Source organism: Verminephrobacter eiseniae EF01-2 (assembly GCF_000015565.1).
Classification (GTDB): domain Bacteria; phylum Pseudomonadota; class Gammaproteobacteria; order Burkholderiales; family Burkholderiaceae_C; genus Acidovorax; species Acidovorax eiseniae.
This window is the reverse complement of the sequence record NC_008786.1, coordinates 114,140-1,021,743: the sequence shown is the minus strand read 5'-3', so window position 1 is coordinate 1,021,743 and position 907,604 is coordinate 114,140. Positions and strand designations below refer to the sequence as shown.

Genomic DNA, 907,604 nt, shown 5'->3' with positions numbered 1-907,604 from the left:
CAGGGCGCAGGGGGCGGTGCCGTGGTGCTGAACTGCGCCACGCGCGCGAGCATGCTGCGCTGGCTGTCGGTGCAGGCCAGTTGCTGCGGCCAAGCCCGCTGCCAGTGGTTCCACAGCAGTTGGGCGCCGACATGGTCCAGCCACTGCAACGCCCGCAAATCCCAGCCCAGGGTTGGCACGGCCGGGTGCTTGCGCAACTGCCCGGACAGGGCCTGCCACTGGGCTGCGTTCCCCAATTCGGCCGCACCCCAGCGCCCATACAACTGCGCGCAAGGCCCCTGGGGCGTATCGGCGCGGACAATGCAAGGTACGTGGTCGGTCATGGGCCGGGGGCGCAGGGGACACCAGACAAGGAGGACATGGCCTGCATGGTAGCGGAGCCTGCGACCCGGGCGCCGATGCCCGGCAGGGCGAGGCCACGGGGCAGGCTGCTGCGCGCCGCTGCTCAAGCGCACTGAAATGCAAAGCTCGGCAGTCCGGGGACTTCGGTTCGCAGCGCAAAGACCCCGCCCGCCAGTCGATCGCCGGCGGCGGTGCCGATGCGGGCGCTGGTGACGTAGAGGGTGCGGTAGTCGGGCCCGCCGAAAGCACAGGTGGTAGGGTTGTGTGTCGGGGCTTCGATGATTCGATCGAGCGCTCCATCCGGCGCAATCCGAACCACGCAGCCGCCGCCGAACCGGCAGTTCCAGACAAACCCTTGCGCATCGATCGCCGAGCCATCGGGCAATCCGCGCCCGAATCCGGTAAACAAGATGCGCCGCTGGCCCAGAACGCCGCCGCCGTCCTGGTCGGCCCAATCGGCCCGATAGTCGGCGCAGTAGAGCGTATTGGCCAGCGTGTCGCCAAAGATCAGGCAGCGCTGATCCGGGGTCCAGCAAAGCGTGTTGGCGATGCCAAACCCGGTCTGATGCACGGTCGCCGAGTGCGCATCGCGGCCGACGCTCATCAGCACCCCCTCGCTTCCCCCGGCATCGCGCACAGTGCCATCGGGGTTGACATTGTTGCGCATCGAGCCTACCCAAAAGCGGCCCTCCGGCCCGCTGCGCCCTTCGTTGAATCGAACCTGCGGCCAGCCGCGCAGCCGCGCCCCATGGTCGACGCGCTCGTCCGTGGCTGGCGTCCACAACAGCAAGCGCGACCCCAGTGCCACGAGCAGACAACCGGCGCGATCCGTGCGCGACAGCGCCACCACGGGCTCTTCGAAGAACCAGGACTTGATGCAGCCATCCCGGGCGCTCAGCCGGTGCAACAGAAAGCGGGTCACGTCCGTCCAGTACAGGGCCTGTTCAGCCTCGACCCACAAAGCGCCTTCCCCGCATCCGCTGCCCACGGGGGCGACACATTCCCAGCGGTGTTCCTCGTTCATATGGGTACTTTCCCTTGGTTTATACGACAGCTATTGCAAACCAATCCTACAGGTTCAATAATTCTCATCATGCAAGATAGCGGCGTCAAGTGTGATGACAGCGTTTCGAACCGGACATCCGGCGTCACGGACGCGGTGATCAAGCTCATCCACCAGGACCGCTTGCTCCCCGACGACAGCCTGCCCAGTGAAGGCGAGTTCGCCCGGAGATTGGGGGTCGGTCGGGGGGTGGTGCGCGAGGCGTTCAAGGCGCTCGAGGCGCTCGGCATTCTGAATCTGGCGCCAGGCAAGCGGGCCCGTGTGGGCCGGCTCAAGAGCCATATGCTGGCTTTGCTGATGGACCACGCGGTGGTCACGATGCAGGTCAATGTGCAGCAGACGCTGGACTTGCGGCGCACGCTGGAAATGCGCACCGCCTGGCTGGCAGCATTGCGCCGCAGCGCAGCCGAGCTCACGCTCATCCGGCAAGCGGCGGTGGCCATGCGTCAGCACGGCACGGGCCATGAATCGCCGACCGAAGACGACATTGCGTTCCATGTGGCCATCGCGCGCGCCGCACAGAACCCCCTTTACGCGTTGCTGATCGAGGGCTTTCGGCTCGTGATTTGGCAGACTGCGCCGATCAGTTGGGCAGCGCGCCAAAGCGATGAGGAGCGCAGCGCGGTGCATGACATGCACGACGCCATCGTCGACGCGATCGCCCGGCAAGACGCCGGCGCCGCTGAAGCGGCCATGGCGGCACATTTTGACAACAGCGTGCAGGCATTGATTGCCGCCGGTGTAACCTGAAGGAACTGGCGTGAAAATCACCGCCATCGAAACCCTGCGCCCGCAAGAGTTTCCGAACCTGTTGTGGGTATTGGTGCACACGGATGAGGGCCTTACCGGACTGGGCGAGACGTTTTACGGAGCTTGCTCGGCCGAAGCCTATATCCATGAATGGGCCGCAGCCCGGCTCATCGGTGAGGATCCGTTGCAGATCGACAGGCACGCAAAACGCCTGTCAGGCTATCTCGGTTTTCGCAGCGCGGGCGCGGAGATGCGTGGCAACTCGGCGCTGGATATCGCGCTTTGGGATATTTTCGGAAAATTCACCGGACAGCCGATCTACCAATTGCTCGGTGGCAAATGCCGGGACAGCATCCGGACTTACAACACCTGCGCCGGCCCGCATTATGTGCGCAGCACCAAACAGCAGTCGGTGGCCAACTGGGGGCTGGCGGACAGCCGCCATGCCCGCCATGACGATCTGAATGGTTTTTTGCAGCGCGCCGACGAACTGGCGCTGGATCTGCTCGACTCCGGCATCAGCGCGATGAAAATCTGGCCCTTCGACCCCTATGCCGAGGCGAGCGACGGTCATTACATCTCCAAGACTGATCTGAAACGCGCGCTGGAACCCTTCGAGAAAATCCGCAAGGCGGTGGGCGACAAAATGGACGTGATGGTCGAATTCCATTCGCTCTGGAACCTGCTGCCGGCCATACAGATTGCGCAAGCACTGCGTGAATACGACACCTTCTGGCATGAGGACCCGATACGGATGGACAGTCTGGCATCGCTCAAGCGCTACGCCGAACGCAGTCCGGCGCCGGTCTGCGCATCGGAAACACTGGCGACCCGCTGGGGTTTTCGGGATTTGCTGGAAACCGGTGCCGCCGGCATCGTGATGCTGGATATTTCCTGGTGCGGCGGCTTGTCCGAGGCGCGCAAGATTGCCAGCATGGCCGAAGCCTGGCATTTGCCGGTCGCGCCGCATGACTGCACCGGGCCCGTGGTACTGACGGCCTCCACCCATTTGTCGCTGAATGCGCCGAATGCCTTGGTGCAGGAATCGGTGCGGGCTTTTTATGAAGGCTGGTATCGCGATCTGGTCACGGCCCTGCCGGTGGTGCACAACGGGCATATCACCGTGCCGCCGGGACCCGGACTGGGGCTGGAACTCAGCCCCGATATTCGGCAGCGGTTGACGATTGCCGGTCAAAGCAGCAGTTGACAGGCAACGGACGTCCGGCGGACGCCGGGGTCGATTTTTCAAGGAAACCCAGGAAGGAGACGACATGCATGGCTTGACAATGACGGCGCGCGCGCTGGCGCTCGCCAGCGGATTATTCATCGCGGCTGCACCCGGCCGGGCACAGAATGAACAGCCTTTGAAGCTCGCCTATGTCATTCACTCCAGTGCCAGCAACAGCTTCTGGCAGGCGGTGAAAAAAGGCATGGATGAAGCCTGCGCCCAAGTGCAGGCGCAATGCCGGATGATTTTCACCCAAACGGAGGGTGCCGTGCCCGAGCAGGTGAGCAATCTGCAAGCGGCAATGGCCGGCAAACCGGATGCGATCATCACCACCATCGTTGACGACAAAGCCATTGAACCGGTGATCAAGGACGCGCGCAGCAAGGGAATCACGGTTTTGGCCGCGAATGCGGACCATAGCCAGGGTGCCAAGGGCAGCGTGCGGCAGTCTTTCATCGGCCAGGGGTTCGACGCTGCCGGCTATACGCTGGGGCAAAAACTGGCAGAGAAATTTCCGAAAACCGGGCCGATCAACGTGCTGGTCGGTGTCTCGGCCCCGGGCCAGAATTGGTCTGAGCAACGTGGTGCCGGCATCATCCGCTTCCTGGCGGATTACAAGGCGGCCAATTCCGGGCGCACCGTGGCCTGGAAACGCATTGACTCCGGCACGGATTTGGCGGTGACGGCCGAGCGCGTTGGCGCGTATCTGAACGCCAATCCCGACACCACCGCTTATTTCGACACCGGACTCTGGCATGCCGGCGTGGCCAAGGTGCTCAAAGACCGTGGCGTGCCGCCGGGCAAGATATTGCTCGCCGGTTTCGACATCGTGCCGGATGTGCTCAGCAGCATGAAGGCCGGCTACATTCAGGTGCAAGTCGATCAGCAGCCGTATTTGCAGGGTTACCTGCCGGTGCTGCAGGCCCATTTGATGAAGAAATTCAAACTGTCCGCGTGGGATGTGGAGACGGGCAAGGGCTTATTGCTGCCCGAGCAGGTGGATGGCGTGATCGCGTTGTCCCGCAAGGGTTATCGCTGAAACCCCTTGGCCATGAAACGCATACTCAAGGTCTATCTGGCCAAGCCGGAATTGGCGGCGGGCTTGATGCTGGTGCTGCTGGCGCTGCTGCTGCAAGCAACGAGCGGCGGGGTCTTCCTGACGCCGGGCAACCTGGGCGGGGTGATGGGGGTGGTGCCGGAAATCGGCTTGGTCGCGGTGGGTGCCGCAGTCTTGATGATTGCCGGTGAATTCGATCTCTCGGTCGGTTCGGTGTTCGCCTTTGGCTCCATGCTCGCCTGCGTTCTGGCCACGCACGGCTGGCCCATGGCCGCATCCATGCCCTTGGCGCTGCTGTGCTGCGCCGCGCTCGGGTTCATGAACGGCTGGCTGACGCTGCGCTTTCGCATCCCTTCGTTCATCACGACGCTGGGCATGTTGTTCATCGTGCGCAGCCTGACGGTGGTCATCTCCGGCGGGTTTCCGCCGCCATTTCCCGACGATGCCCCGACCTGGCTGTTCACCGACACGGTCGGGCCGCTGCGGTTGTCGATGTTCTGGTTCCTCGGTCTGTGCACGCTGCTCGCGCTGGTCTTGGGGGTGTCGAACTACGGCAACTGGATACGCGCCACGGGCGGCATGCCGGAGGCCGCGCAAGCCATCGGCATCCGCACGGACCGGGTCAAGCTCAGTTGCTTTGTGCTGTGCTCGGTGCTGGCCGGCTTTGCCGGCATGTTGCAGGTCATGCGGCTGGGCTCCCCGCTGCCTTCCCTCGGCGACGGGCTGGAGTTGCAGGCCGTTGCCGCCGCGGTGATCGGGGGGACTGCCCTCGGCGGCGGGGTCGGGACCGTGCTGGGCGCAGTGATCGGTGTGGTTCTGATCCGCGCGATCGACAACGGCATGGTGGTCTCGGATGTCGATGCCAACTGGTTCAAGTTCGCCATTGGTGCGCTGACCATTTGCGCGGTGATTGCCAACAGCCATCTGCGCGACATGGCCAAGAAGATGAAGGTTCAGGTATGAGCACCGTTTCACTGCCGGCCCGCAGCGGCCCGGCGCCGCGCATCGCATCCCGGGCGCCAGGGGAGGCTGCGGTCGAGCCGGGGTCTGGCAAGGATGTGCTGATCCGCTGCACCGGATTGCACAAGTGGTACTCGGGCGTGCACGCGCTGCGCGATGTCAGCCTCGACATCGGGCAGCGGCAGGTCGTCGGCCTGCTCGGCGACAACGGTGCCGGCAAGTCGACCCTGATCAAGATCCTTTCTGGCGCGCACCGCCCGGATGCCGGCACGATCGAGTTTCTGGGCCAGACGGTGGACATCCGTTCGCCGAAAGACGCGATGCGCCTGGGCATAGAAACCATCCATCAGTACAACTCGATGGTTCCGTGCATGAGCATCGCGCGGAACATCTTTCTCGGCCGCGAGCCGATGAAGTGGCGCATCGGCAACTGCGGCTGGCTGGACCGCCAGCGGATGCAGACAGAGGCGGTGGCGGCCATTGCCGCTGTCGATTTGCATCTGCGCTCGCCGGATGCGCTGGTCGGCGAACTATCGGGTGGCCAGCGCCAGGGCGTGGCGATTGCGCGCGCCATGCATTTCAAGACCAAGGCGCTGATCCTCGACGAGCCTACCAATCACCTGTCGGTCCGGGAGACGAACAAGGTCATCGACTTCGTCAAGAGCCTGCCCGGGCAAAACATGACCGGCATCTTCATCAGCCACAATCTGCACCATGTTTTTCAGACCTGCGACCGCATCGTGGTGATGTCGCGCGGCCAACTGGTCGCTGACCGCCCGGTGCACGCCATCACCATCGATGAGGTCCAGGACCTGCTCTGACCCCAAGGAACCCGCAATGAACACCTCTTGGCCACTGGCGTCACGGCGCGTTTTGCTCACCGGCGGGCTGGGCAGCCTGGGGCAGGCACAGGCGCGCAGACTGCGGGCTGACGGCGCTGATGTGCATATTTTCGACCTGCCATCGCCCCGTGGCGCGGCGTTGGCTGTGGCCTTGAACCAAGAGGCCGGCCCGGGCATGGGGCGCGTGGGCTTCGTTGCCGTCGACCTGCGCGACATGGCCGGCGCGCAATCGACGGTGCGCGCGCTCGAGCGCGAACAGGGCAGCTTCGACATCCTGATCAACAACGCTGCGCTGATCACCCACAAGCCGTTCGAGGAGTTTTCGCTCGCCGAATATGAAGAGGTGATGCAAGTCAACAGCAGCGCGGGCTTCGCGCTGACACAGGCCGTGGCGCCGGCAATGAAGGCCAAAGGCTGGGGGCGGATCATCAACTTTTGCAGCCTGACGCTCAACGGACGTTGGGAAAAATACGTCCCCTACGTGGCCTCCAAGGGAGCCATGCTGGGGCAGACCAAAACCTTCGCCCGCGCCCTGGGGCCCTATGGCATCACCGTGAATGCGGTCAGTCCCGGGGCCATCGTTTCCGAGGCCGAGCAGCGCGTGTTCGGCGACAAACTCAAGGAATACAGCGATTGGGTGCTGGAAAACCAGTCGCTCAAACGCCGAGGCCAGCCGCAGGACGTGGCGGATCTGGTGGCGTTCCTGGCCAGCGACCAAGCCAGTTTCATGACCGGCCAGATATTGGCGCTCGACGGAGGGTGGTGAGCATGGCAGACCAACTGGTGCTGGAAAACAGCCAAATTTGCGCAGTGGTGCTGCCGCAATACGGCGCGGGCCTGGCGCGCTTCGATCTGCGCTGGCGCGGCAACCGGCTGCCGGTGTTTCGCCCCCTGGCCGGCGAGCCGAAGGACGAATGCGATCTGGCGCTGTTCCTGCTGGCACCGTTCAGCAACCGCATCGGCCAGGGTGGCTTCGCCTGGCATGGCCGACGCTACCCGCTGCCAGCCAATTGGGCCGATGAGCCTTGCCCATTGCATGGCGACGCATGGCAGCAAGCCTGGACGGTCACGGAACGAAGCAGCTCGCAGGCCAGGCTGGAACTGAAGTCGCGCCACACCATGCCCTTTGCCTATGACGCGCAGATCGATTGGCGCCTCGAAGGGGCCGCACTGTGCGCCACGCTGACACTGACGCATCGCGGGCCGGACACCATGCTCTACGGCGGAGGTTTCCACCCCTGGTTCCTGCGCGAGCCCGACGTGCAACTGCAAGCGCTGGCCGACGGCTGGTGGGCCGAAGACGCCCGGCATCTGCCGACGCACTGGCAGGCCGTGGCGGGCGATGAATCCCGGGACTTCCGGAGCGCACGCCCGCTTCCGGCCGAATTCGTCAACGCGCTGTACACCGGCTGGAATGGCCAGGCAAAAATGCTCTGGCCACGGCGTGGCCTGGCCCTGGAGGTGGGCGCCGACGCGCCGTTGAACCGCTACGTCTTCTACTCCCCCGGCGCCGAGGCCGACTTCTTCTGCTTCGAGCCGGTGTCCCACGACATCGACGCGCACAACCGCGCATCACCACAGCAAGCCGGGCTGGTGGCGCTCGATGAAGGCGCTGACCTGCGGTTGTCGGCCCGGTTCACGGCCAGACCCTCATGACCTGCCCGATGACCGGGGCCGCATCGGCGCGTCGCCCCGATAGCGCCCAGCCAGTGCCGGGCGCGATGACACCACGCGCCATCAGCCCTATCAATCCCGTCAGCCCCGTCAGCCATGAAAGATGCGGCAACCGGCAGGCGCCCCATCGACACGGGCCTGAAGCGCCCGATGCAGACTCGACACGGGGTCGGCGCCATCCGCACAATGGCACCCGTTTCACCCCTGCAGCGGGTTCCCCATGAGCGACACCACATTCGACACCATCATCATCGGCGGCGGCACCGCAGGCGCGCTGCTGAGCAACCGCCTGAGCGCCGACAGCCGCTACCGCGTGCTGCTGATCGAAGCCGGCAGCAAGGACGACTACCACTGGATCCACATCCCCGTCGGCTACCTGTACTGCATCGGCAACCCGCGCACCGACTGGCTCTACAGCACCGAGCCCGAAGCGGGCCTGAACGGCCGCAGCCTGCGCTACCCGCGCGGCAAGACACTGGGCGGCTGCAGCAGCATCAACGGCATGATCTACATGCGCGGCCAGGCCCGCGACTACGAGCAGTGGGCGGCACTGACGGGCGACACGCGCTGGCGCTGGGAGCAGGTCCTGCCGTACTTTCGCCGCCATGAAGACCACTGGCGCCTGGACGCACCGGCCGGCGTGGCGGAAGAATTCAAGCGCCTGCACGGCAACAAGAGCACCGGCAGCACCGGTGAATGGCGTGTGGAACGGCAGCGCCTGCGCTGGGACCTGCTCGACGCATTTGCCCAGGCGGCGCAGCAGGCCGGCATACCGGCCACGGACGACTTCAACAGCGGCAACAACGAGGGCGTGAGCTACTTCGAGGTGAACCAGAAAAGCGGCTGGCGCTGGAACAGCGCCAAAGCCTTTTTGCGCCCCCGTTGCTACGGCCGCCCGCACTTCGAGATGTGGACCAGCGCCCTGGCCACCCGGCTCATCATCGACCGGCAGCCCGACGGCAGCAAGCGCTGCACCGGCGTGCAGGTCTGGGACGGTCGCGAGATGGTCACGGCGCGCGCCAGCGGCGAGGTCATCCTGAGCGCCGGCGCAGTCAATTCACCGCAACTGCTGCAACTCTCGGGCATCGGCCCGGCAGCGCTGCTGCGCCGGCATGGCATCGATGTGCTGCACGAACTACCCGGCGTCGGCGCGAACCTGCAAGACCACCTGCAGATCCGCGCAGTGTTCAAGGTGCAAGGCGTGCAGACACTCAACACCATGGCCAGCACGCTCTGGGGCAAAGCCAGGATCGGGTTGGAATACGCCATCAGGCGCAGCGGCCCGATGAGCATGGCCCCTTCGCAACTCGGCGCCTTCACCCGCAGCAACCCGCAGCAGCCCCATCCCGACCTGCAATACCATGTGCAGCCGCTGTCGCTGGATGCGTTTGGCGAGCCGCTGCACCGCTTTGCGGCCTTCACGGCCAGCGTGTGCAACCTCAACCCCGGCAGCCGTGGCACGGTGCAGATCAAAAGCGCCGACTTCCAGACCGCCCCCGCGATTGCGCCGCACTACCTGAGCACCCCCGAAGACCGCCAGGTGGCCGCCGACAGCCTGCGCCTGACGCGCCGCATCGTGGCCCAGCCCGCGCTGGCCAAGTACCAGCCGCAGGAGTGGAAACCCGGAGTGCAGTTCCGGACGGACGAAGACCTGGCCCGTCTGGCCGGTGACATCGCCACCACCATCTTCCACCCCACGGGAACCACGAAGATGGGCCGCGACGACGACCCGATGGCCGTGCTGGACCCGCAACTGCGCGTGCGCGGCATCGCCGGACTGCGCGTGGTCGACGCCGGCGCCATGCCCACCATCACCAGCGGCAACACCAATGCGCCCACGCTGATGCTGGCCGAAAAGGCGGCCGAGTGGATCATTCAGGAACGCGGCTGATCAACGCGATTGCGGTCGGGCTGCGCCCACAGATTTTTCACCCCATTCCCCATTCCCCGTTGCTGGACAACTTTGTCCAATGCTTCTGCGATACGCGCGCATTCACCCAAAGCCCCACCGTTCTCGGTGGGGCTTTGGGTGAATGGTGGCGGACGGACGCCGGTTCGATTCCGTCTTTGTCAATCAAATGGCAGCGCAGCGGGCTGGCGAGGGCTGTCGGGTACAGCATACCGAGCCGCTCGACTTCCCTGGTATCCCCCGCGTGACTTTGGGGATCAGGACACCGTGGCGCTCGGTGCCAATCGTTCCAGCGCAATGCCCAGTGCGCGGTCGTCGAAAAGCCTGTTCTTGCGCGCCGCCGCGTCGGGGCCGCCACCGCGCCAGTGGCGCAGGCCCTCGCGCACGGCAGGCACCGTCGGGGCGACGCCTTCCTTCGTCAACAGCCAGTCCACCGTGGCCAGCAGTTCCATCCCGAAGGGAGATTCGAAGCCGTCGATCAAGGCCGCCGTGTCCTCCAGCGCCGGGACGTACTCCTTGGCCTCGCTCTTGAGGTAGGTCTGCACGAAGGTCTTGCGCTCATCGTCGAACCAGATCACGTCCAGCGGGCCGGCATCACTGATGCGCTTGTCGCAATGCAGATAACTGCCGTCCAGCCCTTCCAGCAGGTGGCGCAGGCGGTCGGCGTAGGGACCGTATTTGTATGGCACAAAGTGCAAATCCAGCGGCTGCAACCCGGCGCGTTTGATGGCATGGTCCAGAAACCACGCCAGTTTCTGGATTTCCAGCAGGCTGCATTCCATGCCCGGCACCCAGTAGCGGCGCACCAGTTCGGCGATCAGGGCACGCGCCGGAGTCAACTGCTCGACGCCGGTGCGCTTGGCCACGTTCTGGTATTCCCGGGTCGGCTCGAACACGAGGATTTCGGTGTCCAGACCAACCAGCGCAACCTCGATCTGCGGGCGCACCTCGCTCCAGTCCAGTCCGCCATTGCCCGCTCCCAAGGGCGGAATGGCAATGGATTCGACCTTGTTCTCGATCAGGAAGCGGCGCAGGTCTTGCAGCCCTTCGGTGATCCACTCGATGCGCGAATCCCCGCGCCAGTGCTGCTTGGTCGGGAAATTGACGATCCAGCGCGGGCCGTCCAGTTCGCTGACCTCGGTGACGAACATCTTGCCGATGCGCACTTCCTTGACCTTGCAGGCAGCGGCGTAGCGGTGGAAGTTTTCGGCAAAACGCTCCTTGAACATCAACGCGATGCCCTTGCCCATCACACCCACGGTGTTGACGGTATTGACCAGCGCCTCGGCGCGAGCTTCCAGCAGATTGCCTTGAGTGAACGTAATCATCGGAAATACCAACCGGTGCGTGCATGGACCGACAGGCCCAGGTTGCGCTCCTGAACTTTCTGCCCAATGGCCCGCTTCAAGTCATCTTGCTTGGCGCGCTTGCCGGTCAGTTCCGGATGGCCGATGTTCACCCAGCCCGGGGCCCGCACGCCGCTACCTGTCGCATCCGGGACGATCATAAGGACGCTTTCTGAACAGATGTAGATGTGCAGCGTGCCAGTCTTTCATGGACTGCATGAGTGGTTGGCTCTTCAACGCCGACAATGGATTCGCGGGTGACGGCCAGCAAATCATCCAGTGCCAGCGCGGGAGGCTGCGGCGCAATTGAACCGCGATGTTCCTATTCGATCTTCAGGTTCGCCTCCTCGATGACCTTGGACCATTTGGCCAGTTCCGTGGCAACGAACTGCGCAAATTCAACGGGTGTCATCGACCCTGGCTCGGCGCCCTGCTTTTCGAGCTGCTCGCGCAACGACAGGCTCTGCAACGCGGCCAGCACCTGCGCCGCGATCTTGTCCCGCAACGGTGCTGCCATCTTGCCCGGGCCATACAGACCAAACCAGGCCGTGGCCTCGAAGTTCGGCAGGCCCGACTCGGCGATGGTCGGCACCAGGGGCAGTGCGGGCGAGCGCCGGGGCGAGGTGACCGCGAGCGCGCGCAGCTTGCCGCTTCTGATGTGCTGCAAAACACCTGGCACCGAATCGAACATGACGGGGATTTGCCCACCGAGCAGGTCGTTCAGCGCGGGCGCGGCGCCCTTGTACGGGATATGCACCATGTAGATGCCGGCCATCGACTTGAACAGTTCGCCCGAGAGATGGTTGGCGCCCCCGCTGCCGGACGAGCCGTAACTGACTTTCCCCGGATTCGCTCTGGCATAGGCGATGAATTCCCGCACCGTCCTGGCCGGAAACGACGGATGCACCACCAGCACATTCGGTACCGACGCCACCTGCGCAATGGGTGTGAAGTCCTTTTTCGTGTCGTACGGAAGGTGTTGGTAGAGACCGGGATTGATCACATGGTGCGTCGCGGTGAGCATCAGGGTCTGCCCGTCGGGCGGCATGCGGGCCAGTTGCTCCGAGAAGATGGTTCCGCTGGCCCCGGCCCGGTTTTCCACCAGCACCGGTTTTCCCCAGCGTGGCTGCAACTCGAATGCCAATTGCCGCGCCAGGATGTCGGTCGTTCCCCCGGGGGGAAAGGGCACGACGATCTTGACGGCCGGCGCGCCGGAGTCTTGCGCGTTCGCCGTGGCGCCGCAGGCCGCCGCCAGGCACAGGGCGAGCGCGATGCCCGTGCCCATCGTGCCCATCCGTTCGGGCATGTTCATCGCTGTTCCCGCGTGCCCAGGCCATCCTCGGGCCGTGGGAATTCGACCATCGCCTGGCCAACGGCGACGACCTCGCCGCGCTGGTTTCGTACCCGCACATCGAGCGTCAGCCAGCGCCCGGTGGCGCTGTCTTTGCTGCCCGTGACGACCGCTGCAGGGCTGATGGTGTCGCCAGGCTTGACGGGCAGCTTCCAACGGGTTTCAAGCCGCCGCTGTATGCCGCCATGCGCATACAGCCAGTCCGTGAGCATTTTCGTGATCACGCCGAAGTTGTTCATGCCGTGCATGATGATGGAGCCGAAGTGGGTCTTGCCGAAATCACGCTGCATGTATTCATCGTCCAGGTGAAGGGGGTTGAAGTCGAGCGAGGCCTCGCAGAACTGACGAATCGATGCGCGCGTGGGCGAAAAGGGTGTTCCGCTCACTTGGTGGCCGATATCAAAGCGGGTGTTGGTCTGGCGCATGGCCTCGATCCTCAAAATGGGCGGATGGTCCAGCCACGGCCGGCGCAGATCACTTGGCCATGCTGGTTGAAGAAGACGTTGTCGTGCACCACGAAGAGCCGGTCTTTCTTGATGAACTTGTCCAAAGCCCGCGCTTGCAGGGTGATGGTGTCGTCGGGCCGGGCCGGAATGTGGTAGCTCCATGACTGGCCCGCATTCACGGTGCCCGGGCTGCGCATCCAGTCGTGCGCTGGCGTGCAGGCAAACATCAGCAGGATGTGGATGCTCGGCGGTGCGATCAAGCCTTGGTAGCGGCTGTTGTCGGCATAGGCCTGGTCGAAATAAAGCGGGTGCAGGTCGCCCACCACGCGGCAGTATTTCTGAATCGCGTCGAGCGTGAGGGTGTAGGGGATGGTCTCGCGTGGCTCGCCGGGAACGATCTGCTCCCAGGTCTTGCGCCGCGCATCGTCCTTCCAGAAATCGGTTGCAAAGCAGGTGCCGCTCATCTGACGCTCCGGGTTTGAATGGATGGACATTGCGGGCATCACCGATAATGTCCGCCTGGCGGTTATCAATGGCCGATAAGTGGTCATTGTGGTTCTGACGCCGTTGGGCTGTCAAGCTGCCGGCCGTCGCATGGGCGGTCATCCGGTTCAGGAGAAAAGCCGTGGCAACACCTGAGAGTGAATCGTTTGTGCGCACCTTCGCCCGGGGTCTCCTGGTTATCGAGGTCTTGGGTCAAACCCACGGTGGGCAGTCGTTGGCCGAGGTCGCCGAGAAGGCCCGATTGCCACGAACCGCCGTGCGCCGATTTCTCCTCACACTCATCGACATGGGCTTTGTGCGCACCGATGGCAAGCGCTATCGGTTGACGCCACGGGTACTCAGGATCGGCCTGTCGTACCTGTCATCCCTGCCCTATTGGCGCGATGCGCAGTTGGCGCTGGAGGAGTTGCGGGCGCGGATCGATCAGTCCTGCGCGCTATCGGTTCTGGATGGCGAGGACCTGGTTTACGTGCTGCGCCAGCATGCCAAGCGCATCCTGCCGATGAGCCCCTCTTTGGGCAGCCGGCTGCCCGCCCATGCCGTGTCCATGGGCCGGGTGCTGCTCGCGGGCCTGTCAGACGCAGAACTTGACGCCTACCTGGCCGGCGCGACCTTCAAGCGCTTGACCCGCGCCACCATCGTTGCTGCCGCGCCGCTGCGACGGGAGGTCTTGCGCGCGCGCGAGCAAGGATATGCCTGGGTCGCCGGGGAACTCGACGAGTCGATCTGCGGTCTTGCGGTCCCCGTTCGGGACCGCGACGGACAGACCGTTGCGGCGATGAATGTCAGTCTGGCCACCGGAGAGTTCACCGAGGCCGAGGCCGTGGCCCAATTTCTCGGCGAGCTTCGGGTTGCCGCATCGCGCTTGCGCGCAAGCAGCCGATGATTCTTGGCAGCACAGCCGTGCGCATGGCGCATGCCGGCCAGCCGAGCCCCGGCTGGCCCGGGCGTGCCCACGATGCGCTTTCGGCGTCGGCGCGCGCAGGCGATGCGCAGCATCATCGGATCATGCGTGCAGACCCAGCCCGCGCAGTTCGGTCTCGACCAACTGTCGCACCCTGTGCTGCCGCTCGAAGCCGAAGCGCGCGGTCAGCGTGGCGACGCTGATGGCGCCCATGCCGTGCTTGCCCATGCGGAACGCAATACCCAGCCCGGCGACGCCGGTTTCTCCGAATGAATCGAAGACCAGCGCGCAGCCCTGCTCGCGCACTGCCGTGCCCAACGCCTGCAGTCGATCCAGGCTGATCCGGTGTTCGGCGTAAGCCGTCGAGTTGCGGGCAAAGGTGCCTGCCACCTCGGCTTCGTCCATCAGGCCCAGCACCGCCGTGCCGCCGGTGCCTGTGCCGAGCAGGCGTCTCTGGCCGATGCTGGTGGTCAGGATCTTGATCGGGGAGTGGCCCTCTTCCCGGTGCGCGCAGTAAACGAAATCGCCCTGCCGCATCATCAGGAAGACGGTGTCGCCGGCGATGCGCCCGATGCGCTTCATGACGGGCACGAAGCGGCGCAGCAACGGCGTGGGTTGCGGCAGCAGCGAGCCGAGCAGCACCGCCTCCGGGCCAAGGCGGTACAGGTGCTCGCTGTCCCGGTCGACGAACTGTTCTTCGACCAGGCAACTCATCAGCCGGTAGGTGGTGGCCCGGTCGAGTCCCTCATCGCGCACCAGTTGGGCGAGCCGGACCCCTCGGTCATTGCTTTTCGCAACCCGGCGCAACAGTTGCAGCGCCCGGCGCACGCTCTGCGTCCCGCGCACATGGGATTCGCCTGAACTGGTGTCACAGGAAGGATTGACGGTTCCGGTGCCCACGGTAGCGGCCCATCTGATTCCATTCCTGAATCACCCGTGCACTTTGTCGGCGTCGCTTGCCATACATCCGTACTGTCTGCGCTCCGCCTGCGTGTTCACGAACGATTTGGAAATGGAATGAAAGCGGCCATCGCAGCGACCCGTTCATCCCGGCACCGCAGCGAAAACCCTGCGGGCTTGGGCCAGCGCTGCCCAGCGCCCGGTGAAATTCGGTTTGCGCTTGCTCGGGAAAGCCTCGATCGCCTGGTGATGGTCTTGCCCAACGCCACGGCCCCGCCCGCGTCTTCCACGCCAAGCGCTGCGGGCAGCGCCGGCAGCGGGAACAGGCCGCTGCGGCGGCAAGTGTCGAGATAGTTGATGCCGATCGCATGCGGGCGGATTTGCACTTCGCCGGACGCAGGAGGCGCTACCTCGATCGCCGCGCAGCGCAATGGCCCGATGCCACCGTCAGCGTGAATGGGTACCGCATGTGCGTGGATGCGCGCCGCATGTCTCTGGCCCGCGCTCACTGGAGCACCTTCGCTTTCGGCTACGGTATGAGCGCCTTCGGGCGGCCGTGCGGCGCGCACTGGGATACCTTCGCCTGCGGCTGCGGTATGAGCGCCTTCGGGCGGCCGTGCGGCGCGCACTGGGGTACCTTCGCCTGCGGCTGCGGTATGAGCGCCTTCGGGCGGCCGTGCGGCGCTCATGCCAAGCCCGTACCCGTCACGCAGCACTGTAGCCGCCATCGACCGGCAGGGTCACGCCGGTGATGTAGCGCGCATCGCCGGAGGCCAGGAAAGCGGCGGCTTTGGCGATGTCCACCGGCTCGCCCCAGCAGCCGGCCGGAATGCGCCCGGCGATCTGGCCGCTGCGCGCCGGGTCGTCGAACGCCGTCTGCGACATGCGCGTGCGTATCCATCCGGGCGCGACCGCGTTGACACGAATGCCGTCGGCCGCAAAGGCCACTGCCAGCGCGCGCGTCAACGCCACGATGGCCCCCTTGCTGGCCGAGTACCCGGGGTTGCGCGCCGAGCCGAAATAGCTCCACATCGACGCGACGTTCACAATGCTGCCGCCTGCCCGGGCCAGCGCCGGGCGCAGCAGCAGGCAGGCCAGATGCGTGCCGTTGAGGTTCACCTCCACCACCTTGCGAAAGCCGCCGATGCAAAACTCCGCGCCGCCGTGCGCGATGATCCCCGCCGCGTTGACCAGCACATCCACGCGCTCGAACCCGGCGCTGGCCTGCGCCAGCGCCGCCTCATCGGTGATGTCCAGGCGCTGGAACCCGATGCCCGAGCCTTCCAGTTCCGGCTCGGTATCGAGCCCGAGCGCGATCACGCGCAGGCCGCGGGCGCGCAGCTCGAGCCCGGTGGCCAGGCCCAGGCCCGTGCCGCCGCCGGTGATGACGGCCACCGGTGCCGATGCGGCGCGAGAATTCATGTCGGGATGGCCTTCTCATGCGGCAGCCAGCGCTTCGAGCCGGTGCATCGCGGTTTCCAGGTCAGCGACCGACAGCGGCCGCTGGAAATGCCCGATATGCGGCGAGCGCATCGTCGCCCGGGCGATCTGGCCGATGCTCCGGGCGCTGACCTCGCGCGCGCCCAGGCCGGCCAGGTTCACGGCCAGCCCCACGCTGCGGTGAAATGCGATCTGCCCGGCCATGAACGCCGCGCTGCGCTCCTCCAGGACGAATTGCACCAGCAGCCCGTAGCCGACATGCAGGCCATGCAGCGTGGTCTCGGTGCCCGCCGCTTGCGGCAGGCCGCGCGTGAGCGAATGCGCAATCGACAGCCCGCTGTTCTCGAAAGCCAGACCGCTGAGCAGCACCAGCGCCTCGGTCAGGCGCTCGAAAGCCGGCGTCGGCCGGGCGCCTTGCAGCGCGTCGAGCCCCTCGGCCGCATCCTCGCGGATCACCCGCTCGCAGGCGGTGGACAGTTGCTGCGCGGCGATGGTGCCGGCGCTGCCAAACAGGTTCAGCCCGCCGCAGCCGCGCACCTGCGCGCCTTCGTACAGCTTGCACAGCGCATCGCCGATGCCCGAGACCAGCAGGGCCCGGGGCGCCCGCACCAGCACATCCGTGTCGACCAGCACCGCATCGGGATTGCGCGGCAGGAACTGCACCGACTCCATGCAATGCGCATCGTCGTAGTAGACGAAAGCCTTGCTGCATGGCCCGTCGTTGGACGCCGCAGTGGGCAGCACCAGCAGCCGCGCGCCGAGTTCGCGCGCCAGCGCCTTGCCGGTGTCCACCCCCTTGCCGCCGCCGGCAGCCAGCACGATATCGGGCGCAGGGCCAGCGCGCGCCGCAGCCAGCAGCGTTTGCACGGCCGCGCGCGTGACCTGGCCGCGCACCGGCAGCCAGCGCAGTTCCAGGCCATGCCGGCGGCAGGCCGCCGAGGCCGTCTCGAACACCAGCTCGCCGACGATCTGGTCGGCCACCAGCAGCGGCTGCCGGCCCAGGCTGGCCGCCACCTGGCCGACCAGGCCCAGCGCGCCCGGCCCCTGGTAGTAGCGATGCACCGCGCCGAAGACGCGGATGGCCGCCATGCCGGCCGCCATGTCCATGGCCGCGCTCATTGCAGCCAGGCCCCGACGCGCGCGCAGATGCGCTCGGTCGTCAGGCCGTAGCGCTCTTGCAGGTACGCCAGCGAGCCGCATTCGATGAACTGGTCGGGCAGCGCGATCTTGAGCAGCCTGCGCGCCAGTCCTGCCTCCTGCAACGCCTCGATCACCAGCGTGGCCAGGCCGCCGCTGGCCACATGGTTTTCCAGTACCACCAGCCGCCTGGCCGATTGCGCGAACGCCAGCAGGCCCTGGCTGTCGAACGGCTTGAGGCTCGCGCTGTGGAACACCGAGGCCGACGCGCCGCGCTGGCGCAGGTGCCCGGCCGCGTCGATGGCGCGTCCGGTCATCAGTCCGGTGCTGACCAGGCCCACATCGGTGTCCGCTGCGCTGCTGCCGATCACATGGCCTGTGCCGGGCCGCCAGCGGTGCGTGGCCGGGTCGAACACCTGCGCCACATCGGCGCGCAGCAGCCGGCAGTACAGCGTGCCGGGCAGGTCTGCCGCCATCTCGGCGATCTGCGCCATTTCGGTGGCGTCGCAGGGGTCGATCACGCTCATGTTCGGGATCGAGCGCATCAGCGCCAGGTCTTCGGTGGCCTGGTGCGTGCCGCCGTAGCCGGTCGTCAGGCCCGGGTTGCCGGCAAACATCTTCACGTTCTCGTGGCTGTGCGCGCAGGCGATGGCCAGGAAGTCGTAGGCGCGCCGCGTGGCGAAGGTGCCGTAGGTCGTGCAGTACGCGACTTTGCCGACCTTCGACAGGCCCGCTGCGGCGCCGACCAGCGCCTGCTCGGCCATGCCGACGTTGAAAAAGCGCTCGCCGTAGCGCGCGCGAAAGTCGGCAACGTCGGTGTATTTGCCCAGGTCGGCGGTGAGCAGCACCAGTTCGGGGTGGTTTGCGGCGGCCTTCATCAGGCCCAGCGAGAACGGCGCGCGCACCGTCGGCCGGCCGACGACGGCCTCGGATTCGCCCATGGCCAGGGTTCGGGCCGGGGGGTGCGACAGGGTTTGGGCGTTATGCATTCTCGGCCTCCAGTTCGCGCGCCAGGTCATCCCATTCGTCGGGCTCGACGCGCACGAAATGCGCGCTCTCGCGCTGCTGGACGCGCCGGATGCCGCAGCCCGGCCGCGTGCGCAGCACCACCGCCTTGGGCTTGCCATTGCGCGCATGCGTCCACGCGAAGGCGCCGAGCAACTGCCGCAGGTCGTTGCCGTCGATCTCTGCCGTATCCCAGCCGAACGCGGCGAAGCGCCCGGCCACGGGTTCGACCGGCACCACCAGGGGGCCGTCGGCCTGTATGCCGTTGCAGTCGATCCAGCAGACCAGGTTGTCGAGACCGAAGGCCGCACCGATGCTGGCGCCTTCCCAGGTCGAGCCCTCTTGCAGTTCGCCGTCGGAGATTTCGACATGGATGGCCGAGCGGTGGCCATCGAGCCGGTAGCCCAGCGCTGCGCCGGCGGCGATGCCCAGGCCATGGCCGAGCGAGCCGCCGGTCATCTCGACGCCGGGCACGCGGCCTTGCATGGTGCTCATCTCCAGCGGGCTGCCATCGGCGCCGTAGCTCGGCAGGCTGGCCTGGCTGATGAGGCCCCGCTCGGCGAAGGCGGCCCACAGCGCGATCGAGTTGTGGCCGGTCGACAGGTAAAAGCGTTTGCGGTCCTGGCGCTGCCAGTCGAGGTCGGCGGCCTGGAACTCGTCGAAGTACAGCACCGCCAGAAAGTCGGCAATGCCCAGGCCCTGGCCCAGATAGCCCTGCCCCTTGCCGCGCGCCTGCGCGAGCATGTGGCGTCGCAGGTTCAGCGCCGTGGCGCGCAACGTGGCCAGGCGCTCGGGGTCGATTTCGGGGTCGCTCGGGGCGGCGGTGGTGGCGATCGGGGTGGCGATGGGGGTGGTAGTGCCATGCATTGCGGGTGTGCTCCTTACAGGCCAAGGTAGGTCGATCGCAGGCACGGGTTGGCCAGCAATTGCGGCCCGCTTGCCTGCAGCGAAATGACGCCGCGTTCGAGCACATAGCCGTAGTCGGCCATCTGCAGCACCTGCAAGACGTTCTGCTCGATCACCAGCACCGTCACGCCCAGGTCGCGAATGCGCCGTATGGCCTCGAACAAACGCTCGACCATGATCGGAGCCAGCCCCAGCGAGGGTTCGTCCAGCGCCAGCACACGCGGCTTGGCCATCAGCGCACGACCGACCGCGAGCATCTGCTGCTGGCCGCCCGATAGCGTCGAAGCGACCAGCCTTTGCCGCTCCTGCAGGATCGGAAACAGCGCGAACACCTCGGCCATGGTCTGTTCGCGCCCGGCGCGCGCGCGCCGGTTGTGTGCGCCGACCAGCAGGTTCTCGCGGATCGACATCCCCGGGAACAGTTGCTTGCCTTCGGGCGATTGCACGAAGCCGCTCTCGACCACGCGATGCGGCGGCTGGCCCTGCAATGGCACGCCATCGAGCAAGATGGTTCCGCCAGCGGGCCGCAGCAGTCCCGAGACGCTGCGCAGCAGCGTTGTCTTGCCGGCGCCGTTGGCCCCGATCAGCGCCACCAGTTGGCCAGGCTCGACTTTCATCGAAAGCCCGCGCAGCACGGACCTGTCGCCATAGCCGACCGTCAGGTCGCGCACCTCAAGCGCCGGCACCGGCATAGCCGTCTCCGAAATAGGCTTTGAGCACGTTGGGCTGGCGCACCACATCGGCGGGCAGGCCGTCGGCAATCAGCGCGCCCAGGTGCATGACGATCACGCGGTCGGAAAGACCCATGATCACCTTCATCACATGCTCGATGATCAGCACGGTCACGCCGAGTTCGCGCACGCGCCGAATCAGGCCGACCATCGTCATGGCTTCTTGCGGCGTGGCGCCGGCCACGACCTCGTCCATCAGCAGCAGGCTGGGCGCCGTCGACAGCGCGCGCCCGAGCTCGACCTTGCGGCGCTCGAAGGCCGTCAGGTCGTCGGCGTCGGTGTCGGCCAGTGCGCCCATTCCGAGAAAGTCCAGCAATTCGTCGGCCCTGGCGCGGGCGCGCTGCCGGTCGCCGGTCTTGACCAGCGCGCCGACCACCAGGTTCTCGCGCGTCGACATGCCGCCAAAGGGCCGGGACAGTTGAAAAGTGCGCGCCAAACCGCTGCGGCACAGTTCCCATGGCCGCTTGCCCGTGATGTCGCGCCCTTGCAGTTCGATGCGGCCGGCATCGGGGCGGATGAAACCCGCGATCATGTTGAACGCGGTCGTCTTGCCTGCCCCGTTCGGCCCGAGCAGCCCGAGGATCTCGCCGCGCCTCAAGTCGAAGCTCAACTGCTTGACGGCGTGCACGCCACCGAAGCGCTTGACCAGTTGGTCAACCTCGAGGATGACGGCGCTCACTTGGCACTCCGTTGGTCACGGGGCATGGGGCGGGCCGCGCTCCCGACCACCGCCTGCGGGGAATGCGGCGCCGGCGCGCGGCGCGCGAGCAGGCGCCGGCCCCATTGCTGCAGCGGATGCAAAAGCCCCTTGGGCAGGTAGAGCACGGCCATGATCAGCACCAGCCCGTACAGCACCAGGTGCAGCCCGGCGAACTGCCCGCCCAGGTAGCTGCGGGTGATCTCGGCCAGCGGCGCGAGAAACAGCGCGCCGACCAGCGGACCGAACACCGTGCCCTGTCCGCCGATGATGCTCATCAGCGCCATATCGATCGACAGCTCGGTGCCCATGTTGCGCTCCGGATTGATGAAGCGGATGAACTGCGCATAAAAGCTGCCGCCCAGCGCCGTCATGAAGGCGCTCAGGGCCAGCGCCGTCAGGGTGTAGCGTGTCGGGTCGATGCCCAGCGACTCGGCCGCATCGCGATCCCCGCGAATCGCCTTCAGGCATACGCCCAGGCGGCTGCGCTCCATCAGCCAGGTGATCGTCATCACCAGCACCAGCATGCCGACGATGATGTAGTAGTAAGGCTGCTTGCTCTCGAACTGGAACATGGCCCAACTCGTGCCCAGTAGCGGCACCGAAAGCCCCTCGGCCCCCTTCAGGTGGATGCCGAACACGATGTCGGTGTTCTCCAGCCAGATGCGGATGATCTCGGCGAAGGCGATGCTCGTCAGCGCGAAATAGGGCCCGCGCAGGCGCATCGTGCACGAGCCTATCGCCAGCGCCAATGACGCTGCGGCCAGGCCACCGAGCAACATGCCGATCCAGGGCGACAGGCCGATGCCGGTCAGCAGCAGCACCGAGCAGTAGCCGCCCACACCGCTGAACACCGAGTGGCCGAAAGAGACCTGGCCGACATAGCCGCACATCAGGTTCCAGGCGCTGGCCAGGTACGCGAAATACAGCACCATGATCAGCGAATGGATCAGGAACTCGTCGCGCAGCACCAGCGGCAGCGCGAGGCAGGCCAGCAGCAAGGCCGCCACGGCAAACAAGGGCGAGCCGGGAGTCCTGCGCAGGCGGTTCACTTGGCGGCCCCCATCAGGCCCTGCGGCCGCATGAGCAGGATCAGGATGAACAGGCCGAGCGAGAAGATCGATGCGGTCGGCGTGGCGACGAACTGCGCTGCGAGCGACTCGAACAGGCCGATCACGATGCCGCCCACCAGCGAGCCGGCGATGCTGCCGATGCCGCCGAGCACGACCACGATGAAGGACTTGATGCCGAAGGTCAGGCCCACCTGCGGCGTGATCGGAATGAACGGCGCGATCAGGCAGCCCATCACGCCGACCAGCGCGCAGCCCAGGCCGAAGGTGACGTTGTAGACCAGGGGCACGTCGATGCCCGACATGGCCGCCGCGTCGCGGTTCTGCGCCGTGGCACGGATGGCGCGGCCCATGTCGGTGTGTGCCAGCCATAGCCAGACGCCAGTTGCCAGAACCAAGGCCGCCGCTGCGGCGATCACGCGAAAGCTGTTCACCGGGAACGGCCCGAGCATGAAACTGCCCACCCGCAGCGCCGACGGTGTCGAACGCACGTTCGGGCCAAAGGCCATCAGCGCCAGGTTATCGATCAGGATGCAGACGCCTGCGGTCAGCAGCAGTGCGCTGATCGGCTCGACCACCAGCGCCCGCTCGCGCCGGATCAACGGGCCGATCACGATGCACTGCACGCAGTAGCCGAGCGCGAACATCAGCGGCGCCGCGATCGGCACGCTCAGGTACGGATCGATGCCGCCGAGCTTTTGCAGCCAGAAGGCGGTGTACAGCGCCAGCATCAGAAACGAGCCATGGGCGAAGTTGACGATGCGCAGCACGCCGAAGATCAGGCTCAGGCCGAGCGCAATGCCGCCCAGCATCGCGCCCACGAGGATGCCGTTGAGCCAGGCATAAGTCAGTATGTAGGGATCCACAGGGCAGCCTTTGTCTTGACGCAGGAGGACATGCCCCGGCCCGCAGGCACGGGGCGGGCGCGCAGCCCGGATGTCAGCGCCGGGCCCAGGCCGGCACCGGCCAGACGGGCCGGGTGTCGGCGGCGCGGTTCTCGCTCGGCCAGATCGCGCGGCGCTTGCCGCCCAGGTTCTCCGAGACCACGCCATGGGCGAAGGTGTTTTGCCCGGCGCTGTCGAACTTGATGCGCTGGTACCCGGTAAAGAGCGCCGGGCCGGAGCTCAGGTCGGTGGCGGCGATGGCGTCGCGCAGCTTGTCGCGCTCGGCGCTGCCGGCGCGCTCGAGTGCGTCCCCGATCACGTAGGTGGCCGCCAGACCGAGTGCCACGGAGGCGCTCATGCCGTAGCCCAGCAGGGCGCGGGCGCGCCGGTCGGCGTCGAGCAGCAACGGATCCTGGTTGGTATCGAGGATGTCGACCTGCCAGTCTTCCTGCACGAAGTAGTACGCGGTCATCGACGCATCGATCGCGGCGTAGAACGACGGATCTTCCGCGCCGCCGCCGGCCGAATGCACGCCAAAAGTCAGGTCCAGCCGCTGCTCGGCCAGTTGGCGCGTGAACAGCAAGTGGTCGGGGGTGTAGAGCGCCAGGATCAGCGCGTCGGGCTTGGCCGAGCGGATCTTGAGCAACTGCGAAGTGAAGTCGACCTGGTTCGGCGGGGCCGGCTCGTCGAGGATGATCCCGATCTTGCGTTCGGCCGCGAGCTTGCGGATGTTGGCCGCATGCGAGCGGCCCCAATCGCCGCTTTCGTAGAACAGCGCCAGGCGCTGGACGGACTTGCCGGTTTCCTTGGCCAGCAGGGCCATCGCATCGAGTTGCTCGCGGGCATCGTAGGTCGCCTTGTTGTTGATCCGAAAGACATACCGGAAGCCGCGCTCGGTGATCTCGTCCTTGACCGCACCCACCACCACCCACGGCGTCTTGTTGCGCTCGGCCAGTTCGGTGGCGGGGAAGGTCACGGCGCTATTGAAGGCGCCGCACAGCACGGCGACGTTCTCGCGCTGTATCAGTCGTTCGGTCTCGGAGACGCCGACATCGGCCTTCGACTGCGAATCGCCAAACAGCGCCTGCAATTTGGCGCCGCCCATTGCCTTGATGCCTCCGGCTGCGTTGATCTGCTCGACGGCGGCCATCACACCGACCCGGGTCTGATTGCCGAGGGCGGCAGAACCGCCGCTGAGCGGCAACACGCAGCCGATCTTGACGATGGCCTGGGCGCCGGCGTTGCCGCTCACCACGAGCAGCATGCTGCCCGCTGCGACGATGGTGCGCAGCGTGGCGCGCCGCTTTGAATCAGGTGTCATGGAGGTCTCCGCCGTTGTCGGTATGAGGCGGCAGTATGGAAGTCACCCGCGCACGGCGCAGCGCAAAACCGGCCAACGGCTCACTATGTGAACCTGGCATTTACCCTTAGCGGCGACCCTTGCCAGTCCAGGCTGGCGGGAGGCGGTGGATGCGGTGGATGCGGCTCGGGGCCGGCGCGCCAGTCATGCCGGCCGCGACAGCAGGTGCACATATTCGTGCCGGGCCGTGTCTATCGTCGAGATCCGGTACTCGACCGGCTTGTCGCCAAAGGTCAGCGCGGTGCGGCGCACCACCAGCACCGGCGCCCCCGAGGCCACGCCGAGCAGGCGGCTCAGGCTGCGGTCGGCGATGGCGGCGCGCGCATGCTCGCGCGCCCGGGTCACGGTGATGCCGAACTCGGTCTGGTAGAGGTGGTAGATGGTGCTCTTGCGCTCGCGCAAGCGCTTTTCGGTCAGGCCCTTGAAGAGCGTCGCCGGCAGCGTCAGTTGGTCGTGGATCACCGCCTTGCCTTGCAGCAGCAGGCGGTTGTCGATCCGGATGGCCGGCTCTCCCGGCTTCAGGCCCAGCGCCAGTGCCGGCTCCTCCTCGATGCGCACGCGCTCGAAGGCCAGCAGTTCGACCCTCGGCGCCTGGCGCAGGCCGTCGCTGCGCTCGACGTGAAAGAACTGGAACATGAAGCGATCCGCGTTGTGCACGGCAACGAAGGTGCCGCGCCCCTGCCGCCGCACGAGGATATGCTCGGCCACCAGGTCGTCGGTGGCATGGCGCAGCGTGCCGATGGACACGCCGAGCGCGGCCGCCAGCGCGGCCTCGCTCGGCAGCGCAGCGCCGGCCTGGCATTGCCCCGACTCGATCGCGCGCAGCAGCGCGCTCTTGACCTGCCGGTACAGCGGCGTGGCGCGCGCGCCGGCGACGATCGGGGCAAAGATGGCGGCAGCGGCTCGTTGCATGGCGCCCACATTGTGGCGCTTGGCGCCGCCATCATCCACGGTCGTGGCGCCAGGCATGCCCGTCATCCAAGTCATATGAATGACTGGTTTGACACTGGCAAATATGCCGATCGACACTGCCCCATCGCAACTTTTGCCCCGCAGGAGATAGACCCATGGTTCACTTCGTTTTGCACGACGCCCGGGACACGGTGGCCGTCGTGGTGGTCGAGGGCGTCAAGGCCGGCATGGCGCTCAACGGCTGGATCATGGATGAGGACCGCGAGATCCTGATCCATGCCCGGCAAGACATCCCTATCGGTCACAAGGTGGCGCTCAAGGACATGAACCCCGGCGACACGGTATACAAGTACGGCATCGACATGGGCCGGGTGGTCGCGCCGATCGCGGCCGGCGAGCATGCCCATGTGCAGAACATCAAGACCAAGCGCTGGTAATTCCATTCCTCATTCCTGAAACATCCGTGCACTTTGTCGGCGTCGCTTGCCGTACACCGTACTGTCTGCGCTCCGCCTGCGCGTTCACGAACGATTCAGCAATGCAATGGGCCCTGGCAGGCGCTTCCGTTGCACGAACCACAAAGAAATCCCCACCATGTCCGTCATTTCCAAAGAGACCACGTTCCTCGGCTACCGCCGCGAGAACGGCCGCGTCGGCGTGCGCAACCATGTCGTGATCCTGCCGCTCGATGACCTGTCCAACGCCGCCGCCGAGGCCGTTGCGCACAACATCAAGGGCGCGCTCGCCATTCCCCACCCCTATGGCCGCCTGCAGTTCGGCGCCGACCTGGATCTGCACTTTCGCACATTGATCGGCGCCGGCTGCAACCCCAACGTGGCGGCGGTGGTCGTCATCGGCATCGAAGACAGTTGGACGCGCAAGGTGGTCGATGGCATCGCCAGCACCGGCAAGCCGGCGCTCGGCTTCGGCATCGAGGGCCATGGCGACCACGAGACCATCCTGCGCGCCAGCCGCGCTGCGCGCGAGTTCGTGCAGTGGGCCAGCGACAAGCAGCGCCAGCCTTGCGCCATCGATGAGCTATGGGTCTCCACCAAGTGCGGCGAGAGCGACACGACCTCGGGCTGCGGCGCCAACCCGACGGTCGGCAACGCCTTCGACAAGCTCTACGAGACCGGCAACACGCTGCTGTTCGGCGAGACCTCCGAGATCACCGGCGGCGAGCACATCGTGGCCGAGCGCTGCCGCACGCCGCAGGTCAGGGAGCGCTTCATGTTCATGTTCAACCGCTACCAGGACATGATCAACCGCCACAAGACCAGCGACCTGTCGGACTCGCAGCCGACCAAGGGCAACATCGCCGGCGGCCTGACCACCATCGAGGAAAAGGCGCTGGGCAATATCCAGAAGATCGGCAAGAAATGCCTGGTCGACGGCGTGCTCGACAAGGCCGAGATGCCCACCGGCCCCGGCCTGTGGTTCATGGATTCTTCCAGCGCTGCGGCCGAGATGGTCACGCTGTGCGCCGCTTCGGGCTACGCGCTGCATTTTTTCCCCACCGGCCAGGGCAACGTGATCGGCAATCCCATCGTGCCGGTGATCAAGATCTGCGCCAACCCGCGCACGGTGCGCCTGATGAGCGAGCATGTCGACGTGGACACCTGCGGCCTGTTGCAGCGCCAGATGACGCTGGACCAGGCCGGCGACCAATTGCTCGAATGCATGCTGCGCACCGCCTGCGGCCGGCTGACCGCCGCCGAGGCGCTGGGCCATCGCGAGTTCGTGCTGACGCGCCTTTATGAGTCGGCCTGAGCGGGGTGTGCGAGCCAGCCTGCGCGGATGCGCGAACCTGAGCGGGTACGCGCATCGATTCGAGCGGGCGCGCAAAGCCACTTGATCGGGCCAGCACCACCATGGCACGCATCGTCATCGCAGAGTTCATGGACCCGGCCGCGCTGGAGCCACTCCGAGCGAGGCACGAACTGCTGTACGAGCCGCAGTTGGTCGACGACGGCGCGCGCCTGCAACGCGAGGCCGCCGGCGCCGATGCGCTGATCGTGCGCAACCGCACGCAGGTGCGCGGCGCGCTCTTGGCCGCGCTGCAACGCTGCCAGGCGGTGGGCCGGCTCGGCGCCGGGCTCGACAACATCGATGTGGCGGGCTGCCAGGCGCGCGGCATCCGCGTGCTGGTGGCCAGCGGCGCCAACGCGCCGAGCGTGGCCGAGTACGTGATCGCGGCGGCGCTGCTGCTGTTGCGCGGCGCTTATGGCGCGACGGCGGCGCTGGCCTCGGGCCATTGGCCGCGCGCGGCGCTGTCGAACGGGCGCGAGTTCGCGGGCAAAACGCTGGGGCTGGTCGGCTTTGGCGCGATCGGCCAACTGACTGCGCGCAGCGCGGCAGCGCTGGGGGTGCGCACCATGGCCTGCGACGCGCTGCTCGGCGCCGACCACCCGGCTTTCGCCCAGACGGGCACGCAGCCGGTCGGGCTCGACGAACTGGTGGCGCAGGCGGATGTGGTCAGCCTGCATGTTCCGCTGCTGGCTACGACACGCGGTCTTTTCGATGCCGACCGCATCGGAAAGATGAAGCCCGGGGCGGTGCTGATCAACAGTTCACGCGGCGGCATCGTCGACCAGGCGGCGGTGGCCGCCGCGTTGCGCGCAGGGCGCCTGGGCGGCGCGGCGCTCGATGTGTTCGACACCGAGCCGCTGGCGGCGGCGGCGCAGTTCCAGGACTGCCCCAACCTGCTGCTGACGCCGCATATCGCGGGGGTGACCACCGAGTCGAACCAGCGCGTGAGCCGCCTGATCGCGCAGCAACTGCTGGAGGTCTTGCACTGATGGCCAGGCTGAGCCTGCAACAGGCGCGCGACAGCGTGGCCCGGGCGCTGCGCAGCGCGGGCGCGAACCAGACGATGGCCGACGCGACAGCGCGCGCGCTGGTGCTGGCCGAGGCCCAGGGCCTGGGCTCGCATGGCCTGAGCCGCGTCGCGCAGTACGCCGCGCAGTTGCGCAACGGGCGGGTCAACGGCGCGGCGCTGCCGACGCTGCGCCGCGCCAAAGGCGGCGCAGCGCTGATCGATGCCCATGAGGGCCTGGCGTTCGCGGCCTGCGACAGGGCGGTCGCCGAGGCGGTGGCCCGCGCGCACGCCGTGGGCATCGCCATCGCCGGCGTGACCGACAGCCACCACTGCGGCGTGCTCGCAGACCACCTGCGGCCGGTGGCACAGGCCGGCCTGGTCGGCCTGGCCTGCGCCAATTCGCCGGCTGCGATGCCGGCCGCCGGCGGGCGCCATCCGATCTTTGGCACCAACCCGGTGGCGGCCATCTTTGCGCGCCGCGACACCGATCCGCTGCTGATCGACCTGAGCCTGTCGGAAGTGGCGCGCGGCAAGCTGATGGTGGCGGCCCAGCAAGGCCGGACCATCCCGCTGGGTTGGGCGTTGGACCGCGACGGCCAGCCGACCACCGACCCGAAGGCCGGTCTCGAAGGCTCGATGCTCCCGATAGGCGCGGCCACCAGCCCCAAGGGGGCGATGCTGGCGCTGATCGTGGAACTACTGGTGACCGCGCTGATCGGCGCACAGTTCGGCTTCGAGGCTTGCAGCTTCTTCGAGGAGGAGGGCAACCGGCCGCGCATCGGGCAGGTGTTCATCGTCATCGACCCCGGCGCATTGGCCGGCACGGCCAGCTACCTCGAGCGCACCGAAGTGCTGGTGGCCGAGATGCTGCGCGACCCCGGGCTGCGCCTGCCCGGCGCGCGGCGCGAAGCGCTGCGCAGGCAGGCCGAGCGCGATGGCATCGAGGTGTCGGATGCGCTGCTCGCCCAGTGGCCGATGACCGATGGCCAATGAAAACCGTGGCAGATAACCCCCCCAGGAGCCCAGACGATGATGAACCGACGCGACGCAATACGCGGGGCCGCAGCACTGACCGCAGCGGCGGCCTGCGGGCCTGCCCGGTCCCGGGCACAGGGCGGCGACTACCCCCGGCCCGACGCGACCATTCGCTACGTGGTGCCCTTTCCGGCGGGCGGCTTGACGGACCAGATGGCGCGCCAGATCGGCCAGCAACTGGGCGAGCGCTGGAAGGTCAACGTCGTGGTCGACAACCGGCCCGGCGGCAACGCACAGATCGGCGCCGAAATGGTTGCCAAGGCCGCGCCCGACGGCCACACGCTGCTGGCGGTCACGCTGGCGCATGCGGCCAATGTGACGCTGTTCCCGAAAGCGCCATTCAGCTTGCAAAAAGACCTGCGGCCGGTGGCGTTGATCGCCGGCAGCCCGATACTGATCGTGGTGCCGCAAGCCAGCCCCATCGAGGACTTCAGGGCCTTGATCACGCAGTCCAGGGCGCACCGCCTGAACGCCGGCTCCAGCGGCAACGGCACGCCGCCGCACCTGGCGCTGGCGTTGTTCAACGCACTGAACCAGTCGGCCATACAGCATGTGCCTTACAAGGGCGGCGCGCCCGCCGTGACGGATCTGATCGGCGGCCAGTTGGACCTGATCTTCTCGAACTTCCCGGAATCGATCGCGCATGTGAAAACGGGCCGGCTGCGCGCGCTGGCCATCGCCAGCCGGACGCGCCATCCGGCGCTGGACAAGGTGCCGACGACCGCCGAAGCCGGCCTGCCCGCGCTGCTGGTGGAAAACTGGACCGGCATGATGGCACCGGCCGGCATGTCGGACGCGGCGGTGCGCAAACTGGGCGCCGAGGTGGTCGAGATCGTCCACCAGCCCGAGATGCAAGAGCGCATGCGCCAGCAGGGCTTCAACGCCGATGCGCGCACGCCGGAGCGCTTCGCCGTCTTTCTGAACGAAGAGATTGCGCGCTGGGCGCAGGTCATCGAGGGCGCGAACATTCAGCCGAGCTGATGTCTTGCCGGCTCCGATTCCGAGCCGCCGTTGCCGGTGAGTCCTGATTCCATGTCCACATCGTTCGCGAAGGCGAAGCGCAGACAGCGCGGAATGGTCGGCAAACGAAGCCGTGCACGGACGATCGGGAATGGCATCAGCGCCAACATCGAGAGGGGCAAGCCATACATGGAATCACTTGACGATCAGCACCTTGGAACGATCGAAGGCGATGCTCACCGCAACGATCAGAATCAGCCCGAACACGATCTGCTGCGCGAACACGCTGATGCCGACGAAGGTCATGCCGACCCGCGCAACCGATACCAGCAAGGCGCCGACCAGCGTTCGGGCAATGCCTCCCGAACCGCCCGTCAGTGCCGTCCCGCCGACGATCACCGCCGCGATGACGGGCAGCAGGAACTGGTCTGCCAGCGTGGGCGAGCCGCTGCCGAGGCGTCCGGCCATCACCACGCCGGCCAGCCCGGCGAAGAACGATGAGGTCGCAAACACCAGGCATTTGGTCACCGGCACGCGCAGGCCCGACGCAATCGCAGCCGGCTCGCCGGCGCCGATGGCGTCGGTGTGCCGTCCGAAGACCGTCGAACGATGCAGGAACAGACAGAATGCGAACACTGCGATGCCGAGCAAAATCTCGTGCGGCACGCCCAATGAGGTGCCGGTGGTCCAGCCAAGCGACGCGCTGCGCATCTCCTGGCCAATCCCGATGGAGCGCGTGCCCGAGAGCGTCAGCGCGGCAGCCGATGCGATTCCGCCCATTGCAAGCGTGGCGATGAAAGAAGGAATGCGCAGCGCGGTCTGGATGATGCCGCTCAACAGGCCCACGCCAAACGACGCCGCCAGCGCAACGACTGCGGCCAGCGCGCCATGACGCGGCAGCAGCAGCGCGACGATCACGCTGGAGAGCGATGCCACTGCCTGCAATGACAGATCGATGCTGCCGATCAGCACGACGAAGGTGGTGCCAGCGGCCATGATGAACAAGGTGGAACTGTCCGCCAGCAAGCCAAGTTGCGTCGACGGCGCAAAGAAACCCGGTTGCGCGATTTCGATCAGCAGATACAGCGCCACCAGGGCGATGAAGGGGGCATGCCCGCCGAGCTTTGCTTTGAGTGAGGTGTGCAGATCAGACATGTCGACTTCAGACCATGTGTTCTATGACTTCGACCTGCGAGGGCTTGTGCCCGACTGCGCAGGGCAGGATCGTTTGCACCCGGCCATCGCGCATCACCATCACCCGGTGGCTGAGGCCGAGGATTTCTTCGAGCGTGTCGCCGGTCAGCACCACGGCAACGCCCTCTGCGGTCAACTCGCGGATGAGTTGATAGACCTCCTCTTTGGCGCCGACATCGAGCCCGCGTGTCGGATGGTCGAGCACCAGAATCCGGCTGCCCGCGAAGCGCCATTTCGCCAGCACCACTTTCTGCTGATTGCCGCCCGACAGGTTGCGGCAGGAGGCGTCGGGGCCTGGCGTCTTGATATGCAGGCGATGAATCCATTCGTTGGCCATCGAGCGTTCGCTGGCCTTGTGTATCACGCCGCCGCGACTGACTGCGCGCAAACGCGGCAGCGTCAGGTTTTGCGCCACGCTCATCTGCGTCACCAATCCTTCCACCTTGCGCTCGCACGGCACATACCCGATGCCCAGCGCGACGGCATGATTTGCCTGCGGCCGAAGACGGGTCGTCCCCACGTTGATCTCGCCGGCGTCGAGTCGTTCGAGTCCGGCGATCACCCGGCACAGCTCTTCGCGGCCCGACCCGACCACCCCCGCCACACCGAACACCTCGCCGCCATGCACCTCGAACGACACCTCCTTGAACGCATGGCCAAGCGATGCATCGCGCACCGACAGGGCGACCTCGCTGCGGCAGGGCTTTTGCAGGCTCTCGCGGTAGTACTCGCTGTGCTGCGAGCGGCCCACCATCAATTCGTGGAGTTGCGCCGCCGAAGCGTCGGCGGCGGGCATGTCGGCGACGACCTTGCCGTCCTTCATCACATACACCCGGTCGCTGAGCGACAACAGTTCGTCGAGCCGGTGCGACACGAATACGAAAGACGCGCGCGACTTGAGTTCGGCCACGAGTCGAAACAGAATTTTTATCTCCGCGGCCTCGAGCATGGAAGTCGGTTCGTCCAGCAAAATGATCGGCGTGCCGTGGCTGGCCAGCGAAAGCGCCCGCGCCAGTTCCACCATCTGGCGCTGGCCGAACGACAGGTCCTCGCACAGGGTCAGCGGGTCGATGTCCAGATGCACCGTGGCGAGTTCCTTGCGGGCGGCGCGCTCGAGCTTGCTCCAGTTCAAGCGCCCCAGGGCAACGAAGTCCTTTTCACGGCCAAGGAACAGATTTTCGGCAACGGTCAGGTTGGGCAGGATCGATTGCTCCTGATACACCATCGCAATGCCCTTCGAGGTGGCGTCGCGCGGATTGCGAATCACCAACGGCTTGCCGTTGAGCGTCATCGCGCCGGCGTCCTGGCGGTATGCGCCGGTCAACAGCTTCATCAGCGTCGATTTGCCCGCGCCATTCTCGCCAATCAGACCGACGATTTCGTTCGGCCTGATTTCGATGCTGACGTCATCCAGGGCCAGCACGCCCGGAAAGCGTTTGGTGATGTTCTTCAGGAGCAGCATGTCGGTCACTCACTTGACGATGCGTCGATGCGAACGATCGAGCACCAAGGTCGCCGCGACGATGATCAGCACACCCTGGATGCCGCGTTGCACATAAGGGGGCACGCCGAGCAGAACCATGCCATTGGCGAGCACCACCACGATGAGGGTGCCGACCAGGGCATTCAGCGGGCTGCCGTTGCCTCCGGCGAGCGAGGCGCCGCCGACCACGATGGCGGTAATGGCGACAAACAGTTGCCCGTTGGCGATGACCGCGTGCCCCTGGCCATATTGCGCGACCGCGAGAATGCCCGCCACGCCATAAAAGGCGCCCGCCAGCGCGAACACGGCGATACGCACACGCCCGACCCGCACGCCGCAGAGACGGGCGAGGTCTTCTCCGCCGCCGATGGCCAGCGTGTGGCGACCAAGCAGGGTATGGCGGTGCACCCACCATGCGATGCCCAGCGCCAGCAGCGCAATCCACACGGACAATGGCATGCCAAGGTAGCGGGTGATGGCGATCGAGCGCAGGGCGGTGTCGCTGACCCGGATCGTATTGCCCGACAGCCAGGCCGTTCCAATCCCCGAGGCGATGAAGCCGACTGCCAACGTGGTGATGAACGATGGAATGCGCAGGAACACGTGCAGCATGCCGTTGACCAGGCCCAGCACGACACCGGCGGCGACGGCCAGCGCCAGCACCCACAGCCCGGAGTGGTGCTCGTTGTACGAGTTCTCGACGAGCATCGACACGGTAATCGCCGCGACTGCCACCACGCCTTCTGCCGACAGATCGATGCTGCCGAGTTGAATGACGAAGATTCCGCCCAGTGCAATGGTGAGTGGAATCGCGGCAGCAATGGCGATGCGCGCCAGGTTCATCGGGTCGAAGAAGTTGTGATCGACGGCGCCGATGCACACGCCGAGCGCCAGCAGAACCAACAGCGGCGCAAAGCGCCGCTGTCGTGCGCGCATCCGCAGTGCGCCTGTGTGGGCGACTTGCGCCGCGTCTGGCTCGTTCATCGATACACCAGAGGGCCGGCCACACGGGCATCGTTCCAGTCGGCCGCCGGTGTCGCCCTGCGGGCAAGGACGGCTTGCAGATTGGCTTTCGAGACCAGTGTCGCCTTGCAGAATGACTCGCGCCGCTCCTTTGGCAAACGGGCGACATCCATTTTTTTCTGCTGTGCAGAAAGCCCCATCGACAGGCCGACGCCACCCAGCCAATAAGGGTCCCAGTCAACCGTTGCCACGAGTTCGCCGGCCTTGAGCGCGGCGAGTCCGGGTTGCGTGCCGTCCATGCCGGACACCAGAAGCTGGCCGGCCAGTCCTTCTGCGCGCAAGGCTTCGATGGCGCCCAGCGCCATGTCGTCGTTGGCGGCCCACACGCCCTTGACCTTCGTGTTGAAACGGGTCAGCCATGCCTGCATGATGGGGAAGGCCTTTTGCGAGTCCCAGTCCGCGACCTGGAAGTCCAGCAGCTGGATATCCGGGAATTTTTTCAGCGCCGCCATCAGGCCAGCCTTGCGCTCGATGGCTGGCACGTTGCTGAAAATGCCGCCGAGCGCCACGACACCGCCCTGGCCCCCCATGGCCTTGAACAATTCAGTCGCGGTGGCCGCGCCATAAGCGAGCCCGTCGAACGACAGGTGCGCGACGTAGTGCGGGTTGAAGTCCCACGGGTGAAAATCGTTCGGCTTGTTCCAGATCGTCGTCACATGCGCGCCAGCCTTGGCGCAGGTCTCGACGATCACCCGCGCATCAGCCGAATCGTTCGGATCGACATTGAGGACGAGGTTGCCGCCCGTCTTTTGCAGCAAGGCGCGAATGTCCGCGATGCCCTTTTCCGAACTGCCTTCCGTGGTGAGCGGCACGTAGGGCAGCCCGACGCTTTTCGCAAAGCTCTGCGCGCCCTTGTTGAATGCGGCGTGGTAGGGATTGGTGAGTGAGCGGAACGAACAGGCGAGCGTGGTCGGCCCCGTCCCGAACGACAGGCCCGGCATGCCGCTGCCAGCCACGGCAAATGCGGTGCCTGCGCCCCGTTGGATGAAGTTGCGGCGTGAAACGCCTGCGTGCCGGTCTTGCTGGAGCCTTTGCTTGAACATGATGTCTCCTTCGAGTAAGAAACCCTTGTCATCAGGGATTTGAAATAAACAGCTACTTATCACCTGCCGAAATCGCCGGTTGCCCGATGTTCCCGGACCTTTCCCGCGCCTTGCGCGATGTGTTCTCAGGCTGCCATGGCCTTGCGGGGTCGCATGGAGCCTAATGTGCCTGCCTGCTCGCGCGCTGGCTGCGCCACCAGACCGCGTATCAGATCAGCCGCCTTTTCCGCGATCATGAGCGTGGCGGCGTTCGTGTTCGAGCTGACGATGCGCGGCATCACTGACGAATCCGCCACCCGCAGACCCTCGATGCCATGCACGCGCAGTTGTGGATCGACCACCGACAGCTCGTCGATGCCCATCTTGCAGGTGCCGACGGGGTGGTACCCGGTGCGGCCATACGCTTGCGCATAGGCTTCGTACTCGGCCTGCGAGGCCACCTTGTCGCCCGGGAAGTGCTCGCGCGTGAGGTACTTGCGCAAGGCGCTCTGGCGCATGATTTCCCGACTCTGGCGTATGCCCTCGACGGCAATCTTCAGGTCGTGCGGGTCGCGAATGTAAGCGGGATCGATCCGCGGCGCATCAGCGGGGTCGGCGCTGTGCAGCGTGACGCTGCCCCGGCTGCGCGGCCGCAGGAAATAGGAATTGAGCGTGCAGCCCGAGCCGGATGGCACCGGCGGCACGCCGGACTCGACACCCGCGCCCGGCAAAAAATGAAATTGCAGGTCAGGCGTGGGCACGCTGCCGTCTGAATACCAAAAGGCCCCGGCTTCGGCGATGTTCGAGGTCACCGGCCCCTTGTTGAACAGTTTGTATTCCAGTCCGGCGAGCAGCATCATGTGTTTTTTCGCGTACTTGTCCAGGCTGTACGGGCCATTGAGTTCGTAGACGATATCGATATCGAAGTGGTCTTGCAGATTCTGTCCGACGCCGTCGAGCACATGCACGGGCTGGACGCCGACGCGCTCCAGGTCTTGCGCGCGGCCAATGCCGGAGAGCATCAGCAACTTCGGCGAACCAATCGCGCCCGCCGTCACGATCACCTCGCGGCGGGCGCGCACCATCGTCACGCTGGCGCGCTCGCCACGCGGGGCAAACTCGACGCCGGCAGCGCGGCCATTCTCGATCACCACGCGCAACGCCAGGCAGTCGGTGCGAACCGTGAGATTGGGACGCGAGCGCGCCTGGCGCAGATAGCCAGCCGCCGCACTGCAACGCCTGCCATTGCGCTGCGTGACCTGATACACCCCCACACCTTCTTGCTGCGCGCCATTGAAATCGCTGTTGTGCGGCATGCCCGCTTCCTGGCCGGCGCGCACGAAGGCTTTGGTCAGTTCGTTGACGCTGATGAGGTCGGACACGCCCAGCGGACCACCCACGCCATGGTATGGGTCGCACAGGCGCTCGTTGTCTTCCATGCGCCGCAGGTACGGCAACACGCCATCATGAAAACCCCAGCCGGTGCAGCCATCGCGCTCCCAGCCATCGTAGTCGGCAGGCTGGCCGCGGGTGTAGACCATCGCATTGATCGAACTACCGCCGCCGAGCACCCGGCCCTGTGCGAAGGGAATCCGCCGCTTTTGCGTTGCCGCAGCCGCCACGGTGCGATAACCCCATGTCAAGGGGCCATCGGTCATCTTGAAAAATCCCACCGGCATATGGATGTAGGGATCGGTGTCGGCAGGGCCGGCCTCCAGCAGCAGCACCCGCATGCCGGCCTCTTCACTCAGACGAGCCGCCAGTGCGCAACCCGCCGCGCCGCCGCCCACGATCACATAGTCATACATTGCTGTCTCCGATGCTGTGTCGACCGCATGCTGCGCATGGTGCCCACACCGAGACCGTGCGCAGGCTGCCGCGCCCATGACCGGCCTTGCATCATCCGGCCCGTGCCTGTGAAAGTAGCGCCTCGTCCATCAACGGGCGAAACGCCATTCGCGCCAGCACCTCCCTTTCGATGTCAATCCCTTGCGCCACCTCGATCAGCCGTACCCCGGTGGCATCCAGACGAAACACCGCACGCTCGGTCACGTAGAGCACTTCCTGGCCCACGAGGCGCGCCTGCTCGCCGCTGAAGCTAATGTGCTGCACCCGCTCGACGAGTTTGGGCACGCTGCCTGGCGCCACAATGTTCACGCTCGCTCCCACCTGCTCGATCTGCAAGCCTTTTGCTTCAAAGCTGCCGCAAAACACGATCTTCCTCGCGCCCTGGGTGATGTCGATGAAGCCACCGGGGCCGACGACCGTCGCGCCGAACTTCGATACATTGATGTTGCCCGCGCCATCCATCTCGCCCATGCCGAGGAAGGTGACATCTACACCGCCGCCACTATAAAAATCGAACTGATCGACGCTGGACAGAATCGCGTCGGCATTGCGCGCAGTGCCGAACATCGGGCCGTCGAGCATGGCGCCGTTGTGGATACCCTGCTCCACCGACCCCCAGAAGCTGCCAAGCCGCCCCTGTTTCGCAAGAATGGCGGGAATGCCGCCAGGAATGCCGAAGCCGAAATTGGCCGACTGCCCGGCCTGCAACTCCTTTGCCGCCCGCGCCGCGATGATGTGGCGAATGCCGCCGGGCGTTGCGTAGCAACCATCGCCCACCGCACTGAGCGCTTCGCCGCTGAGCGACGCATCGTAGTCCGACACCACACATTGCACCTGCGTGGGCGTTGCGACAAGCGTGTCGACCAGAATGCCGGGAATGCGCACCAGGCGTGCCGGCACGTAACCACCCGGTGCACGCTCCTTCACCTGTACGATCACACGGCCACCGCTGTTGTGCGCCGCGAGCGCAGCCGCATAAACATCCAGATCGGCAGGTTCACGGCGTAGCGTGACATTGCCGCTCTCATCCGCCGATGAGCCGCGCACAATGGCGAAATCCACCTTGAACGGCTTGTAGCGCAGATATTCGCGCCCCTCCAGTTCGATCAGTTCCACCAGTTCCTCGGCTGCGCGCCGGTTGATCTTGCCGCCATCGATGCGCGGGTCGACGAAGGTGCGCAACCCGACATGCGTGATGAGGCCCGGTCGCCCTGCGCCGATTTCCCGCAGCAGCGTGGAAATCACGCCCGCCGGGAAGCTGTAAGCCTCGAACGCCTCGTCTTGCGCCATCCGTTGCATCGCAGGCGCCCAACTCCAGTGCCCGCCGATCACGCGCCTGACCATGCCGGCATGGGCAAAGCGCCCAAGCCCGCTGCCCTTGCCGTCGCCGATGCCAAGCGCGTGCACCACGGTCAGATCGCGTGGATGCCCGGTCTTGAGAAAGCGCTGCTCGAGCTGCGCAAGCACGGCATCCGGCTCCAGCAGACCACCGCCCGAACCAGCCAGCGCCATCGTTGCGCCATCGAAGATTTCCTCGACCGCAGCGGCAGCCCCCATCCATTTGCTCAACACATCCTCCATTCAGAGATCAGACACCCATTGACAGCAGTTCTTCCCTGGTCTCAAATAACCATCTCAATGGTTACTTGATGGCAATGCTATTACGACGATTCAGGTGAGTCAAGGAATGTTGCACAACATCCGGGTTTACCTGTATAGGCCCTGTATAGGCCCGGAGCCGCGCCAGCGATCGATGGAGACAGCATGAAACTCTCGGAAACGCACGAGCAGATACGCGCAACCACGCGGCGTTTTGCGCAGGAGGTGATTCGCCCGGTGGCCGAGGCGCTCGATCGTGAAGAGCGTTTTCCGGCAGATATCTATCAGCAGATGGGGGAACTCGGCTTGTTCGGCATTACGGTGCCTGAGGCATATGGCGGTGCCGGACTGGATGTCACCGCCTATGCGCTGGTGATGGAGGAGTTGTCGCGCGGCTATGCGTCGGTTGCCGATCAGTGCGGCCTGCTCGAGCTGGTCAGCACGCTGTTGAGCGCGCATGGCACCGACGCGCAACGCGCCAAGTACATGGCGCCCTTGCTGCGCGCAGGGCTCAGGCCGGCATATTGCATTACCGAATCCGACGCAGGCAGCGACATGTCCGGCATCCGCACCACGGCGACGCGAACCGCAGACGGCTGGGATCTCAACGGTGCCAAGCTGTGGATTCACAACGCGCCAGTCGCAGACCTGGCCTTCGTGCTGGCGCGCACCGACCCGGCGGCGGGCAAGCGCGGCATGAGCATCTTCATCGTCGATTGCCATCTGGCCGGTGTCTCGAAGGGCGCGAAAGAACACAAGATGGGCCAGCGCGCATCGCAGGTCGGTGAACTGCACTTCGAGCGCGTGCAGCTCCCGCGCGAGGCCCTGCTCGGACCGGAAGGGCGCGGCTTTCACATCATGATGAGCGCGCTCGACAAGGGCCGCGTAGGCATTGCCGCGCTCGCGGTCGGCATCGCACAGGCAGGGCTGGAGGCAGCGCTCGACTACGCCCTGTCCCGCAAGCAGTTCAGCAGCCGCATCGCCGAATTTCAGGGGATTCAGTGGATGCTCGCTGACATGGCGCAGGATATCCAGGCCGCACGCTTGCTGGTGCACGACGCCGCCAAACGGCTCGAAGCCGGCGACCGGGCGAGCATCGCCTGCTCGATGGCCAAGTGCTTCGCCAGCGACACGGCGGTCAGGCACAGTGCCAACGCCGTGCAGATTTTCGGCGGCAGTGGCTACATTCGCGGCTATGAAGTCGAACGACTCTATCGTGACGCGAAGATCACGCAAATCTACGAGGGCACGAACCAGATTCAGCGCACCATCATTGCCCGCGACCTGATCACCCACGGAGCCTTGCCATGAACGCGCGCGCCATGGCGCTTGTCACGGGCGGTCGACGCGGCATCGGACGAGCGATTGCCATCGGGCTTGGCCGCGCCGGATTCGACGTGGCGCTCACCGATCTTCATGGCCGGCATAGGCGTCTTGCTGCCCGGTGCTGACGGCGCAAGTTGGTGGTGGTGCAGGGCCGATGACGCAGCAAGGTCTGCTCCATATCCTCGCGGCCGTCGAACCTGTGGGGGCGGTCGGGAATGAACCTGCGGACAGGGAAAGAGGGGATTTTGTTCCATATGATGCCCCCTGGTCGGGCGGGCTGCTACGCTGCGAAGCCATGTTTTTACCGGTCTGTCGCATCGGCCTGTCTCGCGCCCGAACCCGCGCACGGCGGTCCATGCTTTTTGAAAGGAATGTGCAATGGCTGGCCAACTTCCTCTGGCGGGCATACAGGTGATCGAGGTGTGCAATGTGGCTGCCGGGCCGTACTGCGGCATGTTGCTGGCCGATATGGGCGCGGATGTCATCAAGGTCGAAAATCCCGAGGGCGGCGATACGCTGCGTTCGTGGCCGCCGCTCAGCGATGGCTACAGCGAGAACTTTGCCGCGCTCAATCGCAACAAGCGTTCGGTGACGCTGAACCTGAAAGAGCCGGCGGACCTGGCCATGCTGCGCGCTTTGGCGCAAGGTGCCCAGGTGCTGATAGAGAACAACCGCCCCGGGGTGATGGAGCGCCTGGGCGCGGGCTATGCGGCGCTGGCGCAGGTCAATCCCCGGCTGGTCTATTGCTCCATCTCGGCCTACGGGCAGTCCGGGCCGCGGGCCAGCGAGGGCGGGTTCGATCTGACCGTGCAGGCGATGAGCGGGATCATGAGCGTCACCGGCGAGGCCGGCGGCGCTCCGGTCAAGTGCGGCGTTCCTTTGGCCGATTTCGCCGCCGGCCTGTACGCGGCGTTCTCCATCGCCTCTGCGCTGCGCGCCACGGACCAGACCGGGCGCGGCGTGCACCTGGACGTGCCGATGCTCGGCGCCACGCTGGGCATCGCAGCGCTGCAGACTTCGGAGTATTTCGGCAGCGGCCGCGACCCGCGCGCGCTCGGCTCTGCCCATCCGCGCAATGCGCCGTACCGGGTGTTTCGTAGCCAGGATGGTTACTTCGCGATGGCAGCCGGCAATGACGCGCTGTGGCGCGCGGTGTGCGGGGTGGTCCAGCGCCCGCAACTGCTGGCGGACCCGCGCTTTGTCTCGCCGACGGGCCGGGCGACCCATCAGGAGGCGCTGCTGGCGATCCTGGAGGCCGACTTCGTGCAGGCCGGCACGCAAGAATGGCTGGCGCGTTTTCGCGCTGTGGGTGTTCCCTGCGCGCCGATCAACCGTTATTCCGATGTGCTCAAGGATCCGCAGGTCGAGCACATGGCCTGGGTGCAGCCACTGGAACTGCCCAATGGCGTCAGGACGCAGACCTTCGGCGCGCCGGTGCGCATCGCCGGGGCAACGCTGCCCGTGCGCCGGCGCCCGCCGGCGCTGGGCGAGCACAACGATGAGATCCTGGGGCCGTTGCGCGCAGCGGCCACTGCGGGGGTGCCGTGATGGGCGCAGCACGGCCGCCCGAAGGCGCTCATACCGCAGCCGAAGGCGCAGGTGCTCCCGTGAGCGCGGCGGCGAGCCATGCGGATGCCGACGGCACGGTGCTGCAAGTGCAGCGGGCCGAAGGCGTCTGGACGCTGACGCTGAACCGTCCGGACAAGCTCAACGCGCTGGATGCGCAACTCGTCGATGCCTTGTTGCAGGCGGTGGCCAGCGCGAACGCGCAGGGGGCGCGCCTGCTGATCTTGCGCGGTGCTGGCAAGAGCTTCAGCGCCGGCTTCGATCTGTCGGGGCTGCAAGCGCAAAGTGAAGGGGATTTGCTGCTGCGCTTCGTGCGTATCGAGATGCTGCTGCAGGCCATCGCCCAGTCGCCGGCGCAAACGCTGGCGCTGGCCCATGGCAAGGTGTTTGGCGCCGGCGTGGACCTGCTCGCCGTGTGCCGCCACCGCATTGCGAGCCCGGATACGCTGTTGCGCATGCCCGGGCTCCAATTCGGCTTGGTGCTCGGGTCTCGGCGCTTCGGTGCCATCGTCGGTGCCGAGCGCGCGCGTGCCGTGCTCGAAAGCGGCCAGGGTTTCAGCGCCGGGCAGGCGCACGCGATGGGGTTCGTCACCCGGGTGGCAGACATGGCGGCATGGCCCGCGATCATCGAAGAGGTCGACGCTGCGGCTGCGGCGCTGGAGGACATTACCCGCGCCGAGCTCTACCGGGTGCTCGGCCCGGTCAACGCCAACGAGGATCTGGCCACGCTCACCCGGTCGGCCGCCCGCCCGGGGCTCAAACAGCGCCTGCAAGCCTATCTGGGCCGGGCGCGTTGATGGCTTGCCGATCACGGCTGCGCAGACCCGGCGCGCAGGCGCAGCAGGCTCAGGCAAGCGGCTGCGTCTGCTGCGCATCTTGCTCCTGTAGCGTGCGCCACATGACCTTGCCGCTGCCGCTCTTGGGCAGCGCGCTGACCAATTGCACGATGCGCGGCGCTTTGTAGACCGCCATGTTTTCGCGGCACCAGTCGATGATTTGCTGGCCGGTGGTGTCCTGGTGCGTGGGGCGCAGCACCACGATGGCCTTGACGGTCTCGCCGCGATAGCTGTCCTTGGCGGCGATGACGCAGGCTTCCTGTATCGCGGGGTGGCGGAACATCAGCGCCTCGACCTCGGCGGGCCAGACCTTGAAGCCGCTGGCGTTGATCATGCGCTTGAGCCGGTCGGTCATGAAGAAGTAACCGTCTTCGTCCATGCGGCCGAGGTCGCCGGAGCGGAAAAAGCGCTTGCCCTCGAATTCGATGAATGCTGCGGCCGTGGCCTCTGGCCGTTTCCAGTAGCCGGCGAACACCTGGGGGCCATGGATGATGATCTCGCCGGACTCGCCCACCGGCATTTCCTGCAGCGTGTCGGGGTCGATCACCCGGGCATCGACGCCAATGTAGGGGATGCCCAGGCATTGCTGCCGGGGGTGGTCGGGCGGGTTGGTGTGCGAGGGGGCGGCGGTCTCGGTCAGGCCATAGCCTTCGGTGTAGCACAGGCCGCAATGCTCTTGCAGGCGCTGGGCCACGGCCTGGGGCATGGCCGCGCCGCCGCCGCCGATGTAGACCAGGCTGGCCAGGTCCTGGTGGCGGAAGTCCGGGTTGCCCAGCAGGTCGATGACCATGGTCGGGATGTTGGGCCAGTGGCTGATCCGGTAGCGCACGAGCAGCCGGGCGGCCAGGCTGCGATCCCAGCGGGGCATGATCACCAGGGTGGAGGCGCTGTAGACCGCCGTGTGCATCATGCTGACGATGCCGGTGATGTGGAACATCGGCAGCACCGCCAGCGTGACGTTGTCCGCCGCGCCATTGCTCCACAGGTTGCTGGCCACGGTGTTGTGCATGATGCCTTTGTGCAGGTGCATGCAGCCCTTGGGCAGGCCGGTGGTGCCGCTGGTGTAGGGCAGCAACGCCAGGTCATCGGGGCCTGCCTGCAGCGCCGGCGGGGGCTGCGGGCAGGCCAGCGCATCGGCCCAGGCGTGGGTCTGGCCGCCATCGAGCGCAGGCAATGGCAACTGGCTGTGCAGCCACGGCTTCCAGGCTTCGGGGGGCGCGTCGGGGCCGGTCGCATCGGCGTCGAAGGCGTCGGTGAAGCGGGTCACCAGCAGATGCGCCAGCCGCTCGCCGGGTGGCAATGCGTTGCTGGCCTTGACCAGTTCGGGCGCCAGGTCTGCGGTGGTGATGGCCAGTCGGGTATCGGGGTCGGTGATGTAGTGTTTGAGCTCTTCGGCCCGGTTCATCGGGTTGACCGGCACCACCACCGCATTGGCGCGCAGGATGGCGAAATGCGCCAGCACCAGTTGCGGGCAGTTTTGCATGCACAGCGCCACCCGGTCGCCCCGCTGCACCCCCTGCGCGGCCAGCCAGGCGGCCAGGCGCTCTGCGCCTTCGGCCAGTTCGCGGTAGCGCAGCCTGCGGCCGAAGAACACCAGCGCCGCTTTGTCGGGATAGCGGTGGGCGCTGATGGCCAGGTTGTCCCACAGCGAAGTGGCCGGCAAGGTGATCGAATGGGGCAGTCGGCGCGGCCAGAACTTGAAGTGGGGGCGCATGGATGGTTCCTCTTGAATCCGGTGGCGGTAGCTTAAGGCCCGGTGTTGCGGCTGGTATTGGGGCTGGCACCGATGCTGCGGGCAGCGAGGCACTCCGGTGTCGCCTGCGCTGCCCGGCCCCGGTGCCGATCGAAGGGGCAGCGCCGGTTGCGCTGCGGCCCGGGTGTCGGGCCGGTGCCCGTTGCATGCGTTCCGGCAAACGGCTGTGCCCGCCCCGAGGCGCCGGGTTCAGCTTTTGATCTGTGCCCACAGCTTGTCCAGCCGCTTGACGCTGACCGGCTGGGGTGTGCGCAGCTCTTGCGCAAAAAAGCTCACGCGCAGTTCTTCCAGCAGCCAGCGCAGTTCCTGCATGCGCGCATCGATGGCGCCTTTGCGCTCGGCCACCAGGCGCCAGTAGCGCTGCTCTTGCGGACGCAGCTCGGCCAGTCGGGCGGCGTCGCGCGCCGGGTCGGTGCGGATCTTGTCCAGCCGCAGCGTGATGGCCTTCAGGTAGCGCGCGTAATGCAGCAACTGCGTCCAGGGCGTGGCGGCGATGAAGTTTTTCGGCATCAGGCGCTGCAACTGCTGCTGCGCGTCTTGCGTGGCCTCCGGGGCGTTGCGGGTGTCCCGGATCTTGCGCGCGGCGGCGGCGTATTCGGCCAGGATGGTGGCGGCCAGGCGTGCCACTTCGTTGGCGATCAGCGCCAGGCGCTCCCGGCCCTCGTCGACCCGGCGCCTGAAGGCGTCTTCGTCGGCGGGCAGCGGGTCGGGCATGAAGGCGCGCTCCAGGGCCAGGTCGATGATTTGCTTGCGCAGTTCCTCTGGCGTGCCCGCGCCGGTTCCGTCCGGCAAGCGCCCGACGTGCATATAGGCCACGGCCATGGCGTGCAGGCCGGGGATGTTTTTTTCCAGGGATTTGACGGCGTCCTTGATCTGTAGCGCAAACAGGCGGCGCAGACCGGCCCGGTGTTGGGCGGCCGCCACCTGCGGCTCGTCGAATGCCTCGATGGTGACGGCGTCGCCGCCGTCGATCAGCGCCGCAAAGCCGATCAGCGTCTGCCCGTTCTGGCTGATTTCCAGCAACTCGGGCAGCGCGCCAAAGGTCCAACCGGTGTAGCGCTGGCCGGCGGGGGGGATCGGTGTCGTTTTTGCCACTGATTTGGCAGCCATGGATACATGCGATACATGCTTTTCGCGCACCACAGCCGGTTTTGACTCCACTGGCGGGCCCGCTGCCTGGCCGAGCTTGAGCCCCGCCAGCACCTGGAACGCGCCCCGCGCCATCCCGCCCCACTCGGCTTTGAGGGCCGCCAGGTTGCGGCCATGGCCGAGTTGGCGGCCATGTTCGTCGACCAGGCGGAAGTTCATGAACAGATGCGGGCTGAGCATGTCCAGCTTGAAGTCGGCCCGCTGCACGTCCAGCGAGGTGTGCGCGCGCACCTGCCCGAGCAGCGCTTCGATCAGGCCGCCGGCGCCAAAGTGTTCGGGCGCGCCCAGCAGTCCGGCCAGGCGCGTGGCCGTCTCGGGCAGCGGCACCAGGCGGCTGCGCGGGCGTTGCGGCAGGCTTTTGAGCAGGGCTTGCAGCTTGTCCCGGAGCATGCCGGGCACCAGCCATTCGCAGCGCTGCTCGCTGACCTGGTTGAGCGCGAACAGTGGCACGGTCACGGTGATGCCGTCGCTGGCAGCGCCAGGCTCGTGCAGGTAGCTGGCGGCGCAGTCCACCCCGCCCAGGCGCACGATCCGGGGAAAGGCGTTGCCGGTGATGCCTGCGGCCTCATGGCGCATCAGTTCTTCGCGCGTCAGCCGCAGCAGATCGGGCTGCTGCCGGCTCTGTTGCCGGTACCAGGTCTCCAGGCTGTGGCCGCTGCACACCTCGGCGGGCAGTTGCCGCTCGTAGAAGGCGTAGATCAGTTCGTCGTCGACCAGCACATCCTGGCGGCGCGACTTGTGCTCGAGTTCCTGCACCTTGGCGATCAGTTGCTGGTTGGCGGCCAGGAACGGCAACCGGGTCTCCCAGTTGCCGGCCACCAGGGCCTCGCGGATGAAGATCTCGCGCGCGGCCTGCGGGTCGAGGGTGCCGAAGTTCACGCGGCGCCCGCTGTAGACCACGATGCCGTAGAGCGTGGCCCGCTCCAGCGCCACCACATCGGCGGACTTTTTCTCCCAATGCGGGTCGAGCAACTGCTTTTTCAGCAGATGGCGCCCCACCTGTTCGAGCCACTGCGGCTCGATGGCGGCCATGCCCCGGCCAAACAGGCGCGTGGTCTCCACCAGTTCGGCCGCGACCACCCAGCGGCCCGGTTTTTTCGACAGATGCGCGCCCGGGTGCTTGTAAAACCGGATGCCGCGCGCGCCCAGGTACCAGTCTTGCTCGTCGCTCTTGGCGCCGATGTTGCCCAGCAACCCGGCCAGCATCGACAGGTGCAACTGCTCATAGCTGGCGGGTTGGGTATTGATCGGCCACTGGTGCTCGGTCACCACCGTGAGCAGTTGGCCATGGATGTCGCGCCACTCCCGCAGGCGGCGCGGGCTGATGAAGTTGTGCCGCAGCAACTGCTCGTACTGCCGGTTGCTGAGCTTGTGCGTGGGCAGCGCCGCCGGTGCGGGGGCGGATGCGGGCAGCGCCGTTGGCGCGGCCGCCGGCGTGGTCAGCCGCTGCGCCACCGGCAGGATGGCCTGCGCCGGCGCTTTGCCGAGCGCCCGGGCTTTTTGCGCGCGCGCCGATGGCAGGCCGGGCGCGCCGCCACGGGCCTCGCCGAGCCATTTCCACAGCTTCAGATAGCCGCTGAACTCGCTCTTGTCGTCGTCGAATTTGGCCTGCGCCTGGTCGGCCTGCTGCTGGGCCTCGATGGGCCGGTCGCGCACATCCTGCACGCTCAGCGCGCTGGCAATCACCAGCACCTCGGCCAGCGCCTGGCGCTCGCGCGCCTCGACGAGCATGCGGCCCACGCGCGGGTCGAGCGGCAGGCGCGCCAGTTCCACCCCCATGGGCGTGAGCTGGTTCGCATCGTCGACCGCGCCCAACTCGGACAGCAACTGGTAGCCGTCGGCCAACGCCCGGCCCGAGGGCGCATCGAGGAACGGAAACTGCGCCACATCGCCCAGGTGCAGCGCCTTCATGCGCAAGATCACGCCGGCCAGCGAACTGCGCAGGATCTCGGGGTCGGTAAAGCGCGGGCGGCTGTTGAAGTCGGCCTCGTCGTACAGGCGGATGCAGATGCCGTCGGCCACCCGCCCGCAGCGCCCGGCGCGCTGGTTGGCCGCCGCCTGGCTGATCGGCTCGACCAGCAACTGCTCCACCTTGCTGCGAAAGCTGTAGCGCTTGACGCGCGCCGTTCCGGTGTCGATCACATGGCGTATTCCAGGCACGGTGAGCGAGGTCTCGGCCACATTGGTGGCCAGCACGATGCGCCGGCCGGTGTGGCCGTCGAAGATGCGCTCTTGTTCGGCCTGCGCCAGGCGGGCATACAGGGGCAGCACCTCGGTATTGCGCAGCACCGGCTGCTGCGCCAGGTGCTTGCACAAATGGTCGGCGGCTTCGCGGATCTCGCGCTCGCCGGGCAGGAACACCAGGATGTCGCCTCCCGGGGCGCCCTGCCAAAGCTCGTCGACCGCATCGGCGATGGCTTCATGCAGGCCGTACTCGCGCGTTTCCTCGAACGGGCGCCAGCGCAGTTCCACCGGGAAACTGCGGCCCGACACCTCGATGACGGGTGCGCAGGTCATTGCGTCGCCCGACGCGAAATGCCTGGCAAAGCGGTCGGCATCGATGGTGGCCGAGGTGATGACGAGCTTCAGATCCGGCCGGCGCGGCAGGATCTGGCGCAGGTAGCCGAGCAAAAAATCGATGTTCAGGCTGCGCTCATGCGCCTCGTCGATGATGATGGTGTCGTAGGCGCGCAGCAGCGGGTCGGTCTGCGTCTCGGCCAGCAAGATGCCGTCGGTCATCAGTTTGACCGAGGCCGTGCGCGCGAGGCGGTCCTGGAACCGCACCTTGAAACCCACCACCTCGCCCAGCGGGGTCTGAAGCTCCTCGGCAATGCGCTTGGCCACGCTGCTGGCCGCCAGGCGTCGCGGCTGGGTGTGGCCTATGAGTTGGCCGCGCACCTGGCCATCGGCGCCGGGCTTGGCGTTGCACCTGCCACGGCCCAGCGCCAGCGCGATCTTGGGCAATTGCGTGGTCTTGCCGGAGCCGGTCGCACCGCAAACGATCACGACCTGGTGCCGTGCCAGCGCCGCCATGATCTCCTCGCGCTGGCCCGATACGGGCAGCGCTGGCGGAAACTCGATATGCAACGGGGTGCGGGAAAGCGGGGGCGAACGCAGGTCAGGAGAAGGCATAGGCCCGTATTATCGGTAGCTGCGTGCCGATTACCGGACTGCGCCGGGTCGCCTCCGTGCCATTATCCGTGTCATTGCAGCGACATCGTGCAAGCCTGTGCCTGCCTTTCTTGGCCTAGTGTCGCGTCACCGATCAGATGTCGTAGGCTGCGCGCAGCCATCGGAGCGCAGCGCAAGGCGCATCGCGCAGCCCATACCGAGCGTATTGGCAAGCGATGCAACGCCGCGATGCGCTTCGATGGCCAGCGCAGACCGACAGATGATCGGTGACGCGACACTAGGCTGCCGGGCGGCCGCGCTGGCCGGGCAGCAGTATCCGATGCGCGACAAACCCGGCCTTGCACCGCGAAATCCGGCATTCGCTCGAATATGCGCCAAGACGCAGCGTTTGCCGCCCGAGGCGGCATGGCCCGAAGCGATGGCGCGGAGTTTTCCCGTCAACGCCAGACGGGCGTTCTCGTGGAAAAGAGCAGACAAGCCGGAATCGCCACACCCATGGTCAGCACGCCGATGGCCGCGAATACCCAGCTTTGCGCCACCGGTACCTGGCCCATCAGGAGCAGGCCAAAGAGCATCGGAGCACCCGCGCTGACACCGCGAAATGCAACGGTGACGCGGCCGCCCCAGAGGGCAGATTCCTGCTTTGTCGTCAGACGCTCGAAGATGGCCTGTCGAATCCGGATTCTGGATATGTTGAATCCGAACCCTATGGCAAAGGCGAACACGCTTGTCAGCACCATCCCGACAGGCTGGGTGACCAGCGCATCGCCAATCACCACGGCGCCGCAGGCAGCATGGCCGATATATCCGCGCAGGGAAAAACGGACAAATGTGGCAAGGAGCGCGCCAACCCCTGCCGCAGCACTCACCAGACCATAGTCGGCAGCGGACGTTCCGGAGCGGCTTTCGAAAATCAGCGGAACAAAGAAATTGAAACCGCTGAGTTGAACGGCCAACAGTGCCATGCCTGCGAGCAACAGCCACAGCGTGCGCTCTGACATATGCCGCTGCGCCGGCATGGCTGCATGGCCCGCGCCGGTTTGCGCAGGAGATTCCCTGCCCATCCGTACCCATGGCGCAGCAAACAAGAGCAGGAGGCTGCTGGCAAAACTGACGGCGATTCCAAAAAACACCCAGCCCGTTCCCGACTTCGCAATCAGGATGCCGGCCAGCGCGTTCCCGACGAAGACGCCACTTTGCAAAGCAGTTTGCGAAAGCCGTGCCGACGTTCCGGCATCGAGCATTCCCGTGACGGTCAATTGCCCCATCAAGGTCTCGATGCACTGTTGACTGATGAAACTGATGAAGGTCAGACATGCCGCGACGGCAATCAAAGTGATCAGACCCGATGCATCCAATGTCATGCCCGCAAGGCTCGCCGCAACGCAGCCGATCATTCTGGGCATGATGATCATGCCCAGAGGATGCTGTTCGATCGCCCGGCGCATGGGTTTGAACAGGATTTGCGCCAGAAATGGCACCATATTCATGATGAACAGGACGACGCCGATGAAGATCGGCGATTGGCCCATGCTCGCACTGGTCCACAGAAGCGTCACGGTAATCATGCCCTCGCCGACCATGGTCAGGGAAAGCAGGGTCACGAAAATCGCCAGCGAAGTCTTGTGCATCCGGACCATCATGCAATCTCCCATATGGCGCCAGAGCGTTCCAGTTCCCGAATCCTTTCGATGTCGGCTTCGATGACCCCCGGATCATCATCGGACAGTTCGACAAGGGCGGGGCAGGTAACGAGGTCGACGGTTTTCGGTATGGCATCGCCCGGGGCCGTGAAGCATTTCAAACGCACGAACGAGGTAAGGGATCGGATATTCCCGATTCCAGGCGCAGCCACCAATGTGCCGGCCCGATCGGAAATCAGAAATGCGATCGACGAAGTCTTCTTCCGGATGATCTGGCCTGTTGCGCCAGCAGATGCGCCGGGTATGTACGAGTCGATGATGGCATCGATGAACGAAGGAACAAAGCTGGCGTCGATCACCGATGCGCCAATGCCGCCATGGGCCCGCGCGGCGATTTCCACGAGCAGTGGCCCGTTCGCCGTCAGCATGACCTCGATGTGGACCGGGCCCACGCGCACGCCGACGGCCCTGGTCACGGCTTCGCAGTAACTGAGCATCCTGCGGTCGACGGCCGGATCGCTCGGCGCGAGAAAGTCTATCTTGTCATATACCATCGCCCCATTCAGGTTGATTTTGCGATATTTGCCGACGGCAAAAATGGTGAGCACCTGGTTTGAAACGACGCCATCGACCGTGTATTCGTCACCCGCCATGAATGCCTGGATCAGGACACTGCGGGTGTTTTGCCCATATCTGTCGGGTTTGTCGAGAATCGCCGATGCATGCTGCGAAAGCGCGTCCCGTGTCTGGCAGACCCGAACCAGATCGCCCCCGGAACTGGCCTCGGGCTTGACGACCACCGGGTAGCCGGTGGCTTCGGCCCAGGCCATGCAATCTGACACAGAGCGGCAACATGCCTGGCGACACACCGCAATGCCGGCCTCTGCCACCGCTTGCGCCATGGCGGTTTTGTTCCGGCGCCGCGCGGTCGTTTCCGGATCGTTGCCCGCCAATCCGAGCCGCGCTGCAAGTTCCTCGGCAAGGCACACACCGCTTTCCGCGCCGGGCATGATGGCGTCATAAGAATCGAGCGCGACCAGGGCGTCAAAGTTTGAATCCAGGCAGTCGCGCGACCAGCTAAAATCGATGTCGGCAGGCGCCGCATGCGACAATGAAATCGCAATGCACATGAACCCGCGTTCCAGCGCCCGCTTGGCGATGAAATAGCCGGCCGATGACGGGTCAACGATGGCGAGCGCCAGACGGTTCCCGGGATTCATGCTTGCCGCCACTGCATCCGGTTCCATGTGCATATTCATGGGATGACTCTTTTCCGTATTTTCCGTGCGCAGGCCACGGCTCAAAAATGACAGACTATCTGAAATCGGGCCTGCTGCTGCAGGCAAATCCTGCCAATATGGCCACCAAAACGGACGGTGCGAAAAGAATCCTCTTCGCCGGTTATGACGGCCTGACCTTGCTCGACCTGGCCGGGCCGATGCAGGCGTTTGAGGCGGCGAATGCCATTCGCCGCAATGCGGGCAAACCCCCGGCCTATGAGATCAGGTTGGCCGCCAGCCGATCGGGCCGGCTGCAAACCGATGTCGGTGTTCCTGTCGAGGCGACCTCGTGGCAGGACGATGCCGCAGACAATCCCCATTTGATTGTCGTACCGGGCGGCCCGGGAGTATGGAACCTGGAGACCATCACCATGGTCGATGCCTATTTGCGCTCGCAGCGGAAAGCCACCGAGATTGCATCCGTCTGTATTGGCGCCTTTTTGCTTGGCCACGCCGGTTTGCTCACCGGCAAGCGTGTGGTGACCCATTGGCGATACTGTCAGAGACTACAGGCCGAATTTCCGGATGTGCGCGTCGATGCCAACCCCATCTTCATCCATGATGAAAACATCTGGACCTCGGCGGGGGTGACTGCGGGAATCGATCTGGCCCTGGCCATCATCGAGAGGGACCACGGTCATTGCCTGGCTGCGGATGTCGCACGCGGTCTCGTGGTGTTTCTCAAACGCTCGGGCGGCCAATCGCAATACAGCAAATTGCTCGAAACACAATCGGCAGCCGCCGACGGAAAACTGTCCGATTTGCACGCCTGGATCTCGGACAATCTGCACCGGCCGTTATCAGTGGAAACACTGGCCGAAAAGACCGGAATGTCATTGCGGAGCTTCGCCAGGTTTTACGTTGATGAAACGGGCGTCACGCCAAGACGGGCCATCGAGAATTTGCGTGTCGATGCCGCACAGCGAATGCTTGCCGATTACCCGAAGCTGAGTTTGAAGCGCATCGCAGACAAATGCGGTTTCACAGACGACGAGCGTATGCGGCGCACCTTCATCAGGCGTTTTGGCGTACCGCCCTCCGAACTGCGCCAGCATTTCACATCGAGCGCTGCAAGCCGATGACGGTCCTGCTGCCGTGAAGGCCCCATGAGGCTCCGGGCTGCGCACTATCTGATATCCAGCCGACGAAAAGCGATGAGATAGACCGCCCCTTGCGGCCCGGCAACGGATCGGTGTCGATCATTCGCGCACAGGTGCAGCATATCGCCTGGCCCGCATACATGAACGCCACTTTCGAGCGCGAAAGTCATCTTCCCCTTCAGGATGATCAGTGTTTCCTCGTTGGCATGCTGATGCCAGTCATGAACCTTGCCCGGGCCATCGTGCTGAACTTCGATACATCCCTGTTCGGGAAGGATCTGAATGACATCTTCCAGCAGTGAGAAATCGGTATGGATGTTTCTGATTACTTCCGTCATGTCCATGCCTTTCATTGCCGGATGGCTGCGCCATGGCGCTCGCCCAGTGCCTGGAAAGGACATGAACTGCCGCCTTGGTTGCGATCATCCAAAAAATACTGCTCGGATTCGAGAACGCCCGGGTGGCCATATTTTCCGAGCTTGGGCGATACGGGCAGGAAATCATAGTGCGCGATCCGCTTTCTCACCGCGCCAAAGGCGGTTTGTGTCGATTTCTCCGTTCCCAATATCTTGTCGAAGACCCACCGTGGCTGGAAGGTCAGCATGAAAGAGCTTGCGCGCCGACTTTGCCGAAATATATGTGCAGGCGTGTTGCAGACGACGAATACCGGTTCACCTGCAAAGCAGAATTCCCATTCCGGATGGGTGATCTCTGTCGGCATATGCTCGGGCCAGGGGGTGTGATCCCTGTCAGCCAATCCCTTCAGGATCTTCCAAAATTCTTCCTGATACGCATCGATGGATTTTATTTCTTCAGGCCGCGTAAAGATGACGAGCGAGGTGTTCGGCCCGAAGCTCCTGGCGTCGCGGACGAATTCTTGCAGCGCCGCCGATGTCAAATCCAGATCGAGATTCTCCTGAAAAACGTAGCGCAACTGATCCAGTTTGAACCCGCGCACGCCGAAGATGCAAGGAAACGGCCGGTTGCTGCTTTCCAGGCTCGTCGAGAATTCCGAGAACAGTATCTGCTCCCAACTGGTTTTGGCATAGCGCTCGGCGATATCACGGCGACGCGATAAGACAGATGTTGTCATTGATGTATCCATGATGTGTGGATGTCGGATCATAAGCAGTCGTTTATTATTTTTCTGCCATTTTGAACGCTTTTCAGGACTCGATGCTGCAAACATCGAAAAGAAGGGCCGGGCGTCGGGCACGGATCGATCACCGGCATCCGCCCGGCAAATGCCAGCGCGCCAGCACGGGATGCGCCCTTATGATGCCGGCCTGCCCCTAGTGTCGCGTCACCGACCATCTGTCGGTCTGCGCTGGCCATCGAAGCGCATCGCGGCGTTGCATCGCTTGCCAATACGCTCGGTATTGGCTGCGCGATGCGCCTTGCGCTGCGCTTCGATGGCTGAGCGCAGCCTGCGACATCTGACCGATGACGCGACACTAGCCTTGCCGGCTGGCACCGCCGGCCCACCGCATCCGCCCCATGTCCAGCAACTTCAACTTCAACTTCGTTCCCTGGTTCCGCTCGGTGGCGCCTTATATCCACAAGTTTCGCCACCAGACTTTTGTCATCGGGTTGACCGGAGAGGGCATTGCGGCGGGCAAACTGCACGGCATTGCGCAGGATCTGGCGCTGATCCAGGCCATGGGCGTGCGCATCGTGCTGGTGCACGGCTTTCGCCCCCAGGTGAACGAGCAACTGGCCGCCAAGGGGCATGTCGCCCGGTATGCGCATGGCATCCGCATCACGGATTCGGTGGCGCTCGACTGCGCCCAGGAGGCGGCGGGCCAGTTGCGCTACGAGATCGAGGCCGCTTTCAGCCAGGGTCTGCCCAACACCCCGATGGCCGGTGCCACGGTGCGCGTGATCTCGGGCAACTTCCTGACCGCGCGGCCCGTGGGCATCGTCGATGGCGTGGACTTTCAGCATTCGGGCCTGGTGCGCAAGGTGGATGTGGCCGGCATTCAGCGCACGCTGGACATGGGCGCCTTGGTGCTGCTGTCGCCGTTCGGCTTTTCGCCCACCGGCGAGGCGTTCAACCTGAGCATGGAGGAGGTGGCCACCAGCGTGGCGATCGAGTTGCGCGCCGACAAGCTGATCTTTCTGACCGAGGTGCCCGGCATCCGCATGCAGCCCGACCAGCCCGGGGGCGAGGACAATCCCATCGATACCGAGCTGTCGCTGGCCGCCGCCCAGGCCCTGCTGGCCCGTTTGCCCGGCGCCTTGCAGCCTGCCGACGCCGGCTTTTATCTGCAGCATTGCGTGACGGCCTGCAAGGCCGGCGTGGAGCGCAGCCATATCCTGCCGTTTGCGGTCGATGGCTCGCTGCTGCTGGAGGTCTATGTGCACGATGGCATCGGCACCATGGTGATCGACGAGAAGCTCGAAGCGCTGCGCGAAGCCAGCATCGACGATGTGGGCGGCATCTTGCAGTTGATCGAGCCTTTCGAGAGGGATGGCACCCTGGTCAAGCGCGACCGCACCGAGATCGAGCGCGACATTGCCACCTACACCGTCATCGAGCACGATGGCGTGATCTTCGGCTGCGCCGCGCTCTACCCCTATCCCGAGGCCAGGACGGCCGAGATGGCCGCCCTGACCGTATCGCCGCAGAGCCAGGGCACGGGCGATGGCCAAAAGCTGCTCAAGCGCGTCGAGCAACGCGCCCGCAGCCTGGGGCTGGACAGCATTTTCGTGCTCACCACCCGCACCAGGCACTGGTTCCTCAAGCGCGGCTTTCAGTCCGTGGACCCGGACTGGCTGCCCGATGCGCGCAAGCGCAAGTACAACTGGGACCGGCGCAGCCAGGTGCTGGTCAAAAAGCTCTGAGGGCCGCGCGCCCAGGCCCCTGCGCTCGGGCCCCTCTGCGCTCAGACCGGCGCCGGAGCGCGTTGCCGGGCGCCGCGCACGCCGCGCGCCAGCAGCGCCAGCAGCAGCAGGCCCAAGAGCGCGAAGCAGAGGAACGACCAGTTGGCGATCGAGCCGCCGAGCAGGCTCCAGTCGACCGCCGCGCAGTCGCCCGAGCCGCGCAAGATCATCGGAATCGCGCGGCTGAGCGGGAAGCTCTCGATCATCCCGTAAAAGTCACGGCCACAACTGACGCTCTGCGGGGGATACCACTGCAACCAGCTTTGGCGTGCCGCCACAGTGGCGCCAAAGCCCGCCGTCAGGGCCGCCAGGGCCGACAGCGTCAGCCACCAGCCCTTGGCGCTGCGGGCGCTGGCCAGGCCGGTGAGCAGGGCCAGCCCGATGAGCGCGTAGCGCTGCACGATGCACATCGGGCAGGGCACCAGGCCCACCACATGCTGCAGGTACAGGCCGCAGGCCAGCAGCGCCACGCAGGCCAGGCTGATCAGCGCCAGCACCCGGCGCGGGGTTCGATCGATCCAGTTCCATACCATCATGCTCGTCCTTGAAGTGGCTTGGCCCGCAGCGGTCTGCCGGCGGGGCTGGTTTCATTCCTGAATCATCCGTGCACTTCGTCGGCGCCGCTTGTCGTGCAGCCGTGCTGTCTGCGCTTTGCCTTCGCGTTCACGAACGATTGGGAAATGCAATGACGGCAGAGGGCCAAGGCAACTCAGGCACCGTCCAGGAAAATCCGGGCACGGCGCGGTGTCACCACCAGGGTTTCGCCCTCGCTGAACCCCATGTCCTTGAACTGCTGCGCCGGAATCTGCGCTTCGATCAACGGGCCGGGGGGCGCATCGTCCGCCGGTTGGTGCTCGTGCGACGCGATAAGTTCCAGCCGCGCGATCGGCCCCACGACGATGGCGCGGCTGAGCTGGGCGACGATGCCGCGCGGGCGGCCTGCGGCGTCCAGCCCCGCCCCCGGCGCATAGCGCTGCACGTCCAGGTCATGCGGGCGCACATAGGCAAAGGCCTTGGCGTTTTGCGCCTGGCTGTGCTCGGGCGCATCGATCTGCATGCCGGCCAGGTGCACCAGCCCCTCGTGCGCGCGGCCATGGAACAGGTTCACGTCGCCCAGGAAGCCATAGACGAAGGGGCTGGCCGGATGCTCCCAGACCTGCTCGGGCGATCCGCTTTGCTCGATGCGGCCCCGGTGGATGACCACCACGCGGTCGGCGACTTCGAGCGCCTCTTCCTGGTCGTGCGTGACGAAGATGCTGGTCACCTGCAGTTCGTCGTGCAGGCGGCGCAGCCAGCGGCGCAACTCCTTGCGCACCTTGGCGTCGAGCGCGCCAAAGGGTTCGTCGAGCAGCAGCACCTTGGGCTCGACCGCCAGCGCGCGGGCCAGCGCGATGCGCTGGCGCTGGCCGCCCGACAGTTGCGCGGGGTAGCGCTCGGCCAGCCAGTCGAGCTGCACCAGTTGCAGCAGTTCGGTCACCTTCTGCCGGATCTGCGCCTGGCTCGGGCGCAGGCCGCGGGGCTTGACGCGCAGGCCGAAGGCCACGTTCTCGAACACCGTCATGTGGCGGAACAGGGCGTAGTGCTGGAACACGAAGCCCACGTTGCGCTCGCGCACATGCACGCCGGTGGTGTCGGCGCCGCTGAAATGGATGCTGCCGGTGTCGGCCGTCTCCAGCCCGGCAATGATGCGCAGCAGCGTGGTCTTGCCGCAGCCCGAGGGGCCGAGCAAGGCGAGCAGTTCGCCCGAGGCAATGTCCAGGCTCACATCGCGCAGCGCATGGAAGTTGCCAAACTGCTTGCTGACGTTGCGGATTTCTATGCTCACGGGCTTTCCTTTCAACGCTCGGGCGGGCGCTCCGGCGGGCACTGGGCCGCAGCCATGTGCAGCTGCTCATGGCGGTGCTCGGCAATGGTCTTGATGACCAGCGTGACCAGCGCCAGCAAGGCCAGCAGCGATGCGGCGGCAAATGCGGCCACGGACTGGTATTCGTTGTACAGAATCTCCACATGCAGCGGCAGGGTGTTGGTCTGCCCCCGGATATGGCCCGACACCACCGATACCGCGCCGAACTCGCCCATGGCCCGGGCATTGCACAAGATCACGCCGTACAGCAGGCCCCAGCGGATGTTGGGCAGGCTCACGCGCCAGAAGGTCTGCCAGCCGGTGGCGCCCAGCACGATGGCGGCCTGCTCCTCATCGTTGCCCTGGGCCTGCATCAGCGGGATCAGCTCGCGCGCGATGAACGGGAAGGTGACGAACAAGGTGGCCAGCACGATGCCGGGCACGGCAAAAATGATCGTGATGCCATGCGCCTGCAACCAGGGGCCGAACCAGCCCTGCGCGCCGAACATCAGCACATAGATCAGGCCAGCCACCACCGGTGACACCGAGAACGGCAGATCGACCAGCGTGGTCAAAAAGGCCTTGCCCCGGAACTCGTACTTGGCAATGCACCAGGCGGCGGCCAGGCCGAACACCAGGTTCAGCGGCACCGCAATCAGCGCCGTGAGCAGCGTCAGCCGGATGGCCGACCAGGCATCCGGCTCGCGCAGGCCGTCGAGGTAGGCGCCCAAACCCTTGCGCAGCGCCTCGGTAAACACCGCCGCCAGCGGCAGCACCAGGAACAGCAGCATGAACGCCAGCGCCAGCGCGATCAGCGCGCAGCGCAGCCAGCGCCCTTGGCTGCTGCCGGCCCGGCGGAGCCGAGCGCGGGCCATGGCGGGCGCGGCAGTCACTGGAGCGCCTTCGCCTTCGGGCGGCCGTGCGGCAGTCGCTGGAGCACCTTCGCCTTCGGCTACGGTATGAGTGCCTTCGGGCGGCCGTGCAGCACTCATGCCGGTGCCCCCGCATGGCGGCGTTGCCAGGCTTGCAGCGCATTGATGAGCAGCAGCAAGGCGAACGAGATGACAAGCATCACCAGCGCCACGGCGGTGGCGCCGGCATAGTCGTACTGCTCGAGTTTGCCGATGATGATCAGCGGCGTGATTTCAGACACCATGGGCATGTTGCCGGCGATGAAGATCACCGAGCCGTATTCCCCCACGGCGCGCGCGAACGCCAGCGCAAAGCCGGTCAGCAGGGCCGGGGTGATGGTCGGCAGGATGACCCGGGTGAAGGTCTGCCAGCGCGTGGCCCCCAGGCAGGTGGCGGCTTCTTCGAGTTCTTTCTCGGCGTCTTCGAGCACCGGCTGCACCGTGCGCACGACGAACGGCAGGCCGATGAAGATCAGCGCAATCACGATGCCTGCGGGCCTGAACGCCAGCACGATGCCCATCGGCTCCAGAATCTGTCCGACCCAGCCATTGCCTGCCAGCAAGGCCGTGAGCGAGATGCCGGCCACGGCCGTGGGCAGCGCGAACGGCAGGTCCACCAGCGCGTCGACGATCTTCTTGCCCGGGAAGCGGTAGCGCACCAGCACCCAGGCGATCAGCAGGCCAAACACCAGATTGACCAGCGCGGCAAGGAACGAGGCGCCGAAAGTGAGCCGGTACGAGGCCAGCACGCGCGGCGCGCTGATGGCGCGCCAGAACTGCTCGCCGCTCAGCGCGAAGGACTTGAAGATCAGCGCCGACAGCGGGATCAGCACGATGATGCCCAGGTAGAACAGCGTGTAGCCCAGCGTCAGGCCAAAGCCGGGCAGCACCCGCCTGGACGCGCGCCGGCCGGCCGGCGCCGCAGCCACGAGGCGCTCGGTGCTCATGGTTTGCCGGGCAGGTAGAGCTTGTCGAACTGGCCGCCGTCGTTGAAATGCACCTTCTGCGCCTCGGTCAGCGAGCCAAAGTACTGGGCCACCGTGAACAGCCGGATCGGCTTGAAAGTACGGGCGTATTTCTTGAGCACGGCTTCGGAACGGGGGCGGATGGCGTGCCTGGCGGCGATCTCCTGCGCCTCATCCGAGTACAGATAGTCCAGATAGGCCTTGGCCAGCTCGGCCGTGCCCTTCCTGGCCACGGTGCGCTCGACCACGGCCACCGGGTTTTCGGCCACCACGCTCACCGAGGGGTAGACCACATCCACCTTGCCGGCGCCAAATTCCCGATCGATGGCCAGCACTTCGGACTCGAAGGTGATCAGCACATCGCCCTGGTTGCGCTGCAAGAAGGTGGCCGTGGCATCGCGCCCGCCCTTGGCCAGCACGGGCACGTTGCGGTACAGCTTGCCGACGAACTCGGCCGCCTGCGCCGCACTGCCGCCCTTGTCGAGCACCGCGCCCCAGGCCGCCAGATAGGCATAGCGGCCATTGCCGCCGGTCTTGGGGTTGACCACGATCACCTGCACGCCCGGTTTGATCAGGTCGTCCCAATCCTCGATGCCCTTGGGGTTGCCGTGGCGCACCAGAAACAGCATGGTCGAGGTGGTCGGCGCTGCGTCATGCGGAAAGCGGCGCGCCCAGTCCTTGGCCACCACGCCGTTGTCGGCCAGGAATTGCACATCGGTGGAGGTGTTCATCGTCACCACATCGGCGGCCAGGCCATCGTTGACGGCCCGCGCCTGGGCGCTGGAGCCGGCATGCGACTGGTCGATCCTGATGTCCTGGCCCTTGGCCTTTTTGTAGTGGGCGATGAACGCCGCGTTGTAGTCCTTGTAAAACTCGCGCGCCACGTCGTAAGAGACATTGAGCAATGTGCTGTCCGCCAGTGCCATGCCGCTGGCGGACAGGGCCAGCGCGGCCAGAAGGGTCTTGGGTCGCAAAGAGGTCATGGGTGCAGTGCCTGATTCCCGACGACGGCGGGCAACCCCGCATTGTGCTGAGCACCGCGTCCAATCCGAAAGACTGTCTTTTTGTTAATTAATATGGCCACCGATGGGAAGCCCGGCAAGCGCCCATGTCTCATGCACCGAAAGCTATCAATCAAGGAGCGGAGCAAGGCCATGTCTGCTTGCTGCCCGTCCTGACTGACGCCACTGACTAACGCCATACGGCCACGAGAATCAAGGCGATGAGCACGACGCACCCCCAGACCGTCCATCCGGAAAACAAGCCCCGCCCCTGCGCCAAGTCTTCGTGCTTCGGTACGTCCAGACGCTCCCGGTAGGAAATCCCGGTCCCCGGTATCCCCACATTTCCGGTGGCCTTGCCATCCTTGAGGTTCACGGACGCGCCAGGCCCGCCCACGGTCCATGATGTCCCCGACTTGCTGAGGTTCAGCGTCAGTCCTTTGAAAATCCGGATACGTTTTTGAAAGCGCAATCCCATGCAACCTCCCAGGCCAATCGACGCGCCACGCATGCGCCAAACACATTCCAAACACATTCCTGCGCATTGGTAATGTAACTGTCCAGCCGCAGGCCCCCACGGCCCGTCCAGCCTGCCAGATGAGATGAAACGACTGCGGGCTGGCGCTCAGGTCTCCAGCACGATCCATGCGCCAGCAGCCATCCGTCAGGGGGCGGCAAAAGACCAGCCACACCGGCGCAGGCAATGCCTGGCCGGTGGCTGCGATGGGGCTTATTTGTCGGGCTGGGGGGTGATGCGCAGATACGGGCGCACGGCCTTGAAGCCCTTCGGAAAGCGCCGGGCGATCTCGGCCGGGTCTTGCAGGCTGGGCACGATGATCACATCGTCGCCGTCTTTCCAGTTCACGGGCGTGGCCACCTTGTGCCGGTCGGTCAGTTGCAGCGAATCGATCACGCGCAGGATTTCGTCGAAGTTGCGCCCGGTGCTGGCCGGGTAGGTGAACGTGGTGCGGATGATCTTTTGCGGGTCGATGATGAACACGCTGCGCACCGTGGCGGTGGTCGATGCGTTGGGGTGGATCATGTCGTACAGATCGGCGACCTTCCTGTCGGCATCGGCCAGGATGGGAAAGTCCACGGTGGTGTTCTGCGTATCGTTGATGTCCTGGACCCAGCGCTGGTGCGCGTCCACGGGGTCCACACTGACGGCGATCGGCCGGGTCTTGCGCCGGGCAAACTCGGTGGCCAGGGCCGCCGTCTTGCCCAGTTCGGTGGTGCATACCGGCGTGAAGTCGGCCGGATGCGAGAACAGTACCACCCACGAATCACCGGCCCACTGATGAAAGCGGATGGTGCCGGCCGTGGATTCCTGGGTGAAGTCGGGGGCGGTATCGCCCAGACGCAGGGTGCTCATGCCAATGTCTCCTTGCTGGTTGCGGGGTGCGCAATTTTGCGCCGGCGCCGTGGCCGCGCCAACGACTGTCTTGTTCTGACCTCATCGCCAAAAAGTCTGATCCGGCGCCGGGGGGATTCAGTGCCGCAGCGCCACATTGTTGAGCTTGTCCAGCCGCTCGGGCCAGGCGCCGTCTACCGTTGCGCCTTGCAGCAGGATGCGTGTCCAGGCCACCCAGGCGTCCCACTGCACGCGCTTGTCCCAGGAATTGCCCCAGGCGCTGAACAACTGCAAGGCGCTGGCCGCTGCCAGCTTCGCCTCGTCCTTGCGCCCGGCCGCGAGGTACAACTGTGCCAGCACCATCTGCGGCTCGCCCACCCAGGGGTTGTGGCGCACGGCGCTTTCGAGCATGTTCGTGGCCACATCCGGGTCCAGCAGCGGGTGCTCCTGCGCAATCACCGACCAGTACAGCGCAGTGGCAGCGGCCTCATCGGACGCGGACAGGCGCTGGCTGCAATGCGCAAACACCGGCGGCAGCGGCAACAACTGCTTGAGCCCCGGGTGCTGCAGCGCCTGCGCCAGGGCGCTGATCTGTTGCAGCATGCGCCCCGTGGGCCGCATCGGGCCAGGCCACAGCGAAGCCGCCCAATGCACCGCTTGCTGGCGCTGCGGCTCCAGCCGGGGAAAGCCCGAGTAGACATCGTCTTGCCAACTGAACCACTGCTCGATGGCGTCGGCCATGGTGACGATGATGAACACCGCCACCTCATATGGCGTGAGCAGGTGGCGGCCATCGCCTTGCTCCAGCACCAGGCTGCCATCGGCTTGCAGCGCCTGGGCCAGCACCCGCTGCACGAACTGCGTGCGCGAACGGGTGCAAAACAGGTACACCAGATGCTCGGCCGACTCGCCCACCAACTCCCGCATCTGCGCCCGCTCCCTGGCCGGGTCGAATTTGACCAGGTCCACGAAGGCATTGCCGTACACGCTGTGCAGCAGCCCCAGCAGCCGCACGTCGCGCGGCTGCTGCCACAGGCTCAGCGAGCGGGCCACTCCCACCAGGTGGTGGCGGAACGTGCCTGCCTTGTGCCAGTCCTGCCCCACATTGCGCGCCAGCACGGTGGGCAGCACCGGCGCCAGGTCAGGGTCGCGCGCCAACCACTCTGGGTCGAGCAGCCATTGCGCGCGGGCAAACAGGTCGGTCTCCAGGGGATGAAAAGGCAGGCTCATGGGTGGTCTCCAGCGGTGGAATGGGCGGGGCAATGGCGCCCATTGGCAAGAAACGTAGTATCGCGGCTTGCGTTGCTGCGCCGGCCCGAATGGCCGGACTTGAATGTCTTTATCAGGAAACAACGGCAACGAGTTTCAACCCCCCGCCGGGTGCGTCGACATGCTCCCGGGGCGCGCCGACGGACATATTCGTCACGGCGTCGTCACGGCGCTCCCACTTGGGGACGGCGGCCTGCTGCACGCGCATGGCCCGGGCGCGCGCAGCGGCGCCAGACCGGCGCCTCGGGCGAGGCCCTAGTGTCGCGTCACCGATCATCTGTCGGTCTGCGCTGGCCATCGAAGCGCATCGCGGCGTTGCATCGCTTGCCAATACGCTCGGTATTGGCTGCGCGATGCGCCTTGCGCTGCGCTCCGATGGCTGCGCGCAGCCTACGACATCTGATCGGTGACGCGACACTAGCTTTCGTCAGCCGATGTCGATGTCGCCGGACTGTATGCGCTCGATGCCCTTGGCCTGCATCTGTTTCCAGGCCGCTTGCAGCGAGCCATCGATGTCGATGGCGCGGCAGGCGTCTTCCACGACAGAGGTATCGAAACCCAGGCGCCGGGCATCGAGCGCTGTCCAGGCCACACAAAAGTCGGTCGCCAGGCCGGCGACGAACACGCTCTCGATGCCGCGCTGTCGGAGGTATCCGGTCAAGCCGGTGGCGGTTTTGTGGTCGGCCTCCTCGAACGCGGAGTAGCTGTCCACCTGCGGATGAAAGCCCTTGCGCAGGATCATCTGGGCCTGGGGCAGATGCAGGTCTTTGTGCAGCGCGGCGTCCTGGCTGCCTTGCACGCAGTGGTCGGGCCACAGCCGTTGCTCGCCGTAGCCGAGCCGGATGGTGTCAAACGGCTTCTTGCCCGCATGGCTGCTGGCAAAGGATATGTGGCCCGGGGTGTGCCAGTCCTGCGTCAGCACCACGTTGTCGAAGGCCGTGGCAATGCGGTTGATCACCGGCACCACCTCGTCGCCCCGGGCCACGGGCAGCGCTCCTCCGGGGACAAAGCAGTTTTGCACATCGACCACGATCAGCACCGCATTCGCGCCGGGCTTGATCCTGGCCGCTGCCGCTGCCGGGGGGAAGCCGGCGCCGGCGAGCGTGCCGGCGGCAGACTGAAGAAAACGACGACGCGGGGCCAATGGCATGATGAACACTCCGGTTGCGAACGCACAGGCAAATCCGGCCATGCCCGGTGGGGCCGGGCCGGGGGACTACTCTCAGACACCCAGGCAGGACAGGCGCACCTCTTCGTTGGCGGCCAGTTCGGCCATGCTGGCCTGGTAACGGATCTGGCCTTTTTCGAGCACATAGGCGCGGTCGGACACCAGTTCGGCAAAGTGCATGTTCTGCTCGGACAGCAAGATGCTCACGCCCTGCGCCTTGAGCTCCAGGATCATCCGGGCCATCTGCTCGACGATCACCGGGGCCACGCCTTCGGACGGCTCGTCGAGCAGCAGCAAGAGCGGGTTGCCCATCAGCGTGCGCGCCACGGTCAGCATCTGTTGCTCGCCGCCGCTGATGCGGCCGCCGGGCCGGTGCGGCATTGCGCCCAGGTTCGGAAACAGCGCGAACAGGCGCTCGGGCGTCCACGCCGGGGCGGCCGTGCCATCGGGCCAGCGGCGCTCGGGCTGCCGGCCGACTTCCAGGTTTTCCAGCACCGTCAGATCGGTGAACACGCGCCGGTCTTCGGGCACATAGCCCAGGCCCAGACGTGCTGCGGCCTGCGGCGCGCTGCGGGAGAGGTCCTGGCCCATGAAGCGGATTTGCCCGCTGCGCCTGGCCAACAGGCCCATCAGCGCCTTGAGCGTGGTCGATTTGCCGGCGCCGTTGCGTCCCATCAACGCCACGACCTCGCCCCGGCGCACATACAGGTCGAGGTCGTACAGGATCTGCGCTGCGCCGTACCAGGCGTGCAAGCCCGTGGCCTGCAGCAGGACTTCGCCCGGGGCGCCGGCGCTTGCCGCGGCCCCGGCGCCGGGTATGCCGGATGTGCCGGGCTCGCTGGCCGCCTGGCGCTCGAAAGTCTTGCCGGTGCCGAAGTACACCCGCTGCACCTCGGGATGCTCACGCAGCGCCAGCGGTTTGCCTTCGGCGATCAGGCGCCCGCGCGCCAGCACGATCATCCGGTCGGCGTGGGCGAACACCACATCCATGCTGTGCTCGGTGAACAGCACGGCCATGCTGCGCCCGCGCACCAACTGCCGGGTCAGCGCCATCAGCGCGTTGCGCTCTTTCGGGGCCATGCCCGCCGTGGGCTCGTCCATCAGCAGCAGCCGGGGGTCGTGGGCCAGGGCCATGGCCAGTTCCACGCGCTTGATGTCGCCGTAGGCGAGCGCATGGCAGGGCCGGTCGGCCTGGGGTTGCAGGCCGACTTGGTCGAGCAGCGCCAGGGCCGCATCGCGCCGGTGGTCTGCGGCCTTGCGCCAGAACGAAAACAGGCGCTGCTCGTGCGCCAGCAGGGCCATTTGCACGTTCTCCAGCACCGTCAGCGAGGCAAAGGTCTCGGCTATCTGGAAGGTCCGGCCCACGCCCAGGCGGAAGATCTGGCGCGGCCTGCGGCCCCGCAGCGGCTGGCCGTCGAGCATGATGGAGCCGGTATCGGCAGACAACTGGCCGTTGATCATGTTGAAGGTGGTCGATTTGCCGGCCCCATTGGGCCCGATCAGCGCCAGCAACTCGCCGGCGGCCAGCGTGAAGCCGATGCCATCGACCGCCTTGACCGCGCCGAAGGACTTGCCCAGTCCCGTCACCGTCAGCAAGCTCGCTGGAGCACCTTCGGCTGCGGTACGAGCGCCTTCGGGCGGCCGGGCGGCGCTCATGTGTCTCATGCGCCACCCCCGGCGCGCCAGCGATCCCAACCCTGCCGGATGCCGCCGACGATGCCCTGCGGAAACAGCAGCACCAAAGCCAGCATGATGGCGCCCAGCAGCGCGCGCCAGTAGTCGGTGTTGCGCGCCACGGTGTCGTGCAGCCAGGTGAAGGTGACGGCGCCCACCACCGGGCCGGCCAGCGTTTGCAGGCCGCCGAGCAGCACCATCACCAGGCCATCGACCGAGCGCACCACATGCAGCGTCTCGGGCGAGATGCTGCCCTTGGAGAACGCGAACAGCGCGCCGCTGAGGCCGGCCCACAGCCCGGCGATGACAAAGGCCGTCCATTGCAGGCGCCGGACATCGATGCCTATGGCCTCGGCGCGCAACGCCGAGTCCCGCCCGGCCCGCAGCGCGTAGCCAAACGGCGCGAACAGCATCCGGCGCAGCAGCAGCAGGCCCGCCACCACCAGGGCCAGCGTCAGGTAGTAGTAGCTGCGCTGGCCCGCCAGCCACGGGGCCGGCCAGACGCCGGTCAGGCCGTTGCTGCCGCCGGTGACGCCATCCCACTGGTAGCAGATGGCCCAGGTGATTTGCGCAAACGCCAGCGTCAGCATGGCCAGGTACACGCCCGACAGCCGCACGCAAAACCAGCCATAGAGCAGCGCCCCCGCCGCCGCAGCCACGGGCGCCAGCGCCAGCGCGGCCTCCATCGCCAGGCCCGCGCGCAGCAGCAAGGCCGCCGCATAGGCGCCCAGGCCGAAGTAGGCCGCATGGCCGAAGGAATGCATGCCCGCCGGGCCCATGATGAAGTGCAGGCTGGCGGCAAACAGCGCGGCGATCAGCAGATCGATCATCAGCACCGTCAGGTAGGGCGAGCCGGCCGCAAACAGCGGCACGAGCACCAGGCCGGCCAGCAGCGCGGCGCCGGCGCCGCGCTGCCAGCGCCCGGACGCGCGCAGCGGCGCCTCGGGCGCGGCGTTGGCGCGGCCCAGGCCCTGCGGCCGGCCCATCAGCCCCCAGGGGCGCAGCACCAGCACCACGGCCATCACCAGAAACTCCACCACCAGCGTGAGCCGGGAGAACGAGACGCTGTAGCCCCAGAGTTCGACCACGCCCAGCCAGATGCACAGGGCCTTGAGCTCGGCGATCAGCAGCGCGGCCAGATAGGCGCCGGGAATCGAGCCCATGCCGCCCACGACCACCACCACGAAGGCCGCGCCGATGGTGTTCAGGTCCAGATCCAGCGTGGCCGGCTCGCGCGGCAGTTGCAGCGCGCCGCCCAGGCCGGCCAGCAACGCGCCCAGCGCAAACACGGCGGTGAACAGCCGGGCCTGGCGCACGCCCAGGGCGCCGAGCATCTCGCGGTCGTGCGTGGCCGCGCGCACCAGCGTGCCCCAGCGCGTGCGCTCGAGTAGCAGCCACAGCAGGCCCAGCACCACCGGCCCGACGACGATCAGGAACAGATCGTAAGACGGGAACTGCCGCCCCAGGATATCGACCGCGCCCGACAGGCCCGGCGCGCGCGGGCCGAGCAGTTCCTCGGGCCCCCAGAACCACAGCACCGCGTCCTTGATGATCAGCACCAGCGCAAACGTGGCCAGCAGTTGGAACAGTTCCGGCGCGCGGTAGATGCGGCGCAGCAGCAGGACTTCCACCAGCGCCCCGAGCGCCCCCGTCGCCAGCGCCGCCAGCAGCAGCGCGGGCCAAAAACCCAGGCGCTGGCCCAGCAGGGCGGCCAGCGAATAGGCCATGAAGATGCCCAGCATGAAGAACGAGCCATGGGCAAAGTTCACGATGCGCGTGACCCCGAAGATCAGCGACAGCCCGGCGCTCACCAGGAACAGCGAGGAGGCCCCCGCCAGTCCGTTGAGCAGTTGAACGATGAAACCGGAAAAATCCATTGCCCGTCCTTGGCGCGCATGGCCCTGCGTTCGTCGCTGCGGGGCGGCTTGTATCTTTAAACCGGCCCAGCGCGGTAGAGTCTGAACGCCGTTGAGGCGGCCAGACGGGCCCGTGCAGTTTGGTAGCGGCTGGGGTGATGGAGCCCGTGACTGAGTACAGAACGCACGGCCGCCGCGCTGGTCTTCGTGAAGCCCGAACGGTTACGCGCGCCAAGCTTGAGCGCGCATGCACAAGCAAGGGATCTGAAGATCATGTCTGTTACCTCAATGACGGTGGGCATCGACGTAGCCAAGGCGCACATCGATGTCTGTGTGCTGGAGCCCAAGAGCGGGGCCCAGCGGTTTACCAACGATGCTGAAGGCCACTCGGCCCTTGCAGCGCTTTTGCAGCCCCTGGATGTGGGCCTGGTGGTAATGGAGGCCACCGGTGGCTACGAGGTGGCGCTGGCGTGTGCCCTGCAGGCCGCAGGCCTGCCCGTGGCGGTGCTCAATCCGCGCCAGGCGCGCGACTTCGCCAAGTCCATGGGCCGGCTGGCCAAGACCGACGCGGTCGATGCACGCATGCTCGCGGAGCTGGCCGCGGTGCTGCTGCGCCGCGAAGACCTGAGCCGCTTCCTGCGCCCCCTGACCGACGAGTGCCAGCAGTGGCTGGCTGCGCTGGTCACACGCAGGCGCCAGCTGCTGACCATGCTTCATTCCGAACGCCAGCGCCTGCAGATCACCCCCGCGAAGCTGCACCCAAGCATCGAGGCCATCGTGGCTGCCATCAAGGCACAGCTCAATGAGCTGGAGACGCAGATGGTGGGCCATGTGCGGGAGCACTTCGGCGATCTGGACCGGCTGCTGCAGTCGGCCGCAGGCGTTGGTCCGGTGGCCAGCGCCACGATGATTGCCGAGTTGCCCGAACTGGGCCGGCTCAACCGGCGCGAGATCGCAGCCCTGGTAGGCGTGGCGCCCATGGCCAACGATTCCGGCAGCAGCAAGGGCCGACGACGGGTGCAAGGAGGACGCTTCGAGGTCCGGCGTGTGCTGTACATGGCAACGCTGACTGCCACTCGCTACAACCCGGCCATCAAGGCCTTCTACGAACGCCTCAAGGCTGCCGGCAAGCTGCCCAAGGTCGCTCTGGTGGCGTGCATGCGCAAACTCCTGACCACGCTCAACGCCATGGTCAGAACCGGCAAACCTTGGGATAAATCGCTGCACGGCACTTGACTCGGAAGACGGTTACTCAGTCTTTCGGGCGCATTTTCCGCACCTCGTCGGCCGACGGCTGCACCTTGGCGCCGTCGACATAACGGTAATCGACCATCACGCCCTTGCCTCCCTCGTTTCTGGTGCGGCCCACATAACCGCCCATCGTCGACTGGTTGTCTTCAGGGCGGTAGGTGATGCGCCCGAACGGTGTCGGCACTTGCAGGCCCTTGAATGCGGCGACGAGTTTTTCGGCGTCCACCGATCCGGCCTTCTTCAGGCCCTCGGCGAGCGACCGGATGGCGCTGTAGCCAACGATCGAGCCCAGGCGCGGGTAGTCGCTGAAGCGCGCCTGGTAGGCCGTGCGAAAGGCCTGGTGCTCGGGCGTCTGTATGCCGTACCAGGGGTAGCCGGTGACGATCCAGCCGTTGGGCGCCTCGTCCTTGAGCGGGTCCAGATACTCCGGCTCGCCGGTCAGCAGGCTGACCACTTCGCGGCCCCGGAACAGGCCGCGGGTATTGCCTTCGCGCACGAACTTGGACAGGTCGGCGCCAAACAGCACGTTGAAAAGGGCCTCGGGCCGGGCATCGGCCAGCGCCTGCACCACGCTGCCCGCATCCACCTTGCCCAGCGGCGGCGCCTGCTCGGCGACGAACTCCACATCCGGCTGCGCAGCCTTGAGCAACTGCTTGAAGGTGGCCGCAGCCGACTGGCCGTATTCGTAGTTCGGGTACACCAGCGCCCAGCGCTTCTTTTTCAGCGCCAGCGCATCGGGCACCATCATCGACACCTGCATGTAGGTCGAGGGGCGCAGGCGGTAGGTGTAGCGGTTGCCGCTTTGCCAGACGATCTTGTCGGTCAGCGGCTCGCCGGCGAGGAAGAAGAACTTGTTTTGCTTGGCAAAGTCGGCCAGTGCCAGACCGATGTGCGACAGAAAGGAGCCTGTCAGCACATCGATCTTTTCGCGCGCCACCAGCTCCTGCGCAGCGCGCACGGCATCGCCCGGGTTGGCGTTGTCGTCGCGGACGATGAGTTGCACCCTCTTGCCCAGCAGGCCGCCGGCGGCATTGATCTCCTCGATCGCCAGTTCCATGCCTTTCTTGTACGGCTCCAGGAAGGCCGGTTGCGCCTTGTAGCTGTTGATCTCGCCGATTTTGATCACCCCCCGGGTTTGGGCCTGGGCAGGGGGCGGCACCGTGGCCAGCGTCATGGCCAGCGCAGTGGCCAGCAGGGCGGCGGCCATGGCGGGCCTGGGGTTTGCTCGCAGCGGCATCGGAAAACTCCTCAAAAAGGGCAGGCAGGGGTGATCTGCGGTGGTCAGGGCGATCGGTGCCGGTGCGGGTCGTTGCCCGGAGGCGGCATTCAGCGCAGCCCATCGAGCCCCTGGATGCCGGCTGCATCCAGGCCGCCGATGCGTGGCAGGGGCCGGCCGCTGTCGGTCACGGCAATCGCGACCACGATCTCGTTGGCGCGCGGCGCGTCGGCCACGCGCGCTTCGATGGCGTCGAAATGGCTGCGCACATAAGCGGCATCCTTGTGGCCCAGCGGCACGTCGATGGCCGTTCCCAAGCCGCCGATCTTCTTGCTCGATGGCACGATGGCCGCCCCCTTGCCGAGCACGCTGCGCAGCGCCGCGCCCAGTTTGGGGTGCAGCACGGCGGCAGCATGTTCGAGCTCGCCCGCCTCGCCGACGATGGCGGCCTTGCCATAGCTGTGCGCCTGCTCCGGCGCGATGCCCAGGGCCTGCACGCAGCGCTGGCCCAGCAGCGCACCGAGCTCCTCGCCGATGGCCGCCAGCGCATCGAGGTTTTCCACATAGCGACCGGCGCAGGGGTTGTCGATCACGGCCAGCGCCAGCGCCTTGCGCACCGGCGGCTGAATGTCGCGCCCCATCTCGACGCGGACCTCGTCGGTCTGGACAATGATTTTCCGAATCCTGGCTGGCATGGTGGCTCCCGGTGTCGTGGACTGCGCCCTAGTGTCGCGTCATCGGTCATCTGTCGGTCTGCGCTGGCCATCGAAGCGCAGCGCGGCGTTGCATCGCTTGCCAATACGCTCGGCATGGGCCGCGCGCTGCGCCTTGCGCTGCGCTCCGATGGCTGCGCGCAGCCTGCGACATCTGATCGGTGACGCGACACTAGCGCAGACCGTTCCATTGGCTGATGTCGGCGGCTGCCAGGCCGCCGACGCGAGCATGGATGCGCGGGCCGGTGGACATGGCCAGGATGACGATGAGTTCATCGGCCGCCGGCGCGCCGGGCACGCGCAACTCGATGGTGTCGAAGTGGCTGCGCACATAGCTGGCGTTGATATGGGTCAGCGGCACATCCAGCGCGCAACCCGGCGCGCCGACCTTCTTCGTGGCCGGCACGATGGCCAAGGCATTGGCGCCCTGCCCGCGGCCCCGGGCGCCTTGGGGGTCCTTGGTGCCCTTGGCGCCCTTGGCGCTTCGGGCATCGGCGCTGCGCTCTGCCTGCCAACCCAGCAACTCGCGCATCGCATAGCCCCCGGGGACATGCCACAGCGCGCCATGTTCGAGCTCGCCCGCCGCGCCGACGATGGCGCCCTTGCCATAGCCCTCGATGCGCCCGGCCGGCACCGCCAGCGTCTGGAGCAGGCGCCGGGCCAGGTCCAGGCCCACATCCTGCAGCGCATCCATCAGCGCCAGAATGTCTTGCTCGTACCGGCCCGCATAAGGATTGCTCAGCACCGCAGCGATGGCGCCGCGCAGCAGCGGCCGGTCGGCGACCGGGCCGAATTCGTGGCGGATGTCCTCCAACTGGGTGAAAACACGCCGGATGCGGATCATGGGAGCGACCTGTGCAAGTGCAATGGCTGGTGCAAAGACCGGGCCGGCGCCGCCGCCGTGGCCACCCACTGGCGCTGGCAGACCAGCAAGGCCCACCACAGCAGGCCGTCGGACTGCAATCGCTGCGCTTTTTCCAGCCCTTGCCGCAGCGCATGGCGCACTTGCCCGGCGGGCAGCGCCGGCACGGCCACCGTGACAGGCAGCGCGCCCAGGTCACTGTCGGCGCGCACCTGCCAGGCCGGCATGCGGCCAATGCGCTCATCGGGCACATCGACGGCGTTGGCCACGATGGTCGCCGCAGCGTCGGCCTCGGCCGCCGTGCGCGCCAACACCGTGACGCTGTCGGCAATGCCCAGCGACTGGCTGCGCCCGCGCCAGCCGCTGGTGGCCACACCCCGCACCGGCATCGCGCTGCGGATGCGCAACTGGCCGTCCGGCAACAAGCCGTTGCGCAGTTGCGCCGCATCCAGCGCCGCGATGTCGGAGCAAATGCCCACGCTGGCCGACGCGCCGGGCGCCAGGTGCAGCGCGATGTCGCCGCCGTTGTTGACCCAGGCGCGCGCGATGCCGTCCCGGGCGTAGCCGGCCAAAATCTCCTGCGCCACCGCGCCCGCCACCGCCGCCATCGGGGTGATGAAGCCCGCGCGGTACGGCCTGCAGGCCGCCCACATGCGGCGCGCCACCACGCCGCGCAGCGCACAGCCGGCGCCCACCGGCGCGCGCAGCGCAGGCAACTCGTCCACCAACTCCTGCAACAGACCGGCAAAGCGCAGCCAGGCGCGCTCATGGGCCAGGGCCACGGCGCGGCTGTCGCCCCGGGCTTCGATGATCAGGTCCATCGGCCCATGCTGAAAATGCCAGCGGCCACCGGGCAGAAGACAGCGCCAGGCCGGCATGATCAATCCCGCCCGGCAGGGGTGCCCGGCAATGGGCGCTGGCCTGGCGGCCAAGAGGGCCAGGACGGCCAGGGGTTGCCCGCAGGCAGGCCCTGCCACTGGCGCGCCCGGGGCGCCCCGTCGCCATGCCACGCGCCCTGCGCAAGTACCTCGCGCAGGTCACGGATCTGCGCCACATGGCCGCCCAGCGCCGCATAGTCTGCGCGGCGCATGCTGAACTCCATCGGGGCGACCAGGGCCGGCGTGGGCACGGTGCCAAAGCTGTTGTCGGGCATGCGCAGCACATCGGCCATCACCGTGATGCCGCCCCCCGGCCACAGATAGGCCGGCGCGCCGCCGCAACTGACATGGACCAGCGCATTCTTGATGGCGCGCGTGAGCAGCACCGGGTTCTCGGTGACACCGGCGCGCAGACTGCCGCCGGCACCGCCCAGGAACAGCACCGAGCTCAGCGCGGCTTCGCAGTTTTGGCCGATGCGCTGCACGATGTGCCCGACGGCCGCAGGCATCGGCGCTGGCACCGGCTTGAGTTGGCGGTCGAGCAGGTACCAGCCGGCATGTTCGCCGGTGGTCGACGTGATCAGCAGGCGCAAGCCGGGCCAGGCCCGCCGCGCGTCCCAGCCGGCGATGATGGCCAGCGGGTCGGTCAAGTCGGTGCCGCCCCAGCCGGTGCCGGGCTGCGCCACCTGGAAGTAGCGCCCCGGGGTGGATTTGCGCCCGCGCATGCGTATGCCCGAGGGCTTCATGCCCAGGCAGCGGCCGGCCTGGTGCTCGGTCAGCACGCCGGTGATGTGGTCATCGACCACCACCACTTCATCGGCATGGCCGCAGCACTGGCGCGCAAAGATACCGATCACGGCAGAGCCGCAGCCCACCCGCATGCGTTGCTCGGCCACGCCGTTGACGATGGGTGCGCGGCCGGCCTGCAGCAGCAGTTGCGCGCCAGCGTCTATGCCCAGTTCCACCGCCTGTTTGTTGCCCAGCCGCTGCATCAGCTCGGCGGTGATGCGGCCCTCCTTGCGGCTGCCGCCGGTCAGGTGCTGCACGCCGCCGAGCGACAGCATCTGCGAGCCGTACTCCGCCGTGGTCACATGGCCTACCGCCTCGCCCTGGCAGCGCACGGGGGCCTGCTCGGGGCCGAGAAAACGGTCCGTGTCGATCTTCACTTTGAAACTGCAATAGCTGAAGATGCCCTCGGTGACCACCGTCACCATGTCCACGCCCTGCACCCGGGAGCCGACGATGAAAGGGGCCGGCTTGTAATCAGGGTAGGTGGTGGAAGCGCCGACACCGGTGACGAACACCTCGTCGGCGTGCAGCAGATCGCCGGACCATGGCGCCGCTGTGTCGGCGCTGGCGTCGGCGCCACCGGCTGCACCGGCGTCAGCGCCACGGGGCGCAAAAGGCACCAGCGTGGCCGCACCCGCATCCAGGGTTTTGCGCAGCAGCACCAGGGGGTCGAGCCGCACCAGCGCACCGTCCCGGTTGGCATAGCGGTCGCAGGCCCCGGCGCGGCCTGGCGCGATTTGGCACAGCACCGGACAGGCATGGCACTGGAGCTTGGCGGCGCCGCCAGGCCGGGCCGGCTCCGGCGGCAGTTCCTGCGGCGGCAGCGCCATGCCGGCAAGCCCATCGGTCCTGGTATGTTCGGTCATCGTGGCGGCCCAATTTCCATTGCCTCATTGCAGCATCCATTGCCTGTGCGCCAGGGCTTGCAGGTCCGGCGCATGCCGTGTAGCATTTGCTCAACTTTGATGTTGCAGTCACTACATTCAGCGCGAATGTAGCGCAAGCGCTTCGAGCCTGCAACGGCGGTTTTGGCTTCCCGCAGGCCCGGATGCGAAACAATGGGGCCGCACTGGGCCACACTGGGCGGCGCAGGGGCCGGCTCCGGGCCTGTCCCCCTGCCGGTTTTTCAACTTTGCCGATTTTCCACAACACCATGAGCGCCTTTCTCGAAGAACGTGTCCTGAGCGTCCACCACTGGACCGACCGCCTGTTCTCCTTTACCACCACGCGCGACAGCGCCTTGCGCTTTGCCAACGGGCATTTCACGATGATCGGCCTGCGCGTGAACGGCAAGCCCTTGCTGCGCGCCTACAGCATCGTCAGCCCCAACTACGAGGAGCAACTGGAGTTCCTGAGCATCAAGGTGCCCGACGGTCCGCTGACCTCGCGCCTGCAACACATACGGGTGGGCGATCAGATCGTGGTCGGCAAAAAGCCCACCGGCACGCTGCTGATCGACTACCTGCTGCCCGCCAAGCGCCTGTACCTGCTGGCCACCGGCACCGGCGTGGCGCCGTTCCTGAGCCTGATCCGCGACCCGGACACCTACGAGAAGTTCGAGCAGGTGATCCTGGTGCACGGCGTGCGGGCCGTCAAAGAGCTGGCCTACCACGACTACCTCGCGCAGGAACTGCCCCGGCACGAGTTGCTGGGCGAACTGGTGCGCCGGCAGTTCAGGTACTACCCCACGGTGACGCGCGAGCCTTTCAGGCACCAGGGCCGACCGACCACCGTGATCGACAACGGCCAACTGGCGCGCGACCTGGACCTGCCAGCGCTGAACCCGATGCAAGACCGGGTGATGATCTGCGGCAGCCCCGAGATGCTGCGTGATTTGAAGCAGATGATGCGCGAGCGCGGCTTCAACGAAGGCAACACCAGCAAGCCCGGCGACTTCGTGATCGAACGCGCGTTTGCCGAGCAGTGAACCGCCCGCCCGGCCCTGCCAGACAGTCGCCCGGATCTCATCCATGCCTGCTGCCGCCAAACCCCGGACTGCCGCGCGCCGCACAGGCGCCCGCGAACAGGCGGCGCAGGCCACGCGCGACAGCATTCTGAAAGCGGCGACCAAGGTGTTTGCGCGCTATGGCTACGAAGGCGGCAGCGTGGAGAAGATCTCCAAAGCCGCCAAGTCCTTCGACCGGATGATTTACTACTACTTCGGCAGCAAGGAAGGTCTGTTCATCGAAGTGCTCGAAGCCATCTACCGGCGCATGAACGAGGCCGAATCCAGGCTGGCCCTCGATATCGACGCTCCGGTGGAGGCTTTGCAGGCGGTGATCCGCTTCGTGGTCGGCTACTACCGCAAGAACCCCGAATTCGTCACGCTGCTGAACACCGAAAACCTGCACAAGGGCCGGCATATCGCCAAATCGATGCGCGCCCGGGAGTACTCGTCGCCCGCCATCGCGGTGATCGGCCAGGTGCTGGCCAGCGGCCAGGCGCAAGGGCTTTTCCGCCAGGATGTCGCGGCGCGCGACATCTACCTGCTGATCGCCGCCACCGGCTACTTCTACATGTCCAACCGGCACACGCTGTCGGCCTTCCTCGGCGAAGACCTGGAAAGCGCCCAGGCGCTGGCGCATTGGGAGCGCTTCGTGATCGACAGCGTGCTGCGCACCGTGGCCCCGGGCCCTTGCCTGCCCCGCGCCCAACCCGCTGACTCCATCCACCCACCCCGCGCGGAGGCCCCATGACACCGGCGAGCGCCAGCGACAAGTCCGGCAAGGTCGTCATCCGGAACATCGGTCTGATGCTGTCCGGCGACCTGAACCGGCCGATCCTGGACGCGGACACCATCGTGGTGCATGACGGCCTGATCAGCGCCGTCGGCCGCGCCAAGGACTGCGACACCGGGCAGGCCCGGACGCTGATCGACGCCTGCCAGACCTGCGTCGCGCCGGGCCTGATCGACAGCCATGTGCACCCGGTGCCGGGCGACTGGACCCCGCGCCAGAACCAGCTCGGCTGGATCGATTCGAGCATGCATGGCGGCGTGACCACGATGGTTTCCGCCGGCGAGGTGCATCTGCCCGGCCGGCCCAGGGACATCGTGGGTCTGAAGGCCCTGGCGATCACCGCGCAGCGCGCGTTCGACAACTTCCGCCCCGGGGGCGTGAAGGTGCTGGCCGGCGCGCCGGTGATCGAAAAGGGCCTGACCGAGCAAGACTTCAAGGACTTGGCGCAGGCCGGCGTCAGGCTGCTCGGCGAAGTCGGCCTGGGCTCGGTCAAGGCCGGCGGCGAAGCCCGGCAAATGGTGGCCTGGGCGCGCCAGCACGGCATACAGAGCACCATCCACACCGGCGGCCCCTCGATCCCCGGCTCGGGACTCATCGACAAGGACGTGGTGCTCGAAGCCGACGCCGACGTGATCGGCCACATCAACGGCGGCCACACCGCGCTGCCCTGGCGGCAGGTATGCGAGCTGTGCGAGAAGTCCGCGCGCGCCATCGAACTGGTGCACAACGGCAACGAGAAAATCGCCATCGAAGCCGCCCGCGCAGCCATCGCGCTGCGCTGCCCGCACCGCGTCATCCTGGGCACCGACGGGCCCGCAGGCTCGGGCGCACAGCCGCTGGGCATGCTGCGCATGATCGCGCTGATAGCGAGCTTTGCCGAGATACCGGCAGAGTTGGTGTTTTGCTTTGCCACCGGCAACACCGCGCGCATCCGCCGACTCGACTGCGGCCTCATCGAAGTCGGCCGGGCCGCCGACTTCGTGTTCATGGACCGCGCACAGCACAGCGCCGGCAGCACGCTGCTGCAAAGCCTGCAACTGGGCGACATTCCCGGCATCGGCATGGTCATGATCGACGGCCTGGTGCGCTGTGGCCGCAGCCGCAACACCCCGCCGGCGACCACCATCCCGCAACTGCTGCCACAGCGCCAACAGCGCCATTGACGCCTTGTGGCGCGATGGCGCGGTGGCGCGTCAGGCCGGCCGGGGCCTGGCGCCGGTCACGACGAGAACCACGCCCGCCATCACCAGGGCGATTCCGGCCAGGCCGACGCCGCCGGGGATTTCGCCCAAGGCGGGAATGCCGATCAGCACGGCAAAGGCCGGCGTCAGCGCACCGAAGATCGCCGCGCGCGGCGCGCCGAGCCGCCGCACCGCTTCGGCGTAGAAGAACATCGCGACGATGGCCGCGCAGACGCCTTGCGCAAACACTTGAAACAACAGATCGGACACCGGCGCAGTGAAAATGCGCGGCTGCAGAAACAGCCAATAGATCGGGGCAAAGACCAGGGCCGAGCCGACATTCACCAGCGCCGTCGCATGCCACGGGCTGATGCCGGAGCGCCGCTGCACCACCGTATAACTGGCAAAGCACAGCCCTGCGCACAAAAACAGCAGATCGCCGCGCCATTCACCGGCGCCGCGATCGGCGATCAGCGCATGGCCGCCCAGGCAGGCCGCGCCGACGATCACCGTCGCCAGCCCGCCAAGCTGCACGCGGCTGAAACGCTCGCGGAAAAAGAGCGCGGACAACAGCGCGACGAAAATCGGCATCATGCCAATCATCAGCGTGGCGACATGCGATGCCGGAGCAAAGCGCATGCCGGTAGCCGCCAGCATCATGAACGGCACGCCGGCACCGATCAGCATGATGCAGACATTCAGGCGGCCGATCCGCTTGAAACCGAAACCATGGCGCAACAAGACCGGCCACAGAAAAATGGCGGCAACCCCGAACCGGAGAAAGGTCACATCGGCCGGCGCAAGCTCGGTCTTCATCGCAAAGCGCGTGGCCACGGACCAGCCCGACCAGATCAGCGCGACCGCCAGGCCGCATGACACACCGATGCCCCGGGTGCGCGCAGCCGAAGCGGCCGCTGCCGCTTGCTGGGCCTCATCCGGAGCGCTGACTGGGGCACCTTCGCCTTCGGCTGCGGTATGAGCGCCTCCGGGCGGCCGTGCGGCGCTGACTGGGGCACCTTCGCCTTCGGCTGCGGTGTGAGCGCCTTCGGGCGGCCGGGCGGCGAAGGATGGAGCACCTTCGCCTTTGGCTGCGGTGTGAGCGCCTTCGGGCGGCCGGGCGGCGAAGGATGGAGCACCTTCGCCTTCGGCTACGGTGTGAGCGCCTTCGGGCGGCCGGGCGGCGCTCACGCAACCCCCCTGCTGCGCCAGACAGGCGCCTCGATCGGCGCCAGCGCTGCGCCGTGCGGCGGCGCCAGCACCAGGCGGTCGAATGCTTGTCCGTATCTGGCCATGGGGCTCCTTCAGCGCCGGGTTTCGGGGTCTTGCGTGGGGGTGACGAGCATTCAGACGCAGCGCATGCCCGAACGGGGATGGCATGATTGTCGCCGCCATATGGCCGTCCGCCACGGGCCAAGGTGATTCCGGTCCGGTGGACCCGCGCCCGGCGATCCCGGGCCTGCTGCGCCACATGCTTTGTTTTCCGGCTCTGCCAAGGTAGCTCGAATGTTCAAAAAAATCCTGATCGCCAATCGCGGGGAAATCGCTTGCCGGGTGGCAGTGACGGCCAGGCGCATGGGGATTCAAACCGTCGCCTTGCACTCCGACGCCGACGCTCGCGCCAAACATGTGGCGCTGTGCGACGAGGCCGTGCATATCGGAGGCAATGCCCCCAGGGACAGCTATTTGCGCCAAGACCGCATCATCGAAGCCGCCACAGCCACGGGCGCGCAGGCCATCCACCCCGGCTACGGTTTTTTGAGTGAAAACGCAGCGTTCGCCCGGGCTTGCGCCGAGGCGGGCCTGGTCTTCATCGGCCCGCCCCCGTCGGCCATCGAGGACATGGGTCTCAAGGCCGGCGCCAAGCAGCTGATGGAAAAAGCCGGCGTGCCCTTGGTGCCGGGCTACCACGGCGCCAACCAGGACCCGGCGCTGCTCCAGGCCGAGGCCGAGCGCATCGGCTACCCCGTGCTCATCAAAGCCAGCGCCGGCGGCGGCGGCAAGGGCATGCGCGCGGTGGAGCGGGCCGAAGACTTTGCCGCAGCCCTGGCGGCGTGCAAGCGCGAAGCCAGCCACAGCTTTGGCGACGACGCCATGCTGATCGAAAAGTATGTGCAGCGCCCGCGCCATATCGAGATGCAGGTGTTTGGCGACAGCCACGGCAATTACCTGCACCTGTTCGAGCGCGACTGCTCGGTGCAGCGCCGGCACCAGAAACTGCTGGAAGAAGCCCCCGCGCCCGGCATGACGCCCGCGCTGCGCGCCCGGATGGGGCGCTGCGCCGTGGCCGCAGCCCGCGCGGTGAACTATGTGGGAGCCGGCACGGTGGAGTTCATCGTCGAGCAGCGCGCCGACGGCACGATGGACTTCTTCTTCATGGAAATGAACACCCGCCTGCAGGTCGAGCACCCGGTGACCGAAGCCATCACCGGCCAGGACCTGGTGGAGTGGCAACTGCGCGTGGCCTGCGGCGAACCGTTGCCGATGACGCAGCAGCAGTTGCAGATCACCGGCCATGCGATCGAGGCGCGCATCTGCGCCGAGAACCCGGACAAGAGCTTTCTGCCGGCCACGGGCAGGCTCGATGTCTGCGAATGGCCCGAGTGCGTTGCGTTCGGCTGCGGGAGCGAGGGCGCTGCCAGCGCGGCAATGGGGGGCGCCGCCAGCGTGGCGCTGGGCGCCGCAAACGTCGCAGCAGTGCGCGTCGATTGCGGCGTGCGCCAGGGCGACAGCATCAGTGCGTTCTACGACCCGATGGTGGCCAAGCTCATCGTCCATGGCGACACCCGCGAGCAGGCGCTGGCGCGGTTCGACCAGGCGCTGGCCCAGACCCACATCGTGGGCCTGGCCACCAATGTGCAGTTCCTGCGCCGCGTGGCGCGCAGTGCTTCGTTTGCCGGCGCCAGGCTCGACACGGCACTGATTGCGCGCGAGCAGGCGGCGTTGTTCCATCAGGAGCCTGTGGGCCTGCCGCTGGCCGCCGCCGCCGCCGTGGCCCAGACCCTGCTGCGCGAGCGTGCGCTCGAAGGCCCGAACCCGTTCAGCCGCCGCGATGGTTTCCACAGCCATGGCCTGGTGCGGCGCCGCTTCGGGTTCAGGTTTGGCGACACGCAGGCCACGGCCTGGCTGACCTATGAGCGCGGCGGCAGCCTGCATCTGAGCGTGGGGGAGGGCGCGGCGCAAGTGACCGGGCCGCTGGCTTTCGATCCGCAAATGAGCGGGCCGCCGGCCTTCGGCCCGCAAGTAGTCGGACCGAAGGCCGAAAGCCCGCAAGTGGCAGGACCGCTGGCCGAAGGCCAGCGGGTGCAGATCGATCTGCGGTTTGCCGGCCTGCGCACCCGCGCCAGCGTATACACCCAGGGCGATCTGGTCCATATCTTCACCCCGCAGGGCGCCACGCAGATACGGGCCATCGACCTGCTGGCCCATGCGGGCGCGGCCGTGGCCGAAGGCGGGCGCCTGACGGCCCCGATGCCGGGCAAACTGGTGTCATTCGCCGTGAAGGCCGGCGACAAGGTGGCCAAGGGCCAGCCGCTGGCGGTGCTGGAGGCGATGAAGATGGAGCACCTGATTGCCGCCCCCCAGGACGGGGTGGTGCAGAAACTGCTCTACGCGCCTGGCGCCCAGGTCGCCGAAGGGGCCGAACTGCTCAGACTGCTGGCCTCGCGCAGCCGCGAAGAACCAGCGAGGTCGCGCTGAAGCTGCCATTCCCGGATGCTCGACCTCAGCCCGAATCGTTCGGGAATGCGGCGCCATGATTTCGTCATCGGCGATCGCCGAGGGTGGTGCCGAGGCGGCCCGCGTTGCCGGTGCCATTGCCCATTGCCTGTTGCCTGTTGCCTGTTGCCTGTTGCCTGTTGCCTGTTGCCTGTTGCCTGTTGCGGCGCATCGGACAACGGTGCGCGCTGCAAAAACATGCCGAGGTTTCGACTCCCATCCGGGGCACGCAAAGACCGCTTTTCGAATCGGGATGCCGAGTTCAGCCGTCATTTGCCACTGGCGGCACGCCAATGCGGCGCGTCCGGCCTCTTCCAAGGAGGCAGGCAGGCGCGGCCCCAGGCCCCGTGCAGCGGGAGCAGCGGGGCTTCATTGCAAGGGAACCGGCGCGTCTTCGCGCAGCAGGCCGCGGCGTTGTAGTGCGCGCCAGAATTCGGGCGCAATCGGGTGGTTGAACCAGGCCAGGTTTTGTTGCAGTTGCTGCACGCTGTGCGTGCCCGCGATGAAGGAGGCCACGGCTGGATGCGCCATCACGAATTGCAGCGCCGCCGCCGGCAAGGGCACCGCATGGTCGGCGCAGACCTGCTCGATGGCCGCCACGCGCTGCATGATGTGCGCCGGCGCGGGGGCGTAGTTGTACTTGGCGCCCGGTTGGGCGCCGGTGGCCAGAATGCCCGAATTGAATCCACCGCCCACCAGCACGGCCACATTGCGCTGCTCACACAGCGGCAGGAATTGGTCGAGCGCATGTTGCTCCAGCAGGGTGTAGCGGCCCGCCAGCAAGAAGCAGTCGAAGTCGCGCTGCTGTAGTGCGTGCAGGCAAACTTCCCACTCGTTGACGCCCACGCCGATGGCTTTGACCACGCCTTCGGAGCGCAGTTTTTCCAGCGCCTTCCAGCAGCCATCCATGGCCGCGCGAAAGACTTCGGGCTGCTCGGCGCCGCGGGTGTAGACATCGATGTCGTGGATGAAGCAGATGTCGATGCGCTCATTGCCCAGGCGCTGCAAGGAGTCTTCCAGGGCGCGCATGGTGCCGTCGTAGCTGTAGTCAAAAGCCATGGTGAACGGCGCCGCGTCGACCCAGGGCGCAAAATCGATGTCGGCGCGCCGGCCCGGTGTGAGTCGGCGCCCAACCTTGGACGAGAGCACATAGTCGTCGCGCGGCTGCCAGCGCAGGCCGTGGCCCGTGCGCAATTCCGCCAGACCGTGGCCGTACATCGGCGCCGTGTCGAAATAGCGCACACCGGCATCCCAGGCGGTGCGGAACATGGCGTCGGACTCCGCATCGGTGATGGCCCGGAACAGGTTCCCGATGGGGGCGGTGCCCAAGGCGAAGGCGCTGACCTTCAGGTCTGTGCGGCCGAGCTTGCGCTGTTGTGATGCTTGCATTGATTTACCTCTTTGATCTTCGGCGATGTCCATCCCGGCTTGCAGCCGCTCGATGCGCGCAGTTTGCGGCAGCGCTGCTGCGCGATTGTCCAGGCCACGCAGGGTTCCGTCCACTGCCAGGTTGCGCCATGCCGCCAGCGCCGCAGCCGTGCGCAACGGCCCTGGGGATGCTTTCAGGCATGTCCATGGAATTTGGACACCGCAAAACCTCTGTCATCAACCTCTGTCATTCGCCCCCAGGCCCGGTATCCAGTGCCCGGCGTCGAACAGATCGTCGATAGCGCGCCCGGTCAGCCGATGCACGCGCCGCGCCGCGCCGGGCCGGGTTGGCCGCACAGCCCACGCCGGCCAACGCCCGTCTTTCTTGCCACAGGCACGCGCGTTTGCCGGCTCGCTCACCCATGCAGCGCCCGGGTCGGCCCCCCGCTGTGCAGCCATCGTCTCTGCCTTGGCCCGTCGCAGCGTCGGCACGGCGCCGTGGCGTTGGTGGATTCCGACATGGATCTGCATGATTCTCAAAAGCGGGAGATCAGCAGGCCGCCGTCGACCCGGATTTCCTGCCCCACCGTGTAAGGCAGCAAGCCCGCAGCCATGGTGCGGATGACGCGCGCCACATCCTCGGGCAGGCCCCAGCGCGGCGTGGCCGTCATGCCCTGCTTGATCAGGCCGTCGTATTTCTCCTTCGACGGCGCGGTCATTCCGGTCAGTATCAAGCCCGGCTGCACCTCGTAGACGGCGATGCCCGAGGCCGCCAGCCGCAACGCATACAGCCGCGCCGCCATGTGCGAGGCGATTTTGGACATGCAGTATTCGCCGCGCTCGGGCGTTGCCGCCACCGCGTTCGACGAGGTGACGAACACGATGCTGCGGTGCAGCCCGGCAGGCGTTTCAGGCGCTGCCACCATGCGGCGCGCCACGGCCTGCGTCAGAAAGAACGTGCCCCGCGTGTTCACGTCAAAGCACCGGTCATAGCTGTCTGCCGCCACATCGAGCAGGTCGCCACGGCGCAGCACCGACACGCCCGCGTTATTGACCAGGCAGTGCACAGCGCCGCAGGCGCGGGCCACGGCGTCGAGCAGCGGCGCGTGCGCGGCCAGGTCGCCGATGTCGCAATCGAAGCTCTGGCAGCGCCGGCCGAGTTTTTCGACCTCGGCCACCAGCGCCGCCAAGCGCTCGGTGTCGCGCCAGGCGACGGCTGCAATGTCGAAACCCTCGGCCGCCAGTGCCAGCGCCGTGGCCTGCCCGATACCGCGCGATGCGCCGGTCACGATGGCTGTGCGTTCCATGGCTCATCCGTCGATCGATGTGCGCGCAATGATCCGGCGCTGGAGCGCGCAAGCCGGCATGCCGAGGCCGGCCCCGCCATCGGACTGCGGCACGGTGATGCCGAGCAGGCCCCATTCCCCCATGGCCCGGTAGATGTCTGCGGCAAAGGCCCCGTCACGGTCCAGGCGCTCCAGGCGCCCCAGGCGCTCGGCCCGGGGCCGTATCTGCTCGCTGGCAAAGCGGCGCGCCCTGTCCGCCGCCTGCTGGTGCCCGGTCGATAAATGCACTTTGTCTCCTCGGTTCTGGGGGTAACCCTTGTCGTTCAAGTATCCATACGGTTATTACAATCATAGGGCGAGGCGCTTGGGTGTCAAGCCACGACAAAGGAGAGCCGGATGCAGCAGGCAGCATGGGCCGCAGCGGCGCGCATGGCGCAGGACGCCGGGCCGACGGCATCGACCGCGCGCGTACCGTGCCCGAGCGCCTGCCGTTCGCGGTTGGCCGGTTGGCATTTTTCCCGCCCTTCCCCGCGCCCTTCCTCTCGCCTTTCTCCCCGCCTTTCCTCCCGCGCCTGGCGCCCCAATCCATCGACTGAGCCAAAGGATCACCATGCCACCGACTGCCCCCCGTCCTTGCGATCCGTCCTGCTGCCGCAGGCGCCGCAGCCTGTGCGCCATCGCCCTGTGCGGCCTGGCGCTGTGCCACGGCGCGCAGGCCGAGCCGTACCCGGCGCGCAGCGTCGAGATCATCGTGCCATGGGCGGTGGGCGGCGGCAGCGATGCCGTGGCCCGGGCTTTTGCCGACGCGGCAACGCGGCTGACCGGGCAGTCCTTCGTGGTCATCAATCGGCCTGGCGCCTCCGGGGCCATCGGCCACCAGGAGGGCGCCGCCGCGCGCCCCGACGGCTATAAGTTGACGATGGTCACGCCCGAAGTGTCGCTGGCCTACCTGCAAGGCATCGGCAAGACGCAGTGGAGCGACTTCCAATACGTGGCGCGCATCAACATCGACCCGATCGCGCTGGTGGTCAAGGCAGACGCGCCATGGAGCACGCTGGAGCAGTTCACGGACTACGCGCGCAGCCATCCCGGCATGGCGTCGATCTCCAACTCGGGCGTAGGCGCCACCTACCATCTGGCGGCCATCGCGCTGGAGAAGAAGACCGGGCTGTCGTTCAACAACGTGCCGTACATCGGCGCTGCGCCGGCGGTCATGGGGCTGCTGAGCGGCCAGGTGGACGCGGCCCTGGCCACCACCGGCGAAGTCGGGGTGCATGTCAAGGGCGGCAAGCTGCGCATGTTGGGCGTGATGTCCGAGCGGCGGCTCAAGGACTTTGACCAGGTGCCCACCTTCCACGAGCGGCAGATCGATGTGCAACTGGACACCTGGCGCGCGCTCGCCGCACCCAAGGCCACGCCGGCGCCGGTGCTGGCAACGCTGCGCCAACTCGTGGACAAGGTGACGCAAGACAGCGCTTATCGCCATTTCTTCGCCCGGCAATTCCTGGGCCTGGTCAACGAAGACGGCGTGGGTTTGCGCGCGCGGCTCGACAGGGAAAGCGCGTTCTACACCGAGGCCGTGAACAAGCTGCAATTGGCCAAATAGCCTTGCGCCGATGCGCCGATGGCGCGCAGAGGGTGCACAGATTCAAGGCTGGCGCGCCATATGTATCTGGTGCAGCGTGATCTTGCGCACCTCGGTCTGGCTGGCGCTGATATGGGCGCGCAGCAGCATCGCGGCCTGGGCGCCGCGCCTGGCTTGCAGTGCGCCGAGTATCTTGGCGTGCTCGTCGTAGGTGGCGTCGATGCGCTCGTGCCTGGTGAAGTCCAGCCGGCGGATGATGCGGATGCGTTCGGTCACGTCGCGGTGCACCCGCGCCATTTCGGCATTGCCCGCCGCTTGCACCAGCGTGCAGTGAAAGGCCTCGTCCCACTGGCTCACCTGCGCCGCATCGCTGCTGCGTTGCGCCGGGGGCAGCAGCCATGGCGCCATCAAACTGTCCAGCAGCGCCCGGCTCCCGGGGTGGGCCCGTTCCGGGTCGCCTGCACAGAGCCGGTGCGCGGCCGTGGTCTCCAGCACCGTGCGCAGGTCATAGAGCTGCTCGAATTTGTCGAAATCGAAGGGCAGCACGCGCCAGCCGCTGCGGTACATGACCTCGACATGGCCTTCTTGCTGCAGCCGGGTCAGTGCCTGGCGCACCGGGGTGCGCGAGACCCCCAGCCGTTCGCTGACGGCGTGCTCGGTGAAACGGTCCCCCGGCACCAGCCGGAACTCGGCCACGTCGCGTTTGAGCTGCTCGTACACCTGATCGGCGCGCGAGTTGCGCTCGGGTGCTGCCGGCATGGTGGGCGGCCGGGGCGCATCGGGGGCAGACATGCGGCGGCCTTTCATGCAGCAACGCGGCGCGAGCGGCCATGTGCAGCGCCGGCCCCCTGCGCATCCGGCGCAGTGTCGACTATCTGCGCGTCCAGCGCAGTGTCGACTACCTGCGCGTCCGGCGCAGTGTCGACCCCCTGCGCGTCCGGCGCAGCGCCGCCACCCATGTGCGCGCCCAGCACCTGGCGGTCAGCCGCAGCGGCCCGGGTCTCGAACACGATGCGGCCTTCACTCATGACCACGATGCGGTCGGCCAGTTCCAGCAGTTCGTCCAGGTCTTCGCTGATCAGCAGCACGCCCGCGTTGCGCTCACGCGCCTGGCGCAGCCGGCTGTGGATTTGCGCGACGGCGGCAAAGTCCAGCCCGAACACCGGGTTGGCGGCGATCAGCACGTTGATGTCGCCGGCCAGTTCACGCGCCAGCACGGCGCGCTGCACATTGCCGCCCGACAGGCTGCCGATGGCCGCTGTCTCGCCCCGGGTCGCGATGCCGTATTCGGCAATCCAGGCGCGGGCACGCTCGCGCCAGGCGGCAAAGCGCAGCCAGCCGCCGACGGCCAGCGGCGCTTGGTCAAAGTCGCGCAAGGCCATGTTCTCGGCCACGCTGAACGCGGCCACACAGGCGTTGCGCAGCGGTTCTTCGGGCAGGCTGCGCACCTTCAGTTGCCGGTTCTGCCGGCGCGTGGCCTGGTAGGGCTGGCCCATGACGCTGACGCTGCCCGAGAGCCGGGGGCGCTGGCCCACCAGGGCTTGCAGCAGTTCGCGCTGGCCGTTGCCGGAGACTCCGGCGATGCCCAATATCTCGCCGTGCGCCAGCGTCAGGCTCAGGCCACGCAGCGCCAGCGTGCCGCGCTCGCCCAGCGCGCACAGGTCTTGCACCGCCAGCGCGGGGGTGGCCGGTGTGGTGCTTGGATGCCGGGCGGGCCGTGGATATGCGCGCGCCGCTGCGGGCCGTGCCGCAGCGGCCATGCCATCGGCGACCATCGCCTGCGCCAGCAGCGTGGGGCTGGTGTCGGCGACGCGGCCGTGGTGCACGGCGCGGCCTTTGCGCAGCACGGTGACGCTGTCGGCGTAGGCCATGACTTCGCGGAATTTGTGCGTGATGATGATCACGGTGCATGCGCCACGGTGCGCAAAGTCGCGGATATGGGCCAGCACCTGGTCGGCTTCCTGCGGCGTCAGCACCGAGGTGGGTTCGTCCAGGATCAGCAGGCGGGGCTGGAGGTAGAGTTGCTTGAGCAATTCCAGTTTCTGCTTTTCACCGGCCGCCAGATCGGCCGGGCAGGCATCGAGGTTCAGGCTGAACGGCGTGCTTTGCAGAAAGGCCCGCAGTTCGGCGTGCCGGGTTTTCCAGTCGAGCACCCAGGGCAGTCGGTCAGCGGCCAGCAGCAGGTTCTCGGCCACGCTCATGCCGGGGGCCAGCGTGAAGTGCTGGTAGACCATGCCGATGCCCAGGGCGCGGGCGTTCACCGGGTGGGCAATGTCCTGCTCGCGCCCGTCGATCAGGATGCTGCCGGCATCGGCACGGGCAAAGCCGGCCACGCATTTGACCAAGGTGCTCTTGCCTGCGCCGTTTTCACCGAGCAGGGCGTGCACGCTGCCAGGCTCGACCTTCAGGCTCACCTGGTCGATCGCGGTGAAGCTGCCAAAGCGCTTGGTCAGTGCGCAGATTTCCAGCAGCAGCGCGCCACGGGCGGGCTTGGGGCGTGGAATCAGCGGGGACTGGCGCATGGTCCCGGCCCTTGGCGATCGATCACGGGCTGTCCCTGGCGATCGATCATGAACCGTCCTTGCCGGACAGGGCCTGCAACACGGCCGATGATGTGGCATGGGCGCCGAATACGCCGCCCTGCATCGTGATCATTTTCAGCGCGGCCAAGTGGTTGCCGTCATCGGTGGCTGCGGTGCAGTCCGACAGTAGCAGGCACTCGAAGCCGCGGTCGTTGGCTTCGCGCATCGTGGTGTGCACGCAGACATCGGTGGTGATGCCTGCCAGCAGCAGATGGGCAATGCCGCGGGTGCGCAGCAGCAGTTCCAGGTCGGTGGCGTAGAAAGCGCCTTTGCCCGGCTTGTCGATCACCACTTCGCCGGGCAGCGGCGCCAACTCGGCAATGATGTTCCAGCCCGGCTCGCCGCGCACCAGGATGCGCCCGCACGGGCCTTCGTCGCCAATGCCCAGGCCCTGGGTGCCGATTTGCCGGGAGCGCCAGCGTTTGTTGGCCGGCAGATCCGACAGGTCGGGCCGATGGCCTTCGCGGGTGTGCATGACCGCATAGCCTGCGGCCCGCAGCGCCGCCATCAGGGTTTTGAGCGGCGCTATCGGCGCGCGGGTCTGCGCGATGTCGTAGCCCATCTTGTCGACATAGCCGCCCGCGCCGCAGAAGTCGGTCTGCATGTCGATCACGATCAGGGCCGTGTTGTCCGGCCGCAGGTCGCCGTTCCAGGGCCAGGCATAGGGGTTGGCGGTGATGTGCATGGCGTTTCAGTGCTCCGATGATGAGAGTTCCCCCGGGCTGCCCCGGGCCACGCTGCCGGGTTTGCAGCTCAGCACCAGAATCACCAGGGTCAGCAGATAGGGCATGGCGCCAAACAGGTGGTAGCCCCAGCCAAAGCCGGCGGACTGCAGCGCTGGCCCGATGGCGCCGGCGGCGCCAAACAGTGCGGCGGCGGCAATGCAGCGCAGCGGGCTCCAGCGCGCAAAGATGACCAGGGCCACGGCAATCAGCCCCTGCCCGCTGGAGATGCCCTCGTTCCAACTGCCGGGATAGAACAGCGTCAGGGATGCGCCGCCCAGGCCCGCCACCATGCCGCCGATGGTGGTTGCCAGAATGCGCATGCCGGTGACCGGATAGCCCAGCGCACGCGCCGCGTCGGCCGAGTCTCCGACCATGCGCAGCAGCAGGCCGTAGCGGGTGTGCCGCAAGCCCCACGCCATCAGCAGCGCCAGCGCCAGGCCCAGCGGCAGCAGCAGGTTGATCCGCAATGCCGATTGCAGCGCCGGCGAACTGCTCCATTGGCCCAATTGCAAGGCCGGAATTTGCGGCGCCTGCGGCTGTATGAAGGGCTTGCCCCAATAAAACGCCAGGCCGGTGCCCAGCAGCATCAGCGCAATGCCGGTGGCCACATCGTTGACCCGGGGCAGCGAACACAGCAGGCCGTGCAGCGCCGCCAGCAGCCCGCCGGCCAGCGCGCCGCAGAGCACGCCGAGCCAGGCCGAGTGGCCCAGGCAGGCCCCGGCAAAGGCGGCCATCGCCGACAGCACCAGCACGCCTTCGAGCCCCAGGTTGATGCGGCCCGACTTTTCCGTCAGGCATTCGCCCAGGCTGACGAACAGGAACGGGGTGCCCACCCGCAAGGCGCCGCCGAGCATGCCGGCCAACAGCGCCAGCCACTGCTCTGCGCTCATCGCGCGTCCCCTTGCGCAGCGCGCAGGGGGCCGATGCGCACCAGTTTGGCCAGCAGCCCTGTGCATTGCAGATCACGCAGCGCCTGGCTGGCCAGGATGAAAACGAAGGCCAGACCCTGCAGCACCAGCACCGAGGCGTCGGGCAGGCCCAGGCGGCGCTGCAGCAGGCTGCCCGCAGCGCCGAAGCCGCCAAACACGATCGCCACGGCAATGATGGCCAGCGGGTGGTGGCGGGCGATGAACGACACCAGGATGCCGGTGTAGCCATAAAAGGCAATCAGCGCTGCGTTGGCATTGGTGTGCACGGCAGCCACTTCGACGGCGCCGGCCAGCCCTGCGGCAGCGCCGCCCAGCGCACAGGCGACGATGATCAGCCGCGATGCGGGCAGGCCCATCAACCGGGCGGTGCGCGGGTTGCCGCCGACCACGCGCAGCGCAAAGCCCGAGGCCGTCGCGTGCAGCCACAGCGCCAGCCCCAGACAGGCCAGCACGCCCAGCACCAGGCCCCAATGCAGGTCGGTGCCGGCGATGCCGCCCATTTGCAGGGCCGTTGGCAGGGTTCGGGTCGAGGGCTTGTTCAGACTCGCCGGGTCGCGCAGCGGGCCTTCGACCAGATGCTTGAACAGCCCGATGGCAATGTAGGCCAGCAGCAGGCTGCTGATGGTCTCGTTGATGCCACGGTATTGCCGCAACCAGCCGGCCAATGCCAGCCATAGCCCACCGGCGAGCGCACCGGCTGCGCAGGCTGCCGCAGTGCCGACGGCATTGCCCGGCAGCGGCAGGTAGCAGGCCGCTGCGGCACAGGCCAGACCGCCGAGCACCAGCGCTCCTTCGGCGCCGATGATCACCAGACCGGCGCGCGCCGGAAGCGCCACGCACAGCGCCGTCAGCATCAGCGGCGCGGCGCGCTGCAACGTGTTCTGCCAGGAAAACGCATCGCCAAAAGCCCCCTTGAACAGCAGCACCCACAGTTGCAGCGGGTCCACGCCGGCCAGGCTGACCAGGGCGCCAAATACCGCCAGCGCCGCAGCGATGGCCAGCATCGGCAGTGCCATGTCGTAGGCGGTGGCGCGCATGGTCGGTGGCCGCAGGCCGCAGCGTCAGATCGAGCCGAGCACACCTTCGACCAGGTAATTCATGCGCTCGAGTTCCATGTCGGTCTGCTGGAGGGCCTTGCCTGCGGCGATCACCACCCGGCCCCGGTTGTCCTCGATCGGGCCTTTGAAGATGGCGAAGCTGCCCGCCAGCATCCGGGCCTTGGTGGCCTCGGCGTTCTTTCTGGCCGCCTCGCCGACCATGGCGCCATAGGCCGACATGCGCACATACCCCTCCTTGAGGCCGCCGCGCAGGAAGTTCGGATGCGGCTTGCCGCTTTGGGCCGCATCGACCATGGTCTTGTAAGCGGTGAGCCAGTTCCACTCGGCACCGCTCAGGTACGCCTGGGGGGCGAGCCTGGCCTGGCTGGCGTGGTAGCCGCAGACCATCTTGCCGCGCTTGGCCGCAGTCTCCACCACCACTTTGGGGCTGTCGACATGCATCGTGAACACATCCACGCCCTGGTCGGCCAGGCTGTTGGTGGCCTCGGCCTCCTTGATCGGCATGGACCATTCGCCGGTGAAGATCACGCTGCAACGGATCTCGGGCTTGACGGAGCGGGCGCCGAGCGTGAAGGCGTTGATGTTGCGCAGCACTTGCGGGATCGGCTTGGCGGCGATGAAGCCGATCTTTGCGCTGCGGCTCATGTGGCCGGCGATCACGCCGCTCAGGTACTGGCATTCGTCGATGTAGCCAAAGAAGCTGCCCACGTTGGCCGGGTGAATGCCCTGCGTCCACAGGCCGCCGCAATGGGCAAAGCGCACTTTCTGGTGTTTGGGCGCCAAGGCCAGGATATGCGGGTCGAAGTAGCCGAACGAGCTGGGGATCAGCAGCGCAGCGCCGTCTTGCAAGATCATGCCGGTCATGGTCTTTTGCACCGCCGTGGTTTCCGGCACGTTTTCTTCTTCCACCACCGCGATGCCGGGCATCTTCTTGAGTTCGGCCGCCGCCTGGGCATGGGCCTGGCTGTAGCCGTAGTCGTCCCGTGAGCCGACATAGATGACGCCGACGGTCAGCGGCTTTTCGGCCCGTGCCCGCAGCGTTCCCGCAGCCCCCAGGGCCGCCAGGGATTGGAGCGTGTCACGACGGTTCAATGGGCGCAGGTTCATGGCTTCGGTTCTCCTGTGGGTGCAAAGGGCGCGTCAGAATGGTGCGGACGACATGCATCCCATCTTGTATTCAAGACGGAATGCAATGACCGTGCCCGTGCGCCAGGCCGGCATCTGTCAAGAAAGGCGCGCCGCCGCCGCCGGACGCCGCGCACCCGGTGTGCGGCTGGCGCGCGCAGCGTTCGCGGCTTTGCCACATGCGGGCGTCTTTGCCAGTCGATGGCCGTATCAGGATGCCGGCGCCGGTCAGCGCCGCACTTCGCGCTGGAAGATCTCCAGGCTCAGCTTCCTGGTCTGTATGAAGTCCGGCGCGCTGAGCGTCTCCAGCGTGCGCGGGCGCGGCGCGGCGTAGCGCAAAATCTCGGCCACCCGGGTCGGGCGCTTGGTCAGCAGCAGTACCTCGTCGGCCAGGTACACGGCCTCTTCCAGATCGTGCGAGACCAGCAGCATGGTGGTGCCGGTCTGCATGAACACCTGCTGCAACTTCTCGCGGATGAACAGCGTCATCTCGAAGTCCAGCGCCGAAAACGGCTCGTCGAGGAACAGCACCTCGGGATGGGGCGCCAGCGCGCGCATGATGGACGCGGTCTGCTGTTGCCCGCCCGATAGTTCGTAGGGAAAGCGGTTCAGGTCGAACTTCACGTCGAACGAAGCCACCAACTCGGCCATGCGGCGGTCGACCTGGGCCTTGGAGCGGCCTTCGAGCTTGAGCGGGTAGGCAATGTTGTCGATGGTGCGCAGCCACGGAAACAGCGCCTCGCGGTAGTTCTGGAACACGTAGCCGATTTTGGTGTCCTCGAGCGACTTGCCGTCGAACAGGATTTCTCCGCTGTCGATCGGCACCAGCCCGGCGATCATGTTGATCAGCGTCGACTTGCCGCAGCCGTTCGGGCCGAACACCGAGGTGATCTTTTGCTTGGGGATGTTCAGGTCGAAGTTCTCGTACAGCGGCCAGCCGGCAAAGTACTTGGTCAGCCCGCGCACCGTGATCTGCGTGCCCTGCGGGCCGGGCGTGAACACCGGCGCGGGTATGTCGGCGTACATCGGGCCATGGAGGACCTGCGTCATCGTCCGCTCCAATGAACGATGCGGCGCTCGAGCACCAGGAACAGCACGTTCAGCGCATAGCCCAGCATGCCCGCAGCCAGGATGGCGGCGTACATGGTCTTGACGTTGAGCACCTGCTGCGCGTCGATGATGCGATGGCCCAGACCGTTGTCCGAGCCAATGAACATCTCGGCAACGACCACGATCACCAGCGCCATCGACACCGCCGAGCGCAGCCCGACGAAGCTCGGTTGCAGGCTTTCCCGGATCAGCACGTCCTTGAAGATCTGCCAGCGCGAAGCCCCCATCACCTTGGCCGCCATGATGCGCTGCCGGCGCGCATTGATCACGCCATAAGCGCTGTTGAAGATCACGATCAGCAAGGAGCCAAAGGCGGCGATGGCCACCTTGTTGATGTCCGACACGCCAAAGATCAGCAAAAACAGCGGGATCAGCGCGGAACTGGGCGTGGAGCGGAAAAAGTCGATCAGAAACTCGACGCTGCGGTAAGCCTTCTCGTTGCTGCCCAGCAGCACGCCCAGCGGCACGCCGACCACGGCCGCCACGCCAAAAGCCTGTAGCGTGCGCCACACCGTGAACAAAAAGTCGGTCAGCAGCGCCCCGCCCAGCAGGCCGGTGACCAGCGTGGTCACGGTGGCCGCAGGGGGCGGCAGCAAGATGGCGCGGATCATGCCGGTGCGCACCACGATGTCCCACGCGACGAACAGCGCCACCGGCCCGATGCAGGGCAGCAAGCGGCCCCAGGGCAGGCGTCTGGGCGGCGCAGCGGCAAGGCGTGCACGGCTGTCCATGGCGTCAGTCCTTGAACAGCAGGGCGGACACGTCGAGCCGCTTGTCGAACACCCCCTTGTCGGTAAAGAGGTCGAAGAACTTCTGAAAGGCGGCAATGTCGGCCGGCCGGAACTCGTCGTAGAGCATGTACGAGGCCAGCGGCACGGCGGCCGTCAGCGGGCCTTCGATGGCGGTGTAGCCCGTCAGGTGCTGGCGCGCCTCGTCCGGCCGGGTGCGCACCAGCGCGATGCCACGGGCGTAGGCGGCGATGTACTTTCTGGCTTCTGCCGGGTGCTTGCCGATGAACTCGGTGGTCAGCGTGGCCGCGCCGCCATGCCAGGGCGCCTGCGCGTCGCCCAGGATGTACTTGGCAATCACACCGGCTTCCAGAATGCGGGCGCTGCCGTTGAGCCGGCCCACGGTGCCGGTAGGCTCGAGCGTGTAGACCGCATCGACCTGGCCGGCTGCCAGCGCCGCCAGATGCTGGCCTATCGGCAACTCGATCACGCGGGTGCCGCCGGCGCCGGCGCGCTCCAGCACGGCGCCGGCCAGTGTCTTGTTCTGTATGCCGGGGCCGCAGGCAATGCGCTTGCCCTTGAGCTCGGCGATGGTCTTGACCGGGCTGTCCTTGGGCACCAGAAACTCATCGAGCACATGCCGGGCGTTGCTCGGGTTGGTGGCAATGATCTTGAACAGCCCGGGCGAAGCCAGCGCGCCCACCCCCAGGTTGCCCGAGCCGGTGCCGTTGGCACTGCCGTCGCAGCGGCCGGCCAGCATGGCCTCCATCACCTGCTGGGCGCTGGCGAACTTGAGCGGCGCCACATCCAGCCCGGCTTCGTTGAAGTAACCCTTTTCCACTGCGGCGTAAAAGGGCAGGCCCGCAGCCACGGGCCAGTAGCCGATGCGAATCCTGGCCGCGCTGCGGGCGCGCACGATGGCGGGCACGGCCAGCACCCCCAGCGTGGCGACGCCCTGGCGCAGCAGTTGGCGGCGGCGGGCGGCGGCTGTGGACGGGGCGTCGTCGAAGGGCATGGGTTTTTCCTGTGGGGGTGGCGAAGTCTTGTGGTTCAGGCGGGCTTGCACGCCGCCAGATAAGCGCGCCAGCCGCCGTGTCCGGTGATGTCCTGCGCGGCGTGCAGCGCGTAGCCTTCACAGATGAAGCCGGTGGCCCAACTGCCATCGGCCAGTTCCACCTGGCCCAGACCCAGCGGCGGCGGGATCAGCGCCAAAAAGCTGCCCATCTGCGCCTGCGGCATGTCCCACAGCTCCAGCGCGATGGCGGCACCGCCGGTGGCCACACGGCGCAGACCCGGCTTGGGCGGCACGCTGCCGGGCAGCGCATACAGGCGGTAGCTGGGGGCGGTGCTGGTGGCCTGCAGCAGGCGGGCGCCGCGCTCGATCAACTGGGCATCGAGCGGCATGCCCGACAAATGGGCGCCGACCACGGCCAGCCGCATGTGCGGGGTGTCATCGGCCCGGCCTGCCGGTGCCACGGGTGCCGGTGCCGGCATGTCTGCCAGCGCCTGCATCCCTGCCAGCGCCTGCGGCGCCGGCAGAGGCAGGGACAGCGCCCCCTGCAACATGCCGCTGGCATGGTGGTAGCGCTGGCCCAGTTCGGCCAGCGGCCAGTCGCTGCCGCAGGGGCCGATGAGGGTGATGCCAAAGGGCAGGCCGTCGGGGCGGATGCTGCTGGGCACCGCAATCGCGGCGTAGTCGAGCAGGTTGACGAAGTTCGTGTACTGGCCCAGGTGGCTGTTCAGCGCCACCGGGTCGGCCTGCATCGCGGCAATGGTGTAGTGGGTGGGGGCGGTGGGCACCAGCAGCACATCCATGCCGGCCCACAGCGCGCGTGCCTGCTGTGCGCAGGCCTGCAACTGCGTCTGCGCGGCGCACAGATCGGCTGCGCCGAAGCCGCGACCCCGGGCGATGATGCTGCGCACCGGCTCCATCACCCGGTCTTCATGGGCATCGAAGAACGGGCGCAGGGCGGCGTAGCGCTCGGCCACCAGGGCGCTCTCATACAGCAGCGCGGCGGCCTGCGCCAGCGGGCGGTAATCGAGCGCCACGGCCACGCCGCCGATGGCGCTCAGGCGCTGCACCGCCTGGGCAAAAGCGGCCTGCGCCGCCTGGTCGCCAAAGAACTCCAGCGGGTCGGGCAGGCCAAAGCGAAAGCGGTGGCCGAAGGGCTGGCTGGCCAGTTGCAGCGTGCGCGAATACGGGTCTTGCGCGTCCGGCCCCTGCGCCACCTGCAGCACGCGGGCGGCCATGGCCACCGTGCGCGCGAAGATGGACACGCAGTCGACACTCTGCGCCGCCGGCACGACGCCGCGCGCGCTCAGCAACCCCCGGCTGGGCTTGATGCCGACGATGTTGTTCAGCCCGGCCGGCACGCGGCCCGAGCCGGCGGTGTCGGTGCCCAGGGCGAAGTCGACCTGGCCGGTGGCCACCACATAGGCCGAGCCGGAACTGGAGCCGCCCGACACATAGTCGGCATGAAACGCATTCGGCACCGCCCCGTAGGGCGAGCGCGTGCCGTTGAGGCCGCAGGCAAACTGGTCGAGGTTGGTTTTGCCCACCAGGCTTGCACCAGCGTCGAGCAGCTTGCGCACCACTGTGGCGTGCTCCCGGGGCCGGTAGGCAAACTCCGGGCAGGCGGCGGTGGTGGGCCAGCCCAGTGCGTCGATGTTGTCCTTGATGGCAAAGCGCAGCCCGGCCAGCGGGCCGGTGCTGCGGCCTGCCAGGGGCTGCGCGAAGCGTTCTATCCAGGCCTGCGGGGCGCCTGATCCGTCTTGCACCATGGTAGGGGGTCCGTCCCGTATGTTGGAGTACCATCTTGTATCCCAGCCACCACTGCAAGAGCTGCGCCAGCCAATCGCTCCCGATTGCAGTGCGCCGCCAGTGCCGCCAGTGCCCCGAGTGCCGCCTGCCCCGTACCCCGCCCCGTACCCCGTGCGCCGTGGCTGTGCGTGCAAAATGCGCTTTCTGCCGCAAATCATCAAGAAAGAGGTCTGCATGTCCTGGCAACCCGAAGTCGACGAGCTGCAATGGCGCAAGCAGCTCGCGCAGCAAATGGGCGGCGCCGAGAAAGTGCAGCGGCACAAAGACGCCGGCAAGCTGACGGTGCGCGAACGGATCGAGGCCATCGCCGATCCGGGCTCGTTCCAGGAAATCGGCGCGCTCGCCGGCAGCGGCCAGTACGACGCGGACGGCAAGATCGCCGGCCTGCGGCCCTCGAATCTGGTGATCGGCCACGCGCAGATCGACGCCCGCCCGGTGGTGCTGATGGGCGACGACTTCACCGTGCGCGGCGGGGCCAATGACGGCGCGGTGGGCGACAAACTGGTCCATGCCGAGCGCATGGCCGGCGATCTGCGCCTGCCCGTCGTCCGGCTGGTCGATGGCACCGGCGGTGGCGGCTCGGTGCGCAACATAGAGACCAAGGGCCACACCCTGCTGCCCGAAATGCGGGTCTGGCAGCATGTGGTCGAGAACATGTCGCTGGTGCCGGTGGTTTCGCTGGCGCTCGGCTCGGTGGCCGGCATGGGTGCGGCGCGCGTGGCTGCCAGCCATTACTCGGTGATGGTCAAGGGCCTGTCCCAGTTGTTCAACGCCGGCCCGCCGATCGTCGCGCATATCGGCCAGCAGGTCAGCAAGAATGAATTGGGCGGCAGCCAGATCCACACGCGCAACGGGGTGGTCGACGATGAGGTCGACACCGAGGCCGAGGCCTTTGCGCGTGCCCGGCGCTTTCTTTCGTACCTGCCGACCTCGGTCTTCGAGTTGCCGCCGCGCGGCGCTGCGCCGGCGGCAAGCGCCGACCAGCAATGGCTGCTGGCGGCCATTCCGCGCGATGCGCGTTCGGTCTACAAAATCCGCCCCATCGTGCAGACGCTGGTGGACCCGGACTCGTTCATGGAGCTCGGCGGCAAATGGGGGCGCGCGCTGGCGACCGGGCTGGCCCGCATCGACGGTTGGCCGGTGGCCGTGTTGGCCAGCGATCCGTACCACTACGGCGGCGGCTGGGACCGCGCCACCTCAGACAAGCTGATCCGCTTCGTCGACCTGGCGCAGGTATTTCATTTGCCGGTGGTCAACCTGGTCGATGTCGCGGGCTTTCAGATCGGGGTCGATGCCGAGAAATCCGGCGTGATGCGCTCTGGCGTGCGCGCGCTGGCCGCGATTTATCAGACGACGGTGCCATGGTGCTCGATCATCGTGCGCCGCGCCTACGGCGTGGCCGCCGCCGGCCACCAGCATATGGGGCGGCACAATTGGCGCTACGCATGGCCCTCGGCCAACTGGGGCTCGCTGCCGATAGAAGGCGGCCTGGATGTCGCCTACAAGGCCGAGATCGAAGCGGCCCAAGACCCCGGGCGCAAGCGCGCCGAGATCGAGCAGCGGCTGCGCCGCCTGACGTCGCCATTCCGCAGCGCCGAAGCCTTCGTCATCGAAGACATCATCGACCCGCGCGAGACGCGCGCGCGCCTGCTCGACTTTGTCCATCTGGCCGCGCGCTTGCGCCAGCCCGGCCAGCAAGCGTTTGGCATCCGGCCCTGAGGAGTGCCTGTCGGGCGGCCGTTTTGCCGGACAGCAGCAGGCAGCAACCATGTGGCAGTGCAGACGCCATTTTGCGCAGCTCGGCGCCGCCGCCATCGTGGCGTGCCTGGGCAGCGCGCCCGCGCTGGCGGCCGAGGCGGCGCCATGGCCAAGCCGGCCCATCACCCTGGTCGTGCCCTTTCCGCCGGGCGGCATGACGGATGTGGTCGCGCGCCGCATGGCCAAGGACTTGCAACACGCGCTCGGGCAGTCGGTGGTGGTGGACAACCGGGCCGGTGCGAGCGGGCAGATCGGCACCGAACATGTGCACCGGGCCGCGCCCGATGGCTACACCTTGCTGGTCTCGGCCACCCATCATGTGATCAACCCGGCCTTGCGTGGCAAGCTGCCGTATGACACCCGCAGCGGTTTCACACCGCTGGCGCTGCTGGCCAGCACGCCGAATGTGCTGGTGGTGCACAAGGACGTTCCGGCCGCGAACCTTTCCGAGTTCATTGCCTACGCCAGAAAGCAGCCCGGCGGCAGCATGTTCGGCTCCTCCAGCATTGGCGGGGCCACCCATTTGTCGGGCGAACTGCTCCGGCTCGAAGCCGGCATTCCGATGACCCATGTGCCGTACAAGGGCGCCGCGCCGGCGCTTGCCGACCTGCTCGCCGGCCAGATACCGGCGCTGTTTCATGACGTGATGACGATGGCGCCGTATGTCCGCGACGGCCGCGTCAAGGCGCTAGTGTCGCGTCACGGATCAGATGTCGTAGGCTGCGCGCAGCCATCGGAGCGCAGCGCAAGGCGCATCGCGCGGCCAATACCGAGCGTATTGGCAAGCGATGCAACGCCGCGATGCGCTTCGATGGCCAGCGCAGACCGACAGATGATCGGTGACGCGACACTAGGCGTGACCTCTGCGACCCGCAGCGGCGCGCTGCCCGAGGTTCCGACCATTGCCGAGCAGGGCCTGCCCGGCTACCAGGCCATCACCTGGATCGGCTTCTACGGCCCGGCCCATCTGCCGAGCGCCATCGCCGAACGCCTGAACGCGCTGGCGCGCGCCAGCGTCAACAGCGCCGCAGCGCGCCCGTGGTTCAAGGACAATGGCGCCGACCCCGGTGACATGGACCAAAAGCAATACGCCGCCTTCGTGGCGAGCGAACTGGGCAAATGGAAAAACACCGTGGCCCGGGCAGGAGTGAGCGTTGACTGAAGCGACATCCATGCTGCAACTGCTGACGCCGCGCCGTGTCGCCGTGCTCGGCGCTTCCGAAAACCCCGTCAAGGCCGGCGGCCGGCCGATTGCCTACATGCGCCGCTACGGCTTTCAGGACGACATCTACCCGGTCAACCCCCGGCGCACCGAGGTGCAGGGCCTGCCTTGCTACGCCAGTTTGGCTGATCTGCCGCAGGCGCCCGATCTGGTGGTCATCAGTCTGGCCGGCAGCCAGGTCGATGCTGCGCTGGCGCAATGCATAGCGGCCGGTGCGCGCTGCGCGGTGATCTACTCGTCGGGCTTTGCGGAACTGGGCGCAGCCGGGCTTGCCGCGCAGCAGGCGCTGGTGCGGCGGGCCAGCGCAGCCGGTCTCAGACTGATAGGCCCGAATACGCAGGGCGTTGCGAACTTTCAGACCGGCGCCGTGCTGAACTTTTCCACGATGATCAACGAGTGCGCCCCGCAGGACGGCGCCATCGCCATCGTCAGCCAGAGCGGCGCCGGCGCGGGCATCCTGTATGGCGGACTGCGCCGCCAGGGCCTGGGCGTGCGCTACATGGTGGCCACGGGCAATGAGGCCGGCGTGAATGTGGCGCGCGCCGTGCGGGGCCTGCTCGAAGACCCGTCGCTGCGCCTGATCCTGATGTATGCCGAAGCCTTGCGCGATACCGGGCTGCTGGCCGAAGCCGCAACGCTGTCGGCCCGGCGCGATGTGCCGATCCTGGCCGTAAAGGCCGCGCGCACACCGGCCGGGCAGGCCACGGCCAGCTCGCACACCGGCGCGCTGGCCAGCGAAGATGCGTTGGCCGAAGCCTTTCTGCGCCAACACAACATCGTCCGTGTGCGCGATTTCGACGAACTGGTGGAATATGCGCAGTTGTTCGAGCGGCGCGAACGCCCCCGGGGCCGCAAGCTCGTGGCGCTCAGCAACTCCGGCGCGACCTGCGTGCTGGCCGCCGACGCGATCGAACAAAACGACATGCTGTCGGCCGAATTCACACCAAGCCATGCGCAGGCGCTGCGGGCAGTGCTGCCAGCGTATGTCGCGGTGCGCAACCCGATCGACATGACGACGGCGCTGCTCGGGCAGCCGGGCATCTACGGCGACGCCTTGCGCACCGTGGCCGACAGCGGCGCCGCGCATGGCGTTTTCGTGGGCTTTCCGGTCGGCGGCGAAGGCTATGACATGTCGTACTTCGCCCGGCAAACCATGGACTTCGTTGCCGCCACCGGCCTGCCGGTGGCCGTCGGCGCCGTGCAAGATGGGGTGGCGCGCGCGTTCCGCACTTGCGGCCTGCCAGTGTTCGGCAGCGAATTTCGCGCCATTCGCGGCCTGGCCTTGCTGGCGGGCTACGAAGAAGGGCGCGCGGCGCTCCGGGCGGGCGCCGAATCTGCCGGCTGCGCCGGGGCCGCAGCAGGTCTGCCGGTGACAGGAGCGGCAGGCGGCGCAGCCTGGGACGAGCCGGCCAGCCTAGTGTCGCGTCACGGATCAGATGTCGTAGGCTGCGCGCAGCCATCGGAGCGCAGCGCAAGGCGCATCGCGCAGCCAATACCGAGCGTATTGGCAAGCGATGCAACGCCGCGATGCGCTTCGATGGCCAGCGCAGACCGACAGATGATCGGTGACGCGACACTAGCGCTGCTCGCGCAGGCCGGCCTGCCGGTGGTGCGGCATCGGGTCTGCCGCAGGCAAGAAGACATTGCCGCAGCGCTGGAGTCCTTGCAGCGGCCGGTGGTGCTCAAGGGCGTGTCCGCCGCCATCACGCACAAATCAGAGCACGGCCTGGTGCGGCTCGGCGTATCCGCGCCTGAGCAAGCGCACGCGGCCTGGCGCGACTACCAGACCGTGCTCGATGGCCTGGGCGCCGACTTCGGCGGCCTGCTCGTGGCCGAGCAAGCGCGCGGCGATTTCGAACTGGCCGTGGGCGCGCATTGGGACGCGACCTTCGGGCCGGTCGTGATGGTCGGGCATGGCGGGGTGCTGGTGGAGGCTTACCAGGACATGCAGTTTCTGCTGGCGCCGTTCACCCGGGCGCAGGCGCTGGCGGCGATTGCGCGGCTGAGGGTCGCGCGCGGCTTTGCGGCCACGCGAGGACTGCCTGCCGTCGACCTGCACGCCCTGGCCGCCATGCTGGTCACGCTGGGCCAATGGTTCGTGCAGCAGCAGGGCGCATTCTCGTCGATAGACGCCAACCCGGTGCTGGTGTCGCGCACGGCGGCGCCGGTGCTGGTGGATGCGGTGGTGATCCCCTGCGCCGGGGCGCGCGCCGAGCGCATCCGTTCACACTGAAAACGAAGGGAATGATCCATGAGCACAATCCAAACGACCGTCTCTGGCGTCATCGCCAAAGTGCATGTACAGCCGGGCGCGCATGTCGCGGTCGGCGATGTGATCGTGACCGTTGAATCGATGAAGATGGAGATACCGGTGGAGGCCGAAGAGGCCGGCGTGATCGACCAAATGCTGGTCGTCGAAGGCCAGCAGGTCAGCGAAGACCAGGCCGTTGCGACCTTCGTCTGAGAGGCTCATTTCCGGTGGTTGCCGGAAATGAGACCGGAAAACAGCGCAAACGGCTCATGCCGCGCTGGCCGCTGCCGCCTTGGTGCGCGCAGGCAGCTTTTCCTTGATGCGGGCCGACTTGCCGCTGCGCTCGCGCAGGTAGTACAGCTTGGCACGGCGCACATCGCCACGGCGCTTGACCTCGATGCTGGCGATCAGCGGGCTGTAGGTCTGGAACGTGCGCTCCACGCCTTCGCCGCTGGAGATCTTGCGCACGATAAAACCGCTGTTCAGGCCGCGATTGCGCTTGGCGATCACCACGCCCTCGTAAGCCTGCACGCGCTTGCGGCTGCCTTCGACCACATTCACATTCACGATGACGGTGTCGCCGGCGCTGAAGTCGGGAATGGTCTTGTTCAAGCGGGCGATTTCTTCCGCTTCCAGGGTCTGGATCAGGTTCATTTGCCATCCAACGATCTTGTCCGCGCCAAAGTGGCAACGTCGGGATTGACGTATCAGGGTCTCACCCCGGTTTTGCAAGCAAAGCCGCAGGGCGAAACGGCCGGCCAGAGGATCGAAAAGCCCGCGAGTATAAGTCTTTTCCAAACGGCCGCAGGTTGGCGCGCCGGGCAAAGGGCAAAGGGCAAGGGCCTGCGCCGTGCTGCGAGCGCGAATGGACCCTGGCGCCAGGCCCGGGATGCGGTAACTTCGCAGTTTCTGAGTGAAAGAACACCATGCACCCCGGAATATCGGCATACACCCGCACCCACACCCACAAGCGCACCCACGAGCGCTTTCTTGCGCGCCTCGCGTCGCAGGGGCCGCCCTGTGCGGGCGTGCCCGTATCCTCCGCGCCCGTTGACGGCGCGGTCGCGGACCGGCCCCGGGTGCGCCTTCGCCCCGCAGGAAGCCCGCCGCGCACCGCAGGTGCTGTGCGGCCAGATGACCCAGGCTTCGGCCTGAATGGGGAGACAGCGTATGTCGTTTGACTCTTTGCTCGATTCCGACACCCAGCTCAACCAGAAGAGCTACTACGAAGCCAGTGTCCAGCGCGACCCGGCGTCGGCGCCGTTGCAAGGCGAGGTGCGCGCCGACGTGCTGGTGGTCGGGGCGGGCTTTGCCGGCCTGTCCAGCGCCATCGAGTTGGCGCAGCGCGGCTACAGGGTGGCGCTGCTGGAGGCAGATCGGGTGTGCAGCGGCGCCTCCGGGCGCAATGGCGGCCAGGCCATCGTCGGCTATGCCAGCGGCCTGGCGCCGTTTGAGCAGCAGTTGGGCCCGGATGGTGCGCGGCGCGCCTGGGACATGTCGCTGGAAGCGCTGGATCTGATCGACGAGCGCATCGCGCAATTCGGCATCGATTGCGACCGGGTCGATGGCTACCTCTATGTGGCCACCTCTGCCCGCAAGGCGCGGGCGCTGCAAGCCCGGATGCAGGCCATGCAGCGCGATTACGGGCTGGCCACCGAGTTCGCCAGCGGCGCCGATGTGCAGCGGCATATCCAGAGTCCGCTGTATTGCGCCTCGGCCTATGAAAACCGCTCCGGCCATTTGCACCCGCTGAAGTACGGCCTGGGTCTGGCGCGCGCGGCGCGCAGTCTGGGCGTGCAGATTTTCGAGCATTCGCCGGTGCTGGAACTGCGCAAAGGCGCGCCGCTGACGGCGCGCACGGCCAAGGGCGCCGTGGTGGCGCAGTTTGGCGTGCTGGCCGGGAACTGCACGCTGAGCGCATACGGCCCCCAGGTGGCCCCCGAGATTGCGCCGCGCATCATGCCGGTGGGCACCTACATCATCGGCACCGCGCCGCTTGCGCCGGCGTTGCCGGCGCAACTGATTGCCCGCAACGCCGCTGTGTGCGACAACAATTTCGTTCTGGACTATTTCCGTTTCAGCGCCGACCACCGCATGCTGTTTGGCGGGCGGGTGAGCTACTCCACGCGCACGCCAGCGCAGTTGCGGCAGATCATGGCCCGGCGCATGGAGCGGGTGTTTCCGGCATTGCAGGGCGTGCCCATCGACTTCGTGTGGGGCGGCTTTGTCGACATCAGCGCGAACCGCGCCCCGGACTTTGGCCGTCTGGGCGACAACCTGTATTACCTGCAAGGTTTCAGCGGCCACGGTGTGGCGCTGGCCGGCCTGGCCGGGCGCGTCGTGGCGCAGGCACTGGCCGGGCAGGCCGAGCGCTTCGATGTGTTCGCCAGATTGCAACACCGCAAATTTCCCGGCGGGCCGTGGTTGCGCACCCCCACGCTGGTGCTCGGCATGGCCTACCACGCATTGCGTGACGCGCTGTGAGCGTCTGCCCGCGCCATGCCCGGCGTGCCTTGGCCGGCGCCCTGGTTCGCGCCCGTTGGATTGGATGCGTTGCAACCCGCGCCATCTTCGCGCCGGGGCAGGCATGGCGCACATCGATGCGTCCGGACGGTGGCGCGGTTGCGCGCAAAACTTGGGCAAACCATCCGATGCCGCATCGATGGCGCCGTGCTGGCGCTTGCCCGGCCCCCGGCGCTCTTGCCCGCCATCGATTTCAGCAGCCCAAAGGCCCAAAGGCCAAAATCCCCGTCGCCGGGCCATGGGAGTTTCCAGCCGGGAAATGGCGGGGATAAGGCTTACCATTGGCGCGTTCAGCAAAGCAGATAAGACTGTCCGAGCAGTCAGGAGCGCCTTATGAGTGAAAAAAACAAACCCATGAACTTCAACGATCTGGAGCAGTGGCTCAACGAGCGCCATGTGACCGAAGTGGAATGTCTGGTGCCGGACTTGACCGGCGTGGCGCGCGGCAAAATTCTGCCCCGCGCCAAATTCACCGAGGACCGCGGCATGCGCTTGCCCCAGGCCATCGTGGCCATGGGGGTGACCGGCGAATTCCCCCAAAGCGGCCCCTACTACGACGTGATCGACCCTACCGACAAGGACATGCAATTGCGGCCCGACCCTTCGTCCGTGCGCATCGTGCCGTGGGCCACCGACCCGACCGCACAGGTCATCCACGACTGCTTCGACAACGAAGGCAACATGGTGCCTTTTGCGCCACGCTCGGTGCTGCGCCGGGTGCTGGGGCTTTTCGCTGCACAGGGCCTGCAACCCATCGTCGCGCCCGAACTGGAGTTTTATCTGACCGCCCGCAATACCGACCCGAACATGCTGCCGCGCCCGCCCATTGGGCGCAGCGGCCGCGCGGAAACGTCGCGCCAAGCCTACAGCATCGATGCGGTGAACGAATTCGATCCGCTGTTTGAAGAAATCTACGACTTCAGCGACAAGATGGAGCTCAACGTAGACACCCTGATCCACGAAGTGGGTGCCGGACAAATGGAGATCAACTTCTTTCACAACGTGCCCTTGGGCCTGGCCGATGAAGTGTTCTTCTTCAAACGCACGGTGCGCGAGTCGGCGCTGCGCCATGACATGTATGCCACCTTCATGGCCAAGCCCATCTCCGGCGAACCCGGCAGCGCGATGCATGTGCACCAGAGTCTGCTGGACGTGGCCAGCGGCAAAAATGTGTTCAGCAACGAAGACGGCACGCCGTCGGCGATGTTCATGCACTACATCGGCGGCTTGCAGCGCTACATTCCGGCCGCCATGGTGCTGGTGGCGCCCTACGTCAACAGCTATCGCCGCCTGTCGCGCAACACGGCAGCGCCGATCAACATCGAATGGGGCTACGACAACCGCACCGTGGGCATCCGTTCGCCGATCTCGACGCCAGCGGCCCGGCGCGTGGAAAACCGTGTCATTGGCGCCGATGCCAACCCCTATGTGGCAATGGCCATGACGCTGGCTTGCGGCTATCTGGGGATCATGAACAAGATCGAGCCCAAGGCGGAGATGAAGGGCGACGCCTATCTCTGCGCATATGCATTGCCGCGCAGTCTGGCCGAGGCGCTGGACTGGCTGCGCAAGGAAACCGACCTGCACGAAGTGCTGGGCAAGGAGTTCGTCACGGTCTACTCCGAGATCAAGGAGTTGGAGTTTGACGAGTTCATGAAAGTGATTTCTCCCTGGGAACGTGAGCACCTGTTGCTCCACGTCTGAACCGCACCCCTGAACCACACCTGCTCGTTTGAAACGGGATTCAAAAATGCACACGGCTGTCGATACCCAGCTGATCCAGGCCCTGGACAGCGCCCACTTCCTGCACCCCTTTACCGATCTCAAAGACCTGCAGGCGCGCGGCGCGCGGGTCATCACCCGTGCCCAGGACATTTACGTGTGGGACTCCGAAGACCGGCGCATGCTCGACGCAATGAGCGGCCTGTGGTGCGTCAATGTGGGCTATGGCCGCAAGGAACTGGCGGATGCCGCCAGCCAGCAGATGATGACGCTGCCCTACTACAACAGCTTTTTTCAGACCACCAACGTGCCGGCCGCGAAACTGGCCGCGAAACTGGCCGCACTCGCGCCGGATGTGGGCGAGCGCAGTTTCAAGCATGTCTTTTATTCGAGCAGCGGCAGCGAAAGCAACGACTCCAATGTGCGCATGGTGCGCCGCTACTGGGACCTGCTGGGCCAGCCCCAGCGCAAAACCATCATCAGCCGCATGAATGCGTACCACGGCAGCACGATGGCGGGCGCATCGCTGGGGGGCATGCGCGACATGCACGCGCAGGGCGATTTGCCCATTCCCGGCATCACCCATATCGGGCAACCCTATTTCTTTGAAAACGGCGCCCCGGGCGAAAGCGCAGAAGACTTCGGCGTGCGTGCCGCCGGCTGGCTGGAGACGAAAATTCTCGAAGTCGGCGCAGAAAAGGTAGCCGCCTTCATTGCCGAACCATTGCAAGGCGCCGGCGGCGTGATCATCCCGCCGGCCAGCTACTGGCCCGAGATTCAGCGCATCGTGGACAAGTATGGAATCTTGCTCATCAGCGATGAAGTGATTTGCGCGTTTGGCCGTCTCGGCCACTGGTTTGGCTACGAAAAATTCGGCTACAAACCCGACCTGATCACCTTCGCCAAAGCCATTACCGGCGGCTACATCCCGCTGGGCGGCGTGATGGTGGGCAATCGCGTCGCCAAGGTGTTGATCGAGCAGGGTGGAGAGTTCACCCACGGCTACACCTACAGCGGCCACCCGGTGGCATGCGCCGTGGCTTTGGCCAACCTCGACATCATGGAGCGCGAGAACCTGCCAGGCCGCGTGCGCGATGACGTTGGCCCGTATCTGGCGCGCGCATTTGCGCAACTCGAAACCCATCCACTGGTGGGCGTGGCCGAGACCTGCGGATTCGTCGGTGGGCTGGTGCTGGTCAGAAACCCACAGACCCGGGAGAAATTCAAGGCCGATCTGAACGTCGGCATGGTGTGCCGCGGGCATTGTTTCGCCAACGGATTGATCATGCGCGCGGTAGGCGACCGCATGATCATTGCACCGCCGCTGACGATGACCCATGCCCAAATCGACGAGATGCTGGCTTTGATCGTGAAATGCCTCGATTCGACCTATGCCGATGTCCGAAAAAATGGCTGGCTGGCATAAGGATTGCACGCTTTGGCCAGGTGCCAGACCGGTATGCTGCGCCCTGGTTTTACTTTCTCGAATGAAGATGGGGGTCCGATTGAAGCCGTGTTCTGCCGCCACATTCTTGAACCGACTGCTCGGCGGGCTGGCGATGGCAGGTTTGCTCACCGTCGTTGTCAGCACGGCACGGGCCGATGACGGGAAAGTGCTGAACATCTACAACGGGTCGGACGACGTTGGCGACGACACCATCGCCCATTGACCGGGACGACGTGAACCCAAGTCCCCATGGGCCCCAGGGGACATTTCCCCGCAAGGACGACTTTTCCAGGCGAGACGAATGAGAGATGAACGCAATGGCCAATCCCTCCAGCCCAGGCCCATTGTCGCCAGCGGATCAGCAGTTTGTCCGCATCGACAAACTGAGCAAGCGCTTCGACGAAGTCGCCGCAGTCGACGAAGTGTCCGTGGACATTGCCAAAGGGGAGATTTTTGCGCTCCTGGGCTCCTCCGGCTGCGGCAAGTCGACATTGCTGCGCATGCTGGCGGGGTTTGAAACACCGACCACGGGAAAGATCACCCTCGAAGGCGTGGACATCGTCGGCCTGCCGCCGTATGAGCGGCCGATCAACATGATGTTCCAGTCCTACGCGCTGTTTCCCCATCTGAGTGTGTGGGAGAACGTGGCCTTCGGCCTGAAGCGCGAAGGCATGCCCGCCGGCCAGATTGGCGCTCGGGTGCAGGCCATGCTCAACATCGTGCAGCTCGGCCCCTATGCCAAGCGCAAGCCGCACCAGTTGTCCGGCGGACAGCAGCAGCGCGTGGCGCTTGCGCGGTGCCTGGCCAAGGGCCCCAGGCTGCTGTTGCTCGACGAGCCGCTGGGCGCCCTGGACCGCAAATTGCGCGAACAGACCCAGTTCGAGCTGCACACCATCATCAAGGAGGTGGGGGTGACTTGCGTGCTGGTGACGCACGACCAAGAGGAGGCCATGACCATGGCGGACCGCATCGCCGTGATGGGCGCCGGCAAGTTCATGCAGGTGGGCAAGCCGCACGAGATTTACGAAACCCCCAGTTGCAAATTCGTTGCCGACTTCATTGGCAACGTCAATCTCTTTGACGGCAAACTGGTCGAAGATGAACCCGATTTCTGCGTGGTGGCCTCGGAATATGGCAAGTTCTATATCGGCCACGGCATCACCGGCACGCGCGGCATGCCTGTGGCAGTGGCAGTGCGGCCCGAGAAAATCAATCTTTCGCGCACCGCACCGCCCGACACCTCGCGCAATGTATTCAAGGGCGTGATTTCAGATAGCGGCTACTTCGGCAGTTTTTCCCTGTACCGGATGCTGCTGCCAGGCGGCAGGAAGTTACAGGTTCAGATCACCCACCAACACCGGCACATCGAGATGCTCAACGACGGGGAGGAAGCCTATGCCAGCTTTGCGCCGGATTCCCTGGTGGTGCTGACCTCCTGATGCACGCAGGGTTTTTGCCATGGGCGTGAATCAAACCCCTGCCGACAGCGCCATCGACAAACCCCGGACGAGGCGCTGGGGGCGTTACAGCGTGATTGGCATTCCCTACCTCTTTTTGGCGCTGCTGTTCACCATTCCATTTCTGGTGGTGCTGCGTTTGAGCCTGACGGAAATGGACGGGGCGCGGATCATGGCCCTGAGCAGCTATGCCGACGGGTTCATCCACATCAGGATCAAACTGGCCAACTATATTTTTCTGGTAACCGACGATCTGTATGTGGACACCTACATTTCCTCGGTGAAATTCGCGCTGATCAACACACTCATCTGCCTGGCGCTGGGCTATCCCTTCGCCTATTTCATGGCGCGCTCGCCGGCAAGCGTGCGCCCGGCGCTGCTGATGCTGGTGTCCCTGCCCTTCTGGACTTCCTACCTGTTGCGGGTGTATGCGTGGAAAGGGCTGCTGGACGACAACGGGGTGTTCAACAATGTCCTGATGGGGCTGCACCTGATCGATGAGCCCATCAAAATGATGTACACCAGTTTCTCCATGGTGCTGGGCATGGTCTATACCTATCTGCCGTTCATGATTCTTCCGCTGTATGCCAATCTGGTGAAGATGGATCTGCGCTTGCTGGAAGCGGCCAAGGATTTGGGCGCCACGCCATTCAAGACATTCTGGCTGGTCACCGTGCCTTTGTCCAAGAACGGAATCATTGCCGGCGCCATGCTGGTATTCATTCCCAGTGTGGGGGAGTATGTGATTCCCGAACTGCTGGGCGGCCCCGGCACGCTGATGATAGGGCGCGTGCTCTGGGACGAATTTTTCAGCAACAACGACTGGTCCATGGCCTCTGCGGTGGCCGTCAGCATGGTGCTGCTGATCTTGCTCCCGCTGGTGATTTTCAATAAGCACCAAACCAAAGCCGGCAGGGGAGCCTGACATGGGTAGCCGCATCGGGAAAATATGGCTTTCGCTGGGTTACCTGTTTTTGTACCTGCCCATCTTCACCCTGATCGTTTTCTCCTTCAATGACTCGAAGATGGTGGCGCTATGGGGCGGTTTCACGCTCAAGTGGTACGACCTGGTCGCCAGCGACACCGAAGTCATCGACGGGCTCAAACTCTCGCTGAAAATTGCGCTGCTGTCTGCCACGAGCTCGGTGCTTCTGGGCATGCTGGCGGCGTTTGCCATGGTCAAGTACAAGAAATTCCGGGGTCGCACCGCCTTCATCGCGCACATCAACGCGCCGCTGGTGGTGCCGGAGGTGATCACCGGCGTATCGCTGCTGCTGTTCTTCGTGATGTGCGAACGCATGTTCGGCCTGCCAGAGCGCGGCCTCTTTACCATCTGGGCGGGCCACACCTCGGTGGGCATGGCCTATGCCGCCGTGGTGATCCAGTCGCGCCTGACGGAAATGGACAAATCGCTGGAAGAAGCCGCCATGGATTTGGGCTGCCGCCCCTTTCAGGTGTTCACCCTGGTGACTTTACCGATGATTGCGCAGTCGCTGCTGTCTTCCTGGCTGCTGACTTTCACGATTTCCCTGGATGACGTGGTATTGACCGCATTTTTGTCCGGTCCGGGTTCGACGACTTTGCCCATCGTCATATTGTCCAGAGCCCGTTTGGGCTTGAACCCGACCATCAATGTGGTGGCAACCCTCACCGTGGCCGTCGTTTCCGTGGCCGTGCTTGCCGGCAGCCTGTGGATGCTGCGCCAAGAGCGCAAACGCGCCGCAGAACAGGCAGCAGCCTACCGCGAAGGCATGGCAACGAAAGCCCTTCCGGCCAAAAGGTCCACGGTAGCGTCAGACTTCGGAGTGCCGTGAACGCCTGACAGCCTCGCATGGCAAACACGCCGGGCACCAGGCATTGCCCGGCATGTTTTTCCCGTCGTGCGGTCTGACGAATTCATTCCGTTGCCGGGAAAACCGGCTCTCCCAGATTGAGCATCAGACGATTGGCCCAGGCGAAAATGGCAACGGAGTGAATCAGATCGAGAATCTCCTGCTCGCTCAGACCGGCATCTTTCAGCGCCTGGATATTCGTGGCGCCGATGTCGTTCGGCGCCTTGGTCAGTGCGATGGCAAACTGCGCGATGGCTTTCTCGCGCGCGTCGGCGCCGGCCGTGTACGGATCATCGAAGACCTGTTGCACGGTGTCGTTGCGCTTGGTCAACTGCTCGAAACGCTGGGCATGGACCGACGCACAATAAACGCAGCCATTGACGCGCGAGACGAGCATCGAGCCGAGTTCGCGCTCGGCGCGCGACATACCGCCCGGAGCGTACATGATGGCGTTGAAGGCGGCAGAGCGCTGGCGCAGTATTTCCGGCTGATGGCCGAGGAACAGGTAATAGTCCGAGGTCTTGGCCTTGGGGTGGCTTTCCTCCAGAACCTTGATCTGATCTTCGCTGGCCTGGTCGAGATCGATGACATCGAGCCAGGCGTGCCATTGCAGTACTTCGTTGGTGAAACCATGTGATTTGATGATGGAGCTCATGCTGTTCCCGCTTGGTTGCTTGCCGATTTCATCGCCTTCAGACCGGCAACGACACGGAGCTGATAAGAGACGAAGGCGATCAGTTGCGCCAAAGCCACCACGGCCGGTGTGCTGATGCCTGCGGCAGGCAGCGTGTGCAGGACCGCTTCGTTGCCTTCGATCGGACGCTCGGTCAACGCGCGCGCAAACGCCAGCATGGCGCGCAAACGACCTTCCGGCAATCGTTCCGGCGCACCATCGGCAGCGACGGCGATTTGCGCAGCATCGGCAGGCAGGGCATACAGACGCGCGCGGTAATGCGCGGCGACATCTTGGGCGCCGGCCAGGCGGCAGGCGTACAGCGCAACCAGCAAACGCTCGTCGAGACCAATGCCTTCCAATGCCGGGTCGAACAAGCTGTCGTAACTGCCTTGCGAGGCGACGGCAACTTTTTCGCGCTGGTGGCGCAATGCATGGAGATGGCTGCCGGCCGGCAGGCCAGCCAGTTTGTCGATGACATCGTCATCGATGTCGTATTCCATTGGCGTCGTCATGAAACTTCCTTTCGCATGAAAATTGCCCGTCCCTGAATTGCCGCAATCGCATTCTTTAAAAATTGCTGCGCGTGCTGCCAGGCGTGGTGGTCGGCCTGTGCGTTGGCAGCGGGCGTGCCGCCGCCGGTATGGATGCGTTGGGAGACCGGATGGGCGTAGCTGATCTGCGTGGTCGGCACATACGGAAACAAAATCGCGTGACCGGCATCCCGATAGTCGTGCCACTCCACGGCATATGGATGGGCAACCTCTTTCAGTTTGTCATTGACCATCTTTGCGTATACGCTCGACGGCCAGGAACCGTCGTCGGTCGCGGAAAAGAGCAATACCGGCGCCTGGATTTTCTCCACCGGAATGCGCGCCTTGGCGACGGCTTCCTTGTCCTGCAAAGCAGTCAGCATTGCCAATGCATTACGCTGTGGCGGTGCGCCTTCGTCAAATGGCGCCCAACTGGCATGACGATTGTTTTCCCACTGGTGCGTCAGCGGCTTGCCGTTGAGCAGCCAGGTCGGCCCCTCCCGTCCGATCGCGGGATCGCAGGCGCTCTGCCCGCTGTGCACCAATGCACTCGGCACATAAGCCAACACGGCCGATACCTTTTCCGGAAAAATCGCCCCCAGCAGCAAGACCAGTTCACCGCCGCGCGATTGACCGCTGAGGGCGACGAAATCGTTCAGCGGCGCGACGGTTGTCCGCAGCCAGTCCAAGCCTTTTTCAAAATACTCCAACGGTGTATTGGAGATGTAATCGGACAGTCCCGGCGCCTTGAAATACGCCAAGGCAAAAGCGGCATAACCATGCGAGGCATACAAAGCCGCACGCGGCTCGTTGATACCCCCGCCCGAGCCGTTGAGAATCATCACGGCCGGGTACGAATCCTGATCTGCCCCTGTTTCTGTGGATGCCGGCGGCAAAAACAATGTTCCGACCAGCCCCTGCTCGCGTATTTCCCTGCGTGTCACGCCGTCGGCGCACAGGCGCTGCACCAGGACAGCGTCGGCTACGGCATTGCCATTCATGGCATGGGCATGCAAAGTCGTCACCAGCGGCTGCTGCACGTCGTGGTGGAATAGTTCCCGCCGGCCCTCCTGCTCCGGCTTTTGTGACCACAACAAGCCCATGGCCGAAATACCCGAATAGCTGCCATCGACCGCTGGCGCCAGCGACAGATCGACATGACCCGTCGCATTGGCGATGAAGCGCGCACTGCTTTGCCACGCCACGCCAGCGCGCAGTGTGCGGCTAGATAATTGCACCGGTTCACCCGGCGCCGCGCCGGTGACAATGATGCGACGCGGCCTGTCGATCAGGCCATCGGCGGGGGTGACGGTAATGTTCAGCGCAGACATGCCGTTGATTTCCCGATCGCCAATTACTGCTTGTCCTGCGTGACCATCATCGCCGTGGTGCGATCACTGCTGGCCGGCGTCACTTTCAAGCCCTTCCTGGCTGCCCAGATGTTTTGGTAGTGATACAGCGGGATCACGCCGACATCGTCGGAAACGATATTGGCAGCATTGCGCAAAATCGCCTCACGCCTGGCGACGTCGAACTCGGCGGTCGAATCGGCCAATGCCTTGTCGATGGCCGGGTTGCTGTAGTAATTCCAGTTGGAAGCGCCCAGGCCCTTCTTGGCGTCGACCGTTGCCAGCACATTCACCAACGCATAGCTGGCTTCGCCGGTGCCGTTGCCCCATGCCAGCACGCTGACGGCAAATTCATTCTTTTTGGCGCGCGCCGAATACGAAGCCCATGGCAGGACTTCCACCTGCGTTTTTACGCCGATACGTGTCCAGAATTGCGCCACGGCTTGCATGATTTCCGGTGCCTGCGGATAGCGGTCGTTCGGCACATGAATCGTCAGTTTGAAGCCTTGCGGGTAACCGGCTTGCGCCAGCAATGTCTTGGCCTGGTTCACGTCGTTGGGAATGTTCTTGATCTCCGGGTTATAGCCGAAGGTGTCGGCCGGCATCCATTGATTGGCTTCGGTCGCAGCACCTTGCAAAATGCGATCGATCAGCGCCTTGCGGTTGATCGCCAGCGACAAGGCCCGGCGCACGCGCACGTCGAGCAGCGGGTTATTGTCGAGTTGCTTGCCGTTATTGTCGGTGATGTACGGGCTTGGACCTTCGTGGAAAGTCGGCTGCAGCAGCATGACGCGCAGGCCGTTGTACTGGAACACCTTGACGTTCGGCGATTGCTTGAGTCTGGCCAGATCGGACGCAGACACCTTGTCGATCACATCGACATCGCCGGACAGCAAGGCGGCAGTGCGCGCAGCGGCGTTGTTGATGTAGCGGTAGTTGACCTTTTCCCAGATCTGCTTCGGGCCCCAGTAGTCGTGGCTGCGTTCCATGACGATGCGGTCGCCCGGCGTGTAGGAAATGTATTTGTAAGGGCCGCTACCGACCATCGCGGCGCCACTGTTGTAGTTTTCAGTCTGCGATTTTTCACCGACATGCTTGCTGATGATATGCACCGACGCCAGATTCAGCGGCAGGTCGGGATTGGCGATGTTGGTTTTGATGATCAGTGTCAGCGGATCCTTGGCAGTCACCGATTCCACCGTGCGTAGATAACCGGCGAATGTCGCCACGCTGCCCGGCACGTTGCGTGCGCGTTGATACGAGAAGATCACGTCCTCGGCAGCAAATGGTTTGCCGTCCTGCCACTTGACGCCAGGACGCAGTTTGAACTCCCAGGTCTTGGCATCGATGTTTTCCCAACTGACCGCCAAACCCGGTTGCAGCCTGTTGTAGTTGTTTTCAACCAGCAAATCCCAGAAATGCAGGTTCACGGAACGGTCGCCGGCATGGTTGTTCAATTGCGGATCCAGCGACGACAGCGGATCGGCAAAAGCGATGTTCAGCGTTTGTGCGCCAGCGCAGGCGGCGCCCAGTAGCGCAGCCGCCATCAAACTGGAAAGAAGCGTTTTCTTCATGTTCATCATCCTCGGTCGTGGTGGGCAAAAAATAAGGTATGGCGATGCTGCTTGCGGCAAGACACCACAGGTCGTTCCCATTCGATCGTTCCCATCTAATCGTTCAGATGACAGGCGCTCAGGTGCCCTGGCGCAATTTCCTTCAGCGCCGGCGTCTGCTGGCGGCAACGCGGCATTGCATGCGGACAGCGCGGATTGAAGTGGCAACCCGGCGGCGGATTCAATGGACTCGGAATCTCGCCCTCGATGGCCGTAAACGATTTGTTGCGCACATGCAGTCGCGGCACGTCCGCCAGCAATGCCCGGGTGTACGGATGATTGGGCTGCGCAAACAAGCCCGCGACGGCAGCGCTCTCGACGATGCGGCCGAGATACATGATGAGCACGCGATCCGACACATGCTCTACCACGCCAAGGTCATGGCTGATGAAGAGATACGTCAGGCCCAATTGTTCGCGCAAATCGCTGAACAGGTTCAGGATTTGCGCCTGAATCGACACATCCAGCGCCGCCACGGCCTCGTCGGCCACCAGCATCTGCGGCTGCACGGCCAGCGCGCGGGCGATGCCGATCCGCTGGCGTTGGCCACCACTGAACTGATGCGGATAGCGATCGCGCAGTTGCGGGTCGAGCCCGGCACGCAGCAGTTGCGCGCTGACGTAGTCGTCGAGTCCGGCCTTGTCGGTCATGCCGTGGATCAGCGCAGCTTCGCCGACGATTTCGTCGACGCGCAGACGCGGATTCAGACTGGCATACGGATTTTGAAAAATCATCTGCACCTTGCGCCGCGCCGCGTGCACTTGCCGCGCACTGAGCGTGCTGCGGTCGGTGCCATCGAGCAAAACTTGCCCGGAAGATGGCGCCAGCAAGCCGCTGACAATCCGGCCCAAGGTCGATTTGCCGCAGCCGGATTCGCCCACCAAGCCGATCACTTCACCGGGCATGACGTGCAAATCGACGGCATCGAGCGCCTGCGTCACGGCCGCCGGACGCATCCAGCCGCGCGCAATCAGTTGCCGCTCCAGCGGCCGCGGCCTGCGTTCGCCAAATCGCTTGCCGACGTTGCGCACTTCCACCAGCGGCATCACCCTGTCTTTATCCATGGCCTCATCCACCATGATGCAACTCCATCGCATGGCCTGCACCGGGCGGGGCTGCCGGATGGAAACAGCGCACGAAATGCGCGTTCAGCGGCTCTGTGGTCTCCGGGCGCGCCAGGCATTGTTCGCTGACGCGCTCGCAGCGCGCAGCAAATGCGCAGGTTGGCGGCAGATGCAGCAGATTCGGTGTCAAACCGGGAATCTGGCACAAGCGCTGACCACGGCGGTTATTGCTCGGCAAGCTGCCGATCAGGCCTTGCGTGTAGGGATGCAGCGGCTGGTCGAGCACAGCCGATACTTTGCCCTGTTCGACGATACGGCCGCAATACATCACGGCGATGTCATCGGCCAAGCCCGCCACCACCGACAGATCGTGCGTAATCCAGATCAGCGCGGTACCGTGCTGGCGCGCCAGCTTTTGCACCTCTGACAGGATCTGCGCCTGTATCGTCACGTCCAGCGCCGTAGTCGGTTCATCGGCGATGATCAGATCCGGCTTGTGCAGCAAGGCGATGGCAATCGCCACGCGCTGGCGCATGCCGCCCGACAGTTGGTGCGGATAAGCACGCAGGCGCTCTTGCGGACTGGCGATACCCATCATGCCCAGCGTGTCGCAGGCCCGCTGGCGCGCCTGGTCGCGGCTGACCTTGTCATGCGCGAGCACGGCGTCGATCATCTGCGCTTGAACACGCAGGACCGGGTTCAGGGTCATCATCGGATCCTGGAAAATCATCGCGATGCGATGGCCCTGCAGACTGCGCAGCGCCTTTTTGTCCAGCGTCACCAGATCTTGTCCCCGGAACAGAATTTGCCCGCCGACAATGCGGCCCGGCGCATCCAGCAAACCGAGAATCGAGAAGCCGGTCACGGTCTTGCCCGACCCTGATTCGCCCACCAGACCGAGAATGCGGCCGCGCTCCAGCGTCAGCGACAGGTCATCGACCGCCGGCAACACGCCTGCGGGCGTGAAAAAGTGGGTGCGCAAATGGCGCACTTCAAGTGTGGGCACGGGCGCCGGCGCACTCATCTTTGCCACCTCGGGTTCATGACATCGCGCAGCCGATCACCGACCAGATTGATGGCGACGATGACCACCAGCAACGCAATGCCGGGGTAAAAACTGATCCAGTATTCACCGGACAGCATGTACTGATAGCCATTGGCAATCAGCAGACCCAGCGACGGCTCGGTAATCGGCACGCCGAGCCCGAGAAAACTCAGCGTTGCCTCCAGCGTGATCGCTCGCGCAATCTGCAAGGTGCCGATGACGATCAGCGGCGGCAGACAGTTTGGCAGAATATGACGCACCATGATGCGCCAGCCGGATACGCCCAGACCACGCGCGGCTTCGACATATTCCTTGTGCCGCTCCACCAGCGCCTGGCCGCGCGCAGTGCGCGCGTAATAGGCCCACTCCAGCACGACCAGCGCCGCCATGACGTTGAAAATACCCTTGCCCAGATAGGCCAGAATCAGCATCGATACCAAAATGGCCGGAAACGACAGCACCAGATCGGCCAGGCGCATCAGCAGCGCATCGGCCTTGCCGCCGAGATACGCTGCCAGCAAACCGGCCAGGGTGCCGATCACACCCGCCAGCAAGGCTGAACCGACACCGATTCCGACGCTGATGCGCAAGCCATACAAAATGCCGGAGTACAGATCACGCCCCTGCCCGTCCGTGCCGAGCCAGTATCTGTAAGTGCCAAGACCATTGGCGCTGCCGGGCGGCAGGCGCGCGTCGAGCACATCCAACTGCATCAGGTCGTAAGGATTTTGCGGCGTCAGCCACGGCGCGGTCAATGCGGCGACCATCAGCAGTGCCGCGACAGCGAGACCGAATATGGCGGTTTTCGATGCCAGGAAGTCGCGCGCCACGCGCCGCCAGGGCGATTCGCGGCGCGGCGTCTGGAATGCCGACAGCGCCGCCACCTTGGCGCGCACTTCCTGCTGCGTCATCGGTGTCGAACCTGGCGTGGAAGGCAGCGCTGCGTTCGGAGTTGCATTCGCCGGTGAGATCCCGCTCATGCTTTGACCTCCACCCGCACGCGCGGGTCCAGCAGTTTATACAGAACATCGACCATCAGATTCAAGGCCACGAACAAGCAAACGATCACCATCATGTACGCCACGATCACCGGGCGATCGAGCGCATTGATGCTGTCGAGAATCAATTTCCCGGAACCGGGCCAGGCGAAAATGCTTTCGGTCACGACAGCAAAGGCAATCGTCGAACCCAGTTCCAAGCCGACGATGGTCACCAGCGGAATCAATGTATTGCGCAATACATACATCAGCACCACACGCAGCGGCGCCAGGCCTTTGGCGCGGGCAAACTTGACGAAGTCCATCGGCAGCACCTCGCGTACATTGGCGCGCGTCAGGCGAATCACCAGCGAGATCTTGAACAGCGACAGATTCAGCGCCGGCAAGATGAGGTGGCGCAAACCATCCGCCGTCAGCCACGACCACTGCACGCCGAACAGCCCCGCCGTTTGCCCTCGTCCTCCCGAAGGCAACCAGCCCAGTGAGACGCTGAAGGTCATGATCAGCATCAGACCGATCCAGAATGTCGGCAGCGAAAAACCGAGGATGCTGCCGGTCATGACGATGCGCGAGAAAATGCTCTCCGGAAACAAGCCCGCGAACAAGCCCAGCGGAATACCGATCAGCACTGCCAGGATCAGCGCGGCAAAAGCCAGTTCCAGCGTCGCCGGCAAGCGTTGGAAGATCAGTTTGATGGCTGGCTCGTTATAAACGAAGCTGTTGCCGAGATTACCGTGCAGCGCGCCGTCGAGGAAGGCCAGATATTGCCGCCAGATCGGCTGATCCAGGCCAAGCTCCCCGATGATGCGCAAACGATCGATTTGATCGACATCCTGGCCAATGAGAATGTCGACCGGGTTGCCAATCATGTGCAGGCCGAAAAAGACGATCACCGTCATCGCCAGCAGCACTGCCAGCGCCTGCAAAACGCTGCGCAAAATGGCACCGCTCATCGGCTGGCCCCCTGGCGTTCCCGTTCCGTCGGTTCCGATGGTGTCCATTCGTCACCCGCCAGTTCCGGTTCAGCGTAAGCCTGGATATTCTTGTAATGCATCCCGACATCTTCGCAATACAGCAAGGAGGCAATACCCTGCGCCAGCCGCCGGGCACCGTCGCTGAGCGCCGGAATGTCACCCGACACCGTGCCATGGGCCAAGGCTGCCGGATAGCAAAAGCAATGCACGCGCTCCAGTCCGGGCAAGCCGCCGGGGTGCTTTTGCTGAAACTCGAACGCTGCGCCCAAGTCGGGCGAATCCGATAGTTCCATATCTTCGTCGCCAATGGGCGGCATGTAGCGCGCACGCCAATTGCGGATGTGCGGCGCGATGGCGGCAAATTCCGGACGCGCGCTCCAGTCGATACGAAAACCGGTGGAAAAGATCAGAAAATCGAACTCGAACAGGCCGCGCGGCGTGGTCACGCGCAGACTGTCGTCGACGACATCCACTTTGTCGATGGCGGCGCCGAAAAGGAAACGCGCATTGGCAAATTTCGCTACGCGCTGAACGCTGCCACTTGGCGGCGGTGTCTGCTGCACGTTGATGTAATGCCGAATGCGCCATTTCCATTCGTCCGGCAGATCGACATGGCCGTTGGTCAGCCCCGGGTTGCCTGCGCCCTTGCCCTTGTTGATGCGTGGAAATTGTGCGCGGCGGATCAGCAGATCGACACGTTCAGCGCCCGCCTCCAGCGCTGTCGCCGCACTGTCCATGGCCGATGCGCCGGCGCCGATCACGCCGACACGCTTGCCGGCCAGTTTGCCGTAGTCCATGTCATCGCAGGAATGCGCCCACCATGCCTGCGGCAGATTCTGCGCCAGCGGCGGCAAATAGGCGCCGCCAAGACCGTCGCGGCCGGTCGCCAGTACGACACGGCGCGCCAGCACCACCGACCGGCCTGCCGGCGCACCGATATGCAGTTCCACGACGCCATCGGCGCGCGGCAAAATGGCATCGATGCGATGATCGTTGCGAATATCCAGCGCCAGCACTTTGCGATACCAGCGCAGGTAATCCATCCATTGCAGACGCGGAATCTTGTCGAGTGCTTCCCAGGCTTGCAGCCCGAATTGCGCCTCGAACCAGGCGCGGAAAGTCAGCGCAGCGAAACCCAGCGCCGGACCCGTCAGCTTCTTCGGTGAACGCAGGGTTTCCATGCGCGCAGTGGTAGCCCATGGACCTTCAAAGCCGGCCGGGGACTGGTCGTAAATGACCGCATCGATGCCGAGGTGCAACAAGGATGCTGCGGCGGCCATGCCGGCCTGCCCGCCACCGATGACGGCAACGTCGAGCACGGCCCGACCATTCACGATCTTGGGCGGCACCCAGGGTTTGGCCGGCAATTCCAGCCAGGCCAGATCCTGCTGAAAGCGCGCCTCCAAGGCGGCCAGGGCCGTCGTCGGCGCGGAATTCGGGGTGTCACTCGATGTGCGATTGCATGCGGTATGGGATGATGCATCAAGCACGGCGAATGCCCTTTCCGGTCGGCTGAATATGAAATGTCTTTTGCATTTTCTGCTTCAATCAATGATGCTTTTACTGCTGCGGCAAATCGTCATGGGCGCGCGCATCGCGTTTGACGAAACCATGAAGGGTATCCCGTGCCGCCATTTCGATGTCTGCAATCAGCGCCTGCACCAGGCTGCCGACCGGTTTTCCGAAAGGCATCGCGGCATATCAGATCTCTTTTGAACATTGGCCGTCGCCAGCGCCGTATCAAACAGACTCCATAAACTCTAGTGGCGCACCATCGTGCGCCATTTTCATGCACGATCCGCGCCCAGGCCAAGTCGCCTCATGCCCGCATTGGCGTCCGTCTGCGCATCTCCCGCATAATGATCGGCGCCAACGACACGAAACGCTTGCCGCCACCCGGTGACAGTGCGTTTGCGCATCGACACCATGAGACTTTCAGACGACCCCGCAGTCCCTGCAGCAGCAACTGTGCCACAAGACACTCACATGCCGGCTCCCGAAGGATTGACGGCCGGGGCTGAAAGTCGGGCCGCTCTGACTGGCCGGGTCTTTGACCTTGCCATCTCACCGGCGGGCAAGGTTTATCTGGAGAGTGCGCCAGGCGCTGTCGACGCTCCGGTCGCCGGTGTCGCCGCGCGCATCGTCAACGCCTTCGGGCGCAGCGGTGCGCATGGCTTGCTGCAATTGGGCGCGGCGGAACTGGGCAGCGTTCTTGCCCCGTCGCTCGCCTTCGGGCGCGAGTTCGCACATTTGTTCATGACGCGGTTCACGGGCGTTGCCGCGTTGGCCGAGCAATGGGCCAGCGTCTGGCTGCCGGCGCCGAGCGCCGAGTTCGAGGAATGGGCCGCTGCGGTGCCGCCGATGACCGGGGCGGAGTACCTCGACGGCGCGGTGCTCGAGGCCTGGTGGTCGGATCTGCACGCGGCAGTGCGCGAGGACATCGCGGCCAGCGCCGGTGACGTCGATGCCTGGCTGCAAAGCAGGCATCCGAGCTGGAGCCTGGTCGGCCGGGTCTGCTTTCACCTGGCAGAGAACAAGCGCGATGAGCAGGCCCCGTTTGCCTTTCTCGCCACCTGCGCGAGCCATGTGTCCCGGGACGCCCGCGTGCAGCATGTGCCTTTGGGGCGGGCGCTGGCCAGCTATGGCGCGGCCAATGACCACGCCGGCCTGCTGCGGCTGCTCTTGCCGGTGCACAGGGCGGCCGAGCAAAGCCCGTGGCTCAAGGCCATGGTCGATGCGGGCAAGGTCTTTCATCCGCAGGCCTGGACGCCCCGCGATGCGCACCAGTTTCTGCGCAACGTGCCGATGTTCGAGGCCAGCGGACTCGTGGTGCGCATCCCCGATTGGTGGCAGCCCCGGCACCCGACCCGGCCGCAAGTCCAGGTGAGCCTGGGGCACAAGGCGGCGGGCCTGGGCCTGGATACGCTGCTCGACTTCAGGGTCGAACTGACGCTCGGCGGCGAGCCACTGTCCGAAGAAGAACGCGCGCAATTGGATGCGGCCGGCGATGGTCTGATCCGGCTCAAGGGGCGCTGGGTCGAGGTCGACCGCGAGAAGCTCGACGCCGTGCTGGCCCATTGGAAGAAGGTGCAGCGCTCGGCCAAGGACGGTGTTTCCTGGGCCGACGGAATGCGCATGCTCTCGGGCGTGACGCTCGACGACAAGGCGGCTGAGGCGCTGGCGCAAACCACGGCCGAGTGGTCTGGCGTGGTGGCGGGCGATTGGTTGAGCCACACGCTGGCGCAACTGCGCGACCCGGGTCAGGCCGTCGAGGCCGCCGATCGATCCGATCCACAGCCGGAACTCCAGGCCCAACTGCGGCCTTATCAGCGCAAGGGGGTGCATTGGCTGTGGTGGCTCCACCGGCTGGGGCTGGGCGGCTGCCTGGCCGACGACATGGGGCTGGGCAAGACGCTGCAGGTGCTCGGTCTGTTTTGCCTGGCCAAGCGCGAGCATGACCCGCAACCGCATCTGCTGGTCGTGCCGGCTTCGCTGCTGGCCAACTGGCAGGCCGAGGCCAAGCGCTTCGCTCCCCATCTGCAATGGCTGATCGCCCATCCTTCGGTGATCCCGTCGAAGGAATTGGCCGCATTGCCCGCACACCGGCTGGCGGGCGTCGACATTGTCGTGACCAGCTACGGCACCGTGACACGCTTGCCCTGGATGAGCGACATTCAATGGTCGCTGATCGTGCTCGACGAAGCGCAGGCGATCAAGAACCCCGGCGCGCAGCAGACCCGCAAGATCAAGACACTCAAGAGCCGCGTGCGCATCGCGCTGACCGGCACGCCGGTGGAGAACCGGCTCGGCGACCTGTGGTCGATCTTCGACTTCGTTTGCCCGGGGCTGCTCGGCTCGGCAAGCACCTTCTCCCGCTTCGTCGGCGGCCTGGCGAAAAACGGGCATGTCGACTACGCGCCGCTGCGCAAACTGGTGCAACCCTACATCCTGCGGCGCCTCAAAAGCGACAAGCGGGTGATTGCCGATCTGCCCGACAAGACCGAGGTCAAAGCCTACTGCTCGCTGAGCAGGCTACAGGCGAGCCTGTACCAGAAGTCGGTCGAGGCGCTGGCCAGGCAATTGCAGACGCTGGAGGGAATCGAGCGGCGTGGCGTGGTTCTGGCCTTTCTGATGCGCTTCAAGCAGATTTGCAACCATCCTTCGCAATGGCTGGGCGACGGCGCGTATGGGCCGTCAGACAGCGGCAAGTTCGCCCGCTTGCGGGAACTGGCCGAGGCGGTCGCCGGGCGCCAGGAGAAAGTGCTGGTGTTCACCCAGTTCCAGGAAATGACGGCACCACTTGTGCAATTTTTGCAAAGCGTGTTCGCCCGCCCGGGGCTGGTGCTGCACGGCGGCACTGCGGTCAAGGAGCGCGCAGCGCTGGTGGATGCCTTCCAGCGCGAGCAGGGGCCGCCGTTCTTCGTGCTGTCGCTCAAGGCGGGCGGTACCGGCCTGAACCTGACCGCCGCATCGCATGTAGTCCATTTCGATCGATGGTGGAACCCGGCGGTGGAAAATCAGGCCACCGACCGCGCCTATCGCATCGGGCAGAAAAAAAATGTGCTGGTGCACAAATTCGTTTGCCGTGGCACCGTGGAAGAGAGAATCGACGCCTTGGTCGAGGCCAAACTGGGTTTGTCGAACCAGATCATCGAAGGCGGCGGGGAAACGCTGTTGACCGAGCTGAGCAACGACGAGTTATTGCGCCTGGTGGCGCTGGATATTGGCAGCGCGGTCGGCGAGGCCAAGGCGGGGTGAGCCAGCTTGGGTCGGCGGTGGCGAGGCTCACCGGGGTACCTTCGGCTGCGGTATGAGCGCCTTTGGGGGGCAGTGCGGCACCCATGCCATGCCGCATGGGCCGGCACCGATACGGCGTCCCGCCTTTGCCGGAACTGTCGCCGGCACCGGGGGAATCAGGTTTATTTTTCAGATCTATTTTTTGGGCCGCACCGCACTGACCTCGATCTCGACAAGCCAGCCAGGATTGGCAAGTCCGGCAATCTCAAAGGCCGAGCGCGTTGGCAGATTGGGCTGCTCGGGCGTGCCGAAAAATTGTTTGTATCCCTTCATCAGCCCGGCCAAATCCACTTTTCCCAGCGCCGGGTCTTTCACCAGAAAAACCTGCATCTTGATGACATCGGACATGCCCAGATTCAATGATTTCAGGGTTCCCTCGATCCTTTTGAGCACACTGACGACCTGCGCTTGCGTATCGCCAAAGGCGGCAACGCTGTTGGGGTCGGCCTTGGGGTCGATGACAGCCGGGACGGCACCGCTCAGGTTGACCACGGTCGATCCCGGGGGAATCTCGATCGCCAGGGAGATCGGAAAATCCGACCCCGGAATCTTATGGCGGATCACCTCATCTGCACGGGCACTGCTGGCAAATACCAGCCCTGCAAGGGCGAGAACGGCAAACGATTTCTGCATCATATACACACTCCTGGCGGTTGTTTATCGGGATGAAAAGTCTTTGACGAAACCTGCCGTGACATCCGGGCCATGGTTATTGCCAAAGCTGCTGCGCACATGGTTGGCGACATTGGCAATCTGCTCATCGCTCATGTAGTCACGAAAACCTGGCATGCCGCTCTTGCCATTCATGATGACAAAGATGAGGAACTCGGACACCGCCAGATTTCTGTTGTTGGCCAAGGCGGGATAAAGGCCGACGCCACGCGCCCCCTTGCCATCTGCCATGTGGCAACCCTGGCAACTGGTCTGATAGAGCTGCTGCCCCGTTTGCGCCACGAACTTTGCCCCGGAAGAAAGAGGTGGGGGTTCTTGGGCCGTCAGGTCTGCGGCCATCACACCCGCAGTCATCAGCCCAATGGCCAGGGAAAACACCGTGATGGCACGTGGCATGGATGGGTATGGCATATGAAATTCTCCTCAGGCCGTTTTTGCGGTGGCGACAATCGTTTGGTGCAGGCGTTCGGTGGCATCCAGCGCCGACAGCACAGCGCCTTCCATCCAGGCCGGAATGAAGGAGGCATGTTCACCGGCAAGAACGATGCGGTTGTCGATTTGGCACAGGTTGTTGTAATGCTTTTCACGCATCGGATCGGTCCAGTGGCCATAGCAGCCGTTGACCCAGGGAACCCGGTGCCAAGCCACGGCGACGCCGTTATCGAACTCCCTGGCATATTGTTCGTGCAGCAGGTTGCCATATTCCACTGCCTTGCGAATCCGTTGTGCCGGGGACATGGCGGTAAACTCGTAAGCGTTGACGCCCTCCCACAGATAAGCCCCCAGCAAAACTCCTTTTCCGGGTTTGCCATAGTCCGAATTCGGATAGGCTATCCGCTGGATCGGCGTGTCGGTATAACTGATGCCGCCATAGATCTGCTCATCCTGCTCCCAAAACCGGCGCTTGAACTGCAGGCCGATCTTGACCGAAGACCCGTATGGCACGGCGTTGATCGCAGCGTGCATGGCAGGGCCGACCGTCAGCGGAATCTGGCTCAGGATCGACAGCGGTATGGTGCAGACACACCAGTCGGCGGTCTCGGTCTGCTCCTGTCCGGTGCCGTCGCTGTTCTTGAAGGTGACCCGGACTTTCTTGTCGTCCTGGTGAATTTTGACGATTTTCGTGTTGTAGCGGATGAGTGTTTTCACCTCGCGTTCGAATGCCTTGGAGATCATGTCCATGCCACCTGCCGGCTGGAAAATGCTGCTTTGGAATTCGATATCCTGACCGGCGGAAATTCTTTTCCACAGCCCCGAAGCGATCAATTCCTTGTAATCCATCGGTGTCGAGAATTTCTGCGCCGGCATCAGTCCGCCACCCGGCGCCACCTCAAACCCGCGGAACAAACTCGACTGCAGCGATGGGCCATAGGTCCTGTCCTTCGTCAGCCCACCCCAGCGCGTCAGCGCATCGAGCAGTTTTTCCCTGTCCTCCGGCACGAATTGCTCATCGAGCGCCCCGGCATTGATCGCCTTGCCGAGCAGTTCTGCCGTATGGCCTTGAAAATCGGCCTGGACATGACGGTATATTTGCGGCTTGCCGCCAAATGCCTTGGTCGAATGTACCAGGGCATTGTAGTTCACCTGTATGAACGGCTCGAGTCTGACACCGAACTTCTTGCAGTAATCAAGGACTGCATGGTGGTGATAGGGAATGCGCCAAGGCCCGGGATTGATATAGAGCCCGGGATCGAATGCGCATTTTTGCGTGGCACCGCCCAGTTCCGTATAAACGTCACCGCCGCGGATCGTCCAGCAGCGGCCGCCGGCTCTCGGGTTGTATTCGAGAATCCTGACCGCATAACCCGCTTTGCGCAATTCATACGCCGCCGTCATGCCCGCCAGGCCGCCTCCCAGAACCAGAACGCGGGTTCCTTTGGGAGCACCTGTCAGCTGGGGTGAGCCCTTGTAATCGGATTCCGCCGCAAACCCCAGGGCCGTCATGGCCTGGTACATCGTCGCTGCGCCGGCAGTCTTTCCGATGGAAAGAAGAAGCTGGCGTTTGGAAAATTTCGGCGGCATTTGCATCATGTTGGTGCCTCGCGATACCTGGAGAACTGGCGTGTAACAGGTGTCGCAAAGTCCATGCCATCGATCGGACTGCGTGATCGGCCCACGGGCAAACGACGACGCTGGCCAAACTGCGCATCCGTCTGCCTTCGTGCGCATTTCCCGAGGGGTTGGAGGCCCGAACGGCGGCTTTCGGTGCGGGATGCCATGCCCGCCCCAAGCCCCTGGTCGTTACCGGGGACGCGCAGCCGCGCTGGCAACGGCCAGTGCCGTCATGTTCAGCACCCGGCGCACGGTGGCGGCCGGGGTCAGGATGCAGGCCGTGGCCGCGACGCCCATCAGGATCGGGCCTACGGTCACGCCGCCGCTGGTGGTGGTTTTGAGCACGTTGTACAGGATGTTGGCCGCATCGATGTTCGGGCAGATCAGCAGGTTGGCCGAATCGGTCAGCGTCGAGTCCGCCAGATAGGCGCTGCGGATTTTGGGCTCGAGCGCAGCGTCGCCGTGCAGTTCGCCGTCGCATTCGATGTCGGGATGGGCGGCCACGAACAGGTCGCGCGCCAGGCGCATCTTTTTGGCCGATGCGCGCCGGGAAGAGCCATAGCTGGAGTGCGACAGGAACGCCACCTTCGGGGGCAGACCAAAGCGCTGCACCTCCTGCACCGACATCCAGGCAATGTCCGCCAACTGCTGCGCCGTGGGGTCTTCGTTGACGTAGGTGTCGGCAATGAAGAGCGTGCCACGCTGGGTCATCAGGGCGTTGAGCGCGGCATAGTCGTTCACGCCCTCCTGGCGGCCCAGGATGCTGTGGATGCGCTCCAGATGCGTTTCATAGGTGCCCACCAGGCCGCAGATCATCGCATCGGCGTCGCCCAGCGCCACCATCAGCGCGGCGATGATGGTGTTGGAGCGGCGCACTGCCGCCTTGGCCATTTCGGGCGTGGCGCCGTCGCGTTTCATGCGCTGGTGGTAATGCTCCCAATATTGGCGAAAGCGTGGGTCGTCCTCCGGATTGCAGACCTGCACATCCTTGCCCAACTGCATGCGCAGGCCGGCTTTGTCGATGCGGGCGGCGATCACCGCAGGCCGGCCGATCAGCACCGGCAGCGCAATCCGGTCGTCGAGCGCCATCTGCGCCGCGCGCAACGCGCGCTCGTCCTCGCCGTCGGCGTAGGCGACCCGCTTTTGCGCATCGGGCAGGGCCTTGGCCGCGTTGATCACCGGCCGCATCAACATGCCGGTCTGGTAGACGAAGCGTGTGAGGGTCTCCTTGTAAGCCTCCATGTCGGTGATGGGCCGCGTGGCCACGCCCGAATCGGCTGCCGCCTGGGCCACGGCGGGCGCGATCTTCAGGATCAGGCGCGAGTCGAACGGCGTCGGTATCAGGTAGTCGGGGCCAAAGGCAAGCTCCTTGCCCGCGTAGGCGCTGGCCACCTCTTCACTGATGTCGGCCTTGGCCAGGTCGGCGATCTGGCGCACGCAGGCCAGCTTCATGGCCTCGGTGATCCGGGTCGCGCCGCAATCGAGCGCGCCACGGAAGATATAGGGAAAGCACAGCACGTTGTTGACCTGGTTCGGGTAGTCCGACCGGCCCGTGGCGATGATGCAGTCCGGGCGGATGGCCCGGGCCAGTTCGGGGCGGATCTCGGGCTCCGGATTGGCCAGCGCCAGGATGATGGGCCGGGGCGCCATGGTCTTGACCATCTCGGCCGTGAGCACACCCGGGGCCGAGCAGCCCAGGAACACATCGGCGCCGTTGACCGCGTCGGCCAGCGTGCGCGCATCGGTTCGTTGCGCGTAGCGGGCCTTGGATTCATCGTAGCCGCCGGGACGGTCTTCGTAGATCACGCCCTTGGAATCGCACATGAAGACGTTTTGCGCCTTCACCCCCAGGCCCACCATCACCCCCACGCAGGCAATGGCCGCAGCGCCGGCGCCCGATACGGCAACCTTGACCGAACCGATCTCCTTGCCCACCAGTTCCAGGCCGTTGAGCAAAGCGGCGCTGGAAATGATGGCCGTTCCATGCTGGTCGTCGTGGAACACCGGGATGTTCATGCGCCGGGACAGTTCGCGCTCGATGTAGAAGCACTCGGGCGCCTTGATGTCCTCCAGGTTGATGCCACCCAGCGTAGGCTCCAGCGCCGCAATGATCTCGATCAGCTTGTCCGGGTCGCGCTCGGCCAGTTCGATGTCGAACACATCCACGCCGGCAAACTTCTGGAACAGGCAGCCCTTGCCCTCCATCACCGGCTTGCTGGCCAGCGGGCCGATGTCGCCCAGACCCAGCACCGCCGTGCCATTGGTGATCACGGCCACCAGATTGCCGCGCGAGGTGTAATCGAACGCCCGGGCCGGGTCTGCGGCAATGTCCAGGCAGGGGTAGGCCACGCCGGGCGAGTAGGCCAGCGACAGATCGCGCTGGTTCGACAGGGGCTTGGTGGGAGTGACCGAAATCTTGCCTCGGCGGGGGTTGCGATGGTATTCACGCGCAGCGTCACGCAGTGCCTGCTCGGCGGGGGAAATGCTCTGTGTCATACGGTAAATCCTGGAAGTCCTCGGCAGAGTGAAAAACAAGGGTACCCGATGGCGCAGGGGGCGGGTATAGCTGTTTATGCGTAGCCGGCGCGACGGGCGCTCGCTGATTCGATGCTTGCCCGGCGCCGTTCAAAGGGCGCATGCCACCCTTGGACACCGATGCCGGGCGCAGCCATGCCCGGCGGCCCGTGGCGGCGAAAAACCACCGGACGCCCACCGGACGCCGCGCAGCCCGCAGGGATCGGCGCCGGTTTGCCAGCGCAGACCCCTCGGCACATGCGCAGGGGCTGCCTGCGCGGCAGTCGGTTCGTCTGGCAGATATTCGATCGCCACCCGCAGCGCCACGCTATGATCGGCCCGGAAACAGCGACAACGCAATCGACGAAAGGCGATTCAATGGGATTCCGATACGGCGGTTGGGCGCCTTACATTCCCGTGGCGCAACGCCAGTACCAGGCCCGGCAGAAAATCGCAGCGTTGAAACGGCAGCAAGGGTATGTCTGCCAGCCTGTCGCGATCGAAGGGCGCACCATCGCCAAGAGCTTCTGGGGCAAGGCCTGGTGCGACAACCTGGAGGCGTACAGCGATTTCTCGAACCGGCTGCCGCGCGGCCAAACCTATGTGCGCAACGGCTCGGTCATCGATCTGCGCGTCGAGACGGGCAAGATCCGGGCGCTGGTGTCCGGCTCGGACATCTATACGGTCGAGATCGGCGTGCAGCCACTGGCGGCGACCATGTGGGACGCGATCATCAAGAAATGCTCGGGCAAGATCGACTCACTGGTCGAACTGCTGCAGGGCCGCTTGTCCCGGGCCGTGATGGAAACGGTGACACACCAGGGCCAGGGGCTGTTCCCGTTGCCCCGGCAAATCAGCCTGCGTTGCAGTTGCCCGGACGGGGCCTCGATGTGCAAGCATGTCGCGGCCGTGTTGTACGGCGTCGGCGCGCGGCTGGACAAAGAGCCCGAACTGCTGTTTCGACTGCGGCATGTCGATCCGCAGGAGTTGACCCGGAAGATCGGCGCCCTGCCCCCGGACGAGGCCCCAGGCACATTGGACGACAGCGATCTGTCGGCCTTGTTTGGCATCGATATCGGCGCTGCAACGCCGCCACCGCCTGTCGCTGCAGCGACGCGCAAGCGCCCGCAGACAGATCAAACCGCTCGGCGTATCCAGAGTTCACCGGTAGCGTCGCGCAAGCGTCCGCAGGCGTCGAAACCGGCCGCTGCGCCACCTGGGGCGGTGAGGGCTGCGCCGCCCGCAGCGGCGTCGGCAAAAACCGGCAGCGCGGCAGCGCCGCGCCGGGCGCGCGGCGGGACCAGGGCCAAGACCGTGACCGCCAGCGACCTGATCGCGCGCGGCGTTGCGCGGCACATGCTGCAAAGCTGGATCGCTGGCGGTGTTCTGCTGCGCACCGGGCAGCGCGGGGTGTACGGGACGACGGCGCAGACCGAAGCGCGGATCGCCGCTTATCTGGCGCGGGTGGCCGGGCGCTGAGCAGCGCCCGATCCGGCGGCTGCGCGCTTGCCGCAGCGGGCCGGGCGCCGGCCTGCAACAGGCACAGGGTGACGGCTTGCACTGCGCGTTGACGACCAGCGTGCCCACCCGGTGGTCGCAGCGCTCGGGCAAGCCAGGCGATGCCGATGGCTCTGCCCCGCCAACTTGTTCATCGATGCCCGTGTGGGGGCATTGCGCACAGGTTGGATGTCCCACAGAGATACATCATCCGTCAGCATGGAAAATCTCTTGCGTTGCCTGTGTGCCCATGTCGCTGCCGGCCGAGTGGGCGGCGCCGGATGTCCATGGCCGCGCGGTCGATTCGCGCACCACCAAGTGCACATCGACTTCATGGTGCAGCGTGGTTTGCCGGCCGGATAGCGCGTTGACCAGGTATTCGCCGGCGCGGCTCCAGACCTCATCCGTCGGCACATGCATCGTCGTCAGGCTGGGCCGCAGATGACGACTCCATTCAAGGTCGTCAAAGCCCATCACGGAAAGCTCGTCGGGCACCTTCAGTCCGCGCCGTTCGGCCTCGAGCAGCACGCCATACGCGATCACGTCGTTGCCGCAGACCACCGCCGTGGGCCAATCTTCCCGGGGGGACGAGAGCAGCCACCGTGCGCCCTGGCGCGCATCGTCGAGGTGATAGGGCACTTCGATGTACCACGAGGCCCGAAGTGCCAACCCGCTCTCGGCCAGGGCGCGCCGCACACCCGCGACGCGCGCTGCGGCCCGGTCGTTGTTGCGCGTCAAGGCGGCGACCATGCCGATGCGCCGGTGGCCGAGTTCGATCAAGTAGCGGCAGGCGCGCCAGGCCGCGGCCCCGTTGTCGCCGCCGACCGAGGCGTATGGCTTGTCCGGGTGGTACACGCCGACATTGATGAACGGGATCTGCTGCGCGGCGAGCAGCCGACGCAACGCATCGGTGTGCGTGTCGCCGCGCAGGATCAGCCCGTCGACGCCGCGGCTGGCCATGTTCTGCGCTTGGCGTGCCTCGGTCTCGGGGTCGTAGCCGCTGGTGGCCAGCAGCAGCAGGTAGCCTTGCAGTGACAGGTAGCTCTGCAGCGCTTCGATGCCGCGCGCAAACATGGCGTTGTCCACCGTAGGAATGATCGCGCCGATGGTGCGCGTGCGCCGCGACGATAGCGCGCGGGCCGCCGCATCGGGGATGTAGCCCAACTCGGCGATCGCCGCGTCGATGCGCATGCGCAGTTCGGAACTGACCGACTCCGGGCTGTTCAGCGTGCGCGAGATCGAGGCCGTGGAAACGCCCACATGTTTGGCAACGTCCCGGATTCCAACTGATTTTGGCTTCATGATGAAACAGTTTACAGCAAACGGTACATCGCCATTCAGTACCGAAATCCAGGGAAATCACCTATACCAATAATCGACTTCATCGACTGGGCCAGATTGACACTGCACGCCATCGACGGGATAATTTTGTAAACGGTTACATGACCGCAGGAGACAGAAATGAGCCAAGCCTTGCGCTGCCCGAGCCTGCACGCCCTCGCCGCTGTGGTTGCAATCTTGTGCGCCGGCGCCACCGGCGCCCAGGATTTCAACTGGAAAAAGCACCAGGGCAAGACATTGACCTTTCTGGCCAACAACAACCCCGTGGCCAACGCGCTGCTCAAGTACCAGGGCGAGTTCGAGCAGCAAACGGGCATGACGCTCAAGGTCGACGCCTATCAGGAGCAGCAGATGCGCCAGCGCCTGGTCACGGTGATGAATGCGCGCAGCGACGAGGTGGATGTGTTCATGTCGCTGCCCTCGCGCGAGGGCTTGCAGTTCGCCAAGGCCGGCTGGTACGCCGACCTCGCGGAACTGCTCAAGAGCGCGAGCGCCAGGGACTACGACGCCACCGGCTTGAGCGCCGGCATGATCCGGGACGCCACCTACGGCAAGCAACTCACCGGCATTCCGATGAATGTCGAAGGCCCGGTGCTCTACTACCGCAAGGACTTGTTGCGCAAATGCGGCCTGGCATTGCCCGAGAGCCTGACCGGGTTGGAGGCCGTGGCGGCCAAGCTCAAGCGTTGCGAGCCTGGCATCGCGCCCTTCGTCTCGCGCGGCTTGAAGCCTGCCCTGCCATTTACCCACAGCGTGTTCCTGCGCAACATGGGCGGCCAGTACATGAAGGACGGCCGATCGCAACTGTGCAGCCAGGCCGGCCAAGCCTCGCTGGCGCTGTACGCCAGACTGCTCAAGGACTACGGCCCGCCGGGTGTCGTGAACTACAACTTCTATCAGATCTCCTCGCTCTACAAGGAGGGCAAGGCGGCGATGGCCTTCGAGTCCTCGAACGAGTTGCGCAACATGATGGACGGCGGCGCCCGCCTGAAGGACACGGCGGTCGCCGTGCTGCCGGCGGGCCCTGGCGGCTCGCGCCCGACCGTGATCGGCTGGATCATGTCGGTGTCGGCGCACAGCAAGCACAAGGAGGCCGCCTGGTACTTCGTGCAATGGGCCACCAGCCCCGCGATCCAGGCCAGGCTGGCGCTCGACGGGATAGCGCCGCCGCGCGCGGCCGTGGCCCAGGCGCCCGGCTATAAAGCCTGGATGGACGAGCAGCCGGTGCGCTCCGAATGGGTCGCGGCCGTCAACGAACTGGCGCGCACCGGCACTTCCGAAGTGGGCTACCCGATCGCCGCCAATCCGGCCTCGCGCGAGCTCATCGGCCAGGCGGTCACCGAATTGCTGCTCGGCCAGAAACTGCCGGCACAGGCCTGCGCCGATGCGGACAGGCAGCTCGATGCGTTGATCGCCAAAGAGTGATGGCGCTGTTCGAGTTTTCCCCCGCGCACCGCGTGCTGGCGGTGGATGGCGGTTTTCTCGCCGGGTGAACGGGCGATGGGCCGATCGATCCACATGACCATCCCCATGGGCCGATCCATCGGAACCCGCGGCCAGTTGGCCTGTCTGTCGCTGCCGGCGGTGGTCTTCACGAGCGCGATGATCGCCTTCCCCTTCGCCTACACGGTGTGGTTCAGCCTGCACGAATACAGCTTCGGCGCCAAGCCCAGGTTCAACTTCGGCATGAACTATGTCGAGCTGGCCGGCGATGGCGAATTCTGGAACGGGCTGCGCATCACGCTGCTGCTGTATCTGCTGTCGCTGGCGCTGCAACTGGTGCTCGGCACCTGGGTGGCGCTGCTGCTGCACAACGCCAGGAAGCTCTCCGGCATCGTGCGCACGCTGATGATCTCGCCCTTCGTGCTGCCGCCGGTGGTGGTGGGCATGATGTGGCTGGTGCTGCTGGACCCGTCGATCGGCGCCGTCAACTATCTGCTGCAAGCCGCCGGCCTGCCGCGCTCGGACTGGCTGGCCTCGCCGGTGTGGGTGATTCCCACCGTGGCGCTGATCGATACCTGGCAGTGGACGCCCTTTGTCGCGCTGATCGTGCTCGGCGGCCTGCAATCGCTGCCGCCCAGCGTGTATGAGGCCGCGCAGATCGACGGCGCTTCGCGCTCCAAGACCTTCTGGCGCATCACGCTGCCGCTGCTCATGCCGACGCTGGTGACCGCCGCCATTTTGCGCAGCGTGGACCTGCTGCGCTTTTTCGACATCATCTACATCACCACGCAGGGCGGGCCGGGCAACGCATCGAACACGCTCAACATCTACGGCTTCCGCAAGGGTTTCGAGTTTTTCGAGTTCGGCTATGCGAGCGCGCTGATGATCACGCTGTCGGCCATCGTGCTGGGCGCGGTGCTGCTGCTCGTCCAGGCGCGCAAGCGCGTGGCGTGGTGAAACGGGCGCTGCCATGGCGATGAACCCGAAGCCGATGCAACGCCTGGTCCTGCTGCCGATGGCGCTGCTGATATTGCTGCCCATCGCGTGGATGCTGCTCTCGTCGTTCAAGCCCTCGGCGCAGGTGACGGCCTACCCGCCCCGGCTGTGGTTCGGGCCCACGCTGGAGAACTACCGCACGCTCTTTGCCGGCACGCCCTTCCTGCGCTACACATGGAACAGCACGGTGATCACCGCAGGCTCGACCGCCATCGGCTTGCTGCTGGGCACGGCGGCGGCCTTCGCGGTGTCATGGACGCGCATCACCTGGCCGGCCACGGTGACGCTGCTGGCGCGCATGGCGCCGGGCACGCTGTTCCTGCTGCCGTGGTACGTGATGTTCCGCGAGGCCGGCATGATCGGCAGCTACTGGGCGCTGATCCTCACCCATGCGGCGATCACCATGCCCATCGTCATCTGGGTGCTGCTGCCCTTTTTTGACGGCATTCCGCGCAGCATGCTCGAAAGCGCGCAGGTCGATGGTTGCAGCGTGCCGCGCATCCTGTGGCGCATCGCGCTGCCGCTGGTGCTGCCGGGCGTGGTGGTGGCGTCGATCCTGGCGTTCGTGTTCTCGTGGAACTACTTCCTGTTCGCGCTGGTGCTATCGAACAGCGAGACCAGGACGCTGATCGCGGCCTCGTTCAACTTCATCGGCGAGGGCGCGGCCAACTGGGGCGCGCTGATGGCGGCGGCGACGCTGATCGCGCTGCCGCCCCTGGTGCTCGCTTTCATCGTGCAGCGCAGGCTGGTGTCGGGTCTGGCCACGGGCGCCGTCAAAGGTTGAGGAGACGAATCCATGCAAGTTGCCGTTTTCCATGGCGACCGCCACATCACCATCGGCGAGGCGCCCCTGCCGGTTGCCGGTCACGGCGAGGTGCTGCTGAAGGTGCGCCGCACCGCGCTGTGCGGCTCCGACACCAAGCTGTGGCTCAAGGGCACGGACATCACCCCCGGCCACGAGATACTCGGCCTGGTGCAGCAGCCCGGCCATGCGCTCGACGGCCAGCGCTGCCTGGTCTATATCCCGGTGCACTGTGGCGCCTGCGATGCGTGCCGCGCCGGCGACACGCAGATGTGCCTGAACGAGTCGGTGCTGGTCGGCTGGAACCGCCCCGGCGGCTACGCCGAGTACCTGACCGTGCCCGAACCATGCCTGCTGCCGGTGCCCGACGACATCGAGGACGATCTGGCCCCGCTGCTGCTCGACACCATAGGCACGGCCGCGCATGGCATCCGCTTCGTCCAACCGCTGGTGCCGCCCGAGACCAGCCGCCCGGTGCTGGTGCTGGGCGCGGGGCCGGTGGGCATGGGCGCGCTGATGGCATTGCACAGCAGCGGCTACACGGATCTGTATGTGTCGGACCCCAGGGAACGGCGGCTGCAACTGGCCGAGTCGTTCGGCGCCAAGCGCCATCCGGTGGGCGACACCAGCCGGCGCTTCAAGCTCATCGTCGAATGCAGCGGCGCGCATGCTGCGCGCAGCCTGGGCATGGAGATCGTGCTGCCGCGCGGCGTGCTGATCCTCATCGGCGAGAACGACCAGCCCTGGCCGGTGCAGGAGAGCCGGGCCATCCGGCGCAAGGACTTCTACATGGTGCGCAGCTTCTACTTCCCCAAGGGCGACTTCGCGCTCAACCTGGCACTGCTGCGCAGCGCGAAGGCGCGCTACCGCGAACTGGTCGACGCACGGTTCGGCATCGACCAACTGCCCGGGATGTTCGGCCGCTTCGTGGCCGGTGAACTGCTCAAGCCGATGCTGGCGTTTGCCTGAACGGACGCGCAAGACATGGCCGCCATCGAACTGCACCGGCTGGTCAAGCGCTTCGGCGACCTGACCGTGATTCCCGCACTCGACCTGGCGATCCGCGACGAGGAGTTCGTGGTCTTCGTCGGCCCGTCGGGCTGCGGCAAATCGACGCTGCTGCGCATCATCGCCGGCCTGGAGTCCATCGACAGCGGCGACCTGTTCATCGGCGGGCAGCGGGTCAACGACATGCCGCCGGCCCGGCGCGACATCGCCATGGTGTTCCAGGACTACGCGCTCTACCCGCACATGACGGTGCGCCAGAACATGGCCTTCGGCCTGGAGATGCGCAACACGCCCAAGGACGAGATCACCCGCCGCGTGGAGCGCGCGGCGGCCATGCTGCACATGGCGCCGTACCTGGAGCGCAAGCCCAAGGCGCTGTCCGGCGGCCAGCGCCAGCGCGTGGCCATGGGGCGCGCGATGGTGCGCAACCCGCAGGTATTCCTGTTCGACGAGCCGCTGTCCAACCTCGACGCCAAACTGCGCGGCGAGGTGCGCACCGAGATCAAGGCGCTGGCGCAGCAGCTCAAGACCACCATGGTCTTCGTCACGCACGACCAGGTCGAGGCCATGACCATGGCCGACCGCATCGTGGTGCTCAAGGCCGGCGTGGTGCAGCAGTTCGGCACCCCCGAGGAGGTCTACCAGTGGCCAGCGAACCAGTTCGTGGCCGGCTTCATCGGCGCGCCGAGCATGAATTTTTTCGACGTGCAGATCGAAGGCCGCCAGTTGCGTATGGCCGAGGGCCTGCTGCTCGCGCTGCCGCCGCGCTGCGGCACTGTGGCCGGGCCTGCCGGGCCTGCCGTGCTCGGCGTGCGGCCCGAGCATCTGCGCGTGCTGCCCGGCGACGCGCCGGGTTTGCGCGTGCAGATCAGCGTGGTCGAGCCGCTGGGCTCGGACACGCTGGTGTACTTCGAGCGCGCCGGCCAGCGCCACATGGTGCGCGTGGCGCCCGAGCTGCGCCTGCGCCCGGGCGAGCGCATCACGCTGGACCTGGCCATCGACAAATGCCACCTGTTCGACAAAAGCAGTGGCGCCGCGCTGCGCGACTGAGATGCACATGCCCGGCCCCACTGCGCGCCTGATCTGCCTGGGCCTGTCCGCGCTCGACATCACCTGGGAAGTCGACACGCTGCCGCAGGGCAGCGGCAAGAGCCGCGCCAGCGACCTGCGCGAAGGCGGTGGCGGCATGGCGGCGAATGCGGCTGCGGCGGCCGCCAAACTCGGCGCGGCGGTGCAGTTTTGGGGCCGCGCCGGCGCAGACGACGCAGGCCGCGCGATGAAGGCGCAACTGGCCGCGCTCGGCGTCGATGTGACGCAGCTGCGCCTGTTCGAGGGCGCGCGCTCATCGCTCTCGGGCATCGTGGTCGACCGGCGCGGCGAACGCATGATCGTCAACTTCCGTGGCACCGGCCTGCCGGCAGACCCGGGCTGGCTGCCGTTGACCGCGCTGCCCGGTGCCGATGCCGTGCTGGCCGATCCGCGCTGGCCCGAAGGCGCTCTGGCGCTGTTTGGCGCGGCGCGCAAGCAGGGCCTGCCGACGGTGCTCGACGGCGATGTGGGCGATGCAGCCGATGCGGCCTGGTTCGACAAACTGCTGCCGCACACCGACCACGCGATCTTCTCCGCGCCGGGGCTGGCGCACTATGCAACCGGCGCGTGCACGCTCGACGCGCAGTTGCACTTCGCGCTCGCGCGCGGCTGCCGCCTGGCGGCCGTCACGCTCGGCGAGCATGGCCTGCGCTGGGCCGACGCCAGCGGGCTGCACAGCCTGCCCGCATTCGCGGTGCAAGCCGTGGACACCACCGGCGCGGGCGATGCGTTCCACGGCGCGTTCGCCTTCGCGCTGGGCGCCGGCTGGCCTGTGCGCCGCGCGTTGCGCTTTTCCGCCGCCGTGGCGGCCCTCAAGTGCCAGCGCCCCGGCGGACGCGCCGGTCTGCCGGACCTGGCCAGCGCGCTGGCCCTCGTCGATTCCATCAAGGAGTAATTGCCTCATGACAACGCCCCCCCTGCACCTCGGCAAGAAGCGGGGCATGCGCCGCATGGCCACGCCCGAAGGCCACTTCACCATGGTTGCACTCGACCAGCGCCCACCGTTGGCGCAGTTGATCGGCGCCAAGCGCGGCATCGCGCCCGCCCAGGTGAGCTTTGCCGACATGGTGGCCGTCAAGGGCATACTGGCCGACGCGCTCGGCGCGCACGCCAGCGCCCTGCTGTTCGACCCGAACTACGCGCTGCCGGCCGCGCTGCCCAGGCTGCCCGCGCACACCGGCCTGGTGTTGACGCTGGAAGACCACCGCTTTCGCGAAACGCCGGGCGGCAGGCTGTCGCACTCGATCGATGACTGGAGCGTGGAAAAGATCAAGCGCGCCGGTGGCGACGGCGTGAAACTGCTGGCCTGGTACCGCCCCGATGCCGCGCCGAAGGTGCGCGCGTACCAGCAGGACTATGTGCGCCAGATCGGCCGGCAATGCCGCCAGTGCGACATTCCTTTGGTGCTTGAACTGCTGGTCTATCCATTCCCCGGCAGCCACCGCCACAGCCACAGCCCCGGCGCCGCCGGGGCGCCGGAAAAGATGTCCGACGAGACGCCCGAACTGGTGCTGGCCAGCGTGCGCGAGTTCGCCCGGCCCGAGTACGGCGTCGACCTGTTCAAGCTCGAAAGCCCGCTGCCCGGCGCCACGCTGCCGGCGCGCGACGGCGGCGCGGCCCATCAGGCGGCGCAGGGCTGGTTCGGGCAAATGGGCGCGATCTGCGCGGGCGCCGGCATTCCATGGGTCATGCTCTCGGCCGGCGTCACGCCGGCGCAGTTCTTGCGCGTGATGGAGTACGCCTACGCCGCCGGCGCGCATGGCTTTCTCGCCGGGCGCGCGCTGTGGTGGCAGGCGTTGCAGCACTTCCCCGACCTGGAGCGCTGCGCCGAGCAACTGCGCCGCGAAGGCAGCGCCACCTTCGCCGCACTCGCGGCGCTGACGCTGCGCGCCGGCAACGCCTGGCATCCGGACTACAGCGCCTTCGACGCGCTGCAGGCCGAAGGCGAGCTGTGCGCCAGCTATGCATGAATGCGGCGGCGGCGCACCGGGCTGCGCGCCACACTCAGGTCAGATCGCGCACCACGTTCAGCGCCTCTTCCACCCGCTCCACCGGGTGGATGCTCAGCCCCTCGATGGGCTTTTTCGGCGCATTCGCCCGGGGCAGCACCGCCGCGCAAAAGCCCAGTTTGGCGGCTTCCCTGAGGCGCTCCTGCCCGCGCGGCGCGGGGCGCACCTCGCCGGCCAGCCCGACCTCGCCAAAGGCCAGAAAGCCGCGCGGCAGCGCCCGGCCCCTCAGGCTGGAGTGGATGGCCAGCAGCACGGCCAGGTCGGCCGCCGGCTCGCTGATGCGCACACCGCCGACGGCATTGACGAACACGTCCTGGTCGCCGCAGGCCACGCCCGCGTGGCGGTGCAGCACGGCCAGCAGCATGGCCAGGCGGTCCTTGTCCAGGCCCACGCTCAGCCGCCGGGGGCTGGGCCCGCCACTGTCGACCAGCGCCTGTATCTCGACCAGCAGCGGCCGGGAGCCCTCCAGCGTCACCATCACGCAACTGCCCGGCACGGGCTCGCTGTGCTGGCTCAGGAAAATCGCGCTGGGGTTGCTCACGCCCCGCAGTCCCTTTTCGGTCATCGCGAACACGCCGATCTCGTTGACCGCGCCAAAGCGGTTCTTGATCGCCCGCACCAGCCTGAACTGGCTGTGGGTGTCGCCCTCGAAATACAGCACGGTGTCCACCATGTGTTCGAGCACGCGCGGGCCGGCCAGCGCGCCCTCCTTGGTGACATGGCCCACCAGCACGATCGCCACGCCGCTCGCCTTGGCCGCCCGCGTCAGATGGGCCGCGCATTCGCGCACCTGGGCCACCGAACCCGGCGCCGAGGTGAGTTGCTCGGAGTACATCGTCTGTATCGAGTCGATCACCGCCACGGCCGGCTGCATGGCATCGATGGCGGCGAGAATCTTTTCCAACTGGATTTCCGCCAGCACATTGACCTGGCTGTGTTCGAGCCCCAGGCGGCGCGAGCGCAGCGCCACCTGGGCGCCGCTTTCCTCGCCGGTGACATACAGCGTGGGCAAGCCGGCGCGTTGCAGCGCATCGAGCGCTTGCAGCAGCAAGGTGGACTTGCCTATGCCCGGGTCGCCGCCGATCAGCACCACCCCGCCTTCGACGATGCCACCGCCCAGCACGCGGTCGAGCTCGCCGATGCCGCTCGGGCTGCGCTGCACATCGCTGGCTTCGATGGCCGACAGCGGCATCACGCCCTGCGCCTGCGCCAGGCCGGCATAGCGGGAGGCGCTGTAGCGGTGCGTGCCCGGCCCGGTCTCGGCCAGCGCCTCGATCAAGGTGTTCCAGGCGCCGCAGGCCGGGCATTTGCCCAGCCAGCGGGGGCTGGCGCCGCCGCACTCGGTGCAGGTAAAAATGGTTTTTTCTTTGGCCATGGGGAAAGAAGGTGCGGGCTGCGAACTATAGCGGCCGCAGCACGCGCATGACCCGCAGCCGCGTACCATGGCAGGCCCCGCACCCTCGATCCGGAAAGCAACGACATGCACACACCCACCAACCTTTTCAAGCAAGCCATCGCGCAACGCCAGGCACAAATCGGCCTGTGGCTCGGACTGGCCGACGCTTACAGCGCCGAGCTTCTTGCGAGCACAGGCTACGACTGGCTGCTGGTCGACGGCGAGCATGCGCCCAACGACCTGCGCTCGATACTGCACCAGTTGCAGGCCATCGCCAGCGCCACCAGTGCCCTGCCCGCCGGCGCGCCGGCGCCCCATCCGATCGCCCGCGTGCCGATCGGCGACCAGACGTTGATCAAGCAGTACCTGGACATCGGCGTGCAGACGCTGCTGGTGCCGATGGTGGACACGGCCGAGCAGGCGCAGGCCCTGGTGCGCGCCACGCGCTACGCCCCGGCGGGCATGCGCGGCATGGGCAGCGCCATGGCGCGCGCCTCGCGCTGGCAGTCCTATCCGGACTATGTGCACCAGGCCGACCAGCAGATATGCCTGCTGGTGCAGGCCGAAACCGTGCAAGCCTTGGGCAACCTCGACGCCATCGCCGCCACGCCGGGAGTCGATGGCGTGTTCATCGGCCCGGCGGACCTGTCGGCCTCGATGGGCCATCCGGGCCACCCCGAGCACCCGAGCGTGCAGGCCGCGATCCAAGACGGCATCGGGCGCATCCTGCGCGCCGGCAAGGCCCCGGGCATTCTGGTCACCAGCGAGCCCCAGGCGCACCAGTGGCTGGCGGCCGGCGCCCTGTTCGTCGCGGTCGGGGTGGACGCGCAACTGCTGGTCAACGCAGCCAGAAAACTGCTGGCCGGTTTTCGCGCCGTGCCCGCCGGCGGGCAAGCCCCCCGCGCTGCCGGTTACTGAGCGAGTGGCCCGTTGCGTCTGGCTGCGCGGCTGAGCCGCATTCCATTTCTGCCTCGTTCGTGAACGCGCAGGCGGAGCGCAGACCGTACCAATGCACGGCCAGCGGCGCCGGCACAGTGCACGGATGTTTCAGGAATGGAATCAGCCACGCGGCATGTAGATCTGCGCATAACCCTCTTTCAGGGCCGATGTGATCTGGTCCATGCGGCGATCGATGTGGCGCTCGAGCAAACGCGCGCAGCCCGGGCCGTCGCGTGCCTTGAGGGCCAGCAGCGTCTGGCGATGCTCGTTTTGTGTCACCCGCCGGTCGCCGCGCTCCATGTCTGTCCAGCGCACGATATGGATGCGCGCATTCACGTTGCGCAGCACGCGGACCATCTCGAAGTTGCCGGACATCGCCATCAGGCGCTCGTGAAATTGCTCATCGAGCGCGACCAACTGGTCCGTGCTGCGCCCGGCTGCGTCCGGCCCGGTGGCATCGAGAAACGCCAGCAGTGCATCGATGTCCCCCTCCTTGGCGCGCACCAGCGCCAGCCCGATGGCCGCGACCTCGACGGCCTTGCGCAGTTCATACAGCGAGAAGATCTCGTGCACATCCAGGTCGCGGCAATAAAAGCCCTTGCCGGGGACCAGGCGCATCAGCCCTTCGGTGTTGAGGCGATTGAGCGCCTCGCGCAGCGGCGTCCGGCTGACGCCCAACTGGCGCGCGAGTTCGCCCTCGTTGAGCCGTTCGCCGGGTTTGATGGCATAGCCTATGGCCATGCTCCTGACCTGGTCGTAGACCCGATCGGCGATGCTGCCGCCCGATGGCTCCGGGTCCTGCTCTACGGGATTGGCCATGGGCTTTGTCCACTGAATGCGCGCGGCCTCAGGCCGGCGTGAAACCAGTTCACCATCGAGTAAATGTCGTAGACCGGCAGGCCCAGTTGCCTGCGCAGTGCCGCCGCATACGGCGGCATGTTGGTGCATTCGAGAACGATGGCCCCGACCTCGGGAGCGCCCGATACCAGCGCGCGCCCGGCGTCGATGATGTCCTGCTCGGCCAGGGCGATGTCCAGATCGTCTTTCTCGGCCTCGATCAGCACGCGGAAGAACTCGCGCCCGCCCTCCGTGCCGGCGATCGGCGTATCCAGCGGCACACCGGCTGCGCTCAGGTGCGCCGGCGTGAGGGTGCGAGCGCTGACCGTGAGCACGCCCACGCGCTGGCCGGGTGGCAGCAGCGACTGCACCCAGGGCACTTGCAGCAGCGCAGAAGTGGCCACCGGCACGCCCACGGCCGCCGCAAGCTGCTGCTGAAACAACGACAAAAACCCGCAGTTGGTGGTGATCGCCTCGGCCCCCAGGCGCACCAGGTCCTGCGCCGCCGCGATGAAGTCCGGCAGCAGGCCGTGCGCGCCGTCGAGCACCACTTTTTCCGGGCTGGCGCCGGGCACCACCCGGTACAGCACCGGAAACGGCCAAGTCCGGCCATTGCCCATATCCCCCGGAATGCGCGCAAATCGGGCCTCCAGCATCAAGATGCCCAGGGGCGCTCCGTAGACGGCCTTGCCGCCGCGCGCGATGGTCGAGCCTGCCGGTGGGTTCATGGCGGGCCGCATCATGGCGCAAAGGGCCTGGCAAACCGGCGCGGGTCGAAAGGGGCCAGGTCTATCTCGGGCGTTCGGTCGGACAGCAGTTGCGCCACCAGGCGTCCGGTGCGGGCCGCGCTGGCCAGGCCGATATGCCCATGCCCGAAAGCGTGCACCACGTCACGCGAGGCACTGGCGTAGCCTATGCACGGCCGGCCGTCGGGCATGCTGGGCCGGTGGCCCATCCAGTAGTGCAGGCTGGCTGCGGGCAAAGGCGCAGGCAGGCCGGGGAAAATGCGCAGCAGGTGGTCGCGCAAAATCTCGGCCCGGCGCCAGTTCGGCGCGGCCTTCAGACCGGCGATTTCGACCTGCCCCGCAATGCGCAAGCCGCGCTCCATCGGCGTCGCTCCCGCCTTGCAGTCGGACACCATGACCGGTAGCTGCGGTAGCTGGGGGCGCTCGGGCAGCATCTGCGGCGCGTCGACGATGACGTGATAGCCGCGCTCGGTCTCCAGAGGAAGCAGATCGCCGGCCAGGGCGGCGAGCGCGCGCGAGTGCGCGCCCGCTGCAATCACCGCAGCGTCGCACCCGATGTCGGCGCCAGCGGCTCTGACGGCCCGCAGGCGCCCGGACTCGAACCGGAACCCCGTGGCCTGCGCGCAGATCGAGGCCGCGCCCTGCGCGCAGGCATGCGCCACCAGCGCGCCCACATAGGCGCCCGGATCGCGGCAATGGCCGGCTTCGCCCACCCATACACCGAACTGGTAGCGCGGATGCAGCGCGGGCTCGAGCGCGTGCAGCGCGTCGGCCTGCAGTTCCTGCCATCGAACCCCGGTTTTGTGGCGCACGCGCCAGGCCAGGCCGTCGGCCTCGAAGTCCGACCGCGATGGGTAGGCGTGCAGCAGACCACGGCGTTCGATCAACGCGGCAACCCCGGCTGCGCTGGCCAGATCGTGGTGCAATGCCGGCGCATCCACCAGCAACGCGCGCAGCGCATGCGCCGTCTTTTCGACCCGGGCCTCGGTCCAGCCCGAGGCCAGATAGCGCATCAGCCAGGGCGCCACCTGCGGCAGATAGCGCATCCGTATCGCCAAAGGCCCCAGCGGGTCGAGCACGAAGCCCGGCACTTTTTTCCATAGGCCCGGCTCGGCCGGCGCAATGACCGAGTGCGACGACAGCCAGCCGGCATTGCCGTAGCTCGCAGCCTGCTCGCCACCGGCCGGGCCGGCCTCTACCAGCGTGACCCGAAGACCCGCGCGCAGCGCTTCGATGGCACTGACGGCACCGACGATGCCGGCCCCGATGATGACCACATGGCGCGTCATGGCGTGCGGCCGCAAGTGCATGGAGCAGCGCGGGCGCTGCCCCGGGGGGGTGGCAGGTGGGCAAAAGCGCGGGCCATCGGGCGCTCCGGAAAGTGGTCGTGTATCGTACCACTTGCTGAATACAAGTCTGTGCAATACACTGAATTCAGATCGATATTCAGCGCGTGATGCGCAGGGGCGCAGGGGCGCAGGGCGCTGACGCACAGAGCGGCACGGGTCGGCGCAGACCGGCGCCAGTCGGTCCCGCAGCGTCCAACCACCAGGGGGTCCGCATGAAACGCAGACACGCTTTTGCCTCTACTGCATTGATCGGCGCAGCCACGCTATCGGGTGCTTTGACCGCCCCCGGGGCGCAGGCGGCCCGGGCGGCGCCTGCGGCGCCGGCGAAAGTGGCGCTGCCGCGCACCGACTCGACGCTCGATCGCGTGCAAAAAAGAGGCGTGCTCAGAGCCGCAGTCATCCTGGGTCAGGCGCCGTACTTCACCAAGGACCTGATGACGGGCCAGTGGGGCGGGGCCTGTATCGAGATGGCCAACGACATTGCGGCCAAGCTCGGCGTCAGGGTGGAACTGCTGGAGTCGACCTGGGGCCATCAGATCCTCGACCTGCAATCGGACAAGGTGGATCTCGCCTTCGCGGTGAACCCGACCCCGGAGCGCGCGCTGGTCATCGATTTTGCAACGCCGATCCTGGTGCACTCTTTCACCGTGGTCACGCGCAAGGGCTTTCGCAAGCCGCAGACCTGGGAAGACCTGAACCGGCCCGAAGTGCGCATCGCCGTCGACCTGGGCTCGACCCATGAGTCGATTGCGCGCCGCTATGCGCCCAAAGCCGGTATCAGCGCCTTCAAGAACCGCGACGAAGCGGTGCTTGCCGTCGCCACCGGCCGGGCGGACGTGAATGTCGTGCTGGCGGTGCTGGCGCTGCCGATGCTCAAGAAGAACCCGACCCTCGGCGAGATGGTGATTCCGCGCCCGATCCTCTCGCTGCCGACGAACATCGGGACCCGGATCGAGACCGACAAACGCTGGCGCGACTTCCTGAGTGTCTGGGCCGACTACAACCGAGCGATCGGGCAGACCCGCGAATGGATGACCAAAGGCTTGGTAGAACTGGGCATCGCTGCGGGCGACATCCCGGCCGAGATCCACTTTTGAGCGCGCCATGGACTACGCCTGGAGTTTCGGCGCCCTGGCCCCCTACCGCGCGCTGATCGCCCGGGGGCTGGGCGTGACGATGCTGTTCACGCTGTCCACGGTCCTCGCGGGCGTCGCACTGGGGCTGGTTGCCGGCGTCATCCGGACCCACCGGTCGCGCTGGCTCCGGCTGCCTGCCATCGCCTACATAGAGGCTTTTCGTTGCACGCCGTTGCTCGTGCAACTGGTATGGATCTACTACGCGCTGCCGGTCCTCTCGGGCGTGGCGCTGTCGCCGATCATGGCCTGCTTTCTCACGCTGACGCTGTACGCCGGGGCGTTCTACGCCGAGGTGTTCCGCGGCGGCATCGAGGCGGTGGGCAAAGGCCAGTGGGAGGCCGGCGGGGCCTTGGGCATGCGCCATGCCCAGACCTTGCGCAGCATCATCCTCCCCCAGGCCGTGCGCATCATGATTCCATCGTTCATCAACCAGACGGTGATGCAGTTGAAGAACACCTCCCTGGTCTCGACCATCGCCGTGGCAGACCTGCTCTACCAGGGCGCCGTGATCACGGCGGCCATCTATCGGCCCCTGGAGGTCTACACCGTGGTCGCCGTGATCTACTTCGCCGTGCTGTTTCCGTTGACCGTCGCCGCGCAGCGTGTCGAGACCAGACTCGGAACCCGCCGATGAACGCCCCGGCGCCGATCCCCGCCGATCCCCCCGCGTGGCACCGGCATACCGACTGACCCACCCCACCGAGAAAACCTTCCCATGACAAAGATGAACGGCGCCGAGGCCATGGTGCGCATGCTGCAACTCAATGGCGTCAAGCATATCTTCGGCCTCTGCGGCGACACCAGCCTGCCCTTCTACGACGCTTTGGCCCGGCTGGACCACGGCATGGAGCACATCCTCACGCGCGATGAGCGCAGCGCCGCCTACATGGCCGATGCCTACGCCCGCGTGACCGGCAAAGTCGGCGTCTGCGAAGGCCCCAGCGGCGGCGGGGCCACCTACCTGCTGCCTGGCCTGGTCGAGGCCAATGAATCCTCGATCGCCGTGCTGGGCATCACCAGCGATGTCCCGGTCGGATCGCGCGGCAAATACCCGCTCACCGAACTCGACCAGCAAGCGCTGTATCGACCGCTGACGAAGTGGAACGCCCGTGTCGATCGCGTCGATCAGCTCCCGGGCATCGTGCGCAGCGCGTTTCGCGCGATGACCACAGGGCGTCCGGGAGCGGCGCATATCTGCCTGCCCCATGACGTTCAAAAGCATGAGGCAGACGCGCAGGACATCTGGGCACAGCCCGGCCATGACCGCTTTCCGGCCATGCGCTATGCAGCCGATCCGGCCGAGATCGACACTGCCGCAGCCCGGCTGACCGCAGCGCAATCGCCCGTCATCATGTGCGGCGGCGGCCTGGTCATCTCCGGCGCCTGCGGCGAGCTCGACACCTTGGCCAGGCTGTTGAACGCGCCCGTGGTGACGACGATCAGCGGACAAGGCAGCCTGGCAGACACGCACCCGCTCAACGCCGGCGTCGTTGGCGCCAATGGCGGCAGCCATGCCACGCGCGCCATTCTCGGCAACGCCGACCTGGTGCTGCTCATCGGCTGCAGGGCCGGATCGACCTCGACCGAGCACTGGACTTACCCGTCACGACGAATCCCGGTGCTGCATCTCGATGTCGATCCGATGGCGATTGCCGCCAACTACCGCACCGATGTCGCGCTCGTCGGGGACGCCCGGCTGACCTTGAGGGCGCTCAATGCGCTGGTCCATGACCGCCTGGCGCAGCGGCCGCGCAGCGGAGCGGACGGCGCGGCCATTGCCGCAGCCGCGCGCGCGGCCAAGCACAAACACTTCCAGCCGCTGGCAGCCTCGCTGGACCGGCCCATCAAGCCCGAGCGCGTGGTGGATGCGCTGAACCGCCTGCTGCCCGGCAACGCGATCGTCGTCGCCGATCCCGGCACGCCTTGCCCGTACTTTTCGGCCTACTTCAACGCGGCGACACCCGGACGGCAATTCATCACCAACCGGGCGCAAGGGGCGCTCGGATTCGCAATGTCGGCGGGCATCGGCGCCGCCATCGGCCGACCCGATTGCGTCGTGGTGTCGGTCATGGGCGACGGCAGCTTCGGCTTTACCTGTGGCGAGATGGAGACCATGGTGCGGCGCAAGATTCCGGTCAAGATGGTGGTTTTCTCGAACTGCGTGTTCGGCTGGATCAAGGCCAGCCAGAAGGCCGGGTACGGTGAGCGCTATTTCTCGGTGGACTTCGATCGCACCGACCATGCGCGCGTCGCCGAAGCCTTTGGCCTCAAAGCCTGGCGCGTGCAAGACCCGGCGCAGCTCGATGGCGCCATCGAGGCCGCATTGCGGCACGACGGGCCGGCGCTGATCGATGTCATCTCACAGGAGTTGCAGGATGCGGCAACGCCCGTGAGCCAATGGATGGGTTGAGCGCAGCGCAGCAAGCAGTGTGTTTTTGCGATTTTTGAAAAAAATCAGCCGCGACTGTGAAAATTTGCCAAACTCGCCGCATTCAACCCCTTGCATCAGGCCGTTACCTGATGTACAGTCCTGTTCGTTGCGAAGCCTTTCGGTAAGCCTCACGGCACCGACTGATCTCTTGGAACGCTTCTCCTCCCTCCCTCTCTTCTTTCGTTTCAGGAGGCTTCGCAACTTTTTTATTCAGGCCGCTGCTGCGGCGCCAGTACGGTAACACTGGCAGTACGGCGGCAGCACCGCACCACTGAGCGCCCCCGCGATTGCGGCGGGCGCTTTTCTTTTTTCAGTCCCGGGGTTCAGCCCTTGGCCAGCGCCGCCTGGCGAATGCCCTGCAAGGTGCCCGTGGGCGTGATGGCCTCGGGGTCGATCAGGCAGTGCAGCAGGCTGGGCAGGCCGCTGGCGCGGGCGCGGGCCAGCGCGGGGGCGAAGTCTTCGGTGCGCTCGACGCGCTCGCCATGGCCGCCGAAGGCCTGGGCGTAGGCCTTGAAATCGGGGTTTTTCAATTGCGTGGCGCTGATGCGGCCCGGGTATTCGCGCTCCTGGTGCATGCGGATGGTGCCGTACATCGCGTTGTCCAGCAGCAGCACGATGATCGGCAGGCCGTATTGCACGGCCGTGGCGAACTCCTGGCCGTGCATCAAAAAGTCGCCGTCGCCGGCAAACACCAGCACCTCGCGCTCAGGCCACAGGCGCTTGGCGCCGACGCCGGCGGGCAGGCCATAGCCCATCGAGCCGCTGGTGGGCGCCAACTGGCTGGCGTAGCTGGTGAACGGCCAGAAACGGTGCACCCAGGTGGCAAAGTTGCCCGCGCCGTTGCACAGCAGGGTGTCGGCAGGCAGCGTGGCGCGCAGGTGCTGCATCACCTGGCCCATTTGCAGCATGCCCGGAATCCGGATCGCTGCCGGGTCGCTCCAGGCCAGGTACTCGGCATGGGCCGCCCGGGCATGGGCGTGCCATGGCACGCCGGCCTGGGGGCGCAGGCGCTGCAGCGCCGCGGCAAAGGCTTGCGGCGTGGCGTGTATCGCCTGCGCGGGGTGGTAGAGCTTGCCCAACTCGCCGGCGTCGGCATGCACATGGACCAGCGGCTGCGCGGGGTTGGGGATGGCCAGCAGTTCATAGCCCTGCGCCGGCACTTCGGACAGGCGCCCGCCCACCAGCAGCAGCAAGTCGGCCGAGCGGATGCGCGCCAGCAGCCTGGGGTTCGCACCCAGGCCCACATCGCCGCCATAGCAGGCGTGATTGGCGGGAAACAGCATTTGCCGCCGGAACGAGCAGTACACGGGCAGCGACCAGTCCTGAGCAAACGCGGCGAATTCGCGCACCGCCTGTGCCGACCAGCGGCTGCCGCCGACGAGCGCCACCGGCTGCCGGGCCGCTTGCAGGCGCTGGGCCAGTTCGGCCATTTGCGCTGCGCCCGGATGGGTTTCGGTCACCTGGCAGGGCAAGGCATCGGCCACCGTGGCGGCTTCGGTCAGCATGTCTTCGGGCAGCGCCACCACCACCGGCCCGGGGCGGCCCGAGGTGGCAACGCGGAACGCGCGCGCGACCAACTCGGGCACGCGGGCCGGGTCGTCGATCTGCACCACCCACTTGGCCATGGTGCCGAACACGGCGCGGTAGTCCAGTTCCTGAAACGCCTCGCGCCCCAGCGCGCCGCGCGCCACCTGGCCGACGAACAGGATCAATGGCGTCGAATCCTGCTGCGCAATGTGCACCCCGGCCGAGGCATTGGTCGCCCCCGGCCCGCGCGTCACGAAGCAGATGCCGGGTTGGCCCGTGAGCTTGCCCTGGGCCTCGGCCATCATCGTGGCGCCGCCCTCCTGACGGCACACGGTGACGGCAATGCAGGCATCGTGCAACGCGTCGAGCACGGCCAGGTAGCTTTCACCGGGCACGCAAAAAAGCTGCTTGACGCCGTGGGTGACGAGCTGATCGACCAGGATCTGGCCGCCCGTGCGGCGGGGGTTGGCAAGGGGTGCGTCGATGGTCACTTGAGAAAGGTCTCCAGGGGCTTGTCGTTCGGGCTGGCGATCGAGGCCCTGAGCGTGCTGCCCATCGGCAGGTTCAGGCTCAGGTTCTTTGGCGGGATCGGCGCGACGAACCACTTGGCGTAGATTTTTTCCAACTCGCCGCTTTGCATCAGGCGTATCAGCACGCCATCGACGGCGGCCTTGAAAGCCGGGTCGTCCTTGCGCATCAGCAAGGCAATCGGCTCGCTGCCCAGGGCCTGGCCGACGATGCGGAAGTGGCCCGGGTTTTTGGCGCTCGCGATCATGCCGGCCAGCAGGTTGTCATCGAGCACAAAGGCATCGACCCGGCCGGATTCGAGCAGCAAAAAGCTCTCCGCATGGTCCTTGCCCAGCAAGACGGTGATCGGGGCGCCCAGCGTGCGTTCGAGCTTGCGCAGCATCTGCACCGCCGTGGTTCCCGTCGATGCCGCCACGGTGCGTCCGCCCAGTTGGTCGACCGAAGCGATGCCCGAGTCGGCGCGCACCGCCATGCGCACTTCGCTCACGTAAGTGGTCACGGCAAAGGCCACCTGCTGCTGGCGCGCCTGGTTGTTGGTGGTCGGGCCGCAGCCGATGTCCAGCGTGCCGTTTCGCACCAGTGGCAGCGTGTTCTGTGCCGTCACGGCCATGTATTCGAGCTTGGCCGCAGGCGCGATCTGCCGGAGCACCCGCTCGCACAGTTCCACATGGTAGCCTCGTGTCGCGTCACCGATCATCTGTCGGTCCGCGCTGGCCATCGAAGCGCATCGCGGCGTTGCATCGCTTGCCAATACAGCTCGGTATGGGCAAGCGATGCGCCTTGCGCTGCGCTCCGATGGCTGCGCGCAGCCTACGACATCTGATCGGTGACGCGACACCAGGTACTTTTCATTCGCGCCCAGCGCATAGGCCATCGGGGGCGATGACTCGCGCACCCCCAGAACGGCCTTGCCGCTGGCCTCGATCTTCTCCAGCGTGGTCTGCGCTGCGCCGGATGGCTGGGCCCACGCGCCAGCGGTGCACACCAGGGCGGCAACGGTGGCGATGATCACGGTGCGGCGCGGGGAAAAGGCCATCGGTCGTCTCCGGGAGTGCTTGTTTCCAGCGGCGCGCAGGTCAGCCATCGATATCGAAAGTCACGCCCTGCGCCAGCGGCAAGGCCGTGGAGTAGTTGATGGTGTTGGTGGCGCGGCGCATGTAGGCCCTCCAGCTGTCGGCGCCGGCCTCGCGGCCACCGCCGGTTTCTTTCTCGCCACCGAAGGCGCCACCGATCTCGGCGCCGCTGGGGCCGATGTTGACGTTGGCGATGCCGCAATCGGAGCCTGCCGCCGACAGGAACTGCTCGGCCTCGCGCATGTCGAGGGTGAAGATCGATGACGACAGGCCCGCGCCCACGGCGTTGTTCAGCGCGATGGCTTCGTCGAGCGACCGGTAGCGCAGCACATACAGGATGGGCGCGAAGGTCTCATGCAGCGCCGGGCCTTCATGCCGGGCCAGTTCGACCAGCGCCGGGCGCACATAGTAGGCCGCGTCGCCCGCAATGCCCTCGACCCGGTTGCCGCCGTGCACGGTGGCGCCCAGTGCGCGGCTTTGCGCCAGCGCCTGTTGCATGCCATCGAACGCCATGCGGTCGATCAGCGGGCCCACCAGCGTGCCGGGGCTGCGCGGGTCGCCCACCTGCACGCGGCCGTACACCCCGATGAGCCGGGGCACCAGGGTCTGGTAGACACTGTCGTGCACGAACAGGCGGCGCAGCGTGGTGCAACGCTGGCCTGCGGTGCCCATCGCGGCAAAGGCGATGCCGCGCAGGGCCAGGTCCAGATCGGCCGTGGGGGCGACGATGGCGGCGTTGTTGCCGCCCAATTCCAGAATGCCGCGCGCAAAGCGGGCCGCCAGGCGCGGCCCCACGGCGCGGCCCATGGCGGTGGAGCCGGTGGCCGAGAGCAGGGCTACGCGGGCATCGTCGACCAGCGCCTGGCCGGTGGCGCGCTGGCCGACGATCAGTTCCAGCAGCCCTGCCGGCGCAGCACCGAAGCGCTCCAGCGCGCGCCGGGCGATGGCCAGGGTCGCCAGCGCCGTGAGCGGGGTTTTTTCCGACGGTTTCCAGACCACGGCGTTGCCGCACACCAGCGCCAGCGCGGCGTTCCACGACCACACGGCGACCGGGAAGTTGAAGGCCGTGATCACCCCGCACACCCCCAATGGATGCCAAGTCTCCATCATGCGGTGGCCGGGGCGCTCGGTGGCGATGGTCAGGCCGTACAGTTGGCGCGACAGGCCCACGGCAAAGTCGCAGATGTCGATCATCTCCTGCACCTCGCCTTGCCCTTCGGACGGTATCTTGCCCGCCTCCAGCGTCACCAGCCCGCCGAGCTCGTCCCGGGCGGCGCGCAGTTCTTGCGCCAGCAGGCGCACCAGTTCGCCACGGCGCGGCGCAGGCAGGTTGCGCCACTCCAGAAACGCCGCTTGGGCGCGGCCGATGGCGGCGGCGACCTGGGCCGGCGTCGACTGCGGCACGGCGCCCAGCGTTTCGCCGGTGATCGGCGAGCGCACCGGCAGGTCGCCCCCGGTGTAAGCGGCCCGGGGCACGCCCAGGCGTTGCAGCAGCGCATCGGCATCATGCGCGAGGGGGGTGGCAGGGGTGGCGGACATGGCAGCTTTCGCAGTCGAAGGCACAGGCGCTCATATCTTACGCACCTCTTACGCACCTCGCCCGGTGCCAACCCGTCACGACCCCTCGGGCCATTCGATCGGCAGCCATTGCATCTGGCGCAGTTCGCTGCATGTCCCCGCGCGTATGCGCAGCGCGAGCGCAGCACGGCGTGCATGCCCTCGCGCCCGGCGACGGCTTGCCTGTGTCGTCGGGCCCGATGCCCGAGGCCCTGTCCCTGACCGTGCGGGACTGGCGCTCGGCAGCAGCGGCATCGCCGCAGTGCCGCCGTCTCGGGACGCGGCCCCTGCCGCTGCAAGACCATGGCCTGCGCATATCGCAGCGCCGCCTATCGGACAAAGGCCCGGCCCAATCCCAGCGCCCGTTCGACGATCATGATCACGGCCAGCGTCAGCAAGATCAACAACACCGAGGCGGCGGCAACGAGCGGGTCGGCCTGGTTGTAGACGTAGTGGTAGAGCGCGACCGGCAGCGTCGTGATGCGCGGGCCGGTGAGAAAAAGGCTGATCACCACTTCATCGAACGACACCAGAAAGCACAGGGCCGCCGCGGCCACGATGCCCGGCAGCATCAGTGGCACGGTGACCCTGAAGAACACCACCATCGGCTTGGCCCCGAGGGTGCGCGCGGCCTCCTCGCAGGCGCGGTCCTGGGTGCTCAGCGACACCGCCAGCACCCGCAGCGCGTAAGGCAGGGTCAGCACCAGATGGGCCAATACCAGGCCCTGCATCGTGGCCAGCAAACCCAAGGCCGCAAAGACGATCAGGATGGCCAGGCCCAGCACGATGCTCGGCAGCAGCAGCGGCGCCGTCAACAGGTTCAGCAGCAGTTGCTTGCCGCGAAAGTCGAGCCGGGCCAGCGCCCAGGCCGCCGGGGCGGCAACCACGATAGACACCGTGGTGACGATCGTGGCCAACACCAGACTGGTCGAGAATGCCTTGAGCATTTGCGCGTTCCCGAACAATGCCGTGTACCAGCGCGTCGACCAGAAGCTCGGCGGAAAGCGCAGCACCTGATCGCCCGAAAACGACAGCGGCAAGACCAGGGTCACCGGCGCCAGCAGGTAGGCGAACAGGACCAGCACCAGCAAGCGCATGGGCCAGGATGTCTTGTGGATTTCCAACATGCCTTGCCCCCTTCAGTCGAGCTGTTTGAGCACCACGGAATAGACCCACAGCGCGGCGCCGAAAACGATCAGCACCAGCAGCGACAGCGTGGACGCCAGCGGCCAGTTCAGTGTCACGATGGCCTGGTCGTAGATTTCCGTGGCCAGCAGGAACACCCGCCCGCCCCCCATCAGATTGGGCGTGATGAAAGACGAGACCGCGAGCACGAAACACAGCAGACAACCGAGCGCCATGCCCGGCAATGTCAGCGGCAGGATCACGCTGCGAAACGTCCGCGCCGGGCTGGCGCCCAGCGTGCGCGCCGCTTCTTCGATGCGCGGGTCGAGCCGCCCGAACCCGGCCATCAGCGACAAGATCATGTAGGGCATCAGGATCTCGGTCAGGCCGATGAAGACGCCCTTGATATTGAACATCAGGCTCGGCGCCGGCAGCCCCAGGGCCGAGATCACGGCCCGCACCGGCCCGTCATCGGTCAGCAGCGCGATCCAGCCATAGGTGCGCACCACGGCGGAAGTGAGCAACGGCGAGATCACCAGAACGCTCAGGAAGGTGCGCCAGGCGCCCGAGGCGCGGTGCAGATACAGCGCAATCGGATACGAGAGCAGCAGGGTTGCCAGCGTGATCGCAAGGCTGATCCATGCCGAATCGAACACCAGCTCCAGGTAGAACGGGTCGCTCAGGACTCCGGCCCAGTTCTTCCAGGTAAACACGCTGGCGATCTCGCCCCCGAGACGGGCTTCGTTGAACGAGTAACGCGCCAGACTGAGCATCGGCAGGATGAAGCCGATGACGTTGATCAACGCGATCGGCAGCAGCAAGAGGGCGGCCAGGTGGCCCTGGCGCCAACCGTGCGGCGCCCAAGGCCCCGTGGCCAGGCCCGTGGCGGCGGCGCTCGCTGGAGCACCTTCGCCTTCGGCTGCGGTATGAGCGCCTGCGGGCCGTGCGGCACTCATGCGTCGCCCGCTGGATAAACCAGCGTGTCTTGAACCGACCAGTGCAAAACCACATGGCTGCCGACGGGCAGCGCGGCGCGATGGCGCTGCGTGGCCTCCTCGACGACGAACTCTGCGCTGCCGGCCCGAACGCCATACTGCACCAGGTCGCCGACGAAGCTGATGCTCGATATGGCGCCCGCGATGCGGTTGCGCTCTTGCGCGCCGGCCTGGGCCGGCGGCAACGCAATGCCGATGCGATGGGGCCTGATGAGCACATCGACCGCGCCGGGAGCGAGCCGGCCATGGGCCTTCATGGCTTGCCCGGCCGCAGTCAGCGTGCCGCCGGCATCGACGCTGCCTTTGAGCTTGTTGGTGCGACCGACGAAATGGGCCACGAAGGCGGTTGCCGGGCGCTCGTAGACCTCGGTCGGGGTGCCCAACTGCTCGATGCGGCCGCTGCGCATCACCACGACGCGATCGCACATGGACAAAGCCTCGGCCTGATCGTGCGTCACGAAGACCGCCGTGATCCCGCTTTGCTGTTGCAACGCGCGGATCTGCACGCGCATCTCGTCGCGCAGCTTGGCATCGAGGTTGGACAGCGGCTCGTCGAGCAGCAAGATGGCCGGCTCGATCACCAAGGCCCTGGCCAGCGCCACGCGCTGCTGTTGGCCGCCGGACAGTTCCCTGGGCTTGCGCTGCGCCAGATGCGCCAGTTGCACCATCTCCAGCGCCCGCTGCGCGCGCGCCTGCACCTCGCGCGCCGGCAGCTTGCGCATCTTCAGGCCGAACTGCACATTGCGCGCCACATCCATGTGCGGAAACAGCGCGTAGCTTTGAAACACCATCCCCATGTCGCGCTCGTGAATGGGCAACTGCGTGATGTCGCGCCCACCGACCGTGATGCGCCCGCACGAGGAGCGATGCAGCCCGGCAATGGTTCTGAGCGTGGTCGTCTTGCCGCAGCCCGAAGGGCCGAGAAGGGCCACCATCTCCCCTTTGCGGACCGACAGATCGAGGCCGGCGATGACGTTGACCGCGCCGAAGTTCACGCCGACGCCTTGCAGTTGCAGGTGCGCGTTGGTGACGCTCGAATCTGGCATCGCGCTCTCCTTCGGGCCTGGGCCGTCAGTTTCCCGCCGGTTCACCGCTCGACCGGCCTATCGGCTCAGCGGGATCACGCGGCGGCGCCACTGCTCGGTAATGGCTGCGCGCATCCTGGCCACCTCCAGCCAGTCGATGGCCATCATCCGGTCCATGGCGCCGGCGGCAGTCCTTTGCAGCGCCGCCTTGGAGATCAGCGGCACCGCCCGGGTGTTGGTCGGCGCGTAGAACATCTGCTCGGCGAAAGCCGCCTGTGCTGGCGCGCTGAGCGCGTAATCGATGAATTTCCGGGCACTCTTGCCGGCCGGCCCCCGGTGGACCAGGCCCAGCACATTGATCTGGAAAACGCTGCCTTCCTGCGGCAACACGACACCGAGCTTGCCGGCGGACAGATCGGCGTAGACCTGCGCCCTGGCGTTCCAGCCAATGCCGATCGCGGCGGTGCCGCTGGCGATGGGCTGGTAGACATCCGGTCGGGGGTCCCAGGTCTGCACATTCGGCGCCAGCTTGGCCAAGCGCGCGATGCCGGCATCGACCGTTTGGACATGGCTGGTGCCGCCAGCCATCTTGTCGGCGATGATCGTCAGGGCAATGCCCTGGATGTCGGGAACGGCAGGGATCGAGACCTGCCTGGCGTACCGCGCGTCCCACAGCGCGTTCCAGGAAGTGGGCGCCGGCCTGACCTTGTCGGTGTTGTGCAGCAGCACCAGGTTGTCGAAGGTCACGCCCACGGCATTCACGCCCTCGACCCTGGCCTGCGGGTAGAGATCGCCGAGATGCCGGGTCACCGTCTCGTCGATGGGGACCAGCAGGCCCTCGGCCGTGGCCGCCTTGGCCACCGATACATCCATGATGACGATGTCGATCTGGGGCGCGCCGGCCTGCGCGCGCAGGGTGCCGAGCATCTGCGCCGAGTTCGGGCTGGCGTGGAACTCGACCTGGATGTCCGGGTTGGCTTTCCTGAATGGCTCGACGACGGCCTTGGTGTAGTTTTCCTGAAAGATGCCGGGGTAGCCCGTCAGAACCACGGTGTCGGCCAGCGCCGCAGTCGCGCACAGTGACAGCAGCGCGGCCAGTGCCGCGCCAACGATGCGTTTGAATCCGTTCATCAGGTTCTCCTTGCATGGGTCGATGGAATCGGGATGGCGGCGGCGCTGCGCATCGGCGCTATCGGCGCTTTCAGTGGTGCGTCCAGGCCTCCACCATCGTGCTGGCGCCGGAGATGTCGGGCAGCTTCTCGCCATTGCGCAACCGCTCCAAAAGCACCAGTTCGCCCTGCTGCATGGCAATGGCTTTGTCGGCCGCCCATTCGGCGCGCGCCGGCTCCAGCACCAGGACGCCGCTCTCGTCGGCAATCACCGCATCGCCGGGATGGACGGTCTGCCCGCCCACCGACACGGCGACATTGATGGCGCCTTCGAGGCCGAGGATCTTTGTGGTGATCGGCGACGGGCCGCGGCACCAGATGGGCAGGTCGGCGCGCCGGATTTCAATGAAATCGGTCGCCGGCCCGTCGATCACCGCGCCGACGATGCCGCCGAGCTTCATCGCGTGGGTGACCACGCCGCCCCAGCAGGCATGCTTGTCGTCGCCGCAGCGGTCGACGACGACGAAGTCTCCCGGGCGCACCAGCCGGGTCAGGTAATGCAGGACGGTGGAATCGGCATGCGGCAAGCGGACGGTCACTGCCGTGCCCGCGACGCGCTTGTGCGGCAGCACCGCGCGCAGCTCGCGGTCGATGAAGCCCGAATGCAGGAAATGACCGATGGTGGCCGTCTCGACCCGCTCCATCTTCGCGATCAGCGCCGCAGCGATCTGCCCGGGCATGGCATTGACGACAAACATCGGTATCGCCTTCTCGTCAAAGGACATGGTGCTGCGCCACAGGCACGTCGCGGCGCACCGCCGCGACCCGGTCGAGATCCACCCTGGCGCTCGCCGTGCCGACGCCGTCCGGGCATTGCGCGACCAGATGGCCCCAGGGGTCGATCACCATCGAGTGGCCCCAGCACCATTTCCTGCCGTCGGCATGCGCGCCGGTCTGGCCGACGGCGACGAAGCAGGTCTGGGTTTCTATGGCGCGTGCCCGCACCAGCACCTCCCAATGGTCCTTGCCGGTCATCAGCGTGAAGGCCGCAGGCAGCACGATCACGTCGGCGCCCTGGTCGCGCAGCGCCCGGAACAGTTCGGGAAAGCGCAGGTCATAGCAGATCGCGCAGCCGACGCTGGCCCGGCCCACCCGGTAGGTCACGACCTGCCGGCCACGGCTGATGATCTCGGATTCGCGATAAGCAAGGCCGCCGGGCGCATCGATGTCGAACAAATGCATCTTGCGGTACTTCGCGATTTCCCGGCCTTGCGGGTCGAAGACCAGCGACGTGTTGAAAAAGCCGTCCCCGGACTTCTCCACCATCGAGCCGGCGTGCAGGGTCACGCCGAGCTCCCTGGCCAGCGCGGACAGGCGCTGGTACACCGGGCCATCGGGGAAGGTTTCAGCGCTGCCCTGCATCGCCTCGCGGCCTTCGCCGAGAAACGCGAAATACTCGGGCAGAACCACCAGGTCCGGCTTGTCCTGCGCCACCACGCAGCGCACCAGGCGCTCGGCGTCGGCGACGTTTTTGGCCTTGTCGGAGCCGCTGTTCATTTGAACCACACCGATCTTCATCGCATTTCTCCAAGTCACTGCCGGCATATGGTCCGGCCTCGGCCAGCGGATGACAAACGACAAAAAATGGTCGTTGGTGACAGAAAAAACTTGTGCCCTCCGGAGGGCCGCATACACTGGCTGCGGATTCACCGGTCGCAGCGGTGCCCCGGCCAGAGCGCCATCTGGCCAAGGTGCGCGGCCTCGATGTCTGCTCAGAGCGCCCGCAGTGGTGAGCAGTTTGCACGGCGGTGTCGCACACACACCGCCCAAGGCGGGGCGCCATGGAAAACTATCTTCTCGACTGGGCCAATCTGCTGCTGCGCTGGGTCCATGTCATCACCGCGACGGCCTGGATCGGCGCGTCGTTCTACTTCGTCTTTCTCGACAGCAGCCTCACGCCGCCCGTCGATGAGGCGCTGAAAAAACAGGGCGTCAGCGGCGAACTCTGGGCCGTGCACGGTGGCGGCTTCTACCACCCGGTCAAGTTCGCAGTCGCGCCCGCGCAACTGCCCGAGCGCCTGCACTGGTTCTTTTGGGAGAGCTACGGCACCTGGATCAGCGGCTTTGCGCTGTTTGCGCTGTCGTACCTGTACAGCGCCCGCACTTACCTGATCGACCAGTCGCGCGTCGACTGGGAGCCGGCCACGGCCATCGGGGTGGCGCTGGCGTTTCTGGTGCTGTTTTGGTTGTTCTACGACGCCATCTGCCGCTTCTTCGGGCCGAAGAAGAACGCCGACGCCATCGTCGGCGCGCTGGTGTGCCTGCTGGTGGGGCTGGCCTCCTGGCTGGCCTGCCGCTGGTTTGCGGGGCGGGCGGCTTTTGTGCTGGTGGGCGCGATGATGGCCACGGCCATGAGTGCCAATGTGTTCTTTTGGATCATCCCCGGCCAACGCCGCGTGCTGGCGCAGATCAGGGCCGGCCAGCCGGTAGACCCGGTGCACGGCCAGCGCGGCAAGCAGCGCAGCGTGCACAACACCTACTTCACGCTGCCGGTGCTGTTGGCGATGCTGAGCAACCACTACAGCTTTACCTGGAGCCATCCGCACAACGCCTGGGTGCTGATCCTGATGATGTTCGCCGGCGCGGCCATACGCCAGTTCTTTGTGCTGCGCCATGGCCACCGGCTGGGCCGCAACGGCAACCCGCTGCCCTATGCGTTGCTGGGGGTGGCGGTGATCGCGGGCGTGATCGTCTGGATCAGGCCCGCGCCGCAGGCGGTTCCTGCCCTGGTTTCAGCCGCTGTGGGCGAGGCCGGCGCCGGCGGGCCCAATGACTATGCGTCGGTGCAACAGGTGTTGGCGCAGCGCTGCTACCTCTGCCATGGCGCGCAGTTGCAGATGAAGAACCTGCGCCTGGATTGGGCCGCCAGCGTCAGGCAACATGCACAGGCCATCTACCAGCAGACGGTGGCGCAAAAGCTGATGCCGATGAACAACGCCACCGGCATGACCGAGGCCGAGCGGGCGCTGATCGGCCGCTGGTTCGAGGCCGGTGCGCCCATGCCCTGAGTGAGCGGCTGCCGATCCCGTGAAAAAGACCCGGTTTGCGGTGTCGATGGCGGCAACGGGGGTTCATGCAAAAGACAAAATGCCAGCGACCCCATGCGCCTTGCCGTCCTTGCGTTTGCTTTGGAGCCTCTGCCCATTTCCTGTCGATCTCCTGCCGACCTCCTGCCGATTGGGTGCTTTCTCTTTCTGTTGCGCTGCCCAAGCCGGGACACGAGGGCATTGCCCGACAATGTGCAAAACCTGCGTCAATCTGCCGACATCGACATGGGGCCGTCGTTCAAACCTGCTGCGGCGCAAGAACGGCGCCGATAATGGCCCGGCTGCGTCTCCCATCCCACCCGGTTTCATCGATCCATGGCGTTCAAGAGTAGTAAGCACGTTGCTTTGGCCGCCATCGGCATGGCTGCCGCGCTGGGCGCCGCCTGGTGGTTCCAGAAACCGGCGCCGCCCCGGCCCCCGGGCAGCGCGGCGGCCCCGGCAGAGGCGGGGCGCAGCGCGCCGGTGACGGTGACGGTGCAAGCGCAGGCGGCCCGGCAGATGACGCTGCGCGACGAAGCCCAGGCCGTGGGCAGCCTGCGCTCGCGCCAGAGCGTGATGCTGCGCCCCGAGGTGAGCGGCCGCGTCACGCAGCTCAATTTCCACGATGGCCAGCGGGTGCGGCACGGGCAGTTGCTGGTGCAGTTCGACGACCAACTGCCGCGCGCGCAGATCCGGCAAAGCCAGGCCGAGCTGTCGATCGCCCAGGCCAACCACCACCGCAACCAGGAACTGGTCGCCCAGGGCTTCATCAGCCAGCGCTCGCTGGAGGAAAGCGCCGCCAACCTGGAGGTGGCGCAGGCCCGGCTGGCGCTGGCGCAGGCCACGGCCCGGCAGTTGCAGATCGTGGCTCCGTTCGATGGCATCGCCGGGATTCGGAGCGTGAGCGTTGGCGACTACCTCAAGGATGGGGCCGACATCGTCAACCTCGAAGACCTGGACGCGGTGTATGTCGACTTTCGCCTGCCCGAGCGCTTGCAGGGCAAGGTCCGCACCGGGCAGCGCGCGCAGGTGGCGTTCGATGCGCTGCCCGGGGTGCGCTACGCGGCCGTGGTGCAGGCCATCAGCCCGCAGATCGATGCCGACGGGCGCGCCGTTGCGGTGCGCGGCTGCATGGACAACCGCCGCCTGCAACTGCGCCCCGGCATGTTCGCCCGGGTGACGGTCGGGTTCTCCGAACGCGGCGACGCGCTGGTGATTCCCGAAGAGGCCATCGTGCCCGAAGCCGCCAGCCCCTATGTGCTGAAGATCGTGGCCGGCCCGCAGGCCGGCAGCCGCGTGGCCCGCCGCACCCCGGTCCGGCTGGGCCTGCGCGCCCCGGGCTGGGTGCAGGTGCTCGACGGCTTGCAGGTCGGCGATCTGGTGGTCACGGCGGGCCAGCAGCGCATCGGCAAAGACGACACGCCGGTGCAGGTGGCGCCGCAGCAGGACGCTGGCGCGGCGGCGCCGGCATCGCCCGCCGCCGGGAACGCCGCCGATACGGCCGATGCCGCCATGGCGGCCCCGCTGCCAGGCCCCGACCCCTGCCAGTCGCCGCTGCCTGATCCGCGCCATGCAGTTGGCTGAAATCTCGATCCGCCGGCCGGTCTTTGCCACCGTGCTGTCGCTGCTGGTGCTGCTGGTCGGCGCGGTGAGCTTCACGCGCCTGACGGTGCGCGAGTACCCGAAGATCGACGAGCCGGTGGTGACGGTGCGCGTGCGCTATGCCGGCGCGTCGGCCGAGGTGATCGAGTCGCAGGTCACCAAGCCGCTCGAAGATTCGATTGCCGGCATCGATGCGGTGGATGTGATCAGCTCGATCAGCCGTGCCGAGCAAAGCCAGATCAGCGTGCGTTTTCGCCTCGAAAAGGACGCCGACGATGCCGCCGCCGACGTGCGCGACCGCACTGCGCGCGTGCGCCGGCGCCTGCCCGATGCGATCGACGAGCCGGTGATCGCCAAGGTCGAGGCCGATGCCTCGCCCGTGCTGTGGCTGGCCTTCAGCAGCGACCAGCGCAGCCCGCTGGAGATCAACGACCTGGTCAACCGCATCGTCAAGCCGCGCCTGCAGACCGTCACCGGCGTGGCCGACGTGCCGCTCTACGGCGAGCGCAGGTACGCCATGCGCGTCTGGCTCGACCCCGGACGCCTGGCCGCTTACCGGCTCGACACCCGGGATGTGGAGGACGCGATCCGCCGCAGCAACCTGGGACTGCCCGCTGGCCGCATCGAATCGCAGCAGCGCGAGTTCAGCGTCACCTCGCAAACCGATCTGAGCACGCCGGCGCAATTCGGCGCCATCGTGATCCGCACCGTCAACGGCTTTCCGGTGCGCATCCGGGATGTGGCGCGGGTCGAGGAGGGGCCGGCCGACGAGCGCAGCCGCGTGCGGCTCAACGGCCGCGATGCCATCTCGGTGGGCGTGATCCGCCAGGCCACCGCGAACCCGCTGGAGGTGTCCCAGGGGGTGCGCGCGATGATGCCCCGGTTGCGCGCCGACCTGCCGGCCGACCTGGTGATGGATGTGGCCAGCGACAACTCGCTGTTCATCGACCGCTCGATCCAGAGCGTCTACCGCACCATTGCCGAGGCCGTGGTGCTGGTGGCGCTGGTGATCTTTGTGTTTTTGCGCACATTGCGCGCCGCCATCATTCCGATCATCACCATCCCGGTCAGCCTGGTGGGCAGCTTCGCGCTGATGTCGCTGGCGGGCTTTTCCATCAACACGCTCACGCTGCTGGCCCTGGTGCTGGCCATCGGGCTGGTGGTCGATGACGCCATCGTGATGCTGGAGAACATCTACCGGCACATCGAGCAGGGGCGCGATCCATTTTCCGCCGCCATCGCCGGCGCCCGCGAAATCGGCTTTGCCATCGTGGCCATGACCCTGACGCTGGTGGCGGTGTATGCCCCGCTGGCTTTCACGCCGGGCCGCACCGGCCGGCTGTTCGCCGAGTTCGCGCTGGCGCTGGCCGGGGCCGTGGTGGTGTCGGGCTTCGTGGCGCTGAGCCTGTCGCCGATGATGTGTTCGCTGCTGCTCAGGCACAACCTGCGGCCGGGCCGCTTCGACCGGGCCATGGAGCGCTGGCTCACGGCATTGTCGCAAGCCTATGGCCGCCTGCTGCGCTGGGTCGTCACGGCGCGCTGGAGCGGGCACGGCGCCGTGCTCGGGACGATTTTCCAGGCCCGCATGCTGGTGCTGGGCGTCATGGTATCGAGCGGCGCGGCCCTGGTGCTGGTGCTGCCGGCGATGCGCCAGGAGCTCTCGCCGCTGGAAGATCGCGGCACCATCGTGGCCAGCATCATTGCGCCCGATGGCGCCACGCTCGACTACACCGACCGCTACGCGCTGGCGCTGGAAAAGCTCGGCAGCAGCTACCCCGAATTCGACCGCGTCTTTGCCAACATCGGCAACCCCACGGTGGCCCAGGGCAGCGTGGTCTACCGCACGGTGGATTGGGAAAACCGCCACCGCACCACGCTCGATATGGCCCGGCAGTTGCAGCCCGAGGTGGCGAACCTGCCCGGTGTGAATGCCTTTTTGATCACCCCCCCTTCGCTCGGGCAGGGGGTTCGGTCGCGGCCGCTGACCTATGTGATACAGACCTCGGACAGCTACGAGAGCCTGGGCGCCGTGGTCGCTGACTTCATGGCCGCGATCGCAAAAAACCCCGGCATCATCGCGCCCAACGCAGACCTGCGCATGAACACGCCCGAGCTGCGCATCGAAGTCAACCGCGAGCGCGCCGCCGACCTGGGGGTGAGCGTGGAGGCGGTGGCCCAGGCCGTGGAGACCATGCTCGGCGGGCGCAACGTGACCCGCTACATGCGCGCTGCCGAGCAGTACGACGTGATCGTGCAGATCGAGGGCGGGCAGCGCAGCAGCCCCGGGAACATAGACGGCATCCACATGCGGGGCCGCAACGACGCGATGATTCCGCTGTCCAACCTGGTGCGGGTGAGCGAGGGCGTCAGCCCGCGCGAGCTGAACCACTTCGGCCAGCGCCGCTCGGCCACGATCACGGCCAACCTGGCGCGCGACTACTCGCTCGGCCAGGCCCTGCGCTTCATGGACCAGACAGCGGCCGAGGTGCTCAAGCCCGGCTATACCACCGACCTGAACGACAGCGCGCGCGAGTTCAAAAACTCGCGCGGGGCGCTGGCCATGGTGTTCCTGCTGGCGCTGGTGTTCATCTTTCTGGTGCTGGCCGCGCAGTTCGAGAGCTTCATCGACCCGCTGGTGATCATGGTGTCGGTGCCGCTGTCGATGGTCGGCGCGCTGCTGGCCCTGCAATGGAGCGGCGGCTCGCTGAACGTGTATTCGCAGATCGGCCTGATCACGCTGGTGGGCCTGATCACCAAGCACGGCATCCTGATCGTCGAATTCACCAACCAGTTGCGCGCGCAGGGCATGGCGCCGATAGACGCCCTGGTCAGGGCCTCGGCCCAGCGCCTGCGCCCGATCCTGATGACCACCGGCGCCATGGTGCTGGGCGCGATCCCGCTGGCCCTGGCCAAGGGCGCGGGCGCCGAAACGCGCACGCAGATCGGCTGGGTGATCGTCGGCGGCATGTCACTGGGAACCCTGCTCACCCTTTTCGTGGTGCCGACCGTGTACACCTTGTTGGCGCGCAAGGCGGTGCCCGGTGCGAACAATGCCGTGGTGGTGGCGGTGGAGCAGCAGCAACAACACTGACACGCTGCCGGCTGGCTGCCATGCCGCCCCGATCCCTGCTCACGGGGTCTGCGCCGAGATCGCCTGCACGCCGGCGCGTATTTCCGCGCCGGTCTGCGGCCGCACCAGCCGTGCCTGCTCCTGGCCATCGCGCAGAAACACCAGTGTCGGCCAGAGCCTGACGCCGAAGCTGCGGCCCAGGCGCTGGCCGGGGCCGTCCTCGACCTTGAGGTGGGCCAGGTCGGCGCGGCCTTGCAGGGCCTGCCCGATCAGCGGCTGCGCGCGCTGGCAATGGGGGCACCAGGGGGCGCCGAACTCCAGGACGGCGGCGCCGGCAAGGCGCCCGACTTCTTCGCGGCTGGGGGCCAGGGCCAGGTACTGTGCGGCGTAGGGCATGGGCGATGTGTGCGGATCAGATCAGATCGCGCCGTCGAACGGCAGCACGTCCACCGGCTCGCCCGCAGCCACCGGGCCCCGGTGGTGGTGCAGCACGATCAGCCCGTTGGCCTGGACCATGGAACTGAGCAGGCCCGAGCCTTGGTCGCCGGTGCTGCGCACCTGCGGCCAGCCGTCGGGGGCGGTGCTGACGCAGCCCCGCTGGTATTCGGTGCGGCCGGGCTTTTTGCGCAGGGCTTCGGTGCTGATGGCGCGCAGCAGCGGCGCTGCGGCTTGCGTGCTGCCCATCATGCGCAGCAGGGCCGGGCGCACGAACACGAGAAAGCTCACCATCGCCGCCACCGGGTTGCCGGGCAGGCCAAACAGCAGCGTCCCGCCGCGTTCGCGGCGGCCATCGGCGCATGATGGGCGCGCGCTGCTGGCGCCGCCGGCACCGCCGGCGCCATCGGCGCGGAGTTGCGGGGCAGCAATGCGCCCCACGGCCATCGGGCGACCGGGCCGCATCGCAATGCGCCAGAAAGCCATGTCGCCGATCTCGTGCAGCATCGCGCGCAGGTGGTCGGCCTCGCCCACGCTGACGCCGCCGCTGGTGATGATGGCGTCGGCCTGCGGCGCGGCGCAAAGCAACGCGGCCCGTAGCGCGGCGGGATCGTCGCGCACCACGCCCATATCGATCACCTGCACGCCCAGCCGCGTGAGCAGGCCGAACAGGGTGTAGCGGTTGCTGTCGTACACCGCGCCGGCGCGCGCGGGCTGGCCCAGGCTCAGGATTTCGTCGCCGGTCGAAAAATACGCCACGCGCAGGCGCCGCCGCACACTGACGCTGGCCAGGCCCAGGCTGGCCAGCAGGCCCAGCGCGGCCGGGGTGAGCAGCGCGCCCTGCGCCAGCGCCACGCGGCCGGCTTGCAGGTCTTCGCCTGCGCGGCGGCGGTTGTCGCCGGGTTGCAGCAGGCCGGGGGCGATGGTGATATGCCCCTCTTCAAGGGCGCTGGCAAGCTCCTGCGGCACCACGGTGTCCAGCCCGGCGGGCAGGAGGGCGCCGGTCATGATCTTCAGGCATTCGCCCGGCGCCAGCGCAGCCGCCCAGACCCTGCCGGCCAGCGCGGTGCCGGCCACGCGCAGCCTCAGCGGCTGGCCCGCCCGCAGTGGGGCGCCGGCAAACGCATAGCCGTCCATGGCCGAGTTGTCATGCGGCGGCACGCTGATGGGCGCGATCACGTCGCGCGCCAGCACCCGGCCCAGGGCGGCACACAGGCCCAACTCTTCGGTGGCGCTTTCGGCGCCGTCGACCGGCTCGACCAACTGCTGCAAAAAGGCGTCGGCCTCGGCCACGCTCAGGGCCTGCGGGTCGTAGCCGGGCAGCTCGGCGGCAATCCTGGCAATGGTTTTCATGGGCAGTGGGCAGGGGTTCGCAGGGGCTGTCGGTGGGCGCTGATGCACGGCTCAGACCCGTTCAGGCCCGGGGACTGCGGCGCCGTCTTCAGATGGCGCAGGCATGGCGGGGGCGGTGCTGCCGTCCAGCGCGCGCAACTGCGCCCAGGTGTTGATGTTGACGAAGGCCAGGGGGTCGTCGCCCGGTTGGTCGAACGGCACGCTGGCGCAGTGCTGCTGCGCCGCCCAGGCGCCGATCCTGCGGCCGCCGGCGGCGGTGAAAGCGCGCAGGCTCTGTTGCAGCGGCACGCGCAGCAGGCAGAACACGGGCTGGGGGCGCAGGCGCGCCTGGCCTGCGCCATCGACCTCGGGCGCTGCCGCCATCGCGATGTCGGCGCCTTGCCGGTCGGCCGCCGCAGCCAGGCGCGTGGCCAGGTCTGGCGGGAACAGCGGGGTGTCGCAGGGCACGGTCAGCAGCCAGCGCGTCCGGCAATGCTCCAGCCCGGCCAGAAAACCCGCCAGCGGACCCGCATGGCCGGCCAGCCCGTCGGGCCAGACCGGCACGCCAAAGGCTGCATAGGCCGCCAGATGGCGGTTGGCATTGATCATGCAGGCCCCGGTCTGCCTTTGCAGCCGCAGCAACTGGTGCAGCGCCAGCGGCAGGCCGCGAAAGCGCTGCAGGCCCTTGTCGACGCCGCCCATGCGCAGGCCCCTGCCGCCGCAAAGGACGAGGCCGGTGATGTCATCGGTGGCTGTCATGGGTGGTCGTGCGGCGTTGCCGTGGGGGGCGCTGGCGGGACGGCGCTCAGCCGCCGATATAACTCATCTCCACCCGCCGCGCGCCCTGCACACTCTGCGCGCCCTGCGCGCCACTGGCTGGCAGGCTGCCGCGCAACTCGGAATAACGGTCCGCGCGCGCTTGCCAGATGGCGGCGATGGCCGAGGCGATGGCCGCGTCGCCGCTCCCGCCGCGCAGCAGCGGGCGCAGGTCGTAGCCCTGGGTGGCGAACAGGCACAGGTACAGCCGGCCTTCGGTGGACAGGCGGGCGCGGTTGCAGTCGTGGCAGAAGGCCCGGGTCACGCTGCTGATCAGGCCCACTTCGCCCAGGGCCGGGTCATGCTGGCCGGCGGCGTTGGCGTAGCCCCAGCGTTCGGCGGTTTCGCCGGCGGCGCTCGGCGCCAGCGGCACCAGCGGCAGTTCGGCGCGCAGGCGCCCGATCAATTCGGCCGAGGGCAGCACCTGCTCCATGCGCCAGCCATTGGTGCTGCCCACATCCATGTATTCGATGAAGCGCAGCGTGGCGCCGGTGCCGCGGAAGTGGCGCGCCATCGGCACGATCTCATGCTCATTAATGCCGCGCTGGACCACCATGTTCACCTTGATGCGCGACAGGCCCGCAGCGCGCGCGGCCTCGATGCCGGCCAGCACCTGGGCCACCGGGAAGTCCACATCGTTCATGCGCCGGAAGACGGCCTCATCGAGGCTGTCCAGACTCACGGTCACGCGGTTCAGGCCCGCATCCCGGAGCGCCCGGGCCTGGCGCGCCAGCAGCGAGCCATTGGTGGTCAGGGTCAGGTCCGGCGCCTGGCCATCGGCGGTGCGCAGCGCGGCCAATTGGGCCACCAGCGCCGGCAGGTTCTTGCGCAGCAGAGGCTCGCCCCCGGTGAGCCGGATCTTGCGCACCCCATGGGCCAGAAACAGCCGCGCCAGCCGCGCGATCTCTTCGAAGCGCAGCAGCGCGCCATGGGGCAGATAGGGGTAGTTCTTGTCGAACACCTCCTTGGGCATGCAGTAGTTGCAGCGAAAGTTGCAGCGGTCGGTGACACTGATGCGCAGGTCGCGCAACGGCCGGCCCCGGGTGTCGGCCAGCAAGCCCGTGGGGGGCTGCGCCACGAAGGCGGCGCGGCGCAGATCCGCCAGAGGAATCACATGTTCGACCATCGTGCGATTTTGCCGCATGGCTGCCGACCGAAGGGGGCGCCCGACCCTACGGCGGCAGGGTCATCAGGGGTGCCATCAGGGGAGGAGCCGGTATCCGACCCCGACCCCGGTCGCCAAGCGGATGGAGGGCAAATATCACGTTCGGCGTGGGGGTTGCCCATCGAGAACCTGCCGAACCCTTGCACCCACCGTACCCCATGTTTCAACATAGGGTATATCGCGGGCATCCAGAGGGATTTTGAAACCGGTATTCAGTAACTGAAAACGACGAATCGTCGGAAACAAAATTTTTCCCGAAAGGGTGCTCGTTGACCGCATGCTCCTGATGGCGCCGCATGATCAGCATGATGATCTCGGCTGCGGTGCATTCCTCCAAGGTTTTCCCTGGCACGGAAATGGGCAGCAATTCCCGCATCGTCATTGCCGCGCTTCGCGGAAGGCCGAGCAGGTGAGAAACCGCCATCGTGGTCAGGGTCTTGCCTACCGAGTAGGTACCGGAAATTGCTATTCTCATTGCTTTTCTTCACTTCCTCGAAATTTTGTGAGCGACGCTGTACGGCATTGAACCTGACGGCGGGTCGAGAAGCTGACCGATTGGCGTGCTTCTCGACACTTTCACGGCCCAGGAATGCCCGAACTTTTTTGCTCCGTCCGGAGATGCAGGAAAATAAATCAAGCCCGCGCCGATTTCCTTCTTGGACCCGATGCAGCGACCAGTATCGTCAACAGAGCCAAAACCGCCGAGAAGGCGCTACCCCACAGATAAGGGTTCCAGCCATAATGTGCAGAGCTGCCGAAAATACTGGATGTCAGGCCCAGTATGACGCCGCCGCCAATCTGGAACGCGGAGAAAAACAGGCCCGTGGCAAGTCCCGCCTTGTCTTCTTCGATGTCACCGAGCGCCGCAATCTGAACGGATGGAAAGACCATGGCATATCCCAAGCCGAGCGGAATTTGCACCAGGAAGGCCAACACAACCGGCGACAGATGCCCGTTGGCGAGCGTCCAGAAGGTGTAAGCCACGACCTGGAGCGCCATGCCCAGCGCTATCAAGCCGGTGGCGCCGCGTTTCTGGGCCATGGCCGAGAAGCGCGGGGACAGGAACATCACAAACATGCCGATCAGCACGAAGGCGAAGCCGGTGGAGAAAGCAGACCAGCCAACGGACTGTTGGTAGTACAGCGTGGCCACGAACTGAAATCCGATGTACGCGCCCTGAAATATCGCAACCGTCATCAGCGCATTGCTCAGCTTGGCACGCCGGAAAATGCCCAGCGGAACCATCGGTGCCTCATGCTTTTTCTCGACGACGAAAAAGGCGATCAGCAAAACCAGAGATGCCACGATCGGCCCCCACGCCATGCTGTCCGACCAACCGTGGTCCGCCGCATTGGTGACACCGAATACAAACGAAACCAGGCCGGCCGTAATCGTGGAGGCGCCAATCCAGTCGAATCGTTCGTTTTTCCCGGTGCGCAGTGTATCGACCGGAAAGAAAAATGGCGCCATCAGCAGGACGAGCAGCGTAACGGGCGCGCCCATCGCCATCGTCAGCCGCCAGTTCAGCGTCGTGATCGCGCCGCCGAGCAGCATGCCCAGCACAAAGCCGGTCGCGCTGGTGGACGCAAATATGCCCAATGCCTTCGCCCGATCGACGCTATCGCTATAACTCGAAAGCAAAAGAGCCACCGCTGCCGGCGTCGTGAATGCTGCGGCAATCCCTTTGATCAGCCTGGTGGCAATCAGGGTGGGCCCATCCGTGACGAAGCCGCCCGCAATGCTGGCCAGAGTGAAGACGAGCAATGCCGAAATGAAAACACGGCGATGACCAAAGATGTCGGCCACGCGCCCGCCCAGGAGCAAGAAACCGCCAAAACCCAGGACGTAAGCACTCACGGCCCATTGCGACAGGGTTGGAGAAATATTCAACCCCTTCTGAATGGCAGGCAAGGTCACCCCTATCGTCGAGACATCCATTCCATCGATGAAATTGGCGGCGCACAGTAATAGAAGTGGAATTCCGACGATTGGTTTTCCGGGGACAGTATTTACTCGAGTTTCAGTCATTACATGCTTTCATTGGATTTGCTGGACATGGAACCGCGTCGCTATCGGCGCAGTGCCATCGCTCTGACACAGGCTCCGGCAGACTGAATTTCTTCAGGGCCATGGGGCCTGGTCGAGGGCGATTCTATGCTGTAACTTCGTTGCTTGCAGTCATGACAAATTCTCGCAATGTTGCAACAACATGTAAGAAACTGATGGTATCACTGACTTCCCGGTGCCATGGATCCCCAGACCCCGACACGCCGGCGTGGGCCTTGATGCCCTTGACTTGCAGGCAGGGCGTCGGCTGCCCGACCGGCACCAGGTCGACCATCCGATCCACACCCCCTCCATGGCGTCCATGGCGCCCATGGCATTTCTCCGTGCAACACGGACCGATGTCAGGCAGCGGCGTATCGAGATGGTGGCAAGAATGCCGGGCCGGGCATCGAGAGCATGTCGAGACAGCCCGCGCCGCCGGGCGTATTGGCCAGCAGGCCCGGCCGCGCCGCCGCTTCTTCGATCAGGGTCTGAGAATGATCTTGGCCGACGCGCTCCGCCCTTCGGCCATATCCCGAAACGCCTGCTGCCCCTGCGCCAGGGGGCGCTGCTCGACCCAGGCCAGATCGCCCAGCGCGCCCTCATGCAGCGCCGCCACGGTGGCGCGCAGATCGGCCGTGGTGTAGGTGTAAGTGCCTGACAGGGTGATTTGCGCGAGTGTCAGTTTGCGCATGTCGATCTCGCTGGCCCCGTCCTGCAAGCCGGCGTGCATGACCAGGCCGCCGGGCGCGATGGCGGCGATGGCCTGCTGGCGCGTCCGTCGGGCGCCGACGGCATCGAAGATGTAGTCGTAGCGGTTTTCACCGGGGGCCTGTGCGCGCGGGTCCAGGGTTGCGCAGCCGACATGGGTTTGCACTGCGCTGCGCCGCAGCGGGTTGGGCTCGCTGAGTGTCAGCCGGACGACGCCCCATCGTTTGAGCAACAACCCGGCCAACATGCCGATGGCGCCGCCACCGATCACCAGCACGCGGCATTCGTGCAGCGGCCGGGTCAGCATCTGCATCGACCGGTGCAGGGCATGCCATGCGGTGGCGGCCGGTTCGCTCAGGGCCGCCGCGATATCGGACATCTGCTGCGGTATGGCAATCAGCGCGGCGGCCGGAATGCTCATGTACTGCGCATAGGCGCCGGGCCGGGTCATGCCGATCATGGTGCGCCCGGCGCACAGGTTGTTGCGGCCCTGCACGCAGTAGTCGCAGACGCCGCAGGCCATCAGCGGGTTGCCGGTAAAGCGCGTGCCCGGCGCGAAGCCGCCCGCCGCCGACTCGACCACGGTGCCGACAAACTCGTGGCCCAGCTCCAGACCCGGCTTGCGCCGCGGGTCATGCCCATGCCAGGCATGCAGGTCGGAGCCGCAGATGCCGACGGCATCGATTTTCAGCAGCACCTCGCCGGCGACCAGTTCCGGCCGGGGGCGCTGTTGCAATTGCAACTCCTGCGGTTGCGTGTAGACCAGGGCTTGCATCGAATGGGTCCTCCTGCGTGTCTTGCGCATTTGCGCGTTTGCCGGGTTGGCGTGCTGCCACCGCGCCGTGCCCGGCGCGGCGCGCATGAAACGGGCGCGGCCCAGGCCGGGCCACCGGCGCACGGGGCCACAGGTGCACGGGGGGCATCAACGCGCGGTGAAGCCGCCATCGACCATCAGCGTCTGCCCGGTAACGTAAGCGCTGGCTTCACTGGCCAGAAACACGGTTGCGCCATACAGGTCGGTCAGCTTTCCGTTGCGCCCGATGCAGGTTTGCGCGGCGTTTTGCCGTGCCGATTCGGCATTGGCGAACATGGCCGCCGTCAACGCCGTCGGAAAGAACCCTGGCCCGATGGCGTTGCAGGTGATGCCGTGCATCGACCACTCCCGGGCAATGGCCCGCGTCAACTGCACCACGCCGCCTTTGCCCGCCCCGTAGGGTGCGCTGTCGGCCAACGCGCGGTAGCTCTGCAGCGAGGCAATGTTGATGACGCGGCCCCAGCCGCGTTGTTTCATGCCGGGCGCCAGCGCCTGCGTCAGGAAGAACGGCGCAGCCAGGTGCAACGCCAGCTCGGTGGCCCAACTCTCGGGCGTCACCGCCAAAAACGGTCGCCGCAGGTTGCTGCCTGCGGCATTCACCAGGATGTCCACGCCGCCCAGCATGGCCAAAGCCGTCGCAGCGGCCTGGCGCGTGGCGCCGGCATCGGCCAGGTCGGCCGCCAGGGTGGTGGCGGCGATGCCCTCGGCGCGCAGACGCGCGGCGGCCCGGTCCAGATCGGGCTGGCGCCGCGCCATCAGCAGCAGTTGGGCGCCTGCCAGACCCAGCGCCTGTGCCATGGCTTGGCCGATGCCGCCACTGCCCCCGGTCACCAGTGCGCGCCGGCCCGACAGATCGAACAGTTGCGCCATCTTCATGTCGACACCGGCGCGCCGAGTTCGAAGGCCGTGCCGGGAAAGTACTTGGCCAGCCGGTCATCGGCCGTGCGGGCATGGGCTTCCATGCCTTCCAGGCGCGCGATGCGGGCCGTTACGGCGCCGATGTCGCGCGCTCCTGCGCGCGTCATGCGCTGCCAGGTCAAGGTTTTCATGAACTTGTGCACCGACAGGCCGCCCGAGTAGCGCGCCGCGCCCTTGGTGGGCAGCACATGGTTCGGGCCGCTGGCTTTGTCGCCAAAGGCCACCGTGGCCTCTTCGCCCAGGAACAGCGAGCCGTAGCAAGTCAGGTGCTCCAGCCACCAGTCGAGGTGGGCGGCATGGATTTCCAGATGCTCGCTGGCGTAGCGGTCCGATAGCGCCGCCACTTCCTCGCGGGTGTCGCAAACGATGACTTCGCCGTAGTCGCGCCAGGCGCTGGCGGCAGCCTCGCGCGCCGTCGGCGGCAGTTGGGCGATGAGCGCCGGCACCCGTTGCAGCACCTGATCGGCCAATGGCCTGGAGGTGCTGAACAGCCATGCCGGCGACTCCTGGCCATGCTCGGCCTGACCGACCAGGTCGCTGGCCACGATGGCCGGATCGGCGCTGTCGTCGGCAATCACCGCGATCTCCGAGGGGCCGGCAAACACGTCGATGCCCACCGTGCCGAACAAGGCCCGCTTGGCCCCGGCAACGAACTTGTTGCCGGGGCCGACGATGACATCCGCCGGCTTGCCGGTGAACAGACCGTAGGCCATGGACGCAATCGCCTGCACCCCGCCGAGGGTCATGACCACATCGGCACCGGCCCGGTCGAAGGCGTACAGCAGGCAGGGATGCATGGGCGCGCCGCGAAACGGCCCCGAGCAGGCGATGATCGTCTCGACGCCGGCCGCCTTGGCCGTCGCCACGCCCATGTAGGCCGAGGCAATGTGCGCATAACGCCCGGTGGGGGCGTAGCAGCCGGCCACATTGACCGGTATCACCCGCTGCCCTGCGGTCACGCCCGGATGCAGCGCCACCGAGAACTCATGCAGCGACTGGCGCTGCGCCAGCGCAAACTCGCGCACCTGCGCAATCGCAAAATCGATGTCGCGCCGCACCTGCGCCGGCACCTCGGCGCTGCGTCGCCCGATCTCGGCGCGCGTGACGACGATATCGCCGTCCCATTGGTCGAGCCGCCGGGCATAGGCGCGCACTGCCGCCTCGCCGTGGGCGCCAATCTCGGCCAGCATGGCGCTGACCACCTGCTGCGCGCTGGCGGTTTCCGTCTCTGGTGTCTTGTCGGCTTTTTTCAGGTAGCGCACGGTCATTTCAATCCCTTTGGCGGTCGATGGCAGGCTGAATGGAGTCGGGCGCCCGCGCGTTGCCGGCGGGCTGGCAAAACCGGGGGTCGCAGCCGTTCACCGGGTTCGGTTGGCAAATTCGCGCAGCCTGGGATCGGCGTCGACACGCTTCATATAGGCGTCGGTGATGTACGCGCTGCTCGGCGGCACCGTATGGATGGCGCCCGTGCCGCGCATGAATTCGGCAATTTGCCCAAACCAGGCATCCATGTCGGAAACGTTGGCGTTGCCGCGCTGGCGCTCCATGCGGGCCAACTGCTGCGCCAGATCGAAGGTCGGGCGGCTGGCGAACTCCTGGTGCAGCCAAGCATCGGGGATGTCGACACCGCCTTGCCGGTAAAACCTGCGCATCAGCGCCAGCGCGTCGCTGCGGTTGGCGTGCATCCACGACCAGGCGCGCAGATAGACCGCAAGGAATTTCGCCACCTCCTCGGGGTGGCGCTCGGCGTATTCGCTGCGGGCCACCAGGGCGCCCGGAACCATGGCGCCGCTGTCTTTGCCCGAACATAGTTCGGCCGCGCCGGCCTTTTCCTGCACCGCATAGGTGTTGGGCGCCCAGAGACCGGCCAGATTCGCTGCGCCCGAGGCCAGCGCCGAGATGATCTCGGCCTGCCCCATGTTCTTGATGCTCACGTCCTGCTTGGACAAGCCATATTTCTTCAAGCAGGACTGCACCGCGTAATCCCCGGTGGAATTGCTGGTCAGCAAGATGGTCCGGCCCTTCATCGCGGCCGGGTTGGCGCTCATCTGCGCTGCCGCCGCCTTGCTGACCATCAATGCGTTGGCCGCCGACTCGTCATTGGTCAGGCCAATGGTCTTGATGCCGAAGCGCATATGGCCCAGCACCGCCGGCACGGAGCCGGTGCCGCCCACATCCCATGACTTGGCCGCCGCTGCGGCCATTTGCGGCACACCGGCCGGAAAGATGCTGAACACCGGTTGCAGACCCAGCTCGGCCCACCAGTTTTTCTCTGTGGCCACGAAAAACGGCAAGGCCCAGTACAGCGCTGGCTGGTAACTGACCCTGATTTCGGTGAGCGGCGCCTGCGCGCCCGGGGTCGCGCTGCCGGCGCCGCAGACGCCGCAGATGCCGCCGCCGACGACGGCACCGAGCAAGGCGCGGCGCAGCCGGGTCCTGACCGGGGTCCTGGCCGGGGTTTTCATCGGGGTTTCCATCGGATTTTCCTCCAGCCATGACAATGAAAAAACCATCGCTCGCCGCCGGCACTCAGTGCGCGCCCCGGTCATGCGGCTCACGCAACTGTTTCCATATCCGGGCGCGAAGCTGCACGAAAGAGGGCTGCTCCATCACGTCCTCGATGCGCGTCAGCGCGTCCCAGCCCTCGGCCTCGCGAACGGGCTTGATGGCGATGATGTCCCGCACCGTGCCGGGGCGGCGTGTCATCACCACGACGCGGTCGGCCAGGTACACAGCCTCTTCCACCGCATGGGTGATGAAAAGCACGGTGCGGGGATGGCGGCGCGTCAGGCGCACCAACTCCTCTTGCATCACGACGCGGGTCTGCGCGTCGAGCGCGCCGAAGGGTTCATCCATCAGCAACACCTTCGGGTCGAGCACGTAGACCCGGGCAATCGCCACCCGCTGCTGCATGCCGCCCGAGAGTTGGTGGGGAAAGGCCTTTTCGTAGCCCTCCAGGCCCATCAGTGCAATGTGCTGCCGGATGCGCTTCGTTCTTTCGGCCGCCGCGATGCCCAGGCCATGCAGGCCGAACCCGATGTTGTCCCAGACGGTCTTCCAGGGAAAGAGCGCAAACTGCTGAAACACCACCGCCCGCTCCGGGCCGGGGCGGGTCACCACCTCGCTGTCGACCATCACACAGCCGCCCGTGGGCTGATCGAGACCGGCGGCCATGCGCATGCAAGTGGTTTTGCCACAGCCCGACGGCCCGACGATGGCGACGAACTCGCGCGCACCGACCTGCAGGTTGACCCCCCGCAGCGCAACCACATCCCGGTTGCCCTGGCGAAATGTCCGCTCCACATCATTGAATTGGATAGTGGCCATGGGGCTCCTTGGCTGAACGTCGTCAAAGGCCGCGCTTTACCGCCCGCGACGGGTCTGAATCGATTGCTGCAGGCCGCGCAGCAGCACATCGATGACCAGGCCGACCAGGCCGATGGCCAGCATCGCGCTCATCACCGTGGCGGTCGCAAGACCGGCCTGCCCCTTGACCATCAAATAGCCCACGCCGCTGGAGGCCACGATCAACTCGGCGCCGACGAGCGACTGCCAGGCCAGGCCGGCCGAGATGCGCAGGCCCGCCACGATGGCCGGCACCGCCGCTGGCAGCATGACCTGCGTGATGCCGCGCCATGGCCCTGCGCCCAACATGCGGGCGGCCTCGATGTACTTGCGGTCGACGAACCTGGCGCCACGATAGGTATTGATCAAAACCGGCGGCAGCGCGCCCATGAAAATGATCAGCACCGGCCCGCCGATGCCGGTGCCAAACCAGAGCGCGGCAAATGGCACCCAGGCAATCGGCGCAACGAACCGCACGGCCTCGAACACCGGGCCGATGATCTCGTCCACCCAGCGAAACCAGGCCATCAGCAGACCCAGCGCAATGCCGGTCAGCAGCGCCAAAACGAAGCCCATGGCAAAACGCTGCAAGCTCGACAGCAGGTGGACTGGCAGCGTATGGCCGGCAAAAGGCTCGCGGGTCAGTTCGACCAAGCGCCCGATGATGTCCCAGGGCGCAGGAAAAAAAGCGCGTGGCACCCATCCCGTCAGGGCCATTGCAGACCACAGGCAGACGAAGCCGCTGGCGCCCGCCACGCTCAAGGCCCCCAGGCGCCCCGCAGGCAAACCGGGTTGCAGCATCACGGCTGCCTCCAGGGCATGGCCCGCGTCTCGAACCAGGCCAAGGCCCGCGTCATCAGCCAGCCGCACAAGGCCACGCTGATCATCCCGACCAGAATCATGGGCGGATGGATATCTTGCGCCCCCTGGTTCAGGATTTGCCCCAGGCCCGCAACGGCGCCGACCAACTCGGCCGCCACCAGCGTGGTCCATGACGCTTGCAGCGACAAGCGCAAGCCGGTGAAGATGCTCGGCAGCGCCCCGGGAATCAGCACTTCGCGCCAGTAGCGCCAACCCGTGATGCGCAGCATGGCGCTGGCTTCGAGCAGCGGGCGGTCGATTTGGCGCACGCCGCTGAAGCTGTTGATCACCGAAGGCACGAAGGCGGCCACGAAGATCACCATGACCTTCGCCGCATCGCCCAGACCCAGCCACACGATGGCCAGCGGAATCCAGGCCAGCGGCGGTATCGGGCGCAGCAACAGGAACACGGGGTTGACCAATGCCTCCACCGTGCGGCTGGCACCCATCGCCAGCCCCAGCAGCACGCCCGGCGTAGCGGCGACGACAAAGCCCAGGCCCACCAGCCGCACGCTGCGCAGCGCATGCTCATGCCAGAGCGCGTTGCCGTAGCCATCGAAAAGGATTTGCTGGCCGGCCGCCAGGGTTTGGGCCGGCCCCGGAAAGCGCATGCCGGACACCAGACCAAAAGCATCGGTCAGACCCCACCACAGCAGCAGCAGCGCGCCCAGCGTCACCAGCACGCGCAGCAGCCCCCGGCCCAGCGCAAGACAAGCCGCGCCGATGCGGGAACTGCGCTCCAGGCCACGGGCGGCAAGCGGATGAAAGGTTTTCGCAAGGGTCACCCAAGGCTCCGGCGTTGGTTTGGGATGGGTTTGTAAGCGCTTTCATTGTTGGCTTTCCAACCCACCCCTGTCAATCGGCGATGGACAGCAATCGCTCATTGATAACCCGGTGTGGAAAACCCCGACACCGGGGCTGAAAGCGCGTACATTCGATGCCCATGACCTCACCCGGGAACAAGCACCCCACCATCGATGACGTGGCCCGCAAGGCGGCTGTTTCGACGGCCACGGTGTCGCGCGTGCTGAATCGGCCGCAGGCGGTCAGCGCGTCCTTGCGCAGCAAAGTGGCTGCGGCGGTGACGCGGCTGGGCTATGTGCCGCATGCCGGCGCGCGGGCATTGATGCTGCGGCGCTCCGGCACCGTCGGCGCGGTGTTTCCGACCGTGGACAACGCCATCTTTGCCACGGCCATCGATGCGCTCGGGCGGCGCCTGGCGCAGTCGGACATTCAGTTATTGATCGCCACCAGTGGCTACGATGTGTTGGGCGAAATGCGGCAGGCCATCAACCTGGTCACCCGGGGCGCCGATGCACTGGTGCTGTGCGGTCTTTGCCAGCATCCCGACTTGCTGCACTTCATCGCTCGGCGCAGCCTGCCCTGCGTGCATGTGATGGTGCATGAGCCGAGCGGCAAGCATGTCAATGTCGGCTTCGACAATGCCGCCGCCATGGCCCAGGCCACCCGCTACCTGATCGACTTGGGGCATCGCCGCATCGCCATGCTGGCCGGCATCACGCAGCACAACGACCGCGCCATGCAGCGCGTCGAAGGTGTGCGCCGGGCATTGCAGGCGGCGGGGCTGGATTTTCCGGAGCAACGGCTGGTGCAGCGGCCCTACGCCCTGGCCGATGCGCGCGCAGGTCTGCGCCAACTGATGGCGCAAGACCCGGCCCCCACGGCAGTGGTGTGCGGCAACGACGTGCTGGCGTTTGGCGCGCTGCTGGAGGCCAACAGCCTTGGCCTGAAAGTGCCCGCCGAGCTGTCGATCGTCGGTTTCGACGACCTCGAAATGGCGCGCCATTTGCAACCGGCCCTGACCACCGTGCGCATCCCCACGCAGACCATGTGGAGCAGCGCCGCCGACCGCATCGTGGCCGCCATGGGCGGGCAGGCGTTTCCCCGCAGCACGGAAATCGACGTGGCACTCGTGGTGCGCCAATCCACCGCGCCGGTGCGATCGGAAAAGCGCGGGCCATGAGCGCTGCCCGGCCGCCCGAAGGCGCTCATACCGCAGCCGAAGGCGAAGGTGCCCCAGTGATCGCCGCCCGGCCGCCCGAAGGCGCTCATACCGCAGCCGGAGGCGAAGGTACTCCGGTGAACGCGCCGCCGGCCCCGGCGTTGCGCGCCAGCATCCCGCGCACGCGCGCCGACTTCCACGCCGCGCAGGGCGTGCTGCTGGTGGTGCGCCACGCGCCGCCTGCGCCTGCGCCGGTCGCCGGCCAGCCCGCGCAGGTGGCGGGCAACCCGGCCGAGGGCGTGGAGATACTGCTAGTGTCGCGTCACCGATCATCTGTCGGTCTGCGCTGGCCATCGAAGCGCATCGCGGCGTTGCATCGCTTGCCAATACAGCTCGGTATGGGCTGCGCGATGCGCCTTGCGCTGCGCTCCGATGGCTGCGCGCAGCCTACGACATCTGATCCGTGACGCGACACTAGCGCGCAGCCACCGGGCCCGTGCCGGGGCGCTGGCGACGGGCGCCTTGGCGCTGGGCGCGGCCCTGTTGGGCTGGCGCCCGGCCATTGCCCCGGTGGCGCAGATGGCAGGGGCCTCGGTCTACAGCGCCGCCACCATCGAACGCGGCCGGCTGCTGGCCGCTGCCGGCAACTGCGCGGGCTGCCACACCGCTGCCGGCGGCAGGCCGAATGCGGGCGGACGCGGCCTGGCCACGCCCTTTGGCACCGTCTACAGCACCAACCTCACGCCGGATGCCGAAACCGGCATCGGCCAATGGTCCTTCAGCGCCTTTCAGCGCGCGCTGCGCGAGGGCATCGCGCGCGACGGCCGGCACCTGTACCCGGCGTTCCCGTATACCGCGTTCGCGAAGATCGGCGACGCCGACCTGACCGCGCTCTACGCCTGGCTGATGGCCCAGCCGCCGCAGCGCTCGGAGGTTCCGGCGACGCAGTTGGCCTTCCCGTTCAACCTGCGCCCGCTGCTGGCCGGCTGGAACGCACTGTTCCACGACCCCCGCCCCTGGCAGCCCGACCCCGGCCGCTCGCCCGAATGGAACCGGGGCGCCTACCTGGCACAGGGCCTGGGCCATTGCGGCGCCTGCCACACGCCGCGCAACGCGCGCGGAGCGGAGCAGGGCGGCGCGGCCTGGCTCTCGGGCGCCATGGTCGACGGCTGGGAGGCGCCCGCGCTCACGGGCCTGTCCAAGGCGCCCGTGCCATGGGACGCCGCAGCGCTCTACAGCTACCTGCGCCACGGCCACAGCCCGGAGCACGGCAGTGCCGCCGGCCCGATGGCGCTAGTGTCGTGTCACTGATCAGATGTCGTAGGCTGCGCGCAGCCATCGGAGCGCAGCGCAAGGCGCATAGCGCGGCCCATACCGAGCGTATTGGCAAGCGATGCAACGCCGCGATGCGCTTCGATGGCCAGCGCAGACCGACAGATGATCGGTGACACGACACCAGTGGTGCGCGCACTGGCGCCATTGCCTGACGCCGACATCCATGCGCTGGCCCGGTACCTGGCCTCGTTCAGCGCCAGTGCGCCAGCGGCCCAGACCCAAGCCCGGGCGCGCGCTGTCGTGGACAACGCCGCCGCACAGGCCCCGCTGCCCGGTCCGGCCCAGCGGCTGTTCGACGGTGCCTGCTCCGCCTGCCACCATGACGGCGACGGCCCCACATTGCTCGGCCTGAATGTGCCGCTGGCGCTCAACAGCAAGCTGCACAGCGACCGGCCCGACAACCTGTTGCAGGTCATCGTGCATGGCATCCGCGAGCCTGCGGCGCATGACATCGGCTTCATGCCCGCCTTCGGCGCGGCGCTCAGCGATGCGCAGATCATCGAACTGGCAAGCCATATGCGCGCGCGCCATGCCCCCGGGCGGGCCGCATGGCGCGACCTGCCGCAGGCGCTGGCGCGTGTGCGGGCCGGCCCTGCGCATCCGTGAGCATCCTGTACATCATCCTGTGTCAGCCCCCCGTTCTTTGGCGTAGACATTGGCGGCCCGGCCCGGCCCGGCACCGGCACCGGCACCGGCACCGGCACCGGCACCGGCACCGGCATGGCGCGACCTCATGCTTTTCGAATGGTCGAGAAAACCCCCGGGATCGATGGGCACCGGGGTCTCGTGGGTTGTCGATGTCGTCCATTCATACGGTGATCTGTAATGGAATACCCGATGCGGCCTGGCCCGCTGCTTGCAGTAGATTGAATCGGAAGCGCTAGTGTCGCGTCACGGATCAGATGTCGTAGGCTGCGCGCAGCCATCGGAGCGCAGCGCAAGGCGCATCGCGCAGCCAATACCGAGCGTATTGGCAAGCGATGCAACGCCGCGATGCGCTTCGATGGCCAGCGCAGACCGACAGATGATCCGTGACGCGACACTAGGCCCGCCCGTTCGATGCACCACCCTGATGCACGCGATCGCGCCATGCGGATCGAACCGGCCGGCACGGCCATCGGTCTGATCGGCACCTTCGCGCGGTGCGCAGACAGCCATCTCCAAAGACCCGTGCATGTCCTTCCTGCAACTGACCGACTTGAGCAAGTTCTACGGCAATGCCTGCGCCGTGTCGGCGATGAACCTGGCGGTGGAAAAAGGCGAGTTCGTCTCCCTGCTCGGGCCATCGGGCTGCGGCAAGACCACCACGCTGCAAATGGTGGCCGGCTTCGTGACCGTCAGCAGCGGGCGCATCGCACTCGATGGCCGCGACATCACCCATGCCAAGGCCAACACGCGTGGCCTGGGCATCGTGTTTCAGAGCTACGCGCTGTTTGCCCACATGACGGTGGCCGACAATGTGGGCTTCGGCCTGGAGATGCGCAAGCTGCCCAAGGCCGAGCGGCGCGAACGCACGGCCTTGGCGCTGGCGTTGGTGCATCTGGAGCAGCAGGCCGGTCGTTACCCGCGCGAGCTATCGGGCGGCCAGCGCCAGCGTGTGGCGCTGGCGCGCGCGCTGGTGATCGAGCCTGCGGTTTTGCTGCTGGACGAGCCCCTGTCCAACCTCGATGCCAAGCTGCGCGAGGAGATGCAGTTCGAGTTGCGCCAGATCCAGCGCAAGGTGGGCACGACCACGGTGATGGTCACGCATGACCAGAGCGAGGCCATGTCGATCAGCGACCGTGTGGTGGTGATGCAGGCCGGCCGCGCCACGCAGATCGACCACCCGCAGCGCGTGTACGAGCACCCGCGCACGCGCTTCATCGCCACCTTCGTGGGCAAGGCCAACCTGCTGCCCGGCACGGTCGGCGCCAGCGCTGCGCGCACGCAGGTGACGGTGGGCCCGCTCACCGTGGAGGTGGCCGTGCAAGGCCCGCGCTTCGACCCGGGCGCGGCGGTGCTGCTGAGCGTGCGGCCCGAGAAGCTGCAAATCGTGCCTGTCGCGCAAGGCCGGCTCGATGGCGCGGTGTGCGAACGTTTCTTCCTGGGCAGCCAGTGGCTCTACCGCGTGGGCAGCGCGGTGGGCGAGTTGATGGTGCTGGCGCCCAACGATGGCCGCAACGCCTTGCACGAGGGCGATCGCACCGGCCTGGACTGGCCCGACCACTGTATGCGCCTGCTGCCCGCCGATGATGCGGATCTGGCCGATGGGGCGACCGAGGCGGCGCCATGAACCTGCTGCACCCGAGGGCCGTTCCCTGGTGGCTGTCCGGCCCGGCCCTGGTGCTGTTTGCCGCGCTGCTGCTGGTGCCGCTGGCGCTGACGGCGGTGCTGTCGTTGAACATGTTCGACCCGGCCACCGGGGTGAAGGCCGGCACGTTCACGCTGGAGCATTACGCCCAGGTGTTTACCGACGGGTACTACCACGCCATCTTCTGGCGCACCTTCTGGATGGCCGCTCTGGTCACGCTGATCTGCGTGCTCATCGGCGCGCCCGAGGCCTGGATTCTGAGCCGCATGGGCAAGCCCTGGCGCACCATCTTGCTGCTGGTGGTGCTGGCTCCGCTGCTGGTGTCGGTGGTGGTGCGGGCTTTTGGCTGGAGCCTGCTGCTGGGGCCCGAGGGGCTGGTCAACGGCGCGCTGCAGCGCATCGGTATCGGCCCCGTGAAGATGCTCTACACCGAGATCGCGGTCGTGGTGGCCTTGGTGCATGTGATGCTGCCGTTCATGGTGATTCCGGTGTGGACCTCGCTGCAAAAGCTCGACCCCGGGGTGGAGAACGCTGCGCTGTCGCTACAGGCCACGCCGCTGACCACGCTGCGCCGCATCGTGCTGCCGCAGGTGCTGCCCGGCATTTTGTCGGGCAGTCTGATCGTGTTTGGTCTGGCGGCCAGCTCGTTTGCCATTCCCGGTCTGCTCGGCGGGCGGCGCCTGAAGATGGTGGCCACCGTGGTGTACGACGAATACCTGCACGCGCTGAACTGGCCGCTGGGCGCCGCGATTGCGCTGACCTTGCTGCTGGCCAATCTGGTCGTGATGCTCAGCTACCACCGGCTGCTGGAAGGCCATTACAAAAAGGCACTGGGCTGAGCGCATGCCAAAAAACGGCCCCATCGCCCTGGCGTTCAACGCCCTGGTCATCGCCTTCATGCTGGCGCCGCTGCTGGGGGTGTGCCTGGTGGCGTTCACGCCGCACGACACGCTCACCCTGCCGACCACCGGGTTCTCGTTGCGCTGGTTCCGGGCGGTGTTCGAGCACCCGGACTTCGTGCAGTCGTTCTGGAACAGCCTGTGGCTGGCCCTGGCCTCGGCCACATTGGCCACGGTGCTGGCCGTGCCTGCGGGCATTGCGATGACCCGCTACATGTTCCCGGGGCGCGGCTGGCTCAACGGTCTGTTCCTGTCGCCGCTGATCATCCCGCACCTGGTGCTGGGCGTAGCCCTGCTGCGCCTGTTTGCGCTCATCGATGGCACGGGCCACTTTGGCTGGCTGGTGCTGGCACATGCGCTCATCATCACGCCCTACACGCTGCGTCTGGTGGCGGCGGCATTGGTGGGCTTCGACCGCAGTGCCGAACATGCGGCGCTGTCGCTGGGCGCAAGCCAGGCCACGGTGTTCAGGCGCATCACGCTGCCGATGATCGCGCCGGGCGTGACCGGCGGCTGGATGCTGGCGTTCATCAACAGCTTCGATGAGGTGACGCTGTCGATCTTCGTCACCTCGCCCAGCACGGTGACGCTGCCGGTGCGCATGTACATGTACGCCACCGAGTCGATCGACCCGCTGATGGCCGCCGTGTCGGCCCTGATGGTGGCGCTGACGGCCTGTGCGATGGTGCTGCTCGACCGGGTGTACGGGCTCGACCGGGTGCTGGTCGGGCGGCAATGAATGCGCACCGTGACCATGCCCCCATCCCGCCCCTTGCTGCAGCGCGTGGCAGAGCACGAGCGCCCGCCCGTGCCCTTCACGCTGGACGGCCAGCCCGCTCTGGCCTTGGCCGGCGACACGGTGCTGACCGCCATCCTGACGCACTGCGCCCAATTGCGGCGCAATGAATTCAGTGGCCAGCCGCGCGCCGGCTTTTGCCTGATCGGCGCCTGCCAGGACTGCTGGGTGCAGACCGACGGCGGTCGGCGGTTGCGCGCCTGCACGAGCTTTATCGCGCCGGGCATGGCCCTGCGCACCGGTGCCACGGACGCAGTCGCCACATGACCTCGACAACGCCGCTGCAAGCCGTCATCGTGGGCGCCGGCCCCGCCGGCATCCGTGCGGCGCAGACGCTGGCAGCGCATGGCCTGCGGCCGGTGCTGATCGACGAGGCCGCGCGCGGCGGCGGGCAGGTGTACCGGCGCCCGCCGGCCCATTTCCAGCGCCCGCCCCGGGCGCTGTATGGCAGCCAGGCTGCGCGCGCCACGGCCCTGCACCGCACGCTCGACGGACTGCAAGCGCAGATCGACTACCAAAGCGACAGCCTGGTGTGGAACGCCGAAGGCGGCCAACTCGATCTGCTGCATGGCCCCACGCAAACCACGCGCACACTGCGTTACGGCCCGTTGATCGTGGCCAGCGGCGCCACCGACCGGGTGCTGCCCGTTCCCGGCTGGACGCTGCCCGGCGTGTACACGCTGGGCGCAGCGCAGGTGGCGCTGAAATTCCAGGGCTGCGCCATAGGCCGCAACGTGGTGCTGATGGGCACCGGGCCGCTGCTGTACCTGGTGGCCTGCCAATACGCGCGATGCGCCGGCACCCGGGTGGCTGCGGTGCTCGACACCGCCCGCCGGGCCGACCAACTTGCCGCCGTGCCCGCGCTGCTCGCAGAACCCGCCATCCTGGCCAGGGGCTTGCACTGTGTGGCTTGGCTGCGCGCGCATGGCGTGCCCATCCACAGGGGCATCCGCCCGGTGCGGGTGCAAGGCGATGCCCGGGTCAGTGCCGTGGTCTGGAGCGATGGCGCGCAGCAGCACCGCCTGGCCTGCGATGCCATCGGCCTGGGCCATGGGCTGCGCTCGGAAACCCAACTGGCCGACCTGCTGGACTGCCGCTTTGTCTGGTCACCGGCCGAGCACGCCCATTTGCCCGCGCACGATGCGGCCGGCCGCAGCAGCGTGCCCGGTGTCTACCTGGCCGGCGATGGCGCAGGCATCATGGGTGCGGACGCGGCGGAGTGCGCGGGCGAACGCGCAGCGCTGGCGCTGCTGGCCGACCATGGCCGGGCGGTGGACGGCGCGCGCGCCCGGCAGTTGGAGCGGCGCCTGGGCCAACTGCGCCGCGTCGGGCAGGCGCTCGCGCGTGCCTTTCCCCTGCCTGCCGACTGGGCTGCCCAGGCCCCCGACGCACTGCTGCTGTGCCGCTGCGAGAACATCACGGCGGGCCAATTGCGCGCCTGCGCACGCGAGACCGGGGCCGATGAAATGAACCGCCTCAAGGCCCTGACCCGCATCGGCATGGGCCGCTGCCAGGGACGCATCTGCGCTCTGGCGGGCGCCGAGATTCTGGCCCAGGCCACAGGCCGGCCGGTCGAGCAGGTGGGCCGCCTGCGCGGGCAGGCGCCGATCAAGCCGATTCCGCTCCATCTGCAGACGCAACAGGTCGCCGACGGCACTGATGCCGCAGCGCCGCCACGCGATGAGTAGCAGCAGCCGCATCATCGCCACCGATGTGGCCATCGTGGGCGGCGGCATCGTCGGCGCGTCGGCCGCGCTGGCGCTGCGCCGCAAGGGCGTGGACGTGTTGCTGCTGGAGCACGACCTGTGCGGCGCGCGCGCCAGCGGTGTGAACTATGGCGGCGTGCGGCGCCAGGGGCGCCCGCTGAGCCAACTGCCACTGGCGCAGCGCGCCCACCAGATCTGGGCCGATCTGCCGGCACTGATCGGCACCGATGGCGAATACCTGCGCAGCGGCCATTTCAAGATCGCGCGCAGCCAGGCCGATCTGCAAGCGCTGGAGAGCTACCAGGCCCTGAGCCGCGACTTCGACCTGGGGCTCGAACTGCTCTCGGGCGCCAGCCTGCGCCAGCGCTGCCCCTGGCTGGGCAGCCATGCGCTGGGCGGCTCGCTCTGCCCGCAGGACGGACAGGCCAACCCGCGCCTGGTGTCGCCCGCGCTGGCGCGGGCCGCGCAGCGGGCCGGGGCGCGAATCCACGAACGCACGCCGCTCGACGAAGTGCTGCACGACGGCCGGCAGTTCCTGCTGCGCTCAGGCCGGCATTTGCAGGTGCGCGCTCCGGTGCTGCTCAACTGCGCCGGCGCCTGGGCCGGCGCACTGGCCGCCCAATTTGGCGAAGCCGTGCCGTTGCGCTCGGGCCACCCGGCGATGGCAGTGACCGAGCCCCTGCCCATGTTCCTGCCGTGGAGCCTGGGCGTGGAGGGCGGCAGCATCTACTGCCGCCAGGCGGCACGCGGCAACCTGGTGCTCGGCGGCGGCTCGGGCCTGGCGCTCGACGCCGAGCGCGCGCGCTCGCAGCGCAGCGCCATCGCCGCGCTGGCCGTGCAGGCGATCGAACTGCTGCCGGCCCTGCGCAACGCGCATTTCATCCGCACCTGGAGCGGCACCGAGGGCTATCTGCCCGACCACCAGCCGGTGCTGTGCCAAAGCCGCCGCCGGCCCGGCCTGATCCATGGCTTTGGCTTTTCGGGCGCGGGCTTTCAGTTGGGCCCGGCCGTGGGCGAAGTGCTGGCCGAACTGGCCTGTGACGGCCGCAGCAGCACGCCCATCGAGGCATTTGCGATAGAACGGTTCGCTGCCCACATCCCCACCTGAAAGGAAACCACCATGCGCCTTAGCGTCCGCCCCACAGGTCCCGTCACAGGCCCCGTCACAGGCCCCGTTACAAGCCCCGTCACAGGCCCCGTCACAGGCCCCGTGCGCGGCAAACTCCTGGCAGCCGCCGTGGCAAGCATGCTCGCCGGCAGCGCCGTCGGGCAAACCAAAACCCTCTACATCGGCATGAACGGCGGCTTGATGGAGCGGACTTACACGCAGCACGCATTCCCGGCCTTTGAAAAGCAGTATGGGGTCCGGGTCGTGGTGGTGCCCGGCACCTCCTCCGACATCTTGGCCAAGGCCCGGGCCCACAAAGAGCGGCCGCAGATGCACCTGATGTTCCTGGACGACGGCATCATGGTGCGCGCCATCGGCATGGGCCTGTGCGAAAGGCAGCGCCCCAACCCGCACCTGAACGATATCCACCCGGCGGCCCGCTTCAGGGACGACCTGGCCAGCGGTGTGTCCCTGACCATGACGGGCCTGGCCTACAACACCAAGATGTTTGCTGACAAGGGCTGGGCCGCGCCCGCTTCGTGGATGGACCTTGCCGACCCCAAATACAAGGGCCGGGTGGTGTTCCAATCGCTGCCCTCGTCTACCTTCGGGCTGCATGGCTTCATGATGTTCAACCGCATACAGGGCGGCAACGACAAGAACGTGGAGCCCGGCTTCAAAGCCTGGGGCCACACCATAGGCCCGAATGTGTTGGAGTACATCGCCAACTCGGCCAAGATCTCCGAGATGGTGCAGACCGGCGAGGCCGCGCTGTTCCCGCTGACCCCCACCGCCGTCGTGGCGCTCAAGCTCAAGGGCATTCCGGTGGAGTACGCACAGCCCAAGGAGGGCGCGGTGATGCTGCTCACCGCACAATGCGTGATCGCCAAAAACAGCGAGCCCGAACTGGCGCAGAAGTTGGCCGAGTTTCTGCTCGGCCCGCAGGCCCAGGCCAATGCGCTACAGTTTGGCGCGCAGATTCCGACCAACCCCAAGGTCGCAGCCAGCGGCGAAAGCGCGGCGCTGGTGGCCCGGTTCAACCAATGGATGGGCAATGCCGTCACGGTGGACTGGGACAGCATCAACGCCAGCCGCCCGGCCTGGAATGTGCGCTGGAACAAGACCATCGAGCGTTGAGGGGCGCTCGGCAAGGCCCACCACTGGAGGCATGGGGAAAGCCATTCCGACAGCGCTCCCCATGGGTGATCGCCTGGTGAGCACCAGGGAGGCGCTGAAACCGATGGCCAGGGAGTCACCATGGGCACCGCCGACACCGGTGCCCCCGCCCGCATCGACACCCATACCAGGGAACATGCCGCCGAGGCACTCGAAGCAATGGGGCTGTCCACTTCGGATGCCGCCCGTTTGCCGATGCGGCGTCAGCTACCTTCCGGGCGTCTGGTGGGTCAGGGCCGCATTCAGGGTCGCATCGAGGACCTGATCCACCGGGGCGGCGACAAGGTGGCCGCAGCGGGCCGCAGTCTGGAGACGACGGGCCGATGGATCGGCGCCCGGCCGTTCTTTTTTGCTTTCCCCTTTTACTTTCCCTGCCTTGCCGCGACCGGCGTATCGACCGGCGGTTTCCAGTCCTTGCCGGGAATCGAGGCGATCAATCGGCGCGTGTAGTCATGCTGCGGGGCGGCGAAGAGTTGCGCCGGCGGGCCGGTCTCGACCACGCTGCCACGGTGCATCACGATCAGTTGCTGGCAGATTTGGGCCGCCACCCGCAGGTCGTGCGTGATGAAGATCAGCGCCAGATTGAACTGCCGTTGCAGGCGGGCCAGCAGCTCCAGCACCTGGGCCTGCACCGAGACATCGAGCGCGGAGACCGACTCGTCGGCGACGACCAGTTGGGGCTGCATGGCCAGCGCGCGGGCAATGCCGATGCGCTGGCGTTGGCCGCCCGAGAACTGCTGCGGATAGCGCGCAAAGGCCGAGGCTTCCAGACCGACGAGTTCCAGCAGTTCGCGGGCGCGCCGCTGCGCCTCGGCCATCGGCACGCCGTTGGCCACCGGCCCGTCGCAGATGATGCGTCCGACGGTGTGCCGCGGGTTCAGCGATGCGAAGGGGTCCTGGAAAATCATCTGCACATGCCTGCGCAGCGGTCGGAACTGGCGTTCGCCGAGTGTGGCCAGGTCGCAGCCGTTGAAATGGAGCTCGCCGCCATCGATGTCGGTCAAGCGCAGCAGGCATTTGGCGATGGTGGACTTGCCCGAGCCTGATTCGCCGACGATGCCCAGCGTTTCTCCGCGCCGCACGCTGAAGCTCACATCATCGACCGCGACGACGACGCGCTTTGGCCGCCACCAGCCGCCGCCGGTGACATAGGTCTTGCGCAGATGGCGCACCTCCAGCACGGTCTCGGCGGCGCTGGCCGATGGCGGCAGCGCGCGGCCATGCGGGACGGCAGCGATGAGTTTGCGGGTGTAGGGGTGCCGGGGCGCATCGAGCAGTTGCCTGGCGGGGCCTAGCTCGACCAGCCGGCCCTGCTCCATCACGGCCACCCGGTGGGCGATCTCGGCCACCACGCCAAAGTCGTGGGTGACGAACATCACGCCCATGCCTTTGTCCCGCTGTATGCGGCGGATCAGCGCCAGAATCTGCGCCTGCGTGGTCACGTCCAGCGCGGTGGTGGGCTCGTCGGCAATCAGCAGGCTCGGCTCCAGCGCCAACGCCATTGCAATCACGACGCGCTGGCGCTGGCCGCCCGACAGCCGGAAGGGGTAGCTGTGGCGCAGCGCCGCCGGGTCGGGCAGGCCGACGAATTCGAGCAGTTCCAACACCCGGCGCTCCCAAGCCCGGGCATTGTCGTTGCGTCCGCTGCGGTGCACGCGCAGCACCTCGGCGATTTGCTCGCCGACGGTCATCAACGGGTTCAGGGCCGACAGCGGCTCCTGGAAAACCATGGCCATGTCCTTGCCGCGCAGCGGCAGCAATGCGGCTTCGTCCAGTTGCAACAGGTCGCGCCCCTGGAACAGGATGCGACCGCCTTGCGCCGCGATGCCGGGCGGAAGCAGGCCCATGATGGCGTTGGCGCTCATCGACTTGCCCGAACCCGATTCGCCGACGATGCACAGGATTTCCCCGCGTTGCAGTTGCAGCGTGATGTCCTCGACCGCATAGGGGCGGTCGGCGCCCGGGGGCAGGGGGATGCTCAACTGCTCGATCGACAGCAGCGGCGGCGGGGTGGGGGTGGGGGCGTCGTGTGGCATCGGGTTGTCCTATGCGCCGCGCTGGCGCAGTGGCGGGTTCGGTGTGGCGTTCAGACCTGCGCCGGCCAGAAGGCATTTCAGGATCACGGCATCGAGCACGCGCACGGCCACCAGGGCCTGGGCGGGTCGGGAAACGAAGAAGGCGAGCAAGCTCATCGGCGACTCCATGCACATGGCACCAGGCGCGGTCGGCGCCACTGCGCCGGCCGGGCCGGTGCGGCTACGCCGCCCGGCCATTGGGAACCGGCGCGGCATGGCCGCACCGGGGCGCTCATTTTTTGTCGATATAAACCTTGTCGAAAGACTCGTTCAGGCCAATGGCGGTGGTCACCAGGTTCTTCACGTTGGCGCGGGAGAGCGTGGGGAACTCCAACTCCAGCAGGTAGACGTTGGCGACCTCCTGCGTCAGCAGCTTTTGCAGCTCGCTGTAGGCCCGCTGGCGCTCGGCCGCGTCGAGCGTGGAGCCGCCGCGTTGCCAGAGCGCATCGGCCTTCGGGTTGCTGTAACCCTGCACGTTGGCATAGGGCGAACCCTTGACGATGTTGCTGCTGCGGTACAGGCGCTCCACGCCCAGCGCCGGGTCGCCGAACTGGAAGGTGTAATTGGCGCTGATGTCGAAGTCCCAGTTGCCCGCGCGGCCCGCCCAGCCGCCGGCATCGGTGGACTCGATGCTGACCTTCAGCCCCAGGCCCTCCAGCATCTGCCGGACATATTCATCGAGCCGCTCCCAGTTGGCCCCGTAGGGCAGGGCCAGTATCTTCACCGGGTAGCGGCCCACCTCCACGCCCGACTCCTCGATCAGTGCGCGCGCCTTCTTCAGGTTGAACTCGAACACCGGCGTGTCGCGCTCGTAGAACCGGGTGGCGGACGCGAACGGCCCGGTGGCCGGTTTGCCCTGGCCGAAAAAGATGTTGTCGGCGATGAGTTGGCGGTTCAGCGCATGCATCACCGCCTGGCGCACCTTCAGGTTGTCAAACGGCGGCTTGCGCTGGTTGAGCATGATGTAGGCCAGCGGCGAGAACAGTTCCCAGCCCCGGGTCGTGTAGTCCACGCCGGGGATGGCGCGCAGCCGCTTGACATCCACGTTGTCCACGTCGCCGCCGCGCAGCACCTGCACATCGCCGCGCTCGAAGGCCACGGCGCGCGAGGCCGAATCGGGGATCACGTTGAAGACCAACTCGTCGAGGTAGGGCAGGCCCTTCTTCCAATAGTCGGGGTTGCGCACCAGCTTGATGTAGGCGCCCTTTTTCCACTCCTTGAACATGAACGGGCCGGTGCCCACCGGCTGCTGGTTGGCCGGGTTCTTGTGGTAGTCCCGGCCTTCGTAGAGGTGCCGGGGCATCATCGGCATGGTGCCGGTCTCGAACATCATGATGAACGGCGGAAACGGCTCCTTGAGCTTGATCTCCAACTGGTGGTCGCCCACGGCGCGCACCGAGGCCATGTATTTGTTGAGCACGGCGCGGGTGCGCACATGCACCTCGGGCAGCATCGTGCCGATGGAAAACGCCGCATCGGCGGCAGTGAACGGCTTGCCGTCATGCCACTTGACGCCGCTTGCCAACTGGAACGTATAGGTCAGGCCATCCGGTGAGATCGTCCAGCTTTGGGCCAACTCGGGCTGCGGCATGAGATCCGGGCCATACCTGAGCAACCCTTGGTAGATTTTGCCGGCCACATACTGTGCCGGCGCCGGCGCGTTGAATGCGCTGACCAGAAGCGGCGGCTCGGGCTGGACGATGAGCGACAAGGTGCCGCCCCGCACTGGAGTCGGGGTCTGTGCCTGTGCCGGCTCGGGCAGCGCCGTCCCGGTGGCCATGAAAGCCGCCAGGGCGCAGCAGAAACCCCTGCGCAGCGCGCGTCGTGCTACGGATTGCATGATGAAAACCTCCTTGGATGTTCGGTGGGGCCGTCACGGCCGTTGCGCTCGCCCGGGCGGAAAAAAGACGGCTGTGCAACGCCACGATGGCGGCGACCGAGCGGCACGGCCAGAGGTCGCGCCAGACCGAACGGTCCGAAGACTTGGCAAGCGGCCAACCCGGCGTGGCCGGCACGGTGTCCGGATCGCCGGGCGCCCTGCTGGCCAGCAAGCGGTTCAGGATCATGGCTGTGGGCACGAGCATGGGCCTTGGCGCGTCGGGAAACAAAAAAGGACAGGAAGCTCATCGGCGACTCCATGCACATGGCCCCAGGTGCGGTCGGCGCCACTGCGCCGGCCGGCCATTGGGAACCGGCGCGGCATGGCCGCACCGGGGCGCTCATTTTTTGTCGATATAAACCTTGTCGAAAGACTCGTTCAGGCCGATGGCGGTGGTCACCAGGTTCTTCACGTTGGCGCGGGAGAGCGTGGGGAATTCCAACTCCAGCAGGTAGACGTTGGCGACCTCCTGCGTCAGCAGCTTTTGCAGCTCGCTGTAGGCCCGCTGGCGTTCGGCTGCGTCGAGCGTGGCGCCGCCTTGCTGCCAGAGCGCATCGGCCTTGGGGCTGTCGTAGCCCTGCACGTTGGCAAAAGGCGAGCCTTTGACAATGTTGTTGCTGCGGTACAGGCGCTCCACGCCCAGCGCCGGATCGCCGTACTGGTAGGTGAAGTTGGTGGTGATGTCGAAGTCCCAGTTGCCCGCGCGGGCCGCCCAGCCGCCGGCATCGGTGGACTCGATGCTGACCTTCAGTCCCAGGCCCTCCAGCATCTGCCGGACATATTCATCGAGCCGCTCCCAGTTGGCCCCATAGGGCAGGGCCAGTATCTTCACCGGGTAGCGGCCCACCTCTACGCCCGACTCTTTGATCAGTGCACGCGCCTTCTTCAGGTTGAACTCGAACACCGGCGTGTCGCGGTCGTAGAACCGGGTGGCGGATGCGAACGGCCCGGTGGCCGGTTTGCCCTGGCCGAAAAAGATGTTGTCGGCGATGAGTTGGCGGTTCAGCGCATGCATTACCGCCTGGCGCACCTTCAGGTTGTCAAACGGCGGCTTGCGCTGGTTGAGCATGATGTAGGCCAGCGGCGAGAACAGTTCCCAGCCCCGGGTCGTGTAGTCCACGCCAGGGATGGCGCGCAGCCGCTTGACATCCACGTTGTCCACATCGCCACCGCGCAGCACCTGCACATCGCCGCGCTCGAAGGCCACGGCGCGCGAGGCCGAATCGGGGATCACGTTGAAGACCAGTTCGTCGAGGTAGGGCAGGCCCTTCTTCCAATAGTCGGGGTTGCGCACCAGTTTGATGTAAGCGCCCTTCTTCCACTCCTTGAACATGAACGGGCCGGTGCCCACCGGCTGCTGGTTGGCCGGGTTCTTGCGGTAGTCCCGGCCTTCGTAGAGGTGCCGGGGCATCATCGGCATGGTGCCGGTCTCGAACATCATGATGAACGGCGGAAACGGCTCCTTGAGCTTGATCTCCAACTGGTGATCGCCTACGGCGCGCACCGAGGCCATGTACTTGTTGAGCACGGCGCGGGTGCGCACATGCACCTCGGGCAGCATCGTGCCGATGGAAAACGCCGCATCGGCGGCAGTGAACGGCTTGCCGTCATGCCACTTGACGCCGCTTTCCAGCTCGAACGTATAGGTCAGGCCATCCGGTGCAATACGCCAACTCTTGGCCAGTTCGGGCAAGGGGTTCAGGTCCGGGCCATACCTGAGCAGCCCTTGGTAGATTTTGCCGGCCACATACAGCGTAGGCCCCTGCGAATTGATGGCGCTGACCAGAAGCGGCGGCTCGGGCTGGGCGATGAGCGACAAGGTGCCGCCCCGCACTGGAGTCGGGGTCTGGGCCTGCGCCGGCGCGGGCAGCGCCGCTGCGGTGGCGATGAAAGCCGCCAGGGCGAACCCGTACCCGCTGCGCAGCGCGCGTCGTGTTGCGGATGGCATGATGAAACCTCCTTCGGTGCTCGGTGGGGGATGGGAACCGGGGCGAACTCCGTCACGCGCAGGCTCGGCGCCGCACCATCGGGGCGGCAATGGCCGGGCGCAGCATGTCACCCCAAGGCGCTGCCACGGCTGGCGCGCGCCGCAGACCCGCAGCGGGATCGACGGCAGCGGTGCCGGGGTGGGAGCGCTGTGCGGCATCGGGCGGCCCTATTCGCCGCGCTGGCGCAGTTGCGGGTTCAGCGCGTCGTTCAGCCCTTCGCCGATCAGGTTGATCGCGAGCACGGTCAGCAAGATCGCCAGGCCAGGCCAGACGCTCATCCACCAAGCCTGTCTGAGCATGGTGCGCGCGGCGCCGATCATGTAGCCCCAACTCATCATGTTGCGCTCGCCCAGCCCGAGAAAGGACAGCGCCGACTCGGTCAGGATGGCCGTGGCCACCATGAACGAGGCGGTGACGATGATCGGCGACAGCGCGTTGGGCAGAATCTGGCTGGCAATGATGCGCAGCGGCTTTTGCCCTGTCACCACGGCGGCCTGCACGAACTCGCGCTGTTTCAGGCTCATGAACTCGGCGCGCACCAGCCGCGCCACCGGCGGCCACGACACGACGGCAATGGCGCCGACGATGGTGACCAGCGAGGGGCTGAAGATGGCCACGATCACCACCGCCATCGCCAGTTGGGGAATGGTCTGGAAGAACTCGGTCAAACGCATCAGCGCATCGTCGATGCGCCCCCCGCCATAGCCGGCCACCGCGCCGATCAGGATGCCGAACACCAGCGCGACCAGGGTCGATACCAGGCCCACCAACAGCGACACACGGGCGCCGTAGAGCATGCCGGCCGTGATGTCGCGCCCCAGCATGTCGGTGCCCAGGGGCAGCGCGGCGTCGGTAAAGGGGGCGATCAGCGGCGCGGCCACCATGGTCCAGGGCGAGTCCTCGTAGAGCAGTGACGCAGTGGCGGCCAGGAACAGCACGACCAGCAAGATCAACACCCCGAACAGCGCGCCGTAGTTGCGCGCAAAGCGGCGCAGGAAGGCTTTCATGCGGGTGCTCCCTGGCTGGCGGCGATGCGCGGATCCACCAGGCGGTAGACGATGTCGGTCAGCAGATTGAAGACCACCACCAGCGCCGAGGTCATGACGAAGATGCCCAGCAGCAGTTGATAGTCGCGCTGCAGCAGCGCATCGAACATCAGCCGGCCAATGCCGGGCCAGGCGAACACGGTCTCGGTGAGCACGGCCCCGCCGGCCATCTGGCCCAACTGTATGCCGGCGAAGGTGATCACCGGCAGCAAGGCGTTGCGCAGCACATGCACCCGGATCACCCGCCGGGCGGGCACGCCCTTGGCGCGCGCGGTCTTGATGAAATCCATGCCCATCACCTCCAGCATCGACGCCCGGGTCAGGCGCACGTAGATGGCCATGAAAAAGCTGCCGAGCGACAGCGTGGGCAGCACCATGTGCCGGCCTATGTCCAGCACGCGATCGATGCCCGCCAGGTTGGCGCCGATCGATTCCATGCCGAAGGCCGGCAACCAGCCGAGCACCACCGAGAACAGGATGATGGCCATCAGCGACAGCCAGAACAGCGGCGTGGCATACAGCAGCATGGCGCCGGACACCAGCACGCTGTCGAGCCAGCGGCGGCGATTCTCGTAGCGGGTGCGGGCGGCCAGCACACCCAGCGCCACGCCCGCCACGATGGAAAACACGAAGGCGCTGCCCATCAGCAAAAAGGTGGCCGGCAAGCGGTCGAGGATCAGATCCAGCACCGGCAGCCGGTTGCGGTACGAATATCCGAGGTCCATCTTTGCAACGCCCCAAAGGTAGTGGCCCAGTTGCACGGGCAAAGGCCGGTCCAGGCCGAACTGCTCGCGCAGTTGCTGCACGAAGACTTCATCGCCCGCCCCGGCCTCGCCCGCCAGCACGGTGGCCGGATCGCCGGGCGCCATGCGTATCAGGAAGAAGTTCAGGATCACGACACCGAGCACCACCACCAGGGCCTTGGCGAGTCGGGAAACAAAAAAGGACAGGAAACTCATCGGCACTCCATGCATGTGGCAAAGGGCACGGCCGGGGTCGGTGCGGCCACGCCGGTCTGCGACGGGCACCAGAGCGACTGCGCCACCCCGGGGGGAATTGGGAACCGGCGCGGCATGGCCGCGCCGGGGTGCTCATTTTTTGTCGATATAAACCTTGTCGAAAGACTCGTTCAGGCCGATGGCGGTGGTCACCAGGTTCTTCACGTTGGCGCGGGAGAGCGTGGGGAACTCCAACTCCATCAGGTAGACGTTGGCGACCTCCTGCGTCAGCAGCTTTTGCAGCTCGCTGTAGACCCGCTGGCGCTCGGCCGGATCGAGCGTGGCGCCGCCGCGCTGCCAGAGCGCATCGGCCTTCGGGTTGCTGTAGCCCTGCACGTTGACGAAGGGCGAGCCTTTGACGATGTGGTTGCTGCGGTACAGGCGCTCCACGCCCAGTGCCGGGTCGCCGTACTGGTAGGTATAGGAGGAGGAGATGTCGAAGTCCCAGTTGCCCACACGGGCCGCCCAGCCGCCGGCATCAGAGGACTCGATGCTGGCCTTCAACCCCAGGCCCTCCAGCATCTGCCGGAGATATTCATTGAGCCGATCCCAGTTGGCACCGTAGGAACTGGCGAGAATCTTCACCGGGTAGCGGCCCACCTCCACGCCCGACTCCTTGATCAGTGCACGCGCCTTCTTCAGGTTGAACTCGAACACCGGCGTGTCGCGGTCGTAGAACCGGGTGGCGGACGCGAACGGCCCGGTGGCCGGTTTGCCCTGGCCGAAAAAGATGTTGTCGACGATGAGTTGGCGGTTCAGCGCATGCATCACCGCCTGGCGCACCTTCAGGTTGTCAAACGGCGGCTTGCGCTGGTTGAGCATGATGTAGGCCAGCGGCGAAAACAGTTCCCAGCCCCGGGTCGTGTAGTCCACGCCAGGGATGGTGCGCAGCCGCTTGACATCCACGTTGTCCACGTCGCCGCCGCGCAGCACCTGCACATCGCCGCGCTCGAAGGCCACGGCACGCGAGGCCGAATCGGGGATGACGTGAAAGACCAACTCGTCGAGATAGGGCAGGCCCTTCTTCCAATAGCCGGGGTTGCGCACCAGTTTGATGTAGGCGCCCTTTTTCCATTCCTTGAACATGAACGGGCCGGTGCCCACCGGCTGCTGGTTGGCCGGGTTCTTGTGGTAGTCCCGGCCTTCGTAGAGGTGCCGGGGCATCATCGGCATGGTGCCGGTCTCGAACATCATGATGAACGGCGGAAACGGCTCCTTGAGCTTGATCTCCAACTGGTGATCGCCCACGGCGCGCACCGAGGCCATGTATTTGTTGAGCACGGCGCGGGTGCGCACATGCACCTCGGGCAGCATCGTGCCGATGGAAAACGCCGCATCGGCGGCAGTGAACGGCTTGCCGTCATGCCACTTGACGCCGCTTGCCAACTGGAACGTATAGGTCAGGCCATCCGGTGAGATCGTCCAGCTTTGGGCCAACTCGGGCTGCGGCTTGAAATCCGCGCCGTAGGTCAGCAAACCTTGGTACATCTTGCCGGCCACATATTGGGTTGGCGCCAGCGAGTTGATGGCACTGACCAGCACGGGCGGCTCGGGCTGGGCGATGAGCGACAAGGTGCCGCCCCGTGTCTGGGCCTGCGCCGGCGCGGGCAGCGCCATTGCGGCGGCGATGAAAGCCGCCAGGGCGAACCCGTAGCCATGGCGCAGGGTGCGCAGGGCGCGTCGTGCTGCGGATTGCATGATGAAAACCTCCTCGGATGCGGCTGCCGGCGGGCGCTGGGGACGATGGGACGACGGGGAAACTCAGCCACGCACAGGCTCGGTGCCACACCATTGCTGCAAAAAGAGCGCGAAGGTCGTGGCCACACGCGACATGCTGGCCAGGGACACTGCTTCGTCGATGCCATGGATGTCGCGCGCCTCGGGCCCGTAGCAGGTCACCGGGCTGTCGAGCATCAGGCGGAAATGGCGCGCGTCGGTGGTGGCCGTGGTGGCCACCCGTGCCACAGGGCTGCCATGCACCTGCTGGTGCGCAGCGGCCAGCACCTGCAGCGCGGGTTGGTCGAGATCGAAGCTGCAGCCCGGCGCGTGAAAGCCCTGGTAGCGTATCTCCACCTGCACGCCGCCGCCCAACGGCGCCAGTGCGGCGTGCACGCGCGCCGCAACGGCGGCCTTGGCGTCATCGACCGCCATGTCCGGATAAAAACCGATGCGCACATCGAGCCGGCATTGGCAGGGCACGGACGAGGTCCACTCGCCGCCCTCGATGCGGCCGAAGTTGAAGTTCAGCGGGTGCGGGTGTTCGCGGTAGGACGGATGCCGGTTTTCGGGCCGATTCCACTCGGCCTCCAGTTCGCGCAGCCCGGCGATGATCGCGATGCCCGCAGCGATGGGGTCGGCGCCCTGGCTCATCATGGCGGCATGCGCGGGTCTGCCGGTCAGCGTCAGTTGCATCCAGAACACGCCGACCTGCGCGTCGATCATCTGCTCGCCCATGGGTTCGGGAATCAGCACCGCGTCGAACGCGCCGAGCCGGCTGCGGGCCAGCATTCCCGTCATCGCCCCGGTCGCTGCTCCGGTCGTTGCTGCGCGCAGCGCCACGATCGAGGCCAGGGTTCCGTTGCCGGTGCATTCCTCCTCCAGAACCCAGTTGAACCCGACCTGGCCGGCCGGCTGGACACCGAGTGCGCGCAGGGCCTTGAAGGCCGCCAGCGCGCAGACGATGCCGCCCTTCATGTCGCCGGCTCCGCGTCCGTACAGCCAGCCATCCTCGACCACGGGCATGTAGGGTGGCCGGCGCCACATCTCCTCGGGGCCGGGCGGGACCACATCCAGGTGGCCATTGAACAGGACGGAGCGCCCGCCATGCCCGCCAGCGTGGATCGCCAGCAGGTTGTAGCGACCGCCGTCGGCGCAGCAGGCCGGGGAATAAAGGGGCAGGTGCTCCAGCGCCCGGGCCTGCAGCACGATGCGCTCGCTGGCCAGGCCAAGCCCGAGCATCAACTCCTCGGCAACCATGGCTGCCGGCGTTTCGGCCCCGGACGGACTGGCCGCGCGCACCAACTGATCGAGGCTGTCGACCATGTAGGGCTCCAGCGCCTGCACCGCTTGCGCGATATCGGCACTGGCCAGTGGCTTGCGGGAGGGCAGGGAGTTGGTCGTCATATCGGCTCCACGACAGATGAAACGGGCGCGGCCCACGCCGGGGACGCCGCGCCATCGGCTGTGCCAGGCCGCTGGCGCCGCCCCCTCGAGGGGAAGGCGTCGCAGGCCGGCGGCGGGTGTTTGGCTTGCGGCACGCTGTCCGCGAAATCTTCCCGCAACCGGGCCATGACGGCGATCAGGTGCGCAGACATCGCGTGGCGCGCCCTGATCGGGTCCCGCTCCAGGATGGCATCGGCGATGCGGTCATGCTCTATCGCGGCCAGGCCCCAGACCTTGCGGTCGACGAAATGCTTGCCGAGCCGCTCGTAGACCGGACTCGCCTCGGCCAAATTCCACAGATGCAGCACCACGGCCTCCAGGGCGGCGTTGCCGCAGGCGGCCGCGATGGCGGCATGGAAGGCGCGGTCCAGATGCTTGCCAGCGCCCGCATCCGACAAGGCCCGCTGCGCCTGCCGGACCTTCGCCCGCTGCCCCTGCGTGCCCTTGCAGGCCGCATAGGCCGCGCATTCGGGCTCGATCAACAGCCTGGCCTGCAACAGTTCGAATGGCCCGATGCCGCTGGCGCTGTCGGCGATGCCGGGTGCGTTGCCCGAGGCCGCAAGCGCCGGCGTTCCCGGCCCGCGTGCCGTCGTCACATAGACCCCGCTGCCCACCCGCACCTCGACATAGCCGCTCAACTCCAACGCGATCAGGGCCTCGCGCACCGACGAACGGCTGACCTGCAACAGCTCGGCCAGTTCCCGTTCGGCGGGCAGGCGGCTGCCCACGGGGAATCCGCCGGCGCGGATCTTTTGTGCGATGCGTTCGGCGATCAGGCGATACAGGCGTTGGGCGGAAACGGCTTCCAGATGGAACATGTGTCAGCTTTTGATTGGATCAATGGTCAGGCCAATCGAGCGTAATGGGTTCTGCGGAAATCGGTGCACGGGGTTTTCCATTGATCGGGCGCTTTCCGCGATGGATGCTTTCAGCGCAGTGGACGGTTGCGGGAGCATGTATCAAAAAATGTGCCACCGTCATTTCTGGTGTCCGTGCACATGCCACCGAATGCGCCACCGAATATGCCACCGGAGGGGCCACCGAACGAGCCACCGCAGGAGATCCGGCGCCGCGCCGGTGAATACTGCCTGGATGGCAAGGACGGCCGGCCCCTCGGAGCCGCGCTGCGTCAACGCCCGGGGGCCCCTTCCCGCACGGCCATTACACTGGGGGGCGCCATACACCACTACCATCCCGCCCCAGCCTCCGGCCGCGCTGCGCGGGCCTGAGATCGGGCCGCACCGTTTGCCCCAGGTCCTGCCATGTCATTCTCACTTGCATTCCATCCCCGGCTGCTGGACACGCTGCGCAGCTACGACCGAAGCCGCTGGCTGGCCGATGTGGGCGCGGGCGTTACCGTCGGCATCGTGGCGCTGCCACTGGCCATGGCGTTTGCGATTGCCAGCGGCCTGCCGCCCGGGGCCGGGCTGTGGACGGCCATCATTGCCGGCTTTCTGATCTCGGCCCTGGGCGGCACCAATGCCCAGATCGGCGGGCCGGCGGGGGCCTTCATCGTCATCGTCTACGACATTGTCGAGCGCTACGGCGTGGCCAATCTGCTGATCGCCACGGCCTGCGCGGGCGTGCTGCTGCTGCTGCTCGGGTTTTTCCGGCTGGGCACGCTGGTGCGCTTCGTGCCGGTGAGCATCGTCATCGGCTTTACCAACGGCATTGCCGTGCTGATCGCGTTGTCGCAGGTCAAGGACTGGCTGGGCCTGTCCATCACCCACATGCCGGGCAATTTCTTCTCGCAACTGCGCACGCTGACGCAGCACATCGACAGTTTCAACCCCTACGCATTCGGTCTGGGCACGGCCTGCGTGCTGGGGCTGTTCGTCTGGCCCCGGCTGACGATGAAAGGCTCGCCGGTGATGCAGGTGCTCGAACACCATACCGTGCGCCACTTTGCGCGTCTGCCCGCGCCCGTGGTGGCGCTGGTCACGCTCAGCCTGCTGGCCAAGGTGTTGGAGTTTCCGGTAGAGACGATCGGCTCGCGCTTTGGCGGCATTCCGCAGGCGCTGCCGGCCTTCGCCCTGCCCGATTTCTCGTGGGCGACGGTGCGCCTGCTGGTCACGCCCACCGTCACCATCGCGCTGCTGGGCGCCATCGAGTCGCTGCTGTGCGCCCGCGTGGCCGACCAACTGAGCACCGACGCGCAGTACAAAAAGCATGACCCGAACCAGGAATTGATAGCCCAGGGCCTGGCCAACCTGGTGGTGCCATTTTTTGGCGGCATGCCCGCCACCGGCACCATTGCCCGCACGGTGACCAATATCCGCGCCGGCGCCACCTCGCCGATCGCCGGCATAGTGCATGCGCTGACCCTGGCGCTGATCGTGCTGGTGGCAGCGCCGCTGGCCTTGCACATTCCGCTGGCGGTGCTGGCCGGCATCTTGCTGTTTGTCGCCTGGAACATGGGCGAATGGCATGAGTTCATGCGCCTGCGCCGCTTCAGCAACCACTACCGGCTGCTGATGCTGGGCACGTTCTTGCTCACCGTGGTGTTCGACCTGACCGTGGCCGTGGAGGTGGGCCTGTTCATGGCCTGTGCGCTGTTCGTGCGGCGCATGAGCGCATTGTTTCGCGTGGAGCGCCAGCCCGAGCCGGGCACCGATACCGATACCGACACCGGCACCGGCACCGGCATCGATACCGACGCGCCGGCGACGCCCCCCCCGCAACGCCCCTGCGCCACCTGGCGCCTGCATGGCGCGCTGTTCTTTGGCGCGGCCGCCAAGATCGACCCCATCGTGCAGGCCGTGGAAACCGGGCCGCCGGGAATCGACCTGGTGCTCGACGCCAGCGAGTTGGTGGCATTGGACACGACCGGGCTCGACGCCCTGGCGCAGATCCTCAAGGCCGTGACCGCGCGCGGGGGGCGGCTATCGGTGATCCATCTGCACGAGCAACCGCGCTCGCTGATAGCGCGCTCAGGCTTTGGCGCACAACTGGCAGCGCAGGGGCTGCCGCCGGACGGGCCTGAAATCATCGATCCCTGCGCAGACGCAAGGGACAGGGAGTGATTTCCGGCGCAACGCACTGCTGCGCGCAGGAATCACATCCGGTGCTTCAAAAACGCACTCCGTGATGGCCGCGCCAACGCCCTGATCCGAGCGCGCCACGCGGCAAAGAACGCACACTCTGCGGCGATTGTTTCTTCCATCTGCCCTGCGCAAACGACGCGAACGCGCTGCATCGGGTCGGTCTTTCACCGGGCATGTCGCGTTTTCACAGGCCGCCCAGGCCGCCCAGGCCGCCCAGGCCGTAGCGATGTGCTGGCCGCATTTCATCGGGCGTCGAGCGCGCAGGCACGGCCGCTTCCATGGCCTTTCATGACTTTCGCCGCCGTGGGCCTGGGCCTTGCCGCGCCCTGTTGCAACGCTCCATCCGATGGCCCGCACCGTGGATCGACCCGATCCGGTCGTCGTTGGTGCCGGCTTCGATCGGTGGATCGGTGGCTCAGTGGCTCAGTGGTTCAGTGGTTCAGTGGGAATGGCGCGGCACGGCGGCACCCCGGCAGCCGACCAGGAAGTCGAAGTCGCAGCCCTCGTCGGCTTGCAGCACATGGTCGACATACAGGCGCTGGTAGCCGCCATGGCCGCCCCTGTCGGATGCGTTCGGTGCGGCCAGGCGCGCGGCCAGTTCGGCGGCGCTGATGTCCAGGTGCAGCCGGCCCCGAGCGCAGTCGAGCTCGATGAAGTCGCCATCGCGCACGGCGGCCAGCGGCCCTCCGGCGGCGGCTTCGGGCGCCACATGCAGCACCACGGTGCCGTAGGCCGTGCCGCTCATGCGGGCGTCGGAGATGCGCACCATGTCTTTGACGCCCTGGCGCAGCAGCTTCGGGGGCAGGCCCATGTTGCCCACTTCGGCCATGCCGGGGTAGCCTTTGGGGCCGCAGTTTTTCATGACCATCACGCAACTGGCGTCGATGTCCAGGCTGTCATCGACGATGCGTTCCTTGTAGTGCTCCAGGTTCTCGAAGACCACGGCGCGGCCCCGGTGCCGGAGCAGTTCGGGCGATGCCGCCGAGGGCTTGAGCACCGCGCCGCGCGGCGCCAGGTTGCCGCGCAGGATGCAGATGCCGCCGTCGGCGACCAGCGGCTGGCTGAGCGGGCGGATCACCTCGTCGTCGTACTGGGGGGCCTGGCGCACGTTGTCCCACAGGGTTTTGCCGTTCACGGTGAGTGCCTCGGGGTGCGGCAGCAGGTGGTTTTCGCCCAGGCGGCGCAGCACGGCGGGCAGGCCGCCGGCGTAGTAGAACGCTTCCATCAGGAAGCGGCCCGAGGGTTGCAGGTCGACCAGGGTGGGGGTGCCGCGGCCGATGCGCGTCCAGTCTTCCAGGTCCAGCGGTACGCCGATGCGGCCGGCGATGGCCTTGAGGTGGATGACCGCGTTGGTCGAGCCGCCGATGGCTGCGTTCGTGCGGATGGCGTTCTCGAACGCTGCGCGGGTCAGGATTTTCGACAGCGTCAGCTGCTCGTGCGCCATCCCGACGATGCGCTGGCCCGACATGTGCGCGAGCACGTAGCGGCGCGCGTCGACGGCGGGGATGGCGGCGTTGTGCGGCAGCGAGGTGCCCAGCGCCTCGGCCATGCAGGCCATGGTGGAGGCCGTGCCCATGGTGTTGCAACTGCCGGCCGAGCGCGACATGCCCCCTTCTGCGGCCAGGAATTGGTGCAGATCGATGGCGCCGGCCTTGAGCGATTCGTGCAACTGCCACACCGCCGTGCCCGAGCCGATGTCCTTGTTTTCCAGCTTGCCGTTGAGCATCGGGCCGCCGGTGACGACGATGGCCGGAATGTCACAACTGGCCGCGCCCATCAGCAGGGCCGGCGTGGTCTTGTCGCAGCCGGCCAGCAGCACCACGGCGTCGATGGGGTTGCCGCGAATGGCTTCTTCCACGTCCATGCTGGCCAGGTTGCGCGTGAGCATGGCGGTGGGGCGCAAATTGGATTCGCCGTTGGAGAAAACCGGAAACTCCACCGGAAAGCCCCCGGCCTCGTAGATGCCGCGTTTGACATGCTCGGCGAGCTTGCGCAGGTGCGCGTTGCAGGGGGTCAGTTCCGACCAGGTGTTGCAGATGCCGATGATCGGGCGGCCATCGAACGCATGGTCCGGGATGCCCTGGTTCTTCATCCAACTGCGGTGCATGAAGCCGTTCTTGTCGGCGTTGCCAAACCATTCGGTGGAGCGGAGCTTGCGTTGCGGGGGCGTCATGGTGGGCAGGAGGGAAAGGTCGGGGGGAAAGGGATGGTGGCAAAAGGGTATGGCAGGGGCGGGTGGGCCGGCCGGTCGGGTCCGGGCCCTGCGCGCCGGTGCCGCGCGGCCCGGCCGCTGGTACGGTCGATGGTCCGTGGGGGCGGCTCAGACCTTGTTCTTGTTGTAGACATCCACCAGCACGGCGGCGAGCAGCACCACGCCCTTGATGACTTGCTGGTAGTCGATGCCTATGCCCAGGATGGACATGCCGTTGTTCATCACCCCCATCACGAAGGCGCCGATCACGGCGCCCATCACCTTGCCCACGCCGCCCGATGCGGAAGCGCCGCCGATGAAGCAGGCGGCGATCACGTCGAGCTCGAACCCCAGGCCGGCCTTGGGCGTTGCGGTGTTCAGGCGGGCGACGAACACCAGTCCCGCCAGTGCGGCGAGCACGCCCATGTTGACGAAGGCATAAAAGGTCAGGCGCTCGGTCTTGATGCCCGAGAGCTTGGCCGCCTTCTCGTTGCCGCCCAGCGCGTAGATGCGCCGGCCTATGGTGGTGCGGCTGGTGATGAACTCGTACAGCATGATCAGCAGCGCCATCACGATCAGCACGTTGGGCAGGCCCTTGTACGACGCGAGCAGGTAACTCAGGTAGCTGAGCAGTGCCGCGAACAGCGCCGTCTTGGCCAGGAAAAAGAGCGTCGGCTCGGCGCGCACGCCGTGCTTGATGCGATTGGCATGGCCGCGCACGGCGACCACGGTCAGGGCCGCCGCCAGCGCCAGGCCCAGGGCCATGGAAGTCAGGCGCAGGCCCGGCGCGCCGGAGATATCGGGGATGAACCCCGAGCTGAGCCGCTGAAAGGCATCCGGGAAAGGCCCCACCGACTGCCCGGCCAGCAATGTCATTGCCAGGCCCTTGAAGACCAGCATCCCGGCCAGCGTCACGATGAAGGACGGGATGCGCGAGAAAGCCACGAACCACCCTTGCATTGCGCCAATCAGGCCGCCGCACAGCAGGCAGGCCAGCATGGCGGGCACGAAGTGCCATTGGTGCTGCACCATCAGCACCCCCGCCAGCGCGCCGATGAAACCACAGACCGAGCCTACCGACAGGTCGATATGCCCGGCCACGATCACCAGCAGCATGCCCAGCGCCATGATGACGATGTAGCTGTTTTGCAAAATCAGGTTGGTCAGGTTCAGCGGCTGCATCAGCGTGCCGCCGGTCATGTACTGGAAGAAGGCCATGATGGCCACCAGCGTGATCAACATGCCGTATTCACGGAAGTTGTGCTTGATGTGCTCCAGCGCCAGTGTGCGTGGCGCAGCAGCCGGGCTGGGGGTGGCGTGGGGCGTGGTGGAGTTCATGTCAGTCAGAGGCTTTTCACGATGGCGCGCATGATCGATTCCTGGGAGGCCTCGGCAGTCGGCATCTCGGCCACGAAGCGACCTTCATTCATCACGTAGATGCGGTCCGTGATGCCCAGCAACTCGGGCATCTCCGAGGAAATGACGAGCACGCATTTGCCCTCGTCGGCGAGTTGGGCGATCAGGGTGTAGATCTCGAACTTCGCGCCCACGTCGATGCCACGGGTCGGCTCGTCCAGGATCAGCACCTCGGGGCCGGTGAAGAGCCACTTGGACAGCACCACCTTTTGCTGGTTGCCGCCCGAGAGGTTCAGGGTCTTTTGGTTCATGCCGGAGCAGCGGATGCGCAGTTTGGCGCAATAGTCCTGTGCCACCCGGTGCTCGCGCCCATGGTCGATCACATGCGCGGTGGACACGCCTTGCAGGTGGGCCAGCGAGACGTTGAACTGAATGTCTTCGTTCAGCACCAGGCCGTTGCCCTTGCGGTCTTCGGTGACATAGGCCAGCCCATGGCGCACGGCCTTTTCCACCGTGCTCACGTCGACCGTCTTGCCATGCAGGCGCACCTCGCCGTGGATGCGATGCCCCCAGGAGCGCCCGAAGATGCTCATCGCCAGTTCCGTGCGGCCGGCGCCCATCAGACCGGCGATGCCGACGATTTCGCCGCGCCGCACATGCAGGTCGATGCCCTGTATGAACGCGCGGTCGCTGCGCTGCGGGTGCTGGGCGTGCCAGTTGCGCACCTCGAACACGGTCGCGCCGATCTTGGGCACGCGCTGCGGATAGCGGTCGGCCATCTCGCGCCCGACCATGGCCTGTATCACACGGTCTTCGCTGACCGGCCCGGCACAGCAGTCCATGGTTTCCACCGTGCTGCCGTCGCGCAAGATGGTGATCTGGTCGGCCACCCGGGATATTTCGTTGAGCTTGTGGGAGATCAGGATGCAGGTGATGCCCTGGCCCTTGAGTTCGAGCAGCAGGTTCAGCAGAGCCTGGCTGTCGTTTTCGTTCAGGCTGGCGGTAGGCTCGTCCAGGATCAGCAGCCTGACCTTGCGCGACAAAGCCTTGGCGATCTCGACCAATTGCTGCTGGCCCACGCCCAGGTGGGCGACCAGGGTCTCGGGCGATGCCTGCAGCCCCACTTTGCGCAGCAGGGCCTGTGTCCGGCTGTGCGCGGCCATCGCGTCGATCACGCCGCAGCGGGCGGTCTCGTTGCCCAGAAACACGTTCTCGGCAATCGACAGCAGCGGCACCAGCGCCAATTCCTGGTGGATGATGGCCACGCCCAGGCGCTCGCTGTCGGGGATGCCCTGAAACCGGCGCTCCTGCCCGTCAAAGATGATGGCGCCGCTGTAGCTGCCGTGCGGATAGACCCCGGACAGGATTTTCATCAAGGTCGATTTGCCAGCGCCGTTCTCGCCCACGATGGCGTGGATCTCGCCCGCGCGCACGCGCAGATTCACCTTGTTCAGCGCAACCACCCCGGAGAAGGTTTTGCGGATGTCCCGCATTTCGAGCAGCATGATCGGCCTCCGGCCTCTGGCCACTGGTGGCAGTTACCGGAGTTGGGATTCCTTGTAATAGCCGCTGTCGACCAGCACGGTTTTCCAGTTCGATGCGTCCACGGCCACCGGTTTGAGCAGGTAGGAGGGGACGACCTTGGCGCCGTTATTGTAGGTCTTGGTGTCGTTGATCTCGGGCTGCTTGCCGGAGAGCACGGCATCGACCATGTTCGCCGCGACCCGGGCCAGATCGCGCGTGTCTTTGAACACGGTGGAGTACTGCTCGCCCTTGATGATGGCCTTGACCGAAGGAATGTCGGCATCCTGGCCGCTGACCACCGGGCACGCCTGCCCGGCCGTGCAGTAGCCCAGGCCCTTGAGCGAAGACAGAATGCCGATCGACAGCAGATCGGCGGGCGACAGCACGGCGTGCAGCTTGTCCTTGCCATAGTAGGCCGACAGCAGGTTGTCCATGCGCGCCTGCGCGGCAGAGCCATCCCAGCGCAATATGCCGACCTTGTTCATGCCCATTTGCTTGCTGCGCACCACCAGTTTGCCGCTGTCGATGTAGGGTTGCAGCACGCTCATCGCACCGTCGTAGAAGAAGAAAGCGTTGTTGTCGTCGGGCGAACCGCCGAACAGTTCGATGTTGAACGGCCCCTTGCCCTGCTTGAGCCCGAGCTTGTCGACGATGGAATGGGCCTGCAGCACGCCGACCTGGAAGTTGTCGAAAGTGGCGTAGTAGTCGACATTCTTCGAGCCTTTGATCAGGCGGTCGTAGGCGATGACCTTGATGCCCTTGTCGGCCGCGCTTTGCAGCACCTGCGCCAGCGTGGTGCCGTCGATCGAGGCGATCACCAGCACCTTCGCGCCCTTGGTGATCATGTTCTCGATTTGCGCCAGTTGGGCCGGAATGTCGTCCTCGGCGTATTGCAGATCGGTCTTGTAGCCGCGCTCCTTGAGCGCCTTGACCATGTTGTCGCCATCGGCGATCCAGCGCGGCCCGGACTTGGTGGGCATGGCGATGCCGATGCTGCCCTTGTCCTGCGCGCAGACCGGCGGCGCAGCGCCGAAAGCCGCCAGGGCGAGGATGGCCGCAGCGGCTTTGCCAATGGCATGTTTCATGGTTTTGTCTCCTGATGGTTGATGTGCCAGGGAATGCGCAACTGCCCGCAAGGGGCAGCTACTGCGTGGCTTGAACACGGGCCGGATTTTCTACCGGATCTGGGACTCCTTGTAATAGCCACTGCCGACCAGCACGGTTTGCCAGTTCGATGCGTCCACGGCCACCGGCTTGAGCAGGTAGGAGGGGACGATCTTGACGCCGTTATTGTAAGTCTTGGTGTCATTGATCTCGGGTTGCTTGCCGGAGAGCACGGCATCGACCATGTTCGCCGCGACCCGGGCCAGCTCGCGCGTGTCCTTGAACACGGTGGAGTACTGCTCGCCTTTGATGATCGACTTGACCGAGGGGATTTCCGCATCCTGGCCGCTGACCACCGGGCAAGCCTGCCCGGCCGTGCAGTAGCCCAGGCCCTTGAGTGAGGACAGGATGCCGGTGGCCAGCGCGTCGTTGGGCGACAGCACGGCGTGCAGCTTGTCATTGCCGTAGTAGGCCGACAGCAGGTTGTCCATGCGCGCCTGCGCGGCAGAGCCATCCCAGCGCAATATGCCAACCTTGTTCATGCCCAGTTGCTTGCTGCGCACCACCAGTTTGCCGCTGTCGAGATAGGGTTGCAGCACGCTCATCGCACCGTCGTAGAAGAAGAAAGCGTTGTTGTCGTCGGGCGAACCGCCGAACAGTTCGATGTTGAACGGCCCCTTGCCCTGCTTGAGCCCGAGCTTGTCGACGATGGAATGGGCCTGCAGCACGCCGACCTGGAAGTTGTCGAAAGTGGCGTAGTAGTCGACGTTTTTCGAGCCTTTGATCAGGCGGTCGTAGGCGATGACCTTGATGCCCTTGTCGGCCGCGCTTTGCAGCACCTGCGCCAGCGTGGTGCCGTCGATCGAGGCGATCACCAGCACCTTCGCGCCCTTGGTGATCATGTTCTCGATTTGCGCCAGTTGGGTCGGAATGTCGTCCTCGGCGTATTGCAGATCGGTCTTGTAGCCGCGCTCGTGCAGCACCTTGACCATGTTGTCGCCGTCGGCGATCCAGCGCGCCATCGACTTGGTGGGCATGGCGATGCCGATGCTGCCCTTGTCCTGCGCGCAGACCGGCGGCGCAGCGCCGAGGGCGGCCAGAGCCAGGCCGAGCATGGCGGCCTTGAGCGCTGCACGCCGGGGTTGGCCGCGCCCGCGCGCCCGGGGTGCGCAGGCAAGGGTGGTGGCGAGGGGGTTGCTGTCTGGTTGCATGATCGATGTCTCCTGGAGGTCATGGATGGGCGCTTGTGGGACCAGCCCGGGACCCGTCCCTGTGGCGCTGCCCGGTGCGCACCATGGTTATCGGCAGTTTCTGGCGAAACTTTTGCGGCCGCCCGACCGACCCGTAGTCCGGCAGTCCGGGTCCGACGGGCGCGAGGCCCCGTACTTTTTGGCGGCCCGGATTGGCCTGTGCTTGCGGGGCGTCTGCCGCAGGGCCATCGCCTCGGCATGTGCCACCGGATGCCGCGCTGCTGTCGCCACCGTTGCCGCTTCGGCAGCCGCAAAGCCCCGGCGCGCTTGGCCAGCCGCCGCTCTGGCCACGGCCTGTCAGGCCCAGCCCGCGTCGACCTTGAATTCCTGGGCCGTGCACATGGCGGCATCGTCGGAGGCCAGGAACAGCACCATGCGGGCGATGTCATGCGCTTGCAGCCGATCGGGCAGGCATTGGTTGCGCCGGATCTCCTGCTCGCCCTCGGCGTCGAGCCACAGTTTGATTTGCCGCTCGGTCATCACCCAGCCGGGCGATACCGTGTTGATGCGGATGCGGTCCTGGCCCAGGGTTTTGGCCAGCCCGCGTGTCAGCCCGTTCACCGACGCTTTGGCGATGGTGTAGCAGGCAAAGCCGGGGGTCTTGCTTTGCCAGCTCACGGAGCCCAGATTGATCACCGAACCGGCGCCGAGCCGGCGCATGCCGGGCACGACCGCCTGAATGGCAAAGAAGGCGGGGCGCTCGTTGACCGCCATGCGCTCGTCATAGTAGGCGGGCGTGACGGACTCCAGGCTGTGGCGATCGTCGTTGGCCACGTTGTTGACCAGCACCGAGAAGTCGCCCAACTGCGCCGCCGCGTCGCCGATGCTGGCCTGCAGCGCCGCCACGTCGCGCACATCGCAAACGCGCCACCAGGGACGGGGGTGGCCGGCATCGGCCAATTGCTGCGCCAGGCTTTCGCTCGCCGGGCGCGCCACATCCACGAAAGCCACCCGGGCCCCCTGCCGGGCAAACGCCGAAACGATGGCGGCCCCGATGCCACTGCCGCCCCCGGTGACGAAGACGGCGCGGTTGGCCAGGCTCGGAAAATGCGCGAACCCACTGGCCTGGTCGGCGGGGGCAGGGGGCAAGGGGGTGGCGAGATGGGACATGGCAGGGTGATCGGGAGGGTGGCCGGGAGGAAACACGAACAAAGGCAGGCCGCACTGTGCGTCGACAAGGCCGCCGGCGTCAAGGGCCGGTGTCCGGGGGCTGGCGTTCCGGCAACCGGCTCTTGCCGCAGCCCGGGGTGGTTCAGTAGGTTTCCAGATGCAGGCGTCCTTCACGCTGGAGCGCCGCCCCCGCCTGGTTCCAGTCCATGCCCGCTTCCTGCGCAATGTCGCGCAAGGCCAGCACCACGCCTTCTTCCATGTCCCTGAGACCGCAGACATAAAAGTGACTGCCCTCATCGCGCAGCAGGGCGGCCAGGTCGGCGGCGCGTTCGCGCATCAGGTCCTGCACATGGCGCTTGGCCTGCCCGGCAGCGCGGGAGAAGGCCAGGTTGATGTCGATGAAGTCCTTCGGCAGGCTTTGCAAAGGGCCAAAATACGGCAGTTCCTGCTGGGTGCGGGCGCCAAAGAAAAGCATCAGCCGGCCGCCTTCGAAGCGGCCGCTGTTGCGCAGTCGCCGGCGCCACTCGGTCATCGCGCGCATCGGGGCGCTGCCGGTGCCGGTGCAAATCATCACCAGGTGCGAGCGCGGGTGGTTGGGCATCAGGAATGAGTGGCCAAACGGGCCGATCACCTGCACCCGCTCGCCCAGCTTCAGGTCGCACAGGTAGTTGGACGCGACGCCGCGCACCGGCTGGCCGGCGTGGTCGCTGGTCACGCGCTTGACGGTCAGGGCCAGGTTGTTGTAGCCGGGCCGCTCGCCGTTGCGCGGGCTGGCCACCGAGTACTGGCGGGCGTGATGCGCCTTGCCCGAGGCCGAGCTTCCCGGGGGGATGATGCCGATGGACTGTCCCTCCAGCACCGGAAACGGCATGCGGCCGAAGTCGAGCACCACATGGTGTGTCTGGCTGTCGAAACCCGCTTGCGTGCAGTTGAAGTTGCCCACCACCGTGGCCGTGGCCGGGCTGGCAGGGGTATGGAGCTGGGTGTAGGGATGCGCCGCCGACCAAGGCGGGGTCGTCGCGCCGTAGGGTGTGGCGCGAAAAACCCGGGTTCCGGGTCCGAGCGCCAGCGCCGACCGGGCCGATGCGCTGCACGCCTGCGCGCCGCCCGGCTGCGGCGCCTGGCTGGCCCATTGCTGCGGCGGGACCTCGGGCGGCAGTTGCTCCCAGGTCAACTGCTCCTCGATCGGATAAGCGCGTGCCAGCGGTAGCTGGCGCCAGTTGTCTATGGCCCCGGTGGGGCAGGGCGGTATGCAGGCCAGGCAGGCGTTGCACAGCTCGGCCCGGACGACATAGTTGTGCTCGTCATGGGTGATGGCGTTGACCGGACATGTCGCTTCGCAGGTGTTGCAACGGATGCAGATTTCGGGGTCGATCAAGTGCTGCCTGATGACCTGCGCGATGGCGGCCGGGTCCATGGCCGGCTCAGCCGAAACGCACGTACTCGAAGTCCACCGGCTGCCGGTTGATGCCGATCGCCGGCGGCGCAATCCAGCCCGCGAATCGGCCGGGCTCGACCACGCGGCCCATCAGCGATGCCACGAAGGCCAGGTCTTGCGCCGTGGGCAGCCATTGCGGCTGGCACGCCTGCCACTCCTGCTCGCTCAGCACCCGGCCGTCGGGGGACATCCGGATGCCTGCCAGTGCCCCGATCCGGCGGTTGAAGGCTTTGTGCGGCACGCTCAGGCGCGTCGCGCAACCGGCCTTTTCCAGCAGCTTGTTCCAGCGGGCGACACCGGCCACCGAGTCCTTGATGAAGTCGTCGCGCAGCACTTCGTTGAGCGCGTTGAGCATCGGCACGTCTTTCTCGATGAGTTGGCCTGCGCGCACTTCCAGCACCTTGTAGGTCTGCCCTTGGAGGACATGGTCGTCCGTGCGCTTGCCTTCTTCATGGCGGCCCTTCAGGCCCGTGCTGTAGAACGTGGCGGCATTGCTCGACTGGTCGGCGCCAAAGAGGTCGATGGTGACGCTGTAGTGAAAGTTCAGATAGCGCTGTACGGTGCCCAGGTCGATGGCGCCGGCAGCGCGGACTTTGTGCGGGTCGTCCGTTTTGAGCTGGCCCATCACCTGCGCGGTGCGCGCGAGCACGCGCGCGACGCCACTCTCGCCGACGAACATGTGGTGCGCTTCTTCGGTGAGCATGAACCGGGTGCTGCGGGCCAGCGGATCGAAGGCGCTTTCGGCCAGGGCCGACAACTGGAACTTGCCGTCGCGGTCCGTGAAGTAGGTGAACATGAAGAACGCCAGCCAGTCGGGGGTCTTCTCGTTGAAGGCGCCCAGGATGCGCGGATGGTTGGCGTCGCCCGCGCTGCGCTGGAGCAGGGCCTGGGCCTCTTCGCGCCCGTCGCGCCCGAAATGCTTGTGCAGCAGATACACCATGGCCCACAGGTGGCGGCCTTCTTCGACATTGATCTGGAACAGATTGCGCAGGTCGTACAGGCTCGGGGCGGTCAGGCCCAGGTGGCGCTGCTGTTCGACCGAGGCCGGCTCGGTATCGCCCTGGGTGACGATGATGCGGCGCAGGTTGGCGCGGTGCTCGCCCGGCAGGTCCTGCCAGACCTTCTCGCCCTTGTGGTCGCCAAAGTGGATCTCGCGCTCGGCGGCGCCCGGGTTCAGGAAGATGCCCCAGCGATAGTCGCGCATCTTCACATGGCCGAACCGGGCCCAGCCGTCGGGCTCCACGCTCACGGCGGTGCGCAGGTAGACCTCATGCTGGCTGGAACTGGCCGGCCCCATGTCGTCCCACCAGTCGATGAAGTGGGGCTGCCAGCCTTCGAGCGCGCGCTGCAATGTGCGGTCTTCGCCCAGGTTCACGTTGTTCGGAATTTTCTCGCTGTAATCGATCGTGCTCATGATGCAGTGCTCCTTTGCAGTGCCGGGGTTTGTCAGACGCGCCAGAGGCGCTAGAGGCGCTAGAGGCGCTAGACGCGCTAGACGCGATCGGGATCGAAAACGGCTTTCTGGCCGGTGCCGTAAACCTTGAGCGCACCTTTTTCCCCCACCGCATTGGGGCGGTTGAAAATCCAGTTCTGCCAGGCCGTGAGCCGGCCGAAGATGCGGGTGTTCATGTTTTCCTGGCCGGCAAAGCGCAGGTTGGCTTCCAGCCCGGTCAGCGCGTCGGCGGACATGGCGGCGCGCTCTTCGATGGCGATACGCAACTCGTCGTCCCAGTCGATGTCGTCCGGCGCTGCGCTGACCAGCCCCAGGGCCTGGGCCGCGTCGGCATCCAGCGGCTGGCCCAGCGCCGCGCGGGCCGCTTGCAGGGGCGCGGCCTCGGCATGGAAGCGGCGCTGCAGGCGGCTTTGGTCGTTGACCATCGGCAGCAGGCCAAAGTTGAATTCGTCGAGCGTGAGCCGGGGCGCGCGCTGCGCGTCGCCCGGCAGCGCCAGCATGTAGATGCGGTCGGCGGCAAAGGCCAGTTCCGCCAGCGAGCCAGCGCAGGCGCAGCCGGGCTCGATCAGCGCGAACAGGCTGCGCGCAGACACATCCAGGCGGGCCAGGGTGCGGCGCAGCAGGCCGATGGTCTCGCGCACCAGCCAGTGCTCCTGGTGCGCCAGCAGGGTGGCGTCGCTGGCCAGCACGGCGGCGGCATCGCCTTGGGTCTTGAGCAGCCAGGTGCCGATGTCCAACTCGTTGGTGCGCAGGTGCAAGATGGCATCGTCGAGTTCGCGCGCCATGGCCAGCGGCCACCATGCCGCGCCTGCGGCCTCGATGGACGCGATGTCTGCGGGCTGCGCGCCGGTCGGCGCCTGTATGGACAGCGTGGCGCAGCCGCGCCTGCGGTCGATGGCGACGCTGACATGCGCGTAGCGCAGGCTGTCGGCGCTTTCTTCGCGCTCCAGCGGTGTCAGGGCGATGCCCCGGACGCCCCGGGCATCGGACGGGCGCATGCTGCCGGCGCCCAACCGGGCCGCGCACGCGTCGACCGCTGCGGCAAATTGCGCCGGCTTGGCAATCTGGTCGACCAAACGCCAGTCGAGCGCGCGCTGACCGCGAACGCCCTCGACGCTGGTGCAAAAAATGTCCGCCAGGTCATGGCGCACATGGCGTTTGTCGGTCAACCGGGTCAGACCGCCGGTGCCCGGCAGCACGCCCAGCAGGGGCACTTCGGGCAGCGAGACGGCGCAGGACCGGTCGTCGACCAGCACGATCGCGTCGCAGGCCAGTGCCAGTTCATAACCCCCGCCGGCGCAGGTGCCATTCACGGCGGCCACGAATTTGATGCCGGAGTACCGGGACGAGTCCTCCATGCCGTTGCGCGTTTCGTTCGTGAACTTGCAGAAATTGACCTTCCAGGCGTGGCTGGAGCGGCCCAGCATGAAGATGTTCGCGCCCGAGCAGAAGATGCGCTCCCTGGCGCTGGTGATGATGACCGAGCGCACCTGCGGGTGCTCGAAGCGGATGCGGTTGAGCGCGTCATGCAGTTCGATGTCCACGCCCAGGTCGTAGCTGTTGAGCTTGAGCTGGTATCCCGGGCGTATGCCGCCATCCTCGGCGATGGCCAGCGACAGACGGGCCACCGGCGCATCGACGGCCAGCTTCCAGTGGCGATATTGCCCGGGGTCCGTGCGGTAGTCGATGCGCGCAGCGACGGGCGGTGGGTGGTCGGTCATGGGGTCTCCACAAAGCCATCGAACGGGGGTGGATGGCATGAATAATAATGCGCAAATCTTTTTGCGTGCGTGCATCATGCTGCATGTCAAGCAGCAGGTCAATAGCAGCAGGTCAATCCCTGCTGCTGCCCATGCCCATGGCCTTGCGCACGCCCGATACCAGCGCTTGCAGGCTTTGATCGGGCGTTTGCCCCGAGGTGTCGATCGTGATGTCGGCCTTGGAGTAGAAGGCTGCGCGGCCGTCGAGGATGCGCCGCAAATCGTCCATTGCCTCTTGGCTGTCGGCCATGGGCCGCATATCCCCCTGCGCCACCACGCGCCCCATATGCTCCTCGGGGGCGGCGCGCAACCAGACGGTGGTGCAATGCGCCAGCAGTTGCTGGAAGGTGGCCGGGTCCGAGACGATGCCCCCGGGCGTCGCGATGACGACCTCGCTGTGGATTTGCAGCGTTTCTTCCAGCGCCCGGCGTTCATGGCGGCGGTAGGCCATGGTGCCATACAGATTGTGTATTTCCCTGACGCTGCACCCGGCGAGGGATTCGATCGCGTGGCTCAGTTCGACGAAGGGCATATCGAGCGCGCGCGCCAGCAGCGGCCCGAGCGTGGATTTGCCGGCGCCGCGCAGACCCACCAAGGCAATGCGGCTGTGCCTGGCGGGGTCGTCCGCGCCATTGAGCAGCGCATGCAGCGCCAGGCGCGCGCGGCGCAACTGCGGCTCGCTGCGGTGCTCCAGCAGTTCGCGGATCAGCAGCCACTCGGGCGAGCGCGTCGTGAAGTCGCCCTGCAACTCGGCGAGCGAGCAGTGCAGCGCGCCCGCCACCTGCTGCAACACCAGGATCGACGCATTGCCGGTGCCGTATTCCAGATTCGCCAGGTGGCGCTCGGAGATGCCAGCCGCCAAGGCAACGGCCTTGCGCGTCAGGCCACGCTGCGCGCGCAGCTTGCGCACGCGCTCGCCCAGGGCCACCAGCAGGGGGTTCTTGGCCTCATCGGTCGGCGCCGCAGCCTGGGGCGATGCGCTCGTCGACAAACCTGCCCCCGCCTCTTGCCGTTCATTCATACCCATCCTCATGTGCCTCATGCGTGCACTATACTGCTTGACACCACATCAAGCCCCACTTATCGTTCCATGACCTTGCCTGCCGGCAAGCGACACCCAAGCGACGCCATTGCCCGTCGGCAAAGCCACCACAACCAACCCAAGAACGATGATGGAGCCATCCCATGACCCAGTTGCCGCAGCGCTTCAATTTTGCCGCCCATTTGTTCGCCTCGAACCGCGCACGCGCCGAACGCACGGCCTACATCGACGACCAGGGGCGGCTGAGCTATGGCGCGCTCGAAGACGCCGCCCGGCGTCTGGCGACCTGGCTGCTCGATGCGGGGCTGCGCCGCGAGGAACGGGTGCTGCTGCTGATGCTCGACACCCGCGATTGGCCCGTGGCCTTCCTGGGCTGCCTGTATGCCGGGGTGCAGCCGGTGGCGGTCAACACCGTGCTCAAGGCCGATGACTATGCCCATATGCTGGGCCACTGCCGGGCGCAGGCCGTGCTGGTGTCGGGGGCCTTGTTGCCGGTGCTGGGCCAGGCCATGGAGCGCCAGCCGAACGAAGTCCGCCGGCTGATCGTGTCGCAGCCCACGGGGGCGCTGCCAGCACAGGCGCTGGACATGCAGGCCGCCGTGGCCGGCAGTCCTGCGCTGGCGGCGCCAGCGGACACCGGCGCGGACGAGCCAGGCTTTTGGCTGTATTCCTCGGGCTCCACCGGCAAACCCAAGGGCACGGTGCACAGCCATGGCAACCTGTGGTGGACGGCGCAGCTCTACGGCAAGGCGGTGCTGGGCTTGACGGACGAGGATGTCTGCTTTTCTGCCGCCAAGCTCTACTTTGGCTATGGCCTGGGCAACAGCCTGACGTTCCCGTTGTCGGTAGGGGCCAGCGTGGTGCTGATGGCCGAGCGCCCGACCCCCGAGGCCTGCTTTGAACGCTGGACCCGGCACCAGCCCACGGTATTTTTCGGCGCCCCCACCGGCTATGCCGGCATGCTCGCATCGCCCCGGCTGCCGCAGCGCCAGGCGGTGGCGCTGCGCATCTGCTCCTCGGCGGGAGAGGCCCTGCCGGCCGAGATCGCGCGGCGCTTCAAGGCCCACTTCGGCTGCGACATCATCGATGGCATAGGCTCCACGGAAATGCTGCACATCTACTTGTCCAACCGCCCCGGGGATGTGCGCTATGGCACCACGGGCAAGCCGGTGGCCGGCTACGACATTGCGCTGCGCGGCGAAGACGGGCGCGAGGTGCCCGATGGCGCGATTGGCGACTTGTACGTCCAGGGCCCCAGTGCCGCGCTGATGTACTGGAACGAGCGCGACAAGAGCCGCGAGACTTTTCAGGGGGTCTGGACCAAGAGTGGCGACAAGTACCTGCGCGACGCCGAAGGCTATTACACCTACGCCGGGCGCAGCGACGACATGCTCAAAGTCAGCGGCATCTATGTCTCGCCTTTCGAGGTCGAGGCCACCCTGATGCAACATGCTGCGGTTCTGGAGGCGGCGGTGATCGGCAAGCAGGATGCGGACGGTCTGACCAAACCCATGGCCTTCGTCGTGCTCAAGGACGGCCAGTCGGCCACGCAAGACGAGCTCAAGGCCTTTGTCAAGGAGCGCCTGGCGCCGTACAAATACCCCCGCTTCGTCGAGTTCGTGGCCGAGTTGCCCAAGACCGCCACCGGAAAGATCCAGCGCTTTCGGCTGCGCGAAAAGCAGTTGCCGCAGTCGCCTGTCTGAGCGCTGCGACAAGACCTGCGCTTCACCCCGCCCCCCGTGGTGCCTGCCCCATCGAGGGGGCGCGCCAGCGGCCCGGCGAGAGAGCCGGCCCTGCGGCGCGCCTGCGTTGCATGGACCGTGGACGACTGCTGCCGGAATGTGGGCAACGCCATCGAATGCTCCTGCGGCCCAGGGCCGGAGCATCAAAGTTTGTTTACATTCAACGACTTACGATAAGCCGTTGTAAAAGCGACTCAGGAATCGTGCCTACTCTTGGGTTTCAGGAGCAAAAGATGGCGGAGAAAGACACGATAGAAGAGCTCATCGAGCAGTTGCGCCAGTTGAAGGACCCGCAGGTTGCAGGCCGCACCGACCACAACCTGCTCGACATACTGGTTTTGGCACTGTGCGCGGTCATGTCTGGTGCACAAGGGTGGGATGACATAGAGGACTGGGGACGCGCGCGCGAAGGCTGGCTGCGTCGCTATCTGAAACTGCGCAACGGCATTCCCGGGCACGACACCATCCGTCGGGTATCACTTCGGTGGCCTGTATCGACTCCAGCCGCGTGATCGGCAGCAAGACCGAGACAGATCGGCGCTATGTGATCAGTTCATTGCCCGCCGACAGTGAGCGAATTTTGCACGCTGTGCGCATGCACTGGGGCATTGAAAATGGCTTGCACTGGTGCCTGGATGTGACCTTTGGAGAGGACGTCTGCCCCATCCGGCTATGCAATGCCGCACTCGACTTCTCATTGCTGCGCCGTGCCGCCATGAACCTGTTTCGTGCTGACCACTCTCGCGCCATGCGCCTGTCAAAAAAACGCAAGGCCGCTGCCTGGAACCCGGACTACCTCGCCAATATCCTTCATCTGCGGGAAATTTGATGCTCCGGCCCTGTTCAGCCGATCAACCAGGCGCTGCGGCGATGGGATCTTCCCGACAATGCGCAGTTGCTCGACGTGCGCTCGCTGGAGAGCCTGCCGGTCCACTGGCGTGATGACGAACCTTGGACGCAAGATGCGGGGATTCGCTGGCGCACATCTGGTGCTTCTCTGGGACTATGGGTGCCGTCGGCGGTGGAACCGGAGGAGTCAAATCTCATTCTGAATCCCGACCACGCAGCGTTTGCTTCGATCGTCGTGACGATCGAAAGGAACCCGTTTCAGTTCGACGCCCGGTTGTTCGCCTGAGTGGCATGCACTGCTGAATATGCTCCCATGCTGACTGTCGGAACGTGCCAACAGACACGAACTTCCAAGCAACTCTGCGGTATTCGTGCAGCCGTGCCTGCACTGACCCTCTATCTACCGGCGCGTCGCAGCTTCATGCGTGCGCCACTTGGCGGCACCTGTCAGTCGATGATCGCGCGCTTGACGTCTTCCTGAAGGCTGCGCAGGTGCGCGCGCATCGCGTCGCGCGCCAGCACGGGGTCGCGTGCGCGCAGCGCACGAATGATCTCGCCGTGCTCATCGTGGTTTTCGCGCTGGCGATGCAGCCGGCTGTGCAGGCGGAACAGACGTGCGTTCACACGCAGTTCCTCGACCAGCCGCGGCAGCACGACATTGCCGCTGGCCGTCGAGATGATGAGGTGGAACCGGTCGTCGAAATGCCAGTGCTCGGTCTCGTCGTGCTCGCCTGCGTCGAAGGACTTCAGGTCGGCCTCCAGCGCATCGATCTGCGCATCGCTGATCTTGTCGACGGCCAGCACGATGGCTTCTCCTTCGATGATCTCGCGGGCACGCATGCAGTCGAAGTACTCCTTGGTGCCCAGCGCGCGCACGGCATAGGAGCGCGCATCGCGGCGTACCAGCAGCCCTTCGCCGGCGAGCCGCACCAGCGCCTCGCGCATCGGTGTGCGCGAGATCCGCAGATCTTCCGCCAGGCGGCCTTCCTGCAAGGGACTGCCCGCCGATATCTTGCGATCCAGAATCAGCGTGCGCAGGCTCGCGTAGGCCTGCTCAGCCAGACTGGCAGAGCGCACCTCCAGCGGTGCGATGGTGATGGTGGCGGGTTGGGCCGGGCTGGGAAGACTTGGCATACGACGAAAAAAGGTTTCCACAGAGGTGCAAAAAAGCTCAGCAGGCAGGCCGCTGTGGAGTGAATGGTCTCACAGCCACTTGTCCAGGGGACTGCCGGCGTTCGGCGTGCGCGGGCGCAGGCACGGCTGGAACTGCCCCGAGCCCGGCTCGGCAGAAAAGACACCGTCGCGCCACACCACCCGCCCGCGCGACACCGTGATTCCTGGCCAGGCGCGCAGACGCATGCCTTCATAGGGCGTGTAGTCGGCCGCGTGATGGAGCATGTCGTTCGCAATGACCTTCTCGTGCCCCGGCTCGAACACGTCCCAGACAACGAAGTCGGCATCGCCGCCGACGGCAATGGTTCCCTTCTTCGGATACAGGCCGTACATGCGCGCCGGGTTGGTCGCAGTCAGTTCCACGAAGCGGTGCACGTCGATGCGCCCGGCCAGCACGCCCTCGCTCATCAGCAGCGGCATGCGCGTCTCGACGCCGGGAATGCCGTTCGGAATGCGGTCGAAGGAGGCGTCGTCGCCGGCCACGCGCTTGCCATCGGCCCCGTGGATGTCGAAGGGCGCATGGTCCGAGGAGAAGACCGTGAACAGGCCACTGGCCAGAGCGTTCCAGATGAACTGCTGGTTGGCCTTGTCGCGCGGCGGCGGGCTGCAGATGCAGCGCGCACCGTGCATGGGGTCGTCGGGATCGATGCCCAGGTCTTCCGCACTCAGGAACAGGTACTGCGGGCAGGTCTCGGCAAAGATCGGCAGCCCGCGCCCGCGCGCCCAATGGATCTGCTCGACGGCCTCGCGGCCCGACACATGCACGATGAGGATCGGCGTGTCGATAAGTTCTGCCAGCGCAATGGCGCGGTGCGTGGCTTCGCGCTCCACGGCCATGGGGCGCGAGCTGCCGTGGTGGCGCGGGGCCGTGAGGCCCGCGTCCAGCAGTTGTTCTGTGAGCCAGGCGATGCAGTCGCTGTTCTCGGCGTGGATCATCGTCATCGCGCCCTGCCGGCGCGCCACCGCGAGCACCTCGATGATCTGGCGGTCGTCCAGCTTCAGGTCCTCGTAGGTCATGTAGATCTTGAACGAGGTGTAGCCCTTCTCGATCAACGCCGGCAGTTCGCGCTGCGTCACGTCCTTGGTGGCGTCGGCGACGATCAGGTGGAAGGCGTAGTCGATCACCGCCTTGTCGTCGGCGCGGCGGTGGTAGTCGTCGACCGCGTCCTGGATGCTGCCGCCCTTTTGCTGCGCGGCAAAGGGCAGCACGGTGGTCGTGCCGCCGCAGGCCGCCGATCGCGTCCCGGTGAAGAAGTCGTCCGAAAACCGCGAGCCATCGCTGGTGGGCTGGTCGAAGTGGCAATGGCCGTCGACGCCGCCAGGCGTGACGAGCCGGCCGGCCGCATCGATCTCGCGTGCGGCGCTGCCGTCCAGCTGCTGAGCGATCGCGCTGATGCGCCCATCGCGAACGCCGATGTCGGCCACGTAGCGATCGCCCACGGTGGCGATGTCGGCGTTGCGAAGGATCAGGTCGTAGTGCTGCATGGCGGGCTTTCGGCTAGTGTCGCGTCACCGATCAGATGTCGTAGGCTGCGCGCAGCCATCGGAGCGCAGCGCAAGGCGCATCGCGCGGCCCATACTGAGCGTATTGGCAAGCGATGCAACGCCGCGATGCGCTTCGATGGCCAGCGCAGACCGACAGATGATCGGTGACGCGACACTAGCGTTGCTCGAGCACGACGTCCGTCGTGGCCGTTGCCGCGGGCTCGCTCGCGTTGCCGTAGGCGCGGCCGTAGTGGCGCTCGATGCGCCGCTGGATGAAGTCCCACACCGTGGTCATGAGCAGGTAGTAGATGGCGGCCACGATGAACAGCTCCAGCACCATGAATTTCTCCTGGATCAACACCTGGGTGCGGCGCAGCAGCTCCTCCATCGAGATCACCGAGGTGATCGACGTGGTCTTGAGCAGGCCGTTGATGCTGTTGCCCAGCGTCGGGATGATCAGCCGCATGGCCTGCGGCATCACGATGTAGCGCATGCTCTGAGCGCTGCTGAAGCCCACGGCGCGCGCGGCGTTCGTCTGGCCAACCGACACCGACTGGATGCCGCCGCGCACCACTTCGGCAAGGTAGGCCGCCTCGTTGAGGATCAGCCCCAGCAGCGCCGACTCCACCACCGACAGCTTCACGCCCAGTTGCGGCAGCCCGGTGTAGATGATGATCAGCTGCACCAGCAGTGGCGTGCCGCGGAACACCCAGATGTAGAAGTGCGCCGGCGCGGCAAGCCAGCGGTGGCGCGACAGCCGGGCCAGGGCCAGCGCGCAACCCACCACCAATCCGCCCGCGATGGCCGCCAGCGTCAGCCACAAGGTGGTGAGCGCGCCGCTCAGGATGTACGGGTTGAACAGATAGTCGAAGAAGCCCGACCAGTTCCAGCCTTGTCCCATGGAAGTTCCTTCGTTGACGAAGTCGGTGACGAGAAAGCGCCGCGCGCTCAGCTCGCCGGTCCCTTGACGAGCACGGTGCCGTCGGTCGCCTTCACGCCGTACTGGTCGAGCAGCTTGTTGAGGGAACCGTCGGCCTTCATGTCGTTGAGCACCTTGGCCACCGCGATCGACAGTTCCTTGTTCTTGGCGGCCAACGCCACCGGCGTGGGGAACAGGCCGTGCAGCACACGGTCGAAGTCGCCGCGCTTTTGGTATTCGGCACCGGTGGAGTCGATCGACAGCGCCACCTCGACCTGGCCGGCGCGCAGCGACTGGAAGGCCATCGCGAAGTTCTCGAAGGTGCGGATGGTCATGCCCTTGAGGCCCTTGTCGGTCAGTTGCTTGTCGAGTTCGCGCGCCTTGCGCTCTTCGAAGCCGCCGATCTCCACGCCGATGCTCTTGCCCGACAGGTCCTCGGGCTTGTTGATCTTCAGCGGGTTGCCCCTGGCAGTGCTGATGCTGATGGCCTGGTCTTCGTAAGGCAGCATCTGCATGAGCTTGGCGCGCTCGTCGGTGTAGAAGATGCCGGTGTTGATGATGTCCCAGCGACCGGCCTGCAGGCCCGGGATCATGGCCGAGAACTCGATGCGCACGTACTCGGGCGTGAGGCACAGGCGCTTGGCGATGGCCTCGCCCAGTTCGACCCGCATGCCCTTGAGCGCACCGGTCTGGTCGACGAACTGCATCGGCGGCAGGGTCGGGTTGACCGACATGATCAGCGTGCCCTTCTTCACCAGCGCGGCGTCGGGCACCGGCGACTTGCAGGCCTGGGCGTTTGCGGCCCCCATCCCGAGAATGAAAAGAGCAGCGACCGAAGCGACAGCGGGAAGCAGTTTCATGGTGATTTCCTGGTGAAGGTGGAACGAGGCGAAGGGAAGCGAGAAAACGGCGCTCAGCGCGCGATGGAGTCGAGCAGGCCGAGCCGGTCGAGGGCGCGCCGCAGGTCTACGGCATCGGCTTCGGGCAGGGGCAGGCGCGGCGCGCGCGGCTTGCCCACGGGCAGACCCATCATCGAGAGGCCGTCCTTCGAGGCCGCGACATAGCGGTGGCCGCCGACCCAGCGCACGATCGGCAGCATCTGCTTGTAGAGCGCCAGCGCAGCAGGCATGTCCCGCTCGTCGGCCACCAGTTCGAACAGGCGGGCCGACATCTTCGGAATCAGGTTGGAGCAGACAGCCACCCAGCCTTGCGCGCCAAGCCAGAACGATTCGTAGCCGAGGATGCCCGCGAACACCGTCATGCGGTCGCCGCACAGCTCGATGATGTCGCGCACCCGCGTGACCTCGAGCGTCGACTCCTTGATGTACTTGCAGTTGTCGATGCGCGACAGGCGCGCCACCAACTCGGGCTTCAGGTCCACATTGGCCGTGGCCGGGTTGTTGTAGACCATGATCGGCACGTTGATCGCCTCGCCCACCTTTCGGTAGTGCTCGAACAGCTCGTCGTCGGTGGGCGAGCTGTAGAACGGCGGAATGATCATCACGCCGTCGGCGCCCATGGTCTCGGCCTCGCGGCTCAGCCGCACGCACTCGTCGGTCCACTCCGCACCGGTGCCGATCAGAACGGGCACGCGTTTTGCGCTGGTCTGCACGCAGGTCGCAATCACCAGTTGCCGCTCTTCGGGCGTCAACGACAGAAACTCGCCGGTGCTTCCCAGCGGAATCAGCCCGTGGATGCCCTCTTCAATCTGCCAGTTGACCAGCTTCTTGAGCGCAGGCACGTCCACGTGCTTGCCGTCGGCGGTCATCGGGGTGATCAGCACCGTATAGGTGCCTCGGAACGCTGTCATGGGTCGGTTCTCGGTAAAAAATCGGATGACGAAATGCTTGTGTGCGATTAGTATACGTATACGTTGCGTATATTAAAGCAGTTTTTTTGCTTCGCACCTTGTCCATGAGCGCCAGACTGACTCACTGCTCCATTGCCACCGGCGGCCGGCCGATCCGCTTCTGGTACGACGGCCAGGCCGTTGATGGCCTCGAGGGCGAGACCGTGGCAGCCGCACTGGCGGCCAGCCACATCCGCCAGATGCGGCACACGCGCGAGGGCGAACGCCGCGGTCTTTACTGCGGCATGGGCGCCTGCTTCGACTGCCTGGTGACGGTCGACGGGGTGGCCAGCCAGCGCGCCTGCCTGACCAAGGTGGCAGACGGCCAGCAGATCCGGTCGACCATACCGGCGGGCACGTCCGCCGACCCTTTGCAGCCGCTGACCCCGCCCGCTGACGCGGAGCCGACCGAGCAAGACATCGATGTACTGGTGGTCGGCGCCGGACCGGCCGGCCTGTCGGCGGCACTGGCCGCGCGGCAAGCCGGGGCCAGCGTGCTGGTGCTCGACGAGCGGCTGCAGTCCGGCGGGCAGTTCTACAAGCCGCTGGCCCCTTCACACCACGCGCCCCGCCCTGCAGATCGCCAGTTCGCCCAGGGCTTGGCACTTGAACGCGACGTGCGCGCGGCCGGCGTGACCATCGCGCAGGGCGCACAGGTCTGGGCCGCGTTCTCGGCACATGAAGTCAGCGCGCTGATTGCCGGGCGGGCCACCCACATCCGGTGCCGGCAACTGGTGATCGCACCAGGTGCCTACGAGCGGCCCGTTCCCATTCCCGGCTGGACGTTGCCCGGAGTGATGACGACCGGCGCCGCACAAACACTGGCGCGGGCCTACCGGGTGGCACCGGGCCGGCGCGTGGTGATCGCGGGCAACGGCCCGCTCAACCTGCAACTTGCCGCGGAACTGCTGGCCGGCGGTGCGCACGTGGTCGCGGTGCTCGAATCGGCGGCCCGCCCCTCGGCGCGCGATTGGCGCCAACTGCTGACCACTGCCCGCACTGCGCCCGACCTGGTGCGCCAGGGCTGGGGCTACCTGCGGCAACTGCGCGCGCACAAGGTCCCGGTACTGTGGCGACACGCGGTAGTGGCAGCCGAAGGGGACAGCGAACTGCGGACAGTGCAAGCCGTGCAGGTGGACGATGGAGGCCAGCCCACTGCATCGCCAGTGCTACGCTTCGAGGCCGACACGCTGTGCCTGGGCTACGGCTTCATCCCCTCGACCGAACTCGCACGCATGCTGGGCTGCGAACATCGCGTGGTCGACCGGCACCTCGGCTATCTCGCGACCGTGACCGCCGAAGACGGCGCCACCAGCCTGGCGGATGTCTTCGTGGTCGGCGACGGTGCAGACATGGGTGGCGCGCGCGTCGCGTTGGCACGCGGCACGCTGGCCGGTCGGGCCGCGGCGCGCAAGCTCGGTTTTCCAACGCCACCCACGGCGCCTCGCGACCGGACGGCGGCCCAACTCCGGCGGGCCGAGTGCTTCCAGCGGGCGCTCTGGTCGCTGTACGAGACCCCCCCCGTGGCACTGAATGCCGTCAGCGATGACACGCTGCTGTGCCGCTGCGAGGAGATCAGCTTCGGCTCGGTGCGCGAGCAGATCCGTGCGGGCCGCGATACGCTGGCAGCGCTCAAGCGCAACACACGGCTGGGCATGGGCCGCTGCCAAGGCCGCTACTGCGCGGTCACGGCCGCCAAGCTGGTGAGCGAGATGACGGGGCGACCGCTGGAGGTCGAGCAGTACTTCGCGCCGCGTCCGCCGGCCAAGCCCGTGCCGGCCGGCGCGCTGGGCTTCGAGAAGCCCGAATGGGGCGGCCACAAGCCGGCCATCACGCCGAATCTCGCGCGCCCGGTCGAACACGCGCCCTTCGACACCCTGCGCACCGACGTGCTGGTCATCGGCGCCGGCGTGCTCGGCTCCTGTCTCGGCCACTATCTGTCGAAGGCGGGCCAGGACGTGACGGTGGTCGACCGCGACGACATCAACCTCCAGGCCTCGGGCGCCAATGCGGGCAGCCTGCACGTGCAGTTGCTGTCCTTTGATTTCGGCGCCAAGGCGCAGGAAGGCGGCGGCCCGGCCGCGGCCACGCTGCCGCTGGGCCCCATGTCCGTGCGGCTGTGGCAGGAGATCGAGGCCGCGTCCGGCGAAGACCTGGAGATCAAGATCACCGGGGGACTGATGGTGGCCGACACCGACGCCGGCATGCGGTTCATCGAGGCCAAGGCCGCACTGGAACGCAGCCACGGCATCGACGCGCAAGTCATCGACGCCGCCACGCTGCGCCGTCTGTCCCCGGCCCTGTCGCCAAAGCTCCTGGGCGCCGAGCTCTGCCCCATGGAGGGCAAGATCAACCCGCTGCGCGCGACCTATGCCGTGGCCTCCCTCGCGCAGCAGCAGGGCGCACGCTTCCTGCGCGGCTGCGATGTACGCCAGATCGAGCGCCGACCGGGCGGCGGCGGCTTCGTGGTCCATACCTCGCGCGGCGTCATCCATGCCAGCCGCGTGGTGAACGCCAGCGGCGCATGGTCCAGCAAGGTTGGCGACATGCTCGGCGTGCAGATTCCCGTCAAGGGTGCACCGCTGCAGATGATCGTGACCGAGCCCGCGCCGCCGCTGGTCAACCATCTGGTGGCGCATGCCGACCGGCACCTGAGCCTCAAGCAGGCGGCCACCGGCGGCCTGATCATCGGCGGTGGCTGGACTGCGGCTTTTCATGAAGGCATGCGGTTGAACCGCGCCGAACGCGACAGCATCGAGGGCGGGCTGTGGGTCGCGCGCCAGGTGCTGCCGGCCGTGAGCGGCCTGCACATGGTTCGCTGCTGGGCCGGCATGAACGTCAACATCGACGGCGCCCCTATCCTGGGTGATGTGCCCGGTGTGCCGGGCTTCTACAACGCCGTCACTTCCAACGGCTACACCCTGGCGCCCATTGCCGCGCGCCTGGTCACCGACCTGATCGTGCACGGGCGCACGGACATCGACATCACGCCTTTTCGAATCGACCGATTTCTTTGATGGAGCCCCATGACTGATCCCTCCCACACCCAGGCCCATGCACGCGACGTGCTGCGCCAATTCATCGACACCCACTTCGACAGCCAGGTCCAGACCCTGGCTCAGCTGGTGCAATGCCCATCCGACAATCCGCCCGGCGATTGCGCGCCGCATGCCGAGGTGGCGGCGCGCCTGCTCGAGGGCATGGACCTGGTGGTCGAGCGCCACGCTGTGCCAGCGGAATTCGCGCAGCAGCACGGCATGCGCAGCGTGACCAATCTCATTGTGCGCGAGCGTTTCGGCGATGGCCCGGTGATCGCCCTCAATGCGCACGGCGATGTCGTGCCGCCGGGCGCCGGCTGGACGGGCTCGCCCTACAGCGGCGAGGTGCGCGACGGCTGGCTGTACGGGCGCGGCGCGGCGGTCTCGAAGTCGGATTTCACCACCTATGCCTTCGCGCTGCGCGCGCTCAAACAACTGCACGCAAGCGGCACGCCGCTGGCCGGAACCGTCGAACTGCACTTGACCTACGACGAAGAAACCGGGGGCATGACCGGCCCTGGCTGGATTCTTTCGCAGGGGCTGAGCCGTCCCGACTACGTGATCTCCGCGGCCTTCTCGCACCATGTCGTCGTGGCGCACAACGGTTGCTTGCACCTGGAAGTGATCCTGCGCGGCAAATCGGCGCATGCCGCGCGGCCCGAGACAGGCGCCGACGCCATCGAAGCCGCGGCCGCCCTGCTGCCCGCTCTCTACCGCTACCGTGACCAACTCGTGGACAGGCCCTCGAAGACACCCGGCATCGCGCTTCCGACGATGGTGGTCGGCCTGATCGAGGGCGGCATCAACACCAACGTGGTGGCCGACACGCTGAGCTTGCGCATCGACCGCCGCATCGTGCCGGAGGAGTCGCCCGAAGCGGTCGAGGCCGAACTGCGGCAGGTCATCGAGGACGCCTGCGCCGCGCTGGCCGGCATCTCGGTCGAGATCCGTCAGATCCTGCTGGCCCGCCCGTTCGTACCCGCACCCGGTGCGGCGGAATTTTCCGCACTGATGTGCCGCGAGGCGACGCAGGTCATGGGCAAGCCCGTGACCACGATCGGCGTGCCGCTGTACACCGACGCGCGCCTGTACAGCGAAGCCGGTATTCCGACCGTGATGTACGGCGCCGGCCCCGAATCGCTGCTCGAAGCCAACGGCCACCGCGCCGACGAGCGCGTCCCCCTCGACGAACTGCGCAAGGCGACCCTCGTGGTCGCCCACACGCTTTTGCATCTCATGGCCCTGCCAAAGGAAACCCGATGATCGAAATCAATCGAGTGAGCAAGTGGTACGGCGCTTTTCAGGTGCTGACCGATTGCACGACGAGCATCCGCAAAGGCGAAGTCCTCGTGGTCTGCGGGCCTTCGGGTTCGGGCAAGTCCACGTTGATCAAGTGCGTGAACGCGCTGGAGCCCTTCCAGAAAGGCGACATCACGGTCGACGGAACCTCGGCGGGCGATCCGAAGATCGATCTCAACCGGCTGCGCTCGCGCGTGGGCATGGTGTTCCAGCATTTCGAGCTGTTTCCCCACCTGTCGATCGAGCAGAACCTGTCGATCGCGCAAATCAAAGTGCTCAAGCGTTCGTCGAGCGAGGCGCGCGCGCGCTCCATGGTGCTGCTCGAGCGCGTGGGCATGAAAGCCCATTCACACAAGTTCCCGTCGCAGCTGTCGGGCGGCCAGCAACAGCGCGTGGCCATTGCTCGCGCGCTGGCCATGGACCCGATCGCCATGCTGTTCGATGAGCCCACCTCCGCGCTCGACCCCGAGATGGTCAACGAGGTGCTCGACGTGATGGTTCAGCTGGCTTGCGAAGGGATGACCATGATGTGCGTGACGCACGAGATGGGCTTTGCGCGCAAGGTGGCCAACCGCGTGATCTTCATGGATCGCGGCAGCATCGTCGAAGACTGCCCGAAGGAAGAGTTCTTCGGCAACCCGGCAGCGCGCTCCGACCGCGCGCAGCAGTTCCTCTCGAAAATTCTCCAGCACTGATCCGTCGAAACGAGCCTCCCCAAAAAAGCCGGCATCGGAATGCGCGCTCACTACACGTGGATTTCGAGCAGCGCGTCCCGGTGGTGCTTAGGACTCCAACCTTTCGCATGACGGCCCGTCCAGCCATCCAGCCACGCGCGTGTGCAAGCGTTCGCGGCACTCAGGGATCGATCAAGGCAATTGGCGCGCGATGAGCGAGCGAGGATCTTGCCGACAATCACTCACACCTGATGTCGAATATATTGCACATCAAGAAGTTTGAGGGCAAGATCGACGCATGTCCACTCTTGACGAAATTGGCAAGGCCGTTCGCGTTCGCAGAACGGAGATGGGCCTCACCCAAGATCTTCTTGCTCGTCTCAGTGGACTTTCACGCTCGACCGTCAATACCGTGGAGAACCGGTCCATCGCCAATCTCAGCATAGCGAAGGCTGTGGCTCTGTTGGAATCCATAGGCCTGTCGATGAACGTCAACGTGAATGCGGCGCGGTCCTCTTCCCGAAAAAATGCACCCCCGAGTCGATCGGCGATGGAGCGTGCCGCGGCCACGGCCAGCATCAGCTATGGACAGGCGATGACTGCCAAGCAATTGGAGGTGGCGCTTCTCACAGGTGAGGCACCTCCGCGGATCAGACCGCATCTGCAAGTGATGCTGGACGAGGCGCCAGTCTCGCTGCTCGCAAAGGTCGTGGATGAGATCCATGCCGAAAAATCCATATCGAGGGCACAGGTCTGGAGCCAGATGCGAAAGCTGGCGCATGAACTGCAGTGCTACAGGCTTCTCTGGCAATGACGAAGGTCGATTTCAGGCGGGAGGGGTCGTGGCGCAGTCTTTGGCCCAAGGCTCTGGGTCTGATGCTGCATCTGGAAGAAGCCACCATCGAACCTCAATGGACCTTCGGCGGCGGGACAGTGCTGATGCTGCGTTTCGATCACAGGTTCAGTAAAGATATTGACCTTTTCGTTCCCGATCCCCAGTACTTGGGACATGTGAATCCACGTCTCGGTGGACCAGCCGAGGAACTCACAAGCGAGTACGAAGAGAGCGCTGAGTTCATCAAGCTTCAACTGCCTGAAGGGGAGATTGACGTAGTCGTCGGAGCCCCGCTGACGGCGCCGAACTTTGAGATCGTCGAGTACGAGCGGCGTCCGATTCGTGTGGAAACATCCGCCGAAATCATTGCCAAGAAGATGTGGCATCGTGGCGATCAGGCCAAGGCACGGGACCTGTTTGACCTCTGCGCAGTAGCCACGTTCGAGCCGGATGCAATCGAGGTCGCGCGCCCCTTCATGCGACGACACGCAGCAGCCTTTCTTCGGAGATTGGATGCCCGAGCGGAAATGGCAGAACTCGAGTTCGACGAAATTGAAGCCAGCTCCTTCCGGATGTCCTTCCGGGAATGCCTGGTACTTGCCCACACAATTCTTGATCCTCTGTAAGCGCAGATAGCCGAAGCCCGCACCGAGCAAATATGCTCGATTCGTCTACGACAGAGAAGCCCAGCTTCGCGTCCGTATACATGCATGCAAACCGTTTTACGTCACCGAAAAGAGCTTGCAATCGGCGCCGGGTCCATACATGCACGGAAACCGAGATCACCCCAAGATAGGCCGGTTCGGGGACAATCGGGGTTCGCCACGAGGAAAACCCCCCATGTACATGCCCCCGCAGTTCAACGCCAAGGACCCGGCCATCGCGCTGGAGTTGATGCGCTCGCATCCGTTCGCGAGCCTGATCTCGAACGACACCGACGGCCTGCCATTCGTCACGCACCTGCCGCTGGTGGCGGAGGCGGGCGAGAGCGACCAACTGGCGTTGTGGGGGCATTGCGCCAAGCCCAACCCGCATTGGCGCTACCTGCAGGCACGGCCGCAGGCGGTCGTCACGTTCCTCGGGCCGCATTCGTACCTGTCGCCCCAGGTCTATCCCGACCTCGCGCGTGTGCCGACGTGGAACTACCTCGCGGTGCATTGCACGGTCGAGGCCCGCCTGATCGAGGAGCCCACGGAGAAAGACGTGTTGCTCAAGAAGCTCATCGGCGAGCATGAGCCCGCTTACGCGCAGCAGTGGCGCGACCTGGGCGAGGAGTTCCAGCGCAAGATGCTGAACGGCATCGTCGGCTTCGAGCTGAAGGTGACTGCGCTGCAGTGCAAGGTCAAGATCAACCAGCATCGCAGGGAATCGCATGCGGGCATGCGTGCCATGTACGGCGCCGGCACGCCGGACGAGCAGGCGCTGGCGGCGTGGATGGACCGGCTCGGCATGAATGCCGAGGCGCAGGGAAGCTGAAATGCGCGTGTTCGGATTGCTCGGCCTGGTGCTGGCGCTCGTGATCGTCGGACTGATCGCCAAGAAGCACCAGAGCTGCAGCAGTCGGATCAGACACGTGCTCGAGCAGCTTCGGGCGCGATCGCTTTCGGTTATGGTCCCAGCCATGATCCAGGCCGCCCCGCTATTTGTCAGCGCCGCGACCATGCCCATTTCGCACACCATGCGCAATGCCGCACAAAGTTCGCGGTCGTATTTCGCCGCGGAACGAGGCGCCGTTGTCGCGGCCGTGTCGCTCGCAGCCTGATGCCACGCTGACTGCGTCGCCTGCTGTATTGCCATGTTTCTATGGCCGTCGCTCAAGGACGCCGAGCTGCGCCCCGTTTACAGCGGCTGCGCCGGAACAGCCGTGTTGTTCGATGCTATGTGATCCTGTACGTGCAGATCGGCGAGCTCGGGCACGTCAAGATCGCGAACGTGAAGATCAGCTGCGGCGACGCAAAGCTGGACCAGCAAGCCGTGCGCGAGACCAAGGCCCAGGTGCATCCCGTGCCGCGCGTGGGCCGCAAGGCCGTGGCCCGATGGCACATGATCCGCTGGGAGGTGCCACTGGATCGCAGGCCTAGTGTCGCGTCACCGATCATCTGTCGGTCTGCGCTGGCCATCGAACCGTATCGCGGCGTTGCATCGCTTGCCAATACGCTTGGTATTGGCAAGCGATGCGCCTTGCGCTGCGCTCCGATGGCTGCGCGCAGCCTACGACATCTGACCGGTGACGCGACACTAGACTAACGCGATCTCACTGGGCCTGGCCGCGCCTTTGCGAACAGGATGGCGATTCTGGTAGCGCTGCAGCCAGAGGCGAGCGGCAATCGCGTGCGCCATGGAAAACGGACCCGCTCGGGGTCCGTTTGGAGGTGCAAGAAAAGCCGCCGGCGCGAATGCCGAGACTGGTGTCGCAAGTCAGCGGGTGCGGATTTCTCCGTACATTTCCATCTCGATCTGATCGAGCCGCTTGTTCGACTTGTAGCCTGCCCATAGCTCGGCAGCGATCACGCTGACCGGTACGCCCAGGGCAATGATGCCCAAGGCCCAGACCACGAATGGATTGCTCATGTTCATGAAATTCTCCTTGAACGTTGAAACGATTCTAGTCCACCGTGCCCAGCGTTGCCAGATTGCTCCGCGCTCGACCGATGATCCCCAGCGCAGACAGCCGCATGATGGCCCAGACGCCGACAGCCACCACGAACGCGATGATGTCGACGCCCATACGGGCGTCCGACGCTATCTGCAGCACATTCATGCAACGGATTCTCTTTTACAGAAAAGCGGGCATGGCACGCCCAAGACCGGAGCATCAAATTTCCCGCAGATGAAGGATATTGGCGAGGTAGTCCGGGCTCCAGGCAGCGGCCTTGCGCTTTTTTGGCAGGCGCATGGCGCGAGAGTGGTCAGCACGAAACAGGTTCATGGCGACGCGGCGCGGCAATGAGAAGTCGAGTGCGGCATTGCGTAGCCGGATGGGGCAGGCGTCCTCTCCAAAGGTCACATCCAGGCACCAGTGCAAGCCATTTTCAATGCCCCAGTGCATGCGCACAGCGTGCAAAATGCGCTCACTGTCGGCGGGCAATGAACTGATCACATAGCGCCGATCAGTCTCGGTCTTGCTGCCGATCACGCGGCTGGAGTCGATACAGGCCACCGAAGTGATACCCGACGGATGGTGTCGTGCCCGGGAATGCCGTTGCGCAGTTTCAGATAGCGACGCAGCCAGCCTTCGCGCGCGTGTCCCCAGTCCTCTATGTCATCCCACCCTTGTGCCCCTGACATGACCGCGCACAGTGCCAAAACCAGTATGTCGAGCAGGTTGTGGTCGGTGCGGCCTGCAACCCGCGGGTCCTTCAACTGGCGCAACTGCTCGATGATCTCTTCTATCGTGTCTTTCTCCGCCATCTCTTGCTCCTGAAACCCAAGAGTAGGCACGATTCCTGAGCCGCTTTTACAACGGCTTATCGTAAGTCGTTGAATGTAAACAAACTTTGATGCTCCGGCCCTGTCCTGCCGCCCCGCGCCGGTAGCGCCCGGCCTGCGTTTGCCGTAGATTGGCGCGATCCCGGCGCCACCGGTCCCACCGGGTTTGGTGTACCGTTGCCCTCGACCACCCGCCGCAGGAGCCACCCGGATGATGCACACACGCCGCCAATTCATGCACCGGGCGGGCTGCGCCGCAGCGCTCGGCGCCCTGTCCGCGCTGACCGTCCGGGCCCAGGCCATCGGGCCGGTCAAGATTCTCTACGGCTTTTCTGCCGGCAGTGCCGGCGACACCGTGGCGCGCAGGGTGGGCGACAAACTCGCCGGTTCGGCCTACACCAGCCATGCCGCCGTGGTGGAGAACAAGCCCGGCGCGAGCGGACGGATCGCGCTGGAACTGCTCAAGACCGCGCCCGGTGATGGCAGCGTGCTGGCGCTGGCGCCGTTCTCGTGCACCGCCATCTATCCCCACATCTACCGCCAGCTCAGCTACGACCCGGCCAACGATTTCCAGCCGGTGTCGATCGCTGCGATCATGCACCACGCCCTGGCGGTGGGGCCGCTGGTGCCGGCGTCGGTCAAGACGATCAAAGACTTCCTGGCCTGGGCCAAGGCCAACCCGGAGCAGGCCAACTATGGCTCGCCCGCCGCCGGCTCGACCCCGCACTTCATTGGCGCCCTGTTCGGTCTGGGCAGCGGGGTCGCGCTCCGGCATGTGCCTTATCGCGGCTCCATACCTGGCGTGACCGACCTGGTGGGCGGGCAGATTGCGGCCATGGTGACCCCCAGCGGGGACTTCACCGCCTACTACAAGGCCGGCAAGCTGCGGCTGCTGGCCACATCGGGCCATGCGCGCTCACCGTTTACACCGGATGTGCCCACTTTCGCCGAGCAGGGCCATGCGGAACTGAGCATCGAGGAGTGGCTCGGCTTTTACGCCCCGGGCAAGACCGCCGCCAGCGTCGTGGCCGTCGCCAGTGCGGCGATCAACGCCGCCGTCAAGGAACAGGCGGTCATCGACAGCCTGGCCCTGGTCGGGCTGATTGCCAAGGGATCGACCCCGGCCGAGATGCGCTCTTTCCAGCAAGCGGAGTTCGAGCGCTGGGGCCCGCTGGTCAAGAAAGTCGGCTTCACCGCCGATTCCTGAGCCGGCGGCGGTTGCCGCAGGCGGCCCTGGCGCTACGGCTGCGCTCGATACTAGTGTCGCGTCACGGATCAGATGTCGTAGGCTGCGCGCAGCCATCGGAGCGCAGCGCAAGGCGCATCGCGCCGCCCATACCGAGCGTATTGGCAAGCGATGCAACGCCGCGATGCGCTTCGATGGCCAGCGCAGACCGACAGATGATCGGTGACGCGACACTAGGCCGGTGCCGCAGGCGCGCCGGTTCAGTGCGCGCGGATTTTTGCCGTCTGCACCAGTTTGCCGATGTCCAGATACTCTTGGCGCAGCGTCTGCATCGTGCTTTCGCCGTCGACGAACCTGACCACGACGCTCATCTTGGCAAATTGCGCCTTCACTTGCGGCTCGTCCAGCGCGCGTCGCAGCGTCGCGGCAAGCCGGTCCTGGATCGGCGCAGGCGTTGCGGCGGGCACGAACAAGCCGACCCATGCGACCAATTCTGCGCCCGGGTACCCCGCTTCCCGCACCGTCGGTACATGGGGCAGATCGGGCGAGCGGGTGGCCGAAGTGATGGCCAAAGCGCGCAGTTGCCCCTGCTTGACGCGCTGCACTGAGCCAAAGGTGGTGTCAAAGCCCATGCTGACCTGGCCGGCCAGCACGGCTTGCACGCATTGCGGGCCGCTCTTGTAGGGGATCTCCGCGATGTCGATAGCGGCGGCAACCCGGATCGCTTCGCCCGACAGATGCGCCGTGCTGCCCTTGCCGAACGAGGCGTAGCTGATTTTCTCGCCCCTCCTTGCGGCGTCGACGACATCGGCCAGCGTCTGGTACGGCGCGTCGGGTTTGACCACGATGAGATTGGGCAGGGTCGCCATGGTGCCGATGGCGGCGAAGCTGCGCAGCGGGTCGTAAGGCAGCTTGTCCATGATGTGCGGACTGATGGTGAAAGCCGAGTTGGTGCCCATGAACAGCGTATGGCCGTCTGGTTCGGAGCGCGCCACCGCGTCGGCGCCGATCATGGTGCCCGCGCCGGGGCGGTTGTCGATCAGCACCGGCTGGCCCAGTTCGGCCTGGAACTTGGGGCTGAGCAGGCGGGCCATGGAGTCGATGGTGCCGCCGGCCGCGTAGGGCACGACGATCTTGATCGGCCGGCCCGGATAGTCGGCGGCCAGCGCTGCGCCGATGGTCATGGCCATGATGGCCATCGGCGGCAGCGCCGCCCGTATTTTTCGGGTAAGGGTCATTTTCTTGTCTCCTCAGCGCGCGCGGCCTGTGCCGAACAGTTCCCGGATCAGCGCCAGCTTGGGCCGGACCGAGGCGGCGCTGTTGGCATCGAGCTGCATGGCCTTGCTGTAGGCCTGGCTGGCCAGCCAGGCGTAGATATCGCCCAGGTTCTCCTGCGCCGTGGCGTAGCCCGGGTTGGCGCGCAGCGCCATTTCCAGCGTCGCGCGGGCCTGGTCCCACTGGTTCTGGCGGGCGTAGAGCACGGCCAGATTGTTATAGGGCTCGGGCAGTTCGGGGAACTCTTGCGTGAGCTCGGTGAAGCTGGCGATGGCGCGCTCCGGTTCGCCGGCGTCGGTTTGGGCCAGCGCGCGCAAAAAGCGCAGTTGCGGGTCGCGCGGATGCTCCGTCAGGCGCTGCTCGGCCAGGGTCAGCGCTTGGGCGGCCTGGCCGGATTGGAGTAGCGCAGAGATGTCGGCATGGTCGTCCGCCTGGGCCCGGCCCGCGCCCGGCAGGGCGGTCAGCGCCAGCCATTGCAGCAGGCATGCAAATAGACGTAAGGCTTGCTTCATGAGGGCCAGGAGATGCCGGGCGGCGGCGGATGCGGCAACGGGTTGTCAACAGGGAAAAGTCGCACCAGCAGTGTGATCGAGGGCTTCACCCAACGGGTGCGACAAGACAGCAGGGGGACAGGGGGAGGAAAGGCCGATGGCAAGTGTAGAGAAAAATCGGGAACGACATGCCATCGCCATGTCCGCCGGCCCGGCATCGGTCAGCGCAAACCGATGGCATCGGGCCAGTGTCGCGTCACGAGGCCGCGCAGGTCGAACGCGGCCGGCAGCGCACCCGGCGCCAATCCCGACACCGGGCCGGGCGCGGGTAGCATCGCGCAATGCTCCGACCGTTGCTTTGCGCTCCTGTTCCTTGCTGGCCTGTCTGCCGGGCGCTGTGCCTGGCCGGCGCCCTGCTGCTGGCCGGCTGTGCCGGCAGTGCGCCGCCGGCCCCATGGCCCGGGCGCCTGCTGGGCTTGCTCCCGGCCGATGCGCTGCTGCTCGGCGAGCAGCACGATGCCGCCGAACATCAGCGCTTGCAACGCCAGGCCGTGCAATGGCTTGCAGCGCGCGGGCAATTGGCTGCCGTGGTCATCGAAATGGCCGAGCACGGGCATGGCACCCGGGGCCTGCCACGCCAGGCTTCGCAGGCCCAGGCCCGGGCCGCGCTGCAGTGGAACGACGCTGCCTGGCCCTGGAGCAGCCATGGCCCGGTGGTGATGGCCGCCGTGGCTGCGGGCGTTCCGGTGCTCGGCGGCAATCTGCCGCGCAGTCGCCTGCGCGCCGCGATGGACGATGCCGCCTGGGACCGGCATCTGCCGGCCCCGGCGCTGCAGCGGCAGTACGACGCGCTGCGCCAAGGCCATTGCGGGCTGCTGCCCGAGGCGCAGTTGGTGCCGATGGCGCGCATGCAGATCGCCCGCGACGCGAGCCTGGCCCGCACCGTGCAGCAGGCGCTGCACCCCGGCCAGAGTGTGCTGCTGCTGGCCGGCAACGGCCATGTGCTGCGCCGCCTGGGCGTGCCCACCCACTGGCCTGCCAGTCTGGTGTCGAAAGTGGTGATGATGCAGACGCTGCAGACGCAATCGGCACGCACTGAGATCGACGATGAGGCCGACATGGTGATCACCACGCCCGCCCTGCCGCCGCGCGATGCCTGCGCCGTATTGCGGCGCTCCCGGTCCGGCATGGCGGCGCCCCCGGCCCTGAGCAGCGCCAGCCCGGCTGCGACAATCGCGCTCCGCCCATGACCCATGCCTATGTCCTGACCCTGTCCTGCCCCGACCGTCTGGGGCTGGTGCACGCCGTCTCGGGCTTTTTGCTCGAACATGGCGGCAACATCGAAGAAGCCGCGCAGTACAACGACCACGCCACGGGCCTGTTCTTCATGCGCGTGCGGTTTGCCTGCGCGCTGCATGACCAGGCCGGCTTCAAAGACCGGCTGGGCCGCTTCGCCGCGCTCCATCAGATGCGCTGGAGCCTGCATCTGGCGGCCGAGCCGGTCAAGACTGTGCTGCTGGTCAGCAAGGAGGGCCATTGCCTGAACGACCTGCTGTTTCGCTGGCAATCGGGCCTGCTGCCGGTGGATATCCGCGCCATCATCAGCAACCACCGCGACTTTTGTCCGCTGGCGGCCAGCTACGCCGTGCCGTTTCACCACCTGCCCGTCAGCGCCGCCACCAAGGCGCAGGCCGAGGCCAGGCTGCTGGAGATCATCGAGGCCGAGGGCGCCGAACTGGTGGTGCTGGCGCGCTACATGCAAGTGCTGTCGGACGCGCTGTGCCGGCAACTGGCCGGCCGCGTGATCAACATCCACCACAGCTTCCTGCCCAGTTTCAAGGGCGCAAAGCCGTACCACCAGGCCCATGAGCGTGGCGTCAAGCTCATCGGCGCCACGGCCCACTATGTGACGGCCGATCTCGACGAAGGCCCGATCATCGAGCAGGATGTCGCGCGCGCCGAGCACACCGATACCGTCGAGACCCTGATCGCGCGCGGCCGCGACACCGAAAGCCAGGTGCTGGCCCGCGCGGTCAAATGGCACAGCGAGCACCGCGTGCTGCTCGATGGACACAAAACGGTGGTTTTCCGATGAGTGGTCGCCCCGTCGGGGACATCGATACGAAGAGGGCCTCGAAATCACCGACAATCGCAGCGATGGACTGGCTCGACGACGTGAAATGGGATGCGCAGGGCTTGGTGCCGGTGATCGCGCAAGAGCAGGGCACGGGCGACGTGCTGATGCTGGCCTGGATGAACCGCGAGGCGCTGCGGCAGACCGCAGCACTCGGGCGCGCCGTGTACTTCAGCCGCTCGCGCGGCAAGCTGTGGTTCAAGGGCGAGGACTCGGGCCATGCGCAGACGGTGCACGAGATCCGCCTCGATTGCGACCGTGATGTGCTGCTGCTGCGGGTCACGCAGCAGGGCCACCAGCCCGGCATTGCCTGCCATACCGGGCGCCATAGCTGCTTTTTCAGCCGGCTCGGCGACGGCGCCTGGCAGGCGGTCGATGCGGTCTTGAAAGACCCCCGGGCCATCTACGGCTGAACCCCATGCCTGATGACGATTTGCAACACCGCTCGCAGGACATTCTGGCGCGCCTGGCCGCCGTCATCGAAAGCCGCAAGATCGCCCATGGCGGCGACCCCACCAAGAGCTACGTTGCGCGCCTGCTGCACCAAGGCCCGGACGCCTTTCTGAAGAAGATCGGCGAAGAGGCCACCGAAGTGGTCATGGCCGCCAAGGATGCCGACCATGGGGCCGACAAGGCAAAAATCATCTGCGAAGTGGCCGATCTGTGGTTTCATTGCATGGTCGCTCTGGCCCACTACGGATTGACGCCCGACCAAGTGCTGGCCGAGTTGCAGCGCCGCGCAGGCAGCAGCGGCATCGAGGAAAAGGCGCTGCGCAAGCTGCTCGGACGTGGCAGCGCCGACCAGGCCAGGGAGTCGCCATGATGGACAGGGCGGTGCTGCCCGGGCGCGGGTTTGCCGTACCGGCATGACCGGCAGCCCCGGCCCGCGCAAGCGGCACACCGCCATGCGCCACGGTGCCCATGATGACGCAGACTGAAACATCCCCGCGACGGCTGAACCTGGCGCTGCAAGGCGGCGGCTCGCATGGCGCGTTCACCTGGGGCGTGCTGGATGCGCTGCTCGAAGACGGGCAGTGGCAGTTCGATGGCGTCAGCGGCACCAGCGCGGGCGCGATGAACGCCGTGGCCCTGGCCCATGGCTTCGCCCGGGCGGCGCAGGCGCACAAAGACCCCGGCGAGGTCCACCGGGCCGGTTGCGCGCTGGCCCGGGAATCGCTCACGCGGCTATGGGAGGGGGTCGGCACCCTGGGCAACCTGATGGGCGGGCTGCCTTTGGCGACGGCCAACCCGGTCTTGGGCATGATGCGCCAGTGGCTCTCGCCCTACCAGACCAACCCGCTGGACATCAACCCGCTGCGCGGTTTGCTCGAGCGCGAGATCGACTTCGCGCTGCTGCGCGCAGCGCATGGCGCCCGACCGGTCGCGGCGCATCGCGTTCCACACGGCTCGGCGCATGGCGCCGAGGGGACGACGGCAGACGGGCCCAAGGTGTTCGTCTGCGCCACCAACGTGCGCACCGGGCGCAGCCAGATCTTCAGCGGCCCGCGCCTGAGCGTCGATGCGGTGATGGCCTCGGCCTGCCTGCCGCTGCTGTTCCAGGCCGTCGAGATCGACGGCGAGCATTACTGGGACGGGGGCTACTCGGGCAACCCTGCGCTGCACCCGCTGATCTACCAGACCGGCACCTCGGACATCCTGCTGGTGCAGATCAACCCCATCGAGCACCCGACGCTGCCGCATTCGGGCGCCGAGATCATCGAGCGCATCAACGAGGTCACCTTCAACGCCAGCTTGCTGGCCGAACTGCGCGCCATCGAGTTCGTGCGCCGCCTGCTGGCCGAGGGCAAGCTCGATCCGCGCCGCTACAAGAGCGTGCGCATGCACCGCATCGACGGCGGCGCGGTGCTGCAGCCGTTTGCGGCCGACAGCAAGATGCGCGCGGACCTGGCCTTCGTGCGCCAACTCTTTGCCTTGGGCCGTGAGGCCGGCCAGCAGTGGCTGCAGGCGCACCGCCAGGATGTCGGGCTGCGCCCCTCGATCAAGATCGCGGACAATGCGTAGCTCTCGTTCCTGCCGTATCCCTTTGCTTGACCATGCACGATCCGAACTGCCTTTTTTGCAAAATCATCGCCGGCCGGCTGCCGTCGAAGAAAGTCCATGAAGACGAAGAAATCTTCGCCTTCCACGACATCCACCCCTGGGCGCCGGTGCATTTCTTGCTGGTTCCCAAACTGCATATCCCGTCGATGGCCCAGGTCGATGCCGGGCACGCGGGCCTGCTCGGGCGCATGATGGCGCTGGCACCCCGGCTGGCGCTGGAGCAGGGGTGCAACCCGTACCCCGAGGGGGGCTTTCGCATCGTGGTCAACACCGGCGGCGAGGGGGGGCAGGAAATCCACCACCTGCATCTGCATGTGATGGGCGGCCCCCGCCCTTGGCTCAAGGGCTGAACGCAAGGGCTGAACCCGGCCCATGGGCCGCCGTCTAAAATGGGCGCCATTCATCAGGAGAGATCTCATGGGCACTTTTTCCATCTGGCACTGGCTGATCGTGCTGCTGGTCGTCGTCGTGGTGTTCGGCACCAAGAAACTCAGGAACATCGGCACCGATCTGGGCAGCGCCGTCAAGGGCTTCAAGGACGGCATGAAGGACGCGGCGACCGATACCGCGCCCGCAGGCCAGGTGGCCAACCAGTCCACCGCCGACCAGACCATCGATGTCCAAACCAAACCAAAAGGCTGAGCCGGTGGCGCCGATTGGCCCCGCACCGGCGCTTGACCCATGATTGACATCGGCCTGTCCAAGATGGCGCTGATCGGCGCCGTGGCCCTGATCGTGATCGGCCCGGAAAAGCTGCCCCGCGTGGCGCGCACGGTCGGCACGCTGCTGGGCAAGGCGCAGCGCTATGTGGCCGATGTCAAGGCCGAGGTCAACCGCTCGATGGAGCTCGACGAACTCAAGAAGATGAAGGACACGGTGGAGAGCGCCGCGCGCGAGGTGCACGACTCGATACAGACCAGCGCCAGCGCATTCGAGAAGGACTGGGCCGAGGCCATCGACAGCGCCGCCCCCCTGCCGGGTTCGACGGCGACGGTGCCTGCGCCCGAGTACAAACACCCGGGCAAGCGCTGGCGCCTCAAGCGCAGCGCGCTGCCCCAGTGGTACAAGGCCAGGAGCGGCGTGCGCAGCAAAGCCCTGTCCGGCGCGGCCCGTGTGGCGCGCTACCGGCCCGGAAAATCCCGCTGACACCGCTTCGGGCGCGCTGCCCGGGCCTACCGACCATACAGACGGCCCGAACGCCCACGAGCATCCAACATGTCCGAAACCCCCTCCCCGGAAGACGAACTCGCCGGCACCGAACAGCCCTTCGTGCAGCACCTGGTGGAACTGCGCGACCGGCTGCTCAAAGCCATCGCCGCCGTTGGCATCGCGCTGGTCATCCTGTTTTTCTTTCCGGGGCCCGGCGCGCTGTACGACTTTCTGGCCGCGCCGCTGGTGGCGCACCTGCCCAAGGGGGCCACGCTGATCGCCACTTCGGTGATCTCGCCGTTCGTGGTGCCGCTGAAAATCCTGCTGATGACGGCCTTTTTGCTGGCCCTGCCCTATGTGCTGTGGCAGGTCTGGGCCTTTGTCGCACCCGGCCTGTATGCGCACGAGAAAAGGCTGGTGCTGCCGCTGGTGCTCTCCAGCACGCTGCTGTTTTTCATCGGCGTGGCGTTTTGCTACTACTGGGTGTTCGGCCAACTGTTTGCTTTCATCCAGAGCTTTGCGCCCAAGACCATTACGGCAGCGCCCGACATCGAGGCCTACCTGAACTTCGTGCTGTCGATGTTCCTGGCCTTTGGGCTGGCGTTCGAGGTGCCGATTGCCCTCGTGGTCTTGGTGCGCATGGGCGTGGTCAGTGTGCAAAAGCTGCGCGAATTTCGCGGCTATTTCGTCGTGCTGTCGTTTATCGTGGCGGCCATCGTGACCCCGCCCGACGTGGTCTCGCAGTTGTCGCTGGCCCTGTCCATGTGCGCCCTGTACGAGGTCGGCCTGTGGGCCGCGCAACTGTTCATCAAGCACACCCGGGCGCCCGACGCCCCCGAGGAGACTGCCTCGTGATGGATAATCGCCGGCTTGCCGCAAGGCACCTCCAACGGCCCATCCCATGATTTTGGTTACCGGCGGCGCGGGCTTCATCGGCGCCAACTTCGTGCTCGACTGGCTTGCGTCTTCAGACGAGCCGGTGCTCAACCTCGACAAGCTGAGCTACGCCGGCAACCTGCACAACCTGGAGGGCCTGCGCCAAGACCCGCGCCATCGGTTCGTGCAAGGGGACATCGGCGACAGCGCATTGCTGGCCGGCTTGCTGGCCGAGCACCAGCCGCGCGCCATCGTCCATTTCGCGGCCGAGTCGCATGTCGATCGCTCCATCCACGGCCCGGAAGATTTCATCCAGACCAACATCGTCGGCACTTTCCGGCTGCTCGAAGCGGTGCGCCGATACGGCGCCGCGCTGCCCGACCGCGCCCGGCAGGGCTTGCGCTTCCTGCAAGTGAGCACCGACGAGGTCTACGGCTCTTTGGCGCCCCGGGAGCCGGCTTTCGCCGAAACCCGCGCATTCCAGCCCAACAGCCCCTACAGCGCCAGCAAGGCGGCCAGCGACCACTTGGTGCGCGCCTGGCACCACACCTATGGCCTGCCGGTGCTGACCACCCATTGCAGCAACAACTACGGGCCGTTGCAGTTCCCGGAGAAACTGATCCCGCTGATGATCGTCAACGCCCTGGGGGGCCAGCCATTGCCGGTGTACGGCGACGGCCTGCAGCGGCGTGACTGGCTGTATGTGAAAGACCATTGCAGCGCCATCCGCCGCGTGCTGGAGGCCGGCCAGGTGGGCCACAGCTACCACATCGGAGGCGGCAACGAGCAAGCCAACATCGACATCGTGCACAGCATCTGCACCCTGCTCGACGCGCTGCGGCCCCGTCCCGACGGCCAGAGCTACCTGAGCCAGATCGCGCATGTGCAAGATCGCCCCGGCCATGACCGGCGCTACGCCATCGACGCGCGCAAGATCGGGCGCGAACTGGGCTGGCAACCGGCCGAGACCTGGGCCAGCGGCATCCGCAAGACCGTGCAGTGGTATCTGGAGCACCCGCAATGGGTGGCCCAGGTACAGACCGGCGCCTACCGGGACTGGGTGCAGACCTGCTACCCGCAGGTTCCAGCGGCCGATGCGGCCGATGCGGCCGGGGAGATCCGAGCGGCGGGCAGCGGCGCATGAACATCCTGCTTTTTGGCCGCAACGGGCAGTTGGGCTGGCAGTTGCAGCGCAGCCTGGCGGTTTTGGGGCCGGTCACGGCGCTGGGCCATGACAGCACCGGGCATTGCGCAGACTTTGCCAACCCCTGCGGCGTGGTCGACACCGTGCGCGCGCTGCGCCCGGACGTGATCGTGAACGCGGCGGCCCATACGGCCGTCGACCAGGCCGAAAGCGAGCCTGACCTGGCGCGCACCCTGAACGCGCTGACGCCCGGCGCATTGGCGCAAGAGGCGGCCAGATCGGCGGCGCTGTTCGTGCACTACAGCACCGACTACGTGTTCGACGGCAGCGGGCAGCGGCCCTGGCTGGAGACCGACCCCCCTGCGCCGCTCAGCGTCTATGGCCGCACCAAGCTCGAAGGCGAGCAAGCGGTGCAGCAATCGGGCGCGCAGCACCTGATCTTTCGCACCAGTTGGGTCTACGCGGCGCGCGGCGCCAACTTTGCCAAGACCATGCTGCGGCTGGCGCAGCAGCAAGAGCGCCTGACGGTGATCGATGACCAGTGGGGCGCGCCCACGGGCGCCGAACTGCTGGCCGATGTCACGGCCCACGCCATCCGGCAACTGCAGCAGCGCCCGCAGGATGCGGGCCTGTACCACCTGGCCGCAGCCGGCGCCACCACCTGGAACGGCTATGCCCGGTATGTGCTGGCCCGGGCGCGCCAATCGCCGTTGGCCGGCAAGATCATGGCCACGGAGGTGCTGCCGATCTCCGGCAGCGCCTTCCCGACCCCGGCCATACGCCCCCGCAACTCACGCCTCGACACGCACAAGCTGCAAACGCGCTTCGGCCTGACCCTGCCCCATTGGCAGACCGGCGTGGCGCGCATGTTGAGCGAAATCCTCTGCCCATCCTGATGACGACACGCAAAGGCATCATCCTGGCCGGCGGCTCCGGCACCCGCCTGCACCCGGCCACGCTGGCCATCAGCAAGCAACTGCTGCCGGTGTACGACAAGCCGATGATCTACTACCCGCTGAGCACCCTGATGCTGGCCGGCATGCGCGAGATCCTGATCATCAGCACCCCGCAGGACACGCCGCGCTTCGAGCAACTGCTCGGCACCGGCCAGCAATGGGGCATTGCGCTGCACTACGCGGTGCAGCCGCACCCGGACGGCCTGGCGCAGGCGTTCCTGATTGGCGAAACCTTCCTCGGCGACGCCCCCAGCGCGCTGGTGCTGGGCGACAACATCTTCTACGGCCACGACTTTCACGAACGCCTGGGCCGTGCCATGGCGCGCACCGAAGGGGCGAGCGTGTTTGCCTACCATGTGCAAGACCCTGAGCGCTACGGCGTGGTCGGGTTCGATGCCCAAGGCAAGGCGGTTTCGCTGCAGGAAAAGCCGTCCGCGCCGCCCTCGAGCTACGCGGTGACGGGGCTGTACTTTTATGACAACCAGGTGGTCGAACTGGCCCGGGGGCTGAAGCCCTCGCAGCGCGGCGAATACGAGATCACCGACCTGAACCGCCGGTACCTGGAACAAGCGCAACTGCATGTCGAAATCATGGGCCGTGGCTACGCCTGGCTGGACACCGGCACCCACGAAAGCCTGCTACAGGCCGGGCAGTTCATCGCCACACTGGAACATCGCCAGGGCCTGAAAATCGCCTGCCCCGAGGAGATCGCCTGGCGCCAACGGTGGATCGACGGCGCACAGTTGGAACGCCTGGCGCAGCCGCTGTGCAAAAGCGGGTACGGGCAATACCTGTTGCGCGTGCTCGCCGACAAGATTTACTGAACCCCCCCTCCCATGCCTCCCATGCAAGTGACTGCGTTGGCCATACCCGAAGTCGTTCTGATCGAGCCCCAGGTTCATGGCGACGCGCGCGGCTTTTTCTACGAGAGCTTCAACCAGCGCGCCTTCGAGCAGGCCACCGGTTGCGCCGGGCGCTTCGTGCAGGACAACCACAGCCGCAGCGCCCAAGGCGTATTGCGGGGCTTGCACTACCAGATCCGGCAACCGCAGGGCAAACTGGTGCGCGTGGTGCGCGGGGCGGTGCTGGATGTGGTGGTGGATCTGCGCAAAAGCTCGCCCAGCTTTGGCCAATGGGTGGCCGAGGAGCTCAGTGCAGACAACCACCGCCAGCTCTGGGTGCCGCCGGGCTTCGCCCATGGCTTCCTCGTGCTCAGCGACAGCGCCGAATGCCTGTACAAGACCACCGACTACTACGCGCCCGCCCATGAGCGCTGCATCGCCTGGGACGACCCGGCGCTGGCGATAGACTGGCGCCTGCGCGGCAACCGGCCCCTGCTGTCGCCCAGAGATGCGCAGGCGCCGCCACTGGCCCATGCCGAGGTGTTCACATGAAACCCATCCCCTTGTTCTGCGCTGCCTCAGCCAATGCAGGGCTGGACTTGCGCGGCGCGATCGACGCCGTGCTCGACAGCCACCATTTCATCCTGGGCAGCAAGGTGCGCGCGTTCGAGCAGGCCTACGCCAGCTACCAACGGACAGACCACTGCGTCAGCGTGGCCAACGGCTCGGACGCGCTGGAACTGGCCTTGCGCGCGCTCGGAATCGGCGCGCCAGCGCGCGTCGTCACAGTGGCGAATGCGGGCTTTTATGCCAGCACGGCCGTGCATGCCGTAGGGGCCAGGCCGCTGTATGTCGATGTCACCGAAGACACGCTCACCCTGTGCCCCGACGCATTGGCCCAGGCGCTGGCGCTGGCGCCGAAACCGGCGGCCGTGATCGCGACCCACTTGTACGGCCAGATGGCCAATATGCCGGCCATTGCCGCGCTGTGCGCCAACGCCGGGGTGGCGCTGATCGAGGACTGCGCCCAGGCCCATGGCGCCGAACTGCAAGGCAAAAAAGCCGGCGCCTGGGGCGATCTTGCCTGCCTGAGCTTTTACCCGACCAAGAACCTGGGGGCCTTGGGCGACGGCGGGGCGGTGCTGACCGCGAACGCGGCGCTGGCCGACAGGCTGCGCCAACTGCGCCAATATGGCTGGTCCGACAAATACCATGTCGACATCCCCGGGGGGCGCAACAGCCGGCTCGACGAATTGCAGGCGGCGGTGCTGCTGGCCAAACTGCCGCAGCTCGACGCGCACAATGCCTGGCGCCGTCGGGTCGCCGCCCGCTACAGTGCCGCCTTGGCGGGGCTGCCGCTGCGCTGTCCGGCGCCGCCGGGGCCGGATTTCGTGGCCCACCTGTACGTGCTGCGCACCGCGCAGCGCGACGCACTGGCGCAGCATCTGCAAGCGCAAGCGGTCGGCTTCGGGCTGCATTACCCGGTGGCGGACCACCTTCAGCGCGCCTACCCGGGCGCGGCCTGCTGCGGCCCGCTGACGGTGACGCAGCAAGCCTGCGCCCAGGTCCTGTCCCTGCCCTGCTACCCCGGTCTGTCCGACGCGGATGTGGACCGGGTCAGCGCCGCAGTCCGCTCTTTCTTTGCCCGGGCCTGAAGATGCTCTCGCTGCTGATCCCGGTGTACCGCAACGAGACCGGCCTGCCAGACCTGCTGGCAGCCGTGCAGTCGCTGCACGCCCGGCTGGAGGGGGCGATGGAAACCGTGTTCGTGGTCGATGGCAGCCCGGACCGCTGCTACGAGATCCTGCGCGAGCGATTGCCGCACTGCGCGCTGCGCGCGCGCCTGGTGCTGCTGTCGCGCAACTTCGGCTCTTTTGCCGCCATCCGTGTCGCGCTGCAACGGGCCAGCGGAGCGTATTTTGCCGTGCTGGCGGCCGACCTGCAGGAGCCGCCCGAGTTGGTGCTGCGCATGCACGCAGCCCTGCTGCGCGCCGATTGCGATGTGGTCATCGGCGTGCGGCAGACGCGCCACGAGCCGCTGACCACGCGCTTGCCGGCGCAGATTTTCTGGTGGCTTTACCGGCGTTACGTGCTGTCCGAAATCCCCCCGGGCGGGGTGGATGTGTTTGCCTGCAACCGGGCCTTCAGGGACAGCTTGCTGCAACTGCAAGAGCGCCATAGCTCGTTGATCGCGCAGATGTTCTGGCTGGGTTTTCGCCGCCAACAACTGTCCTATGTGCGCCAGCCGCGCCAGCATGGCGTGTCGGCATGGACGCTGCGCAAAAAGCTCGGCTACATGGCCGACAGCATTTTCTCCTTCACCGACCTGCCCATCCGCTGGCTGCTGCGCGCCGGCCTGGGCGGCACGCTGGCGGCCACGGTGGTGGGCGCCGCCGTGCTGGCCGCCAAGCTGCTCGGCGCCATCACTGTGCCCGGCTATGCCATGATCATGCTGACGATCGTTTTCTTTGGCGCGCTGAACCTGCTCAGCCTGGGCGTCGTCGGCTCCTACGCCTGGCGCGCCTACGAAAACACCAAGGCGCGGCCCCTGGCCGTGGTGCTGCGCGACGAGCAGTTCGGCCCGCCCGGCGTCAGCAACCCCGGCGAGCGGCCCCATGCCTGATTACTTCGTCCATCCGCAGGCCCTGTGCGAGTCCACCGCAGTCGGTGCCGGAACGCGCATCTGGGCCTTCGCCCATGTCTTGCCAGGGGCCAGGATCGGCGCCGACTGCAACGTCTGCGACCATGTCTTCATCGAAAACGACGTCTGGCTGGCCGATCGCGTCACCATCAAATGCGGTGTGCAGCTATGGGATGGCATCCGGCTGGAATCGGATGTGTTCGTCGGCCCCAACGCCACCTTCAGCAATGACCGTTTCCCCCGCAGCCGGCAGCGCCCCGAAGCCTTTGCCCGGACCGTCGTGCGCCAGGGGGCATCGATAGGCGCCAATGCCACCTTGCTGCCAGGCATCACGGTCGGCGCGCAGGCGATGGTTGGCGCAGGCGCGGTCGTCACCCGCTCCGTGCCGCCCAAGGCCATCGTGGTGGGCAACCCGGCAAAGATCGTCGGCTATGTGCAAACCCCGGGCGCAAAGACCGGGACGCCAGGCCCGCGCCCGACCGGCGTCGACGGCGTGACCCTGCACCACTTGCACCAGGTGCAGGACATGCGGGGCAGCCTGTCGGTGGCCGAATTCGGCAGCGATGTGCCCTTTGCCGTGCGCCGGTATTTTTTGGTGTTCGATGTGCCGAGCATGCAGGTGCGCGGAGAACATGCCCACCACCAGTGCCGCCAGTTTCTGGTCGCCGTCAAGGGCAGCGTCCATGTGCTGGCCGACGACGCCCGGCACAGCGAGGAATTCATTTTGGACCGCCCCGCACTGGGACTGCTGTTGCCGCCCATGACCTGGAGCGTTCAGTACCGCTATTCGCCGGATGCCGTCTTGCTGGTTCTGGCGTCCGAGCACTACGACCCCGAGGACTATATCCGGGACTACGATCGATTCGTGGTGCTGGCCAGGGCGCTCCACCGGCCGCCGGCCGCCGGCATCGATTCCCCCTGATCCATGCGCCACAGCCTGCACCGATTTCTGGCCTCCGGCACGTTGAATACGCTGGCCTCCTATGCGCTGTATCGGCTGCTGCTCGACTTCATGGTCATGACCTATGCCTGGGCCTACAGCATTTCCTGGCTTGTCGGCATCGGGGTCGCGTATGGCCTGCAGCGGTACTATGTCTTTCGGCAAACCGGCGGGAGATTCGGCCTGCTGTGGGTCGGCGCCATTTATCTGGCGCAATATCTGCTGGGCCTGGCCTTGGTGGTCTTATGGGTTCGGGGCTGGGGATTGCCGCAGATATGGGCTCCGGCTTTTGCGATCATGGTCTCTTTTCCATTGACCTATCTGGCGAGCCGGCGGGTTTTTCGCGCTCGATGATGTAGGGCTTGCGCCACTGCATGAATGGCAGCTCGATGCAATGATGGCTCAGCCTGGCCAGCGGCAGCATCAACAAAAAGCACAGCAAGGCCCAGGGCAATGCGACAAGGAAATGGGATATATCCATGATGCGCTCGTGAATGAACCTTGCCGCATGAAAAACAAAAAACATATGCAGCAGATAGATCGAATAGGAGTATTCGCCAACTCTGGCCAGAAACAGGGAAACCCCGCTGCAGGCCCGGGAGTTGCGGTTGCGCTGCGGGGCGCATGGCTCCCGGCGATCGTACCAGGCAATGAAAAGGGCAAAGAAAACCCCCTCCACGCTGCCCATGACGATCCACAGGGGATTGCCCGAAGGGTAGCCGGGCGAACGCATGAATCCGCCCCGGGCATCGAACATCCAATAGAAAATGCAAAAAGCCAGCGCCGCCACCCCGACCCCCACGTCCCCCGTTGTCGGGCGCAAAATCCTGCGCGGCAAATGACAGGCCAACATGCCCAGCACGAATTGATCGATCCGCCCGATGATGGTGAAGTACGCCAGATTTTGCACCTCACCATATTCCCTGTGCCAGAGGTATCGGGTCAAAATGGCGCAGGCCAGCACCAAGGCCATGTTCCAGAGCGACTTGCGCGCCAGCAGCAGCAACAGCGGCAGCAGAAGATAAAAATGCCATTCGACGGTGATCGACCAGCCCCCATGGGGAAGGCTCGGAAACACCAAGCCCCGGCCCAGCGCCAGCAGCTGATTTTTCACCTCTGCGCCGGGCGCCGCCGAGAACAACGCAAAAATCAACTCGAGCGCGACCACGAACAGCAGCAATGGCAGCAGCCGCAGCGCACGGTTGAACAGAAAGCGGGGGTAGCTGATATTTTTACCATCGAGCAGCTTGGCAAAAAGATAGCCGCTCAGGGTCATGAACAGGGAAACGCCCACATGGCCCTCGTCGAGCAATGCCAGCGGGAACAGCGCCAAGAAGGCGGCGGCCTGGCCAAAAGGCACAGGGTAGCCGTTGGTGAAATGCAGAAAATGCCAGCAAAAAACCATCAGCGCCGCGAGTGCACGGAGATGATCCAGCGCCGGGTAATGCTCGCCCGCCGTCGATCTCATGGCGCTGCGTCGGCTGGGCGGGCATCGATCTCCCGGGCCAGCCCCTGGGCCAGCGCCCGGTAGAGCGCGTCGGAGCCGAACCGGTCATTGGCCGGATCCAGAGAAAATTCATTGTGCTTGCGCTCGACCAGCCGCCCTTGCCAGCGCGGCTCCAGAAAGAAAGAAAGAAAATCTGCACCTTGCCGGGCATGGCCGTCCAGCACCGCTTGCAACTGCGGCCATGGCAGTGCCTTCAACGGGTGAAACTCGGTGATGCCATAACTTGGATGCCGGGTCCGCCGGTACCATTGGTCGAAATACTTTCCGTATGCGGCAGCGCCATACAGGCTGACGCCCAGCCGCAGGCTGGAGAATCTGGCCAGTGACGGGTCGACGGCGTATTTGCTCGCATCCCAACCGGGGTTGGTAAATGGAATGATTTGGTGCGTGTAATGCCTCGTCCGTGCCAGGCATGATTGGCTGACGACATCATCGAAAAACCGCAAATAATTGACCACTTGCAGCCCGCGAAAAGCGTGCCACAGCGGCACCATCGGGTTGTAGTAGTAAGAGGAATGCTCCGGGGGCAGGTCGATATGCGCCGCAATGTCCCCCTGCGCCAGCGTGCCGGCGGGCAGGGCCTGTTGCGCTTGCAACCGGGGTGTGGTCTGGCGCCGGTCCATGATGGCAATATGGCGCGTGCCCAGTGCCGTCAATCGGCCAGGCGCTGCCTCCAGAAAAATATCGAGCCGGTGCAGGCCCGCAGGCAGGCTTTTGAAATCCATGTCGAAGCGCCATCCGGTATTGGCATCGCGCAATTGCGGCAGCGCCTGCAGCACGTCTTGCCGGCCTTGGTTCACGGGCGTTTTGCCAATGAATGCGCCATTGCGGTAAATATGCACCCAGGCCGGCTCCCCGCTGCTTCTGCCCGGGGCGTAAGCCCAGCCTGCGATGGGCAGGCTGCCATGGGCAAATGCGTCCAGATGCTCCGTATAGCGCTGCAACGGCTCTGAGCGGATATCCTTGGCCGGGGGAAATATGGCGTCGAATGACGGGTAATCGGCGCCCAATACGCGATTGAGGTCGGCGATGTGCGCAAACTGCTGGCGCAGGTACTGGCGAAACCCTTGCACCGACGCCGCGCTGTAATCGGTGATGCGATACGGCCCGGTAAAACCCATGCCGGCCTGAAAATCAGGAAACAGGTGGTGCAACTCGCCGAGCAAGGTGACCCCTTTGACCTTGGCGACGGCCTCGGGCGCCAACTGGCACAGCGCGCCCAGCATGGCCCGGGTCGCCTCGACGCGCCGGCGCGTGATTTCGGTGTCGGTGCGGGCAAAGGTCCACGGGTATATCGGCGCGCCGTAGTAGCTGTCCCGCGCCAGCGGCCCCTGCCGGGTATGGGCCAGGTTCGCCGGATCGCCGGCCAGCGCCTCCTCCAGGGGGGAATGCACAGAAAAATGCGTGGCAAACAGGTACAGGATGACCGGGCGGTCGGTGTCGCGGATGGTGCGCGCCAGCCGCTGCACACGCTCCATGTCAACGGCCCAGCCCTCTGGCGTCTGACGAAACAGTTGCAGCAACGGCACCGGCAGCGTGTAGCCCAGCGGGTAGCGCTGCGCCCCGCCCCGCCGGGGCTGCAAGGCGGTCAGCGTCGATTCCACCAGCGCTGCGGCAGAGCCCCGGGCAGGATCGGTGCAGGCTTGCTCCAACGGGGTGCTGCGCGCCGTCGCCGGCAGCAGCACGCAGGTGTCGATCACGCCGATCATCGGGGCCAGCAGCATGGGCCTGGCCGCCGGGGGCGCGGCCGGCGCGGCGCGTTGCAACAAGGCCAGTCCCCAGCCGCCCAGGCCCAATGCCAGGCAGGCGCTGCCAACGATGATCAGAGGTGCCAAGATGGGTGCCACGGTGAAAGTACGATGTGTATCGAGCAGCCGCGACTGTAAGGCACACGGAGGCACACCGGCCGGCACACCGGCGCACAGGCGCCCGGGGGAGGGGAAACGCCAGCGCCGGGCCAGCGCCGGGCTACACTCTGACCCCCCCTTGCCGTGACCGTTGCGGTTGCGCCGCGCTGCCACCACCCCATGACGACAGACCTGCTTTCAGCCCCCGCCGACCTGCAACCGCAGGATGCCCCCCTGCCCCGCCCGCGCATCGGCGAGTTGCTGGTGCAATCGGGCAAGCTCAGCGCCCGCGACCTGGAGCGCGCGCTGTCCGCGCAGCAGGAAATGGGGGGCCTGCTCGGGCGCGTGTTCGTGCGCCTGGGGCTGGTGTCGGACGCGGATGTGGCGCAAGCGCTGTCGGCGCAACTGGGCATCCCCTTGGTGTCCGAGCATGACTTTCCCGATCTGCTGCCCGAAGTCGAGGGCCTGCGCCCCGAGTTCCTGGCGGCCAACAATGTCTGCCCGCTGCGCCTCGAAGGCGACCAATTGCATGTCGCGATGGCGGTGCCGCAGGATGCCTTCGTCGTCAAGGCCCTGCATCTGGCGACCGGCCATGCCATCGTGCCGTATCTGGCGCTGGAAAGCGCGATCGACAAAGCGCTGGCCGAGCCGGCCAACGCCGTGCCGCAGCCCCAGGACGACGGCTTCGGCGATGGCCTCGATGGCAGCGATTTCGTCGAGCATCTGAAAGATCTGGCCAGCGAGGCGCCGGTCATCCGCCTGGTCAACACCATCATTGGCCGGGTCATCGATCTGCGCGCTTCCGACATCCACCTGGAGCCTTTCGACGATGGCCTGCATGTGCGCTACCGCATCGACGGGGTGATCCATCCCGGCGAACTGGTGCCGCCGCGCCTGAGCGCTGCCGTCAATTCGCGCGTCAAGCTGTTGGCGCATCTGGACATTGCCGAGCGCCGCTTGCCGCAAGACGGGCGCATCAAGACCCGCCTCAAGGGGCGCGAACTGGATCTGCGCGTCTCCACCGTGCCCACCGTGCACGGCGAAAGCGTGGTCATGCGCGTGCTCGACCGCGCCAGTGTCCGCCTCGAACTCGAGAGCATGGGCTTCGAGCCGGACACGCTGGCGCGCCTGGCCACGCTGCTGGCCCGCCCGCACGGCATTTTGCTGGTCACCGGCCCCACCGGCTCGGGCAAGACCACCACGCTGTACGCCGCGTTGACCAAGATCGATGCCGGCGAGCAAAAAATCATCACGGTCGAAGACCCGGTGGAGTACCAGCTCGCGGGCATCAACCAGATTCAGGTGCACACGCAGATCGATCTGACCTTTGCCAATGCGCTGCGCTCCATCCTGCGGCAAGACCCGGACATCATCATGATCGGCGAAATGCGCGATGGCGAGACCGCGCAGATCGCCGTGCAATCGGCGCTCACCGGCCACCTCGTGCTCTCGACCTTGCACACCAACACCGCCGCCGGCGCGGTGGTCCGGATGCAGGACATGGGGGTCGAGCCCTACCTGATCACCTCCGCCGTCAATGGCGTGCTGTCCCAACGGCTGGTGCGCACGCTGTGCGAGCATTGCAAGCAGGCCCATGACCCCGGGCCCGAGATACGCCAGCGCACAGGTCTGGCGCGCTTTTGCGCGGCGGGCCAACCGGTGTACCGGGCCGTGGGCTGCGAGCATTGCCGCCAGTCGGGCTACCGTGGCCGCACCGGCATCCATGAACTGCTGCTGCTCGACGATTCCCTGCGCCGCGCGATCATCGAAGGGCGCGATGCGAACATCCTGCACGCGATGGCCGTGCAGGGCGGCATGCTGAGCCTGTACGAGGATGGCCTGCGCAAGGTGGCCGCCGGCCGCACCACGCTGGACGAATTGGCCCGGGTGACGCAGGACGACCCGTCCGATGCCTGATTTCATCTGGCATGCCGCCACGGCCGGCGGCCAAGTGGAGCAGGGGCGCCTGAGCGCCGCCAATGCCGCGCTGGCGCTCAAGCAACTGCGCGCCCAGGGGCTGACGCCGCTGCACCTGGCCGACGCCAGCGCAGCGGCGGCTGGCGCGGCGGACCCGGGGCCGATGCCCGGGGGCTTTGCGCAGCCCAGGCAGCGCCAGAGCAAAGGCCCGGTCCGTGCCGCCGATATCCTGGCGCTGACCTCCGAGTTGGCCATCATGCTGCGCGCCGGCCTGGCGCTCGACAACGCCTTGCGCGTGCTGATCGACATGAGCCACAAGCCCAGCGTCACCGCCCTGGTGCAAGCCCTGCTCGATGCCGTCAAGGGGGGCACGCCGCTCAGCCGCGCGCTGGCCGCGCATGGCCCGCTGTTTGGCGATTTTTATATCAACATGGTGCGCTCCGGCGAGGCCAGCGGGCAAATGTCCGCCGTGCTCGATCGGCTGGTCGAGCACATGGAGCGTCAGCGCGCACTGCGCGACAGCGTCATCTCGGCCACGATCTACCCGGCCATCCTGCTGGCCGTGGCCCTGCTCTCGCTGGTCGCGATGCTGGGCTTCGTGGTGCCGCAGTTCGAGAAGCTGTTCACCGACATGGGCGACGCGCTGCCCCTGCCCACGCGCCTGGTGATGGGGCTGGGCCAGGCGTTCACCGATTACGGCTGGGCCATGGGCCTGGCCGGCGCCGGCGCCGGCCTGCTGCTGCGCCACTGGCTGCGCTCGCCCGCCGGGCGCCACTGGTGGCAAAAGCGGGTGCTGCGCCTGCCGCTGGTCGGGCCGCTGGCGCTCAAATACCAACTCACCTTGTTCGCGCGCTCGCTGGGGACGCTGCTCGGCCATGGCGTGCCGATGCTCACTGCGCTGCACATCGCCACCGACACCGTGGGCAACGCCGTGCTGCAACAGGCATTGGCGCGCGTCGGGCCTATCGTCAAGGAAGGCGGCAAGGTGGTGCAGGCCGTCTCGGCCACCGGCATCTTCGCGCCGCTGGCCATCAACCTGATTCGCGTGGGCGAGGAAACCGGCCGCATCGGCCCGATGATGCTGGAACTGGCCAATGTCTTGAACCGCGAGGTGGAAACCGGCATCCGGCGCCTGCTCACGCTGCTCGAACCGGTGCTCATCTTGCTGCTCGGCCTGCTGGTCGCCGCCATCATCGTGTCCATCCTGCTGGGCATCCTGTCCATCAATGACCTGGCCGTATAATCGGCGTTTACCCGAGGCCCCAGGCACCCAATGCTGAGCATTCCTGCCCGCCCCACAGCCCGCCGCGCCGCATGTGGCCCTGCATGCGGCGATCCCCGCCCCGGCCGGCCCGTGCGCGGCTTCACACTGATCGAGTTGCTGGTCGTGCTGGCCATCCTGACGCTGCTCGCCGGCCTGGTCGGCCCGCGCGTGCTCAACCAACTCGGCGGCGCCAAAGCCAAAACGGCGCTGGTGCAGATCGCCGATTTGGACAAGTCGCTCGAACTGTTCAAACTCGATGTCGGCCGCTACCCGACCACGCAAGAGGGCCTGGAAGCGCTCATCCAACGCCCGGGCAACGTGCAGGGCTGGACCGGCCCCTACCTGAAGGGCAAGGAACTGCCCACAGACCCATGGGGCCACCCTTACCGCTACGCCAATCCCGGCCCGGACGGGGGCATTGAAATCCTGTCGCTCGGCGCCGACGGAGCGCCTGGCGGTGACGGCGAAAACGCGGACATCCGCAACACCCACTGAGTGCAAGCCAAGAGCACCATGCGGCGTGAGCGCGGCTTTACGCTGATCGAATTGCTGGTGGTGTTCGCCATCATGGCCTTGGTCATCGGGCTGGTGCCGGTGGCGTTCGAGCGCTTGAGCGAATCGGCCAAATATCGCGACACGGTGCGCACCATGCTCAGCGAGCTGCGCCAGGCCCGCTCGATCGCGTTGAGCCAGGGGCGTGAAGTGCGGTTTGCCGTGGATTTGTCCGGCCATGCCTTCGGGCTGCAGGGCGCAGCGCCGCACCGGCTGGCGCCGGCTTTGCGAATCCGCGCGACGGTGGCCGAGCGTGAACTGCAACGAGGGGTTGCGGCCATCCGGTTCCTGCCCGATGGCGGGGCCACCGGCGGCAGCATAGAGATCATCCGCCCCGCCGGCAATGGCGTGCGCTTGCGCGTCGATTGGTTGTCCGGGCATGTGAGCCAAGAGCCGCTGCTCCAATGACAAACGCGGCGCGCCGTCAGCGCGGTTTTTCCTTGCTGGAGTTGCTGGTGGCATGCGCCATCATGGCCATCGCGCTGGGCATGTTGTACCGGGCCACCGGCGGCAGCGCGCGCGCGGTCGTCGAGGTCGACCTGCGCCAGCGCGCCACCGTCCTGGCCGAATCGCTGCTGGCGCTGAGCGACGACGTGCCACCGGGCGGCTGGCAGCAGCAGGGGCGCTCCGGCGAACTGGCCTGGAGCATCCGCAGTGCGCCCTACGCCACGGGCGTCAACAGCGGCAACGCGCCGCTGCTGCATGAAGTCTCGATCGCCATTTCCTGGGCCGATGGCGGCAGCCAGCGCCAGTTCGAGCTACAAACCCTGCGGCCCGAGCGGCGCGCACTGGCCGGCGAGGCGAACCAATGACTGCGCCGACTGCGCCGACTACGCCGGCTATGCCAGGAATCCGTCGCCGCGGCTTCACGCTGGTCGAGGTGCTGGTGGTCATGGCCTTGTTATCGCTGGTCATGCTGGCGCTGGGCGCATCGCTGCGCACCGTGGCCCAGACGCAAGAGCGCGTCGATGCGCGGCTGGCGCAGACCGACCAGTGGCGCGTGGCCGTGGCCTTCATCCGCAGCAGCCTGGGCCGCATTTCCGGGCGCAAGATCGAAGCTGCGGCCACCGCCGCGCCGGGCAGTGGGAAATACCTGTTTGCCGGCGCGCCCGATGCCGTGGCCTGGGTCGGGGTCATGCCTGCGCGCTTCGGTGCCGGCGGGCGCAACTTTTTTCGCCTTGCGGCCGAACCGGTGGACGGTGCCGGGCTGGGGCTGGTGCTTCGTTTCAAGCCCTGGGAGGAGGCGTCGGCCTTCCCCGATTGGTCCACCGCCGACAGCCGCGTGCTGCTGGCCGACGTGGCATCCTTGTCCATCCGCTATCAGGGGCAGGCGGGCAGCCCGGCGGACGGCTGGCTGCCCCGCTGGTCCGACCCGGACCGTTTGCCGCACAGGGCCTGGCTGACGCTGCGCAGCGCGGCCTCCGAGTGGCCGCCGCTGATCATTGCGCTGCACCAACTGCCGCTGAGCGATGCGCGCAGCATCGTCTTCACGGTGGGCGGATCGAGTCCATGAGCGCAGCGCAGCCACCCGAAGGCGCGCACACCGCCGCCGCAGGCGAAAGTACTCCGGTGGGCGCAGCGCAGATCGCAGCGCGCAGCGCGGCGCGTGGCATGGTGCTGATCGCGGTCCTCTGGATCGTGGCCGCATTGGCGATTCTCGTCACCGGCATGTCCCGGGCCGTGCGTGGCGAGGCGCGCACGGCAACTGCTGCGCGGCAACTGGTGAACGCCGCAGCGCAGGGCGACGCCGCCATCCACCTGGCCCTGCAAACCTTGGCCGCAGGCCCTGCGCTGCCCGTGCGCCTGAGCGTGCTGCCGACGCGCTATCACGAACAAGCCATTGACGTGCAGATACTGCCCCTGAACGGCTTGATCGACCTCAATCGCGCCACACCAGCGCTGCTGGCCCGCCTATTCATGGTGGCTGCCGGCCTGGAGGCGGGCCAGGCGCAGGCACTGGCCAAAGCCGCCGCCGATTGGCGCGCGCTGCATGTCGGCGGCGGCAGCCCCCGTGGCTTCGAGGCCGCCGAAGACCTGCTGCGCGTGCCCGGAATCGACTACGACCTGTATGCTACGATCGCCCCGCTCATCACGGCGGACGTGGACGCGGCAGGCAGTGGGCGTGTCAACCCGATGGCAGCCCCCGAAGCGGTGCTCACGGTGCTGGCCAACGGCGATGCAGTGCAGGCGGTGCGCATCGCAGCGCAGCGCAATGCCGGGGCCAGCGCCATCGACACCACGGGCTTGACGGGAGAATTCATCGACAGCGCCGCGACACGGCGCCTGCGGCTGCAGGCCCGGGTCGCGCTGCCACAGGGGGGCCGGGTTTTCGTTGCGCGCAGCGTTGAATTCCTGGCCAATTTTCAGAACTCTCAGGATTCCCGGGAGGGCTTGCCCTGGCGCAGCTTTCGTGTGGAGCACCGGCTGGAGCCGAACACCGACGCCAACCCAATGTGACCATGGCATTCATTCATTCAGACGATCGATTTTTTGGCCTGGACCTGGCGCCGTTGCGCCGCGATCTGGGGCAAGCCTGGGCCGGTCTGCGCAGCGGGCCCCTGCTGTCATGGATCAGCCCGATGCAGCCCGTCCGGCTGCTACAGGCCGACGGCAGCGAAAGCCTGTGGCAAGCCCGGGAAGGCGCACCGCAAAGGGCGCCGCAAAAATCCTCGCCCCGGGCCGGCACGCCGCGCGCGCGGTTTCTGGCCGTCGAACTGCCCGACGAGCTATTGCTGCGCCGCAGCCTGCAACTGCCGTCGATGCCCGCCGCGTCGGTGCAAGAGGCCGTGGCACTCGATCTGCGCAGCAGCAGTCCATTCGCCGAGGACGACCTGGTCTGGGGATACACCGTCCATGCCACCCCGCCCAGGGGGCTGCAAGTCGATGGCGTGCTCGCCTCGGGCAAGCAAATCGCCCAATACCTGCTTGGCATGCAAGAGCGCCTGCGTGCTGCCGCCGGCGCCAGCCCTGCCAGCCCCGAAGTCTGGGCCACCGTCCCGGGGCGCACGCCCGTGGTGCTGCGCGGCTTTGCTGAAACCCTGCGCTACCGCGCCGTGGCGCGCCAGCAGGTGACCGCATGGGCATTGCTGGCGTCCATGGCAGCGCTGCTGCTGGCCATTGCCATCACGCCCACCTTGCAAATGCGCCTGCGGGCCATCGAAGCCGTCAATGCCTTTACGGCGCTCAGTCAGCGCACCGCCGCGCTGCTGCGCGAGCGCGAAGCGCTGGTGCAGGTACAGACCCAACTGACGGCCTTGCAAGCCATCCTGGCCGAGCACGTCGATCCGCTGCGCGTGATGGAACTGCTGACCCAGGCCCTGCCCGACGACACGACGGTGTTCACGCTGCAAATACAAGGCAGCAAGGTATCGCTCACCGGGCAAACCGGCAATGCCGCCGCGCTGATGCAATTGCTCAGCGCACACCCCGTGCTGCGCGACGTGCGCGCCCCGACGGCGGCAATGCGCCCACCGGGTGCCAGCAAAGACATCTTCAGCATCGAACTGACCCTGGATACCAAGGCCCTGGGGCCATCGGCCCCTTCCGCCCCGGCCGCCCCCGGCCCGGCCACCCCATCCGCCCCGGCGGCAGCGCAGGCCACGCCATGAAGCCCGGCACGCGCCTGCTCACCCCGCAATCCCTGTTGCTGCTGCTCGTGGCCGCCGTGGCCCTGCCGCTGGCAGCCGGCGGCGCCTATGTCTTGCAAAAGCACCAATGGGCCCAAGAGCGGCTCGACCAATTGGCGCCCCGCTACGCCCGTCTGTTGGGGCTTCAGGGCAGCGCCGACCAATTGCGCGCCGCCAACGCCCAGGCGCACGCACTGTTGGCGCAGTATGTCTACGCCGCCAACCTCGACGCCTCCCAGGTCGGCAACAACGCCCAGCAGCGCATCCGCGACATCTTCAGCGCGGCGGGCTTGCAGATCGTCAGCAGCCAAGTCCTGCCGCCCAAGGAGCAAGGCAATGTCGACCAGATTCCGCTGGCGGTGCGCACCGAAGGAGAACTGATGGCCCTGCAAAGCGCCTTGGCGGTGATGTCGAGCCAGAACCCCGCGATCATCATCGACGGCCTGAACGTGCAGACCCTGGGGGCGGTCAACGCCGACAAGCCGCAGAAGCTCTCGATCCAGTTCGACCTTTTCGTGCTGCGGGTCAGGCCATGATCAAGACGCATATCCTGCGCCTGCTGCTGGCCGTCAATCTGCTGCTGGCCTGCGCGCTGGCGGCCCTGTGGTTCACCCCGGCCCGCGCGCTGCGCCACCTGCATTGGCAGCCCCCGGCGGCACGCGCGCCGCAGTTTTCCGACCCCGGCAGCGGCTTGCCGGCCCGCAACCCGGTCTTGGTCAGCAGCTTCCTGGTCACGCTCGAGCGCCCGCTGTTTTCCCCCAACCGGCGCCCGGTGCCGATTGCGCCAGTGGCGGCGCCCGCCGATCCGCTCGCCAACATCCAGCTCCAGGGCCTGTACTCCGCCCAAGGGGCGGGCGCTGGCGGCATCTTTGCGCGCGTCGATGGCAAAGATCGGCGCATCGCCGTGGGCAGCACGCTGGGGGACTGGACCGTCAAAGGCATCGCCGGCACGGAAGTGACATTGGCCCGTGGCGCAGACATACAGGTGCTGCGGCTGCTGCCGTCCAGGCTGGGTGCCGTGGCGCCTGCGCCGCCAGCATCGCCAGCGGGCGCCATCATGGGCGGGCCTGTGCCGCCGGGGGCCATCCCGGTCGGCGCCAAACCACCAGACCTGCCCTCGCAACTGCCCTCGCAAGTGCAAGACCCGGTGCTCAGGCAAGAGCAAGAACGCCAAGAGGCCGAACGGGCGCGCCTTGTGCTGCGCAACGCAAGACGGGCCGCGCAAGGATTTCCCCCAGTCCAAGAGTAGTAAATTCATGAGCCATCACCCCATGTTCACACAGCGTTTGGCCATTGCCGCCTGTGCCTTGCTGACAGGCTCCGTGGTATGGGCGGCAGGCGAAGACCCGCCGCCCGCCGAGCCGCCTTCTGCGCCCGGCCCCGATGCCGTGTTCGAGCCGCGCATCATCCGTGGCAATGACCAGGTGATCGGCGCCGCCAAGCCGGTGCCGCCGCCCGAAGGGGCGCCCAGTTCCTTCCGGTTTGAAGAGGCGCCCATCGCCGAAGTGGTGCGCACCATGCTCGGCGACATCCTCAAGGTCGATTACGTGCTGCACCCGCCCATCAGCGGCAGCATCACGCTGGCGACGCAGCAGCCAGTGGCGCCAGACCAGGCCATCTTCCTGCTGGAAACGGCGCTCCAGGCCAACGGCCTGGCCATGCTGCGCGACCCGCGCGGCGCCTACCACGTAGGCCGGCCGGAAACGCTCAAGGGCATCGGCGCCGCCGTGCGGCAAGCGGGCGTCGGCAGCGGCCCGCTGCCGCCCGGTTCGGGCGCCGTGGTCGTGCCTTTGCAGTACATCGGCGCGGCCGAGATGGCCACCATCCTGCGCCCGATGGTGCCGCCCGAAGCCTTGATCCGCGTCGACACGGTGCGCAACCTGCTGGTGCTTGCAGGCAGCCGCGCCCAGGCCGAAGGCTGGCTCGACATCATCAGCACCTTCGATGTCAACCTCCTCAAGGGCATGTCGGTCGGGGTTTTCCCGCTCAAGTACGTCTCGGTCAAAGAAGTCGAGGCAGCGCTGCAATGGTTGAGCACCGGCGGCGCACCCCGTCAGAACAACCAAGCCGCCGACAGACCCGTGAGCGCCATTGCCATGCCCGGGGCGGCCCCCGGCGGGACGGCGGCCGGGCCGGCAGACAACATGCCGCTGCCGTTGGCCGGCGCCGTGCGCGTGCTGCCCATCGAGCGCATCAACAGCATTTTGGTCGTCACGCCACGGGCCGCCTATCTCGACGAGGCGCGCCGCTGGATCGAGCGCCTGGACCAGCCCTCGGACAACAGCGCCGAGCCGCAACTGTTCATCTACCAAGTGCAAAACGTGAACGCGCGCCACCTGGCCTCCGTGCTCAGTGGCATCTTCGGCACGAAGCCAGCCCCCGGCACGGCGGCCAACAGCGGCGTGGCGCCCGGCTTGCCGGCGGCCACCACCAGCAGCAACAGCAACAGCAGCAACAGCAGCCCCGTCATCGAAGGCTTGTGGCTGGGCACTGGCGCCATCGGCAGCAGCCAGAGCAGGTTTGGCGGCTTTCGTTCGGGCAGGTTCGGCTCTGGCCAGGCAACGACGGGCGCGTCCGGCGCACGGGACACGCCATCGGCACCGGCCGTAGCCGCCCTGGGGAACATACGGGTCATGGCCGATGAACTGAACAACTCCGTGCTGGTATGGAGCACGCGCGCCGAATACGCCAAGATCGAATCGACCCTGCGGCGGCTGGACCTGCCGCCCACGCAGGTGCTGATCGAGGCCAGCATCATCGAAGTGACCCTGAACGACGACCTGCGCTACGGACTGCAATGGGCGTTCAACGACAGCCGCTCCGGCATCGACAGGGGCCAGGGCGCGCTCAGCAGCCGCGATGGCACAAGCACCGGCGGCATCCTCGGCGGCGCGCTCGCCGGCTTTTCCTACGCGCTGAAAAGCCCGGCCGGCGCGGTGCGGGCCATGCTCAACGTCCTGTCGGCCAAAACCACGGTCAAAGTAGTGGCCAGCCCCTCGCTGATGGTGCTCGACAACCACACCGCATCCATTGCCGTAGGCGATCAAACCCCGATACAGGCCGGCACGACCAGCAACCTCGAAGGAACGGTCACCAGCACCAACATCGAATACAAAGACACCGGCGTCAACCTGGTGGTCACGCCCTCGGTGAACGCCGGCAACATCGTCACCATGCAGATCGACCAATCCGTCACCGACGTGGGCGCCAAGGACGAAGTGACCAACCAGCGCGCCTTCCTGCAACGCCAACTGTCCAGCAAGGTATCGGTGCGCTCGGGTGAATCCATCGTGATGGGCGGGCTGATCCAGGAAAGCAGCAGCAGCACCAAATCGGGCATCCCCGTCTTGCACGCCCTGCCGCTGTTCGGCAACCTCTTTGGCACCACGGTCAATGACGGCAGGCGCACGGAACTATTGGTGATCATCACGCCTCGAGTGGTGCGCTCCGACATCGACATTCGCCAGGTCAGCGAAGAACTGCGCGACCGGATGAAAGGCTTTGTCGGCCTGCAACAGCCCCCAGCCCTGCAGCCCGCCGTGCAGGACTGAAAACCCAATGAACCACGGAGTCGAACCGATGACGCTTTTCCCCGGCGCGGCACGCGCCACACACATCCACGCGGCACGCGCCACACACACCCACGCGGCACGCGGCACGCACATTGACGCTGAACGCGGCGCGCATATCCACGCGGCGCGCCCCGCGCATACCCGCACAGCCCGCGCCGCGCGCCCAGGCCGCCCAGGCATATGGCGCGCTGCGGCGGTCGCAGCCATGGTAGCCTTGACAGGCTGCGCCGCCCCCACCCCTGCCAGCCCCGAGCAAGCCGTAGAGCAGCGCGCCAACGCGCGCTGGAAGGCGCTGCTGGCCGGCGACATCAAGCAAGCCTACGGCTTCATCACGCCCTCTTACCGCGCAGTCACGTCGCTGGAGCGCTACAGCGCCGACCTCGGCGGCGTCGCCACCTGGATCGGCGCGCAGGTGGTGCGTGTCGAATGTGCTACAGAAAAATGCACGGCCGTGGTAAAAATTGAAGCAAAGCCTATCTTCACCACGCCATACAGGGGTACGATAACGACGGCTGTGGATGAAACGTGGCTTTTGGAAGACGGGCAGTGGTGGCTGTACCAGAAACTATGAGCGCTCGAGACATCTTTGGACCAATCTTGCCTGCCATCTGCCGGGTGGCAGAGGAGGGTCACTATCGAAACGGATGCAAACGGACGGAAGGCATGTTGCTTTTAATCTACACATCGGGTTGACACAGGAAATTTCGCTTGCGTCTACCGAACCTTGCTGTGCTACCATCCTTGGGCGTAAACAATCTTGGTAGTTGCGCTTACCAACTTTTTCCAACTGGAGTTTTCATGAAAAAAAATGTTCTCTCTCTGAGCATCGCTACCATGATTGGTAGTCTGGCCCTCTCCGGGGCTGCGTCTGCGGGCGTCGCATATGGCACCGCTGCTGCGGCTTCCACGGCGGTTACCCTGCCTGCGACGTCGGCGACCGATTTGAAGGTCAACCCCAATGGCATTGGTCACATCCTGCTGGTGCCTTACTACAGCGTGCAAGAGGGCAATGGCACGTTGCTGAGCATCGTCAACACCGACACCAAGAACGGCAAGGCCGTGAAGGTGCGCTTCCGTGGCGCTTCCAACTCCGACGACGTTTTCGATTTCACGCTGCTGATGTCGCCTGGCGACGTGTGGACGGCCAACGTCAGCAAGGACGCCGCATCGGGTAAGGCCCAGCTCTTCACCCCGGACAATAGCTGCACATTGCCGAGCAGCGCTGCGCTCAACAGCACCAAGTTCATGACCGCCCGTGTGTACGGCGCGGACGAAGCTGCCAGGGCCCTTGAAACCTTGGAAGGCTATGTTGAAATCTTCAACATGGCCGACATTCCTCCGAAGGTGCCTGCCACTGCCGGAGAGATAGCACAAAACGGCACAGCAGCCATCGACAACCCTCTGTTCACTGCGATCAAGCATGCTCCCTCAGGTGACAATGCAGGCAAGCCTGCTTGCGGCTCGGGATTGGACAAGCTGAGATCTGATCCGACCCTGAGCAACATTAGCGCATCTACTGGCACGGCTGCGGAAACTGACCGTACCAACTTGCTGAAGCATGGCCTCTGGGCGCCTACAACGGGTTTGACTGGTTCGTGGACCATCCTGAACATCTACGGTGCATCGGTGGGTTGGTCTGGCAACATGACTGCCATCGAGGCCCGCAATGGTACTGATGCTCCTGCTCCGGGCCGTGTGGTTTTTTCAGCCCAGAAGTCAGATCGCGTGCCTGCTGCCGACGTCAATCTGTTGACTGCGGATCCGTTGTTGCGCAACAAGGGCGGTGCTACTCCAGGTACGGGCATCATTCCTGCAGTGCAGTTTGACCTCCCTGACATGTCCACGCCATACTTGCTGTACGGCACCAACGCCTCCATTGAGGCGGAGAATGCTACTGCTATCGACTTGGCAGCTAGGGGCTCCGCACCCATTCGGCAGGCCGAGGCACTGACCGAGTCGCTGGCGGTCCAGCATGTGATCAATGAATACATCACCAATCCCAAAATTTCTGCCGCTACGGAATGGGTGTTCTCCATGCCTACCCGTCGTTACGCTGTGGGTGTCGACTACACGAGCACCGCAACCATGGAAAATCCGATATTCAACGGAGTTAGCCAAGGTGTGGCTGCTAATGCCGTCCGCGGTCCTTCGGATTTCTTCACGTCTACCAACACGAAAATGGGCGCTGACGGTGCTCCGAAGTACCAGGCCTGCGTCGAACCCGGTGGTGATTTGTTCGTATACAACCAGGAAGAAGCCAAGAAGGATTCCGGCGGCTTCGTGATCTCGCCTGGCGTTGCGGGCAAGAGCGTGAACTTCTGCGGTGAAGTCAGCGTGCTGGGCTTCAGCACTACTCAAGCGTTGAAAGCCAAGATCGCTACCAAGGACATCGACACCGGCGGGTTTACCAGCGGTTGGATGGACATCAACACTAGGGGATTGGAAGTGGCAAACAGCAACCCGAAAACCTATCGTGGCTTGCCTATCATTGGTAGCGCGTTCGTGAAGATGACCGGCCCCATAGCTGCCGGCAAGTCCACCAACTTCAGCATCACCGCACCGCACCGTTTCTCCAAGTAACGACCGGGGTGTGATGGCCGCTGGTGGCCATCAAAGAAAAAGCGGGGGCTTGCCCCCGCTTTTTTTCTGTGCACCCGGCATGGGCAGCGCCGTTTTGCGCTGCGCTGATGCGGCGACCAGACGGGTCGCCTGCCGTGTTACAGTGTCCTTCATTTTTCATACAAACATGCTCCTCACCCCGCGCCTGCCACTTGGCCGCGCCGTTGGCGCAGGCCCTTTGGCTCCCTTGACCTTCTTGACCTTCTTGGCCTGCCCGGCCTTTTTCTTCGCGGCCCTCGTGGCTTCCTTTATCCCGCTGATGGCTTCGGCGCAGTCCGTTCTTGCGCAAGGGCCGGCAGGGCAAGTGACTGACGCCGATGTGGCGGCGGATGCGGTGACCCGCATCCCCGACGCCGCCCGGGCAACCGTGCTGTCGCGCCCCGGCCAGGTAGGCCAGTTGGCTGCCAATGTCTATCTGCAGCGCGCGATGGCGCTGCAGGCCGAACGCCAGGGGCTGGCGCAAGGGCCAGAGGCGGCAGCGGCCCTGGCATTGGCACGCGAAAAAGCGCTGGCCGATCTGTATCTGGCAGATTTCGACAAGAGCCACCAACCCGATGATGCGGCGCTGCTGGCGTATGCGCAATCGACCTACCGGGCCATGGACGACAAGCAACTGACAGCGCCCGAGCGCATCCGCGTAAGGCATCTTCTGGTCAAGGAAAAGTCCCCGGAAAAGCGCGCCCTGATCGAGCAGTGGCTCGCCGAGGCCAAGGCCGGGAAAGACTTTGCGCAGTTGGCCAAGGACCATTCCGAAGACAACGCCAGCGCGGCCCAGGGCGGCGACCTGGGTTTTCTCACGGACGGCAGCACGGTGCCCCCTTTCGAGCAGGCGCTGAAGGCGCTCAAGGAGCCTGGCGATTTGAGCGAGGTGGTTGAAACGTCGTTCGGTTATCACATCATCCGTCTGGAGGAACGCCGTCCTGCGGGTTTGCGCGGGTTCGACGAGATGCGCGATCCATTGCGGCTGCAGGCGCGCAACGCGCTGCTGCGCGAGGCGCGCGCCAAGGATGCGCAACGCCTGCAAGAGGAAATGCAGATCGATGAGACGGCGGTCAGCAGCTTTTCGTCCCGGTTCAAACCCGAGGATGCGGCCCGTTGAAGTGAGCACCTCCGCGCCGCTTGCGGCGCCTTTTCATTGGAGCCTGCCGTTTGCGGCGCCCGGTTGGAACCTGCCGCCTGCGGCGCCTCAGTGGAGTCCGTCGGCTGCGGCGCCTGTGGGGCCTGTGGGGCCTGCCGCCAGCGGCGCCGCAATGGAGTGTGGTGTCGCCTGCGGCGATTCGGTGGCCTGCCGTCAGCGGCCCGGCAAAGCCGGTTGCATGGCGTTTCTGGCGCGGGCCGCGGGTGTGACGCGCAGCGTCATGGAAATCCCTGATGTGCGCAGCGCTCGCCGCTGATGTGCTGGCTGTCTGGCGCGCGCGCGCGCTGCTGTGGGTGTTGGTGCGCCGGGAGGTGGCGGCCAGACATGCCGGCACGGCGGCGGGCCTGGTCTGGCCGTACTTGCAACCGCTGCTGACGGTCGCGGCCTATTACCTGGTGTTCGACGTGGTGTTTGCGATGCGCCTGGGTGCGGGTGCGCCAGCACATGCGGTGGGCACTTTCCTGATCGTCGGCGCGTTGCCCTGGATGGCTTTTTGTGATGCCGTCTCCCGGGGCATGGGCAGCCTGATCGACGCCGGGAGCCTGTTGCAAAAAAACGCCTTGCCGCCGGTGCTGTTCGCCACCCGGGCGGTGCTGGCCAGCGCCGTGATCTATGGCCCGCTGCTGTTGGCGCTGGCGCTGGCCTACACGCCGCTGCATGGCTGGCGGCCTGCCGTCGTCGCCGGCCTGCTGCCGTTGCTGGCGTTGCAGTTGCTCTTGGGCTGGTTGCTGGGCTATTTGCTGGCCATCTTTGCTGCGGCGCTGCGCGATACGGTTCAGGCGGTCGGGTTCATGCTGTCGGTCGGTATTTTTCTCAGCCCGATTTTGTTTCCGCTGACCCTGTTTCCTGCCGCTTGGCGCTGGGTGCTGTGGTTGAACCCGATGACGGCCCTGGTGCTGGGCTACCAGCAGTTGCTGCTGCAAGGCAACCTGCCGCCCCGGGAGGTCTGGGCCGTGGCGGCGGTCTGGGTGCTGCTGCTGGCGTGGCTGCTCGATTGGGTGCTCAGGCGCAGCCGCGATCAACTGGTGGATTGGTTATGACCGGTTCTTGCGATGGCGGTGGCAATGGTGTTGGCAATGGTGTTGGCGATGTGGTGCTGCGGGTGCAGGGCCTGTCCAAGGAGTATCGCCTCTATGCCTCGCCCCGTGAGCGCTTCAAGGCGCTGTTTGGCAGCCGGGCCAGGCATCACAGCCACTGGGCTTTGCGCGATGTTTCGTTTGAATTGCGCCGTGGGCAGTGTTTGGGCGTGGTGGGTGACAATGGGGCGGGCAAGAGCTCGCTGCTGAAGTTGCTGGCGGGCACCTTGCAGCCCAGCGCCGGCCGCATCGAGCGCCAGGGGCGGGTGACTGCCATTTTGGAGTTGGGCGCCGGGTTTCATCCCGACTTCAGCGGGCGTGACAATCTGTATTTTGGCGGCAGTCTGATCGGCATCAGCCATGCCGCGATGGCGCGCCTGGAGTCTGCCATCGTGGCGTTTTCGGAACTGGGGGAGGCGCTCGATCGTCCGGTGAAAACCTATTCCTCGGGCATGACGGTGCGGCTGGCATTCGCGTTGGTGACGGCCATTCAGCCCGATGTGCTGATCATCGATGAGGCGCTGGCGGTGGGCGATCAGCATTTCCAGAAAAAATGCGTGGCGCGCATCACGCAGTTTCGTGAACGCGGCTGCGCCATCCTGTTTTGCTCGCACAGCCCGTACCACGTCCGCAGCCTGTGCGACCGCGCCCTGTGGCTGGCCGCAGGCAGCGTGCGCGCTTTGGGCGCGACCGAGCCGGTGCTGGGGGCCTACGAGATGCATTCACGCCTGCGCTCGGCGCCCGCCGCGCCCGTGGGCACATCGGCGCCGCAGGGCTTGTCACCAGCGCCCGATGATGGCGGCGCCAGAATACTGTCGCTGACGCTGGCCGATCTTGGCCCGGGCGAGCCGGCCTTGCTCGAACACGCCGATCTGGTCGCCACCATCGTGGTGCGCGGGCGTGGCGACGAACAGCCGAACATAGGGTTCATGATCGAGCAGTCCAGAGGCTCCGGCATCACTTCGCTGGCCACCCATGAGGAGGGTGCCGCACCCGTGCGGCAAGCCGATGGTAGCTGGCGCTCGGTGCTGACCTTTCCGGCCTTGCCGCTGCACAGCGGGGAGTATGTGGTCAGCGCGTTCTTGTTCGATGCCAGCGGCCTGGTGGTTTATGACCAGTGGTTGCAGCATCTGCACTTTCGCTTTGTCTCGCCGACGCTGATGCCGGGTCTCGTGCGGCTGCCGCACCGGTGGTCTTGAGCGGGGCGTTGCCGGCTGTTTTCCCGCTGCCCCATCTGCCCCATCTGCCCGATCAGGATGCCAGCCGGGATGCCCAGACCTTGGTGGAGCCGGCGCTTGCACAGCCTGCCGCAAAAGTGGTGCGAGCTGTTTGCTGCCAAGGGCACACATCCCTGGAAAATGTTTGATATACAGAACATTCCATGGACAAAACAGCGGAAACGTTCGATGATACGAACATTCCGAGGCAGGACTTGGATGCGATATGGACAGGATACGACGTGCACAGGATAGCCAGACCTTCGGGCACATGCTCAGGGACGAGCGCCGTGCGCTTGGCAAGAGCCAGGAGGATGTGGCGGCGGCGGTTGGCACACGCCGGCAGACCATCGCTGACATGGAAAACGGCAAGAACGTCGGTTCGCACATTGTCTTTGCGGCGTTGGCGGCCATGGGCAAGGTGGTGGCCATCAGCGATGCGCGCCCCGATCTGGAGACGATGCGCGCCATGCTGGAAGCGAGCGATGGCTGATTCGCTGCGCGACAAGATCAAGGCATTGGAGATCAGCACGCCGCAAGGGGCGAGCGGTCGGCTGCTGCGGGAGTCGCAATTCGTTTTCAACTACACGACGCAGGATCGCCATTGCGAGCTTGCCATGGGCATGCCGCTGCGCGCAGCAAGCTATACCAGCAACCGGCCGCACCCGATCTTTGCCATGAATCTGCCAGAGGGGAATCTGCGGCAGCGCATCAAGGAGCGGTATGGCAAGCAGTTTGCCAAGTTGGATGACATGGCCATGTTGTCGATCGTCGGGCATGACCAGATTGGCCGGTTGACGGTATCGGACCCTGCCGCGCCTGCGGACAGGCGCACTGCGCATGTGGGTTTGAGCGAGTTACTGCGCGCGCGGGCTTCGGACGCCTTGTTCGATTATCTGCTGGACACTTATCTGGCTTCGGGGATTTCAGGCGTGCAGCCCAAGGTGCTGATTCCTGATGCCGAAGCGGGGGGCGGTGGTGCAGCAGGTGTTACGCGCACCACGCTTTCCGATCTGATCGTCAAGGCCTCTGGCCTGGCGCATCCGAATCTGACGCAGAACGAGTTTCTGTGCATGGATGCGGCCAGGCGCGCAGGTATCGAGGTGCCGGAGTTCCATCTGAGCGATGACGGCAGTTTGTTCGTGCTGCGCCGCTTTGACCGTGCCGCTACGCGCCTGGGCTTCGAGGATATGTCGGTGCTGTCGGGGCAGACTTACGATGAATATGGACACTACAAATATGGCGGTTCTTACGAGCTTATCCCGTCGATCATCGAAGCCTACTGCGGCCCGAATGCCGCTGAGAGCAAGCAGCGGTTCTTCGAGTATTTCACGGCCAGTTGCATGATGCGCAACGGCGATGCGCACATGAAGAACTTCGGGCTGTTGTATGCGCGGCCCAACGACCCGGCCAGCGTGCGGCTTTCGCCCATGTATGACGTGGTGACGACCAGCGTTTATGACGTGGTAAATGAGAGGACAAGACGGGTGACGCAGGACCGCGAGCTTGCCCTGAAACTGAACAAGTCCAGAGCCTACCCCGATCGCAAGGCGCTGATCGCCTTTGGTCATCGCTGCAATGTGCTCAAGCCTGAGCGTGTGTTCGAGCGCGTGGACGCGGGCATGAGCGCCTCGCTGGAAGCAAACCGCGACCGGGTGCCGGAGCAACTCTGGCAGCGTATGAAGAAGGAGTGGGATATGAGCCGGCTGGGTCTGGGGCTGCATTCAATTTCCAAATCGTTGGCGAAAAATAATGAAAATCGCAAACAGTACAAATGCAAGACAGGTGATGCCGGCAAAGTGCACGGATGATTCATGAGTGGAATCATAAGCGAAATCCTGACGCTGACATCATCCGTGCTGTCGGCTACCGGAAGGATTATCAGCAACGTATCACATTCACTTGCATGCTATTGCATGGACACATCGCAATCTGATCGTCTGCGAGTTTTTGGCGGCTATTCCATGAATTGCTGCCAGTAACCACGGTATGAATTGCTGACGTGCTGCAGCAAGCCGGCGCGGCGGGTCACCGTATCGCGTGCTTTCGGGCCACCATCATTACGGCGTTGATCAAGACCGACAAAGCGAATGTGGACGATGCGCTTGGCTTTCCTGCTCGAAGAAACTGCACAACGATCAGTCAGTGGCTGCAGGGGATGGCATGCATCAGAAAAATGCTTTGAGAATGAGCGACGCAACGCCAGCAAGCAAGACGCCGAGCATCCATTTGGTCAGCAACGCATCTGCTTTTATTGGCGCCAACTCCTTTTGCATGTCGTGCCGCAAGTTGGCTTCCATTACTTTCATGTCATGCCGCAAGTTGGCTTCTATTTCCTTCATGTCATGCTGCAAACTGGCTTCCATTTTCTTCATGTCATGCCGCAAACTGGCTTCCATTTCCTTCATGTCGTGCCGCAAACTGGTTTCCATTTCCTTCATGTCATGCCGCAAGTTGGCTTCCATTTCTTTCGTATCATGCCGCAAACCGACTTCCATTTCTTTCAAATCGCGTTTGGTTGCTACGTCTACGGATTCGTGCGCTTCACGCACGGCAAACGAGATAGCTTCGGCCTGCGGTACCGATACGCCAGCAGCCTCAAGGGTTTTCACGAATTTCAGGGTATCGAATGCAACGGCGCCCATGGTCAATTCTCCTGTTCTCGCAATTTTACAACGTTTGACACGAAGCAGCCGGTCAGGGCCGCAATCCGCAATATCTTGCGCGACCAACCCGGAAGACGATGGTGAACCACCTCTACTTCGGGCGTTCATCCCCGACGCCTGCGCGCTGTGCTTGCCCTCTCGGGGAAAGGCTAAAGCCATCCTCCTGCCGCGCGTTGCTTGGGTGTTGCCCTGGCAATGCCAGACGAGTGTCGCACAGACGTGCTCGCGCAACTTGCCATCGGCCAATCGGGTTGAGCACCATCCGGCACGCCAAGGCCAGCCGCAGCAAAGACGCCGGGCAAGAGCTATCGAACCATTGCGGAGATTGTCTATAGAGTGTATGAACACCGAGTGCCCATTCCGCCGGTGGACTGCCGTGTGACACAATTCCCGGGCTTTTACTGCTGAGTGGTTCAAAGATTCGAGGCGACTTCAATCGGGGTAGCGCATCCTCTGGCAAGTTCACGGCAGGTCACAGAGAGAAGGTTGTACCTTGGCAACGCAATCACGCAAATCCCGGCGACAGGAACAGATCCTGGAAACCCTGTTGTTGAACCCGACGCAGCGTGTGCACCAGTTGGCGCAGACGCTGCGGGTCTCGGCCGAGACTGTGCGGCGCGATCTCGCTGAATTGGCTGAAGGCGGAAAGCTCAGCCGCACCTATGGCGGCGCGTTGCGGACGCAGCAATTCGAACCGGCGTTGTCTGAGCGCCTGCTGCTGAAGGTGCGGGAACGCCAGGCCATTGCCCGCCAAGCGGCGCAGCGGTTGGGCAATATGGACGTTCTGATGATTGGTGGTGGCGCCACGACACTTCATTTCGCCCGGGCCATCCGACGACTCAATCACCCCATGACGGTGATTACACCGGCCTACAGCGTTGCGCAGGAGCTTTCGCGCAACCCTTGCTTTGAAGTGATGTGCCTGCCGGGTATCTTTGAAGGAAAGGAAGGTCTGGTCTGTGGCCCCGAGGCGATCAAGGCGATTGAGCGCTTTCATGTGCCGGTCGCTGTTCTGGGCGCCTCTGGCGTGAGCCGTGAGGGTGTCAGTGAAGCCTTGCTGAGTGCCGGGCAGGTCTACCAAGCCATCATGGCCAATTCGGACCAAGTGTTTGTGTTGGCCGACGGCTCGAAGTTCAACAAGCGTGCCCTGACGCTATTGGGCACCTGGCAATCCAATATCACACTGGTAACCGACGTTCAACCGTCCGGGGAACTGCAAACGGCGATTTCCCAGGGCAGAGTGCTGGTCGAAGTGGCAACGCTCGAATGATGCGGAGACCGGGCATTACTGGATTTTCATGAAATGGACTTGCAATCCAGCAAGGTATTGGCCAGGTATTTTTCACACAATTCAATGGTCTGGACGACCCAGATATTACCAAGCCCATCTGCTTGCGGCGCTCCCTGATGGGTGCCTGTCCACGCCAAAAGTTGCACCCGCCGCTGTGTAATCAGGGCAGGAATCACCGCATGATCGGCGGCACTGAGCGGCAAAACCGTGGAATAACCATTGACCCAACTCCCGACCCATTCATTCAAACAAGGGGAATGCTCAATAAAGCTTACTGCGGCAGCCAGGTCATGCATGAACCAACTGAACCCGCAGTCATCAAAATCAATGATGCGGGTAATTTCTTCTTCGACAAGCAGATTGGTAAGGCGCAGGTCTGCATGAATCAGACCAAAAAGATCAGCAGCATTCCCGTATTCATTCAACTCCATGCGGACTTTATCCAATGCCTTGCCGATGATGGCCGCCCCAGGCTTGTCGAGATACGGCGCCTTCTGCCAATTCCCCCAGGCGGCATGGGCGCCAACCATGGTATCGTGCGATCACAAACGGCGCTCAAACCAATGCGGGCGCTGCCACTGCCGCGCGTGAATGTGCAATCCGGCTGTTATTTCACCCAATCTGCGAAACCCTTGAATGAGACTTTCCTGCTGACTTTGATCTGGCTGATAGCCATTTATCCAATGGAACAGTACCACTTCCCGTCTCTCTGCATGGCCATCACCGATGGTTTGAACTTTCGCGCCATCACGGCCGGCAATTGCTTTGGGCACTTCCATGCCTTCATCGGCCAGTGCATCCAGCCATGCCAACTCGCTTTCAATGGCCGTTCTGCTGTGGTAGTGCGCACGATGCACGCGCATTACGAAGCGCTGCCCTGAAAATGCGTTCACCAGATAGGTCGAATTTTCAGAGTGTGTCAGCAGGCTGAGTTCACCCTGAAACTCTGGCCCATAGGCCTTGAGCGCCAATTCTGCAAGGGGAAAGACTTCATCGAGCTTTGCCGCTGCTTCCTGATTGATGTATGCAGTCATGATTTCATGAAAATAAGCATCAAATCAATTGAAAACCCGTGCCATGGCGCCCGGACGATACTATTTTATTTCAGGCATCTGCGTCGAACATTGCCGCAAGAAGATTGAATCACTGGCGGATCACTTCAGGACAATTCTGCCAATGATGTCATATTTATCTTTGTCAAAATATTTGAAGTACAAGGCGATGCACGCCCCGGTCAGGAAACTGGCGGCAACCAGCCATGGGATCAACCGAAACAACAACGATGTGGCGGAATCACCCGCTGCAAATTCCTTGTTTATCCATAACAAATGAGTGACATAAATCATTCCGACACCTCCAATCAGAGGTGCCACAAAAGTTTTGAACCAGTGCGCATGTCTTCTGGACTCATTTCCACCAAAATGAAAATATGCAATGACAGAAAATGCGCACAATGTCTGCACGATCATGATGGCCATGGTTCCCAAAATTGCCAACACCGCATACAAGTCAGCATAAGGATCCTTGCCCATCAGCCAAAAAACGAGGACCAATGTGCTGGCAAACAATGTCTGGACAAACGAAGCAATGTATGGCGACCCATGTATCTCGTGGGAACGGCCAACCGTGCTGCCAAAGACTGCGAATAGTTTTTCTCTGCCCAAGGCAAAGCTGTACCGGGCAGCGCAGTTGTGGAATGCCATGCCACAGGCAAAGGAGCCGGAAATCAACAGGATTTTGAATACGATCACTGCCCAGTCGCCCAGAAGAACCCGCGTCGGGGTAAAAAATATTTCAGACCCGGTCGCCGGGTTTTGTGCCAGCCTTACCGACTCGGCGGCACCTGTTCCGGCGATGGCCATCCACGAAACAAATGTGTAGAGCGCACCAATGCCGATGACCGAAATCATGGTGGCCTGGGGAATTATTTTCTTCGGGTTTCGCGATTCTTCACCATACATGGCGGAAGATTCAAATCCGACCCAGGACCAGAAGGCAAAAAACAGACCAATCCCCGCCGTAGCCTTGGGAATTCCTTCGGCTGCCTTGAATGCATTGACGGGGTTGATGGACTCCCAGGACATGCCTTGTGCGCCGCCGCCATGAAACAGTACGGCGACAGCCATCAGGAGCAGCATCGCAATTTCCAGAACCAGGGCAATGCCCAGGACTCTGGAAGTCAACTCTATGTCGAAATGACACAATATCCCGTTGACCAGCAGCATGAGTGCAGCAAGAAATATCCAATCCACCCGCAACCCCAACAATGAACCGAGTAAATCAGCGCAAAAGAACGCAAAAATGCCAACCAGCGCAGCCTCAAAAATCATGTAGGTCCAAGTCACGGCAACTCCGGATGCCAAACCCACTACGCGCCCCAGGCCATGGGAAATGAAACCGTAAAAAGCCCCGGTCGACGTGATGTGCTTGGCCATTTCCACATAGCCCACGGAGAACAGCGTCAATAAAACAGTTGCCACCATGTAACCTGCCGGCGCATTGGCGCCATTGCCAAATCCGACAGCTATCGGAACGTTTCCGACCATTGCAGTAATGGGCGCGGCAGTCGCCATCGTCATGAATAAGACTCCCCATAGACCGACAGCGTCTTTGCGAAGACGGCTTACCTGGAGTGCTTGACTTGGATCACGCTCTGATTTCATGTTGCCACCTGTATCGAGTGTTGCACCGGATTGAGTTATCGAGCAGTCGAAGTTACAATGATTCGGGCAATGTCTGTCCGCCATCCACGATGAGCGTTTGCCCCGTAATGAACCCGGCCTCCCGGGAGGCAAAAAAGAGCGCTGCATTTCCAATGTCTTCTACTGCACCCAGGCGTTTCAGCGGAATGGATGCCGCCATGCTGGATATATAATCACGGCCCATTTCCGCCAAACCTTCCGTCAGGATGTTTCCTGGCAATACGGCGTTGATCGTGATATTGTCCTGCGCCAGTTCGATGGCCGCAGTACGCATGAATCCCAATTGCGCAGCCTTGCTTGCAGCGTAATGTGCCCATCCCGGATATCCGGTGACCGGTCCGGTGATGGATGAGGTCAAAATGATTCGACCATATTCTGCCTGGCGAAGATAGGGCAATGCAGACTGCACGCATAAAAAGCAGCCTTTGGCATTGGTGTCGAGTACCAAATCCCAATCGGCTGCGCTGATATTGCCAAGGGCTGCGCTCGGAAATACACCGGCATTACAGCACAGGATATCTATTCCCCCTTGGGCTTTCGCTACTTCTTCCATCAGGGTCGAAACTGCCGCCGCGTTCGCTACATCGCCAACGAAACCACGCACGAGCATCCCCTGTGCACCGAGTCGTTGCGCTACGCTTTTCACCTTGTCAGGAGTGCGCCCGGTGATGGCCACCTTGGCTTGCTGGCGACCAAACACCTTGGCCATGCCCAACCCGATGCCACTGGTTGCCCCAGTAATCAAGACACTTTTATTTTTAATGGAAGTCAGCATCTACATCTCCATTTTTGCAGCCATGGCAAACTTGTCGAAAGCACCAACCCATCGATGACTTCACAGGTTCCAGTCCTGAACCCTGCTTGGAGCATCTTCCAACTGCGAGAATCCCGGCAGACGGGAAAAAGTGACCCAGGCGATATCAGTGTTCATTGGCGACCGGGAATGGATTCCAGCTTGGCGGTGATCGTTTCCCGTGCCAGTCGCATTTCGGCCAAGCTGCCGGACATGAATACCCGTCCCGTCGCCCCCATCATCTGCACATCGTTGATGACGGCGCGGGGAACCGCGCGCTCTGCCTCATTGGCCGCAACACAGGCAAACAAGGCGGGCGCCATTTCGTAGATCAGCAAGGCTACGCCGGGCACCAGAATCGAGGCTTCACGCGATCGATTCAGGATGATGGCGTGCTGATCCGAGAGGTTTTCAATGATGTCGTGATAGAGGATTTGCGGCTTGAGCTGATCCTCGGGCTTGGCGCCCATGCCGTCGAGGATGGCTTGCCCTGCCGCGTTGAGCTTTTCCAGGCTGTCGGCGTGAAGTTCCAATAACCCGAACTGGCGCTCGGTGTACAGAATGCCGGGCTCCATCGCCGGTGCCGACTTCAAGGCCAGGTCGGTCACCCGATGAATGGCCAGTGCCGGCGAGACTTCAATGATGAGCGAGCTTTGCCCGGCAAACGCAGGGTAGCCCCGGGCCCGTGTGGGCGAAGACAGGCAAGCCGCAAACTGGGGCTGCAGGGCCTCGATGAGCAGATAGACCCGAAGTTCGGTCATGCTCTCGTCCTGCACGGGATGGTCGATGCCCGTGGCCGCCAGATCACTTGGCGTTCAGCGCTTCGAAGTGTTTGGCCAGGTCGGGGTGCGGACGCGCAATCACATGGACGGCTGTGACTTCGCCGATCTGCCCTGCAGCTTCAGCGCCGGCTTCCGTCGCCGCCTTCACGGCGCCCACATCGCCACGCACCACCACGGACACCAGTCCGCCGCCGACTTCATTGCGTGCAATGATTTCGACATTGGCTGCCTTGACCATCGCGTCGGCGGCAGACAGTGCTGGCACATAGCCTTTGGTTTCAATCATTCCAATCGCCAGATTTGCCATTTCTTTCTCCTTCAAAGGTCATTCGAGCAACGAACGTGCCCGAAAAATGCAGCCAAAATCCACGGAGATTCATGCAAGGCTCTCCCGTGATTTGGTTTTTCCAATGCTGCTCGTGCCGACCTCATCGATAGACCCAATGATCAGGGCGTCAATGGGCACAGGGCGGTTCGGAAAATAGGCCGCCGCCACCGATCCCTGTGTGACCAAGACCGATTCGCCCTCGGCGCAACCCAACGGGTCGAAGGCAATCAGTTTGGCCCCGGATTCGGTCTCGACCTCCAGCAACGCGCCCACGGGCAAGGAGTCCAGATGCCTGGTAGACCAGAGCTTGCCGTTCACGCGTGCACGTATCATTTCTGAGTCCTTTCGATGCGTATGCCACGGCGCCGAAGTTCGTCGCTGGCCAACGGCGTCAGCCGGGTGTTCCTGGCCAGCCGGATGCGGCTTTGGTCTCTTGGAATGGCGGCGACATCGCGTTCGGTGACCAAGGCTTTTTCAAAGCGCGGCGCCTCTGCGGGGGCCGACGCCACCAGGGTGAACGAAGCGGCGGGCGCGGGCCGCTGACCCGGTGGCTGCGCCACGGTGGGCGCGAGCGTGAAGCGGTGCTGGCCGGACTGGACGCAGCGCACAAATTCCGGGTCGTTCGCGCGCCCCAACAGATCGCGTGCGAATGCCATCAAAGCCTCATCGCTGTGCACATCCACCATTTCACAGGCGGGTGTGGCGGCCGGCGCTGCACGCAGTGCGGCCAATTCTTCCACCAGAATTTCGCGGATGAGCGCGCGCAACTCTGACATCAGACGGCTCCAACTGCGCGCAGGGCCGTCTCAGCCGCGTCGCGCGCATTTCTGACGTCGGCTTGCGTGCCCGCCAGGTACAGGCGGCCACTGGCGCCGATCATGCGCAGGTCCACCACTTTGATGCAGGCGGCCTTTTCGGCCTCGTTGCAGGCCAGGATGGCAAACGCTGCGGGCTGGCATTCCAGCAGGTACACACTTTCGCCGCCCAGCACCATGGAGCCCATCTTGTTGCGGTTCATCAGATAGGCATGCTGATCATCGATGCGGGTGACGATCCTGGAGGCTTGGATGGCTGGCGCAGCCAGTTCTTCCTGGCGTTTGTCGAGGCTGCGCAGCACGGCGTCTGCGGCAGCATGGACTTCGGCGGCGGAGTAGGCGTGAAACTGCAAGGTGCCGAACTGGCGTTCCACCACGAGCACGCCCGCGCGCACATCGGCGCTCTTGAGCACCACGTCGGTCAGCGCTTCAATGTCGAGACCGGGGGCCATTTCAACGATTTGGGCGGCCATCTTGGCGCGCGGCAAGGTGCCACGCATCCAGGTCGACATGTAGGCCAGGGTCTGCGGCTGTAGCTGATCGATGAAGATGCAAGCGCGTAGATCGGTCATCTGTGGCCTCTACCCAGTTCGCGCAGCTCTTGCGCAATCAACTGGCGCAGGAAGTCGCGATCGATGCCCTGGCCTGCGGCTTCAGGCGTGGGCAACGTCCCGGCAGCCAGCGGTGGTTGAACTCGCGCCGGCGCCGCTTGGGTTGCTGCGGTGCTGCGGGTCTTGCCCGTTGCGGGCGCCGTGACGCGCAAATGGCGGTAATCGCCGAAGACTTCCGACATGTCCTTGTTGTAGGCCAGCCGGGTCCAGTGCACCAGATGCTGGGGGCCAACGTTCTCACCCACACAGGAGCGGCCGAAATAGCCCGTGCCGATCATGAAGGTTGGTGGCAGGTGGGTGGCAAACCCGGACGCGCCTTGCGCGCAAGGCGCGTTGACCACCACGCGGTACACGTTGAGCCGGGCTGCGAAGTCCAGGGCCTTTTGCGGGTCGTTGCCATGAAACGCGGCCGAGTGGCCGGCGCCCGACAGACGCAAGATCATTTGCGCCGACCGGGTCGCACGCTCGAAGCTGTCGACTGCATACAGCGCCAGCACCGGGCACAGTTTTTCCTTGGTGAGTGGCTCGTCGACGCCGATGTGCTGCACGTTGGCGACCAACACCTGGGTGGCAGGCAGCACTTTCAGACCCGCCTCGCGGGCAATCCACACGGCGCTTTTGCCAATTGCGGCGGGGTTCAGGTCGCCGTCCGGGAAGAGGTAAGCGCGCAAGCGTTCGACCTCGCGCTCCTGACACAGGTGTGCGCCGGCAGCACGCAGTTCGCGCTCGAAACGCTGGGCGTCCTTTTGCTGGACCAGCAAGACGCTCTCGCTGGTGCACAGCACCGAATTGTCGAAGCTCTTGCTGCTGACAATCATGCGTGCCGCTTTGCGCATGTCGGCACTGGTATCGATGTAGGCGGGCGCATTGCCGGGGCCGACGCCGATGGCCGGGTTTCCCGACGAATACGCCGCCCTCACCATGGGGCCGCCGCCGGTAGCCATCACCACGGCCACCTGGGGCGAGCGCATCAAGGTGTCGACCAGCGGGATGCTCGGCCTTTCTATGCACTGGATGAGCCCCGGGGGGGCGCCTGCCGCATGCGCCGCAGCGTCGAGTTTTCTGGCCGCGTCATTGCAGCATCGACTGGCTGCGGGGTGCGGGCTGATCACGATGGCGTTGCGACTGAGCAGCGCCAGCATGACCTTGTAGTACACGGTCGCAACGGGGTTGGTGGCGGGTGTCAGCGCCAACACGATGCCCGCAGGTTTGGGAATCTCGACCATCTTGCGGGCTTCGTCCACGCGGGGGTGTACCAAGTCGAGGTCGCGATAGAAGTCCAGCAACGGGTAAGCGACCGACTCGTTCTTTTTTTGTTTGTGCTCGACCACCCCGTAGCCAGTTTCCCGCACCGCCCATTCGGCGTAAAACGCCGCGTTGTCATGAGCCGCCTTGGCAACGGCCTCGGCAACCCGAAGCACCTGCTCACGGTCGAATTGGGCAAAGTCCCTGGCCGCCCATTCGGCGCGATCGAGCTGGAGCAGCCCGCAAGCGAGGTCCTGATCGGGCACCACCAGTCTGGCTTGTTCTTGCTGCATGAACTCGTGCATCTTTCTCATGCCTGAGCCTCTCGCCGCGCGTTGCGCAGCAGCTCGCGCGCACGCGGCATCGCAGCGTCGAAGCGATCGACGATTTCCTGGCACAACGGCGCCGTCAACAAGACCCCCGGCTTGAACTGCAACACCCGCTTGTCCAGCGACGAGAAGATGGCCCAGATGCCGTGCTCATACAGCGCCCGTGACACCGCCACCGCGCCCTCGGGATGATCGAATTCCAGCCCCAGAATGACGCCGCGCTGGCGCACCCCGACAAAGATATCGCTGTGCACCGCCATCGATTGCGCAAAGGCTTGCGCGAAGAACTCGGCGACGTAATGCACGTTGGAGACGAGCGCAGGCCGCTCCAGCATGTTCAGGACTTGATAGGCGACCACGCACCCCAGTTCCGACCCGCCGGCGGTGCTGATATGGGCCGCGCCATCCTGCTTCTGCCAAGCCGCGCACTGCTCGGTGGCCACGCAGGCGCTGATGGGGTAGACGCCCCCGCCCAGGCCCTTGGCCGTGACAAACATGTCAGGCTGCAATCCGTAGGACTGCCACCCCCACATGATTCCGGTGCGCATCAAACCGGTCTGGACCTCATCGGCGATGTACATCGCGCCGTACTTGCGGCACAGGTTTTGGCAGGCTTGCAGATAGCCATCCTTGGGCATCGGAAAGCCGTAGGTGGCGGGGATGGTCTCGATGATGAAAGCCGCCACATCGCGCTTGCGCAGCACCGCTTCCAGCGCGTCGAGGTCGTTGAAAGGAACCTGGCTGAACTCATCGGGCCGATCGGAAAGGAATATCTTGGAAAAGCGCTCATCGCCGGTGGCCACGGACAACCCCGAATGCCCGTGGTAGCCCTTGACGATGGACACGATCTTGCGCCGTTGTGTGGCAAATCGGGCAGACTTGATCGCGATTTCCACGGCTTCGGCGCCACCGGCGCCGAGCAAGGCGTAGTCCATCCCGGGAGCCGTGCCCACCAGTTTTTCAGCAAAAGCAGCCCGCGCGACAGAGGGAAACCAATGGTTTCCCATGTCGAAGTAGTCGAGCGCAGACTTCAGCGTGGCCACCAGTTCCGGGTTGCGGTGCCCGAAGTTGTAGGTGCCCCCGTTCAGATGCAGGTCGATCAGGCGCTTGCCTGACATGTCGTACAGAAAGTAGCCTTCACGCCGGTCGATGACCAGGTCAGTGCCAGCATCACGCCAGAGCTTGACCTTGCCCGGATTCCAGAACGCCGCAGCCTTGGCGTACAAATCCTCTTTGCTCTCAAAGCGGAAAAACCCGTAATCGAACACCCTGTTCTCCTGGTTGGGCGAACACTACCGGGTAAATGACCGTCATGCAACATGTTTTGTTGAACTTGATGAATTTTTCCCGGACCGCTCGGCTCAAGCGTTCGGCTTCGGGCATGCATCACGGGGCGCTGGGGGGCATGTCAGCCATCGCACTGCGCCGTCGTCGAGGACACTCTGGGCGGGCCCGGCCTCGAACTCGCTGCCGTTGTCTGCGAGCCCCAAATGTGGCGAGTCGGGCTTCGCACCGGAGATGTTCGGCGTGCCCATGCAACGGGGATTTCGCGCGCACCCACAGGTTCGCTGCGGCGGCGACCGCATCGACTTCGTCGTTCAAGGAAACGAAGGCCGTCGCCTGACCATTGGGTGCGCCGGTGACCGCTGTCACGGCCCCGCTGTCACGGCCCCGCTTTTGCGGCCCTGATCGATGGCACGACGACATGCTGCGCCAGCGGGTGCGTGAGCGGGCTGGCGGGACGTTCTGGCGCTGCTTTGCGGCGGACTTCGGCCAGGTGGCAACGATCAGCCGGCCACGGCCGATGGCATCGGCCCTGCCGGGTAATAGCGGGCAATGACGGGCAAGAACATCTGCACCCGGCGCATTCCATCCCCGACCGGAGCGCTTCAATCCATTGCGCTCCAACCCATTGATTCGTGTGGTTTTGCGCAATGGGCGCGCACGCCGAAACACTTGATTGGTGCCCCGAGCCGGGGTTGAACCGGCACGCCCCTTTTCAGGAAGCGGCGGATTTTAAGTCCGCAGTGTCTACCAATTCCACCATCGGGGCGCTGGCTGCACAGGCCTGGAGCAGCGCAAGGGCCTGAGCCGGGCAATGCCTTGTCCGCAATCGGGTTCATCCCCTGCATCACCGGAGAAAAAGCGTGCCTGGGCTCCCCGTTGCAAATCCGGAGCGGGGAAAGTGACAAACCAAAGAGTCAGGCACCCGATCCCCGACTGCCAGTCAGGACAAGGGTTTTTCTTTCCTTGCCTTGGCGAACAGCCGCCCGATTATGTCCCCTTTTGGGCAGCCCGCCAAAAGAGCGCAAGTGGCTCTTCGACGATCCTGCGCGGCGATTTCCTTGGGTTCTTCCGTTGACGTTGGCCAATCCGATGTTGCGTTGCACCAGAGGATTCATTGACGATGGCATTCAAGAACGAGAAGCACGGCAAATGGCACAAAGTCTGGCGGGGCAGTATCGCCAGAACGCATTTCATCAATGTCCACGAGTACGGCAATCACCGAAGCGCAAGTTCGATACCACCGCACACCATGCGGTGCTGGCGCCGTTGTGCGCCGACTTGCGCGGGGTCTGCGCCAACGTCGCGCAGATCGAGCAGCCTTTCGGGATATCCCACCCTGAGCCGTCAGGCCGTCACAAAGACCGCCACGAGGCAAGCCGCCGGCAGCGCCGTTTCCAGGGGACAGTGCCGAAAGCGCTTCGGTGGTTTTCACTTCATCAGCGCCAGGCCGGCGTGTTCGCGCAGCGGGTGGAAATGGATGGCGGCAAAGCGCTCTTGCGCCAGCCGCACGTCATACGGGCTGGTGCACAGGTAGGCCAGCGTGTCGGCCGCATCATGCGCCATGCGCTGCGGGTAGGCGTCGGTGAAGGCGCGCAGTTCGGCCGGGCTGTCGGCCGTGATCCAGCGCGCGCCGGTGTATTGGCAGGTCTCCAGGCGCATGTCGGCGTCGTATTCGGCCTTCAGCCGGTGCTGCACCACCTCGAACTGCAACTGGCCCACGGCGCCGAGCAGCATGTTGCCGCCGGCATCGGGCCTGAAGACCTGTATCGCGCCCTCTTCGCCCAACTGGGCCAGGCCCTGTTGCAACTGCTTGGTGCGCAGCGGGTTTTTCAGCACCACGGTCATGAACATCTCGGGCGCGAAGAACGGCAGGCCGGTGAATTGCAAGTTCGCGCCATCGGTGATGGTGTCGCCCAATTGCACGCCGCCATGCGTGGTAAAGCCGATGATGTCGCCGGCGTATGCCTCTTGGACGGCTTCGCGGCGCTGGCTCATGAAGGTGACCACCGAGGTCGGGCGCAGTTCTTTGGCCGTGCGTTGGACCTTCAGCTTCATGCCCGGCAGGTATTTGCCCGAGGCCACGCGCACAAAGGCGATGCGGTCGCGGTGGTTGGCGTCCATATTGGCCTGCACCTTGAACACCACCCCCGAGAAGCCTTCCTCTTCCGGTTGGATGGTCCGCACCACCGCATGCTCGCCGGCCCCCAGCGTGCTGATGCGCGCACCGGGCGGCGGTGCCATGTCCACCAGCGCGTCGAGCACTTCCAGCACCCCGAAGTTGTTCACCCCCGAGCCGAAGAACACGGGTGTGAGCTTGCCGGCCAGAAAGGCCGCCGGGTCCCATGCGGGCGATGCGCCGGCGGCCAGTTCCATGCTGTCGAGCGCAGCGTCGAAGGCGGCGCCAAAGCGCTGGCGCAACCGGTCGGCAGCGCTCAGCGCAATCGCCTCGAAGTCCTGCGGGCGGCGCTGGCTGCCAGGCTCGAACACGGTCATGGTTTGGCTGCGCAGGTCGATGATGCCGCCAAAGCCCTTGCCCTGGCCTACCGGCCAGGTCATCGGGCAGCAGGGCATGCCCAGTTCGCGCTCGACCTCGTCCAGGATGTCCAGCGGGTCGCGCACCTCGCGGTCCATCTTGTTGACGAAGCTGATGATGGGGGTGTTGCGCTGGCGACAGACTTCGATCAGGCGCCGGGTCTGCGCTTCCACGCCGTTGGCCGCGTCGATCACCATCAGGGCCGAGTCCACGGCGGTCAGCACGCGGTAGGTGTCTTCCGAAAAGTCCTTGTGGCCGGGGGTGTCGAGCAGGTTGATCACATGCTCGCGGTACAGCATCTGCATCACCGACGAGGCCACCGAGATGCCGCGCTGCTTTTCGATTTCCATCCAGTCGGATGTGGCGTGGCGGCTGGCCTTGCGCCCCTTGACGGCCCCCGCGATCTGTATTGCGCCGGAAAACAGCAACAGCTTTTCGGTCAGCGTGGTCTTGCCCGCATCGGGGTGGGAGATGATGGCAAAGGTGCGGCGGCGCCGGGTTTCTGGGGCGTAGGACACGGGAAGTGGTTCCGGAAAGGGAAGTGCGGCAGGCACGGGCCGCCACTGGCGGCATGGCTGTGCGCCTGGTGCGGCGATTTTACCGGCGCCCGATGGGCGCCGTGCCCGCAGCGGCGGGCGCTTCGGCTTTTATAATCCGCCGCTCCGAGGAGCGTTGCAGCGCCTCCCACCGGCAGGGCCGGCGGGGCGTGAGGCTCGGGCATCATCTGGCAACGACGCTCATCCACAGCGCGCGGGATGGGCTTGCTGCCTGCGTCCGCGCCCTGTGGTTTTCGAACCTGTTTGAGGAGCCTTCCATGAACGCACGCATCGACGCCCCGGTCGCTACCGACTGCATCATCGCCGACATCGGCCTGGCCGAATGGGGCCGCAAGGAAATCCGCATTGCCGAAACCGAGATGCCCGGCCTGATGGCCATCCGCGAGGAGTTCGCTGCCCGGCAGCCTTTGCGGGGCGCCCGCATCGCGGGCAGTCTGCACATGACGATACAGACCGCCGTGCTGATCGAGACGCTGCAGGCCCTGGGCGCCCAGGTGCGCTGGGCCTCGTGCAATATCTTCTCGACGCAGGACCATGCCGCCGCCGCCATTGCCGCCAGCGGCACGCCGGTGTTCGCCGTCAAGGGCGAGACCCTGGCCGAATACTGGGACTACAGCCACCGCATTTTCGACTTTGGCCCCGGCACAGGCCCCGACCTGATTCTGGACGATGGCGGCGACGCCACGCTGCTGATGCACCTGGGCCGGCGCGCGCAAGAAAATGCCGCGCTGATCGCCAACCCCGGCAGCGAAGAAGAAAGCTGCCTGTTCGCCGCCATCCGTGCCCGACTGGCCACAGACCCGCACTGGTACAGCCGCAAGGGCGCTGCGATCATCGGCGTGACCGAGGAGACCACCACCGGCGTGCACCGCCTCAAGGAGATGGCGGCCCAGGGCGCGCTGCTGTTTCGCGCAATCAACGTGAACGATTCGGTGACCAAGAGCAAGTTCGACAACCTGTATGGCTGCCGCGAGTCGCTGGTCGACGGCATCAAGCGCGCCACCGATGTGATGATCGCCGGCAAGGTGGCCGTGGTGGCCGGTTACGGCGATGTCGGCAAGGGCTCGGCCCAGGCCCTGCGGGCCTTGTCGGCGCAGGTCTGGGTCACCGAGATCGATCCCATCAACGCGCTGCAGGCCGCGATGGAGGGATACAAGGTCGTCACCATGGAATACGCCGCCGACAAGGCCGACATCTTCGTGACCTGCACCGGCAACAAGGACGTGATCCGCCACGAGCATATGCTGGCGATGAAGGACCAGGCCATCGTCTGCAACATCGGCCACTTCGACAACGAGATCCAGGTCGCCACGCTGGCGCCGTACCGCTGGGAAGAAATCAAGCCCCAGGTGGACCATGTGATCTTCCCGGACGGCAAGCGCATCATCTTGCTGGCCAAGGGCCGGCTGGTGAACCTGGGCTGCGGCACGGGCCACCCCAGCTTCGTGATGTCGGCCAGCTTTGCCAACCAGACCATCGCCCAGATCGAGCTGTTCACGCACTGCGACGACTATGACAGCGGCAAGGTCTATGTGCTGCCCAAGCATCTGGACGAGAAGGTGGCGCGCCTGCACCTGCGCAAGGTCGGCGCGCAACTGACCGAACTGACGCCCGAGCAGGCGGCCTATATCGGCGTTCCCCGGCAAGGGCCTTACAAGGCCGGCAGCTACCGTTACTGACCATCGAGCCAGCAGCAACAGGTGCAGATGGATCATGCGCCCGGGGCCTGTTCGGGAGGGGAGAGGATGACGCATGCGTGCAGATGTTTTTTTGCTCGAATCCGGCCATGCGGCGACGCGCTCGCAGGCGCAGCGGCTGATTGCTTCGGGCGTGCACTGGCGCCCGTCGCCGCTGTCGCCATGGCAGCCGGTGGCCAAGAATGGCGCGGACATCCCGCCCGGTGCGCAGTTGCACCTGCTCGGCGCGGCCGAGGCCAGGTACCTCTCGCGCGCGGGCCTCAAGCTCGAAGCGGCGCTCGGCGCGCTCGGCCTGTGCGTGGCGGCGCGGCGCTGTCTGGATGTCGGCCAGAGCACCGGTGGGTTTACCGACTGCCTGTTGCAACGCGGCGCCGCCCAGGTGGTCGGCGTCGATGTGGGCCATGGCCAATTGCACCCGCAGTTGCGCGCCGACGCGCGCGTGGTCTGCGTCGAGGGCCTGAATGCGCGCACGCTCACGGCGCAGTCGCTGCCCGGGCCTGCCGGCTTCGATCTGATCACTGCCGACCTGTCGTTCATCTCGCTCACGCTGGTGCTGCCGGCGCTGGTGCCGTTGCTGGCGGCCGATGGCGATTTGCTGCTGCTGGTCAAGCCGCAGTTCGAGTTGCAGCCCGGGCAGTTGGGCAAAGGCGGCATCGTGCGCAATGCCGCGCTGTATGCCGTGGTGGAACGGCGCATCCGTGACTGCTGCGCCCATCTGGCCCTGGCGGTGCTGGCCTGGTGCGCCAGCCCGATCCGGGGCGGCGATGGCAACCGTGAATTTTTTGTCCATGCAAGGAGGGCCACCAGATGATTGCTGCCAGCGCGCAGGGCACCGGTTTCCCGGTGAGTTTCGAGTTTTTTCCGCCCAAGACGCCCGAAGGCGCCGGCAAACTGCGCGCAGCGCGCCAGCAGTTGTACGCGCTGCATCCGGATTTTTGTTCCGTGACCTACGGCGCCGGCGGCTCCACGCAGCAGGGCAGCTTCGACACCGTGCGCGACATCCTGGCCGAAGGCATGGCGGCGGCCGCGCATTTTTCCTGCATGGGCGCGACCGGCCCGTCCGTGCGCGAGCAACTGGCCACGCTCAAGGCCATGGGTGTCAAGCGGCTGGTGGCCTTGCGCGGCGACCTGCCCAGCGGGTATGGCGCAGGCGGCCAGTTCCAGTACGCCAGTGAGTTGGTGGCCTTCATCCGCGCAGAAACCGGGCGTGACTTTCATATCGAGGTGGCGGCCTACCCCGAAACGCACCCCCAGGCCAGGTCGCCCGAGGCCGATCTGAATGCCTATCTGCGCAAGGTACAGGCTGGCGCAGACTCGGCCATCACCCAATACTTCTACAACAGCGACGCGTATTTCCGCTTTGTCGAAGAGACCCGGCGGCTCGGGGCCGACCTGCCCGTGGTGCCCGGCATCATGCCGATTTCCAGTTCGACGCAGTTGCTGCGCTTTTCCGACGCCTGCGGCGCCGAGATCCCGCGCTGGATTCGCCTGCGCCTGCAAGCCTTCGGCGACGACAGCGCCAGCATCAAAGCCTTTGGCCTGGATGTGGTGACCGACCTGTGCGACCGGCTGCGCAGTGCGGGCGTGCCGGCGCTGCATTTCTACACGCTGAACCAAAGCACCGCGACGCTGGAGATCTGCCGTCGGCTGGGGATTTGATGGCCGGGTGGCGCCGGCGCGCCGGCTTGTGGCTGCCGTGCGACCTCAGCCGTGCAGCGGCCGAGGCCCTGGGCATGGCCGGCCTGGGGAAGATGGGCGCAAACGCACTGCTGCCCCCCGGGGCGCACCGGGTGCCGCCTCTGGAATCCGGGCTAGTGTCGCGTCACGGATCAGATGTCGTAGGCTGCGCGCAGCCATCGGAGCGCAGCGCAAGACGCATCGCGCAGCCAATACCGAGCGTATTGGCAAGCGATGCAACGCCGCGATGCGCTTCGATGGCCAGCGCAGACCGACAGATGATCGGTGACGCGACACTAGGCTGACTGACCCGCCCGGGCCAACCTGTCACCGCCGGGCGCAACCGGTGTATCACCGCGAAGATTCGCGGGTCAGGGATGCTGCGCTCAACGTCACGGGGGCAACCTTGCTGCACGCCAGGGCGGGCGACCAGGCGCGCATGGCGCAGTCGTCCCCGTTCGGCGCCATGGTATCGGCGCGGAGAGCATGACGACCTTCGACGCGCCAGCGTCGCACAGGTGGTCGGTGGTGCTCCGCCGTAAAGAACGGTGCGCTTTCCGTCGATGGGGCTGTGGGGATGGGCTGGCTGCTCGGGGCGACCAGCCGACCTTCGCTTGCGCCCGCATCAGCCTGCATCAGCCCGCTTCAGCCCCATGGACTTCCATCTTCAAATCCCATCTTCCAGCCTTGGTGCCTGTCGCGGGCCTGGCCCATGGGGGCGTGTCGCTTCGCTTTCCGACAAACCGGGCAAGCTGTCGATTCCCGGCATAGCAGGCTCGGTCGGTTGACCGCTGTCGGCAAGCTGTCGACAATTCATGCAGATCAAGGCCAAAAATCCCCATTTTCTGCTTGCCTCAGGCCATGAACAGGTTTTTTTGTCGACAATGAAGCATCCGACCCACTTGGAGATGATCCGTCCATGGCTCCCCTCAGCAATAACGACCGCCCTGCTCCGGACGCGGTACTGGTTGACATCGCCAACTATGTGCTCGATTACCGGGTCGATAGCGCGCTGGCCTATGAGACGGCGCGCCACTGCCTGATCGACACGCTCGGCTGCGGGCTGGCGGCGCTGGAATATCCGGCCTGCACCCGACTGCTCGGCCCGATCGTGCCCGGCACCATCGTCCCCCACGGCGCGCGCGTGCCGGGAACGCCCTATCAGCTCGATCCGGTGCAGGCGGCTTTTGACATTGGCACGATGATCCGTTGGCTCGATTTCAACGATTGCTGGCTGGCGGCCGAATGGGGGCATCCATCGGACAATCTCGGCGCCATCCTGGCGGTGGCCGACTGGCGCTCGCGCACGGCCGTCGCAGCGGGCCGCGCGCCGATGACGATGCGCCAGGTCCTGACGGCGATGATCAAGGCCCATGAGATCCAAGGCTGTCTGGCGCTGGAAAATGCGTTCAACCGGGTCGGCATCGACCATGTGATTTTGGTCAAACTGGCCTCGACGGCCGTGGTCGGCGCGCTGCTGGGCTTGGCGCGCGACGAGATCATCAACGCGCTGTCGCTGGTCTTCGTCGATGGCCAGGCGCTGCGGACCTACCGGCATGCGCCCAACACCGGCTCGCGCAAAAGCTGGGCGGCCGGGGATGCCTGCAGCCGCGCAGTCAGGCTGGCGCTGATCGCACAAAGCGGCGAGATGGGCTACCCATCGGCGCTGACGGCCAGGCACTGGGGCTTTTATGACGCATCGTTTCGCGGCCAGCCGTTCCGATTTCAGCGCCCCTATGGCAGCTATGTGATGGAGCATGTGCTGTTCAAGATTTCCTGGCCGGCGGAATTTCACGCCCAAACCGCTGTCGAGGCCGCGCTGGCGCTGCACCAGCGTCTGCGCGCCATGGGCCGCAGCAGCGACGATATCGCCTCGGTCCGGGTTCGCACCCATGAGGCTTGCATCCGCATCATCGACAAGCACGGGCCGCTGCATAACCCGGCCGACCGCGACCATGCGCTGCAATACATGGTGGCGGTGCCGCTGATCTTCGGGCGCCTGACGGCCGACGACTATGAGGACGCAGTGGCCGCCGACCCGCGCATCGATGCGCTGCGGGCCAAGATCGAATGCGTCGAGGAGCCAGCCTTCACGCGCGACTACCATGACCCGGACCAACGCGCCATCACCAACGCGCTGACGATCACACTGACCGACGGCAGCCGCTTGCCCGAATCGCTGGTGGCCTATCCGATCGGCCACCAGCGCCGGCGCGCCGAGGGCCTGCCGCTGCTCGAAGCCAAGTTCCGCGCCCATCTGGCGCTGCGCCTGGCAGCCGAGCGCCAGCAGCAAATCCTGCAAGTCTCGCTCGACCAGGAACGGCTGGAGGCAATGGCGGTGCATGACTATGTCGATCTCTATGCCAGCCCGGTGTGAGGACAGCCCGAGCATGCCCTACCTGCTGGCCTCTGACTGCCCGGCGCAACCGGCCGGCGAACGCCTGCGGGCGCTGCTCGAACGCGGCGGCATCCTGCGGCTGCCCGGTGCGCATAACGGCATGGCGGCGCTACAGGCCAGGGCCGCCGGTTTCGATGCGCTGTACCTGTCCGGCGCGGCGATGTCGGCCTCGATGGGCTTGCCCGATCTTGGCATCCTCACCGTCGAGGAAGTCGCCTTCTTCATCCGGCAACTGGCCAGGGCCAGCGGCCTGCCGGTGCTGGTCGATGGCGACACCGGGTATGGCGAGGCGCTCAACGTGATGCACATGGTCCGCGCCTTCGAGGATGCAGGCGCCGCTGCGGTTCATATCGAGGACCAACTGCTGCCAAAAAAATGCGGCCATCTGAACGACAAGAAACTCGCCAACGCCGATGACATGGCGGCCAAGATCGTGGCAGCCGTCAAGGCGCGCCGGCATCTGTATATCGTCGCCCGCACCGACGCTGCGGCCAGCGAAGGGCTGGCCGGCGCGGTAGCGCGCGCGCAACGCTATCTGGAGGCTGGCGCCGACGCGATCTTCCCGGAAGCGCTGAGCTCGGCGGCGATGTTCCGGGAGTTCGCGCAGCGGCTGCCGGGGGTGCCGCTGCTGGCGAACATGACTGAATTTGGCCGCACGCCGTTTCTCACTGCGGACGAATTCGAGGCGCTGGGCTACCGCATGGTGATCTGGCCAGTCTCGTCGCTGCGTGTTGCCAACAAGGCGCAAGCGCTGCTGTACGCGGCGCTGGCGCGCGACGGCAGCACGCACGGCATGCTCGCGCAGATGCAGACCCGGGCAGAGCTGTACGCGACGATCGGCTTGCCGGACTATGAGGCGCTCGACGCCTCCATCGTTGCCAGCATCACGCCGGGTCTGGCGGTGTGATGAGCGCAACACCCCCGTCATGGCGCGGCGGCCGATGGGTTGGACGGCCGGCTGCGGCCGCTGCCAGCGCCTGTTCCAGCGCGCTGCGCGCCGCGCGGATATGCCGGCGCATCAGCACCTCGGCCAGTTCGCCATCGCGCTGGCTGATCGCCTCGGCGATGCGCACATGCTCCTGCCAGGCGTCCCGCCCCCGACCGGCGACCGTGGCATGCAGGCGCCGGCACAGGCGCAGGCGCGGGTAGAACTGATCGCACAGTAGTTCGGCCAGGATGGCATTGCCGCTGCCGCTGGCGATGCGCCAGTGGAAATCGGCCTCGGCCTGGTCCTGCAAATAAGCGCCGTGCGGGTCGCGTTCGATCTCGTCGCGATGGCTGGCCACCAGCGCCACCAGCGCGGCCCGCTCGGCAGCGCCCATGGCCCCGGCGGCAAGACGGGCGGCCATGCCTTCGGTGGCCTCACGCACATCGAGCAAGGCCAGAAATTGCGCCGCGCTCGGCTCGGTCACCCGCACCCCCTGGTGGACGACGTAGGTCACCAGGGCGCGCTCCTGCAAGCGGCGGATCGCCTCCCGCACCGGCGCCCGGCTGGCGCCAAAGCGGCGCGCAATGACCGGCTCGCTCAATTTCTCGCCGGGCGCGATCCGGCCCGAAACGATGTCTTGCAGCAGCGCGTCGTAGAGCCTGGCGGTGACGCTGGTCGCCACCGGCGAGCCGGTTTCATCGGTCTGCATCGGGGGCTTTCGAAAACAGGGCGAATTCCGGATTCCACTTCCGTGAACCAGCGCGCAGTGTAGCGGGGCGGTCTTTGCCCGCTTGCCCGATCTTCGACCGTTGGCGTGAAACACCCCCTGGTCGCCTGTGGCTCCTGCCTTCCCAAGGGGTGAGGCAAGGGGCGGGGCCAGCCCGGCCAAGCCGGTTCCTCCGCGCCCCTGGCTTGGGGACTGCTCCCGTTTCATGGGGCGGTGACGCGCAGCGGCATGCAGGCCAGGGGCCGCAGAGACTCGCAGCGCAGCCGGCAATGTCAGCCGGGAATGTCAACCGGGAAAGGGGGGGCCTGCGGGTCCTTTCCCCGCACCCAACGCCACGGGGCCGACACGAAGCGCGCGCGCCGGCCCTTGCGGTCGCGCCATCGTGCTTGATGCCGCCGGCCCGGCATCAGCCGCCATCGGGCAGCAGCACCATGCGCCCATCGCCGCTCAGGAAGGCCGCATGCACGCGCTCGCCCGGGGTTTGGCGCTGCACTGCTGCGCGGTATCGCTGCAACTGTGCCAGCAGCGCCGGTTGGCGCTCGGGCGCGGCGGCGCTTTTGTAGTCGAGCACCCACCAGCCCGCGCGCTCAGCGGGGTGGCGGCAGTGCACCAGGCGATCGAGCCGCAGGCTTTGCCCTTGGTCGCGCAGCAGCGCTTCGTTGCTGGCATGGTCTACCACCGTGGCATCCCAGGCCCAGGCGCCTGCGCCTGTCAGGATGCGCTGCGCGGTCTGCGCCGCCAGCCAGGCCGCGTCCATGCTGATGTCGAAATCCTGCGCCAGCCGCGCCAGCCGCGCGGCGGGCCAGCCCTGCGCGCGCAGTTCGGCCAGCGGCGCGCCGGCGACGCCGGCCTGCTCCAGCAGTTGGTGCATGGCCTCGCCCAGGCGTGTTGCCGGGGTGCCGGGGTCGGTGCCATGGTTCTCGGGCGCATGGCCTTGGGGGGCCGGGCGCAGGGGGGTGGACAGGTGGTCGGGCAAATGCGCGGGCAGGGGGGTGGACAGGTAGGCCGATGGCGGGGGTAGCTCGGCCAGGGTGAAATGTTCGTGCGTGTCCCCGGCGGCCGGAGGGGTCGGAGAGGACGGAGAAGATGGAGAGGTCGAAGCTGCCGATGCGGTGGTGGGTTCGCCCGGCGCCGGCATTTGTACCGGGGCTGCCAGCGGCTCCAGGCGCTGCCACCAACTGCCCGGTGCGTCATGGGCGGGCTGCACCGACGATAGTGCCAGGCTGTGCCGGGCGCGCGTCATCGCCACGTAGAGCAGGTTCAGTTCTTCGCGCTGGCGCGCCTGCTGTTCGGCGGCCAGCGCGGCCTCGGCACTGGGTGGCGGATGGGTTTCGCTGGCCAGAAAGATAAAGCTCGCGGGCACGACCCGTTCGCCGGGCCAGTCGAGCAGCACGCCCATGGTTTCGGCTTTGGGCGGGCGGGTGTCGGTGTCGAGCAGCAGCACGCAATGCGCCTCCAGCCCTTTGGCGCCATGCACGGTGAGCAGCCGGATGGCTTGCGCATCGACCCGGCCCGGCGCGCGCAGGCCGCCCTTTTTCAGCGCCCGGACAAAGGCGTAGGGCGTCAGGTAGCGGCCGCCGTCATATTGCAGCGCGGCCGATAGCAGGGCGCGCAACTGGGCCTGCACTGCCTGGCGCTGCGCTGCGGGCGCGGCAGCGGCAAAGCGGGCCAGCACGTCGGCATGTTGGTAGATGGCGTGCAGCGCATCGTGCGGCGGCCAGGCGTCCACCCAGGCTTTGTATTGGGCCAACACAGGGCCTGGCGCAAGCAAATCACCGGTCAGAAGCTCTCTTTTTTGGAGCAGTTCGTACCAACTGCTGGCGGCATGCCCGGGTTCGCGGCGCAGCCGGGCCAATGCTGCCAGGGCCTCGTCGCCGAGGCCGAACAGCGGCGACTTGAGCGCCCGGGCCAGTGACAGGTCATGGCCGGTGGAGACCAGGGCGTCGAGCAGGGCCACCAGGTCTTGCACCTCGGGGGCGTCGAACAGGTCGGCCTTTTCCGGCTGCACGCAGGGCAGGTGCAGCGCGCGCAGCGCGTCTTGCATCGCGCTGAGCCGGTCGCGCTTGCGCGCCAGCACCAGCACCTGCCCGGGCGGCGTGCCGGCGGCGATCTGCGCGGCCACCCAGGCGGCGGCCTGCGCGCATTCGCGCATGCGCCGGGTTTCTTCGGGCTCGTGGCGCGGTTCGGTCAGGCTGTCGCGCCAGGCCAGCGGGTCGGCATCGGCGCCATCTCGTGCCGGTGCCGGCAGTATCGCCGGCAGGCGCAGCACCGCGCCCGGGTCTTGCGATTCGGTGCTGTGCGCGCGAAAGCCGCTGATCTCCTGCTGCGCCTGGGCCTGGCCCATGACCTGGTTGACTGCGGCTGTCACGCCCGTGGCGTTGCGGCGGGTGTGGTCGCAACTGAGCAGGTCGCCGCCCAGGCCGTTGCGCACGAAGGTCTGCGCGGCCATGAAGACCTGCGGCTCGGCGCGCCGGAAGCGGTAGATGCTTTGCTTGGGGTCGCCGACGATGAACACGCTGGGCGCCGCGCCGCCGCCGCCCGCGCCCGCGTAGCCGGACAGCCAGGCATGCAGCGCCTGCCATTGCAGCGGGTTGGTGTCCTGGAATTCGTCGACCAGTAGGTGGCGGATGCGCGCATCCAGGCGCTGCTGCACCCAGCCGCTGAGCACCGGGTCGGCCAGCATGCGCTGCGCGCTGCGCTCGACATCGTTCATGTCCACCCAGCCATGCTGGTTTTTGACGGCGGCGAATTGCGCCGACAGGCAGCGCGTCAGCCTGGCCATGCTCTGCTGGTGCTGCCAGGCGGCGTGCTGGCGGCGGGCGTCGAGCAGGCGCCGCAGCTCGGGCGCGGCCTCTTGGGCGGCGGCGAATTTCTCCAGATTTTTTGCCAGCCGGTCTGCCGTGGCCACGAACAGCGCCTGGCGCAGCCTGTCGAGGCACAGGTTGGCGTCGGTGCTGGCGAATGCCTCGATGATCGCCTGGGCCGCCTTTTGCGGGGTCTTGTTGCTCTCGGCCCCCAGGGCTTTTGCGCGGGCCAGCCAGCGCTGCCGGCAGGCGTCGGCTTGCAGCGCGCAGGCAGGGTCGGGCACATCGGCCAGTTCGGGATATGGCACGGCAAAGGGCGGCACCGAGGCCTGGACCACGCCGGCCGCGTCGGCCAGGTCGAACTCCACGCGCCGGTTCAGCGCCGCAGCCAGCGCCTTGTGGGTTTGCGAGCGGCCATGCCGGGCCACCACGGCTGTGTAGTCCGCGCGCAGGCCGGCGTCGCCGGCAACGGTGTGCAGGAACGGGCTCCAGACTGCGCGCACGGCCTCGGCGTCGTCTTCCAGCAATTGGAATTGCGTGGGCAGGCCCTGGGCTTGCAGGAGCGCCAGCGGCGCCATGCCCAGCAGCGCGGCAAACCAACTGTGGAAGGTGCGGATCTGCACCGGGCGGCCGCTGTCGAGCAGTTGGCGGTACAGGTTTTGCAGCGCTGCGCGCTGCTCCAGCGCGCGCTCCGGGCGCATGCCGCGCGCCACCAGTTCGGCGCTCAGGCGCTCGGGCGGGGCCTGGGCGAATTCTTCCAGCCATTCCTGCAGGCGCTGGCGCATTTCACCGGCGGCTTTTTTGGTGAAGGTGATGGCCAAAATCTCGTGCGGCGCGCAGCCGTCGAGCAGCGCGCGCAGCATGCGCGAGACCAGCATCCAGGTCTTGCCCGCGCCGGCGCAGGCTTGCACCGCCACGCTGCGCGCCGGGTCGCAGGCGATGGCGTAGAAGGTCTCGCGCGTGACGCTTTGGCCGTTGTGTTCGTAAGCCGCGCTCGGGGCGGGCATGGTCGCAGGCGCGGTCATGGCCAGAAGTCCTTGCGGCACAGGCCGCGTGCAGCGCAGTACTCGCAGACCTGGCCCTCGCCCAGCGCGGGCAGCGCAGCGCCGGCGGCAATGCGCCCAAGGTCATGCCGGATGCCGGCCAGCAGCCGATCGCGCAGCGGCAGCAGCGCCTGTGGCTCATGCAGTTGCGTCTGGCCGCGCTCGCCGACGTTGACGTAAGCGGCGCGCACGCTGTCTTGGCCGAGCAGCGCGGCGTAGAAGGCCAGTTGGGTGTCTTCGGTGCCGGCGCTGATGCGCTGGCGCGTGACGCTGTCGTTTTCGGTCTTGTAGTCGATGACCAGTGTCGCGCCGCCGGTCATCTGTCGGTCTGCGCTGGCCATCGGAGCGCAGCGCGGCGTTGCATCGTTTGCCAATACGTCCGGTATTGGCTGCGCGCAGCCTACGATATCTGACCGATGGTGCGACACTAGTGTCGCGTCACCGATCATCTGTCGGTCTGCGCTGGCCATCGGAGCGCATCGCGGCGTTGCATCGCTTGCCAATACGCTCGGTATTGGCTGCGCGATGCGCCTTGCGCTGCGCTCCGATGGCTGCGTGCAGCCTACGACATCTGATCCGTGACGCGACACCAGGGTGCCGGGGCCGTCCGTGGATGAGAGCGTATCGATGCGGTCGATGGTGCCCACCAACTGCACCATGTCCAACGTGCCCGATGGATCGAATGGGTCCGGGTCCAATGGCTGGCTGGTGTGCCACTCGGCCTGCCGGAAACGGGCCCCGGCCTGTTCGTGCTGCGCCAGCCAGCGCAGATAGCCGTCGCGCAACGGGGGCCAGCCGGCGGTGAACGGCAGAAAGTCGCCCTCGTCCCGGCCCTGCTGGCGGGTGACGGCCTGCGCGGCGCTGTCCATGCGCGCGCTGCGGGTGGCGTCGTCGGGCGCGGGATCGTCCCGCAGGGCTTCATGAAAATGCTGCAACACCGCATGCAGCCAGTTGCCAAAGTCGCGCTTGTCGATGTCGGCGGCCAACTCGTCGGCCTCTTGCAGGCCCAACTGGCGCAGCGCAAAAAAGCGGTAGGGGCAGTGCCGCAGGTCGGCGTAAGCGGTGGCCGACAGCCGTTGCAGCGGCAATGCCTGCCCCTGGGGCGAAGGCCGGGCGGTCGGCGCTGCGGCCACGCGGCGCTGGCAGCGGGGGTCGGCGCCCTGATGGGCCAGGCCGTCGAGCTGCAACGCGAGCACCAGCGCGCTGGCCAGCAGCGGCTCGCCGCCTTCGTCGCCGGTGCGCCAGAGCAGGTCCACCGCCGGCGTTTGCAGCGCGTTGTGCCAGGCGGCGCGCTGGGCCGATTCCAGCGTTTGGCGGCTGGGCAGACCCCAGGCTTGGCGCTGCGCCGGGGTCCACTGGCCGGCCGGGTCGGGCGCAGGCGGCAGGCGTTTTTCATCGCAGCCGGGCAGCACCAGCGCGGCAAAGGGCCGCGCCAGCAATTGGGGCAGGGGCAGAACCACGACCGGGGCGGCGTCCATCCCGGGGGGTTTGTAGCGCGCGGCTTCCAGCACCTCGCTGGCCCAGCGGCTGAACTCGGCCAGGGCCATGCGCCGGCCCGCGCCGTGCCAGCCATCGAGCTCGGCCTGCCGGTCCGTCTGTAGCCGCAGCGCGGCCAGCACGGCGCTGCCCGCCGAGTCCTGTTCGAGCCGGGGCCACTGGCCTGCGGCCAGCAGCAACGCGCGCAATGCCTGCAGCCACTGCGCCAGCGGCCGGGGCGCATGCAGGCCGGCGCGCCAGCCCTGCACCAAGGCCACGCCGGCGGTCAATGCGGGGCCTGCGGGGCTGGCGCTCCAGTCGCGCGCGGCAGCGTCTGGCCAGTGGGCCACGCCGGCTTTGCGCAATGCCCGCTCCAGCGCATCCAGCACGGCGGGGTCGATGGCCGGGGCCTGTTTCAGCCAGTCGAGCACAGCGTCGGCCGATGCGTTCCAGGCGCAGGCCTCGAGCGCGGCCATCAACTGCGCGGCGGCCCGGGTGGTGGACAGCGTCCAGCCGTTCTCATCGCGCACGGCGACGGCGCTGCTGCTCAGGTGCGCGGCGATGCGGCGTGTCAGGGCGCGGTCGTTGGCCGCCAGCGCCACCGGGGCGCGGCCGGCCGCCAGGTGGCGCAGCACACAGGCGGCAGCGCGCTGGGCTTCGTCCTCGGCATCCCGGGTCGGGTGCAGCGCGATGTGGCCGGGCATCTGACCGGCCATGCTGCCGGCAGGGGCAGGGGCATCGGGCCAGGCCAGCGTCAGCGCCGCTGCGCCCCAATCGGCCTGCAGGGCCTGCGCCAGCGGCTCGACCTGAAAGCCCTGCAGCAGCACCAGCGCGTCGACCGACTGGCGCAGACCGGGCTCGAACAGCACATCGGTGGCATGGCGCGAGGCCAGCACCCATTCCAGCGCGATGCGCGCCACCACGGCCTCAAAGCGCAGCGCAGAGCCTTCGTCGACCGGTGCCAGTGCGCTGCGCGCCTGCTCGCCCCAGGCCGCGCGCAGCGCCGGGGCCATGGCTGCGACCACGGCCGCCAACGCGCTGGCCGCCTCTTGCAGCGGCGCCGCCAGCATGTCGCGCTGGGCTGCCAGACCGGCGCGATCGAGCAGCGCGCGCGCAGTGAGGGTGTCGCGCGCGACATCGCCGGCCAGTTCGTCGCCCTGCGGCTCAAAAACGCACAGCCGGCGCGCCCAACTGCGCGTGGTCTCGAAGCGGGGGGCAAAGCCGTCGGCCTGGTACCGCTCCCAGTACTGCTGCGCCCAAGGCATGAGTTGGGCATAGGGCAGCAGCACCACGGTGCGCGCAGGGTGCGCGCCCTGCTGGCGCATATGCCCTTGCACCTGCGCCAGAACCTGCTGCCACCGGGCGGCGCATGGGTCGGTGTGCGGGGCGCTGTGCGCCATCGCGCCGATGGCCGCGCCAGGCCCGGCCACACCGCAAGAGAGACTGGTTTCTGTCACAATGCCCGGACTGTAAACGGACACCGGCTACCACCGGCCGAGCAACAAGGACTTCGCCATGACCAGCGCACTCATCAAACATGTCTCCGACGCCAGCTTCGAGGCCGATGTGCTGCAAGCCGACACCCCGGTGCTGGTGGATTACTGGGCCCCATGGTGCGGCCCCTGCAAAATGATCGCCCCGCTGCTGGACGATGCCGCAGACCGCTACCAAGGCCGGCTGCAAATCGTCAAGATGGATGTGGACGACAACCGCCAGACCCCGGCCAAGTTCGGTATCCGCGGCGTTCCCACGCTGATGCTGTTCAAGGACGGCCAGCCGGCAGCCACCCAGGTGGGCGCCCTCGGCCGGGCCCAACTCACCGAATTCCTCGACCAGCAACTGGCCGCATGATGCGCCCGCTGCGCTCCTGCGCCGCAGCGCTGGCCTGCGCGCTGGCCCTGGCCGCCACGGCCCGGGCCCAGGCCCCTGCGGCGGCGGCGGCGGGCTATCCCGACCGGCCGATCCGCCTGATCGTGCCCTTTCCGCCCGGCGGCGGCACCGACATCCTCGCGCGGCTGCTGGCCACCGGGCTTGCCGGGCAGGCCCATTGGACCGTGGTGGCCGACAACAAGGCCGGCGCGGGCGGCACCATAGGCATTGGCGAGGCCGTGAAAGCGGCACCCACCGGCTACGATCTGGTGCTCGGTCAAAAGGACAATCTGGTGATCGGCCCCTGGCTCTACAAAAACCTGTCCTGGAACCCCACCCAGGATCTGGTCGCCGTGGCCCATGTGGCCTACACGCCGGTGCTCATTGCCACCAGCGCCAACTCCAGGTTCAAAACCCTGGCCGATGTGCTGGCCGCCGCCCGGGCAGCGCCCGGCACCATTACCTACGGCTCGCCCGGCAATGGCACCTCGATCCATCTGGCGGGCGACCTGTTCGAGAAGGCTGCGGGCATCGAGCTCAGCCACATTCCCTACAAAGGCTCCAACCCCGCGCTGATGGACACGCTGGCCGGCAATGTGCACCTGCTGCTGTCGTCCGTGCCCTCGGCCATGGGCCAGATCAAGGCCGGCAAGCTGCGCCCGCTGGCCGTGACCTCGGCGCGGCGCAGCACCTCGCTGCCCGAAGTGCCCACCGTGGCCGAATCAGGCTTCAAGGACTTTGACGTGAGCACCTGGTACGGCCTGTTCGCCCCCGCCGGCACGCCCGCCCAGGTGATCGGCATCCTCAACACCGAAGTCAACAAGTTGCTGGCCACGGCCGACATCAGGGCCGCCATCCAGGCCCAGGGCGCAGAGCCGGAGGCCATGTCGGCGGCGCAGCTTGGCGCCCTGCTCAGAACCGACTACGCCCGATGGAAGGGCATCGTGCAAGCCTCGGGCGCAAAAATCGACTGATCGATCTGATCAGTCACGCACCACCAGCACCGGAACATGCACCGCGCCCAGCACGCGCTGCGTGACGCTGCCCAGCACCAGCCTTTGCAGCCCACGGCGACCATGCGAGCCCATCACGATCAGATCGGCGCCGGCGCTCTGCTGTGCCCGCAAAATGCCATCGTGCACCGGCTGGCCTTCGCCGACCACGGTGCTCACCGGCACGCCGGCTTCGGTCATGGCGTTTCTGGCGGCATCCAGCGCGGCGTTGGCTTGAGCGGCGGCAGCATGGGCGTATTGCGCCTGGCCGTAGACGAAATCGGCGCCCACGCCGGTAAAGGGATAGGGGTCGATCACGGACACCGCCGTCACGGCGCTGCCAAAGGTCTTGGCCAAGGCCGCAGCCTTGGACACCGCCAGCATCGAGGTCTTGGAGCCATCCACAGGGACCAGAATATGCTTGAACATGGTGCTTACTCCTTCGGGGGTTCGATGGTGGAGCGGGCTTGGCCCGGCGCGGCCCCGGCCGGGCGCCCGTGTGAACGCCACAACCATACCCCGCATCTTGCCGTGCAGCAAACCCCGGGCGCGGCAGTCAGTCGGCAGGGGCCCGACGGATTGCGCTCCCGGGCTGGCTGGCAGGCGCCGCGCCCACCACATCCGCCCCCTGGAAATTGCCGCGCCGGCAAGTGACCACCAGCGTATCGCGGTGCCCGCCCTCGGCCAAGGGCTGTATCGGCGTGGATTCGTGGATCATGCGGGCATCGTCGAGCAGCAGCAGCGACCACGGCTCCATCAGCGTGAAGCGCTGACCGCTGGTGCCTGCGGCCTCGAACACGCGCGTCTCGCCGCCCTTGATGCCCGCGCGCCCGACCAGAAACACCGCCACCAGATCGACGCCATCGCGGTGGGCGCCCTCGGGGGTGGGGCGGCCAATGCCGTCGGTGGTGTCGATGCGAAACTGGTGCGCCTCGACAAACCAGCGCTCGGCTGTGCCAGCGTCCGCAAACACGGCGTCGCACAGCCCGGCCAATGCGGCCAGCAGTTGCTGCCACACGGGCCTGGCCACGGCGCTTTGCTCCATCGGCGCGAACCAGCGCTCCATGCCGCCATGCAATGCGTTGTATTCCACCGGCTGCCAATGCGCGCGGTGCGGCACCTGTTGCACCTGCCCGCGCTGCACCACGAAGCAGGCATGGCGGCGACGGCGGTAGCGGCCTGCGTCGCGCATGAAATCGTCGGGGGCCAGCCTGGCCCAGTCGCCGTTTTGTGCCATCAGATCGGCCAAATCACAACCCAGCCAACGGGCCGTATCGACCGCCGCGAGCACGGCATAGCCGCGCTGGCGCAGTTGGCCGACGACTTCGGACGGGCTGGTGAACGGTGCAGAAAAAGTGATCGAGGACATGGTGCTGCGAGCTTAACCGCTGGTTTGCGCGTTGCAAGGCCCCCGTCTTGTCCAACGAGGTATGCGCCTGGGCGGCAGGCTGGGGGCGATCATTTTTCGCATGGTGATCGACAGGGACGAATTCCGTCCCCAGACAATCCCGCAGTTCCGGGCCTTCCTGGCCAGCACGCTGGAGGTGCACTTTTGCGTTCCCGACAGCGACGACGCACGCTACGCTCACATCGGCTGGCCGAGGCAGACCGCGCCCATGGCGCACTCCCGGGGCCTGCCACGGTGCATCTGCTTGGCCGGGCATGGGCTCGCGGCGATGCCCGCTTCGAGCGCCTGGCCGATCTCCATGCCCCGGGCCTGCGCATCGGCGAGTTGCTGAACGCCACCCCAGGGCAGATCGAAGTCGATGCGCACGACGATCACTGGCTGCATCTGGTCGGCAAGGGGTCCAATGCTGGCAAAGTGGCACTGCCGCCGCTATCGCGCAGGGAAAGTCGGACCGTTTGCTGCATGTTGTGTCTCCTTTGTTGGCATGGGATGTCGGGATCGGTGTCGATCACTGATCAGGTGGTCACGGGTGCGTTGACAGGAATCGCCTGCTCGTGCTGCAGACGCAGGTCGCGCTTGAGAATCTTCCCGCTCGGGTTGCGCGGAAGTCCGTCGGCGAAGATCACGCGCTTGGGCGTCTTGAAGCCTGCCAGCGAGGCCCGGCAGTGCGCGATGAGCGCGGCCTCGTCGAGCGTATGGCCCGACTTGACCACCACGATGGCCGTGACTGCCTCGATCCATACGGGATCGCTCAGTCCGACCACCGCCACCTCGGAAACGGCCGGGTGGCGGTAGATGGCTTCTTCGACTTCGCGGCTCGCGACGTTCTCGCCACCCGTTTTGATCATGTCCTTCTTGCGGTCGACGACGGTCAAGAACCCCTCCTCGTCCATCACACCCAGGTCGCCGCTGTGGAACCACCCCCCGGCGAATGCCTCGGCCGTGCGTGCTTCGTCGCGCAAGTAGCCGCTCAGCAACTGGGGTGAGCGGTGCACGATCTCGCCCATCGCGCCGGCCGGCAGCGGGTTGCCGGCATCGTCGACGATGCGGGTTTCGACGTTGAGCACCGGGCGGCCCGCCGAACCCGCCTTGCGGATCTGGTCGCCGGGGCCGAGCACTGTGGCTGTCGGTGCAATCTCCGTCTGGCCGTAGAAGTTCCAGAAGCGCACCTTGGTCAAGCGGCTCTGCAGCTCCTGCAAGACTGCAACCGGCATGATCGACGCCCCGTAGTAGCACTTGGCGAGGCTGCCGAGGTCTGCCTGCGCGAAGAGCGGTGAACGCATCAGCGAGATCCAGACCGTCGGTGGTGCAAAAAGCGACGTGACCCCGTGATGGGCCAGCTTCGGAATCACCGACTCCGGCGCTGGCGATGCGGTGATGACGTTGGTGGCGCCGCTGTAGACGCAGGGCCCGAAGAAGGTGTCGAGCTGCGCACAGTGGAACAGCGGCATCGCGTGCAACATGGTGTCGGCGCTCGTGTAGTCGCCCGCGACGATGCAACTGACGTACTGCGCGATCACCGCGTCGTGAGTGAGCATCGCGCCCTTCGGCAGGGATTCCGTGCCGCTGGTGTAGAGAATCTGCGCGAGCATGCTGCCATCGATCCCGGGTTCGCCGTGCATGCCCTGTGGAGCAGCCGCGACGAGTTCGTCGAAGTTCAGCATTCCATCGACGGGCGAGGAGGGCTGCTCGCCCGGCAGCCAGATGAATGGCCCGATCCGCGTATCCAGCGCCGCCGCCGCGCGAGCCTGCGCCGCGAGTTCGCTGTCAGTGCAGAGGATCTGTGCTTGCGAGTGACGCAGGATGTAGGCGACTTCCTGGGGCTTGAGCATGAAGTTCACGGGTACCAGCACGGCGCCGGCGCGTGCGATGGCAAAGCGCATCGCCACGAACGCATGCGAGTTCCGCGCCAGGATCGCGATCTTGGCGCCGACGCCGACGCCCATGTCGCGCAGGGCCTGACAAAGGCGGTCGCAGACGGCATCGAATTCGCGATACGTCCAACGCGTGTCGCCGCAGATGACGGCGGGCTTTTCCGGCTGCCGTGCAGCAGTGCGCCGGAGCAAGTCGGCGATGGTTTGGCGCCGGGCATGGGATACGTTCATCTCGATGTCTCCGATCGGTCGAAAGCGTCGGCTTTCTCCGTTTGTATTGGTTATCGTTGCAATATCAATGCGACCAAATCTAATCACGGGATGTTCGGGTGTCAACAGAGCAATCGCCAGTTTTCTGGCTGGCCGATCATGGTCCGTCGGCAACGGTGCACGGCCCACCCACGCCATTCCTCCCTGGACGATGGGGTAGCGAATGGCGAGCAGTTCAGTGGTGCGCGTTCTCATGTCTTCAGTGAACCTGTCGCGACACCGCTGCGGGATGATTGCGTCGTTGTCACATCGTTGGTTAAAGTTGCGATTGCATATCGCATATTGCATATGCATTCGATGCAGCATCCGGTTTTTTGACTGTCGATGCGGGCTGCCGAAAATATCGCCACCGCTTCCTGACGGTGCGCTCTATTTGTTGTGAAGGAGACGGAGTGAAGTCCACCAAGTTCGTGACAGCGTGCTACATCCTGTCGTTCGTGACCTACCACGGCCCGGACATGATCCCGACCCAAACCATCGCCAAGTGGGTCAACGTCAATGCATCGCGCGTGCGGCAGATCGTGGCGCGGCTCGTTCGCGCGGGCCTCCTGGCATCGACCCGCGGCGGAGAGGGCGGCGTGGTGATTGGCCGGGCCCCGTCAGACATCACGCTGCTGGACGTTTTCGACGCCGTGGCCGAACAGGATACGGCGCTCTTTTGCGTCGACAACCCGTTCTCCGACTGGAAGGATCGCTGCCGCGTGCACTCCGTACTCACCACCATGCGCGGCGAACTGGAGCGCGATTTCCGTAGCAAGCTGGCGAACACACCCATGACCTCGCTCTACGCACCGCCGCCCGAGGTGCATGCAGGCTCTCCGGCCAAGAAGACCGTCAAGGCCGCGACGAAGAAGGCGGCAGCTTCGACGCCGAAGAAGCGCGTCCCGGGTTCGGCTCGGGCAGGGGCGGCAAAGTGACGCCGGCATAGCGTCGAAGGTGGGCGATGAAGGTGGCGGCAGTCTCGGAAAGTGGCTCTCCGATCCGCGTCAGAACGCCAAACCCTTTCAAGTCTTTCCCGATGGCCACAGGAAGCACGCGCAGCAACTTGGCCCGTACGTGATCTCTGACAACGGATTCCGGCAACACGCCCACTGCGTCGCTGGCCTGGAGTAGCTGCAGCGTCGCGAATATTGAAGCGCACTCGACGAGATTGGCCGGGGTGCTTTGGCCGACCGCTGTAAATTCTTCCTCCATCAGTTGCCGCGCCGGGCTGGTCAAGGGCTGAAGGATCCAGGGCCATACCGTGAGCCCCGCGAGCGTCAGTGCGCGCTGCCGGGCGCATGGATGCGCACGGCGGACCACGACCTGCATCGTTTCGTTGGCCAACGGCGCGAAAGCAAACATGTTGTGCTGCATGAGCGACGAGAACCGACCGACAGCAAATTCAATCGCATGGCGCTCGAGCAGCGTCCCCACCTGATCGCTCGTTTCACCCAGTATGCGGACGTTCAGGAGGGGCCTCTCGCGCTTGATCTCCGCAACGGCGCGAGCGACCAGATCCGGAGCCGCGCCCATGATGGCGCCGATCACGAGCTGGCCGTGCCCACCCCGTCGCTTGATTTCCAGCCCTTCCAGAAAGCGTGCGAGGCCGGCCTGGGACTGGCGCGCGAACGCAACGACTTCTTCGCCCAGCGGCGTGGGCCGCAGCCCGCGCGAGTGGCGTTCGAAAAGCTGGAAATTGAATGCGAGTTCGATGTCCGCAAGCATCTTGGTGGCAGATGGCTGCGTGACGCTCACGGCTGACGCTGCCTGCGCAAGCACGGGCATGTCCGACAGTGCAGCGAGCAGCGCCCAGTGCTTCAACCGAAGCCGGTTCATCAGCCGCGAGGCGGCATGGGGGTCGTCCAGTCGATATTCCATTTTGGAAATGCCAACGCGAAATTATCGATTGGATGCCAATGACTGGCCAGCCTAGAGTCCAGTGCATCAACCGCATGGAGACAACATGAAATTGCTGCGATATGGGCCTGTCGGCCAAGAACGGCCGGGCCTGCCCGATGGCGACGGAACACGGCGAGGCATTTCGTCCTTTGCCTCCGACATCACGGGCAAGGCCCTTTCACCGGCGCACCTTTCCGCGCTGGCGGCGCTCGATCCGCAAAGCCTCCCGCTCGTCGGCAGCCGCCCCAGGCTTGGCGCGCCGATCGGCCACATCGGCAAATTCATCGCGCGCGGCCTGAACGACGCCGACCACGCCGCCGAATCGAATGCGCATCTGCCCGAAGCCGTCTATCTCAAGCCGGGCGATGTGATGACGCTGGGCATCGACAAACTCGGCCGGCAGGCGCAGACGGTCGTTGCATGGGAGCAAGCAGCATGAATGCCCGCCACTACGCCCATCGCTTTGCCGGTCGCCGTGCGGTGATTACCGGAGGGGCTGCCGGCATCGGCCTGGCGTTTGCCAAACGCTTTGTCACTGAAGGCGGGGCTGTGAGCCTCTGGGACATCAGCCAGGAAGCGCTCGACCGGGCCACGAGCGCGCTCGGCGCCAGCGCGTCGGGCGTCAGGGTCGACGTGGCCGACTGGCCCCAGGTCGAGGCTGCGGCCGAGACATCTGCAGGACATCTGGGCGGCGGCATCGACGTGCTGGTCGCCAGCGCCGGAATCACGGGCCCGAATGTGCCGCTGGCAGCGTATCCGGTCGAGCAGTGGCGACAGGTGATCGACGTGAACCTGAACGGGTTGTTCCATTGCAACCGCGCGATCGTTCCGTACATGCTGTCCGGCAACTACGGCCGTATCGTCAACGTTGCCTCGGTCGCTGGCAAGGAAGGCAATCCGAACGCCTCGGCGTACAGCGCTTCCAAAGCCGCCGTCATCGGTTTGACCAAGTCGCTCGGCAAGGAACTGGCGCAGTCCAACATCACGGTGAACGCGATCACGCCCGCTGCGGTGCGCACGGCGATTTTTGACCAGATGTCGCAGCAGCACATCGACTTCATGCTTTCGAAGATCCCGATGGGCCGCTTCGGCACGGTCGAAGAGATGGCGGCCGTGATCGCCTGGCTGGCGAGCGAGGAATGCTCCTTCACGACGGCCGGCGTGTTCGACGCGTCGGGCGGCCGCGCGACGTACTGAGCCAAGGCCATGCGGGAAGGTGTGCCTTCCGGCTGGAACAGACGAGACGCCCGCCAAAGAGCGGAGCGTGGGGCACCGCCTGCGCGGCGTCCGGAGCAAAACACACATCGGAGACATCGATCATGAATTCCCTGGCAACGCGCACGCCTCTCGACGGCGTCATCGACAAGGCCATCTGGCGCCTTGTGCCATTTCTGCTGCTGATGTACGTGCTGGCCTTCCTGGACCGCGCCAATATCGGCTTCGCCAAGAAGGCATTTCAGCTCGACACCGGTCTGTCCGACGCGGTTTTCGCCTTCGGAGCCGGGATATTTTTCATCGGCTATGCCCTGTTCGAGGTGCCCAGCAACCTCATCATGTACCGTGTGGGTGCCCGTGCCTGGATGTGCCGGATCATGGTCACGTGGGGATTGGTCTCCGCAGCCTTGATGTTCGCGCACACCGAGACCATGTTTTATGTGCTGCGGTTTCTGCTCGGCGTCGCCGAAGCAGGGTTCTTTCCCGGCGTCATCTATTTCCTCACACAGTGGTTTCCGGCGCGGTCCCGGACCCGTGTGATCGGCATGTTCTATTTCGGCGCACCGCTGGCCTTCATCTTCGGCGGCCCGCTCTCGGGTCTGCTGCTCGAACTCGACGGCGTCTGGGGATTGAAGGGGTGGGAGTGGCTCTTCCTCGTGGAAGGGCTCATGGCGGCGCTGGTGGGCGTCTGGGCGTTCTGGTACCTGGACAACGAGCCGAAGGACGCGCAATGGCTGACGCTCGAAGAGCGCCAGACGCTGGAGCGCGCCATCGATGCCGAAGAGGAACAAAAGACCTCGCATGGACCGGCAACCGTCCTGAAAGCGCTGACCAACGGGCGCGTGCTGTTCCTGTCGCTGATCTACTTCCTGATCCAGGTCAGCGTCTACGGCGTCGTCTTCTACCTGCCGACGCAAGTGGCAGCGTTGATGGGCCAGAGCGTGGGCCTTCTGGTCGGTTCCGTGACGGCCATCCCGTGGGTCTGTGCCCTGATCGCCGCCTACTGCATTCCGCGGCTGGCGGAAAGTACGGGTCGACATGCGCTGATCGCGCTGGGGACGCTGGCCGTCTCCGCCGCAGGGATTGCGGTGTCGGTCAATGCGCCATCCTCGCTCATCGCGCTCGTTGCGCTGTGTTTCGCTGCAGCAGGCTTCATCGCTGTGCAGCCGCTGTTCTGGAGTTTTCCGACCGCCTGTCTGGGCGGCGCGGCGGCGGCAGGCGGCATCGCGCTGATCAATTCGCTCGGCGCTTTGGGCGGGTTCGTCGCACCGAACGTCAAGACCTGGGCCGAGCAGGCCTTCGCTTCCACCAGCGCCGGTCTGAACTTGCTGGCGGTGACCACCGTCTTCGGTGCGCTGCTGTTCCTGGCGCTGCGCCCGACCAGGGTGCCCGGCCCGGCTGTCCGTTAGTCGTTGCGCGCCACCCCTGTAGCGCGCAACGGAAGCAGTTCATGCATCACGGCAAACGCAGATCCATCATCCCGGCACTCGCGGCCGCACTTTGCGCCACAGCAGTTCCGGTGTTCGCGGAGTACGCCGGGCGCCCCATCGAAATCGTCTCGCCAGTGCCTGCCGGCGGCAACACCGACGCGGTGGCACGCGCCTTCGCGGAGTCGGCACGCAAGGATGTGCCGCCACAGACCATGCCGACGCAATCTTCTTCGAGCTGCGGTCCAGGCTCGGCATGAAGAACAGAACCTTTGCTTTGCCGTTTGGCGAACCCCTCATCCTCCCCCTCATCCTCCGGAGCTTCACCATGGGCATGCCTTTCATCAAGCACGTTCGCGCTTTCACCGTCCGCGGCGGCGGTGCCGATTACCACGACCAGGGCGGCGGCCACTGGATCGATGATCACATCGCCACGCCGATGAGCAAATATCCCGAGTACCGCCAAAGCCGCCAAAGCTTCGGCATCAACGTGCTCGGCACACTGGTGGTCGAGATCGAGGCCTCGGACGGAACGGTGGGCTTTTCGGTCACCACCGGCGGCGACCTGGGCTGCTTTATCGTGGAGAAGCATCTGGCACGCTTTCTCGAAGGCGCCAGGGTCACAGACATCGAGAAGATGTGGGACCAGATGTACAGCGCGACGCTCTACTACGGTCGCAAGGGCATCGTGATCAACACCATCTCAGGCGTCGACCTGGCGCTGTGGGACCTGCTCGCCAAGATACGCAAGGAGCCGGTGCACGCGCTGCTCGGCGGTCCGGTGCGGGACGAACTCATTTTCTACGCCACCGGCGCGCGGCCGGATCTTGCCCGGCAGATGGGCTTCATCGGCGGCAAGATGCCGCTGCACCACGCACCTGCCGAGCGGGAAGAGGGTCTCGCAAAGAACCTCGACATGATCGGCGACATGCGCAGCAAGGTCGGCAAAGACTTCTGGCTCATGCTCGACTGCTGGATGAGCCTGGACGTCGAATATGCCACTCGCCTGGCAACTGCGGCGCGCAACGAGCACGGCCTCAAATGGATCGAAGAAGCGCTCTCGCCCGACGACTACTGGGGGTATGCAGAACTGCGCCGGAACGTACCCCGCGGCATGCTGGTGACCACGGGTGAACACGAGGCCACCCGCTGGGGATTTCGTCTGCTGCTGGAGATGGGATGCTGCGACATCATCCAGCCCGACGTCGGTTGGTGCGGCGGCATCACTGAGCTCATCAAGATCTCGAACCTGGCGGACGCGCATGGCAAGCTCGTGGTGCCGCACGGCTCCTCGGTCTACAGCTACCACTTCGTCATCACGCGGCAGAACAGTCCCTTCGCGGAGTTCCTGATGATGGCGCCCAAAGCCGACGAGGTCGTGCCGATGTTCAATCCGCAACTGCTCGATGAACCCGTCCCGGTCAACGGTCGCATCAAGGCATCGGCGCTAGACGCTCCCGGCTTCGGTGTACGCTTGAACCCCGACATTGCCTTGCATCGACCCTATCCGCGCCAAGCCGCATGAGCGAAAGTTCCCGATTGCGCGAGCTGCGCGAGCGATCATTCGGGATTCGACACTTGGCGGATATCAATCGCTGTGCTGCGTGTCGGCAAGGCCGCCGAGACCAGCGCTCTGGACGCCGCCAACGCCATGGATGCCGCTCGCTCTGAACTCTTCGAGCTGTCCAACCAACGACCCCAAGCCGCCGCCTGAGCCACCTCTTGCGGCCCCCGCGTTCAGGCTCTACCTGAATTGGAAAAGACGGGCCCGACGCATGTATGCTCGGGGGCCATGAGTACCTTGCGGAAACCCGAAAAGGCCCCGGCGCTGCGGCACCCCGGAATGCATCTGCCTGCTGCATGTGCGGCGCCACCGCCTGAGGCCGGCCGTCTGGCGTCGGCTGCTGCCCGGTTCATGGCCCGCCCGCGCATTGCGCTGCCTGTGCAGACCCTTCAGACCCTTTGATGGCTTGGTGCCCCTGAGATGCCCGATCGCGCGCAGGAATGGCTGGCCTTGGGCCGCAGGCATCTGGCCGCAGGCGACGCAGCGCAGGCCGCGCTGGCCTTGCAGCAGGCTTTGGCCCAGGCGCCGACGAGGCTTGCGGCGCACAACCTGATAGAGCGCCATGGGCTGGCCGGGGCTTTTACCGAATGGATGGGGTGCAACTGCGAGATTGCGCCCGCCGACGATATTTATCGCTTCTTCGAGAACCACCCCGCCAGCGTGAATCCGCTGCGCGACTACCTGGCCGATGGCTGGCGCACGCTGTCGGAATTGATGCTGTTGCTCGAACAGGTGGATCGACCTTTGCTGAAGGTCGGCCACTGTCTTGAGTTTGCCAGCGGCCATGGGCGCTTCACGCGGCATCTGGTCAAGGCGCTGGGCGCGCAGCGGGTGACGGTCTCGGATGTGGTGGCCGATGCGGTGGCGTTTTCCGGGGCCACTTTCGGGGTGCAGACCCATTTGTCGTCGTCCGTGCCCGAGGCGCTGTGCCTTGCGCAGCGCTACGACCTGGTGTTCGTGCTGTCGCTGTTCAGCCATCTGCCCGCCGCCACCTGGCCGCGCTGGCTGCGCTGTCTGTACGGGCTGTTGGCCCCGGGGGGGGTGCTGGTTTTTTCCACGCATGGCGCCGAGGCTGCGCGGCGTCAGCGCGTCAGTCTGGATGCACAGGGGTTTTTCTTTGCCGCCGCCAGCGAGTCGCAGGCTATCGCGGCCCAGGAATACGGCACCGCGTTCACCTCGCAGTCCTATGTGCTCGCGCGCATCGGGGAGCAACTCGGGCCGGGGCGGCTGATTCACTTTGCGCCGCAGCATTTCTGGCAGCACCAGGATGCCTATGTGCTGATGCGGCCCTGAAAGGAGACCTTGGGTGCACCTGAGTTCATTGGAGCATGTGGAGCAGTTGGTGGGCCGCTATTTGCAGGGGCTGGATGCGCTCACGGTCATCGATGTCGGCAGCTACGATGTCAATGGCAGCTACCGGCCATTTTTCAGCCGTCCCGGCTGGCGTTATACCGGTGTGGATTTGACCGCAGGGCCGAATGTGGACCGGGTGATGACCTCGCCCTACCGCCTGCCTTTTGCCAGCCACAGCGTGGATGTGATCGTCTCGGGCCAGGCCTTCGAGCATGTGCAGTTCTTCTGGCTGACTTGGCTGGAGATGGTGCGGGTGCTCAAACCGGGCGGGCATATCTTGTTGCTCGCGCCCTCGCGCGGGCCGGAGCATCGCTATCCGCAAGATTGCTGGCGCTTCTACCCTGACGCCTATCGCGCGCTGGCGGCCTATGGCGATCTGGAGTTGCTGGAGGTGTCTACCGACTGGAACGCACATGCCGACCCCGATAGCGCGCCCTGGGGCGACACGGTCGGGGTGTTCCGCCAGCGGCCGATGTCGGCGCTCACCCGCTTGCGCCGCAGGGCCATGCAGCGTCTGCGACACTGGCTGCTGCCGGGCTATCGCGCATGAGCGGCCGGCCCAAGGCAGTTGGGTTCTTCGCGTAAAGTCGTTGTTCGTAATGCGTGTCTCGATCGATATGCACCACCCATGTCCCCCGCCCACCGCAAACCGCCATGAATGACAAAGAACCAATTTACCGTGGCCATCGTCCACGCCGCCAGATGGCACTCTGGCTGGGATTTTTCGTCGCTCTGGCCGCTTTGACGCTGTATTTGCGCTTTCATGAACTGGCGACGCAAGGTTTGTGGTCCGACGAGCTGTTTTCGGTCTCCTCCATCACGCAGGTGGGCGCGGGCCGGCCTTGGTATGCGTATGAGAAAAAGTCTTTTCCGTATCTGCGGATGGAGGATTCTTTCCTGACCTGGAAGGCCGGCGAGAATTCGCCGCCGTTGTTCGAGGTCCTGCTGTGGCTTTGGTGTCAGGTGTTCGGCTGGTCGGATTTCGCCGTGCGCTCGATGAGCGCGCTGCTGGGCAGCCTGGCGCCGCTGGTTCTGTTCATCGGCCTGCGGCGCCCTCTGGGGGCCTGGTCGGCTGCCGGCGCGGCCCTGATCTTCGCGCTGTCGCCGTCCGCCGTCACCTATGCGCAGGAGGTGCGCGGCTACGCCCTGCTGATGCTGCTGGCCAGCATCGCCGTGGTGCGGCTGGTGCGCTACGTGCTGGCGGACGACGGTCAGCGCAGCCATTGGGGGAGCAGTTTCAAAGTGGATGTCGCGATCTATCTGCTGCTCAGTTACACGCATTACACGGGGCTGGTGCTGGCCTGCGGCTTGACGGGCCTGCGCTGGGTGCTGGCCAAGCGGCGGGGGTGGCCGCTGCGCGAGTTCGGCTGGTTCGCCGCGCTGCCTGCGCTGTTGGCGCCCTGGCTGTATCTGAATTGGTTCGCCATGGCGTCCGCCGGCGCGGGCTATTACGGCTGGAGCGACTATGCCTGGGCCGATGTCTGGTCTTTGCTGCTGCCCAAGGCGACAGAGTTTTTTCTGCCGCAACCGTCCATACAGGTGGTACAGGCATTCATCGGGCTGCCCAAGGCGGTGGGGGTTTTTCTGGCGCGGCCCTATGCGCTGCCTGCCACTTTGACTCTGGCCTTGCTCGGCGCCGCCCTGGGGGCATGCAAGCGCGCGGCCGCAGACGCCGCGCCGCGCCGCGTGCACGACCCGCGCTGGCTGCTGTGCCTGGGCTTGGCGCTCCTGGTGGTCATGCATTTTGGCTACGGCATCTACACGGCATTCCATGCCCGGGTTTGGCATGCGCGCTATTTTTCGGCCATGCTGCCGGTGGGCATGGCGGTGTTTGCGTTGCTGTTTTCACTGGCCGGGCAGCATCGCCTGGCGCGCCTGTTTCCGCTGTGCGCGGTGCTGCTGGCCTGCGCCGTCAGCGTGCCGACGCTGCGGGCGTACTACCAGAACCCCTGGAAGGAGGACTACCGCGAGGCATCGCGGTATATCGTGCAAAACACGCAGGGCCGGCCTACGGTGGTGGCCACCTGGGCCGCCAATGCCGCTTATTACAACTACTACCTGCGCCGCTTCATGGCCGATGCGGGGCGCAGTTACGAGTTGACGACGGTGGGGCAGTCGGGGGACCTGACGGCGGGCGTGGCGGCACTGTGCCAGCGCCGCTGGGCCCCCGGTGAACAGGTGGTGCTGTTCCAGCACAGCGCGCACCGCCTGTACTTCGACATGGTGAACCGCCATTGCGCGGGGGCGCTGCAGATGGTGTCGGAGCGCCAGTTTCGCGGGCTGTTCGTCAACTTTTACCAGGCCACGGGGGCGGCGGCCTCGCCGCAGTAGGCGTTCAAGCCCGCAGCCAGTTCTTGACCCTGGTTTGCCAGTGCTGCGGAACCCGTTGCGCCAGACCACGCAGCAGCGGGTGCGAGCGCAGGCGCACCAAGCCCGTGAGCAGCAGCGAGCGCCGGGCAGCGGCCGTCGGCGGCTGGTGTGAGCGCAGGAAATCATGCGCCAGCGGGCTGGGCGCGCCGATGTCGGGCAGTCCTTGCAGGTAATGCTGGCGGTAATGCCAGTCGTCGCTGGCGGGGGCGCTGTGTGCCGGGGGCTGCGGCGCCTGTGCGTTGGCAAAGTGGCGCTCGCGCAGTTCGAGAAAGCGTTCGAGCCACTCGGCGGCGGTCATGTCCCAGGGCATGACCCAGCTCCAGGGCCGGCCGGCCAGCCGTTCGGCGAAGGCGCCCAGGTCGGGGGCGACCACGGGCAGGCCGGCCTGCAGCGCGGCGCTCAGCGTGTAGCTGTAGGTTTCGGGCCAGAGCGCGGGGAACCACACCAAGTCGGGTTGCAGCCAATGCAGCAGGCCGGGCAGGTCGGGGTCTTCGTAGGCGCCGTGCACGGTCAGGCGCGCGCGCGGCTGGGTTTGCAGGTGGCGGTAGCCGTAGCCGAGCAGGTGGAATTCGACGGGCGCCTGGCGCCTGGCCGCTTGCAGCGCCACGGCTTCGAGCAGGTCTGCGCCCTTGATTGCGCTGAGGGCGCCGAGGACGACGATCTTCAGGCGCGCATCGGCCGGGCGCGGTGGTGGCGCGATGACGGGCAGCGCGGCGGCGCCATCGGCGCTGATGTCGGCATGCGGCACCACCCGCAGGCGGGCGCCCGGGGCGAAGGCGGCCATGCGCCGGGCGGCGTCGTGGCTCGGGACCAGCAGGTTGCGCGCGGCGACCAGAAAGTGCCGGTTGCGCTGGCGCCAGTCGGCAACGCTGCCGCTGCCGCTGGGGGCCGGCTCTTGCGTTCGGCAACAGGCGCATTGGCCGGGGGCGGGGCCGTCTGCGTAGCGATGGTCGCTGCCGGTCAGCGAGATATGCGTGCAGTAGCTGTAGAAGTCATGCGCCGTGAAGTCGTAGGCCAGGCCCAGCGCATGGGGCAGGCCGGCAATCAGCGGGTCGTGGCCCAGCAGATGGTGGTAGTGGACATGCCGCACGCCGAGTTGGCGCAGGGTCTGCAGCAGGTCCTGGTACTGGTCGGCGAGCCGGAAGACGAGCTCGAAGCCTTCGCCGGCGCAGGCCAGTTGCAGGCTCACGCTGCGCCCGGGCGCAGGCGTCAGGGTCAGGAACAGGGCCTGCCCGCTCAGGTGCTGTGCCAGATCGCGCACATGGCGCAGCGTGCCGCCGGCGCGATCATGCAGCACGGCCAATACCACGGGCAGGCCGGAGCGGACGATGCGGGCGGTGTCGAGCGCCAGGCGGTAGGGCCGGGCCGGGTCGGCCTGCACGAAGGCCATCACGGCGCTTTCATAGCCCGGGTGCAGGCGGCGCAGCGTTTGCAGCGCGGCCCGCTCGCGCTGGCTTTTACTGTCGCCGAAACTGACGCCGCCGGTGTGCAGCACAAAGGTGTCGAGCAGTTGCAGATTGCGCCAGCCGGCCTTTGCAGCGCGCTGGCAGAAGTCGTTTTCCTCGCCATAGCCCTTGCCGAAGTTTTCGCTGTCGAACAGGCCCAGTTGCTTCAGGCAGTCGCGCCGGATGTACATGCAAAAGCCGACGCCGGTGGGCACATCGACCACGGCGCCCGGGTTGGTTTGGGCGCACAGCGCGTCGAGCCTGGCGCTGTCGTAGCCGGCGGGCAGCTCGTTGGCCTGGCAAAAGCGCGGGTAGCTGCAAATGGTGGCGTTGTTCGACAGCGGCGTGACCGAGGCGATTTTGCGGTCGCCATAGGCCGCGCGGCGCAGGCGGTCGAGCCAGTCGCCCGTGACCTCGGTGTCGCTGTTGAGCAGCAGCACATCGTGGCTGTCCGACAGGGCCATGCCGCGGTTGACGGTGCCGACGAAGCCGAGGTTTTCGGGGTTTTCCAGCAAGGTGATGCGGCTGTCCTGCGCGGCCCGCTGGCGCAGCCAGGCGCTCAGCGCTGGCTCGGGGCTGGCGTCGTCGATGACGATCAGGCGGTATGCGCTGTGGCAGGTGGCGGACAGCACCGAAGCCAGGCACCGTTGGGTGTCGGCCAGCCCCTGGTACACGGGGACGATGATGTCGACCGGATGGTCGGGCGCTGCGATGGGCACGGCTTGGGGGGCTGCGCGCTGGCGCGGCGTGCGGCCCAGCAGCCGGTCGATGCGCATCTTGGCGTGCACCAGGGGGCGGGTCGCGCGAAACACGGTGGAGGTCTCTATGGTTTTCAGGTGCTGCACGAGTTGTGCGCAGTCTTGCCGCAGGCGGGTGGCTTCCAATTGCCAGGTGGCGCACTGCTGGGCGAGCGCCTGGTTGTTTTCTTCCAGGCCGGCGCTGCGGCTTTGCGCCTGGCGCAGTCGCCGCTGCGCGTCGCTGGTGCTGCTCTCCAGCGCTGCGATGCGGTCTTGCAGGGGGCAGACCGTGGCCGAAAGGGCCAGGTAGTCCGCCGACATGGGCCAGCCCAGTTCGATGTCCAGGATCGCCCCCTGCGGCGTGCAGGCGGCCAGCGTTGCGGGCGCAATCGGCAGTTCGAACCAAGGCTCCTCGCCGGTGAGCAGCAGCAGCGTGGCGCCGCTGGCTGCGGGCATGGGGGCTTGCCAGACGATCTGGTGGTGCACGGTGGCCGCCAACAGGCTGCGCGGGCTGCCGTGCGCGTGCCACTCCCACACCACATCGCCCTGCGTGCTGCGCAAAGTGATGCGGTACAAATGCAGGAATCCGGCGCGATCCGCAGGGTCCAGCCGCAACTGCGTGAGGGCCTCGTCCTGCGCGGGGAGCACAAAGCGCAGGGTCTGGCGTTCTGCGCCAATGGCGCCGGTGGTGGTGAGCTTGCGGGCCTCGGTGTATTGGCCGTCGCGGCCCAGGTACAACTGGGCGGTGAACCGGGCCTGACCGGGCGGAACCATGGACTGCGCCTGACCGGGCGGGGCTGCGAGCTGCGTCTGACCAGGCGAGACTACGAGCTGCGTCTGACCAGGCGGGGCTACGAACTGCGCCTGACCAGGCGGGGCTGCGAGCTGCGCCTGACCAGGCGCAGTGGCACCGACAGCAGCATCCAAAAAATGGAGCGCCTGCGCAGGGGCCGCCACGGGGCGTGCCACGGCGATGAACTGGTAGCAAAGCGCGTCCGGCATGCCCAGCAGATACCGGGCCACTGCCGGCGGCAGGCTGTCGAAGGCGACCTGGAATTCGGATTCGGGCAACTGGCGCACGATGCGGTCCAGGCTGTCGAGCGCCCAGCGCTGCTCGTTCAGCCAGCGCAGCAGCGAGCGGTGCGTAAAAAAGCGCAGGTGCGTGCGGTCGAGCAGCCCCTCTTGACGGTAGCGGAATTCGCCTTGCAGCAGTTCGGCCACCAGGCCGCAGTAGCCCGCGTTGGGCACGGAAATCAGCAGTCGGCCGGCGGGCTTGAGCAGTTCGCGGCAGGCGGCGAGCACCCGCTCGGGGCGGCTCAGGTGCTCCAGCACATCGGCGCAGACGATGGTGTCGTAGCGCTGCCCGGCAAAGCGCTCTTGCAGGTCGCAGGACTCCAGATCGTCGACCACCACCCGGCGGTAATGCGGGCGGGCATGGGCCGCTTCGGCCTCGCTGAGGGTCAGGCCGTCGCTGGTGCAGGCGCGGCGGCCGGCCAGGAATCGACCCAGCGCGCCGCTGCCACAGCCCAGGTCGAGGACGGTGGCGTTTTCGGGAACGAGCCGGGCCAGCACCGAGAGCGATGTGCGTTCGCCCTCCGTGATGCTGCGCAGATAGACATGCAAGTCTTCCGTGGAATGCGTCATTGCGCGATTATGGGGGGCAGGCGGCACTGCGGCGCTGACGGGCCGGCGCGCCTTCAAGCGCGATGGCCTGCCTGTCATGGGCTAGTGTCGCGTCACCGATCATCTGTCGGTCTGCGCTGGCCATCGAAGCGCATCGCGGCGTTGCATCGCTTGCCAATACGCTCGGTATGGGCTGCGCGATGCGCCTTGCGCTGCGCTCCGATGGCTGCGCGCAGCCTACGACATCTGATCCGTGACGCGACACTACGCGCGGCGGCGCGACGTCAGCACGCAGGTTCCCCGTCGCGCTGGCACGCGAGCGCCATCTCATACAGCACATTGCGCGCTGCGCCCGTGATTTGGGCCGCCAGCCGCACAGCGGTCTTGAGCGGCAAATCCTGCAACAGCAGGCGCAACACCCGCAGGCTTTCGCCGTCGTCGCGTGCCACCGGCATGGGGTGCAGCAGCAGCACGAATTCGCCGCGCTCGCGCTCGCGCGATCCGGCCAGCCATGCCGCCAGGGCCTGCGCGGGCAGGGTGGCCACCTCTTCAAACTGCTTGGTCAGTTCGCGCGCCAGGGTCACAGGGCGCGCGCCCAGCACGGCCAGCGCCCGTGCCAGCCCGCCAATGCGGTGCGGGGCCTCCAGCAGCAGCACGCAGCGGGGCTCGCGCGCCAGTTGCTGCGCGATGACGCCGGCGCGCTCGGCGTTCTTCACCGGCAAAAAACCGACAAACACAAAACCGCCCTGCCCGCTGCCCTGGGCCACGGCGCCGGCCACGCTCAGCGCGGCGGTGATGCTGCTGGCGCCGGGCAGCGGCACGGCGCGCAGGCCCGCCGCCTGCACGGCGGCCACCAGACGCGCACCGGGGTCGCTCACGCCGGGCGTGCCCGCATCGCTCACATACGCTACGCGCTGGCCCTGTTGCAGTCGCAGCACCAGTTGCTGCGCGGCCTCGGCCTCGTTGTGCTGGTGCAGGGCCAGCAGTTGGGCCGCGCTCTTGTCGATGCCGTAGGCGCGCAGCATGGCCTGCGTGTGGCGCTTGTCCTCGCAGGCCACGGTGTCGGCCAGTTGCAGCAGATGCAGCGCGCGCAGCGTGATGTCGGCCAAGTTGCCGATGGGCGTGGCCACCATGTACAAGGCGCCCTGCGGATAATGCTGCGCAGCCGCCGCATCGTGTGCGGCACCCCGGGCGGAAGCGAAAGAAGCGCTCAATGAAATTCCTCGAATTCCTTGGAAAGAGACCACCGGCAGCAGCGCCCGGACCGGCCCCTGCGCCCGCCAGCGCAGCCACCGCCAGCGAGCGCGGCCATGCCGCCGAGGACCTGGCCCTGGCCCATCTGCAGGCCGCCGGTCTGCAACTGGTGGCGCGCAATTATCGGACGCCCGGGCGCGGCGGCGGCGAGATCGACCTGGTGCTGCGCGAGCGGGACCGCACCCTGGTGTTCGTGGAAGTGCGCAACCGCAGCCACGGCGCCTTTGGCGGGGCCGGCGGCAGCATCGGCGCGACCAAACAGCGGCGCATCATTTTTGCGGCGCAGCATTACCTGCGGCGCTTGCCGGCGCCGCCGCCTTGCCGTTTCGACGTGGTGCTGGTGCAAGAGCAAGAGCCCGTGCAATGGATCAAGGCCGCTTTCGAAGCGCAGTGAGCGCGCAGGCGAGGGCGGCAAGCCATCAGCACCCGCAGCGCGCAACGCTATCATCGGACCCCCATGCTAGAGCAACGCATCCAACAGCATTTCATCGACAGCGCCGACCTGATATACCAAGCCGCGCAGGGCCTGAGCCAATGCATTGCGGCGGCCATACAGGCGCTGCTGGCCTGTGTGACCGGCGGCGGCAAGGTGCTGGCCTGCGGCAACGGCCCATCAGCCGCCGAAGCCTGGCAATTTGCCACCTTCTGCGTCACGGGGTTCGAGCGCGTGCGACCCGAACTGGCCGCGCTGGCGCTCACTTGCGACGGCAACGACATGGCCCGGCAATATGCCCGCCAGGTGCGGGCCCTGGGCCAGGCCGGCGATGTCCTGCTGGTCTTGTCGGTGACCGGCAATGACGCGAACTTGCTGGCGGCTGCCGAGGCCGCCCATGAGCGCGACATGAGCGTGCTGCTGCTGACCGGCCGCACCGGCGGCAAGCTCGCCGCGCTGTTGCGCGAAACCGATGTCTTGATCAGCGTGCCCCACGACCGCGCAATGCGCGTGCGTGAAGTCCACTCCCTGGTGCTGCACTGCCTGAGCGACGGCGTGGACGCCCAGTTACTTGGTGAACAGGAGATTGCGCCATGCCCCCCCCCATGAACCACCGCACTGCATGCACCGTGCTGGCCGCCGCTGCGCTGGCCGCCGGCCTGTCGGCCTGTGCCCCGTTGATCGTCGGCAGCACCGTGGTCGGCGGCGTGCTGGCGCTGGACCGCCGCACCACCGGCACGCAGATCGAAGACGAAGGCATCGAACTGCGCGCCGTCAACCGCATCGTTGCGGCCTTGGGCGAGCGCGCCCATGTCAACGTCACCAGCTACAACCGCCAGGTCTTGCTGACCGGCGAAGTGCCCGGCGCGGCGCAGCGCCAGAGCGTCGAGCAGATCGTGGCGGCGGTGGAGAACGTGCGCTCGGTGGTGAACGACCTGGCCGTGATGCCCAACTCCACGCTGGGCCAGCGCTCCATCGACACCTTCATCACCGGCAAGGTGCGCGCCAGCCTGGTCGATGCCCGGGACCTCTCGGCCAACGCCTTCAAGGTGGTGACCGAGCGCAAAATCGTTTACCTGATGGGCCGCGTCTCGCAGCGCGAAGCCGAACGGGCCACCGACATCGTCCGTGGCGTGAGCGATGTCCGCAAGGTGGTGCGGGTGTTCGAGATCATCTCGGAAGAAGAACTGCGCCGCATCGCGCCCCAGCCGTTGCCCGCAACCACAGACAGCCAGGCAGTGTCCGGCGGTTGATCCGCCCCGGGCACAGGCCCATCGCATCCGAACGGTTTGGCAAGGAGCGCTGCATGGCAGACCCCGTGCGCCGAAAGCCTCTGGCGCCGGGCGCCGTGTGGGCGGCCAAGGGTTTGTCCCATATGCGTTTGGTTTGTCATCGTCGATTTTTGAGGAGCCTGTCGACCAGAATATTCCCGCATCGATTCCGACAGTTTTGCACCACTGCGGACGATGTTGCGACGGGCACGAACAAATTTGATCCTGCATTGGTGACACAAGGAAATGGTATAAAATGGAAATCCATACCGACATATATCTTGGGGACAGTAAAGACCAACTTGCAAGGCTTGCAGTCGACTCTGTTGATTTGATCGTTACCTCCCCTCCATACGCAGACCAGCGCAAGGACACATACGGTGGCATTCACCACGACAAATATGTCGAGTGGTTTCTTCCGATTTCCGGACAGCTTTTGAGAGTTCTCAAGCCGACAGGAACTTTCATTCTCAACATCAAAGAGAAGGTTGTCGATGGCGAACGGAGCACTTACGTCATGGAACTGATCATTGCAATGCGCAAACAAGGTTGGCTTTGGACGGAGGAATTCATCTGGCACAAGAAAAACAGTTATCCCGGGAAGTGGCCCAATCGTTTTCGTGATAGTTGGGAGCGGTTGTTGCAGTTCAACAAGAACAGACACTTCAATATGTATCAGGAGGAAGTCATGGTACCAATGGGTGACTGGGCAAAGGCACGGCTGAAAAAACTTTCCGACACCGACAAAATTCGTGACACATCAAAAGTCGGCAGTGGTTTCGGGAAAAACATCTCCAACTGGATCGACCGGGGCAAAGCGTATCCAACCAATGTCCTACACCTTGCAACGGAGTGCAACAACAAAAATCATTCGGCGGCTTTCCCCGAAGAATTACCAGAATGGTTCATAAAACTCTTCACAAAACGACTGGATACGGTTCTTGACCCTTTCATGGGCAGCGGAACCACCTTGATGGTTGCAAACAAAATGCAACGGCATTCAATCGGCATCGACATCGTTCCGGAATATTGCGACATGGTGAAACAACAATTGAGGCCCATTGAACTTTATCTTCTCTGATCCAGGGCAAAGCATGCAAAAATTGAATCTCAAGGACATATCGCAGTTCGTTGAACAGAACATCGGCATTTTTCATCAAAAGAGAATCCAGAGCCTGGACACTTTGAGACTTTCACAAATCCTGAAAAGGAAAAATCCATATCTCTTCAAAGCAAAACATGTTCTCACGGCAGAGCAGATAATCAGAGGAATCGTTGACGCGCATATTTCATCGAATGAGGAAACAGTCTTTGGCGACTGGCTTGAAGGACTGGCAATATTCATCAATGGAAAAGTCTACGACGGGAAAAAGTCAGGCATACAGGGAGTTGATCTGGAGTTTGACGATGACGGAGTTCGGCATATCGTTGCAATAAAATCCGGCCCGAATTGGGGCAACAGTTCACAAGTCGCAAAGATGATTTCTGATTTCAAGACGGCGAAAAAAACCCTGCGCACAAGCAATTCAAAACTTCAGATCATGGCCGTCAACGGCTGTTGCTACGGACGAGACAGGAAGCCTGACAAGGGAGAATACTTCAAATATTGCGGGCAAAGATTTTGGGAGTTCATTTCCGGAAATGACACTCTTTACACGGAAATCATTGAACCACTCGGATACAAAGCGAAAGAGAAGAACGATAACTTCATGAAATCGTATCTTCAAATGATCAACAGATTCACAAAGGAATTTGTGAACGAGTATTGTGACGACGATGGAGACATCAACTGGAAGCAGTTGGTCGAGTTCAACTCTTGTGCAAGATGATCTGCCCTTGTCCCTTGCTGCGCATTGGACTTCCGGAATCCTCCCGTTTTTGATGATGCCATCGTCAAAAGCGCGGCAACCCGGGGTGCCCGATCTGCCCGCCGCGCACCAGCATTTTTCCGTATTCGGCGCAGCGGTTCAGCGTGGGGATCACCTTGCCGGGGTTGAGCAGTCCTGCCGGGTCGAATGCGTGCTTGAGGCCGAGCATCTGCGCGCGCTCTTGCCCGCTGAACTGCACGCACATGCTGTTGAGCTTTTCCACGCCCACGCCATGCTCGCCGGTTACCGTGCCGCCCATGGCGACGCTGGTCTCCAGGATGTCGGCACCGAATAGTTCGCAGCGGCGCAATTGGTCGGCATCGTTGGCATCGAACAGGATCAGCGGGTGCAGATTGCCGTCGCCCGCGTGGAACACGTTGACGCAGCGCAGCCGGTATTTCTGCTCCATTTGTTGTATCGCCAACAGGATGTCGGCCAGGCGCCGGCGCGGGATGGTCGAGTCCATGCACATGTAGTCGGGGCTGATGCGGCCGCTGGCGGGAAAGGCGTTTTTGCGCCCGCTCCAAAAGCGCAGGCGCTCGGCTTCGTCGCGGCTGACCGACAAGGCGGTGGCGCCCGCAGCCCGCAGCACCTGGCTCATGCGGTCGATTTCTTCCTGCACCTCTTCGGGCGTGCCGTCGCTCTCGCACAGCAAGATGGCCTGGGCATTCAGGTCGTAGCCGGCGTGCACGAAGTCCTCGACTGCCGCCGTCATCGGCTTGTCCATCATCTCCAGGCCCGCAGGGATGATGCCGGCGGCGATCACGGCGGCCACGGCCTCGCCCGCTTTGCGCAGCTCGTCGAAGCTGGCCATGATGCAGCGCGCCAATGGGGGCTTGGGGATGAGTTTCACGGTGACCTCGGTGATCACGGCCAGCATGCCTTCGCTGCCGATCACGGCGGCCAGCAGGTCGTAGCCCGGGGTGTCCAGGGCTGCGCTGCCGAACTCCACCGGCTCGCCTTGCGCCGTGAAGCCGCGCAGTTTGAGCACGTTGTGCAGCGTCAGGCCGTATTTCAGGCAATGCACGCCGCCCGAGTTCTCGGCCACGTTGCCGCCAATGGTGCAGGCGATCTGGCTGCTGGGGTCGGGCGCATAGTACAGGCCGTAGGGCGCCGCTGCCTCGCTGATGGCCAGGTTGCGCACGCCGCATTGCACCAGCGCCGTTTGGCTGTCGGGGTTCAGATCGAGGATGCGATTGAACTTGGCCAGGGACAAGGTCACCCCCATGGCGTGGGGCATTGCGCCCCCCGACAGGCCCGTGCCCGCGCCACGCGCCACCACGGGCAGTTGCAGTTGGTGGCACAGCGCGAGCACGGCCTGCACTTGCTCGCTGGTCTCGGGCAGGCATACCAGCAGCGGGCGCTGGCGGTATGCCGTGAGGCCGTCACATTCGTAGGGTGCGGTGTCTTCGCTGTGCCAGAGCAGAGCATGGGCGGGCAGCACGCGGCCCAGGGCCTGCACCACCTCGGCCTGGCGCGCGGCGCGCTCGGCGGGTGTCGGAATGGGCGTCGGAATAGGCGTCGGGATGGGTGTCGGGATGGGTGTCGGGGCGTCGTTCATGTGCGCCACTGTAGGCGATGGCGTTGCGCTTGCGGTCGATGGGCTGGTCGCCGGCAGCGCGCACCGGGTCTTGGCAAGCCCGGCAGCGGGGGGGCTTGCGTCGCCACGGCGCGCGCCTGGTCAAAGAAAAAAAGGGCCTCGTTGACGGTCGAATTTTGCATCACGGGATTCGTTTGCAAAAACGGGCCGCATCGGGCGCGCCAAGCAAGGACAATCCGGGAGCGTCTGCATTGGGCCCCGCTGTGCCGCAGCGGCGGCGTTGACAAATACCCTGTTTCGAGAGACAAGCCATGACGACCCAGCCACCGACCATCATCTACACCCTGACCGACGAGGCGCCGCGCCTGGCCACGGCATCGTTCCTGCCCATCATCCGCAGTTTCACTGCGCCGGCCGGCATCCGCGTGATCGAGAGCGATATCTCGCTGGCGGCCCGGGTGCTGGCGGAGTTTCCCGAGTTCCTGACCGAGGCGCAACGGCGCCCCAATGCCCTGGCCGAACTGGGCCAGAAGACCCTGCAAGCGGATGCCAACATCATCAAGCTGCCCAACATCAGCGCCTCGGTGGGCCAGTTGATCGCCTGCATCAAGGAACTGCAAGACAAGGGCCATGCGTTGCCCGACTACCCCAATGACCCTCAGACCGGCGAAGAAAAGGCGCTGCGCGCGCGCTATGCCAAGTGCATTGGCAGCGCCGTGAACCCCGTGCTGCGCGAGGGCAACTCCGACCGCCGCGCGCCCAAGGCGGTCAAGGAATACGCGCGCAAGAACCCGCATGCCATGGCCGAGTGGAGCCAGGCTTCGCGTTCGCATGTGTCGCACATGCACCATGGCGACTTCTACCACGGCGAGAAATCGCTCACGCTGGACAAGGCGCGTGATGTGAAGCTGGAACTGATCACCCACGGCGGCCAGACCATCGTGCTCAAGCCCAAGGTGGCGCTGCTCGATCGCGAGATCATCGACAGCATGTTCATGAGCAAGAAGGCTTTGCTCGATTTCTATGAAAAGGAAATCGAAGACGCGCGCAAGACGGGCGTGATGTTCTCGCTGCATGTCAAGGCCACGATGATGAAGGTCTCGCACCCGATCGTGTTCGGCCACTGCGTGAAGATTTTCTACAAGGACGCATTCGCCAAGCATGGCAAGCTGTTTGAAGCGCTGGGCGTGAACGTGAACAACGGCATGGCCAGCCTGTACGAGAAGATCGCCACATTGCCCCAGTCCAAGCGCGAAGAAGTGCTCAAGGACCTGCACGCCTGCCATGAGCATCGTCCGGAGCTGGCAATGGTCGATTCGGCCAAGGGCATCACCAACTTCCACTCGCCCAACGACATCATCGTCGACGCGTCGATGCCGGCGATGATCCGCAACGGCGGCAAGATGCGCGGCGCCGACGGGCGCCTGAAGGACGTGAAGGCGGTGATGCCCGAGTCGACCTTCGCCCGCATCTACCAGGAGATCATCAACTTCTGCAAGTGGCACGGCGCCTTCGATCCCGCCACCATGGGCACGGTGCCGAATGTGGGGCTGATGGCGCAGCAGGCGGAGGAATACGGCTCGCACGACAAGACTTTCGAGCTCCCGCAAGACGGCGTGGCCAACATCACCGACCTGGCCACCGGCGAAGTGCTGCTGAGCCAGAACGTGCAAGCCGGTGACATCTGGCGCATGTGCCAGGTCAAGGACGCCGCCATTCGCGACTGGGTCAAACTGGCCGTGACCCGCGCGCGCAACTCGGGCATGCCGGTGGTGTTCTGGCTCGATGCCTACCGGCCCCACGAGGCGCAGCTGATCACCAAGGTCAAGATGTACCTGCACGAGCATGACACCGCCGGCCTGGACATACAGATCATGAGCCAGGTGCGGGCCATGCGCTACACGCTCGAGCGCGTGATCCGCGGCCTGGACACCATCAGCGCCACCGGCAACATCCTGCGCGACTATCTGACCGACCTGTTCCCGATCATGGAACTGGGCACCAGCGCCAAGATGCTGTCCATCGTGCCGCTGATGGCCGGCGGCGGCATGTACGAAACCGGTGCCGGCGGCTCGGCCCCCAAGCATGTGCAGCAGTTGGCCGAGGAAAACCACCTGCGCTGGGACTCGCTGGGCGAGTTCCTGGCGCTGGCCGTGTCGCTGGAAGACCTGGGGCGAAAGACCGGCAACGCCAAAGCCAAGGTGCTGGCCAAAACGCTGGATGCCGCCACCGGCAAACTGCTGGACAACAACCGCAACCCGTCGGCCAAAACCGGCCAGCTCGACAACCGTGGCAGCCAGTTCTACCTGGCCCTGTACTGGGCGCAGGAACTGGCCGCGCAGGCTGACGATGCCGAACTGGCCCGGTGGTTTGCACCGCTGGCCAGGCAACTGGCCGACGACGAGCAGACCATCGTGGCCGAACTGGCGGCCGTGCAGGGCCGGCCGGCGGACATCGGCGGCTACTACCTGCCCGACCCGGCCAAGCTCGACGCCGTGATGCGCCCCAGCCCGGCCTTCAATGCGGCACTGCGGGCCGTGGCCGTCTGATCGTCTGATCGTCTGATCGTCTGATCGTCTGATCGTCTGATCGGGGCTTTCAGTCGTTGCCCTGCGCCGTGCCTTCGCGGCGCGGATCGGCGCCACCGGCATAGGTGCCGGCGCCGGGGTTGCGCGCCAGCAACCCGGCCTTGCCATCGGCGCGCAGGCCGTTGAACACGACGCCATGCAGGCCGCTGGTGAAGGAATCGGTCTGCACCACGGTGTGGCCGCGCGCCTTCAGGCCATCGCGGATGGCGGCGGTATCGATCAGCGAGCCCTTTTCGATCGAGGTGGTGGCGTTGGTCTGCGCGCCGAAGTTCGGCAGGTTGATCGCCTGCTGCACGTTCAGGCCCCAGTCCGTCATGCCCAGGATGCTCTTGGCGGTGTACTGGATGATGGCGCTACCGCCGGGCGAACCGATCGCGCCTTCGAACTCGCCCGTGGCCGCGTTGAAAATGATGGTCGGCGCCATCGAACTGCGCGGGCGCTTGCCGGCCTGCACGCTGTTGGCAATGGGATCGCCCGCCGCGTCCGTGGCGCTGAACGAAAAGTCGGTGAGCTGGTTGTTCAGCAAAAAGCCGCGCACCATCTGCAGGCTGCCAAAGCCGTTTTCTATGGTGGTCGTCATCGACACCGCATTGCCGGCGCGGTCGATGATCGACATATGCGTGGTCGATGGCAGGGCCGGCGAGTTGTCCCGCCCCATGGTGTGGTAGACACCGGGCGGTGTGCCGGCCTCCGGTGTGCCGATGGTTTTTTGCATGCTGATCAGCTTGGCGCGCTTCTTGAGGTAATCGGCGTCGATCAGGCCGGCCTGCGGCACGCGCACGAAGTCCGGATCGGCCACATACAGGGCGCGGTCGGCATAGGCCAGGCGGTAAGCCTCGGACACCAGATGCACCGCGTCGAGCGTGTTCGGTTGCAACGACGCCAAGTCAAAGCTCTGCAGTATGCCCAGGGTCTGCAACACGGCGATGCCGCCCGAACTGGGCGGCGGCATGCCGCAGACACGGTACTGCACGCGATACACGGCGCACACCGGCTCGCGCAGCTTGTGGGTGTAGCCGGCCAGGTCGTCGAGCGCGAGCCGACCGGGGTTGGTCGGGTGGCCGCTGACCTTGGCCACGATGTCCCGGGCGATCTCGCCCCGATAGAACGCATTGGCCCCGTCGGTGGCGATGGCGCGCAGCGTGGCCGCGAGTTCGGGGTTTCTCAGCATCGTCCCCGCCGCCTTGGCCGTGCCGTCGGCATTCAGGAAATAGCTCGCGCCTGGCTCGCCCTGGGCCTCGATGCGCGCGGCCACGCCGGCGATCGACGCGCTCATGCGCTGCGAGATGGCAAAGCCGTTTTCGCTGAGCGCGATGGCGGGGTCGAACAAATCCTTCCAGGGCAGCTTGCCATGCGCCCGGTGCGCGGCTTCGAGCATGCGCAGCACGCCCGGGGTGCCCACCGACAGGCCCCCGTCGACGGCCGCCAGAAAGCCCAGCGGCTTGCCGTCGGCACCGATGAACAGATCGGGGGTGGCGTTTCGGGGCGCGGTTTCGCGGCCGTCATAGGCCAGCAACTTGTCGGCCCCCTTGTCGAAGTACAGCATGAAAGCGCCGCCACCGATGCCCGACGATTGCGGCTCCACCAGGTTCAGCACCATTTGCAGCGCAATCGCGGCATCGACGGCGCTGCCGCCCTTGGCCAGGATGTCAACCCCGGCCTTGACGGCCAGCGGATTGGCGGCCGCCACCATGTCCTTGCCGGCATAGGCTATCGTCTTGGGCGTGTAACCCGTCGGCGGCTCCGGCGGCATGTACTGGCCAGGCTCGGGCGCAGCCACCGGGGCGGCCGGGCCATCATTGCCACCGCAGGCGGCCAGCACGACCAGCGCCGCAATGCCCAGGCCCGTGGTGCGGGACAGGCGGTGAAAAACAGTTGCCGTCATGGGTGAAAAGTCCTTGGAAAAAACCGGGAAGAAGCCGGCGAGAAGCCGGAAAAAGCAGGCCGGAAACAACGCATTGCACCGGATGCCAGGGTCTGGAAGCTGCTGGTGTCGCAGTTTTCCTGGTGGCCGTCAAGTCCAGGATACACGCAGCGCCGGCTCCTTGTTAACCAGATAGTGAACCATTCGGGCATGACCAAAGACACCGACACCCCCGCCAAGGAGCGCCTGCGGGACGCAGACCGCTCGCAGGGCGCGATCTTCAGCGCAGCGCGCGACGAATTTGCCGAGCACGGCCTGGGCGGCGCCCGCATGGAGCGCATCGCCGAGCGTGCGGGCCTGAACAAGCGGCTGATCTACTACTACTTCGAGGACAAGGAAAGGCTGTTCCAGGCGGTGCTGGAGCAGGCCTATATGCAGATCCGCGAGCAAGAGCGCCAGCTCGATCTGCTGGCGTTGGAGCCGGCCACGGCCATTCGCCGGCTGGTGGAGTTCACCTGGACCTACTACCTGGACAACCCTCAGTTCCTCACGCTGCTGAACAGCGCCAACTTGCACAAAGCGCGCCATTTGCCGCAATCGCAGCGCGCCCGGGAGCTCAATTCCCCGCTGATCGCAACCCTCGGCGAGGTGCTCGAACGGGGCCGCCGCGCAGGCAGCTTCCGCGGCGGCGTCGATCCGCTGCAACTGTACATATCGATTGCCGGGTTGGCGTACTTCTACCTGTCGAACAACCACACGCTGTCGGCCATCTTCGGGCGCGACCTGATGGCCCCCAAGGCGCGCAACGAGCGGCTGTCGCATATGTGCGATGTGATCATGGGCTACGTGCTCAGGAGCTAATGTCGCGTCACCGATCATCTGTCTGCCTGCGACATCCGATCGGTGACGCGACACGAAGGGCGGCGCGCCAAGCCCCCCAACCCTGCCCCTGGTGCGCGGCCCAGGCCACGCGCCACGCCATAGGCGGCCTTGCGCTGCGCTTGCGGGTAAACCCCTGACGACTCGGCACGCGAATGCGTTGACGCGCAGGCGGGGATTCAGAAAAATGCCGATCTATTCACCAAGAGGTGAATTGATCTGCAGCCGACAGCCTGCCACACCGGAGATCGGAGACCAATCCATGCCCATGCCCAGCGTTCCCATCGCCCGCCATGCACCGGCGCTCGCCTTGGCGGCGGCCGTCGTCTCCACCTTGTTCCTGAGCGCCCTGGCGCAGCAGAGCTACCCGAACAAGCCGATCCGGGTGATCGTTCCGTTTGCCGCAGGCAGCACCACCGACATCATTGCGCGGGCCATTGCCGACAAAATGGGCCAGAGCATGGGGCAGAGCCTGGTGGTGGACAACCGCAGTGGCGCCAGCGGCACCATCGGGCAGCAGGCCGTGGCCACGGCGCCCGCTGATGGCTATACGCTGATGGTCCATTCATCGTCGCACACGGTCAGTCCCAGCACCTTCGCCAAACTGCCGTTCGACACCCAGGCCGACTTTGCCGGCGTGACACCGATCTCGTCGCTGCCCAACGCGCTGGTGATAGCGCCCGCCAAGAACATCCGGACGTTGCAGGCGCTGCTGGCCGCCGCCCGGGCCCGGCCTGGCAGCATCAATTTTGCCTCGGCCGGCCAGGGCAGCGCCACGCATCTGAACGCCGAAAAGTTCAGGCTCGCCGCCAGGATCGAGGCCACCAACATCCCGTTCAAAGGCTCGGCCGAAGCCGTGACCGAAGTGCTGTCGGGGCGGGTGGACTATTACTTCTCGCCCATCGCCCCGGTCATCGGCCAGATCAGGGATGGGCAACTGCTGGCGCTGGCCGTGGGTTCGCCCAAGCGGGCCGCCGCCTTGCCCGAGGTGCCCACCACCGCCGAGGCCGGCGTGCCCGGCTCGGAGTTCAACTTCTGGATCGGCATGATGGCGCCCGCCAAGACACCGCGCGCGATCGTCGAGCGCCTGCACGACGAGGTGGTCAAGGCCCTGGCCACGCCCGAGGTGAAGGAGCGTTTCCTCAAGCTCGGCGCCGACGCCTGGACGCTCAGGCCCGAGCAGTTCGACGCCTACATCAAGCAAGAGATCGCGAGCAACGCCCAGCTCGTGCAGGCCGCAGGTCTGCAGGTCCCGCAGTAATCGACAAAGCCCGGCGAGAAAGATCGGCGTCGCCTCCATGCTCCGCAAGCTCCTGCTCTGCCCGGCCCTGCGCCCGTTCCTGCTGATCCTGTTGCTGCTGGCGCTGTGGGACCTCGTGATCCGGCTCTTCGAGATCCCGGCCTACCTGATCCCGCCGCCGTGGGAAGTGGTCAAGCAGTTCGTCGCCGAATGGCCGCGCCTGCTCAGCGAGAGCTGGAAGACCACGCTCGCCACGCTCGGCGGCTTTGGCCTCACGATCGTCATCGGCATTCCGATCGCGATGCTCATCGCCTACTCGCGGCTGGTCGAGTCGTATGTGTACCCGCTGCTGGTGTTCTCGCAGAGCATCCCGAAGGTGGCGATCGCGCCGCTCTTCGTGGTGTGGTTCGGCTTCGGCATCCTGCCCAAGGTGATCAGCGCCTTCCTGCTGGGCTTCTTCCCGGTGGTGGTGTCCACGGTGATGGGCTTCAAGTCGGTCGAGCCCGACATGCTCGACCTGGCCCGTTCGATGGGCGCGAGCCGCCTGCAGACCTTCTTCAAGATCAGCCTGCCGCAGGCCCTGCCCGCGATCTTCAGCGGGTTGAAGGTATCGGTCACGCTGGCCGTCGTTGGCGCGGTGGTCGGCGAATTCGTCGGCGCCAACTCCGGAATCGGCTATGTGCTGCAGGTGGCCAACGGCAACTTCGACCTGCCGTTGATGTTCGCTGCGCTGGTCGTGCTGTCGAGCATCGGCGTGATCCTTTTCGTCGCGGTCGACCTGATCGAGCGCTCGATGATTCCGTGGCACGCATCGCAGCGCTGAATTCCTTCGTCATACCCAGAAAACTCCCGGAGACAACCGCCATGAAGAAACTGCTTGCCTCGATGCTCGCCGTCGCCGCCACGGCCCTTGCGACCTTCGCCATCGCCCCCGCCCAGGCCCAGGCTGAAAAGCCCAAGGACAAGGTCACGCTGATGCTCAACTGGTACCTCTACAGCGAGCACGCGACCTTCTTCCTCGGCAAGGAAAAGGGCTTCTATGCCGAAGAGGGCATCGACCTCGGCATCCAGGAAGGCCGCGGCTCTGCCGTCACCGCGCAGGCGGTGGCCGCCAAGTCGGCGACCTTCGGCTACATCGACGTCACCACGATGATCAAGGCCGCCGCCAAGGGCGCGCCGCTCAAGTCGACCGGCGTGCTGTTCCAGGTGAGCCCGATGTCGGTCATGGGCTTGAGCGAGAAGAACATCGCGACGCCCAAAGACATCATCGGCAAGACCGTGGCCGTGACGCCCGGCGATTCGATGTCGCAGATGTGGCCGCTCTTCCTCAAGGTGAACGACATCAGGCCCGACCAGGTGAAGGTCGTCTCGGGCGACGGCCAGACCAAGCTCAATGCGGTGGCCAACGGCCAGGCCGACCTCTTGCTCGGCTACGTGATGGACCAGGCCATCAAGCTGCAGGACGCCACCGGCAAGCCCGTGACGCCGATTCGCTTTGCCGACTCGGGCGTGAACCAGATCAGCTCCGGGATCATCACCCACAAGAACCTGCTGACCGAGAACCCCGACCTGGTCAAGCGCTTCATGCGCGCCTCCACCAAGGCCGCCGAAGCCGCCGAGAAGAGCCCCGAGGCTGCCGTGGACGCGATGCTCAAGGCCCACCCGAAGGCCGGCGTGCGCGACACGTTGATCGTGGGCATGAAGCAGAGCGTGGCGCTCTATCACACGCAGGAAACAGCCAACCAACGGCCGTTCCGCGTGGCGATGAAGAACGTGAACGACTCGCTCGACCTGCTGGTGCAGTACGGCGGCATGGATGCGTCCACGCGCGGCAAGCCGGAAGACTACGTGACGCTCGACTTCCTGCCGAACTGATTTCTTTCGCTCTCGCGCTCGCTCTTGCGCTCGCTTCTCGCCACCTCTCACGCAGCCCATGTCCCAAGTCCGCCTGATCGAAGCGCGCGGCGTCGCTAAAACCTACCAGAGCAAGGACGGCCCGGTCGAATCGCTCAAGCCGCTGGACTTCGCCATCCAGGAAGGCGAGTTCGTCTCCGTCGTCGGCCCCTCGGGCTGCGGCAAGAGCACGCTGCTCAAGATGGTCGCGGGCCTGCTGCCGATCAGCAGCGGCGAGCTCACGCTGGCCGGCAAGCCGATCGAGGGGCCGCAGAAGGACGTGGGCATCGTGTTCCAGAGCGCGGTGCTGCTGCCCTGGCGCAGCGTGGAAGACAACATCCTGCTGCAGGCCGAGATGCGCCACCTGCCCAAGGCCGCGTCGCAGGCCCGGGCGCGCGAACTGATGGAGATGGCCGGCCTCCAGGGCTTCGAGGGCAAATACCCCTGGCAGCTCTCGGGCGGCATGCAGCAACGCGCCTCGATCTGCCGCGCGCTGCTGCACGACCCCTCGGTGCTGCTGATGGACGAGCCCTTCGGCGCGCTCGATGCGATGACGCGCGAGAAGATGAACCTGGAGCTGCAGCGCATCTGGATGGCCTCGAAGAAGACCGTGATGCTGATCACCCACAGCATCCCCGAGGCGGTCTTTCTGTCGGACCGCGTGATCGTGATGAGCGAGCGCCCGGGCTCGATCGCCGCCGTGTACGGCATCGACCTGCCGCGCCCGCGCCCATTGGACATGATGGCCGCGCCCGAATTCGGCGCGCACACGAAGCTGGTGCGCGCGCATTTCTTCTCGCAGGGCATCCTGGACCACTGAACGCCTGCCATGGACGCGCCCCGCTTTCACATCGAAGAGATCCGCTTTTCCGAGCGCGACGTGGCGCTGCGGCTGCCGTTCCGCTTCGGCGCCGCCACCGTCACCGCCTGCCCGCAGGTGTACGTGCGCGCGCGCATCCGCTTCGAAAACGGCGGCACGGCCGAGGGCTGCGCGGCCGAGATGATGGTGCCCAAATGGTTCGACAAGAACCCGGCCCTCAGCAACGAACAGAACTTCGAGCAGTTGCGCTGCGCACTGCGCGCCGCGCGCGCTGCGTATGTCGCCGAAGACGGCGCGCAGACCGCGTGGACGCACTTCGCCTCGAACTACGCCGCGCTGCAAGCCCGTGCGAAGGCCAAGGGCTTGCAGGCGCTGGTGGCCAGCTACGGCCCCGCGCTGATCGACCGTGCCGTGATGGACGCGCTGTGCCTGCGCAGCGGCACGAGCTTCGCGACAGCGATGCGCGCCAACCTCTGCGGCATCGACATCGCAGGCAGCGGACTGGCCGACGATCTCGCAGGCTTCGACATGCCCGCCTTCCTGGCCAGCCAGTCGCCGCGCGCGAGCATCGCCGCGCGCCACACCGTCGGCCTGGCCGATGCCATCGACGACAGCGACGCGCTGCCCGACGCACCGGCAGACGGCCTGCCCACCACGCTCGCCGAGGCGGTGAAACGCTACGGTCTCACGCATTTCAAGCCCAAGCTCTGCGGCAACACCGCGCAAGACATCTCGCGTCTCGAACGCATCGCCCGCGTGATCGATGGCCATGCGCAGCTCGTGACGCTCGACGGCAACGAGCAGTACGCCGACGCCGATGACTTCGCCGTCTTTCTCGACCGCATGTTGTCCACGCCCGTGCTGTGGAAGCTCGCGCAGAAGACCGTTTTCGTCGAACAACCGATCCGCCGCGACGCCGCGCTGCAGCGCAGCGTGTCGGCGCCGGGCAAGCGCATCCCGCTGCTGATCGACGAATCCGACGCCACGCTCGACGCCTTCGTGCAGGCCCGCGCGCTCGGCTACACCGGCGTGTCGAGCAAGAGCTGCAAGGGCTTCTACAAGTCGGTCGTCAACGCGGCGCGCTGCGCGCACTGGAATGCGGCAGAAGACAAGCCGCGCTATTTCCTGTCCGGCGAAGACCTCACCATGCAGGCCGGCATCGGCGTGCAGCAAGACCTCGCGCTCGTCGGCTGGCTCGGCCTGTCGCATGTCGAGCGCAATGGACACCACTACGTCAACGGCCTCGCGGCCGTGCCCGAGGCCGAGCAGCAAGCGCTGCTGAAGCTGCACCCCGGCCTCTACGAACCCGGCGACGGCGCCGTGCGCCTCGCCATCCGCGGCGGACAGCTCCCCCTGGCGCCGCTCGCCGCCGCGCCCGGCTTTGCCACGGGCATTCCCGGCGCCGGCATCTCGTGGGACGCCATGCGTTCCGTCTACTGAAGCACCCTTTTCGCACCCCTTTCGCACCCCTTTCGCACCCCAAGGAAGAAAACGATGGCCACCCAACGACTCGGACTCATCATGCACGGCGTCACCGGCCGCATGGGCATGAACCAGCACCTGATCCGCTCGATCTGCGCGATCCGCGCGCAAGGCGGCGTCACGCTGTCGAATGGCGACAAGGTGATGCCCGACCCGATCCTCATCGGCCGCAACGCCGAGAAGCTGGAAGCGCTCGCCAAGGCCCACCACATCGCGCGCTGGGGCACCGACCTGGACCAGGCGCTGGAGAACGAGCACGACGCCATCTTCTTCGACGCCGGCACCACGCAGATGCGCCCCACGCTGCTGGCCAAGGCCATCCGCGCCGGCAAACATGTCTACTGCGAGAAGCCGATCGCCACCAACCTGAATCAGGCCGTCGAGATCGCCCGCCTCGCCGAAGACTCCGGCCTGAAGCACGGGGCGGTGCAGGACAAGCTGTTCCTGCCCGGCCTGCGCAAGCTCGACATGCTGCGCCGCGCGGGCTTCTTCGGCCGCGTGCTGAGCCTGCGCCTGGAGTTTGGCTACTGGGTGTTCGAGGGCGACCTGCAGCCGATACAGCGCCCGAGCTGGAACTACCGCAGCGAAGACGGCGGCGGGATGATCCTGGACATGATGTGCCACTGGCGCTATGTGCTCGACAACCTGTTTGGCGCAGTGCAATCGGTGTCGTGCATCAGTGCCACGCATATTCCCCGGCGCTGGGACGAAGCCGGCCGACCCTACCCGGCAACGGCGGACGACGCCGCCTACGCCACCTGCCAACTCGCCGGCCACCATGGCGAGCCGGTGATCGCCCAGATCAACATGAGTTGGGCCACGCGGGTGCGCCGCGATGACCTGGCAACCTTCCATGTGGACGGCACCGACGGCTCGGCGGTGGCCGGCCTGTCATCGTGCCTGGCCCAGCCGCGCGTGGCCACGCCGCGCCCGGTGTGGAACCCGGATCAGAAGCAGACGATGAACTTCTTCGCGCAATGGCAGGAAATACCGGACACGCAACCATACGACAACGGCTTCAAGGTCCAGTGGGAGCACTTCATCCGCCATGTGGCCGAAGACGCGCCCTACCCGTGGACCCTGCCCGAAGGCGCCAAGGGCGTGCAGTTGGTCGAGGCGGCACTGCAAAGCTGCCAGCAGCGGCGCTGGGTGGACCTGGCGCCGTTGCCGCTCTGAACCGCACCGCCCGCAACACCATGCGCGACTTCTCCCAAGACCATCGCTGGCTGTCGATCAACACCGCCACCGTGCGCAAGCAGCAAGGTGCCGAGGTGCCGCTGGCGCGCATCATCGAGCAATGCGCCGAGCGCGGCATCCGCGCCATCAGCCCCTGGCGCGACCAGGTGGCCGCCGCCGGCCTGGAGCGCACGGCCCGGCAACTGCGCAGCCATGGCATGGCGCTGTCGGGCTACTGCCGGGGCGGCTTTTACCCGGCGGCCGATGCGGCCGGACTGCGCGCCGCGCTCGACGACAACCGCCGGGCCATCGACGAGGCCAAGGCACTGAACGCCGCCTGTCTGGTGCTGGTGGTCGGCTCCCTGCCCGGCGCGCTGGACGAGGCGCGGCACGGCAAGCCCCATTACACCGACCTGGCCCGCGCGCGCAGCGAGGTGTTTGACGGCATTGCGGCGTCGCTCGAATATGCCCGCCAGGTCGGCATGCCGCTGGCCATGGAGCCGCTGCACCCGATGCAGGCGGCCGACCGTGCCTGCATCAATACCCTGGAGCAGGCGCTGGACATCTGCGACGCGCTCGACCCCGGCCAGACCGGCGCATTGGGCGTGGCGCTGGATGTGTACCACGTATGGTGGGACCCGAAGCTGGCGGCGCAGATCGCACGCGCCGGTCAGGCCCGCCTGCTGGCCTACCATGTGTGCGACTGGCGCCTGCCCACCCGCGATCTGCTGAGCGACCGCGCGATGATGGGCGACGGCGTGATCGAGTTGCGCAAGATCCGCCAATGGGTCGAGGCAGCGGGCTTTGCGGGCTACGCCGAAGTCGAGATCTTTTCTGCGCTCGACTGGTGGCAGCGCAGCGGCGCGCAGACGCTGGCGGCCTGCATGCAGCGGTATGGCTCGGTGGTGTAGCGCAGCGCGGCTGTGCAGGCGTGGAAAACAGCGCTGCTGCGCCGTTCAGTACCGGCCCATGTAATCGCTCTTGCCCAGTTCCACACCGTTGTGCCGCGCAATGGCGTAGGTCGCGTTCACATGGAAGAAAAATTGCGGCAGGCCGTAGTGCAGCAGGTAATGCTCACCCACGAACTGCTTTTCGCGCGGCGTGCCCGGCTGTAGCGTGATCTGCCGCGTGGCAGCGGCGGCAAACGACGCCGCCGGCAGGCCCTCGACAAAGGCCAGCACCTGGCCGATGCGCTCGTGCAGTTCGGCAAAGCCGGGGCGTTGCGCATCGGGCAGCGTTGGCACCTCCACCCCCGCCAGCCTGGCCGCCACGCCCTTGGCGAAGTCGCAGGCAATCAGCACCTGCCGGGCCAGCGGAAACATGTCGGGGAACAGCCGCGCCTGCAGCAGCGCCTCCGGCTCGATCTTGCGTGCCGTGGCATGGGCCTCGGTCTTGGTCAGGATGTCTTTGACGGAGCCCAGCATTTGGCGAAAGACGGGGATGCTGGCGTTGTACAGGGAATGGGTCATGGGGGTATATGTCCTGAGAGCGGTCGGGGAGGTCGGGGATGCGGCGCAGGCATGGGAAGGAGGGCAAGGCTCACAGCGCCGGCGCGGACCATTGAACCACAAGTCGGCCCCCGCCATGGGCCGGCGCGCCGCCGCCGCCGATGGCGAGCGCTCGGGCGGCTGTCGCCACCGGCGGGCACGCGCTGCGCGCCTGCATGAAAAAAGAGTTGCGGCAAGCCGTGGCGCAGCAGAGCAGTAGCGCAGCAGCGCAGCAGCGCAGCAGCGCAGCAGGCAACCGTGCCGGACAGTGCGCTGCCGGGTTGCGCAAGCCGCTGCTCAGCAGAGCAGCAGGCAGTGCTCAGCCACGAACCGCTGCCCGCGCGGCATGCCCGGCTGTAGTCACACCGGCGCCGACCAGCGCCGCCGACACCACACCCAACACCAGCACCAGGGCCGCGCCATGGAAGATGCCTGCGCTCAGGCCGCGATCGAGCAGGGCGCCAAACACCGGTGCGGCCACGCAAAAGCCCAAGTCCAGCCCCGAATACACGGCGCCATACACGCGGCCCGTGGCGCCCGGCGGCGCTGCGCGCCTGATCAGCATGTCCCTCGATGGACCTGCCAGGCCCGTGCCCAGCCCGGCCATCGAGACCAGCACGACCGCCGCCAGGCCCGGCAGCCAGCCCAGGCCCGCCAGCGCCAGCAACGCGGCCGAGCCCAGCAGGCAGGCCGCGATGCACGACTCCAGCCGCTGCACGCGGCCGACCAGAAAGCCCCCGGCCAGCGTCCCTGCGGCGCCACACAGCATGTAGCCCGTCACCACCATGGCCGTCACAGTGAACGGCAGACCATACATGGCATGCAGCGCAGGGCTGACAAAGCTCTGGACGGCGCTCATGGCGCAGGTGCTCCAGAAAAAGAACGAGAAGCACAGCCACACCGATGGCAGTTTGAGGAACGCCATCGGATGCTCGGCCCGGGCGCTGCCGGCAGCGTCCGGGGCCGGCTGTGACCAGGCGCCCAGGCGATCGTCGAGCGCAGCGCGGTTGCAGACCATGATGGCCAGCACGATCAGCGCCCACAAGGCGCCGCACAGGCAGGCGCTGCGCCATGAACCCGTGGCCAGCGCAATCCCGGCCATGAACACGGGCGCGATGGCCGACCCCAGGTAGCCGCTGATGCCATGCACCGAAAAGCCATGACCCAGGCGCGGGGCTGATACGCGCTTGTTCAGGATGGTCAGGTCCACCGGATGGAACGAGGCGTTGCCCAGCCCGGCCAGCGCTGCCGCCAGCCACAAACTGGCATAGCCTTGCGCAGCGGCTGCCACCAATGCCGACGCCGCCAGGCACGACAACGCGCCAAACAGCATGGGCCGGGCGCCCACGCGGTCGACCACGAAGCCGGCCAATGCCTGGCCGATCCCCGAGACCACGAAGAACACCGACACCAGCAGACCCAGTTCGGAGTAGCTCAGGCCAAACTCGCGGATCAGCCACGGGAACAGCGGCGGCAGCAGCATGTGAAAGAAATGCGAGCTGCCATGGGCCAGGCCGATGAGGCCGATGGTTCGGACATCCTGGCGCAGCGCAGCAGGGCTGGCGATGTCGGTCGGTGCAGAGCGCATGGCGCTGATCTTATCGCTTCACCGGCCGGCCCGGCGACGCTTGCCAGGACACCCGCTCCAGGCCCATCCCGTTGCGCACCCGTGCCCGACTGTGGCGCGCCAGCATAAGTAATTTCCCTTATCAGGGAGGAACCCGCAGGAACGCCAGGCAGGTGTGGATAAACTGCGCGACCGAGCATTTTCGTCACTACCACCGGAGATAGCATGCCATTTCGCTTGAACAGATTCGCGCTGTATGCGGCAGTTGCCGCAGCCTCGGTTGGCCTATCGGTTGCTGCCCATGCGGCCGAGCCGATCAAGATTGGCGTGGCCGGTCCTTTCACCGGCGGATCTTCCTCGATGGGGGTGAGCATGCGCGATGGCGTGCGGCTGGCGATCGATGAAATCAACAAGGCCGGGGGCGTGCTGGGCCGCCCGCTGCAAGCCATCGAGCGTGACGACGAAGCCAAGAACGAACGCGGTGTGCAGATCGCCCAGGAACTGATCAACAAGGAAAAAGTCAGCGCCGCCGTCGGCTATATCAACACCGGCGTGGCACTGGCGGCGCAGCGCTTTTTCCAGGATGCCAGGATTCCGGTGATGAACAATGTGGCCACCGGTTCGGTCATCACGCACCAGTTCGATGACCAGCCGGAAAACTACATCTTCCGCAATTCGGCGCATGACAGCATACAGGCGCCGATGATCGTCGAGGAGGCCATCACCCGCCGCGGCTTCAAGAAGGTGGCGATTTTGGCGGACTCGACCAACTACGGGCAATTGGGCCGCGCCGATCTGGAAAAGGCGCTGGCGCTCAAGGGCATCAAACCGGTGGCGATCGAGAAGTTCAACATCAAGGATGTGGACATGACGGCGCAACTGCTCAAGGCCAAGGAAGCCGGCGCCGAGGCCGTGCTGACCTACGGCATCGGGCCTGAACTGGCGCAGATTGCCAACGGCATGACCAAACTGGGCTGGAAGGTGCCGATGGTGGGCAGTTGGACCCTGTCGATGGCCAACTACATCGACAACGCCGGCCCCGGTGGCGAAGGCGCGCGCATGCCGCAGACCTTCATCCAGGAGCCGACCACGCCCAAGCGCCAGTCCTTCATCATCAATTACCTGAAGACTTTCAACCCGAAGAATGCGCGCATCGACTCGCCGGTATCGGCTGCGCAGGGCTATGACTCGATCTACCTGCTGGCGGCCGCCATCCGGCAGGCCGGCTCCACCGATGGCCCCAAGATCCGGGCGGCGCTGGAAGATCTGAAGACCCCGGTCGATGGGGTGGTGACCACCTACACCCGGCCGTTCACGGCCAAGGACCATGAGGCCATTACCGCCAACATTCCGGTGATCGGCGAAGTCAAGGGCCAGCGCGTGGTCTACGCCTATGCGCAGGATTTGCAGAAAGCCTCCGAAGTGCGCGTCAAGAGCGCCGTGGCCGAGCTGCCCAAGAAGTAAGCCCGGCGCCATGCCCGGCGTGCAGGCAGCGCCTTGGCCGGCAAAAAGGCCGATGCGCTGCCGGCAAAGGCGCGACCCGGGGTGGCCGCTCATCGTTGACCGTCGATTTTTGGCAAGGCCCATCCATGGAAGCACTTCAAGTGCCACTGCAGTTGCTCTACAGCGGCATCGCGCTGGGCATGATCTACGCGGTCATCGCCTTCGGCTACCAACTGACGTTCCAGACCTCGGACACCCTGAACTTTGGCCAGGGGGATGCGCTGATGCTCGGCGCCATGGTCGGCTTGACGCTGGTGGGCCTGGGGCTGAACTACTGGCTGATGCTGCCCATCGTCATCTTGTTCGGCATGTTGCAAGGCGGCCTGGTCGAATGGCTCGGCGTGCGCCCGGCGCTCAAGATCAAGAGCGAGTTTGGCTGGATCATGTCGACCATCGCGCTGGGCATCATCTTCAAGAATGTGGCGGAAAACCTCTGGGGCCGGGATGACCTGAAATTTCCCTCGCCATTGCCGGAGTCGCCGCTCAGCCTGCTGGGCGCGAAGGTGCTGCCGATGGAAATTCTGGTGGTGTTTGGCGCCATCGCGATGATGCTGGCGGTGGAGCTTTTCAACCGCAAGACGATTTATGGCAAGGCGGTGGTGGCCACTTTCAACGACCGCGATGCGGCCGGGCTGATGGGCATCAACACCGGGCTGGTGATTACCTTCTCCTACGCGCTGTCTTCGGCCAGCGCTGCGCTGGCCGGTGTCCTGATTGCGCCGCTGACGCTGACCGGCGCCACGATGGGCGCGGTGCTTGGCCTGAAAGCCTTTGCCGTGGCCATCATCGGCGGCCTGACCAGCGGCCTGGGCATCATCGTCGGCGGCATCATGCTGGGGGCGGCTGAAATGTTCACCGGCTATTACGTTTCCTCCGGCTACAAGGACGTTCCCGGTCTGCTGCTGTTGCTGTTGGTGCTGGCGCTCAAGCCTTCCGGGCTGTTCGGCAAAACCGCGATCAAGAAGGTCTGATGATGCAGCGCAACCCGCTTCGGATCGCCGTGCCGGGCCTGGCCCTGCTGGCTGCCATGCCGCTGTTCATCGGCAACCCGTACTACATCCACATGATCGGCACGATCATGATTTACGCCATCTTGCTGTTCGGGCTGGACATCGTGGTCGGCTATACCGGGCAGGTGTCGCTCGGGCATGCCGGGCTGTTCGGCGTCGGTGCGTACACGGCGGGGGTGCTGTTTCTCAAGCTCGGCGCGCCGCTGTGGCTGATCATGGTGGCCTGCATCGGTGTCACGGCAGTGTTTGGCGCGTTGCTGGCGCTGCCGGCCTTGCGCGTCTCGGGGCCGTACCTGGCGATGGTGACGCTGGCTTTCGGCACCATCATCCAGATTCTGATCAACGAGATGGGCTTTTTGACCGAAGGCCCGCTGGGCATCAAGATACCCAAGCCTTCGATCGCCGGCATGAAGCTCGACGACAACGGTTTTTACTGGCTGGTGCTGGCGCTGATGGCGCTGGCGCTGCTGGTGGTCGACCGCATTTTGCGCTCGCACTATGGCCGCGCCTTCGAGGCCCTGCGCGGCAGCCCGGTGGCGTCGGACTGCATGGGCGTCTCGGTCTACCGCTACAAGGTCTACGCCTTTGTGATCAGTGCCGGGTTTGCCGGCCTGGCAGGCGGGCTGTATGCGTATTCCGAGCAGTACATCTCGCCCAATACCTACAACTTCGAGCTCACGGTGCTGTTCTTGCTGGCCGTCATCATGGGAGGGCGCAAGACGCGCTCGGGCGCCTTGCTGGGCGCGGCCATCATCGTGATCTTGCCCAAACTGCTCGACGACCTGGAACTGTTTCGCATCGTCGCCAGCGTGCTGGCGCTGCTGATGGCGCTGGGCGCGGCGCTGGGCCTGGCGCGCAAGGTCGTCACGCCCCGCGCGGTCATCGTTCCGGTGGCGGGCACGGTGGCGCTGGCCGGGTTTTCGTTCTGGCTACAGTCGATCACCGATTGGCGCCTGACCATCTTCGGCCTGATGATTTTGTTCGTCGTCTATTACCTGCAAGACGGCATCGTCGGTTTTGTGCGCAGCCAGTGGCTGCGCAGCGCCCGGCGCTCGCAGACCGGCGGGCGGCAGACCCCGCGCGAGGACGCCGTCCTGTCGGGGCCCGGCCCATCCAGCGGCAACGGCAATGACGACGATGGCGGCGACCTGCTGGTGGCCAAGGACGTGCTGATGCAGTTTGGCGGCCTCAAGGCCCTGAACCAGGTGGACCTGACCGTCAAGCGCGGCAGCATTCACGGCCTGATCGGCCCCAATGGTTCCGGCAAGAGCACGATGATGAATGTGCTGACCGGCATCTATGCGCCCAGCGGCGGCAGCATCGAGTTTGCCGGACGCAGTGTGCTGGGCCGCAGTTCGGCGGCCATTGCGCGCTCGGGCATCGCGCGCACCTTCCAGAACGTGCAACTGTTTGGCGAGATGACGGCACTGCAAAACGTGCAGGTGGGTTTGCACCACAGCTTTGCCAGCAACATCCTGGACGTGGCGCTGCACACCCCGCGCTATCTGCGCGAAGAGCAGGCGGCCATCGAGCGCGGCCTGGGGCTGATCGGGTTTGTCGGCCTCGGCGACCTGGCCCACGAGGAGGCGCGCAACCTGCCGTATGGCAAGCAGCGGCTGCTGGAAATTGCCCGCGCGCTGGCGCTGGCGCCGCAACTGCTGCTGCTCGACGAGCCGGCGGCGGGACTGACGGCGCCGGACATCGAGGAACTGGTGGCCATCATCCGCAAGATTCGCGACCACGGCATCACCGTAATCCTGATCGAGCACCACATGGACGTGGTGATGGGCATTTGCGACCAGGTCCTGGTGCTGGACTTTGGCCAGAAGATTGCCGAAGGCCGGCCCGCCGACATACAGGCCCACCCGAAGGTCATCGAAGCCTACCTCGGCGGCACGGCGGCATGAAAGACACCAGGACTTGACCATGCTGCACATCAGGAACCTCGAAGCCGGCTACGGCAAAGTGCAGGTACTGCACGGCATCTCGCTGGACGTGCCCCGGGGCCAGGTGGTGACGCTGATAGGCTCCAACGGCGCCGGCAAGACCACCACCATGCGCGCCATCTCCGGCATGATCAAACCCGGCGCCGGCGAAATCACATTGCAGGGCCGGCGCATAGACGGGCTGGACTCCTACGCCATCGCCCGGCGCGGGCTGGCCCACTCGCCCGAGGGGCGGCGCGTATTTGCCACCATGTCGGTGACGGACAACCTGACCCTGGGCGCGTTTGCCCGCCTCACCGGCAGCCGTCCCAAGGGCGATGTGCAGGACGATCTGGAGCGCGCGATGGAGCTGTTCCCGCGCCTGAAAGAGCGGCGCAACCAACTGGCCGGCACGCTGTCCGGCGGCGAACAGCAAATGCTGGCGATGGCCCGCGCGGTGATGCTCAACCCCGACATCGTGCTGCTCGATGAGCCGTCGATGGGGCTGGCCCCGATCCTGGTCGAAGAGGTGTTTCGCATCATTGCCGACCTGAAGTCACGCGGCGTGACCATGCTGCTGGTCGAGCAGTTTGCCGCCGCCGCGCTCCAGGTGGCCGACTATGGTTACGTGCTGGAAAACGGCAGCATCCCGGTGCACGGCAGCGCGGCCAAGCTGCGCGACGACCCGGCCGTCAGGGCCGCCTACCTGGGGGGCGGGCATTGAGGCATCAGTCTGCCGGGCCTGCCGGGCCTGCCTGACCCTGATCTGTCTGATCCGTCAGGCCGGACAGCGGCGCGCACAGCCCGGCCTGCGGCGCGCGCGCCCATTGCTCGATCCAGGCCCATAGCTGCTGCACCCCATCGGCGCCCGTGGCACGGTGTTGCAGGCCATGGTCCGCGCCGTCGAGCCGGCGCGTGCACCAAGCGGCTGAGCGCTGGCGCGCGCGCCGGGCAAAGCGCTGATAAGCGGCGGCCGGCACCAGTGCATCATCGGCGCCCCAGACCTGCAGCAGGGGCCAGGGGCCAGCGGTCAAAGGCTGCGCCACCGGCCAATGCCACAGATCGCGCCAGTAGCCCAGGCTGCGCCCTTGGAGCAGCGCGCTGTCCGGCAAGGCCCCGGCCTGCGCCGGGTCCAGCAACGCCGGCAAAGCCAGCCATTGGGCCTCCAGACCCAGGCGGCGGGCCTGCAAGCGCCCGGCTTCCTGCGGATCGAGACCGCTGGCCGACAGCAGCACCAGCCCTGCCAGATGCGGCACCTCGGGTGCCAGCGCGGGCAACAACTCGGCGCCTTCGGAGATACCGACCAGCAACTGCGGCAACGCGGGCTGCCCCTGGCGCTGCAACGCATCGGCGCGCAGGGCGCTGCGGGCATGGGCCTGCCACACCGAAAGGCGGTCCTGCCGCACCAAGTCGGGCGCGCAATCGGCGGCTGCGGTGCGGGCCTGCGGGGCCACCCCGGGCTTGTGCAGCACCAGCACCTGCGCGTGCAGCAGACCGGCAAAGTAGCGCTCGGCAAAGGCCCCCAGGCCGGCGCAACCCGACCCCGGCAGCACGATGACGCGGTAGCGCAATGGCGCCGCCCGCTCGCTGCGCAGCAAAGCCTGCAAAACCACCCCGTCAGCGCCGGGCAGCGGGTGCAGCCGAAAGGCGCTGGCAGGCTCGGGCAAAGCCGCAGGAGCTGCAGCACAGCCCGGTAGCGCTCCCGTCAATGCGCCCACCAGGGCCAGCAACAGCCGCCGCATCGGCGCCTGACGGCGGGGGGGGGGTTACTTGAGGATCAGCACCTGCTCGGGCGGCCGGGGCTGCGCTACGGGGATGGGTTGACTGCCCTGCATCGGCACACCCTGCTGGTACACCGGCGGGCGCACACCGCGTGCCAGATGGGCGTCGGTGTAGCCCAGTTGCGTGACCAACTGCAGGTACATGTGCTGCGCCAGCGAGAGCGAGGTTTCATGCATCACCTTGGCCCGGTTGGGCGGGGCGATGTCGCCGCGGTTGGACAGGATCTTGGTGTCATTGCCCTCCCCCTGGGCCGAGAACGCGGCCTTGATCTCGTAGGTCTTGGTGTCGATCAGCGAGAAGTCGGCCAGCAGTTGCAGGCCGTACTGGCGCGTGGCGCTGGTGGTGCCTTGCAGCGGCGAGAGCGCATCGGTGAAATCGATGCTGGAGACCACGCCGAACAGCACATAGTCGGCGTCGTGGAACTCGCCTTTTTTGATGCGCGCGATCACGTCGGTGACCTGGGGCTGCGCCTGGGGCGTGGCCATCTTGCCGCCCTGCATCTGATTCAGCACCTGCTCGGCCTTGGACGGCTGGGGCTGGCCGGCGTCAAAGCCCTTGCCCTGCACGAGGCGGAAATAGGTGCCCTGGAGAATCGTGCCCTTGATGGCGTTGGTGTAGCCGCCAAGCTCACGCTGCTCGATATAGCTGTAGCGGCCGGCCACATAGCTGCCGCTGGCCTGCTCGGACGCCTGCATCGAATGCTGGCTCGAGCCGCCAAACATGCCGTGGCTGCCGCTGCCCTGCGCGCTCATCTGGCTGCTGCGCTGGTAGTTGCCGACCATGAAGTACTCGGACACGCGCTGTGCGTAGGCCAGGTCGGTGACGGCGATCTTCGGGGCGGTGTTTTGCTGCGCCCGGGCCGTGCTGCCCCAGGCCAGGGCGGTGACGGCCAGCACGGCCAGGGCGGTGCCCAGGGTGGTTCTGCGTTGCATGGTGTTGACTCCGGGGGCGCCGCTCAGCGCTTGCTGGTTTTGCGGATTTCTTTCTCGTCCTGCCATTCGATCGTGCCTTCCTGCACATCGAACAGCTTGAGCGTGAACTTGTAGTACACGTCCTTGGTCGCGCTGCTTTGCTTGACGATGCTGGTCAACTCGCCCTCCATGCTGTATTTGGCCGCCGTCATCTGGCCCATTTTGGCGGTGCTGCCCTGCCGGTACAGGCCGCTCTGGTTCTGGCGCTGCAACTCGTCGACGCCCTGCTGCATCTCGTTGATCGAGCGCGCGAAGCGCACCTTGCCCGACTTGACCAGCGCGGTCTGTATCGAGTTCATCACGTTGGTGGTGTCTATGTATTCGCTGGTCTTGTTCTTCACGGTGGAGATCGTCACCGTGGGGCGGCCCTGGAAGATGCCGGTTTCGAGCAGCCCGCCGGTCATCTTCTCGGCAATCATCTGCAGGTCGGTGGAGCCGAACTCGTTGGTGACCAACTCGACCGCCTTGGCGTCGCCGTAGTTGACCTCGCGATCGAATCTCACCGTAGGCGAGGACAGTCCCTGGCAGGCCGACAGGGCCAGGGTGCCGGCCGCAAGGGCCAGGATCAGCGCGCTGCGCCGGAGGGTGTGTCGTTGTTGCATGGTGCTCGATTCCAAAAGGGGCGCAGGCGCTAACGCGGTTGCACATTCATTTCAAGACGCAGATCGATCGCCGCGCTGGTCGGCGCCACGCTCTTGACGGTTTGCCGGCCCAGGCCCAGTACGCTGATCTGCTTCCATGATTCGCCATCGCCGACCGGGCTGCCGATGCTGTCCAGCCAACTGAAACGGTAGAACATGGTGCGGTCGCTGCGGCCCGTGTTGGACAGGTCGGCCTGCACGGTCAGGATGTCGTTCTTGCGCAGGATGCGCATCTCGCGCACGGCGATGCCGTTGGCCTCGCCGCGCAGCGCAATCTTGGCGGCCACGGCCGGCGGTGTGGCCGGGTCGTGCAACTGGGCGCCGGCGGTGCCGGTCAGCATCATCAGGGCCGCGCACAGGGCCGGCAGGGCAAAACGGGTTCTCATGCCAGAGGTTCCTTCGTTCGGAATGGGATCGATGGGTCGATGGGTTGGGAAAGGGACGGTACGGTACGGTTGCCTCAGGGCTTGGCAACCTGCGCGGGCTTGGCGCCAGGCTTGGGTGCCGGACGGGGGCGCTTGTTGGCGCGCGGCGCGGCTGCGGGCGTCACGGGTGCCACCGCAGGCACCACCACAGGCGCCACCGCAGGCGCTGCTGCAGCGGGGGGCGCAGGCGCTGCCACGGCAGGGGCCGCGCCGGGTAGCTGGCCCAGTGTCGCCACATCACCGATCAGCACGCTGTTTTCATACATGCGCAGCGGCACCAGCGCGTACTGGCCATCGATCCTGATGCGCGCGGGCAGTTCGCGGCCGTCGATGGCGATGCTGTGCTCGCCGGGCGGCAGGTAGCCACGGGCCACATACACGCGGCCGGGCAACATGCGCCACATGCGGTCGTCGGCCTGCTCGGTGGCGACAGAAGCGGCCGCGCCAATCAGGCCACCGATCAGGCCGCCCTGCTTTTGCAACTCGTTTTGCAACACGCCCTTGGTCAGGGCGCGGGTGAAGCTGCGCAGCACCATGCCGGGCATTTCGTCCTTGAGCGCGCGGCGCGCCATCACGTTCACGTCCACCACTTTTTCCAGCTTGAAATGGGCGCCGGCGGCCGACAGGCGGGTCAGCAGCGGGTCTTGCGATGGCGCGATCACCGGGTAGGAGATGCTGGCCGTGACCATGCCGCGGCTGGTGGGCACCGGCAGCGTGAAAGCCTGGGGCTTGCGGGCCGGGGCGTCGCCGGCTTCGACCACGAAGAGCACATCGGTCATGCGCTGGCGGCGCTGCCAGGTGATGCTGGTGCGGTGGTCCAGACCCTGCAGGCCCTCTTCGAGCACCTGCGTCTCGGGCTTGAGCTCGATGGCCTTGCGGTAGCCGGGCGCCGCCATGCCGGGCTCGTTGAGTATCTCGTACAAAAAGCCGGCCAGGTAATGGCTCAGCGCGTTCTGGTAGCTGTTCTTCAGGGCCAGCACCTCCGGGTCGTCGAGAGTCTCCACCGGGTAGCCGTTGATTTCCTTGCTGCCCGATCTGGCGCCATTGGACTTGGCCTGCTCTTCCGCCGCCAGGGTTTCCTTGGCGCGGAATTCGGCAATGATGGCTTCGCGTTCGTGGGTGCGCTTGATGTCCACCCGGGCGTTGTCGAAGTCACCCACGGCCATGCGGTTGAGCGCCAGGCGCGTGGTCAGCCAGACCTTTTCATAGTCCTGGCCTTCATAGCCCTTCAGGCGCTCGCTGATCAGCGCGGCGCCGAGCATGCCCATCAGTTTGTCGGGGTTGGTCTTGGCGGTGTCTTCCCATTCCTTGACCTTGCTGTCGGCCTGCAGAAAGGCTTGGGTGCTGTCGGGGTAGCGGCGCTCCATGCGCAACAACTCGCCGCGCTCCATGTTGTACAGTAGCGCGGCTTTTTCTTCGCCGGTCTTGGCCGTGCTTTCGAGCTGTGCCAGCGCCGCTGGAATGCCACCTGCGCGCCCCGCGTTTTGCATGTCGGCGGTCTGCTTGTCGTAGCTTTGCGTGGCGCAACCCGCGACGGCGGCGCTGAACGCCAACGCCCACACGAGGCGCGGGCAAAAACGGGGCTGATGATCGGTCATGGGCGGGAAAATGTGAGATTTATGGTGTTTGTGTGCGCCATTGTAATCATCGCCGCAGCGGTCGAAACGGATGGCCCTGTTCCATGCGGCGGTACCCCGGGATGGAAAGGCAGGCACGGCATCCCTCCGATACACTGGGCACTACCGGCCGGACGCGACTAGTGTCGCGTCACTGATCATCTGTCGGTCTGCGCTGGCCATCGAAGCGCAGCGCGGCGTTGCATCGCTTGCCAATACGCTCGGTATTGGCTGCGCGATGCGCCTTGCGCTGCGCTCCGATGGCTGCGCGCAGCCTACGACATCTGATCCGTGACACGACACTAGCCCGACTGCGGCCCCGGCCCTGTTGCAGCATTGCGTCAGGCCCCTGCCTGGAACACGGTGCCGGCCCGCACCCGAAAGAGCATCCCATGACCAATATCGACGAACTCAAAAGCACGGGCCTGAAGGCCACGCTGCCGCGCCTGAAGATTCTGGATATCTTCCAAAAGGGCAGCCAGCGCCACATGACTGCCGAAGACGTTTTTCGCGTGCTGCTGCAAGAGCGCACGGACATTGGCCTGGCCACGGTGTACCGGGTGCTGACACAGTTCGCGCAGGCCGGCATCCTGAGCCGCAGCAACTTCGAGAGTGGCAAGTCGGTGTATGAACTCAACGAGGGGCTGCACCACGACCACTTCATCTGCACCTCCTGCGGCAAGGTGGAGGAGTTCTACGACCCCGAGATAGAAAAGCGCCAGCAGTCGGTGGCCAAGACCAAGGGCTGGGTGGTGCAAGACCACACGATGGCCTTGTACGGCCAATGCGCCAGTTGCGCGCAAAGATGACGCCCATGCACGACGCTCAGCGCCCGTTGTCGTGCTCCATCGCGCGGCGGTGGCGCTCGACGAATTCCTGGTAGGTATCGATTCCGCGCAGTTGCAAGATGGTGTTGCGCACGGCCGCTTCCACCAGCACCGCGATGTTGCGCCCGGCCACCACCTGTATCACCACCTTGAGCACCGGCACGCCCAGCACATCCTGCGTCAGGGGTTCGTAGGGCAGGCGCTCGTAGTCGCGCTCGAGCGTTTCCTTGCGCACCAGGTGCACGATGAGTTTGAGGCGCATCTTGCGCCGCACGGCGGTCTCGCCAAAGATGGCGCGGATGTCGAGCAGGCCGATGCCGCGCACCTCCAGCAGGTTTTGCAGCAGTTCGGGGCATTTGCCCTCGATGGTGGTCTGGTTGATGCGAAACAGGTCCACCGAATCGTCGGCCACCAGGCCGTTGCCGCGCGAGATCAATTCCAGCCCCAACTCGCTCTTGCCCAGGCCCGATTCGCCGGTGATCATCACGCCCAGCCCCAGGATGTCCATGAACACGCCGTGCATGGTGGTGCGGTCGGCAAAATGCTTGGACAGGTAGGCGCGCAGCACGTCGATGACGAAGGCCGCCGACTCCTGCGTGGAGAACATCGGAATCTGGGCCCGCTCGCACATCGACACCAGGGCGTCCGGCGCGGTCTGGTTGTCGGCCAGCACCAGCACCGGCGGCTCCAGCGTCACGATGCGGGCGATGCGGCGCTTGCAATCGTCGGGCGAAGCGCTGCCCAGGTAAGCGATTTCGCGCTCACCCAGTATCTGCACGCGGTAGGGATGGATGTAGTTCAGGTAACCGACCAGATCGGCCCCGGAGCTCGCCAGGCGCACCACCACTTCATCGAAACGGCGCTCGCTCGCCCCCAGGCCCGCGACCCACTCCCATTTCAGCGGGCCACGGAATTCCTCGAACAGGGCATCGGCGCTGACGACATTAGGCTTCACGGCAGTCCAGGCCCCTTCGGTTGCTCATCGCGCTGCGCGTCCGCCGCAGCAGATGAAACGGACACGGCCCGCACGGACGCCGCAGGTGACATGGGGGGGCGTGTCACTTCAATCTGTTTGCGTCGACTGCCAGCCGGCGATCATGCCATGCAGCTCGGCGGCATCGGTGCAGGCCTTGAGCTTTTCGCGCAACGCGGAGTCGCTGAGCAACTCGGCAATCTCCGAGAGGATCGCCAAGTGCTCTTCCATGGCCGTCCCGGGCACCAGCAGAAAGAACAGCAAACTGACCGGCAACTCGTCCGGGGCATAGCCGCTGATCGGGTGGAGCATCTGGAACACGGCCGCCATCGGCATCTTCAGGCCCTTGACACGTCCGTGGGGAATGGCCACGCCATGGCCCAGGCCGGTGGAGCCCAGGCGTTCGCGCGCCAGCAGGCTGTCGGTGATCAACGCCCGCGAGAGGCCGTGCTGGCTCTCGAACAGCAGGCCCACTTCTTCAAAAACGCGCTTCTTGCTGGTGGCGTCCACGCTCACGAGCACTTGGGCAGAGGGCAGGATGGCGGCAAGTCGGTTCATGGTCAGGAGTAACAAATTATGCACAGGTATTGTCGCGCCGGCCGGGCAAGCCAGGCAATAAAAAAACCGCCCGGGTGGGCGGTTGCCTGCCGCAGGCGGGAGGCGCATCCTCTACACGTGCAATTCGCGCTTGGCGGCTTCGTGGTGGTGGTCCTGCAAGCGATCCTTGTGGCGCACTACCTGGCGGTCGAGCTTGTCGACCAGTTCGTCGACCGCCGCGTACAGGTCGGCGTGGGAACTTTCGGCAAACAGGTCACAGCCTTTGACATGGATGTTGCATTCCGCTCGCTGGCGTTTTTCTTTCTCCTTTTGTTTTTCTATCGTCAGCAGCACCTTGACATCGACAACCTGGTCAAAATGCCGGGTGATCCGGTCCAGCTTGGTGGTGACGTAGCTGCGCAAGGCGGGGGTTACTTCGAGGTGGTGACCGCTGATCGTCAAGTTCATGAATGAAGTCTCCGTAACGCAAGGTGGAAAAAAAGCCGCCCCGGAGCAGAGGAGCGGCTCGGCGAACTGGTGTCGCGTCACCGGTCAGATGTCGTAGGCTGCGCGCAGCCATCGGAGCGCAGCGCAAGGCGCATCGCGCAGCCCATACCGAGCGTATTGGCAAGCGATGCAACGCCGCGATGCGCTTCGATGGCCAGCGCAGACCGACAGATGATCGGTGACGCGACACTAGTGTGTATCCGTTGACATGGACTGACTATGCCCCCGCCCTTGCCGAAATGCAATCCCGGGCCGCCATGCCCGCCGGGCCATGCCCGGCAAACGGCCAGGCGCGCTACCGGGCGCCGGCAGGGCAGATGGCGCCAGCCTGGCATCCGTTGCCAGTTACTCATCGTTGCGTGCGCGCCGGTATCATTGCGCGCTCGGGGGCGCTGGTCGCCAGTCGCCAGCGCCCGGTTCGCCTTCTTGCCCGCGCCCTGTGCCCTCATGTCTGCCGGTCTCAATCTTGCCCAGCTTCGGGCGATTCATTACACCGACGGGGCCTGCCTGGTGCTGGCCGGCGCGGGTTCGGGCAAGACCCGGGTGATCACGCACAAGATCGCCCACATGATCGAGCGCGGCCTGGAACCCGGGCGCATTGCCGCCATCACCTTCACCAACAAGGCTGCGGCCGAGATGCGCGAGCGTGCCCGGGGCCTGATTGGCCGCCGCGCCAAGGAGGTGCTGGTGTGCACCTTCCACGCGCTGGGCGTGCGCATGTTGCGCGCGGATGGCGCGCGGCTGGGCCTCAAGCCGCAGTTCAGCATCCTCGACGCCGATGACGTGACCGGCATCCTGAAGGACGCAGCCGGCGGCACCACCGACCTGGCCACCGCCCGGCAGTGGCAATGGACCATCAGCCAATGGAAGAACATGGGCCTGAACGCCGGGCAGGCGCTGGCCCGGGCCGCAGACGACGGCGAGCGCAGCATCGCCACGCTGATGGCACGCTACGAAGAGCGCCTGACGGCCTACCAGAGCGTGGATTTCGACGACCTGATCGGCCTGCCGCTGCGGCTGCTGCGCGACTTTGCCGAACTGCGCGCCAAATGGCAGGCAGCGCTGGGCCATGTGCTGGTGGACGAATACCAGGACACCAACGGCACGCAGTACGAGTTGCTGCGGCTGCTGGTGGGCGAGCGTGGGCATTTCACCGCCGTGGGCGACGATGACCAGTCGATCTACGGCTGGCGCGGCGCCACGCTGGACAACCTGAAAAAGCTGCCCATCGACTTCCCGCAGCTCAAGGTCATACAGCTCGAACAAAACTACCGCTCCACCAACGCCATCCTGCGCGCGGCCAACCATGTGATAGCGCCCAACCCCAAGCTGTTTGCCAAAACGCTGTTCAGCGAGTTGGGCGAAGGCGAGCCGGTGCGCGTCGTGGTTGCCGACAATCAAGAGCATGAGGCCGAACGCGCCGTGGCCCGCATCCAGAGCCTGCGCGCGGCCAGCAACCCGCCGCCGGACTGGAAGGGTTTTGCCATCCTGTACCGCGCCAACCACCTGGCCAAACCGTTTGAAAAAGCGCTGCGCAAGGCCAGCATCCCGTACAAGGTGTCGGGCGGCACCAGTTTTTTCGACCGGGCAGAAATCAAGGACCTGTGCGCCTGGTTCCGGCTGTGGCTCAACAACGATGACGACCCGGCGTTTTTGCGCAGCATCACCGCCCCCAGGCGCGGCATTGGCCACACCACGCTGGCAGCGCTGGGGGCCTTTGCCACGCAGCACCGGCAAAGCCTGTTCGGCGCGCTGTTCAACGGCATGTTGCCCGCCGCCGTGCCCCAGCGCGCGCTCGACGGCCTGCACGCATTCGGCCGCTACATCAACGAGTTGGAACACAACGCCCGCCACACGCATGGCGCCGGGCAGTCCCTGGCCTTTTTGCACCAATGGCTCAAGGACATCGGCTACGAGCAGCACCTGTACGACAGCGAGGACAGCGAACAACGGGCCGCGGCCCGCTGGAGCAACGTGCTGGAGTTTTGCGACTGGATGGCCCAGCGCGCAGGCGGCCAGATCGACGAGCAGACCGGCGCGACCGGGCCGGACCAGCCCGGCAAGAGCCTGCTGGCGGTGTCGCAGACCATTGCGCTGCTGTCTACCATCTCCGGGCACGAGAAGGAGCAGGACATGGTGACGCTGTCGACGCTGCATGCCGCCAAGGGGCTGGAGTGGCCGCATGTGATCCTGGCCGGTGTGACCGAGGGCATGCTGCCGTTCAAGATCGACGACGACGAAGGCCGCCGGCAGCCGTTGGGCGACGACATGCTGGCGCGCCTGCAGGAAGAGCGCCGCCTGATGTACGTGGGCATCACCCGCGCCCAGCGCACGCTGGCCGTGAGCTGGTCGCGCCAGCGCAAAAAGGGGCGCGACATGGTGGCCGCGCAGCCGAGCCGCTTCATCGCCGACATGGAACTGGACAAAAACTCCACCCGGGAGGACCCGCGTGCAAAGCTCAAGGCATTGCGCGCCGAGTTCGCTGCAAAAACCCAAGCCGCCCAGGCCACCCAGGCCGCGCACGCTGCGCCAACGGCTTGACGCCTGCCCGTCACAGATTTGTTTTTGATAGCACGAAGTGACCATGCCACAACCGCCAGCAGCCCACACGACCCCCCATGCCGGTGGCCTGGCGCTGACACCCGTGGCGCGGCCCCTGGTGCCGTCCCTGGCCAGCGCCGCGCTGCTGCTGGCCGCGCTGGCCCCGGCAGGCGCCGCGCTGGCGCAGACCATGCCCGCAGCCACAGGGGCCGACAGCAGCGCCTGGCGCCGCTGCAGCGCGCTGTCCGGCAACGACCCGGCACGCCTGGCCTGCTTTGACGCATGGGCCGCGCAGCAGGACTGGCAGGCGCCCGGCGCCTCCGCCGACAGTGCAGATGGCAGTTCAGATAATTCAGACCATTCGGCGCGTTCGGCCCGCCCGGCATCCGCCCTGCCCGTGGACAGCCCGCCGCCGCACCCCGGCAGCAGCGACAGCGCGCACGCCGGCTGCCGCGACCCGCAGTACAGCGACCTGGCGCGGTTCTGGGAACTGGAGTCGGGCAGCGACTGCGGCATCTTCAACTTCCGTGGCTACCGGCCGATCACCGTGTCGATCGTGGTAGCGAGCGGCGTGAACCGCCAGCCCCTGTCGAGCGCCGAGGGCAACTCGGCCACCACATCCATCCCCTACCGCCACACCGAAAACCGGATCCAGCTCTCGGTGCGCACCAAGCTGGCCCAAGACCTGCTCACCCAGAACTGGCCCACGCTCAGGGACTCGCTGTGGTTCGGCTACACCCAGCAGTCGTACTGGCAACTGTTCACGCCCGACATCTCGCGCCCCTTTCGCACCACCGACCACGAACCCGAACTGATCTACGTCTACCCGAGCACGGCGCAGCTACCGCTTGGCTGGCGCTGGCGCTACAGCGGCATTGGACTGGTGCACCAGTCCAATGGCCAGAGCAAGCCCCTGTCGCGCAGTTGGAACCGGGTCTACCTGATGACCGGCATCGAGTTGGACCGGCGCTGGAGCGTCAACGCCCGCATCTGGGAGCGCATCCCGGAAAGCGCGGACAGCGATGACAACCCCGGCATCAGCGACTACATCGGCCGCGCCGAGCTGTCGGCATTCTGGAACCTGAACCAGTACAACACGCTTGGCGCCACGGTGCGCCATACGCTGTCCCGCAGCAACCGCGGATCGGTGCGCCTGGAATGGTTGCAGGCCCTGGGCGCGGTCCGGTGGGGCAGCAAAAGCAGCCTGCGCTTGCACACCGCCCTGTTTCGTGGCCATGGCGACAGCGTGATCGACTACAACTACAAGCGCACCGTGTTCAGCCTGGGATTGAGCCTGGTTGATTTCTGACCTCGGCGTCTGCGCCGGCATCACCATCGCCGCCGGTGCTTTCCGGCATCTGCGCATGCTTGACGATGGTCACCGGCACCGGGCTGGCATGGGCCACCTGCTGCGATACCGAGCCCAGCAACGCGCTGCGGATCGCGCCTTGCCCCCGGGCGCCGATGATGACCAGAGCACAGTCCGAGCGCTCGATCATGTCCACCAGCGTATGCGCCACATCGCCGACGCCGACATCGGTCTCGTAGGGGACGCCAGCCACATCCAGCAGCGCACACGCCGACGCCATCAGATGCTCGCCCGCTTCAATGCTGGCCGCAGCGATCAGCGCCGGGTCGCGCGCGGTGACCATCTCGTACAGCGTCGCGGGCTCTTGCACATGGGCCAGCACCACGCTCGCCCTCAGGCCCTGGCGCAGCAGCGCCAGCGCATGGCGCACGCCGTCCAGCGAGAGTTCCGAGCCATCCACGGCAATCAGGATTTTGAGCATGGCATTGCCTTTCACTGGGTTGAGAACCAACCCGGCCAGTGTAGCCAGGCGGCGCGCCAGCGCCAGCCGGTCTGGAACAATGCGCCCCATGCTGCAGTTCGACCTTCTGACCACCGACCCCGCCAGCCACGCACGCCGCGGCCGACTCACGCTGCGGCACGGCCAAGTGCAAACCCCCATCTTCATGCCCGTGGGCACCCATGGCAGCGTCAAGGGCGTGCTGCCGCGCAGCCTGCACGAGATGGGCGCACAAATCATCCTGGGCAACACCTTTCACCTGTGGCTGCGCCCCGGGCTGGCCGTGTTGCAGGGCTTTGGCGGCCTGCATGGCTTTGAAAAGTGGAACAAGCCCATCCTCACCGACTCCGGCGGCTTCCAGGTGTGGAGCCTGGGCGCGCTGCGCACGATCACCGAGGAAGGCGTGCACTTTGCCAGCCCCGTGAACGGCGACAAGCTGTTCCTGTCGCCCGAAGTGAGCATGCAGATCCAGACCACGCTCGACAGCGACATCGTGATGCAGCTCGACGAATGCACCCCCTACGAGACCCGGGGCCAGCGGACCACCGAGCGCGCGGCCTGCCAGTCGATGCAGATGAGCCTGCGCTGGGCCAAGCGCAGCCAGGACGAGTTCCAGCGCCTGAACAACCCCAATGCCCTGTTCGGCATCGTGCAGGGCGGCATGTACGAAAACCTGCGCGCCGAATCGCTGGCCGCCCTGGCGGCCATGGACTTGCCCGGCTACGCCATCGGCGGCGTGAGCGTGGGCGAGCCCAAGGACGAGATGCTGCGCATCATGGCGCACACACCGCACCGCCTGCCCGCACACAAGCCGCGCTACCTGATGGGCGTGGGCACGCCCGAAGACCTGGTCGAAGGCGTGGCGCAGGGCGTGGACATGTTCGACTGCGTAATGCCCACGCGCAACGCGCGCAACGGCACGCTGTTCACGCGCTTTGGCGACCTGAAAATCCGCAACGCGCGCCACAAGACCGACCCCCAGCCCCTGGACGGCAGTTGCACCTGCTACACCTGCGCGGGCCCGTCCGGCGTGGCCTGGGACCAAGGCGGGCGCGACGGCTTCAGCCGCGCCTACCTGCACCACCTGGAGCGCTGCGGCGAAATGCTCGGCCCCATGCTCAGCACCGTGCACAACCTGCACTACTACCTGAACCTGATGCGCGAAATACGCCAAGCGCTCGACGCCGGAGAATTCACGCAGCTACGCGCACGCCTGAAGGCAGACCGGGCGCGTGGCGTGTGAGCGGCCCCCCCGGGATCGTCCCGGTCGTTGCTGGTGGAGCGCCTGGGCTGATTGAGACGGCGGGTCATTGCCGGGCTTGCAACCCGTTTCCCCGTTGCCGCTGGCGGCACTGTGCTTGCAATGAGCGGGCTGCGCGATGCCTATCTCTGCTTTGCTACACTCACCGGCAGCGCAAAAGGAAGCATCGGATGCGACAGAGCCGCCAGAGCCAGCTCAAAGACCGAAGGGCTGTAGCGCCAGACACGGTAAGCCCGGCCGACTTGCGGGCATTGAGCAAGAAAGTGACCTATGTCGGCCACGGGAACCACAAGCGTTTTCCGGCGAACTATGGCCTGACCAGCACGAGCCCACGACCTACCAAGTCACTCTGCGACATGACGAGAACCATCCTGCTTGAAGAGGCTTTGGCCTTGCTCAAGTGTGGCGTTCTGAAGGGAATCATCAGCCAGCCTCGCGCTGACGGTTTTCCGAAGTACATTTGGTCAGTTTCCGCAGCGGGGGAAGTGTTTGAAGCCAAATCCCACCCGAATGACAACGGGCGCTACCATGGATACCCGCTCGAAAATGAGGATGCGATGCGCGCGCACATCCTCTCCATCTGGAAATAGCGATGCAAGACAGTTGGGAAATCGACGTTGACTGGCAATCCCTCGAAGACGGGGAGCCCGAGGAAGCAGCTTGCTTTGCCGAGATCGGCATGCGCGCCTATGGCGTGCCGCTGACACAGGGCCACGACAAGCTCCTGAACAGTCTCAAGCAGGCCCCGCTTCTTTCCGGCTACCACTTGGCTTTGTGGTTCGCCTCGAACTGGTGGCGCTTGCGCTGGGAGCCTCGGCGCAAATCGACCGCCTGGGCTTTGGCGCACAGCATGGCGAGCATCGGCGAGGGCTACATATGGCCCGACATCGACTTCGCATCCGATGGCCGGTTTGTCCTGCTGAACGCCAGGCCGACGATGGACCGGCCTGGCACGCCTTTTCGCTACATCACTCCTGAAACGACCTCCGTGATAGCCGCCGCAAAGTTCGAAGCGGTGGTCGACGAGTTTGTCGCCACCGTTGTCCAGCGCCTCCGGGACTGCTGTCCGGGTGCAACAGCGCTCGATGCCACCTGGGCCGCCGTGGGCGAGGAACGGGCTTCGAACACCGTGAGCGCCAAAAGAAAGCTGGAAGCTTTGCTGGGACTCGATCCTGACGACATGGATGACGGCCGGTACGCCGAACTTCAGGCCGATGGCGAGCGCATCGGTGTGACGGCGCTCCAGGAATTGGCCGCCGCATCGGAGCACGGGGCCATCCCGACGGCTGGCGAACTACAGGAGATGGGCCGTGCGAGTGGCCACCCTTGCGGTGGATTCGTGCGGTTTGGGCAGGCCGCGCCCGTCAGGGCCAACGAACCACCGATGGCCGCATCAGGGCAGGCATGGCAAGCAGGCGGCGCAACGGCCAGGTGGCTGCGTGACCAACAGCGCCTCGGCGCCGATCCGATCACGAACCGCATGCTGTCCGAGCTGTGCGGTCTGCAGCCGCGTGTTTTGCAGAAAGCCCGAACGGCGACAGGCCCGGGGCTGGCTTTTCTTGCGCGCGGCATGGCGGGAAAAAACTGCGTCGTCCTGCGCGCGAAGCGGGAAGAAGGACGCCGCTTCGAGCTGGCGCGCCTGTTGGGAGACGAGTTGATGCGTGAAAAGGACGAACCCCTCAAGGACGAACCCTTCAGTCTCGCAACCCGCTCATATACCTATCGCCAAAAGGCACAACGCGCATTTGCTGCGGAGTTGCTGAGCCCGTTCCAAGCCGTCGATGGCATGCTCGATGGCGACTACTCCGAGGAAGCCCAGCAAGACGTGGCGGCCCATTTCAACGTCTCTGCCGTGGCCATCCGGACCCAACTGGCCAACCACGAGCGGATCGACCGGTTTGAACCTGAGTGGGGCGCAGCCGGCGCGGGCCTGCGGGCGGCGCCCGGTGTCAGGCCCTGATCGTCATTCGGCCGATGCCAGGGCCCCGCGCCCCAGTGCCTGATCGACGCCCCGGTTGGCCAACGCATCTGCGCGTTCGTTGCCCGGGTCGCCCGAGTGCCCCTTCACCCAGCGCCATTCGATGCGATGGCCGCCGGTGCTCACCAGCGCATCCAGGCGCTGCCACAGATCCACGTTTTTCACCGGCTGCCTGGCGGCGGTGCGCCAGCCCTTGGCCTTCCAGCCGTGGATCCATTCCGTGATGCCCTTGCGCACATATTCGCTGTCCAGATACAGCGTGACGGCGCAGGGGCGCTGAAGGGCCGACAGCGCCTCGATCACCGCCATCAACTCCATGCGGTTGTTGGTGGTGCCCAGTGCGCCGCCAAACAACGCTTTTTCGGTCGGCCCCGAGCGCAGCAGCACGCCCCAGCCGCCCGGGCCCGGGTTGCCCTTGCAGGCGCCATCCGTGTATATCTCTACTTGGTTCACGCTGTGTTCCCGTGTCTGTGGTTGTGGTTCATGGCCGTCATGGTGCGCATCCCCCCGGGTCGCTTGCGGCGCCAGCCCCGCAAGGGCGCGACGCCAGCGGCTCCTGTCCATCGAGGTGGCGGCGTGGGCCGCGCCCGTTCTTGCTGGAGTTGGTTGAATTCGCAAGGGGCACCGTGGTGGCAGCGCGCTGGCGGCTGCTGCGCCAGGCGGGGTTGAGCAGGCGCATGCCGTGCACCCGTTTGACCGCCACCAGAAAATAGGCGGCGCCCAAGATCGGCCACCATTTTTCGCCCAGGGCGTCCATCCAGCCAAAGCGCTCCAGCCACTGGGCGTTGCGCACGGCGGGACGATAACAGCCAAAACGGGTGGATTCGACCTCGAAACCCAACAGCCGCAGCCAGTCGCGCAGGCGCCAGTATCCGATGAGTTCGCCCACTTCCGGCAGGTACGGCGTGCCATGACCCAGGTGCCGGTACCAACGGGCGCGCCGCTGGCGCAGGCCCCACAAACTGGTCGGGTTCAGGCCGCTGATGACCACGCGCCCTTCCGGCATCAGCACCCGCTCCACCTCGCGCAATGCGGCATGGGGGTCGATGCTCAACTCCAGGGTGTGGGGCAAGACGATCAGGTCCAGGCTGGCCGCCGCAAAGGGCAAGGCCACAGGCTCGGCGAGCAGGGCCGCCTGCTGGCGCTGGCGCTGCGGCGCTGCGGCGCCCTCGGCCGGCGTCTGCGCTGCGGCGCTGGCGCCTCCTGCCACCTCCTGCCCAAGTGCCAGCCACCGGTACGGCATGCGGTTTGCGCGCAGGCCATCGAGCAGCGGCACGCCAAGCTGCAGGCTGTGATAACCAAAAATGTCGACCACCGCCTCGTCGAAGCATGCTTGCTCCCACGCCAGCAGATATCGGCCTGGCGGGGAATCGAACCAGTGGTGCAAACCTATAATCGGAGCGCTCATGAATTTGCTAGCGTTGCCCGCCTTTGCCGACAATTACCTGTGGATGCTGCACGACGGCCACCGGGCCATCGTCGTCGACCCGGGTCAGGCCGCGCCCGTGGCGGATGCCCTGCGCCGCCTGGGCCTGCAGTTGCAGGCCATTCTAGTCACGCACCACCATGCCGATCATGTCGGCGGGGTCGAAGCCTTGCGCAATGCGACCGGGGCCAGCGTCCATGGGCCGGCGCGCGAGTCCGTCCCCGAGCCCCTGGTGCGCCTGGCGCAAGGCGATACGGTGGATGTCCTGGGCCTGCGCTTGGAGGTCATCGATGTGCCCGGCCATACCGCCGGCCATATTGCCTACTACTGCCCGCAGATGGACGGTGCGCCGCTGCTCTTTTGCGGCGACACCCTGTTCTCGGGCGGCTGCGGACGGCTGTTTGAGGGAACGCCTGCGCAAATGCTGGCGTCGCTGGATCGGCTGGCGGCCCTGCCCGGCAACACCTTGGTGTGCTGCGCGCACGAATACACCTTGTCCAACCTGAAATTCGCCACTGCCGTGGAGCCCGACAACGCCGCCTTGCGCGACTACAGCCGCCATTGCGCGGCCTTGCGGGCGCAAAACCGGCCCACCTTGCCGTCCCGCATGGAACTGGAGCGGGAGATCAATCCCTTTTTGCGGGTGCGCCAAGCTGCGGTGATCCGCGCGGCCCAGGGCCATGACGCGCAGGTGCAGGCTGACGATGCGGTGACGGTATTGGCCGCGCTGCGCCAGTGGAAAAACGGGTTCCGATGACATTTTTACCCCTCGTCCGCTGGGCCGGCCTGGCCGGCCTGCTCTGGCTCACAGGCTGCACCATCCCGCAGACAGCGCCGCCGCAGACGGCGGCCAGCGCCGGCAAGGCATCGGGCCAAGACATCGCGCCCCGGCAGAGCCCGGACCCCGCCAGCCCCGCCACCGCCGCCAACCCGCCAAATACTGCACACACTGCCCATACGCCCGACATTCCCGATGAGCCCCTGCAACCCATCACCGCCGTCCAGGCCAGCAGTGGCGAGGTGGCGTCGCTGTCCGCCCCGGCGGACCTGTGGGATCGCATCCGCCGCGGCTTTGCGATGCCCGATCTGCAACACGCCCTGGTGCAAGAGCGCGAGCAGTGGTATGCCGCGCGCCCGGACTACATGCAGCGCATGACCGAGCGCTCGAGCAAGTACCTGTTCCATATCGTCGAAGAGATCGAACGCCGCGGCATGCCCACCGAGCTGGCGCTGCTGCCTTACATCGAGAGTGCGTTCAACCCCCAGGCCATCTCCAGCGCCAAAGCCGCAGGCATGTGGCAATTCATGCCGGCCACCGGCAACTATTTCGACCTCAAGCAAAACGCTTTCCGCGATGACCGCCGTGACGTGCTGGCTTCGACCCGGGCCGCACTGGACTACCTGCAAAAGCTCTACACCATGTTTGGCGACTGGCACCTGGCGCTGGCCGCCTACAACTGGGGCGAAGGCCGCGTGGCCCGCGCCATCGCCCGCAACCAGAAGCAGGGCCTGGGCACCGGCTACACCGACCTGAGCATGCCGGCCGAAACCCGCCTGTACGTGCCCAAGCTGCAGGCCGTCAAGAACATCGTGGCCCATCCCGAAGCCTTCGACACCGAGTTGCCGCTGATCGAGAACCACCCCTACTTCCAGACGGTGGACATCCCGCACGACATCGACGTGGCCCTGGTAGCCACGTTGGCCGGGGTGCGCGAAGCAGACTTTCGCGCGCTCAACCCCTCATTGCACCGCCCGGTGATCCTGGCCGCAGGCACGCCGCAGATTCTTTTGCCTTGGGACAACGCCAAGCTGTTCCAGCACAACCTGCAAGCCCACCGCGCGGGCCAGTACGCCAGTTGGACGGTGTGGACCGTGCCCGCCACGATGAGCGTGGCCGAGGCCGCGCAGCGCACCGGCATGAGCGAGAGCGAATTGCGCAGCCTGAACCAGATTCCGCCGCGCATGCGGATCAAGGCCGGCTCGGCGCTGATGGTGCCGCGCTCGGGCGCCAGCCAGGACGTGTCCTCGCACCTGGCAGACAACGGCCAACTCGGGCTGACGCCCGAACCCGTGACCCGCCGCACCACCGTGCGTGCCGGCAAGGGCGACACGGTGGCCAGCATTGCCCGGCGCTACAAGCTGGCCGCCGCCAGCGTGGCCAGATGGAACGGTGTGCGCGCCCATGCGGCGTTCAAGACGGGGCAGTCGGTGGTGGTGTATTTGCCGGTGCGTCAGGCGCGCGGCAAGCGCCAGGCAACATCGGCGCGGCGCCCGCGGGTCAGCACCGCTAACGCCCGCTGATGCCCGGTGAGGCGCCGTCATTCCATTTCCAAATCGTCCGTGAACGCGCAAGCGAAGCCGACAAAGTGCACGGATGCTTCGGCAATGGGATCAGACATCGTACTTTTGCCTGGCCCGGTGCACAAACTCGTTGGTGTAGGCGCACTCCGGGTCCAGCTTCGCGCCGGCCCATTGCGGCTGCACATGCGTGAGCACCCGCAGCGCGGTGGCCGGGCCATCGTCAGGCATCAGCCCGTGGGTGGAATAGGTCTCCCGCACGCGGCTGAAAGCGGCCAGATACAGACCCTGGTCGCCCAGCAGGTAGGCCGCAGGCACGGCCTTGACCAAGTCTGCCGGCGCCGCCGTATGCAGCCACTTGAGCGCGTGCACGATGCCATTGACCAGCGCCTGGGCTTGCGCAGGCTGCTGCTCGATGAATGCCTGGGGGGCGCACAGGCTGCCGGCCGGCATGCTGGCGCCGAACATGTCCTGCGCAGCCTTGAGCGAGCGCAGTTCGCCGATGATGCGGGTGTCCTGCCTTTGTTCGAGCAGCGTCATGATCGGATCGGCATGGCACAGGGCCTGCACCTGGCCCGAACGCAGCGCAGCCAGCGCCTGGGCACCCGAACCCACACCGACAAATGCCACATGGCGCAGGGCGACACCGGAGCGCAGCAACAGCAGACTGGCGGCCAAGTGGGTGGAAGAGCCTATGGACGACACGCCAATGTGCCGCCCCGCCAGATCGCCCGGATCCCTGTACCCGGGCAGCGCGCGCAGCGAAACCCCCAAAGCCAGTTGCGGCGCCCGCCCCTGGAGCACCAGCGCACGGCAGGCCTGGCCGCTGGCCTGCGCCCGAAAGATATGCTCGAAGGCGCCGGAATAGACATCCGCAGCACCGCGCAGCACCGCCTGCCGGGCCTGCGCGCCGGCTGAAAAATCGCGCACCACCACCTCCAGGCCCTCGGCGCGAAAATAACCCAGGCAGTCCGCCAGCGCCAGCGGCAAGTGATAGAGCACGCCCTGCCCGCCCACGGCAACGGTGACACGCCCCAACCCGGCGGCGCCCGGCCGCGTGCGCATCACCGCAGGCGCAAATACCACTGCCGCCGACAGGGCGCAGGCAGTGCCAAAGGCACGGCGACCGGGAGCAGGCAGGGTCATGGCAACGGGCGACATGGCAATGCCAATGCCGCAGCGCAACCATCGTATCGCAGGCAAGTCCAGACCGCATCCGGCTTTACCTGGCCGCAACGGGATGCCACGGAGGGCGCCGCAAAGTGCCACACGACGCCTAGTGTCGCGTCACCGGTCAGATGTCGTAGGCTGCGCGCAGCCATCGGAGCGCAGCGCAAGGCGCATCGCTTGCCCATACCGAGCTGTATTGGCAAGCGATGCAACGCCGCGATGCGCTTCGATGGCCAGCGCGGACCGACAGATGATCGGTGACGCGACACTAGCCTCCAGGCGCAAGACTCAGCGATAGCCGATCAGGAAGATGGCACTGTTGGCCAGGAACCCGCCAGCCCACACCGCGCTACGGGCCGTGGGCATGTCGGCGACATACAGCCCCACGTAAGCGATGCGCAGCATGACGTACACAAGCGCCAGGATGTCCAGCAGCGTCTGCCCCGCACCCAGCATGTGCGCAATGATCACGGCGCCGATGAAGAACGGCAAGGCTTCGAAACTGTTGGCCTGCGCGGCATGGGCGCGGGCATGCCAGCCGGTCTGCCGCGCCAGCCAGGCGCGCGGATCATGGTTGTCGAAGCCCCCGCTGCCGCTCTTGGCAAGCCAGGCGCAACCCAGGGGCAGCAGTGCCGCCGCCAGAACGCACCACAGGTGCCACGGTGAACTGTGCGAGGTGGATGGTGGTGCTCATTTTCAAGGCGCTGTAGCGTGGCTGCGCCGTCAGTGTAGCCTGGCGTTGGCGCGCAGGCAGCACAGCCGCCAGGGCAGGGTTTTGCGCAGGGCGGCGGCCAGGTGCTTTTCCTCGGTTCCGCGCCTGGCAATCCGCTTGGGGAGTCAGCCAAGCTGCCCGCGCAGCGCCGCTATCGCCTGCCGGTAGTCGGGTTGACCAAAGATCGCGCTGCCGGCGACGAAGGTGTCGGCACCGGCGTCGGCCACGCGGCGGATGTTGTCGGGCTTGATGCCGCCGTCCACTTGCAGGCGGATGTCCTTGCCGGATGCGGCGATGCGTTTGCGTGCCGCTTCGATCTTGCGCAGCGCCGAGTCGATGAAGCCCTGCCCGCCAAAACCGGGGTTCACGCCCATGATCAGGATCAGGTCGATGTCGTCTATCACCCAGTCCAGAACATCCAGCGGTTCGGCCGGGTTGAACACCAGGCCGGTCTCGATGCCCTTGGCGCGGATGGCCTGTATGCTGCGGTGCACATGGGGCGATGCGTCGGGGTGGAAACTGATGCCGTCGGCGCCGGCATCGGCAAAGGCGGCGGCCAGCGCGTCCACCGGCGCCACCATCAGGTGCACGTCGATCGGCACGGCCGCGCCAGAGGCGGTTTGGGCATGCGGCTTGAGGGCCTGGCACACCATCGGGCCTACCGTGAGGTTGGGCACGTAGTGGTTGTCCATCACGTCGAAATGGATCCAGTCGGCGCCTGCGGCAATCACGGCGCGCAGTTCCTCGCCCAGGCGGGCAAAGTCGGCGGCCAGGATCGAGGGGGTGATGCGGAATTTGCGGCTCATGCGCCGATTGTCGCAAAGCGCATGGCGCATGGGGTTTTGGCTGCGCGGCGCACGCGGCGCCACGGTTACCATTGCGTCCATGCCAAAGTACCAGTTCGATGTGCAAGTGCAGCCCCAATACCTGCCCGAGGAGTCTGCGCCGGACACCGGGGTGTTCTGCTTTGCCTACACGATTACCGTCACCAACACCGGGCAGGTTCCGGCGCAACTGATTTCCCGGCACTGGATCATCAATGACTCGGGCGGCCTTGCCGAAGAGGTCAAGGGCCTGGGCGTGGTCGGGCGCCAGCCCCTGCTCAAGCCCGGCGAGTCGTTTCAGTACACCAGTGGCTGCCGGCTGCACACCGCCAGCGGCACCATGCACGGCAGTTTCCATTGCGTGGCCGAGGATGGCGCGCTCTTCGTCACCCCGGTGCCGCTGTTCGTGCTGGAAGCGATCGACCATGGCCTGCCGGATGCGCCGTCGGGCGGGCGGGTGCTGCATTGACGCGCGCAGCGCTCGCCCCCCGGGCCGATTGGGGCGCAGCGCCTGGTGTGGCGGGCGCGTCGGCCCGGCGAGGGGCGTGCCGGCGTCTGCCGCTGCCGGGCTGCCGTGGGCGCGCTGCCCTTTGCGCCCGGCGCGAACCCCGGCGCGCCGATGGCCGGCTGAACCTGTCTGACGCAGAGGTCCGATGAGATGAATGAAATCCTGCTGACTTTCTGGGCGCAGTGGCTGCGCCCCTCGGCCGGGCTGCCGACGGTGCACTGGTCGCTGCTGCTGGCCATGGCCGCGCTGGTGGGCTATCTGATACAGCGCCACACCGGGCTGCCCAAGGTGGTCGGCTACTCGCTGGTGGGCACGCTGGCGGGGCTGGCGGGCTTTGGCGGCGCGGTCTGGCCGCTGCAGGGCATCGGCCTGTTTTTGCTGGAGCTCGGTGCCGCCATCGTGCTGTTCGAATGCGGCGCCCGCATACCGCTGCGCTGGTTTCGCCACAACCCGATGGTGCTGGTGCAAAGCATTGCCGAATCGGCGCTGAGCTACTTTGCCGTGTACTGGGTGCTGGTGTGGCTGAATCTGCCCACGCAGGTGGCCGGCCCGCTGGCGCTGGTGGCGCTGGTGGCATCGCCGGCCGTGCTGACGCGCGTGGTGGCCGACACCCTGGCCGCCGGCCCGGTGACCGAACGCGCCATCGTGCTCACCACCTTGTCGACGCTGTACGCGCTGACGCTGGGCAGCGCCAGCGTCCAACTGGCCAACCGCCCGAGCCTGACGCTGCTGGAGGCGGTGTACCCGGTGGTGGCGGTGCTGGGCGTGTCCATCGTGGTGGCGGCGCTGCTGACCCTGGTGCTGCGCGTGGCCCTGCGCCTGATGAGCCCGACCAGCGAAAACACCGCCATGCTGTTCCTGGCGCTGGTGGCTGCCGGCACGGCCGTGGCCGCGCACATGGGCGGCTCGGCGCCGCTGGCGGCGTTGCTCGGCGGCATGCTGCTCAAGCAGATCAACCCCCGCCCCTGGGCCTGGCCGCGCCAACTGGGCAATGCCTCGTCGCTGCTCACGATGCTGATGTTCGTGCTGGTCTCGACCGTGGCCGCGCAGGCCGATTGGAATGCGCCGGTCGCCGGTGTCGTGCTGGCCCTGATCGCCGTGCGTCTGCTGGCCAAGGCCAGCGGCGTGGCGCTGGGCAATGTGGGCAGCGGCGCGAGCTGGCAGCAGGCCCTGTGGGTGGGCTGCGCGATGACGCCGATGTCGTCGATCGCCCTGCTGATTGCCTCGCAGTTCGTGCTGGCAGCGCCCGCCGCCGCCGGCCAGGTGATCGCGAGTGTGGCGCTGCCGGCGATCTTGCTGATGGAGATGTCCGGCGCCATCATTGCCACCGTGGCCATCTACCGCGCGGGCGAAAGCTCCATCCCCTGGGCGCCACTGGCCCGTGGTCACAACGGAGACAGCCATGGGTCTTGAAGCCTTCAGCCGATCCGCGCCGCTGACACTGGGTGTCGAGCTCGAACTGCAACTGGTCAACACCAACGACTACGACCTGGCCCCCTATGCCGATGACATGCTGCGCCTGATGAAAAAGACCCCGTTGCCCGGCAGCGTGGTGCCCGAGATGACCAACAGCATGATAGAAATCTCCACCGGCATCTGCCACTCGTGCAGCGAGGTGCTGGGCCAGCTCACGCCGATCCGCGATGCCCTGGTCAAGAGCGCCGACAAGCTCAACATCGCCGTGCTCGGCGGCGGCACGCACCCCTTTCAGCAATGGCATGAGCGGCGCATCTACGACAAGCCGCGCTTTCGCGAACTGTCCGAACTATATGGTTACCTGTCCAAGCAGTTCACCATCTTCGGCCAGCATGTGCATATCGGCTGCCCCGACGCCAACGCCGCGCTGCTGATGCTGCACCGCATGTCGCGCTACATCCCGCATTTCATCGCATTGTCGGCCTCCAGCCCGTATGTGCAGGGCCAGGACACGGCGTTCGACTCCGCGCGGCTGAACTCGGTGTTTGCCTTCCCGCTCTCGGGCCGCGCGCCGCTGGCGCTGACCTGGGAGGACTTCGGCGCCTACTTCGACAAAATGACGCGCACCGGCGTGGTCAGGAGCATGAAGGACTTCTACTGGGACATCCGCCCCAAGCCCGAGTTCGGCACCATCGAGATCCGCGTGTTCGACACCCCGCTGACCATAGAGCGCGCCGCCGCGCTGGCCGGATATGTGCAATCGCTGGGCGCCTGGTTCCTGGCCGACCAGCCCTTCATGCCCGCAGAGGACGATTACCTGGTCTACACCTACAACCGTTTCCAGGCCTGCCGCTTTGGCCTGGAAGCGGTGTATGTCGACCCGGCCGCAGGCGGCCACATGCCGCTGCGCCAGCATATCCTGGCCACCATGGACGAAATGGCCAGCCACGCCGCCGCGCAAGGCGCATCCAGCGCGCTGCACCTGCTGCGCACCGAGGTCGAGGCGGGCCAGAACGACGCGCGCTGGCTGCGCGAGCGCCAGCGCGAAGAGCAGTTGCTCGCCGAGGTCTGCCGCCAGGCCGCGCAACGCTTTCGCGGACTGGCGCTTTGAGCCGGGAGCGCCCGGGCATGGGTGAAGGCATGGGTGAATTCGAGCTGATCGCCCGCTACTTCACCCGCCCCGTGCGCCGGGCTGCCCTGGGCGTGGGCGACGACTGCGCGCTGCTGCTGCCTGCGGCCGGCATGCAACTGGCCGTCTCCAGCGACATGCTGGTGGCAGGGCGCCATTTTTTTGCCGATGTCGCGCCGCACCGACTGGGCCACAAGGCGCTGGCGGTGAACCTGTCGGACCTGGCCGCCTGCGGCGCGCGCCCGCTGGCATTCACGCTGGCGCTGGCGCTGCCGCGCATCGATGAACCCTGGCTGGAAGGCTTTGCGCGCGGTCTGCTGGCACTGGCCGATGCCCATGGCTGCGAACTGGTGGGCGGCGACACCACGCAAGGCCCGCTCAACATCTGCATCACCGTGTTCGGCGAAGTGCCGGCAGGCCAGGCCCTGCTGCGCAGCAACGCCCGGCCCGGCGACGACATCTATGTCAGCGGCAACCTGGGCGACGCCCGGCTGGCGTTGCTGGCGCTACAGGGCCAACTGGCCCTGCCCGCCGAGCGGCTCGAGCGCGCGCGCCAGCGGCTCGAGCAACCCGCCCCGCGCCTGGCCCTGGGCCAGGCCCTGCGCGGCATTGCCAGCAGCGCCGTGGATATCAGCGACGGCCTGCTGGGCGACCTCGGGCACATCCTGCAAGCCTCGGGCGTGGGGGCGCGCATCGACACCCGCTCTACCATGGGCTTGATCGCTGAAAGCGCATATGAAACCTGCGCAACCTGCGCCGGCAGCCCGCTCGACCCCGAATTGATCCAGCAATGCACGCTCGCCGGGGGCGACGACTACGAACTGGCCTTCACCGCCGCGCCCGCGCTGCGCGCCGCAGTGGCCGCAGCGGCGCAGGCCAGCGCCACACCCGTGACCCGCATCGGCCTGGTGCAAGCCCGGCCGGGCCTGCGGCTGGTGGATGCGCAAGGGCAGCCGGTGCGCCAGCGCTATGCGTCGTTCGATCACTTCGCCAGCCCCGCCTCGGCCCCATCATGACCAACCCCATGACCAGCCCCGCACCCCGGCCTGCACTGCGCCCTGCCTGGCGCTTTTTGCTCGCCCACCCGGCCCATTGCATCGCCCTGGGATTTGGCGCCGGCCTGGCACCCAAGGGGCCGGGCACGATAGGCACGCTGTGGGCCTGGCTGGCCTACCTGGTGCTGCAACAGTGGCTCAGCCAACGGCAGATCGGCCTGCTGATTGCGGCCAGCACCGTGGTCGGCTGGTGGGCCTGCACCACCACCGCGCGCCACCTGCGCGTGGCCGACCCCGGCTGCATCGTATGGGACGAAGTGGTAGCGTTCTGGCTCGTGCTGTGGCTGGCCATGCCCATGGGATGGTCGGGGCAACTGCTGGCCTTTTTGCTGTTTCGCGTTCTCGATGCGACCAAGCCAGGCCCCGTCGGCTGGGCCGAGCGCCAGTTCAAGGGCCTTGGCTGGCGCGGCGGCTGGGGCATCTTGTGGGACGACTTCGTGGCCGCCTTCTGCACCTTGCTGGCGCTGGCCCTGTGGAGGTTTTGATGGACCGCATTCAACTATCAAAAAAAGAGCGATCAGCGCAAGAAACGCTTGCGCCAGCGGATTGTTTGGCCGCCATCTCACGGTGCCTGATCGAGCGCGGCCGGATGCTGGCCACTGCCGAGAGCTGCACCGGCGGCATGATCGCCGCCGCCTGCACCGACCTGGCGGGCTCCAGCCAGTGGTTCGAGCGCGGCTTCGTCAGCTACTCCAACGCCGCCAAGACCGACATGCTGGGCGTGCCCGCCCGCCTGATCGAGCAGCATGGCGCCGTCAGCCAGGCCGTGGCCTGCGCCATGGCCGAGGGCAGCCTGCGCCACTCGCGCGCGCAGGTCAGCCTGGCCGTGACCGGCGTGGCCGGCCCCACCGGCGGCAGCGCCGCCACGCCGCTCGGCAGCGTATGGTTTGGCTGGTGCGTGGACGGCCAGACACACAGCGAGCGACAGCACTTTGCCGGCGACCGCGCCGCCGTGCGGGCCGCCACCATGCGCCATGCGCTGCAGCGGCTGCTCGATCGGCTGACGGCCTGAAAACCTCGTGTCGCGTCACCGATCATCTGTCGGTCTGCGCTGGCCATCGAAGCGCATCGCGGCGTTGCATCGCTTGCCAATACAGCTCGGTATGGGCTGCGCGATGCGCCTTGCGCTGCGCTCCGATGGCGGCGCGCAGCCTACGACATCTGATCGGTGACGCGACACTAGGCCCACCGCGACATTTGCTGCGCTTCATGCCGCAGCGGCATGGGTCGCTACGGACTGGCTTGGATGCGTCGTGCCCGGTCGCTCTGCGTGGCCCAAGCCCTGCAAGCCAGCGGCAGTGGGTCGCCGCCCAGGCGGCCTCGCAGCGCCGATCGGCACGGCCAGATATCTGCCGGCGCAATCGCTGTGCGGCAGCAGATCGAGCCTGGCGCAGGTGTCCCGCACCAACGGCAACGGCCCGGCCCGGCCTCAAGCACCATGGTCATTTTGGGCCTTCGGCGCTGCTGCAGCACGCGGCGCGCGCATCGAGCCTTCGATGATGTCAAAGCGCAGCAGGCGGCATTCGATGGGGCCGTTCCATAGCGGGACGCGGCGCGATTCCTTGAGGCGCATCTTGCCGGGCAGTTTCGGGTCCGGGGTCAGCAGCCAGGCGGTCCAGCCGGCGTAGTTCTGCTTCCAGTGCGCGGCGAGTTGGCCAAAGAAGTTGCCTTCGGTGTCGGTATGGGCGGCTTGCCGGCCCACGCTGGCGCCCCGGGCGCGCTCGGCGGCGCGTTCGTGGGCGTTGCGCCCGGCGCTGCCGGCGGCGGCCATGCGTTCGCCGTAGGGCGGGTTCAGCAGCATCAGGCCGGGCGCTGCGCAGGGGGGCTGGCGCTGGAGCGCATCGCCACCGCGCAGGCGCAGGGCGGCGGCGACGCCTGCGCGCTCGGCGTTGTGCAGCGCAAAGTCGATCATGCGAAAGGCCACATCGCTGCCGAAAATGGGCACGCTGCCGGGCTGTATCGCGCTGTGGGCTTGGTCTTTGAGCGCTGTCCAGACAGGGGCCTGAAAGGGCAGCAATTGCTCGAAAGCAAAGCGCCGCAGCAGGCCGGCCGGGATGCGGCAGGCGATTTGCGCGGCCTCGATGGCGATGGTGCCGCTGCCGCAGCAGGGGTCGTACAGCGGCGTCGGTTGCTGGCCCAGCGGGTCCCAGCCGCTGGCGGCCAGCATGGCTGCGGCCAGGGTTTCCTTGAGCGGCGCGTCGCCCGTGTCCGCGCGCCAGCCGCGCTTGAACAGTGGCTCGCCCGAGGTGTCGATGTAGAGCGTGGCCTGGTCGGCGGCCAGGTGCAGGTGGATGCGCACATCGGGCCGCCGGGTGTCCACGTCGGGCCGCATTCCGCTTTTGGCGCGAAAGCGGTCGGCCACGGCGTCCTTGATCTTCAGGCCGGCGTAGTTCAGGCTGGGCAGCGGGCTGTGCTGGGCCGTCACTTCGACCTTGAAGCTCTGGCGCGCGGTGAACCACTGTTCCCAGGCCACGTCGCTGGCGGCGGCGTACAGGTCGTTTTCCGAGCGGCACGGGCGCTGGGCCAGTTGCACCAGCACGCGCTGGGCCATGCGGCTGTGCAGGTTCAGCCGCAGCGCGTCGCGCCAGGAGGCTTGCAGCAGCACGCCGCCACGGCCGATGAGCAGGTCTTGCCCGGTCAGGCCGGTGATGCGGTGCACCTCATCGGCCAGGTAGTTCTCGACGCCTGCGGCGCAGGGCAGGAAAAGCGGCAGTGGGTTCATCAAAGCGTCCGGCGCAGATTGGCCGGCGCGATCTTGAGCGCCTCGCGGTACTTGGCCACGGTGCGGCGCGCGCACTCTATGCCCTGCTCTTTGAGCAGGTCGGCGAGTTGGCTGTCGGACAAGGGCTTGGCCTGGCTTTCCGCAGCGACGAATTGCCGGATCAGCGCGCGCACGGCGGTGCTCGATGCGTTGCCGCCGGTTTCGGTGCCCAGGCCCGAGCCGAAAAAGTATTTCAGTTCGTAGGTGCCTATCGGGGTGGCCATGTATTTGGCGGTGGTCACGCGGCTGATGGTCGATTCGTGCAGGCCCAGTTCGTCGGCGATGTCGCGCAGCACCAGCGGCCGCATGGCCAGTTCGCCGTGGGTGAAGAAGTTTTTCTGCCGCTCGACGATGGCGCGCGAGACGCGCAAGATGGTGTCGAAGCGCTGCTGTATGTTCTTGATGAACCAGCGCGCTTCCTGCAGGCGTTGCTGCATGCCCTGGTGGCCTGCGCCGCCCCTGTGGCCGCGCAGCGCGCCGGCGTAGATATCGTGCACGCGCAGGCGGGGCAGCACGTCGGGGTTGATCTGCACGATGAAATGCTGTCGGCCGTCGCGCCCATTGGCGCGCCCGGTTTTGCGCACGATCACGTCGGGCACGATGACGTTGCGCTGCACATTGGCAAAGCGGCGCCCCGGGTGCGGCTCCAGGCGGGCGATCAGGGCCATCGCGGCGCGGGTGCCCTCCTGGCTGTCGCCGCAGACCTGGGTCAGGCGGCGCAGGTCGCGCCGGGCGAGCATTTGGAGCGGCTGCTGGCAGATGCGCAGGGCGGTTTGCACGGTCTGCGGGTCGGCGGCTGGCGCCCGCTCCCGTGCCAGGGCGTTGAGCTGTAGCGTCAGGCATTCGGCCAGATTGCGCGCGCCCACGCCCACCGGTTCCAGGCTTTGCAGCAGGCGTTGGGCGACGGTGAAGCGGTGCACCAGTTCTTCGATTTGCTCCGGGTTCTGCGGGCCGGCCAGGGCGCTGGCCAGTTCTTCGAGCGAGTCTTCCAGGTAGCCGTCGTCGTTGAGCGATTCGATCAGGAAGTACAGCGCGGCGCGGTCGATTTCGGACAGGCGCAGCGCCAGCGCCTGGCGGTGCAAGAAAGCGGCCAGCGATTCTTCGCTCTGGGCCAGTTCGGTGGCTTCGATCCCGTCGCCTTCGGCGTCGTTGTGCTGGCTCGCCGGCGCGTCGCCGCCCCATTCGGCATCGCTGGGCGCCATCTCCACGCTGCCGTCGCCGCCCCAGTCGGGCTCGTCCGCAGCGCTGCCCGGGGTGTCGGCGTCAGGGAGCGCTTCGGCGCTGCTGCCGGTTGCGGCGGAAAAGAGCACTTCGTCGGCGCTGTAGTCATCGGCTTGCGCTGGCGTGTCGGCGCTGTCCAGGCCGAACTCCTCGCGCGGGGCCTCGTCGGACATGCGTTCGAGAAACGGGTTTTCATCGAGCATCTGCTCGATTTCCTGCGTCAGTTCGAGCGTGGACAGTTGCAGCAGCCGGATCGACTGCTGCAACTGAGGGGTCAGTGTGAGGTGCTGCGAGACGCGCAGTGACAGACCGGGCTTCATCACATCCTGAAATGCTCGCCGAGGTAGACGCGGCGCACCTCGGCGTTGTCAACGATCTGTGACGGTGTGCCTTGCGCGAGCACGCGGCCATCGCTGATGATGAAAGCGTGATCGCAAATGCCCAGTGTCTCACGCACGTTGTGGTCAGTGATCAAGACACCGATGCCGCGTGCCTTGAGGAAACCGATGATACGCTGGATCTCGATCACGGCGATGGGATCGATGCCGGCAAAAGGCTCGTCGAGCAGGATGAAGCGCGGCTGCGTGGCCAGCGCCCGGGCGATCTCGACACGCCGGCGCTCGCCGCCGGACAAGGCCAGCGCCGCAGAGGCGCGCAGCGGGGCCACGCGCAGTTCTTGCAGCAGTTCGGTCAGCCGCTCTTCGATGGTCTCGCGGGCGAGCGGTTGGCCATCGGCTGCGCGTTGCAGTTCCAGCACCGCGCGCACGTTTTCTTCGACCGAGAGTTTGCGAAAGATCGATGCCTCCTGCGGCAGGTAGGACAGGCCCAGGCGCGAGCGCCGGTGAATGGGCATGCGGGCCACGGACTGGCCGTCGATGCGGATGTCGCCGGCGTCGCTGCGCACCAGCCCCACGAGCATGTAAAACGAGGTGGTCTTGCCGGCCCCGTTGGGGCCGAGCAGCCCGACGACCTCGCCCTTTTGCACCACCAGCGACACATCCTTGACCACCTTGCGGTTGCCATAGGATTTGGCCAGGTGCCACGCCTCCAGGCGGCTTTCGACCTCGGTGGCGGGGCCGTCGACGAGCACGGGTCGAGCGCTCACCGGGGGCTGCCCAGGCTGTTGTCGGGGCGCAGCACCGGGGCCGACGCAGGCGCAGCCGGTGCTGCTGCTGCTGCCGGCGGCGGGTTCTTGGGCGCAAGCACTGCGCGCACGCGGCCAGCCGGCGCTGGCGCAGCCTCGGCGGCGTTGCCGGCCGGGGCCGATGGTTGGCCGTCCACCGTGAAGACCTCGGTCAGGTGGCTGTAGACGATCACGGCGCCGGTGATCTGGTCGCTCAGCAGCGCAGCGCGGTAACGGCGCAGTTCGGCACGGGTGCTCAGGCGCACGGTGTCGGCCTTGCCGTCGTATTCGATGCGCTCGCTCTCGCCCTCGATGAACTCCTCGGGCGCCCCGACCGGCCGGTCGCGCTTTTGCCGAAAGAAGGCGCGCTTGCCGGCTTCGGCCGTGACCAGGCCATGCTGGTGGCCATCGGCATCCTGGCGCATCTCCAGCCGCGCACCACGCAGCACGATCGAGCCTTGGGTCAGCACCACATGGCCGGAAAACACGCTGGTCCGCGTAGGCTCATCGTGGCGCAAAGCGTCAGCCTCGATATTCATCGGCTGGGTGCGGTCGGCTTTTTCTGCATGCACGCGCCCCGAGGAGCCGGCCAGGGCGGCAAGCAGGAAAAGGGAAAGGAGGCCAGGGGTCATGGGCACGATAGTTGCTTGGGGCTGGTATTGTACCTGCTACCCGATGGCACCGATGGGTGCCTGGGCGAAAAAATGCTTGTCCAGGCTTGGCGCACGCGTGCACCACAAAGACCCGCCACAAAAGCCCACGGTGGCGGGCTTTTTCTCAGGGCTTGTCGGGGGCTGGGGAACTGGGGGTTCGGCTCATCGCGACCAAGTAATCGACCACCTGCAGCACGGTCTGCAGGCCGCCGCCCGTCATCTGGCCGTCGGTGTAGAACTTGCCGGCAACGCCCATTGCGGGAACGCCTTCGACGCCGTAAATGTCTTGCAACTGCGTTGCGCGGCGCGCCTGGTTGGAGACGTTGAAGGAGTTGTAGAACTCCTTGAACTTGGCGGCGTTCAGGCCCTGCTTGCCCGCCCAGGCCAGGATATCCTGGTCCTTGTCCAGCTTTTGCTTTTCCTCATGGATGGCGCGAAACACCTTGGTATGCATCTCGCCGAGCTTGCCCATGCCTTCGAGCGCATAGAACAGCTTTTGCTGGGGCACGAAGCTGCTGTTGAACGCTACCGGCATGCGGCGCAGGTGCATGTCTTTGGGGGCGGTCTTGGCCCAGGCGCTCAGCGTGGCCTCGAAAGCGTGGCAGTGCGGGCAGCTATACCAGAAGAACTCGATCACCTCGACCTTGCCGGCAGGCGCATCGGGCGTCACGGGCGTGCCCAGCCGCCGAAAGTCCCGGCCCTCCCTGAACTGGCGGGCCTGGGCCAGCGCGGGCTTGGACAGGGTGCCCGTGGCGAGCACAGCGGCGGCAGACAAAGAAAACTCACGGCGTTTCATCAAAGACTTTCGGTCGGGTTTTGGATGAGGGGGTGGGAGCCATGCCCCTGGTGAAAAGTTCAATCTCGGGCGCTGCCTGGCGCTGTCTGGCGCTGCACGCGCACCAGCGTCGATTCGACCTCGGCGCTGTCGAGTTTTTCCTTGAGCTGCTCGGCGTCGTCGCGCTTGCTGAACGGGCCTATGCGCACCCGGAATACCGCCCGGCCATTTTGCTCGCGCTCGCTCACGCGCGCCTCCCAGCCGAGCATGGCCAACTGGGCGCGCTGGGTGTCGGCGTCGGCCTGGGTGCGGAAGGCGCCGGCCTGCACGAAGTAGTCGAAGGGGTCGGCACCGGGCCGGCTGTCGGCAGGGGCCTTGGCTTTGGCCTCGGGTTGGCTGGCGGTGGGCCGGGGCGCAGCAGCGGTCACGGCAGCAGGGGAGGGCATCTGAACTGCCGCGCTGGCCGCTTCGGCGGCCGATGCAGTGGGCGCCGCCCCGGAGGCCGCCGGGGCGGGAGGGCGCACCGGGTTTTTGCCGTACAGCGGCGAATTCGGGTCCCAGTCCCGGTTCTTGCGGGATTCGGCGGCGTCGCTGTCGGCGCCGCGGCCGTTGCCCTTGTTCAAAAACGGCACTGGCACCCCGGTCACTTTGACGGTCACGGCCAGACCGATGCCCAGGCCCACGATGACCCCGACGATGAAGCCGACGATGGTTCCGCCCGTCTGTGTCTGTTGCGTTGCGCGTTGCGTGCTGTTCACGGCTTACATCCTGGCCGGAGCCGATACGCCCAGCACGGCCAGGCCATTGTGCAGTACCTGCGCGGTCGCGCTGACCAGGGCCAGGCGCGCGTGCTTGACGCGCTCGTCTGCCACCAGGATGCGCTGCGCGTCGTAGTAGCCATGGTAGCTGGCCGCCAGGTCGCGCAGGTAAAAACTGACATCGTGCGGGGCCTGGCTTGCCGTGGCGGCCGTGAGCATCGCCGGGTACTTGCCCAGTTGCAGCATCAGGGCCTGGGCCTGCGGGTCGTCGAGCAGCGACAGGTCGGCAGCCCTGAGCACGGCCATGTCGCCTCCGCCTTGGTCGGCCCAACTGCGCAGCACCGAGCAGATGCGCGCATGCGCGTACTGCACGTAGTACACCGGGTTGTCGTTGTTCTGTGCCACGGCCAGATCCACGTCGAAGCTGTACTCGGTGTCGGGCTTGCGGCTGAGCAGGAAAAAGCGCACCGCGTCCCGGCTGGTCCACTCGATCAGCTCGCGCAGCGTCACATAGCTGCCCGCGCGCTTGCTGATTTTGACCTCTTGCCCGCCCTTGACCACGCGCACCATGGTGTGCAGCACATAGTCGGGGTAGCCCGGGGGGATGCCCACATCGGCCGCCTGCAGGCCGGCGCGCACGCGGGCGATGGTGCCGTGGTGGTCCGTGCCCTGGACGTTGACGACCTTGGCGTAGCCGCGCTCCCACTTGGCAATGTGGTAGGCCACGTCGGGGACGAAGTAGGTGTAGCTGCCGTCTTGCTTGCGCATCACGCGGTCTTTGTCGTCGCCGTAGTCGGTGCTCCTGAGCCACAGCGCGCCATCGCGCTCGTAGGTTTTGCCGTTGGCAATCAGCCGGTTCACGGCGGCCTCGACGCGGCCGCTGGTGTACAGGCTCGACTCCAGGTAGTACTCGTCAAATTGCAGGTTGAAGGCCCGCAGGTCCTTGTCTTGTTCGTTGCGCAGATAGGCCACGGCAAATTGGCGGATCGACTCCAGGTCGTCGACATCGCCGCTGGCCGTGAACGAGCGGTCGTCGGCCTGGACGGTCTTTTGGGCCAGGAAGTCGTTGGCGATGTCCTGGATGTAGTCGCCGTTGTAGAACCCCCTGCTGGCCGGGTCGTCGGGGTCGGTGGGCCAGCAGGCGTCGCCGGGTTTGAAGCCCTTGGCCCGCAGCCGGGTGCTGTGCGCCAGCGTCTGTATCTGCGCCCCGGCGTCGTTGTAATAGAACTCGCGGTGCACCTGCCAGCCCTGGGTGGCAAACAGCTTGCAGATGGCATCGCCCAGCGCCGCCTGGCGGCCATGGCCGACATGCAGCGGGCCGGTGGGGTTGGCCGAGACGAACTCGACCAGCACCCGCTGGCCGTTGGGCGGCTGGCAACCAAAGTGCGCGCCGGCGGCCAGCACCTCGGACACCACCGCCTGCCTGGCGGCGGGCTTGAGGCGGATGTTGATGAAACCGGGGCCGGCAATGTCGATGTCCGACACCCAGCGCTGGAACGCCGGTGTGGCCAGCAGCGCGCTGCGCAGCTTTTCGGCCATCTGGCGGGGGTTCATGTGCAGCGTCTTGGCCAGTTGCAGCGCTGCGGTACAGGCGAAGTCGCCATGGGCCGCCACCTTCGGCGATTCCAGCGCAGCCTTGGCGCCAGCGCCTGCGCACAGGGCTTGCAACTCGGCTGCCAGTGCAGCGAGCAATTCATCTTTGGCGGTGAGCATGGGCTGATTTTACGAGGGCGTGCGCAGCGGCCGCTGCCGGCCCTGCGCGTGCCTGCACGCCGTGCGGCCCTAGTGTCGCGTCACCGATCAGATGTCGTAGGCTGCGCGCAGCCATCGGAGCGCAGCGCAAGGCGCATCGCGCAGCCAACACCGCGCGTATTGGCAAGCGATGCAACGCCGCGATGCGCTTCGATGGCCAGCGCAGACCGACAGATGATCGGTGACGAGACACTAGTGTCGCGTCACGGATCAGATGTCGTAGGCTGCGCGCAGCCATCGGAGCGCAGCGCAAGGCGCATCGCGCAGCCAATACCGAGCGTATTGGCAAGCGATGCAACGCCGCGATGCGCTTCGATGGCCAGCGCAGACCGACAGATGATCGGTGACGCGACACTAGCCCTTAGCTGGCCCCGTGGTAGATGCGCGCCAGCGTCGGCTTGGCTGCGGCGCCCGGGCCTGCGCCATAGGTGGGCGCTGCCGTGCCGGGGGGCAGCAGGCCCGCGAGTTGCCGCTCGGCCAGCGCTGCCAGGCGCGCCAGACCCTCGCGCTGCAACCGCAGCCGGTGGCTGATGGCAACGATCCGTGGCTGCCAAGGCGCGGCAGAGTGCCCGCGCCGGGACGCCGCCATGTGCCCCAATAGCTGCGCGCACCGGGCCGCTGCGTCGCGCAGCGCCTGGCCGTGCTTTTCGACGGCGGACGGATCGGCCGCGAGCAGGGCGGCCGAGACCTGATCGAGCAACTGCTCGACCGCTTGCAGCGATTCTTGCGGCGACATGCTGGCGCAACCGGTGTTCAAGCGCGTGAGCGCGACAGGATTTCCTGGGCGTTGGCCAGCATCTTGTGGGCCACGGCCTGGGCATCGACGTGAAATTGGCCTTGGCCGATCGCGGCGCGCATGGCATGGACCTTGTCGGCGTCGAAATCATCGGAGGCGTCGGCAATGTCGGCGCTCCGGGCCAGCGCGCGCGCAGCGATGGAAACCGTGACCGGCAGCGCAGCGCGGGGCGCCGCCTGGGCGGCCGGCGCGTCCTTGGCGACCCATTGCGCAGCGTTTCTGGCCGGCTTGGCATGCTCGGCGGGCGCCAATGCGCCCGGGAGTTCCGGCGTCTGACCTGTTGGTATCTTCATCACACTCTCCACCACCCCGCTGGACGCGGGGCATCAGTGACCCATCCGTTGCCGCTGATCCATGCAGCGGACACCGGCTCCAGGCCAGGAGCGCCGCCGCGAAGGGCAGGCGCCGCTGGCGCCGCCCCCTTGGCTCGACACCGGGCCAGGCGCGGCAGGCGGCATGGGGGGAGGTTTGCATCGATGGCCATGTTTTCGACCCATTTGCCCGGGACTTGAGGGTTGCCTCACAGCCCGGCGTCTATCGTTCCCGCCGCATTCACCATGCCGCTGACGATACGCCCATTGTCCATGCGCACGCGCACCATCTGCCCCGTCGCCCCGGCAGACAGCGCCTGCCCGGCGGCAACGACCGCATAGCCCGGCCCCAGCACCTGCACCTTGACCTGGGCCCCGGCCGGGAACAGCCAAGGCGCCCGGACCATGGTCTGGCGCAGCACCTGGCCCGCCCGCAGTGGGCGCGCGGCGACCTGCCCCTGCCACAGCGCGGGGTTGGCCAGCACGGGGGCTGGCTCTGCCGCCCAGTCGACCTCGGCCTCGGTGGCGTCTTCGGCCGTCAGCAGCGCGCCGGGTGCGACATTGCGGGTCAGCACCCAGGCCGGGCCGAAGGCCGCGATGGCAATGGGCAGGAACACATTCCACGCGCTCACCCCGGCCACACAGCGCAGGCCCAGACGGGTGCGCCCCCACAGTTGCGTGCCGACCGGCAGATAGGGTTCGACGCGCGCGCAAGGGGCCAGCCGCAGGCGCGCATCGAGCGCGCCCACGCTCACTTGCAGACGCAACGGGCGTGGCGCCGACCCGGCAGGCGCAAGACTCGGTAATGACCCGGCGGGCGGGTTGTGCAGCAACGCCTCATCGAGCCAGCGCTGCGTCAGCGGGACCAGCTCCTGCGCCGGATCGGCCACGGCCTGGGCCAGCGCGGCACGGCCTGCGGCCAGGGCCAGCAGCGCCAGGCAAAGGGCGGACAGCGCAGCGCCTGCCGATCGGGGCGCCATCGGCGGCTGACTGGCTGAACGACCGAATGACGGTCGAAAACGGGCGCGGGAATGGGCGCGGGAATGGGCTGGCATGGGGTCTCCGGGATATCTGACGACGGCCTGCCGTCCGGGGGCCACGGGCTGCAGGGCCGGGGGCCGGAATGGGGGCCATTGCACCGCTGTCACCATAGGCCGATGGCCCGCGCCCAAGGCCCGCAACTGCGCGGCCATTGGCGCGTTCTTCGCGCTTTAGAAATGAGGCGCCGTTTCCATAATCTGCCCCAGGCCCCACGGGTACGCGACAGGCCCCGGGGGTTGGCAACATTGCCACCGACGGTGCGAGGCAGACATGCTTGACAAGATGACCGGACAGTTGGGTTTTCACGGCGCTGCGCTGGTGTTGCGCGCGCAGCGGCAACGCACCATTGCCAGCAATATTGCCAATGCCGACACCCCGGGCTATGCGGCGCGTGATTTCAAGTTCGGGGATGCGCTGCGGGAGGTCGCCGGCATGGGTTCGGGCCTGGCCCTGCGGGGGGCCGGCAGCACCGACCCGCGCCATATTCCGTTGCCCGCCCTGCCCGGCAGCGCCAGCGCCGACCGGCAGGGCGCGTCGGGCTACGCCGTGCAGACCGCGCCGAGCCTGGACAACAGCACGGTCGATATGGACCGCGAGCGCGCCAGCTTCGTGGACAACGCGGTGCGCTACGAGACCACGCTGCGCTTTCTCAACGGCCGCGTCAAGACCATGCTCGGCGCGATACAGGGTCAGTGAGCGGCACGCAACGCGCAAAAGGGGACCAGGCCATGTCCATGCTTTCCATCTTCAACCTGTCCGGCAGCGCCATCAGCGCGCAGGCGCAGCGGCTGAATGTGGTGGCCAGCAATCTGGCCAATGTCGATGCCGTCGCCGGGCCGGATGGCCAGCCGTACAAGGCGCGCCAGGTGGTGTTCCAGACCGCGCCGATGGGCGCGCCCAGCGCAGCCGGGGTGCGCGTGATCGCGATCAGCGAAAGCCAGGTGCCGGGCCGGCGCGTGCATGACCCCGGCCACCCCTTGGCCGACGCGCAGGGCTATGTGACGCATTCCAACGTGAACGCCGTGCAGGAGATGGTCGACATGATTTCCGCCGCGCGCTCGTACCAGAACAACGTCGAGGTCATGAACACGGCCAAGTCGCTGCTGCTCAAGACGTTGCAGTTGGGCCAGTAACCGCGCCCGCCATCCCCGCCATCCCCGAAAGACCCGCCATGATTGCCAATGCCACCCAGGCCCCGCAGGCCCTGCCGGGCACGGCGGCCCCCCAGGTCGCCACAGCCGCCGTTGCCGCCACTGCCGCGCCCGGCATGACGGGCGCCAAGGCCCAGGCCGTGACCGACCCGTCGGCGGCCCAGGACCGGTTTCTGAAATTGTTGGTTGCGCAATTGAACAACCAAGACCCGATGAATCCGCTGGACAATGCCCAGATGACCTCGCAGATCGCGCAGATCAACACGGTCACCGGCATACAGCAGCTCAACCAGACCATGCAGCGCATGGCCGCGCAGTTCGACGCCTTGCAGGTCATGCAGGGCGCGGCCCTGGTGGGGCGCAGCGTGATGACCGAGGGCTCGGCCCTGTCGATGGCCGGCAAGACCGGGCAGGGCGGTTTCGACCTGGCCCAGGCCGCCACCGGCGTGAAGGTCGAGATCATGACGGCCGGCGGCCAGGTGCTCGACAGCATGGACTTGGGCGCACAGGACGCCGGGCGGCATGAATTCAGTTGGGACGCCAGCCACTACGCCGGCGCCACCGACGGGTTGCAGTTTCGCGTCACGGCGGCCAATGGGGCGGGCGCGCTGGATGCGACCGCGCTCAGTCTGTCCAAGATCAGCGCGGTCGGCGCCGAAAACGGGCAACTGGTGCTGACCCTGGCGAACGGCAAAAACATCGGCTATAGCCAGATCGAGGCGCTGCTTTGACGCCGGTGCGCAGGGGCAAGGGCAGGATCAGGATCAGGGGAGGTGCAGCATGGGTTTTCAGCAAGGCCTGTCGGGCCTGAACGCCGCCAGCAAGAGCCTGGATGTCATCGGGCACAACGTTGCCAACGCCAATACCGTCGGGTTCAAGTCCGGGCGAGCGGAGTTTGCCGAAATGGTGGCCTCGGCCATCGGCTCGGCAGATGGCCTGAATGCCGGCATCGGCGTGGATGTGGCCGCTGTCTCGCAGCAGTTCGGCCAGGGCAGTCTGACGATCACCGGCAACAACCTGGACGTGGCCATCAATGGCGCGGGCTTTTTCACGCTCACGCTGCCCGATGGCACGCCGGCCTATACCCGCTCGGGCAACTTCAAGCTGGACAAGGACGGCAACATGATCACCAACGACGCAGCGCGCGTGATGGGCTACCCGGTGGACCCGGCCACCGGGCTGCGCACCGGCGCCGAGCCGGTCGGCATGGTGTTCCCCACGAGCGCGCCGATTCCCGCCAAGCAGACCGGCACCATCACGGCGGCCTTCAACCTCGACGCCCGCGCCCCCGATGCGGCCGGCAACCCCGCGGCCCAGCCCCCGGTGCCGGCCACGCCGCGCACCACCTATGGCACCTCGATCAACGTGTATGACAGCCAGGGCGTGGCCAAGCCGGTGAACCTGTACTTTCAAAAAACCGCCACCGCCAACACCTGGGCGGTGTACGACCGGCTCGACGACCCCGGCGCAACGCCACCCGTGCAGGCCATGCCCATAGGGCAAATCACGTTCGACAACGACGGCAAGATCACCGGCCCTGCGGCGCCGGCGCCGGCCACCGGGTTCGCGCTGCCGCTGACCATCGATCCGACCCCGCCGAACCCGAACGGCCTGCCCGCCTACACCGTGCAGCTCAAGCTCGATGGCGTGACCCAGTTCGGCACCCGGTTCGCCGTGTCCAGCCTGAGCCAGGACGGCTATACGGTGGGCGAGCTGGCCGGCATCGACATCGAGAGCAACGGGATGCTGATGACCCGTTACTCCAACGGCGTGACCCGCTCCGAGGGCCAACTGGCGCTGTCGCGCATCCGCAATGCGCAGGGCCTGGCGGCGGTGGGCAGCAACAACTGGGTGGCCACCCACGCATCCGGCCCGGCCGTGGTGGGCACGGCCAGCGACGGCAACTTCGGCGCCCTGCGCTCGGGCGCGCTGGAGGACTCCAACGTCGACCTGACGGCCGAACTGGTCAACATGATGACCGCCCAGCGCACCTACCAGGCCAATGCGCAGACCGTCAAAACGCAGGACCAGGTGATGTCCACGCTGGTCAACCTGCGCTGAATGGAGCGCTGCGATGGACCACATCATCTACACCACGATGACCGGCGCCGGCGCTGCCGCCTACCGGCAGGCCGTGCTGGCCAACAACCTGGCCAACATCTCCACCGGCGGCTTTCGCGCGCAACTGTCCACCTTCCGCTCCGTGCCGCTGCAAGGCGACGGCGCCAAGACCCGCGTTTTTGCGCTGGAGGCCACCTCGGGCTACGACGACAGCGCAGGGCCCGTGCAGCACACCGGCCGCAACCTCGATGCGCTAGCGGCAGGCCGGGCCTGGTTTGCCGTGCAAGGCCCGGACGGCACCGAGGCCTACACCCGCGCCGGCAGCTTCGAACTCTCGCCCACCGGCCAACTGCTGACCCCGGGCGGCCTGCCCGTGCTGTCCGATGCGGGCACGCCGATCGACATGCCCCCCGGGGCCGACATCACGCTGGGCGCCGACGGCAGCATCAGCGCCAAGGTGGCGGGCCAGCCGGCGCAGACCGTGGGCCGGCTCAAGCTGGCAACGCCCGGCGCCGAAGACCCGCTGCAGCGCGGCGGCGACGGGCTGTTTCGCACCGCCTCGGGCGAGCCGCTGCCCAGCGATGCCGACGCCCGCATGTTGGCCGGCGCGCTGGAAGGCTCGAACGTGAACCCGGTCGAGTGCATGGTCGGCATGATCGCCGCAGCGCGCCAGTTCGAGCAGCAAATGCAGTTGCTGCAAACCGCCCAGACCAATGACAAGAGCGCCAGCCGCTTGCTCGGCGTCAACGACTGATGGCACTGCGCCGCCACGAGGAGGAACCCCATGATCGACGCCCTGTGGATCGCCAAGACCGGCATGTCCGCCCAGCAGACCCAGCTCGATGTCATCGCGCACAACCTGGCCAATGTCTCGACCACCGGCTACAAGCGCAGCAACGCGATGTTCGAGGACCTGATCTACCAGAACCTGCGCCAGGTGGGCGCCAACAGCACCGAGCAAAACCAGTTGCCCACCGGCCTGCAACTGGGCCTGGGCGTGCGCACGGTGGCGACCAGCCGCTGCTTCGTGCAGGGCAGCCTGCAGGAATCCAGGAACAACCTGGACGTGGCCATCAACGGCAACGGCTTTTTCCAGGTGATGCTGCCCGACGGCAGCCTGGGCTACACGCGCGATGGCTCGTTCCAGGTCGATGCCCAAGGCCGGCTGGTCACCGCGAACGGTTTGCCCGTGGCCAACGGCATCACCATTGCCGCCAACGCCATCAGCGTCAGCATCAGCGCCGAGGGCGCCGTGTCCGCCATCATGCCCGGCAGCGTCCAGCCCCAGCCGTTGGGCAACCTGGCGATGGCCAGCTTCATCAACCCGGCCGGCCTGGAGCCGATAGGGCAGAACCTGTTCAAGGAATCGGCCGCCTCGGGCCAGCCCCAGCAAGGCATACCCGGCAGCAACGGCCTGGGCGTGATCAAACAGGGCTTTCTGGAAGCCTCGAACATCAACATCGTCGAAGAACTGGTGACGATGATCCAGACGCAGCGGGCCTACGAAATGAACTCCAAGGCCATACAGACCTCGGACCAGATGCTGGCCAAGCTCAGCCAGTTGTGATCTGCGCCGTGATGCCCGCCGTGGCGCCGATCGTGATGCCCATCATGGTGCCTGCGGCCATGCGCCGCCGCCCGAGCGGCCTGCGCTGCGCGCAGCGCGCCGGCGCCATGGGCCTGCTGCTGTGCGCGGGCTGCACCAGCCTGGCGCCCGTGCCACCGCCCGTGGACATCCTGTCGACCACGGCGCCAGCACTGGCTGCCGCAGCGCAGGGGCCACGGCCGGTCACGGGCGGGCTGTTCCACAACGCCAGTTACCGGCCCGCTTTCGAGGACCGGCGCGCGCGCATGGTGGGCGACAGCGTGACGATACAGATCGTGGAGAACGTGACGGCGAGCCAGAAATCCTCCTCGACGGTGGATCGCCAATCGCAAGTGTCTGCCGGCGTGCAGGCCCTGCCGTTCATCGGCAAGACCCTCACCGGCAAACTGTCCCTGGGCACCAGCGCCGACAACACCTTCTCCGGCAAGGGCGGCACCGAAAGCGCCAATACCTTCTCCGGGGCCATCACCACCACGGTGGTCGAGGTGCTGCCCAACGGCCACCTGGTCGTCACCGGCGAAAAGCAGATCGGCGTGAACCAGAATGTGGATGTGCTGCGCTTTTCCGGCACCGTAGACCCGAGCGCGTTGCAGCCGGGGAGCATCATCGCCTCCACCCTGGTCGCCAATGTGCGCGTCGAATCACGCGGCCGCGGCGCGCAAACCGAGGCCCAGGCCATGGGCTGGCTCGGCCGGTTCTTCAACACCGTCGCGCCGTTCTGACGCTGACGGACTGGCGCCGTGTTGCCGCCACCCGCATCGGCGGCCGCTCGGGCCACGGCCCCATGCGTTGCGCCCTGGAAGAAGCCGGTTCCCCGCTGGCGCCCGTGGCGTCCGTGGCGTGCGGGCGCCGGGCGGCCTGTGCGCATCTGGCCGCCGTGGTCTGCGGCAAGAAATGGGAATGCGCTCTGGCGTCCGATCGGACAGAGCGTCGCGAATGCCCCTGGAAATATGGCGACAAACAAAAAGCAAACAAAAAAGCAAACAGCGCGTTTGCGGCAAACCGCAGGGGATGCTTTTCAGGCACGGCGCAAGGGCGTCATGGGCTAATGGCGCAGTCAAGCCGGTCAATCCGTTTCTTTTCGGGTTTTGCCTGGCGGCCAGCGCCGCCGCACAATGATTGCCATGAAAGCCCTGCCGAAAGCCCTGCCCATTGCCCCCCGCAGCGCACACCGGCTGTGGCCGCTGCTGGCCCTGCTGGCCGCCGGCGCCGTCGGGCCGGCCCAGGCCCTGCGCATCAAGGAAGTGGCGGCGGTGCAGGGCGTGCGCAGCAACCAGTTGACCGGCTACGGGCTGGTGGTGGGGCTGGACGGCACGGGCGATCAGACCACCCAGATGCCCTACACCACGCAGGCCCTGTCGAACTACCTGCAACAGATGGGCCTGAGCCTGCCGCCCGGCGCGGCGTCGCAACTGCAACCCAAGAACGTGGCGGCGGTGATCGTCACCGCGCAACTGCCGGCCTTTGCCCAGCCGGGCCAGACGATGGATGTGAATGTCTCGTCGGTCGGCAACGCCCGCTCGCTCAAGGGCGGCACCCTGGTCGCGACCCCGTTGCGCGGCGCCGATGGCGAGATTTACGCGCTGGCGCAAGGCAATGTGGTGGTCGGCGGCGCCGGCGCAGCGGCCGGCGGCAGCAAGGTGCAGATCAACCACCTGAGCGCAGGCCGCATTCCGCTCGGCGCCCAGGTGGAGCAGGCCGTGCCGACGCCGCTCAATGAGGGCCAGAGCATCCGCCTGCAACTGAACAGCATGGACTTCCAGACCGCCCGCCGCGTTGCGCAGGCGATCAACGCCAAGCTGGGCCAGGGCCTGGCCACGGCGCTCGATGGCCGTACGGTGCAGGTGCAGGCCCCGATCGACCCCGACGCCCGCGTCGGCTTCATCGCCGACCTGGAAGAACTGCCGCTGGAATCTTCCGCGCCAGCGGCCAAGGTGGTCATCAATGCCCGCACCGGGTCGGTGGTGCTGAACCAGTCCGTCACCCTCGGGCCTTGTGCCATCGCCCATGGCAACCTGTCGATCACCATCAGCCAGACGCCGGTCATCAGCCAGCCCAACCCCTTGTCGTCAGGGCAAACGGTGCTCGCGCAAAAGAGCGACATCAGCATCCGCCAGGAGGCGGGCAACGTCATACAGGTGCCGGCCTCGCCCCGGCTGGCGGATGTGGTCAAGGCCCTGAACGCGCTGGGCGCCACCCCCGGCGACCTGCTGTCCATCCTGCAAGCGATACAGGCCGCCGGCGCGCTCAACGCCGAGTTGGAGGTGATCTGACATGCCCCGCCCCCTGACCGCCGCCGTGTCCCGCCATGCGGCAGCCCGTGGGGCGCCCGGGCGCGCCGTGCACCGGGAGCGGGCATGGCCCTGACCCTGCCCCCGAACACGCTGGCGCTGGACATCCGCGCGCTCGATGCCCTCAAGCAAGGCGCGGGCAGCAGCGCGCAGGCCGCGCAAACCACGCGCGAGGCGGCCCGGCAGTTCGAATCGCTGTTCATGCACGAGCTGGTCAAGAGCATGCGCGCAGCCACGCTGAAGTCCGGCTTGATGGACAGCGGGCAGGCCGACCTGGGGCAGGACCTGCTCGACCAGCAACTGGCGCTGGGCCTGTCGGGCATGCCGGGCGGGCTGTCCGAGGCCATCCGCCGCCAGCTCGCACGGCAGATGGCCGGCGCGGCGGGGGATGCAGGAGGTGATGCGAACGGTAATGCGAACGGTGGTGCGAACGGTGGCGCGAAGGGCCATGCCGACGGCGCCCCGGCATCAGGCACCCTCGGCCTGCAACCGCCGGCAGCGGCCAGCGCAAGCGCTGGCGCGCCTTCCCAAGAGCGCGCCCGATTCGTGCAGCGCCTGGGCCACAGCGCCGAGCGCGTGGCCCGCGACAGCGGCATTCCCGCCGGTTTCATGCTCGGCCAGGCCGGCCATGAAACCGGCTGGGGGCAAAGCGAAATCAAGCACGTAGACGGCAGCAACACCTTCAACCTGTTTGGCCTGAAGGCGGGCCAGGGCTGGGCCGGCAAGGTGGCCGAGGTGCGCACCACCGAATACGTGGACGGCAGGCCGCGCAAGGTGCTGGCCAAATTCCGCGCCTACGACTCCTACGAAGAATCGTTGCGCGACTACGCCCGGCTGATCAACGGCAGCCCGCGCTACGCGAAGGCGCGCGCGCAGACCGGCTCGGTCGTGGCCTACGCGACCGAGTTGCAAAAAGCCGGCTACGCCACCGACCCCGGCTACGCCCGCAAGCTCAGCGGCGCCATCCACAGCGCATTGCGGGCGCAGCGCACCCAGACCTGAACCACCCGGGGCGCCACCATGGGACTGCTCAACGTCAGCACCCGCGCGCTGTTGGCCGATCAGGTGGTGCTGCAAACGACCGGCCACAACATTGCCAACGTCAATACCCCCGGCTACTCGCGCCAGAGCGTCGCGCTGCAGACCGTGCCAGGCCAGTTCACCGGCAACGGCTACATCGGCCAAGGGGTGGACGTGGCGGGCATCGTGCGCAGCCAGAGCGAGTTGCTCACGCGCCAGTCGGCGGCGGCGGGCGCCGCGCAGTCGGCCGACGCCGTGCGCGCCGAACGCTTGGGCCAGTTGCAGGATGTTTTCAGCGGCGGCAGCGCCGGCCTGGGCGCGGCCATCAACGACATGCTCAACGCCTTCGCGGATGTGCTCGGCGCCCCGACCGACATCACCGCGCGCACGGTGGTGCTCACGCGCATCGACGAAACCGCAGCGCGCATGCGGACGGCGGCAGGGCGCATGGACGAGATCCAAGCGGCCGCCAGCGCGCAGTTGCAAAGCAGCGTCGGCGTCGTCAACGACCTGGCCATGCAGATGGCCGCCGTGAACGAGCAGATCACGCGCGCCAAGGGCAATGGCCAGACCCCGAACGACCTGCTCGACCGGCGCGACCAGATCATCCGCGACATCAACCAGCAATTGCAGACCACGCAGATCCCCGCCGACGATGGCAGCGTGGGCCTGTTCGTCGCAGGCAGCCAGCCGCTGGTGCTCGGCAACACGGCGACCAGCCTGTCGATCGCCGAGGCCAGCGCCTTTCCCGGCAGCGGCCAGGCCCGGTTGTTCTTCAACCGCCCCGGCGCCAAACCGGTGGAGATGGACGACAGCCTGCTCGGGGGCGGGGCCATCCCGGGCCTGCTGCGCTTTGACAACCACGACCTGAGCGAAGGGCGCAACCTGCTCGGCCGCATGGCCATGGGCCTGGGCCTGGCGCTGAACCAGCAGCAAAACCAGGGCCTGACGCTGGACGGCCAGCCCGGCAAAAACCTGTTCGGGCTGCCGGCCAGCATGCCGGGCCATACCAGCGGCGCCGGGGTCGGCACGGTGACCTTCAGCGACCCGACCCGGTTTGCCGCATCGGACTACGAGATCCGCTTTGCCACCGGCAGCGCCGGGCAGGTGGTGCGGCTGTCGGACGGCCAGGCCACGCCGTTCACCGACCCCGCCCAGTTGGCCGCGCAGGCCATCGACGGCCTGCGCTTTGACCTGACCCGGCCGGGAGCGCCCGGCCAGAGCATGCTGTTCAAGCCGTTCGGCACGGCGGCGTCGAACCTCCAGGCGCTGGTGCACGCGCCCCGCGACCTGGCGGCGGCCAACCCGGTCATGGCGGCCATGGGCAGCGCCAATGGCGGCACCTTGCAACTGGCCGGCCTGAAGGCCACGGGCCTGCCCCATCCGCCCGGGCTGGTGTTGCCGGCGAATGCGAACCCGGCGGCGACACCCCCCATCGCGGGCGGCGTCCAACTGCAATTCGATGCCGGCCCCCCGATGCGCTACGACGTTCTGGACCGCCGCACCACCCCCCCGACCACCGTGGCCACGGCCCAGCCCTATGTCTCGGGCGCGCCGATCGCCATCGATGGCTGGGAGATCAGACTGCAAGGCGCGCCGAACACGGGCGACACGGTGCTGATCGGCAATGCGCTCGACCCGCAATACGGCGACCGCTTCAGCCGCGATACGGGCAACGCCAGCGCGCTGATGGACCTGCGCGACCTGAAGATGTTCGACGAATCCACACTCAGCGACGGCTACGCGCAGGCCATTGCCCAGGTCGGCACGCGCACCCAGAGCGCCAAGTTCGCCGCCGATCTGTCGCGCACCATCGCCGCCAACCTGGAGCGCGACCGCACTGCCATCTCGGGGGTGAACCTCGACGAAGAGGCCGCCAGGCTGATCCAATACCAGCAGGCTTTCCAGGCCTCGTCAAAAGTGATGCAGGTCGCGCAAAACATCTTTGACGCGCTGCTGCAGGGCCTTGCGCGCTGAACGTCCGGCAAACCTGGGAGATCGACATGAGCAATGACATTACCCGCCTTGGCACGGCCAATATGTACGACAGCGCGCTGCGCAACCTGGGAACGCGCCAGAGCCAACTGGCCAACCTGCAGGAGAGCCTGACCTCGGGCAAGCGCGTGGTGCGGGCCAGCGACGACCCGGTGTCCGCCGCGCAGGCCGAACGCGCGCTCAACCGCCTGGCGCGCATTCAGAGCGACCAGCGCGCACTGGCCGCCCAGCGCAACGCCATCGCGCTGGGCGAATCCGCGCTGGGCGATGCCGTCGACCTGGTGCAGAACTTTCGCGCATTGGTGGTCAGCGCCGGCGACGCCAGCCTCCAGCCCGCAGACCGCGCAACCATCGCCAACCAACTGCAAAGTCTGCGCGAGCAACTGCTGCAAGTGGCCAACCGCAAGGACACCAACGGCGTTGCGCTGCTCAGCGCGCTGGGCAGCGCGCAGACGCCCTTTGCCGGGCCGTTGGGCGGCGCCCCCGACTACCGCTTTGCCGGCCAGCCCGGCCAGAGCGCCAGCGCCGGGGCGCGCATTGCCGCAACGCTGGACGGCGACGCGGCCTTCATGTTCGACCCCCGGCGCGACGGGGTCTACACCGCAACCGTCAGCCCCATCCCGACAGGCCGGCAACTGACCACCAGCGCCGTCACACCCACCGCCCCGCGCCTGGTCACCGGCGACGACTACCGCATCACCTTCAGCGCCGCAGGCCCGGGCGCCACGCCCGGCACCAGCAGCGCCAGCTACACCATCACGAACAGCAGCACCGGCGCCGTGTCCGCCCCCGTGCGGCTGCCCGACTTTCGCGCCGACGAACCGCTGACCGTGACCGTCACCGGCATCCCCGGTCTGAGCCTGGACATCCAGGGCCTGCCGGCCGACGGCGACAGCATCACACTGCGCCCCGGCACCAGCCTGTTTGGCACGCTCGACAGCGCCATCGACGGCATCCGCCGAGCGCCCAACCAGAACGCAGCCATACAAAGCGTAGGGCAGGCGCTGGCCAATATCGACCTCGGGCTGGAGCGGGTGCACGACATGCGCGGCTATGCCGGCGAACTGCTCAACCGCGCCGACCGCATCTCGGGCGACCAGACCCAGCGCTCGATACAGCTCGAAAGCGACCGCTCCCGGGCCGAGGACCTGGACATGATCCAGGGCATCTCGGACTTCCAGAACCAGCAAGTGGGCTACCAGGCGGCGCTCAAGTCCTACGCCCAGGTGCAAAGATTGTCGCTGTTCCAATACATCGGCTGAGCACTTGGCCGCACCGGCGACAGCGCCGCATCCTGCTAGTGTCGCGTCACCGGTCAGATGTCGTAGGCTGCGCGCAGCCATCGGAGCGCAGCGCAAGGCGCATCGCGCAGCCCATACCGAGCGTATTGGCAAGCGATGCAACGCCGCGATGCGCTTCGATGGCCAGCGCGGACCGACAGATGATCGGTGACGCGACACTAGAGGGCATATGAGCGCCTGCGTACTTGGCTCCCTGGCGCTGGGCTACCACCCGCTGTGGAACCGCGCCCGCCAACTCGCCGGCATGGTGCTGTATGCCACGGCCATGGCCACGGATGAGCCGGCCCCACCGGCCGCCGGCGCCCATCTTCTGCGCACCTTGCAAGACCTGTGGTCGGCCCGCTCGCCGCCGTTATTGATTTGCGCGCAGACGCGCCCGCTGCTCGATGACCTGCTCGAACAGGCTGCGCCCGGCGCGCCCTCGATCGCGGTGCGCGGCGACTGGTTGTCCGACCCGGCCTTGTGCGCGCGCGTGCACGCGGCGCGGCAGCGCGGGCTGCGGCTGGTCTGGCGCGGCGGCCTGGGCCAGTTCCCGCAGGCCGGGCTGGCCGACTGCTTCGAATGCAGCCTGCTGACGCTGCGCCCCAAAGACGCGGTGGCGGCATGGCAGACGGCGCGCGCAGCCGACCCGGCGCGCCCGGCGCTGGCCGGGCATATCTGCGAGCACATCACCCACCGCGCGCTGATGGCCCATTGCCTGGACCACGACCGGGCGCAGGCGCTGGCCGGCTGGCCGGCCCAGGACATACTGCGCCGCCTGCAGCACCGCCGCGCGCAGCAGCCCGCGCAGGCGGTGATCCTGAAACTGTTGCAGGCCATAGACGCCGAGCAGTCGCTGGAGACCTTCGAGGACATCCTGGGCGAAGACCCGTTGCTCGCTTACCGCTTCCTGGCCAGCGCCAACTCGGCCGCGCTGGACCTGCGCACCGGCATCTCCTCGCTGCGCCGGGGGCTGGTGATGATGGGCTGCCTGGCGCTCCGGCGCTGGCTCGCCGAGCTACGGCCCGACGCCAGCACCGACCCCGACATGCAGCCCGTGCGGCGCGCCATGGTGCTGCGCGCCCGGCTCGCCGCCGGACTGCTCGACACCGGGGTCGGCAACGAACTGCGCAGCGACATCTACCTGTGCGGCCTGCTCGCGCAACTGGACCAACTACTGGGCGAACCGCAGGACAGCATCTTGCGCCGCCTGCCGTTGTCCGAGCGCATCCACCAGGCCACGGTGCTGCGCACCGGCCCCTACAGCGCAGGTCTGCAAATGGCCTGCGCGCTCGAGGGCGACGACGCCAGCGCCATCGGCCCGCTGTGCGCCACCTTCGCCATGGAACTGGAACAGGTCAACCGCACGCTGCTGCGCGTGCTGTCCGGCCAGGAAGTCCCGGCGCCTGCGCCCGGGCATTGACCGCGCTGGCGCCCCGGGCCGGGCAGCGCCACCGGGGCGGCCCCGCGCATGGCACGACGCATGGCATGGCCCTGGTCGCACACGCAGAATGAGCGGGAACCCCGCGTGTCATGCGGGAAGCACAAATGAAAACGCCCAACCGAGAACGGTTGGGCGCTGAATAGTGGTGGTGGATTCTCCCGCAACCTTGAACCCGTTATCTCCAACAATGCCGAAACATCCCCATAGGAGTGGGTTTCGGCGTAAAGAGCAGGGACATATGCGTGACCCGCTGATGCTCCCATTGTGCTAATCGTGCCGAGGACTTGGCTTTCCGACCGACTTCAGACCTGAATGCGTGGCCATCAACTTGGCATCACTGCCTGTCTGACAGCGCCTGCGCTCTCGCGTCAATTCGCCCTTAACTGCTCGCAGGCACCGCATCCGCAGCCCATTGTGGAATCTGTGTCAGGAGGAAGCGCGGGCGACCATTGCCAACCTGCGTTCGCATAGCCTCAACGCGAACACGCTGGTGCAGGTGATCGTTGAGCATTTCCACGTCGCCCACTTTGGGCGAAATTTTGCCGTGCACGATTTCGTCGCTGCCTGACAGCTTGAACTCGAAGCTGCGTGCCACCGGCAGCACGCCGACGAATTCGCCCTCTAGCATTTCCTGACTTTCGCGCAGGTTGTCGGCGGCCAGACGATCCAGACTGCGTCGCACCTGTCCGGGGTCAGCGAAGCGCATGGCCTTGTCGCCGTATTGCAGGGTGCAGATGGCTTCGTTGTCGGCCAGCACGCGCAGGAAACCACGCACCTTGTCCAACGCGCGAGGGTCGGTTTCCGAGGCGATGTCGGCCAGTTCGTCGTCCTGCCCCAACGTGGCTTGCAACAGGCTCTGGGTGCGATCCAGTGCGACGGCGACGGCGCTTTCGTCATCCAGCAGTTCCTGCGCGCGGTATTCCTCCAGTTCGAAACCAAACGAGCCGACAGCGGTGTTGGTGATCAGCAACTGGTTCTGGTCGCGGTTGGGAATCGGGCCCATCGCCGCCAAAGGCGCGGACAGGGATGCAGCCACGGTCGCCACCGCGTCGGTGAAACTGCTCACGGCCTTCATGCCGAAGTCGGCAAAGATGCCGTGGCTGCCGATCACCGGCAGGCCGTTGAAGGTCAGGCGGGCACGGGCAGGACTGCGCCCGTCCGCAGGCAAAGCCGCCAGTTCGGCTTCGATATTACGCAGCCGCGCTTCGTCGCTCATCCGGGTCAGGAGCGCCGTGGCGGGGGTTTTTGCCAGCATCCGCTTAACGGTTTCGCGCTCGGCCAGCAGGAAATTGCGTTGGTCTGTGTTCATGGCTGCGCCCCCAAAGCGTCTTGCTGATTCAAATAGTCGGTGGCCTGCTGGTCGTGTGCCGGGTTCAAGTTGATTTCAAGATACCCTTTCCAAGCCTGATTGCGGCGGTGCGACCACATGCTGTACCAGTAGGCACTGCGTTCGACCAGTTCATTGGCAGGCAAGTTCAGCTCAACGAAGTAGCTGTCCACGCGGAAAGCCTGCTTGACCGCCTGATTGTCCAGCGCAGCAATTTGCTGTTGTGTTAGCGCAAAACCGGCAGGTGAATTCAGGAACGTGACCACATCCATGTCCTGCGGTGGACGGTTTTCCAGCGTTTCCACTTGCTCCAGAAAGCTGCCGTCGAGCCATTGGAAGCCATCGGTCAGGCCCATGCCGTGCAAGGCTGCGCGATAGCCCAGCCAGCCGCGCAGGATTTGCCGACGCTCCGGCGAGGTGGCGAAGCGCACCATCACATCCGTCAGCACCACGCGGTACGGCGAACGCTCGACACTGGTCGGGTTCAGCACGTCGATGGGCGGCAGCAAACCCTGCGGATTCCAAGCGGGGATGGCGACGGTGGTCATGCGATGGTTTCCACGGGTTCGGGTTCTTCGATTTTCACCGGCATCTTGCCGGTGAGCAGATCTTGCATCAGGCCGAATTTCTGAGATTTCAACCTGCTCAACACAGTCCCTTCCGAGGGTAACTGTCGTGGTGCATCCGCTCTAGTGTCGCGTCACCGATCATCTGTCGGTCTGCGCTGGCCATCGAAGCGCATCGCGGCGTTGCATCGCTTGCCAATACGCTCGGTATGGGCTGCGCGATGCGCCTTGCGCTGCGCTCCGATGGCTGCGCGCAGCCTACGACATCTGATCCGTGACGCGACACTAGCACGCAAGCGCGTGATCAGCAGGTTGAAGTCCAGCTTTTCGGCACGGGCCTTGTTGAGCCACCGGGCGCGAACCGACGCGGCGATGTTGCGTTGGTTCATGCAAGGCTTTCCAGATAGGGGCGCATCACGTTGGCGACGCGGTCGATCTTGGCGTAGTGCCAGATCTGGTCGCTGGTCATGCGCTTGGCACTCCATGCCTCACGCAGCGCCTCCAGCGCCACGTCGAGGCCGATCTTGTTGCGGTACTTGAAGCAATCGGTCACCGTCTTGGCGACGCCAGTGACGCAGACGGGGACGCCGTCCACGACGTGCTCCTCGACGCCTTCGGTCAGCGCCGCGCCGGAGAAGCGCACGAGGCGCAGCGGCGGGTAGTCCAGCTTCGGCGTGGCCGCCTTGTTGTCGATGGCCAGCCAGACCGCGAACGGGGCCTGCGTCGTCAGGTCATGAAAACGCAGCGCCGACAGCAGGCACACCACACCTTTGGGCACGCGCCGAGCGACCTCGGCCAGCGCGCCGTGTGCCGACACGGGCCGTGCCGTGAGGCCATACAGCCCGCGCCCGATGCGCTCCAGTTGCCCGCGCCGCACCGCCCGCGTCAGGGCCACCCGTGGGATGCCCAGCGGGGCCAGCGCGTTGGGGCGCACCAGTCCCTGCGTGCGCACCAGTTCCAGCAGCTTGTCGGCGGTCGTATCCATGATCCAGTATATTGTTCCATAATATCGGCAAATGTCAATAACAACCGATGAATAGCAACCCGCGCCACTGGGCGCGCACCCCGAACCGTGGCGACCTCATGGATCGGGTGTGCAGCGAGGAGAGTTGCGCCATTCGCGGCGCAGTTCCCTCGTGCCGGTGAACCATTCGAATAGCGATGTCAGCTACGCCAATCCTCAAACGCGCTGTAGTTCGGTCGCCCCTTTGCCCGGTTCATCTTGCCAAGGATCGTGGCATCGATTCGCTGACGCAAAAAGGCGACGTCGTCGTCGAAGCGTTCTTCCCCAAGCAATTTCCACGAGGTACCGAACTTTCGTTTGAGCGCTTGGTGGATGGCCATGTATTTGTAGTTGCATGGCATCGCATCGCATCGCGGCCGGGACGGACTGAATGAACGGGCTGAGCGGGCCGCCATGCCATCGCTATGATCCGGCCATGGCCTGGCTGATCTCGCTGACTTCGCTGGTGGCGCGCTTGCCCGGTCGCGCCGGGCCTGCGCGGGTGGGGCACATGGCGCGGCGCTGGGCGCTGGCATGGTGGCGCATCTTCTACCTGGGGGCCGTGGTGCTGGTGCTGGCACTGTCGCCATCGAGCTACGGCCCGGGCCGGCGCCAGGCGCTGGCGCGCCGGTTGTATCTGGACACGGCACCGGTGCTGCCGGGCTTTACCGTGCTGGCGGCCTTGATCAGCCTGGTGCTCACGCGCATCGTGGTGGTCACGGCGCTCAGCTATGGCCTGTCGCGCTATGCGCTGGAGATGGTGATCCGCGTGCTGGTGCTGGAACTGATCCCGCTGACCGCCGCGTTGTTCGTGGCCATGCGCTGCACCATTGGCCATGGCGCGCAGTTGGCGCAATTGCGCCAGTCGGGCCAGCTCGACGCGCTGGCCCGGCAGGGGCTGGACCCGGTGCGCACCGAGTTGCTGCCCCGCGCCATTGCCGGGGTGTTCGCCTGCGTGACGCTGGCAGCGCTCAGCAGCGTGGTGGCGCTGGTGCTGGTCTATCTCGGCGTGTATGGCTTGAACGGGGCGGGGCTGCCCGGCTACACGCGCATGTTCGGCCAGGTGTTCTCGCCCGGCGTGACGCTGGTGCTGGCGCTCAAGACCTTGTTCTTCAGCCTGGCCGTGGCGCTGATCCCGATGGGCGCCGGCCTGTATGACAGCGCCCGGCCCGATTCGGAACTGGGCGGCCTGGTGCGCATGTTTGCCGTGCTGCTGCTGATCGAGTTGGCATCGCTGATGGGCAACTATTACTGACCACGGCCCGATGAACGAGCACGCAACGCCACCACCGGCCCCACCGGCGAGCGAATCCCTGCGCCCCGTGGCCTGCCTGGAGCTCAAGGCGGCGGCGCTGCTGCTGTTCACGCTGCTGCTCATCGTCGGCTCCGGGCTGTACCTGTTGTACGCCCGGGGGGTGTTCGAGCCTACGCAGACCGTGATCCTCACCGCCGATGACTCCGAAGGCGTGGTGGTCGGCATGGACATGACGTTCTCGGGCTTCCCGATCGGCCGCGTGCGCCGCATCGAACTGGCCAGCGCGGGCCACGCCCGCATCCTGGTGGACGTGCCGCGCAAAGACGCGCACTGGCTGCGCACGTCGAGCGTGTTCACCCTGGTGCGTGGCCTCGTGGGCGGCGCCAACATCCGGGCCTACTCCGGCATCCTCAGCGACCCCCCGTTGCCCGACGGCGCCGAGCGGCCGGTGCTCGGCGGCGATGTCGGGGCCGAGGTTCCCCGGCTGCTGTCTGCGGCGCGCGATCTGCTGAACAACCTCAGCGCCCTGAGCGCGCCCGACGCCGCCCTGGGCAGCAGCCTGGCGCAGATCAAGACGCTGACCGAGCGGCTGAACGGCCCCGATGGCGCGCTCGGTGTGCTGCTGGGCAATGCGGCCGATGCCCGCCAACTGCTCGCGCTGCTCGAGCGCAGCAATGCCGTGCTGGCCCGGCTCGATGCGCTGCTCGCCAGAATCGACGGCATGGCCGCGCGGGCCGACCGGCAATTGCTCGGCAGCGATGACGACAAGGACAGCAAAGACGCGCTGCTGCCCGCGCTGCGCGCCAGCGCGGCCCAACTCGACGGCCTGCTGGCCGACACCCGGGCCAGCCTCGGACGGGTCGACGCCGTGCTGCAAGAGGCGCAGGCGATAGGCGCCAACGCCCGCGAAGCCACGACCGACCTGGGCGCATTGCGCGCCCAGGTGCAGAGCAACCTGAGCAAACTCGAGGGGCTGATCAACCAGATCGGGCGCCAATGGCCTTTTGCGCGGGATACGGAACTGAGCTTGCCATGAAGCGACATGGGCTGCGATCGGCACTCGCCAGCGCTGCGTTGGCGCTGGCCGCCTGCGCCAGCCAGCCGCCCGTGCCCGACTGGCAAATCAACGCCCATGGGGCTGCGCAAAAGGCCATCGAGGCCTATCTGTCTGGCGACGCGCGCGTGGAACAGCTCGAATGGGAGCGCTCGCGCGCCGAAATCGCCCGCACCGGCCGCCCCGAACTGCTGGCGCGGCTGGAGTTGCTGCGCTGCGCGGCCCAGCTCGCCAGTCTGGTGCTCCAGGCGTGCGACCGCTTCGAGGCGCTGCGCCCGGATGCCGCTGCGCCCGAGCAAGCCTATGCCGACTATCTGGCCGGCCGGCTGCCCCCGGCGCACGCCGCGTTGCTGCCCCCGGCGCAGCGCAAGCTGGCCGCGACCGGCGACGCCCGCGCCTTGGCCGACATCGCCGACCCCTTGTCGCGGCTGGTGGCCGCCGGCGTGCTGTTGCGCACCGGGCGCGCCAGCCCGGCGCTGATCACGCTGGCCAGCGACACCGCGTCGGCCCAAGGTTGGCGCCGGCCGCTGCTGGCCTGGCTGCTGCTGCAATTGCAGCGCGCCGAAGCGGCCGGAGACGCCGAAGCGGCCGCCGCGCTGCACCGGCGCATCACCATCGTCGGGCAGGGCGCTGCGCTGCGGTAGAGGGCTGGCCGCGACGCAGCCCCCCGGATCGTCTGGCGCAGGCAGGGACCCCAGGCGGGCAACGGGGGGCAACAGGCGCCAAAGGGGCCGAAGGTGCCAAAAGTGCCGAAGATGCCAATGGGCACCAGTAGCTGCCAATGGACGCCAGCAGGTGGTCGATGGGCGATGGGCGCCCATCGGCAAACCCGACACCCGTGGCCGGTGCATGATTGACCGGCACCACCCCGGGTCACCTGCGGCCAGGCGGCGCGCCAGCCTGCTCCGTGCTATGTTCCGGGCCGACTAAAAGCGATGGCGATGGGACTGTAAAAACATGAGCACCTTGCAAGACAGACTGGCCGCTTACCCGGCGGATGCCCTGAGGGGAATGCGCTGCGGCATAGAAAAAGAGGGCCTGCGGGCGCTGCCCTCCGGGGGGCTGGCCCTGACGCCGCACCCGCTGGCCCTGGGGTCGGCACTGACCCACCCGCTGATCACCACCGACTACAGCGAGTCGCAGTTGGAACTGATCACCGGCGCGCACCGGGGCGTGCAGCAATGCCTGGACGAGTTGACCGAGGTGCACCAGTTCGTGCACCACACGCTCAAAGACAGCGGCGAGTTGCTGTGGGCCTCCAGCATGCCCTGCGGCCTGCCCACCGATGAAACCATTCCGCTGGCGCGCTATGGCAGTTCCAACATTGGCCGCGCCAAGAGCGTGTACCGCATGGGACTGGGCCATCGCTACGGCCGGCGCATGCAGACCATCTCGGGCATCCACTACAACTGGTCGCTGCCCGGGGTGGACAGCGGGCAGTACTTCGCGCTGATCCGCAACTTCCGCCGCCACGCCTTCGTGCTGCTGTACCTGTTTGGCGCATCGCCGGCGCTGTGCCCCTGTTTCGTGCAGGGGCGCGAGCATCGCCTGCAGCAGATGGCCGGCGGCAATGCGCTGTACCTGCCGCACGCCACCTCGCTGCGCATGGGCCGGCTGGGCTACCAGAGCGAGGCGCAGGCCCGGCTGGCGGTGAGCTACAACGGCCTGCAGGGCTATGCCGACTCGCTGCACGAAGCGCTGACCCAACCCTATCCGGCCTATGAGAGCGTGGGCCTGCGCAACCCGGGCGGCGACTACAACCAGTTGGGCACCAGCCTGCTGCAGATCGAAAACGAGTTCTACGGCAGCATCCGCCCCAAACGCAGCGTGCGCACCGGCGAGCGCCCGCTGCATGCGCTGCGTGAGCGCGGGGTGGAGTATGTCGAAGTGCGGCTGATGGACCTGGACCCGTTCGTGCCCGTCGGCATCACGGCCGCCACCATGCGCCTGCTCGACGTGTTCCTGCTGCACTGCCTGCTGTCCGACAGCCCGCCCGACACGCCCGAGGAAATCGCCGAACTCCAGCACAACCAGCAGCTGGCCGCCGAGCGCGGCCGCGAGCCCGGCCTGCGCCTGCAACGCAACGGCCACAGCCTGCCGCTGACCGACTGGGGCGCCGAACTGCTGGCCGCCTGCGCGCCGCTGGCCGCAGCGCTCGATGCCAGCCACGGCAGCGACGACTACGGCGCGGCGCTGCACGCCGCCCGCGCGCTGATGACGGCGCCTGCCAGCACCCCGTCGGCCCGCGTGCTCGATGCCATCGAACGGCGGCACGGGTGCAACTTCGAGGACTTTGCCCGCCGGCAGTCGATCGCCGCGCGCGACCTGCTGCTGGCCCTGCCGTGGAGCGCCGGGCAGCAGGCGCGCTATCTGGCGCTGGCCGACGAGTCGGTGGCCGCGCAAAAAGCCATCGAGGCCGCCGACACGTTGCCGTTCGAGGCATGGCGCGAGCAGTACATGGCGGTGGCCGGGCTGGGTTGATGGCAACCGCCTCGGGTCGCCTGCGGCTGCCATCCCCGTCCACCCCAGCGGACGACGCCACAACGGCCGGGCGTGGGCCGGGCGCGTTTCGTGCGCCCTGGAAAACCGATCGGGCTGCGTCTCAAGTCAGGAAACGCCCGGTACCGCTGAACACCCCCAGGTCTACGAAGCGCGAGCCGACATAGGGCGGCTGGCTGGCGTAGTCGATGACGAAGCCGCCCATGTCCCAGTTGCGGATGCTGGCCAGCGCATCGCGCAGCTTGGCGCGGGTCAGTGCGGCACCGGCGCGCTCCAGGCCCTCGGCCAGCACGCGCAGGTTGATGTAGGTCTCCAGGCTGCGCTGCGTGAACACCCGGTGGTTGCTGGCGCGCATGGCGCTTTGGTAATCGCGCACCAGCGGGATTTTGGCCAGGTGCGCGTCGGGCACGACCATGGTCACCGCAATGCCGCTGCCGGCTTTGCCGAGCTGCTTGATCTCGTCGCCGCTGAGCGCCACGCTCGTGCCCGCCATCAGCAGGCCCGGATGGTTTTTCTTCAGGCCGCGTACCAACGCGACCGATGCCGAGCCTACGGTGGCCAGCAGCACGGCTGCCGGACGGGCTTGGGCCACCTTGTCCAGCACTTCGCCGAGGTTCTTGCCGTCGACGGTCAACGCCGCCTGGACCTGCGGCTTGATGCGTTGTTCGGCCATCGCATGCGTGGCGTCTTCCAGCAATTCACGGCCAAAGCCGTTGTCCAGAAACACCACGCCCACGCCGGTCAGCCCCATGCCCGCCAGGCGCTGCACCAGACGGCGTATTTCGTCGGTGTAACTGGCGCGCACATGGAACACGTTGCGCAAGCTTTTGCGCAGCGACGAGGCGCCGGTGAGCGGCGCCACATAAGGGATGCCGGCCTCTTCGACCAGCGGCAAGAGGGCCTGGTTGTTCGGCGTGCCAGCGCACGAGAGCAGCACGAAGGCATTGCCCTGGGCGATCATCTGCTTGACGTTGTCGACCGTGCGCTGCGGCACATAAGCGTCGTCCGTGATGTTCAGTTGCAGCATTCGGCCAAAGATGCCGCCGCGCCGGTTGATATGTGCCACGGCCGCCTCCATGCCCAGCCTGGAGTCGTGGGTAAGGCCCGCCAAGGGGCCGCTGACGGGAGCGGAGCAGCCAATGCCGAGCGTCTTGCTGGTCACGCCGCTTTCCTGCGCCGACGCATTGCGCATCAGCCCGGGGGCGGCCAAGGCGGCGGAACTGAACGCGAAGGTGACCAACGGACGGCGCTGCATACTGCCTCCTGAAAAAGGCACGCGCGGTGCCGAAAGTGCGTCTCAAGCCAGGAAGCGCCCGGTACCGCCGAACACCCCCAGGTCTACGAAGCGCGAGCCTACGTAGGGCGGCTGGCTGGCGTAGTCGATGACGAAGCCGCCCATGTCCCAGTTGCGGATGCTGGCCAGCGCACTGCGCAGCTTGGCGCGGGTCAGGTCGGCACCGGCGCGCTCCAGGCCCTCGGCCAGCACGCGCAGGTTGATGTAGGCCTCCAGGCTGCGCTGCGTGAACATCTGCTCGTTCCTGGCGCGCATGGCGCTCTGGTAATCGCGCACCAAGGCAATCTTGGCGAGGTTCGAGTCGGGCACGACCATGGTCACCGCCAAGCCGCTGCTGGCACTGCCGAGCTCCTTGAGATCATCGCCGCTGAGCGTCACGCTCGTGCCTGTCATCAGGATGCCCGGATGGTTTTTCTTCAGGCCGCGTATCAGTTCTACCGATTCCAGGCCCGAGGTGGCCAGCAGCACGGCAGGCGGGCGGACTTCAGACACCTTGGCCAGCACTTCGCCGAGGTTCTTGCCGTCGATGGCCAGTGCCACCTGGAGCAGCGGCTTGATTTGTTGCTCGGCCATCGCGCGCGTGGCGTCTTCCAGCAATTCACGGCCAAAGCCGTTGTCCAGAAACACCACGCCCACGCCGGTCAGCCCCATGCCCGCCAGGCGCTGCACCAGGCGGCGTATTTCGTCGGTGTAACTGGCGCGCACATGGAACACATTGCGCGAGCTTTTGCGCAGCGACGAGGCGCCGGTGATCGGCCCCACGTAAGGGATGCCGGCCTCTTCGAGCAGCGGCAAGATGGCCTGGTTGTTCGGTGTGCCAAAGCACGAAAGCAGCACGAAGACATTGCCCTGGCTGATCATCTGCTTGACATTGTCTGCCGTGCGCTGCGGCACATAGGCGTCGTCCACCAGGCTCAGTTGCAGCGTGCGGCCAAAGATGCCGCCGCGGCCGTTGACATGCGCCACAGCCGCCTCCATGCCCAGCCTGATGTCATGGCCAAAGCCGGCAAAGTGGCCGCTCAGGGCGGTGGAGCAGCCGATGCCGAGGGTCTTGCCGGAGATGCCGCTTTCCTGCGCCCATGCATTGCGCATGAACCCGGGAGCGGCCAGAACGGCGGCGGCGCTGGATGCGAGGGTGACAAACGGACGACGCTGCATACTCCCTCCTGGGCAAGGCACTAGTGGCAAACTCTCTCTCCTCCGGTACGCGCGAGCATTTTCAGTATATCGGCCGCGCAAGCCGTAATCCCGGGGAAACCCTTGATTTAATGTGACCTGTTGTGTCGTACCGATCCCTGACAGAGAACCCCATGCCGATCTGGAAAAAACCCTTCGACCTGAGCCTGCTCAATGCCTCCAACCATGGCACTGCCGCCCGGCACCTGGGCATAGAGATCATCGAAATGGGCGATGACTTCGTGCGCGGCCGCGTGCCGGTCGACCACCGCACCAAGCAGCCATTCGGGCTGCTGCACGGCGGCGTGAGCGTGGTGCTGGCCGAATCGCTGGGCTCCGTCGGCGCCTACTACGCCAGCCCCGAGGGCCACAGCGCCGTGGGCCTGGACATCAACGCCAACCACCTGCGCTCTGCCCGCAGCGGCTGGGTCACGGGCCAGGCGCGGCCGGTGCACCTCGGGCGCAGCACCCAGGTCTGGCATATCGACCTGGTCAACGAAGCCGACGAACTGATCTGCGTCTCGCGCCTGACCATGGCCATCCTGGCGCCGCGTTAGCCGTTCGCCGTTCGCCGTTAGCGGGTGTGACCCATGAACATTGCCACGATGACCATCCAGCACCCGGCCGCCACCGGGCCGATTCAGAAAAACTCCACGCGCGAGGTTTACCCATGAGTGCCGTATCCGCCCGCATCGAGCGCCTGCCGTTCGGCAAATACCACCGCCACCTGCTGCTTCTGGGCGGCCTTGGTTACGCCTTCGACGCCATGGATGCTGCCGTGATCGCCTTTGTGCTGCCGGTTCTGAAAAGCAGTTGGCAGTTGGATGGCCCCCAGCTAGGCATCGTGGCCAGCGCCAACTTCATCGGGTTTTTCTTTGGCGCGCTGTCCGCCGGTGCCCTGGGCGACCTGATCGGGCGGCGCCGCATCATGATGTGGGCGCTGGTGGTGTACTGCGTTGCCTCATTCTTTAGCGCAATGAGCAACGAGTGGGGCATCTTCATCGCCCTGCGCATCATCGCCGGCATAGGCACCGGCGCCGAGAGCGCGATCATTGCCCCCTACCTGTCCGAATTCGTACCCAGGCGTTATCGCGGCATTTTCACCGGCGCCTTGGCGGGGTTTTTCTCCTTCGGCTTCATTGCCGCCGCCCTGTTGGGGCGCTACATCATCACGCCGGATTTCGAGCAAGGCTGGCGCGTCGTCATCCTCATTACCTCCACCCCGGTGCTGATGCTGCTGTGGTGGCGCCGCCGCTTGCTCGAATCACCCCGCTGGCTGGAAAGCCAGGGGCGCACCGACGAAGCGCTGGAGGTCGTCGCCAAAATGGAGCAGCAGGTCATGCGCGAGTTTCCCGTGCTGCCGCAAGTCGATGCCGAAGAACTCGACACCCCGCCGCCCGTGGTCAAGCAGGAAAGCCTCTTTGCCAAATACGCCTTCCTGCTGTCGAAAAAGCTGCGGCCCATCACCATCATGACCTGGTGCATGTGGCTCTCGATCACCTTTTGCTACTACTCCTTCTTTTCCTGGATACCCACGCTGCTGATTCAAAATGGCATGACCCTGACCAAGAGTTTCACCTACGCGCTGGTGATGTATATCGCCCAGACCCCGGGTTATTTCTCCGCCGCCTGGTTCAATGAAAAAATCGGCAGGCAAGCCACCGTCGTCAGTTACATGGTCCTCGGCAGCCTGGCCGCCATTGGCATGGCCTACGCCCGGTCCGACGCGCAGGTCATGACCATGGGCATCTTGCTGTCTTTCTTCATGAATGGCGCCTATGCCGGCATCTATGCCTATACGCCCGAAGTCTTTCCCACCCATGTGCGCACCATCGGCACCGGGCTGGCCTCGGCCATCGGGCGCATCGGCGGCATCACGGCGCCGATCATGGTCGGCTTCACCTACGAAACTTATGGATTCATCGGCGTGTTTGGCGCCACCACCGTCATTTTGTTCCTCGGTGCCGGAGCGGTGTTGATCATGGGCATTCCCACCAAGGGAAAATCGCTGGAACAAATCGCAGCCTCGAAACTTTCATGAGCCATTTCCTCGACCCCCTGTTGCTGCTGGCTGACGCGCAAGCGCAGCAGCAACAGCCGCAAGCCTGCTTTCAAGCCATCGACCAGGCGCTCGCCGCAGCGATCGGGCACCGGCTGTTCACCATCCTGGCCTACCACCCGCAGGCCAGGGAATCGCAGCGCATCTACACCAGCCAGCCCGCGGCCTACCCCGTGGGCGGGCGCAAGCCCGTTACCGGCTCGCCCTGGATGCAGCAAGTCATCCACCAGGGGCAGCCCTATATTGGCTATCAGCGCCAGGACATCATCGATTCCTTTTACGACCATGAATTGATCTTCTCGCTCGGCTGCGCCAGCGTATTGAATATCCCGGTACGCTGGCGTGGGCAGACCTGGGCAACGGTCAACCTTTTGCACCAGGAGAACTGGTATCAGCCCAGCCATATCCCACTGTCCCGCAGCGTCGCGCAAATGCTGTTGCCCGCGCTGCTATTCCCAAGGATGACGGAGGAAGGCTGAAGGAGAAAGGCCGTCCCGCGCAGGCATGAACTTCAGCCTTTATCCTTCCAACTCCATCCTTGCATCAAGTCAGGAGATTCCCCCCATGAGCAATATCACCATCATCAAGAATGCGCACATCCTCAATCCACCCTATCAGGATGTGCACGGGCCTTGCGACATCGTGATCGAAGGCGAATACATCAAGGAGATTGCCGAGCGCCCCGTCGCCATGGATGGCGCCCGGCTGATCGATGTGCAGGGGCGCACCGTGATGCCGGGCCTGATCGATTTGCATGTGCACACCAATGCGGTCGAAGTCAATCTCGGCAAGCAATCGAGCATGCCCAACGCGCTGGTGACCTTGCGCAGCGCGGGCTTGATGAGCGCCATGCTGCGGCGCGGCTTTACCACCGTGCGGGACGCTGGCGGTGCCGGTGACCCGATGAAGCAAGCGGTGCAAATGGGGCTGATTCAAGGGCCGCGGCTGTTCGTCAGTGGCCGCGCGTTGAGCCAGACCGGAGGGCATGGCGACATGCGTGGCCGCTCTGATTTTCTGGCGGCATCAGAGTGCGCCTGCTGCGTGCGCGCCGGCGCCCTGGCGCGGGTTGCCGATGGCGTGGATGCCGTGCGCCGGGCGGTGCGCGAAGAATTTCAAATGGGCGCCGATCAAATCAAGATCATGGCCTCCGGGGGCGTCGCCTCGCCGACCGACCCCATTGGCGCGATCGGCTACAGCGAAGAAGAAATCCGCGCCATCGTCGATGAAGCGCAGCGCCAAGGCAGCTATGTGCTGGCGCATGCCTACACCGCCCAAGCCATTACCAGAGCCGTGAACTTCGGCGTCAGAACCATCGAGCACGGCAACCTGGTCGATAGCGCCGCCGCCGCCGCCATGGCGAAACAGGGCGCTTACGCCGTGCCCACACTGGTGACTTACGATGCCCTGGCCACCGAAGGGGAGCAATACGGGCTAGGCCCGGAAAGCCTGGAAAAGCTGCTGCGGGTGCGCGATGCCGGCTTGGGGTCGCTGGAGATTTTCAAGGCAGCGGGCGTCAAAATGGGTTTTGGTTCCGACCTGCTAGGCCCCTCGCAGCGCCTGCAAAGCGAGGAATTCCGCTTGCGTCGCCAAGTGCAGTCGGCAGCAGAAGTGCTCACGAGCGCCACCTCCATCGGCGCCGAAGTGCTCGATATGCGCGACCGCCTCGGCCTCCTGGCAGCGAACGCCTGGGCGGATCTGCTGGTCGTGGATGGCAACCCCTTGCGCGACATCGGCTGCCTGCTTGGGCAGGGGGAGAAGATACCGCTGGTGATGAAGGCGGGGGTGGTGGAGTTCAATACGCTGGGAGGCTGAGCAGGCGGACGGCTGAAATTCCTGCCACCACGGGGCAGTTTTCCGCCTTCCGCGTTCATCCTTACTCGTTCAGCCTTCGAAGTCGTTGTCGGCCATGCGCTGCTTGACCTCGGCGCGCGTCGGGGGCGCGCAGCCGGCCCGCTGCACGCACAGGCTGGCGCTGACCAGCGCATGTTGCAGCACGGCGCGCAGGTCTGGCTCGTCCATCGGCGCCAGCGGGCTGGGCACGGCGCGCTCCAGCAAGGCAGCGATCAGCCCGGCCAAAAAGCAATCCCCGGCACCGACGGTGTCCACCACATCCACCGGCCTGCGCTCGCGCGCCTGGCAGGCGCCGCCGCCGCGTTGCAGCAGCATCGCGCCCCGGGCACCCAGCGTCAGCGCCAGCCATTGTGCAGGGGTGGATTGCAGCAGTTGCTGCGCGCGCCCGATCACACTGACGCCGGGCACCTCCAGCGCCTCCAGGTCGTCGTCGCTGACCTTGATCAGGTGCGCGTGCTGCAATGCCTGGTGCACGTTGGCGCGGTAGCTGTCGGCGTCGCCCGCAGCGGACAAGCGCAGATTGGCATCTACCACCACCATGCGACCGGCAGCGCGCTGGGCCGCCAGCCAGGGCTGGTACTTGGCCGCGTCTGGCGCCACCAGGGCCAGACAGCCCGTGGCCACGATCTGCAAGCGCGGTTGCGCTGCGCAGGCGGCGTTCAATGCCTGGGCCGTGATGGCGCGATCGGCCACGCCGTCGCGGTAGAAGCCATAGCTGGCCTTGCCAGCGCCATCCAATGCGGCCAGCGCCAGCGAGGTGGGCAGCGCCACCGGCTCGGGGACGGCCAGCGCCACGGCGGCAGCGCGCAGGCCCTGGGCCAACTGGCGGCCAAGCCGGTCGGCAGACAGCGGGTTCAGGTACAGCGTGCCCACGCCCTGCAGGCCCAGCGCGCGCGTCAGGTTGTAGACTGCACCGCCGGCGCAGGGCCGCAGGCGCCCGTCAGGCTCTTCGATCAGGTCGAACAAGGCCTCGCCCGCCGTGGCGACCTGGACATCGGGCTGGGCAGTGCGGCTAGGGAAAACCATCGTTGAATCGAATTGATTTATCAAGTTGCCGGCGACTATAGTGCCATCCCATCCCCCCGACAAGGGTGTGCCCGCCAGCGGCCAGGCCCGCTCTGGCAGGAATGCCCCCGAAGCAAAATCAGCAACCATCTTGAATGACAAAGTCAAACCGCTTCAGCAAGCTCGTTGCGCCAAGGCGACTTGGTGCGAGCGATGGCGTTCAAGATGACCAACAACTTGTGCATGCAGGCGACCAGAGCGACCTTTTTGGGCTTGCCGGCGGCCAGCAGCCTTGCATAGAAGGCTTTGAGCACGGGATTGAAGCGCGTGCCTACCAAGGCGGCCACGAACAGCACGCGGCGCACGTCGGCGCGACCACCGAAGATGTGGCGCTGCCCACGCAGCGTGCCCGAGTCCCGATTGATGGGGGCCAAGCCCACCAGCGAGGTGATCTGCTTGCGATTGAGCTGGCCCAACTCGGGCAGTTGCGCCAGCAGCGTGCTGGCCGTGGTGGGACCCACGCCCTTGACCGAGGTCAGCAAGGCCGCCAGATCGGCGTGGTGTGCCAGGACATGCTCCTTGAGCTGCCCGTCCAGGTCGTTGAGTTGCTCGGCAATGGTAGCCATGATCCGCAGGATGCTGGGCTTGGCCTTGGGATGTGCCAGGGCCAGTCGCTGGCGTTCGGCCACCAGCATGGCCACGAGTTGGCGGCGGCGCACCACCAGGGCGGTCAACTCGCGCTGCTGCTCGTCGGCCAGCATGCGCGGCTCGTGACCCTGGGCGTCCAGCAAGGCTGCAAAGCCGCGCAGCGCCTGCGCATCGATGCGATCGGTCTTGGCCAGTTTGCCCATGCAGCGGGCAAAGTCGCGTGCTTGGCGCGGATTGATCACCGACACACGCAAGCCTGCCGCGGACAAGGCAAGCGCCAGGTCCTGCTCGTAGCCGCCAGTGGCCTCCAGCAGCACCAGGCGCGGCGACAGCGGCGCCAGCAGTTGGCACAACTGGGCATGCCCGGCCTCATCGTTGCCAAGACTGAAGGTCTGTGCTTGACCAGTGGTGGCCACCTCGAAGGTGCGCTTGGCCACGTCGATACCTACATAAACGGGTTCACTCATACAAGTCCTGTGGCTCCCAGCCTTATGAATACGAAATGTGTTCGGTCAACCATTCGGGATGCGGCAGAACAAACAGACCACCACCGTGCGCCCTGGGCTGAAATTCGAGCTCGGGCTCGCAGGAGACACAGGCTGCACGGTGGTGAGTCAACCAGTTCAGCAATCAAGGCTGGCAACCACGCCTTGACCACTGAAGTTTGAATGATCTGAAAGATATAAGGAGACCATCATGCTGCAACGCCCCGCCACTGTCGTTCTTTCTGCCCTCGCCCTGTCGGGCGCCCTGGTCTGCGCCCTGGCCCGGGCCGCCGACGCGCCTGTGATCGGCCTGATCACCAAGACCGAAACCAACCCCTTTTTCGTGAAGATGAAAGAAGGCGCCGTCGCCGAGGCGAAAAAACTCGGGGCCAAACTGCTCGCCACCGCCGCCAAGGCCGATGGCGACAACGCCGGCCAGGTGACGGCGCTGGAGAACCTGGTGGCTGCCGGGGCCAAGACCATCCTGATCGCCCCGAACAACGCCCAGGCCATCGTGCCGGCGATCAAGAAGGCCCGGGCCAGCGGCGTGATGGTGATTGCGCTGGACAGCCCCACCGATCCGATGGATGCCGCCGACGCCTTGTTTGCCACCGACAACTACAAGGCCGGTGAACTGATCGGCTTGTACGCGAAGGCGGCGATGGCGGGCAAGAAGCCGGTCATCGCCATGCTCGATCTGTATCCGGGCCACCCGGTGGGCGCGCAGCGGCACAACGGTTTCCTCAAGGGTTTTGGTCTGCCGACCCTCGAGGCCGACAGCAATGAACTGGCCCGTCCGCCCGAGGTGGTCTGCATGGCTGACAGCTTTGGCGACCGCACCAAGGGCCAGACCGCGATGGAAAACTGCCTGCAAAAGAACCCCGACATCAACCTCCTGTACACCATCAACGAACCCGCAGCGGCCGGCGCCCATAAGGCATTGAAAGCCGCAGGCAAGGAAAAGAACATGCTCATCGTGTCGGTGGACGGCGGTTGCGCCGGCATCGCCGATGTCGGCCGGGGGGTGATTGCCGCCACCAGCCAGCAGTACCCGCTGCGCATGGCGGCCATGGGCGTGGCGGCAGGCGTCGAGTACGCCAAGACCGGCAAGAAGGCCAGCGGCTATACCGACACCGGCGTGACGCTGATTGCAGCCGAGCCGCAAGCCGGCGTGGACAGCCAGGACGTGAAGACCGGCGCCAGCCTGTGCTGGGGCAAGAAGTAAACGACGACGGCCCCCGCCGTCAGACGCCGATCAAAGCCGCGCCATTCGCATCCAGGACAAGCGCTTGTCGGCCCATGATTTGGCAGCTTTTCTGCGTGCCTTGAACTCGGACACGACATCCTCTTGCGAAATCCGCAAGGCGGACATCATGGCGTGCAGTTTGGCCGCCGCCTCTGCCAGTGCGTCAAGTTCCGTCTGGTTGCGGCCAGGGCGCGCCGGGATGTAAAAGCCGATGGTTTCCCCATGGCGAGTGATCGCCAGTGGCGATGCCAACTCCAGGTGCGCAGGCAAATGTGCCCGGAATTCTTTCACGCCAACCCTGGTTTCCAGGGTGCGCCCTTTGTGCGCTCTGGTGTACACACAATGGCGCAAAAGTCCTCAACGGTGGCGCGGCAGCGCCAAGACAGGTGCGGGCAAGCCCAGACCGCTACGACCGCTGCCACCAGCCTGGCGCACGGTTTTGCCCGTTTTCTGAAGCGACCCCGGCTAGGGAAAACCATAACTAAACCGACTTGATTTATTAAATCGCCGGCGCCTATAGTGCGGTCGCATCCACCCGGCAAGGGTGCTTGCCTGCCAGCGACAGGCTCCGCCCTGGCAGGGATGCCTCCGGCAAAACCAGATGAAAAGGAGACCAACATGCTGCAACGCCGCCCCGCTGTCGTTCTTTCTGCCCTCGCCCTGTCGGGCGCCATGGTCTGCGCCCTGGCCCGGGCTGCCGACGCGCCTGTGATCGGCCTGATCACCAAGACCGAAACCAACCCCTTTTTCGTGACCATGAAAGAAGGCGCCGTCGCCGAGGCGAAAAAACTCGGCGCCAAACTGGTCGCCACCGCCGGCAAGGCCGATGGCGACAATGCCGGCCAGGTGACGGCGCTGGAGAACCTGGTGGCTGCCGGGGCCAAGACCATCCTGATCGCCCCGAACAACGCCCAGGCCATCGTGCCGGCGATCAAGAAGGCCCGGGCCAGCGGCGTGATGGTGATTGCGCTGGACAGCCCCACCGATCCGGTGGATGTCGTCGATGCCTTGTTTGCCACTGACAACTACAAGGCTGGCGAGTTGATCGGCCAGTACGCCAAGGCGGCAATGGCGGGCAAGAAGCCGGTGATCGCGATGCTCGATCTGCTCCCTGGCCACCCGGTGGGTGCGCAGCGGCACAACGGCTTCCTCAAGGGTTTCGGTCTGCCGACCCTCGAGGCCCACAGCAATGAACTGGCCCGCCCGCCCGAAGTGGTCTGCATGGCCGACAGCTTTGGCGACCGCACCAAGGGCCAGACCGCGATGGAAAACTGCCTGCAAAAGAACCCCGACATCAACCTTTTGTACAGCATCAACGAACCCGCAGCGGCCGGCGCCCATAAGGCATTGAAAGCCGCAGGCAAGGAAAAGAACATACTCATCGTGGCGGTGGACGGCGGTTGCGCCGGCATCGCCGATGTCGACCGGGGGGTGATTGCCGCCACCAGCCAGCAATACCCGCTGCGCATGGCGGCCATGGGTGTGGCGGCGGGCGTCGAGTACGCCAAGACCGGCAAGAAGGCCAGCGGCTATACCGACACCGGCGTGACGCTGATTGCAGCCAAGCCGCAAGCCGGCGTGGACAGCCAGGACGTGAAGACCGGCGCCAGCCTGTGCTGGGGCAAGAAGTAAAAGAGGCGAATCAGCGACTGCCGGCGTCGCCAGGCGCCGGTCAGCGTTGCGCCAGCGACGCCCGCCCGGCAAGGGGGTGACCAACGACGGCTTGGCCACGCCCGTTGCGCAGCGTCTGCCGGCGCGCCATGCACCCGTTTCACCCGCGCCCGGAGCCACCCCCACATGCCATCGATCACTTTCCGACGGCCGCCGCAGGTCACACTGGCCACGCTCGGTCCCTTCATCGCGCTGATTCTGGCCTGCGCCTTTTTTGCCTCGCAGAGCGAGCGCTTTTTGTCGGCGCAGAATTTCTCGCTGATCCTGCAACAGGTCATGGTGGTGGCGGTGATCGCGATCGGCCAGACGCTGGTGATCCTGACCGCCGGCATCGACCTGTCCTGCGGCATGGTGATGGCGCTCGGCAGCATCGTGATGACCAAGATGGCGGCCAGCCACGACCTGTCCGCCCCGCTGGCGATAGCCTGCGGCATCGCGGTGACGGTGCTGTTCGGTCTGGTCAACGGCCTGTTGGTCACCAAGATCGCGCTGCCGCCATTCATCGTGACGCTGGGCACGATGAACATCGCGTTTGCGATCACGCAGTTGTACTCGGACGCGCAGACCATCACCGACATCCCCGAGGGCATGACCCTGCTGGGCGGCACCTTCGTGCTGGGCCAGACCGCCATCGTCTGGGGCGCGGTGCTGATGCTGGCGCTGTACCTCATCGTCTGGTTTGCGCTGCGCGAGACCGCCCCGGGGCGCCATGTCTACGCCGTGGGCAACAACCCCGAGGCCACGCGCCTGACCGGCATTGCCACCGACCGGGTGCTGCTCGGTGTGTACATGCTGGCCGGCCTGTTCTACGGCATCGCCGCGCTGCTGTCGGTGGCCCGCACCGGTGCCGGCGACCCGAACGCGGGCCAGACCGAGAACCTCGACGCGATCAGCGCCGTGGTGCTGGGCGGCACCAGTCTGTTTGGCGGGCGCGGCATGATTCTGGGCACGCTGGTGGGGGCGCTGATCGTGGGCGTGTTCCGCAACGGGCTGACGCTGATGGGCGTGTCTTCGGTCTACCAGATCCTGGTCACCGGCATCCTCGTCATTTTGGCCGTGGCCACCGACCAACTCTCACGCCAAGGGGTGCGCTGATGGATGCCTTCGCCCCTGCCCACACGGTGCACGCGGCAGCCGGCGCTGCGCCGGTGCTGCAAGCCAAGGGCCTGGTCAAGCGCTATGGCCAGGTCATTGCGCTCGATGGCGCCGACTTCGAACTGCGTGCCGGCGAGATTCTGGCCGTGATCGGCGACAACGGCGCGGGCAAGTCGAGCCTGATCAAGGTGCTCTCGGGCGCCATCATGCCCGACGCGGGCGAGATCCTGCTCGACGGCCAGCGCATACAGTTCAAAAGCCCCATCGATGCGCGCAAGGCCGGCATCGAGACGGTGTACCAGGACCTGGCCGTGGCCCCGGCGATGACGATTGCCGAAAACCTGTTCCTGGGCCGCGAACTGCTCCGCCCGGGCATCCGGGGCAGCCTGCTGCGCATGCTCGACAAAAAGAAGATGCGTGCCGCCAGCGCGGCGCGCCTGGCCGAGCTCAAGGTCGGCATCCACTCGATGACGCAGGCCGTCGAGACCCTCTCGGGCGGCCAGCGTCAATGCGTGGCCGTGGCGCGCGCCGCAGCGTTTGCGCGCCATGTGGTGATCATGGACGAGCCCACGGCGGCGCTGGGCGTCAAGGAAGGCCGCATGGTGCTGGAACTGATCTGCCGCGTGCGCGACCAGGGCCTGCCGGTGATCCTGATCAGCCACAATATGCCTTATGTGTTCGAGGTGGCCGACCGCATCCACATCGCCCGGCTGGGCCGGCGTGCCGCTGTCGTCCAGCCGAAAAAAATCAGCATGAGCGACACGGTGGCCGTGATGACCGGCGCCATGCCGGCCAGCGAACTGCCGCCTGAATGCCTGGCCTGAACGCCTGTCAGCGGCCTGCGCTCTTTTTGTCTGACCACGCACCGGGAAACCCATGCTCAAAGGAATCGACCCCCTGCTCAGCCCCGACCTGCTCCGGCTGCTGGCCGAGATGGGGCATGACGATGCGCTGGTGCTGGCCGACGCCAACTTCATTGCAATGCGGCCGGGCGCCGGCACACCGGTGCTGCGCCTGCCCGGCGTGGGCCTGGTGCGCGCGCTACAGGCCGTCACCAGCCTGCTGCCGCTGGCCGAAGACATACCGCACCCGGTGGCCTACATGCAGGTCGGCGGCACCGAGCCGCCGTACCGCTCGGCGCTGCAGCGTGAAGCCGTCGCGCTGCTGGCCGGCCTGGGTCTCGATAGCGGGCAGGCCGAGGGCGTGGAACGCTTTGCGTTCTACGAGCGCGCGCGCAAGGCTTACGCCATCGTCGTCACCGGCGAGTTGCAGCCCTGGGGAAATTTCATTTTGCGCAAAGGCGTGATCTGCGCCAGCCTGCGCCCCTGAGCGCTGTGCCGCTGTGCCGCTGGTTTCTTCCTGACACGCCCGCCGCGCCCCGATGGCCATGCCGCTCGCCGACGCAAGCGCCGCCGAACCCGCCTTGCTGCGCCAGCGCGGCTCCAACCATGTCGGGCTGCGCCAGTTCAACGAGCGCGTGGTGTTGCAGGCGCTGCGCACCCACGGCAGCCTGGCCAAGGCCGAGATCGCGCGCGTGACCGGCCTGACCGCGCAAGCCATCGGCCTGATCGCGGCGCGGCTCGACGACGAGCAATTGCTGCGCCGCGAAGCGCCGGTGCGCGGCCGCGTCGGGCAGCCCTCGGTGCCGATCGGCCTGAACCCCGATGGCGCCTTTGCCGTCGGCATCAAGATCGGCCGGCGCAGCGCCGACTGGCTGCTGGTGGACTTCAGCGGCCAGGTGCGCGCGCGCATCCGGCTCGACTACGCCTTCCCCGACATAGACCAACTGCTGCCCGCCATTGGCCGCCACTTGAACCAACTGCTCGACGGCCTGGGGCCGCTGCGCGCGCGCGTGGTCGGCGTGGGCCTGGCCGCGCCGCTGAAACTCGGCGGCTGGCACCGCATGCTGGGGCTGAGCGCGGCGCAGTCGCAGGCCTGGAACAGCATCGATCTGACCGGGCAGGTGCAGCAAATGACCGGTCTGCCCGTGCGCTTTGCCAAAGACACCGCCGCCGCCTGCGTGGCCGAGTTGCTGCAAGGCCGAGGGCGCGACATCCCGAGCTTTCTGTACCTGTTCATGGACACCTTCGTCGGCGGCGCGCTGGTGCTCGACTCGCACCTGCACCGGGGCCTGCACGGCAACGCCGGCGCCGTGGCCTCGCTGCCGCTGGCCGTGGCGCAGCCAGACAGCGCCGCAGCGCCCGAGCAGCTGATCAGACAGGCCTCGCTGTGGGAGCTCGAGCAGCGCCTGCGCGAGCAGGGCCTGGACCCGATGGCCGCCTACGACGAGCGCGTGCTGCAAGCGCCCTGGGCCGCGCACAGCCGGGCCTGGATCGCCAGCGCCGCCAGCGCGCTGGCGCATTGCATCGTCTCGGCAACGGCCTTTCTCGACCTTGATGCCGTGGTCATCGACGCCGCCACCACCGCCGACCTGCTGCAAGCCCTGGCCGAGCGCGTGCGCGCGCTGCTGCACGCCTACAACTGGGAGGGCCTGCACCCGCCCCCGCCGTTGGCGCTGGGCTCCATCGGCTCGGACGCCCGCGCGCTGGGCGGAGCGCTGCTGCCGCTGCATGCCTGCTTTGCGCCCGATACCGATATCTTTTTGAAGACCTGAACCGGCAGCGCCGGAACCGGAACGCTCCCCGGATGACCGTCGAACCGACAGCGCGGCGCTCGGCCATGCGGCCACGGCGTTGACAAAAGCGCGCTGCGCCCGCGACCTGCGCGGCATGTCATCTCGGGCCATTGTCGGGCCGTCCCGGGCCGTTGCCGGGCCGTCACCGGGGGCCGCGCGCAGCCGCACCCGCCGGGCCGGCGGGCGTGCCCGCCAAGGTTTTTTGCCTTCGCGATGCGCCCGACCAAGCCCGCGCCTGGCCGGGCATGCCGGTTCCGATCGCGCCCCATGCGCCCTGATGCGCCCACCATGCCTCGTTAAACTACCCCTCTTTCCTGGAGAAAAACATGGCAGCAAATTGGATGCGCCGCATGGTCGCCGCAGGGGTCTCGGCCGCATTGCTCACGGCTTGCGGTTCCAGCACCACCGAATCGGCCATTGCGCCGCAGCGCTTGATCGCGTTTGGCGACGCCATGAGCGATGTCGGGCAAAACGGCACGCGCTACACCGTCAATGACGGCAGCATCAACAACTGGACCTTGCAGATCGCGGCCAAATACGACAAGCCGCTGACCCCGGTCAGCGCCGGCGGCACGAGCTACGCAACCGGCAACGCCCGCATCGTGGCCAAGCCGGATGCGGCAGGCAACGCCAGCACCCGCACGCTGTCCGAGCAGATCGACAGCTTCCTGGCCAAGGACCGCTTTGCCAAGGACGACCTGGTGCTGATGAACGGCGGCCTGAGCGACCTGATCGCCGGCATGGCCGCCGTCAACCTCGGCACCCAGACCGAGGCCGCGCAGTTGGCCGCAGCGTTCCAGGCCGGCCAGGACATGGCCGCCCAGGTGCGCCGGCTGGTTGCCGCCGGCGCCCGCCATGTGCTGCTGACCGGCAGCTACGACCTGGGCAAGACCCCCTGGGCCAAGGTCATGGGGCGCGAAGCGGTGCTGGGCCGGGCCAGCAGCCGCTTCAACGAGGGCCTGCTGCTGGGCATCGTCGATCTGGGCGCGAACGCGCTGTATGTGGACTCGGCCTATTACGTGAACCTGTACACCGGCTCGCCGTCCAGCTACGGCTTCAACAATGCCACGGACGCCGTGTGCACCTCGGTGGACGCCAGCAACGGCATCGGCATCGGCCCGGGCCAGATCAACGCGGCCTTGTGCAACAGCGCCACGCTGCGGCCGGACGCCAAGCAAGACACCTATGTGTTTGCCGACTTCGTGCACCTGACCCCCTCGGCACAGCGCCAGTTCGGCACCTTCGCCTACGACCGCCTGCGCGCCCGCTGGTAAATCCATCCGGCAAAGGAACGCCCGCCATGCCCCCTGCCCTGCCCACCTATGACGATGTCGTTGCCGCAGCGGGCCGCATTGCCGGCCATGCGCACCGCACTCCGGTGCTCACCGCGCGCCGCATCGACGAAGTCTTTGGCGCCCGGCTGTTCTTCAAATGCGAGAACCTGCAACGCATGGGCGCGTTCAAGTTCCGGGGCGCGTTCAACGCGCTGTCCCGGTTCGACGCGGCGCAGCGCCAGGCCGGCGTGATCGCGTTCTCGTCCGGCAACCATGCGCAGGCCATTGCGCTGGCAGCGCGCCTGCTGGGTCTGCCGGCCACCATCGTGATGCCGCAGGACGCCCCCGCCAGCAAGATCGCCGCCACGCAGGGCTACGGCGCCAGCGTGCGCTTGTACGACCGTTACACGCAAGACCGCGAGCAGATCAGCCGCGCGCTGGCCGAGCGCGACGGGCTGACGCTGATTCCGCCCTACGACCACGCCGATGTGCTGGCCGGCCAGGGCACGGCCGCCAAGGAACTGTTTGAAGAAGTAGGCCCGCTCGATGCCTTTTTCGTTTGCCTGGGCGGCGGCGGTCTGCTGTCAGGCTCGGCCCTGGCCACGCGCGCGCTGTCGCCCCGGTGCAAGCTCTACGGCGTCGAGCCGGCTGCCGGCAACGACGGCCAGCAGTCGTTTCGCAGCGGCGCCATCGTGCACATCGACACCCCCCGGACGATCGCCGATGGCGCGCAGACGCAGCACCTGGGGCAGATCACCTTCCCCATCATCCGGCGCGATGTCGACGACATCCTGACCGTGACCGACGAGCAGTTGATCGACGCCATGCGCTTTTTTGCCGAGCGCATGAAGCTCATCGTCGAGCCCACCGGCTGCCTGGGCTTTGCGGCGGCGCACGCGCTGCGCAGCCAGCTTGCGGGCCAGCGCGTGGGCGTGCTGATCAGCGGCGGCAATATCGACATGGCGCGCTTTTGCGCGCTGCTGGCGCCGTGATTCCATTCCTGAAGCATCCGGGCACTTTGCCGGCGCCGCTTGCCGCGCATTCGTGCTGTCTGCGCTGCGCCTTCGCTGGCATGAACGATTTGGCAATGGAGTGAGGCGCTCGGGCCGGCGGCCTCATTCAGCGCTGCGGCGCAGCGTGTCCGTCACCGGGCGCAGCAGCACTTCGCGCAGGCCCCACCAGCCCGCAGCCAGCGCCAGCACGGCCCCTGCGCCGGCGCCGGCCAGCGGCACCCAGGGTGCGGCGGTCCAACTGAAATCGAACACGAAGCGCGCCAGCGCCCAGCCCAGCGCCAGCGCCACGGCACTGGCCAGAAAGCCGGCCAGCAGGCCGACACCGGCCAGTTCGGCCCGCTGCACCTGGCGCAGCAAGCGGGCGCTGGCGCCCACGGCGCGCATGATGGCGTATTCCCGCGCCCGCTCTTCGCGGGTGGCGGTGACGGCGGCAAACAGCACCACCAGCCCGGCGGCCAGCGTAAAGGCAAACAGGAACTCCACCGCATGGATCACCTGGTCCAGCACGCGCTGCACCTGGGCAATGGTGGCGCCCATATCGACGCTGGTGATGTTGGGAAATTGGCGCACCAGCGCGTTGTCGAAGCCCGGGGCCGCAGGCGCGCGATAGGCCGCCAGATAGGTCAGCGGCAGGCTCTCCTCGAGCTGCGCCACCGGGTACATCACGAAGAAATTGGCGCGCATCGAACCCCAATCGACCTTGCGCAGGCTGGTGATGCGGGCCTCGTCCTGCACGCCGCCGATGTCGAAGCGCAGGCGGTCGCCCAGCCGCAGGCCCAGGGTCTTGGCAATGCCCTCCTCGACGCTGATCGCGCCCGCCTCGCCGGGCCGCCACTGCCCGGCCACGATCTGGTTGTGCGCGGGCTGCTCCAGCGTGTTGGAGAGGTTCAATTCGCGCTCGACCAGGCGCTTGGCGCGCTCGTCGGCGTAGCGCTCGGGGCCTACGGCCTGGCCGTTCACGGCCACCAGCCGGCCGCGGATCATCGGGTACCAGTCGTAGCGGAGCACGCCGCTGTCCGCGAGCGCCTGCCGGAAGGCCGCCGACTGCCCGGGCTGTACGTTGATGACAAAGCGATCGGGCGCATCCGGCGGGGTTGCCTGGCGCCAACTGCTGATCAGATCGGTGCGCAGCAGCACCAGCAGCACCAGGGCCAGCAGCCCCAGCGCCAGACTGCTGACCTGCACCACGGCATAGGCCGGGCGCGCCGCGATCTGCCGCGTCGCCAGCACCAGCCAGCGCGGCGCGCTGACCTCGTTCACGCTGTGGCGCAGCAGTTTGACCGCCAGCCATGACAGCCCGGCAAACAGCGCTGCGGCGCCGGCAAAACCGCCCACGGCGATCAGGCCCAGCAGCAGGTCGCGGCTGACGGCCAGCAGCAGGGCGGCAAAGCCGGCCAGGCCCAGCGCCAGCACCGCCAGCGACGCCGGTTTGATTCCCCCCAGATCGCGCCGGATCACGCGCAGCGGCGGCACCCGGGCCAGTTGCAGCAGCGGCGGCATACCGAACGCGAACAGCAGCGTCAGCCCCAGCCCCAGGCCGGACGCAGCCGGCCACAGGCCAGGCGGCGGCAGGCTCGTGCCGAGCAGGCCGGCGAGCAGCAGCACGAAGGCGTGGTGCACCAGATAGCCCAGCGCCACCCCCAGCACGCTGGCCAGCAGGCCCAGCAGCGCGAACTCGGTGCTGTAAGCGCCGGCAATGGCGCGCTGGCTCTGGCCCAGCACCCGCAGCATGGCCGCAGCGTCCAGTTGCCCGGCGGCAAAGCCGCGCGCGGCCAGCGCCACGGCCACGGCCGCCAGCAGCGCCGCCAGCAGCGCCACCAGGCCCATGAATTGCTGCGCCCGATCGAGCGTCTGGCGCATCTCGGGACGGCCGCTGTCCAGCGACTCCATGCGCACCCCATGCACCCCGGGCTTTTTCGCCTCGGCCAGCGCCCAGGCGTTGAAAGCCGCGACCGCAGGCGCCGGGCCGATCAGCGCAAAGCGATAGTTCAGGCGGCTGGCCGGCTGCACCAGGCCGGTGGCGGGCAGATCCTGCCGGTTGATCATCACGCGCGGGGCAAAGCCGATGAAGCCCGAGCCCCGGTCGGGCTCGATGACGATGATGCGCGCAATGCGCAGTTGCGCGTCGCCGAGCAGCAGCGTGTCGCCGATGGCCAGGTTCAGCGCGGTCAGCAGCGACGCATCGACCCACACCTGGCCGGGCGCAGGAATCGCGCGCGTGCTCTGCCCTGCGGCCCCCGGGGCATCGGCCACCGTGAGGTTGCCGCGCAGCGGGTAGCCCGGGGGCACGCTTTTGAGCGCCACCAGTTTGCTGGCGCCACCCTGCGCGTCGCTGGCCCGGCCCATGGTCGGAAAACTCAGCGTGGTGACCGACTGCAAGCCCAGCGCCCGGGCGCGCTCGACGAAGGCCGCTGGCGTGGGCAGGTCGCTGACCACCACGGCATCGCCGCCGAGCAGTTGCAGCGCATCGCGCTGCAAGCCGCCCTGCAACCGGTCGGCAAAAAAGCCCACCGCCGTGAGCGCCGCCACCGCCAGGCTGACCGCAACGATGAGCAAGCGCAGCGCGCCCGCGCGCAGGTCCCGGACCAGGCTGCGCCAGCCCAGGCGTAGAAAAGACAGGTTCATCGGCCGAACCTTAACGCAAAGCCCGTCTTTGGCGCCGGCTTTCAGTGCGCAGCGCCCTGCGCGGCAAGCGCCTGCCGGGTGCCCGAGGCGTCGAGGCCAAAGCGTGCGCCCAAGGCTTCTTCCAATCCGAGCGCACTCAGGATGGCGCGCAGGCGCTGTGCGGCGCCGTGCTTTTTCTGGCCGGTATGGCGCGCGATGATCAGCTCATTTTTCAGGCTGTCCTCCCACCCGACCAGTTCTGTCACCGTCACCTGGTAGCCACTGGCTTGCAGGTACAGGCAACGCAGCACATTGGTGACATGGCCGCCGAACTCGCGGGCATGCAAGGGGTGGCGCCATAACTCGGCCAGCGCTGTGCGCGCCAGTTGCAGGGCTTTGTCGCGGCGCAGGCAGGCCGCCATTTCCGCCTGGCAGCAAGGCACCAGCACCATGGCGCGGGCGTTCTTGTGCAGACCGAAGGCAATCGCATCGTCGGTGGCGGTATCGCAGGCATGCAAAGCCGTGACCACATCGATGTGCGCCGGCAAGCCGTCGGCAACGGTGGCGTCGGCCACCGACAGATCGAGGAATGACATGCGCCCGAAACCCAGCTTTTGCGCCAGCAGGCGCGACTTTTGCACCAGTTCTGCGCGGGTCTCGACGCCATAGATATGGCCCTGCCCCAGGGCCTTGAAGCACAGGTCGTAGAGGATGAACCCCAGGTACGACTTGCCGGCGCCGTGGTCGGCCAGCGTGAGTCCGGCGCCTTCGGCCGCCAGTTCTGCGAGCAGCGGCTCGATGAATTGGATCAGGTGGTGCACCTGCTTGAGCTTGCGCCGCGAGTCCTGGTTCAGGCGCCCCTCGGGGGTCAGGATATGCAGTTCCTTGAGCAACTCCACCGATTGCCCGGGCCGCAGCGGCAACGGCCCGGCAAGCATGTCCGGGACGGCCGGGACGGCCCGGGCGCGCCCGGCCTTCGGCCTCATCGCGCGCTGCCCTGGCGGGACTGCACGGCGGGCACGGCGCACGGCAGTTGCGTCGTCGGCAGCGGGGCCATGGTCCGGGTCATGCCCTATTGTGACGCTGGTTCATGGCGCCGGCCTGAGTCTGGCGACGATGTACTTGAAGTTCGACCACCACCACCAAGGCCCTTCATAGTAGTTGCTGGCAGAAGGAAAGTTGCTCCAGTACGTGGTGTTGACCGGCACGAACTTGGACGTGCCGAACATCGGGATGACGGGCATGCCGGCCACCAGTTCCTTCAACAGCGCCGTGCCCAGTTCCACATTCTTCGGGTCTGTCGGCTGCAAAATCGCCATCTGGTCGATGGTGTGGCTCAGGCTCGGGTTCGTGTAGCGTTCGCGGTTGAACGCGGCCGGTTGACCGTTGGGGCTGACGTACTTTTCGTGCCACCATTCCAGTCGAACCCACAGATCGGGGCCGATCGCGCAGGTCTGGTTCCAGTAGGCGCCGGCCTGGAAGTTGCCGGAGGCGTACTCGGTGGTGAAAACGCCGCCTTGCTGCTGCTGCACATTGACATCGATGCCGAATTTCTTCCATTCATTGGCCACGGCGAAGGCCAGGCGCTGGGACTGGATCTCGAAGTCGGCCGGCGCGTTGATCGTCATCTTCCAGGGCTTGCCATCGGGCAGCAGCCATCCGGCGTCGGCCTTGCGAAAGCCCACGCTTTGCAGCAGTGCGGCGGCCTTCGCAGGGTCGAACTTCCACCAGCCGACGCCAAACAGCTTGCGTAGTTCGGCGTCGCCCGTCGGCAGGCCCGGTATCTTTTCGGCGGCCAGGCGCTTGCCCATCCGGATGGCGAATTCGGAATCGAAAGGCTTGTAGCCGTCCGGCAGCGCAAAGCCCTTGAGCCATGGCAGCATCGGCTCGTGGTAGGTTTTCATCAGGATCGAGATCGGCGGCGCATGCAGCGGCGAGGCGCGCATCATCCCGGAGAATGTCGCGATGCTGACGTTGTCGATCCGGGTCGCCAGCGCCAGCGCCCAGCGCACCTGCCATTGGTCGTAGGGGGCGCTCGAGGTGTTGAACGAGATGCCCCGCTCGCAGGGGTCGTCCAGGGCGGCCCAGGGGAAGGCGTCGTACCAGGACTTCACCTTGGCATTCCTTTGCCGCAGGATGTCCAAGCCTTCGGGCGTGATGTCGGTCAGCACATCGATGTCGTTCCGGGCCATTGCCATGATCCGCTTTTCTTCCGTGCCGTAGGAGCGAAACAGGACGTACTTTGGCTTGGGCTCGCCGACGATTTGTCCGGCGTCGGTCTTTTGCCAGTCGGCCCGCTTCTCCCACAGGAACCAAAAACCGTTGTCGTCCACCTCCTTGAGCTTGTACGGGCCGATGGTCACCGGCGGGAAGTTGGCGAACGTCGCCGGATCGACCTTTTCCCAGACATGCTTGGGCAGCACGCGAAAGCCGTTGCCGAAGATCACGGAACCGAACATGTAGGCGATTTTCGGCATCGCACTGAGCGTCTCCAGTTCCACCGTTTCTGCGTCGATCGCCTGGATGCTCTTGATGTTCTTTTCCAGGAAGCGGTTGTAGGGCAGCTTGGGGTTGCCGATGATCATCTGCGCGGTATAGGCCACGTCGGCGGCGCTGAATGGCACGCCGTCGCTCCACGCCAGCCCCTTGCGCACCTTGAAGCGCCAGCGGGTGTTCTTGCCATCGATGGCCTCGGGCATGGTGGCGGCCAGCGCCGGGTACTGGACGCCCTTGACGGTATCTATCTCCCACAGGTTGCTGTAGCCGAGCTGGTGCAATCCCTGAACCAGGCTGTTGCCTTCGAGATAGGGGTTCATGCGCTTGGGGTTGCCAACCCGGCCCGTGAGGATGTCGACCACCAGGGTTTCCTTGCGCGGCGTTCCGACATCGGTCATGTTTTCGGCCAGCGCCGGGGTGTTGGCTGCGCATGCAATGCACAGCGCGATGCTCGCGTGAATGAGTCGCTTCATGGCGGATGTCTCCTGGGGCTTGGGGTGTGGCGGTCAGTCGATCCAGCGGCGATCGAGCGTCGGGATGGCCGCCATCAGCGCCTTGGTGTAGGCGCTGTCGGGGGCCGCGAGGATGGCTTCGGGACGGCCGAATTCGACGACTTGCCCGTGGCGCATGATCGCCATCCGGTCGGAAAGGTAGCAGGCGGTGCTCAGGTCGTGCGTGATGTAGACGAAAGCCACGCCGCGCTCCCGGCTCAGTTGCCGGAACAGATTCACGATCGTCATGCGCAGCGACGCATCGACCATGCTGACCGGCTCGTCGGCGACGATCAGCCGGGGCTTGGCGATCAGCGCCCGGGCAATCGAGATGCGCTGGAGTTCGCCGCCCGAGAACGAACGGATGCCCTTGCCAAGCAGTTGCTCCCGGCGCAGGCCGACGGCGGACAGCGCCGCCGAAATCGCCGGCTCCGGGTTGCGTGCCGTTGCTGCATCGCCCAGATTGATGGCCGTGCGGATCAGGTATTGGTCGACCGGCAGATGCAGGCTGAAGGTCTCGAACGGGTTCTGGAAAATCGGTTGCACCAGTTGGCGCAGGCGCTGGTCGTCGACCGTCCCGTCCGGCCTGCCGACGACAGGCTCGCCGGCGATGCGCACGGTTCCGGCATCGGCCTTGACCAGGCGCAGGATGATTCTGGCCAGCGTCGTCTTGCCGCTGCCCGATTCGCCGACCACGGCCAGGATTTGTCCGCCGCCGCCGTCGAGCACCATCGACACGCCGTCCAACGCGCGCCGCCCGGCGTTCTGGCCGAACAGGCCGCCACGGCCATAGGTCTTTTGCAGCCCATCGATCGCAAGGATTGGCGGCGCGCTGCCCATCAGCGGCACTCCCCGAGCCGATGGCAGGCGGCCAACCACCCGGGGCCGACCGGGCTGAGCGCTGGCTGCGCTTGTGCGCAGGACGCAAGCGCCTTGGCGCAGCGCGGCAGGAAGCGGCAGCCCCCGGGGAGATCGAGCAACGAGGGCGGCCGGCCATCGATGCCCTGGCGCGGCAGTTGGTCGCCAAGCCGTGGCAAGGCCCCGACCAGGCCCCGGGTATAAGGATGCTGCGGATTGCGCAGCACGTTCTGCGCGCTGCCGAGCTCCACCAGCCGGCCTGCATAGAGGATCGCGACCTGATCGGCGACCTGGTAGTGCAGCCCCAGATCGTGCGAGACGATGACGATGCTGTTTTGCCTGGCCCGCTGCAGCCGCACCAGGTTTTCCAGGATTTGTCTTTGCACCACGACATCCAGCGCCGTGGTCGGCTCATCGGCGAGGATCACCTCGGGGTCGACATAGGTCGCAAGACCGATCAGCACCCGCTGCCTCATGCCGCCGGACAACTGGTGCGGGTACAGCCCCAGCACCTCTTCGGGCAGATCCAGTTCGGCCAGCGTGCTGCGGATGCGGGCGGCGCGCGCCGTGCGGTCGATCACGCCATGGGCGCTGCCGGCATCGATCATCTGCGCGCCAATTTTCATCAGCATGTTCATCGCGCTCATCGAGCCTTGCGGCACGTAGGAGAACAGGCTCCACCAATGCCGGTGGAAGTCCTTGACGTCCAAGGTCCGGGTGCCCTCGCGGTCGCGCCAGGTGATGCTGCCGGAGAAGATCTCCAGGCCGTCGGAAAAGCTGCCGTACAGGAGTTTGAGCAAGGTCGATTTGCCGCAGCCCGATTCGCCGGCGATGCCAAGGATTTCGCCATCGCGCACTTGCAGGCTCACCCCGTCGACGGCGCGCAGCAAGCCGCCGGGTGTGCGGTAGCCGGCCACGACATTGTCGACGCTGATCACAGCGCGGCTCCCGGGTGTTTGCGCAGACGATCCGTCAGCGAATTGGAAAACAGGAACAGGCCGACAAAGATCAGGATCACCGCCAGGATCGGCGGCACGATCCAGTACCACCGCCCGGCAAACAGCGCCTGGTACTTCAAGGCCCAATAAATCATCGTGCCGAGCGTTGGTATCGCATCGTTGGACAGGCCCAGAAACGCCAGGCTCGACTCGACGGCGATGACGACCAAAATGGTGTTGATGAAGTTGGCGACGGCCCAGTTGCGCAGGTACGGAAACAACTGCCAACGCACGATGCGCAGCAGGCTTTCGCCCGAGAACCACGCCAGACTGACGAAGTCGCGCTCGCGCAGCGAAAGCGCGACAGAGCGCACTTGGCGCGCCGGGAACGGCCAATTGAAGAGCACCAACATGCCACCCAGAACGGCCATCGACGCCTGCCCCTTGGACAGCGCCGACAAAAGGATCAGCAGCGGCAGGCTCGGAATGACGATCAGCCCATCCATCAAGAAAGACAGTACCCGGTCGGACAGCCCGCCACGGTAGCCCGCAACCAGACCGGCAGCGACACCGATGATGGTCGCCAACGCGCCGACCGTCACGCCGAGCAGCAAGGAGTTGCGCACCGACCAGCTCAGCAGCCAGAAGATGTCCTGCCCGAGGGCCGTGGTGCCGAGGAAATGATCGAGCGATGGCCCCAGGTTTCTCGGGTAGGTCTGCCAGGTGCGCGGGTCCTGCGGGGCGAACATGGCGGCCACCGGTCCGAGCAGAACCGTCAGGCCGACGATGGCCGAGCCGAGCCAGAACTTGATGCGCATGGTGCTACCTTTGCCGAATCCGCGGGTCGATCAGCGGGCACGACAGGTCGACCAGCAGCGTCAAGGTGGCGACCGCGACGATCGACAGCGACACGGCACCGGTCAGCAAGCTGTAGTCGCCTTGCAGCACCGCCGTGTGGATCAGCGAACCCACACCGGGGTAGTTGAAAACGATCTCGGTCACGATGGCGCCGCTGAACATCAGGCCCAACTGCAGCGCCAGGAATGTGATCTGCGGCAGCAAGGTGTTGGGCAGGATGTAGCGCAAAATGATGCGCCGGTTGGACAGGCCCTTGAGCCGCGCATAAATGACGAATTCCTCATCCATCAGCGTCTCGGTCAAGGCCCGCATCGACAGCATCCACCAGCCAAAGGTGACGGCGACGATGGATGCCGCAGGCAACAGGGAGTGGTAGATGACGGAGCCGATGAAGCCCCAACTCCAGCCGACGCCACGGATCGTGGTCGTGAGCGGAAACACCGTCCAGACGAAGCTGAACAGGATGCTCAGCACCAGCGCCAGAACGAAGTAGGGAATGGGATAAAAGACAAGCGCCACGCCTTCCAGCACGCGCGACAGCTTTCGGGTCGGCAATGCGCCGGTGATCAGGCCGAGCGCGTTGCCGACGACCCAGGCAATGAGCACCGAAGACAGCAACAGGCCGAAAGTCCATGGCAGGGCCTGCGCGATCAGTTCCTTGACAGGTGTCGGGTACATCGCCAGCGAGGGCCCGAAGTCCTGTGTCAGCAAGACGCGCCGCAGGAACCCCGCATACTGGCTCGCCAGGCTTCCGTTCAGGCCGAAAGCGTCCGAAAGCACCTCCCGCAACGCGCTGACCTGCTCTTGCTGCATGTAAGCGCCCTGCGACAGGATGCGCCCCAGCATGGCCTCCACCGGGTTGACCGGGAGCAAGCGCGGAATGAAGAAGATCGCGGTGATCCCGAAAAGAATCACGGCCAGATAACTCGTGAGTCGGCTGATCAGGAATTTCATGCGTGCAGACCTGCGCGGCAGCCGGGCTCAGAGGACTTCCAGAAAATCCCTTTCCGGCAGCTCCTTCAATCGTGCGCCGGGCAATGTCTGGTACCAAAAGGCCACCGAGGCAATGTCATCTTGCAGCGGCAGGTAGCGCCGCTCGGCATCGGGCCGCCAGCCCAGGGCCTGTATCGTCACGCGCAGTTGGCTCTGGAACCGGACCGGATCCATGATGTGCCAGCGGTACATCCCGAAGCGCTGCTGCGACTGGTAAACGCCATCGGGACGAATCACCTGGCACAGCCCGGCGTAGGCCGTGCAGAACTCGCGATAGCCATTGGGCGTTTGCGCGTCGCACCAGCCGGGGTCGAAGTTGTACGCGCCGCAGAAATAGTCTTCGGTGCCGGTGCCGCAAATCGTCGGAAACGCGCGATCACCATCGAGGAACATCTTGATCTCGCCCTCACCCCACCAGCCGTTGTTGTGCGTGCCCCAGGCCATGTAGGTGCCCACATATTGCCCTTGGCCGCAAATCCCGTCGATGACCACATGGTCGCTCTTGTAGGGCAGCGGGTTGGAGCGACGAAAGCTCGCATGGAAATACGCCACATCATCGGGCACCGCCGTCAGCGTGTAGTCGATCTGGTAGTAGATGCGGGTGCTGACCTCGTCGAGATTGGTCAGCGTGATCCGCGCGCGCCGGCGAAACGGCATTTCCCAGTAGCAATTGAATGCTCGACCAGGGTTGACGCAGACGGCGGCGGAGTTCACGGGCGCGTAGGACTCCCAGCCGTTGGCAAAGAAGTCGCCGATCGGGCATTCGACGGACGCAAACTCCTGATCGTCCCAGTACATCCTGAGAATCAGCAAGCGCCAGCGCGCATTGCGCACCGTCGCCCAGATATGCTGGATCGCGCCCTGCCCGGCGATATCGGCCAAAGCCACCGTCGCCCCCGGGGCCACATCGATCGACGGAGACACTTTCCAGCCCTGGCCCAGGCTTCTGGCCGCCGCTGCGCCCGTTCCTTCGGTCGCCCTGGCGCCGCCGCCCGCCTCGCCGCTGAAGTTCTCCGGACTGATGGAGCGGGTCTTGGCGTCCGACAGGCGCGCAAGGGTGCCCAGATGCATGCCCAGGCCATTGAAGCCATTCATGGTGTCTCCTTCCTCTGTCAGGTCTGTGTTGTCATCGGATGTTGCAGCGATTATCGAAACGTTTCGTTCTGGCATGTGTAGGTAATTTCCATTAGCGCCTTGCCCGCATCCGACATGCGCCATAGGAGACATTGCCTTCGCGCGCACCCGGCAACCCGGGAGTCAGAGGGATTGGGCAGGGTGCTGCAACGTAGAATCGGGCGGAAATATGAAACGTTTAGGATCACAGCCAGACCCCGATCGGCGCGCACCGACGATGGTTGACGTTGCCAAGCTCGCCGAGGTCTCGCTGGCCACGGTGTCGGCGGTCATCAACGACTCCGCGCCGGTCAGCGCCGACCGCAAAAAGCGCGTGCTCGACGCGATACGGCGCGTCGGCTATCAGACCAATGCGATTGCACGCAGCCTGAAAACGGGCAGCACGAAAACCATAGGGCTGATGATCGCCGACATCACCAACCCGTTCTTCACCGCCGTGATCCACTCGATCCAGGAAGTCGCCTACCACCATGGCTACGGCGTCATGCTCTGCTGCAGCGATGAGGACCCGGAAAAGGAGCGGCTGCATCTGCGGCTGATGTCGGATCGGATGGTCGATGCGCTCATCATTGCCACTGCGGGAGAAACACCGCCATTGCGCGCCCTGATCGACAGCCGCCGCAAGCCCGTGGTGCTGATCGACCGCCTGCTCGACGGCGTGGCGACGGACGCCGTGGTGATAGACAACGTGGCGGCGGCGCGCGATGCCGTGCGCTACCTGGTTTCCCTCGGGCATCGCCGCATCGGGTTGATCACCGGCAAAAGCACCCTGTCGACCGCCAGGGAACGCTACCAGGGCTATTGCCAGGCGCTGGCCGAGGCCGGCATTGCCATAGAGAACGCACTGGTGGGGGCGGCCCGGTTCGGCTCTGCAGATGGCTACGGCGCTGCCATGGGCCTGCTGTCACTTGCCGAGCGACCGACGGCGATCTTCGCCAGCAACAACCTTTCGGGGATCGGGTTGATGCGTGGCATCAAGGACTCCGGCCTGCGCTGTCCGGCCGATATCTCGGTGGCCTGCTTTGATGACTTCGAGTGGGCCGATGTCTTCGAGCCGCGCCTGACGACGCTGGTTCAGCCAACCCGGGCCATCGGCGCCCAGGCGATGGCAATCGTTCTCGAACACCTGCAAGATGGCGGCGCGCAGCGATCGGCGGCGCGGGTGGTGCGGATGCGTGCGCAATTGCGCATCCGCGATTCATGCGTCATGTGGCCGCCGCCCCCGGGTCTTTCCACCTGAGACCAGGCTTTTTCATTCAGGACGGATGCTTGCGCTTTGATGACGCCCCTATCGGCCAGCCGCCGGGGGAAGTCGGCATCGTGGGTCGGCATCCTGGGCGCTGCTGGCCGCACTCAGCCGGGCGATCCGGTGCGGTTGTTGAAGTCGTTGCCGAACGAGGGGCCGACATGGCTCTTGAATTCGACGGCTGCTATCAGCCGCCCGTTGTCGATCACCAACAAATCCCACAGTTTGGTCGGGCGAAAGTAGCCCGGCAAGGTCAGCACCGCCCGCTGCTGATGTACCTGTGCATTCGGCAGACCGTTGGCCTTGACCAGATCGACCACAAGACGCGAAACGCCGTGCATGTTCTTGCCGCCAGTCACTGCGGCCCGCTCGCCCTGGTCGGCCTTGCCGGACTCCTTTTGCTTTGACCTGGCGTCGTCCCTTGTTTGCCAAAACGCCTTGATCGCGTCACTCGTTTTGTTTTCGTAGTCGCAGAGATTCAATGGCACAGGGCTGCCTCCATTGCGGTTTTCGTTCATTCGCCGGCGAGCATATCCGCTTCTTTCGGAGACAGCCCATAGAGCGCACATGCCGCCGCATTGCACTCGGCCAGATCGAGGGCCTTGGCCGCTTTGGCGAGCCTGGCCCGCATGGCTTCGGGAACCTCGCGCAAGAACTCTCCCGCGCCGAAGGACGGCTCGAGCAGCCGCAGCCGATGCAGTGGGCGACCCGGCCCGTATCCGGCCAGGTCCAACATGAACCCGACCACTTCCCGCCGGGTGTAGATCGCACCGCGCTCGTCGGAGGCCGAATCGCGGGCGAGCTTGTCCACTGCCTCCAGCACGGGACAGAAACCTTCGAGCGCAGGCTGTCCGATGCGCAGGCCCGTGCCATGTGTTGCGTTGTTCACGCCTTCATTATCGGGCGCGGAACCTGCGCCTGCCGCTGCGGTCGATCCACCCATCCCGGTGCCGGGCGGCATTTCATTCAGGGCGGATCATTCAGGACGGATGCCCGCGCTCTGGATCACGCGCGCCCATTGCCCGGTCTCGCGCTCGACATGGCGGCGCGTCTCGGACGGGGTCATGTGCAACGGGATGACGCCCATATCGACCAGCCGCCGGGTGAAGTCGGCGTCCTGGGCGATGCTGTGCAAGGCGGCACTCAGCCGGGTGATCACCGGCGCCGGTGTTCCGGCAGGGGCCATCAGCAGGTTCCAGGTCGAGGTCTCGTAGTTCGGAAATCCGGCCTCCTGCATCGTCGGCAGATCCGGCAGCACGGGCGAGCGCTGCGCAGTGGTCACGGCCAACGCGCGCAGCTTGCCGCTTTTGACGAAGGGGGCGGAAGTCGTGACCGGATCGATGATGAAGTCCACCTGGCCTGCGACCGTGTCGGTCAACGCCGGGCCTGCGCCCCGGTAAGGGATATGGAGCGCATCGAACTGCTCCTGAAACTTCAGCAACTCCACCGCCATGTGCAGCGAGCCGCCATTGCCCGAACTGGCGAAGCTGTACTTGCCCGGGTTGGCGCGCAGCAGCGCGATGAGCTCCTTCGGATTCGTGGCCGGCACCCGGGGGTGGACGGACAACACCATCGGCACCTGGGCGATCATTGAAATGAAGGCAAAGTCCTTGCGCGAGTCGTAGGGCAGCTTGGGGTAGAGCGCCGCATTGATGGCGTGCGAACTGGTGCCCAACAGCAGTGTGTAGCCGTCGGCGGGGGCCTTGGCCACGGCATCGGTGCCGAGCACCGATCCCGATCCGGTCTTGTTCTCGACGGTGATGCTGGTCTTGAGGAGGGCGCCGAGTTTCTGGCTGAACAGGCGCGCCAGCACGTCGGTGTTTCCGCCCACGGCAAACGGAACGATGATGCGCATCGGTCTGTCCGGGAAGCCGTCCTGCGCCGATGCGGCACAGGCCAGTGCTGCGCAGGCGCTGCACAGCAGGCCGCTGGCAAAGGTTCGACGAATCATGGGGGCTCCTGGTGGGTGGGCCACCATTGCACCGGTTGCGCGGGGCGCAAACAATGGCCCGCCTGCTGTATCAGCTATGCCCCCGAGGCATGGCGCGCCGCTGCGGCGACCTTCAGCGTGCCCGCATGGGGCGGGCTGCGCGCCAAAGGGCCGTATTTCATCGATGTCGAGACCAGCCTGAGCGCCGTGCTGCCGGTCGATTGACCTTGCCGCTGCGGCATCGGTTGCGCTCAGCGCCTGGCTGGCGCCGGCTCGTCGGGCAGTTGGCCGGTGGGGAGCATTTGCAGGTCGTTGTCGCGTGCGAAGTTGATGACGAAATCCCAGGCCATCGGCTCATGGTCGCGCAGGTCGCGGTGCACCACCACGCATTTGATGCCATGGCGTTGGGTCGGCAAGCACCAGGGCGAGTAGCTCAGATGGCTGCCGGGCTTGGCGCCACCGGGGCGAAAACGGCTCATCACCCCGGCCAACCGCTCGGCCCAGTCGCCGGGCCTGAAGATTTTCCCGTCACGGGTGATGCCCTGAATGAAGATTTCTTTGGACAAGGGGGAGAGCATCGGGGGCTGAGGGCTAGGTGGCGCGGCCAACGCACGCTGCATGACGCGGCATGTTGCGCCGCCGCGTGATTCTAACGCCGATCGACGCTGATATAAGGGTTTTCCATGATGGCGCGTCACCCTGCGCACCATCCTGCACGCCATTCACGCCCCATGGAACGGACGCAGCCCCCTTGTGTCGCGTCACGGATCGGATGTCGTAGGCTGCGCGCAGCCATCGGAGCGCAGCGCAAGGCGCATCGCGCAGCCCATACCGAGCTGTATTGGCAAGCGATGCAACGCCGCGATGCGCTTCGATGGCGAGCGCAGACCGACAGATGATCGGTGACGCGACACTAGCCAGGAACGCCGCACAGCGGGCCTCAGAGCTCCCGCACCTCGTAGCTGGTGGTGATCTCGGCAGTTTTGCCCAGCATGATGCTGGCCGAGCAGTATTTGTCGTGGCTCAGCGCAATGGCGCGCTCCACGGCGGCGGGCGCAAGCCCCTTGCCGGTGACCGTGAAATGCATGTGGATCCGGGTGAACACCTTGGGATCGGTCGCGGCGCGCTCCGTGGTCAACTTCACGCTGCAGCCGCGCACATCATGGCGGCCGCGCTGCAGGATCAGCACCACGTCATAAGCGGTGCAGCCCCCGGTGCCTGCCAGCACGGTCTCCATCGGGCGCGGCGCCAGATTCTGTCCGCCATGGGCCGGATGGGCGGCATCCGGTGCTCCGTCCATCGCCAAGACATGGCCGCTGCCGGTTTCGGCGACAAAGCCCATGCCGGACCGGGTTCCGGCCCCGCCTGTCCAGCTCACTGTGCATTCCATTGCTGTCCTTTGATGGTCTGTGGTTTTTTTGCCTGCTTTTGCACAAATCTGCCCGGCGAAATACGGCTTTGCTGCAACGCAGCAAGATTTGCGTTAGACTTCGCGGCATGCGCTGCTCGTTCAGACGATGAACCCAAGCAGATGGCAGCAGGCACAGGCCCCTGTCACGCACCGATTGTCTCCTCCATCTCCTCAAAGGATGGATTGAGCCCCGGACCGCAAGGTCCGGGGCTCTTTTTTTTCGTTTGAGGCCCCAAGCTACCCGCTTGTATCTTTAAACCGGCCCAGCGCGGTAGAGTCTGAACGCCGTTGAGGCGGCCAGACGGGCCCGTGCAGTTTGGTAGCGGCTGGGGTGATGGAGCCCGTGACTGAGTACAGAACGCACGGCCGCCGCGCTGGTCTTCGTGAAGCCCGAACGGTTACGCGCGCCAAGCTTGAGCGCGCATGCACAAGCAAGGGATCTGAAGATCATGTCTGTTACCTCAATGACGGTGGGCATCGACGTAGCCAAGGCGCACATCGATGTCTGTGTGCTGGAGCCCAAGAGCGGGGCCCAGCGGTTTACCAACGATGCTGAAGGCCACTCGGCCCTTGCAGCGCTTTTGCAGCCCCTGGATGTGGGCCTGGTGGTAATGGAGGCCACCGGTGGCTACGAGGTGGCGCTGGCGTGTGCCCTGCAGGCCGCAGGCCTGCCCGTGGCGGTGCTCAATCCGCGCCAGGCGCGCGACTTCGCCAAGTCCATGGGCCGGCTGGCCAAGACCGACGCGGTCGATGCACGCATGCTCGCGGAGCTGGCCGCGGTGCTGCTGCGCCGCGAAGACCTGAGCCGCTTCCTGCGCCCCCTGACCGACGAGTGCCAGCAGTGGCTGGCTGCGCTGGTCACACGCAGGCGCCAGCTGCTGACCATGCTTCATTCCGAACGCCAGCGCCTGCAGATCACCCCCGCGAAGCTGCACCCAAGCATCGAGGCCATCGTGGCTGCCATCAAGGCACAGCTCAATGAGCTGGAGACGCAGATGGTGGGCCATGTGCGGGAGCACTTCGGCGATCTGGACCGGCTGCTGCAGTCGGCCGCAGGCGTTGGTCCGGTGGCCAGCGCCACGATGATTGCCGAGTTGCCCGAACTGGGCCGGCTCAACCGGCGCGAGATCGCAGCCCTGGTAGGCGTGGCGCCCATGGCCAACGATTCCGGCAGCAGCAAGGGCCGACGACGGGTGCAAGGAGGACGCTTCGAGGTCCGGCGTGTGCTGTACATGGCAACGCTGACTGCCACTCGCTACAACCCGGCCATCAAGGCCTTCTACGAACGCCTCAAGGCTGCCGGCAAGCTGCCCAAGGTCGCTCTGGTGGCGTGCATGCGCAAACTCCTGACCACGCTCAACGCCATGGTCAGAACCGGCAAACCTTGGGATAAATCGCTGCACGGCACTTGACTCGGAAGACGGTTACTCAGTCGTTGGCGTAGATGTCGACGTCCTTGGTGTCCTTGATGAACAGGCCCCCGATCACGACGGTGGCGCCGGCGATGACGACGGGGAACCACAGGCCGTTGTACATGTTGCCGGTCTGGGCCACGATGGCAAATGCCGAGGTGGGCAGCAGGCCGCCGAACCAGCCGTTGCCGATGTGGTAGGGCAGCGACATCGAGGTGTAGCGGATGCGGGTGGGGAACATCTCCACCAGTATCGCGGCGATCGGGCCGTACACCATGGTCACCAGCAGCACCAGGTAGGTGATGATTGCGATGATCATTACCTTGTCGATGCGTTCCGGGTCGGCCTTGGCGGGATAACCGGCTGCCTTCAGCGCGTCTCCGACCGCTTGTTTGAACTCGGCGTCCTTTTTCTTGGCCTCGTCAGCCGGCAGGCCTTTGCTGGAGTACGAGGTGATCGCGGTCTCTCCGATCTTGATCGTGGCCGGGGTGCCGGCTGCGGCCGGGACGTTTTCGTAGCTCACCGAGGCCCGGGCCAGCACCTGCTTGGCGATGTCGCAGGAACTGGTGAATTTGACCTGCCCCGTGGGGTTGAACTGGAACGAGCATTCGCTGGCGTCGGCCATCACCAGCACCTGGTTCTTCGCCTGGGCCTCGGCCAGCGCCGGGTTGGCGGCCTTGGTCAGCGCGCCGAACACCGGGAAGTAGGTCAGCGCAGCCAGCAGGCAGCCCGTCAGGATGATGGGTTTGCGGCCGATGCGGTCCGACAGGGTGCCGAACACGACAAAGAACGGCGTGCCGATCATCAGCGCCACGGCCACCAGGATGTTGGCGGTCGCGCCGTCGACCTTGAGCGTCTCGGTCAGGAAGAGCAGCGCATAGAACTGGCCCGAGTACCAGACGGCGGCCTGGCCGGCGGTCAGGCCCAGCAGGGCCAGGATCACGATCTTCAGGTTCTTCCAGCGGGCGAAGGATTCGGTCAGCGGTGCCTTGGAGGTCTTGCCTTCGGCCTTCATCTTCTGGAAGGCCGGTGATTCGCTCATCGACAGACGAATCCACACCGAGATGCCGAGCAGCACGATGGACAGCAGGAACGGCAGGCGCCAGCCCCAACTGGCGAAAGCTTCTTCGCCCAAGGTGGTGCGCACGCCAAGAATCACCGCCAGCGACAAAAACAGTCCCAGCGTGGCCGTGGTCTGAATCCAGGACGTGTAGGCGCCGCGTTTGCCATGGGGAGAATGCTCGGCCACATAGGTGGCTGCGCCGCCGTACTCGCCGCCCAGCGCCAGGCCTTGCAGCAGACGCAGCGCAATCAGGATCACTGGCGCCGCGACGCCGACCGTTGCATAGGAGGGCAAGATACCGACGAGGAAGGTCGACAGGCCCATGATCAGGATGGTGATCAGGAAGGTGTACTTGCGGCCGATCATGTCGCCCAGGCGGCCAAAGAAGATGGCGCCGAACGGCCGCACGATGAAGCCGGCAGCAAACGCCAGCAGCGCGAAGATGAAGGCCGAGCCGGCATCCAGGCCGCTGAAGAACTGCTTGGCGATGATGCTTGCGAGCGCGCCGTACAGATAAAAGTCGTACCACTCGAAAACGGTGCCGAGCGATGAAGCGAAGATGACTTTCTTCTCTTCAGGCGTCATCGGCCGTGGTGCGGGATGAGCGGTTGCCATGGGGTTTATCTCCTGTTCAATGGTGGTTCAGGCCGCGCAGCAGCGGGCTGCCCGCATTTTTGGAGATGGCACTGACCGCGTTCTGACGCGAAACCAACAGGAGCTTGCACCAAACTGACTGCTCCCTGACAACCTAAGGTGAAACCCGTAAAGGTATTTCCGGCATGTGCGAGTGCCGTCTGCCGCGCCGAACACCCGATCAGCCCTTGTCCGGCGTCAAGCCCGAGGGGATCTGCCGGACAGCATCCCAGGCGCCCGCGTCGAACCAGGCATCGCCGTCCAGATACGCGCGCAGCATCGGCAGGCTGTCCAGCCCCCAGAACAGCTTGCCATCGACCTCGAACGTGGGCACGCCAAACACGCCCGCCGCCTGCGCGGCCTCGGTGTTGGCGCGCAGCAATGCCTTGGGCGCTGCGCCATGGTTGTCCTGTCCGGGGCGCAGTTGTCCGGCGAGTTCCGTGCCCAGCGCCGCCAGACGCCCGGCGTCGAGCGCATCTTGGCCTCCTTGCCAGACATGGCGCAGCACGGCGCCGGCGACAAAGCGGTTGATATGGCCGTCATCGCTACAGGCCAGGGCCAGGCGCAGCAAGGGCAGCGGGTTGAACGGGTGGCGCGCAGGCAGTTGCAGCGGCGTGCCCTGCGCATGGCCCAGCCAGCCCACATGGCGGTAGGTCCAGTCGCGCTTGGGTGCTATGCCCGCCGGGCCCGGGTTGTGATGCTGCTGCAGCAATGCGCCCAGCAGCACCGGCTGATAGGCAACGCTGTGGCTCAGGCCCGCCAGCACTTCGGGCAGGCGCTCGAACGCCAGCCAGGCATAGGGCGAGACGAAGTCCAGATAGAACCTGATTTGCTTCATGGCGGGGTCTCTAGTGTCGCGTCACCGATCATCTGTCGGTCTGCGCTGGCCATCGAAGCGCATCGCGGCGTTGCATCGCTTGCCAATACGCTCGGTATTGGCCGCACGATGCGCCTTGCGCTGCGCTCCGATGGCTGCGCGCAGCCTACGACATCTGATCCGTGACGCGACACTAGTGCCGGCAACGCGATGCCCGCGCGCCCGAGCAGTTGCTGCCAGATGCGGCGGCGCAGCGGGCCGTCGGCGCTCGACCAAAGGCGTATTTCGTCGAGCGTGCGAAAGCAGCCCTCGCAGTGGCCGCGCTCCGGGGACATGCGGCATACCGCGATGCACGGCGATGGCACGGCCGCGCCATGGGCGCCATCGAAATGGCCGTCAGCGCAGGTTTTGTTTGCGCGCTCGGCCAGCAAATCGATGGCGTTCACTGGAGTACCTGCGCCTTCGGCTACGGTGCGAGCGCCTTCGGGCGGCCGGACGGCGATCGATGGAATACCTGCGCCTTCGGCTGCGGTATGAGCGCCTTCGGGCGGCCGGGCGGCGATCGATGGGATACCTGCGCCTTCGGCTACGGTATGAGCGCCTTCGGGCGGCCGGGCGGCGCTCATGGCGCTGACTTGGCGGCCATGTCCGCCGGCTCCTGCACCACATCGACCACCGGCGCGCCGGTCAGGCGCTGCAGGTCGCCGGGGTGCAGCGCGAACACGCTGTGCGGATGGCCCGCTGCGGCCCAGACCACGTCAAAGCGCAGCAGGTCCTGGTCGATCAGCGTGACGGGCGGCGTGGCATGGGCCAGCGGCGCCACGCCGCCAATCGAAAAGCCGGTGCGCGCCTTGACGAAATCGGCATCGGCGCGGCCGATCTTGCCCACTTGGGCGGCGACCTTTTTCTCGTCGACCCGGCGGTCGCCCGAGGTCACCACCAGCACCGCCGCATCGTCGCTCTGGCGCCGAAAGATAATGCTCTTGGCCACCTGCCCGACCCGGATGCCCAGCGCATCGGCCGCCTGCTGCGCAGTGCGCGCGGCAGCGTCGAGCATCTGCGGCATATGGGCATGGCCCTGCGCCTGCAATGCGGCCGCCACCCGCTGCACGGCTTCGGGTAAATCCTTCAATGGGGTGGCGCACATGCCGGAAGCTCCGCTGATTGCTGTCATTTCCTGTCATTTCCCGTCGTTGACTGCGCCTTGGCGCATCAGCCGTCCGCGCGCCGGGCGAGCAACGCGCTGGCGGCCCGCGAATGGGGCTTGCGGCCCAGAAAGCGGCTGATGTAGGCGCCGGCATCGACGAGTTTGTCCAGGTCGATGCCGGTCTCTATGTCCATGCCGTGCAGCATATACACCATGTCTTCGGTAGCCACATTGCCTGTGGCGCCCCGGGCATAGGGGCAGCCGCCCAGGCCGGCGACCGCGCTGTCGTACTGCCACAGGCCCATCTCCAGCGTGGCCAGCGTGTTGGCCAGCGCCTGGCCGTAGGTGTCATGGAAATGGCACGAAACGGCGTCGATGCCGTAATGCTGCAGCGCCGCCTGCACCGCGCGCCGCACCTTGCGCGGTGTGCCCACGCCGATGGTGTCGGCCACGCCCACATGCTGCACGCCGATCTGCTTCATCAGCCCCGCCAGGTAGGCCACGCGCTCGGGTGCGACGTCGCCCTCATAGGGGCAGCCCACGGCGCAACTCATCGCCCCGCGCACGGCAATGCCGGCAGCGCGCGCGGCCTGGACTACCGGCGCAAAGCGCTCGATGCTCTGGGCAATGCTGCAGTTGATGTTCTTCTGGCTGAAGGCTTCGCTGGCCGAGCCGAAGACCACGATCTCGTCAGGCCGGTCGGGCAGTGCCGCAGCAAAGCCCTTGAGGTTGGGCGTCAGCACCGAATAGACCACGCCCTGCTGGCGCGCGATGCCGGCCATCACCTGGTGGTTGTCCGCCATCTGCGGCACCCATTGGGGCGACACATAGCTGGTGACCTCGATGTTCTTCAGGCCCGCGTCCTGCAGGCGCTGCACCAGGCCGATCTTGATCTCGGCCGGTACCGGCGCCGGCTCGTTTTGCAGGCCGTCACGCGGGCCGACATCGACGATCTTGACTTTGGCAGGAAGGCTCATGGTGTGACGCTCAGGCAAAAGCGGGGACAGCGGGGACGGACAGACTCCCCTATTGTGTCGGATAGACTGCGCGCGCCGACGCGCCAGCGCACATCCCGCGCGCCACGCGCCACGCCAGGAGCCGCCATGGATTCGAGTTCGCCCGTCAACACCAGCACCGTGGCCGCAGAGGGCGGCACCCGGATGACGGCGCCCAAGCCCGATGCCGCACGGCACGAGCGCCAGGCCCCGCTCGCCGGCGAGCGCCAGCCGACAGCCACGCCCGCCAGCACTTCGGCATGGAGCGGCAACCCGCTGATCGTCACCGTCGCCCCGAATGGCGCCTACAAACAGCCCCGGGACCACGCCGCCTTGCCGATCACCGCCGACGCACTGGCGGCCACGGCGCGCGCCTGTCTGGATGCCGGGGCGGCCATGCTGCACATGCATATCCGCGACGCCCAGGGCCGCCACAGCCTGGACCTGCAAGGCTACCGTGCGGCCATCCACCGCGTGCGCCAGGCGGTGGGGCAGGCGCTGGTGCTGCAAATCACCAGCGAGGCGGCCGGCATCTACCGCGCAGCGGCACAGATCGCGCTGGTCGAGGCGCTGCGCCCCGAAGCGGTGTCGGTGGGCCTGCGCGAGTTCGACCAACCCGAGATCGGCGAAGCCGGCTTGCAGCGCTTTTTCACCGGGCTGGCGCGCCAGCGCACGCTGACCCAGATCATCCTGTACGACCTGGCCGACCTGCGCCGCTGGCAAGATCTGCGCGCGCGGGCCGTGGTGCCGCAGGCCCCCTGGTCGCTGCTGTTCGTGCTGGGCCGCTACAGCGCCGGCCAGACCTCCAGTCCCCGGGATTTGCTGCCCTTCGTGACGGCCCATGAAGGGCCCGAGCCTTGGGCGGTCTGCGCTTTCGGCGCCACCGAAAACAGTTGCATCGCAGCCGCCGCAGCGCTGGGCGGTCATGCCCGCGTGGGCTTTGAAAACAACCTGCTGTGCAAGGACGGCAGCATCGCCCCCGACAACGCCGCCTTGGTGCGCCAGGCCGTGCAGGTCGCGCAAGCGCTGGGCCGGCCGCTGGCCACGGCCGATGACATCCGGCAATGGCGGTAAAGCAGCCCCGACCAAGACCGCCCCGACCAGGAGCGGCGCGCAGCGCCCGGGCCAGCGGGCAGGCGCTGCCGGCGTGACCATGGTGCGCCCGCCTCGGCCCTGCCTGGCCAGCGCCCGCCTGTCACCCGGCCAAGCCGCATCGCGTCAATAGCCGCGCGCCGGGTCCACCACCCCGGCCACGGCCCCGCCTTGCTCCAGCGTGGTGATCTTGTGCGCAATCTGGGCAATGCTCTCCTGGCGCAATGTGCGGGCCGAGATATGGGGCGTGACGGTGATCCGGGGATGGCGCCAGAACGCATGGTCGGCGGGCAGCGGCTCGCTGCGAAACACATCCAGCGTGGCGCCGGCGATATGGCCGCTATCGATCAGCGCCAGCAGATCCTCATCGACCAGATGCGCGCCGCGCGCCACATTGATCACATAGGCGCCCGGTTGCAGCCGCGAGAGGGTCGTGCGGTTCATGATGTCCACGGTATCGGGCGTGAGCGGCAGCAGGTTCACCAGCACGCGGCTGGCCGCCAGAAATGCATCGAACCCGTCGGCCCCGCTGAAGGTGCGAACCCCGTCCATGGCGGTCTTGCGCGAGCGGCTCCAGCCATTGACCGGGAACTCGAACTGCGCCAGCGCGCCGGCCACCCGCTGCCCCAACACCCCCAGCCCCATCACGCCCACCGGCAGATCCGCGCGCCGGCGCGGCGGGCGCAGGTCGTCCCAGCGCCCGGCCCGCATTTGGCCCGCATAGGCATCGAACTCGCGCAAATGGCCAATCACCGCATGGCACACATATTCGGCCATCTGCACCGCCATGCCCGCGTCATCGAGCCGCACCACCAGCGCTGCGGGCGGCAGGCGCAGGCGCAGCAGCGCATCCACGCCCGCGCCCAGGTTGAACAAGGTTCTGAGCCGCGGCTGCTCGTCGATGAACTGTTGCGGCGGCTTCCAGACCACGGCATGGTCGGCCTGCGGGGCACCGGGCTGCCACAGGCTGATGTCAGCCTGTGGCAGTGCGGCGGCCAGCCCTTGCAACCAGGGCCCGGCCTGGGTGCCGGTACAGCAAAAGGTGATTTTCATCTGGTTGACGAGCCTGGCCCCGGCACTGACTCCACAGTTAGGGCTGCTTGGTTCCCCACCTGACCCGGTTGGCCGCTTTACCATGCGGGCAGGCCCGTCGGCCGCGATTGTAGCCGCAGGCCAGTCCTGTTTTGCGCGCCCGGCCCGGGCTGCGCTGCCGCGCTGCCCGGGCCGTAGAATCGGGCGCATGTCCTACCTCGTGCTCGCCCGCAAGTACCGACCGCGCAATTTCGCCGAAATGGTGGGGCAAGAGCATGTGGTGCAGGCCCTGAGCAATGCGCTGACCCGGCAGCGCCTGCACCATGCCTATTTGTTCACCGGCACGCGCGGCGTGGGCAAGACCACGGTGGCGCGCATCCTGGCCAAGTCGCTCAACTGCCAGGGCCCGGATGGGCAGGGCGGCATCACCGCGACGCCCTGCGGCATCTGCCCGGCCTGCAGCGACATAGACAGCGGCCGTTTCGTCGATTACACCGAACTCGACGCCGCCTCCAACCGGGGCGTCGACGAGGTGCAAAGCCTGCTCGAGCAGGCGGTGTACAAGCCGGTGCAGGGGCGCTTCAAGGTCTTCATGATCGATGAGGTGCACATGCTCACGAACACGGCGTTCAACGCCATGCTCAAGACGCTGGAAGAGCCGCCCGAGTACCTCAAGTTCGTGCTGGCCACGACCGACCCGCAGAAGGTGCCGGTCACGGTGCTCAGCCGCTGCCTGCAATTCAACCTGCGCCCCATGGCGCCGCAGACCGTGCACGCGCACCTGGTGCAGGTGCTGGCGGCCGAACAGGTGGCCGCCGAGCCCCAGGCCCTGCAACTGCTGGCGCGCGCGGCGCGCGGCTCGATGCGCGATGCGCTGTCGCTGACCGATCAGGCCATCGCCTTTGGCAGCGGCCAGTTGCAAGAAGCCGCCGTGCGCCAGATGCTGGGCGCGGTCGACCGCTCGTATGTGTTCCGGCTGATCGATGCGCTGGCGCAAGGCGATGGCCGGGCGGTGGTCGAAACCGCGCAGGAGTTGCGGCTCAACGGCCTGTCGGCCGCATCCACGCTCGAAGAGATGGCGGCCGTGCTGCAACGGATGGCAGTGCTTCAGGCCGTGCCGCAGCAGGCCGACGCAGTGGATGCGCAAGATCCCGAGGCGGCAGAAACCGCCCGGCTGGCCGCCGCAATGCCGGCGGACGAAACCCATCTGCTGTACAGCCTGTGCCTGCACGGGCGCGGCGAACTGGGGCTTGCGCCCGACGAATACGCGGCGCTGACCATGGTGCTGCTGCGCCTGTTGGCCTTCAAGCCCGGCGGCGCGCCGAGCGAAAAAAAAAGCCTGCACCAGCCTGAAGCCGCCCCTTCGGGCGCGGTGCCGGTATCCGTGCCGGTCCCGGCACCAACACCGGCACCGGCACCGGCTGCTGCTGCTGCGGCTGCGAGCACCCCGGCAGACCCTGTGGCGCCAGCGCAGACCATTGCGCCGGCGCTGCTCGACCCGGCCGGTGCCGAGAAGTCCGGTGCCGCTGCGGTGCAATCAGCACCGTTGCAGAATGCGCCTGAATTCGTAGCCATTCCGGTGCGGGTGACACCCGAACCCGGAGCCCGCTTGCAGCCCACGCCGCATTGCGCGTCCATGCCAGCGCCTGTATCGGAGCGTTGTACCCCGACCGAAGAGGGCGACATCTGGCATGCCACCGTGCAGGAACTGCTGGCCGCAGAGGCCATCACGGCGCTGGCGCGCGAGTTGGCCTTGCAATCGCAACTGCTGGCGCGCGACGACGGGCACTGGCTGCTGCGCGTCGACAGCGAGTCGCTGAACCAACCCACGGCGCGCGAGCGGCTGCGCGCCGCGCTACAGGCCGCAGGCCATGCCAGCCAAATCCGTGTCGAGCTGGGCGTCGTCTGCGACAGCCCCGCCCGCCGCAATGCCGCCGCCACCGCCGAACGCCAGCGCCGCGCGCAGGCCATCGTGGCCAACGACCCCTATGTGCAGTCGCTGATGCGCGAGCACGGCGCGAAAATCGTGCCGGGCAGCGTCAAACCTGCATGAACCCTCCAGCAAAAAGGAAACCCCCATGTTCAACAAAGGACAGCTCGCCGGCCTCATGAAGCAAGCCCAGGCAATGCAGGACAACCTGAAAAAAGCCCAGGACGAACTGGCGCTGATCGAAGTCGAAGGTGAATCCGGCGCCGGCCTGGTGAAGGTGCTGATGACTTGCAAGCATGATGTCAAACGCATCCGCATCGACCCGAGCCTGCTGGCGGAGGACAAGGACATGCTGGAAGACCTGGTGGCGGCGGCTTTCAATGCCGCCGTGCGCAAGGCCGAGGAAACTTCGGAGCAGAAGATGGGCAAGCTCACCGCCGGTATGCCGGGCCTGCCCGGCGGCATGAAATTTCCGTTCTGAAGGCGCGCGCACGCCGCATGTCCTCCAGCAACGCCCTCGATGCGCTGATACAGGCGCTGCGCCGTTTGCCGGGGGTGGGCGTGAAGTCGGCGCAGCGCATGGCATTTCATCTGCTGCAGCATGACCGGGCCGGCGGGCAGGCGCTGGCGCAGGCGCTGCACGACGCGCTGGGGTCGGTGCAGCATTGCGCGCGCTGCCACACCTTCACCGAAGCCGAGACTTGCCGCACCTGCCTGGACCCGGGGCGCGACGCCACCAGGCTGTGCGTGGTCGAGACGCCTGCCGATCAGGCAGCGCTGGAGCGCACCGGGGCTTTCAAAGGGCTGTACTTCGTGCTGATGGGGCGGCTCAGCCCGCTCGACGGCGTCGGCCCCAAGGAGATCGGCCTGCAAAAACTCATCGCGCGCGCCACCGAGGGCGGGGTGCAGGAAGTGATCCTGGCCACCAACTTCCATGCCGAGGGCGAAGCCACGGCCCATGTGATCAGCCAGGCGCTCAAGCGCCAGGGGCTGCATGTGACCCGGCTGGCGCGCGGCGTGCCGGTGGGCAGTGAACTGGAGTATGTGGACCTGGGCACGATCGCCCATGCGCTGGTCGATCGCCGTTGACCGGCAGGCCAGTGTCGCGTCACCGATCAGATGTCGCAGGCTGCGCGCAGCCATCGGAGCGCAGCGCAAGGCGCATCGCGCAGCCCATACCGAGTCGGACCTGCGAAATTCATTTCGCTATCGCAGCGAACCGCGCGGCGGCGCGTGATGGCGTGATTTCGTTGGATGCGAAGAAGTGGGGGACGCCGATGAGCGTGCGCAGCAAGGCGATCAGGCGCAATAAAAGGCCCTTGAGCCCGAGGCGCATGATGGCGCGCAGCAGCCAGCGGATGTTGTAGCCCGCCGCACACAGCACTGCATGCAGCGCGTCACCGGTGGCACCCTGCAGCCAGCACCGATCCATCCCGTTGTCGTGCTTCAGGTGTCCGATGGTGGGCTCCACCGCCTGCCTTCGCTTGAGCCAGCGGCGCTGGGCATCGGTCAAGGACTTGAAGCGCCCCCGATGAATGATCTGGATGCCCGGATTGGCTGCGTCCACGCCCCGGAACCCCAGGTCCACCACTGCCTGCTTCGGGCTGGCGCCCGTGTCCTCCGTCAGGATCTTGACCTGCTCGAGTTGCTCGGCCAGCGTGTGGCCGTCATACGGGTTGCCCGTGAAGCTGCGCGCACCGACCACCAGCCCCTGCTTGTGCGTGACGGCCACGCTGACCTTCACGCCAAACTCGTAAGGCCGGCGCGCCTTCCCCTTGCCGATGCACTCAACTTCGGGCGCGTGCAATGCATAGAGTTTGTTCTTGTCCTTCGGGCGCTGGGTGCGAATGCGCTCGGCGCGGCCCATCAGTGCGCGCAAGCGATCGACGGCAGGCACCGATGTCGCAGGCAACTTGCAAAGCTTGCGCTGCACTTCGCGCAGCACGATACCCAGTACCGTGCGCTGGCGCTTGAGCACCTTCTTCAAGCGCTTGAACTGCTTGGCGTGGGCGTAGCCGCCAGCCCTGCGGCGCAGGTTCTTGCCTTCCTTGGCGAAGGTCTGCTTCAGCGCGATGCCCGCGCGCTTGGCGGCAGCCACCACCTTGGCGCGGGCGATCTCCAGCAGGCGGGAGTCCACGGGGTGGGCGATGGCCTTCTCCTGGACGGTGGTATCCACGATCACGCGCTCGAACTCGGCCGGCTTGATCGCCTTGGAGGCCACCGCAGTGTCGATGGTGGCCTTCAGGAGTTCCTCGACACCGGCCTCGCCCAGGATCGAGCGGAAGCGCCCGATCTGGGTGGCGTCGCAGGGCAGGCGTGGCTCGTAGAAGGTCATGCCGCTGAAGAACTGCCACTGCACGTTCTCGGCCCAGCGCTCGACCAGTTCCTCGTCGCTGAGCTTGTAGACGTGCTTCAGATACAGCAGGCTGGCCATGAGGCGCAGGGGAAGACGCGGGCGGCCCGCGGCGGCGACACCGGCGCCCGCGACCTGGAGCGAAGGGCCGAAGAGATCGTCGTGTTCCAGAACTCGACCGGCACGGACCCGACGCGCGAAATAAGGTGCCAGTGCCGCTTCGATCTGCGTCCAGGGAAGACGGCTCGCCAGCACCGCCAGCGGGTGGCGCAAGTCGATCATCTCGGCCAGACGGGAGCGGAAGAAATCAGCCGTGTCGGTGGGCTCGGGCATTGCGCAAATCTCTCAGGAATCAGCTGCCTGTTCAACGAATCCTGGGAGATTCGGTGGACCACAAAGAGCCAAAAATCCAGCATTCATGCGGGTCGCAGAGAATTTGCAGGGCCGACTACCGAGCGTATTGGCAAGCGATGCAACGCCGCGATGCGCTCCGATGGCCAGCGCAGACCGACAGATGATCGGTGACGCGACACCAGGAGCCGCAGGCGCGGCGAACGGGCCTCATTTCATCAAACTGCGCGCCACGGCCTCGCCGACCTCGATGCCATCGACCCCGGCGGACAAAATGCCGCCCGCATAGCCCGCGCCTTCGCCGGCGGGGTACAGGCCGGCGGTGCCGAGGCTTTGCAACTGCCCATTGCGGCTGATCACGAGCGGTGACGAGCTGCGCGTCTCGACCCCGGTCAGCACCGCATCGTGCATGTCGAAGCCCTTGATCTTGCGGCCGAACACGGGCAGGGCCTCGCGCAGCGCAGCGATGGCGTAGCCGGGCAGGGCCGCATGCAGGTCGCCCAAGGTCACGCCGGGCCGGTAGGAAGGCGCCACCGTGCCCCATTGCGTGGAGGGCTTGCCGGCCATGAAATCGCCCACCAGTTGGCCCGGCGCACTGTAGTCGCGCCCGCCCAGCACAAAGGCGTGGGACTCCAACTGGCGCTGCAGCACCATGCCGGCCAGCGGGTGGCAGTACCCGGGATGCAGGGCCTGGACGCCGTAGCTGCGGCCCAACTGGGCCTCGAACGCGGCGTCATCGCGCGGGTAATCGCTCGGGGTGATGCCCACCACCAGGCCCGCGTTCGCATTGCGCTCGTTGCGCGAGTACTGGCTCATGCCATTGGTCACCACGCAGCCCGGCTCGCTGGTGGCGGCCAGCACCGTGCCGCCAGGGCACATGCAAAAGCTGTACACCGCGCGACCGTTGGCCGCATGGTGCACCAGCTTGTAATCGGCAGCGCCGAGCAGCGGGTGGCCCGCGTGGCGGCCCCAGCGCGCACGGTCGATCAGGCCCTGCGGATGCTCGATCCGCAGACCGATGGCAAACGGCTTGGCCTGCATCGCCACGCCGCGTTCGTACAGACTGACAAAGGTGTCGCGCGCGCTATGGCCCGGCGCCAGCACCACATGGTCGGCGCGCAGCCCGGTGGTCTGGCCGGTGGCCAGGTCGAGGACGGACAGGCCGCGCAACTGTCGGCCAACGGCGCCCTGGCGCACGACGTTGATATCGGTCACGCACTGCCCGAAGCGGACCTCACCGCCCAGCGCAATGATCTGCGCGCGCAGATTCTCCACCACCCGCACCAGCTTGAAAGTGCCGATATGCGGATGCGCCAGGTACAGGATCTCCGGCGGCGCGCCGGCTTTGACCAACTCGTGCAACACCTTGCGGCCCAGGTGGCGCGGGTCCTTGATCTGGCTGTAGAGCTTGCCGTCCGAGAAAGCGCCTGCCCCGCCCTCGCCGAATTGCACATTGCTTTGGGCATGCAGCACGCGCTTGCGCCACAGATCCCAGGTGTCCCGGGCCCGCTCGCGCACCGGTTTGCCGCGTTCCAGCACGATGGGCTTGAAGCCCATTTGCGCCAACACCAGCGCCGCGAAGATGCCGCAGGGGCCAAACCCGACCACCACCGGGCGCAGCGGCAGATCGGCCGGCGCCTGGCCCACGGGGCGCCAGGTCATGTCCGGGCGGGGTTGTATCTGCGGATGGCCGGCCCACCGGGCCAGCAACGCGGTGGCACGCTCAGGTTCGGCCAGCGTGACATCGACGATGTACACCGCCAGCGGCAGCGCCTTGCGCGCATCGAAGCTGCGCTTGAAGACATCGACCCGGGCAATGTCGGCCGGAGCCAGATTCAGCAGTTCACAGACGGCGGCCCGAAGCGCTGCCTCGGGGGCCTCGGCCAGCGTGAAAGGCAGACGGATCTCCGACAGGCGGATCATGCCCGGCGTGGCATGCCCTCGGCGCACGAGCCGATCGTCATCGACCAGATCTGACAGTCCGACCGTGCCTGGCGCGACGCGCACATCATCCCTGGGCATGCACATGAGCGCTCGATGCTTCTTGAAATGTGGTGGCTTTGGTGGCGGTCGGTTGCTGCCAACAAGAGTGCTGATTGTAGCAATTGGCAATGGGGCGGGCATGGAGGGATGGCGGGTGATGCCCGCCGAACGGGTGGGAGAGCATCATGCAGGCGTTTCCCCAAACAGGGAGGAAGTCCCCGTGATCGTCGTCGCCCAGACGGATGTACTCTAGTGTCGCGTCACCGATCATCTGTCGGTCTGCGCTGGCCATCGAAGCGCATCGCGGCGTTGCATCGCTTGCCAATACGCTCGGTATTGGCTGCGCGATGCGCCTTGCGCTGCGCTCCGATGGCTGCGCGCAGCCTACGACATTTGATCGGTGACACGACACTAGCCGCCACTGATCCACGCGCCGGAGGTCGGCCAGCGTGATCGAGGTGTCGGCGACCGCCTCGCAGGCATCGGGCGCGACGTCGGTCGCGGCATCCGGCTTGCCGTAAGCCTGCTCGAAAAGCCCGCGCAACTGGTGGGCGACCTTCTCGGCGGACTCACGCGCCTGCTGAAACGACCAGAGCCGTGCTGCGTCATCATTGCCAGCAAACCCTGTTGGCCATCGCATCATTGGCAGATCCAAATCCATGGGAAAACACGGTTTTTTGCCCTGAATGATCGATGCGAAAATTCCCGCAACGGTCTCTGGCCATTGCAGAACCCGCCCTGGGCGTAGCCGTGACTGAATATTTGTCAAGCTCTCCATCCTCAACCACGACGGCAATATCATAGAGCGCGCTCCCCTCGGTGGGAGAAACGCTGAACCTGGCCGGAAACTGCGTCGGATCATCCGCCCTCACACCGGCCCTGTTTTTATCGTAGCGAAAATTCTCCGTATAAAACCGCTCCATCCATTGCTGCGCACTGACCAGGATGGTCTTGGCGTCCGCGCGCCGGGATTTGATCACCTGCTCCCTGAAGGAGGGATAGGCCAAGGCAGACAAAAGACCTACGATCGCCACGATGATCATCAGCTCGATCAGCGTGAAACCGCCCTGCACATGTTGGTGTTTCATGGTTGGTCCGTCCTCCCCAATCCAGAAACTTCCCGCCATTGCAAGCGTGGCGCGGGGTTGCTCATGCACAGCACGGCATCGGCGCTACTGCCGATGACCCTCTTGGCGCGTTGCCCGGGGCCGCAGATGGCGGCCTTGGTGCAAGTGCTTCCCGTGCAGGTGCAGCCCGCTTGCCCGGCTTGACAATTCTTGGTGAAAGCCTTTTGGGTTCTGTCATGGGCCAGGCGTACCTTTTGATCGCCAATTTCCCTGGCGGTGACAAACACTTGCGTGTCGTTCAGCGTGATGCTGCCCTGGAGATTGCGCTCGGTTTTGCCTGAAATGGGATCCACGGTATACAACGCGGCAAGGGGGCTTGAAAAACAAGATGCCGTCGATCCGGTGTCAGCCGCTTTCGGACGAACCGTCACAAACGACAAAACGCCTGATTCCAGAGTCGGGTTTGACAGAACCGCCTCCCCGGGATTTGGCAAATCCATATACCAGCCATTGTGGCGCGACCAATCCAAAGCGGGAGCATCGGCGGCGCCGATGACTTTGCCATCCTGGTTTCGCGTGTATGCGCGGAGCGCCAAAGTATCGGTACGGATGGGCCGCGTTCCCACGAAGGATGGCCGATCCCAAATGCCATAAATCCGCTGCGGCACCCCGAGCTTGGGGAAATCATGGGTTTCAAATGCATTACCGGTCGCAAAATTGACCATGAATCCGCCCTTGCCCATGTACATGATCTGTGGTGCAGTCGTAATCGCATCGCTGGCAGTATACAGAGGCTTATTGACCGTTCCTTCCTTGAGGGCCACCTGCCACTCGTTCGGCCTGTCACTTTGCAAATCAAATTTCCAGAGATTGCCTTTGAGATCGCCCGCATAAGCGACATCCGCCGTGCCATTGCCATCGATGTCCTCCCAGCGGGGCATTGACAGGCCATTACCAGGGCCGGCATCAGCCACAATCTTTGTGTAGCGCCCCGTCCAGCTACCTTCATCGTTGGGGCCATCCACGAAAAGAACATACAACACCGCCTTACCCGGAGCGGTGCTCGGCATGGATTTGTAGCCATTGCCCAAAAGCAGGGCATATTTGCCATTGTTCATCCTGACAACCGGCGTAGCCTGGTTGGATGCAGCATGAACCGACACCTCCCCGGTGATATGTCCCAGATCCTCATCATCGGTCGAGGTGAATTGCCACTTGAACACGCTGGCGGCATTGCTTTCGGTCAAATCGGCAACCACGGTGGCATCCAGGGCAAAAATACCTTTGCCACCACGCCCCAGGGTGCCGAATACATAGGTTTTCCAATCGTCCCCCACCATGACATCGGCAGAAAAGGGATGGCCGTCGACATAGGCCCAGACCGTGCCTCCTGGGGGATGCCTTTCGGGGCCGGTCACGAAATTGCTCCCTTCCAGTTTCGTGCGCGTGGCTGCGCCCCGCTGCAACGGAATCTCCGCCAGCCGATTGGCCAATGCGCCTGGCACATAGGCAAAAACCTCAGCACCTGTGTCGGGATTGAACGCGTGCAACATACCATCGTTGGCGGCCAGCCAAATCAGCTTGGCACGGTCTTTATGCGCGCTGAAAAAAGCACTATATCCAATACGCTCATCCGCCGATCTGAAGCCTGCCAAGACTGGGCCGGGGGGACCCTGGATCCAGGGAGTCGCATTCACCACGGGGCCAAGCAGGCTGTCTGCGCGCTGGCGCAGCCCGTTCGGGTCTTCCCGCGAATGGTCTCCGCGAATATAGTTCAGCGCCAGTTGTGCATTCGCTTCCGACAATTGATTGGTGCCCTGTTCCGTCATTTTCTTTCTGTAATCTTCAGGCAAGTCTGCCCACCTGAATCCGACGCCTGCCGCCCGGCCATTTCCGTCATTGGTAATGATGGCCCTGTCATTTCCGGAAGAGAGCCTGGTGCGCTCCTTGAGCATTGCACCCGCTTGCCAGACGGGCGTGGCCTGAAACTCACCTTCTGCATCGACTTCGTAAGCCTCCAACTCACCTGACACGGTAGTTTCGGAAAATCTTGCCACGAATTTTCGGCTACCGCCTGTCAATTGGGCTGATGCAATGGCTGGTGCAGAATTCAAACTTTTTGCCGCCGCATGGAGCGCAGTGCGCAACTGCGCTTCCAGCAACTCCGGGCGGCGGGCAAGAAAGTAACCGTCTGGAACGCCGTCCTGCCCAACGCTTCCGTCCGTTCTGACACTGTCCCAGCTATGGTTATTCTGGGTAGGAGGCATGAGCAGTGTGCTGTAGGTGCCATCGGTGTTTTCTACGCTGGATTTGAATGAACCGTATTTTCCGACGTACCAGAGTGGCTCCTTGATGAGGGCATTTGCTTCGCCTGCCACATGAAATGTTTCGTCATGAAAATAATCCATGTTCCTTGCCTCGCAATAATTGTCCGCAACGTAGCACACGGAATGCGCATAGTCCACGCTTGCGTCGGTGAGAAGTGTTTTGCGCCGATAAGACGCATCACCGCACAGATACTGGGATGTCGGTGGCATGTCACGCAGTTGCCCCCATGCTTCTGTATAATCGTCCCAATATATCTGCCCCTCAAATTCTTCCCCCTCTGCATTTCCGTATTGATGGGTGAGATACCGCCCGTCAGCATTGACCAAGTTATTGGCAGCATCTCTTTTCTGGACTCCGATGATGCTGAAACCATATGTCCCACCCAGACTGGAGCAGAGATTCGAAATATCTGTCCGAACCCTGATATCCCAACCGGAAGGTGAATTCACGTTTCTGATCAAGTCATAACGGAGAAAACCAACGACATCCATGTCATAATCGGCGGCCAAAAATTGATCGTTCCATGCCACGAGGAATGCGCCATGGGTCGGACTGGAACTGATCGATGCAAAGACCAGGGGGGCATTCGGCTTGCCGCCGCTGTGCACGCTTTCAGGCGTGATGGTGATGTATCTTCTGGGGTTGAGCAGGGAGGGAGGGTCAGAAGGGTTGGCGGTGGAGTCTGCAACAGGAGGCGCAGGAACAGGAACGTCGATGCGCGGCGCTCCGCCCGAAAGGGAAACTGCCATGGTTTTGACCTTCAATGCATTCTCCACCCTGTCAAGATCCGCAGGACGATGGCTGCCCAAGTCGCGAATCGGCTTGGTATTGCCATAGAGCGCAACCCCCGCAATCTGATAGCTCCCCTCCAGGGCGGGAGCCTCGGGGCAAATACCCCGCACATCTGAAAGCTGTTGGACTGTTTTGGCAGAGCACGACTTTTCATCATTGCCAGGTACGGAGCCTACCGAGCGGGCAGTGCCATGGATGCCTTCGGCTTGGCCTATTTTGTTGACAAAAAAATCGAGGCCGGCATTGGAATTCGGCAGGCTGCTAAATGGACTGGCCGCTTGCCCATCATAACTGAGGGTGCTGGAAGAAATCGCCAAAGCGTTCAACGGACGGCAAACGGCATTGCCGTATCTGGCTCTGCGTGCCGATGAATCGATGAACGGATCGCGCCATGTGGCAACCGGCATGCCGGCACTGCTGTCAGCAGCAGTGACTGCCGGGTTGCTGGGCACAGGTGTCGTGCCGTTATAGGCATAGTATTGCAACGTTTGCGCGAGCATTTCACCCAGAGGATTGAGCCATGCCGTATTGCTCTGATAGCCACGCGTTCTGCGGCCATAAAGAGACATCGTGTCGAATGTCTTGATGGCGCCAACGCCTGTCGCTCGACCATCTGGCAAGGTTGCGGGGCAACCGGATCCGGAGTTATGGCAAAAAACGCCGGTCGTGCGGTTGATCTCGTCTTCCAGGTCTCCCATGTTCTTTCGCAACGCCCCTGCTGCCCCTCTTATGTGGCCATCCTCATTGTAATTGTCATAACTGCCGGTGATCAATCCGAACTCCGCCCGGGCCGCATCTCCGGCAGTTTTGGGATGACCGAATTCCTGGAGCAAGCCATAGGGCTTGAAATTCGTCACAGAGTGCGGCGGAAACGCCTGGCAACGCTCTGCACCCAACCGCGCCGGGTCGCAGACCTTGACCCGAACATTCAGTTGGGGCCCGATACCGGAATAAGTGGCGCCACTCCTGGCCATGGACGGCAGGGATGCTTCATGGTGGACAGGTCGGTCTCCGATTTTTCCATCACCTGCATTTGCACTGGAGTAAGCGCGTGAGAGTTTGGGGCCAAAAGTGCCCGCACCTTCACGATCTTCCTCGATCCACCGACAGGCTTCCCAGTTGACGGTAGACCAAAACCGTACATTCCCCTTGACCAGACGCATGACGGGTTGCGACATTTCGTAATCATCAGCGTTGCCGGTCAGGCAAATACTCAACCCCGCATAATAACCGGCGTTGGCAGAGTCGTCGGTAGCGGGTCTGGTGAGCATCGCCTGATCGAATGGTGTGTAATCACGAACATCGGTACCATTGTAATACTTGACAAACGAGTGTGAATCTTCCACCAATTTGGCTCCCATCAAGACGGTCGATCCATTGATGTCCAAAACCCTGTAGCCGCCATACAGCATTTTACGGACGATATCCAATCGGGTCATCGTGGTCCAATTGAGGAAGTTGCCGCTCCAATGGGATTCCCGGGGTGAGCAACTGTATTTGGTGGCAGTTGCCGAGCCAACGGTGACGGAGGTCTGGATGGCCATGGCAGCCGGATTGAATTGACCGGCATCATTGTCGTAAGCGTAGCATTTTCTTGCATCAAAATAACCGTAATACTCGAAAGTCGGCTTGAAAGTGGTGTCGATCACACCATCATCATCGAGATCTTCAAAATCCGTGTAAACGGGCCCGAAAAGCAAATGGTCTTTGGACGCAGTCAGCATCACCATGGGCTTTTTGGCTATGGCGACAATGTTCGGTGGTATCGCGATGACCGGTTTCGATACCTCGACATCTGCGTGCACGGGCGCTGCCGACAGATTCATGCTGCTGAACATGATGGCCAGCAGCAGACTCGACTTGATGTTGTCTGATGTTTTCATGGTGCGTTGGTACATGTGATGAATGGTCATGGTCTTGTTCATCATGGAAAAAACACTGTCTGCAAAACGACCTGGGTTCTCCGCGAATACCCGAAACCCCGTGCCGTGATTCTGTACATCCGTGCCCACTGGTTGGCATTTTCGGCCGTGGAGGTGACGCTGGTCTCTTCGAGATTCATGCGGATATTCTTGCGCATGAACACTTCAATCAGGTATTCCGGCTGTTTCTCCACGCCACGGATGGGAGGAACACCGGTATATGTGCCCAAGGGAACGGCGCCCTTGAATGTGAGACAGTTATTGTCGTTCACGGGGTTTCGCCCTGGCTTACTGGTCTCATCATCATTCCACTGCCCACCTTTGTTCTTTGGCCACCAGGGTTCCACATTGGAACTGCTGGAACTGCTGGAACTGCTGGAGCTCGCAGTATCCCAATTGCTGCTGGCATAGCTGGTGTCATTCGTGTCACAAAGACCCTGCGCGCAATCCGCAGTGAACTCAATAGGGTTCAAGCCATATGTCATGCCGGCGGAGGCATTGCGTCGGCACGATGCGCCTTCCTGCAATACCCCCATCGAAGCGCTGTCTATGTCCCGTTCGGCATCCCGCAGTGCCGATTCTGCGGCTTGCCGGGCGACTTCATGGTCCATCTGATTGCGTGCCATGTTTTCGGCCAGCATCGATTGTCGGGCGGTCCAGACGCCGATGCCGGTAATGGCGATCAGAAACAGCATGACGACCACCAATGCAACGCCGCGCTCTTGCGCTTTTGCTGCACCGTGCGCGTTGGGGACGGGTTTCATCAAATATCGCATGGCCCGTATCCTAGTAATATTGTTTCATATTATTGCGCAAACCGAATTCTTCAACATGCCGGGTGATGGTGTCGCCGGCGGGATGGTCTTTCTCGGCACCGTTGCAATCGCGGTATGTGCTCGGTGCGCCTGGCAGGCGCGTATTGCCGCCAAGGGTGCGCGTCAGCAGACAAACGCGCACCACGGTCACATTTCGCCAAAGGAGCGGGGCATTGCCATCGATTTGTGTTGCCGTATGAAACTGCATGCTCGTTCCGTTGTGGATACCGTAAGCAAATTGCAGGTCTTCCAGTCCTGCGATGATGGATTGGTATGCTGTTTCATCCGTTGCTCCATGGGGGCTTTTGCCATTTCCGCTGCACACCAGGCTCTTGGTGCCGATCTCTTGAAACTGATCGGCGACTCTGACATCCCTGAGCGTAAAGCGATTCGACACAAATACGGGCAGTTGCGGGGGTATGGCTTCATTCGTCTGCGTTGGAGGACTGCCGTTCGAGTTTTTCTTGCGTACATCGTTGCTGGGATCGCCCCCTGCCCCGGCCTCACCGGGGGCCACATCGTGGCCAGTGCAGTCCCAGCGCTGGCCGGCATTGCTTCCCATGGTTTTGGTGTCGCTGGTGAAATAGTTGATGACCAAGGTATCCGCCGCGTCCGCATCCACCGTGGGGCAGGTGCTGGTTGTAACGTTGAATTCGCCACCATCGCAGCCAAAAATACCGGCTTGGAACGCTGCGGGTGGCCAGCCCTCGGCGGGGTTTTGCCAGTCGGTCGCTACCCGTGGATCGGATGGCAGCGGGGGATAGGTGTCGTACATGCCCTGTTGGGCGGGGTCCGAAAAAATCGGCGCCACCGTGGCAGGATAAAACCCTGCATTCCTGATTTCATGCCCCAGCATTTGCATCACGAATGCGCCGGTTTCACGGCTGCTGCCGGTTCTGTCGATGGCCCGTTGTGATTCGCGCGCTGACAGATATACATAAGCAGCAGCGATCATGACGACCAGGCTGATGGTCATTGCCACCAGCAATTCGACGAGGCTCAGGCCCTGTTGCGCTCGGATCGATTTGAACATGGTGCTTACGGGATAAAAGAAAATCGGGCGCAGCGAACCCCGGCAGGGGCAGCGGCCTCCGGCGGGCAGCAAGTTTGCTGGGCCATTCCTGTTTCACTACCGGAGCAGACAGGTGTGGCAACCAAAGCCTGCGGACCACCGTCAGTGGCCGGCTCCACTAGTTCATTGTCAAACCACATCATGGTGACAGTCAGCCCGTTCTTTCGATTGCCTGAAATCAGGGCGGCACCTTGCGGCAGGCTATTGCGGACCCGTTGCCGCCAGGCCTGCAAATCATGGGTGGCACGCTGTAAAGGCGTACAGGGTTCCGTTTCACAGTTCGGCGTTATGGGGTCCAGCGCGGCCAATTGTTGGGCTGCCCAGGCGTCGCCGATGACGTACTTTGATGCGATATCCGCCCCTGTCTCGGCAAAACGCTTTCCTGCGGAGTCCGGATTGATCCGGACCCGCTCCGACAAATCCGAGAGCAAGGTCGATGCTGACGAACGCGCCCAGGTGTTTATCTTGTACTTCAATGTCGCTGCCTGAAGCCCTGCAATACCCAGCAAGCCGATGGACAAGACAACGATGGCCACCATCACCTCCACCAGGGTGACGCCGCGCGCGCATTGCAGTGATGGCGGGGCGGTGGATTTTCGTTTTGAATGATTCATGAAAAATGCCATCAATGGTAATTCGTGCATGTTTTATTGGGGGGAATCATGCGGGTACGCCCCAGACCATTCATGCAAATATTGAAGGCGAATTTTTTTGTCAGTGGATCTTCGCTGCTTTTGTAAATCAGATTGAATTGTTCCAGATCGGCATTCGCAAGCCCTCCGTGCGCATTGAAAATCATTTTTGTTTTGCCGTTCTGCGCCAGCAAGCTGTAATCCGCGTTTGCTGCCGGACGGGCCAGCAACATATTGATGGGGTCTGCTGGGGCCGTGGCGTCGTTGTTGCAGATGGGGTTGAGGAAAAGAATCCAACCCTTGTGCCAATCGGTCGTTGGCGTGGTGCTTGCGCAGGCGGGTGCGTCAGCGTCTGCATTACTGCTCAGGCACAGGGTGACACAGGTATTGCGATTGACGGCCTCGCTACGGGCTTTCAGAACGCTGCTGATGAATTCGTTGCCGAGATTGGTCAGCTTGCTGCGAACAATGAAGTCCCGCACCGCGGGCGCCGCCAAACTGCCCAGGATGGCGGCCAGGGCCAGCGTCATCAGGAGTTCGGTCAGCGTGAAGCCTCGCGCCACGGTGCGCAGACGGCTTTTCGGGAGTTGCTCGCGCAGCCGTTGCATGCTTGGGTGGGCAGCGCCAGCCCGGGGTGATTGATGGATCATGGATGTATCTTATGTGTCTTATTGAAACTTTATGCGCAAAAAGTATCCGTTCATCCTGCCAATTCGACCGTTCACTGAAAAACATCCGCCAAGGGACGGGGCTGGCACAGGGCGGCAGGTTGGCTGGATGCACGAGCGGGTGCCGGTCAAGGCATGGGTGCGCTGCAACGATGCTCGTGTCACGCTGCGCAGCGTCTGCCAGGCCCATGGGCGCATGTCTGAAGCAGTTCGGCAATCAATGAAACATGAGTCTCGTATTGTAACTTAGTGCTGTAGGAAGTATCTACTTATCCTGTCGACTCGGTCGATTGCTGAAACGCATACGCCAAGGGACGGGAATGGCACAGGGCGACACGGTGGGCTGGATGCGCGCACGGGTGCTCTGCGACGATGGCCGCACCACGCTGCGCAGCGTCCGCCAGGCCGGTGGTGGGGGCGGGCCTGAAGAACACCGGGACAAGGCTGTGCGCAAGGGTTTTGCGCGAGGGCAAGAAGGTCTGTTCCACAGCCCCGCAATCAACGAAACATGGGTCCTGCCAGCGCCCATCGATGCCCGCAGAAGTGGCGATGCGTCAGACCGAATGGCACTTGGGCGACGAAGACCGGCTCGTCGTGGATGGGATGTGCCGCAAGGGGCGGCATCAGCGCGCCGTCAAAGGCGTCCCGGGCCAAGCTGCGGCGGACAAGCGCTTGCGCCGGGTGCCTTTCCATTGCACACCCAAGCCGGTGGGGTCGAAAACGGAAAACAAAGCACGCCAAGGGCTGGCGTGGGCTTCACGCAGACCACCGTTTTGCGCCACCTCAAGCAAGAACGGTTTTCAAGGAGGCCGAGGCCACATCGGCGCCATGCATGGGGCGGCGTTGCGTGATTGACAGGCTTTGGCCCGATCGTCGGGCCGCGTTTCGGGAGGCCAGGACGGTCAGTCGGGCACCACCGCCGTGGCCTCGATCTCCACCTTGGCGCGCTCATGCATCAGCGCTACCACCTGCACGCAGGCCATCGCCGGGAAGTTGCGGCCCAGCACCTCGCGGTAGGCCAGGCCCAGTTCCGTCAGGCGGGCGTTGTACTCCCTGCGGTCGAGCACATACCAGGTCAGTCGCACCAGGTGCTCGGGGCCGGCTCCGCCTGCTGCCAGCACGGCGCGCACGTTGAGCAGGGTCTGGCGGGTTTGGGCGATGAAGTCATCGCTCTCGAACTGCTGCTGCGCGTTCCAGCCGATCTGGCCGCCGGTGAAGATCATCGTGCCGCGTGCGGCCACGCCGTTGGCGTAGCCCTTGGGGGAAACCCAGCCGGGTGGTTGCAGGATATTCATGGTGTAGCAGCAGGCTTGGAGGGATCGGGATTGTGGGTCAACGGGTGCGGCGCGCAGCGCTGGAGTTTGCCGGTTTCGGTGCGGGGCAGCGTGCTGACGAATGGCACCACGCGCGGGGTGTGGCAGGGGGCGGCGCCGGTTCTCAGATGCTCTGGCAAGGCCCGGGCCATGGCGGCGGCGCCGGTGTGGCCCGGGCGCGGTACGCGCAGGGCTTTGATCAGGGGCCGGTCGCTGTGGCCGGCGCGCCCGGCGGCCTGCCCGGGAAGGGTTGGCACCGGGTTCGCCGCGTTCGCAAGGCGCCGCGCGGGCCACTGCGGCGGCAACCGGTCGTGCACGCAATGCTCGGGCTGGGCGCAGGGGGCGTTCATGCCGGGTCTATGGCTGCAAAACGGCCTTGCCGATGATCAATTGCTGCACTTCGGTGGCCCCCTCGTAGATGCGCAATGCACGGATGTCACGGTACAGCGCTTCGACCTTGCTGCCCCGCTCCACGCCGCGCCCGCCATGCAGTTGCAGCGCCATGTCGATCACGCGCTGGGCGTTTTCGGTGGCGGTCATTTTGGCCATCGCGGCGGCTACGCTGCGCTCCCGGAGTTCAGCGGCCACGCTGCGTTGGTGCTTTTCGCCTTCATCGCGCAGCCATGCAGCGCGGTAGGTCAGCAGCGCGGCGCTGTCCACCAGTGCGGCCATTTCGCCCAGCCGGGCCTGCGTGAGTTGGAAGTCGGCCAGCGTCTGGCCGAACATGCGGCGCTGGCGCGCGTGTTGCACCGCCTCGGCCAATGCGCGCCGGGCCATGCCCAGCGCGGCGGCGGCCACGGATGCGCGGAAGATGTCCAGCGTGCGCAGCGCCAGTTTGAAGCCGCCGTGCAGCGGGCCCAGTAGCGCGCTGGCTGGCAAGCGGCAGTCGGCAAAGCGCAGCGTGGCCAGCGGGTGCGGTGCCATCACATGCAGATGCTGCGTGGCATCCAGCCCCGGCGTATCGGCGTCGACGATGAAGGCGCTGATGCCGCGCGTGCCTGCGGTCGGGTCGGTCTTGGCAAACACGCAGTAGAAGTCGGCCAGGCCGCCATTGCTGATCCAGGTCTTGCTGCCCGCCAGCGAATAACTGTCGGGGCGGTCACCGGGGTTGGTTTCCTCTGCGCTGCGGGCCATGGTCTGCATGGCCGCCACATCCGATCCGGCCTCAGGCTCGCTCAGCGCAAAGGCGGCGATCAGCCTGCCGCTGGCCACCCCTGGCAGGTAACGCGCCTGCTGCGCGGGGTTGCCTGCCAGCGTGATCGCGCCACTGCCCAGGCCCTGCATGGCGCAGGCAAAGTCGGCCAGCGGCGAGTGGTAGGCCAGGGTTTCGCGCAGCAGCACCAGCGCGCGCGAGTCCAGCGCCGGCAGGGCGCCGCCATGCGCGGCCGGCACGCAGTAGCGCAGCCAACCGCCAGCGCCCAGGCGCCGAACCCAGTCGCGGCAGGCGGCGCGGTCGTCGGTTTCATCGACCTGCTGGGCGGCGGCCCAAGGCAGCAGGCCCAGGGCCAATGTGCGATGCGCGGCGTCAAAAAAAGGCAGGGCCAAGTGCGCTGTGGGGGGCGGACAGGGGGCGGGCGGGGTGGCGACATGCATCGCTCAATCTCCCTGGAACACGGGCTTTTGCCGGGCGGCAAAGGCGGTGTAGGCGCGGCGGAAGTCTTCGGTCTGCATGCAGATGGCCTGCGCTTGCGCCTCGGCTTCGATGGCTTGCTCCAGCCCCATGCTCCATTCTTGGCCCAGCATGGTCTTGGTCATGCCATGGGCGAAGCCGGGGCCCTCGGCCAGTTGGCGGGCCGTGGCCTGCACGCGGGCCAGCAGTTCGGCGCTGTCGTAGAGCTGGTTGAAAAAGCCCCAGGCCAGGCCCTCTTGCGCCGTCATCGCGCGGCCAGTGAACAGCAGTTCGCTGGCGCGGCCCTGGCCTATCATGCGCGGCAGCAGCGCGCAGGCGCCCATGTCGGCGCCGGCCAGGCCCACGCGGGTGAACAAAAAAGCGGTTTGGGTGGCTGCGCTGCCGTAGCGCAGGTCGCAGGCCAGCGCCAGCATTGCGCCGGCGCCGGCGCAGATGCCGTCGATCGCGCCCAGCACCGGCTGCGGGCAGGCGCGCAGGGCTTTGATCAGTTCGCCGGTCATGCGCGTGAACTCCAGCAACTCGGGCATGCTCATCCGGGTCAGCGGGCCGATGATTTCATGCACGTCGCCCCCTGAGCAAAAGTTGCCGCCGGCGCCGGTGAGCACGACGGCCTTCACGTCGGTGGCTTGGCGCAGCGCGCCAAAGAAGTCGCGCAGCTCCGCATAGCTTTGGAACGTGAGCGGGTTCTTGCGCTCGGGCCGGTCGAGTGTGATGGTGCCCACGCCGGCGTCGAAGTGCCAGGCAAAATGCCGGGCCGCGTAGCCGGCCTGGGGGTTGAACTGCGGGCGCATGGGGTTGCTGGCCGCTATGTAATGCTTCATTCGCTGCTCTCCGGACTGGGGTTTTGACAGTGTTCCTTGACCTTGCCGAGCAGCCGGTGCAAGGTGGCGATGTCGTGCTCGCCCAGCGCGGCGAAGGCTTGCACGATCCATTGCTCATGCTGGCGCGCCATGACCATGAACTGTCGGCGGCCCCGGGGCGTCAGGCGCACGAACCAGGCGCGGCGATCGCCCTGCACGTCCAGGCGCTCGACCAGCCCTTCGGCCACGAGTTGGTCGGTGATGCCGGTGATGTTGCCGTTGGTGACCATCATGCGGCGCGAGAGATCTTTCATCTTCATGCCATCGGGCACACGTTCGAGCTGCGCCATCAGGTCAAAGCGCGGCAGCGTGGTGTCGAACTGCGTGCGCAACTGGCTGCGCACCTGCTTTTCTATCAGTTGCGTGCAGGTGAGCATGCGCAGCCACAGGCGCAGCGCTTCGGGGTGCGCGCTGGGGGCTGCGTCGTGCAGGCGGGCTTCCAGATCCATGGCTCATCCCTGGTTTGCTTTGTTGTCGATAGCTACATGCGCTTTGTTTGCTTGCACCATCACCTGTTTTCTGCAAGATGAAAGCGCGCCAGGAGCCCCCGACCTGCCGTTGGTGCCAATGATGTCCGTGGCGAATTAGTTTAGATTTAAACGAAACCCTGTCAATCAGGGTTAATCGGGTCTTCCCGTGTCGACGCCAAGTGGAAGTGACAGAATGTTGACATGAAGCACTTGCTGCACACCTTGGAGGGGCGGCTGGCAACGTTGCCGGTGCCCATTGCGCTGCAGTTGCCTGCGGGCCAGCAACTGGGCGCGCCCGATCCGGCGGTCACGCTGCGCTTTCACGATCGCATGGCCCTGGTGGCGCTGGCCACCGGCGAACTGGGCAACGTGGGTGCAGCCATCGTCGAAGGACGGGTGGCGCTGGAGGGCGGCATGCGCGACCTGATGGCCGCCGCCGCCGGCCTGCTCACCCGCGACCCGGCCCGCGACTGGCCCCAGCGCTGGTGGCAACGCCTGCTGGCCTGGACCCGGGTGCGGGCGCTGGCGACGCGCACACTGGCGCACGCCATGGCGCGTGACGCGCGCCAGGTGCAGTTTCACTACGACCTGTCCGACGACTTCTACGCGCTGTGGCTGGACCCTCGCCGCGTCTACTCCTGCGCCTATTTCCGCACGCCGGACATGGCCCTGGCACAGGCGCAGGAGGCCAAGCTCGACCATATCTGCCGCAAGCTGCGCCTGCGCGCCGGCGAACGCTTTCTGGACATTGGCGCGGGCTGGGGCGGCCTGTTGCTGTGGGCGGCCGAGCATTACGGCGTCGATGCCACGGGCATCACGCTGTCGCACAACCAGCACGCGCATGTGCAGCGCCTGATTCAGGCGCAGGGCCTGCAGGGCCGGGTGCGCATGCTGCTGTGCGACTACCGGGCGTTGCCGGTCGGGCAGCCCTTCGACAAGATCGCCTCGGTCGGCATGTTCGAGCATGTGGGGCGCGCGCAAATGGGGCGTTACTTCGCCACACTGGCCCGCCTGCTGCGCCCGGGCGGCTTGTTGCTGAACCACGGCATCACCGCTGGCGCGGTCGACAACGCCGGTCTCGGCGCCGGCATGGGGGACTTCATCGAACAGTACATCTTTCCCGGAGGCGAACTGCTGCATGTCAGCGCCGTGCTGCACCACATGGCGCGCGCCGGCCTGGAAATGGTTGACACCGAAAACCTGCGGCCGCACTACGCGCGCACGCTATGGGCTTGGTCCGACCGGCTGGAAGCCCGATTGCCTGCGGCGCGCCAGGTGCTGGCCGCACAGTCCGGCGCAGGGCAGGGCGACAAGGTGCTGCGCGCCTACCGCCTGTATCTGGCGGGGAGCGCGCTGGGGTTCGAGCGCGGCTGGATGGCGCTGCACCAGATACTGCTCGCCCAACCCGACGGCAATGCCGGCACCGGCACCATGCCCGGCGCACAATCGGACTACCCGTTCATGCGCGACTACATCTACGCGGCCCAAGGAAACGCTTTGCCATGCTCTACCGATTCAAGTCCCGCGCTGGCGCCGACCTGATCATGCTGGAACCGCAGGGCCGGCAGATCGTGGCCATCATCGGCAAACCCCCCGGTGCCCGCGGCATCGTAACCGCCGCGCAGATCCCCGCCGCCATCGCCGCACTGCAAGCGGCCGTGGCAGCCGATGAAGCCCTGCCGCCGTCGGCGACCGCCACCGGGCCAGCCGCCGACGAGCGCCAGGATGCCGTGCGCCTGCGCCACCGGGCCGCGCCTTTCATCGAGCTGTTGAGGCGCAGCGCGGCGGCGGATGTGGATGTGGTTTGGGGCGTGTGAGGGGGCTTCGGCCCGGCGCGGCTGGTCGCGGTCGGACTGGCAGTGCGCATGAATGCGGGCGGCCAGCCTCATGCCAGGCCCTCGATCCTCTGCAGCCAATGGTCAAAATGCGGACAGGCTGCGCGCATCGGATGAAGCCCGATGGCGCAGGCGATTTGCGGCCCGTGAGAAGTTTTCTGATAGTGGGGCATGGCCGCCAGGATGCGCTTGGAGGGCGCCGTCTGCGGGCTGTCGTTGATATCTTCGGGCGCGGTCGTCTTGCGCACTGCCCGCAAGGGCGCCAGCATGCTGGCGTCATCCACCCACGGCGTGAAGTCCTCGATGCGGGTGAACAGCAGCGCCTCGAACTCATGGACCTGCAGGTGGGCAATGAAGTTGCGCTGCCCGATGTCGGCGGCAAGTTTTGCTTCCAGAAATTCCGCCTTGCATCGTCCATTCGCCGCGCCCGGAAAATCCCGGTTGCTCTTGCCGGGAAAGTCGTCGGGTAGCGCGTAGAGGTCGAACAACGTGCTGACATAAGCCCTGGCATCCTGCTTGCAGAGCCTTTCGATCTGGGATTTGACCTTGGCGTAGCGGACGACGCCACCCCGATGGCCGGTGCTGGTGCTGACGATGATGGGCGTCAGATAAAGGCCCATCTCTGCGCAGTGGGGCTGCAATAGATCGTTGACAAAGGTTTCTTCCGTCTGCCCTTCGACCAGCAGATAGACGCGGATCATCGCCCCGGTCTCCCGCCCAGCAGGTTCTTTTTCCACAGATCGCCCAGGCTGTACTCGGTCAGCCACTCGGACAGCGCTTCGGCATCCGGGCGCTTGAAGATCGAGGCACCGGCGCGCATGTCGACCACGATCAGGTCCTGCGCATCGAACTCGTTGACCAGTTCCACCGACTGTGTCGAGACGATCAGTTGGTGCCGGCATGCGGCAGACTTCATCGAGGCGCCGAGCACGCTGATGGCGAACGGGTGCAGACCCAGTTCCGGCTCGTCGATCAGGATGGTCGCCGGCATATGTTCTTGCGGTTGCAGCAGCACGGTGGACAAGCAGATGAAGCGCAGCGTGCCGTCGGACAAGGCGCTGGCAGTGAAAGGCTCGTCCTGCCCCGACTGTGTCCATTCGAGCTGAATCCTTTCCCGGTTATCGACGGTGGGACGCAGCATGAAGTCGCCAAAGAAAGGCGCCACCAAGCGAATGGTTTTCACGATGCGGCGGTAATGCTCCTCGTGCTGATTCTTCAGCCGCAGCAGGAAGGCCGCCAGGTTCCGGGCGTCGTCACGCAGGTATTCGTTGTCATTGATATTGTGGATTTGCTTGATGCTGGCGCTCGCGCTGGTGTCATGGAAGTGGTAGATGCGCCAACTGCGCATGACCGGGTAGAGGAGATCAAAGTGGTGCGGACCGATGCGTTTCTTTTGTTCTTCGATCGAAGTCTCGAAAGGACCGTGCTTGCTGCTCCATTGGTCCATGAACGCGCGCGCGGCTTCACGCTGTTCCTGCGAACTGCCTGGATGGTTCAGAACGGCTATGGCCGCGTGCCAGCGAAGATCCTCATGCAAGTCCGCCTGGGCCGTAGCCTGTGTGCGCGCGTCGTCTGCACGCAGTTCCCCTGACGACAATACCTCGCTTGCAAACATCATCCGGTTGTCCTGGGTCGGCTGCAGGGTGAAGCTGTAACTGCCGTCGCCAAAGTACACAGCGGCATACAACTCTTGCGTCTTTTTGCGACCGAAGTGCAGCAAGGCATCCGGCCCTCCGGCCAGGCCAACTGCCATTTGCAACTGTTGATTCAGAATCTGATGGACCAGGCGGAAAAAACCGATGAAGTTGGATTTGCCGGCGCCGTTGGCGCCAATCAGCACATTGCGCCGGCGCAGTTCCAGGTCGCATTCGGCAATGGACTTGTAGCCACGCAGCACAAGCCGCGAGATCTGCCCCGCGTCGGTTGCGTCGTTGGTTTGCGTGCTCACTGGAGTACCTTCGCCTTCGGCTGCGGTATGAGCGCCTTCGGGCGGCCGTGCGGCGCTGATGTCGATGCCATGCTGGCGCGGCCCTCAATCCACCTGCGCCCCAGACACCTTGACCACCTGCGCCCATTTGCGGTGCTCGTCGGCGATGTGTTTGGCAAACTCTGCGGGGCTGTTGCCGCCGGGGATGGCGCCCTGGGCCAGCAGGCGCTCTTTGAGCGCCGGCGTGGCCAGCGACCGGGCCACTTCGTGCTGGATGCGCTGGATGATCTCGGGGGCGGTGCCGACGGGCGCCAGCAGGCCAAACCATGAACTGGCCTCATAGCCCTTGAGCGCGGGGCCGCCGGCCTGCTCCACCGTCGGCACATCGGGCAGGGCGCTGGAGCGCTCGGCACTCGTCACCGCCAATGCGCTGAGCTTGCCGGCCTTGATCTGCGCCATCGACGAGGGCAGGTTGTCAAACATCACATCGACATTGCCCGCCATCAGATCCACCAGCGCAGGGCCCGAGCCACGGTAGGGCAGGTGCAGCATGAAGGTGCCGGTCATGCTTTTGAACAGTTCACCGGCCAGGTGGATCGAGGTGCCGCTGCCGCTCGATGCCATGTTCAGCCTGCCCGGGTTGGCTTTGAGCACACGGATGAAGTCCTGCACGTTGCGCACGCCCATGCTCCTGGCCTTGTCGGGGTTCATCACCAGCACATTGGGCACGGACGCCACCAGCGTGATCGGGGCAAAGTCATGGATCGGGTCGTAGGACAACTTGGCATACAGCGCGCGGTTGATGCCGTGGGTGCCGACCGTGCCCATCAGCAAGGTGTAGCCGTCGGCGGGCGACTTGGCGACGATCTCGGAGCCCAGGTTGCCGGCGGCGCCAGCGCGGTTGTCGACGATGAACGGCTGGCCGAACGCCCGCGAGAGCTCTGGCGCCATGGCCCGGGCCAGAATGTCGGTGGTGCCGCCGGGGGTAAAGGGTACGACGATGCGCACCGGCTTGCCCGGCCAGGCGGCCTGGGCCTGGGCTGTGGATGTCAGCCCTGTCACGCAGGCCGACAGCAGCGCGCCGGCAATGACCGCGCGGCGGCGGGAACTGCGAAACAGGTGCCAGGGTTGCGCTTGCATGGGATCGTGGCTTGTCGGTGGATCAATCGGCGTAGGTGCCCGCAGCCTTGATGACGGCGCCCCATTTTTCGATTTCGGACAGCACGAATTTCTTGTGCTCGGCGCCTTCGACGCGCCGGTCGGTGATGACCACGGCGCTCAGCCCTTCCTGCTTCTTGATGAAATCAGGGTCTTTCAGCGCTACCTTCAGGGCGTCGTTGAGCTTCTTTTGCACATCGGCCGGTGTGCCCTTGGGGGCGTACAGGCCGTGCCAGATGCTCACTTCAAAGTTCTTCAGGCCAGTCTCGGCCAGCGTGGGCAGGTCCTTGAGGGCCGGGATGGTCAGGCGCCGGCTGGTGGTCACGGCGTAGGCTTTGACCTTCTTGGCTTCGATCTGGCCCAGGGTGTTGGTGGTCTGGTCGCACAGCAGGTCGATCTGGCCGCCGATCAGGTCGGTGATCGCAGGGGCCGTGCCCTTGTAGGGCACGGAGGTCATCTCGACCTGCACGGCGCTTTGGAACATCAGGCCGCACAGGTGCGAGGCAGCGCCCAGGCCGGCGTTGCCCAGGTTGATCTGGCCCTTGTTCTGCTGAATCCAGGCGCTCAACTCCTTGAAGTTGTTGGCCGTCAGCGTGGGCCGTCCGATCAGCGTCATCGGCACTTCGTTGACCAGGCCCAGGTACTCGAAGTCGTTGGCCACGTTGAACGACAGCTTGCGGTAGAGCGCCGGCATCGTGGACATGGCAATGTGGTTGAGCAGCAGCGTGTAGCCATCGGCTGCGGCGCGGGCCACGCGGGCTGAACCGATGGAACTGCCGGCACCGGCCGTGTTGTCCACCACCACGGTAACCCCCAGCGGTTTGCGCAGGGCTTCGGCCAGGTCGCGCGCTACGCGGTCGGTGGGACCGCCGGCAGAAAAGGGCACCACCACGGTGATGGTCTTGTCCTTGGCGGGGAAGTCTTGGGCAGTGGCGCCGAAGGCAGTGGCAGTGGCTGCGGCGAGCAGTGCGATTTTCAGCATGGTTTTCATGAAATCTCCTTTTGCCTTTCAGGCAAGGGGGTCGAATGTGGCGGTGGAAGGCTGTGGATACCGGGCCATGATAGCCGGGGGCCTGGGCCGGGGCATTGCGGATATTCCAGTGTCATGCTCGGGAAATACCGCTCCAATAGGCTTTGCCCTTCCGATCGATCGCAGGAGGGCCTATGGGGTTTGCACATTCATCGCGCCGCATGGCCGTGTCCCGGGTGCTGCTGGCATTGCTGGTGCTGGCCGGCTGTGGTGGCAGTGACGGCGGTGGCGGTAGTGCTGGTGCTGGTGCTGGCCCGCCGATCGTCGCCTTGCGCCTGCTCGGCGCTGCCGCCATCCCCACCGGCACCTTGTTCGAGGGGGTAGAGTTTGGCGGCATCTCGGGCCTGGACCGGGCTGCGGACGGCAGCTACTGGGCGCTATCGGACGAGCGTGGCGGGGACGGACGAGTCCCGCGCTTTTACAACCTCAGCATCGATTACGAGGCCAGCGGCAACGTGAGCGTGCAGATCAACCGGCAGACCGCCATGCTGCGCGAGGACGGCAGCGCGTTCCCGGCGGCCACGCGCACGGTAGACCCGGAAGCCATCCGCGTGGCTGCGGGCGGGCAGTTGTACTGGGCCTCCGAGGGTAACTGGGATGCTGCGGCTGCCCGCCGCTTCCAGCCCTTTGTGCGCCAGATGACGGCGCAAGGCGCTTTTGTGCGGGAGTTTGCCATTCCGGCCATCTACCACTATGTGGACAACCGCACGCAGGGAGCGCGCAACAACAAGGTCTTCGAGTCTCTGGCCGTGGCGCCTGATGGCACGGTGTATGTGGCCAATGAAGACGCGCTGATCGAGGATGGCCCGAGCGCCAGTTTGCAGGCGGGCAGCGTGGTTCGGGTGACGGCCTTGGACCCCGGCACTGGCCAGGCGCGTGCGCAATACGCCTACGAGTTGCCCAAGATACCGGTGGATGGCAAGCCTGATGCAGCATTCGGGCCGGACAATGGCCTGTCAGACATGCTGGCCGCAGGCCCGCGCCAGTTCATCGCCGTCGAGCGCGCGTTTGCTTTCGGCGTGGGCAACACCATCCGCCTGGTGTGGACCGAGATCAACGACACCACCACCGACGTGAGCCGCATCGCCAGCCTGGTCGAAGCCAAGTACACGCCGATGAGCCGCAGGCTGCTGTTGGAAATGCCCCTCCGCTACCAGGGAGTGAAACTGGACAACATCGAGGCCATCACCTGGGGCAAGACCCTGCCCAACGGGAATCGCACCTTGGTCCTGGCGTCCGACAACAACTTCTCGGCGACCCAGACCAATCAGTTCATCGTGCTGGAGGTGTTGGCAAACTGATTCCGAAGTGCGGCTACGCGTACCAAGAGGCTAGTGTCGCGTCACCGATCATCTGTCGGTCCGCGCTGGCCATCGAAGCGCATCGCGGCGTTGCATCGCTTGCCAATACGCTCGGTATGGGCTGCGCGATGCGCCTTGCGCTGCGCTCCGATGGCTGCGCGCAGCCTACGACATCTGATCGGTGACGCGACACTAGCAACGACAGATGCCATATTCTTTTTCGCACAGCGCCGGCGCATCGGAGCGTTCGGCGGCAGGCCGGAGCAGGCCGTGCGGGAACGTGGTCGGGATTCCGGTTCCTGACAGTGGTCGGCACCGCCCGGGAGCTGCCGGGGGCGCGGCTTGGGTGGCGGCAACGGGGGCCGACATCGGCACCCGAGTCGACCTGATCCGGCTTTTGCGCCGACAATTTGCCGGAAATTCCTGTTCGGGCGAAACCCTCGATGTCCTCTTCAAACCCCTCTGCCCCCACGCCGGCGCCGCGCGCCGTGCTGCGCCGGCCCACGGCGGCCGCCAAGCCTGCAACGCCGGCATGTCCGGCGGGCATGGCAGCGGGCGTCGTACCGGACGCAGCACGGGGTGCCGTGCCGGGCACGGCCAACGGCACCGACCGCTTGCGCCTGAACAAGCGCATGGCCGAACTCGGCCTGTGCTCCCGGCGCGAGGCCGACGACTGGATTGCCCAAGGCCGGGTCCGGGTCAACGGCCAGGTCGCGCCCATCGGCCTGCGGGTCACGGCCAGCGACCGCATCGCGGTCGACAAGCAGGCCCGGGGTGCTCAGCGGCAGCGTGTCACCATCTTGCTGCACAAGCCCATGGGCTATGTGAGCGGGCAGGCAGAAGATGGTCATAGGCCCGCCGTGGCGCTGATCGACCAGCGCACACACTGGCGCGACGACACCAGCCGCAACCGCTTTGCCCCGGCGCAATTGCGCGGCCTGGCGCCTGCCGGGCGGCTGGACATCGACTCGGTGGGCCTGCTGGTGCTCACACAGGACGGACGGGTGGCGCGCCAGTTGATTGGCGCGGACTCCACGGTGGACAAGGAATATCTGGTGCGCGTGCAATACGGCGCCGTGGCCCTGGATGTGCGCTCGGTGTTTCCGGCCGGGCAGTTGGCCAGTCTGTGCCATGGCCTGTCGCTGGACGGCCAGCCGCTCAAGCCCGCCGTGGTCGATTGGCAAAACCCCGAGCAACTGCGCTTTGTGCTCACCGAGGGCAGGAAGCGGCAAATCCGCCGCATGTGCGCGCTGGTGGGCTTGACGGTGGTGGGCCTCAAGCGCGTCCGCATCGGCCGCGTGCGGCTGGGCCTTTTGCCGGCGGGCCAGTGGCGTTACCTTGCGGCCGACGAGCAGTTTTGAGCGCCATCCCTTGCTGCGCATTGGGCGGGCGGATACCCGGGCGGCTGTGCCGGCGCCGGCCGACCGCGCATTCGATGCCCATGCGTGCGTCCAGCCCCTGCCCTCTGAAACCCCTTGATCCCCCTCTTGAAACCCTTGCGCAATGCCCATAGATCACGCCTGCCGGTTCGGCAGGCGGTGCACAGGCGTGCACTGCACTACTCCTACCCGGTGCCGGCCTTTTTTGTACTGACCTGTTTCACCCCATAGAGAACTCTCCCATGAGCAAGCAAACCCTGTCGTTTCAGGCCGAAGTGGCCCAACTGCTGCACCTGGTCACCCACTCGCTGTACTCGAACCAGGAAATCTTCCTGCGCGAGCTGATCTCCAACGCCTCCGATGCCTGCGACAAGCTGCGCTTTGCCGGGTTGAACCAGCCGGCGTTGTTTGAAGATGCGCCCCAGCTCGAAGTGCGTGTGAGCTTCGACCAGACCGCCCGCACGCTGACCATCACCGACAACGGCATCGGCATGAGCCAGCAAGAGGCGATAGAGCATCTGGGCACCATCGCCAAAAGCGGCACCAAGGACTTCATGGGCCAGCTCTCGGGCGACCAAAAGCAGGATGCCCAGTTGATCGGCCAGTTTGGTGTCGGCTTTTATTCGGGCTTCATCGTGGCCGACAAAATCACGGTGGAATCGCGCCGCGCCGGTCTTCCCGCCAGCGAGGGTGTGCGTTGGGCCAGCGGCGGCACGGGCGACTTCGAGGTCGAGACCATAGACCGGCCCGCCCGTGGCACCAGCGTCATCTTGCACCTGCGCGACAGCGCCGAGGAATACCTGAACAACTGGAAGCTCAAGTCCATCATCTCCCGGTACTCCGACCACATCAGCCTGCCGATACTGATGGAAAAGCAAGAGTGGAAAGACGGCGAGTTGATCAACCCCGGCGACGAAAAAGGCGGCCGCCAGCCCGGTGCCATGGTCAAGACCGGCGACTGGGAAACCGTCAACCAGGCCAGCGCCCTGTGGGCCCGCCCGAAGAAGGACGTAAGCGACGCACAGTACGCCGAGTTCTACAAAACCATCAGCCACGACCCGTTGGCCCCGCTGACCTGGGCGCACAACCGCGTGGAAGGCAGTACCGAGTACACGCAGTTGCTGTACATCCCGGCCAAGGCGCCGTTCGATCTGTGGAACCGCGACAAGAAAGCGGGCGTGAAGCTGTATGTCAAGCGCGTTTTCATCATGGACGACGCCGAGGCCCTGTTGCCCACCTACCTGCGCTTTGTCAAGGGCGTGATCGACTCGGCCGACCTGCCGCTGAACGTGAGCCGCGAGTTGCTACAGGAAAGCCGCGACGTGCGCGCCATCCGCGAAGGCTCGACCAAGCGCGTGCTCAGCATGCTGGAAGACCTGGCCCGGCATGACCGGCATGACAGCCCAGCCCCCCAACCCGCCGAAGGGGCTGACCGAGTCAGCGATGTCGTCGACGCCGACGACAAGGCCAAGGAAGGCAAGTACAGCCAGTTCTACGCCGAGTTCGGCGCGGTACTCAAAGAGGGCCTGGGCGAAGACTTCGCCAACCGCGAGCGCCTGGCCCGGCTGCTGCGCTTTGCCAGCACCAGCAGCGACCAGGCCAGCGTGGGCCTGGCCGACTACAAGGCGCGCATGAAGGAGGGCCAGGAGGCCATCTACTACATCACCGCAGACACGCTGGCCGCCGCCAAACACAGCCCGCAGCTCGAGGTCTTCAAGAAAAAGGGCATCGAGGTGCTCTTGATGACCGACCGCGTCGACGAGTGGGCGCTGAACTACCTGCACGAGTTCGATGGCACACCGCTGCAAAGCGTGGCCAAGGGCGCGGTCGACCTGGGCAAGCTGCAAGACGAGGCCGAGAAGAAGGCCGCCGAGGAGGCCGCCGAAGCCTTCAAACCCCTGCTGGCCAGGCTCAAGGAGACGCTCAAGGACAAGGCCGAAGACGTGCGCGTGACCACGCGCCTGGTCGACTCGCCCGCCTGCCTGGTGGTGCACGGCGACGGCATGAGCACCCAGCTTGCGCGGCTGCTCAAGCAGGCCGGCCAGCAGGCCCCCGAGACCAAGCCGGTGCTGGAAGTCAACGCCAGCCATGCGCTGGTCAGGAAGCTCGACGGCAGCCAGCACTTTGATGACTTGGCGCATATCCTGTTCGACCAGGCCCTGCTGGCCGAAGGCGGTTTGCCCGCCGACCCGGCGGCCTATGTCAAGCGCGTGAATGCGTTGCTGGTGTGACGCGGCCACGCCCTGCTTGGCCCCCGGCCGGCGCGTTTCAGACCATCAGCGGCGCCTCCTGCATGGCTTCGATCTGCTCGATCAGCATGTCCACCTGACCGCGCCAATAGTCGCTGCTGCCGAACCAGGGAAAGTTCAGCGGAAAGATCGGGTCTTGCCAGCGGCGCGCCAGCCAGGCGCTGTAGTGAATCAGGCGCAGCGTGCGTAGCGGCTCGATCAGCGCCAGTTCACGCTGGTCAAAACTGCGCAATTGCTCATAGCCGTCGAGCAGGGCGCCGAGTTGCTGCGTGCGCTGGCGCCGGTCGCCCGAGAGCAGCATCCACAGATCCTGCACGGCCGGCCCCATGCGGGCATCGTCCAGATCGACGAAATGCGGGCCACCCCGGCCATATTCGTCCAGCGGCGTCCACAGGATATTGCCGGGGTGGCAGTCGCCGTGCAGGCGGATCAGGCGCGCGTCCTTCAAGCCAGATGGGCCGCCAGCACAGGTGCTACACGCGCCGTCAGCTATCAATTCGATGGCTTTGTCGCACTGCTCGCGCCAACGGGCCTGCATGTCCAGCGGGATGACCTGCTGCTCCAGCAGCCAGTTGCGCGATGCAACGCCAAAGTCCTGCAAATCCAGCCGGGGCCGGTGGACAAAAGGTTGTGCGGCGCCCACGGTGTGGATGCGCGCCAGAAAGCGGCCAATCCATTGCAGCACTTCGGGGTCGTCCAGCTCGGGCTGGCGGCCGCCGCGCCAGGGGCTGACCGAGAAGGCAAAATCCTGATGCTGGTGCAGCGTGGCGCCGTTCAATGCCATCGGGCCCACGGCGGGTACCTCGGCGGCCATCAACTCGGCGGCAAAAGCATGCTCCTCCAGAATCTGCGCCGCATCCCAACGGCCCGGGCGGTAGAACTTGGCCACCACGCGCTGGCCGTCTTCCAGCGTCACCTGGTAGACCCGGTTTTCATACGATGACAGGGCCATCAGGCGACCATCGCCGTACAACTGCACGCTGGCCAGCGCGTCGAGCACATGGTCCGGAGTGAGGCGGGCGTAGGGATGCAGATCGGTGACTGCGGCGGTGCTCGGGCTATTGTCTGAGGGCTGTGGGTTCATGCCCCATTGTCGCTGCCAGAGCCGGCCGCACCGGGATTGCCAAGGCCCGCCAAGCGCTCATTTCGAGCGCGCGCCTGGAGCAGCAACTGCCCCCAATCATCCGGGGGATGGCCGCTTTGCCGCATTTTCCCGAACACCCGGTACGCATCATTGCCACTGCCGTTGGCGCGCTTGCTGTCCTCGTCATTGACCCAGGCCAGCACGATCATCTTGCCCGGTGCGTGAAGCCGGAAAAAGAAAAACAGCCGGGACTGCTGGAAGAACTTGGCCCGAAACCCCAGTGCTTGTACGCATTGCCCAGGGCGCTACCCTGACGGTATTCGGGTCTGCCCGGGTCCTGCGGGATGTAGTGAATCTTGTCACGCTTGCCCAGGCCAAGCGCGCAACGGACCGTTTCGGGCACCGTGGTCTGGTAGCGGTCGATCAGCGTGGATATCTGGACGAAGGCCCGATCCCTGGGGCATTGATCACTTCTTTTGTCGGAACTTGCGCAGCGCTGCGATCTGTGCCGCCATCACGGCCAATTCGGACTGGGCCTTGGCCAGATCGAGATCGCTCTTGGCATTCTTGAGCGCTTCTTCGGCGGCGGCTTTGGCGGCATTGGCCTTCTCGTCATCCAGGTCCTTGCCACGGATTGCCGTATCGGACAGCACCGTGACGCAGTGGGGTTGCACTTCCAGAAGACCGCCGGCGACGAAGACGAATTCTTCGCTGCCGTCGGCCATTTCGATGCGCACCGAGCCCGGCTTGATGCGGGTGATCAGCGGGGCGTGGCGGGGATAAATGCCCAGTTCGCCAACCTCGCCGGGCAGCGCCACGAAGCGCGCTTGCCCGGTGAAGATCGATTCTTCGGCACTGACCACATCAACGTGGATGGTGTTCATCATGGTTCCCGGGGAAACAGGGATGGCAGGGTGGCAGGTGGCGCAATGCCATCAGGCCACCTTCTTGGCCTTCTCGAAGGCTTCGTCGATGGTGCCCACCATGTAGAACGCTTGTTCCGGCAGGTGGTCGGCTTCACCGTTGACGATCATCTTGAAGCCGCGGATGGTTTCCGACAGCGGCACGTACTTGCCGGGCGAGCCGGTGAACACTTCGGCCACATGGAACGGCTGCGACAGAAAGCGCTGGATCTTGCGGGCGCGGGCCACGGCCAGTTTGTCTTCAGGCGCCAGTTCGTCCATGCCCAAAATGGCGATGATGTCGCGCAGTTCCTTGTAGCGTTGCAGCGTTCCTTGCACGGCGCGGGCCACGTTGTAGTGCTCTTGACCGACCACGTTCGGGTCGAGCTGGCGCGAGGTCGAGTCCAGCGGGTCCACGGCGGGGTAGATACCGAGCGAAGCGATGTCACGCGACAGCACCACGGTCGAGTCCAAGTGGGCGAAGGTCGTGGCGGGCGACGGGTCGGTCAAGTCGTCGGCAGGGACGTACACGGCCTGGATCGAGGTGATCGAGCCGACCTTGGTCGACGTGATCCGCTCTTGCAGACGGCCCATTTCCTCGGCCAGCGTCGGCTGGTAGCCCACGGCGGAAGGCATGCGGCCCAGCAGTGCCGACACTTCGGTACCGGCCAGCGTGTAGCGGTAGATGTTGTCCACGAAGAACAGCACGTCACGGCCTTCGTCGCGGAACGACTCGGCGATGGTCAGGCCGGTCAGGGCCACGCGCAGACGGTTGCCCGGGGGCTCGTTCATCTGGCCGTAGACCATGGCGACCTTGGAGTTTTCGAGCTTCTCGAGGTTCACGACGCCGGAGTCGGCCATCTCGTGATAGAAGTCGTTGCCTTCACGGGTACGTTCACCCACACCAGCGAACACCGACAGACCCGAGTGAGCCTTGGCGATGTTGTTGATGAGTTCCATCATGTTCACGGTCTTGCCCACGCCGGCACCACCGAACAGGCCCACCTTGCCGCCCTTGGCGAACGGGCACACCAGGTCGATCACCTTGATGCCGGTTTCCAGCAGGTCTTGCGACGGCGACAGTTCGTCGTACGCGGGAGCCTTGCGGTGGATGGAGGCGGTCAGCGTCTGGTCGACCGGGCCACGCTCGTCGATGGGCGCGCCCAGCACGTCCATGATGCGGCCCAGCGTCGCCTTGCCCACGGGCACGGTGATGGGGGCTTGCGTGTTCGTCACGATCAGGCCGCGGCGCAGGCCGTCGGAAGAACCCAGCGCAATCGTGCGGACCACGCCGTCGCCGAGCTGCTGCTGGACTTCGAGCGTCAGTGCGCTGCCTTCGAACTTGAGGGCGTCGTAGATCTTGGGCATCTTGTCGCGCGGGAATTCCACGTCGACCACAGCACCAATACACTGAACGATCTTGCCTTGAACTGCTTCTGCTTGAGCCATGTCTGCTCCGATAAAAATTTAAATCTGTTGAGGTCCGAAGGGCTCAGACACCGGCGGCCGCCGCAGCGCCCGAAACGATTTCCGAGAGCTCCTTGGTGATGCCGGCCTGGCGGGTCTTGTTGTAGACCAGCTTCAGCTCGCTGATCACATTGCCTGCGTTGTCGGTGGCAGCCTTCATGGCCACCATCCGCGCCGAATGCTCGGACGCCATGTTCTCTGCCACGGCCTGATAGACCAGCGACTCCACATAGCGGACCAGCAGCTCGTCGATCACGCTTTGCGCATCGGGCTCGTAGATGTAATCCCACGAATGCTGGCCTTCCTCGACTTTCAGCGAGTCTTCGGCCAGCGGCAGCAGCTGCTCGACGAGCGGCTCCTGCTTGATCGTGTTGATGAACTTCGTGTAGCTCAGGTACACGGCCGAGAGCTTGCCTTCCGCGTAAGCGTCGAGCAGCGTCTTGACCGGGCCGATGAGCTTGTCCAGGTGCGGCGTGTCACCCAGGTGGGTGACATGCGCGACCACGCGGGCGCCGATGCGGTTCAGGAAGCCGAGGCCCTTGCTGCCGATGGCGACCGACTCGATCGCCACGCCGGCGGCCTGCGCTTCGCGCAGCTTGGCCGTCACGGCGCGCAGCAGGTTGGTGTTCAAGCCACCGCACAGGCCCTTGTCGCTCGTCACGATGATGAAGCCGAGCGCCTTGGCGTCGTTCTTCTTCATGAAGGCGTGCGTGTACTCGGGATTCGCCTTGCCAAGGTTCGCCGCAATGTTGCGGATCTTCTCGCTGTAGGGGCGGGCGGCACGCATGCGCTCTTGCGCCTTGCGCATCTTGGAAACCGAGACCATTTCCATGGCCTTGGTGATCTTCTTGGTGTTTTCCACCGATTTGATCTTGCCGCGGATTTCCTTACCAGCTGCCATATGAACTCCTTCTTGCGTCGGTCAAGGGGTCGATCAGGCGAACGACTTCTTGAACGAGGTGGCGGCAGCCAGCAGTTCGGCTTCAGCGTCCTGGCACACCTTCTTGAAGGCCTGCTTTTCGGCGCTGTCGTCCGGCTTGGCGGGCTTGACGTCCCACTTGGCACCATTCTTTTCCATGGTCTCGAGCAGGGCGGCGTGGCTCGTCTTCAGCAGCTGGTGGAAACCGTGTTCGAACGGGAGCACCTTCTTGACGTCGATGTCGTCCGTGAAGCCCTTGTTCACTGCGAACAGCGTGGCATTCATCAGCGAGATCGGCAGCGGGCTGTACTGGGTCTGCTTGAGCAGTTCCGTCACGCGCGCACCGCGGTCGAGTTGCTTGCGGGTCGCTTCGTCGAGGTCGGAAGCGAACTGCGCGAACGCGGCCAGTTCACGGTACTGGGCCAGGTCGGTACGGATACCGCCCGACTGGTTCTTGATCAGGTTGGTCTGCGCCGACGAGCCCACGCGCGACACCGAGATACCGGCGTTGATGGCGGGGCGAATGCCGGCGTTGAACAGGCTGGTTTCCAGGAAGATCTGGCCGTCGGTGATCGAGATCACGTTGGTCGGAACGAAGGCGGACACGTCACCGGCTTGCGTTTCGATGATCGGCAGTGCCGTCAGCGAACCGGTCTTGCCCTTGACGGCGCCCTTGGTGAAGGCTTCGACGTAGTCGGCGTTCACGCGGGCTGCGCGCTCGAGCAGACGGCTGTGGAGATAGAACACGTCGCCGGGGTAGGCTTCGCGGCCTGGCGGGCGGCGCAGCAGCAGCGACACCTGGCGGTAGGCCACGGCTTGCTTGGACAGGTCGTCATAGACGATCAGGGCGTCCTGGCCGCGGTCGCGGAAGTACTCGCCCATCGTGCAGCCCGAATAGGCCGACACGTACTGCATGGCAGCCGATTCGGAGGCCGATGCGGCCACGACGATGGTGTAGTCCATCGCGCCGGCTTGTTCCAGCGAGCGCACCACGTTCTTGATCGACGAAGCCTTCTGGCCGATCGCAACGTAGACGCAGGTCATGTTCTGACCCTTCTGGTTGATGATCGCGTCGATCGCCACGGCCGTCTTGCCGGTCTGGCGGTCACCGATGATCAGCTCGCGCTGGCCACGGCCGACGGGCACCATGGAGTCGATCGACTTCAGGCCGGTCTGCATCGGCTGGTCGACGGACTTGCGTGCGATCACGCCGGGAGCGACCTTTTCGATCACGTCGGTCATCTTGGCGTTGATCGGACCCTTGCCGTCGATCGGCTGGCCCAGTGCGTTCACCACGCGGCCGATGAGTTCGGGGCCCACGGGCACTTCCAGGATGCGGCCCGTGCACTTCACGGTGCCGCCTTCGGAGATGTGCTCGTACTCGCCCAGAATCACGGCGCCGACCGAGTCGCGCTCAAGGTTCAGCGCCAGGCCGAACGACGGCGTGCCGTCAGCCGTGGGCGGGAACTCGAGCATTTCGCCTTGCATCGCGTCCGACAGGCCGTGCACGCGCACGATGCCGTCGGTCACCGAGACCACGGTGCCCTGGTTGCGGATGTCGGCGCTGACGCCAAGGCCTTCGATGCGGCTCTTGATGAGTTCAGAAATTTCCGCGGGATTGAGTTGCATGACTCTTTCCTTCTTTCTTTGGTTCGCTACAGATCCGATCCAGACCGCGTTGCGCACGGCGCGCTACGCGGTAAGGGCCGCTTTCATTTGTTCGAGACGGGCCTTGACCGAACTGTCGAGCACCTCGTCACCCACCACCACGCGAATGCCGCCGATCAGGGACGGGTCCTGCTGCACAGCGAGATTGAGCTTGCGTCCAAAGCGCTTTTGCAGCGCTGCGCCGACCTCGGACAATGCGGCACTGTCCATCGGGAAGGCGCTGTACACCACGGCATCCGAAAAGCCGTTGCGCCGATTCAGCAGCGCCCGAAACTGCTGCGCCACTTGCGTCAGCACGTTGATGCGTCCGTTGGCGATGACCGTGCGCAGGAAGTTTCCGGCCATCTCGGGCAGCGCCGCGCGGGCCGCATCTTTGAGCACCTGCGTGAACAAGGCAAACACCTGGTCTGCCGTCACCTTGGGGTTGCCGGCCAGTTGGCGCAGTTCAGGGCGATCGGCAATCGCCGCCAGTTCGTCCAACCAGGCAGCGGCGCTGACCGGATCGACGCCGGCACCCGTGGTGGCTTTGAACAAGGCCTCGGCGTAAGGACGGGCAATGGTGGCGAGTTCGGCCATTGGTGCCCCCTTACAGCTCGGTCTGCAGGCGGCGCAGCAACCCGGCATGGACGCCGGCATCGACCTCCTTGCGCAGAATCTGCTCAGCGCCCTTGACGGCCAACACGGCCACCTGCGCACGCAACGCTTCGCGCGCCTGCACCATCTGCTGCTCGGCCTCGGCGCGGGCTGCGGCCACCAGCTTGTTGCCCTCTTCGGTGGCGCGGGCCTTGGCTTCTTCGATGATGGCCTGGGCGCGGCGCTCGGCGTCGGCGAGCCGGGCGGCGGTCTCATTGCGCGCCTGTGACAGTTCCTTTTCGACGCGCTGGTTGGCAGCGCTCAACTCGGACTTGGCACGGTCGGCAGCAGCCAAGCCATCGGCGATTTTCTGGGCGCGCTCATCCAGCGCCTTCGCGATCGGCGGCCACACGAATTGCATCGTGAACCACACCAGGATCAGGAAGACGATGGCCTGAACGAACAGGGTCGCATTGATACTCACGGCAACACCTTTCTGTCAGTGTGTCAGTGGCGTTGGACAGCCATTACTTGGGCATGTTGGCCAAGAGCGTGGAAACGAAGGGGTTGGCGAACGCGAACATCAAGGCAATGGCCACACCGATCAGGAACGCGGCGTCGATCAGACCCGCCAGGATGAACATCTTGGTTTGCAGTTCGTTGATCAGTTCGGGTTGGCGTGCCGACGATTCGAGGAACTTGCCCCCCATCAGCCCGATGCCGATGGAAGCGCCGATGGCGCCCAGACCAACGATCAGACCACAGGCCAGAGCGACAAAACCGAGAATGATTTCCATGATGACTCCTGAGTGAAAGAAAAAAGTGAAAGGGGAAAATTAGTGCGCGTTGTGCGCCTGACCGAGGTAGATCAGTGCCAGCATCATGAAAATGAAGGCTTGCAGCGTGATCACCAAAATGTGGAACAGCGTCCAGAGGGTGCCAGCAATGACATGCCCCACAGGCAGCAGCACACCCGACAGCGACAGTGCCGCTGCACCACCCATCAGGGCGATCAGCATGAACACCAGTTCGCCGGCGTACATGTTGCCGAACAACCGCATGCCATGCGAGACGGTGTTGGCCACATATTCGATCACTTGCATCAGCAGGTTCACCAAGCCCAGGATCAGGGCGAAGAGCGGATTCTTGCTGGTGCCGAAGGGGGCGGACACCAGTTCATGCGCCCAGCCGCCGGCGCCCTTGATCTTGAGACTGTACCAAAAGCGCAAACCGAGCACGGCCAACGCCAGGCCCATCGTGGTCGACAGGTCGGCCGTCGGCACGACCCGCAGCGGCTCATGGCTGTCTTGCCGGATTTGGCCCCAGATGCTGGGCAACAAGTCCACCGGGACCATGTCCATGGCGTTCATCAAAAAAACCCAGACAAACACCACCAAGCCCAACGGGGCGATGAACTTGCGGCTTTCGGCGTTGTGGATATTGGCCTTGGCCTGGTTGTCGACCATTTCGACCAGTATTTCGACGGCGGCCTGCAAGCGCCCCGGAACACCGCAACTGGCCTTGCGCGCTGCGGTCCAGAGGATCAGCAGCGTCAGGCCGCCGAGCAGCAAGGCCAGGACCATGGAGTCGTAGTTGACGACCGAGAAGTCGACGATCTTGGTCTGCGGTACGTTTTGCAGATGCTGCAGGTGGTGAACGATGTATTCACTTGCAGTCGGAGCATGCGCTGATGCGGCCATCGGACAACTCTTTCCTGTATCAGACTGAAACGGTTTTTCGGACACCGGGCCACACCCACAGGGCCACCCAGTACATTTTCATCGCGCTCGCCATACCCACCAGCAGCGCCACCCAACTCAGGCCCGGCACCCACTGCGCCGCCGCAGCCAGCAACGCCAGCGTCAGCATGATCTTGGCCAGTTCCCAACCCACGAACCCCAGCAGCACCGCCCGCGGATCGACGCCTGCCTTGGGGCGCAGCACCGCGCGGGCAAACAACGCGGCCGGGAGCACCACGGCCAGCGCACCGCAGGCGGCAGACCAGCCCGCAACGGCACGGCCCGTCAACCCCCAGGCCAGCAGGGCCACCAGCATTCCGACCATGGCCTGGCCCGCCAGCAAGCGCCACACGGACAGGGGCGCTTGGTGCTCGCGCGCCCCCCGACGGTGCTCGCGCCACTCCTGCGCCTGTTGGGCCGTCAGCGGCTCGAAGTCGGATTCCTCAGCCTCGGTCGCCTCATCAGGCGCGATGGTTTTCATCGTTGAAGGCACCCGGGTTACGGGCTGCAACTCTCACAAAGCCCGCGATTATAAGTAAAACCCCGTGCGCCTCGGCAAAAAATGCGCACCCTGCCCGAACCCGTCCGAACCCGGTGCGCGGGCCGGCTTGGGCTTGGCCGTTTTCAGCCTCCGGCATGCAGTGCTGCATGGCGATCCGGCGCAGCACTGGGGTTGCACTGTGGCAAAGTGCAAAGCCCCGCCAGTCATCGAAGCCGACGAAACCGACGCACTTTGCACCATGAGCTCCGCTACCCCGCCGCCCGCAAACCACCATGGCCTGGACCCACAGGCGACCGATCCACGCCAGGACTCGCTGATCGAATACCCCTGCCGGTTCCCGATCAAGGTCATGGGGGTCAAGGCAGACGGCTTGGTGCATGCCGTCACCACATTGGCCCGCCGCTTCGACCCGGGCTTTGACGCGGCCACGATCGAGTTGCGCGACAGCCGCGCCGGCCATTACCTTGGCATCACCATCACCATCACGGCGACCAGCCGCGCACAGCTCGATGGGCTGTACCGCGCGCTGTCATCGCATCCGATGGTGAAAATCGTGCTCTGATGTCCATGGTCGTCCGCACGCTCGGCCGCGTGGACTACCTGGCCACGGTGCAGGCCATGCAGGACTACACCGCCCGGCGCGGCCCGCAAGACCCGGACCTGCTCTGGCTGTGCGAGCATGACCGGCTCTACACCCAGGGCCTTGCCGGCCAGGACCGGCATGTCCTGGCCCCCGGTGACATTCCGGTGCTCCAGAGCAACCGTGGCGGACAGGTCACCTTCCATGGTCCTGGCCAGGTGGTGGCGTATCCGTTGATCGATTTGCGGCGTGCCGGGTACTACGTCAAGGAATATGTCTACCGCATCGAGGAGGCGGTGATCCGCTGCTTGGCGCAGTGGGGCGTCACCGGCCACCGTGTCGCCGGCGCGCCGGGCATTTACGTTCGTCCGGATGATCCGGGCGGCCATGCACTGCTGCCGCTGCGCCCGCCAAAAAGCCCGGGCACCCCGGCCCCTGCGCCCGACTTCCAGGGCCTGGGCAAGATCGCGGCCCTGGGCGTCAAAGTGAGCCGGCATTGCAGCTACCACGGAGTAGCGCTCAATGTGGCGATGGACCTGGAGCCTTTTGCGCGCATCAACCCTTGCGGTTACGCCGGACTGCGCACGGTGGATCTTTCTACAATCGGAGTCCGGCTCCGCTGGGACGAAGCCGCGCAGTTGCTGGGCCGGCAGCTTTGCATCTGGCTGGCGCCCTGAACCCCTCTGACCACACCCTGCACGCCATGAACCACCCTGAAGTCGCCTGCGAAGCGCCATCCCCCCTCGTGTCGCGTCACGGATCAGATGTCGTAGGCTGCGCGCAGCCATCGGAGCGCAGCGCAAGGCGCATCGCGCAGCCCATACCGAGCGTATTGGCAAGCGATGCAACGCCGCGATGCGCTTCGATGGCCAGCGCAGACCGACAGATGATCGGTGACGCGACACTAGCCTACGACCCGCGGGCCAAGCAAAAGGCTGCGGCCAAACTGGCGCGCATACCGATCAAGGTGGAGCCGGGCGAGCGGCTGAAAAAGCCCGACTGGATTCGCGTCAAAGCCGCCAGCCCCGGCACGCGCTTTGACGACATCAAGCGCATCCTGCGCGAGCACCGGCTGCACACCGTGTGCGAAGAGGCTTCCTGCCCGAATATCGGCGAGTGCTTTGGCAAGGGCACGGCCACTTTCATGATCATGGGCGACAAGTGCACGCGCCGCTGCCCGTTCTGCGACGTGGGCCATGGCCGCCCGGACCCGCTCGACCAGGACGAGCCGATGAACCTTGCCCGGACGGTTGCCGCGCTGGCACTCGAATATGTGGTGATCACCAGCGTCGACCGCGACGACCTGCGCGACGGCGGCAGCGGCCATTTCGTGGACTGCATCCAAAGCATCCGCAAACTCTCGCCGCAGACCAGGATCGAGATCCTGGTGCCCGACTTTCGCGGGCGCGATGACCGCGCACTGGCGATCTTGCAGGCCGCCCCGCCCGATGTGATGAACCACAACCTGGAAACCGCGCCCCGTCTGTACCCGCAGGCCCGGCCAGGCTCGGACTACCGGTTCAGCCTGAACCTGCTGAAAAAATTCAAGGCCCTGCACCCGACGGTGCCGACCAAGAGCGGCATCATGGTGGGGTTGGGCGAGACCGACGAAGAAATCCTGCAGGTGATGCGCGACATGCGCGCGCATGGCATCGAGATGCTGACCATCGGCCAGTACCTGGCCCCCAGCAGCAGCCACCTGCCGGTGCGCCGCTATGTGCACCCCGACGACTTCAGGATGTTCGAGCAAGAGGCCTACCGGATGGGCTTCAGCCACGCCGCCGTCGGCGCCATGGTGCGCAGCAGCTACCACGCAGACCGGCAGGCACAGGCGGCTGGCCTGCATGTCAATGCCCCGAAGTAAATGAGAAAGCCTCGAAGTCGCTGAGAAAAATAGCGAAGTGATGCGAAAAAATCAGCTTCTTCGATCATTGGCGGATGCCCTGAAGACCCGCAGGTTCAACCGCCGCGCGGACATGGAGCAGACCTTGCTGCGTTACGTGGCCCGGTACAACCACCCACTTGCGCAGTCAGCGCTGGGCAGCAAGACGCCTATGCAGGCCATGAAGTTCTGCGCACGCGCCGCAGGAGCCGCTGGAGCTTTGCGATGCTCGCTGGACGCGCAGATCACCTGACGAGTGATTGCGCGCAATTGGCGGCCGGACAGAACGATCACTTCCATACAGTCATGCCAAGGCCTCGATGACGGCCTGCGGGTTCCGCTCGATCACATTGAGCAACACCAGCGCCGGACCGTGCGGGGTACGGTCGCCGCGCTCCCAATGCCGCAGGGTTGCCGTGGAAAAGCCAAAGCGGGCGGCGAACTGTTCTTGAGTCATGCCTACCTTGGCGCGCACGGCCTTCACGTCGATGGCGCGCGGACGATGTACGCGCACGCCGCGCTCATCACCCCTGGCATGGGCTATGGCCTCTTGCAGGCCCTGTTTGATGCTCTCGAATGCGGTGCTCATGATGTCTTTCCTCTCCAGATTTCGACCAACACATCAACCAAGTCGGCTAGTGTCGCGTCACCGATCAGATGTCGTAGGCTGCGCGCAGCCATCGGAGCGCAGCGCAAGGCGCATCGCGCAGCCCATACCGAGCTGTATTGGCAAGCGATGCAACGCCGCGATGCGCTTCGATGGCCAGCGCAGACCGACAGATGATCGGTGACGCGACACTAGGTCGTTGCGCTCGGCCTTGGTCAGGTTGGCCTTGTCGCCCTTGGCAAACAGCGTCAGCAGATACAACGGCATGAGGTCATCGTGATGGTAGTAGATGACACGCACCCCGCCACTCTTGCCTTGGCCGCCACGCCGCCAGCGCAGCTTGCGCACCCCGCTCGTACCCTCCATGACATCTCCGGCCTTGGGATGCTCGGCCAGGTAGTCGATCAAGTCTTGGCGCTCTTCCGTGCAGGGCTTCATTCATGAACTACTGTGATCCATTGGATTGGTTTCACCAAAGACAGAAAGGACGGCCTTTCGGCCTACCCTGCTTCACAAGGCGCGCAAGAACGGTAGCTGGGGTGCATGCGCCACGTCATGCGGCAAATTGGCGGCCGGACAGAACGATCACTTTGCATGGATATCGCAGCGCGCCCAGGCATCACGCCGTGCGATCTTCTGCGCCCCGGTCTCAGACAGCAGACGACCGATCAGACGTTGAAGAGGAAGTTGAGCACGTCGCCGTCCTTGACCCGGTAGTCCTTGCCTTCGGCGCGCATCTTGCCCGCGTCCCTGGCGCCTTGCTCGCCCTGGCAGGCAATGAAGTCGTCGAAGGCAATGGTCTGGGCGCGGATGAAGCCGCGCTCGAAGTCGCCGTGGATCACGCCGGCGGCCTGGGGTGCGGTGGCGCCGATGGGGATGGTCCAGGCGCGCACTTCCTTCACGCCGGCGGTGAAGTAAGTCTGCAAGCCCAGCAGTTTGAAGGCGCCACGGATCAGCCGGGCCAGGCCCGGCTCGCTCTGGCCCATCTCGGCCAGAAACAGTTGGCGGTCGGCATCGCTCATTTCGGCCATCTCGGCTTCCATCTTCGCGCAGATGGCCACCACCGGGGCGTTCTGGCTGGCGGCGTATTCGTTCAGGCGCTCCAGGAAGGGGTTGTTCCGGAAACCGTCTTCGCCGACGTTGGCCACGAACATCGTGGGCTTGGCCGTGATCAGGCACAGTGGCTTGAGCAAGGGCTGCTCTTCCTTGGCAAGGTCCACCGAGCGCGCCGGCAAGCCTTGGTTCAGCGCCGTCCGTATGCGCGTGAGCAATGCCACCAGCCGGGCGGCATCCTTGTCGTTGCCTGACTTGGCGGCTTTGGTGTGGCGGTTGAGCGCCTTTTCCACGGTGGCCATGTCGGCCAGGCACAGCTCGGTCTGTATGACTTCGATGTCCGAGATCGGATCGACGCGGCCTGCCACATGGATCACGTTGTCGTCTTCAAAGCAGCGCACCACATTGACGATGGCGTCGGTCTCGCGGATATGGGCCAGGAATTGGTTGCCCAGACCTTCGCCCTGGCTGGCCCCGGCCACCAGGCCGGCGATGTCGACGAACTCGACGATGGCCGGGACGATGCGCTCGGGCGCAACGATCGCGGCCAGTTGCCCAAGGCGCGGATCAGGCAGTTCGACCACGCCCACATTGGGCTCGATGGTGCAAAAGGGGTAGTTTTCGGCGGCGATGCCAGCCCGGGTCAGCGCGTTGAAAAGGGTGGACTTGCCGACGTTGGGCAGGCCCACGATGCCGCATTGGAGGCTCATGGCGGGGCTTTCTCGGATTCGGGAGACGGGCCGCAGATTCTACGGGGCCGTCCGGGCCTCGATTGGCGGGCCTCGGTCTGGCCGCCCTTGCAGCGCGTCGGCAGTTTCAGTCGAAGCGCCAATCGGCCGCCACGCGCTGCCCGACACGCAGCATCTGCCCCGCGCCCTGGCGCACGATGGCGTTCATGCCGAAACTGATGGCGCCGGCCAAGCGCCGGTCCTGACGGTAACTGCGCAGCATGTCGCCCACCGACGGGCTGATCCGTGCCGTGGCCGGGTCGATATCAGGGATGGCGCAACGGGCGCAGGGTTTGACCGGCTGCAAGCGCAACTCGTCCCGGGCGCCGCCGTCTACCCGCAGCATGTCCATCCGGTCTTCGTCGTGCGCGGCCATGCCCGCCAGCACGAGGTTCGGCCGGAAACGCTCGATGCCCACGGCGGCGTGGCCGGCGGCCAGCAGCCGGCCATTGAATTCCTCCACCGATGCCTCGCCGAGCAGCAGCAGCGGGAAACCATCGCTGAACTGGTTCGGAGCCTCCCAGCCGTCCGTCCATTGCATGCTCGACAAACGCCGGTGCTCGGGGTCGAACCGGACCAGCCGACAAGGCTGGCCCAGAAAATCGCTGAACCACTGCGCCGCCACAGCCCCCATATCCCATGCCGGCACCCGGTCTTGCCACAGGGTCACGGTCGCGGGGGCCTCGACGGCGTCGAGCGCCACATGCAAGGCCAGCATGCCGGGAGCGCGCAGCACCATGTCGTCGCTCCTGAGCTGCGGCCGAATCAGCGCCATGCGGGGCAGGTCGCGCTGGGTCACGAACATGCCGTGGGCGTCGACCACCATCCAGGCGCGGTCCAGATCCAGCCCGGTTTCCGTCAACAAGGCTTGCTGCACAGCGATGCCGGCGCAGGATTTGACGGGATACACGAACAGGCGCGCAATGTGGCCGGACAGATGGCCATCGGGGTTGAAACTCACGCCGTGGACTCCTGAAAAATGGGGTGGAAATTTGCAGCGCCATTGTGCCCCGGGCCTCGAGGGTGCGCACCCTCCTACAATGCCCTTCATGGCCCCTTCATTTGATGTCTGCATCCGCGGCGCCGGCATTGTCGGTCAAACCCTGGCACTGTTGCTGGCGCGCGAGCGGCTGAAAGTGGCGCTGGTATCCGCCCCGGGCCCCCAAGCCGCAGTGGCCGATGTCAGGGCCTATGCATTGAACCGGGCGTCACGCCAGTTGCTCGAATCCCTGCGCAGTTGGCCCGAGGCACAGCAGGCCACGGCCGTCAGGCGCATGCAGATCCTGGGCGACCGGGACGGCGTGGTCCGCTTCGACGCGGCCAGCCAGGGCGTGGATGCACTGGCGTGGATCGTCGATGTGCCGGCCCTGCAAGCCCGCCTGGCGCAGGCCCTGCGCTTTCAGCCCGAGGTGGAACTGCTCGATGCGGCAGCGCCGGCTGCACTGACCGTGGTGTGCGAAGGCCGGCACAGCAGCACCCGGGCGGAGTTTGGCGTGGACTTCCATGCCACCCCCTATGCCCAACAGGCAATCGCCACCCGTCTGCACTGTGAACGGCCCCACGAACAAATCGCACACCAGTGGTTTTTGCCCGATGGCATCGTGGCGTTCCTGCCTTTGGAGGGAGCGCACGGCAACTCGGTGGCCGTCGTCTGGTCCGTCGCGCCAGAGCAGGCGGCACGGCTGCTGGCCTTGTCCCCGCAAGCCTTCGCGCAAGAGCTGCAGACGGCCAGCCAGGGCGCGCTGGGGACCTTGACATTGTGCGCGCAGCGCGCTGTCTGGCCGTTGCAGTTGGCGCACGCAGAGCGCTGGTGCGCAGCGGTGCCGGCAGATGGCAAAAATCCCCATGACCGGGGCGGCGGGGGCAGTTGGGTTTTGGCAGGCGATGCCGCCCACAATGTGCACCCTCTGACCGGGCAGGGGCTGAATCTGGGGCTGGCCGATGCACAGGCCCTGGCCCATGTATTGCGCCAGCGCGATTACTGGCGCACTGTTGCCGACCTGCGGCTGCTGCGGCGCTACGAGCGCGAGCGCAAGGCAGCCCTGTTGGCCGTGGGTCTGGTCACGGACGGGTTGCAGCAGCTTTTTTCGCGCCAGCAAGGCCCCTGGCAGGCATTGCGCAATTGGGGGATGAAGGGCTTCGAGCACAGCGGCCCGTTGAAGAAATTCGTGGCCCGCCAGGCGATGGGGATGTACTGAAAAGCACTTGGCTGCACGCAGTGCACGAGCAAGGACCGCACCTTGGGGTGCCGATGCGCCGACCGCACCCTGGCGCGGTCGGCGCCAATGATTGAACCAAAACACCATGAAACTGACCACCGCCTTGCTGACCACCGCCGCTGCCATCACCCTGGCCCTGAGCCTGAGCGCCAACGCGCAGGAAGCGCAAATCCGCCAAGCGCTTGCCGAGCGCTTTCCGAAGTTGGAGAAGATCGATGAAGTGCGGGCCACCCCGTTGGTCGGGCTGTACGAGGTGCGCATCGGCACCGACCTGTACTACACCGACGCCAAGGGCGACTATGTGCTTCATGGCAATCTGATCGATGCCAAGTCGCGGCGCAATCTGACACAAGAGCGCGTCAACAAACTGCTGGCGGTGGATTTTTCCACCCTGCCGCTCAAGGATGCGGTGACCATCGTGCGCGGCGACGGCAGACGCCGGTTAGCGATTTTCGAAGACCCCAATTGCGGCTACTGCAAGCTCTTGGAACGCAGCCTGCAGCAGGTGAACGACATCACCGTGTACCTTTTCCTGTACCCGATCCTGAACGACGATTCGACGCAGAAGTCGCGCAACATCTGGTGCGCCAAGGACAAGGCCGGCGCCTGGCAAGACCAGATGCTGCGCAACAAACCCGCCGCTGCGGCCGATTGCGACACCAGTGCCTTGCAGCGCAACCTGGCATTCGGGGCAAAGCACAAAATCACCGGCACGCCCACGATGATCTTCGCCAATGGCAGCCGCGTGCCGGGAGCGCTTGACGCACAGGAAGTGGAAAAGCGCCTGGCCGAGGCGGCCGGCGGCAAATCCCCAAGCACCCCCTGAGCCTGGTGCTGCTGCCAGCGCCCATACCCCTATGTCATCACCGAGCAAAGCCCAAGCCGCAGATGTCCACTACCGCATCGCGCCGGCCGACCTGCACGCCCATCTGTTTACCGTCGCGCTGACAGTGGCCCGCCCCGCGGCGGGGCAGGAACTGTCGTTGCCGGTGTGGATACCGGGCAGTTACCTGATCCGCGAGTTCTCCAGGAACTTGCAGGCGCTCAAGGCCAGACAGGGCCGGCATGAGGTCGCGCTGACCCAGTTGGACAAGCACCGCTGGCAGATCGACTGCACCCCCGGCAGTCCGCTGGAACTGACCTATGCCGTGTGCGCCTACGACCGCTCGGTGCGCAGCGCATGGCTGGATGCAGACCGCGGTTTCTTCAACGGCAGCAGCCTGTGCCTTCGGGTGCACGGTCAGGAAAAGCAGCGCCATACATTGGACATCGCCGGCACCTCCGCCACCGCACAATGGTCGGTGGCCACGGCGCTCGAAGCCATTGCCACCGACCCCCGGGGCTTTGGCCGGTACGCGGCCGCAGACTATGACGAACTGATCGACTGCCCGGTGGAGTTGGGCATCTTCTGGGTCGGTCGTTTCAAAGCCTGCGGCATACCCCATCAGATGCTGGTGTCAGGTGCGACACCGGCTTTTGACGGCCAGCGGCTGCTGGCCGACACGCGCAAGATTTGCGAAACCGCCATCCGCTTCTGGCATGGTCCACGAGGCGCCGCACCGCACCGGCGCTATCTGTTCATGCTCCATGCCGTGGCCGAAGGTTACGGGGGGTTGGAGCACCGCAATTGCAGCGCGCTGACCTGTGGCCGGGCTGACCTGCCGCGCCGGCAAGAAAGCCGGGCCAGCGAAGGCTACACCACGCTGCTGAGGCTGATCAGCCACGAGTACTTCCATACATGGAACGTCAAACGCCTGCGCCCGGCCGAATTCGCCAGCTACGACTACAGCCGGGAGAACTACACCGAGCTGCTGTGGTTCTTCGAGGGCTTTACCAGCTATTACGACGACTTGCTGCTGCGCCGGGCCGGGCTGATCGACGACGCCACCTACCTCAGACTGCTCGGCAAGGCCATCAACCAACTGCTGCAAACCCCGGGGCGGACATTGCAAACCGTCGCCCAGGCCAGCTTTGACGCCTGGGTGAAGTATTACCGCCAGGACGAGAACACCGCCAACGCCACGGTCAGTTACTACACCAAGGGCGCGTTGGTGGCCCTGTGTCTGGACCTCACGCTGCGCCGCGAAGGCCGGACCACGCTCGACGAGGTGATGCGCGCGCTGTGGGCGCGCAGCGCCGGCGGCCCGATCACGCAAGCCGACCTGTGCGCGCTGCTGCACACCCTTGCCGGGCGCCCGTTCGACGAAGAACTGGCGCAATGGGTGCACAGCACCGCCGAACTGCCCCTGGCCGATCTGCTGGCCGCCCATGGCGTCAGCCTGAAGGCCGAACCCCCGCAGTGGGCCCAGCGACTGGGCCTGCGCGTGACGGAAAACCATGGCCTGCACATCAAGTCGGTGCTGCGTGGTGGCGCGGCGGAAAAGGCGGGCCTGGCTGCCGGGGACGAATGGCTGGGCGTGCAAGTGCAGGGCCAGGGATGGCGTATCCGCCAACTCGATGAGATGGCGCTCTACCTGGGCAGCGGCACTGCGCTGACGGCACTGGTGGCGCGGGACGGGCGCTTGCTGCAACTGCCTTTGGAACTACCGCGCCAGCCGAACCGCCGGGCTGCCGCGCCGGATACGGTCAGCCTGTCCGCGACCGACACGGTGGCGCTGGGGCGCTGGATGGGGTGAGGCACCCCCGTGCCGCATGGCCTGCACCATCCCCCGATGTCGCCTGTGGCCCTGGTGTGTGGATCGTGACCGTTGCCAAGGCCGGCTTGGGTATATTTCCTCGGCTGTCGCCACCACCCGTCACCACCCACAAAGCAACCCAGGAGATTTCATGGCTTACGAAACCATCGCGGTCCGCGTCGAGGCGGACCAAGTCGGCGTCATTACGCTCGATCGCCCCAAACAACTCAATGCGCTGAACGACCTGTTGATGAACGAACTGGGCGCGGCGCTGAAAGCCTGGGATGCAGACGAAAAAATAGGCTGCATGATCATCACCGGCAGCGAAAAAGCCTTTGCCGCCGGCGCCGACATCGGCGCGATGGCCAAGTACAGCTTTGCCGACGCCTACAAGGGCGACTACATCACCCGCAACTGGGAAACCATCCGCGCCATCCGCAAACCCGTGATTGCCGCCGTCAGCGGTTTTGCACTGGGCGGCGGCTGTGAACTGGCGATGATGTGCGACTTCATCATTGCGGCGGACAACGCCCGGTTTGGCCAGCCCGAGATCAAGCTCGGCGTGATTCCCGGCGCCGGGGGAACCCAGCGCCTGCCCCGCGCCGTGGGCAAGTCCAAGGCCATGGACATGGCATTGACCGGCCGCATGATAGACGCCGCCGAAGCCGAGCGCATCGGCCTGGTCAGCCGCGTCGTGGCTTACGGGCAACTGATGGACGAAGCGCTGGGCGCAGCGCTAGGCATCGCCGGCTTGTCCCGGATTGCCGTGATGGCTGCCAAGGAATCGGTCAATCGCGCCTTCGAAGGCACATTGTCCGATGGCCTGATGTTTGAGCGCCGCCTGTTCCACGCGCTGTTCGCAACCCACGACCAGAAGGAGGGAATGGACGCCTTCGTGAACAAACGGCCAGCGCACTTCACGCACCAGTAAATCCTGTTCTATACTGTCGCCCGACGGTGGTATAGCTCAGTTGGTTAGAGCGCAGCATTCATAATGCTGATGTCGGTGGTTCAAGTCCACCTACCACCACCATCCCAAAACCAACCCTTGCCGGTTGGTTTTTTTCTTCCTCTTTCCCCATAGCCCCCTGTCCCCCTGCGTTGGCGCGGGTTTCGCCCATGGCGCGACGGGCGCCGCTGGCCAAGGCGGCCACGCATTGGGGCGTGGGGCGCTTGGGGGGGCGCTCTCCCGTTCCCTGTGCCGCCCATTGCCTGTTTCTGCAAAGGACGGCTGTCGCACAGCCCCCGGCAATGACGCGGGTTTTCGGCCCTCGTTCGTTGCAGAACATGCCCCACGCAGACGACCCGGGCAGGACTGGCCGCCAAGGTTGCTGCTTGCCTGCAACATCCCCGCCGTTGCTTTCCGCATCCCAAACCGTGCACACCCCCTGACCGGAGATGTTGCACGGGCGCGGGAAAAATTTTGGCAACAATTTCATACCACAAGACACATTTGGATATACTGCGCTGGCCCGAGGGAGTTGCCACCGTTCCTGCCGCATCGATCCCCCGGCAGACATTGCCCAAGGCCAGCCAACAAGACATCATGAATGGGTCGGTTTGTGAATCAAGCTGTGCGCCAAGCCGGCAGACCCGTCCTGCCAGCGACCACAACGCGCCCCCAGTGACGGGTCAGCGCAGCCCCGCGCAGCCAGCCTGGCCAGCCCTGCGCGTTTTGGCCGCCCAGGTCTTGGGCCGGCTCCAAACCACCACCATCATCACCGCCCTGCTGCTGCTACCGGTCCTGTCACTGCCCTGCGCCGCCCTGGGAGCCACCGACCCGATCGGCTCGGGCCTGGCCTGGCTGCAAAGCCAAATCCTGAGCGACGGCCAACTCAGCCGCGCCTCGGCGCTGGTGGCGCCGACCCAAGCCCGTTGCGAAACCGCTAAAACCCTGCTGCGCCTGTCAGGCAGCAGCCCCGCCGTGGTGACACTGACAAGCACCTTGCCGTCCGATGCCTCCACCAGCACCCAAGCGCTGGTCTGCCAGAGCCACTTGCACAGGCTGCTCGGCTCGATTGCCAACGCGGGCCTGGCCGAGCGCAGCGTTGCCGGCGGCGGCTACAGCGCCTACCCGGGTCAGACCGGGACAGACGGGGGCGCCAGCTTGCTCGACACCGGATGGGCATTGCATAGCCAATGGCAAAGCCTGACACCCGCCGAACTGGCCGACACCATCGCCTGGCTGCGCACACGGCAACACCCCGATGGCAGCTTCGCGCAAGGCCCGGGCGCCGAGTTGATGACCACGGCCAGCATCTTGCTGGGGCTCAAAGACGCCGCCACCGGTTCAGCCAACGCCGCAACCATCGCCACACGAGCGGCCAGCTACCTGCTGGCCCAACGCGAGCCGAGCGGCCGCTGGGCCTCGGACCTGGCCATGACGGCCCTGGTCTTCGAGGCCGTGCAGCCCTACACCGGCAGCGACCCGGCCATCGCGGCATCGGTGCACGGCTACCTTGCCGGCGCGCAAAACCCGGACGGCTCCTGGGCCGGCGATCCCTACGTGACCGCGCTCGCGCTGCGCGCACTGCACGCGGCCGGCCAAACCCCGCTGAACCCGACACAAGCGGGCATCAGGCTCCAATTCGTCGATGCCCGCACAGGCATCGCCATCCCCGGGGTGACCCTGAGCGGCACCGGCCCCAGTGCCATCGATGCAAGCACTGACCGCAGCGGACAGATCAGCATCCAGGGCCTGTATCCTGGCGCCTACCAACTGCAAGCCAGCGCCACGGGCTACAGCACCGTCTCCCTGAGTCTGACCCTGGTGGCGGGCCAGGTCAGCGATGCGGGCAGCATACAGATGCTGGTGCGCCCGGACACCCGCAGCGCCACGGTCAGCGGCATTGCCAGGGCGCAAGACGGCAACGCCCCGCTGGCGGGCGTCACCGTGGTGCTCCAAGGCCAGAACCTGAGCGCGATCACGGCGGCAGATGGCAGCTACCTGATTGCCAATGTGGCGCCCGGCACATTGCGCCTGACGGCCAGCAAGGCGGGCTATCTGGACGCGAGCGGCAGCGCCACGGTGCAGGCGGGCCAGGTGGCCCACTTTTCCCCATTGCTGATTGCTGCGCCGGTCGATCCGGACCATCCCGGCCATCCGGGCCGGCGCATCGAATGCAGCGTGCAGGGCCGCATCCTCGGGGCGGCCAGCGAACAACCGCTGGCGGGGGTGCAAGTGACGATCACGGGCGGCCACAGCGCCATGACCGACGCCAATGGGCGCTACAGGATCAGCGGCCTGACCAGCGGGGCGGTCACCATCAGCGCCAGCCTGGCCGGACACGACCTGGCACAAGCGCGCACGCATATCCTGTGCAGCGACCTGCGCTCGACGGCGCTGGACTACTCGCCCCGGCTCTACGCCAGCCGCCAGACGCCGGCCCATGCCAACAGCGCCACACTTGGCGGCATCGTCATGGATGCGGGCACCAACCGGCCCATCGCAGGGGCCGCGCTGATTCTCAGGCCCGAGCAAGGCGCTGCATTGGCGCTGCAAACCGGCGCCGATGGCCGGTTCAGCCAAGCGGGCCTGGACGGGGCCAGCGTCCAACTGGACGTGGCGGCGAGCGGCTACCAAAGCGCCAGCCTGCACTATGCGCTCGGGCCGATGCAAAACCTGGATGTGGGGCAGATCAGATTGCGCCCGCCCCAGGTGGAGCAGCTGCTGCCGGACCTGGCCATCCAGGCGGTCCGGCGCGCCACGGCAGTCACCGACCCGCAAAGCCTGCGGCTGAGCGGCACCATCGCGCTGCAACTGGCCAACGTCGGCAAACACAGCGCCCCCGGCAATGTGGCGCTGCTGGCGTTCAGCGATGTCAACGCCAATGGCCGGTTCGACGCGGCCGATGACACCGTGCTGGGCACGGCAACCCTGCCCACGGCGCTGGCGCCGAACCAGAGCGTCGGCTTGGAGTTGGAGGTGGCCGGACAACTGCCCTTCAGGGATGCGCCGATCCATGTGCTGCTCGATGCCAATGCGCAACTGGCCGAAGCCAGCAAAAGCAACAACACGCGCAGCACGGCTCAGGACGAAATCGTCATTCCCGTGCGCAGCCGATTCGCACTGAAGAAGGCCTACCGCTGGCCGGGCAGCGTGATGATGTCTCCGGTGGTCGGCCGTATCCACGACACCAACGGCGACGGTCGCATCGACCAGCGCGATACCCCGCGCATCGTGTTCACCAACTACAGCGGCAGCTACTTCAGTGCATCGACCCTTCACGCCATCGACGGCGCGACGGGCCAGGAGGTGTTGACCGTACCGACCTCCCTGTTTGGCGGGGTGGTTTCCCAAACCGGCTTGGCACTGGCCGATCTGGACGGCGACGGGCAGCCGGAGATCATTGGCATCAAGCACTCCGGCGGCATCATCGTGCTGTCCGCGACGGGCCAGATCCGATGGCAGGTGCCGGGGGCCATACCGATTCCGGTGTCGGTCGCCGACATCGACGCTGACGGCCACCCCGAGGTCTTGCTGGGCAACGAGGTCTACTCCCATACCGGCGCGCTCAAATCGACGCTGGCAGGCTGCCATCATGAAAGTGGCGCCTATGCGATCGATCTCGATCCCGGCCGCGCAGGCCAGCAAATCCTGTGCGGCACGGCGGCCTACGACAGCGATGGCACCTTGCTGTGGCCCGGCGTGTTGCCGGGCAGGTCGGTGTTCACGACGGCCATCGCGAATTTCAACGGCGACCCGCATCCGGAAATCGTCGTGGTCCACGCCGGCAACGTCTGGCTGATGGACCATCGAGGCCAAGCCCTGTGGGGCCCGGTAGCGCTGGCCAGCGGCGCAGGTGGCGCGCCCACGGTGGCAGACTTCGACGGCGATGGCGTGCCCGACATCGGTGTCGCCGGCGCTTCCCATTACTCGGTATTCCGGGCCGACGGCTCGCTGCTGTGGCGCACCCGGATTTATGACGCATCGGCCAATACCGGCTCCACCGCCTTTGACTTCGACGGGGATGGCCGGGTCGAGGTCATCTACCGCGACCAAGGCACGCTGCGGATATTCGACGGCGCCACCGGACAGGTGCTGTTGCACACCGACAGCAGTTCCTCGACGGGCGCGGAATATCCCCTGGTGGCCGATGTCGACGGCGACGGCCATGCCGATCTGGTGGTGCCCGGTGATGCCGGCGCCCAAGGCGGGATCGTCGTCTATCGGGATGTCGACAATGCCTGGGTGGCCACCCGCAGCGTCTGGAACCAGTACGACTACAGCATCACCAATATCAACGACGACCTGAGCGTTGCGCGCCAGCCGGTCGCCAGTTGGCAGGCGCAAAACACTTTCCGCTTGAACCGCCGCACCGACGGCGACCCGCGCGCCGTGGCCGATCTGACCGCAGGCTTCGTGCGCGTGACCGACCCCGGGGCTGATTCGGGCGCCGCGCTGATCACGGTGCGCCTGGGCAATGCCGGCTCTTACAAAGTCCCGGCAGGCACTGCGGTGCTGATCTACGACGCAGACCCGGCCCTGGGCCGGCCTGCCGTGGTCGGGCGGGCCACGATCGGGCGGGAACTGGCGAGCAACGAGTACCTGGACCTGGACATCACCCCGACGCGGGCATTGCACCAGATCAGCCCCGGGCACAGCGTGTGGATCGTGGCCGACGATGACGGCAGCGGCCACGGCAGCTTTGCCGACTTCGATCGCAGCAACAACACGGTGCGCGCCCCGCTGGACGCCCTGGCGCGCCGGCTCGATATTGCGGTGGCCCCGGACAAGCCGGTCTACCGCGAAGCCGAGCAGGCGCAGTTCACGGCCACCGTGAGCAACCGCGGCAGCTTTGCCCGCGACGCCCAGTTGCGCTGGAGCGTGCTCGATGCCGGCGGGCAGATCGTGGCCCGGCTGCCGCTGGCCGCCAGCGTGCACCTGCCCGTGGCCGGCACGGCGCAGGTGCGGGCGTCCTGGCCTGCGGCAGGCACCCTCGCCGGCGTTCTTGCCGGCCCCTACCAGATCGAGGCCGAACTCATCGACCCCCAAGGCCAGGCCTACGCCAGCGCGCTGGCGCCCTGGGCGGTCGACTCCAGCCAAGCCCGGCAGATCTTTGCGCGCATCAGCACCGACCGCAGCAGCTACAGCGCCGCCGAGCGTGTGCAGATCAGCAGCCAGATCGGCAACCTGACCAGCAACACCATGCTGTCGGACCTGTTGGCCGTCACCGAACTGCTCGATGCCGGCGGGCAAGTGGTGCGCCAGTATGCGCAAAATCTGCCCCAACTGCCCCCCGCAGCCCGGCGTCAATATGACTACACGCTGCCCGCATCGGGCTTGGCCGCCGGCAGCTACAGCGCGCGCCTGCGGGTCAGTGCAGCGGCCAATGCAGCCGCGCCGCTGGCCGAGCACAGCACCGGCTTGCGCGTGCTGGACAGCAGCCAAAGCGGCGTAGGCATCACCGGCCAACTCCAGGCCCGGCCCGCCAGCGCCGCGCCCGGCCAGAGCGTCACGCTGAGCCTGGCCCTGCGCAATGCCGGCAATGCCGCGCTGCACCACAGCACCGTGCGCGTGCGTGTGCTCGACCCCGCCAGCGGCCAGGTGCTCGGCAGCTTTGCCCGGACGGACTTTGCCTTGGCCCGGGGGGCCAGCCAGAGTCTGTCCTGGGAGTGGGTCGCCACCAATGGCGCGGCCGCCGCCGGCAGCACCGCGCTGGCCGCAGCCACCATCGAACTGCGCCCAGGCCAGGAAATCCCCCTGTCCCAAACCCCGATCGCGTTGACCGCGCCGGCCTTGCAACCGCTGACCGGCACCGTCAGCGCCAGCCCGCGCAGCGTGCCCGGCGGCACGGCGGTGCAACTGCTGTACGCGGCGCACAACCCCAACCCCGGGCCGGTGCCGGCCAGCCTCACGCTGAGCATCCGGCCCACCGACGGCACCGATACCGGCGCTGTCGCCCAATGGCCGATGGAGCACCACTTTGGCGCCCATACCGGCTTGACCGGCAACCAAAGCTGGACGCCGGACGGCCCGATCGGCAGCAGCTACACAGTCACCTGGTCGGCCGCCACGGCAGCCAGCGGCTCGCCGGTCGGCACCGTGCTGGCCAGCGACACCTTCACCGTCAGCGCCGCCCCTGCTGCGGCCGCGCCCGTCAGCGTGCAAGCGCGCGCAGGCAGCTTGCCGCGCCTGCTGATGCTGCTCAGTTGCAGCCCCTCGGCCGATGACAACCTGGCCCCAAGCCCGGCCTGCGACGAATTCAAGGCCCAGGCCGTGCGCGGGTACTTCGCGCAACGGGGCATCGAGGCCAGCGTCGTCACCTCCCGTGCCGAGTTCGTCACTGCCATGCGCTGCGGCAACTACGGCATCTTTGCCATCAGCGGCGGCACGCACAAACTCACCGACACCAGCGTCAAGGAGCTGCGCGAGGCCATCGAGCGCGGCGCCGGGCTTTGGCTCGACGGCGCGCCCCATGCCCGCGACCGCATCCTGCACCAAGTGGCGGGCATCGAGCGGCAAAGCATCCTCGATAGCGACGCCCCGGTGGCCAGTTTCGTGGGCGATCTGTTCCCCCCGGGGGGCATCAACACCATTGGCAAGCCGGCGCTCATCGCGCTGCACGGCGGCACTGTCCAGGCCCGGTTCGGCACGGCCCCGGCGATCGTCAGCCGCAGCGTGGGCCAAGGCCGCAGCCTGGCTTTTGCGTTGAACCTGGCCACGATGCTGGGCCAGCCCCAGGCCAGCGCCGATGCCCTGCTGGCCGACCTGGTGCAGCGCAGCCTGGCCTACCTGAGCCCGCGCGCGCCCAATTCCGGCGTTCCCGGTGCGCCGCAATCCCTGGTCACCGACATCCGCAACGACGGCCCCCGGCCCGCCAGTGTCAGCGTGCAAGCGCTCTTGCCGGCAGGCGTCGACCTGCTGGGCCAGCATCCCGCCAGCGACCCGCCCCGTTCCATGCCCGGCGGCGGCACCCGGATCGATTGGCGCCTGACCCTGCCGCCCGGCCAGGTGGTCAGCCTCGTCGTGCAGGTCGGCAGCCACAGCCCCGGCCAGTACGACATCCCGCTGCAAGTGCAGGCCGACGCCAGTAACCAGTCCCTCACGCACCGTCTGCATATCGCCACGCCGGCCGCGCTGGCCCTCGATGCCACCCAGGCCCTGGCCCTGCTGCAAGCGCCGGCCTCGACCGGGGCCGCTGCCGTCCACGCGGCCCGCAGCGCCGCCGCCAGGGCCAGCGACCTGATGGCCCTGGCGCGCTACGCCGATAGCCGCTTCGCCTGGCTCGAAGCGGCCGATGCCGTGCGCAGCATCCCCGAGCCGGACAGCAGCGCCACCGCCGCTGCCCGCCAGGCCATCGCCGTGGCCCTGCAGGCCGCACAGCGCCAGTTGTGCCGCCAATGGGCCTGCCTCAGCGGTGCGTTGGGTTTTACCGTGAACGGGCAACGCTCCCATGCGGTGCCCCTTGCGGGGCATGTCGAGGGCAGCCGCACCGTGTACAACCAGTGTCCGCAGCCGTTCGAGGGCATCGCCGTGACCTCGCAGTGGATCGACCGGCGCACCGGCGTTGGCGTGCAATACCTGTCGGACACGCTGAGCCTGGCCGGCGACAGCCAGCACCGGCGCGCCAATGTCTGGCAGGCCGATGGCTGGCACAGCGACATCATCGATGTCATCCTGACGGCCCAATGGCCCACGGCCGATGAGTTGCTGTTCCTCGACCGCAGCGCCTTGCAGATCGCCGCGCGCCCTCCCGGCCCCGGGCGGCCCAAGCCAAAGCCGCAGTTATGCCTGCGTTCCGGGCCTGCGCAGCCCGGTGCGACGCAGCCCCACTGCCAGGGGCCAGGGCCGGCCCCGGCCCCTGCGGCCCCTGCGGCGCCCGGCCGGACAGCTTCCCCGGATTGATCCGACCCCATGCACTCGCACAACACCCTGACGCCCTGGCACCCCTGGCTGCGCCCGATTGCGCGCCTGTCGATCGGCGCCCTCTTGTGCCATGCCTTGCTGCCTTTGAGCGCTTTGGCGCAGCACGGCGCTGCGCCCATATCCCCGACAGATCAAGCACAGATACAGCGCCTGGCCCAGTGGCAGCAGCGCATCGAGCAGGCCAAGATAACCCGAGCCCGTGCTGCGCAACCCATGGGCAGCCGCGTCAGCGAGCGCACCAGCCGCAATCTGAGCCGGGTGCATGAATTGCTCAAGGGCATCAAAGCCCGGACGGAACGAGCACCCGCAGGCATGAAAGACCTCGGCAGCACCATGGCCGCCAAGACCGCCAAGGCCGCGCCCACCACAGGGCAGGCCGACCCGGCGGAACTGGAACAGATCGGCGCGTTGCTCGGCGCCATCGACGCAGACACCGATACCGTCCTGGCCGACTTCGCGGCCCAGCGCCAAGCGCTTCAGACACAGCAGGTCAGCGCAGAAATCCTGGCCCGCCACGACCAGACGCAGGGCGAACTCAAGCAGCGCGCCAACGAATTGCGCGGCATCATCGGGCAATGGCGCCAGGCCCGCAGCGCTGCCGTGCTCGGCGCCCTGTATGCCTACTTCGAGCGCTACCCCGCCGCCCGCGTTGACAACCCGGTCGATCCTGCCAAACTGCCCTGGAGCAATCCCCCGCCGAACCAGCGCCTGCCGGCAGAAAGCCGGGCCGCATGGTGGCGCAACTTGCACCCGGGCCAGGCGGTCAAACTCGCCCAGGCCGGTGGTGGCAGCACCGGCATCGAGTTTCGCATTCCACCCGAGCCGGGCCTGGCCCCCAGGCCCGAAGACCTCGCAGAAACCCCCGAGGTCACCCTCACCCCGGACATTCGCGCCAAGGCGCTGGAGCTCAAAAACAACCCCGTAGTCATCCACAACTGGGTGCGCAACCACATTGAATGGGTGCCCACCTGGGGGGCGATCCAGAGCGCACAGGACACGCTGGACAAACGACGCGGCAACGCCGTGGACATTGCCAGTCTGCAAATTGCGCTGCTGCGCGCCGCCGGCATCCCGGCCCGTTACCAATGGGGCACCGTAGACATGCCTGCCGCCCAGGCCATGAACTGGGTGGGCAATGCGAGCAATCCACGCGCCGCCCTGCAACTGATGAACCGGGGCGGCATCGCTGCGCGCGCCCTGGTGCAGGGGGGCACGATTCAGAGCATCCGCTTTGAGCATGTGTGGGTACAGGCCTACGTCAACTGGTCTCCCGGTCGCGGCCACCACAACGCCAGCGCGACTCAGCATGTCAACCCCAACGGGCCGCTGAACGCCTGGGTTGCACTCGACGCCAGCGTCAAGCAATACCGCTACGCAGCCGGCATGGACTTGCAAACCGCTGTGCCGCTGCACGCGCAGGCACTGCTCGATGCCGCCCAAACGGGTGCCACCATCGATGAGCAGCAAGGCTGGGTACAAAACCTCAACCAGGCCGCCGCCCGAAGCCATCTCGAGCAGTACCAGAACCGGCTCAAGACCTACATCGACAGCCAAAAGCCCGATGCCTCCGTGGCTGACGTGATCGGCAAGAAGATCATTGCGCAAACCGTGCACAGCGTGCTTGCCGGGGTAACGCCCTTGGCCATCGTGCAAACCGGCCAGCAAGCGGCGGCTGTACCGGACAGCCTGCAGCACAAGTTCAGCTACACCTTGAGCGACAGATGGGGCAACGAACTGCTGAGCTACCGTCAAGCCACCAGCCGGTTGGCCGGCAAACGCCTGACACTGAGCTACGAGCCGGCAGACCAGGCCACGAGCGACCTCATCGCCAGCTACCTGCCCAAACCCCACGCAGACGGCAGTCCGATTCAGCCCAGCGAACTGCCCGGCAGCCTGCCGGGGTACCTGATCCGACTCAAGCCCCGGATCACGCTGGACGGCCAGGTGGTGGCACAAGGCGGCAGCGCCGTCACGATGGGAACCGACCTGCAGGGCCAGGGCGGTTTTACGCGGCTCGATGACCCCACCCAATGGGACTTGACACCGGACGCGAGCCACACGGCAGGTCAGGTCACGGCCATCGGCATCAGCGCTGGCGGGGTGAGCACAGCGCAGCTCGAGCGCCTCAAAGCCCGCCTCGAACAAACCCGAAACCAGTTGCAGGCCAATGACACAACCCGCCTCACCGGCGAGCAGATCAGCGGGCAGTTGCTGGCAGCGACGATCTGGAGCTGGTTTGCCGCAGCAGAAAGCCACAGCCGGTTGAGTCAAAACCCGGCGGAAATCGTGGAAAACCCCGGCCTGTCCTACGGTCTGTTGCATACCGTGGCAGAGCCTGTCCTTAGCTGGGGCGTGGTGCGCAAGGTGACGTTCCCGGGAGTGAACCTCGACATTGGCCACATCAGAAACATCACCTGGACCAAGGACAACGACCCGGCCAAGTGGATTGTCTACAACCGGCTGCGGGGCCAGCACATGAGCGCGCTCGAGCATGCGATCCCGGAGCGCTTCTTCAACGACCCGGCGACATGCAATCTGCAGGAAACGACAACGCCCACGGCGGGCCTGCCGGCCTGCCCGCAAGGCATCAGTGCCGTCAGGGCCCTGGGTATCGCAGCGACCCAGGGGCAGAGGATTTACACGATCACGCAAAGGGTCTACAACGACAACCCGGGCATTGTGAACAATGAACTGTCGGCGCACAGCTACGAGACCAAGAGCAGAATTCAGCAGGCACTGGATGCGGGATACGAGGTGACGATCCATGAGCGGCCGATCACGCAAAGTGGGTGGACGGGGGCGGGCTTTGTCACTATCGATCCGAATACTGGCGCTGGGAGTTATACCATTGAGGGGGGTGGCAATGGGGGATTTTGGGGGTCTATTAATGCAAATGGGCATTGACTGACCTGCTTGGGCTTGCTCGCCCTTTTGATTGGATTTTTACCAATCGCTTATGTGTCTATCGTGAGCATTGCCATTACGGCAGTGCTTACCGGAATAGGAATAATCTCTTACACATATAGTCTGTCAGGTGGGCCTTGTGACATACCACTACTAACACTCTATATTGGCCTCGCTATCCTGTTTCTGGGACTTGGTATAGCATTCGCATCTGTTTTTCTTGTATCATTTACAATTTGGATTCTTGGGTTTGTAGCCGATGGGCTGATTCGTGCATTTTCAGATAATGCAATATTTTGCAAACCTTGGCGGCCATGAATTCTTCAATCATTCTCGCGAGTAACAAACCAGTATTGGACGTATTTTTCTTGTGTATGCCTTTTGGTTTTATTTTCATGCTGGTTATGGCTGCCACAATCAAGCATTGGGAAAGGGCTGGACCAGAGTTTGCAGGTATAAGACTGCCTACAAGACAGGATTTTCATCGACTTGCCCTGAGCTGGATAATAGGCATGATTTTATCATTCCCTTTGTTCGCATGGGAGTTGAATGACATAGACCGCATCCGTTGTGAAACGCGGGGGCTGCGCATCAAGTCGCGTTTGGATAGCCGCCTGATCTCATCAACAAATGGTTTGAGCATCAATGTAAAATTTCATTGGTCTAGGGGAAGATATTTTATGGTTGAATTCAAACTGAATGAGCAGGAAAGATGGAAAACAATCGCCTTGTCCAGAGAAGATGCAGAGCAGATAAAGGCCCGCGCCATACAGTGTTTGAGCAGTGGCAATGGATCAGGCTGATGATGGCATTCATGCAGATGGCAAAAAATCATTGCACGGCGAGTTGAATCTGGCTTGTAGTCGAAGAAATCGCAACCGGTTGAATCAAAGGATATGGACAAAATGGCCGATCTCCTGGTGTCTTCATATTTTTCAATTCTCGGAACAATGTGTGGATTCGCATTGCTCAGGGCCTTGATGAAAATCGACTACAGATGTTTTTCGGCCATCTTCCTGATTGTCGTCTTTGTTTTTTCTTTTACAATGGCAATGGTAACTGCAGGCACATGGAATGGATTTAATTTGCTGCTCACCGTTGTTTTGTCCTGTATTTGTACTTTGACTTTTTACTTTGGCTATATCAGCCGGGTAAAATTGACTGATGAATACCTGAAGAATCCATGGGGTAGGCGTGTATTGGGCGTCATATTGTTTTGTTTTGCATTGCTTTTCAAAAATAATATAGTAACGATGGTAGAGGTATTTCCCGACGCAATGATCGGAGTCATGGAGATCATCAAGTGGGTCATGTTGTTTGGTTCTGGAGTGGTGTGCATGGGAGGGGTTGGTGCGGCCATGGTTATTTATAAAGAAGGGATGCCGTCTTTTGACGCGGACCGTAGCCCAATCAGTCACAATCAAGTTTTAAAGAGTTTTATTATAGTTATCACATGTTTTACAATGGCTTTTTTAATCATTGTTGTAATATTGGAATTCATGCAAACCAAACCGGGGTAAAACGTCGAATAGAATTGACTTTATTCAAAGAAGCCTGAGACCAGGCAACCTTGATCTGGAACTGGTTTGCAGCGGCAGAAAGCCACAACCGGTTGAGTCAAGACCAGGCAGGAATCATGGAAAACCCCGGCCTGTCCTATGGTCTGTTGCATACCGTGGCAGAGTCTGTCCTTGGTTGGGGTGTGGTGCGCAAGATGGCGTTCCGGGGAGTGACCATCAATCTTGCATCAATACCTATATGGATTTATATTATGGACCAATGGCAGCCGCTACTTTATAAGTGGATTATCTACAACCGGCTGCGGGGCCAGCACATGAGCGCGCTCGAGCATGCGATCCCGGAGCGCTTCTTCAACGACCCGGCGACATGCAATCTGCAGGAAACGACAACACCCACGGCGGGCCTGCCGGCCTGCCCGCAAGGCATCAGTGCCGTCAGGGCCCTGGGTATCGCAGCGACCCAGAGGCAGAGGATTTACACGATCACGCAAAGGGTCTACAACGACAACCCGGGCATCGTGAACAATGAACTGTCGGCGCACAGCTACGAGACCAAGAGCAGAATTCAGCAGGCACTGGATGCGGGATACGAGGTGACGATCCATGAGCGGCCGATCACGCAAAGTGGGTGGACGGGGGCGGGCTTTGTCACTATTGATCCGAATACTGGCGCTGGGAGTTATACCATTGAAGGGGGTGGCAATGGGGGATTTTTGGGGTTTATTAATGCAAATGGAAGCTGGATGAGCTTGTTAGCCCTTCTGATTGGAGCTTTACCCTTCGCTTATGCATTCGGCGTGAGCACCGCCATTACAATAGTACTTGCTGAAATAGGATTGATTACTTACATGAAGGGCTTGTCAGGTGGTCCTTGTGACAAAATGGCGCTCCCAATCTATTTTTCCTTGCTCTCCTGTTAACAGCAGCTGGTATATTATTCGCATCTCATTTTATTGCATCACTTTTGTTCTGGCTTTGTGGATTTTGGATTGATGGAGCACTTCGTGCTTTCTCAGAAGAAGAAAAAACCATATGCGAACCTTGGCGATGAATCCATCAATCATTCTTGTGAGCAACACGCCAATAATTACTGTGTTTGCTTTGTGCATGCTCTCAGGTCTCTTCTTCATGTTATTGATGGCTACAACAACCAGACCTTGGGAAAGGATTGGACCGGAGTTTGCAGGTATAAGACTGCCTACAAGACAGGAATTCCATCGACTTGCCCTGGGCTGGATAATAGGCATGATTTTAGCATTCCCTTTGTTCGCATGGGAGTTGAATGACATAGACCGCATCCGTTGTGAAACGCGGGGACTGCGCATCAAGTCGCGTTTGGATAGTCGCCTGATCTCATCAACAAATGGTTTGAGCATCAATGTAAAATTTCATTGGTCTAGGGGAAGACGTTTTATGGTTGAATTCAAACTGACTGAGCAGGAAAGATGGAAAACAATCGCCTTGTCCAGAGAAGATGCAGAGCAGATAAAGGCCCGCGCCATGCAGTGTTTGAGCAGTGGCAATGGATCAGACTGATGATGGCATTCATGCAGATGGCAAAAAATCACTGCACGGCGAGTTGGATCTGGCTTGTAGTCGCAGAAATCGCAACCGGTTGAATCAAAGGATATGGACAAAATGGCCGATCTCCTGGTGTCTTCATATTTTTCAATTCTCGGAACAATGTGTGGATTCGCATTGCTCAGGGCCTTGATGAAAATCGACTACAGATGTTTTTCGGCCATCTTCCTGATTGTCGTCTTTGTTTTTTCTTTTACGATGGCAATGGTAACCGCAGGCACATGGAATGGATTTAATTTGCTGCTCACCGTTGTTTTGTCCTGTATTTGTACTTTGACTTTTTACCTTGCCCATATCAGTCGGGTAAAATTGACTGATGAATACCTGGAGGATCCATGGGGCAGGCGTGTATTGGGTGTCATACTGCTTTGTTTTGCATTGCTTTTCAAGACTGATATAGTGGAATTGGCAAGGGCATTGCCAAAAGCAATGATCAACCTCAGAGGGATTGGATTGTTGATTTTTGGCATGGCATGTATAGGAACGGTTGGAGCGGGCATGATTGTTTATAAAAAAGATATGCCGTCTTCTGATGCGGGTCGCGGCCCGATTGTCCCATTGCCAATTTCAAGAAGTATTATTATGGTTATAATATACTTCATGATGACCGCTTTTCTTTTTATTGTAATCAACTTCATACTTCACAAGTGATTGGGCAGGAACGATGAAAACAATCACCTTGTCAAAAGTGGATGCAAGGCAGATGAAATCCGCACCATGCAGTGTTTGGACCAAGAACGATGGATCACACTGATGATGGCATTTGTGCACGGTAAAATTGCCGATCAGCAGCGATCTACTGATTGCAACGATCCGGAACAGTTCCCCACAGCCTTGATCTGCAGAAAGAAAGTATGAATGATCTCCTGGTGTCTTCATATTTTTCAATTCTCGGAGCGATGTGTGGATGCGCATTGCTCAGGGCCATGATGAAGGTCGACTACCGATATTTATCGTTCATCATCCTGTTCGTTGCTTTTACTTCTTCCTTGACGATGGCAGCAGTAACCGCAGGCGCTTGGGACGGATTTACTCTACTGACCATCGTTGCTTTATCCTTCATTTGCACCCTGGCTTTCTATCTTGCTTATATCAGCCAGGCAAGATTGACTGATGAATATTTGAAGGATCCATGGGGCAGACGTGTATTGGGTGTCATATTGTTTTGTTTTGCATTGTTTCTTGCATATAACATAGTTGGTCTGACAAATGCATTCCCCCAAGCAATGATTGATGTCAAATGGGCTATCAAGGCGGCGATGTTGTTGGGTTCTGGCGTAGTGCTCATGGGGACGGCCGGCATGGCGATGATCGTTCATAAAGAAGATATGTCGTCTGCTGGTGCAGGCCGCAACCCAATTACTCACGAGCAACTTTTAAGGGATCTCATCGTAATTGTCGCATGGTTTTTGATGACTTTTTTTATTATTACTGAAATATTGGAGCGCTGGGTCGGATCATTTTTTATTCTCACATGATTCGACAATATTTCCCTTTTGATGTCGTAAAGACCATTTCTCAACTTTGATGCCAACACGGACATGTAACTTCAGATCAATATCACGCAGCCAGCATGATTGCGCTGCGCTCTGATCGATCTGCATTGGTACTCCGCCATTCCGAGCATTGGTTTGATTCGAGATAATATGGTCCAGCCTTTCAGTACATCGGTGACCACCCCAAAGCCTTGATCCGCTTGGCACGGTTGCTTTTGGACTATTCCGACACAAACATTCCATCGGATATAGACATCGTCCTGGAACCCGACGGTGGACTCCGGGGCGTCGGGCCACTGAGCTACGAAGCTCGTTTTGAAAGAGTTGATCCCATGCCATTACACACAACCCTCCTCCTTGAAGCCCGCGCCCGTGCCAGCAATAGACGAGAAGTTCAGTCTGGTATGCCTTTTCCCCGCTTGATTCATTTTTAGACAAGAGAGACAGCGATGACATGGGCAGCAGAAGAATTTGCAGGAGCGCAGTTGGGAGATGCGCGCTTGAATCATCGCTTGATCCAACTCACGGAGCGATTTGCCGACAAGCCCACAGCCAGCATTCCTGGGGCATGTCCGGATTGGAGCGAAACGCAAGGGGCGTAACGATTTTTCGATCAAGCCAACAACGCCAAACGCCCCTTGAAATGGGAAACGGTGTTGGCCCCGCACATCGAGCGCACCGCAGCACGGATGCGACAACACCGCGTCGTGCTGTGCCTGCAAGACACCACCGAGCTGGATTTCAACGGGCAAAGCATCGAAGGCCTCGGGCCCTTGTCCTACGAAGCCCAACGCGGCATGTACCTGCACCCGACCTATGCCGTCACGCCCGAACGCGAACCGCTGGGTATCACCGACGCTCGGATGTGGGCACGCACACCCAAGGCGGACGATGGCACGCGAGCCGGTGTGCGGGAAAGTCTGCGCTGGAGCGAGGCTTACGAGCGCATCGGCGAGATGGCGCAAACCTTGGCCGATACGCGCCTGGTTTGCGTGGGCGATCGAGAAGCGGACATCGTTGAAATGATGCACCGCGCCCGCGATCTGGGGCATCCGGCGGACTGGCTGATTCGCTCGAAACACAACCGCACCTTGCCCGACGGCAGCAAATCGTGGGCGCAAACCATCAAGGATGCGCCCTTGGGCGAGATTGAATTCACCCTGGCAGCGCGCACCGCCGAGGCTGCCCGCGTGGTGCGCCAGCAAATTTGGGCGCGCGCCTTGAGCATTCCCGATGGGGCGGGTGGCCAGTTGACGGTGACCTGCGTAGTGGCCAAGGAAACGAACCCGCCGGCAGGCTGCAAGGCGGTGCAATGGCATCTGCTGACCAATCGCATGGCGAGCGACTTTGCCGAGGTGGTGGAGTGGATCGACTGGTACCGCTGTCGCTGGGAAATAGAAACGTTTTTCAACGTGCTCAAAAACGGCTGCCGTGTCGAAGCCCTGCAACTGGGCAGCGTGGCCAAGCTGGAGTTGGCGCTGGCCGTGTATATGGTCGTGGCCTGGCGCTTGGCGCGCTTGGTCAGACTGGGGCGCACCCATCCAGACTTGAGCGCCAGTGCGCTGTTGACCGAGGCAGAGTGGAAGGGGGCGTACATTTTGGCAAAGAAAAAACCACCGACTCAGCCACCGACCATTCGTGAAGTCATCCGGCAAATCGCCATGCTCGGCGGCTTCCTGGGTCGCAAGTGCGATGGACAGCCCGGCGTCAAATCCCTCTGGCTTGGCTTTGCCCGGGTCAGGGATTTCGTGCAGGGTGTTGAGCATATGCGCTTGCTTCAGGACAATGGGGCGATGAATATGGGGCAGGCGCAGGCGGCGCGTCAACTCGGCATGGCCCAGTTGCACTTCGCCTGGGCGGAAGCATTGGAGCAAATCGAGTCCGCGCGACAGGGTGTGCGCATGGGACACCGTGCCAGACACCGCGCCATGCACCACCTCCAGTGGCAGCGCCACCGGCATTGCCGGCTGCGTTGCGGCGCGCCAATGGGCCTCGATGCGGCGCGCCAGGGCCATCAGCCGCGGCGCCACCCGGCTCTGGAGCTCGCCGGGGCGCAGGCTGCGGATCGGCACGCCGCAGTTGATGACCACAGGCTCGGCATCGGCCGGCGCGTTCAGCGGCACGGCCACCGCATACACATCCGACTGCCAGTCGGCATGTGAGACGCAAAAACCGTGGCGCTGCAGATGTTCGATGGCCGGCCCGACGCTGGCGCGCCATTGGGCCCAGGCGGCCGGCAAGTGCCGGCGCAGCAAGGCCAGCACCTCGCGCCGCAGGGCCTCGGGCGCCGCCGCCAGCCAGGCGCGACCCATCGCGGTTTGCAGCATCGGCAGCGCGGCGCCGACATCGGGGCAAAAGGCCATCGGATTGCTGCTGCGGCTGGTCTCCACATAAATCATGCGGGCGCGCTCACGCAGGCCCAGAGAAACCGAGCCTCCCAACTCATCCGCCAATTGCTTCATGCCCCAACGCGCTTCGCGCCGGATACCCAGTCCGGCCAGCAGCGGATAGCCCAGGGTCAGGGCAGCCGAGGCCAGACGATGGCGGCGCTCGCCCGGCCCGCACTCGAGCAGGCCATGCGCCTGCAAGGTCAGGCTCAGCCGCGAGACAGTGGCCTTCGAGAGGCCGGAACGCTCGGCCAGTTCCTTGTTGGTCAGGCCCGCATGGGTGGCATCGAAAGCCTCGAGCAGGGCCAGGCCATGGGCCAAGGTAGTGGCAAAACGCGGATCGCGGGGCGGGCAGGCGGCAGACATGGGCAGCGACAGGCCCAAAGTGTGGTCCATGTCGTTGCCATGGCAAACCCCGCCGCATCGGTGGAGCAGAAAAATCCTGGCCTGCGGCTGCACGACACCGCGACCGCGATGAGCAAACCATCCCCGCCGTTCATCCCCGCCGTTCATCCCCGCCGTTGCTTGCCGCATCCCAAACCGTGCACACCCCCTGACCGGAGATGCTGCACGGGCGCGCGCCCAATTTTTGGTAATGATTTCATACCACAAGACACATTTGGATATACTGCACCGGCCCGAGGCAGTTGCCACCGTTCCTGCCACATCGATCCCCCCGGCAGACATTGCCCAAGGCCAGCCAACAAGACACCATGAATGGGTCGGTTTGTGAATCATGCTGTGCGCCAAGCCGACAGGCCCGCCCTGCCAGCGACCACAACGCGCCCCCAGTGACGGGTCAGCGCAGACCCGCGCAGACAGCCTGGCCAGCCCTGCGCGTTTTGGCCGCGAGGGTCTTGGGCCGGCTCGAAGCCACCACCACCATCATCACCGCCCGGCTGCTACCGGTCCTGTCACTGCCCTGCGCCGCCCTGGGAGCCACCGACCCGATCGGCTCGGGCCTGGCATGGCTGCAAAGCCAAATCCTGAGCGACGGCCAACCCAGCCGCACCTCGGCGCTGGTGGCGCCAACCCAAGCCCGTTGCGAAACCGCTAAAACCCTGCTGCGCCTGCTAGTGTCGCGTCACCGGTCAGATGTCGTAGGCTGCGCGCCGCCATCGGAGCGCAGCGCAAGGCGCATCGCGCAGCCAATACCGAGCTGTATTGGCAAGCGATGCAACGCCGCGATGCGCTTCGATGGCCAGCGCGGACCGACAGATGATCGGTGACGCGACACTAGGCAGCAGCCCCGCCGTGGTGACACTGACAAGCACCCTGCCGTCCGCTGCCTCGCACAGGCTGCTCGGCTCGATTGCCAACGCGGGCCGGGCCGAGCGCAGCGTTGCCGGCGGCTACAGCGCCGACCCGGGCCAGACCAGCCCGGTGCGGCGCCCGGCCGGACAGCTTCCCCGGATTGACCCGCCCCCATGCACTCGCACAACACCCTGACGCCCTGGCACCCCTGGCTGCGCCCGATTGCGCGCCTGTTGATCGGCACCCTCTTGTGCCATGCCTTGCTGCCTTTGAGCGCTTTGGCGCAGCAGGGGGCCGTGCCCGTTTCTCCGACAGATCAGGCACAGATACAGCGCCTGCGCCCGCCGCAGCAGCGCGATGGGCCGGGCCAGTCCGCCCGAACGCGCAGGCCGGCCCCGGCCAGCGAACGCATTGCGCGCAACCTGGCCCTGGCCCACAGCCTCGTGCGCGCGCTCGCCAAGCCGGTGGCTGCACCGGGCACCGGCGCCTTCGCCATCAAGAGTGCCTCTGGGCAAGCCAGCGAACAGCAGCAACTGCGCGCGCTCGTGCAAGCCATTGACGCCGACACCGACATGGCGCTGGCCGAATTCCACGCCAGCCGCGCCGACCTGATCGAGCAGCAAGTCGGCCCCGAGATCCTGGCCCGCCACGATCAGGCCGAAACCCAACTGCGCATCCGCGCCCAGACCCTGCGCCAGCGCCTGCGCGCCTGGCAGTCCCAACCCGACGAGCAGAACCTCGGCGCCATCGGCCAGTTCTTTGAGCAATACCCGGCAGCCCGCGCCCGCAACCCGCTCAACCCCGGCGAACTGCCCTGGGGTACGCCCCGGCCCACCACCGCTGAGCCGGCCAGCAGCCAAGCCGCCTGGCACCAGAGCCTGTACGCCGACCAGAAAGTGCTGCTGGCCCAGGCCGGCACCACGATCGCCGGCATCCGCTTCGACATCCCTCCGGCGCCCGGCACCGCCCCCGATGTGGCCGATCTGGCCCCCACGGCGGAGGTGACCCTCAGCCGCGCCATCCAGGCCAAAGCCGCGCAACTGGGCAACAACCCGGTGCTCATCGACAACTGGGTGCGCAACACGGTCGAGTTCCTGCCCACCTGGGGGGCCTTGCAAAATGCCGACAGCACCCTGCAAACCCTCAGGGGCAACGCCTTTGACATCGCCAGCCTGCACATCGCGTTGCTCAGGGCGGCCAAGATCCCGGCGCGCTACCAGTTCGGCACCATCGAGCTGCCCGCCGACAAGGTGCAAAACTGGGTCGGCGGCACCGCCAACGCGCAGGCGGCGCTCAACCTGTTGCACCAGGGCGGCATTGCTGCCACCGGGCTGGCCCGGGGCGGCGCCATCGAGCGCATCCGCATGGAGCATGTCTGGGTGCAGGCCTATGTCAACTGGTCGCCCGGCCGCGGCCATCGCCAAGGCGGCGCTGCGGCCAGTCCCCCGATCCGCACCCCGGACGCTCATCTGCAGCATGTCAACCCCAACGCCCATCTCAATGCCTGGGTGCCGCTCGATGCCAGCTACAAGCAGTACCGCTACACCTCCGGTCTGGACATCCGGAGCCAGGTCCCGCAGGACGCCTCGGCCCTGCTGAACGCCGCCCGGCACGATGACAGCACCATCGACACCGCCCAGGGCTGGGTGCGGCGCCTGAACCACGCGGGTATCCGGGCGCAACTCGATGCCTACCAGGACAGGGCGCTGGCCTACATCCAGGCGCAAAAGCCCAACGCCAGCCTGGCTGATGTGTTCGGGCACAAGCGCATCATCGCCTGGGCCCCCGATGTCCTGGCCGGCGCCACCCCCTACGCCGTCGTGCTGCAAGGCCCGCAGACCACGGTGGTGCCCGATGCGCTGCGCTGGGCCATTACTTTCAAGCTGTACGCCAGCGCCAATGACAAAGCCGATGGCGCGCCGCTGCTGTCGCAGTCTGTGCTGTTCTCGGACATCGGCTCGCGGCGCATTACCGCCGAGGGGGTCGCCGCCAGCAGCGCCGATCAGGCCCTGATCGGGCAGTACGTGGCCAACGCCACGGCGTTGCCGCTGTATCTGATACGCCAGAAGACCCGGCTGAAACTCGACGATCGGGTGCTTGCCGAGTCCGGCCCGCAGCGCATGGGCGATCCCCAATGGTGGAGCTATGTGCTGACAGGCCCGCACTTTGGCAGCGTCGAGGAGGACTTCAAGTTCGAGAACGCCGTGGGCGATGCCATTGCCTTCAGCGTGGATGCCACCGGCATCCGTTGCCAGGATGCGCTCGACCGGGCCGCCGCCGTCGCGCCGGACACAGCGCTGGAGAACCTGCACCAGTTCGGCCTGGGCTATTGGTCGCGCGCCAATGAGGCCGGCGCCATCATGGCCAATGCCAGCAATGTCATTGCCTACCGCCTGCCATCGATCGGCCTGTTCACCTCCCCGCTGAGCGTGACGTATTCCTGGGGCATTCCCAGGACAGGGCAATACCGCAGCTACGCCGTGGATATCCGCAGGATGAGCGTGGCCGTCACGGGCGTCGCCAACCCGGCGGCCACGCGCGAGTATCTGCTGCAAACGGGGGCCAGAAACTCGTTCTTGGAGGGGCGCATCTTCGAGGAGATGCTCGGCTTGGCCCCCGGGGCTGCGGCCTCTGCGGTCAGCGTCATCGCGGCGGCCAACGATCAAGGCGTTGCCCTGTGGCAGTTGCACGCGGGCAACTTGCAGCAATACCTGGCGGTGACAACGGTGTCGGCCAGCATGCAGCAGCAAGTGGCCAGCGCTGTGGCCAACCGCCTGGAGGTGCTGGCCCCGCAAGCCCCGGTGCAACTGATGCGCTGGAGCGGGCAGGGTTTCATTGCCACCGATCCGCAAACCGGCGCCGGCGCTTACATCATCGATGGCGTGGGCAATGGCGGCGAGCTCGTCACTTGCGAGGAGTCGGTCCAACCCCTGGCCGAATCGATAGCCCAGCGCATATTGACGAGCATCGCGCTGTCCATCGCCGCCGCGCTGCTGGCAGTGACCGTCGTTTCCTTGCCGCCAGCGACCCCCGCGCTGGTGTCGGTCATGGTGATGTTGGGAATATCATCCCTGACGTTCTCGGCGCATGCCGCACCCAATCCTTGCGACAAGGGCAGCAAGGATTGCCATAGGGGGAGGTTTCAGGCTCAGGGGGGTAAAAAGGGTGACTATGCGGAGGAAAGCACTACTTGGGTGCAGCCCGACCCGCTTACCAAGCGGGAGGCTTTTGTTCTTATTGAGCAATTGAAGGCAAAACTGACGCCCCAGCAGTTGAAGGTGCGGGAGGTGGCATTTTTCAAGGCAAAAAGAGCAATTGCCGGAGTTCCTTCTGGAGGTGTATGCCCACGGGACTGGGAAAACTCCAGGGCTTTTTATTCTTTAAATAATAATAATAAAAACAATAAAAATAATGACATCCGCATCGATGTAGAGGTGTTTGCGGGTCAGGCATTCAAAGACTGATTGGAGGACATGAAATGAATAAGCTAATGGGGGTAGACCTCAGAAAACTGGCTTCGGTCGATGCCAATAAACTGGTGGATTCATTGGGTGGTAGTTTGAACTGCGCCATTCAGATCGGGTGTCACAGCTATGCATCGGCGGGGGGTGAATATGAAATCTCCCGCATATGCATTGCATCCAACGCAGAAAACCTGCAACGCCTCGCGCTCGTGTTGCTGGCCTGCGCCATCGGGACGCAGTGTGAAACCTATCTACCGATTACGGCCGTGGGTCCAACAAAGGGCATAAAGATAGGCTCGGCAAGACCTTTAGAATTTGATCCATTCCATCAACCAAAGTCCTTCACCTACACCCCGAAACGAGATCTCAAACGCTACCCCTGGTATCCATGGTCTTTGACATGTGATTATTGGACTGAGTTGCCATGCTTCGGCTTCGATTGCGCGCCAGGAGAATACTATACGAATATGCTGTGGAGCGGCCTGGCAGATATCCCAAAACCTCATATCATCGTTGTCAGTGGTTATCCAAAAGCGTTGATCCGTCTGGCGCGACTACTCCTGGACTATGCCAACACGGACATTCCGCCCGAACAAATCGATCTGGAAGTCGACGGCGGCTTTCGAGGTGTTAAATCATTTAGTTACGAAGTCAGGTTTACAAGAATTGCAGACCGGTTGGAGTGCATGAAATGAATCAGTTGATGGGGATAGACTTTAAAAAACTGGCATCGATCGATGCCAACAAACTGGTTGATTCGATGGGCAGTTTGAACTGCACCATTGAAATGAGATGCGGTGTCCACGACACATACAAAATCTATTGGATTTGCATTGCTTCCAGCACGGAAGACCTCCAGCGCATCGCGATCGCATTGCTGGCCTGCGCCATTGGGACACAACATCAGACCTACCTTCCGATCAGCACTGAATCTTTGACAGAAAACGAATCCCGGAGATGCAACACAAAACCCTCAAGCAGCTTCGGAAAAGGCATACGAATAACCGCAGCAAGACCTTCGATCGATCAGCCCAAGTCCTTCACCTATACCCCCAAACGCAAACTCAAGCGCTATCCTTGGTATCCGTGGTCTTTGACCTGTGATGCGCAGACCGAACTGCCAGTATTCACGCTCGCGGGCGTGCCCGGAGAAACGGATTGTCCGCGCTTGTGGGACGGGCGACGGGATCTCCGCGAACCCTATATCGCCTGTATCGGCGGCCATCCCAAAGCCTTGATCCGCTTGGCACGGTTGCTTTTGGACTATTCCGACACAAGCATTCCATCGGATATAGACATCGTCTTGGAACCCGACGGTGGACTCCGAGGCGCCGGGCCACTCAGCTACGTAGCTCGCTTTGAAAGAGTTGATCCTTGTCGCTGCCCTGCCTGTGTTGGCGATTCAAGCTGACATTCGTGCCAATGATGCGATGAATATGGGGCAGGCGCTTGCAGACTGATTGGGTACCGGATGGCGGTGGTGTGATAAATCCACGCCATTGTTCAGGCGCTGGGTGGTAAAGGTGATAGAAGTGGCGTGTATGCGGAGGAAAGCACCACTGGTGTTTGCAGGCCAGGCATTCAAAGACTGATTGGAGGACATGAAATGAATAAGCTAATGGGGGTAGACTTCAAAAAACTGGCCTTGATCGATGCCAACAAACTGGTGGATTCATTGGGTAGTTTGAACTGCACCATTCAATTCGGATGCCACAGCTATGCATCGGCGGGGGGTGAATATGAAATCTCCCGCATATGCATTTCTTCCAACGCAGAAAACCTGCAACGCCTCGCGCTCGTGTTGCTGGCCTGCGCCATCGGGACGCAGTCCGAAGCCTATCTTCCGATTGGCACTGGAGGGCCAACAAAAGGTATACAGATAGACTCTGAAAGACCTTCAGAATATAATCCATTCCATCAACCGAAATCCTTCACCTACACCCCGAAACGTGAACTCAAACGTTACCCCTGGTATCCATGGTCTTTGACATGTGATCATTGGACTGAACTGCCAGGTTTCGATCTGGATGACATTCCCGGAGAATCTTTGCATATATTCGACGGTCGAATGGATCTTCGCAAACCTCATCTCGTCTGTATCTATGGTTATCCCAAGGCATTCATGCGTCTGGCGCGACTGCTTCTGGACTATGCCAGCACGGACATTCCGCCGGAACAAATCGATCTGGAAATCGGCGGCGGCTTTCGATGCGTCAGCGCAGCCAGCTACGAAGCCAGGTTTACAAGAATTGCAGACTGATTGGAGCAGATGAAATGAATCAACTGATGGGGATAAGCTTTAGAAAACTGGCCTTGGCCGATGCCAACCAAGTGGTTGCTTCGATCGGTAGCTTGAACTGTGCCATCAAAGTTCGTGGTAACAGCCACAATTTCTGTTGCATTCGTATTTATTCCGAGGCAGAAGATCTCCAACGCCTCGCGATCACATTACTGGCTTGCGCCATTGGGACACAGCATCAGGTCTATCTTCCAATTGACACGGGAGATTTGGCAGAGAAATGGTCCTACAGATGGAACCCAAACCCCGGAAACAGCTTCGCAAAGGGCATACGGATAACCACCGTGAGGCCTTCGATCGATCAGCCCAAGTCCTTCACCTATACCCCCAAACGCAGACTCAAGCGCTACCCATGGTCTCCTTGGTACAAAACCTGTGATCCGCAGACCGAACTGCCAGTTTTCACGCTTGCGGGCATGCCCGGAGAAACGGATTGCCCGCGCTTGTGGGACGGGCGACGGGATCTCCGCGAACCCTATATGGTCTGTATCGGTGGCCATCCCAAAGCCTTGATCCGCTTGGCACGGTTGCTTTTGGACTATTCCGACACAAACATTCCATCGGATATAGACATCGTCCTGGAAACCGAACGCGGAATCCAGGGCGTCGGGCCACTGAGCTACGAAGTTCGTTTTGAAAGAGTCGAGCCTTGCCGCTGCCCTGCCTGTGTTGGCGATTCAAGCTGACATTCGTGCCAATGGGGCAATGAATATGGGGCAGGCGCGTGCAGACTGATTGGGGAACATGAAATGAATAAGCTAATGGGGGTAGACTTCAAAAAGCTGGCCTTGATCGATGCCAACAAACTGGTGGATTCATTGGGTATTTTGAACTGTGCCATTCAATTCGGATGCCACAGCTATGCATCGGCGGGGGGTGAATATGAAATCTCCCGCATATGCATTTCTTCCAACGCAGAAAACCAGCAGCGCCTCGCGCTCGTGTTGCTGGCCTGCGCCATCGGGACGCAGCGAGCGACCTATCTTCCGATTGACACTGGAGGGCCAACAAAAGGTATACAGGTAGGCTCTGCAAGACCTTCAGAATATGATCCATTCCATCAACCGAAATTCTTCACCTACACCCCGAAACGCGAACTCAAACGTTACCCCTGGTATCCATGGTCTTTGACATGTGATGGTCTGGCTGAACTACCATGTTTCGATTTGAGTTACGTGCCCAGAGAATCCTTGCATACCCTTTGGGACGGTCGACAAGATCTTCGCAAACCTCATATCATCTGCATCTATGGTTATCCCAAAGCATTCATTCGTCTGGCGCGACTACTTCTGGACTATGCCAATACGGACATTCCACCAGAACAAATCGATCTGGAAGTCGACGGTGGCTTTCGAGGCGTCAGCGCAGCCAGCTACGAGGTCAGGTTTACAAGAATTGCAGGCTGATTGGAGTACATGAAATGAATCAGTTGATGGGAATAGAATTTAAAAAAATGGCCTTGATCGATGCTAACAAATTGGTTGGCTCGATCGGCGGTCTGAACTGCGTCATTCTAATTTGGGGTGCCAGCCACAATTTCTGTTGCATCCGTACTTATTCCGACGCAGAAAATTTCCAACGCATCGCAATCATGCTACTGGCTTGCGCCATTGGGACACAGCATCAGGTCTATCTTCCGATTGACACGGGAGATTTGGCAGAGAAATGGTCCTACAAATGGGACGCAAGACCCGGAAACAGTTTCGCAAAGGGCATACGGATAACCGCCGTAAGGTCTTCGATCGATCAGCCCAAGTCCTTCACCTATACCCCAAAACGAAGGCTCAAGCAATATCCCTGGCATCCTTGGTCTGTGACATGTGATGTCCAGACTGAACTGCCAGTTTTCACGCTTGCGGGCATGCCCGGAGAAACTGCTTGTCCGCGCTTGTGGGACGGTCGACGGGATCTCCGCGAACCCCATATGGTCTGTATCGGCGGCCATCCCAAAGCCTTGATCCGCTTGGCACGGTTGCTTTTGGACTATGCCAACACGGATACTCCACCAGATGAAGAAATCGTCTTGGAAACCGTCGGTGGACTCCGGGGCGTCGGGCCACTGAGCTACGAAGCTCGTTTTGAAAGAGTTGATCCTTGCTGCTGCGCTGCCTGTGTTGGCGATTCAAGCTGACATTCGTGCCAATGGGGCAATGAATATGGGGCAGGCGCGTGCAGACTGATCGGAGAACATGAAATGAATGAGTTGATGGGGGTAAACCTTGGAAAACTGGCTTCGGTCGATGCCAACAAACTGGTGGATTCATTGGGCAATTTGAGTTGCACCATTCAATTCGGATGCCACAGCTATGCATCGGTGGGGGGTGAATACGAAATCTCCCGCATGTGCATTTCTTCCAACGCAGAAGACCTGCAACGCCTCGCGCTCGTGTTGCTGGCCTGCGCCATCGGGACGCAGTCCGAAGCCTATCTTCCGATTGGCACTGGAGGGCCAACAAAAGGTATACAGATAGACTCTGAAAGACCTTCAGAATATGATCCATTCCATCAACCGAAATCCTTCACCTACACCCCGAAACGCAAACTCAAACGTTACCCCTGGTATCCATGGTCTTTGACATGTGATCATTGGACTGAACTGCCAGGCTTCGATCTGGATGACATTCCCGGAGAATCTTTGCATATATTCGACGGTCGAATGGATCTTCGCAAACCTCATCTCGTCTGTATCTATGGTTATCCCAAGGCATTCATGCGTCTGGCGCGACTGCTTCTGGACTATGCCAGCACGGACATTCCGCCGGAACAAATCGATCTGGAAATCGGCGGCGGCTTTCGAGGCGTCAGCTCAGCCAGCTACGAAGCCAGGTTTACAAGAATTGCAGACTGATTGGAGCAGATGAAATGAATCAACTGATGGGGATAAGCTTTAGAAAACTGGCCTTGGCCGATGCCAACCAAGTGGTTGCTTCGATCGGTAGCTTGAACTGTGCCATCAAAGTTCGCGGTAACAGCCACAATTTCTGTTGCATTCGTATTTATTCCGAGGCAGAAGATCTCCAACGCATCGCGATCACATTACTGGCTTGCGCCATTGGGACACAGCATCAGGTCTATCTTCCAATTGACACGGGAGATTTGGCAGAGAAATGGTCCTACAAATGGAACCCAAACCCCGGAAACAGCTTCGCAAAGGGCATACGGATAACCGCCGTGAGGCCTTCGATCGATCAGCCCAAGTCCTTCACCTATACCCCCAAAAGCAGACTCAAGCGCTACCCATGGTCTCCTTGGTACAAAACCTGTGATCCGCAGACCGAACTGCCAGTTTTCACGCTCGCGGGCATGCCCGGAGAAACTGCTTGTCCGCGCTTGTGGGACGGGCGACGGGATCTCCGCGAACCCTATATGGTCTGTATCGGTGGCCACCCCAAAGCCTTGATCCGCTTGGCACGCTTGCTTTTGGACTATTCCGACGCGAACATTCCATCGGATGAAGACATCGTCCTGGAAACCGAACGCGGACTCCAGGGCGTCGGGCCACTGAGCTACGAAGCTCGTTTTGAAAGAGTCGAGCCTTGCCGCTGCCCTGCCTGTGTTGGCGATTCAAGCTGACATTCGTGCCAATGGGGCGATGAATATGGAGCAGGCGCTTGCAGACTGATTGGGTACCGGGTGGCGGTGGTGTGATAAATCCACGCCATTGTTCAGGCGCAGGGTGTAAAGGCGGTAAAAGTGGCGTGTATGCGGAGGAAAGCACCACTGGCGCTTGCAGGCCAGGCATTCAAAGACTGATTGGAGAACATGAAATGAATAAGCTAATGGGGGTAGACCTCAGAAAACTGGCTTCGGTCGATGCCAATAAACTGGTGGATTCATTGGGTGGTAGTTTGAACTGCTCCATTCAGATTGGGTGTCACAGCTATGCATCGGCGGGGGGTGAATATGAAATCTCCCGCATATGCATTGCATCCAACGCAGAAGACCTGCAACGCCTCGCGCTCGTGTTGCTGGCCTGCGCCATCGGAACGCAGTGTGAAACCTATCTACCGATTACGGCCGTGGGTCCGACAAAGGGCATAAAGATAGGCTCGGCAAGACCTTTAGAATTTGATCCATTCCATCAACCAAAATCCTTCACCTACACCCCGAAACGAGATCTCAAACGCTACCCCTGGTATCCATGGTCTTTGACATGTGATTATTGGACTGAGTTGCCATGCTTCGGCTTCGATTGCGCGCCAGGAGAATACTATACGAATATGCTGTGGAGCGGCCTGGCAGATATCCCAAAACCTCATGTCATCGTTGTCAGTGGTTATCCAAAAGCGTTGGTCCGTCTGGCGCGGCTACTCCTGGACTATGCCAACACGGACATCCCGCCCGAACAAATCGATCTGGAAGTCGACGGCGGCTTTCGAGGTGTTAAATCATTCAGTTACGAAGTCAGGTTTACAAGAATTGCAGACCGGTTGGAGTGCATGAAATGAATCAGTTGATGGGGATAGACTTTAAAAAACTGGCCTTGGTCGATGCCAACAAACTGGTTGATTCGATGGGCAGTTTGAACTGCACCATTGAAATGGGAGGCGCCATCCACGACACATTCGACATTCATTGGATTTGCATTACTTCCAGCACGGAAGACCTCCAGCGCATCGCGATCGCATTGCTGGCCTGCGCCATTGGGACACAGCATCAGACCTACCTTCCGATCAGCACTGAATCTTTGACAGAAAACGAATCCCGGAGATGCAGCACAAAACCCTTAACCAGCTTCGGAAAAGGCATACGAATAACCGCGGCAAGACCTTCGATCGATCAGCCCAAGTCCTTCACCTATACCCCCAAACGCAAACTCAAGCGCTATCCTTGGTATCCGTGGTCTTTGACCTGTGATGCGCAGACCGAACTGCCAGTATTCACGCTCGCGGGCGTGCCCGGAGAAACTGCTTGTCCGCGCTTGTGGGACGGGCGACGGGATCTCCGCGAACCCTATATCGCCTGTATCGGCGGCCATCCCAAAGCCTTGATCCGCTTGGCACGGTTGCTTTTGGACTATTCCGACACAAGCATTCCATCGGATATAGACATCGTCCTGGAAACCGAAGGCGGACTCCGGGGCGCCGGGCCACTGAGCTACGTAGCTCACTTTGAAAGAGTTGATCCTTGTCGCTGCGCGGCCTGTGCTGGCGATTCAAGCTGACATTCGTGCCAATGATGCGATGAATATGGGGCAGGCGTTTGCAGACTGATTGGGTACCGGATGGCGGCGGTGTGATAAATCCACGCCATTGATATGCCAGGATTGGAAACACCCTTTTTTCGATATGAGGTTTTTACTCTCCGTCTCCGCCAGGCAGCGCCCCTGCCGGGGCGCGTTGCGCACCTGGCAAACCGATCAACCGATTGCTGCGGCGTGGGCAGGCTCAAGCATGCTGTGCCGCTGGCTTTCAAGGGAAAACACCTATCTCCCGCAGGACAAGATTGGCCGGCGCAGGGCGCTACATTGCAGCCATGAAAATCTTCCACTCCTATTCCGACCTCAGCGCTTGCGTGGGCCAGGAGGTCGCCGTGACCGAATGGCTCACCATCACGCAAGAACAAATCAACCTGTTCGCCCAGGCCACCGGCGACCACCAGTGGATCCATGTGGACCCCGAGCGCGCGCAGGCCGGGCCGTTTGGCGCTCCGATAGCGCACGGGTATCTCACGCTGTCGCTGCTGCCGCGCTTTTTCCAGACCGGGCTGCGCATCGAGGGCGCACGCATGGGCGTGAACTATGGACTCAACCGTGTGCGCTTTACCGCGCCGGTGCCGGTGGGCAGCCGCCTGCGTGCGCGCCTGACACTGCAGGCGACCGAGCCGCTGGCACCTGACGGCCTGCAGATGCGCTGGCTCGTGACGGTCGAGCGCGATGGCAGTGGCAAGCCCGTGTGCGTGGCCGAATCGATCACGCGCAACTACGGCGCGGCGCCCTGAGCGCGCTGTGCTGCACAGTGGCGCACAACGATGCCGCCCTCTTGCCTCTTGAGGGGCAGGCGCATCGGGGCCGGGGGCGCGCTTCACTCCAGCAGTCCCGGCATGGCGACGGCGCTCTGGCCAGAGGGCATGGCGAAGCCGTTTTGGCGCCAGGCCTCGAATACCGTCACCGCCACCGCATTGGACAGATTCAGGCTGCGCTGGCCTTCGATCATGGGCAGGCGCAGGCATTGTGCGGGCGCAAAGCTCGCGCGCAACGCGGCGGCAAGCCCCCGCGTCTCAGCCCCGAACACGAACCAGTCGCCGGGCCGAAAACAGGTGGCATGCACCCATTGCAAGCTCTGCGTGGTCAGCGCGAACATGCGGCTGGCGTCCGGCCGGGCAGTGCGTAAAAAGGCCGCCCAGTCCGCGTGGCACAGCACCCGGGCGTATTCGTGGTAGTCCAGCCCGGCGCGCCGCATTCGCCGGTCTTCCATTGAAAACCCCAGGGGCTCGATCAGGTGCAGCGTGCAACCCGTGTTCGCCGCCAGGCGAATCACATTGCCGGTGTTCGGCGGGATTTCGGGTTCGACGAGCACGATGTGGAACATGGGGAGCCATTGTCAGTGCCCGCTGCAGGCGTTGGCAACCACTGGCCGGGCAAAAGCGTCCCGTTGGACCCTGTTGGATCCCGTTTCGCGGCCAGGGACTGCCATGGCCCAAAGGCGGAAAGAGCGTCCGGGCCATGCTGGCTGCACGCTGGCAATGCAAGCAGCGCGCAGGCCACCGGCCCAGCGGAGGATCGGGATTTCAGTCACTCACCGGCCCGCGCCCTTCAGCCGCTCACCGGCCCAGCGCCCACCGATCCGCAGAGGGTGTCGCAGGCACCGGGCGTGCGAGCGCCGCGAGCAGCGCCTGGTTGTCCCGGCCTGGCGCGGGCGCGCCCGCGCTGTCCCTGGGCCTCGTCCAGAAATCCGCCCAAGCGGCGCACGCGGGCGGCGGGCACGCCGACGGCGTTGAGCTGCTGCCCCATCTCGACGGCCGAACGCGTGGCAAAGGCTTCGATGAAGCATCCGCGCAGATACGGAAGCTCGCGCGCCACGACGAAGCCGCCGCCCGGGGCGTGGAATGCCTCCAGGTCGCGATGGCTTGGCCGTTGCTGCACAGCGCCTGCAGGCCCGGCACGGCGCTGAGTTGGCGAAACTGCGCCGGGGTGTTGGCGGCGGTGGCCAGCCAGCCGTCAGTGCAGCGACAGGTATCGGCCGTGGGGCTGCCGGTGTAGCCGCGATGGCTCACGCGCTGCGGCCCGATGCTGCTGCTCAAATAAGCTGAGGCGTGGGGGTACATCAGCATCAGCGAGGCTTGCAGCATCGAGGCGTCGATATGTTGGCCCAGTCCTGCGCGTGATCGCCGGTGCACCGCAGCCACGATGGCCAGCGCGCCCAACATGCCCACCGCCACGTCGATCACCGGAAAACCCGCTTTCAGCGGCGCTGCATCGGGCGATTCGCCCGGCATCATCATGCCGGTGAGGGCCTGCACCACATGGTCGTAGGCGCCGCGACCGGGCAGGCGCCCTCCTGCCCGTAGCCGGAGATCGAGCAGTAGACGATGTCGGGGCGGATGGCGCAAATCGCCGCATAGCCCAGCCCGTATTTGGCCACCACGCCCGGGCGGAAGTTTTCGATGAACACGTCCGCGCTGCCTGCCAGTGCGCGCACCGCATCGGCGCCCTCGCAGGTGCGGATGTCTACGGCCAGAGAGCGCTTGCCGGCGTTGAGCGCCGCAAAGCCGACCGGTGTGACGCCTGCGTCGCCGTCGGCCGGGCCCGCCCTGCTGGTGCGCTTCACGTCACCGCCTGCGGGCGTTTCTACCTGGATGATTTCGGCCCTCCCACTGCGCCAGATAGAGAGAAGCGAGCGGCCCGGCGATCACATGCGACATGTCGATCACGCGCAGTCCTTCGAGTGGTTTTCCCATGTCTTCAACCTCCGCTGACGCCGGCCAGCCTGACCAGTTCGGCCCACTTGAGGTTCTCGCCGCGCACGAAGGCCGCGCAAGCCTGCGGGCTGGCGCTCAGTTCGGTGCCCAGTGCCTGGGCGGCGCTGCGCAACGAGGGTGTGGCCACCACCTTCTTCACGGCGGCGTTGAGCGTGGCCAGAATCTGCGCCGGCGTTCTGGCCGGTGCCCACAGGCCGAACCAGGACTCCTGGATGGCCAGTTCGTTCCCGCCCAACAACTCGTGCAGCGTCGGCAGTTCGGGCAACTCCTGCAAGCGCGAGCGGCTGGTCACCGCCAGCGCGCGCAGCTTGCCGCCTTTGACCTGCGGGACGGCGGTGCCAGCGATCGGAAAGGCAAACTGCGTATCGCCGCGCAACAGCGAGGCGCTGATCTCGACCGAGCCCTTGAGCGGCACATGCACCGCCTCGATGCCCATCAGCGACACCAGGGTCGCGCCCGCCAAATGCGCTGCGGTGCCGATGCCGCCAGAGCCGTAGTTCATCTGCCCCGGCCAGGTCTTGGCGGCGGCCATCAGGTCGTCCAGTTTCTGGTAGGCACTGCCGGCGTTCACCACCAGCATCGCGGGCGAGGTCGCAAAATTGCTGGCCGGCGCGAAATCGGCGATGGGGTCGAAGCCGAGTTCCGGCTGCATCGCCTTTTGCACCAGGTGCGTGTTCGCGCCCATCAGCAACAGATATCCGTCAGCCGGCTGTTGCGCCGCATGGATGGCCGCCAGGACGCCACCGGCGCCGACCTTGTTCTCTATCACGATGGGTTGGCCCAGGGCCTGGCCCAGAGCGGGGCCGACTTGGCGCAACAGCAGGTCGGGCCCGCCGCCGGCCGCGTAGGGCGAGATCACGCGGATCGGCTTGCCCGGGTAAGGGGCAGCGGCACGCACACGCCAAGGAAAGAAGGCCGCCGCCGCTGCGGTGCTGGCGGTGGCGCAAAAGGAACGGCGGTCCATGTTTGTCTCCTGCAGTTTCGGGCCAAGCATAGAAGGTGCGGGCGATATCTTCGAGTGCTATGTTTTCATTGGCGCAGAACCACAGGGAATCGCCCGCATGGACACTGACACCGGCCACAACGCTGCGCAGCAGGGCATTCGCCGCCTGCGCTTTCGCCACCCCGAACTGCTGTCCCTGCAGCACCAAGACGCCAGCCTGCGCGTGGCGGCGCAAGCGCTGCACCAGACCCCACCGGCGCTGAGCAAATCCTTGCGTGAGGTCGAGGCGGCCTCCGGTTTCGCGCTCTGCGTGCGCAGCGCGCGCGGCTTGGCCCCGACGCCGCGCGGAGAACGCGCGCTCTGCGGCGCAACCCATGTTGCTGCACGAACTGGCCCATCTGCAGGCCGAAGCGGGGCCGAGCCGGTCTTGACCTCGTTGCGCATTGGCGTGCCGCCTTTCGCGGCGCAAAGCACGCTGCCCGGAATCTCGTTGCGCCTGTTCTCCCGGCATTCCCATCCCAGGGTGCAGGTGCCACAGGAGCCGGCGCCGCCGCTGGTCCAGGCGCTGCGGGCTGGCGCGCTCGATGCGCTGATCAGCCGCTATCCGGCCCGGTGGCCGCAGACGCCGGGCCAGCCGCTGCGCTACGAAAAGCGGCTTGACGCGGGGTTCGCGGTGATCGCCCCGACCGGCCATGCGCTGGCCCGGGCGCGCTGCGTCGACTGGCAGCGCCTGGCCCAGGCACCCTGGATCATGCCGGCCGCGTCGGCCATGCTGCGGCGCCTGATCGACGATGCCTTCCGGCGCGAAGGACTGCCGACGCCGATCATCGGGTCGAACTGCCCCTCGACCAACATTCGTCTGGTCGCAGCGGGCCTGGGCCTGGGCGCAGTGCCGCAGGTTCTGATGCGCGCAGCCCTGGCCGCCGGACAGATGGCGCGGGTGCGCGTAGCGCCGGGCATCCGCCCGGGCCCGGTGGTGCTGATCTGCCGCGAGGCCGCCGAACAACCTGCGCGTGGACATGCTGCGTGACGCGCTGCGGGGCTGCGTTTTCAGCGAATGAGGTGCTGGTCCGGCGCCCGAATGCCCTGCGTGTAGGATGGCGCCTTTGGCGGCCTGTTCGCGGCCCATCCCGCGGCCCATCCGTGCGGCCATCTGCGCGGCCCATCCGTTCGTTCCGACGCTCCGACGAACCATGCCGCCGCAGATCGCCCACCACGGTCCGTCGCATCCGACGATGCGCCCGGGCCGCGGCCGGGACGAGCATGGCCGCGCCGGGCTTGCATGCCAGGCGCAACGATGGAACGCTGGAGGCACGCATGGCAGGACCGCTGACTGGATTGCGCATGGTCGAGATGGCCGGCTTGGGGCCTGGGCCTTTTTGCGCGATGCTCTTTGCCGACCTCGGCGCCGATGTCATTGCCATCGACCGCCCCGGCGTCGAAGGCGACCACAGTGGCGTCACCGGACGCGGCAAACGCCGGCTGTCGCTCGACCTGCGCCAGAGCGGGCCGCGCGCGGCTGCGCTGGCCCTGATCGCGCAGGCCGATTGGCTGGTCGAGGGGTTCCGGCCCGGTGTGATGGAGCGGCTGGGGCTGGGACCTGCCGAGTGCCAGGCCCTGAACCCGCGCCTGGTCTACGGCCGCATCACCGGCTGGGGGCAAAGCGGGCCGCTGTCCAGCGCCGCCGGCCATGACATCAACTACATCGCACTGAGCGGCGCGCTGCACGCCATCGGGCGCCCCGGCGCGGCGCCGCCGCCACCGCTGAACTACATCGGCGACTACGGCGGGGGCGCGATGCTGCTGGCCGTGGGCCTGCTGGCCGCGCTGCACGAGGCGCGCCAATCGGGCCAAGGCCAGGTGATCGACGCGGCGATGACCGACGGCGCCGCGCTGCTGTCATCGCTGTTCTATGGCCTGCATGCAGCCGACTCATGGTCGGGCGGGCGCGGTGGCAACCTGCTGGACGGCGGAGCGCATTTCTACGACAGCTACATCTGCGCCGACGGCAAGTTTGTGGCCATAGGCGCCATCGAACCAAAGTTCTTTCGCCGTCTGTGCGCGCTGTGCGGGCTCGACGAATCCTTCGCCGCGCAGCAAATGGAGCGCGCGCAATGGCCGTCGATGAAGCTGCGTCTGGCCGATGTCTTTCGCACCCGCACCCGCGACGAATGGTGCGCGCTGCTCGAAGGCAGCGATGCCTGCTTTGCGCCGGTGCTGGACTGGGACGAAGCGCCAGCCCATCCGCACAACCGCGCGCGCGGCAGTTTCGTCACGCTCGGCGCCGTGGTGCAGCCGGCGCCGGCGCCCCGCTTCTCGCGCACCCCGGCGGCGCAGCCACGCGCTGGCAGCAGCATCGACCTGGCCGCTGCGCTGGATGGCTGGGGCGCAACGCTGCCCGCACAGAAGATGTCCTGAGCCGGACCTGGGCCATACCCCGGCGGCCAGCAGCATCGGCTGCGCACGCCAGTTGCCGCGCGGAATCGGGGCGAACCGGCGCACAGCCGCCTGCGGCCCCTGCTCCGGCAAGCCCTGCGCGTTGCAAACCAACAGCGCCGGGGCATGTGGATGGTTGCCCCCTTCGGGCGCATCGGCTGGTCGCCGGCACCGACCGGCCTGGCTTCCCGGCGCTCTACTGCGCAGCGATCTTGCGCTCCTCGATGAGGGCGGCCCACTGCATCGATTCCTTTTTCATGAAGGCCGTGAGCTCGGCGCGGGTGGTCGGCTGTGGCGTCAGGCCCTGCTGGTTCAGCGCCTCTTGCACGGCCAGGTCGGAGAGCACCTTGACGATCTCCTGGTTCCAGCGCTCCAGCAGTGGCGCGGGCGTCTTGCCCGGGGCCACGAAGGCATACCAGTTCAGCGCCTCAAAGCCGGGAAAGCCCGATTCGGCAACCGTGGGGATATGGGGCAGGTAGGCCGGGCGTGTGAGGCCGGTGGTGGCCAGCGGAATCAGCTTGCCGCTGGCCACATGCGGCAAGGCCGTGGGCGGAGCGGCAAAGTACGCCGTGACGCGCTCGCCCAGCAGGTCTTGCAGCGCAGGTGCACCGCCCTTGTAGGGCACATGGGTCATGTCTATGCCGGCACGCTGGTTGAATAGTTCTCCGGCCAGGTGCGATGCCGAGCCGGTGCCGGTGGAGGCAAAGTCCACGCTGCCCGGCTTGTCTTTCGACAGTTGCACGAACTCGGCCAGCGTCTTCACACCTGCGCCCTTGTGCGCCACCAGCACATTCGGAAAGTTCACCCCGCCCGAGACGGCCGCGAGGTCTTTGAAGGGGTCATAGCCGAGCTTCATCAGATGGGGCGCAATCGCCAGCGGCCCCACCGAGCCCAGCAGCAGCACCGAACCGTCGGGCGCAGCCTGGGCCACGAACTGGTGCGCGATATTGCCGCCCGCGCCGCCCTTGTTGTCCACCACCACCGACTGGCCGATGTTTTCGGCCAGCTTTTTGGCGATCAGGCGCGCGGCCACATCGGCTGCGCCGCCGGCGGCAAAGCCCACCACCAGGGTCACGGGTCTTTTCGGCGGAAAGTCCCGGGCCTGGCCTGGTGTGGTTACCGCCAAGGCGACGAGCACCAAGGCTTGCAGCAGGATTTTCTGGTTCATCGGGCGCCTTTGGGTTCCATCCGGATTCCACTCTTTGCGTGCTGGCAGCGACTATAGGCGGGCAACGACATCCGTGCAGCGGGTTTGCATCATGGGGGCATCACGAATGCTGATGGTTTGTTTTGCTATGAGTCGCATCCCGGACGATCACATTTCACCTTCTTGCTTTTCTGGACGGCATCCGTGCGCGCGCCGTCCGATCCAACGGTGTATGGCGGTGTCTTCGCGATCTCTTGGAGTAGCGAACGCACAGCACCGAGGAAAGCGTCGAAGTGCGTTGTGTTATGCCAAATCATGCGGATGGTGTGTTGCTTCAAGTCGTCCTGCAGCGGCACTACCTTGACGCCAGGATGCAGCCCCAGGGTGCGCGCGAGGTAGTCGGGCACCAGACAAATCATGGGTGAGTTGGCAATCACCCCGGGCGCAGCCAGAAAACTCGACATCGCCGCCACGGTGTTCTTGCGCTTGTCGGCAACAGCGAAGATGGCGTCGGTGGCTGCCGATATCCGACCCATGTGGGATATTTCCAAATAAGGCATGGCCGCAATGGCCGCAATGGAGGCGCGCGTACCGATGTGTGGGTTCTCAATGGCGCACATGCATGAGAAGGAACTCTTGAACAGTACATCCGACCGAAAGCCAGAATTCTCCTCGTCGGTCATCGCCAGCAGAAGATCGATTTCGCCGGCCAACAATGAACGCATCGGATTCGGGTAAGGCACGGGCTTGAAGCGCAACCGTGCATTTGGCGCCAACGCACGCATTGTCGCGATCAATGGCATGGCGAACATTGCCTGGAGTGAATCGCTCGCCCCAATGGTGCAAGTCCGCCGCTCATCTCGAAGACGGTAGTCTCCGGGTGCCCGGTACACGGCCTGCAACAGTTCGATGACTTTATCCAGCAAGGGCCGCAATTCATTTGCCCTGGTGGTCCGCACCATGGTATTTGAACTCTTGACCAGTAGTGGATCGCCAAGTTCGACCCGCAATCGCTCCAACATCCTGCTTACCGATGGTTGCGTGCTGTCCAGTCGGCGTGCGGTCTCTGAAACGCTTGTGGTTTCCAACAGTGTTCGCAACACCAGCAGCAGGTTCAGATCAAAGTTTCGCATTCGATGCCAATCGATCGCCTTCTGATGCCATTTCCAAATCGTTCGCGAAGGCGGAGCGCAGACAGTACAAATGTACGGCAAGCGATGCCGACAAAGCGTACGGATGATTCAGGAATGGAATGAGGTGCCAATTTTTTCGAAGCTGTCATGAAAGAACGGGTCAGGATATGCCGGATATATCATAAAAAGCATAGGAGGATGCCAATGGTATGCCAGAAAATACAACACGAAGATCAGCCCCTGATTGACTTTGGAGACAACATGGAAACTACGGATGCGACCCGCAGATTTTTTTGCCTGCGGCTTGGCGCTGCGGCGGTGGGAACGGCCCTGAACTCCGCGCACGCAGCCTTGCCGGTTGGCTATCCGGCCAAACCCATCCGTATCGTGGTGCCATTCCCGGCAGGGCAGGGCGCGGACGCATCGGCGCGTGCGCTGGCACGCGAATTGGAGGCTGTTTTGGGCCAGCCACTCATCATTGAAAACCGGCCCGGTGGCAACAATGTCATTGGCGTGAAGGCCGTCACCAATGCTGCTGCCGATGGCTACACACTGTTTTATGGCACCAATTCGCCGATGGCGGCGAATGCGGTATTCTTCCGAGACTTGGGGTACGACCCGGTCAAAGACTTCACGCCGGTCGCGATGTTTGGCCGCAGCCGCTGGGTCGTGGTGGTGTCCGCAGAATCGCCCATTCGATCATTTGCTGATTTGGTCGAAGCGTCCAAACGTCAGACTGGCGGCGTGAGTTTCGCTGTCGGGGCCACCGGCTATCAGCTTGCCGTCATCTTGCTGGCCAATTCTTCCGGACTCGTTGCAAATATCGTCCCCTACAAAGGCACACCGCAGGCGATTACCGATGTCATCGGGCAGCAGGTGACGGCAACCATGTCCGACTTCGGTACGATGCGCGCCCTCATCGAGGCAGGAAAGGTTCGTCCCATCCTGGCCTTCGCCGACCGGCGTATCGCCGCGATTCCGGGCGTTCCCAGTCTCAAGGACTTGAAACTGGACATCCCCACCTTGTTTAGCTGGACTGCACTTTTTGCGGCCGCCGGCACATCTTCGGACATCGTCAACCACTTGGCCGAGGCGACGAGCAAGGCACTGCAAAGCCCTGCGTACAAAGAGTACAGCGCGAAGAACAACAGCGAGATCGTCTTCGCGGGGCCCGCTGAACTCGCGAAGTTTCAACGCCAAGAGGTGGAAAACTATCGCCATGCCATGAAAGTAGGCAATGTCGAGCCGCAGTGATGGAACGCTGGCCACCCGCGATGTGCATTTCGACAGGCGTGGCGCAGTGGCCCATATCCTGATCGATCGTCCCGGCGTCATGAATGCGCTGGCTCCCGCCACAATGGAAAAACTTGCGGATGCATTCTTGCGCGCAGAACGCGATCCCGAAGTGCGTGTCATCGTCATACGCGGCGCAGGCGAGCGCGCCTTCAGTGCCGGTGTCGACCTTGGTGTAACCAGGGAGGCACTCGTGCATCCCATGAAGCGTGAGACGCGCAATCTGCATGAGATCATCCTGGAGACCGAAAAGCCTACCATTGCCGCCATCAATGGCGTGTGCATCGGTGCAGGATGTGAGATCGCCCTGGCCTGCGATCTGCGCATTGCGGTCAAAGAGGCGCGTTTCGGTCAAACCGAAGCCAAAGTCGGGATGGGCGGCAACTTTGCAGCGGTGCTTCTTCCGCAACTGCTGCCGCGCGCACTCGCAATGGAACTGCTCTACACGGGCCGCTTGTTTAGCGCTGACGAAGCGTTCGGATGGGGATTGTTGAATCGGGTGGTTGACGCTTCGGAACTTGATTCAGCCGCCGCAGACATGGCCAATTCGATCGCGGCGAATGCACCGCTGACGGTGCGCAAGCTGAAAGCAACGCTGATCCGCAGCCACGGATTGCCGCTATCTGCAGCGTTGCGCCTTGACGCAGGGCCTGACCCTTACAACAGCCAGGATCGAATGGAAGGCGCTCTCGCGTTCAAGGAAAAGCGGGCGCCACGCTTTCGCGGCATCTAGCATCTTGCCTCCTCATTCCATTTCCAAATCGTTCGTGAACGTGAAGGCGAAGCGCAGACAGTACAAATGTACGGCAAGCGAAGCCGACAAAGTGTACGGATGATTCAGGAATGGAATCACACTCGATACCCCCATGCAGGACTCTCCTTCATCTTCCTTCTCCGCCTATCCGCTCGCGGGGATCACGGTTCTTGACCTTGGCCAGATCTATCAGGGCCCATACTGCGGCTTTCTCTTGGCGATGGCTGGTGCTCGCGTCATCAAGATCGAACCCCCGAAGGGAGAACCAATACGTTCCAGACGTGGTGTTTCAGTTCCTCTGGCGATGTTGAACTCGAACAAGGAGGGCATAACGCTTGACCTGAAAAGTAATGAAGGACGTGACGCCTTCTTGCGACTCGTCGATCGAGCCGATGTGGTTATCGAGAATTTCTTGCCAGGGGTGATGGACAGACTGGGTGTGGGTGGAAAGTTGCTTTTGGGACGCAACCCCCGCCTCATTTTCGCATCGGCATCCGGTTATGGCAGCAGCGGGCCCTACCGGGATTTGCTGGCGATGGATCTGACCATTCAGGCCATGTCGGGAATGATCAATGCGACCGGATTTCCAGACCAATCGCCTGTGAAGGCGGGGCCGTCGATTTGCGACTTCCTGGGCGGCGCTCATTTGTATGGTGCCGTAATCACTGCATTGTTCGAACGATCCCGCACCGGCGCAGGACGTATCTGCGAGGTCGCCATGCTGGACGCAGCCTACATCGCACTGACGTCCACCATCGGTCTGCATTTCGATGATCCGACGGCCAACCCGCGAACTGGCAGCCGCCATGCCGGTATGGCCATGGCCCCCTATAACGTCTATCCATCCGCCGATGGTTATGTCGCGATTATCTGTGTGAACGAAGAACACTGGCACGGCGTGGCACGCGCGATGGGCCGCGCGGACCTGATTGGTGATTCGCGCTTTGCAACGCATGCGGCCCGCTGCGCCATCATGGAGGAAATCGACACCATGGTCGGTGCCTGGACCGGAAAGCTCACGCGCGATCGACTCATGGATGCGTCAAAGGTCCACCGGTTTCCTGCTGCGCCGGTTCGGAAGACGGCGGAGGTGGTCCAAGACCCCCATCTTCACGCACGGGGAATGCTGATCGATTTTGACCATCCTGAACTTGGCCCGGTGGTGTTGCCGAACAGCCCGATGCGCTTTGACGGATTGCCCCCGATGCCGTTGAGAGCAAGCCCCAGCCTTGGCCAAGACAACACGCGCATCTTGAAAACACATGCAGCGATGCCGCTTGAACAGGCTTGAGCGCCATTCGGCCTGTCAATCACATTGCCGAAATGATTGGTGGACAAGCGGCTGCACGGCTCCTCTGCGCCGGCCCATCGCGCATCCGGTTCAGCCGCCCCGGGCTGGGCAAGCCGATGCCGGTCGCGTCCCGGTAGCGCGGATCGGGCAGGCAACGACCGGCGACACCGCTGCGGCGAACTACGCGCAGGAGGTACGACGCACAGCGGCTCCGGGCCGGGATACTGGGCGGCCAAGCGCGCGCCGTGCCCGCCGCCCGCATCGAAAGACCATGGAGCGACCTGCGGCAAGGACAGGACAGGTCAGGCGCCGGGCTTCGGCCGGGCTTCGCTGCCCCGCCCCGCAGGAGTGAATGACCGTGACGGGTACGGGGCGGCCGGCAAGGAGGGCCGGGCGCCTGCCTTCTTGCCTACTTGCTACTCCTTACTTCGGCCGGATCGCGTCCGCCGTCCCCTGGATGAAGGCCTTGATGCTCTCGATGTCGTCGCTCGAGAGCTTGCCCGTGAAGTCGGGCATGCCGCGTGCCGTGGCCGGCCCCTGGACCACGAACTTGTCGAGGTTCTCGATATAGGCTGCGTCCATATAGCCGAGGTTGGGGATGTTGCCACCACGGTCCACGCCCGGCACGCCGTGGCAGAACACGCAGTTGCTGATGTAGAGCATGGTGCCGGCCTGGACCTTGGCGGGGTCGTACTTCACGCCCTGCACCAGCTTGCCCAGGCGGTATTGCACGAAGTCCGGCATCTTGGCCGTGCCGCCGAGCGCGAAGGTGTAAACCGTGCCCGGGCCTTGCCGTTCGGTGGCGCGCTGCGCCAGTCCGTACACGCCGCCCCAGCCCACCGCAACCGACACATACTGCTTGCCGTCCACCAGGTAGGTCGAGGGCGCCGCCACCACACCGGTGCCGGTGGGCGTCTCCCACAGTTTCTCGCCGGTCTTGGCGTTGTAGGCCAGCAGGCGGCCGTCAGCCGTGCCTTGGAACACGAGGTTGCCCGCCGTGGTGAGCGTGCCGCCGTTCCATGGCGAGGCGTAGTCGATGCCCCAGGCTTCCTTTTGCGCTACCGGATCCCACGCCACGAGGCGGCCGAAGGGCTTGCTCTTGGGCGGCTCGACGTTGGCGAACTTGCCGAGGTTCCAACCGAGCCCGGCATGTGGGCGGCCGGGCATGTTCTGATCGAACTTCCAGTCCTTGTCGTCCACCAGGTTGATCGGCAGATTCTGTGCGGGCAGGTAGGCCAGGCCGGTCTGCGGGTTGAACGACATCGGGTGCCAGTTGTGCGCGCCGTAAGGGCCGGGGATGCTGTCATAGGGCTTGTCGCCGCGCGCGGCGGCAACCTCGATCGGGCGCCCGTTCTTGTCGTAGCCGGTGGCCCAGTTGACTTCGACGAAGTTCTTGGCCGAGATGAATTTGCCGTTGCTGCGGTCGATGACGAAGAAAAAGCCGTTCTTCGGCGCATGCAGCAGCACCTTGCGCACCTTGCCGCCGATCTTCACGTCGGCCAGGATCATCGATTGCGTCGAGGTGTAGTCCCAGTTGTCGCCGGGCGTCTCCTGGTAGTGCCACACATATTTGCCGGTGTCGGGGTTGAGCGCCACCACCGAGCCCAGGTAGAGGTTGTCGCCGCCGTTGGGGCTGCGCGCCTTGTGCGCCCAGGGCGAGCCGTTGCCGGTGCCCACGTACATCAGGTTCAGTTCGGGGTCGAACGCGAAGCTGTCCCACGCAGTGCCGCCGCCACCCGCCTCCCAGTACTTGCCGCTCGGGTCCCAGGTCTTGGCCGCGCGCGCCATCGACTCATCCTCGAAGGGTTTGCCCGGGTCGCCCGGCACCGCGAACCAGCGCCACTTTTGCTCGCCCGTTTTTGCGTCGTAGGCGCTGACGTAGCCGCGCACCCCGTACTCGGCGCCACCGTTGCCGATGATGACCTTGCCCTTGAACACGCGTGGCGCCCCGGTGATGGTGTAGCTGCCGTTCTGGCCCTCGATGGTGTTCTTTTCCCAGACCTTCTGGCCGGTGGCGGCGTCGAGCGCGATCAGGCGCCCATCGTAGGCCGCCACATAGACCTTGCCCTGGTAGAGCGCCACGCCACGGTTGACCACGTCGCAGCAGCCCTTGTAGCCTTTGGACTTGTCGACCTGCGGATCGAAGGTCCACAGCTTGTCTCCGGTGCGCGTGTCGATGGCATGCACCACGCTCCATGAGGCGGTGACGTACATGATGCCGTCCACCACCAGCGGCGTGGCTTCCACGCCGCGCGTGGATTCGAGGTTGTACGACCAGACCAGCCCCAACTGCTTGACGTTGTCGGCGTTTACCTGGTCGAGTTTGCTAAAGCGCGTCTCCGCGTAGTCCAGGCTGGTGCTGGGCCAGTCGGGGGTTTTCTTCTGCGCCGCGTTGGCGCGGATGAAGTTGCCGTCGACCCGCTTCACGGCGGTGGCCGCGCGCTCTTGTGCATCTTGTGCGCTCTGGGCCATGGCTGCCGTCGACGCGCCCAGGCACAGGGCGCCGACGAGCATGAGCCGCCGGCCGGAATATATGTGTCTCATCGCAAGGCTCCTTTTGTGCGGCAAGGGTAGATTGCGCAGTCTTTGCGTTCACCCTCGGGATTTCCCCAGTCCAGAACTGTTCCATTGCAGAACACATTCGACGCTGGTCCCGAACGAGAAGGCAGTGAACACCATGGCCCTCGACAGAAGAATCGGCACGGCGAATGCACCGCACCAGCTTTTTGCCAGCACGCCCGTGCAGCGCGTAGCGCTCGCGCGGCAGCAGTTCTTCGAGGAAGGCGTGCGCCCCTCGGGCCTCGTCGGCGAGGCGGTGATCCAGTCGTGGATGCGCTGCAGCCGCACGCACACCGACCGCCAGCGCATCTTGCCCTTCGATGCGGTCACGCCAAGCCGCCTGCACGCCACGCTTGCGCGCAACCGCGAACTACTCGATGTGGCGCGGCAGGAACTGGTGCAAATGGAGCACGCGCTCGCGGGCACCGATTGCCGCGTGATCCTCATCGACCGCGAGGGCGTGGTGGTGTATGCCACGCAGCAGTCCACCGCCGCGCACCAGCCGGTGCTGCGCAAGACCGCGCGTGTGGGCGTGAACATCTCCGAGCGCGTGATCGGCACCACGGCGCCGGGCATCGTGGCGAGCACCGGGCAGGCGTGCACCGTCAATGGCGCGGAACATTTCTTCGACGTGCTGTGCCACATGCAGTGCGCGGCTGCGCCGATCCGTGACGTGACAGGGCAACTGGCCGGCGTGCTCGACCTCTCGGCGGAGGCGCAGCACTTCGGCTTCGACGCGGCGTCGATCGTGTCGCTCTATGCCACGATCATCGAGAACCGGCTGCTGCAGGCGCAGTCGCGCGAGCACCTGATCCTGCGCTTTCAGGCCAGCCCCACGCTGCTGGGCACGCCGCTCGAAGCGCTGGCCGGCATCGCGCCGGACGGCACGATCGCGTGGCTCAACAACGTGGGCGCGCGGCTGCTGGGGCGGCTGCCCGAGGTGGCCGATGGGCGCGATGTCGAATGCCTGCTGGGACACGACCTTGCAAGCCTGCAGCGGCTGGAGCGGCGAGAGGCGGCGCAGCCGCTGCGGCTGGCGAGCGGGCTGGGTGTGTGGGTGCAGGCGCACATCAAAGGCGCCGACGGTGCGAACTGGCGACATGCCGTGGCGATGCCGGGCGAGGCAGCGCCGCGCGCCATCGAACGGGAGGCAAAGACAGACACCGCCGAAGCCTGCGAGCGCACGGACTGCGGCGTGCCCGCGCCCGCTGCAGAAACAACGCTGCGCGGGCACAGCCGCAAACTGATCGAAGAAACGCTCGCTGCGCACAGCGGCAATGTCGCGCAGACGGCGCGGCAACTGCGCGTGTCGCGCGGCACGCTCTATCGCCGGTTGCGCGGCTAGTGTCGCGTCACCGATCAGATGTCGTAGGCTGCGCGCAGCCATCGGAGCGTAGCGCAAGGCGCATCGCGCAGCCCATACCGAGTGTATTGGCAAGCGATGCAACGCCGCGATGCGCTTCGATGGCCAGCGCAGACCGACAGATGATCGGTGACGCGACACTAGTGCCCTGCACCACAAATAACAGCACATGAAGCCGCGCCTTTGGCACCAAGGCGGCGTTGCAAATCATCGCAGCACCAAAATGCATTCATCCGATTTGCGCCTTGCCATGACACGGGATGCATCGATTTCATTTTGTGCCGCTATTTGCAAGGTGACATAGCAGCGCGGCAACGAGTACCAAGCCCGCGTTGCCATAACTCCAGTCAACCCCGGACCCCGAAGACCGGGCACCTGGCCCCTCGAACTCGTCGCACCGCCGGCCCATTCCGATGCCCGCGCCGCTGTGCATCACCCGCGCCGCGCAAGGCGGTCGCGTTTCCCAAACCAAGGGACACGGCGCGACCGGCTTTGCCAGGCCGAAGGCATCCGGGGCGGGGCCGGAGCATCAAAGTTTGTTTACATTCAACGACTTACGATAAGCAGTTGTAAACGGTTCAGAAATCGTGTTTACTGGCTGGCTACCCCGGGCCTCAAGGAACACTGGAAGAAAATCACTTCGGCAGCCTGTATCGACTCCACATGCGTGATCGGCACCAAGACCGAAACGGACCGTCACCATGTGATCAGTTCATTGCCCGCCGACAGTGAACGGGTTTGCGCAGGGGTGCGCGCCACTGGGGGGTGGCGCTGCCCTGAGCAATTCGGTGATTCGGTCGCCAAGTCCGCGAGATTTGGTTTTTAAAGTGAAAAAGGAGTTTGCCCAATGAGAATTTCAAACCTGCGCATCATGGCGATGCTGGTCATCAGTCTTGCTGCGGCGCTGCCGGCAAGCGCCAAAACCTTGGCGTGGACGGCGGGGATGGATGCGGTATCGATGGACCCGCATTCGTCCAACAGCACGTTTACCAACGCCTTTGTCACCAATGTGTATGAATCTCTGGTGCGTTTCGATGACAAACTGAAGATAGAACCGGCGCTGGCCGAGTCCTGGAAAATGACCACTCCCATGGTCTGGCGTTTCAATCTGCGGCGCGGCGTGAAATTCCATAATGGCGAAGCGTTTGGCGCCGATGATGTCGTGTTTACCTGGGCCCGCGTGAATTCGCCCGGCTCGCTGGTGCGGGGCAACCTGAGCGACATCAAGGAGGTGCGCAAGGTAGATCAGTACACGGTCGATATCGAGACCAAAACGCCATTTCCCACCCTGCTGAATGAACTGGTGCAATTGCTGGTCATGAGCAAGTCTTGGTCGGAGGCGAACAATGCGACCGAAGCCAGCGATATCACGCAGAAAAAGGAAAATTTCGCCAACCGCCATACCAATGGCACCGGCCCTTTCATCATGAAATCGCGCGAGGTCGATATCAAGACGGAGTTCGTTGCCAACCCGAACTGGTGGGACAAAAAGCTGCGCCATAATCTGAGCGATGTGGCGTTTATGCCGATCAAGTCGGATGCGACGCGCACTTCTTCGTTGTTGTCGGGCGTGGTGGATGTGTCGGTCGATGTGCCGGTGCAGGATGTCCAGCGCTTGCAGGCGGGGGCTGCCATCAACCTTGTTCAAGGCCCGGAATTGCGCACCATCTCTCTTGGCATGGACCATGCTCGTGATGAGTTGCTGTATAGCGATGTCAAGGGCAAGAACCCGTTCAAGGATTTGCGCGTCAGGCAGGCGATGTATCAGGCCATCGATGTCGAGGCGCTCAAGCGGGCGGTGATGCGCGGCGCTTCCTGGCCGGCCGCTACCATGATTTCCCCATTTTTGAATGGCGCACCGGTGAGCTTGAACAAGCGCGTCCTTGCCTACGATCCGGCGGCGGCGAAAAAATTGCTGGCCGATGCCGGCTATCCCAACGGTTTTTCCGTTGGCATGCAGTGCCCGAACAGCCGCCTGGTGTATAGCGAGCAGTTGTGCCTGGCCATCGGCACCATGCTCTCGCGTGTCGGCATCAAGGTCAATCTGATGATAGAGCCCATCGCAAAATGGATCGATCGTTTGAATTCGACCGATTTGTCGCTCTACATCATGAGCCATGCCGGGTTGCCGATGGCCGATGCCTACGCGATTCTCAAGGATGTCGTGGGCACGCACACGGCAACCATTGGCGGCTTGAACGCAGGCCGGTATTCCAATCCGAAGTTTGACGAATACCTGCCGAAAATCGCCAGCGAGCTCGATACCGCCAAACGCAACCAGTTGATCACCGAGGCGGTGACGATAGAGCGCAACGATATTTCACATATTCCGCTGCATCAGCAGCCGGTGATCTGGGCGGCGAAAAAGGGTATTGAATTGCACCAATCGCCGGATAACCAACTGCGCCTGTGGCTGGTCACGGTCAAGTAGAACCTTGCCCGCCCGAACGCCAGGGCCGCTCCATCAGATTTTCAAAGCGAAAGGATGCCGTTTCAATGAAAATTTCAAACCTGCGCCTCGTGCTTGGGGTGATGCTGGCCATTGGTGTCCACACGGCCCTGCCTGCCAAAACATTGACATGGACGGCGGGGCTGGATGCGCTGTCGATGGACCCGCATTCGTCGACCAACTCATTTACCAACGCATTCGTGACCAATGTGTATGAGTCCCTGGTGCGCTTCAACGACAAATTGCAGATCGAGCCGGCGCTGGCCGAGTCCTGGAAAATGCGCAATCCCGTGGTCTGGCGCTTCCATTTGCGGCGCGGGGTGAAGTTTCACAACGGCGAAGCGTTTGATGCCGATGATGTGGTGTTTACCTGGTCCCGTGCGAGTTCGCCCGGCTCGCTGGTGCGGATCAACCTGAGCGATATCAAGGAAGTGCGCAAGGTGGATCAATACACGGTCGATATCGAAACCCATGCCCCATTTCCGACCCTGTTGAACGAGTTGGTGCAATTTCTGGTGATGAGCAAGTCTTGGTCGGAGGCGAACAATGCGACCGAGGCCAGCGATCTCATGCAGAAAAAAGAGAACTACGCCAACCGCCATACCAATGGCACCGGCCCCTTCATCGTGAAATCACGCGAAATCGATGTCAGGACGGAGTTTCTTGCCAATCCGCACTGGTGGGACAAAAAGCCGCGGCACAATCTGAGCAACGTCGTATTTACGCCGATCAAGTCGGATGCCACGCGCACTTCGTCCTTGTTGTCGGGCGTGGTGGATGTGTCGGTCAGCGTGCCGGTGCAAGATGTCCAGCGTTTGCAGCAGGGGGCGGCCATCGATGTCGTTCAGGGGCCTGAACTGCGCACCATCTTCCTGGGCATGGACCAGTTCCGCGATGAATTGCTGTATGGCAATGTCAAGGGCAAGAACCCGTTCAAGGATTTGCGCGTCAGGCAGGCGCTGTATCAGGCCATCGATGTCGAGGTGCTCAAGCGGGCGGTGATGCGCGGCGCTTCCTGGCCGGCGGGCAGTTTGATTTCTCCGTTCCTGAACGGTGCGCCGGCGAGCTTGAACCAGCGCGCCTTTGCCTACGATACGGCGGCGGCGAAAAAACTGCTGGCCGATGCCGGCTATCCCAATGGTTTTTCCGTCGGCTTGCAGTGCCCGAACAATCGTTATGTCTATGACGAGCAACTCTGCCTTGCCATCACGGCCATGCTCGCGCGCGTCGGCATCAAGGCCAACCCCATGATAGAGCCGGCTGCAAAATGGAACCAGCGCCTGAACACCAACGATGTGTCGCTGTACATGATGGGGCATGCCGGTTTGCCGATGGCCGATACCTACGCGATTCTCAAGGATGTGGTGGGCACACAGACGGCAAACATTGGCGGCCTCAATTCAGGCCGGTATTCCAACCCGAGATTTGACGCCTACCTGCCCAAAATCGCCAGTGAACTCGACCTTGCCAAACGCAATCAACTGATCACCGCGGCGGTGGCGATAGAGCGCAACGATATTTCACATATTCCGCTGCATCAGCAGCCGGTGATCTGGGCGGCGAAGAAGGGGATCGACTTGCGCCAGTCGCCGGATAATCAGCTGCGCCTGTGGCTGATCACCGTCAAATGAGACCGCGCTTGTTCCGCCATCCCTGATTTTCTGGACCAGCCCATGCTTCGATTTCTTGCACAGCGTCTTGCCAATGGCTTGGCGGTCATGTTGGTGGTGTCGATGGTTTCTTTTGCGATTTTCAACTTCATTGGCGACCCGGTGAATAACCTGGTGGGCGAGACCGCAACACAGGCCGAAAAAGAAGCCTTGCGCGCCCGGCTCGGGCTGGATGCGCCGCTGCCGGTGCAATATCTGCTCTTTCTCGGGCGCGCGCTGCAAGGCGAGTTTGGCGTGTCGTACCGCAATCTGGAGCCGGTCTCGCGGGTCATCGCCAGCCGCATCCCGGCCACGCTGGAACTGAGCCTGTGCGCGGCTTTGCTGGCACTCGGCCTGGGCCTGCCGCTGGGCATTTACGCGGGTATCCGGCGCAAAGCCTGGGGTGCCCGCGCTTTGCAGGTGGTGTCGCTGATCGGGATTTCGGTGCCGTCCTTTCTGATCGGCATCGCGCTGATTTTGCTGTTTTCCGTCGAATTGCACTGGTTGCCGTCGTTTGGCAGAGGGGAGGTGGTCAGTGTCGGTTTCTGGACCACGGGCCTGTTGACTGCCAGTGGCTGGAAGTCGCTGGTCATGCCGACGATCACGCTGTCCCTGTTCCAACTCACCCTGTTCATGCGCTTGACGCGCGCAGAAATGCTGGAGGTGATGCGCAGCGATTACATCAAGTTTGCGCGGGCACGCGGCATCCGCGAGCGCTCCATCCATTTTCACCACGCCTTGAAGAACACCTTGATTCCCATCATTACCGTGGTCGGTTTGCAGCTTGGCTCGATGATCGCGTTTGCCATCATTACCGAAACGGTATTTCAATGGCCCGGCCTTGGCATGCTGATCATCCAGGCGATTACCTTTAGCGACGTGCCGCTGATTGCCGCCTATCTGATGTTGATTGCGCTGATGTTCGTGCTGATCAATATGGTCGCCGACCTGCTTTACTTTCTGGTCGACCCGCGCTTGCGTGTCTCCTGATGCCGGTCCACAGGAACACAGGAACACGGGAATAGAGAGATGGCCGCACTACTCGCCTTTTTGCAGCGCGCCCGCAACTCGGATTTGAGTTACAGCTTTTTGCGCAGCCCGGAAGCCTTGATCGGCGCTGCGGTGCTGGCGCTTTACGCAATGTTCGCCCTGTTTGCGCCCTGGCTGGCGACGCAAGACCCCTTCGACCCCGCCGCCTTGAATCTGATGGATGCGCGCATGCCACCGGCCTGGCTGGAGGGCGGCGCGCCGATGTATTGGTTCGGCACGGATGGCCAGGGGCGCGATTTGCTGTCGGTGATGTTGTACGGCTTGCGCGTATCGCTGATCGTTGCCATTACCGCGACGGTGTTGTCGATGGTCATCGGCGTCACGCTCGGCCTGTTCAGCGGTTATGCGGGTGGCCGCCTGGATAATTTCATCATGCGCGTGGCCGATGTGCAACTGAGTTTTCCGACGATTTTGGTGGCCTTGCTGATCGATGGCCTGGCGCGCACCGTGCTGCCCAAGGAAATCCAGGAGCAGGTCGCCATTTGGGTCGTGGTGGCAGCGATCGGATTGTCGAACTGGGTGCAGTATGCGCGCACCGTGCGCGGCGTGACCATGGTCGAGCAGTCCAAGGATTATGTCAACGCGGCGCGCCTGATTGGTCTGGGGAAATGGCGGATTCTGTTTTGCCATGTCTTGCCCAATGTGCTCAACCCGGTCTTGGTGATTGCCACCTTGTCCATCGGCATGGCGATTTTGACGGAAGCCACGCTGAGCTTTCTGGGTCTCGGCGTGCCGCCGACCTCGCCTTCGCTGGGGACCTTGATCCGGCTGGGCAATGAGGTGCTGTTTGCGGGCGAGTGGTGGGTCACGGTGATGCCCGGCGTGTGCCTGATGGTGCTGGTGCTGGCGATCAATCTGTTCGGCGACTGGCTGCGCGATGTGCTCAATCCGCGCTTGAAATAAGGAAGCGACATGGTTGTCATGAACGAGCGCCATAGCCAGCGCCCGCCGTTGCTGCAAGTAGCGAACCTGCATGTGGAGATTCCCACGCGCCACGGTGTGCTCAAGGCGTTGGAGGACGTTTCATTTGCGATTCATGCGGGCGAGATTGTCGGCTTTGTCGGTGAATCCGGCGCCGGCAAATCGCTCACCGGCATGGCGGTGCTCGGCCTGCTGGATGCCCCGGCGCGGGTGGCGTCTGGCGCCATTTTGTTCGACGGCAGGCGTTTGGACACCTTGGGGCCGCAAGCCATGCGGAAAATTCGCGGCAAGCAGATCGGCGCGATTTTTCAAGACCCGTTGGTGAGCCTGAACCCCTTGCTGACAATCGGCGACCAGTTGATCGAGACCATGACGACCCACCTGGAGATCGGGCCAAAAGAAGCGGCGCAGCGCGCAGTGGAGTGGATGCGCGCCGTCGGCATTCCTGCGCCGCAAGAGCGCCTGCATGCTTATCCGCACCAGTTTTCCGGCGGCATGCGCCAACGCATCGTGATTGCCCTGGCGCTGTGCGCCGAGCCGAAACTGGTGGTCGCCGACGAGCCCACCACGGCGCTGGATGTGTCGGTGCAAGCGCAGGTGCTGGAGTTGTTGAAGCAGTTGTGCCGCGAGCGCGGCACCGCGATTTTGCTGGTGACGCACGATATGGGCGTGATCGCAGAAAACGCCGACCGGGTGGCCGTCATGTACGCCGGTCGCATCGTGGAGCAGGGGCCGGTGGAAGATATCGTATCGGCGCCGCGCCATCCCTATTCACGCGGTCTGATGGGCGCCATTCCGCCGCTCGAGCATGCCGTCGAATGGCTGACGCAAATCGAAGGCGCCATGCCGCGCCTGAATGCCAAGCCGCAAGGCTGCGCCTTCAATCCGCGCTGCCCGGCGGTCACCCCGCAATGCCGGGAGCGCCGGGCAGAAATCCGGTCGCTCGGCAACAGTCAGGTCGATTGCTGGCATCCGGTTGATCATTGACCTTCGCACAAATAGAGAGATGGCACACACATTCGGTTCAGCCTGTTTCCCAATCGGCGTGAATCTGCGCCCTCTGCGGATTGCGCAGATGGGTGCAGACGACATGGCGTTGACAGTGATGGTTCTCAATGATGATGAGCGAGCTTGATATGGAGCATATGGACCGGCCGTATCTCAAGGTCAGCGAGGTCAAGCGCTACTTCCAGGCGCAGGGGCGCACCGTCAAATCGGTCGATGGCGTCAGTTTCGACATTCCGCTGGGCACCACGTTCAGTCTGGTCGGCGAATCGGGCTGCGGCAAGACCACCTTGGCGCGCATGGTCGCCGGACTGGACCGTCCGACGGCGGGTGCCATCGCGTTCGATGCGCAGGGTGCGCAACGCCCGCACCGGGTGCAAATGATTTTCCAGGACCCGTATGCCTCGCTCAATGCGCGCTGGCGGGTCGGCTCGACCATCGCCGAGCCTATCCGCTTTCAGGGCTTGCGCGGCGCGGCCGGGGTCGATCTGCGCGTGGTCGAACTGCTGCAACGGGTTGGCCTGGCGGCAGCGGATGTGAGCAAGTTTCCGCACGAATTTTCTGGCGGACAGCGGCAGCGGATTTCGATTGCGCGCGCGCTGGCGGGAGAGCCTTCGTTTCTGGTCTGCGACGAGCCGACCTCGGCGCTGGATGTCTCGGTGCAGGCGCAGATACTCAATCTGCTCAAGCGCCTGCAGCGCGAGGAAGGCATGACCAGCCTGTTCATCAGCCACAACCTGGCGGTCGTGCGCTTCATCTCGACCCGGGTCGGCGTCATGTACCTGGGGCGACTGGTCGAGGTGGCGCCGACCGAAATGCTGTTCGAGCGGCCACAGCATCCCTACACGCAACTGCTGATGGATGCGATTCCCCGGCTGGAACATGGCCGCCGTCGCGTGCGCAATGCCAGCGGCGATGTGCCAAGCCCGCTCGATCCGCCCGGCGGCTGCACCTTTCATCCACGTTGTCCGCTGGCCATGGAGCGCTGCCGCAGCGAAACGCCATTGCTCAAAGCCGCCGCCGACGGCAGCGCAGTGGCCTGCCATGCGGTCGTTCCCACCGTGCACGCATCAGCGGCCTGAGCATTCACACATCATGCAAAACTTACAGCAGATCGATGTATTGATCGAACATGGCTGCATCATCACCATGGATGCGCAGCGCCGCGTGCTCGACGATGGCGCGCTGGCCGTCCACGGCCAGCGGATCGTCGCCGTCGGCGCCACGGACGCATTGCGGCAGCGCTACCAGGCCGCGCGCGTGCTCGATGCGCGCCGCAAGGCGGTATTGCCGGGCTTGATCGATGCGCATGCGCACGCCGGCCACGCGATGCTCAAGACCATGGGCGGCGGCAACGGCGAGGCCTGGATGCATGCCTGCAAAACCATTTACACCAGCGCCTCCGACGAAAATTTTTGGGAAGTCGAATCGCATCTGGCCGCGCTGGAGCGCTTGAAAGCCGGCGTGACCACGGGCGTGTCGCTGCTGGGCGGGGGCGACTCCATCATGCGCGTGGACGACCCCGTGTATGCGCAGCGCCACTGCGCGGCGGTGGCCAAAACCGGCACCCGCTCCGTGGTGGCCGTCGGCCCGTCGCGCCCGCCGGCGCCGCGCAACTACACCACTTATGCAGCCCATGGCGCGACCGTGCGGGCGGTCGATTTCGACACCATGTATGCGGTCTGCCAAGCCATCATCGACGCATGCCACGACAGCGCAGACCAGCGCATCAAGATCGCGCTGACATTGCCGGTGTATGGCCCGGCCTTCGACCCTGAACTCGCCGCCTTCGAAGCCATCTATCGCAGCCAGGCCGGGCAATACATGGCGCTGGCGCGTGCACGCGGGCTGACCTTCACGCAGGACGGCCATCGCGCCGGCACCCTCGCATTTGCCCACCGGGAACTGGGTTTGCTGGGTCGCGCATCGTTCATGTCGCATGCCATCGACCTGACCGGGGAAGACATTGCCCTGTGCCGCGAAACCGGCACTTCCATCGTGCACAACCCCAGCGCCATCATGTCGATTCGCGGGCGCTGCCCGGTGCCGGAACTGATCGACGCCGGCGTCAACGTGGCCATCGGCTCCGACGGCGCAGCGCCCGATCGCGGCTATGACATGTTCCGCCACATGTCGCAGTGCATGCACTACCACCGGCGCCACTTCCGCGATGCCGGCGTATTGCCGCATGGCAAAGTGCTGGAAATGGTGACCATCGATGCGGCCCGGGCGCTATCGATGGAGCAGGACATCGGCTCGCTCGAAGCCGGCAAGAAAGCCGACATCATTCTGGTCGATCTGTTCAAGCCGCACCTGATGCCGCTGAACATGCCGGTCTACCGCATCACCTGCTTTGCCAATGCCGGCGACGTCTGCACCACCATCGTCGATGGCAACATCCTGATGGAAGATTACCGCGTGCTGTCCGTCGATGAAACCGAAGTGCTGGAGCGCGTCACGATCGAGGCCGAACGCATGCTGGAGCGCAGCGGCCTGCGCCATCTGCTCGACGCGCCGCCCCGGCTCTGGGGGGCGAGCCATTATTGATAAGGCTGAAGGCTGAAGTCGAAAGGATGAAGGCCGAACCCCGCACCCACCGTTGCAGGGCAATTTTCATCCTTCATCCTCCATCTTTCAGCCTTCCTCCTTCAGCCCTCATCCTGACTATTTTTACAGGAGCATTTCCATGACAGGCGATCAAGTCATACGCAATGTGCGTCCGCTGGGCGCGGCTGCCGTCGATATCGTGCTGCATCGGGCAACGATAGGCGCCATCGTGCCCGCCGGCAGTGCCGCAGCGGATATCCCCTGCCTGCTGGATGGCGGCGCTCGGTTGCTATTGCCCGGATTGGTGGAAAGCCATGTCCATTTCGACAAAACGCTGTGGGGCATGGCTTGGCATTCCAACACCTCGGGGCCAGGCTTGAGCGACAAGGTTGCCAATGAGCGGCGCGTGCTCAGGGCCATCGACGTGCCGCTGGCAGAGCGCGCCGGCCCCTTGATCGAGCATTGCATTGCGCGTGGCTCGCTGTATTTTCGCTGTCACATCGATATCGACCCGGAGTTGAAGCTGGAGCGTGTCCACGCGATGCTGGCGCTGCGCGAACGCTACCGCGATGTCATCGACATGCAGTTTGTCGCCTTTCCCCAAGCCGGCATGCTGATTCAGCCGGGCACCCTGGAGTTGATGCGCGCAGCGCTGGAACTGGGCGTGGAGCATGTCGGCGGGCTGGACCCGGCGGGCATGGACGGCGACCCCATCCGGCATCTCGAAGGCATATTTGCATTGGCAACGCGCTACGACCGAGGCATCGACATCCATCTGCACGACCGTGGCAGCCTGGGGCTGTGGCAGGTGGAACGCATCGCCGACTTCACCAAAGCCTGCGGCCGGTCTGGCCGCGTCATGATCAGCCACGCCTTCTGCCTTGGCATGCTGCCCACCGAGCAATTGCTGCCGCTGGCCGACCGGCTGGCCGAGTTGGGCATCTCGATCATGACCTCCGGCAACGCAGGCATCGACGTGCCGCCGGTTGCCTTGCTGCGCAGCCGTGGCGTCAATGTCTGCTCCGGCTCGGATGGCATACGCGACCCCTGGAGCCCCATGGGCAACGGCGACATGCTGGAGCGGGCGATGCTGATTGCGCTGCGCTATCGCTGGAACAAAGATCAGGAACTGGCCATGGCCTTCGACATCGTGAGCGCCGGCGGTGCCCGGGCGCTGGGAATCGCCAACTACGGCCTGGACGTTGGATGCCCCGCCAATTTCGTGCTGGTGCCGGCAGAAAATCCAAGCGAAGCACTGATCAATCGTCCCGCCATGCGCACCGTCATCAGCCGTGGGCGGATAGTGGCGCGCGCCGGCCAATTTGCAGGACAGCAATGAAAGGCGGGCAAACATGCGCACCTGTCTCAAGGCTTCTTATGTCATTGGCTTCAACGGCGCTGGCCATGAGCTATGGCAAAACGGCGAAGTGGTCTTTTCCGGCGACCGGATCGAGTTTGTCGGTCGCAACTTTCCTGGTACCGTCGACCGCACCGTCGATTATGGACATGCGCTCATCTGCCCCGGACTCATCGATCTGGATGCGCTGGGCGACCTCGATTCCACGGTACTGACCCTGGACAACGGCAACCGGCTCGAAATGGGTCGGATGTGGTCGGAAGAATATCTGGAGCGCGGCCCGTGGGAAACCTACACCGAAGAAGAAGAACGCTTCAAATATCGCTACGCATTCACGCAATTGATCCGCAACGGCATCACCACCGCGCTGCCGATCACCTCGATGTACTACCGCCAGTGGGCCGAGCATTATCAGGAATTTGCCAACGTTGCCGAGATTGCCATCGAACTCGGCATTCGGGCCTATATCGGCCCGGCCTACATGAGCGGCATCAGCTACGTGCGCCGGGACCGCAGCCTGGGCCAGTTTTGGGACGAAGCACGCGGACTGGCCGGATTGGATGAAGCGCTGCGCTTTTGCCGCGATTTCGACGGCAGCGGCAACGGCCTCATTCGCGGCCTGCTGGCGCCAGACCGGATAGAAACCTGCACGCCAGCCCTGCTGGAGCGCACCGCCGCCGCCAGCGCCGAATTGAACGCACCGGTGCGCCTGCACTGCTGCCAATCGGTGTATGAATTTGAAATGGTCAAGCGCCTGCGCAACACCACCCCGCTAGGCTGGCTGGAACGCACCGGCCTGCTGAACGCGCGCGCCATCCTTCCGCACGGCATTTATTTCAGCGGCCACCCGCAGGTGTCCGACCCATCCGCCGACGATTGGCAGCGCCTGACAGCCTCGGAAGTCAGCCTGGTGCACTGCCCGGCGGTATTTGCGCGCAGCGGCGGAGCGCTCAACTCCTTTGGCCGCTACCGGGCCGCCGGCATCAACCTCGGGCTGGGCACCGACACCTGGCCGCCAGACCTGCTGCACAACATGCAAATCGGCCTGTATATCGCCCGCGTGCTGGAAGGCGACAGCACACAGACCAGCACCGCCGACATGTTCAACGCCGCCACCCTTGGCGGCGCCAAGGCGCTGGGGCGAGACGACCTGGGGCGGCTCAGCGCCGGCGCCCTGGCCGATATCGTCGTGTTCGATCTGAAGGGCGCGCACCTGGGGCCATTCTTCGAGCCGCTGAAAAACCTGATCCTGGCCGGACGAGGCAGCGACTGCCGCGCCAGCTATATCGGCGGGCGTTGCGTGATGGAAGATTTTCAGGTCGGCGCCACGGATTCAGCCGCTTTGCAAGCGCAGGCGGACAGGCAATTCGCTAAACTGATGGCCAGCCACCCATCACGCGCCTTCGGCCAGCCGCCGCTGGAGCGTATTTTTCATCCGGTGTTTCCGTGGGCTGAGGCTGCTGCGGGCGGCTGTTGATCTTTGCATAAATCATGGCGATGCCGGAATCTGCGTTATCTGCGCAATCTGCGGCTGGAACAAAGTCATCCGCAGATTGCGCAGACTCATCGCAGATGATGGGGTCTTGCACAAATCACGATCATCGCAGGATTTCTCATGGGAGAAATCACAACCACCTGACCACCTGTCGTGATTCAAGATGGACATGCCGTGAAGCCGTGCGGATGTTGACGATGAGCGACCCGATCGTTTGGGTTTTTGCATGCAAGGGCGTCAAATAAACCTGCGTCTGGCCGCGTGACTGGCCGCCTTGCCCACTGTCGCCAACGAGAGTGGCCGACCCGTCACCGCTTCGAGCCGTGCTCCGGGATGGGCGGCGCGGCAATATCGATACCAGTTTTTTACCCGGGTTTCCAGGTTTTCGGGCAGTGACAGAGGAATAGACATAAATGCCTCCGCTGGATGCGCAATGATCGCACAAGGAGATTCAGAACAACAACCGCGGCAATGTCTCTTGCCAACGACGCTGGCGGACTTCGCTGCCATTCTCGCGTGCCGTCAAGGTCCCGTCCAGGTGGAAGTGCGTTGCGTCGGCGCGCATGTGAAGCGCCGTTTCGATGTCGATTTCCCAACCAGGCCGACCCATCCTGTAGCTCTGGGTGATCGTGTAGCGCGCCGACAAGGGATCCTTGCCGCGCACTGTCAGTTGGCGGCGCAAATTGTGTTCGACGCTGGTGTCGATTTCCGTCAGTCGCAGCACGCCTTCGCCGAATAGTCCGCCAAGACTCTCGGTCACATAAGTCCATTCGTCACGCGCCAGATCGTATGTCGCGCTGCGCTCGATGCTGCTGTTGCGCAAGACTTCGACGGGGGTGGCCGGGCCGCGTTCGGGGGCGGCGAAGGGCGCCACCGCGATCTCGTGCCCGACCTTGCGAACAGGCAGATGCAGCGCGCTGGCCCCCGACTGCACGGTCAGCGTCGCGTGTTCGGGCGCTGGCCACACCAAGGGCCAATAGGTGGTGGCGAGCGCTACCCGGATGCGGCTGCCCGGCGCGCATTCATGTGCGCAGGCGTCCAGTGCAATGCGCACCGTGTAGCGGCGCTGCGGCTCGAGCGGCGTTGGCGTGGCGGCGCCATCGCGCTGTGTCAGGTTGAACACCGCATAGCTGCAACGGGTGACGGCACCGTCTGGCAGCACTTCCGATAGCCGCGCGCACAGATGGGCGACCGGCTTGTCGCTTTCCAGTTCCAGCTCCAACTCCGGCATGCCGAGTATGACCAGCGGCGCGCTCAGCGGCGCACTGTCGAACACGGTGGCCCAGCCGTCATCCAGCCGTTGATCGGCAGGGGATTCGCCCGGCACGCCGGTGCCCATCCACTCGCCTGCGGCGATGCCGTGTCCCTGCGGTGTGCAGACCGTGATGCTGGCAGTTTGCGGGCGCGCAGCGACCAGTGTTCCCTGGCCCAGATACCAGGTCTGCATCTGCACGTTCCGGCTGGGCCAGGCGGCTTCGGCAATCCAGCGTCCGGGGCTGTGCAGGTGTGTGGTGGCGGGCGAGCGCGAAGTCTCCAGCCAGATCCGCAAGGCGGCGGGCGAGACAGTGGGCGCAGCGGCGGGCGCGGCGTCAGGCTTGAGCCAGCGGTCCCACCATTGCAGCGCCTCTTGCAGAAAGCCGATGGCCGGACCGGGCACGGCATCTTGCGGGTAGATATGCGCCCAGGGTCCGATCAAGCCTTGGGTTGGCACCTTGAGATGGGCCAGCAGGCGGAATACGGCGTTCGTGTAGCTATCCGCCCAACCTCCCACGGCAAACACCGGGCACTCGATGGCCGACCAGTCCTCGCACACGGAGCCGTGCTGCCAATACGCGTCGCGCCACGGGTGCGCCATCCATAACGCGGGAAACAGCGGCATCTGGTCGAGCCGTTGCAGCCAGGCTTGCCGCCAGCCATCGCCGACCAGGGCCGGGTCAGGCGGCCGCCCCTGATAGGCGAGCATGATGCTGCCCCACCAGAGATTGTCGTTGAGCAGGCAGCCGCCCTTGAAGTGGATGTCGTCGGCGTAGCGATCGTCCGTGGAGCAGACGGTAATGATGGCCTTGAGCGCTGCCGGGCGGCGCGCAGCGACCTGTAGCGCATTGAAGCCGCCCCACGACTTGCCCATCATGCCGAGCGCGCCGTTGCACCAGGGCTGGCGCGCAATCCAGGCGATCACTTCGAGCGCGTCGTCTTGTTCGAGCGCCAGGTATTCGTCCGCCATCGAACCATCCGAATCGCCTGAGCCGCGCATGTCGACGCGCACGGCGGCGTAGCCATGCGCGGCGAAGTAACCGTGCATGGGTTCATCGCGCATGCGCGTGCCGTCGCGTTTGCGATAGGGAATGTATTCGAGAATCGCGGGCGCCGGCCGCGCGTGCGCATCGGCGGGCAGCCAGATGCGGGCGGCGAGCCTGGTGCCGTCCTGCAAGTCTATCCAGACGTTCTCGATCACGTGCTTGTCTTGCATGGCGCCTGTCTCTTGTCGTAGCGTGGTGTCATGGTCGTTGGCGCGCCAGTGCATGGTCCAGCCAGCCCATGCGCATCTCTGGCACCGAGGACAAAAGCCGCTCGGTGTAGGGGTGCATTGGCGCGCTGAAAATGGTGTCGGTCTGACCGCAGGCGATGATTTCGCCGCTCAGCATCACCGCCACGCGCTGCGCGATGCGGCGCACGGTGCCAAGGTCGTGTGTGATGAACAGGTATGACAGGCCGATGCGTTCTTGCAGCGACTCCAGCAGTTGCAGTATGCCTTCGGCGACCAGCGGGTCGAGTGCGGACGTGACTTCATCGCAAATGATCAGGTCGGGCTTGGCTGCTAACGCCCTTGCGATACAGACACGCTGCTTCTGCCCGCCCGACAATTGCCCGGGTCGGCGGTCGATGCAGGATTCCGGCAGGGCCACCAATTGCAGCAGCTCGCGCACCCGCGAGCGCGCAGCCTTTGCATCGAGGCCAAAATAAAAGGACGCCGGTCGGCCTATGATTTCATGGATGCTTTGCTGCGGGTTGAGCGCGACATCCGGCAACTGATACACCAACTGTATGCGCCGCTTGTGCTCGCGTGTGCGCGCGCCAAGCTGCGCCGGCAACGGCTCGGCATCGAAGCGCAAGCGGCCGCTCTGCTGCGCGATCAAGCCGACGATGGCGCGTGCCACGGTGCTCTTGCCGCTGCCCGATTCTCCGACCAGCGCCAGGGTTTCGCCGCGCCCAAGCGTGAAGTTGATCTCGCGCAAAATGGTGTTGCCGTGGTAGCCGGCGGTGAGGTTTTCGACGGTCAGCAGAGGCGCAGTGCCGGCCTGCGCCTGCGGGGCAGTGGTGGCGGCGCGCTCGGCCACCAGTTGCTGCGTATAAGCCTCGCGTGGCGCATGCAGCACCGCCTCCGTGCGGCCCTCCTCTACCTGCTTGCCGTGACGCAGCACCAGCACCCGGTCGGCAATCTGCGCAACCAGCGCCAGATCGTGCGAAATGTAGAGCGCGGCAGTGCCAAACTCGCGCACCACCTTGCGCAAGATCACCAGCACTTCGATTTGCGTGGTCACGTCGAGGGCGCTGGTCGGCTCGTCGAGCACCAGCACATCCGGCTTGCACGACATTGCCATGGCGACCATCGCACGTTGCAACTGCCCCCCGGACACTTGATGCGCATAGCGCTGGCCAAAGTGGTCAGGGTCCGGCAGATCGAGCGCCAGGTACAGCTCGCGTGCCCATGCGAGCGCTGCCGCGCGCGTCATCGAGCCGTGGCGCAGCGGCCCTTCCACCACTTGCGCACCGATCGTCAATGCGGGGTTGAACGCTGCTGCCGCACTCTGCGCCACGTAAGCGATGCGGCTGCCGCGCAAGGCGCGACGTTGCGCAGAACTGGCCGCCATGATGTTTTCGCCCGCCAGCCAGACTTCGCCATCCACGATGCGGCACTGGCCGCGCGCATAACCCAGCGCGGCCAGGCCGATGGTTGACTTGCCCGCGCCGGATTCGCCGATCAAGCCCAGCACCTCACCCACTGCCAGCGTCAGACTGACGCCATCGACCAACACCTGGCCCGTGGGCGCCTGCACCCGCAAATTGCGCATGTCGAGTATGTTGCTCATGCCATCGACCCCGCCTGCCCCTGTGCCCGCACGGACAGCAGCCAATCCACCACGAGGTTGATGCCTATCGTCAACAGCGCAATTGCCAGCGCCGGAAAGAGTGGCGCGATACCGCCGAAATTGATCGCCTGCGCGTTGTCACGCACCATGCCGCCCCAGTCTGCATACGGCGGCTGAATGCCCAGGCCGAGAAAACTCAGGCCGGCGACGAACAGGATGGTGAAGCCAAAGCGCATGCCGAATTCCGCCAGCAAGGCCGGCACCGCGTTGGGCAAAATCTCGCGCCGGATAATCCAGCCCAACCCTTCGCCACGCAGCCGCGCCGCTTCCACATACTCTTGCACCATGATGCCTTGCGCCACCAGCCGCGCCAGCCGGAACACCCGCGTGGCGTCCAGCACGGCGATGGTGCAGATCAACACCGGCACCGAGGTGCCAAGCACCGAGAGAATCATCAGCGCGAAGATCAGCACCGGAATCGCCATCAACGTATCGACCAGACGCGAGAGCAGCAGATCGACGTAGCGTCCGAGCACCACGGCGGCAAAGCCGCTGACGATGCCCAGGGAAAAGGAGAGCAAACTGACTGCAAGCGCGATGCCAAGCGTAGTGCGCCCGCCGTATAACAGCCGCGAAAGCATGTCGCGCCCGATGCTGTCGGTGCCAAGCAGATGCTCCGCGCCCGGCAGCAGCCAGATATCGCCAACGGTTTCGGTCTCGCCATGCGGTGCCACCAGCGGCGCCAGCAAGACCAGGCCCGCCAGCGCCACGACGATCAGGCCGCCGCCGACAGCGCTGGCGGCCACGGTTTTGCCAAATATTTTCATATGGAACTCATCTCGCCTGCCGCAAACGCGGATTGACCCAGACCGCCAGCACATCGGCAAGCGTGTTCAAACCGATGTAGGCAGCAGCGAACAACAAGCCGCATGCCTGCACCACCGGCAAATCGCGTTTCGATACCGCATCGACCATCAACTGCCCCACGCCGGGATAGACAAACACCACCTCGACCATGATGACGCCAACGACCAGGTAAGCCAGGTTGAACGACACGGCATTGATAATGGGCGCAAGCGCATTGGGCAAGGCATGTTGCACCACGATGCGCCACTTGGGGAGCCCCTTGAGAATGGCCATCTCGATATAGGCGCTGCCCATCACCGCGATGACCGATGCGCGCGTCATGCGCAACATGTGCGCAGTGACGACGAACAGCAAGGTGAGCATGGGCAGCGTTGTCGCGTACAGCCGTTCACTCCAGGACATGCTGTCCGAGACCACCGCCAGACTGGGCAGCAGCGCCCACTTCACCGCCAGCAGGATGATCAGGACATAACCGACGAAAAACTCCGGCATCGAGATACTGGCAAGCGATAGCACACTGGCGGCCCGATCAAACAGGCTGTTTTGCCAAATCGCCGACGCAATGCCCAGCAGTATCGACAGCGGTATCACCACCAGCGCCGCATAGCTGGCCAGAAACAGCGTGTTGTAAAGGCGCGGCATCAGGTCTGCGGCAATCGAGCGGCCATTGGTGAGCGAAGTGCCCAAATCGCCTTGCAGGAAATGCAGCAACCACATCAGGTAACGTTGCAGCGCTGGCTGATCGAGGCCGAGCGAAGCGCGCAACGCCGCCACCGTTTCAGGCGTGGCGGACTGGCCGAGAATGGCCGAGGCAACATCGCCGGGCAGCATCTCGGTGCCGACGAAAATCAGCACCGACACCAGCCACAAGGTCAGCAAGCCCAGCAGCACCCTCTGCATCAACAGCCTGCGCATCAGCCTTCCAGCCAGACACGCTCAGCGAGTCGACCGCCCATGAAATTGAACAGCGGATGCGGTATCGCACCCTTGAGCCGGTTCGATGTGGCATCGATGTAATCGGCAAACAGCGGAATCATGGTGCCGCCCTCGTCGCTCACCATCCGTTGCATCTCGCCATACAACTCGCGCCGCTTGTTGTCATCGAGCATCGCCCGCGCCTGTAGCAGCAGGGTGTCGAACTGCGGATTTTTCCAGTACGCATCATTCCACTTGGCGTCGGATTTGTAGGCGGTGGAAAACATCTGGTCTGCAGTCGGGCGTCCACCCCAATAGCCCATGCAAAATGGCGCTTTCATCCATACCTTGTCCCAATAGCTATCCGCAGACTGGCGCTGGATGGACAACGTGATGCCGCCGGCCGCAGCCTGTTCCCGCAGCAAGGCCGCCGAGTCGAGCGCCCCGGCAAAAGCCGAGCCGGAACTCGATAGCTCGACATCGAGCGTGCTCAAGCCAGCCTTCTTCAGATAGAACTTCGACTTGTCCGGATCGTATGCGCGCTGCGGCAGATCGGCGGCGAAGAAACGGTCGGTGCGCGGAATCGGATGGTCATTGCCGAGCGAGCCGTAACCTCGCAGGATGGTGCTCAACTGTTTCTGACGGTCGATGCCATACTTGATTGCCAAGCGCACATTGTTGTCGGTGAACGGGGCGGTCGTGCAATTCATCAGAAACGTGAAATGCTGGCCGCCCGCCGAGCGCACGATGCTCAGGGCCGGGTTGCGCTTGAGCAGATCGACGGTCTTGAAATCGATGCGGTTGATCGCATGCACCTGACCCGATATCAGGGCATTGGTGCGGGCCGCGACATCATTGATGACAAGCAACTCGACCGCATCCACCCACGCGGCATTCGGCCGCCAGTAATCCGGATTGCGCTTGAACAGCGAGCGCACGCCCGGCGTGTACTCGCCGAAGACGAAAGGCCCGGTGCCAATCGGCTTGGCCCAATCCTGAAAACCATGGGGCACCACCAGCAAATGATAGTCAGACAGCAGATAGGGCAAGTCGGCATTGCCGCTCTTGAGCGTGATCGTGACCTGCATCGCCCCGCTCTTGCGCACATCGGTCACATCGGCCAGATTCGATTTGACCGCCGAGCGCGTCGCGGGGCCGCGATGCAGGTTCAGCGAATAGACCACATCATCCGCGTCCAGCGTCTTGCCGTTGTGGAAGGTGACGCCGCTGCGCACATTCAGCAGCCACTCCGCCGCGCCGGGCTTGGCTTCCCAACTCTCCAGCAGTTCCGGCACCGCTTCCATCTTTTCGTTGATCTCGACCAAGCCATTCATCAGCATGTAGGCCTGATTCAAGGACACCCAGTCCACCAGCAGCGCCGGGTCAAGTGAGTCCGTGGTGCTGCCACCGCCCATGCCCAGTTTGAGCGTACCGCCGCGGCGTGGCGCTGCGGCGCTGGCGCGCCCCCCAAGGCCGATGCCGATACCGAGCGCTGCCGCACCATGGATGAACTGGCGCCGGGTTGATGCTGCCTCCGGCAGCTTCGAATGTTCCGTTTTCATGATTGCTCCCTTTTCATAACGGTGATCGTAACGTGATCGTAACGTGATGATAGCAGTGCATGTGTGTAATCCCGGACGATTGCATAGACACCAAACGCTATCCGCTGTTCATGGCCAGAGCAGTCCTGCAGGAGCTGATAGAGTCCCTGCAATCCACCCCGGGGAGTGTCAAACCATGTCGATGGCCCTGCACAAGAACGCCCGCACCACGCCGGCCATGCGTGCCGAGATAGCCGCCAGTAGCCAGACCGCCAGTGTCTTGGCCCAGCGCTATGGCATCACCGCACAGGTTCAACAGCCGCGAGGACATGGAGCAGACCTTGCTGCGCTATGTGGCCTTGTACAACCACCAACTGCCGCAGTCAGCGCTGGGCAGCAAGACGCCTATGCAGGCCATGAAAGAGTGGCATCAACAGCACCCGCATCTATTCCACAAGAGGCCATATGATCATCCGGGATGCGACACCCAAGCTACCTGGCCAGCATCCTTCTTCTGCAGGAAATTTGATGCTCCGGCCCTGTCCAGGGGGCACTGTACTGCTGGATGCGGATTCATGGCACGCACAGGGCCGTGAGCGCGCGCATGTCGGCCAGCGTTGCCAAAGCGCGGCATTCCTGTCCGATGCGCGTGCCCTTGGCGCGGCCCAGCACGGGTTCGACCAGGGACATGAACTTGTCGTCGAGTTGCGCGTCATCGAGCGGGCGCTGCAAGGAGCCGATCGCGTGCCCGATGCGCACATGCAGGCTGCGGCCGTCGCGCAGCACTGCGGTCACGTCGGCCGCAGCTTCGTCAATGCTGTCGTCCACCGTCGCGTGCACTTTGCCGCGCAGTGCCATCACGTCGGCGCGGTTGACGATTTCGTCGCGAAACTCGGCCTCGCCTGCACGCCCGAAGATCAGCCCGACCGCGCAGCCGTGGTAGACGCTGAACTTGGCCTCCAGGCCATCGCGCGGCGTTTTCTTGCCGGTGAGTTCGAGCACCAGCGGGTGCACGCGCAGCTCGATGCGCTCGACCTGTTGCGGCTGCACACCCTGTGCGCGCAACTGCACGCAGGCGTCGATGCCCGGATGGATGACGATGCCGCAGGCAAAGGGCTTGTAGGTGTTGAAGGAAATTTCGAAACGTTCGCCGAGCGCGTCGCTGACCTCGTGCCAAGCGCGCTTGTTCGACACCACCTGCACGAAGCCGCGCGGTGCTTCCAGGGCCCGTGCGCTCGCGGTAAAGCCCTTGCTGGCCAGCAGCGCCGACAGCATCCCCGCGCGGGCCGCCGCGCCGGGATGAAAGGGCTTGGTCATCGTGCCGAACTGCTCGCGCAGCCCGATCGGCTGCGATGCCGCGATGCCCAGCGCCATGCCCGTCTGCTGCGTGTCCAGCCCCAGCAGGCGCGCGCAACCGGCGGCAGCGCCGAGCATGCCGGTCGAGCCGGTGATGTGCCAGCCACGGTCGTAGTGTTCCGGGTACATCGCGTTGCCGATGCGGCAGGCCACGTCGATGCCGATGACGAGCGCATCGAGCAGTGCGCGGCCCGAGGCGCCGCGCTGCTCGGCCAATGCCAGGATGGCCGACGCGACCGGAGCGGCCGGATGGATGATGGTCTTCAGGTGGGTGTCGTCGAAGTCGAAGGTGTGCGACGTGATGCCGTTGAGCAGCGCGGCGCTGGCCATGTCCAGCCGCTCGGAGCGCCCGAGCACGGCGGCCTGCGGTGCCGGCTCGAGCATCTGCAGGGCCGCCAGCGCAGCGTCGGCGGCCGGGTGGCGCGCGGCGCCGATGGCGCAGCCGAGCCAGTTGTAGAAGGTGCGCACGGCTTCGCGTTCCACCGCGTCGTTCCAGCCACGGCCCGGATGGGTGCTGACGAAGCGCGCCAGGATGGCGGTGATGGCCGGAGGGTCGGTGTCGGCGGCGACATGGGTGTTGCGTGTCAAGATGGGTCTCAGGCGTGGTGGATGGAAATTCGCAGCGCTGCGGCTACATGTCGAAACGAATATTGCGCGCTTTCGCGAGCGCGCTCCAGCGCTGCACTTCGGCGGCGATGTACTGGCCGAATGCAGTGGCTGTCATGGGCATCGGCTCGACGGCCTCGAGCGCTAGTGTCGCGTCACCGGTCATCTGTCGGTCTGCGCTGGCCATCGGAGCGCATCGCGGCGTTGCATCGCTTGCCCATACGCTCGGTATGGGCTGCGCGATGCGCCTTGCGCTGCGCTCCGATGGCTGCGCGCAGCCTACGACATCTGATCGGTGACACGACACTAGTTTCTCGCGCAGCGCCGGGTCGTTCAGCGCCGCCACCTGGGTCTGGTTCAGACGCGCGACGATGTCGGCTGGCATCTGCGCCGGGCCGAGCGCGCCGTACCACTGCGCCGCCACGAACCCCTTGAAGCCCGCCTCGTCGAGCGTCGGAACGCCCTTCAGCAGCGGGCTGCGCCGGTTTCCCGTGAGCGCAAGGACCTTCACGCGGTGGGCGCGCAGATAGGGCAGCGTGGCCGCCAGGCCGGGGAACATGGCCTGGATCTGTCCGCCGAGGAGGTCATTGAACGCCGGCGCGATGCCGCGATAGGGCACATGCAGCATGCTGGCACCGCTGGCCTGGATGAACAGTTCCATCGCCAGATGCGTCAGGGAGCCGCTGCCCGCCGAGCCGTAATTGATCTGCCGGGGGTGCTTCCTGGCGTACTCGACGAACTGCGCCAGCGTGTCGACGGGCAGCGAACTCGTGACGGCCAGCACGTTGGGCGTGGCGCCGATCATGCCGATCGGCGTGAAGTCCCCGATCGGGTCGTAGGCAACGGTGCGGGTTGCCGGAACGGTGCCGTGCGTTGCCACGTAGCCCTGCATCAGGGTGTAGCCATCGGGCTTGGCATGCGCTGTGCTCTGGCACGCGACGACCCCGCCGCCCCCGCTCTGGTTATCGACCACGAAGGGCTGCCCCAGCAGTTGCCCCCAGCGCTGCGAGAACACGCGCGCGATCATGTCGCTGCCGCCGCCTGCGGCAACGGGGCAGATGTAGCGGATGGGCTTGTCCGGGAAGGTGCCGGCGCGCGCGCCGAGCGCCAGCGGGGTTGTCGCAAGCAGCATTTCGCGTCGATTCATGCTCGTCCCCTGGTCTCGTATTGCGCTGCATGATGGCGCGGGGCGCGCATGTCGTGAAGGGCAACGCACTGAAATGCCGATCGGCGTATCGCGCCATTGCGTTATTGCGCTATTGCGCCACACCCGCAAGTCAGTCCCCCGCAGCCACCAGAAAGTCGCGGCTGATGCCGCTGCCAAGGTCGTTGACGCGGTCCAGAAACTGCGTGAGGAAGGCGTGCAGGCCGGTGGCCAGGATTTCGTCGAGCCGGCCATATTGCAGGTCGGCCAGCAGGCGCCCTGCCCGGCGTCGGGTTTCCGCCGATTGTTCGTTGGCCAGCACGGCCAGGTCGTCGACCACCTCGCGCAGACAGGCATGCAGCGATCGCGGCATGCCGGGGTGCAGGATCAGCAGGTCGGCCACGCGGCCGGGCGTGATCACGTCGCGGTAGACCTTGCGGTAGACCTCGAACGCCGAGACGCTGCGCAGGATGGCGCTCCAGTGGTAGAAGTCTCTTTCCTGGTTGCGCTCGCTGGTGCGGCCGAAAAAGTCGTTCTTGACCGCGTGGAACTTCACGTCGAGCAGCCGCGCCGTGTTGTCGGCCCGTTCCAGGAAGGTGCCCATGCGCAGGAAATGGAAGGCTTCGTCTTGCAGCATGGTGCCCAGAACCACGCCGCGCGACAGGTGCGAGCGGTGCTTGACCCATTCGAAGAACTGCCCCGGGTCGCGCTCGAAGGCGCCGCCTTCGAGGTGCCGGTGCAGTTCCAGCCAGGTCTGGTTCTGCGTTTCCCATACTTCGGTGGTCAGCGCTCCGCGCACGGCGCGCGCGTTCTCGCGCGCGGCGCGCAGGCACGACAGGATGGCCGAGGGGTTGCTGCCGTCGCGCACCATGAACTCCAGCACCCGCCCGGGCGTGACCTTGCCATGCCTGGCGGTATAGGCCGGAATCAGTTCGCTGATCGACAGCAGCCCCTCCCAGCCCTCCTGCGCCACATCGGCCGACTGCGGCAGCAGCGAGGTTTCGTAGCTCACGTTGAGCATGCGGGCGGTGTTCTCCGCCCGCTCGGTGTAGCGGGACATCCAGAACAGATGGTCGGCGGTGCGGCTCAGCATGGCTCAGTCCCTGCCTGTCCCAACACCCAGGTGTCTTTGGTCCCGCCGCCCTGCGATGAATTGACCACCAGCGAGCCTTCTTGCAGCGCCACCCGTGTCAGGCCGCCGGCGACCATCTGCACTTCGCGCCCGCTGAGCACGAAGGGGCGCAGGTCGATGTGGCGCGGGGCGATGCCGTTGTCGACATAGGTCGGGCAGCTCGACAGGCTGAGCGTCGGTTGCGCGATGTAACCGGCCGGGTGGGCTTGCAGTGCGCGGCGAAAGTCCTCGATCTGCGCGCGCGTGGCGGCCGGGCCGATCAACATGCCGTAGCCGCCGGCGCCGTGCACCTCCTTGAGCACCAACTCGCTCAGGTGCGCCAGCACGTATTGCAGATCGTCCGGCTTTCTGCACATCCAGGTGGGCACGTTCTTGAGGATGGGCTCCTGGCCCAGGTAGAAGCGGATCATCTCGGGCACATAGGGGTAGACCGATTTGTCGTCGGCCACGCCGGTGCCCACGGCGTTGCAGATGCCGACATGGCCGGCACGGTAGGCCCCCATCAGGCCATGGCAACCGAGTGTCGAGTCGCGGCGAAACAGTTGCGGGTCGAGGTAGTCGTCGTCGACCCGGCGGTAGATCACATCCACCCGCTGCAGGCCGCGTGTGGTGCGCATGTAGACGAAGCCGTCCTTGACCACCAGGTCTTGCCCCTCGACCAGTTCCACGCCCATTTGCTGGGCCAGGAAGGCATGCTCGAAGTACGCGCTGTTGTGCATGCCGGGCGTGAGCAGCACCACCGTCGGCTCGTCGGCCGTGGCCGGTGCGCTCGCGCGCAGCGCGTCGAGCAGCATGTCGGGGTAATGGGCCACCGGCGCCACCTTGTGCCGGCTGAACAGTTCGGGGAACAGGCGCATCATCATCTTGCGGTTTTCCAGCATGTAGCTCACGCCGCTGGGCACACGCAGGTTGTCTTCGAGCACGTAGTACTCGCCCTGCGCATCGGGCGTGCGCACGATGTCGATGCCGGCGATATGCGCGTAGATGTCCTGCGGCACATCGAGGCCCACCATTTCGGGTCGGTACTGGGCGTTGCCGACGATCAGATCGGCGGGCACGATGGCGGCGCGCAGGATGTCCTGGCCGTGGTAGACATCGTGGATGAAGCGGTTCAGCGCCGTGACCCGCTGCACCAGCCCCTGTTGCAGGCGGCTCCACTCGTGGGCCGGGATGATGCGGGGGATCAGGTCGAACGGGATCAGGCGTTCGCTGCCCGCGCCGTCCTCGTCCTTGGCGCCATAGACGGCGAAGGTGATGCCCACGCGCCGGAAGATCATCTCGGCCTCGGCCCGGCGGGCCTGCATCAGATCCGGCGGCTGCTGGTCCAACCACTGCGCATAGCGCTGGTAATGCTCCCGCACGGCACGACCAGCCAAAGGCAGCATGGCATACATCTCGTCGAACTTCTGCATGAACGGCCTCCTGCGGACAGGCCAGAGGATAGCAAGTTGCGCACCCGGCGCGGGCGCAACCACCGGGTATTGCGCCAGCCATTGACCTGCATCATCGAGCGTCCCGGCCAGCGCCGCGTGGCGGCAGGCGGTGCTGCCAGTACCGCCCGTCGGTGTCGCGCTCGCAGGCCACCCGCCCCGGCTGCGCCGACGACCAGGTGGCGGCGCCGCAGCGCGCGGACTCCAGCACCCGGATGTTGCGCTCGCGGTAGCGCTGCAAGACCTCGGGCGCCGGATGACCGAAGCGGTTGCGGTACCCGGCCTGCACCAGCGCAGTGCGTGGCCGGACGGCCTCCAGAAACGCCGGCGTCGAGGAGGTCTTGCTGCCATGGTGCGGCACCAGCAGCAGATCGGCCCGCAGCGGCGCGCCACGCGCCACCAGCGCCTGCTCCTGCGGCGCCTCGATGTCTCCGGCCAGCAGGGCCACGGGCGGATCGGGCCTCTCAGCACCGCTGGCACCGTTGGCAGTGCTGGCCGCGTTGGCCGCGATACGCAGCACGCAGCTCGAGGCATTGGACGCTGGCGTCCGGGACGTTGGCGCCCGGGGCGCCGGCCCCGTCTCTCCGGCGGCCCCGGTGCCCCCGGTCTTGCCCACCGGCCCGGCCAGCGGGTGCAGCACCTCGAAGGCCACGCCATCCCACTGCCAGCGCTGGCCCGCCAGGCAGGGCTGCACCGGGCGCAGTCCGTGCAAGGCGGCATGGCTGGCATCGATCGACCCGGTGAGCCGGGCCTGTGGCTGCTGCGCCAGCACCGCCGCTGCGCCGCCGGTGTGGTCGGCATCGGGATGGCTGAGCATCAGCAGATCCAGGCGCTCACCCCGGGCCCGCAGCAACGGCACCAGCACACGCTGGCCGGCATCGCTGTCGCGGCCAAACCGCGGCCCCGCGTCGTAGAGCAGCGTGTGGTTTGCGGTGCGCACCAGCACCGCGTTGCCTTGGCCGATGTCTGCTGCCAGCAACTCGAACTGCCCCGGCGCAGGCCGCTGCGGCTGCCACCAGAGCACGGGCACCAGGAGCGCCAGCGCCGGCAGCCGCAACTGCCAAGGCATGCGCAGCGCCAGCAGCGCGCCGCCAGCCACCGCAGCGCCGCCGGCCCACAACGGCGCAGCCGGCAAAAACAACTGCGCCCAGGGCCACTGCGCCAGCCATTGCAGCAGCGCGATCAGAGGCTGCAAGGCCAAGGCCGCCAGGCTCCACAGTGGCGCCCACAGCAGGCCGGCGAGCGCCAGCGGCGTCACCACCAGCGTGACCCACGGTATCGCCACCAGGTTGGCCGCAAAGCCCACCAGGGTGAGTTGGGCAAACAGCAGCAAAGTCAGCGGCGTGAGCGCCAGCGTCACCACCCATTGCTCGCGCAGCAAGGCATGAAACCGGCCCATGGCGCCAAGCCGATAGCTGTCATCGACCGTGGGATTGGTGGCAAACAACACCCCCACGGCGACAAAGCTCAACCAAAAACCCGCCTGCGCCAACGCCCAGGGGTCCGCCAGCACCACCGCCGCGCAGGCCAGCAGCCAGACCTGGGGCCAGGGCCAGCGCCGCCCGCTCAACTGCAAACAGGCCACGCTGCCCAACATGATCACCGTGCGCTGCGCGGGCACGCCCCAACCGCTGAAGAGCGCATAGCCGGCAGCCAGCAGCACCCCGGCCACCAGGGCCGCAGACGGCGCCGGCACAGCCAGGCACAGGCCCGTGGAGCGGCGCCACAGCGTGCGCACCGCCAGCGCAGCCAGCCACGCAAACAAGGTGATGTGCAGCCCCGAAATGCTCATCAGATGGGCCACCCCGGTGGCGCGGAACAGCTCCCAATCGGCCCGCTCGATGGCGCGCTGATCGCCCGTGACCAGCGCCGCCACGACACCGGCAATGCGCGCGCGAAACGGCTCGCTGCTGTCCTGGGCGCCGCGCCCCAAGCGCTCCACGATGGCATCGCGCACAGACTGGCGCCACCGTTCCACGGGATGGCGCCAAGTGGCGCCCAGGCGCAGCGGCGGCGCATCCTTGGGACCGGTGCGCACATAGCCGGTGGCTTGCACGCCCTGTTCCCACAGCCACAACTCGTAGTCGAAGCCATGGGGGTTGCGCATGCCGTGCGGCGCTTTCAGACGCACCGTCAGCGCCCAGCGCTCACCCGCCCGCACCACCGGAGGCCGGCCCCGCAAGCCCGGGGCCTGGCCGGCGTCTGCATTCGCGTCGCCGAAACCCGCGCCGTACCAGCCCACTTCGATGCGGGGCGGCAAACGCACGGCCTGGCCCCGCAAGAGCGCGCTGTCGACCTCCAGCCGCAGCCGGGTACCGGTCTCGCTGGCCTGTGGCATGGCCGCCACCAGCCCCGTCACGCGGATGTCCTGCCCTTCCAGCGCGGGCGCCAGGGCCTGCTCCATATAGCCCCAGGCCCGCAGACCGCAGACCGCGAACATGGCGGCGGCCGCCAGGCCCGCTGCCAGCAGGGCCGGCGCCGCAGCCCACAGCGCTGCATGGCGGCGCCTCGTTGCCGCCGCACCAGCGTACCAGCCCAAGGCCAACGCGGCGCACAGCAAGGCCCCGTACACCAGGGGCGGCCACAGCCGAGGCTGCAACAACTGCAGCGCCGCGCCCGACACCACACCCGGCAGCAGGGCAGGCAGCCGCCAGGCGGCGCGCGCTGCGGCAGGGGCGCCATCGGGGACGCGGGAACGCATGGCGGGCATGGGTCGATGCTAATGCGCCGGAAAAACGCCGGAAAAACGCCGGCTTGGGCGATTCGGCGCACCGGGCTGTGCAACACTCCCACCCTCGACTTCATGCAAAGGAGAACCCCCATGAGCGTTTACGAGCAACTCAAAGAACTGCGCATCAGCCTGCCCCCCGTGTCGGTGCCCTCCGCCGCGTATGTGCCCTATGTACAGACCGGCCCGCTGGTGTTCCTGAGCGGCCATATCGCCCGCAAGGACGGCAAACCCTGGGTGGCGCAGTTGGGCCGCGACATCGGCACCGAAGAAGGCCAAGCCGCAGCCCGCGCTGTCGCCATCGATCTGCTGGGCACGCTGCAAACCGCCTGTGGCGGTGATCTGAACCGCGTCAAGCGCATCGTCAAGCTGCTGAGCCTGGTCAACTGCACCAGCGACTTCACCGAACAACACCTGGTGACCAACGGCGCCAGCGAACTGTTCGTCCGCTTGTTTGGCGACAAGGGCGCGCATGCGCGCAGCGCCTTCGGCGTCGCGCAACTGCCGATGGGCGCCTGCGTCGAAATCGAGCTCATTGCCGAACTGGCCTGACCGGCCGGCATACCGTCATGTGTTTGCCGTCCGGTCTGGTGAATTCATGCAGAAAACCCCGGCCAGGATGAATGCATAGCCCATCATCTGCGTTGGCCCCGGGGTTTCTGCAATCATCAGGTATGCCATGATGGCCACGAATATCGGCTCGGTCAGTTCGATCGTTTGCACCCTGGACGCCGACAAATACTCCAGGGACTTCATCGTGCACAGCGTGCCGAGCAACGATGGCACAATCGCCAATGCCAGTATCGCAGGGACATGGGCCGGTTTGACGGCCGAGAAGCCGTCGATGGTCGCGGGGATGGCCAGATAGATGGCGCCAAAGAAAAACATGTTCCGCATGAAATGCATGCTCGCCTTCACGCCCTGTTTTCTCAGGTATACGGAAAACAGCCCGTATGAAGTCCCGGCCGCCATGGCCAGCATGACTCCATTCATATTTCTCAGGTGCGCGAGGTCGAAAACGATCAGCAGGCCCAGAATGCTGGCGCCCAGCGCGAGAATTTTCTTGCCGGTGATGCGCTCCATCTTCAACGACGATTCGAGAAGCAATGACGATATTGCCGCAGAGGCCATCATCACGAAAACCACGTTCGACGCCATTTCGTATTTGTAGGCCGAGGTTTCAAAATAGAACAAACCGAACAGACCGAACAATGCGGCAATGGCGAAAACCTTGACACTGCCGATCGAAGCCATGGCCGCCGGTTTTTCCGGCCTGCCGCCGGCCCGCGTGACATTGACGCCATACGCCACGAGCAGCATGATGCAGAAAACGATCGATGCCCGGTAGAAAGCGATGCTGCTCGGGTTGAGGTTGGCGGACGACAATTGCTTGCTCAATATGGCGATGAATGAATTCATGAAGGCCGCCATCAGGGCCAGACCCATGCCGATCGATGTTTTTCTATTGAATTGCATCGTGAAATCTTTCTGCCTTCCAAAGCGGCGTTGCAGGTTTTTCCCGGTAAATATTTCGCCGGCATGGGTGCGCAGCTTGGCATGAGCCGGATCGTTCATCATCCGGCACAGTGCGGCTGAAGCGGATGATGCCGCAGTTTCGCGCCAGCCGGGCTGGCACCTGCGCGGCCTGACGCCCGGGGCCTCGGCGCTCAGAACGACTCCCACTCCTCTTCGGGGTCTTGCTTGGCCATGGCCGGTTTTTTGCCGCCGGCCTTGCCCGGCAGGGCCGGTGCGCCCGCCGGGGTGGGTGCTGCGCCAGCACCCAGGCGGGGGGCCGCCTGGGTGCGCGCGCCTGCTGCGGGTTTGGCGGGCCGGGCAGAGGCGGCTGGCATGGCCGCGCCCGCACTCGTGCGTGCTGTCGTCATCGCGGCTTGCGCCATTGCGGCTTGCGCGGGGCCATGGCTGGCGTAGTCTGCGGCATTCACCTTGAATATCGACACCTCCCGCGCAAGGTGGTCGGCCTGCTCGCGCAGGCTTTGCGCTGCGGCGGCGCTTTGTTCCACCAGCGCTGCATTTTGCTGTGTCATCTGGTCGAGGTTGCTGATGGCCTTGTTGACTTGGGACACGCCCACGCTTTGCTCGGAAGACGCGGCCGTGATTGCGCCGATCATGTCGGTCACATGCTGCACCGACTGCACGATGTCGGCCATCGTGCTCCCGGCGTTCGATACCAGCCGGGAACCGGCCTCGACCTTTTCCACCGAGGCGATGATCAGTTGCTTGATCTCTTTGGCGGCCTCGGCGCTGCGCTGCGCCAGGTTGCGCACTTCAGACGCCACCACGGCAAATCCACGGCCCTGCTCGCCGGCGCGGGCTGCTTCCACGGCTGCATTGAGCGCCAGGATGTTGGTCTGGAACGCAATGCCGTCGATCACGCCGATGATGTCGGCAATCTTCTTGCTGCTGTGGTTGATGTCCTCCATCGTGGACACCACCTGCGTGACCACCTCGCCGCCCTTGCGCGCAACGCCCGTGGCCCCGGCGGCCAGGCTGCTGGCCTGCTGGGCGCTGCCTGCGCTTTGCGCGATGGTGCTGGTAAATTGCTCCATCGCAGCCGCCGTCTGCTGCAGGTTGCTGGAGGTCTGCTCGGTGCGGGCCGACAGGTCCTGGTTGCCGGTGGCGATCTCGGCGCTGGCCAGCGCAATGCTGTCGGTGCTCAGCCGCACCTGGTGCACCATGCGCCCCAAGGCGTTGCCCATCGTGTAGAGCGAGCGCAGCAGGTCGCCGAACTCATCGCCGCGCGTCACCGGCTCTTGCATGCTCAGGTCGCCGCCCGCCATGCGTTCGACCAGCGCGTTGGCCTGCGCCAGCGGGCGCTGCATGCTGCCGATCAGGTAATGGGCGCCGACGATGATGAGCAGGATCAGCAGGCCCGCCGTGACGGCGCTGATCTGCATGATCAGCGCGTGCGCATCGTCCATCTCCTGCTGGCTCTGTTGCGCGTTTCGTTGCTGCTGCCGCACGAAATCCTGCAACCCCTGCAGATAAATGGCCACGGCGGGGTTGTAGGACTTTTGGAGCACGGCCCGCGCCGGCTCTTGCTGGTCCGCACTTTTGAGTTGCAGGGCCTGGTCGCGCAGATCGACCGCCGTCTGGCGCAGTTGCGCCAGTTGGGCCATCTGCGCCTTGTCGGCATCGGTCAGCGCCATGGCCTCCAGCGACTTTTGCACCGCGCCGATCTGCGCCGAAGTGGCGAGCATCACATCCTTGAATTGCGCCTCGGCCTGCGGATCGGAGATGACGCTCAGGATCTGTGTCCGTGCGGCATTGACTTCGACCAGGCCGGCCCAGCGCATCGCCGCCTGCACACGGCTGGCCATGTCACTGGCCATGGCGTCGGCCCGGGCCTGCGCCCGGTCCAGGCGATAGCCGGAAAAACCCAGCACGATCAGCAGCAAGACCACGGTCGAAACCACCGCCAGCCACAGTTTGTGGGCCATTCGAAAGCGTGTGGGCATGGCGGGTCTCCCTCTCGTGCATGTGTGCATGTGTGTGCCGTTTGCGCGCGGCTGCGGGGCATTTTTTCACGATTCACACGGGCAAAAGCAGTAAAAGAAGCCGTCACCAGGTAACTCTGCGTATTGCAACGGCAGCACATGCAACGGCTGCCTTCCATGCCAGCGGACGCTGCGCAACGGGCTTTGCCGGGCCGCTGGCGACCCACCCGGCGCCGGTCACTGGCACGGGGCGGCGGCGGCGCTGTGCCGATCGCCCTTGCCGCCTTCGGGCCTGGGTGCAGTGGTGTTTCAGAGGATCCGCGTCACGCCCGACGGCCTGAAGCCCAGATCCGTCGCCTTGCCCTTGCGGCCACGCGCTGCGCGGGCGTTGTTCAGCGAGCGCAACTCCAGCGTTTCTTCGCGCAGCTTGCCGCCCCGGCCCAGGCCATCGATCCGGACGCTGCGGACATAGGCGGCGGCGCCTGCCAGGCGGTCCTTGTCTTCCAGATCGATCAGCAACAGACCCCGGCCGCCGTTGGCCATGGTCTTGAGTTCGCCCAGCTCGAACGTGAGTATGCGCCCGCCGGTGGAGGCGCAGGCCACATGCGTGGCCGGCAGCACCGGCGCGCTGCCGGTGCTGCCGAAGGCGTGCGAGGGCGGGCATGGTGTCTCGCCCCCGGCCAGCGTGAGGAAGGTCTTGCCGCCCTTCTGGCGCGAGATCATGTGTTCGACCGTCGCCAGAAAACCGTAGCCGCCCGAGTTGGACAGCAGCAGCGTGGCCTGGGCCGGGCCGGCAAAGTAGTGCAGCACCTGGGTGCCGGCTTCCAGCTCGATCAGCGTGGTGACGGGCTGGCCATCGCCGCGCGCGCCGGGCAGCAGCGATACGGCCACCGAATACACCCGGCCGTTGTTGCCAAAGGCCAGCAAGGTGTCGACGGTGCGGCATTCAAACGTGCCGTACAGCCCGTCGCCGGCCTTGAAGGCAAAGCTGGCCGCCTCGTGCCCATGGCCGCTGCGCACGCGCACCCAGCCCTTTTGCGAGACCACCACGGTCACCGGCTCGTCGGGCACCCGAACCTCGATCACGGCCTTTTTTTCCGCCTGTATCAGCGTGCGGCGCGGGTCGGCAAAGGTCTTGGCGTCGGTCTCGATTTCCTTGATCAGGGTGCGGCGCAGCGCGCCGGGGTGGTTCAGTATGTCTTCGAGCTTGCCCTGGCGGTCGCGCAGTTCCTTGAGTTCCTGCCCGATCCGCAGCGCTTCGAGCCGTGCCAACTGGCGCAGGCGGATTTCCAGGATGTCCTCGGCCTGCCGGTCGCTCAGGCTCCAGCGCGCCATCAGCGCTGCCTTGGGCTCGTCGGCCTGGCGGATGATCGCGATCACCTCATCGAGGTGGAGCAAAACGATTTGCCGCCCCTCCAGGATGTGAATGCGTTCGAGCACCTTGTTCAGGTGGTGCTGCGAGCGGCGGGTGATGGTGGTCTGACGGAAGGCGATCCACTCTTGCAGCATCTGCCGCAGCGATTTTTGCACCGGCCGGCCGTCCAGGCCCACCAGCGTCAGGTTGATCGGCGCCGAGGTCTCCAGGCTGGTGTGCGCCAGCAGCGCGGTGATCAGTTCCTGCTGCGGCGTCTTGCCGGTCTTGGGCTCGAACACCAGGCGCACCGGCGCGTCCTTGCCCGATTCGTCGCGCACCAGATCGAGCACGGCCAGCAGGCTGGCCTTGAGCTGGGTCTGCTCCTGGCTGAGCGCTTTTTTCCCGACCTTGATCTTGGGGTTGGTCAGTTCCTCGATTTCTTCGAGCACGCGCTGCGTGCTCACGCCGGGCGGCAACTCGTTGACCACCAACTGCCACTGCCCGCGCGCGAGTTCTTCGATCTTCCAGCGCGAGCGCAGCTTCAGGCTGCCACGGCCGGTTTGGTAGGCCCCGGCAATCTCGGCGGCGCTGCTGATGATCTGGCCGCCGCCGGGATAGTCCGGGCCAGGCACCAGGGCCAGCAGTTCCTCTTGCGTGAGCGCGGGCGTCTTGATCAACGCAATGCAGGCGGCGGCAATTTCGCCCAGGTTGTGGCTCGGGATTTCGGTGGCCAGGCCCACGGCAATGCCGCTGGCGCCGTTGAGCAGCGCAAATGGCAGCCGGGCGGGCAACTGGCGCGGCTCCTCGGTGCTGCCGTCGTAGTTGGGCATGAAGTCGACCGTGCCTTCGTCGATCTCGTCGAGCAGCAAACGGGCGATGCGCGACAGGCGCGCCTCGGTGTAGCGCATGGCCGCAGCACTGTCGCCATCGCGGCTGCCGAAGTTGCCCTGGCCGTCGATCAGCGGGTAGCGCTGGGCAAAGTCTTGCGCCATGCGCACCAGCGCGTCGTAGGCCGACTGGTCGCCATGCGGGTGAAAGCGCCCGAGCACATCGCCGACCACGCGCGCGCTCTTGACCGGCTTGGCCGCCGTGTTGCCTGCGGCGCCGCCGTAGCCCAGCCCCATGCGGCCCATCGCGTACAGGATGCGCCGCTGCACGGGCTTGAGGCCGTCGCACACATCGGGCAGCGCGCGGCCTTTGACGACCGACAACGCGTATTCCAGATAAGCCCGCTGGGCGTAGTCCGCCAGGCCCAGGGTCTCGCCCTCGTCGTTGCCTGCGGTGCTGAAATCAGAAATGGATGGGTCGCTCATGGAGTCTTCTTTCTGCGGGTGCGGGGTGCGCGCGCGGCTGGCGCGGCAGCCCGTGGGTGGCACATGCCGTTATACGTGATCGGGCGCGCACAAATCCAGCGCGTGGGGAGCAACTTTCGAACGCCGGCGCCCATCAGAATCAGAGCGCGGCAGGCGCGACACCGCCCGGCGAACCTGTGGACAGGCCGGCAGGCGATCTGCCCAGCCAGCGCTGCGCTCAGCGGCCATCATGCCTGTCCGATTCCACACGAAACGGCGCGCAGCCGCGCCGGGCGCGAACGGCAAACCGTGGCAAAGGAAGAGGGCCTCCGCATGAATCTGGACCTGCTCAAAGCAGCCTTCGTCGGCTTCATCCGCGCGCGCGGCATCGAGCACCATTTCCGCCGCCTTGGCAGGGACATGTTCCGCAGCGCTGCGCTGGCCCGGGAAGTCCCGCAAACCATTGCCCAGAGTCTGGTCTGCGCGTCACAAACGAAGCCCGACGCGCTGCTGCGCCAGTTGGGCACCCGCCCGGGCGGCCTGACCGGGCAGGAGGCCGATACCATCCGCGCCGCCGTCGGCCCCCATGCCGTCGGGCACGAAAAGCGGCTGACCTGGCGGGTTCACCTGTGGCATTGCTACAAGAACCCGTTCAACCTGCTGCTGACGGCATTGGCTGCGGTGTCGTATTTCACCGAAGACATGAAGGCCGCGATGGTGATCGGCGCGATGGTGCTCTCGTCCACGCTGATGCGCTTCATCCAGGAGTCGCGCTCGAACGGCGCCGCCGACAAACTCAAGGAGATGGTCAGCAACACCGCGACCGTCAGCCGCTGCGGCGCCGCGCAAGACAGCGCCGAACCAGCCCCGCGCCACGCCGATGCCAGCCCGCACTCCAGAGGCTCCCGGCGCATCGAGCTGCCGATCGAGGAGTTGGTGCCCGGCGACATCGTGCAATTGTCCGCCGGCGACATGATCCCCGCCGACCTGCGCCTGCTCTCGGCCAAGGACCTGTTCGTCAGCCAGGCCGCCATGACGGGCGAATCGCTGCCAGTGGAAAAATTCGCAGAGCATCGCGGCAGCGCCGCCGGCAATCCGCTGGAGTTGGACAATGTGTGCTTCATGGGCACCAACGTGATCAGCGGCGCGGCGGCGGCGGTCGTCCTGACCACGGGCAACCGCACCTATTTCGGCGCGCTGGCCGAGCGCGTCACCGCCACCGACCGCACGCCGACGGCATTCCAGTGCGGCGTCAACCAGGTCAGTTGGCTGCTGATCCGCTTCATGCTGGTGATGACGCCGATCGTGTTCTTCATCAACGGCTTCACCAAGGGCGATTGGATCGAGGCCTTCCTGTTCGGCCTGTCGATCGCCGTCGGCCTGACGCCGGAAATGCTGCCGATGATCGTCACCTCCACGCTGGCAAAAGGCGCGGTGGCCCTGTCGCGCAAGAAGGTCATCGTCAAGCGGCTGGACGCGATTCAAAATCTCGGCGCGATGGACATGCTGTGCACCGACAAGACCGGCACGCTGACGCAGGACAAGATCTTCCTCGAGCGCCACACCGGCATCCTCGGCGCGCCCAATGACGAAGTGCTGCAATACGCCTACCTCAACAGCTACTACCAGAGCGGCCTGAAAAATCTGCTGGATACGGCCGTGCTGGAGCACGCCGAATTGCAGCGCGAAATGGCGCTGGCCTCGGCCTATCGCAAGGTCGATGAAATCCCGTTCGACTTCCAGCGCCGCCGCATGTCGGTAGTGCTCAGTGAACGCGAAGACCACCACGAACTGATCTGCAAAGGCGCGGTGGAAGAAATCGTTTCGGTCTGCACGCATGCGCGCAACGGCGGTGCGATCGTGCCCTTCACGCCGCAACTGCTGGCCGAGATCGGCGCGACCACCGCCAGCCTGAACGCCGAAGGTCTGCGCGTGGTGGCCGTGGCCGCCAAAGACCTGCCGCCGACCAAGGAAACATACGGCGTCGCCGATGAGTCGGGCCTGGTGCTGATCGGTTACATCGCCTTCCTCGATCCGCCCAAGGAATCGACGGCGCCGGCGCTGGCCGCGCTGCGCGCGCATGGCGTCACCGTCAAGATCCTGACCGGCGACAACGAACTGGTGAGCGCCAAGATCTGCCGCGAAGTCGGGCTGGAGATACAGGGCATGCTGCTTGGCGCGCAGCTGGAAAAGATGAGCGATGCCGAACTGGCGCTTGCGCTGGAAAAGACCACCGTTTTCGCCAAACTCAGCCCGGCGCACAAGGAACGCATCGTGCGCGTGCTGCATGACGAGGGGCATGTGGTCGGCTTCATGGGCGACGGCATCAACGATGCGCCGGCATTGCGCGCGGCCGATGTCGGCATCTCGGTCGATACCGCCGTCGACATCGCCAAGGAGGCGGCCGATCTGATCTTGCTGGAAAAAAGCCTGATGGTGCTCGAAGCCGGCGTGCTGGAAGGCCGCAAGACCTTCGCCAACATGCTCAAGTACATCAAGATGACCGCCAGTTCCAACTTCGGCAATGTCTTGTCGGTGCTGGTGGCGAGCGCGTTCCTGCCTTTCCTGCCGATGCTGCCTTTGCATCTGCTGGTGCAGAACCTGCTGTATGACGCATCGCAAATTCCGATCCCGTTCGACCACGTCGACAAGGAATTCATCGAGAAGCCGCAACGCTGGAACCCGGGCGACATCGGCCGCTTCATGGTGTTTTTCGGCCCGGTCAGCTCGGTCTTCGACATCAGCACGTTTGCCCTGATGTGGTACGTGTTCGGCGCAAACTCGCCGGATCGTCAAACCCTGTTCCAATCGGGCTGGTTCATCGAAGGCTTGCTGTCGCAAACGCTGATCGTGCACATGATCCGCACCCGGCGCATTGCGTTCCTGCAAAGCCGCGCTTCATGGCCGCTGATGGGCATGACGCTGGTCATCATGGCCATCGGCATCATCGTGCCGATGTCGCCGCTGGCCAGCTACTTCAAGCTGCAGGCGCTGCCGCCGGGCTACTTTGCGTGGCTGCTGGCGATCCTGATCGCTTACGGCGCGCTGATTCAGGCCATGAAGAATTGCTACACCCGGCGCTACGGCTGGCAATGAGGGAAAAAACCGGCGGCTACCCCGCTGTGCGCGCGGCCCGGCGGCGCAGCAGGCGCGGCAGCAGCAGCACCGCCAGCACGACGACGATCAGGCCCAGCGAGCCGGGGCGCTCCAGGAAGATCGTCCACTTGCCTTCACCGATGGCCACGGCGTTGCGCATCTGCGTCTCGGCCAAAGGCCCGAGGATCATGCCCACCACCACCGGCGCAGCCGGGAAGTCGAAGCGGCGCATCAGCACCCCCAAAAGGCCGATCGCGTACAGCAGCAGCAGATCGAACGCGCTCTGGCGCATGCCATACACGCCCAGGGTGGAGAACACCAAAATGCCCGCGTACAGATAGGGCTTGGGGATGTTCAGCAGCTTGACCCACAGGCCCACCAGAGGCAGGTTCAGAATCAGCAGCATCACGTTGCCGATGTACATCGACGCGATCAGCGCCCAGACCAGCGCCGCGTTGCTATCGAACAGTTGCGGGCCAGGCTGTATGCCGTAGTTCTGGAACGCGCCCAGCAAGATGGCGGTGGTGTTCGACGTCGGGATGCCCAGCGTGAGCAGCGGAATCAGCGTGGCGGTGACGGCCGCGTTGTTCGCGGCCTCGGGGCCGGCCACGCCCTCGATGGCGCCGGTGGTGCCGAATTCTTGCGGGTTCCGGCTGAGCTTCTTTTCCGTGGCATAGCTCAAAAAGGTGGGAATTTCGCTGCCGCCCGCAGGCACGGTGCCGAACGGAAAGCCGATGGCCGTGGCGCGCAGCCAGGCCGGCCAGGAGCGGCGCCACTCCTGCCGCGTCATGTGCGTGCTGGTCAGGCGGTTTTGGGTTTCTTCGGTCTGGCCCTCGTACATCACGCTGTACAGGGCTTCGCCGACGGCAAACAGGCCCACGGCAATCAACACCACCTCGATGCCATCCATCAGTTCGGGCATGCCGGCGGTGTAGCGCGCCTGGCCGGTGATCTGGTCGATGCCGATCAGCCCCAGGGCCAGGCCGACGAGCAGCGCCACCATGCCGCGCAACAGGCTCTTGCCCAGCACCGCGCTGACGGTGGTGAAGGCCAGCACCATCAGCATGAAGTATTCCGGCGGCCCCAGGCGCACCGCGTGCCGCGCCACCAGCGGCGCGAAGAACGTGACCAGCACGGTGGCAATGCTGCCGGCCACGAACGAGCCGATGGCCGCCGTGGCCAGGGCCGCGCCGGCGCGCCCGTTCCTGGCCATTTTGTTGCCCTCCATGGCCGTGACCATGGAGCCGGCCTCGCCCGGCGTGTTCAGCAGGATCGCCGTGGTCGAGCCGCCGTACATCGCGCCGTAATAAATGCCGGCAAAAAAGATCATCGAGGCCGTGGCCTCGACCTTGACCGTGATCGGCAGCAGCATGGCCACGGCCACCGCAGGCCCGATGCCGGGCAGCACGCCCACGGCCGTGCCTATCATGCAGCCGACAAAGGCCCACAGCAGATTGACGGGGGTGGCTGCGGTGGCAAAACCGTGCATCAGCAGATCGAGCGTCTCCATGGCGTGTCGGCCCTACAGCCACCCCGTGCGGGTCAGGCCGGGCAGGTTGATGGCCAGCAATTGCGTAAACATCCAGAACACCGGCGCTGCCACGGCCACACCGATCAAGCCATCCTTGACCCAGGCCCGCAGGCGCAGGTCGAGCTGGCCTTCAGCGCTCTTGAAGCCCCGCACCGACAGCACGAAGCACAGCGCGCAGCTCAGGATGAAGCCCAGCGTGGTGATCAGCAGCGCATTGAGCAGCAAAGCGGCCGACACCCAGAGGAAGCCCTGCCAATGCGCGCGCTCGGCGCCAGAGCCTGCTTGCAGATCGCGCAAGCCCCCGGTCAGCGCATGCAGCACACACAGCAGCGCGCAGACCAGCAGCGCCGCGCTCACCAGCCAGGGGAGAAAATTCGGGCCTACGCCGCCGTAGCCGGCCTCGGAACTGACCGCGCTGGCGCCCCAGGCCAGCAACAGCGCCAGCAGCGCCAAGCCGGCACCGAGCAGGGTCTGCAAGGGCCGCGAGTGCGACGAATGCGACGAATGGCGCGCTGGATGGTGCGACGAATGTGCTGGCGCCACGTCAGACCATCCCCGACTTGGCCATCGTGGCACGCAGGCTGGCGAACTCGGCATCGACGAAGTTGGCAAACTCGTCGCCGGCCAGCCAGGCGGGCGTCCAGCGGTTCTTGTCCATCTGGTCTTGCCAGGCCGGGTGCTTGAAGGTTCGGTGCAGCGCATCGATCAGCACTTTGCGCTGCCCGTCCGTGATGCCGGGGGCGCCGTACACGCCGCGCCAGTTGCCGATCTCCACATCGATGCCCTGCTCCTTGAGCGTGGGCACGTTCACCCCCTTGAGGCGGGTGCCGGAAGTCACGCCCACGGCGCGCATCTTGCCGGCAGCGATGTATTCGGCAAACTCGCTGTAGCCGCTGCCGCCCACGGTGACATTGCCCCCCAGGACGGCGGCGATGGCTTCACCGCCGCCACGGAAGGCCACGAAGTTGATCTTGGCCGGGTCCACCCCCACCGCGCGGGCGATCATCGCGGCGGCAATGTGCTCGGTCGAGCCGCGCGAGCCACCGCCCCACTTGACGCTGCCCGGGTCTTTTTTGAGCTGTTCGAGCAAATCCTTCATGGTCTTGTGCGGCGAATCGACGGGCAGCACGAACACGTTGTACTCGCTGGTCAGGCGCGCCAGCGGCGTGACCTTGTCCAGCCCCACCGGCGGCCTGCCGGCGATGATGCCGCCGAGCATCACGGCGCCCATCACCATCAATGCGTTCGGGTCGCCCTTGCTGGCATTGACGAACTGCGCCAGGCCAATGATCCCGGCGGCGCCGCCCCGGTTGTCATAAGACACCGACGCTGCCGCCCCCGCATCCTGCATCGCCTTGCCCAGCGCGCGGCCGGTGGAATCCCAGCCGCCGCCCGGGTTGGCGGGAATCATCATCTTCAAGGCGGCTGCCTTTTGGGCCGACACGGGCAGCACGCCCGCAGCAGCCATGGCTGCCAGTGATTTCAGAAAAATGGCACGACGCATGTAGTCTCCGGAAAAGGTTTGCCAACCGCCCAATGATGCACGCAGCCGCCGCCCGAACGGCGCTTCACGGACCTGGGGTAAACCCCAGGGCCTGGTGACCGCTTTCCCGATGGCGCAAGCTGCATATCAGCCATGCGTCCGGGCTTCATTCCGGGCCATCTCTTGGGCCATCTCTTGGGCTTTCCCTTGGGCCATGCCCCGGACCATGCCCGGTCTCGTTCCGGGCCTGGCGCATGACGCATCCTCGGGCCTGCCAATGGCGGCGCTGACAGGCCCGGTGCGGCGCAAGCGGGTGCCGCAGCGCGGTCTCAGACCGGGCCGGCATCGCATCGGTCTGGCCCGCGCAGGCGCTTGTAGAAGAACGTGGTGCTGCAGAATGCGCCGTCCGGCATCAGCGCGTAGTCGGGCACCATGCCCACCTGCTGCCAGCCTGCGCGCCGGTACAGCCGCTCGGCGTCGCCGCCGGTCACGGTGTCGAGCACCAGCACGGTCCGGCCTTCGGCGCGGGCGGCATCCTCCACGGCGGCCAGCAGGCGCCGGGCCAGACCCTGGCGGCGCGCCTTGCGGTGCACTAGCATCTTGGCTACGTCGGCGCGGTGGGGTTGGTTGTCGGGCATGGCCGTCACCAGTTGCACGGTGCCGACGATGCCGCCATGCGGGTCTTGGGCTACCAGCAGCACGCGCTCGTTGCGGGCGACGCCCTCGGCCACGGTGCGCCAAAACGCCAGCGCCTTGTCGCGCGGCAGCGGCCACATGAAGCTGACCGATGCGCCGCCCTGTACGCAGTCGATCAGCACATCGGCCAGCGCCGCAACGCTGGCGGCGGCCTCATCGGCGTCCAGCCGGCGCACGGTGGCAGGGGTTGCCGTCATGGCTTGGCCGGCGGCAGGCGTTGGGGTCGTCATTGGGTGGCCTCTCGGGGATGGCAAAAAGAAATGGCGTCGTGCTGCCTGCCGTGGCGCTGCGTGGCTGAAGTCCGGCGCTCGGGGGCCGCTTCGGGATGCCCGCCGCGCGCTGCCGGCAGGCGCTGCGCCGATGTTATCGTGTCGCCATGCGAGTCCTTTTGAAATGGCTGCTCAGCGCTGTCGCGTTGCTGTTCGTGGCCTATGTGTACAGCGGGGTGGAGGTGCGCAGCTTCGGCGCGGCCTTGATCGCGGCCTTCGTCATTGGCCTGTTCAACGTGGTGCTGCGGCCGGTGCTGGTGCTGCTGACGCTGCCGGTGACCATCGTCACCTTGGGGCTGTTCCTGTTCGTCATCAACGCGCTGATGTTCTGGGCCGCCGCCAGCCTGCTCGACGGCTTTCAGGTCACCGGGTTTGCTGCCGCGCTGCTGGGCTCGCTGATCTATTCGTTGCTCGGGGTGCTGATCGAGTCAGCGCTCGGCGGCCTGTTCGCGCAGCAGTGACTCCATCGCGCGCAGCCGGGTGTCGATGATGGAGGCGTCGATGTGGTCCACGGCCGCGCCGCTGCGGCGCGCCAGGTCTTGTCCGGCCTTGAAGCGGTCTGCGGCGGCGGCATAGTCGTAGCGCGCAGCATGGGCCTCGGCCTCGGCCCGCACCGCGCGCAGGGTCTGGCCCTGGGCCTGTGCGACGGCGGCCAGCAACTGCCATGCCGTGGCGTCCTTGGGGTGGTTGGCGACCCAGGTTTGCAGGGCCTGCGCGCCTTCGCCTGCCCGGCGGGCCTGCAGCAGGGCCCGGGTGCGCAGCAGCAGTTCCGGCCGGCCGGTGTCGCTGCCTGCGGGCAGGGCTTGCAGGGCCTGCAACGCGGCGTCGGCGGCGCCAGCGGCCAGTTCGATCTCGGCGTTCAACAGGCCGAGCAGCCTGCGGGTGGCCGGGTCCGACGCCTGCCGGGCATCGGGCGCGTTGCGCACCAGATCGTCGAGCTTTTGGGCCGCAGCGCGCGCGCCGGCGGCATCGCGCAGTTGGCTGCTGCCCAAGGCGGCGACGTACAGCGCGGCGGCGCGGTGCGGCAGCGGCTGGCTGGCCCAGCCGCTGCTGTGCGGTTCGGCGATCCATTGGCGCAGGCTGTCCACGCCCGGGTTGGCAAGCACTCTGGCGCGCGCTGCCACCAGTGCGTGTTCCAGCGTCGCGGGCGCCGCCGCCGTGGCGCCGATGGCCGTGCCCGGCGGGATGCGCGCGTGCATGTCGGCGCTGCGCTCGGTGGTCAGCGGGTGGCTGCGCAGATAGGGCCAGGAGCCGTTGTCATTGAGGCGGTTGGCCTGTTGCAGTTTGTCGAACATGCCGACGAAGCCCTGGGGGGCGAAGCCGGCAGGCGCCATCAGCCCGTAGCCGATGCGGTCGGCCTCGCGCTCCATGTCGCGCGAGAAGTTCAGTTGGTTTTGCAGCAGCAGCGCCCGGCCGCCGACCACCAGGGCCTGGGCCGCGTCCGGGTTCTTGCTCGCGGCCAGCGCGCCCAGCACCAGCGCGCCGAGCAACAGCGGTGTCTGTTTTTTCTGCGCGGTGAGCAGGCGCGAGACATGGCGCTGGAGGACATGGCTGAGCTCGTGCGCCAGCACCGAGGCCAGTTCATCGCGCGTGCTGGTGACGCCGACCAGACCGAGGTGCAGCCCGAGATAGCCGCCGGGCAGGGCGAAGGCGTTCACGCTCCGGTCGCGCCCGAGCAGCACCTCCCAGGCAAAGCGCTCGTCGAGTTCGGCCGACAGTTCCCCGCGGGCGCGGGCCGCCGCCAGCAGCGACTGCCACAGGCCCTGCACATAGTCCTCCAGCACCGGGTCGTCGATGTAGTCGGGGTCGCGGTAAAGCTCGCGGATGATGCGATCGCCCAGGCGGCGCTCGGCGCTGCTGCCCAGTTCGCTGCCGTCGCCCAGGGTCGGCAGGCCGGTCTGCGCGCTGGCCGGTGGCGCCCATGCCAGCGCGCACGCGCCCACGGTCAGGGCCAGCAGCGCCCGTTGCACCACGGCTTTGGCCTTGCGGCACAGGAACGGCGGCATCAGAACGGGTCCAGCGCCAGAAATCCCCGGGGCTCGGCCGTGGCGGCGTCCAGCAGCATGGTCCAGGCGGTGCCGCGATCGATCAGCGGCAGGTAGCGCAACTGCGCTGCCGGCTGGCCGCTGTCTGCCACCGCGCGATCGATCCGCGCCGTCTGCTGGGCAAAGCGCTGGCGCAGATCGGTGATCGGCTTGGCCACGGCAAGGATGTCGGCGGTGCTGCTGGCATAGGGCTGCCACAGATCGCAGCGCGCCGGCAGCGCGGCGCCGTCGAGCGCGGCCATCGTGGCGTCATATTGCTCGTTGGCGTCCTTGAAAGGCCGCAGCGCAATCAGCGTGGGGCCGGTGATCGGCAGCTTTTGCAGCGCTGGCGGCGCCTTGGCCAGCAGTTGGTCATCGACATCGATGGCATGGACCACGCTCATGCGGCTGTATTCGAACACCAGATGCACCGGCCGGGCCACGAAGACGGTCCACAGGCCATAGCCCAGGGCCGCCAGTTGCAGCATGCCCACCACGGAAAGGTCCAGCACCAGCTCGCGCCGGCGCTTGGTGCGGTTGAAAATGGCCAAGGTGATCAGCGGCCCCATGATCACGTCGACACTGACCACGAGCAGGAACAGCGTCCGCCCGCCGGAAACGTCCCGGTACGGATACGGGTACCACAGGCCAAAAACCAGCAGCGCTGCCAGCGCTGCAATGCCCAGGCTGATGCCCAGATGAATGCCGCTGGCGCGCAGGCGCCCCGCCCAACCGGCGTGCAGGCGCTCTTTTTCTCTGGCGCACAGGCGCTTTAGCCAATTTCGCATGATCGTATGATGCTCCCGTCCGATGTCCGATGATGGTTCAGGCAAAGCCTGTCCCGCACTGTTTTTCCACTGCATGTCCGCACTCACCCACTTCGATGCCCAAGGCCATGCGCACATGGTCGATGTGGCTGCCAAGCCTGCCACCCACCGCATGGCCATTGCCTGCGGGCGGATCGAAATGTTGCCAGAAACGCTGGCGCTGATCAAAACCGGGACGGCGCGCAAAGGGGATGTGCTGGGCGTTGCCCGCATCGCCGGCATACAGGCGGCGAAAAAGACCAGCGAGCTGATCCCGCTGTGCCACCCGCTGGCATTGACCCGCGTCGCGATCGAATTCGACGCCGCAGCCCCGGCCCCGACGGACGCCAGCGGCATATCGTGCACGGCCACCGTGGAGACCGTGGGTCCGACGGGCGTCGAGATGGAAGCCCTGACGGCCGTGCAGATCGCGCTGCTGACCATCTACGACATGTGCAAGGCGGTGGATCGGGGGATGGTCATCCACGGGGTGCGGGTGCTGCAAAAGCATGGCGGAGCGTCGGGCAGTTTCGTCAGCCGCTGAACCGGCCCCGGCTCAGCGCCCGCTGCGCGCCAGATAGCGCTTGCGCCAAAACAGCAGCAGCAACGCCAGCGCGATGAACAGCATCGCTGCCAGCGCCCACCAAAAGCCATTGGCTTTGTCGGTCAGCGGCAGGAACTCGAAGTTCATGCCGAAGATGCCGGCCATCAGGTTCAGCGGCAGGAACACCGCCGTCAGCGCCGTCAGCGTGCGCATGGTGTCGTTGGTGCGCTGGCTCTGCACCGAAAAATGGATTTGCACGGCGGTCTCCGTGCTTTGCTCCAGCCGCCGCACATGGCGCACCACGCGCTCTATGTGTTCGAGCACGTCGCGGCTGCGCACCTTGAGCAGGTCCAGCTCGCGCAGGCCCGCCGGGCTGTCGGGCAAGGCCCAGGTCTCCAGCGTCTCGATCCAGTCCTGCAAGGCCGCGCGCTGGCCTTCGCAGATTTCGTCCAGAGCGTGCAGCGCCAGCCGCGCCTGCAGCAGCGAGGCCCAGTTCACGCCACGCGCGCGCGGCTTGAGCAGCTCGGTCTGCCAGTGGTCGAGTTGGCGCGTGAGTTCGCGGCGCAGGTCCAGGTAGCCATCGACCATCAGGTGGATCACGCGCAGCATCAGGTCGGCCGGGCTGCCGGGCAGGCGGGCGCCGGGTAGCGGGCTGCTGCGGCCCTCTGCGGGGCTGGCGCCGGGCAGGGCGGCCAGCAGGCGCGCCGCATAGGCATTGCGCACGGCGCAGTCGTCGGGGTGCACCGTCAGCAGCAATTGGTCGAACAGCGCAAAGCCGACGGGGCTGGTGTCGATGCGCCGCAGCACCGGCGGGCCACGGCGTTTGCCGGCAGGCGCAGGCCCATCCTGCGGCGCGGCGGCGGCATGGCCCTGCGCGCTGGCCAGCCGGCGGAACACCAGCAGGTCGTACTGCGAGGTGTAGTCGAAATGCGAAGGCAGTTGCGCGTTGAGCAGGTCAGAGACATGCAAGTCCACCAGTTGCAGACCGGCGAGGGCTTGCAGGCTGCCCTGTATGTCCGCCAGCCGGGCCTGGAAGACCGGGCGGGAGCAGGCGATCCAGACAAAGCCCTGCGCCGGCATCCGGGCCGGCAGGGCCGCCAGTTCCTGCACGCCGCCGCCATGGATGTGAAAGATGCGCATGTGGCCCGGGCCGGGGTTCGTCGATGCGTGGATTCGTGGGTGCGTGGGTGCGTGAACGCCTGAACGCGCCCGTGGCGCCCGTTCCGTATGCGCTTTGAGCTATCTTTTGAGGAGCAATCTTGCCGCATCGCGGGCAAAGTAGCTCAGCACCCCGTCGGCGCCTGCGCGTTTGCAGGCCAGCAGGCATTCCATCATCACTGCGTCGTGGTCGAGCCAGCCATTGGCGGCGGCGGCCTTGATCATCGCGTACTCGCCGCTGACCTGGTAGACGAAGGTGGGCATGCGGAACTCGTCCTTCACGCGGCGCACGATGTCCAGGTACGGCATACCGGGCTTGACCATCACCATGTCGGCGCCTTCGGCGATGTCGATGGCCACCTCGCGCAGGGCCTCGTCGCTGTTGCCGGGGTCCATCTGGTAGGTGTTTTTGTCGGCCTGGCCGAGCGCGCTGCGCGAGCCGACGGCGTCGCGGAAAGGGCCGTAGAAGGCGCTGGCGTACTTGGCGCTGTAGGCCATGATGCGGGTGTGGATGTGGCCCTGCACCTCCAGCGCCTCGCGGATCGCGCCGATGCGCCCGTCCATCATGTCGCTGGGGGCGATGATGTCCACGCCGGCCTCGGCATGGGTCAGGGCCTGGCGCGTCAGCAGCGCCACCGTGTCGTCGTTGATGATGTCCCCGGCCGGGCCGAGAACGCCGTCCTGGCCGTGGCTGGTGTAAGGGTCGAGCGCCACATCGGTCATCAGGCCGAGTTCGGGCAACTCCTTCTTCAACGCGCGCACCACGCGCGCAATCAGGCCCTCGGGGTTCAGCGCCTCCCTGGCATCGGGCGTCTTCAGGGCCGGGGCGATGACGGGAAACAGCGCCAGCACGACAATGCCCAGCCGCAGGCAGTCCTCGGCCACGGGCAGCAACAAATCCAGGCTCAGCCGATCGACGCCGGGCATGGACGCAACGGCCTGGCGCTGGTTTTGGCCCTCGTGCACGAACACGGGATAGATCAGATCCTGCGGCGCGAGCGCATGTTCGCGCACCAGCGCGCGGGTGAAGGCGTCACGGCGCAGCCGGCGCGGGCGGCTTTGCGGAAAGGGGGCGGGGCTTTGGACAGGCATGGGGAAATTTTGCCTGAAGTCACCAGCGCGCAGCGCCGGTGCTGCCTGCCCCTCATGCTCCGGCATTGCGCATCAGGCCGATGACCCAAGCCGATGGCGCGTTCGGCAAGGCCGTTCGACAAGGCTTTCCCCCCCGGGGTTTGAACAGGTCTCAGGCCGACGCCATCAAGGCATCGTCGAAGATCGCCACTGCGCGCGTCCAGCCTGCCGAAGCGCCACGGATCTTGTGCGGAAAGCAGCTGATGAAAAAGCCCGTCGGCGGCAGCACCTCCAGGTTGTGCAACTTCTCCAGGTGGCAGTAGCCGATCTCGCGGCCTGCCTTGTGGCCTTCCCAGATCAGCGATGCGTCCTGCGTTTGGCCGTATTTCTTCGCGGTGTGCACGAAGGGCGCGTCCCAGCTCCAGGCGTCGGTGCCGGTCAGGCGCACGCCGCGCTCGAGCAGATACATCGTGGCTTTGTAGCCCATGCCCGCGCCGGCCGACACATAGTCGCCGTGGCCGTAGCGCGAGCCGGCGCGCGTGTTGACCAGCACGATTTCGAGCGCGCTCAGCGTGTGGCCGATGCGCTGGAGTTCGGCCTGAACGTCGTCGACCGTGACCACGTAACCGTCAGCGAAGTGGCGAAAATCCAGCTTCACGCCGGGCTGGAAGCACCAATCGAGCGGCACCTCGTCGATCGCGATGGCCGGCCGGCGCTTGCCCAGCGCCTTGTCCATGGTCGAGTGAAAGTGATAGGGCGCATCGAGGTGCGTGCCGTTGTGCGTGGACATCTGTACCCGTTCCACGGCCCAGCCTTCGCCATCGGGCAGGTCTGCGCGCTGCAAGCCCGGAAAGAAGGACGCGATCTGCTCATAGGTCTGATCGTGCGTGAAGTACTCGATCTTCGGCGCGAAGGCCGGCGGGTCGGAGAGCACGTCGTTTTCCAGGAAGATCGACAGGTCGACAAACTTGCGTGGCATGGGCGTATCCCGGGTGGGGGGGTGGATGGGTGGGTGGATGGATGGAGGGTTCTGCACATCAGGGGTGCTGCCAGCGCAGCCAGCGCTTTTCTGCGCCGGCCAGCAGCGCGTTGCTGACAAAGCCGATGCCGCCGAGCAGCGCGATGCCGGCGAACAAATCGCTCGCGCGAAAGGCGCGCGCGGCCAGAAGAATGGCCTGGCCCAGGCCGCTTTGCGCGGCGATCATTTCACCGACCACCGCCACGATCAGGGCAACGGTCAGCGCCAGCCTCATGCCGGCCAGGATATCGGGCATGGCGTTGGGCAGGCCCATCTTCCAGACCTGGGCGCCACGCGACATCTGCAGGCAGCGCGCCACTTCCGACAGGCGCGGCTCCAGCGTCGCCAGGCCGTGCACCGTGGCCAGCAGCACCGGCCACATCGCGCCGAAAGCGACCACGAACAGCACCGTGCCGCGATTCAACCCGAAGATCGATAGCGCCAGCGGCAGCAACGCCGAAGCGGGCAGCGGCCGGATGAATTCGAGCGTCGGCTGCACCCAGGCACGCGCCACCGGCGACACGCCGATGGCCGTGCCCAGCAGTACACCGAAGAGCGAGGCCAGCAGCCAGCCCTGCAGCATGTGGCCGACGGTGGCCTGCGTGAAGGCGATCAGTTCGCCGTTGCCGGCGTCCCGCGAAAGATCGAGCCCTTCGAGCAGGCTGGCAAAGACGGCTTGCGGTGTCGGCAAGAACACGCGGCTCACCCAGCCCGCGTTGCTCGCGCCCCACCACAGCGCAACCAGCGCGCCGAGAACGGCGAGCGCACCGAGCGCGCCAAGACCATCGGCGCCCAGGCGCGGGTGCCCGTTGCCGTTCATGACAGCGCCCCCATGCGCCGCGCCACCAGCCGCTGCAAAAGCACCATGCCGGCATTGACTGCAAAGCCCACCACGCCGATCCAGCCGAGCCACGCGAGCATCAGCGCAGGCTCGAAACTCTGCTGCGCAATCATCATCGCGTAGCCCATGCCGTAGGGGTTGGCCGCAATCTCCACCGTCACGGCCACCACCAGCGCCAGCGCCACGCCAAGCCGCAACGCGACAAACAGGCGCGGCACGATGGCCGGCAGCACGATCTTGAAAGTCCGCTCGCGTGCCGACAGACCCAGCACGCGGCTGACTTCGAGCAGCCGGGGCTCGATCTGCTGCACCGCCGACTGCACCAGCACCAGCAGCGGCCAAAAGGTGGCGAAGGCGACGATGCCCAGTTCCATGCGCACGCCAAAGCCGAAGGTCAGCATCGACAGCGGAATCAGCGCAACGCAAGGCACGGGCCGCAGCACCTCGATCGACAAAAACCCCAGTTGCGCCGCGCGGCGCGAGATCCCGAGCACCAGTCCGAGCGCCAGCCCGAGCGCCGTGCCCAGCAGCAGGCCGAGCGCCGCCGTGCCGAGCGTAAAGCCTGTGGCGTGCCAGAGCGAGCCGTCCAGCGCCGCGCCGACCAAAGCCCTGGTCGCAGCGCTCGGCGGCGCAAGTGCATCGCTGCCCAGCGCGGCTGCGCGCCGCGCGTACCACTCGAAGGCAGCGGCCAGCAGCGCAGGAAACACCCACGGCCGCAGCCAGCGCAACAAGCGGCCCTGTGCCATTTCAGTCATGGCTGTGCTCGATGAAAGCGAACAGCTCGCGCCGCAATCGCAGGTAGTCCGGATGTTCCTTGGTCGTCAGATGGTCGCGCGGACGCTCAAGCCCCACGTCGATCATCCGCGCCAGGCTCGGCCGCCCCGGGCCAGGGTTGGCGCGCAGCGCGATCACGCGGTCTGCCAAGTAGATGGCTTCTTCGAGATCGTGCGTGACAAAGAGCACCGTCAGCCCGTCGTCGCGCACCAGCCGCGCCAGTTCGTCCTGCAAGCTCTGGCGCGTGAGCGCATCGAGCGCGCCAAAAGGCTCGTCCATCATCATCAACTCGGGCTTTTGCGCCAGGCAACGCGCAATCTGCACGCGCTGCTGCATGCCGCCCGACAACTGCACCGGGAACTTTTGCGCATGTTTGACCAGACCGACCTTGCCCAGCACATCGGCGATGCGCGGCCCGCGCTCGGCCGCAGGCACGCCGGCCGCCTCGAATGCCAGGCTCACATTGCCTGCCACCGTGCGCCAAGGCAGTAGCGCGCGGCCGTAGTCCTGGAACACAAAGGCCACCTCGCGCACAGGCCCGGTCATCTTCACGCCGTTGCGCCGCACTTCGCCGGCGCTGGCGCGGACCAGCCCACTGGCTGCGCGCAGCAGCGTGGTCTTGCCGCACCCGCTCGGGCCCACGATGCAGACGAATTCGCCATGTGCCACGTCGAACGAGGTGGGCGTCAGAATCTCGCGCCCGCCGAACCGGATCGCCACGCCATCCAGGCGCAGGAAGGGCGCGGGCGGCGCCGCAGAACCTGCGGGCGCGCGCAATGCGCCGGGCGCTCCCGCCGTCGAGGCGGCAGATGCGGTGATCGATGCGGGAGCGCAGATCACTTGACGATCAACCGCGCAACGTCGATGTCCGTCTTGAGCATGTCCTGCTCCTTCATCAGAGCGCTCCAGTAGGCCAGTTGCCGGTCGCTCACCATCGGGCCGGGCGGCGAGATCTGCAACTTGACCAGCACCTCGGGCGGCAGTTTGATGTACTTGCCGATCGCGGCGCGCACCTTTGCGTCGTTTTTGGGCTGCTGCATGAAGTTCGCGGATTCGAGCAGCGCCTGGCGAAAGGCGTGCACCGCCGCAGGGTTGCTGGCGACCCACTCGCGCTTGGCCGCGTGCACGATGGTCTGGTTGTTCTCCGGCAGGAAGGTCGAGTAGTACGAGGCCACGTAGCCCGCGCCGCTGTCGGTGATGCGGCTCATGAACGGGTCGGCCGACACCACCGCGTCCACCGAGCCGCCGCGCAGCAAGTCGCCGTGCTGCGGGAACGCGACCTCGACGAAGTGGACCTTGCGGTAATCCACGCCGCTGTTCTTGAGCCATGCGCGGAAGGTCACATGCAGGAAGGCGCCAAGGCCCGGCACGCCGATCTTCTTGCCCACGCAGTCCTGCGCGCTCTTGATGCCGGAGCCTGCGCGCGCCACCAGGCCGAAACTGGTGATGGTCTTGGACGTGACCGCGCCGCCGGCCACCAGCACCAGGTCCAGCCCGCCGTCCACCGCCTGCAAGAACACCGAAGGCGTGGGCCCGCCGATCTGCAGCGAGTCCGATTGCAGCGCCGCCGGAATGATGGAGTTCAGCGCAATGAACTTCAGTTCCACGTCCAGGTTGCGCCTCTTGAAGCCGCCTTCTTCTGCCGCCACGAAGACCGAGGCGAAGTCGGTCACCGCCGTGTAGCCGAACACGATCTTCGGGTTCGACTGCGCGCGCACAGCCGGCGCAGTGGCGGCGGCAAGCGCCCATAGCAGGGTGCGTCTTTTCGGCGTCATGTCGGTTCACTCCCGGGGATGGTTTCTTGCGCGCGCCCGGGCTGGGGGCGCGGCAGCGCGGCGCGCAGGCCGCCGACGATGAAGTTCACGAGCATCGGCGCCACGGCCGGGTCGCTGCGCTTGTTCTGGCCATGCGAGAGGCGTTCGATGCGCGTGTCGCTCAGGTGGTGCAGCAGCGCGCCAAGAGTGAACTGATAGCCCCACGCCACCTGGCTGCGCGTGGCATGAGGCAGCGCGAGGTGGAGCGCGTCGATATAGGCCTGTGCCAACGGGTCGAAGTAGCCGCGCAGCACGCGATCGACTTCCGCCGTGGCATGGCCCAACTCGCGCGAGACCAGCAGCGCGTAGTACTCGCCCTCGGCGCCCGCGCGCAGGGCCAGCACCGGGCCGGTGAAGACCTCGATGATGCGCACCAGCGTGCGCGGATCATCGGGGTCGTTGTCCAGCGCAGCCAAGCCGGCCAGCCGCTCGTCGATGGTGTGGCTCCAGTGCTCGAAGATGGCATGAAAGAGCGCGTGCTTGGGGCCGAAGTAATAGCCCACCAGCGCCAGCGGCACACCGGCTTGCTCGGCGATCTGGCGGATCGTCACCGCGTGGTAGCCGTGCTGCGCGAAGAGCTTTTCGGCCGCCAGCAGGATGGCCTGCCGGCGGTCGGGCCGGCCGGCCTCGGTGATCGCGGCGGTCCGGCGGGCGCTGCGCTTGACGATAGGGGTACGGGCCTGCATCGGGCTTATTGCACATGCGTACAAATATCTTGTACATGCGTACAAACCCTGGCGGCGCACCCCATGGCAAGTCGCCATCGGCATCAGGCAGCGGTTCTGCGCCCGGGCACGTAAACTGCGGCCATGCTCTGGATCAAAGCCTTTCACATCGTCTTCGTGACCTGCTGGTTCGCCGGCCTGTTTTACCTGCCGCGCATCTTCGTGAATCTGGCGCTGCTCGCCCCGGGCGCTGCCGCCGAGCGCGAGCGCCTGTTGCTGATGGCCCGCAAGCTGCTGCGCTTTACCACGCTGCTGTCGGCGCCGGCGCTGGCGCTGGGGGTCTGGCTCTGGCTCGGCTACGGCATTGGCCGCGGCCCGGGCAGCGGCTGGATGCACGCCAAGCTCGCCGTGGTGCTGCTGGTGATCGGTTACCACCATGGCTGCGGCCGGCTGTTGCGCCAACTGGCCGATGGCCGTTGCCGCCGCAGCCCGGTGTGGCTGCGCTGGTTCAACGAACTGCCGCTGCTGCTGCTGACGGCGGCGGTGCTGCTGGTGGTGCTCAAGCCGTTTTGACGCCAGCGCGCATGCACCAGAGCTCCGCTGGGCCGCTGGCGCTGAGCTACGCGGCGCTGATCGTCTTTGCCAGCCTGTTCCCGTTCGAGGGCTGGCGCGCGCAGGGCATCGACCCGCTGGTGTTTCTGCTGGCGGCGCTGCCCCCGCCATACTGGACCTGGTTCGATGTGCTGACCAATGCCGCAGGCTATGCGCCGCTGGGTTTTTTGCTGGCGCTGGGCCTGCTGCGCACAGGCTCGGGCCGCAGGGCGGTGCTGCTGGCCACGCTGGCGGGGGCGCTGCTGTCGCTGGCAATGGAGTTCTTGCAGATCTATCTGCCCCGGCGGGTGCCGTCCAACCTGGATCTGGCGCTCAATGCCGCTGGCGCGCTGGCGGGGGCCTCGATCGCGGCCTTGCTGGCGCGCCTGGGCGTGCTCGGGCGCTGGCACGATTGGCGCGAGCGCTGGCTCCTGCCCGATGCCAGCGGCGCCATGGTGCTGCTGGCCCTGTGGCCGCCGGCATTGCTGTTTCCGGCCGCCGTGCCTTTCGGGCTGGGCCAGGTGCAGCAGCGGCTGGAGACGGCGCTGATCGGTTGGCTGGCCCATACCCCATCGATGCCATCGATGCCGCTGCCCGACGGCCTGCCATTGCGCCAGACCGCGCTGGCGCCGCTGTCCCCCGGCGGCGAGCTGCTATGCGTCGCGCTGGGGCTGCTCGCCCCCTGCCTGCTGGGCTATTGCGTGATCCGCCAGGCGCGGCACCGCGTGCTGCTGGCGCTGGCGCTGGCGGCACTGGGCATCGCGCTCACGGCGCTGTCGGCCGCGCTGAGTTGGGGTCCGGTCCATGCCTGGCAGTGGCTGAACCGGCCCGCGCGCGCCGGGCTTTGGGCTGCGCTGGCGCTGGCCTTGCTGCTGCTCGCCCTGCCGCGCCGGGCCTGCGCGGCCATGCTGCTGCTGGCGCTGGTCTGGCAGTTGGCGCTGCTCAACCAGGCGCCCACCAGCGCTTACTTTGCCCAGACCTTGCAGCTTTGGGAGCAGGGCCGCTTCATCCGCTTTTATGGCCTGGGCCAGTGGCTCGGCTGGCTCTGGCCCTATGCCACATTGCTGTATGTGCTGCTGCGGGTATCGGGCCGGCAGCGGCATGAACCGCTTTCCTGAAACCTGTGCACCAGACAGGCAGCGGCCGCCAGGGTGATGGGTTGCCGCTACGCTATATTCTGGCAGTGGAATTTGTTCCACGGTTGTCAGCGGTGCAAATCGTTGTTGCGCTCCCGCCGGGTGGGTAACAGGCATCGCTGACACCATCGTCTCTTGCGGCCCTGGCCGCAAGAGACGAACGGAACCCGACCAAGCTCTTGCATCCATCCATTCCATCGAAAGGAAAGCACCGTGATCGTCGCCCTTCTCCCTGCATCAGCGCATCAGCGCATCAGCGCATCAGCGCATCAGCGCATCAGCGCATCAGCGCATCAGCGCATCAGCGCATCAGCGCATCAGCGCATCAGCGCATCAGCGCATCAGCGCATCAGCGCATCAGCGCATCAGCGCATCAGCGCATCAGCGCATCAGCGTAATCCTCGCCTCGTCGAAAGGATAGCACCATGGCCTCCACCATCACGATTGACAAGACCATCGTCAAAGCCGGTGAGACCGCCTGGATCTCCCTTACTTTCCCCAATAACGAGACCATGTATCGCGCGAATGGCCTGGTCCGTTTCTTGACCGTCACCGGCGGCTCGTTGAACCACGGCACCCTCATCAGGATTGGCGCCGGCACTAATACCTATAGAGTCCAATTCATACCTACCGAAGGCTTGGAGAAATCCGACGCCAAAGTCCGCTACGACAGCCCCAACGATGAGTCCGACGGAGAGCTCACCTTCGCCATCGACACCCTGCGGCCCACCGTTGCCAGTGCCTCGATCGCCAAAAGCGACCTGCGCCTCGGGGAAAAAACCACCATCACCATCACCTTCAGCGAACGGGTGACCCGCAGCAGCTTCACCCTCGAAGACCTGCAGGTGGACGCCGGCAAGGGCACTTTGAGCAACCTGCGCGTCGCCCCCTCCGACACCACAGCCACCACCGCCGCCGCCACCACCTGGCTGGTCGACCTGGAGGCCCCGGCCACCCGGCCCGCGACGGGCCTGCATGGCAACCAGATACGGATCAACCTCGACGGCATCACCGATGTCCCGGGCAACGCAGGCGCAAGCCGGGGGGTGAGCGTCCCGGCCCGCTACAACATCGACGACGGTGTGCCGCCCACGGGCACCATCGCGCTGTCGGCCACCAGCCTGAAGGCCGGCGAGACGATGATCGTCACCTTCACCTTCAGCGAGAACGTCCCCAACTTCGGTCTCGACGCCATCCAGTACGACACCAGCAAAGGCACGCTGAGCGCGCTGACGCAAAGCAGCACCGACAGCAAGGTCTGGACCGCCACCTACACGCCCCGGTCCGACACCGAGAACGCCAACAACACCATCCGCGTGAACCTCGCCAGCATCCGGGACGCGCAGGGCAACGCCGGATCGGGCACCCCCAGCAGCGGCAACTTCAGCATCGACACCCTGCGCCCCACGGTCGACGTGACGATCAGCGACAACCGCCTCACCGTTGGCGAAACCGCCACCATCACCTTCACTTTCAGAGAGAGCGTCACCGGCTTCGATCTCGGTGACGTTCAGTACGACACCAGCAAAGGCACGCTGGGCGCGCTGACGGCGGTCGGCACCGACGGCAAGGTCTGGAGCGCCACCTACACGCCCCGGCCCGACATCGAGAGCACCGAAAACACCATCCGCGTGAACCTCAGCGGCGTCCGGGACGCGCGGGACAACGCCGGAGAGGGCACCGCCACCAGCGGCAACTTCAGCATCGACACCCGCCCCCCGGTCAACGTGACGATCAGCGATAACCGCCTCACCGCTGGCGAAACCGCCACCATCACCTTCACCTTCAACGAGCGCGTCACCGGCTTCACGAAAGAGGCCATCGACCTGTCCCAGGCCAACGGCACGCTCGGCGACCTGACGGCGGTCGGCACCGACGGCAAAGTCTGGACCGCCACCTTCACACCCACGGCCAACCTGGCGCGTACCACCAACCACCGGCTCACCCTGAACCTGGCCAATGTCAGGAATGCCGCAGGCAACACCGTCGCCAACAACACCTACGCGTTCAACCAGTACACCGTAGACACCATGGTCTTTGCGCTCAGCAGCGCCACGGCGAACCGCGACCAGTTGGTGCTGAGCTACAGCGACGCAACGGCGCTCGACGGGAACGCGGACCATGCCCCGACCAACGAGTCCTTTACCGTGCTGGTCGATGGCACGCGCATCGACGTCAGCCGGGTGACGGTGGATGCAGCGGCCAGGACGGTCACGCTGACCCTGGCCCGCGCGGTGACCACCGGCCAGACGGTGACCGTCGCCTACCAGGACACCGACACCAGCGACAACAAAGCGCTACAGGAAGCCGGCACCGGTGACGACGCGGCCAGCTTCGCGGCCAGGGCGGTGACCAACCTCACCCAGCCCCCGGTCGCACCCGCCACACCGGAGGCGCCGGGTGCGGGTGCGCCGGACGACGACCGCGACGGTGTGCCGAACAGCCTGGAGGACCTGGCCCCCGGCCTGCTGCGCCCCGATGGCTCGGCCGGCCTGGCTGGCGACGGCAACGGCGATGGCGTCAAAGACAGCCAGCAGGCCGCCGTCGCTTCGACCCGCGACCAGACCCTGGTGGCCGGCAGCCAGAACGGCAAACTGCTCCCGGACAGCAACGCGCGCATCACCGAACTGGTGCGCAGCGATGCCCCGGCCAATCTGCCCAAGGGCATGGAGATGCCGATCGGGCTGACCTCATTCAAGGCGTCGCTGGCCGAGGGCCGCAGCACCGAGAGCTTCAGCCTGTACGTAGACCCGGCGCTCGGCGCCAACGGCTACTGGCTCAAGAACAGCGCCGGCATCTGGGTGAACCTGGCCAGCGAACCGTATGGCGGCAAGGTGGCCAGCGAAGGCGGGCGCACGCGGCTGGACTTTCAGATCCAGGACGGCGGCCAGTACGACGCCGACGGCCAGGTCAACGGCAGCATCAGTGCGCCCGGCGCCGTGGCGAAGATGCCGCTGTCCATCGTCGGGCAGGCGTCGGATGCCCATTCGTTCGGCTTTTGGTACTGACTGGTACTGATCGGCACCAGCGCCCAGGCACCCTGCCTGGGCGCCAAGCAGGCGGATGGTGCGGCAGATATCCGCCTGCCAGCTCCGCATGGCAGCAGCAGCGCGGTGTCGGCCAGCGCGCAGCGGGCGCGGTAGCCTGGGTCTTGGTCGATCCGCCGCTGCGGCACTCCTGCGCGGCAGGGCTCGTGGCCGCCGAATGATCGCCGGAGTCACTGCCCTGAAAGGGTTCGGCGCGCCTGCCTAGTGTCGCGTCACCGATCAGATGTCGTAGGCTGCGCGCAGCCATCGGAGCGCAGCGCAAGGCGCATCGCTTGCCCATACCGAGCTGTATTGGCAAGCGATGCAACGCCGCGATGCGCTTCGATGGCCAGCGCAGACCGACAGATGATCGGTGACGCGACACTAAAATGCCGGCATGAACACCCCCCCTTGCGCGCCGGCCGCTGCGCCCGGCTACTACCGGCGCCATATCTTTTTTTGCCTGAACGAGCGCAGCAATGGCGAAAACTGCTGCGCCCGGCACCACGCGCAGGCCGGTTTCGAGCGCTGCAAGGCGCAGGTGGCGGCCGCCGGGCTGGCCGGTGCCGGCCAGGTGCGCGTGAACAAGGCCGGTTGCCTGGACCGCTGCGCGGGCGGCCCCGTCGCCGTGGTCTACCCCGAGGGCATCTGGTACAGCTATGTGGATGCGGCCGATATCGACGATATCGTCGAAGCGCATCTGAAAAACGGCCAGGTGGTCGAGCGCCTGCGGATGCCGGCGGAAATCGGGCGCTGAACGGGCGCTGAACGGGCCTGGGCCGTCATGCGCCTGTGGTTTTCGACAAAGGGGGCAAAACCCATGAATTCCCGTAGCGAACGCCTGCTCCTGTCCGGTGCCGCAGGCGCCATCGAGGCGGTGCGCGATGGCGTCGAGGCGCCCCGTGGCGTGGCCATCATTGCGCATCCCCATCCGCTGTTCGGCGGCACGATGGACAACAAGGTGGTGCAGACCCTGGCGCGCGCCTTCGTGCAATGCGGCTGGACGGCGCTGCGTTTCAACTTCCGCGGGGTCGGCGCCAGCGCCGGCCTGCATGACGCCGGCCGGGGCGAGTTGCAGGACCTGCTGGCCGTCGCCGAGCAGGTGGCCCCGCACAGCGCAGGCCAGCGCATTGCGTTGGCCGGCTTCTCGTTTGGCGCGTCTGTCGCCAGCCATGCGCTGGCCGCCCTCTGGCCCCAGGGGCGGGTCGAGCATCTGGTGCTGGTGGGCCTGGCGGCCAGCCGCTGCGCCGCCGCGCCGCTGCCGCCCGAGGCCCATCTGCGCACCTTGGTCGTGCATGGCGAGCACGACGATACGGTGCCGCTGTCGGCCGTGCTCGACTGGGCCAGGCCCCAGGTCCTGCCGGTCACCGTGATTCCCGCCGGCGGCCACTTCTTTCACGGGCAATTGCCGCTGTTGAAAAGCCTGGTGCTGCGCCATCTGCGATCGGTGGCGGCGCCCCCGTAGACTAGTGTCGCGTCACCGATCATCTGTCGGTCTGCGCTGGCCATCGAAGCGCATCGCGGCGTTGCATCGCTTGCCAATACAGCTCGGTATGGGCCGCGCGATGCGCCTTGCGCTGCGCTCCGATGGCTGCGCGCAGCCTACGACATCTGATCGGTGACGCGACACCAGGATGGCGCGGCCTGCGGCGCGGCCATGGGTCGCGCGATGGACGATGGGTCAGGGCGTGGCCGCTGCGCGCCGGTGCGGGTCGGCGATCGGGCCACTGTTCGGGCTGCCGTTCGGGCGGGTGATCGGAGCGATGGCGATGCCCTCGGCCTCGAGCGCCGCGCGTATCGCCTGGGCGAACTGCGCCGCGCCCGGCTGGTCGCCGTGAATGCACAGCGTGTCGGGCCGGACCGGCACATCGACGCCATGGACCGAGCGCACCAGTCCCGAGCGCACCATGCGCAGCACCTGCTCGACCGACTGCTGGATGTCGGTGATCATTGCGCGCGGGTCCGTGCGCGGGGTCAATGAGCCGTCGTCCTGGTAGCTGCGGTCGGCAAACACCTCCTCGGCCACCGTCAGCCCCGCCGCGCGCGCCGTGCGCACCAGCTCCGAGCCTGCCAGGCCGTAGAAGATCAGCCGCGCATCGACAGCGCGCACGGCGCAGCAAATGGCATGCGCCATCGCGCTGTCGCGCACCGCCATGTTGTACAGCGCGCCATGCGCCTTGACATGGGCCAGGCGCGTTCCTGCCGCCGTGCAGAAGGCTTGCAGTGCGCCGATCTGGTAGAGCACCAGGTGGTACAGCGCATCCGGGGCCAACTGCATGGGTCTGCGCCCGAAGCCCTGCAAGTCTGCGAAGCCGGGATGCGCGCCTATGGCCACGCCCCGCGCCAGCGCCAGGCCCACCGTCGTGGCGATCGTCGACGGGTCGCCGGCATGCATGCCGCAGGCCACGTTGGCCGAACTCACATGGTCGAGCACGGCGGCATCGTCGCCCAACTGGTAGCGCCCGTAGCTCTCGCCCACGTCGCTGTTCAGGTCAATGCTGGCCATGGCCCGCCTCCATCTGGTTGAAAACCGCGCTTTGCGCGCTGGCCAGCCGCTGCGCTTGGCCCAGCGTGACCCACTCGAAACGCAGCGACTCGCCCGCCATGGTCTGCGCCAGCAGCGGCAGATCGACCGTCGCCAGGTTCGCGATGCGCGGATAGCCCCCCGTCGTCTGGCGGTCGGCCATGAGCACGATGGGCAGCCCGTCCGGGGGCACCTGAATGCTGCCAAAGCTGACCGCCTCGGAGGCCAATTCCAGCGGCTGCGACAAATGCAGTGCCGGGCCTTCGAGCCGGTAGCCCATGCGGTCGGAGCGCGGGCTGACGCGAAAGGTCTGCGCGCTCATGGCCTGCCGCGCGCGCGGCGCAAACGCCGCCCATTCCCTGCCGGGAACGATGCGCAGCGGCGCCCCCGGCGGGCGCTGTATGTCCCCGGGGAACAGGGGCAGGCGCGCCCTCGGTGCCGGCGTGGCGGTTCTTTGCGTTTGGCGCAGCGCGATCCAATCGCCTTTTTGCAACGCCCGGCCCTGCGCTCCGCCAAAGCCGCCGCGCAGATAGGTGCTGGTGCTGCCCAGCACCGGCTGCAGCGCGTAGCCGCCGGCCACGGCGAGATACGCCCGCAGCCCGCTGACGCGCTTGCCGAAACACAGTTGCTCGCCGGCGGCCACGGCCACGGGCCGGGCCAGCGGCAAGGCCCGGGCACCGAGGGTGGCGCCCAGATCGGCGCCGCAGACAGCGATGATGGCCGGGCAGTGGAACTGCAAGGCGGGGCCGATCAGCGTGACTTCGAGCGTGGCCTCGCCGGCGCCATTGCCCACCAGCATGCACGCCAGCCGGTGGGCGCGCTCGTCCATCACGCCACAGACGGGGATGCCCTGGTGCTGGTAGCCGCTGCGGCCCAAATCCTGAAAGCTCGACAGGGCGCCGGGCTTGAGCACTTCGATCATCACCGGGCCCCTGCCAGGGCGCCGAAGGTTGCGGCGCTGATGGGCACGAAGCGCAGACCATCGCCGGCTTGCAGCAGGCAGGCGGGATCGCGGTTCGGGTCAAACAGTTGCATCGGCGTTCTGCCGATCAGGCTCCATCCGCCCGGGAGGGTGAACGGATAGATCACGCTCTGGCGATTGGCCAGGCCGATGGAGCCGCCTGGCACGGCCATGCGCGGCTGCGGGCGCCGGGGCACGGCCAGGCGCGTGTCGAAACTGCCGATATAGGGCAGGCCCGGGGCAAAGCCCATCATCAGCACCCGCACCTGCGCGCCCGCGTGCAGATCGATCAAGCCCTGGGGTGACAGCCCGCAGGCGGCGGCCACCGACGCCAGGTCGGGGCCATGCTCGCCGCCGTAGCAGACCGGAACCTCGACCACGCGCGCGGCCTGCGCCTCCTGCCATTCGAGCGGCTCCAGCAGCGCAGCGACCACACGCGCCGCCGCCTGATAGCTGCTCTCGCCCGGCAGCGCCAACGATTGCAGCGCCTGCGGCCGATAGTGCACCCCGACGGTCACCATCGCGGGCACCACATCCGTCACCCCCGGCAGCCCGGCCTGGCGCAGCGCCGTCGCCGCAGCGCCGGCCCATTGGCTGGCCAGCACCGGGTCGATCCGGCCTGCCGCAGGGGCCGTCCGGATTTCGACCACCAGGCAACTGTCGCCCGAGGCAACGATGCGCCAGTCGATTTTCTGTGTCGCCAGGGACATGGGAAACGATGGTCTTTGCCAATGAGAAAGAGAAGGCCATTATCACGCCCTTCGGCGACGGCAGCGCGCCCTTTGGTGACAGTTTGACACAGGTATCGCTGGCAACGCAGGCAGCGCGCCGGGCCTGATTCTGGTATCCAGTGCCGCCCGGCACCGCCATGCAGGAATGGCCAACCGCCTTTTTGCTCAGCGGGCCCCATGCGATGCGCGCCCCGTTGCGCGCCGGGGACGACTACCGCGACGAGCGTGTGCGCGCCGCATTCGTGATGGCTCCGGCCCTCGCCCAAGCCTTCGATCGTGGCAGCCTGGCGCGTATCGTCATCCCGGTCTCGATGCTCGTCGGAGACAACGATGACCAGGCCCCGGCGAAAACCAATGCTGCCTGGATGGCGGCGCAAATGCAGCATGCCAAACTGCGCGAGATCAGGAACGGCACGCACTACATGTTCATTGCGCAATGCACCCCGTCGGGCCAGGCGCAGCAGCGCCAGATTTGCACCGATCCTTCGGGCCTCAGTCGCGCCCAGGTGCATCGTGACACTGTGGCGCAGGCTGTCGCGTTCTCTGTCGCGTTCTTCGACGCGGCGCTATCGCCTTGACCAGCGGGAGCAGAGCGCCGCCGCACGCAGCGGCGAGTTGGCAAGGCGCTGCGACCAGTGGTCGATGCAGCCGGCGCCGCCGTCGAATACCGTCATCGACCTGCCGCTGAGCGAGGCAATGAAAGCCTCGATCGCGCAACCGGATGACCGGCCTGTCGGGGCTTGCGCCCATCCCTGAACCGGCGGCGCCGGCACGGCACCGGTTCGATGCGTCATTTCATCGCCCGCAAATAGGCCTCGAACGCATCGGCCGGCAGGGGGCGGCTGAACAGGTAGCCCTGGCCTTCGTCGCAGCCCTGGGCGCGCAGGAATTGGAGTTGGCCGTCGGTCTCCACCCCTTCGGCGGTGGTTTGCATGCCCAGCGCCTGCGCCATGCGGATGATGGCGCTGACGATGGCCCGGTCGTTGGCGTCGTCGTCGAGATCGCGCACGAACGATTGGTCGATCTTCAGTTTGTAGATCTGAAAGCGTTTCAGGCAACTGAGCGACGAGTACCCGGTGCCAAAGTCGTCCATCGACAGGCGCACGCCCCGGTCGTGCAGTTGGTCCATCATGGCCAGCGCCGCCACCGGATCGTCGACGGCGGCGCCTTCGGTCAGTTCCAGTTCCAGGCGGCGCGCAGGCAGCCCGGCCTGCTGCAGGCAGCGCGTGACCATCTCGGGCAACTGCGGGTGGCGAAACTGCACCGCCGAGAGGTTCACCGATACCGCCCGCAAAGGCAGTTGCATGTCCAGCCAGCGCTTGGCATCGCGCGCGGCGGTGTGCAGCACCCATTCGCCCAGCGCCACGATCTGGCCGCTGTTCTCCGCCACCGGAATGAACTCGGCCGGCGCGACCACGCCCAACTCCGGGTGGTGCCAGCGCAGCAGCGCCTCGGCGCCGACGACCTGGCCCGTGCCGAGCGAGACCTGGGGCTGGTAGTGCAATTCGAACTGCTGGCGTTCCAGCGCGCGGCGCAGCGCATTTTCGATCTGCAGCGCGCGCGCGGTGCGCGCTTGCAGGTCGGCGGTGAAGAAACCATAGCGGTTGCGCCCGCTTTGCTTGGCGCTGTACATGGCGGCATCTGCGCGCTGGTACAGCGTGTCGAACGACTCGCCATCGGCCGGACACATCGCAATGCCCACCGACAGCGTGGTGCTGAGCTCGTAAGGGTCGATCTGAAAAGGCTGGGCCACGGCGGTCAGCAAAGCGCTGGCGACCTTGGCCGCATGGGCCGCCGAGGTGGCCGGCAGCAGCAGCAAAAACTCGTCGCCGCCCAGGCGCGAGACGGTGTCCTGCGGGCCGATCAGGGATTGCAGCCGCCGCGCCACCGCCACCAGCAGGATGTCGCCAATGCGGTGGCCCAGCGAGTCGTTGACGTTCTTGAAGTGGTCCAGGTCCAGGAACAGCAGCGCCAACTGGCCGCCACGGGCCTGCTCCTGCGCAATCTGCCGCTGGGTGCGCTCGGCCAGCAGCACGCGGTTGGGCAGGTCGGTCAGCGGGTCGAAATGCGCCAGGCGCTGTATCCGCTCCTGCGCTTCGCGCTGCAAGCTGATGTCGCGAAACAAGGTGATCGAATGGGTGATGGGCCCGTTCGCGTCGCCATCGCGCACGCTGCTGACCGACAGCCACTGCGGATAGCCGGAGCCGTCCTTGCGCCGCCCCCAACTCTCGCCCTCCCAGCGCTCCTGCCGGGCCAGCCGGGCGTACACGGCATCGGCATTGCAATCAGGGCCCGCCTCGGCCATGGTCAGCAGGCGCACCGACTGCCCGACGGCCTCGGATTCCTGGTACCCGGTGATGCGGCTGAACGCCCGGTTGATGCGCACGATGCGGTGGCTCGCATCGGCAATCACGATGGCTTCGCTGCTCTGATCGAACACCTGGGCGGTCAGTTGCAACTGCTCCTGCGAGCGCTTGCGCTCGGTGATGTCGCGCGACAGCAAGATGATGCGCGGCTTGGCCCCGGCGGCTTGCGGCTTGCGCGCTGCGGACAGCTCGAACCAGGTGGGTCCCAGATCCGGCAAGTCCAGCATGATCTGCCGCCCCACGGACCAGCCCTGCGCCTGGGCTTCATGCAACACATCCAGCACCGACAGCGCTGCCAGCGTGGGCAGCACCTCGGTGACGTTGCGGCCGATCAGTTGCTCGGCCGGCCCCATCAACAACTCGGCGCGCTGGCTGTGCACGCTGCAATAGCGGCCATCCTGGTCGATTTCGAACAGCGGATCGGGAATGGCGTCGATGGTGGCGCGCAGTTGCTGCTGCGTGGCCTGTATCTCCGAGATGCGCTGGGCCACCTGGTCGGCCAGCCCGCGCTCATGCGCCTTCAACGCGAACAGCAGGCGCGCCAGATAGGCCATCAGCAGCGCAAACAGCAGGCCCAAGGCGCAGCGCAGCGCCAGCACGCCCGCCGCACCCCATCCTTGCGCCGGGGTCAGGCCCAGCGTCCACTGCCCGTTGGGCAAGGCCAGTGAGCGGCTCATCGCGCCGGCACCGGCAGGGGGCGCGGAGGCGGCAATGGTCTGCTCCTGGCCGTTGTCGGGCCGGACGCGCCACAGGCGGTAGCGATAACCCCGTGCGGTGAGTTGGTCCAGCCTGGCAGCCGCCAGCACATCCGGCAACCGGATGGCGACATAGGTGAAGCCCCAAAAGCTGCGCTGCCCCTGCTCATCGTCCAGATAAACCGGCTGGCGTCCCACCACCCCCAGCCCCCCTTGGGCAAGCTCCATGGGGCCGGCCAGCGTGAGCCGGCCCGACGCGCGCGCGTGCGCCGATTCCGTGCCTTGCTGCGGGTCGTGCAGCATGTCGAAGTCCATCGCACCCTCATTGCCCTGGCGCGGCACCACCTGCCGCACCACCCCTGACGGAGACAGTCCCATGGCGGCAATGCCGGGATAAAACGGCAGCATCTGCGTGCCGATTTCCTCGAACTGGGGCACGCTGCCCCGCCCCTGGCGCACCAGTGCCACCAATGCGTTATTGGCCGACAGCGCCAGCTCTATCGCGCGTTGCAGCGCCTGCACATGGTCGCCCGCCATGTCGGCCGCCTGGCTGCGCTGCTCGGCGCGGTCCTGGCTCTCCAACGTCCAGATCAAGACCCCTGCGCAGGCCGCAGCCAGCGCGAACACCCCCACAAAGGCCGTGAGGGGGCGAAGGGAAGGGGTGGATACGGGCACAGCGCAGTTTCCTGCAATCGATTATGCCGGCCAATAACCCCGCAGGGGACGGCCCTGGCCCGGCCCGGAATGCCGCAATGATCCGGCCTGTGACGAAGTGGCGGCGCAGCCGCCTGTCACCTCGTTGACATGCCTGCGACATGCGCGCGTCACCGGCCCATTCGACACTCATTGCACTTCCTGTCGAGCCCATCCGCATCCTGACCGAGCGCTTGCACCATGATGAATGCGTCACACCCATCGCCTGCCGCCGTCACCGCTGCCATTGCTCCGGCCATTGCCGGCGACCTCGGCCAGCGCCCGGGCCTTGCGCCCAAAACCACCAACCCCGGGCAAGAGCGCGCTGCCATCAGGGTGGCCTGGGCCCGGCATCTGGATGAAGTGCGCCAGGCGCAGCGGCTGAGGTTCCGGGTTTTTGCGACCGAAATGGGCGCCCGCTTGAGCACCACCCTTGCCGGCCACGATGTGGACCGGTTCGACGACTATTGCGAGCACCTGCTGGTGCGCGACGCCCAGAGCCAGCAAGTCATCGGTACCTACCGTGTGCTGACGCCGGCGCAGGCCCGGCGGATCGGCGGCATCTACAGCGACACCGAATTCGACCTGGGGCGCCTGCACGCGCTGCGCCCCCGCATGGTCGAACTCGGCCGCAGTTGCGTACACCCCGAGCATCGCCATGGCGCCGTGATCATGGCCCTGTGGACGGCGCTGGCGGACTTCATGCTGCGCAACCAGCTCGATACGATGGTCGGTTGCGCCAGCATCCCCATGCTCCACAACGGCGTGGTCAGCGGCGCTGCTGCGGCCAGCATCTGGCAACGACTGCGCCAGACCCATCTGGCGCCGGCCGAATACCAGGTGCAGGCGCGCCTGCCGCTGCCGGTGGAGCAGTTCGATGGCTCGATGGCCGCAGAACCGCCCGCCCTGATCAAGGGCTACCTGCGTCTGGGAGCACAGGTGCTGGGCGCCCCGGCCTGGGACCCCGATTTCAACACCGCAGACCTGCCCATGCTGATGCGTCTGGCCCAGTTGCATCCACGTTATCGCAGGCATTTTTTGGGGCCTGATGCGCGCTGATGATTGCGGCGCGCCCGACCCTTGACTGAAAAATTGTCCTCGATGGCGGGCCTGTGCAGACAAGCCGTTGGCCGTCAGCATCCGTTCCACGCACTCGATCGGACGAGTCGGCTTCATCTTGCGCAGCACCGCGCCGAGGTTGGCGGCGAAGCGCTGATCCTTCAGCATCTCGACCGCCTCCGGGCAGATGCCGTCGAGCAGACGCACCTTCTCGTGGGTCAGGCTGACGTCCACGTCCAGCAGTTGCTTCAGATGCAGCAAGTCCAATGGCAATGGGTGCTGAAAAACAAGCCAGCGCCCTACAGCATCTAAAAAACCTCGGTCTCGCCGACCAGCGTGGACAACGGCAGCGCATGCAACTCCTGCAGCAAGGCCACCAACTGCGCCGCCGCCGCCGTCACCACAGAGCGTCCCTTTTCGGCCGTTGCTGCCGCCGCATTCCCCACCGCCCCGGCCGGGTGGTAATCCTGCATCTGCCAGCCCAGTTTGGCAGTCCGGCCGTTGCCCAGGATGGCGTACTGCCCGGCCCGATGCTGTGCGCTCGAACGGAAGTCCCGCGCCTGCTCCATCTGCACCGTGGCGGGTGACAGGTGCAGCATCATCGAGGTCTCGATCTCACCGGCGTGGATGCCAAAGCGGTGTTCCTGCGCGCTGAACTGCCCGGCTACCGCATCGGGCAACGGCAGGCTGAACCAACTGGCGCCATAGACGATCAGATCGCAGCGCGTGCGCAACTCGCGCGCCACGATGTCCATCACGCTCACCTGGCCGCCGTGGCCGTTGAACAGCAGCAACTTCCTGACCCCGGCACGCGCCACGCATTCGCCGATCTCGGTCCACAGCGCAATCACCGTGGCTGGCGACAGCGTCAAAGTGCCCGAAAAACGCAGGTGCTCCGGGCTCAGCCCCAGGTTTTGCGGGGGCAGAAAAAGCACCGGCAGTCCGGCAGGCAATTGCGGCAATGCCGCGTCGATCACGCCCTGCAGCAGCGTCGCATCGACCGACAGCGGCAGATGCGGGCCATGCTGCTCGATCGCGGCCACGGGCAGCACCGCCACGGTCTGCGCCGCCTGGCCTGATGCCTTGAGCTGTGCAAAAGCGCGCGTGGAAAGCTCGGCCCAGAAACGCGAGGGCAGATGAAAAGCGGCAGCGGTCATGCCGCCATGGTAGTCGCAGCCCTTGGCGCATGGTTCTCGGATACCATCAAACGCATGACCCAAGACCTCTTTCGTCAAGATGCCTACTTGCGTGAATGCAGCGCCCAGATCACGGCCGTCACCGCTGACGGCGCCATCGTGCTCGACCGCACCGTGTTCTATCCGCAAGGTGGCGGCCAAGCCGGCGACAGCGGCTTGCTGCTACGGGCCGATGGCAGCAGCATCACCATTGCCGACACCCGCAAAGGCAAGGACGCCCAAGGCCATGCCACCGCAGACATCGTGCACATCCCGGCCCCGGGGCAGCAAGACCGCATGGCGCAGTGGACACCCGGCACCGCAGTCACCGCGCGCATTGCCTGGGAGCGTCGCCACCGCATGATGCGGCTGCACACCACCACGCACCTGCTATGCCATCTGGTGCCGCATCTGGTCAACGGCTGCTCGATCACCCCCGATTACGCCAGGCTGGACTTTGCCATCACCGACCCGCTGGACAAGCAGGCCCTCAATACCGGCATCGCCGCGCTGGTGGCCGCCGCGCATCCGCTGACCGTGGCCTCGATCAGCGATGCGGAACTCGACGCAAACCCGGCGCTGGTCAAGAGCATGAGCGTACAACCGCCCCGTGGCACGGGGCGCATCCGCACCATCCGCATTGGCGGGCAAAGCGCATCCGCTGCGCTGATCGACCTGCAGCCCTGTGGCGGCACGCATGTGGCCAACACCGCCGAGATCGGCGCCATCGTGGTCACCAAGATCGAAAAAAAGAGCGCTACCACCCGCCGGGTGGTGTTGGGCTTTGCCCAGTGAGTGCGGCCGGAAGTCGCGCGCGACAGCGCATGGTCATTGCCCGGCCCGTCAAGCCGCCGGTGTGGCGTGTGCCAGCAGGCACACGCTGGCACGTCGATCTCGCGCAAGGCGGTGTTCTCGTCGATCTGGGTATCCCGGTCGTTGGCCACCCGGTCAAATCTGCTGGCCGATCACTACCGTCGCGACGATGTTGCGCGCCGTCCACCCCTGGCCGGGGCATGAGGGCGTCGATGTCAATCAATTGAATCAGGCATGCGTCACCCAGTGCGCATACTCCGGCGCAGCGAGATGCGGCAAGGTATTGAAGGTTTGCAGCATCAAACGCTTGGGCGACACCGACAGTTCGGTCACTGCGCTGTTGCGGATGCGCATGTTCAGCGCAATCGTGACCTGCGCCTGCGTGCCCAGCACCTGGCCTACGGCGGTGGAGATCGGTCCGCCGCTGCTGACCAGCAGCACGTTCTGCCCGGCATGCTGCTGGCGCACATGGGTGAGGGCCGCATGCACGCCGGCTGAGAACGCACTCCAACGGGGCATGCCCGGCGGGCTGATGGTGCCGGCCATCCACTGCGCCAGCGCTGCGCACAGCAGGCGAAAGTGCTGGTGGTAGCGCTCGGGGCTGTCCGGTGGGCCCAGGGGCTGCGGGTGGACGGCGGCAATGAGTGCGTGGCTGTCGTATTCATTCAGTCCTGGCAGTTGCAACACCTCGGGGGTGCGGGTCTGCAGGCCCTGGGCGATGCCGGCCAGCGTCTGCCGGTGGCGGCGCAATGTGCCGGTGATGACGGCATCGAAGGTCTGGCCCTGTGCGCGCCAGTACTCGCCCAGGCGCAGCGCCTGCGCTTGCCCACGGGGGCTGAGTTGGTCGTAATCGGCTGCGCCCAACGAGGCTTGGCCGTGGCGCACGAGGTAGAGGATTCCCATCCGGGCGATTGTGCCAAAGCCGATGCCAAAAGCCGATCCTGTTGCTCAGGCCAGGCTCCCGGCCTCATACCGCCCGCCGTGCATCCATATCAGGCCGGGATGTCAGGCAAACCGGGCCACGGGCGGTGCCCAACTGCGCCAGTAGTTCAGGGGCTGGCGCCGCTTCGAGCACCACCTGGGGCAGCAGGCCCAGGGCCGCGCATGCCGCCTGCAGGGCCGCCATCTGCGGGTGCCGCAATGTCAGTCTGTGCAATTGCAGGCCGCTGGCAGGCAGGTTTGCGCAGGGATGTGTGGCTCCCCACTGGATCAAGGTGGGCAGGCAACCATCCATCAGGCGCTGGCCGTCCGTGCGCAACGTGACCTGCCATTGCAGCAGACCCTCGGGCGTGGCGCGGCTGGCGCTGATGATGGCGCCCCGGTCCAGCCCTTGGGCGGCCAATGCCGCGCACCGGGCCACCATGTCGGGCACTGCCGCCACCCAATGGATCAGCTGCGGGCCATGCTGCGCGACCTGGCGCTGCAATCTGCTGTCATCCATGTCGAACCAGCGTTTTGCGCCGCCGGGTATGGTCTTTGTCGCTCCTTGTTGGATGGCTATGAGTTCCAGATAGGCACGCGGGTGCGCCGGGCTTGAGATATTGAGCAGCCGGTTGTGCGTGCCCATCAGCGGGTGTTCTCCGCCCGCTGCGGGTGTGACGCCCAACTGGCGCTCGCACCACTGCACGCCCGAGGCCAGATCGGCTGCAAGCACGATCAGATGGTCGATGCAGGGAGGTGGCTCTGGTGGCTCGATGGCGGCGAAAGCGCGTGTCGTCATCGCCGTTTCCCGTGGCGCTGCGTGTCACCGACCCATGCAGCGGGCACGGCCCGCGCTAGTGTCGCGTCACCGATCAGATGTCGTAGGCTGCGCGCAGCCATCGGAGCGCAGCGCAAGGCGCATCGCGCAGCCCATACCGAGCTGTATTGGCAAGCGAGGCAACGCCGCGATGCGCTTCGATGGCCAGCGCAGACCGACAGATGATCGGTGACGCGACACCAGGGACGCTGCATCGACGGGGCGATGCCGCCGGCCTCGTCCTTTCGAGGGGCTGACGCCGCAGACGACACGGGAGGTGCTGCACCTGCCTCATCGGCTTCACGCCAACTCGCGAATGGCGCCCGCCAGCGCCGCGATGCCGGTGGCAATCTGCTCGACCGTAGAGGTAACGAATGACAGGCGCAGCGTGCGCGGGTCGGCGTTGTCGGCATAGAAAGCCGCACCGGGCACAAAGGCCACGTTGCGCGCCACGGCCTTGGGCAGCAGCGCCTGGGCGCTCATGCCTTCGGGCAGGCGCAGCCACAGGAACATGCCGCCGTCGGGGCGATTCCACTGCACGGACAGCCCCTTCATTTGCTCGTCGAGAGCAGCCAGCATGGCGGCGCACTGCTGCTTGTACAGCGCGCGGATGGTGGGCACATGGCGTTCCAGGAAACCGTCTCTGATCACCTCGGCCACCAAGCGCTGGTTGTAGCCGGGGCTGTGCAGGTCGGAGGCCTGCTTGGCCTGTAGCAGCTTGGGGTAGGCGGCTGCGGGCGCAACGATGTAGCCCAGGCGCAAGCCGGGGGCCAGCACCTTGGAGAACGAGCCGATGTAGATGCAGCCTTCGGGATTGCCGGCGGTCAGCGGGGCCGGTGGCGGGGTGTCGTACCACAGGTCGCCATAAGGGTTGTCTTCCACCAGCACCAGGCGCAGTTCGGCGGCGGCGGCCACCAGCGCGGCACGGCGTGCGGCGCTCATGGTGCGGCCTGTGGGGTTCTGGAAGTTGGGCAGCACGTACAGGAAGCGCGCCTTGTCGGCGCCCGTGCCCATCCGCGCCCGGAGGTCGTCGATCAGCACCCCCTGGTCATCGCCGGCCACCGAGACCACGCGCGGCTCCATTGGCGCGAAGGCTTGCAGCGCGCCCAGGTAGGTGGGCGTCTCGACCAGCACGCGGCTGTCGGTGTCGATCAGCACCTTGGCGACCAGGTCCAGGGCTTGCTGCGATCCGGTGGTGATCAGCACTTGCTCCGGCGCCACCTTCCAGGGCAGGAAGGCGGCAACCGCCTCACGCAGCGGTGCAAAGCCTTCGCTGGCGGCATATTGCAAGGCAGCGGCGCCATCGCGCGCCAGCACTGCCGCCGATGCGGCGGCAAACGCGCTGACCGGGAAGGTCCGCGCCGAGGGCAGTCCGCCGGCCAGGCTGATGATGCCGGGCCGTTCGGTGATCTTGAGGATTTCGCGAATGACCGAGGGGTTCATGCGCGTGGTGCGGCGCGCCAGGGTCCAGTCGATGGCGGGGGGCAGATCGTTCAGTTTCACGGTGGCTCTCCTTGCAGCTCTGAGGTAAGGGGTGTTGAACGTGGTGGTGGGCGAAGGCGATGGGGAACTCGTTGGCATTCTGTGCTGCGGCGGTGGGTGTTGGCAATGGCGGCTTCACAGCATCAGCATCCAGACGGCGGTGGCTACCAGCACCAAGGCCAGCGTGCGGTTGAACCATAGCAGGCGCGCGCCCCGGGCCAGCCACTGGCGCAGCAAGGAGCCCAGCAGGGCGTAGACGAAATTGCAGCCGAAAGCAAACACCATCGTCACACCGCAGATGATGGCCAGCCGCTCTCCCGGGTTGCTGGCGGGCCGGCCGGCCGCATTGACCACCCAGCCTGCGCTGAGCGTCAACGCCAGCATCCAGACCTTGATGTTCACGAATTGCAGCCCCACGCCTTGCCAAAAGCCCAGGCTCAGGCGGCGGGCGTCGAACTCGGTCATCCGGCCTGTGCGGCCGAGCTTGCAGGCCAGCCAGAACATGTAGGCCGCGCCCAGCAAGGTCACGCTCCAGCGCAGCGCCGGCCGCCCGGCAATCAATGCGCCCAGACCCAGCCCGCTACCCAGCATCACCAAGGCCCAGCCCACAGGAACGGCAAGGCAAAAGCGCAGCGCCGGCTTCAGGCCCAGGTTGGCGGCCAGTGCAGTGGACATGGTGGTGTTGGGCCCCGGCGAAAAGCTCATGGCGGCGCACAGCAACAGCAGGGCAGTGAGTTCAGCAGCGCTCATGGGGAAAACGGTATTGGTATTGGTGTGTGCAGTGTCTGCAATGCCATCTGTGGCGCCCCCTCTCACGCTGCGGTGCGAAGCCTGCGCTGGCGGCGTATTGCAAGGTGGCGACGCCATTATGGGCCAGCACTGCCGCCAATGCGGCCAACGCGCCGACCGGGCACCGGGGGAAGGGCCGGGGGAAGGGCCGGCCGCCGGCCAAACGGGTGATGCCGGACTTTTCGGTGGCGTTGCGGATTTCGCGCAGCGCCGAAGTGCCCATGCGCTCGGTGCAGCGCGCCGAGGTCCTGCCGCTGGTGGCTGGCAGATCGTTCGGTTGCGCTCTGGCGCGCATCTTTCAGGCAATGGGTATTGAACGTGTTGGAAGGCTGTGTTGATTCCCGCCGATTCCACCCTTCAAGACCTTCGCAGAGGAGTAGCCTGGTGCATAATCAGGCAGCAGGGTCGGTCAGCATGCGTGTTTGATGGTGCCCTTCTTTGCCATTATGCAGTGAGGTGCGGCTGAAGCCCTGTGGATTCGCGTGCCTGGAATTCAAAACTTTTACTTTTGGAGCACGATATGAACGATGAGCAAAAAGAAAGCACAGAGCCACCGGGCACGATGAGTGCCAAGCTGATGGAATATGCTATCAACGCTCGCAAAGTGTTCATCATCGGCACCATCGATCACAAGATGGCCAAGGAAGCTGTGCAGCAGTTGCACATTCTGGCCTCCATCAACGATGACCCAATCTACGTATTTATCAGTTCGCCCGGTGGACATGTCGAATCCGGCGACCTGATCTTTGACGCCATCCGGTTTATCACTCCGAAGGTCATCGTCGTGAGTTCCGGCTGGGTGGCCAGTGCTGGGGCTTTAATCTATGTTGCGGCTGACAAGGAGAATCGGTATTCCCTGCCCAACACACACTTCCTGCTGCACATGAAGGAAATCATCCCAGCAGGAGAGATGACGTACACCGAAACGGCTGACGACCGGGCTGCCCGGGAAAGGTTTGCGCAATTTGTATCTTCTTCATACAGAAAAAAACCGCCGGAACCAGTTAACAAATCACTTCACGAATACAGAACCAATGTGATGAGGGCCCGGTTGAACAGGATTTTTGCCGAAGCAACCGGCCAGACTCTCGAAAAAATTACGGCCGACACCGGACACGATTTCTGGATGAGCGCAGAACAGGCCGTCGAGTACGGCCTCGTTCATGAGATCATCGTTTCGGAGAAAGAAATCCGGTCGCAGAAAAAATAAATGCAGCGACGGCCCATGACCAGGAGCGCAAGAGCAAACAGGTGCCGAATGGCGAAAGTGGGTCAGGTGCGCGCAGCAAAACGGGGTCAGCCCGCCGACCGTGGTCGGCCGCCCATAACCCGTTGCTCGCGCAAGCGTTGGTGCAGGCGCGCAAGAATCGGGGCTTTTTGTGCATGAAAGCGGCCATGCGGCCGGCGCCGATGCCCGCTGGGGTGACCCGGCCCCGGGCAGCGCCCGGTTGGCGGCAGATGCTGCGCAGCGCAGGCCGCAGCCTGTGGCCGATCGATGCCACGGTGTTGATCCGGGGGATGTTCCACAAGGTCAGTGACCAGCCCGGGCTGGGCGCGTTTCCGCCTGACTGACAAAAGCCCTGGCGCCGTGCATCGGGCAGGGGCCGTTGCGCCGCCATGCCGAGCGCCTGTGCAGCCGGCTCGACGCAGCACGCGCACACAGCGTCAAAGCGGATATTCAGGCCAGTTCGTACAAGTGGTATCGACGCGGCACGGGCGCGCAACGTCAAGCGGGCGCTGGAGGCGGGCTGCCGCTTTGCGACCGAACCGGCGGGTTGTTTGGCTGGTGGGACATGGGGGGTGGACAGGTGGACGCCGAGGCGCTGCCGCAGCGCATGCCCGGCGCGGGCCATCTGCTGGCGCCCGGCACGCTGATGCGCATCCACTGTGCGACCGCAGCGTTTTGGCGCACTTTCGGGCGCCTGCGCGGCAGGCCGGCGTTCTTCAACCCGGCTGCACCTTGAGCGCCGTAAAGCGCACGCCAAAGCGCGCGCCCGGCGGATGCTGGCCGGCCCGGGCGTCTTCCAGCGTGACCTCGGCACCGTGCTTGCGCGCGATCTTCTGCACGATCGACAGCCCCAGGCCCGAGCCGTCGGCCTCGCTGCCGAGCACGCGGTAAAAGGGTTGGAACACCAGTTCGCGCTCGGCCTCGGGTACGCCGGGGCCGGAGTCTTCGACTTGCAGCAGCAGCACCTGGCCAAAGCGGTCCGCCAGCACGCGGGCCGTGACCACGCCGGGTTTGTCGGGGCCGGAGGGCGTGTAGTTGATGGCGTTGTCGAGCAGGTTGCGCACCAGTTCCTTGAGCAGGGTGGGGTTGCCGTCGAGCAGCAGACCGGGCGTGCCGGGCTGGGCGCCGTCGTAGCCCAGGTCGATGTGCTTGTCGAGTGCGCGCGGCACCGAGTCGCGCACCACCTCGATGACCAGCCGGGCCAGGTCGCAGGGCTGGCGCGCAATGCCCACGCCGCTGCCTTCGGCATGGGCCAGCGCCAGCAATTGGTTGACGGTGTGCGTGGCGCGGATGCTGGAGCGGCCGATCTGTTGCAGCGAGCGCCTGATCTCCTCGGTGCTGGTGCCTTCGCGCTGGGCCAGATCGGCCTGCATGCGCAGACCGGCCAGCGGCGTCTTGAGCTGGTGGGCGGCGTCGGCCAGAAAGCGCTTTTGCGTGGCCACCGAGTCGTTCAGGCGCTTGAGCAGGTCGTTCACGGACAAGACCAGCGGCGCCACCTCCAGCGGCACGGCGCGCTCGTCCAGCGGCGAGAGGTCGTCCGGGTTGCGCGCGCGGATGCGCTGCTCGAGCTGGTGCAGCGGCTGGATGCCGCGCGCCAGCGCCAGCCACACCAGCAGCACGGCCAGCGGCAGGATGACGAACTGCGGCAGCATCACGCCCTTGATGATTTCGGTGGCCAGCACGCTGCGCTTGGCGCGTGTCTCGGCCACCTGGACCAGCGCCAGGGGGTTGCCGGGCAGCGGCAGCCGCACCCACAGATGGGCCACGCGGATATCGATGCCGCGCATTTCGGCGTCGCGCAGATGCACTTCACCCGGCAGCGGCAACTCGTCGTCAGGGGGGCCGGGCAGTTCGCGTTCGCCCGACAGGAAGTAGCCGCCAGGGCCGATCACCTGGTAGTAGACGGTGTCGGAATCGTCGGCGCGCAGGAGCTCGCTGGCCGGCAGGGGCAGGTGAAACTGCGCCTTGTCGCCGACCACGCCCACCAACTGGGCCAGGGCCTGGGCGTTGTATTCGAGGGCGCGGTCGAAGGGCTTGTTGGCCAGGCCCTGCGCCACCAGCCAGGTCAGCGCCAGGCTCACGGGCCACAACAGCAGCAGTGGCGTGAGCATCCAGTCGAGGATCTCGCCGAACAGGGAGCGCTGCTCGCGCTGGAAGATCTTCAAGGCCGCCGCCGGGTCATTCCATCCATGGCCGTCGATGACGCCCCATGGTGGTCAACGAAACATCCTGTCAGCGCAGGATTCATATCGGATTGGAGCTACTGTTTCAATAGCTGACCGGGATTTTCTCCAGACAGTAGCCCAGGCCCCGCACCGTGGCAATGCGGATCGGGCCACCTTCGATCTTCTTGCGCAGGCGGTGGATATAGACCTCGATGGCGTTGTTGCTGACCTCTTCGCTCCACTCGCACAAGCGCTCGACCAACTGCTCCTTGCTGACCAGGCGGCCAACACGCTGCAGCAGCACCCCCAGCAGGCCCAGTTCGCGCGCCGAAAGCTCGATCATCTTGCCGTCTATGGTGGCCACGCGCCCGGCCTGGTCGTACACCAGCGGGCCATGCCGGATGGCACTGCTGGTGCCGCCCATGCCGCGCCGGGTCAGGGCGCGCACGCGGGCCTCGAGTTCTTGCAGGCTGAAGGGCTTGGCCATGTAGTCATCGGCACCCAAATCCAGGCCCTTGACGCGCTCGTCGACGCTGTCGGCGGCGGTCAGGATCAGCACGGGCAGGGCCATGCCCCGGCCGCGCAGCTTTTTGAGCACCTCCAGCCCGTGCATCCTGGGCAGGCCCAGGTCCAGGATCAGCAGGTCGAACTCATTGTTGGTCAGCAGCGCAGCATCGGCCTCGCTGCCGCTGGCCACATGGTCCACCACGGCGCCCGATGCGCGCAACGTGCGCAGCAGGCCATCGGCCAGCACCTGATCGTCTTCGACAATGAGAATGCGCATGGGGTATCTCCTGGTGTAAGTGGCAACGGCCTGACCCGCCTGACCCGGCGCCGCGATTTTAGGCGGTGGCGCTTTGGCCGGTCACGCGCCGGCATAAGCCTCCAGCCCGATGGCCACCACCGTGGCCACCTCCTGGCCCACCTCCTCGCGGAACTCGGCCTCCGCCTGCGCCACCGCATCCCGAAAGGCCTGCAGCCAGGCCAGCCCGACAGCGGTAAATTGCACGCGGCGCGCACGCGCATCGAGGGGATCGACGGCGCGGGTCACCAAGCCCCAGGCCGCGCATTGATCGACCAATGGGGCCATCGCCTGCTTGGTCATGCCGGCACGCCGGGCCAGATCGGTCAGCCGGTCGCCCGACAATGCCAGGTGGCGGGTGATATGCACATGGGCCGCCATCACCTGGGCGCGCGCCGCGAGGTTGGACAGCGCCAGTGGCACCTCGACATTGCGGGCCATCAGTTGCAACACCCGGGCGTCAAAGCGGCGCAGGGCGCTGCCCATCAGGCGGCCCAGATGGGTTTGTCGCCAGCGCTCGTCCGGTGCGGCCGGTGGCGCGGTCGATGGCGTGGTCGATGGCGTGGTCGATGGTGCGGCGAGGGGTGCGGCGGGGGGTGTCGCGCAAGGGGCGGCAGCAGGTGCCGTGGGGGTGGGATCAGCCATGGTTTATTGTCAATCAAACTGACCAAAAATCGCTTCATCCGAGTTCGATCTCTCGCGTAGACTACTGTTCAAGCATCCAGCTTGTTGGTTGATTCGAAGGAGTTTCATCATGGACGTCGCAGTCAAAGGTAGCCACCCCGCATTCCCGGTCAATGCCGAAAAAGCCAAGGCACTCGCGGCCGCGCTGGCCCAGATCGAAAAGCAATTCGGCAAGGGCACGATCATGCGCCTGGGCGAAGGCGAGGTGATCGAGGACATACAGGTCGTCTCCACCGGCTCGCTGGGCCTGGACATCGCGCTGGGCGTGGGGGGACTGCCCCGTGGCCGGGTGGTTGAAATCTATGGCCCGGAATCCTCGGGCAAGACCACGCTGGCGCTGCAGGTGATCGCCGAGATGCAAAAGCAGGGCGGCACCTGCGCCTTCGTCGATGCGGAGCATGCGCTGGACGTGCAATACGCGCAAAAACTCGGCGTGCAACTGTCCGACCTGCTGATCAGCCAGCCCGACACCGGCGAACAAGCGCTGGAGATCGTCGACAGCCTGGTGCGCTCCGGCGCGGTCGACCTGATCGTGGTGGACTCGGTGGCCGCCCTGACGCCCAAGGCCGAGATCGAAGGCGACATGGGCGACGCCCTGCCGGGCCTGCAAGCGCGGCTGATGAGCCAGGCATTGCGCAAGCTCACCGCGACGATCAAGAAGACCAACTGCATGGTCGTCTTCATCAACCAGATCCGCATGAAGATCGGCGTGATGTTCGGCAGCCCCGAAACCACCACCGGCGGCAATGCGCTCAAGTTCTACGCCTCGGTGCGCCTGGACATCCGCCGCACCGGCACCATCAAGAAGGGCGATGAAGCCATTGGCAACGAAACCAAGGTCAAGGTGGTCAAGAACAAAGTCAGCCCGCCGTTCAAGACCGCCGAGTTCGACATCCTGTTTGGCGAAGGCATCAGCCGCGAGGGCGAAATCATCGACATGGGCGTGAACGCCAAGATCGTGGAAAAGTCGGGCGCCTGGTACGCCTACAACGGCGAAAAAATCGGCCAAGGCCGCGACAACGCGCGCGAATTCCTGCGCGAAAACCCCGACCTGGCCCACGAGATCGAAAACAAGGTGCGCCACAGCCTGGGCATCGCGCTGCTGCCCGACGCGCAGCCAGCCCCGGTGCTGCCCGGTGCGCAACCGGCCCCGGCGGCGGCCGCGAACGGGTGAGCAGAGACGGCCGGCATCGCCAATGGCCGAGCAGGCGGTGCGCGTGATCGAAGGTCGGGCAGCAGGTGATGGTCGATGGCCACGCGCCCGATCGCCCCCATGCTTTCCAATCGGCGCGCTCGGCGGTGACCGGCAACACACCCATTGCGGGGTCAGCCGGTTGCCAACCCCAATTCTTTCATCATGGCTTCGCGCATCAGGTATTTTTGTGCCTTTCCAGTGACGGTCATTGGAAGGCTGGCAACCAGCTTGATGTGTTGCGGCACCTTGAAATGCGCCAGGTGCGCACGGCAGTGCTCCCGGATGGATTCAGGCGAGGCCTGTGCCTGTGGTTTGAGCACAATCCATGCGCAGACTTCTTCGCCGTATTTGGCGCTCGGAATGCCGAATACCTGCGCTTGCGAAACGGCGGGGTGGCGATACAGGAACTCTTCGATTTCGCGTGGATAGATGTTCTCGCCACCACGGATCAGCATGTCCTTGAGGCGACCTGCAATCCTGCAATAACCGAAGGCGTCGATGGTGGCCAGGTCGCCTGTGTGCATCCAGCCGTCGATAACGGCTTCGCGCGTGCGTTGCGGGTCAGCCCAGTACCCTTGCATCACGGCATAGCCCTTGGTGCAAAGCTCGCCGACTTGCCCGATGGGGCGGGTTTTGCCGTCTTCGCCAATGATCTTGACTTCGAGATGGGGCATGATTCGCCCCACCGTGCCGACGCGCTGCTCGATCGAATCATCCACCGCGCTTTGAAAAGACACCGGCGACGTTTCTGTCATGCCGTAGGCGATCGTGACTTCGGGCATGTGCATGTCCGACAGCACTTGTCGCATGGTTTCGATCGGACACGGAGCGCCCGCCATGATGCCAGTGCGCAGGCTGCTCAGGTCGAACTGCGCAAAATGCGCAAGGCCCAGCATGGCGACGAACATGGTGGGAACGCCATGCAGGGCAGTGCAACGCTCGGTGGCAACGGCTGCCAGGGTTGCGGCGGCATCGAATGACTCGCCGGGAAAGACCAGGCAACTTGCCGTGGAGGTGGCGGCCAGCACGGCCAATACCATGCCAAAGCAGTGGTAAAGGGGAACCGGCACACACAGGCGGTCGCTCGGGCCCAGGCGCATCGCATGCGCTACGAAGCGCGCGTTGTTGACCACATTGTGGTGCGTCAGCGTGGCGCCTTTGGGTTGGCCCGTGGTGCCGCTGGTGAACTGGATATTGATTGCGTCGTGTGCATCCAACTGGCTCTCGATGAGGCTCAATCGGTTGATCTGGGCCGGGCCGGCAAGCGACTGCAATTGCTCAAAGCTGAACATGCCGGGCTGCGCGCATCGACCCATCTGCACGACGCTGCGCAACTCTGGCAGTCGCTTGGCCTGCAATTTCCCTGGCGCGCAATCTGCCAACTCCGGTGCCAGGTCCCTGAGCATGCCCAGGTAGTCGCTGCTCTTGAGACCGACGGCGCTGATCAGGATGTGAACCCCTGCCTCGTTCAGCGCATATTCCAGTTCACTGGTGCGGTAGGCGGGGTTGATGTTGACCAGGATGACCCCCAGGCGGGCCGTGGCAAATTGGGTCAATACCCATTCGGGACGATTGGGCGACCAAATGCCGAGACGCTCCCCGCGCTGGGCTCCCAGGCACAGAAGTCCTGCCGCCACCCGGTCTACGGCTTCAGAAAACTGGCGCCAACTCCAGCGGATCCCGTGCTCGACAAAAACAAAGGCGGGCTGAGCGCCATGTGTTTCGACAGCGCGGTCCAGCAAGCCGCCGATGGTCTCTGTCACCAGGTCTGGCACAGTGGCTCCGCGCACATGGGACAGTCCGCGCAGTGGGCGTTGCGCGGATATGTCCACCTCGATGCTGGAAAAAGGGTTGCGGCTCACAGGGTTCTCCAGTCTGCGGCGCGTTCCAGTGATGCCGCGGCGCGGTAGATCGTGAATTCATCCCAATGCTTGCCCACCAGTTGGACGCCCACGGGCAAGCCATCCAGCAGACCACAGGGCAGGCTCATTGCGGGGTGTCCCGTGGCATCGAAGGATGCGGTATTGGCGAGCATTTCAAAGGCGCGCGCGATGATTTCGGCAATGGGCGAGCCGGGCTTGGGAATTTGCCGGGCGATCATCGGCAAGGTGGGCATCAGCAGCAGGTCCACCTCATCGAAGCTGCGGTCATAGGTGGCACGCAACTGCCTGGAAAGGTTCTGCGCCTTGGCGTTGAATCGTCCGCCATGGTTGCGAATAAACCATTCGCCAACAAACATGGAGACCTTGAGCGATGGGGAAAGCGCATCTGCGCGGGTGCGCCAGGCGGCGTGGCGGTCCATCAGGCCGACGTCGTACAGGCCGCGCCAGTTGAAGCCCATGCCATTGCCATTCATCATTTGGGCTTGCAAGCCTTCCAGGGCGATGGGCGTCCATATCGCGGCGCCGTCCAGGTGCATGGGCACACTGACCTCGCGCACTCTGGCGCCAAGGCGCGCCAACTGATCTGCCGCAGCGCGAACCTTGGCGCCGAGACCCGGGGTTTCGCCGGGCATGCCAAAGCCTTCGCGCAAGATGCCTATGCGCAGACCTTCCACACCCATCGACAGCGCATCGGTGTATTGCGCCAGCTTGGGGGAATATTGGCGCGGGTCCAAACCGTCTTCGCCGGCCAGCACTTCCAGCAGCAAGGCGTTGTCGGCCACGTTGCCAGTGATCGGGCCCAGATGGTCGATGGTGGATTCGATCGGCATCGCCCCGGTATACGGAACCAGCCCATGCGTTGGCTTCATGCCGCAACAACCGGAAAACGCCGAAGGAATGCGGATCGAGCCGCCCTGGTCGCCGCCAATGGCCAGGCTGACCTCGCCTGAGCCGACCAGTGCTCCGCAACCGGATGAGGAGCCGCCAGCGATGGTGCCCATGCGCCAGGGGTTGTGCACCGGCCCGGTGGCGTTGGTGTGGCTGCCGCCGGACAAGCAGAAATATTCGCAGTGCGCCTTGCCGATGATGGTGCCGCCGGCATCGAGCACCCGCTGCGCCACGGTCGCGTCGAACGCTGGCACGTAGCCTTCCAGGGTTGACGCGCCGTTCATCATCGGTACGCCAGCCAATGCGATGTTGTCTTTGAGCACCACTTGGCGCCCCTTGAGCGGCCCGGTCTCTGCGCCGCGAATATCGGTCTTGACGTACCAGGCATTCAACTTGTTTTCGTCGGCCGAGGGTCGGCGGCCCGGGGTGCGGGCGTATTTCACTTCGGGGACAAAGTCGGGCAAGGCGTCGACACGGTCGTAGGCCTGGAAGCTGGCTTCCATTTGCTCCAGGTACTGGGCCAGTTCGGCATCGCTGAGGTTCATGTGCAGGCTGCGTGTCAGCGTGCGCAATTGCTCCATGTTGGGACGGCGCAGTGCCATGGTGTTCTCCTTGTGAACCGGGGTGGTGGCCGTGATGGGCGCCCGAGCTGGCGCCTGGCTTGGTGCCTGCGCCGGCGGTGCCGCAGGCGCCTCGATGGGGGCGCTGATGTCGGGCGTGCGCGTCGATCTGGCGGCGCCCCAGCCCATCAGGCCATCCAGCGCAGGCGACGATTTCAACTCTGCTGCGCCGAAGCTCTTGACGATTGCGCCTTTTTCCAGCATCAAAATCCGGTCGGCGCAGTCCAGCACAAAGTCCAGGTTCTGCTCGGTCAGCAAGATCGTCAGGCCCTGCTGCGCGCGCAACTGTGCGAGGGTGTGCGCCATTTCGCTGATGATGTTCGGTTGAATGCCTTCCGTGGGCTCGTCCAGAAGCAACAGCCAGGGTTGGGACACCAAGGCGCGGGCCAGTGCCAGCAATTGTTGTTCGCCGCCCGAAAGCGCAGCACCTTTGCGTTCGAGCAATCGCTGCAAACGGGGAAACAGGCCGAGAACCCGCTCCAGCGCAGCGTCTTCGGACTCCCCCAACCCGGGCGACCAGGCCATGCGCAGGTTTTCACGGGCGCTCAGTCCTCCCAGGATGCCACGCCCTTGCTGCACGTAAGACAGGCCCAGGCGCGCGCGGGCATGGATGGGCAATGGGTTCAGCAAGACGCCATCGGCCCGAATGGCGCCTGCATGCAGCGGCAATACGCCAGCCAGGGTTTTCATGAGCGTACTCTTGCCCATGCCATTGGCACCCAAGACGCCCACGATCTCGCCATGTTGCACGTTCAACGTGAGTCCGCGCAGCACCGGCATGGCGCCATACCCGGCCTCGATGCCGTCCACCTGCAAGGCGGGCGCCGTTTTTTGTGCTGCTGCGTTCATGCCGGCGTTCCGTGCTGTTTGCCCAGGTACACGGCGCGCACCCGCTCATCCGACAGAACGGTTTCGGCGTTGCCCTGCGCCAGGATGCGGCCATGGTGGAACACGGTCACGGTTTCGGCGATGGCACGCACAAAGTTCATGTCATGTTCGACCACGACCACCGTGGCGCGCATGGCCAGGTTCTTGACGATCTCTGCCATGCGCTCCACCTCGTCACGGGTGAGGCCGCCCGCAGGCTCGTCCAGCAGTACCAGCCATGGCTCGGTGGCGAGCACGACACCCAGTTCCACCATCTGCCGTTGACCATGCGCCAACGCGCCGGCCAGGCTGCGCGCATGGGCTGCCAGGCCCAGTTCGCCGATCAGGCGCTCCACCTGGGCATTGGCATCGGCGCGTGAGTGGCGGGCCAGCGCCGCCAGCCACAGGTTTTCATGGACGCTCAGGCCATTCATCAAACTGGGAACCTGGGTTTTGAGCGCCACCCCCATGCGCGCAATCTCATGCACCAGGCGGCCTGCGACATGTTCGCCGTTCAGGATGATGTCGCCTTCGGTCGGCACCAGTTGACCGCTGAGGCATTTGAAGAAGGTCGATTTACCCGCCCCATTGGGACCGATCAGGCAGCGCAATTCATTGCGTTTGAGTTTCATGGATGCGCCATCGACTGCCGTGACGCCGCCAAAGCGCATCACGACATCCTGGGCTTCGAGCACGGTGTCATGCTTCATGGCGCGCCTTCAGCGCAGCGCGGCGGCTGCAATACTGCACCCCGCGCAGTACCGACGGCAGCAAGCCACTCGGCAGGAACAGGACGACGACCACCAGCAACAGGCCCATGACCACGCCGTTGTCCATCCACTGCTGGCTGCCCAGGAGACCTTTCAATGCGCCCAGCAATACCGCGCCGAACATCGGGCCCCACAGTGTGCCGAGTCCGCCGACCAGCACCCAGATGATGATCTCGGCGGAAACACCCAAGGAAAACACTTCGGGCGTCACGATCTCTGCCCAACAGGCGTAGAGCACACCGGCCAGGCCAGCCACCGCGCCGCCCAGGCCAAAGGCCAGGGTTTTGGCAAGCCGCACGTCGTGGCCGGACAGTTCGGCGCGCAACTCGTTTTCACGTATGCCGGCCAGGAGTCGCCCAAAGGGCCTGACTGCCAGCCACCGGAACATCAGCCAGCACAGCAGCAATGCGACCATGCCCACAAAGTACAAGGCCATGCCCGTGACCAGCGTATCGGGCCACCCCGGCACACCGAGGACCGGAAAACCGGGGATGCCATTGAAGCCCCCCAGACGCGCCGTGCCAATCGCGTAGGCTTGCCCGGCGGTGCTGTTGGCGTACTTGAACAGCAGCAAGGTGGCGACCAGGGTGATGACGCCGAGGTAGACATCCGCCATGCGGCTGTAAAACATCATCGCGCCCAGCGCCAGCGCGGCGCAGCCCGCCACGGTGATGGCAAGCACGACAGCCAGCGTCGAGCCCCCCATGTTGATCGCCACGACGGCATAGGTATAGGCCCCCAGGCCGTAGAAGGCGGCCTGTCCAAAGCACAAAATGCCGGCGACGCCCCAGACGAAGGCCAATGAAAGCGCCAGCAGCGCATAGGTGAGCAGCAGCGTGAGGTTGTATTCGCTGACGGCGACAGGCGCCGCCGCAAGGACGAGCAAGGTCGCCGCGAACCCGCTCCACCAGGAGGCGGGAATGCGGTCTGCACGCACGGTGCGCTGCAAGCGTCGTTGCGTCGGGCCGAGTTGCGCATCAGGATTTGTCATGCGGCACCTTTGAACCAGCGCGACGTGATGCCTTGGGGCAACACCCGCAACAAAATGACGGCGCAGATCAGCAAAGCCATTTCACCGACCACCGGACTGCTCAGCAGTTCGAACACCTTGGCTACCGTGCCCAGCAGGGCGCTGGCCGACACCGTGCCAGCCACCACCGAGGCGCCACCGGCGATAACGGTGATGAAGGCCTTGGCGATGAATTGGCCACCCGCAGAAGGCGTCAGGCCAACGAGTGGCGACAGCACGCCGCCGGCCAGGCCCGACACCATGCTGCCAGCCACGAAGGTCGCCATGTAAATGCGCTGCGGCGAGTGGCCCAGCGCGGCAGCGATCTCGGCCGACTGCATCGCGCCACGCACGATCATGCCAACCCGCATCGAGCGCAGCACGAAATAGAGCGAAGCGAGCAACAGCGTGCTGACCGCGATGATGAACAGGCTGTAGCCGCCCACCTGGTACTGCCCGATCGACAATGAACCAACGGGATTGGGAACACCCGTCGTCGTGGTGCCAAAAATCATCGACAGCGCCCCCGATAGCGCCAGCGACAAGCCCCAGGTCGCCAACATGGTGTCCACCGTTCTGCCATACAGGTGGCGAATGACCAGGCGTTCGACCAGAAAACCAAAGCAGCCCACCACGATGGGCGCAACGATCAGCATGGCCAGCCAGATGTTGCAGCCCATGCGCAAGGCCACGATGGTGGTGTAGCCGCCCAGCACGATGAATTCACCATGCGCCAGATTGATGACACGCATCAAGCCAAAGATCAGGGCCAGCCCGGCCGAGACCAAGGCCAGTGTCGCCACCGTATAGGCAAGATCGAACACGCTGACAAAAACAATGTCGATGCTCATTGGAGTGCCTTCGCCTACGGTATGAGCGCCCTCGGGAGGCCGCGCGGCGCTCGTGGGCGTGTGGCCTGTTCAAAAAGGGGGCTGTGACCGGAGGATCGCCCGCGCATCAGAGCTTGATTTCAAACTGCGTGCTCGATGCCGGCGTCTTGACCAGATTGCAGACCGCCTGGGTTTCCCGCGGAGGCCGCTGGGCGAAGCTCTGCAATACCTTCAACTGCTGCCCGCGTATTTCCATCACATGCACATCCAGCGTCACATGGTGGGTTGGGCCGTCGATGCTGACTTTGCCCGAGGGGCCATCGATCGAAATCCCGGAGGCCATGGCGCCGATGACTTTGGCGCGCTCCAGACTGCCGGCCTTCCTGACGCCTTCTGCCCACAGCTTGATGCCCTGGTAGTGCAAGACCGCCAACTCATTGATGGCCTTGGTGTTGCCGCCATGCATCTTCCCCCAGGCTTGCAGAAACACCTTGTTGGCGGGTGTTTGCAACTCCGGGGAGTAGTTGTAAGCCACCAGAATGCCGTCACCTTCTGCGGCCGTCAGCACCTGATGCTCATTGCCGACGCCGAGCGTGGTGGAGACCAGCGGAATCTTGCCCTTCATCCCGGCTGCCGCCCATTGCCGGTAGAAGGACAGGTGTGCGCCGCCGACCAGCGCGCTGATCACGAAATCAGGCTTGGCTGCCTGAATCTTGGCGATGGTCGAATTGAAATCCGACACATCCAGCGGGAAGAACTCAAGGCCGACATCGGCAGCGCCGCTTTCCGCCAAGAACTTCTGGAACCACTTGGCCATGTATTGGCCGTAGTTGTAGTCGGCAGCCAGGATGTAAGCCTTCCTGCCCCATTTCTTGACGGCATAGGGAACCAGCACTTCAGCCTGCTGCGCGGGCGTGGTTCCGGTCAGAAAAGTATTGCCATCGCAAACACCGCCTTCATACAAAGGGGTGTAGACATACAAAATCTTCTCGCGGTTCAGCAAAGGACGAATGGCCTCGCGCGAGGCGGACAAGATGCCGCCAATCACCACATCCACCTTGTCCTGCCTTGCCAGTTGCTGCGCGAACTTGGTGTACATCGCCATGTTGGACTGGGTGTCGTAAGCACTCTTTTTGATCTGCCGGCCGATCAAGCCACCGCTGCGGTTGATCTCGTCGATGGCAAGGTCGGTGGCCATATTCATGGGCTTGCCGTAGGCATCGAAGTTGCCCGAGGTATCCAGCAAACTGCCGAACTTGATGGGGTCGGCTGCATGCGCCCATCGAGGCAATGCAAGCGCGGCGGCAAGACCTGCGAACCGGATCGAGACGCTTCTGCGGGTAGCTTTCATTTCGAATCTCCTGGGCGAGGTTGAGCGGGAGGGGTGAGGGAGTTTTGTGCTCTCTGGTGATCGTTCGCGGCACGCGCATGGTCACTCTCGGCGCGTGCCAATTGCGGAATGCCCATCTCCAGGTCTGCGCCCAGCGTTTCGCCGAGTTTTTTGAGCATGGGCAAATTCATCGCCATGTCGTAAATCGAATCCAGCGGCCCGCCTTTGCCACCATCCCCGCCTCCACCACCGATGCCGGAGACATGGTGCACGCGGATGGACTCAATTTTTTCCAGCGGCTTGGACATTTTTTCCGCCAGCAGCGGCAGGGCCTCGAGCCGTGCCAACTCCAGGCGCAGGCGCATCAGGTCCGGGCTTTGCGCGTTGTCAGCGGCAATGCCTGCGGCTGTGCCTTGCGCCTCGGCGCGCATGCCGGCCTCCTTGCCCTGGGCACGAACCTGCATGGCTTGCGCCTCCGCCGAAGCCAACTCCAGCAACGTGCCGGCCTGCGCTTTGGTGCGCAAATTTTCTGTTTCGGCTTCCTGGCGGGTGCGCGCCAGCGCCAACTCGTGCTCGCGCAACTGTATGGCTTTCTCGCGCTCCGTGTGGCCAAGCTCTTGCGCCAACAACAACTGCGTCCTGGCCTTTTCACCGGAGATCGCGGCCAGGGCCTCCTGCTCCTGCTCGCGCGACAGGGCCATGGCTTGCTGCACACGCTGCAATTCAACGGCCAGACGTGTTTCGAGTTTGGTCTGCTCCAGGCCATGGTCGCGCTGGATTTGCAGCACGGACAACGCGCGTTCGCGCTCCAGCTTGGCGCTCTCGGCGGTCAGTTGCGCCGATTCCCTGGCCTTGGCCAGATCGGCATCAACCTTCGTGCGACGGCTCTCTGTTTCCTGGCGCTGGTGCAGTTGTGCCGCATCTTGCTGCAAGGCCATTTCGATGCGTCGCTTGTTGGCCTGCAACTGCGTCTGGGCAATGGAAATTTCGGCGTCCGCCTCCGTCTCCGCCCGGCGCTTCTTGTTGCTGGCGACGATTTCAGCCAGCTTGCGCATGCCGACGGCATTGAACACATTGTTTTCATTGAGGGCAGAAAACGGCGTCTGATCAAAATGCGTGAGCGCAACCGACTCAAGGAGCAGGCCGTTGCGGGTCAGTTCGGGCAACAGGGTCTCGCGCACCGAGGCAACGAATGCGGCACGCTGCCCGTGCAACTCGTCCAGAGTGCGCTCGGCAGCGCTGGCCTGGATGACATCGGTAAAGCGCCCCTCCAGCATGCGCCCCAACTCATCCGAGCGCAGGGTTCGCGCGCCAAACGTCTGCGCAGCAGTGGCAACGGCCTCGCCGGAAGCGGCCACTCTGACCCGGAACTCCAGGCTGACGTCTGCGCGCAGGCAGTCCTTGGTCAGGACGCTGCTGGCGCCGGAACGGGCTATCAGCACCCGCTGTGCCCGCATGTTGATTTCATCGAGCCGGTGCAAAATTGGCAAGGCAAAAAAACCGCCATCCAGAGCAACGCGCTGCCCTCCGGCACCGGTCCGCAGAATGGCCGTGTCGCGGCTCGATTTTCGGTAAAAGCGCTGCAAAAACGCGACGCCCGCCGCCACAGCAACGATCGCCAGAACGATCCAAGCCAGTATCGCCATACGAGCCCCCAGTCATGTCGGGACAGGCAACCTCGCCCTGAAGCATTCGGCTTGCTTTTGGGCTGTTGCGTCAGTGGGTTTCCGTTGCAGTGTCGGGCCGTATGGCTGCCTGCACTGGCAAGAAATCAGGTTGCAATGTTTCACATTTCTGCAAATTCAGCAACCGTTCTTACCCGGGCCATGTTCAAGCCCCGCGATGGCGGGCGCTCGTACTCCCCATCCGGGAGCGCGGCGGGCTGTTCGTGGAACGGGGTTCTGCCTGCAACAGCCAGAGTGCAGTCGCTGTGCCATCAGAAAGCCATACGCCGCAATGCCCGGACCGGCGTGGTGATGAAATCCCCGCCACTCCCGTCCCCCATGGCGCAACGGGCGAAACGCCTGACTGCCCGATCTTCCCCAAAGCACCCGGCAGTGCGCCCACCCCATGCCAGCGCATCAACCCAAACCAATGAAACTGACAGAAATGTCATATTTCTGTCAGCCTCCGGTTGAGCGCGCCCCCGTACAGTGGCGCCAGTTGCCTGTGGGGATGTTCCCATCTGGTGGCTATTTTGATCCGCCAATGCAATGCCTGCCACCATGACAGCGACCGCGCCACTCGCACGAATATTCTCCCTGCTTGGCGTGCTCGCCTGCGCGCTGTTTCTCGGTGCTTGCGCGGTCGGCCCTGACTATGTGCGTCCGGCCATGGATTTGCCGGTGGTTTACAAGGAGCAGGGGCCGTGGAAAATCGCCACGCCGGGCCGGATCGATAGCCGGCAGCGCTGGTGGGAGGCCTATCAGGATGCAGTGCTGAACGATTTGATCGATCAGGCGAACCGGGCGAATCAGAATATCCGGTTCGCCGAGGCGCAATATCGCCAGGCGCAGGCGGCGGCTGCGATTGCGCATGCCGGTTTGTGGCCGGAGGTTTCCGGCAATGCTTCGCGTGCGCGCAGCAGCAATGGCGCAGAAAATACCTACGCCGCTGGTCTGAATGCCTCGTGGGAGGTCGATATCTGGGGCCGCGTTCGGCGTCTGGCGGAGGCTGGCGATGCCGGCAGCGAGGCCGGTGCCGCCAGTCTCGCGGCGGCGCGTTTGAGTATTCAGGCTGCGCTGGCGCAGAATTATCTGCAATTGCGCGTGACCGATTTGCAAAAGGATTTGTATGCGCGTACCGTGGCTGATTACACGCGCTCGCTGCAATTGATACGGCATCAGTATGATGCCGGTGTCGCCTTGCGCTCCGATGTGGCGCAGGCAGAAACGCAGTTGCGCTCGGCGCAGGCGCAGTGGATCGATCTGGATGCCACGCGCACGCAACTGGAGCATGCCATCGCCATTCTCATCGGCAAGGCGCCTGCTGCATTCACATTGGCTGCGCAGACCACGCTGCAAGCCAGCATGCCGTCCATTCCTGCCGGTGTGCCCTCCGATTTGCTGGAGCGCCGTCCCGATATCGCCAATGCAGAACGCCTGGCTGCCGCTGCCAATGCCAATATCGGTGTGGCGCGCGCGGCTTGGTTTCCGGCGCTGACGCTGAGCGCTGCCGGTGGCTACAGCGGCAGCGCTTTTTCGCAACTGTTCGACACGCCGGGGCGGGTCTGGTCGCTCGGCAGCGCATTGGCGGCGCTGTTATTCGATGGCGGCGCCCGCCATGCGCGCAATGACCAGGCCCGGGCTGCGTTCGATGCGGCGGTAGCGACTTACAAGCAAACCGTCTTGAGCGGACTGCAAGAGGTGGAAGACAATCTCTCGACCTTGCGCGTACTGGCGCAGGAAAGCCAGGTGCAGGATCAGGCGGTCAAGGCGGCGCAGTTGTCCGAACGGCTGGCAATGAGCCAATACCAGGCCGGCACGAGCACGTATTTATCCGTGCTCACCACGCAGGCGGCGTCGCTCGCCAATCAGCGCGGCGCTGTGCAATTGCTGGGGCGCCAACTGCTGGCCAGCGTGTCCCTGATCAAGGCGGTTGGCGGCGGCTGGCATGCCAGCGACATGAATCAGGCTGCGGCCAATCATTGAGAACCGGATAAATGAAGCCAAGGCCATGCCATCGGCGCCAATCTGCGCAATCTGCGCAATCTGCGGATGATTTCGTTCCATCCGCAGATGCACACAGAGTTGAAAACGGGCTGCACCGAATTTCATCCATCGATGCGAAGATCAAGCAAAGACCACTCTGCGAATAAAGCCATGACGACTTCATTCATTCAAAAATCGTCCCTTCTGGCGGCGCTTGCCGTTCTTGTGGGTGGCGCGGCGCTGATGCGGCGCAGCGATGCGGTTGCGCAGGCGCCGCAAGTCGCGCACGCCCCGGCCATTTCCGTGACGACAGTGCGGGCGCAGGAGCGCGATATTCCGTTGTATCTGGCGGGTGTTGGCACGGCCACGGCGAACGCCAGCGTGACGGTCAAGGCGCGCATCGATGGCCAACTCGACAAGGTTGGTTTTAGCGAAGGCCAGGATGTCAGGGAAGGCCAGTTGCTGGCGCAAATCGATCCGCGCGCGCTGCAAGCGCAACTGGCGCAAGCGCAGGCGCAACAGGCCAGGGACCAGGCGCAGTTGGGCAATGCGCAGGCCGATTTGCAGCGCTATATGACATTGCGCCGGCAAGACGCCGCCACGCAGCAGCAACTCGATACGCAAAAAGCACTGGTCGCGCAATTGGATGCCGCCGTCAAGACCGATGAGGCGCAAATCAAATACGCCAAGGTGCAACTCGGCTACACCACGATCAAGGCGCCGATCAGTGGCCGTGCCGGTGCGCGTCTGGTGGACCCGGGCAATATCGTGCACGCCGCCGATGCCAACGGCCTGGTGGTGATCAACCAGATCGATCCGATGACCGTGCAGTTCACGCTGCCGGAAGAAGCCGTGCCGGCAATCAATCGCGCGCAACGCGCCAGCCGCCAGCCGCTCAAGGTGACGGCCTATGCCCGCAGTAATAATGATGCGCCGCTGGCGACGGGCCAGCTGATTTTGCTCAATAACCAGATCGACACCAGCAGCGGCACGGTGCAGTTGAAGGCGCGCTTTGCCAATCCGCAGCACGCGCTGTGGCCCGGCCAATATGTCAACGTCAATCTGCAAATGAGCGAGCGCGGCATGGCGCTGACCTTGCCTGCCGCCGCCGTGCAGCGCAATCAGGACGGCACCTATGTCTATATCGTCAAGGCCGATGACACCGTCGCCATCCAGCCCATCGAGGTGGTTCGCATTCAGGATGGCATGGCCGTCATTGGCAAGGGGCTGGCATCGGCCCAGCGCGTCGTGCTCGATGGGCAATACAAACTGAAACCGGGCAGCCGCATCACCGAGGCCAGCGCTGCGAAAGGATATGCAAAGTGAGTGTTTCCGCCCGCTTCATCCAGCGCCCGATCGGCACCACGCTGCTTGCCATTGCCATTTTGCTGGTCGGCATCGCCGTCTGGCCTTTACTGCCGGTGGCGCCGCTGCCGCAAGTCGATTTTCCGACGATTCAGGTCTCCGCCAGTTTGCCGGGCGGCAGCCCGGAAACCATGGCCTCGAATGTGGCGCAGCCCTTGGAGCGCCAATTTTCGCTGATCGCCGGTTTGTCGCAAATGACTTCGCAAAGCGCACTGGGCAGCACCCAGATTACCTTGCAGTTCGATCTCAACCGCAATATCGATGCTGCGGCCCTGGATGTGCAGGCGGCGATCAATGCCTCCACCGGGCAGTTGCCGACCAGCCTGCCGAACCCGCCGACCTTCCGCAAGGTCAACCCTGCCGATTCGCCAATCATGATCATGTCGGTGCAATCGGATGCCTTGCCGCTGACGCAGGTCAATGATTACGCCGACAATATTCTGGCGCAGCAGATTTCGCAAATTTCCGGCGTCGGTCTGGTCAGTGTCCACGGGCAGCAAAAACCGGCGGTGCGGATCCAGGTGGATCCGGCCAGGCTGGCAACGCTGGGGCTGAGTCTGGAGGATATTCGCGGTGCCATTGCCACCACCTCGGTCAATCAGCCCAAGGGCACGGTGGATGGCGCGCACCAGAGTTTTACCGTCTATACCAATGACCAGTTGCTCAGCGCCGAACCGTGGAATGACATGGTGCTGGCCTACCGCCATGGCGCGCCGGTGCGCGTGCGCGATATTGGCGTGGCCATCGATGCGCCGGAAAACAATAAAATCGCGGCCTGGGCCTATGCCGGTGCGATGGCGCCGTCCGATGACACGCTTGCCAATGGCCGCGCCATCGTATTGGCGATTACCAAACAACCGGGCGCCAACGTGATCGAAACCGTCGGTCGCATCAAGGCCGCGATGCCGCGCCTGCGCGCCGCGATTCCCGCCAGCGTGCGCGTCGATACGCTGATCGACCGCACCCAGACCATTCGCGCCTCGGTCGGCGATGTCGAGTTCACGCTGGTGCTGAGCATCGCGCTGGTGGTGATGGTGATTTTCGTCTTTCTGCGCAATGTGGCCGCCACGCTGATCCCCGGCATTACCGTGCCGCTGGCGCTGATGGGCACGGCGGGCGTGATGTATCTGGCCGGCTACAGCCTCGATAATCTGTCGCTGATGGCGCTGACGATTGCGGTCGGCTTCGTGGTCGATGACGCCATCGTGATGCTGGAAAACATTTACCGCCATGTCGAAGCAGGCATGACGCCGATGCAGGCCGCGCTCAAAGGCGCCAGCGAAATCGGCTTTACCATTATCTCCATCTCGGTCTCGCTGGTGGCGGTGTTCATTCCGCTGCTGCTGATGGGTGGCATCGTCGGTCGGCTGTTCCGCGAATTCGCCGTCACCGTGACCTTGACCATTGCCGTCTCGGTCATCATCTCGCTGACGCTGACGCCCATGCTGTGCTCGCGCTTTCTGAAAAACAGCCATGCGGCGCGGCACGGCAAGCCATATCAACTATTCGAGCGCTTTTTCGACATTCTGCAAAAGGGCTACCAGCGCAGCCTCGATGTCGTGATGCGCCATCAGTTCGTGACGCTGCTGACCTTTATCGGCACCATGGCCATGACGGTCATGCTGTTCGTGGCGATTCCCAAGGGCTTCTTCCCGCAGCAGGACAATGGCGTGATCGTCGGCTTTGCCGAATCGGCGCAGGATATTTCTTCACAAGCGATGCAGCGCCATTTGCTGCAGGTGGCAGAAATCGTGCGCAAGGACCCCGATGTGGCTGGTTTTGCGATGAGCGCCGGCTCGACCACCTTCAATACCGGCAATTTCTTCATTGCCTTGAAACCCACGGATGCAGGCCGCACGGCCAGCGCCAGCGAGATCATCACCCGCCTGCGCCCGCAAATTGCCGGCATCCAGGGCGTCAACCTGTTCATGCAGGCCAGCCAGGACATCAACGTCGGTGGCCGTCTGGCGCGCACGCAATATCAGTACACCTTGACCGACTCGAATCTGGATGAGCTCGATACCTGGGCGCCCAAAATGGTCGAGCGCCTGCGCCGGATGAAGCAATTGACCGATGTCGTCTCCGACCAGCAAAACAATGCCGCCACCGCCACCATCACCATCGACCGCGCCCGCGCCTCCAGTTTCGGCATATCGCCAGCACTGATCGATGCAAGCATTTACGACGCCATCGGCCAACGCCAGGTGGCGCAATATTTCACGCAAATCAACAGCTACCATGTGGTGCTGGAAGTGACGCCGGCATTGCAACGAGACCCGGCGCTGTTCAACAAGCTCTACCTGACTTCGCCGCTCACCGGCCAGCAAGTGCCGCTGTCCACCTTCATCGAGGTCGATACGAGCAAAACCGCCTATTTATCGATCAGCCATCAGGGCCAATTTCCGGCAGTGACGATTTCCTTCAACCTGGCCGCAGGCGTATCGTTAGGCGAAGCCGTCGATGCGATCAACCGGGCGCAGGCTGAGATGGGCGTGCCGACCACGCTGACCGGCGCCTTCCAGGGCACGGCCAAAGCCTTTGGCGATTCGCTCTCGTCGCAGCCCTACTTGATCGCGGCGGCGCTGATTGCGGTGTATATCGTGCTCGGTCTGCTGTATGAAAGCTACATCCATCCGCTGACGATTTTGTCAACGCTGCCATCGGCTGGCGTCGGCGCGCTGCTGATTCTGATGGCGGGCGGTTATGATCTCAGTGTGATCGCGTTGATTGGTATTATTTTGCTGATCGGCATCGTCAAGAAAAACGGCATCATGATGATCGACTTCGCACTGACCGCCGAGCGGCAACAGGGCATGAAACCGCAAGCAGCCATCTACCAGGCTTGCCTGCTGCGCTTTCGCCCGATCATGATGACCACCATGTGTGCGCTGCTGTCGGGCCTGCCGCTGATGCTGGGCCATGGCGCCGGCTCCGAACTGCGCCGTCCGCTGGGTTATGCGATGGTCGGCGGCCTGGTGTTATCGCAGGCGCTGACGCTGTTTACCACACCGGTGATCTATCTGTATCTGGACCGTGCGCATTACTGGTACATGGGCAGGAAAAAATCAAAACATGCGGGAATGATACCAGCCATCGAATCTGATGCGTATTGACGCGCCAACCGGAGCAGGCATGAAAATCCTGATCGTCGAAGACGAGCACAAGATGGCAGAGTATCTCCGCAAAGGCTTGAGCGAGCAGGGCTGCACCGTCGATCTGGCCGCCAACGGCATCGACGGCCAGCATCTGGCAATCTGGCACGATTATGATGTGATCGTGCTCGATGCCATGCTGCCCGGTCTGGATGGATTTTCGGTGCTGCGCTCGCTGCGCATCCTCAAACAGACGCCCGTCATCATGCTGACCGCCCGCGACCGTGTGGAAGACCGCATCAAAGGCTTGCACGACGGTGCCGACGATTATTTGATCAAACCCTTCTCGTTTCTCGAATTGCTGGCACGCTTGCAGGCGCTGACGCGGCGCGGCCGCGCACAGGAGCCGGCGCAACTGCGCATCGGCGACCTGCAAATCGACCTGCTCAGCCGCAAAGCCTTGCGCAACAACACCCGCATCGACCTCACCGCCAAGGAATTTGCGCTGCTGGCCATCATGGCGCGCCGCCAGGGCGAGATATTATCCAAGACCGCCATCGCCGAACTGGTCTGGGACATGAATTTCGACAGCAACACCAACGTCGTCGAAGTCGCCATCAAACGCCTGCGCGCCAAGATCGATGCGCCGTTCAGCCAGAAACTGCTGCACACGATACGCGGCATGGGCTATGTGCTGGAACCACGCGCCACCGCGCATGATGGGGAAGGCGGATGAAAAACTCCATCATTGCGCGTCTGGTCATCATGTTTGCCGCTGCGGCGCTGATCATTTTCTCGCTGATCGGCAGCGTGCTCTACGCCGTGGTCGACAATGAATTGCTGCACCACGAGCGCAACAGCCTGGTCACGACCTTCAAGGACATCGAATACATGGTGTCGCGGGCAGGCACCACCGAGCGCTGGGCGCATGTCCAGGTCAAACTCGATACATTGACGCCAGCCGACGGCAAGGTGCGATTCTGGATTTTCAGCGACGACCCGCGCTTTGGCTACGGCAAAGACCTGGCCGAATTGCACGAATTCGCCAACCACCCCAATAACCTCGGCAGGATGAGCATCAAAGGCAAAAAATACCCGCTCCACACGCTGACCAGGATATTGCCCGCCTATCTCGACCGCCCCGCCATTCGCCTCACCGTCGGCGTGGACGCCGCATCCTATTTTGAAACCCTGCGTACCTTCGTCGCCGCCATGACGGGCCTGTCGCTGGCCGGCGTTCTGCTGGTCATTCTGTGCGGTTACTGGATTGCCCGCACCGGCTTGCAGCCATTGAAGAAAATGTCGGACAAGGCACAGACGCTCAGCCCGAAAACCCTCTCGGAACGGCTGACCCTCTCGGCCTTGCCGGATGAATTGTCCGATCTGGCGCAAGCCTTCAACGGCGCGCTGGATCGGATGGAAAACGCCTACAAGCAACTGGAAGCCTTCAATGCCGATGTCGCCCACGAATTGCGCACACCACTGGCCAATTTGATTGGCGAAACCCAGGTCGCCCTGTCGCGCGAACGCAGCGCGCCTGAATTTGAATCGGTGCTGCAATCGAATCTGGAAGAAATGGACCGGCTGCGCTCCATCATCAACGACATGCTGTTTCTGGCCCGCTGCGACCAGGGCGAAGCCGCCACCGGCCTGGTGCACGCACTGATTGCAGACGAGGTGCAAAAGACCATGGACTTCTTTGAATTCGTCCTCGACGAAACCGGGATGCGCGTGGAAATCAGCGGCGACACCCACGCCACCGCACTGATTGAAACCTCGCTGTTTCGTCGCGCACTGACCAACCTGCTGCAAAACGCCATCCAGCACTCCCCGGCAGGCGCCTGCATCGAGGTCGCGATCGACGCCAAAAACCACGGCGTGCAAATCGCGGTATCCAACCCGGGAGAACCGGTCGAACAAGGCCATCTGCCCCGGCTGTTTGACCGCTTTTATCGCGTCGACACGGCACGGCGCGACATCAACGGCATCCACGGCCACGGCCTCGGCCTGGCGATTGTCAAGGCCATTGCGCTGATGCACGGCGGCAGCGTGTTTGCCGCCAGCACAGGGGGTGTGACCACCATAGGATTTACTACGGCGCGGTTTTGACGGAATACCGACCCTTGCTGAAGGCGCTGAGATACTGCGGCCCCAGGCTGTCGAGGGAGAACGGTTGATTTGCGACCAGGCAACCATGGGCACTGAATCGGGTGCCTTGGCAACGATGGATTCAGGCCCATGGGTGCCGTGGTGGTATTGGATGGGGCAGGATTTTCATGGCTGGCGCCAGTGGGGCTGGTGGCGCTGATTGCCAGGGGCGGCTCGGTGTGGATGCCAGTAGTCGGTGGCGCTGTGTTGGCGCAACTTGTGTTATCTGCACCAACCGCCTGACATTGAAATGGAAAACATCAAATGGAACTTCTGAAAGCCACCGTGCTTTTCACCATTACCGCCGTAGTTGAAATTGTCGGCTGCTATCTGCCCTGGTTGGTCATCAAGCAAAACAAACCCCTTTGGCTGCTATTGCCTGCTGCGCTGTCATTGGCTTTGTTTGCCTGGCTGCTGACCTTGCACCCCAGCGCTGCGGGGCGCACTTACGCTGCCTATGGCGGGATATACATCGCGGTGGCCTTGGCCTGGCTGCATTGGGTCGATGGTGTTTCACTGACGCGCTGGGATGTTGCAGGAGCCACTGTGGCCATGGTGGGCATGCTCATCATCATGCTGCAACCGGCAAGTGCTTGAAGTGGTCCCTCGGTTCAGTTTCCTGCCCATGGCTGCTAGTGTCGCGTCACGGATCAGATGTCGTAGGCTGCGCGCAGCCATCGGAGCGCAGCGCAAGGCGCATCGCGCAGCCCATACCGAGCTGTATTGGCAAGCGATGCAACGCCGCGATGCGCTTCGATGGCCAGCGCAGACCGACAGATGATCGGTGACGCGACACTAGGTACCTGGTGGATGGCGTACACGTCGGCCATGCACACCAGGTTGCGGCCCGATGCCTTCGGCACCCGGTCTTCGGCGCGCAACTGATCGCCGGTGCCGGGCGCCATCAGGTTGAGCTTGTACTCCGAGGTAAGCACGTTGCCGACCGTAGACGCTGCAGCCCACACGCAAGCTGCGCTCCGTCTTCGCGTTCACGAACGATGTGGAAATGGCATTACTCGATAAGCCCGAGCGCGGCATTCCAGACCAGTTCGGCGTGCTCGAGGTTGTCTTCCTGCTCGAACTGCAAAGCGGTGCGTTCACACACCGATTCCGGCGGGATGACGATCTTCGCGCCGCCGCTCAGTGCTTTGACCTGTGCCTGGCAGGCGCGCTCCAGGAACCAGATGTTCAGGAATGCTTCGGCGATCGAGCGCCCCGCTGCCAGCAGGCCATGGTTGCGCAAAATCAGCACCTGGTGCTTGCCCAGGCTCGCCACCAGGCGCGAGCGTTCGTCCAAGTCGAGCGCAATGCCCTCATAGTCATGGTAGCCATGGCGGCGATAGAACTTCAGCGCATGTTGGCTGATCGCAAGCAGCCCCTGCTGCTGGCAAGACACCGCAATGCCATCGGCCGTATGGGTATGGATCACGCAAGCCAGATCATGCCTTGCCATGTGGATGGCCGAATGAATGGTGAACCCCGCTGCGTTGACCCGCTGTGCAGCGTCGGGCGCATCAATGGGCTGGCCTTCGGGATCGATCCTGATCAAGTCCTGCGGCTGCATCTGATGGAACAGCACACCGTACCGATTGATCAGGAATTGGTTGGCCGTGCCGGGAATGCGTGCGCTGATGTGTGTATCGATCAGATCCGTCATCCGGAAGAACGCGAGCAAGCGGTACAGCGACGCCAGCCGGGTTCGTAGCGCGTTTTCTGTTTCAAGCATCGGTGTCTCCATGGAGTGGCCCTGGCGGGGTGGTTGCCGTTTGCCGATCGGCGGCATACGCATGGGCATGCCAATGGGCTTGCGAGGTTTCGATCAACACCGGTCTGTCGCGCGTGCCGGAGCGTGCCTGGCGCAGCGCCCGCCGCAATGCGCTGGCATCGTCTGCCCGGCAGGCATCGCAGCCAAAGCCGCGCGCGAGCAACTGAAAATCCGGCGTGTACAGGTCCACGCCGATGGGTCGTATGTCGCGCTGGCGCATGCAGCGTCGGATTTCCTCGTAACCGCCGTTGTTCCACAGCAAGATGATGGGTGCCAGGCCGGCTTCGACTGCACTGGCCAGTTCGGGCAGTGTGAACTGCAGGCCGCCATCACCGATCAGGCACACCACGGGGCGGTCTGGCGCTGCGAGCTGGGCACCGATGGCCGCCGGCAAGCCGTAGCCCAAAGTCCCGTAGCCCGTGGACGAGTTGAACCAGCGCCTCGGCCCGGGCATATCGATGGCCAGATTGCCCTGGTACACGGGCTGGGTGGAGTCGCCGGCAAACAGCGCATCGGGTAGTTCAGCCAACACCGTTTCCAGGTAGTGCCGCTGGGCTTTGAAGGGCAGATCCCAGGCGCTCTCCAACTGCGCGCGCACGGCATGGACACGGCAGGCACCCCAGGCGCTGGCCTCGCCTGCCGGGGCATGGCTTGGTGGGGTGCCCGGGGGCCGCGCCGGGGCCTGCTGCAAGGCCCGGCACAGACGCTCCAGCGCATCTGCGCTGTCGCCGAGCACGGTGCATGTGGGGGCAAAGTTGCGCGCCAGTTGGTCCGCATCGATGTCCACGCGAATCAGCGCGCCGCTGATGCCAAAGCCGCCATCGAACACCGTGTCGTAGTCCGTTTCTCCGAGTTCGGTGCCCACGGCCAACACCACGTCGGCTTCTCGCACCAGTTGGCGTGTCGGCTCCGTCGATTGCGTCGATCCCAGCAGCAGCGGATGGGCCGCTGGCAGCAGACCTTTGGCATGGACGGTCAGCGCAGTCGGTGCCTGCAGATGCTCGGCCAATGCCCGCAGCGCAGACGCCGCATGCACGGCGCCACCGCCGGCAAGAATCAGCGGGCGTGCGGCCCCTGCCAGCCATGCTGCCGCGTCGTCGATCGATGGCTGGCCGGCCAGCGGTTTGCGCGAGCGCACCAGGGACTTCGGGGACAGGTGGCTGGCGTCGGCGCCGATCAGGTCCAGCGGAATTTCGATATGCACGGGCCGTGGCCGGGCGCTATCGAACACCGCAAAAGCGCGCGCCAGCGCCACGGGCAGATCATCGGGCTGCATCAGCGTGTGTGAGAAAGCGGTCAACCCTGCCACCAGCGCCTGCTGCGAGCGCAGTTCGTGCAGGCGCCCGCTGCCCGCGTTGCCGGCGCCCAAGTGGTTGCGCGCATGGACGCTGGACAGCACCAGCATCGGAACCGAGTCGGAGTACGCCTGGCCCAGCGCGGTGGCCACATTGGTCATGCCGGGGCCGGTGATGATGAAGCAGACGCCGGGCTTGCCGCTCGCTCTTGCGTAACCATCGGCCATGAAGCCGGCACCTTGTTCATGGCGCGGCGTGATGTGGCGGATCGATGAAGCGGCCAGGCCACGGTAGAGCTCCACCGTGTGAATGCCGGGGATGCCGAAGACATGCTCGACGCCGTAGTCTTCGAGTATCCGGATCAGGACTTGTCCGAGGGTGATCGTCATCGGGAATTCCCTGCTATTTCAGCGAGCCGCTGAGAAATTGCCGCAGCCGTTCGCTGCGGGGCTGGCGCAGCACCTGCGCCGGGTCGCCTTCTTCTTCGATCAGCCCACGGTGCAAGAAGATCACATGGTTCGAGACGCTGCGCGCAAAACCCATTTCGTGGGTCACCACCACCATGGTGCGCCCCTCTTGTGCCAGCGACTGCATGACACGCAGCACTTCGGTGACCAGTTCGGGATCGAGTGCCGAGGTCGGCTCGTCAAACAACAAGACATCCGGCTCGACCGCCAATGCCCTGGCGATGGCTGCCCGTTGCTGCTGTCCGCCGGAAAGATGCGCGGGGTAATAGTCACGGCGCTCGTACAAACCGACCTTGTGCAGATAGGCCTCGGCCGCTTGCAGCGCGCGCGCCTTGCTCATTCCGAGCACATGCACCGGCGCTTCGATGATGTTCTCCAGCACCGTCATGTGCGACCAGAGATTGAAGCCCTGGAACACCATCGCCAACTTCGTGCGCACGCGCTGCAATTGCTTGCGATCGACGCATTCCAGGTCGCCATGCGCGGCGCGCTTCAAGCGCAAGCGCTCGCCATTGACCACGATCTCGCCTTGCGTGGGCTGTTCCAGCAGGTTGATGCAGCGCAGCAATGTGCTTTTGCCCGACCCGCTGGAGCCGATGATGCTCAGCACCTGGCCTTTGCGGGCCGTCAAGGACACGCCCTGCAATACTTCGTGGCTGCCGTAGCGCTTGTGCAGATTTCTCAGTTGCAGCGGGCAGGTGGCCGTTGCCTCGATGGCTGCGGCGCCGTCCCTGCCGGCGGGGACCGGGCCTGCTTGCGCCGGCCGGGCGCTGGCGTCTGTCGGTATGTTCATGCAAAGGTCCGGTGACGAAGTTCAAGAGCGCATCTGGATCGGGCTGTGCCTGGGCCGCAGATGCGCGAGCCAGCGATTCTCGGCGGCACCAAAGCATCGGACCAGCACCAGCGTGATCGCCAGGTACAAAGCGCCGGCGGTGATGAAGGGCTCGAAAGCCAGATAAAACTCCGCGTTGATGAAGCGGGCGGCCCCGGTGATGTCGAGCAATGTGACCAGGCCCGCCAGCGAGGTCATGTGCAGCAGCATGATGATCTCGTTGGCGTACTGCGGCAATGCGCGGCGCAGCATCGCCGGCACCTGGATACGGCGCACCAAGGTCCAGCGCGACATGCCAAAACTTTGCCCGGCCTCGATTTCTCCCGGCGGCAAGCGGGCCAATGCGCCAGAAAGAATCTCGGTGGTGTAGGCCGTCGTATTGATCGCAAAGGTCAGCAGCGCACAAAAGCTGGCATTCGTGAGCCAGGGCCACAGCCAGCTGTTGCGCACCGCCTCGAACTGCGACAGGCCATAGTAGACGAGGTACAACTGCACCAGGCACGGCGTGCCACGGACGACGAAGGTGAACGCAGCCACCGGCTGCGAGCACAGGCGGCGGGTCGAGTGGCGCGCAAAAGCCAACGGCACCGACATCAGCAAACCGAGCACCGCCGTGCCTGCGGTCAGCGCCAACGAGAGCGCGACACCGTGCGCGAACAGCAGCCAATGCGCTGCGATCAGGTCCCAGTTCATGCCGCTCGTCCCGCCCGGTCTGAAGGCGCCCGCCTGGTGTCGTGGGCGCCACGGCGTTCCAGCCAGCGCAGCGCCAGCATCGAAACGGTGGTGATCGACAGGTAAACGGCCGCAGTCAGCAGAAAGAACGTAAAAGGCTGGCGCGTGGCCTGCGCCGCGTTCTTGGCCCGGAACATGATGTCCTCCAGACCCAACACGGAAACCAGCGCGGTGGATTTCACCAGGACCAGCCAGGTATTGGTAAAGCCCGGCAGCGCCAGACGAGCCATCTGCGGCAGCACGATGCGCCAGGCGATCCGCAGGCGGCCCAGTCCAAAAGCGCAGGCCGCTTCGATTTGCCCTTTCGGAATGGCCAGGATTGCGCCGCGAAAGGTCTCGGTCAGATAGCCCCCGAAAATCAGCCCCAGGGTCGCCAGTCCCGCGCCAAGCGGGGAGACATCGAAGCCGGCATCGCTGCCCGATTTGTCCAGCGCCAGTTGGACCAGCGCCGGAACGCCGTAGAAGAACAGCAGCATCAGGACCAGGTCGGGCACACCTCTGACCAGCGTCGTGTAAGCGCCCGCCACAGCCGCCAGCCATCGACCGCCGCAGAGCTTGGCCCAGGCCCCCGAAAGGCCCAAGGCGATGGCCGCCAGCAACGACCCTGCGGCCATTTCCAGCGTGACCGAGGCGGCGGCCAGGACGTTCCAGAAATATTCCATCGCTGCTCCCTGTCCGGTGTGGCGGGCGTGGCGCCAGGCTCAATCCATCACCAGGGTGAAGGGGAAGTATTTGTCGTTGATCTTTTTCATGGTTCCATTCTTGCGCAACGTTTGCAGACCTTGGTTGAGCAGTGCTTTGAGTTCCTTGTCCTCTTTGCGAATCGCGATCGCCACGCCCTCGCCCAGGGTCTTGTCATCCTTGCCGGACAAGGTCGGGCCGATGAACTCGAAGTCCTTTCCATCCTTGCTCAGAAAGCTGTCGTTGACCTGCACGATGAAGCCGAAATGCAGATCCGCGCGGCCGCTGAGCAATTCCAGGAAGGGCTCGCTGCCGCCCTGGTAATACTTGATCCGGGCCACGTCACCGTAGACCTTGCGCACATAGCTCGCTTGCAACGTTCCGGCCTGCACCGCGATCGTCTTGCCGGTCAAACCTGCGGCAGAGATGACGATGCCGGCGCCTTTCCTGGCAACGAAACGGCTTTCCATCCGGTAGTAGGGATCGGTGAAGTCGATCACGCGCTTGCGCTCATCGTTGATGTTCATGGAGGTAATCAGCGCGTCGGATTTCCTGGTGACCAGCCCGGGGATCAAGGTATCGAAGGAGGCGTTGATCAGCCTGCACTTGAGCTTGAGCTCTTCGCAAAGGGCGTGGCTGAGGTCGATCTCGAAACCGACCAACTGGCCATCGGCTGCCACCGACTCGAAGGGCGGATAGGTCGCGTCCGTCGCAATCGTGATTTCCTTGTAGCTTTTGGCATCGACGGACAGCGCCATCGCACTCAGGGCGATGGCAGACAACAGGCACCACAGATAACGGAACATGCGGGTCTCCTTCGGATTGCGTTCAGAAAAAAGTCGGCCGGTCAGCGTGGCCGCAACGATGGCGCAGTTTCCGGAACGCCTGCAAGCCCCATGTCCCTGCGGCCACTGCGCTTGAAACCGCCCCGGGCGTTTTGCCGAAAAACCAGTGGCGGCAGGTGGCTCCAGGCCATGGCGCATACCGATCTCCAGACCCCCAACCCAGGCGCGACGCATGTTCCGTGCCCACCGATACAACGGCCGTAACCACAGTGACCAGCGCTACGCGCAAACAGTGGCCAGCGCTACGCACAAACGGTGGCCAGCGCTACGCGCAGGTGCGCCTGGGGACGCCGGGCATCACGCACAGCAACTCGAAAGCCAGGTTGGCGGCCAGCAATGCGGTGTTGCCAAGCGGGTCGTAGGGCGGGGACACCTCCACCACATCCGCGCCCACCAGGTTCAACCCCCAGGCGCCGCGGATCAGCTCCAGCGTCTGCGGCACGGTCAGCCCCGCGATCTCCGGGGTTCCGGTGCCGGGGGCATAGGCCGGGTCGATGCCATCGATGTCGAGCGTGAAGTACACCGGGCCGCCACCGACCCGCGCGCGCAGTTCCTGCATCAACGGCATCAGCGATCGGCCCCAGCATTCCTCCACCTGCACCACACGAAACCCCTGGTCGCGGCACCAATCGAAGTCCTGCGCCGTGTAGCCCGTGCCGCGCAGACCGATCTGCGCCACCCGCAGCGGATCCAGCAGCCCCTCCTCCTGCGCGCGGCGAAAGGTCGTGCCATGCGCCAGTTTTTCGCCGAACATGGTGTCGTTGACATCGGCGTGCGCGTCGATGTGGATCAGCCCGATCGGGCCATGCCGCCTGTGCAGCGCGCGCAGGATCGGCAGCGTGATCGTGTGGTCGCCGCCCAGCGTGATCGGCCTGCAGCCGGCCGCCACGATGGCATCGAAGGCGCGCTCGATGCGCGCGATCGAGTCGATCAGGTTGTAGGGGTTGATCGCCACGTCGCCGAGGTCGGCCACGCGCAACGCATCGAAGGGCGCCGCCCGGGTCGCCATCTGGTACGGCCGCAGCAGCACCGACTCGGCGCGGATCTGGCGCGGGCCGAAACGGGTGCCGGATCGATGGGATGTGCCCAGATCGAGGGGCACCCCGACGAAGCCGACATCCAGCGCCGCCGGATCGTCGACCGACGGCAGGCGCATCATCGTCGCCAGGCCGCCAAACCGGGGCATTTGATTGCCCCCCAAAGGTTGATGCAGGCCCTCGGACATGGGCTGCGCTACCGGCAAGAAAAACCAGGCACGGAACCGGGAACGGCGCTGCCGCCGAGTGGCTTGCGTTGGTTCATGCAAAGACCCAAGAACATGGTTCGGTTTGGCGCTGGTGCGTTGGCGGGCAGGATGGAACGCATCGTAGGGCCGCAGCCTGCTGCGTTCCATCATCGAGATGAAAAGTGCACATTGATGGGCGTCGATGCAGCGCCATGGACGGGCACCATGCCGCACCACTTCGACTTCAGCAGGCCATGCAGGCCCAGGTGGCGGTGGGTGGCGCAAACGGGCGCAAACGGGCGAGAACGGGCGAGAACGGGCGCTACAGCGCCGCCGGCCGGGTTCGCCGTGTGGCGGGTGTTTCAGGCATCGATGTCGTGACGGGATGGCTGATCGGGAGGGGCGCTGTCTGCCCGGCAGGCATCGCCGCCCAAGCCGGGCGCCAGCAACCAGGCCCCAGCAACTGAAAATCCGGCGCAACGGGAGTCACCCATCTTGACGGATGGCTGAACCCCTGCATCCATCCCGTGCGAACATCAGGCGTACCGTTGAGCACCGGAGACACCCTCATGCACCGCCGCCATCTGCCCGCACGCGCCGCCCTTGCAGTCCTTGCCCTTGCCATTTCCGCCGCCGCTGTCTTTGCGCAAACCGGCGAGATCCGCATCGCCCATGTCTACAGCAAGACCGGCCCGCTGCAAGCCTATGGCATGCAGACCCAGACCGGCCTGTCGATGGGCCTGAATTACGCCACGGGCGGCAGCATGATGGTCGATGGCAAAAAGCTGGTGCTGATCGAAAAAGACGACCAGGGCAAGCCCGACTTGGGTCGCAGCCTGCTGGCTGCGGCCTACGCCGATGACAAGGCCGACATTGCCGTAGGCCCTTCGTCGTCGGGCGTGGCGCTGGCCATGCTGCCGGTGGCGCAGGAGTACAAGAAAATCTTGCTGGTCGAGCCTGCCGTGGCCGACTCCATCACCGGCGACAAATGGAGCCCGTACATCTTTCGCACCGGCCGCAACAGCAGCCAGGACGCCATCGCCAACGCTGCGGCCATCGACAAGCCCGGCGTCTCGGTGGCCACGCTGGCGCAGGACTATGCCTTTGGCCGCGACGGTGTGAAAGCCTTCAAGGACGCACTTCAGCACGCCCGGCTGGTGCACGAGGAATACCTGCCGACCAACACCACCGACTTCACCGCCGGTGCGCAACGCCTGATCGACAAGCTCAAGGGCCTGCCCGGGCGCAAACTGATCTTCATCCTCTGGGCCGGCGCCGGCAATCCGTTCAAGATCGCCGACATGGACTTGAAGCGCTACGGCATCGAGATCACCACCGGCGGCAATACCCTGTCCGGCATGGCTGCGTACAAGAACTTCCCCGGCATGGAAGGCGCCACCTACTACTACTTCGGCATCCCGAAGAACCCGGTCAACCAGGCCCTGGTGGCCGCGCATTACAAGGCGTACAAGACGCCGCCGGACTTTTTCACCGCCGGTGGCTTCAGCGCGGCCATGGCCTTGGTCACGGCGCTCGAGGCCACCAAGGGCGACACCGACAGCCGCCTGCTGATCAAGACCATGGAGGGCATGGAGTTCGACACCCCCAAGGGCCGGATGCACTTTCGCAAGGAAGACCACCAAGCGATGCAGAGCATGTACCACTTCAGGATCGAGGTCGACCCGGCCCTCCCCTGGGGCGTGCCCGCGCTGGTGCGCGAGATCGGGGCGCAAGAGATGAATGTGCCGATCCGCAACCGGCGCCAGTGAATGTCCCTGAACACCCCGGGAGCGGGGGCCTGTGGCGCGTGCCGGGCAGCGCAACCCAAGCCGCGTGCCAGCCACCGAAAACCGGGTGCAACAGTGATCGCCCGACGCAGCGGATGGCTGGAAAACCCTGCATATGGCGCGTGCGAACCCGTGCGAACATCAGGCACACTGCCGGGCACCGGCAAGACAAGACATCCGCCATGCGCCACCACCATCTGCCCGCACGCGCAGCCCTTGCGGCCCTTGCCCTTGCCCTTGCCATTTCCGCCGCCGCCGCTGCCTTTGCGCAAACCGGCGAGATCCGCATCGCCCATATCCACAGCAAGACCGGCCCGCAGCAATCCCTGAGCATGCAGACCCGGGCCGGCCTGCTGCTGGGCCTGGACTACGCCACGGGCGGCAGCATGATGGTCCATGGCAAAAAGCTGGTGCTGATCGAAAAAGACGACCAGGGCAAACCCGACTTGGGGCGCAGCCTGCTGGCTGCGGCCTACGCCGATGACAAGGCCGACATTGCCATCGGCCCGGCGTTGTCGAGCGTGGCGCTGGCCATGCTGCCGGTGGCGCAGGAGTACAAGAAGATCTTGCTGGTCGAGCCCGCCGTGGCCGACTCCATCACCGGCGACAAATGGAACCCGTACATCTTTCGCACCGGCCGCAACAGCAGCCAGGACGCCATCGCCAACGCTGCGGCCATCGACAAGCCCGGCGTCTCGGTGGCCACGCTGGCGCCGGACTACGCATTTGGCCGCGACGGCATAAAGGCTTTCAAGGACGTGCTCCGGCACGCCCGGCTGGTGCACGAGGAATACCTGCCGACCAACACCACCGACTTCACCGCCGGTGCGCAACGCCTGATCGACAAGCTCAAGGACCTGCCCGGGCGCAAGCTGATCTTCATCCTCTGGGCCAACCCGAACAGCAATCCGTTCAAGATTGCCGACATGGACTTGAAGCGCTATGGCATCGAGATCACCTCCGGCGGCAGCACCTTGCCCGGCCTGGTCACGTACAAGAACTTCCCCGGCATGGAAGGCGCCACCTATTACTACTTCGGCATCCCGAAGAACCCGGTCAACCAGGCCCTGGTGGCCGCGCATTACAAGGCGTACAAGACGCCGCCGGATTTTTTCACCGCCGGCGGCTTCAGCGCGGCCATGGCCTTGGTCACGGCGCTCGAGGCCACCAAGGGCGACACCGACAGCCGCCTGCTGATCAAGACCATGGAGGGCATGGAGTTCGACACCCCCAAGGGCCGGATGTACTTTCGCAAGGAAGACCACCAAGCGATGCAGAGCATGTACCACTTCAGGATCGAGGTCGACCCGGCCTTCCCCTGGGGCGTGCCCGTGCTGGTGCGCGAGATCGGGGCGCAAGAGATGAATGTGCCGATCCGCAACCGGCGCCAATGAGCGCGCCATGAACGCACCATGAGCGCCGCACGGCCGCCCGCAGGCGCTGATACCGCAGCCGAAGGTGCCCCGGTGAGCCGCTTGGTCACCAAGGACTTGAGCATCCGCTTTGGCGGCCATGTGGCGGTCGATGGCCTCAGTTGCAGTTTCGAGCCGGGCCAGTTGACCGCCATCGTGGGGCCCAACGGCGCCGGCAAGACCACCTACTTCAACCTGATCTGCGGGCAACTGCGCGCCAGCAGCGGCAGCGTCATGCTGGGCGGGCAGGACCTGACGCGGCTGTCGGTCGCGGCGCGCACGCATGCCGGGCTGGGCCGGGCGTTCCAACTGACCCAACTGTTCCCCCGTCTCAGCGTGCTGGAGAACCTGCGCCTGGCGGTGCAGGCCAGGCAAGCGGGCCGGCACCGCCGGGGGCTGAACCTGTGGAGCATCTGGAGCGACCACCAGGCGCTGACAGAGCGTGCCCGGCTGATCCTGCAGACGCTGGCCATGACGGAGCGCGCCGACAGCCCTGCGGCCAGCCTGCCACATGCCGACCAGCGCAAGCTGGAGGTGGCGCTGCTGATGGCGCTCGAGCCGCAGGTCTACCTGTTCGACGAGCCCACGGCCGGCATGGGCCAGGACGAGGCGCCGGTGATCCTGAACCTGATCCGCGCGCTCAAGCAAGACCGCAGCAAAATCATCCTGCTGGTGGAGCACAAGATGGAGGTGGTGCGGGAACTGGCCGACCGCGTCATCGTGCTGACCAACGGCCGCCTGGTGGCGGACGGCGCACCGGCCGAGGTGATGGCCTCGCCCGTGGTGCAGCAGGCGTATCTGGGCACGGCACAGGCCCCTTCGACCCTCCAGACTCTCCAGACCCCCTGGCCCCTCCGGACCGGCATGGCCGCCCCATGAACCCCCAGACGCCGCTGCTCGAACTGCGCGCCGTGCACACCCATATCGGGGCCTACCATATCCTGCACGGCGTGGACTTGGCAGTTCCCCCGGGCCAGATCACCTTGCTGCTGGGCCGCAACGGCGCCGGCAAGACCACCACGCTGCGCACCATCATGGGCCTGTGGCAGGCGTCCCGGGGCAGCATCCACTGCGCCGGCCAGGACATCACGGCCCTGGCCACGGCGCAGATCGCGCGCCTGGGCATCGCCTATGTGCCCGAGAACATGGGCATCTTTGCCGACCTCAGCGTCAAGGAAAACATGCTGCTGGCGGCGCGCCAGGCGCGCCGCGCCGCGCAGATCGACGCGCAGCGGCTGCAGTGGATCTTCGGGCTGTTTCCGGCGCTGGAAAAGTTCTGGAACCACCCGGCGGGCAAGCTCTCGGGCGGGCAAAAGCAGATGCTGGCCGTGGGCCGCGCCATCGTCGAGCCGCGCGCGCTGCTGCTCCTGGACGAGCCTGGCAAGGGCCTGGCGCCCGCCATCATCGACCGCATGATCGAGGCCCTGGTGCAGCTCAGGAGCAGTGGCGTTGCCATCTTGCTCGTCGAGCAGAACCTGCACTTTGCGCAGCGGCTCGGCGACAGCGTGGCCGTGATGGACAACGGCCGCGTGGTGCATGCGGGCAGCATGGCCGCGCTGGCGCAGGACGCGGCGCTGCAGCGCGCGCTGCTCGGGTTGGCGCTATGAGCCTCCGGTCTTTCCGGCCTGTGGCGCCCGATTTGCTTTTGCTTTTGGCCATCGAGGGCATGGCAGCCAGGGCGCCTGCGACGGGCACGCAACGAGGACAGCACCATGGCCCTGCGCGACCGTGACTGGGCGCCGCTGGCGCTGGTGCCGGCGCTGGCCCTGCTGGTGCTGCCGCTGATCGGCTCGCCCGGCACCTGGCTCACGCTCACGGTGGCCGGGCTGGCGATGGGCATGATCATCTTCATCATCGCCTCGGGCCTGACGCTGGTTTTCGGCCTGATGGATGTGCTCAACTTCGGCCACGGCCTGTTCATCACGCTGGGCGCTTTCATCGCCAGCACGGTGTTGGGCGCGATGGGCGACTGGACCGGCTCGGAGCAACTCTGGCGCAACCTGGTCGCGGTGCTGTCCGCGATGCTGGTGGCCATGGCGGTGGCCGCCGCCGTGGGCCTGGCGTTCGAGCGCTGCATCGTGCGGCCGGTGTACGGCCAGCATCTCAAGCAGATCCTGATCACCATGGGCGGCATGATCATTGGCGAAGAACTGATCAAGCTCATCTGGGGCCCGGCGCAGATTCCGCTGCCGCTGCCCGAGGGCCTGCGCGGCGCGCTGCTGATGGGCGACGCCGCGATCGAGAAATACCGCCTGGTCGCCGTGGCCGTGGGCCTGCTGGTGTTCGGCGCGCTGGCCTGGATGCTGGCGCGCACCAAGCTCGGCCTGCTGATCCGCGCCGGCGTGCAGGACCGCGAGATGGTCGAGGCGCTGGGCTACCGCATCCGCCGCCTGTTCGTCGCGGTGTTCGTGCTCGGCTCGGCGCTGGCCGGCCTGGGCGGCGTGATGTGGGGCCTGTACCAGCAATACCTGGTGCCGCAAATGGGCACGCAGGTGAATGTGCTGATCTTCATCGTGATCATCATCGGTGGCCTGGGCGCGACTGGCGGGGCGCTGATCGGCGCGCTGCTGGTGGGCCTGGTGGCCAACTACACCGGTTTTCTGGCGCCGAAGGTGGCGCTGTTTTCCAACATCGCGCTGATGGCGGCCATCCTGCTGTGGCGCCCGCAGGGCCTGTACCCGGTGGTCAACCGCTGACGTGCCGTCCGGCAAATGGCTGCACAAAATGAAATCAATGCGTTTCGTGTCAGGGCAAGGCGAAAATCCCCGCGCTGCCTGCCGTATGTCGCGGGGATTGGCAACGCCTGCCTGGCGCGCAAGGCGCCGTGTCGTCCGCAGTCATTGGCGCGGCGGTGCGCCAATGTCGCGTCACCGATCAGATGTCGCAGGCTGCGCGCAGCCATCGGAGCGCAGCGCAAGGCGCAGCGCGCAGCCGATATCGAGCGTATTGGCCAGCGATGCAACGCCGCGATGCGTTTCGATGGCCAGCGCGGACCGACAGATGATCGGTGACGCGACACCAGGAGCAACCCGTGCTTGATCGTCTCGTGTCGAACGACTACCCGCGCAGCAAGCCGCTGGCGGTGATCCTGATCGCGGTCTTGCTGGGCCTGGCGTTGGCGCCCTTTCTGTTGCCCGGGGTCAAGGCCCTGTCGGTGGCGGCCAAGGTGCTGGTCTTCGTGGTGCTGGTGGCCAGTTTCGACCTGCTGCTGGGCTACACCGGCATCGTCAGCTTTGCGCACACCATGTTCTTTGGCATCGGGGCCTACGGCATCGCCGTGGCCAGCACGCGCCTGGGGCCTACCTGGCCGGCGCTGGCGCTGGGGTTGGGCGGCGCGCTGCTGCTGTCACTGCTGCTGTCGCTGGCGATGGGGCTGTTCTCGCTCAGGGTGCGCGCCATCTTCTTTGCGATGATCACGTTGGCCGTGGCCTCGGCGTTCCAGACGCTGGCCTCGCAGTTGCCGGACATCACCGGCGGTGAAGACGGGCTGACGTTCAATCTGCCCGCGCTCCTTTCGCCCGATTTCGAGTTTTTCGGGCAGCCCTTTCCGGGCGTCGCGCTCGATGGCCGGCTGCTGTGCTATTACCTGCTGTTCGCCAGCGCCTTGGTGCTGGTGCTGGCGCTGCTGCGCATTGTGAACTCGCCGTTCGGCCGCGTGCTGCAAGCCATCCGCGAGAACGAGTTCCGCGCCGAAGCCATCGGCTACCGCGTGGTGCTCTACCGCACGCTGTCGAGCGTGCTGTCGGCCCTGTTTGCCACCATGGCAGGGGCCATGCTGGCGCTCTGGCTGCGCTACAACGGGCCGGACGTGTCGCTGAGTTTCGAGATCATGATCGACTGCCTGCTGATCGTGGTGATCGGCGGCATGGGCACGATCTACGGTCCGGTCATCGGCAGCGTGCTCTTTCTGGCGGCGCAAAGCTACCTGCAAGACCTGCTGCGTCTGGGCAGCGAGGCCGCATCCCGGCTGCCCTGGCTGTCGGCATTGCTGTCGCCGGACCGCTGGCTGCTCTGGCTGGGCCTGCTGTTCGTCGTGTCGGTGTACTACTTCCCCTCCGGCGTGGTGGGGCGGCTGCGCGCGGCGGCGCAACCGCAGCAGCAGGGCCGCTGAGCGCGATCGATGCGCGCGGGCCGCCGAACGCGATCGATGCGCGGGCCGCCCGCGCAATCAACGCTCCGGGCGTGCCGTGCGCCTGCGCGCCTCATGCGCCACGAAGGGCTTGCCGCCACCGCCTGCCGGCCGGGCAAAGCCGGGCTTGCGCGCCGCGCCGGCGGCAGCGCCGACAGCGCCACGGGGAGCAAAGCCGCTGCGGCCGGCGTCGCCAAAACCGGGCTTGCGGCCATGGCCCTGCGCCTCACGGCGGGGCGCAAAGCCACGGTCGTCGCCACGGGCCGGGCCGCCGAACCTGCGCTCGCGGCCATCGCGCTCGTAACCCCCCGGGCGACCCCGGCCGCCAAAGTCGGCGCTGCGCGGGGCCTGGGGCGGGCGTTGCGCAGGCTCCAGGCCGGGAATCACCTCGGCCTTGAATGACTGGCGGCTGAACGACTCGATGTCGTGAATCTTGCGCCGGTCGCGGAACTCGGCAAAGCTGATGGCCAGGCCATCGCGGCCCGCGCGGCCGGTGCGGCCAATGCGGTGGGTGTAGTCCTCGGCCTTCATCGGCAGACCGAAATTGAACACATGGGTGATCGTGGGCACGTCGATGCCGCGCGCGGCCACGTCGGTGGCCACCAGAATCTGCACCTGGCCGTCGCGCAACGCCGTCAGGCGGCGGTTGCGCAGACCCTGGTTCAGTGCGCCATGCAGTGCCACTGCCGAGAAGCCGGCCTGTTGCAGTTCGCCCGCCAGGGCATCGCACTCCACCTGGGTGCTGGCGAACACGATGGCCTGGTTGATCTGGGTGTCGCGCAGCCAGTGGTCGAGCAGCTTGCGCTTGTGCTGGGCGTTGTCGGCCCAGTACAGCATCTGCCGGATGTTGGCGTGCTTTTCTTGCGGCGAATCGATGGTCAGCTTTTGCACCGACGAACCGCCATCGTGCATCACGCGCAGCGCCAGTTGCTGGATGCGGGGGGCGAAAGTGGCGCTGAACATCATGGTCTGCTGGCGCTGGCTGGTCAGTTGGTTGATCTCGGCCAGATCGTCCGAGAAACCCAGATCGAGCATGCGGTCGGCTTCGTCGACCACCAGGAACTGCACCTTGTCGAGCTTGATCTGCATCGAGCGCTGCAAGTCCAGCAGGCGCCCGGGGGTGGCCACCACCAGGCTGGCGTTCTGCAACTTGGCAATCTGCATCTGGTAAGGCATGCCGCCGACCACATTGGCCACGCGCAGGCCACGGCAATGCCTGGCCAAGTCAATCGCATCATGCGCCACTTGCTGCGCCAACTCGCGTGTCGGGCACAGGATCAATGCCCCCGGGGTGGCGGCCTTGAAATGGCGCGTGTGCATGGGGTCTTTGCGCTTGGGCCGCTTCGGCGCCGGTGCGTCGCGGGTTGCCGCGTCTGCTGCGGCGCGCTCCAGGGCCGCGCGCTCTTGGGCCTGGACCTGGGCCTGCTGGCCGATCAGCGTGTGCAGCAGCGGCAGCAAATAGGCCGCTGTCTTGCCGCTGCCGGTCTGGCTGGACACCATCAGATCAATGAATCGGGTGGCGCCATGGCCCGCGCCCATGGCCAGCGGAATGGCTTTGCGCTGCACGATGGTGGGCCCGGTGTAGCCCAGGTCGGCCACGGCCCGCACCAACTCGGGCGCCAGGCCCATCTCGATAAAGCCGTTCGGCGCGGCGTCATCGGCAGCAGAGGGGGTTGGCGCAGGGGCGGGAGTCATGGGTGCAGGCGCGCAAGCAATTTGCACGGGCGCGGAAGTGGTTGGCGCAGGCGAGGAGGCAGTTTGCACAGGCGAGGGAGTGGTTTGCGCAGGCGAGGGAGTAGTTTGCACAGGCGCAAAGTCGCGCTGCACCAAAGAGGTGTCGGACATGATTTCTTTCATGGTCGCAGGCATGGGCCTGCGAGGGTTTCGTCAATGGTTAAGAAAACACCAACCATCAAACGAAACCTGCCTGCGCTCGGGGCGTATGCGGGTGGGTGGGCATTGGGCCAGCCCGGCACTGTTGCAACAGTCGGGTAGCCCGTCGGCAGTCCGCTGGCCGCCTGCCAGTCCCCTACCAGCCCAATGTGTGAGGGCAGATGTGCATCTGCGCGGGGCGCTGTGCCCTGTGCAGCCCGCAACTATCGCATGAATCAGGGTTTCCCCGCAAGCCCTATTTCATCCCCCGCACGGCGCATCAAACCGCCAGCAGATGCTTGCGGTAATGCGCCAGTTCGTCGATCGACTCGTTCACATCGGCCAGGGCGGTGTGCTTTTGTGCTTTTTTGAAGCCGGCGCAGACCTGCGGTTTCCAGCGCTTGGCCAGTTCCTTGAGGGTGCTCACGTCCACGTTGCGGTAATGAAAGAAGCGCTCGAGCTCGGGCATGTAGCGCGCCAGAAAGCGTCTGTCTTGCCCGATGCTGTTGCCGCACATCGGCACCTGGCCCTTGGGCACATACTGGCTCAGGAAGGCAATGATCTGCTGCTCGGCCTGCGCCTCCGTGATGCCCGATGCCTTGACCTTGTCGATCAACCCGCTGCGGCCATGGGTGCCCTTGTTCCAGGCGTCCATCTTGTCGAGCCACTCCTGCGACTGGTGGATGACGAGCACCGGCCCTGCGATGCGCGGCTCCAGATTCGGGCCGGTCACGACAACGGCAATCTCCAGCAAACGGTCGGTATCGGGCGTGAGGCCGGTCATTTCGCAATCGAGCCAGACCAGGTTCTGGTCGGATTTTGCAAGCGTGCACGGGCTGGGGGGGGTGGTTTCTGGCATGGCGCGCATTGTCGCCGATGGCTTGGCTTGGTTTGATGCGTTGGCCGGGGGGCGCGCGTTGGCGCTGGTCGGCGCAGACCTGCCCCCAGCGCACCCCTGGTGTCGCGTCACCGATCATCTGTCGGTCTGCGCTGGCCATCGAAGCGCATCGCGGCGTTGCATCGCTTGCCAATACGCTTGGTATTGGCTGCGCGATGCGCCTTGCGCTGCGCTCCGATGGCTGCGCGCAGCCTACGACATCTGATCGGTGACGCGACACCAGTGAAACAGGCAGGCTACACTCGCCCCACATGTTCGCCCTCGAAGACCTTTCCCCCGCCATAGGGCTCACACTGGCCTTTGCCGTTGCGTTGGTGCTGGGTCTGGCGCTCAAATTCTGGCTCGTCACGCGCCAGATACGGTATGTGGCGCGCCACCGCGCCGAGGTGCCGGCACGGTTTGCCGGGCGCATCGCATTGGCCACGCACCAGAAGGCGGCGGACTACACCATCGCCAAGGCGCGGCTGGGGGTGCTGGAGATGGCCCTGGGCGCCGTCGCCGTGCTGGGCTGGACCCTGCTGGGCGGCCTGGATGCGCTGAACCAGGCGCTGCTGGCCGTCTCCGGCGCGGGGCTGCTGCAGCAACTGGCCTTGCTGCTGGCCTTCGCCGCCATCGGCGGCCTGATCGACCTGCCCCTGTCGCTGTACCGGATCTTTGCGCTCGAGCAGCGCTTTGGCTTCAACCGGATGACGCTGCGCCTGTGGCTGGTCGATGCGCTCAAGGGGCTGCTGCTGGGGGTGCTCATCGGTCTGCCGATCGCGGCGCTGATCCTGTGGCTGATGGCTGCCGCAGGCCCGCTGTGGTGGCTCTGGGCCTGGGGCTTGTGGATGGGCTTGCAACTGCTGCTGATGCTGGTCTATCCGACCTTCATCGCCCCGTTGTTCAACGAGTTCCGGCCGCTGCAAGACCCGGCGCTCCAGGCTGGCGTGAGCGCATTGATGCAGCGCTGCGGCTTTTCGGCCAAGGGCCTGTTCGTGATGGATGGCAGCCGCCGCAGCGCCCATGCCAATGCCTACTTCACCGGATTCGGCGCCGCCAGGCGCGTGGTGTTCCACGACACGCTGCTGCAGCAGTTGACACCGGGCGAGGTGCAGGCGGTGCTGGCCCATGAATTGGGGCATTTCAAGCACCGCCACATCACCTGGCGCATCGCACTCATGTCGGCGCTGAGCCTGGCGGGCTTTGCCTTGCTGGGCTGGCTCTCGGGCCAAATGTGGTTCTACATCGGGCTGGGCGTGCGCCCGGGCATCGCGTTGGACCCTGCGCTGGCCGCCGCGCCCAATGATGCGCTGGCTTTGCTGCTGTTCCTGCTGGTGGTGCCGGTGTTCACTTTCTTTATGGCGCCGCTGCTCGCGCAACTGTCGCGCCGCCATGAATTCCAGGCCGATGCCTACGCCGTGGCCCAGGCCAGCGGCGCTGATCTGTCATCGGCGCTGCTCAAGCTGTACGAGGGCAGCGCCGCCACGCTCACGCCCGATCCGGTGTATGTGCGGTTCCACTATTCGCATCCACCCGCTGCCGAGAGGCTGGCGCGCATACCTGCCGGCAACGGCTGATGAGCGCCATGCCGAAGACCCAAGATGAAGCTGCGCCGGCCCGCCGCGCGCTGACTGCGACCGAGGTCGTCGCCCGGCTGGCCCAACTCCAGGGCTGGCGCCTGAGCGGCGATGGCGCCGACGTGGCGCTGCAGAAGACCTACCACTTCGCCAGCTACTACGAAACCATCGCGTTCGTGAACGCGCTGGCCTTCATCGTCCATGCCCAGGACCACCACCCCGATCTGTCGGTGCACTACGACCGCTGCGTGGTGCGGCTGAACACGCACGATGTGCGCGGCATCTCGGCCACCGACTTCGATTGCGCCGCTCGGTTCGATGCGCTGCTGGCCTGAGCGCATGACCGCATGACCGCATGGCCCAAGCGCAGACACCATGGCTGAACGCAGCGCCCTGATCGAGGGCACCGTGGTCGCCAGCCATGGGCGCCACTGCATGGTGGAAACGCCCGACGGCGAGCGCCGCATCTGCCACCCCCGTGGCAAGAAGAGCCAGGCCGTGGTCGGCGACCATGTGCTGTGGCAGGCAGCACCGCCCGGTCAGGGCGCAGCGGGCAGCATCGAGAAGGTGCTGCAGCGGCGCAACCTCTTTTACCGCCAGGACACGATCCGCACCAAATCGTTCGCGGCCAACCTCGATCAGGTGCTGATCCTGATTGCCGCCGAGCCGGTGTTTTCCGAAAGCCAACTGGCGCGCGCGCTGATCGCTGCCGAGGCGGCGGGCATCAGGCCGCTGATTGCGCTGAACAAGAGCGACCTGGCCGAATCCTTCGCGCGGGCCTGGGAGCGCCTGCTGCCTTATCGCCGCATGGGCGCCGGCCAGCACTATGGCGTGCTGCCTTTGTCGCTGGCCCTGTCCAGCGCTGTGGATCGGGCCGCGCTGATGCAGCAACTGACCGCCAAGACCACGCTGGTACTGGGCCCCTCGGGCTCGGGCAAGAGCACGCTGATCAATCTGCTGGTGCCGGGCGCCGCCGTGCTGACCGGCGCGCTATCCCAGGCGCTGAACTCCGGCCGGCACACCACCACCAGCACCCACTGGTACTGGATCGATCAGGCGCGCACCAGCGCGCTGATCGACTCGCCGGGTTTCCAGGAGTTCGGCCTGCAGCACATTGCTCCGATGCAACTGGCCGCCTGCATGCCCGACATCGCCGCACATGCCGGCCATTGCAAGTTCTACAACTGCACGCATTTGCACGAACCGGGCTGCGGCGTCCTGGAGGCCGTCAAGAAAGGCGCTGGCGCAGATGGTGCCAGCGCCATACGCCACAAGATTTACAGCGACTTGTTCGCCGAACTGAGCCACACGCGCTATTGACGAGCCGGCCCGCGCCGGCTCAGCCGAGCAGGCGCGCCAGCGTGAGCAAGGCCAGCAACAGCATCCAGACCACCACCGAGCGCCATACCAGGCCGACCACGCTGCGCAGGTGGCCCACTTCGGGCTCGCGGCCCGGGGTGGCATCGCTGTCATCCATGTCGGAATCGATCTCCAGCCCCTGCGAAGTGCGCATCCCGGCGTGCGCCTTCAATGCCTCACCACCAAGACGCACATCGATGGCCCCGGCGGTGGCCGCCAGCACCACGCCGTCGTTGTCGTTCGGAAAGCGCTGCGCGTGAAAGCGCCAGCCCTCGATGGCCTCCTCGAAACTGCCCACCACGGCAAAGCTCAGCGCCGTGAGGCGGGCCGGCAGCCAGTCGATCACCGTCCAGGCCCGGGCCGAAGCCTGTTGCAGCGACGCACTGGCCAGAGCCGGCCCCATGCGCGGCCGGGGATGCCAGTGGCGCGCGACGAACTCCGACAGCCGGTACAGCACCGCGCCCGTCGGCCCCAGGCCGAGCGCCGCCAGCACCGAGAACCAGGCGAGCACGCCAAACACATGCCGGTGCGCCGCCAGCACCGAGTACTCGATCACATGGCGCACGATCTCGCGCCTGGGCAGCAGGCCCACATCGACCTGCTGCCAGTGCGCCAGGCGCGCGCGGGCATCGTCCTCGTCGCCCCCTTCGAGCGCATCGCGAATGCCCGTGAAATGGTGACTGAACTGCCGAAACCCGAGCGTGACGTACAGCACCGCCACGCTCCACAGCATCGCAAACGGCCAGCCCGGCCCCCACAGCAAAAGCCAATGCATGGCCAGCGTCGCGCAGGCCGGCACCAGCACGGCCAGGCACCATGCCAGCCAACCATGCTGCGGTTTGCCGGTATCGAAGTTGCGGCTCACCGACAAGGCCCAGGCGCGCAGACCGGCGTGAATCGGATTGCTGCGCGCCAGCGGACGGGCCTGCTCGATCAGCAGCGCAAACAAGATGGCAAAGAAACTCATGGGGGGCAATGATACCGATGGATGGTCCATGCCCTGGCGCGCACGCCAGCAGCGTCATGCCCGCATGAAGCGATAGAAATTGCGCAACATGCCGGCGGTGGCTCCCCAGATGTAGTGGTTTTTGTCGCCGTCCTGATAGGGCATGGAAAACCATTCCCGGCGCACGCCATCACGATCGAACACATGGCGCCGGTGGTTGGCCGGGTCGAGCAAAAAGGCCAGCGGCACCTCGAACAGTTGTGCCACTTCGCAGGGATTGGGCCGGAGCACACAGCCCGGCTGCACCAGCCCCACCACCGGGGTGATGATGAAGGCCGACCCGGTCAGATAGGTGGACAGGGTGCCCAGCACCTCGACGAACCCGGGCTCGAGCCCGACTTCTTCCTGCGCCTCGCGCAAAGCCGTGTCGGTGGCAGACGCATCTTGCGGGTCGGCCCGGCCGCCGGGAAAAGCCACCTGCCCCGAATGCGTGGACAGATGCGCCGTGCGCTCGGTCAGCAGCACCATGGGCTGCTCGCGCAGCACGATGGCCAGCAGCACCGAGGCCCGTGCCGGCGCGCGTTCGATGAATTTCCGCTCCAGCACCACTTCGGGTTCCCACGGCGGCGGATTGGCAAAACGCGCACGCAGCGCCTGGGGCGTCTGCGCCTCTGGCGGCACCACCGGCAGATGCGCATCCACGCAGCGCACCGGCACCAGGCGGGGGTCGAAACCGGCCAGGCTCGACAGCGGCGCGATCACCGGCGAGGCGGCAGGAGTGGCGCCACGGGCAGGAGAGGGGTTCATGAATCGGGAACCGGAGGCGACGAACAACCCGCCAAGGGACGGGCCGCAGCGGGTTCAGCGTTGAATGGCAGGGGTCCCTGGCAGGCCGGACCCCGGTGCCGGCAGTATGAAGGCGGCAAGGGGGCGGCAAGGGTGGGCAAGAGCGGCGGGCGGCGGGGAGCAAGACTGCCGGGCAAGTATAACCATTGACCGTCAAAGGCGATGGACCGTGCCGGCCATGCAGCGCGCGGTCGCTGCAACGCAGCAAGGGTTGGAGACAAGCCGCAACGCAGCAACGTCAGACCATGCCTGTAGCCAGGTGCTGGCGGTGTTGGCGCCGGCCTTAACGCGGTATGCCGCCTCCGAGCGCACGCGCCGCTTCGATGGCCAACGGCGTGAAGCGCTGGACGAAGGCCTCCACAGTCCACTCTGACAGCGATCCGGCGATGTGCAGCGCGGCCATCGGCTGCCGGTCATGGTCGAGGATCGCGCAGCCCACCGCGATTTCGCCCAGCAGTGTTTCCTCCAGGGCCAGCGCGTAATTCGACTCCCGCGCCTGTGCGATACGGCGCTTGATGACCGCCACATCGGTTTCGGTCTTGGGCGTGATCGGTCGCAGCGTCGAACGCGCAAGGATGTCGTCGACGCGCTGCTGCGGCAGGTGCGACATGATCGCCCTTCCCCCTGACGAGCAATAGCACGGGATCCGGCGTCCCACCAGCGTGGCAAAGAAGGTCTGCCGCTTCGTCTGGCGCCGCCAAGCGTAAATGATGGACAGGTCGTCGAACAGGCTCAGGTCCACGCGCTCGCCGGCCTCGCGCTGCAGGTCTGTCAGGATCGGGCTCGCCCGTTCGATCAGCAGGTTGTGGCTGAGGTAGTCGAAGGTGCGATCGAGGATCTTGCGGCCCGGCACGAAGCCGCGGCCGTTGGCGCCCTTCTCGATATAGCCCAACTGCACCAGCGTATGCGTCATGCGCTGCGTCGTGCTGCGATCCATTCCCGTCAGGTCGGCCAAGTCGGTCAGGCTCAGGGCACCGGGGCGCGCTCCCAGGGCTTCCAGCAATCCAATGCCTTTGGCAAGCGATTGCACGAACAAGTTATCCGAACCCAAAAACTGCTCCTTCATGTGTCGCGGCGCCTGTGCCCGCCTGTCCGATGCTACGCCATGCCTCTGATTTTTGATGCTTGACCAATGGAAAAAAGACATTTAAGATTACCAATTGATAGTAATGTATTGCTAATCAATACATTATGACCTGAGGTAGACACGAAGCAAGTGCCTTTGTGCTTGCGCCGCTTCATCAACCCAAGGAGTCGATGGCATGAAAACTTCGTTCATCCCCAAGGCCCTGCTGGCCTTGTCCGCAGCGGCATGGATGCCGTCGTCCGCGCTGGCCCAGGACACGGTGCGGTTTGGCGTGCTGCTTCCGCTGACGGGTCCGGCTGCGCTTTCCGGCACATCCATCGTTGAAGGCATGCGGCTCGCGGCCGAGGAAGCGAATGCGCAGGGCGGAGTCAAGGGCAAGAAGGTGCAACTGTTCGAGGAAGACGACGAAGGGCTCACCACCAAGGCCGTGACCGGCGCGCGCAGGCTGGTGGAGTCGAACAAGGTCATTGGCATCAGCGGCTCCTATATCAGCGCGGCGGCGATTGCCGCGACCAAGGTCGCCAGGGAGTTCAAGGTTCCCGTGGTCTCCGGCGGCTCCACTTCCGTGTCCGCCACGGACGCCAACACGCCGGGCGACCCGTGGTTCTTCCGCGCTTTCCCTGGCAGCATCGAACAGGGCGAGCAGTCGGCGCGCGACATCGTGCAAAAGCTCAAGGCGAAAAAGGTCGCCGTGATCTATGAAAACTCACCCTACGGCATGTCCCTGGCCGAGCAGATGCGCAAGGACATCCCGCGGTTCGGCGGGCAGGTCGTGGCGGAGGAAATCTACAACACCGACGAGCGCGACTTCTATTCGGTGCTGACCAAGGTGCGCGCCAGGCAGCCCGAGGCGATCTATCTGGCGGGACTGATGGATGCCGGGGTGCAGGTGATCCGCCAGGCATCCGAAGTCGGCCTCAAGACGCAACTCGTCGGATCGGGCTCGATGATGAGCGACAAACTGATCCAGCTCACGGGCCATGCGTCGGAGGGCTTCGCCGTCTCGTCCATGTTCGAGCCGTCCACGCCGAATGAATTCGGCCAGAAGTTCACCAGGATGTTCCGCGAGCGCTACAAGAAAGAGCCCGATGTCTTTACTGCGCTCGGCTACGACTCGATGCACCTGCTCATCGAGGCCGCGCGCCGCGCCGCGAAACTCGACGGAGAGCAGGTGCGCGCCGAGCTGATCAAGATGAGCGACGTGCCGCTGGTCCAGGGCCCGGCCAACACCATGGTCAAGTTCGATGCGAAGGGTGGATCGACCTTCAGGATCGGGCTGGCGATCGTCCGCAACGGCAAGCGCGTCTGGCTGCCCTTCGACTGAGGCCCTGGGCGCAAGAGCATGGAGTCATCGGGCCTTTTGGCGCAGTTCCTCGCCAATGGACTGGTCACGGGCGCCAGCTACATGCTGGTGGCCGCTGGCCTGACGCTGGTGATCAGCACCTTGCACATCTACAACTTCGCGCACGGCGAGTTCTACATGCTGGGCGGCTATGCGGCGGTCGCCGCATCCAGCCTGTTCGGACTTTCCCTCGTGCCGACCCTGCTGTTCGCGGTCATGTGTCTGGCGCTGTTCGGTCTGCTGGTGGAGCGCACGATATTCCGCCCGCTGACGGGGCGCGACCACAGCAGCAGCATCATTGCCTCTTTCGGCCTGTCGGCGCTGCTGCAAAATGGCGCGCTGGTCGCCTTCGGCGCCGAGCCGATGGCGCTCAGGTCGGACCTGGCCGGGGTGCCGGTGCAGATCGGGCCGGTGTTCCTGACCGGCCAGCGCGTGCTGATCGTGGCGCTGGCGGCGCTGGTCGTGCTCGCGCTGTTTCTGCTGCTGCGCTGCACTTGGACCGGCCGCGCGCTGCGCGCGATGGCGCAGCACCCGACGGTGGCGCAAATCGCCGGCGTGAACGTGCGCTTCGTGGCACTCGTGACCTTCGCGGTGTCCGCAGCGCTGGCGGGCCTGGCAGGCGCGCTGATGTCCGGCGTCTTCCTGGTGCAGCCCGGCAACGGCGCGATGCTGGTCATGAAGGCTTTCACGGCCATCATTTTGGCGGGCATCGGCAGTGTCGGCGGCGCGGTCGTCGCGGGCTTGGCGCTCGGCATCATCGAGGCACTGGTCTCGGGCTACATCGGCAATGGCATGCGCGACATGGCCGGGTTCTTCCTCGTGATCCTGATGCTCCTGCTGCGCCCGCAAGGCCTGTTCGGCCAATCCACGGAGCGGTCCTGATGCGCAAGCCGCTTGCCATTGCCATCGGCGCTCTCGCCGTGTCGGCCCTGCTGCTGCCGGCGTTCGCTGCCGACGGCTACGTGCTCAGCGTGGGCGTGACGATCTTCATCTACGCCATGCTCGCCGTCAGCCTGGATCTGGTGCTGGGCTGGGCGGGCCAGTTCTCCTTTGCGCATGCCGCATTCTTCGGGATCGGCGCCTACACGGCCGCCATCGCGCAGCGCGACTTCGGCGCCGGGTTCTGGAGCGGTTTGCCCGCAGGCATCGCGGTCGCCGCTGTCTGCGGTCTGCTGCTGGGCTTGCCGGCGCTGCGTTTGCGCGGGCATTTTCTTTCGATCGTGACGATCGCCTTCCAGACCATCGTCTATCTCGGCCTGACCCAATGGACATCCCTGACCGGCGGTCAGAACGGCATTTCGATCCAGCCGATTGCCGGCTTCGAGACCATGGCCCGTTTCTACTGCCTCGCACTCGTCGTCAGCCTCGCGGCTGTGCTGGTCAGTTGGCTGCTGACGCATTCGCGCCTGGGGCAAACCTGGCAGGCGCTGCGCGACGACGAAACGCTGGCGCGCGCCATCGGGCTCGACACCACGGCGGCAAAGCTCGGGGCCTTCGTCATCGCCGCCGCCATCGCCGGGGCGGCAGGCGTGCTGGCCGCCTTTCACATCCGCGGTGTCACGCCCAACGACTACACCATCATGACCTCGGCCCTGATCGTTTCCATGCTCGTCGTCGGCGGGCGCGGCACGCTGTGGGGCCCGCTGCTGGGCGCGGTGGTCTTGACCGTGCTGCCGGAATGGCTGAGCTTTGCCGCCAATTACCGACTGATCATCTTCGGCTTGCTGATGATCGTGATGGTCATCGCGCTGCCGCAGGGCGTGGTCGGCGCCTGGATGTCAAGGAAGCGCAGATGACCCCGCCCTTGCTGCGTTTCGATGCCGTCAGCAAGCACTTTGGCGGACTGGTCGCGGTCAATGCGATCAGCTTTCAGGTCCGGCAAGGCGAGATCCTGGGGCTGATCGGCCCGAACGGGTCCGGCAAGTCGACGCTGGTCAATCTGGCCACCGGCGAATGCGCGCCGACCGCCGGTGCGATCCATATGGGCGACATCTGTCTGACAGGCATGGCGCCTTGGCGCATCGCCCGGCTGGGTGTGGCGCGCACGTTCCAGATGCTGCGCTCGTTTCCCAGCCTGACCGTGGGCCAGAACCTGGCGTTGGCGATGCAGCCGGGACTGGGCAGCGGCTACTGCGCATCCGTGCTGCGCATGGCGTCGGCGCGGCGCGATGACGCGCAAGCGCGCGGCCGTGCCATCGAGATGCTGCGGCTGTTCGGACTCGAACGCTTCGTCGATGAGCCTGCGACCGCCTTGTCCATCGGCCAGCAACGGATGGTGGAATTGGCGCGCGGACTGTGCACGCGGCCCCGGGTGTTCGTGCTGGACGAGCCTGCGGCCGGACTCTCGCCGCCGATGGTCGAGCGCCTGATCGAGGTCATCGGGCGCATGCGCACCGATCACGGCGTAACGGTGCTGCTGGCCGAGCATGTGATGCGGGTCGTGCAAACGGTGTGCGACCGCGTAGTGGTGCTGGACTACGGCGAAAAGATTGCGGACGCCAAGCCGTCGGAAGCGGTGGCGGATCCGCGCGTCATCGAGGCCTACCTCGGCGCGGGAAAGGCGGCGCATGCTTGAGGTCAGAAACATCGAGTCCGGTTATGGACGCACCAAGGTGCTGCACGGCGTGTCGTTCAGCGTTTCCGATGGGGCCCTCGTGGCCGTTCTCGGTGGCAACGGATCGGGCAAGTCGACCACGCTCAAGACGCTGGCCGGTCTGGTGCGGCCAAGCGCAGGCGAGATCACCCTCGCAGGGCAGCGCATCGACCAGGTGCCGGCCTGCCGCATGGCGTCCAGCGGGCTGGTGCTCGTGCCGCAAGGCAAGGAGGTTTTCGCTGCCATGTCGGTGGAAGAAAACATCCTGATGGGCGGCTACCACCGCCGGCGCGAGAAGGCCCGGCTGCGGGACGACCTGCAACAGGTCTACGCACTGTTTCCGCGGCTGGCGCTGCGCCGCAAGGCCCTGGCAGGGCTGCTGTCCGGCGGAGAGCGCCAGATGCTGGCCATTGGCCGCGCGCTGCTGGCCAGGCCACGGATGCTGCTGCTGGACGAACCTTCATCAGCCCTGGCGCCGAAAGTGGTCGGTGAAATCGCCGAAGTCATCCGGGGCTTGCGCGGCCGCGGGATCTCGATCTTGCTGGTGGAGCAGAACGTCGCCATGGCACTCGAACTGGCCGACGAACTGCACATCCTGCGCGAAGGGCGGGTCGCGCATTCCTGCGTGAACGGGCCGGGCGTGGACCTGGCTTCGCTGCAAGAGTTTTATCTCGGAAAGGGAACGCGATGAGGTTTTCCGGTCGCACCGTGGTCGTCACGGGCGCCAACAGCGGCATTGGTCGCGCGACGGCCGTGCGCTTGGCCGGGGAAGGCGCGCGCGTGCTGGCCGTGGACCTGCGCACCGATGCGCTCGCGGACATCGGCGTCGAGCCGCTGGCCATCGACCTGGGCACCGAGCAAGCGCCGGCACGCACGGTGGCGGCCGCGCGCGCTTTCGGCGCCGGGCGCGTGGACTGCCTGGTCAACAATGCCGGCATCGGTGGCTCGAAGGCCCTCACCGCAAGCGACGATGCCTCGATCGACCGCATTCTCGGCGTCAATCTTCGCGCTGTCTTGCGGCTCACGCGCGACATGCTTGCGATCATGTCCGACGGCGGCAGCATCGTGAACCTGGCCTCCGTTTTTGGCGAGATCGGCTATCCGAACTCGGCAGCCTATGCGGTGGCCAAGGGGGGCATATCCCAGTTGACGCGGCAACTGGTCGCGGACCTCTCGTGGCGTGGCATCCGCGTCAACGCCGTGGCGCCCGGCGTGATTCGCACTGCGATGACTGCGCATTGGCTGGACCATGACGAGCAGTACCGGCGCAACATGACCGGATCGACCCCGCTCGGATTTGTCGGCACGCCGGAGCATGTCGCTGCGGTCATCGCCTTTCTGTGCAGCCCGGACGCAGCCTTCGTGACCGGCCAGGTGATCGCGGTGGACGGCGGATGGCTGACCTGCCGCGCCCATGGCACCGCGCCAAGCGAAGTTTCCTGAGGAGCTACGACAGCATGCATCCGAACGACCCCGTTGCCTGGCCGCACGGCGCGCGCTGCGCCGTCATGCTCGCCTTCGACTTCGACGCCGAGACGCTCTGGCTCGCGCGCGACCCCGCCAATGCCAAGCGCCTGGGCGTTCTCTCCCAAGGCACCTATGGCGCCAAGGTGGGGGTGCCCAGGATCATCGAGACGCTCGACGAGGCCGACGTGCCCGCGACATTCTTCGTGCCGGGGTGGACCGCAGAACACCATACCGGCAGGGTCGAGTCGATCCTGCGGCACGGGCACGAGGTCGGCCACCACGGCTACCTGCATGAGTGGGTCGATCCGCAAGACCCTGCGCGCGAGGAAGAGATCTTCCTCAAGGGCCTGCAAGCGCTGCAGCGCACGGTGGGCGTCAAGCCTCTAGTGTCGCGTCACCGATCATCTGTCGGTCTGCGCTGGCCATCGAAGCGCATCGCGGCGTTGCATCGCTTGCCAATACGCTCGGTATTGGCTGCGCGCTGCGCCTTGCGCTGCGCTCCGATGGCTGCGCGCAGCCTACGACATCTGATCCGTGACGCGACACTAGGCTACCGATCGCCGGCCTGGGAGGCGAGCCTGAACCTGATGGCGCTGATCGACAAGCACGGGTTGCGCTATGACAGCTCGCTGATGGACCAGATCAACCCCTACCACCATGTCCTGGCCGACGGTCGGCGCGGCCCGGTGGAACTGCCGGTGCACTGGAGCCTGGACGACGCGCCTTTTGCGCTGTTCTCCGTCAAGTCACCGCGAACGATCGTGTCGAACGAGCAGATCCTGGCGGTGTGGCAGGACGAATTCAGCGAGATCTACCGCTGGGGCGGCCTGTTCTCGCTCACCATGCACCCCCAGGTCATGGGCCGGCCGTCGCGCATCGCGCTGCTGCGTGCATTCATCGCGTGGATGCGCAGTTTCCCGGGTGTGTGGTTCGCGCGCGGCGCGGAGATCGCACAGGCCTGGACGGATGCGTGCCTGTCCAACCGGGGCATCGCCCCTTGACCTTGAGATTCCCGATGCAAGATGACGAATACGAAGCGCTCGATGGCCTCGCGCTGGCCGCGCTGATGAAGGACGGCCAGGTCAGCGCGTCGGAGTTGATGGAATGCGCAATACGCCTGGCGACAGCGCGCGCGCCTGGCCTGAACGCGCTGACCTATCCACGCTACGAGGAGGCGTTGGCGCGCGCGAAAGACTGGGCCCCGCGAGGCGCGTTCGGCGGCATCCCGTTCCTGCTCAAGGATTCGGGCCTGGCGTCCAGGCGCTTGCCCTCGAGCATCGGCTCGCGGCTTTTCGAGGACACGCGATATGCGCAAGATGCGACCCTGGTTGCGCGTTTCGAGGCTGGCGGCTTCATTGCCTTTGCCCGGACCACCGTGCCCGAACTGTGCATGGCACCGACCACCGAAGCCCTGCGCAATGGCGGCCCGGCGCGCAATCCCTGGGATCGGGGGCGCTCCGCCGGAGGCTCCAGCGGCGGCGCAGCCGCAGCCGTGGCCGCCGGCATCGTGCCGATCGCGCACGGCAGCGATGGGGGCGGCTCCATCCGCATCCCGGCGGCCTGCTGCGGCCTGTTCGGGCTCAAGCCATCGCGCGGCGTCGTGCCGATGGGTCCGCTGCGCGGCGAGGGCTGGGGCGGTCTTGCCGTCGATGGCGTGCTCAGCCGCACCGTGCGGGACACGGCGGCGGCCATCGATGCCGTGGCCGGCATCGAGAGGGGCGCGCCTTATGCCGCGCCGGCCCTTGCGCGCAGCCTTCGATCGGCGGTCGGCGATGCGCCGCGCAGGCTGCGCATCGGGGTCTGGCGCGCGGCTTTCGCGGGCATCGACATCGCGCCGGAGTGCGTCGAGGCCGTGGACGCCACCGCCGATCTTTGTCGCGCCCTGGGCCACGAGGTCATCGATGGCGCGCCGCCTGCGGACTTCGACTATGCCGGCTTCGTGGAGGCGCATACCGATGTCCTGGGGGTGAACATCGTGTTGTCGGTGGATGCGCGTTTGCAGATGTTGGGGCGCTCATTGCGGCCCACCGATCTGGAGCCGTCCATCATGGACGGGTACGCGCAGGGGCGAAGCATCAGCGCGGCGCGGTATGCCGCCGCCATCCACCGATTCCATTCGATCGCCCGGTTCATGGACGACTGCCTGGGCGATTTCGACATCCTGATGACGCCCGCGCTGGTGCAATTGCCGGCACCGCTGGGCGAGCTCGAGATGCGCGACGATTTCCGGAGCTTCAGGCGGCGCATGGCACGGTATTCGTGCCACCTGGCCATCGTCAATGCCTCGGGCCAACCCGCAGCCAGTCTGCCGACGCACTGGACGGCGCAGATGCTCCCGGTAGGCACGCAGATCATCGGACGCTTCGGGTGCGACGACGTTGTCGTACAGTTGGCCGCGCAGATCGAGGCCACCGGTCGGTGGCACCCCAGGCAAAGGAAATGCATCGGACCCGGCGACCACCGGTGAATGCGGCCGTGGCGGCGCTGGCCAGCGAGGTGGCACGAGCGATCCGGGCGCTGCTGGCGCGCGGGCGTGGGTACTGCAACGGGTGCGTGGGTCAGCCCGCGCAGGGCCGGCACACGAGACAGAGACATCAACCAACGTTTACAGAAAGGATGGGTTCGCTCTCCAAGGTTGCGCAGGTTCATTGGAAGGTGTGATGGCAAACCGGTCAGACCATGCCCGGCCCTACCTGAATGGCTTGGCCGGGCATGCACCGTCCGGCAAGGCAATGGGGGCCGGTCAGCCGGTGCGATCAGGGCCGGCGGGCAGCGCCCTGCACGACAGGGCGGATATGGGGCGGCCGCCCGTTCGCGCTCGTCAAAGCACCGCAGATGGATCTTGGCCAATGGGGGGCGTCCATGCAAAACCATGACCGATTCCGCTCAAGTGCGTGTGCTCGAAGAGCATGATTTTGAAGGCTGGCGTTCGATGTGGCAGGGTTACCAACAGTTCTACGGGGTGAGTTTCGACGATGCGGCGGTGGCCACCACCTGGTCACGGCTGCGCCATCGGGACGAGCCAATGCACGGTGCCGTTGCGTCGATGCAGGGGCGCGTGGTGGGGCTGGTGCACTACCTTTTTCATCGCTCGACCTGGACATCCGGCGACTACTGCTATCTGCAGGACCTGTATGTGGCTCCGGCCGCGCGGCAACTCGGCTGTGCGCGGCAACTGATCGGGCATGTCTACGAAGAGGCGCGCAAGAAAGGCGCCTCGCGCGTGTACTGGCTGACCCACGAAAGCAACACCACGGCGATGCGGCTGTACGACCAGATGGCTGAACGCCCGGGCTTCATCCAATACCGGCATGTGCTGCCGCGCACCACGGGCTGACGCCGGCGCAGGACTGGCCGATGCATGCGCGCTTTGCCCACAAGGTCGCGGCGGTCACCGGCGCGGCCAGCGGCCTGGGCCGCGCCACCGCGTTGGCGCTGGCGGCCGAGGGGGCGCGCATCCTGCTGTTCGACCGCGACGAGGCCGGCCTTGCTGAAACGGCCCGCGCTTGTCCGGGGGCCGTGAGCGCCGTGGGCGATGCGTCCTCGGCCGCCGATATCGCGCGTGCCGAGGCGCAAGCGCTGCGCGAACTCGGCCCGGTGGAGTTGCTGGTGCCGGCAGCCGGCATGCTCGGCCCGGCGAAACCGGCCATCGAACTGCAAGAGCAGGAATGGGACCGGCTCTTTGCCGTGAACGTCAAAGGCCCCTGGCTCGCCGCGCGGGCCTTCGTGCCGCATATGCGGCAGATTGGCCACGGCGCCATCTGCATGTTCTCGTCCACGGCGGGACTCGCGGGCTCGCCTTTCTTGTCCGGCTATTCAGCGTCGAAGGGCGCCGTGGTGCTTCTGGCGCGAAGTCTCGCGCTCAACCATGCAGCGGAAAAGATTCGGGTCAACTGCGTGTGTCCCGGAACCATCGATGGCCCGATGACCGAAGCCAGCTTTTCGCTGGCGGGCGAAGGCCAGGCGCGCAGCGCACGGGAGGCCGCCATTCGCTCGCGGATCCCTGCCGGGCGTTTCGGCGCGCCGCAGGAAGTCGCTGCAGCCGTCCTGTACTTGTTGAGCGACGCCGCCGGCTTTACCACCGGCGTTGCATTGCCCATCGACGGAGGCCGGCTTGCATGACCCAAAATGACCCAAAATGACCCCAATGGCAGGCGGTCGGCGGGGCTGCCATGTCCTGCAGGCACCGGCATCCACCAGGCGGCGCGAACGATCCGGGCGCTGCTGGCGCATGGGTGTGGGTGCGGCAACGGGTGCCTGGGTCGGCCCGCGCAGGGCCGGCGCACGAGACAACGAGAGATCAACCAACGCTTACGGAAAGGATGGGTTCGCTGCCCAAGGTTGCGCAGGCCCGATCGACTGTGTGATGGCCAACAGGTGTCAGACCATTCAGACCATGCCCGGCCCCACCTGAATCGCTTGGCCGGGCATGGGCCGTCCGACGAGGCCATGCGGGGCAGGCCAGCGGGTTCGATCAGGGCCAGCGGGCAGTGCGCCCTGCACGACAGGTCGGAGATGAGGCTGCCGCCGGTTCCTGTTCGCCAAAGCAGCGCCGATCGATCTTCGCAAATGGCGGCGTCCATACGCAACCCCATGTCTACGAACCCCATGCTCCGCTTTGCCAAATCGCTTTTCGGACAGGTGCTCATCGCGCTGCTGCTCGGCCTGCTCGTCGGTCTTTTTGCGCCCGGGCTGGCCGTCCAACTCAAGCCGCTCGGTGACGGCTTCATCCGGCTGATCAAGATGATCATTCCGGTGCTGGTGTTCTGCGTGGTCGTGCACGGCATCGCCGGCGCGGGCGACCTCCGGCGCGTGGGCCGGGTGGGCGTGAAGGCGCTGATCTACTTCGAGTTGCTGACCACCATCGCCCTGGTGCTGGGCCTGGTGCTGGGCTTTTGGTTCGAGCCGGGCGCGGGCATGAACATCGACCCCGGCCAGCTCGACGCGAGCGCCATCAGCGCCTACACCTCGAACGCCGACAAGCTCACGAGCGGCGGCACGGTCGAGTTCCTGATGAAGTTGATCCCGGCCACGGCGGTCAGCGCCTTTGCCACCGGCGATGTGCTGCAGGTGCTGCTGTTCGCGGTGCTGTTCGGCTGTGCGCTCGCGCTGCTCGGCGAACGCGGCCAGCCGGTGGCCACGGTGGTCGACGCGCTCGCGCTGGTGCTGTTCAAGGTCATGGGCCTGATCATCCATCTGGCGCCGCTGGGCGTGCTGGGCGCCATCGCCTTCACGGTCGGCAAGTACGGCGTTGGCTCGCTGCGGCAACTGGGCATGCTGGTCGCCCTTTTCTATGGCGCGGTGCTGGTCTTCGTGTTCGTGGTGCTGGGTCTGGTGATGCGCATGTCGGGCCTGAGTCTGTACAAACTGCTGCGCTACCTGCGCGAAGAACTGGCCATCGTCCTGGCCACCACCTCGTCGGACAGCGTGCTGCCGCAGGTCATGGCCAAGCTGCGCCAGATGGGCATCCGCGATTCGACGGTGGGCTTGGTGATTCCGACCGGCTACTCGTTCAACCTCGACGCCTTCTCGATCTACATCACACTGGCGGCCTTGTTCATCGCGCAGGCCACCAACACGCCCATCGCCATGGCCGACCTGCTGACGATCCTGGCGATTGCGCTGCTCACCTCCAAAGGCGCGCACGGCGTTCCAGGCTCGGCCATCGTGGTGCTGGCGGCGACGTTGCAAGCCATCCCGGCGATTCCCTCGATCGGGCTGGTGCTGGTGCTGTCGGTGGACTGGTTCATGGGCATCGCCCGCGCGCTGGGCAACCTGATCGGCAACTGCGTGGCAACCGTGGCGGTCGCGGCCTGGGAAGGCGATATCGACCGCGCGCGTGCGCACGCGGTGCTCGACGCCGGCCACTGGCCCGACGATGCACCCGGCGCACCCGGCGCACCCGGCGCCCCTGATGCCCCCGGCGATGCGCGCGCCACGCCGGCACCTGCGGCCCTGCCGCGCACCAAGCGCTGAACGCCCCGCTGTGCGCCTTGCCACGCAGATCCGGCCCGATCTGCCGGGTTTCGGCGCGGTCGCGCGCACCGATGTCGAGAGCGGCCACAGCCAGCGGTTCAGCCATGGCGCGCAGTTGCGCGCAGTTCCTCGTGGAGGAGCATGTCTTCGTGCCGGACGGCGCGCAGCCGGGCTGGATACGGGGCACGGCGCTGGACTTCGTGCAACGGACAACGGTTCTGTCCTGCTTTGCCGCAGATGACCTGGCCGCAGGCCCGGTGGCGCAGGCCCGGCTGCCATACGCATTGCCGCCGGGTCTGCACGGCGCCTTCGTGCCGGCGTGGGGTGAAACACCCTCTGCCCGATGTCGCCGGCGGCGCCTGACGGGCCCGGCCGCAGGGCGGGCTTGCCGGGCCGAGGCACGCATCGACGACGCAGGCTGCCGTCGCGCCAATGCCAGGCGGCGCCGGACTGCGGCCGTTCAGCCCCGCCGCAAGCCCGACGCAGCATGGCCGTCCGGGCTTGGCGCCGGCCATCGGCGATCGCAGCGAGTCATCGACGAGCCCGTGGCGGCGATGTAAGTGCTGGCCATGACTGCTAAGTAAATGACGGCTACCATATGTAAACAAATGCTTGTCTGCGCCGGCCCCCCATTCATTGGAACGCCAAGCAGGCGATGGCAACGCAAGCATTGGGCACCACCAGGAGAAAGCCATGAACGACAGCGCAATCCCCGGCTCGTTTTCCATTCTGATTTCCGGGCTCAGCTTTCTGGAATCCCCGCGCTGGCGCGCGGGCCGGTTATGGCTGTCGGACTTTTACACGCACCAGGTGATCGCCTGCGATATGGCGGGCCGGGTCGAGAAGATTGCCGAGTTGCCGCACCAGCCATCGGGCCTGGGCTGGCTGCCCGATGGCCGGCTGCTGGTGGTTTCGATGCGCGACCGCAAGCTGATGCGGCGCGAGGCCGATGGCCGGCTGCTCGTGCATGCCGATCTGTCGGCGCTGGCGGGCGGCCATGCCAATGACATGGCGGTCGATCGGCATGGCAATGCCTATGTGGGCAATTTCGGTTTCGACCTGATGGGCGGCGGGCCGGTGCGCAGCGCGCAATTGGCGCGCGTGGCGCCCGACGGCCAGGTGGTTGCCGTGGCCTACGATCTGCGCTTTCCCAACGGCATCGTGATCACGCCCGACGGCCAGACCCTGATCGTGGCCGAGACCCTGGGCAACCGGCTCTCGGCCTTTGCCATCGCCGACGATGGCAGCCTGGGCGCGCGCGCCGACTGGGCCAAGTTCGGGCCGCTGCCCGAGGGCAGTGATTTGCCGGCGGTCAAGGAGCAGATCGAGGTGGCGCCCGACGGCGTGGCGCTCGATGATGCGGGCGCGGTGTGGCTGGCCGACGCCATTGGCCACCGGGTGCTGCGCGTGGCCCGGGGCGGCAGGGTGTTGCAGGAGGTCTCGACGGGGCGGGCGATGCGGGCGTATGCCTGCGCGCTGGGCGGCCCGGATGGCCGCACGCTGTTTCTGTGCGTTGCGCCCGACCCTGACGAGCAGGCCCGCAAGGCGGCCCGCGAGGCGGCCGTCTGGTACCTGCCGGTCAACGTGCCGGCGGCAGGCTGGGCTGCGACCGGCGCGCCCGCGCAGGCCATGGCGGCCGGTGGCGCGGGTTGAACCGGCGCTGACCGCCGACGGCTTTGCGCCGCGTGGCCGGGCGGCGCACTGCGGCGCGCTCCCGGATCAGCGGGCCAGCACCGCCGCCAGCGCCCGGCCCGTATGGCTGCGCTGGCGCACCAGTTCCTGCGGCACCGTGGCGGCGACGATGCGCCCGCCTTGCTGGCCGCCCTCGGGGCCGAGGTCGATGATCCAGTCGGCCTCGGCGATCATGTCCAGGTCATGCTCTATGACCACCACGCTGTGGCCGGCATCGACCAGGCGGTGCAGCACGCGGATCAGCTTGTCGACATCGGCCATGTGCAGGCCCACCGTGGGTTCGTCCAGCACGTAAAGGGTGTGCGGCGCTTTTTGCCCCCGGCGGGCGATGTCGTCGCGCACCTTGCTCAGTTCGGTCACCAGTTTGATGCGCTGCGCCTCGCCCCCGCTGAGCGTGGGCGAGGGCTGGCCGAGCGTCAGATAACCCAGGCCCATGTCCTGCAATAGTTGCAGCGGGTGGGCGATGCCGGGCATGCTGGCAAAGAAGTCCACGGCCTCGTCGACTTCCATTTGCAGCACCTCGCCAATGCTTTTGCCGCGCCAGCCGACGGCCAGCGTCTCGGGGTTGAAGCGCGCGCCATGGCAGGTTTCGCAGCGCACTTTGACGTCGGGCAGAAAGCTCATTTCTATGGTGCGCACGCCAGCGCCTTCGCAGCCGGGGCAGCGGCCTGCGCCGGTGTTGAAGCTGAAGCGCCCGGCCGCGTAGCCGCGCGCCTTGGCCTCCAGCGTTTGGGCGTACAGCTTGCGGATGCTGTCCCAAAAGCCGATGTAGGTGGCAGGGCAGGAGCGCGGGGTTTTGCCGATCGGTGTCTGGTCCACCTCCAGCACGCGGTCTATGCTCTCGAAGCCCGACAGCCCGGTGCAGCCGACCAGCGGCGGCGCTTTGCCCGCGTCCATCGCGTCGCGCCCGGCCCGGCTGGCGCGTTGCTGCACCCAGGCTTGCACATTGGTCAGCAGCACGTCGCGCGCCAGCGTGGATTTGCCCGAGCCGCTCACGCCCGTCACGGCCACCAGGCGGCGCAGCGGCACGGCGACGCTGAGGTTTTGCAGGTTGTGCAGTTGCGCGCCATGCACCGTGAGCCAGCGCACGGCGCTCCCGGCCTGTGCGTTGGCCTGTGCCCCGGCTTGCGCGTTGGCCTGCGCTTTGGCCTGTGCCCCGGCTGGCGCCTTGGTTTGTGTCCCGGCCTGCGCGTTGGCCTGTGTCTCGGCTGGCGCCTCGGGGGCCACGCTGCGGCGCGTTTGCAGCGGGTGCGTGATCGCGTGCAGCAGGTAGCGGCCGGTTTGCGAATCGGCCGCAGCGGTGATGTCGCCCACGCTGCCTTGCGCCACCAGCCGCCCGCCGCGTTTGCCGGCGCTCGGGCCGATGTCGATGATGTGGTCGGCGCGGCGGATGGTGCCTTCGTCATGCTCGACCACCACCAGCGTGTTGCCCTTGTCGCCCAGTTTGTGCAGCGCGTCGAGCAGGATCTGGTTGTCGCGCGCATGCAGGCCGATGGTCGGCTCGTCGAGCACATAGCACACGCCTTGCAGGTTGCTGCCCAGTTGCGCGGCCAGGCGGATGCGCTGCGCCTCGCCGCCGCTGAGCGTGGGCGCGGCCCGGTCGAGTGTGAGGTAGCCCAGGCCCACTTCTTCGAGGAATTCCAGGCGGCTGCCGATTTCGGGCAACAGGTCGCGGGCGATGCCGGTCTCGCGCTGGCTCATGCCGCCCCCGGTGCGCAGCGCCTCGATCCAGCGGCGCAGATCGGTCACCGTGTGCGCGGCGATGTCGGTGATGCCCAGGCCGGCGAATTTCACCGCGCGGGCGCCGGGGTTCAGGCGCGTGCCCTGGCAGGAGGGGCAGGCGCTGCCGGCGCCGTCGGCCAGGTCTGCCAGTTCGGGTTCGGCAAAGCTCTGCTCGCGGCCTTTTTCCTTGTCCTGCGCCAGCGAGCCGTCGAGCCGCAGGCGCTGGTCCTGGGTCAGTCGCAGGCCCGTGCCCACGCAGTCGGGGCACCAGCCATGCTTGCTGTTGTACGAGAACAGGCGCGGGTCGAGTTCGGCATAGGAACGGGCGCAGACCGGGCAGGCGCGCCGGGTGGAAAACACCTGCACCTGGCCTATGCCGGTCGTGGGGCTGCCTGCGGTCAGCGCCGCGCGCAGGGCATCGATGTGGCTGAGCACATGCACCACGCCTTTGCCATGCGTGAGGGCTTCGGCCAGCGCCTGGCGCAGCAGGGCCTCGTTGGCGGGCGCTATGTCCAGGCTGGCCACGGGCAGCTCGATGCTGTGCTCCTTGAAGCGGTCCAGGCGCGGAAAGCCCGTGGTGGGCAGGAATTGGCCATCGACGCGCAAATGGCTGTAGCCGCGCGGGCGGGCCCAGTCGGCCAACTCGGTGTACACGCCCTTGCGGTTCGTCACCAGCGGGCTGAGCAGTCCGATATGCTGGCCGCGAAACCGGGTCAGCAGTTGGGCCGCGATGCTCTCGGGGGTTTGCGGTTGCACTGCGGCGCCGTCGTGCACGCAGTGCTGGGTGCCGAGCTTGACGTACAGCAGGCGCAGAAAATGCCAGACCTCGGTGGTCGTGCCGACCGTGCTTTTGCGGCCGCCGCGCGACAGGCGCTGCTCGATGGCCACGGTGGGCGGGATGCCGTAGACGGCATCGACCTCGGGCCGCCCTGCCGGCTGCACGATGCTGCGCGCGTAGGCGTTCAGGCTTTCCAGGTAGCGGCGCTGGCCTTCGTTGAACAGGATGTCGAAGGCCAGCGTCGATTTGCCCGAGCCGCTGACGCCGGTGACCACGCTGAACTTGCCGCGCGGGATGTCCACGCTCAGGTTCTTCAGGTTGTGCTCTTTGGCGTTCACGATTCGAATGACGTTTTGCGCCGCTGGCGCGTGTTTTTCTCGCGCAGTGCGCTCTGTTTTTCGTAGCGCTGCCGCTTTTTCGTGCACCGAGTGGCCGCCTTCGCCCAGCGCCTGCTCGTAGTCGCGCAGTGCCTGGCCGGTGTGCGAGCGGGGGTGCTGGCGCAGGTCTTCGGGCCGGCCTTCGGCGACGATCAGGCCGCCGGCATCGCCGCCCTCGGGGCCCAGGTCTATGAGCCAGTCGCTGGCGCGGATCACGTCCAGGTTGTGCTCGATGATGATCAGCGAGTGCCCGGCATCGATGAGCTTGCGCAGCGCGCGCATGAGCTTGGCGATGTCGTCGAAGTGCAGTCCGGTGGTAGGCTCGTCGAACAGGAACAAGCTGCCTTTGCGTGCCAGCGCCTGGCGCGACGAGGCCCCCGTGCGGGCGGCCTCGGCCAGGTAACCGGCCAGTTTCAGGCGCTGCGCCTCGCCGCCCGAGAGCGTGGGCACGGGCTGGCCCAGGGCCAGGTAGGCCAGGCCCACATCGACCAGGGGTTGCAGCGCGCGCAGCACCCCGGGGTCGGTGGCAAACAGCGCTGCGGCCTCGGCCACCGTCAGCGCCAGCACATCGGCCACGCTCAGCGCCCGGCCGCCGCGTTCCAGGCGTATCTCCAGGATCTCGGGCCGGTAGCGCTGGCCATCGCAGTCCGGGCAGCGCAGGTAGACATCGCTGAGAAATTGCATCTCCACATGCTCGAAGCCCGAGCCGCCGCAGGCCGGGCAGCGCCCGTCGCCATGGTTGAAGCTGAATTTGCTGGCGCTGTAGCTGCGCTGGCAGGCCAGCGGGGTCAGCGCATACAGCGCGCGGATGCTGTCCCAGGCGCCGACATAGCTCACGGGGTTGGAGCGCGCGGTCTTGCCGATCGGCGCCTGGTCGACGAACACCACATCCGCCAGTTGCTCGGCGCCCAGCAGGCGGGTATGCGCCATCGGGCTGTCGGTGGCCCGGCCAAAGTGGCGCAGCAGCGCCGGGGCCAGCACGTTCTGGATCAGGCTGGACTTGCCCGAGCCGCTGACGCCGGTGATGGTCACCAGGCGTTGCAGCGGAAACTCCACCGACAGGTTGTGCAGGTTGTGCGCGCGCGCGCCTTCCAGGATGAGGCGCGGCGTGGCATCGGTCACCAGGCGTTTGAAGTGCAGGCCGACCTGCTTGTGCCCGCCCAGGTAGGCGCCGGTCAAGGTGTCGGCGGTGCGCAAATCGGCCGTGCTGCCGTCGAACACGATCTGCCCGCCCAGGCGGCCGGGGCCGGGGCCCATGTCGATGATGCGGTCGGCCGCCAGCATCACGGCCGGGTCATGCTCGACCACCACCAGGGTGTTGCCGGCGTCGCGCAGGCGCAGCATGGCCTCGGTGATGCGGTGCATGTCGCGCGGGTGCAGGCCGATGCTGGGCTCGTCGAGCACGAACAGCGTGTTGACCAGGCTGGTGCCCAGCGCCGTGGTCAGGTTGATGCGCTGCACCTCGCCGCCGCTCAGCGTGCGGCTTTGCCGATCCAGCGTGAGGTAGCCGATGCCGACATCGCACAGGTATTGCAGGCGCGTCGTGATCTCCTGGTGCAGCAGCCGCAGCGCCTGGGCGTCGCCGCCCTTGGCCGCGTCCCCTTGCGGCAACTGCATGCCGGCAAAAAACCGGCGCAGCCGGTCGATCGGCAGCAGCATCAGGTCGTGCAGGCACAGGCCGGGCAGGGATTCCAACTGCGCGCGGCTCCATGACAGGCCCTGGGGCATGAAGCGGCGCGCTGGCTCGATCACGGCGTCGGCGTCCTGCCGGCTGCCGATGCGCCATTGCAGGCTCTCGGTTTTCAGGCGCGCGCCGGCGCAGGCCGGGCAGGGCGTGTAGCTGCGGTACTTGGACAGGAGCACGCGGATATGCATCTTGTACGCCTTGCTCTCCAGGTACTCGAAAAAGCGCCCGACGCCGTACCACTGCGTGCTCCACTGCCCCGCCTTGTAGCCGGGCGCGCCGCCGATGACCCATTTTTGCTGCTCCCCGGTCAGCCGGTACCAGGGCGTGTCGCGCGGAATGCCTGCCGTCTCGGCATGGCGCATCAGGTCGTCCTGCGCCTCTTGCCAGGCCGGGGTCTGCAACGGCTTGATGGCGCCGGCGCGCAGCGTCAGCCGGTCGTTCGGGATGACCAAGGCGTAATCGACCCCGATCACGCGGCCAAAACCCCGGCAACTGTCGCAGGCGCCGACGGCAGAGTTGAACGAGAACATCGACGCGATCGGGTCGCGGTAGCGCAGGTCGCTGTCGGGGCAGTGCAGACCGTCGGAAAACCGCCATGGCTCGGGCGCGCCAGTGCCAACGCCAACGCCAGTGCCAACGCCAACGCCAGTGCCAGTGCCAGTGCCAGTGCCAGTGCCAGTGCCAGTGCCAGTGCCAGTGCCCTCGTCGTCCAGGCGGTAGACATCGAGCCGGCCATTGCCGCGCTTCAAAGCCACCTCGATGGCCTCGATCACGCGCGCCTTGCCGGCCTGCCCCAAGCGCAAGCGGTCGGCCACCACGTCGAGCACCTTGACCGGCGCGGCACCCGCCTGCGGCGCCAGCACACGCTCGGCCTGCACCTGGGTGAAGCCGCTGGCCGACAGCCATTGCGCGAGTTGCTCGGCCGAGGTGTCGGCGGGCAGTTGCACCGGAAAGGTCAGCGCGATGCGCGGGTCGGCCGGGGGCTGTCCGGGCCGTTCGTCCGGCACGCCCGGTTCGGTCGGCTCGCCCGGTTCGGCGCCGAAGCCGCAGCGCCTGCGCAGCGCGGCATAAATGGTCTCGGGCGAATCGTGGCGCACCCATTGCGCGGTCTGCCGGTCAAACAACTGGCCGGCGCGGGCGAACAGCAGCTTCAGGTGGTCGTTCAACTCGGTCATCGTGCCCACCGTCGAGCGGCTCGATCGCACCGGGTTGGTCTGGTCGATCGCAATCGCCGGGGGCACGCCCTCTACCTTGTCCACGGCGGGCCGGTCCATGCGCTCGAGAAACTGGCGCGCGTAGGCGCTGAAGGTCTCCACATAGCGCCGCTGCCCCTCGGCGTACAGCGTGTCGAACACCAGGCTGGACTTGCCCGAGCCGCTGGGGCCGGTGACCACCGTCAGTTCCCCGGTGCGGATGTCCAGATCCAGATTCTTGAGGTTGTGCTGGCGTGCGCCGCGGATACGGATCAGTCCCTGGGTCATGGAGGCAGTCTTCGGAGGGGTGGGGGCCAGGCATCATAGGGCGCAGCACCATGCGGTGCACGCGCCTGGTGTGCCGGCAAGGCGCCATCGGGGGCGATGGCTGCGCGCAGCCTACGACATCTGATCGGTGACGCGACACTGGCGTGCCTCGACCGTGCCGATGCAACCGATGCGCCAGGGCCGCAGGCGCTCGCCGTCGATGGCATCGACGGCAGGTGGCGCACTTATGATGTGCTGCCCTGCCATCCGCCCTTGCCGCCCCTGCCATGACCGCGCACCTGACCCCCGACGACTATCTGAAGAAGATCCTCACCGCCCGTGTCTACGACGTGGCGCTGGAATCGGCGCTGGAGCCGGCCCACAACCTGAGCCGCCGGCTGCACAACAGGGTGCTGTTCAAGCGCGAAGACCAGCAACCGGTGTTCAGCTTCAAACTGCGCGGCGCGTACAACAAAATGGCGCAACTCGCGCCCGAGCAGTTGCAGCGCGGGGTGATCTGCGCCTCGGCCGGCAACCACGCCCAGGGCGTGGCGATGAGCGCGCGCAAACTGGGCGCGCGCGCGCTCGTCGTGATGCCGACGACCACGCCCCAGCTCAAGATCGACGCCGTGAAGATGCTCGGCGGCGAGGTCGTGCTCTCCGGGGACAGCTATTCCGACGCCTACGGGCACTCGCTGCAACTGGAGCAGGAACTGGGCCTGACCTTCATCCACCCCTTTGACGACCCGGACGTGATCGCCGGCCAAGGCACCATCGCGATGGAACTCCTGCGCCAGTTGCAAAGCCTGGGCAGCGACCGGCTCGACGCCGTGTTCGTGGCCATCGGCGGCGGCGGGCTGATCAGCGGCGTGGCCAACTGCATCAAGGCCCTGCGGCCCGAGATCAAGATCATCGGCGTGCAGATGAACGACTCGGACGCGATGATCCAATCGGTCAAGGCGCAGCAGCGCGTCACGCTGGCCGATGTGGGGCTGTTTTCCGACGGCACGGCCGTCAAGTGCGTGGGCCGGGAGAACTTGCGCATCGCGCAGGGCCTGGTCGATGGCTTCATCAGCGTCGACACCGACGCCGTCTGCGCGGCCATCAAGGACGTGTTTCTCGACACGCGCAGCATCGTCGAGCCAGCCGGCGCGCTGGCCGTGGCCGCGATCAAGCAATATGTCGCCACGCACCAGACCCGGGGCGAGACCTACGCCGCCATCCTCAGCGGCGCCAACATGAACTTCGACCGCCTGCGCTTCGTCGCCGAGCGGGCCGAGGTGGGCGAGGAGCGCGAGGCCCTGCTGGCCGTCACCATCCCCGAAGATCGCGGCAGCTTCCGGCGCTTTTGCGAACTGGTCGGCGGCCTGCCCGGCGGCCCGCGCAACGTGACCGAATTCAACTACCGCATCAGCGACGCCCAACTGGCCCATGTGTTCGTGGGCCTGACCACGCAGGGCCGGGGCGAGTCGGAAGAAATCGCCCGCAACTTCAGCCAGCACGGTTTCGAGACGCTGGACCTGACCCACGACGAACTGGCCAAGGAACACCTGCGCCACCTGGTGGGTGGGCATTCGGCATTGGCGCAGGACGAGCGGCTGCTGCGCTTTACCTTCCCCGAACGTCCCGGCGCATTGCTCAAATTCCTGAGCCTGATGCAGCCGACCTGGAACATCAGCCTGTTCCACTACCGCAACCAGGGCGCAGACTACGGCCGCACCCTCGTGGGCATGCAGGTGCCCAGCGAAGACAGCGCCACCTTCGACGCCTTTCTGGTCACCTTGGGCTACCCCTGGGTGGAAGAAACGCACAACCCGGCCTACCGGCTGTTCCTGTGCCCCAAACGAGGGCCGGCACGAGGGCAGGCCATCGTCGTCGATGAGCCAATGATCGAATGGCCCGATGGTCCGATCGGCCCGGATGGCCCGGAGCACGGGGCGCATGATCCGTTGGTGCCTGCCGCCGCCGGAAAAAGATCTGCATGACGCAAGCCGCCGCCACGCGGCGCAGCCGACGGCTGCGCCGATCCGGCCTCCGGCCCGCACGGCGGGGCCGAGAGCCGAATCCGGGGTGAAGGCGCGCCGCCCCTTCCTCCCTCCGCGTCAACCCGGGCTCACACCCGTTCCAGAACCACCGCGATACCCTGGCCCACGCCGATGCACATCGTGCACAGCGCGTACCTGCCGGCGTGTTTGTGCAGGCGGTTGACGGCCGTGGTGGCCAGGCGCGCGCCGCTGGCGCCGAGCGGGTGGCCCAGCGCAATGGCGCCGCCCCAGGCGTTGACACGGGCGTCATCGTCCCTGATCCCGAGCGCGCGCAGCACCGCCAGGCCCTGCGCGGCGAAGGCTTCGTTGAGCTCGATCACGTCGATCTGCTCCAGGGACAGGCCGGTTTGCGCCAGCACCTTGAGCGTTGCCGGCGTGGGGCCAAAGCCCATGATGCGCGGCGCGACACCGGCCACGGCCATGCCCACTACGCGGGCGCGGGGCTTGAGGCCATATTGGGCGGCGCTGGCTTCGTTGGCCAGCAGTAGCGCGCAGGCACCGTCGTTCACGCCCGAGGCGTTGCCCGCCGTCACCGTGCCGTCGGGCCGCACCACGCCCCGCAGCTTGGCCAGCGCATCGAGGCTGGTTTCACGCGGGTGCTCGTCCTGGCGCACGACGATGGCCTCGCCCTTTTTTTGCGCGATGGTCACGGGGCAGATCTCGCGGGCCAGGTGGCCGGCCTGTTGCGCGGCCACCGCGTTGCGCTGGCTCGCCAGGGCCATGCGGTCTTGCGCCTGGCGCTCGATACCAAAGTCGGCGGCCACGTTCTCGGCGGTTTCGGGCATCGAATCGACGCCGTACTGGTCTTTCATCAGCCGGTTGACGAAGCGCCAGCCTATGGTCGTGTCATACACCATGTTGCTGCGGCTGAATGCGGACTCGGCCTTGGGCATCACGAAGGGGGCGCGGCTCATGCTCTCCACGCCGCCGGCAATCAGCAGATCGGCCTCGCCGGCCTTGATGGCGCGCGCCGCCGTGCCCACGGCGTCCAGGCCCGAGCCGCACAGGCGGTTGATGGTGGCGCCGGGCACGGCCACCGGCAAACCCGCCAGCAGGCTGGACATATGGGCCACGTTGCGGTTGTCCTCGCCGGCCTGGTTGGCGCAGCCGTAGAGCACATCGCTCAGGGCGGCCCAGTCGACACCGGGGTTGCGCTCCATCAGCGCCCGAATGGGGATGGCGCCGAGATCGTCGGTGCGCACGCTGCTGAGCGCACCGCCGTAGCGGCCGAACGGGGTGCGGATGGCGTCGCAGATATAGGCTTGCGTGGTCATGCGGGGGGTCTCCTGGGGTTCCTTGGGTGCTTGTCGAGGGGTCGGGGCCGGTCACAGGGGCCGGCAGCCATGGCGCTGCCACTGTACGACGATCGCGCTGGCGTCGCGCCGGGGGCACGGGGCGCTGCGTTGCGGCCCCTGTTCAGTGCCGCGCCAGCCGATGTGCGTGCGGGCCTTGGCCCGCCGTGGCGCCCCGCTGCAAGCCGTGGCGCGCGCCGGCCCGTGGCTTGCCGGGCAGCGCCATCCGGGAGCACGGCCGCGCCGGGCCGGCCGACGCCGCCGTGGTGCGCGCTGCGGCAAGGCACCCGCCCCGAAATGTTGGCAACGTCAGAAGCGGTGCACCACGCCGGCTGCGATGCCCGTGGCCGTGGCCGGATTGGCTGCGCCCTGGTAACCGTCGCGCCAGCGGGTGCTGTCCAGTTCGGCATACAACTGTGTGCGCCGCGACAGCTTGTATTCGGCAAAGGTCACCCAGCGGCCGTAGCCATCTTTGTGGGCGCCGGTGCGGGAGCGGCCGGCATGGTAGTAGGTCAGGCCCAGGTTCAGCGCAGGCTGGGCCGTCCAGATGACGCCACTGGAAAGCACGCGCTGCCCGGTGTGCGTGCCGGCTGCGGTTTGCGCCTCGTTGCGTCCGGCATTGGCGGCCAGGCGCAGGCTGTTCCACTGGTAGGCCAGGCCCAGCGTGGAGCCGTTCAGCGAGCGCCGGTCGGCGTCCTTGAAGGTCTGGAAGGCGCCGGATACCGTCCATCCGTTGGCCGCATAGGCCAGGCCCAGTCCGCGCGATGAAAGGGCCGATGCCTGCCCGGCCACCTCGCCCAGCCCCAGCATGGCCCGCGCCGTGAAGCCGCCAAATTGGCCGATGTATTTGAAGGCGTTGTCCAGCCGGTACGAACTGCTGTTCGAGCCCGCGTTGCCGAAATCGGCGCCCAGGCCATGCCGGCTGAGCGCGACCACACCGGCATTCACGTTGGCGCCGCCAAAGCGCAAGCCCAGCGGGTCCACCGGCGCGATGGCGTCGGCCAGCAAACTGGTCTGGCGTCCGATTTGGACGCTGCCCCAGCCGCCTTGCAGCCCGACCCATGAGGCGCGGTCGAAGGATTTGCTGGCCATGCCCGGCGCGCCACTGTCGACGCGCACGCCGCTTTCCAGGTTGAACAGGACGCGGGTATCCCCGCTCAGGACTTCGCTGCCGCGCAGGCCCCAGCGGCTGGTAGTGTGGATGCCGCTGCCCAGGCTGGTCTGCGATCCGGTGGCCGGGGCATGGGCCGACGTGATGCCACGGCTGCAGTGCAGGCCCAGGTCGACGATGCCGTAGAGTGTCAAGCTGCTGGTTTGTGCGATGACTGGCGCGCTGGCCAGCAGGGCGCAAAGGGCCGCCGTTTTCTTCATTGGAGCTCCTTCGGGGATGAGGGTCGGTGGTGCTGGAAAGGCGCCAGTCTAAGTGATCCCGCTCCGGCCTCAGTCGGCGCTGAGCTGCGCCCTGTGCACCACGCCGCGCCATTTGGCGATCTCCTGGCGCACGGTAAGCGCCAGGGCCTCGGGGGTGCTGCTGTCGACCACCGCGCCCTGCGCCTCGATGCGTTGCGCCACCTGTTTGTCGGCCAGGGCCTGGTTCAGGGCCGAGTTGAGCTGCCCGATCACGGCCCTGGGGGTCTTGGCCGGGGCGAACAAGGCGTACCACTGCGTGATCTCCACGCCCTCGACGCCGGCCTCTTGCAGCGTCGGCACCCCGGGCAGCAACGGCGAGCGTTTGGGGCCGGCCAGCGCCAGCGCGCGCAGCTTGCCGCTCTTGACATGGGCCGAGGAGGCGAACAGGCTGGGGAACATCACCTGCGTCTGGTTGGCCATGGTGTCGTTCAGCGCGGGGGCCGAGCCACGGTAGGGCACATGCGCCATCTGCGCGCCGCTTTCGAGCTTGAACATCTCGGCCGAGAAATGCGGCGCCGTGCCATTGCCTGCGGACGCATAGTTGTAGGCCCCGGGGTTGGCCCGGGTGAGCGCGACGAACTCGGCCACCGTTGTGGCCGGCACCCGGGGGTTGATCACCATCAGCGTGGGCGAGTAGCAGACCATGCCGATAGGCTCGAACTGGGTGATGGGGTCGTAGCGCAGCTTTTGCAGCGCCGGGTTCATGCCGTGGGTGGCAATGTAGCCAAACAGGATGGTGTGCCCGTCAGGCGCGGCCCGCGCCACGTACTCGGCGGCGATGGCGCCGTTGGCGCCGGCCTTGTTTTCCACGATCACCGTCCGGCCCAGCAGCGCCGACATTTTCTGCGCCACCACGCGCGCCATGCCGTCGTTGCCGCCACCGGCGGCTGTCGGCACCACCAGCGTGATGGGGCGCTCGGGGAAGGCCGCTTGCGCGCCCGCAGGCAAGGCGAGCGCGCCGGCGAGCAGGGCCAGGCAAAGCGCGCGCCGGCGCGCCGGGCGTTGCCGGGTCGATGGGTTGGGGTTGGGGTTGGGTGGGGGCATTTGCTGTCTCCTTTCATGTGCTCATCGGCGGGGCTACGGCCGGTCATCGGCGGGCCATGGCCCGGGGCATCCAGGCTCCATTGCGCTTTGCGCGACGAACAGCGTGCCCTCGAAAATCTTGCGGGCGGTGCGCACCAGCGCGGCCTGCACCAGCGTGCAGTGGCCATCGACCAAGGCCAGTTGCACATCCACAGGGGTGCGGCCTGCCGGGTGCAGCACCTGCACGCGGTGCGTTCCGGCGCTGGCGGGGGTGCGCGCGTCGGTGGCCACGGTGCCGGGCAGCAGCAGCGCCGCGGCCACGCCGATGGCGCCGGTCACGGCGTGCGAGCGGTGGCAGCGCCAGGGGGTGAAGTAGCGCGAGACGATGCTGCCGGGCGCCGGCCCTGGCGCGACCAGCACCGGCTTGGGCAGCACGCTGTCCGGGATGCCGCCCAGGCCCATGCGCAGCCCGGCCTGGCAGCGCAGGGCCTGGAGCCGCGCCAGCAACGCGGTGTCGGCATCGAGTTCGGCTGCGCTCTCGTCGCCGCGCAGGCCCAGCGCGGCGGCAGGCACCAGCACCATCACCTGGGCGGCGTCGATGCAGGTGACTTGCAGGCCGGCGATGGTGTCGATGCGCTGGCCGGTGGGAAAGAGCTGGCCGGTGACGGCGCCCCAGGCGTCCCGAAAGCTCATCAGCACCGGCGCGGCCGTGCCCTGCACGCCGTCGATGCGCATGTCGCCCTCGTAGCGCACGCGGCCGTCGCGGGTCTGCACCTGCAGGTCGATGCGCGCGCCGGTGTTCAGGTTGTAGACCCGCACCTGCGTCACGTCGGCCTGGCGCCCGGCGTGCACCAGGCCCTGCTCGATCGCAAACGGGCCGACGCCGGCGAGCATGTTGCCGCAGTTGGGGCGGGTATCGACACGGGCTTCGCCCACGCTGACCTGGGCGAACAGATAGTCGACATCGCAGCCGGCATGCACCGAGCGCGAGACGATGGCCACCTTGCTGGTCAGCGAGTGGCCGCCGCCCAGGCCGTCGATCTGCAACTCATGCGGCGAACCCAGGGCCGCGATCAGCGTGCGGTCGCGCTGCAAAGGGTCTTGCGGCAACCAGTCGGCCAGGAAGAAAGGCCCCCGGGAGGTGCCGCCGCGCATCAGGACGCAAGGAAGGTGGTAGCTCATGGGCCGGCATGTTGCTGCGCCATCGACCCGTTGTGAATTGCATTGTTGACAACGATCGATGCATGCCGCGCAATGGATTGGGGGCGCATGGACATGCTGCAATGGCCGCTGCCGGGTTGCCGGGCGAGCTTCTTCTTTTCTGCACGGGTGTGCCGTCCCGCAAATGCCGGCACGGGATGAAGCCGATGCGTTTCGTGTCAGGGCAAGGCGCAGACCGCAGCGGTACGGATACGTGCGCAGGCATCGCGGGGATCTGCAACGCCGCCCTGGCGCGAAGGACGCCATTTGCGCCATTTTCATGCGCAGCCATTGACGGGACATCACACCAGGGCCACACCATGCCGCACAAATTCGATCTGGCCGACATACAGGCTTTCGCCGCCGTGGCCGAGTTGCAGAGCTTTCGCGCTGCGGCCGAATCCATCCACCTGTCGCAGCCGGCCTTCAGCCGCCGCATCGACAAGCTCGAGCAGGCCCTGGGCGTGCGCCTGCTCGACCGCAGCACGCGCCGCGTCACGCTCACCGCCGTGGGGCGCGACTTTGCGCGCAAGACGCGGCTGTGGCTCGATGAGTTGGACGGCATGCTGATGGGCCTGGGGGATGTGGCGGCGCGGCGCATGGGCGAGGTGACCATTGCCTGCGTGCCGTCGGCCGTGTATTACTTTCTGCCGCAGGTGGTCAAGCGCTACCACGAGCGCTTTCCGAAGATCCGCGTGAAGGTGCACGATGCCAGCGCCAACGAGGTGCTGGTGGCCGTGGCGCAGGGCGAGGCGGACTTCGGCCTGAACTTCATCGGCAGCCAGGAGGCCGAGATCGAATTCAAGCCGGTGCTGGTCGAGCGCTTCGTGGCCGCCTGCCGGCGCGACCATGTGCTGGCCCGGCGCAAGAAGGTGACCTGGGCCGACCTGGGCCAGCATGACTACATGTCGGTGGGCAAGACCTCGGGCAACCGGCTGCTGATGGACCTGGCGCTGGCCAATGTTCCCGACCGACCGCAATGCCTGTACGAGGCCAAGCATGTGACCACGCTGCTCGGGCTGGTCGAGGCCGGCCTGGGCGTGGCGGCCGTGCCGGGCCTGGCGATGCCGGGCCGGGAGCACCCGACGCTGGTCAGCATCGCGCTGGTGGAGCCGGTGGTCACGCGGCAGATGGGGCTGATCAAGCGCCGGGGGCGGTCCCTGTCACCGGCCGCGCAGCAACTGTATGAACTGCTGGCGGCCACCCGCTCTGCGCGCCTGCGCAATGGCCCGGCGCGACAAAAAATACAATCGGCGCGATGACAGCCTCCCCCAAGCAGCGCGTCGTCGTCGGCCTGTCCGGCGGCGTGGACTCGGCCGTCACCGCCTACCTGCTGCGCCAGCAGGGCCATGAGGTGGTCGGCATCTTCATGAAGAACTGGGAAGACGATGACGACGGCGGCTACTGCCCGTCGGGCACCGACTTCGTCGACGCCGCTGCCGTGGCCGACGTGATCGGCATCGAGATCGAGCATGTGAACTTCGCGGCCGACTACAAGGAGCGCGTGTTCGCCGAGTTCCTGCGCGAGTACCAGGCCGGCCGCACACCCAACCCCGATGTGCTGTGCAACGCCGAGATCAAGTTCAAGGCCTTTCTGGACCATGCGCTGCGTCTGGGCGCCGAGAAAATCGCCACCGGCCACTACGCCGGCGTGCGCCGGAACCCGGCCTCGGGCCGGTTCGAGCTGCTCAAGGGGGCAGACCCGGCCAAAGACCAAAGCTACTTTTTGCACCGGCTGGACCAGCGGCAGTTGTCCAGAACGCTGTTCCCGCTGGGCGCGCTGCGCAAGACCGAGGTGCGGCGCCTGGCCGAGGACATCGGCCTGCCCAACGCCAGGAAGAAGGACTCGACCGGCATCTGCTTCATCGGCGAGCGGCCGTTTCGCGAGTTCCTGAACCGCTATATCGGCCCCGCCCCCGGCCCCATCGAGGACGACCGGGGCCGCGTTCTGGGCCAGCATTCGGGACTGAGCTTCTACACCCTGGGCCAACGACAGGGGCTGGGCATAGGCGGCCTCAAGGAGCAGGGCGCGCAGCGTGGCGGCGGTGCGCATGCGCCCTGGTTCGTGGCCCGCAAGGAACTGGCCACGAACACCTTGCGCGTGGTGCAAGGGCATGACCACCCCTGGCTGCTGTCCCGTGCCCTGGAGGCCCAGGACGCGCGCTGGATTTGCGGCGCGGCCCCGGCCCCGGGCCGCTATGCGGCCAAGACCCGGTACCGGCAGCAAGATGCGTCATGCACGATGGCCAGCGCCGGGCAGGCCGGCTTTCGCCTGCACTTTTCCGAGGAGCAATGGGCCGTGACGCCCGGGCAAAGCGCGGTCTTGTATGACGGCAACGTCTGCCTGGGGGGCGGGGTGATTGCGGGATGATTGCCGGCCCCGGGGGCTGAGGGCCGGTGCGTGTTCGCGCGCGAAGCTGCTTCAGCGCATCGAGGGCATCGAGGGCGTCAGAACGGAATATCGTCGTCCATATCGTCAAAGCCCGACGCAGCGCGGGGCCCCGGGGCTGCCGGGGCCGCCGCTGCTGGTGCAGCAGGTCGTGCCGGTGCTGCCGCTTGGCGCGGCGCCTGCTCGTAGCCGCCGCTGTCATAGCCGCCGCCATCGTCATGCCCGCCTTGCGGGCCGCTCATGCCCTGGCGGCTGCCGAGCATCTGCATGGTATGGGCGTGGATTTCGGTGCTGAACTTTTCCACGCCGCTCTGGTCGGTCCATTTGCGGGTGCGCAAACTGCCTTCCAGATACACCTGCGAGCCTTTGCGCAGGTACTGGCTGGCGATTTCCGCCAGACGATCGCGAAAGACCACGCGGTGCCACTCGGTGGCTTCCTTCATTTCACCGGTCTGCTTGTCTTTCCACTTGTCGGTGGTGGCGACGGTGACATTGGCGATTTGGCCGCCACTGGGGAAGGTGCGCATTTCAGGGTCGCGGCCCAGGTTGCCGACGATGATGACTTTGTTCACGGATGCCATGCTGCTCTGCCTCGAAAGTTAAAGGGCGCCCGAACGCTGCGATCCCTGCGCCACAAGCCCGCGCGCCAAGCAAATGCCCGATTGTGCCGCAATGCGTTCCGTGGCCAGGGCCATCTGCGCCTGAACCCCGCTGGCATTGCCCTTGCCGGAATCGGCAGGGCCGGGGCGGCGCGCCAGCGCTGGCAACGCCCACGGCGCATGTGGTCAGTCGCGCAACGTCGTCAGCAGTTCTGGCAGAAACTCAAATTATTCTGTCCGCCTTGTGGATGAAGAAACCACTGCACGCATCAACATGCGCCGCCACGAGCAACATGCGCCGAAGCGCCCGCCCTGGCGCGAATGCGCCATCTCTTTGGCGCAGATCAGGGGTGGCAGATCGGGGATGGAGGCGGCGCTGGCGCGCTGGCCCTGGCTCAGTGCCCGTTGCGTCCCACAGGCCGCAGGGGCCAGGTCAGCACCAGCCACAGCGCCGTGAGCGCGCTGGTCACGGCAAACAGGCCGGGGGTGCCGGACCATTTCACCAGCGCGCCGCCGAGTGCGCCGCCGGCAAACAGGCCCAGCGACTGCAAGGTGTTGTAGCTGCCCAGCGCTGCGCCGCGCAGATGCGCGGGCGCCATGCGCGAGACCAGGCTGGGCTGGCTCGCCTCCAGCGCGTTGAAGCCGCAAAAGAAAACCCACATCAGAGGGCCTAGCAGCCACAGCGTCGGGGTGGCGCCGCTGACGGCCAGCGCGCCCAGGCCGGCCTGCACCAGCAGGACCAGCGCAATCGCGCCCAACAGCGCAGCGCGCAGGCGCCCGGCGCGCTCCAGCGCAAACAAGCCGCCCAGCGCGGCAAACGACAGCACCACGGCGGGCAGGTAGAGCCGCCAGTGCTGCTCCTTGCCCAGGCCGGCCTGCACCAGCAGCGCGGGCACGGCCACCCACATCGACAGTTGCACGGTGTGCAGCACGAACACGCCCAGGTTCAGGCGCAGCAGATCGGGGTGGGTCCAGACCTCGGCGAGTCCCGCCGCCATCCGTCCGCGCAGGGCCTGCCCCTGCCGACCGGGCTCCGGTGGCACCCACCACAGCAGCACGGCCACGCCGGCCAGCGCCAATGCGCAACTCAGGCCAAACAGCCCCGACAGCCCGATATGGGCCGCCAGCGCCGGGGCGGCCACCAGCGCCAGCGCAAACATCAGGCCAATGCTGCCGCCCACCCAGGCCATGGCCTTGGTGCGCACGGCGTCGCGGGTCTGGTCGGCCAGCAGGGCGGTCACGGCAGCCGACACGGCGCCGGCGCCTTGCAGCGCCCGGCCCAGCAGCAGCCCGGTCAGCGAATCGGCCTGCGCGGCCAGCAGGCTGCCGGCGGCAAACACCAGCAGGCCGGGCAGGATCACGCGCTTGCGCCCAAAGCGGTCCGAGGCCATGCCCAGCGGCAATTGCAGCAGCGCCTGTGTCAGGCCATAGATGCCCATGGCCAAGCCGACCAGCGCCGGGTTGTCTCCCCCGGGGTATTTGTGCGCTTCCAGCGCGAACACCGGCAGCACCAGGAACAGACCGAGCATGCGCAACGCAAAGATCAGCGCCAGACTGAGGCTGGAGCGGCGCTCCAGCGCGGTCATCGAATGGCCGGCCGGGGACGGGCTGCGGTGCTCGGGCACGGCGGTATCCGAGGGGGAAATGGGCAAGGGATCGGGCACGAGGCTGCGCAAGGGGCAAAGCCGACATTCTCGCGCATCGCTGCCCGGTGGCTGGCGCCGGTGCGCCGCCGGCTGTGTCCGCTGCCGCCGGGCTTGGGCGCGGCGGATCGGCAGTTCAAGGGTTTACCCCTGTCTGCTTTCGAAAATTCCGAAAGCTCTCCTCGACGCCCGGTGCATTCCTGCACACCGCCGATGTTCCTACGATACGGCGCACAGCAAAACCACCTGCCATCGAAAGCCGGCCCATGCCACTGAATCAGCCCACCCGCACCCTGGCGGCGAACGCACTGAGCGGCCTGAAAGTCGTCGAGATGGGGCAACTGATCGCCGGCCCTTTCGCCGGCAAGACGCTCGGCGAATTCGGCGCCGAGGTGATCAAGATCGAGGCGCCAGACTGCGGCGACCCGCTACGCAACTGGCGCATGCTCAAGGACGGCACCTCCGTCTGGTGGCAGGTGCAGTCGCGCAACAAGCGTTCCATCGCGCTCGACCTGCGCGTGCCCGAAGGCCAGGACATCGCGCGCCGCCTGATCGCACGGGCGGACGTGTTGATCGAGAATTTCCGCCCCGGGACGCTGGAGGGCTGGGGCATGGGCTACGACACGCTCGCGCCGCTGAACCCGCGCCTGGTGATGCTGCGCATCTCCGGCTATGGCCAGACCGGGCCTTACCGCGACCGGCCCGGCTTCGGCGCGATCGGCGAGGCCATGGGCGGCCTGCGCCACCTGACCGGCGAGCCTGGCCGTATGCCGGTGCGCTGCGGCATCTCGATCGGCGACACGCTGGCGGCCCTGCACGGCACCATCGGCGTCCTGACAGCGCTCTACCACTGCAAGGTGCACGGCGGCCCGGGCCAGGTGATCGATGTGGCATTGAACGAGGCCGTGTTCAACGTGATGGAAAGTCTGCTGCCCGAGTACAGCGCCTTCGGCGCGGTGCGCGAGGCCGCCGGCAGCGCGTTGCCGGGCATCGCGCCCTCGAACGCCTATCGCTGCACGGACGGCTACGCGCTCGTTGCCGGCAACGGCGACAGCATCTTCAAGCGTCTGATGCAGTGCATCGGCCGCCCTGACCTGGGCAACGATCCCGCGCTGGCCAGCAACGCCGGCCGCATCGAGCGCGTCGCGGAAATCGACATGGCGATCGCGGCCTGGAGCGCCAGCCGCAGCGTCGATGAAGTGCTCGATCGGCTGGCCCGCGCAGGCGTGCCCGCCGGCCGGGTCTATACCGCCAAAGACATCGCCGAAGACCCGCACTACCGCGCGCGGGAGATGATCCTGCAGCAGACGACGCGCGCTGGCTACCCACTCGATGTGCCGGGGATCGTGCCCAAACTGCTCGGCACGCCGGGCAGCGTGCGCTCGGCCGCACCCGGCCTTGGCGACGATACCGATGCGGTGCTCGGCGAGATCGGCCTGACGGCCCGGGACATCGCCGCACTGCGCGACAAAAAGGTGGTGGCATGAATACGGCGGGCGGCGTCTGGCAGGGCGGCGGGCGGCGCATCGCGCTGCACGAGGTCGGCATGCGCGACGGGCTGCAAGCCGAAACCGCCTTTGTGCCGACCGACGAGAAGATCGCCCTCATCGATGCGCTGGCCGACGCCGGCATGAGAAAAATCGAGGCCACCGCTTTCGTCTCGCCGCAGGCGATTCCTGCGTTGCGCGATGCCTCGGCGGTGCTGCGCGCGATCGGGCGCCGTCCCGGCGTGATCTACAGCGCGCTGGTGCCCAACGCGGGTGGCGCCGAGCGGGCGATCGACGCCGGCGCTGACGAACTGAACCTGGTGATGTCGGCCAGCGAAAGCCACAACCTTGCGAACCTGAAGATGACGCGCGCGCAATCGTTCGAGGCGCTGTCCGGCGTGAGCCGGATCGCGCGCCAGGCGCGCGTGCGCGTCAACATCTCGCTGTCGTGCAGTTTCGGCTGTCCGATGGAAGGCGACATGTCCGAGGCGACGGTGCTCGACGGATGCGCGCGGTTCATCGAGCAGTTCGGCGCGCAGGGCGTCACCCTCTGCGACACCACCGGCATGGCCTACCCTGGCCAGGTTTTCGCGCTGACCTGCGCGTTGCGCGCCCGCTGGCCCGGGACCGAACTGACGCTGCACTTTCACGACACGCGCGGCATGGGTCTGGCGAATGTCATGGCGGCGATCGATGCCGGCGCGACCCACTTCGATGTGTCGCTCGGCGGCCTCGGCGGCTGCCCCTACGCACCCGGGGCCAGTGGCAACGTCTGCAGCGAAGGGATTGCGCATGCGCTCGAATGCATGGGCTACGACACGGGCATCGACCTGGCCCTGCTGATCGCGGCCGCGCAGCGCTTGCCGGCCCTGGTCGGCCACGCCATCCCGAGCCAGATCGTCCAGGCCGGGCGCCGGCTCGATGTGCACCCGCCGCCGTCCGACCTGGACGCGATCCGTGCCCATGCCCATGCCCGGCCGCGCCCGCGCGCCTGAGCCGCTGCCCCGATCACCCCATGCAGTGGCAAGACCCCCGCCTTCCATTCCAAATCAGCAACCATCTTGAATGACAAAGTCAAACCGCTTCAGCAAGCTCGTTGCGCCAAGGCGACTTGGTGCGAGCGATGGCGTTCAAGATGACCAACAACTTGTGCATGCAGGCGACCAGAGCGACCTTTTTGGGCTTGCCGGCGGCCAGCAGCCTTGCATAGAAGGCTTTGAGCACGGGATTGAAGCGCGTGCCTACCAAGGCGGCCACGAACAGCACGCGGCGCACGTCGGCGCGACCACCGAAGATGTGGCGCTGCCCACGCAGCGTGCCCGAGTCCCGATTGATGGGGGCCAAGCCCACCAGCGAGGTGATCTGCTTGCGATTGAGCTGGCCCAACTCGGGCAGTTGCGCCAGCAGCGTGCTGGCCGTGGTGGGACCCACGCCCTTGACCGAGGTCAGCAAGGCCGCCAGATCGGCGTGGTGTGCCAGGACATGCTCCTTGAGCTGCCCGTCCAGGTCGTTGAGTTGCTCGGCAATGGTAGCCATGATCCGCAGGATGCTGGGCTTGGCCTTGGGATGTGCCAGGGCCAGTCGCTGGCGTTCGGCCACCAGCATGGCCACGAGTTGGCGGCGGCGCACCACCAGGGCGGTCAACTCGCGCTGCTGCTCGTCGGCCAGCATGCGCGGCTCGTGACCCTGGGCGTCCAGCAAGGCTGCAAAGCCGCGCAGCGCCTGCGCATCGATGCGATCGGTCTTGGCCAGTTTGCCCATGCAGCGGGCAAAGTCGCGTGCTTGGCGCGGATTGATCACCGACACACGCAAGCCTGCCGCGGACAAGGCAAGCGCCAGGTCCTGCTCGTAGCCGCCAGTGGCCTCCAGCAGCACCAGGCGCGGCGACAGCGGCGCCAGCAGTTGGCACAACTGGGCATGCCCGGCCTCATCGTTGCCAAGACTGAAGGTCTGTGCTTGACCAGTGGTGGCCACCTCGAAGGTGCGCTTGGCCACGTCGATACCTACATAAACGGGTTCACTCATACAAGTCCTGTGGCTCCCAGCCTTATGAATACGAAATGTGTTCGGTCAACCATTCGGGATGCGGCAGAACAAACAGACCACCACCGTGCGCCCTGGGCTGAAATTCGAGCTCGGGCTCGCAGGAGACACAGGCTGCACGGTGGTGAGTCAACCAGTTCAGCAATCAAGGCTGGCAACCACGCCTTGACCACTGAAGTTTGAATGATCTGAAAGATATAAGGAGACTGACCGTGCTTTCCACATTCGTGCGCCGCTGCCGGGGGCTTGTCCCGGCCTTTGCCGCCGCAACCTTCGCGGCCGCCACGCCGGGCCTGGCGCAAGACATCAAGATCGGCTACATCAGCGACATGAGCGCCAGCGGCGCGGCCGAGTTTGGCCTCGGCGCCCTCTGGGGCGCGCAGCAGGCCGCGCAGGACATCAACGCCGCTGGCGGTGTCCTCGGACGCCCGCTCGCCATCGTCGCGCGCGACGACATGGCCCAGCCGCCGAAAGCGATCCAGGGCGTGACCGAACTGCTCGACAGCGAAAAAGTCGTCGCGCTGATCGGCTCGGCCAACTCCGGCAACGTGCTGGCTTGGCTGCATCTGCCGCAGCAAAAGAAGATCCCGGTGATCTCGCCCATCGCCACCGCGACCGACATCACCAAACGCTTCGAGAGCTCGGGCGAGAACTACATCTTCCGCGTCTCGATGGTCGACCGCGACCAGATCGCGCTGCTCGTCGCCTATGCCGTCAAGGCCACGAAGAACAAGAAAATCGCCTTCCTGGCCGATTCCACCGGCTACGGCCAGCAGGGCATGAAGGACCTGCTGGCGGTGCTCAAGCTGCACGCGCTCGACCCCGTGGCGCAGGAGAAGTTCGGCGGCAAGGACACCGACATGACCTCGCAACTGAGCAAGATCAAGGCCGCAGGCGCGGACACGCTGATCATCTACGGCCTGGCCGACGCCAACGCCTACGTGCTGCGCAGCATGGAGAAGGTGAACTACTTTCCCGTCACGCTGGGCGCGTGGGGCAACATCAACACGCCGCTGCTCCAACTGGCCGGCCCCGCGCTCGCTGCCAAGCTGATCTTCACCGCCTCCAGCACCGCGACGAGCACCCCCAAGGCTGCCGCGCTCAACGCCCGGCTGCTGGACAAGCACCCGAAGATGACTGCCTTCGTCACTGCGGCGCAGGCCTACGACGCGGTGCTGCTGCTCGCCACCGCGATGAAGGCGGCCGGCTCGACGCAGGGGCCGCAGGTGCAGCAGGCGCTGGAGAATCTGCCGCAGGTCGAGGGCATCGTCAAAACCTACGACAAGCCCTTTGGCAAGACCAATCACGAGGCGCTGTCCGTGGCCGACTTCCACCTCGCGCAGTGGCAGGCTGGCCGCGTCGTCTGCTACGACGATGCGATCACCAGGACGATCACGCCGGAAAACCTGAAGCAATGAGCAGGGCCAAGACCCGCAGGCTCCAGACAGAGACCAAAGATGATGCAGGCATTGCTCCAGGCGCTGGTCAGCGGCCTTGCGTCAGGCGGCGCCTATGCGCTGGTGGCGCTGGGTTTGGGCATCACCTTCACGACGACGAAGACACTGAACTTTGCGCACGGGGACTTCGTGTCCGCCGGCTCGTTCATCGGCCTGTCCGTCATGCTGCTGCTGACCGGCGCGCCGCTGGGCGCAGGGATGGATGCCTTGGCAGTCGATGGCATGGCCCAACTCGTCGCGCTGGCGCTCGCCGTGCTCGCGATGGGTCTGCTCGGCAGCGTGCTGTACCTGACGGCGGTGCGCCCGTTCGCCGGCAAGCCCGGCATGGCCTGGGTCATGAGCACGATCGGCTTCGGGATCATCGTGCAGAGCATCGGGCTGGCGCTTTGGGGCCCGGCGCCGTTGAAAGTGCCGGCACCGTTCGGCGAAGAGGTCATACGCATCGCCGGCGTCGGCTTGCGCTCGCAGGAAATACTGATCATCGTCACCGCGCTCGCCGTGATGGCGCTGTTCGACTTCGTGCTGCAGCGCACGATGATCGGCAAGGCGCTGCGCGCCGTCGCGCACGACCGGCGCGTGGCCAGTCTGATGGGCATCGATGTCGCGGCGATCATGCTCGGCGCCTTCTTCGTCAGCGCCGGGCTTGCAGGGCTGTGCGGCTACCTGCTCGCGCCCATCGCATCGGCCTCGCTCTTCATGGGTCTGGGCATTGCGCTCAAAGGCTTTTGCGGCGCCATCCTGGGCGGGCTGACGAATCCGCGCGGCTGCGTGCTCGGCGGCTTCGTGCTCGGGCTGCTCGAATCGCTGATCAACCTCTGGCAGGCGCAGTGGCGCGAGATCGTGCTGTTCGCGTTGGTGATCCTGGTTTTGGCGCTCCGGCCGAACGGCCTGTTCGGCAGGGCCGTGACGGAGAAGGTATGAGTCGCCGCCGGGCCGCCCCGAAGCCCCGGCGCAGCAGCGCCGTGGCGCGCATGGAGCTGGCCCGATGAGCCGTGCCCGGCGGCCTGTGCCGTCCGCGCCGGCCGCCGGTGCCCCGGCTGCGCCGCCGCGCCTGGGCGGGCGCCACACGCTGGCCGTGACCGGTATTGCGCTCGTCGCCGCAGCCGCAGCCTCGATGGCCGGCAACGATTACCACCTGCGCGTGCTGTTCATGGTCACCGTGCACCTGATGTGCGCGCTGGGGATGAACGTGCTGGTCGGCTATGCCGGGCAGAAATCACTCGGCCAGGCCGGTCTGTTCGCCGCTGGCGCCTACACCGCCGCGCTGCTCACGGCGCGCCACGGCTGGTCGCCCTGGCTCGCGCTGCTGGCCGCTGGCGTGGTGGCCGGCCTGTGCGGCGCGCTCATCGCGCTGGCGTCGCTGCGCGCCAAAGGCCCGTATCTGGCGATGGTGACCCTGGCCTTCGGGACGATGATCGAAAAGCTCGTCTCCGAGTGGGATGAGCTGTTCGGCGGGGCCGCCGGCATCTTCGGCATCGGGCCGCTGGCGTTCGGCGGCAGGCCATTGACCCACCTGCAGTGGGTCTGGTTTGGCATCGCGCTGTGTGCGCTCACGCACCTGCTGCTGCACAACCTGCTGCAGGGCCGGATCGGGCGCGCGCTGCTGTCACTGCAGGCCGACGAGATCGCGGCCGGCTCTGTCGGCATCGGGGTCTACCGCAGCAAGGTGCTGGCCTTCGTGATCGCTGCCGTGACCTGCGGCATCGCCGGCGCGATGGTGGCGCAGCAGAACCAGTACATCAACTCGGACTTCATCAGCTTCAACCTGTCGATCTTCATCTTGCTGCTGGTGCTGTTCGGCGGCGCAGGCTCGACGCTCGGCCCGCTGCTCGGCGCGCTGCTGCTGACACTCGTCGACGCCTTTTTGGCGCAATGGCCCTCGGCCCAGCACTTCGTCTATGGCGCGCTGCTGCTGTTCGCGCTGTACCTGATGCCCCAGGGCATGGCCGGCATTCTGGCCCGGTTTCGGCCCCGCCGGCCCCGCCGGCCGCAGACCGTGGCACCGACGGACATGCCGGCCGGCATGCCCGCGCCGCGCTGCGGTGACGCCGGCCCGCTGCTGACGGTGAGCCGCGTCTGCAAGGCCTACGGCGGCGTGCAGCCCGCGCAGGACTTGAGCCTGGAGCTGCGGCACGGCCATATCTACGCGCTGATCGGTCCGAACGGCGCCGGCAAGAGCACGATGCTCAACATGTTGACCGGCGTCGTCACCCCCGACAAGGGGACGATCACCTTCTGCGGCCAGGCCATCGCCGGCGCGCAAGGCCACGCGATTTGCGCGCTCGGAATCGGGCGCACCTTCCAGAACCTGCGGCTCTTTGGCGCGCTGTCGGTGCTCGACAACGTGATGACTGGCCGGCACAGCCGGATGACGAACGGCTTTTGCGCATCGCTGCTGGGCCTGCCCGGCGCCAGGCGCCAAGAGCAGACCGCGCGGGCTCGGGCGCTTGCCATCTTGCAGTTCGTCGGCCTGGCGGCGCAGGCCGGGCTGCCCGCCGGCAGCCTGCCATACGGGCTGCAACGTCGCGTCGAACTGGCGCGGGCCATCGCTGGCGAGCCCGCCTTGCTGCTGCTCGACGAGCCGGCCGCCGGCCTGAACCCCCAGGAGACGGTCGAACTCGGCAAACTGCTCGTGAAGGTGCGCGCACTCGGCATCACGCTGCTGATGGTCGAGCACCACATGGACCTCGTCATGAGCATCTCGGACCATGTCATCGTGCTCGACTACGGCGTCAAGATCGCCGAAGGCCGCCCGCACGACATTCAGCGCAACCCCCGTGTGATCGAAGCCTACCTGGGCACCGAAGAAGAGAGTGCGGCATGAAGTCCGGCCCGCTGCTGCAGTTGGAGCGCGTCTCGGTGCGCTACGGCGCGATCGAGGCGCTGCGCGAGGTTTCCATCGAGGTCGGTGCCGGCGAAATCGTCACGATCATCGGCGCCAACGGCGCCGGCAAGAGCAGCCTGCTCAAGAGCATCGCCGGGCTGGAGCCGATCGCGTCGGGGCGCATCCTGATCGATGGCCGGGACATCGGCGCGATACCCGCCCACAAGCGCCTGCAATGCGGCGTAACGCTCGCGCCCGAAGGCCGTGGCATCTTTCCCGACCAGAGTGTGCTCGACAACCTGCTGCTCGGCGCGTACAGCCTGCAGGCCACGGCGGCCGAAATCAACGCCCTGGTCGGCCATGGTTTCGAGCTCTTCCCGCGCCTCGCGCAGCGCCAGGCGCAGTGGGCCGGAACGCTCTCCGGCGGGGAGCAGCAGATGCTGGCGCTGGCGCGCGCGCTGATGAGCAAGCCACGGCTGCTGCTGCTCGACGAGCCCTCGCTGGGCCTGGCGCCGCTGGTCATCCGCGACATCTTGCGCAGCATCCGCGTGCTGCGCGACGCGGGGCTGACCATCTTGCTGGTCGAGCAAATGGCGCACCAGGCGCTGGCGCTGGCCGACCGTGGCTATGTGCTCGAAACCGGCCGCATCACCCTCGAAGGCAGCGGCAGCGCGCTGCTGGCCAACCCCGGCATCCGGGCGTTCTATCTCGGCGCGCATTAGGCGCATACCCGTTCCGCTCCGATGTCTGCGCCGCCCCATGACACCCCGCCGCCCGGCGCCGAGCGGTTCGACTACGTCATCGTTGGCGCCGGCGCCGCAGGCGCCATCCTGGCCAACCGGCTTTGCGCCGACGGCAAGACCACGGTCTGCCTGCTCGAAGCAGGGCCGCCCGACTGGCACCCGTTCCTGCACATTCCGGCCGGCTTCATCAAGATGCTGTTCAACCCGGGCTTCACCTGGCCTTTTCAGACTGAAGCTACGGCATGGACCAACGGCCGGCGCATCCCGGTGCCGCAGGGGCGCACGCTCGGCGGCTCCAGCGCGATCAACGGCCTGGTTTACAACCGCGGCTTGGCGGCGGACTACGACCACTGGGCCAGCCTCGGCAACACCGGGTGGAGCTATGCCGAGGTGCTGCCTTATTTCAAGCGCACCGAGCGCCGCGCCGGCGGGGACGATGCCTATCGCGGGCGCAGCGGCGAACTGCCGGTGACCGACAACGACTGGACTCATCGGCTGTGCGAGGCTTTCATCGAAGGTGCCGTCAGTCTGGGCATTCCCAGGAACGCCGACTACAACGGGGCGACGCAGGCGGGCGTCGGCTACTTCCAGCGCACCATCGACCGCGGCTGGCGCATGAGCAGCGCCAGCGCCTTCTTGCGGCCGGTGCGCGGCCGCGCCAACCTGGTCATCCGCACCCTGGCGCAAGCGACGCGCATCCTGGTCGAGCAGCAGCGCTCGCGTGGCGTCGAGTACATCGTCAAAGGCCAGGCAGGGGCGCCCGGGCGGGTCGATGCGAACCGCGAGGTCATCGTCTGCTGCGGCGCGATCAACACCCCGAAGTTGCTGCAACTGTCGGGCATCGGCAATGCGCAACACCTGCAGGCGCTCGGTATCCCGGTGGTGCAGCATCTGCCGGGCGTCGGCGAGAACCTGAGCGACCACTATTCGGTGCGCCTCGTGGCGCGTGTGCGCGGCATCCGGACGATGAACGAATACGCAACCGGCCCGGCGCTCGCGCTGCAGATCGCGCGCTGGGCGCTCAAGCGCCCGAGCATCATGGCGCTGACGCCGTCGCTGGTGCACTACTTCTGGACCTCGCGCGCCGGACTGCACGCGCCGGACCTGCAGGGCGTGTTCGCCCCGGCCAGCTACCGCGAGGGCTATGTCGGCATGCTCGACAAATTCCCCGGCATCACCGCAGGCGTCTGGCAGCACCGGCCGCAAAGCCGTGGCCATGTGCGGCTCCAGTCGAGGGACGCGCGCGCGGACCCGCTCATCCAGCCGAACTACCTGGAACACGAGAACGACCGCCTGGTGCTGGTCGATGGCATTCGCCTGGCGCGCAGGCTGTTGCAGACAGGCGCGCTCAAACCCTATGTCGATAGCGAGACACTGCCTGGCCCCTGGCTGACGAGCGACGACGAACTGCTCGACTTCGCCAAACGCTACGGCGTCTCGTCCTACCACCTCAACGGCACCGCGCGCATGGGGCCGCGCTCGAACCCGATGGCGGTCGTCGATCCGCAATTGCGCGTGCATGGCGTGGCGCGCTTGCGCGTGGCCGATTCGGCGGTGATGCCGACGATCCCGAGCGCCAACATCTGTGCCGCGACGATGATGATCGGGGAATATGCTGCGGACCTTCTGCGGCGCCCGAACTGACCGGCACAGACAACACACACACAGGTAACACAATCCGGGCTTCACCCGCCCGTTTGCCGCCGTGAACCTGTATCGCATCGACTTGGTTTCCCTGTCGCTGTTTTGTGTCGTCGTCCGATCCGGCAGCATCAGCCAGGGAGCATCGCTGGCACGGATGTCGATCGGCGCAGCGAGCAAGCGCATCGTCGATCTGGAAAGCGCCGTCGGTGTGCCGCTGCTGGAGCGGCATTCGCGCGGCGTGAAACTGACGCTCGCCGGCCGGGCGCTGCAGCAGCATGCGCAGCGCATCCTCGGCGACATTGAGCAAATGGGCGCCGACCTTTCAGACTACGCGCGCGGCATCATCGGCGTGGTGCGCTTGTGGGCCAACACCTCGGCGACCACGCAGTTCCTGCCCCCCGATCTGGCGCGCTTCGTCCAGGCGAACAACGGCATCCGCATCGAACTGGAGGAACGCAACAGCAGCGAGATCGTGCACGCCGTGCTCGACGGCCGCGCCGACATCGGCATCTTTGCCGACCGCACGCCACTGCTGGGCATACAGACGCTCAACTACCGCCACGACCGGCTGGTGCTGGTGCTGCCCAAGCGGCACCCGCTGGCGGGCCGCAGGGCCATCGATTTCGAGCAGGCGCTGGAGTTCGAGTTCGTCAGCCTGTCGGCCGACACCTCGCTCGCACAGCGGCTGCAAGGCGTGGCCGAGACGCTGGGGCGGCGGATGCGGCTGCGCATTCGCGTGCGCAGCTTCGACGCGATGTGCCAGATGGTCGCGGCCGGACTCGGCGTCGCGGTGCTGCCCGCAACGGCGGTGCAGCCATACCTGCAATCGATGGGCTTGGAGCAAGTGGCGATCCAGGGCGACTGGGTGCACCGGCAACTGCTCATCGGCGCCAAGGATTTCAACGCCGTTGCCCGCCCGGTGCGCGTGCTCGTGGAGCATCTGCTGGCCAGCCCCCCGGCGCCCGGCTGAAGTTCCCGCCCCCGGCCTGTCCAATTCCCGCCCGATTCCGGCCCAATTGAAGGCTATGCCCCGGCGGCCCTCGCCTATCATGGCCGGCTTTTCTCCCTGGGCCTTCGCTGTGATTTCATCCCTCATCGTCCCTGATGACGATATGCGTCCTGCCGATGGCGTGCGCCCTGCCGATGGCGCCTACCTCGGGCACGCGCTGCGCGAGCAGCAGATCAGCATCCGGGGGGCGCGCACGCACAACCTCAAGAACATTGACCTGGACATCCCGCGCAACCAGTTGGTGGTGATCACCGGCCTGTCCGGCTCGGGCAAGTCCAGCCTGGCTTTCGACACCTTGTACGCCGAAGGCCAGCGGCGCTATGTGGAAAGCCTGTCGGCCTATGCGCGCCAGTTCCTGGGGCGGCTGGACAAGCCGGATGTCGATCTGATCGAGGGCCTGTCGCCCGCCATCGCCATCGAGCAAAAAGCCAGCAGCCACAACCCGCGCTCCACCGTGGGCACGGTCACCGAGATCCACGACTACCTGCGCCTGCTGTATGCCCGCACCGGGACGCCGTTTTGCCCCGACCATGGCCTGCCGCTGGCGGCGCAGACCGTCAGCCAAATGGTCGACGCCGTGCTGGCCCTGCCCGAGGACACGCGGCTGATGGTGCTGGCCCCGCTGGCGCGCGAGAAAAAGGGCGAGTTCACCGAACTGCTGGCACAGATGCAGGCGCTGGGCTATGTCCGCTTGCGCGTCGATGGGCAGATTTACGAATACGACGACCTGCCGGCGCTGAAAAAGACCGAAAAGCACAGCATCGACGTGGTGATCGACCGCCTGAAAGTGCGCTCCGGAATACAACAACGGCTGGCCGAAAGCCTGGAAGCCGCGCTGCGCGTGGGCGGCGCCGACGGCAACGGACGGGTGCTGGCGCTGGAGATGGATTCGGGCCGGGAGCATCTGTTCAGCGCCCAATTCGCCTGCCCCCTGTGCAACTACGCGCTGGCCGAACTGGAGCCGCGCCTGTTTTCCTTCAACTCCCCGCTGGGCGCCTGCCCGGCCTGCGACGGCATCGGCCAGCGCGAGGAGTTCGACCCGGCGCGGGTGGTGGCTTTCCCTGCGCTCAGCCTGGCCGGCGGCGCCATCAGGGGCTGGGACCGGCGCAACGCTTACTACTTTGCGCTGCTCGAAAGCCTGGCCAGGCATTACGGCTTCGACCTGCAAGCGCCGTTCGAGTCACTGCCGGCCCGGGTGCAGCAGGCCGTGCTGCACGGCTCGGGCCAAGAGCAGATCGCTTTCGACTACATCCTGGACAACGGCCCCGGCAAGGGCGAGACCATCGTCAAAGAGCATGCTTTCGAAGGCATACTGCCGAACATGGCGCGGCGCTACCGCGAGACCGATTCGACGCTGGTGCGCGAAGACCTGGCGCGCTACCGCAGCACCCAGCCCTGCCCCGAATGCCACGGCCTGCGCCTGCGCCGCGAGGCGCGCCATGTCAAGGTCGGCGAGGGTGCGCAGGCCCGTGCCATTCATGACATCAGCCACACCACGCTCAGCGACGCGCAGGCCTGGTTCAAAGCCTTGCGCCTGACCGGCGCCAAGGCCGAAATCGCCGACAAGGTGGTGCGCGAGATCGCCACGCGGCTGCAGTTCCTCAACGATGTGGGCCTGGGCTATCTGAGCCTGGACCGCAGCGCCGAGACACTCTCCGGTGGCGAGGCCCAGCGCATCCGCCTGGCCTCGCAGATCGGCTCGGGCCTGACGGGCGTGATGTATGTGCTCGACGAGCCGAGCATCGGCCTGCACCAGCGCGACAACGCGCGGTTGATTGCCACGCTGCAGCACCTGCGCGACATCGGCAACAGCGTGATCGTGGTCGAGCATGACCAGGACATGATGCGCGCCGCAGACCAGATCATCGACATGGGCCCGGGCGCCGGCGTGCATGGTGGCCGGGTGGTGGCACAAGGCAGCTACGACGCGATATGCCGCCACGCCGAGTCGCTGACCGGCCGCTACCTGGCCGGCAGCCTGTCGATCGCAGTGCCCGGGCGGCGCACGCCCTGGCGGCCGGCGCTGGCGCTGGCGCCGGCACCAGTGGTCGGCAAAGGCCGGCCGCGCTTTCCCGAGACAGCGGCCGGCCAGCGCCGCGCCGAACGCATGGCCGGGCACCATGCCCGCCAGGGCGCGGTGCAAGCACTGCGCGTGATCGGCGCCAGCGGCAACAACCTGCGGCAGGTGAGCGTGGACTTCCCCGTCGGCCTGCTCACCTGCGTGACCGGTGTCTCAGGCTCGGGCAAGAGCACGCTGGTCAACGACACGCTGTACGCCGCCGTGGCACGCCAGATCTACCGCGCGCACGACGAGCCGGCGCCGCATGAGGAGATCGTCGGCATCGAGTATTTCGACAAGGTGATCAACGTCGACCAAAGCCCCATCGGGCGCACGCCGCGCAGCAACCCGGCCACCTACACCGGCCTGTTCACGCCGATCCGCGAACTGATGGCCGAGGTCAACGCCGCCCGGGAACGCGGCTACGGCCCCGGGCGCTTCAGCTTCAACGTGGCCGGCGGCCGCTGCGAGGCCTGCCAGGGCGACGGCGTGGTGAAAGTGGAGATGCATTTCTTGCCCGATGTCTACGTGCCTTGCGACATCTGCAACGGCCAGCGCTACAACCGCGAGACGCTGCAAGTGCTGTGGAAGGGCAAGAACATCGCGCAGATACTGGAACTGACGGTGGAAGACGCGCATGCCTTCTTCAAAGACCAGCCGGCCATCGCGCGCAAGCTGCAAACGCTGCTGGATGTGGGCCTGTCCTACATCCGCCTGGGCCAGGCTGCCACCACGCTGTCGGGCGGCGAGGCGCAGCGCGTGAAACTGGCGCAAGAACTGAGCAAGCGCGACACCGGCCGCACCCTCTACATCCTCGACGAGCCTACCACCGGCCTGCACTTTGCCGACATCGCGCTGCTGCTCAAGGTGCTGCACCAGTTGCGTGACGCGGGCAACACCATCGTCATCATCGAGCACAACCTGGACGTGATCAAAACCGCCGACTGGCTCATCGACATGGGCCCCGAAGGCGGCGCCGGAGGCGGCACCGTGGTCGGCGTGGGCCGGCCCGAGGACCTGGCGGCCAACCCGGCCAGCCATACGGGGCAGCATCTGGCGCAGTGTCTGCGCGCTGCACCCTGATTCCATTGCTGAATCGCTCGTGAATGCGAAGGCGGAGTGCAGAAGAAACCAGCAACCATCTTGAATGACTAAGTCAAACCGCTTCAGCAAGTTCGTTGCGCCAAGGCGACTTGGTGCGAGCGATGGCGTTCAAGATGACCAACAACTTGTGCATGCAGGCGACCAGAGCGACCTTTTTGGGCTTACCGGCGGCCAGCAGCCTTGCATAGAAGGCTTTGAGCACGGGATTGAAGCGCGTGCCTACCAAGGCGGCCACGAACAGCACGCGGCGCACGTCGGCGCGACCACCGAAGATGTGGCGCTGCCCACGCAGCGTGCCCGAGTCCCGATTGATGGGGGCCAAGCCCACCAGCGAGGTGATCTGCTTGCGATTGAGCTGGCCCAACTCGGGCAGTTGCGCCAGCAGCGTGCTGGCCGTGGTGGGACCCACGCCCTTGACCGAGGTCAGCAAGGCCGCCAGATCGGCGTGGTGTGCCAGGACATGCTCCTTGAGCTGCCCGTCCAGGTCGTTGAGTTGCTCGGCAATGGTAGCCATGATCCGCAGGATGCTGGGCTTGGCCTTGGGATGTGCCAGGGCCAGTCGCTGGCGTTCGGCCACCAGCATGGCCACGAGTTGGCGGCGGCGCACCACCAGGGCGGTCAACTCGCGCTGCTGCTCGTCGGCCAGCATGCGCGGCTCGTGACCCTGGGCGTCCAGCAAGGCTGCAAAGCCGCGCAGCGCCTGCGCATCGATGCGATCGGTCTTGGCCAGTTTGCCCATGCAGCGGGCAAAGTCGCGTGCTTGGCGCGGATTGATCACCGACACACGCAAGCCTGCCGCGGACAAGGCAAGCGCCAGGTCCTGCTCGTAGCCGCCAGTGGCCTCCAGCAGCACCAGGCGCGGCGACAGCGGCGCCAGCAGTTGGCACAACTGGGCATGCCCGGCCTCATCGTTGCCAAGACTGAAGGTCTGTGCTTGACCAGTGGTGGCCACCTCGAAGGTGCGCTTGGCCACGTCGATACCTACATAAACGGGTTCACTCATACAAGTCCTGTGGCTCCCAGCCTTATGAATACGAAATGTGTTCGGTCAACCATTCGGGATGCGGCAGAACAAACAGACCACCACCGTGCGCCCTGGGCTGAAATTCGAGCTCGGGCTCGCAGGAGACACAGGCTGCACGGTGGTGAGTCAACCAGTTCAGCAATCAAGGCTGGCAACCACGCCTTGACCACTGAAGTTTGAATGATCTGAAAGATATAAGGAGACAGACCATGAGAAAGCACCTGCAGGGCGTCGATCACGCTGTCATCGCCGTCGCTGACCTCGACCGCGCCCAGGCCGATTTCGAACACCTCGGTTTCACACTGACGCCACGCGGCCGCCATACGAAGGGCTCGGAGAATCATTGCGCGATGTTCCCCGACGACTATTTCGAGCTTCTGGCGGTCCCGGTCGATCACCCCGCAACCCGCTATTACAGCGACTTCCTGCGCCAGGGCGACGGTCTGGCGGCGGTGGCACTGAAAACCGACGACGCGGCCGCCTTTCACGCCGAAATGAACGAGGCCGGAATCGGTTGCGAGGCGCCGGTCGATTTCTCGCGCCCGGTCGTCTTGCCGGAAGGTGTGCGCGATGCGGCTTTCCGCATCGCGCAGGTCGACGTCGCCGAAACGCCAGGCGGGCGCCTTTTCGTTTGCCAGCACTTCACGCGCGATGTCGTCTGGCGTCCGCAATACCTGCGCCATGCCAACGGGGCCATCGGACTTCAGTCGATCAGCATCGCCTCCGACCAAGCACGGTTTGCCGCAGTGTGCGGCGCCTACGAACGATTTTTTGACCTGGCCGGACAGCGCTGCGCCAACCTCCCGACATGCCTGATGGCCACCGGAAATACGAATACGCCCATCCGGATACTGGCGCCGTCCGCTCTTGCCGCGACCTATCCGTGCGCGCGGGCGCCAGCGCGTCGCCTGCCCTGTTTCGCCGCACTGCATTTTCGCGTGACGGCCATTGGCCCGACGCAGCAGTTTTTCGATCAGACCGGCATCGCCTACACGGCGCAGCCCGACGGATCGCTCGCCGTAGACGCGCCCGTCAGCCACGGCCTGATCATCGTCTTTACCCCCGGTCCCGCGATTGAAACGGGCCATCATGCCAACGCCATTGCTGGTCTACGGTGATTCGCGCGCAGCCTTTGTGCAGCAAATGACCACGCACCAAGCCATGTGGATGGCCCAGGCCCGAGGACCCAGGCCGCCGGTTTGCGGCTTGTGAGACCAACGCGCGGACATTTGCAATCCGGGTTCCGGCGCCGAAGGCTCTTGGGGCATACGGCACCCTGGCGCAGGCAGTCGGGTTCCGGGCGGTTCAAGCCTGCGGGCAGCGCAAATCGGCGATCCGGAATTCAAATCGTCGATACATCAGCGCTGGCTTGGTGGTCGGCGGGCATAAAATGGGCCGAAATTGCTGATGGCAAGAATTCATTCCTGTTTCATTGCTTTCGGGTCTGTGTGCCAGGAAACCAATCTTCTGAAGGAAGCAGCCTGACCATGCGCCTTTTGCACTATCTCGACATTGAAAATTTCAAACGCTTCGGCAAACGCCAGCGCATCGAACTAAACCACCCTGCCGTGCTGATCGGGCCCAACAACTGCGGCAAAACCAGTGCCATTCAGGCGCTGGCTTTGTGGTCGCAGGGCGTCAAAACCTGGTATGACGCGCGCCGGGATTCTTCCGCCAAGCAACGCACAGCCACCTCGCTGAACCGGCTCAATATAGTGGCCGTACCGGTGCAACGGACGCGCTTTTTCTGGCACGACACACAGGTGCGCAAGGGGACCAAGGACATTGCGCTGGTCATCACCGTGGGTGTCGAGTTCGAAGGGAAGGTCGTGGCTTTGCCCATGCGCTTTCGCAACCAGGGCGACGATCTCGTCTATTGCACGCCGGATACATCGGTTATTGCGAACATGGAACTCATGGCCCACGCCGCATCCCTCAAGGTGGAGTTGCTCTACCCGATGTCCGGGCTGGACACGGAGGAGCCGATCTTGCAGCCTGGCCGAGTGGACGTGCTGCTGGGCCAAGGCCGCACTGCGGATGTGCTGCGCAATCTGTGCCTGTCGGTAGTGCAATCGTCGAAGGAAGATTGGCAGCGTGTCACCGACTTGATGAAACGCTTATTCAATGTGGTGCTGGAAGTGCCACGGGGAACCACGCGAGGCAGTATCGGGATGGGCTACCGCCAGCCGGGCGTGAAGGAAGTGCTGGACATTTCATCCGCCGGGCGCGGTTTTTTGCAGATGCTGCTGGTGTTCGCCTACCTTTTTTCACATAAACGCAGCGTGCTGTTGGTGGACGAGCCGGACGCGCATCTGGAAATTCTGCGGCAAAAACAGGTGTACGTGCTGCTGCGCGACATTGCCAGCGAGAACCAATCACAAGTGGTGCTGGTGACGCACTCCGAGGTCATCCTGGATGAGGCATTGGACAATAACCTGACCCTGCTGCTGGAAGGCCGAGCGGACGATCTGGCGAAAAAGCCGGATATACACGACAGTCTGAAGCATTTCGGCGCAGAGCATTATATAAAGGCACGCGAGCGGGGTTATGCCCTGTACGTGGTCGGACCTGCGAAATTCATTTCGCTATCGCAGCGAACCGCGCGGCGGCGCGTGATGGCGTGATTTCGTTGGATGCGAAGAAGTGGGGGACGCCGATGAGCGTGCGCAGCAAGGCGATCAGGCGCAATAAAAGGCCCTTGAGCCCGAGGCGCATGATGGCGCGCAGCAGCCAGCGGATGTTGTAGCCCGCCGCACACAGCACTGCATGCAGCGCGTCACCGGTGGCACCCTGCAGCCAGCACCGATCCATCCCGTTGTCGTGCTTCAGGTGTCCGATGGTGGGCTCCACCGCCTGCCTTCGCTTGAGCCAGCGGCGCTGGGCATCGGTCAAGGACTTGAAGCGCCCCCGATGAATGATCTGGATGCCCGGATTGGCTGCGTCCACGCCCCGGAACCCCAGGTCCACCACTGCCTGCTTCGGGCTGGCGCCCGTGTCCTCCGTCAGGATCTTGACCTGCTCGAGTTGCTCGGCCAGCGTGTGGCCGTCATACGGGTTGCCCGTGAAGCTGCGCGCACCGACCACCAGCCCCTGCTTGTGCGTGACGGCCACGCTGACCTTCACGCCAAACTCGTAAGGCCGGCGCGCCTTCCCCTTGCCGATGCACTCAACTTCGGGCGCGTGCAATGCATAGAGTTTGTTCTTGTCCTTCGGGCGCTGGGTGCGAATGCGCTCGGCGCGGCCCATCAGTGCGCGCAAGCGATCGACGGCAGGCACCGATGTCGCAGGCAACTTGCAAAGCTTGCGCTGCACTTCGCGCAGCACGATACCCAGTACCGTGCGCTGGCGCTTGAGCACCTTCTTCAAGCGCTTGAACTGCTTGGCGTGGGCGTAGCCGCCAGCCCTGCGGCGCAGGTTCTTGCCTTCCTTGGCGAAGGTCTGCTTCAGCGCGATGCCCGCGCGCTTGGCGGCAGCCACCACCTTGGCGCGGGCGATCTCCAGCAGGCGGGAGTCCACGGGGTGGGCGATGGCCTTCTCCTGGACGGTGGTATCCACGATCACGCGCTCGAACTCGGCCGGCTTGATCGCCTTGGAGGCCACCGCAGTGTCGATGGTGGCCTTCAGGAGTTCCTCGACACCGGCCTCGCCCAGGATCGAGCGGAAGCGCCCGATCTGGGTGGCGTCGCAGGGCAGGCGTGGCTCGTAGAAGGTCATGCCGCTGAAGAACTGCCACTGCACGTTCTCGGCCCAGCGCTCGACCAGTTCCTCGTCGCTGAGCTTGTAGACGTGCTTCAGATACAGCAGGCTGGCCATGAGGCGCAGGGGAAGACGCGGGCGGCCCGCGGCGGCGACACCGGCGCCCGCGACCTGGAGCGAAGGGCCGAAGAGATCGTCGTGTTCCAGAACTCGACCGGCACGGACCCGACGCGCGAAATAAGGTGCCAGTGCCGCTTCGATCTGCGTCCAGGGAAGACGGCTCGCCAGCACCGCCAGCGGGTGGCGCAAGTCGATCATCTCGGCCAGACGGGAGCGGAAGAAATCAGCCGTGTCGGTGGGCTCGGGCATTGCGCAAATCTCTCAGGAATCAGCTGCCTGTTCAACGAATCCTGGGAGATTCGGTGGACCACAAAGAGTCAAAAATCCAGCATTCATGCGGGTCGCAGAGAATTTGCAGGGCCGACTACGTGGGAGGCGGCACCGACGTGGACATGCTGCGGGCCTTGGCCGAACGCATGGGGCACCCGGTGGCCTCCATCTGGGACGAGCGCATCAATACGTTTTATGTTCAAAACAACTACCCGCAGCAGGATACCCAGGCCGAGTTGGAACGTGTCCAAGGCGGATTTGGCGTGGCGCCGCGTGAGCACTTCAATGGGCTGCGCAATCTGTTGCCCGATCTGAAAGGTCTGGCCATACTCGATAACGATGGACAGAATCGGCAAGATCGCAATGAAGGTGCGTTGGAAACAAGATATTGGCGGCGTTATGAAGTGGAGAACTATTTCATAACCCCGGATCTGTTGCGCACCTATGCCCGGAACGAATACCCATCTGACGATTCGTTGGCTGACGAGACGCACTCGTCGATTGAAGAAGCCTTGGCCGAAGTCATCACAGAGCAGGTTTTCGATGGCGCACGGAACGATTACCAAGCCTGGACCAACTCTCCTCCCGACGCCATGCGTTTGGTGTGGGAGGCCAAGACCGAGCGGCGAAAGCTAAGCACGGTGGCGGAAGAATTTTTCAGAAAATTGGCAGCCAGGATGGGCGGGGCGATGCTGTTGACCAAAGGCGAACTGCACCGTTTGGTGCCGCTCGCACCGACAGCAGGTTTGTCGTCAGAAATCACGCAGAAACTCGATTGCTTGGCGGTACTGTTTGCCGTGGGACAAATGCGGGATGAGACAGTCACTTCGGGCGGTGCTGATGTCGGCACCCTTGCCACAGACCCCGGGAACGGCTGATTGGATTGCATTCCTGAATCATGCGTGCGCTTCGTCGGCGTCGCTTGCCGTACATGGGTGCTACCTGCGCTTCGCCTTTGCGTTCGCGAACGATTTGGAAATGGAATTCGGCATGGCCGCCCCGATCCTGGCCGGGTCGAGGGCTGGGGCAGGCTGTCTTTTCAACGCTTGCGATCGCGTTCGTCTTCGGGCCAGGCGGACAAGGTGGTGGTGTGCATGTTGGAAAACTCCTGTAATGCAGCCACAACGTGGTCGATTCATGGTCCGTTGACTGTGGCTCCAGAAATTTCTTCGAGCGCGGCAGAAATTTCCAGCCAGCGCTCTTCCAGCCGGGCGGTCTCGGCGTTTGCGGCTTTCAGGCGCCGGCCGCAGGCGGCGATTTCGGTGGCGGGCAGGGCCTGGTTGAGCTTTTGCTCCAGTGCCGACCGTTCGGTGGACAAAAGCGCCAGGCGCTGGTCGATCTGTTGCAGTTGCTGGTTCAGTGGGCGGGTCTTGTCGGCCAGTTGCTGGCGCGCCTGGGCGTCGAGCTTGCGCTGGGTTGCCGCAGCGGCGGTGTGTCGGGTTACCGCAGGGTCGGTGTGTCGGGTTGCCGGGGCGGCAATGGGGGCCGCCGTTGCTTCGGCGCGCACGGAGGTCTCCGGTGCCAGCCGCGCCTGTTCGCGCAGCCGCTTGGCTTCGTCGAGCAGATAGCGCTGGTAGTCGTCCAGATCGCCGTCGAATGGCGCCACCACGCCCCGGCCGACCAGCCAGAATTCATCGCAGACGGCGCGCAACAGGGCGCGGTCATGGCTGACCAGGAGCACGGTGCCTTCGAATTCGTTCAGCGCCATCGTCAGCGCCTCGCGTGTGGCCAGGTCCAGGTGGTTGGTGGGTTCGTCGAGCAGCAGCAGGTTGGGGCGTTGCCAGACGATCATGGCCAGCACCAGGCGGGCTTTTTCGCCGCCGCTCATGGTGCCCACGGTCTGCCGAACCATGTCGCCCGAGAAGTTGAAGCGGCCCAGGTGGTTGCGCAGGTCTTGTTCGCGGGCGGGTTCGCGGCTGCCGGGGCCGATGTCCTTGGCCAGGCGGAGCATGTGCGCGAGCGGGTCGTCGGCCGGGCGCAGCAGGTCCAGCTCCTGCTGGGCAAAGTAGCCGATCACCAGGCCCTTGCCCTCGGTGATCTGGCCCGCCAGCGGTTGCATGGCGCGCGCAATGGTCTTGACCAGTGTCGATTTGCCCTGGCCGTTGGCCCCCAGGATGCCGATGCGCTGCCCGGCCAGCACCGAGCGGTTGACATGGCGCAAGACGGTGTTTGCCGTGCGGTCCTGGCCGGTGTAGCCGAACGCAGCGTCGGCGATGGCCAGCATCGGGTTGGGCAGTTGGCCAGGCTCTTTGAACCCGAAGCTGAAGTCGGCGCTGGCCAGCATCGGTGCGATCTTTTCCATGCGCTCGAGCGCCTTGACGCGGCTTTGCGCCTGCCGGGCCTTGCTGGCCTTGGCCTTGAAGCGGTCTATGAATTTTTGCAGGTGGGCGATCCGGTCTTGCTGCTTGGCCCACGAGGCTTGTTGCAGTTCCAACTGCTGGGTTCGCAGTTCTTCGAAACGGCTGTAGTTGCCGCCGTAGCGTGTGATCCGGGCGTTGTCGATGTGCAGCGTGACTTCGGTGATGGCGTCGAGGAATTCCCGGTCGTGGCTGATGACGATCAGCGTTCCGGTGTAGCGCTTGAGCCAGGTTTCGAGCCATACCAGCGCGTCCAGGTCCAGGTGGTTGGTGGGTTCGTCGAGCAGCAGCAGATCGGAGGGGCTCATCAGCGCGCGCGCCAGTTGCAAGCGCATGCGCCAACCGCCCGAGAAGCTGTTCACGGGTTGGTCGAGCTCGGCCAGTTTGAAGCCCAGCCCGAGGATCAGCGCTTGCGCGCGCGGCCGGGCGTCATGTTCGCCGGCGTCGGTCAGGTCGCCATATGCGTGGGCGATGGCCATGCCATCGCCGTCGGCCTGGGCTTTTTCCAGCGCCGCGCGCAGTTCGGTCAGGCGGCTGTCGCCGCGCAGCACGAAATCGGTGGCCGGCTCGGCGGTCTCCGGCATGGTCTGCTCCACCTGCGCCATGCGCCATTGGGGCGGGATGAACAAATCGCCCGCGTCTTCGTGCAACTGGCGGGTCAGCAAGGCCAGGAGCGTGGATTTGCCGGCGCCGTTGCGGCCGACCAGGCCGATGCTCTCGCCGGGGTTGATGCTGACGCAGACCTGGTCCAGCAGTAGCTTGCTGCCACGGCGCAGGCTGAGGTTTTTGAGGGTGATCATCAGGAGCAGAAAAACAGGGCCAGGGCCTGCCTGGTCAGCAGCAGCACCTGGTCCGGGCCGGCGCTGGTGGCCAGCCAGTGCACGGGGTGCTGCGCGAACGCGGCTTCAAAGCCGGGCCGTTCATTGCCGATTTCCAAAACCAGCACCGCATTGTCGCTCATGCAGGCTGCGGCGGTTCTGAGCAGCGGACGGATGAAGTCCATGCCGTCAGCGCCGCCGGCCAGCGCGAGCCGGGGTTCGGCGCGGTATTCGGCGGGCAGGGCTGCCATGCTGGCCGCATTCACATAGGGTGGATTGCACAGGATCAGGTCCCAGGGACCGGGCAGGGCGGACAGGCCGTCCGACAGTTGCAGTGCGATGCGCTGCTGCAAGCCATGCCGCTCGACGTTGATGCGGGCAACGGCCAGGGCCTCGGGCGAAATATCGGCGCCGGTCACTTGCACCTCGGGCCAGGCCAGCGCGGCCAGCACTGCCAGGCTGCCATTGCCGGTGCACAGGTCGAGCACCTGGCGGGTGTGCGCGCCCAGGAATTCGTCGACGCTGCCGTCGGCCAGCAGTTCGGCGATCAGGCTGCGCGGCACGATGGCGCGCTCGTCGATGTAGAACGCCACGCCCTGCAACCAGGCCTCGCGCGTCAGATAGGCGGCGGGTTTGCGGCTGTGCATGCGTTCTTCGAAAAGTGCGGCAAGCTGCGCAAGCTGCGCCTGCGTCACCGGCTGGTTCTTCAAGGCCGACAGGTCGCTGTCCAGCGGCAGGCCCAGGCGCCAGAGCACCAGCCATGCGGCCTCGTCATGCGCATTGGTGGTGCCATGGCCGAAGGACAGGCCCGCCGCCGCCAACTGTCGCGCGCCGGTTTCGACCACGGCGCCAATGGTGCCGTCGACCATTTCGCCGATGGCGCCGCCGGCGATTTTGCCAATGATGGCGCCGGCGGTGGCTGCCTGCCGCCCCCTCATGCCGGCATCGTCGCTGCGGCCAATGCCTGCGCTTGCAGGTTTTCCAGTGTGCGGCGGTAGATGTTCTTGAGCGCTTCGATGTCGGTCAGCAGCACATGCTCGTCGATCTTGTGGACGCTGGCGTTGGGCGGGCCGAGTTCGATCACCTGCGGGCAGATGTGGGCAATGAAGCGGCCGTCGCTGGTGCCGCCGGTGGTCGAGAGCGCGGCGCTCAGCCCGGTTTCGGCGCTGATCGCTTGCTCGACGGCTTGCAGCAGTTCGCCCGGCGTGGTCAGAAACGGCTGGCCGCCCAGCGTCCAGTGCAGTTCGTAGCTCAGGCCGTGGCGTTCGAGCAGTTGCTGCACATGTCGTTGCAGACCTTCGGCGCACGATTGCGTGGAGAAGCGGAAGTTGAAGTCCAGCACCATCTCGCCGGGAATCACGTTGGTGGCGCCGGTGCCTGCGTGCAGGTTGCTGATCTGCCAACTGGTGGGCGGGAAGAATTCATTGCCCTGGTCCCACTCGGTGGCGGCCAACTCCGCCAGGGCGGGCAGGGCCTGGTGGATCGGGTTGCGTGCCAGTTGCGGATAGGCGATATGCCCCTGTATGCCGCGCACGAGCAGCCGGCCGCTGAGCGTGCCGCGCCTGCCGTTCTTGACCATGTCGCCGGTTTTTTCGACGGCGGTGGGTTCGCCGACGATGCAGTAGTCGATGCTGTCGCCGCGTGCCTTGAGTTGCTCGACCACCACCCGGGTGCCGTCTACCGAGGGGCCTTCCTCGTCGCTGGTCAGCAGCAGCGCCAGAGCGATACGGGGCTCGGGCGTGGCCGCCAGGAATTCTTCGAGCGCCACGATGAAAGCGGCAATCGAGGTCTTCATGTCGCTGGCGCCACGGCCATAGAGCCGGCCATCCCTGCGGGTGGGCAAAAACGGGTTGCTGCTCCACTGCTCCAGTGGGCCGGTGGGTACGACATCGGTGTGGCCCGCGAAGACGATGGTTTTGACTGCCGTTTTGCTGGCGTCATGCGCATCCGGCACCTGCGCAACGGGCCGTTTTGCCCATAGGTTGCTGACGCGCTGCCGGGCCGGGCCGCTGTCCATGCGCTCGCAGACGAAGCCCAGCGGCGCCAGCCTGGCGGCCAGCAGATCAAGGCAGCCCGCGTCATCGGGGGTGATCGAAGGCCGGGCAATGAGCTGTTCGGCCAGGTGCAGGGTGCGGGTCATCGGTCAGGACATCGGTCAGGAAGAAGGCTCAGGCATCGGGCGAGTCGTCGAGCACGATCTCGGTGAATGTGGGCTGGTCGTCGGGCACATGCTCGCGTGCCTGTATTTGGGCACGGGCGGCCTTGTCCGCCAGCGAGAAGTCATTTTGCAGGCGCCACATCAGGTTGGCCGGCGAGTCGGCATGGGCCAGGCCCTCCTTGCGTTCTATCTTGCCTGCCATGACCAGTTTGGCCAATGCCGCCTCGAAGGTTTGCGAGCCTTCGGCGATGGACTTTTCCATGGCTTCCTTGACGCCGAAGAAGTCGCCTTTTTCCACCAGATCGGCGATCAGACTGGTGTTGAGCAGGACTTCCACCGCCGGCACGCGGCGGGTGTCGAGGGTGCGCAGCAGGCGCTGCGACACGATGGCCCGCAGCGCAAAGGCCAGGTCGCCGAGCATCGTGGGCCGCACTTCGACCGGATAAAAGGACAGGATGCGGTTGAGCGCGTGGTAGCTGTTGCTGGCGTGCAGCGTCGACAGGCACAGGTGGCCCGACTGGGCATAGGCAATAGCGGCCGTCATGGTTTCGCGGTCGCGGATTTCGCCGATCAGGATCACATCCGGGGCCTGGCGCAGCGCGTTCTTCAAGGCGATTTGCAGCGACTGGGTGTCAGCGCCTACCTCGCGCTGGTTGATGATCGACTTCTTGTTGTGGAAGCGGTATTCCACCGGGTCTTCGATGGTCAGGATATGGCCCCGCAGATAGGTGTTGCGGCTGTCTATCATCGATGCCAGCGTGGTGCTCTTGCCCGAGCCCGAGGCGCCTGCCAGCAGGATCAGGCCGCGCTTTTCCATGATCAGGTCGCGCAGCACCGGGGGCAGGTTCAGCGAGTCGAAATCCGGGACCTGTTGCGTGATGAAGCGGATCACCACCGCGTAGCTGCCGCTTTGGCGCATGGCGCTGATGCGAAAGCGCCCGACACCGTCCAACGGCAGGCCCATGTTGAGCTCGCCGGTTTCTTCCAATTCTTCGATGCGGTTCGGGGGCAGTATTTCGGACAGCAGGTTGCGCGGCGCATCGGTGGGCAGGATCTGGTTGTTGATCGGCATGCACTCGCCGTTGATCTTGAGCAGCGCCGGTGCATTGGCCGACAGGAAAACATCCGAGGCGCCTTTCTCGTTCATCAGGCGCAAAATCCGCTCCATCGTGCCCATGACCGTACCCTCCGGTTGCGACATACATCACTTTGCACATCACTCGCGCAGCAGATCGTTGATGCTGGTCTTGGAACGGGTTTGGGCATCGACGCGCTTGACGATGATCGCTGCATACATGCCGTAGGGCGCGCCATTGGCCGCGGTCTTGGGCAGGCTGCCGCTGACCACCACGCTGCCCGAGGGGACGCGGCCGTAGCTGATCTGGCCGCTGGCGCGGTCGAACAGGGGGGTGCTTTGGCCCAGGTACACGCCCATGCCCAGCACCGAGTTCTCCTCCACGACCACGCCTTCGACCACCTCCGAGCGGGCGCCGATGAAGCAGTTGTCTTCGATGATGGTGGGGCCGGCTTGCAGCGGCTCGAGCACGCCGCCGATGCCCACGCCGCCCGACAGGTGCACATGCGCGCCGATCTGCGCGCATGAGCCGACGGTGGCCCAGGTGTCGACCATGGTGCCTGCGCCCACATGGGCGCCGACGTTGACGTAGCAGGGCATCAGCACCGCGCCCTTGGCGATGAAGCTGCCGTGGCGGGCGACGGCAGGCGGCACCACGCGCACGCCGGCGGCCTTCATGCCTTGCTCGTCCAGGTGGGAAAACTTCGGTTGCACCTTGTCGTAAAAACGCAGGGCGCCGGCCTCGATGACGGCGTTGTCGCTCAGCCGAAACGACAGCAGCACGGCCTTCTTGATCCACTGGTGCACGGTCCACTGGCCGACGCTGGCGCGCGTGGCCACGCGCAAGCGGCCGTTGTTCAGTTCGGAGAGCACCTGGGCGACGGCGTCCAGCGTTTCCTTTGGCGCGGCGCCGGCAGACAGGCTGGCGCGCTGCTCCCAGGCCTGGTCGATGATGGTTTGCAGTGATGAGCTCATGTCGATATCGATGATGGGGGTCGGTCCGCATGGGATCGGGCGAACTGCACGATGCGCTCCGCAGCCTGCATGCATTCTTCGGTTTCGGCCACCAAGGCCATGCGCACGCGCCCGGCGCCGGGGTTGTGGCCCTGGACTGCCCGGGCCAGATAACTGCCCGGCAGTACTGTGACATTGTATTGGGCCAGCAGGGCTTGTGCGAACCCGGTGTCGTCCAGGCCGAATGCGTCGGGCACCCGGGCCCACAGGTAAAAGCCGGCGTCGGGCAATGCGACCTGCATCACCCGGGCCAGCAGCGGGGTGACCCGGGCGAACTTCTCGCGGTAGCGCGCGCGGTTTTCCTGCACATGCTGCTCGTCCCCCCAGGCTGCGATGCTGGCCGCCTGCACGCTCGGGCCCATGGCGCTGCCGTGGTAGGTGCGGTAGAGCAAAAAGGACTTGATCAGCGCCGCGTCGCCGGCCACGAAGCCGCTGCGCAGGCCGGGCACGTTGCTGCGCTTGGACAGGCTGGTGAAAGCAATCAGGTTCTTGAAGTCGCCCCGGCCCGACGCGGCGGCCGCCTGCAGGCCGCCCAGCGGGGGCGGGTCATGGGCATAAATTTCGCTGTAGCACTCGTCCGAGGCGATGACGAAACCATGGCGCTCGCTCAGTGCCAACAGCTTTTGCCATTCGGCCAGCGGCATCACGGCGCCGGTAGGGTTGCCCGGCGAGCACAGAAACAGCAGTTGCGTGCGCTGCCAAACGTTGGCGGGCACTGCGTCCCAGTCCACGGCGAAGTTGCGCGCCGGGTCGCTGCAGGCGTAGTACGGTCTGGCCCCGGCCAACAGCGCAGCGCCTTCGTAGATTTGATAGAACGGGTTCGGGCAGACCACGAACGGCGGGCCTTGCGAGGGGTCGATGACGGTCTGGGCGAACGCGAACAATGCTTCGCGCGAGCCGTTCACCGGGAGCAACTGGCTGCCCGGGTCCAGCGCCAGTCCGTAGCGCCGCTGGAGCCAGGCGGCGCAGGCCGCGCGCAGTTGCGGCTCGCCGGCGGTGGCCGGGTAATGGCCCAGGCCCGCCAGATGCCCGATCAATGCGTCCTTGACCAACTGCGGCGCCGGATGGCGCGGCTCGCCCATGCCCAGGCTGATGGGACTGTAAGCCGCAGCCGGGGTCACCCCCGCAAAGAGCTGTCGCAGCCGCTCGAAAGGGTAGGGCTGCAGGCGGGAAAGCAAGGGATTCATGCAGCATATTATCGGCAGGGGTCGGGTCGACGGAATGTAAGTGTTGGTTACCGACGCGCTGCGCGCGCTGGTGCCGCGAGCGCGTCTTTGCCGGTGCCGATTCAGTGCGGGCCTGCCTGCCGGCGCTGGCGCGCGCGTTCCAGGGCGGCTGCGATGCGCGCCTGGCGCGCTTGGTCTGCTGCCTGGTCTGCCTGTTCCGTGGCGCTGCCGGCTGCTGCGCTGCGCTGCGCCAACGGGTCTTCGCCCGGCATGCGCTGGCGATGCCGTCGATAGCGCTGGCGCGCCTGCTGTGCCTGCGCTGCGGACCAGGCGGCCCAGCCGGTGGTGGCGCCGCTGGCGGTGTCCAGCGCGATGCAGTCCACGGGGCACACGGGCAGGCACAGTTCACACCCGGTGCAGTAGCGTTCGATGATGGTGTGCATCATCTTGCTGGCGCCGACGATGGCGTCGGTGGGGCAGACCTTCAGGCACAGCGTGCAGCCGATGCACCAGTCCTCATCGATGAACGCCACCGAGCGCGGCCCCTCGCTCCCATGCCGGGCATTCAGCGCCAGCGCTGTCTGGCCGGTGATCGCGGCCAGGCGCGCCACCCCCTCGGCCCCGCCGGGCGGGCATTGGTTGATCGCGGCCGCGCCCTCGGCAATGGCCTGCGCATAGGCGCGGCAGTCGGGATAGCCGCAGCGCGTGCATTGCGTCTGGGGCAGCGCGGCGTCGATCCGCGCCGCCAGATCGGCCAAGGCGTCGGCGGCTGGCGGCTGGCTCAAGCCTTGCGCGCCTTGCTGCGGGGGGCCGGCGTTGCCGCCGCCTTGGCGGCCCTGCGGGCCGTGCCCGGCCCGGCCGACTCGGCGGCCACGGCGGCCACGGCGGCCACGGCGGCCACGGCGCTGGCCGGCTCGGGCGATACCCAGCGCGTGGCTATCGCAGGCGCTGCCGGGGTTTTGGCCGCAGCGCGGGGCGCAGAAGTCGCCGGCGGCACCGCCTCGACCGTCTGTGCCGTCTGCTGCGCCGGTTCGCTGCCGGCCTTGCTGGCGGGGGTCACCGGCACTGCGACCGGCGCCTCCGCAGCAGCGGTAGCAGCGGCAACGGCCGGTGCCAGCGCGTTCTTTGGCGGCGACGGGTGCGCAAGAATGAAGTCGCGCACCTGGGGGTACACCATGTCGCGCCAGCGGCGGCCGCTGAAGATGCCGTAGTGGCCGGCACCCTTGACCTCCAGATGGCGCTGCGCCTGGTGCGCGATGCCGCTGCACAGCCCGTGGGCGGCCTCGGTCTGGCCGGAGCCGGAAATATCATCGAGCTCGCCCTCGACCGTGAACAGCGCCGTGCTGGTGATGTCTTGCGGGCGCACGCGCTCGATCCGGTCTTCGGGCGAACGCACGTCCCAGGTGCCGTGCACCAGTTTGTAGTCCTGAAAGACGGTCTGTATGGTTTCCAGGTAGTAGTCGGCATCCATGTCGAGCACGGCGTTGTATTCGTCGTAGAAATTGCGATGGGCTTCGGCACTGGCGTCGTCGCCCTTGACCAGGTTCTTGAAGTAGTCGTAGTGGCTGCTGGCGTGGCGGTCGGGGTTCATCGCGACAAAGCCCGTGTATTGCAGGAAGCCGGGATAGACCCGGCGGCCGGCGCCGGGAAACTTCTCCGGCACGCGGTAGATCACGTTGTTCTCGAACCACTCGAAGCTGCGGTTGATCGCCAGGTTGTTCACCGCCGTGGGCGATTTGCGCGCATCGATGGGGCCGCCCATCATGGTCATGGTCAGCGGTGTCTGCTCGCCACGGCTGGCCATCAGCGACACGGCCGCCAGCACCGGCACGGTGGGCTGGCAGACGCTGACCACATGGCAATGGCCATACTTGGCCTGCAGGTGGCGGATGAATTCCTGCATGTAATTGACATAGTCGTCCAGATGGAATGGCCCCTCGGACAGCGGCACCATGCGTGCATTCTTCCAGTCGGTGATGTAGACCTTGTGCTCCCGGAGCATGGTGCGCACGGTATCGCGCAGCAAGCTGGCATAGTGGCCCGACAGCGGTGCCACGATGAGCACCACAGGCTGGCCCTTGAGCCCGGTCAATGTGGCCGGGTCGTCCGAGAAGCGCTTGAAGCGGCGCAGTGCGCAAAACGGCTTGTCGATCTCGACGCGCTCATGGATGGCCAGACCGACACCGTCGACATCCACGGTGTGGATGCCGAACGCCGGCTTTTCGTAATCCTTGCCCAAGCGGTAGAGCAGGTCATAGGCTGCGGCCATGCGCTGGGCCGTCCCGGTCTGGCTCAGCGGGGAGCCCGGATTGCTGAGCAATTTGGATGCCGCCTGCGCAAAGTCGGTAAAGGGCTCCATCAGCGAGCGCTGGGTTTCGTAGAGGTGGTACAGCATGGACGGAACTCCGTTTTTGTTGCGTTGCAATATTTTGTTGCGTTGCAATATAGCAGCAGTTGGGGCTCACCCGCTGTCCCCGGCGCGCGCGGCATACGAGCGTAGCGCCAGCGCATGGACCTCGCGTGCCGGGCGATCCTTGAGCCGGTGGTCGCTCCACAGTTGGCGCCACAGGCGTGCTCCCGGCAGGCTGTGGCGCAGCCCCAGCATATGGCGCGCGATATGGGGCCAGGGCGTGCCGTGCAGCGCAGCCTCGCGCTCCATGTACGCCACCATCGCGCGCTCCACTGCCTCGCGGGTGAGTGGGCTGGCGCCAGCGCAGGGGCCGGACCGATTGGCGTAGTACAGCGCATCCCAGCGCGCCAGCCACCAAGGCTGGTGGTAGGCTTGGCGGCCCACCATCACGCCGTCGAGCAGGTGCAACTGCTGCTGCACCACGGCATCGGTGGCGATGCCACCGTTGATGACCACGGTGAGCCGGGGAAAATCGGCTTTGAGCTGGTGCACCAGCGCGTAGCGCAGCGGCGGAATTTCGCGGTTTTCCTTTGGACTCAGGCCCTGCAGCCAGGCATTGCGGGCATGCACGATGAATACGCTGCAACCCGCATCGGCCACCACGCCCACGAAGTCGCGCACGAAGCCGTAGCTTTGCCCTTGGTCGATGCCGATGCGGTGCTTGACCGTCACCGGCCGATCGACCATGTCGCGCATCGCCTTGACGCAGTCGGCCACCCGCTGCGGGGTTTGCATCAACCGGGCGCCGAACGCGCCGCGCTGCACGCGGTCGCTGGGGCAGCCGCAGTTGAGGTTGATCTCGTCATAGCCCCACTGCGCGCCCAGGCGCGCGGCCCGGGCCAGGTCGGCAGGCTCATTGCCGCCCAGTTGCAGGGCCACGGGATGCTCTTCGGCGTTCAGCCGCAAATGCCGCTCGGTGCCACCGTGCAATACCGCGCCGGCATTCACCATCTCGGTGTACAGCCGGGTCTGGCGCGTCAGCAGCCGGTGAAAGTAACGGCAGTGGCGGTCGGTCCAGTCCATCATCGGCGCGACGGACAGGCGCCAGGGGCTCGGGGAGGATGGCACGGGCAAAAGCAAGTCGGGGGTGGGCGGTGGCGCAGCCGGGGCGTTGGTGTCAGTGGCGCAGCGCACCGGCAGGGCGGCGATTATCCCACCCCGGCGGCATCCGCTGGCGCAAAGTGGTTTTGCGTCAAACAGGCCGCTGGCGCACGATTTGCCCTGCACTATTGCTATTGAATGGGTAGCTCCTGGAGCATCTTGCCGGGCAGCGGCGCTCGCTGGAGTACCTTCGCCTTCGGCTACGGTGTGAGCGCCTGCGGGCGGCCGTGCAGCGCTCACGCACCCACGCTGCGGCGGTCGATCTTGCGGCTGAGCACGATGCTGGTCTGCGTCTGGTGCACGCCGTCGAGCTGGCCCACGCGGTCGAGCAGGGCGTCGAGTTGCTCGTGGCTCGCGCAGCGCAGGAACACCAGGTAGTCGAACGGCCCGCTCACGGCAGAAACCTCCTCGACCTCGGCCATCGCTTGCAGCGCGCGCAGCACGGCGGGCGCCGTCTTTGGCAGCACGCTGATCGAGCACCAGGCCCGCACTGTGCCGGCATCGAGCCGGGCGCCGAGCCGCACGCCATACCCGGCCACCACCCCCGAGCGCTCCAGCCGCGCAATGCGCGCCACCACCGTGGTGCGCGCCAAGCCCAGCCTGCGGGCCAGCGTGGCAGTGCCTTCGCGCGCATTGGCCTGCAACAGGCTCAGCAGTTGGCGGTCGGTGTCATCCAGCGGTGCGGTCATCGGGGTTGTGCTCGAAAAAGTGATAACGGCCATCACGCTCGCCGTTACGACGAGCAAGAACCGGAATTTCGACGTTTCGGATACTACACATCGACAGCACTCCGGCCTAGCATCAGGGCCTGCATCGCTTGATTTTCCCTGCGACCAGGAGCGCTGCCATGACTGACATGACCGACATCACCCACATCGCCCGCCCCCCCTGCCACCCCGGTGACGGCACCAGCCACCTGCGCCGCCCGGTCAGCATCCTGGGCGCGGGCCATATCGGCTTTGCCATCGCCTTGCTGCTGCAACAGACGGGCGACTACGACATCCTGGTGGCCGACCGCGACCCGATGCGGCTGGCCAAAGTGGCCGCCCTGGGCATCGCCACGCGGCAGACAGCCGCCGACGCGGACTGGTCGGCCGTCATCGACGGCCGCTTTGCCGTGCTCGATGCGCTGCCATTCCATTGCGCCATCGCGCTCGCCAGCGCCTGCGCCCAGGCGGGCGTGCATTATTTCGACCTGACCGAAGACGTGCCAAGCACCCAGGCCATCCGCGCGCTGGCCGCCGGGGCCCGCAGCGTGCTGATGCCCCAATGCGGCCTGGCGCCGGGCTTCATCGGCATCGTGGGCAACGACCTGGCGCGCCGTTTCGAGCGCCTGGACAGCCTGCGCCTGCGCGTCGGAGCACTGCCGCGCTACCCGCAGGGCGCGCTGCGCTACAACCTGACCTGGAGCACCGAGGGCCTGATCAACGAATACTGCAACCCCTGCGAAGCCATCGTCGACGGCCTGCGCACCACGGTGGCGCCGCTGGAGGGGCTGGAGAATTTCGTGCTCGACGGTGTCGAGTACGAGGCTTTCAACACCTCCGGCGGCCTGGGCACACTCACCGAAACGCTGGCCGGCCGGGCCCGGCAGGTCGACTACCAGTCGATCCGCTATCCCGGCCACTGCGCCATCGTGAAACTGCTGCTCAACGACCTGCGCCTGCGTGAGCGGCGCGAACTGCTCCGGGACATCCTGGAAAGCGCCATCCCGAGCACCGATCAGGACGTGATCGTGGTGTGCGCCACGGCCTGCGGCCTGCGCGGCGGGCGGCTGGCGCAGCACGCCTACTGCGCCCGCATCTTTGGCACCGAGGTGGCCGGCCATGCCCTGAGCGCCATCGAACTGACCACAGCCGCCGGCATCTGCACTGCGCTCGACCTGCTCGCCCAAGGCCGCCTGCCGCACAGGGGCTTTGTCGGGCAAGAGGCGGTGGCGTTGGCAGATTTTCTGGCCAACCGGTTCGGCATGGCCTATGCAGGGCAGGGGGCGCTGGCGCTTTGACTTCGGCGCCTTGGCGCGCCGTACCGGGGCGCAGCGGGTCAGTTGCCGAAGCCGCGGCGCCCGCGCAGGTAGGCAATGAGTCCGCCTACGGCCATGGGCTTGCGCAAAGCGACGCGCTCGCTGCTGCAACGCCAAAGCCCCGGCACCCGATGCGGGGCCGCAGATGTTGGTTGGGCAAAGCCGGCGGCACCAGGCTGTGTGGCCGGCGCAGATCCGGCCCGAGCGCCGCGCGCTTTTTCCGCAACCGCCGGCCATATACTGCGCAAAGGCCCGATGCGCCCCGCCTCGTTGACCCCGGCGCCTGCATGCTGCGCTGTGCCCCGCAAGCCACAAAGGAAAGACCAGATGACGGATGTTCTTGCTCCCACCGGCGCCGATATCGCGGCCATGCCCTGGATCGAGCGACTGCTGGCGTTCGACACCACCAGCCGCAACTCCAATCTCGGGCTGATCGAGACCGTTCGCGACCACCTGCGCAGTGCGGGCGTCGAGCCCGTGCTGACGCACCACGCATCGGGCGCCAAGGCCAATCTGTTCGCCACGCTGCCCGCGCACGACGGCAGCAGCACCGGCGGCATCGTGCTGTCCGGCCACACCGACGTGGTGCCGGTCGACGGCCAGGCCTGGAGCTCCGATCCTTTCAGGGCCAGCCTGCGCGACGGCAAGCTGTATGCGCGCGGCGCGTGCGACATGAAGGGGTTCATCGGCACGGCGCTGTCACTGCTGCCGGCGATGCAGGCCACGCGGCTCGCCAAGCCCTTGCACCTGGCCCTCTCGTTCGATGAGGAGGTGGGCTGCGTCGGCGCGCCGCTGATGATCATCGACCTGCAAGCGCGCGGCGTGTTGCCCGAGGGCTGCATCGTCGGCGAGCCGACCGGCATGCGGCCGGTGGTGGCCCACAAGGGCATCAACCTGTATCGCTGCCGGGTCCATGGCCATGCCGCGCATTCGGCGCTGACGCCGCAGGGCGTCAACGCCATCGAATACGCGGCGCGCATGATCTGCTTCATCCGCGACCTGGCCGACAAGCACCGCGCCGAAGGGCCGTATGACCCGCATTTCGAGGTGCCCTTCACGACGGCCCAGACCGGCATGGTCAGCGGCGGCATCGCCAACAATGTGGTGCCGGCGCTGTGCGAGTTCTCGTTCCAGGTGCGCAACCTGCCGACCGTGAACGCAGACCAGATCATCCGGCAGATCCAGTCTCATGCGCAGGATGTGCTGCTGCCCCGCATGCGCGCCGAGCATCCGGACGCGGGCATCGAGTTCTCCAGGATCGCCGTCGCACCGGCGCTCGACGACGCGCAGGAAGGCGCGATCACGCAACTGGTGCGCGCGCTGACGCAGGACCACGACAAGCGCAAAGCGTCCTACGGCACCGAAGCCGGCCTGTTCAAGGCCGCCGGCATTCCGACCGTGATCTGCGGCCCCGGCCATATCGAACAGGCGCACAAGGCCGATGAGTTCGTGGCATTGGAGCAGTTGCGCGAGTGCGAGTCGTTTCTGCGGCGCGTCATCCGCAGCATGGCCGTGGCGGATTGATGTGGGCCGCTCCATATCCCGCCCATCCCGCCCGCAGCGCCTGCATCCCGATGGGCGCGACGCCAGCGCTCCGGCAAAGCCGGCGGCGCGCGGCGTGATCCAAACCCAACGCAAACCACCGTCGGGCGGCGTGGCACTGCTGGGGAGAGCGGCATGTCCGTGACCAGATCGCTGCGCTGCATCGGCCTTGCCGCCGCAACCCTGGCCGGTTCCGTGGCGCTCGCCAGAACCGGGGCCACCGGGGTTACCGGGGCCGCCGGGGCCGATGTGGCCTACCCGAGCCGGCCCATCACCATGGTCGTGCCGCAAGCGCCCGGTGGCGGCGTGGATTTGCTGGCCCGGCTCGTCATGCACAGGCTGGCGAGCGCGCTGGGCCAACCCGTGGTCATCGAAAACCGCGCCGGCGCCGGCGGTCTGATCGGAACCCGTTACGTGGCCAGGGCGGCCAGCGATGGCTACACGCTGCTGTTGACCTCGCCGTCGCACAACATCAACGCCGTGCTGCACCAGAAGGCCGGCTACGACGCGCTGGGCGACTTCACGCCCGTCGCGTTGCTGGCGCGCGGCCCCTTCGTGCTGGTGGCGCATCCGGATTTCGAGGCCAAGAGCACGGCCGAACTGATTGCGCTGGCCAGGAAGAACCCGGGCGGCATCGCCTACGGCTCGGTCGGCGCAGGCTCGTTCAACCACCTGCTGGGCGAGATGTTCAATGCGGCAGCCCAAGTCAAACTGCAGCATGTGCCCTACAAAGGCTCGGCGCAAGCGGCGTCGGCCGTGGTGGGCGGGCAGATCCCGCTGTCGTTCAACAGCCTGCCCGGCGCACTGCCGTTCATCCGTGCCGGCAGACTGCGCGCGCTCGGCGTGACCACGCCCGGCGTGAGCCGGCTGGCGCCGGACATCCCGCCGCTGTCGTCCGTCCTGCCCGGCTACGAGGGCACCACATGGTATGGCATCCTGGCCCCGGCGGGCCTGCCACAGCCCATCGTCGACAGGCTCTCGGGCCAGATCGCGCGCCTGCTGCAAGAGCCCGGGATGGAGCAGTCGATGGTGCAGTTGGGCGCGCAGATGAGCTACGCCAACCCGCAAGATTTTGGCGACCTGCTGGCCGCGCAGACCATCCTCTGGCGCCAGGTGATCGAGGCCGCCAACGTCAGGCCCGCCGACTGAACGCGCCAGGATTGAATGCGCCGGCATTGACCGGTGCATCGCGCAGCCCCTGCGATGCAGCGCGCTTGGCGCCGATGGCGTTGCCATGCGCCCGACAGCGGCTCGAAAAGCCGGTTTCCCGGCGGCCAATTCTGGTTACAGTTGGCGTCCTGTCCCTGCTCGCCCCGACTTGCCCTTTTCTACCCGGCACCCGACAGCCATGCCTGCCCACACCTTCCTCTGGCACGACTATGAAACCTTTGGCACCGACACGCGCTGCGATCGCCCGGCGCAGTTTGCTGCCATCCGCACCGATGCCGAGCTCCACGCCATCGGCGAACCGCTGATGCTCCATTGCCAGCCGGCCAACGACTACCTGCCCGACCCGGCCTCTTGCCTGCTGACCGGAATCACGCCGCAGCACTGTTGCGCGCATGGCCTGCCCGAGCACCAGTTTGCGGCCCGCATCGAGGCCGAGCTGGCCCGGCCCGGCACCATTGGCGTGGGCTACAACACCCTCCGGTTCGACGACGAGATCACGCGCTTCATGTTCTGGCGCAACCTGATCGACCCCTACGCGCGCGAGTGGAAAAACCAGTGCGGCCGCTGGGATTTGCTCGACGTGGTGCGCATGACCTACGCGCTGCGGCCCGACGGCATCCACTGGCCCCGCCATGAAGACGGCGCCGCGCCCAGTTTCAGGCTCGAAGACCTGTGTCGGGCCAACGGCCTGCTGCACGAGGCCGCGCACGATGCGCTGTCGGATGTGCGCGCCACGATTGCGCTGGCGCGGCTGATTCGCCAGCACAACCGCCCGCTGTTCGACTTTGCGCTGGGCCTGCACAAAAAGGATCGGGTGGCCGCCGAACTGCGCCTGTCCGGTGGCGCCGGCACGGCGCGGCCGTTTCTGCATGTGTCGGGCATGTTCCCGGCCGAGCGCGGCTGCCTGGCGGTGATGTGGCCGCTGGCCGGCCACCCGGTGAACAAGAACGAGTTGATTGCCTGGGACCTGGCCCATGACCCCGCAGCCCTGGCCACCCTGGGCGTCGACGAAATGCGCCTGCGCATGTTCACCCGAACCGATGCGCTGCCCGAGGGCGTGACGCGCCTGCCGGTCAAGACCATTCACCTGAACCGGTCGCCGATGGTGGTGGGCAATGTGAATACGCTCACGCCCGCGCTGGCCCGGCGCTGGGGCATCGATCTGGCCCAGGCGGCGCAGCATGCCCAGGCGGCGCGCGCGCTGCCCGACATGGGCCGCGTCTGGGCTGCCGTGTTCGCCCGACCGTCAGAGCCGGCCCCCGATGTGGACCAGGACCTGTACTGCGGGTTCGTCGGCGACCGCGACCGCCGCCTGCTCGATGACCTGCGCGCCAGCGCGGCCGGCATGAACGGCAAGGCCCGGGTGCATTTCGACGACCCGCGCCTGGTCGAACTGTTCTGGCGCTACCGGGCGCGCAACTTCCCGGCGACGCTCGCACCCGAAGAGGCCGGACGCTGGCAGGCGCACTGCGCCGCCCGCCTGTTCCATGGCGCGGGCGGGGCGCGCACGGTCGGGCAGTTCCATGCCCGGATCGATGAGCTGTCGGAAACCGCAGACGAGCGCGGGCAGGGCATCCTCGGCGCCTTGTACGATTACGCCGAGCAGATCGCGCCCGAGCATTGATGGCTCTCCGGCCAAGCACCATGACCACAGCAAACACCCCCCGCTTCACCACCCGGATCGTGCATGCCGACCGCTGGGGCGGCGCCGAGCAGGGCGCCGTCCACTATCCGATCCACTCGTCGGTGCAGTACGGCCATGACAAGGTCGAAGACCTGATCGCCGTGTTCCAGGGCAGCGCCAAGGGCGGCTTCAACTATGCGCGCCAGGGCACGCCAACCACGGCCGCACTCGAGCGCAAGATCACGCAGATGGAGCATGGCCACGGCTCCATCGTGTTCGCCACCGGCATGGCGGCCATCTGCGCCGTTTTTCTGACCCTGCTCAAGGCCGGCGACCACCTGGTGGCCAGCCAGTTCGTGTTCGGCAACACCCACAGCGTGTTCGGCACGCTGTCAGACCTGGGCATCAGCGTCACCACGGTGGACGTGACCGATGCGGCCAACGTCGCCGCTGCGCTGCGCCCCCAGACCCGCATGGTGTTTGTCGAGACCATTGCCAACCCCGGCACCCAGATCCCGGACCTGGCGGGCATCGGCGCGCTGTGCCGGCAGCATGGGGCGCTCTATGTGGTGGACAACACCATCGCCTCGCCCTACCTGTTTCGCGCCGCGACCGTGGGCGCGGGGCTGGTGCTCAACGCGCTGACCAAGAGCATAGGCGGGCAGGGCGACGCGCTCGGCGGCGCCATCACCGACACCGGGCTGTACGACTGGTCCGGCTACCCCAACATCTTTGCCGCATACCGCAAGGGCGACCCCCAAGGATGGGGGCTGCAACAGTTGCGCAAGAAGGGGCTGCGCGACATGGGCGGCACGCTGTCCTCCCAGGCCGCCCATCAGTTGGCGCTGGGCGCAGAGACCCTGGCATTGCGCATGGAGCACAGCAGCGCCAGCGCGCTGGCGCTGGCGCAATGGCTCGAACAGCACCCGGCCGTCGCGCGCGTGCTGTACCCGATGCTGCCCTCGCACCCCCAGCATGCGCAGGCGCTCCGGCACCTGAAGGCCGGCGCCTGGCTGCTGTCTTTCGAACTGCGCGACCCCGGCCAATGCCTGGCCCTGTGCAACCGGCTGCAATTGCCGATCAAGGCCACAGGGCTTGGCGACGCGCGCACGTTGATCATCCCGGTGGCCCACACCATCTTCTGGGAGGCCGGCCCCGCAGTGCGCGCCGCGATGGGCATTGCCGACAGCATGATCCGCCTGTCGGTGGGGCTCGAGGAGGTGCAAGACCTGCAGGACGATTTCGAGCGGGCCTTGTCCGGCCACGGATGACGGGCCATGGGCCGCGCCTGCGGCAATCCGCGCACACCGAACGAACCGACACACCATGCTGCTTGACGCCACCGACTCCCAACTCGTCCTGATCGACTACCAGGAGCGCCTGATGCCCGCCATCTTCGACGGCCCCGCCGTGCTGGCCAATGCCCGCCGCCTGGCCGGGATCGCCCGCATGATCGACATACCCGTGTGGGGCACCGAGCAAAACCCCGCGCGCCTGGGCGCCAACGACGCCGCGCTGCGCGCCCAGTGCCGCAAGACGCTGGCCAAGATGCGCTTCAGCGCTGCCCAAGAGGGCCTGGGCGACTGGCTGCGACCGCCCGCCAAGCCCCAGGGCAGCGCTCCGGGCGAAACCCGGGGCGGGAATGTGCGCAGCCTGCCCAGACAACTGCAAAAGCCCGCCGTCGCAGCCTGCGCCGAGCGCGCCAGCATCGTCATCGCCGGTTGCGAAGCCCATGTGTGCCTGTTGCAAACCGCGCTGGACCTGATCGACGACGACTTCGAGCTGTGGGTGGTCACCGACGCCTGCGGTTCGCGCACCGAACGCAACCGCGACGCCGCCTTCGACCGCCTGGCCGCTGCCGGCGCCGAACTGGTCACGACCGAGATGGTGGCGTTCGAATGGCTGGGCAGTTGCGCGCATCCGGCGTTCAAACCGGTGCTCGGGCTGATCAAGTAGCCATCAGCCAATCAGCCAGTCAACCAGTCAACCAGTCAACCAGTCAACCAGTCAACCAGTCAACCAGTCAGCCAAGTTGTCCGTCGATCGATCGATCAATCATCAAAAGGAGACTCTCGATGCCCCGATACGCCGACTTCTACCGCCAGTCCATCGACGACCGCGACGCATTCTGGAGCGAGCAGTCCCGGTTGATCGAGTGGCAGACCCCGCCCCGGCAGATCTGCGACTACAGCAACCCGCCGTTTGCCCAGTGGTTTGTCGGAGGCCGCACCAACCTGTGCCACAACGCGCTCGACCGGCACCTGGCGCGCCGGGCACGGCAGCCCGCGCTGGTGGCCATCTCCACCGAAACCGGCACCGAGCGCAGCTACAGCTTTGCCGAACTGCACGCCGAGGTGCAGCACATGGCGGCCGTGCTGCGCTGCCTGGGCGTGAAAAAGGGCGATCGCGTGCTGATCTACCTGCCGATGATTGCCGAGGCCGTTTTTGCGATGCTCGCCTGCGTGCGCATCGGCGCGCTGCATTCGGTGGTGTTCGGCGGCTTCGCCTCGGGATCATTGGCGGCGCGCATCGAAGACGCCGAACCCGTGCTCGTGGTCAGCGCCGATGCCGGCTCGCGCGCCGGCAAGGTGGTGCCCTACAAGCCGCTGCTCGACGCGGCCATCGCGCAGTCCAAGCACAAGCCCGCCGCCGTGCTGATGGTCGACCGGGGCCTGGCAGAGATGCCGCTGCAACCGGGACGCGACCACGAATGGGCCTTGCTGCGCGAGCAGCAGCTCGGCGCCGTGGTGCCCTGCGAGTGGGTCGAGTCCACCCACCCCAGCTACACGCTGTACACCAGCGGCACCACCGGCCGGCCCAAGGGCGTGCAGCGCGACACGGGCGGATATACGGTGGCGCTGGCGGCGAGCATGAAGCATATTTTTTCTGTGGCTGACGACGGGGCGGCGCCGGCAGGGGTTTTCTTCACCACCAGCGATATCGGCTGGGTGGTGGGCCACGGCTACATCATCTATGGCCCGCTGATCGCCGGCATGACGACCATCCTGTACGAGGGCCTGCCCATGCGGCCCGACGCAGGCGTGTGGTGGAGCATCGTCGAGAAGTACCGGGTCACGCACATGTTCTCGGCCCCCACGGCGCTGCGGGTGCTGAAAAAGCACGACCCGCAGTGGTTCGGCAAGTACAGCGTCAAAAGCCTCAAAGCCCTGTGGCTGGCCGGCGAGCCGCTCGATGCGCCCACGGCGCAGTGGATCAGCGACGCGCTGCAGGTGCCGGTGATCGACAACTACTGGCAGACCGAGACCGGCTGGCCCATCCTGACGCTGGCCAACGGCGTGGAGCCGCAGGTGAGCCGCTTTGGCAGCCCGGGCAAGGCCATGTATGGCTACCAGATCAAGCTGATCGACGACACCAGCGGCCAGGAACTGACCAGCCCCGGGCACAAAGGCGTGATCGCCATCGAAGGCCCGCTGCCACCGGGCTGCATGCAGACCCTGTGGCGCGACGATGCGCGCTTCGTCGACACCTACTGGAAGAGCCTGGCCGGGCGGCTGATCTACAACACCTTCGATTGGGGCCTGCGCGATGCCGATGGCTACCACTTCATCCTGGGCCGCACCGACGACGTGATCAATGTGGCCGGCCACCGCCTGGGCACGCGCGAGATCGAGGAATGCATTGCCGCGCACCCGCAGATCGCCGAAGTGGCGGTGGTCGGCGTGGCCGATGCGCTCAAGGGCCAACAGGCCATGGCTTTTGCGGTGGCGCGTGACAGCGCGGCGCTGGACTCGGACGCTGCGCGCTTGAAGCTCGAAGGCGAGGTGATGAAACAGGTGGACAGCCAGTTGGGCGCAGTGGCGCGGCCGTCGCGCGTGCACTTTGTCAGCGCGCTGCCCAAGACCCGCAGCGGCAAACTGCTGCGCCGCACCCTGCAAGCCATTGCCGAGCACCGCGACCCGGGCGACCTGAGCACGATGGAAGACCCGGCGGCGTTGCAGCAGGTGCGGGAGTTGGCAGGAAGATGAGGCGCCCGGGCCGGGGCTCCCGGCCGGGGTTGGAAAAATACGGCGCGCAGGCGCTGTCACGCATCGAGATACTTCAGCTTCCCCCAGGAACGGCGCAAGACCTCCCGCAGTTGCTCCATCCTTTTGCGCTGGGTATAGACCCACGCGACCACCGGAAAGCGTCCTGGCGTCTGGCCGACGAAGACCTTCACATCCAATGGCTGGCCGTCGGCCTGGCCGGGAAAATCGGCCTCGAAACCTTGCAGCACGCCATGGGTCGCAGCGACGGGATGCAGGCCACGGCTTTGGCCCGGGTTCCAGCCAAAGTTCTGACTGGCCTGGCGGATTGCGGTCGTGGCGATCGGCAGCAGTTGCTCCTGCGGCACACGCTCCTTGGGCCAGGAGGCATAGGTCAGGACGGCCGGCGGAAAATAGCTGTCCGGGCTTTGCGCCTCGAAACAGGGGTGGCCATGGGGCGTGGTGCTGAGCCGGGTCTCCCAGGCGGGCTGGTTTTCCACCCAGATTTCCAAACCCAACTGCGCCACGCGATGGATCTGCATCTCGCGCAGGGCGCGCGGGTTTTGCGCCGCCGTCTGCGCCTGCGCAGAGACCGGGGCGCCCAGCAGCGCCAGCACGGTGGCGCCAACGACCCGGCGGCGCCCGCTGCCTGCGGCGGGCGTCACAACGCCCCTCCCTGGCGCACCAAGGCGCCACCCATGCCGAGCACCGTCAGCGCGGCCACCGCCAGCCAACTGTACCAACGCACGGAACTACGCAATGCCGCGCGCCAATCCAAGCGCCGGGCTGCGCAGCAGACAAGCAAAACGATGGCATAGCTCACCAGCGCGCGCCCTGCCAGATTGCCCAAGATAAAGCTGATCGACACCTCGTACTCCTGCGGCCTCGTAGCCATGCACCGGGGGGAATCAATGCGCCCCGAACAATTGCCAGCGCCCGTTGCGGCGCACCATTTTCTGCAAGGAAAGGGCGTGGGCGTCCTGCTCTTCGGCGAAGAAAACCCGGGCCTGCCGGTCCAACTGCTCCAGCGCCTGGGCATCGTTGCCAGCGCACAGCAGCAAGCGGTTGCGCCGTGGCACTACCGCCACGATCTCGCCGCCCAGACTGGCCTGCATCTGCTCCCAAAAGGCATCGAGCAGCAGCAGCGTGGCCTCCAGGTCGCCACCCGTGTTGATCGCGATGCAGCCGTTCAGGCGCGACTGCTGCGGCTCTGGCATCGATCGCGCCAAGTTGTCCAGCGCCAACGCAGGCATCTCGGACACGGCGATACCGGCCTGCTTCAACTGGCGCGGGGAGACCATGACGAATTGCTCCGGCAAGTCGAAGGCATAGCTCACCAGCAACTCCCCGCACAGCGGCGTGGTCGCAGGCAGATGCTCCTCCGGCAAGCCGCGCTCTTGCAGCGCCTTGCGAAAGTTCACATGCTTGATGCGCGGCACCAGTTGTTTGCGGCGCAACGCCAGCGTCGGCGGTTCAACCTCTGGCGGCCCGGATCGGGGCTTGTCAAAGTCTCCCGGTTTCCACGCCACATTGCTGACGCAGGCATCTTTGGGGTCGGGCTTGCCCTCTTTCATGACATCTTCGATGACATGGTATGTCGTTCCATTGGCATCTGTTTGGGCATAAATTCTCTTGGTTGCCCCATCTTGCAACCCGGCCATGATTTCCTGCATCGCCTCCTTGCTTATTTCACCGTCATTCACCATGATTCGAAGATTGTTTTCAATCCACTCACTGCTCATCTGACGCACGCCATCCTTGTCCATGGTCAATTTCTGGACAGTATCATCCGGCACGCCATTGGTCGAGCCGCCGACCGCCTTGGATTTGACGACGGCATAATTTCTGCCCTCGTATTTGAAAACCATCAATTCCGGCTGTCGCGTCTGCTTTGGCGGTTCGGTCCGGATTATCTTTTTGATGAAGAAGTTGAACAGGCTGGCAATCATGAGAATCTCCGTGAAATGTGAAGGGTGAGTGAAGGACGAGTAAATGATGGGTGAATGACAATGAATCGTCTGTCATATGGTACCAGATCAATCCAGGTAAGCCTGTTGCGGCTTGCGCGTGCGCAGGCCCAGGGTTTGGCTGAGGGCAAGGAATTCATCGTGGTACTCGGCCTTGACCAGCACGGCATGCCAGGCGTCGTCCTGGTCATCCAGGTCGATCAACTGGTAACCGCGTGGCGCGGCCCAGGCGTGCAGGGCGCGCAGGATTGCGGTGCAGCGCGCTCCGCCTTGGGGCGGGTCGCTGTCCGGTGCCTCGAAGGGGCCGATGCCGCGTGCATCGGCCAGGTCTGCGGCCTGGCTGTCCAGGGTGTCGCTGTCCTTCCCATCGGCATGGATGGCGTGGCCAGCGTCCTGCAAGGCTTCGAGTAACTGAAAAAAATCCTGAATCTTGCGCGGCTTGCCGGTGGTCTCCAGCACGCTTTCGAGCGCATCGTCATAGCCGTCGCAGGCCAATTCCACCCAGCGGGCGAAGTTTTTGCGTTTGGACTTGGCCAGATCGACGCGCTTGGGTGGCACGGGTGGCGGCAATTCGATGCCTGCGCCCAGGCCTTCGGCGCGCCAGGCGTCGCGGGTATGGCGGATATGCTGGCGGTAATGATCAACCAGATCACGCGGGTAATGGGGATGGTCGCGAAAGCTGCTGTCGTCGATATCGTAGGCGCAGACGGCCATGGCGACCTCGAAGGCGAAATCGCAGAACAAGCCATCTTTTTCAAGGGCTGGATCACGATTGGGTTTCCAACCGAGTGGGCGCATCAGTCGGTGCCAGTTGTTCATGTGGTCAGCCAATGCCGCTGAACGCTGCTCCGGAGGATGCGCCAATGCATTCATCAAAGGAGACGTCCACCATTTTCGCTCCGTGCTGGATTTGTAGTTTGACGAGCCTTGATGGTTTGGAATGAACGATTTGAGCATCACATCAATAAAGCGGCGTGGAGGATTCACACGCAACCAATTGCGATGGTTCATGAGACGCTCGGGCGATTGATCCATGCAAATGAGCAAGGCGAGAAAAAAGTGCACCTCAAGAGCTGCAGATTCCCTTGTGGCCAACCCAATGGGGGTTCTTCTCTGACCTTCATCAAGAGATTGCGGTGGCAACTGTTTGACGAGGGCCACTGCGCGCTGGTAAGAAGGCCAGCCATCTTTCTCAAAGTAGCTCCAGATATCCGCCAATGGATCACCTCTTCCATATCGGAAGAGCATATACTCTATAACATACGGGAGTACTCCGGAACTGTTGTTCCAACGCACAGTATTGTCCCGGTGTTCATTTCTAGAAAAATGATTCAACACGTAAATTTGGAGTCTTATATCCTCTTCGTAGGTTTCCAATTTTCCATCCGGGTCGCGCATCATTTTCAAGCTCCTTTGATAATGGTGGTCCTGCCCGATCAATCCAGGTAAGCCTGCTGCGGCTTGCGTGTGCGCAGGCCCAGGGTTTGGCTGAGGGCAAGGAATTCATCGTGGTACTCGGCTTTGACCAGCACGGCATGCCAGGCGTCGTCCTGGTCATCCAGGTCGATCAACTGGTAACCGCGTGGCGCGGCCCAGGCGTGCAGGGCGCGCAGGATTGCGGTGCAGCGCGCTCCGCCTTGGGGCGGGTCGCTGTCCGGTGCCTCGAAGGGGCCGATGCCGCGTGCATCGGCCAGGTCTGCGGCCTGGCTGTCCAGGGTGTCGCTGTCCTTCCCATCGGCATGGATGGCGTGGCCAGCGTCCTGCAAGGCTTCGAGTAACTGAAAAAAATCCTGAATCTTGCGCGGCTTGCCGGTGGTCTCCAGCACGCTTTCGACCGCATCGTCATAGCCGTCGCAGGCCAATTCCACCCAGCGGGCGAAGTTTTTGCGTTTGGACTTGGCCAGATCGACGCGCTTGGGTGGCACGGGTGGCGGCAATTCGATGCCTGCGCCCAGGCCTTCGGCGCGCCAGGCGTCGCGGGTATGGCGGATATGCTGGCGATAATGATCAACCAGATCACGCGGGTAATGGGGATGGTCGCGAAAGCTGCTGTCGTCGATATCGTAGGCGCAGACGGCCATGGCGACCTCGAAGGCGAAATAGCAGAACAAGCCATCTTTTTCAAGGGCTGGATCACGATTGGGTTTCCAACCGAGTGGGCGCATCAGTCGGTGCCAGTTGTCCATATGGGCGGCCAATGCCGCTGAACGCTGCTCCGGAGGATGCGCCAATGCATTCATCAAAGGAGATGTCCACCATTTTTGCTCCGTGCTGGATTTGTAGTTTGACGAGCCTTGATGGTTTGGAATGAACGATTTGAGCATCACATCAATAAAGCGGCGTGGAGGATTCACACGCAACCAATTGCGATGGTTCATGAGACGCTCGGGCGATTGATCCATGCAAATGAGCAAGGCGAGAAAAAAGTGCACCTCAAGAGCTGCAAATTCCCCTGTGAGCAACCCAAAGAAGGCTCTTCTCTGACTTTCATCAAGAGATTGCGGTGGCAACTGCTTGACAATGGCCACTGCACGCTGGTAAAAAGGCCAGCCATCTTTTTCAAAGTAGCTCCAGATATCCGTCAATGGATCACCTCTTCCATATCGGAAGAGCATGCACTTTATGACGTACGGGAGCACTCTGGAACCGTTGTTCCAACGCACAATAGCGTCCAGACTTTCATCTTTAGAAATATGGTCCAACACGTAAATGTAGAGTTCCATCTCCTCTTTGTAGGTTTCCAATTTTCCATCCGGGTCGCGCATTTCATGTTCCTTTCAGTGATTGTGGGTCGAATACTACATTGCTAACCCGTGCCTCGGTTGGGTCGAGGTTGCCGGCTTTATCAACTCCTCTGATCTCGTGGTATGTTGTTCCCTCGGCATCGGTCTGAGCGTATATTCTCTTTACTTTCTTGGGATTTTGCAGACTGGCAGTGATGGCGTTTTGATCTGCAGCACTCAATCCCATATTTTTGATATTTTTCATGATCCAATCGTCGCTCATCTGGCGCTCTTTATCGTTCTTCGTCAATTTCGCGACAATATCATCCAGTATCCCATTTTTCATACCTCCCGTTGCCTTGGATTCGATGATGACATAGGTGACCTCTTCAACGTCCTTGCCATCCTTGTCCTTGACCACATTCCCATGCTTATCCCTGACTTTGCTTCTGACTTTGTAGATGCCATCGATTCCGGTCCGTCCATGCCACGCCTTGAATGCCTGGACCGGCGATCGACCCTTTGGATTCAGGCCCAATGTTCTGCCCAAAGGTTCGGCGCCTGCCTTGATCATGTCCATGAAAGTGATCACCTCGCCCCTGAATCCCTTTTCCAGGGGCGTGCAGTCTTTCCATGGCTTGGTGTGAACCGCTATGTCGCAATTCGCGTTGTGCGCCCATATCGCACCGGTGCCGACGAAGTAATTGGCGGTTTTTGCGACGCTGAAGTTGTATACCGGCAGGGGTTGCTGCACAGGCTCGTTGCCAAGCACCCGCACATCCCCCTGTGCGCCGGCGATCACGTCGTCGTCGGTGATGTGCCGGGCCTGCGTCCAGCCCTTGCCCTGCACCCACAGCGGGTGCTCGTCGGTGAGTTTGAATTGATCGAACTCGGTGCTCAGCCGCCGGTAGCTGGGCGCCGTGCGCGCAAAGGTCTTGGTGACGGTTTGCGGGGCGTCGGTAAACAGGCGGTCGTGGCGCGACTGCACCTGCTGGCCGGCGCGGATCTGCTCGATCGGCACCATGCCCCGGGGCGTGTGCACCAAGGTGTCGGCGGCAAAGCTGGCGCAGCCGAACTCGCGCCGGGTGCCCTTGACCGCATCGGCCAGTTTGCCGCCGTATTTGCTCAGATTGACGGCCAGCTTGAACATGGCGCCGGGATTGACGTTTTTGCCAATCACCTTGCCCAGGTCGTAGGCGCCGCACTGGGTGGCCCGCTTGATGGTGTCTATCGCCTCCTGGCCGAGCAGTCCGGCGAGCATCTTCAGGGTGCCATCGGGGTCGTTGAAGAAGGCTTTGCCCAGTTCGACCAGGCCGCTGATCACCTCGGCGGGATTGGTGAGCATCTGCCACAGGTCGGTGACCTGGTCTTTGAGGCCGTGTATCAGGCCCTTGACGAATTCGTAGCCGTAGACCAGGGCGCCCTTGACGTCGTCCCACAGCGCGCCCCAAAAGCCCTTGTCTTCTTGCTTGGCGCCTTGGTTGTCCGGCTTCGCGGGCGTGCCCTCGCAGACATCCTCCAGGAATTGGCATTGGTTGTCCTTGGCCCATTGCTGGCGCGCCTGTTTGCTGCGAAAGCACACGGGCGGGGGTTCGCAGGTTTTCCAGGTGATGGCGCTGCTCGGCGGGGCGGCCGGGGTGCTGGTCTGCGGGGTGCCCGTGGGTAGCTGCGCCAGTGCCGGGTGCAGTTGCGCCAGGGCCAGCACCAAGACCAGCACCCGCCACAACGCGGTGCGCAGGCTGCGCGGCGCCGTATGCCTCAAAAGCATTGGCTGCCTCCATCTGCGCCGCCCTGGCCGGCGCTGCCACCGGCGCCGTCTGCTGCGCCGTTTCCTGCGCCGTCATCTGGCTCCGGTTCTTTCGCGCCCGGTGGGTCGGCAAGTTGGCAAGCATGAAACATCCTTGTGCAATGCGAATGACGGCAAATTACCTGTCCTGCCCGATCAATCCAGGTAAGCCTGCTGCGGCTTGCGTGTGCGCAGGCCCAGGGCTTGGCTGAGGGCAAGGAATTCATCGTGGTACTCGGCCTTGACCAGCACGGCATGCCAGGCATCGTCCTGGTCATCCAGGTCGATCAGTTGGTAACCGCGTGGCGCGGCCCAGGCGTGCAGGGCGCGCAGGATTGCGGTGCAGCGCGCTCCGCCTTGGGGCGGGTCGCTGTCCGGTGCCTCGAAGGGGCCGATGCCGCGTGCATCGGCCAGGTCTGCGGCCTGGCTGTCCAGGGTGTCGCTGTCCTTCCCATCGGCATGAATGGCGTGGCCAGCGTCCTGCAAGGCTTCGAGTAACTGAAAAAAATCCTGAATCTTGCGCGGCTTGCCGGTGGTCTCCAGCACGCTTTCGAGCGCATCGTCATAGCCGTCGCAGGCCAATTCCACCCAGCGGGCGAAGTTTTTGCGTTTGGACTTGGCCAGATCGACGCGCTTGGGTGGCACGGGTGGCGGCAATTCGATGCCTGCGCCCAGGCCTTCGGCGCGCCAGGCGTCGCGGGTATGGCGGATATGCTGGCGGTAATGATCAACCAGATCACGCGGGTAATGGGGATGGTCGCGAAAGCTGCTGTCGTCGATATCGTAGGCGCAGACGGCCATGGCGACCTCGAAGGCGAAATAGCAGAACAAGCCATCTTTGTCACCGGCTGGATCACGATTAGGTTTCCAACCGAGTGGGCGCATCAGTCGGTGCCAGTTGTCCATATGGGCGGCCAATGCCGCTGAACGCTGCTCCGGAGGATGCGCCAATGCATTCATCAAAGGAAATGTCCACCATTTTTGTTCCGTGCTGGATTTGTAGTTTGACGAGCCTTGATGGTTTGGAATGAACGATTTGAGCATCACATCAATAAAGCGGCGTGGAGGATCCACACGCAACCAATTGCGATGGTTCATGAGACGCTCGGGCGATTGATCCATGAAAATGAGCAAGGCGAGAAAAAAATGCACCTCAAGAGCTGTAGATTCCTCTGTGGACAACCCAATGGGGGTTCCTCTCTGATTTTCATCAAGAGATTGCGGTGGCAACTGTTTGACGAGGGCCACTGCGCGCTGGTAAGAAGGCCAGCCATCTTTCTCAAAGTAGCTCCAGATATCCGTCAATGGATCACCTCTTCCATATCGGAAGAGCATGCACTTTATGACGTACGGGAGTACTCCGGAACTGTTGTTCCAACGCACAGTATTGTCCCGGTGTTCATTTCTAGAAAAATGGTTCAACACGTAAATGTAGTGTTCCATCTCCTCTTTGTAGGTTTCCAATTTTCCATCTGGGTCGCGCATTTCATGTTCCTTTCAGTGATTGTGGATCGAATACTACATTGCTAACCCGTGCTTCGGTCACACTGGGTTTGCCGTCTTTGCCAATTCCTCTGATCTCGTGGTATGTTGTTCCTTCGGCATCGGTCTGAGCGTATATTCTCTTTACTTTCTTGGGGTCTCTCAGACCGGCAGTGATGGCGTTTTTATCTGCGGCACTCAATCCCATATTTTTTAAATTTCTTTCGATCCATGCCTCGCTCATCTGTCGATCGTTTTTTTTGTTCTTCGTCAATTTCGCGACAATATCATCCAGTACCCCATTTTTCATACCGCCCGTTGCCTTGGATTCGATGATGACATAGGTGACCTCTTCAACGTCCTTGCCATCCTTGTCCTTGACCACATTCCCATGCTTATCCCTGACTTTGCTTCTGACTTTGTAGATGCCATCGATTCCGGTCCGTCCATGCCACGCCTTGAATGCCTGGACCGGCGATCGACCCTTTGGATTCAGGCCCAATGTTCTGCCCAAAGGTTCGGCGCCTGCCTTGATCATGTCCATGAAAGTGATCACCTCGCCCCTGAATCCCTTTTCCAGGGGCGTGCAGTCTTTCCATGGCTTGATGTGAACCGCTGCGTCGCAATTCGCGTTGTGCGCCCATATCGCACCGGTGCCGACGAAGTAATTGGCGGTTTTTGCGACGCTGAAGTTGTATACCGGCAGGGGTTGCTGCACAGGCTCGTTGCCAAGCACCCGCACATCCCCCTGTGCGCCGGCGATCACGTCGTCGTCGGTGATGTGCCGGGCCTGCGTCCAGCCCTTGCCCTGCACCCACAGCGGGTGCTCGTCGGTGAGTTTGAATTGATCGAACTCGGTGCTCAGCCGCCGGTAGCTGGGCGCCGTGCGCGCAAAGGTCTTGGTGACGGTTTGCGGGGCGTCGCCAAACAGGCGGTCGTGGCGCGACTGCACCTGCTGGCCGGCGCGGATCTGCTCGATCGGCACCATGCCCCGGGGCGTGTGCACCAAGGTGTCGGCGGCAAAGCTGGCGCAGCCGAACTCGCGCCGGGTGCCCTTGACCGCATCGGCCAGTTTGCCGCCGTATTTGCTCAGATTGACGGCCAACTTGAACATGGCGCCGGGATTGACGTTTTTGCCAATCACCTTGCCCAGGTCGTAGGCGCCGCACTGGGTGGCCCGCTTGATGGTGTCTATCGCCTCCTGGCCGAGCAGTCCGGCGAGCATCTTCAGGGTGCCATCGGGGTCGTTGAAGAAGGCTTTGCCCAGTTCGACCAGGCCGCTGATCACCTCGGCGGGATTGGTGAGCATCTGCCACAGGTCGGTGACCTGGTCTTTGAGGCCGTGTATCAGGCCCTTGACGAATTCGTAGCCGTAGACCAGGGCGCCTTTGACGTCGTCCCACAGCGCGCCCCAAAAGCCCTTGTCTTCTTGCTTGGCGCCTTGGTTGTCCGGCTTCGCGGGCGCGCCCTCGCAGACATCCTCCAGGAATTGGCATTGGTTGTCCTTGGCCCATTGCTGGCGCGCCTGTTTGCTGCGAAAGCACATGGGCGGGGGGTTGCAGGTTTTCCAGGTGATGGCGCTGCTCGGCGGGGCGGCCGGGGTGCTGGTCTGCGGGGTGCCCGTGGACTGCGGGGTGCGCGTGGGTAGCTGCGCCAGTGCCGGGTGCAGTTGCGCCAGGGCCAGCACCAAGACCAGCACCCGCCACAACGCGGTGCGCAGGTTGCGCGGCGCCGTATGCATCAAAAGCATTGGCTGCCTCCATCTGAGCCGCCCTGGCCGGCGCTGCCACCGGCGCCGTTTCCTGCGCCGTTTCCTGCGCCGTCATCTGGCTCCGGTTCTTTCGCGCCCGGTGGGTCGGCAAGTTGGCAAGCATGAAACATCCTTGTGCAATGCGAATGACGGCAAATTACCTGTCCTGCCCGATCAATCCAGGTAAGCCTGCTGCGGCTTGCGCGTGCGCAGGCCCAGGGCTTGGCTGAGGGCAAGGAATTCATCGTGGTACTCGGTTTTGACCAGCACGGCATGCCAGGCATCGTCCTGGTCATCCAGGTCGATCAGTTGGTAACCGCGTGGCGCGGCCCAGGCGTGCAGGGCGCGCAGGATTGCGGTGCAGCGCGCTCCGCCTTGGGGCGGGTCGCTGTCCGGTGCCTCGAAGGGGCCGATGCCGCGTGCATCGGCCAGGTCTGCGGCCTGGCTGTCCAGGGTGTCGCTGTCCTTCCCATCGGCATGAATGGCGTGGCCAACGTCCTGCAAGGCTTCGAGTAACTGAAAAAAATCCTGAATCTTGCGCGGCTTGCCGGTGGTCTCCAGCACGCTTTCGACCGCATCGTCATAGCCGTCGCAGGCCAATTCCACCCAGCGGGCGAAGTTTTTGCGTTTGGACTTGGCCAGATCGACGCGCTTGGGTGGCACGGGTGGCGGCAATTCGATGCCTGCGCCCAGGCCTTCGGCGCGCCAGGCGTCGCGGGTATGGCGGATATGTTGGCGGTAATGATCAACCAGATCACGCGGGTAATGGGGATGGTCGCGAAAGCTGCTGTCGTCGATATCGTAGGCGCAGACGGCCAGGGCGACCTCGAAGGCGAAATCGCAGAACAAGCCATCTTTTTCAAGGGCTGGATCACGATTGGGTTTCCAACCGAGTGGGCGCATCAGCCGATACCAGTTGTTCATATGGGCGGCCAATGCTGCCGGACGTTGCTCCGGAGGCTGCGCCAAGGCATTTACCAAAGGGAACGTCCACCATTGTCGGTATTTGTTGTATTTGTAGTTTGGAACACCACGATGGTTTGGAATGAAGGACTTGAGCATCACATCAACCAAGGGGCATGGAGGATCCATAAACAACCAATTGCGGTGATTTATGATACGCTCGGACGATTCATCCATGCAAAGGAGAAAGGCGAGGAAAAAGTTGACCGTGCGAGCCGAGCGCGCTCCAATAAATAACCCAATGGAGGGGCGTTCCTGATCTTTATCAGGAGATAGCGGTGGTAACTGCTTGGCATGTACTACTACTCGCTGGTAAAAAGGCCAGCCATCTTTTTCAAAGTAGCTCCAGATATCCGCCAATGGATCCCCTCTTCCATATCGAAAGAGCATGTACTCAATAACTCGCGGGAACGTGCTGAGAGTATTGTGCCAGCGCGTAAAAATTTCTTTATCTTCATTTTTGGAAAGTTGCTTCAACCTGCGAATGCAGAATTCAATCTTCCCTTCGTAGGTTTCCAATTTTCCATCCGGGTCGCGCATTTCATGTTCCTTTCAGTGATTGTGGGTCGAATGCTACATTGCTAACCCGCGCCTCGAATGGGTCGGGGTTGCCGGCTTTGTCAATTCCTCTGATCTCGTGGTATGTCGTTCCTTCGGCATCGGTCTGAGCGTATATTCTCTTCACTTTTCCAGGTTTTCCCAGATTATTGATGATGGCGTCTTTATCTGCGGCACTCAATCCCATATTTTCTAAATTTCTTTCGATCCATGCCTCGCTCATCTGACGTTCGTCGTTTTTGTTCTTCGTCAATTTCGCGACAATATCATCCAGTATCCCATTTTTCATACCGCCCGTTGCCTTGGATTCGATGATGACATAGGTGACCTCTTCAACGTCTTTGCCATCCTTGTCCTTGACCACATTCCCATGCTTATCCCTGACTTTGCTTCTGACTTTGTAGATGCCATCGATTCCGGTCCGTCCATGCCACGCCTTGAATGCCTGGACCGGAGATCGACCCTTTGGATTCAGGCCCAATGTTCTGCCCAAAGGTTCGGCGCCTGCCTTGATCATGTCCATGAAAGTGATCACCTCGCCCCTGAATCCCTTTTCCAGGGGCGTGCAGTCTTTCCATGGCTTGATGTGAACCGCTGCGTCGCAATTCGCGTTGTGCGCCCATATCGCACCGGTGCCGACGAAGTAATTGGCGGTTTTTGCGACGCTGAAGTTGTATACCGGCAGGGGTTGCTGCACAGGCTCGTTGCCAAGCACCCGCACATCCCCCTGTGCGCCGGCGATCACGTCGTCGTCGGTGATGTGCCGGGCCTGCGTCCAGCCCTTGCCCTGCACCCACAGCGGGTGCTCGTCGGTGAGTTTGAATTGATCGAACTCGGTGCTTAGCCGCCGGTAGCTGGGCGCCGTGCGCGCAAAGGTCTTGGTGACGGTTTGCGGGGCGTCGGCAAACAGGCGGTCGTGGCGCGACTGCACCTGCTGGCCGGCGCGGATCTGCTCGATCGGCACCATGCCCCGGGGCGTGTGCACCAAGGTGTCGGCGGCAAAGCTGGCGCAGCCGAACTCGCGCCGGGTGCCCTTGACCGCATCGGCCAGTTTGCCGCCGTATTTGCTCAGATTGACGGCCAGCTTGAACATGGCGCCGGGATTGACGTTTTTGCCAATCACCTTGCCCAGGTCGTAGGCGCCGCACTGGGTGGCCCGCTTGATGGTGTCTATCGCCTCCTGGCCGAGCAGTCCGGCGAGCATCTTCAGGGTGCCATCGGGGTCGTTGAAGAAGGCTTTGCCCAGTTCGACCAGGCCGCTGATCACCTCGGCGGGATTGGTGAGCATCTGCCACAGGTCGGTGACCTGGTCTTTGAGGCCATGCATCAGGCCCTTGACGAATTCGTAGCCGTAGACCAGGGCGCCTTTGACGTCGTCCCACAGCGCGCCCCAAAAGCCCTTGTCTTCTTGCTTGGCGCCTTGGTTGTCCGGCTTCGCGGGCGTGCCCTCGCAGACATCCTCCAGGAATTGGCATTGGTTGTCCTTGGCCCATTGCTGGCGCGCCTGTTTGCTGCGAAAGCACATGGGCGGGGGGTTGCAGGTTTTCCAGGTGATGGCGCTGCTCGGCGGGGCGGCCGGGGTGCTGGTCTGCGGGGTGCCCGTGGGTAGCTGCGCCAGTGCCGGGTGCAGTTGCGCCAGGGCCAGCACCAAGACCAGCACCCGCCACAACGCGGTGCGCAGGCTGCGCGGCGCCGTATGCCTCAAAAGCATTGGCTGCCTCCATCTGCGCCGCCCTGGCCGGCGCTGCCACCGGCGCCGTTTCCTGCGCCGTTTCCTGCGCCGTCATCTGGCTCCGGTTCTTTCGCGTCTGATGGGTCGAGCAGCGTGCAACCGATGGTGCGGCAGTCGGGCGGGGGTTTGCGGCTGGACAGACTGTCTGCGTCGTCTGAATCGTCCGGACCGCCAGAGCCACCAGAGCCACCAGAGCCGGAACCACCAGCACCAGCACCAGCACCAGAGCCAGAGCCAGAGCCAGAGCCGCCAGAACCACCCTGACCCCAGGGGCTGTCATTGTCTCCATGGCCCTGGTTCAACGATGTGGTCTGGCCCTCGATGGCGTCGCTTTGCATGTGCAGCGTGACATGGGTGACGATCGGCAAGCGGCCGCGTTTGATGAGTTCGGTGTGCAACGGGTCGTGCCCGTCGTCCAGCCATTGCAGGTAGTGCTTGTAGATGGTGTTGACCAGCGGCACCTTGAGCTCGTAGCCGTGGGTCACCTTCAGCTTGAGCAGGTTGGCGTCTTGCACGCTTTGGCCCGATTGGCCGCCGATGTCGTTCTTGTCGCGGTATGCCAGACCGGCGTTGGGGATCGCGCGGGCATTGTATTTTTTCTGCAGGTAGGGCGCGCTCCAGTCGTCGAAGCTCGCGCTCGTGGGGTTGAGCAGGTCGATGCGCAGATTGCCATCGAGGTCGGCGACGGCTTTGGCCTTGGCCTGGCTCAGTTCGTCGCTGTTGCGGCCCCCGCCATACAGCGGCACCATGGCGCGCAGGTAGGTTTCGCGGATGTCCGAGAGTTTGGCATGGGCCATGGTGCCCGCTCGGGCGGCCATGAAACTGGCGTGATTGATCTGGTTCCTGGAGAAGAACAGCAGGCCGTACTGCAAGATGGCCAGCCCGAACAAGGTGATGATCGGGCCGACCACGACGAACTCGACCATGGCGCTGCCGCGCTGGCGTGGCGCGACGGATGCCGGGGTGCTTGGGCGATTCATGGCGGATTGGGCGCAGGCGGGTTACCCGTGGATTCAGGAGTCAGGCTTTTCCGTAAAGCAAAACCTGGTGACTTGCCCGGGCCGGGGGCTCGTCGACCGTCCTGCCGTGCCGCGAATACTGATGTCATTGCCCGATGAACTCGCGGAGTAAATGCGGGGGGTTGGAATGCCCATCTTGCTCTGCGTGTCGACCGAGGTTTGAACTGATGCACCGTCTTGCGTTACCCGGTGCACCAGTAATTGGTTGTCGTTGGCCCCGATCCAGGCAATATCGCTGCCGGCTTCGAGCAGATGGCCTTTCATCGAAGCAATCCCGCTGCGTTGGTGCAGTTGGGCGGTCCACAGGGTGGCGAGGTGGGCGGCACGCTTTTCCATGAATAGTTGCTTGCCTATCCAGTAGCTGATGGCGATGCCGCCATCTTTCAGTGCCGTTCCTGTTGCCGCCGTGCCATTCAGCGGCGTGCGTGAAACAGGAGCACCGGTAGCGGAATACTCGCGCAGCTCTGCGCCGGGGGATGTGCCCGTGTCTTTGGCGCCGGGATAGCGGTTGAACAGTGCAAAAACACGGCCTCGGCTTTCGAATACGCTCGATACCTCGCCATGATGGTCGTTGGCCTGACCCAACGCCTTCTTGCTTTTGAGATCGCCGCTGAAATACATGAGCATCGGTTGCTTGTTCGCACTGGTTCCTGCGATGAAGTACCCGGCCTTGGACGAGGTGCTGGCCCAAATGGCTCCCACATTGCTCAAGGGCAGAGACTGTTGGGTGCCTGACAGGTCGTCGTGCAATGGGGTCAGGCTCCATTCACCTGAAAAGTTCACTCCGATCACCAAGGCTTTTTGCCACATGAATTCGGCAAGTGGTGCCAAAGCCATGTAGTCGGCTGGCATGTTGATATTTTTTGCTTTTCCATTGGCGCGGCAGTCCATTTCCTGTAGCACAAGAAAATCTCCCTGCGCACCGGCCACATCGGTTTGTCCGGCAGAAAGCCAATAGGGCTTTTTGTCTTTCAGGATGATTTGCGAGTAGGGCCGATCCGTTTGCTGGGGGCTGATGTTTTCGATGTTCAATTTGGCACTTGCAGATCCAAGACCTGCGGCGAGGATGAAAATGGCTGTCGTGGCTGTTGATTTCATGATGTTTATCCGGGCACGCGCTGCTTCAAAGAGTCGATCGACTGTGTTTTGACGAGCGATGAAGGCCGCCATCCATGCGATGGCTGCCTTGGACAACCGGGCCTCGACCATGGCGCTGCCGCGCTGGCGTGGCGCGACGGATGCCGGGGTGCTTGCGTGGTTCATCGTGAATCTGCTCGACCAGATCAGCTTGGCGCTGGCGGCCCGCGAGCGCCAGCACCGGTTCAGGGTTCAGGGTTTTGGCCTCGGGATGTCGATGACAAAGTCGTCCTCTGTCAGGTCCTTGCGCACCAGCGCCACGTGCAGAATGCCCTTGGGGCCGCCTCCGACGAGCTCGATGATCTCGGCCTGCCTACCGGTGATCTCGCCTTCCAGGCCATCGGTGGTGAATTCATGCCGGGTGCGGGCGGTGTCAGGCTGCGGTTCGTCCCCGCGATCGTCCTGCCCGGGGCCTTCCATGCGGGCGTGGATACGCTGTTGGCGTGAGGCGCTGTCGAGCTGCGAGTTCTGGAACCTCAGTTCGGGCAGTTCCAGGCGCGTGTGCCTCTGGCTCTTGGATTCGGTGTAGTCGATGCTGACCCCGGTGAGCGTGCCCGTGACCGTGTTCAGCACGGCCTCGTAGGTGACGCCTGTGATCAGAAAGTCCCTGGTGTGCTCATCGAGCAGCGCCGCCGATCCTGCCGATGGCAGGACGCGGCCGACATAGGTGATTGTCGGGGTTGGGGGGGCGTCGGTCTGGTCGGTCAGCAGTCTGAGTGCGGAAGACCAAGCGCGACCCCCGCCGCCGCTGGCCTGGTCCTCCGAAAGGGTCAGGGACGAGAGGTTTTCGTCGTTTTGATCTTTCTGCCGGCCGACGTTGAAGGTAACGGTGGCGTCGTCGCGCGCATGACGGTACTTGATTTCTCCTGCGGCGGGGAAGGCCCGGGCATTTCCGTAGTACCGGTCATCCACGGTGAAGGTATTGCGCCCAGCCTGGATGTTGCGCCGCGCCATGCCATAGGACGTGTAGGTGTATTCGGGACCGGGCGGAGTGCCTTTGAAAGTGACGGCGTAGTTCATTGTGGAGCCCATGCTGTCGAAGTCGATGACTTGACCGTTCGGGTCGGTGATGGCCTTCATCAGCGCGAATGGTGTGGTGGAGGACGAGGTGGGCTGAACGCAGTGGTTGTTGGCCGCGCGCTTGGCGCACAGTGGGCCGGCCGCAGCAATGAAGGTGCCGGCGCTGGTGGTGCCGCCAGCGCCGCCAGCGCCGGCAGCGCCGCCGTCGGCGCCAGATATGTCAGCGCCGCCGCCCCCACCACCGCCGCAGGCGGCAAGGGTCAGGCCAAACAAGCAGGCCGGGAACCAGGAAAACAGGGGTGCGCAGCGGCGGTGGGCCATGGCCAGGCGCAAATGCGAGAGTCGATGTTGCATGTTGGTTGAATCGAGAAATGGGAAAAAGCGTTGCTGCCGTCCGGGGCCGGCACTGCAAGGCAGGTCGTTGGGGGATGGGGGATGGCGTCGTCGGGGTGTCTCCTTTCATGTGGTGGCGATGGGGGCGGCAGGCGGCGCAGATGCGGCCCCTCGAGGGTCTGCCACCCGGACGAACCGGGCGTTCGCCGTGGCGGCATCGATGGGCCAGGGTTGCAACTGCATGCCCGGTTGCAGGCCCGTGATGGCGCCGGCGGGCAGCTCCAGCACATGGGCTGCGCCCGGGCCGGCACGGCTGCAACGCCAGGGCGCCAGTGCCAGCGCCTGGCGCGTGATGCGGCCCTGGGCGTCGAGGTAGATGATGTCCAGCGCATAGCGCATGAAGCAGGTGTGCACGCTGGTGCAATGCGCAATCAGCAAGGCGCTGGCGCCGCCGGTGCGGGCGGCGTTGCCGGCATCACGGGCCGCAGCGGCGCGCGGGTCGGGGCGGCCCATCAGGCCGATGAAGCGGGCCCAGAAGCCTTGGGCCTGGCGAATGCGCAGCCGGGGCAGCAGGGGCGGCAGGGGCCGTGGGGGCGTTGGCTGGCGGCCCATCACAACCCCGTATTGATGAATTTCATCGCGATCGGAAACAGCAGCACGATGAAGGTGCAGGGAAAGATGAAGGCGATCAGCGGCAGGAGCATCTTGACCGGCGCCTCCATGGCCAGCTTTTCGGCGCGCAGGAAGCGCTCGCTGCGCTGCTGGTCGGCCTGCGCCCGCAGCACTGGCCCGAGGTTCATGCCCATGCGTTCGGCCTGGATCACGGCCATGACGAACTGGGTCACGCCCGGCTCGTTCAGGCGCTCGGCCATGTCGCGCAGGGATTCGGTGCGCGCCTTGCCGGCGCGCACGTCGCGCAGCACGCGCTGAAACTCTTCGCGCACCGTCCCCTGGGGGCCTTTGGCCACGGCCTGGGCGATCGCGCCGTGCATGTTCAGTCCGGCCTCGACGCACAGCGTGATGATGTCCAGGAAGAACGGCATCATGCGCAGCAACTCGCGCCGGCGCAGTGCGATGCGGTCCTTGAGCCAGATCGCCGGGTAGAACCAGCCCAGCAGCGCGCCGATGGCCATGGCCTGCAGATAGGTGCCGGTGGCGATGTAACGGCGCGCGGCGTCGACGCCGCCGGCACCGATGGGCAGGCCGTCGAAGCTGGAGACGGCCCACCAGAGCAGCGCTGTCGCGACGAAGGCGCTGACGATGCGGCTGGCGATGAACTGCGCGGGGTCGAGGGTGTAGTCCAGCCCCGCCTGGCGCAGCTTGAGTTGCAGGGTCCGGACGGATTTGCCCGTGCCAAGGCGCGGGCCCAGGTGCTGGCCGATCCATTGGATGGGCCACCAGAGCAGGCGCATGGCCAGGGGCGGCGGGTCTTTGTAGCTGCGGTCTTCGGGCCGGACGCTGGCCATCGAGTGGCCGATCAGCCAGGCCAGCAGCGCGGCGCTCAGCCCGGCGGCCGTGGCGATGAGGGTCAGGATCAGGGTGTTCGACTCCATCGGAGACCTCCATTGGTTATTGGTTGTGTGTGCAGTCGTTTGCGGGACGGTGCGCTAGACGTCGATGGCGATGATCTTGCGGATCACGTACACGCCCAGGAACTCGAAGAGGGCGATCACGGCCAGCGTGGCCCAGCCGACGCGGGTGTGCCAGAGCATGGACATGGCCTGCGGCTCCATCTCGTTCAAGATGAGCATGAGCGCGATGGGCAGGGCGCCGACCACCCAGGCTTGCAGCTTTCCCTGGGCCGTCAGGGCGCCGATCTTGGCCTGCATCCGTAGCCGGCTGCGGATCGTGGCGGAGGTGCGTTCCAGGGTTTCGGCCAGGCCGCCGCCGGTTTCGTTGGCAATGCGCATGGCCGAGGTGATGAGCACGGTGGTCTGCGTGGGCATGCGGTGGTTCAGGTTGCTCAGCGCCTGCTCCAGCGTCACGCCCAGGCGCTGCTCGCGCAGCATCAGCGAGAACTCCTGGCTCAGCGGCGGGCCCGATTCGGCCACCAGTTGCGCCATGGCGCTGCTCAGGCCGAGGCCTGCGCGCAGGCCGCCGCTGAGCATCATCAGCGCGTCGGGCAGTTGTTCCTCGAACTTGCGCAGCCTGCGCTTGCGCATCTGCCGATAGAGCAGGCGCGGCAGCAGCCCGAGCGCAAAGAAAGCCGGCAGGGCCAGCAGTTCACTGCCGCTGATGAGCCACACCAGCAAGCCGCCGAGCGCCATGACCGCCAGGTTGGCCAGGAACAGTTTGCGCGCATCGATGAACAGGAAGAACTCGGCGGCCTGGAAACCCGCGCGCTCGGTGAAGCTGGCGCGGTAGCGCTCCAGCGTGGCGCTGCCGATGTCGATCAGCAGCCACGCCAGCAGCGCGACCGACAAGACCACGACGGCGATGATCGCGGCAAGCAAGGGGTCGTTCGGCGCGAGGCTGTTCATGGCCGCTGTCCAGCCGCGTTGCCGCCGCTGCCGCTGTCGGGGGCGGGGCGAAAGATGTCCAGGTCGAGCCGGGCGCCGCTGGCGCGCAGTTCGTCATAGAAATGGGGCACCGTGTCGCAGCCGCTGAAGTGCCCTTGCACTTTGCTCAGGCCGTCGGCTTGCATGGCGTAGCCCCGGTTGACGAAGCCAAACAGGTCTTGCAACTGGATCTTGCCGCTTTCCATGCCGCTGATTTCGGTGATGTGCGTGACCATGCGCGTGCCGCAAGAAAACCGGGTTTGCTGCACGAGGATGTCCACCGCGCTGGCGATCTGCTCGCGGATGGCCGCCAGCGGCAGTTCCATGCCGGCCATCAGCACCATGGTTTCCAGGCGCGCCAGCCCGTCGCGCGGGCTGTTGGCATGCAGCGTGGTCAGCGAGCCTTCGTGGCCGGTGTTCATGGCCTGGAGCATGTCCAGCGCCTCGGCGCCCCGGCATTCGCCGACCACGATGCGGTCGGGCCGCATGCGCAAGGTGTTGCGCACCAGTTCGCGGATGGCAACGCCGCCTTTGCCTTCGACGTTGGCCGGGCGCGATTCGAGGCTGATCAAGTGCTCGTGGTTGAGCCGCAGCTCGGCCGCATCCTCGACGGTGATCACGCGCTCGCCCGGCGGGATGAAGTTCGACAGGATATTGAGCAGCGTGGTCTTGCCCGAGCCTGTGCCGCCGCAGACGATGATGTTCTTGCGCGCCTGCACGCAGATGCGCAGGAAGTCGGCCATGGCCGGGCTGAGCGAGCCGAACTGCACCAGGTCGCCGGCGTCGAGTTTGCGCTTGGCGAACTTGCGGATGGTCAGGGTCGAGCCTTTGAGCGCCAGCGGTGCAATGATGGCGTTCACGCGCGATCCGTCCTTGAGCCGCGCATCGACCATCGGCGAGGACTCGTCGATGCGCCGGCCCAGCGGCGCGACGATGCGCTCGATCACTCCCATGACGGCCTGGTCGCTGGTGAAGCTCAGCGCGTGCTTTTGCAGCCGTCCGGCGCGTTCGATGTAGATCTCGTCGAAGCGGTTGACCATGACTTCGGTGACCGAGTCGTCGGCGAGCAACTCCTCCAGCGGCCCCAGGCCCACGGCCTCGTCGAGGATCTGCTTGCGCAGCGCGCCGTGCTCGAGCGCGGCCGGAATGTCGGCCGCCATGTCCTGCATGATCTTGACGATCAGACGGTCGGCCTCGGCGCGCAGGTGCTCGTCGGACATGCGCGAGACATCATGGCGGCGCAGATCCATGGCCTCGATGAGCTTGGCGTGCAGGCGCTTGCGCCACTCGAATTCGAGGGCGCGCATCGGCGCGTCCGCGCGCGCGGCCAGTCGTTCGGCGGCGGGCGGCGGTGCTGCGTCCGTGGCTGCGCGCGCAGGTGTGGCTGGCGCTGGCATGGCGGCAGTGGCCGCGCCCTGCGGCGGCGCCATCGCCGGCGCGCCGGGCCGGGGGATGGTTGGCGCGGCACCGGGCCAAGGGGTGGGCCAAGGGGTTTTTGGCCCGGCACCGGGCGGGTGGGTCTTTGGCCCGGCACCGGGCCGTGGGGCATCGGGTTCGGCGCTGTCGCGCACTGCGGGCGCCGGCGCGCATTCGTCGCCGGGCGGCGCTTGCGGGTCGAGCACGCGCAGCCGAAAGGGGCCGATGCCGATGATGTCGCTGGCCTGCAATGGGCCGCACTGGGTCTCGATGCGCCGGCCATTGACCTGCACGCCGGCAAAGCTGTCGCCAGCGTCGAGCAGCACGCCCGCCGGGCTTTTGAGCAAGCGCGCATGCTCCTTGGCGATGCGCCAGCCGGCAAGCCGCAACTCGCACTGCGTGCCCTTGCCGATGGAGCATATGCCAGGCACCTGCATCTGCTGGCGCTGGCCGTCAGGGTGGGTGAGTTCCAGATGGATCATGGGCTTTCAGAAGGCGGGGAACAGCCACTGGGTCTCGACCCAGCCGCGCCGGCCATCGACCTGCACCGCCGAGAACTGGGCTTGGGGGGCCTGGGGCAGGACTTCGAGCAGGCTGCCCTGCGCCAGGCGTTGCAGAACCGGGGCGTTGATGTCGGGCGCGACCCGCAGGGCCAGCGCGCCGAGTGCGACGCGGTAGCTGCCGGGCGCGGGATGGGCGTGCTTGCCGCCGGTGTGGTGCGCGGCGATTTCCTGGCCCTGCCGGGCCTGTTGGGCATGCGGGCCGTCGGGCGGCGCGCTGGCGTCTGGCGCATGTGCCACCGGGCGCAGGCTGGCGTCGCGCACCCAGCCTTGCAATGCGCCGACGGCGACGGCGCGCCAGCCTTGGTGCGCATCGGACATCGGGGGCCGGTCGGGCGCGGCCCGCACGAAGCTGCCCTGGCCCAGTTGCAGCAGGGCCTGGCTGCCGGCATCAGGCCCGGCGTGCAGCACCAGGCCGTCATGCACCACGCGCCAGTGGTCGATCGGCGGTGGTTCCAGCGGGTTGCGCCGGGCCGGCACCGTGGCCAGTCGTTCGGGGCGCACGATGGCGGCGGCGGCAGGCATCGGGGCGCTGGCGATGCTGGCGTCGGCACTGGCCAGCGGGGCTGGCGCCAGCCGTGGCAGATGCGCGGGGGCGGGGCCGGGCTGGTCGAGCCAGGGCGCGGGGCCGTAGCGCTGGCGCAGGTCGTCGGTGATGCGCTCGATGCGCTGCACCAGTCCGGGCGACTGGCTGTTGATCACCGTCGGGGTGACGAACACCACCAGTTCGGTCTCGTCGTTTTGAAAGCGCTTGGAGCGAAACAGGGCGCCCAGCACCGGCAGGTCGCCAAGGAACGGAACTTTGTCGATGTTCTGGCTGGTCTTGCGCGACATCAGCCCGGACAGCACCATGGTCTCGCCGTTTTGCACGTTGAACTCGGTGAAGGTGCGCCGCACGCTCAGCGCAGGCCCGGCAGCGGTCGAGATGGAGGGGTCGATGTTGCTGACTTCGCTGTCGATCTCGGCGCGGATGACCCCATTGCGATCCACGCGCGGCGTGATCTTGAGTCTGATGCCGTAGGGCTTGAACATGACGGTCGGCCCGTTGATGCTCGATGCGACATAGGGGTACTCGCCGCCAGCCAGGAACTCGGCTTTGGCGCCATTGCGCGCCGACAGTTGCGGCTGCGCCAGGATGCTGGCCTTGCCCTGGCTGGCCAGCAAGTCGAGCTTGGCGCCCAGGCCCATGTTGAGCGCGCTGAGTATGTTCAGGCCCTTGGGCAGCGGGATGAGGTCGCCATCGGCGGCGGTGATTGGCGGGCTTTCGACATCGATGCGCAGCCCGTCCTGGTGCACGCGGCGGATCGGCGACCAGATGCCGCCGATGCTGGCGCCGCCTTTGGCCGCCCAGCGCAGACCGAGCTCGCGCAGTTCGTTGACCGGAAACTCGACCACCTTGACATCCATCAGCACCATCTGTTCCCAGCCGATCTGGTTGGTGAAGTTGACGATCTGCGGGTAATGCTTTCTCAGATCCTCGATCTTCCTGAGGTCGATGTCGCTGAGGTTGTCGCCTTCGACGATGACCTTGTCGCCGATGATCGAGGCCTTGGTGTTGGCGATGGTGCTCAGGAAAGCGGCGATCTCGCGCGCATAGCGGCTGGTGTCGCCCGGCACGACATTGATCTTGACGCGCTGGTAGCGGCCATCCTCGTTCCACACGAACAGCGAGGAGGTGCCCACCTCGTTGGCAAAGACGATGACCTCGCGCTCGTCGAGCGCGGCGGCGGTCAGCACCTTGCCGTTGCCCACGGCGATGCGCGCCACCCCGGGACTGGGAAAGACGCGCGACTCGCCGACGAACATCTCGATCTCGGGCACCTGGGCCTGGTCGTCTTGCTTGCGGATGGGCAGGTAGGGCTGGCTCGGCGTCGGCGCCGGTTTCCTGGCCTGCAGTTGCGGCGCAAAACCGCCGCGCGACAGATCGGCCGTTTCAGGCGGCGTCTGGGCGCTGGCGGGCCAGGCCGCGCAGCAGGCCAGGAGCAGACCCCGGCGCAGTGCGCGGCCCGCTGCGGCGGCCCGGAAAAAGGGGCGGCAGCGCAGGAACGGGCGAGCGGGCGGGCGGATGGACATGAACGGAAGGGTCAGGAAGAAATTGCGCTCATCGGGCGCTGCCCGCCGGGGGCGGCGCGGTGCGCGGCGCCGGTTTGTCGTTGCTGCGCTGCGCGGCCTGGCCGAGCGTCAACTCCTCGGGCTTGAAGTCGATATGCCGGCCGCCGTAGAGCACGGGCACCGCGCGCCCCGCAGCCCCGTCGGCCAGGGACTGCGCATCGCCGGCCTGGCCCAGCAGCGCCGCGATGGCAGCGCTGTCGCCCGCTTGCACCTGCGTGTCTTGCGGATTGCGCAGCAAGGCGGTGATCTTGCCGGCCTCGCGCGCGACGATCACGCTTTGCGCCTGCGCCTGGGTGGTGTCCAGCGTGACCGTGGAGTACTGCCGCCGCTCGCCGCTCTTGGGGTCGTCTGCCGAGCGCTGCCCGGTGGCCATGACCTGCACGTTCTGCAGCAGCGGGAAGGTGATCTTCTTGCCGCCCCGATCGAGGGTGACCATCAGGTCGATGGCGTCGCCTGGCTCCAGCAGACCGGAGATGGAGTTGATCTCATCGACATGCACGGTGATGGCGCGGCGCCCGATCTCGATGCGCGCGGAGAAGGTCGCCGCCTTCCTGGTCTGCATCAGGCTCCACAGCAGCATCTCGCCCGCCTTCAGGCCGTGTTCGATGCCCTGGCCCTCGATGCGCTCGAAATGCTCGGGCGCGATGGCGTTCGAGTGCGCGTAGTCCAGCGGAATCTCGCGCACCGCCACATTGCCGGTGGCCAGCAGATCGCCCTTTTTGAGCTCGCGCTTGGCCACCAGCAAGGCGATGGTTTCCTTCTTCGAGCGGGCCTCGATCGCCGCCACCTGGCGGCTCAGGTAGCCGCGCACGCTGAAGGCGGCAGCCAGGCCGATCAGCAAGGCCGCCCCCAGGGCCAGCCAGGTCTTGCCGGGCCGCAGGGTGGCGAGTCGGGACAGTGGGAGTTTCATCGGGCAGGAGGTGCGCAAGTGGTGCCAATGGCCGCTTCAGATGACCGTTCAGATGAGCGCTCAGAGGGGCAGCGAGATGGCGAAGCTGAATTTTTGATAGGCCGAGCGCAGGGCCTGCAGCAACTCGTGCAGCACACTGCCGTCATCGACCATGCCCACGCCCAGCGCGAAGGCCAGGGCCGCGCAGACCACGCCGTACTCCACCGAGGATTGGCCGCACTGCCGAAGGCGACGAACCCGAGTCATCGCACCGACTCCATCTGCACGCTGGTCAGCAGCACGATGCTGGTTTGGCCTTGCGCGTCGCGCGTGATGGTGGCCATGGCCTGTTTGCCCGGGCCGCGAAAGAGCAGGATCACGCCCCCTGCCAGCGCTGCGGGCAAGCGGGCTGCGGTGTCGGCGTCGGGGCTGAATTCGCGCTCGATCTCATAGCCCTGCTCGCTCAAGGCTGCGGTGAGCCGCTGTGCATTGAGTTGCTCGCTGTGCCGGTTCAAGGCCACCAGATGGTTGTCCAGTTTGCCGTTGTCCCATGTGCGCAGGTGGCTGGTGATGTCGGTGCCGGCGGGCAGCAGGCGGCGCCAGCGGGCGATCGTTTCCTGCTGTTGCAAGACGCCGCGCAACTGCGTGAGCGCAACCATGCCCCGGCTGCCCGTGCCATCGGCGCCAGGCTCGACCTGCACGGTGATGTAGTGCTCGCCGTCGGCGCGGCCCAGGATGCGCTGCTGGCCCAGGCGGTTTTCCACCAAGGGTTGGCCCAGCGTGCGGCGAAACCACGCGGTGGTTTGCTCCGGCCCGGTCTCGGTGGCAAAGCCCGTCAGGCGCATCGGCAGGCCGTTCATGTCCAGTTGCTGGCCGATGCCGTAGCTCCGGGCCTGCGCAGGCAAGGCCACCTCGGGCCAGGGGGCTTGCGCGCTGGCCGCTGCGCCCAGGGTCAATGCCAGGGCCAGGCACAGGCTGGCGCGGGTGCCGCGCAGGCGCGGCGGGCGTGGCGGGCGTGGTGCAGGCGGGCAGTGTTGCATGGTCCAAGGGGTCTCGAAGGTGCCGGCGCGCTGGTTCAGTACTCGGGCTTGAGCCGGTCTGCGGGCACGGCGTCCTGCCATGGCTGCAGGTGCCCGAATCGGGGGGCCGGAACTTCGCCAAATAGCTCGAAGGCCGGGATGGCGACGTCCAGCAGCGTTTCCATCGAGGAGAAGACGCTGTTGAGCGGCGCCAGCTTGCCAAAGCGCTCCATGTTCTGCTGCACCGAGCGCGCGGCCCATGGATCGATGAGCACGCTGGTGTGGCGTGTGATGCGCAGATCGATCTCGTCGAAGGGCGTGTAGCTCTGCAGGCCTTCGGGCAGGTCGACCAGGGGCACGGAGATGTTGGCGCGGTAGATGCCCCGGGCCTGCAGGCCGAGCGTGGCGTGGTTGACCAGGGGCGCCTGGCTGAAGGGCTTGCCGTCGCTGCTGCTGCTGAAAGCCTGGTGGTGCGAGGACGCCTGGCCTGCGCCGAAGGTGACCGAGACATCGGCGAGGCTGCGGATCAGCGGCGCGCCGTGGGGTGTGCTCCAGAACGGGTTGCGCCGGGTCTGTGCGGCGCCGGCCGCATCGTCCACGGCGGCGCTCTCGATGGGCGCATCGGGGTTGCCGAAGTAGCGCTTGCGCACTTCGCCGGCCAGTTGCCCTTCCGGCTTGAAGGCGCCGCTGGCATCGTTGTGCACCGTCGCGTCGAATGCCGCATAACGGCTGGCCATATGCGTCGCATGGGCAATGTCCTGGTACTTGGCGACCACCGGCGTCAGCAGGAACAGGCCCAGGATGGCCGCAGCGATGACCAGGAATTCGAGCAGCGCCTGGCCGTGCTGCGGCGCGCGGCTGCCGGGGGCGTGGTTCATTGAATCAGCGCTCCCTGGCGTTGCTGCTGGTTGCGCACATCGTTGCCGGAGTGAACCAGGCGCACCTGCCAATAGGGGTTGAACAGGCTGCCTACTTCCCGGGGGCGGCCCTGGGGGGCGCCGTAGCCGTTTGGGCGCTGCGCGAACGGGCGCTCGAAGTACACCTCGGAACTGGCCACCGCCGCCATTTCGTCTTTGGCCACCCGGCTTTCATAGGCGTCGATGCGGCTGCCGGCGCTGCGCTGTATCTGGCTGCTGCCGTCGGAGGTGCGCAGATCGCTGCGTGCGCGAACCAGGCGCACGCTCATGCGCAGCGCCGGATCGTCCTTGCCCAGTTGCCCACTGTCCAGTTCGTAGTAGCTGGGCAGGCCGCTGTAGTTCGTCCAGTGCGAGGACGAAGCCTGGCTGGCTGCGCCGCCGTTGCTGCGCGCGCCGCCCAATCGGGCGCCCGAATCGTCTTGGTCCTGCCCATCGGGATGGGCCTGCTGCTCGCCGTAAGCGATGGGCTCTTCCTGGTACCTGCAGCGGGGAATGAAGCCCCTTGGTTGATATGCGCGCCAAAAGGATTCGGTGTCTTGCGCGATCCACTCGTCGTAGTTGACCAGATCGGTGCCTCCACGCCGGCGCACCTCGCTTTTGCGCCCCAGATCTATGCAAACAGGGTCCGGCCCGGGGAAGGCTGCGGTGGCATCCCATCTGCGCTCGCGCGTGAATGGGTCGGTGTGGGCGGCCAGGCCGGCCAGTTCGGCGATGCGGGCGCGATCCTGGCCGCTGTAGTGGCGGGTGAAACCGCCCCAGTCGTCGGTCAGGGGCGCGCCCGAGGCGCCCACCAGGCCCGCAGGCTCCACCCGCACGCTGCCATCGCCGGCATAGTTGGCCTGGGCCACATCCTGCATCACCGCAGTGCGCATGCTTTGCAGATGGCCGGGGGTATGGAGCAGGCCATGGGCCAGTTTGATCGCCTGCTTGTTGGTCTCCGCCCCCGTCACCACGGCCTGCGCCAAGGGCGGCACCTGCTCGGCGATCTGCGCTATGTAATCGCCCGCATACTGCACGGTCAAGTAGCACATCACCGCATACTTTGGCCCATAGTGAAACGCGGCGCCGAGCGTCTCTCCGTAGCCATACGGATCGGCGCATTCGACGAACTGGGTCGGCAGGTTCTGTGCATGGGTGCGCGCATACTGCGCCCACGATGACAGGCTGACCATCTGGGCCACCAGCACCTCGTTGGCCACCAAGGCGCGGTTGCCATAGGCGATGAAGTTCAGCGCCCGCGCGTGCATCACGCCGGCGCTGTAAGCCACGGCATCGGCCGTGTTGACGAGCTTGGTTTTTTCCTGGGAGAGCTGGCCGGTGTTGAACAAAAAGAACAGTGAGGCCAGCCCGCCGATCACGACAAACATGCCGTAGATCAGCGCCTGTCCGCGTTGTCCGTGCCTTGTTCGCATTTGCCCGCCGCGCTGGCCGACGCAGTGCATGGGAGGGCGGCTTACTTGTTCTCGTAGGCGTCGAGACCCTTGGTCTTGCGCTCGCCATCGGCCTTGGCCGCCGCCGCCCCTGCCGCCGTGATGGCGGTCTTGGCGGATTTGCCGGCCACTTCGTTGGCAATACCGGATGTCTGGGCGCGAATGGTCTCGCCAAAGAACTGGTAGACGGCAATCGCCGCCACGCCAATCAGCGCGACGATGATGATGTATTCAGTCATGCCCTGGCCGCGTTGTTGCCAGGCGGTGCGTGCCGTAGAGAAGGTGCGAGACATGTCAGAGATCCTTGTGGGTTGGCGGATGGAGGCTTCGGGGCAAGTGTATGGAAAAAGCGCATGACCATACACTACATACACCTTGTTTCATTGTAGGTATCGATCGGCTGCGTTGGTGCCACTTGGGAGGGTGGTGGGGGTAGGTGTATTCCCCAGGCTGGCAGGGCCGGAGCCGGACAGGCTGCGTTGGGGGCGACCGACATGGCGTGTCAGGCATCGACAAGCCCATCGACAACGCCGTCGGGTTGCCGGTGCGCCCACGACATCCGGCAGTGAAATGCCCGTTTTCCTGGTGTCGCGTCACCAGGGCCAAGCCGCACTTGCCGTTCATGCCGTCATCGGCGATCCCGATCCGGTGGCCTTCCGGATCGATCTCGATGTCGATAGTCTCGATATCGATATCGGTATCAGCATCGGCATTTCAGGCGCGCGCGACCGCTTCGGCCAGAGCGGCGGCGATGTCGTTGCAGAGGTTGATTCCGGGGTGGTCGGGCACGTTCAGGTCTGCTGTCGACAGACCCGCCACCTGGTCCATCGACCAGCCCACCCGCCAAAGCGGGGCTGGCATATCGGCACCATGTCCTTGTCAAGGACGCTGGTGCATCGATGTGTGTTTGCCGGATGCACTGCTGGCGACACTCGGGGGACAGCCACCAGATTCCGGCGCCGGGCTTCGGGCCGCGCAGCCTCGGGGATGCGGCGCATTTTCCGCAGGCATGGATGTTGCGCAACCGGGCCATGTGTGCACATGCCGTTGTGCAAAGGAAAGACCCGCCATGGAGTTTGAAGACATCGCGTGCCCGCAGGCCGCAAGCGTTGCCAACGCGACCCCGGGCCGGGCGCGGGCGCAGCCGCTGTCGGGCATCCGGGTGCTGGACTTTAGCTCCCTGGTGCCAGGCCCGCTGTGCACGCTGCTGTTGGCCGAGGCCGGGGCCGAGGTGACGAAGATCGAACGCCCCCAGGCCGGTGACGAGATGCGTGGCTACGCGCCCAAGGCCGGCGAGGACAGCGCCAACTTCGTGCTGCTCAACCGGGGCAAGAAGTCGATCGCGATCGATCTGAAGACGCGGGCGCAGGAACTGCATGCGCTGATCGGGGAGTCCGACCTGCTGATCGAGCAGTTCCGGCCCGGCGTGATGGCGCGTCTGGGCCTGGACTACGAGTCGGTGCGGGCGATCAATCCGCGCATCATCTATTGCGCCATCACCGGCTATGGCCAGTCGGGTCCGCAGGCCCTCGAAGCAGCGCATGACCTGAACTATCTGGCCAGCACGGGCCTGCTGGGCCTGTGCCGGCAGCCCGCCTTGCCGCCCGCGCTGATTGCGGACATTGCCGGCGGCGCCTACCCGGCCGTCATCAACATCTTGCTGGCCTTGCGCCAGCGGGATCAGACAGGCCAGGGTTGCATGCTCGATGTTTCGATGGCCGACAACTTGTTCACCTTCCAGTACTGGGGGCTGGGAGCCGGCTGGGCGGCGCAGCAGTGGCCGCAGCCGGGCGCCGATCTGATCAGCGGCGGGACGCCCCGCTATCAGGTGTACCGCGCCGCCGATGGCCAGTACCTGGCGGTGGCGCCGTTGGAGGAGAAGTTCTGGCGCAATTTCACCCGGCGGCTGGAGTTGCCCGAGACGGCCAGCGCCGAGCAGGTCGCGCAGGCCATTGCCCGGCATGACGCGGCGCATTGGCAGGCGCGCTTTGCCGGTATCGATGTCTGCGTGAACCGGGTCGTCGCGCTGGAGCAGGCGGTCAACGATCCCCACTTCGTCCAGCGGGGTCTGTTCGCCCATCAGGTATGTGGCGCCGACGGTGTGCCGATGCCGGCATTGCCCGTGCCGCTGTCCGGGCAATTCCGGGCCGCGCCGGGACTGGCGCATGCGCCGAAACTGGCTTCGACCGTCTGACGGCAGGGGCACGCGGAATCGGGCGCCGGCGCGCGCCAGAAACCATCGACACAAGGACACGAGGGGGCAACGAACCAATATGCCGGGCGCACTTTCAGGATTCAAAGTCGTCGATTTGACCAGCGTCGTGATGGGGCCGTATGCGACCCAGATCTTCGGGGACATGGGCGCCGATGTGATCAAGGTCGAGAGCCCGCAGGGCGACATCATGCGGCACATGGGGGCCACGCGCGGGCCTGCGATGGGGCCTATCCACCTGTCGGTCAATCGCAACAAGCGCAGTCTGGTGCTCGATCTGCGGCAACCTGCCGCCCATGCCGCGTTGTTGCGGGTCGCGGGCGATGCCGACGTGTTCGTGCATTCGATGCGGCCGGATGCCATCGAGCGTCTCGGCCTGGGGTACGAAGCCATCGCGGCGGTCGCGCCCGACATCATCTATTGCGGCGCTTACGGCTATGGCAAGTCCGGCCCGTATGCACTGGAGCCGGCCTATGACGACATGATCCAGGGCATGTGCGGACTGGCCGACAGCAACAAGTATCTGGCGGGTGAGCCGCGCTTCACGCCGACGATCGTGGCAGACAAGGTGGCCGGACTGAGCATCGCCTATGCCGTGCTGGCGGCTTTGCTGCACCGGCAGCGCACGGGCGAGGGACAAAGCATCGAGGTGCCGATGTTCGAGTCGCTCGCATCGTTCATGCTGGTCGAACACCTGTGGGAGCGCGCCTACGACCCCAGGCATGGCGCGGTCGGCTATCCGCGCGTGCTCAGCCAACTGCGCAAACCACACCGCACGCTCGACGGATTTGTCTGCGTGCTGCCCTACACCGACCGCAACTGGCGCGACTTCTTTGCGCTGGCCGAGCGCCCGGAACTGGCCGTCGATCCGCGCTATGCAACGACCGCCGAGCGCAGCAAGAACTATGAAACGCTGTACCAGGCCTTGGGCGACATCATCGCCACCCGCGCCACGGCCACCTGGATCGGGCAGTGCCGTGCCCGGAGCATTCCGATCGCGCCGGTGAACAGCCTGCAAGACCTGTTCGAGGACCCGCACCTGCAGGCGGTCGGCGCCTTCATCCGCGCGCCACACCCCAGCGAGGGGGACATCACGCAGGTCAGGCCGCCCGTCAACTTCAGCAAGACCGCTTGCGCGATCACGGCGCTGGCCCCCGGCCTGGGCGAGCACAGCCATGCCATCTTGCGCCAGGCCGGCCTGTCCGATGCCGCGATTGCGGCGCTGGCAGCCACCGGCGCAACCGTGGGCGGAGCACCCGGAGCACCCGGTGCATCCATCCAGCGCTCCAGGGATATCGACCGGCAGGAAGGACCCGTATGAGCAGCGATGACAGCCTGCGGCTGCAGATCGATGGTCCGATCGCGACCCTCACGCTCAACCGCCCCGACAAGCTCAATGCCATGGGGGCGCAAACCCGCGCCCTGTTCGGCGCGCATCTGCAAAGGGTGGCCGACGATGCCGGCGTCCGGGTGCTGCTGCTCAACGCCGAGGGGCGCGCCTTTTGCGCCGGCGCAGACCTGGGCAGCCTGCCCACGACCGCGCTGGACTGGCGCGAGCGCGTCATTGCAGCGCAACGCCAGCACCAGCTGATGGCCACGATGAACCCGGTGGTGATCGCCGCAGTGCAAGGCGCGGCCGCCGGTGGTGGCGCAGCGTTGGCGCTGGCGGCCGACATTTTGCTGATGGCCGACGACGCCTGCCTGCGCTTTCCGTTTGTCCGGCTCGGATTGATTCCCGACGGCGGCACGGCCTTTTTGTTGCAGGCCAAAGCGGGCACGGCCATGGCGCTGGACCTGCTGCTGTCGGGGGGCGTGATGGCGGCGGCCGAAGCCTTCGCCTGCGGCCTGACGCGGCGCGTCGTGCCGCCCGATCGACTGGCTCCGCAGGCCCGCGCGCTGGCCGAAGAGTTGGCGCGGTTGCCGGCGCAATCCTTGCTGCTGACCAAGTCGCTGATGCGCCAGACCTGGGCCGCGCGCATGCCCGGCGCCCTGGCCCATGAGGCCGACGCCTTTGCGCTGGTCACCGCCTTGCCCGGGCATGCGCAAGCGATGGCCAGGATGCGGCCACAGACCCGGGCATCGGCAAAGGAAAACGGATGAACCTGCTGCCCGCCCCGCCCGTGAATGCGGACAACCGTCCCTACCGGGATGGCGCATCAGCCGGCCGGCTGATGCTGCCGCATTGCGGCGCCTGCGGCCACCGATTCTTCATGCCCCGCTACCAGTGCCCTCGATGCTGGTCGAACGATCTGCATTGGACGCCGGCCAGTGGCCGGGCAACGATACACAGCTACTGCATCGTGCGCCGCGCGGCCCTGCCCGCGTTCGCCGACCGCGTGCCCTATGTGCTGGCCTTGATCGACCTGGCCGAAGGCCCGCGAATGATGAGCCAGATCCTCGGCGAGAACGCATTGCAGGCGCACATCGGCGCTGCCGTCGAGCTGTGCTTCGAAACCTGCGCCGACGGCGCGCAACTGCCCCAGTTCCGGCTGGTTCACCACGGATGAGGGAGTCATCGACCATGCACTTCGCGCCCGGCACCGAACAGGAAATCCTGCGCGAGGCGGTTGTCCGCTTCGTTGAACGCAACTGCGCGCCCCGCGATGTGCGCCGCTGGGACCGCGACGGCGAGTTCCCCGAGACCCTGCACCACGAGATGGTGGCGGCCGGTTTTCCCGCAATGATGGTGCCGCAGGCCTATGGCGGCAGCGCCAGTTCGATGCAGGACTGTGCCATCGTCTACGAGGAAATCTCCCGCCCCAGCGTCGACCTGGGCACGCGGCTGGCCCTGCTTGCATGGGGCAGCATGATCTTGTCGGACTTCGCCAGCGAGGAGATCAAGCAGGAGTTTTTGCCGCGCGTGGCCAGCGGCGCTGTCAAGCTGTCGTTCAGCCTGACCGAGCCGGGCTCCGGCTCCGATGCCGCCAGCCTGCAGACCAGGGCCCGGGCCGACGGTGACGGGTGGGTGCTCAACGGGCAAAAGCTGTTTTCCAGCGGCGCCGATGCGCTGAACAACCACATCATCGTCGCCGCGCGCACGGACCCCGACGCGCCCAGGCACAAAGGGATCTCGCTGTTTCTGGTGCCCAACACCAGCCCGGGGCTGACCATCCGGCGGCTGGATACGGTCGGGCGCAAGATCGTCGGCCTGTGCGAGATCTTCTTTGACGCCGTGCGCATCCCCCGGCGCTACCTGATCGGCGAAGTCAACCACGGCTGGCACTACATCACACGCCATCTGGAGCGCGAGCGCATCACGCTGGCGGCCAACTATCTGGGCAGCGCCCGCAGTGCGCTGGCCGATGCCATCGCCTATGCCTGTGAGCGCCGGCAATTCGGACGCCCGATCGGCGATTTCCAGGTCATCGCCCACATGCTGGCCGACATGGCCACCGAGGTCGAAGCCGCGCGCTGGATGGTGGCGATGGCCGCATGGCGTTACGACATGCAGTTGCCCTGCGCGAAGCAAGCCAGCATGGCCAAGCTGTTCGTCTCCGAGATGCTGGTGCGGGCGACGACGCAGGGCATGCAGATCCTGGCCGGCCATGGCTACACCACCGATCACGACATGCAGCGCTACTGGCGCGACGCGCGCAACTGCACCGTCGGCGGCGGCACCTCGCAAATCCAGCGCGGCTTGATCGCCAGGGAGTTGGGCTTGTGACGCTCAAGAACAAGGTCGCCGTGGTGGGCGTCGGCGAATCCGACATCGGCAAGATGCCGCACATGAGCGGCCTGGGCCTGAACGCCCAGGCGGCCCGGCGCGCGCTCGATGACGCGGGCCTGAAGGTATCGGACATCGACGGCCTGCTGACCGCCTACTCGTTCACCGAGCCGTACTTCATGCTCGGCTCGGTGCTGTGCGAATACCTCGGCCTCGCGCCCCGGTATGCGGCCTCGGTGGTGGCCGGAGGCGCATCGCCCGGCGTGATGCTGGGGCATGCGGCAGATGCCATCGCGGCCGGCCGCTGCCACACCGTGCTGGTGTGCGCCGGCGAGAACCGTGCCACCGGACAGTCGCGCGACCAGACGCTGGCGGCCTTGAGCGCCGTCGGCCATCCGTACTTCGAGGCGCCTTACGGCGCATCGATCCCGGCCTTGTACGCGCTGATCGCGCGGCGCCACATGCATGAGTTCGGCAGCACCCCGGAGCAACTCGCGGCGGTGGCCGTGACCAGCCGGCGGCACGCCAGCCTGCACCCGAACGCCCAGATGCGCAGCCCGTTGACGCTGGCCGACGTGGCCGCCTCCAAGCCCATCGCCGACCCGCTGCGCCTGCTCGACTGCTGCCTGATCTCGGATGCCGGCGGCGCGTTCATCGTCACCGCGCGCGAGCGCGCCAAGGATTGCGCCCAGGCCCCGGTCTACCTGGCCGGCATTGGCGAGGCCCATACCCACGAGCACCTCATCTGCGCCGACAGCCTGACCGAATTCGGCGTCCGGCAAAGTGGCCAGATCGCCTACCGCATGGCGGGCCTGGGGCCGCGCGACATCGATTTGGCGCAGTTGTACGACTGCTTTTCCATCGTTCCCATCCTGGAGCTCGAAGCGCTGGGCTTTTGCGGCCGCGGCGAAGGCGGTGCGTTCTACGCAGCCGGCCACGCCGCGCTGGACGGAATACTCCCGGTAAACACCCATGGCGGCATGCTCTCCCATGCCCATGCGGGCGCCGCAGGCGGCCTGTTCGGCATCGTCGAAGCGGTGCGGCAGTTGCGCGGCGGTCTCGGCGAGCGCCAGGTGGCCGATGCCCGGGTCGCTCTGGTGCACAACGAAGGGGGCATCCTGTCTTCGCACTGCACCGCCATCTTCAGCAACACACCGGATTGACACACCATGACGAGCATCGATGCTGCGCGCGGCATGTATTTCGAGGACTTTGCGATCGGCCAGGAACTGCGCACGCCCGAGCGCACCATCACCTCGACCGACATCGTGAACTTCGCCTGCCTGTCGGGCGACTTCAACGAGATCCACGCCAACCACGAGTATTGCAAGCGGACGCCGTTCGGCGAGCCGATTGCGCATGGCCCGTTGGTCTATTCCATCATGGGCGGCTTGCAGTACGCCAGCGGCATCAACGACGGCACTTTGCTCGCGCTGTTGCAGATCGACGCCTGGCGCATGCTGGCCCCGGTCAGGCATGGCGACACCCTGCACATGCGCTCGACCGTGGTCGGCAAGAAGGAAACCTCCAGGCCCGATCGCGGCGTCGTCACCTTTGCGCGCCGATGCCTCAAGCAAGACGGCAGCGTGGTGCAGGAAATGCGGGCCACGCTGATGTACCGGCGCCGGCCGCCGGCGTGAAGCGGCTGGCCCGACGCGCCATTGCGTACCGGCGCTTTTCGGTGTTTTTCGGCACTTTTCGGCGTTTTTCTCGCATCCCCCACCCACCGGAGCCGTGCAATGAATTCCAGACATGCCCATGCCCGCCGTCTCGTTTCGATGCTGCTCGGCAGTTGCGCGTGGATCGCAGCCGCCAGCGGCCTCCAGGCGCAGGACTATCCGCAAAAGCCGATCCGCATGATCGTCCCGTTCGCCGCCGGCGGGCCGACGGATGCCCAGGCACGCGAGTTGGCCCGGCGGATGGCCGATGAATTGGGCAAGCCCGTCTTCGTGGAAAACCGCAGCGGCAGCGGCGGCAACATCGGTGCGGAAGTCGTGGCGCGTGCGCCAGCGGACGGCTACACGCTGCTGTTCTCATCGAACGGTCCGCTGGCCGGGAATTTGAGCTTGTTCAAGACCATGGCCCATCACCCGGTCAAGGACTTTGCGCCCATCTCCAACTATTCGGCCAACGCGAACGTGCTGGCCGTGCACCCGAGCTTTCCCGCCAACACGCTGGCAGAGTTCGTCGCGGTGATCAAGGAACACCCGGGCAAGTACAGTTTTTCTTCCGGCGGCAACGGGACGACCCAGCACCTGAGCGGCGAGTTGCTCAAGACCATGGCGAAAATCGACATGCAGCATATCCCTTACAAGGGAGAAAGCCCGGCCATCCTCGAGACCCTGAGCGGCCTGGCGCCGATCACGTTCTGCAATGTCAGCAGTTGCATGGGCTACGTGCACGGCGGCAAGCTGCGGGCCATCGCGATCACCGCGCCCCGGCGCCTGACGATCTATCCCCAACTGGCCGCCATCGCAGAAACCTACCCGGGGTTCGACGTGCGGGCCTGGTACGGGCTGGTGGCGCCGGCCGGCACGCCCGCTGCGATCGTCCAGCGCTTAAGCGCCTTGGTGAACAAGATCAGCCAGTCTGACGACATGCGGGCCAAGTTTGAATCCCAGGGCATAGAAAGCATGGCCAATTCGCCCGAGGCTTTCGCGGCTTTCATCCATTCTGAAATCAGGAAATGGGCCGAACTGATCGCCATCTCCGGCGCCAGGATCGAGTGATCCGATGCCCTGCACCGGGCGCGCATTCAGCCCGGCGCCGTTGGTTCCTGCGCGGCAGGACGCAGCAGGAGTCGGCAGGAATCGGCGGCAGGAATCCGGCCATGGCGCTCGGCCATGCGCCGCGCATCGATCGGCATCGATCAGTCGAGCGCGATGCCGGTTTTCTTGACCAACGCGGCCCAGCGCCCGGTTTCCTTTTCTATCATCTGCGCCGCCTCGGCCGCAGAGCTGCCCACCGCTTGCATGCCCCGCTCCAGCATGGCTTTGCGGAACCCGGGATCGCTGCCGATGGCCATGAACTCCTTGCCCAGCCGGTCCGCCACGCGCTCAGGCACATTCGCGGGCGCCAACACGACAAACCAGCCAAACACATTGAAGTCCTCGATGCCGGCTTCCCGCATGGTGGGCACATCGGCAAGCAGGGGGTTGCGCGCATCGTCAGGAATCGCAATGGCACGCAGTTTGCCGCTCCGGATCAGGGCGAGCGAGCCGCCGACGGTGGCGAACATGCTGTCGATGCGCCCTGCGACCAGTTCCATCAAGGCCGCAGATTCGCCTTTGAACGGAACATGCAGCAGCGACAGGCCGTTGTGTTCCTTGAACATCTCCATCGCCAGATGCGCGGTAGACGCATTGCCGGCAGATCCATAGCTGAGCGCATCCGGGTTCTTGCGCGCCAGATGGATGAGATCGGAAACCGATTCCGGCGCGCGCCGTGGATGGCCCACCAGCACCAAAGAGAACTTGGCGATCTGCGACAGGGGCTTGAAATCGCGCAATGTGTCGTATGGCAGATGGGGGTAGAGCGAGGTATTGACGCTGGCCAATCCCTGTCCTGCCAAAGTCAGTGTGTAGCCGTCCGGCGCGGCTTTGGCCGCGAAGTCGGTGCCGGCAATGCCGCCGCCGCCAGCGCGGTTTTCGACAATCACCGGCTGCCCCAGGCGCCGGGACAGTTCCTGCGCCACGGTCCGGGCAAGGATGTCCGTCAAACCACCGGCGGCATAGGGACAGATCAGGCGCACGGGCCGGCTCGGGTATTCCTGGGCAGACACGGGCGCCGCCATGATCAGGGCCAGTGCGGCGGTTGCGGCACGGAATGTGTTTTTGAACGCTTGCATGCTGGGGTCTCGTTTCCTGGTGCTGGCATCAGGCCGCAGAAGATGGGTTGCAGAAGATGGGCCGTCGGATCAGTCCGCCGCCTGCTTGAGCCAGCGGCCGCCGTCGACGATCAGGTTCGCGCCGGTGACGTAATCGGCAAGATCCGACGCCAGGAAGACGGCGGCGTTGGCAACGTCGGCCTTGCGGCCCCAGCGGCCCAGGGCGGTCTTGCCCACCTCCGATGGCCCCTTGCCGGACTCGATGTACATCCGGCGCACGCCTTCGGTGTCGGCTATCGGTCCGGGGGAGATGGTGTTCACCCGGATGCCGTCGCCGCCCCATTCGACCGCCAGGGTGCGCGACAGCGACAAGATGCCGCCCTTGGCGCAAGCGGCATGAATGGCTCCCGGCCATCCGGTCACGCCGCGCATCGTGATGATGCTGATGATGGAGCCGCCATGGCGCGAGGCTTTCAGGTGCGGGTGGGCCGCATGGCAGCCATGGAAGGTGCCATTCAAGTCGATGTCGATCACGGTGCGGAAACCATTGGGCGATAGCTCGGCGCTGGGGCAGACGAAGTTGCCGGCAGCGTTGTTCACCAGGATGTCGAGCGCACCGAAGCGGGCGAGCGTGGCGGCAACGGCGTTCGTTACCTGGTCGTAGTCGCGCACATCGCATCGGCAGGCTGCGGCCTGACCGCCTGCGCGGCGCAGCCCCTCGGCGGCCTCCTGCGCGCGCTCCTGGTTGCGCCCGACCAGCATCACGGAGGCACCCAATCGGGCGTAGGCGCTGGCGATCTCCAGGCCGATGCCGGTACCGCCGCCGGTGATCAAGGCGGTACGGCCCTTGAGCGTGTCGTTGGTGAACATCCGTATTTTCCCGATCGTCGCAAGTGCATTGGTCGACGATGCGCAAGCCCTGTGCCATCCCGCCCGGCAGGCATGGCCCGGCGCAAACGCTGCCCGAGTGTCTTTGGCGCGCACCGGTCTGCTGTCCTCGAAGACACATTGCCTGGCCGACGGCCGGCGGCGCAGCACCCCGTGGAGCCTGGTGTCGCGTCACCGATCATCTCTACGACATCTGACCGGTGACGCGACACTAGCCGGCTTGGCACAGGCTTTGCGGTGCCACGGACCTGCCGCCGCGTGCAGTGCAACACCAAGGAACACCAAGGAACACCAAGGAGGATCGACGATGAGCGCCATGCAGTGGGTCAAGACAGCGCAAGAGGGTGGCGTGTTCGTCATTCGGCTGAACAGCCCGGAAAACCGGAATTCGCTGACCAGCGCGCTGCGCGAGCAACTCGGCGCCGCCGTGGACCGTGCCGCGCAGGATCGGTCCGTGCGCGCGCTATACCTGACCGGGGAGGGGCCGAGTTTTTGTGCCGGCGGCGACTTCAGGATGCTGCAAACCCACAGCGACCCATGGCCCGTGCACCGGCGCTTTCGCGACCTGATCCGCTGGTTCACGCCACTGATGGCGCTGGACAAGCCGGTGGTGGTGGGCGTGCGCGGTCACGCGGTCGGAGGCGGCATGGGCTTGGCGCTCACGGGCGATGTCGTGATCGCCGGCACGAGCGCCCAATTCATGTCCGGCTTTTTCCGCCTGGGGACGATTCCGGACATCGGCGTGATGTACCAACTGCCACGGCTCATAGGGATGGCACGGGCGAAGAATTTCCTGTTCGGCGGCGCGACGATGCGGGCCAAGGAGGCGCTCGAACTCGGCCTGGTGGCCCGGGTGGTGCCGGACGAACAGCTCGATGCCGCCGGCCTGCAGGAGGCCGCGCGCCTGGCTGCCGGTCCGGCCGAGGTCATGGGTCTGGCCAAGACCCTGATGGCGCGCAGCTTCGAGACAACGCTGCACGACATGTTGGCATTCGAGGGCCTCGGGCAGGCGCTGGCGATGTCCCACCCCGAATTTCGCGAGGGTCTGGCGGCCGCCATCGCGGGGCGCCCTGCGGACTTCGTCGGCGCTGCGGCCCACCCGGTGCGTCAGCAGACCCCTGGCGGCCAAGACCGTCCGATCAGTTGAACCCGGCCCGGCGCTGGCGCGCCTTGGCCACCTGGGCGCGGCGCGCCGGTGCATAGGCCGGTTCGCCCAGTGCGCGGTACAGGGCCTGCGTGACATCGTGGTGCTGCGCCAGGCCCGTGCGCTCCAGCAGCGCGATCGGCCCTTCGGGATAGCCCAGGCCCAGGCACAGGGTTTTGTCCAAATCCTGCGCGCTGGCCAGCCGCTCATCGAGTCGGCGCAGCGCGGCATTCAGGTAGGGGCGGATCAGGCGATCGACGATGCGGCCCGGGAAGTCGCCGCAAATGGCCACTTTCAGACCAGCGGCGGTCAGCGCGGCACGGGCCGCAGCGATGGCCGCCGGTCGCGTCTGCGGTTGGCGCACCAGTTCGACCAGCGCTGTCGGCGGCGCAGACCCCAGGCGAAAGCGGGCCAAGCCCAGCACATTCGAGCCTTCGCGGCCACCGTCTTCGCCGGTGTGCTCGCCCAGGCATTCCTGCCCCAATTCGATGGCGATGAATGGGCAGGCATCCAGTGGCCCGGCGGCGGCGAAGGCGCTGCCGGCATGCTGGCCGATGAACACGCGCGCGGCGCCTTGCGGATCGGAGTTGTCGACGAATGGGTGCGGGCCGTCGAAGGAACGGCTGTCCCCGGCCTGGATGATTTTGTAGCTGCTGTCCATGGCTCAGGCTCCGAACATCTTGTCATCCTGGTACGGGTGGAAGCCGCGGCCGCTCTTCTTGCCGAGCCAGCCGGCCGCGATCATGCGTTTGACCAGCGCAGGGCAGGCGGCACGGGGCTCGCCGGTGGCGTCGTACAGGGCCTCGCACAGCAGTTTCTGGGTGTCGATGCCGACGAGATCGAGCAACTCCATCGGGCCCATCGCATAGCCCATGGCGGTCTTGATCGCCAAGTCGATGTCGGCCGGCTCGGCCACGCCTTGCTCGACCAAACGTATCGCGTCGTTATGGAACGGGATCAGGAAGTAGTTCAGCACGAAGCCCGGGGTGTCCTGCGTCTTCACGGGCTGCTGGCCCAGGCGCTCGCACCAGTCCCAGGCGCGCGCGAATGTCTGCTGACTGGTGGCCAGGCCGGGCGATATCTCGACCAGCTTCATCAGCTGCGCCGGCAGGCAAAAGTGCATGCCGATGAACCTGTCGGCGCGGCCTGAGCCGCCGGCAATCCCGGTGATGCTCAGGGTCGAGGTGTTGCTGGCGAAAAGCGCCTGCGGCGCGCAGATCTTGTCGAGTTGGCCGAACAACTGGTGCTTGACCGGCAGGCTCTCGAAAACCGCTTCGATCACCAGCGCGCAGTCGGCAAAGTCTTCGAGCCTGGTGCTGCCATGCCACAGCCCCATGATCTGCGGCAGCCTTTCTGCGGCCAGCTTGCCGCGCTCGACGCTCTTGCGCAAGAAGGCCCCGGCCTGGTCACGCGCGCGCTCCAGCGCCGAGGGCTGCATGTCGAACACGCGGGTGCGAAAACCGGCCCGGGCGCAGACGAGGGCGATGCCGGCACCCATGGTTCCGGCGCCGGCGATGCCAATGGTTTCGATGTCACTCATGCGATGTCACTCATGCGGTTTTCCCTGGACAGGCTTCAGCGCTGCAAGAAACTGCGGCCGATCAGTTGGCGGTGAATCTGGTTGGTGCCTTCCCAGATCTGGGTGATCTTGGCATCGCGCATCAGCCGCTCGACGCGATAGTCCTTGCAGTAACCGTAGCCGCCGAGCAATTGCACGGCGTCGGTGGCGACACGCATGGCCAGGTCGGTGGCACGCAACTTGAGCAGCGATGCCTCCATGCCGAAGTCCTGGGCGCCGGCGTCGACCCAGCCTGCGACCTGCCAGAGCCAGCTTTCCACCAGCGCCAGTTCGGCAGCCAGGTCCGCCACCATGAACTGTATGCCCTGGAATTCAAGAATGCGCTGGCCGGATTGGCGCCGCTGGTTGATGTAAGCCACGGCGTCCTCGAAAGCGGCCCGGGCGATACCGAGCGCGTGGGCCGCCACGCTGGGGCGCGACTTGTTCAGCGAAGCGAACAGGATCTTCAGCCCATCGCCCGGCTGGCCCAGCACGTTGGCCTGCGGCACGCGGCAGCCGTCGAACGCCAGCGTGGCCGTGCCGGACGCGCGCATGCCCATCTTGTCTTCCAGGCGCAGCACCGACAGGCCGGGAGTGCCCTGCTCCAGGATCAGCACGGAGATGCTCTGCCTGGCCCCGGCAATGCCTTCCCATTTGCCGAACAGCAGGTACAGCCCGGCCCGGTCGCCGTTGGTGATGAAGCTCTTGCCGCCGTTGACCAGGACATCATCGCCCACCGGCCGGAACGAAGTGCGCATGCCGGTGGCGTCCGAGCCTGCGTCCGGCTCGGTGATGGCCAGCGCGGCCAGGGCGCCATCGGCGATGCGCGGCAGCAGGCGGGTCTTTTGCTCCTCGCTGCCCCAGTCGATCAAGGGCTTGATGGCGTGGTAGTTCGTGGCCCAGATGATGCCGGTGGCCGCGCAGGCCTGGCTGATTTCGCGGACACAGGCCAGGTAGGCGGTGTAGGACAGTTCGGCGCCGCCGTAGGCCGCCGGTATGAACATGGCGTTCAGGCCGAGCGCGTTGATGGCGCGCAGGTTCTCCGACGGAAATTCGCCGCTGCGATCGAAATGCCCGGCGCGCGGCGCAACCTGTTCACGGGCCAGTTGCTGCACGCTCGCCAGCAGCATCCGTTCCTCGTCGGAGAGCGCAAGGCGCGCATCGAGCCGTTGCAGGATGTTCATCGGCTTTCGTTCCTTCAATGGGCAATGCCCTGGGCGCCATCGAGATAAATGGTTTCGCCGCTCAGGAAGGCGCCAGCGGGCGTGAACAGCGCCGCCACCAGCGCCGCGACATCTGCCGCTGTGCCCGGTTTCTTGCCGGGAATGCGCTGCTCCAGGTAGGCGCGCAAAGGCGCACCGGCGGCCAGCGCTTTGGCGTTCAGATCGGTCACGATGTAGCCGGGCGCGACATCGATCACGCGGATGCCCTGGCTGGCCCATTCCACGGCCAGAACCCTGGTGATGGCCCCGACCGCCGCCTTGCTGGCGCAGTACGCCAGGTTGCGCTTGACACCGAGCTTGTCAAAAAAAGAGCCGATGTTGACGATCACGCCGCCACCGGCATGGACCAGATGCGGGTAGACCGCCTGGCAGGCGCTGACGACCGAGCGCGCGTTGCTGTCCATCAGTTGGTGCCACTGCGCCAGCGGCATTCGGTCCGAGGCTGCGTCGGCGTGCATGCCGGCGTTGTTCACCAAGCCCTGGATGCGCCAGCCTCGTTCGCGCAGTTCGCGGCAAACGTCGGTCATGGCCTGCGGGCGGGTCACGTCGGCCTGCATGGCTGTGCAGCGCGCAGCCAGCTCAGGCGCCAGGCCGGCGCAGGCCGGCACGGCGCCGCTGCGCGATACGCCAATCACATCACGGCCCTGTTGCAGCAAGGCGCAGGCAATGGCCGCGCCAATGCCGCGGCTGGCCCCGGTGACGACGATGCAGGATCGATCCATCGGCTGCTCCATCAGCAGTCTGCCGGCTTGGGCGGGCGCTTGTCGACAAAGGCTTGCAGGCCCTCTTGCGCATCCCTGGTGCGGTAGGCCAGCGTCGACAGGTCGGCCTCCATGCGCAGGCCATCGTGCAGCGGCATGTCCGCCGCGCGCAAGACGGCTTCGCGCGCGAACTGCAACGCGCGCAAGCCATGCCCGCTGAACTGGCGCGCATAAGCCTTGGCCGCAGCCAGCCCGGGCGGCTGCACGACGCGGTTGACCAGGCCGATCGCGAGCGCCTCCGGCGCGTCCACCGTGCGCCCCGTCAGCACCAGTTCCAGCGCGCGCCCCAGGCCCACCAGGCGCGGCAGGCGCTGCGTGCCACCGTAGCCGGGAATCAGGCCGAGCTTGACCTCGGGCAAGCCGAATCGGGCGTTCGGCAAGGCCAGGCGCAGCGTGCAGGCCAGCGCAAGCTCGCAGCCACCGCCGAAGGCAAAGCCATTGACCAATGCCACGGAAGGAATCGGCAGCCGGTCGAGCAACGCGAAGACCGCCTGTCCGAACTCGGCGCCTTCGCGTTGTGCCCGCAATTCGCGGTTTTGCAACTCCTTGATATCGGCGCCGGCGCAAAAGGCTTTGTCGCCTTCGCCGGTGACGATCAGCGCGCGGGCGCCCGACTGCCCCGCTTGCCGGATGCACGGGCCGATCTTGCCGAGCAAATCGAAGCTCAGCGCGTTCAATGCCGCCGGCCGCCGGATGGTCAGAACGGCAAATTCTTCGTCTCGTGCGAGTTCGATCATTGGGCTGCGGCGCGGTAGCGCACGGGTTCGGGCTGCAAGCGGCCGCTGGCCACCCATTGCACCAGCTCGCGCTTTGAAATCTTGCCGCTCGGGGTCAGCGGAAACTCCTGCGCCACGGCGTAGAACTCCGGCATGTCGAACTTCGACAGACCTTCTTGCGCCAGATGTTGCAGCATCTCCTGCGGCATCGGCGCCCGCTCGTCGCAGATGACGGCCAGGCAGACTTTTTCGCCGAGCCGCGCGTCGGCAACACCAAAGGCGGCGGCCTTCCTGACGGCGGGATGCCGATGCGCGCGTTCTTCGATGGGGGCCGGATGGATGTTGTGGCCGCCACGGATGATCAGGTCCTTCTTGCGGCCAACGATCTGCAGGTTGCCCTCGGCATCGAGCCGTCCCAGGTCGCCGCTCAGGAACCAGCCGCTGCGGTTGAAGGATTGCTCGGTGCTCGACTGATTGCTGAAATAGCCGAGCATCAACCCGCCGCCTCGGCCACCGATCTCGCCGATCTCGCCCGGCGCGGCCTCCAGGTCAGGGTTCTGCGCGTTCCAGAGGCGCACCTCGTAGCCCGAACAGGATTTGCCGCAGGTGCCGGTCATCACCTCGACGGGGTCGGATGGCCTGGTGTACTGGTGCGAGCCGTTCTCGGTCATGCCATAGACGTTCTGCGGCGTGGCGCCGAGCGCCAACAGTCGGCGCGCCGTTTCCGAAGGGATCGGCGCGCCTGCCATGTAGAAGACCTTGACCGCCCCGAGCTTTTGCCAGCCGCGCCGGGACGACTCCTGCAGCAGGTCGATGGCGTGCGTCGGAACGCCCATGACATAGGTCGCCCCGGTGGTTGCTATCCAGTCGAGCGCGGCGACTTCGGCCAAAGGATCGTACAGAACCAGCTCGCAGCCGGCCACCAGCATCTGCTCGAGCGCCACGGTGCCAATGTGGTGGCTCATCGGACTGAGGGTCAGCAGCGCCGTGCCATGTCCCAGCCGCCAGTCCTGGACCAACGCGCGGCCATTGGCCAGCAGCGTGTTGTCGCTGTGCATCACCCCCTTGGGCTGGCCGGTCGTGCCACTGGTGAACGCCAGGTAGACGACCTGGTCGGGGTTGGTGCTGACCGCAGGCAATGGCAGGCGCAACGGCCGCCCAGGCTCGGGCAGCGCATGCGCGGGCGCAGGAATGGCCCTGCCCGGGTGGCTCAGCCCGGGCAGCGCATAGATGCGCTGCATGCCGGGCAATGTGGCAGCGCGCGCGAAGATGTCGGCGCTGCGGGCATCCGCGCCATAGTCCGGTTGCGCGAACAAGGCCCGGCATCCGATGCCTGACAGCAGCGTTGCTATCTCTGCCACCGTGTAGTTCTGGTGCAGCGATGGATTGCAGACATAGCCGTTGCGCGAGCAAGCCAGGAACACGAGCACGCTCTCGATCCGGTTGGGCAGCCAGACCGAGACCCGGTCGCCGCGCCGCAGGCCGGCTTCGTGGAGATCGGCCGCCAGCACATCCACCCAGGCGACGAGCGCATTCCAGCTCAGGCGCCGCGCGCAATCGCGCACGGCATAGGCCTGGCCGCGCTCGGCCGCATGCCGGCGGGCCAGCGAATACAGCGTGTCGGTCTGCCAGACGCCCGAGAGATAGTGCTCGCGCGCTTTGGCCGGGTCGTGCAAGGTCAGAAGATGCGACATGTCCGGGGCCTCCTGCATGTGTCTCACGGGCGCACTTCAATGGCCGAACTCCGAGGCCTCGGGCGCCCTGCGCCCGGCGAACGCGGCGGCCAGCTCGGTGTGTTCCCTGCTGTCCAGGTAGCCGCGCAGCAGCAGGTCATGCGCCATGCGCGACAGGCCCGAGACGCCGCCATGGCGCGCGTTGAACGAGGCCTTGATCGAAGCCAGCGCAAAAGCGCCCCGGTCGGCGATCTCCAGCGCGATCTTGCGGGTGAAGTCCTGGAGTTCGGCATCGGGCACCACATGGTTGACCAAACCCCATTCGAGCGCTTGGCGCGCCGTCAGCTTGGGGTTGCGATACCACATCTCTTTGGCGCGCTTCTTGCCGATCAGGTCTTCCAGATACCAAGTCCCGTAGCCGCCATCGAAGCTGCCCATCATCGGCCCGACCTGTCGGAACATGGCACTGTCTTTGGCGATCGTGATGTCGCACACCACATGCAGCACGTTGCCGCCGCCGACGGCGAAACCGTTGACCGAGGCAATGACCGGTTTTTGCAGCTTGTCGATGGCCTCGTACATCTCCAGCGTCGGCAGCACGCCGGCATACAGCAGCGTGTCTTGCATCCCCTCCTTGCGGCCGCCGATGCAAAAGAATTTCTCGCCAGCGCCGGTCACGACGATCACGCGGGTGCGCGTCTCGCGCCGAATGCCGTCGATGCAATCGCGGATTTCGTGGCACATCCGGGGTGTGAACATGTTGCCGTCATGCGGCCGGTTCAGCGTGATCGTGCCGATGGGGCCGTCTTCCTCATACGTGATTTCCTCGAACTGCATGGGATGCTCCTGTCAAACGATGCGCTGCGCGCGCAGTCGTTCGATCTGCGCCGCAGCACAGCCGAGCCACTGGCCAAGCACTTCTTGGGTATTGGCGCCCAGTTTGGGCGGCGGCAGCGCCGTTCCCTCGGTGCGGCCATCAAAGCGGATGCCGAGACCGACCTGGGGAATGGGGCCGTCCGGCCCGTCGATACGGTAGAGGAAGCCGGCCGCGTGCAGCGCCGGGTCTTGCGCCAACTCGTCCAGACGCTGGATAGGCCCGCAAGGAACGCGCGCCGCCCCGAGCAGTTCCAGCCAATGGGCACGCGGCCGGGAGCCGATCAGTGCGGCGATGCGTTCGACCAGGTCTTCGCGCCGGGCGCGTCGCAGGGCATTGCTGGCGAACCCGGGATCGACCGCTACTTCAGGCTGGCCCACGGCGTCCCAGAAGCGCTTCCAGATCGCGTCATTGCCAAGCCCCAAGGTCATCGGGGCGTCGGCGGCATCAAAAACCTGGTAAATCGCGACGACGCTGTCGCGCCCGCCGGTGCGCCGGCTGAGCTCACCCGAGCCCAGGTAGGGCATCAGCCGCGGCGCCATGAAGCGCGACATGCTCTCGACCATCGAGACATCGATCACGCAGCCCTTGCCATTGCGCTGGCGGCGCCACAGCGCGGCCAGTACCGCCATCGCGGCATCGCTGCCGGCCAACAGATCTGCGGCCGGCGTGCCCACCTTTTGCGGCGCTGCATCGGCCTCGCCGGTCAGATCCATGACGCCGGAATAGCCTTCCGCGATCAGGTCGTAGCAGGGCAGATCCGCGCGGCTCGATCCGACCCCGAAGCCGGTGATGGAGACATGGATCAGACGCGGATTGAGCCCCATCAACACATCGGCATCCAGGCCCAGCTTGCACTGCGCGCGCGCCACCAGGTTCAGCAAGATCACATCGCACTCGGCCACCAGTTGCCGCAGCACTTGCCGGCCGGCCGGCGCAGCCATATCCAGCGTCAGGCTCTGCTTGCCACGGTTGACGCTCATGAACCAGAGCGACTCGCCATGCAGGAACGGCGGCCCCCAGGCGCGGGCATCATCGCCGGTGCCGGGCTTTTCCACCTTCACGACCGTGGCGCCGAGGTCGGCCAACAACTGGCCGGCATAAGGCCCCGCGATCGACGTGGTCAGATCGAGGACTTTCAGGCCCGCCAACAGGTCGAGCGCAGCAGCGGATTTGGCCGGCAGGCCATGCAACGGGAGCGGGGTTTCTGGCGTAGACATTGCATGGTTTCGTGCAAAGCGCGTGCCATGCCTTGCGCTTTCATCCGGTAGTCAGAAAATACCGTCCCGACCGGCATCCCGGACCCGTGCCGCGCCGAATGATCATCGTCCCGATGTCTTTGCCGAAGACAGGGGTGCTTGAAAGCCATCAAATCATGTCCGCCATGGAGACACCAAAGACAGGTTCGAGCAGCACCGCCCTGCATGCATTGCGCGGCGTGTTGGTCTTGGGCGCGGATGGCAAAGCGATGGCCACCAATGGCATTGCACTGCAACCTGCGGTGGCCCGTTGCATCCTTGCCGCATGGCATGAAGCCCGCCGGCGCCAGCGCAAGGTCTTTCCCGCCGAGACGCCGGACGGCGCGCCGATCGTGGTGGTGGCCCTGCCGGCGGCAGACGCCACGGTGCTGGTCGCGATGGAGCGCGACAGCCGCGACGCGCTCTTCGAGTTCGTTGGTGCCGTCGATTTCGCGGCCGACATCCTGGCGCACTTCCTGACCAATCCGTTTGAGGCCTTGAGCGTCGTCGATCGGCAGGGCATCGTCCGCTACATGAGCCCGGTGCACGAACGCTTCTTCGGCCTGCCGCCGGGCGGCGGCACCGGCCGCCATGCCACCGAAGTGATCGAGAACTCGCGGCTGCACCATGTGGTCGCCTCCGGCAAGGCAGAGATCGGTTTGCTGCACGAAATGCGCGCCATCACCCGCGTGGTATCGCGCCACCCGATCCGCAACCGCCACGGGGATATCGTCGGCGCGATCGGGCAGATCATGTTCAAAGGGCCGGAGCAACTGCAGGCATTGTCTGCCGAACTATCGAAGCTCAAGTCCGAAGTCGCTTATTACCGGCGCGAGCTCAGCGACCTGCGCAACCGCAGCTACGGCCTCGATCAAATCCTGGGCAACAGCCCGGCGATGCAACGCCTCAAGCAGCAGATCGTCAAGCTCGCGCCGCTGGACGTTCCGGTGCTGCTGACCGGCGAAAGCGGCACCGGCAAGGAGCTTGCAGCCCATGCGATCCACAAGCTCAGCCCCCGGCGCGATGACACGTTGGTGATGGTCAACGCTGCCGCCCTGCCTGCCACGCTGGTTGAAAGCGAGCTTTTTGGCTACGAGGCCGGCTCCTTCACCGGGGCCGAGCGCAAGGGTCGCAAGGGCAAGATCGAGCAGGCCGATGGCGGCTCACTGTTCTTCGATGAGGTCGGAGACATGCCGGCGGATGTGCAGGTCAAGCTGTTGCGCGTGCTGCAAGATGGCAACTTTCAGCGCGTGGGCGGCAACGAACTGCGCCACTCCAACTTCCGCCTCATCAGCGCCAGCAACCGCGACTTCGAGGCCATGATCGCCAACGGTTCGTTCCGGCTGGACCTGTTTTACCGGATCGGCGGCGTGACCATCCGCATGCCCTCGCTGCGCGAGCGGATCGAGGACATTGCGCAATTGGCGGAACTGGCGCTCCGGCAGTTTGCCGAGCGGCACCGGCAACGCCCGAAAAAGCTCTCGGACGCGGCCTGCGAGTTCCTGCAAAACCAGCGCTGGCCGGGCAATGTGCGGCAGTTGATGCACACCGTCGAGCGCGCGGCCATCTTCTGCGAATCCGAGGTGGTCGTGCCAGCCGACTTCGGGATCATCGACGCCGATCCGGCCGAACTGCCGCCGATGCTGTCCGACGGCGCAGGCCATGCCGCCCTGGCGTTGACTGGCGCGGCGCCACGCGCGTCACTGCGCGTCAGCAACGCGGTGGAACAAGTGGAAGAGCAACTGATTCGGCAGGCCATGGCCCGGCTGCAAGGCAACAAGAAACGTGTCGCCGCCGAACTGGGTATCTCACGCTCCTACCTGTACAAGCGGCTGGCGCAAATCGGCCTGGGTGCCGCCACCGGATCAGCGCTCAGTTGAAGGGCTGGGCGGATGACGCGCCGGATGCATTGCCGTAGGCCAGCCGCCTGGCCCCTGGCTTTGCCAGCGATGCTGTCTGGCGCTGCATGAACGGGCGGGCGCATGCGGATGCCGGGCAGCAGCAAATGCGGCGACACCTGCCTGCGCACCTTGCTGATGCACGGCGCGCGCAGCGTGCTCGCCCACAGCAGGCAGCCGAGCCAGGGGGTGACGCATCTGCGCCAGCGGCGAGCGGCCAACGTGGCGCTCTCAAAAGATGCATTCCGTGCGAACAGACCCGCGCCGGAAACTTGGCGGACCGGTTCGCCGACATCTTTCTGCGCGGCATCCGCAGCCCCTGGCCGTTGGCCGCCACCCGGGGGCTGCGCCGTGGTGCCTCAGGCCCCGCCGGGCAAGGCCCGCGCCAGGCGCAACCACAGTTGCTGGTTGAAGTCGCGCGCCGGCGCTGCCTGGCCGGTGCGCACGACGATCAGTTGCCGGCTCGGCACGACGAAGAGCTTGCGGTCGTGCGCACCCAGGGCCGCCACGAGGTCGGCGGGCGCCGCTGCGATCAGCGGGCCCTCGCGCCGGGGCGCGCCGGCACCGGCAAGGAGCGCGTGGCTGCCGCCATTGAGCCACCACAACCGCCCATAGGCCGGGTTGGTGGCGCTGCGTTGCAGCAGCAGATCGAACTGCGCGCTGGAGATCACGCGGCGGCCATCGGGCGCCAGGCCACGGTCGAGCACCAACTGGCCCATCCTGGCGATGTCGCGCGGCGTGGTCACCAGCCCGGTGGGGTTGCCGGAGTCGGCCAGCACCGCAGGCCGCGCGCGCCAGTCCGTCTGCGCCATGCCCAGCGGCTCGGTGAGCCAGCGGCGCGTCAGCTCGTCCAGGGGCTGCCTGGCCGCCTGTTCCAGCACGCGCTGGGTCACTGCGTAGGCCGGCGTGTTGTAGAAGAACCGCGCGCCCGGTTCCGCTTCGGGGCGGAGGTCTTCCCGCAGGCCGGAGTTCATCTCCAGCAGGTGGCGCACGCGGATGCGCGCCTCGGCCGCAGGTGCCGCCCTGGACCAGCCCGCACCCAGGTAGGCCGACACCGGCCGTTCGACATCCAGCAGCCCGCGGTCGACCGCTGCGCCGGCCAGGATGGCGATGAAGCTCTTTTGCTGCGAGGCCACGTCTTCAAGCAGCGCACCGTCGGGAGCCTGGCCGTGCACGAATGCGGCGCGGAAAGCAGCCGCGTCCCCGGGCAGCGGCCAGTGCTGCTCGGCGACGACCTGCCGGTCGTGGATGATCAGCAGCCCCGTGGTCTTTTGGGACCGGGCGTAGGCCAGCACCTCCTGCAGCGCGGCAGCGTCCCAATCGGCGCGCAGTTGCAGCGCAGCGCCCGCAGTGCGGCCGGGCGGCGGTGCAAAGCAGGGGGACGAGGCGCAGCCGAGCATGGCTGCGGTCAGGCACAGCAGGGCCGCCCGTGCCATGGTGTTCCTGTCGAGTCCAGCGGTCATGGTCGATCCCCCCCCATGCCATTGCACGGCATGGCCGCTCACCGGGCCACCCGCCAGCCCAGGCCGGGCGTGACGGCGCGCTCCTCGCCCGCGCCAAGCACCAGCGGCTGCAGCAAGCCGGTGTCCACGGCCTGCTGCGTGAATTCACGCAGGCTGCGCACGCGCGCGGCCGGCACGCCGGCGTCGTTCAGGCGCTGTTCCAACTCGGCGGCCGGATGGCCGGCCAGTTGCTCGGCCAGCAGTTCGCGAAAGGCGGCGGGGTCCCGGGCCCGTGCGAACGCGGGGCCTTTGCCGGAGCCGGCGTCCAGCAGCGGGGCATAGCGTTGCGGGTCGACGCCCAGCACCTGCATCAGTGCCGCGATGTGCTGCGGCGTGTTGGCCCCGAGCGCCAGCCACCCGTCGCGGCAGGCGAACATGTCGGCCGCCGGGCTGCCAGAAAAGCCCTTGTTGCCCACCCGCGCGATCTCCTGCCCGGTGCTCAGCACATCGCAGGCGAACGGGTACATCAGTTGCAGGGCGCTCGCCCACATGCTCACGTCGAGAAAGCTGCCGTGGCCCGTCTGGTCGCGTTCGCGCAGTGCAGCCATCATGGCCAGCGCACCTACCAAGCCGGTGGCCGCGTCGATGACCGGAAAGCCGACCTTGATCGGCGGGTCGCATTCCTGGCCGGCCAGCATCGCCATGCCGGTCAGCCCCTGCACCACATGGTCGTAGGCGCCGCGCGCTGCCAGTGCCGGGTCACTGCGGCCGTAGCCAGAAATGGCGCAGTACACGATGCGCGGGTTGATGGCTTTGACCTGTTCGTAGCCCAGGCCATGGCGTTCGAGCACCCCGGGGCGGTAGTTGTCCACCATCAGGTCGGCCTGGCGCGCGAGGTCCAGCGCCTCGGCCCGGCCCGGCGGCGTGGCCAGGTCGATGGCGCGCGCCTGCTTGCCCGCGTTGAGCGCCGTGAACGCGTGGGCGCCGGATCCGCTGCGGCGCATCACATCGCCGCCCCCGGGGCGCTCGACCTTGATCACCTCGGCGCCCATCCGGGCCAACTGAAAGGTGGCGAACGGGCCGGCGATGACGTGGCTGAAGTCGAGCACACGCACCCCGCGCAGCGCCTGTGGCGGCGCCTGCCATGCAGCGGCGCTCATCGCTGCATGCCCGCCTGCGCAGCCTTGACGAGGCGTTCGAACTTCGCGGCCTCGGCCTGCATGAAGCCGGTGAACTCCTGCGGCGACGCGCTCAGGCCCACCACCGTGCCGGTGTCCTCGATCTCCTTGCGCAGGGCCGGGTCCTCGAACGCCCGGTGCAGGGCCTTGAACACGGTTTGCACGATCGCCACCGGCGTGCCGGCGGGAGCCCACAGCCCGAACCACGCGTCGAGCACCAGATCGCTGGCGCCGAGCAACTCCAGCAAGGTGGGCACTAGTGTCGCGTCACCGATCATCTGTCGGTCTGCGCTGGCCATCGAAGCGCATCGCGGCGTTGCATCGCTTGCCAATACGCTCGGTATTGGCTGCGCGATGCGCCTTGCGCTGCGCTCCGATGGCTGCGCGCAGCCTACGACATCTGATCCGTGACGCGACACCAGCGGGAAGGCCGCGAGACGCTTCGCACCGGTGACTGCCAGCGCGCGCACCTTGCCCGACTGCACATGCGCGGCCGCCGTCGATGCGATGGGGAAGGCAAAATGAACCGCGCCCGCGAGGATGGCCGGCACGATCTCGACAGAGCCTTTGTAGGGCACATGCACCACATCGACCTGGCTGTGCACTGCCAGCGCCGCACCGCACAGGTGGGCGGCGCTGCCGACGCCACCGGAGGCGTAGTTGAGCGTGCCGGGATTTTTGCGTGCTGCGGCGATCAGGTCTGCGACGCTGCGGTAAGGCGCATCGGCGGCCACCACCAGGATGGAAGGCGCCAGGCCTATGCGCGAGATGGGCGCGAAGTCCTTTTGGGGATCGAACTTCACGCTCGGCTGCATGGCCTTTTGCACCATGTGCGACGAAGCCCCCATCAGCAAGTTGTAACCATCGGGTGCCATGCGTGCCACGTTCTGCGCTGCCACGATGCCACCGGCGCCGACGATGTTCTCGACAAATACGACAGCGCCTGTGCCCAGCGCCGGCGCCAGGCGGACCGCCATGGCACGCGCCAGCAGGTCCGGCCCGCCACCTGCGGCAAACGGCACGATGAGCCGCACCGGGCGGCTCGGAAAATCGCCGGCCTGTGCCTGCGCCGCACGGGACAGGCCCGTGCCGGCGGCTGCCAGGGCCATCAGCTGGAGTTGGAAACGACGTCGATCAGGCATATGCAAATGTCCTCGGGGGATCGGATGGCTCGATGCGGGCTTGCAGGTGCACCGTGCTCAGAAAGTGTGCTCGATGCCGATGGCGACGCCTGCGACCGTGGATGTCGGCAACCGGGCCTGGCCGATGCCGATATGCGCGAAGGGGTCGAACAGGCCGATGTTGAGGTAGTGCGGCTGCAGGTCCCGGCCAGCCCGCAGTTCGCCCCAGGGTCCGAACAGGCTCACCGTGGAGCGGCGCCCGAAGGTGAGTCCCCCCACGCTGCCTTGACCACCCGGCGGGTTGTTGGTGTTCGTCGCGTCCCCTGCTCCGCTGTCGGGAAGAATGGCGCCTTCGATCCAGAAGCCCGCCTCGAGCCCGCCGCCGAGGTCTTCGACCCCACGGAACCCGAGCTTCGACGCAGCCCAGTTGTTGTTGGACAGGGTGGTGCCGCTGGCGACCGAGCCTTTGGAGTGGGTCAGAGCGGCGTCCAGCGCGCCGAACACGGTGACGGAACTTTGCGCTTGCGCCGCGCAGGCGCAGGCTAGTGTCGCGTCACCGATCATCTGTCGGTCTGCGCTGGCCATCGAAGCGCATCGCGGCGTTGCATCGCTTGCCAATACGCTCGGTATGGGCTGCGCGATGCGCCTTGCGCTGCGCTCCGATGGCTGCGCGCAGCCTACGACATCTGATCGGTGACGCGACACTGGCAACGCTGGCATGAACGCCAATGGCTGGTGCATGTGTATTGTCTCCAATCGTTGTCATCGAATGCCTTGGGGCCGGTGGGTGCGCCCTGCGGCACAGGCCCGTGGAAGGGGCGGGAGGGGCAGGAAGGGGGCAATGCCCTTGCCGAACCTGTGAATTCATTTTAGGAACGAGCACCGCTTCACTTCAATTGACAAATTCTTTCGAGGGTTACGCCCATGGTTAAGTCTTCCACTTCCGAACTGCGCCAGTTCCCTTCGCTGCTGCGTGGGCTGCGGCTGCCCCAACTGCAACTGGTGCGCATGGCCGGCGCAGGTGCCAACTTCCGCAAGATGGCCGAGGCGTTGCATGTGACCCAACCCGCGATCACCAAGATGGCGCGCGAGCTCGAGCGCACATTGGGCGCGCCGTTGTTCGAGCGGGAGGCGACAGGGGTACGGCTGAGCCGCTTCGGGCTGGCCGTTCTGTCGCAGGTGCAGCGTTCGTTGGCGCATCTGGAACAGTTGGTCGACGACCTTCCCAGCCACCGCGAAGGCTCGGGCGCGGCGTTGCGCATCGGGTCGCCGTCATTCACCGCAGCAGCACTGCTGGCGCGCCCCGTGGCCCAATGGCTGGGCTGCACGCCCGCAGGGCGGGTCATCATGAGCGACGGCGTCAGTGCGCAGTTGCTTTCCATGCTGCATGCGGGGGAGCTCGACGTTGTCATCGGCAGCCTGGACGATGGCTCCTGCAGCGACGACGAGTTGCAGCAACTGCGCTTCGAATCGCTGTATGAAGATGCCATTACTTTCGTGACTGGCGCCGACACCCCAGGGCTGGAGGGTCCGCTGGACTTGGCCGACCTGTGCCGGCTGCCCTGGGTGCTGCCCCCGCGCAACTCCCTGGTCTGGATGACGCTGCGGCGTGAACTGACACTGCACGGCCACGGCTTGCCACACGGTGTCGTGGAAGCCAGCTCGATCCCGGCAATCGGCACCATCTTGCACCATGCGGCGGGGACTGTCGGCGCGCTCCGTGCCGACGCTGGCCGCTATCTCATCCACCACCATGGGCTGAGAATGCTGGAAGTGGTGCCCAGCATGTCCTTGCCGCGCGTGGGCATCATGCGCCTGCGTTCGGCGCCGCCGGAGGCGTCATTGGACGCACTGCTGGCCATGGTGCGAACGGAGGTGCTGCGGATGTTCCGTTCGCACTGATTCGGTGGCGCACCGGGCGCAATCCGGGGCCGCCTTGCATTGGGGCACCGCTCAACCACTGGGTGCGCCGGTACTCCGAACAACCAAACCCGGACCCGTGGAACGAGCCCGCTATTCGCGCCAATGCTCTGCCACCCAGGCGGCAGGGCGGATATGGCGCCAACGGCGATTGCGCCGTCCGGCCAGCGCGTCCGGCGGATTGCATTCCCCGTGAAAAATCACGATGCGCGCCCCGGCGGGCAACACTGGCGGGCGCCAGTAGTTGGTCGGCCAGGGCGGTATGCCGTGGTATTTGAAACTCGGGCACCATGCGGCAGGCCAATACTGCAATTTGCCCTGCCGATGCAAAAAGTCGGACAGGTAGGCTTGCTCGTTGCGAAACTGTGCCCGCAATTGGGCGCAATGCCCGCGAAAATGCTCCAGCACATCCGCATGTGCGCCAAGCTCGAAGCGGTACACCGACGAATTGCCCGTGACGCGCCAAGGGCGCTTGTAGTCATGGATGATCAGGAACTCGCCCGGGTGGGTGAAAAACTCATCCAGCCCGGCGGTGATGACCACATCGACATCGAGGAACAAGGCCGTGCCTTGCAGCCCATGCAGGTCTGCGCTGAAGGTGAGCAGTTTGTTCCAGCCGCGCTCGGGAATGCCCGCAGGCAGCGCCAGCGGGGGTATGGGCAGGCACTGCACTTCGCTGCGGATGCCGGCGCCGTCGTCGGTCAGGCAGACAAAACCAAACTCGCCCCGCAGGTGCCGCCGCACCATCGCATAGAGCCGGTTGACATATTCGGGGCCGTATTTCGTGCCCCATTTCATGCACAGGATATGGCGCGCCCGGGCCGCGCTGGCCGGTTCTGCCAGGAGGCTCATCCGTTGGCCTGGCGCTTCTTGACCGATTTTTGCAGGGGCCGGGCGCGCTTGATCCGCCCGCCCGGCGTCAAGCGCTGATTGCCCAGCACGCGCAACTGTTTGATTTCGGGGCGCTGGCCGCCACGTTTGCTGTATTTGAGCACTCTGACATCGCGCGGGCCGGGGCCACGGTCTTCATCGACCACGCGCTCCTTGACCGGCAGCGGGCGCCACAGCACCAGCAGCTTGCCGATATGCTGGACCGGGGCCGCGTTCAGATCCGCCGTCAACTGCTGGTACATGCGCTCGCGGGCGGCGCGGTCGTCATTGAAAACCCGCACCTTGATCAGCCCGTGGGCGTTCAGTGCAGCGTCGATCTCCCTGAGCACGGCAGGCGTCAGGCCATCACTGCCGATCAGTACCACGGGGGCCAGGCGATGGGCATGGGCGCGCTGTTCCCGGCATTGCGCAGGCGTCAGTTCGATAGAGGGCATGGGCCGTATTATCGGGGCAGGAAGAAAAAGCGATGAAAGTCAAAACCCGCAGCAAGAAGGTCAACAAAGCCTGGCTCGATCAGCATGTCAATGACCCCTACGTCCAACGGGCCCGCAAAGAGGGCTACCGTGCCCGCGCCGCTTACAAGCTCAGGGAGATCGACGAGCAACTGGGACTGATCAGACCGGGCTACACCGTGGTCGACCTCGGCGCAACCCCGGGGGCCTGGAGCCAGTACCTGCGCCGGCGCATGGCGGCCGAGGGCGCCATCATCGCACTGGACATTCTCCCGATGGAACCCCTGGAAGGCGTGACCTGTCTGCATGGCGATTTTCGCGCACCCGATGTGCAACAGCGCCTGGAGCAGGCCCTGGCCGGGCGGGTGGTGGATGTGGTGGTGTCCGACATGGCGCCCAACCTGTCGGGCATCGCGTGCGCCGATGCGGCCCGCATGGCCGACCTGGTGGAGTTGGCCGTGGCTTTTTCTTGCCGGCATTTGAAACCGGACGGAGCGCTGCTGGTCAAGCTGTTCCACGGCAGCGGCTACAGTGATCTGGCCGCGCTGTTCAAGCAGACCTTCCTGCGGGTGGTGCCATTGAAACCCAAAGCCTCGCGCGACAAGTCGTCCGAGACCTTTTTGCTCGGCAGGGGTCTGAAAAAGGCCAGCCCGAACGGGCTTGACTCCCGATCGGGCACGGCCGCCGAGCCTGCGCCATTGGTGCCGATCGGCACCAATTCCATGCCCGCCAACGGAGATTGAGCCCGGCAGCGCCGCTTGAAAGCCTTAAAATACGCCCCATGTACATGCGCTGTGGGCCATGGCGGCCAGGTGTCCGTTTCTCTGTCCCCCGCAACTGGAGTTCCGCTTGAATAATCAGTGGTTTTCAAAAATTGCCGTCTGGCTGGTCATTGCCTTGGTGCTGTTCACGGTGTTCAAACAGTTCGATGCCCGTGGCGCAGCCGGCGCGGGGGCTATCGGCTATTCCGAATTTCTTGAAGAAGTCCGCAATGACCGCATCAGGAGCGCCACCATCCCCGAGGGTTTGAGCGGCGGTGAAATCGTTGCCACGACCACCGATGGCAGCAAGATTCGCACCAATGCATCGGTGCTCGACCGGGGCCTGGTGGGCGACCTGCTCAACCACAACGTCAAATTCGACGTCAAACCCCGCGAAGAAGGCTCCCTGCTGCTGACGCTGCTGATCAACTGGGCCCCCATACTGGCGGTGGTCGGCATCTGGGTGTACTTCATGCGCCAGATGCAAGGGGGCGGCAAGGGCGGCGCATTCAGCTTCGGCAAGAGCAAGGCGCGCATGCTCGACGAAAACAACAACCAGGTCACGTTCGCTGACGTGGCCGGCTGCGACGAGGCCAAGGAAGAGGTCAAGGAAGTCGTCGACTTCCTCAAGGACCCGCAGAAATTCCAGAAGCTCGGCGGCCGCATCCCGCGCGGTTTGCTGCTGGTAGGCCCTCCGGGCACCGGCAAGACCTTGCTGGCCAAGTCGATTGCGGGCGAGGCCAAGGTGCCGTTTTTCAGCATCTCGGGTTCCGACTTCGTTGAGATGTTTGTCGGTGTCGGCGCAGCCCGCGTGCGCGACATGTTCGACAACGCCAAGAAGAACGCGCCGTGCATCATCTTCATCGACGAAATCGATGCCGTCGGTCGCCAGCGCGGCGCCGGCCTCGGGGGTGGCAATGACGAGCGCGAGCAGACGCTGAACCAGATGCTGGTCGAGATGGATGGTTTCGAAACCAACCTCGGCGTGATCGTGGTGGCGGCCACCAACCGTCCTGACATTCTGGATGCGGCCTTGTTGCGCCCCGGCCGCTTCGACCGCCAGGTGTATGTAACGCTGCCCGACATCCGTGGCCGCGAGCAGATCCTGAACGTGCACATGCGCAAGATCCCGATGGGCCAGGACGTGGCCCCCGGCATCATCGCCCGTGGCACGCCCGGCATGAGCGGCGCAGACTTGGCAAACCTGTGCAACGAAGCCGCGCTGATGGCGGCCCGCCGCAACGCGCGCACCGTCGAGATGCAGGACTTCGAGCGGGCCAAGGACAAGATCCTGATGGGCCCCGAGCGCAAAAGCATGGTCATGCCCGAGGAAGAGCGGCGCAACACCGCGTACCACGAATCCGGCCACGCCCTGATCGGCAAGCTGCTGCCCAAGTGCGACCCGGTGCACAAGGTCACCATCATTCCCCGTGGCCGGGCGCTGGGCGTGACCATGAGCCTGCCGGCGCATGACCGCTATAGCTACGACCGCGAATACATGCTCAACCAGATCAGCATGTTGTTTGGCGGCCGCATCGCCGAAGAAGTGTTCATGCACCAGATGACCACCGGCGCCAGCAACGACTTCGAGCGCGCGACCCATATTGCGCGCGACATGGTCACCCGTTATGGCATGACCGAGGCCCTGGGCCCCATGGTCTATGCTGAAAACGAAGGCGAAATCTTTCTCGGCCGCTCGGTGACCAAGACCACCAACATGAGCGAGCAGACCATGGAAAAGGTCGACGGCGAAGTGCGCCGCATCATCGATGAGCAATACCACCAGGCACGCCGCCTGATCGAAGACAACAGCGACAAAATCCACGCCATGGTCAAGGCCCTGCTCGAATGGGAAACCATAGACGCCGAACAACTCGACGACATCATGGCCGGCAAGGAGCCCCGTCCGCCCAAGGACTGGACGCCGCGCACACCGCCCCCGGGCGGCGATAGTTCCAGCGGGGGCACGCCAGAGGTGACAACGAACACCGCGCCAACGGCCGCATGAGGCGAGCGGCGACCGCAGCCCGGACTGCAAACGGGCTTCGCGCCGCCGCCCGGACGGGGCCTCGTGCCCTGTCCCTTGCCACAATCTCTCCGATCGCAGCGCCGTGGAGCACGGCCTCTCACTGATGGCTTCATGATCTGGCAGACCGCGCGCTTTTCCATTGACCTGACCCGCCCCCGGGTCATGGGCATCGTCAACGTCACGCCGGACTCGTTTTCCGACGGTGGGCGCCATGGCAGCACGGCCACCGCCCTGCAGCATTGCGAGCAACTGCTCAAGGATGGCGCCGACATCCTGGACATCGGCGGCGAGTCGACGCGCCCCGGCAGCACGGCAGTGCCGCTGGAGCAGGAACTGGCCCGCGTGCTGCCCGTGGTGCGCGCTGCGGTTTCTTTGGGCGCTCCGGTTTCCGTCGACACCTGCAAGCCCGAGGTGATGCAGGCGGTGCTCGATGTGGGCGCCGACATCGTCAACGACATCCGGGCGCTGCGCCAGCCCGGGGCTGCGGCCGTCGTCGCGGCGCATCCGCGCTGCGGCGTTTGCCTGATGCATATGCACCGCGACCCGCAGACCATGCAGTTGGCACCGATGCACGGCGATGTGCTGTCTCAGGTGCGCTCATTTTTAGAGATGGCGGCGCATGATCTGCTGGCGCTAGGGGTCGCAAACCATCGCATCGTTGTGGACCCGGGCATTGGTTTTGGCAAAACGCCAGAGCAGAACTTCGCCTTGCTGGCAAAGCAGCCGGCGCTGCTGGCAATGGGCTACCCGCTGCTGGTGGGCTGGTCACGCAAGTCATCCTTGGGGGCTGCGACCGGTTTGGCGCTCGAACAGCGCCTGGTGCCCAGCGTGACGGCGGCCGTGCTGGCGGTCGAGCGCGGCGCATCGGTGGTGCGCGTGCATGATGTGCGCGAAACGGTGGCAGCGCTGGCGGTGTGGGCGGCGCTGCAACAGGCCGGCTGACTTCGACCGCTGCGACCACGCGCTCGACACCCAAGGAAACGCAACCCCCATGACGCGCCAACACTTCGGCACCGATGGCATTCGCGGCACCGTCGGGCAGCCGCCGATCACGCCCGATTTCGTCTTGCGCCTGGCCCACGCCGTGGGCCGCGTGCTGCGCCAGACGCAAGAGCGCCCTGTCGTGTTGATCGGCAAGGACACCCGGATTTCCGGCTACATGCTCGAAAGCGCGCTGGAGTCGGGCTTCAACTCCGCCGGGGTCGACGTGGTGTTGCTAGGCCCTCTGCCCACGCCCGGCGTGGCCTACCTGACCTGCGCCCAGCGCGCCAGCCTGGGGGTGGTCATCAGCGCGAGCCACAACCCGTATCCCGACAACGGCATCAAATTCTTCAGCGCCCAGGGCAGCAAGCTGTCCGACGCCTGGGAGCAGGCCGTGGAAACGGCACTGGGCGAGCCGCCGGCATGGACCAACTCCGCCAACCTGGGCAAGGCGCGGCGGCTCAATGATGCGGCCGAGCGCTATATCGAATTTTGCAAAAACACCTTTGCGCAGGATCTGTCCCTCAAGGGGCTGAAAATCGTGCTCGACGCAGCCCATGGCGCGGCCTACCAGGTGGGCCCCAAGGTCTTGCGTGAACTGGAGGCCGAGGTGATCGCCATCGGTTGCTCGCCCGATGGCCTGAACATCAACCATGAGGTAGGCGCTACGCACCCCGACACCCTGGTGCGCGCGGTCCATGCCCACCATGCGGACTACGGCATTGCGCTCGATGGCGACGCAGACCGTGTGCTGATCGTTGACGCCACCGGGCGCCTGTACAACGGCGACGAACTGCTGTACCTGATGGTCGCGGACCGCATGGGCCGCGACGAGCATGTGCCCGGCGTGGTCGGCACCCTGATGACGAACCGGGCGGTCGAACTGGCCTTGCAGGCCCGGGGCGTGGAATTCGTGCGCGCCAAGGTCGGCGACCGCTACATCCTGGAAGAACTGACGCGCCGCGACTGGGCGCTCGGGGGCGAAGGGTCCGGGCACCTGCTGGCACTGGACCGGCACACCACGGGCGATGGCATCGGCAGCGCCCTGCAGGTGCTGCAAGCCTGTGTGCGCAGCCGCAGCACGCTGGCGCAGTTGCTGGCCGCAGTGACGCTGTACCCCCAGGTGCTGCTCAATGTCCGCTTGCCCCCGGACCAGGACTGGACGACGAACCGGCTGCTGGCCGACGCCATCCAGGCGGTCGAGCAGCAACTGGGCGCATCGGGCCGCGTGCTCATCCGCGCCAGCGGCACCGAGCCTCTGCTGCGCGTCATGGTCGAGGCCCGCGACGCGCAACTGGCCGACAGTTGCGCCCAACGGCTGGCAAATGCCGCCCGCGCCGGATGGCAAGGGCATACTTCCTTGAAAAATGCACCCCCCATGGGCGCCAACTGATTCCATTTCCCCATCGTTCGTGGACGCGACGCCGGCAAAGCGCACGGATGATTCAGGAATGGAATGACGCATCGGATAGACCACGGATTCAAGGCCATGAAATCGATCAACCTCATCGAACTGTCGAAACTCTCCCCGCAGCAGAGAAAATCCCTGATGCTGCGCACGGAAAGCGACCTGTCCACCTATGCCAATGCGGTATTGCCCATCATCGAAGATGTCAGAAACCGAGGCGATGCGGCCCTGGTGCATTACGCAGCGCAATTCGAGGGCGCAGCGATCGGGTTGGACTCCATCCGGGTATCCCCTGCCGAGTTCGACGCCGCGTTCGCCATGCTCGACCCCAAGGTCGTGGCCGCCATCGAATACGGCATCGAGAACATCCGCTCGTTTCATACGGCCCAAAAGCCGGTTCAGTACTGGATGAAAGAACTGCGTCCCGGTGCATTTGCCGGCGAACGGATCACCCCCATCGATACGGTCGCCCTGTATGTGCCGCGCGGCAAAGGCTCATTTCCCAGCACCGTGATGATGCTGTGTGTTCCGGCCGTGGTGGCCCAAGTCCCGACGGCCTACATCCTGACCCCCGCCGGACCCGATGGCCGGGTCGACGCCGCCACCCTGGTTGCCGCCCGGCTCGCCGGTATCGAAACCATCTTCAAAGTCGGCGGCTCGCAAGCGGTTGCGGCTGCGGCTTTTGGCACCTCGACCATCCCCAAGGCAGACAAGATACTGGGCCCGGGCAGCCCATGGGTCATGGCGGCCAAGCGGGCGCTGGTCGACCACCTGGACCCGGGCATCCCCGCAGGGCCGAGTGAATCGATCGTGTTTGCCGACGCCTCTGCCGACGCCCGTCTGGCGGCACTCGATGTGTTGATCGAAGCCGAGCATGGCCCGGATTCATCCGCATTTCTGGTGACCACCAGCAGGGCCATTGCATCCGCAGCCATCGATTGGATAGCGCATTTCTGGAACGAAATGAGCGCCCGGCGCGTCGAGTTCTCGGCAACGGTATTGACCGGCCCGCGCGGCGGCGTCTTGTTGGCCGATTCAGTGCCCAGCGCGATGGACTTCATCAACGACTACGCGCCGGAACACCTCGAAATCCTCGGCGCAGAACCATTCGGGTATCTCCACCAGATCCGCAACGCCGGCGAGATACTGTTGGGCCATGCCACACCCATGTCGATCGCCAACTTCGTACTGGGGCCGAACGCGGTTCTGCCGACATCATTCGGGGCCAAAACCGTGTCCGCCTTGTCGGTGCATGATTTCATCAAACGCACATCGATAGGCTACGTCACCACCAAGGCATTTCCCCCCATGGCAGCCATGGGGCGCGAATTGGCCATTTACGAGGGATTCGACGCGCATGCACTGGCGCTTGCGCCGCAGCGGTTCGATCCCCCCGTGGCCCGGACGCAACCAATGGCTGCCGAATGACCGCCGAGCGACCGCCGAGCGACCGCTACGGCGCAGACGGCAGCGCAGGCCCCGGTTTCGGCACCGTCATATTGCGCCCGCCATCTCTAGTGTCGCGTCACCGATCATCTGTCGGTCTGCGCTGCGCTCCGATGGCTGCGCGCAGCCTACGACATCTGATCCGTGACGCGACACTAGGCTCGTCTTCGGGCACCGGGCGCCGGACCGATCGTCTTTGGCGCAACGTGCAGCGTTGAAGACAGGCCCGATCCCGGTCGATCCGTTCAAGTGCCCAGACCGGCCGGCCCGATGCTCAGGCGCTGCGGCCCTGGCCCGCATCGGGCGCTGCGTCTTGCCTTGCCAAGGCAAAGCGGCCAATGCCCAGGCCGTCGATCGCAACGCTGCTGCGGCCTGTCGCAATGATCTCGGCCATGACCGCGCCAGCGCCGGGGCCGAGCTGGAAGCCATGGGCGGAGAAGCCGAACTGGTGATAGACGCCCTCATGCCTGGCGCTGGGTCCGAAGACCGGCAGATCGTCGGGCATGCGAGCCTCGATGCCGGCCCAGGCGCGCAGGATGCTTGCCGTGCGCATGACCGGGAACAGATCCTGAACCGTCCGGGCACTGGTGGCGAGCTGCTGCCAGTCGAGGAGGGTGCGATTTTCATCGCGCAGGGGCCAGCCGCGGTGGCCGCCGCCGATCAGCACCGTGCCATTGGCCCATTGCTTGAGCGAGAGCTTGCGCCGCCGCGTGATCACCACCGGCGCGATAAAGGCCGGCAGCGGCTCCGTGATCATCAGCATCGGCGCGATCACCGTGAGCGGCACTGGTTCGCCCAGGCCGGCGGCGATCCGGTCGGCCCAGGCACCGGCGGCATTGACCAGGCGCGGCGCGGTGAACTTGCCGGCATCGGTCTGAACGCACCAGAGCGCACCGTCGCGCAGCACCTTTGCTGCATGCACGCCCTCGCGGATGCTGGCACCGAGCGCCTGCGCCTTGCGCTTGAAGGCCTGCGTCGTGCGCAGCGGGTTGGCAGCGCCATCGCGCCGCGAAACCACACCGCCGGGGCAGGCGCCGGAAATCGCGGGTATCAGCCGGCGCAATTCCCGGGCGTCGATCAGTTCCTCATGGTCAAAGCCGCGCAATCTCAACATGTCGACGCGCGCGCGGCAGTCCGCCAGATCGGCTTCGGTCTCGGCGACCAGGACCTGGCCGTCCGAACTGAAGCCGCAATCATCGTCGACGAGTTCGCCGATCCGGTGCCAGAGCGCCATGGCCGCGTTCGAGAGCGCAATCTCCGCGACATCGCGGGCGAGCTGGCGCACGCCGCCGGCATTGACGCCCGAGGCATGGCGGCCGGCATGGTCTTTCTCCAGCACGATCACCGACAGCCCGCGCATCGCGCAGTGCAATGCGCTCGAGCAGCCATGGATGCCCGCGCCGATGACGATGACGTCGGCATGGCGGCGCTGCGCGTTCACGGCACCACGGCCTCGATGGCCGCCTCGGTCTGTGGCAGGGCCGCGAGTTCGGCGAGCGTGACCGGCTTGACCGGCGGGCGTAGCCGGTAGTAGCCGACCTGCGCCGGCGTCATGCCATGGGTCTGCGCAATCAGTTCGACCACGGTCGGCCCGCACAGCCGCCCTTGGCATGGCCCCATGCCGCAGCGCAGAAAGGCTTTCATCCGGTTCGGGCCGGTGACGCCCAGACGCTTGGCGCTGTCGCGGATCTGGCCGGCCGTGACCTCCTCGCAGCGGCAGACGATGGTGTCATCCTGCGGCGGGGCGAGGAATTGCGCAGCCGGTTGGTACAGCAGATCGAGAAAGCGCCGGCCGCGCAGCGCGCGCGCCAGTTGCGCGCGCAGCGGTGTGGCCGCGCGCTCGCGCGCAGCCAGGTCGATGCGGCCCAGCCGCTCGGCCACGGCCAGCGCTGCGATTTCACCGCGCAAGGCCGCGCTCTCGGCCCCGGCGATGCCGGCGCCATCGCCGGCGATGGCGATGCCGGGCACGGACGAGGTGAACCAGTCGTCCAGACGCGGCACCCAGCAATGCCCGGCGGCGCTGAAATCATGCGCGCAACCGGCGGCGTTGGAGAGGTTGACGCCGGGGATCAGGCCCTGGTGCAGCAGCAGCGTATCGCAGTCGATGCGCGCGGTCCGGCCGTCGCGCACGAAGGTGACGGCGGCGAGCCTGTCCTGCCCCGCGCCAGACAGGCCGGTGACGCCGCCGACAAAGCGCAGACGGCGGTTCAGATGCAGCCCCGCCAGCAGTTTCAACCCGGCGAGCGCATACGGCGAGCGCAGGAAATCGGGCAGCGCAGCCGCAGCCCTGGACCAATAGCGGCGCGGCGTGGTGTCCAGCAGCGCAACGATCTCGGCCCCCGCCGCCGCCAACTGGCGGGCGAGCAGATACAGCAACGGGCCGCAGCCGGCGACCACGGTGCGCCCTGCCGGCACGATGGCGGCGCTCTTGAGCGCGATCTGCGCCGCGCCGGCGCTCATCACGCCGGGCAAGGTCCAGCCGGGGATCGGAAATGGCCGCTCCTGTGCGCCGGTGGCCAAAATGAGCTGGCGCGCATCGATCAGGCGGGCGCAGCCGCCCTGCGACAGGCCGACCTCGAACGCCTGGCCATGGTGCCGTGTTGCGTGCGGCGTCACCGACCAGAGCGTGCAGCGCGCGGCATAGCTGGCTGGCGCACGTTCGAAGCGCGCGACGATATCGGCGCCACGCCAATAGTCCTGGCCGAGCACGGCGCGGTCGCTGATGGGAGTGCTCGTGATGGCCCGGTAGATCTGCCCGCCCGGAGCCGGGTTCTCGTCGACCAGCAGCACATCGAGCCCATGCTGCGCCGCCGTGGTGGCGGCGGACAAACCGGCCGGGCCGGCGCCAACGACGACCAGGTCGTAGCTTTGGGCGAGTTGGCCGGGCGCAGTCAAGGCTTTCATCCGTGCACCTGTCCGGTCTGGCGCCGGCCATGCTGGGTCGCTATGCGCATGCCCGCGCGCAGCGGCTCTAGGCAGCCCTGCCGGTTGCCGATGCCGTCGATGACGACCAGGCATTCAAAGCAGATGCCCATCATGCAATAAGGTGCGCGCGGCGCGCCCGAGACCGGCGTCGCGCGACAGGCCGTGACGCCGTTGGCCAGCAGCGCGGCCGCGACGGTGTCGCCCGCGCGCCCGGTCAGTGGCCGACCGTCGAAAGTGAAGGCCAGCCTGGCGCCGCTGGCTGCGGCCGGGCCTTTTCCGGTATCAAACATGGGGCGGAACATCGAACCTCCGTGCGGAAAAGCGCGCCACCGACTCGGGCAGTTGGCCGGCGAAGATGGCCGGGGCGAGCGTCAGTACATGGTTGGCGGCCAGCGTCACGCCGGAATGGCAGGTGACGACGAAGGCGCCGGGATGGCTGTGCGACTGCTGATAGATCGGAAAGCCGTCCGGGCTCATCACGCGCAGCGCCGACCAACTGCGCACGACATGCAAAGCGGCCAGACGCGCAAAGGTGCGCACCGCGCGCTCGGCCATGACCGCGATCACGGACTGGCCGACGCCGGTATCGAAGCCACAATCCTCCTGGCTGTCGCCGATCATGATGCCGCCCTCGTCGGTCTGGCGCAGGCTCGCCATCGGGTGGTGCAGGAAGGCGGCGGTTTTTTCGGTGACGATGATCTGGCCCTTGCGCGGCTGGAGCGGCGCCGCCAGACCGACCATGGGCGCAAGCCGCGCATTGCCCAGACCGGCAGCGAGCACCACCCGGCCGGCGTCGATCTCGCCCCAGTGCCCGGGACGGTGAAAGCCGGAGTGAAAACCGATGCGAAAGCCCCCGTCACGGGGCCTGATCGACCCGACCACATGGCTGGCACGGTAGTCGATGCCACGGCGCGCACCGGCCGCGCGCAGCGCGCGCCAGAGCCGGAGCGAATTCACATGACCGTCCAGCGGGCTGTAGATGGCACCGACCACATGTTTGCTGATATCGGGCAATCGCCGCCGGGTCTCGGCATGGTCGAGAACCTCGTAGCGGAAGTCGGCAAGGCCCGGTTGGCGGTACAGCCGCTGTATCGCGGTGGCGCGCTTTTCCAGTTCCGCCTCCGACAGGCAAGGCGTGAAGCCGCCGGGCTGGCTATGGGCGACATCGATACCGGCCTCGTCCTGCAACAGGGCCGCCAGGCCATGCCAGTCCTGCGCCGAACGGCGTGACCACAGGGCGTACTCGGGCATGCCCAGGCCCTTGGACTGCACCCAGATCAGCGCAAAATTGCCGCCCGAGGCGCACAAGGCGCCATCGCCCCCGTCCAGCACGGTGACCACCGCACCGCAGCGGGCCAGGCCCAAGGCCAGCGCGGCGCCAACCACCCCGCCGCCGATGACGGCGATGTCCGCCTCCTTGCGCTGTGCCGTGCTCGTCATGGAGGTCACTTTGCGGCGCCCGCGAACAGCCGATCGAGCCCATAGAGTCTGTCGAAAACGAACAGCAGCGCGGCCGTCAGCGCGATCAGGCAGGCGGAAATGGCGGCGATCAGCGGATCGATATTGTCCTGAAGGTAGAGAAACATCCTGACCGGCAGCGTGCTGGTCGCCGGCGAGGCAATGAACACCGTCATCGTGACCTCGTCGAAGGAGTTGATCGCAGCCAGCAGCCAGCCCGAGACGATGCCGGGCAGGATCAGCGGCAGCGTCACCCGCCGGAACACCGTCAGCGCGCCAGCGCCGAGCGAGATCGCCGCCTGCTCGATCCGGCGGTCCATACCGTAGGAGGCGGCGAGCACGAGCCGCAGGGCAAAGGGAAAAATGATCAGACAATGGCTGAGCACCAGCCCGGTGAAGCTGCCCGACAGGCCGATCTGCGTGAAAAACCGCAGGAAGGCGATGCCGAGCACGACATGCGGCACCATCAGCGGCGACATGAACAAGGCCGTGATCGCCTCGCGGCCAACGAAGCGGTAGCGGGCAATGGCCAGCGCCGCCGGCACGGCCAGCGCGATCACGATGCCCGAGGACAGCGCCGCGAGCCAGAGCGAGGTGTAGAAGGCGCGCAGGAATTCGGGGTAAGCGAAGATCGCCTTGAACCAGCGCAGGCTCAGGCCCTGCGTCGGCAGTGAAAGATAGCCCTGCGGCGTGAAGGCGACGATGCAGACGATCACCAGCGGCGCCAGCATGAACACCACGAACAGCGTGTGGAAAACCAGCGCCAGGGGGCCGTTGCTTCTCATTCGCGCACCTATTCGAACACCGGCGCGAAGCGGCGCTCGATCAGTCGGTTCGAGCCGACGATGATGGCCACCAGCGCAACGAGCAAAAACATCGCCACCGCCGCGCCGAGCGGCCAGTTCAGCGTGTTCAGGAACTCGTCATAGGCCAACGTCGCGGCCACCTTGAGCCGCCGCCCGCCGATGATCGCCGGCGAAGCAAAGGCGCTGGCGGCCAGCGCGAAGACGATGATCGCACCGGAGAGAATGCCCGGCACGATCTGCGGCAGGATCACCCGCCGCCAGATCGTCAACCCGCCGGCGCCCAGCGACATCGCCGCGTTCTCGATCTGCGGGTCGAGCCGTTGCAGCGAGGCCCAGACGGCCAGGATCATGAACGGTATCAGCACATGGGTGAGCGCGATGATGACGCCCGTCTCGGTGAACATGAATTCCAGCGGCGCGCGAATCAGTCCGAGCGCGATCAAGCCCTGGTTGACGACCCCGGTCGAACCCAGCAGCAGCGCCCAGCCCAGCGTGCGCGCCACCACCGACACCAGCAGCGGCCCGATGACGACGAACAGGAAGACGCTGCGCCAGCCGGGCGACATCCGCCGCAGGATGTAAGCCTGCGGCACACCGATCAGCATCGTCGCCAACGTCACCAGCAACGCGATCCGGAAACTGCGCAGGAAGATCTCGAAAAAATAGGAATCGGTCGCGATCTCGATCCAATTCTTCAGTGTGAACTCGGCCACGATGCCCTTGTATTGCCCCCAGTCGTAGAACGAGAGCAAGGCCGTCATGCCCAATGGAATGATGACCAGACCGAGGAAGACCAGCAGCCCCGGTGCGACCAGCCAGTAGGGCGCGCGGCGTTCTTTGGTCATGCCGGTCATGGCGCAGCCCCGTTCTCGAGCACGGCGGCATCGGCCGGCGCAAACGACAGCATCACGGTTTGGCCATCGGCCGGGATGCTGCTGCCGTCATTGCTGCGCAGCAGCCACAGCGCCCCGGCCTCGCTATCGGCGCTCAGCAGCCAATGCGCGCCCTGGAACACCCGGCCGGTGATGCGCGCCGGGAAACCACGGGCGCCCGGCGCGTCGATCGACAGCCGCTCCGGCCGGACGGCGAGCGCCACCGCGCCAGCGCCCGCACCAGCGACGGGAATGGACAATGGGCCGATGACGACATGGCCGCAACCGTCGCCCCGGCCCTGCAGGATATTGGTTTTGCCGAGGAAATGGGCGACGAAGGCACTGCTCGGACGCGCATAGATCGCGTCCGGCGTACCGATCTGCTCGACCCGGCCCTGATTCATCAGCACGATGCGGTCGGACAGCGCCATCGCCTCATGCTGGTCATGGGTCACGAGGATCGTGGTGGTGCCGACCGAGCGCTGTATCCGGCGCAGTTCGCCCTGCATCTCCTCGCGCAGCTTGGCATCGAGATTGGACAAAGGCTCGTCGAGCAGGAGCAGCGTCGGTTCGATGACCAGCGCACGCGCCAGCGCGACACGCTGCTGCTGGCCGCCCGACATCCGGCGCGGATAGCGTTCGACAAAGCCATCGAGGTCCACCAGCGCCATCGCCTCCAAGGTGCGCCGGTCGCGCTCGGACTTGGCAACGCCGCGCATTTCCAGCCCGAAAGCGATGTTCTGCGCCACCGTCATATGCGGAAACAGCGCGTAGCTCTGAAAGACGATGCCCAGACCGCGCTTGCTGGGCGCGACCGTGGCAAGGTCACTGCCGTCGAGCAAAATGCGCCCGCGATCGACCGGGGTGAAGCCGGCGATCATCTGCAAGGTGGTGGTCTTGCCGCAGCCGGAAGGGCCCAGCAGCGAAACGAATTCCCCGCGCTCGACCGCCAGATCGAGCCCCGCGATGACGGTCACGTCACCATAGGATTTGCCCAAACCATCGAGGACGAGGTGCGACATGGACGCCATCGGCAACAGGGTGGAGGGTGGAGGGTGGAGGGTGGGCAGGGAGGACAGGGTTGCATCCGGGCGGCACGCTCAGCGCTCGATCTCGCGGTTCCAGCGCCGCGTCCATTCCTCACGCCTGGCGTTGGCCGTGTCCCAGTCGAGCGCTTTGAGCGCCCTGGCCTGCCCGCCATAAGGCAGGCCCCGGTGCTGCTGCGGCGTCAGTACCACCCGGGTGTTGGCAGGACCGGCGCCGTGACGCAGCGCCAGCGTCATCTGCACCGCAGGCGAGAGCATGTATTGCAAAAAGGCATTCGCCTCGACCGCGTTCTTCGACCCCTCGACCGGGCAGCCGACAATGCCCAGAACGAAGCCGCCCTCCCGGGGATAGACGAACTCCGCCGGGAAGCCGGTGTCGGCAAAGGCCTTGACCCGCCCCGAGCCCCAGACACCGAGCACCGCCTGGCCGCTCTGGAACAACTCGACCATCTTCGCTGCCGAGGACTCATACACCAGCACGTTGGGATTGGTCTGCTCCTTGATCATCTTGAAGCCGGGCTCCACATTCGCCTCGCTGCCGCCACCGAGCTGCGCCATCGCGACCAGCGTATGCAGACCGTAGGTGTTGTTGATCGACGGGATCACCAGCTTCTTGCGAAACTTGGGGTCGTTCAGATCGGCCCAGGACGTCGGGGCCGGCCATCGGTTCTCCGCGAAGACCTTTTTGTTATAGAACAGGCCCGTCGCCACCATGCCCAAACCGATGGCCTGGTTCGATTTGAACTTCATCACCGGCGCGACATCGGCATAAATCGGCGCCGGGCGCAGCGTGCCGCAGAACCCGAGCGAGACCGCTTGATAGGCTGGACCATCATCGACGATGATGGCGTCGATCTGCTGATTGCCTTTTTGCGCCTGCAACTTGGCCAGCGTGTCGGTCGAGTTGCCGGCGACATACTCGATCCTGAGCCTGGCCTGCTTTTCAAAATCGGGAATGACCTCCTTGCGCATCATCTGCTCGAAGGAGCCGCCATAGCCGGCAACATACAGCGTTTTCTGCTGGGCGAAAGCCGAACCGGCGCCAGCCAGGATGGCTGTCGCCGAAAGCACGCCAAACCACATGGACTTCATCAGGCACTCTCCCGTTTTGCATCGGTCGGCCGAGCATCAGCGATAACCGTGATCCGGGTCAAATCAAATGCTTGGCGCGGTCCATGTCCAAATGTGATGTATTGCCAGTGAGAGCACCGCATGCTGAATCCGCGCCAGATCGAGGCCTTCCGCACCGTCATCATCATGGGCGGGGTCACTGCCGCAGCCCAGGCGCTGAGCATCTCCCAGCCTGCGGTGACGCGACTGATCCATGACCTGCAATACGCACTCGGGCTCAAGCTCTTCGTCAAGCGCGGCACGAGGCTGGTGCCGACGAACGAGGCGCTATCGCTTTTTCGCGAGGTCGAGCGCCAATTCGTTGGCCTGGAGCGCATACAGGCCGCAGCCCTGAGCCTGCGCGAGCGGCGCATGGGTACGCTGCGCATCGCGGCCTTGCCGGCGTTCAATGTCGGCTTCCTGCCTCGGCTCGTGAGCCGCTACCTTCAGCACAAGCCCGGCCTGAATGTCACGGTCTACGGCAGTAGCTCATCACAGGTAGCGGACTGGGTGGTCTCGGGCTTTTGCGAACTTGGCTTCGTCCAACTGCCGCTGGATTTTCCGAGCCTCGATGTCGAGCCCCTGCCGCAGGCCACGGCGGTCGCGGTGCTGCCCCAAGACCACCGGCTTGCAGCCCGATCGGTTCTTGGGCCGCGTGATTTCGCCGGCGAGTCTTTCGTCTCGCTGGAGCAGATGACGCAACTGCGCTATCAGATCGACGCGCTCTTCGCGTCCGAACGCATCACGCGCGAAGTGCGCATCGAAACACCGCTATCGATGATCGCCTGCGCACTGGTCGCCGCCGGAGCCGGCGTCAGCATCGTCGATCCGTTCACAGCGGCCGAATACTGCGGGCGCGGCGTCGTGGTCCGGCCCTTTCACCCCGCCATCTTGTTCGACATCGCCGTGATCTGGGCCGCAGGCCGGTGCAGATCCGCACTGGCACAGGACTTCGCCCACCAGGTGCGCGCGGCGGTCATCGGGCAGGGCCGATGACAAGCGGTGGGCGGTGCCTGGAAAAATCCGGCCGGAACGCGATGGGCCATGCGCTCGACAGGGTGCGCCGCCGCCCCGGGAGTCTCTGCGCTCCGGCAGCCGGGCCGCCGTCGATCGGGCGCTGTCCCGGCTGTCCCGGCAAGGCAAGCTGCTGCGTGTTGCACGCGGCCCCCTGCGGCACGCCAGTGCCGCGCCGGCGCGGCCCGGTGCGGCCCGGCGCAGCCCGGGGCGGGGCGCGTGAAAGCATGACCGGTGCCGGCCGCGCCGCCATGCGGTATGGTCCGGGGTCATGCCATCCCAGTCGCTTTCCGACGCGCCACCGTCCCCGCTGCGGCGCCACGCCCACCTGTGCTGGACCCTGGCGGCCCTGGCCGGCGTGCTGGCCTGGGATGCGGGCGGGCAAGACCTGGCGCTGGCCCGGGTCTTTGGCTCTGCGGGCGGCTTTGCGTTGCGTGAGCAGTGGTTTTTGACACAGGTGCTGCACGAGGGCGCCCGGCGCCTGGGATATTTGCTGTTGCTGCTGCTGACCCTGGGCCTGTGGTGGCCCAAGGGATTTTTGCGGCGCATGGCCGCCCGCGACCGGTGGCAGATGGTCGTGAGCTGCTTGCTGGCGCTGGCGCTGGTCAGCGCGGCCAAGAGCCTGAGCGCCACCAGTTGCCCCTGGGATCTGGCGCAGTTCGGCGGTGTCGCGCGCCATGTCTCGCATTGGGCGCTGGGGGTGCGCGACGGCGGCGGCGGGCGCTGCTTTCCGGCCGGCCATGCCGCTGCGGGCTTTGCCTTTCTCGGCGGCTATTTCGCGCTGCGCCACCAGTTGCCCGGCGTCGCCCGCTGGTGGCTGGCCGGCGCCTTGCTGGCCGGCCTGGTGCTCGGTGGCGCGCAACAGTTGCGCGGCGCGCATTTCATGAGCCATACGCTGTGGACCGGCTGGCTGTGCTGGAGCACCGGCTGGCTGTGCGATGTGGCGGCTGGCGCACTGCGCCGGCGATCGGCCGCCAGCGCCGGTGCCACGACCCCGGACGGCCAGGACCGTCACGCCGCCGGGTCCGCTGACTGCGCCACCCCGGTTGGCCGCAGCCATGCGGACAGTGCCACGGGCGAAACAGGCGCAACAGGCGCAACGACGGGCGCTGCGGGGTGATCCCTCAAGCGACGACGCAGATTTTCAGCATGTTGGTCCCGCCGGGGGCGCCCATCGGCTCGCCGCAGGTGATGGCGTAGACATCGCCTTGCTGCACGATGCCGCGGCTTTTCAGATGCTGCTCGGCCTGGGCCAGCGCGGTGTCGCGGTCGGCGCTGGTGTCCATCAGCAGCGGCAGCACGTTGCGGTACATGGCCATCTTGCGCTGCGTGGCCACCTTGGGGGTGAGCGCGTAGATCGGGACATGGATGCCATGCCGGCTCATCCACAGCGCGGTGGCACCGCTGTCGGTCATGGCCACGATGGCTTTGGCGCCCAGGTGGTGGGCCGTGAACAGCGCGCCCATGGCGATCGACTGGTCGATGCGGTCAAAGGTCTGGCCGGTGAAGTCGGCGTCGAGCCGGTGCTCCTCGGCGGCTTCGGCGGCGGCGCAGATGGTGGCCATTTCGGTCACGGTTTCGAGCGGGTAGCGGCCGGCAGCGGTTTCGGCGCTGAGCATCACGGCGTCGGTTCCGTCGAGCACGGCATTGGCCACGTCACTGACCTCGGCCCGCGTGGGCACCGGGTTGGTGATCATGCTTTCCATCATCTGCGTGGCGGTGATCACCAGTTTGTCCATATCCCGCGCCATGCGGATCATCTTCTTTTGCAGCGCCGGCACGGCGGCGTTGCCCACTTCCACCGCCAGGTCGCCGCGCGCGACCATGATGCCGTCGCTCACGCGCAGTATGGCTTGCAGGTGCGGAATCGCCTCGGCGCGCTCGATCTTGGCGATCAGGCCCGGCTTGTGGCGCTGCTCCGAGGCGGCGACGGTGCACAGTTGGCGCGCCATTTCCATGTCGGTCGCATTTTTCGGAAAGCTCACGGCCACATAGTCGGCCTGAAAGCCCATCGCGGTGCGGATGTCCTCCATGTCCTTGGCCGTCAGGGCCGACGCCGTCAGGCCGCCGCCCTTTTTGTTGATGCCTTTGTTGTTCGACAGCTCGCCGCCGATCTTGACGGTGGTGTGCACCTGCTCGCCGCGCACTGCGTCCACGCTGAGCACGATCAGGCCATCGTTGAGCAGCAGCAGGTCGCCGCCCTTCACATCGTGCGGCAGTTCCTTGTAATCGAGGCCCACGCCATCGATGTCGCCCGGTTCGGTGCGCGATGCGTCGAGCACGAAGGGAGCGCCCGGCGCCAGCAGCACCCGGCCTTCGGCGAATTTGCCGACGCGGATCTTGGGCCCTTGCAGGTCGGCCATGATGGCCACCTCGTGCCCGGCGCGCTGCGCCGCAGCACGCACGCAGGCGGCGCGGTCGATATGGTCTTGCGCCTTGCCGTGGCTGAAGTTCAGCCGAACCACATTCACCCCTGCGCGGATCATGGCCTCCAGCAGCGCCGGCTCGCTCGATGCAGGGCCCAGGGTGGCAACGATCTTGGTGGCGCGGCGCGTAGGCATGGGGCGGGTCTTTCGGGGGATGGATGGGTGGTGATCGGGTGCCGATTCTTGCATGGGGCTGCGTTGCTCAGTCGCGCATCAGCGCTTCGATGGCGCCGGCCTGCACCGGCACGTCGCGCGTGATCAGTTCGCAGCCCGAGGCGGTGACGATGGCATCGTCTTCGATGCGGATGCCGAGATGGTGGAACTGCTCGGGCACGCCGGCAGCGGGCCGCACGTAGATGCCGGGCTCGACGGTCAGCACCATGCCGGGGCGCAGCACGCGGCTGGGCCGGTGGCTGATGGTCTGGCCCGTGAGCGGGTCGCGGCGCTGGCTGACCTGGCCGATCTCGCCGGGCTCCAGATAGCTGCCGCAGTCGTGCACGTCCATGCCCAGCCAATGGCTGGTGCGGTGCATGTAGAACTGGAAATAGGCGCGGCTGGCGATCACATCGTCGCGCCGGCCCACCCGGTTGCCGTCGAGCAGGCCCAGGTCGAGCAGGCCCTGCGCCAGCACGGCCACGCTGGCGTCATGCGGGTCGTCGAAACGTGCGCCGGCCCGGATGGCGGCCACGGCGGCCTCCTGGCTGGCCAGCACCAAGTCATACAGTGCGCGCTGCGGGCCGGTGAAGCGGCCATTGGCCGGGAAGGTGCGCGTGATGTCGCTGGCGTAGCCATCGAGCTCGCCGCCGGCGTCGATCAGCACCAGATCGCCATTGCGCACCGGGGCCGCATCGGCCCGGTAATGCAGCACGCAGGCATTGGCGCCTGCGGCGACGATACAGGTGTAGGCCGTGGACTGCACGCCGGCGTCGCGCAGCGCATGCAGTAGTTCGGCCTCCAGATGGTATTCGCGCAGCGCCTGGCCCGAGCGCAACATGCGCGCCGAGCGCTGCATGGCGCGGATATGGGCCTGCGCGCTGATCCGGCTGGCACGGCGCATCAGGTCTTGCTCGTGCCCGTCCTTGAACAGGCGCATCTCGTCGAGCAGCGTGCACAGGTCGCCCTGCATCGTTGGGCACAGCGCGCCGTAGCGCAGCCGCGCGCGCACGGCGGCGAGCCAGCCTTCCAGCCGCGCGGCCAGACCGCTGTGCGTGCCAAACGGATACCAGACGCAGCGGCTGTTTTCCAGCAGGCGGGGCAGCCTGGCATCGAACTCGGTGATCGGGTGCGCCGCATCGACGCCGAGCGCCGCAGGGGCCGCCGCAGGCCCCAGGCGGTAGCCGTCCCAGATCTCGCGCTCCGGGTCCTTGGGCTGGCAAAACAGCGTGCTCTGGCCATCGTGGGCCAGCACCAAGGCGGCGCCCGGCTCGGTGAAACCGGTCAGATAGTAAAAGTAGCTGTCGTGGCGAAACGCAAAGTCATTGTCCCGGTTGCGCGGGCGCTCGGGCGCCGTGGGAATGATGGCGATGCCCCCCTGGCCCAACTGGGCAGCAAGGCGCGCGCGGCGCTGGGCGTAGATGGATGATGGGGCGGGCGGTGAGCTCATGCGCCATTTTCCTCGCGAATCGGCTCTGCGGCGCAGCGGCTGGCCAGGCCATTTGCAAACAATTGCTCTGGTGCTGCAGATGCTCCGGCACCAAGCCGACCGGCCGGGCCGGCCGAAAACCCCGGCTCGGCCCGCGCCGTTCAGCGGCGCCCATTCAGCGGCGCTCATTCAATAGCGCTCATTCAATAGCGCCAAGCGCTCGGGCGTGCCGACATCGGTCCAGCGGCCGGTGTAGAGCGAGGCCCCCACCCGGTGCTGGTCCATGGCCCGGCGCAGCAGCGGTGCCAGCGCGGCGTTCACGCCGCCGGGGTTGCCGGCCGCAATAGCGCACCAGGGCGGCGCGAACAGCGCTGCGCGCAGCAAGGCGATGCTGCTGTAGGTGTAGCGTGGCGCCGGATCCTGCGCGGGCAGGTTCAGGGCCAGCCCCTGCGCCGACAGGCCAAAGTCACCGCGCGGGTGGTGGGCCGGGTTGGGCACCAGCCACAGATGGGCCAACTGGCCGCTGGTCGCAAAGGACTGCACGGCAGCCGGGTCGAAAACGAAGTCGGGGGTAAACACATCGCCCGCCGCCAGCCAGAACACCGGGCCCAGTTGCGGCAGCGCGCGCGCAATGCCGCCGGCAGTCCCCAGCGCAGCGCCAAAATCCACAGCCTCGTGCGAGTATGAAATCAATAGCGGCCGGTGCGGATGGGTCAAGCCCCGGTGGGTAAAGACATTCGAGAAATGGGCGCTGATCTGCGCGCCCAGCCAAGCGGTGTTGATCACCACCTGCCCGACCCCCGCCGCTTGCAATGCCTGTAGCTGCCAATGCAGCAAGGGCTGGCCCTGCACCGTCAGCAGCGGCTTGGGAGTGGTGTCGGTCAGCGGGCGCATGCGCTCGCCCCGGCCTGCGGCCAGCAGCATCGCAGGCACTTGCAGCGCCGGCGCGCCCGGGTTCACTGGAGGGCCTTCGCCTGCGGTACGAGCGCCTTCGGGCGGCCGGGCGACGATAGATGAAGTACCTTCGCCTTCGGCTGCGGTATGAGCGTCTTCGGGCGGCCGGGCGACGCTCATGGCAGGGCGCCCCGCTGCAGCGCATGGCGCAACACCGTGCTCGGCCCGAACAGGGCCGGCAAAGCCTCCCGCAGCGGCTGCGCCTTGCCCGAATGATCGGCGCCGAAGTTGCACACATGCACGTCGAGCGTGACGGCGCGCTGCTCGGGCCAGGTGTGCGCGCACAGGTGCGACTGTGCTAGTGTCGCGTCACCGATCAGATGTCGTAGGCTGCGCGCAGCCATCGGAGCGCAGCGCAAGGCGCATCGCGCGGCCAATACCGAGCGTATTGGCAAGCGATGCAACGCCGCGATGCGCTTCGATGGCCAGCGCAGACCGACAGATGATCGGTGACGCGACACTAGCAGCACCGTCGCGGTCACCCCCCCAGGCCCTGCGCCGTGGCCGCAAACCCATGGAACGACTGGCCCACCGGCTGCAATCCGGCGGCGCGCGCGGCATCCATGCAGGCCCCGCCGGGCAGGGGGGCGTCGGGCAGCCACGCCTGCGCGCAGCGGCAGCCATGGAGATCGGCAGTAAGATGCAGCCCTTGCATGGCCTGCAATACTAGGGCATCGCCAGCGCATCGCCGCAGCGCCAGTGCCGGGGCCGCAGGGCGCCGGCTTTGCAACCCGCCCTAAAATGCCGCGTTTTCCCCGCACACCAAAGCCCCATGGCCAATATCCAGCCCCACCCACAGATGGCCAATGCGATCCGCGCCTTGGCCATGGACGCAGTTCAACAAGCCAACTCCGGCCATCCCGGCGCGCCGATGGGCATGGCCGACATGGCCGTGGCACTCTGGGGCCAGCACCTCAAGCACAACCCGGCCGACCCGCGCTGGTTCGATCGCGACCGCTTCGTGCTGAGCAATGGCCACGGCTCGATGCTGCTGTACGCGCTGCTGCACCTGACGGGCTACGATCTGTCGATCGACGAGTTGAAGAACTTTCGCCAACTGCACAGCAAGACAGCGGGCCACCCCGAGGTCGGCCTGACCCCTGGCGTGGAGACCACCACCGGCCCGCTCGGGCAGGGCATCGCCAATGCCGTGGGGTTTGCGCTGGCGGAAAAACTGCTGGCCGCCGAATTCAACCGCGCAGGCCATGTCGTGGTCGACCACCACAGCTACGTCTTCCTCGGCGATGGTTGCCTGATGGAAGGCGTCAGCCACGAAGCCGTGGCCCTGGCCGGCGTCTGGAAACTGCACAAACTGATCGCGCTGTACGACGACAACGGCATCTCGATCGACGGCCAGGTCACGCCCTGGTTTGCCGACAACACGCCACTGCGCTTCGTGGCCTGCGGCTGGAACGTGATCGGCCCGATCGACGGCCATGACGCCGACAAGGTGGCCAGCGCCATCGCCGAGGCCAAAAAGCAGACCGAACGCCCCACCCTCATCGTCTGCAAGACCCGTATCGGCCAGGGCAGCCCGAACCGCGCCAACAGCGCCAAAGCCCATGGCGAGCCGCTGGGGGCCGAAGAAGTCGCGCTGGCCCGCGCAGAACTGGGCTGGACCAGCGCGCCGTTCGTGGTCGAGCCGGACATCTACGCCGCCTGGGACGGCCGGGCCAAGGGCCAGAGCGCACAAGCCCAATGGAATGAGCGCTTTGCCGCCTACGGCCAGGCCTTCCCCGCGCTGGCCGCCGAATTCAGGCGCCGCATGCAGGGCCAACTGCCGGCCCATTTCGAGCCATTGGCCGCAGGCATCGAACGGGCCGCCGATGGCAAACGCGAAACCGTGGCCAGCCGCAGGGCCAGCCAACTGGCGCTGCAAGCCTTCACCGCCGAATTGCCGGAACTGCTCGGCGGCAGCGCCGACCTGACCAGTTCCAACCTCACCCACACCACGAGCACGCCCGCGCTGCGCTTTGACGCGCAAGGCAATGTCAAGACCGATGCCGCCGCAGGCGCAGAGGCTGCGGCGGGCGGCAAGATCGGCCGCCACATCAACTACGGCGTGCGCGAATTCGGCATGGCCGCGATCATGAACGGCCTGGCGCTGCACGGCGGCTACATCCCCTACGGCGGCACCTTCCTGACCTTCAGCGACTACAGCCGCAACGCCATCCGCATGGCCGCGCTGATGCGCCAGCGCGTGATCCATGTGTTCACGCACGACTCCATCGGTCTGGGCGAAGACGGCCCCACGCACCAGGCGATCGAACATGCGGCCAGCCTGCGCCTGATCCCCCACCTCGATGTCTGGCGCCCCGCCGACACCGTCGAGACCGCCGTGGCCTGGCGCGTGGCCCTGTCCAACCAGGACCGGCCCACGGCCCTGCTGCTGAGCCGCCAGAACCTGCCCTATCCCCACGACGCGCCCAAGCGCGACCTGGCCGGCATCGGCCACGGCGCCTATGTGCTGAGCGAGCCGGCGGACCGGGGCCTGAAAAAGAAACCCGTGGTCGTGATCATCGCCACCGGCTCCGAGGTGCAACTGGCGCTGCAGGCCCAGCGCCTGCTGGCCGACAGGAAAATCCCCGTGCGCGTGGTCTCCATGCCCAGCACGACCCGGTTCGACCGCCAAGACCGCAAGTACAAAAAATCCGTTCTGCCGGCCCGCCTGCCCCGCGTGGCCGTTGAGATGGGGGTCACCGACGGCTGGTGGAAATACGGTTGCGCGGCGGTGGTGGGCATCGACCGCTTTGGCGAATCGGCCCCCGCGCCCGTGCTGCTCGGGCATTTCGGCTTTACCGCAGACAACGTAGCCGCCACCGTGCAGGCCGTGCTCAAGCGCAAGCGCAAGTGACGGGCAGGCAGAGGATGATTGACCAACAACCGTGGAGAAACTGTCAGCCATGACGATCAAGATCGGTATCAACGGCTTTGGCCGCATCGGCCGCAACGTGCTGCGCAGCGCCATCGAGAACTTCAGCGACCTGACCGTCGTCGCCGTCAATGACCTGCTCGAACCCGACTACCTGGCCTACATGCTGCAATACGACTCGGTGCACGGCCGCTTTCGCGGGACGGTCTCGGTCGAGGGCAGCCACTTGATCGTCAACGGCAACAAAATTCGCCTGACGCAAGAGCGCGACCCGGCCCAACTGCGCTGGAGCGAAGTCGGCGCCGAGGTGGTGATCGAATCCACGGGCCTGTTCCTGGACCAGGCCTCGGCGCGCAAGCACCTCGATGCGGGCGCAAAGAAGGTGGTGCTGTCCGCGCCCTCCAAGGACGACACCCCGATGTTCGTGTTCGGCGTGAACCACGACAGCTACGCCGGACAGGCCATCATCTCCAACGCCTCGTGCACCACCAACTGCCTGGCCCCGGTGGCCAAGGTGCTCAACGACAAATGGGGCATCAGGCGCGGCCTGATGACCACGGTGCACGCAACCACCGCCACGCAGAAAACGGTGGACAGCCCATCGAACAAAGACTGGCGCGGGGGCCGCGGCATATTGGAAAACATCATCCCGTCGAGCACCGGCGCAGCCAAGGCCGTCGGCGTGGTGATTCCGGCGCTGAACAAGAAACTGACCGGCATGTCCTTTCGGGTGCCGACCAGCGACGTGTCGGTGGTCGACCTGACGGTGGAACTGAGCCGGCCCGCCAGCTACGACGACATCAAGGCCGAGATGAAGGCCCAGTCCGAAGGCGCGCTCAAAGGCGTGCTCGGCTACACCGAGGACAAGGTGGTCGCCACCGACTTGCGCGGCGACGCCCGCACCTCGATCTTCGACGCCGATGCCGGCATCGCGCTGGACGACACCTTCGTGAAAGTCGTGAGCTGGTACGACAACGAATGGGGCTACTCGAACAAATGCCTGGAGATGGTGCGCGTGGTCTGCAGGGGATGAAAATGGCCATCGCGACGCAGTGGGAGCAGCGCCAGCAGCAGGCGCATGTCCACGCATCAGCCCGGGGGGCCAACCGGCGTTGACCGCTCGGCCGGCCATGGCGCACGCTGCATGGCCCCCAAGCACACCGTGGCTGCCGGCATTGCGCACGGGCAGCGACGACGCAAGCCGGTTGCGTTGCGCGCCGCAGCCGGCTTGTCATCCTTTGATTCCGGCCCTGATTTCGCGCCCGACCTGGCCACGAAGCCCGGGGCACTGTCATACACTTTGCATTTCCTGAATGCGGGGGAGCGTGTCCATTCCGGCAACACTCCGGTAACACAGTTCCCGCCCCATTGGGTCCCGGCCACAGCGTAGGGGAGGAACATGATTTCGGCATCTTTCATCTTCAACCAACGCGAGTACGACGACGAATACTTCGCACTCGACGGCCGGATCGCGGAGATCGCGAAGGCAACACAAGGCTACATCGGGGAAGAAGCCTGGCAGAACTTGGAAAACGGCAAGGTCTGCACCGTGTATTACTGGGAAGGCCGCGAGGGCCTGCGCGAGCTGATGGCATCGGCCGAACACTTGCGTGCCAAGTCGCAGAGCGCGCAGTGGCTTGCTGGCTACCAAGTGGTGGTGTCCGAAGTCATCGCGACCTATGGCACCAAGGACTACGACCACCTGCTGAACAAGCGGCCTTTCGACCTCGGCGGGTGGAAGGGTCCACCCGCTTCACCCTAGTGTCGCGTCACCGATCATCTGTCGGTCTGCGCTGGCCATCGAAGCGCATCGCGGCGTTGCATCGCTTGCCAATACGCTCGGTATGGGCTGCGCGATGCGCCTTGCGCTGCGCTCCGATGGCTGCGCGCAGCCTACGACATCTGATCCGTGACGCGACACTAGCGCCAGCGAGCTGATCGGCGCGCGACCGCATTCCCTCTCGCCAAAAAAAGCGGCCCGACGGGGTCGTGGGGACGATTTTTGACTGGAATTAGCCTGCTTCTCCCAAGGTTCGCCCTGCTCCGGCGCGAATGCCAGCCTGGAGCCGATATCCGCGCTCCCGGGGTATTCCCTGAGGCCAAGCTGTGGTCGCGGGCGGCATTGTGTGTGAGACTCGATCCTCTTGTGAAAGTTTTACAAAGCATTCCGTGCCGCCATTGCCGACTCGTCCGCCTCCAGCCCCCGGGGTGCGGCGCATCCATTCGATCATCGACCTCTGGCTCGGGGAGCAATTGCGCCGAAGGCGGCAGGCGCTGGGCCTGCCGTTGCAGCAAGTGGCCCGGGCTTGCGGTATTTCGGTCAGTCTGCTGAGCCAGCTCGAACGCGGGCTTCGCTCCATCTCCATGCGCACGCTCGGCGCGCTGGCGCAGGAACTGCGACTGCCCATCGAAACGCTGGTGCGCAACACCCGGTACAGCGAAGGCGAGGCCGAAGGCGCAGTGGCGCGTGCCGGCACGCACAGGCGCATCGACCTCGGCGACAAAGGCATCCACAAGGAAAATCTGACGCCGCCGGCCGCTTCGGGTGGCGTTCAGATGTACCGCGCGGTGATCGATCCGGGCGGCTCCACCGGCGACGACCTGTTTCTCACGCACAAGGGCGAACAGGTCGGCTACGTCATCGAGGGCCAGCTCGATCTGTTCGTGCAGGAACGGCTGCTCAAGCTGAAGGCCGGCGACAGTTTTTGCTACGGCGGCGACATGTCGCGCCGGTGGCGCAACCCCGGTCAGACCAGCACCACCATCTTGTGGGCGATCACATGTTCACCAGGATGACCCCCCGGACCGGCTGCGGGGCCATCCGGCTGAAAGCACCCGGGGCCGGCCCATCCACGCGCCGCATGGCATTCGATCTTTTTTCAAAGAGGAACCCACGATGAAACCCGCTTCTCGCCTCGCCGCCTTGCTGCTGGCCACGCTGACCATGGCCTGCGGTGGCCAGGCATCGGCCCAGGCCGTGCTCAAGGTCGGCTCCACGCCCACCGGCAACCCCTTCACCTTTCTCGACACCAAGACCAACACCATCGACGGCCTCATGGCGGACATCGTCAAGGCCGTCGGCAAGACCTCGGGCTTTGCGGTGCAGATCGAGCCGATGCAGTTCTCGGCGCTGATCGGCTCGCTCACCTCCGGGCGCATCGACCTGATCTCGGCCGCGATGTTCATCACGCCGGTGCGCCAGCAGGTGGTGGACTTCTCGCAGCCCATCTACAGCTACGGCGAAGGCATCGTGGTGCCGGTGAAAGACGGCACCGCCTACCGCAGTTTCTCCGAGTTCAAGGGCAAGCGCATGGGCGTGCAGGTGGGCACGGCCTTTGTCGAGCCGCTGCACAAGCTCGGCATCTTCAGCGAGGTCAAGCTCTACGACACCACGGCCGACCTGATGCGCGACGCCAATGCCGGGCGCATCGACGCGGGTGTGCTCGACTACCCGATCGCGGCCTATGCGATTTCCAGGAACCTGTTCCCGAACCTGCGCATGGCCACGACCTACCAGCCGACCATGGTCAACGACATCGGCATCGCCACGCGCAAGGGCGATACCGAAACCATGGCCAAGGTGAACGCTGCGCTGACCAAGCTCAAGGCCGACGGCAGCATCGACGCGATCCTCAAGAAGTGGGGCCTGAACCACTGATCGGCGCCTTTTCCCCGGCCCCGATCCACCAGCCCCGGCCCACCGGCCACTGACAGACCCCGCCCATGAGCGCCTTCTTGCGCAACGTCCTGGAGTTCCTGCCGATCCTGCTCCAGGGCGCCAAGCTCACGGTGCTGGTGACGCTCGGTTCGCTGCTGATCTCCACCCTGCTCGGCCTGGTCTGGGCCGCGATGCGCGTATCGGGCATCGGGCTGCTGGCCAAAGTCAGCGCGAGCGTGGTCAACCTGCTGCGCGGCATTCCGATCATCGTGCTGCTGTTTTTCATCTACTTTGTGATGCCCGACTTCGGCGTCTCGCTGACGGCGCTGCAGGCGGGCATCCTGGGTCTGGGCATTGCCTACTCGGCCTACCAGGCGGAGAACTTCCGCGCCGGCATCGAGGCCGTGGACCAGGGCCAGGTGGAAGCGGCGCAGGCCATGGGAATGAGTTGGTGGCTGACGATGCGGCGCGTGCTGCTGCCGCAGGCTTTCAGGATCACGCTGCCCTCCTACGGCAACATCATGATCATGATGCTCAAGGACTCGTCGCAGGCCTCGACCATCACCGTGACCGAACTGGCGCTGCAGGGCAAGCTGATCGCCACCTCGACCTTCCAGAACGCCACCGTGTTCTCGCTGGTGGCGCTGCTCTATCTGATCATGTGCGTGCCGCTCATCCTGCTGGTGCGCCACTTCGAAAAGCGGGGCAAGAAATGATCGAGATCCGCCGCCTGCAGAAAGCATTCGGCAAGCACCAGGTGCTCAAGGGCATCGACGCCTCGATCGCGCAGGGCGAGGTGGTCTGCATCATCGGGCCTTCGGGCTCGGGCAAGTCGACCATCCTGCGCTGCATCAACGGCCTCGAGAGCTACTCGGGCGGCAGCGTCGACATCGACGGTCGGCGCGTGGACCGGCAGCACGCGTCGATCAAGGCGATCCGCGCCGAGGTGGCGATGGTGTTCCAGCGCTTCAACCTGTTTCCGCACCGCACGGTGCTCGAGAACGTGATCGAGGGGCCGGTCTATGTGAAGGGTGAAGACCGCGCCAGCGCCAGCGCGCGCGCCAAGGAGTTGCTCGCCAGCGTCGGCCTGGCGGACAAGGCCGCAGCGCATCCGCCCGATCTGTCGGGCGGGCAGCAACAGCGCGTGGCCATTGCGCGCGCATTGGCCATGCGGCCCAAGGCCATCCTGTTCGACGAGCCGACCTCGGCGCTCGACCCCGAGCTTGTCGGCGACGTGCTGCAGGTGATGCGCAAGCTCGCCGGCACCGGCATGACGATGGTGGTGGTCACGCACGAGATGCAGTTCGCGCGCGAAGTGGCCGACCGCGTGATCTTCATCGACGGCGGCGTGATCGTCGAACAGGGCCGCGCCGCCGAGTTGCTCAACCACCCGCAAAACCCGCGCACGCAGGACTTCCTGCGCCGCGTGCTGCACCCGCTCTGAAGGATTTTTATGCCGAACCCGACGCAGGAATTCTTTCCGCTCGCCCCGTCGCTGTGGGCGGCCACCGCCGTGCCCGCGCCAGCGACCACGCCGCTGGACAGCAACGCGCAGGCCGACGTGATCGTCATCGGCGCCGGCTATTGCGGCCTCAGCACGGCGCTGCACCTGGCCGAGCGTGGCGTGCGCGTGCTGCTGCTCGAAGCCAGACAGGTCGGCTTCGGCGCTTCGGGCCGCAACGGCGGCCAGGTCATCGCGGGCCTCAAGCACGACCCTGGCGAGCTGCTGCGGATGTTCGGCGCTGAACCGGGCCAGCGCCTGATCGACTTTGCCAATGGCACGGCCGACGCGGTGTTCGGCCTGATCGACAAGCACGGCATGGACGTGCCGCGCGTGCGCCAGGGCTGGATCCAGGGCGCCCACACGCCGGCCGCCGTGCAACTGGCCGAACGCCGCGCGCGGGACTGGCAGGCGCAGGGCGTGGCAGCCCGCCCGCTCGACCGCAACGAGACAGCACGCCTGTTGGGCACCGACAAGTACTTCGGCGGCTGGCTCGATCCGCGCGGCGGCGGCGTGCAGCCGCTGAGCTATGCGCGCGAACTGGCACGCGCGGCGCAGGCCGCCGGCGCGGTCATTCACACCGACACGCCGGTGACGCAACTGGCCCGGGCCAACGGCAAGTGGCAGGCCTGGACCAGCCGCGGCCTGCGCGTGACGGCCGAGCGTGTCGTGCTGTGCACCAACGGCTACACCGGCGATCTGTGGCCAGGCCTGCGCAAGACCATCATCGACGCGAACTCGTTTCAGGTCGCCACCGAGCCGCTGCCCGATGCGGTGCGCAAGACCATCCTGCCCGAAGGCCATGTTTCCTCCGACGCGCGCAACCTGCTGCTGTACTACCGCCTGGACCACATGGGCCGCTTGCTGATGGGCGGTCGCGGCAGCTTTCGCGAACCCGATGCCGGCCAGCCCGGCGACTGGTCGCACCTCGAACACATCGTCGCCAAGCTATTCCCGCAAGCAGCCGGCGCGCCGATCGCGTACCGCTGGTGCGGCCATGTGGCGATCACGCGCGACTACCTCCCGCATCTGCACGAACCGGCTCCGGGCCTGTTGATCGACATCGGCTGCCAGGGCCGTGGCGTCGGGCTGCAAACGCGCATGGGCCAGGCGCTGGCGCAGTACCTCGGCACGGGCGACGCGAAAGCCCTGCCCGTGCCGCTGTCGGACCTGCGGCCGTTTCCGCTGCACGGCCTGCGGCGCATCTATGTCTCGGCCGTGATCGGCTGGTACCGCATGACCGACGGCGGCGTCTGAAAGACGGCGGCCGGCGCTTACGAATCAGTCCAGGGGGCGGACTTCCAAAGCGCACCGAATTCAGCCGCCGCCTTCTCCAGACGGGCTTGCCATGCTGCGCCCTCGAGATAATCCATCTCGGTGAATTGCGCCTGCATCTGCTGCTGAAATAGCGGATCGGCCGCCACCGAGCGCAGCGCATCGGTCAGCCGTTGCCGTGCATCGGCTGGCAGACCCGCCGGGGCGACGATGCCCCGCTCTGAATTGAAGACCAGATCGACATGCTGCTCATTGAAGCTCGGCACATCCGGGGCCAGCCGGGATCGGCCAGGGCTGGCCTGCGCCAGCACGCGCAGCTTGTCGCGGTATGGCATGACCTCGCCGAGGTTCATCCCCCCGACCAGCACATGGCCGCCCAGCACGGCGGTGCGCAATGGGCCGGCGCCGTTGTAGGGCACATGGGTGAATTGGGCGCCGGTCAGCCGTTCAAACAAAACCAGCGCCAGGTGGTCGTCGGTTCCGGTTCCGGTCGAGCCGTAGCTGATCTGCCCGGGCCGGGCCTTGGCATCGGCAATCAGGTCATCGATGCTGCGATACGGGCTGTTGCCGAGCACGCTGAACGCACTCGGGTCGCGAACGATGTTGGCTATGTAGGCAAAGTCGCCGGCCTTGAACCGGGTCCGTCTTTCCATCGGGAGGGTGACCAAGCCTGGCATGTTGCTCATTCCGATCAGGTAGCCGTCGGGCGCCGATTTGGCGACATGCGCCAAACCCAACTCGCCCGAGGCGCCTGGTTTGTTGCTGACGACGACCGGCACGCCAAGCCGTCTGGACAGGTGCAGCGCCAGTGTTCGCGCCGTGGTGTCGGTGCCTCCGCCGGCAGCGAACCCCACGACCAGTTCCATCGGCTTGTCGGGCCAGGCGGCCCAGGCGTTGCCGGTGGCCCATGCGCCGAACGCCCATGCGCCCAGCGCGCAAGCGGCCCTGCGGCGGGTGCCGGCCGAAAGGGGGCAGGCCCAATCAGACGCCAAATCAGACATATGTCGCTCCTTTCCTTGAGTGCGTCGTTTGCGTGCGGCCCGTGCTCATGGGCCAGGCCCGGGCACGGTGGGGCAGCCCCAGCCGGCCCAGAGCTTGGCAATCACGGCGTAGTCTTGGCGGCCATGACCTGCGGCGGCGGCGATGTCGTAGACGCTGTGCGCGCCTTGAATGGCAAACAGCGGAACGCCCAGTGTCTGCGCCAGTTGCAGGGCCAGGGTCGAGTCTTTTCGGGCCGCATCCAGGGGCATGCCGCCTGTGTAGTCGCCTTTGACGACCCGCTGTGCATAGCGGTAGGTGAGCGGTCGGTGCAGGCCCATCCGGGGATCGGAAAGCAGGGCGATCAGCTTTTCGCAACCCACGCCCGCAGCGGTGGCCATCGCGCCCGCCTCGGCAACGACCACCATGACCGCATGGGCGACCGCGTTGTTGATCACCTTGGCGGCCGCGCCTGCGCCCAGTGCGCCAAAATGAATCTGCCGGCTGGCGATGGCGTCGAGAACACCTTGGCTGCGGGCAATGGCATCGGGCTTGCCGCCGAGCGCAAGGGTGGCACTGCCTGCCGCCATCTGCTCGACACCCGCCAGGATGGATGCGTCGACGACATCGACCCCGAAAGGAGCCAGTCGCTTCTGGCCCGCATGGACATGCTCAGGGTTCACGGTGCTGCTCTCGATGACCACGGCGCCCTGCGGCAAGTGGGGCGCGATCTGCTCGATGACGCTCAGGGAACTGGCCGGACTTGGCAGGCACAGCACGACGACCCGGGTATCGGCCAAGTCCTGCGGCCGGCCCATCGGCGCAGCGCCGAAGAGGGCGCGGGCCTTTTCGACGCGGGTGTCGTCCAGGTCGAATACCTGCGTCGGAAAGTGGCGGCCAATGCGCTCGGCGATTGGATAGCCCATGTTTCCAAGGCCGTAGATGGCCACCGGGGGCGTGAGGGTCATGGGGTTCCGATGGGTGAGAAGGGATGCTTTGCCCGGACTGGTGCGGCCTTGTCGGGACTTGTCGGGGCTTTTCGGGACTTGTTGGGGCTTATCTGGAAATGCCCAGCGGCTGTTCATGCAGGCCGAAGTACATGCTCTTGACTTGCGTGTACAGCTTCAGGCCATCGATGCCTTTTTCCCGTCCGATGCCGCTGCTTTTGACCCCCCCGAAAGGGGTGCTCGCGACCGACTGCTTGTAGGTGTTGATCCAGACCGAGCCTGCCTCCAGCGCCCGACCGATACGCCAGGCTTTCTTGAAGTTTTCCGTCCAGATGCCACAGGCCAACCCGAATGCCGTGCCATTGGCCTGGTCGATCAAATCGGCTTCATCGCGAAACGCGAAAGCGACCAGCACCGGGCCAAAGGCTTCTTCCTGGCAAGTGGCCGCCCGGGGATGAAGACCATCGATCACCGTGGGAAGGTAATAAGCCCCGGCGGTGAATTCGGCACCCGCCGGCACCGCGCCGCCGCAGAGCACCTGCGCCCCTTCGGCGCGGGCGCGCGCGACAAACCTGATCACCCTTTCGCGGTGCCGCAACGATGCCAGGGGGCCCATTTCCACGCCCTCGGCGTCAGGGGGTGCCACCCGGAGGCGGCGGGCCTGCGCCACCACCTGTGCCAGCACCTCGGCGTAGACGCACTCCTCGATGAAAAGCCGGGAGCCGGCGACACAAGACTGGCCGGCAGAGCCGAAGATGCCGGCCACGACCGCCGCCACCGCATGTTCACGGTGGGCATCGGCAAACACGATATGCGGCGACTTGCCACCGAGTTCCAGCGCCGCAGGAACCAGTCGCTCAGCGGCCGCATGGGCAATGGCCTTGCCGGAATCCGTGCCGCCAGTGAACGAGATCATGCGCACGCCATGGTGGGACACGAGGGCTGCGCCGACATCGGCGCCCCGACCCTGCACTACTTGCAGCAGATGCTCGGGCAGCCCTGCCGCGTGTGCAATGCGCGCCAGTTCCGGCGCCAGCAGCGGCGCGTCCTCCGACGGTTTGAGAATCACGGCGTTGCCTGCCGCCAGCGCCGGGGCGACCTTGGTCGCGTCGTTCATGATGGGCGAGTTCCACGGCGTGATCGCCGCCACGACCCCGAATGGTTCGAGGACGGTAAAGGACACATAGTCGCCGCGCACAGGTGTCACGTCGGTTTGCAGCGTCTCGCAAACACCAGCGTAGTACCGGAAGGTGCCGATGGCCGACTCCACCATCGAGCGACACTCGCCCCATGGTTTGCCGTTGTCCTGCATCTGTAGCCGGGCCAGCGCCTGCTTTTCTGCCGCCAGGCCATCAGCAATGGCATGCAGCACCAGCGCGCGCTGGTGCGGCAGCAGTGACTTCCAGCCCGAATGCCGGAAAGCATTCCATGCGCGCGCGACGACTGCGTCGAGTTCCTGCGCGCTGGTGATGCGAACGCGGGCGATCTCGGCCCCGTTGGCCGGATCGATGCTGATGAGTTCCGATGCGGCTTGCCGCGTTGCCATGGTGCCTGCCTGATGGTTTCCGGGATGCGAAGTCTAGGAAGCCAAACCACGAAACACAAGCAGCGCGTTGTCGACAATATTGGCAATCAAACCATCAATGAAACCATCGATGAAACCATCGATGAAACCATCGATGAAATGAGCGCGTGGCCCGCACGCCGTGCCATGCAAAGCAGCGCAGTTGACGACCATCGGGACATGGGTAAGAAAAGCTCGTTCGCCGCCTCCGAGTCAGGCGCAGCAGGGGTGTGCGCCGCGCTGCCTGCGCCGGTGCAAGCCGTCATCGAAGCCATAGAGATGGATGTCATCCGTGGCCGGATACTGCCGCGCAACAGACTGATCGAAGACCACCTGATGGAGGACTACGCTGCCAAGCGCCATGTGGTCAGGGCCGCTCTGGCGCAGTTGCAGAGACTGGGGGTGGTCGTCAAACCCCCGCACCTGGGGGCGCATATCCGCCGGTTCGATGCGCAAAGTTTGCGCGACCTGTACCACCTGCGGGCCGTGCTGCACCGTGCCGCCGGGGCGAGCATGCCATTGCCCGTTGCGCCAGATCGGCTGATGCAGGTCCGGCATGCGGCCCATCACCGCACTGCGGTGGGAGGCGTAAGGGAGATTCCAGTCGAGTGGATGTGGGTTCATGTCATTCCACTGTGATTTTGTGCTGGCGGATCACCGTCGCCCAGCGGTTGCTGTCGGCCTGCACCATGGCGCCAAACTGCGCGGGCGTGCTGGGCGCGGCAGGCTCCACGCCCAGCTTGGCCAGGCTGGCGGCCACCTCGGGCGCCTGCACGGCCTTGGCAAAGGCCTGGTGCACGCGCGCGACCAGCGCGGGCGGCGCTCCGGCAGGCAGGTACACGCCGAACCAGGTCACCGACGAATAGCCGGGCAGGCCCGATTCGGCCAGCGTGGGCAGCTCGGGCGCCAGGGTGCTGCGCTTTTCGCTGGTCACGGCCAGGGCGCGCAGGCGGCCTGCCTTGGCGTGGGGCATGCCCGTGGGCAGGGAGTCAAAAAGTACGTGCGTCTGCCCGGCAATGAGGTCGGGAATGGCCAGCGCCGTGCCTTTGTAGGGGATATGGGTCATCTCCAGGCCCGCCTGGGCACTGAACGCGGCGGTGTTCAGGTGCACGATGGTGCCGTTGCCGCTGGTGGCGTAGTTGAGCTTGCCAGGGTGGGCCTTGCCGTAAGCGACGAGTTCACCCACGGTCTTGACGGGCAGCGAGTTGGTGACCAGCAGCACGCTGGGCGCGTCGGCCACGTGGGCCACGGGCGTGAAGTCCTTGCGCGGGTCATACGCCAGGCGCGGCATGAGGTGGGGGGATATGGCGTGCGTGCTGCTGGTGGTCAGCAGCAGCGTGTAGCCGTCGGCCGGGGCCTTGGCCGCCTCGGCCGTGCCGATGGTGCCGCCCGCGCCGGGCTTGTTGTCCACCACCATCTGCTGGCCCAGGTCGGCGGCCACGCGCTGGGTGACCACGCGGGCCACCAGGTCGGTGGCGCCGCTGGCCGGGAAGGGCACGATCACGCGCAAGGGGCGGTCGGGCCATGCGGCTTGCGCGTGGACGGTGGCGGATGCACTGGCCAGCAGGCAGGCCAGGCCCAGCGCGCCACGGCTCCAAGAGATAAGACGCATACAGAGCACTCCCCAACGGCAAAAAAGAATGGATGACCCGGAACCCGGGCTGCGGCAGCCGCCGCAAGGCGGCGTGACGAAAAGCCCATCTTAGGAAGCGATGCCTTGCATGGCTACCAACAAATAGGCAACCAGCTTTGCCGCCACGGCAAACCGATCCATGCTTTGGGCGGACCAACGGCACACTTTTGAAAGCCCTCGCCATGCGCGCCCATCTGCTGCAAGACACCACCCTGCGCTACTTTCTGGAAGTGGCCCACAGCGGCTCGCTGACCGAGGCCTCGGCCCGCCTGCACGTGGCGGCCTCGGCGCTGAGCCGCCAGATCGCGGGGCTGGAGGCGCAGTTGGGCACGCCGCTGTTCGAGCGGCACCCGCGCGGCATGGTGCTCACGGCGGCGGGCGAGATCCTCGCCATCCACGCCCGGCGCACGGTGCTGGACGCCGAGCGCGCCCTGGGCGAGATCGGCGCGCTGCAGGGCCTGCGCGCGGGCCAGGTGCGGCTGGCCACGTCGGACGCCTTTGCCAACGAGCTGGTGCCGCGCCTGTGCGTGGAGTTCCAGCGCACGCACACGGGCATCCAGTTCAGCGTGATCTCGCTGCCCACGGCCCAGGTGCCCGGCGCGGTGCGCAGCGGCGCGGCCGACATCGGCCTGTGCTTCAGCCGCGCGCCGCACCAGGACATCGAGGTGGCCTACCGCCAGACCGCGCCCGTGCGGGCGCTGGTCCCGCCCGGCCACCCGCTGGCCCGGGCGCGCAGCGTGTCCCTGGCGCAGATGGCCAGGCACCCCCTGGCCCTGCCTCCGCCCGAGACGACGGTGCGCCAGATGATCGACATCGTCTGCAGCCGCCAGGGTCTGCAGATGGCGCCGGTGCTCATCAGCAACCATGCCAAGACGGTGCTCAACTTCGTGGCGCACGGGGGCGGCCTGTCGGTGGCCAGCGAGATCGCCGCGCGCCACCTGGTGGCGGCAGGCGCCATCGTGGCCCTGCCCATCAGCGATCCGGGCATGGACCTGCGCGACCTGGAAGTGCAGACCCTGGCGGGCCGCAGCCTGCCGGTGGCCGTGCAGGCGTTTCTCGATTTGCTCAAGGAGCGGCTGCCGGAGCGCTGGTAGCCCAACCTGCCGCTCACCCCGACAGGAACTCGTCCGGCGCGAGCACCGGCAGCGTGGCAGCGGAAAAGTCGCGCACGTTGCGCGTGACGATACACAGCACGCCCGCGTGCCGCGCCGCCTCGTGCAGCACTGCGTCCTCATAGTCCGCAAAGCCGATGCCGAGCGCGTCCGTCAGCACCAGCCGGGTAACCGGCGCCACGTCGAACAGGCGCAGCAGGGCCTCAATCTGCCCGCGCGCGCGGCGGGCATCCAGGGCGCGGCTGGCCAGGTAGAACAAGGTGGTCACCGTCGTGGCGCACAGAAAGCCGCGCACTTCACCCCGCTCCACCAGCGCCATGGCCTGGGCAGACGCATGGACGTGGGGCTCGCGGTCGAGCAGCACGTCGAGCACCACATTGGTGTCGAACAGCACCGCCCTCATTGGTGCTTGGTCCGCAGATGCTCGCGCCATGCGCCCTCGTCCAGGTCTGCCACGCCTTTGAGCGCCCCACGCAGCGACGCGACGACCGGCGGCAGGGGCGCCTCCAGCGCCTGGCGCTGCGCGGCCACGGGTTCATCAAGCTGGACGAAGTAATCCGCCACCAATTGCGACAGCGACTTGCCATGGCGCTGCGCCCGCGCCTTGGCCTGGGTGATCAGGCGCTCCTCCAGCCGCAGGGTCAGTTTGGTTTGCATGATGGATACTCCGTTTGACGTACAGATTTCAAGAAATTGTACGTCACACCCTGCTGCGATGCATGTCAATACCCGTGCTGCTCCCGAAACGCCCGGGCCTTGCCGAAGTGCCCGTTGCCAATGAACGGCACCGGCGGGCGCAGCGCCGACAGCGGACAGGGGTGCTTGGACAGGAGCACCAGGTGCCCCCGGTCCTGCGGGATGAAGGCGCGCTTGGACTGCGCGTGCGAGCCCCAGAGCATGAAGACCACCGGGCGCGGGCCTTCGGCCACATGGCGGATGACGGCGTCGGTCAGTTCTTCCCAGCCCTTGCCGGCGTGGCTGGCCGCCTGGCCCTCTTTCACCGTGAGGCCGGTGTTGAGCAGCAGCGTAGCCGGGCCAGCGCCTGCTTTTCTGCCGCCAGGCCATCAGCGATGGCATGCAGCACCAGCGCGCGCTGGTGCGGCAGCAGTGACTTCCAGCCCGAATGCCGGAAAGCATTCCATGCGCGCGCGACGACCGCGTCGAGTTCCTGCGCGCTGGTGATGCGAACGCGGGCGATCTCGGCCCCGTTGGCCGGATCGATGCTGATGAGTTCCGATGCGGCTTGCCGCGTTGCCATGGTGCCTGCCTGATGGTTTCCGGGATGCGAAGTCCAGGAAGCCAAACCACGAAACACAAGCAGCGCGTTGTCGACAATATTGGCAATCAAACCATCAATAAAGCCATCGATGAAACCATCGATGAAATGAGCGCGTGGCCCGCGCGCCGTGCCATGCAAAGCAGCGCAGTTGACTACCATCGGGACATGGGTAAGAAAAGCTCGTTCGCCGCCTCCGAGTCAGGCGCAGCAGGGGTGTGCGCCGCGCTGCCTGCGCCGGTGCAAGCCGTCATCGAAGCCATAGAGATGGATGTCATCCGTGGCCGGATACTGCCGCGCAACAGACTGATCGAAGATCACCTGATGGAGGACTACGCTGCCAAGCGCCATGTGGTCAGGGCCGCTCTGGCGCAGTTGCAGAGACTGGGGGTGGTCGTCAAACCTCCGCACCTGGGGGCGCATATCCGCCGCTTCGATGCGCAAAGTTTGCGCGACCTGTACCACCTGCGGGCCGTGCTGCACCGTGCTGCCGTGGCGAGCATGCCATTGCCCGTAGCGCCAGATCGGCTGATGCAGGTCCGGCATGCGGCCCAGGCCCACGCGATGGCCGCCGCCACCGGGGATCTGGTGGCGATACACCGTAGCAACATGCTGTTTCATCGCCTGTTTTACGGCCTGTGCGACAACGCCTACCTTGCCGAGTCGATTCGGCTGCATGACTGGCTGAGTTTTCCCGCCCGGGCATACGCCATTGCCGAGCCCCAGGCCCTGGAGCAGGCTTGTGCGGAACATGCGGCGATGGTGGCCGCATTGGCTGCCGGCGACCAAGGCCAGTTGGAACGGCTTGCCGTGGCCCATATGGGCCGGGCAAGGGCCATCTATGAGCAGCGGTATCTGCGGGCTTAGGGCGCGTTTCCGATGCGCCGGCCAGCCGCCGCCGGTCCTGGCGCTCAGCGTGCCGCCAGGAGCTCGGAACCCGGCCCCTGCGCGGGCGCGCTGGCGATATGCAGCGTGCGGGTCGGGACGGCAAACTCCACGCCCAGCGCCTGAAGCTCGCGCATCAGCCCCAGGTTGATCGACTGCTGCAAGTCCATGTAGACGCCATAGGCCGGGTCTTCGACGAAGTAGACGACCTCGTAGTCGAGCGAACTGGCGCCGAAGGCTTTGAAGTGCGCGCGGTCGAAACGCAGTTTGGGCTGTGCCTCGATGAGCCGGCGCACGAGGCCCGGGATGGCTTGGGCCTGCTCGGGCGTGGTGCCGTAGGCGACGCCGAAACCGAACACGATGCGCCGCGTCTCCAGCAGGCGGAAATTGCTGATGGTCTGTTTGAGCAGGTCGGTGTTGGACACCACGATCTGCTCACCCTGCAGGCTGCGGATGCGCGTGGTCTTCAGGCCAATCACCTGCACGGTGCCGGAAATGCTGCCCACGGTGATGAAGTCGCCCACCTCGAAGGGCTTGTCCACCGCAATCGCCAGCGAGGCAAACAGATCGCCCAGGATGTTTTGCACCGCCAATGCCACCGCGATGCCACCGACCCCCAGGCTGGCGATGAAGGCCGTGATGTTCACGCCCACGTTCGACAGGATGGCCAGCAACACCACGCTCCACAGCAGGCTGCGCAGGCCCCAGGACAGCAGCGTGGCCGAGGCGCCGACCTGCTGCGCCGTGCCGGTCGCAGCGTTTGCCGGGCCATGGCGCTCCAGGTAGCGGTGCACGCCGAGGTCTATCGCGCGCCGGCCCCACAGCCCCATCTGCAAGGCCATGGCGACGAACCACAACTGGTCCAGGCGGTTTTCCCAGCGCCCGGGCAAGTCCAGCAGGCTGGCGCCGATCAGCAAGGCGAGCACCAGCATCAGCGGGCGGCTGGTGCCTTCGAGCACATCGACCCCCGTGCGGGCCGCTGCGCCGCCGGTCAGGCTGGCCCAGGTCTTGGCGCGCCCGGTGAGCAGGCGCAGCAGCAGCCCGATGAGCACATAGCTGGCCACGGCGGCGGCCAGCGCCAGCATCAGGTTCCACAGCGGCAGGCCGGCAAAGCTGGTCTGCCGGACCCAGTCCGCAAAGGCGTCGTATTGCATCTGAAGGCTCTCGCTGTCGTCGGTGTTCGTCGATGTTCGCCGGTGCGCTCGTCGATTCCGGGGGATTCACTGCAACTGCTGCGCGAGCTGATGCAGCACCTGGTAGCAGGCGAGCACGCGGCCGACGCTGGCGTTGGGCTCGCGGCGCTCGCGGATGGCGGCGAAGAATTCGCGGTCCTGCAGTTCGATGCCGTTCATCGACACATCGACGGTGGAGACATCGATCCGTTCTTCGTTGCCGGTGAACAGGTCGTCGTAGCGGGCGATGTAGGTGGCGCTGTCGCCGATGTAGCGAAACCAGGTGCCCAGCGGGCCGTCGTTGTTGAAGCTCAGGCTCAGCGTGCAGATGGCGCCATTGGCCGCCTTCAGTTGTATGCTCATGTCCAGCGCGATGCCCAGCTCCGGGTGGATCGGGCCCTGGATGGCGTTGGCTTGCACGATCGGGCTGTTGGTCTGGTAGGCGAACAGGTCCACGGTGTGGGCGGCATGGTGCCAGAGCAGGTGGTCGGTCCAACTGCGGGCCTGGCCGAGGGCGTTGGTGTTGCTGCGGCGAAAAAAATAGGTCTGCACGTCCATTTGCTGGATGTTGAATTCCCCTTTCCGGATGCGCTGGTGCAGGTACTGGTGGCTCGGGTTGAAGCGCCGGGTGTGGCCGCACATGGCCACCAGGGCGGTCTGCCGTTGCAGCGCCAGCACGGCTTGCGCGTCCTGGAGGCTGTCGGCCAGCGGGATTTCGACCTGCACATGCTTGCCGGCCCTCAGGCAGGCCATGGTTTGTTCGGCATGCAAAGGGGTGGGGGTGCACAGGATCACGGCGTCGATGTCGGGCCGGGCCAGGGCTTCGGCCAGGTCGATGCCCGCGTGGGCGATGCCGTATCGGGCGGCGATGGCGCAGGTTTTGTCCAACTCGCGGCCGATCAGCGCGGCGACCTGCACGCCGTCGATGTTTTTGATGCCGTCCAGGTGCTTGATGCCGAAGGCGCCGGCACCGGCCAGCGCGACTTTGATGGTGGGGGTCATGGGTTCTCCAAAATCAGGTGGCCGACGGCCGTGTTGGATGCGGGCACATGGTAGAAGCGGTGCACGACCTTCGGGGGCCTGCCGGTGGCGCCATCGGCCGCCGCATCCGGCGTCGCACCGCGCGCCACATCCGACATCGCGCCGCGCGCGATGAGCCACATCACCAACTCGATGCCTTCGCTGCCCGCCTCGCGCACGTAGTCGATATGGGGGATGCTGGCTGCGGCTTCGGGGTCCGTGATGAGTTGGTCCAGGAAGGCGTTGTCGAATTCTTTGTTGATCAACCCGGCCCGGGGGCCTTGCAACTGGTGGCTCATGCCGCCCGTGCCCCAGATTTGCACGTTCAGGTCTGCGTCGTAGCTTTCGATGGCCCGGCGGATGGCCTGGCCGAGCTGGTAGCAGCGGCGGCCGCTGGGCACGGGGTATTGCACCACATTGACCGCGAAGGGGATGACCGGGCAGGGCCAGGCCAGGGGCTGGCCGCACATCAGCGACAGCGGCACCGTCAGGCCGTGGTCCACGTCCATTTTGTTGACGATGGTCAGGTCGAAGTCTTGCTGTATCACCGATTGCGCGATGTGCGCGGCCAGTTCCGGGTGGCCGATGACCGGGGGCACGGGGCGCGGGCCCCAGCCTTCGTCGGCCGGCTGGAATTGGGCGGCCGTGCCGATGGCAAAGGTCGGGATCATCTCCAGGCTGAATGCCGTGGCGTGGTCGTTGTAGACCAGCAAGATCACGTCGGGCCGGTGCTCCCTGAGCCATTGCCGGGACAAGTCGTAGCCGGCAAACAGCGGCTTCCAGTAGTCTTGCTGTGTCTTGCCCTGGTCGATGGCGGCGCCGATGGCCGGGACATGGGAGCTGAAGACCGCAGCGCTGATCCGGGCCTTGGCCGGGCGCGCGCCGGTTGGCTGCGCCGGCGGCGCGGGCTGCGTCCGGGTTGCGCCGTTTTCTCCGGGCACGCGCAGGCCGTTGGCCGGGCGCCCGCCACTGATCATCATGTCGCGGTATTGCTCTTCGCTCAGGCCGGTCATGCTGCCGGCCATTTGCTGGAAGCTCTTGCCGTCGGTGGCGCCGATTTTGGCCAGGAAGTAGATGTTGCCGCCCAGGCGCAGGCATTGGTTCAGGTCGCGCGCGAGCACGGCCTGTTTTTGCGCTTCGGTCAGCGCCCAGCGGTCGAGGTAGGCGCGCTCGTCGGCCTTGAAGCGTGCGCGGTTGTCGGCCTGCATCAGGCTCATGCAGAACTGGTTGAGCCAGTAGCCTTTGCGGCTTTGCTCGGCGTCAAAAATGATCGTGCCGGGCACGTCCAGATAGGGTTTGTCCAGTGACATGGGTCAGGCTTTCCGGGTTGGTGGGGGTAGCGCAGTGCGGGCGGTGAGCGGTGCGCGCAAGGTCAACATTCTTCGGGCCAGTAAAGGCGCATCGGGTTGTCCACCAGGAGTTGCTGGCGCAGCGCTGGCGTTTGCGCAATCTGCGCGATGTAGTCCACCAGCAGGCCGTCGTCGGGCATATGGTCGCGCAGGTTGGGGTGCGGCCAGTCGCTGCCCCACAGCACGCGCTCCGGGAACGCTTGCACCACGCGGCGCGCAAACGGCAGCACGTCGGCGTAGGCATTTCGTTCGCCGTTCAGGGCCGGGGGGCCGGTCAGGCTCAGGCGTTCGGGGCAACTGACCTTGCTCCACACATGGGGGTGCTGGTGCATGAGTTCGAGGAACAGCCCGAAGTCGGGGCCGTCCACGGGCTGGCTCACGTCGGGGCGGCCCATGTGGTCGACCACCACGGTGGTGGGCAGCGCGGCAAAAAAGTCCCACAGCCCGGGCAGGTCTGCGGCCTCGAAGTAGATCACCACATGCCAGCCCAGTTTGGCGATGCGCGCCGCAATCTCCATCAGTTCGTCCCGGGGCGTGACATCGACCAGGCGCTTGACGAAGTTGAAGCGCACGCCGCGCACGCCAGCGTCGTGCAGCGCCTGCAGTTGCTCATCGCTCACCGAGCGCTCGACGCTGGCCACGCCGCGCGCCCGGCCGCCCGAGTGCCGCAGCGCATCGACCAGGGCGCGGTTGTCGCTGCCATGGCAGGTGGCCTGCACCACCACGTTGCGCGCAAAGCCGAGGTGCTCGCGCAGCGCATACAACTGCGCCTTGCCGGCATCACAGGGCGTGTATTTGCGCTCGGGCGCGTAGGGAAACTCGGCCCCGGGGCCGAACACATGGCAGTGGGCGTCGACGGCGCCTGCGGGCAATTGCCAATGGGGCTTGCCCGGGTTGGGGTGCCAGTCGAGCCAGCCGGGGGTTTTGCTGAATGCGCTCATGGGGGTTCTGGGGGATATGGGGGTTCTGGGGGTTGGCCGCTCGTGATCCGGTGTTCGCTGCTTTTTTGGGTGGCTATGGGGGAATGCTTTGCTTGGCGCATGGGGCCCCGGATCGATCGTGTCACCTTCGGCCTGCGCGACGGGGGTGTTTCAGGCCATTTCCCTGGCCTTCAGGCGCGCATCGAGCCGGGGGAACACCCGGCGCGCATTGCCTTCGTAGATCTGCTGCCGGTCTTGCGCGCTCAGCGTGCCGCAGGCTTCGATATAGCGCCGGGTGTCGTCGTAGCAGTGGCCGGTCTGCGGGTCGATGCCGCGCACCGCGCCTATCATCTCGCTGGCGAACAGCACATTCCTGACCGGTATCACGCGGTGCAGCAGGTCGATGCCGGGCTGGTGGTAGACGCAGGTGTCGAAAAAGATGTTGTCCAGCAGGTGCTCTTCGAGCAGTGGTTTCTTCATCTCCTGCGCCAGGCCGCGAAAACGCCCCCAGTGGTAGGGCACGGCCCCGCCGCCATGGGGGATCAGGAATTTGAGCGTCGGAAAGTCCTTGAACAAGTCGCCCTGCAGGCATTGCATGAAGGCTGTGGTGTCGGCATTCAGGTAATGCGCGCCGGTGGTGTGAAAGCAGGGGTTGCAACTGGTGCTGACGTGGATCATCGCGGGCAGATCGTACTGCACCATCTTTTCATAAAGCGGGTACCAGTGCCTGTCGGTCAGCGGCGGGCTGCTCCAGTGGCCGCCCGAGGGGTCGGGGTTCAGGTTGATGCCCACGGCGCCATATTCGTGCACGCATTTTTCCAGTTCGGCAATGCAACTGGCCGGCGCAACGCCCGGGCTTTGCGGCAGCATCGCCACGGGCACGAAATGCTCGGGAAACAGCGTGCAGACGCGATGGCACAGCGCGTTGCAGATGGCCGCCCAGCGGCTCGACACCTCAAAGTCGCCGATATGGTGGGCCATGAAGCTGGCGCGCGGCGAGAACAGCGTGATGTCGCTGCCGCGCTCTTGCATCAGGCGCAGTTGGTTGCCCGCGATCGACGCGCGCAGTTCGTCGTCGCTGATCTTCAGATCGGCCACGGCGGGCATGGCAGCGGGGTTGCGGATGCCCGCGATCTGCGCGTTGCGCCAGTCCTCCAGCGCCTTGGGGGCCGTGGTGTAGTGACCATGGCAGTCGATGATCAGACTCATAGCGTTTGGCTCCTTGGTGCTCGCCGGCTGCGGGTGCTGCGCCGTCAGGCCGGCTCCATGCCCTGGCGGCGCTTGGCGTCTTGCGCCAGCGGCGATGCCAGGTAGGCCAGCAGTGCGCGGGCCGCATCGACCTGCAGCGACTGCGCGCCCACAGCGGCGGAAAAAGTGGTGTTGATCTGTAGCGCGGGCGGCAGCGGGCCGACGATGTGGATGCCCGGCACATGCAGCAACTCGCTGTGCTGCTGAAAGCCCAGTTCCGCCGCGCCAGCGGCAATCAGCGCGCCCACCGGCACACCGGGCGGCGCCTGCACCATGCGCTCGTGCAGCGCATCGGCAATGCCCCAGCGCCGAAACAGCCGGACCAGGGCCACACCGCTAGGCCCGGTGGAATGGCCAATGCGGTCTGCCGCGAGCACGGTCTGGCGCAGCGCCTCTTCAGAGTGGATGTCCGGCAGCGGCGCCCCGGCGCGCACCGCCACGGCCATGCCGGAGCACACCCAGTCCACCTTGCTGCCGGGCAGCAGCCGGCCGGCGGCCATCAGCTTGTCGATGGCATCCGATGCCAGCAGCACCAGGTCGAAGACCTCGCCGTCCTGCACGCGCCTGGCCGCATCGACGCCAGCCACCGACTCGACGCTCGCGCCATGCCCCGAGCGCTGCGTAAACCCGGGCAGCAGTTCGACCAGCAACTGGCGCGTGGCCATCGACGCGATGCAGCGCAGCCCGAGCCTTGTCATCGGCGGCCCCCGCAGACGATCTGCCGGCGCCGGGGGGCGAGCAGATTCCCTGTGGAGGGGGGCTGACGATGCCGACGGTACTGGCAATCGGCGACAGTGCGGTGCATGTCGCCGATTATGGCCGGCACCGACGCGAACATGAAGGCCGCCGCAGCACTGCATCTGTCGCTGCTTGCCCGGACGGTGGCCACAGCGCGCACCGATTGCAGCCCGTGGCACCAGGGTGTCGGCAGGGGACGGCCCACTGCGTGCCGGGCGCGCCGGTCTCGAATCGGCCGAGCGCATGGCGTGGCACACAGCGCCGGGATGGATGCGCAGCGTGACCGGCAAGACGGGTGCTGGTGTGCACCGGAATGTGCGTGTCTCGGGTTGTGATGGCTGATGCGCTCCATTGAATCGCTCCATGGGCAAGACTTGCCGCAGGTGGGCTGGCGGATTCCCCGGTGGAGCCCGCGCAGCACCGATGTGCCGGCGCTGGCCCGGCGCTGGGGCTGCGATGCGGGCACCGCCGGGGGCCATCCGGGCGGCGTGGTTCCGGGATGCCGGCGCGCCACCGCGCCCGACGCCGACGCGCCAAGACCATGGCGCAGGCGCCGATCTGTCGCGCAGGCCGGTGGTTCGATCATGGCCGTCGCAGCATCCTTGGCCCGGGCGCCAGGCACCGCTCGGGCGCTGTCGAGCGCTGGCACGAGGAACCGATGGCCGGCGGCGGCTGGGCCGGCACGACGCAGCCCACGGATTGCAAAAATCGCATCCCAGCCAGGGTAATCCCTGAGCGAACGCTGGCCATTGGATGCGCAATTGCGCATCCAATCGACATGGGGGTCATGCCACCCTATCGATTGGGGCATCGTCATCCCTGAATCCGTCGAAAACGATCCGCTTCGGGCCATGATGCTGCGCAATTTGCCGTCCTCGCGTTCGGGCTTGCGGACTCAGGCAAATGTCGACAGGCCCTGGCGTGCCGCCCCGCCAATGGCTGCGCATGACAATGGCGCCCTGACACGAATCGCATCGATTTCATTGCGTGCAGCGATTTGCCGGACGGCACACCAGCCGATCTGAGGGTGCGATCGTCCGGCCGACGCTGTTGCCGCCATTGCGAACGACGCCGGTCAACCACATAGGCATGTTTCATGGACCTCAGACAGATCGAATACTTTGTGCGCGTGGCCGAGTTGGGCAGTTTTACCCGGGCCTCGGTGGTGCTGGGCATTGCCCAACCCGCGCTGAGCCGCCAGGTGCGCCTGCTGGAGGTGGAACTGCGCCAGAGCCTGCTGCTGCGCAACGGTCGGGGCGCCACCCCCACCGAGGCCGGCCAGTTGCTGCTCAAGCATGGCCGCAGCATCTTGCACCAGGTGGCGCGCGCCCGCGAGGAGCTCGGTCGCGTGCGCGGCGCGCTGGCCGGGCGCGTGGCCATCGGCCTGCCGCCGAGCATCGCCAAGGTGCTGACGGTGCCGCTGACCCGCGCCTTTCGCGCGCAACTGCCCGATGCGGCGCTGGCCATCAGCGAGGGCTTGTCGGTGGCCATGCAGGAATTGCTGACCACGGGCCTGCTCGACATCGCGCTGCTGTACAACACCGCGTCCGGGCCCGGCATGGAAACCACGGCGCTGCTGGAAGAAGACCTGTTCCTGGTGCAGCGCCGCAGCCCCGGGCAGCCCGATGCCGAGGCCCTGGCCCAGGCGCCGTTGCCGCTCGATGAACTGTCCCGCTTCCCGCTGGTCATCCCCACGCGCCCGAACGCCCTCCGCATGCTGGTCGAGTCGGAACTGGCCGCCCGGGGCCAGCGCCCGCAGATCAGCCTGGAAATCGACGGCGTGGCCGCCATCCTCGACCTAGTGGCCGATGGCGCCGGCTGCGCCGTGCTGCCGATGAACGCGGTCAGCACCTGCGGCAAGCCCGATGCGTTCGACGCCCGGCCGATCGACGGCGCCAGCCAGACCCGCCTGCGCAGCAAGCTGTTCATGGCCGTCAGTTCGCAGCGCCCGGCCACACTCACGCAGCAGGCCATGGCGCAACTGATACGCAGCACGCTGCAAACGCTGTACCGGTGATGGATGTGGAAATGGGGCCTTGCCCGTCGGCGCATCGATGCCGCCCCTGGAATTTGCCTGCACCGGCATACGGGGCCGGTGCTGGCGCCTTGCAGATCAGCCGGGGAATCGACGGCGTGGCCGCCATCTCCCGCCGCAGCGGCAGCGCTCATTGCCTGGCGATCCCGGCCTGGGCGATCACCTCGCTCCAGCGCCGCATATCGGCCGCCAGGTGCTCACCCAACTGCGCCGGGGTGCTGCCCTGGGCGTCGAGGTTCAGTTCCAGCAGGCGGTTTTTCACATCCGGCCGGGCCAGCGCGGCCTGCACCGTGCGCGACAGGCGTTCCAGCAGCGCAGCGGGTGTGCCGGCGGGGGCGGCCAGACCATTCCAGGAACTGACGTTGAAGTGCTCCAGCCGCCCGCCGCTTTCGCGCACCGTGGGCACCTGCGGCAGTTGCGTGGCCCGCCGGGCGCCCAGCACGGCCAGGGCTTGCAGGGCACCGGCGCCGATGTGCGGCATCAGGGCGCCGAGGATGTCCACCAGCACCTGCACCTGGCCGCCGCGCACGGCGGCGATGAGCGCCGGCGTGCCGTTGAAGGGCACGATCTGTGCATCGATGCCCGCCGTCACCTTGAATAGTTCGGCCGCCAGGTGCTGTGTGCTGCCGATCTGCGGGGTGCCGATGTCGAGCTGTCCCGGGTTGGCGCGGGCGTAGGCCAGCAGTTCGGCCAGCGTCGTCATGCGCCCGCCCGCGCGCACGGCCACGGCCAGGTCGAAGCGGGCCAGCAGCGACACGGGCGCAAAGTCCCGCAGCGTGTCGAAAGGCAGTTGCTTGAACAGCGCCGCACTGACCGCCGTGCCACTGCTGATCAGCAGCAGGGTGTGGCCGTCAGGCGCGGCGCGCGCCACGAGTTCGCCCGCGACGATGCCCCCGGCGCCGGGCCGGTTGTCGATCACCACGCTGTGCCCCAGCCGTTCGGCCATCTTTTGCCCCACCGTGCGCACCGTGATGTCGGCCGCGCCGCCGGCGGCATGGGGCACCACGATGCGGATCGGGCGGGTGGGCCAGGCGGTCTGTGCCTGCACCGCCGCGCCCGCACCGACACCGGCAGCGCCAGCGCAAGAGGTGGCGAGCAGGGTCACGAGGGTTCTGCGGTCGATGGCCATGGTGCTTACCGCGTGACGCCCAGCCAGCCGTCGAGCAGCCCGGGCTGCTGGCGCAGCGTTGCCGCGCTGCCGGTGTGCACGATGCGGCCCCGATCGAGCACGGCGGCGTGGTCTGAAATGGCCAGGATGGCCTGCGGATGCTGCTCCACGATGATCGCCGACAGGCCCTCCTCGCGCGTGATGCGCCGGATGGCGCGCAGCAGCTCTTGCACGATGATGGGCGCCAAGCCTTCGAGCGGCTCGTCGAGCAGCAGCAGGCGCGGGTTGAGCACCAGGGCGCGGCCGACGGCCAGCATTTGCTGCTCGCCGCCCGATAGCTGCGTGCCCAGGTGGGTTTTGCGCTCGGCCAGGCGCGGGAACATGTCGTAGACGCGCTCGGGCGTCCAGGGGCGGGGGCGGGCCGGGGCGATTGCGTCCGTGCCGGCGGCCTCGCCCGTGCCAGCGCTCGCTCGGGCCGGGCGGGCCACGGCCGTGAGGTTTTCGTGCACGGTCAGCGAGGCGAAGATGTTGCGCTCCTGCGGCACCCAGCCGATGCCGGCGGCGGCGCGCTGGTGCGCGGGCAGCGGGTGCAGTGCCACGCCGCCCAGGTGGATGGTGCCCGCATGTTGGCGCGTGGCCCCTGCCAGGGTGTCGATGAGCGTGGTCTTGCCGGCGCCGTTGCGGCCCAGCAGCGCCAGCGTCTGGCCCTCGGGCAGCGTCAGCGCGATGTCTTGCAGCACCACCGCCTGCCCATAGCCGGCGCTCAGTCCTTCGATGCGCAGCAACTCAGGCATGGGCCGACTCCTGTTCTGCTGCGCCCAGGTACACCGCCTGAACCCGCGGGTCGCGGGCGATGCTGTCGGGGTCGCCCTCGGTGAGCACCGCGCCATTGACCAGTACCGTCATGCGGCTGGCAAAGCGGAACACCAGGTCCATGTCGTGCTCGATCAGCAGCACCGACACATCGGCGGGCAGGGCCGCCACGGTCTGCAGCAGTTCTTCGCGCTCGCCGGCGGGCACGCCGGCCACAGGCTCGTCGAGCAGCAGCACGCGCGGCGCGCAGGCCAGCGCCAGCGCGATTTCGAGCAGGCGGCGCTTGCCGTAGGCCAGCACGCGCGTTTCTTGGGCCATCACGCTGGTCAGTTGAAACTGTTCGAGCAGTTGCTCGCAGCGCTGCATCACCGCGCGGCGCGCGCCCAGAGGCCGCCACCATTGGCCGCCCAGTCCCTGCTGCTGCGCGACGGCGAGCGCCAGGGTTTCCTGCGGCGTGAGGCTGTCGAACAACTGGTTGATCTGGAAGGTGCGCACCATGCCGCGGCGCACGCGCTGGTGCGGCGCCAGCCGCGTGATGTCCTGGCCGTCGAGCACGATGGTCCCCTCCGAGGGCGCCAGCACCCCCGTCAGCAGGTTGATCAGCGTGGTCTTGCCCGCGCCGTTGGGGCCGATGAGCGCGTGGCGCGCGCCCTTTTTCAACTCCAGCGTGACATCGCAGGTGGCGCTGATGCCGCCAAAGCGCTTGCCCAGGCCCCTCGTGGCCAGCACGGTCGGCGGTTGCGCGGCGGTCTGCGTCATGCGTTGCGCCCCTCGAACCAGGTCCAGGGACGCAGCAGACGATCACGCCCGATCAGCACCAGCAGCACCAGGAACAGGCCGATCCAGAACATCCAGTACTGCGGCGTGACCGATGAGATCCGGTCTTGCAGCAGCATCAGGCCCGCAGCCCCCAGGATGCCGCCATAGAGCCAGCCGACGCCGCCGATCACCAGGATCAGCAACACATCGGCCGAGCGGTGAAACTCGAACAGGTCGAGCGAGGCAAAGCCCGTGGTCTGCGTGTGCAGCGCGCCGGCGGCCCCGGCCAGCGCTGCGGCCAGCGTGTAGACCTGCGCCAGCCGGAGCGTCACCGGAATGCCTATGGCCATGGCGCGCAGCCGGTTGTCGCGGATCGCCTTGAGCGTGGCGCCAAACGGCGACTGCACGATGCGCCGCGCGAGCAGAAAGAACAGCAGCAGCAGGCTGAGCGAATACCAGGCTGCCGTGCGCCCGGACAGGTCGAACTCGAACCGGCCCAGCACCGGGCCGAGCACCACGCCCTGCAGGCCGTCGGCGCCGCCGGTCAGCGCGTCGAACCGGTTGGCCAACTCCAGCAGCACCAGGCCGACCCCCAGCGTGACCATCAGGCGCGTCAGGTCGGTGCCGCGCAAGATGGTCAGCGAAGCCACTGCGCCGAGCAACGTGGCCGCGCCCATGCCCACCACCAGCCCGACCAGCGGGTCGGGCATCACATGCTTGGCAAACAGCGCCGCCGCATAACCGCCCAGGCCGAAAAAAGCCGCATGGCCGAGCGAGACGATGCCGGCGTAGCCCAGGATCAGGTCCAGCGACAGCGCAAACAATGCCGTGATGGCCATCGTGTTGATGATCAGGGCCTGGCCGGGCAACACCAGCGGCGCGGCCAGGGCCAGCAGCCAGAACACCGGCTCCCACCAGCGCCAGCGGCGCTCTCGCGACAGCGGGGTGCGGGGTTCCATGTCAGTGGTCCTCGGCGGCATGAAACCGGCGCAGTCCCTGCCAGGGGCGAGCGCTTGCGCCAGTCCCCGATGGGCCGGTGACACGGGGGAGCTTCACTTGCGGCCTCCCTGGCGCACGAACAGCCCTTGGGGACGCCAGAGCAGGATCACGATCATCAGGCTGTACACGATGAAAGCCCCCAGTTTGGGGATGTAGTACTTGCCCGCCACATCGGCGATGCCCAGCAGCAGCGCGGCCAGCAGCGGCCCGGTGATCGACGATGTGCCGCCCACCGCGACCACGATCAGAAAATGAATCATGAACTTGAGCGGGAAGCTCGGGTCCAGCCCCAGCATCTCGGCCCCCAGCGCGCCGCCGAGGCCGGCCAGGCCCGACCCGATGGCGAAGGTGGACAGAAACACCAGGTTCACGTCGATGCCCAGGCCGGCGGCCACGCGCTGGTCGTCGACGGCGGCGCGCAGGCGACTGCCCCAGCGCGTCCTGGCCAACAGGTACTGCAGGCCCACGGTGAGCGCCGCGCACAAGGCAATGATGAACAGGCGGTAGTGGCCCATGCCCAGCATGAAGGCGCCGCTGCCCCATTCGGTGCGGCCCTTGAGCCATTCGGGCAACTGCATGATCTGCTGCGTCGAGCCTGCGAAATAGTCGGCGCCGGCCACCGCGATGAACACCAGACCGATGGAGAACAGCACCTGGTCGAGATGGGGCTTGCGGTACAGCGGCCGGTACAGCGTGCGCTCGAGCACCCCGCCCAGCAGGGCCGGGCCGGCGAAGGCCAGCGGCAGGCAGACCAGAAAAGGCACATCGAGCCGCTGCATCAGCAGCACCGTGATGTAGCCGCCGGCCATCGCAAAGGCCCCATGGGCCAGGTTGACGAAGTGCATCAAGCCCATGGTCACGGCCAGACCCAGCGCCAGGATGAACAGCAACATGCCGTAGGCAATGCCGTCGAAAAGCAGGGTCAGCATGGCGGCAGCGGGCAGCGGGCAGGGGCAGCGATCAACGGCTCTTGCCGGGGTCCTTGACACCCTCGATCACGTCGAATTCCACGTTGTAGAGCTGGCCGTCGACGCGCTCGACCTTGCGCAGGTAGACGTTCTGCACGATGTCGCGCGTCTGCGCATCGATGGACACCGGCCCGCGCGGGCTCTCGAACACCTGGCCCTTCATCGCCGCCAGCAGCGCGTCGCCGTCGCCAACCCCCCGGGTGGTCTTGAGGGCTTCATAGATCACGCGCATGCCGTCATAGCCGCCCACGGCCATGAAGTTCGGGCGCAGCCCCTTGTTGGCCTGCTCGAAAGCCTGGACGAATTGCTTGTTCAGCGGCGACGGATGCGCCGCCGAATAGTGGTGCGAGGTGACCACGCCCAGCGCGCCATCGCCCATGGCGTTCAGTTGGTCGTCTTCGGTCACGTCCCCGGTGGCAATCAGCCGGATGCCGGCCTTGCCCAGCCCGCGCTCCAGGAACTGCTTCATCACCGCTGCGCTGGCCCCGGAGGGCACGAACACGAACAGCGCATCGGGCTTGGCATCGCGCACCTTTTGCAGGAACGGCGCGAAGTCCGGGCTGCGCAGCGGCACGCGCAGGGCCTCGGTCACCTGGCCGCCGTTGGCGCTCAGGCGTTGGCTGAAATACTTCTCGGCGTCGATGCCGGGTCCATAGTCGCTCACCAGCGTGACCACTTTCTTGATGCCGTTGCCGGATGCCCAGTCGGCCAGCGGCACCGACACCTGGGGCAAGGTAAAGCTGGTGCGCACCACATAGGGCGAGGCTTCGGTGATGCTCGATGTGGCGGCGGACATCACCACCAGTGGGGTCTTGGACTGCGTGGCCAGCGGCGCCGTGGCCAGCGCCGAAGGCGTGATGCCCATGCCGGCGAGCACGTTCACCTTGTCGTTGACCACCAACTCCTGCGCCAGGCGGCGGGTCATGTCGGGCAGGCTGGTGTCGTCCCTGACGAGCAACTGCACCTTCCGGCCCGCCACGGTATCGCCGTTTTGCGCCATATAGAGCTTGGCAGCGGCCTCGATCTGGCGCCCCGTCGTGGCTTGCTGGCCCGTCATCGGCAAGATCAGACCGATCTTGAACGGCTTGTCCTGCGCGAATACGGGCAGCGCTGCCAGCCCGGTCGCCAAGGCGATGGACAGGGCAATGCCCCTGGCACCAGGAAGGCGGCGTTTTTGCATCGTTGTCTCCGGTGGAAAAATCATTGCGCACAAAAAATGCAGGGCGAAGTCTGGCCCGGGCCGGATGATTGCACAAGCAGAAATTCAAGCATTCAGGTATCGCCAAATGGAATAACTTGGCCCTTCCCTTCGAACATCCGCTGAACGCGCCCGCCTGCGGGCCGGACTGCGGCCCTCGTTTCAGGGCGGCAACACGGCCTGCGTGCGCTCCTGGCGCACCAGATACAGGCCGCTGCCGATGACGATCACGGCCCCGAGCAGGGTCGAATACCCGGGCACAGCCTGCCACAGCAAGCAATCGAGCCCCACGCCCCAGGCGATGGCCGTGTATTCGAACGGCGCCACCACCGACACCTGCCCGTGGCGAAACGCCTCGGTGATCGCCAACTGGCCCAGAAACCCGGTGACCGCCAGGCCCGCCAGCAGCGGCCAATGCGTCCAGGTCACGCCGACCCACTGCGGCCAGGCCAGCAAGCCGGCGCCCAGCGCCAGCATCGTGGTGGTCCAAAAGACCAGGCTGGAACTGGGGTCGGTGCGCGTGAGCATCCGGCCCGCGATGGCCGACACCGCATAGCAGACCGCCGAGGCCAAAACCGCCAGCGCCCCGAGCGTGAAAAAAGCCTCCTGGCTGGGCCGCAGCGCCACCAGCACCCCCACCATGCCCAGAGCGATGGCCGCCCAGTGCGCGGCGCGCACCTGCTCGCGCAGCACCCAGGTCGATAGCGCCGTGATCAGCAGTGGCGAGATGAAAAACAGCGTATAGGCCTCGGCCAGCGCCAACTCGCGGAGGGCATAGGCAAACAGCGCCAGCATCGCCACGGTCAGCCCGCCGCGCAGCAGATGCAGCAGCCAGCGCACCTGCAGCAGCCGGTGCCACTCGCCGCGCCACAGCACATACAGGGCCACCAGCGGCAGCGCGGTCCAGCCCCGCAGCGCCGCCACCTGCATGGCCGGATAACTGGCCGACAACGCCTTGAGCATCGCGTCCATCAGCGAGAAAAAAAACATCGCCGCCAGCATGGCCACAATGCCGCGCAGGTTGCCGCTGGCGGGCTGGCTTAGCGCAGGGGAGGGCGTTTCAGACATGGGCCGGCCTGCGCGATGGGCAACATGGGCAACGCGGATCACGAACAGGCGGCTGGCGCGCGGCCGGTGCCGCGAGCGCAAAAGAGAAAGACCGGAGCATGAGGAGTTCCCCGGCAGCAGTGGAGTGCGTGTGCAGAGCCAAAAAGTGTAACGCATGGCGTCTGCGCTGGTGCCGGGCGCGGGGCGGCGGCACGGCGCTCGCCGTTCTTCAGGCGCGGCAGAGTACAGCCACCGGTGGGAGCACGGATTCTCAGCCGGCACGCGAATCAGCGCGCCGTCATGGGCCGCGACGGAGGTGCAGGCACGCGCTTGGGGGCCTGGCCAACCGGGCGCACTGCCCATACCCTGCAAGCGCACAAAAGCGCCTTTGGCGCACGCGACAAGCTCCGGCAGCATGCGCCGATAGTCGCCTGGCCCAAGCCCAAGCCCAAGCCCAAGCCCGACATCACGCAAGCGCCATGCGTGATGGGCCAAGGGAAGGCGGGTGGCGCCCAGCACCGTGCCCGCCAGGGTGTGCGGGAGCAGAAACTTCGAGCGACGCATTCCTGGCATGCGCAGCAGATCCGTGGCGTTTTCCATGGCCAGCACGGTGTGGCGATCGAGGCTGCGATGGCGTGCCATGACGGCGAGCCAACGGGTAGGCCGGTAGGCCGGGCTGAATACTCTCCTGCAGAGGCCTCTGCGATGTGCGTTACTGGTTACTGGCTACTGTTGCGCGCGCGCAGCGCTCGGAGTGTTCCGACACCATCCACTCGCTCGGAACCGTGTCGGGGAGTCCATTCCAGGAGGTTCTCATGCGCATCGAGTTCTTGACCTTCAGAGCGTGTTGCCACGGCGCTCCTTCAGAGCGCCCGCCGTTGGCCCGGGGCCGCGCGACAATCGGCGACCATGATGGAGGAAAACCAAACCATGCTTCCCTTGCAACTGCAGGTGGCCCCCGACAAGAACGACCCCGCGCCGCTGATTCTCTACCACGGGCGCAACTGCCCTGATGGCTTTGGCGCTGCGCTGGCCGCCTGGCTGTACTACGGCGACAGCGCCCAATACCTGGGGCTGGACCACGGCCAGATCCATACCGTTGACGACCTGCCACCGGTGCAGGGCCGGGCGGTCTACATCCTGGACTTTTCTTTTGCGCCCGCCGTGCTGCGCGCCATCGACGAGCGCGCCGCCAAACTGGTGCTGCTCGACCACCACAAGAGCGCGGCCGAGAAACTCACCGGCTTTGCCTGCCGCTGCGGCGTGTTGCACTTCGACATGCGCAAATCGGGCGCGCGCCTGGCCTGGGAATTCTTTCACCCGCACCAGCCCCTCCCCGCGCTGTTCAGGTATGTGGAAGACCGCGACATCTGGAAATGGGAATTTGCCGAGAGCGCGGGCTTCTTGTCGGCGCTCGACATGGAGCGGCAGGACTTTGCGCGCTGGCACGAACTGGCGACCCTCGCGCCCGAGGAATTGAGCCTGTTCATCGCGCGCGGCGCCGCCATGGACGCAAAGTACCGCAAGCTCGCAGCCGACATTGCCGAAGGCGCGCAGCCGCTGGTGTTCAACGGCATCGAGGGGCTGATGGTCAACGCCCCCGGCATGTTCCACAGCCTGGTGGGCGACATGCTGTCGGCCCGCTGCGGCAGCTTCGCGCTGCTGTGGAGCGCCGACGCCAGCGGCGTGAAAGCGGGGCTGCGCGCGCAGCGCAATTTCGACTGCATCGCGCTGGCCGAGAGCATGGGCGGTGGCGGCCATGCCCAGGCCTGCGGCTTCAGGATGAGCGTGGCCCGCCTGCCCGAACTGCTGACGGGACGGTTCGACGCATAATCGACCGCCCCGCAGGGCCGGGGGCCGGGGGCCGCACCCGAGCCGCCTGTCCCGCACCCGATTGCCGCCATGCACCAACGCCGATTCCACCGCCTCGCGGCGGCCCTTGTCCTTGCCTTGTGCCTTGCAAGCGCTTCGTGGACTGGCGCCAGCGCCCAATCCGGCCTGGGCTTCGGGGCCGCCGCCGGCAGCAGCGTGGTCGCCACGCCCCATCTGCGGGCCGAACTGCTGGCCCATGCGCCCCAGGGCGTGACAGCCGGCCAGCCGTTGTGGCTCGGCCTGGCCATCGACCACCAGCCCGGGTGGCACACCTACTGGAAGAACCCGGGAGATTCGGGCCTGCCGATCCAACTGGACTGGACCCTGCAGGCCGGGCTGGAGGCGGGCGAAATCGCCTGGCCCCTGCCCCGAAAAATCCCCATCGGCACGCTGCTCAACTACGGCTACGAAGGCACCATGCTGCTGCCCGTTCCCGTGACCGTGGCCAGCACCTTCGCGCCAGGCCCGCTGGCGCAGGACATCCGCATCGACCTGCACGCCTCGTGGCTGGTCTGTCGCGAGACCTGCCTGCCCGAAGAGGGCCGATTCACGCTGCAACTGCCGATCCGCAGCAGCACGGCGCTCAACGGCGCAGCGTTCGAGGCGGCTTGGCAGGCCCGGCCCCGGCCGCTGGCCGATGGCGCGCAGGGCCAGGCGCAACCCGACGGCCAGCATCTGCAAATCAGCGTGCCCGGCCTGCCGGCGGCGCTGCGCGGCAAAACCCTGGACCTGTTCCCCGAGACCCCGCAAGTCATCGCAAGCGCCAGCCCATGGACCCAGGCCTGGAACGGCGACCTGTGGACCGCCCGCATCCCGGTATCGCCCGAGCGCAGCAGCAGCCCCGCGACGCTGCCCGTGGTGCTGGTCGAGCAAAGCGCCGAACGCGCTGTCGGGCAGGGCGCCGAGCGCCCGGGCTACCGTGCCGAGCTTCAGGTGCCCGGGCCATGGCCCCCGGTCGCCGCCGTGGCCGGCGTATCGCCTGCGCTCCAGAGCGCGCTCGAAGCCAACGCGGCGCAGGCTGCCGGCACTGCCGTATCCGGCGCCCCGGCGCCCGCACTCCTGGCCGCATTGTTGGGCGCGCTGCTCGGCGGTCTGATCCTGAACCTCATGCCCTGCGTATTCCCGATACTGGCCATCAAACTCGTCGGTTTTACCCGGCATGGCGCAGGGCATGGCGCCGGGAGCGCCCAACGCGCCCGACATGCCCTGCGTGCAAATGGCCTGGCCTACACCGCCGGCGTGCTGCTGTCGTTCATCGCGCTCGGCGCGCTGATGCTGGGCCTGCGCGCGGCGGGTCAGGCCATAGGCTGGGGCTTTCAGTTGCAGTCGCCCGCCGTGGTGGCAGCGCTGGCGGCACTGTTCACGCTGATTGCGCTGAACCTGGCAGGGGCGTTCGAGTTCGGGCATTTGCTGCCATCGTCGCTGGCCGGCCTGCACCTGCGGCACCCGGTGGCGGATTCGTTCCTGACCGGCGTGCTGGCCGTGGCCGTGGCATCGCCCTGCACGGCGCCATTCATGGGCGCTGCGCTGGGCCTTGCGGCCCAACTGCCCGCACCCTGGGCGCTGGCCGTGTTTGCGGCGCTGGGCCTGGGTCTGGCCCTGCCCTGCCTGGTCGCCAGTTGGGTGCCCGCCGTGGCCCGCGCACTGCCGCGTCCCGGCGCATGGATGGACATTGCGCGCCGGCTCCTGGCCTTTCCCATGTTCGCCACCGTGGTCTGGCTGGTGTGGGTGCTGGGGCAGCAAAGCGGCATCGACGGCGCCGGCGCGCTGCTGATCTTGCTGGTGGGCCTGGGCCTGGTGGTATGGGCCATGTCGCTGACCGGCCGCGCCCGCCGGTGGATGGCCACCGGTTCGATCGCCGTGATGGCGCTGCTGCTCTGGGCCTTTGCGCCGCAGGTGATCCGGCTGGCGCCCGCCACGCCGAGCGCCGACGCCAGCACCCGCTGGCAAGCCTGGGCGCCGGGCGCTGCCGAGCAGATCGTGGCCAGCGGCCGCCCGGTGTTCGTCGACTTCACCGCCGCCTGGTGCGTGACCTGCCAGTACAACAAGCAGACCACGCTGGCCAACGCCGAGGTGCTGGCCGACCTGGCCCGCAAAAACGTGGCCCTGCTGCGCGCCGACTGGACGCGCCGCGACCCCGCCATCACCGCCGCCCTGACCGCCCTGGGGCGCAACGGAGTGCCCGTGTACGTGCTCTACCGGCCCGGCCATCCCCCGGTGCTGCTGCCCGAAGTCCTGAGCGTGGCGCAACTGCGCGCCGCCATTGCCGGGCTGTAGTGGCCGGACGGGCAGCGCCTGCGCGGCCTGGCTCCGTATCTCCAGGCCATCGGGTTCAACCCATTGGCCGATCCGCAGTTGCCGATGCGCTCGGGCATTGCCAAATGCGCTCGGGCATTGCCAGCCGTGACCGGCATCGGGCCTTACCCGCGCAGCAGCTTGTCTTGTGCCAGTATCAGCGCCGCAGGGTGGCCCGAAAGCACCAGGGTATCGCCTTCGGCGAGCAGCGCAGCGTCCACGGCGGCGCCCTGGCGGCCGTCGCTGCGGCGCAGGCTCACCACCCGCACACCGATGGCGGGCAGCGCCAACTGGCCCAGGCTTTTGCCCAGCGCGGTGGAGCCGGCAGGCAGGTTGATGCTCGACAGGCGCTCCTGGTCGATCTCGTTGACGGTGTCGTCGTCGGCGCCGTGGAAATAACCGCGCAGCAACTGGTAACGGGCATCGCGCTGCGCTTGCACCAGCCGCAACACCCGGCGCATCGGCACCCCCACCAGCGCCAGCGCATGGCTGGCCAGCATCAGCGAGCCTTCGATGGTCTCGGGCACCACTTCGGTGGCGCCGGCTCGTTGCAGCACATCCAGGTGCAGGTCGTCCTGCGTGCGCACCACCACGGGCACCTGGGGCGCATGGGAGCGGGCGTTGGCCAGCACCTTCAGCGCGGCCGGCACATCGGCGTAGGTGATCGCCACGGCGCTGGCCCGCACCAAGCCCGCCGCCATCAGCGCTTGCAGGCGCGTGGCGTCGCCATACACCACTGAGTCACCGGCCGCTGCGGCCTGGCGCACACGGTCCGGGTCCAGGTCGAGCGCCATGTAGGGGATGCGCTCGTGCTCGAGCATGCGCGCCAGGTTCTGCCCGCAGCGGCCGTAGCCGCAGATGAGCACATGCCCGCTGGTGTTGATCGACTTGCGCGCGATCGATGTCATTTGCAGCGATTGTTGCAGCCAGTCGCTGGCCACCAGCCGCATCACGATGCGGTTGCTGTGCATGATCAGGAAGGGCGTGGCCAGCATCGATAGCACCATGGCCGCCAGGATGGGGTTCATCAGCGCGGCCTGCACCAGGCCATTGCTGCTGGTCAGCGACAGCAGCACGAAGCCGAACTCGCCGGCCTGGGCCAGATACAGCCCCGTGCGCAGCGCCACCCCGGCGGTGGCGCCCATGCCGCGTGCCAGCGCCAAGATGATCGCCAGCTTGAAAATCAGCGACACCGTGAGCAGCGCCAGCACCAAGGCCCAGCGCTCCAGCAGGATATGCCAGTCGAGCAACATGCCGATGGTGATGAAGAACAGCCCCAGCAGCACATCGTGGAATGGCCGGATGTCCGTGCCCACCTGGTGGCGGTACTCGGTCTCGGACACCAGCACGCCGGCAATGAAGGCGCCCAGGGCCAGGCTCAACCCGGCCAGTTCCGTCAGCCAGGCCAGGCCCAGCGTGATCAGCAGCAGGTTGAGCATGAACAGCTCATCGCTCTTGCGCCGCGCCACCAGCGTCAGCCACCAGCGCATCAGCCGCTGTCCGCCGATGAGCAGCAGACCCACCAGCAGGATGGCCTTGAGCAAGGCCCAGGCCAGCGCGGGCAATAGCTGCCCGGGGGCCGATCCGAGTGCCGGAATCAACACCAGCAGCGGCACCACCGCCAGATCCTGAAACAGCAAAACGCCCATCACCCACCGGCCATGCCCGCTTTCCAGTTCGGCCCGCTCGACCATCAGCTTGACCACGATCGCGGTGCTGCTCATGGTCATCACGCCGGAGAGCGCCAGCGCGGTCTGCCAGCCCATGTCCCAGACGCCGCCGATCCAGTGCGACAGCAGCAGCGCCACGCCCGTGACCAGCGCCATGGTCGCCACCACCTGCATCAACCCCAGGCCAAACACCTGCCGGCGCATCGCGCGCAGCTTGGGCAGGCTGAATTCCAGCCCGATGGCAAACATCAGGAACACCACGCCAAACTCGCCCAGGTGCCGCACCCCTTCGGAGTTCTGCGCCAGCGCCAGCGCATGGGGGCCGATCAGCACGCCAGCGACCAGGTAGCCCAGCATCGGGGGCAGTTTGAGACTGCGGCAGGCCACCACGCCCAGCACCGCGGCCAGCAGGTACATCAGGGTGAGCGCAAGAGAGGACATGGCCCGGATGCTATCCGACAGGCGCGCCATCCCGCTGGCGCGCCATACCCCGGTCGATAGAATCCCCGCATGACCCGCGCCTGCCCCACGCTGCCCCCTTTCGACGCCCAACAGGCCCTGCGCATGGCCCGCGCGACCTTTGACATCGAAGCGGCGGCGCTGACCGGGCTGGCGGCCAGGGTGGATGGCGTGTTCGCCCAGGCCGTGCAGTTGGTGCTCCGAACCCGGGGCCGCATGGTCGTCATGGGCATGGGCAAGAGCGGCCATGTGGGGCGCAAGATTGCCGCCACGCTGGCCTCGACCGGCACCCCCGCATTCTTCGTCCACCCCGCCGAGGCCAGCCATGGCGACCTGGGCATGGTCACCGGCGACGATCTGGTGCTGGCGCTTTCCAACAGCGGCGAAAGCGCCGAACTGACGGCCATCTTGCCGGTGCTCAGGCGCCTGGGCACCCCGCTGATCGCGCTGACCGGCGGTTTGCAATCCACGCTGGCGCGCCATGCCGAGTTGGTGCTCGACTGCAGCGTACAGCGCGAAGCCTGCCCGCTGAACCTGGCCCCCACGGCCAGCACCACGGCCCAACTGGCAATGGGCGATGCCCTGGCCGTGGCGCTGCTCGACGCCCGTGGGTTCCGCACCGAAGACTTTGCCCGATCGCACCCCGGCGGCGCGCTCGGGCGCAAACTGCTCACCCATGTGAGCGATGTCATGCGCCGTGGCCCGGAGATTGCGCGCGTGCCACCCGAGGCCAGCTTCAGCGCGCTGATGCGCGAGATGAGCGCCAAGGGCCTGGGCGCATCGGCCATCGTGGATGCGGCCGGCCAAGTGCTGGGCATCTTCACCGACGGCGACCTGCGCCGCCGCATCGAAGCCGGGGCCGAACTGCGCAGCGCCACGGCGGCCCAGGTGATGCAGACCAACCCGCGCTGCATCGCGCCCGACGCGCTGGCCGTAGACGCCGCCGAAATGATGGAAACCCATGCCATCACCAGCGTGCTGGTGATCGACAGCGCAGGCCGGCTGACCGGGGTGGTGCATATCGGCGACCTGATGCGCGCCAAGGTGATTTGAGCAATGGCCCCGGCCCTGCAGATCGACCCCGCCTTGCTGCTGCGCGCCCAAGGCCTACGCGTGGTGTTTTTCGATGTCGACGGCGTGCTGACCGATGGCGGCCTGTACTTCGGCGCATCGGGCGAGACCCTCAAGCGCTTCAACACCCTGGACGGCCAGGGTCTGACGCTGCTGCAAAAAGCCGGCATCACCCCGGCCGTGATCACCGGGCGCGACAGTGCGCCGCTGCGCCTGCGCCTGCAAGCCCTGGGCGTCCAACATGCCGCGTTCGGCGTCGCGGACAAGCGCCCGGCAGCCGAGCAGATATTGACCACGCTCGGTCTGACCTGGTCCCAGGCCGCCGCGATGGGCGACGACTGGCCCGATCTGCCGCTGCTGCGCCGCAGCGCGTTCGCCTGCGCGCCCGCCAATGCACAGATCGAAGTGCGCCACGCCGCCCACTTCGTCACCCGGGCCTGCGGCGGCGACGGCGCAGCGCGCGAACTGTGCGACCTGCTGCTCGTGGCCGCCGGCCGCTATGCGGCATTGCTGGCGGACTTTGACGCATGAGCGCCCGCCCCGTGATGCACCGGCTCCAGCAGGGCTGGGACCAGCTCTTGCAATACCTGCCCGTCGCCCTGATGGGACTGCTGGCACTGGGCAGTTGGTGGCTGGTGCGCAACGCACCGACGCCCCAGTGGCCCATCCTCGAGCGCCAGCAACGACACCAGCCGGACTACGTGATGAAGACCTTCTCCGTCAAGAATTTCGATGCCGCCGGACGCCTGCAAAGCCAGGTGCAGGGCCGGGAACTGCGCCACTACCCCGACACCGGCATGTTGGAGATCGACCAGGCGCATATGCGCTCGATCAGCCCCGAGGGCCAGATCACCGTGGCCACGGCCAACCGCGCGCTGAGCAACGCCGACGGCTCGCAGGTGCAGCTTTTCGGCAATGCCATCGTCACCCGCGAGCCCTTGCCCGCCAAACCCGGAGCGCCGGCCCGGCCCCGGCTGGAGATGCGCAGCGAATTCCTGCAAGCCTTTACCAGCGCCCATGCCGAGCGCGTGCGTTCGGACCAGCCCGTCACGCTCACCCGGGGGCGCGACCGCTTCACGGCCGACGGCATGGAGTACGACCACCGCAGCCAGGTATTGCAACTGCGCGGACATGTGCGCGGGGTGCTGATGCCAGGCCCCTGAACCATCGCCCCCATGGCCCCTATGGCTCCCGGCCGGGTTGCTCCCGTTGCCTGGCTCCCCCCATGAATCATCCCCTGGTCTTCATCACCGGCGCCTCCAGCGGCATTGGCCAGGCGCTGGCCCTGCGCTTTCATCGCGCGGGCTATCGCCTGGCCCTGGTGGCGCGCCGAACGGCCGAGATCGAAGCCTGGGCCGGTGCCGCAGGAATCGGCGCCGGCAGCCATGAAATTTACCGCGCAGATGTCGCAGTGGCAGAGCGCATCATCGCCGCCGGCCAGGACTGCATTGCCCGCCAGGGCTTGCCGGATGTGGTCATCGCCAACGCCGGCATCAGCGTGGGCATGGACACGGCCGAACGGGACGACATCGAAATGATGGCGCGCACCTTTGCCACCAACAACATCGGCATGGCCGCCACATTCCAGCCCTTCGTGAACGCGATGGCCCGGCGGCGCAGCGGCACACTGGTCGGCATCAGCAGCGTGGCCGGCATCCGGGGCCTGCCGGGACATGGCGCGTACTGCGCCAGCAAAGCGGCGGTGATCAGCTACTGCGAAAGCCTGCGCGGCGAGATGCGCCCGCACGGGGTGCGCGTGGTGACGCTGCTGCCGGGCTATATCGACACCCCGCTGACACGCCCGAACCGCTACCGTATGCCGTTTCTGATGCCGGCCAGCGACTTTGCCGATCGTGCCTTCCGGGCCATCGGCGCCGGCCTGAGCTACCAGGTCATCCCCTGGCAAATGGGGGTGGTGGCCACACTGCTGCGCATGGCGCCGAACGCGCTGCTGGACCGCCTGCTCGCCGGCCGGCCGCGCAAGCGCCGCCAGACCGATCTGCTGCCATGAAAAAACCCCCTTGAAGGAGGCTGTGGCGGGAACCCCCTCAAGGAGGCCCGTGCGAAAAGCCCCCGAGGGGGCAGGCTCGTGCGCCAGGGAACCAGCAGCCGCTGTCGTGCCAGGAAATTCCCGCCAACGGATCAGGGATCAGTAGCCGCTGTTGTTGCCGCCACCGTAACCACCGCCGCCGCGACCACCGCCGCCGCCACTGCGGTTGCCAGAGCCGTAAGGGCTGCGGAAACCGCCTTCGCTGCGCCCCCCGCCGTAGCCGCCGCCTTCACGACCGCCACCATAGCCGCCACCGCCGCCGCCCTCACGGCCACCGCCGTAGCCGCTGCGACCGCCTCCGCCGCCACCACCATAACCACCGCCGCCACCCCCTCCGCCGCCGCCGTAGCCACCTCCGCCACTGCGGGGCGGACGAGGCTCCATCGGGCGGGCTTCATTGACGACGATGCTGCGCCCGCCCAGAGGCTGGCCGTTCATGCCGTTGATCGCGGCCTGGGCTTCGGCATCGCTGCCCATTTCGACGAAACCAAAGCCCTTGGATCGACCCGTGTCGCGCTCCATCATGACCTTGGCGCTGGCGACGGCACCGAATTGGCCAAAGGCCTGCTCCAGGTCGCCGTCGCGCACCGAGTACGGCAAGTTGCCGACGTACAGTTTGTTGCCCATCGAGGGACTCCTCAAAAACACATGGAAAAAGCGATGGAGTCCCGAAAACGCAGCCAGCTAATCTCAATGACGCTCTCAGCGCGAAACTGACGGATCACCGCAAACTTGGGGGAAACGGGGGAAACCCCGCCGGGCCATTATGCGCCACACTTTGGCCAAAAAAGCAAGCGGCACGGCGCTCTGTGGGGGCGATGCCGCATGGACATGAAAAAAGGAGCCGTCAGGCTCCTCGGTATGGGGATCGACGCGGGGGTCGATATGGAGCGAGGGGCCGGATGACCCCTCGCGCACCAGCCGGCCCCGGGGAGCGCCCATCAAGAGAGAGGAGGGCTTTCTCAGTAGCTGCCACGGCCACCGCCGTAACCACCACCGCCGCCGCTACTGCGGCCACCGCCATAACCGCCGCCACCGCCACCGGCGCCACCACCGAAGCCGCCGCTGCGCGGAGCGCGGGGTTCCATGGGGCGGGCTTCGTTGACCACCAGATCACGGCCGCCGAAGTTCTGGCCATGCACGCCCTGGATCGCGGCCTGCGCCTGTGCGTCGCTGCCCATTTCGACGAAGCCGAAACCCTTGGAGCGGCCGGTGTCGCGCTCCATCATGACCTTGGCGCTGCCGACCGAGCCGTACTGGCTGAAGGTCTGCTGCAGGTCTTCGTCGCGAAAGGAATAGGGCAGATTGCCCACGTAAAGTTTGTTGCCCATGAGGGACTCCTGAAAAAACATGAAAACGCGATGGAGCCCGACGCAATCAACAAACCTGTGACGACTTCAAAGACGCGAGACTGACCATTCACCGCTGTGCCAAACGCTTTGCTGCAAGCAGCCAAAGCCCGCCCATTATCAGCCATTGGCGCGGTCTGTGGTGTTTTATTTCTGCGCCAGGGGGGTCTGTGGCCGTCTTGCGCCGCCATGGCGTGGTTTTGAGGTGAATTTCCGGGCCGGCCGCAGATCGGCCCCGGATAAGATACGCGGCTTTTGGGCATTGCCCGCCCGGCCGTCCGAGCCGTTGTTCGCCCGCTGCGGGTCGAAGGATACCCCCCGATGGAAGCCTTTTTCATAGCCACCGCCTTGGTCGCGCTCGCCGAGATGGGCGACAAGACACAACTGCTTGCGCTGGTGCTGGCCGCGCGTTTTCGAAAGCCCTGGCCCATCGTGCTCGGCATTCTGGTGGCCACGCTGGTGAACCATGGCTTGGCGGGTGCCGTGGGCGCCTGGGTGACGACTTTTGCCGGCCCGCAGTTGCTGCGCTGGCTGCTGGGGGCCTCGTTCATCGCGATGGCGCTGTGGATGCTGATCCCCGACAAGCTCGATGCAGGCCAGGCGGACCACGGCTTGCGCTGGGGGGTGTTCGGCACCACGGTCATGGCCTTCTTTCTGGCCGAAATGGGTGACAAAACGCAAATTGCCACCGTGATGCTGGCGGCCCGGTACGACAGTTGGCTGTGGGTGGTCACAGGCAGCACCCTGGGCATGATGCTGGCCAATGCGCCTGTGGTCTGGCTGGGCGAGCGCATCACGCGCAAGCTGCCGATACGCATGGTGCAGTCGACGGCGGCCGTGATCTTCCTGGTGCTGGGGCTGCTGGCGATCCTGGCGCCAGCCGGCTGACCGTCCTGGCGATCGGCGCGGCCGATCGGCGGGCGCTTTTGGTATATTGGCCCGCCGCTTGCGGGCGCTCTGCGGGCGCCCGGCCCGTCCCCACCGCCCCGGCCCGGCCGCGCCGTGAGCGCTGCCGGGTTTTTTCAGATGTCGTTCATTGCCACGCCCCAGACCATGCATTTTCCGGATGCGCTGCCGCTGCAAAGCGGCGCGTCGATCCGCGACTACCACCTGGCGTTCGAGACTTACGGCCAGCTCGACGCCGAGCGCGCCAATGCCGTGCTCGTCTGCCATGCGCTCAACGCCTCGCACCATGTGGCCGGCGTCTACGCCGGGCAGGACGACAGCAAGGGCTGGTGGGACAACATGATCGGCCCCGGCAAGCCGGTGGACACCGACCGCTTCTTCGTGATTGGCGTGAACAACCTGGGTTCATGCTTTGGCTCCACCGGGCCCATGCACCCGCATCCCGACACGGGCGCGGTCTACGGCGCCGACTTTCCCGTGGTCACGGTCGAGGACTGGGTGAATGCGCAGGCCCGATTGCTGGACCAGTTGGGCATCGGACGGCTGGCCGCCGTGCTCGGGGGCAGCCTCGGGGGCATGCAGGCGCTGTCCTGGACGCTGCAATACCCCGAGCGCGTGCGCCATGCGGTGGTGGTGGCCAGTGCGCCCAATCTCACCGCCGAGAACATTGCCTTCAATGAAGTGGCGCGCCGCGCCATCGTCACCGACCCGGACTTTCACGGCGGCCATTTCTACCGCCACGGCGTTATCCCGAAGCGCGGGCTGCGCATTGCCCGCATGATCGGCCACATCACTTACCTCTCGGACGACCTGATGAACGAGCGGTTTGGCCGCCAACTGCGCCAAGGCCTGGAGCTCAAATACAGCACGCAGGACATCGAGTTCCAGATCGAGAGCTACCTGCGTTACCAGAGCGACAAATTCAGCGATTACTTCGACGCCAACACCTATCTGCTGATCACCCGGGCGCTGGACTATTTCGACCCCGCCCGCAGCCATGGCGGCAACCTGACCCGGGCGCTGGCGCGGGCGCAGGCGCGTTTCCTGCTGGTCAGCTTCAGCACCGACTGGCGCTTTGCACCCCGACGCAGCCGCGAGATCGTCAAGGCGCTGCTGGACAACCGCCGCCGCGTGAGCTATGCCGAGATCGATGCGCCCCACGGGCACGATGCCTTCCTGCTCGACGACGCCCGCTACACGGGATTGATGCGCTCTTACTTCGAGAGCATCACGAAGGAACTGCGATGACCGGCAAAGCGACCATGCAGGCGCTGGCACGCCTGGTGCCGCCCGGCTCGCGGGTGCTGGACCTGGGCTGCGGCGATGGCGCCATGCTCGACTACCTGCAACGCGAGCGCGGCTGCAGCGGCTACGGGGTGGAGATTGCCGACGCCAACGTGCTCGCCTGCGTGCAGCGCGGCGTCGACGTGATGCAACTGAACCTCGACGAAGGCTTGGCCATGTTCGGGGACAACTCGTTCGACGTGGTCCTGCAGATCGACACGCTACAGCATCTGCGCAATGCCGAAACCATGCTGCGCGAAACCGCGCGCGTGGGCCGCACCGGCGTGGTGGCCTTTCCCAACTTTGCGCACTGGCCCAACCGCCTGTCGGTGCTGCGCGGCCGCATGCCGGTGACGCGCCGCCTGCCCTACCAGTGGTATGACACGCCCAACATCCGCGTGGGCACGTACAAGGACTTTGAAGTGCTGGCCACCAAGAACAGCCTGCGCATCCTGGATTCGTTCGGCCTGCAAGACGGGCAGGAAACGCGCTGGCTGCCGAACGCCCGCGCCGGCACGGCGGTCTTTCACTTCGAGCGCGCCTGAACGACGGAAAACCGCTCCAGGCCGTTCACTGGACGGGGCCGGGCGGCCAACTTCGGTCAGCGCGTATATCGGAACCTGCTGTCCAGGGAAAACACCTACGGCGCGGCTCCGTTTGTCCGTGTGTCCGTGTGTCCGATTGACGAAGCCGCATACCGCTTGCTGCCTGCGCCAGATGCCAGATCATCGAGGCCGGGTTGAAGCAACTGGGCCATGCCTAGTGTCGCGTCACCGATCATCTGTCGGTCTGCGCTGGCCATCGAAGCGCATCGCGGCGTTGCATCGCTTGCCAATACGCTCGGTATTGGCTGCGCGATGCGCCTTGCGCTGCGCTCCGATGGCTGCGCGCAGCCTACGACATCTGATCGGTGACGCGACACTAGGAGAAGGTGGCCGAAGAGAAATTCCCGTTCGCGCAGGCCGACCTCAGGATCGCGCTGACCACCATACGCGCCGCCCCCCCGGCCGCCCCGGCGCGCCACCAAGCCCTTCTTCGGCGCGCTGAACCGGGCCGCCATCCGGCGCAGCCAGCGGCGGCAAAGCGCCGAATCGATCGCCGACAGCGTGCAGGCCTGGCCCGTATTTGCGCTGCGCGGCGTGCTCGAAGGCTCCGCAGCATGAATCCGTCCGCAGCACCGCCTTGCGCCGCAACGATGCGCCACGAGGTCTGGCGCCGCAGCGACGGCGGCGCTTCATGGTCGAACGGCTGGCGCCGCGTGCATGGGGCCGGTGCCCGATGACAGGCCCGGCGGAGGGGCATGCCACGGGGTACGCCGCCATGGCCTCGGACGATTTTCCCGCATCGACGCGCCATCCTAGTGTCGCGTCACCGATCATCTGTCGGTCTGCGCTGGCCATCGAAGCGCATCGCGGCGTTGCATCGCTTGCCAATACGCGCGGTATGGGCTGCGCGCTGCGCCTTGCGCTGCGCTCCGATGGCTGCGCGCAGCCTACGACATCTGATCGGTGACGCGACACTAGCCGGCCAAAAGGGTAATCCCTGTGCGGATGGCCCGGCACCGGTGTTATGTTTTTACATACCAAACGGTATTTTTGCCTGCGCTATCGGCCAACGCCACAGGAGTGAACACCATGCAGAACGCCCGTTGGAAGCAGCGCCCTGCCGGCTCGCACCGGGGCGGCTTCGGCCCCGACGACCAACTCGGCCGCATGAACCTGCGGACGCCCGAGATCCGGCGACAGGCTTTTCGCGAGGTGCAGCAGGGCCTGGCGTTTTGCCTGAGCCTGCCGCTGCACCATCCCGGCGGCAACGCACTGCTCCAGCACCGCAAGGAGCCGCGCTTCTTCCACGAAAAGCGCAACTACGACTACCGGTTGTCGAACCTGTGCGCCTGCTTCGACGATGCGGTGTCGGACGACGCCGTCATGCTGTACACGCAGTATTCGACGCAATGGGACGGCCTCGGCCATGTCGGCCAGATGTTCGACGCCGACGGCCGGCCCGAGAAGGTCTATGACAACGGCTTTCGCGGCGGCGTCGATGTGCTCGGCCCGGATGATGCGACGCCCGGCCCCGACGGTGCGGCAACCCGTTTCGGCGCCCGGGCCATAGGCATCGAGCACCTGGCCGGCGCCGTCGGTTCGCCCGCCACGCCAGTGGCCACGGTTTGACCCGGCGCAGGAGCACCGCGATGGCGACACCCGTCCAGTCCTTTGCCTGCGCCGCCCTGCTGGCGCTCGGCGCCGCACTTGCGTCGGGCGCCCCGGCGCAGCCGGGCACTACCGCGCAGCCGGGCATGGCAGCGCAGCCGGGCGCTACGGCTCCGTCGGACCAGGCCAGCCACTGGCCAGGCAGGCCGGTCACGCTGGTGGTGCCGTATCCGCCCGGCGGCACCAGCGACATCGTGGGCCGGCAGTTGGCCGACAGGCTGCGCGAGGAGCTCGGGCAGACCATCGTCGTCGAGAACAAGGCCGGCGCCGCCACCGCCATCGGCGCGACCGCCGTCGCACATGCCGCCAAGGACGGCCATACGCTGCTGCTGTCGGCCGGCTCGACCTTCACGGTGATTCCGCACCTGAATGACAAACTGCAATACAAGCTCGACGATTTCGCGCCGGTGGCGCCGGTGTGCACGGCGCCCTTTGCCTTTGTGGTGCGCAAGGATTTTCCGGCCCGGGATCTGCGCGAGTTCGTCGCCTATGCAAAGGCCCATCCGGGCAAGGTGAACAACGCGACCAACGGGCAGGGCAGCCTGGTTCACTTGCTCGGCGAGTTGGTGGCCACGGGCCTGGGCGTGCAATTGACGCAGGTGCACTACAAGGGGGCCATGCCGGCGTCGATGGACCTGATCGGCGGCATCGTCGATTCCAACACCGAGGCGCTGACGAACGCGGTGCCGAACATCAACGCCGGCCAGTACCGGGCGCTGGCGGTGCTCAGCGCCGAGCGCGAACCCTTGCTGCCCCAGGTGCCGACGTTCAAGGAGCTCGGCTATCCGCAGATCGTCGGCGAAACCTGGTACGCGGTGTTCGCCCCCGCCGGAACGCCCAAGCCGGTGCTCGACAAGCTCGGCGCGGCGATCCGCAAGATCACCGGCTCGGCGCGCTTTGGCGCGGCGATGCGCAAGGTCGGCAACCAGGCCCAAACCGGCACACCGGAGCAACTGCGCGAACTGACGCTGCAACAAAGCCGGCGCTGGGAGGGGCTGATCCGCCAGCATGGCATCAAGGCCGAGTGAACCGGGTAAGCCGGGTGAATCGGGTGAACTGGGTGAACCGTCTGGATGCTCCCGCCCTGCTGCGCCAGTGCAGCCCGTTTTTTGCTGACGGCGCCTCTGTTGCGCTGGCCCGGTGCCGCCGGCGCCTCGCCCGCCACGCCAGTGGCGATGGTTCGAACCCATGCAGGAGCATCGAGATGCCGATCCGAGTCCAGTCCCTTGCCTGCGCCGCCTTGCTGGCGCTGGGCGCCGCCCTTGCGTCGGGTGCCACGGCGCAGCCGGGCACCACCGCGCAGCCGGGCACCACCGCGCAGCCGGGCACCACCGCGCAGCCGGGCATTGCCGCGCAGCCGGGCACAGCACCGTCGGACAAGGCCAGCCATTGGCCAAGCAAGCCGGTCACGCTGGTGATTCCGTATCCGCCCGGTGGCAGCAGCGACATCGTGGGCCGGCAGTTGGCCGACAGGCTGCGCGAGGAGCTCGGGCAGACCATCGTCGTCGAAAACAAGGCCGGCGCCGCGACTGCCATCGGCGCGACCGCCGTCGCGCGTGCCGCCAAGGACGGCCATACGTTGCTGCTGTCGGCCGGCTCGACCTTCACGGTGGCGCCGCACCTGAGCGACAAGCTGCAATACAAGTTCGACGATTTCGCGCCGGTGGCGCCGGTGAGCGCGACGCCCTTCGTCCTTGTGGTGCGCAAGGACTTTCCGGCCCGGAACCTGCGCGAGTTCGCCGCCTATGCGCAGGCCCATCCGGGCAAGGTGAACAACGCGACCAATGGGCAGGGCGGCCTGGGCCACCTGCTTGGCGAGTTGGTGGCCACGGGCCTGGGCGTGCAACTGACGCAGGTGCACTACAAGGGGGCCGTGCCGGCGGCGATGGACCTGATCGGCGGCATCGTCGACTCCAACGTTCAGGCACTGACGAACGCGGTGCCGAACGTCAACGCCGGCCAGTACCGGGCGCTGGCCGTGCTCAGCGCCGAGCGCCAGCCCTTGCTGCCCCAGGTGCCGACGTTCAAGGAGCTTGGCTACCCGCAGATCGTCGGCGATGCCTGGTACGCGGTGTTCGCCCCCGCCGGAACACCCAAGCCGGTGCTCGACAAGCTCGGCGCGGCGATTCGCAAGATCACCGGCTCGGCGCGCTTTGGTGAGGCGATGCGCAAGGTCGGCAACCAGGCCCAAACCGGCACACCGGAGCAACTGCGCGAACTGACGCTGCAACAAAGCCGGCGCTGGGGAGACCTGATCCGCCAGCACGGCATCGAGGCCGAGTGACTGCGTTCCCGCCCTGCGCAGCCAGGCCCGGCCGGATCAAGCGCCGGGTGGCCGGGGCCAGGCCCGCTGTGGTTCGCGGATCGACTCGAACGCATGGGCCAGTTGCAGCACGCCCAGGTCATCGAAGCGGGCGCCGATGATCTGTAGCCCGATGGGCAGGCCGCTGCGGGTGTAGCCGCAGTTGATCGACGCTGCCGGCTGTTCGGACATATTGAAAGGCACGGTAAACCCGATGTGCTCCATCGCGTGCAGCGGGTCGTTGGTGGGCGAGGGCAGTTCGGCATCGAAGGCCGGCATCGGCGCCACCGGCGAGATCACGTAGTCGTAGGCGCTGCAGGCGCGCACGGTGTGCACGCGGGTCAGGTGGAACTGCTGGCTGGCGTTGAACAGTTCGACGCCGCTGATGCCGGCCACGCTGTCGGCCCAGGCGCGGATGTAGGGCAGCACCTTGTCGCGCCGCCCGGCGGGCAGGGCCTGCAAGTCGGTATGCGTGCGCATGCGCCAGAACTGGTCCATGCCGTCGAGCATGGCTTGCGTCATGAAGGGCGGCATGGTCTCGATGATCGCGCCTGCGGTCTGCATCAGCCGGGCAGCGTGTTCGACGGCGGCTGTGACCTCGGGCTCTGGCGCCAGGCCGCAACCGGCATCCAGCAGCAGGCCGATGCGCAGTCCGCGCAGGCGCTCCGCGCCTTGATCGAACTGGCTCCAGGCAATGTCTTGTGCCGGCAGGCTCATGCTGTCGCGGGCGTCGGGCTGGCTGAGCAGTTGCATCAGCGCTGCGGCGTCGGCCACGCTGCGGGTCATCGGGCCGGCGGCGCGGCCGGTGTAGGGCGGGTCGATAGGGATGCGGCCCAGGCTGGGCTTGAGGCTGAAGATGCCGCACCAACCGGCGGGCAGGCGCAGCGAGCCGCCGATGTCGGTGCCGATGTGCAGCGGGCCATAGCCTGCGGCCGCAGCCGCCCCGCCGCCGGCGCTGGAGCCGCCGGGGCCTTTGGCCAGATTCCACGGGTTGCGCGTGAGCGGGTGCAAGCTCGACAGGCCCGAGGACAACATGCCGTAGTCGGGCATCGTGGTCTTGGCAACGATGACGGCGCCGGCCGCGCGCATGCGCGCGGCCGGGGGCGCATCGGCGGCAGCGGCAGGCGCCGGCGCGAGCGCCGCCGTGCCCAACGGGGTCGGGTCGCCCTCGGTGGCGATGTTTTCCTTGATCGTGCCGGGCACGCCATCGAGCGCGCTCAGCGGCGCGCCGCGCAGCCAGCGGGCTTCGCTGGCACGGGCTTGCGCCAGCGCGGCCTCGGGGCGCAGCAGGTAGGTGGCCTGCAGATGCGGCTCCCAACGCGCGATATGCGATAGCACGGCCTGCGTGACCTCGACCGGCGACAACTGGCGCTGGCGGTAGGCGGCCATCAGGGCGTGGGCGGACAGGTCGTGCAGGTCACTCATGGCGGGTAGGGGCGAGGTCAAGGGTTGGACAAGGTGTGGGTAATGGGTGGCGGTGGGTGGCGGTGGGGGGCAATGGGTGGACAAGGGCTGAACGGCGCCATGGACGGGTTTCAGCTCCAGGAGAGCGCCGAGATGTCGTTCACGAACACCGGCATGTCTTTCCACAGCCCCTTGAGGTTTTTGTTCGCCACGGTGACCCACTGGCCCTGGTACAAAAAGGCATGCACTGCGTCATCGGCCAGCAGGCGTTGCGCCTGGCCGAGCAGGCGCGCGCGCTCGGCGGGCCGGGCGGTGTTCTTGATCTGGTCGAACAGCGCATTGAATGCGGGCGATTGGTAGCCCCAGTAGTAGTCGGGGTTGGCGAAGTTGTTCAGATCGAACGGCTCCACATGCGCGATGACGGTCAGGTCGTAGTTCTTGCCGCCATAGGTGCCGCTGAGCCACTGCGCCCATTCCACGTTCTCCATCTTGGCAATGATGCCCACCTTGGCCAGTTGCGCTGCGATCACCTCGCCGCCCAGGCGGGCATAGGGGGTGGGGGGCAGCGTCATGCCCAGCGTCAGCGGTGTTTTGACGCCGGCTTCGGCCAACAGCCGGATGGCCTTGCCAGGGTCGTAGGGGTTCACACCGGTGGTGTCGACATAGCCGAAGGCGCCGGGCACATAGTGGCTGCCGATGGGTACGCCATAGCCCTCGGTGGCCGCTGCGATCACCGCCTTGCGATCGATGGCGGCGGCGATGGCGCGGCGCACGCGCAGATCATCGAGCGGCTTTCTGGCGTTGTTGATGGCCAGGATGGTCTTGGCGCGTGAGCCGCCGATCACGACCTGAAAGCGCGGGTCGCTCTTGAACTGCGCCACGCCGCGATTCGTGATGCGCGGGAAGGCGTCGACGTCGCCGGCCAGCAGCGCGGCCACCTGGGCGGCGGGGTCTGAAATGAAGCGAAAGCTGGCGCGCTTGATCTTGATCGCAGCGGGGTTGCGAAAGCCCTCCCATGCGGTCAGCAGCACCGCAGAGCCCCGGTTCCAACTGCCGAGCCGGTAAGGGCCGGTGCCCACGGGCTGGCTGGCGTTGCGGTCTGCGCTCTTGGGCTCGACGATGGCGAACGGGGCCTGGCCGAGCACGAACAGCAGGTCCGGGTCTATGTCCTTGTTCAGCAGCACCACGGTGTAGTCATCGACCACCTGGGTCGTGAGGCTGGCGAAGGTGCTCTTGCTCTTGTTGCTGCTCTTGTCGCTGCCCGAGCGGTCGAACGCGAACTTCACGGTGGCCGCCGTGAAAGGCTCGCCGTTTTGGAACTTCACGCCGCGGCGCAGTTTGAAGGTGTAGGTCTTCAGGTCGGGCGAGACCTCCCAACTCTCGGCCAGCAAAGGCGCGACGCTGCCGTCGGTGTTGATCTTGGTGAGCGTCTCGAAGATGTTGTAGTGAACGACTTCGGCGATTGCCGATGCGGCGCTGGTGGTCGGGTCCAGGCTCGGGGGTTCCAGCGTCATGCCCAGCACCACGGCGTCTTTGCGGCCCTGCGCCAGGGCGGTGAGCGGGGCCGTCAGCGGCAAGGCGATGATGGCGCCAGTGACGCCCGAGACGCCAGTGGCAAGAACGGTGCGGCGGTTCAGCATGTTCGGATTCTCCAGACAAAAAAACGGACGAAGGCCCCGGCGCGCCGGGTCGGCGGGGGGGGGCGGGGGGCCGGCCAAGTGTTTCACACCACGGCCTGCGCGCTGGCTGCCGGGCCGGACGCCGCGCTGGCTGCCGCTGCACGGCGCGCCCGCGCCCGGCCCGGCTGCACCTGGGGCACGGCAGCGATCAGCGCGCGGGTATAGGGGTGCTCGGCGTTGCGAAACAGTTCGGCCGGCGCCCCCTGCTCGACGATGCGGCCCTGGTACAGCACCAGCGTTTGCGCGCACAGGTGGTTGACCACGGCCAGGTCGTGGCTGATCAGCATGTAGGTGATGCCGAACTCCTGCTGCAAGTCCTGCATCAGGTTCAGCACCTGGGCCTGCACCGACACGTCGAGCGCGCTCACCGGCTCGTCGGCCACGATCAGGCGCGGCTTGGTGATCAGCGCGCGCGCAATCGCGATGCGCTGGCGCTGGCCGCCCGAGAACTCGTGCGGGTACTTGCCCAGGTCGTTGTGGCGCAGCCCGACCTGGGCCAGCACCTGGGCGGCCTGCTCACGCTGCGCAGCGCGGCTGTGCAGGCGCTGGGCTTGCAGCGGCTCGGTGACGATGCGCTCCACGGTCTGGCGCGGGTCGAGCGAGCCATAGGGGTCCTGAAAGACCATCTGGAAGTCGCGCCGCGCCTGGCGCAGTTGGGCCGCCGGCAATTGGTGCAGGTCGCGCCCGAGCAGTTGCACCGTGCCGGCCGTGGGAATGTCCAGCGCCATCACCAGGCGCGCCAGCGTCGACTTGCCCGAGCCCGATTCGCCGACGATTCCCAGGCTGCGGCCAGAGGCCATCGAAAAGCTCACGCCATCGAGCGCATGCACCTTGCCCGGGGGGCGAAACAGATGTTCGCGCGGTAGCTGGTAGCTGCGCGCCAGGTCTTTGACTTCGAGCAAGGCGCTGGCCTCGGCGGCGGCGGGGGCAGGGATGCTGTCGGTCATGGTCATCATGGACATCATGGTCATTGCGTTCGCTGCGGTCAGCGCTTGCGCACTGCCTCGGCAATGGCCTCGTGGCGCAGGCAGCGCACTTCGTGATCGCCGTCGGCGTCGGCGGCCACCCGCTGCACCGGCGGGCGTTCGTGGTGGCAGGCATCCACGGTGTAGCTGCAACGCCCGGCGAAGGGGCAGCCTGCGGGCAGGTCCACCAGTTCGGGCACGGTGCCGGCAATGGTGGCCAGGCGGCGCTGGCCCGGCGCGCCCATTGCGTCCACGGCGCCGCCCCACTGCGGCCGCGCCGCAAACAGTCCCCGGGTATAGGGATGGGCCATGGCCGCGAAGACGCAGGCGGTGGAGCCGCTCTCGACCACGCTGCCGCCGTACATCACCAGCATCCGGTCCACGTTTTGCGAGATCACGCCCAGGTCGTGCGAGATCAGGATCAGCGCCATGTTGCGCTCGGCCACCAAACTGCTGATGAGGTCGAGGATTTGCTGCTGTATGGTCACATCGAGCGCCGTGGTGGGCTCGTCGGCGATCAGCAGGTCGGGGCCACAGGCCAGCGCCATCGCAATCGTGATGCGCTGGCGCTGGCCGCCGGAAAACTGGTGCGGGTAGGCATCGAAGCGCCGCGCCGCATCGGCAATGCCCACGCGATCGAGCAAGGCCGTGGCCTGCTGGCGCGCGGCGGTGGCGCCCAGGCCACGGTGCAGGCGCAGCGGCTCGGCCACCTGGCGGCCAACGCTGTGCACCGGGTTCAGCGCCGTCATCGGCTCCTGGAACACCATGCCGATGCGGTTGCCGCGCAGTTGGCACAGTTGCGCATCGCTGCGGCCCAGCAGTTCCTGGCCGTCGAAGCGGATGCTGCCGCTGACTTGCGCGCCTTCGGGCAGCAGGCCCAGCAGCGCCAGCGCGGTGATCGATTTGCCGCAGCCGGACTCGCCGATCAGGCCCAGGGTGGCGCCGCGCGCGAGCGAAAAATCCACACCGCGCACGGCGTCGGCCGGGCCTCGGTGGGTTTGCAGGCGGATCTGCAGCCGGGAGACTTCGAGCAAAGACATGGCCAGTGATTGCGATGCAGGCTGGATCGGTTTTTCAGCGCTTTCGCGCCAGGCGCGGGTCCAGCAGGTCGCGCAAACCATCGCCGAGCAGGTTCAGGCCCAGCACCGCCAGCGCAATCGCCAAGCCCGGCCACACGGCCAGCAGCGGCGCCTGGAACATCAACGTCTGCGCCTCGCTGAGCATACGGCCCCAGGATGGCTGCGGCGGCTGCGTGCCCAGCCCCAGGTAGGACAGCGCCGCCTCGGCCAGGATGGCGACGGCAAACTGTATCGTGGCCTGCACGACCAGCACCGACGAGATGTTGGGCAGCACATGTTCGAGCGTGATGCGCCAGCCGCCCTTGCCGCAGGCGCGCGCTGCCAGGATGTACTCGCGCGACCACAGCGCGTTGGCCGATGCGCGGGTGACCCGCACGAAGGTCGGTATGTTGAAGATGCCGATGGCGATGATGGAGTTGACGATGCCCGCGCCAAACACCGCCGTCAGCATGATCGCCGAGAGGATGGCCGGAAACGCAAAGCCGAAGTCCGCCAGCCGCATGATCAACTCCTCCACCCAGCCACGCCTGGCAGCGGCCAGCAGCCCCAGCGCGCAACCGACGCTCAGGCCGATGCCCACCGCGATCACGCCCACCAGGATCGAGTTGCGCGCACCCACCAGCAGCAGCGAGGCCACATCGCGCCCGAAGGCGTCGGTGCCCAGCCAATGGCTCAGCGTGGGCGGCTGCAGCTTGGCGGCCAGATCCATCTCGTAGGGCGACCAAGGCGTCCAGACCAGGGACAGGGCGGCGGCCGCGATGAGCAGCAAGGCCAGCACGGCGCCGATGGCAAAGTTGCGCTGGCGCAGCGCGCGCTGCAACCAGCCGCCGGGCGCAGCGGTGGCGGCGGCAGTAGCAGCAACAGCGGCGGCGACAGGGTGGGAGGCCATCAGATGTCGCTGGCCTTGACGCGCGGGTCGATCAGCGCATAGAGCATGTCGATCGCGAAGTTCACGACGACCACCATCGCGGCCAGCAGCAGCACGCAGTTGCGCACCACGATCAGGTCGCGGTTGGCGATCGATTGAAAGATCAGGCGCCCCAGGCCCGGCAGATAAAACACATTCTCGACCACGATGGTGCCGGCCAGCAGGTTGGCAAACTGCAGCCCCATCACGGTGATGATCGGAATCATCGCGTTGCGCAGCACATGGCCCCAGAGCACGGCCCGCTGCGAAAGCCCCTTGGCCCGGGCGGTGCGCACAAAGTCCTCGCGCAGCACCTCCAGCACGGCCGAGCGGGTAATGCGCGCCAGGATCGCCGCCTGCACCACGGCCAGCGCAATGGCCGGCAGCAGCAGCGCCTTGAAGGCCGCCAGCGGGCTGCCGCCAGCGGCCTCGGTCCAGCCCGGAAAACCCCCGGCAGAGAACCACCGCAGTTGCACCGAAAACAGCAAGATCAGCAAGATGGCGAACCAGAAATTGGGAATGGCGATGCCGACCTGCGCCAGCCCCATCACCCCCACGTCACCGAGCCGGTTGTGGTGCGCCGCCGCATAGACCCCGGCGGCCAGCGCCAGCACCGTGGTGATGAGCATTGCCATCGAGGCCAGCGGAACCGTCAGCGCCAGGCGTTCGAGCACCAGGTCGAGCACCGGCGAACTGTAGGCATGGCTGTCGCCCATACGCCCTTGCAGCAATCCACTGACCCAGTCCCAATAGCGCAGCCCGGCCGGGCGATCGAGCCCGAGCTTGGCGGTCAATGCCGCCACCGCGTCCGGCGCGGCGTCCGGCCCCATCAGGATCTGGGCGGTGTTGCCGGGCAGGATCTCCAGCACCAGAAACACGACGATGGACGCGCCGACCAGCGTCGCCAGCAAAGTCATCGAGCGCTTGAGGAAAAACAGACCCATGGGCGTGGGGAGAAAAAAGGGCGGTGGAGTGTCAGAGGCAACGTCTACGCCAAGCATAACGGCATTGTGCTGCGGCGAACGACGCAGCGCAGGATAATGCCGGCCATGAACGCCCATCTGCCTCCCTGCGCTTGCGGCCCCATGCCCGGGGAGACCCCATGGCGCTGATGATCACCGACGAGTGCATCAACTGCGATGTGTGCGAGCCAGAATGCCCGAACCAGGCGATCGCCCTCGGGCTGGAAATCTACCAGATCGACCCGCACAAATGCACCGAATGCGTGGGCCATTTCGATACCCCCCAATGCGTGCAGGTCTGCCCTGTGGCCTGCATTCCGGCGGACCCGCAGCATCCGGAAGACCGCGCAACGCTGTGGCAGAAGTTCCAGCGGCTGCGGGCGACGGCGCCGACCTGATTTCAAGCCTCAAGATTCAAGCCTCGATGGCCGATGGCGCAAGCGATGCATTTGCCTGTGGCCAGCAAATCAACCTGAATTCGTCCACATCAGGCGGAGGCGTGGTCATTGTCGGTGTGTCGCATGCAAGTGATCCCTGATCATGTGCCTGATTTGCGGTGCTGTGCGCTGCCCCCGCGCCTTTGCCGATGCTGCTTCCACAGCATGATGGGTGTCACCACGTAGACCACGGCCACTCCAAATTGGAACACCGCCCACATCACATTATCCGATTTGTCTTCCCATGGATCCGGCTCCAACCACACATTTTGTATCGCCAACAGCAGGAAGGGCCAAGCGCCCAACAAGAGCAGGATCGTCAGCACCCAAAGTAGCCACTTGCTTTCTCGCCAATGCCGCACCTGCAGCGCGATGAGCGTCACAGCGTAGAGCACTGCCACGCCAAGTCGGATCATCGCCCACATCGTATATTTCGATATGTCTCTCCCTGGAAATGACCCCTGCCACGCAGCGTACATCGCCGCATTCAAGAAGATTACAGCGGCAAGTAAGAGCAATGCCCTCAGCACCCAAAGCATCCACTTTTTCATCAATTCTTTCATCATCGTCTCGGCCGCCATCTTCCTATCGGATATTTGATGCAGGGCCGACTGATATTACTCGGGGAGCACTTTTCGTCCACATCAGGCGGAGGCGTGGTCATTGTCGGTGTGTCGCATGCAAATGATCCCTGATCATGTGCCTGATTTGCGGTGCTGTGCGCTGCCCCCGCGCCTTTGCCGATGCTGCTTCCACAGCACGAGGGGCGTCACCGCGTAGACCACGGCCACTCCAAATTGGAACACCGCCCATATCACATCATTCGATTCGTATCCCTCTGGAGACGACATTAACCACACATTATTTTTGCCAATATCAGGAAGGGCGTAGCGCCCAACAAGAGCAGGATCGTCAGCACCCAAAGTAGCCACTTGCTTTCTCGCCAATGCCGCACCTGCAGCGCGATGATCGTCACGGCGTAGAGCACTGCCACGCCAAGTTGGAGCGCCGCCCACATCGTATATTTCGATATGTCGCTCCCTGGAAATGACCCCTGCCACGCAGCGAATATCGCCAATTCCAAGGAGATTATAGCGGCCAGTAAGAGCAATGCCCTCAGCACCCAAAGCATCCACTTTTTCATAAATTCTTTCATCATCGTCTCGACCGCCATCTTTCTATCGGATATTTGATGTAGGGCCGACTGATATTGCTCGGGGAGCACTTTTCGTCCACATCAGGCGGATGCGTGGTCATTGTCGGTGTGTCGCATGCAAGTGATCCCGGATCAGTTGCCTGATTTGCGGTGCTGTGCGCTGCCTCCGCGCCTTTGCCGATGCTGCTTCCACAGCACGAGGGGCGTCACCGCGTAGACCACGGCTACGCCAAATTGGAACACCGCCCGTATCACATCATCCGACTTGTCTGCCCATGGAGGCGACTCCAACCACACATTTTGTATCGCCAACAGCAGGAAGGGCCAAGCGCCCAACAAGAGCAGGATCGTCAACATCCAAAGTAACCACTTGCTTTCTCGCCAATGCCGCACCCGCAGCACGATGGGCGCAACTGCGCAAAGCACTGCCACTCCAAATTTGAGCGCCGCTGCCATCGCAAATTTCGACGTGTCGCTTCCCGGAAACGACCCTTGCCACACATACTGTATCGCCCACATCAGATAGAGTGCAGCGGCCAGTAGAAGCAGCACCGTCAACATCCAAGTCATCCATTTTTTCATAAATTCTTTCATCATCGTCTCGGTCGCCATCTTCCTATCGGATATTTGATGTAGGGCTGACTAATACTACTCGGAGCGCACTTCTGAATCACATCCTGCGCGAACGTCTGGCATGATTTGAACGGAGGAAGAAACATACCGAGTGGTTTACCAATTTGCAACTCACGGTTGACACAGTCCTCGTCCACAAAGGGCACAGGCGTGATCACGGTCGGTATGTCGCATTGGTGGTTTGAAACAACTACCCATATAGAATCTAAGTTAACAAGCTCATTACCTGCCCGTGAGCAAGTAATCCGCTTGTTCATACCCGCTTCTATCGTATCGGTCTTGAGCCAGCAGTGATTGACCAAGCCCGCTACGATTTCCGCTGGCCGGCATCGCAGTTCGACGTCCAAGCCCAATGGATCAGTAAAGCTCAGCGGGTTTCCATTCACATACACATACCCATTAAGGCCTCCGCGCAACCCGATGGGATCAATCTGCGAATATCTCCCGATGTCGAGGTCGTAGTATCTGTGGAAGTTATAATGCAACCCGGTCTCAACATCCTCATACTGCCCGGGCAGCCGCAACTGCGAATTGATCCGTGAATCCCCCGTCGCAGACCTCGGCGTCACCACATCCGCCCGCCCAAAGGCGTTGTAGTTCGCCGCCCATACCACGTTGCCCGCGTTGTCCGTCGCTTGCAGCGGAACCTCGAGGTGATTGCCATGGTAGTAGGCGACGACATCCCTGCCATTGCCGTTCTTGGTCTTGATGAACAGCACCCCGGTCATGAATTCACTGTCGGGCCTTGGGCCATATTGCGTTGTGATCGTCGGTGCCGCGCTGGCGCTGATGGACTGATCGGCGTTGATGGTGATGGTCTGTGTGGCCTCGGCAATCAGCCCTTCGTCTGTATACAGGAAATAGGTGCGCACGGCAGGCGTAATGGGTTGCCAGGGCCGGAGCATCAAAGTTTGTTTACATTCAACGACTTACGATAAGCCATTGTAAAAGCAGCTCAGAAATCGTGTCTACTCTTGGGGTTTCAGGAGCAAGAGATGGCGGAGAAAGACACGCTAGAAGAGCTCATTGAGCAGTTGCGCCAGTTGAAGGACCCGCGGGTTGCAGGCCGCACCGACCACAACCTGCTCGACATACTGGTTTTGGCACTGTGCGCGGTCATGTCAGGGGCGCAAGGGTGGGATGACAAGAGGACTGGGGACGCGCGCGCGAAGGCTGGCTGCGTCGCTATCTGAAACTGCGCAACGGCATTCCCGGGCACGACACCATCCGTCGGGTATTTGAGGCGCTCTCGCCAAGTCAGTTGTCGGCCTGCTTGAGTTCCTGGATGGCGCCAAGTCTGTCCTGCGGTGGGCGGCCTGGTCATTGCCATCGATGGCAAGAGTCTGCGCGGGGCGGCACGTCCGGCCTGCGGGTTGCGCGCACTGCATCAGGTATCGGCCTACGCCGCCGGATATGGCCTGACGCTGGGGCCATTGGCCTGCCAAGAAAAGTCCAACGAAATCACGGCCATTGGCGAGTTGCTGCCAACGCTGGCGCTCGAGGGAGCGGTTGTCACCATCGACGCCATGGGCTGCCAGAGCGCGATGGCCGAGCAGATCGTGGACGGTGGTGGCGATTACGTGCTTGCCGTCAAGGACAACCAACACATCTGGCTCACGCCTTGCGCGACTTCTTTGGCACGCTCGACGCGCCCGGCTACCCGGTCAGACAGACCTGCGTGCATGAAACGCTGGACAAGGGCCATGGCCGCATTGAAACCCGTCGCTGCACGGCGGCGGGCGATCTGGATTGGCTGGCTACCCTGGGGCTCAAGGAACGCTGGAAGAAGATCACTTCGGTGGCCGGTATCGACTCCAGCCGCGTGATCGGCAGCAAGACCGAGACAGATCGGCGCTATGTGATCAGTTCATTGCCCGCCGACAGTGAGCGAATTTTGCACGCTGTGCGCATGCACTGGGGCATTGAAAATGGCTTGCACTGGTGCCTGGATGTGGCCTTTGGAGAGGACGCCTGCCCCATCCGGCTACGCAATGCCGCACTCGACTTCTCATTGCTGCGCCGTGCCGCCATGAACCTGTTTCGTGCTGACCACTCTCGCGCCATGGGCCTGCCAAAAAAGCGCAAGGCCGCTGCCTGGAACCCGGACTACCTCGCCAATATCCTTCATCTGCGGGAAATTTGATGCTCCGGCCTTGTAAAATCTCTGTTTAGAGGGGCTCAATCAATGACTGTTTTCACCATAGGCTACGAAGGACTGGACATCGACGCGTTCATGTCGTTGCTCGCTGAGCACGGCATCGAGACGGTCGTGGACATCCGCGAGCTGCCCCTGTCGCGCAAGCCTGGGTTTTCGAAGAAGGCGCTGGCCAGCGTCCTGAATCTTTCCGGCCTCGAGTACGTCCACATGGTCGCGCTGGGTTGCCCGAAGCTGGTGCGTGATCGCTACCAGGAAGACGGCAACTGGAAACGCTACACCGACGGCTTCCTGAAGCATCTCAAGACGCAGAAAGCAGCCATCGACGAGCTATCAGAATTGGCCGCGTCGTCGAACTGCGCGCTGCTCTGCTACGAGGCTGACTTCAACTTCTGCCACCGTTCAATGGTGGCCAACGCCGTTCGGGACGCGTGCGGTGCGGACGTCGAGCACATCTCGGCGACGGACGCTAAAACAGCGAGCCCTGCCTCACTTCGGCTGGCTTTCGCTTAGAGCATATTTGACTTAAAACCAAACAATTCATGATATGATGCGGCGTCTTTTTTCTGAAGGAGTATGCAATGCAAGCGTATTCGCAGGATTTGCGAGATAGGGTGCTGAAGGCGATAGAACAAGGAGATCGTCCTACCGATATTGCCAAGCGTTTTGAAGTCAGTCGAGTATGGGTGTACCAAGTCAAGACGCGTCTTGAAGAAGGTATTCGACATAGTTTCCAGATTGGCGGGCATCGGAAATCTTGCCTTGCTCCAGTGGAGCCTATGTTGCGGGAATGGATTAAAGACAGAGCGGATTTGACACTGCGCGAGATGTGCGAACGGCTGGCCGAGCATGGGATAACGATCAAAGCCCCAGCCCTATGGCACCAACTGAATAAATGGGGTTTGAGCTTTAAAAAAAACTCTGCACGCCAGCGAGCAAGAGCGTAAGGATGTGCAAGCGGATCGGGTTGCATGGAAGGAAAGCCAGCCAGCACTTGACGCAACAAAGCTTGTGTTCCTTGATGAGACGGGCACATCCACCAACATGACCCGCACACGAGGCCGTTCGCCGAAGGGACAGCGTTGCATAGCCAGTGTTCCACATGGTCACCGGAAAATCACCACCTTCATTGCCGGCTTGCGGGTAAACGCCGTGACCGCCCCAATGGTCTTGGATGGCCCTATGGATGGCGAAGCATTCCTGGCCTATATACAGCAATTTCTGTGTCCTACGCTGCACCCTGGTGATATCGTGATCGCTGATAATTTGTCCAGCCATAAAGTCTCTGGTGTGCGTGAGGCCATTGAGGGGGTTGGTGCAACATTGCGTTATCTTCCGCCTTACTCACCAGATTTGAACCCTATCGAAAAATTCTTTTCCAAACTGAAAGCCCTGCTCAGGCAAGCTGAACAGCGTACTGTCGATGGACTTTGGAATACCATCGGGCACCTGCTTGATTGTTTTACACCACAGGAATTGTCCAACTACTTTTCATCTTCTGGATATGTTTCTACTTAAATCAAAAATGCTCTAGGCGGGTAGACCAAGCTGATGATCAGCCACTGGTCTTGGAACCGGTGCTGATTGCCCATCAGGAACATCAAGTCTTTTGCGCCGAGGTCTTCCTCCAGCTTGGCGCGAAACGGCTTCTCCCAATCCGTTCCGTGACTCTCGCGGCACTTCCAGAACAGCGCCCCGGCTTCCCAATCGACAATCTTGTGCCTTCGCTCTTTCTCGCCCTCCGGCGTGTCGTATACGTAACGGTAGTGGAAGTCGAAGGGCACCTTGCGTAGCTGCTTCACCTGCCTCCGCTCTTCGACCTCATCGAAGAGATTGCCCTGCATCTGCTCCTGAAGCAGCTTCTCCCGCTCTTCGTCCGTCCAATCCGGGTTGCGAGCTTTGAAGATGTCGAGACCGATCAGCCGCTTGGGGCGCAGTAGGGCGAGCGACAGACCGTCCGCGCGCCGCGTCGCTTCGATGGCGTCGTAGCTGTCGAACGCAGGGATCTTCTCCAACCATTCCCAGCGGCCCGACCACGCCTTCTTGGTGTCGATCACATCGCCGCAGTTGATCGTGTCGACATAGATCTTGTGGCTCTCGGGTCGATGATCCTTTGGGGCTTTCTCGACGCGCACGTCGATCCACTGCCACTTCCTGAACTGCTGCCCGTCCTCGATCATCCGGAACGGCACAGGGAAGAGGCGGCGCATTGCGCCATCCTGGCTGATGCCAGCAACGCAGGATGTTTCGACGTACTGCGCGCTCGGCGAGGGGTAAGTCTTCGCCAGAATCAGAATTCGCTCTTTTCTGATCTTCTCCATTGGACGGTTCCCCTCGCTTTTTTGAACTAATCCACGTTGCCTGTTTTCATCGGCATTGACGCAAAAACGATCACGCCCACACCTGATCCAGGTTCTTCGCTGCCAGCAACTTGTCTCGAAGCGCGTAGCGCGACGACTGCATGTTGACCTCGCTGCTCTCCGGGCGCGGGATCGGAACAATGGCCGTTGCCGCCCCTTTGAACTTGATCATGTACTTGCCCGTGTCGTTGTACGGAACGATGGCGTCAATCTCGGCGATGTGGGTGATGGCAGCAACAGGGGCGACCTGATAGGCCGCGATGAACTTCAGTTTCGAGATGTGCTTCGCATTGATCCGCACAGCGAACCAGCAGTGCTCGTTCAGAAAGCGTTGCTTGAACCCTTCCTCGCGTGCCGGGACAACGATGGTGTCGAACTTGTCGCTCTCAGAACCGACTGGCTGTACCTGATCGCTCGGGTCGTCCTGCTTGGGCGGCGTGAAGGCGTTGATTCCAAGCATCGGCAGGATCAGCAACATGTCGACCAGGAATGCCTCGGCCGTGGCCTTTGCTGCGGGGGCCATCGTCGGAGCAGTTGGGTTGTTCTTGTTCAGAAGAATGGCCCGGTCGTGCTTCTTGGCCAGAGCTACCAATGCCGACTCCAGGTACTGAACTTCCGTCTTGCCGATCTTGTGGTTGCGGTCGAAGAAGTAGACGCCCCAGACCCATCTCTCCTTGTTCGAGACGTGATTCTTCAAGCGGTCGCCGACGGGATCAGCCTCGCCGATGTAGATCGTCTCTTCGGCAGCATTGCCCACCAGGATGTAGATACCGGCCTGGGAGAAGCCCGGTTCCTGCTTCAACAGGTGGAAGATCTTCCTGTTGAAGACGACGCCGTGGCCTGACCAGTTCGACTTGTCGAGGTGGCGAATGCCTTCGGGATCACCGGTGGTTGCGAAAAGCGTGATTGAGAAAGGTTGCATAGGTGTCGCATCCCGGACGATCATATGGCCGCTTGTGAAACAGATGCGGGTGCTGCTGATGCCACTCTTTCATGGCCTGCATAGGCGTCTTGCTGCCCAGCGCTGACTGCGGCAGTTGGTGGTTGTACAAGGCCACATAGCGCAGCAAGGTCTGCTCCATGTCCTCGCGGCTGTTGAACCTGTGGGGTCTGTTCGGTGATGCCATAGCGCTGGGCCAAGACACTGGCGGTCTGGCTACTGGCGGCTATCTCGGCACGCACGGCCGGCGTGGTGCGGGCGTTCTTGTGCAGGGTAATCAACATGGTTTGATACTCCCCGGGGTGGATTGCAAGGACTCTATCAGCTCCTGCAGGACTGCTCTGGCCATGAACAGCGGATAGCGTTTAGAGTCTATGCAATCGTCCGGGATGCTACACATAGGAAAGCAGTTCCAGCGACGAGAAGTCTGCGCTGGCGCAGCGTGGATGGTCCAGCAGTTTGTAGATCATCGTCGGCACCAGGAAGGCCGCATTGGCGCGCTGTGCTTGCAGCGCATCGATGAACTGTCCGGGATCGAAGCCGCGCTGCAAAATGAAGCAGCCCCCCGACGCAAGGGTCGGAACGATCATTGCCCCGGCGCCATACGAGATCGGCGTAGCGCAAAGAACCCGCATTCCGGCACGCATGCCGCGCGCCGCCATCAGCAGCACGGCCTGCATCCAGACCGAGCGGTTGGCCAGCATCACGCCCTTGGGCTTGCCGGTCGTCCCGCCGGTATAGGCCAGTCGGATGATGTCGTTGGGCTGCGCTTCGGGCACCAGCGGCTCGGGTTCCAGCGCCGCCGCCAAGGCCCGAAAGTCGGCAAACCCGGCACAGGCGTCATGCGAGAACCAGTGCGCCACCCCGAGGCAGGCCGCACGCAGCGCCTGTGCCTGCTTGCCGTGCGCGGCTTCGGTGATGAACACCGAGGGTTCGGCATCGCCCACGATGTAGGCATGGTCGTCATGGCCGCCGAGCGCGTGCAGCGTGACCGAGCGCAATCCCATCAGGTAGGCCGCCGCCATCACGACGAACACCTCGACGCGGTTGCCGGACAGTTGCATCACGCCGTCGCCGCGCTGCAATCCGAGCCGGCGCAGCGCAGCCATCGTTTGCCCGATAAGACGGCCCAGCGCCGCATAGTCGATCTCACGCCCGGCATCGATAAAGGCCACGCGCTGCGGAAAGCGGCCGATGGCGGTGCGGATCATCTCGCCGATGCAGCCGCCCTGGTGCGCCTGCCGGGCCAGCGCGGAGCATGTCCGGGTGGGTGCTGGCCCGTTCATTGCCCGATATCCCCGGCAGCGGCCACCGCCAACTTCCAGCGCGCCAGTTCCTGGGCGATCCAGGCGCCGAAGCGCTCGGGTGTTCCGCCCTGCAATTCGCTGCCCGACTCGGCCGCGCGCGCGATGAGTTCGGGCGTGCGCAGCGCGGCATTGCCTGCGGTATTGAGCACATGCACCACGGCCGCCGGCGTGCCCTTGGGCGCCAGCAATCCGCCCCAGGCCGACACGGCGTAGTCCTTGACACCCGACGCGGCCATGGTGGGCAACTGCGGCAGTGCCGGCGAGCGGTCGAGGCCGCTGACCGCCAGCGCGTTCAATTTGCCACCGCGAATGAACGGCAACGACGCCGACAGGGTGTCGATCGTGCAATCCACCTGCCCCGACATCAGGTCCGTCAGGGCCGGCGAACTTCCCTTGTACGGAACATGCAGCGCATCGATGCCGGTCTGGCGACAGAACAAGGCCCCCGCCAGATGCTGGGTGCTGCCCAATCCGGCCGATGCGTAGCTGAGCTTGCCCGGCCGGGACTTGGCCAGCGCCACCAAGTCCGGCACCGATTTCACGTCCAGTCCATTGCGCGCCAACAGCACCAGCATCGTGCGACTGACGTACAGCACAGGCGCAAAGTCGGCCACCGGGTCATAGGGCAGCCTGGCATGGACATGGGGGTTGATTCCATGCACGGTGCTGGTCGTATAAAACAGCGTGTATCCATCCGGTGCGCTGCGCGCGACATGCTCGGCCGCAATGTTCCCGGACGCGCCCGGCCGGTTCTCGACCACGATCGCCTGCCCGAGCAGTTCGGCCATCTTCAGCGCCACCAGCCGGGCCGAGTGGTCGGTGGCGCCGCCGGGCGGAAAGCCCAGCACCAAACGCAGCGGTCGCTGTGGATAGCTGCCCGGCTGCGCGTGGGCGCCGCGTGGCCACCCGAAGGCGCTCACACCGAAGCCGAAGGTGCTCCAGCGGGCGCCGATGCCCGCCAGTCCTCCGGCCAGGCTCAGCAAAAGACTGCGGCGCGAGGTGGCCGCCCCGCCTTGGCGCGATCTGGCCTCTGGCGGCATGACTGGCGCTTGCTCATTCATCCATGGTCTCCATGGTGGGGTCATGGCGGGGTCATGGCGGGGTATTGGATGAGGATGAATCGATTCATCAGTGAGGCGCATCATAGGGTGTGGATCGATTCATGCGCCAAGGGTTTGTACGTGTCGGCGCCCGCATCGCGGCTGTCGCGAACCCCGGGCGGCATGCCGGCAATATGTCCTTTGCCCTGGCTGTGCTCTGCCCGGCAAGCCGCCGGCGCCGGCGGCAAACAGGTCGCGTAAGATGGCCGCCGAACCGACAGCCGACAGCCGACAAGCGGGATGATGAAAACAGGTTCAACGACCAACGAGAAGAAGCAAGCCGTTTTGCCATGAAGCCGAAAGCCGACAAACCCGGCATCAAGGATGTTGCAACGCGCGCCGGCGTCTCGCTGGGCAGCGTATCGCGTGTGATCAACAAGGTCGAGAACGTCAGCCCCGAACTGCGCCAGCGCGTGCTGCACGCCATTGCCGAACTGGACTACCGCTTGAACCACGCGGCGCAGACGCTGCGCTCGCGCTCCTCGCGCACGATAGGCTGCATGTTCACCGACGTGACCAACCCGCTGTACGCCAATCTCTACCGCATCTACGAGGAGCGGTTTCGCGCCAACGGCTACATGGTGCTGCTGGCCAACAGCCTGAACAACCCCGAGTGGGAGTTGGAGATCCTCTCGATGTTCCAGAGCCGGCGCATGGACGGCATCATCATCGCCCCCGGCAACGAGCGCAACGCCAGCGTGCTGGCGGCGGTGCAGAAGATCGACCTGCCGGCCGTGATTCTCGACCGCGACATGAATGTGAACCAGGACCTGGTGCTGTTCGACCATGCGCCGGCGGTCCAGCAGGCCATGGAGCACCTGATCGACCAAGGACACCGCGAGATCGCCCTCGTGATCTCGGGCACGCAGACCCGGCCCATGCTCCGGCGCATCGAGGGCTACCAGGCCGGCTTTGCGGCGCGCGGGCTGCCGGCCCGGGCCGACCTGCAAGTCTTGCTGCCCGCCTCCACCGCGCCGGCGTTCGATCTGGTGCATGAACTGTTGCAGCGGCCGGCGCGTCCCACGGCGCTGCTCACGCTCGGCACCAGCGTGCTGGCCGATGTGCTCAACGCCATCAGGGCGCAGGGCCTGCGCATTCCGCGCGACATCTCGGTGGTCTCGACGGGCGAGCCGGATTTTGCGCGCAGCCACCAACCGCGCATCAGCAGCGTGACCGTCGACCTCGACGCCGCAGTGCGGGAAAGCACGGCGCTGCTGCTGACCCGGATACGCGAGGGCCGCGCCGCCGCGCCGCGCCGCGTGGTGGTGCCGACGATATTCACGCTGCGCGGGTCATGCGGCCCGGCTCCAGCCACCGCGCCGCGCACGCGGTGAGCCGCGCGCTTCGGTCAAACGCGAAGCGCGCAGCCATCCCGCCGCGCCCTGATGCGCCCTGATGCACCCGTCGTTTGCCGCTTCCATGCGCTGGGTGCCGGTAGCCGCGCAGCGCCCTGCGCGCAGGTCGGGATGCGCTGCGTCGTTTGCGCCGAGGGGCTGGCCCGTGCGGCTAGTGTCGCGTCACGGATCATCTGTCGGTCTGCGCTGGCCATCGAAGCGCATCGCGGCGTTGCATCGCTTGCCAATACAGCTCGGTATGGGCAAGCGATGCGCCTTGCGCTGCGCTCCGATGGCTGCGCGCAGCCTACGACATTTGATCGGTGACACGACACTGGCCTGTGGCGCCCAGCCTCGATCGTGTCGGGATTCGTCACTTTGAGCGCCAGTGCGCTGGTGGGCGCTGGTCGGCGCTGCATGGGCCGGCATCGGTCTCGTTCCTCCTGTGGTGAAACGTTTCATTCGGGAAAGTACTGTGCCGGTTTTCTGTCCCGGCCACTACGCTTGACGGCACCGGGCGCCATCTGCGCTCGTCCCTGTCCTGGAGCTTTGCCGCTTGTGCCCATGAACCAACAACGCACCCATGCCGAACCGGCCAGCAGCAGTCTGGCCGGCCGCGTCGCCATCGTGACGGGCGCTGGCTCGCGCAGTTCGGAGATCGGCAATGGCCGTGCCGCTGCCATCTTGCTGGCGCGTCGTGGCGCGCAAGTGCTGCTGCTCGATGCCCGGCTCGACGCGGCCCGCGAGACCGAGCGAATGATTGCCGACGAAGGCGGCAGCGCCATCTGCGCGCAGATCGATGTCGCCGAGGCCGAACCCTGCCGCCAGGCCGTTGCCATTGCCGTGCAAGCCTGGGGCCGTGTCGACATTCTGGTCAATAACGTCGGCATCGGCGGGCCGGCCGGCAACGCCGTCGATTTGGACATCGCGCAATGGGAGCGGGCGCTGCGCGTGAATGTCACCTCGATGATGCTGATGGCCAGGTACGCGATCCCGGAGATGCGCAAGCTCGGCGCCGGCGCCATCGTGAACATCGCCTCCATTGCCGGGCTGATCGGCGGCACGCCGGCGCTGCTGTACCCCACCTCCAAGGGCGCGGTGATCAATATGACCCGCGCGATGGCGGCGCACCATGGGCGCGAAGGCATTCGCGTCAACTGCGTTGCGCCGGGCATGGTCTACACGCCGATGGTTGCCGACCGGATGACGCCCGAGGTGCGCGAGCAGCGGCGCAAGCGCTCGCTGTTGCAGACCGAGGGCTCGGGCTGGGATGTGGGCCAGGCCGTGGCCTACCTGGCCAGCGACGAAGCGCGCTGGGTCACGGGCGTGATCTTGCCGGTGGATGCGGGCACCACCGCCGGCAATGCCCCGTCGCCCGGCCTGAAGCCCGATAGCTCCGGGGGCTGAGGCCGCCTGGACCCGAGCCGACCCAGCCGACCGGAGACCCGCCTTGGAGCCGCCCCGCCACGCGCCGCCGCGCCTTTCTTTCGGCATGGCCATGAAACGATTCATGCGTCGGCCTAGGCCAGCAGCATGAGCGCCGCACGGCCGCCCGAAGGCGCTCATACCGCAGCCGAAGGCGAAGGTATTCCAGTGCGCGCCGCCCGGCCGCCCGAAGGCGCTCATACCGCAGCCGGAGGCGAAGGCACCCCGGTGCGCGCCGCCCGGCCGCCCGAAGGCGCTCATACCGTAGCCGAAGGCGAAGGCACCCCGGTGCGCGCCGCCCGGCCGCCCGAAGGCGCTCATACCGCAGCCGAAGGCGAAGGCACCCCAGTGCGCGCCGCACGGTCGCCCGAAGGCGCTCATGCCGCAGCCGAAGGCGAAGGCACCCCGGTGCGCGCCGCACGGCCGCCCGAAGGCGCTCATACCGCAGCCGGAGGCGAAGGCACCCCGGTGGGCGCGTCCGCGATGGCGCCGTTGCGCGCCACGCTCCGGGGTCTGCTCGGCCGCGCAGGCCATGTGCTGATCGTGCTTGCGCTGCTGAGCGTGGCCACCTTTTCGATGCTGGAACTGCTGCCCGGCTCGGTGGTCGATGCGATGCTCAGCGACAACGCCCGCCCCGAGGAGATCGCGCGCCTGCAGCATGCGCTGGGGCTGGACCTGCCGATGCACCTGCGCTTTCTGGGCTGGCTCGGCAACGCACTGCAGGGTGACCTGGGCCGGTCGCCGCTGAGCGGTGAATCGGTCAGCGCCGCCATCACGCACCGGCTGCCGGTGTCGATCCTGCTGATGCTGCTGGCGCAGGTGTTGGCGCTGCTGATCGCGCTGCCGCTGGGCATCTGGGCTGGCAGCAATGCGGGCCGCCGGGTCGACCGCTGGCTCTCGGGCGGCGCCTTCGGCGTGCTGGCGGTGCCGCATTTCGTGCTGGGGCTGCTGCTGATCTTGCTGTTCGCCATCTGGCTGCGCTGGTTTCCTGCCACCGGCTATGTGCCGTTCGGCGCCGAGCCGCTGGCCAGCATCCACTCGCTGGCCCTGCCCGCAGCGACGCTGGCGCTGGTGGAGGCGCCGATCTACCTGCGCCTGCTGCGCAGCGACATTGCCAGCACCTTGCGCGCGCCATACATCACCGTGGCGCGCGCCAAGGGCCTGTCGGAGCGCCAGATACTGCTCCGCCACGCGCTGCGGCCCTCGTCGTTCAGCCTGATCACCGTGCTGGGCATCAATGTCGGCCATCTGATCGGCGGCGCGGTGATCATCGAGACGCTGTTCGCGTTGCCCGGTCTGGGCCGGCTGTTGATCGAGGCCATCACGCAGCGCGACTTCGTTACCTTGCAGGGCCTGGTGCTGTTCATCGGCGTGGCCTTCGTGGCTGTCAACCTGGTCGTCGACGCGGTCTACGCGCTGCTCGACCCCCGGGTCGGGGTGCGACATGCGCGCTGAATGGTGCGCGCCGGGGCGCTGGTGGCGCGGCAAGCCCCGCGCGCGCGCGCTGCTGCGCCTGGGGCTGCCATGCGCGTGGCTGCTCGGGGTGCTGTTTCTTGCGCTTGCGGCCGACTGGCTGCCGCTGCCCTCGCCCACCGACATGGACTTCGCGGCCGCAGGGCAAGGCCCGGGCACGGCGCATCTGCTGGGCCTGGACCTCGATGGCCGCGACATCTTCGCGCGCCTGGCGCATGGCGCGCGGGTCTCGCTGATCGTGTGCTCGGTGGCGCCGCTGATCGGGCTGGTTTTCGGCTCGGCGCTCGGCTTGCTCGCGGCCTACTACGGCGGCGTGCTGCGCACGGCCATCCTGGCGCTGCTCGACGCGATGCTGGCCTTTCCGAGCCTGGTGTTCGCGCTCGGCCTGACGGTGGTGCTCGGCCCCTCGGTGCACAACGTGGCGCTGGCGCTCGGCGTGATGTCGATACCGGCCTTTGCGCGCATCGCCCGCGCCAACGCATTGCCGTTGATCGGCCGCGAGTTCGTGCTGGCCGCGCGCACCGCAGGGGCCAGCGATTGGCAGATCATGCTGCGCGAGATCCTGCCGAACATGGCCCTGTCCCTGCTGACCTACGCGCTGACCATCACCTCGGTGATGATCGTTGCCGAAGGCTCGCTGAGTTTTCTGGGCGTGGGCGTGCCGCCGCCGACACCGAGTTGGGGCGGCATGATCGCCGACGGGCGCGAATCGCTCGAGCGCGTGCCCCATGTCAGCCTGATTCCGGCGGCCGCGATGTTCCTGACCGTGCTGAGCCTGAACCTGTTGGGCGACGGCCTGCGCCAGCGCCGCTCGCCGGGTCTGGCATGAACCGCCAGACCCGGCTCCACGACGCTGCGCTGCTGCGCGTGCGCCACCTGGGCGTTCAGTTCCAGACCGCGCAGGGGCCGCTGCATGCGCTGACCGATGTCTCGCTGGATGTGGAGCGCGCGCGCACGCTGGCCATCGTTGGCGAATCAGGCTCGGGCAAATCGGTGTTGGCGTGCTCGATCCTGCGGCTGCTCGGCCCGGCGGCGCAGACCGCGCCCGAGGCGCAGATATTTTTCGGCGCGCAGGATCTGCTGCGCCTGGAGCGCAGTGCGATGCAGGCCGTGCGCGGCCGGCGCATCGCGATGGTGTTCCAAGACCCGATGACGGCCCTGAACCCGGTGCGGCCCATTGGCGTGCAGCTTGCCGAAGGGCTGCAACTGCACCTGCGGCTGAGCCGGCAGGCCGCGCAGGAGCGCGCCACCGGCCTGCTGGCGCAGGTCGGCATCGGTTCGCCCGAACGGCGCATGGCACAGTTGCCGCACCAACTGTCCGGCGGCATGCGCCAGCGCGTGGTGATCGCGATGGCAGTGGCCTGCGAGCCCGAGTTGCTGATTGCCGACGAGCCCACCACCGCGCTCGATGTGACCGTGCAGGCCGAGATACTCGACCTGCTGCGCGGCCTGCAGCGCGGGCGCCAGATGGCCATGATCCTGGTCACGCACGACCTGGGCGTTGCGGCCGGCTACGCCGACGACATCGCCGTGATGTATGCCGGCCAGATCGTCGAGCAGGCGCCGACGGCGGCGCTGTTGCGCCAGCCGCGCATGCCCTACACGCGGGACCTGCTGCGCGCGATTGCGCGCCTGGACGATCCGCCGCACGCGCTGCTGCACAGCATTGCCGGGCGCCCGCCCGTGGTGCGCGCGCTCGCCGGCGGATGCCGCTACGCGCCGCGCTGCGACCGCCGCACGATGCAGTGCGAGGCCGCGCAGCCCGGCCTCGAGTCCGTAGCCTGCGCCGAGGGCGCGCACTGGAGTACTCCGCTTTCGACGGGCATGAGCGCCTTCGGGCGGCCGGGCGGCGCTCATGCCGTCCGGTGCTGGCACCCGCTGGAGATCGCGGCATGAGGCCACAGGCATCCCCGGCGCCCCCGGTGCTCGATGTGCGCGACCTGGATGTGGTCTACGCGCTCACGGGCGGGCAGCAGATGCGCGCCGTCGAACGGCTGAGCTTTGCGATCGGGCGCGGCCAGACGCTGGCGTTGGTCGGCGAATCGGGCTGCGGCAAGTCATCGGTCGCCAAGGCGGTGATGCAGCTCGTGCCAACGGCCGGCGGCGTGATCCGGCTCGAAGGGCAGGCGCTGGGGCCGCTCGGCGGCGATGCGCTCAAGCGCCTGCGGCGCCGCTTTCAGATGATCTTCCAGGACCCGATCTCCTCGCTCAACCCGCAGCGCACGGTGCGCCAGATCCTGGAGTTCCCGCTGAAGGTGAACGGCCTGTTCGACAAGAGCGAAAGCGAGCGCCGCATCCGCGCGACGCTGGACATCGTGGGGCTGGACAGCCAGCAGATGCTGGGGCGCTATCCGCACGAGTTCTCGGGCGGCCAGTGCCAGCGCATCTCGATTGCGCGGGCGCTGATCCTCGACCCCGTGCTGCTGGTCTGCGACGAGCCGGTGTCGGCGCTCGACGTGTCGGTCCGCGCGCAGGTGCTGAACCTGCTGGGCGAACTGCGCCAGCGCCTGGGCCTGAGCATGTTGTTCATCTCGCATGACCTGGCGGTGGTGCGCAACGTGGCCGACTGCATCGCGGTGATGTACCTCGGGCGCATCTGCGAAGCCGGCGACGCGCAGCACCTGCTGGAGCACCCCGCCCACCCCTACACCGTAGCGCTGCTCAGCGCGGTGCTGCACGCCGACCCGGCCGTGCCGCCGCGGCGCGTGGCGCTCCAGGGCGAGATGCCGTCGCCGCTGTCGCTGCCCACGGGTTGCCGCTTTCGCACCCGTTGCCCGGGCGCGCAGGCGCTCTGCGCTGCGGCCGAGCCTGCGTTGACGGCGCTCGCCGACGGGCGCCAGGTGGCCTGCCATTTCCCGTATTCGGTGGCCCGGCCTGCGGCCAACGCCAGCGCCTTTTTCCAACCCGAGGACATCGCTCCATGACCACCTTGCACCTGCCCGCCGCCGCCTGCTGCCTGCTGAGCCTGGCCCTGCTCGCGCCCGCTGCCCAGGCGCAAAAAAGGGGCGGCACGCTCACCATCGGCATGGAGGCCGAGTTCAGCGGCTTCAACCCGGCCAAGGCCAGAATCTTCAACCAGAACACCCTCGCGCCCGCGTCCTCGGTGCTGGAGACGCTGTTCGTCTTTGAAGGCGCGCAAATCGTGCCGCGCCTGGGGCTGGACTATGCCGAGGCCCCGGACCGCCTGAGCGCGACGGTCCGACTGCGGCCCGGCGTGACATTCCACGACGGCACGCCGTTCAACGCCGACGCAGTGGTGGCCCATTACGCCTGGCTGCTCGCGCCCGGGACGGGCATCAATCTGTCCCCGATCGCGCCCCTGAAGACCGTCGAGAAGGTCGATGAGATGAGCGTGCGCTTCGTCCTGCGGCAACCCTGGGTGGCGCTGCAATCGGCGCTCGCAGCCGAAAACCTGGTGAACTTCATCGGCTCGCCGGCGGCGCTGAAGAACGACCCCGAGGGCTTTCACCGCAAGCCCATCGGCACCGGGCCTTTCATCTTCAAGGAATGGCAGGCCGGCGACCGCATCGTGATGGAGCGCAACCCCCATTACTGGGAGCCGCAACTGCCCTACCTCGAGCGCCTGATCTATCGCGTGCTGCCCGATGCCAACACGCGCTACCAGAGCATCAAGTCGGGCCAGGTCGACATCGGCCGCATGGACACCGCAAGCCATGTGCTCGACGCCAGGAAAAACCCGCAGATCAAGGTGCACGAGTACCAGGGCTCGGGCGCGATCTCATGGAATTTCAACGCCGCCAAAGAGCCTTTCAACGACCAGCGCGTGCGCGCAGCGGTGGTGCACGCATTCAACGCCAAGGCCATGCTCGACACCTTCTTTCTCGGCACCACGGTGGCCACCACCGACCTGTTCGGCCCGAACTCGCCGTGGTTCTGCCCCCGGCTGAACTGGCGCAGCCACGACCTGGCGAAGGCGCGCGCGTTGCTTGCCGAGGTCGGCAAACCGGTCAAATTCCAACTGGTGTCCACGAACACGCCGACCGGCCGGCGCCAGGCCGGCATGGTGCAGCAGTTCGCCAAGGAAGCTGGCATGGAGGTCGATATCCGGTTGACCGAGCAAAGCCAGAACGTGCGCGTTGGCCTGAGCGGCGACTACCAGATGGGTGTCTGGCGCTTTGGCGACATCACCGGCGAACCCGATGGGGCGCTGGCCTATTACTTCGGCGGCGAAAACGGCACCCCGGTGAGCCGGCACGACACCGCCAGGATCGACGCCCTCCTGGGCAAGGCGCGCGCCGAGCCTGACCAGGCCAGGCGCAAGGCGCTGTACTGCGACATCGCGCAGATCGTGTCCGATGAAGCCTACCAACTGATTCCGATCCGGGTCACCTACTACGCGATAGCCAGCCCGAAGGTCAGGAACCTGGGCCCCATAACCAATAGCATCATCCGCACGCGCAGCGTGTGGATCGGGCAGTGAGCACGCGCAGCGTGTGGATCGGACAGTGAGCACGCGCAGCGCGTGGATTGGACAACGAACCTTCGAAAGCGACCCATGGCCCGCATTCCCTACTACGACCTGAGCCAGGCGCCCGAGTCCTACACCCGGCTGATCGCGGCGCGGCCGCCGCTGAACCTCTATCGGATGCTGGCGCATGCGGGCAAGACGGCCGAGGGCTTTCTGGCGCTGGGCAGTGCCATCTTGCGCGAGAACACGCTCGACGCGAAGCTGCGCGAGATCGCCATCTTGCGCACCGGCATCCTGTGCGGCGCCAGCTACGAGGTGCACCAGCACCGGCGCGTGGCACGCCGCGTCGGACTGTCCGACGACAAGATCGACGCGCTCGGCAAGGACGCCGACCGCTCTGCGCTCGATGCCACCGAGACGCTGGTGCTGGAGTTCACCGACCAGGTCGTGCTGCATGTGAAGGCCCCTGACGCGATGTTCGAGGCGCTGTGCGCGCGGCTGCCGCATGGACAGGTCGCCGAGTTGGTGCTGGTCATCGGCTTTTACATGCTGGTCAGCCGCTTTCTGGAGAACTTCGAGGTCGATATCGAGCCGCCGGGGGCCGTCGGGTAGCCTTGCTGCGTCAAAGCGCCGTTTTCGCCTGCGCTTGGCGCCACCGGGGCCTGGCCCGAGGCGGGCCGCCGCGATTTGGCTGCCGGAGGCTGACCTACAATCGGTCGGCCTGCTGGCCTTGGGTGCCGGTGCTCGAAGAAACGGGCGCAAAGACCACGAACCCGAACTGGCACGGAGCCGCCTGGCCTTGCGCCGTCGATGGCCGGGCGATCGCAGCCGCCAATGCCGCATCGCATGGCTTGGCGTCGGCACGGCGACATGGAGAACTTTGATGAACGATAGCTCGATGGCGCACCCGCCGCTTCATCCCGCCGTGGCCGCCGCGCTCGAATCGGGCAGCACCAAGGTCAAGGTGGCAGTCAGTGATGTCGATGGCATTTTGCGCGGCAAGTATCTGCACCGTGACAAATTCAAAAGCGCAGCCGAGTCCGGCTTCAGCTTTTGCGACGTGGTACTGGGCTGGGATGCGCATGACCATTGCTACGACAACACCCGGCTGACCGGCTGGCAGCATGGCTACCCGGACGCGCTGGTGCGCATCGATCCGGGCACCGCGCGCCAGGTGCCCTGGGATCGGCAGGTGCCGTTTTTTCTCGGCGAATTCGTCAACCCCGACGGCAGCCCGCATGCACTGTGCCCGCGCCAAACCTTGAAGCGCGTGCTCAAGCGCGCCGAAAAACTGGGCTTTACCGTGCTCGCCGGCATGGAATTCGAGTGGTTCAACTTCAAAGAGAGCGCGCAAAGCTGGGCTGCCAAGCAAGGGGTGGGGCCAGAGCCGATCACGCCGGGCATGTTTGGCTATTCGCTGCTGCGCATGGCCGACAACCCGGGCTTTTTCAACGCCTTGATGGACGAGATGGCCGCCTTCGACGTGCCCATCGAGGGCTTGCACACCGAGACAGGCCCGGGCGTCTATGAAGCGGCGATCAGCTTCAGCGAGGCCTTGGCGCAGGCCGACCGCGCCATTTTGTTCAAGACCGGCGCGCGCGAAATCGGCAAGCGCTTCGGCATCATGCCGAGTTTCATGGCCAAGTGGAATCAGGCGCTGCCCGGCTGCTCCGGACATATCCACCAAAGCCTGTCGGACGGCCAGCGCAATCTGTTTTTCGATGCCTCGTCAGAGCGCAAGATGAGTCCGCTGTTTGAAAGCTACCTGGCTGGCCAGATCGGCTTTTTGATGGAATTCGCGCCGCTGTTCTGGCCCACCATCAACAGCTACAAGCGCCTGGTCGATGGCTTTTGGGCGCCGGTCAAACCCAGTTGGGGCATGGACAACCGCACGGCCAGCTTCCGCGTGATTGCCGGCAGCCCCAAGGCCACCAGGCTGGAGACCCGCTGCCCGGGCGCCGATATCAATCCCTATCTGGCGCTGGCTGCGGTGATTGCCGCCGGTCTGCACGGCGTGGAACAGGGGCTCAAGCTGAGCGCGCCGCCGATCACCGGCACCAACCAGGGCGCAGAAAATGTCGCGCGCGCGCCGCGCACCTTGATCGAGACCACGCGCGTTCTGCAACATTCCCGCGTGGCGCATGACTGGCTGGGCGACGCCTTCGTCGAGCACTTTGCCGCCACGCGCGAATGGGAATGGCGCCAGTGGCTCGACGGCGTTACCGATTGGGAATTGAAGCGTTACCTTGAGATCGTCTGACGAGGAGATCAATCGATGGACCCACTGCATGGCTTTTCTTTTCCCACCCCGATTCGATTCGGCCCCGGCGCGCGCAAGCATGTGGCCCGGCATCTGCTGGAGCAGGGCCTGCGCCGGCCGCTGATCGTCACCGACGGGGCGCTCGCCGCGCTGCCCGTGCTGGCTGAATTTCAAACCCATTTGTCAGGGCTGCAGGTGGCGCTGTTTTGCGGCGTGTTTGGCAACCCGACCTGCGCCCAGGTCATGGCCGGGGCGCAGGCCTACCGGCAGCACCAGGCGGACTGCGTGATCGGTTTTGGCGGCGGCGCGGCGCTGGATGTGGCCAAGGTGGTGGGGCTGGCCGCCAGCCATGAGGGCGACATCCTCGAATATGTGTGGGACCACCCGCAGGTGCGCGCCATCGTTCATCCCCTGCCCTATTTTGTCGCCTTGCCCACCACGGCGGGCACCGGCTCGGAGGTCGGGCGCTCGTCGGTCATCAGCGAAAACGAATCGCACCTCAAGCGCGTGGTGTTCAGCCCCAAAATCCTGGCGCGCTGCGTGTTTGCCGACCCCGAATTGACGCTGTCCCTGCCGCCCCGGGTGACGGCGGCCACCGGCATCGACGCGCTGACCCACAATGTCGAGAGCTACCTGTCTCCGGCCTACCATCCGCTGTGCGACGGCATTGCGCTGGAGGGCACACGCATCGCTGCCGCTGCGTTGTACACCGCAGTCAAAGAACCGGGCGATTTGCAGGCGCGCAGCGACATGATGATGGCCTCCATGATGGGCGCCATCGCCTTCCAGAAAGACCTGGGCGCCGTGCACTCGTGCGCGCACGCGCTGGGCGCGGTCTGCGACCTGCACCACGGCCTGGCCAATGCGCTGATGCTGGATACCGTCATGGCCTGGAACCTGGAGGCCGCGCCGGACAAGTTCGAGCGGCTCGCCCAGGCGTGCCGGATCGACGGCGGCGGCGCGGCCTTTGCGCCCTGGCTCAAAGCGCTCAAGGCCCGCATCGGCATCAGCGGCGGGCTGGCCGCCCACCATGTCCAGCCGAGCCAGTTGCCGCGCCTGGTCGAGGTCGCCAGCCAGGACATTTGCCATCGAACCAATGTGCGCCCTTGCAGCCAGGCCGATTTCGAGCGGCTGTTCGCGCAGGCGATGTAGCCATGGAACGTCTGAAAATCGGCGTCAGTGCCTGCTTGTTCCATCCCGACCCTGGGCGCCGCGCGTTTGCCAGCAAGACCTTGCACTATCTGGAGCAGTCGGTCGCGCACTGGATCATGGCGGGCGGCGCGATGCCGGTGCTGATTCCCAGCCCCACAGGGGACACCGCGCGCGGCGACGTGACGCTGGCCGACTACGCGCAATGGCTCGATGGCGTCGTCATGCACGGCGGCGCCGACCTCTGGCCGGGCAACTACGGCGAGCAGCCACTGCGCCCCGAATGGGCCGGCGACAAGCTGCGCGACGACTACGAAATCGCGCTGCTCAAAGCCTTTGTCGCAGCGGGCAAGCCGGCATTCGGCATATGCCGGGGCCTGCAATTGATCAACGTGGCCTTCGGCGGCAGCCTGTACCAGGACATCAGCAGCCAAACCGCCAGCACCCTGCGGCACCAGGACATGCAAGCCTATGACCGGCTGTTTCACGGGCTGCACATCGAGCCGCAATCGCGTTTGTCCGAATTGCTGCCGCAGCCAGGCCGCGTCAACAGCGTGCACCACCAGGCCATCAAAGCGCTGGCCCAAGGCTTTGTCGTCGAAGCGCGCTGCCCCGAGGGCGGCATCATCGAGGCCATCCGGCACCAGGGCTGCGCGCGCGGCGGCCCCTGGGTCGCGGCGGTGCAATGGCATCCCGAATTCCACAAACCCGAGTACGGCGTGATCGACGACAGCGCGTTGCTCACCGACTTCCTCAGCGCCGCCGCGCGCCAAAAAACATGAGCATGCTTTCCATCCACAACCCGGCCACCGGCGAGATCCTCGCCATCTTGCCTGCCGACGACGCCGCCAGCGTTGCCGCCAAGAGCCGCTTGGCGCGTGCCGCGCAAACGGCGTGGGCGCGCGTTGCGCTGCAGGAGCGGCTGGCCTGCGTGGGCCGCTTTCGGGCTGGCGTGGTGCGCGAGCTGGAGTCGCTGGCGCGCACCATGACGCAAGAGACCGGCAAGCCGATCACCATGTCACGCAACGAGTTGAACGGCCTGCTGGCGCGCATCGACTTTTTCAGCGCCGAAACGGCGGCCAGCATCGCCAGCGAAACCGTGTTCGACGACGCCACCACGCAAGAGCAAATCGAGCATGTCCCGCTGGGCCTGATCGCCAACATCTCGGCCTGGAACTACCCCTGGTTCGTCGGCAGCAATGTGCTCATTCCAGCCCTGCTGACGGGCAATGCGGTGCTCTACAAGCCATCCGAATTTGCCGCACTGACGGGCCTGGCCATGACCCGGCTGTGGCACGAAGCCGGCGTGCCCAAAGACCTGCTGGCCTGTCTGATCGGTGCGGCAGACGTGGGCAGCGCGCTGCTCGATCAAGACCTGGACGGCGTATTTTTCACCGGCTCGCACGCCACGGGCCAGCGCATCGCCCAGACCCTGGCGCCGCGCCTGGTCAAACTGCAACTGGAGTTGGGCGGCAAAGACCCCAGCTACGTCTGCGCAGACGCCGACCCGCAGACCGCCGCAGCCGCACTCGCCGACGGCGCGATGTACAACACCGGCCAAAGCTGTTGTTCGGTGGAACGCATCTATGTGCATGAAGCCATTCACGACAGCTTCGTCCATGCCTTCGTCGAGACCGTGCGCAGCTTCAAACTGGGCGACCCGCTGCAAGACAGCAGCTACATCGGCGCCATCACGCGCGCGCCTCAGTTGGCTGTGCTGCAAGCGCAGGTGGACGACGCGCTGGCCAAGGGCGCGCGCCTGCTCACCGGCGGCAAGCGCTTGAGCGGCCCCGGAAATTGGTTCGAGCCGACGGTGTTGATCGAGGTGGACCACCGCATGGCGCTGATGCGCGAGGAGAGCTTCGGCCCCATCATCGGCATCCAGCGTGTCAGCGATGACGCCGAGGCCCTGCGGCTGATGAACGACACCCGCTACGGCTTGACCGCCGGCGTCTACACGCCCGACGCAGCGCGCGCCCGCGCGCTGCTGGCGCAGATCGATGCCGGCAGCGTCTACTGGAACTGCTGCGACCGCGTCAGCCCGCGCCTGCCTTGGAGCGGGGTGGGTGATTCGGGCGTCGGCCTCACCTTGTCGCGCTATGGGATTCAAACCTTTACCCGGCCCAAGGCTTGGCATTTGAGGCGCGTGTAGCCGGTGTGCGCCGGATGGGCCGGATGCGGCGTCTTGTCGACGAAGGGGGGATCGACGAGCGGAAGAAGCCGGCGGGCTACGGGCTACATCGTCAGGCAGTCCGGGCTGTTTGAGTCAAGCGTGAGGCGTATCTGCTCGGCATCGCACGCATCCGCTGGTCAAAATTTTCACCCCCGCCCGTCAGAATTTATCTCGGCATAAGCAATCAATTCAGCCGAATAACTGCCGTCGCCATTGACTGCGCCCTTCTGCTGGAGCTCCCGCTGGAGCGCCGGCTCCACGGCTTGCGCAAACAGCGCCAGCCGCTGTTCGGGCGCGAGCCTCGGCGCGCTTGCCGGGGCCTGCAAATACCGCTCGCAGCGGCGCTCGACGGCCGGCACTCTCGTGCCATCGTGCTCGATGGCAATGGGCTGCACGACCACGCGGCGCTCGCCGTTGCCTGCGGATGTCTCGACCATCCAGAGCGACAGCAGCACAGGCTCCTCGACATCGCCCGCAACGGCGATGCCGATGTCCTCCGGCGGCACGCTGCGCCAGCGCCCCAACTCCTCTTGCACCAAGGGGTGATCCAAACCCAACAGTTCCAGATCATCCTGGTTCGTGGCGCTGTCGCGGTTCAGGGTGAAGCGCGCACGGCGCGCGCCATCGGCCGTCATGAGGTCGTAGGTTTGTTCATCCACCTTGAGCAGCTTCTGCTGGCGCTGCATGACCGCAGCGCAGAGAAATCGCACCAGACGATCGAGGCTGGACGAGACATCGGAGAAGGGCTTGTAGTCATCGAGGCTGAAGCCTTCGAGGTCCTGGAACAGATCGAACACCACTTGCCGCGCTTCGCGGGAATTGGACAGGGCTGCTTCCAACTCGACCCGGGTGCGCTGGAGTTCGGGGTCGGAAAGCGCTTCCTGATACAAGCGGGCGTAGTTCAGCCGCTCGGACAACTGGCCAAGAATCTGTGCCCGCAGGTCCTCTGCGACCTTGCCTCGATCGTCGACCTTGCCGACCGTCCTGGCGATCTCGACCAACTTCTCGTCCAGCATCAGGAAGATGCGGCCCTCGATGGTGTCCGACAACACGAAGTTGTAAACAAGAATCTGTGCCCGCAGGTCCTCTGCGACCTTGCCTCGATCGTCGACCTTGCCGACCGTCCTGGCGATCTCGACCAACTTCTCGTCCAGCATCAGGAAGATGCGGCCCTCGATGGTGTCCGACAACACGAAGTTGTAAACCTGTGCCGTGTGGTTTTGCCCGTAGCGGTGAATGCGCCCGATGCGCTGCTCCACGTCCATCGGGTTCCACGGCAGGTCGAAGTTGAACAGGATGCGCGCAAACTGAAGGTTGATGCCCTCGCGGCCCGCAGCGGTGCAAATCAGCACACGCGGACCATCCTTCTGGCGAAACCGGCGCTCCGCCGCCACCTTCGCTCCGTGGTCGCCGCCGCGCAACACCTCCACGCCCTGGCCGGGGAAGGTCTGGTCGATCTCGCGGGCAATCAAATCCACCGTGCCGAGGTAGTCGGGCCTGCGAAATTCATTTCGCTATCGCAGCGAACCGCGCGGCGGCGCGTGATGGCGTGATTTCGTTGGATGCGAAGAAGTGGGGGACGCCGATGAGCGTGCGCAGCAAGGCGATCAGGCGCAATAAAAGGCCCTTGAGCCCGAGGCGCATGATGGCGCGCAGCAGCCAGCGGATGTTGTAGCCCGCCGCACACAGCACTGCATGCAGCGCGTCACCGGTGGCACCCTGCAGCCAGCACCGATCCATCCCGTTGTCGTGCTTCAGGTGTCCGATGGTGGGCTCCACCGCCTGCCTTCGCTTGAGCCAGCGGCGCTGGGCATCGGTCAAGGACTTGAAGCGCCCCCGATGAATGATCTGGATGCCCGGATTGGCTGCGTCCACGCCCCGGAACCCCAGGTCCACCACTGCCTGCTTCGGGCTGGCGCCCGTGTCCTCCGTCAGGATCTTGACCTGCTCGAGTTGCTCGGCCAGCGTGTGGCCGTCATACGGGTTGCCCGTGAAGCTGCGCGCACCGACCACCAGCCCCTGCTTGTGCGTGACGGCCACGCTGACCTTCACGCCAAACTCGTAAGGCCGGCGCGCCTTCCCCTTGCCGATGCACTCAACTTCGGGCGCGTGCAATGCATAGAGTTTGTTCTTGTCCTTCGGGCGCTGGGTGCGAATGCGCTCGGCGCGGCCCATCAGTGCGCGCAAGCGATCGACGGCAGGCACCGATGTCGCAGGCAACTTGCAAAGCTTGCGCTGCACTTCGCGCAGCACGATACCCAGTACCGTGCGCTGGCGCTTGAGCACCTTCTTCAAGCGCTTGAACTGCTTGGCGTGGGCGTAGCCGCCAGCCCTGCGGCGCAGGTTCTTGCCTTCCTTGGCGAAGGTCTGCTTCAGCGCGATGCCCGCGCGCTTGGCGGCAGCCACCACCTTGGCGCGGGCGATCTCCAGCAGGCGGGAGTCCACGGGGTGGGCGATGGCCTTCTCCTGGACGGTGGTATCCACGATCACGCGCTCGAACTCGGCCGGCTTGATCGCCTTGGAGGCCACCGCAGTGTCGATGGTGGCCTTCAGGAGTTCCTCGACACCGGCCTCGCCCAGGATCGAGCGGAAGCGCCCGATCTGGGTGGCGTCGCAGGGCAGGCGTGGCTCGTAGAAGGTCATGCCGCTGAAGAACTGCCACTGCACGTTCTCGGCCCAGCGCTCGACCAGTTCCTCGTCGCTGAGCTTGTAGACGTGCTTCAGATACAGCAGGCTGGCCATGAGGCGCAGGGGAAGACGCGGGCGGCCCGCGGCGGCGACACCGGCGCCCGCGACCTGGAGCGAAGGGCCGAAGAGATCGTCGTGTTCCAGAACTCGACCGGCACGGACCCGACGCGCGAAATAAGGTGCCAGTGCCGCTTCGATCTGCGTCCAGGGAAGACGGCTCGCCAGCACCGCCAGCGGGTGGCGCAAGTCGATCATCTCGGCCAGACGGGAGCGGAAGAAATCAGCCGTGTCGGTGGGCTCGGGCATTGCGCAAATCTCTCAGGAATCAGCTGCCTGTTCAACGAATCCTGGGAGATTCGGTGGACCACAAAGAGTCAAAAATCCAGCATTCATGCGGGTCGCAGAGAATTTGCAGGGCCGACTAGGTGGCGAACACGACGATCTTTTCGTTTGGATTTTGCCGCCACAGGGTTCCCAGGCCGTCGAGCAACTTCTGCGTCTTGGTTTCGCGTTGCTGCGGAAAGACCTTCAGCAACGCGCCTATGCGCAGGCGCTCTTCGGGCAGATGGAGTGCCACGACGGCGCCGGCAGCCTCCTCTGCGCGCACCGCGACGTATTCGCTGCCGTGGGGGTCCGAGGCCATCTCCAGCGCATCCTCATCCAGTTTCCTGATCAACTGGTGCCTGAGGTCGGCGAGCACGCGCTCCACCTCGCTGCGCCCGATGTTGTCGCGTGGCAGGCCGAACTCCTCGTGGATCAAATCCCTGGCCTGGCTGGTCAAGCGTTCGCGGCCCTCGATGTCCAGGTCTTTGTCGCGCAGGAGCGCCTCGTGCAGCGTCAGCATCAGCAAACGGCGCTTCAGCGTGCGCCGCACGGCGGCAAAGCTCGACGCCGCGATCTTCTGGAAAATCGCCATCAAAAAGCCCAGTGCGCGCCCCTGATGGCCCTGCCGACGGGCGAGATCGAAGCCATCGGCCAGATGCGGCAAGAAAATCCGCTTTATGCCGCAACGGCATTGACTTCTTGGACTAACGGCTGAACTTCGAAGCCATGTTTCTCCTATATGCCCCCTTTGGGGTCGCGCTTCTAATAATGTGGCGCTTTGTTTTCTATAAATATTAAATCCCTCTGGAGTTTTTGACGAAAGCGAAGCCTTAGCAATGGTTAATGGGGTTGCCCGTGTACTCGGCGTTCCATGCCCTTCATGTCCCTGGTATCTCCCGCGGGAGCAAATAGCGAATGAGAGACGCCCGTTATGCGCGGGGCTTGCCGACCATTTGCCGACATGAAAGAGTTTGCTAATTTTGTCGCACAATGCTTAACGACTAAATTTTCAATTATGAAGACCAAGAAAAAACAGCGCCGAAAAAAACTCCCCAAAGGCTTTGAAAACCTTCCCAAAGGTTTCAGATACAATCCAGCCTTGGACAACAACAACTACGATGAGCAACCGCTGTTTAAAGAAAAAGTGGACAGGGCAAACCATATTTTAAAAACCGTAGGACTGCCTGATTATTTTTATGGCAAAAAGCCCTGAGAATTGCTTCTCTCCGTTTCACCTCACGACTTGTCCGCGCTAAGACTTGTTCAAAAATGGACTCCTTTTTATAAGGCGCTTCAATCCAAATTTACTCTTGTGATTGCCGACTGAACCGCTGTTCAACCCTAATTCAATGGCGGGTTAAGCCATTGCCATTGCCAAACATAAAATGGCTAAGAAAAGACACAAAGGAGAAAAAAACAAAGAGTCCCTCCTGCCAAATTCCGTATCGTTAATGCTTTTGAAAAAGCCGATATATTTAAAATCCCCGATTGCCCGCAAGACAAATATCAGCGTTGTTGCCCAAAGCCCGAGGATTACCGTCGGTGGGGAAACAAAGAGCATGGGCATGATGCCTGCGCCCATGAAAATATTGACCGCGCACAACAGCAGGAGTAACCCCGTCAACAGGCAAGCCGGCAACCCCGGCTGAAACAGTTTTACGCCTTTCCTATCGGAAGGGATTGCCGAATCCTTTCCCCAAGCCCCTCCAAATGCCCAGTAAAAATGAATAAGCGCAAGGGGCACAAGCGTTGCGCCGGCAATAAATCCCGCGGTCAGTTTCATAAGTTATAATTTAAGGCGCACAACCGCATTATTCGTTTTTCGCCGATGCGGTTTGGCGTCATTCATTCCCGCAGCTTCTCGTAGAACAGCCGCTCCTGTGGGCCCATCAGAAAGGATTCCGTGTGCACCCAGCGCCGCGCGAACAGCGGCGAGCCATCGGGTCGGCAGGCATCGGCCTTGGTGCGGCGCAACATCACCGTGTTCAGGCGGTGGCGGTTTTCCACCATCTCCTCGGGGCTGCCGAACAAGGCCGGATTGAGCAACTGCGCCAGCATCCAGAACTGGAAGTGATTGCCCTGGTGTGGCGTGGCCGACAGCAGTATCAGGTCGCGTGAGTGGCCCTTGAGCGCCTCGGCCAGTTTGTAGTTCTCGGTCTTTCTGACCTTGCCGCCGGTGCGGTAGGCAGCCAGATGGTGGGCCTCGTCGAACACCACCAGATCCCAGCGCGGCGCGTCCAGCAGCCGCCTGATGCGCGCCGGGCGCTTGAGCGTGTCGATGCTGGCGATCAGCCGGTCGTGCCTGGCGAAGGCATTCGTCTTGCGGTCGGTGATGTCGCCTTCGGAGCCGAACACCTCGAAATCGAGATGGAACACCGCGTTCAATTCCCGGTGCCAGTTGTTCACCAGCCCGGCAGGCACCACCATCAGTGCGCGCTTCAATTCCCCCCGGCTGACCAGCTCGCGCAAAATCAGCGCGGTTTCGATGGTCTTGCCCAAGCCCACCTCGTCGGCGATCAGGTAGTGCCGGGGCGAGGCGGTAGCGATGCGGTGCGTCAGCACCACCTGATGCGGCAGCAGATCGATCCTGGCCGAGGTCAGCGCCGAGGCGCTCTCCACCACCGGCAGCGCATGCGCTTCGCAGGACAGCCACGCTTTGCGCCCGCGATCCGCGCCGCCAGCCACGGCGCGCAGGATGCGCTCGGTGCGGGAAAGCTGGCGCTGCACCGAGCCAACCGGCACCCGGCGTTCGCCGACGCTGAAGAATGCACGCAGGTAGCCGTCACGCGCTGGATCGAGCACGACGCCCTGGCCGTACTCGTGGTGGGTGATGCGCTCGCCGGGTTGGAGGGCGCTTTCGGCTTCAATTTCAGCCATTGCGATCATCCAACTCCTTCAACGCCCGCGAGAATCTGTCCTCATGGGGGTCGTTCTCTACAGCTTTCTCGAAGGCACGGCGAACTTCCGGCAAGGCTGCTTTGCTCCAGCGAAGCACACGCCCCAAGTCATACCAAGCCCATGCATGGCGTGCACGAGGAGCATTCATCTGCACTACACGCTGCAACATTTCCCTGGCCTCATCCAGCAGCTTGGTGTACGCAACCCGGCTCTCCGAACGATGCCGTGGTCTAGCTTTATCCGCGAGTTTCATTTTGACTTGAGCGAACTCGTGAAGCGCCTTCACATCCTGAAGAACAGCATCTCCGGCTAACTGGAAATAGCGATGCGCTTTTTCAAACCTACCTGCGCGTTTCTCCTGTATCGCTGCCTCAAAGGCATCGCCAATAGCATCCAGTAGCGGCAGTTTGTTAAGCCAAGAAACTGCCTCCTTCTGCTTACCTGCATCAAGCCACGCCGAAGCAATGAGTGTTATCAGCGACGCAGAGTTTGCTGCTGGGGCGCTGGCCTTGAACTGCTGGTGGATATTTTCTGCGCCATGAACATCTCCCTTGGAAACCAACTCCTTCGCCAATTCAACCGCCACACCCAGCGTGGCGGGATTGGCCTTGTATGCCTCCTGCAGGCGCTGTAGCGTCCCCTGGACATCGCCGACAGCTCGCAAATGCGCGACATCCTGAAGCGCAAGAATCGCTTGATACTCTGGATGCACCGGCAGTGTGACGCGGAAGTAACTCCTCGCCTCATCGAAATCGAACCGGGGTGGCGGGGAACCATTCTGTTCCATCGTTCGCCTGACCTTGGGGATGCCTGTGCCGCGCCCCTCAGCCAGCCGCAACTCTTTCAGCAGTTCCCCGATACGGCGATTACGTGCGGGTACGGGTGGCAAAGGCGCAGAGCCATCCAAATGCTTGATTTCAACGCCCGGTACAGGCCCCGGATAGCTGATGATCTCCATCCGGTCTGGATAGAGATAGACCTTGACCGGCTCCTGAACGCCTTCATACGAACGGTGATAGACGGCATTCACCAAAGCTTCGCGCAAAGCCAACGATGGGTAGCTGACCCAATGGCCCGCCTGGGTTCGCCCAGGCAGTTTCTGGATCATGCGGACAGACAAACCCTCCAGATAGGCAAGGCACTCCCGAAGCTGCTCCTGAACAGGCCGCTTGCTGAACACCTTTTCTTCCAGCGTGTTGCCACTGGAGTCTCCCGCGAACTGCACGACCTCTATCCGCGCACCGGGAAACCACTGTTCAGGGTTCTGGCTGAAAAACAGTAACCCGACATTGCGTGGGGCATCATGCCCATTCACGGGGTCTGCAATACGCAGCGCCCGGTAAAGCGTCTTGGTGTCGGCTTCATCCACCAAACCACTACCGATGTCATTCAAAAACTCACGCACCTTGGTTTCACGAATATCAAGCACGCTGGCCTGCAACGCACGCCGGTCATCAAAAGGCACGCGCGCCGTCAGTTGCATGAGCTGGGTTTTCAACTCTGGCTGCCTGTCGGCATCCACCGTTTCCGATCCCAGCCGGATGTAGAACTTCCGGGACGCACCTTTTTCGACAGACTCTGGTGCCTGATGTGGTCGTGCTTGGCTGCCGGGCGCCCAGATCACCAGAATCCGCTGCCCTTCATGGATTTCTGGCGAGAGTACCGGCTGATATACCGGATCGATGACGTTACAGCGTCCCCGTATCCATTTCTGGGCGTCTTCAATCTCTTTTTCAGAAAGTCCTTTGGCAGGAAGGACGGCGGCACCGTCCTGTTCAGCAACACCAAGGACGATGTAACCGCCGTTCAAGTTCTGGAAGTCGTTTGCAAATGCGCAGATTGTCCGAATGATCTGGGAGCCCGTGGTTTTCTCATCCCAAGATGCCTTGAACTCGACGCGCGCTGACTCAACGCCTTGCAGACGCAGCAAATCATCGACGTTGATGGGAAGTATGGAAGACACAACGTCAACCCTCATGTAATTCGCAGATGAAACAGACCCGCAGACTTGCCGCCGTCGCGCAACAAAATCTCCTGCGGATACTCGTTGGCCTCGCCCCACAGGATGCGACTGAAATCGAGCCGGCTCTGGCCATGTGGCGCGGCGCACAGCCAGTTCACCGCGTCGGTAGATTTCTGCACATCGAGGCGCTTGTCGCCCATGGGCAGCCAGAACACCAAGGCCGCTTCGCCCTGGTACCCGTCCTGAAACGACAGCACGGCAGGCTTGATCACATCGCCCAGCCACGCCTCGGCATCAGCCGGGGCCAGCAGATCGAGGCTGCCATCCAGCCCGGCGACCACCAGGGTCTGGTTGTCATTGCTGGGCAGATCGTCCGGCCAGTTGTCTGCGGCGCGCAGGAACTGGCGCAGGCTCCACACCTGGCTGGCCGTGCAAATCTGGTTGCGCGCCACCTCATCCCACAGCCAACTGGTGCCGCGCCGCTGCCACACCGTGTCCAGCAATTGCCTCATGCTTCGTACTCCCCATCGCCATCGAACAAGGAACCCTGCACGGACCGGTGCGCCTGGCTGGCGTGCCATGCGGTGTAGATCGACACCGCGCGCGCAGCCGCATTGCGGGTGGGCTGATCCGGGCCATTGCGGTGCAGCCATTCCAGCAGCGGTTTGAGCGCGACATGCGGCTTGAAGTGGCCGTTCTTCAGCGTGTCCGAAGCATTGATGCCGCTGCCATCGATGCACGCGCCGATCAGCACCAGCGCCTGATCCAGGTCGGAGGTCAGTTTGCGACGATGCCGGCCCGACCACTCGCGTGCAAACTCCAGCGGCTCGGTGCGGGTGAACAGCTTGTTCTTTTCCGCGCACCAGCCGCGCTGCACGAATTCATCCGGCGTGGTGATCGAGCCTTTGAGGAATTTTTGCAACTGATCGCGCTTTATCTCGGTGGCGGTGCCGAAGGTGCGCAGGAACTGGCGCGTCATCGGCTCGGCGTTGACTGGCGGCGCCTCCTTGCCCTTGTCGGCATCGTCGTCGATGAGTTGGTTGATGCCGACCAAGGCATCCTTGACCGATATCGCCCGGCCCTCGTCCACAAACACCTTGCCATAGTGGCGCGAGAAATATTCCAGCGCCTTGCCGCGCCGGATCACCTGAATGTCTGCGGCGGGCAAGCCTTCCTTGGCGTGGTTCTCCAGCATCGCCTGCAACTGGCGCACATCGGCCATCACCTCGCGGCGCATCCGGCCCCAACTGACGGGCTTGGGTTCTTCTGTGCGCTTGCGGCAGACATGGATGATGTCGTACTCGATGGTCTTGGAACCGAACTCACCTTCGCCCTTGGTTTCGTCGGAGCGAATCGGGTAGGTCGCTTCGAGGTAGTAACCCGCGTCAAAGAGAGACTCCAGCACCGCCACCCACGGCTCGTCTTCGCTGTGGTGAAAGGTGAATGCGAGGATGCCGCCGGGCTTGAGCAGGCGATGCGCTTCGCGCCAGCACTGGGTGAGAAGGCGCTGGTAGAAGCCATCCGGGTCTTCCGGCTCGCGGGCGCGGTTGGCGACGGCCTCCAGCGACTTGGGCGTGTATTCAGCGCCGAAGTAATCCGGGTATTTTTCCTTCAACGCGAGGCGCAGCCAGACGTAGAAGAAATCGGACAGTTCCGAGTAGTGCAGCAGGCCGCCGAAGGGCGGATCGGTGATGACCAGATCGAGGCTGGCGCTGCCAATCTGGGCAAGGTCGGTCGATGAGCCTTGAAGCACGGCGGCACCTCGCACCGGGTCACCTGGCATGACCTTTTCGCTCTTGCCAGCCAACTGCTCCGCCAGCGCAGGGTCACGACGCTTGAGGCTCTCAATGCTGACCGCTTCCCACGGTTGTGCCGCCCACTCGCGGCCTTCATTGATGCCCTCGATGCACGAGGCCCAATTGCCGCGACCAAGCGATGGGAAAACGCAGTTTTCGACAACCGTGGACTTGGGGTGGTAATTGTTGTTTGCGAACTGGGGCTCCAGTTTGTCGCCTTGCACATTCCAGAGCGTGAACAGACTTTGGTTCCGCAAGTACTGCTGAAATGCTCCGAGTACAAACTCTCGCACCTTCCAGTCGTAGTCCCCGGCAGTCGTGACGGCCTTGAGCAGTTGCGCGTGAACCAGCAACTGGCGCGGGTTGAACATCGTCCACCAGTGCGTGAAGCCGTGGCCCTCGCGGATATCGCCATTGGCGATGCCGGTCATGAAGCCAAAGGGCACAGCAGATCGCGGCCAATAGTCCTTCAGGTCACCATTTTTGCGCGCATCCCATTCCACGAGCGCGGCGTCGTACTGCCGGGCGTGCTCCACGTCGTAAGCGGCGAAGAAGCGCCCGCGGTACGGCATGCCTTCTGCATCGCGCTTGGGCGCATGGCCCTGCACCGCGTAGGCCGCCATCGGCCCGGTCTTGCCGGTGGCCTCGATGGTGCTCAACACATCCTGCACCGTGCCGCAGGCGCCACAGGCGTAGTGCGACTTTTTCGGCACCGTGCCTTTTTCTGGCGCGAACGTGGCGCCGGTCTCCGGGCAGGTCACGGCATCGGGCAGCGCCCCGCGCACCTCCAACAGCCGAATCTTCCCGGCGCGCGCCTGATCCCAGCGCGTGGTCGCGGCCGCATCGTCCTGCGCCGACCCGCCGTAGGGCTGGCCGCTCGCGTTCTGCCTGGGCGAACCGGCCAGCCACTGCGGATGCACCAGCAGGCTTAGTTCCACCTTCTTGTTCTTGCCCTTGCCGAGCTTGATCATTTCCGCGTGGCCGCAGTGCGGGCACAGCGCGCCGCGCACGGGGTCCAGCGTCGAATGCGGATATTCGCCCGGCGCGACATACAGCGGCACATCGGGCGCCATGCGTGCCGCATTTTCTTCAACGTGGAAATCACCGCCGCACTGGCTGCACGCATGTTCCCAGTGCTTGACGCTGATCGATTTCACCGCCATCACCGGGCTGCTCATGATCGGCGTGCGGTGGCCGCAGCCGGTCACCTGACAGGGGCCATGCTTGGCCCAGAAGGTGTAGATGATCTCCGGACCTTCGTAGCCGTAATCCTTGCGCTCCTGGCGCGGAATGGCCAGCGGGTCGAAGCCGGCGGGCATCGCCTGCTTGCTCGGCAGATGCGTCCACCGGCCTGTTTCACCGTTGGGGCCGTCGCAGCAGTAGTACGGCATGATCTGCGGCTTGACCTCGGCCTCGATGTCGGCGAGCAGCTTTCTGACCTCCTCCAGATCGACATCGGCCAGCTCCTGCTTGACCACGAACCACGCGACCGGGTTCAGGTCGTTGCCGATCATCTGCATCCCGAGGCGCGAGCCTTCCACCAGCGTGGTGCCGCCGCCCATGAAGATGTCCGCCACCTTCAGGTGCTTGAACGCGCCTTTCTTCTGGTGGTTGGCGTAGTAGTTGTCCCACACCAGCCTGGCCGCATGGGATTTGTCTTCGGGCGCCTTGGTCGCCGCCGCAATCAACATTGAGCGAAACACGCTGGAGCGCCGCCGCGCCCACCATTTCGACATCTGGTAGATGGGCTTGCCCGCATTGCCTTCGATGATCGCCACCTGGTTGACCGGCAAGATGGGGAAATCTACCTCCAGACAGGTCTTGGGACGGTTCGGGTCGTTGAAATCGACAGTTTCCATGGCCACCGCCTTGCCAGCGCCAACGATCTTGGCGACTTCTTGCGCCAGTTGTTCTTTTTTGGTGGCCATTAGCGTGTTCCTCCGGCAGCGCCTACCGCCAATCGCGCCTGAAGTCTGGTGCGGAGTTGTTCATAAATGGGGATGGGAATACCTTCGGCCACTTCCAGAGTGACGGCCAGGCCGTAAGGAATGGCGTGGTCGAGTTTGGCTGTCGCATCTTTTTTGCAGGTCACTTGCAGCAATATGCTGTCGCCATCCTGATAAGCTGCGATTTTTTTCTCACCTTCACGCACCTCATGCTGCACTGTGCCGCGCAAGACTTGGTGACGGTCTGCCTCTTGGGGTTCAAGTTTGAGTTGCGAATCCTCCCAGCCGCCAGAGGGCGAAAGTTCGAGTTTGGCCTCGCGCAAATATCGATGGTTTGGGTTGATGGGAGTAAACCATGCCAAGGTCACCACCATGCGACGCCAAACCCGACAACTGGCAAGACCGGGAGGAAGCGGCAGCCGATATTCATGGATTTCATTTTCATGAATTTCGCCACAACCCAACACCGTGCCGCGCTGCTCGGTGCAGGCCAGAACCCGTTCAATATCGACGGCACCGTACCCGAGATAGCGGCCTGTGACTTCTTTGGATTGGTGCGCAGGCGGTTTGAGTGCTGAGATGATTGCTTTGCGGGCATCATTATCGTGCTTTGCGCCATGCACCAGCAGCGCCTTGATGAGTACGGAAATCAGCTCTTGCGGAATGTTCTCTCCGTGCTCCGCGCGCAGTGCATCGAGTACTTCATAAATGCGTGCCGCGCTGCGCGTGGCAAGGGCTGTGGCGTTGCTGGTGCCGCGTGTATGGGCGGTTTGCGACAAAGCACCAGCCTGATTGCTGTCCCAGGCGACTTGCTGGCCCGGCGCAGCAAGCCCGCCATCCAGTTGATAGATGGTTTGGCTATCCAGCACTGGGGTGCGATAAAGTTGCCGCCCCCCTGGGAGGAGTATTTCCGGCTTGATGGAACGGCGAAACCCATGCCCAAGCCGCGCAGCAGGGCTAAACAACGATGCGCTGGGTAGCAAGTCTGTGCGCTGCCCTTGGTAATAGTTTCCACCGTTGTCAGAGTGGGTTGCGCCGATCGTGATGGCATTGATGGATTCTGCAGGAGACAGGATTCGCCGCCCGGACAACTGGGTCTGAATGCACTTAAGCACATGCTCGACCTTTTTGGTGTCGGTCAAGGCCAGATATTCCGGCCCAGACAAAGCAATGTCGATGGCATCTGGATAGTTTCCGGCGCTTACGCAGAAAAGCACACGGTACTTCCACGACAGCCAATCCAGCAGCCTTGCCCAAGGGCTGGGCGTGTGAATGAAAGGGCGTGCCGGGTCGCCGATGGAGAGATTGATGATGCAAATACCGGGTGCTTGTGCGGGCGTTGTGCCTTCGCCTTCAAACATCCGCCTGACCGCACGCGCAATGCGATCCTCGAAGAAAATCTCATCGGGAACATGCTCGCTCCGGTTCATGGAGTGAGGGTCTGGCTGCATGATGGGCAGTACATACACCAGACGCGGCAACGGATCGGATTGGCCGCCCGCCATTTCTCCATGCACCACCAGAGACGCCATTGCCGTGCCGTGCTTTCTTTCACCCGGTTGGTACTGCGCAGAAAGATTGTCCGGGTCGTCCGGCAACAATCGCCCCTTCAGTGCCTGATGCTGCACATTGGGCGCACCATCGAGAATGGCTGCGATGGGGGGCAGGTTAACTACCCCTTCGGCTATTTCTGTATCAACGCCTTCGCCGTCTTCCGTGACTGCAAGGCTTTGCCCGGTGGTGCGGAAATACATGACGCCGTGAAACTTGAAAATCTGGATGTCGGTGTCGTGAGCCTCGGAATCCAGATCGTTCAAAAGCTGCCGGATGCTTTCTGCGGGCAATTCGGCCTTGACCGCATGAAAGGCGATTTCCGGCATGTCGATAAAGCTACTCAATGTGCGGCCAGCAGCCGCTTCCAGCAATGCGACAACATTGCGCTCGCCCTGCCTGCGTCTGTCTTCTGATTTGCGATAGAACAGCTCGATCTGACAGTGGATTGGTTGCGCCGGATTGATGGGGTCGAGCAAATCTCGCCAGCGATCCAGCATACCTGTCTCGCGCAGCGCCTCTTCCATTCCCCAGCGGCGAATTTGCAAGGTCTGATTGAACACATCGCGCCATTTTGTTTTTCCGCGTGGGAGTGTGTGCCTATTTTTCCAATGTCCCCATAGCGACAGCAACTCCCGCATTCCGGCTTCATTGCCAAACGATAGAAACACACGCACCTTTACCGGTTTGTCAGTTTTTTCACCTTTTTTGTCTTGCTCAAAAAAATCTTCATCTGGTTCGATATCATCGACATCCCACTCGCCAAGCCATTCCAGTCCAATGGCTTCCACGGCCTGCCTGAATTCGTCGAAATGGCCTGCGATTTCGATGACCAGAACCGTCTCCGGCTCCAGCCCCGCCACTGAACCACTGATATCGGCCTTGTAGCGATCAAAATCCTGCTGTAGAGAAGCTAGCTGCGCATCGAGACGCGCCACCTGCCTGTCATGTTCGGGAAGATGTGGCTTGCTTGGTGTAAAGCCCGACCCCTTTGGGGGGTCAATGGTTCTTGCTTGCGGGAATACCAGCAAGGGAAAATGGTTTTCCATCAGCGATCAATTCCTTTGCTGGCTGTTGTCGCAGGTTTGTCATGTGCCGATTTGAAACGGCTTTTCCACTGCTCAAGTTTCAGTTGGGTCAACGGCTTGGCGTTTTCCGTTTTCATGTCGAGCACGGCGCGACGAACCACACCAAGACAAAACTCTTCCACTTCGGCAAAATTCAACCCCGACAGGTGTTTTGCCAAGGTTTCCGGTTCGTAACCAAAATTGATATTGCAGCGCTGTGCAATGGACGCAATGCAAATGGTCAACTGCTCACGGCTTGGCCTGGGCAATTCGATGCGCAGTTGAAAACGCCGCCAGACGGCCTTGTCCAGTAGCTCCGGGTGATTGCTCGCTGCGACCACCACCACGTAGTCAGGCATTGCATCCAGTTGCAGCAGCAAAGAGCTCACGACCCTTTTGATTTCCCCGGTCTCATGCGTATCGCCGCGCTCCTTGCCCAGGGTCTCGAATTCATCGAAAAACAATACGCAACGCTGTGTTCTGGCGTAATCCAGCACGTTTTTCAATCGGCTCGATGTTTCACCAAGATAGCTGCCCACCAATGTTTCGTAACGAATGACGATGAGCGGGTACATCAGTTCAAAAGCCAAGGCTTCCGCCAGCGTCGTTTTGCCATTGCCAGGCGGACCCGCGAGCAAGACCCGATTTCGCGCGTGCAGGTTATGTGCGTGGAGTAGTTCTGAACGGTGCTGTTCTTCAATAAGCTCCCGCACCTGCGTCTTGATCTTCTCGGGCAATATCAGGCTGTCCAGATTGCGCTCTGGCGTCATCTCGTAAAACAGTTCCTTGTTCATACTGCCACCATTCATCTTCGCCGCCGGAGGCCGTGCAAAAGGCGTTGCATTGGCTTGAAGCGCTTTGGCCAGCCGCTCCGCCAGCAATCGGTGACCCTTTTGCTTTTCTTCCTGAATCAGCCCTTCGGCGATTTTTCGGAACGCAAGCTGATCTCCGCTGGTCGCGGTTTTAAACAGATCAACCAATAAATCAGATTGTGCCATCAGCTTATGCCAAAAAATAATTCAAACACTTACTCATTGCTGAGCACAACAAACGGCGACAACACCTCCAGCAGCGAAAGGCCGCCATGCGTCAACGTCGGGTAACCGCTTTGGCTTTTCCACTTCCAGCGGCCCAGGGCCAGCAGGTGCGCGCCGTGCGGGCTGTTGATCCGGAGCGCCACGGGCGGCATGAAGGGGCCGGTGTCGCCGCTGCCTTTGGCGCTGCGTCCGCTGGCGAAGGTCTGTTTGAGGAAGCGCTTGACTTCGCCATCGGCGTCGGAAAAATCCCCGGTCGCGGCGTAGCCGTGGTCGGAGGTGATGACCAGCCGTCGCCCGGTCGCCAGGCGCTCGACGAAAGCCCAGAAGTCGTTGCTGCCGAGTCGTTCGGCGGCATCGCGGGCCAGTGTGTCGAGGCCATGGCCTGCGCCTGACAGGTGGTGCATCTTGCTGTCGGGCCAGTGGTGCCAGAACACCCAGTTCGGTGCGCCGTCGATCAGGCCCGCGCAATCCTGCCACGGCATATCGCTGCTCTCGGTGTGCGCCGGTTGCAGCTTGTGGGCGAGGCCGCCGCCGTTACTCCGAAGTTGGCTGCGGCTGCCGAAGCCCAGGGCTTGCGCGAACTCGTTGGTTGCGCCGGGTAGTTCGGATGCGTGGGCGCTGACCTCGCGCGTGGTGAAGCCATGCTCCTTCGCGCCTTGCAACAGCCACGGCAATTCGCGCAAGCTGAGACCATCGAGGATCAACACGGCCTTGGCGCTGAAGGGTTCGGCCCACCAGCGCACCAGACGATCCGAGGTGCGCTCGACGCTGTTGCCGAAGGCTTGCCACAAATCCCATCCGCTGGAGGAGAGGAATAAATCCAGTTCGCCGACTTCGCGGTCGCGCTTGACGACCTCGCTGGGCGCGTTGCCTGCGGCCAGCGGCTTGCGGGCAATTTCGACCGCGTGGCCGACGATGACGCGCCAAGCGTCGGCGTCCGAACCCTGCGTCAGGGCATGCAGTGCGGCAGCGGTCAGTGCCATCAGTCGTCCTCCTTCTCAAGGTTCAGCTCGAAGGTCATGCCTTCAGGCAGTTTCTTGAGCAGTTCCTTGAGCTGCGCGCCGGTGGCGGTGGAGATCTTGATGGACACCTGCGCCACCTTCGTGGCCGGGCCGATGCCCCAGCCTTCGATCTTGCCGATCAGGTTGAGCGGCGACGTGGCGGGATTCGACAGCGGGATGCGCGGCCTGGCGGTGCTGCCGTCCCCGCCGAAGATGCCCTCCGGCGTGGGCGCAGGTGGCGCTCCGGGGAACATGTCGCCGCCGGGAACGGGTGGCGTCCCGCCATCGCCGCCAAACGACCCGCCGCCACTGGTTGGTGCGGGCGCTGGCGCGGGCGGCGTGGAACCTCCGGTGGCGGGCACGGCCGAGGGCAGCATCACAAACACGTCGTCGAGGTGGCGACCCGTCAGCGAGAGCTTGGGCCGCAGACGCCGCCACGCGGTGTCTTCATCCTCGCCCGGATGGGTTTGCAGGTATTCCATGCCGCGCAGGTTGATGGCGACCTTGCCCTTGGCGCACAGGCGCAGGATGCGCTCTTTCATCGTGGTTTCGCCGAGCCAGGCAATGCAATCCTGCCCCGCCGGACGAGGCTCCTGAAGCTCGCGCAGCAGTTTGCCCAGCGCCGCGTTTTCGCTGGCGGCTTGCAGCACGAGGTCCTCGAAGTCCTCGGGCACGAACAGGTCGTTGGTCAGCGCTTCTTCGATGCCTTCGGGGATCTGCGCGCCTTGCTTTTTCAGGCTCTCGACGCTGAATGTGCATTGGCCCGGGTCGGCGAAATTCCAGCGCTGCAGCACGGCGAAGCGGTCGAAGCGCTTTTTCAGCTTGTCGCGCAGCGCAGCCTGGAATTCGCTGTGCAGTTTCTTGTATTCGGGGTTCTGGCCGCT

839 protein-coding genes, 2 tRNA genes, 1 other RNA gene, 19 pseudogenes and 1 riboswitch (2 of these 862 running past the window's edge) are annotated in these 907,604 nt (G+C 65.7%); of the genes and pseudogenes, 402 read left to right on the top strand and 459 right to left on the bottom strand.

Features of this window, described 5'->3' with window-relative positions:
- Positions 1–323: the beginning of an MlaE family ABC transporter permease gene (locus VEIS_RS04505; protein ID WP_011808712.1), read on the bottom strand. The gene continues 802 nt to the left of window position 1, outside the view; 323 of the gene's 1,125 nt are visible here — the first part of the coding sequence; it begins with the start codon at positions 321–323; its stop codon lies beyond the left edge, outside the window.
- A gap of 122 nt (positions 324–445) precedes the next feature.
- Positions 446–1,366, bottom strand: coding sequence for an SMP-30/gluconolactonase/LRE family protein (locus VEIS_RS04500; RefSeq protein ID WP_041949807.1), 921 nt, complete (start codon positions 1,364–1,366; stop codon positions 446–448).
- A 69-nt stretch (positions 1,367–1,435) separates the two neighbouring features.
- Here VEIS_RS04500 and VEIS_RS25475 point away from each other — a divergent pair, with 69 nt between their 5' ends.
- From VEIS_RS25475 to VEIS_RS04460, 8 genes are all read left to right on the top strand, one after another.
- Positions 1,436–2,155 (top strand): FadR/GntR family transcriptional regulator, encoded by a 720-nt coding sequence (locus VEIS_RS25475; protein WP_086014351.1) that lies wholly within the window; start codon positions 1,436–1,438, stop codon positions 2,153–2,155.
- Positions 2,156–2,165: 10 nt separating this feature from the next.
- Positions 2,166–3,362, top strand: a complete 1,197-nt coding sequence (locus VEIS_RS04490) for a mandelate racemase/muconate lactonizing enzyme family protein (RefSeq protein WP_011808709.1) — start codon at positions 2,166–2,168, stop codon at positions 3,360–3,362.
- Between the two features lie 64 nt (positions 3,363–3,426).
- The gene (locus VEIS_RS04485) at positions 3,427–4,422 is read left to right on the top strand and encodes a sugar ABC transporter substrate-binding protein (protein ID WP_011808708.1); all 996 of its coding nucleotides are present in this window, start codon (positions 3,427–3,429) and stop codon (positions 4,420–4,422) included.
- Between the two features lie 12 nt (positions 4,423–4,434).
- Positions 4,435–5,403, top strand: a complete 969-nt coding sequence (locus VEIS_RS04480) for an ABC transporter permease (RefSeq protein ID WP_011808707.1) — start codon at positions 4,435–4,437, stop codon at positions 5,401–5,403.
- The gene (locus VEIS_RS04475; RefSeq protein ID WP_232287845.1) at positions 5,400–6,221 is read left to right on the top strand and encodes an ATP-binding cassette domain-containing protein; all 822 of its coding nucleotides are present in this window, start codon (positions 5,400–5,402) and stop codon (positions 6,219–6,221) included. The genes VEIS_RS04480 and VEIS_RS04475 overlap by 4 nt, the downstream gene beginning before the upstream one ends.
- A 16-nt stretch (positions 6,222–6,237) precedes the next feature.
- Positions 6,238–7,008 (top strand): SDR family oxidoreductase, encoded by a 771-nt coding sequence (locus VEIS_RS04470; protein ID WP_011808705.1) that lies wholly within the window; start codon positions 6,238–6,240, stop codon positions 7,006–7,008.
- A gap of 2 nt (positions 7,009–7,010) precedes the next feature.
- Entirely contained in the window at positions 7,011–7,898 is an 888-nt protein-coding gene (locus tag VEIS_RS04465; protein ID WP_011808704.1) for an aldose 1-epimerase, read from the top strand.
- A 238-nt stretch (positions 7,899–8,136) separates the two neighbouring features.
- Positions 8,137–9,807 carry a GMC family oxidoreductase gene (locus VEIS_RS04460; protein ID WP_011808703.1) on the top strand — a complete coding sequence of 557 codons (1,671 nt, stop codon included), beginning with the start codon at positions 8,137–8,139 and terminating at the stop codon, positions 9,805–9,807.
- Positions 9,808–10,082: 275 nt separating this feature from the next.
- On the opposite strand, the gene darG is transcribed toward VEIS_RS04460, so the two are convergent.
- From darG to VEIS_RS04435, 5 genes are all read right to left on the bottom strand, one after another.
- Positions 10,083–11,153, bottom strand: coding sequence for a type II toxin-antitoxin system antitoxin DNA ADP-ribosyl glycohydrolase DarG (gene darG, locus VEIS_RS04455; protein WP_011808702.1), 1,071 nt, complete (start codon positions 11,151–11,153; stop codon positions 10,083–10,085).
- On the bottom strand, positions 11,150–11,332 hold the full coding sequence (locus VEIS_RS29560) for a hypothetical protein (protein ID WP_041949806.1): 183 nt from the start codon (positions 11,330–11,332) through the stop codon (positions 11,150–11,152). Before VEIS_RS29560 ends, darG begins: the two co-directional genes overlap by 4 nt.
- Before the next feature lie 161 nt (positions 11,333–11,493).
- Positions 11,494–12,483 carry a tripartite tricarboxylate transporter substrate binding protein gene (locus VEIS_RS04445; protein WP_011808701.1) on the bottom strand — a complete coding sequence of 330 codons (990 nt, stop codon included), beginning with the start codon at positions 12,481–12,483 and terminating at the stop codon, positions 11,494–11,496.
- Complete coding sequence (locus VEIS_RS04440; RefSeq protein WP_011808700.1) at positions 12,480–12,947, bottom strand: MaoC family dehydratase; 468 nt, start codon at positions 12,945–12,947, stop codon at positions 12,480–12,482. Before VEIS_RS04440 ends, VEIS_RS04445 begins: the two co-directional genes overlap by 4 nt.
- An 11-nt stretch (positions 12,948–12,958) precedes the next feature.
- On the bottom strand, positions 12,959–13,432 hold the full coding sequence (locus VEIS_RS04435; RefSeq protein WP_041949805.1) for a MaoC family dehydratase: 474 nt from the start codon (positions 13,430–13,432) through the stop codon (positions 12,959–12,961).
- 188 nt (positions 13,433–13,620) lie between these two features.
- On the opposite strand from VEIS_RS04435, the gene VEIS_RS04430 reads away from it, so the two are divergent.
- Positions 13,621–14,358: an IclR family transcriptional regulator domain-containing protein gene (locus tag VEIS_RS04430; protein WP_232287844.1), complete on the top strand. Its 738-nt coding sequence runs from the start codon at positions 13,621–13,623 to the stop codon at positions 14,356–14,358.
- A gap of 120 nt (positions 14,359–14,478) precedes the next feature.
- On the opposite strand, the gene VEIS_RS04425 is transcribed toward VEIS_RS04430, so the two are convergent.
- The 12 genes from VEIS_RS04425 to VEIS_RS04375 all read right to left on the bottom strand — a co-directional run bounded on the left by VEIS_RS04425 (position 14,479) and on the right by VEIS_RS04375 (position 25,475).
- Positions 14,479–15,276, bottom strand: a complete 798-nt coding sequence (locus tag VEIS_RS04425) for an IclR family transcriptional regulator (protein ID WP_049773814.1) — start codon at positions 15,274–15,276, stop codon at positions 14,479–14,481.
- Between the two features lie 95 nt (positions 15,277–15,371).
- Positions 15,372–15,965, bottom strand: coding sequence for an MDR/zinc-dependent alcohol dehydrogenase-like family protein (locus VEIS_RS30215; protein ID WP_011808696.1), 594 nt, complete (start codon positions 15,963–15,965; stop codon positions 15,372–15,374).
- Between the two features lie 16 nt (positions 15,966–15,981).
- Positions 15,982–16,698, bottom strand: coding sequence for an SDR family NAD(P)-dependent oxidoreductase (locus tag VEIS_RS04420; protein ID WP_011808695.1), 717 nt, complete (start codon positions 16,696–16,698; stop codon positions 15,982–15,984).
- Between the two features lie 15 nt (positions 16,699–16,713).
- Positions 16,714–17,823, bottom strand: a complete 1,110-nt coding sequence (locus VEIS_RS04415; RefSeq protein ID WP_198137955.1) for an iron-containing alcohol dehydrogenase — start codon at positions 17,821–17,823, stop codon at positions 16,714–16,716.
- 8 nt (positions 17,824–17,831) lie between these two features.
- The gene (locus tag VEIS_RS04410; protein ID WP_011808693.1) at positions 17,832–18,842 is read right to left on the bottom strand and encodes a transketolase family protein; all 1,011 of its coding nucleotides are present in this window, start codon (positions 18,840–18,842) and stop codon (positions 17,832–17,834) included.
- On the bottom strand, positions 18,835–19,725 hold the full coding sequence (locus VEIS_RS04405; RefSeq protein WP_011808692.1) for a transketolase: 891 nt from the start codon (positions 19,723–19,725) through the stop codon (positions 18,835–18,837). Before VEIS_RS04405 ends, VEIS_RS04410 begins: the two co-directional genes overlap by 8 nt.
- 14 nt (positions 19,726–19,739) lie before the next feature.
- Positions 19,740–20,456, bottom strand: a complete 717-nt coding sequence (locus VEIS_RS04400; protein ID WP_011808691.1) for an ABC transporter ATP-binding protein — start codon at positions 20,454–20,456, stop codon at positions 19,740–19,742.
- Positions 20,437–21,174 carry an ABC transporter ATP-binding protein gene (locus VEIS_RS04395; RefSeq protein ID WP_011808690.1) on the bottom strand — a complete coding sequence of 246 codons (738 nt, stop codon included), beginning with the start codon at positions 21,172–21,174 and terminating at the stop codon, positions 20,437–20,439. Before VEIS_RS04395 ends, VEIS_RS04400 begins: the two co-directional genes overlap by 20 nt.
- Positions 21,171–22,244, bottom strand: a complete 1,074-nt coding sequence (locus tag VEIS_RS04390; RefSeq protein ID WP_011808689.1) for a branched-chain amino acid ABC transporter permease — start codon at positions 22,242–22,244, stop codon at positions 21,171–21,173. The genes VEIS_RS04395 and VEIS_RS04390 overlap by 4 nt, the downstream gene beginning before the upstream one ends.
- Entirely contained in the window at positions 22,241–23,128 is an 888-nt protein-coding gene (locus tag VEIS_RS04385) for a branched-chain amino acid ABC transporter permease (RefSeq protein ID WP_011808688.1), read from the bottom strand. The genes VEIS_RS04390 and VEIS_RS04385 overlap by 4 nt, the downstream gene beginning before the upstream one ends.
- Before the next feature lie 73 nt (positions 23,129–23,201).
- A complete protein-coding gene (locus VEIS_RS04380) occupies positions 23,202–24,467 on the bottom strand; it encodes an ABC transporter substrate-binding protein (RefSeq protein ID WP_011808687.1) in 1,266 nt (421 codons plus the stop codon).
- Between the two features lie 183 nt (positions 24,468–24,650).
- A complete protein-coding gene (locus tag VEIS_RS04375; RefSeq protein WP_232287843.1) occupies positions 24,651–25,475 on the bottom strand; it encodes a GntR family transcriptional regulator in 825 nt (274 codons plus the stop codon).
- Positions 25,476–25,573: 98 nt separating this feature from the next.
- On the opposite strand from VEIS_RS04375, the gene VEIS_RS04370 reads away from it, so the two are divergent.
- From VEIS_RS04370 to VEIS_RS04350, 5 genes are all read left to right on the top strand, one after another.
- Complete coding sequence (locus VEIS_RS04370) at positions 25,574–25,855, top strand: UxaA family hydrolase (protein ID WP_011808685.1); 282 nt, start codon at positions 25,574–25,576, stop codon at positions 25,853–25,855.
- A gap of 157 nt (positions 25,856–26,012) precedes the next feature.
- The gene (locus tag VEIS_RS04365; protein WP_041950528.1) at positions 26,013–27,188 is read left to right on the top strand and encodes a UxaA family hydrolase; all 1,176 of its coding nucleotides are present in this window, start codon (positions 26,013–26,015) and stop codon (positions 27,186–27,188) included.
- 101 nt (positions 27,189–27,289) lie between these two features.
- The gene (locus tag VEIS_RS04360) at positions 27,290–28,216 is read left to right on the top strand and encodes a hydroxyacid dehydrogenase (protein ID WP_011808683.1); all 927 of its coding nucleotides are present in this window, start codon (positions 27,290–27,292) and stop codon (positions 28,214–28,216) included.
- Positions 28,216–29,229 (top strand): Ldh family oxidoreductase, encoded by a 1,014-nt coding sequence (locus VEIS_RS04355; RefSeq protein WP_011808682.1) that lies wholly within the window; start codon positions 28,216–28,218, stop codon positions 29,227–29,229. The genes VEIS_RS04360 and VEIS_RS04355 overlap by 1 nt, the downstream gene beginning before the upstream one ends.
- A 36-nt stretch (positions 29,230–29,265) precedes the next feature.
- Positions 29,266–30,252, top strand: a complete 987-nt coding sequence (locus tag VEIS_RS04350) for a Bug family tripartite tricarboxylate transporter substrate binding protein (protein ID WP_011808681.1) — start codon at positions 29,266–29,268, stop codon at positions 30,250–30,252.
- Here the strand turns inward: VEIS_RS04350 and VEIS_RS04345 are convergent.
- From VEIS_RS04345 to VEIS_RS04315, 7 genes are all read right to left on the bottom strand, one after another.
- Positions 30,240–30,422: a hypothetical protein gene (locus VEIS_RS04345; protein ID WP_041949804.1), complete on the bottom strand. Its 183-nt coding sequence runs from the start codon at positions 30,420–30,422 to the stop codon at positions 30,240–30,242. The genes VEIS_RS04350 and VEIS_RS04345 overlap by 13 nt on opposite strands.
- Positions 30,423–30,426: 4 nt before the next feature.
- Positions 30,427–31,386, bottom strand: coding sequence for an ABC transporter permease (locus tag VEIS_RS04340; protein WP_011808680.1), 960 nt, complete (start codon positions 31,384–31,386; stop codon positions 30,427–30,429).
- 7 nt (positions 31,387–31,393) lie between these two features.
- Positions 31,394–32,887, bottom strand: coding sequence for a sugar ABC transporter ATP-binding protein (locus VEIS_RS04335; protein ID WP_011808679.1), 1,494 nt, complete (start codon positions 32,885–32,887; stop codon positions 31,394–31,396).
- 9 nt (positions 32,888–32,896) lie between these two features.
- Positions 32,897–33,892: an ABC transporter permease gene (locus VEIS_RS04330; protein ID WP_011808678.1), complete on the bottom strand. Its 996-nt coding sequence runs from the start codon at positions 33,890–33,892 to the stop codon at positions 32,897–32,899.
- Positions 33,889–34,887 carry a sugar ABC transporter substrate-binding protein gene (locus VEIS_RS04325; protein WP_232287842.1) on the bottom strand — a complete coding sequence of 333 codons (999 nt, stop codon included), beginning with the start codon at positions 34,885–34,887 and terminating at the stop codon, positions 33,889–33,891. Before VEIS_RS04325 ends, VEIS_RS04330 begins: the two co-directional genes overlap by 4 nt.
- 212 nt (positions 34,888–35,099) lie before the next feature.
- Positions 35,100–36,761 (bottom strand): GMC family oxidoreductase, encoded by a 1,662-nt coding sequence (locus VEIS_RS04320; protein ID WP_011808676.1) that lies wholly within the window; start codon positions 36,759–36,761, stop codon positions 35,100–35,102.
- Between the two features lie 91 nt (positions 36,762–36,852).
- A complete protein-coding gene (locus VEIS_RS04315) occupies positions 36,853–38,382 on the bottom strand; it encodes an acyl CoA:acetate/3-ketoacid CoA transferase (protein WP_011808675.1) in 1,530 nt (509 codons plus the stop codon).
- A 183-nt stretch (positions 38,383–38,565) separates the two neighbouring features.
- Here VEIS_RS04315 and VEIS_RS04310 point away from each other — a divergent pair, with 183 nt between their 5' ends.
- The 4 genes from VEIS_RS04310 to VEIS_RS04300 all read left to right on the top strand — a co-directional run bounded on the left by VEIS_RS04310 (position 38,566) and on the right by VEIS_RS04300 (position 42,089).
- Complete coding sequence (locus tag VEIS_RS04310; RefSeq protein ID WP_011808674.1) at positions 38,566–39,711, top strand: acyl-CoA dehydrogenase family protein; 1,146 nt, start codon at positions 38,566–38,568, stop codon at positions 39,709–39,711.
- The gene (locus VEIS_RS28240; RefSeq protein WP_321161066.1) at positions 39,708–39,851 is read left to right on the top strand and encodes an SDR family NAD(P)-dependent oxidoreductase; all 144 of its coding nucleotides are present in this window, start codon (positions 39,708–39,710) and stop codon (positions 39,849–39,851) included. Before VEIS_RS04310 ends, VEIS_RS28240 begins: the two co-directional genes overlap by 4 nt.
- Positions 39,852–40,104: 253 nt before the next feature.
- Positions 40,105–41,274: a CaiB/BaiF CoA transferase family protein gene (locus VEIS_RS04305; RefSeq protein WP_011808672.1), complete on the top strand. Its 1,170-nt coding sequence runs from the start codon at positions 40,105–40,107 to the stop codon at positions 41,272–41,274.
- A complete protein-coding gene (locus tag VEIS_RS04300; protein WP_011808671.1) occupies positions 41,274–42,089 on the top strand; it encodes an enoyl-CoA hydratase/isomerase family protein in 816 nt (271 codons plus the stop codon). The genes VEIS_RS04305 and VEIS_RS04300 overlap by 1 nt, the downstream gene beginning before the upstream one ends.
- Before the next feature lie 49 nt (positions 42,090–42,138).
- On the opposite strand, the gene VEIS_RS04295 is transcribed toward VEIS_RS04300, so the two are convergent.
- From VEIS_RS04295 to VEIS_RS04280, 5 genes are all read right to left on the bottom strand, one after another.
- Positions 42,139–43,842, bottom strand: a complete 1,704-nt coding sequence (locus tag VEIS_RS04295) for a long-chain fatty acid--CoA ligase (protein ID WP_011808670.1) — start codon at positions 43,840–43,842, stop codon at positions 42,139–42,141.
- Between the two features lie 228 nt (positions 43,843–44,070).
- Positions 44,071–48,162, bottom strand: a complete 4,092-nt coding sequence (gene hrpA / locus VEIS_RS04290; RefSeq protein ID WP_011808669.1) for an ATP-dependent RNA helicase HrpA — start codon at positions 48,160–48,162, stop codon at positions 44,071–44,073.
- A gap of 71 nt (positions 48,163–48,233) precedes the next feature.
- A complete protein-coding gene (locus VEIS_RS25465) occupies positions 48,234–48,440 on the bottom strand; it encodes a hypothetical protein (protein WP_157048394.1) in 207 nt (68 codons plus the stop codon).
- Between the two features lie 159 nt (positions 48,441–48,599).
- On the bottom strand, positions 48,600–49,793 hold the full coding sequence (locus VEIS_RS04285; RefSeq protein WP_232287841.1) for an MFS transporter: 1,194 nt from the start codon (positions 49,791–49,793) through the stop codon (positions 48,600–48,602).
- Between the two features lie 8 nt (positions 49,794–49,801).
- On the bottom strand, positions 49,802–51,064 hold the full coding sequence (locus VEIS_RS04280; protein ID WP_011808667.1) for an ATP-grasp domain-containing protein: 1,263 nt from the start codon (positions 51,062–51,064) through the stop codon (positions 49,802–49,804).
- 47 nt (positions 51,065–51,111) lie between these two features.
- Here VEIS_RS04280 and VEIS_RS04275 point away from each other — a divergent pair, with 47 nt between their 5' ends.
- Positions 51,112–52,167 carry a GlxA family transcriptional regulator gene (locus tag VEIS_RS04275; protein ID WP_083758565.1) on the top strand — a complete coding sequence of 352 codons (1,056 nt, stop codon included), beginning with the start codon at positions 51,112–51,114 and terminating at the stop codon, positions 52,165–52,167.
- A gap of 44 nt (positions 52,168–52,211) precedes the next feature.
- Here VEIS_RS04275 and VEIS_RS25460 read toward each other — a convergent pair whose 3' ends face one another.
- Both VEIS_RS25460 and VEIS_RS04270 read right to left on the bottom strand, forming a co-directional pair.
- Complete coding sequence (locus tag VEIS_RS25460; protein WP_198137954.1) at positions 52,212–52,529, bottom strand: cupin domain-containing protein; 318 nt, start codon at positions 52,527–52,529, stop codon at positions 52,212–52,214.
- Between the two features lie 5 nt (positions 52,530–52,534).
- Positions 52,535–53,401, bottom strand: coding sequence for a YqcI/YcgG family protein (locus tag VEIS_RS04270; protein ID WP_198137953.1), 867 nt, complete (start codon positions 53,399–53,401; stop codon positions 52,535–52,537).
- A 281-nt stretch (positions 53,402–53,682) separates the two neighbouring features.
- Here VEIS_RS04270 and argA point away from each other — a divergent pair, with 281 nt between their 5' ends.
- Entirely contained in the window at positions 53,683–55,029 is a 1,347-nt protein-coding gene (gene argA / locus VEIS_RS04265) for an amino-acid N-acetyltransferase (RefSeq protein ID WP_011808663.1), read from the top strand.
- A gap of 41 nt (positions 55,030–55,070) precedes the next feature.
- On the opposite strand, the gene VEIS_RS04260 is transcribed toward argA, so the two are convergent.
- The 13 genes and pseudogenes from VEIS_RS04260 to VEIS_RS04205 form a co-directional block, all read right to left on the bottom strand.
- Positions 55,071–55,601, bottom strand: coding sequence for a disulfide bond formation protein B (locus VEIS_RS04260; RefSeq protein WP_041950523.1), 531 nt, complete (start codon positions 55,599–55,601; stop codon positions 55,071–55,073).
- Positions 55,602–55,777: 176 nt separating this feature from the next.
- On the bottom strand, positions 55,778–56,893 hold the full coding sequence (locus tag VEIS_RS04255) for a sulfate/molybdate ABC transporter ATP-binding protein (protein WP_011808661.1): 1,116 nt from the start codon (positions 56,891–56,893) through the stop codon (positions 55,778–55,780).
- A gap of 11 nt (positions 56,894–56,904) precedes the next feature.
- On the bottom strand, positions 56,905–57,786 hold the full coding sequence (gene cysW / locus VEIS_RS04250; RefSeq protein ID WP_041949803.1) for a sulfate ABC transporter permease subunit CysW: 882 nt from the start codon (positions 57,784–57,786) through the stop codon (positions 56,905–56,907).
- A 113-nt stretch (positions 57,787–57,899) separates the two neighbouring features.
- The gene (cysT, locus tag VEIS_RS04245; protein WP_011808659.1) at positions 57,900–58,769 is read right to left on the bottom strand and encodes a sulfate ABC transporter permease subunit CysT; all 870 of its coding nucleotides are present in this window, start codon (positions 58,767–58,769) and stop codon (positions 57,900–57,902) included.
- Positions 58,766–59,770, bottom strand: coding sequence for a sulfate ABC transporter substrate-binding protein (locus VEIS_RS04240; RefSeq protein WP_011808658.1), 1,005 nt, complete (start codon positions 59,768–59,770; stop codon positions 58,766–58,768). Before VEIS_RS04240 ends, cysT begins: the two co-directional genes overlap by 4 nt.
- Before the next feature lie 208 nt (positions 59,771–59,978).
- Entirely contained in the window at positions 59,979–60,266 is a 288-nt protein-coding gene (locus VEIS_RS04235; protein WP_041949802.1) for a DUF4236 domain-containing protein, read from the bottom strand.
- Between the two features lie 252 nt (positions 60,267–60,518).
- Positions 60,519–61,160: a peroxiredoxin gene (locus tag VEIS_RS04230; protein WP_011808656.1), complete on the bottom strand. Its 642-nt coding sequence runs from the start codon at positions 61,158–61,160 to the stop codon at positions 60,519–60,521.
- Between the two features lie 117 nt (positions 61,161–61,277).
- Entirely contained in the window at positions 61,278–62,369 is a 1,092-nt protein-coding gene (locus VEIS_RS04225; RefSeq protein WP_011808655.1) for a tetratricopeptide repeat protein, read from the bottom strand.
- 112 nt (positions 62,370–62,481) lie between these two features.
- A complete protein-coding gene (locus VEIS_RS28235; RefSeq protein ID WP_011808654.1) occupies positions 62,482–62,826 on the bottom strand; it encodes a hypothetical protein in 345 nt (114 codons plus the stop codon).
- Positions 62,827–62,835: 9 nt separating this feature from the next.
- Positions 62,836–63,558, bottom strand: a complete 723-nt coding sequence (pncA, locus tag VEIS_RS04215; protein WP_011808653.1) for a bifunctional nicotinamidase/pyrazinamidase — start codon at positions 63,556–63,558, stop codon at positions 62,836–62,838.
- A gap of 72 nt (positions 63,559–63,630) precedes the next feature.
- Positions 63,631–64,395: an ABC transporter ATP-binding protein gene (locus VEIS_RS30210; RefSeq protein WP_407831853.1), complete on the bottom strand. Its 765-nt coding sequence runs from the start codon at positions 64,393–64,395 to the stop codon at positions 63,631–63,633.
- A gap of 276 nt (positions 64,396–64,671) precedes the next feature.
- Positions 64,672–65,232: pseudogene (locus tag VEIS_RS30205) on the bottom strand (ABC transporter ATP-binding protein); the annotation flags it as partial.
- A gap of 5 nt (positions 65,233–65,237) precedes the next feature.
- A complete protein-coding gene (locus tag VEIS_RS04205) occupies positions 65,238–67,127 on the bottom strand; it encodes an ABC transporter permease (protein WP_011808651.1) in 1,890 nt (629 codons plus the stop codon).
- A 252-nt stretch (positions 67,128–67,379) separates the two neighbouring features.
- Here VEIS_RS04205 and VEIS_RS04200 point away from each other — a divergent pair, with 252 nt between their 5' ends.
- The gene (locus tag VEIS_RS04200; RefSeq protein ID WP_011808318.1) at positions 67,380–68,342 is read left to right on the top strand and encodes an IS110 family RNA-guided transposase; all 963 of its coding nucleotides are present in this window, start codon (positions 67,380–67,382) and stop codon (positions 68,340–68,342) included.
- Between the two features lie 16 nt (positions 68,343–68,358).
- Here VEIS_RS04200 and VEIS_RS04195 read toward each other — a convergent pair whose 3' ends face one another.
- The 5 genes from VEIS_RS04195 to VEIS_RS04175 form a co-directional block, all read right to left on the bottom strand.
- A complete protein-coding gene (locus VEIS_RS04195) occupies positions 68,359–69,594 on the bottom strand; it encodes an ABC transporter substrate-binding protein (protein ID WP_011808650.1) in 1,236 nt (411 codons plus the stop codon).
- An 89-nt stretch (positions 69,595–69,683) separates the two neighbouring features.
- Positions 69,684–70,268, bottom strand: a complete 585-nt coding sequence (locus tag VEIS_RS04190; RefSeq protein ID WP_011808649.1) for an amino acid synthesis family protein — start codon at positions 70,266–70,268, stop codon at positions 69,684–69,686.
- A 190-nt stretch (positions 70,269–70,458) separates the two neighbouring features.
- Positions 70,459–71,130 carry an amino acid synthesis family protein gene (locus VEIS_RS04185; protein WP_011808648.1) on the bottom strand — a complete coding sequence of 224 codons (672 nt, stop codon included), beginning with the start codon at positions 71,128–71,130 and terminating at the stop codon, positions 70,459–70,461.
- Positions 71,127–72,026 (bottom strand): UPF0280 family protein, encoded by a 900-nt coding sequence (locus VEIS_RS04180; protein ID WP_011808647.1) that lies wholly within the window; start codon positions 72,024–72,026, stop codon positions 71,127–71,129. The genes VEIS_RS04185 and VEIS_RS04180 overlap by 4 nt, the downstream gene beginning before the upstream one ends.
- 2 nt (positions 72,027–72,028) lie before the next feature.
- Complete coding sequence (locus VEIS_RS04175) at positions 72,029–73,681, bottom strand: hypothetical protein (protein ID WP_011808646.1); 1,653 nt, start codon at positions 73,679–73,681, stop codon at positions 72,029–72,031.
- A gap of 287 nt (positions 73,682–73,968) precedes the next feature.
- On the opposite strand from VEIS_RS04175, the gene VEIS_RS04170 reads away from it, so the two are divergent.
- From VEIS_RS04170 to VEIS_RS04160, 3 genes are read left to right on the top strand one after another with little or no spacing between them, the layout of a single operon-like run.
- The gene (locus VEIS_RS04170) at positions 73,969–74,742 is read left to right on the top strand and encodes a ferredoxin--NADP reductase (protein WP_011808645.1); all 774 of its coding nucleotides are present in this window, start codon (positions 73,969–73,971) and stop codon (positions 74,740–74,742) included.
- Positions 74,743–74,785: 43 nt separating this feature from the next.
- Positions 74,786–75,511, top strand: coding sequence for a TetR family transcriptional regulator (locus VEIS_RS04165; protein WP_011808644.1), 726 nt, complete (start codon positions 74,786–74,788; stop codon positions 75,509–75,511).
- Positions 75,508–76,716, top strand: coding sequence for an amidohydrolase family protein (locus VEIS_RS04160; RefSeq protein ID WP_011808643.1), 1,209 nt, complete (start codon positions 75,508–75,510; stop codon positions 76,714–76,716). Before VEIS_RS04165 ends, VEIS_RS04160 begins: the two co-directional genes overlap by 4 nt.
- A gap of 30 nt (positions 76,717–76,746) precedes the next feature.
- On the opposite strand, the gene VEIS_RS04155 is transcribed toward VEIS_RS04160, so the two are convergent.
- Complete coding sequence (locus tag VEIS_RS04155) at positions 76,747–77,922, bottom strand: DMT family transporter (RefSeq protein WP_232287840.1); 1,176 nt, start codon at positions 77,920–77,922, stop codon at positions 76,747–76,749.
- Positions 77,923–78,237: 315 nt separating this feature from the next.
- Here VEIS_RS04155 and VEIS_RS04150 point away from each other — a divergent pair, with 315 nt between their 5' ends.
- Entirely contained in the window at positions 78,238–80,430 is a 2,193-nt protein-coding gene (locus VEIS_RS04150; protein ID WP_011808641.1) for an ATP-binding protein, read from the top strand.
- Between the two features lie 387 nt (positions 80,431–80,817).
- Here the strand turns inward: VEIS_RS04150 and VEIS_RS04145 are convergent, their stop codons facing one another.
- From VEIS_RS04145 to VEIS_RS04135, 3 genes are all read right to left on the bottom strand, one after another.
- Entirely contained in the window at positions 80,818–81,837 is a 1,020-nt protein-coding gene (locus VEIS_RS04145) for an aldo/keto reductase (protein WP_011808640.1), read from the bottom strand.
- Positions 81,838–82,352: 515 nt separating this feature from the next.
- Complete coding sequence (locus tag VEIS_RS04140) at positions 82,353–83,123, bottom strand: 3-ketoacyl-ACP reductase (RefSeq protein WP_011808638.1); 771 nt, start codon at positions 83,121–83,123, stop codon at positions 82,353–82,355.
- 3 nt (positions 83,124–83,126) lie between these two features.
- The gene (locus tag VEIS_RS04135) at positions 83,127–83,390 is read right to left on the bottom strand and encodes an acyl-CoA dehydrogenase family protein (RefSeq protein WP_011808637.1); all 264 of its coding nucleotides are present in this window, start codon (positions 83,388–83,390) and stop codon (positions 83,127–83,129) included.
- Positions 83,391–83,512: 122 nt separating this feature from the next.
- Between VEIS_RS04135 and VEIS_RS04130 the strand changes: the two genes are divergently transcribed.
- On the top strand, positions 83,513–83,698 hold the full coding sequence (locus tag VEIS_RS04130) for a hypothetical protein (protein ID WP_041949799.1): 186 nt from the start codon (positions 83,513–83,515) through the stop codon (positions 83,696–83,698).
- A gap of 14 nt (positions 83,699–83,712) precedes the next feature.
- Positions 83,713–84,708 carry a tripartite tricarboxylate transporter substrate binding protein gene (locus tag VEIS_RS04125; RefSeq protein WP_011808636.1) on the top strand — a complete coding sequence of 332 codons (996 nt, stop codon included), beginning with the start codon at positions 83,713–83,715 and terminating at the stop codon, positions 84,706–84,708.
- A 42-nt stretch (positions 84,709–84,750) separates the two neighbouring features.
- Here the strand turns inward: VEIS_RS04125 and VEIS_RS04120 are convergent, their stop codons facing one another.
- The 10 genes from VEIS_RS04120 to atzF form a co-directional block, all read right to left on the bottom strand.
- Complete coding sequence (locus VEIS_RS04120; protein ID WP_041950516.1) at positions 84,751–85,479, bottom strand: GntR family transcriptional regulator; 729 nt, start codon at positions 85,477–85,479, stop codon at positions 84,751–84,753.
- Positions 85,480–85,490: 11 nt separating this feature from the next.
- Positions 85,491–87,209, bottom strand: coding sequence for an ABC transporter ATP-binding protein (locus VEIS_RS04115; RefSeq protein WP_011808634.1), 1,719 nt, complete (start codon positions 87,207–87,209; stop codon positions 85,491–85,493).
- Between the two features lie 46 nt (positions 87,210–87,255).
- Complete coding sequence (biuH, locus tag VEIS_RS04110; RefSeq protein ID WP_011808633.1) at positions 87,256–87,954, bottom strand: biuret amidohydrolase; 699 nt, start codon at positions 87,952–87,954, stop codon at positions 87,256–87,258.
- Positions 87,955–87,960: 6 nt separating this feature from the next.
- Positions 87,961–88,884 carry an ABC transporter permease gene (locus tag VEIS_RS04105; protein WP_011808632.1) on the bottom strand — a complete coding sequence of 308 codons (924 nt, stop codon included), beginning with the start codon at positions 88,882–88,884 and terminating at the stop codon, positions 87,961–87,963.
- Positions 88,881–89,960 carry an ABC transporter permease gene (locus VEIS_RS04100; RefSeq protein WP_011808631.1) on the bottom strand — a complete coding sequence of 360 codons (1,080 nt, stop codon included), beginning with the start codon at positions 89,958–89,960 and terminating at the stop codon, positions 88,881–88,883. Before VEIS_RS04100 ends, VEIS_RS04105 begins: the two co-directional genes overlap by 4 nt.
- 24 nt (positions 89,961–89,984) lie before the next feature.
- Positions 89,985–91,088, bottom strand: a complete 1,104-nt coding sequence (locus tag VEIS_RS04095) for a BMP family ABC transporter substrate-binding protein (protein WP_011808630.1) — start codon at positions 91,086–91,088, stop codon at positions 89,985–89,987.
- 246 nt (positions 91,089–91,334) lie between these two features.
- Positions 91,335–92,156 carry an ABC transporter ATP-binding protein gene (locus VEIS_RS04090; RefSeq protein WP_011808629.1) on the bottom strand — a complete coding sequence of 274 codons (822 nt, stop codon included), beginning with the start codon at positions 92,154–92,156 and terminating at the stop codon, positions 91,335–91,337.
- A complete protein-coding gene (locus VEIS_RS04085; RefSeq protein ID WP_011808628.1) occupies positions 92,153–92,947 on the bottom strand; it encodes an ABC transporter permease in 795 nt (264 codons plus the stop codon). The genes VEIS_RS04090 and VEIS_RS04085 overlap by 4 nt, the downstream gene beginning before the upstream one ends.
- Positions 92,948–92,951: 4 nt before the next feature.
- The gene (locus tag VEIS_RS04080; protein WP_011808627.1) at positions 92,952–93,959 is read right to left on the bottom strand and encodes an ABC transporter substrate-binding protein; all 1,008 of its coding nucleotides are present in this window, start codon (positions 93,957–93,959) and stop codon (positions 92,952–92,954) included.
- 35 nt (positions 93,960–93,994) lie between these two features.
- Positions 93,995–95,725: an allophanate hydrolase gene (gene atzF, locus VEIS_RS04075; protein ID WP_011808626.1), complete on the bottom strand. Its 1,731-nt coding sequence runs from the start codon at positions 95,723–95,725 to the stop codon at positions 93,995–93,997.
- Between the two features lie 214 nt (positions 95,726–95,939).
- Between atzF and VEIS_RS04070 the strand changes: the two genes are divergently transcribed.
- Genes VEIS_RS04070 through VEIS_RS04055 form a run of 4 tightly spaced genes read left to right on the top strand, consistent with a single transcriptional unit; the run spans position 95,940 to position 101,209 of the window.
- Complete coding sequence (locus VEIS_RS04070) at positions 95,940–97,484, top strand: acyl-CoA carboxylase subunit beta (RefSeq protein ID WP_011808625.1); 1,545 nt, start codon at positions 95,940–95,942, stop codon at positions 97,482–97,484.
- Positions 97,485–97,533: 49 nt separating this feature from the next.
- Positions 97,534–98,685, top strand: coding sequence for a tripartite tricarboxylate transporter substrate binding protein (locus VEIS_RS04065; protein ID WP_011808624.1), 1,152 nt, complete (start codon positions 97,534–97,536; stop codon positions 98,683–98,685).
- 10 nt (positions 98,686–98,695) lie between these two features.
- Positions 98,696–100,978, top strand: a complete 2,283-nt coding sequence (locus VEIS_RS04060; protein WP_041949798.1) for an acetate--CoA ligase family protein — start codon at positions 98,696–98,698, stop codon at positions 100,976–100,978.
- 18 nt (positions 100,979–100,996) lie between these two features.
- A complete protein-coding gene (locus VEIS_RS04055; RefSeq protein ID WP_011808622.1) occupies positions 100,997–101,209 on the top strand; it encodes an acetyl-CoA carboxylase biotin carboxyl carrier protein subunit in 213 nt (70 codons plus the stop codon).
- A gap of 54 nt (positions 101,210–101,263) precedes the next feature.
- Here VEIS_RS04055 and rplS read toward each other — a convergent pair whose 3' ends face one another.
- Positions 101,264–101,650, bottom strand: coding sequence for a 50S ribosomal protein L19 (rplS, locus tag VEIS_RS04050; RefSeq protein WP_011808621.1), 387 nt, complete (start codon positions 101,648–101,650; stop codon positions 101,264–101,266).
- Between the two features lie 516 nt (positions 101,651–102,166).
- On the opposite strand from rplS, the gene VEIS_RS04045 reads away from it, so the two are divergent.
- The 7 genes from VEIS_RS04045 (at position 102,167) to VEIS_RS04015 (ending at position 109,959) form a co-directional block, all read left to right on the top strand.
- Positions 102,167–103,480, top strand: a complete 1,314-nt coding sequence (locus tag VEIS_RS04045; RefSeq protein WP_011808620.1) for an NAD(P)/FAD-dependent oxidoreductase — start codon at positions 102,167–102,169, stop codon at positions 103,478–103,480.
- A gap of 372 nt (positions 103,481–103,852) precedes the next feature.
- Positions 103,853–105,223, top strand: a complete 1,371-nt coding sequence (locus VEIS_RS04040) for a glutamine synthetase family protein (protein WP_011808619.1) — start codon at positions 103,853–103,855, stop codon at positions 105,221–105,223.
- 46 nt (positions 105,224–105,269) lie between these two features.
- Entirely contained in the window at positions 105,270–106,667 is a 1,398-nt protein-coding gene (locus VEIS_RS04035) for an aspartate aminotransferase family protein (protein WP_011808618.1), read from the top strand.
- A gap of 106 nt (positions 106,668–106,773) precedes the next feature.
- Positions 106,774–106,911 (top strand): hypothetical protein, encoded by a 138-nt coding sequence (locus tag VEIS_RS04030; protein ID WP_157048392.1) that lies wholly within the window; start codon positions 106,774–106,776, stop codon positions 106,909–106,911.
- 85 nt (positions 106,912–106,996) lie between these two features.
- Positions 106,997–108,127, top strand: coding sequence for an ABC transporter ATP-binding protein (locus tag VEIS_RS04025; protein WP_011808617.1), 1,131 nt, complete (start codon positions 106,997–106,999; stop codon positions 108,125–108,127).
- 19 nt (positions 108,128–108,146) lie between these two features.
- Complete coding sequence (locus VEIS_RS04020) at positions 108,147–109,070, top strand: ABC transporter permease subunit (protein ID WP_011808616.1); 924 nt, start codon at positions 108,147–108,149, stop codon at positions 109,068–109,070.
- Position 109,071: 1 nt separating this feature from the next.
- Positions 109,072–109,959, top strand: a complete 888-nt coding sequence (locus tag VEIS_RS04015) for an ABC transporter permease (protein WP_011808615.1) — start codon at positions 109,072–109,074, stop codon at positions 109,957–109,959.
- An 82-nt stretch (positions 109,960–110,041) separates the two neighbouring features.
- On the opposite strand, the gene VEIS_RS04010 is transcribed toward VEIS_RS04015, so the two are convergent.
- From VEIS_RS04010 to VEIS_RS03970, 9 genes are all read right to left on the bottom strand, one after another.
- Complete coding sequence (locus VEIS_RS04010) at positions 110,042–110,632, bottom strand: peroxidase-related enzyme (protein WP_011808614.1); 591 nt, start codon at positions 110,630–110,632, stop codon at positions 110,042–110,044.
- Complete coding sequence (locus VEIS_RS04005; protein WP_011808613.1) at positions 110,629–111,165, bottom strand: CMD domain protein; 537 nt, start codon at positions 111,163–111,165, stop codon at positions 110,629–110,631. The genes VEIS_RS04010 and VEIS_RS04005 overlap by 4 nt, the downstream gene beginning before the upstream one ends.
- Positions 111,162–112,514: an acyl-CoA thioesterase/bile acid-CoA:amino acid N-acyltransferase family protein gene (locus VEIS_RS04000; protein WP_011808612.1), complete on the bottom strand. Its 1,353-nt coding sequence runs from the start codon at positions 112,512–112,514 to the stop codon at positions 111,162–111,164. The genes VEIS_RS04005 and VEIS_RS04000 overlap by 4 nt, the downstream gene beginning before the upstream one ends.
- A 23-nt stretch (positions 112,515–112,537) precedes the next feature.
- Positions 112,538–114,106 carry an ABC transporter substrate-binding protein gene (locus tag VEIS_RS03995; protein WP_041950511.1) on the bottom strand — a complete coding sequence of 523 codons (1,569 nt, stop codon included), beginning with the start codon at positions 114,104–114,106 and terminating at the stop codon, positions 112,538–112,540.
- A gap of 95 nt (positions 114,107–114,201) precedes the next feature.
- Positions 114,202–115,209 carry an ABC transporter ATP-binding protein gene (locus tag VEIS_RS03990; RefSeq protein WP_041950510.1) on the bottom strand — a complete coding sequence of 336 codons (1,008 nt, stop codon included), beginning with the start codon at positions 115,207–115,209 and terminating at the stop codon, positions 114,202–114,204.
- Positions 115,210–115,213: 4 nt separating this feature from the next.
- The gene (locus VEIS_RS03985) at positions 115,214–116,233 is read right to left on the bottom strand and encodes an ABC transporter ATP-binding protein (protein WP_011808609.1); all 1,020 of its coding nucleotides are present in this window, start codon (positions 116,231–116,233) and stop codon (positions 115,214–115,216) included.
- Positions 116,230–117,165 (bottom strand): ABC transporter permease, encoded by a 936-nt coding sequence (locus tag VEIS_RS03980; protein WP_049773812.1) that lies wholly within the window; start codon positions 117,163–117,165, stop codon positions 116,230–116,232. Before VEIS_RS03980 ends, VEIS_RS03985 begins: the two co-directional genes overlap by 4 nt.
- A 65-nt stretch (positions 117,166–117,230) precedes the next feature.
- On the bottom strand, positions 117,231–118,205 hold the full coding sequence (locus VEIS_RS03975; RefSeq protein WP_011808607.1) for an ABC transporter permease: 975 nt from the start codon (positions 118,203–118,205) through the stop codon (positions 117,231–117,233).
- Positions 118,202–119,632 (bottom strand): FAD-dependent oxidoreductase, encoded by a 1,431-nt coding sequence (locus tag VEIS_RS03970; protein ID WP_407830902.1) that lies wholly within the window; start codon positions 119,630–119,632, stop codon positions 118,202–118,204. The genes VEIS_RS03975 and VEIS_RS03970 overlap by 4 nt, the downstream gene beginning before the upstream one ends.
- 34 nt (positions 119,633–119,666) lie before the next feature.
- On the opposite strand from VEIS_RS03970, the gene VEIS_RS29550 reads away from it, so the two are divergent.
- The gene (locus VEIS_RS29550; protein ID WP_198138090.1) at positions 119,667–119,942 is read left to right on the top strand and encodes a hypothetical protein; all 276 of its coding nucleotides are present in this window, start codon (positions 119,667–119,669) and stop codon (positions 119,940–119,942) included.
- A 270-nt stretch (positions 119,943–120,212) separates the two neighbouring features.
- Positions 120,213–122,984 carry a DEAD/DEAH box helicase gene (locus VEIS_RS03965; protein WP_232287839.1) on the top strand — a complete coding sequence of 924 codons (2,772 nt, stop codon included), beginning with the start codon at positions 120,213–120,215 and terminating at the stop codon, positions 122,982–122,984.
- A 174-nt stretch (positions 122,985–123,158) separates the two neighbouring features.
- Here VEIS_RS03965 and VEIS_RS03960 read toward each other — a convergent pair whose 3' ends face one another.
- The 4 genes from VEIS_RS03960 to VEIS_RS03945 form a co-directional block, all read right to left on the bottom strand.
- Positions 123,159–123,659, bottom strand: coding sequence for a RidA family protein (locus VEIS_RS03960; RefSeq protein ID WP_011808604.1), 501 nt, complete (start codon positions 123,657–123,659; stop codon positions 123,159–123,161).
- A 21-nt stretch (positions 123,660–123,680) separates the two neighbouring features.
- Complete coding sequence (locus VEIS_RS03955) at positions 123,681–124,073, bottom strand: c-type cytochrome (RefSeq protein WP_232287838.1); 393 nt, start codon at positions 124,071–124,073, stop codon at positions 123,681–123,683.
- A 45-nt stretch (positions 124,074–124,118) separates the two neighbouring features.
- A complete protein-coding gene (locus tag VEIS_RS03950) occupies positions 124,119–125,726 on the bottom strand; it encodes an NAD(P)/FAD-dependent oxidoreductase (RefSeq protein ID WP_011808602.1) in 1,608 nt (535 codons plus the stop codon).
- Between the two features lie 210 nt (positions 125,727–125,936).
- Entirely contained in the window at positions 125,937–128,243 is a 2,307-nt protein-coding gene (locus VEIS_RS03945; protein WP_011808601.1) for an NADP-dependent malic enzyme, read from the bottom strand.
- A gap of 396 nt (positions 128,244–128,639) precedes the next feature.
- Between VEIS_RS03945 and VEIS_RS03940 the strand changes: the two genes are divergently transcribed.
- Entirely contained in the window at positions 128,640–129,740 is a 1,101-nt protein-coding gene (locus VEIS_RS03940; RefSeq protein WP_011808600.1) for an SWIM zinc finger family protein, read from the top strand.
- A 225-nt stretch (positions 129,741–129,965) separates the two neighbouring features.
- On the opposite strand, the gene VEIS_RS03935 is transcribed toward VEIS_RS03940, so the two are convergent.
- Positions 129,966–131,060 (bottom strand): LacI family DNA-binding transcriptional regulator, encoded by a 1,095-nt coding sequence (locus tag VEIS_RS03935; protein ID WP_011808599.1) that lies wholly within the window; start codon positions 131,058–131,060, stop codon positions 129,966–129,968.
- A gap of 159 nt (positions 131,061–131,219) precedes the next feature.
- Between VEIS_RS03935 and VEIS_RS03930 the strand changes: the two genes are divergently transcribed.
- From VEIS_RS03930 to VEIS_RS03900, 7 genes are all read left to right on the top strand, one after another.
- Complete coding sequence (locus VEIS_RS03930; RefSeq protein ID WP_011808598.1) at positions 131,220–132,524, top strand: ABC transporter substrate-binding protein; 1,305 nt, start codon at positions 131,220–131,222, stop codon at positions 132,522–132,524.
- A gap of 105 nt (positions 132,525–132,629) precedes the next feature.
- Entirely contained in the window at positions 132,630–133,499 is an 870-nt protein-coding gene (locus tag VEIS_RS03925) for a carbohydrate ABC transporter permease (protein WP_083758722.1), read from the top strand.
- A 13-nt stretch (positions 133,500–133,512) separates the two neighbouring features.
- Positions 133,513–134,322, top strand: a complete 810-nt coding sequence (locus tag VEIS_RS03920) for a carbohydrate ABC transporter permease (protein ID WP_011808596.1) — start codon at positions 133,513–133,515, stop codon at positions 134,320–134,322.
- 12 nt (positions 134,323–134,334) lie between these two features.
- Entirely contained in the window at positions 134,335–135,309 is a 975-nt protein-coding gene (locus VEIS_RS03915; RefSeq protein ID WP_011808595.1) for a zinc-dependent alcohol dehydrogenase family protein, read from the top strand.
- Positions 135,310–135,324: 15 nt separating this feature from the next.
- On the top strand, positions 135,325–136,398 hold the full coding sequence (locus tag VEIS_RS03910) for an ABC transporter ATP-binding protein (RefSeq protein WP_011808594.1): 1,074 nt from the start codon (positions 135,325–135,327) through the stop codon (positions 136,396–136,398).
- Positions 136,399–136,405: 7 nt separating this feature from the next.
- Complete coding sequence (locus VEIS_RS03905; protein ID WP_232287837.1) at positions 136,406–137,332, top strand: PfkB family carbohydrate kinase; 927 nt, start codon at positions 136,406–136,408, stop codon at positions 137,330–137,332.
- 7 nt (positions 137,333–137,339) lie between these two features.
- A complete protein-coding gene (locus VEIS_RS03900) occupies positions 137,340–138,407 on the top strand; it encodes a tagatose 1,6-diphosphate aldolase (protein ID WP_011808592.1) in 1,068 nt (355 codons plus the stop codon).
- A gap of 34 nt (positions 138,408–138,441) precedes the next feature.
- Here VEIS_RS03900 and radA read toward each other — a convergent pair whose 3' ends face one another.
- Positions 138,442–139,821, bottom strand: coding sequence for a DNA repair protein RadA (radA, locus tag VEIS_RS03895; RefSeq protein WP_011808591.1), 1,380 nt, complete (start codon positions 139,819–139,821; stop codon positions 138,442–138,444).
- Positions 139,822–139,926: 105 nt separating this feature from the next.
- On the opposite strand from radA, the gene VEIS_RS03890 reads away from it, so the two are divergent.
- Positions 139,927–140,760 carry an aldolase/citrate lyase family protein gene (locus tag VEIS_RS03890; RefSeq protein ID WP_011808590.1) on the top strand — a complete coding sequence of 278 codons (834 nt, stop codon included), beginning with the start codon at positions 139,927–139,929 and terminating at the stop codon, positions 140,758–140,760.
- 141 nt (positions 140,761–140,901) lie between these two features.
- Here VEIS_RS03890 and VEIS_RS03885 read toward each other — a convergent pair whose 3' ends face one another.
- The 3 genes from VEIS_RS03885 to VEIS_RS03875 are packed head-to-tail and all read right to left on the bottom strand — an operon-like array spanning position 140,902 to position 143,653.
- A complete protein-coding gene (locus VEIS_RS03885; protein WP_011808589.1) occupies positions 140,902–141,600 on the bottom strand; it encodes a GntR family transcriptional regulator in 699 nt (232 codons plus the stop codon).
- Positions 141,585–142,346, bottom strand: a complete 762-nt coding sequence (locus tag VEIS_RS03880; protein WP_086014386.1) for an aspartate/glutamate racemase family protein — start codon at positions 142,344–142,346, stop codon at positions 141,585–141,587. Before VEIS_RS03880 ends, VEIS_RS03885 begins: the two co-directional genes overlap by 16 nt.
- A gap of 11 nt (positions 142,347–142,357) precedes the next feature.
- Positions 142,358–143,653: an NAD(P)/FAD-dependent oxidoreductase gene (locus tag VEIS_RS03875; protein ID WP_041949793.1), complete on the bottom strand. Its 1,296-nt coding sequence runs from the start codon at positions 143,651–143,653 to the stop codon at positions 142,358–142,360.
- 272 nt (positions 143,654–143,925) lie between these two features.
- Here VEIS_RS03875 and VEIS_RS03870 point away from each other — a divergent pair, with 272 nt between their 5' ends.
- From VEIS_RS03870 to VEIS_RS03860, 3 genes are all read left to right on the top strand, one after another.
- Positions 143,926–144,810, top strand: a complete 885-nt coding sequence (locus VEIS_RS03870; protein WP_011808586.1) for a transporter substrate-binding domain-containing protein — start codon at positions 143,926–143,928, stop codon at positions 144,808–144,810.
- A 7-nt stretch (positions 144,811–144,817) separates the two neighbouring features.
- On the top strand, positions 144,818–145,483 hold the full coding sequence (locus tag VEIS_RS03865) for an amino acid ABC transporter permease (RefSeq protein WP_011808585.1): 666 nt from the start codon (positions 144,818–144,820) through the stop codon (positions 145,481–145,483).
- A gap of 81 nt (positions 145,484–145,564) precedes the next feature.
- Positions 145,565–147,259: a thiamine pyrophosphate-binding protein gene (locus tag VEIS_RS03860; RefSeq protein WP_011808584.1), complete on the top strand. Its 1,695-nt coding sequence runs from the start codon at positions 145,565–145,567 to the stop codon at positions 147,257–147,259.
- A 344-nt stretch (positions 147,260–147,603) separates the two neighbouring features.
- Here the strand turns inward: VEIS_RS03860 and VEIS_RS03855 are convergent, their stop codons facing one another.
- The 9 genes from VEIS_RS03855 to VEIS_RS03815 all read right to left on the bottom strand — a co-directional run bounded on the left by VEIS_RS03855 (position 147,604) and on the right by VEIS_RS03815 (position 157,797).
- Positions 147,604–149,298 carry a thiamine pyrophosphate-binding protein gene (locus VEIS_RS03855; RefSeq protein ID WP_011808583.1) on the bottom strand — a complete coding sequence of 565 codons (1,695 nt, stop codon included), beginning with the start codon at positions 149,296–149,298 and terminating at the stop codon, positions 147,604–147,606.
- Positions 149,295–150,371 carry an amino acid ABC transporter substrate-binding protein gene (locus tag VEIS_RS03850; RefSeq protein ID WP_011808582.1) on the bottom strand — a complete coding sequence of 359 codons (1,077 nt, stop codon included), beginning with the start codon at positions 150,369–150,371 and terminating at the stop codon, positions 149,295–149,297. Before VEIS_RS03850 ends, VEIS_RS03855 begins: the two co-directional genes overlap by 4 nt.
- 40 nt (positions 150,372–150,411) lie before the next feature.
- Complete coding sequence (amaB, locus tag VEIS_RS03845) at positions 150,412–151,947, bottom strand: L-piperidine-6-carboxylate dehydrogenase (RefSeq protein WP_011808581.1); 1,536 nt, start codon at positions 151,945–151,947, stop codon at positions 150,412–150,414.
- A 347-nt stretch (positions 151,948–152,294) separates the two neighbouring features.
- Positions 152,295–153,092, bottom strand: coding sequence for an ABC transporter permease (locus tag VEIS_RS03840; RefSeq protein WP_011808580.1), 798 nt, complete (start codon positions 153,090–153,092; stop codon positions 152,295–152,297).
- Between the two features lie 12 nt (positions 153,093–153,104).
- Positions 153,105–154,046 carry an ABC transporter permease gene (locus VEIS_RS03835; RefSeq protein ID WP_011808579.1) on the bottom strand — a complete coding sequence of 314 codons (942 nt, stop codon included), beginning with the start codon at positions 154,044–154,046 and terminating at the stop codon, positions 153,105–153,107.
- Positions 154,043–155,131 (bottom strand): ABC transporter ATP-binding protein, encoded by a 1,089-nt coding sequence (locus tag VEIS_RS03830; RefSeq protein ID WP_011808578.1) that lies wholly within the window; start codon positions 155,129–155,131, stop codon positions 154,043–154,045. Before VEIS_RS03830 ends, VEIS_RS03835 begins: the two co-directional genes overlap by 4 nt.
- Before the next feature lie 57 nt (positions 155,132–155,188).
- The gene (locus tag VEIS_RS03825; RefSeq protein WP_041949792.1) at positions 155,189–156,241 is read right to left on the bottom strand and encodes an ABC transporter substrate-binding protein; all 1,053 of its coding nucleotides are present in this window, start codon (positions 156,239–156,241) and stop codon (positions 155,189–155,191) included.
- A 70-nt stretch (positions 156,242–156,311) separates the two neighbouring features.
- Complete coding sequence (locus VEIS_RS03820) at positions 156,312–156,959, bottom strand: RraA family protein (RefSeq protein ID WP_198137951.1); 648 nt, start codon at positions 156,957–156,959, stop codon at positions 156,312–156,314.
- A gap of 34 nt (positions 156,960–156,993) precedes the next feature.
- Positions 156,994–157,797: a carbon-nitrogen hydrolase family protein gene (locus VEIS_RS03815; RefSeq protein WP_083758561.1), complete on the bottom strand. Its 804-nt coding sequence runs from the start codon at positions 157,795–157,797 to the stop codon at positions 156,994–156,996.
- 263 nt (positions 157,798–158,060) lie between these two features.
- Between VEIS_RS03815 and VEIS_RS03810 the strand changes: the two genes are divergently transcribed.
- From VEIS_RS03810 to VEIS_RS03800, 3 genes are all read left to right on the top strand, one after another.
- The gene (locus VEIS_RS03810) at positions 158,061–159,287 is read left to right on the top strand and encodes a urate hydroxylase PuuD (RefSeq protein ID WP_011808574.1); all 1,227 of its coding nucleotides are present in this window, start codon (positions 158,061–158,063) and stop codon (positions 159,285–159,287) included.
- Positions 159,288–159,641: 354 nt separating this feature from the next.
- Positions 159,642–160,889 carry an efflux RND transporter periplasmic adaptor subunit gene (locus VEIS_RS03805; RefSeq protein WP_011808573.1) on the top strand — a complete coding sequence of 416 codons (1,248 nt, stop codon included), beginning with the start codon at positions 159,642–159,644 and terminating at the stop codon, positions 160,887–160,889.
- A complete protein-coding gene (locus tag VEIS_RS03800; protein WP_011808572.1) occupies positions 160,876–163,998 on the top strand; it encodes an efflux RND transporter permease subunit in 3,123 nt (1,040 codons plus the stop codon). The genes VEIS_RS03805 and VEIS_RS03800 overlap by 14 nt, the downstream gene beginning before the upstream one ends.
- 39 nt (positions 163,999–164,037) lie before the next feature.
- Here VEIS_RS03800 and VEIS_RS03795 read toward each other — a convergent pair whose 3' ends face one another.
- The 13 genes from VEIS_RS03795 to VEIS_RS03740 form a co-directional block, all read right to left on the bottom strand.
- On the bottom strand, positions 164,038–164,373 hold the full coding sequence (locus tag VEIS_RS03795) for a thioredoxin family protein (RefSeq protein WP_011808571.1): 336 nt from the start codon (positions 164,371–164,373) through the stop codon (positions 164,038–164,040).
- A 21-nt stretch (positions 164,374–164,394) separates the two neighbouring features.
- Positions 164,395–165,765: a molybdopterin molybdotransferase MoeA gene (gene moeA, locus VEIS_RS03790; RefSeq protein WP_041949790.1), complete on the bottom strand. Its 1,371-nt coding sequence runs from the start codon at positions 165,763–165,765 to the stop codon at positions 164,395–164,397.
- Between the two features lie 51 nt (positions 165,766–165,816).
- Positions 165,817–166,503: a molybdenum cofactor guanylyltransferase MobA gene (gene mobA, locus VEIS_RS03785; RefSeq protein ID WP_011808569.1), complete on the bottom strand. Its 687-nt coding sequence runs from the start codon at positions 166,501–166,503 to the stop codon at positions 165,817–165,819.
- 46 nt (positions 166,504–166,549) lie between these two features.
- Positions 166,550–167,686 carry a GTP 3',8-cyclase MoaA gene (gene moaA / locus VEIS_RS03780; RefSeq protein WP_041950498.1) on the bottom strand — a complete coding sequence of 379 codons (1,137 nt, stop codon included), beginning with the start codon at positions 167,684–167,686 and terminating at the stop codon, positions 166,550–166,552.
- A gap of 202 nt (positions 167,687–167,888) precedes the next feature.
- On the bottom strand, positions 167,889–168,200 hold the full coding sequence (locus VEIS_RS25435; RefSeq protein ID WP_011808567.1) for a hypothetical protein: 312 nt from the start codon (positions 168,198–168,200) through the stop codon (positions 167,889–167,891).
- A gap of 158 nt (positions 168,201–168,358) precedes the next feature.
- Complete coding sequence (locus VEIS_RS03775; RefSeq protein WP_011808566.1) at positions 168,359–169,753, bottom strand: MFS transporter; 1,395 nt, start codon at positions 169,751–169,753, stop codon at positions 168,359–168,361.
- A gap of 502 nt (positions 169,754–170,255) precedes the next feature.
- Positions 170,256–171,257 (bottom strand): galactitol-1-phosphate 5-dehydrogenase, encoded by a 1,002-nt coding sequence (locus tag VEIS_RS03770; RefSeq protein ID WP_011808565.1) that lies wholly within the window; start codon positions 171,255–171,257, stop codon positions 170,256–170,258.
- A 147-nt stretch (positions 171,258–171,404) separates the two neighbouring features.
- Positions 171,405–172,172, bottom strand: coding sequence for an SDR family NAD(P)-dependent oxidoreductase (locus tag VEIS_RS03765; protein ID WP_011808564.1), 768 nt, complete (start codon positions 172,170–172,172; stop codon positions 171,405–171,407).
- Complete coding sequence (gene hpsN, locus VEIS_RS03760; RefSeq protein WP_011808563.1) at positions 172,169–173,482, bottom strand: sulfopropanediol 3-dehydrogenase; 1,314 nt, start codon at positions 173,480–173,482, stop codon at positions 172,169–172,171. Before hpsN ends, VEIS_RS03765 begins: the two co-directional genes overlap by 4 nt.
- 90 nt (positions 173,483–173,572) lie before the next feature.
- Complete coding sequence (locus VEIS_RS03755) at positions 173,573–174,691, bottom strand: ABC transporter substrate-binding protein (RefSeq protein ID WP_232287836.1); 1,119 nt, start codon at positions 174,689–174,691, stop codon at positions 173,573–173,575.
- 52 nt (positions 174,692–174,743) lie between these two features.
- A complete protein-coding gene (locus VEIS_RS03750) occupies positions 174,744–175,541 on the bottom strand; it encodes an ABC transporter ATP-binding protein (RefSeq protein WP_011808561.1) in 798 nt (265 codons plus the stop codon).
- 36 nt (positions 175,542–175,577) lie between these two features.
- Positions 175,578–176,360 (bottom strand): ABC transporter permease, encoded by a 783-nt coding sequence (locus VEIS_RS03745; RefSeq protein WP_011808560.1) that lies wholly within the window; start codon positions 176,358–176,360, stop codon positions 175,578–175,580.
- The gene (locus VEIS_RS03740) at positions 176,360–177,205 is read right to left on the bottom strand and encodes an ABC transporter permease (protein ID WP_011808559.1); all 846 of its coding nucleotides are present in this window, start codon (positions 177,203–177,205) and stop codon (positions 176,360–176,362) included. The genes VEIS_RS03745 and VEIS_RS03740 overlap by 1 nt, the downstream gene beginning before the upstream one ends.
- Before the next feature lie 152 nt (positions 177,206–177,357).
- On the opposite strand from VEIS_RS03740, the gene VEIS_RS03735 reads away from it, so the two are divergent.
- The 3 genes and pseudogenes from VEIS_RS03735 to VEIS_RS30200 all read left to right on the top strand — a co-directional run.
- A complete protein-coding gene (locus tag VEIS_RS03735; protein ID WP_011808558.1) occupies positions 177,358–178,404 on the top strand; it encodes a LacI family DNA-binding transcriptional regulator in 1,047 nt (348 codons plus the stop codon).
- Positions 178,401–178,850 carry a hypothetical protein gene (locus tag VEIS_RS28220; protein ID WP_011808557.1) on the top strand — a complete coding sequence of 150 codons (450 nt, stop codon included), beginning with the start codon at positions 178,401–178,403 and terminating at the stop codon, positions 178,848–178,850. The genes VEIS_RS03735 and VEIS_RS28220 overlap by 4 nt, the downstream gene beginning before the upstream one ends.
- Positions 178,851–178,875: 25 nt before the next feature.
- Positions 178,876–180,324 (top strand): annotated as a pseudogene (locus tag VEIS_RS30200) (cytochrome c); the annotation flags it as partial.
- Positions 180,325–180,449: 125 nt separating this feature from the next.
- Here the strand turns inward: VEIS_RS30200 and VEIS_RS28210 are convergent.
- On the bottom strand, positions 180,450–180,761 hold the full coding sequence (locus VEIS_RS28210; RefSeq protein WP_232287835.1) for a hypothetical protein: 312 nt from the start codon (positions 180,759–180,761) through the stop codon (positions 180,450–180,452).
- A gap of 131 nt (positions 180,762–180,892) precedes the next feature.
- Between VEIS_RS28210 and VEIS_RS03720 the strand changes: the two genes are divergently transcribed.
- The 8 genes from VEIS_RS03720 to VEIS_RS31455 all read left to right on the top strand — a co-directional run bounded on the left by VEIS_RS03720 (position 180,893) and on the right by VEIS_RS31455 (position 188,143).
- Positions 180,893–181,990 carry an ABC transporter ATP-binding protein gene (locus VEIS_RS03720; protein WP_011808554.1) on the top strand — a complete coding sequence of 366 codons (1,098 nt, stop codon included), beginning with the start codon at positions 180,893–180,895 and terminating at the stop codon, positions 181,988–181,990.
- Positions 181,987–182,847, top strand: coding sequence for an ABC transporter permease (locus VEIS_RS03715; protein WP_011808553.1), 861 nt, complete (start codon positions 181,987–181,989; stop codon positions 182,845–182,847). Before VEIS_RS03720 ends, VEIS_RS03715 begins: the two co-directional genes overlap by 4 nt.
- Before the next feature lie 4 nt (positions 182,848–182,851).
- A complete protein-coding gene (locus VEIS_RS03710; protein WP_011808552.1) occupies positions 182,852–183,646 on the top strand; it encodes an ABC transporter permease in 795 nt (264 codons plus the stop codon).
- 15 nt (positions 183,647–183,661) lie between these two features.
- Positions 183,662–183,970: a (2Fe-2S)-binding protein gene (locus VEIS_RS03705; RefSeq protein WP_232287834.1), complete on the top strand. Its 309-nt coding sequence runs from the start codon at positions 183,662–183,664 to the stop codon at positions 183,968–183,970.
- Positions 183,967–185,391, top strand: a complete 1,425-nt coding sequence (locus VEIS_RS03700) for an NAD(P)/FAD-dependent oxidoreductase (RefSeq protein ID WP_011808550.1) — start codon at positions 183,967–183,969, stop codon at positions 185,389–185,391. The genes VEIS_RS03705 and VEIS_RS03700 overlap by 4 nt, the downstream gene beginning before the upstream one ends.
- Positions 185,384–186,517: an NAD(P)/FAD-dependent oxidoreductase gene (locus VEIS_RS03695; RefSeq protein WP_041950494.1), complete on the top strand. Its 1,134-nt coding sequence runs from the start codon at positions 185,384–185,386 to the stop codon at positions 186,515–186,517. The genes VEIS_RS03700 and VEIS_RS03695 overlap by 8 nt, the downstream gene beginning before the upstream one ends.
- Positions 186,518–186,655: 138 nt before the next feature.
- On the top strand, positions 186,656–187,654 hold the full coding sequence (locus tag VEIS_RS03690; protein WP_232287912.1) for an ABC transporter substrate-binding protein: 999 nt from the start codon (positions 186,656–186,658) through the stop codon (positions 187,652–187,654).
- 120 nt (positions 187,655–187,774) lie between these two features.
- Positions 187,775–188,143 carry a type II toxin-antitoxin system RelB/DinJ family antitoxin gene (locus VEIS_RS31455; RefSeq protein ID WP_157048389.1) on the top strand — a complete coding sequence of 123 codons (369 nt, stop codon included), beginning with the start codon at positions 187,775–187,777 and terminating at the stop codon, positions 188,141–188,143.
- On the opposite strand, the gene VEIS_RS03685 is transcribed toward VEIS_RS31455, so the two are convergent.
- From VEIS_RS03685 to VEIS_RS03645, 9 genes are all read right to left on the bottom strand, one after another.
- Positions 188,056–189,729: an ABC transporter ATP-binding protein gene (locus tag VEIS_RS03685; protein ID WP_011808547.1), complete on the bottom strand. Its 1,674-nt coding sequence runs from the start codon at positions 189,727–189,729 to the stop codon at positions 188,056–188,058. The genes VEIS_RS31455 and VEIS_RS03685 overlap by 88 nt on opposite strands.
- 9 nt (positions 189,730–189,738) lie before the next feature.
- A complete protein-coding gene (locus tag VEIS_RS28200) occupies positions 189,739–189,885 on the bottom strand; it encodes a hypothetical protein (RefSeq protein WP_157048388.1) in 147 nt (48 codons plus the stop codon).
- A 115-nt stretch (positions 189,886–190,000) separates the two neighbouring features.
- Positions 190,001–191,608: an ABC transporter substrate-binding protein gene (locus VEIS_RS03675; RefSeq protein ID WP_011808546.1), complete on the bottom strand. Its 1,608-nt coding sequence runs from the start codon at positions 191,606–191,608 to the stop codon at positions 190,001–190,003.
- Positions 191,609–191,987: 379 nt separating this feature from the next.
- Positions 191,988–193,595, bottom strand: a complete 1,608-nt coding sequence (locus tag VEIS_RS03670) for an ABC transporter substrate-binding protein (RefSeq protein WP_011808544.1) — start codon at positions 193,593–193,595, stop codon at positions 191,988–191,990.
- A gap of 207 nt (positions 193,596–193,802) precedes the next feature.
- Positions 193,803–194,642, bottom strand: coding sequence for an ABC transporter permease (locus VEIS_RS03665; RefSeq protein WP_011808543.1), 840 nt, complete (start codon positions 194,640–194,642; stop codon positions 193,803–193,805).
- Positions 194,639–195,640 carry an ABC transporter permease gene (locus VEIS_RS03660; RefSeq protein WP_011808542.1) on the bottom strand — a complete coding sequence of 334 codons (1,002 nt, stop codon included), beginning with the start codon at positions 195,638–195,640 and terminating at the stop codon, positions 194,639–194,641. The genes VEIS_RS03665 and VEIS_RS03660 overlap by 4 nt, the downstream gene beginning before the upstream one ends.
- 132 nt (positions 195,641–195,772) lie before the next feature.
- Positions 195,773–197,377 carry an ABC transporter substrate-binding protein gene (locus tag VEIS_RS03655; RefSeq protein WP_011808541.1) on the bottom strand — a complete coding sequence of 535 codons (1,605 nt, stop codon included), beginning with the start codon at positions 197,375–197,377 and terminating at the stop codon, positions 195,773–195,775.
- Between the two features lie 63 nt (positions 197,378–197,440).
- Complete coding sequence (locus VEIS_RS03650) at positions 197,441–198,802, bottom strand: ArgE/DapE family deacylase (RefSeq protein WP_011808540.1); 1,362 nt, start codon at positions 198,800–198,802, stop codon at positions 197,441–197,443.
- Positions 198,799–199,659 carry a FadR/GntR family transcriptional regulator gene (locus tag VEIS_RS03645; protein ID WP_011808539.1) on the bottom strand — a complete coding sequence of 287 codons (861 nt, stop codon included), beginning with the start codon at positions 199,657–199,659 and terminating at the stop codon, positions 198,799–198,801. The genes VEIS_RS03650 and VEIS_RS03645 overlap by 4 nt, the downstream gene beginning before the upstream one ends.
- 444 nt (positions 199,660–200,103) lie before the next feature.
- Here VEIS_RS03645 and VEIS_RS03640 point away from each other — a divergent pair, with 444 nt between their 5' ends.
- Positions 200,104–201,864: a SulP family inorganic anion transporter gene (locus VEIS_RS03640; protein WP_011808537.1), complete on the top strand. Its 1,761-nt coding sequence runs from the start codon at positions 200,104–200,106 to the stop codon at positions 201,862–201,864.
- Positions 201,865–202,324: 460 nt separating this feature from the next.
- Here the strand turns inward: VEIS_RS03640 and VEIS_RS03635 are convergent, their stop codons facing one another.
- From VEIS_RS03635 to VEIS_RS03590, 10 genes are all read right to left on the bottom strand, one after another.
- The gene (locus tag VEIS_RS03635) at positions 202,325–204,058 is read right to left on the bottom strand and encodes an IlvD/Edd family dehydratase (protein WP_011808536.1); all 1,734 of its coding nucleotides are present in this window, start codon (positions 204,056–204,058) and stop codon (positions 202,325–202,327) included.
- Between the two features lie 147 nt (positions 204,059–204,205).
- The gene (gene mmsB / locus VEIS_RS03630; RefSeq protein ID WP_011808535.1) at positions 204,206–205,414 is read right to left on the bottom strand and encodes a multiple monosaccharide ABC transporter permease; all 1,209 of its coding nucleotides are present in this window, start codon (positions 205,412–205,414) and stop codon (positions 204,206–204,208) included.
- A 5-nt stretch (positions 205,415–205,419) separates the two neighbouring features.
- Positions 205,420–206,937, bottom strand: coding sequence for a multiple monosaccharide ABC transporter ATP-binding protein (gene mmsA / locus VEIS_RS03625; RefSeq protein ID WP_011808534.1), 1,518 nt, complete (start codon positions 206,935–206,937; stop codon positions 205,420–205,422).
- 33 nt (positions 206,938–206,970) lie between these two features.
- Positions 206,971–208,041 carry a multiple monosaccharide ABC transporter substrate-binding protein gene (gene chvE, locus VEIS_RS03620; RefSeq protein WP_011808533.1) on the bottom strand — a complete coding sequence of 357 codons (1,071 nt, stop codon included), beginning with the start codon at positions 208,039–208,041 and terminating at the stop codon, positions 206,971–206,973.
- A 90-nt stretch (positions 208,042–208,131) separates the two neighbouring features.
- Positions 208,132–209,175, bottom strand: coding sequence for a multiple monosaccharide ABC transporter substrate-binding protein (chvE, locus tag VEIS_RS03615; protein ID WP_041950489.1), 1,044 nt, complete (start codon positions 209,173–209,175; stop codon positions 208,132–208,134).
- Positions 209,176–209,607: 432 nt separating this feature from the next.
- On the bottom strand, positions 209,608–210,420 hold the full coding sequence (locus VEIS_RS03610) for an SDR family NAD(P)-dependent oxidoreductase (protein ID WP_011808531.1): 813 nt from the start codon (positions 210,418–210,420) through the stop codon (positions 209,608–209,610).
- A gap of 142 nt (positions 210,421–210,562) precedes the next feature.
- Entirely contained in the window at positions 210,563–211,837 is a 1,275-nt protein-coding gene (gene boxA, locus VEIS_RS03605; protein WP_011808530.1) for a benzoyl-CoA 2,3-epoxidase subunit BoxA, read from the bottom strand.
- 7 nt (positions 211,838–211,844) lie between these two features.
- Complete coding sequence (gene boxB / locus VEIS_RS03600; RefSeq protein WP_011808529.1) at positions 211,845–213,272, bottom strand: benzoyl-CoA 2,3-epoxidase subunit BoxB; 1,428 nt, start codon at positions 213,270–213,272, stop codon at positions 211,845–211,847.
- 77 nt (positions 213,273–213,349) lie between these two features.
- A complete protein-coding gene (gene boxC, locus VEIS_RS03595) occupies positions 213,350–215,032 on the bottom strand; it encodes a 2,3-epoxybenzoyl-CoA dihydrolase (RefSeq protein WP_011808528.1) in 1,683 nt (560 codons plus the stop codon).
- Between the two features lie 112 nt (positions 215,033–215,144).
- Complete coding sequence (locus tag VEIS_RS03590) at positions 215,145–216,092, bottom strand: helix-turn-helix transcriptional regulator (protein ID WP_011808527.1); 948 nt, start codon at positions 216,090–216,092, stop codon at positions 215,145–215,147.
- 164 nt (positions 216,093–216,256) lie between these two features.
- On the opposite strand from VEIS_RS03590, the gene VEIS_RS03585 reads away from it, so the two are divergent.
- The 4 genes from VEIS_RS03585 to VEIS_RS25410 all read left to right on the top strand — a co-directional run bounded on the left by VEIS_RS03585 (position 216,257) and on the right by VEIS_RS25410 (position 218,990).
- Entirely contained in the window at positions 216,257–217,816 is a 1,560-nt protein-coding gene (locus tag VEIS_RS03585) for a benzoate-CoA ligase family protein (RefSeq protein WP_011808526.1), read from the top strand.
- A 272-nt stretch (positions 217,817–218,088) separates the two neighbouring features.
- The gene (locus VEIS_RS29540) at positions 218,089–218,367 is read left to right on the top strand and encodes a transposase family protein (RefSeq protein WP_011808525.1); all 279 of its coding nucleotides are present in this window, start codon (positions 218,089–218,091) and stop codon (positions 218,365–218,367) included.
- A complete protein-coding gene (locus VEIS_RS03575) occupies positions 218,268–218,684 on the top strand; it encodes an ISAs1 family transposase (RefSeq protein ID WP_321161077.1) in 417 nt (138 codons plus the stop codon). The genes VEIS_RS29540 and VEIS_RS03575 overlap by 100 nt, the downstream gene beginning before the upstream one ends.
- A gap of 21 nt (positions 218,685–218,705) precedes the next feature.
- On the top strand, positions 218,706–218,990 hold the full coding sequence (locus tag VEIS_RS25410; protein WP_083758558.1) for an RES family NAD+ phosphorylase: 285 nt from the start codon (positions 218,706–218,708) through the stop codon (positions 218,988–218,990).
- Between the two features lie 161 nt (positions 218,991–219,151).
- Here the strand turns inward: VEIS_RS25410 and VEIS_RS03565 are convergent, their stop codons facing one another.
- From VEIS_RS03565 to VEIS_RS03545, 6 genes are all read right to left on the bottom strand, one after another.
- A complete protein-coding gene (locus VEIS_RS03565) occupies positions 219,152–219,838 on the bottom strand; it encodes a GntR family transcriptional regulator (RefSeq protein WP_011808522.1) in 687 nt (228 codons plus the stop codon).
- Between the two features lie 69 nt (positions 219,839–219,907).
- The gene (hydA, locus tag VEIS_RS03560) at positions 219,908–221,362 is read right to left on the bottom strand and encodes a dihydropyrimidinase (protein ID WP_011808521.1); all 1,455 of its coding nucleotides are present in this window, start codon (positions 221,360–221,362) and stop codon (positions 219,908–219,910) included.
- Positions 221,344–221,538 (bottom strand): hypothetical protein, encoded by a 195-nt coding sequence (locus VEIS_RS27570; protein WP_232287833.1) that lies wholly within the window; start codon positions 221,536–221,538, stop codon positions 221,344–221,346. The genes hydA and VEIS_RS27570 overlap by 19 nt, the downstream gene beginning before the upstream one ends.
- Positions 221,538–222,263, bottom strand: a complete 726-nt coding sequence (locus tag VEIS_RS03555) for an amino acid ABC transporter permease (protein ID WP_011808520.1) — start codon at positions 222,261–222,263, stop codon at positions 221,538–221,540. The genes VEIS_RS27570 and VEIS_RS03555 overlap by 1 nt, the downstream gene beginning before the upstream one ends.
- Positions 222,264–222,310: 47 nt before the next feature.
- On the bottom strand, positions 222,311–223,141 hold the full coding sequence (locus VEIS_RS03550; protein WP_011808519.1) for an ABC transporter substrate-binding protein: 831 nt from the start codon (positions 223,139–223,141) through the stop codon (positions 222,311–222,313).
- 53 nt (positions 223,142–223,194) lie between these two features.
- A complete protein-coding gene (locus tag VEIS_RS03545) occupies positions 223,195–224,091 on the bottom strand; it encodes a dihydrodipicolinate synthase family protein (protein WP_011808518.1) in 897 nt (298 codons plus the stop codon).
- Positions 224,092–224,195: 104 nt separating this feature from the next.
- Here VEIS_RS03545 and VEIS_RS03540 point away from each other — a divergent pair, with 104 nt between their 5' ends.
- From VEIS_RS03540 to VEIS_RS25400, 8 genes are all read left to right on the top strand, one after another.
- Positions 224,196–227,147, top strand: coding sequence for an FAD-dependent oxidoreductase (locus VEIS_RS03540; RefSeq protein ID WP_011808517.1), 2,952 nt, complete (start codon positions 224,196–224,198; stop codon positions 227,145–227,147).
- Positions 227,148–227,156: 9 nt separating this feature from the next.
- The gene (locus VEIS_RS03535) at positions 227,157–228,431 is read left to right on the top strand and encodes a M20/M25/M40 family metallo-hydrolase (protein ID WP_011808516.1); all 1,275 of its coding nucleotides are present in this window, start codon (positions 227,157–227,159) and stop codon (positions 228,429–228,431) included.
- Positions 228,428–229,162 carry an amino acid ABC transporter ATP-binding protein gene (locus VEIS_RS03530; RefSeq protein ID WP_011808515.1) on the top strand — a complete coding sequence of 245 codons (735 nt, stop codon included), beginning with the start codon at positions 228,428–228,430 and terminating at the stop codon, positions 229,160–229,162. Before VEIS_RS03535 ends, VEIS_RS03530 begins: the two co-directional genes overlap by 4 nt.
- A 277-nt stretch (positions 229,163–229,439) precedes the next feature.
- Complete coding sequence (locus tag VEIS_RS25405) at positions 229,440–229,955, top strand: helix-turn-helix domain-containing protein (protein ID WP_011808514.1); 516 nt, start codon at positions 229,440–229,442, stop codon at positions 229,953–229,955.
- A complete protein-coding gene (locus VEIS_RS03520) occupies positions 229,952–230,602 on the top strand; it encodes a nucleotidyl transferase AbiEii/AbiGii toxin family protein (RefSeq protein ID WP_011808513.1) in 651 nt (216 codons plus the stop codon). Before VEIS_RS25405 ends, VEIS_RS03520 begins: the two co-directional genes overlap by 4 nt.
- Positions 230,603–230,816: 214 nt before the next feature.
- A complete protein-coding gene (locus VEIS_RS03515) occupies positions 230,817–231,452 on the top strand; it encodes an FMN-binding negative transcriptional regulator (protein ID WP_041949786.1) in 636 nt (211 codons plus the stop codon).
- A 1-nt stretch (position 231,453) separates the two neighbouring features.
- On the top strand, positions 231,454–231,738 hold the full coding sequence (locus VEIS_RS03510) for a hypothetical protein (RefSeq protein WP_041949785.1): 285 nt from the start codon (positions 231,454–231,456) through the stop codon (positions 231,736–231,738).
- A 318-nt stretch (positions 231,739–232,056) separates the two neighbouring features.
- Positions 232,057–232,200: a hypothetical protein gene (locus VEIS_RS25400; protein WP_157048386.1), complete on the top strand. Its 144-nt coding sequence runs from the start codon at positions 232,057–232,059 to the stop codon at positions 232,198–232,200.
- Positions 232,201–232,394: 194 nt separating this feature from the next.
- On the opposite strand, the gene VEIS_RS28195 is transcribed toward VEIS_RS25400, so the two are convergent.
- Genes VEIS_RS28195 through VEIS_RS30190 form a run of 4 tightly spaced genes read right to left on the bottom strand, consistent with a single transcriptional unit; the run spans position 232,395 to position 233,387 of the window.
- Positions 232,395–232,553: a hypothetical protein gene (locus VEIS_RS28195; RefSeq protein WP_011808510.1), complete on the bottom strand. Its 159-nt coding sequence runs from the start codon at positions 232,551–232,553 to the stop codon at positions 232,395–232,397.
- A gap of 28 nt (positions 232,554–232,581) precedes the next feature.
- Complete coding sequence (locus VEIS_RS28190; RefSeq protein WP_011808509.1) at positions 232,582–232,737, bottom strand: hypothetical protein; 156 nt, start codon at positions 232,735–232,737, stop codon at positions 232,582–232,584.
- Between the two features lie 54 nt (positions 232,738–232,791).
- Entirely contained in the window at positions 232,792–233,208 is a 417-nt protein-coding gene (locus VEIS_RS30195; RefSeq protein ID WP_321161076.1) for an ISAs1 family transposase, read from the bottom strand.
- On the bottom strand, positions 233,109–233,387 hold the full coding sequence (locus VEIS_RS30190) for a transposase family protein (protein ID WP_011808507.1): 279 nt from the start codon (positions 233,385–233,387) through the stop codon (positions 233,109–233,111). The genes VEIS_RS30195 and VEIS_RS30190 overlap by 100 nt, the downstream gene beginning before the upstream one ends.
- 232 nt (positions 233,388–233,619) lie before the next feature.
- Between VEIS_RS30190 and VEIS_RS03490 the strand changes: the two genes are divergently transcribed.
- Positions 233,620–234,612: a Bug family tripartite tricarboxylate transporter substrate binding protein gene (locus VEIS_RS03490; RefSeq protein ID WP_041950483.1), complete on the top strand. Its 993-nt coding sequence runs from the start codon at positions 233,620–233,622 to the stop codon at positions 234,610–234,612.
- A 239-nt stretch (positions 234,613–234,851) separates the two neighbouring features.
- Here VEIS_RS03490 and VEIS_RS03485 read toward each other — a convergent pair whose 3' ends face one another.
- The gene (locus tag VEIS_RS03485; RefSeq protein WP_011808505.1) at positions 234,852–235,829 is read right to left on the bottom strand and encodes a Bug family tripartite tricarboxylate transporter substrate binding protein; all 978 of its coding nucleotides are present in this window, start codon (positions 235,827–235,829) and stop codon (positions 234,852–234,854) included.
- Positions 235,830–235,841: 12 nt separating this feature from the next.
- Positions 235,842–236,378 carry a tetratricopeptide repeat protein gene (locus VEIS_RS03480; protein ID WP_011808504.1) on the bottom strand — a complete coding sequence of 179 codons (537 nt, stop codon included), beginning with the start codon at positions 236,376–236,378 and terminating at the stop codon, positions 235,842–235,844.
- A gap of 320 nt (positions 236,379–236,698) precedes the next feature.
- Between VEIS_RS03480 and VEIS_RS03475 the strand changes: the two genes are divergently transcribed.
- The 17 genes from VEIS_RS03475 (at position 236,699) to VEIS_RS03395 (ending at position 249,454) form a co-directional block, all read left to right on the top strand.
- On the top strand, positions 236,699–237,607 hold the full coding sequence (locus tag VEIS_RS03475; protein ID WP_011808503.1) for a ChaN family lipoprotein: 909 nt from the start codon (positions 236,699–236,701) through the stop codon (positions 237,605–237,607).
- A complete protein-coding gene (gene purU, locus VEIS_RS03470; RefSeq protein WP_011808502.1) occupies positions 237,604–238,452 on the top strand; it encodes a formyltetrahydrofolate deformylase in 849 nt (282 codons plus the stop codon). Before VEIS_RS03475 ends, purU begins: the two co-directional genes overlap by 4 nt.
- Before the next feature lie 53 nt (positions 238,453–238,505).
- Positions 238,506–238,904 carry a phosphoribosyl-AMP cyclohydrolase gene (gene hisI / locus VEIS_RS03465; RefSeq protein WP_198138011.1) on the top strand — a complete coding sequence of 133 codons (399 nt, stop codon included), beginning with the start codon at positions 238,506–238,508 and terminating at the stop codon, positions 238,902–238,904.
- Positions 238,905–238,909: 5 nt separating this feature from the next.
- Entirely contained in the window at positions 238,910–239,314 is a 405-nt protein-coding gene (locus tag VEIS_RS03460; protein WP_011808500.1) for a phosphoribosyl-ATP diphosphatase, read from the top strand.
- Positions 239,315–239,415: 101 nt separating this feature from the next.
- The gene (locus VEIS_RS03455) at positions 239,416–240,513 is read left to right on the top strand and encodes a patatin-like phospholipase family protein (RefSeq protein WP_011808499.1); all 1,098 of its coding nucleotides are present in this window, start codon (positions 239,416–239,418) and stop codon (positions 240,511–240,513) included.
- Between the two features lie 32 nt (positions 240,514–240,545).
- Positions 240,546–240,902 (top strand): histidine triad nucleotide-binding protein, encoded by a 357-nt coding sequence (locus VEIS_RS03450; RefSeq protein WP_011808498.1) that lies wholly within the window; start codon positions 240,546–240,548, stop codon positions 240,900–240,902.
- 67 nt (positions 240,903–240,969) lie between these two features.
- Positions 240,970–241,194: a Sec-independent protein translocase subunit TatA gene (gene tatA, locus VEIS_RS03445; RefSeq protein ID WP_011808497.1), complete on the top strand. Its 225-nt coding sequence runs from the start codon at positions 240,970–240,972 to the stop codon at positions 241,192–241,194.
- A gap of 39 nt (positions 241,195–241,233) precedes the next feature.
- Complete coding sequence (gene tatB, locus VEIS_RS03440; protein WP_011808496.1) at positions 241,234–241,698, top strand: Sec-independent protein translocase protein TatB; 465 nt, start codon at positions 241,234–241,236, stop codon at positions 241,696–241,698.
- A 69-nt stretch (positions 241,699–241,767) separates the two neighbouring features.
- Complete coding sequence (gene tatC / locus VEIS_RS03435) at positions 241,768–242,556, top strand: twin-arginine translocase subunit TatC (RefSeq protein ID WP_011808495.1); 789 nt, start codon at positions 241,768–241,770, stop codon at positions 242,554–242,556.
- Between the two features lie 46 nt (positions 242,557–242,602).
- Positions 242,603–243,721: a dTDP-glucose 4,6-dehydratase gene (gene rfbB, locus VEIS_RS03430; protein ID WP_011808494.1), complete on the top strand. Its 1,119-nt coding sequence runs from the start codon at positions 242,603–242,605 to the stop codon at positions 243,719–243,721.
- A complete protein-coding gene (gene rfbD, locus VEIS_RS03425) occupies positions 243,718–244,617 on the top strand; it encodes a dTDP-4-dehydrorhamnose reductase (protein WP_011808493.1) in 900 nt (299 codons plus the stop codon). The genes rfbB and rfbD overlap by 4 nt, the downstream gene beginning before the upstream one ends.
- Positions 244,617–245,501, top strand: a complete 885-nt coding sequence (gene rfbA, locus VEIS_RS03420; protein ID WP_011808492.1) for a glucose-1-phosphate thymidylyltransferase RfbA — start codon at positions 244,617–244,619, stop codon at positions 245,499–245,501. Before rfbD ends, rfbA begins: the two co-directional genes overlap by 1 nt.
- A 21-nt stretch (positions 245,502–245,522) precedes the next feature.
- A complete protein-coding gene (rfbC, locus tag VEIS_RS03415; RefSeq protein ID WP_011808491.1) occupies positions 245,523–246,071 on the top strand; it encodes a dTDP-4-dehydrorhamnose 3,5-epimerase in 549 nt (182 codons plus the stop codon).
- Complete coding sequence (locus VEIS_RS03410) at positions 246,068–247,174, top strand: DegT/DnrJ/EryC1/StrS family aminotransferase (protein ID WP_011808490.1); 1,107 nt, start codon at positions 246,068–246,070, stop codon at positions 247,172–247,174. Before rfbC ends, VEIS_RS03410 begins: the two co-directional genes overlap by 4 nt.
- A 2-nt stretch (positions 247,175–247,176) precedes the next feature.
- A complete protein-coding gene (locus VEIS_RS03405) occupies positions 247,177–248,142 on the top strand; it encodes a glycosyltransferase family 2 protein (protein WP_011808489.1) in 966 nt (321 codons plus the stop codon).
- Positions 248,135–249,082 carry a WxcM-like domain-containing protein gene (locus VEIS_RS03400; protein ID WP_011808488.1) on the top strand — a complete coding sequence of 316 codons (948 nt, stop codon included), beginning with the start codon at positions 248,135–248,137 and terminating at the stop codon, positions 249,080–249,082. The genes VEIS_RS03405 and VEIS_RS03400 overlap by 8 nt, the downstream gene beginning before the upstream one ends.
- Positions 249,083–249,085: 3 nt before the next feature.
- Positions 249,086–249,454: a GtrA family protein gene (locus tag VEIS_RS03395; protein ID WP_011808487.1), complete on the top strand. Its 369-nt coding sequence runs from the start codon at positions 249,086–249,088 to the stop codon at positions 249,452–249,454.
- Here VEIS_RS03395 and VEIS_RS03390 read toward each other — a convergent pair.
- Positions 249,396–250,568, bottom strand: coding sequence for an acyltransferase family protein (locus VEIS_RS03390; protein WP_011808486.1), 1,173 nt, complete (start codon positions 250,566–250,568; stop codon positions 249,396–249,398). The genes VEIS_RS03395 and VEIS_RS03390 overlap by 59 nt on opposite strands.
- A complete protein-coding gene (locus VEIS_RS03385; protein ID WP_232287831.1) occupies positions 250,565–252,454 on the bottom strand; it encodes a hypothetical protein in 1,890 nt (629 codons plus the stop codon). The genes VEIS_RS03390 and VEIS_RS03385 overlap by 4 nt, the downstream gene beginning before the upstream one ends.
- Before the next feature lie 180 nt (positions 252,455–252,634).
- Here VEIS_RS03385 and VEIS_RS03380 point away from each other — a divergent pair, with 180 nt between their 5' ends.
- The 19 genes from VEIS_RS03380 to VEIS_RS28180 all read left to right on the top strand — a co-directional run bounded on the left by VEIS_RS03380 (position 252,635) and on the right by VEIS_RS28180 (position 271,620).
- Entirely contained in the window at positions 252,635–254,371 is a 1,737-nt protein-coding gene (locus tag VEIS_RS03380; RefSeq protein ID WP_011808484.1) for a GspE/PulE family protein, read from the top strand.
- Positions 254,364–255,614: a type II secretion system F family protein gene (locus VEIS_RS03375; protein WP_011808483.1), complete on the top strand. Its 1,251-nt coding sequence runs from the start codon at positions 254,364–254,366 to the stop codon at positions 255,612–255,614. Before VEIS_RS03380 ends, VEIS_RS03375 begins: the two co-directional genes overlap by 8 nt.
- A gap of 30 nt (positions 255,615–255,644) precedes the next feature.
- Positions 255,645–256,130: a type II secretion system major pseudopilin GspG gene (gene gspG, locus VEIS_RS03370; RefSeq protein ID WP_011808482.1), complete on the top strand. Its 486-nt coding sequence runs from the start codon at positions 255,645–255,647 to the stop codon at positions 256,128–256,130.
- An 18-nt stretch (positions 256,131–256,148) separates the two neighbouring features.
- Positions 256,149–256,595 (top strand): GspH/FimT family pseudopilin, encoded by a 447-nt coding sequence (locus VEIS_RS03365; protein ID WP_011808481.1) that lies wholly within the window; start codon positions 256,149–256,151, stop codon positions 256,593–256,595.
- Positions 256,592–256,999 carry a type II secretion system protein gene (locus VEIS_RS03360; RefSeq protein ID WP_011808480.1) on the top strand — a complete coding sequence of 136 codons (408 nt, stop codon included), beginning with the start codon at positions 256,592–256,594 and terminating at the stop codon, positions 256,997–256,999. The genes VEIS_RS03365 and VEIS_RS03360 overlap by 4 nt, the downstream gene beginning before the upstream one ends.
- Positions 257,000–257,028: 29 nt before the next feature.
- A complete protein-coding gene (locus tag VEIS_RS03355) occupies positions 257,029–257,700 on the top strand; it encodes a prepilin-type N-terminal cleavage/methylation domain-containing protein (protein WP_041949780.1) in 672 nt (223 codons plus the stop codon).
- Positions 257,697–258,644, top strand: a complete 948-nt coding sequence (locus tag VEIS_RS03350; RefSeq protein ID WP_011808478.1) for a type II secretion system protein GspK — start codon at positions 257,697–257,699, stop codon at positions 258,642–258,644. Before VEIS_RS03355 ends, VEIS_RS03350 begins: the two co-directional genes overlap by 4 nt.
- 2 nt (positions 258,645–258,646) lie before the next feature.
- Positions 258,647–259,795: a PilN domain-containing protein gene (locus VEIS_RS03345; protein WP_011808477.1), complete on the top strand. Its 1,149-nt coding sequence runs from the start codon at positions 258,647–258,649 to the stop codon at positions 259,793–259,795.
- Positions 259,792–260,349 (top strand): type II secretion system protein GspM, encoded by a 558-nt coding sequence (gspM, locus tag VEIS_RS03340; RefSeq protein ID WP_011808476.1) that lies wholly within the window; start codon positions 259,792–259,794, stop codon positions 260,347–260,349. The genes VEIS_RS03345 and gspM overlap by 4 nt, the downstream gene beginning before the upstream one ends.
- On the top strand, positions 260,346–261,062 hold the full coding sequence (locus VEIS_RS24620) for a hypothetical protein (RefSeq protein ID WP_011808475.1): 717 nt from the start codon (positions 260,346–260,348) through the stop codon (positions 261,060–261,062). Before gspM ends, VEIS_RS24620 begins: the two co-directional genes overlap by 4 nt.
- 7 nt (positions 261,063–261,069) lie before the next feature.
- On the top strand, positions 261,070–263,364 hold the full coding sequence (gene gspD / locus VEIS_RS03330) for a type II secretion system secretin GspD (protein WP_157048385.1): 2,295 nt from the start codon (positions 261,070–261,072) through the stop codon (positions 263,362–263,364).
- A gap of 226 nt (positions 263,365–263,590) precedes the next feature.
- Positions 263,591–263,956, top strand: a complete 366-nt coding sequence (locus VEIS_RS28185; RefSeq protein ID WP_157048384.1) for a hypothetical protein — start codon at positions 263,591–263,593, stop codon at positions 263,954–263,956.
- Between the two features lie 227 nt (positions 263,957–264,183).
- Positions 264,184–265,965 carry a hypothetical protein gene (locus VEIS_RS03320; protein WP_011808472.1) on the top strand — a complete coding sequence of 594 codons (1,782 nt, stop codon included), beginning with the start codon at positions 264,184–264,186 and terminating at the stop codon, positions 265,963–265,965.
- A gap of 343 nt (positions 265,966–266,308) precedes the next feature.
- Positions 266,309–267,103: a peptidylprolyl isomerase gene (locus tag VEIS_RS03315; RefSeq protein WP_232287829.1), complete on the top strand. Its 795-nt coding sequence runs from the start codon at positions 266,309–266,311 to the stop codon at positions 267,101–267,103.
- A gap of 272 nt (positions 267,104–267,375) precedes the next feature.
- Positions 267,376–268,182, top strand: a complete 807-nt coding sequence (locus VEIS_RS03305; RefSeq protein ID WP_011808470.1) for an ABC transporter permease — start codon at positions 267,376–267,378, stop codon at positions 268,180–268,182.
- Positions 268,179–269,417 carry an ABC transporter ATP-binding protein gene (locus tag VEIS_RS03300; RefSeq protein ID WP_011808469.1) on the top strand — a complete coding sequence of 413 codons (1,239 nt, stop codon included), beginning with the start codon at positions 268,179–268,181 and terminating at the stop codon, positions 269,415–269,417. The genes VEIS_RS03305 and VEIS_RS03300 overlap by 4 nt, the downstream gene beginning before the upstream one ends.
- A 244-nt stretch (positions 269,418–269,661) precedes the next feature.
- On the top strand, positions 269,662–269,928 hold the full coding sequence (locus VEIS_RS03295; RefSeq protein ID WP_041949778.1) for a helix-turn-helix transcriptional regulator: 267 nt from the start codon (positions 269,662–269,664) through the stop codon (positions 269,926–269,928).
- Positions 269,921–271,246, top strand: a complete 1,326-nt coding sequence (locus VEIS_RS03290; RefSeq protein WP_086014349.1) for a type II toxin-antitoxin system HipA family toxin — start codon at positions 269,921–269,923, stop codon at positions 271,244–271,246. The genes VEIS_RS03295 and VEIS_RS03290 overlap by 8 nt, the downstream gene beginning before the upstream one ends.
- Before the next feature lie 191 nt (positions 271,247–271,437).
- Positions 271,438–271,620: a hypothetical protein gene (locus tag VEIS_RS28180; protein ID WP_157048383.1), complete on the top strand. Its 183-nt coding sequence runs from the start codon at positions 271,438–271,440 to the stop codon at positions 271,618–271,620.
- On the opposite strand, the gene VEIS_RS29535 is transcribed toward VEIS_RS28180, so the two are convergent.
- Entirely contained in the window at positions 271,604–272,080 is a 477-nt protein-coding gene (locus VEIS_RS29535; protein WP_011808466.1) for a coiled-coil domain-containing protein, read from the bottom strand. The genes VEIS_RS28180 and VEIS_RS29535 overlap by 17 nt on opposite strands.
- A 514-nt stretch (positions 272,081–272,594) precedes the next feature.
- Between VEIS_RS29535 and VEIS_RS03280 the strand changes: the two genes are divergently transcribed.
- Entirely contained in the window at positions 272,595–273,371 is a 777-nt protein-coding gene (locus tag VEIS_RS03280; protein ID WP_011808465.1) for a DeoR/GlpR family DNA-binding transcription regulator, read from the top strand.
- Positions 273,372–273,397: 26 nt separating this feature from the next.
- Here the strand turns inward: VEIS_RS03280 and VEIS_RS30185 are convergent.
- The 12 genes and pseudogenes from VEIS_RS30185 to VEIS_RS03220 form a co-directional block, all read right to left on the bottom strand.
- Positions 273,398–274,426 (bottom strand): annotated as a pseudogene (locus tag VEIS_RS30185) (phosphotransferase enzyme family protein).
- Between the two features lie 120 nt (positions 274,427–274,546).
- The gene (locus VEIS_RS03270) at positions 274,547–276,055 is read right to left on the bottom strand and encodes an APC family permease (protein WP_041949777.1); all 1,509 of its coding nucleotides are present in this window, start codon (positions 276,053–276,055) and stop codon (positions 274,547–274,549) included.
- Between the two features lie 52 nt (positions 276,056–276,107).
- Positions 276,108–276,869: a 3-oxoacyl-ACP reductase FabG gene (gene fabG, locus VEIS_RS03265; protein WP_041949776.1), complete on the bottom strand. Its 762-nt coding sequence runs from the start codon at positions 276,867–276,869 to the stop codon at positions 276,108–276,110.
- Between the two features lie 152 nt (positions 276,870–277,021).
- Positions 277,022–277,495 carry a microcompartment protein gene (locus VEIS_RS03260; RefSeq protein ID WP_232287828.1) on the bottom strand — a complete coding sequence of 158 codons (474 nt, stop codon included), beginning with the start codon at positions 277,493–277,495 and terminating at the stop codon, positions 277,022–277,024.
- A gap of 196 nt (positions 277,496–277,691) precedes the next feature.
- Positions 277,692–277,991: a BMC domain-containing protein gene (locus tag VEIS_RS03255; RefSeq protein WP_321161065.1), complete on the bottom strand. Its 300-nt coding sequence runs from the start codon at positions 277,989–277,991 to the stop codon at positions 277,692–277,694.
- Between the two features lie 54 nt (positions 277,992–278,045).
- Positions 278,046–278,330: a EutN/CcmL family microcompartment protein gene (locus tag VEIS_RS03250; RefSeq protein WP_011808460.1), complete on the bottom strand. Its 285-nt coding sequence runs from the start codon at positions 278,328–278,330 to the stop codon at positions 278,046–278,048.
- A complete protein-coding gene (locus VEIS_RS03245) occupies positions 278,327–278,773 on the bottom strand; it encodes a hypothetical protein (RefSeq protein WP_011808459.1) in 447 nt (148 codons plus the stop codon). Before VEIS_RS03245 ends, VEIS_RS03250 begins: the two co-directional genes overlap by 4 nt.
- Positions 278,773–279,384, bottom strand: a complete 612-nt coding sequence (locus tag VEIS_RS03240) for a microcompartment protein (RefSeq protein WP_011808458.1) — start codon at positions 279,382–279,384, stop codon at positions 278,773–278,775. Before VEIS_RS03240 ends, VEIS_RS03245 begins: the two co-directional genes overlap by 1 nt.
- Positions 279,381–280,982 (bottom strand): aldehyde dehydrogenase family protein, encoded by a 1,602-nt coding sequence (locus VEIS_RS03235; protein ID WP_011808457.1) that lies wholly within the window; start codon positions 280,980–280,982, stop codon positions 279,381–279,383. Before VEIS_RS03235 ends, VEIS_RS03240 begins: the two co-directional genes overlap by 4 nt.
- On the bottom strand, positions 280,979–282,265 hold the full coding sequence (locus VEIS_RS03230; RefSeq protein ID WP_011808456.1) for a class-III pyridoxal-phosphate-dependent aminotransferase: 1,287 nt from the start codon (positions 282,263–282,265) through the stop codon (positions 280,979–280,981). Before VEIS_RS03230 ends, VEIS_RS03235 begins: the two co-directional genes overlap by 4 nt.
- Before the next feature lie 693 nt (positions 282,266–282,958).
- A tRNA-Leu gene (locus VEIS_RS03225) sits at positions 282,959–283,050 on the bottom strand.
- Positions 283,051–283,712: 662 nt separating this feature from the next.
- Positions 283,713–285,335: a peptide chain release factor 3 gene (locus VEIS_RS03220; RefSeq protein ID WP_011808454.1), complete on the bottom strand. Its 1,623-nt coding sequence runs from the start codon at positions 285,333–285,335 to the stop codon at positions 283,713–283,715.
- Positions 285,336–285,477: 142 nt separating this feature from the next.
- A riboswitch (S-adenosyl-L-homocysteine riboswitch) is annotated at positions 285,478–285,563 on the top strand.
- A gap of 68 nt (positions 285,564–285,631) precedes the next feature.
- Here VEIS_RS03220 and ahcY point away from each other — a divergent pair.
- From ahcY to metF, 3 genes are all read left to right on the top strand, one after another.
- Positions 285,632–287,053, top strand: coding sequence for an adenosylhomocysteinase (ahcY, locus tag VEIS_RS03215; RefSeq protein ID WP_011808453.1), 1,422 nt, complete (start codon positions 285,632–285,634; stop codon positions 287,051–287,053).
- Positions 287,054–287,126: 73 nt separating this feature from the next.
- The gene (locus VEIS_RS03210) at positions 287,127–287,882 is read left to right on the top strand and encodes a TlyA family RNA methyltransferase (protein WP_011808452.1); all 756 of its coding nucleotides are present in this window, start codon (positions 287,127–287,129) and stop codon (positions 287,880–287,882) included.
- Positions 287,879–288,730 (top strand): methylenetetrahydrofolate reductase [NAD(P)H], encoded by an 852-nt coding sequence (gene metF, locus VEIS_RS03205; protein ID WP_011808451.1) that lies wholly within the window; start codon positions 287,879–287,881, stop codon positions 288,728–288,730. Before VEIS_RS03210 ends, metF begins: the two co-directional genes overlap by 4 nt.
- A 45-nt stretch (positions 288,731–288,775) precedes the next feature.
- Here the strand turns inward: metF and VEIS_RS28170 are convergent, their stop codons facing one another.
- Positions 288,776–289,045 (bottom strand): hypothetical protein, encoded by a 270-nt coding sequence (locus tag VEIS_RS28170; protein WP_083758557.1) that lies wholly within the window; start codon positions 289,043–289,045, stop codon positions 288,776–288,778.
- 622 nt (positions 289,046–289,667) lie between these two features.
- Here VEIS_RS28170 and VEIS_RS03200 point away from each other — a divergent pair.
- Positions 289,668–291,125 (top strand): bifunctional 2-methylcitrate dehydratase/aconitate hydratase, encoded by a 1,458-nt coding sequence (locus tag VEIS_RS03200; RefSeq protein WP_011808448.1) that lies wholly within the window; start codon positions 289,668–289,670, stop codon positions 291,123–291,125.
- Between the two features lie 13 nt (positions 291,126–291,138).
- On the top strand, positions 291,139–292,053 hold the full coding sequence (prpB, locus tag VEIS_RS03195) for a methylisocitrate lyase (protein WP_011808447.1): 915 nt from the start codon (positions 291,139–291,141) through the stop codon (positions 292,051–292,053).
- On the opposite strand, the gene VEIS_RS03190 is transcribed toward prpB, so the two are convergent.
- The 3 genes from VEIS_RS03190 to VEIS_RS03180 form a co-directional block, all read right to left on the bottom strand.
- The gene (locus VEIS_RS03190; protein WP_011808446.1) at positions 292,031–292,783 is read right to left on the bottom strand and encodes a GntR family transcriptional regulator; all 753 of its coding nucleotides are present in this window, start codon (positions 292,781–292,783) and stop codon (positions 292,031–292,033) included. The genes prpB and VEIS_RS03190 overlap by 23 nt on opposite strands.
- A 424-nt stretch (positions 292,784–293,207) precedes the next feature.
- Positions 293,208–296,630 (bottom strand): UvrD-helicase domain-containing protein, encoded by a 3,423-nt coding sequence (locus tag VEIS_RS03185; protein ID WP_011808445.1) that lies wholly within the window; start codon positions 296,628–296,630, stop codon positions 293,208–293,210.
- Entirely contained in the window at positions 296,627–299,449 is a 2,823-nt protein-coding gene (locus tag VEIS_RS03180; RefSeq protein ID WP_011808444.1) for a PD-(D/E)XK nuclease family protein, read from the bottom strand. The genes VEIS_RS03185 and VEIS_RS03180 overlap by 4 nt, the downstream gene beginning before the upstream one ends.
- Before the next feature lie 190 nt (positions 299,450–299,639).
- Between VEIS_RS03180 and trxA the strand changes: the two genes are divergently transcribed.
- Positions 299,640–299,975: a thioredoxin TrxA gene (gene trxA / locus VEIS_RS03175; protein ID WP_011808443.1), complete on the top strand. Its 336-nt coding sequence runs from the start codon at positions 299,640–299,642 to the stop codon at positions 299,973–299,975.
- Positions 299,972–300,967, top strand: a complete 996-nt coding sequence (locus VEIS_RS03170) for a tripartite tricarboxylate transporter substrate binding protein (protein ID WP_011808442.1) — start codon at positions 299,972–299,974, stop codon at positions 300,965–300,967. The genes trxA and VEIS_RS03170 overlap by 4 nt, the downstream gene beginning before the upstream one ends.
- 9 nt (positions 300,968–300,976) lie before the next feature.
- On the opposite strand, the gene VEIS_RS03165 is transcribed toward VEIS_RS03170, so the two are convergent.
- The 4 genes from VEIS_RS03165 to VEIS_RS03150 form a co-directional block, all read right to left on the bottom strand.
- The gene (locus tag VEIS_RS03165) at positions 300,977–301,414 is read right to left on the bottom strand and encodes a universal stress protein (protein WP_011808441.1); all 438 of its coding nucleotides are present in this window, start codon (positions 301,412–301,414) and stop codon (positions 300,977–300,979) included.
- A 127-nt stretch (positions 301,415–301,541) separates the two neighbouring features.
- Complete coding sequence (locus tag VEIS_RS03160) at positions 301,542–302,354, bottom strand: 2OG-Fe dioxygenase family protein (protein WP_011808440.1); 813 nt, start codon at positions 302,352–302,354, stop codon at positions 301,542–301,544.
- Positions 302,355–302,570: 216 nt separating this feature from the next.
- The gene (locus VEIS_RS31060; RefSeq protein WP_041949775.1) at positions 302,571–302,777 is read right to left on the bottom strand and encodes a hypothetical protein; all 207 of its coding nucleotides are present in this window, start codon (positions 302,775–302,777) and stop codon (positions 302,571–302,573) included.
- A gap of 131 nt (positions 302,778–302,908) precedes the next feature.
- Positions 302,909–304,498, bottom strand: coding sequence for an acyl-CoA synthetase (locus VEIS_RS03150; protein WP_011808439.1), 1,590 nt, complete (start codon positions 304,496–304,498; stop codon positions 302,909–302,911).
- A gap of 431 nt (positions 304,499–304,929) precedes the next feature.
- On the opposite strand from VEIS_RS03150, the gene VEIS_RS03145 reads away from it, so the two are divergent.
- Complete coding sequence (locus tag VEIS_RS03145) at positions 304,930–305,454, top strand: RrF2 family transcriptional regulator (RefSeq protein WP_011808438.1); 525 nt, start codon at positions 304,930–304,932, stop codon at positions 305,452–305,454.
- On the opposite strand, the gene VEIS_RS03140 is transcribed toward VEIS_RS03145, so the two are convergent.
- Positions 305,372–306,397, bottom strand: a complete 1,026-nt coding sequence (locus tag VEIS_RS03140; protein WP_011808437.1) for a LysR family transcriptional regulator — start codon at positions 306,395–306,397, stop codon at positions 305,372–305,374. The genes VEIS_RS03145 and VEIS_RS03140 overlap by 83 nt on opposite strands.
- A gap of 85 nt (positions 306,398–306,482) precedes the next feature.
- Between VEIS_RS03140 and VEIS_RS03135 the strand changes: the two genes are divergently transcribed.
- The 3 genes from VEIS_RS03135 to VEIS_RS03125 all read left to right on the top strand — a co-directional run bounded on the left by VEIS_RS03135 (position 306,483) and on the right by VEIS_RS03125 (position 309,042).
- Complete coding sequence (locus VEIS_RS03135; protein WP_011808436.1) at positions 306,483–306,857, top strand: hypothetical protein; 375 nt, start codon at positions 306,483–306,485, stop codon at positions 306,855–306,857.
- On the top strand, positions 306,854–307,615 hold the full coding sequence (locus VEIS_RS03130) for an SDR family NAD(P)-dependent oxidoreductase (RefSeq protein ID WP_011808435.1): 762 nt from the start codon (positions 306,854–306,856) through the stop codon (positions 307,613–307,615). Before VEIS_RS03135 ends, VEIS_RS03130 begins: the two co-directional genes overlap by 4 nt.
- Positions 307,616–307,737: 122 nt before the next feature.
- Positions 307,738–309,042: an MFS transporter gene (locus VEIS_RS03125; RefSeq protein ID WP_011808434.1), complete on the top strand. Its 1,305-nt coding sequence runs from the start codon at positions 307,738–307,740 to the stop codon at positions 309,040–309,042.
- A 46-nt stretch (positions 309,043–309,088) separates the two neighbouring features.
- On the opposite strand, the gene VEIS_RS28155 is transcribed toward VEIS_RS03125, so the two are convergent.
- Positions 309,089–309,412 carry a hypothetical protein gene (locus VEIS_RS28155; RefSeq protein WP_157048381.1) on the bottom strand — a complete coding sequence of 108 codons (324 nt, stop codon included), beginning with the start codon at positions 309,410–309,412 and terminating at the stop codon, positions 309,089–309,091.
- Between VEIS_RS28155 and rhmD the strand changes: the two genes are divergently transcribed.
- The 4 genes from rhmD (at position 309,389) to VEIS_RS03105 (ending at position 314,308) form a co-directional block, all read left to right on the top strand.
- Positions 309,389–310,585, top strand: coding sequence for an L-rhamnonate dehydratase (gene rhmD / locus VEIS_RS03120; protein WP_041950468.1), 1,197 nt, complete (start codon positions 309,389–309,391; stop codon positions 310,583–310,585). The two genes, VEIS_RS28155 and rhmD, sit on opposite strands and share 24 nt — an antisense overlap.
- A gap of 459 nt (positions 310,586–311,044) precedes the next feature.
- Positions 311,045–311,917 carry a class I SAM-dependent methyltransferase gene (locus VEIS_RS03115; RefSeq protein ID WP_041949774.1) on the top strand — a complete coding sequence of 291 codons (873 nt, stop codon included), beginning with the start codon at positions 311,045–311,047 and terminating at the stop codon, positions 311,915–311,917.
- A 13-nt stretch (positions 311,918–311,930) separates the two neighbouring features.
- Complete coding sequence (locus VEIS_RS03110; RefSeq protein ID WP_011808431.1) at positions 311,931–312,527, top strand: class I SAM-dependent methyltransferase; 597 nt, start codon at positions 311,931–311,933, stop codon at positions 312,525–312,527.
- A gap of 104 nt (positions 312,528–312,631) precedes the next feature.
- A complete protein-coding gene (locus VEIS_RS03105; protein ID WP_011808430.1) occupies positions 312,632–314,308 on the top strand; it encodes a glycosyltransferase family 39 protein in 1,677 nt (558 codons plus the stop codon).
- Positions 314,309–314,312: 4 nt separating this feature from the next.
- Here the strand turns inward: VEIS_RS03105 and VEIS_RS03100 are convergent, their stop codons facing one another.
- The 3 genes from VEIS_RS03100 to rsmI are packed head-to-tail and all read right to left on the bottom strand — an operon-like array spanning position 314,313 to position 319,366.
- Positions 314,313–318,173 carry a methyltransferase domain-containing protein gene (locus VEIS_RS03100; RefSeq protein ID WP_041949772.1) on the bottom strand — a complete coding sequence of 1,287 codons (3,861 nt, stop codon included), beginning with the start codon at positions 318,171–318,173 and terminating at the stop codon, positions 314,313–314,315.
- 7 nt (positions 318,174–318,180) lie between these two features.
- Positions 318,181–318,417 carry a hypothetical protein gene (locus VEIS_RS28150; RefSeq protein WP_157048380.1) on the bottom strand — a complete coding sequence of 79 codons (237 nt, stop codon included), beginning with the start codon at positions 318,415–318,417 and terminating at the stop codon, positions 318,181–318,183.
- A gap of 19 nt (positions 318,418–318,436) precedes the next feature.
- A complete protein-coding gene (gene rsmI, locus VEIS_RS03095) occupies positions 318,437–319,366 on the bottom strand; it encodes a 16S rRNA (cytidine(1402)-2'-O)-methyltransferase (RefSeq protein WP_011808428.1) in 930 nt (309 codons plus the stop codon).
- Between rsmI and VEIS_RS03090 the strand changes: the two genes are divergently transcribed.
- The 5 genes from VEIS_RS03090 to VEIS_RS03070 all read left to right on the top strand — a co-directional run bounded on the left by VEIS_RS03090 (position 319,366) and on the right by VEIS_RS03070 (position 322,939).
- Complete coding sequence (locus VEIS_RS03090) at positions 319,366–319,800, top strand: YraN family protein (RefSeq protein ID WP_011808427.1); 435 nt, start codon at positions 319,366–319,368, stop codon at positions 319,798–319,800. The two genes, rsmI and VEIS_RS03090, sit on opposite strands and share 1 nt — an antisense overlap.
- A gap of 63 nt (positions 319,801–319,863) precedes the next feature.
- Positions 319,864–320,448, top strand: coding sequence for an SIS domain-containing protein (locus VEIS_RS03085; protein WP_011808426.1), 585 nt, complete (start codon positions 319,864–319,866; stop codon positions 320,446–320,448).
- A complete protein-coding gene (locus tag VEIS_RS03080) occupies positions 320,445–321,092 on the top strand; it encodes a BON domain-containing protein (protein ID WP_011808425.1) in 648 nt (215 codons plus the stop codon). The genes VEIS_RS03085 and VEIS_RS03080 overlap by 4 nt, the downstream gene beginning before the upstream one ends.
- Before the next feature lie 274 nt (positions 321,093–321,366).
- Positions 321,367–322,191 (top strand): DNA-methyltransferase, encoded by an 825-nt coding sequence (locus VEIS_RS03075; protein ID WP_011808424.1) that lies wholly within the window; start codon positions 321,367–321,369, stop codon positions 322,189–322,191.
- Between the two features lie 13 nt (positions 322,192–322,204).
- Positions 322,205–322,939, top strand: a complete 735-nt coding sequence (locus VEIS_RS03070; protein WP_041949770.1) for a PmeII family type II restriction endonuclease — start codon at positions 322,205–322,207, stop codon at positions 322,937–322,939.
- 64 nt (positions 322,940–323,003) lie between these two features.
- On the opposite strand, the gene VEIS_RS03065 is transcribed toward VEIS_RS03070, so the two are convergent.
- The gene (locus VEIS_RS03065) at positions 323,004–324,539 is read right to left on the bottom strand and encodes an FAD-linked oxidase C-terminal domain-containing protein (RefSeq protein WP_011808422.1); all 1,536 of its coding nucleotides are present in this window, start codon (positions 324,537–324,539) and stop codon (positions 323,004–323,006) included.
- 290 nt (positions 324,540–324,829) lie between these two features.
- Here VEIS_RS03065 and VEIS_RS03060 point away from each other — a divergent pair, with 290 nt between their 5' ends.
- Positions 324,830–327,067, top strand: a complete 2,238-nt coding sequence (locus tag VEIS_RS03060; RefSeq protein WP_011808421.1) for an NADP-dependent isocitrate dehydrogenase — start codon at positions 324,830–324,832, stop codon at positions 327,065–327,067.
- Between the two features lie 49 nt (positions 327,068–327,116).
- Here the strand turns inward: VEIS_RS03060 and ggt are convergent, their stop codons facing one another.
- Entirely contained in the window at positions 327,117–328,991 is a 1,875-nt protein-coding gene (gene ggt / locus VEIS_RS03055; RefSeq protein ID WP_011808420.1) for a gamma-glutamyltransferase, read from the bottom strand.
- 189 nt (positions 328,992–329,180) lie between these two features.
- Here ggt and VEIS_RS03050 point away from each other — a divergent pair, with 189 nt between their 5' ends.
- The 9 genes from VEIS_RS03050 to VEIS_RS03015 all read left to right on the top strand — a co-directional run bounded on the left by VEIS_RS03050 (position 329,181) and on the right by VEIS_RS03015 (position 337,371).
- Positions 329,181–329,831: a TetR/AcrR family transcriptional regulator gene (locus VEIS_RS03050; protein WP_011808419.1), complete on the top strand. Its 651-nt coding sequence runs from the start codon at positions 329,181–329,183 to the stop codon at positions 329,829–329,831.
- The gene (locus VEIS_RS28145; RefSeq protein WP_157048379.1) at positions 329,831–329,989 is read left to right on the top strand and encodes a hypothetical protein; all 159 of its coding nucleotides are present in this window, start codon (positions 329,831–329,833) and stop codon (positions 329,987–329,989) included. The genes VEIS_RS03050 and VEIS_RS28145 overlap by 1 nt, the downstream gene beginning before the upstream one ends.
- 122 nt (positions 329,990–330,111) lie before the next feature.
- Entirely contained in the window at positions 330,112–331,110 is a 999-nt protein-coding gene (locus tag VEIS_RS03045; protein WP_232287827.1) for a tripartite tricarboxylate transporter substrate binding protein, read from the top strand.
- 37 nt (positions 331,111–331,147) lie between these two features.
- Positions 331,148–331,912 (top strand): ABC transporter permease, encoded by a 765-nt coding sequence (locus VEIS_RS03040; RefSeq protein WP_011808417.1) that lies wholly within the window; start codon positions 331,148–331,150, stop codon positions 331,910–331,912.
- Between the two features lie 41 nt (positions 331,913–331,953).
- Positions 331,954–332,964: an ABC transporter substrate-binding protein gene (locus VEIS_RS03035; RefSeq protein WP_011808416.1), complete on the top strand. Its 1,011-nt coding sequence runs from the start codon at positions 331,954–331,956 to the stop codon at positions 332,962–332,964.
- A gap of 58 nt (positions 332,965–333,022) precedes the next feature.
- Complete coding sequence (locus VEIS_RS03030; RefSeq protein ID WP_011808415.1) at positions 333,023–333,802, top strand: ABC transporter ATP-binding protein; 780 nt, start codon at positions 333,023–333,025, stop codon at positions 333,800–333,802.
- Positions 333,803–333,811: 9 nt separating this feature from the next.
- A complete protein-coding gene (locus tag VEIS_RS03025; protein ID WP_011808414.1) occupies positions 333,812–335,242 on the top strand; it encodes an enolase C-terminal domain-like protein in 1,431 nt (476 codons plus the stop codon).
- A 54-nt stretch (positions 335,243–335,296) separates the two neighbouring features.
- Entirely contained in the window at positions 335,297–336,460 is a 1,164-nt protein-coding gene (locus VEIS_RS03020; protein ID WP_011808413.1) for a Gfo/Idh/MocA family protein, read from the top strand.
- 20 nt (positions 336,461–336,480) lie between these two features.
- Entirely contained in the window at positions 336,481–337,371 is an 891-nt protein-coding gene (locus VEIS_RS03015) for a sugar phosphate isomerase/epimerase family protein (RefSeq protein WP_011808412.1), read from the top strand.
- Positions 337,372–337,416: 45 nt separating this feature from the next.
- Here VEIS_RS03015 and VEIS_RS03010 read toward each other — a convergent pair whose 3' ends face one another.
- Together VEIS_RS03010 and VEIS_RS03000 are read right to left on the bottom strand one after the other, a co-directional pair.
- Positions 337,417–337,929, bottom strand: a complete 513-nt coding sequence (locus tag VEIS_RS03010) for a DUF1993 domain-containing protein (protein WP_011808411.1) — start codon at positions 337,927–337,929, stop codon at positions 337,417–337,419.
- Between the two features lie 337 nt (positions 337,930–338,266).
- Complete coding sequence (locus VEIS_RS03000; protein WP_011808410.1) at positions 338,267–339,535, bottom strand: MFS transporter; 1,269 nt, start codon at positions 339,533–339,535, stop codon at positions 338,267–338,269.
- 204 nt (positions 339,536–339,739) lie between these two features.
- Between VEIS_RS03000 and VEIS_RS02995 the strand changes: the two genes are divergently transcribed.
- From VEIS_RS02995 to VEIS_RS02980, 4 genes are all read left to right on the top strand, one after another.
- Positions 339,740–340,978, top strand: coding sequence for an ABC transporter substrate-binding protein (locus VEIS_RS02995; RefSeq protein ID WP_011808409.1), 1,239 nt, complete (start codon positions 339,740–339,742; stop codon positions 340,976–340,978).
- A gap of 125 nt (positions 340,979–341,103) precedes the next feature.
- Entirely contained in the window at positions 341,104–341,988 is an 885-nt protein-coding gene (locus tag VEIS_RS02990) for a branched-chain amino acid ABC transporter permease (protein WP_041949768.1), read from the top strand.
- Positions 341,989–341,990: 2 nt separating this feature from the next.
- Positions 341,991–343,934 carry a branched-chain amino acid ABC transporter ATP-binding protein/permease gene (locus VEIS_RS02985; protein WP_011808407.1) on the top strand — a complete coding sequence of 648 codons (1,944 nt, stop codon included), beginning with the start codon at positions 341,991–341,993 and terminating at the stop codon, positions 343,932–343,934.
- 19 nt (positions 343,935–343,953) lie between these two features.
- Positions 343,954–344,676: an ABC transporter ATP-binding protein gene (locus VEIS_RS02980; protein WP_011808406.1), complete on the top strand. Its 723-nt coding sequence runs from the start codon at positions 343,954–343,956 to the stop codon at positions 344,674–344,676.
- 4 nt (positions 344,677–344,680) lie between these two features.
- Here the strand turns inward: VEIS_RS02980 and VEIS_RS02975 are convergent, their stop codons facing one another.
- The 6 genes from VEIS_RS02975 to VEIS_RS28140 form a co-directional block, all read right to left on the bottom strand.
- Positions 344,681–345,694 carry an alpha/beta fold hydrolase gene (locus tag VEIS_RS02975; RefSeq protein ID WP_011808405.1) on the bottom strand — a complete coding sequence of 338 codons (1,014 nt, stop codon included), beginning with the start codon at positions 345,692–345,694 and terminating at the stop codon, positions 344,681–344,683.
- A 24-nt stretch (positions 345,695–345,718) separates the two neighbouring features.
- Positions 345,719–346,666, bottom strand: a complete 948-nt coding sequence (locus VEIS_RS02970; RefSeq protein ID WP_011808404.1) for a hypothetical protein — start codon at positions 346,664–346,666, stop codon at positions 345,719–345,721.
- Between the two features lie 23 nt (positions 346,667–346,689).
- Positions 346,690–347,307: a penicillin-binding protein activator LpoB gene (lpoB, locus tag VEIS_RS02965; protein WP_011808403.1), complete on the bottom strand. Its 618-nt coding sequence runs from the start codon at positions 347,305–347,307 to the stop codon at positions 346,690–346,692.
- Between the two features lie 29 nt (positions 347,308–347,336).
- Positions 347,337–347,732 carry a YcfL family protein gene (locus VEIS_RS02960; RefSeq protein ID WP_011808402.1) on the bottom strand — a complete coding sequence of 132 codons (396 nt, stop codon included), beginning with the start codon at positions 347,730–347,732 and terminating at the stop codon, positions 347,337–347,339.
- A gap of 74 nt (positions 347,733–347,806) precedes the next feature.
- Complete coding sequence (locus VEIS_RS02955; RefSeq protein WP_232287826.1) at positions 347,807–349,369, bottom strand: COG3014 family protein; 1,563 nt, start codon at positions 349,367–349,369, stop codon at positions 347,807–347,809.
- Positions 349,370–349,510: 141 nt separating this feature from the next.
- Positions 349,511–349,690, bottom strand: a complete 180-nt coding sequence (locus VEIS_RS28140) for a hypothetical protein (RefSeq protein ID WP_157048378.1) — start codon at positions 349,688–349,690, stop codon at positions 349,511–349,513.
- A gap of 89 nt (positions 349,691–349,779) precedes the next feature.
- Here VEIS_RS28140 and fur point away from each other — a divergent pair, with 89 nt between their 5' ends.
- Complete coding sequence (gene fur / locus VEIS_RS02950) at positions 349,780–350,196, top strand: ferric iron uptake transcriptional regulator (protein ID WP_011808400.1); 417 nt, start codon at positions 349,780–349,782, stop codon at positions 350,194–350,196.
- A 16-nt stretch (positions 350,197–350,212) separates the two neighbouring features.
- On the opposite strand, the gene hprK is transcribed toward fur, so the two are convergent.
- The 3 genes from hprK to hpf all read right to left on the bottom strand — a co-directional run bounded on the left by hprK (position 350,213) and on the right by hpf (position 352,192).
- Complete coding sequence (gene hprK, locus VEIS_RS02945; RefSeq protein WP_011808399.1) at positions 350,213–351,169, bottom strand: HPr(Ser) kinase/phosphatase; 957 nt, start codon at positions 351,167–351,169, stop codon at positions 350,213–350,215.
- Positions 351,170–351,277: 108 nt separating this feature from the next.
- Positions 351,278–351,745, bottom strand: a complete 468-nt coding sequence (locus tag VEIS_RS02940; protein WP_011808398.1) for a PTS sugar transporter subunit IIA — start codon at positions 351,743–351,745, stop codon at positions 351,278–351,280.
- Between the two features lie 111 nt (positions 351,746–351,856).
- Entirely contained in the window at positions 351,857–352,192 is a 336-nt protein-coding gene (gene hpf, locus VEIS_RS02935; RefSeq protein WP_011808397.1) for a ribosome hibernation-promoting factor, HPF/YfiA family, read from the bottom strand.
- 69 nt (positions 352,193–352,261) lie between these two features.
- Here hpf and VEIS_RS28135 point away from each other — a divergent pair, with 69 nt between their 5' ends.
- The 3 genes from VEIS_RS28135 (at position 352,262) to VEIS_RS02925 (ending at position 356,081) form a co-directional block, all read left to right on the top strand.
- Entirely contained in the window at positions 352,262–352,438 is a 177-nt protein-coding gene (locus tag VEIS_RS28135) for a hypothetical protein (RefSeq protein ID WP_157048377.1), read from the top strand.
- 240 nt (positions 352,439–352,678) lie between these two features.
- Complete coding sequence (locus VEIS_RS02930) at positions 352,679–354,772, top strand: ATP-dependent helicase (RefSeq protein WP_011808396.1); 2,094 nt, start codon at positions 352,679–352,681, stop codon at positions 354,770–354,772.
- Positions 354,773–354,815: 43 nt separating this feature from the next.
- Positions 354,816–356,081, top strand: coding sequence for a phospholipase A (locus VEIS_RS02925; protein WP_011808395.1), 1,266 nt, complete (start codon positions 354,816–354,818; stop codon positions 356,079–356,081).
- Here VEIS_RS02925 and VEIS_RS02920 read toward each other — a convergent pair.
- The gene (locus VEIS_RS02920; RefSeq protein WP_011808394.1) at positions 356,050–356,562 is read right to left on the bottom strand and encodes a universal stress protein; all 513 of its coding nucleotides are present in this window, start codon (positions 356,560–356,562) and stop codon (positions 356,050–356,052) included. The genes VEIS_RS02925 and VEIS_RS02920 overlap by 32 nt on opposite strands.
- A gap of 88 nt (positions 356,563–356,650) precedes the next feature.
- Between VEIS_RS02920 and tgt the strand changes: the two genes are divergently transcribed.
- The 3 genes from tgt (at position 356,651) to VEIS_RS02905 (ending at position 359,801) form a co-directional block, all read left to right on the top strand.
- Positions 356,651–357,823 carry a tRNA guanosine(34) transglycosylase Tgt gene (gene tgt / locus VEIS_RS02915; protein WP_011808393.1) on the top strand — a complete coding sequence of 391 codons (1,173 nt, stop codon included), beginning with the start codon at positions 356,651–356,653 and terminating at the stop codon, positions 357,821–357,823.
- 188 nt (positions 357,824–358,011) lie between these two features.
- Positions 358,012–358,431 (top strand): hypothetical protein, encoded by a 420-nt coding sequence (locus VEIS_RS02910; RefSeq protein WP_041949767.1) that lies wholly within the window; start codon positions 358,012–358,014, stop codon positions 358,429–358,431.
- A gap of 89 nt (positions 358,432–358,520) precedes the next feature.
- Positions 358,521–359,801, top strand: a complete 1,281-nt coding sequence (locus VEIS_RS02905; protein WP_232287825.1) for an ImmA/IrrE family metallo-endopeptidase — start codon at positions 358,521–358,523, stop codon at positions 359,799–359,801.
- A 3-nt stretch (positions 359,802–359,804) separates the two neighbouring features.
- On the opposite strand, the gene rnhA is transcribed toward VEIS_RS02905, so the two are convergent.
- Both rnhA and VEIS_RS02895 read right to left on the bottom strand, forming a co-directional pair.
- Positions 359,805–360,272 (bottom strand): ribonuclease HI, encoded by a 468-nt coding sequence (gene rnhA / locus VEIS_RS02900; RefSeq protein WP_011808390.1) that lies wholly within the window; start codon positions 360,270–360,272, stop codon positions 359,805–359,807.
- Between the two features lie 37 nt (positions 360,273–360,309).
- Positions 360,310–361,227 (bottom strand): class I SAM-dependent methyltransferase, encoded by a 918-nt coding sequence (locus VEIS_RS02895; RefSeq protein WP_049773800.1) that lies wholly within the window; start codon positions 361,225–361,227, stop codon positions 360,310–360,312.
- Between VEIS_RS02895 and gloB the strand changes: the two genes are divergently transcribed.
- A complete protein-coding gene (gene gloB / locus VEIS_RS02890) occupies positions 361,226–362,002 on the top strand; it encodes a hydroxyacylglutathione hydrolase (RefSeq protein ID WP_011808388.1) in 777 nt (258 codons plus the stop codon). The two genes, VEIS_RS02895 and gloB, sit on opposite strands and share 2 nt — an antisense overlap.
- Positions 361,999–363,546, top strand: a complete 1,548-nt coding sequence (locus tag VEIS_RS02885) for a transglycosylase SLT domain-containing protein (protein WP_011808387.1) — start codon at positions 361,999–362,001, stop codon at positions 363,544–363,546. Before gloB ends, VEIS_RS02885 begins: the two co-directional genes overlap by 4 nt.
- Positions 363,547–363,636: 90 nt before the next feature.
- Here VEIS_RS02885 and VEIS_RS02880 read toward each other — a convergent pair whose 3' ends face one another.
- The 4 genes and pseudogenes from VEIS_RS02880 to rpe form a co-directional block, all read right to left on the bottom strand.
- On the bottom strand, positions 363,637–364,704 hold the full coding sequence (locus VEIS_RS02880) for an ABC transporter substrate-binding protein (RefSeq protein WP_011808386.1): 1,068 nt from the start codon (positions 364,702–364,704) through the stop codon (positions 363,637–363,639).
- Positions 364,686–364,982, bottom strand: coding sequence for a hypothetical protein (locus tag VEIS_RS30175; protein ID WP_232287824.1), 297 nt, complete (start codon positions 364,980–364,982; stop codon positions 364,686–364,688). The genes VEIS_RS02880 and VEIS_RS30175 overlap by 19 nt, the downstream gene beginning before the upstream one ends.
- Positions 364,983–365,001: 19 nt before the next feature.
- Positions 365,002–365,407, bottom strand: a pseudogene (locus VEIS_RS02875) (MAPEG family protein).
- 143 nt (positions 365,408–365,550) lie between these two features.
- Positions 365,551–366,231, bottom strand: a complete 681-nt coding sequence (rpe, locus tag VEIS_RS02870) for a ribulose-phosphate 3-epimerase (protein ID WP_011808384.1) — start codon at positions 366,229–366,231, stop codon at positions 365,551–365,553.
- A 79-nt stretch (positions 366,232–366,310) separates the two neighbouring features.
- Between rpe and apaG the strand changes: the two genes are divergently transcribed.
- The 7 genes from apaG (at position 366,311) to VEIS_RS25360 (ending at position 371,529) form a co-directional block, all read left to right on the top strand.
- Positions 366,311–366,718: a Co2+/Mg2+ efflux protein ApaG gene (gene apaG, locus VEIS_RS02865; RefSeq protein ID WP_011808383.1), complete on the top strand. Its 408-nt coding sequence runs from the start codon at positions 366,311–366,313 to the stop codon at positions 366,716–366,718.
- A gap of 189 nt (positions 366,719–366,907) precedes the next feature.
- Positions 366,908–368,170, top strand: coding sequence for a cation:proton antiporter (locus VEIS_RS02860; RefSeq protein WP_011808382.1), 1,263 nt, complete (start codon positions 366,908–366,910; stop codon positions 368,168–368,170).
- A complete protein-coding gene (locus VEIS_RS02855) occupies positions 368,160–369,284 on the top strand; it encodes a YbdK family carboxylate-amine ligase (protein WP_011808381.1) in 1,125 nt (374 codons plus the stop codon). Before VEIS_RS02860 ends, VEIS_RS02855 begins: the two co-directional genes overlap by 11 nt.
- Positions 369,285–369,313: 29 nt before the next feature.
- Positions 369,314–370,318: a thiamine-phosphate kinase gene (gene thiL / locus VEIS_RS02850; protein WP_041950460.1), complete on the top strand. Its 1,005-nt coding sequence runs from the start codon at positions 369,314–369,316 to the stop codon at positions 370,316–370,318.
- Entirely contained in the window at positions 370,315–370,842 is a 528-nt protein-coding gene (locus tag VEIS_RS02845; RefSeq protein ID WP_011808379.1) for a phosphatidylglycerophosphatase A family protein, read from the top strand. Before thiL ends, VEIS_RS02845 begins: the two co-directional genes overlap by 4 nt.
- Positions 370,842–371,369, top strand: coding sequence for a CinA family protein (locus tag VEIS_RS02840; protein WP_011808378.1), 528 nt, complete (start codon positions 370,842–370,844; stop codon positions 371,367–371,369). The genes VEIS_RS02845 and VEIS_RS02840 overlap by 1 nt, the downstream gene beginning before the upstream one ends.
- Positions 371,370–371,376: 7 nt before the next feature.
- Complete coding sequence (locus tag VEIS_RS25360; RefSeq protein WP_157048376.1) at positions 371,377–371,529, top strand: hypothetical protein; 153 nt, start codon at positions 371,377–371,379, stop codon at positions 371,527–371,529.
- A gap of 257 nt (positions 371,530–371,786) precedes the next feature.
- Here the strand turns inward: VEIS_RS25360 and VEIS_RS02835 are convergent, their stop codons facing one another.
- The 7 genes from VEIS_RS02835 to argS all read right to left on the bottom strand — a co-directional run bounded on the left by VEIS_RS02835 (position 371,787) and on the right by argS (position 379,361).
- Complete coding sequence (locus VEIS_RS02835) at positions 371,787–373,079, bottom strand: THUMP domain-containing class I SAM-dependent RNA methyltransferase (RefSeq protein ID WP_011808377.1); 1,293 nt, start codon at positions 373,077–373,079, stop codon at positions 371,787–371,789.
- Entirely contained in the window at positions 373,079–374,659 is a 1,581-nt protein-coding gene (locus VEIS_RS02830) for an RNA polymerase factor sigma-54 (RefSeq protein ID WP_011808376.1), read from the bottom strand. Before VEIS_RS02830 ends, VEIS_RS02835 begins: the two co-directional genes overlap by 1 nt.
- Positions 374,659–375,444: an LPS export ABC transporter ATP-binding protein gene (lptB, locus tag VEIS_RS02825; protein WP_049773797.1), complete on the bottom strand. Its 786-nt coding sequence runs from the start codon at positions 375,442–375,444 to the stop codon at positions 374,659–374,661. Before lptB ends, VEIS_RS02830 begins: the two co-directional genes overlap by 1 nt.
- Positions 375,441–376,094: a lipopolysaccharide transport periplasmic protein LptA gene (gene lptA, locus VEIS_RS02820; protein WP_011808374.1), complete on the bottom strand. Its 654-nt coding sequence runs from the start codon at positions 376,092–376,094 to the stop codon at positions 375,441–375,443. Before lptA ends, lptB begins: the two co-directional genes overlap by 4 nt.
- Before the next feature lie 145 nt (positions 376,095–376,239).
- Complete coding sequence (locus VEIS_RS02815; RefSeq protein WP_011808373.1) at positions 376,240–376,911, bottom strand: thiol:disulfide interchange protein DsbA/DsbL; 672 nt, start codon at positions 376,909–376,911, stop codon at positions 376,240–376,242.
- 59 nt (positions 376,912–376,970) lie between these two features.
- Entirely contained in the window at positions 376,971–377,648 is a 678-nt protein-coding gene (locus tag VEIS_RS02810; RefSeq protein WP_011808372.1) for an SPOR domain-containing protein, read from the bottom strand.
- Positions 377,649–377,651: 3 nt separating this feature from the next.
- Positions 377,652–379,361 (bottom strand): arginine--tRNA ligase, encoded by a 1,710-nt coding sequence (argS, locus tag VEIS_RS02805; RefSeq protein ID WP_011808371.1) that lies wholly within the window; start codon positions 379,359–379,361, stop codon positions 377,652–377,654.
- Here argS and VEIS_RS31450 point away from each other — a divergent pair.
- A pseudogene (locus tag VEIS_RS31450) lies at positions 379,251–379,763 on the top strand (hypothetical protein); the annotation flags it as partial. The gene argS and the pseudogene VEIS_RS31450 sit on opposite strands and share 111 nt — an antisense overlap.
- Here the strand turns inward: VEIS_RS31450 and VEIS_RS02800 are convergent.
- The 3 genes from VEIS_RS02800 to flgA all read right to left on the bottom strand — a co-directional run bounded on the left by VEIS_RS02800 (position 379,762) and on the right by flgA (position 381,487).
- A complete protein-coding gene (locus VEIS_RS02800; RefSeq protein WP_011808370.1) occupies positions 379,762–380,136 on the bottom strand; it encodes a hypothetical protein in 375 nt (124 codons plus the stop codon). The pseudogene VEIS_RS31450 and the gene VEIS_RS02800 overlap by 2 nt on opposite strands.
- Positions 380,137–380,153: 17 nt before the next feature.
- Complete coding sequence (gene flgM, locus VEIS_RS02795) at positions 380,154–380,489, bottom strand: flagellar biosynthesis anti-sigma factor FlgM (RefSeq protein WP_011808369.1); 336 nt, start codon at positions 380,487–380,489, stop codon at positions 380,154–380,156.
- Between the two features lie 227 nt (positions 380,490–380,716).
- The gene (gene flgA / locus VEIS_RS02790; RefSeq protein WP_049773796.1) at positions 380,717–381,487 is read right to left on the bottom strand and encodes a flagellar basal body P-ring formation chaperone FlgA; all 771 of its coding nucleotides are present in this window, start codon (positions 381,485–381,487) and stop codon (positions 380,717–380,719) included.
- A gap of 331 nt (positions 381,488–381,818) precedes the next feature.
- Between flgA and flgB the strand changes: the two genes are divergently transcribed.
- The 14 genes from flgB (at position 381,819) to VEIS_RS02730 (ending at position 394,375) form a co-directional block, all read left to right on the top strand.
- On the top strand, positions 381,819–382,244 hold the full coding sequence (gene flgB, locus VEIS_RS02785) for a flagellar basal body rod protein FlgB (protein WP_011808367.1): 426 nt from the start codon (positions 381,819–381,821) through the stop codon (positions 382,242–382,244).
- 32 nt (positions 382,245–382,276) lie between these two features.
- A complete protein-coding gene (gene flgC / locus VEIS_RS02780; RefSeq protein ID WP_011808366.1) occupies positions 382,277–382,681 on the top strand; it encodes a flagellar basal body rod protein FlgC in 405 nt (134 codons plus the stop codon).
- Between the two features lie 38 nt (positions 382,682–382,719).
- Entirely contained in the window at positions 382,720–383,430 is a 711-nt protein-coding gene (locus tag VEIS_RS02775; protein ID WP_011808365.1) for a flagellar hook assembly protein FlgD, read from the top strand.
- A 49-nt stretch (positions 383,431–383,479) separates the two neighbouring features.
- Entirely contained in the window at positions 383,480–384,760 is a 1,281-nt protein-coding gene (flgE, locus tag VEIS_RS02770) for a flagellar hook protein FlgE (protein ID WP_011808364.1), read from the top strand.
- A 13-nt stretch (positions 384,761–384,773) separates the two neighbouring features.
- Positions 384,774–385,514 carry a flagellar basal-body rod protein FlgF gene (flgF, locus tag VEIS_RS02765; protein ID WP_011808363.1) on the top strand — a complete coding sequence of 247 codons (741 nt, stop codon included), beginning with the start codon at positions 384,774–384,776 and terminating at the stop codon, positions 385,512–385,514.
- 30 nt (positions 385,515–385,544) lie between these two features.
- Positions 385,545–386,327, top strand: coding sequence for a flagellar basal-body rod protein FlgG (gene flgG / locus VEIS_RS02760; RefSeq protein ID WP_011808362.1), 783 nt, complete (start codon positions 385,545–385,547; stop codon positions 386,325–386,327).
- Between the two features lie 59 nt (positions 386,328–386,386).
- Positions 386,387–387,088 (top strand): flagellar basal body L-ring protein FlgH, encoded by a 702-nt coding sequence (locus tag VEIS_RS02755; protein WP_049774023.1) that lies wholly within the window; start codon positions 386,387–386,389, stop codon positions 387,086–387,088.
- Between the two features lie 214 nt (positions 387,089–387,302).
- The gene (locus VEIS_RS29520; RefSeq protein ID WP_198137947.1) at positions 387,303–387,485 is read left to right on the top strand and encodes a hypothetical protein; all 183 of its coding nucleotides are present in this window, start codon (positions 387,303–387,305) and stop codon (positions 387,483–387,485) included.
- Positions 387,486–387,490: 5 nt separating this feature from the next.
- On the top strand, positions 387,491–388,639 hold the full coding sequence (locus tag VEIS_RS02750; RefSeq protein WP_408644280.1) for a flagellar basal body P-ring protein FlgI: 1,149 nt from the start codon (positions 387,491–387,493) through the stop codon (positions 388,637–388,639).
- 84 nt (positions 388,640–388,723) lie between these two features.
- Complete coding sequence (gene flgJ, locus VEIS_RS02745) at positions 388,724–389,659, top strand: flagellar assembly peptidoglycan hydrolase FlgJ (RefSeq protein WP_011808359.1); 936 nt, start codon at positions 388,724–388,726, stop codon at positions 389,657–389,659.
- 18 nt (positions 389,660–389,677) lie between these two features.
- Positions 389,678–391,654 (top strand): flagellar hook-associated protein FlgK, encoded by a 1,977-nt coding sequence (flgK, locus tag VEIS_RS02740; protein WP_011808358.1) that lies wholly within the window; start codon positions 389,678–389,680, stop codon positions 391,652–391,654.
- A gap of 26 nt (positions 391,655–391,680) precedes the next feature.
- Positions 391,681–392,934 carry a flagellar hook-associated protein FlgL gene (gene flgL, locus VEIS_RS02735; protein WP_011808357.1) on the top strand — a complete coding sequence of 418 codons (1,254 nt, stop codon included), beginning with the start codon at positions 391,681–391,683 and terminating at the stop codon, positions 392,932–392,934.
- Between the two features lie 38 nt (positions 392,935–392,972).
- The gene (locus tag VEIS_RS28125) at positions 392,973–393,146 is read left to right on the top strand and encodes a hypothetical protein (RefSeq protein ID WP_157048374.1); all 174 of its coding nucleotides are present in this window, start codon (positions 392,973–392,975) and stop codon (positions 393,144–393,146) included.
- Positions 393,143–394,375 (top strand): HDOD domain-containing protein, encoded by a 1,233-nt coding sequence (locus tag VEIS_RS02730; protein WP_011808356.1) that lies wholly within the window; start codon positions 393,143–393,145, stop codon positions 394,373–394,375. The genes VEIS_RS28125 and VEIS_RS02730 overlap by 4 nt, the downstream gene beginning before the upstream one ends.
- A 400-nt stretch (positions 394,376–394,775) precedes the next feature.
- Here the strand turns inward: VEIS_RS02730 and VEIS_RS02725 are convergent, their stop codons facing one another.
- The 5 genes from VEIS_RS02725 to VEIS_RS02705 all read right to left on the bottom strand — a co-directional run bounded on the left by VEIS_RS02725 (position 394,776) and on the right by VEIS_RS02705 (position 397,633).
- On the bottom strand, positions 394,776–395,705 hold the full coding sequence (locus VEIS_RS02725) for a hypothetical protein (RefSeq protein ID WP_011808355.1): 930 nt from the start codon (positions 395,703–395,705) through the stop codon (positions 394,776–394,778).
- Entirely contained in the window at positions 395,702–396,271 is a 570-nt protein-coding gene (locus VEIS_RS02720) for a DUF6932 family protein (RefSeq protein WP_011808354.1), read from the bottom strand. Before VEIS_RS02720 ends, VEIS_RS02725 begins: the two co-directional genes overlap by 4 nt.
- Before the next feature lie 97 nt (positions 396,272–396,368).
- Positions 396,369–396,575, bottom strand: a complete 207-nt coding sequence (locus VEIS_RS28120; RefSeq protein ID WP_157048373.1) for a hypothetical protein — start codon at positions 396,573–396,575, stop codon at positions 396,369–396,371.
- Positions 396,576–396,674: 99 nt separating this feature from the next.
- Positions 396,675–397,274: a type IV toxin-antitoxin system AbiEi family antitoxin domain-containing protein gene (locus VEIS_RS02710; RefSeq protein ID WP_011808353.1), complete on the bottom strand. Its 600-nt coding sequence runs from the start codon at positions 397,272–397,274 to the stop codon at positions 396,675–396,677.
- Between the two features lie 179 nt (positions 397,275–397,453).
- Positions 397,454–397,633 carry a hypothetical protein gene (locus VEIS_RS02705; RefSeq protein ID WP_157048372.1) on the bottom strand — a complete coding sequence of 60 codons (180 nt, stop codon included), beginning with the start codon at positions 397,631–397,633 and terminating at the stop codon, positions 397,454–397,456.
- A 170-nt stretch (positions 397,634–397,803) separates the two neighbouring features.
- On the opposite strand from VEIS_RS02705, the gene VEIS_RS02700 reads away from it, so the two are divergent.
- The 4 genes from VEIS_RS02700 (at position 397,804) to gshA (ending at position 402,082) form a co-directional block, all read left to right on the top strand.
- Complete coding sequence (locus tag VEIS_RS02700; RefSeq protein ID WP_232287909.1) at positions 397,804–398,547, top strand: MlaE family ABC transporter permease; 744 nt, start codon at positions 397,804–397,806, stop codon at positions 398,545–398,547.
- A 10-nt stretch (positions 398,548–398,557) separates the two neighbouring features.
- On the top strand, positions 398,558–399,583 hold the full coding sequence (locus VEIS_RS02695; protein WP_011808351.1) for an MlaD family protein: 1,026 nt from the start codon (positions 398,558–398,560) through the stop codon (positions 399,581–399,583).
- On the top strand, positions 399,580–400,245 hold the full coding sequence (locus VEIS_RS02690; protein ID WP_041949764.1) for a hypothetical protein: 666 nt from the start codon (positions 399,580–399,582) through the stop codon (positions 400,243–400,245). The genes VEIS_RS02695 and VEIS_RS02690 overlap by 4 nt, the downstream gene beginning before the upstream one ends.
- Positions 400,246–400,558: 313 nt before the next feature.
- Positions 400,559–402,082: a glutamate--cysteine ligase gene (gshA, locus tag VEIS_RS02685; protein ID WP_011808349.1), complete on the top strand. Its 1,524-nt coding sequence runs from the start codon at positions 400,559–400,561 to the stop codon at positions 402,080–402,082.
- 121 nt (positions 402,083–402,203) lie between these two features.
- Here the strand turns inward: gshA and VEIS_RS02680 are convergent, their stop codons facing one another.
- On the bottom strand, positions 402,204–403,355 hold the full coding sequence (locus VEIS_RS02680) for an ABC transporter substrate-binding protein (protein ID WP_011808348.1): 1,152 nt from the start codon (positions 403,353–403,355) through the stop codon (positions 402,204–402,206).
- 42 nt (positions 403,356–403,397) lie between these two features.
- Complete coding sequence (locus VEIS_RS02675; RefSeq protein ID WP_011808347.1) at positions 403,398–404,552, bottom strand: ABC transporter substrate-binding protein; 1,155 nt, start codon at positions 404,550–404,552, stop codon at positions 403,398–403,400.
- A gap of 152 nt (positions 404,553–404,704) precedes the next feature.
- Here VEIS_RS02675 and VEIS_RS02670 point away from each other — a divergent pair, with 152 nt between their 5' ends.
- From VEIS_RS02670 to VEIS_RS02655, 4 genes are all read left to right on the top strand, one after another.
- On the top strand, positions 404,705–405,127 hold the full coding sequence (locus VEIS_RS02670) for a hotdog fold thioesterase (RefSeq protein ID WP_041949763.1): 423 nt from the start codon (positions 404,705–404,707) through the stop codon (positions 405,125–405,127).
- 113 nt (positions 405,128–405,240) lie between these two features.
- Positions 405,241–406,611 carry an MFS transporter gene (locus tag VEIS_RS02665; RefSeq protein ID WP_011808345.1) on the top strand — a complete coding sequence of 457 codons (1,371 nt, stop codon included), beginning with the start codon at positions 405,241–405,243 and terminating at the stop codon, positions 406,609–406,611.
- A complete protein-coding gene (locus VEIS_RS02660) occupies positions 406,608–407,108 on the top strand; it encodes a GAF domain-containing protein (protein ID WP_011808344.1) in 501 nt (166 codons plus the stop codon). The genes VEIS_RS02665 and VEIS_RS02660 overlap by 4 nt, the downstream gene beginning before the upstream one ends.
- An 85-nt stretch (positions 407,109–407,193) precedes the next feature.
- On the top strand, positions 407,194–408,441 hold the full coding sequence (locus VEIS_RS02655) for a metal-dependent hydrolase family protein (RefSeq protein WP_011808343.1): 1,248 nt from the start codon (positions 407,194–407,196) through the stop codon (positions 408,439–408,441).
- Between the two features lie 69 nt (positions 408,442–408,510).
- Here the strand turns inward: VEIS_RS02655 and VEIS_RS02650 are convergent, their stop codons facing one another.
- Together VEIS_RS02650 and VEIS_RS02645 are read right to left on the bottom strand one after the other, a co-directional pair.
- The gene (locus tag VEIS_RS02650; RefSeq protein ID WP_011808342.1) at positions 408,511–409,506 is read right to left on the bottom strand and encodes a PfkB family carbohydrate kinase; all 996 of its coding nucleotides are present in this window, start codon (positions 409,504–409,506) and stop codon (positions 408,511–408,513) included.
- Between the two features lie 143 nt (positions 409,507–409,649).
- Positions 409,650–410,600, bottom strand: a complete 951-nt coding sequence (locus VEIS_RS02645) for an IS110 family RNA-guided transposase (RefSeq protein ID WP_011808093.1) — start codon at positions 410,598–410,600, stop codon at positions 409,650–409,652.
- Positions 410,601–410,829: 229 nt separating this feature from the next.
- On the opposite strand from VEIS_RS02645, the gene VEIS_RS02640 reads away from it, so the two are divergent.
- The gene (locus VEIS_RS02640; RefSeq protein ID WP_011808341.1) at positions 410,830–411,843 is read left to right on the top strand and encodes a sugar ABC transporter substrate-binding protein; all 1,014 of its coding nucleotides are present in this window, start codon (positions 410,830–410,832) and stop codon (positions 411,841–411,843) included.
- 30 nt (positions 411,844–411,873) lie between these two features.
- Here the strand turns inward: VEIS_RS02640 and VEIS_RS02635 are convergent, their stop codons facing one another.
- Positions 411,874–412,155 carry a type II toxin-antitoxin system Phd/YefM family antitoxin gene (locus tag VEIS_RS02635; protein ID WP_232287823.1) on the bottom strand — a complete coding sequence of 94 codons (282 nt, stop codon included), beginning with the start codon at positions 412,153–412,155 and terminating at the stop codon, positions 411,874–411,876.
- 327 nt (positions 412,156–412,482) lie between these two features.
- On the opposite strand from VEIS_RS02635, the gene VEIS_RS02630 reads away from it, so the two are divergent.
- The 7 genes from VEIS_RS02630 to VEIS_RS02600 all read left to right on the top strand — a co-directional run bounded on the left by VEIS_RS02630 (position 412,483) and on the right by VEIS_RS02600 (position 419,531).
- On the top strand, positions 412,483–413,496 hold the full coding sequence (locus VEIS_RS02630) for a sugar ABC transporter substrate-binding protein (RefSeq protein ID WP_011808339.1): 1,014 nt from the start codon (positions 412,483–412,485) through the stop codon (positions 413,494–413,496).
- Positions 413,497–413,661: 165 nt separating this feature from the next.
- Complete coding sequence (locus tag VEIS_RS02625; RefSeq protein WP_011808338.1) at positions 413,662–414,630, top strand: ABC transporter permease; 969 nt, start codon at positions 413,662–413,664, stop codon at positions 414,628–414,630.
- On the top strand, positions 414,630–415,454 hold the full coding sequence (locus VEIS_RS02620; RefSeq protein WP_011808337.1) for an ATP-binding cassette domain-containing protein: 825 nt from the start codon (positions 414,630–414,632) through the stop codon (positions 415,452–415,454). The genes VEIS_RS02625 and VEIS_RS02620 overlap by 1 nt, the downstream gene beginning before the upstream one ends.
- A gap of 52 nt (positions 415,455–415,506) precedes the next feature.
- Positions 415,507–415,959 carry an RbsD/FucU family protein gene (locus tag VEIS_RS02615; RefSeq protein ID WP_011808336.1) on the top strand — a complete coding sequence of 151 codons (453 nt, stop codon included), beginning with the start codon at positions 415,507–415,509 and terminating at the stop codon, positions 415,957–415,959.
- A gap of 52 nt (positions 415,960–416,011) precedes the next feature.
- The gene (locus VEIS_RS02610; RefSeq protein ID WP_011808335.1) at positions 416,012–417,244 is read left to right on the top strand and encodes an ROK family transcriptional regulator; all 1,233 of its coding nucleotides are present in this window, start codon (positions 416,012–416,014) and stop codon (positions 417,242–417,244) included.
- A 347-nt stretch (positions 417,245–417,591) separates the two neighbouring features.
- The gene (locus VEIS_RS02605) at positions 417,592–418,539 is read left to right on the top strand and encodes an SGNH/GDSL hydrolase family protein (RefSeq protein WP_011808334.1); all 948 of its coding nucleotides are present in this window, start codon (positions 417,592–417,594) and stop codon (positions 418,537–418,539) included.
- Positions 418,540–418,565: 26 nt separating this feature from the next.
- Positions 418,566–419,531 carry a threo-3-hydroxy-L-aspartate ammonia-lyase gene (locus VEIS_RS02600; RefSeq protein ID WP_011808333.1) on the top strand — a complete coding sequence of 322 codons (966 nt, stop codon included), beginning with the start codon at positions 418,566–418,568 and terminating at the stop codon, positions 419,529–419,531.
- Positions 419,532–419,654: 123 nt separating this feature from the next.
- Here VEIS_RS02600 and VEIS_RS02595 read toward each other — a convergent pair whose 3' ends face one another.
- From VEIS_RS02595 to VEIS_RS02560, 8 genes are all read right to left on the bottom strand, one after another.
- Complete coding sequence (locus VEIS_RS02595) at positions 419,655–422,177, bottom strand: ABC transporter permease (protein ID WP_011808332.1); 2,523 nt, start codon at positions 422,175–422,177, stop codon at positions 419,655–419,657.
- Between the two features lie 41 nt (positions 422,178–422,218).
- Positions 422,219–423,142 (bottom strand): class I SAM-dependent methyltransferase, encoded by a 924-nt coding sequence (locus tag VEIS_RS02590; protein WP_011808331.1) that lies wholly within the window; start codon positions 423,140–423,142, stop codon positions 422,219–422,221.
- 102 nt (positions 423,143–423,244) lie between these two features.
- Positions 423,245–425,125 carry an ABC transporter substrate-binding protein gene (locus tag VEIS_RS02585; protein ID WP_011808330.1) on the bottom strand — a complete coding sequence of 627 codons (1,881 nt, stop codon included), beginning with the start codon at positions 425,123–425,125 and terminating at the stop codon, positions 423,245–423,247.
- Positions 425,126–425,158: 33 nt separating this feature from the next.
- On the bottom strand, positions 425,159–425,983 hold the full coding sequence (locus VEIS_RS02580; RefSeq protein WP_011808329.1) for an ABC transporter ATP-binding protein: 825 nt from the start codon (positions 425,981–425,983) through the stop codon (positions 425,159–425,161).
- Complete coding sequence (locus VEIS_RS02575; RefSeq protein WP_011808328.1) at positions 425,983–426,939, bottom strand: ABC transporter ATP-binding protein; 957 nt, start codon at positions 426,937–426,939, stop codon at positions 425,983–425,985. The genes VEIS_RS02580 and VEIS_RS02575 overlap by 1 nt, the downstream gene beginning before the upstream one ends.
- Positions 426,936–427,757: an ABC transporter permease gene (locus tag VEIS_RS02570; RefSeq protein ID WP_011808327.1), complete on the bottom strand. Its 822-nt coding sequence runs from the start codon at positions 427,755–427,757 to the stop codon at positions 426,936–426,938. Before VEIS_RS02570 ends, VEIS_RS02575 begins: the two co-directional genes overlap by 4 nt.
- A gap of 4 nt (positions 427,758–427,761) precedes the next feature.
- Positions 427,762–428,751, bottom strand: a complete 990-nt coding sequence (locus VEIS_RS02565; protein WP_011808326.1) for an ABC transporter permease — start codon at positions 428,749–428,751, stop codon at positions 427,762–427,764.
- Positions 428,752–428,778: 27 nt separating this feature from the next.
- Positions 428,779–429,885 carry a glycoside hydrolase family 172 protein gene (locus VEIS_RS02560; protein WP_011808325.1) on the bottom strand — a complete coding sequence of 369 codons (1,107 nt, stop codon included), beginning with the start codon at positions 429,883–429,885 and terminating at the stop codon, positions 428,779–428,781.
- A 256-nt stretch (positions 429,886–430,141) separates the two neighbouring features.
- Here VEIS_RS02560 and VEIS_RS02555 point away from each other — a divergent pair, with 256 nt between their 5' ends.
- Entirely contained in the window at positions 430,142–431,164 is a 1,023-nt protein-coding gene (locus VEIS_RS02555) for a LacI family DNA-binding transcriptional regulator (protein ID WP_049773794.1), read from the top strand.
- 113 nt (positions 431,165–431,277) lie between these two features.
- Here the strand turns inward: VEIS_RS02555 and VEIS_RS02550 are convergent, their stop codons facing one another.
- Genes VEIS_RS02550 through VEIS_RS02540 form a run of 3 tightly spaced genes read right to left on the bottom strand, consistent with a single transcriptional unit; the run spans position 431,278 to position 433,121 of the window.
- Complete coding sequence (locus VEIS_RS02550; protein ID WP_011808323.1) at positions 431,278–431,658, bottom strand: PaeR7I family type II restriction endonuclease; 381 nt, start codon at positions 431,656–431,658, stop codon at positions 431,278–431,280.
- A gap of 26 nt (positions 431,659–431,684) precedes the next feature.
- A complete protein-coding gene (locus VEIS_RS29515; protein ID WP_011808322.1) occupies positions 431,685–432,131 on the bottom strand; it encodes a hypothetical protein in 447 nt (148 codons plus the stop codon).
- Between the two features lie 15 nt (positions 432,132–432,146).
- Positions 432,147–433,121 carry a tripartite tricarboxylate transporter substrate binding protein gene (locus VEIS_RS02540; RefSeq protein WP_011808321.1) on the bottom strand — a complete coding sequence of 325 codons (975 nt, stop codon included), beginning with the start codon at positions 433,119–433,121 and terminating at the stop codon, positions 432,147–432,149.
- A 15-nt stretch (positions 433,122–433,136) separates the two neighbouring features.
- Here VEIS_RS02540 and VEIS_RS02535 point away from each other — a divergent pair, with 15 nt between their 5' ends.
- Positions 433,137–433,325, top strand: a complete 189-nt coding sequence (locus VEIS_RS02535) for a hypothetical protein (protein ID WP_041949762.1) — start codon at positions 433,137–433,139, stop codon at positions 433,323–433,325.
- A gap of 26 nt (positions 433,326–433,351) precedes the next feature.
- On the opposite strand, the gene VEIS_RS02530 is transcribed toward VEIS_RS02535, so the two are convergent.
- The 3 genes from VEIS_RS02530 to VEIS_RS02525 form a co-directional block, all read right to left on the bottom strand.
- On the bottom strand, positions 433,352–433,678 hold the full coding sequence (locus tag VEIS_RS02530) for a DUF3579 domain-containing protein (RefSeq protein WP_011808320.1): 327 nt from the start codon (positions 433,676–433,678) through the stop codon (positions 433,352–433,354).
- A gap of 183 nt (positions 433,679–433,861) precedes the next feature.
- Positions 433,862–434,014, bottom strand: a complete 153-nt coding sequence (locus VEIS_RS27550) for a hypothetical protein (RefSeq protein ID WP_157048371.1) — start codon at positions 434,012–434,014, stop codon at positions 433,862–433,864.
- 26 nt (positions 434,015–434,040) lie between these two features.
- Complete coding sequence (locus VEIS_RS02525; protein ID WP_011808319.1) at positions 434,041–434,490, bottom strand: OsmC family protein; 450 nt, start codon at positions 434,488–434,490, stop codon at positions 434,041–434,043.
- A 470-nt stretch (positions 434,491–434,960) separates the two neighbouring features.
- On the opposite strand from VEIS_RS02525, the gene VEIS_RS02520 reads away from it, so the two are divergent.
- Complete coding sequence (locus VEIS_RS02520; protein ID WP_011808318.1) at positions 434,961–435,923, top strand: IS110 family RNA-guided transposase; 963 nt, start codon at positions 434,961–434,963, stop codon at positions 435,921–435,923.
- Between the two features lie 16 nt (positions 435,924–435,939).
- Here the strand turns inward: VEIS_RS02520 and VEIS_RS02515 are convergent, their stop codons facing one another.
- From VEIS_RS02515 to VEIS_RS02500, 5 genes are all read right to left on the bottom strand, one after another.
- Complete coding sequence (locus tag VEIS_RS02515) at positions 435,940–437,601, bottom strand: MFS transporter (protein ID WP_011808317.1); 1,662 nt, start codon at positions 437,599–437,601, stop codon at positions 435,940–435,942.
- Between the two features lie 199 nt (positions 437,602–437,800).
- Complete coding sequence (locus tag VEIS_RS02510) at positions 437,801–438,457, bottom strand: 2-hydroxychromene-2-carboxylate isomerase (RefSeq protein WP_011808316.1); 657 nt, start codon at positions 438,455–438,457, stop codon at positions 437,801–437,803.
- The gene (locus VEIS_RS31445) at positions 438,454–439,062 is read right to left on the bottom strand and encodes a DUF1289 domain-containing protein (protein ID WP_011808315.1); all 609 of its coding nucleotides are present in this window, start codon (positions 439,060–439,062) and stop codon (positions 438,454–438,456) included. Before VEIS_RS31445 ends, VEIS_RS02510 begins: the two co-directional genes overlap by 4 nt.
- Positions 439,059–439,610: a YbaK/EbsC family protein gene (locus VEIS_RS02505; RefSeq protein ID WP_011808314.1), complete on the bottom strand. Its 552-nt coding sequence runs from the start codon at positions 439,608–439,610 to the stop codon at positions 439,059–439,061. Before VEIS_RS02505 ends, VEIS_RS31445 begins: the two co-directional genes overlap by 4 nt.
- A 38-nt stretch (positions 439,611–439,648) precedes the next feature.
- Positions 439,649–440,560: a hydroxymethylglutaryl-CoA lyase gene (locus VEIS_RS02500; protein ID WP_011808313.1), complete on the bottom strand. Its 912-nt coding sequence runs from the start codon at positions 440,558–440,560 to the stop codon at positions 439,649–439,651.
- Positions 440,561–440,743: 183 nt separating this feature from the next.
- On the opposite strand from VEIS_RS02500, the gene VEIS_RS02495 reads away from it, so the two are divergent.
- Positions 440,744–441,652, top strand: a complete 909-nt coding sequence (locus VEIS_RS02495) for a BKACE family enzyme (protein WP_011808312.1) — start codon at positions 440,744–440,746, stop codon at positions 441,650–441,652.
- Between the two features lie 144 nt (positions 441,653–441,796).
- Here VEIS_RS02495 and VEIS_RS02490 read toward each other — a convergent pair whose 3' ends face one another.
- Positions 441,797–442,723: a 2-hydroxyacid dehydrogenase gene (locus tag VEIS_RS02490; protein WP_011808311.1), complete on the bottom strand. Its 927-nt coding sequence runs from the start codon at positions 442,721–442,723 to the stop codon at positions 441,797–441,799.
- Positions 442,724–442,726: 3 nt separating this feature from the next.
- Positions 442,727–442,822: signal recognition particle sRNA small type (ffs, locus tag VEIS_RS25060), an RNA gene on the bottom strand.
- Positions 442,823–442,910: 88 nt separating this feature from the next.
- Here ffs and dnaX point away from each other — a divergent pair.
- The 3 genes from dnaX to recR are packed head-to-tail and all read left to right on the top strand — an operon-like array spanning position 442,911 to position 445,721.
- Positions 442,911–444,755: a DNA polymerase III subunit gamma/tau gene (gene dnaX / locus VEIS_RS02485; RefSeq protein ID WP_011808310.1), complete on the top strand. Its 1,845-nt coding sequence runs from the start codon at positions 442,911–442,913 to the stop codon at positions 444,753–444,755.
- A 25-nt stretch (positions 444,756–444,780) separates the two neighbouring features.
- Positions 444,781–445,113: a YbaB/EbfC family nucleoid-associated protein gene (locus VEIS_RS02480; RefSeq protein ID WP_011808309.1), complete on the top strand. Its 333-nt coding sequence runs from the start codon at positions 444,781–444,783 to the stop codon at positions 445,111–445,113.
- A gap of 17 nt (positions 445,114–445,130) precedes the next feature.
- Positions 445,131–445,721: a recombination mediator RecR gene (gene recR / locus VEIS_RS02475; RefSeq protein WP_011808308.1), complete on the top strand. Its 591-nt coding sequence runs from the start codon at positions 445,131–445,133 to the stop codon at positions 445,719–445,721.
- Positions 445,722–445,830: 109 nt separating this feature from the next.
- Here the strand turns inward: recR and VEIS_RS02470 are convergent, their stop codons facing one another.
- Positions 445,831–447,318, bottom strand: coding sequence for an IS5-like element ISVei5 family transposase (locus VEIS_RS02470; protein WP_011807917.1), 1,488 nt, complete (start codon positions 447,316–447,318; stop codon positions 445,831–445,833).
- A gap of 228 nt (positions 447,319–447,546) precedes the next feature.
- Positions 447,547–449,259, bottom strand: a complete 1,713-nt coding sequence (locus VEIS_RS02465; RefSeq protein WP_041950443.1) for an NAD(P)/FAD-dependent oxidoreductase — start codon at positions 449,257–449,259, stop codon at positions 447,547–447,549.
- 312 nt (positions 449,260–449,571) lie between these two features.
- Here VEIS_RS02465 and VEIS_RS28110 point away from each other — a divergent pair, with 312 nt between their 5' ends.
- Positions 449,572–449,772 (top strand): hypothetical protein, encoded by a 201-nt coding sequence (locus VEIS_RS28110; protein WP_157048370.1) that lies wholly within the window; start codon positions 449,572–449,574, stop codon positions 449,770–449,772.
- Positions 449,773–449,927: 155 nt separating this feature from the next.
- On the opposite strand, the gene VEIS_RS02455 is transcribed toward VEIS_RS28110, so the two are convergent.
- Genes VEIS_RS02455 through VEIS_RS24615 form a run of 6 tightly spaced genes read right to left on the bottom strand, consistent with a single transcriptional unit; the run spans position 449,928 to position 458,597 of the window.
- A complete protein-coding gene (locus VEIS_RS02455; RefSeq protein WP_011808305.1) occupies positions 449,928–450,407 on the bottom strand; it encodes a type IV pilin protein in 480 nt (159 codons plus the stop codon).
- Entirely contained in the window at positions 450,404–455,419 is a 5,016-nt protein-coding gene (locus VEIS_RS02450) for a pilus assembly protein (RefSeq protein ID WP_041950442.1), read from the bottom strand. Before VEIS_RS02450 ends, VEIS_RS02455 begins: the two co-directional genes overlap by 4 nt.
- A gap of 11 nt (positions 455,420–455,430) precedes the next feature.
- Positions 455,431–456,192, bottom strand: a complete 762-nt coding sequence (locus VEIS_RS02445; RefSeq protein WP_157048369.1) for a pilus assembly PilX family protein — start codon at positions 456,190–456,192, stop codon at positions 455,431–455,433.
- 22 nt (positions 456,193–456,214) lie between these two features.
- Positions 456,215–457,276 carry a PilW family protein gene (locus tag VEIS_RS02440; protein WP_011808302.1) on the bottom strand — a complete coding sequence of 354 codons (1,062 nt, stop codon included), beginning with the start codon at positions 457,274–457,276 and terminating at the stop codon, positions 456,215–456,217.
- 5 nt (positions 457,277–457,281) lie between these two features.
- On the bottom strand, positions 457,282–457,929 hold the full coding sequence (gene pilV, locus VEIS_RS25315; protein ID WP_157048679.1) for a type IV pilus modification protein PilV: 648 nt from the start codon (positions 457,927–457,929) through the stop codon (positions 457,282–457,284).
- 11 nt (positions 457,930–457,940) lie between these two features.
- Positions 457,941–458,597 carry a GspH/FimT family pseudopilin gene (locus VEIS_RS24615; RefSeq protein WP_011808300.1) on the bottom strand — a complete coding sequence of 219 codons (657 nt, stop codon included), beginning with the start codon at positions 458,595–458,597 and terminating at the stop codon, positions 457,941–457,943.
- A 567-nt stretch (positions 458,598–459,164) separates the two neighbouring features.
- Between VEIS_RS24615 and VEIS_RS28105 the strand changes: the two genes are divergently transcribed.
- The gene (locus VEIS_RS28105) at positions 459,165–459,470 is read left to right on the top strand and encodes a hypothetical protein (RefSeq protein ID WP_198137946.1); all 306 of its coding nucleotides are present in this window, start codon (positions 459,165–459,167) and stop codon (positions 459,468–459,470) included.
- A gap of 47 nt (positions 459,471–459,517) precedes the next feature.
- On the opposite strand, the gene VEIS_RS02420 is transcribed toward VEIS_RS28105, so the two are convergent.
- Genes VEIS_RS02420 through VEIS_RS02400 form a run of 5 tightly spaced genes read right to left on the bottom strand, consistent with a single transcriptional unit; the run spans position 459,518 to position 462,867 of the window.
- Positions 459,518–459,910: a RidA family protein gene (locus VEIS_RS02420; RefSeq protein ID WP_011808298.1), complete on the bottom strand. Its 393-nt coding sequence runs from the start codon at positions 459,908–459,910 to the stop codon at positions 459,518–459,520.
- The gene (locus VEIS_RS02415; protein ID WP_011808297.1) at positions 459,907–460,278 is read right to left on the bottom strand and encodes an AMP-binding enzyme; all 372 of its coding nucleotides are present in this window, start codon (positions 460,276–460,278) and stop codon (positions 459,907–459,909) included. The genes VEIS_RS02420 and VEIS_RS02415 overlap by 4 nt, the downstream gene beginning before the upstream one ends.
- Before the next feature lie 7 nt (positions 460,279–460,285).
- The gene (locus VEIS_RS02410) at positions 460,286–461,521 is read right to left on the bottom strand and encodes an acyl-CoA dehydrogenase family protein (protein WP_011808296.1); all 1,236 of its coding nucleotides are present in this window, start codon (positions 461,519–461,521) and stop codon (positions 460,286–460,288) included.
- A gap of 3 nt (positions 461,522–461,524) precedes the next feature.
- A complete protein-coding gene (locus VEIS_RS02405; RefSeq protein WP_011808295.1) occupies positions 461,525–462,379 on the bottom strand; it encodes an enoyl-CoA hydratase family protein in 855 nt (284 codons plus the stop codon).
- A complete protein-coding gene (locus VEIS_RS02400) occupies positions 462,376–462,867 on the bottom strand; it encodes a MarR family winged helix-turn-helix transcriptional regulator (RefSeq protein ID WP_011808294.1) in 492 nt (163 codons plus the stop codon). Before VEIS_RS02400 ends, VEIS_RS02405 begins: the two co-directional genes overlap by 4 nt.
- 222 nt (positions 462,868–463,089) lie before the next feature.
- Here VEIS_RS02400 and VEIS_RS02395 point away from each other — a divergent pair, with 222 nt between their 5' ends.
- Together VEIS_RS02395 and VEIS_RS02390 are read left to right on the top strand one after the other, a co-directional pair.
- The gene (locus tag VEIS_RS02395) at positions 463,090–464,430 is read left to right on the top strand and encodes a class I SAM-dependent methyltransferase (protein ID WP_011808293.1); all 1,341 of its coding nucleotides are present in this window, start codon (positions 463,090–463,092) and stop codon (positions 464,428–464,430) included.
- Positions 464,391–464,705, top strand: a complete 315-nt coding sequence (locus tag VEIS_RS02390) for a DUF1840 domain-containing protein (RefSeq protein ID WP_041949756.1) — start codon at positions 464,391–464,393, stop codon at positions 464,703–464,705. Before VEIS_RS02395 ends, VEIS_RS02390 begins: the two co-directional genes overlap by 40 nt.
- 68 nt (positions 464,706–464,773) lie before the next feature.
- Here VEIS_RS02390 and VEIS_RS02385 read toward each other — a convergent pair whose 3' ends face one another.
- From VEIS_RS02385 to VEIS_RS02370, 4 genes are all read right to left on the bottom strand, one after another.
- A complete protein-coding gene (locus VEIS_RS02385; RefSeq protein ID WP_011808292.1) occupies positions 464,774–465,424 on the bottom strand; it encodes a DUF4276 family protein in 651 nt (216 codons plus the stop codon).
- Positions 465,421–466,671, bottom strand: a complete 1,251-nt coding sequence (locus VEIS_RS30165; protein WP_011808291.1) for an AAA family ATPase — start codon at positions 466,669–466,671, stop codon at positions 465,421–465,423. The genes VEIS_RS02385 and VEIS_RS30165 overlap by 4 nt, the downstream gene beginning before the upstream one ends.
- 84 nt (positions 466,672–466,755) lie before the next feature.
- The gene (locus tag VEIS_RS02375; RefSeq protein ID WP_011808290.1) at positions 466,756–467,790 is read right to left on the bottom strand and encodes a Bug family tripartite tricarboxylate transporter substrate binding protein; all 1,035 of its coding nucleotides are present in this window, start codon (positions 467,788–467,790) and stop codon (positions 466,756–466,758) included.
- Positions 467,791–467,812: 22 nt separating this feature from the next.
- Entirely contained in the window at positions 467,813–468,799 is a 987-nt protein-coding gene (locus tag VEIS_RS02370) for a tripartite tricarboxylate transporter substrate-binding protein (RefSeq protein ID WP_011808289.1), read from the bottom strand.
- A 200-nt stretch (positions 468,800–468,999) separates the two neighbouring features.
- Between VEIS_RS02370 and VEIS_RS02365 the strand changes: the two genes are divergently transcribed.
- From VEIS_RS02365 to htpG, 4 genes are all read left to right on the top strand, one after another.
- Positions 469,000–470,139: an esterase-like activity of phytase family protein gene (locus VEIS_RS02365; RefSeq protein ID WP_157048367.1), complete on the top strand. Its 1,140-nt coding sequence runs from the start codon at positions 469,000–469,002 to the stop codon at positions 470,137–470,139.
- 33 nt (positions 470,140–470,172) lie between these two features.
- Positions 470,173–470,442, top strand: coding sequence for a hypothetical protein (locus tag VEIS_RS30160; RefSeq protein ID WP_232287821.1), 270 nt, complete (start codon positions 470,173–470,175; stop codon positions 470,440–470,442).
- A 140-nt stretch (positions 470,443–470,582) separates the two neighbouring features.
- On the top strand, positions 470,583–471,500 hold the full coding sequence (locus tag VEIS_RS02360) for a pseudouridine synthase (protein WP_011808286.1): 918 nt from the start codon (positions 470,583–470,585) through the stop codon (positions 471,498–471,500).
- Between the two features lie 260 nt (positions 471,501–471,760).
- Positions 471,761–473,749 (top strand): molecular chaperone HtpG, encoded by a 1,989-nt coding sequence (gene htpG, locus VEIS_RS02355; RefSeq protein ID WP_011808285.1) that lies wholly within the window; start codon positions 471,761–471,763, stop codon positions 473,747–473,749.
- 37 nt (positions 473,750–473,786) lie between these two features.
- On the opposite strand, the gene VEIS_RS02350 is transcribed toward htpG, so the two are convergent.
- The 12 genes and pseudogenes from VEIS_RS02350 to VEIS_RS02300 all read right to left on the bottom strand — a co-directional run bounded on the left by VEIS_RS02350 (position 473,787) and on the right by VEIS_RS02300 (position 482,600).
- Entirely contained in the window at positions 473,787–474,851 is a 1,065-nt protein-coding gene (locus VEIS_RS02350) for a serine/threonine protein kinase (protein ID WP_011808284.1), read from the bottom strand.
- Positions 474,848–475,197, bottom strand: a pseudogene (locus VEIS_RS28090) (type II toxin-antitoxin system YhaV family toxin); the annotation flags it as partial. The gene VEIS_RS02350 and the pseudogene VEIS_RS28090, both read right to left, overlap by 4 nt.
- Positions 475,198–475,287: pseudogene (locus VEIS_RS30155) on the bottom strand (type II toxin-antitoxin system PrlF family antitoxin); the annotation flags it as partial.
- A 31-nt stretch (positions 475,288–475,318) separates the two neighbouring features.
- Complete coding sequence (locus tag VEIS_RS02340) at positions 475,319–475,735, bottom strand: F0F1 ATP synthase subunit epsilon (protein WP_011808282.1); 417 nt, start codon at positions 475,733–475,735, stop codon at positions 475,319–475,321.
- 51 nt (positions 475,736–475,786) lie between these two features.
- A complete protein-coding gene (gene atpD / locus VEIS_RS02335; protein ID WP_011808281.1) occupies positions 475,787–477,202 on the bottom strand; it encodes a F0F1 ATP synthase subunit beta in 1,416 nt (471 codons plus the stop codon).
- Between the two features lie 43 nt (positions 477,203–477,245).
- Positions 477,246–478,121 carry a F0F1 ATP synthase subunit gamma gene (atpG, locus tag VEIS_RS02330; RefSeq protein ID WP_011808280.1) on the bottom strand — a complete coding sequence of 292 codons (876 nt, stop codon included), beginning with the start codon at positions 478,119–478,121 and terminating at the stop codon, positions 477,246–477,248.
- Between the two features lie 33 nt (positions 478,122–478,154).
- Complete coding sequence (gene atpA, locus VEIS_RS02325; RefSeq protein ID WP_011808279.1) at positions 478,155–479,768, bottom strand: F0F1 ATP synthase subunit alpha; 1,614 nt, start codon at positions 479,766–479,768, stop codon at positions 478,155–478,157.
- A gap of 63 nt (positions 479,769–479,831) precedes the next feature.
- Positions 479,832–480,383 (bottom strand): F0F1 ATP synthase subunit delta, encoded by a 552-nt coding sequence (locus VEIS_RS02320; RefSeq protein ID WP_011808278.1) that lies wholly within the window; start codon positions 480,381–480,383, stop codon positions 479,832–479,834.
- Positions 480,384–480,393: 10 nt separating this feature from the next.
- Positions 480,394–480,864 carry a F0F1 ATP synthase subunit B gene (locus VEIS_RS02315; protein WP_011808277.1) on the bottom strand — a complete coding sequence of 157 codons (471 nt, stop codon included), beginning with the start codon at positions 480,862–480,864 and terminating at the stop codon, positions 480,394–480,396.
- Positions 480,865–480,907: 43 nt separating this feature from the next.
- Positions 480,908–481,177 (bottom strand): F0F1 ATP synthase subunit C, encoded by a 270-nt coding sequence (atpE, locus tag VEIS_RS02310; RefSeq protein ID WP_011808276.1) that lies wholly within the window; start codon positions 481,175–481,177, stop codon positions 480,908–480,910.
- Positions 481,178–481,216: 39 nt separating this feature from the next.
- Positions 481,217–482,080, bottom strand: coding sequence for a F0F1 ATP synthase subunit A (gene atpB, locus VEIS_RS02305; RefSeq protein WP_011808275.1), 864 nt, complete (start codon positions 482,078–482,080; stop codon positions 481,217–481,219).
- A 19-nt stretch (positions 482,081–482,099) separates the two neighbouring features.
- On the bottom strand, positions 482,100–482,600 hold the full coding sequence (locus VEIS_RS02300) for an ATP synthase subunit I (RefSeq protein ID WP_011808274.1): 501 nt from the start codon (positions 482,598–482,600) through the stop codon (positions 482,100–482,102).
- A gap of 259 nt (positions 482,601–482,859) precedes the next feature.
- On the opposite strand from VEIS_RS02300, the gene VEIS_RS02295 reads away from it, so the two are divergent.
- The 4 genes and pseudogenes from VEIS_RS02295 to VEIS_RS02280 all read left to right on the top strand — a co-directional run.
- Positions 482,860–483,183, top strand: a complete 324-nt coding sequence (locus VEIS_RS02295) for a YbeD family protein (protein ID WP_049774021.1) — start codon at positions 482,860–482,862, stop codon at positions 483,181–483,183.
- On the top strand, positions 483,183–483,878 hold the full coding sequence (lipB, locus tag VEIS_RS02290; protein ID WP_011808272.1) for a lipoyl(octanoyl) transferase LipB: 696 nt from the start codon (positions 483,183–483,185) through the stop codon (positions 483,876–483,878). Before VEIS_RS02295 ends, lipB begins: the two co-directional genes overlap by 1 nt.
- Before the next feature lie 188 nt (positions 483,879–484,066).
- Positions 484,067–485,065, top strand: coding sequence for a lipoyl synthase (gene lipA / locus VEIS_RS02285; RefSeq protein WP_011808271.1), 999 nt, complete (start codon positions 484,067–484,069; stop codon positions 485,063–485,065).
- Positions 485,066–485,132: 67 nt separating this feature from the next.
- Positions 485,133–485,270, top strand: a pseudogene (locus VEIS_RS02280) (IS481 family transposase); the annotation flags it as partial.
- 117 nt (positions 485,271–485,387) lie between these two features.
- On the opposite strand, the gene VEIS_RS02275 reads toward VEIS_RS02280, so the two are convergent.
- The 4 genes from VEIS_RS02275 to VEIS_RS02260 form a co-directional block, all read right to left on the bottom strand.
- The gene (locus VEIS_RS02275; RefSeq protein WP_011804387.1) at positions 485,388–485,672 is read right to left on the bottom strand and encodes a helix-turn-helix domain-containing protein; all 285 of its coding nucleotides are present in this window, start codon (positions 485,670–485,672) and stop codon (positions 485,388–485,390) included.
- Positions 485,673–485,729: 57 nt separating this feature from the next.
- Positions 485,730–486,128, bottom strand: a complete 399-nt coding sequence (locus tag VEIS_RS30150) for a type II toxin-antitoxin system RelE/ParE family toxin (protein ID WP_011808269.1) — start codon at positions 486,126–486,128, stop codon at positions 485,730–485,732.
- A gap of 230 nt (positions 486,129–486,358) precedes the next feature.
- Entirely contained in the window at positions 486,359–487,453 is a 1,095-nt protein-coding gene (gene ychF / locus VEIS_RS02265) for a redox-regulated ATPase YchF (protein WP_011808268.1), read from the bottom strand.
- Positions 487,454–487,559: 106 nt separating this feature from the next.
- Complete coding sequence (locus VEIS_RS02260; RefSeq protein ID WP_011808267.1) at positions 487,560–488,432, bottom strand: MOSC domain-containing protein; 873 nt, start codon at positions 488,430–488,432, stop codon at positions 487,560–487,562.
- 88 nt (positions 488,433–488,520) lie between these two features.
- Between VEIS_RS02260 and VEIS_RS02255 the strand changes: the two genes are divergently transcribed.
- From VEIS_RS02255 to VEIS_RS02195, 14 genes and pseudogenes are all read left to right on the top strand, one after another.
- Positions 488,521–489,669 (top strand): FAD-dependent monooxygenase, encoded by a 1,149-nt coding sequence (locus tag VEIS_RS02255; RefSeq protein ID WP_011808266.1) that lies wholly within the window; start codon positions 488,521–488,523, stop codon positions 489,667–489,669.
- Positions 489,670–489,775: 106 nt separating this feature from the next.
- Positions 489,776–490,516, top strand: coding sequence for a DsbC family protein (locus VEIS_RS02250; RefSeq protein WP_011808265.1), 741 nt, complete (start codon positions 489,776–489,778; stop codon positions 490,514–490,516).
- A gap of 31 nt (positions 490,517–490,547) precedes the next feature.
- Complete coding sequence (locus VEIS_RS02245; RefSeq protein ID WP_011808264.1) at positions 490,548–492,326, top strand: M61 family metallopeptidase; 1,779 nt, start codon at positions 490,548–490,550, stop codon at positions 492,324–492,326.
- Between the two features lie 151 nt (positions 492,327–492,477).
- Positions 492,478–493,257: an enoyl-CoA hydratase gene (locus VEIS_RS02240; protein ID WP_011808263.1), complete on the top strand. Its 780-nt coding sequence runs from the start codon at positions 492,478–492,480 to the stop codon at positions 493,255–493,257.
- A gap of 25 nt (positions 493,258–493,282) precedes the next feature.
- Positions 493,283–493,359: transfer RNA gene (locus VEIS_RS02235), tRNA-Met, on the top strand.
- Between the two features lie 591 nt (positions 493,360–493,950).
- Positions 493,951–501,174, top strand: a complete 7,224-nt coding sequence (locus VEIS_RS24610; protein ID WP_198137945.1) for a carboxypeptidase regulatory-like domain-containing protein — start codon at positions 493,951–493,953, stop codon at positions 501,172–501,174.
- 9 nt (positions 501,175–501,183) lie between these two features.
- On the top strand, positions 501,184–504,099 hold the full coding sequence (locus VEIS_RS02225; protein ID WP_011808261.1) for a transglutaminase-like domain-containing protein: 2,916 nt from the start codon (positions 501,184–501,186) through the stop codon (positions 504,097–504,099).
- A gap of 314 nt (positions 504,100–504,413) precedes the next feature.
- Positions 504,414–504,902 carry a hypothetical protein gene (locus VEIS_RS28075; protein WP_011808260.1) on the top strand — a complete coding sequence of 163 codons (489 nt, stop codon included), beginning with the start codon at positions 504,414–504,416 and terminating at the stop codon, positions 504,900–504,902.
- 102 nt (positions 504,903–505,004) lie between these two features.
- A complete protein-coding gene (locus VEIS_RS02220; protein WP_232287820.1) occupies positions 505,005–505,619 on the top strand; it encodes a hypothetical protein in 615 nt (204 codons plus the stop codon).
- A gap of 50 nt (positions 505,620–505,669) precedes the next feature.
- Entirely contained in the window at positions 505,670–506,539 is an 870-nt protein-coding gene (locus tag VEIS_RS02215) for a hypothetical protein (RefSeq protein WP_198137944.1), read from the top strand.
- A gap of 112 nt (positions 506,540–506,651) precedes the next feature.
- Positions 506,652–507,155, top strand: coding sequence for a hypothetical protein (locus VEIS_RS28070; protein WP_157048364.1), 504 nt, complete (start codon positions 506,652–506,654; stop codon positions 507,153–507,155).
- A 102-nt stretch (positions 507,156–507,257) separates the two neighbouring features.
- On the top strand, positions 507,258–507,851 hold the full coding sequence (locus VEIS_RS02205) for a hypothetical protein (protein ID WP_232287819.1): 594 nt from the start codon (positions 507,258–507,260) through the stop codon (positions 507,849–507,851).
- A 203-nt stretch (positions 507,852–508,054) separates the two neighbouring features.
- On the top strand, positions 508,055–508,678 hold the full coding sequence (locus VEIS_RS02200) for a hypothetical protein (RefSeq protein WP_157048363.1): 624 nt from the start codon (positions 508,055–508,057) through the stop codon (positions 508,676–508,678).
- Positions 508,679–509,145: 467 nt separating this feature from the next.
- Positions 509,146–510,468 (top strand): annotated as a pseudogene (locus VEIS_RS02195) (IS4 family transposase); the annotation flags it as partial.
- Positions 510,469–510,702: 234 nt separating this feature from the next.
- On the opposite strand, the pseudogene VEIS_RS25290 reads toward VEIS_RS02195, so the two are convergent.
- A pseudogene (locus VEIS_RS25290) lies at positions 510,703–511,449 on the bottom strand (IclR family transcriptional regulator); the annotation flags it as partial.
- 718 nt (positions 511,450–512,167) lie between these two features.
- Positions 512,168–512,320 carry a hypothetical protein gene (locus tag VEIS_RS25285; protein WP_157048362.1) on the bottom strand — a complete coding sequence of 51 codons (153 nt, stop codon included), beginning with the start codon at positions 512,318–512,320 and terminating at the stop codon, positions 512,168–512,170.
- Positions 512,321–512,337: 17 nt separating this feature from the next.
- Between VEIS_RS25285 and VEIS_RS28065 the strand changes: the two genes are divergently transcribed.
- The 13 genes from VEIS_RS28065 (at position 512,338) to VEIS_RS02155 (ending at position 524,040) form a co-directional block, all read left to right on the top strand.
- Positions 512,338–512,532: a hypothetical protein gene (locus VEIS_RS28065; protein ID WP_157048361.1), complete on the top strand. Its 195-nt coding sequence runs from the start codon at positions 512,338–512,340 to the stop codon at positions 512,530–512,532.
- Positions 512,511–515,801 (top strand): transglutaminase-like domain-containing protein, encoded by a 3,291-nt coding sequence (locus VEIS_RS02180; RefSeq protein WP_011808253.1) that lies wholly within the window; start codon positions 512,511–512,513, stop codon positions 515,799–515,801. Before VEIS_RS28065 ends, VEIS_RS02180 begins: the two co-directional genes overlap by 22 nt.
- Positions 515,802–515,815: 14 nt before the next feature.
- A complete protein-coding gene (locus VEIS_RS25280) occupies positions 515,816–516,496 on the top strand; it encodes a hypothetical protein (protein WP_011808252.1) in 681 nt (226 codons plus the stop codon).
- Positions 516,493–517,212, top strand: a complete 720-nt coding sequence (locus VEIS_RS25275) for a hypothetical protein (RefSeq protein ID WP_011808251.1) — start codon at positions 516,493–516,495, stop codon at positions 517,210–517,212. The genes VEIS_RS25280 and VEIS_RS25275 overlap by 4 nt, the downstream gene beginning before the upstream one ends.
- A gap of 195 nt (positions 517,213–517,407) precedes the next feature.
- The gene (locus VEIS_RS25270; RefSeq protein ID WP_157048359.1) at positions 517,408–518,061 is read left to right on the top strand and encodes a hypothetical protein; all 654 of its coding nucleotides are present in this window, start codon (positions 517,408–517,410) and stop codon (positions 518,059–518,061) included.
- A gap of 14 nt (positions 518,062–518,075) precedes the next feature.
- Positions 518,076–518,786, top strand: coding sequence for a hypothetical protein (locus tag VEIS_RS25265; protein WP_011808249.1), 711 nt, complete (start codon positions 518,076–518,078; stop codon positions 518,784–518,786).
- A gap of 63 nt (positions 518,787–518,849) precedes the next feature.
- A complete protein-coding gene (locus VEIS_RS25260; RefSeq protein ID WP_011808248.1) occupies positions 518,850–519,506 on the top strand; it encodes a hypothetical protein in 657 nt (218 codons plus the stop codon).
- 14 nt (positions 519,507–519,520) lie between these two features.
- Complete coding sequence (locus VEIS_RS25255; RefSeq protein ID WP_011808247.1) at positions 519,521–520,231, top strand: hypothetical protein; 711 nt, start codon at positions 519,521–519,523, stop codon at positions 520,229–520,231.
- Between the two features lie 63 nt (positions 520,232–520,294).
- On the top strand, positions 520,295–520,948 hold the full coding sequence (locus VEIS_RS25250; RefSeq protein ID WP_157048358.1) for a hypothetical protein: 654 nt from the start codon (positions 520,295–520,297) through the stop codon (positions 520,946–520,948).
- Positions 520,949–520,962: 14 nt separating this feature from the next.
- Positions 520,963–521,673 (top strand): hypothetical protein, encoded by a 711-nt coding sequence (locus tag VEIS_RS25245; protein ID WP_011808245.1) that lies wholly within the window; start codon positions 520,963–520,965, stop codon positions 521,671–521,673.
- A gap of 194 nt (positions 521,674–521,867) precedes the next feature.
- Positions 521,868–522,548 (top strand): hypothetical protein, encoded by a 681-nt coding sequence (locus VEIS_RS25240; protein WP_083758551.1) that lies wholly within the window; start codon positions 521,868–521,870, stop codon positions 522,546–522,548.
- Positions 522,545–523,264: a hypothetical protein gene (locus tag VEIS_RS25235; protein WP_011808243.1), complete on the top strand. Its 720-nt coding sequence runs from the start codon at positions 522,545–522,547 to the stop codon at positions 523,262–523,264. Before VEIS_RS25240 ends, VEIS_RS25235 begins: the two co-directional genes overlap by 4 nt.
- 311 nt (positions 523,265–523,575) lie before the next feature.
- Positions 523,576–524,040, top strand: a complete 465-nt coding sequence (locus VEIS_RS02155) for a MaoC family dehydratase (RefSeq protein ID WP_041949745.1) — start codon at positions 523,576–523,578, stop codon at positions 524,038–524,040.
- An 83-nt stretch (positions 524,041–524,123) separates the two neighbouring features.
- Here VEIS_RS02155 and VEIS_RS02150 read toward each other — a convergent pair whose 3' ends face one another.
- The 4 genes from VEIS_RS02150 to VEIS_RS02140 form a co-directional block, all read right to left on the bottom strand.
- Complete coding sequence (locus tag VEIS_RS02150; RefSeq protein ID WP_011808241.1) at positions 524,124–524,630, bottom strand: tRNA (cytidine(34)-2'-O)-methyltransferase; 507 nt, start codon at positions 524,628–524,630, stop codon at positions 524,124–524,126.
- Positions 524,631–524,862: 232 nt separating this feature from the next.
- On the bottom strand, positions 524,863–525,561 hold the full coding sequence (locus tag VEIS_RS25230) for a CoA transferase (protein WP_049773787.1): 699 nt from the start codon (positions 525,559–525,561) through the stop codon (positions 524,863–524,865).
- The gene (locus VEIS_RS31055) at positions 525,540–525,869 is read right to left on the bottom strand and encodes a CoA transferase (protein WP_049773785.1); all 330 of its coding nucleotides are present in this window, start codon (positions 525,867–525,869) and stop codon (positions 525,540–525,542) included. The genes VEIS_RS25230 and VEIS_RS31055 overlap by 22 nt, the downstream gene beginning before the upstream one ends.
- Before the next feature lie 134 nt (positions 525,870–526,003).
- Positions 526,004–526,984, bottom strand: coding sequence for a tripartite tricarboxylate transporter substrate-binding protein (locus tag VEIS_RS02140; protein WP_011808240.1), 981 nt, complete (start codon positions 526,982–526,984; stop codon positions 526,004–526,006).
- A gap of 97 nt (positions 526,985–527,081) precedes the next feature.
- On the opposite strand from VEIS_RS02140, the gene VEIS_RS02135 reads away from it, so the two are divergent.
- Positions 527,082–527,993, top strand: coding sequence for a LysR family transcriptional regulator (locus VEIS_RS02135; RefSeq protein ID WP_011808239.1), 912 nt, complete (start codon positions 527,082–527,084; stop codon positions 527,991–527,993).
- 287 nt (positions 527,994–528,280) lie between these two features.
- A complete protein-coding gene (locus VEIS_RS02130) occupies positions 528,281–529,381 on the top strand; it encodes a CaiB/BaiF CoA transferase family protein (RefSeq protein ID WP_041950434.1) in 1,101 nt (366 codons plus the stop codon).
- A gap of 214 nt (positions 529,382–529,595) precedes the next feature.
- Here VEIS_RS02130 and VEIS_RS02125 read toward each other — a convergent pair whose 3' ends face one another.
- Together VEIS_RS02125 and VEIS_RS24595 are read right to left on the bottom strand one after the other, a co-directional pair.
- Positions 529,596–530,567 carry a Bug family tripartite tricarboxylate transporter substrate binding protein gene (locus tag VEIS_RS02125; protein WP_011808237.1) on the bottom strand — a complete coding sequence of 324 codons (972 nt, stop codon included), beginning with the start codon at positions 530,565–530,567 and terminating at the stop codon, positions 529,596–529,598.
- A 125-nt stretch (positions 530,568–530,692) separates the two neighbouring features.
- Entirely contained in the window at positions 530,693–531,679 is a 987-nt protein-coding gene (locus VEIS_RS24595) for a LysR family transcriptional regulator (protein ID WP_011808236.1), read from the bottom strand.
- A 261-nt stretch (positions 531,680–531,940) separates the two neighbouring features.
- On the opposite strand from VEIS_RS24595, the gene VEIS_RS02115 reads away from it, so the two are divergent.
- The 3 genes from VEIS_RS02115 to VEIS_RS02105 all read left to right on the top strand — a co-directional run bounded on the left by VEIS_RS02115 (position 531,941) and on the right by VEIS_RS02105 (position 535,017).
- The gene (locus VEIS_RS02115; protein ID WP_049773781.1) at positions 531,941–532,933 is read left to right on the top strand and encodes a Bug family tripartite tricarboxylate transporter substrate binding protein; all 993 of its coding nucleotides are present in this window, start codon (positions 531,941–531,943) and stop codon (positions 532,931–532,933) included.
- Positions 532,917–533,705 carry an enoyl-CoA hydratase/isomerase family protein gene (locus tag VEIS_RS02110; protein ID WP_011808234.1) on the top strand — a complete coding sequence of 263 codons (789 nt, stop codon included), beginning with the start codon at positions 532,917–532,919 and terminating at the stop codon, positions 533,703–533,705. The genes VEIS_RS02115 and VEIS_RS02110 overlap by 17 nt, the downstream gene beginning before the upstream one ends.
- Positions 533,706–533,838: 133 nt before the next feature.
- Complete coding sequence (locus tag VEIS_RS02105; protein ID WP_011808233.1) at positions 533,839–535,017, top strand: CaiB/BaiF CoA transferase family protein; 1,179 nt, start codon at positions 533,839–533,841, stop codon at positions 535,015–535,017.
- A gap of 423 nt (positions 535,018–535,440) precedes the next feature.
- Here VEIS_RS02105 and VEIS_RS02100 read toward each other — a convergent pair whose 3' ends face one another.
- Entirely contained in the window at positions 535,441–537,561 is a 2,121-nt protein-coding gene (locus VEIS_RS02100; protein ID WP_011808232.1) for a PQQ-dependent dehydrogenase, methanol/ethanol family, read from the bottom strand.
- Positions 537,562–537,694: 133 nt separating this feature from the next.
- On the opposite strand from VEIS_RS02100, the gene VEIS_RS02095 reads away from it, so the two are divergent.
- The 12 genes and pseudogenes from VEIS_RS02095 to VEIS_RS02050 all read left to right on the top strand — a co-directional run bounded on the left by VEIS_RS02095 (position 537,695) and on the right by VEIS_RS02050 (position 551,394).
- The gene (locus VEIS_RS02095) at positions 537,695–538,921 is read left to right on the top strand and encodes a helix-turn-helix domain-containing protein (RefSeq protein WP_041949744.1); all 1,227 of its coding nucleotides are present in this window, start codon (positions 537,695–537,697) and stop codon (positions 538,919–538,921) included.
- On the top strand, positions 538,921–539,112 hold the full coding sequence (locus VEIS_RS28060; RefSeq protein ID WP_157048357.1) for a hypothetical protein: 192 nt from the start codon (positions 538,921–538,923) through the stop codon (positions 539,110–539,112). The genes VEIS_RS02095 and VEIS_RS28060 overlap by 1 nt, the downstream gene beginning before the upstream one ends.
- 674 nt (positions 539,113–539,786) lie before the next feature.
- On the top strand, positions 539,787–541,370 hold the full coding sequence (locus VEIS_RS02090) for an ABC transporter substrate-binding protein (RefSeq protein WP_011808228.1): 1,584 nt from the start codon (positions 539,787–539,789) through the stop codon (positions 541,368–541,370).
- Entirely contained in the window at positions 541,349–543,019 is a 1,671-nt protein-coding gene (locus VEIS_RS02085) for an ABC transporter substrate-binding protein (RefSeq protein ID WP_232287818.1), read from the top strand. Before VEIS_RS02090 ends, VEIS_RS02085 begins: the two co-directional genes overlap by 22 nt.
- 42 nt (positions 543,020–543,061) lie before the next feature.
- Positions 543,062–544,027 carry an ABC transporter permease gene (locus VEIS_RS02080; protein ID WP_011808226.1) on the top strand — a complete coding sequence of 322 codons (966 nt, stop codon included), beginning with the start codon at positions 543,062–543,064 and terminating at the stop codon, positions 544,025–544,027.
- Between the two features lie 39 nt (positions 544,028–544,066).
- Positions 544,067–544,990, top strand: a complete 924-nt coding sequence (locus tag VEIS_RS02075) for an ABC transporter permease (RefSeq protein ID WP_011808225.1) — start codon at positions 544,067–544,069, stop codon at positions 544,988–544,990.
- A 9-nt stretch (positions 544,991–544,999) separates the two neighbouring features.
- Positions 545,000–545,995, top strand: a complete 996-nt coding sequence (locus VEIS_RS02070) for an ABC transporter ATP-binding protein (RefSeq protein ID WP_011808224.1) — start codon at positions 545,000–545,002, stop codon at positions 545,993–545,995.
- A gap of 128 nt (positions 545,996–546,123) precedes the next feature.
- Positions 546,124–546,645 (top strand): annotated as a pseudogene (locus tag VEIS_RS31440) (ATP-binding cassette domain-containing protein); the annotation flags it as partial.
- A gap of 78 nt (positions 546,646–546,723) precedes the next feature.
- Positions 546,724–547,095: an oligopeptide/dipeptide ABC transporter ATP-binding protein gene (locus VEIS_RS31435; protein WP_407831852.1), complete on the top strand. Its 372-nt coding sequence runs from the start codon at positions 546,724–546,726 to the stop codon at positions 547,093–547,095.
- 13 nt (positions 547,096–547,108) lie between these two features.
- Positions 547,109–548,560: an amidohydrolase family protein gene (locus VEIS_RS02060; protein WP_011808222.1), complete on the top strand. Its 1,452-nt coding sequence runs from the start codon at positions 547,109–547,111 to the stop codon at positions 548,558–548,560.
- A gap of 139 nt (positions 548,561–548,699) precedes the next feature.
- Positions 548,700–549,899: an amidohydrolase family protein gene (locus VEIS_RS02055; protein ID WP_011808221.1), complete on the top strand. Its 1,200-nt coding sequence runs from the start codon at positions 548,700–548,702 to the stop codon at positions 549,897–549,899.
- A gap of 13 nt (positions 549,900–549,912) precedes the next feature.
- Positions 549,913–551,394, top strand: a complete 1,482-nt coding sequence (locus VEIS_RS02050; RefSeq protein ID WP_011808220.1) for an amidohydrolase family protein — start codon at positions 549,913–549,915, stop codon at positions 551,392–551,394.
- Positions 551,395–551,863: 469 nt separating this feature from the next.
- Here VEIS_RS02050 and VEIS_RS02045 read toward each other — a convergent pair whose 3' ends face one another.
- The 5 genes from VEIS_RS02045 to VEIS_RS02025 are packed head-to-tail and all read right to left on the bottom strand — an operon-like array spanning position 551,864 to position 558,847.
- Positions 551,864–553,936 carry a CocE/NonD family hydrolase gene (locus VEIS_RS02045; protein ID WP_011808218.1) on the bottom strand — a complete coding sequence of 691 codons (2,073 nt, stop codon included), beginning with the start codon at positions 553,934–553,936 and terminating at the stop codon, positions 551,864–551,866.
- On the bottom strand, positions 553,911–555,503 hold the full coding sequence (locus VEIS_RS02040; RefSeq protein WP_011808217.1) for an ABC transporter ATP-binding protein: 1,593 nt from the start codon (positions 555,501–555,503) through the stop codon (positions 553,911–553,913). The genes VEIS_RS02045 and VEIS_RS02040 overlap by 26 nt, the downstream gene beginning before the upstream one ends.
- Positions 555,500–556,330 (bottom strand): ABC transporter permease, encoded by an 831-nt coding sequence (locus VEIS_RS02035; protein ID WP_011808216.1) that lies wholly within the window; start codon positions 556,328–556,330, stop codon positions 555,500–555,502. The genes VEIS_RS02040 and VEIS_RS02035 overlap by 4 nt, the downstream gene beginning before the upstream one ends.
- A 7-nt stretch (positions 556,331–556,337) precedes the next feature.
- On the bottom strand, positions 556,338–557,285 hold the full coding sequence (locus VEIS_RS02030; protein ID WP_011808215.1) for an ABC transporter permease: 948 nt from the start codon (positions 557,283–557,285) through the stop codon (positions 556,338–556,340).
- The gene (locus tag VEIS_RS02025) at positions 557,285–558,847 is read right to left on the bottom strand and encodes an ABC transporter substrate-binding protein (RefSeq protein ID WP_011808214.1); all 1,563 of its coding nucleotides are present in this window, start codon (positions 558,845–558,847) and stop codon (positions 557,285–557,287) included. Before VEIS_RS02025 ends, VEIS_RS02030 begins: the two co-directional genes overlap by 1 nt.
- Positions 558,848–559,131: 284 nt before the next feature.
- On the opposite strand from VEIS_RS02025, the pseudogene VEIS_RS28055 reads away from it, so the two are divergent.
- A pseudogene (locus VEIS_RS28055) lies at positions 559,132–559,314 on the top strand (IS481 family transposase); the annotation flags it as partial.
- 85 nt (positions 559,315–559,399) lie between these two features.
- Here VEIS_RS28055 and VEIS_RS02020 read toward each other — a convergent pair.
- From VEIS_RS02020 to VEIS_RS02000, 5 genes are all read right to left on the bottom strand, one after another.
- The gene (locus tag VEIS_RS02020; protein WP_011808212.1) at positions 559,400–560,770 is read right to left on the bottom strand and encodes an MmgE/PrpD family protein; all 1,371 of its coding nucleotides are present in this window, start codon (positions 560,768–560,770) and stop codon (positions 559,400–559,402) included.
- A gap of 43 nt (positions 560,771–560,813) precedes the next feature.
- Positions 560,814–561,935, bottom strand: a complete 1,122-nt coding sequence (locus VEIS_RS02015) for a Bug family tripartite tricarboxylate transporter substrate binding protein (RefSeq protein WP_011808211.1) — start codon at positions 561,933–561,935, stop codon at positions 560,814–560,816.
- Positions 561,936–562,065: 130 nt separating this feature from the next.
- Positions 562,066–563,025, bottom strand: coding sequence for an alpha-E domain-containing protein (locus VEIS_RS02010; RefSeq protein ID WP_011808210.1), 960 nt, complete (start codon positions 563,023–563,025; stop codon positions 562,066–562,068).
- Positions 563,019–564,476, bottom strand: a complete 1,458-nt coding sequence (locus VEIS_RS02005; RefSeq protein ID WP_011808209.1) for a circularly permuted type 2 ATP-grasp protein — start codon at positions 564,474–564,476, stop codon at positions 563,019–563,021. The genes VEIS_RS02010 and VEIS_RS02005 overlap by 7 nt, the downstream gene beginning before the upstream one ends.
- Positions 564,477–564,567: 91 nt before the next feature.
- The gene (locus tag VEIS_RS02000) at positions 564,568–567,204 is read right to left on the bottom strand and encodes a DNA internalization-related competence protein ComEC/Rec2 (RefSeq protein WP_011808208.1); all 2,637 of its coding nucleotides are present in this window, start codon (positions 567,202–567,204) and stop codon (positions 564,568–564,570) included.
- A gap of 111 nt (positions 567,205–567,315) precedes the next feature.
- Between VEIS_RS02000 and VEIS_RS01995 the strand changes: the two genes are divergently transcribed.
- A complete protein-coding gene (locus VEIS_RS01995; protein ID WP_011808207.1) occupies positions 567,316–567,774 on the top strand; it encodes a RidA family protein in 459 nt (152 codons plus the stop codon).
- Between the two features lie 15 nt (positions 567,775–567,789).
- Here the strand turns inward: VEIS_RS01995 and VEIS_RS01990 are convergent, their stop codons facing one another.
- A complete protein-coding gene (locus tag VEIS_RS01990; RefSeq protein ID WP_198137943.1) occupies positions 567,790–568,698 on the bottom strand; it encodes a DMT family transporter in 909 nt (302 codons plus the stop codon).
- Here VEIS_RS01990 and VEIS_RS31050 point away from each other — a divergent pair.
- Positions 568,693–568,818 carry a hypothetical protein gene (locus tag VEIS_RS31050; RefSeq protein ID WP_265685392.1) on the top strand — a complete coding sequence of 42 codons (126 nt, stop codon included), beginning with the start codon at positions 568,693–568,695 and terminating at the stop codon, positions 568,816–568,818. The genes VEIS_RS01990 and VEIS_RS31050 overlap by 6 nt on opposite strands.
- Before the next feature lie 71 nt (positions 568,819–568,889).
- Here the strand turns inward: VEIS_RS31050 and VEIS_RS01985 are convergent, their stop codons facing one another.
- The gene (locus tag VEIS_RS01985) at positions 568,890–570,698 is read right to left on the bottom strand and encodes a methyl-accepting chemotaxis protein (RefSeq protein ID WP_011808205.1); all 1,809 of its coding nucleotides are present in this window, start codon (positions 570,696–570,698) and stop codon (positions 568,890–568,892) included.
- A gap of 288 nt (positions 570,699–570,986) precedes the next feature.
- Positions 570,987–573,344, bottom strand: a complete 2,358-nt coding sequence (gene parC / locus VEIS_RS01980; RefSeq protein ID WP_011808204.1) for a DNA topoisomerase IV subunit A — start codon at positions 573,342–573,344, stop codon at positions 570,987–570,989.
- Between the two features lie 312 nt (positions 573,345–573,656).
- Here parC and mgtA point away from each other — a divergent pair, with 312 nt between their 5' ends.
- Positions 573,657–576,419, top strand: a complete 2,763-nt coding sequence (gene mgtA / locus VEIS_RS01975; RefSeq protein ID WP_011808203.1) for a magnesium-translocating P-type ATPase — start codon at positions 573,657–573,659, stop codon at positions 576,417–576,419.
- A gap of 16 nt (positions 576,420–576,435) precedes the next feature.
- Here the strand turns inward: mgtA and VEIS_RS01970 are convergent, their stop codons facing one another.
- The 4 genes from VEIS_RS01970 to VEIS_RS01955 all read right to left on the bottom strand — a co-directional run bounded on the left by VEIS_RS01970 (position 576,436) and on the right by VEIS_RS01955 (position 580,359).
- Positions 576,436–577,929: a tripartite tricarboxylate transporter permease gene (locus VEIS_RS01970; protein ID WP_011808202.1), complete on the bottom strand. Its 1,494-nt coding sequence runs from the start codon at positions 577,927–577,929 to the stop codon at positions 576,436–576,438.
- A gap of 12 nt (positions 577,930–577,941) precedes the next feature.
- On the bottom strand, positions 577,942–578,427 hold the full coding sequence (locus tag VEIS_RS01965; protein WP_041949742.1) for a tripartite tricarboxylate transporter TctB family protein: 486 nt from the start codon (positions 578,425–578,427) through the stop codon (positions 577,942–577,944).
- A 67-nt stretch (positions 578,428–578,494) separates the two neighbouring features.
- The gene (locus tag VEIS_RS01960; protein ID WP_011808200.1) at positions 578,495–579,454 is read right to left on the bottom strand and encodes a Bug family tripartite tricarboxylate transporter substrate binding protein; all 960 of its coding nucleotides are present in this window, start codon (positions 579,452–579,454) and stop codon (positions 578,495–578,497) included.
- Positions 579,455–579,762: 308 nt separating this feature from the next.
- On the bottom strand, positions 579,763–580,359 hold the full coding sequence (locus VEIS_RS01955; protein ID WP_011808199.1) for a GNAT family N-acetyltransferase: 597 nt from the start codon (positions 580,357–580,359) through the stop codon (positions 579,763–579,765).
- A 146-nt stretch (positions 580,360–580,505) separates the two neighbouring features.
- Here VEIS_RS01955 and VEIS_RS01950 point away from each other — a divergent pair, with 146 nt between their 5' ends.
- Positions 580,506–580,859: a phage holin family protein gene (locus tag VEIS_RS01950; RefSeq protein ID WP_041949741.1), complete on the top strand. Its 354-nt coding sequence runs from the start codon at positions 580,506–580,508 to the stop codon at positions 580,857–580,859.
- On the opposite strand, the gene VEIS_RS01945 is transcribed toward VEIS_RS01950, so the two are convergent.
- Together VEIS_RS01945 and tfpZ are read right to left on the bottom strand one after the other, a co-directional pair.
- Positions 580,827–582,404, bottom strand: coding sequence for a M48 family metalloprotease (locus tag VEIS_RS01945; RefSeq protein ID WP_011808197.1), 1,578 nt, complete (start codon positions 582,402–582,404; stop codon positions 580,827–580,829). The genes VEIS_RS01950 and VEIS_RS01945 overlap by 33 nt on opposite strands.
- Entirely contained in the window at positions 582,404–583,210 is an 807-nt protein-coding gene (gene tfpZ / locus VEIS_RS01940; RefSeq protein WP_011808196.1) for a TfpX/TfpZ family type IV pilin accessory protein, read from the bottom strand. Before tfpZ ends, VEIS_RS01945 begins: the two co-directional genes overlap by 1 nt.
- A 73-nt stretch (positions 583,211–583,283) precedes the next feature.
- Here tfpZ and moaC point away from each other — a divergent pair, with 73 nt between their 5' ends.
- Positions 583,284–583,772, top strand: coding sequence for a cyclic pyranopterin monophosphate synthase MoaC (gene moaC / locus VEIS_RS01935; RefSeq protein WP_041950424.1), 489 nt, complete (start codon positions 583,284–583,286; stop codon positions 583,770–583,772).
- Positions 583,773–583,784: 12 nt separating this feature from the next.
- Here the strand turns inward: moaC and VEIS_RS01930 are convergent, their stop codons facing one another.
- From VEIS_RS01930 to VEIS_RS01895, 8 genes are all read right to left on the bottom strand, one after another.
- Complete coding sequence (locus tag VEIS_RS01930) at positions 583,785–584,912, bottom strand: CorA family divalent cation transporter (protein WP_011808194.1); 1,128 nt, start codon at positions 584,910–584,912, stop codon at positions 583,785–583,787.
- Between the two features lie 99 nt (positions 584,913–585,011).
- A complete protein-coding gene (hemB, locus tag VEIS_RS01925) occupies positions 585,012–586,022 on the bottom strand; it encodes a porphobilinogen synthase (protein WP_041950423.1) in 1,011 nt (336 codons plus the stop codon).
- Positions 586,023–586,173: 151 nt separating this feature from the next.
- Positions 586,174–586,980 (bottom strand): cyclase family protein, encoded by an 807-nt coding sequence (locus tag VEIS_RS01920; RefSeq protein WP_011808192.1) that lies wholly within the window; start codon positions 586,978–586,980, stop codon positions 586,174–586,176.
- A gap of 58 nt (positions 586,981–587,038) precedes the next feature.
- Positions 587,039–587,839, bottom strand: a complete 801-nt coding sequence (locus tag VEIS_RS01915) for an ABC transporter permease (RefSeq protein ID WP_011808191.1) — start codon at positions 587,837–587,839, stop codon at positions 587,039–587,041.
- On the bottom strand, positions 587,836–588,606 hold the full coding sequence (locus VEIS_RS01910) for an ABC transporter permease (protein WP_041949739.1): 771 nt from the start codon (positions 588,604–588,606) through the stop codon (positions 587,836–587,838). Before VEIS_RS01910 ends, VEIS_RS01915 begins: the two co-directional genes overlap by 4 nt.
- A 1-nt stretch (position 588,607) precedes the next feature.
- Positions 588,608–589,474: an ABC transporter ATP-binding protein gene (locus VEIS_RS01905; RefSeq protein WP_011808189.1), complete on the bottom strand. Its 867-nt coding sequence runs from the start codon at positions 589,472–589,474 to the stop codon at positions 588,608–588,610.
- Positions 589,471–590,409 (bottom strand): ABC transporter substrate-binding protein, encoded by a 939-nt coding sequence (locus VEIS_RS01900; protein WP_011808188.1) that lies wholly within the window; start codon positions 590,407–590,409, stop codon positions 589,471–589,473. Before VEIS_RS01900 ends, VEIS_RS01905 begins: the two co-directional genes overlap by 4 nt.
- Positions 590,406–591,134 (bottom strand): TetR/AcrR family transcriptional regulator, encoded by a 729-nt coding sequence (locus tag VEIS_RS01895; RefSeq protein ID WP_011808187.1) that lies wholly within the window; start codon positions 591,132–591,134, stop codon positions 590,406–590,408. Before VEIS_RS01895 ends, VEIS_RS01900 begins: the two co-directional genes overlap by 4 nt.
- A 123-nt stretch (positions 591,135–591,257) precedes the next feature.
- On the opposite strand from VEIS_RS01895, the gene VEIS_RS01890 reads away from it, so the two are divergent.
- From VEIS_RS01890 to VEIS_RS01880, 3 genes are all read left to right on the top strand, one after another.
- Positions 591,258–591,686 carry a CopD family protein gene (locus tag VEIS_RS01890; RefSeq protein WP_041949738.1) on the top strand — a complete coding sequence of 143 codons (429 nt, stop codon included), beginning with the start codon at positions 591,258–591,260 and terminating at the stop codon, positions 591,684–591,686.
- 11 nt (positions 591,687–591,697) lie between these two features.
- On the top strand, positions 591,698–592,822 hold the full coding sequence (locus tag VEIS_RS01885) for a VanZ family protein (RefSeq protein ID WP_011808185.1): 1,125 nt from the start codon (positions 591,698–591,700) through the stop codon (positions 592,820–592,822).
- 530 nt (positions 592,823–593,352) lie between these two features.
- A complete protein-coding gene (locus VEIS_RS01880) occupies positions 593,353–595,848 on the top strand; it encodes an Ig-like domain-containing protein (RefSeq protein WP_041949737.1) in 2,496 nt (831 codons plus the stop codon).
- On the opposite strand, the gene VEIS_RS28050 is transcribed toward VEIS_RS01880, so the two are convergent.
- Positions 595,763–596,251 carry a hypothetical protein gene (locus tag VEIS_RS28050; RefSeq protein WP_157048356.1) on the bottom strand — a complete coding sequence of 163 codons (489 nt, stop codon included), beginning with the start codon at positions 596,249–596,251 and terminating at the stop codon, positions 595,763–595,765. The genes VEIS_RS01880 and VEIS_RS28050 overlap by 86 nt on opposite strands.
- 12 nt (positions 596,252–596,263) lie before the next feature.
- Between VEIS_RS28050 and VEIS_RS01875 the strand changes: the two genes are divergently transcribed.
- Positions 596,264–596,623, top strand: coding sequence for a (2Fe-2S) ferredoxin domain-containing protein (locus tag VEIS_RS01875; protein ID WP_011808183.1), 360 nt, complete (start codon positions 596,264–596,266; stop codon positions 596,621–596,623).
- A gap of 63 nt (positions 596,624–596,686) precedes the next feature.
- Positions 596,687–597,331, top strand: a complete 645-nt coding sequence (locus VEIS_RS01870) for an alpha/beta hydrolase (protein WP_011808182.1) — start codon at positions 596,687–596,689, stop codon at positions 597,329–597,331.
- On the opposite strand, the pseudogene VEIS_RS31430 reads toward VEIS_RS01870, so the two are convergent.
- From VEIS_RS31430 to pxpB, 4 genes and pseudogenes are all read right to left on the bottom strand, one after another.
- Positions 597,331–597,502 (bottom strand): annotated as a pseudogene (locus VEIS_RS31430) (SDR family NAD(P)-dependent oxidoreductase); the annotation flags it as partial. The gene VEIS_RS01870 and the pseudogene VEIS_RS31430 sit on opposite strands and share 1 nt — an antisense overlap.
- A 45-nt stretch (positions 597,503–597,547) precedes the next feature.
- A complete protein-coding gene (locus VEIS_RS01865) occupies positions 597,548–598,372 on the bottom strand; it encodes a LamB/YcsF family protein (RefSeq protein WP_011808181.1) in 825 nt (274 codons plus the stop codon).
- The gene (locus VEIS_RS01860) at positions 598,359–599,315 is read right to left on the bottom strand and encodes a 5-oxoprolinase subunit C family protein (protein ID WP_041949736.1); all 957 of its coding nucleotides are present in this window, start codon (positions 599,313–599,315) and stop codon (positions 598,359–598,361) included. The genes VEIS_RS01865 and VEIS_RS01860 overlap by 14 nt, the downstream gene beginning before the upstream one ends.
- A complete protein-coding gene (pxpB, locus tag VEIS_RS01855) occupies positions 599,312–600,061 on the bottom strand; it encodes a 5-oxoprolinase subunit PxpB (protein WP_011808179.1) in 750 nt (249 codons plus the stop codon). The genes VEIS_RS01860 and pxpB overlap by 4 nt, the downstream gene beginning before the upstream one ends.
- Positions 600,062–600,219: 158 nt before the next feature.
- On the opposite strand from pxpB, the gene VEIS_RS01850 reads away from it, so the two are divergent.
- The gene (locus VEIS_RS01850) at positions 600,220–600,660 is read left to right on the top strand and encodes an alpha/beta hydrolase family protein (RefSeq protein WP_011808178.1); all 441 of its coding nucleotides are present in this window, start codon (positions 600,220–600,222) and stop codon (positions 600,658–600,660) included.
- A 212-nt stretch (positions 600,661–600,872) separates the two neighbouring features.
- On the opposite strand, the gene VEIS_RS01845 is transcribed toward VEIS_RS01850, so the two are convergent.
- Positions 600,873–603,818, bottom strand: coding sequence for a bifunctional diguanylate cyclase/phosphodiesterase (locus tag VEIS_RS01845; protein ID WP_011808177.1), 2,946 nt, complete (start codon positions 603,816–603,818; stop codon positions 600,873–600,875).
- Positions 603,819–604,037: 219 nt separating this feature from the next.
- Between VEIS_RS01845 and VEIS_RS01840 the strand changes: the two genes are divergently transcribed.
- Positions 604,038–604,895, top strand: coding sequence for a GNAT family N-acetyltransferase (locus tag VEIS_RS01840; RefSeq protein WP_011808176.1), 858 nt, complete (start codon positions 604,038–604,040; stop codon positions 604,893–604,895).
- Positions 604,896–604,916: 21 nt separating this feature from the next.
- On the top strand, positions 604,917–605,207 hold the full coding sequence (locus tag VEIS_RS28040) for a hypothetical protein (RefSeq protein ID WP_157048353.1): 291 nt from the start codon (positions 604,917–604,919) through the stop codon (positions 605,205–605,207).
- On the opposite strand, the gene VEIS_RS01830 is transcribed toward VEIS_RS28040, so the two are convergent.
- Positions 605,204–606,052, bottom strand: a complete 849-nt coding sequence (locus VEIS_RS01830) for a creatininase family protein (RefSeq protein ID WP_011808175.1) — start codon at positions 606,050–606,052, stop codon at positions 605,204–605,206. The genes VEIS_RS28040 and VEIS_RS01830 overlap by 4 nt on opposite strands.
- A gap of 54 nt (positions 606,053–606,106) precedes the next feature.
- Here VEIS_RS01830 and VEIS_RS01825 point away from each other — a divergent pair, with 54 nt between their 5' ends.
- Positions 606,107–606,865, top strand: a complete 759-nt coding sequence (locus tag VEIS_RS01825; RefSeq protein WP_011808174.1) for an alanyl-tRNA editing protein — start codon at positions 606,107–606,109, stop codon at positions 606,863–606,865.
- Between the two features lie 246 nt (positions 606,866–607,111).
- Here the strand turns inward: VEIS_RS01825 and VEIS_RS01820 are convergent, their stop codons facing one another.
- The 5 genes from VEIS_RS01820 to VEIS_RS01805 form a co-directional block, all read right to left on the bottom strand.
- Positions 607,112–607,786: a histidine phosphatase family protein gene (locus VEIS_RS01820; protein ID WP_011808172.1), complete on the bottom strand. Its 675-nt coding sequence runs from the start codon at positions 607,784–607,786 to the stop codon at positions 607,112–607,114.
- 64 nt (positions 607,787–607,850) lie between these two features.
- Positions 607,851–608,603 (bottom strand): VOC family protein, encoded by a 753-nt coding sequence (locus VEIS_RS01815; protein ID WP_011808171.1) that lies wholly within the window; start codon positions 608,601–608,603, stop codon positions 607,851–607,853.
- A 66-nt stretch (positions 608,604–608,669) separates the two neighbouring features.
- The gene (locus VEIS_RS25210) at positions 608,670–608,822 is read right to left on the bottom strand and encodes a hypothetical protein (protein ID WP_157048352.1); all 153 of its coding nucleotides are present in this window, start codon (positions 608,820–608,822) and stop codon (positions 608,670–608,672) included.
- 99 nt (positions 608,823–608,921) lie between these two features.
- Positions 608,922–610,064, bottom strand: a complete 1,143-nt coding sequence (locus tag VEIS_RS01810) for an aminotransferase-like domain-containing protein (protein WP_407831851.1) — start codon at positions 610,062–610,064, stop codon at positions 608,922–608,924.
- A gap of 174 nt (positions 610,065–610,238) precedes the next feature.
- Positions 610,239–610,853 (bottom strand): LysE family translocator, encoded by a 615-nt coding sequence (locus tag VEIS_RS01805; RefSeq protein WP_041949734.1) that lies wholly within the window; start codon positions 610,851–610,853, stop codon positions 610,239–610,241.
- 26 nt (positions 610,854–610,879) lie between these two features.
- Between VEIS_RS01805 and VEIS_RS29500 the strand changes: the two genes are divergently transcribed.
- The 4 genes from VEIS_RS29500 to VEIS_RS28035 all read left to right on the top strand — a co-directional run bounded on the left by VEIS_RS29500 (position 610,880) and on the right by VEIS_RS28035 (position 612,856).
- A complete protein-coding gene (locus VEIS_RS29500; RefSeq protein WP_198137942.1) occupies positions 610,880–611,230 on the top strand; it encodes a hypothetical protein in 351 nt (116 codons plus the stop codon).
- Between the two features lie 182 nt (positions 611,231–611,412).
- Positions 611,413–612,102 carry an ATP-dependent Clp protease proteolytic subunit gene (locus VEIS_RS01795; protein ID WP_011808167.1) on the top strand — a complete coding sequence of 230 codons (690 nt, stop codon included), beginning with the start codon at positions 611,413–611,415 and terminating at the stop codon, positions 612,100–612,102.
- A 173-nt stretch (positions 612,103–612,275) separates the two neighbouring features.
- The gene (locus VEIS_RS01790; protein WP_041949732.1) at positions 612,276–612,464 is read left to right on the top strand and encodes a hypothetical protein; all 189 of its coding nucleotides are present in this window, start codon (positions 612,276–612,278) and stop codon (positions 612,462–612,464) included.
- 35 nt (positions 612,465–612,499) lie between these two features.
- Positions 612,500–612,856: a hypothetical protein gene (locus VEIS_RS28035; protein WP_157048351.1), complete on the top strand. Its 357-nt coding sequence runs from the start codon at positions 612,500–612,502 to the stop codon at positions 612,854–612,856.
- On the opposite strand, the gene VEIS_RS01785 is transcribed toward VEIS_RS28035, so the two are convergent.
- The 3 genes from VEIS_RS01785 to VEIS_RS01775 all read right to left on the bottom strand — a co-directional run bounded on the left by VEIS_RS01785 (position 612,837) and on the right by VEIS_RS01775 (position 615,573).
- Positions 612,837–614,285, bottom strand: a complete 1,449-nt coding sequence (locus tag VEIS_RS01785; protein ID WP_011808165.1) for a sensor histidine kinase — start codon at positions 614,283–614,285, stop codon at positions 612,837–612,839. The two genes, VEIS_RS28035 and VEIS_RS01785, sit on opposite strands and share 20 nt — an antisense overlap.
- 103 nt (positions 614,286–614,388) lie before the next feature.
- On the bottom strand, positions 614,389–615,069 hold the full coding sequence (locus tag VEIS_RS01780) for a response regulator (RefSeq protein ID WP_011808164.1): 681 nt from the start codon (positions 615,067–615,069) through the stop codon (positions 614,389–614,391).
- 81 nt (positions 615,070–615,150) lie between these two features.
- Entirely contained in the window at positions 615,151–615,573 is a 423-nt protein-coding gene (locus VEIS_RS01775; protein ID WP_232287990.1) for a MarR family winged helix-turn-helix transcriptional regulator, read from the bottom strand.
- 268 nt (positions 615,574–615,841) lie between these two features.
- Here VEIS_RS01775 and recA point away from each other — a divergent pair, with 268 nt between their 5' ends.
- Positions 615,842–616,945, top strand: coding sequence for a recombinase RecA (gene recA / locus VEIS_RS01770; protein WP_011808162.1), 1,104 nt, complete (start codon positions 615,842–615,844; stop codon positions 616,943–616,945).
- A 152-nt stretch (positions 616,946–617,097) separates the two neighbouring features.
- Here recA and VEIS_RS01765 read toward each other — a convergent pair whose 3' ends face one another.
- The 8 genes and pseudogenes from VEIS_RS01765 to VEIS_RS01735 all read right to left on the bottom strand — a co-directional run bounded on the left by VEIS_RS01765 (position 617,098) and on the right by VEIS_RS01735 (position 626,809).
- Complete coding sequence (locus tag VEIS_RS01765; RefSeq protein ID WP_011808161.1) at positions 617,098–618,828, bottom strand: AMP-binding protein; 1,731 nt, start codon at positions 618,826–618,828, stop codon at positions 617,098–617,100.
- Positions 618,825–620,339 (bottom strand): amidase, encoded by a 1,515-nt coding sequence (locus VEIS_RS30145; RefSeq protein WP_041950414.1) that lies wholly within the window; start codon positions 620,337–620,339, stop codon positions 618,825–618,827. Before VEIS_RS30145 ends, VEIS_RS01765 begins: the two co-directional genes overlap by 4 nt.
- Before the next feature lie 366 nt (positions 620,340–620,705).
- Positions 620,706–621,137 (bottom strand): annotated as a pseudogene (locus VEIS_RS30140) (ATP-binding cassette domain-containing protein); the annotation flags it as partial.
- A 65-nt stretch (positions 621,138–621,202) separates the two neighbouring features.
- Positions 621,203–621,934: an ABC transporter ATP-binding protein gene (locus VEIS_RS01755; protein ID WP_011808159.1), complete on the bottom strand. Its 732-nt coding sequence runs from the start codon at positions 621,932–621,934 to the stop codon at positions 621,203–621,205.
- A complete protein-coding gene (locus VEIS_RS01750; protein WP_011808158.1) occupies positions 621,924–622,985 on the bottom strand; it encodes a branched-chain amino acid ABC transporter permease in 1,062 nt (353 codons plus the stop codon). Before VEIS_RS01750 ends, VEIS_RS01755 begins: the two co-directional genes overlap by 11 nt.
- Positions 622,982–623,854, bottom strand: coding sequence for a branched-chain amino acid ABC transporter permease (locus VEIS_RS01745; RefSeq protein WP_011808157.1), 873 nt, complete (start codon positions 623,852–623,854; stop codon positions 622,982–622,984). The genes VEIS_RS01750 and VEIS_RS01745 overlap by 4 nt, the downstream gene beginning before the upstream one ends.
- A gap of 106 nt (positions 623,855–623,960) precedes the next feature.
- Entirely contained in the window at positions 623,961–625,184 is a 1,224-nt protein-coding gene (locus VEIS_RS01740) for an urea ABC transporter substrate-binding protein (protein WP_011808156.1), read from the bottom strand.
- Entirely contained in the window at positions 625,181–626,809 is a 1,629-nt protein-coding gene (locus tag VEIS_RS01735) for a flotillin family protein (RefSeq protein ID WP_011808155.1), read from the bottom strand. The genes VEIS_RS01740 and VEIS_RS01735 overlap by 4 nt, the downstream gene beginning before the upstream one ends.
- A gap of 579 nt (positions 626,810–627,388) precedes the next feature.
- On the opposite strand from VEIS_RS01735, the gene VEIS_RS01730 reads away from it, so the two are divergent.
- The 6 genes from VEIS_RS01730 to VEIS_RS01705 all read left to right on the top strand — a co-directional run bounded on the left by VEIS_RS01730 (position 627,389) and on the right by VEIS_RS01705 (position 636,015).
- On the top strand, positions 627,389–628,813 hold the full coding sequence (locus VEIS_RS01730; protein ID WP_157048350.1) for an efflux transporter outer membrane subunit: 1,425 nt from the start codon (positions 627,389–627,391) through the stop codon (positions 628,811–628,813).
- Positions 628,814–628,984: 171 nt separating this feature from the next.
- Positions 628,985–630,139 carry an efflux RND transporter periplasmic adaptor subunit gene (locus VEIS_RS01725; RefSeq protein WP_041949731.1) on the top strand — a complete coding sequence of 385 codons (1,155 nt, stop codon included), beginning with the start codon at positions 628,985–628,987 and terminating at the stop codon, positions 630,137–630,139.
- Positions 630,136–633,291: an efflux RND transporter permease subunit gene (locus tag VEIS_RS01720; RefSeq protein WP_011808152.1), complete on the top strand. Its 3,156-nt coding sequence runs from the start codon at positions 630,136–630,138 to the stop codon at positions 633,289–633,291. The genes VEIS_RS01725 and VEIS_RS01720 overlap by 4 nt, the downstream gene beginning before the upstream one ends.
- Positions 633,292–633,310: 19 nt before the next feature.
- Positions 633,311–634,006: a heavy metal response regulator transcription factor gene (locus VEIS_RS01715; RefSeq protein WP_011808151.1), complete on the top strand. Its 696-nt coding sequence runs from the start codon at positions 633,311–633,313 to the stop codon at positions 634,004–634,006.
- Entirely contained in the window at positions 634,003–635,379 is a 1,377-nt protein-coding gene (locus VEIS_RS01710) for a heavy metal sensor histidine kinase (RefSeq protein WP_011808150.1), read from the top strand. The genes VEIS_RS01715 and VEIS_RS01710 overlap by 4 nt, the downstream gene beginning before the upstream one ends.
- A gap of 303 nt (positions 635,380–635,682) precedes the next feature.
- Entirely contained in the window at positions 635,683–636,015 is a 333-nt protein-coding gene (locus VEIS_RS01705; protein WP_011808149.1) for a YnfA family protein, read from the top strand.
- 46 nt (positions 636,016–636,061) lie between these two features.
- Here VEIS_RS01705 and VEIS_RS25190 read toward each other — a convergent pair whose 3' ends face one another.
- The 8 genes from VEIS_RS25190 to speB form a co-directional block, all read right to left on the bottom strand.
- Positions 636,062–636,214, bottom strand: coding sequence for a hypothetical protein (locus tag VEIS_RS25190; RefSeq protein ID WP_157048349.1), 153 nt, complete (start codon positions 636,212–636,214; stop codon positions 636,062–636,064).
- A 216-nt stretch (positions 636,215–636,430) separates the two neighbouring features.
- The gene (locus tag VEIS_RS01695; RefSeq protein ID WP_011808147.1) at positions 636,431–637,144 is read right to left on the bottom strand and encodes a class II aldolase/adducin family protein; all 714 of its coding nucleotides are present in this window, start codon (positions 637,142–637,144) and stop codon (positions 636,431–636,433) included.
- Positions 637,137–638,867 (bottom strand): 5-guanidino-2-oxopentanoate decarboxylase, encoded by a 1,731-nt coding sequence (locus VEIS_RS01690; RefSeq protein WP_011808146.1) that lies wholly within the window; start codon positions 638,865–638,867, stop codon positions 637,137–637,139. Before VEIS_RS01690 ends, VEIS_RS01695 begins: the two co-directional genes overlap by 8 nt.
- A 13-nt stretch (positions 638,868–638,880) precedes the next feature.
- The gene (locus VEIS_RS01685; protein ID WP_011808145.1) at positions 638,881–639,738 is read right to left on the bottom strand and encodes an ABC transporter ATP-binding protein; all 858 of its coding nucleotides are present in this window, start codon (positions 639,736–639,738) and stop codon (positions 638,881–638,883) included.
- Positions 639,739–639,759: 21 nt separating this feature from the next.
- On the bottom strand, positions 639,760–640,470 hold the full coding sequence (locus tag VEIS_RS01680) for an ABC transporter permease (protein WP_011808144.1): 711 nt from the start codon (positions 640,468–640,470) through the stop codon (positions 639,760–639,762).
- On the bottom strand, positions 640,467–641,171 hold the full coding sequence (locus tag VEIS_RS01675; protein WP_011808143.1) for an ABC transporter permease: 705 nt from the start codon (positions 641,169–641,171) through the stop codon (positions 640,467–640,469). Before VEIS_RS01675 ends, VEIS_RS01680 begins: the two co-directional genes overlap by 4 nt.
- 39 nt (positions 641,172–641,210) lie before the next feature.
- Complete coding sequence (locus tag VEIS_RS01670; protein WP_041949730.1) at positions 641,211–641,996, bottom strand: ABC transporter substrate-binding protein; 786 nt, start codon at positions 641,994–641,996, stop codon at positions 641,211–641,213.
- 304 nt (positions 641,997–642,300) lie between these two features.
- Positions 642,301–643,260: an agmatinase gene (gene speB, locus VEIS_RS01665; protein ID WP_041949729.1), complete on the bottom strand. Its 960-nt coding sequence runs from the start codon at positions 643,258–643,260 to the stop codon at positions 642,301–642,303.
- Positions 643,261–643,829: 569 nt separating this feature from the next.
- On the opposite strand from speB, the gene VEIS_RS01655 reads away from it, so the two are divergent.
- The 7 genes from VEIS_RS01655 to VEIS_RS01630 all read left to right on the top strand — a co-directional run bounded on the left by VEIS_RS01655 (position 643,830) and on the right by VEIS_RS01630 (position 650,570).
- Positions 643,830–645,029 (top strand): substrate-binding domain-containing protein, encoded by a 1,200-nt coding sequence (locus VEIS_RS01655; RefSeq protein WP_011808139.1) that lies wholly within the window; start codon positions 643,830–643,832, stop codon positions 645,027–645,029.
- A gap of 200 nt (positions 645,030–645,229) precedes the next feature.
- Complete coding sequence (locus VEIS_RS01650; RefSeq protein ID WP_011808138.1) at positions 645,230–646,441, top strand: substrate-binding domain-containing protein; 1,212 nt, start codon at positions 645,230–645,232, stop codon at positions 646,439–646,441.
- 72 nt (positions 646,442–646,513) lie between these two features.
- Positions 646,514–647,338, top strand: a complete 825-nt coding sequence (locus VEIS_RS01645) for an ABC transporter ATP-binding protein (RefSeq protein WP_049774017.1) — start codon at positions 646,514–646,516, stop codon at positions 647,336–647,338.
- Positions 647,335–648,066: an ABC transporter ATP-binding protein gene (locus tag VEIS_RS01640; RefSeq protein ID WP_011808136.1), complete on the top strand. Its 732-nt coding sequence runs from the start codon at positions 647,335–647,337 to the stop codon at positions 648,064–648,066. Before VEIS_RS01645 ends, VEIS_RS01640 begins: the two co-directional genes overlap by 4 nt.
- A 105-nt stretch (positions 648,067–648,171) precedes the next feature.
- Positions 648,172–649,155, top strand: coding sequence for a branched-chain amino acid ABC transporter permease (locus VEIS_RS01635; RefSeq protein ID WP_011808135.1), 984 nt, complete (start codon positions 648,172–648,174; stop codon positions 649,153–649,155).
- A 163-nt stretch (positions 649,156–649,318) separates the two neighbouring features.
- The gene (locus tag VEIS_RS25185; protein ID WP_083758545.1) at positions 649,319–649,498 is read left to right on the top strand and encodes a hypothetical protein; all 180 of its coding nucleotides are present in this window, start codon (positions 649,319–649,321) and stop codon (positions 649,496–649,498) included.
- Positions 649,491–650,570, top strand: a complete 1,080-nt coding sequence (locus tag VEIS_RS01630; RefSeq protein ID WP_011808133.1) for a branched-chain amino acid ABC transporter permease — start codon at positions 649,491–649,493, stop codon at positions 650,568–650,570. The genes VEIS_RS25185 and VEIS_RS01630 overlap by 8 nt, the downstream gene beginning before the upstream one ends.
- A gap of 57 nt (positions 650,571–650,627) precedes the next feature.
- Here the strand turns inward: VEIS_RS01630 and VEIS_RS01625 are convergent, their stop codons facing one another.
- The gene (locus VEIS_RS01625; RefSeq protein ID WP_041950405.1) at positions 650,628–652,433 is read right to left on the bottom strand and encodes a DEAD/DEAH box helicase; all 1,806 of its coding nucleotides are present in this window, start codon (positions 652,431–652,433) and stop codon (positions 650,628–650,630) included.
- 307 nt (positions 652,434–652,740) lie between these two features.
- Positions 652,741–653,328 (bottom strand): oligoribonuclease, encoded by a 588-nt coding sequence (gene orn, locus VEIS_RS01620; RefSeq protein ID WP_011808131.1) that lies wholly within the window; start codon positions 653,326–653,328, stop codon positions 652,741–652,743.
- 90 nt (positions 653,329–653,418) lie between these two features.
- On the opposite strand from orn, the gene VEIS_RS25180 reads away from it, so the two are divergent.
- From VEIS_RS25180 to rsgA, 4 genes are read left to right on the top strand one after another with little or no spacing between them, the layout of a single operon-like run.
- A complete protein-coding gene (locus tag VEIS_RS25180) occupies positions 653,419–653,643 on the top strand; it encodes a hypothetical protein (protein ID WP_157048348.1) in 225 nt (74 codons plus the stop codon).
- Positions 653,610–654,914: a M48 family metallopeptidase gene (locus VEIS_RS01610; protein ID WP_011808130.1), complete on the top strand. Its 1,305-nt coding sequence runs from the start codon at positions 653,610–653,612 to the stop codon at positions 654,912–654,914. The genes VEIS_RS25180 and VEIS_RS01610 overlap by 34 nt, the downstream gene beginning before the upstream one ends.
- Positions 654,914–655,249, top strand: a complete 336-nt coding sequence (locus VEIS_RS01605) for a 4a-hydroxytetrahydrobiopterin dehydratase (RefSeq protein WP_011808129.1) — start codon at positions 654,914–654,916, stop codon at positions 655,247–655,249. The genes VEIS_RS01610 and VEIS_RS01605 overlap by 1 nt, the downstream gene beginning before the upstream one ends.
- Before the next feature lie 40 nt (positions 655,250–655,289).
- Entirely contained in the window at positions 655,290–656,234 is a 945-nt protein-coding gene (gene rsgA, locus VEIS_RS01600) for a ribosome small subunit-dependent GTPase A (protein ID WP_011808128.1), read from the top strand.
- A gap of 19 nt (positions 656,235–656,253) precedes the next feature.
- On the opposite strand, the gene VEIS_RS01595 is transcribed toward rsgA, so the two are convergent.
- The 3 genes from VEIS_RS01595 to VEIS_RS01585 all read right to left on the bottom strand — a co-directional run bounded on the left by VEIS_RS01595 (position 656,254) and on the right by VEIS_RS01585 (position 659,131).
- Positions 656,254–657,240 (bottom strand): CobD/CbiB family protein, encoded by a 987-nt coding sequence (locus VEIS_RS01595; protein ID WP_041949726.1) that lies wholly within the window; start codon positions 657,238–657,240, stop codon positions 656,254–656,256.
- A gap of 54 nt (positions 657,241–657,294) precedes the next feature.
- Positions 657,295–658,026: a CoA pyrophosphatase gene (locus VEIS_RS01590; RefSeq protein WP_011808126.1), complete on the bottom strand. Its 732-nt coding sequence runs from the start codon at positions 658,024–658,026 to the stop codon at positions 657,295–657,297.
- A 322-nt stretch (positions 658,027–658,348) separates the two neighbouring features.
- Positions 658,349–659,131 (bottom strand): IclR family transcriptional regulator, encoded by a 783-nt coding sequence (locus tag VEIS_RS01585; RefSeq protein WP_041949725.1) that lies wholly within the window; start codon positions 659,129–659,131, stop codon positions 658,349–658,351.
- Positions 659,132–659,363: 232 nt separating this feature from the next.
- On the opposite strand from VEIS_RS01585, the gene VEIS_RS01580 reads away from it, so the two are divergent.
- The 13 genes from VEIS_RS01580 (at position 659,364) to VEIS_RS01520 (ending at position 672,183) form a co-directional block, all read left to right on the top strand.
- On the top strand, positions 659,364–660,476 hold the full coding sequence (locus VEIS_RS01580) for an ABC transporter substrate-binding protein (protein ID WP_232287816.1): 1,113 nt from the start codon (positions 659,364–659,366) through the stop codon (positions 660,474–660,476).
- An 18-nt stretch (positions 660,477–660,494) separates the two neighbouring features.
- The gene (locus VEIS_RS01575) at positions 660,495–661,376 is read left to right on the top strand and encodes a branched-chain amino acid ABC transporter permease (protein ID WP_041949724.1); all 882 of its coding nucleotides are present in this window, start codon (positions 660,495–660,497) and stop codon (positions 661,374–661,376) included.
- The gene (locus tag VEIS_RS01570) at positions 661,376–662,290 is read left to right on the top strand and encodes a branched-chain amino acid ABC transporter permease (RefSeq protein ID WP_041949723.1); all 915 of its coding nucleotides are present in this window, start codon (positions 661,376–661,378) and stop codon (positions 662,288–662,290) included. Before VEIS_RS01575 ends, VEIS_RS01570 begins: the two co-directional genes overlap by 1 nt.
- Positions 662,287–663,069, top strand: a complete 783-nt coding sequence (locus tag VEIS_RS01565; protein WP_011808123.1) for an ABC transporter ATP-binding protein — start codon at positions 662,287–662,289, stop codon at positions 663,067–663,069. The genes VEIS_RS01570 and VEIS_RS01565 overlap by 4 nt, the downstream gene beginning before the upstream one ends.
- The gene (locus tag VEIS_RS01560) at positions 663,062–663,778 is read left to right on the top strand and encodes an ABC transporter ATP-binding protein (RefSeq protein WP_011808122.1); all 717 of its coding nucleotides are present in this window, start codon (positions 663,062–663,064) and stop codon (positions 663,776–663,778) included. Before VEIS_RS01565 ends, VEIS_RS01560 begins: the two co-directional genes overlap by 8 nt.
- Positions 663,775–664,530 (top strand): SDR family NAD(P)-dependent oxidoreductase, encoded by a 756-nt coding sequence (locus VEIS_RS01555; protein ID WP_011808121.1) that lies wholly within the window; start codon positions 663,775–663,777, stop codon positions 664,528–664,530. The genes VEIS_RS01560 and VEIS_RS01555 overlap by 4 nt, the downstream gene beginning before the upstream one ends.
- Before the next feature lie 14 nt (positions 664,531–664,544).
- Positions 664,545–665,555: a polysaccharide deacetylase family protein gene (locus VEIS_RS29495; protein WP_011808120.1), complete on the top strand. Its 1,011-nt coding sequence runs from the start codon at positions 664,545–664,547 to the stop codon at positions 665,553–665,555.
- Between the two features lie 14 nt (positions 665,556–665,569).
- Positions 665,570–667,021 carry an amidase gene (locus VEIS_RS01545; RefSeq protein WP_041949722.1) on the top strand — a complete coding sequence of 484 codons (1,452 nt, stop codon included), beginning with the start codon at positions 665,570–665,572 and terminating at the stop codon, positions 667,019–667,021.
- 405 nt (positions 667,022–667,426) lie between these two features.
- The gene (locus tag VEIS_RS01540) at positions 667,427–667,891 is read left to right on the top strand and encodes a GNAT family N-acetyltransferase (protein ID WP_011808118.1); all 465 of its coding nucleotides are present in this window, start codon (positions 667,427–667,429) and stop codon (positions 667,889–667,891) included.
- Between the two features lie 20 nt (positions 667,892–667,911).
- Positions 667,912–668,676 carry an SDR family NAD(P)-dependent oxidoreductase gene (locus tag VEIS_RS01535; RefSeq protein ID WP_011808117.1) on the top strand — a complete coding sequence of 255 codons (765 nt, stop codon included), beginning with the start codon at positions 667,912–667,914 and terminating at the stop codon, positions 668,674–668,676.
- 486 nt (positions 668,677–669,162) lie between these two features.
- Entirely contained in the window at positions 669,163–670,530 is a 1,368-nt protein-coding gene (locus VEIS_RS01530) for a C4-dicarboxylate transporter DctA (protein ID WP_041949721.1), read from the top strand.
- A gap of 104 nt (positions 670,531–670,634) precedes the next feature.
- Positions 670,635–671,090, top strand: a complete 456-nt coding sequence (locus VEIS_RS30135) for a carotenoid oxygenase family protein (RefSeq protein ID WP_041949720.1) — start codon at positions 670,635–670,637, stop codon at positions 671,088–671,090.
- Between the two features lie 133 nt (positions 671,091–671,223).
- Positions 671,224–672,183 (top strand): SMP-30/gluconolactonase/LRE family protein, encoded by a 960-nt coding sequence (locus VEIS_RS01520; protein WP_011808113.1) that lies wholly within the window; start codon positions 671,224–671,226, stop codon positions 672,181–672,183.
- 66 nt (positions 672,184–672,249) lie between these two features.
- Here the strand turns inward: VEIS_RS01520 and VEIS_RS01515 are convergent, their stop codons facing one another.
- Positions 672,250–678,267: an excinuclease ABC subunit UvrA gene (locus VEIS_RS01515; protein ID WP_011808112.1), complete on the bottom strand. Its 6,018-nt coding sequence runs from the start codon at positions 678,265–678,267 to the stop codon at positions 672,250–672,252.
- A 96-nt stretch (positions 678,268–678,363) separates the two neighbouring features.
- Here VEIS_RS01515 and VEIS_RS28025 point away from each other — a divergent pair, with 96 nt between their 5' ends.
- Entirely contained in the window at positions 678,364–678,537 is a 174-nt protein-coding gene (locus VEIS_RS28025) for a hypothetical protein (protein WP_157048347.1), read from the top strand.
- Positions 678,534–680,231 carry a threonine ammonia-lyase, biosynthetic gene (gene ilvA, locus VEIS_RS01510; RefSeq protein ID WP_011808111.1) on the top strand — a complete coding sequence of 566 codons (1,698 nt, stop codon included), beginning with the start codon at positions 678,534–678,536 and terminating at the stop codon, positions 680,229–680,231. The genes VEIS_RS28025 and ilvA overlap by 4 nt, the downstream gene beginning before the upstream one ends.
- 128 nt (positions 680,232–680,359) lie before the next feature.
- Here the strand turns inward: ilvA and pcaF are convergent, their stop codons facing one another.
- The 4 genes from pcaF to VEIS_RS01490 form a co-directional block, all read right to left on the bottom strand.
- Positions 680,360–681,565: a 3-oxoadipyl-CoA thiolase gene (pcaF, locus tag VEIS_RS01505; protein ID WP_011808110.1), complete on the bottom strand. Its 1,206-nt coding sequence runs from the start codon at positions 681,563–681,565 to the stop codon at positions 680,360–680,362.
- A gap of 327 nt (positions 681,566–681,892) precedes the next feature.
- Entirely contained in the window at positions 681,893–682,954 is a 1,062-nt protein-coding gene (locus tag VEIS_RS01500; RefSeq protein WP_011808109.1) for a porin, read from the bottom strand.
- 69 nt (positions 682,955–683,023) lie between these two features.
- Entirely contained in the window at positions 683,024–684,037 is a 1,014-nt protein-coding gene (locus VEIS_RS01495; RefSeq protein WP_011808108.1) for a Bug family tripartite tricarboxylate transporter substrate binding protein, read from the bottom strand.
- A 33-nt stretch (positions 684,038–684,070) separates the two neighbouring features.
- Positions 684,071–685,198, bottom strand: coding sequence for a 4-oxalomesaconate tautomerase (locus VEIS_RS01490; RefSeq protein ID WP_011808107.1), 1,128 nt, complete (start codon positions 685,196–685,198; stop codon positions 684,071–684,073).
- 338 nt (positions 685,199–685,536) lie between these two features.
- Between VEIS_RS01490 and VEIS_RS01485 the strand changes: the two genes are divergently transcribed.
- A complete protein-coding gene (locus VEIS_RS01485; RefSeq protein ID WP_011808106.1) occupies positions 685,537–686,478 on the top strand; it encodes a LysR family transcriptional regulator in 942 nt (313 codons plus the stop codon).
- On the top strand, positions 686,475–687,587 hold the full coding sequence (gene mnmA / locus VEIS_RS01480) for a tRNA 2-thiouridine(34) synthase MnmA (RefSeq protein ID WP_011808105.1): 1,113 nt from the start codon (positions 686,475–686,477) through the stop codon (positions 687,585–687,587). The genes VEIS_RS01485 and mnmA overlap by 4 nt, the downstream gene beginning before the upstream one ends.
- Before the next feature lie 77 nt (positions 687,588–687,664).
- Here mnmA and ssb read toward each other — a convergent pair whose 3' ends face one another.
- Entirely contained in the window at positions 687,665–688,186 is a 522-nt protein-coding gene (gene ssb, locus VEIS_RS01475; protein ID WP_011808104.1) for a single-stranded DNA-binding protein, read from the bottom strand.
- 413 nt (positions 688,187–688,599) lie between these two features.
- Complete coding sequence (locus tag VEIS_RS01470) at positions 688,600–689,790, bottom strand: MFS transporter (RefSeq protein ID WP_011808103.1); 1,191 nt, start codon at positions 689,788–689,790, stop codon at positions 688,600–688,602.
- Positions 689,791–690,113: 323 nt separating this feature from the next.
- On the opposite strand from VEIS_RS01470, the gene VEIS_RS01465 reads away from it, so the two are divergent.
- Together VEIS_RS01465 and VEIS_RS01460 are read left to right on the top strand one after the other, a co-directional pair.
- Complete coding sequence (locus VEIS_RS01465; protein ID WP_011808102.1) at positions 690,114–691,334, top strand: CaiB/BaiF CoA transferase family protein; 1,221 nt, start codon at positions 690,114–690,116, stop codon at positions 691,332–691,334.
- Positions 691,331–692,329, top strand: a complete 999-nt coding sequence (locus tag VEIS_RS01460; RefSeq protein WP_011808101.1) for a hydroxymethylglutaryl-CoA lyase — start codon at positions 691,331–691,333, stop codon at positions 692,327–692,329. The genes VEIS_RS01465 and VEIS_RS01460 overlap by 4 nt, the downstream gene beginning before the upstream one ends.
- A 79-nt stretch (positions 692,330–692,408) precedes the next feature.
- Here the strand turns inward: VEIS_RS01460 and VEIS_RS01455 are convergent, their stop codons facing one another.
- The gene (locus tag VEIS_RS01455; RefSeq protein ID WP_011808093.1) at positions 692,409–693,359 is read right to left on the bottom strand and encodes an IS110 family RNA-guided transposase; all 951 of its coding nucleotides are present in this window, start codon (positions 693,357–693,359) and stop codon (positions 692,409–692,411) included.
- Positions 693,360–693,589: 230 nt separating this feature from the next.
- On the opposite strand from VEIS_RS01455, the gene VEIS_RS01450 reads away from it, so the two are divergent.
- The 7 genes from VEIS_RS01450 to uvrA all read left to right on the top strand — a co-directional run bounded on the left by VEIS_RS01450 (position 693,590) and on the right by uvrA (position 704,196).
- On the top strand, positions 693,590–694,795 hold the full coding sequence (locus VEIS_RS01450) for an ABC transporter substrate-binding protein (RefSeq protein ID WP_011808100.1): 1,206 nt from the start codon (positions 693,590–693,592) through the stop codon (positions 694,793–694,795).
- A gap of 39 nt (positions 694,796–694,834) precedes the next feature.
- Positions 694,835–695,755, top strand: coding sequence for a branched-chain amino acid ABC transporter permease (locus VEIS_RS01445; RefSeq protein WP_011808099.1), 921 nt, complete (start codon positions 694,835–694,837; stop codon positions 695,753–695,755).
- Positions 695,756–695,819: 64 nt separating this feature from the next.
- Complete coding sequence (locus VEIS_RS01440) at positions 695,820–697,658, top strand: branched-chain amino acid ABC transporter ATP-binding protein/permease (RefSeq protein ID WP_011808098.1); 1,839 nt, start codon at positions 695,820–695,822, stop codon at positions 697,656–697,658.
- Positions 697,655–698,380 carry an ABC transporter ATP-binding protein gene (locus tag VEIS_RS01435; RefSeq protein ID WP_011808097.1) on the top strand — a complete coding sequence of 242 codons (726 nt, stop codon included), beginning with the start codon at positions 697,655–697,657 and terminating at the stop codon, positions 698,378–698,380. Before VEIS_RS01440 ends, VEIS_RS01435 begins: the two co-directional genes overlap by 4 nt.
- 21 nt (positions 698,381–698,401) lie before the next feature.
- On the top strand, positions 698,402–700,045 hold the full coding sequence (locus VEIS_RS01430) for a GMC family oxidoreductase (protein WP_011808096.1): 1,644 nt from the start codon (positions 698,402–698,404) through the stop codon (positions 700,043–700,045).
- A gap of 61 nt (positions 700,046–700,106) precedes the next feature.
- A complete protein-coding gene (locus VEIS_RS01425) occupies positions 700,107–701,015 on the top strand; it encodes a LysR family transcriptional regulator (RefSeq protein WP_041949718.1) in 909 nt (302 codons plus the stop codon).
- 142 nt (positions 701,016–701,157) lie between these two features.
- Positions 701,158–704,196, top strand: a complete 3,039-nt coding sequence (gene uvrA / locus VEIS_RS01420) for an excinuclease ABC subunit UvrA (protein WP_011808094.1) — start codon at positions 701,158–701,160, stop codon at positions 704,194–704,196.
- 73 nt (positions 704,197–704,269) lie between these two features.
- On the opposite strand, the gene VEIS_RS01415 is transcribed toward uvrA, so the two are convergent.
- Positions 704,270–705,220, bottom strand: a complete 951-nt coding sequence (locus tag VEIS_RS01415; protein WP_011808093.1) for an IS110 family RNA-guided transposase — start codon at positions 705,218–705,220, stop codon at positions 704,270–704,272.
- Positions 705,221–705,450: 230 nt separating this feature from the next.
- Here VEIS_RS01415 and VEIS_RS01410 point away from each other — a divergent pair, with 230 nt between their 5' ends.
- Together VEIS_RS01410 and VEIS_RS01405 are read left to right on the top strand one after the other, a co-directional pair.
- Positions 705,451–706,359: a VOC family protein gene (locus VEIS_RS01410; RefSeq protein WP_011808092.1), complete on the top strand. Its 909-nt coding sequence runs from the start codon at positions 705,451–705,453 to the stop codon at positions 706,357–706,359.
- A gap of 369 nt (positions 706,360–706,728) precedes the next feature.
- Positions 706,729–707,865, top strand: coding sequence for an AAA family ATPase (locus VEIS_RS01405; protein WP_011808091.1), 1,137 nt, complete (start codon positions 706,729–706,731; stop codon positions 707,863–707,865).
- On the opposite strand, the gene VEIS_RS01400 is transcribed toward VEIS_RS01405, so the two are convergent.
- Positions 707,819–709,306, bottom strand: coding sequence for an IS5-like element ISVei5 family transposase (locus VEIS_RS01400; RefSeq protein ID WP_011807917.1), 1,488 nt, complete (start codon positions 709,304–709,306; stop codon positions 707,819–707,821). The two genes, VEIS_RS01405 and VEIS_RS01400, sit on opposite strands and share 47 nt — an antisense overlap.
- A gap of 53 nt (positions 709,307–709,359) precedes the next feature.
- Here VEIS_RS01400 and VEIS_RS01395 point away from each other — a divergent pair, with 53 nt between their 5' ends.
- A complete protein-coding gene (locus VEIS_RS01395; protein WP_011808090.1) occupies positions 709,360–710,205 on the top strand; it encodes a hypothetical protein in 846 nt (281 codons plus the stop codon).
- Between the two features lie 257 nt (positions 710,206–710,462).
- On the opposite strand, the gene VEIS_RS01390 is transcribed toward VEIS_RS01395, so the two are convergent.
- The 10 genes from VEIS_RS01390 to VEIS_RS01345 all read right to left on the bottom strand — a co-directional run bounded on the left by VEIS_RS01390 (position 710,463) and on the right by VEIS_RS01345 (position 722,115).
- A complete protein-coding gene (locus VEIS_RS01390) occupies positions 710,463–712,484 on the bottom strand; it encodes an ABC-F family ATP-binding cassette domain-containing protein (protein WP_011808089.1) in 2,022 nt (673 codons plus the stop codon).
- Positions 712,484–713,371 (bottom strand): 50S ribosomal protein L3 N(5)-glutamine methyltransferase, encoded by an 888-nt coding sequence (gene prmB, locus VEIS_RS01385; protein WP_041950394.1) that lies wholly within the window; start codon positions 713,369–713,371, stop codon positions 712,484–712,486. The genes VEIS_RS01390 and prmB overlap by 1 nt, the downstream gene beginning before the upstream one ends.
- A 65-nt stretch (positions 713,372–713,436) precedes the next feature.
- Entirely contained in the window at positions 713,437–714,642 is a 1,206-nt protein-coding gene (gene dapE / locus VEIS_RS01380) for a succinyl-diaminopimelate desuccinylase (RefSeq protein ID WP_011808087.1), read from the bottom strand.
- A 28-nt stretch (positions 714,643–714,670) separates the two neighbouring features.
- Complete coding sequence (locus tag VEIS_RS01375) at positions 714,671–715,837, bottom strand: PilT/PilU family type 4a pilus ATPase (RefSeq protein ID WP_011808086.1); 1,167 nt, start codon at positions 715,835–715,837, stop codon at positions 714,671–714,673.
- 39 nt (positions 715,838–715,876) lie between these two features.
- Positions 715,877–716,710, bottom strand: a complete 834-nt coding sequence (gene dapD / locus VEIS_RS01370) for a 2,3,4,5-tetrahydropyridine-2,6-dicarboxylate N-succinyltransferase (protein ID WP_011808085.1) — start codon at positions 716,708–716,710, stop codon at positions 715,877–715,879.
- A complete protein-coding gene (dapC, locus tag VEIS_RS01365) occupies positions 716,707–717,936 on the bottom strand; it encodes a succinyldiaminopimelate transaminase (protein ID WP_011808084.1) in 1,230 nt (409 codons plus the stop codon). The genes dapD and dapC overlap by 4 nt, the downstream gene beginning before the upstream one ends.
- A gap of 101 nt (positions 717,937–718,037) precedes the next feature.
- Positions 718,038–718,700 (bottom strand): RnfABCDGE type electron transport complex subunit B, encoded by a 663-nt coding sequence (locus tag VEIS_RS01360; RefSeq protein ID WP_011808083.1) that lies wholly within the window; start codon positions 718,698–718,700, stop codon positions 718,038–718,040.
- On the bottom strand, positions 718,697–720,310 hold the full coding sequence (locus VEIS_RS01355; RefSeq protein WP_011808082.1) for a polyhydroxyalkanoate depolymerase: 1,614 nt from the start codon (positions 720,308–720,310) through the stop codon (positions 718,697–718,699). Before VEIS_RS01355 ends, VEIS_RS01360 begins: the two co-directional genes overlap by 4 nt.
- A 66-nt stretch (positions 720,311–720,376) precedes the next feature.
- Complete coding sequence (dusA, locus tag VEIS_RS01350; RefSeq protein WP_083758716.1) at positions 720,377–721,399, bottom strand: tRNA dihydrouridine(20/20a) synthase DusA; 1,023 nt, start codon at positions 721,397–721,399, stop codon at positions 720,377–720,379.
- Positions 721,400–721,662: 263 nt separating this feature from the next.
- Positions 721,663–722,115: an Lrp/AsnC family transcriptional regulator gene (locus VEIS_RS01345; protein WP_041949717.1), complete on the bottom strand. Its 453-nt coding sequence runs from the start codon at positions 722,113–722,115 to the stop codon at positions 721,663–721,665.
- A 167-nt stretch (positions 722,116–722,282) separates the two neighbouring features.
- On the opposite strand from VEIS_RS01345, the gene VEIS_RS01340 reads away from it, so the two are divergent.
- From VEIS_RS01340 to VEIS_RS01310, 7 genes are all read left to right on the top strand, one after another.
- On the top strand, positions 722,283–723,431 hold the full coding sequence (locus tag VEIS_RS01340) for a saccharopine dehydrogenase family protein (RefSeq protein ID WP_049773777.1): 1,149 nt from the start codon (positions 722,283–722,285) through the stop codon (positions 723,429–723,431).
- 387 nt (positions 723,432–723,818) lie between these two features.
- Positions 723,819–724,973 carry an acetylornithine deacetylase gene (gene argE / locus VEIS_RS01335; protein ID WP_407831849.1) on the top strand — a complete coding sequence of 385 codons (1,155 nt, stop codon included), beginning with the start codon at positions 723,819–723,821 and terminating at the stop codon, positions 724,971–724,973.
- A 153-nt stretch (positions 724,974–725,126) separates the two neighbouring features.
- Entirely contained in the window at positions 725,127–726,140 is a 1,014-nt protein-coding gene (locus VEIS_RS01330) for a tripartite tricarboxylate transporter substrate binding protein (RefSeq protein ID WP_011808077.1), read from the top strand.
- Positions 726,141–726,339: 199 nt separating this feature from the next.
- Positions 726,340–727,785 carry an exodeoxyribonuclease I gene (gene sbcB, locus VEIS_RS01325; protein ID WP_011808076.1) on the top strand — a complete coding sequence of 482 codons (1,446 nt, stop codon included), beginning with the start codon at positions 726,340–726,342 and terminating at the stop codon, positions 727,783–727,785.
- 20 nt (positions 727,786–727,805) lie between these two features.
- Positions 727,806–729,056 carry a cystathionine gamma-synthase family protein gene (locus tag VEIS_RS01320; RefSeq protein ID WP_041949716.1) on the top strand — a complete coding sequence of 417 codons (1,251 nt, stop codon included), beginning with the start codon at positions 727,806–727,808 and terminating at the stop codon, positions 729,054–729,056.
- Between the two features lie 55 nt (positions 729,057–729,111).
- The gene (locus tag VEIS_RS01315; RefSeq protein ID WP_011808074.1) at positions 729,112–729,741 is read left to right on the top strand and encodes an isochorismatase family protein; all 630 of its coding nucleotides are present in this window, start codon (positions 729,112–729,114) and stop codon (positions 729,739–729,741) included.
- Between the two features lie 119 nt (positions 729,742–729,860).
- A complete protein-coding gene (locus tag VEIS_RS01310) occupies positions 729,861–731,771 on the top strand; it encodes a propionate--CoA ligase (RefSeq protein ID WP_011808073.1) in 1,911 nt (636 codons plus the stop codon).
- A 56-nt stretch (positions 731,772–731,827) separates the two neighbouring features.
- On the opposite strand, the gene VEIS_RS01305 is transcribed toward VEIS_RS01310, so the two are convergent.
- The 25 genes from VEIS_RS01305 to VEIS_RS28020 form a co-directional block, all read right to left on the bottom strand.
- Positions 731,828–732,433, bottom strand: coding sequence for a hypothetical protein (locus tag VEIS_RS01305; RefSeq protein WP_011808072.1), 606 nt, complete (start codon positions 732,431–732,433; stop codon positions 731,828–731,830).
- A complete protein-coding gene (locus tag VEIS_RS01300) occupies positions 732,430–732,636 on the bottom strand; it encodes a hypothetical protein (protein ID WP_041950390.1) in 207 nt (68 codons plus the stop codon). The genes VEIS_RS01305 and VEIS_RS01300 overlap by 4 nt, the downstream gene beginning before the upstream one ends.
- Before the next feature lie 40 nt (positions 732,637–732,676).
- Complete coding sequence (locus VEIS_RS30130) at positions 732,677–733,717, bottom strand: hypothetical protein (protein ID WP_011808071.1); 1,041 nt, start codon at positions 733,715–733,717, stop codon at positions 732,677–732,679.
- Between the two features lie 87 nt (positions 733,718–733,804).
- Positions 733,805–735,136, bottom strand: a complete 1,332-nt coding sequence (locus VEIS_RS25155; protein WP_011808070.1) for a DUF1911 domain-containing protein — start codon at positions 735,134–735,136, stop codon at positions 733,805–733,807.
- Between the two features lie 35 nt (positions 735,137–735,171).
- Positions 735,172–736,500 carry a DUF1911 domain-containing protein gene (locus VEIS_RS25150; protein ID WP_011808069.1) on the bottom strand — a complete coding sequence of 443 codons (1,329 nt, stop codon included), beginning with the start codon at positions 736,498–736,500 and terminating at the stop codon, positions 735,172–735,174.
- 1 nt (position 736,501) lies between these two features.
- Entirely contained in the window at positions 736,502–738,226 is a 1,725-nt protein-coding gene (locus tag VEIS_RS01280) for a polymorphic toxin-type HINT domain-containing protein (protein ID WP_011808068.1), read from the bottom strand.
- A gap of 174 nt (positions 738,227–738,400) precedes the next feature.
- Entirely contained in the window at positions 738,401–739,729 is a 1,329-nt protein-coding gene (locus VEIS_RS01275; RefSeq protein ID WP_011808067.1) for a DUF1911 domain-containing protein, read from the bottom strand.
- Between the two features lies 1 nt (position 739,730).
- On the bottom strand, positions 739,731–741,476 hold the full coding sequence (locus VEIS_RS01270) for a polymorphic toxin-type HINT domain-containing protein (protein ID WP_011808066.1): 1,746 nt from the start codon (positions 741,474–741,476) through the stop codon (positions 739,731–739,733).
- A gap of 174 nt (positions 741,477–741,650) precedes the next feature.
- Positions 741,651–742,979, bottom strand: coding sequence for a DUF6630 family protein (locus VEIS_RS25145; protein ID WP_011808065.1), 1,329 nt, complete (start codon positions 742,977–742,979; stop codon positions 741,651–741,653).
- 1 nt (position 742,980) lies between these two features.
- On the bottom strand, positions 742,981–744,708 hold the full coding sequence (locus VEIS_RS01260) for a polymorphic toxin-type HINT domain-containing protein (protein WP_011808064.1): 1,728 nt from the start codon (positions 744,706–744,708) through the stop codon (positions 742,981–742,983).
- Complete coding sequence (locus VEIS_RS01255; RefSeq protein ID WP_011808063.1) at positions 744,699–745,709, bottom strand: TadE/TadG family type IV pilus assembly protein; 1,011 nt, start codon at positions 745,707–745,709, stop codon at positions 744,699–744,701. Before VEIS_RS01255 ends, VEIS_RS01260 begins: the two co-directional genes overlap by 10 nt.
- A 33-nt stretch (positions 745,710–745,742) precedes the next feature.
- Entirely contained in the window at positions 745,743–747,011 is a 1,269-nt protein-coding gene (locus tag VEIS_RS01250; protein ID WP_011808062.1) for a hypothetical protein, read from the bottom strand.
- 66 nt (positions 747,012–747,077) lie between these two features.
- Positions 747,078–748,259, bottom strand: coding sequence for a hypothetical protein (locus VEIS_RS01245; protein ID WP_011808061.1), 1,182 nt, complete (start codon positions 748,257–748,259; stop codon positions 747,078–747,080).
- A 105-nt stretch (positions 748,260–748,364) separates the two neighbouring features.
- The gene (locus tag VEIS_RS01240) at positions 748,365–748,850 is read right to left on the bottom strand and encodes a DUF192 domain-containing protein (RefSeq protein WP_011808060.1); all 486 of its coding nucleotides are present in this window, start codon (positions 748,848–748,850) and stop codon (positions 748,365–748,367) included.
- Entirely contained in the window at positions 748,850–749,791 is a 942-nt protein-coding gene (locus VEIS_RS01235) for a type II secretion system F family protein (RefSeq protein ID WP_011808059.1), read from the bottom strand. The genes VEIS_RS01240 and VEIS_RS01235 overlap by 1 nt, the downstream gene beginning before the upstream one ends.
- Positions 749,792–749,845: 54 nt before the next feature.
- On the bottom strand, positions 749,846–750,718 hold the full coding sequence (locus tag VEIS_RS01230) for a type II secretion system F family protein (RefSeq protein ID WP_011808058.1): 873 nt from the start codon (positions 750,716–750,718) through the stop codon (positions 749,846–749,848).
- On the bottom strand, positions 750,715–752,634 hold the full coding sequence (locus VEIS_RS01225) for an ATPase, T2SS/T4P/T4SS family (protein WP_011808057.1): 1,920 nt from the start codon (positions 752,632–752,634) through the stop codon (positions 750,715–750,717). Before VEIS_RS01225 ends, VEIS_RS01230 begins: the two co-directional genes overlap by 4 nt.
- Positions 752,635–752,640: 6 nt before the next feature.
- Entirely contained in the window at positions 752,641–754,785 is a 2,145-nt protein-coding gene (locus VEIS_RS01220; RefSeq protein WP_011808056.1) for a pilus assembly protein N-terminal domain-containing protein, read from the bottom strand.
- Positions 754,786–754,813: 28 nt separating this feature from the next.
- Positions 754,814–755,734 carry a Flp pilus assembly protein CpaB gene (cpaB, locus tag VEIS_RS01215; protein WP_011808055.1) on the bottom strand — a complete coding sequence of 307 codons (921 nt, stop codon included), beginning with the start codon at positions 755,732–755,734 and terminating at the stop codon, positions 754,814–754,816.
- 60 nt (positions 755,735–755,794) lie between these two features.
- Positions 755,795–755,980, bottom strand: coding sequence for a hypothetical protein (locus tag VEIS_RS01210; RefSeq protein ID WP_011808054.1), 186 nt, complete (start codon positions 755,978–755,980; stop codon positions 755,795–755,797).
- Positions 755,977–756,753, bottom strand: coding sequence for a hypothetical protein (locus VEIS_RS01205; RefSeq protein ID WP_011808053.1), 777 nt, complete (start codon positions 756,751–756,753; stop codon positions 755,977–755,979). Before VEIS_RS01205 ends, VEIS_RS01210 begins: the two co-directional genes overlap by 4 nt.
- Positions 756,754–756,788: 35 nt before the next feature.
- Entirely contained in the window at positions 756,789–757,610 is an 822-nt protein-coding gene (locus VEIS_RS01200; protein WP_011808052.1) for a hypothetical protein, read from the bottom strand.
- Positions 757,607–759,091 carry a pilus assembly protein TadG-related protein gene (locus VEIS_RS01195; RefSeq protein ID WP_011808051.1) on the bottom strand — a complete coding sequence of 495 codons (1,485 nt, stop codon included), beginning with the start codon at positions 759,089–759,091 and terminating at the stop codon, positions 757,607–757,609. Before VEIS_RS01195 ends, VEIS_RS01200 begins: the two co-directional genes overlap by 4 nt.
- A gap of 11 nt (positions 759,092–759,102) precedes the next feature.
- Complete coding sequence (locus VEIS_RS01190) at positions 759,103–759,372, bottom strand: Flp family type IVb pilin (RefSeq protein ID WP_011808050.1); 270 nt, start codon at positions 759,370–759,372, stop codon at positions 759,103–759,105.
- A 421-nt stretch (positions 759,373–759,793) separates the two neighbouring features.
- Positions 759,794–759,940 carry a hypothetical protein gene (locus VEIS_RS28020; RefSeq protein WP_157048346.1) on the bottom strand — a complete coding sequence of 49 codons (147 nt, stop codon included), beginning with the start codon at positions 759,938–759,940 and terminating at the stop codon, positions 759,794–759,796.
- 208 nt (positions 759,941–760,148) lie between these two features.
- Here VEIS_RS28020 and VEIS_RS01185 point away from each other — a divergent pair, with 208 nt between their 5' ends.
- The 8 genes from VEIS_RS01185 to VEIS_RS01150 all read left to right on the top strand — a co-directional run bounded on the left by VEIS_RS01185 (position 760,149) and on the right by VEIS_RS01150 (position 767,684).
- Complete coding sequence (locus tag VEIS_RS01185; protein ID WP_011808048.1) at positions 760,149–761,273, top strand: CaiB/BaiF CoA transferase family protein; 1,125 nt, start codon at positions 760,149–760,151, stop codon at positions 761,271–761,273.
- Between the two features lie 79 nt (positions 761,274–761,352).
- Complete coding sequence (locus VEIS_RS01180) at positions 761,353–762,612, top strand: CaiB/BaiF CoA transferase family protein (RefSeq protein ID WP_011808047.1); 1,260 nt, start codon at positions 761,353–761,355, stop codon at positions 762,610–762,612.
- Positions 762,609–763,391, top strand: coding sequence for an enoyl-CoA hydratase/isomerase family protein (locus tag VEIS_RS01175; protein WP_011808046.1), 783 nt, complete (start codon positions 762,609–762,611; stop codon positions 763,389–763,391). Before VEIS_RS01180 ends, VEIS_RS01175 begins: the two co-directional genes overlap by 4 nt.
- Positions 763,388–763,798 carry a Zn-ribbon domain-containing OB-fold protein gene (locus VEIS_RS01170; protein WP_011808045.1) on the top strand — a complete coding sequence of 137 codons (411 nt, stop codon included), beginning with the start codon at positions 763,388–763,390 and terminating at the stop codon, positions 763,796–763,798. The genes VEIS_RS01175 and VEIS_RS01170 overlap by 4 nt, the downstream gene beginning before the upstream one ends.
- Before the next feature lie 14 nt (positions 763,799–763,812).
- Positions 763,813–764,955 (top strand): acyl-CoA dehydrogenase family protein, encoded by a 1,143-nt coding sequence (locus VEIS_RS01165; protein WP_041949711.1) that lies wholly within the window; start codon positions 763,813–763,815, stop codon positions 764,953–764,955.
- Between the two features lie 53 nt (positions 764,956–765,008).
- Positions 765,009–766,118, top strand: coding sequence for a thiolase family protein (locus tag VEIS_RS01160; protein ID WP_049774016.1), 1,110 nt, complete (start codon positions 765,009–765,011; stop codon positions 766,116–766,118).
- Positions 766,119–766,124: 6 nt separating this feature from the next.
- Positions 766,125–766,595, top strand: coding sequence for a MaoC/PaaZ C-terminal domain-containing protein (locus VEIS_RS01155; protein ID WP_011808042.1), 471 nt, complete (start codon positions 766,125–766,127; stop codon positions 766,593–766,595).
- A gap of 99 nt (positions 766,596–766,694) precedes the next feature.
- The gene (locus VEIS_RS01150) at positions 766,695–767,684 is read left to right on the top strand and encodes a tripartite tricarboxylate transporter substrate binding protein (protein WP_011808041.1); all 990 of its coding nucleotides are present in this window, start codon (positions 766,695–766,697) and stop codon (positions 767,682–767,684) included.
- 140 nt (positions 767,685–767,824) lie between these two features.
- On the opposite strand, the gene VEIS_RS01145 is transcribed toward VEIS_RS01150, so the two are convergent.
- Both VEIS_RS01145 and VEIS_RS01140 read right to left on the bottom strand, forming a co-directional pair.
- A complete protein-coding gene (locus VEIS_RS01145) occupies positions 767,825–768,802 on the bottom strand; it encodes a Bug family tripartite tricarboxylate transporter substrate binding protein (protein ID WP_011808040.1) in 978 nt (325 codons plus the stop codon).
- Between the two features lie 69 nt (positions 768,803–768,871).
- Positions 768,872–769,651, bottom strand: a complete 780-nt coding sequence (locus tag VEIS_RS01140; protein ID WP_011808039.1) for an SDR family oxidoreductase — start codon at positions 769,649–769,651, stop codon at positions 768,872–768,874.
- On the opposite strand from VEIS_RS01140, the gene VEIS_RS01135 reads away from it, so the two are divergent.
- Positions 769,644–770,816 carry an enoyl-CoA hydratase/isomerase family protein gene (locus tag VEIS_RS01135; protein WP_232287815.1) on the top strand — a complete coding sequence of 391 codons (1,173 nt, stop codon included), beginning with the start codon at positions 769,644–769,646 and terminating at the stop codon, positions 770,814–770,816. The two genes, VEIS_RS01140 and VEIS_RS01135, sit on opposite strands and share 8 nt — an antisense overlap.
- Here the strand turns inward: VEIS_RS01135 and VEIS_RS01130 are convergent.
- The 8 genes from VEIS_RS01130 to VEIS_RS01095 are packed head-to-tail and all read right to left on the bottom strand — an operon-like array spanning position 770,809 to position 778,838.
- Entirely contained in the window at positions 770,809–771,474 is a 666-nt protein-coding gene (locus VEIS_RS01130; RefSeq protein ID WP_041949710.1) for a 3-hydroxyacyl-CoA dehydrogenase family protein, read from the bottom strand. The genes VEIS_RS01135 and VEIS_RS01130 overlap by 8 nt on opposite strands.
- A gap of 3 nt (positions 771,475–771,477) precedes the next feature.
- Complete coding sequence (locus tag VEIS_RS01125) at positions 771,478–772,353, bottom strand: 3-hydroxyacyl-CoA dehydrogenase family protein (protein ID WP_041949709.1); 876 nt, start codon at positions 772,351–772,353, stop codon at positions 771,478–771,480.
- A 35-nt stretch (positions 772,354–772,388) separates the two neighbouring features.
- Complete coding sequence (locus VEIS_RS01120) at positions 772,389–773,555, bottom strand: acyl-CoA dehydrogenase family protein (RefSeq protein ID WP_011808037.1); 1,167 nt, start codon at positions 773,553–773,555, stop codon at positions 772,389–772,391.
- A gap of 14 nt (positions 773,556–773,569) precedes the next feature.
- Complete coding sequence (locus tag VEIS_RS01115; RefSeq protein ID WP_041950381.1) at positions 773,570–774,316, bottom strand: SDR family NAD(P)-dependent oxidoreductase; 747 nt, start codon at positions 774,314–774,316, stop codon at positions 773,570–773,572.
- Positions 774,317–774,327: 11 nt separating this feature from the next.
- Complete coding sequence (locus tag VEIS_RS01110; RefSeq protein WP_011808035.1) at positions 774,328–775,092, bottom strand: enoyl-CoA hydratase/isomerase family protein; 765 nt, start codon at positions 775,090–775,092, stop codon at positions 774,328–774,330.
- The gene (locus VEIS_RS01105; protein WP_041950380.1) at positions 775,089–776,765 is read right to left on the bottom strand and encodes a class I adenylate-forming enzyme family protein; all 1,677 of its coding nucleotides are present in this window, start codon (positions 776,763–776,765) and stop codon (positions 775,089–775,091) included. Before VEIS_RS01105 ends, VEIS_RS01110 begins: the two co-directional genes overlap by 4 nt.
- A 36-nt stretch (positions 776,766–776,801) precedes the next feature.
- Positions 776,802–777,581, bottom strand: coding sequence for an enoyl-CoA hydratase-related protein (locus VEIS_RS01100; protein WP_011808033.1), 780 nt, complete (start codon positions 777,579–777,581; stop codon positions 776,802–776,804).
- A gap of 12 nt (positions 777,582–777,593) precedes the next feature.
- Positions 777,594–778,838, bottom strand: a complete 1,245-nt coding sequence (locus VEIS_RS01095) for a CaiB/BaiF CoA transferase family protein (protein WP_011808032.1) — start codon at positions 778,836–778,838, stop codon at positions 777,594–777,596.
- Between the two features lie 164 nt (positions 778,839–779,002).
- Between VEIS_RS01095 and VEIS_RS01090 the strand changes: the two genes are divergently transcribed.
- On the top strand, positions 779,003–780,736 hold the full coding sequence (locus VEIS_RS01090) for a sigma-54 interaction domain-containing protein (protein WP_232287814.1): 1,734 nt from the start codon (positions 779,003–779,005) through the stop codon (positions 780,734–780,736).
- A gap of 377 nt (positions 780,737–781,113) precedes the next feature.
- Here the strand turns inward: VEIS_RS01090 and VEIS_RS01085 are convergent, their stop codons facing one another.
- Genes VEIS_RS01085 through VEIS_RS29490 form a run of 4 tightly spaced genes read right to left on the bottom strand, consistent with a single transcriptional unit; the run spans position 781,114 to position 785,059 of the window.
- The gene (locus VEIS_RS01085) at positions 781,114–782,217 is read right to left on the bottom strand and encodes a serine hydrolase domain-containing protein (protein WP_011808030.1); all 1,104 of its coding nucleotides are present in this window, start codon (positions 782,215–782,217) and stop codon (positions 781,114–781,116) included.
- Positions 782,218–782,255: 38 nt separating this feature from the next.
- Positions 782,256–783,356 carry a CaiB/BaiF CoA transferase family protein gene (locus tag VEIS_RS01080; RefSeq protein ID WP_011808029.1) on the bottom strand — a complete coding sequence of 367 codons (1,101 nt, stop codon included), beginning with the start codon at positions 783,354–783,356 and terminating at the stop codon, positions 782,256–782,258.
- On the bottom strand, positions 783,353–784,516 hold the full coding sequence (locus VEIS_RS30120) for a Bug family tripartite tricarboxylate transporter substrate binding protein (protein WP_011808028.1): 1,164 nt from the start codon (positions 784,514–784,516) through the stop codon (positions 783,353–783,355). Before VEIS_RS30120 ends, VEIS_RS01080 begins: the two co-directional genes overlap by 4 nt.
- 57 nt (positions 784,517–784,573) lie before the next feature.
- Entirely contained in the window at positions 784,574–785,059 is a 486-nt protein-coding gene (locus tag VEIS_RS29490) for a porin (protein WP_049773776.1), read from the bottom strand.
- On the opposite strand from VEIS_RS29490, the gene VEIS_RS29485 reads away from it, so the two are divergent.
- Together VEIS_RS29485 and VEIS_RS01065 are read left to right on the top strand one after the other, a co-directional pair.
- Entirely contained in the window at positions 785,041–785,217 is a 177-nt protein-coding gene (locus VEIS_RS29485; RefSeq protein WP_198137941.1) for a hypothetical protein, read from the top strand. The genes VEIS_RS29490 and VEIS_RS29485 overlap by 19 nt on opposite strands.
- A gap of 202 nt (positions 785,218–785,419) precedes the next feature.
- Positions 785,420–786,397 carry a LysR substrate-binding domain-containing protein gene (locus tag VEIS_RS01065; protein ID WP_011808026.1) on the top strand — a complete coding sequence of 326 codons (978 nt, stop codon included), beginning with the start codon at positions 785,420–785,422 and terminating at the stop codon, positions 786,395–786,397.
- Between the two features lie 111 nt (positions 786,398–786,508).
- Here VEIS_RS01065 and VEIS_RS01060 read toward each other — a convergent pair whose 3' ends face one another.
- Positions 786,509–787,267, bottom strand: a complete 759-nt coding sequence (locus VEIS_RS01060) for a hypothetical protein (protein WP_011808025.1) — start codon at positions 787,265–787,267, stop codon at positions 786,509–786,511.
- A complete protein-coding gene (locus tag VEIS_RS01055) occupies positions 787,264–787,740 on the bottom strand; it encodes a YhbY family RNA-binding protein (RefSeq protein WP_011808024.1) in 477 nt (158 codons plus the stop codon). Before VEIS_RS01055 ends, VEIS_RS01060 begins: the two co-directional genes overlap by 4 nt.
- Positions 787,741–787,772: 32 nt before the next feature.
- Here VEIS_RS01055 and VEIS_RS01050 point away from each other — a divergent pair, with 32 nt between their 5' ends.
- The 6 genes from VEIS_RS01050 (at position 787,773) to VEIS_RS28000 (ending at position 794,601) form a co-directional block, all read left to right on the top strand.
- Positions 787,773–788,501: an RlmE family RNA methyltransferase gene (locus VEIS_RS01050; protein ID WP_011808023.1), complete on the top strand. Its 729-nt coding sequence runs from the start codon at positions 787,773–787,775 to the stop codon at positions 788,499–788,501.
- Positions 788,502–788,607: 106 nt separating this feature from the next.
- A complete protein-coding gene (ftsH, locus tag VEIS_RS01045; RefSeq protein ID WP_041949708.1) occupies positions 788,608–790,527 on the top strand; it encodes an ATP-dependent zinc metalloprotease FtsH in 1,920 nt (639 codons plus the stop codon).
- 132 nt (positions 790,528–790,659) lie between these two features.
- Complete coding sequence (gene folP, locus VEIS_RS01040) at positions 790,660–791,490, top strand: dihydropteroate synthase (protein ID WP_041949707.1); 831 nt, start codon at positions 790,660–790,662, stop codon at positions 791,488–791,490.
- Positions 791,491–791,539: 49 nt separating this feature from the next.
- Complete coding sequence (gene glmM / locus VEIS_RS01035) at positions 791,540–792,922, top strand: phosphoglucosamine mutase (protein ID WP_011808020.1); 1,383 nt, start codon at positions 791,540–791,542, stop codon at positions 792,920–792,922.
- A gap of 96 nt (positions 792,923–793,018) precedes the next feature.
- Positions 793,019–794,365: a histidinol dehydrogenase gene (gene hisD / locus VEIS_RS01030; RefSeq protein ID WP_011808019.1), complete on the top strand. Its 1,347-nt coding sequence runs from the start codon at positions 793,019–793,021 to the stop codon at positions 794,363–794,365.
- Positions 794,362–794,601, top strand: a complete 240-nt coding sequence (locus tag VEIS_RS28000) for a hypothetical protein (RefSeq protein WP_157048345.1) — start codon at positions 794,362–794,364, stop codon at positions 794,599–794,601. The genes hisD and VEIS_RS28000 overlap by 4 nt, the downstream gene beginning before the upstream one ends.
- A 56-nt stretch (positions 794,602–794,657) precedes the next feature.
- Here VEIS_RS28000 and VEIS_RS01025 read toward each other — a convergent pair whose 3' ends face one another.
- The 8 genes from VEIS_RS01025 to VEIS_RS00990 all read right to left on the bottom strand — a co-directional run bounded on the left by VEIS_RS01025 (position 794,658) and on the right by VEIS_RS00990 (position 802,582).
- Entirely contained in the window at positions 794,658–795,824 is a 1,167-nt protein-coding gene (locus VEIS_RS01025) for an NAD(P)/FAD-dependent oxidoreductase (protein ID WP_011808018.1), read from the bottom strand.
- Positions 795,821–797,287 carry an NAD(P)/FAD-dependent oxidoreductase gene (locus VEIS_RS01020; protein ID WP_011808017.1) on the bottom strand — a complete coding sequence of 489 codons (1,467 nt, stop codon included), beginning with the start codon at positions 797,285–797,287 and terminating at the stop codon, positions 795,821–795,823. Before VEIS_RS01020 ends, VEIS_RS01025 begins: the two co-directional genes overlap by 4 nt.
- Positions 797,284–797,610: a (2Fe-2S)-binding protein gene (locus VEIS_RS01015; protein ID WP_011808016.1), complete on the bottom strand. Its 327-nt coding sequence runs from the start codon at positions 797,608–797,610 to the stop codon at positions 797,284–797,286. The genes VEIS_RS01020 and VEIS_RS01015 overlap by 4 nt, the downstream gene beginning before the upstream one ends.
- Complete coding sequence (locus tag VEIS_RS01010) at positions 797,591–798,748, bottom strand: NAD(P)/FAD-dependent oxidoreductase (RefSeq protein ID WP_011808015.1); 1,158 nt, start codon at positions 798,746–798,748, stop codon at positions 797,591–797,593. Before VEIS_RS01010 ends, VEIS_RS01015 begins: the two co-directional genes overlap by 20 nt.
- A gap of 5 nt (positions 798,749–798,753) precedes the next feature.
- Positions 798,754–799,551 carry an ABC transporter permease gene (locus VEIS_RS01005; protein ID WP_011808014.1) on the bottom strand — a complete coding sequence of 266 codons (798 nt, stop codon included), beginning with the start codon at positions 799,549–799,551 and terminating at the stop codon, positions 798,754–798,756.
- A gap of 8 nt (positions 799,552–799,559) precedes the next feature.
- Entirely contained in the window at positions 799,560–800,426 is an 867-nt protein-coding gene (locus VEIS_RS01000) for an ABC transporter permease (protein WP_011808013.1), read from the bottom strand.
- Positions 800,423–801,466, bottom strand: a complete 1,044-nt coding sequence (locus tag VEIS_RS00995) for an ABC transporter ATP-binding protein (RefSeq protein WP_041949706.1) — start codon at positions 801,464–801,466, stop codon at positions 800,423–800,425. The genes VEIS_RS01000 and VEIS_RS00995 overlap by 4 nt, the downstream gene beginning before the upstream one ends.
- A gap of 78 nt (positions 801,467–801,544) precedes the next feature.
- Positions 801,545–802,582 carry an ABC transporter substrate-binding protein gene (locus tag VEIS_RS00990; protein ID WP_011808011.1) on the bottom strand — a complete coding sequence of 346 codons (1,038 nt, stop codon included), beginning with the start codon at positions 802,580–802,582 and terminating at the stop codon, positions 801,545–801,547.
- Between the two features lie 120 nt (positions 802,583–802,702).
- Here VEIS_RS00990 and VEIS_RS00985 point away from each other — a divergent pair, with 120 nt between their 5' ends.
- Both VEIS_RS00985 and VEIS_RS00980 read left to right on the top strand, forming a co-directional pair.
- Positions 802,703–803,596, top strand: a complete 894-nt coding sequence (locus VEIS_RS00985; protein WP_011808010.1) for a LysR family transcriptional regulator — start codon at positions 802,703–802,705, stop codon at positions 803,594–803,596.
- A gap of 289 nt (positions 803,597–803,885) precedes the next feature.
- Positions 803,886–804,734 carry a phosphatase PAP2 family protein gene (locus VEIS_RS00980; protein ID WP_011808008.1) on the top strand — a complete coding sequence of 283 codons (849 nt, stop codon included), beginning with the start codon at positions 803,886–803,888 and terminating at the stop codon, positions 804,732–804,734.
- Between the two features lie 4 nt (positions 804,735–804,738).
- Here VEIS_RS00980 and pyk read toward each other — a convergent pair whose 3' ends face one another.
- The 5 genes and pseudogenes from pyk to VEIS_RS30115 all read right to left on the bottom strand — a co-directional run.
- A complete protein-coding gene (gene pyk / locus VEIS_RS00975; protein WP_041949705.1) occupies positions 804,739–806,175 on the bottom strand; it encodes a pyruvate kinase in 1,437 nt (478 codons plus the stop codon).
- A 67-nt stretch (positions 806,176–806,242) separates the two neighbouring features.
- Complete coding sequence (locus VEIS_RS00970; protein WP_011808006.1) at positions 806,243–807,643, bottom strand: aminopeptidase P N-terminal domain-containing protein; 1,401 nt, start codon at positions 807,641–807,643, stop codon at positions 806,243–806,245.
- Between the two features lie 168 nt (positions 807,644–807,811).
- The gene (locus tag VEIS_RS00965; RefSeq protein WP_198138001.1) at positions 807,812–808,546 is read right to left on the bottom strand and encodes a nucleotidyltransferase family protein; all 735 of its coding nucleotides are present in this window, start codon (positions 808,544–808,546) and stop codon (positions 807,812–807,814) included.
- Between the two features lie 146 nt (positions 808,547–808,692).
- Positions 808,693–809,037, bottom strand: coding sequence for an S-adenosylmethionine decarboxylase (locus VEIS_RS25140; RefSeq protein WP_232287988.1), 345 nt, complete (start codon positions 809,035–809,037; stop codon positions 808,693–808,695).
- Between the two features lie 3 nt (positions 809,038–809,040).
- A pseudogene (locus VEIS_RS30115) lies at positions 809,041–809,231 on the bottom strand (S-adenosylmethionine decarboxylase proenzyme); the annotation flags it as partial.
- A 117-nt stretch (positions 809,232–809,348) separates the two neighbouring features.
- On the opposite strand from VEIS_RS30115, the gene tkt reads away from it, so the two are divergent.
- The 9 genes from tkt (at position 809,349) to VEIS_RS00915 (ending at position 817,864) form a co-directional block, all read left to right on the top strand.
- Positions 809,349–811,430 carry a transketolase gene (gene tkt / locus VEIS_RS00950; protein ID WP_011808003.1) on the top strand — a complete coding sequence of 694 codons (2,082 nt, stop codon included), beginning with the start codon at positions 809,349–809,351 and terminating at the stop codon, positions 811,428–811,430.
- A gap of 49 nt (positions 811,431–811,479) precedes the next feature.
- Positions 811,480–812,481, top strand: a complete 1,002-nt coding sequence (gap, locus tag VEIS_RS00945) for a type I glyceraldehyde-3-phosphate dehydrogenase (protein WP_011808002.1) — start codon at positions 811,480–811,482, stop codon at positions 812,479–812,481.
- A 366-nt stretch (positions 812,482–812,847) separates the two neighbouring features.
- A complete protein-coding gene (locus VEIS_RS00940) occupies positions 812,848–813,210 on the top strand; it encodes an antibiotic biosynthesis monooxygenase family protein (protein ID WP_011808000.1) in 363 nt (120 codons plus the stop codon).
- Positions 813,210–813,386 carry a hypothetical protein gene (locus VEIS_RS27990; RefSeq protein ID WP_232287813.1) on the top strand — a complete coding sequence of 59 codons (177 nt, stop codon included), beginning with the start codon at positions 813,210–813,212 and terminating at the stop codon, positions 813,384–813,386. The genes VEIS_RS00940 and VEIS_RS27990 overlap by 1 nt, the downstream gene beginning before the upstream one ends.
- Positions 813,387–813,617: 231 nt before the next feature.
- Positions 813,618–814,244, top strand: a complete 627-nt coding sequence (locus tag VEIS_RS00935; protein WP_049773773.1) for a helix-turn-helix domain-containing protein — start codon at positions 813,618–813,620, stop codon at positions 814,242–814,244.
- A gap of 100 nt (positions 814,245–814,344) precedes the next feature.
- Positions 814,345–815,106, top strand: coding sequence for an ABC transporter substrate-binding protein (locus VEIS_RS00930; protein WP_011807998.1), 762 nt, complete (start codon positions 814,345–814,347; stop codon positions 815,104–815,106).
- Positions 815,107–815,171: 65 nt separating this feature from the next.
- On the top strand, positions 815,172–815,822 hold the full coding sequence (locus VEIS_RS00925; protein ID WP_011807997.1) for an amino acid ABC transporter permease: 651 nt from the start codon (positions 815,172–815,174) through the stop codon (positions 815,820–815,822).
- Complete coding sequence (locus VEIS_RS00920; protein WP_011807996.1) at positions 815,819–816,550, top strand: amino acid ABC transporter ATP-binding protein; 732 nt, start codon at positions 815,819–815,821, stop codon at positions 816,548–816,550. The genes VEIS_RS00925 and VEIS_RS00920 overlap by 4 nt, the downstream gene beginning before the upstream one ends.
- Positions 816,551–816,559: 9 nt before the next feature.
- Positions 816,560–817,864, top strand: coding sequence for an NAD(P)/FAD-dependent oxidoreductase (locus tag VEIS_RS00915; protein WP_011807995.1), 1,305 nt, complete (start codon positions 816,560–816,562; stop codon positions 817,862–817,864).
- 17 nt (positions 817,865–817,881) lie between these two features.
- On the opposite strand, the gene VEIS_RS00910 is transcribed toward VEIS_RS00915, so the two are convergent.
- The 4 genes from VEIS_RS00910 to VEIS_RS29480 all read right to left on the bottom strand — a co-directional run bounded on the left by VEIS_RS00910 (position 817,882) and on the right by VEIS_RS29480 (position 821,545).
- A complete protein-coding gene (locus VEIS_RS00910; RefSeq protein ID WP_011807994.1) occupies positions 817,882–818,883 on the bottom strand; it encodes a tripartite tricarboxylate transporter substrate binding protein in 1,002 nt (333 codons plus the stop codon).
- A 45-nt stretch (positions 818,884–818,928) separates the two neighbouring features.
- Complete coding sequence (locus VEIS_RS00905) at positions 818,929–819,828, bottom strand: NAD(P)-dependent oxidoreductase (protein WP_041949704.1); 900 nt, start codon at positions 819,826–819,828, stop codon at positions 818,929–818,931.
- 88 nt (positions 819,829–819,916) lie between these two features.
- A complete protein-coding gene (locus VEIS_RS00900; protein WP_011807992.1) occupies positions 819,917–821,353 on the bottom strand; it encodes an aldehyde dehydrogenase in 1,437 nt (478 codons plus the stop codon).
- A gap of 33 nt (positions 821,354–821,386) precedes the next feature.
- On the bottom strand, positions 821,387–821,545 hold the full coding sequence (locus tag VEIS_RS29480; RefSeq protein WP_198137940.1) for a hypothetical protein: 159 nt from the start codon (positions 821,543–821,545) through the stop codon (positions 821,387–821,389).
- Positions 821,546–821,551: 6 nt separating this feature from the next.
- Between VEIS_RS29480 and VEIS_RS00895 the strand changes: the two genes are divergently transcribed.
- On the top strand, positions 821,552–822,010 hold the full coding sequence (locus VEIS_RS00895) for a GntR family transcriptional regulator (protein ID WP_049773772.1): 459 nt from the start codon (positions 821,552–821,554) through the stop codon (positions 822,008–822,010).
- On the opposite strand, the gene VEIS_RS00890 is transcribed toward VEIS_RS00895, so the two are convergent.
- Entirely contained in the window at positions 821,997–822,983 is a 987-nt protein-coding gene (locus VEIS_RS00890; protein ID WP_011807990.1) for a Bug family tripartite tricarboxylate transporter substrate binding protein, read from the bottom strand. The genes VEIS_RS00895 and VEIS_RS00890 overlap by 14 nt on opposite strands.
- A 203-nt stretch (positions 822,984–823,186) precedes the next feature.
- On the opposite strand from VEIS_RS00890, the gene VEIS_RS00885 reads away from it, so the two are divergent.
- Positions 823,187–824,098 carry a LysR substrate-binding domain-containing protein gene (locus tag VEIS_RS00885; RefSeq protein WP_011807989.1) on the top strand — a complete coding sequence of 304 codons (912 nt, stop codon included), beginning with the start codon at positions 823,187–823,189 and terminating at the stop codon, positions 824,096–824,098.
- Positions 824,099–824,111: 13 nt separating this feature from the next.
- Here the strand turns inward: VEIS_RS00885 and VEIS_RS00880 are convergent, their stop codons facing one another.
- From VEIS_RS00880 to VEIS_RS27985, 4 genes and pseudogenes are all read right to left on the bottom strand, one after another.
- The gene (locus VEIS_RS00880) at positions 824,112–824,519 is read right to left on the bottom strand and encodes a PIN domain-containing protein (RefSeq protein ID WP_011807988.1); all 408 of its coding nucleotides are present in this window, start codon (positions 824,517–824,519) and stop codon (positions 824,112–824,114) included.
- Entirely contained in the window at positions 824,516–824,773 is a 258-nt protein-coding gene (locus VEIS_RS00875) for a DUF6364 family protein (protein WP_041949703.1), read from the bottom strand. The genes VEIS_RS00880 and VEIS_RS00875 overlap by 4 nt, the downstream gene beginning before the upstream one ends.
- Positions 824,774–824,838: 65 nt before the next feature.
- Positions 824,839–825,147 (bottom strand): annotated as a pseudogene (locus tag VEIS_RS00870) (uracil-DNA glycosylase); the annotation flags it as partial.
- Positions 825,114–825,374: an aldehyde dehydrogenase family protein gene (locus VEIS_RS27985; RefSeq protein ID WP_232287987.1), complete on the bottom strand. Its 261-nt coding sequence runs from the start codon at positions 825,372–825,374 to the stop codon at positions 825,114–825,116. The pseudogene VEIS_RS00870 and the gene VEIS_RS27985, both read right to left, overlap by 34 nt.
- A gap of 186 nt (positions 825,375–825,560) precedes the next feature.
- Here VEIS_RS27985 and VEIS_RS00860 point away from each other — a divergent pair, with 186 nt between their 5' ends.
- Positions 825,561–826,259: a GntR family transcriptional regulator gene (locus VEIS_RS00860; RefSeq protein WP_049773771.1), complete on the top strand. Its 699-nt coding sequence runs from the start codon at positions 825,561–825,563 to the stop codon at positions 826,257–826,259.
- Positions 826,260–826,303: 44 nt separating this feature from the next.
- Here the strand turns inward: VEIS_RS00860 and VEIS_RS00855 are convergent, their stop codons facing one another.
- The 6 genes from VEIS_RS00855 to VEIS_RS00830 form a co-directional block, all read right to left on the bottom strand.
- Entirely contained in the window at positions 826,304–827,431 is a 1,128-nt protein-coding gene (locus tag VEIS_RS00855) for a mechanosensitive ion channel family protein (protein WP_011807983.1), read from the bottom strand.
- A gap of 66 nt (positions 827,432–827,497) precedes the next feature.
- Positions 827,498–828,451, bottom strand: coding sequence for a Gfo/Idh/MocA family oxidoreductase (locus tag VEIS_RS00850; protein ID WP_011807982.1), 954 nt, complete (start codon positions 828,449–828,451; stop codon positions 827,498–827,500).
- On the bottom strand, positions 828,448–829,779 hold the full coding sequence (locus tag VEIS_RS00845; protein ID WP_011807981.1) for a protocatechuate 4,5-dioxygenase subunit alpha/beta: 1,332 nt from the start codon (positions 829,777–829,779) through the stop codon (positions 828,448–828,450). The genes VEIS_RS00850 and VEIS_RS00845 overlap by 4 nt, the downstream gene beginning before the upstream one ends.
- Positions 829,780–829,841: 62 nt before the next feature.
- Positions 829,842–830,759, bottom strand: a complete 918-nt coding sequence (locus VEIS_RS00840) for an amidohydrolase family protein (protein ID WP_011807980.1) — start codon at positions 830,757–830,759, stop codon at positions 829,842–829,844.
- Between the two features lie 150 nt (positions 830,760–830,909).
- Entirely contained in the window at positions 830,910–831,947 is a 1,038-nt protein-coding gene (locus VEIS_RS00835) for an amidohydrolase family protein (RefSeq protein WP_011807979.1), read from the bottom strand.
- 44 nt (positions 831,948–831,991) lie between these two features.
- The gene (locus VEIS_RS00830) at positions 831,992–832,684 is read right to left on the bottom strand and encodes a substrate-binding domain-containing protein (protein ID WP_011807978.1); all 693 of its coding nucleotides are present in this window, start codon (positions 832,682–832,684) and stop codon (positions 831,992–831,994) included.
- A gap of 1,136 nt (positions 832,685–833,820) precedes the next feature.
- Here VEIS_RS00830 and VEIS_RS00825 point away from each other — a divergent pair.
- On the top strand, positions 833,821–834,741 hold the full coding sequence (locus VEIS_RS00825; protein WP_011807976.1) for a LysR substrate-binding domain-containing protein: 921 nt from the start codon (positions 833,821–833,823) through the stop codon (positions 834,739–834,741).
- Between the two features lie 148 nt (positions 834,742–834,889).
- Here VEIS_RS00825 and VEIS_RS00820 read toward each other — a convergent pair whose 3' ends face one another.
- From VEIS_RS00820 to VEIS_RS00790, 7 genes are all read right to left on the bottom strand, one after another.
- Positions 834,890–835,888 (bottom strand): tripartite tricarboxylate transporter substrate binding protein, encoded by a 999-nt coding sequence (locus VEIS_RS00820; protein WP_011807975.1) that lies wholly within the window; start codon positions 835,886–835,888, stop codon positions 834,890–834,892.
- 5 nt (positions 835,889–835,893) lie between these two features.
- Positions 835,894–836,661 carry an ABC transporter ATP-binding protein gene (locus tag VEIS_RS00815; protein ID WP_011807974.1) on the bottom strand — a complete coding sequence of 256 codons (768 nt, stop codon included), beginning with the start codon at positions 836,659–836,661 and terminating at the stop codon, positions 835,894–835,896.
- Positions 836,654–837,439 (bottom strand): ABC transporter ATP-binding protein, encoded by a 786-nt coding sequence (locus VEIS_RS00810; protein WP_011807973.1) that lies wholly within the window; start codon positions 837,437–837,439, stop codon positions 836,654–836,656. Before VEIS_RS00810 ends, VEIS_RS00815 begins: the two co-directional genes overlap by 8 nt.
- Positions 837,436–838,398, bottom strand: coding sequence for a branched-chain amino acid ABC transporter permease (locus VEIS_RS00805; RefSeq protein WP_011807972.1), 963 nt, complete (start codon positions 838,396–838,398; stop codon positions 837,436–837,438). Before VEIS_RS00805 ends, VEIS_RS00810 begins: the two co-directional genes overlap by 4 nt.
- 93 nt (positions 838,399–838,491) lie before the next feature.
- Positions 838,492–839,367: a branched-chain amino acid ABC transporter permease gene (locus VEIS_RS00800; protein ID WP_041949700.1), complete on the bottom strand. Its 876-nt coding sequence runs from the start codon at positions 839,365–839,367 to the stop codon at positions 838,492–838,494.
- Between the two features lie 31 nt (positions 839,368–839,398).
- The gene (locus VEIS_RS00795; protein WP_011807970.1) at positions 839,399–840,586 is read right to left on the bottom strand and encodes an ABC transporter substrate-binding protein; all 1,188 of its coding nucleotides are present in this window, start codon (positions 840,584–840,586) and stop codon (positions 839,399–839,401) included.
- 180 nt (positions 840,587–840,766) lie between these two features.
- The gene (locus VEIS_RS00790; protein ID WP_011807969.1) at positions 840,767–841,672 is read right to left on the bottom strand and encodes a DMT family transporter; all 906 of its coding nucleotides are present in this window, start codon (positions 841,670–841,672) and stop codon (positions 840,767–840,769) included.
- Positions 841,673–842,581: 909 nt separating this feature from the next.
- Here VEIS_RS00790 and VEIS_RS00785 point away from each other — a divergent pair.
- Together VEIS_RS00785 and VEIS_RS00780 are read left to right on the top strand one after the other, a co-directional pair.
- The gene (locus VEIS_RS00785; RefSeq protein ID WP_011807968.1) at positions 842,582–843,484 is read left to right on the top strand and encodes a DHH family phosphoesterase; all 903 of its coding nucleotides are present in this window, start codon (positions 842,582–842,584) and stop codon (positions 843,482–843,484) included.
- Positions 843,485–843,553: 69 nt separating this feature from the next.
- Positions 843,554–845,800 (top strand): protein-disulfide reductase DsbD family protein, encoded by a 2,247-nt coding sequence (locus tag VEIS_RS00780; protein WP_011807967.1) that lies wholly within the window; start codon positions 843,554–843,556, stop codon positions 845,798–845,800.
- A 143-nt stretch (positions 845,801–845,943) separates the two neighbouring features.
- Here VEIS_RS00780 and VEIS_RS00775 read toward each other — a convergent pair whose 3' ends face one another.
- Entirely contained in the window at positions 845,944–847,929 is a 1,986-nt protein-coding gene (locus VEIS_RS00775; protein ID WP_011807966.1) for a cation:proton antiporter domain-containing protein, read from the bottom strand.
- 69 nt (positions 847,930–847,998) lie between these two features.
- Here VEIS_RS00775 and VEIS_RS00770 point away from each other — a divergent pair, with 69 nt between their 5' ends.
- From VEIS_RS00770 to VEIS_RS00755, 4 genes are all read left to right on the top strand, one after another.
- Positions 847,999–849,000 carry a KpsF/GutQ family sugar-phosphate isomerase gene (locus VEIS_RS00770; RefSeq protein ID WP_011807965.1) on the top strand — a complete coding sequence of 334 codons (1,002 nt, stop codon included), beginning with the start codon at positions 847,999–848,001 and terminating at the stop codon, positions 848,998–849,000.
- A 3-nt stretch (positions 849,001–849,003) separates the two neighbouring features.
- Positions 849,004–849,549 carry a KdsC family phosphatase gene (locus VEIS_RS00765; protein ID WP_011807964.1) on the top strand — a complete coding sequence of 182 codons (546 nt, stop codon included), beginning with the start codon at positions 849,004–849,006 and terminating at the stop codon, positions 849,547–849,549.
- On the top strand, positions 849,546–850,181 hold the full coding sequence (gene lptC, locus VEIS_RS00760; RefSeq protein ID WP_198137938.1) for an LPS export ABC transporter periplasmic protein LptC: 636 nt from the start codon (positions 849,546–849,548) through the stop codon (positions 850,179–850,181). The genes VEIS_RS00765 and lptC overlap by 4 nt, the downstream gene beginning before the upstream one ends.
- A 62-nt stretch (positions 850,182–850,243) precedes the next feature.
- Positions 850,244–851,029: an SDR family oxidoreductase gene (locus VEIS_RS00755; protein WP_011807962.1), complete on the top strand. Its 786-nt coding sequence runs from the start codon at positions 850,244–850,246 to the stop codon at positions 851,027–851,029.
- Between the two features lie 138 nt (positions 851,030–851,167).
- Here the strand turns inward: VEIS_RS00755 and VEIS_RS00750 are convergent, their stop codons facing one another.
- Positions 851,168–851,695: an RNA recognition motif domain-containing protein gene (locus tag VEIS_RS00750; RefSeq protein WP_011807961.1), complete on the bottom strand. Its 528-nt coding sequence runs from the start codon at positions 851,693–851,695 to the stop codon at positions 851,168–851,170.
- A 335-nt stretch (positions 851,696–852,030) separates the two neighbouring features.
- Positions 852,031–852,399, bottom strand: coding sequence for an RNA recognition motif domain-containing protein (locus tag VEIS_RS00745; protein ID WP_011807960.1), 369 nt, complete (start codon positions 852,397–852,399; stop codon positions 852,031–852,033).
- A gap of 339 nt (positions 852,400–852,738) precedes the next feature.
- Here VEIS_RS00745 and VEIS_RS00740 point away from each other — a divergent pair, with 339 nt between their 5' ends.
- From VEIS_RS00740 to VEIS_RS27980, 4 genes are all read left to right on the top strand, one after another.
- Positions 852,739–853,305 carry a TMEM165/GDT1 family protein gene (locus tag VEIS_RS00740; protein ID WP_011807959.1) on the top strand — a complete coding sequence of 189 codons (567 nt, stop codon included), beginning with the start codon at positions 852,739–852,741 and terminating at the stop codon, positions 853,303–853,305.
- 138 nt (positions 853,306–853,443) lie between these two features.
- Entirely contained in the window at positions 853,444–854,571 is a 1,128-nt protein-coding gene (gene metX / locus VEIS_RS00735) for a homoserine O-succinyltransferase MetX (RefSeq protein WP_011807958.1), read from the top strand.
- Positions 854,568–855,152, top strand: coding sequence for a methionine biosynthesis protein MetW (metW, locus tag VEIS_RS00730; protein WP_011807957.1), 585 nt, complete (start codon positions 854,568–854,570; stop codon positions 855,150–855,152). The genes metX and metW overlap by 4 nt, the downstream gene beginning before the upstream one ends.
- Before the next feature lie 217 nt (positions 855,153–855,369).
- Positions 855,370–855,654, top strand: a complete 285-nt coding sequence (locus VEIS_RS27980) for a hypothetical protein (RefSeq protein WP_157048341.1) — start codon at positions 855,370–855,372, stop codon at positions 855,652–855,654.
- Here the strand turns inward: VEIS_RS27980 and VEIS_RS27975 are convergent.
- Positions 855,576–856,127, bottom strand: a complete 552-nt coding sequence (locus VEIS_RS27975; RefSeq protein ID WP_011807955.1) for a hypothetical protein — start codon at positions 856,125–856,127, stop codon at positions 855,576–855,578. The two genes, VEIS_RS27980 and VEIS_RS27975, sit on opposite strands and share 79 nt — an antisense overlap.
- Positions 856,128–856,241: 114 nt before the next feature.
- Between VEIS_RS27975 and VEIS_RS00725 the strand changes: the two genes are divergently transcribed.
- The 3 genes from VEIS_RS00725 (at position 856,242) to VEIS_RS00715 (ending at position 859,104) form a co-directional block, all read left to right on the top strand.
- Positions 856,242–856,781, top strand: a complete 540-nt coding sequence (locus tag VEIS_RS00725; protein WP_232287812.1) for a hypothetical protein — start codon at positions 856,242–856,244, stop codon at positions 856,779–856,781.
- Positions 856,782–856,801: 20 nt separating this feature from the next.
- Positions 856,802–857,848, top strand: a complete 1,047-nt coding sequence (locus VEIS_RS00720; protein ID WP_011807953.1) for a Bug family tripartite tricarboxylate transporter substrate binding protein — start codon at positions 856,802–856,804, stop codon at positions 857,846–857,848.
- A gap of 176 nt (positions 857,849–858,024) precedes the next feature.
- Positions 858,025–859,104 carry a tripartite tricarboxylate transporter substrate-binding protein gene (locus VEIS_RS00715; protein ID WP_011807952.1) on the top strand — a complete coding sequence of 360 codons (1,080 nt, stop codon included), beginning with the start codon at positions 858,025–858,027 and terminating at the stop codon, positions 859,102–859,104.
- Between the two features lie 36 nt (positions 859,105–859,140).
- Here VEIS_RS00715 and VEIS_RS00710 read toward each other — a convergent pair whose 3' ends face one another.
- From VEIS_RS00710 to VEIS_RS00685, 6 genes are all read right to left on the bottom strand, one after another.
- A complete protein-coding gene (locus VEIS_RS00710; protein ID WP_011807951.1) occupies positions 859,141–860,547 on the bottom strand; it encodes an amidase in 1,407 nt (468 codons plus the stop codon).
- A gap of 110 nt (positions 860,548–860,657) precedes the next feature.
- A complete protein-coding gene (locus VEIS_RS00705; RefSeq protein WP_011807950.1) occupies positions 860,658–862,166 on the bottom strand; it encodes an ABC transporter substrate-binding protein in 1,509 nt (502 codons plus the stop codon).
- A gap of 83 nt (positions 862,167–862,249) precedes the next feature.
- Complete coding sequence (locus VEIS_RS00700; RefSeq protein ID WP_232287811.1) at positions 862,250–863,167, bottom strand: ATP-binding cassette domain-containing protein; 918 nt, start codon at positions 863,165–863,167, stop codon at positions 862,250–862,252.
- Positions 863,168–863,190: 23 nt separating this feature from the next.
- Positions 863,191–864,210 carry an ABC transporter ATP-binding protein gene (locus VEIS_RS00695; RefSeq protein WP_011807948.1) on the bottom strand — a complete coding sequence of 340 codons (1,020 nt, stop codon included), beginning with the start codon at positions 864,208–864,210 and terminating at the stop codon, positions 863,191–863,193.
- A gap of 34 nt (positions 864,211–864,244) precedes the next feature.
- Positions 864,245–865,138 (bottom strand): ABC transporter permease, encoded by an 894-nt coding sequence (locus VEIS_RS00690; protein WP_011807947.1) that lies wholly within the window; start codon positions 865,136–865,138, stop codon positions 864,245–864,247.
- Complete coding sequence (locus tag VEIS_RS00685; protein WP_011807946.1) at positions 865,138–866,100, bottom strand: ABC transporter permease; 963 nt, start codon at positions 866,098–866,100, stop codon at positions 865,138–865,140. Before VEIS_RS00685 ends, VEIS_RS00690 begins: the two co-directional genes overlap by 1 nt.
- 158 nt (positions 866,101–866,258) lie before the next feature.
- Here VEIS_RS00685 and VEIS_RS00680 point away from each other — a divergent pair, with 158 nt between their 5' ends.
- Positions 866,259–866,516, top strand: coding sequence for a YfhL family 4Fe-4S dicluster ferredoxin (locus VEIS_RS00680; protein WP_011807945.1), 258 nt, complete (start codon positions 866,259–866,261; stop codon positions 866,514–866,516).
- A gap of 140 nt (positions 866,517–866,656) precedes the next feature.
- Here VEIS_RS00680 and VEIS_RS00675 read toward each other — a convergent pair whose 3' ends face one another.
- The 4 genes from VEIS_RS00675 to VEIS_RS31045 form a co-directional block, all read right to left on the bottom strand.
- Positions 866,657–867,121 carry a hypothetical protein gene (locus VEIS_RS00675; RefSeq protein WP_232287810.1) on the bottom strand — a complete coding sequence of 155 codons (465 nt, stop codon included), beginning with the start codon at positions 867,119–867,121 and terminating at the stop codon, positions 866,657–866,659.
- A gap of 284 nt (positions 867,122–867,405) precedes the next feature.
- Positions 867,406–867,714 (bottom strand): hypothetical protein, encoded by a 309-nt coding sequence (locus VEIS_RS30110; RefSeq protein ID WP_232287809.1) that lies wholly within the window; start codon positions 867,712–867,714, stop codon positions 867,406–867,408.
- Positions 867,715–867,843: 129 nt separating this feature from the next.
- Entirely contained in the window at positions 867,844–868,308 is a 465-nt protein-coding gene (locus VEIS_RS00665) for a hypothetical protein (protein ID WP_232287808.1), read from the bottom strand.
- Positions 868,305–869,216 carry an RHS repeat-associated core domain-containing protein gene (locus VEIS_RS31045; RefSeq protein ID WP_011807941.1) on the bottom strand — a complete coding sequence of 304 codons (912 nt, stop codon included), beginning with the start codon at positions 869,214–869,216 and terminating at the stop codon, positions 868,305–868,307. Before VEIS_RS31045 ends, VEIS_RS00665 begins: the two co-directional genes overlap by 4 nt.
- 123 nt (positions 869,217–869,339) lie before the next feature.
- Here VEIS_RS31045 and VEIS_RS00655 point away from each other — a divergent pair, with 123 nt between their 5' ends.
- The 6 genes and pseudogenes from VEIS_RS00655 to VEIS_RS31410 all read left to right on the top strand — a co-directional run bounded on the left by VEIS_RS00655 (position 869,340) and on the right by VEIS_RS31410 (position 872,017).
- A complete protein-coding gene (locus VEIS_RS00655) occupies positions 869,340–869,537 on the top strand; it encodes a transposase family protein (RefSeq protein WP_157048340.1) in 198 nt (65 codons plus the stop codon).
- Positions 869,522–869,572: pseudogene (locus tag VEIS_RS31425) on the top strand (hypothetical protein); the annotation flags it as partial. The gene VEIS_RS00655 and the pseudogene VEIS_RS31425, both read left to right, overlap by 16 nt.
- Positions 869,573–869,651: 79 nt before the next feature.
- Positions 869,652–869,948, top strand: a pseudogene (locus tag VEIS_RS31420) (ISAs1 family transposase); the annotation flags it as partial.
- Between the two features lie 17 nt (positions 869,949–869,965).
- Positions 869,966–870,487: an ISAs1 family transposase gene (locus VEIS_RS31415; protein ID WP_049773769.1), complete on the top strand. Its 522-nt coding sequence runs from the start codon at positions 869,966–869,968 to the stop codon at positions 870,485–870,487.
- Between the two features lie 42 nt (positions 870,488–870,529).
- Positions 870,530–871,012: a DUF488 domain-containing protein gene (locus VEIS_RS00645; RefSeq protein ID WP_011807938.1), complete on the top strand. Its 483-nt coding sequence runs from the start codon at positions 870,530–870,532 to the stop codon at positions 871,010–871,012.
- A gap of 68 nt (positions 871,013–871,080) precedes the next feature.
- A protein-coding gene (locus tag VEIS_RS31410) for an IS630 family transposase (protein WP_407831813.1) occupies positions 871,081–872,017 on the top strand; the annotation gives its coding sequence in 2 pieces (ribosomal slippage) (positions 871,081–871,407 and positions 871,409–872,017; 936 coding nt in all).
- On the opposite strand, the gene VEIS_RS00635 is transcribed toward VEIS_RS31410, so the two are convergent.
- The 5 genes and pseudogenes from VEIS_RS00635 to VEIS_RS00615 form a co-directional block, all read right to left on the bottom strand.
- Positions 872,014–872,820 (bottom strand): hypothetical protein, encoded by an 807-nt coding sequence (locus tag VEIS_RS00635; RefSeq protein ID WP_011807935.1) that lies wholly within the window; start codon positions 872,818–872,820, stop codon positions 872,014–872,016. The two genes, VEIS_RS31410 and VEIS_RS00635, sit on opposite strands and share 4 nt — an antisense overlap.
- A 70-nt stretch (positions 872,821–872,890) precedes the next feature.
- Positions 872,891–873,781: a GIY-YIG nuclease family protein gene (locus VEIS_RS30095; RefSeq protein WP_011807934.1), complete on the bottom strand. Its 891-nt coding sequence runs from the start codon at positions 873,779–873,781 to the stop codon at positions 872,891–872,893.
- A pseudogene (locus VEIS_RS00625) lies at positions 873,741–873,971 on the bottom strand (hypothetical protein); the annotation flags it as partial. The gene VEIS_RS30095 and the pseudogene VEIS_RS00625, both read right to left, overlap by 41 nt.
- Before the next feature lie 220 nt (positions 873,972–874,191).
- Positions 874,192–875,085, bottom strand: coding sequence for an AMP-binding protein (locus tag VEIS_RS00620; protein WP_011807933.1), 894 nt, complete (start codon positions 875,083–875,085; stop codon positions 874,192–874,194).
- The gene (locus VEIS_RS00615) at positions 875,082–876,167 is read right to left on the bottom strand and encodes a Bug family tripartite tricarboxylate transporter substrate binding protein (protein WP_011807932.1); all 1,086 of its coding nucleotides are present in this window, start codon (positions 876,165–876,167) and stop codon (positions 875,082–875,084) included. Before VEIS_RS00615 ends, VEIS_RS00620 begins: the two co-directional genes overlap by 4 nt.
- 329 nt (positions 876,168–876,496) lie before the next feature.
- On the opposite strand from VEIS_RS00615, the gene VEIS_RS00610 reads away from it, so the two are divergent.
- The 13 genes from VEIS_RS00610 to VEIS_RS00555 all read left to right on the top strand — a co-directional run bounded on the left by VEIS_RS00610 (position 876,497) and on the right by VEIS_RS00555 (position 890,428).
- Positions 876,497–877,540, top strand: a complete 1,044-nt coding sequence (locus VEIS_RS00610) for a LacI family DNA-binding transcriptional regulator (protein WP_011807931.1) — start codon at positions 876,497–876,499, stop codon at positions 877,538–877,540.
- A gap of 175 nt (positions 877,541–877,715) precedes the next feature.
- Positions 877,716–877,922 (top strand): hypothetical protein, encoded by a 207-nt coding sequence (locus VEIS_RS27960; protein ID WP_157048335.1) that lies wholly within the window; start codon positions 877,716–877,718, stop codon positions 877,920–877,922.
- Between the two features lie 182 nt (positions 877,923–878,104).
- Positions 878,105–878,947 (top strand): SDR family NAD(P)-dependent oxidoreductase, encoded by an 843-nt coding sequence (locus tag VEIS_RS00605; RefSeq protein WP_011807929.1) that lies wholly within the window; start codon positions 878,105–878,107, stop codon positions 878,945–878,947.
- 126 nt (positions 878,948–879,073) lie between these two features.
- Complete coding sequence (locus VEIS_RS00600; protein ID WP_232287807.1) at positions 879,074–880,420, top strand: ABC transporter permease subunit; 1,347 nt, start codon at positions 879,074–879,076, stop codon at positions 880,418–880,420.
- Positions 880,410–881,267, top strand: coding sequence for an ABC transporter permease (locus VEIS_RS00595; protein WP_011807927.1), 858 nt, complete (start codon positions 880,410–880,412; stop codon positions 881,265–881,267). Before VEIS_RS00600 ends, VEIS_RS00595 begins: the two co-directional genes overlap by 11 nt.
- A complete protein-coding gene (locus tag VEIS_RS00590) occupies positions 881,264–882,334 on the top strand; it encodes an ABC transporter ATP-binding protein (protein WP_011807926.1) in 1,071 nt (356 codons plus the stop codon). The genes VEIS_RS00595 and VEIS_RS00590 overlap by 4 nt, the downstream gene beginning before the upstream one ends.
- Positions 882,331–883,362: an ABC transporter ATP-binding protein gene (locus VEIS_RS00585; RefSeq protein ID WP_011807925.1), complete on the top strand. Its 1,032-nt coding sequence runs from the start codon at positions 882,331–882,333 to the stop codon at positions 883,360–883,362. Before VEIS_RS00590 ends, VEIS_RS00585 begins: the two co-directional genes overlap by 4 nt.
- Complete coding sequence (locus VEIS_RS00580; protein ID WP_011807924.1) at positions 883,359–884,879, top strand: ABC transporter substrate-binding protein; 1,521 nt, start codon at positions 883,359–883,361, stop codon at positions 884,877–884,879. Before VEIS_RS00585 ends, VEIS_RS00580 begins: the two co-directional genes overlap by 4 nt.
- Before the next feature lie 75 nt (positions 884,880–884,954).
- A complete protein-coding gene (locus VEIS_RS00575) occupies positions 884,955–885,479 on the top strand; it encodes a carboxymuconolactone decarboxylase family protein (protein WP_011807923.1) in 525 nt (174 codons plus the stop codon).
- A gap of 271 nt (positions 885,480–885,750) precedes the next feature.
- Positions 885,751–887,127, top strand: a complete 1,377-nt coding sequence (locus VEIS_RS00570; protein WP_011807922.1) for a glutamine synthetase family protein — start codon at positions 885,751–885,753, stop codon at positions 887,125–887,127.
- Positions 887,128–887,142: 15 nt separating this feature from the next.
- Positions 887,143–888,279: an iron-containing alcohol dehydrogenase gene (locus VEIS_RS00565; RefSeq protein ID WP_011807921.1), complete on the top strand. Its 1,137-nt coding sequence runs from the start codon at positions 887,143–887,145 to the stop codon at positions 888,277–888,279.
- Between the two features lie 2 nt (positions 888,280–888,281).
- Positions 888,282–889,058, top strand: a complete 777-nt coding sequence (locus VEIS_RS00560) for a gamma-glutamyl-gamma-aminobutyrate hydrolase family protein (RefSeq protein ID WP_011807920.1) — start codon at positions 888,282–888,284, stop codon at positions 889,056–889,058.
- Positions 889,059–889,060: 2 nt separating this feature from the next.
- Positions 889,061–890,428 carry an aldehyde dehydrogenase family protein gene (locus VEIS_RS00555; RefSeq protein ID WP_011807919.1) on the top strand — a complete coding sequence of 456 codons (1,368 nt, stop codon included), beginning with the start codon at positions 889,061–889,063 and terminating at the stop codon, positions 890,426–890,428.
- Between the two features lie 167 nt (positions 890,429–890,595).
- On the opposite strand, the gene VEIS_RS00550 is transcribed toward VEIS_RS00555, so the two are convergent.
- The 3 genes from VEIS_RS00550 to VEIS_RS00540 all read right to left on the bottom strand — a co-directional run bounded on the left by VEIS_RS00550 (position 890,596) and on the right by VEIS_RS00540 (position 893,981).
- Entirely contained in the window at positions 890,596–891,927 is a 1,332-nt protein-coding gene (locus tag VEIS_RS00550; RefSeq protein WP_011807918.1) for a C-terminal helicase domain-containing protein, read from the bottom strand.
- Between the two features lie 28 nt (positions 891,928–891,955).
- A complete protein-coding gene (locus VEIS_RS00545; RefSeq protein WP_011807917.1) occupies positions 891,956–893,443 on the bottom strand; it encodes an IS5-like element ISVei5 family transposase in 1,488 nt (495 codons plus the stop codon).
- A 115-nt stretch (positions 893,444–893,558) separates the two neighbouring features.
- Complete coding sequence (locus VEIS_RS00540) at positions 893,559–893,981, bottom strand: hypothetical protein (RefSeq protein ID WP_232287806.1); 423 nt, start codon at positions 893,979–893,981, stop codon at positions 893,559–893,561.
- Between VEIS_RS00540 and VEIS_RS30090 the strand changes: the two genes are divergently transcribed.
- Both VEIS_RS30090 and VEIS_RS00535 read left to right on the top strand, forming a co-directional pair.
- Positions 893,967–894,176: a hypothetical protein gene (locus tag VEIS_RS30090; RefSeq protein WP_232287805.1), complete on the top strand. Its 210-nt coding sequence runs from the start codon at positions 893,967–893,969 to the stop codon at positions 894,174–894,176. The genes VEIS_RS00540 and VEIS_RS30090 overlap by 15 nt on opposite strands.
- Positions 894,177–894,422: 246 nt before the next feature.
- Positions 894,423–894,674, top strand: a complete 252-nt coding sequence (locus VEIS_RS00535) for a hypothetical protein (protein ID WP_157048334.1) — start codon at positions 894,423–894,425, stop codon at positions 894,672–894,674.
- A gap of 144 nt (positions 894,675–894,818) precedes the next feature.
- On the opposite strand, the gene VEIS_RS00530 is transcribed toward VEIS_RS00535, so the two are convergent.
- The 9 genes from VEIS_RS00530 to VEIS_RS00490 form a co-directional block, all read right to left on the bottom strand.
- The gene (locus tag VEIS_RS00530; protein ID WP_011807915.1) at positions 894,819–895,244 is read right to left on the bottom strand and encodes a DUF3995 domain-containing protein; all 426 of its coding nucleotides are present in this window, start codon (positions 895,242–895,244) and stop codon (positions 894,819–894,821) included.
- Positions 895,245–895,306: 62 nt separating this feature from the next.
- Positions 895,307–896,338 carry a DEAD/DEAH box helicase gene (locus tag VEIS_RS00525; protein WP_041950358.1) on the bottom strand — a complete coding sequence of 344 codons (1,032 nt, stop codon included), beginning with the start codon at positions 896,336–896,338 and terminating at the stop codon, positions 895,307–895,309.
- Entirely contained in the window at positions 896,331–898,322 is a 1,992-nt protein-coding gene (locus VEIS_RS24585; RefSeq protein ID WP_011807913.1) for an ATP-binding protein, read from the bottom strand. Before VEIS_RS24585 ends, VEIS_RS00525 begins: the two co-directional genes overlap by 8 nt.
- A gap of 11 nt (positions 898,323–898,333) precedes the next feature.
- Positions 898,334–898,834: a hypothetical protein gene (locus VEIS_RS00515; RefSeq protein WP_011807912.1), complete on the bottom strand. Its 501-nt coding sequence runs from the start codon at positions 898,832–898,834 to the stop codon at positions 898,334–898,336.
- A complete protein-coding gene (locus tag VEIS_RS00510) occupies positions 898,831–902,046 on the bottom strand; it encodes a hypothetical protein (protein ID WP_011807911.1) in 3,216 nt (1,071 codons plus the stop codon). Before VEIS_RS00510 ends, VEIS_RS00515 begins: the two co-directional genes overlap by 4 nt.
- On the bottom strand, positions 902,046–904,664 hold the full coding sequence (locus VEIS_RS00505; RefSeq protein WP_011807910.1) for a S8 family peptidase: 2,619 nt from the start codon (positions 904,662–904,664) through the stop codon (positions 902,046–902,048). The genes VEIS_RS00510 and VEIS_RS00505 overlap by 1 nt, the downstream gene beginning before the upstream one ends.
- Entirely contained in the window at positions 904,664–905,680 is a 1,017-nt protein-coding gene (locus tag VEIS_RS00500; RefSeq protein WP_011807909.1) for an AAA family ATPase, read from the bottom strand. The genes VEIS_RS00505 and VEIS_RS00500 overlap by 1 nt, the downstream gene beginning before the upstream one ends.
- A gap of 29 nt (positions 905,681–905,709) precedes the next feature.
- A complete protein-coding gene (locus tag VEIS_RS00495; RefSeq protein ID WP_011807908.1) occupies positions 905,710–906,702 on the bottom strand; it encodes a hypothetical protein in 993 nt (330 codons plus the stop codon).
- On the bottom strand, positions 906,702–907,604 hold the 3' end of the coding sequence (locus VEIS_RS00490) for a DUF499 domain-containing protein (RefSeq protein ID WP_011807907.1). Its footprint extends 1,830 nt past the window's final position; the window shows 903 of its 2,733 coding nt (coding positions 1,831–2,733); the start codon falls outside the window, past its right edge; it ends in the stop codon at positions 906,702–906,704. Before VEIS_RS00490 ends, VEIS_RS00495 begins: the two co-directional genes overlap by 1 nt.

Bases quoted from the DNA above. Each gene is read 5' to 3' on its own strand.
- VEIS_RS03020 (WP_011808413.1), top strand. From the start codon at position 335,297: ATGGCCACCCAACGACTCGGACTCATCATGCACGGCGTCACCGGCCGC.
- VEIS_RS03800 (WP_011808572.1), top strand. From the start codon at position 160,876: ATGCAGTTGGCTGAAATCTCGATCCGCCGGCCGGTCTTTGCCACCGTG.
- VEIS_RS04420 (WP_011808695.1), bottom strand. From the start codon at position 16,698: ATGAATTCTCGCGCCGCATCGGCACCGGTGGCCGTCATCACCGGCGGC.
- VEIS_RS01540 (WP_011808118.1), top strand. From the start codon at position 667,427: ATGACCGATTCCGCTCAAGTGCGTGTGCTCGAAGAGCATGATTTTGAA.
- VEIS_RS03170 (WP_011808442.1), top strand. From the start codon at position 299,972: ATGATGCGCCCGCTGCGCTCCTGCGCCGCAGCGCTGGCCTGCGCGCTG.
- VEIS_RS03360 (WP_011808480.1), top strand. From the start codon at position 256,592: ATGACAAACGCGGCGCGCCGTCAGCGCGGTTTTTCCTTGCTGGAGTTG.
- VEIS_RS03830 (WP_011808578.1), bottom strand. From the start codon at position 155,131: ATGCCAGATTCGAGCGTCACCAACGCGCACCTGCAACTGCAAGGCGTC.
- VEIS_RS00610 (WP_011807931.1), top strand. From the start codon at position 876,497: ATGAAGCCGAAAGCCGACAAACCCGGCATCAAGGATGTTGCAACGCGC.
- VEIS_RS03925 (WP_083758722.1), top strand. From the start codon at position 132,630: ATGGGCCGATCCATCGGAACCCGCGGCCAGTTGGCCTGTCTGTCGCTG.
- VEIS_RS00535 (WP_157048334.1), top strand. From the start codon at position 894,423: ATGAAAGAGTTTGCTAATTTTGTCGCACAATGCTTAACGACTAAATTT.
- VEIS_RS02025 (WP_011808214.1), bottom strand. From the start codon at position 558,847: ATGAAAACGGAACATTCGAAGCTGCCGGAGGCAGCATCAACCCGGCGC.
- VEIS_RS01220 (WP_011808056.1), bottom strand. From the start codon at position 754,785: ATGTCCATCCGCCCGCCCGCTCGCCCGTTCCTGCGCTGCCGCCCCTTT.
- VEIS_RS03860 (WP_011808584.1), top strand. From the start codon at position 145,565: ATGACAAAGATGAACGGCGCCGAGGCCATGGTGCGCATGCTGCAACTC.
- VEIS_RS03795 (WP_011808571.1), bottom strand. From the start codon at position 164,373: ATGCCCTACGCCGCACAGTACCTGGCCCTGGCCCCCAGCCGCGAAGAA.
- VEIS_RS04180 (WP_011808647.1), bottom strand. From the start codon at position 72,026: ATGCCGGCCTGGCGCTGTCTTCTGCCCGGTGGCCGCTGGCATTTTCAG.
- VEIS_RS03880 (WP_086014386.1), bottom strand. From the start codon at position 142,346: ATGAACCCACCGGCAGGCTCGACCATCGCGCGCGGCGGCAAGGCCGTC.
- VEIS_RS03040 (WP_011808417.1), top strand. From the start codon at position 331,148: ATGCTCCGCAAGCTCCTGCTCTGCCCGGCCCTGCGCCCGTTCCTGCTG.
- VEIS_RS04205 (WP_011808651.1), bottom strand. From the start codon at position 67,127: ATGGATTTTTCCGGTTTCATCGTTCAACTGCTCAACGGACTGGCGGGG.
- atpB (WP_011808275.1), bottom strand. From the start codon at position 482,080: ATGGCCGCATCAGCGCATGCTCCGACTGCAAGTGAATACATCGTTCAC.
- rfbB (WP_011808494.1), top strand. From the start codon at position 242,603: ATGATTTTGGTTACCGGCGGCGCGGGCTTCATCGGCGCCAACTTCGTG.
- gspG (WP_011808482.1), top strand. From the start codon at position 255,645: ATGCTGAGCATTCCTGCCCGCCCCACAGCCCGCCGCGCCGCATGTGGC.
- VEIS_RS01595 (WP_041949726.1), bottom strand. From the start codon at position 657,240: ATGAGTTTCTTTGCCATCTTGTTTGCGCTGCTGATCGAGCAGGCCCGT.
- VEIS_RS29490 (WP_049773776.1), bottom strand. From the start codon at position 785,059: ATGATCGGTGACGCGACACTAGCCTGCGCCTGCGCGGCGCAAGCGCAA.
- VEIS_RS04100 (WP_011808631.1), bottom strand. From the start codon at position 89,960: ATGCGCGCCACCGCCTACGACATGGCACTGCCGATGCTGGCCATCGCT.
- VEIS_RS01120 (WP_011808037.1), bottom strand. From the start codon at position 773,555: ATGAACATCCTGCAACGGCTCGATGCGCGCCTTGCGCTCTCCGACGAG.
- VEIS_RS01490 (WP_011808107.1), bottom strand. From the start codon at position 685,198: ATGAGCTACCACCTTCCTTGCGTCCTGATGCGCGGCGGCACCTCCCGG.
- VEIS_RS02895 (WP_049773800.1), bottom strand. From the start codon at position 361,227: ATGAGCGCTCCGATTATAGGTTTGCACCACTGGTTCGATTCCCCGCCA.
- VEIS_RS03540 (WP_011808517.1), top strand. From the start codon at position 224,196: ATGAGCGCCAGACTGACTCACTGCTCCATTGCCACCGGCGGCCGGCCG.
- VEIS_RS01870 (WP_011808182.1), top strand. From the start codon at position 596,687: ATGAATTCCCGTAGCGAACGCCTGCTCCTGTCCGGTGCCGCAGGCGCC.
- metW (WP_011807957.1), top strand. From the start codon at position 854,568: ATGACCGGCAAAGCGACCATGCAGGCGCTGGCACGCCTGGTGCCGCCC.
- VEIS_RS01095 (WP_011808032.1), bottom strand. From the start codon at position 778,838: ATGTCTACGCCAGAAACCCCGCTCCCGTTGCATGGCCTGCCGGCCAAA.
- VEIS_RS02960 (WP_011808402.1), bottom strand. From the start codon at position 347,732: ATGAGAACCCGTTTTGCCCTGCCGGCCCTGTGCGCGGCCCTGATGATG.
- VEIS_RS29560 (WP_041949806.1), bottom strand. From the start codon at position 11,332: ATGATCGTCCCGGATGCGACAGGTAGCGGCGTGCGGGCCCCGGGCTGG.
- VEIS_RS03535 (WP_011808516.1), top strand. From the start codon at position 227,157: ATGACTGATCCCTCCCACACCCAGGCCCATGCACGCGACGTGCTGCGC.
- VEIS_RS03545 (WP_011808518.1), bottom strand. From the start codon at position 224,091: ATGACAGCGTTCCGAGGCACCTATACGGTGCTGATCACCCCGATGACC.
- VEIS_RS03825 (WP_041949792.1), bottom strand. From the start codon at position 156,241: ATGAACGGATTCAAACGCATCGTTGGCGCGGCACTGGCCGCGCTGCTG.
- VEIS_RS01440 (WP_011808098.1), top strand. From the start codon at position 695,820: ATGAGCCGTGCCCGGCGGCCTGTGCCGTCCGCGCCGGCCGCCGGTGCC.
- VEIS_RS00980 (WP_011808008.1), top strand. From the start codon at position 803,886: ATGCCATCCCAGTCGCTTTCCGACGCGCCACCGTCCCCGCTGCGGCGC.
- VEIS_RS02105 (WP_011808233.1), top strand. From the start codon at position 533,839: ATGCAGGACTCTCCTTCATCTTCCTTCTCCGCCTATCCGCTCGCGGGG.
- VEIS_RS00560 (WP_011807920.1), top strand. From the start codon at position 888,282: ATGGAACGTCTGAAAATCGGCGTCAGTGCCTGCTTGTTCCATCCCGAC.
- VEIS_RS02800 (WP_011808370.1), bottom strand. From the start codon at position 380,136: ATGTCGCCGCAAGAATCGCTGCAAGCGGTCGAGCAGTTGCTCGATCAG.
- VEIS_RS03125 (WP_011808434.1), top strand. From the start codon at position 307,738: ATGAATTCCCTGGCAACGCGCACGCCTCTCGACGGCGTCATCGACAAG.
- VEIS_RS02525 (WP_011808319.1), bottom strand. From the start codon at position 434,490: ATGGAATGCACAGTGAGCTGGACAGGCGGGGCCGGAACCCGGTCCGGC.
- VEIS_RS02725 (WP_011808355.1), bottom strand. From the start codon at position 395,705: ATGAACACAGACCAACGCAATTTCCTGCTGGCCGAGCGCGAAACCGTT.
- VEIS_RS03070 (WP_041949770.1), top strand. From the start codon at position 322,205: ATGCAAAAATTGAATCTCAAGGACATATCGCAGTTCGTTGAACAGAAC.
- hisD (WP_011808019.1), top strand. From the start codon at position 793,019: ATGAAATCGATCAACCTCATCGAACTGTCGAAACTCTCCCCGCAGCAG.
- VEIS_RS03050 (WP_011808419.1), top strand. From the start codon at position 329,181: ATGACCAAAGACACCGACACCCCCGCCAAGGAGCGCCTGCGGGACGCA.
- VEIS_RS00510 (WP_011807911.1), bottom strand. From the start codon at position 902,046: ATGGCCACCAAAAAAGAACAACTGGCGCAAGAAGTCGCCAAGATCGTT.
- rpe (WP_011808384.1), bottom strand. From the start codon at position 366,231: ATGAGCCGCAAATTCCGCATCACCCCCTCGATCCTGGCCGCCGACTTT.
- VEIS_RS02220 (WP_232287820.1), top strand. From the start codon at position 505,005: ATGGCCGATCTCCTGGTGTCTTCATATTTTTCAATTCTCGGAACAATG.
- VEIS_RS01280 (WP_011808068.1), bottom strand. From the start codon at position 738,226: ATGCTTTTGAGGCATACGGCGCCGCGCAGCCTGCGCACCGCGTTGTGG.
- VEIS_RS02655 (WP_011808343.1), top strand. From the start codon at position 407,194: ATGAGCAATATCACCATCATCAAGAATGCGCACATCCTCAATCCACCC.
- VEIS_RS01240 (WP_011808060.1), bottom strand. From the start codon at position 748,850: ATGGGCCGCCAGCCAACGCCCCCACGGCCCCTGCCGCCCCTGCTGCCC.
- VEIS_RS03060 (WP_011808421.1), top strand. From the start codon at position 324,830: ATGACGACCCAGCCACCGACCATCATCTACACCCTGACCGACGAGGCG.
- tkt (WP_011808003.1), top strand. From the start codon at position 809,349: ATGGCCAATATCCAGCCCCACCCACAGATGGCCAATGCGATCCGCGCC.
- VEIS_RS01390 (WP_011808089.1), bottom strand. From the start codon at position 712,484: ATGATCACCCTCAAAAACCTCAGCCTGCGCCGTGGCAGCAAGCTACTG.
- ssb (WP_011808104.1), bottom strand. From the start codon at position 688,186: ATGGCATCCGTGAACAAAGTCATCATCGTCGGCAACCTGGGCCGCGAC.
- VEIS_RS00900 (WP_011807992.1), bottom strand. From the start codon at position 821,353: ATGGCAACGCGGCAAGCCGCATCGGAACTCATCAGCATCGATCCGGCC.
- VEIS_RS01470 (WP_011808103.1), bottom strand. From the start codon at position 689,790: ATGACCGCGCTGGAGCGCCGCTCCAGCCTCAGTCTGGCGCTGATCTTT.
- flgC (WP_011808366.1), top strand. From the start codon at position 382,277: ATGTCCATGCTTTCCATCTTCAACCTGTCCGGCAGCGCCATCAGCGCG.
- VEIS_RS02930 (WP_011808396.1), top strand. From the start codon at position 352,679: ATGTCTGCCGGTCTCAATCTTGCCCAGCTTCGGGCGATTCATTACACC.
- VEIS_RS04475 (WP_232287845.1), top strand. From the start codon at position 5,400: ATGAGCACCGTTTCACTGCCGGCCCGCAGCGGCCCGGCGCCGCGCATC.
- VEIS_RS00830 (WP_011807978.1), bottom strand. From the start codon at position 832,684: ATGACAAGGCTCGGGCTGCGCTGCATCGCGTCGATGGCCACGCGCCAG.
- VEIS_RS03640 (WP_011808537.1), top strand. From the start codon at position 200,104: ATGTCATTCTCACTTGCATTCCATCCCCGGCTGCTGGACACGCTGCGC.
- VEIS_RS04025 (WP_011808617.1), top strand. From the start codon at position 106,997: ATGAACGCAATGGCCAATCCCTCCAGCCCAGGCCCATTGTCGCCAGCG.
- VEIS_RS28145 (WP_157048379.1), top strand. From the start codon at position 329,831: ATGTCGCGTCACCGATCATCTGTCTGCCTGCGACATCCGATCGGTGAC.
- VEIS_RS02405 (WP_011808295.1), bottom strand. From the start codon at position 462,379: ATGAAGCATTACATAGCGGCCAGCAACCCCATGCGCCCGCAGTTCAAC.
- VEIS_RS02000 (WP_011808208.1), bottom strand. From the start codon at position 567,204: ATGCCCGCCATGCGTTCCCGCGTCCCCGATGGCGCCCCTGCCGCAGCG.
- VEIS_RS00840 (WP_011807980.1), bottom strand. From the start codon at position 830,759: ATGAGCGCATTCAGCAAAACCCCCGGCTGGCTCGACTGGCACCCCAAC.
- VEIS_RS02835 (WP_011808377.1), bottom strand. From the start codon at position 373,079: ATGAACCCACTGCCGCTTTTCCTGCCCTGCGCCGCAGGCGTCGAGAAC.
- VEIS_RS00725 (WP_232287812.1), top strand. From the start codon at position 856,242: ATGCAGAACGCCCGTTGGAAGCAGCGCCCTGCCGGCTCGCACCGGGGC.
- VEIS_RS01545 (WP_041949722.1), top strand. From the start codon at position 665,570: ATGCAAGATGACGAATACGAAGCGCTCGATGGCCTCGCGCTGGCCGCG.
- VEIS_RS03980 (WP_049773812.1), bottom strand. From the start codon at position 117,165: ATGACGCAGCAGGAAGTGCGCGCCAAGGTGGCGGCGCTGTCGGCATTC.
- VEIS_RS04015 (WP_011808615.1), top strand. From the start codon at position 109,072: ATGGGTAGCCGCATCGGGAAAATATGGCTTTCGCTGGGTTACCTGTTT.
- gspD (WP_157048385.1), top strand. From the start codon at position 261,070: ATGAGCCATCACCCCATGTTCACACAGCGTTTGGCCATTGCCGCCTGT.
- VEIS_RS03670 (WP_011808544.1), bottom strand. From the start codon at position 193,595: ATGCCATCCGCAACACGACGCGCGCTGCGCAGCGGGTACGGGTTCGCC.
- VEIS_RS03635 (WP_011808536.1), bottom strand. From the start codon at position 204,058: ATGACGCCCCCGCAACGCAAGCTCCGCTCCACCGAATGGTTTGGCAAC.
- VEIS_RS00795 (WP_011807970.1), bottom strand. From the start codon at position 840,586: ATGCAAAAACGCCGCCTTCCTGGTGCCAGGGGCATTGCCCTGTCCATC.
- VEIS_RS00545 (WP_011807917.1), bottom strand. From the start codon at position 893,443: ATGCCCGAGCCCACCGACACGGCTGATTTCTTCCGCTCCCGTCTGGCC.
- pyk (WP_041949705.1), bottom strand. From the start codon at position 806,175: ATGCCTACGCGCCGCGCCACCAAGATCGTTGCCACCCTGGGCCCTGCA.
- VEIS_RS03750 (WP_011808561.1), bottom strand. From the start codon at position 175,541: ATGGCCACTATCCAATTCAATGATGTGGAGCGGACATTTCGCCAGGGC.
- VEIS_RS01920 (WP_011808192.1), bottom strand. From the start codon at position 586,980: ATGCCACGCAAGTTTGTCGACCTGTCGATCTTCCTGGAAAACGACGTG.
- VEIS_RS02730 (WP_011808356.1), top strand. From the start codon at position 393,143: ATGAGCGCCTGCGTACTTGGCTCCCTGGCGCTGGGCTACCACCCGCTG.
- VEIS_RS29515 (WP_011808322.1), bottom strand. From the start codon at position 432,131: ATGCCGCCCGGCACCGGGATGGGTGGATCGACCGCAGCGGCAGGCGCA.
- VEIS_RS02095 (WP_041949744.1), top strand. From the start codon at position 537,695: ATGGCCCTCGACAGAAGAATCGGCACGGCGAATGCACCGCACCAGCTT.
- VEIS_RS02695 (WP_011808351.1), top strand. From the start codon at position 398,558: ATGAACGAGCACGCAACGCCACCACCGGCCCCACCGGCGAGCGAATCC.
- VEIS_RS00755 (WP_011807962.1), top strand. From the start codon at position 850,244: ATGAATCATCCCCTGGTCTTCATCACCGGCGCCTCCAGCGGCATTGGC.
- VEIS_RS04310 (WP_011808674.1), top strand. From the start codon at position 38,566: ATGAAACTCTCGGAAACGCACGAGCAGATACGCGCAACCACGCGGCGT.
- VEIS_RS02410 (WP_011808296.1), bottom strand. From the start codon at position 461,521: ATGCATGTCGCCACCCCGCCCGCCCCCTGTCCGCCCCCCACAGCGCAC.
- VEIS_RS04355 (WP_011808682.1), top strand. From the start codon at position 28,216: ATGGCCAGGCTGAGCCTGCAACAGGCGCGCGACAGCGTGGCCCGGGCG.
- VEIS_RS25260 (WP_011808248.1), top strand. From the start codon at position 518,850: ATGAATAAGCTAATGGGGGTAGACTTCAAAAAGCTGGCCTTGATCGAT.
- VEIS_RS03240 (WP_011808458.1), bottom strand. From the start codon at position 279,384: ATGACCGATCTACGCGCTTGCATCTTCATCGATCAGCTACAGCCGCAG.
- VEIS_RS04195 (WP_011808650.1), bottom strand. From the start codon at position 69,594: ATGCCGCTGCGAGCAAACCCCAGGCCCGCCATGGCCGCCGCCCTGCTG.
- atpD (WP_011808281.1), bottom strand. From the start codon at position 477,202: ATGGCTCAAGCAGAAGCAGTTCAAGGCAAGATCGTTCAGTGTATTGGT.
- VEIS_RS02640 (WP_011808341.1), top strand. From the start codon at position 410,830: ATGCTGCAACGCCCCGCCACTGTCGTTCTTTCTGCCCTCGCCCTGTCG.
- VEIS_RS01205 (WP_011808053.1), bottom strand. From the start codon at position 756,753: ATGCAACACTGCCCGCCTGCACCACGCCCGCCACGCCCGCCGCGCCTG.
- VEIS_RS01900 (WP_011808188.1), bottom strand. From the start codon at position 590,409: ATGACGCCGAAAAGACGCACCCTGCTATGGGCGCTTGCCGCCGCCACT.
- VEIS_RS04480 (WP_011808707.1), top strand. From the start codon at position 4,435: ATGAAACGCATACTCAAGGTCTATCTGGCCAAGCCGGAATTGGCGGCG.
- VEIS_RS03645 (WP_011808539.1), bottom strand. From the start codon at position 199,659: ATGTTCCATCTGGAAGCCGTTTCCGCCCAACGCCTGTATCGCCTGATC.
- VEIS_RS03695 (WP_041950494.1), top strand. From the start codon at position 185,384: ATGAGTAGCAGCAGCCGCATCATCGCCACCGATGTGGCCATCGTGGGC.
- VEIS_RS01155 (WP_011808042.1), top strand. From the start codon at position 766,125: ATGACGAGCATCGATGCTGCGCGCGGCATGTATTTCGAGGACTTTGCG.
- VEIS_RS01880 (WP_041949737.1), top strand. From the start codon at position 593,353: ATGTATCGCGCGAATGGCCTGGTCCGTTTCTTGACCGTCACCGGCGGC.
- VEIS_RS01635 (WP_011808135.1), top strand. From the start codon at position 648,172: ATGGCCCTGCGCGACCGTGACTGGGCGCCGCTGGCGCTGGTGCCGGCG.
- VEIS_RS00525 (WP_041950358.1), bottom strand. From the start codon at position 896,338: ATGGCTGAAATTGAAGCCGAAAGCGCCCTCCAACCCGGCGAGCGCATC.
- VEIS_RS04045 (WP_011808620.1), top strand. From the start codon at position 102,167: ATGTCGTTTGACTCTTTGCTCGATTCCGACACCCAGCTCAACCAGAAG.
- VEIS_RS30095 (WP_011807934.1), bottom strand. From the start codon at position 873,781: ATGCAACCTTTCTCAATCACGCTTTTCGCAACCACCGGTGATCCCGAA.
- VEIS_RS03840 (WP_011808580.1), bottom strand. From the start codon at position 153,092: ATGTTGGAAATCCACAAGACATCCTGGCCCATGCGCTTGCTGGTGCTG.
- VEIS_RS03395 (WP_011808487.1), top strand. From the start codon at position 249,086: ATGCGCCACAGCCTGCACCGATTTCTGGCCTCCGGCACGTTGAATACG.
- VEIS_RS02495 (WP_011808312.1), top strand. From the start codon at position 440,744: ATGACGGCGCCCAAGCCCGATGCCGCACGGCACGAGCGCCAGGCCCCG.
- VEIS_RS04115 (WP_011808634.1), bottom strand. From the start codon at position 87,209: ATGCGCCAGTCCCCGCTGATTCCACGCCCCAAGCCCGCCCGTGGCGCG.
- VEIS_RS02615 (WP_011808336.1), top strand. From the start codon at position 415,507: ATGCTCAAAGGAATCGACCCCCTGCTCAGCCCCGACCTGCTCCGGCTG.
- mgtA (WP_011808203.1), top strand. From the start codon at position 573,657: ATGAATCTGGACCTGCTCAAAGCAGCCTTCGTCGGCTTCATCCGCGCG.
- VEIS_RS02360 (WP_011808286.1), top strand. From the start codon at position 470,583: ATGTCCTCTTCAAACCCCTCTGCCCCCACGCCGGCGCCGCGCGCCGTG.
- VEIS_RS04035 (WP_011808618.1), top strand. From the start codon at position 105,270: ATGCACACGGCTGTCGATACCCAGCTGATCCAGGCCCTGGACAGCGCC.
- VEIS_RS00590 (WP_011807926.1), top strand. From the start codon at position 881,264: ATGAACCGCCAGACCCGGCTCCACGACGCTGCGCTGCTGCGCGTGCGC.
- VEIS_RS03455 (WP_011808499.1), top strand. From the start codon at position 239,416: ATGACGCAGACTGAAACATCCCCGCGACGGCTGAACCTGGCGCTGCAA.
- VEIS_RS01320 (WP_041949716.1), top strand. From the start codon at position 727,806: ATGACCACAGCAAACACCCCCCGCTTCACCACCCGGATCGTGCATGCC.
- VEIS_RS00990 (WP_011808011.1), bottom strand. From the start codon at position 802,582: ATGAAGTCCATGTGGTTTGGCGTGCTTTCGGCGACAGCCATCCTGGCT.
- VEIS_RS00655 (WP_157048340.1), top strand. From the start codon at position 869,340: ATGGCGGAGAAAGACACGCTAGAAGAGCTCATTGAGCAGTTGCGCCAG.
- VEIS_RS00905 (WP_041949704.1), bottom strand. From the start codon at position 819,828: ATGACCCTCACGCCCCCGGTGGCCATCTACGGCCTTGGAAACATGGGC.
- VEIS_RS01260 (WP_011808064.1), bottom strand. From the start codon at position 744,708: ATGCTTTTGAGGCATACGGCGCCGCGCAGCCTGCGCACCGCGTTGTGG.
- VEIS_RS27985 (WP_232287987.1), bottom strand. From the start codon at position 825,374: ATGGCAACGCGGCAAGCCGCATCGGAACTCATCAGCATCGATCCGGCC.
- VEIS_RS03710 (WP_011808552.1), top strand. From the start codon at position 182,852: ATGCCAAAAAACGGCCCCATCGCCCTGGCGTTCAACGCCCTGGTCATC.
- VEIS_RS03295 (WP_041949778.1), top strand. From the start codon at position 269,662: ATGGACAGGATACGACGTGCACAGGATAGCCAGACCTTCGGGCACATG.
- VEIS_RS03345 (WP_011808477.1), top strand. From the start codon at position 258,647: ATGGCATTCATTCATTCAGACGATCGATTTTTTGGCCTGGACCTGGCG.
- VEIS_RS00645 (WP_011807938.1), top strand. From the start codon at position 870,530: ATGACTGTTTTCACCATAGGCTACGAAGGACTGGACATCGACGCGTTC.
- VEIS_RS01535 (WP_011808117.1), top strand. From the start codon at position 667,912: ATGCATGCGCGCTTTGCCCACAAGGTCGCGGCGGTCACCGGCGCGGCC.
- VEIS_RS04305 (WP_011808672.1), top strand. From the start codon at position 40,105: ATGGCTGGCCAACTTCCTCTGGCGGGCATACAGGTGATCGAGGTGTGC.
- VEIS_RS03305 (WP_011808470.1), top strand. From the start codon at position 267,376: ATGTGCGCAGCGCTCGCCGCTGATGTGCTGGCTGTCTGGCGCGCGCGC.
- rfbC (WP_011808491.1), top strand. From the start codon at position 245,523: ATGCAAGTGACTGCGTTGGCCATACCCGAAGTCGTTCTGATCGAGCCC.
- VEIS_RS02490 (WP_011808311.1), bottom strand. From the start codon at position 442,723: ATGAAAATCACCTTTTGCTGTACCGGCACCCAGGCCGGGCCCTGGTTG.
- VEIS_RS03810 (WP_011808574.1), top strand. From the start codon at position 158,061: ATGGAAAACTATCTTCTCGACTGGGCCAATCTGCTGCTGCGCTGGGTC.
- cysW (WP_041949803.1), bottom strand. From the start codon at position 57,786: ATGGCCCGCGCTCGGCTCCGCCGGGCCGGCAGCAGCCAAGGGCGCTGG.
- VEIS_RS03875 (WP_041949793.1), bottom strand. From the start codon at position 143,653: ATGACGCGCCATGTGGTCATCATCGGGGCCGGCATCGTCGGTGCCGTC.
- VEIS_RS02200 (WP_157048363.1), top strand. From the start codon at position 508,055: ATGAATGATCTCCTGGTGTCTTCATATTTTTCAATTCTCGGAGCGATG.
- VEIS_RS01790 (WP_041949732.1), top strand. From the start codon at position 612,276: ATGAAAGCGGCCATGCGGCCGGCGCCGATGCCCGCTGGGGTGACCCGG.
- VEIS_RS01530 (WP_041949721.1), top strand. From the start codon at position 669,163: ATGCTCCGCTTTGCCAAATCGCTTTTCGGACAGGTGCTCATCGCGCTG.
- VEIS_RS04285 (WP_232287841.1), bottom strand. From the start codon at position 49,793: ATGCACAAGACTTCGCTGGCGATTTTCGTGACCCTGCTTTCCCTGACC.
- VEIS_RS01065 (WP_011808026.1), top strand. From the start codon at position 785,420: ATGGTTAAGTCTTCCACTTCCGAACTGCGCCAGTTCCCTTCGCTGCTG.
- VEIS_RS02180 (WP_011808253.1), top strand. From the start codon at position 512,511: ATGCACTCGCACAACACCCTGACGCCCTGGCACCCCTGGCTGCGCCCG.
- VEIS_RS01570 (WP_041949723.1), top strand. From the start codon at position 661,376: ATGCGCAAGCCGCTTGCCATTGCCATCGGCGCTCTCGCCGTGTCGGCC.
- VEIS_RS03870 (WP_011808586.1), top strand. From the start codon at position 143,926: ATGAAACGCAGACACGCTTTTGCCTCTACTGCATTGATCGGCGCAGCC.
- VEIS_RS03250 (WP_011808460.1), bottom strand. From the start codon at position 278,330: ATGATACGTGCACGCGTGAACGGCAAGCTCTGGTCTACCAGGCATCTG.
- VEIS_RS02720 (WP_011808354.1), bottom strand. From the start codon at position 396,271: ATGACCACCGTCGCCATCCCCGCTTGGAATCCGCAGGGTTTGCTGCCG.
- VEIS_RS03900 (WP_011808592.1), top strand. From the start codon at position 137,340: ATGACAACGCCCCCCCTGCACCTCGGCAAGAAGCGGGGCATGCGCCGC.
- VEIS_RS01950 (WP_041949741.1), top strand. From the start codon at position 580,506: ATGCGAGTCCTTTTGAAATGGCTGCTCAGCGCTGTCGCGTTGCTGTTC.
- VEIS_RS03775 (WP_011808566.1), bottom strand. From the start codon at position 169,753: ATGACTGAAACTCGAGTAAATACTGTCCCCGGAAAACCAATCGTCGGA.
- VEIS_RS01485 (WP_011808106.1), top strand. From the start codon at position 685,537: ATGCCGCACAAATTCGATCTGGCCGACATACAGGCTTTCGCCGCCGTG.
- VEIS_RS01805 (WP_041949734.1), bottom strand. From the start codon at position 610,853: ATGAGCGCTGCTGAACTCACTGCCCTGCTGTTGCTGTGCGCCGCCATG.
- VEIS_RS01670 (WP_041949730.1), bottom strand. From the start codon at position 641,996: ATGTTCCGTTATCTGTGGTGCCTGTTGTCTGCCATCGCCCTGAGTGCG.
- VEIS_RS03965 (WP_232287839.1), top strand. From the start codon at position 120,213: ATGCCGGCTCCCGAAGGATTGACGGCCGGGGCTGAAAGTCGGGCCGCT.
- uvrA (WP_011808094.1), top strand. From the start codon at position 701,158: ATGCGTCCTGCCGATGGCGTGCGCCCTGCCGATGGCGCCTACCTCGGG.
- VEIS_RS00695 (WP_011807948.1), bottom strand. From the start codon at position 864,210: ATGTCTTTGCTCGAAGTCTCCCGGCTGCAGATCCGCCTGCAAACCCAC.
- VEIS_RS04335 (WP_011808679.1), bottom strand. From the start codon at position 32,887: ATGCTGCTCCTGAAGAACATCACCAAACGCTTTCCGGGCGTGCTGGCC.
- VEIS_RS01895 (WP_011808187.1), bottom strand. From the start codon at position 591,134: ATGCAGGCCCGTACCCCTATCGTCAAGCGCAGCGCCCGCCGGACCGCC.
- VEIS_RS04230 (WP_011808656.1), bottom strand. From the start codon at position 61,160: ATGAGCACCCTGCGTCTGGGCGATACCGCCCCCGACTTCACCCAGGAA.
- VEIS_RS01270 (WP_011808066.1), bottom strand. From the start codon at position 741,476: ATGCTTTTGATGCATACGGCGCCGCGCAACCTGCGCACCGCGTTGTGG.
- VEIS_RS03920 (WP_011808596.1), top strand. From the start codon at position 133,513: ATGGCGATGAACCCGAAGCCGATGCAACGCCTGGTCCTGCTGCCGATG.
- VEIS_RS02415 (WP_011808297.1), bottom strand. From the start codon at position 460,278: ATGAACGCCCCCTGCGCCCAGCCCGAGCATTGCGTGCACGACCGGTTG.
- VEIS_RS03130 (WP_011808435.1), top strand. From the start codon at position 306,854: ATGAATGCCCGCCACTACGCCCATCGCTTTGCCGGTCGCCGTGCGGTG.
- VEIS_RS03715 (WP_011808553.1), top strand. From the start codon at position 181,987: ATGAACCTGCTGCACCCGAGGGCCGTTCCCTGGTGGCTGTCCGGCCCG.
- VEIS_RS02050 (WP_011808220.1), top strand. From the start codon at position 549,913: ATGCGCACCTGTCTCAAGGCTTCTTATGTCATTGGCTTCAACGGCGCT.
- VEIS_RS02510 (WP_011808316.1), bottom strand. From the start codon at position 438,457: ATGAAGCAAATCAGGTTCTATCTGGACTTCGTCTCGCCCTATGCCTGG.
- VEIS_RS04090 (WP_011808629.1), bottom strand. From the start codon at position 92,156: ATGACGCAGGTCCTCCATGGCCCGATGTACGCCGACATACCCGCGCCG.
- VEIS_RS04070 (WP_011808625.1), top strand. From the start codon at position 95,940: ATGTCCTGGCAACCCGAAGTCGACGAGCTGCAATGGCGCAAGCAGCTC.
- VEIS_RS30215 (WP_011808696.1), bottom strand. From the start codon at position 15,965: ATGAGCGCCGCACGGCCGCCCGAAGGCGCTCATACCGCAGCCGCAGGC.
- VEIS_RS00700 (WP_232287811.1), bottom strand. From the start codon at position 863,167: ATGTCCATGATGACCATGACCGACAGCATCCCTGCCCCCGCCGCCGCC.
- VEIS_RS03135 (WP_011808436.1), top strand. From the start codon at position 306,483: ATGAAATTGCTGCGATATGGGCCTGTCGGCCAAGAACGGCCGGGCCTG.
- VEIS_RS00705 (WP_011807950.1), bottom strand. From the start codon at position 862,166: ATGCTGAACCGCCGCACCGTTCTTGCCACTGGCGTCTCGGGCGTCACT.
- VEIS_RS01820 (WP_011808172.1), bottom strand. From the start codon at position 607,786: ATGGGAATCCTCTACCTCGTGCGCCACGGCCAAGCCTCGTTGGGCGCA.
- VEIS_RS02885 (WP_011808387.1), top strand. From the start codon at position 361,999: ATGACATTTTTACCCCTCGTCCGCTGGGCCGGCCTGGCCGGCCTGCTC.
- VEIS_RS00770 (WP_011807965.1), top strand. From the start codon at position 847,999: ATGACCCGCGCCTGCCCCACGCTGCCCCCTTTCGACGCCCAACAGGCC.
- VEIS_RS04415 (WP_198137955.1), bottom strand. From the start codon at position 17,823: ATGGACATGGCGGCCGGCATGGCGGCCATCCGCGTCTTCGGCGCGGTG.
- VEIS_RS02465 (WP_041950443.1), bottom strand. From the start codon at position 449,259: ATGATCCGCCTGTCGGAGATCCGTCTGCCTTTCACGCTGGCCGAGGCC.
- VEIS_RS03975 (WP_011808607.1), bottom strand. From the start codon at position 118,205: ATGAGCGGTGCCATTTTGCGCAGCGTTTTGCAGGCGCTGGCAGTGCTG.
- recA (WP_011808162.1), top strand. From the start codon at position 615,842: ATGGACGTCGCAGTCAAAGGTAGCCACCCCGCATTCCCGGTCAATGCC.
- VEIS_RS00810 (WP_011807973.1), bottom strand. From the start codon at position 837,439: ATGACGCAGACCGCCGCGCAACCGCCGACCGTGCTGGCCACGAGGGGC.
- VEIS_RS01780 (WP_011808164.1), bottom strand. From the start codon at position 615,069: ATGCGCATTCTCATTGTCGAAGACGATCAGGTGCTGGCCGATGGCCTG.
- VEIS_RS03075 (WP_011808424.1), top strand. From the start codon at position 321,367: ATGGAAATCCATACCGACATATATCTTGGGGACAGTAAAGACCAACTT.
- VEIS_RS02005 (WP_011808209.1), bottom strand. From the start codon at position 564,476: ATGCAGAAGTTCGACGAGATGTATGCCATGCTGCCTTTGGCTGGTCGT.
- VEIS_RS02680 (WP_011808348.1), bottom strand. From the start codon at position 403,355: ATGCAGCGCCGTCCGTTGGTCACCTTCGCGTTCAGTTCCGCCGCCTTG.
- VEIS_RS00505 (WP_011807910.1), bottom strand. From the start codon at position 904,664: ATGGAAAACCATTTTCCCTTGCTGGTATTCCCGCAAGCAAGAACCATT.
- VEIS_RS01500 (WP_011808109.1), bottom strand. From the start codon at position 682,954: ATGAAGAAAACGGCGGCCCTTTGCGCCCTGCTGGCCAGCGCGCCAGTC.
- VEIS_RS03745 (WP_011808560.1), bottom strand. From the start codon at position 176,360: ATGCTGCAACCCGGTTTGCCTGCGGGGCGCCTGGGGGCCTTGAGCGTG.
- VEIS_RS02840 (WP_011808378.1), top strand. From the start codon at position 370,842: ATGGACCGCATTCAACTATCAAAAAAAGAGCGATCAGCGCAAGAAACG.
- VEIS_RS01495 (WP_011808108.1), bottom strand. From the start codon at position 684,037: ATGCCCCCACCCAACCCCAACCCCAACCCATCGACCCGGCAACGCCCG.
- VEIS_RS04160 (WP_011808643.1), top strand. From the start codon at position 75,508: ATGACACCGGCGAGCGCCAGCGACAAGTCCGGCAAGGTCGTCATCCGG.
- VEIS_RS02610 (WP_011808335.1), top strand. From the start codon at position 416,012: ATGGCCATGCCGCTCGCCGACGCAAGCGCCGCCGAACCCGCCTTGCTG.
- VEIS_RS25245 (WP_011808245.1), top strand. From the start codon at position 520,963: ATGAATCAACTGATGGGGATAAGCTTTAGAAAACTGGCCTTGGCCGAT.
- VEIS_RS00895 (WP_049773772.1), top strand. From the start codon at position 821,552: ATGGGTAAGAAAAGCTCGTTCGCCGCCTCCGAGTCAGGCGCAGCAGGG.
- VEIS_RS04470 (WP_011808705.1), top strand. From the start codon at position 6,238: ATGAACACCTCTTGGCCACTGGCGTCACGGCGCGTTTTGCTCACCGGC.
- VEIS_RS03665 (WP_011808543.1), bottom strand. From the start codon at position 194,642: ATGAAAGCCTTCCTGCGCCGCTTTGCGCGCAACTACGGCGCGCTGTTC.
- VEIS_RS00710 (WP_011807951.1), bottom strand. From the start codon at position 860,547: ATGAGTGACCTGCACGACCTGTCCGCCCACGCCCTGATGGCCGCCTAC.
- VEIS_RS02665 (WP_011808345.1), top strand. From the start codon at position 405,241: ATGAGTGCCGTATCCGCCCGCATCGAGCGCCTGCCGTTCGGCAAATAC.
- VEIS_RS00690 (WP_011807947.1), bottom strand. From the start codon at position 865,138: ATGGCCTCCCACCCTGTCGCCGCCGCTGTTGCTGCTACTGCCGCCGCC.
- cpaB (WP_011808055.1), bottom strand. From the start codon at position 755,734: ATGAAACTCCCACTGTCCCGACTCGCCACCCTGCGGCCCGGCAAGACC.
- VEIS_RS01060 (WP_011808025.1), bottom strand. From the start codon at position 787,267: ATGAGCCTCCTGGCAGAACCGGCCAGCGCGGCCCGGGCGCGCCATATC.
- VEIS_RS00815 (WP_011807974.1), bottom strand. From the start codon at position 836,661: ATGCCTGAGTTGCTGCGCATCGAAGGACTGAGCGCCGGCTATGGGCAG.
- VEIS_RS03105 (WP_011808430.1), top strand. From the start codon at position 312,632: ATGAATGACAAAGAACCAATTTACCGTGGCCATCGTCCACGCCGCCAG.
- VEIS_RS02150 (WP_011808241.1), bottom strand. From the start codon at position 524,630: ATGTTCCACATCGTGCTCGTCGAACCCGAAATCCCGCCGAACACCGGC.
- VEIS_RS02675 (WP_011808347.1), bottom strand. From the start codon at position 404,552: ATGCAGCGTCGTCCGTTTGTCACCCTCGCATCCAGCGCCGCCGCCGTT.
- VEIS_RS02690 (WP_041949764.1), top strand. From the start codon at position 399,580: ATGAAGCGACATGGGCTGCGATCGGCACTCGCCAGCGCTGCGTTGGCG.
- moeA (WP_041949790.1), bottom strand. From the start codon at position 165,765: ATGAAAACCATTGCCAGGATTGCCGCCGAGCTGCCCGGCTACGACCCG.
- VEIS_RS01050 (WP_011808023.1), top strand. From the start codon at position 787,773: ATGAAAGTCAAAACCCGCAGCAAGAAGGTCAACAAAGCCTGGCTCGAT.
- VEIS_RS03475 (WP_011808503.1), top strand. From the start codon at position 236,699: ATGCTCCGACCGTTGCTTTGCGCTCCTGTTCCTTGCTGGCCTGTCTGC.
- VEIS_RS01410 (WP_011808092.1), top strand. From the start codon at position 705,451: ATGAGAAAGCACCTGCAGGGCGTCGATCACGCTGTCATCGCCGTCGCT.
- VEIS_RS03485 (WP_011808505.1), bottom strand. From the start codon at position 235,829: ATGACCCTTACCCGAAAAATACGGGCGGCGCTGCCGCCGATGGCCATC.
- VEIS_RS01910 (WP_041949739.1), bottom strand. From the start codon at position 588,606: ATGGCACAGGGCCGCTTGTTGCGCTGGCTGCGGCCGTGGGTGTTTCCT.
- VEIS_RS02605 (WP_011808334.1), top strand. From the start codon at position 417,592: ATGGCAGCAAATTGGATGCGCCGCATGGTCGCCGCAGGGGTCTCGGCC.
- VEIS_RS03180 (WP_011808444.1), bottom strand. From the start codon at position 299,449: ATGCGCCAGCAGGGCGCGCACCCTGCGCGCACCGTGGTGCTGCTGCCC.
- VEIS_RS02370 (WP_011808289.1), bottom strand. From the start codon at position 468,799: ATGAAAACCATGCTGAAAATCGCACTGCTCGCCGCAGCCACTGCCACT.
- VEIS_RS02970 (WP_011808404.1), bottom strand. From the start codon at position 346,666: ATGCAACGCAGAACCACCCTGGGCACCGCCCTGGCCGTGCTGGCCGTC.
- VEIS_RS01730 (WP_157048350.1), top strand. From the start codon at position 627,389: ATGACAGCGACCGCGCCACTCGCACGAATATTCTCCCTGCTTGGCGTG.
- flgK (WP_011808358.1), top strand. From the start codon at position 389,678: ATGGGACTGCTCAACGTCAGCACCCGCGCGCTGTTGGCCGATCAGGTG.
- radA (WP_011808591.1), bottom strand. From the start codon at position 139,821: ATGGCCAAAGAAAAAACCATTTTTACCTGCACCGAGTGCGGCGGCGCC.
- VEIS_RS04125 (WP_011808636.1), top strand. From the start codon at position 83,713: ATGCCACCGACTGCCCCCCGTCCTTGCGATCCGTCCTGCTGCCGCAGG.
- VEIS_RS00920 (WP_011807996.1), top strand. From the start codon at position 815,819: ATGATCGAGATCCGCCGCCTGCAGAAAGCATTCGGCAAGCACCAGGTG.
- VEIS_RS28070 (WP_157048364.1), top strand. From the start codon at position 506,652: ATGCGAACCTTGGCGATGAATCCATCAATCATTCTTGTGAGCAACACG.
- darG (WP_011808702.1), bottom strand. From the start codon at position 11,153: ATGATTACGTTCACTCAAGGCAATCTGCTGGAAGCTCGCGCCGAGGCG.
- VEIS_RS01960 (WP_011808200.1), bottom strand. From the start codon at position 579,454: ATGCGTCGTGCCATTTTTCTGAAATCACTGGCAGCCATGGCTGCTGCG.
- VEIS_RS00750 (WP_011807961.1), bottom strand. From the start codon at position 851,695: ATGGGCAACAAACTGTACGTCGGCAACTTGCCGTACTCGGTGCGCGAC.
- mmsA (WP_011808534.1), bottom strand. From the start codon at position 206,937: ATGCTGCTCGAAATGCGGGACATCCGCAAAACCTTCTCCGGGGTGGTT.
- VEIS_RS00880 (WP_011807988.1), bottom strand. From the start codon at position 824,519: ATGAGGGCGGTGCTGTTCGACACCAATGTGGTGCTCGACGTGCTGCTC.
- VEIS_RS01735 (WP_011808155.1), bottom strand. From the start codon at position 626,809: ATGGCGATACTGGCTTGGATCGTTCTGGCGATCGTTGCTGTGGCGGCG.
- VEIS_RS00720 (WP_011807953.1), top strand. From the start codon at position 856,802: ATGGCGACACCCGTCCAGTCCTTTGCCTGCGCCGCCCTGCTGGCGCTC.
- VEIS_RS01520 (WP_011808113.1), top strand. From the start codon at position 671,224: ATGAACGACAGCGCAATCCCCGGCTCGTTTTCCATTCTGATTTCCGGG.
- VEIS_RS03690 (WP_232287912.1), top strand. From the start codon at position 186,656: ATGCTCGCCGGCAGCGCCGTCGGGCAAACCAAAACCCTCTACATCGGC.
- VEIS_RS00570 (WP_011807922.1), top strand. From the start codon at position 885,751: ATGAACGATAGCTCGATGGCGCACCCGCCGCTTCATCCCGCCGTGGCC.
- VEIS_RS02590 (WP_011808331.1), bottom strand. From the start codon at position 423,142: ATGAGGCCGAAGGCCGGGCGCGCCCGGGCCGTCCCGGCCGTCCCGGAC.
- ychF (WP_011808268.1), bottom strand. From the start codon at position 487,453: ATGAGCCTCCAATGCGGCATCGTGGGCCTGCCCAACGTCGGCAAGTCC.
- VEIS_RS04405 (WP_011808692.1), bottom strand. From the start codon at position 19,725: ATGCATGGCACTACCACCCCCATCGCCACCCCGATCGCCACCACCGCC.
- VEIS_RS01680 (WP_011808144.1), bottom strand. From the start codon at position 640,470: ATGAACTGGGACCTGATCGCAGCGCATTGGCTGCTGTTCGCGCACGGT.
- VEIS_RS04085 (WP_011808628.1), bottom strand. From the start codon at position 92,947: ATGGACAGCCGTGCACGCCTTGCCGCTGCGCCGCCCAGACGCCTGCCC.
- VEIS_RS03405 (WP_011808489.1), top strand. From the start codon at position 247,177: ATGCTCTCGCTGCTGATCCCGGTGTACCGCAACGAGACCGGCCTGCCA.
- VEIS_RS01255 (WP_011808063.1), bottom strand. From the start codon at position 745,709: ATGAATCGCCCAAGCACCCCGGCATCCGTCGCGCCACGCCAGCGCGGC.
- VEIS_RS00780 (WP_011807967.1), top strand. From the start codon at position 843,554: ATGCACCAACGCCGATTCCACCGCCTCGCGGCGGCCCTTGTCCTTGCC.
- VEIS_RS00890 (WP_011807990.1), bottom strand. From the start codon at position 822,983: ATGCGTCTTATCTCTTGGAGCCGTGGCGCGCTGGGCCTGGCCTGCCTG.
- VEIS_RS03410 (WP_011808490.1), top strand. From the start codon at position 246,068: ATGAAACCCATCCCCTTGTTCTGCGCTGCCTCAGCCAATGCAGGGCTG.
- mobA (WP_011808569.1), bottom strand. From the start codon at position 166,503: ATGACAGCCACCGATGACATCACCGGCCTCGTCCTTTGCGGCGGCAGG.
- VEIS_RS02340 (WP_011808282.1), bottom strand. From the start codon at position 475,735: ATGAACACCATCCACGTTGATGTGGTCAGTGCCGAAGAATCGATCTTC.
- chvE (WP_041950489.1), bottom strand. From the start codon at position 209,175: ATGCTCGGCCTGGCTCTGGCCGCCCTCGGCGCTGCGCCGCCGGTCTGC.
- VEIS_RS02350 (WP_011808284.1), bottom strand. From the start codon at position 474,851: ATGAACCCACAGCCCTCAGACAATAGCCCGAGCACCGCCGCAGTCACC.
- VEIS_RS02520 (WP_011808318.1), top strand. From the start codon at position 434,961: ATGTCTGTTACCTCAATGACGGTGGGCATCGACGTAGCCAAGGCGCAC.
- VEIS_RS01080 (WP_011808029.1), bottom strand. From the start codon at position 783,356: ATGAGCGCCGCTGCATGGCAGGCGCCGCCACAGGCGCTGCGCGGGGTG.
- VEIS_RS03915 (WP_011808595.1), top strand. From the start codon at position 134,335: ATGCAAGTTGCCGTTTTCCATGGCGACCGCCACATCACCATCGGCGAG.
- VEIS_RS02905 (WP_232287825.1), top strand. From the start codon at position 358,521: ATGCGCGCCTATGGCGTGCCGCTGACACAGGGCCACGACAAGCTCCTG.
- VEIS_RS01105 (WP_041950380.1), bottom strand. From the start codon at position 776,765: ATGTCGCATCTTCTGACCTTGCACGACCCGGCCAAAGCGCGCGAGCAC.
- VEIS_RS00775 (WP_011807966.1), bottom strand. From the start codon at position 847,929: ATGTCCTCTCTTGCGCTCACCCTGATGTACCTGCTGGCCGCGGTGCTG.
- flgM (WP_011808369.1), bottom strand. From the start codon at position 380,489: ATGAAGATACCAACAGGTCAGACGCCGGAACTCCCGGGCGCATTGGCG.
- VEIS_RS25265 (WP_011808249.1), top strand. From the start codon at position 518,076: ATGAATCAACTGATGGGGATAAGCTTTAGAAAACTGGCCTTGGCCGAT.
- pxpB (WP_011808179.1), bottom strand. From the start codon at position 600,061: ATGTCCCTGGCGACACAGAAAATCGACTGGCGCATCGTTGCCTCGGGC.
- metF (WP_011808451.1), top strand. From the start codon at position 287,879: ATGATTGCTGCCAGCGCGCAGGGCACCGGTTTCCCGGTGAGTTTCGAG.
- VEIS_RS01945 (WP_011808197.1), bottom strand. From the start codon at position 582,404: ATGCCGCCGTTCCTGTGCCGCAAGGCCAAAGCCGTGGTGCAACGGGCG.
- VEIS_RS03185 (WP_011808445.1), bottom strand. From the start codon at position 296,630: ATGACCGCGCCTGCGACCATGCCCGCCCCGAGCGCGGCTTACGAACAC.
- VEIS_RS02250 (WP_011808265.1), top strand. From the start codon at position 489,776: ATGAAACTGACCACCGCCTTGCTGACCACCGCCGCTGCCATCACCCTG.
- VEIS_RS01815 (WP_011808171.1), bottom strand. From the start codon at position 608,603: ATGACGACACGCGCTTTCGCCGCCATCGAGCCACCAGAGCCACCTCCC.
- VEIS_RS02455 (WP_011808305.1), bottom strand. From the start codon at position 450,407: ATGAAACACCAACATGTGCAGGGCGGTTTCACGCTGATCGAGCTGATG.
- VEIS_RS01690 (WP_011808146.1), bottom strand. From the start codon at position 638,867: ATGACGATCACCCTCGGACAAGTCCTGATCCGGATACTCGAAGACTAC.
- VEIS_RS03990 (WP_041950510.1), bottom strand. From the start codon at position 115,209: ATGGATAAAGACAGGGTGATGCCGCTGGTGGAAGTGCGCAACGTCGGC.
- VEIS_RS02030 (WP_011808215.1), bottom strand. From the start codon at position 557,285: ATGCGCAGGCTGTTGATGCAGAGGGTGCTGCTGGGCTTGCTGACCTTG.
- fabG (WP_041949776.1), bottom strand. From the start codon at position 276,869: ATGCTGACTTCCATTAAAAATAAAAGTGTCTTGATTACTGGGGCAACC.
- VEIS_RS01245 (WP_011808061.1), bottom strand. From the start codon at position 748,259: ATGCAACATCGACTCTCGCATTTGCGCCTGGCCATGGCCCACCGCCGC.
- VEIS_RS01165 (WP_041949711.1), top strand. From the start codon at position 763,813: ATGCACTTCGCGCCCGGCACCGAACAGGAAATCCTGCGCGAGGCGGTT.
- VEIS_RS04300 (WP_011808671.1), top strand. From the start codon at position 41,274: ATGGGCGCAGCACGGCCGCCCGAAGGCGCTCATACCGCAGCCGAAGGC.
- VEIS_RS03960 (WP_011808604.1), bottom strand. From the start codon at position 123,659: ATGATGCAGAAATCGTTTGCCGTTCTCGCCCTTGCAGGGCTGGTATTT.
- VEIS_RS00845 (WP_011807981.1), bottom strand. From the start codon at position 829,779: ATGTCACTGGACAAACCCTATCTGGACGTGCCCGGCACGATCATTTTT.
- VEIS_RS03010 (WP_011808411.1), bottom strand. From the start codon at position 337,929: ATGACCCATTCCCTGTACAACGCCAGCATCCCCGTCTTTCGCCAAATG.
- VEIS_RS00910 (WP_011807994.1), bottom strand. From the start codon at position 818,883: ATGTCTGATTTGGCGTCTGATTGGGCCTGCCCCCTTTCGGCCGGCACC.
- VEIS_RS03905 (WP_232287837.1), top strand. From the start codon at position 136,406: ATGCCCGGCCCCACTGCGCGCCTGATCTGCCTGGGCCTGTCCGCGCTC.
- VEIS_RS01170 (WP_011808045.1), top strand. From the start codon at position 763,388: ATGAACCTGCTGCCCGCCCCGCCCGTGAATGCGGACAACCGTCCCTAC.
- VEIS_RS03720 (WP_011808554.1), top strand. From the start codon at position 180,893: ATGTCCTTCCTGCAACTGACCGACTTGAGCAAGTTCTACGGCAATGCC.
- VEIS_RS02470 (WP_011807917.1), bottom strand. From the start codon at position 447,318: ATGCCCGAGCCCACCGACACGGCTGATTTCTTCCGCTCCCGTCTGGCC.
- tatA (WP_011808497.1), top strand. From the start codon at position 240,970: ATGGGCACTTTTTCCATCTGGCACTGGCTGATCGTGCTGCTGGTCGTC.
- VEIS_RS01715 (WP_011808151.1), top strand. From the start codon at position 633,311: ATGAAAATCCTGATCGTCGAAGACGAGCACAAGATGGCAGAGTATCTC.
- VEIS_RS01750 (WP_011808158.1), bottom strand. From the start codon at position 622,985: ATGACAAATCCTGATGCGCAACTCGGCCCGACGCAACGACGCTTGCAG.
- VEIS_RS02995 (WP_011808409.1), top strand. From the start codon at position 339,740: ATGCCATTTCGCTTGAACAGATTCGCGCTGTATGCGGCAGTTGCCGCA.
- VEIS_RS03805 (WP_011808573.1), top strand. From the start codon at position 159,642: ATGGCGTTCAAGAGTAGTAAGCACGTTGCTTTGGCCGCCATCGGCATG.
- VEIS_RS02660 (WP_011808344.1), top strand. From the start codon at position 406,608: ATGAGCCATTTCCTCGACCCCCTGTTGCTGCTGGCTGACGCGCAAGCG.
- VEIS_RS03660 (WP_011808542.1), bottom strand. From the start codon at position 195,640: ATGAGTTTCCTGTCCTTTTTTGTTTCCCGACTCGCCAAGGCCCTGGTG.
- VEIS_RS01015 (WP_011808016.1), bottom strand. From the start codon at position 797,610: ATGTTCCGCCCCATGTTTGATACCGGAAAAGGCCCGGCCGCAGCCAGC.
- VEIS_RS03380 (WP_011808484.1), top strand. From the start codon at position 252,635: ATGACGACAGACCTGCTTTCAGCCCCCGCCGACCTGCAACCGCAGGAT.
- VEIS_RS02255 (WP_011808266.1), top strand. From the start codon at position 488,521: ATGGCCCCTTCATTTGATGTCTGCATCCGCGGCGCCGGCATTGTCGGT.
- thiL (WP_041950460.1), top strand. From the start codon at position 369,314: ATGGGTGAATTCGAGCTGATCGCCCGCTACTTCACCCGCCCCGTGCGC.
- pncA (WP_011808653.1), bottom strand. From the start codon at position 63,558: ATGCCATTGGCCCCGCGTCGTCGTTTTCTTCAGTCTGCCGCCGGCACG.
- VEIS_RS02080 (WP_011808226.1), top strand. From the start codon at position 543,062: ATGCTTCGATTTCTTGCACAGCGTCTTGCCAATGGCTTGGCGGTCATG.
- VEIS_RS02395 (WP_011808293.1), top strand. From the start codon at position 463,090: ATGAAGCACTTGCTGCACACCTTGGAGGGGCGGCTGGCAACGTTGCCG.
- VEIS_RS00965 (WP_198138001.1), bottom strand. From the start codon at position 808,546: ATGCTGCTGGCCGCAGGCCGGGGCGAGCGCATGCGCCCGCTGACCGAC.
- VEIS_RS01650 (WP_011808138.1), top strand. From the start codon at position 645,230: ATGCGCCACCACCATCTGCCCGCACGCGCAGCCCTTGCGGCCCTTGCC.
- VEIS_RS03165 (WP_011808441.1), bottom strand. From the start codon at position 301,414: ATGTTCAAGCATATTCTGGTCCCTGTGGATGGCTCCAAGACCTCGATG.
- VEIS_RS00665 (WP_232287808.1), bottom strand. From the start codon at position 868,308: ATGATGAAAGAATTTATGAAAAAATGGATGACTTGGATGTTGACGGTG.
- VEIS_RS01405 (WP_011808091.1), top strand. From the start codon at position 706,729: ATGCGCCTTTTGCACTATCTCGACATTGAAAATTTCAAACGCTTCGGC.
- VEIS_RS02130 (WP_041950434.1), top strand. From the start codon at position 528,281: ATGGCAGGACCGCTGACTGGATTGCGCATGGTCGAGATGGCCGGCTTG.
- cysT (WP_011808659.1), bottom strand. From the start codon at position 58,769: ATGAGCACCGAGCGCCTCGTGGCTGCGGCGCCGGCCGGCCGGCGCGCG.
- VEIS_RS01375 (WP_011808086.1), bottom strand. From the start codon at position 715,837: ATGGGCACGATGGAGCGGATTTTGCGCCTGATGAACGAGAAAGGCGCC.
- VEIS_RS03090 (WP_011808427.1), top strand. From the start codon at position 319,366: ATGAAATTCCTCGAATTCCTTGGAAAGAGACCACCGGCAGCAGCGCCC.
- VEIS_RS00605 (WP_011807929.1), top strand. From the start codon at position 878,105: ATGAACCAACAACGCACCCATGCCGAACCGGCCAGCAGCAGTCTGGCC.
- VEIS_RS01010 (WP_011808015.1), bottom strand. From the start codon at position 798,748: ATGACGAGCACGGCACAGCGCAAGGAGGCGGACATCGCCGTCATCGGC.
- VEIS_RS00885 (WP_011807989.1), top strand. From the start codon at position 823,187: ATGCGCGCCCATCTGCTGCAAGACACCACCCTGCGCTACTTTCTGGAA.
- speB (WP_041949729.1), bottom strand. From the start codon at position 643,260: ATGTCCGAGGGCCTGCATCAACCTTTGGGGGGCAATCAAATGCCCCGG.
- pcaF (WP_011808110.1), bottom strand. From the start codon at position 681,565: ATGACCACGCAAGCCTATATCTGCGACGCCATCCGCACCCCGTTCGGC.
- VEIS_RS02385 (WP_011808292.1), bottom strand. From the start codon at position 465,424: ATGATCCGCGTCTATCTGCTGGTCGAAGGGCAGACGGAAGAAACCTTT.
- VEIS_RS03000 (WP_011808410.1), bottom strand. From the start codon at position 339,535: ATGCGCTCTGCACCGACCGACATCGCCAGCCCTGCTGCGCTGCGCCAG.
- VEIS_RS02070 (WP_011808224.1), top strand. From the start codon at position 545,000: ATGGTTGTCATGAACGAGCGCCATAGCCAGCGCCCGCCGTTGCTGCAA.
- VEIS_RS29520 (WP_198137947.1), top strand. From the start codon at position 387,303: ATGCCCCTGGAAATATGGCGACAAACAAAAAGCAAACAAAAAAGCAAA.
- VEIS_RS00745 (WP_011807960.1), bottom strand. From the start codon at position 852,399: ATGGGCAACAAACTTTACGTGGGCAATCTGCCCTATTCCTTTCGCGAC.
- VEIS_RS03910 (WP_011808594.1), top strand. From the start codon at position 135,325: ATGGCCGCCATCGAACTGCACCGGCTGGTCAAGCGCTTCGGCGACCTG.
- VEIS_RS03705 (WP_232287834.1), top strand. From the start codon at position 183,662: ATGCCCCCATCCCGCCCCTTGCTGCAGCGCGTGGCAGAGCACGAGCGC.
- VEIS_RS01575 (WP_041949724.1), top strand. From the start codon at position 660,495: ATGGAGTCATCGGGCCTTTTGGCGCAGTTCCTCGCCAATGGACTGGTC.
- VEIS_RS02275 (WP_011804387.1), bottom strand. From the start codon at position 485,672: ATGAGCACCGCATTCGAGAGCATCAAACAGGGCCTGCAAGAGGCCATA.
- VEIS_RS01605 (WP_011808129.1), top strand. From the start codon at position 654,914: ATGAGCGCCATGCCGAAGACCCAAGATGAAGCTGCGCCGGCCCGCCGC.
- VEIS_RS02100 (WP_011808232.1), bottom strand. From the start codon at position 537,561: ATGAGACACATATATTCCGGCCGGCGGCTCATGCTCGTCGGCGCCCTG.
- pilV (WP_157048679.1), bottom strand. From the start codon at position 457,929: ATGAATCATTCAAAACGAAAATCCACCGCCCCGCCATCACTGCAATGC.
- VEIS_RS02480 (WP_011808309.1), top strand. From the start codon at position 444,781: ATGTTCAACAAAGGACAGCTCGCCGGCCTCATGAAGCAAGCCCAGGCA.
- lipA (WP_011808271.1), top strand. From the start codon at position 484,067: ATGGCCAGCGCAGACCGACAGATGATCGGTGACGCGACACTAGCCTAC.
- VEIS_RS01865 (WP_011808181.1), bottom strand. From the start codon at position 598,372: ATGGCCAGCATTGACCTGAACAGCGACGTGGGCGAGAGCTACGGGCGC.
- VEIS_RS28020 (WP_157048346.1), bottom strand. From the start codon at position 759,940: ATGCCAGCCCCGCTTTGGCGGGTGGGCTGGTCGATGGACCAGGTGGCG.
- hpsN (WP_011808563.1), bottom strand. From the start codon at position 173,482: ATGACCGTGCGCTACCTGAAAAAAGCCGACAAGACACCAGAGACGGAA.
- VEIS_RS01460 (WP_011808101.1), top strand. From the start codon at position 691,331: ATGAATACGGCGGGCGGCGTCTGGCAGGGCGGCGGGCGGCGCATCGCG.
- VEIS_RS29480 (WP_198137940.1), bottom strand. From the start codon at position 821,545: ATGGTCGTCAACTGCGCTGCTTTGCATGGCACGGCGTGCGGGCCACGC.
- VEIS_RS03550 (WP_011808519.1), bottom strand. From the start codon at position 223,141: ATGAAACTGCTTCCCGCTGTCGCTTCGGTCGCTGCTCTTTTCATTCTC.
- VEIS_RS00600 (WP_232287807.1), top strand. From the start codon at position 879,074: ATGAGCGCCGCACGGCCGCCCGAAGGCGCTCATACCGCAGCCGAAGGC.
- VEIS_RS03245 (WP_011808459.1), bottom strand. From the start codon at position 278,773: ATGTCAGAGTTGCGCGCGCTCATCCGCGAAATTCTGGTGGAAGAATTG.
- VEIS_RS01755 (WP_011808159.1), bottom strand. From the start codon at position 621,934: ATGAAGCATGACACCGTGCTCGAAGCCCAGGATGTCGTGATGCGCTTT.
- VEIS_RS02055 (WP_011808221.1), top strand. From the start codon at position 548,700: ATGACAGGCGATCAAGTCATACGCAATGTGCGTCCGCTGGGCGCGGCT.
- VEIS_RS25255 (WP_011808247.1), top strand. From the start codon at position 519,521: ATGAATCAGTTGATGGGAATAGAATTTAAAAAAATGGCCTTGATCGAT.
- VEIS_RS01160 (WP_049774016.1), top strand. From the start codon at position 765,009: ATGCCGCACATGAGCGGCCTGGGCCTGAACGCCCAGGCGGCCCGGCGC.
- VEIS_RS03400 (WP_011808488.1), top strand. From the start codon at position 248,135: ATGCCTGATTACTTCGTCCATCCGCAGGCCCTGTGCGAGTCCACCGCA.
- folP (WP_041949707.1), top strand. From the start codon at position 790,660: ATGATCTGGCAGACCGCGCGCTTTTCCATTGACCTGACCCGCCCCCGG.
- VEIS_RS01345 (WP_041949717.1), bottom strand. From the start codon at position 722,115: ATGACCGCACCGCTGGATGACACCGACCGCCAACTGCTGAGCCTGTTG.
- VEIS_RS03610 (WP_011808531.1), bottom strand. From the start codon at position 210,420: ATGTCCCATCTCGCCACCCCCTTGCCCCCTGCCCCCGCCGACCAGGCC.
- VEIS_RS04165 (WP_011808644.1), top strand. From the start codon at position 74,786: ATGCCTGCTGCCGCCAAACCCCGGACTGCCGCGCGCCGCACAGGCGCC.
- VEIS_RS00970 (WP_011808006.1), bottom strand. From the start codon at position 807,643: ATGAGCTCACCGCCCGCCCCATCATCCATCTACGCCCAGCGCCGCGCG.
- flgE (WP_011808364.1), top strand. From the start codon at position 383,480: ATGGGTTTTCAGCAAGGCCTGTCGGGCCTGAACGCCGCCAGCAAGAGC.
- rfbD (WP_011808493.1), top strand. From the start codon at position 243,718: ATGAACATCCTGCTTTTTGGCCGCAACGGGCAGTTGGGCTGGCAGTTG.
- VEIS_RS01610 (WP_011808130.1), top strand. From the start codon at position 653,610: ATGTTCGCCCTCGAAGACCTTTCCCCCGCCATAGGGCTCACACTGGCC.
- VEIS_RS00820 (WP_011807975.1), bottom strand. From the start codon at position 835,888: ATGGCCATCGACCGCAGAACCCTCGTGACCCTGCTCGCCACCTCTTGC.
- prpB (WP_011808447.1), top strand. From the start codon at position 291,139: ATGCCCTACCTGCTGGCCTCTGACTGCCCGGCGCAACCGGCCGGCGAA.
- VEIS_RS03480 (WP_011808504.1), bottom strand. From the start codon at position 236,378: ATGAAGCAAGCCTTACGTCTATTTGCATGCCTGCTGCAATGGCTGGCG.
- VEIS_RS01445 (WP_011808099.1), top strand. From the start codon at position 694,835: ATGATGCAGGCATTGCTCCAGGCGCTGGTCAGCGGCCTTGCGTCAGGC.
- VEIS_RS04010 (WP_011808614.1), bottom strand. From the start codon at position 110,632: ATGAGCTCCATCATCAAATCACATGGTTTCACCAACGAAGTACTGCAA.
- hydA (WP_011808521.1), bottom strand. From the start codon at position 221,362: ATGCAGCACTACGACCTGATCCTTCGCAACGCCGACATCGCCACCGTG.
- VEIS_RS04130 (WP_041949799.1), top strand. From the start codon at position 83,513: ATGGGCCGCAGCGGCGCGCATGGCGCAGGACGCCGGGCCGACGGCATC.
- VEIS_RS03190 (WP_011808446.1), bottom strand. From the start codon at position 292,783: ATGCAGACCGATGAAACCGGCTCGCCGGTGGCGACCAGCGTCACCGCC.
- VEIS_RS01085 (WP_011808030.1), bottom strand. From the start codon at position 782,217: ATGACCGCTGGACTCGACAGGAACACCATGGCACGGGCGGCCCTGCTG.
- VEIS_RS03365 (WP_011808481.1), top strand. From the start codon at position 256,149: ATGCGGCGTGAGCGCGGCTTTACGCTGATCGAATTGCTGGTGGTGTTC.
- VEIS_RS02705 (WP_157048372.1), bottom strand. From the start codon at position 397,633: ATGGCCATCCACCAAGCGCTCAAACGAAAGTTCGGTACCTCGTGGAAA.
- VEIS_RS03735 (WP_011808558.1), top strand. From the start codon at position 177,358: ATGCCCATGACCTCACCCGGGAACAAGCACCCCACCATCGATGACGTG.
- VEIS_RS02140 (WP_011808240.1), bottom strand. From the start codon at position 526,984: ATGGACCGCCGTTCCTTTTGCGCCACCGCCAGCACCGCAGCGGCGGCG.
- tfpZ (WP_011808196.1), bottom strand. From the start codon at position 583,210: ATGCGAAATTGGCTAAAGCGCCTGTGCGCCAGAGAAAAAGAGCGCCTG.
- VEIS_RS04380 (WP_011808687.1), bottom strand. From the start codon at position 24,467: ATGACACCTGATTCAAAGCGGCGCGCCACGCTGCGCACCATCGTCGCA.
- VEIS_RS04145 (WP_011808640.1), bottom strand. From the start codon at position 81,837: ATGCAAGCATCACAACAGCGCAAGCTCGGCCGCACAGACCTGAAGGTC.
- VEIS_RS02400 (WP_011808294.1), bottom strand. From the start codon at position 462,867: ATGGATCTGGAAGCCCGCCTGCACGACGCAGCCCCCAGCGCGCACCCC.
- VEIS_RS28220 (WP_011808557.1), top strand. From the start codon at position 178,401: ATGAGCGCTGCCCGGCCGCCCGAAGGCGCTCATACCGCAGCCGAAGGC.
- VEIS_RS30110 (WP_232287809.1), bottom strand. From the start codon at position 867,714: ATGATGAAAGAATTTATGAAAAAGTGGATGCTTTGGGTGCTGAGGGCA.
- VEIS_RS01210 (WP_011808054.1), bottom strand. From the start codon at position 755,980: ATGACTCGGGTTCGTCGCCTTCGGCAGTGCGGCCAATCCTCGGTGGAG.
- tgt (WP_011808393.1), top strand. From the start codon at position 356,651: ATGCTGCAGTTCGACCTTCTGACCACCGACCCCGCCAGCCACGCACGC.
- VEIS_RS25250 (WP_157048358.1), top strand. From the start codon at position 520,295: ATGAATGAGTTGATGGGGGTAAACCTTGGAAAACTGGCTTCGGTCGAT.
- VEIS_RS01590 (WP_011808126.1), bottom strand. From the start codon at position 658,026: ATGAACCCCTCTCCTGCCCGTGGCGCCACTCCTGCCGCCTCGCCGGTG.
- VEIS_RS00825 (WP_011807976.1), top strand. From the start codon at position 833,821: ATGGACCTCAGACAGATCGAATACTTTGTGCGCGTGGCCGAGTTGGGC.
- VEIS_RS02240 (WP_011808263.1), top strand. From the start codon at position 492,478: ATGGCTTACGAAACCATCGCGGTCCGCGTCGAGGCGGACCAAGTCGGC.
- VEIS_RS01415 (WP_011808093.1), bottom strand. From the start codon at position 705,220: ATGAGTGAACCCGTTTATGTAGGTATCGACGTGGCCAAGCGCACCTTC.
- VEIS_RS02420 (WP_011808298.1), bottom strand. From the start codon at position 459,910: ATGAATATCCTGCAACCACCCGGCTGGGTTTCCCCCAAGGGCTACGCC.
- VEIS_RS01840 (WP_011808176.1), top strand. From the start codon at position 604,038: ATGATGAATGCGTCACACCCATCGCCTGCCGCCGTCACCGCTGCCATT.
- VEIS_RS04400 (WP_011808691.1), bottom strand. From the start codon at position 20,456: ATGCCGGTGCCGGCGCTTGAGGTGCGCGACCTGACGGTCGGCTATGGC.
- VEIS_RS03985 (WP_011808609.1), bottom strand. From the start codon at position 116,233: ATGAGTGCGCCGGCGCCCGTGCCCACACTTGAAGTGCGCCATTTGCGC.
- VEIS_RS01970 (WP_011808202.1), bottom strand. From the start codon at position 577,929: ATGGAGACGCTCGATCTGCTGATGCACGGTTTTGCCACCGCAGCCACC.
- hrpA (WP_011808669.1), bottom strand. From the start codon at position 48,162: ATGCCTTCTCCTGACCTGCGTTCGCCCCCGCTTTCCCGCACCCCGTTG.
- VEIS_RS02365 (WP_157048367.1), top strand. From the start codon at position 469,000: ATGGCCGTGTCCCGGGTGCTGCTGGCATTGCTGGTGCTGGCCGGCTGT.
- lptC (WP_198137938.1), top strand. From the start codon at position 849,546: ATGAGCGCCCGCCCCGTGATGCACCGGCTCCAGCAGGGCTGGGACCAG.
- VEIS_RS04105 (WP_011808632.1), bottom strand. From the start codon at position 88,884: ATGAGCGCAGAGCAGTGGCTGGCGCTGTTGGCCGGCATGCTCGGCGGC.
- VEIS_RS31445 (WP_011808315.1), bottom strand. From the start codon at position 439,062: ATGAGCGCCGCCCGGCCGCCCGAAGGCGCTCATACCGTAGCCGAAGGC.
- VEIS_RS02920 (WP_011808394.1), bottom strand. From the start codon at position 356,562: ATGCTCAAAATCCTGATTGCCGTGGATGGCTCGGAACTCTCGCTGGAC.
- VEIS_RS02555 (WP_049773794.1), top strand. From the start codon at position 430,142: ATGGTTGACGTTGCCAAGCTCGCCGAGGTCTCGCTGGCCACGGTGTCG.
- VEIS_RS04065 (WP_011808624.1), top strand. From the start codon at position 97,534: ATGTGGCAGTGCAGACGCCATTTTGCGCAGCTCGGCGCCGCCGCCATC.
- VEIS_RS01225 (WP_011808057.1), bottom strand. From the start codon at position 752,634: ATGATCCATCTGGAACTCACCCACCCTGACGGCCAGCGCCAGCAGATG.
- VEIS_RS04365 (WP_041950528.1), top strand. From the start codon at position 26,013: ATGTCCGTCATTTCCAAAGAGACCACGTTCCTCGGCTACCGCCGCGAG.
- VEIS_RS01435 (WP_011808097.1), top strand. From the start codon at position 697,655: ATGAAGTCCGGCCCGCTGCTGCAGTTGGAGCGCGTCTCGGTGCGCTAC.
- VEIS_RS31455 (WP_157048389.1), top strand. From the start codon at position 187,775: ATGGGCACCGCCGACACCGGTGCCCCCGCCCGCATCGACACCCATACC.
- VEIS_RS04080 (WP_011808627.1), bottom strand. From the start codon at position 93,959: ATGCCCTTCGACGACGCCCCGTCCACAGCCGCCGCCCGCCGCCGCCAA.
- VEIS_RS25475 (WP_086014351.1), top strand. From the start codon at position 1,436: ATGCAAGATAGCGGCGTCAAGTGTGATGACAGCGTTTCGAACCGGACA.
- VEIS_RS03835 (WP_011808579.1), bottom strand. From the start codon at position 154,046: ATGAGTGCCGCACGGCCCGCAGGCGCTCATACCGCAGCCGAAGGCGAA.
- recR (WP_011808308.1), top strand. From the start codon at position 445,131: ATGTCCTCCAGCAACGCCCTCGATGCGCTGATACAGGCGCTGCGCCGT.
- VEIS_RS03490 (WP_041950483.1), top strand. From the start codon at position 233,620: ATGCACACACGCCGCCAATTCATGCACCGGGCGGGCTGCGCCGCAGCG.
- VEIS_RS01275 (WP_011808067.1), bottom strand. From the start codon at position 739,729: ATGCGCGACCCAGATGGAAAATTGGAAACCTACAAAGAGGAGATGGAA.
- VEIS_RS01705 (WP_011808149.1), top strand. From the start codon at position 635,683: ATGGAACTTCTGAAAGCCACCGTGCTTTTCACCATTACCGCCGTAGTT.
- VEIS_RS02300 (WP_011808274.1), bottom strand. From the start codon at position 482,600: ATGAAAACCATCGCGCCTGATGAGGCGACCGAGGCTGAGGAATCCGAC.
- VEIS_RS24595 (WP_011808236.1), bottom strand. From the start codon at position 531,679: ATGCGAAACTTTGATCTGAACCTGCTGCTGGTGTTGCGAACACTGTTG.
- VEIS_RS02390 (WP_041949756.1), top strand. From the start codon at position 464,391: ATGCTCTACCGATTCAAGTCCCGCGCTGGCGCCGACCTGATCATGCTG.
- VEIS_RS04345 (WP_041949804.1), bottom strand. From the start codon at position 30,422: ATGTATGGCTTGCCCCTCTCGATGTTGGCGCTGATGCCATTCCCGATC.
- VEIS_RS04295 (WP_011808670.1), bottom strand. From the start codon at position 43,842: ATGCGCCCCCACTTCAAGTTCTGGCCGCGCCGACTGCCCCATTCGATC.
- VEIS_RS04440 (WP_011808700.1), bottom strand. From the start codon at position 12,947: ATGCGCCAGACCAACACCCGCTTTGATATCGGCCACCAAGTGAGCGGA.
- VEIS_RS04120 (WP_041950516.1), bottom strand. From the start codon at position 85,479: ATGTCTGCCCCCGATGCGCCCCGGCCGCCCACCATGCCGGCAGCACCC.
- VEIS_RS30120 (WP_011808028.1), bottom strand. From the start codon at position 784,516: ATGCCTGATCGACGTCGTTTCCAACTCCAGCTGATGGCCCTGGCAGCC.
- VEIS_RS03850 (WP_011808582.1), bottom strand. From the start codon at position 150,371: ATGGCCTTTTCCCCGCGCCGCACCGTGATCATCGCCACCGTTGCCGCC.
- VEIS_RS02630 (WP_011808339.1), top strand. From the start codon at position 412,483: ATGCTGCAACGCCGCCCCGCTGTCGTTCTTTCTGCCCTCGCCCTGTCG.
- argS (WP_011808371.1), bottom strand. From the start codon at position 379,361: ATGCTCACCGCCAAAGATGAATTGCTCGCTGCACTGGCAGCCGAGTTG.
- VEIS_RS01090 (WP_232287814.1), top strand. From the start codon at position 779,003: ATGGAGACACCAAAGACAGGTTCGAGCAGCACCGCCCTGCATGCATTG.
- biuH (WP_011808633.1), bottom strand. From the start codon at position 87,954: ATGCACATCACCGCCAACCCCTATGCCTGGCCCTGGAACGGCGACCTG.
- VEIS_RS00740 (WP_011807959.1), top strand. From the start codon at position 852,739: ATGGAAGCCTTTTTCATAGCCACCGCCTTGGTCGCGCTCGCCGAGATG.
- VEIS_RS01565 (WP_011808123.1), top strand. From the start codon at position 662,287: ATGACCCCGCCCTTGCTGCGTTTCGATGCCGTCAGCAAGCACTTTGGC.
- VEIS_RS01150 (WP_011808041.1), top strand. From the start codon at position 766,695: ATGAATTCCAGACATGCCCATGCCCGCCGTCTCGTTTCGATGCTGCTC.
- VEIS_RS03940 (WP_011808600.1), top strand. From the start codon at position 128,640: ATGGGATTCCGATACGGCGGTTGGGCGCCTTACATTCCCGTGGCGCAA.
- VEIS_RS00940 (WP_011808000.1), top strand. From the start codon at position 812,848: ATGATTTCGGCATCTTTCATCTTCAACCAACGCGAGTACGACGACGAA.
- VEIS_RS03520 (WP_011808513.1), top strand. From the start codon at position 229,952: ATGACGAAGGTCGATTTCAGGCGGGAGGGGTCGTGGCGCAGTCTTTGG.
- VEIS_RS02135 (WP_011808239.1), top strand. From the start codon at position 527,082: ATGGACACTGACACCGGCCACAACGCTGCGCAGCAGGGCATTCGCCGC.
- VEIS_RS28190 (WP_011808509.1), bottom strand. From the start codon at position 232,737: ATGAATGTGCTGCAGATAGCGTCGGACGCCCGTATGGGCGTCGACATC.
- VEIS_RS02440 (WP_011808302.1), bottom strand. From the start codon at position 457,276: ATGTTCAAATCGATCCGAGCGCAACAGGGCCTGAGCCTCGTCGAATTG.
- mmsB (WP_011808535.1), bottom strand. From the start codon at position 205,414: ATGAACTCCACCACGCCCCACGCCACCCCCAGCCCGGCTGCTGCGCCA.
- VEIS_RS01230 (WP_011808058.1), bottom strand. From the start codon at position 750,718: ATGAACAGCCTCGCGCCGAACGACCCCTTGCTTGCCGCGATCATCGCC.
- VEIS_RS01195 (WP_011808051.1), bottom strand. From the start codon at position 759,091: ATGCACTGCGTCGGCCAGCGCGGCGGGCAAATGCGAACAAGGCACGGA.
- VEIS_RS01465 (WP_011808102.1), top strand. From the start codon at position 690,114: ATGCCACTGAATCAGCCCACCCGCACCCTGGCGGCGAACGCACTGAGC.
- VEIS_RS03555 (WP_011808520.1), bottom strand. From the start codon at position 222,263: ATGGGACAAGGCTGGAACTGGTCGGGCTTCTTCGACTATCTGTTCAAC.
- VEIS_RS30130 (WP_011808071.1), bottom strand. From the start codon at position 733,717: ATGATTGCCAGCCTGTTCAACTTCTTCATCAAAAAGATAATCCGGACC.
- VEIS_RS01555 (WP_011808121.1), top strand. From the start codon at position 663,775: ATGAGGTTTTCCGGTCGCACCGTGGTCGTCACGGGCGCCAACAGCGGC.
- VEIS_RS01100 (WP_011808033.1), bottom strand. From the start codon at position 777,581: ATGCAGTTCGAGGAAATCACGTATGAGGAAGACGGCCCCATCGGCACG.
- VEIS_RS03150 (WP_011808439.1), bottom strand. From the start codon at position 304,498: ATGAACGTATCCCATGCCCGGCGCCAAACCATCGCCGACTTGCTCCGG.
- VEIS_RS01125 (WP_041949709.1), bottom strand. From the start codon at position 772,353: ATGAGTGACATCGAAACCATTGGCATCGCCGGCGCCGGAACCATGGGT.
- VEIS_RS29495 (WP_011808120.1), top strand. From the start codon at position 664,545: ATGCATCCGAACGACCCCGTTGCCTGGCCGCACGGCGCGCGCTGCGCC.
- VEIS_RS03085 (WP_011808426.1), top strand. From the start codon at position 319,864: ATGCTAGAGCAACGCATCCAACAGCATTTCATCGACAGCGCCGACCTG.
- atpA (WP_011808279.1), bottom strand. From the start codon at position 479,768: ATGCAACTCAATCCCGCGGAAATTTCTGAACTCATCAAGAGCCGCATC.
- VEIS_RS02670 (WP_041949763.1), top strand. From the start codon at position 404,705: ATGCCGATCTGGAAAAAACCCTTCGACCTGAGCCTGCTCAATGCCTCC.
- gap (WP_011808002.1), top strand. From the start codon at position 811,480: ATGACGATCAAGATCGGTATCAACGGCTTTGGCCGCATCGGCCGCAAC.
- VEIS_RS02115 (WP_049773781.1), top strand. From the start codon at position 531,941: ATGGAAACTACGGATGCGACCCGCAGATTTTTTTGCCTGCGGCTTGGC.
- VEIS_RS03035 (WP_011808416.1), top strand. From the start codon at position 331,954: ATGAAGAAACTGCTTGCCTCGATGCTCGCCGTCGCCGCCACGGCCCTT.
- lipB (WP_011808272.1), top strand. From the start codon at position 483,183: ATGTCCATGGTCGTCCGCACGCTCGGCCGCGTGGACTACCTGGCCACG.
- VEIS_RS28105 (WP_198137946.1), top strand. From the start codon at position 459,165: ATGCGTCAGACCGAATGGCACTTGGGCGACGAAGACCGGCTCGTCGTG.
- VEIS_RS01775 (WP_232287990.1), bottom strand. From the start codon at position 615,573: ATGGGCAGCGCCCTGCGCCGCTTTGACGCCCGGGTGTTGCAACTGATG.
- VEIS_RS00530 (WP_011807915.1), bottom strand. From the start codon at position 895,244: ATGAAACTGACCGCGGGATTTATTGCCGGCGCAACGCTTGTGCCCCTT.
- VEIS_RS04465 (WP_011808704.1), top strand. From the start codon at position 7,011: ATGGCAGACCAACTGGTGCTGGAAAACAGCCAAATTTGCGCAGTGGTG.
- VEIS_RS00575 (WP_011807923.1), top strand. From the start codon at position 884,955: ATGGCCCGCATTCCCTACTACGACCTGAGCCAGGCGCCCGAGTCCTAC.
- gspM (WP_011808476.1), top strand. From the start codon at position 259,792: ATGAAGCCCGGCACGCGCCTGCTCACCCCGCAATCCCTGTTGCTGCTG.
- VEIS_RS02155 (WP_041949745.1), top strand. From the start codon at position 523,576: ATGAAAATCTTCCACTCCTATTCCGACCTCAGCGCTTGCGTGGGCCAG.
- VEIS_RS01145 (WP_011808040.1), bottom strand. From the start codon at position 768,802: ATGCAAGCGTTCAAAAACACATTCCGTGCCGCAACCGCCGCACTGGCC.
- VEIS_RS03590 (WP_011808527.1), bottom strand. From the start codon at position 216,092: ATGAATGAACGGCAAGAGGCGGGGGCAGGTTTGTCGACGAGCGCATCG.
- rplS (WP_011808621.1), bottom strand. From the start codon at position 101,650: ATGAACCTGATCCAGACCCTGGAAGCGGAAGAAATCGCCCGCTTGAAC.
- VEIS_RS04360 (WP_011808683.1), top strand. From the start codon at position 27,290: ATGGCACGCATCGTCATCGCAGAGTTCATGGACCCGGCCGCGCTGGAG.
- VEIS_RS01740 (WP_011808156.1), bottom strand. From the start codon at position 625,184: ATGAAAGCTACCCGCAGAAGCGTCTCGATCCGGTTCGCAGGTCTTGCC.
- VEIS_RS00565 (WP_011807921.1), top strand. From the start codon at position 887,143: ATGGACCCACTGCATGGCTTTTCTTTTCCCACCCCGATTCGATTCGGC.
- glmM (WP_011808020.1), top strand. From the start codon at position 791,540: ATGACGCGCCAACACTTCGGCACCGATGGCATTCGCGGCACCGTCGGG.
- VEIS_RS03930 (WP_011808598.1), top strand. From the start codon at position 131,220: ATGAGCCAAGCCTTGCGCTGCCCGAGCCTGCACGCCCTCGCCGCTGTG.
- VEIS_RS02855 (WP_011808381.1), top strand. From the start codon at position 368,160: ATGGGTCTTGAAGCCTTCAGCCGATCCGCGCCGCTGACACTGGGTGTC.
- ahcY (WP_011808453.1), top strand. From the start codon at position 285,632: ATGAACGCACGCATCGACGCCCCGGTCGCTACCGACTGCATCATCGCC.
- VEIS_RS04435 (WP_041949805.1), bottom strand. From the start codon at position 13,432: ATGAGCGGCACCTGCTTTGCAACCGATTTCTGGAAGGACGATGCGCGG.
- VEIS_RS03270 (WP_041949777.1), bottom strand. From the start codon at position 276,055: ATGAAATCAGAGCGTGATCCAAGTCAAGCACTCCAGGTAAGCCGTCTT.
- VEIS_RS03950 (WP_011808602.1), bottom strand. From the start codon at position 125,726: ATGATGCAAATGCCGCCGAAATTTTCCAAACGCCAGCTTCTTCTTTCC.
- VEIS_RS02060 (WP_011808222.1), top strand. From the start codon at position 547,109: ATGCAAAACTTACAGCAGATCGATGTATTGATCGAACATGGCTGCATC.
- VEIS_RS04370 (WP_011808685.1), top strand. From the start codon at position 25,574: ATGGTTCACTTCGTTTTGCACGACGCCCGGGACACGGTGGCCGTCGTG.
- VEIS_RS01695 (WP_011808147.1), bottom strand. From the start codon at position 637,144: ATGCTTGAAACAGAAAACGCGCTACGAACCCGGCTGGCGTCGCTGTAC.
- VEIS_RS24620 (WP_011808475.1), top strand. From the start codon at position 260,346: ATGATCAAGACGCATATCCTGCGCCTGCTGCTGGCCGTCAATCTGCTG.
- VEIS_RS00915 (WP_011807995.1), top strand. From the start codon at position 816,560: ATGCCGAACCCGACGCAGGAATTCTTTCCGCTCGCCCCGTCGCTGTGG.
- VEIS_RS01175 (WP_011808046.1), top strand. From the start codon at position 762,609: ATGAGCAGCGATGACAGCCTGCGGCTGCAGATCGATGGTCCGATCGCG.
- VEIS_RS02515 (WP_011808317.1), bottom strand. From the start codon at position 437,601: ATGGCAACCGCTCATCCCGCACCACGGCCGATGACGCCTGAAGAGAAG.
- mnmA (WP_011808105.1), top strand. From the start codon at position 686,475: ATGACAGCCTCCCCCAAGCAGCGCGTCGTCGTCGGCCTGTCCGGCGGC.
- metX (WP_011807958.1), top strand. From the start codon at position 853,444: ATGTCGTTCATTGCCACGCCCCAGACCATGCATTTTCCGGATGCGCTG.
- VEIS_RS03935 (WP_011808599.1), bottom strand. From the start codon at position 131,060: ATGAAGCCAAAATCAGTTGGAATCCGGGACGTTGCCAAACATGTGGGC.
- VEIS_RS04200 (WP_011808318.1), top strand. From the start codon at position 67,380: ATGTCTGTTACCTCAATGACGGTGGGCATCGACGTAGCCAAGGCGCAC.
- VEIS_RS00800 (WP_041949700.1), bottom strand. From the start codon at position 839,367: ATGCTGACCCTGCTTTTCGACGGCATTGCCTACGGCATGTTGCTGTTC.
- VEIS_RS00635 (WP_011807935.1), bottom strand. From the start codon at position 872,820: ATGGAGAAGATCAGAAAAGAGCGAATTCTGATTCTGGCGAAGACTTAC.
- VEIS_RS25270 (WP_157048359.1), top strand. From the start codon at position 517,408: ATGAATAAGCTAATGGGGGTAGACTTCAAAAAACTGGCCTTGATCGAT.
- argE (WP_407831849.1), top strand. From the start codon at position 723,819: ATGCCCTGGATCGAGCGACTGCTGGCGTTCGACACCACCAGCCGCAAC.
- VEIS_RS03885 (WP_011808589.1), bottom strand. From the start codon at position 141,600: ATGGCCAATCCCGTAGAGCAGGACCCGGAGCCATCGGGCGGCAGCATC.
- VEIS_RS01330 (WP_011808077.1), top strand. From the start codon at position 725,127: ATGTCCGTGACCAGATCGCTGCGCTGCATCGGCCTTGCCGCCGCAACC.
- VEIS_RS02625 (WP_011808338.1), top strand. From the start codon at position 413,662: ATGCCATCGATCACTTTCCGACGGCCGCCGCAGGTCACACTGGCCACG.
- VEIS_RS01400 (WP_011807917.1), bottom strand. From the start codon at position 709,306: ATGCCCGAGCCCACCGACACGGCTGATTTCTTCCGCTCCCGTCTGGCC.
- VEIS_RS03100 (WP_041949772.1), bottom strand. From the start codon at position 318,173: ATGACGCATTCCACGGAAGACTTGCATGTCTATCTGCGCAGCATCACG.
- VEIS_RS25185 (WP_083758545.1), top strand. From the start codon at position 649,319: ATGTCGCGTCACCGATCAGATGTCGCAGGCTGCGCGCAGCCATCGGAG.
- VEIS_RS03675 (WP_011808546.1), bottom strand. From the start codon at position 191,608: ATGCAATCCGTAGCACGACGCGCGCTGCGCAGGGGTTTCTGCTGCGCC.
- VEIS_RS00495 (WP_011807908.1), bottom strand. From the start codon at position 906,702: ATGGCACTGACCGCTGCCGCACTGCATGCCCTGACGCAGGGTTCGGAC.
- VEIS_RS00805 (WP_011807972.1), bottom strand. From the start codon at position 838,398: ATGGAACCCCGCACCCCGCTGTCGCGAGAGCGCCGCTGGCGCTGGTGG.
- VEIS_RS03210 (WP_011808452.1), top strand. From the start codon at position 287,127: ATGCGTGCAGATGTTTTTTTGCTCGAATCCGGCCATGCGGCGACGCGC.
- dapE (WP_011808087.1), bottom strand. From the start codon at position 714,642: ATGACCCGCACCCTGCACCTGGCCGAACAGCTCATTGCCCGGCCTTCG.
- VEIS_RS02750 (WP_408644280.1), top strand. From the start codon at position 387,491: ATGAAAGCCCTGCCGAAAGCCCTGCCCATTGCCCCCCGCAGCGCACAC.
- VEIS_RS25235 (WP_011808243.1), top strand. From the start codon at position 522,545: ATGAATCAGTTGATGGGGATAGACTTTAAAAAACTGGCCTTGGTCGAT.
- VEIS_RS01955 (WP_011808199.1), bottom strand. From the start codon at position 580,359: ATGACGACCCCAACGCCTGCCGCCGGCCAAGCCATGACGGCAACCCCT.
- VEIS_RS04500 (WP_041949807.1), bottom strand. From the start codon at position 1,366: ATGAACGAGGAACACCGCTGGGAATGTGTCGCCCCCGTGGGCAGCGGA.
- VEIS_RS30190 (WP_011808507.1), bottom strand. From the start codon at position 233,387: ATGGCGGAGAAAGACACGATAGAAGAGATCATCGAGCAGTTGCGCCAG.
- VEIS_RS01110 (WP_011808035.1), bottom strand. From the start codon at position 775,092: ATGATCGAACTCGCACGAGACGAAGAATTTGCCGTTCTGACCATCCGG.
- VEIS_RS04175 (WP_011808646.1), bottom strand. From the start codon at position 73,681: ATGACCGAACATACCAGGACCGATGGGCTTGCCGGCATGGCGCTGCCG.
- VEIS_RS04375 (WP_232287843.1), bottom strand. From the start codon at position 25,475: ATGCCTGGCGCCACGACCGTGGATGATGGCGGCGCCAAGCGCCACAAT.
- VEIS_RS01930 (WP_011808194.1), bottom strand. From the start codon at position 584,912: ATGCGCATCTTTCACATCCATGGCGGCGGCGTGCAGGAACTGGCGGCC.
- VEIS_RS04040 (WP_011808619.1), top strand. From the start codon at position 103,853: ATGAGTGAAAAAAACAAACCCATGAACTTCAACGATCTGGAGCAGTGG.
- VEIS_RS29540 (WP_011808525.1), top strand. From the start codon at position 218,089: ATGGCGGAGAAAGACACGATAGAAGAGCTCATCGAGCAGTTGCGCCAG.
- VEIS_RS02560 (WP_011808325.1), bottom strand. From the start codon at position 429,885: ATGAATGGCTTCAATGGCCTGGGCATGCATCTGGGCACCCTTGCGCGC.
- boxC (WP_011808528.1), bottom strand. From the start codon at position 215,032: ATGACCGACCACCCACCGCCCGTCGCTGCGCGCATCGACTACCGCACG.
- VEIS_RS02245 (WP_011808264.1), top strand. From the start codon at position 490,548: ATGTCATCACCGAGCAAAGCCCAAGCCGCAGATGTCCACTACCGCATC.
- VEIS_RS01235 (WP_011808059.1), bottom strand. From the start codon at position 749,791: ATGGAGTCGAACACCCTGATCCTGACCCTCATCGCCACGGCCGCCGGG.
- flgF (WP_011808363.1), top strand. From the start codon at position 384,774: ATGGACCACATCATCTACACCACGATGACCGGCGCCGGCGCTGCCGCC.
- trxA (WP_011808443.1), top strand. From the start codon at position 299,640: ATGACCAGCGCACTCATCAAACATGTCTCCGACGCCAGCTTCGAGGCC.
- VEIS_RS01190 (WP_011808050.1), bottom strand. From the start codon at position 759,372: ATGTCTCGCACCTTCTCTACGGCACGCACCGCCTGGCAACAACGCGGC.
- VEIS_RS01355 (WP_011808082.1), bottom strand. From the start codon at position 720,310: ATGCTGTACCACCTCTACGAAACCCAGCGCTCGCTGATGGAGCCCTTT.
- VEIS_RS04280 (WP_011808667.1), bottom strand. From the start codon at position 51,064: ATGAATATGCACATGGAACCGGATGCAGTGGCGGCAAGCATGAATCCC.
- VEIS_RS03945 (WP_011808601.1), bottom strand. From the start codon at position 128,243: ATGACACAGAGCATTTCCCCCGCCGAGCAGGCACTGCGTGACGCTGCG.
- lptA (WP_011808374.1), bottom strand. From the start codon at position 376,094: ATGACCCCTGGCCTCCTTTCCCTTTTCCTGCTTGCCGCCCTGGCCGGC.
- VEIS_RS03770 (WP_011808565.1), bottom strand. From the start codon at position 171,257: ATGCAAGCCCTGGTCTACACGCAACCGCAGGAGTTGCAATTGCAACAG.
- VEIS_RS01725 (WP_041949731.1), top strand. From the start codon at position 628,985: ATGACGACTTCATTCATTCAAAAATCGTCCCTTCTGGCGGCGCTTGCC.
- VEIS_RS04190 (WP_011808649.1), bottom strand. From the start codon at position 70,268: ATGCCAGCCAGGATTCGGAAAATCATTGTCCAGACCGACGAGGTCCGC.
- VEIS_RS03765 (WP_011808564.1), bottom strand. From the start codon at position 172,172: ATGAAGATGGCGCAACTGTTCGATCTGTCGGGCCGGCGCGCACTGGTG.
- VEIS_RS03080 (WP_011808425.1), top strand. From the start codon at position 320,445: ATGAACCACCGCACTGCATGCACCGTGCTGGCCGCCGCTGCGCTGGCC.
- VEIS_RS03755 (WP_232287836.1), bottom strand. From the start codon at position 174,691: ATGGAAACCCCGATGAAAACCCCGGCCAGGACCCCGGTCAGGACCCGG.
- VEIS_RS30145 (WP_041950414.1), bottom strand. From the start codon at position 620,339: ATGGCACTGCGCCGTCCCAACATGGAGCAATTGCGCACGCTGACACGC.
- lpoB (WP_011808403.1), bottom strand. From the start codon at position 347,307: ATGCAACAACGACACACCCTCCGGCGCAGCGCGCTGATCCTGGCCCTT.
- VEIS_RS02530 (WP_011808320.1), bottom strand. From the start codon at position 433,678: ATGCTCTCCCCCTTGTCCAAAGAAATCTTCATTCAGGGCATCACCCGT.
- VEIS_RS03115 (WP_041949774.1), top strand. From the start codon at position 311,045: ATGCCCGATCGCGCGCAGGAATGGCTGGCCTTGGGCCGCAGGCATCTG.
- VEIS_RS04275 (WP_083758565.1), top strand. From the start codon at position 51,112: ATGACAGACTATCTGAAATCGGGCCTGCTGCTGCAGGCAAATCCTGCC.
- VEIS_RS02990 (WP_041949768.1), top strand. From the start codon at position 341,104: ATGGAAGCACTTCAAGTGCCACTGCAGTTGCTCTACAGCGGCATCGCG.
- VEIS_RS02985 (WP_011808407.1), top strand. From the start codon at position 341,991: ATGCAGCGCAACCCGCTTCGGATCGCCGTGCCGGGCCTGGCCCTGCTG.
- VEIS_RS03450 (WP_011808498.1), top strand. From the start codon at position 240,546: ATGCACGATCCGAACTGCCTTTTTTGCAAAATCATCGCCGGCCGGCTG.
- VEIS_RS00500 (WP_011807909.1), bottom strand. From the start codon at position 905,680: ATGGCACAATCTGATTTATTGGTTGATCTGTTTAAAACCGCGACCAGC.
- VEIS_RS02035 (WP_011808216.1), bottom strand. From the start codon at position 556,330: ATGAAAATATTTGGCAAAACCGTGGCCGCCAGCGCTGTCGGCGGCGGC.
- VEIS_RS02205 (WP_232287819.1), top strand. From the start codon at position 507,258: ATGGCCGATCTCCTGGTGTCTTCATATTTTTCAATTCTCGGAACAATG.
- VEIS_RS04350 (WP_011808681.1), top strand. From the start codon at position 29,266: ATGATGAACCGACGCGACGCAATACGCGGGGCCGCAGCACTGACCGCA.
- VEIS_RS01180 (WP_011808047.1), top strand. From the start codon at position 761,353: ATGCCGGGCGCACTTTCAGGATTCAAAGTCGTCGATTTGACCAGCGTC.
- VEIS_RS01020 (WP_011808017.1), bottom strand. From the start codon at position 797,287: ATGAAAGCCTTGACTGCGCCCGGCCAACTCGCCCAAAGCTACGACCTG.
- VEIS_RS00790 (WP_011807969.1), bottom strand. From the start codon at position 841,672: ATGTCTGAAACGCCCTCCCCTGCGCTAAGCCAGCCCGCCAGCGGCAAC.
- VEIS_RS01315 (WP_011808074.1), top strand. From the start codon at position 729,112: ATGCTGCTTGACGCCACCGACTCCCAACTCGTCCTGATCGACTACCAG.
- VEIS_RS00925 (WP_011807997.1), top strand. From the start codon at position 815,172: ATGAGCGCCTTCTTGCGCAACGTCCTGGAGTTCCTGCCGATCCTGCTC.
- VEIS_RS02860 (WP_011808382.1), top strand. From the start codon at position 366,908: ATGAATGAAATCCTGCTGACTTTCTGGGCGCAGTGGCTGCGCCCCTCG.
- VEIS_RS02045 (WP_011808218.1), bottom strand. From the start codon at position 553,936: ATGCACTGGCGCGCCAACGACCATGACACCACGCTACGACAAGAGACA.
- VEIS_RS03015 (WP_011808412.1), top strand. From the start codon at position 336,481: ATGCGCGACTTCTCCCAAGACCATCGCTGGCTGTCGATCAACACCGCC.
- VEIS_RS02580 (WP_011808329.1), bottom strand. From the start codon at position 425,983: ATGGGCAGCGCGCCGCCAATCCTTGCGATCGATGGGCTGCAAAAGACC.
- VEIS_RS02295 (WP_049774021.1), top strand. From the start codon at position 482,860: ATGAGCTCCGCTACCCCGCCGCCCGCAAACCACCATGGCCTGGACCCA.
- VEIS_RS00515 (WP_011807912.1), bottom strand. From the start codon at position 898,834: ATGAGGCAATTGCTGGACACGGTGTGGCAGCGGCGCGGCACCAGTTGG.
- amaB (WP_011808581.1), bottom strand. From the start codon at position 151,947: ATGTCCGCCACCCCTGCCACCCCCCTCGCGCATGATGCCGATGCGCTG.
- VEIS_RS01000 (WP_011808013.1), bottom strand. From the start codon at position 800,426: ATGACCGGCATGACCAAAGAACGCCGCGCGCCCTACTGGCTGGTCGCA.
- rsgA (WP_011808128.1), top strand. From the start codon at position 655,290: ATGGCTGAACGCAGCGCCCTGATCGAGGGCACCGTGGTCGCCAGCCAT.
- VEIS_RS01455 (WP_011808093.1), bottom strand. From the start codon at position 693,359: ATGAGTGAACCCGTTTATGTAGGTATCGACGTGGCCAAGCGCACCTTC.
- VEIS_RS02955 (WP_232287826.1), bottom strand. From the start codon at position 349,369: ATGACCGATCATCAGCCCCGTTTTTGCCCGCGCCTCGTGTGGGCGTTG.
- VEIS_RS01585 (WP_041949725.1), bottom strand. From the start codon at position 659,131: ATGAAGGAGCAGTTTTTGGGTTCGGATAACTTGTTCGTGCAATCGCTT.
- VEIS_RS02830 (WP_011808376.1), bottom strand. From the start codon at position 374,659: ATGAAGCCCGGTCTGTCACTGCGCGTCTCGCAGCACCTCACACTGACC.
- apaG (WP_011808383.1), top strand. From the start codon at position 366,311: ATGCCAAAGTACCAGTTCGATGTGCAAGTGCAGCCCCAATACCTGCCC.
- VEIS_RS28025 (WP_157048347.1), top strand. From the start codon at position 678,364: ATGGCTGCGCGCAGCCTACGACATCTGATCGGTGACGCGACACTGGCG.
- VEIS_RS01055 (WP_011808024.1), bottom strand. From the start codon at position 787,740: ATGCCCTCTATCGAACTGACGCCTGCGCAATGCCGGGAACAGCGCGCC.
- VEIS_RS25275 (WP_011808251.1), top strand. From the start codon at position 516,493: ATGAATCAGTTGATGGGGATAGACTTTAAAAAACTGGCATCGATCGAT.
- VEIS_RS02445 (WP_157048369.1), bottom strand. From the start codon at position 456,192: ATGAAACCCGTCCCCAACGCGCACGGTGCAGCAAAAGCGCAAGAGCGC.
- gloB (WP_011808388.1), top strand. From the start codon at position 361,226: ATGAATTTGCTAGCGTTGCCCGCCTTTGCCGACAATTACCTGTGGATG.
- VEIS_RS01310 (WP_011808073.1), top strand. From the start codon at position 729,861: ATGCCCCGATACGCCGACTTCTACCGCCAGTCCATCGACGACCGCGAC.
- VEIS_RS00620 (WP_011807933.1), bottom strand. From the start codon at position 875,085: ATGAACGGGCCAGCACCCACCCGGACATGCTCCGCGCTGGCCCGGCAG.
- VEIS_RS02600 (WP_011808333.1), top strand. From the start codon at position 418,566: ATGCCCCCTGCCCTGCCCACCTATGACGATGTCGTTGCCGCAGCGGGC.
- VEIS_RS00765 (WP_011807964.1), top strand. From the start codon at position 849,004: ATGGCCCCGGCCCTGCAGATCGACCCCGCCTTGCTGCTGCGCGCCCAA.
- chvE (WP_011808533.1), bottom strand. From the start codon at position 208,041: ATGAAACATGCCATTGGCAAAGCCGCTGCGGCCATCCTCGCCCTGGCG.
- VEIS_RS30150 (WP_011808269.1), bottom strand. From the start codon at position 486,128: ATGAAGCCCTGCACGGAAGAGCGCCAAGACTTGATCGACTACCTGGCC.
- VEIS_RS01915 (WP_011808191.1), bottom strand. From the start codon at position 587,839: ATGAACGGCAACGGGCACCCGCGCCTGGGCGCCGATGGTCTTGGCGCG.
- VEIS_RS28075 (WP_011808260.1), top strand. From the start codon at position 504,414: ATGAATTCTTCAATCATTCTCGCGAGTAACAAACCAGTATTGGACGTA.
- VEIS_RS02010 (WP_011808210.1), bottom strand. From the start codon at position 563,025: ATGCTGAGCCGCACCGCCGACCATCTGTTCTGGATGTCCCGCTACACC.
- VEIS_RS04060 (WP_041949798.1), top strand. From the start codon at position 98,696: ATGCTGCAACTGCTGACGCCGCGCCGTGTCGCCGTGCTCGGCGCTTCC.
- VEIS_RS00985 (WP_011808010.1), top strand. From the start codon at position 802,703: ATGCTGAATCCGCGCCAGATCGAGGCCTTCCGCACCGTCATCATCATG.
- gshA (WP_011808349.1), top strand. From the start codon at position 400,559: ATGAGCACCTTGCAAGACAGACTGGCCGCTTACCCGGCGGATGCCCTG.
- VEIS_RS02910 (WP_041949767.1), top strand. From the start codon at position 358,012: ATGCGACAGAGCCGCCAGAGCCAGCTCAAAGACCGAAGGGCTGTAGCG.
- VEIS_RS01640 (WP_011808136.1), top strand. From the start codon at position 647,335: ATGAACCCCCAGACGCCGCTGCTCGAACTGCGCGCCGTGCACACCCAT.
- VEIS_RS04240 (WP_011808658.1), bottom strand. From the start codon at position 59,770: ATGACCTCTTTGCGACCCAAGACCCTTCTGGCCGCGCTGGCCCTGTCC.
- flgG (WP_011808362.1), top strand. From the start codon at position 385,545: ATGATCGACGCCCTGTGGATCGCCAAGACCGGCATGTCCGCCCAGCAG.
- VEIS_RS28240 (WP_321161066.1), top strand. From the start codon at position 39,708: ATGAACGCGCGCGCCATGGCGCTTGTCACGGGCGGTCGACGCGGCATC.
- VEIS_RS02090 (WP_011808228.1), top strand. From the start codon at position 539,787: ATGAGAATTTCAAACCTGCGCATCATGGCGATGCTGGTCATCAGTCTT.
- VEIS_RS03200 (WP_011808448.1), top strand. From the start codon at position 289,668: ATGGCTCCCCTCAGCAATAACGACCGCCCTGCTCCGGACGCGGTACTG.
- rfbA (WP_011808492.1), top strand. From the start codon at position 244,617: ATGACGACACGCAAAGGCATCATCCTGGCCGGCGGCTCCGGCACCCGC.
- VEIS_RS28200 (WP_157048388.1), bottom strand. From the start codon at position 189,885: ATGAGCTTGCTCGCCTTCTTCGTTTCCCGACCCGCCCAGGCCCTGGTG.
- purU (WP_011808502.1), top strand. From the start codon at position 237,604: ATGACCCATGCCTATGTCCTGACCCTGTCCTGCCCCGACCGTCTGGGG.
- VEIS_RS31435 (WP_407831852.1), top strand. From the start codon at position 546,724: ATGACCAGCCTGTTCATCAGCCACAACCTGGCGGTCGTGCGCTTCATC.
- VEIS_RS02585 (WP_011808330.1), bottom strand. From the start codon at position 425,125: ATGAAGCGACTCATTCACGCGAGCATCGCGCTGTGCATTGCATGCGCA.
- htpG (WP_011808285.1), top strand. From the start codon at position 471,761: ATGAGCAAGCAAACCCTGTCGTTTCAGGCCGAAGTGGCCCAACTGCTG.
- VEIS_RS28185 (WP_157048384.1), top strand. From the start codon at position 263,591: ATGGTAGCCTTGACAGGCTGCGCCGCCCCCACCCCTGCCAGCCCCGAG.
- fur (WP_011808400.1), top strand. From the start codon at position 349,780: ATGACCAATATCGACGAACTCAAAAGCACGGGCCTGAAGGCCACGCTG.
- VEIS_RS04055 (WP_011808622.1), top strand. From the start codon at position 100,997: ATGAGCACAATCCAAACGACCGTCTCTGGCGTCATCGCCAAAGTGCAT.
- VEIS_RS02595 (WP_011808332.1), bottom strand. From the start codon at position 422,177: ATGAACCTGTCTTTTCTACGCCTGGGCTGGCGCAGCCTGGTCCGGGAC.
- flgL (WP_011808357.1), top strand. From the start codon at position 391,681: ATGAGCAATGACATTACCCGCCTTGGCACGGCCAATATGTACGACAGC.
- VEIS_RS03585 (WP_011808526.1), top strand. From the start codon at position 216,257: ATGACCCAGTTGCCGCAGCGCTTCAATTTTGCCGCCCATTTGTTCGCC.
- VEIS_RS03515 (WP_041949786.1), top strand. From the start codon at position 230,817: ATGTACATGCCCCCGCAGTTCAACGCCAAGGACCCGGCCATCGCGCTG.
- ggt (WP_011808420.1), bottom strand. From the start codon at position 328,991: ATGACGGCAACTGTTTTTCACCGCCTGTCCCGCACCACGGGCCTGGGC.
- VEIS_RS00875 (WP_041949703.1), bottom strand. From the start codon at position 824,773: ATGCAAACCAAACTGACCCTGCGGCTGGAGGAGCGCCTGATCACCCAG.
- VEIS_RS02815 (WP_011808373.1), bottom strand. From the start codon at position 376,911: ATGAAACGCCGTGAGTTTTCTTTGTCTGCCGCCGCTGTGCTCGCCACG.
- VEIS_RS01560 (WP_011808122.1), top strand. From the start codon at position 663,062: ATGCTTGAGGTCAGAAACATCGAGTCCGGTTATGGACGCACCAAGGTG.
- VEIS_RS01890 (WP_041949738.1), top strand. From the start codon at position 591,258: ATGCTCTGGATCAAAGCCTTTCACATCGTCTTCGTGACCTGCTGGTTC.
- VEIS_RS03375 (WP_011808483.1), top strand. From the start codon at position 254,364: ATGCCTGATTTCATCTGGCATGCCGCCACGGCCGGCGGCCAAGTGGAG.
- tatB (WP_011808496.1), top strand. From the start codon at position 241,234: ATGATTGACATCGGCCTGTCCAAGATGGCGCTGATCGGCGCCGTGGCC.
- VEIS_RS01685 (WP_011808145.1), bottom strand. From the start codon at position 639,738: ATGAACATACCGACAGACGCCAGCGCCCGGCCGGCGCAAGCAGGCCCG.
- VEIS_RS02925 (WP_011808395.1), top strand. From the start codon at position 354,816: ATGCCACAACCGCCAGCAGCCCACACGACCCCCCATGCCGGTGGCCTG.
- VEIS_RS25405 (WP_011808514.1), top strand. From the start codon at position 229,440: ATGTCCACTCTTGACGAAATTGGCAAGGCCGTTCGCGTTCGCAGAACG.
- VEIS_RS00860 (WP_049773771.1), top strand. From the start codon at position 825,561: ATGGGTAAGAAAAGCTCGTTCGCCGCCTCCGAGTCAGGCGCAGCAGGG.
- VEIS_RS04260 (WP_041950523.1), bottom strand. From the start codon at position 55,601: ATGGTATGGAACTGGATCGATCGAACCCCGCGCCGGGTGCTGGCGCTG.
- VEIS_RS02565 (WP_011808326.1), bottom strand. From the start codon at position 428,751: ATGAAATTCCTGATCAGCCGACTCACGAGTTATCTGGCCGTGATTCTT.
- rhmD (WP_041950468.1), top strand. From the start codon at position 309,389: ATGGGCATGCCTTTCATCAAGCACGTTCGCGCTTTCACCGTCCGCGGC.
- VEIS_RS29535 (WP_011808466.1), bottom strand. From the start codon at position 272,080: ATGGGCGCCGTTGCATTCGATACCCTGAAATTCGTGAAAACCCTTGAG.
- VEIS_RS01115 (WP_041950381.1), bottom strand. From the start codon at position 774,316: ATGGATCGATCCTGCATCGTCGTCACCGGGGCCAGCCGCGGCATTGGC.
- VEIS_RS02975 (WP_011808405.1), bottom strand. From the start codon at position 345,694: ATGCGGCGGCTGTTGCTGGCCCTGGTGGGCGCATTGACGGGAGCGCTA.
- VEIS_RS01340 (WP_049773777.1), top strand. From the start codon at position 722,283: ATGACCGACATCACCCACATCGCCCGCCCCCCCTGCCACCCCGGTGAC.
- VEIS_RS01200 (WP_011808052.1), bottom strand. From the start codon at position 757,610: ATGAACCACGCCCCCGGCAGCCGCGCGCCGCAGCACGGCCAGGCGCTG.
- VEIS_RS02125 (WP_011808237.1), bottom strand. From the start codon at position 530,567: ATGAACCAGAAAATCCTGCTGCAAGCCTTGGTGCTCGTCGCCTTGGCG.
- VEIS_RS00785 (WP_011807968.1), top strand. From the start codon at position 842,582: ATGCTTCCCTTGCAACTGCAGGTGGCCCCCGACAAGAACGACCCCGCG.
- VEIS_RS00675 (WP_232287810.1), bottom strand. From the start codon at position 867,121: ATGATGAAAGAATTGATGAAAAAGTGGATGCTTTGGGTGCTGAGGGCA.
- VEIS_RS04185 (WP_011808648.1), bottom strand. From the start codon at position 71,130: ATGATCCGCATCCGGCGTGTTTTCACCCAGTTGGAGGACATCCGCCAC.
- boxA (WP_011808530.1), bottom strand. From the start codon at position 211,837: ATGGACCCGGCCGCCATCGCGCAGGTCATCAGGCAGCACTTGATCGAC.
- VEIS_RS01625 (WP_041950405.1), bottom strand. From the start codon at position 652,433: ATGTCCGACACCTCTTTGGTGCAGCGCGACTTTGCGCCTGTGCAAACT.
- VEIS_RS03700 (WP_011808550.1), top strand. From the start codon at position 183,967: ATGACCTCGACAACGCCGCTGCAAGCCGTCATCGTGGGCGCCGGCCCC.
- VEIS_RS02075 (WP_011808225.1), top strand. From the start codon at position 544,067: ATGGCCGCACTACTCGCCTTTTTGCAGCGCGCCCGCAACTCGGATTTG.
- VEIS_RS00540 (WP_232287806.1), bottom strand. From the start codon at position 893,981: ATGCTGACGCTGCACGAGGCGCTCCTGCGCGACAAAGACCTGGACATC.
- VEIS_RS04330 (WP_011808678.1), bottom strand. From the start codon at position 33,892: ATGAACGAGCCAGACGCGGCGCAAGTCGCCCACACAGGCGCACTGCGG.
- dapD (WP_011808085.1), bottom strand. From the start codon at position 716,710: ATGAGCTCATCACTGCAAACCATCATCGACCAGGCCTGGGAGCAGCGC.
- VEIS_RS02620 (WP_011808337.1), top strand. From the start codon at position 414,630: ATGGATGCCTTCGCCCCTGCCCACACGGTGCACGCGGCAGCCGGCGCT.
- VEIS_RS04225 (WP_011808655.1), bottom strand. From the start codon at position 62,369: ATGAGCCTGCCTTTTCATCCCCTGGAGACCGACCTGTTTGCCCGCGCG.
- VEIS_RS02710 (WP_011808353.1), bottom strand. From the start codon at position 397,274: ATGGATACGACCGCCGACAAGCTGCTGGAACTGGTGCGCACGCAGGGA.
- VEIS_RS03530 (WP_011808515.1), top strand. From the start codon at position 228,428: ATGATCGAAATCAATCGAGTGAGCAAGTGGTACGGCGCTTTTCAGGTG.
- flgB (WP_011808367.1), top strand. From the start codon at position 381,819: ATGCTTGACAAGATGACCGGACAGTTGGGTTTTCACGGCGCTGCGCTG.
- VEIS_RS04005 (WP_011808613.1), bottom strand. From the start codon at position 111,165: ATGACGACGCCAATGGAATACGACATCGATGACGATGTCATCGACAAA.
- VEIS_RS28195 (WP_011808510.1), bottom strand. From the start codon at position 232,553: ATGAACATGAGCAATCCATTCGTGGTCTGGGCCTTGGGCATCATTGCC.
- VEIS_RS03030 (WP_011808415.1), top strand. From the start codon at position 333,023: ATGTCCCAAGTCCGCCTGATCGAAGCGCGCGGCGTCGCTAAAACCTAC.
- VEIS_RS01655 (WP_011808139.1), top strand. From the start codon at position 643,830: ATGCACCGCCGCCATCTGCCCGCACGCGCCGCCCTTGCAGTCCTTGCC.
- VEIS_RS01675 (WP_011808143.1), bottom strand. From the start codon at position 641,171: ATGGAATATTTCTGGAACGTCCTGGCCGCCGCCTCGGTCACGCTGGAA.
- VEIS_RS00855 (WP_011807983.1), bottom strand. From the start codon at position 827,431: ATGCAATACGACGCCTTTGCGGACTGGGTCCGGCAGACCAGCTTTGCC.
- moaA (WP_041950498.1), bottom strand. From the start codon at position 167,686: ATGGTCGAACATGTGATTCCTCTGGCGGATCTGCGCCGCGCCGCCTTC.
- VEIS_RS03655 (WP_011808541.1), bottom strand. From the start codon at position 197,377: ATGCAATCCGCAGCACGACGCGCCCTGCGCACCCTGCGCCATGGCTAC.
- VEIS_RS00685 (WP_011807946.1), bottom strand. From the start codon at position 866,100: ATGGGTCTGTTTTTCCTCAAGCGCTCGATGACTTTGCTGGCGACGCTG.
- dnaX (WP_011808310.1), top strand. From the start codon at position 442,911: ATGTCCTACCTCGTGCTCGCCCGCAAGTACCGACCGCGCAATTTCGCC.
- VEIS_RS01745 (WP_011808157.1), bottom strand. From the start codon at position 623,854: ATGAGCATCGACATTGTTTTTGTCAGCGTGTTCGATCTTGCCTATACG.
- VEIS_RS01140 (WP_011808039.1), bottom strand. From the start codon at position 769,651: ATGTTCACCAACGACACGCTCAAGGGCCGTACCGCCTTGATCACCGGC.
- VEIS_RS02540 (WP_011808321.1), bottom strand. From the start codon at position 433,121: ATGATTCGTCGAACCTTTGCCAGCGGCCTGCTGTGCAGCGCCTGCGCA.
- VEIS_RS03650 (WP_011808540.1), bottom strand. From the start codon at position 198,802: ATGACGACCAACTCCCTGCCCTCCCGCAAGCCACTGGCCAGTGCCGAT.
- VEIS_RS02700 (WP_232287909.1), top strand. From the start codon at position 397,804: ATGGCGCGGCGCTGGGCGCTGGCATGGTGGCGCATCTTCTACCTGGGG.
- VEIS_RS00595 (WP_011807927.1), top strand. From the start codon at position 880,410: ATGCGCGCTGAATGGTGCGCGCCGGGGCGCTGGTGGCGCGGCAAGCCC.
- hpf (WP_011808397.1), bottom strand. From the start codon at position 352,192: ATGAACTTGACGATCAGCGGTCACCACCTCGAAGTAACCCCCGCCTTG.
- VEIS_RS04235 (WP_041949802.1), bottom strand. From the start codon at position 60,266: ATGGGATTGCGCTTTCAAAAACGTATCCGGATTTTCAAAGGACTGACG.
- VEIS_RS02775 (WP_011808365.1), top strand. From the start codon at position 382,720: ATGATTGCCAATGCCACCCAGGCCCCGCAGGCCCTGCCGGGCACGGCG.
- VEIS_RS04315 (WP_011808675.1), bottom strand. From the start codon at position 38,382: ATGGAGGATGTGTTGAGCAAATGGATGGGGGCTGCCGCTGCGGTCGAG.
- ilvA (WP_011808111.1), top strand. From the start codon at position 678,534: ATGACCGCGCACCTGACCCCCGACGACTATCTGAAGAAGATCCTCACC.
- parC (WP_011808204.1), bottom strand. From the start codon at position 573,344: ATGAGCGACCCATCCATTTCTGATTTCAGCACCGCAGGCAACGACGAG.
- VEIS_RS01995 (WP_011808207.1), top strand. From the start codon at position 567,316: ATGAGCGTTTACGAGCAACTCAAAGAACTGCGCATCAGCCTGCCCCCC.
- VEIS_RS02980 (WP_011808406.1), top strand. From the start codon at position 343,954: ATGCTGCACATCAGGAACCTCGAAGCCGGCTACGGCAAAGTGCAGGTA.
- VEIS_RS03355 (WP_041949780.1), top strand. From the start codon at position 257,029: ATGCCAGGAATCCGTCGCCGCGGCTTCACGCTGGTCGAGGTGCTGGTG.
- VEIS_RS01810 (WP_407831851.1), bottom strand. From the start codon at position 610,064: ATGAACCCCTCGGTCATTCGCGAAATCCTCAAGATCACCGAACGGCCC.
- VEIS_RS01990 (WP_198137943.1), bottom strand. From the start codon at position 568,698: ATGCAATTCAATAGAAAAACATCGATCGGCATGGGTCTGGCCCTGATG.
- flgA (WP_049773796.1), bottom strand. From the start codon at position 381,487: ATGGCGCCCCGATCGGCAGGCGCTGCGCTGTCCGCCCTTTGCCTGGCG.
- VEIS_RS02940 (WP_011808398.1), bottom strand. From the start codon at position 351,745: ATGAACCGACTTGCCGCCATCCTGCCCTCTGCCCAAGTGCTCGTGAGC.
- orn (WP_011808131.1), bottom strand. From the start codon at position 653,328: ATGCGCGCCATGCCAGAAACCACCCCCCCCAGCCCGTGCACGCTTGCA.
- VEIS_RS03350 (WP_011808478.1), top strand. From the start codon at position 257,697: ATGAGCGCAGCGCAGCCACCCGAAGGCGCGCACACCGCCGCCGCAGGC.
- VEIS_RS04020 (WP_011808616.1), top strand. From the start codon at position 108,147: ATGGGCGTGAATCAAACCCCTGCCGACAGCGCCATCGACAAACCCCGG.
- VEIS_RS01130 (WP_041949710.1), bottom strand. From the start codon at position 771,474: ATGGACAGCAGCTACAAAATCATCCAGGCCGGGGACAGCCGTTCCTTC.
- atzF (WP_011808626.1), bottom strand. From the start codon at position 95,725: ATGGTGCAAGACGGATCAGGCGCCCCGCAGGCCTGGATAGAACGCTTC.
- VEIS_RS28000 (WP_157048345.1), top strand. From the start codon at position 794,362: ATGACCGCCGAGCGACCGCCGAGCGACCGCTACGGCGCAGACGGCAGC.
- VEIS_RS03815 (WP_083758561.1), bottom strand. From the start codon at position 157,797: ATGAAGATCGGTGTGGTTCAAATGAACAGCGGCTCCGACAAGGCCAAA.
- VEIS_RS03390 (WP_011808486.1), bottom strand. From the start codon at position 250,568: ATGAGATCGACGGCGGGCGAGCATTACCCGGCGCTGGATCATCTCCGT.
- VEIS_RS01185 (WP_011808048.1), top strand. From the start codon at position 760,149: ATGGAGTTTGAAGACATCGCGTGCCCGCAGGCCGCAAGCGTTGCCAAC.
- VEIS_RS04445 (WP_011808701.1), bottom strand. From the start codon at position 12,483: ATGAACATGCCCGAACGGATGGGCACGATGGGCACGGGCATCGCGCTC.
- VEIS_RS03820 (WP_198137951.1), bottom strand. From the start codon at position 156,959: ATGCCCGGGCAGATCGCTGCGGCGCTGATCGCGAAGATGGAGCGGGTC.
- VEIS_RS03460 (WP_011808500.1), top strand. From the start codon at position 238,910: ATGCCTGATGACGATTTGCAACACCGCTCGCAGGACATTCTGGCGCGC.
- VEIS_RS03320 (WP_011808472.1), top strand. From the start codon at position 264,184: ATGAAAAAAAATGTTCTCTCTCTGAGCATCGCTACCATGATTGGTAGT.
- VEIS_RS04410 (WP_011808693.1), bottom strand. From the start codon at position 18,842: ATGCATAACGCCCAAACCCTGTCGCACCCCCCGGCCCGAACCCTGGCC.
- VEIS_RS03025 (WP_011808414.1), top strand. From the start codon at position 333,812: ATGGACGCGCCCCGCTTTCACATCGAAGAGATCCGCTTTTCCGAGCGC.
- VEIS_RS00615 (WP_011807932.1), bottom strand. From the start codon at position 876,167: ATGAATGAGCAAGCGCCAGTCATGCCGCCAGAGGCCAGATCGCGCCAA.
- VEIS_RS01830 (WP_011808175.1), bottom strand. From the start codon at position 606,052: ATGACCGCTGCCGCTTTTCATCTGCCCTCGCGTTTCTGGGCCGAGCTT.
- flgJ (WP_011808359.1), top strand. From the start codon at position 388,724: ATGGCCCTGACCCTGCCCCCGAACACGCTGGCGCTGGACATCCGCGCG.
- VEIS_RS02845 (WP_011808379.1), top strand. From the start codon at position 370,315: ATGACCAACCCCATGACCAGCCCCGCACCCCGGCCTGCACTGCGCCCT.
- VEIS_RS25145 (WP_011808065.1), bottom strand. From the start codon at position 742,979: ATGCGCGACCCGGATGGAAAATTGGAAACCTACGAAGGGAAGATTGAA.
- prmB (WP_041950394.1), bottom strand. From the start codon at position 713,371: ATGGTCGACGGCACCATTGGCGCCGTGGTCGAAACCGGCGCGCGACAG.
- VEIS_RS02570 (WP_011808327.1), bottom strand. From the start codon at position 427,757: ATGCGCATCAAGTTCTGGCTCGGCTCGGCCATCGTCGGCCTGACGGTT.
- VEIS_RS02040 (WP_011808217.1), bottom strand. From the start codon at position 555,503: ATGAGCAACATACTCGACATGCGCAATTTGCGGGTGCAGGCGCCCACG.
- VEIS_RS04150 (WP_011808641.1), top strand. From the start codon at position 78,238: ATGTTCAAAAAAATCCTGATCGCCAATCGCGGGGAAATCGCTTGCCGG.
- VEIS_RS02320 (WP_011808278.1), bottom strand. From the start codon at position 480,383: ATGGCCGAACTCGCCACCATTGCCCGTCCTTACGCCGAGGCCTTGTTC.
- VEIS_RS01985 (WP_011808205.1), bottom strand. From the start codon at position 570,698: ATGCCCACACGCTTTCGAATGGCCCACAAACTGTGGCTGGCGGTGGTT.
- VEIS_RS01430 (WP_011808096.1), top strand. From the start codon at position 698,402: ATGTCTGCGCCGCCCCATGACACCCCGCCGCCCGGCGCCGAGCGGTTC.
- VEIS_RS03140 (WP_011808437.1), bottom strand. From the start codon at position 306,397: ATGGAATATCGACTGGACGACCCCCATGCCGCCTCGCGGCTGATGAAC.
- VEIS_RS00835 (WP_011807979.1), bottom strand. From the start codon at position 831,947: ATGAGTCTGATCATCGACTGCCATGGTCACTACACCACGGCCCCCAAG.
- VEIS_RS00680 (WP_011807945.1), top strand. From the start codon at position 866,259: ATGGCGCTGATGATCACCGACGAGTGCATCAACTGCGATGTGTGCGAG.
- VEIS_RS04095 (WP_011808630.1), bottom strand. From the start codon at position 91,088: ATGAACCTGCGCCCATTGAACCGTCGTGACACGCTCCAATCCCTGGCG.
- VEIS_RS02755 (WP_049774023.1), top strand. From the start codon at position 386,387: ATGCGCCGCCGCCCGAGCGGCCTGCGCTGCGCGCAGCGCGCCGGCGCC.
- VEIS_RS03300 (WP_011808469.1), top strand. From the start codon at position 268,179: ATGACCGGTTCTTGCGATGGCGGTGGCAATGGTGTTGGCAATGGTGTT.
- VEIS_RS02645 (WP_011808093.1), bottom strand. From the start codon at position 410,600: ATGAGTGAACCCGTTTATGTAGGTATCGACGTGGCCAAGCGCACCTTC.
- sbcB (WP_011808076.1), top strand. From the start codon at position 726,340: ATGCCTGCCCACACCTTCCTCTGGCACGACTATGAAACCTTTGGCACC.
- VEIS_RS03290 (WP_086014349.1), top strand. From the start codon at position 269,921: ATGGCTGATTCGCTGCGCGACAAGATCAAGGCATTGGAGATCAGCACG.
- VEIS_RS25155 (WP_011808070.1), bottom strand. From the start codon at position 735,136: ATGATGCGCGACCCGGATGGAAAATTGGAAACCTACGAAGAGGATATA.
- VEIS_RS04170 (WP_011808645.1), top strand. From the start codon at position 73,969: ATGAGCGCCTTTCTCGAAGAACGTGTCCTGAGCGTCCACCACTGGACC.
- VEIS_RS04140 (WP_011808638.1), bottom strand. From the start codon at position 83,123: ATGGAACGCACAGCCATCGTGACCGGCGCATCGCGCGGTATCGGGCAG.
- VEIS_RS03890 (WP_011808590.1), top strand. From the start codon at position 139,927: ATGCACACACCCACCAACCTTTTCAAGCAAGCCATCGCGCAACGCCAG.
- VEIS_RS01825 (WP_011808174.1), top strand. From the start codon at position 606,107: ATGACCCAAGACCTCTTTCGTCAAGATGCCTACTTGCGTGAATGCAGC.
- VEIS_RS03565 (WP_011808522.1), bottom strand. From the start codon at position 219,838: ATGCCAAGTCTTCCCAGCCCGGCCCAACCCGCCACCATCACCATCGCA.
- VEIS_RS24615 (WP_011808300.1), bottom strand. From the start codon at position 458,597: ATGATCCATCAATCACCCCGGGCTGGCGCTGCCCACCCAAGCATGCAA.
- VEIS_RS25150 (WP_011808069.1), bottom strand. From the start codon at position 736,500: ATGCGCGACCCGGATGGAAAATTGGAAACCTACAAAGAGGAGATGGAA.
- VEIS_RS02650 (WP_011808342.1), bottom strand. From the start codon at position 409,506: ATGGTTTTCCCTAGCCGCACTGCCCAGCCCGATGTCCAGGTCGCCACG.
- VEIS_RS03995 (WP_041950511.1), bottom strand. From the start codon at position 114,106: ATGAAGAAAACGCTTCTTTCCAGTTTGATGGCGGCTGCGCTACTGGGC.
- boxB (WP_011808529.1), bottom strand. From the start codon at position 213,272: ATGAGCACGATCGATTACAGCGAGAAAATTCCGAACAACGTGAACCTG.
- VEIS_RS01850 (WP_011808178.1), top strand. From the start codon at position 600,220: ATGCAGGAATGGCCAACCGCCTTTTTGCTCAGCGGGCCCCATGCGATG.
- argA (WP_011808663.1), top strand. From the start codon at position 53,683: ATGTCCAGCAACTTCAACTTCAACTTCGTTCCCTGGTTCCGCTCGGTG.
- VEIS_RS31060 (WP_041949775.1), bottom strand. From the start codon at position 302,777: ATGCAGCCAGTGATCGTCGTGCGCATCGACTTCGATCTGCCCTGGGGT.
- VEIS_RS04460 (WP_011808703.1), top strand. From the start codon at position 8,137: ATGAGCGACACCACATTCGACACCATCATCATCGGCGGCGGCACCGCA.
- VEIS_RS01250 (WP_011808062.1), bottom strand. From the start codon at position 747,011: ATGAACCACGCAAGCACCCCGGCATCCGTCGCGCCACGCCAGCGCGGC.
- VEIS_RS04000 (WP_011808612.1), bottom strand. From the start codon at position 112,514: ATGTCTGCGCTGAACATTACCGTCACCCCCGCCGATGGCCTGATCGAC.
- VEIS_RS03685 (WP_011808547.1), bottom strand. From the start codon at position 189,729: ATGCCACACGACGCCCCCACCCCCACCCCGCCGCCGCTGCTGTCGATC.
- VEIS_RS01885 (WP_011808185.1), top strand. From the start codon at position 591,698: ATGCACCAGAGCTCCGCTGGGCCGCTGGCGCTGAGCTACGCGGCGCTG.
- VEIS_RS01710 (WP_011808150.1), top strand. From the start codon at position 634,003: ATGAAAAACTCCATCATTGCGCGTCTGGTCATCATGTTTGCCGCTGCG.
- VEIS_RS02225 (WP_011808261.1), top strand. From the start codon at position 501,184: ATGCACTCGCACAACACCCTGACGCCCTGGCACCCCTGGCTGCGCCCG.
- VEIS_RS00930 (WP_011807998.1), top strand. From the start codon at position 814,345: ATGAAACCCGCTTCTCGCCTCGCCGCCTTGCTGCTGGCCACGCTGACC.
- hemB (WP_041950423.1), bottom strand. From the start codon at position 586,022: ATGCCTGTCCAAAGCCCCGCCCCCTTTCCGCAAAGCCGCCCGCGCCGG.
- atpE (WP_011808276.1), bottom strand. From the start codon at position 481,177: ATGGAAATCATTCTCGGTTTTGTCGCTCTGGCCTGTGGTCTGATCGTT.
- tatC (WP_011808495.1), top strand. From the start codon at position 241,768: ATGTCCGAAACCCCCTCCCCGGAAGACGAACTCGCCGGCACCGAACAG.
- VEIS_RS00995 (WP_041949706.1), bottom strand. From the start codon at position 801,466: ATGTCGCACCTCGTCCTCGATGGTTTGGGCAAATCCTATGGTGACGTG.
- VEIS_RS02015 (WP_011808211.1), bottom strand. From the start codon at position 561,935: ATGAATCGACGCGAAATGCTGCTTGCGACAACCCCGCTGGCGCTCGGC.
- VEIS_RS25240 (WP_083758551.1), top strand. From the start codon at position 521,868: ATGAATAAGCTAATGGGGGTAGACCTCAGAAAACTGGCTTCGGTCGAT.
- VEIS_RS25280 (WP_011808252.1), top strand. From the start codon at position 515,816: ATGAATAAGCTAATGGGGGTAGACCTCAGAAAACTGGCTTCGGTCGAT.
- VEIS_RS25460 (WP_198137954.1), bottom strand. From the start codon at position 52,529: ATGGACATGACGGAAGTAATCAGAAACATCCATACCGATTTCTCACTG.
- VEIS_RS00715 (WP_011807952.1), top strand. From the start codon at position 858,025: ATGCCGATCCGAGTCCAGTCCCTTGCCTGCGCCGCCTTGCTGGCGCTG.
- VEIS_RS02880 (WP_011808386.1), bottom strand. From the start codon at position 364,704: ATGTCGCCCGTTGCCATGACCCTGCCTGCTCCCGGTCGCCGTGCCTTT.
- VEIS_RS02450 (WP_041950442.1), bottom strand. From the start codon at position 455,419: ATGACCATTCATCACATGTACCAACGCACCATGAAAACATCAGACAAC.
- VEIS_RS02500 (WP_011808313.1), bottom strand. From the start codon at position 440,560: ATGAGCCTTCCTGCCAAAGTCAAGATCGTCGATGTCGGCCCGCGTGAC.
- dapC (WP_011808084.1), bottom strand. From the start codon at position 717,936: ATGAATCCCTTGCTTTCCCGCCTGCAGCCCTACCCTTTCGAGCGGCTG.
- VEIS_RS03160 (WP_011808440.1), bottom strand. From the start codon at position 302,354: ATGTCCTCGATCACTTTTTCTGCACCGTTCACCAGCCCGTCCGAAGTC.
- VEIS_RS01515 (WP_011808112.1), bottom strand. From the start codon at position 678,267: ATGACCCAGGGACTGATCCGTATCCGCGGCGCACGCCAGCACAACCTC.
- VEIS_RS03045 (WP_232287827.1), top strand. From the start codon at position 330,112: ATGCCCATGCCCAGCGTTCCCATCGCCCGCCATGCACCGGCGCTCGCC.
- VEIS_RS00585 (WP_011807925.1), top strand. From the start codon at position 882,331: ATGAGGCCACAGGCATCCCCGGCGCCCCCGGTGCTCGATGTGCGCGAC.
- moaC (WP_041950424.1), top strand. From the start codon at position 583,284: ATGTCCGCACTCACCCACTTCGATGCCCAAGGCCATGCGCACATGGTC.
- VEIS_RS01875 (WP_011808183.1), top strand. From the start codon at position 596,264: ATGAACACCCCCCCTTGCGCGCCGGCCGCTGCGCCCGGCTACTACCGG.
- VEIS_RS02505 (WP_011808314.1), bottom strand. From the start codon at position 439,610: ATGACAGCAATCAGCGGAGCTTCCGGCATGTGCGCCACCCCATTGAAG.
- VEIS_RS03510 (WP_041949785.1), top strand. From the start codon at position 231,454: ATGCGCGTGTTCGGATTGCTCGGCCTGGTGCTGGCGCTCGTGATCGTC.
- VEIS_RS02375 (WP_011808290.1), bottom strand. From the start codon at position 467,790: ATGCAAGCGCAACCCTGGCACCTGTTTCGCAGTTCCCGCCGCCGCGCG.
- VEIS_RS03235 (WP_011808457.1), bottom strand. From the start codon at position 280,982: ATGAGAAAGATGCACGAGTTCATGCAGCAAGAACAAGCCAGACTGGTG.
- VEIS_RS03865 (WP_011808585.1), top strand. From the start codon at position 144,818: ATGGACTACGCCTGGAGTTTCGGCGCCCTGGCCCCCTACCGCGCGCTG.
- VEIS_RS30135 (WP_041949720.1), top strand. From the start codon at position 670,635: ATGGCGCGCAGTTGCGCGCAGTTCCTCGTGGAGGAGCATGTCTTCGTG.
- VEIS_RS04320 (WP_011808676.1), bottom strand. From the start codon at position 36,761: ATGTATGACTATGTGATCGTGGGCGGCGGCGCGGCGGGTTGCGCACTG.
- VEIS_RS01005 (WP_011808014.1), bottom strand. From the start codon at position 799,551: ATGAGAAGCAACGGCCCCCTGGCGCTGGTTTTCCACACGCTGTTCGTG.
- VEIS_RS04340 (WP_011808680.1), bottom strand. From the start codon at position 31,386: ATGTCTGATCTGCACACCTCACTCAAAGCAAAGCTCGGCGGGCATGCC.
- VEIS_RS25435 (WP_011808567.1), bottom strand. From the start codon at position 168,200: ATGAGAATAGCAATTTCCGGTACCTACTCGGTAGGCAAGACCCTGACC.
- atpG (WP_011808280.1), bottom strand. From the start codon at position 478,121: ATGGCAGCTGGTAAGGAAATCCGCGGCAAGATCAAATCGGTGGAAAAC.
- VEIS_RS04485 (WP_011808708.1), top strand. From the start codon at position 3,427: ATGCATGGCTTGACAATGACGGCGCGCGCGCTGGCGCTCGCCAGCGGA.
- VEIS_RS03065 (WP_011808422.1), bottom strand. From the start codon at position 324,539: ATGAACGACGCCCCGACACCCATCCCGACACCCATCCCGACGCCTATT.
- VEIS_RS00580 (WP_011807924.1), top strand. From the start codon at position 883,359: ATGACCACCTTGCACCTGCCCGCCGCCGCCTGCTGCCTGCTGAGCCTG.
- VEIS_RS02110 (WP_011808234.1), top strand. From the start codon at position 532,917: ATGTCGAGCCGCAGTGATGGAACGCTGGCCACCCGCGATGTGCATTTC.
- VEIS_RS01795 (WP_011808167.1), top strand. From the start codon at position 611,413: ATGAACGATGAGCAAAAAGAAAGCACAGAGCCACCGGGCACGATGAGT.
- VEIS_RS00850 (WP_011807982.1), bottom strand. From the start codon at position 828,451: ATGACCCCCACCATCAAAGTCGCGCTGGCCGGTGCCGGCGCCTTCGGC.
- VEIS_RS00555 (WP_011807919.1), top strand. From the start codon at position 889,061: ATGCTTTCCATCCACAACCCGGCCACCGGCGAGATCCTCGCCATCTTG.